The 904,601-nt window shown below is 60.1% G+C and carries 848 protein-coding genes, 6 tRNA genes, 28 pseudogenes and 2 riboswitches (2 of these 884 running past the window's edge); of the genes and pseudogenes, 492 read left to right on the forward strand and 390 right to left on the reverse strand.

The window, feature by feature from the left end:
* From CCGE525_RS01095 to CCGE525_RS01105, 3 genes are all read left to right on the forward strand, one after another.
* Window positions 1-500, forward strand: partial view of an EAL domain-containing protein gene (locus CCGE525_RS01095; protein ID WP_120706188.1) — the 3' portion only. The gene continues 289 nt to the left of window position 1, outside the view; the window shows 500 of its 789 coding nt (coding positions 290-789); the start codon falls outside the window, past its left edge; it ends in the stop codon at window positions 498-500.
* A 118-nt stretch (window positions 501-618) separates the two neighbouring features.
* Window positions 619-1,218: a helix-turn-helix domain-containing protein gene (locus tag CCGE525_RS01100; RefSeq protein WP_245472070.1), complete on the forward strand. Its 600-nt coding sequence runs from the start codon at window positions 619-621 to the stop codon at window positions 1,216-1,218.
* A gap of 146 nt (window positions 1,219-1,364) precedes the next feature.
* Complete coding sequence (locus tag CCGE525_RS01105; protein ID WP_205587454.1) at window positions 1,365-1,814, forward strand: Ros/MucR family transcriptional regulator; 450 nt, start codon at window positions 1,365-1,367, stop codon at window positions 1,812-1,814.
* Between the two features lie 123 nt (window positions 1,815-1,937).
* Here CCGE525_RS01105 and CCGE525_RS01110 read toward each other — a convergent pair whose 3' ends face one another.
* Window positions 1,938-3,545, reverse strand: a complete 1,608-nt coding sequence (locus tag CCGE525_RS01110) for an inorganic phosphate transporter (protein ID WP_120702668.1) — start codon at window positions 3,543-3,545, stop codon at window positions 1,938-1,940.
* Between the two features lie 269 nt (window positions 3,546-3,814).
* On the opposite strand from CCGE525_RS01110, the gene CCGE525_RS01115 reads away from it, so the two are divergent.
* Window positions 3,815-4,126 carry a GCG_CRPN prefix-to-repeats domain-containing protein gene (locus tag CCGE525_RS01115; RefSeq protein ID WP_120702669.1) on the forward strand — a complete coding sequence of 104 codons (312 nt, stop codon included), beginning with the start codon at window positions 3,815-3,817 and terminating at the stop codon, window positions 4,124-4,126.
* 243 nt (window positions 4,127-4,369) lie between these two features.
* On the opposite strand, the gene CCGE525_RS01120 is transcribed toward CCGE525_RS01115, so the two are convergent.
* Window positions 4,370-5,110, reverse strand: a complete 741-nt coding sequence (locus CCGE525_RS01120) for a CbtA family protein (RefSeq protein WP_120702670.1) — start codon at window positions 5,108-5,110, stop codon at window positions 4,370-4,372.
* A 12-nt stretch (window positions 5,111-5,122) separates the two neighbouring features.
* On the reverse strand, window positions 5,123-5,332 hold the full coding sequence (locus CCGE525_RS01125) for a CbtB domain-containing protein (RefSeq protein ID WP_120702671.1): 210 nt from the start codon (window positions 5,330-5,332) through the stop codon (window positions 5,123-5,125).
* Window positions 5,333-5,562: 230 nt separating this feature from the next.
* On the opposite strand from CCGE525_RS01125, the gene CCGE525_RS01130 reads away from it, so the two are divergent.
* On the forward strand, window positions 5,563-6,129 hold the full coding sequence (locus tag CCGE525_RS01130) for a histidine phosphatase family protein (RefSeq protein WP_120702672.1): 567 nt from the start codon (window positions 5,563-5,565) through the stop codon (window positions 6,127-6,129).
* Between the two features lie 107 nt (window positions 6,130-6,236).
* Here CCGE525_RS01130 and CCGE525_RS01135 read toward each other — a convergent pair whose 3' ends face one another.
* The 5 genes from CCGE525_RS01135 to cyoA all read right to left on the reverse strand — a co-directional run bounded on the left by CCGE525_RS01135 (window position 6,237) and on the right by cyoA (window position 11,411).
* On the reverse strand, window positions 6,237-7,001 hold the full coding sequence (locus CCGE525_RS01135; RefSeq protein ID WP_245472071.1) for an SURF1 family protein: 765 nt from the start codon (window positions 6,999-7,001) through the stop codon (window positions 6,237-6,239).
* Window positions 7,002-7,140: 139 nt separating this feature from the next.
* Window positions 7,141-7,545: a cytochrome o ubiquinol oxidase subunit IV gene (gene cyoD / locus CCGE525_RS01140; protein ID WP_120702673.1), complete on the reverse strand. Its 405-nt coding sequence runs from the start codon at window positions 7,543-7,545 to the stop codon at window positions 7,141-7,143.
* Window positions 7,542-8,171: a cytochrome o ubiquinol oxidase subunit III gene (gene cyoC / locus CCGE525_RS01145; RefSeq protein WP_120702674.1), complete on the reverse strand. Its 630-nt coding sequence runs from the start codon at window positions 8,169-8,171 to the stop codon at window positions 7,542-7,544. The genes cyoD and cyoC overlap by 4 nt, the downstream gene beginning before the upstream one ends.
* A 5-nt stretch (window positions 8,172-8,176) precedes the next feature.
* On the reverse strand, window positions 8,177-10,177 hold the full coding sequence (gene cyoB / locus CCGE525_RS01150) for a cytochrome o ubiquinol oxidase subunit I (RefSeq protein ID WP_120702675.1): 2,001 nt from the start codon (window positions 10,175-10,177) through the stop codon (window positions 8,177-8,179).
* Window positions 10,178-10,325: 148 nt separating this feature from the next.
* Entirely contained in the window at window positions 10,326-11,411 is a 1,086-nt protein-coding gene (gene cyoA / locus CCGE525_RS01155) for a ubiquinol oxidase subunit II (RefSeq protein WP_120702676.1), read from the reverse strand.
* Between the two features lie 391 nt (window positions 11,412-11,802).
* On the opposite strand from cyoA, the gene CCGE525_RS01160 reads away from it, so the two are divergent.
* The gene (locus tag CCGE525_RS01160; RefSeq protein ID WP_120702677.1) at window positions 11,803-13,140 is read left to right on the forward strand and encodes an MFS transporter; all 1,338 of its coding nucleotides are present in this window, start codon (window positions 11,803-11,805) and stop codon (window positions 13,138-13,140) included.
* 59 nt (window positions 13,141-13,199) lie between these two features.
* On the opposite strand, the gene CCGE525_RS01165 is transcribed toward CCGE525_RS01160, so the two are convergent.
* Window positions 13,200-13,904 (reverse strand): LrgB family protein, encoded by a 705-nt coding sequence (locus CCGE525_RS01165; RefSeq protein WP_120702678.1) that lies wholly within the window; start codon window positions 13,902-13,904, stop codon window positions 13,200-13,202.
* The gene (locus tag CCGE525_RS01170; RefSeq protein ID WP_120702679.1) at window positions 13,891-14,298 is read right to left on the reverse strand and encodes a CidA/LrgA family protein; all 408 of its coding nucleotides are present in this window, start codon (window positions 14,296-14,298) and stop codon (window positions 13,891-13,893) included. Before CCGE525_RS01170 ends, CCGE525_RS01165 begins: the two co-directional genes overlap by 14 nt.
* Window positions 14,299-14,398: 100 nt before the next feature.
* On the opposite strand from CCGE525_RS01170, the gene CCGE525_RS01175 reads away from it, so the two are divergent.
* The 5 genes from CCGE525_RS01175 to CCGE525_RS01195 all read left to right on the forward strand — a co-directional run bounded on the left by CCGE525_RS01175 (window position 14,399) and on the right by CCGE525_RS01195 (window position 20,473).
* The gene (locus CCGE525_RS01175) at window positions 14,399-15,286 is read left to right on the forward strand and encodes a LysR family transcriptional regulator (protein WP_120702680.1); all 888 of its coding nucleotides are present in this window, start codon (window positions 14,399-14,401) and stop codon (window positions 15,284-15,286) included.
* A 119-nt stretch (window positions 15,287-15,405) separates the two neighbouring features.
* A complete protein-coding gene (locus tag CCGE525_RS01180) occupies window positions 15,406-16,425 on the forward strand; it encodes an iron ABC transporter substrate-binding protein (protein ID WP_120702681.1) in 1,020 nt (339 codons plus the stop codon).
* Window positions 16,426-16,568: 143 nt separating this feature from the next.
* Entirely contained in the window at window positions 16,569-18,152 is a 1,584-nt protein-coding gene (locus tag CCGE525_RS01185; RefSeq protein WP_120702682.1) for an ABC transporter permease, read from the forward strand.
* On the forward strand, window positions 18,149-19,210 hold the full coding sequence (locus CCGE525_RS01190; protein WP_120702683.1) for an ABC transporter ATP-binding protein: 1,062 nt from the start codon (window positions 18,149-18,151) through the stop codon (window positions 19,208-19,210). Before CCGE525_RS01185 ends, CCGE525_RS01190 begins: the two co-directional genes overlap by 4 nt.
* Window positions 19,211-19,297: 87 nt before the next feature.
* On the forward strand, window positions 19,298-20,473 hold the full coding sequence (locus tag CCGE525_RS01195; protein WP_120706191.1) for a M20 aminoacylase family protein: 1,176 nt from the start codon (window positions 19,298-19,300) through the stop codon (window positions 20,471-20,473).
* A gap of 258 nt (window positions 20,474-20,731) precedes the next feature.
* Here the strand turns inward: CCGE525_RS01195 and CCGE525_RS01200 are convergent, their stop codons facing one another.
* The 9 genes from CCGE525_RS01200 to CCGE525_RS01240 form a co-directional block, all read right to left on the reverse strand.
* A complete protein-coding gene (locus tag CCGE525_RS01200) occupies window positions 20,732-22,519 on the reverse strand; it encodes an adenine deaminase (RefSeq protein ID WP_120702684.1) in 1,788 nt (595 codons plus the stop codon).
* The gene (locus CCGE525_RS01205; RefSeq protein WP_120702685.1) at window positions 22,516-23,439 is read right to left on the reverse strand and encodes a nucleoside hydrolase; all 924 of its coding nucleotides are present in this window, start codon (window positions 23,437-23,439) and stop codon (window positions 22,516-22,518) included. Before CCGE525_RS01205 ends, CCGE525_RS01200 begins: the two co-directional genes overlap by 4 nt.
* A 4-nt stretch (window positions 23,440-23,443) precedes the next feature.
* On the reverse strand, window positions 23,444-24,472 hold the full coding sequence (locus CCGE525_RS01210; RefSeq protein ID WP_120702686.1) for an ABC transporter ATP-binding protein: 1,029 nt from the start codon (window positions 24,470-24,472) through the stop codon (window positions 23,444-23,446).
* A complete protein-coding gene (locus CCGE525_RS01215; protein WP_120702687.1) occupies window positions 24,465-25,244 on the reverse strand; it encodes an ABC transporter permease in 780 nt (259 codons plus the stop codon). The genes CCGE525_RS01210 and CCGE525_RS01215 overlap by 8 nt, the downstream gene beginning before the upstream one ends.
* Window positions 25,241-26,071, reverse strand: coding sequence for an ABC transporter permease (locus CCGE525_RS01220; protein WP_120702688.1), 831 nt, complete (start codon window positions 26,069-26,071; stop codon window positions 25,241-25,243). Before CCGE525_RS01220 ends, CCGE525_RS01215 begins: the two co-directional genes overlap by 4 nt.
* An 88-nt stretch (window positions 26,072-26,159) precedes the next feature.
* Window positions 26,160-27,182 (reverse strand): ABC transporter substrate-binding protein, encoded by a 1,023-nt coding sequence (locus CCGE525_RS01225; RefSeq protein ID WP_120702689.1) that lies wholly within the window; start codon window positions 27,180-27,182, stop codon window positions 26,160-26,162.
* 1 nt (window position 27,183) lies between these two features.
* Window positions 27,184-28,272, reverse strand: coding sequence for a LacI family DNA-binding transcriptional regulator (locus tag CCGE525_RS01230; protein WP_120702690.1), 1,089 nt, complete (start codon window positions 28,270-28,272; stop codon window positions 27,184-27,186).
* 196 nt (window positions 28,273-28,468) lie between these two features.
* Window positions 28,469-29,857 carry a M20/M25/M40 family metallo-hydrolase gene (locus CCGE525_RS01235; RefSeq protein ID WP_120702691.1) on the reverse strand — a complete coding sequence of 463 codons (1,389 nt, stop codon included), beginning with the start codon at window positions 29,855-29,857 and terminating at the stop codon, window positions 28,469-28,471.
* Between the two features lie 110 nt (window positions 29,858-29,967).
* Window positions 29,968-30,384, reverse strand: a complete 417-nt coding sequence (locus CCGE525_RS01240; RefSeq protein WP_120702692.1) for a MarR family winged helix-turn-helix transcriptional regulator — start codon at window positions 30,382-30,384, stop codon at window positions 29,968-29,970.
* Between the two features lie 446 nt (window positions 30,385-30,830).
* On the opposite strand from CCGE525_RS01240, the gene polA reads away from it, so the two are divergent.
* On the forward strand, window positions 30,831-33,833 hold the full coding sequence (gene polA / locus CCGE525_RS01245) for a DNA polymerase I (RefSeq protein ID WP_120702693.1): 3,003 nt from the start codon (window positions 30,831-30,833) through the stop codon (window positions 33,831-33,833).
* Between the two features lie 323 nt (window positions 33,834-34,156).
* Here the strand turns inward: polA and phnN are convergent, their stop codons facing one another.
* The 14 genes and pseudogenes from phnN to phnG (CCGE525_RS01315) all read right to left on the reverse strand — a co-directional run bounded on the left by phnN (window position 34,157) and on the right by phnG (CCGE525_RS01315) (window position 46,542).
* A complete protein-coding gene (gene phnN / locus CCGE525_RS01250) occupies window positions 34,157-34,759 on the reverse strand; it encodes a phosphonate metabolism protein/1,5-bisphosphokinase (PRPP-forming) PhnN (RefSeq protein WP_120702694.1) in 603 nt (200 codons plus the stop codon).
* Window positions 34,756-35,895: an alpha-D-ribose 1-methylphosphonate 5-triphosphate diphosphatase gene (locus tag CCGE525_RS01255; protein WP_120702695.1), complete on the reverse strand. Its 1,140-nt coding sequence runs from the start codon at window positions 35,893-35,895 to the stop codon at window positions 34,756-34,758. The genes phnN and CCGE525_RS01255 overlap by 4 nt, the downstream gene beginning before the upstream one ends.
* Window positions 35,896-35,905: 10 nt before the next feature.
* Window positions 35,906-36,598: a DUF1045 domain-containing protein gene (locus CCGE525_RS01260; RefSeq protein WP_120702696.1), complete on the reverse strand. Its 693-nt coding sequence runs from the start codon at window positions 36,596-36,598 to the stop codon at window positions 35,906-35,908.
* 190 nt (window positions 36,599-36,788) lie between these two features.
* A complete protein-coding gene (gene phnE / locus CCGE525_RS01265) occupies window positions 36,789-38,135 on the reverse strand; it encodes a phosphonate ABC transporter, permease protein PhnE (protein ID WP_120702697.1) in 1,347 nt (448 codons plus the stop codon).
* An 8-nt stretch (window positions 38,136-38,143) separates the two neighbouring features.
* Entirely contained in the window at window positions 38,144-39,124 is a 981-nt protein-coding gene (gene phnE / locus CCGE525_RS01270; protein WP_120702698.1) for a phosphonate ABC transporter, permease protein PhnE, read from the reverse strand.
* 66 nt (window positions 39,125-39,190) lie between these two features.
* Window positions 39,191-40,096 (reverse strand): phosphonate ABC transporter substrate-binding protein, encoded by a 906-nt coding sequence (gene phnD / locus CCGE525_RS01275; RefSeq protein ID WP_120702699.1) that lies wholly within the window; start codon window positions 40,094-40,096, stop codon window positions 39,191-39,193.
* 93 nt (window positions 40,097-40,189) lie between these two features.
* Window positions 40,190-41,044, reverse strand: a complete 855-nt coding sequence (phnC, locus tag CCGE525_RS01280; RefSeq protein ID WP_120702700.1) for a phosphonate ABC transporter ATP-binding protein — start codon at window positions 41,042-41,044, stop codon at window positions 40,190-40,192.
* Between the two features lie 303 nt (window positions 41,045-41,347).
* Window positions 41,348-41,965: a DapH/DapD/GlmU-related protein gene (locus CCGE525_RS01285; RefSeq protein ID WP_120702701.1), complete on the reverse strand. Its 618-nt coding sequence runs from the start codon at window positions 41,963-41,965 to the stop codon at window positions 41,348-41,350.
* Window positions 41,962-42,669: a phosphonate C-P lyase system protein PhnL gene (phnL, locus tag CCGE525_RS01290; protein ID WP_120702702.1), complete on the reverse strand. Its 708-nt coding sequence runs from the start codon at window positions 42,667-42,669 to the stop codon at window positions 41,962-41,964. The genes CCGE525_RS01285 and phnL (CCGE525_RS01290) overlap by 4 nt, the downstream gene beginning before the upstream one ends.
* Before the next feature lie 4 nt (window positions 42,670-42,673).
* Window positions 42,674-43,450: a phosphonate C-P lyase system protein PhnK gene (phnK, locus tag CCGE525_RS01295; protein WP_120702703.1), complete on the reverse strand. Its 777-nt coding sequence runs from the start codon at window positions 43,448-43,450 to the stop codon at window positions 42,674-42,676.
* Entirely contained in the window at window positions 43,447-44,328 is an 882-nt protein-coding gene (locus CCGE525_RS01300; protein WP_120702704.1) for an alpha-D-ribose 1-methylphosphonate 5-phosphate C-P-lyase PhnJ, read from the reverse strand. Before CCGE525_RS01300 ends, phnK (CCGE525_RS01295) begins: the two co-directional genes overlap by 4 nt.
* Window positions 44,325-45,433, reverse strand: a pseudogene (locus CCGE525_RS01305) (carbon-phosphorus lyase complex subunit). The gene CCGE525_RS01300 and the pseudogene CCGE525_RS01305 overlap by 4 nt, the downstream one beginning before the upstream one ends.
* 3 nt (window positions 45,434-45,436) lie before the next feature.
* A complete protein-coding gene (phnH, locus tag CCGE525_RS01310; RefSeq protein WP_120702705.1) occupies window positions 45,437-46,066 on the reverse strand; it encodes a phosphonate C-P lyase system protein PhnH in 630 nt (209 codons plus the stop codon).
* Window positions 46,063-46,542: a phosphonate C-P lyase system protein PhnG gene (gene phnG, locus CCGE525_RS01315; protein WP_120702706.1), complete on the reverse strand. Its 480-nt coding sequence runs from the start codon at window positions 46,540-46,542 to the stop codon at window positions 46,063-46,065. The genes phnH (CCGE525_RS01310) and phnG (CCGE525_RS01315) overlap by 4 nt, the downstream gene beginning before the upstream one ends.
* 101 nt (window positions 46,543-46,643) lie before the next feature.
* Between phnG (CCGE525_RS01315) and phnF (CCGE525_RS01320) the strand changes: the two genes are divergently transcribed.
* Window positions 46,644-47,378 (forward strand): phosphonate metabolism transcriptional regulator PhnF, encoded by a 735-nt coding sequence (phnF, locus tag CCGE525_RS01320; RefSeq protein ID WP_120702707.1) that lies wholly within the window; start codon window positions 46,644-46,646, stop codon window positions 47,376-47,378.
* Window positions 47,379-47,584: 206 nt separating this feature from the next.
* On the opposite strand, the gene CCGE525_RS01325 is transcribed toward phnF (CCGE525_RS01320), so the two are convergent.
* From CCGE525_RS01325 to CCGE525_RS01360, 8 genes and pseudogenes are all read right to left on the reverse strand, one after another.
* Complete coding sequence (locus CCGE525_RS01325) at window positions 47,585-48,220, reverse strand: 2,3-bisphosphoglycerate-dependent phosphoglycerate mutase (protein ID WP_120702708.1); 636 nt, start codon at window positions 48,218-48,220, stop codon at window positions 47,585-47,587.
* A 123-nt stretch (window positions 48,221-48,343) separates the two neighbouring features.
* A pseudogene (dapB, locus tag CCGE525_RS01330) lies at window positions 48,344-49,166 on the reverse strand (4-hydroxy-tetrahydrodipicolinate reductase).
* 15 nt (window positions 49,167-49,181) lie between these two features.
* On the reverse strand, window positions 49,182-50,975 hold the full coding sequence (locus CCGE525_RS01335; protein WP_120702709.1) for an ABC transporter ATP-binding protein: 1,794 nt from the start codon (window positions 50,973-50,975) through the stop codon (window positions 49,182-49,184).
* 118 nt (window positions 50,976-51,093) lie between these two features.
* Window positions 51,094-51,897, reverse strand: coding sequence for a class D beta-lactamase (gene blaOXA, locus CCGE525_RS01340; protein ID WP_120702710.1), 804 nt, complete (start codon window positions 51,895-51,897; stop codon window positions 51,094-51,096).
* Window positions 51,898-51,944: 47 nt separating this feature from the next.
* Window positions 51,945-52,970 (reverse strand): glucokinase, encoded by a 1,026-nt coding sequence (locus CCGE525_RS01345; RefSeq protein WP_120702711.1) that lies wholly within the window; start codon window positions 52,968-52,970, stop codon window positions 51,945-51,947.
* 34 nt (window positions 52,971-53,004) lie between these two features.
* Window positions 53,005-53,385, reverse strand: a complete 381-nt coding sequence (locus tag CCGE525_RS01350) for a methylglyoxal synthase (RefSeq protein WP_120702712.1) — start codon at window positions 53,383-53,385, stop codon at window positions 53,005-53,007.
* Window positions 53,386-53,492: 107 nt separating this feature from the next.
* Complete coding sequence (gene mepA, locus CCGE525_RS01355; protein WP_120702713.1) at window positions 53,493-54,539, reverse strand: penicillin-insensitive murein endopeptidase; 1,047 nt, start codon at window positions 54,537-54,539, stop codon at window positions 53,493-53,495.
* Window positions 54,540-54,683: 144 nt separating this feature from the next.
* Complete coding sequence (locus tag CCGE525_RS01360; protein WP_120702714.1) at window positions 54,684-55,253, reverse strand: hydrolase; 570 nt, start codon at window positions 55,251-55,253, stop codon at window positions 54,684-54,686.
* Between the two features lie 37 nt (window positions 55,254-55,290).
* Here CCGE525_RS01360 and CCGE525_RS01365 point away from each other — a divergent pair, with 37 nt between their 5' ends.
* The 10 genes from CCGE525_RS01365 (at window position 55,291) to CCGE525_RS01410 (ending at window position 65,404) form a co-directional block, all read left to right on the forward strand.
* Window positions 55,291-55,926 carry a TetR/AcrR family transcriptional regulator gene (locus tag CCGE525_RS01365; protein ID WP_120702715.1) on the forward strand — a complete coding sequence of 212 codons (636 nt, stop codon included), beginning with the start codon at window positions 55,291-55,293 and terminating at the stop codon, window positions 55,924-55,926.
* 110 nt (window positions 55,927-56,036) lie between these two features.
* Window positions 56,037-57,878 carry an extracellular solute-binding protein gene (locus tag CCGE525_RS01370; protein ID WP_120702716.1) on the forward strand — a complete coding sequence of 614 codons (1,842 nt, stop codon included), beginning with the start codon at window positions 56,037-56,039 and terminating at the stop codon, window positions 57,876-57,878.
* A 172-nt stretch (window positions 57,879-58,050) separates the two neighbouring features.
* On the forward strand, window positions 58,051-59,145 hold the full coding sequence (locus CCGE525_RS01375) for a microcin C ABC transporter permease YejB (RefSeq protein WP_120702717.1): 1,095 nt from the start codon (window positions 58,051-58,053) through the stop codon (window positions 59,143-59,145).
* A complete protein-coding gene (locus CCGE525_RS01380) occupies window positions 59,145-60,299 on the forward strand; it encodes an ABC transporter permease (protein ID WP_120702718.1) in 1,155 nt (384 codons plus the stop codon). The genes CCGE525_RS01375 and CCGE525_RS01380 overlap by 1 nt, the downstream gene beginning before the upstream one ends.
* A complete protein-coding gene (locus tag CCGE525_RS01385) occupies window positions 60,296-61,933 on the forward strand; it encodes an ABC transporter ATP-binding protein (protein WP_120702719.1) in 1,638 nt (545 codons plus the stop codon). The genes CCGE525_RS01380 and CCGE525_RS01385 overlap by 4 nt, the downstream gene beginning before the upstream one ends.
* Before the next feature lie 11 nt (window positions 61,934-61,944).
* Window positions 61,945-62,904 carry a 2-hydroxyacid dehydrogenase gene (locus tag CCGE525_RS01390; protein WP_120702720.1) on the forward strand — a complete coding sequence of 320 codons (960 nt, stop codon included), beginning with the start codon at window positions 61,945-61,947 and terminating at the stop codon, window positions 62,902-62,904.
* Window positions 62,905-62,978: 74 nt separating this feature from the next.
* A complete protein-coding gene (locus tag CCGE525_RS01395; RefSeq protein ID WP_120702721.1) occupies window positions 62,979-63,254 on the forward strand; it encodes a hypothetical protein in 276 nt (91 codons plus the stop codon).
* Window positions 63,255-63,446: 192 nt separating this feature from the next.
* Window positions 63,447-64,751: a nicotinate phosphoribosyltransferase gene (gene pncB, locus CCGE525_RS01400; RefSeq protein ID WP_120702722.1), complete on the forward strand. Its 1,305-nt coding sequence runs from the start codon at window positions 63,447-63,449 to the stop codon at window positions 64,749-64,751.
* Window positions 64,752-64,838: 87 nt separating this feature from the next.
* Window positions 64,839-65,123 (forward strand): CopG family ribbon-helix-helix protein, encoded by a 285-nt coding sequence (locus tag CCGE525_RS01405; protein WP_120702723.1) that lies wholly within the window; start codon window positions 64,839-64,841, stop codon window positions 65,121-65,123.
* A complete protein-coding gene (locus tag CCGE525_RS01410; RefSeq protein ID WP_120702724.1) occupies window positions 65,111-65,404 on the forward strand; it encodes a type II toxin-antitoxin system RelE/ParE family toxin in 294 nt (97 codons plus the stop codon). Before CCGE525_RS01405 ends, CCGE525_RS01410 begins: the two co-directional genes overlap by 13 nt.
* 7 nt (window positions 65,405-65,411) lie before the next feature.
* On the opposite strand, the gene CCGE525_RS01415 is transcribed toward CCGE525_RS01410, so the two are convergent.
* On the reverse strand, window positions 65,412-66,368 hold the full coding sequence (locus CCGE525_RS01415) for a DUF1444 domain-containing protein (RefSeq protein WP_120702725.1): 957 nt from the start codon (window positions 66,366-66,368) through the stop codon (window positions 65,412-65,414).
* Window positions 66,369-66,568: 200 nt separating this feature from the next.
* Here CCGE525_RS01415 and CCGE525_RS01420 point away from each other — a divergent pair, with 200 nt between their 5' ends.
* On the forward strand, window positions 66,569-68,734 hold the full coding sequence (locus tag CCGE525_RS01420) for a mechanosensitive ion channel family protein (RefSeq protein WP_120702726.1): 2,166 nt from the start codon (window positions 66,569-66,571) through the stop codon (window positions 68,732-68,734).
* Between the two features lie 21 nt (window positions 68,735-68,755).
* Here CCGE525_RS01420 and CCGE525_RS01425 read toward each other — a convergent pair whose 3' ends face one another.
* Window positions 68,756-69,814 (reverse strand): LacI family DNA-binding transcriptional regulator, encoded by a 1,059-nt coding sequence (locus CCGE525_RS01425; protein ID WP_120702727.1) that lies wholly within the window; start codon window positions 69,812-69,814, stop codon window positions 68,756-68,758.
* 149 nt (window positions 69,815-69,963) lie between these two features.
* Between CCGE525_RS01425 and CCGE525_RS01430 the strand changes: the two genes are divergently transcribed.
* On the forward strand, window positions 69,964-70,257 hold the full coding sequence (locus CCGE525_RS01430) for a hypothetical protein (RefSeq protein ID WP_120702728.1): 294 nt from the start codon (window positions 69,964-69,966) through the stop codon (window positions 70,255-70,257).
* 40 nt (window positions 70,258-70,297) lie between these two features.
* Here CCGE525_RS01430 and CCGE525_RS01435 read toward each other — a convergent pair whose 3' ends face one another.
* The 3 genes from CCGE525_RS01435 to CCGE525_RS01445 all read right to left on the reverse strand — a co-directional run bounded on the left by CCGE525_RS01435 (window position 70,298) and on the right by CCGE525_RS01445 (window position 73,190).
* Window positions 70,298-71,026, reverse strand: a complete 729-nt coding sequence (locus tag CCGE525_RS01435; RefSeq protein WP_120702729.1) for an SDR family NAD(P)-dependent oxidoreductase — start codon at window positions 71,024-71,026, stop codon at window positions 70,298-70,300.
* Entirely contained in the window at window positions 71,023-72,144 is a 1,122-nt protein-coding gene (locus CCGE525_RS01440; protein ID WP_120702730.1) for an alkene reductase, read from the reverse strand. The genes CCGE525_RS01435 and CCGE525_RS01440 overlap by 4 nt, the downstream gene beginning before the upstream one ends.
* Window positions 72,145-72,383: 239 nt before the next feature.
* A complete protein-coding gene (locus CCGE525_RS01445) occupies window positions 72,384-73,190 on the reverse strand; it encodes an alpha/beta fold hydrolase (protein ID WP_120702731.1) in 807 nt (268 codons plus the stop codon).
* Between the two features lie 644 nt (window positions 73,191-73,834).
* On the opposite strand from CCGE525_RS01445, the gene CCGE525_RS38175 reads away from it, so the two are divergent.
* Together CCGE525_RS38175 and CCGE525_RS01460 are read left to right on the forward strand one after the other, a co-directional pair.
* A complete protein-coding gene (locus CCGE525_RS38175; RefSeq protein ID WP_162950104.1) occupies window positions 73,835-74,053 on the forward strand; it encodes an SRPBCC family protein in 219 nt (72 codons plus the stop codon).
* Window positions 74,054-74,062: 9 nt separating this feature from the next.
* Window positions 74,063-74,539 carry an ArsR/SmtB family transcription factor gene (locus CCGE525_RS01460; RefSeq protein WP_120702734.1) on the forward strand — a complete coding sequence of 159 codons (477 nt, stop codon included), beginning with the start codon at window positions 74,063-74,065 and terminating at the stop codon, window positions 74,537-74,539.
* On the opposite strand, the gene CCGE525_RS01465 is transcribed toward CCGE525_RS01460, so the two are convergent.
* On the reverse strand, window positions 74,507-75,394 hold the full coding sequence (locus CCGE525_RS01465) for a crotonase/enoyl-CoA hydratase family protein (protein ID WP_120702735.1): 888 nt from the start codon (window positions 75,392-75,394) through the stop codon (window positions 74,507-74,509). The two genes, CCGE525_RS01460 and CCGE525_RS01465, sit on opposite strands and share 33 nt — an antisense overlap.
* A 37-nt stretch (window positions 75,395-75,431) precedes the next feature.
* Here CCGE525_RS01465 and CCGE525_RS01470 point away from each other — a divergent pair, with 37 nt between their 5' ends.
* Entirely contained in the window at window positions 75,432-76,070 is a 639-nt protein-coding gene (locus tag CCGE525_RS01470; protein WP_120702736.1) for a TetR/AcrR family transcriptional regulator, read from the forward strand.
* Window positions 76,071-76,238: 168 nt separating this feature from the next.
* On the opposite strand, the gene CCGE525_RS01475 is transcribed toward CCGE525_RS01470, so the two are convergent.
* Window positions 76,239-76,328: transfer RNA gene (locus CCGE525_RS01475), tRNA-Ser, on the reverse strand.
* Window positions 76,329-76,561: 233 nt separating this feature from the next.
* Here CCGE525_RS01475 and CCGE525_RS01480 point away from each other — a divergent pair.
* The 11 genes from CCGE525_RS01480 to deoA all read left to right on the forward strand — a co-directional run bounded on the left by CCGE525_RS01480 (window position 76,562) and on the right by deoA (window position 87,109).
* Complete coding sequence (locus CCGE525_RS01480; RefSeq protein WP_120702737.1) at window positions 76,562-76,879, forward strand: hypothetical protein; 318 nt, start codon at window positions 76,562-76,564, stop codon at window positions 76,877-76,879.
* 51 nt (window positions 76,880-76,930) lie between these two features.
* Entirely contained in the window at window positions 76,931-77,830 is a 900-nt protein-coding gene (locus tag CCGE525_RS01485; protein WP_120702738.1) for an AraC family transcriptional regulator, read from the forward strand.
* A gap of 47 nt (window positions 77,831-77,877) precedes the next feature.
* On the forward strand, window positions 77,878-78,753 hold the full coding sequence (locus CCGE525_RS01490; RefSeq protein WP_162950105.1) for an NAD(P)H-binding protein: 876 nt from the start codon (window positions 77,878-77,880) through the stop codon (window positions 78,751-78,753).
* Between the two features lie 395 nt (window positions 78,754-79,148).
* Window positions 79,149-80,144 carry a BMP family lipoprotein gene (locus tag CCGE525_RS01495; protein ID WP_120702739.1) on the forward strand — a complete coding sequence of 332 codons (996 nt, stop codon included), beginning with the start codon at window positions 79,149-79,151 and terminating at the stop codon, window positions 80,142-80,144.
* An 80-nt stretch (window positions 80,145-80,224) separates the two neighbouring features.
* Window positions 80,225-81,736: an ABC transporter ATP-binding protein gene (locus CCGE525_RS01500; protein WP_120702740.1), complete on the forward strand. Its 1,512-nt coding sequence runs from the start codon at window positions 80,225-80,227 to the stop codon at window positions 81,734-81,736.
* Between the two features lie 7 nt (window positions 81,737-81,743).
* A complete protein-coding gene (locus CCGE525_RS01505) occupies window positions 81,744-82,847 on the forward strand; it encodes an ABC transporter permease (protein ID WP_120702741.1) in 1,104 nt (367 codons plus the stop codon).
* 10 nt (window positions 82,848-82,857) lie between these two features.
* A complete protein-coding gene (locus CCGE525_RS01510) occupies window positions 82,858-83,829 on the forward strand; it encodes an ABC transporter permease (protein WP_120702742.1) in 972 nt (323 codons plus the stop codon).
* Between the two features lie 3 nt (window positions 83,830-83,832).
* Entirely contained in the window at window positions 83,833-84,225 is a 393-nt protein-coding gene (locus CCGE525_RS01515; RefSeq protein WP_120702743.1) for a cytidine deaminase, read from the forward strand.
* The gene (locus tag CCGE525_RS01520) at window positions 84,222-85,028 is read left to right on the forward strand and encodes a purine-nucleoside phosphorylase (protein WP_120702744.1); all 807 of its coding nucleotides are present in this window, start codon (window positions 84,222-84,224) and stop codon (window positions 85,026-85,028) included. The genes CCGE525_RS01515 and CCGE525_RS01520 overlap by 4 nt, the downstream gene beginning before the upstream one ends.
* Complete coding sequence (deoC, locus tag CCGE525_RS01525; RefSeq protein WP_120702745.1) at window positions 85,025-85,798, forward strand: deoxyribose-phosphate aldolase; 774 nt, start codon at window positions 85,025-85,027, stop codon at window positions 85,796-85,798. Before CCGE525_RS01520 ends, deoC begins: the two co-directional genes overlap by 4 nt.
* A gap of 3 nt (window positions 85,799-85,801) precedes the next feature.
* On the forward strand, window positions 85,802-87,109 hold the full coding sequence (gene deoA / locus CCGE525_RS01530; protein ID WP_120702746.1) for a thymidine phosphorylase: 1,308 nt from the start codon (window positions 85,802-85,804) through the stop codon (window positions 87,107-87,109).
* Window positions 87,110-87,116: 7 nt separating this feature from the next.
* On the opposite strand, the gene CCGE525_RS01535 is transcribed toward deoA, so the two are convergent.
* The 7 genes from CCGE525_RS01535 to CCGE525_RS01565 form a co-directional block, all read right to left on the reverse strand.
* A complete protein-coding gene (locus CCGE525_RS01535; protein WP_120702747.1) occupies window positions 87,117-87,644 on the reverse strand; it encodes a TIGR02281 family clan AA aspartic protease in 528 nt (175 codons plus the stop codon).
* A gap of 150 nt (window positions 87,645-87,794) precedes the next feature.
* A complete protein-coding gene (gene upp, locus CCGE525_RS01540; protein ID WP_120702748.1) occupies window positions 87,795-88,424 on the reverse strand; it encodes a uracil phosphoribosyltransferase in 630 nt (209 codons plus the stop codon).
* 121 nt (window positions 88,425-88,545) lie between these two features.
* On the reverse strand, window positions 88,546-89,514 hold the full coding sequence (locus CCGE525_RS01545; protein WP_120702749.1) for an adenosine deaminase: 969 nt from the start codon (window positions 89,512-89,514) through the stop codon (window positions 88,546-88,548).
* The gene (locus tag CCGE525_RS01550) at window positions 89,511-90,731 is read right to left on the reverse strand and encodes a phosphopentomutase (protein ID WP_120702750.1); all 1,221 of its coding nucleotides are present in this window, start codon (window positions 90,729-90,731) and stop codon (window positions 89,511-89,513) included. The genes CCGE525_RS01545 and CCGE525_RS01550 overlap by 4 nt, the downstream gene beginning before the upstream one ends.
* Window positions 90,732-90,867: 136 nt before the next feature.
* Window positions 90,868-91,446: a TadE/TadG family type IV pilus assembly protein gene (locus CCGE525_RS01555; RefSeq protein ID WP_120702751.1), complete on the reverse strand. Its 579-nt coding sequence runs from the start codon at window positions 91,444-91,446 to the stop codon at window positions 90,868-90,870.
* 11 nt (window positions 91,447-91,457) lie between these two features.
* On the reverse strand, window positions 91,458-92,099 hold the full coding sequence (locus CCGE525_RS01560; RefSeq protein ID WP_120702752.1) for a TadE/TadG family type IV pilus assembly protein: 642 nt from the start codon (window positions 92,097-92,099) through the stop codon (window positions 91,458-91,460).
* A 160-nt stretch (window positions 92,100-92,259) separates the two neighbouring features.
* Window positions 92,260-92,679, reverse strand: coding sequence for a pilus assembly protein N-terminal domain-containing protein (locus CCGE525_RS01565; protein WP_120702753.1), 420 nt, complete (start codon window positions 92,677-92,679; stop codon window positions 92,260-92,262).
* A 405-nt stretch (window positions 92,680-93,084) separates the two neighbouring features.
* Here CCGE525_RS01565 and CCGE525_RS01570 point away from each other — a divergent pair, with 405 nt between their 5' ends.
* From CCGE525_RS01570 to CCGE525_RS01620, 11 genes are all read left to right on the forward strand, one after another.
* The gene (locus tag CCGE525_RS01570; protein ID WP_120702754.1) at window positions 93,085-93,267 is read left to right on the forward strand and encodes a Flp family type IVb pilin; all 183 of its coding nucleotides are present in this window, start codon (window positions 93,085-93,087) and stop codon (window positions 93,265-93,267) included.
* 85 nt (window positions 93,268-93,352) lie between these two features.
* Window positions 93,353-93,535, forward strand: coding sequence for a Flp family type IVb pilin (locus tag CCGE525_RS01575; protein ID WP_120702755.1), 183 nt, complete (start codon window positions 93,353-93,355; stop codon window positions 93,533-93,535).
* A 92-nt stretch (window positions 93,536-93,627) separates the two neighbouring features.
* Window positions 93,628-94,140, forward strand: a complete 513-nt coding sequence (locus tag CCGE525_RS01580) for an A24 family peptidase (RefSeq protein ID WP_120702756.1) — start codon at window positions 93,628-93,630, stop codon at window positions 94,138-94,140.
* 163 nt (window positions 94,141-94,303) lie between these two features.
* A complete protein-coding gene (gene cpaB / locus CCGE525_RS01585) occupies window positions 94,304-95,122 on the forward strand; it encodes a Flp pilus assembly protein CpaB (protein WP_120706193.1) in 819 nt (272 codons plus the stop codon).
* A 14-nt stretch (window positions 95,123-95,136) separates the two neighbouring features.
* Window positions 95,137-96,636, forward strand: a complete 1,500-nt coding sequence (locus tag CCGE525_RS01590) for a type II and III secretion system protein family protein (RefSeq protein WP_120702757.1) — start codon at window positions 95,137-95,139, stop codon at window positions 96,634-96,636.
* A 55-nt stretch (window positions 96,637-96,691) separates the two neighbouring features.
* On the forward strand, window positions 96,692-97,411 hold the full coding sequence (locus tag CCGE525_RS01595) for a CpaD family pilus assembly protein (RefSeq protein ID WP_120702758.1): 720 nt from the start codon (window positions 96,692-96,694) through the stop codon (window positions 97,409-97,411).
* 4 nt (window positions 97,412-97,415) lie between these two features.
* On the forward strand, window positions 97,416-98,687 hold the full coding sequence (locus tag CCGE525_RS01600) for a CpaE/TadZ family protein (protein WP_120702759.1): 1,272 nt from the start codon (window positions 97,416-97,418) through the stop codon (window positions 98,685-98,687).
* 80 nt (window positions 98,688-98,767) lie between these two features.
* Entirely contained in the window at window positions 98,768-100,237 is a 1,470-nt protein-coding gene (locus CCGE525_RS01605) for a TadA family conjugal transfer-associated ATPase (RefSeq protein ID WP_120702760.1), read from the forward strand.
* A 10-nt stretch (window positions 100,238-100,247) separates the two neighbouring features.
* Window positions 100,248-101,255, forward strand: a complete 1,008-nt coding sequence (locus tag CCGE525_RS01610) for a type II secretion system F family protein (protein WP_120702761.1) — start codon at window positions 100,248-100,250, stop codon at window positions 101,253-101,255.
* A 19-nt stretch (window positions 101,256-101,274) separates the two neighbouring features.
* The gene (locus CCGE525_RS01615; RefSeq protein ID WP_120702762.1) at window positions 101,275-102,255 is read left to right on the forward strand and encodes a type II secretion system F family protein; all 981 of its coding nucleotides are present in this window, start codon (window positions 101,275-101,277) and stop codon (window positions 102,253-102,255) included.
* 131 nt (window positions 102,256-102,386) lie between these two features.
* Window positions 102,387-103,031 (forward strand): LysE family translocator, encoded by a 645-nt coding sequence (locus CCGE525_RS01620; protein WP_120702763.1) that lies wholly within the window; start codon window positions 102,387-102,389, stop codon window positions 103,029-103,031.
* Between the two features lie 4 nt (window positions 103,032-103,035).
* Here CCGE525_RS01620 and CCGE525_RS01625 read toward each other — a convergent pair whose 3' ends face one another.
* Window positions 103,036-103,863 (reverse strand): tetratricopeptide repeat protein, encoded by an 828-nt coding sequence (locus CCGE525_RS01625; protein ID WP_120702764.1) that lies wholly within the window; start codon window positions 103,861-103,863, stop codon window positions 103,036-103,038.
* A gap of 148 nt (window positions 103,864-104,011) precedes the next feature.
* Here CCGE525_RS01625 and CCGE525_RS01630 point away from each other — a divergent pair, with 148 nt between their 5' ends.
* The 4 genes from CCGE525_RS01630 (at window position 104,012) to CCGE525_RS01645 (ending at window position 107,231) form a co-directional block, all read left to right on the forward strand.
* Complete coding sequence (locus CCGE525_RS01630) at window positions 104,012-105,403, forward strand: leucyl aminopeptidase family protein (protein WP_120702765.1); 1,392 nt, start codon at window positions 104,012-104,014, stop codon at window positions 105,401-105,403.
* Between the two features lie 297 nt (window positions 105,404-105,700).
* Window positions 105,701-106,051: a MarR family transcriptional regulator gene (locus CCGE525_RS01635; protein WP_120702766.1), complete on the forward strand. Its 351-nt coding sequence runs from the start codon at window positions 105,701-105,703 to the stop codon at window positions 106,049-106,051.
* A gap of 11 nt (window positions 106,052-106,062) precedes the next feature.
* A complete protein-coding gene (locus CCGE525_RS01640) occupies window positions 106,063-106,917 on the forward strand; it encodes a C40 family peptidase (RefSeq protein WP_120702767.1) in 855 nt (284 codons plus the stop codon).
* A 74-nt stretch (window positions 106,918-106,991) separates the two neighbouring features.
* A complete protein-coding gene (locus tag CCGE525_RS01645) occupies window positions 106,992-107,231 on the forward strand; it encodes a hypothetical protein (protein ID WP_120702768.1) in 240 nt (79 codons plus the stop codon).
* Between the two features lie 36 nt (window positions 107,232-107,267).
* Here the strand turns inward: CCGE525_RS01645 and CCGE525_RS01650 are convergent, their stop codons facing one another.
* Complete coding sequence (locus CCGE525_RS01650) at window positions 107,268-108,233, reverse strand: DMT family transporter (protein WP_120702769.1); 966 nt, start codon at window positions 108,231-108,233, stop codon at window positions 107,268-107,270.
* A gap of 124 nt (window positions 108,234-108,357) precedes the next feature.
* On the opposite strand from CCGE525_RS01650, the gene CCGE525_RS01655 reads away from it, so the two are divergent.
* Window positions 108,358-108,837, forward strand: a complete 480-nt coding sequence (locus CCGE525_RS01655; RefSeq protein ID WP_120702770.1) for an Lrp/AsnC family transcriptional regulator — start codon at window positions 108,358-108,360, stop codon at window positions 108,835-108,837.
* 21 nt (window positions 108,838-108,858) lie between these two features.
* On the opposite strand, the gene CCGE525_RS01660 is transcribed toward CCGE525_RS01655, so the two are convergent.
* From CCGE525_RS01660 to CCGE525_RS01720, 13 genes and pseudogenes are all read right to left on the reverse strand, one after another.
* Window positions 108,859-110,250, reverse strand: coding sequence for an amidase (locus CCGE525_RS01660; RefSeq protein ID WP_120702771.1), 1,392 nt, complete (start codon window positions 110,248-110,250; stop codon window positions 108,859-108,861).
* Between the two features lie 29 nt (window positions 110,251-110,279).
* On the reverse strand, window positions 110,280-111,146 hold the full coding sequence (locus CCGE525_RS01665; protein ID WP_120702772.1) for an ABC transporter permease: 867 nt from the start codon (window positions 111,144-111,146) through the stop codon (window positions 110,280-110,282).
* Window positions 111,143-112,096, reverse strand: a complete 954-nt coding sequence (locus CCGE525_RS01670; protein WP_120702773.1) for an ABC transporter permease — start codon at window positions 112,094-112,096, stop codon at window positions 111,143-111,145. The genes CCGE525_RS01665 and CCGE525_RS01670 overlap by 4 nt, the downstream gene beginning before the upstream one ends.
* An 89-nt stretch (window positions 112,097-112,185) precedes the next feature.
* Window positions 112,186-113,715, reverse strand: coding sequence for an ABC transporter substrate-binding protein (locus CCGE525_RS01675; RefSeq protein WP_120702774.1), 1,530 nt, complete (start codon window positions 113,713-113,715; stop codon window positions 112,186-112,188).
* Window positions 113,716-113,880: 165 nt separating this feature from the next.
* Window positions 113,881-114,798: a LysR family transcriptional regulator gene (locus CCGE525_RS01680; protein WP_120702775.1), complete on the reverse strand. Its 918-nt coding sequence runs from the start codon at window positions 114,796-114,798 to the stop codon at window positions 113,881-113,883.
* Between the two features lie 14 nt (window positions 114,799-114,812).
* Window positions 114,813-115,811: a P1 family peptidase gene (locus tag CCGE525_RS01685; RefSeq protein ID WP_120706194.1), complete on the reverse strand. Its 999-nt coding sequence runs from the start codon at window positions 115,809-115,811 to the stop codon at window positions 114,813-114,815.
* A 291-nt stretch (window positions 115,812-116,102) separates the two neighbouring features.
* On the reverse strand, window positions 116,103-116,297 hold the full coding sequence (locus tag CCGE525_RS01690) for a hypothetical protein (protein ID WP_120702776.1): 195 nt from the start codon (window positions 116,295-116,297) through the stop codon (window positions 116,103-116,105).
* 511 nt (window positions 116,298-116,808) lie between these two features.
* Window positions 116,809-119,735, reverse strand: a pseudogene (locus CCGE525_RS01695) (aminotransferase).
* Window positions 119,736-119,920: 185 nt separating this feature from the next.
* Complete coding sequence (locus CCGE525_RS01700; RefSeq protein ID WP_120702777.1) at window positions 119,921-120,478, reverse strand: hypothetical protein; 558 nt, start codon at window positions 120,476-120,478, stop codon at window positions 119,921-119,923.
* A 175-nt stretch (window positions 120,479-120,653) separates the two neighbouring features.
* A complete protein-coding gene (purU, locus tag CCGE525_RS01705) occupies window positions 120,654-121,538 on the reverse strand; it encodes a formyltetrahydrofolate deformylase (protein ID WP_120702778.1) in 885 nt (294 codons plus the stop codon).
* Between the two features lie 193 nt (window positions 121,539-121,731).
* Window positions 121,732-122,757, reverse strand: coding sequence for an acyltransferase family protein (locus tag CCGE525_RS01710; RefSeq protein ID WP_120706195.1), 1,026 nt, complete (start codon window positions 122,755-122,757; stop codon window positions 121,732-121,734).
* A gap of 38 nt (window positions 122,758-122,795) precedes the next feature.
* Window positions 122,796-124,040: a hypothetical protein gene (locus tag CCGE525_RS01715; protein WP_120702779.1), complete on the reverse strand. Its 1,245-nt coding sequence runs from the start codon at window positions 124,038-124,040 to the stop codon at window positions 122,796-122,798.
* Between the two features lie 93 nt (window positions 124,041-124,133).
* A complete protein-coding gene (locus CCGE525_RS01720) occupies window positions 124,134-125,210 on the reverse strand; it encodes a glycoside hydrolase family 5 protein (protein WP_120702780.1) in 1,077 nt (358 codons plus the stop codon).
* 209 nt (window positions 125,211-125,419) lie between these two features.
* On the opposite strand from CCGE525_RS01720, the pseudogene CCGE525_RS01725 reads away from it, so the two are divergent.
* Together CCGE525_RS01725 and CCGE525_RS01730 are read left to right on the forward strand one after the other, a co-directional pair.
* A pseudogene (locus CCGE525_RS01725) lies at window positions 125,420-127,095 on the forward strand (GumC family protein).
* Window positions 127,096-127,309: 214 nt separating this feature from the next.
* Window positions 127,310-129,291, forward strand: a pseudogene (locus CCGE525_RS01730) (polysaccharide biosynthesis protein).
* A 97-nt stretch (window positions 129,292-129,388) separates the two neighbouring features.
* Here CCGE525_RS01730 and CCGE525_RS01735 read toward each other — a convergent pair.
* Window positions 129,389-130,225, reverse strand: coding sequence for a glycosyltransferase family 25 protein (locus CCGE525_RS01735; protein WP_120702781.1), 837 nt, complete (start codon window positions 130,223-130,225; stop codon window positions 129,389-129,391).
* A 290-nt stretch (window positions 130,226-130,515) separates the two neighbouring features.
* Between CCGE525_RS01735 and CCGE525_RS01740 the strand changes: the two genes are divergently transcribed.
* From CCGE525_RS01740 to CCGE525_RS01765, 6 genes are all read left to right on the forward strand, one after another.
* Window positions 130,516-130,848 (forward strand): hypothetical protein, encoded by a 333-nt coding sequence (locus tag CCGE525_RS01740; protein WP_120702782.1) that lies wholly within the window; start codon window positions 130,516-130,518, stop codon window positions 130,846-130,848.
* Window positions 130,849-131,043: 195 nt separating this feature from the next.
* Window positions 131,044-132,204, forward strand: a complete 1,161-nt coding sequence (locus CCGE525_RS01745; RefSeq protein WP_120702783.1) for a Gfo/Idh/MocA family protein — start codon at window positions 131,044-131,046, stop codon at window positions 132,202-132,204.
* 13 nt (window positions 132,205-132,217) lie between these two features.
* Window positions 132,218-133,102 (forward strand): carbohydrate ABC transporter permease, encoded by an 885-nt coding sequence (locus tag CCGE525_RS01750; RefSeq protein ID WP_120702784.1) that lies wholly within the window; start codon window positions 132,218-132,220, stop codon window positions 133,100-133,102.
* Complete coding sequence (locus CCGE525_RS01755) at window positions 133,099-133,956, forward strand: carbohydrate ABC transporter permease (protein ID WP_120702785.1); 858 nt, start codon at window positions 133,099-133,101, stop codon at window positions 133,954-133,956. The genes CCGE525_RS01750 and CCGE525_RS01755 overlap by 4 nt, the downstream gene beginning before the upstream one ends.
* 34 nt (window positions 133,957-133,990) lie before the next feature.
* The gene (locus tag CCGE525_RS01760) at window positions 133,991-135,220 is read left to right on the forward strand and encodes an ABC transporter substrate-binding protein (protein ID WP_120702786.1); all 1,230 of its coding nucleotides are present in this window, start codon (window positions 133,991-133,993) and stop codon (window positions 135,218-135,220) included.
* Window positions 135,221-135,305: 85 nt separating this feature from the next.
* On the forward strand, window positions 135,306-136,463 hold the full coding sequence (locus CCGE525_RS01765) for an ABC transporter ATP-binding protein (protein ID WP_120702787.1): 1,158 nt from the start codon (window positions 135,306-135,308) through the stop codon (window positions 136,461-136,463).
* A gap of 130 nt (window positions 136,464-136,593) precedes the next feature.
* Here CCGE525_RS01765 and CCGE525_RS01770 read toward each other — a convergent pair.
* From CCGE525_RS01770 to CCGE525_RS01780, 3 genes and pseudogenes are all read right to left on the reverse strand, one after another.
* Window positions 136,594-137,696 (reverse strand): annotated as a pseudogene (locus tag CCGE525_RS01770) (D-TA family PLP-dependent enzyme).
* Window positions 137,697-137,709: 13 nt separating this feature from the next.
* Complete coding sequence (locus tag CCGE525_RS01775) at window positions 137,710-139,188, reverse strand: M81 family metallopeptidase (protein WP_120702788.1); 1,479 nt, start codon at window positions 139,186-139,188, stop codon at window positions 137,710-137,712.
* 11 nt (window positions 139,189-139,199) lie between these two features.
* Window positions 139,200-139,685: a hypothetical protein gene (locus CCGE525_RS01780; protein ID WP_120706196.1), complete on the reverse strand. Its 486-nt coding sequence runs from the start codon at window positions 139,683-139,685 to the stop codon at window positions 139,200-139,202.
* A 112-nt stretch (window positions 139,686-139,797) separates the two neighbouring features.
* On the opposite strand from CCGE525_RS01780, the gene CCGE525_RS01785 reads away from it, so the two are divergent.
* The 4 genes from CCGE525_RS01785 (at window position 139,798) to CCGE525_RS01800 (ending at window position 143,888) form a co-directional block, all read left to right on the forward strand.
* Window positions 139,798-140,187 carry a RidA family protein gene (locus CCGE525_RS01785; RefSeq protein WP_120702789.1) on the forward strand — a complete coding sequence of 130 codons (390 nt, stop codon included), beginning with the start codon at window positions 139,798-139,800 and terminating at the stop codon, window positions 140,185-140,187.
* Window positions 140,188-140,222: 35 nt separating this feature from the next.
* Window positions 140,223-141,086: a MurR/RpiR family transcriptional regulator gene (locus CCGE525_RS01790; protein ID WP_120702790.1), complete on the forward strand. Its 864-nt coding sequence runs from the start codon at window positions 140,223-140,225 to the stop codon at window positions 141,084-141,086.
* Between the two features lie 78 nt (window positions 141,087-141,164).
* Entirely contained in the window at window positions 141,165-141,941 is a 777-nt protein-coding gene (locus tag CCGE525_RS01795; protein WP_120702791.1) for an SDR family oxidoreductase, read from the forward strand.
* Window positions 141,942-141,968: 27 nt separating this feature from the next.
* Window positions 141,969-143,888 (forward strand): beta-N-acetylhexosaminidase, encoded by a 1,920-nt coding sequence (locus CCGE525_RS01800; RefSeq protein ID WP_120702792.1) that lies wholly within the window; start codon window positions 141,969-141,971, stop codon window positions 143,886-143,888.
* Between the two features lie 73 nt (window positions 143,889-143,961).
* Here the strand turns inward: CCGE525_RS01800 and CCGE525_RS01805 are convergent, their stop codons facing one another.
* From CCGE525_RS01805 to CCGE525_RS01820, 3 genes are all read right to left on the reverse strand, one after another.
* On the reverse strand, window positions 143,962-144,222 hold the full coding sequence (locus tag CCGE525_RS01805; protein WP_120702793.1) for a hypothetical protein: 261 nt from the start codon (window positions 144,220-144,222) through the stop codon (window positions 143,962-143,964).
* Window positions 144,223-144,754: 532 nt separating this feature from the next.
* Window positions 144,755-144,839: transfer RNA gene (locus CCGE525_RS01815), tRNA-Leu, on the reverse strand.
* A 92-nt stretch (window positions 144,840-144,931) separates the two neighbouring features.
* Window positions 144,932-146,353 (reverse strand): phosphomannomutase, encoded by a 1,422-nt coding sequence (locus tag CCGE525_RS01820; RefSeq protein WP_205587455.1) that lies wholly within the window; start codon window positions 146,351-146,353, stop codon window positions 144,932-144,934.
* Window positions 146,354-146,540: 187 nt separating this feature from the next.
* On the opposite strand from CCGE525_RS01820, the gene CCGE525_RS01825 reads away from it, so the two are divergent.
* Window positions 146,541-146,969 carry a BA14K family protein gene (locus CCGE525_RS01825; RefSeq protein ID WP_120706197.1) on the forward strand — a complete coding sequence of 143 codons (429 nt, stop codon included), beginning with the start codon at window positions 146,541-146,543 and terminating at the stop codon, window positions 146,967-146,969.
* Window positions 146,970-147,124: 155 nt separating this feature from the next.
* Complete coding sequence (locus CCGE525_RS38180; RefSeq protein ID WP_162950106.1) at window positions 147,125-147,262, forward strand: hypothetical protein; 138 nt, start codon at window positions 147,125-147,127, stop codon at window positions 147,260-147,262.
* 95 nt (window positions 147,263-147,357) lie between these two features.
* On the opposite strand, the gene CCGE525_RS01830 is transcribed toward CCGE525_RS38180, so the two are convergent.
* Window positions 147,358-147,651, reverse strand: a complete 294-nt coding sequence (locus CCGE525_RS01830; RefSeq protein WP_120702796.1) for an Rdx family protein — start codon at window positions 147,649-147,651, stop codon at window positions 147,358-147,360.
* A gap of 124 nt (window positions 147,652-147,775) precedes the next feature.
* Between CCGE525_RS01830 and CCGE525_RS01835 the strand changes: the two genes are divergently transcribed.
* Entirely contained in the window at window positions 147,776-148,504 is a 729-nt protein-coding gene (locus CCGE525_RS01835) for a type 1 glutamine amidotransferase (protein ID WP_120706198.1), read from the forward strand.
* Between the two features lie 133 nt (window positions 148,505-148,637).
* On the opposite strand, the gene CCGE525_RS01840 is transcribed toward CCGE525_RS01835, so the two are convergent.
* Window positions 148,638-149,462 carry a DUF2066 domain-containing protein gene (locus CCGE525_RS01840; protein ID WP_162950107.1) on the reverse strand — a complete coding sequence of 275 codons (825 nt, stop codon included), beginning with the start codon at window positions 149,460-149,462 and terminating at the stop codon, window positions 148,638-148,640.
* Window positions 149,463-149,605: 143 nt separating this feature from the next.
* On the opposite strand from CCGE525_RS01840, the gene CCGE525_RS01845 reads away from it, so the two are divergent.
* On the forward strand, window positions 149,606-150,061 hold the full coding sequence (locus tag CCGE525_RS01845) for a GFA family protein (RefSeq protein WP_120706199.1): 456 nt from the start codon (window positions 149,606-149,608) through the stop codon (window positions 150,059-150,061).
* On the opposite strand, the gene CCGE525_RS01850 is transcribed toward CCGE525_RS01845, so the two are convergent.
* The 4 genes from CCGE525_RS01850 to tenA all read right to left on the reverse strand — a co-directional run bounded on the left by CCGE525_RS01850 (window position 150,058) and on the right by tenA (window position 153,254).
* A complete protein-coding gene (locus tag CCGE525_RS01850) occupies window positions 150,058-150,357 on the reverse strand; it encodes a CcdB family protein (RefSeq protein WP_120702798.1) in 300 nt (99 codons plus the stop codon). The two genes, CCGE525_RS01845 and CCGE525_RS01850, sit on opposite strands and share 4 nt — an antisense overlap.
* Window positions 150,357-150,587, reverse strand: a complete 231-nt coding sequence (locus CCGE525_RS01855; protein ID WP_120702799.1) for a type II toxin-antitoxin system CcdA family antitoxin — start codon at window positions 150,585-150,587, stop codon at window positions 150,357-150,359. Before CCGE525_RS01855 ends, CCGE525_RS01850 begins: the two co-directional genes overlap by 1 nt.
* Before the next feature lie 59 nt (window positions 150,588-150,646).
* Window positions 150,647-152,470, reverse strand: a complete 1,824-nt coding sequence (gene lepA, locus CCGE525_RS01860; RefSeq protein ID WP_120702800.1) for a translation elongation factor 4 — start codon at window positions 152,468-152,470, stop codon at window positions 150,647-150,649.
* 85 nt (window positions 152,471-152,555) lie between these two features.
* Window positions 152,556-153,254 carry a thiaminase II gene (gene tenA / locus CCGE525_RS01865; RefSeq protein WP_120702801.1) on the reverse strand — a complete coding sequence of 233 codons (699 nt, stop codon included), beginning with the start codon at window positions 153,252-153,254 and terminating at the stop codon, window positions 152,556-152,558.
* A gap of 128 nt (window positions 153,255-153,382) precedes the next feature.
* Between tenA and CCGE525_RS01870 the strand changes: the two genes are divergently transcribed.
* Together CCGE525_RS01870 and CCGE525_RS01875 are read left to right on the forward strand one after the other, a co-directional pair.
* On the forward strand, window positions 153,383-153,952 hold the full coding sequence (locus CCGE525_RS01870) for a helix-turn-helix domain-containing protein (protein ID WP_120706200.1): 570 nt from the start codon (window positions 153,383-153,385) through the stop codon (window positions 153,950-153,952).
* An 18-nt stretch (window positions 153,953-153,970) separates the two neighbouring features.
* Window positions 153,971-154,494 (forward strand): annotated as a pseudogene (locus CCGE525_RS01875) (N-acetyltransferase family protein).
* A 16-nt stretch (window positions 154,495-154,510) separates the two neighbouring features.
* Here the strand turns inward: CCGE525_RS01875 and CCGE525_RS01880 are convergent.
* Entirely contained in the window at window positions 154,511-155,122 is a 612-nt protein-coding gene (locus CCGE525_RS01880; protein WP_120706201.1) for an HAD-IA family hydrolase, read from the reverse strand.
* A 161-nt stretch (window positions 155,123-155,283) separates the two neighbouring features.
* Between CCGE525_RS01880 and CCGE525_RS01885 the strand changes: the two genes are divergently transcribed.
* Together CCGE525_RS01885 and CCGE525_RS01890 are read left to right on the forward strand one after the other, a co-directional pair.
* Window positions 155,284-156,309 (forward strand): histone deacetylase family protein, encoded by a 1,026-nt coding sequence (locus CCGE525_RS01885; protein ID WP_120702802.1) that lies wholly within the window; start codon window positions 155,284-155,286, stop codon window positions 156,307-156,309.
* Between the two features lie 97 nt (window positions 156,310-156,406).
* Entirely contained in the window at window positions 156,407-157,321 is a 915-nt protein-coding gene (locus CCGE525_RS01890) for an EamA family transporter (RefSeq protein WP_120702803.1), read from the forward strand.
* 586 nt (window positions 157,322-157,907) lie between these two features.
* Here the strand turns inward: CCGE525_RS01890 and CCGE525_RS01900 are convergent.
* Together CCGE525_RS01900 and CCGE525_RS01905 are read right to left on the reverse strand one after the other, a co-directional pair.
* On the reverse strand, window positions 157,908-158,375 hold the full coding sequence (locus CCGE525_RS01900; protein ID WP_120702804.1) for a group III truncated hemoglobin: 468 nt from the start codon (window positions 158,373-158,375) through the stop codon (window positions 157,908-157,910).
* Between the two features lie 270 nt (window positions 158,376-158,645).
* Entirely contained in the window at window positions 158,646-159,548 is a 903-nt protein-coding gene (locus CCGE525_RS01905) for a lysophospholipid acyltransferase family protein (protein WP_245472072.1), read from the reverse strand.
* A 466-nt stretch (window positions 159,549-160,014) separates the two neighbouring features.
* Between CCGE525_RS01905 and mbfA the strand changes: the two genes are divergently transcribed.
* Both mbfA and CCGE525_RS38185 read left to right on the forward strand, forming a co-directional pair.
* Window positions 160,015-160,998: an iron exporter MbfA gene (gene mbfA / locus CCGE525_RS01910; RefSeq protein WP_120702805.1), complete on the forward strand. Its 984-nt coding sequence runs from the start codon at window positions 160,015-160,017 to the stop codon at window positions 160,996-160,998.
* Between the two features lie 246 nt (window positions 160,999-161,244).
* Window positions 161,245-161,412 carry a hypothetical protein gene (locus CCGE525_RS38185; RefSeq protein ID WP_162950108.1) on the forward strand — a complete coding sequence of 56 codons (168 nt, stop codon included), beginning with the start codon at window positions 161,245-161,247 and terminating at the stop codon, window positions 161,410-161,412.
* A 131-nt stretch (window positions 161,413-161,543) separates the two neighbouring features.
* Here the strand turns inward: CCGE525_RS38185 and CCGE525_RS01915 are convergent, their stop codons facing one another.
* Window positions 161,544-162,143, reverse strand: coding sequence for a transglutaminase-like cysteine peptidase (locus tag CCGE525_RS01915; protein ID WP_120702806.1), 600 nt, complete (start codon window positions 162,141-162,143; stop codon window positions 161,544-161,546).
* 235 nt (window positions 162,144-162,378) lie between these two features.
* Entirely contained in the window at window positions 162,379-163,191 is an 813-nt protein-coding gene (locus tag CCGE525_RS01920; protein WP_120702807.1) for an alpha/beta hydrolase, read from the reverse strand.
* A 280-nt stretch (window positions 163,192-163,471) separates the two neighbouring features.
* Here CCGE525_RS01920 and infC point away from each other — a divergent pair, with 280 nt between their 5' ends.
* From infC to pheT, 5 genes are all read left to right on the forward strand, one after another.
* On the forward strand, window positions 163,472-164,008 hold the full coding sequence (gene infC, locus CCGE525_RS01925; RefSeq protein ID WP_181315998.1) for a translation initiation factor IF-3: 537 nt from the start codon (window positions 163,472-163,474) through the stop codon (window positions 164,006-164,008).
* A 321-nt stretch (window positions 164,009-164,329) separates the two neighbouring features.
* Window positions 164,330-164,533, forward strand: a complete 204-nt coding sequence (gene rpmI, locus CCGE525_RS01930) for a 50S ribosomal protein L35 (protein WP_028750884.1) — start codon at window positions 164,330-164,332, stop codon at window positions 164,531-164,533.
* Between the two features lie 37 nt (window positions 164,534-164,570).
* Window positions 164,571-164,975, forward strand: coding sequence for a 50S ribosomal protein L20 (gene rplT / locus CCGE525_RS01935; protein WP_104821695.1), 405 nt, complete (start codon window positions 164,571-164,573; stop codon window positions 164,973-164,975).
* Between the two features lie 315 nt (window positions 164,976-165,290).
* Window positions 165,291-166,373, forward strand: coding sequence for a phenylalanine--tRNA ligase subunit alpha (gene pheS / locus CCGE525_RS01945; protein WP_120706204.1), 1,083 nt, complete (start codon window positions 165,291-165,293; stop codon window positions 166,371-166,373).
* 16 nt (window positions 166,374-166,389) lie between these two features.
* Entirely contained in the window at window positions 166,390-168,813 is a 2,424-nt protein-coding gene (gene pheT, locus CCGE525_RS01950) for a phenylalanine--tRNA ligase subunit beta (RefSeq protein WP_120702809.1), read from the forward strand.
* A gap of 228 nt (window positions 168,814-169,041) precedes the next feature.
* On the opposite strand, the gene CCGE525_RS01955 is transcribed toward pheT, so the two are convergent.
* The 3 genes from CCGE525_RS01955 to CCGE525_RS01965 form a co-directional block, all read right to left on the reverse strand.
* Window positions 169,042-169,401 carry a nuclear transport factor 2 family protein gene (locus CCGE525_RS01955; protein ID WP_120702810.1) on the reverse strand — a complete coding sequence of 120 codons (360 nt, stop codon included), beginning with the start codon at window positions 169,399-169,401 and terminating at the stop codon, window positions 169,042-169,044.
* A gap of 90 nt (window positions 169,402-169,491) precedes the next feature.
* The gene (gene pbpC / locus CCGE525_RS01960) at window positions 169,492-171,579 is read right to left on the reverse strand and encodes a penicillin-binding protein 1C (protein ID WP_120702811.1); all 2,088 of its coding nucleotides are present in this window, start codon (window positions 171,577-171,579) and stop codon (window positions 169,492-169,494) included.
* A 9-nt stretch (window positions 171,580-171,588) separates the two neighbouring features.
* Entirely contained in the window at window positions 171,589-177,099 is a 5,511-nt protein-coding gene (locus CCGE525_RS01965; protein ID WP_120702812.1) for an alpha-2-macroglobulin family protein, read from the reverse strand.
* A gap of 581 nt (window positions 177,100-177,680) precedes the next feature.
* Between CCGE525_RS01965 and phnC (CCGE525_RS01970) the strand changes: the two genes are divergently transcribed.
* The 4 genes from phnC (CCGE525_RS01970) to phnE (CCGE525_RS01985) all read left to right on the forward strand — a co-directional run bounded on the left by phnC (CCGE525_RS01970) (window position 177,681) and on the right by phnE (CCGE525_RS01985) (window position 181,531).
* Window positions 177,681-178,517: a phosphonate ABC transporter ATP-binding protein gene (gene phnC, locus CCGE525_RS01970; protein WP_120702813.1), complete on the forward strand. Its 837-nt coding sequence runs from the start codon at window positions 177,681-177,683 to the stop codon at window positions 178,515-178,517.
* Between the two features lie 63 nt (window positions 178,518-178,580).
* Window positions 178,581-179,501, forward strand: coding sequence for a phosphonate ABC transporter substrate-binding protein (phnD, locus tag CCGE525_RS01975; protein ID WP_120702814.1), 921 nt, complete (start codon window positions 178,581-178,583; stop codon window positions 179,499-179,501).
* A gap of 288 nt (window positions 179,502-179,789) precedes the next feature.
* The gene (phnE, locus tag CCGE525_RS01980) at window positions 179,790-180,683 is read left to right on the forward strand and encodes a phosphonate ABC transporter, permease protein PhnE (RefSeq protein WP_120702815.1); all 894 of its coding nucleotides are present in this window, start codon (window positions 179,790-179,792) and stop codon (window positions 180,681-180,683) included.
* The gene (phnE, locus tag CCGE525_RS01985) at window positions 180,680-181,531 is read left to right on the forward strand and encodes a phosphonate ABC transporter, permease protein PhnE (protein ID WP_120702816.1); all 852 of its coding nucleotides are present in this window, start codon (window positions 180,680-180,682) and stop codon (window positions 181,529-181,531) included. The genes phnE (CCGE525_RS01980) and phnE (CCGE525_RS01985) overlap by 4 nt, the downstream gene beginning before the upstream one ends.
* A gap of 37 nt (window positions 181,532-181,568) precedes the next feature.
* On the opposite strand, the gene CCGE525_RS01990 is transcribed toward phnE (CCGE525_RS01985), so the two are convergent.
* From CCGE525_RS01990 to phnG (CCGE525_RS02025), 8 genes are all read right to left on the reverse strand, one after another.
* Window positions 181,569-182,546, reverse strand: a complete 978-nt coding sequence (locus CCGE525_RS01990; protein ID WP_120702817.1) for a serine hydrolase domain-containing protein — start codon at window positions 182,544-182,546, stop codon at window positions 181,569-181,571.
* A gap of 152 nt (window positions 182,547-182,698) precedes the next feature.
* Window positions 182,699-183,844, reverse strand: coding sequence for an alpha-D-ribose 1-methylphosphonate 5-triphosphate diphosphatase (locus CCGE525_RS01995; protein WP_120702818.1), 1,146 nt, complete (start codon window positions 183,842-183,844; stop codon window positions 182,699-182,701).
* The gene (gene phnL / locus CCGE525_RS02000) at window positions 183,841-184,563 is read right to left on the reverse strand and encodes a phosphonate C-P lyase system protein PhnL (protein ID WP_120702819.1); all 723 of its coding nucleotides are present in this window, start codon (window positions 184,561-184,563) and stop codon (window positions 183,841-183,843) included. Before phnL (CCGE525_RS02000) ends, CCGE525_RS01995 begins: the two co-directional genes overlap by 4 nt.
* A 3-nt stretch (window positions 184,564-184,566) precedes the next feature.
* Entirely contained in the window at window positions 184,567-185,361 is a 795-nt protein-coding gene (gene phnK / locus CCGE525_RS02005; RefSeq protein WP_120702820.1) for a phosphonate C-P lyase system protein PhnK, read from the reverse strand.
* Window positions 185,361-186,311: an alpha-D-ribose 1-methylphosphonate 5-phosphate C-P-lyase PhnJ gene (locus CCGE525_RS02010; protein WP_120702821.1), complete on the reverse strand. Its 951-nt coding sequence runs from the start codon at window positions 186,309-186,311 to the stop codon at window positions 185,361-185,363. The genes phnK (CCGE525_RS02005) and CCGE525_RS02010 overlap by 1 nt, the downstream gene beginning before the upstream one ends.
* Window positions 186,308-187,405, reverse strand: coding sequence for a carbon-phosphorus lyase complex subunit (locus tag CCGE525_RS02015; protein WP_120702822.1), 1,098 nt, complete (start codon window positions 187,403-187,405; stop codon window positions 186,308-186,310). The genes CCGE525_RS02010 and CCGE525_RS02015 overlap by 4 nt, the downstream gene beginning before the upstream one ends.
* Window positions 187,406-187,409: 4 nt before the next feature.
* Entirely contained in the window at window positions 187,410-188,012 is a 603-nt protein-coding gene (phnH, locus tag CCGE525_RS02020) for a phosphonate C-P lyase system protein PhnH (protein WP_120702823.1), read from the reverse strand.
* Complete coding sequence (gene phnG, locus CCGE525_RS02025; RefSeq protein WP_120702824.1) at window positions 188,009-188,491, reverse strand: phosphonate C-P lyase system protein PhnG; 483 nt, start codon at window positions 188,489-188,491, stop codon at window positions 188,009-188,011. Before phnG (CCGE525_RS02025) ends, phnH (CCGE525_RS02020) begins: the two co-directional genes overlap by 4 nt.
* A gap of 239 nt (window positions 188,492-188,730) precedes the next feature.
* On the opposite strand from phnG (CCGE525_RS02025), the gene phnF (CCGE525_RS02030) reads away from it, so the two are divergent.
* Entirely contained in the window at window positions 188,731-189,480 is a 750-nt protein-coding gene (phnF, locus tag CCGE525_RS02030; RefSeq protein ID WP_162950109.1) for a phosphonate metabolism transcriptional regulator PhnF, read from the forward strand.
* Window positions 189,481-189,585: 105 nt separating this feature from the next.
* On the opposite strand, the gene CCGE525_RS02035 is transcribed toward phnF (CCGE525_RS02030), so the two are convergent.
* Complete coding sequence (locus tag CCGE525_RS02035; protein WP_120702826.1) at window positions 189,586-190,581, reverse strand: aldo/keto reductase; 996 nt, start codon at window positions 190,579-190,581, stop codon at window positions 189,586-189,588.
* A gap of 136 nt (window positions 190,582-190,717) precedes the next feature.
* On the opposite strand from CCGE525_RS02035, the pseudogene CCGE525_RS02040 reads away from it, so the two are divergent.
* Window positions 190,718-191,599: pseudogene (locus CCGE525_RS02040) on the forward strand (LysR family transcriptional regulator); the annotation flags it as partial.
* Window positions 191,600-191,651: 52 nt separating this feature from the next.
* Here the strand turns inward: CCGE525_RS02040 and CCGE525_RS02045 are convergent.
* Window positions 191,652-192,143, reverse strand: coding sequence for a YciE/YciF ferroxidase family protein (locus CCGE525_RS02045; protein ID WP_120702827.1), 492 nt, complete (start codon window positions 192,141-192,143; stop codon window positions 191,652-191,654).
* Between the two features lie 182 nt (window positions 192,144-192,325).
* Here CCGE525_RS02045 and CCGE525_RS02050 point away from each other — a divergent pair, with 182 nt between their 5' ends.
* Complete coding sequence (locus CCGE525_RS02050) at window positions 192,326-192,943, forward strand: hypothetical protein (RefSeq protein ID WP_120702828.1); 618 nt, start codon at window positions 192,326-192,328, stop codon at window positions 192,941-192,943.
* 49 nt (window positions 192,944-192,992) lie between these two features.
* Here the strand turns inward: CCGE525_RS02050 and CCGE525_RS02055 are convergent, their stop codons facing one another.
* From CCGE525_RS02055 to CCGE525_RS02070, 4 genes and pseudogenes are all read right to left on the reverse strand, one after another.
* A complete protein-coding gene (locus tag CCGE525_RS02055) occupies window positions 192,993-193,436 on the reverse strand; it encodes a GNAT family N-acetyltransferase (RefSeq protein WP_120702829.1) in 444 nt (147 codons plus the stop codon).
* Between the two features lie 19 nt (window positions 193,437-193,455).
* Window positions 193,456-194,405, reverse strand: a pseudogene (locus CCGE525_RS02060) (aldo/keto reductase).
* A 113-nt stretch (window positions 194,406-194,518) separates the two neighbouring features.
* Complete coding sequence (locus tag CCGE525_RS02065) at window positions 194,519-195,511, reverse strand: GlxA family transcriptional regulator (protein ID WP_120702830.1); 993 nt, start codon at window positions 195,509-195,511, stop codon at window positions 194,519-194,521.
* A complete protein-coding gene (locus tag CCGE525_RS02070; protein WP_120702831.1) occupies window positions 195,508-196,074 on the reverse strand; it encodes an isochorismatase family protein in 567 nt (188 codons plus the stop codon). Before CCGE525_RS02070 ends, CCGE525_RS02065 begins: the two co-directional genes overlap by 4 nt.
* A gap of 319 nt (window positions 196,075-196,393) precedes the next feature.
* Here CCGE525_RS02070 and CCGE525_RS02075 point away from each other — a divergent pair, with 319 nt between their 5' ends.
* A complete protein-coding gene (locus tag CCGE525_RS02075; RefSeq protein ID WP_120702832.1) occupies window positions 196,394-197,380 on the forward strand; it encodes a Gfo/Idh/MocA family protein in 987 nt (328 codons plus the stop codon).
* A gap of 9 nt (window positions 197,381-197,389) precedes the next feature.
* Here the strand turns inward: CCGE525_RS02075 and CCGE525_RS02080 are convergent, their stop codons facing one another.
* Together CCGE525_RS02080 and CCGE525_RS02085 are read right to left on the reverse strand one after the other, a co-directional pair.
* On the reverse strand, window positions 197,390-197,776 hold the full coding sequence (locus tag CCGE525_RS02080; protein WP_120706205.1) for a GtrA family protein: 387 nt from the start codon (window positions 197,774-197,776) through the stop codon (window positions 197,390-197,392).
* A gap of 85 nt (window positions 197,777-197,861) precedes the next feature.
* Window positions 197,862-198,785: pseudogene (locus CCGE525_RS02085) on the reverse strand (glycosyltransferase); the annotation flags it as partial.
* A 258-nt stretch (window positions 198,786-199,043) separates the two neighbouring features.
* Between CCGE525_RS02085 and CCGE525_RS02090 the strand changes: the two are divergent.
* Complete coding sequence (locus CCGE525_RS02090; protein WP_425375881.1) at window positions 199,044-200,864, forward strand: hypothetical protein; 1,821 nt, start codon at window positions 199,044-199,046, stop codon at window positions 200,862-200,864.
* A 7-nt stretch (window positions 200,865-200,871) separates the two neighbouring features.
* Here CCGE525_RS02090 and CCGE525_RS02095 read toward each other — a convergent pair whose 3' ends face one another.
* On the reverse strand, window positions 200,872-201,099 hold the full coding sequence (locus CCGE525_RS02095; protein ID WP_120702834.1) for a homogentisate export protein: 228 nt from the start codon (window positions 201,097-201,099) through the stop codon (window positions 200,872-200,874).
* Window positions 201,100-201,333: 234 nt separating this feature from the next.
* Between CCGE525_RS02095 and xseA the strand changes: the two genes are divergently transcribed.
* From xseA to CCGE525_RS02115, 4 genes and pseudogenes are all read left to right on the forward strand, one after another.
* Window positions 201,334-202,950 carry an exodeoxyribonuclease VII large subunit gene (gene xseA, locus CCGE525_RS02100; protein WP_120702835.1) on the forward strand — a complete coding sequence of 539 codons (1,617 nt, stop codon included), beginning with the start codon at window positions 201,334-201,336 and terminating at the stop codon, window positions 202,948-202,950.
* Entirely contained in the window at window positions 202,950-203,546 is a 597-nt protein-coding gene (locus tag CCGE525_RS02105; RefSeq protein ID WP_120702836.1) for an NAD(P)H-dependent oxidoreductase, read from the forward strand. Before xseA ends, CCGE525_RS02105 begins: the two co-directional genes overlap by 1 nt.
* Window positions 203,547-203,651: 105 nt before the next feature.
* Window positions 203,652-204,761, forward strand: coding sequence for an endonuclease/exonuclease/phosphatase family protein (locus CCGE525_RS02110; RefSeq protein ID WP_120702837.1), 1,110 nt, complete (start codon window positions 203,652-203,654; stop codon window positions 204,759-204,761).
* 285 nt (window positions 204,762-205,046) lie between these two features.
* A pseudogene (locus CCGE525_RS02115) lies at window positions 205,047-205,993 on the forward strand (IS110 family RNA-guided transposase).
* 36 nt (window positions 205,994-206,029) lie between these two features.
* On the opposite strand, the gene CCGE525_RS02120 reads toward CCGE525_RS02115, so the two are convergent.
* The 6 genes from CCGE525_RS02120 to CCGE525_RS02140 form a co-directional block, all read right to left on the reverse strand.
* Window positions 206,030-207,283, reverse strand: a complete 1,254-nt coding sequence (locus CCGE525_RS02120; RefSeq protein ID WP_120706206.1) for an aminopeptidase — start codon at window positions 207,281-207,283, stop codon at window positions 206,030-206,032.
* 91 nt (window positions 207,284-207,374) lie between these two features.
* Window positions 207,375-207,848, reverse strand: a complete 474-nt coding sequence (ybaK, locus tag CCGE525_RS02125) for a Cys-tRNA(Pro) deacylase (protein WP_120702838.1) — start codon at window positions 207,846-207,848, stop codon at window positions 207,375-207,377.
* Between the two features lie 10 nt (window positions 207,849-207,858).
* Window positions 207,859-208,215, reverse strand: coding sequence for an ArsC family reductase (locus CCGE525_RS02130; protein WP_120702839.1), 357 nt, complete (start codon window positions 208,213-208,215; stop codon window positions 207,859-207,861).
* 99 nt (window positions 208,216-208,314) lie between these two features.
* Window positions 208,315-209,376: a M14 family zinc carboxypeptidase gene (locus CCGE525_RS02135; protein WP_120702840.1), complete on the reverse strand. Its 1,062-nt coding sequence runs from the start codon at window positions 209,374-209,376 to the stop codon at window positions 208,315-208,317.
* 58 nt (window positions 209,377-209,434) lie between these two features.
* On the reverse strand, window positions 209,435-209,584 hold the full coding sequence (locus CCGE525_RS38745) for a hypothetical protein (protein ID WP_205587416.1): 150 nt from the start codon (window positions 209,582-209,584) through the stop codon (window positions 209,435-209,437).
* A 23-nt stretch (window positions 209,585-209,607) separates the two neighbouring features.
* The gene (locus tag CCGE525_RS02140) at window positions 209,608-210,345 is read right to left on the reverse strand and encodes a LysR family transcriptional regulator (protein ID WP_245472126.1); all 738 of its coding nucleotides are present in this window, start codon (window positions 210,343-210,345) and stop codon (window positions 209,608-209,610) included.
* Between the two features lie 86 nt (window positions 210,346-210,431).
* Between CCGE525_RS02140 and CCGE525_RS02145 the strand changes: the two genes are divergently transcribed.
* Complete coding sequence (locus tag CCGE525_RS02145; protein WP_120702841.1) at window positions 210,432-211,619, forward strand: MFS transporter; 1,188 nt, start codon at window positions 210,432-210,434, stop codon at window positions 211,617-211,619.
* A gap of 62 nt (window positions 211,620-211,681) precedes the next feature.
* On the opposite strand, the gene CCGE525_RS02150 is transcribed toward CCGE525_RS02145, so the two are convergent.
* Together CCGE525_RS02150 and CCGE525_RS02155 are read right to left on the reverse strand one after the other, a co-directional pair.
* Window positions 211,682-212,863 carry an MFS transporter gene (locus CCGE525_RS02150; protein ID WP_120706207.1) on the reverse strand — a complete coding sequence of 394 codons (1,182 nt, stop codon included), beginning with the start codon at window positions 212,861-212,863 and terminating at the stop codon, window positions 211,682-211,684.
* A 302-nt stretch (window positions 212,864-213,165) separates the two neighbouring features.
* The gene (locus CCGE525_RS02155) at window positions 213,166-214,140 is read right to left on the reverse strand and encodes a quinone oxidoreductase family protein (protein ID WP_120702842.1); all 975 of its coding nucleotides are present in this window, start codon (window positions 214,138-214,140) and stop codon (window positions 213,166-213,168) included.
* 92 nt (window positions 214,141-214,232) lie between these two features.
* Between CCGE525_RS02155 and CCGE525_RS02160 the strand changes: the two genes are divergently transcribed.
* On the forward strand, window positions 214,233-215,111 hold the full coding sequence (locus CCGE525_RS02160) for a LysR family transcriptional regulator (RefSeq protein ID WP_120702843.1): 879 nt from the start codon (window positions 214,233-214,235) through the stop codon (window positions 215,109-215,111).
* A 91-nt stretch (window positions 215,112-215,202) separates the two neighbouring features.
* The gene (locus tag CCGE525_RS02165; RefSeq protein WP_120702844.1) at window positions 215,203-216,840 is read left to right on the forward strand and encodes a SulP family inorganic anion transporter; all 1,638 of its coding nucleotides are present in this window, start codon (window positions 215,203-215,205) and stop codon (window positions 216,838-216,840) included.
* Here CCGE525_RS02165 and CCGE525_RS39800 read toward each other — a convergent pair.
* Entirely contained in the window at window positions 216,832-217,191 is a 360-nt protein-coding gene (locus tag CCGE525_RS39800) for a 2'-5' RNA ligase family protein (protein WP_425375889.1), read from the reverse strand. The genes CCGE525_RS02165 and CCGE525_RS39800 overlap by 9 nt on opposite strands.
* On the opposite strand from CCGE525_RS39800, the gene CCGE525_RS38890 reads away from it, so the two are divergent.
* From CCGE525_RS38890 to CCGE525_RS02180, 3 genes are all read left to right on the forward strand, one after another.
* The gene (locus CCGE525_RS38890) at window positions 217,123-217,269 is read left to right on the forward strand and encodes a hypothetical protein (RefSeq protein WP_245472073.1); all 147 of its coding nucleotides are present in this window, start codon (window positions 217,123-217,125) and stop codon (window positions 217,267-217,269) included. The two genes, CCGE525_RS39800 and CCGE525_RS38890, sit on opposite strands and share 69 nt — an antisense overlap.
* A gap of 411 nt (window positions 217,270-217,680) precedes the next feature.
* Window positions 217,681-217,848, forward strand: a complete 168-nt coding sequence (locus tag CCGE525_RS38190) for a hypothetical protein (protein WP_162950110.1) — start codon at window positions 217,681-217,683, stop codon at window positions 217,846-217,848.
* A 171-nt stretch (window positions 217,849-218,019) separates the two neighbouring features.
* Entirely contained in the window at window positions 218,020-218,583 is a 564-nt protein-coding gene (locus CCGE525_RS02180) for a methylated-DNA--[protein]-cysteine S-methyltransferase (protein ID WP_120702847.1), read from the forward strand.
* 56 nt (window positions 218,584-218,639) lie between these two features.
* Here the strand turns inward: CCGE525_RS02180 and CCGE525_RS02185 are convergent.
* Window positions 218,640-220,022: pseudogene (locus CCGE525_RS02185) on the reverse strand (MFS transporter).
* 321 nt (window positions 220,023-220,343) lie between these two features.
* Here CCGE525_RS02185 and CCGE525_RS02190 point away from each other — a divergent pair.
* Window positions 220,344-220,772 (forward strand): VOC family protein, encoded by a 429-nt coding sequence (locus tag CCGE525_RS02190; protein ID WP_120702848.1) that lies wholly within the window; start codon window positions 220,344-220,346, stop codon window positions 220,770-220,772.
* A 216-nt stretch (window positions 220,773-220,988) separates the two neighbouring features.
* Here CCGE525_RS02190 and CCGE525_RS02195 read toward each other — a convergent pair whose 3' ends face one another.
* Both CCGE525_RS02195 and CCGE525_RS02200 read right to left on the reverse strand, forming a co-directional pair.
* On the reverse strand, window positions 220,989-221,513 hold the full coding sequence (locus tag CCGE525_RS02195) for a hypothetical protein (protein WP_120702849.1): 525 nt from the start codon (window positions 221,511-221,513) through the stop codon (window positions 220,989-220,991).
* 24 nt (window positions 221,514-221,537) lie between these two features.
* On the reverse strand, window positions 221,538-222,356 hold the full coding sequence (locus CCGE525_RS02200; protein WP_120702850.1) for a class I SAM-dependent methyltransferase: 819 nt from the start codon (window positions 222,354-222,356) through the stop codon (window positions 221,538-221,540).
* 122 nt (window positions 222,357-222,478) lie between these two features.
* Between CCGE525_RS02200 and CCGE525_RS02205 the strand changes: the two genes are divergently transcribed.
* On the forward strand, window positions 222,479-223,453 hold the full coding sequence (locus CCGE525_RS02205; RefSeq protein ID WP_120702851.1) for a LysR family transcriptional regulator: 975 nt from the start codon (window positions 222,479-222,481) through the stop codon (window positions 223,451-223,453).
* A 71-nt stretch (window positions 223,454-223,524) separates the two neighbouring features.
* Here CCGE525_RS02205 and CCGE525_RS02210 read toward each other — a convergent pair whose 3' ends face one another.
* Window positions 223,525-223,893 carry a YciI family protein gene (locus tag CCGE525_RS02210; protein ID WP_120702852.1) on the reverse strand — a complete coding sequence of 123 codons (369 nt, stop codon included), beginning with the start codon at window positions 223,891-223,893 and terminating at the stop codon, window positions 223,525-223,527.
* 294 nt (window positions 223,894-224,187) lie between these two features.
* Between CCGE525_RS02210 and CCGE525_RS02215 the strand changes: the two genes are divergently transcribed.
* The 9 genes from CCGE525_RS02215 (at window position 224,188) to CCGE525_RS02260 (ending at window position 231,076) form a co-directional block, all read left to right on the forward strand.
* Window positions 224,188-224,535, forward strand: coding sequence for a YciI family protein (locus tag CCGE525_RS02215; RefSeq protein ID WP_120702853.1), 348 nt, complete (start codon window positions 224,188-224,190; stop codon window positions 224,533-224,535).
* 5 nt (window positions 224,536-224,540) lie between these two features.
* Window positions 224,541-225,806, forward strand: coding sequence for an RNA polymerase sigma factor (locus tag CCGE525_RS02220; protein WP_120702854.1), 1,266 nt, complete (start codon window positions 224,541-224,543; stop codon window positions 225,804-225,806).
* Between the two features lie 188 nt (window positions 225,807-225,994).
* Entirely contained in the window at window positions 225,995-226,465 is a 471-nt protein-coding gene (locus CCGE525_RS02225) for a GbsR/MarR family transcriptional regulator (RefSeq protein ID WP_245472074.1), read from the forward strand.
* Window positions 226,466-226,532: 67 nt separating this feature from the next.
* Window positions 226,533-227,216, forward strand: coding sequence for a methyltransferase family protein (locus CCGE525_RS02230; RefSeq protein WP_120702855.1), 684 nt, complete (start codon window positions 226,533-226,535; stop codon window positions 227,214-227,216).
* A gap of 539 nt (window positions 227,217-227,755) precedes the next feature.
* The gene (locus tag CCGE525_RS38750) at window positions 227,756-227,956 is read left to right on the forward strand and encodes a hypothetical protein (protein ID WP_342637431.1); all 201 of its coding nucleotides are present in this window, start codon (window positions 227,756-227,758) and stop codon (window positions 227,954-227,956) included.
* 162 nt (window positions 227,957-228,118) lie between these two features.
* On the forward strand, window positions 228,119-228,559 hold the full coding sequence (locus CCGE525_RS02240) for a lipid-binding SYLF domain-containing protein (RefSeq protein WP_120702856.1): 441 nt from the start codon (window positions 228,119-228,121) through the stop codon (window positions 228,557-228,559).
* 568 nt (window positions 228,560-229,127) lie between these two features.
* Window positions 229,128-230,009, forward strand: a complete 882-nt coding sequence (locus CCGE525_RS02250) for an AraC family transcriptional regulator (RefSeq protein ID WP_120702857.1) — start codon at window positions 229,128-229,130, stop codon at window positions 230,007-230,009.
* Between the two features lie 267 nt (window positions 230,010-230,276).
* Window positions 230,277-230,588, forward strand: a complete 312-nt coding sequence (locus CCGE525_RS02255; protein ID WP_120702858.1) for an ArsR/SmtB family transcription factor — start codon at window positions 230,277-230,279, stop codon at window positions 230,586-230,588.
* Window positions 230,589-230,590: 2 nt separating this feature from the next.
* Complete coding sequence (locus CCGE525_RS02260; protein ID WP_120702859.1) at window positions 230,591-231,076, forward strand: SRPBCC family protein; 486 nt, start codon at window positions 230,591-230,593, stop codon at window positions 231,074-231,076.
* 111 nt (window positions 231,077-231,187) lie between these two features.
* On the opposite strand, the gene CCGE525_RS02265 is transcribed toward CCGE525_RS02260, so the two are convergent.
* Entirely contained in the window at window positions 231,188-231,823 is a 636-nt protein-coding gene (locus CCGE525_RS02265; protein ID WP_205587418.1) for a class I SAM-dependent methyltransferase, read from the reverse strand.
* Window positions 231,824-232,051: 228 nt separating this feature from the next.
* On the opposite strand from CCGE525_RS02265, the gene CCGE525_RS02270 reads away from it, so the two are divergent.
* Window positions 232,052-232,672 carry a PadR family transcriptional regulator gene (locus CCGE525_RS02270; protein ID WP_120702860.1) on the forward strand — a complete coding sequence of 207 codons (621 nt, stop codon included), beginning with the start codon at window positions 232,052-232,054 and terminating at the stop codon, window positions 232,670-232,672.
* A 3-nt stretch (window positions 232,673-232,675) separates the two neighbouring features.
* On the forward strand, window positions 232,676-233,974 hold the full coding sequence (locus tag CCGE525_RS02275; RefSeq protein WP_120702861.1) for an FAD-dependent oxidoreductase: 1,299 nt from the start codon (window positions 232,676-232,678) through the stop codon (window positions 233,972-233,974).
* Window positions 233,975-234,139: 165 nt separating this feature from the next.
* Here CCGE525_RS02275 and CCGE525_RS02280 read toward each other — a convergent pair whose 3' ends face one another.
* On the reverse strand, window positions 234,140-234,898 hold the full coding sequence (locus CCGE525_RS02280) for an SDR family NAD(P)-dependent oxidoreductase (RefSeq protein ID WP_120702862.1): 759 nt from the start codon (window positions 234,896-234,898) through the stop codon (window positions 234,140-234,142).
* Window positions 234,891-235,292 carry a hypothetical protein gene (locus CCGE525_RS02285; protein WP_245472075.1) on the reverse strand — a complete coding sequence of 134 codons (402 nt, stop codon included), beginning with the start codon at window positions 235,290-235,292 and terminating at the stop codon, window positions 234,891-234,893. Before CCGE525_RS02285 ends, CCGE525_RS02280 begins: the two co-directional genes overlap by 8 nt.
* Before the next feature lie 200 nt (window positions 235,293-235,492).
* On the opposite strand from CCGE525_RS02285, the gene CCGE525_RS02290 reads away from it, so the two are divergent.
* On the forward strand, window positions 235,493-235,987 hold the full coding sequence (locus CCGE525_RS02290; RefSeq protein ID WP_245472076.1) for a TetR/AcrR family transcriptional regulator: 495 nt from the start codon (window positions 235,493-235,495) through the stop codon (window positions 235,985-235,987).
* 116 nt (window positions 235,988-236,103) lie between these two features.
* Here the strand turns inward: CCGE525_RS02290 and CCGE525_RS02295 are convergent, their stop codons facing one another.
* On the reverse strand, window positions 236,104-237,000 hold the full coding sequence (locus tag CCGE525_RS02295; protein ID WP_120702864.1) for a LysR family transcriptional regulator: 897 nt from the start codon (window positions 236,998-237,000) through the stop codon (window positions 236,104-236,106).
* A gap of 275 nt (window positions 237,001-237,275) precedes the next feature.
* Here CCGE525_RS02295 and CCGE525_RS02300 point away from each other — a divergent pair, with 275 nt between their 5' ends.
* From CCGE525_RS02300 to CCGE525_RS02310, 3 genes are all read left to right on the forward strand, one after another.
* A complete protein-coding gene (locus tag CCGE525_RS02300; protein WP_120702865.1) occupies window positions 237,276-238,010 on the forward strand; it encodes an SDR family NAD(P)-dependent oxidoreductase in 735 nt (244 codons plus the stop codon).
* Between the two features lie 216 nt (window positions 238,011-238,226).
* Complete coding sequence (locus CCGE525_RS02305) at window positions 238,227-238,826, forward strand: NADPH-dependent F420 reductase (RefSeq protein ID WP_120702866.1); 600 nt, start codon at window positions 238,227-238,229, stop codon at window positions 238,824-238,826.
* Window positions 238,827-239,446: 620 nt separating this feature from the next.
* On the forward strand, window positions 239,447-239,917 hold the full coding sequence (locus tag CCGE525_RS02310) for a DUF1801 domain-containing protein (protein WP_120702867.1): 471 nt from the start codon (window positions 239,447-239,449) through the stop codon (window positions 239,915-239,917).
* Between the two features lie 408 nt (window positions 239,918-240,325).
* Here CCGE525_RS02310 and CCGE525_RS02315 read toward each other — a convergent pair.
* Together CCGE525_RS02315 and CCGE525_RS02320 are read right to left on the reverse strand one after the other, a co-directional pair.
* Window positions 240,326-240,484, reverse strand: a pseudogene (locus tag CCGE525_RS02315) (GMP synthase (glutamine-hydrolyzing)); the annotation flags it as partial.
* Between the two features lie 98 nt (window positions 240,485-240,582).
* Window positions 240,583-241,485 (reverse strand): class I SAM-dependent methyltransferase, encoded by a 903-nt coding sequence (locus tag CCGE525_RS02320; protein ID WP_162950111.1) that lies wholly within the window; start codon window positions 241,483-241,485, stop codon window positions 240,583-240,585.
* A gap of 172 nt (window positions 241,486-241,657) precedes the next feature.
* Here CCGE525_RS02320 and CCGE525_RS02325 point away from each other — a divergent pair, with 172 nt between their 5' ends.
* The 5 genes from CCGE525_RS02325 to CCGE525_RS02345 all read left to right on the forward strand — a co-directional run bounded on the left by CCGE525_RS02325 (window position 241,658) and on the right by CCGE525_RS02345 (window position 245,065).
* A complete protein-coding gene (locus CCGE525_RS02325) occupies window positions 241,658-242,224 on the forward strand; it encodes a TetR/AcrR family transcriptional regulator (RefSeq protein ID WP_162950112.1) in 567 nt (188 codons plus the stop codon).
* 334 nt (window positions 242,225-242,558) lie between these two features.
* Complete coding sequence (locus tag CCGE525_RS39675; protein ID WP_342637436.1) at window positions 242,559-242,648, forward strand: hypothetical protein; 90 nt, start codon at window positions 242,559-242,561, stop codon at window positions 242,646-242,648.
* Window positions 242,649-242,821: 173 nt separating this feature from the next.
* Window positions 242,822-243,754, forward strand: a complete 933-nt coding sequence (locus CCGE525_RS02335; RefSeq protein ID WP_120702870.1) for an alpha/beta hydrolase — start codon at window positions 242,822-242,824, stop codon at window positions 243,752-243,754.
* Window positions 243,755-243,800: 46 nt separating this feature from the next.
* Window positions 243,801-244,733 carry an RNA polymerase sigma factor gene (locus CCGE525_RS02340; RefSeq protein WP_120706212.1) on the forward strand — a complete coding sequence of 311 codons (933 nt, stop codon included), beginning with the start codon at window positions 243,801-243,803 and terminating at the stop codon, window positions 244,731-244,733.
* Window positions 244,730-245,065: a CHAD domain-containing protein gene (locus CCGE525_RS02345; protein ID WP_245472077.1), complete on the forward strand. Its 336-nt coding sequence runs from the start codon at window positions 244,730-244,732 to the stop codon at window positions 245,063-245,065. The genes CCGE525_RS02340 and CCGE525_RS02345 overlap by 4 nt, the downstream gene beginning before the upstream one ends.
* Here CCGE525_RS02345 and guaA read toward each other — a convergent pair.
* The 4 genes from guaA to CCGE525_RS02365 all read right to left on the reverse strand — a co-directional run bounded on the left by guaA (window position 245,020) and on the right by CCGE525_RS02365 (window position 248,253).
* A complete protein-coding gene (guaA, locus tag CCGE525_RS02350) occupies window positions 245,020-246,582 on the reverse strand; it encodes a glutamine-hydrolyzing GMP synthase (RefSeq protein ID WP_120702871.1) in 1,563 nt (520 codons plus the stop codon). The two genes, CCGE525_RS02345 and guaA, sit on opposite strands and share 46 nt — an antisense overlap.
* Before the next feature lie 103 nt (window positions 246,583-246,685).
* The gene (locus CCGE525_RS02355) at window positions 246,686-247,327 is read right to left on the reverse strand and encodes a 5'-methylthioadenosine/S-adenosylhomocysteine nucleosidase (protein WP_120702872.1); all 642 of its coding nucleotides are present in this window, start codon (window positions 247,325-247,327) and stop codon (window positions 246,686-246,688) included.
* Window positions 247,324-247,773: a PaaI family thioesterase gene (locus CCGE525_RS02360; RefSeq protein WP_120702873.1), complete on the reverse strand. Its 450-nt coding sequence runs from the start codon at window positions 247,771-247,773 to the stop codon at window positions 247,324-247,326. The genes CCGE525_RS02355 and CCGE525_RS02360 overlap by 4 nt, the downstream gene beginning before the upstream one ends.
* Window positions 247,774-247,869: 96 nt before the next feature.
* Complete coding sequence (locus tag CCGE525_RS02365) at window positions 247,870-248,253, reverse strand: nuclear transport factor 2 family protein (protein ID WP_120702874.1); 384 nt, start codon at window positions 248,251-248,253, stop codon at window positions 247,870-247,872.
* A gap of 120 nt (window positions 248,254-248,373) precedes the next feature.
* On the opposite strand from CCGE525_RS02365, the gene CCGE525_RS02370 reads away from it, so the two are divergent.
* Entirely contained in the window at window positions 248,374-249,450 is a 1,077-nt protein-coding gene (locus CCGE525_RS02370; protein ID WP_120702875.1) for a DUF2252 family protein, read from the forward strand.
* A gap of 13 nt (window positions 249,451-249,463) precedes the next feature.
* Here the strand turns inward: CCGE525_RS02370 and CCGE525_RS02375 are convergent, their stop codons facing one another.
* Window positions 249,464-250,261 carry an alpha/beta hydrolase gene (locus tag CCGE525_RS02375; RefSeq protein WP_120702876.1) on the reverse strand — a complete coding sequence of 266 codons (798 nt, stop codon included), beginning with the start codon at window positions 250,259-250,261 and terminating at the stop codon, window positions 249,464-249,466.
* Between the two features lie 332 nt (window positions 250,262-250,593).
* Between CCGE525_RS02375 and CCGE525_RS02385 the strand changes: the two genes are divergently transcribed.
* Window positions 250,594-251,274 carry a GntR family transcriptional regulator gene (locus tag CCGE525_RS02385; RefSeq protein ID WP_120702878.1) on the forward strand — a complete coding sequence of 227 codons (681 nt, stop codon included), beginning with the start codon at window positions 250,594-250,596 and terminating at the stop codon, window positions 251,272-251,274.
* Between the two features lie 12 nt (window positions 251,275-251,286).
* Here CCGE525_RS02385 and CCGE525_RS02390 read toward each other — a convergent pair whose 3' ends face one another.
* The 4 genes from CCGE525_RS02390 to CCGE525_RS02405 are packed head-to-tail and all read right to left on the reverse strand — an operon-like array spanning window position 251,287 to window position 256,375.
* Window positions 251,287-252,372 (reverse strand): DUF1513 domain-containing protein, encoded by a 1,086-nt coding sequence (locus CCGE525_RS02390; RefSeq protein ID WP_120702879.1) that lies wholly within the window; start codon window positions 252,370-252,372, stop codon window positions 251,287-251,289.
* Window positions 252,373-252,376: 4 nt separating this feature from the next.
* Window positions 252,377-253,486: an imelysin family protein gene (locus tag CCGE525_RS02395; RefSeq protein ID WP_120702880.1), complete on the reverse strand. Its 1,110-nt coding sequence runs from the start codon at window positions 253,484-253,486 to the stop codon at window positions 252,377-252,379.
* Window positions 253,486-255,042, reverse strand: coding sequence for a di-heme oxidoreductase family protein (locus tag CCGE525_RS02400; protein ID WP_205587420.1), 1,557 nt, complete (start codon window positions 255,040-255,042; stop codon window positions 253,486-253,488). Before CCGE525_RS02400 ends, CCGE525_RS02395 begins: the two co-directional genes overlap by 1 nt.
* A 46-nt stretch (window positions 255,043-255,088) precedes the next feature.
* Window positions 255,089-256,375, reverse strand: coding sequence for an imelysin family protein (locus CCGE525_RS02405; RefSeq protein WP_120702881.1), 1,287 nt, complete (start codon window positions 256,373-256,375; stop codon window positions 255,089-255,091).
* Window positions 256,376-256,589: 214 nt separating this feature from the next.
* On the opposite strand from CCGE525_RS02405, the gene CCGE525_RS02410 reads away from it, so the two are divergent.
* Window positions 256,590-257,093 carry an HPP family protein gene (locus CCGE525_RS02410; RefSeq protein ID WP_120706214.1) on the forward strand — a complete coding sequence of 168 codons (504 nt, stop codon included), beginning with the start codon at window positions 256,590-256,592 and terminating at the stop codon, window positions 257,091-257,093.
* Between the two features lie 6 nt (window positions 257,094-257,099).
* On the opposite strand, the gene CCGE525_RS02415 is transcribed toward CCGE525_RS02410, so the two are convergent.
* The 5 genes from CCGE525_RS02415 to CCGE525_RS02435 all read right to left on the reverse strand — a co-directional run bounded on the left by CCGE525_RS02415 (window position 257,100) and on the right by CCGE525_RS02435 (window position 262,106).
* Window positions 257,100-258,389, reverse strand: a complete 1,290-nt coding sequence (locus CCGE525_RS02415) for an RsmB/NOP family class I SAM-dependent RNA methyltransferase (RefSeq protein WP_120702882.1) — start codon at window positions 258,387-258,389, stop codon at window positions 257,100-257,102.
* A gap of 217 nt (window positions 258,390-258,606) precedes the next feature.
* Complete coding sequence (locus tag CCGE525_RS02420; RefSeq protein WP_120702883.1) at window positions 258,607-258,975, reverse strand: septal ring lytic transglycosylase RlpA family protein; 369 nt, start codon at window positions 258,973-258,975, stop codon at window positions 258,607-258,609.
* A 396-nt stretch (window positions 258,976-259,371) separates the two neighbouring features.
* Window positions 259,372-260,244 carry an SDR family oxidoreductase gene (locus tag CCGE525_RS02425; protein ID WP_120702884.1) on the reverse strand — a complete coding sequence of 291 codons (873 nt, stop codon included), beginning with the start codon at window positions 260,242-260,244 and terminating at the stop codon, window positions 259,372-259,374.
* A complete protein-coding gene (queG, locus tag CCGE525_RS02430; protein WP_120702885.1) occupies window positions 260,244-261,401 on the reverse strand; it encodes a tRNA epoxyqueuosine(34) reductase QueG in 1,158 nt (385 codons plus the stop codon). Before queG ends, CCGE525_RS02425 begins: the two co-directional genes overlap by 1 nt.
* A gap of 12 nt (window positions 261,402-261,413) precedes the next feature.
* Window positions 261,414-262,106, reverse strand: coding sequence for a glutathione S-transferase family protein (locus CCGE525_RS02435; protein WP_120702886.1), 693 nt, complete (start codon window positions 262,104-262,106; stop codon window positions 261,414-261,416).
* 151 nt (window positions 262,107-262,257) lie between these two features.
* Here CCGE525_RS02435 and CCGE525_RS02440 point away from each other — a divergent pair, with 151 nt between their 5' ends.
* Window positions 262,258-263,058: an undecaprenyl-diphosphate phosphatase gene (locus tag CCGE525_RS02440; RefSeq protein WP_120702887.1), complete on the forward strand. Its 801-nt coding sequence runs from the start codon at window positions 262,258-262,260 to the stop codon at window positions 263,056-263,058.
* A gap of 518 nt (window positions 263,059-263,576) precedes the next feature.
* Here CCGE525_RS02440 and CCGE525_RS02445 read toward each other — a convergent pair.
* From CCGE525_RS02445 to dnaN, 6 genes are all read right to left on the reverse strand, one after another.
* The gene (locus CCGE525_RS02445; protein WP_120702888.1) at window positions 263,577-264,557 is read right to left on the reverse strand and encodes a complex I NDUFA9 subunit family protein; all 981 of its coding nucleotides are present in this window, start codon (window positions 264,555-264,557) and stop codon (window positions 263,577-263,579) included.
* A gap of 111 nt (window positions 264,558-264,668) precedes the next feature.
* On the reverse strand, window positions 264,669-264,956 hold the full coding sequence (locus CCGE525_RS02450; protein WP_120702889.1) for a DUF1330 domain-containing protein: 288 nt from the start codon (window positions 264,954-264,956) through the stop codon (window positions 264,669-264,671).
* A gap of 25 nt (window positions 264,957-264,981) precedes the next feature.
* Window positions 264,982-265,674, reverse strand: coding sequence for an orotidine-5'-phosphate decarboxylase (pyrF, locus tag CCGE525_RS02455; protein WP_120702890.1), 693 nt, complete (start codon window positions 265,672-265,674; stop codon window positions 264,982-264,984).
* A gap of 1 nt (window position 265,675) precedes the next feature.
* Window positions 265,676-266,263 carry a histidine phosphatase family protein gene (locus CCGE525_RS02460; RefSeq protein ID WP_120702891.1) on the reverse strand — a complete coding sequence of 196 codons (588 nt, stop codon included), beginning with the start codon at window positions 266,261-266,263 and terminating at the stop codon, window positions 265,676-265,678.
* Between the two features lie 14 nt (window positions 266,264-266,277).
* Window positions 266,278-266,871, reverse strand: a complete 594-nt coding sequence (pmtA, locus tag CCGE525_RS02465; protein WP_120702892.1) for a phospholipid N-methyltransferase PmtA — start codon at window positions 266,869-266,871, stop codon at window positions 266,278-266,280.
* A 162-nt stretch (window positions 266,872-267,033) separates the two neighbouring features.
* Window positions 267,034-268,152 (reverse strand): DNA polymerase III subunit beta, encoded by a 1,119-nt coding sequence (gene dnaN, locus CCGE525_RS02470; RefSeq protein WP_120702893.1) that lies wholly within the window; start codon window positions 268,150-268,152, stop codon window positions 267,034-267,036.
* 246 nt (window positions 268,153-268,398) lie between these two features.
* On the opposite strand from dnaN, the gene rsmI reads away from it, so the two are divergent.
* From rsmI to CCGE525_RS02500, 6 genes are all read left to right on the forward strand, one after another.
* Window positions 268,399-269,307: a 16S rRNA (cytidine(1402)-2'-O)-methyltransferase gene (rsmI, locus tag CCGE525_RS02475; RefSeq protein ID WP_120702894.1), complete on the forward strand. Its 909-nt coding sequence runs from the start codon at window positions 268,399-268,401 to the stop codon at window positions 269,305-269,307.
* Window positions 269,300-269,668 carry a YraN family protein gene (locus CCGE525_RS02480; protein ID WP_120702895.1) on the forward strand — a complete coding sequence of 123 codons (369 nt, stop codon included), beginning with the start codon at window positions 269,300-269,302 and terminating at the stop codon, window positions 269,666-269,668. Before rsmI ends, CCGE525_RS02480 begins: the two co-directional genes overlap by 8 nt.
* Window positions 269,669-269,770: 102 nt before the next feature.
* A complete protein-coding gene (locus tag CCGE525_RS02485; RefSeq protein WP_120706215.1) occupies window positions 269,771-270,766 on the forward strand; it encodes an exonuclease/endonuclease/phosphatase family protein in 996 nt (331 codons plus the stop codon).
* Between the two features lie 97 nt (window positions 270,767-270,863).
* Window positions 270,864-271,367 carry a cupin domain-containing protein gene (locus CCGE525_RS02490; protein WP_120702896.1) on the forward strand — a complete coding sequence of 168 codons (504 nt, stop codon included), beginning with the start codon at window positions 270,864-270,866 and terminating at the stop codon, window positions 271,365-271,367.
* 98 nt (window positions 271,368-271,465) lie between these two features.
* On the forward strand, window positions 271,466-272,413 hold the full coding sequence (gshB, locus tag CCGE525_RS02495) for a glutathione synthase (protein WP_120702897.1): 948 nt from the start codon (window positions 271,466-271,468) through the stop codon (window positions 272,411-272,413).
* Window positions 272,414-273,296: 883 nt separating this feature from the next.
* The gene (locus CCGE525_RS02500) at window positions 273,297-276,731 is read left to right on the forward strand and encodes an NACHT domain-containing protein (RefSeq protein WP_162950113.1); all 3,435 of its coding nucleotides are present in this window, start codon (window positions 273,297-273,299) and stop codon (window positions 276,729-276,731) included.
* Between the two features lie 677 nt (window positions 276,732-277,408).
* Here CCGE525_RS02500 and cas1 read toward each other — a convergent pair.
* On the reverse strand, window positions 277,409-278,506 hold the full coding sequence (gene cas1 / locus CCGE525_RS02505; RefSeq protein WP_162950114.1) for a CRISPR-associated endonuclease Cas1: 1,098 nt from the start codon (window positions 278,504-278,506) through the stop codon (window positions 277,409-277,411).
* A 594-nt stretch (window positions 278,507-279,100) separates the two neighbouring features.
* Between cas1 and CCGE525_RS02515 the strand changes: the two genes are divergently transcribed.
* Window positions 279,101-280,290 (forward strand): IS3 family transposase gene (locus CCGE525_RS02515; RefSeq protein WP_120702901.1). Its coding sequence is split into 2 segments (ribosomal slippage): window positions 279,101-279,353 and window positions 279,353-280,290, totalling 1,191 coding nucleotides; the frame shifts between segments, so codons are not numbered across the junction.
* A 4-nt stretch (window positions 280,291-280,294) separates the two neighbouring features.
* On the opposite strand, the gene CCGE525_RS02520 is transcribed toward CCGE525_RS02515, so the two are convergent.
* Entirely contained in the window at window positions 280,295-280,510 is a 216-nt protein-coding gene (locus tag CCGE525_RS02520) for a hypothetical protein (protein WP_120702902.1), read from the reverse strand.
* Between the two features lie 256 nt (window positions 280,511-280,766).
* Between CCGE525_RS02520 and CCGE525_RS02525 the strand changes: the two are divergent.
* A pseudogene (locus CCGE525_RS02525) lies at window positions 280,767-281,267 on the forward strand (IS21 family transposase); the annotation flags it as partial.
* On the opposite strand, the gene CCGE525_RS02530 reads toward CCGE525_RS02525, so the two are convergent.
* Window positions 281,216-282,405, reverse strand: a protein-coding gene (locus CCGE525_RS02530; RefSeq protein WP_120702903.1) for an IS3 family transposase whose coding sequence is annotated in 2 segments (ribosomal slippage) — window positions 281,216-282,156 and window positions 282,156-282,405 — 1,191 coding nt in all. Because the reading frame shifts where the segments join, the coding sequence is not laid out codon by codon here. The pseudogene CCGE525_RS02525 and the gene CCGE525_RS02530 sit on opposite strands and share 52 nt — an antisense overlap.
* A 66-nt stretch (window positions 282,406-282,471) precedes the next feature.
* Between CCGE525_RS02530 and istA (CCGE525_RS02535) the strand changes: the two are divergent.
* Both istA (CCGE525_RS02535) and istB (CCGE525_RS02540) read left to right on the forward strand, forming a co-directional pair.
* Window positions 282,472-283,572: pseudogene (gene istA, locus CCGE525_RS02535) on the forward strand (IS21 family transposase); the annotation flags it as partial.
* Window positions 283,573-283,584: 12 nt separating this feature from the next.
* Entirely contained in the window at window positions 283,585-284,322 is a 738-nt protein-coding gene (gene istB / locus CCGE525_RS02540) for an IS21-like element helper ATPase IstB (RefSeq protein ID WP_120702904.1), read from the forward strand.
* A 188-nt stretch (window positions 284,323-284,510) separates the two neighbouring features.
* On the opposite strand, the gene CCGE525_RS02545 is transcribed toward istB (CCGE525_RS02540), so the two are convergent.
* Window positions 284,511-284,969 carry a hypothetical protein gene (locus tag CCGE525_RS02545; RefSeq protein WP_120702905.1) on the reverse strand — a complete coding sequence of 153 codons (459 nt, stop codon included), beginning with the start codon at window positions 284,967-284,969 and terminating at the stop codon, window positions 284,511-284,513.
* Window positions 284,970-285,209: 240 nt separating this feature from the next.
* Here CCGE525_RS02545 and CCGE525_RS02550 point away from each other — a divergent pair, with 240 nt between their 5' ends.
* Window positions 285,210-285,446 (forward strand): helix-turn-helix domain-containing protein, encoded by a 237-nt coding sequence (locus tag CCGE525_RS02550; RefSeq protein WP_120702906.1) that lies wholly within the window; start codon window positions 285,210-285,212, stop codon window positions 285,444-285,446.
* A gap of 106 nt (window positions 285,447-285,552) precedes the next feature.
* Here the strand turns inward: CCGE525_RS02550 and CCGE525_RS02555 are convergent, their stop codons facing one another.
* The gene (locus CCGE525_RS02555) at window positions 285,553-286,371 is read right to left on the reverse strand and encodes a hypothetical protein (protein WP_120702907.1); all 819 of its coding nucleotides are present in this window, start codon (window positions 286,369-286,371) and stop codon (window positions 285,553-285,555) included.
* Window positions 286,372-286,602: 231 nt separating this feature from the next.
* On the opposite strand from CCGE525_RS02555, the gene CCGE525_RS38195 reads away from it, so the two are divergent.
* The gene (locus CCGE525_RS38195) at window positions 286,603-287,517 is read left to right on the forward strand and encodes a hypothetical protein (RefSeq protein ID WP_162950115.1); all 915 of its coding nucleotides are present in this window, start codon (window positions 286,603-286,605) and stop codon (window positions 287,515-287,517) included.
* A gap of 628 nt (window positions 287,518-288,145) precedes the next feature.
* Here the strand turns inward: CCGE525_RS38195 and CCGE525_RS02565 are convergent.
* From CCGE525_RS02565 to tnpA (CCGE525_RS02580), 4 genes are read right to left on the reverse strand one after another with little or no spacing between them, the layout of a single operon-like run.
* Window positions 288,146-288,709 (reverse strand): UPF0149 family protein, encoded by a 564-nt coding sequence (locus tag CCGE525_RS02565; protein ID WP_120702909.1) that lies wholly within the window; start codon window positions 288,707-288,709, stop codon window positions 288,146-288,148.
* Entirely contained in the window at window positions 288,706-290,280 is a 1,575-nt protein-coding gene (tnpC, locus tag CCGE525_RS02570) for an IS66 family transposase (RefSeq protein ID WP_120702910.1), read from the reverse strand. The genes CCGE525_RS02565 and tnpC (CCGE525_RS02570) overlap by 4 nt, the downstream gene beginning before the upstream one ends.
* 48 nt (window positions 290,281-290,328) lie before the next feature.
* Window positions 290,329-290,685, reverse strand: a complete 357-nt coding sequence (gene tnpB, locus CCGE525_RS02575) for an IS66 family insertion sequence element accessory protein TnpB (protein WP_120702911.1) — start codon at window positions 290,683-290,685, stop codon at window positions 290,329-290,331.
* Entirely contained in the window at window positions 290,682-291,152 is a 471-nt protein-coding gene (tnpA, locus tag CCGE525_RS02580; protein WP_120702912.1) for an IS66-like element accessory protein TnpA, read from the reverse strand. The genes tnpB (CCGE525_RS02575) and tnpA (CCGE525_RS02580) overlap by 4 nt, the downstream gene beginning before the upstream one ends.
* A 117-nt stretch (window positions 291,153-291,269) precedes the next feature.
* Between tnpA (CCGE525_RS02580) and CCGE525_RS02585 the strand changes: the two genes are divergently transcribed.
* Window positions 291,270-291,737: a hypothetical protein gene (locus tag CCGE525_RS02585; protein ID WP_120702913.1), complete on the forward strand. Its 468-nt coding sequence runs from the start codon at window positions 291,270-291,272 to the stop codon at window positions 291,735-291,737.
* Window positions 291,738-291,895: 158 nt separating this feature from the next.
* Here CCGE525_RS02585 and CCGE525_RS02590 read toward each other — a convergent pair whose 3' ends face one another.
* Together CCGE525_RS02590 and CCGE525_RS02595 are read right to left on the reverse strand one after the other, a co-directional pair.
* Entirely contained in the window at window positions 291,896-292,168 is a 273-nt protein-coding gene (locus CCGE525_RS02590; protein ID WP_120702914.1) for a hypothetical protein, read from the reverse strand.
* A gap of 396 nt (window positions 292,169-292,564) precedes the next feature.
* Window positions 292,565-292,945, reverse strand: coding sequence for a hypothetical protein (locus CCGE525_RS02595; protein WP_120702915.1), 381 nt, complete (start codon window positions 292,943-292,945; stop codon window positions 292,565-292,567).
* A gap of 525 nt (window positions 292,946-293,470) precedes the next feature.
* Between CCGE525_RS02595 and CCGE525_RS02600 the strand changes: the two genes are divergently transcribed.
* Window positions 293,471-295,003: a YifB family Mg chelatase-like AAA ATPase gene (locus tag CCGE525_RS02600; protein ID WP_120702916.1), complete on the forward strand. Its 1,533-nt coding sequence runs from the start codon at window positions 293,471-293,473 to the stop codon at window positions 295,001-295,003.
* A 491-nt stretch (window positions 295,004-295,494) separates the two neighbouring features.
* Here the strand turns inward: CCGE525_RS02600 and CCGE525_RS02605 are convergent, their stop codons facing one another.
* The 3 genes from CCGE525_RS02605 to CCGE525_RS02620 form a co-directional block, all read right to left on the reverse strand.
* Window positions 295,495-296,598, reverse strand: a complete 1,104-nt coding sequence (locus tag CCGE525_RS02605) for an IS110 family RNA-guided transposase (RefSeq protein WP_120702917.1) — start codon at window positions 296,596-296,598, stop codon at window positions 295,495-295,497.
* Window positions 296,599-297,162: 564 nt separating this feature from the next.
* A complete protein-coding gene (gene cysK / locus CCGE525_RS02615; RefSeq protein WP_120702919.1) occupies window positions 297,163-298,131 on the reverse strand; it encodes a cysteine synthase A in 969 nt (322 codons plus the stop codon).
* 135 nt (window positions 298,132-298,266) lie between these two features.
* Window positions 298,267-298,884: a LysE family translocator gene (locus CCGE525_RS02620; protein WP_120702920.1), complete on the reverse strand. Its 618-nt coding sequence runs from the start codon at window positions 298,882-298,884 to the stop codon at window positions 298,267-298,269.
* Window positions 298,885-299,014: 130 nt separating this feature from the next.
* Between CCGE525_RS02620 and CCGE525_RS02625 the strand changes: the two genes are divergently transcribed.
* Entirely contained in the window at window positions 299,015-299,572 is a 558-nt protein-coding gene (locus tag CCGE525_RS02625) for a cysteine hydrolase family protein (protein WP_120702921.1), read from the forward strand.
* 23 nt (window positions 299,573-299,595) lie between these two features.
* Window positions 299,596-300,228, forward strand: a complete 633-nt coding sequence (locus tag CCGE525_RS02630; RefSeq protein ID WP_120702922.1) for a LysE family translocator — start codon at window positions 299,596-299,598, stop codon at window positions 300,226-300,228.
* Window positions 300,229-300,328: 100 nt separating this feature from the next.
* On the opposite strand, the gene CCGE525_RS02635 is transcribed toward CCGE525_RS02630, so the two are convergent.
* Both CCGE525_RS02635 and CCGE525_RS02640 read right to left on the reverse strand, forming a co-directional pair.
* Window positions 300,329-300,631: an NIPSNAP family protein gene (locus CCGE525_RS02635; RefSeq protein WP_120702923.1), complete on the reverse strand. Its 303-nt coding sequence runs from the start codon at window positions 300,629-300,631 to the stop codon at window positions 300,329-300,331.
* Window positions 300,628-301,542: a DMT family transporter gene (locus CCGE525_RS02640; protein ID WP_120702924.1), complete on the reverse strand. Its 915-nt coding sequence runs from the start codon at window positions 301,540-301,542 to the stop codon at window positions 300,628-300,630. Before CCGE525_RS02640 ends, CCGE525_RS02635 begins: the two co-directional genes overlap by 4 nt.
* 109 nt (window positions 301,543-301,651) lie before the next feature.
* Here CCGE525_RS02640 and CCGE525_RS02645 point away from each other — a divergent pair, with 109 nt between their 5' ends.
* The gene (locus CCGE525_RS02645; RefSeq protein WP_120702925.1) at window positions 301,652-302,116 is read left to right on the forward strand and encodes an Lrp/AsnC family transcriptional regulator; all 465 of its coding nucleotides are present in this window, start codon (window positions 301,652-301,654) and stop codon (window positions 302,114-302,116) included.
* Here the strand turns inward: CCGE525_RS02645 and CCGE525_RS02650 are convergent.
* Window positions 302,113-303,006, reverse strand: coding sequence for a GNAT family N-acetyltransferase (locus CCGE525_RS02650; protein ID WP_120702926.1), 894 nt, complete (start codon window positions 303,004-303,006; stop codon window positions 302,113-302,115). The genes CCGE525_RS02645 and CCGE525_RS02650 overlap by 4 nt on opposite strands.
* Window positions 303,006-303,476: a dUTP diphosphatase gene (dut, locus tag CCGE525_RS02655; protein WP_120702927.1), complete on the reverse strand. Its 471-nt coding sequence runs from the start codon at window positions 303,474-303,476 to the stop codon at window positions 303,006-303,008. The genes CCGE525_RS02650 and dut overlap by 1 nt, the downstream gene beginning before the upstream one ends.
* A gap of 92 nt (window positions 303,477-303,568) precedes the next feature.
* On the opposite strand from dut, the gene CCGE525_RS02660 reads away from it, so the two are divergent.
* A complete protein-coding gene (locus tag CCGE525_RS02660; RefSeq protein WP_120702928.1) occupies window positions 303,569-305,152 on the forward strand; it encodes a peptide chain release factor 3 in 1,584 nt (527 codons plus the stop codon).
* 69 nt (window positions 305,153-305,221) lie between these two features.
* Here CCGE525_RS02660 and CCGE525_RS02665 read toward each other — a convergent pair whose 3' ends face one another.
* Window positions 305,222-306,115, reverse strand: a complete 894-nt coding sequence (locus CCGE525_RS02665; RefSeq protein WP_120702929.1) for an NAD(P)/FAD-dependent oxidoreductase — start codon at window positions 306,113-306,115, stop codon at window positions 305,222-305,224.
* A 172-nt stretch (window positions 306,116-306,287) separates the two neighbouring features.
* On the opposite strand from CCGE525_RS02665, the gene CCGE525_RS02670 reads away from it, so the two are divergent.
* The 3 genes from CCGE525_RS02670 to tsaA all read left to right on the forward strand — a co-directional run bounded on the left by CCGE525_RS02670 (window position 306,288) and on the right by tsaA (window position 308,433).
* Window positions 306,288-306,746 (forward strand): Rrf2 family transcriptional regulator, encoded by a 459-nt coding sequence (locus tag CCGE525_RS02670; protein ID WP_120702930.1) that lies wholly within the window; start codon window positions 306,288-306,290, stop codon window positions 306,744-306,746.
* A 104-nt stretch (window positions 306,747-306,850) separates the two neighbouring features.
* Window positions 306,851-307,876: an ABC transporter substrate-binding protein gene (locus tag CCGE525_RS02675; RefSeq protein ID WP_120702931.1), complete on the forward strand. Its 1,026-nt coding sequence runs from the start codon at window positions 306,851-306,853 to the stop codon at window positions 307,874-307,876.
* 32 nt (window positions 307,877-307,908) lie between these two features.
* Window positions 307,909-308,433 carry a tRNA (N6-threonylcarbamoyladenosine(37)-N6)-methyltransferase TrmO gene (gene tsaA / locus CCGE525_RS02680; RefSeq protein ID WP_120706216.1) on the forward strand — a complete coding sequence of 175 codons (525 nt, stop codon included), beginning with the start codon at window positions 307,909-307,911 and terminating at the stop codon, window positions 308,431-308,433.
* A gap of 78 nt (window positions 308,434-308,511) precedes the next feature.
* Here tsaA and CCGE525_RS02685 read toward each other — a convergent pair whose 3' ends face one another.
* The 3 genes from CCGE525_RS02685 to CCGE525_RS02695 form a co-directional block, all read right to left on the reverse strand.
* Window positions 308,512-308,721 carry a TOBE domain-containing protein gene (locus tag CCGE525_RS02685; protein WP_007702758.1) on the reverse strand — a complete coding sequence of 70 codons (210 nt, stop codon included), beginning with the start codon at window positions 308,719-308,721 and terminating at the stop codon, window positions 308,512-308,514.
* A 62-nt stretch (window positions 308,722-308,783) separates the two neighbouring features.
* Window positions 308,784-310,298, reverse strand: coding sequence for a choline-sulfatase (gene betC, locus CCGE525_RS02690; RefSeq protein ID WP_120702932.1), 1,515 nt, complete (start codon window positions 310,296-310,298; stop codon window positions 308,784-308,786).
* A gap of 19 nt (window positions 310,299-310,317) precedes the next feature.
* Window positions 310,318-311,265 carry a choline ABC transporter substrate-binding protein gene (locus CCGE525_RS02695; protein ID WP_120702933.1) on the reverse strand — a complete coding sequence of 316 codons (948 nt, stop codon included), beginning with the start codon at window positions 311,263-311,265 and terminating at the stop codon, window positions 310,318-310,320.
* Between the two features lie 99 nt (window positions 311,266-311,364).
* Between CCGE525_RS02695 and CCGE525_RS02700 the strand changes: the two genes are divergently transcribed.
* Window positions 311,365-312,267: a choline sulfate utilization transcriptional regulator gene (locus CCGE525_RS02700; protein ID WP_120702934.1), complete on the forward strand. Its 903-nt coding sequence runs from the start codon at window positions 311,365-311,367 to the stop codon at window positions 312,265-312,267.
* Window positions 312,268-312,277: 10 nt separating this feature from the next.
* On the opposite strand, the gene otsA is transcribed toward CCGE525_RS02700, so the two are convergent.
* Complete coding sequence (otsA, locus tag CCGE525_RS02705; RefSeq protein ID WP_120702935.1) at window positions 312,278-313,654, reverse strand: alpha,alpha-trehalose-phosphate synthase (UDP-forming); 1,377 nt, start codon at window positions 313,652-313,654, stop codon at window positions 312,278-312,280.
* A 53-nt stretch (window positions 313,655-313,707) separates the two neighbouring features.
* On the reverse strand, window positions 313,708-314,502 hold the full coding sequence (gene otsB / locus CCGE525_RS02710) for a trehalose-phosphatase (RefSeq protein ID WP_120702936.1): 795 nt from the start codon (window positions 314,500-314,502) through the stop codon (window positions 313,708-313,710).
* A gap of 632 nt (window positions 314,503-315,134) precedes the next feature.
* Between otsB and CCGE525_RS02715 the strand changes: the two genes are divergently transcribed.
* Complete coding sequence (locus tag CCGE525_RS02715; protein ID WP_120702937.1) at window positions 315,135-315,950, forward strand: class II glutamine amidotransferase; 816 nt, start codon at window positions 315,135-315,137, stop codon at window positions 315,948-315,950.
* Here CCGE525_RS02715 and coaBC read toward each other — a convergent pair.
* The 4 genes from coaBC to CCGE525_RS02735 form a co-directional block, all read right to left on the reverse strand.
* Window positions 315,937-317,148, reverse strand: a complete 1,212-nt coding sequence (gene coaBC / locus CCGE525_RS02720) for a bifunctional phosphopantothenoylcysteine decarboxylase/phosphopantothenate--cysteine ligase CoaBC (RefSeq protein ID WP_120702938.1) — start codon at window positions 317,146-317,148, stop codon at window positions 315,937-315,939. The two genes, CCGE525_RS02715 and coaBC, sit on opposite strands and share 14 nt — an antisense overlap.
* Window positions 317,149-317,223: 75 nt before the next feature.
* Window positions 317,224-318,120, reverse strand: coding sequence for a LysR family transcriptional regulator (locus CCGE525_RS02725; RefSeq protein ID WP_120706217.1), 897 nt, complete (start codon window positions 318,118-318,120; stop codon window positions 317,224-317,226).
* A gap of 130 nt (window positions 318,121-318,250) precedes the next feature.
* Complete coding sequence (locus CCGE525_RS02730; RefSeq protein WP_120702939.1) at window positions 318,251-319,003, reverse strand: SDR family oxidoreductase; 753 nt, start codon at window positions 319,001-319,003, stop codon at window positions 318,251-318,253.
* Window positions 319,004-319,137: 134 nt separating this feature from the next.
* Window positions 319,138-319,902, reverse strand: a complete 765-nt coding sequence (locus CCGE525_RS02735) for an SDR family oxidoreductase (protein WP_120702940.1) — start codon at window positions 319,900-319,902, stop codon at window positions 319,138-319,140.
* A 119-nt stretch (window positions 319,903-320,021) separates the two neighbouring features.
* Between CCGE525_RS02735 and CCGE525_RS02740 the strand changes: the two genes are divergently transcribed.
* Window positions 320,022-320,927, forward strand: coding sequence for a LysR family transcriptional regulator (locus CCGE525_RS02740; RefSeq protein WP_120702941.1), 906 nt, complete (start codon window positions 320,022-320,024; stop codon window positions 320,925-320,927).
* Between the two features lie 100 nt (window positions 320,928-321,027).
* Here CCGE525_RS02740 and CCGE525_RS02745 read toward each other — a convergent pair whose 3' ends face one another.
* Window positions 321,028-321,903, reverse strand: coding sequence for a LysR family transcriptional regulator (locus tag CCGE525_RS02745; RefSeq protein ID WP_120702942.1), 876 nt, complete (start codon window positions 321,901-321,903; stop codon window positions 321,028-321,030).
* 97 nt (window positions 321,904-322,000) lie between these two features.
* On the opposite strand from CCGE525_RS02745, the gene CCGE525_RS02750 reads away from it, so the two are divergent.
* From CCGE525_RS02750 to CCGE525_RS02770, 5 genes are all read left to right on the forward strand, one after another.
* Window positions 322,001-323,284: an MFS transporter gene (locus CCGE525_RS02750; protein WP_120702943.1), complete on the forward strand. Its 1,284-nt coding sequence runs from the start codon at window positions 322,001-322,003 to the stop codon at window positions 323,282-323,284.
* Window positions 323,285-323,306: 22 nt separating this feature from the next.
* A complete protein-coding gene (locus CCGE525_RS02755; RefSeq protein ID WP_120702944.1) occupies window positions 323,307-323,693 on the forward strand; it encodes a VOC family protein in 387 nt (128 codons plus the stop codon).
* A 122-nt stretch (window positions 323,694-323,815) separates the two neighbouring features.
* Complete coding sequence (locus tag CCGE525_RS02760) at window positions 323,816-324,157, forward strand: ArsR/SmtB family transcription factor (protein ID WP_120702945.1); 342 nt, start codon at window positions 323,816-323,818, stop codon at window positions 324,155-324,157.
* A complete protein-coding gene (locus CCGE525_RS02765; protein WP_120702946.1) occupies window positions 324,141-324,623 on the forward strand; it encodes an SRPBCC family protein in 483 nt (160 codons plus the stop codon). Before CCGE525_RS02760 ends, CCGE525_RS02765 begins: the two co-directional genes overlap by 17 nt.
* A gap of 5 nt (window positions 324,624-324,628) precedes the next feature.
* Complete coding sequence (locus CCGE525_RS02770) at window positions 324,629-325,030, forward strand: GFA family protein (protein ID WP_120702947.1); 402 nt, start codon at window positions 324,629-324,631, stop codon at window positions 325,028-325,030.
* On the opposite strand, the gene CCGE525_RS02775 is transcribed toward CCGE525_RS02770, so the two are convergent.
* The 11 genes from CCGE525_RS02775 to ubiE form a co-directional block, all read right to left on the reverse strand.
* A complete protein-coding gene (locus CCGE525_RS02775; protein WP_120702948.1) occupies window positions 325,027-325,431 on the reverse strand; it encodes a type II toxin-antitoxin system VapC family toxin in 405 nt (134 codons plus the stop codon). The two genes, CCGE525_RS02770 and CCGE525_RS02775, sit on opposite strands and share 4 nt — an antisense overlap.
* Complete coding sequence (locus CCGE525_RS02780; RefSeq protein ID WP_120702949.1) at window positions 325,428-325,670, reverse strand: antitoxin; 243 nt, start codon at window positions 325,668-325,670, stop codon at window positions 325,428-325,430. Before CCGE525_RS02780 ends, CCGE525_RS02775 begins: the two co-directional genes overlap by 4 nt.
* A 66-nt stretch (window positions 325,671-325,736) precedes the next feature.
* Window positions 325,737-326,411 carry a spermidine synthase gene (locus CCGE525_RS02785; RefSeq protein ID WP_120702950.1) on the reverse strand — a complete coding sequence of 225 codons (675 nt, stop codon included), beginning with the start codon at window positions 326,409-326,411 and terminating at the stop codon, window positions 325,737-325,739.
* Between the two features lie 125 nt (window positions 326,412-326,536).
* Window positions 326,537-328,198, reverse strand: coding sequence for a thiourocanate hydratase (locus tag CCGE525_RS02790; protein WP_120702951.1), 1,662 nt, complete (start codon window positions 328,196-328,198; stop codon window positions 326,537-326,539).
* Window positions 328,199-328,238: 40 nt separating this feature from the next.
* Complete coding sequence (locus CCGE525_RS02795; RefSeq protein ID WP_120702952.1) at window positions 328,239-328,568, reverse strand: TfoX/Sxy family protein; 330 nt, start codon at window positions 328,566-328,568, stop codon at window positions 328,239-328,241.
* 18 nt (window positions 328,569-328,586) lie between these two features.
* Window positions 328,587-329,687 (reverse strand): thiohydantoin desulfurase, encoded by a 1,101-nt coding sequence (locus CCGE525_RS02800; protein WP_120702953.1) that lies wholly within the window; start codon window positions 329,685-329,687, stop codon window positions 328,587-328,589.
* A 3-nt stretch (window positions 329,688-329,690) separates the two neighbouring features.
* Complete coding sequence (locus tag CCGE525_RS02805; protein WP_120702954.1) at window positions 329,691-330,965, reverse strand: Zn-dependent hydrolase; 1,275 nt, start codon at window positions 330,963-330,965, stop codon at window positions 329,691-329,693.
* Window positions 330,965-332,347: a dihydroorotase gene (locus CCGE525_RS02810; RefSeq protein ID WP_120702955.1), complete on the reverse strand. Its 1,383-nt coding sequence runs from the start codon at window positions 332,345-332,347 to the stop codon at window positions 330,965-330,967. The genes CCGE525_RS02805 and CCGE525_RS02810 overlap by 1 nt, the downstream gene beginning before the upstream one ends.
* Window positions 332,348-332,372: 25 nt before the next feature.
* On the reverse strand, window positions 332,373-333,956 hold the full coding sequence (locus tag CCGE525_RS02815) for an aromatic amino acid lyase (RefSeq protein ID WP_120702956.1): 1,584 nt from the start codon (window positions 333,954-333,956) through the stop codon (window positions 332,373-332,375).
* Window positions 333,957-334,132: 176 nt separating this feature from the next.
* Complete coding sequence (gene ubiB, locus CCGE525_RS02820) at window positions 334,133-335,707, reverse strand: 2-polyprenylphenol 6-hydroxylase (RefSeq protein WP_120702957.1); 1,575 nt, start codon at window positions 335,705-335,707, stop codon at window positions 334,133-334,135.
* Window positions 335,708-335,769: 62 nt separating this feature from the next.
* Window positions 335,770-336,546: a bifunctional demethylmenaquinone methyltransferase/2-methoxy-6-polyprenyl-1,4-benzoquinol methylase UbiE gene (gene ubiE, locus CCGE525_RS02825; protein WP_120702958.1), complete on the reverse strand. Its 777-nt coding sequence runs from the start codon at window positions 336,544-336,546 to the stop codon at window positions 335,770-335,772.
* A gap of 142 nt (window positions 336,547-336,688) precedes the next feature.
* Between ubiE and mutM the strand changes: the two genes are divergently transcribed.
* From mutM to CCGE525_RS02850, 5 genes are all read left to right on the forward strand, one after another.
* Window positions 336,689-337,579 (forward strand): bifunctional DNA-formamidopyrimidine glycosylase/DNA-(apurinic or apyrimidinic site) lyase, encoded by an 891-nt coding sequence (gene mutM, locus CCGE525_RS02830; protein ID WP_120702959.1) that lies wholly within the window; start codon window positions 336,689-336,691, stop codon window positions 337,577-337,579.
* 17 nt (window positions 337,580-337,596) lie between these two features.
* Window positions 337,597-338,370, forward strand: a complete 774-nt coding sequence (locus tag CCGE525_RS02835; protein ID WP_120702960.1) for an enoyl-CoA hydratase — start codon at window positions 337,597-337,599, stop codon at window positions 338,368-338,370.
* Window positions 338,371-338,561: 191 nt separating this feature from the next.
* Entirely contained in the window at window positions 338,562-338,837 is a 276-nt protein-coding gene (gene rpsT, locus CCGE525_RS02840) for a 30S ribosomal protein S20 (RefSeq protein WP_028750996.1), read from the forward strand.
* 880 nt (window positions 338,838-339,717) lie between these two features.
* Window positions 339,718-341,271 carry a chromosomal replication initiator protein DnaA gene (gene dnaA / locus CCGE525_RS02845; RefSeq protein ID WP_120702961.1) on the forward strand — a complete coding sequence of 518 codons (1,554 nt, stop codon included), beginning with the start codon at window positions 339,718-339,720 and terminating at the stop codon, window positions 341,269-341,271.
* Between the two features lie 133 nt (window positions 341,272-341,404).
* On the forward strand, window positions 341,405-342,487 hold the full coding sequence (locus CCGE525_RS02850) for a saccharopine dehydrogenase family protein (RefSeq protein WP_120702962.1): 1,083 nt from the start codon (window positions 341,405-341,407) through the stop codon (window positions 342,485-342,487).
* A gap of 9 nt (window positions 342,488-342,496) precedes the next feature.
* Here the strand turns inward: CCGE525_RS02850 and gcvA are convergent, their stop codons facing one another.
* The gene (gene gcvA, locus CCGE525_RS02855) at window positions 342,497-343,390 is read right to left on the reverse strand and encodes a transcriptional regulator GcvA (protein ID WP_120702963.1); all 894 of its coding nucleotides are present in this window, start codon (window positions 343,388-343,390) and stop codon (window positions 342,497-342,499) included.
* 146 nt (window positions 343,391-343,536) lie between these two features.
* On the opposite strand from gcvA, the gene CCGE525_RS02860 reads away from it, so the two are divergent.
* The gene (locus CCGE525_RS02860; protein ID WP_120702964.1) at window positions 343,537-344,499 is read left to right on the forward strand and encodes a DMT family transporter; all 963 of its coding nucleotides are present in this window, start codon (window positions 343,537-343,539) and stop codon (window positions 344,497-344,499) included.
* Between the two features lie 30 nt (window positions 344,500-344,529).
* Entirely contained in the window at window positions 344,530-345,645 is a 1,116-nt protein-coding gene (locus tag CCGE525_RS02865) for an ISAs1 family transposase (protein ID WP_120702965.1), read from the forward strand.
* 22 nt (window positions 345,646-345,667) lie between these two features.
* Here CCGE525_RS02865 and hemW read toward each other — a convergent pair whose 3' ends face one another.
* The 4 genes from hemW to rph form a co-directional block, all read right to left on the reverse strand.
* On the reverse strand, window positions 345,668-346,861 hold the full coding sequence (hemW, locus tag CCGE525_RS02870) for a radical SAM family heme chaperone HemW (protein WP_245472078.1): 1,194 nt from the start codon (window positions 346,859-346,861) through the stop codon (window positions 345,668-345,670).
* 19 nt (window positions 346,862-346,880) lie between these two features.
* Window positions 346,881-347,525, reverse strand: a complete 645-nt coding sequence (gene rdgB / locus CCGE525_RS02875) for an RdgB/HAM1 family non-canonical purine NTP pyrophosphatase (protein WP_120702966.1) — start codon at window positions 347,523-347,525, stop codon at window positions 346,881-346,883.
* A gap of 11 nt (window positions 347,526-347,536) precedes the next feature.
* A complete protein-coding gene (locus CCGE525_RS02880; protein WP_120702967.1) occupies window positions 347,537-347,953 on the reverse strand; it encodes a VOC family protein in 417 nt (138 codons plus the stop codon).
* Window positions 347,954-348,149: 196 nt separating this feature from the next.
* A complete protein-coding gene (gene rph, locus CCGE525_RS02885) occupies window positions 348,150-348,866 on the reverse strand; it encodes a ribonuclease PH (protein ID WP_120702968.1) in 717 nt (238 codons plus the stop codon).
* Between the two features lie 171 nt (window positions 348,867-349,037).
* Between rph and hrcA the strand changes: the two genes are divergently transcribed.
* Window positions 349,038-350,126 carry a heat-inducible transcriptional repressor HrcA gene (gene hrcA / locus CCGE525_RS02890; protein ID WP_120702969.1) on the forward strand — a complete coding sequence of 363 codons (1,089 nt, stop codon included), beginning with the start codon at window positions 349,038-349,040 and terminating at the stop codon, window positions 350,124-350,126.
* A gap of 49 nt (window positions 350,127-350,175) precedes the next feature.
* Here the strand turns inward: hrcA and CCGE525_RS02895 are convergent, their stop codons facing one another.
* Window positions 350,176-350,598 carry a GFA family protein gene (locus CCGE525_RS02895; RefSeq protein WP_120702970.1) on the reverse strand — a complete coding sequence of 141 codons (423 nt, stop codon included), beginning with the start codon at window positions 350,596-350,598 and terminating at the stop codon, window positions 350,176-350,178.
* 221 nt (window positions 350,599-350,819) lie between these two features.
* Between CCGE525_RS02895 and grpE the strand changes: the two genes are divergently transcribed.
* Entirely contained in the window at window positions 350,820-351,461 is a 642-nt protein-coding gene (gene grpE / locus CCGE525_RS02900; RefSeq protein ID WP_120702971.1) for a nucleotide exchange factor GrpE, read from the forward strand.
* A gap of 87 nt (window positions 351,462-351,548) precedes the next feature.
* Here grpE and ptsN read toward each other — a convergent pair whose 3' ends face one another.
* The 6 genes and pseudogenes from ptsN to lptC all read right to left on the reverse strand — a co-directional run bounded on the left by ptsN (window position 351,549) and on the right by lptC (window position 356,844).
* Window positions 351,549-352,013: a PTS IIA-like nitrogen regulatory protein PtsN gene (ptsN, locus tag CCGE525_RS02905; RefSeq protein ID WP_120702972.1), complete on the reverse strand. Its 465-nt coding sequence runs from the start codon at window positions 352,011-352,013 to the stop codon at window positions 351,549-351,551.
* 86 nt (window positions 352,014-352,099) lie between these two features.
* Window positions 352,100-352,675: a ribosome hibernation-promoting factor, HPF/YfiA family gene (gene hpf / locus CCGE525_RS02910; protein WP_120702973.1), complete on the reverse strand. Its 576-nt coding sequence runs from the start codon at window positions 352,673-352,675 to the stop codon at window positions 352,100-352,102.
* Between the two features lie 249 nt (window positions 352,676-352,924).
* Complete coding sequence (gene rpoN / locus CCGE525_RS02915; protein WP_120702974.1) at window positions 352,925-354,481, reverse strand: RNA polymerase factor sigma-54; 1,557 nt, start codon at window positions 354,479-354,481, stop codon at window positions 352,925-352,927.
* Window positions 354,482-354,674: 193 nt separating this feature from the next.
* The gene (lptB, locus tag CCGE525_RS02920; RefSeq protein WP_120702975.1) at window positions 354,675-355,463 is read right to left on the reverse strand and encodes an LPS export ABC transporter ATP-binding protein; all 789 of its coding nucleotides are present in this window, start codon (window positions 355,461-355,463) and stop codon (window positions 354,675-354,677) included.
* A 36-nt stretch (window positions 355,464-355,499) separates the two neighbouring features.
* Entirely contained in the window at window positions 355,500-356,162 is a 663-nt protein-coding gene (locus tag CCGE525_RS02925) for an LptA/OstA family protein (protein ID WP_120702976.1), read from the reverse strand.
* Window positions 356,159-356,844, reverse strand: a pseudogene (gene lptC, locus CCGE525_RS02930) (LPS export ABC transporter periplasmic protein LptC). The gene CCGE525_RS02925 and the pseudogene lptC overlap by 4 nt, the downstream one beginning before the upstream one ends.
* Before the next feature lie 328 nt (window positions 356,845-357,172).
* On the opposite strand from lptC, the gene sppA reads away from it, so the two are divergent.
* From sppA to CCGE525_RS02945, 3 genes are all read left to right on the forward strand, one after another.
* The gene (sppA, locus tag CCGE525_RS02935) at window positions 357,173-358,123 is read left to right on the forward strand and encodes a signal peptide peptidase SppA (protein ID WP_120702978.1); all 951 of its coding nucleotides are present in this window, start codon (window positions 357,173-357,175) and stop codon (window positions 358,121-358,123) included.
* 26 nt (window positions 358,124-358,149) lie between these two features.
* Window positions 358,150-358,455 carry an integration host factor subunit beta gene (locus tag CCGE525_RS02940; RefSeq protein ID WP_004120746.1) on the forward strand — a complete coding sequence of 102 codons (306 nt, stop codon included), beginning with the start codon at window positions 358,150-358,152 and terminating at the stop codon, window positions 358,453-358,455.
* A 156-nt stretch (window positions 358,456-358,611) separates the two neighbouring features.
* Window positions 358,612-358,944, forward strand: coding sequence for a LapA family protein (locus CCGE525_RS02945; RefSeq protein WP_120706219.1), 333 nt, complete (start codon window positions 358,612-358,614; stop codon window positions 358,942-358,944).
* A 28-nt stretch (window positions 358,945-358,972) separates the two neighbouring features.
* On the opposite strand, the gene CCGE525_RS02950 is transcribed toward CCGE525_RS02945, so the two are convergent.
* Together CCGE525_RS02950 and CCGE525_RS02955 are read right to left on the reverse strand one after the other, a co-directional pair.
* Window positions 358,973-359,422 (reverse strand): GNAT family N-acetyltransferase, encoded by a 450-nt coding sequence (locus CCGE525_RS02950; RefSeq protein WP_120702979.1) that lies wholly within the window; start codon window positions 359,420-359,422, stop codon window positions 358,973-358,975.
* A gap of 137 nt (window positions 359,423-359,559) precedes the next feature.
* On the reverse strand, window positions 359,560-360,012 hold the full coding sequence (locus CCGE525_RS02955) for an SRPBCC family protein (RefSeq protein WP_120702980.1): 453 nt from the start codon (window positions 360,010-360,012) through the stop codon (window positions 359,560-359,562).
* 114 nt (window positions 360,013-360,126) lie between these two features.
* Here CCGE525_RS02955 and CCGE525_RS02960 point away from each other — a divergent pair, with 114 nt between their 5' ends.
* From CCGE525_RS02960 to CCGE525_RS02975, 4 genes are read left to right on the forward strand one after another with little or no spacing between them, the layout of a single operon-like run.
* A complete protein-coding gene (locus CCGE525_RS02960; RefSeq protein WP_425375890.1) occupies window positions 360,127-361,281 on the forward strand; it encodes a class I SAM-dependent methyltransferase in 1,155 nt (384 codons plus the stop codon).
* Window positions 361,278-362,138 carry a TrmH family RNA methyltransferase gene (locus tag CCGE525_RS02965; protein WP_120702982.1) on the forward strand — a complete coding sequence of 287 codons (861 nt, stop codon included), beginning with the start codon at window positions 361,278-361,280 and terminating at the stop codon, window positions 362,136-362,138. Before CCGE525_RS02960 ends, CCGE525_RS02965 begins: the two co-directional genes overlap by 4 nt.
* Window positions 362,139-362,149: 11 nt before the next feature.
* Entirely contained in the window at window positions 362,150-362,653 is a 504-nt protein-coding gene (lspA, locus tag CCGE525_RS02970) for a signal peptidase II (protein ID WP_120706220.1), read from the forward strand.
* Window positions 362,654-362,708: 55 nt separating this feature from the next.
* Window positions 362,709-365,000, forward strand: coding sequence for a hybrid sensor histidine kinase/response regulator (locus tag CCGE525_RS02975; RefSeq protein WP_120702983.1), 2,292 nt, complete (start codon window positions 362,709-362,711; stop codon window positions 364,998-365,000).
* Here the strand turns inward: CCGE525_RS02975 and CCGE525_RS38200 are convergent.
* Window positions 364,997-365,167 carry a hypothetical protein gene (locus CCGE525_RS38200; protein ID WP_162950116.1) on the reverse strand — a complete coding sequence of 57 codons (171 nt, stop codon included), beginning with the start codon at window positions 365,165-365,167 and terminating at the stop codon, window positions 364,997-364,999. The two genes, CCGE525_RS02975 and CCGE525_RS38200, sit on opposite strands and share 4 nt — an antisense overlap.
* A 64-nt stretch (window positions 365,168-365,231) precedes the next feature.
* Here CCGE525_RS38200 and olsB point away from each other — a divergent pair.
* Window positions 365,232-366,109: pseudogene (gene olsB / locus CCGE525_RS02980) on the forward strand (l-ornithine N(alpha)-acyltransferase).
* 34 nt (window positions 366,110-366,143) lie between these two features.
* On the opposite strand, the gene CCGE525_RS02985 reads toward olsB, so the two are convergent.
* Together CCGE525_RS02985 and CCGE525_RS02990 are read right to left on the reverse strand one after the other, a co-directional pair.
* Window positions 366,144-367,553, reverse strand: a complete 1,410-nt coding sequence (locus tag CCGE525_RS02985) for an adenylate/guanylate cyclase domain-containing protein (RefSeq protein WP_120702984.1) — start codon at window positions 367,551-367,553, stop codon at window positions 366,144-366,146.
* Between the two features lie 78 nt (window positions 367,554-367,631).
* Window positions 367,632-369,917 carry an NADP-dependent malic enzyme gene (locus CCGE525_RS02990; RefSeq protein WP_120702985.1) on the reverse strand — a complete coding sequence of 762 codons (2,286 nt, stop codon included), beginning with the start codon at window positions 369,915-369,917 and terminating at the stop codon, window positions 367,632-367,634.
* A 197-nt stretch (window positions 369,918-370,114) separates the two neighbouring features.
* Between CCGE525_RS02990 and mutS the strand changes: the two genes are divergently transcribed.
* From mutS to trmB, 20 genes are all read left to right on the forward strand, one after another.
* Entirely contained in the window at window positions 370,115-372,772 is a 2,658-nt protein-coding gene (gene mutS / locus CCGE525_RS02995) for a DNA mismatch repair protein MutS (protein WP_245472128.1), read from the forward strand.
* Between the two features lie 27 nt (window positions 372,773-372,799).
* Window positions 372,800-373,093 carry a hypothetical protein gene (locus CCGE525_RS03000; RefSeq protein ID WP_120702987.1) on the forward strand — a complete coding sequence of 98 codons (294 nt, stop codon included), beginning with the start codon at window positions 372,800-372,802 and terminating at the stop codon, window positions 373,091-373,093.
* Window positions 373,094-373,250: 157 nt separating this feature from the next.
* On the forward strand, window positions 373,251-376,166 hold the full coding sequence (locus tag CCGE525_RS03005) for a [protein-PII] uridylyltransferase (RefSeq protein WP_120702988.1): 2,916 nt from the start codon (window positions 373,251-373,253) through the stop codon (window positions 376,164-376,166).
* On the forward strand, window positions 376,163-377,764 hold the full coding sequence (gene murJ, locus CCGE525_RS03010; RefSeq protein ID WP_120702989.1) for a murein biosynthesis integral membrane protein MurJ: 1,602 nt from the start codon (window positions 376,163-376,165) through the stop codon (window positions 377,762-377,764). The genes CCGE525_RS03005 and murJ overlap by 4 nt, the downstream gene beginning before the upstream one ends.
* A gap of 248 nt (window positions 377,765-378,012) precedes the next feature.
* Entirely contained in the window at window positions 378,013-378,405 is a 393-nt protein-coding gene (locus tag CCGE525_RS03015) for a VOC family protein (protein WP_120702990.1), read from the forward strand.
* 165 nt (window positions 378,406-378,570) lie between these two features.
* Window positions 378,571-379,635, forward strand: coding sequence for a tryptophan--tRNA ligase (gene trpS, locus CCGE525_RS03020; protein ID WP_120702991.1), 1,065 nt, complete (start codon window positions 378,571-378,573; stop codon window positions 379,633-379,635).
* 73 nt (window positions 379,636-379,708) lie between these two features.
* Window positions 379,709-380,200: a universal stress protein gene (locus tag CCGE525_RS03025; protein ID WP_028751029.1), complete on the forward strand. Its 492-nt coding sequence runs from the start codon at window positions 379,709-379,711 to the stop codon at window positions 380,198-380,200.
* Window positions 380,201-380,332: 132 nt separating this feature from the next.
* A complete protein-coding gene (locus CCGE525_RS03030) occupies window positions 380,333-380,899 on the forward strand; it encodes a NifU family protein (protein WP_120706221.1) in 567 nt (188 codons plus the stop codon).
* A 124-nt stretch (window positions 380,900-381,023) separates the two neighbouring features.
* Entirely contained in the window at window positions 381,024-381,680 is a 657-nt protein-coding gene (tsaB, locus tag CCGE525_RS03035) for a tRNA (adenosine(37)-N6)-threonylcarbamoyltransferase complex dimerization subunit type 1 TsaB (RefSeq protein WP_120702992.1), read from the forward strand.
* Window positions 381,681-381,682: 2 nt separating this feature from the next.
* The gene (locus tag CCGE525_RS03040) at window positions 381,683-382,177 is read left to right on the forward strand and encodes a GNAT family N-acetyltransferase (RefSeq protein ID WP_120706222.1); all 495 of its coding nucleotides are present in this window, start codon (window positions 381,683-381,685) and stop codon (window positions 382,175-382,177) included.
* A 143-nt stretch (window positions 382,178-382,320) separates the two neighbouring features.
* A complete protein-coding gene (locus CCGE525_RS03045; protein ID WP_120702993.1) occupies window positions 382,321-382,785 on the forward strand; it encodes a Fur family transcriptional regulator in 465 nt (154 codons plus the stop codon).
* A 30-nt stretch (window positions 382,786-382,815) separates the two neighbouring features.
* A complete protein-coding gene (gene olsA / locus CCGE525_RS03050) occupies window positions 382,816-383,613 on the forward strand; it encodes a lyso-ornithine lipid O-acyltransferase (RefSeq protein ID WP_120702994.1) in 798 nt (265 codons plus the stop codon).
* Between the two features lie 60 nt (window positions 383,614-383,673).
* Window positions 383,674-385,086, forward strand: coding sequence for a tRNA (N6-isopentenyl adenosine(37)-C2)-methylthiotransferase MiaB (miaB, locus tag CCGE525_RS03055; RefSeq protein ID WP_120702995.1), 1,413 nt, complete (start codon window positions 383,674-383,676; stop codon window positions 385,084-385,086).
* A gap of 30 nt (window positions 385,087-385,116) precedes the next feature.
* Complete coding sequence (locus CCGE525_RS03060; protein ID WP_120702996.1) at window positions 385,117-386,175, forward strand: PhoH family protein; 1,059 nt, start codon at window positions 385,117-385,119, stop codon at window positions 386,173-386,175.
* Window positions 386,175-386,681 carry an rRNA maturation RNase YbeY gene (ybeY, locus tag CCGE525_RS03065; RefSeq protein ID WP_120702997.1) on the forward strand — a complete coding sequence of 169 codons (507 nt, stop codon included), beginning with the start codon at window positions 386,175-386,177 and terminating at the stop codon, window positions 386,679-386,681. The genes CCGE525_RS03060 and ybeY overlap by 1 nt, the downstream gene beginning before the upstream one ends.
* 25 nt (window positions 386,682-386,706) lie before the next feature.
* Window positions 386,707-387,885: a hemolysin family protein gene (locus tag CCGE525_RS03070; RefSeq protein ID WP_120702998.1), complete on the forward strand. Its 1,179-nt coding sequence runs from the start codon at window positions 386,707-386,709 to the stop codon at window positions 387,883-387,885.
* Window positions 387,886-387,964: 79 nt separating this feature from the next.
* Window positions 387,965-389,563: an apolipoprotein N-acyltransferase gene (gene lnt / locus CCGE525_RS03075; RefSeq protein ID WP_120702999.1), complete on the forward strand. Its 1,599-nt coding sequence runs from the start codon at window positions 387,965-387,967 to the stop codon at window positions 389,561-389,563.
* A 151-nt stretch (window positions 389,564-389,714) separates the two neighbouring features.
* Complete coding sequence (locus CCGE525_RS03080; RefSeq protein WP_120706223.1) at window positions 389,715-390,134, forward strand: helix-turn-helix domain-containing protein; 420 nt, start codon at window positions 389,715-389,717, stop codon at window positions 390,132-390,134.
* 188 nt (window positions 390,135-390,322) lie between these two features.
* Window positions 390,323-391,576 carry a methionine adenosyltransferase gene (metK, locus tag CCGE525_RS03085; protein ID WP_120703000.1) on the forward strand — a complete coding sequence of 418 codons (1,254 nt, stop codon included), beginning with the start codon at window positions 390,323-390,325 and terminating at the stop codon, window positions 391,574-391,576.
* Complete coding sequence (trmB, locus tag CCGE525_RS03090; RefSeq protein ID WP_120703001.1) at window positions 391,573-392,274, forward strand: tRNA (guanine(46)-N(7))-methyltransferase TrmB; 702 nt, start codon at window positions 391,573-391,575, stop codon at window positions 392,272-392,274. The genes metK and trmB overlap by 4 nt, the downstream gene beginning before the upstream one ends.
* 211 nt (window positions 392,275-392,485) lie before the next feature.
* Here the strand turns inward: trmB and CCGE525_RS03095 are convergent, their stop codons facing one another.
* Together CCGE525_RS03095 and CCGE525_RS03100 are read right to left on the reverse strand one after the other, a co-directional pair.
* Complete coding sequence (locus tag CCGE525_RS03095) at window positions 392,486-392,743, reverse strand: BQ00720 family protein (protein ID WP_120703002.1); 258 nt, start codon at window positions 392,741-392,743, stop codon at window positions 392,486-392,488.
* A 45-nt stretch (window positions 392,744-392,788) separates the two neighbouring features.
* The gene (locus CCGE525_RS03100) at window positions 392,789-393,220 is read right to left on the reverse strand and encodes an Hsp20 family protein (protein ID WP_120703003.1); all 432 of its coding nucleotides are present in this window, start codon (window positions 393,218-393,220) and stop codon (window positions 392,789-392,791) included.
* A gap of 228 nt (window positions 393,221-393,448) precedes the next feature.
* Between CCGE525_RS03100 and CCGE525_RS03105 the strand changes: the two genes are divergently transcribed.
* Window positions 393,449-394,393 (forward strand): nucleoside hydrolase, encoded by a 945-nt coding sequence (locus CCGE525_RS03105; RefSeq protein ID WP_120703004.1) that lies wholly within the window; start codon window positions 393,449-393,451, stop codon window positions 394,391-394,393.
* 75 nt (window positions 394,394-394,468) lie between these two features.
* Here CCGE525_RS03105 and CCGE525_RS03110 read toward each other — a convergent pair whose 3' ends face one another.
* The 3 genes from CCGE525_RS03110 to CCGE525_RS03120 form a co-directional block, all read right to left on the reverse strand.
* Window positions 394,469-396,811, reverse strand: coding sequence for a methyl-accepting chemotaxis protein (locus CCGE525_RS03110; RefSeq protein ID WP_120703005.1), 2,343 nt, complete (start codon window positions 396,809-396,811; stop codon window positions 394,469-394,471).
* Window positions 396,812-396,999: 188 nt separating this feature from the next.
* Window positions 397,000-397,899 carry a ribokinase gene (locus CCGE525_RS03115; protein ID WP_120703006.1) on the reverse strand — a complete coding sequence of 300 codons (900 nt, stop codon included), beginning with the start codon at window positions 397,897-397,899 and terminating at the stop codon, window positions 397,000-397,002.
* Window positions 397,900-398,102: 203 nt separating this feature from the next.
* Window positions 398,103-399,299, reverse strand: coding sequence for a DNA recombination protein RmuC (locus CCGE525_RS03120; RefSeq protein WP_120703007.1), 1,197 nt, complete (start codon window positions 399,297-399,299; stop codon window positions 398,103-398,105).
* Window positions 399,300-399,483: 184 nt separating this feature from the next.
* Between CCGE525_RS03120 and def the strand changes: the two genes are divergently transcribed.
* The 6 genes from def (at window position 399,484) to arsC (ending at window position 402,981) form a co-directional block, all read left to right on the forward strand.
* On the forward strand, window positions 399,484-399,999 hold the full coding sequence (def, locus tag CCGE525_RS03125; RefSeq protein WP_120703008.1) for a peptide deformylase: 516 nt from the start codon (window positions 399,484-399,486) through the stop codon (window positions 399,997-399,999).
* Window positions 400,000-400,063: 64 nt separating this feature from the next.
* The gene (locus CCGE525_RS03130; protein WP_120703009.1) at window positions 400,064-400,354 is read left to right on the forward strand and encodes a FitA-like ribbon-helix-helix domain-containing protein; all 291 of its coding nucleotides are present in this window, start codon (window positions 400,064-400,066) and stop codon (window positions 400,352-400,354) included.
* On the forward strand, window positions 400,351-400,770 hold the full coding sequence (locus CCGE525_RS03135; protein WP_120703010.1) for a type II toxin-antitoxin system VapC family toxin: 420 nt from the start codon (window positions 400,351-400,353) through the stop codon (window positions 400,768-400,770). Before CCGE525_RS03130 ends, CCGE525_RS03135 begins: the two co-directional genes overlap by 4 nt.
* A 78-nt stretch (window positions 400,771-400,848) precedes the next feature.
* The gene (gene fmt, locus CCGE525_RS03140) at window positions 400,849-401,796 is read left to right on the forward strand and encodes a methionyl-tRNA formyltransferase (protein ID WP_120703011.1); all 948 of its coding nucleotides are present in this window, start codon (window positions 400,849-400,851) and stop codon (window positions 401,794-401,796) included.
* The gene (gene truA, locus CCGE525_RS03145) at window positions 401,796-402,602 is read left to right on the forward strand and encodes a tRNA pseudouridine(38-40) synthase TruA (protein WP_120703012.1); all 807 of its coding nucleotides are present in this window, start codon (window positions 401,796-401,798) and stop codon (window positions 402,600-402,602) included. The genes fmt and truA overlap by 1 nt, the downstream gene beginning before the upstream one ends.
* A complete protein-coding gene (gene arsC / locus CCGE525_RS03150; protein WP_120703013.1) occupies window positions 402,580-402,981 on the forward strand; it encodes an arsenate reductase (glutaredoxin) in 402 nt (133 codons plus the stop codon). The genes truA and arsC overlap by 23 nt, the downstream gene beginning before the upstream one ends.
* A 1-nt stretch (window position 402,982) precedes the next feature.
* On the opposite strand, the gene CCGE525_RS03155 is transcribed toward arsC, so the two are convergent.
* The 3 genes from CCGE525_RS03155 to dapD all read right to left on the reverse strand — a co-directional run bounded on the left by CCGE525_RS03155 (window position 402,983) and on the right by dapD (window position 405,777).
* Window positions 402,983-403,582 carry a hypothetical protein gene (locus tag CCGE525_RS03155; protein ID WP_120703014.1) on the reverse strand — a complete coding sequence of 200 codons (600 nt, stop codon included), beginning with the start codon at window positions 403,580-403,582 and terminating at the stop codon, window positions 402,983-402,985.
* Window positions 403,569-404,762, reverse strand: a complete 1,194-nt coding sequence (gene dapE / locus CCGE525_RS03160) for a succinyl-diaminopimelate desuccinylase (RefSeq protein WP_120703015.1) — start codon at window positions 404,760-404,762, stop codon at window positions 403,569-403,571. Before dapE ends, CCGE525_RS03155 begins: the two co-directional genes overlap by 14 nt.
* Before the next feature lie 157 nt (window positions 404,763-404,919).
* Window positions 404,920-405,777 (reverse strand): 2,3,4,5-tetrahydropyridine-2,6-dicarboxylate N-succinyltransferase, encoded by an 858-nt coding sequence (gene dapD, locus CCGE525_RS03165; protein ID WP_120703016.1) that lies wholly within the window; start codon window positions 405,775-405,777, stop codon window positions 404,920-404,922.
* A 214-nt stretch (window positions 405,778-405,991) separates the two neighbouring features.
* On the opposite strand from dapD, the gene CCGE525_RS03170 reads away from it, so the two are divergent.
* Complete coding sequence (locus CCGE525_RS03170; RefSeq protein WP_120703017.1) at window positions 405,992-406,864, forward strand: LOG family protein; 873 nt, start codon at window positions 405,992-405,994, stop codon at window positions 406,862-406,864.
* 119 nt (window positions 406,865-406,983) lie between these two features.
* Here the strand turns inward: CCGE525_RS03170 and CCGE525_RS03175 are convergent, their stop codons facing one another.
* Window positions 406,984-407,607: an EF-hand domain-containing protein gene (locus CCGE525_RS03175; RefSeq protein ID WP_120703018.1), complete on the reverse strand. Its 624-nt coding sequence runs from the start codon at window positions 407,605-407,607 to the stop codon at window positions 406,984-406,986.
* Window positions 407,608-407,743: 136 nt separating this feature from the next.
* A complete protein-coding gene (locus CCGE525_RS03180) occupies window positions 407,744-408,448 on the reverse strand; it encodes a pyrimidine 5'-nucleotidase (protein ID WP_120703019.1) in 705 nt (234 codons plus the stop codon).
* Window positions 408,449-408,658: 210 nt separating this feature from the next.
* Here CCGE525_RS03180 and CCGE525_RS03185 point away from each other — a divergent pair, with 210 nt between their 5' ends.
* On the forward strand, window positions 408,659-409,429 hold the full coding sequence (locus CCGE525_RS03185) for an isocitrate lyase/PEP mutase family protein (protein ID WP_120703020.1): 771 nt from the start codon (window positions 408,659-408,661) through the stop codon (window positions 409,427-409,429).
* On the opposite strand, the gene CCGE525_RS03190 is transcribed toward CCGE525_RS03185, so the two are convergent.
* Entirely contained in the window at window positions 409,430-410,326 is an 897-nt protein-coding gene (locus CCGE525_RS03190) for a LysR family transcriptional regulator (RefSeq protein WP_120706224.1), read from the reverse strand.
* Window positions 410,327-410,477: 151 nt separating this feature from the next.
* Here CCGE525_RS03190 and CCGE525_RS03195 point away from each other — a divergent pair, with 151 nt between their 5' ends.
* The gene (locus CCGE525_RS03195) at window positions 410,478-411,320 is read left to right on the forward strand and encodes an oxidoreductase (RefSeq protein ID WP_120703021.1); all 843 of its coding nucleotides are present in this window, start codon (window positions 410,478-410,480) and stop codon (window positions 411,318-411,320) included.
* 96 nt (window positions 411,321-411,416) lie between these two features.
* A pseudogene (locus CCGE525_RS40030) lies at window positions 411,417-411,518 on the forward strand (hypothetical protein); the annotation flags it as partial.
* Here CCGE525_RS40030 and argB read toward each other — a convergent pair.
* Window positions 411,515-412,270 (reverse strand): annotated as a pseudogene (argB, locus tag CCGE525_RS03200) (acetylglutamate kinase); the annotation flags it as partial. The pseudogenes CCGE525_RS40030 and argB sit on opposite strands and share 4 nt — an antisense overlap.
* Before the next feature lie 182 nt (window positions 412,271-412,452).
* Between argB and CCGE525_RS03205 the strand changes: the two are divergent.
* The 3 genes from CCGE525_RS03205 (at window position 412,453) to CCGE525_RS03215 (ending at window position 414,366) form a co-directional block, all read left to right on the forward strand.
* A complete protein-coding gene (locus CCGE525_RS03205; RefSeq protein ID WP_120703023.1) occupies window positions 412,453-412,992 on the forward strand; it encodes a sigma-70 family RNA polymerase sigma factor in 540 nt (179 codons plus the stop codon).
* Window positions 412,989-413,699 (forward strand): anti-sigma factor, encoded by a 711-nt coding sequence (locus CCGE525_RS03210; RefSeq protein ID WP_120703024.1) that lies wholly within the window; start codon window positions 412,989-412,991, stop codon window positions 413,697-413,699. The genes CCGE525_RS03205 and CCGE525_RS03210 overlap by 4 nt, the downstream gene beginning before the upstream one ends.
* A gap of 109 nt (window positions 413,700-413,808) precedes the next feature.
* Complete coding sequence (locus CCGE525_RS03215; RefSeq protein WP_120703025.1) at window positions 413,809-414,366, forward strand: fasciclin domain-containing protein; 558 nt, start codon at window positions 413,809-413,811, stop codon at window positions 414,364-414,366.
* A gap of 65 nt (window positions 414,367-414,431) precedes the next feature.
* Here the strand turns inward: CCGE525_RS03215 and yihA are convergent, their stop codons facing one another.
* Both yihA and CCGE525_RS03225 read right to left on the reverse strand, forming a co-directional pair.
* Window positions 414,432-415,025 (reverse strand): ribosome biogenesis GTP-binding protein YihA/YsxC, encoded by a 594-nt coding sequence (gene yihA / locus CCGE525_RS03220; protein WP_245472079.1) that lies wholly within the window; start codon window positions 415,023-415,025, stop codon window positions 414,432-414,434.
* A gap of 957 nt (window positions 415,026-415,982) precedes the next feature.
* Window positions 415,983-416,972 carry a zinc-dependent alcohol dehydrogenase family protein gene (locus tag CCGE525_RS03225; protein ID WP_120703027.1) on the reverse strand — a complete coding sequence of 330 codons (990 nt, stop codon included), beginning with the start codon at window positions 416,970-416,972 and terminating at the stop codon, window positions 415,983-415,985.
* Between the two features lie 117 nt (window positions 416,973-417,089).
* Here CCGE525_RS03225 and CCGE525_RS03230 point away from each other — a divergent pair, with 117 nt between their 5' ends.
* On the forward strand, window positions 417,090-417,974 hold the full coding sequence (locus tag CCGE525_RS03230) for a LysR family transcriptional regulator (RefSeq protein ID WP_342637432.1): 885 nt from the start codon (window positions 417,090-417,092) through the stop codon (window positions 417,972-417,974).
* Window positions 417,975-418,111: 137 nt separating this feature from the next.
* Here CCGE525_RS03230 and yidC read toward each other — a convergent pair whose 3' ends face one another.
* From yidC to rpmH, 3 genes are read right to left on the reverse strand one after another with little or no spacing between them, the layout of a single operon-like run.
* Window positions 418,112-419,908, reverse strand: a complete 1,797-nt coding sequence (gene yidC / locus CCGE525_RS03235; protein WP_120703029.1) for a membrane protein insertase YidC — start codon at window positions 419,906-419,908, stop codon at window positions 418,112-418,114.
* Window positions 419,908-420,309, reverse strand: coding sequence for a ribonuclease P protein component (rnpA, locus tag CCGE525_RS03240; protein WP_120703030.1), 402 nt, complete (start codon window positions 420,307-420,309; stop codon window positions 419,908-419,910). Before rnpA ends, yidC begins: the two co-directional genes overlap by 1 nt.
* 21 nt (window positions 420,310-420,330) lie before the next feature.
* A complete protein-coding gene (gene rpmH, locus CCGE525_RS03245) occupies window positions 420,331-420,465 on the reverse strand; it encodes a 50S ribosomal protein L34 (protein WP_120703031.1) in 135 nt (44 codons plus the stop codon).
* Window positions 420,466-420,900: 435 nt separating this feature from the next.
* On the opposite strand from rpmH, the gene CCGE525_RS03250 reads away from it, so the two are divergent.
* The 3 genes from CCGE525_RS03250 to CCGE525_RS03260 all read left to right on the forward strand — a co-directional run bounded on the left by CCGE525_RS03250 (window position 420,901) and on the right by CCGE525_RS03260 (window position 424,795).
* Window positions 420,901-422,904: a methyl-accepting chemotaxis protein gene (locus tag CCGE525_RS03250; protein WP_120703032.1), complete on the forward strand. Its 2,004-nt coding sequence runs from the start codon at window positions 420,901-420,903 to the stop codon at window positions 422,902-422,904.
* Window positions 422,905-423,072: 168 nt separating this feature from the next.
* Window positions 423,073-424,593, forward strand: a complete 1,521-nt coding sequence (locus CCGE525_RS03255; RefSeq protein ID WP_120703033.1) for a sensor histidine kinase — start codon at window positions 423,073-423,075, stop codon at window positions 424,591-424,593.
* Window positions 424,594-424,718: 125 nt separating this feature from the next.
* Window positions 424,719-424,795: transfer RNA gene (locus CCGE525_RS03260), tRNA-Arg, on the forward strand.
* A gap of 182 nt (window positions 424,796-424,977) precedes the next feature.
* Here the strand turns inward: CCGE525_RS03260 and CCGE525_RS03265 are convergent.
* From CCGE525_RS03265 to CCGE525_RS03300, 8 genes are all read right to left on the reverse strand, one after another.
* Complete coding sequence (locus tag CCGE525_RS03265; protein ID WP_120703034.1) at window positions 424,978-426,627, reverse strand: hypothetical protein; 1,650 nt, start codon at window positions 426,625-426,627, stop codon at window positions 424,978-424,980.
* Entirely contained in the window at window positions 426,624-427,052 is a 429-nt protein-coding gene (locus tag CCGE525_RS03270; RefSeq protein ID WP_162950117.1) for a hypothetical protein, read from the reverse strand. Before CCGE525_RS03270 ends, CCGE525_RS03265 begins: the two co-directional genes overlap by 4 nt.
* Window positions 427,053-427,285: 233 nt before the next feature.
* On the reverse strand, window positions 427,286-428,188 hold the full coding sequence (locus CCGE525_RS03275; protein WP_120703036.1) for a GNAT family N-acetyltransferase: 903 nt from the start codon (window positions 428,186-428,188) through the stop codon (window positions 427,286-427,288).
* A 199-nt stretch (window positions 428,189-428,387) separates the two neighbouring features.
* Window positions 428,388-429,200, reverse strand: coding sequence for a class I SAM-dependent methyltransferase (locus CCGE525_RS03280; RefSeq protein ID WP_120703037.1), 813 nt, complete (start codon window positions 429,198-429,200; stop codon window positions 428,388-428,390).
* 158 nt (window positions 429,201-429,358) lie between these two features.
* The gene (locus tag CCGE525_RS03285) at window positions 429,359-429,643 is read right to left on the reverse strand and encodes a PsiF family protein (RefSeq protein WP_120703038.1); all 285 of its coding nucleotides are present in this window, start codon (window positions 429,641-429,643) and stop codon (window positions 429,359-429,361) included.
* Window positions 429,644-429,897: 254 nt separating this feature from the next.
* Window positions 429,898-430,854: a transcription factor gene (locus CCGE525_RS03290; protein ID WP_120703039.1), complete on the reverse strand. Its 957-nt coding sequence runs from the start codon at window positions 430,852-430,854 to the stop codon at window positions 429,898-429,900.
* A 298-nt stretch (window positions 430,855-431,152) separates the two neighbouring features.
* Window positions 431,153-431,893, reverse strand: coding sequence for an SDR family NAD(P)-dependent oxidoreductase (locus CCGE525_RS03295; RefSeq protein WP_120703040.1), 741 nt, complete (start codon window positions 431,891-431,893; stop codon window positions 431,153-431,155).
* A 125-nt stretch (window positions 431,894-432,018) separates the two neighbouring features.
* On the reverse strand, window positions 432,019-433,050 hold the full coding sequence (locus CCGE525_RS03300; RefSeq protein ID WP_120703041.1) for an SDR family oxidoreductase: 1,032 nt from the start codon (window positions 433,048-433,050) through the stop codon (window positions 432,019-432,021).
* 118 nt (window positions 433,051-433,168) lie between these two features.
* On the opposite strand from CCGE525_RS03300, the gene CCGE525_RS03305 reads away from it, so the two are divergent.
* The 7 genes from CCGE525_RS03305 (at window position 433,169) to CCGE525_RS03335 (ending at window position 441,329) form a co-directional block, all read left to right on the forward strand.
* A complete protein-coding gene (locus tag CCGE525_RS03305) occupies window positions 433,169-434,041 on the forward strand; it encodes a LysR family transcriptional regulator (RefSeq protein ID WP_120706225.1) in 873 nt (290 codons plus the stop codon).
* Between the two features lie 161 nt (window positions 434,042-434,202).
* The gene (gene pehA, locus CCGE525_RS03310) at window positions 434,203-435,747 is read left to right on the forward strand and encodes a phosphoric/sulfuric ester hydrolase PehA (RefSeq protein WP_120703042.1); all 1,545 of its coding nucleotides are present in this window, start codon (window positions 434,203-434,205) and stop codon (window positions 435,745-435,747) included.
* 49 nt (window positions 435,748-435,796) lie between these two features.
* Window positions 435,797-437,431, forward strand: a complete 1,635-nt coding sequence (locus CCGE525_RS03315) for an ABC transporter substrate-binding protein (RefSeq protein WP_120703043.1) — start codon at window positions 435,797-435,799, stop codon at window positions 437,429-437,431.
* A 64-nt stretch (window positions 437,432-437,495) separates the two neighbouring features.
* On the forward strand, window positions 437,496-438,506 hold the full coding sequence (locus CCGE525_RS03320) for an ABC transporter ATP-binding protein (protein WP_162950118.1): 1,011 nt from the start codon (window positions 437,496-437,498) through the stop codon (window positions 438,504-438,506).
* Window positions 438,507-438,517: 11 nt separating this feature from the next.
* Window positions 438,518-439,528: an ABC transporter ATP-binding protein gene (locus tag CCGE525_RS03325; RefSeq protein ID WP_120706227.1), complete on the forward strand. Its 1,011-nt coding sequence runs from the start codon at window positions 438,518-438,520 to the stop codon at window positions 439,526-439,528.
* Between the two features lie 4 nt (window positions 439,529-439,532).
* On the forward strand, window positions 439,533-440,462 hold the full coding sequence (locus CCGE525_RS03330) for an ABC transporter permease (RefSeq protein ID WP_120703044.1): 930 nt from the start codon (window positions 439,533-439,535) through the stop codon (window positions 440,460-440,462).
* A 3-nt stretch (window positions 440,463-440,465) separates the two neighbouring features.
* Complete coding sequence (locus CCGE525_RS03335) at window positions 440,466-441,329, forward strand: ABC transporter permease (RefSeq protein ID WP_120703045.1); 864 nt, start codon at window positions 440,466-440,468, stop codon at window positions 441,327-441,329.
* Between the two features lie 103 nt (window positions 441,330-441,432).
* On the opposite strand, the gene CCGE525_RS03340 is transcribed toward CCGE525_RS03335, so the two are convergent.
* From CCGE525_RS03340 to CCGE525_RS03355, 4 genes are all read right to left on the reverse strand, one after another.
* Entirely contained in the window at window positions 441,433-442,107 is a 675-nt protein-coding gene (locus tag CCGE525_RS03340) for a hypothetical protein (RefSeq protein ID WP_205587421.1), read from the reverse strand.
* A gap of 152 nt (window positions 442,108-442,259) precedes the next feature.
* Entirely contained in the window at window positions 442,260-443,816 is a 1,557-nt protein-coding gene (locus CCGE525_RS03345) for an MDR family MFS transporter (protein ID WP_120703046.1), read from the reverse strand.
* Entirely contained in the window at window positions 443,813-444,223 is a 411-nt protein-coding gene (locus tag CCGE525_RS03350) for a MarR family winged helix-turn-helix transcriptional regulator (protein WP_245472080.1), read from the reverse strand. Before CCGE525_RS03350 ends, CCGE525_RS03345 begins: the two co-directional genes overlap by 4 nt.
* A gap of 304 nt (window positions 444,224-444,527) precedes the next feature.
* Window positions 444,528-445,475, reverse strand: coding sequence for an SDR family oxidoreductase (locus CCGE525_RS03355; RefSeq protein WP_120706228.1), 948 nt, complete (start codon window positions 445,473-445,475; stop codon window positions 444,528-444,530).
* 217 nt (window positions 445,476-445,692) lie between these two features.
* On the opposite strand from CCGE525_RS03355, the gene CCGE525_RS03360 reads away from it, so the two are divergent.
* Both CCGE525_RS03360 and CCGE525_RS03365 read left to right on the forward strand, forming a co-directional pair.
* Window positions 445,693-446,391: a class I SAM-dependent methyltransferase gene (locus CCGE525_RS03360; RefSeq protein ID WP_120706229.1), complete on the forward strand. Its 699-nt coding sequence runs from the start codon at window positions 445,693-445,695 to the stop codon at window positions 446,389-446,391.
* Window positions 446,392-446,403: 12 nt separating this feature from the next.
* Entirely contained in the window at window positions 446,404-447,057 is a 654-nt protein-coding gene (locus CCGE525_RS03365) for a TetR family transcriptional regulator (RefSeq protein ID WP_120703048.1), read from the forward strand.
* 2 nt (window positions 447,058-447,059) lie between these two features.
* Here the strand turns inward: CCGE525_RS03365 and CCGE525_RS03370 are convergent, their stop codons facing one another.
* Window positions 447,060-447,989, reverse strand: coding sequence for a LysR family transcriptional regulator (locus CCGE525_RS03370; RefSeq protein WP_120703049.1), 930 nt, complete (start codon window positions 447,987-447,989; stop codon window positions 447,060-447,062).
* A gap of 133 nt (window positions 447,990-448,122) precedes the next feature.
* On the opposite strand from CCGE525_RS03370, the gene CCGE525_RS03375 reads away from it, so the two are divergent.
* Together CCGE525_RS03375 and CCGE525_RS03380 are read left to right on the forward strand one after the other, a co-directional pair.
* Window positions 448,123-448,959 (forward strand): oxidoreductase, encoded by an 837-nt coding sequence (locus CCGE525_RS03375; protein ID WP_120703050.1) that lies wholly within the window; start codon window positions 448,123-448,125, stop codon window positions 448,957-448,959.
* Window positions 448,960-448,987: 28 nt separating this feature from the next.
* Window positions 448,988-449,869 (forward strand): aldo/keto reductase, encoded by an 882-nt coding sequence (locus CCGE525_RS03380; protein WP_120703051.1) that lies wholly within the window; start codon window positions 448,988-448,990, stop codon window positions 449,867-449,869.
* A gap of 57 nt (window positions 449,870-449,926) precedes the next feature.
* Here the strand turns inward: CCGE525_RS03380 and CCGE525_RS03385 are convergent, their stop codons facing one another.
* A complete protein-coding gene (locus tag CCGE525_RS03385) occupies window positions 449,927-450,835 on the reverse strand; it encodes a LysR family transcriptional regulator (RefSeq protein WP_120703052.1) in 909 nt (302 codons plus the stop codon).
* Window positions 450,836-450,961: 126 nt separating this feature from the next.
* On the opposite strand from CCGE525_RS03385, the gene CCGE525_RS03390 reads away from it, so the two are divergent.
* From CCGE525_RS03390 to CCGE525_RS03425, 8 genes and pseudogenes are all read left to right on the forward strand, one after another.
* A complete protein-coding gene (locus CCGE525_RS03390) occupies window positions 450,962-451,795 on the forward strand; it encodes an SDR family oxidoreductase (RefSeq protein WP_120703053.1) in 834 nt (277 codons plus the stop codon).
* Window positions 451,796-452,231: 436 nt separating this feature from the next.
* Window positions 452,232-453,536 (forward strand): alpha/beta hydrolase, encoded by a 1,305-nt coding sequence (locus CCGE525_RS03395; RefSeq protein WP_120706230.1) that lies wholly within the window; start codon window positions 452,232-452,234, stop codon window positions 453,534-453,536.
* 132 nt (window positions 453,537-453,668) lie between these two features.
* Complete coding sequence (locus CCGE525_RS03400; RefSeq protein WP_120703054.1) at window positions 453,669-454,916, forward strand: NAD(P)/FAD-dependent oxidoreductase; 1,248 nt, start codon at window positions 453,669-453,671, stop codon at window positions 454,914-454,916.
* Between the two features lie 10 nt (window positions 454,917-454,926).
* Window positions 454,927-455,622, forward strand: coding sequence for an SDR family NAD(P)-dependent oxidoreductase (locus CCGE525_RS03405; RefSeq protein WP_342637433.1), 696 nt, complete (start codon window positions 454,927-454,929; stop codon window positions 455,620-455,622).
* A complete protein-coding gene (locus tag CCGE525_RS03410; RefSeq protein WP_120703055.1) occupies window positions 455,597-456,625 on the forward strand; it encodes an IS110 family RNA-guided transposase in 1,029 nt (342 codons plus the stop codon). The genes CCGE525_RS03405 and CCGE525_RS03410 overlap by 26 nt, the downstream gene beginning before the upstream one ends.
* Before the next feature lie 270 nt (window positions 456,626-456,895).
* Window positions 456,896-457,027 (forward strand): annotated as a pseudogene (locus CCGE525_RS03415) (SDR family oxidoreductase); the annotation flags it as partial.
* Between the two features lie 14 nt (window positions 457,028-457,041).
* A complete protein-coding gene (locus CCGE525_RS03420) occupies window positions 457,042-458,079 on the forward strand; it encodes a 4-hydroxyproline epimerase (protein ID WP_120703056.1) in 1,038 nt (345 codons plus the stop codon).
* 149 nt (window positions 458,080-458,228) lie between these two features.
* Window positions 458,229-459,177 (forward strand): IS630 family transposase gene (locus tag CCGE525_RS03425; RefSeq protein ID WP_120703057.1). Its coding sequence is split into 2 segments (ribosomal slippage): window positions 458,229-458,564 and window positions 458,566-459,177, totalling 948 coding nucleotides; the frame shifts between segments, so codons are not numbered across the junction.
* A gap of 170 nt (window positions 459,178-459,347) precedes the next feature.
* On the opposite strand, the gene CCGE525_RS03430 is transcribed toward CCGE525_RS03425, so the two are convergent.
* Both CCGE525_RS03430 and CCGE525_RS03435 read right to left on the reverse strand, forming a co-directional pair.
* A complete protein-coding gene (locus tag CCGE525_RS03430; protein ID WP_120703058.1) occupies window positions 459,348-459,782 on the reverse strand; it encodes an RbsD/FucU family protein in 435 nt (144 codons plus the stop codon).
* Entirely contained in the window at window positions 459,766-461,013 is a 1,248-nt protein-coding gene (locus CCGE525_RS03435) for an ROK family transcriptional regulator (RefSeq protein WP_120703059.1), read from the reverse strand. The genes CCGE525_RS03430 and CCGE525_RS03435 overlap by 17 nt, the downstream gene beginning before the upstream one ends.
* A gap of 257 nt (window positions 461,014-461,270) precedes the next feature.
* Between CCGE525_RS03435 and CCGE525_RS03440 the strand changes: the two genes are divergently transcribed.
* The 6 genes from CCGE525_RS03440 to CCGE525_RS03465 all read left to right on the forward strand — a co-directional run bounded on the left by CCGE525_RS03440 (window position 461,271) and on the right by CCGE525_RS03465 (window position 467,450).
* A complete protein-coding gene (locus CCGE525_RS03440; protein ID WP_120703060.1) occupies window positions 461,271-462,296 on the forward strand; it encodes a sugar ABC transporter substrate-binding protein in 1,026 nt (341 codons plus the stop codon).
* Window positions 462,297-462,472: 176 nt separating this feature from the next.
* Window positions 462,473-463,537: an ABC transporter permease gene (locus CCGE525_RS03445; RefSeq protein WP_120703061.1), complete on the forward strand. Its 1,065-nt coding sequence runs from the start codon at window positions 462,473-462,475 to the stop codon at window positions 463,535-463,537.
* Window positions 463,513-464,322: an ATP-binding cassette domain-containing protein gene (locus tag CCGE525_RS03450; protein WP_205587422.1), complete on the forward strand. Its 810-nt coding sequence runs from the start codon at window positions 463,513-463,515 to the stop codon at window positions 464,320-464,322. Before CCGE525_RS03445 ends, CCGE525_RS03450 begins: the two co-directional genes overlap by 25 nt.
* Window positions 464,319-464,951, forward strand: a complete 633-nt coding sequence (locus CCGE525_RS03455) for a nucleoside triphosphate hydrolase (protein ID WP_120703062.1) — start codon at window positions 464,319-464,321, stop codon at window positions 464,949-464,951. Before CCGE525_RS03450 ends, CCGE525_RS03455 begins: the two co-directional genes overlap by 4 nt.
* Window positions 464,952-465,049: 98 nt before the next feature.
* Entirely contained in the window at window positions 465,050-466,090 is a 1,041-nt protein-coding gene (gene pyrC, locus CCGE525_RS03460) for a dihydroorotase (protein WP_120703063.1), read from the forward strand.
* Window positions 466,091-466,271: 181 nt separating this feature from the next.
* A complete protein-coding gene (locus CCGE525_RS03465) occupies window positions 466,272-467,450 on the forward strand; it encodes a GGDEF domain-containing protein (RefSeq protein WP_120703064.1) in 1,179 nt (392 codons plus the stop codon).
* A 7-nt stretch (window positions 467,451-467,457) separates the two neighbouring features.
* Here the strand turns inward: CCGE525_RS03465 and CCGE525_RS03470 are convergent, their stop codons facing one another.
* Both CCGE525_RS03470 and CCGE525_RS03475 read right to left on the reverse strand, forming a co-directional pair.
* Window positions 467,458-467,937: an anthrone oxygenase family protein gene (locus CCGE525_RS03470; RefSeq protein ID WP_120703065.1), complete on the reverse strand. Its 480-nt coding sequence runs from the start codon at window positions 467,935-467,937 to the stop codon at window positions 467,458-467,460.
* On the reverse strand, window positions 467,934-468,764 hold the full coding sequence (locus tag CCGE525_RS03475; RefSeq protein WP_120703066.1) for a Rossmann-fold NAD(P)-binding domain-containing protein: 831 nt from the start codon (window positions 468,762-468,764) through the stop codon (window positions 467,934-467,936). Before CCGE525_RS03475 ends, CCGE525_RS03470 begins: the two co-directional genes overlap by 4 nt.
* Before the next feature lie 99 nt (window positions 468,765-468,863).
* Here CCGE525_RS03475 and CCGE525_RS03480 point away from each other — a divergent pair, with 99 nt between their 5' ends.
* From CCGE525_RS03480 to CCGE525_RS03490, 3 genes are all read left to right on the forward strand, one after another.
* Window positions 468,864-469,544, forward strand: a complete 681-nt coding sequence (locus tag CCGE525_RS03480; RefSeq protein WP_120703067.1) for a TetR/AcrR family transcriptional regulator — start codon at window positions 468,864-468,866, stop codon at window positions 469,542-469,544.
* Window positions 469,545-469,647: 103 nt separating this feature from the next.
* Entirely contained in the window at window positions 469,648-470,349 is a 702-nt protein-coding gene (locus CCGE525_RS03485; protein WP_120703068.1) for an orotate phosphoribosyltransferase, read from the forward strand.
* Between the two features lie 74 nt (window positions 470,350-470,423).
* Window positions 470,424-471,350, forward strand: a complete 927-nt coding sequence (locus CCGE525_RS03490) for a carbohydrate kinase family protein (protein WP_120703069.1) — start codon at window positions 470,424-470,426, stop codon at window positions 471,348-471,350.
* 362 nt (window positions 471,351-471,712) lie between these two features.
* Here the strand turns inward: CCGE525_RS03490 and pgi are convergent, their stop codons facing one another.
* Together pgi and CCGE525_RS03500 are read right to left on the reverse strand one after the other, a co-directional pair.
* The gene (gene pgi, locus CCGE525_RS03495; protein WP_120703070.1) at window positions 471,713-473,338 is read right to left on the reverse strand and encodes a glucose-6-phosphate isomerase; all 1,626 of its coding nucleotides are present in this window, start codon (window positions 473,336-473,338) and stop codon (window positions 471,713-471,715) included.
* Window positions 473,339-473,511: 173 nt separating this feature from the next.
* Entirely contained in the window at window positions 473,512-475,209 is a 1,698-nt protein-coding gene (locus CCGE525_RS03500; protein ID WP_120703071.1) for a long-chain-fatty-acid--CoA ligase, read from the reverse strand.
* A 361-nt stretch (window positions 475,210-475,570) separates the two neighbouring features.
* On the opposite strand from CCGE525_RS03500, the gene CCGE525_RS03505 reads away from it, so the two are divergent.
* Window positions 475,571-475,966 carry a PRC-barrel domain-containing protein gene (locus tag CCGE525_RS03505; RefSeq protein WP_120703072.1) on the forward strand — a complete coding sequence of 132 codons (396 nt, stop codon included), beginning with the start codon at window positions 475,571-475,573 and terminating at the stop codon, window positions 475,964-475,966.
* A 58-nt stretch (window positions 475,967-476,024) separates the two neighbouring features.
* Here the strand turns inward: CCGE525_RS03505 and CCGE525_RS03510 are convergent, their stop codons facing one another.
* The 5 genes from CCGE525_RS03510 to osmF all read right to left on the reverse strand — a co-directional run bounded on the left by CCGE525_RS03510 (window position 476,025) and on the right by osmF (window position 480,538).
* Window positions 476,025-476,420 carry a VOC family protein gene (locus CCGE525_RS03510; RefSeq protein WP_120703073.1) on the reverse strand — a complete coding sequence of 132 codons (396 nt, stop codon included), beginning with the start codon at window positions 476,418-476,420 and terminating at the stop codon, window positions 476,025-476,027.
* Window positions 476,421-476,645: 225 nt separating this feature from the next.
* Complete coding sequence (locus tag CCGE525_RS03515) at window positions 476,646-477,395, reverse strand: ABC transporter permease (protein WP_120703074.1); 750 nt, start codon at window positions 477,393-477,395, stop codon at window positions 476,646-476,648.
* A complete protein-coding gene (locus CCGE525_RS03520) occupies window positions 477,392-478,339 on the reverse strand; it encodes an ABC transporter ATP-binding protein (RefSeq protein ID WP_120703075.1) in 948 nt (315 codons plus the stop codon). The genes CCGE525_RS03515 and CCGE525_RS03520 overlap by 4 nt, the downstream gene beginning before the upstream one ends.
* Window positions 478,336-479,502, reverse strand: a complete 1,167-nt coding sequence (locus CCGE525_RS03525; protein WP_120703076.1) for an ABC transporter permease — start codon at window positions 479,500-479,502, stop codon at window positions 478,336-478,338. The genes CCGE525_RS03520 and CCGE525_RS03525 overlap by 4 nt, the downstream gene beginning before the upstream one ends.
* Window positions 479,503-479,629: 127 nt before the next feature.
* Window positions 479,630-480,538 (reverse strand): glycine betaine ABC transporter substrate-binding protein OsmF, encoded by a 909-nt coding sequence (gene osmF, locus CCGE525_RS03530; RefSeq protein ID WP_120703077.1) that lies wholly within the window; start codon window positions 480,536-480,538, stop codon window positions 479,630-479,632.
* 452 nt (window positions 480,539-480,990) lie between these two features.
* Between osmF and CCGE525_RS03535 the strand changes: the two genes are divergently transcribed.
* Both CCGE525_RS03535 and CCGE525_RS38205 read left to right on the forward strand, forming a co-directional pair.
* Window positions 480,991-482,226, forward strand: a complete 1,236-nt coding sequence (locus CCGE525_RS03535) for a LysR family transcriptional regulator (RefSeq protein WP_120703078.1) — start codon at window positions 480,991-480,993, stop codon at window positions 482,224-482,226.
* 139 nt (window positions 482,227-482,365) lie between these two features.
* Window positions 482,366-482,629 (forward strand): hypothetical protein, encoded by a 264-nt coding sequence (locus CCGE525_RS38205; protein ID WP_162950119.1) that lies wholly within the window; start codon window positions 482,366-482,368, stop codon window positions 482,627-482,629.
* Window positions 482,630-482,723: 94 nt separating this feature from the next.
* Here CCGE525_RS38205 and CCGE525_RS03540 read toward each other — a convergent pair whose 3' ends face one another.
* Both CCGE525_RS03540 and CCGE525_RS03550 read right to left on the reverse strand, forming a co-directional pair.
* Window positions 482,724-483,023 (reverse strand): putative quinol monooxygenase, encoded by a 300-nt coding sequence (locus CCGE525_RS03540; protein WP_120703079.1) that lies wholly within the window; start codon window positions 483,021-483,023, stop codon window positions 482,724-482,726.
* A 502-nt stretch (window positions 483,024-483,525) separates the two neighbouring features.
* Window positions 483,526-483,741 (reverse strand): hypothetical protein, encoded by a 216-nt coding sequence (locus CCGE525_RS03550; protein WP_120703080.1) that lies wholly within the window; start codon window positions 483,739-483,741, stop codon window positions 483,526-483,528.
* A gap of 470 nt (window positions 483,742-484,211) precedes the next feature.
* On the opposite strand from CCGE525_RS03550, the gene CCGE525_RS03555 reads away from it, so the two are divergent.
* The 9 genes and pseudogenes from CCGE525_RS03555 to CCGE525_RS03595 all read left to right on the forward strand — a co-directional run bounded on the left by CCGE525_RS03555 (window position 484,212) and on the right by CCGE525_RS03595 (window position 493,285).
* A protein-coding gene (locus CCGE525_RS03555) for an IS3 family transposase (protein ID WP_120703081.1) occupies window positions 484,212-485,431 on the forward strand; the annotation gives its coding sequence in 2 pieces (ribosomal slippage) (window positions 484,212-484,548 and window positions 484,548-485,431; 1,221 coding nt in all).
* 80 nt (window positions 485,432-485,511) lie between these two features.
* Entirely contained in the window at window positions 485,512-487,179 is a 1,668-nt protein-coding gene (locus CCGE525_RS03560) for an ATP-dependent nuclease (RefSeq protein WP_162950120.1), read from the forward strand.
* A 999-nt stretch (window positions 487,180-488,178) separates the two neighbouring features.
* Entirely contained in the window at window positions 488,179-488,712 is a 534-nt protein-coding gene (locus CCGE525_RS03565) for an AAA family ATPase (RefSeq protein ID WP_120703083.1), read from the forward strand.
* A 229-nt stretch (window positions 488,713-488,941) separates the two neighbouring features.
* Complete coding sequence (gene tnpA / locus CCGE525_RS03570) at window positions 488,942-489,322, forward strand: IS66-like element accessory protein TnpA (protein ID WP_120703084.1); 381 nt, start codon at window positions 488,942-488,944, stop codon at window positions 489,320-489,322.
* A gap of 50 nt (window positions 489,323-489,372) precedes the next feature.
* Window positions 489,373-489,666, forward strand: a complete 294-nt coding sequence (gene tnpB, locus CCGE525_RS03575) for an IS66 family insertion sequence element accessory protein TnpB (protein WP_245472081.1) — start codon at window positions 489,373-489,375, stop codon at window positions 489,664-489,666.
* A gap of 62 nt (window positions 489,667-489,728) precedes the next feature.
* A complete protein-coding gene (tnpC, locus tag CCGE525_RS03580; protein ID WP_120703086.1) occupies window positions 489,729-491,354 on the forward strand; it encodes an IS66 family transposase in 1,626 nt (541 codons plus the stop codon).
* Window positions 491,354-491,647: pseudogene (locus tag CCGE525_RS03585) on the forward strand (hypothetical protein); the annotation flags it as partial. The gene tnpC (CCGE525_RS03580) and the pseudogene CCGE525_RS03585, both read left to right, overlap by 1 nt.
* A gap of 54 nt (window positions 491,648-491,701) precedes the next feature.
* Window positions 491,702-492,190 carry a DUF3226 domain-containing protein gene (locus CCGE525_RS39680; RefSeq protein WP_342637437.1) on the forward strand — a complete coding sequence of 163 codons (489 nt, stop codon included), beginning with the start codon at window positions 491,702-491,704 and terminating at the stop codon, window positions 492,188-492,190.
* A gap of 460 nt (window positions 492,191-492,650) precedes the next feature.
* Window positions 492,651-493,285: pseudogene (locus tag CCGE525_RS03595) on the forward strand (recombinase family protein).
* Window positions 493,286-494,386: 1,101 nt separating this feature from the next.
* On the opposite strand, the gene CCGE525_RS03600 reads toward CCGE525_RS03595, so the two are convergent.
* The 4 genes from CCGE525_RS03600 to CCGE525_RS03615 form a co-directional block, all read right to left on the reverse strand.
* Window positions 494,387-494,656, reverse strand: coding sequence for a thermonuclease family protein (locus tag CCGE525_RS03600; RefSeq protein WP_425375882.1), 270 nt, complete (start codon window positions 494,654-494,656; stop codon window positions 494,387-494,389).
* 188 nt (window positions 494,657-494,844) lie between these two features.
* Entirely contained in the window at window positions 494,845-495,228 is a 384-nt protein-coding gene (locus CCGE525_RS03605; RefSeq protein WP_120703089.1) for a hypothetical protein, read from the reverse strand.
* A gap of 18 nt (window positions 495,229-495,246) precedes the next feature.
* A protein-coding gene (locus CCGE525_RS03610) for an IS3 family transposase (protein ID WP_120702903.1) occupies window positions 495,247-496,436 on the reverse strand; the annotation gives its coding sequence in 2 pieces (ribosomal slippage) (window positions 495,247-496,187 and window positions 496,187-496,436; 1,191 coding nt in all).
* Window positions 496,437-496,483: 47 nt separating this feature from the next.
* Entirely contained in the window at window positions 496,484-496,915 is a 432-nt protein-coding gene (locus CCGE525_RS03615; protein ID WP_120703090.1) for a hypothetical protein, read from the reverse strand.
* A 91-nt stretch (window positions 496,916-497,006) separates the two neighbouring features.
* On the opposite strand from CCGE525_RS03615, the gene CCGE525_RS03620 reads away from it, so the two are divergent.
* Window positions 497,007-497,249: a helix-turn-helix domain-containing protein gene (locus CCGE525_RS03620; RefSeq protein WP_120703091.1), complete on the forward strand. Its 243-nt coding sequence runs from the start codon at window positions 497,007-497,009 to the stop codon at window positions 497,247-497,249.
* Here the strand turns inward: CCGE525_RS03620 and CCGE525_RS03625 are convergent.
* The 3 genes from CCGE525_RS03625 to CCGE525_RS03635 form a co-directional block, all read right to left on the reverse strand.
* Entirely contained in the window at window positions 497,194-498,885 is a 1,692-nt protein-coding gene (locus tag CCGE525_RS03625) for a site-specific integrase (RefSeq protein ID WP_120703092.1), read from the reverse strand. The two genes, CCGE525_RS03620 and CCGE525_RS03625, sit on opposite strands and share 56 nt — an antisense overlap.
* A gap of 66 nt (window positions 498,886-498,951) precedes the next feature.
* A tRNA-Thr gene (locus tag CCGE525_RS03630) sits at window positions 498,952-499,027 on the reverse strand.
* A gap of 138 nt (window positions 499,028-499,165) precedes the next feature.
* Window positions 499,166-500,125 (reverse strand): NAD(P)H-dependent flavin oxidoreductase, encoded by a 960-nt coding sequence (locus tag CCGE525_RS03635; protein WP_120703093.1) that lies wholly within the window; start codon window positions 500,123-500,125, stop codon window positions 499,166-499,168.
* Between the two features lie 326 nt (window positions 500,126-500,451).
* On the opposite strand from CCGE525_RS03635, the gene CCGE525_RS03640 reads away from it, so the two are divergent.
* Entirely contained in the window at window positions 500,452-501,684 is a 1,233-nt protein-coding gene (locus CCGE525_RS03640; RefSeq protein WP_120703094.1) for a hypothetical protein, read from the forward strand.
* A gap of 35 nt (window positions 501,685-501,719) precedes the next feature.
* Here the strand turns inward: CCGE525_RS03640 and ppk2 are convergent, their stop codons facing one another.
* The gene (gene ppk2, locus CCGE525_RS03645; protein WP_120703095.1) at window positions 501,720-502,601 is read right to left on the reverse strand and encodes a polyphosphate kinase 2; all 882 of its coding nucleotides are present in this window, start codon (window positions 502,599-502,601) and stop codon (window positions 501,720-501,722) included.
* A gap of 246 nt (window positions 502,602-502,847) precedes the next feature.
* Here ppk2 and phoR point away from each other — a divergent pair, with 246 nt between their 5' ends.
* The 7 genes from phoR (at window position 502,848) to phoB (ending at window position 510,506) form a co-directional block, all read left to right on the forward strand.
* On the forward strand, window positions 502,848-504,104 hold the full coding sequence (phoR, locus tag CCGE525_RS03650; RefSeq protein WP_245472082.1) for a phosphate regulon sensor histidine kinase PhoR: 1,257 nt from the start codon (window positions 502,848-502,850) through the stop codon (window positions 504,102-504,104).
* 185 nt (window positions 504,105-504,289) lie between these two features.
* On the forward strand, window positions 504,290-505,324 hold the full coding sequence (locus CCGE525_RS03655; protein ID WP_120703096.1) for a substrate-binding domain-containing protein: 1,035 nt from the start codon (window positions 504,290-504,292) through the stop codon (window positions 505,322-505,324).
* A gap of 58 nt (window positions 505,325-505,382) precedes the next feature.
* Window positions 505,383-506,864, forward strand: a complete 1,482-nt coding sequence (pstC, locus tag CCGE525_RS03660) for a phosphate ABC transporter permease subunit PstC (protein WP_120703097.1) — start codon at window positions 505,383-505,385, stop codon at window positions 506,862-506,864.
* On the forward strand, window positions 506,861-508,195 hold the full coding sequence (gene pstA, locus CCGE525_RS03665; protein WP_120703098.1) for a phosphate ABC transporter permease PstA: 1,335 nt from the start codon (window positions 506,861-506,863) through the stop codon (window positions 508,193-508,195). Before pstC ends, pstA begins: the two co-directional genes overlap by 4 nt.
* Before the next feature lie 14 nt (window positions 508,196-508,209).
* Complete coding sequence (gene pstB, locus CCGE525_RS03670; protein WP_120703099.1) at window positions 508,210-509,025, forward strand: phosphate ABC transporter ATP-binding protein PstB; 816 nt, start codon at window positions 508,210-508,212, stop codon at window positions 509,023-509,025.
* Between the two features lie 51 nt (window positions 509,026-509,076).
* Window positions 509,077-509,790, forward strand: a complete 714-nt coding sequence (gene phoU / locus CCGE525_RS03675) for a phosphate signaling complex protein PhoU (RefSeq protein ID WP_120703100.1) — start codon at window positions 509,077-509,079, stop codon at window positions 509,788-509,790.
* A 32-nt stretch (window positions 509,791-509,822) separates the two neighbouring features.
* Window positions 509,823-510,506: a phosphate regulon transcriptional regulator PhoB gene (gene phoB, locus CCGE525_RS03680; protein WP_004128368.1), complete on the forward strand. Its 684-nt coding sequence runs from the start codon at window positions 509,823-509,825 to the stop codon at window positions 510,504-510,506.
* An 85-nt stretch (window positions 510,507-510,591) separates the two neighbouring features.
* Here phoB and CCGE525_RS03685 read toward each other — a convergent pair whose 3' ends face one another.
* A complete protein-coding gene (locus CCGE525_RS03685; protein WP_120703101.1) occupies window positions 510,592-511,116 on the reverse strand; it encodes a GcrA family cell cycle regulator in 525 nt (174 codons plus the stop codon).
* A 426-nt stretch (window positions 511,117-511,542) separates the two neighbouring features.
* Here CCGE525_RS03685 and CCGE525_RS03690 point away from each other — a divergent pair, with 426 nt between their 5' ends.
* The 3 genes from CCGE525_RS03690 (at window position 511,543) to CCGE525_RS03700 (ending at window position 514,772) form a co-directional block, all read left to right on the forward strand.
* A complete protein-coding gene (locus CCGE525_RS03690; protein WP_120703102.1) occupies window positions 511,543-512,742 on the forward strand; it encodes an aspartate aminotransferase family protein in 1,200 nt (399 codons plus the stop codon).
* Window positions 512,743-512,815: 73 nt separating this feature from the next.
* The gene (gene argF, locus CCGE525_RS03695) at window positions 512,816-513,733 is read left to right on the forward strand and encodes an ornithine carbamoyltransferase (RefSeq protein ID WP_120703103.1); all 918 of its coding nucleotides are present in this window, start codon (window positions 512,816-512,818) and stop codon (window positions 513,731-513,733) included.
* 46 nt (window positions 513,734-513,779) lie between these two features.
* Window positions 513,780-514,772: an Hsp33 family molecular chaperone gene (locus tag CCGE525_RS03700; protein ID WP_120703104.1), complete on the forward strand. Its 993-nt coding sequence runs from the start codon at window positions 513,780-513,782 to the stop codon at window positions 514,770-514,772.
* Window positions 514,773-514,889: 117 nt separating this feature from the next.
* Here the strand turns inward: CCGE525_RS03700 and apaG are convergent, their stop codons facing one another.
* On the reverse strand, window positions 514,890-515,282 hold the full coding sequence (apaG, locus tag CCGE525_RS03705; protein WP_120703105.1) for a Co2+/Mg2+ efflux protein ApaG: 393 nt from the start codon (window positions 515,280-515,282) through the stop codon (window positions 514,890-514,892).
* A gap of 336 nt (window positions 515,283-515,618) precedes the next feature.
* Window positions 515,619-516,794: an O-succinylhomoserine sulfhydrylase gene (locus CCGE525_RS03710; RefSeq protein WP_120703106.1), complete on the reverse strand. Its 1,176-nt coding sequence runs from the start codon at window positions 516,792-516,794 to the stop codon at window positions 515,619-515,621.
* A gap of 44 nt (window positions 516,795-516,838) precedes the next feature.
* A riboswitch (SAM riboswitch) is annotated at window positions 516,839-516,917 on the reverse strand.
* A gap of 169 nt (window positions 516,918-517,086) precedes the next feature.
* Here CCGE525_RS03710 and CCGE525_RS03715 point away from each other — a divergent pair.
* Both CCGE525_RS03715 and CCGE525_RS03720 read left to right on the forward strand, forming a co-directional pair.
* Window positions 517,087-518,181: a 2'-deoxycytidine 5'-triphosphate deaminase gene (locus tag CCGE525_RS03715; protein ID WP_162950121.1), complete on the forward strand. Its 1,095-nt coding sequence runs from the start codon at window positions 517,087-517,089 to the stop codon at window positions 518,179-518,181.
* Window positions 518,182-518,239: 58 nt separating this feature from the next.
* Window positions 518,240-518,313 (forward strand) — tRNA-Gly (locus tag CCGE525_RS03720).
* 166 nt (window positions 518,314-518,479) lie between these two features.
* Here CCGE525_RS03720 and CCGE525_RS03725 read toward each other — a convergent pair.
* The 3 genes from CCGE525_RS03725 to CCGE525_RS03735 all read right to left on the reverse strand — a co-directional run bounded on the left by CCGE525_RS03725 (window position 518,480) and on the right by CCGE525_RS03735 (window position 522,122).
* Window positions 518,480-519,262, reverse strand: coding sequence for a hypothetical protein (locus CCGE525_RS03725; RefSeq protein ID WP_162950122.1), 783 nt, complete (start codon window positions 519,260-519,262; stop codon window positions 518,480-518,482).
* A gap of 368 nt (window positions 519,263-519,630) precedes the next feature.
* Window positions 519,631-520,734, reverse strand: a complete 1,104-nt coding sequence (locus tag CCGE525_RS03730) for an IS110 family RNA-guided transposase (RefSeq protein ID WP_120702917.1) — start codon at window positions 520,732-520,734, stop codon at window positions 519,631-519,633.
* Between the two features lie 476 nt (window positions 520,735-521,210).
* A complete protein-coding gene (locus tag CCGE525_RS03735; RefSeq protein WP_120703108.1) occupies window positions 521,211-522,122 on the reverse strand; it encodes a LysR family transcriptional regulator in 912 nt (303 codons plus the stop codon).
* Between the two features lie 101 nt (window positions 522,123-522,223).
* On the opposite strand from CCGE525_RS03735, the gene CCGE525_RS03740 reads away from it, so the two are divergent.
* The 3 genes from CCGE525_RS03740 to CCGE525_RS03750 all read left to right on the forward strand — a co-directional run bounded on the left by CCGE525_RS03740 (window position 522,224) and on the right by CCGE525_RS03750 (window position 526,129).
* Window positions 522,224-523,450: an MFS transporter gene (locus tag CCGE525_RS03740; RefSeq protein WP_120703109.1), complete on the forward strand. Its 1,227-nt coding sequence runs from the start codon at window positions 522,224-522,226 to the stop codon at window positions 523,448-523,450.
* A 210-nt stretch (window positions 523,451-523,660) separates the two neighbouring features.
* A complete protein-coding gene (locus tag CCGE525_RS03745) occupies window positions 523,661-525,442 on the forward strand; it encodes an adenylate/guanylate cyclase domain-containing protein (protein WP_120703110.1) in 1,782 nt (593 codons plus the stop codon).
* Window positions 525,443-525,541: 99 nt separating this feature from the next.
* On the forward strand, window positions 525,542-526,129 hold the full coding sequence (locus CCGE525_RS03750) for an acyltransferase (protein ID WP_120706234.1): 588 nt from the start codon (window positions 525,542-525,544) through the stop codon (window positions 526,127-526,129).
* A 138-nt stretch (window positions 526,130-526,267) separates the two neighbouring features.
* On the opposite strand, the gene CCGE525_RS03755 is transcribed toward CCGE525_RS03750, so the two are convergent.
* Window positions 526,268-528,274 (reverse strand): methyl-accepting chemotaxis protein, encoded by a 2,007-nt coding sequence (locus tag CCGE525_RS03755; RefSeq protein WP_120703111.1) that lies wholly within the window; start codon window positions 528,272-528,274, stop codon window positions 526,268-526,270.
* Window positions 528,275-528,711: 437 nt separating this feature from the next.
* Here CCGE525_RS03755 and CCGE525_RS03760 point away from each other — a divergent pair, with 437 nt between their 5' ends.
* Window positions 528,712-529,584: a transporter substrate-binding domain-containing protein gene (locus CCGE525_RS03760; RefSeq protein ID WP_120703112.1), complete on the forward strand. Its 873-nt coding sequence runs from the start codon at window positions 528,712-528,714 to the stop codon at window positions 529,582-529,584.
* A gap of 110 nt (window positions 529,585-529,694) precedes the next feature.
* Here the strand turns inward: CCGE525_RS03760 and CCGE525_RS03765 are convergent, their stop codons facing one another.
* From CCGE525_RS03765 to CCGE525_RS03780, 4 genes are all read right to left on the reverse strand, one after another.
* On the reverse strand, window positions 529,695-530,108 hold the full coding sequence (locus CCGE525_RS03765; RefSeq protein WP_104821932.1) for a tellurite resistance TerB family protein: 414 nt from the start codon (window positions 530,106-530,108) through the stop codon (window positions 529,695-529,697).
* 81 nt (window positions 530,109-530,189) lie between these two features.
* The gene (locus tag CCGE525_RS03770) at window positions 530,190-531,425 is read right to left on the reverse strand and encodes a thermonuclease family protein (RefSeq protein ID WP_120703113.1); all 1,236 of its coding nucleotides are present in this window, start codon (window positions 531,423-531,425) and stop codon (window positions 530,190-530,192) included.
* 15 nt (window positions 531,426-531,440) lie between these two features.
* The gene (locus CCGE525_RS03775; protein WP_120703114.1) at window positions 531,441-532,106 is read right to left on the reverse strand and encodes a S24 family peptidase; all 666 of its coding nucleotides are present in this window, start codon (window positions 532,104-532,106) and stop codon (window positions 531,441-531,443) included.
* Window positions 532,107-532,242: 136 nt separating this feature from the next.
* Window positions 532,243-532,671 (reverse strand): hypothetical protein, encoded by a 429-nt coding sequence (locus CCGE525_RS03780; RefSeq protein WP_120703115.1) that lies wholly within the window; start codon window positions 532,669-532,671, stop codon window positions 532,243-532,245.
* 108 nt (window positions 532,672-532,779) lie between these two features.
* Here CCGE525_RS03780 and CCGE525_RS03785 point away from each other — a divergent pair, with 108 nt between their 5' ends.
* Together CCGE525_RS03785 and CCGE525_RS03790 are read left to right on the forward strand one after the other, a co-directional pair.
* Complete coding sequence (locus tag CCGE525_RS03785; protein WP_120703116.1) at window positions 532,780-533,136, forward strand: DUF952 domain-containing protein; 357 nt, start codon at window positions 532,780-532,782, stop codon at window positions 533,134-533,136.
* A complete protein-coding gene (locus CCGE525_RS03790; protein ID WP_120703117.1) occupies window positions 533,133-534,221 on the forward strand; it encodes a quinone-dependent dihydroorotate dehydrogenase in 1,089 nt (362 codons plus the stop codon). Before CCGE525_RS03785 ends, CCGE525_RS03790 begins: the two co-directional genes overlap by 4 nt.
* On the opposite strand, the gene CCGE525_RS03795 is transcribed toward CCGE525_RS03790, so the two are convergent.
* From CCGE525_RS03795 to CCGE525_RS03805, 3 genes are read right to left on the reverse strand one after another with little or no spacing between them, the layout of a single operon-like run.
* Window positions 534,197-535,546, reverse strand: a complete 1,350-nt coding sequence (locus CCGE525_RS03795; RefSeq protein ID WP_120703118.1) for an MATE family efflux transporter — start codon at window positions 535,544-535,546, stop codon at window positions 534,197-534,199. The genes CCGE525_RS03790 and CCGE525_RS03795 overlap by 25 nt on opposite strands.
* A 17-nt stretch (window positions 535,547-535,563) precedes the next feature.
* Window positions 535,564-536,067 carry a CAP domain-containing protein gene (locus CCGE525_RS03800; RefSeq protein ID WP_120703119.1) on the reverse strand — a complete coding sequence of 168 codons (504 nt, stop codon included), beginning with the start codon at window positions 536,065-536,067 and terminating at the stop codon, window positions 535,564-535,566.
* A 2-nt stretch (window positions 536,068-536,069) separates the two neighbouring features.
* Window positions 536,070-536,336 carry a DUF6460 domain-containing protein gene (locus tag CCGE525_RS03805; protein ID WP_120703120.1) on the reverse strand — a complete coding sequence of 89 codons (267 nt, stop codon included), beginning with the start codon at window positions 536,334-536,336 and terminating at the stop codon, window positions 536,070-536,072.
* Window positions 536,337-536,518: 182 nt separating this feature from the next.
* Here CCGE525_RS03805 and CCGE525_RS03810 point away from each other — a divergent pair, with 182 nt between their 5' ends.
* Entirely contained in the window at window positions 536,519-537,463 is a 945-nt protein-coding gene (locus tag CCGE525_RS03810; protein ID WP_120703121.1) for a class I SAM-dependent methyltransferase, read from the forward strand.
* Window positions 537,464-537,568: 105 nt separating this feature from the next.
* On the forward strand, window positions 537,569-538,204 hold the full coding sequence (locus CCGE525_RS03815; RefSeq protein WP_120703122.1) for a YitT family protein: 636 nt from the start codon (window positions 537,569-537,571) through the stop codon (window positions 538,202-538,204).
* 14 nt (window positions 538,205-538,218) lie between these two features.
* Here the strand turns inward: CCGE525_RS03815 and CCGE525_RS03820 are convergent, their stop codons facing one another.
* Window positions 538,219-538,410, reverse strand: a complete 192-nt coding sequence (locus CCGE525_RS03820) for a DUF2735 domain-containing protein (protein WP_120703123.1) — start codon at window positions 538,408-538,410, stop codon at window positions 538,219-538,221.
* Between the two features lie 442 nt (window positions 538,411-538,852).
* Between CCGE525_RS03820 and CCGE525_RS03825 the strand changes: the two genes are divergently transcribed.
* Window positions 538,853-539,890 carry a glutamine synthetase beta-grasp domain-containing protein gene (locus CCGE525_RS03825; protein ID WP_120703124.1) on the forward strand — a complete coding sequence of 346 codons (1,038 nt, stop codon included), beginning with the start codon at window positions 538,853-538,855 and terminating at the stop codon, window positions 539,888-539,890.
* A gap of 88 nt (window positions 539,891-539,978) precedes the next feature.
* Here the strand turns inward: CCGE525_RS03825 and CCGE525_RS03830 are convergent, their stop codons facing one another.
* The gene (locus CCGE525_RS03830; protein WP_120703125.1) at window positions 539,979-540,440 is read right to left on the reverse strand and encodes a carboxymuconolactone decarboxylase family protein; all 462 of its coding nucleotides are present in this window, start codon (window positions 540,438-540,440) and stop codon (window positions 539,979-539,981) included.
* 24 nt (window positions 540,441-540,464) lie between these two features.
* Entirely contained in the window at window positions 540,465-540,965 is a 501-nt protein-coding gene (locus CCGE525_RS03835; protein WP_120703126.1) for an RrF2 family transcriptional regulator, read from the reverse strand.
* Between the two features lie 297 nt (window positions 540,966-541,262).
* On the opposite strand from CCGE525_RS03835, the gene CCGE525_RS39515 reads away from it, so the two are divergent.
* From CCGE525_RS39515 to pdeM, 5 genes are all read left to right on the forward strand, one after another.
* Complete coding sequence (locus CCGE525_RS39515) at window positions 541,263-541,538, forward strand: DUF5343 domain-containing protein (RefSeq protein ID WP_162950123.1); 276 nt, start codon at window positions 541,263-541,265, stop codon at window positions 541,536-541,538.
* The gene (locus CCGE525_RS39520) at window positions 541,519-541,974 is read left to right on the forward strand and encodes a DUF5343 domain-containing protein (RefSeq protein WP_120703127.1); all 456 of its coding nucleotides are present in this window, start codon (window positions 541,519-541,521) and stop codon (window positions 541,972-541,974) included. The genes CCGE525_RS39515 and CCGE525_RS39520 overlap by 20 nt, the downstream gene beginning before the upstream one ends.
* A complete protein-coding gene (locus CCGE525_RS03845; protein WP_120703128.1) occupies window positions 541,971-542,558 on the forward strand; it encodes a Swt1 family HEPN domain-containing protein in 588 nt (195 codons plus the stop codon). Before CCGE525_RS39520 ends, CCGE525_RS03845 begins: the two co-directional genes overlap by 4 nt.
* A 211-nt stretch (window positions 542,559-542,769) precedes the next feature.
* Window positions 542,770-545,280: a ligase-associated DNA damage response DEXH box helicase gene (locus tag CCGE525_RS03850; RefSeq protein WP_120703129.1), complete on the forward strand. Its 2,511-nt coding sequence runs from the start codon at window positions 542,770-542,772 to the stop codon at window positions 545,278-545,280.
* Between the two features lie 42 nt (window positions 545,281-545,322).
* Complete coding sequence (gene pdeM / locus CCGE525_RS03855; RefSeq protein ID WP_120703130.1) at window positions 545,323-546,063, forward strand: ligase-associated DNA damage response endonuclease PdeM; 741 nt, start codon at window positions 545,323-545,325, stop codon at window positions 546,061-546,063.
* On the opposite strand, the gene CCGE525_RS03860 is transcribed toward pdeM, so the two are convergent.
* Window positions 546,060-546,620: a dihydrofolate reductase family protein gene (locus CCGE525_RS03860; RefSeq protein ID WP_120703131.1), complete on the reverse strand. Its 561-nt coding sequence runs from the start codon at window positions 546,618-546,620 to the stop codon at window positions 546,060-546,062. The genes pdeM and CCGE525_RS03860 overlap by 4 nt on opposite strands.
* A gap of 111 nt (window positions 546,621-546,731) precedes the next feature.
* Here CCGE525_RS03860 and CCGE525_RS03865 point away from each other — a divergent pair, with 111 nt between their 5' ends.
* Entirely contained in the window at window positions 546,732-547,235 is a 504-nt protein-coding gene (locus CCGE525_RS03865) for a winged helix-turn-helix transcriptional regulator (protein WP_120703132.1), read from the forward strand.
* Here CCGE525_RS03865 and CCGE525_RS03870 read toward each other — a convergent pair whose 3' ends face one another.
* From CCGE525_RS03870 to CCGE525_RS03880, 3 genes are all read right to left on the reverse strand, one after another.
* The gene (locus CCGE525_RS03870) at window positions 547,236-548,045 is read right to left on the reverse strand and encodes a TIGR02186 family protein (protein WP_120703133.1); all 810 of its coding nucleotides are present in this window, start codon (window positions 548,043-548,045) and stop codon (window positions 547,236-547,238) included.
* Window positions 548,042-548,968 (reverse strand): sulfite exporter TauE/SafE family protein, encoded by a 927-nt coding sequence (locus CCGE525_RS03875; RefSeq protein WP_120706235.1) that lies wholly within the window; start codon window positions 548,966-548,968, stop codon window positions 548,042-548,044. Before CCGE525_RS03875 ends, CCGE525_RS03870 begins: the two co-directional genes overlap by 4 nt.
* Window positions 548,969-549,361: 393 nt before the next feature.
* Window positions 549,362-553,150 carry a peptidoglycan-binding protein gene (locus tag CCGE525_RS03880; RefSeq protein ID WP_120706236.1) on the reverse strand — a complete coding sequence of 1,263 codons (3,789 nt, stop codon included), beginning with the start codon at window positions 553,148-553,150 and terminating at the stop codon, window positions 549,362-549,364.
* A gap of 468 nt (window positions 553,151-553,618) precedes the next feature.
* Here CCGE525_RS03880 and CCGE525_RS03885 point away from each other — a divergent pair, with 468 nt between their 5' ends.
* The 5 genes from CCGE525_RS03885 (at window position 553,619) to CCGE525_RS03905 (ending at window position 560,744) form a co-directional block, all read left to right on the forward strand.
* The gene (locus CCGE525_RS03885) at window positions 553,619-554,650 is read left to right on the forward strand and encodes an acyltransferase family protein (protein ID WP_245472083.1); all 1,032 of its coding nucleotides are present in this window, start codon (window positions 553,619-553,621) and stop codon (window positions 554,648-554,650) included.
* 260 nt (window positions 554,651-554,910) lie between these two features.
* The gene (locus CCGE525_RS03890; RefSeq protein WP_120703134.1) at window positions 554,911-556,707 is read left to right on the forward strand and encodes an acyl-CoA dehydrogenase C-terminal domain-containing protein; all 1,797 of its coding nucleotides are present in this window, start codon (window positions 554,911-554,913) and stop codon (window positions 556,705-556,707) included.
* 33 nt (window positions 556,708-556,740) lie between these two features.
* Entirely contained in the window at window positions 556,741-557,949 is a 1,209-nt protein-coding gene (locus tag CCGE525_RS03895) for an acetyl-CoA C-acetyltransferase (protein ID WP_120703135.1), read from the forward strand.
* Window positions 557,950-557,964: 15 nt separating this feature from the next.
* Window positions 557,965-560,175: a 3-hydroxyacyl-CoA dehydrogenase NAD-binding domain-containing protein gene (locus tag CCGE525_RS03900; RefSeq protein ID WP_120703136.1), complete on the forward strand. Its 2,211-nt coding sequence runs from the start codon at window positions 557,965-557,967 to the stop codon at window positions 560,173-560,175.
* 119 nt (window positions 560,176-560,294) lie between these two features.
* A complete protein-coding gene (locus CCGE525_RS03905; protein WP_120703137.1) occupies window positions 560,295-560,744 on the forward strand; it encodes a YybH family protein in 450 nt (149 codons plus the stop codon).
* Here the strand turns inward: CCGE525_RS03905 and CCGE525_RS03910 are convergent.
* Complete coding sequence (locus tag CCGE525_RS03910; RefSeq protein WP_120703138.1) at window positions 560,675-561,958, reverse strand: MFS transporter; 1,284 nt, start codon at window positions 561,956-561,958, stop codon at window positions 560,675-560,677. The genes CCGE525_RS03905 and CCGE525_RS03910 overlap by 70 nt on opposite strands.
* Window positions 561,959-562,101: 143 nt before the next feature.
* Here CCGE525_RS03910 and CCGE525_RS03915 point away from each other — a divergent pair, with 143 nt between their 5' ends.
* The 5 genes and pseudogenes from CCGE525_RS03915 (at window position 562,102) to CCGE525_RS03935 (ending at window position 567,929) form a co-directional block, all read left to right on the forward strand.
* Complete coding sequence (locus CCGE525_RS03915) at window positions 562,102-562,662, forward strand: TetR/AcrR family transcriptional regulator (RefSeq protein ID WP_120703139.1); 561 nt, start codon at window positions 562,102-562,104, stop codon at window positions 562,660-562,662.
* Between the two features lie 155 nt (window positions 562,663-562,817).
* Window positions 562,818-563,252 (forward strand): large conductance mechanosensitive channel protein MscL, encoded by a 435-nt coding sequence (gene mscL, locus CCGE525_RS03920; protein ID WP_120703140.1) that lies wholly within the window; start codon window positions 562,818-562,820, stop codon window positions 563,250-563,252.
* Between the two features lie 146 nt (window positions 563,253-563,398).
* Window positions 563,399-564,565 carry a pyridoxal phosphate-dependent aminotransferase gene (locus CCGE525_RS03925; RefSeq protein WP_120703141.1) on the forward strand — a complete coding sequence of 389 codons (1,167 nt, stop codon included), beginning with the start codon at window positions 563,399-563,401 and terminating at the stop codon, window positions 564,563-564,565.
* A gap of 224 nt (window positions 564,566-564,789) precedes the next feature.
* The gene (gene galE / locus CCGE525_RS03930; protein ID WP_120703142.1) at window positions 564,790-565,824 is read left to right on the forward strand and encodes a UDP-glucose 4-epimerase GalE; all 1,035 of its coding nucleotides are present in this window, start codon (window positions 564,790-564,792) and stop codon (window positions 565,822-565,824) included.
* 144 nt (window positions 565,825-565,968) lie between these two features.
* A pseudogene (locus tag CCGE525_RS03935) lies at window positions 565,969-567,929 on the forward strand (putative bifunctional diguanylate cyclase/phosphodiesterase).
* Between the two features lie 5 nt (window positions 567,930-567,934).
* Here the strand turns inward: CCGE525_RS03935 and CCGE525_RS03940 are convergent.
* A pseudogene (locus CCGE525_RS03940) lies at window positions 567,935-568,872 on the reverse strand (LysR family transcriptional regulator).
* Window positions 568,873-569,021: 149 nt separating this feature from the next.
* On the opposite strand from CCGE525_RS03940, the pseudogene CCGE525_RS03945 reads away from it, so the two are divergent.
* From CCGE525_RS03945 to mmsB, 8 genes and pseudogenes are all read left to right on the forward strand, one after another.
* Window positions 569,022-570,228: pseudogene (locus tag CCGE525_RS03945) on the forward strand (ABC transporter substrate-binding protein).
* Window positions 570,229-570,243: 15 nt separating this feature from the next.
* Window positions 570,244-571,026, forward strand: coding sequence for an ABC transporter ATP-binding protein (locus CCGE525_RS03950; RefSeq protein ID WP_120703143.1), 783 nt, complete (start codon window positions 570,244-570,246; stop codon window positions 571,024-571,026).
* A 1-nt stretch (window position 571,027) separates the two neighbouring features.
* Window positions 571,028-571,729, forward strand: coding sequence for an ABC transporter ATP-binding protein (locus CCGE525_RS03955; RefSeq protein ID WP_120703144.1), 702 nt, complete (start codon window positions 571,028-571,030; stop codon window positions 571,727-571,729).
* A gap of 4 nt (window positions 571,730-571,733) precedes the next feature.
* The gene (locus CCGE525_RS03960) at window positions 571,734-572,621 is read left to right on the forward strand and encodes a branched-chain amino acid ABC transporter permease (RefSeq protein WP_120703145.1); all 888 of its coding nucleotides are present in this window, start codon (window positions 571,734-571,736) and stop codon (window positions 572,619-572,621) included.
* A 1-nt stretch (window position 572,622) separates the two neighbouring features.
* The gene (locus tag CCGE525_RS03965; protein WP_120703146.1) at window positions 572,623-573,609 is read left to right on the forward strand and encodes a branched-chain amino acid ABC transporter permease; all 987 of its coding nucleotides are present in this window, start codon (window positions 572,623-572,625) and stop codon (window positions 573,607-573,609) included.
* A gap of 162 nt (window positions 573,610-573,771) precedes the next feature.
* Complete coding sequence (locus tag CCGE525_RS03970) at window positions 573,772-575,367, forward strand: GMC family oxidoreductase (RefSeq protein WP_120703147.1); 1,596 nt, start codon at window positions 573,772-573,774, stop codon at window positions 575,365-575,367.
* A gap of 39 nt (window positions 575,368-575,406) precedes the next feature.
* Entirely contained in the window at window positions 575,407-576,465 is a 1,059-nt protein-coding gene (locus tag CCGE525_RS03975) for an enoyl-CoA hydratase/isomerase family protein (protein WP_120703148.1), read from the forward strand.
* 21 nt (window positions 576,466-576,486) lie between these two features.
* The gene (gene mmsB, locus CCGE525_RS03980) at window positions 576,487-577,368 is read left to right on the forward strand and encodes a 3-hydroxyisobutyrate dehydrogenase (RefSeq protein ID WP_120703149.1); all 882 of its coding nucleotides are present in this window, start codon (window positions 576,487-576,489) and stop codon (window positions 577,366-577,368) included.
* 355 nt (window positions 577,369-577,723) lie between these two features.
* Here mmsB and CCGE525_RS03985 read toward each other — a convergent pair whose 3' ends face one another.
* Window positions 577,724-579,793: an ATP-dependent helicase gene (locus tag CCGE525_RS03985; RefSeq protein ID WP_120703150.1), complete on the reverse strand. Its 2,070-nt coding sequence runs from the start codon at window positions 579,791-579,793 to the stop codon at window positions 577,724-577,726.
* A gap of 268 nt (window positions 579,794-580,061) precedes the next feature.
* Between CCGE525_RS03985 and CCGE525_RS03990 the strand changes: the two genes are divergently transcribed.
* Window positions 580,062-580,931, forward strand: a complete 870-nt coding sequence (locus CCGE525_RS03990) for an SMP-30/gluconolactonase/LRE family protein (RefSeq protein WP_120703151.1) — start codon at window positions 580,062-580,064, stop codon at window positions 580,929-580,931.
* 60 nt (window positions 580,932-580,991) lie between these two features.
* Here CCGE525_RS03990 and secD read toward each other — a convergent pair whose 3' ends face one another.
* From secD to ybaL, 3 genes are all read right to left on the reverse strand, one after another.
* Window positions 580,992-583,547 (reverse strand): protein translocase subunit SecD, encoded by a 2,556-nt coding sequence (gene secD / locus CCGE525_RS03995; protein WP_120703152.1) that lies wholly within the window; start codon window positions 583,545-583,547, stop codon window positions 580,992-580,994.
* A gap of 95 nt (window positions 583,548-583,642) precedes the next feature.
* The gene (locus tag CCGE525_RS04000; RefSeq protein ID WP_120703153.1) at window positions 583,643-584,065 is read right to left on the reverse strand and encodes a hypothetical protein; all 423 of its coding nucleotides are present in this window, start codon (window positions 584,063-584,065) and stop codon (window positions 583,643-583,645) included.
* Window positions 584,066-584,080: 15 nt separating this feature from the next.
* Entirely contained in the window at window positions 584,081-585,928 is a 1,848-nt protein-coding gene (gene ybaL / locus CCGE525_RS04005; protein WP_120703154.1) for a YbaL family putative K(+) efflux transporter, read from the reverse strand.
* 36 nt (window positions 585,929-585,964) lie between these two features.
* Here ybaL and CCGE525_RS04010 point away from each other — a divergent pair, with 36 nt between their 5' ends.
* A complete protein-coding gene (locus tag CCGE525_RS04010) occupies window positions 585,965-586,276 on the forward strand; it encodes a helix-turn-helix domain-containing protein (protein ID WP_120706238.1) in 312 nt (103 codons plus the stop codon).
* On the opposite strand, the gene CCGE525_RS04015 is transcribed toward CCGE525_RS04010, so the two are convergent.
* Window positions 586,267-587,769: an ArnT family glycosyltransferase gene (locus tag CCGE525_RS04015; RefSeq protein WP_120703155.1), complete on the reverse strand. Its 1,503-nt coding sequence runs from the start codon at window positions 587,767-587,769 to the stop codon at window positions 586,267-586,269. The genes CCGE525_RS04010 and CCGE525_RS04015 overlap by 10 nt on opposite strands.
* 726 nt (window positions 587,770-588,495) lie before the next feature.
* Between CCGE525_RS04015 and CCGE525_RS04020 the strand changes: the two genes are divergently transcribed.
* The 13 genes from CCGE525_RS04020 (at window position 588,496) to visR (ending at window position 600,805) form a co-directional block, all read left to right on the forward strand.
* Entirely contained in the window at window positions 588,496-590,118 is a 1,623-nt protein-coding gene (locus CCGE525_RS04020) for a globin-coupled sensor protein (RefSeq protein ID WP_120706239.1), read from the forward strand.
* Between the two features lie 62 nt (window positions 590,119-590,180).
* Entirely contained in the window at window positions 590,181-590,477 is a 297-nt protein-coding gene (locus CCGE525_RS04025) for an STAS domain-containing protein (RefSeq protein WP_120703156.1), read from the forward strand.
* Window positions 590,474-590,839 (forward strand): chemotaxis response regulator CheY1, encoded by a 366-nt coding sequence (cheY1, locus tag CCGE525_RS04030; RefSeq protein ID WP_028751177.1) that lies wholly within the window; start codon window positions 590,474-590,476, stop codon window positions 590,837-590,839. The genes CCGE525_RS04025 and cheY1 overlap by 4 nt, the downstream gene beginning before the upstream one ends.
* A 15-nt stretch (window positions 590,840-590,854) precedes the next feature.
* Window positions 590,855-593,167 (forward strand): chemotaxis protein CheA, encoded by a 2,313-nt coding sequence (locus CCGE525_RS04035; protein WP_120703157.1) that lies wholly within the window; start codon window positions 590,855-590,857, stop codon window positions 593,165-593,167.
* 4 nt (window positions 593,168-593,171) lie between these two features.
* Window positions 593,172-593,639 carry a chemotaxis protein CheW gene (locus CCGE525_RS04040; protein WP_120703158.1) on the forward strand — a complete coding sequence of 156 codons (468 nt, stop codon included), beginning with the start codon at window positions 593,172-593,174 and terminating at the stop codon, window positions 593,637-593,639.
* Window positions 593,636-594,544, forward strand: coding sequence for a protein-glutamate O-methyltransferase CheR (cheR, locus tag CCGE525_RS04045; protein ID WP_120703159.1), 909 nt, complete (start codon window positions 593,636-593,638; stop codon window positions 594,542-594,544). The genes CCGE525_RS04040 and cheR overlap by 4 nt, the downstream gene beginning before the upstream one ends.
* On the forward strand, window positions 594,541-595,584 hold the full coding sequence (gene cheB / locus CCGE525_RS04050; protein ID WP_120703160.1) for a protein-glutamate O-methylesterase CheB: 1,044 nt from the start codon (window positions 594,541-594,543) through the stop codon (window positions 595,582-595,584). Before cheR ends, cheB begins: the two co-directional genes overlap by 4 nt.
* Complete coding sequence (locus CCGE525_RS04055; protein ID WP_120703161.1) at window positions 595,584-595,973, forward strand: response regulator; 390 nt, start codon at window positions 595,584-595,586, stop codon at window positions 595,971-595,973. The genes cheB and CCGE525_RS04055 overlap by 1 nt, the downstream gene beginning before the upstream one ends.
* Window positions 595,970-596,524 carry a chemoreceptor glutamine deamidase CheD gene (gene cheD / locus CCGE525_RS04060; protein ID WP_120703162.1) on the forward strand — a complete coding sequence of 185 codons (555 nt, stop codon included), beginning with the start codon at window positions 595,970-595,972 and terminating at the stop codon, window positions 596,522-596,524. The genes CCGE525_RS04055 and cheD overlap by 4 nt, the downstream gene beginning before the upstream one ends.
* A 17-nt stretch (window positions 596,525-596,541) precedes the next feature.
* The gene (cheT, locus tag CCGE525_RS04065; RefSeq protein ID WP_120703163.1) at window positions 596,542-596,931 is read left to right on the forward strand and encodes a chemotaxis protein CheT; all 390 of its coding nucleotides are present in this window, start codon (window positions 596,542-596,544) and stop codon (window positions 596,929-596,931) included.
* Window positions 596,932-597,095: 164 nt separating this feature from the next.
* Window positions 597,096-598,775 (forward strand): flagellar basal-body MS-ring/collar protein FliF, encoded by a 1,680-nt coding sequence (fliF, locus tag CCGE525_RS04070; protein WP_120703164.1) that lies wholly within the window; start codon window positions 597,096-597,098, stop codon window positions 598,773-598,775.
* 534 nt (window positions 598,776-599,309) lie between these two features.
* Window positions 599,310-600,047, forward strand: coding sequence for a transcriptional regulator VisN (gene visN, locus CCGE525_RS04075; protein WP_120703165.1), 738 nt, complete (start codon window positions 599,310-599,312; stop codon window positions 600,045-600,047).
* An 11-nt stretch (window positions 600,048-600,058) separates the two neighbouring features.
* Entirely contained in the window at window positions 600,059-600,805 is a 747-nt protein-coding gene (gene visR / locus CCGE525_RS04080; RefSeq protein ID WP_120703166.1) for a transcriptional regulator VisR, read from the forward strand.
* A 160-nt stretch (window positions 600,806-600,965) separates the two neighbouring features.
* On the opposite strand, the gene CCGE525_RS04085 is transcribed toward visR, so the two are convergent.
* The 6 genes from CCGE525_RS04085 to motA form a co-directional block, all read right to left on the reverse strand.
* Window positions 600,966-601,403, reverse strand: coding sequence for a hypothetical protein (locus tag CCGE525_RS04085; protein WP_120703167.1), 438 nt, complete (start codon window positions 601,401-601,403; stop codon window positions 600,966-600,968).
* Window positions 601,404-601,408: 5 nt separating this feature from the next.
* Complete coding sequence (flhB, locus tag CCGE525_RS04090; protein ID WP_120703168.1) at window positions 601,409-602,488, reverse strand: flagellar biosynthesis protein FlhB; 1,080 nt, start codon at window positions 602,486-602,488, stop codon at window positions 601,409-601,411.
* Between the two features lie 92 nt (window positions 602,489-602,580).
* The gene (gene fliG, locus CCGE525_RS04095; protein ID WP_120703169.1) at window positions 602,581-603,627 is read right to left on the reverse strand and encodes a flagellar motor switch protein FliG; all 1,047 of its coding nucleotides are present in this window, start codon (window positions 603,625-603,627) and stop codon (window positions 602,581-602,583) included.
* 49 nt (window positions 603,628-603,676) lie between these two features.
* Window positions 603,677-604,213 (reverse strand): flagellar motor switch protein FliN, encoded by a 537-nt coding sequence (gene fliN / locus CCGE525_RS04100; protein WP_120703170.1) that lies wholly within the window; start codon window positions 604,211-604,213, stop codon window positions 603,677-603,679.
* Between the two features lie 67 nt (window positions 604,214-604,280).
* The gene (locus CCGE525_RS04105; protein ID WP_425375891.1) at window positions 604,281-605,228 is read right to left on the reverse strand and encodes a FliM/FliN family flagellar motor switch protein; all 948 of its coding nucleotides are present in this window, start codon (window positions 605,226-605,228) and stop codon (window positions 604,281-604,283) included.
* A gap of 2 nt (window positions 605,229-605,230) precedes the next feature.
* Window positions 605,231-606,103 (reverse strand): flagellar motor stator protein MotA, encoded by an 873-nt coding sequence (motA, locus tag CCGE525_RS04110; protein WP_107106981.1) that lies wholly within the window; start codon window positions 606,101-606,103, stop codon window positions 605,231-605,233.
* 229 nt (window positions 606,104-606,332) lie between these two features.
* On the opposite strand from motA, the gene flgF reads away from it, so the two are divergent.
* From flgF to fliP, 13 genes are all read left to right on the forward strand, one after another.
* Window positions 606,333-607,067, forward strand: a complete 735-nt coding sequence (flgF, locus tag CCGE525_RS04115) for a flagellar basal-body rod protein FlgF (RefSeq protein ID WP_120703172.1) — start codon at window positions 606,333-606,335, stop codon at window positions 607,065-607,067.
* A gap of 12 nt (window positions 607,068-607,079) precedes the next feature.
* Complete coding sequence (gene fliI / locus CCGE525_RS04120; RefSeq protein WP_120703173.1) at window positions 607,080-608,468, forward strand: flagellar protein export ATPase FliI; 1,389 nt, start codon at window positions 607,080-607,082, stop codon at window positions 608,466-608,468.
* A gap of 97 nt (window positions 608,469-608,565) precedes the next feature.
* Window positions 608,566-609,111 (forward strand): flagellar protein, encoded by a 546-nt coding sequence (locus CCGE525_RS04125; RefSeq protein WP_120703174.1) that lies wholly within the window; start codon window positions 608,566-608,568, stop codon window positions 609,109-609,111.
* A gap of 118 nt (window positions 609,112-609,229) precedes the next feature.
* The gene (gene flgB / locus CCGE525_RS04130; protein ID WP_120703175.1) at window positions 609,230-609,622 is read left to right on the forward strand and encodes a flagellar basal body rod protein FlgB; all 393 of its coding nucleotides are present in this window, start codon (window positions 609,230-609,232) and stop codon (window positions 609,620-609,622) included.
* Between the two features lie 16 nt (window positions 609,623-609,638).
* Window positions 609,639-610,058, forward strand: coding sequence for a flagellar basal body rod protein FlgC (gene flgC, locus CCGE525_RS04135; RefSeq protein ID WP_120703176.1), 420 nt, complete (start codon window positions 609,639-609,641; stop codon window positions 610,056-610,058).
* Window positions 610,055-610,405 (forward strand): flagellar hook-basal body complex protein FliE, encoded by a 351-nt coding sequence (gene fliE, locus CCGE525_RS04140; protein ID WP_120703177.1) that lies wholly within the window; start codon window positions 610,055-610,057, stop codon window positions 610,403-610,405. Before flgC ends, fliE begins: the two co-directional genes overlap by 4 nt.
* Window positions 610,406-610,572: 167 nt before the next feature.
* Entirely contained in the window at window positions 610,573-611,361 is a 789-nt protein-coding gene (gene flgG / locus CCGE525_RS04145; RefSeq protein ID WP_120703178.1) for a flagellar basal-body rod protein FlgG, read from the forward strand.
* Between the two features lie 33 nt (window positions 611,362-611,394).
* Complete coding sequence (gene flgA, locus CCGE525_RS04150) at window positions 611,395-611,880, forward strand: flagellar basal body P-ring formation chaperone FlgA (RefSeq protein WP_425375883.1); 486 nt, start codon at window positions 611,395-611,397, stop codon at window positions 611,878-611,880.
* On the forward strand, window positions 611,877-612,995 hold the full coding sequence (locus CCGE525_RS04155; RefSeq protein ID WP_120703180.1) for a flagellar basal body P-ring protein FlgI: 1,119 nt from the start codon (window positions 611,877-611,879) through the stop codon (window positions 612,993-612,995). The genes flgA and CCGE525_RS04155 overlap by 4 nt, the downstream gene beginning before the upstream one ends.
* On the forward strand, window positions 612,992-613,543 hold the full coding sequence (locus tag CCGE525_RS04160; protein WP_120703181.1) for a MotE family protein: 552 nt from the start codon (window positions 612,992-612,994) through the stop codon (window positions 613,541-613,543). The genes CCGE525_RS04155 and CCGE525_RS04160 overlap by 4 nt, the downstream gene beginning before the upstream one ends.
* Window positions 613,540-614,253 carry a flagellar basal body L-ring protein FlgH gene (gene flgH / locus CCGE525_RS04165; RefSeq protein WP_120703182.1) on the forward strand — a complete coding sequence of 238 codons (714 nt, stop codon included), beginning with the start codon at window positions 613,540-613,542 and terminating at the stop codon, window positions 614,251-614,253. Before CCGE525_RS04160 ends, flgH begins: the two co-directional genes overlap by 4 nt.
* Before the next feature lie 44 nt (window positions 614,254-614,297).
* The gene (locus CCGE525_RS04170; RefSeq protein ID WP_120703183.1) at window positions 614,298-614,792 is read left to right on the forward strand and encodes a flagellar basal body-associated FliL family protein; all 495 of its coding nucleotides are present in this window, start codon (window positions 614,298-614,300) and stop codon (window positions 614,790-614,792) included.
* On the forward strand, window positions 614,789-615,547 hold the full coding sequence (fliP, locus tag CCGE525_RS04175) for a flagellar type III secretion system pore protein FliP (protein WP_120703184.1): 759 nt from the start codon (window positions 614,789-614,791) through the stop codon (window positions 615,545-615,547). Before CCGE525_RS04170 ends, fliP begins: the two co-directional genes overlap by 4 nt.
* A 43-nt stretch (window positions 615,548-615,590) precedes the next feature.
* On the opposite strand, the gene CCGE525_RS04180 is transcribed toward fliP, so the two are convergent.
* Window positions 615,591-616,538: an IS110 family RNA-guided transposase gene (locus CCGE525_RS04180; protein ID WP_120703185.1), complete on the reverse strand. Its 948-nt coding sequence runs from the start codon at window positions 616,536-616,538 to the stop codon at window positions 615,591-615,593.
* A 325-nt stretch (window positions 616,539-616,863) separates the two neighbouring features.
* On the reverse strand, window positions 616,864-618,807 hold the full coding sequence (locus CCGE525_RS04185; protein WP_120706240.1) for an O-linked N-acetylglucosamine transferase, SPINDLY family protein: 1,944 nt from the start codon (window positions 618,805-618,807) through the stop codon (window positions 616,864-616,866).
* Window positions 618,808-619,138: 331 nt separating this feature from the next.
* On the opposite strand from CCGE525_RS04185, the gene CCGE525_RS04190 reads away from it, so the two are divergent.
* The gene (locus CCGE525_RS04190; protein ID WP_120703186.1) at window positions 619,139-620,059 is read left to right on the forward strand and encodes a flagellin N-terminal helical domain-containing protein; all 921 of its coding nucleotides are present in this window, start codon (window positions 619,139-619,141) and stop codon (window positions 620,057-620,059) included.
* Between the two features lie 256 nt (window positions 620,060-620,315).
* A complete protein-coding gene (locus CCGE525_RS04195; RefSeq protein WP_120703187.1) occupies window positions 620,316-621,224 on the forward strand; it encodes a flagellin N-terminal helical domain-containing protein in 909 nt (302 codons plus the stop codon).
* 126 nt (window positions 621,225-621,350) lie between these two features.
* On the opposite strand, the gene CCGE525_RS04200 is transcribed toward CCGE525_RS04195, so the two are convergent.
* Together CCGE525_RS04200 and CCGE525_RS04205 are read right to left on the reverse strand one after the other, a co-directional pair.
* The gene (locus CCGE525_RS04200) at window positions 621,351-622,613 is read right to left on the reverse strand and encodes an ATP-grasp domain-containing protein (RefSeq protein ID WP_120703188.1); all 1,263 of its coding nucleotides are present in this window, start codon (window positions 622,611-622,613) and stop codon (window positions 621,351-621,353) included.
* Window positions 622,607-624,094 (reverse strand): pyridoxal phosphate-dependent decarboxylase family protein, encoded by a 1,488-nt coding sequence (locus CCGE525_RS04205; protein WP_120703189.1) that lies wholly within the window; start codon window positions 624,092-624,094, stop codon window positions 622,607-622,609. The genes CCGE525_RS04200 and CCGE525_RS04205 overlap by 7 nt, the downstream gene beginning before the upstream one ends.
* Before the next feature lie 406 nt (window positions 624,095-624,500).
* On the opposite strand from CCGE525_RS04205, the gene CCGE525_RS04210 reads away from it, so the two are divergent.
* The 24 genes from CCGE525_RS04210 to CCGE525_RS04325 all read left to right on the forward strand — a co-directional run bounded on the left by CCGE525_RS04210 (window position 624,501) and on the right by CCGE525_RS04325 (window position 648,602).
* A complete protein-coding gene (locus CCGE525_RS04210; protein ID WP_120703190.1) occupies window positions 624,501-625,421 on the forward strand; it encodes a flagellin N-terminal helical domain-containing protein in 921 nt (306 codons plus the stop codon).
* 260 nt (window positions 625,422-625,681) lie between these two features.
* Window positions 625,682-626,659, forward strand: a complete 978-nt coding sequence (locus CCGE525_RS04215) for a flagellin N-terminal helical domain-containing protein (RefSeq protein ID WP_120703191.1) — start codon at window positions 625,682-625,684, stop codon at window positions 626,657-626,659.
* 250 nt (window positions 626,660-626,909) lie between these two features.
* Window positions 626,910-627,545: a hypothetical protein gene (locus CCGE525_RS04220; RefSeq protein WP_120703192.1), complete on the forward strand. Its 636-nt coding sequence runs from the start codon at window positions 626,910-626,912 to the stop codon at window positions 627,543-627,545.
* Window positions 627,542-629,047: a MotB family protein gene (locus tag CCGE525_RS04225; protein WP_120703193.1), complete on the forward strand. Its 1,506-nt coding sequence runs from the start codon at window positions 627,542-627,544 to the stop codon at window positions 629,045-629,047. The genes CCGE525_RS04220 and CCGE525_RS04225 overlap by 4 nt, the downstream gene beginning before the upstream one ends.
* A gap of 3 nt (window positions 629,048-629,050) precedes the next feature.
* A complete protein-coding gene (motC, locus tag CCGE525_RS04230) occupies window positions 629,051-630,355 on the forward strand; it encodes a chemotaxis protein MotC (RefSeq protein WP_120703194.1) in 1,305 nt (434 codons plus the stop codon).
* Between the two features lie 2 nt (window positions 630,356-630,357).
* Entirely contained in the window at window positions 630,358-631,995 is a 1,638-nt protein-coding gene (locus CCGE525_RS04235) for a flagellar hook-length control protein FliK (protein ID WP_120703195.1), read from the forward strand.
* Window positions 631,943-632,530, forward strand: a complete 588-nt coding sequence (locus tag CCGE525_RS04240) for a transglycosylase SLT domain-containing protein (RefSeq protein WP_120703196.1) — start codon at window positions 631,943-631,945, stop codon at window positions 632,528-632,530. The genes CCGE525_RS04235 and CCGE525_RS04240 overlap by 53 nt, the downstream gene beginning before the upstream one ends.
* Before the next feature lie 280 nt (window positions 632,531-632,810).
* Entirely contained in the window at window positions 632,811-633,482 is a 672-nt protein-coding gene (gene rem, locus CCGE525_RS04245; protein ID WP_120703197.1) for a transcriptional activator Rem, read from the forward strand.
* 290 nt (window positions 633,483-633,772) lie between these two features.
* Window positions 633,773-635,032 carry a flagellar hook protein FlgE gene (locus CCGE525_RS04250; protein ID WP_120703198.1) on the forward strand — a complete coding sequence of 420 codons (1,260 nt, stop codon included), beginning with the start codon at window positions 633,773-633,775 and terminating at the stop codon, window positions 635,030-635,032.
* A gap of 27 nt (window positions 635,033-635,059) precedes the next feature.
* Complete coding sequence (flgK, locus tag CCGE525_RS04255) at window positions 635,060-636,556, forward strand: flagellar hook-associated protein FlgK (RefSeq protein WP_120703199.1); 1,497 nt, start codon at window positions 635,060-635,062, stop codon at window positions 636,554-636,556.
* 3 nt (window positions 636,557-636,559) lie between these two features.
* On the forward strand, window positions 636,560-637,633 hold the full coding sequence (locus tag CCGE525_RS04260) for a flagellar hook-associated family protein (protein ID WP_120703200.1): 1,074 nt from the start codon (window positions 636,560-636,562) through the stop codon (window positions 637,631-637,633).
* Window positions 637,634-637,670: 37 nt separating this feature from the next.
* Window positions 637,671-638,018 carry a flagellar biosynthesis regulator FlaF gene (gene flaF, locus CCGE525_RS04265; RefSeq protein WP_028751223.1) on the forward strand — a complete coding sequence of 116 codons (348 nt, stop codon included), beginning with the start codon at window positions 637,671-637,673 and terminating at the stop codon, window positions 638,016-638,018.
* Window positions 638,015-638,464, forward strand: coding sequence for a flagellar biosynthesis repressor FlbT (flbT, locus tag CCGE525_RS04270; protein ID WP_120703201.1), 450 nt, complete (start codon window positions 638,015-638,017; stop codon window positions 638,462-638,464). The genes flaF and flbT overlap by 4 nt, the downstream gene beginning before the upstream one ends.
* Window positions 638,455-638,961, forward strand: coding sequence for a flagellar hook assembly protein FlgD (gene flgD, locus CCGE525_RS04275; RefSeq protein ID WP_120703202.1), 507 nt, complete (start codon window positions 638,455-638,457; stop codon window positions 638,959-638,961). The genes flbT and flgD overlap by 10 nt, the downstream gene beginning before the upstream one ends.
* A 31-nt stretch (window positions 638,962-638,992) precedes the next feature.
* Window positions 638,993-639,259, forward strand: a complete 267-nt coding sequence (fliQ, locus tag CCGE525_RS04280; protein WP_120703203.1) for a flagellar biosynthesis protein FliQ — start codon at window positions 638,993-638,995, stop codon at window positions 639,257-639,259.
* 172 nt (window positions 639,260-639,431) lie between these two features.
* Entirely contained in the window at window positions 639,432-641,519 is a 2,088-nt protein-coding gene (gene flhA / locus CCGE525_RS04285) for a flagellar biosynthesis protein FlhA (protein ID WP_120703204.1), read from the forward strand.
* Complete coding sequence (gene fliR / locus CCGE525_RS04290) at window positions 641,516-642,268, forward strand: flagellar biosynthetic protein FliR (protein ID WP_120703205.1); 753 nt, start codon at window positions 641,516-641,518, stop codon at window positions 642,266-642,268. The genes flhA and fliR overlap by 4 nt, the downstream gene beginning before the upstream one ends.
* A 119-nt stretch (window positions 642,269-642,387) precedes the next feature.
* Window positions 642,388-642,807: a hypothetical protein gene (locus tag CCGE525_RS04295; protein WP_120703206.1), complete on the forward strand. Its 420-nt coding sequence runs from the start codon at window positions 642,388-642,390 to the stop codon at window positions 642,805-642,807.
* Between the two features lie 132 nt (window positions 642,808-642,939).
* Window positions 642,940-643,536: a rod-binding protein gene (locus tag CCGE525_RS04300; protein ID WP_120703207.1), complete on the forward strand. Its 597-nt coding sequence runs from the start codon at window positions 642,940-642,942 to the stop codon at window positions 643,534-643,536.
* Between the two features lie 13 nt (window positions 643,537-643,549).
* Entirely contained in the window at window positions 643,550-643,918 is a 369-nt protein-coding gene (locus CCGE525_RS04305; RefSeq protein WP_120703208.1) for a hypothetical protein, read from the forward strand.
* A complete protein-coding gene (locus CCGE525_RS04310) occupies window positions 643,915-644,451 on the forward strand; it encodes a hypothetical protein (RefSeq protein ID WP_120703209.1) in 537 nt (178 codons plus the stop codon). Before CCGE525_RS04305 ends, CCGE525_RS04310 begins: the two co-directional genes overlap by 4 nt.
* Before the next feature lie 254 nt (window positions 644,452-644,705).
* Window positions 644,706-645,548, forward strand: coding sequence for a WecB/TagA/CpsF family glycosyltransferase (locus CCGE525_RS04315; RefSeq protein ID WP_120703210.1), 843 nt, complete (start codon window positions 644,706-644,708; stop codon window positions 645,546-645,548).
* Window positions 645,549-645,650: 102 nt separating this feature from the next.
* A complete protein-coding gene (locus CCGE525_RS04320) occupies window positions 645,651-647,585 on the forward strand; it encodes a GumC domain-containing protein (RefSeq protein ID WP_120703211.1) in 1,935 nt (644 codons plus the stop codon).
* Window positions 647,586-647,702: 117 nt separating this feature from the next.
* Window positions 647,703-648,602: a bifunctional methylenetetrahydrofolate dehydrogenase/methenyltetrahydrofolate cyclohydrolase gene (locus tag CCGE525_RS04325; RefSeq protein ID WP_120703212.1), complete on the forward strand. Its 900-nt coding sequence runs from the start codon at window positions 647,703-647,705 to the stop codon at window positions 648,600-648,602.
* Between the two features lie 83 nt (window positions 648,603-648,685).
* On the opposite strand, the gene CCGE525_RS04330 is transcribed toward CCGE525_RS04325, so the two are convergent.
* Complete coding sequence (locus tag CCGE525_RS04330; protein WP_120706241.1) at window positions 648,686-649,711, reverse strand: substrate-binding domain-containing protein; 1,026 nt, start codon at window positions 649,709-649,711, stop codon at window positions 648,686-648,688.
* A gap of 329 nt (window positions 649,712-650,040) precedes the next feature.
* On the opposite strand from CCGE525_RS04330, the gene CCGE525_RS04335 reads away from it, so the two are divergent.
* The 6 genes from CCGE525_RS04335 to CCGE525_RS04360 all read left to right on the forward strand — a co-directional run bounded on the left by CCGE525_RS04335 (window position 650,041) and on the right by CCGE525_RS04360 (window position 657,081).
* Window positions 650,041-651,402 (forward strand): ABC transporter substrate-binding protein, encoded by a 1,362-nt coding sequence (locus CCGE525_RS04335; protein WP_120706242.1) that lies wholly within the window; start codon window positions 650,041-650,043, stop codon window positions 651,400-651,402.
* Window positions 651,403-651,534: 132 nt separating this feature from the next.
* Window positions 651,535-652,548 (forward strand): carbohydrate ABC transporter permease, encoded by a 1,014-nt coding sequence (locus tag CCGE525_RS04340; RefSeq protein WP_120703213.1) that lies wholly within the window; start codon window positions 651,535-651,537, stop codon window positions 652,546-652,548.
* Window position 652,549: 1 nt separating this feature from the next.
* Window positions 652,550-653,716: a carbohydrate ABC transporter permease gene (locus CCGE525_RS04345; RefSeq protein ID WP_120703214.1), complete on the forward strand. Its 1,167-nt coding sequence runs from the start codon at window positions 652,550-652,552 to the stop codon at window positions 653,714-653,716.
* Between the two features lie 45 nt (window positions 653,717-653,761).
* Complete coding sequence (gene bglA / locus CCGE525_RS04350; RefSeq protein WP_120703215.1) at window positions 653,762-655,414, forward strand: beta-galactosidase BglA; 1,653 nt, start codon at window positions 653,762-653,764, stop codon at window positions 655,412-655,414.
* 22 nt (window positions 655,415-655,436) lie between these two features.
* Window positions 655,437-656,528, forward strand: a complete 1,092-nt coding sequence (locus tag CCGE525_RS04355) for an ABC transporter ATP-binding protein (protein WP_120703216.1) — start codon at window positions 655,437-655,439, stop codon at window positions 656,526-656,528.
* 139 nt (window positions 656,529-656,667) lie between these two features.
* A complete protein-coding gene (locus CCGE525_RS04360; protein ID WP_205587426.1) occupies window positions 656,668-657,081 on the forward strand; it encodes a hypothetical protein in 414 nt (137 codons plus the stop codon).
* 70 nt (window positions 657,082-657,151) lie between these two features.
* Here the strand turns inward: CCGE525_RS04360 and edd are convergent, their stop codons facing one another.
* From edd to CCGE525_RS04385, 5 genes are all read right to left on the reverse strand, one after another.
* Complete coding sequence (edd, locus tag CCGE525_RS04365; protein WP_120703217.1) at window positions 657,152-658,975, reverse strand: phosphogluconate dehydratase; 1,824 nt, start codon at window positions 658,973-658,975, stop codon at window positions 657,152-657,154.
* Window positions 658,976-659,154: 179 nt separating this feature from the next.
* Window positions 659,155-659,853: a 6-phosphogluconolactonase gene (gene pgl / locus CCGE525_RS04370; protein WP_120703218.1), complete on the reverse strand. Its 699-nt coding sequence runs from the start codon at window positions 659,851-659,853 to the stop codon at window positions 659,155-659,157.
* 15 nt (window positions 659,854-659,868) lie between these two features.
* Window positions 659,869-661,344 (reverse strand): glucose-6-phosphate dehydrogenase, encoded by a 1,476-nt coding sequence (zwf, locus tag CCGE525_RS04375; RefSeq protein ID WP_120703219.1) that lies wholly within the window; start codon window positions 661,342-661,344, stop codon window positions 659,869-659,871.
* 130 nt (window positions 661,345-661,474) lie between these two features.
* Entirely contained in the window at window positions 661,475-662,773 is a 1,299-nt protein-coding gene (locus CCGE525_RS04380) for an NAD(P)/FAD-dependent oxidoreductase (RefSeq protein ID WP_120703220.1), read from the reverse strand.
* Between the two features lie 13 nt (window positions 662,774-662,786).
* Entirely contained in the window at window positions 662,787-664,223 is a 1,437-nt protein-coding gene (locus CCGE525_RS04385; protein WP_120703221.1) for a glutamine synthetase family protein, read from the reverse strand.
* 185 nt (window positions 664,224-664,408) lie between these two features.
* On the opposite strand from CCGE525_RS04385, the gene CCGE525_RS04390 reads away from it, so the two are divergent.
* The 3 genes from CCGE525_RS04390 to CCGE525_RS04395 all read left to right on the forward strand — a co-directional run bounded on the left by CCGE525_RS04390 (window position 664,409) and on the right by CCGE525_RS04395 (window position 668,811).
* Window positions 664,409-665,545 carry a BaiN/RdsA family NAD(P)/FAD-dependent oxidoreductase gene (locus tag CCGE525_RS04390; RefSeq protein ID WP_245472129.1) on the forward strand — a complete coding sequence of 379 codons (1,137 nt, stop codon included), beginning with the start codon at window positions 664,409-664,411 and terminating at the stop codon, window positions 665,543-665,545.
* 230 nt (window positions 665,546-665,775) lie between these two features.
* Window positions 665,776-665,919 carry a hypothetical protein gene (locus tag CCGE525_RS38215; RefSeq protein WP_162950124.1) on the forward strand — a complete coding sequence of 48 codons (144 nt, stop codon included), beginning with the start codon at window positions 665,776-665,778 and terminating at the stop codon, window positions 665,917-665,919.
* A gap of 354 nt (window positions 665,920-666,273) precedes the next feature.
* Complete coding sequence (locus tag CCGE525_RS04395) at window positions 666,274-668,811, forward strand: methyl-accepting chemotaxis protein (RefSeq protein WP_120703223.1); 2,538 nt, start codon at window positions 666,274-666,276, stop codon at window positions 668,809-668,811.
* On the opposite strand, the gene CCGE525_RS04400 is transcribed toward CCGE525_RS04395, so the two are convergent.
* Window positions 668,787-669,041 carry a hypothetical protein gene (locus CCGE525_RS04400; RefSeq protein WP_120703224.1) on the reverse strand — a complete coding sequence of 85 codons (255 nt, stop codon included), beginning with the start codon at window positions 669,039-669,041 and terminating at the stop codon, window positions 668,787-668,789. The genes CCGE525_RS04395 and CCGE525_RS04400 overlap by 25 nt on opposite strands.
* 89 nt (window positions 669,042-669,130) lie before the next feature.
* On the opposite strand from CCGE525_RS04400, the gene CCGE525_RS04405 reads away from it, so the two are divergent.
* Window positions 669,131-670,003 (forward strand): LysR family transcriptional regulator, encoded by an 873-nt coding sequence (locus tag CCGE525_RS04405; protein WP_120703225.1) that lies wholly within the window; start codon window positions 669,131-669,133, stop codon window positions 670,001-670,003.
* 54 nt (window positions 670,004-670,057) lie between these two features.
* Here CCGE525_RS04405 and CCGE525_RS04410 read toward each other — a convergent pair whose 3' ends face one another.
* Window positions 670,058-671,056 carry an aldo/keto reductase gene (locus CCGE525_RS04410; protein WP_120706244.1) on the reverse strand — a complete coding sequence of 333 codons (999 nt, stop codon included), beginning with the start codon at window positions 671,054-671,056 and terminating at the stop codon, window positions 670,058-670,060.
* A 332-nt stretch (window positions 671,057-671,388) separates the two neighbouring features.
* Here CCGE525_RS04410 and CCGE525_RS04415 point away from each other — a divergent pair, with 332 nt between their 5' ends.
* The 4 genes from CCGE525_RS04415 to CCGE525_RS04430 all read left to right on the forward strand — a co-directional run bounded on the left by CCGE525_RS04415 (window position 671,389) and on the right by CCGE525_RS04430 (window position 675,507).
* Window positions 671,389-672,474, forward strand: coding sequence for a polyamine ABC transporter substrate-binding protein (locus CCGE525_RS04415; protein ID WP_245472130.1), 1,086 nt, complete (start codon window positions 671,389-671,391; stop codon window positions 672,472-672,474).
* Between the two features lie 157 nt (window positions 672,475-672,631).
* Entirely contained in the window at window positions 672,632-673,774 is a 1,143-nt protein-coding gene (locus CCGE525_RS04420) for an ABC transporter ATP-binding protein (RefSeq protein ID WP_120706245.1), read from the forward strand.
* Between the two features lie 2 nt (window positions 673,775-673,776).
* Window positions 673,777-674,688 (forward strand): ABC transporter permease subunit, encoded by a 912-nt coding sequence (locus CCGE525_RS04425; RefSeq protein WP_120703227.1) that lies wholly within the window; start codon window positions 673,777-673,779, stop codon window positions 674,686-674,688.
* Window positions 674,689-674,691: 3 nt separating this feature from the next.
* Entirely contained in the window at window positions 674,692-675,507 is an 816-nt protein-coding gene (locus tag CCGE525_RS04430) for an ABC transporter permease subunit (protein ID WP_120703228.1), read from the forward strand.
* Between the two features lie 26 nt (window positions 675,508-675,533).
* On the opposite strand, the gene CCGE525_RS04435 is transcribed toward CCGE525_RS04430, so the two are convergent.
* Window positions 675,534-677,435, reverse strand: coding sequence for an AsmA family protein (locus tag CCGE525_RS04435; protein ID WP_120706246.1), 1,902 nt, complete (start codon window positions 677,433-677,435; stop codon window positions 675,534-675,536).
* A gap of 163 nt (window positions 677,436-677,598) precedes the next feature.
* On the opposite strand from CCGE525_RS04435, the gene CCGE525_RS04440 reads away from it, so the two are divergent.
* Window positions 677,599-679,551, forward strand: coding sequence for an acetoacetate--CoA ligase (locus CCGE525_RS04440; protein WP_120703229.1), 1,953 nt, complete (start codon window positions 677,599-677,601; stop codon window positions 679,549-679,551).
* 353 nt (window positions 679,552-679,904) lie between these two features.
* A complete protein-coding gene (locus CCGE525_RS04445; RefSeq protein WP_120703230.1) occupies window positions 679,905-681,824 on the forward strand; it encodes a DEAD/DEAH box helicase in 1,920 nt (639 codons plus the stop codon).
* A gap of 6 nt (window positions 681,825-681,830) precedes the next feature.
* Here the strand turns inward: CCGE525_RS04445 and CCGE525_RS04450 are convergent, their stop codons facing one another.
* The 4 genes from CCGE525_RS04450 to CCGE525_RS04465 all read right to left on the reverse strand — a co-directional run bounded on the left by CCGE525_RS04450 (window position 681,831) and on the right by CCGE525_RS04465 (window position 684,751).
* Entirely contained in the window at window positions 681,831-682,124 is a 294-nt protein-coding gene (locus CCGE525_RS04450) for a putative quinol monooxygenase (RefSeq protein WP_120703231.1), read from the reverse strand.
* A gap of 77 nt (window positions 682,125-682,201) precedes the next feature.
* Complete coding sequence (locus tag CCGE525_RS04455) at window positions 682,202-683,545, reverse strand: epoxide hydrolase family protein (protein ID WP_120703232.1); 1,344 nt, start codon at window positions 683,543-683,545, stop codon at window positions 682,202-682,204.
* On the reverse strand, window positions 683,542-684,192 hold the full coding sequence (locus CCGE525_RS04460; RefSeq protein WP_120703233.1) for a cysteine hydrolase family protein: 651 nt from the start codon (window positions 684,190-684,192) through the stop codon (window positions 683,542-683,544). The genes CCGE525_RS04455 and CCGE525_RS04460 overlap by 4 nt, the downstream gene beginning before the upstream one ends.
* A gap of 34 nt (window positions 684,193-684,226) precedes the next feature.
* Window positions 684,227-684,751: a hypothetical protein gene (locus CCGE525_RS04465; protein ID WP_120706247.1), complete on the reverse strand. Its 525-nt coding sequence runs from the start codon at window positions 684,749-684,751 to the stop codon at window positions 684,227-684,229.
* Window positions 684,752-685,109: 358 nt separating this feature from the next.
* Here CCGE525_RS04465 and CCGE525_RS04470 point away from each other — a divergent pair, with 358 nt between their 5' ends.
* Window positions 685,110-685,709 (forward strand): winged helix-turn-helix transcriptional regulator, encoded by a 600-nt coding sequence (locus CCGE525_RS04470; protein WP_425375892.1) that lies wholly within the window; start codon window positions 685,110-685,112, stop codon window positions 685,707-685,709.
* On the opposite strand, the gene CCGE525_RS04475 is transcribed toward CCGE525_RS04470, so the two are convergent.
* Together CCGE525_RS04475 and CCGE525_RS38755 are read right to left on the reverse strand one after the other, a co-directional pair.
* A complete protein-coding gene (locus CCGE525_RS04475) occupies window positions 685,591-686,613 on the reverse strand; it encodes a class I SAM-dependent methyltransferase (protein WP_120703234.1) in 1,023 nt (340 codons plus the stop codon). The two genes, CCGE525_RS04470 and CCGE525_RS04475, sit on opposite strands and share 119 nt — an antisense overlap.
* 205 nt (window positions 686,614-686,818) lie before the next feature.
* Window positions 686,819-687,073: a RidA family protein gene (locus CCGE525_RS38755; RefSeq protein WP_425375884.1), complete on the reverse strand. Its 255-nt coding sequence runs from the start codon at window positions 687,071-687,073 to the stop codon at window positions 686,819-686,821.
* A 175-nt stretch (window positions 687,074-687,248) separates the two neighbouring features.
* Between CCGE525_RS38755 and istA (CCGE525_RS04485) the strand changes: the two genes are divergently transcribed.
* Together istA (CCGE525_RS04485) and istB (CCGE525_RS04490) are read left to right on the forward strand one after the other, a co-directional pair.
* Complete coding sequence (gene istA / locus CCGE525_RS04485) at window positions 687,249-688,778, forward strand: IS21 family transposase (RefSeq protein WP_120703235.1); 1,530 nt, start codon at window positions 687,249-687,251, stop codon at window positions 688,776-688,778.
* A 12-nt stretch (window positions 688,779-688,790) separates the two neighbouring features.
* Window positions 688,791-689,528, forward strand: a complete 738-nt coding sequence (gene istB, locus CCGE525_RS04490) for an IS21-like element helper ATPase IstB (RefSeq protein ID WP_120702904.1) — start codon at window positions 688,791-688,793, stop codon at window positions 689,526-689,528.
* A 46-nt stretch (window positions 689,529-689,574) separates the two neighbouring features.
* Here the strand turns inward: istB (CCGE525_RS04490) and CCGE525_RS04495 are convergent, their stop codons facing one another.
* Together CCGE525_RS04495 and CCGE525_RS04500 are read right to left on the reverse strand one after the other, a co-directional pair.
* Window positions 689,575-689,910, reverse strand: coding sequence for a RidA family protein (locus tag CCGE525_RS04495; RefSeq protein WP_120703236.1), 336 nt, complete (start codon window positions 689,908-689,910; stop codon window positions 689,575-689,577).
* Window positions 689,911-690,071: 161 nt separating this feature from the next.
* On the reverse strand, window positions 690,072-690,467 hold the full coding sequence (locus CCGE525_RS04500; RefSeq protein ID WP_281024643.1) for a winged helix-turn-helix transcriptional regulator: 396 nt from the start codon (window positions 690,465-690,467) through the stop codon (window positions 690,072-690,074).
* Window positions 690,468-690,606: 139 nt separating this feature from the next.
* Here CCGE525_RS04500 and CCGE525_RS04505 point away from each other — a divergent pair, with 139 nt between their 5' ends.
* Entirely contained in the window at window positions 690,607-691,596 is a 990-nt protein-coding gene (locus CCGE525_RS04505; protein WP_120703237.1) for a zinc-dependent alcohol dehydrogenase family protein, read from the forward strand.
* Window positions 691,597-691,749: 153 nt separating this feature from the next.
* Here CCGE525_RS04505 and CCGE525_RS04510 read toward each other — a convergent pair whose 3' ends face one another.
* Window positions 691,750-695,424: an ATP-binding protein gene (locus CCGE525_RS04510; RefSeq protein WP_120703238.1), complete on the reverse strand. Its 3,675-nt coding sequence runs from the start codon at window positions 695,422-695,424 to the stop codon at window positions 691,750-691,752.
* Between the two features lie 222 nt (window positions 695,425-695,646).
* On the opposite strand from CCGE525_RS04510, the gene CCGE525_RS04515 reads away from it, so the two are divergent.
* Entirely contained in the window at window positions 695,647-696,096 is a 450-nt protein-coding gene (locus tag CCGE525_RS04515) for a phasin (protein ID WP_120703239.1), read from the forward strand.
* 228 nt (window positions 696,097-696,324) lie between these two features.
* Window positions 696,325-696,401: transfer RNA gene (locus CCGE525_RS04520), tRNA-His, on the forward strand.
* Between the two features lie 100 nt (window positions 696,402-696,501).
* On the opposite strand, the gene CCGE525_RS38220 is transcribed toward CCGE525_RS04520, so the two are convergent.
* Entirely contained in the window at window positions 696,502-696,654 is a 153-nt protein-coding gene (locus tag CCGE525_RS38220) for a hypothetical protein (RefSeq protein ID WP_162950125.1), read from the reverse strand.
* Between the two features lie 233 nt (window positions 696,655-696,887).
* Between CCGE525_RS38220 and CCGE525_RS04525 the strand changes: the two genes are divergently transcribed.
* Complete coding sequence (locus tag CCGE525_RS04525; protein WP_162950126.1) at window positions 696,888-697,046, forward strand: hypothetical protein; 159 nt, start codon at window positions 696,888-696,890, stop codon at window positions 697,044-697,046.
* A 116-nt stretch (window positions 697,047-697,162) separates the two neighbouring features.
* Here CCGE525_RS04525 and CCGE525_RS04530 read toward each other — a convergent pair whose 3' ends face one another.
* A complete protein-coding gene (locus CCGE525_RS04530) occupies window positions 697,163-698,044 on the reverse strand; it encodes a LysR family transcriptional regulator (RefSeq protein WP_120703241.1) in 882 nt (293 codons plus the stop codon).
* 112 nt (window positions 698,045-698,156) lie between these two features.
* Here CCGE525_RS04530 and CCGE525_RS04535 point away from each other — a divergent pair, with 112 nt between their 5' ends.
* The 9 genes from CCGE525_RS04535 to CCGE525_RS04575 all read left to right on the forward strand — a co-directional run bounded on the left by CCGE525_RS04535 (window position 698,157) and on the right by CCGE525_RS04575 (window position 707,334).
* On the forward strand, window positions 698,157-699,653 hold the full coding sequence (locus CCGE525_RS04535; protein WP_120703242.1) for a CoA-acylating methylmalonate-semialdehyde dehydrogenase: 1,497 nt from the start codon (window positions 698,157-698,159) through the stop codon (window positions 699,651-699,653).
* A gap of 143 nt (window positions 699,654-699,796) precedes the next feature.
* Window positions 699,797-700,144 carry a VOC family protein gene (locus CCGE525_RS04540; RefSeq protein WP_120703243.1) on the forward strand — a complete coding sequence of 116 codons (348 nt, stop codon included), beginning with the start codon at window positions 699,797-699,799 and terminating at the stop codon, window positions 700,142-700,144.
* Between the two features lie 263 nt (window positions 700,145-700,407).
* On the forward strand, window positions 700,408-700,896 hold the full coding sequence (gene rirA / locus CCGE525_RS04545) for an iron-responsive transcriptional regulator RirA (protein ID WP_120703244.1): 489 nt from the start codon (window positions 700,408-700,410) through the stop codon (window positions 700,894-700,896).
* 336 nt (window positions 700,897-701,232) lie between these two features.
* Window positions 701,233-702,828 carry an ABC transporter substrate-binding protein gene (locus tag CCGE525_RS04550; protein WP_120703245.1) on the forward strand — a complete coding sequence of 532 codons (1,596 nt, stop codon included), beginning with the start codon at window positions 701,233-701,235 and terminating at the stop codon, window positions 702,826-702,828.
* Window positions 702,829-702,918: 90 nt separating this feature from the next.
* Window positions 702,919-703,923 carry an ABC transporter permease subunit gene (locus tag CCGE525_RS04555; protein WP_120703246.1) on the forward strand — a complete coding sequence of 335 codons (1,005 nt, stop codon included), beginning with the start codon at window positions 702,919-702,921 and terminating at the stop codon, window positions 703,921-703,923.
* 9 nt (window positions 703,924-703,932) lie between these two features.
* A complete protein-coding gene (locus CCGE525_RS04560; protein ID WP_120703247.1) occupies window positions 703,933-704,826 on the forward strand; it encodes an ABC transporter permease subunit in 894 nt (297 codons plus the stop codon).
* A complete protein-coding gene (locus tag CCGE525_RS04565) occupies window positions 704,826-705,839 on the forward strand; it encodes an ABC transporter ATP-binding protein (RefSeq protein WP_120703248.1) in 1,014 nt (337 codons plus the stop codon). The genes CCGE525_RS04560 and CCGE525_RS04565 overlap by 1 nt, the downstream gene beginning before the upstream one ends.
* On the forward strand, window positions 705,839-706,792 hold the full coding sequence (locus tag CCGE525_RS04570) for a peptide ABC transporter ATP-binding protein (protein WP_120703249.1): 954 nt from the start codon (window positions 705,839-705,841) through the stop codon (window positions 706,790-706,792). Before CCGE525_RS04565 ends, CCGE525_RS04570 begins: the two co-directional genes overlap by 1 nt.
* A 14-nt stretch (window positions 706,793-706,806) precedes the next feature.
* Entirely contained in the window at window positions 706,807-707,334 is a 528-nt protein-coding gene (locus tag CCGE525_RS04575; protein ID WP_120706249.1) for a gluconokinase, read from the forward strand.
* 10 nt (window positions 707,335-707,344) lie between these two features.
* Here CCGE525_RS04575 and CCGE525_RS04580 read toward each other — a convergent pair whose 3' ends face one another.
* The 3 genes from CCGE525_RS04580 to CCGE525_RS04590 form a co-directional block, all read right to left on the reverse strand.
* On the reverse strand, window positions 707,345-708,592 hold the full coding sequence (locus CCGE525_RS04580; protein ID WP_120703250.1) for an NAD(P)/FAD-dependent oxidoreductase: 1,248 nt from the start codon (window positions 708,590-708,592) through the stop codon (window positions 707,345-707,347).
* Between the two features lie 111 nt (window positions 708,593-708,703).
* Window positions 708,704-709,201, reverse strand: a complete 498-nt coding sequence (locus tag CCGE525_RS04585; protein ID WP_120703251.1) for an isoprenylcysteine carboxyl methyltransferase family protein — start codon at window positions 709,199-709,201, stop codon at window positions 708,704-708,706.
* A complete protein-coding gene (locus CCGE525_RS04590; RefSeq protein ID WP_120703252.1) occupies window positions 709,201-710,253 on the reverse strand; it encodes a type III polyketide synthase in 1,053 nt (350 codons plus the stop codon). Before CCGE525_RS04590 ends, CCGE525_RS04585 begins: the two co-directional genes overlap by 1 nt.
* Window positions 710,254-710,449: 196 nt before the next feature.
* Here CCGE525_RS04590 and CCGE525_RS04595 point away from each other — a divergent pair, with 196 nt between their 5' ends.
* The 6 genes from CCGE525_RS04595 (at window position 710,450) to CCGE525_RS04620 (ending at window position 715,426) form a co-directional block, all read left to right on the forward strand.
* Window positions 710,450-710,992, forward strand: a complete 543-nt coding sequence (locus tag CCGE525_RS04595) for a tetratricopeptide repeat protein (RefSeq protein WP_120703253.1) — start codon at window positions 710,450-710,452, stop codon at window positions 710,990-710,992.
* Window positions 710,993-711,052: 60 nt separating this feature from the next.
* Complete coding sequence (locus tag CCGE525_RS04600; RefSeq protein ID WP_120703254.1) at window positions 711,053-711,697, forward strand: RNA polymerase sigma factor; 645 nt, start codon at window positions 711,053-711,055, stop codon at window positions 711,695-711,697.
* 16 nt (window positions 711,698-711,713) lie between these two features.
* Complete coding sequence (locus CCGE525_RS04605) at window positions 711,714-712,511, forward strand: anti-sigma factor family protein (RefSeq protein ID WP_120706250.1); 798 nt, start codon at window positions 711,714-711,716, stop codon at window positions 712,509-712,511.
* A 162-nt stretch (window positions 712,512-712,673) separates the two neighbouring features.
* Window positions 712,674-714,263 (forward strand): Ppx/GppA phosphatase family protein, encoded by a 1,590-nt coding sequence (locus CCGE525_RS04610; RefSeq protein ID WP_120703255.1) that lies wholly within the window; start codon window positions 712,674-712,676, stop codon window positions 714,261-714,263.
* Window positions 714,260-714,979: an RlmE family RNA methyltransferase gene (locus CCGE525_RS04615; RefSeq protein WP_120706251.1), complete on the forward strand. Its 720-nt coding sequence runs from the start codon at window positions 714,260-714,262 to the stop codon at window positions 714,977-714,979. Before CCGE525_RS04610 ends, CCGE525_RS04615 begins: the two co-directional genes overlap by 4 nt.
* Window positions 714,980-715,042: 63 nt before the next feature.
* The gene (locus tag CCGE525_RS04620) at window positions 715,043-715,426 is read left to right on the forward strand and encodes a VOC family protein (protein WP_120706252.1); all 384 of its coding nucleotides are present in this window, start codon (window positions 715,043-715,045) and stop codon (window positions 715,424-715,426) included.
* Between the two features lie 36 nt (window positions 715,427-715,462).
* Here the strand turns inward: CCGE525_RS04620 and CCGE525_RS04625 are convergent, their stop codons facing one another.
* Window positions 715,463-716,902 carry an MFS transporter gene (locus CCGE525_RS04625; RefSeq protein WP_120703256.1) on the reverse strand — a complete coding sequence of 480 codons (1,440 nt, stop codon included), beginning with the start codon at window positions 716,900-716,902 and terminating at the stop codon, window positions 715,463-715,465.
* Between the two features lie 302 nt (window positions 716,903-717,204).
* Here CCGE525_RS04625 and CCGE525_RS04630 point away from each other — a divergent pair, with 302 nt between their 5' ends.
* Window positions 717,205-718,125: an MBL fold metallo-hydrolase gene (locus CCGE525_RS04630; RefSeq protein WP_162950127.1), complete on the forward strand. Its 921-nt coding sequence runs from the start codon at window positions 717,205-717,207 to the stop codon at window positions 718,123-718,125.
* A 37-nt stretch (window positions 718,126-718,162) separates the two neighbouring features.
* Here CCGE525_RS04630 and CCGE525_RS04635 read toward each other — a convergent pair whose 3' ends face one another.
* Together CCGE525_RS04635 and CCGE525_RS04640 are read right to left on the reverse strand one after the other, a co-directional pair.
* On the reverse strand, window positions 718,163-718,558 hold the full coding sequence (locus CCGE525_RS04635; protein ID WP_120703258.1) for a VOC family protein: 396 nt from the start codon (window positions 718,556-718,558) through the stop codon (window positions 718,163-718,165).
* A 62-nt stretch (window positions 718,559-718,620) separates the two neighbouring features.
* Window positions 718,621-719,046: a tautomerase family protein gene (locus tag CCGE525_RS04640; RefSeq protein WP_120703259.1), complete on the reverse strand. Its 426-nt coding sequence runs from the start codon at window positions 719,044-719,046 to the stop codon at window positions 718,621-718,623.
* Window positions 719,047-719,172: 126 nt separating this feature from the next.
* Here CCGE525_RS04640 and CCGE525_RS04645 point away from each other — a divergent pair, with 126 nt between their 5' ends.
* The 6 genes from CCGE525_RS04645 (at window position 719,173) to CCGE525_RS04670 (ending at window position 724,496) form a co-directional block, all read left to right on the forward strand.
* Window positions 719,173-719,763: a TetR/AcrR family transcriptional regulator gene (locus CCGE525_RS04645; RefSeq protein WP_120703260.1), complete on the forward strand. Its 591-nt coding sequence runs from the start codon at window positions 719,173-719,175 to the stop codon at window positions 719,761-719,763.
* A gap of 177 nt (window positions 719,764-719,940) precedes the next feature.
* A complete protein-coding gene (guaB, locus tag CCGE525_RS04650; RefSeq protein WP_120703261.1) occupies window positions 719,941-721,425 on the forward strand; it encodes an IMP dehydrogenase in 1,485 nt (494 codons plus the stop codon).
* A 54-nt stretch (window positions 721,426-721,479) separates the two neighbouring features.
* The gene (locus CCGE525_RS04655) at window positions 721,480-722,019 is read left to right on the forward strand and encodes a hypothetical protein (RefSeq protein WP_245472086.1); all 540 of its coding nucleotides are present in this window, start codon (window positions 721,480-721,482) and stop codon (window positions 722,017-722,019) included.
* Window positions 722,020-722,162: 143 nt separating this feature from the next.
* Entirely contained in the window at window positions 722,163-722,585 is a 423-nt protein-coding gene (locus CCGE525_RS04660; RefSeq protein WP_120706253.1) for an MAPEG family protein, read from the forward strand.
* A gap of 155 nt (window positions 722,586-722,740) precedes the next feature.
* Entirely contained in the window at window positions 722,741-723,616 is an 876-nt protein-coding gene (locus tag CCGE525_RS04665; protein WP_120706254.1) for a dienelactone hydrolase family protein, read from the forward strand.
* A gap of 223 nt (window positions 723,617-723,839) precedes the next feature.
* Window positions 723,840-724,496 (forward strand): TetR/AcrR family transcriptional regulator, encoded by a 657-nt coding sequence (locus CCGE525_RS04670; RefSeq protein WP_120703263.1) that lies wholly within the window; start codon window positions 723,840-723,842, stop codon window positions 724,494-724,496.
* Between the two features lie 139 nt (window positions 724,497-724,635).
* Here the strand turns inward: CCGE525_RS04670 and CCGE525_RS04675 are convergent.
* A pseudogene (locus CCGE525_RS04675) lies at window positions 724,636-725,866 on the reverse strand (MFS transporter).
* Between the two features lie 234 nt (window positions 725,867-726,100).
* Between CCGE525_RS04675 and CCGE525_RS04680 the strand changes: the two are divergent.
* Window positions 726,101-727,036 (forward strand): LysR family transcriptional regulator, encoded by a 936-nt coding sequence (locus tag CCGE525_RS04680; protein WP_120703264.1) that lies wholly within the window; start codon window positions 726,101-726,103, stop codon window positions 727,034-727,036.
* Window positions 727,037-727,065: 29 nt separating this feature from the next.
* Here CCGE525_RS04680 and CCGE525_RS04685 read toward each other — a convergent pair whose 3' ends face one another.
* Window positions 727,066-728,079: an aldo/keto reductase gene (locus CCGE525_RS04685; RefSeq protein WP_120703265.1), complete on the reverse strand. Its 1,014-nt coding sequence runs from the start codon at window positions 728,077-728,079 to the stop codon at window positions 727,066-727,068.
* Between the two features lie 444 nt (window positions 728,080-728,523).
* On the opposite strand from CCGE525_RS04685, the gene CCGE525_RS04690 reads away from it, so the two are divergent.
* Complete coding sequence (locus CCGE525_RS04690) at window positions 728,524-729,510, forward strand: AraC family transcriptional regulator (RefSeq protein ID WP_120706255.1); 987 nt, start codon at window positions 728,524-728,526, stop codon at window positions 729,508-729,510.
* A 65-nt stretch (window positions 729,511-729,575) separates the two neighbouring features.
* On the opposite strand, the gene CCGE525_RS04695 is transcribed toward CCGE525_RS04690, so the two are convergent.
* On the reverse strand, window positions 729,576-730,529 hold the full coding sequence (locus CCGE525_RS04695; RefSeq protein ID WP_120703266.1) for a LysR substrate-binding domain-containing protein: 954 nt from the start codon (window positions 730,527-730,529) through the stop codon (window positions 729,576-729,578).
* A 200-nt stretch (window positions 730,530-730,729) separates the two neighbouring features.
* Between CCGE525_RS04695 and CCGE525_RS04700 the strand changes: the two genes are divergently transcribed.
* The 4 genes from CCGE525_RS04700 (at window position 730,730) to CCGE525_RS04715 (ending at window position 734,558) form a co-directional block, all read left to right on the forward strand.
* Entirely contained in the window at window positions 730,730-731,029 is a 300-nt protein-coding gene (locus CCGE525_RS04700; RefSeq protein WP_120703267.1) for a YjiS-like domain-containing protein, read from the forward strand.
* Window positions 731,030-731,218: 189 nt separating this feature from the next.
* The gene (locus CCGE525_RS04705; RefSeq protein WP_120706256.1) at window positions 731,219-731,785 is read left to right on the forward strand and encodes a dienelactone hydrolase family protein; all 567 of its coding nucleotides are present in this window, start codon (window positions 731,219-731,221) and stop codon (window positions 731,783-731,785) included.
* A 131-nt stretch (window positions 731,786-731,916) separates the two neighbouring features.
* Entirely contained in the window at window positions 731,917-733,530 is a 1,614-nt protein-coding gene (locus tag CCGE525_RS04710) for an ABC-F family ATP-binding cassette domain-containing protein (protein ID WP_120703268.1), read from the forward strand.
* Between the two features lie 230 nt (window positions 733,531-733,760).
* A complete protein-coding gene (locus CCGE525_RS04715) occupies window positions 733,761-734,558 on the forward strand; it encodes a DUF899 domain-containing protein (RefSeq protein ID WP_162950128.1) in 798 nt (265 codons plus the stop codon).
* A gap of 88 nt (window positions 734,559-734,646) precedes the next feature.
* Here CCGE525_RS04715 and CCGE525_RS04720 read toward each other — a convergent pair whose 3' ends face one another.
* Window positions 734,647-735,903: a multidrug effflux MFS transporter gene (locus CCGE525_RS04720; RefSeq protein ID WP_120706257.1), complete on the reverse strand. Its 1,257-nt coding sequence runs from the start codon at window positions 735,901-735,903 to the stop codon at window positions 734,647-734,649.
* A gap of 503 nt (window positions 735,904-736,406) precedes the next feature.
* Between CCGE525_RS04720 and CCGE525_RS04725 the strand changes: the two genes are divergently transcribed.
* Window positions 736,407-737,840 carry a DUF1254 domain-containing protein gene (locus CCGE525_RS04725; protein WP_120703270.1) on the forward strand — a complete coding sequence of 478 codons (1,434 nt, stop codon included), beginning with the start codon at window positions 736,407-736,409 and terminating at the stop codon, window positions 737,838-737,840.
* A gap of 56 nt (window positions 737,841-737,896) precedes the next feature.
* Here the strand turns inward: CCGE525_RS04725 and CCGE525_RS04730 are convergent, their stop codons facing one another.
* Window positions 737,897-738,772 carry a DUF937 domain-containing protein gene (locus CCGE525_RS04730; RefSeq protein ID WP_120703271.1) on the reverse strand — a complete coding sequence of 292 codons (876 nt, stop codon included), beginning with the start codon at window positions 738,770-738,772 and terminating at the stop codon, window positions 737,897-737,899.
* A 134-nt stretch (window positions 738,773-738,906) separates the two neighbouring features.
* Window positions 738,907-740,280 carry a glutamate--cysteine ligase gene (locus CCGE525_RS04735; protein WP_120703272.1) on the reverse strand — a complete coding sequence of 458 codons (1,374 nt, stop codon included), beginning with the start codon at window positions 740,278-740,280 and terminating at the stop codon, window positions 738,907-738,909.
* Between the two features lie 242 nt (window positions 740,281-740,522).
* Here CCGE525_RS04735 and CCGE525_RS04740 point away from each other — a divergent pair, with 242 nt between their 5' ends.
* On the forward strand, window positions 740,523-741,134 hold the full coding sequence (locus CCGE525_RS04740) for a LysE family translocator (protein ID WP_120703273.1): 612 nt from the start codon (window positions 740,523-740,525) through the stop codon (window positions 741,132-741,134).
* Window positions 741,135-741,180: 46 nt separating this feature from the next.
* Here CCGE525_RS04740 and CCGE525_RS04745 read toward each other — a convergent pair whose 3' ends face one another.
* The 3 genes from CCGE525_RS04745 to CCGE525_RS04755 all read right to left on the reverse strand — a co-directional run bounded on the left by CCGE525_RS04745 (window position 741,181) and on the right by CCGE525_RS04755 (window position 744,064).
* Entirely contained in the window at window positions 741,181-741,918 is a 738-nt protein-coding gene (locus CCGE525_RS04745) for a 16S rRNA (uracil(1498)-N(3))-methyltransferase (RefSeq protein WP_120703274.1), read from the reverse strand.
* A gap of 10 nt (window positions 741,919-741,928) precedes the next feature.
* Complete coding sequence (locus tag CCGE525_RS04750; protein ID WP_120703275.1) at window positions 741,929-743,467, reverse strand: inorganic phosphate transporter; 1,539 nt, start codon at window positions 743,465-743,467, stop codon at window positions 741,929-741,931.
* 99 nt (window positions 743,468-743,566) lie between these two features.
* Window positions 743,567-744,064 carry an NUDIX hydrolase gene (locus tag CCGE525_RS04755; RefSeq protein WP_120703276.1) on the reverse strand — a complete coding sequence of 166 codons (498 nt, stop codon included), beginning with the start codon at window positions 744,062-744,064 and terminating at the stop codon, window positions 743,567-743,569.
* A gap of 264 nt (window positions 744,065-744,328) precedes the next feature.
* Here CCGE525_RS04755 and CCGE525_RS04760 point away from each other — a divergent pair, with 264 nt between their 5' ends.
* Window positions 744,329-745,252 carry a LysR substrate-binding domain-containing protein gene (locus CCGE525_RS04760; protein ID WP_120703277.1) on the forward strand — a complete coding sequence of 308 codons (924 nt, stop codon included), beginning with the start codon at window positions 744,329-744,331 and terminating at the stop codon, window positions 745,250-745,252.
* Between the two features lie 114 nt (window positions 745,253-745,366).
* Window positions 745,367-746,530, forward strand: a complete 1,164-nt coding sequence (locus CCGE525_RS04765; protein WP_120703278.1) for an adenosylhomocysteinase — start codon at window positions 745,367-745,369, stop codon at window positions 746,528-746,530.
* A 281-nt stretch (window positions 746,531-746,811) separates the two neighbouring features.
* Here the strand turns inward: CCGE525_RS04765 and CCGE525_RS04770 are convergent, their stop codons facing one another.
* Window positions 746,812-747,813, reverse strand: coding sequence for a zinc-dependent alcohol dehydrogenase family protein (locus CCGE525_RS04770; protein ID WP_120703279.1), 1,002 nt, complete (start codon window positions 747,811-747,813; stop codon window positions 746,812-746,814).
* 110 nt (window positions 747,814-747,923) lie between these two features.
* On the opposite strand from CCGE525_RS04770, the gene CCGE525_RS04775 reads away from it, so the two are divergent.
* A complete protein-coding gene (locus CCGE525_RS04775) occupies window positions 747,924-748,775 on the forward strand; it encodes a LysR family transcriptional regulator (protein WP_120706258.1) in 852 nt (283 codons plus the stop codon).
* 9 nt (window positions 748,776-748,784) lie between these two features.
* Here CCGE525_RS04775 and CCGE525_RS04780 read toward each other — a convergent pair whose 3' ends face one another.
* Entirely contained in the window at window positions 748,785-749,348 is a 564-nt protein-coding gene (locus CCGE525_RS04780) for an O-acetyl-ADP-ribose deacetylase (protein ID WP_120703280.1), read from the reverse strand.
* Between the two features lie 39 nt (window positions 749,349-749,387).
* The gene (locus CCGE525_RS04785; protein ID WP_120703281.1) at window positions 749,388-750,284 is read right to left on the reverse strand and encodes a LysR family transcriptional regulator; all 897 of its coding nucleotides are present in this window, start codon (window positions 750,282-750,284) and stop codon (window positions 749,388-749,390) included.
* A 125-nt stretch (window positions 750,285-750,409) separates the two neighbouring features.
* Between CCGE525_RS04785 and CCGE525_RS04790 the strand changes: the two genes are divergently transcribed.
* From CCGE525_RS04790 to glcF, 3 genes are all read left to right on the forward strand, one after another.
* Window positions 750,410-751,849 carry an FAD-binding oxidoreductase gene (locus tag CCGE525_RS04790; RefSeq protein WP_120703282.1) on the forward strand — a complete coding sequence of 480 codons (1,440 nt, stop codon included), beginning with the start codon at window positions 750,410-750,412 and terminating at the stop codon, window positions 751,847-751,849.
* Window positions 751,846-753,045 carry an FAD-binding protein gene (locus CCGE525_RS04795; RefSeq protein WP_120703283.1) on the forward strand — a complete coding sequence of 400 codons (1,200 nt, stop codon included), beginning with the start codon at window positions 751,846-751,848 and terminating at the stop codon, window positions 753,043-753,045. Before CCGE525_RS04790 ends, CCGE525_RS04795 begins: the two co-directional genes overlap by 4 nt.
* Before the next feature lie 274 nt (window positions 753,046-753,319).
* Window positions 753,320-754,639: a glycolate oxidase subunit GlcF gene (glcF, locus tag CCGE525_RS04800; protein ID WP_120703284.1), complete on the forward strand. Its 1,320-nt coding sequence runs from the start codon at window positions 753,320-753,322 to the stop codon at window positions 754,637-754,639.
* 75 nt (window positions 754,640-754,714) lie between these two features.
* Here the strand turns inward: glcF and CCGE525_RS04805 are convergent, their stop codons facing one another.
* From CCGE525_RS04805 to CCGE525_RS04825, 5 genes are all read right to left on the reverse strand, one after another.
* A complete protein-coding gene (locus CCGE525_RS04805; protein WP_120703285.1) occupies window positions 754,715-755,389 on the reverse strand; it encodes an OmpW/AlkL family protein in 675 nt (224 codons plus the stop codon).
* A gap of 231 nt (window positions 755,390-755,620) precedes the next feature.
* On the reverse strand, window positions 755,621-755,971 hold the full coding sequence (locus CCGE525_RS04810; protein ID WP_245472087.1) for a DUF6881 domain-containing protein: 351 nt from the start codon (window positions 755,969-755,971) through the stop codon (window positions 755,621-755,623).
* A 57-nt stretch (window positions 755,972-756,028) separates the two neighbouring features.
* Window positions 756,029-756,697, reverse strand: coding sequence for an outer membrane protein (locus CCGE525_RS04815; RefSeq protein WP_120703287.1), 669 nt, complete (start codon window positions 756,695-756,697; stop codon window positions 756,029-756,031).
* Between the two features lie 388 nt (window positions 756,698-757,085).
* Window positions 757,086-757,787, reverse strand: coding sequence for a L,D-transpeptidase (locus tag CCGE525_RS04820; protein WP_120703288.1), 702 nt, complete (start codon window positions 757,785-757,787; stop codon window positions 757,086-757,088).
* A 223-nt stretch (window positions 757,788-758,010) separates the two neighbouring features.
* Window positions 758,011-758,808: a L,D-transpeptidase gene (locus CCGE525_RS04825; RefSeq protein ID WP_120703289.1), complete on the reverse strand. Its 798-nt coding sequence runs from the start codon at window positions 758,806-758,808 to the stop codon at window positions 758,011-758,013.
* Between the two features lie 302 nt (window positions 758,809-759,110).
* Between CCGE525_RS04825 and CCGE525_RS04830 the strand changes: the two genes are divergently transcribed.
* Together CCGE525_RS04830 and CCGE525_RS04835 are read left to right on the forward strand one after the other, a co-directional pair.
* On the forward strand, window positions 759,111-759,740 hold the full coding sequence (locus CCGE525_RS04830) for a DNA-3-methyladenine glycosylase I (protein WP_120703290.1): 630 nt from the start codon (window positions 759,111-759,113) through the stop codon (window positions 759,738-759,740).
* Window positions 759,737-760,297: a hypothetical protein gene (locus CCGE525_RS04835; RefSeq protein WP_120703291.1), complete on the forward strand. Its 561-nt coding sequence runs from the start codon at window positions 759,737-759,739 to the stop codon at window positions 760,295-760,297. Before CCGE525_RS04830 ends, CCGE525_RS04835 begins: the two co-directional genes overlap by 4 nt.
* A gap of 7 nt (window positions 760,298-760,304) precedes the next feature.
* On the opposite strand, the gene CCGE525_RS04840 is transcribed toward CCGE525_RS04835, so the two are convergent.
* On the reverse strand, window positions 760,305-761,009 hold the full coding sequence (locus tag CCGE525_RS04840) for an HAD family hydrolase (RefSeq protein ID WP_120703292.1): 705 nt from the start codon (window positions 761,007-761,009) through the stop codon (window positions 760,305-760,307).
* Between the two features lie 300 nt (window positions 761,010-761,309).
* Here CCGE525_RS04840 and CCGE525_RS04845 point away from each other — a divergent pair, with 300 nt between their 5' ends.
* Window positions 761,310-762,359: an aldo/keto reductase gene (locus CCGE525_RS04845; protein WP_120703293.1), complete on the forward strand. Its 1,050-nt coding sequence runs from the start codon at window positions 761,310-761,312 to the stop codon at window positions 762,357-762,359.
* Window positions 762,360-762,407: 48 nt separating this feature from the next.
* Here CCGE525_RS04845 and CCGE525_RS04850 read toward each other — a convergent pair whose 3' ends face one another.
* On the reverse strand, window positions 762,408-763,433 hold the full coding sequence (locus CCGE525_RS04850; protein ID WP_120703294.1) for a zinc-dependent alcohol dehydrogenase family protein: 1,026 nt from the start codon (window positions 763,431-763,433) through the stop codon (window positions 762,408-762,410).
* 110 nt (window positions 763,434-763,543) lie between these two features.
* Between CCGE525_RS04850 and CCGE525_RS04855 the strand changes: the two genes are divergently transcribed.
* Window positions 763,544-764,446, forward strand: a complete 903-nt coding sequence (locus CCGE525_RS04855) for a LysR family transcriptional regulator (RefSeq protein ID WP_120703295.1) — start codon at window positions 763,544-763,546, stop codon at window positions 764,444-764,446.
* A gap of 21 nt (window positions 764,447-764,467) precedes the next feature.
* Here CCGE525_RS04855 and CCGE525_RS04860 read toward each other — a convergent pair whose 3' ends face one another.
* Window positions 764,468-764,764, reverse strand: a complete 297-nt coding sequence (locus tag CCGE525_RS04860; RefSeq protein WP_120703296.1) for a YciI family protein — start codon at window positions 764,762-764,764, stop codon at window positions 764,468-764,470.
* A gap of 262 nt (window positions 764,765-765,026) precedes the next feature.
* Window positions 765,027-766,094 carry an IS110 family RNA-guided transposase gene (locus CCGE525_RS04865; protein ID WP_120706259.1) on the reverse strand — a complete coding sequence of 356 codons (1,068 nt, stop codon included), beginning with the start codon at window positions 766,092-766,094 and terminating at the stop codon, window positions 765,027-765,029.
* A 159-nt stretch (window positions 766,095-766,253) separates the two neighbouring features.
* Here CCGE525_RS04865 and CCGE525_RS04870 point away from each other — a divergent pair, with 159 nt between their 5' ends.
* A complete protein-coding gene (locus CCGE525_RS04870; RefSeq protein WP_120703297.1) occupies window positions 766,254-767,192 on the forward strand; it encodes a LysR family transcriptional regulator in 939 nt (312 codons plus the stop codon).
* A 39-nt stretch (window positions 767,193-767,231) separates the two neighbouring features.
* Here CCGE525_RS04870 and copM read toward each other — a convergent pair whose 3' ends face one another.
* From copM to CCGE525_RS04885, 3 genes are all read right to left on the reverse strand, one after another.
* The gene (copM, locus tag CCGE525_RS04875) at window positions 767,232-767,594 is read right to left on the reverse strand and encodes a CopM family metallochaperone (RefSeq protein WP_425375893.1); all 363 of its coding nucleotides are present in this window, start codon (window positions 767,592-767,594) and stop codon (window positions 767,232-767,234) included.
* An 87-nt stretch (window positions 767,595-767,681) separates the two neighbouring features.
* Window positions 767,682-768,047, reverse strand: a complete 366-nt coding sequence (locus CCGE525_RS04880) for a hypothetical protein (protein ID WP_245472088.1) — start codon at window positions 768,045-768,047, stop codon at window positions 767,682-767,684.
* A gap of 70 nt (window positions 768,048-768,117) precedes the next feature.
* Complete coding sequence (locus tag CCGE525_RS04885; protein WP_120703300.1) at window positions 768,118-768,666, reverse strand: 2'-5' RNA ligase family protein; 549 nt, start codon at window positions 768,664-768,666, stop codon at window positions 768,118-768,120.
* A 134-nt stretch (window positions 768,667-768,800) separates the two neighbouring features.
* Here CCGE525_RS04885 and hisS point away from each other — a divergent pair, with 134 nt between their 5' ends.
* From hisS to hisG, 3 genes are all read left to right on the forward strand, one after another.
* On the forward strand, window positions 768,801-770,324 hold the full coding sequence (gene hisS, locus CCGE525_RS04890) for a histidine--tRNA ligase (RefSeq protein WP_120703301.1): 1,524 nt from the start codon (window positions 768,801-768,803) through the stop codon (window positions 770,322-770,324).
* A 290-nt stretch (window positions 770,325-770,614) separates the two neighbouring features.
* On the forward strand, window positions 770,615-771,733 hold the full coding sequence (locus tag CCGE525_RS04900; RefSeq protein WP_120703303.1) for an ATP phosphoribosyltransferase regulatory subunit: 1,119 nt from the start codon (window positions 770,615-770,617) through the stop codon (window positions 771,731-771,733).
* Window positions 771,733-772,428 carry an ATP phosphoribosyltransferase gene (hisG, locus tag CCGE525_RS04905; protein ID WP_120703304.1) on the forward strand — a complete coding sequence of 232 codons (696 nt, stop codon included), beginning with the start codon at window positions 771,733-771,735 and terminating at the stop codon, window positions 772,426-772,428. Before CCGE525_RS04900 ends, hisG begins: the two co-directional genes overlap by 1 nt.
* Window positions 772,429-772,509: 81 nt before the next feature.
* Here hisG and CCGE525_RS04910 read toward each other — a convergent pair whose 3' ends face one another.
* Window positions 772,510-772,953 (reverse strand): DoxX family protein, encoded by a 444-nt coding sequence (locus tag CCGE525_RS04910; protein ID WP_120703305.1) that lies wholly within the window; start codon window positions 772,951-772,953, stop codon window positions 772,510-772,512.
* A gap of 205 nt (window positions 772,954-773,158) precedes the next feature.
* Between CCGE525_RS04910 and CCGE525_RS04915 the strand changes: the two genes are divergently transcribed.
* Complete coding sequence (locus tag CCGE525_RS04915) at window positions 773,159-773,866, forward strand: glutathione binding-like protein (protein WP_120703306.1); 708 nt, start codon at window positions 773,159-773,161, stop codon at window positions 773,864-773,866.
* 61 nt (window positions 773,867-773,927) lie between these two features.
* On the opposite strand, the gene CCGE525_RS04920 is transcribed toward CCGE525_RS04915, so the two are convergent.
* The 3 genes from CCGE525_RS04920 to groES all read right to left on the reverse strand — a co-directional run bounded on the left by CCGE525_RS04920 (window position 773,928) and on the right by groES (window position 776,874).
* Entirely contained in the window at window positions 773,928-774,434 is a 507-nt protein-coding gene (locus tag CCGE525_RS04920) for a hypothetical protein (RefSeq protein ID WP_120703307.1), read from the reverse strand.
* A gap of 426 nt (window positions 774,435-774,860) precedes the next feature.
* Window positions 774,861-776,501: a chaperonin GroEL gene (groL, locus tag CCGE525_RS04925; protein ID WP_120703308.1), complete on the reverse strand. Its 1,641-nt coding sequence runs from the start codon at window positions 776,499-776,501 to the stop codon at window positions 774,861-774,863.
* Between the two features lie 76 nt (window positions 776,502-776,577).
* Window positions 776,578-776,874, reverse strand: a complete 297-nt coding sequence (groES, locus tag CCGE525_RS04930) for a co-chaperone GroES (RefSeq protein WP_004109735.1) — start codon at window positions 776,872-776,874, stop codon at window positions 776,578-776,580.
* Window positions 776,875-777,334: 460 nt separating this feature from the next.
* Between groES and CCGE525_RS04935 the strand changes: the two genes are divergently transcribed.
* The 6 genes from CCGE525_RS04935 to CCGE525_RS04960 all read left to right on the forward strand — a co-directional run bounded on the left by CCGE525_RS04935 (window position 777,335) and on the right by CCGE525_RS04960 (window position 784,925).
* On the forward strand, window positions 777,335-778,183 hold the full coding sequence (locus CCGE525_RS04935) for a TIGR01459 family HAD-type hydrolase (protein ID WP_120703309.1): 849 nt from the start codon (window positions 777,335-777,337) through the stop codon (window positions 778,181-778,183).
* A gap of 15 nt (window positions 778,184-778,198) precedes the next feature.
* Complete coding sequence (locus tag CCGE525_RS04940; RefSeq protein ID WP_120703310.1) at window positions 778,199-779,182, forward strand: bifunctional riboflavin kinase/FAD synthetase; 984 nt, start codon at window positions 778,199-778,201, stop codon at window positions 779,180-779,182.
* 137 nt (window positions 779,183-779,319) lie between these two features.
* Window positions 779,320-779,517, forward strand: coding sequence for a DUF3311 domain-containing protein (locus CCGE525_RS04945; RefSeq protein ID WP_120703311.1), 198 nt, complete (start codon window positions 779,320-779,322; stop codon window positions 779,515-779,517).
* Window positions 779,507-780,982 (forward strand): monocarboxylate uptake permease MctP, encoded by a 1,476-nt coding sequence (gene mctP, locus CCGE525_RS04950; protein ID WP_120703312.1) that lies wholly within the window; start codon window positions 779,507-779,509, stop codon window positions 780,980-780,982. Before CCGE525_RS04945 ends, mctP begins: the two co-directional genes overlap by 11 nt.
* Window positions 780,983-781,278: 296 nt before the next feature.
* Window positions 781,279-784,161 (forward strand): isoleucine--tRNA ligase, encoded by a 2,883-nt coding sequence (gene ileS, locus CCGE525_RS04955; protein WP_120703313.1) that lies wholly within the window; start codon window positions 781,279-781,281, stop codon window positions 784,159-784,161.
* A gap of 134 nt (window positions 784,162-784,295) precedes the next feature.
* A complete protein-coding gene (locus CCGE525_RS04960; RefSeq protein ID WP_120703314.1) occupies window positions 784,296-784,925 on the forward strand; it encodes a hypothetical protein in 630 nt (209 codons plus the stop codon).
* Window positions 784,926-784,963: 38 nt separating this feature from the next.
* Here the strand turns inward: CCGE525_RS04960 and CCGE525_RS04965 are convergent, their stop codons facing one another.
* Window positions 784,964-785,422: a nucleoside deaminase gene (locus CCGE525_RS04965; protein WP_120703315.1), complete on the reverse strand. Its 459-nt coding sequence runs from the start codon at window positions 785,420-785,422 to the stop codon at window positions 784,964-784,966.
* Between the two features lie 72 nt (window positions 785,423-785,494).
* Between CCGE525_RS04965 and CCGE525_RS04970 the strand changes: the two genes are divergently transcribed.
* The 3 genes from CCGE525_RS04970 to CCGE525_RS04980 all read left to right on the forward strand — a co-directional run bounded on the left by CCGE525_RS04970 (window position 785,495) and on the right by CCGE525_RS04980 (window position 789,020).
* Complete coding sequence (locus CCGE525_RS04970) at window positions 785,495-787,459, forward strand: pseudouridine synthase (protein WP_120703316.1); 1,965 nt, start codon at window positions 785,495-785,497, stop codon at window positions 787,457-787,459.
* Between the two features lie 6 nt (window positions 787,460-787,465).
* Complete coding sequence (gene rsmD, locus CCGE525_RS04975) at window positions 787,466-788,032, forward strand: 16S rRNA (guanine(966)-N(2))-methyltransferase RsmD (RefSeq protein ID WP_120703317.1); 567 nt, start codon at window positions 787,466-787,468, stop codon at window positions 788,030-788,032.
* Between the two features lie 121 nt (window positions 788,033-788,153).
* Window positions 788,154-789,020: a patatin-like phospholipase family protein gene (locus CCGE525_RS04980; protein ID WP_120703318.1), complete on the forward strand. Its 867-nt coding sequence runs from the start codon at window positions 788,154-788,156 to the stop codon at window positions 789,018-789,020.
* Here the strand turns inward: CCGE525_RS04980 and CCGE525_RS04985 are convergent.
* Window positions 789,017-790,837 (reverse strand): monovalent cation:proton antiporter-2 (CPA2) family protein, encoded by a 1,821-nt coding sequence (locus CCGE525_RS04985; RefSeq protein ID WP_120703319.1) that lies wholly within the window; start codon window positions 790,835-790,837, stop codon window positions 789,017-789,019. The genes CCGE525_RS04980 and CCGE525_RS04985 overlap by 4 nt on opposite strands.
* 149 nt (window positions 790,838-790,986) lie before the next feature.
* On the opposite strand from CCGE525_RS04985, the gene CCGE525_RS04990 reads away from it, so the two are divergent.
* The 6 genes from CCGE525_RS04990 (at window position 790,987) to lpxK (ending at window position 796,849) form a co-directional block, all read left to right on the forward strand.
* Window positions 790,987-792,336: a TldD/PmbA family protein gene (locus CCGE525_RS04990; RefSeq protein WP_120703320.1), complete on the forward strand. Its 1,350-nt coding sequence runs from the start codon at window positions 790,987-790,989 to the stop codon at window positions 792,334-792,336.
* 21 nt (window positions 792,337-792,357) lie between these two features.
* Entirely contained in the window at window positions 792,358-793,167 is an 810-nt protein-coding gene (locus tag CCGE525_RS04995; RefSeq protein ID WP_120703321.1) for a 3'(2'),5'-bisphosphate nucleotidase CysQ, read from the forward strand.
* A 61-nt stretch (window positions 793,168-793,228) separates the two neighbouring features.
* A complete protein-coding gene (locus CCGE525_RS05000) occupies window positions 793,229-793,474 on the forward strand; it encodes a DUF4170 domain-containing protein (RefSeq protein WP_120703322.1) in 246 nt (81 codons plus the stop codon).
* A gap of 180 nt (window positions 793,475-793,654) precedes the next feature.
* Window positions 793,655-794,971, forward strand: coding sequence for a lipid IV(A) 3-deoxy-D-manno-octulosonic acid transferase (waaA, locus tag CCGE525_RS05005; protein ID WP_120706260.1), 1,317 nt, complete (start codon window positions 793,655-793,657; stop codon window positions 794,969-794,971).
* Window positions 794,972-794,982: 11 nt separating this feature from the next.
* Complete coding sequence (locus tag CCGE525_RS05010; RefSeq protein WP_120703323.1) at window positions 794,983-795,711, forward strand: HAD family hydrolase; 729 nt, start codon at window positions 794,983-794,985, stop codon at window positions 795,709-795,711.
* 94 nt (window positions 795,712-795,805) lie between these two features.
* Window positions 795,806-796,849, forward strand: a complete 1,044-nt coding sequence (gene lpxK / locus CCGE525_RS05015; protein ID WP_120703324.1) for a tetraacyldisaccharide 4'-kinase — start codon at window positions 795,806-795,808, stop codon at window positions 796,847-796,849.
* Between the two features lie 12 nt (window positions 796,850-796,861).
* On the opposite strand, the gene CCGE525_RS05020 is transcribed toward lpxK, so the two are convergent.
* Window positions 796,862-797,092 carry a DUF2093 domain-containing protein gene (locus tag CCGE525_RS05020; protein WP_104822141.1) on the reverse strand — a complete coding sequence of 77 codons (231 nt, stop codon included), beginning with the start codon at window positions 797,090-797,092 and terminating at the stop codon, window positions 796,862-796,864.
* A gap of 83 nt (window positions 797,093-797,175) precedes the next feature.
* Complete coding sequence (gene mutL / locus CCGE525_RS05025; RefSeq protein WP_120703325.1) at window positions 797,176-799,002, reverse strand: DNA mismatch repair endonuclease MutL; 1,827 nt, start codon at window positions 799,000-799,002, stop codon at window positions 797,176-797,178.
* A gap of 342 nt (window positions 799,003-799,344) precedes the next feature.
* Between mutL and CCGE525_RS05030 the strand changes: the two genes are divergently transcribed.
* Window positions 799,345-801,078, forward strand: a complete 1,734-nt coding sequence (locus tag CCGE525_RS05030) for a response regulator (RefSeq protein ID WP_120703326.1) — start codon at window positions 799,345-799,347, stop codon at window positions 801,076-801,078.
* Window positions 801,079-801,209: 131 nt separating this feature from the next.
* Window positions 801,210-802,568, forward strand: a complete 1,359-nt coding sequence (locus CCGE525_RS05035; protein ID WP_120703327.1) for a putative bifunctional diguanylate cyclase/phosphodiesterase — start codon at window positions 801,210-801,212, stop codon at window positions 802,566-802,568.
* A 107-nt stretch (window positions 802,569-802,675) separates the two neighbouring features.
* Here the strand turns inward: CCGE525_RS05035 and CCGE525_RS05040 are convergent, their stop codons facing one another.
* From CCGE525_RS05040 to CCGE525_RS05060, 5 genes are all read right to left on the reverse strand, one after another.
* The gene (locus CCGE525_RS05040) at window positions 802,676-803,293 is read right to left on the reverse strand and encodes a PRC-barrel domain-containing protein (RefSeq protein ID WP_120703328.1); all 618 of its coding nucleotides are present in this window, start codon (window positions 803,291-803,293) and stop codon (window positions 802,676-802,678) included.
* Between the two features lie 351 nt (window positions 803,294-803,644).
* The gene (locus tag CCGE525_RS05045; RefSeq protein ID WP_120703329.1) at window positions 803,645-804,532 is read right to left on the reverse strand and encodes an SMP-30/gluconolactonase/LRE family protein; all 888 of its coding nucleotides are present in this window, start codon (window positions 804,530-804,532) and stop codon (window positions 803,645-803,647) included.
* Window positions 804,533-804,537: 5 nt separating this feature from the next.
* A complete protein-coding gene (locus CCGE525_RS05050; protein WP_120703330.1) occupies window positions 804,538-805,173 on the reverse strand; it encodes a 2-dehydro-3-deoxy-6-phosphogalactonate aldolase in 636 nt (211 codons plus the stop codon).
* The gene (locus tag CCGE525_RS05055; protein WP_120703331.1) at window positions 805,173-806,105 is read right to left on the reverse strand and encodes a 2-dehydro-3-deoxygalactonokinase; all 933 of its coding nucleotides are present in this window, start codon (window positions 806,103-806,105) and stop codon (window positions 805,173-805,175) included. The genes CCGE525_RS05050 and CCGE525_RS05055 overlap by 1 nt, the downstream gene beginning before the upstream one ends.
* Window positions 806,105-806,875: an SDR family NAD(P)-dependent oxidoreductase gene (locus CCGE525_RS05060; protein ID WP_120703332.1), complete on the reverse strand. Its 771-nt coding sequence runs from the start codon at window positions 806,873-806,875 to the stop codon at window positions 806,105-806,107. Before CCGE525_RS05060 ends, CCGE525_RS05055 begins: the two co-directional genes overlap by 1 nt.
* Window positions 806,876-807,005: 130 nt before the next feature.
* Between CCGE525_RS05060 and CCGE525_RS05065 the strand changes: the two genes are divergently transcribed.
* From CCGE525_RS05065 to CCGE525_RS38910, 13 genes and pseudogenes are all read left to right on the forward strand, one after another.
* Window positions 807,006-807,815, forward strand: a complete 810-nt coding sequence (locus CCGE525_RS05065; RefSeq protein WP_120703333.1) for an IclR family transcriptional regulator — start codon at window positions 807,006-807,008, stop codon at window positions 807,813-807,815.
* Between the two features lie 321 nt (window positions 807,816-808,136).
* A complete protein-coding gene (locus tag CCGE525_RS05070; RefSeq protein WP_414132009.1) occupies window positions 808,137-808,877 on the forward strand; it encodes a helix-turn-helix transcriptional regulator in 741 nt (246 codons plus the stop codon).
* A 701-nt stretch (window positions 808,878-809,578) separates the two neighbouring features.
* Window positions 809,579-810,727, forward strand: a complete 1,149-nt coding sequence (locus CCGE525_RS05075) for an Mrp/NBP35 family ATP-binding protein (protein WP_120703334.1) — start codon at window positions 809,579-809,581, stop codon at window positions 810,725-810,727.
* Window positions 810,728-811,241: 514 nt separating this feature from the next.
* Window positions 811,242-812,219: a magnesium/cobalt transporter CorA gene (corA, locus tag CCGE525_RS05080; RefSeq protein ID WP_120703335.1), complete on the forward strand. Its 978-nt coding sequence runs from the start codon at window positions 811,242-811,244 to the stop codon at window positions 812,217-812,219.
* A 53-nt stretch (window positions 812,220-812,272) separates the two neighbouring features.
* Entirely contained in the window at window positions 812,273-814,138 is a 1,866-nt protein-coding gene (locus CCGE525_RS05085; protein WP_120703336.1) for a potassium transporter Kup, read from the forward strand.
* Between the two features lie 173 nt (window positions 814,139-814,311).
* On the forward strand, window positions 814,312-815,490 hold the full coding sequence (locus CCGE525_RS05090) for a cell wall hydrolase (RefSeq protein WP_120703337.1): 1,179 nt from the start codon (window positions 814,312-814,314) through the stop codon (window positions 815,488-815,490).
* A gap of 315 nt (window positions 815,491-815,805) precedes the next feature.
* Window positions 815,806-816,150, forward strand: coding sequence for an AtpZ/AtpI family protein (locus tag CCGE525_RS05095; protein ID WP_120703338.1), 345 nt, complete (start codon window positions 815,806-815,808; stop codon window positions 816,148-816,150).
* A gap of 78 nt (window positions 816,151-816,228) precedes the next feature.
* Window positions 816,229-816,980, forward strand: a pseudogene (locus CCGE525_RS05100) (F0F1 ATP synthase subunit A).
* A 66-nt stretch (window positions 816,981-817,046) separates the two neighbouring features.
* The gene (locus tag CCGE525_RS05105) at window positions 817,047-817,274 is read left to right on the forward strand and encodes a F0F1 ATP synthase subunit C (RefSeq protein ID WP_120703339.1); all 228 of its coding nucleotides are present in this window, start codon (window positions 817,047-817,049) and stop codon (window positions 817,272-817,274) included.
* Window positions 817,275-817,353: 79 nt separating this feature from the next.
* On the forward strand, window positions 817,354-817,947 hold the full coding sequence (locus CCGE525_RS05110; RefSeq protein ID WP_120703340.1) for a F0F1 ATP synthase subunit B: 594 nt from the start codon (window positions 817,354-817,356) through the stop codon (window positions 817,945-817,947).
* Between the two features lie 3 nt (window positions 817,948-817,950).
* Window positions 817,951-818,442: a F0F1 ATP synthase subunit B gene (locus CCGE525_RS05115; protein ID WP_120703341.1), complete on the forward strand. Its 492-nt coding sequence runs from the start codon at window positions 817,951-817,953 to the stop codon at window positions 818,440-818,442.
* Between the two features lie 137 nt (window positions 818,443-818,579).
* Window positions 818,580-819,017 carry a phosphotransferase gene (locus CCGE525_RS38905; RefSeq protein WP_245472089.1) on the forward strand — a complete coding sequence of 146 codons (438 nt, stop codon included), beginning with the start codon at window positions 818,580-818,582 and terminating at the stop codon, window positions 819,015-819,017.
* A complete protein-coding gene (locus tag CCGE525_RS38910; protein ID WP_245472090.1) occupies window positions 819,014-819,385 on the forward strand; it encodes a hypothetical protein in 372 nt (123 codons plus the stop codon). Before CCGE525_RS38905 ends, CCGE525_RS38910 begins: the two co-directional genes overlap by 4 nt.
* A 19-nt stretch (window positions 819,386-819,404) precedes the next feature.
* Here the strand turns inward: CCGE525_RS38910 and CCGE525_RS05125 are convergent, their stop codons facing one another.
* Window positions 819,405-820,064 (reverse strand): ribonuclease HII, encoded by a 660-nt coding sequence (locus tag CCGE525_RS05125; RefSeq protein WP_120703342.1) that lies wholly within the window; start codon window positions 820,062-820,064, stop codon window positions 819,405-819,407.
* Between the two features lie 105 nt (window positions 820,065-820,169).
* Window positions 820,170-821,327: a PA0069 family radical SAM protein gene (locus tag CCGE525_RS05130; RefSeq protein ID WP_120703343.1), complete on the reverse strand. Its 1,158-nt coding sequence runs from the start codon at window positions 821,325-821,327 to the stop codon at window positions 820,170-820,172.
* Window positions 821,328-821,557: 230 nt separating this feature from the next.
* On the opposite strand from CCGE525_RS05130, the gene CCGE525_RS05135 reads away from it, so the two are divergent.
* Both CCGE525_RS05135 and CCGE525_RS05140 read left to right on the forward strand, forming a co-directional pair.
* Window positions 821,558-822,076, forward strand: a complete 519-nt coding sequence (locus CCGE525_RS05135) for a glycosyltransferase family protein (RefSeq protein ID WP_120703344.1) — start codon at window positions 821,558-821,560, stop codon at window positions 822,074-822,076.
* A 181-nt stretch (window positions 822,077-822,257) separates the two neighbouring features.
* Complete coding sequence (locus CCGE525_RS05140) at window positions 822,258-822,572, forward strand: hypothetical protein (RefSeq protein WP_120703345.1); 315 nt, start codon at window positions 822,258-822,260, stop codon at window positions 822,570-822,572.
* Window positions 822,573-822,617: 45 nt separating this feature from the next.
* Here the strand turns inward: CCGE525_RS05140 and moaB are convergent, their stop codons facing one another.
* The 4 genes from moaB to CCGE525_RS05160 all read right to left on the reverse strand — a co-directional run bounded on the left by moaB (window position 822,618) and on the right by CCGE525_RS05160 (window position 827,090).
* Window positions 822,618-823,172 carry a molybdenum cofactor biosynthesis protein B gene (gene moaB / locus CCGE525_RS05145; RefSeq protein ID WP_120703346.1) on the reverse strand — a complete coding sequence of 185 codons (555 nt, stop codon included), beginning with the start codon at window positions 823,170-823,172 and terminating at the stop codon, window positions 822,618-822,620.
* The gene (locus tag CCGE525_RS05150; protein WP_120703347.1) at window positions 823,172-824,083 is read right to left on the reverse strand and encodes a 4-(cytidine 5'-diphospho)-2-C-methyl-D-erythritol kinase; all 912 of its coding nucleotides are present in this window, start codon (window positions 824,081-824,083) and stop codon (window positions 823,172-823,174) included. The genes moaB and CCGE525_RS05150 overlap by 1 nt, the downstream gene beginning before the upstream one ends.
* Before the next feature lie 8 nt (window positions 824,084-824,091).
* Window positions 824,092-825,951: a tetratricopeptide repeat protein gene (locus CCGE525_RS05155; RefSeq protein WP_120703348.1), complete on the reverse strand. Its 1,860-nt coding sequence runs from the start codon at window positions 825,949-825,951 to the stop codon at window positions 824,092-824,094.
* Window positions 825,952-826,073: 122 nt separating this feature from the next.
* Window positions 826,074-827,090, reverse strand: coding sequence for a polyprenyl synthetase family protein (locus tag CCGE525_RS05160; RefSeq protein ID WP_120703349.1), 1,017 nt, complete (start codon window positions 827,088-827,090; stop codon window positions 826,074-826,076).
* Window positions 827,091-827,198: 108 nt separating this feature from the next.
* Between CCGE525_RS05160 and CCGE525_RS05165 the strand changes: the two genes are divergently transcribed.
* A complete protein-coding gene (locus tag CCGE525_RS05165; RefSeq protein ID WP_120703350.1) occupies window positions 827,199-827,429 on the forward strand; it encodes a putative signal transducing protein in 231 nt (76 codons plus the stop codon).
* 8 nt (window positions 827,430-827,437) lie between these two features.
* Entirely contained in the window at window positions 827,438-828,214 is a 777-nt protein-coding gene (locus CCGE525_RS05170; protein ID WP_120703351.1) for a tRNA1(Val) (adenine(37)-N6)-methyltransferase, read from the forward strand.
* A 23-nt stretch (window positions 828,215-828,237) separates the two neighbouring features.
* On the opposite strand, the gene CCGE525_RS05175 is transcribed toward CCGE525_RS05170, so the two are convergent.
* Window positions 828,238-829,572 carry an Nramp family divalent metal transporter gene (locus tag CCGE525_RS05175; protein WP_120703352.1) on the reverse strand — a complete coding sequence of 445 codons (1,335 nt, stop codon included), beginning with the start codon at window positions 829,570-829,572 and terminating at the stop codon, window positions 828,238-828,240.
* A gap of 154 nt (window positions 829,573-829,726) precedes the next feature.
* Here CCGE525_RS05175 and CCGE525_RS38225 point away from each other — a divergent pair, with 154 nt between their 5' ends.
* Window positions 829,727-829,957, forward strand: a complete 231-nt coding sequence (locus tag CCGE525_RS38225) for a hypothetical protein (RefSeq protein WP_162950129.1) — start codon at window positions 829,727-829,729, stop codon at window positions 829,955-829,957.
* A gap of 268 nt (window positions 829,958-830,225) precedes the next feature.
* On the opposite strand, the gene gltS is transcribed toward CCGE525_RS38225, so the two are convergent.
* Complete coding sequence (gltS, locus tag CCGE525_RS05180) at window positions 830,226-831,431, reverse strand: sodium/glutamate symporter (RefSeq protein ID WP_120703353.1); 1,206 nt, start codon at window positions 831,429-831,431, stop codon at window positions 830,226-830,228.
* A gap of 264 nt (window positions 831,432-831,695) precedes the next feature.
* On the opposite strand from gltS, the gene CCGE525_RS05185 reads away from it, so the two are divergent.
* The 11 genes and pseudogenes from CCGE525_RS05185 (at window position 831,696) to CCGE525_RS05235 (ending at window position 843,841) form a co-directional block, all read left to right on the forward strand.
* Window positions 831,696-832,781 (forward strand): helix-turn-helix domain-containing protein, encoded by a 1,086-nt coding sequence (locus CCGE525_RS05185; RefSeq protein ID WP_120703354.1) that lies wholly within the window; start codon window positions 831,696-831,698, stop codon window positions 832,779-832,781.
* A 199-nt stretch (window positions 832,782-832,980) separates the two neighbouring features.
* Window positions 832,981-834,030: an alpha/beta hydrolase family protein gene (locus CCGE525_RS05190; RefSeq protein ID WP_120703355.1), complete on the forward strand. Its 1,050-nt coding sequence runs from the start codon at window positions 832,981-832,983 to the stop codon at window positions 834,028-834,030.
* A gap of 230 nt (window positions 834,031-834,260) precedes the next feature.
* Entirely contained in the window at window positions 834,261-835,121 is an 861-nt protein-coding gene (locus CCGE525_RS05195; protein WP_120706262.1) for a S49 family peptidase, read from the forward strand.
* A gap of 16 nt (window positions 835,122-835,137) precedes the next feature.
* Window positions 835,138-835,329: an NfeD family protein gene (locus CCGE525_RS05200; protein ID WP_120703356.1), complete on the forward strand. Its 192-nt coding sequence runs from the start codon at window positions 835,138-835,140 to the stop codon at window positions 835,327-835,329.
* A 125-nt stretch (window positions 835,330-835,454) separates the two neighbouring features.
* On the forward strand, window positions 835,455-836,414 hold the full coding sequence (locus tag CCGE525_RS05205) for a glycine--tRNA ligase subunit alpha (protein ID WP_120703357.1): 960 nt from the start codon (window positions 835,455-835,457) through the stop codon (window positions 836,412-836,414).
* 120 nt (window positions 836,415-836,534) lie between these two features.
* Window positions 836,535-837,086, forward strand: coding sequence for a LemA family protein (locus CCGE525_RS05210; RefSeq protein WP_120706263.1), 552 nt, complete (start codon window positions 836,535-836,537; stop codon window positions 837,084-837,086).
* A gap of 87 nt (window positions 837,087-837,173) precedes the next feature.
* Window positions 837,174-838,429, forward strand: a pseudogene (locus CCGE525_RS05215) (3-phosphoshikimate 1-carboxyvinyltransferase).
* An 84-nt stretch (window positions 838,430-838,513) separates the two neighbouring features.
* On the forward strand, window positions 838,514-840,457 hold the full coding sequence (locus CCGE525_RS05220; protein ID WP_120703358.1) for a DUF2207 domain-containing protein: 1,944 nt from the start codon (window positions 838,514-838,516) through the stop codon (window positions 840,455-840,457).
* 137 nt (window positions 840,458-840,594) lie between these two features.
* A complete protein-coding gene (gene glyS / locus CCGE525_RS05225) occupies window positions 840,595-842,709 on the forward strand; it encodes a glycine--tRNA ligase subunit beta (RefSeq protein WP_120703359.1) in 2,115 nt (704 codons plus the stop codon).
* A gap of 14 nt (window positions 842,710-842,723) precedes the next feature.
* Window positions 842,724-843,218 (forward strand): 2-thiouracil desulfurase family protein, encoded by a 495-nt coding sequence (locus CCGE525_RS05230; RefSeq protein ID WP_120703360.1) that lies wholly within the window; start codon window positions 842,724-842,726, stop codon window positions 843,216-843,218.
* Window positions 843,219-843,244: 26 nt separating this feature from the next.
* On the forward strand, window positions 843,245-843,841 hold the full coding sequence (locus CCGE525_RS05235) for a hypothetical protein (protein ID WP_120703361.1): 597 nt from the start codon (window positions 843,245-843,247) through the stop codon (window positions 843,839-843,841).
* Between the two features lie 59 nt (window positions 843,842-843,900).
* Here CCGE525_RS05235 and CCGE525_RS05240 read toward each other — a convergent pair whose 3' ends face one another.
* From CCGE525_RS05240 to purD, 3 genes are all read right to left on the reverse strand, one after another.
* A complete protein-coding gene (locus CCGE525_RS05240; RefSeq protein ID WP_120703362.1) occupies window positions 843,901-845,715 on the reverse strand; it encodes a methyl-accepting chemotaxis protein in 1,815 nt (604 codons plus the stop codon).
* 390 nt (window positions 845,716-846,105) lie between these two features.
* Window positions 846,106-846,534: a plant virulence effector HPE1-like domain-containing protein gene (locus tag CCGE525_RS05245; RefSeq protein WP_120703363.1), complete on the reverse strand. Its 429-nt coding sequence runs from the start codon at window positions 846,532-846,534 to the stop codon at window positions 846,106-846,108.
* Window positions 846,535-846,653: 119 nt separating this feature from the next.
* Window positions 846,654-847,925, reverse strand: a complete 1,272-nt coding sequence (gene purD / locus CCGE525_RS05250) for a phosphoribosylamine--glycine ligase (protein WP_120703364.1) — start codon at window positions 847,923-847,925, stop codon at window positions 846,654-846,656.
* 150 nt (window positions 847,926-848,075) lie between these two features.
* Between purD and CCGE525_RS05255 the strand changes: the two genes are divergently transcribed.
* Window positions 848,076-850,385: a Tex family protein gene (locus tag CCGE525_RS05255; protein ID WP_120703365.1), complete on the forward strand. Its 2,310-nt coding sequence runs from the start codon at window positions 848,076-848,078 to the stop codon at window positions 850,383-850,385.
* Between the two features lie 145 nt (window positions 850,386-850,530).
* Window positions 850,531-851,790, forward strand: coding sequence for a cyclopropane fatty acid synthase (locus CCGE525_RS05260; RefSeq protein WP_120703366.1), 1,260 nt, complete (start codon window positions 850,531-850,533; stop codon window positions 851,788-851,790).
* Between the two features lie 93 nt (window positions 851,791-851,883).
* Here CCGE525_RS05260 and CCGE525_RS05265 read toward each other — a convergent pair whose 3' ends face one another.
* Window positions 851,884-852,315 carry a hypothetical protein gene (locus CCGE525_RS05265; RefSeq protein WP_120703367.1) on the reverse strand — a complete coding sequence of 144 codons (432 nt, stop codon included), beginning with the start codon at window positions 852,313-852,315 and terminating at the stop codon, window positions 851,884-851,886.
* A gap of 272 nt (window positions 852,316-852,587) precedes the next feature.
* On the opposite strand from CCGE525_RS05265, the gene CCGE525_RS05270 reads away from it, so the two are divergent.
* A complete protein-coding gene (locus tag CCGE525_RS05270; RefSeq protein ID WP_120703368.1) occupies window positions 852,588-853,397 on the forward strand; it encodes a MipA/OmpV family protein in 810 nt (269 codons plus the stop codon).
* A 64-nt stretch (window positions 853,398-853,461) separates the two neighbouring features.
* A complete protein-coding gene (ubiA, locus tag CCGE525_RS05275; RefSeq protein WP_120703369.1) occupies window positions 853,462-854,424 on the forward strand; it encodes a 4-hydroxybenzoate octaprenyltransferase in 963 nt (320 codons plus the stop codon).
* A gap of 63 nt (window positions 854,425-854,487) precedes the next feature.
* Here the strand turns inward: ubiA and CCGE525_RS05280 are convergent, their stop codons facing one another.
* Window positions 854,488-855,054: a DUF6101 family protein gene (locus CCGE525_RS05280; RefSeq protein WP_120703370.1), complete on the reverse strand. Its 567-nt coding sequence runs from the start codon at window positions 855,052-855,054 to the stop codon at window positions 854,488-854,490.
* Window positions 855,055-855,374: 320 nt separating this feature from the next.
* Here CCGE525_RS05280 and CCGE525_RS05285 point away from each other — a divergent pair, with 320 nt between their 5' ends.
* The 3 genes from CCGE525_RS05285 (at window position 855,375) to tnpA (CCGE525_RS05295) (ending at window position 861,711) form a co-directional block, all read left to right on the forward strand.
* Window positions 855,375-857,879, forward strand: coding sequence for a DUF1217 domain-containing protein (locus tag CCGE525_RS05285; RefSeq protein ID WP_120706264.1), 2,505 nt, complete (start codon window positions 855,375-855,377; stop codon window positions 857,877-857,879).
* 236 nt (window positions 857,880-858,115) lie between these two features.
* The gene (locus CCGE525_RS05290; protein ID WP_425375885.1) at window positions 858,116-861,097 is read left to right on the forward strand and encodes a DNA translocase FtsK; all 2,982 of its coding nucleotides are present in this window, start codon (window positions 858,116-858,118) and stop codon (window positions 861,095-861,097) included.
* Between the two features lie 179 nt (window positions 861,098-861,276).
* Window positions 861,277-861,711 carry an IS200/IS605 family transposase gene (tnpA, locus tag CCGE525_RS05295; protein WP_120663694.1) on the forward strand — a complete coding sequence of 145 codons (435 nt, stop codon included), beginning with the start codon at window positions 861,277-861,279 and terminating at the stop codon, window positions 861,709-861,711.
* A gap of 77 nt (window positions 861,712-861,788) precedes the next feature.
* On the opposite strand, the gene CCGE525_RS05300 is transcribed toward tnpA (CCGE525_RS05295), so the two are convergent.
* Window positions 861,789-862,340, reverse strand: a complete 552-nt coding sequence (locus CCGE525_RS05300) for an MOSC domain-containing protein (RefSeq protein WP_120703372.1) — start codon at window positions 862,338-862,340, stop codon at window positions 861,789-861,791.
* A 72-nt stretch (window positions 862,341-862,412) separates the two neighbouring features.
* On the opposite strand from CCGE525_RS05300, the gene phnF (CCGE525_RS05305) reads away from it, so the two are divergent.
* A complete protein-coding gene (gene phnF, locus CCGE525_RS05305) occupies window positions 862,413-863,147 on the forward strand; it encodes a phosphonate metabolism transcriptional regulator PhnF (RefSeq protein ID WP_120703373.1) in 735 nt (244 codons plus the stop codon).
* A gap of 16 nt (window positions 863,148-863,163) precedes the next feature.
* Here the strand turns inward: phnF (CCGE525_RS05305) and CCGE525_RS05310 are convergent, their stop codons facing one another.
* From CCGE525_RS05310 to CCGE525_RS05320, 3 genes are read right to left on the reverse strand one after another with little or no spacing between them, the layout of a single operon-like run.
* A complete protein-coding gene (locus tag CCGE525_RS05310; protein ID WP_120703374.1) occupies window positions 863,164-864,594 on the reverse strand; it encodes an FAD-binding oxidoreductase in 1,431 nt (476 codons plus the stop codon).
* Between the two features lie 34 nt (window positions 864,595-864,628).
* Window positions 864,629-865,603 carry an L-threonylcarbamoyladenylate synthase gene (locus CCGE525_RS05315; RefSeq protein ID WP_120703375.1) on the reverse strand — a complete coding sequence of 325 codons (975 nt, stop codon included), beginning with the start codon at window positions 865,601-865,603 and terminating at the stop codon, window positions 864,629-864,631.
* 58 nt (window positions 865,604-865,661) lie between these two features.
* Window positions 865,662-866,273 (reverse strand): DUF6656 family protein, encoded by a 612-nt coding sequence (locus CCGE525_RS05320; RefSeq protein WP_120703376.1) that lies wholly within the window; start codon window positions 866,271-866,273, stop codon window positions 865,662-865,664.
* A 100-nt stretch (window positions 866,274-866,373) separates the two neighbouring features.
* Between CCGE525_RS05320 and CCGE525_RS05325 the strand changes: the two genes are divergently transcribed.
* The 3 genes from CCGE525_RS05325 to CCGE525_RS05335 all read left to right on the forward strand — a co-directional run bounded on the left by CCGE525_RS05325 (window position 866,374) and on the right by CCGE525_RS05335 (window position 869,642).
* Complete coding sequence (locus CCGE525_RS05325; protein WP_120703377.1) at window positions 866,374-866,787, forward strand: ACT domain-containing protein; 414 nt, start codon at window positions 866,374-866,376, stop codon at window positions 866,785-866,787.
* A 217-nt stretch (window positions 866,788-867,004) separates the two neighbouring features.
* A riboswitch (cobalamin riboswitch) is annotated at window positions 867,005-867,207 on the forward strand.
* A gap of 98 nt (window positions 867,208-867,305) precedes the next feature.
* Window positions 867,306-868,550 carry an aromatic ring-hydroxylating oxygenase subunit alpha gene (locus CCGE525_RS05330; RefSeq protein ID WP_120703378.1) on the forward strand — a complete coding sequence of 415 codons (1,245 nt, stop codon included), beginning with the start codon at window positions 867,306-867,308 and terminating at the stop codon, window positions 868,548-868,550.
* A gap of 3 nt (window positions 868,551-868,553) precedes the next feature.
* Entirely contained in the window at window positions 868,554-869,642 is a 1,089-nt protein-coding gene (locus CCGE525_RS05335) for an FAD-binding oxidoreductase (protein WP_120703379.1), read from the forward strand.
* 76 nt (window positions 869,643-869,718) lie between these two features.
* Here CCGE525_RS05335 and CCGE525_RS05340 read toward each other — a convergent pair whose 3' ends face one another.
* Entirely contained in the window at window positions 869,719-870,672 is a 954-nt protein-coding gene (locus tag CCGE525_RS05340) for a glycoside hydrolase family 25 protein (RefSeq protein WP_245472091.1), read from the reverse strand.
* 294 nt (window positions 870,673-870,966) lie between these two features.
* Between CCGE525_RS05340 and CCGE525_RS05345 the strand changes: the two genes are divergently transcribed.
* Entirely contained in the window at window positions 870,967-871,443 is a 477-nt protein-coding gene (locus CCGE525_RS05345; protein WP_120703381.1) for a BA14K family protein, read from the forward strand.
* A gap of 69 nt (window positions 871,444-871,512) precedes the next feature.
* Here CCGE525_RS05345 and CCGE525_RS05350 read toward each other — a convergent pair whose 3' ends face one another.
* Window positions 871,513-872,514 carry a transporter gene (locus CCGE525_RS05350; protein WP_120706265.1) on the reverse strand — a complete coding sequence of 334 codons (1,002 nt, stop codon included), beginning with the start codon at window positions 872,512-872,514 and terminating at the stop codon, window positions 871,513-871,515.
* Between the two features lie 432 nt (window positions 872,515-872,946).
* On the opposite strand from CCGE525_RS05350, the gene CCGE525_RS05355 reads away from it, so the two are divergent.
* The 4 genes from CCGE525_RS05355 to CCGE525_RS05370 all read left to right on the forward strand — a co-directional run bounded on the left by CCGE525_RS05355 (window position 872,947) and on the right by CCGE525_RS05370 (window position 876,937).
* Window positions 872,947-873,621 (forward strand): L,D-transpeptidase, encoded by a 675-nt coding sequence (locus CCGE525_RS05355; protein WP_120703382.1) that lies wholly within the window; start codon window positions 872,947-872,949, stop codon window positions 873,619-873,621.
* 13 nt (window positions 873,622-873,634) lie between these two features.
* Entirely contained in the window at window positions 873,635-874,174 is a 540-nt protein-coding gene (locus CCGE525_RS05360; protein ID WP_120703383.1) for an OmpA family protein, read from the forward strand.
* Window positions 874,175-874,395: 221 nt separating this feature from the next.
* The gene (locus CCGE525_RS05365) at window positions 874,396-876,174 is read left to right on the forward strand and encodes an acyl-CoA dehydrogenase family protein (protein ID WP_120703384.1); all 1,779 of its coding nucleotides are present in this window, start codon (window positions 874,396-874,398) and stop codon (window positions 876,172-876,174) included.
* A gap of 10 nt (window positions 876,175-876,184) precedes the next feature.
* On the forward strand, window positions 876,185-876,937 hold the full coding sequence (locus CCGE525_RS05370) for a crotonase/enoyl-CoA hydratase family protein (RefSeq protein ID WP_120706266.1): 753 nt from the start codon (window positions 876,185-876,187) through the stop codon (window positions 876,935-876,937).
* A gap of 299 nt (window positions 876,938-877,236) precedes the next feature.
* Here the strand turns inward: CCGE525_RS05370 and CCGE525_RS05375 are convergent, their stop codons facing one another.
* Window positions 877,237-878,487 carry a class I SAM-dependent RNA methyltransferase gene (locus CCGE525_RS05375; protein ID WP_120703385.1) on the reverse strand — a complete coding sequence of 417 codons (1,251 nt, stop codon included), beginning with the start codon at window positions 878,485-878,487 and terminating at the stop codon, window positions 877,237-877,239.
* On the reverse strand, window positions 878,484-879,224 hold the full coding sequence (locus CCGE525_RS05380) for a TlyA family RNA methyltransferase (RefSeq protein WP_120703386.1): 741 nt from the start codon (window positions 879,222-879,224) through the stop codon (window positions 878,484-878,486). The genes CCGE525_RS05375 and CCGE525_RS05380 overlap by 4 nt, the downstream gene beginning before the upstream one ends.
* 125 nt (window positions 879,225-879,349) lie before the next feature.
* Here CCGE525_RS05380 and CCGE525_RS05385 point away from each other — a divergent pair, with 125 nt between their 5' ends.
* Window positions 879,350-880,357 carry a DUF4424 domain-containing protein gene (locus CCGE525_RS05385; protein WP_120703387.1) on the forward strand — a complete coding sequence of 336 codons (1,008 nt, stop codon included), beginning with the start codon at window positions 879,350-879,352 and terminating at the stop codon, window positions 880,355-880,357.
* Between the two features lie 230 nt (window positions 880,358-880,587).
* Window positions 880,588-882,531: a methyl-accepting chemotaxis protein gene (locus CCGE525_RS05390; protein WP_120703388.1), complete on the forward strand. Its 1,944-nt coding sequence runs from the start codon at window positions 880,588-880,590 to the stop codon at window positions 882,529-882,531.
* A gap of 45 nt (window positions 882,532-882,576) precedes the next feature.
* On the opposite strand, the gene CCGE525_RS05395 is transcribed toward CCGE525_RS05390, so the two are convergent.
* On the reverse strand, window positions 882,577-883,368 hold the full coding sequence (locus tag CCGE525_RS05395) for an NAD(P)H-dependent oxidoreductase (RefSeq protein ID WP_120703389.1): 792 nt from the start codon (window positions 883,366-883,368) through the stop codon (window positions 882,577-882,579).
* A 62-nt stretch (window positions 883,369-883,430) separates the two neighbouring features.
* Window positions 883,431-884,522, reverse strand: coding sequence for an IS630 family transposase (locus tag CCGE525_RS05400; protein ID WP_120703390.1), 1,092 nt, complete (start codon window positions 884,520-884,522; stop codon window positions 883,431-883,433).
* 117 nt (window positions 884,523-884,639) lie between these two features.
* On the opposite strand from CCGE525_RS05400, the gene CCGE525_RS05405 reads away from it, so the two are divergent.
* Window positions 884,640-885,572, forward strand: coding sequence for a LysR family transcriptional regulator (locus CCGE525_RS05405; protein WP_120703391.1), 933 nt, complete (start codon window positions 884,640-884,642; stop codon window positions 885,570-885,572).
* A gap of 37 nt (window positions 885,573-885,609) precedes the next feature.
* On the opposite strand, the gene CCGE525_RS05410 is transcribed toward CCGE525_RS05405, so the two are convergent.
* Window positions 885,610-887,499 carry a methyl-accepting chemotaxis protein gene (locus CCGE525_RS05410; RefSeq protein WP_120703392.1) on the reverse strand — a complete coding sequence of 630 codons (1,890 nt, stop codon included), beginning with the start codon at window positions 887,497-887,499 and terminating at the stop codon, window positions 885,610-885,612.
* 370 nt (window positions 887,500-887,869) lie between these two features.
* Between CCGE525_RS05410 and CCGE525_RS05415 the strand changes: the two genes are divergently transcribed.
* The gene (locus tag CCGE525_RS05415) at window positions 887,870-888,352 is read left to right on the forward strand and encodes a hypothetical protein (RefSeq protein WP_120703393.1); all 483 of its coding nucleotides are present in this window, start codon (window positions 887,870-887,872) and stop codon (window positions 888,350-888,352) included.
* 46 nt (window positions 888,353-888,398) lie between these two features.
* Entirely contained in the window at window positions 888,399-890,477 is a 2,079-nt protein-coding gene (locus tag CCGE525_RS05420; RefSeq protein ID WP_205587429.1) for a sigma-54-dependent Fis family transcriptional regulator, read from the forward strand.
* A 183-nt stretch (window positions 890,478-890,660) separates the two neighbouring features.
* Here the strand turns inward: CCGE525_RS05420 and groEL are convergent, their stop codons facing one another.
* From groEL to CCGE525_RS05455, 7 genes are all read right to left on the reverse strand, one after another.
* Window positions 890,661-892,292, reverse strand: coding sequence for a molecular chaperone GroEL (groEL, locus tag CCGE525_RS05425; RefSeq protein WP_120703394.1), 1,632 nt, complete (start codon window positions 892,290-892,292; stop codon window positions 890,661-890,663).
* Window positions 892,293-892,378: 86 nt separating this feature from the next.
* A complete protein-coding gene (locus CCGE525_RS05430; RefSeq protein WP_120703395.1) occupies window positions 892,379-893,191 on the reverse strand; it encodes an iron-sulfur cluster assembly protein in 813 nt (270 codons plus the stop codon).
* A gap of 5 nt (window positions 893,192-893,196) precedes the next feature.
* Entirely contained in the window at window positions 893,197-894,219 is a 1,023-nt protein-coding gene (locus CCGE525_RS05435) for an amidohydrolase family protein (protein ID WP_120703396.1), read from the reverse strand.
* A 71-nt stretch (window positions 894,220-894,290) separates the two neighbouring features.
* Entirely contained in the window at window positions 894,291-894,659 is a 369-nt protein-coding gene (locus tag CCGE525_RS05440) for an MmoB/DmpM family protein (RefSeq protein ID WP_120703397.1), read from the reverse strand.
* Window positions 894,660-894,677: 18 nt separating this feature from the next.
* Window positions 894,678-895,736 (reverse strand): aromatic/alkene monooxygenase hydroxylase subunit beta, encoded by a 1,059-nt coding sequence (locus CCGE525_RS05445; protein ID WP_120703398.1) that lies wholly within the window; start codon window positions 895,734-895,736, stop codon window positions 894,678-894,680.
* 53 nt (window positions 895,737-895,789) lie between these two features.
* A complete protein-coding gene (locus tag CCGE525_RS05450; protein WP_120703399.1) occupies window positions 895,790-896,875 on the reverse strand; it encodes an NADH:ubiquinone reductase (Na(+)-transporting) subunit F in 1,086 nt (361 codons plus the stop codon).
* Between the two features lie 99 nt (window positions 896,876-896,974).
* Entirely contained in the window at window positions 896,975-898,648 is a 1,674-nt protein-coding gene (locus CCGE525_RS05455; protein ID WP_205587430.1) for an aromatic/alkene/methane monooxygenase hydroxylase/oxygenase subunit alpha, read from the reverse strand.
* Between the two features lie 501 nt (window positions 898,649-899,149).
* Between CCGE525_RS05455 and CCGE525_RS05460 the strand changes: the two genes are divergently transcribed.
* From CCGE525_RS05460 to CCGE525_RS38230, 4 genes are all read left to right on the forward strand, one after another.
* The gene (locus CCGE525_RS05460; protein ID WP_120703400.1) at window positions 899,150-899,605 is read left to right on the forward strand and encodes a hypothetical protein; all 456 of its coding nucleotides are present in this window, start codon (window positions 899,150-899,152) and stop codon (window positions 899,603-899,605) included.
* A gap of 113 nt (window positions 899,606-899,718) precedes the next feature.
* Window positions 899,719-900,036, forward strand: coding sequence for a hypothetical protein (locus CCGE525_RS05465; protein WP_120703401.1), 318 nt, complete (start codon window positions 899,719-899,721; stop codon window positions 900,034-900,036).
* 11 nt (window positions 900,037-900,047) lie between these two features.
* Window positions 900,048-901,157, forward strand: coding sequence for a WD40 repeat domain-containing protein (locus tag CCGE525_RS05470; RefSeq protein ID WP_120703402.1), 1,110 nt, complete (start codon window positions 900,048-900,050; stop codon window positions 901,155-901,157).
* 18 nt (window positions 901,158-901,175) lie between these two features.
* Window positions 901,176-901,352, forward strand: a complete 177-nt coding sequence (locus CCGE525_RS38230) for a hypothetical protein (RefSeq protein WP_162950130.1) — start codon at window positions 901,176-901,178, stop codon at window positions 901,350-901,352.
* Window positions 901,353-901,440: 88 nt separating this feature from the next.
* On the opposite strand, the gene CCGE525_RS05475 is transcribed toward CCGE525_RS38230, so the two are convergent.
* A complete protein-coding gene (locus tag CCGE525_RS05475) occupies window positions 901,441-901,755 on the reverse strand; it encodes a ribbon-helix-helix domain-containing protein (RefSeq protein WP_342637434.1) in 315 nt (104 codons plus the stop codon).
* A gap of 163 nt (window positions 901,756-901,918) precedes the next feature.
* Window positions 901,919-902,971 (reverse strand): NAD(P)-dependent alcohol dehydrogenase, encoded by a 1,053-nt coding sequence (locus CCGE525_RS05480; RefSeq protein ID WP_120703403.1) that lies wholly within the window; start codon window positions 902,969-902,971, stop codon window positions 901,919-901,921.
* Window positions 902,972-903,203: 232 nt separating this feature from the next.
* On the opposite strand from CCGE525_RS05480, the gene CCGE525_RS05485 reads away from it, so the two are divergent.
* Window positions 903,204-904,601 carry the 5' portion of a sigma-54-dependent Fis family transcriptional regulator gene (locus tag CCGE525_RS05485; protein WP_120703404.1) on the forward strand. 498 nt of this gene lie beyond the right edge of the window, so only the first 1,398 of its 1,896 coding nucleotides appear in the window; it begins with the start codon at window positions 903,204-903,206; the stop codon falls past the right edge of the window.

Below are 904,601 nucleotides of genomic sequence, written 5' to 3' on the forward strand. Positions count from 1 at the left end.
GCTGCAATCTTTCCGTGGCTAATTTATCCGCGCCGAATCGATTCGCCGATATTTTTGGTCGGCTCACCCGCCAGCCCGAGCTTGCTACGCGGCTCATCGTTGAAATTACCGAGACCTATCCGCTTATCGGCTCTGCTATCGAGCGGTTGAAAATGATTCGTGCACTTGGTTGCCGCGTCGCGATCGACGATTTCGGCACGGACTTTGCGACTCCCGCGCAGTTGCTGCAGGTCTCGGCCGACATCGTCAAGATCGATGCGTCTTTCGTCCGCGATATCAGACCGGGCCGCGACGGCCGCGACAGCCTGTATCACATGGTCGGTTTTGCCTCCTGCATCGCGCCCCTGGTTGTCGTCGAGGGGATCGAAACCGAAACGCAGCTGGAGGCGGCGCGCTCGAGCGGTGCGACGCATGGGCAGGGCTTCCTGCTGTCCAAGCCGGTGGTGCTTCCGCAGGCTCCGCAGAAAGAGGGCAAAGTTGGCCTGCAGGAGGTTGGATGAATATTCCGCTTTCTGTCCCGCGACATTGCTCGGCAAAACGAACTTGCAGCTTGAAACTGATCGGCGCGGTGTGCGGCCCGTTTGCTCGTCTTCCCGTCTCGATCTCGGAGGTGGTGGCATGATCAAACACCCCTCGTTCGCCCGCGATTATGATTTCTCCGCCGTCTCAACCACGCCGGACCTGCAGGCGCAAGCACGGCTTAGAATGCTGTTCGAGGAGTTGCATGCCCTGTTCTCCAGCGCCCCGGGCATCAACGAAGGAATGCCGATCGCTCTCGTGAGCGCGGACGAGCCCCGTATCGTCATTTACAACGCGTCGGGAGATATTTCCGGACGGGTGACGATAGACGCCGAAAACGGCCTTTATGTCTTTTGTGAACTCGACCGTGCCACCGGCATTGTGCTGGCGACGGCGAGCGAAGAGCGGCTGATCGATGAAATTGTCGCGCACGTCTCCTCAGGCAACGACGAACTGACACCGCGCACGGTGGACACAGCCGTCGGTGTTCTCGTCGGACAGACCATGGAGGATGTCGAGCGCAAGCTCATTCTCCAAACCCTCCGTCATTGCGACGGCAATCCGACCTATGCCGCCTTCATGCTCGGCATTCCCCTCATCACCCTATGCACCAAGCTGGCCACCTACTTTGCAGAACCTGCAAAGGACTTTGCGGATGCGACGGATCACGCCGGGCCAATGAAAGAGGACCGGCAATGAGCAGCCGTCTTCATCAAAGGATGCCGAGAAAGCCGCACTCAAAACCTGTGGAGTTTGAACCAATGCAAGATTCACGAATGGGTTTGCACATGACGCAATCGCGCGAGGCGGCACATGCCGACCCAAATGAGATTCGGGAAACGATCATGGACGCTTTCAGCAAGAGAAGAGACCAGTCTACGCCTCAAGCGCATATTCTGTTCGATGGCTGTGTGAGGATTGTTTCAGCTTATGTCAGCCACAACCCCATTCTTATCGGTAGCCTTCCGAAGCTGATCTCGGATGTGCACGAGGCGCTGCAGGCTTTGGATAGCTCTGCGCTTTCGGTGGAGCGAGCCAAACCGATTCCGGCCGTAGATCAGAAAAAATCGGTGACGAATGATTACATCATTTGTCTTGAGGACGGTAAACGCTTCAAGACGCTCAAACGGCACCTGCGCGTTCACTATGGCATGACGCCCGAGGAATACCGGGAGAAATGGGGTCTTGCTCCCAACTATCCGATGGTTGCGCAGAATTATGCGAACCGCCGTTCGGAGCTTGCCAAGCTCTCCGGCCTAGGCGCCAACGGCAATAAGAAGGAAAGCCTTCGCTAGAGCAATTTCAGGAAAAGTGGGAAGCGCCAGGATTCTGGCGGGAATCGACAAGAACAGCGGCGCCCCGCGAGAGGCGCTGCCGTCCTTTATACGTTATTTTGCCGTCGCGAGGCGTGCCGCCGATCAGAAGACCTGACGGAGCAGGATGAACAGCACGAAGGCAAGCGCGATCGAGGCGGGTAGCGTCAGGACCCAGGCCATCAGCATGTTGCGGACAGTCGACCATTGCAATCCCGAGCCGTTGGCGGCCATGGTGCCTGCGACACCGGAGGACAGGACGTGGGTCGTGGAAACCGGCAGGCCGAGATTGTCGGCCGCACCGATTGTCAGCATGGCAACGACTTCGGCGGCAGCACCCTGGCCATAGGTCAGGTGCGTTTTGCCGATCTTTTCACCGACAGTGACGACGATGCGCTTCCAGCCGACCATGGTGCCGAGGCCGAGTGCCAGCGCCACCGCAACCTTCACCCAGAGCGGGATGAACTTGGTCGCGTGATCCACAGACGCATGATAGTTGGTTACGGCCTTCAGGTCGTCGCCGTTCATCGGCAGCAGCTTCTGCTTGTCGATCAGCTTCAGCGATTCACCAATCAGATAGATGTCGTTGCGGACGTTGCCGACCAGGTCGTTCGGCAGCTTTTCGACGCTTGGATAGGCGGCGATCTCAGCGCTGGTGCTGTGGATATAGGCTTGCAGTGCCGGCGTGGTCGCGTCCGTCCAGGTCTTGCTCTTCACGGCATTGCCGACGACGGCCTTCGGATCGGCCGGTGTGGTAACCCCGGGTTTTACATACTTGCCGAGCACCGTCTCAACCTGCGCCGAAGCCGTCTTGTAGGCCTCGAGATAGTTGACGTCCGGTGTGCGGTTCAGCGCAAAGGCAGTCGGTACGAGGCCGATGAGGATGAGCATGATCAGACCCATGCCCTTCTGGCCGTCGTTCGAACCGTGGGCGAAGCTGACGCCAGTGCAGGTGAAGATCAGCAGAATGCGGATCCACAACGGCGGCGGCGCATTGCCCTTCGGTGCTTCATAAAGCTCCTTGTTGCGGATCAGAACTTTGGCGACCAGCAGCAGCAGGGCCGACAGGGCGAAACCGATGATCGGCGACAGCAGCAGCGACATGCCGACGCTGCTTGCCTGCGACCAGTCGACGCCGCTTGTGGCGGAACCCGCTGGCGCGAGGAACTGATTGGCGAGACCGACGCCGATGATGGAGCCGACAAGCGTATGCGAGCTTGAGGCTGGCAGGCCGAGATACCAGGTGCCGAGGTTCCACACGATGGCGGCGGTCAGAAGGGCGAAGACCATGGCAAGGCCGGAGCCGGAGCCGACTTGCAGAATCAGCTCTACAGGCAACAGCGCCAGAATGCCGAAAGCGACGGCACCTGAGGAGGTCAGCACGCCGAGGAAATTGAAGCAGCCGGACCACATGACGGCAAACTCAGCCGGCAGCGAGCGGGTGTAGATAACGGTAGCGACCGCATTGGCCGTATCGTGAAAGCCGTTGACGAATTCGAAGCCGAGCGCGATCAGTAGTGCCAATCCGAGCAGGATCCACGGAACCGCAGCAGCGTTGGCAAGATCGTTGTTGAGGGCATAGCCGACATACACAAGGCCGCCAATTACAACGATGCCGAAAATCGGCAGGAACCATTTGGTAGAACCGGCTGCGCCGTGAATAGGATGATTGGCGTTGCCGCCTTCCGCACTGCTTGAAACGACGTCAACCATCTCAAACTCTCCTATAGCGAATAACATTTCCCATTTAAGCGCGCTTGATGAAGCCCTCATGACGCATAAAGAGACACTTATGCGGTCGCTGGTTGCATCGACCGCATCGAAGAAAGGTCTCGCGTTAAACGATAGCACACGGAATGATTACCGCAACTTGGCGTTCAACATCTTGATTTTGCCGCGAAAACGCCTTTTTCGGTTCACCCGACGTTCAGCCGGCAAGGGTTTAAATTTGCTTGTAGGGACATGAATAGAGGACCATCACCATGAGGTTGTCCGTGATTGCCATCGCTGCCGTGCTCGGTAGCCTGGCTGTATCTTCGGCAGAAGCAATGCCCATCGGCGCTGTTGGGACCGTGGCCAAAACGCCGGTCGTCAATGTCGATTACGCCTGCGGCCGTGGCTGGCATTTGACGCCTCGGGGCGCATGCCGACCGAACCGCTGGGGCCCGCCGCGCGGCTACGGCTGGGGCTACTACAGAGCACCGCCACCGCCCGCCTGGGGCTGGTATGGCCATCGGCGCTATTATCGTGACGGATGGGACGGTGGCTGGCGCGGCCGGCCGCGGGATTGGTGACGCCAGACACGCCGCCGTCTGGAGCGCAGTGCGTTCATTTGAACGCATAAAGGTTGCGAATCTAGAGCATCTTATCCGCCTGTTGGCGATTCCTCCTGCAAGCGGGGTTGCTCTAGTGGCGGCGGGCATCGTCAGTTCAGCACCATCCGGCTTTGTCGGCAGAAGCCGTGTCGTCTACTATAGGGCGACTACGGTTGTCAGCCATGTCAGCATCTTCACGGCGAGGCTTTTAGGCTCGTCATTTCAGGCCCGGCGCATGGTCGTGCGGCCATAGCGAACCTGCGGCAGGTCGCGCTCGGCCCATGCGCCGAAGGCGAGGCCGAGCGTTGCCCACAAAATCGCATGCATGCCGAGCGAGGTAAGCCGGAATCGCCAGAGCACGACAGCGGAAAACTGCTCCGGCACTTCGTTGATTGCCGGCAGCAGGTATTGAACCAGGCCGATGAACAGGATGTAGGCGATGCCGGCGAAGATCGCGCCGTTCCATGATCCGTAGCGCATCGCCAGCCGGCGGGCGAGGGATACTGCAGCAACCATGGCGACGATCGAGGCCACGATCATCACGAAGAACAGTTCGGTTCTGGCGCCGATTGTATCCGGATTGCCGACTGCCGGCGGATTGGCTGGATATTTGATATCGGGAACCGACGAGATGGCGATGAAGGCGGCGATAGCCAACAACGCGGCAGTCCCGCGCGCGCCAAAGGGACTGACCCGGCCGTAGACATAGGCGAAGACCAGGGCGAAGAGTCCGCCGATAGCCGTTGCATAGACCATGATGCCGGTGAAGAGACCGAGCCCTGCCTGCGTGGCGCGGCTGACGATCTCCGGTTCCGGCATTTCGCCCGCCGCCTGGGCCACCTGTTCCTCAAACGCAATCGCCCGATCGACGAGCGGCTCGCCGAAAATATGGGCGAAGGCAAAAATCAGAATGCCAGCGAGCGCTCCGACCAGCATGCCGCGGAGCAAAAGACGCCCAACCATGTTCCAGACCCCTTAGTGGCAGGGGAAGCCGAGCAAATGACGCCCGTCATGCACGAATTCGTGCACATAGGAGCCGGAGAGCAGCGTTGTCGCGCCTTCTTCGGCGCCGATAAAATAGATCGCCAGCATGAGGAGAAGGCCGGCGAAGATCGCCCAGGGCAAGATTTCGCCAAGCGGAATCGGAGTCGGGATGGCGGTCGGTGCAAATGCGGTGTCAGACATTTTATTCCCTCTTAAGAAAAGCGCGTTCCATTTACGGAAGGGTTTTTTACGGGAGGGGTCTGACTCTCTGGGGGCGGTATCCGCCCGTCGATTACAGTGGCGCGACCGTGCCGGGATTTCACCGGCTTCCACACCCGTATGTGCAAGTTTATATCTGTCTGCAAAGATAGTTGTCAATCAAACGCCATCGCGATGCGAAATCGCGACAAGGAATGGAGTTATCGAGCTGCATGAAAGGGCGTCTGAGCTGGATTTGCCACGGGCCGACGCGAGCCAACCGCGAAGGACGCTTTCCCGACGATGAGCCGCTGGAGGCAAAGGCGACCGAGCGAATACAATTGACGTCCTCTAGGCTCGGAACGGTCGACCGGGCGTGGACGAGCCCGGCGCTACGTGCTCGCCAGACAGCCGCGGCTATGGGACTTGACGCCACGACCCAACCGTCTCTACGGGAATGCGACTACGGGCGCTGGCAAGGCAGGTCGATCTCCGAACTCCATGAGACCGATCCGGAAGCGCTCTCGCTCTGGATGCTGAACTTGAATGCGGCGCCGCACGGTGGCGAATCTTTGTCCGCCGTCTTTGCTCGGGTCGGCGATTGGATGAACGGCCACATCGACGATGGCGGCCATACCGTCGTCGTCACGCACGCGACAGTCATTCGTGCCGCCATTCTCCATGTGCTGCAAGCGCCGTCTTCGGCTTTCTGGACGATCGACATCGAGCCGCTCGGCGTCGTGGAGATGACCAGCGATGGCCGCCGTTGGCAGCTTCGTTTTCCGAATGCTGCGAGATAGCGACTGGAGCATCCCGCTTTCAGGTGGCATCACCTGCAAGCGGACAAGATGCTCCAGATTCAAAAAACTAGAGCGACCTTAGCGCGTTTAAATGAACGCGCGGCGCTCTAGCCGCTCGCCTTCGCGCGCCGCCGTTCGAAATAGACGAGGTAAGTAGCGAGGCTGAAAGTCATCACCGCAAGCCCGTACCAAGTGATGGCATAGACAAGATGATTGTTTGGAAAGACGATCTGCGTCAGGCCGCCGACGGGCAGATCGCCCGGATTTTTCGTGTCGTCCGCATCGATGAAATAGGGTGCTGCGTTTTGGAGGCCGCGCGTCTCGGCGATCGCCGTAACATCGCGGGAATACCAGCGCTCCTGCGAAGGCACGTTGGAGCGCAGCAGCGTGCCTTTCGGTTCGTTGATCCGCAGCAGGCCGGTGACCGTCGTCTCGGTGGTCAATTCACCGGCTGGGCGAGTGCCCGGATCGCGCTTATCGGTCGGCACGAAACCGCGGTTGATGATGACGATCGTCCCGTCAGCTTCTCTCAGCGGCGTCAGCACCCAATAACCGGGGCCGAGCTCGGTTGACGCATAAACCTGCGCCTCCTTGTCGTTGAGGAAGGTACCGGTCGCCTGCACATGCTTGTACTCATAGCCGGCGGCGTCGATCGAAGGCCATTCCGCCGGTCCAGGAGCGGCTGCGGGAGGCGCGTGCACACGGGTATCGACGCGGGCGATCAGATCCAGCTTCCAGGACAGCCGCTTCACCTGCCAGGTGCCGAGCGCGATGAGCGCTGCGGTCAAAAGCAGAAGCAGGATCACCCAGATGGCAAGCGCGACTGTGGAGCGAGGTTTTTCGGAAGGAATGTCGGTGTGGGTATCGGTCAAGGCGCAAAGCTCCATCGGAGGCGCTGCCGCATGATTTCGAAAAGCGCGAAGCGGTCTTCAGGCGCGGCACAGTAGTCCGGCGGAAAACTCACGCCGGCAAGAGCGGCGGGCATCCATTGGGATACCCGCCGCTTCGTCGTTACGGCATGTTGCGCATCATCGCGGGCGACATGGGCATCATGTTGGAATTGAGGTGATGCATGACCCAGAGCGAGCCGGAGAGGGCGATGACCACCAGCACGATGGTAAGCATCAGCGCCATCATGTTCCAGCCGCCTTCCGAGCGGGTGTTGAGGTGCAGGAAGTAGATCATGTGCACGATGATCTGGATCGCGCCGAGGATCAAGACGATCGCTACGGTGACGGCCGGATCGGAGAAGACCTTGGCCATGACCAGCCAGAAGGGAATGGCGGTTAGGATGACCGAGAGGACGAACCCCGTCATGTAGCTCTTGAAGGTGCCGTGTGCGGCCTCGTGACCGCCATGGTGATCATGGCCGTGGGCGTCGGCGGAATGATGCGAAGGATTGACGTTCGAGCTCATCCGAGAACTCCCATGAGGTAGACGAAGGAAAACACGCCGATCCAGACGACGTCGAGGAAGTGCCAGAACATCGACAGGCACATCAGACGGCGCTTGTTTTCGGCGATCAGCCCGTACCGGCTTGTCTGCACCATCAGCGTGATCAGCCAGACGATACCGACGGTGACGTGCGTGCCGTGGGTGCCGACCAGCGTGAAGAAGGCCGACAGGAAGGCGCTGCGCTGCGGGCCGGCGCCTTCCAGGATCAGGTGATAGAACTCGTTGAGTTCGAAATAGATGAAGGCGGCGCCGAAGAGGCCGGTGACGGCCAGCCACAACATCGTCCCCGACTTGTTGTTCTTCTCCATCGTCAGCATGGCGAATCCGTAGGTGATGGAGGAGAGCAGCAGCATCGTCGTGTTGAGGGCGACGACTGGCAGTTCGAACAGATCTGCCGGCGACGGACCGGCCGCATAGTTGCGGCCGAGCACGGCATAGGTGGCGAAGAGGACCGCGAAGATCAGGCAGTCGCTCATGATATAGATCCAGAAGCCCAGCATCGTGCTGCCTTCGGGATGATGCTCCTCCTTCATATAGAAGGCGACGGGTTCGCCATGCTGGGGAGTTGGTACGGTATGGGTCGTCATGAGTCTTATACCTCTGCGAGCAGCTTCGTACGCTCGCCTTCGGTCTTCACGACCTCATCGGCGGGGATATAGAAATCGCGCTTATAGTTGAAGGTATGGCCGATCGTAATGGCGATCATCGCGACGAAGGTAATGGCGGCAAGCCACCACATGTACCAGATCATTCCGAATGCGAAGCCGATGGAGAGAATGCCGAGGATGATGCCCGTGCCGGTATTCTTCGGCATATGGATCGGGATGAAACCTTCGGTCGGGCGCTTGTAGCCACGGTTCTTCATGTCCCACCAGGCGTCGTGATCGTAGACGATCGGCGTAAAGGCGAAGTTGTAGGCCGGCGGCGGCGACGAGGTGGACCATTCCAGCGTACGGCCGTTCCACGGGTCGCCGGTGTGGTCGCGAAGCTCTTCGCGCTTCATGAAGCTGACGGCGAGCTGGATGAGGAAGCTGGCAATGCCGATAGCGATCAGCACGGCGCCGAAGGCTGCGATCACGAAGTAGATCTGCAACGACGGATCGTCGAACTGGCTCATGCGGCGGGTAACGCCCATCAGGCCGAGCACATAGAGCGGCATGAAGGCGAACCAGAAGCCGATCTGCCAGAACCAGAAGCTCATCTTGCCCCAGAAGGGGTCGAGCTTGAAGCCGAAGGCCTTCGGGAACCAGTAGTTGACGCCGGCAAACATGCCGAAGAGCACGCCGCCGATGATCACGTTATGGAAGTGGGCGATCAGGAACAGCGAATTGTGCAGCACGAAGTCGGCTGGCGGAACCGCGAGCATGACACCGGTCATGCCGCCGATGACGAAGGTCACCATGAAGCCCACCGTCCAGAGCATCGGCACCTCGTAGCGGATGCGGCCGCGATACATGGTGAAGAGCCAGTTGAACATCTTCGCGCCCGTCGGGATCGAGATGATCATCGTGGTGATGCCGAAGAAGGAGTTGACGCTGGCGCCCGAGCCCATAGTGAAGAAGTGGTGCAGCCAGACGAGGTAGGAGAGGATCATGATCACGCAGGTGGCGTAGACCATCGAGGCGTAACCGAAGAGGCGCTTGCCGCAGAAGGTGGCGACGACTTCCGAGAAGACGCCGAAGGCCGGCAGGACCAGGATGTAGACTTCCGGGTGTCCCCAGATCCAGATGAGGTTGACATACATCATCGGATTGCCGCCAAGGTCGTTGGTGAAGAAATTCGTGCCGACGTAGCGATCGAGGGTGAGCAGCACGAGCGTGGCGGTCAGGATCGGGAAGCTCGCGACGATCAGGATGTTGGTGCAGAGCGACGTCCAGGTGAAGACCGGCATTTTCATGAAGGTCATGCCGGGGGCGCGCATCTTGACGATGGTGGCGATCAGGTTGATGCCCGAGAGCGTCGTTCCGATACCAGCGACCTGCAGGCCCCAGATGTAATAATCGACGCCGACATCGGGACTATAGGCGATGCCCGAAAGCGGCGGATAGGCGAGCCAGCCGGTCTTGGCAAATTCTCCGATGAAGAGCGAGATCATGATGATGATCGCGCCGGCAGTTGTCATCCAGAACGAGAAGTTGTTGAGGAAGGGGAAGGAGACGTCGCGGGCGCCGATCTGCAGCGGCACGACGAGGTTCATCAGACCCGTGACGAAGGGCATCGCCACAAAGAAGATCATGATGACGCCGTGGGCGGTGAAGATCTGGTCGTAGTGATGCGGCGGCAGGAAGCCGTCCGAGCCGTTGAAGGCGAGCGCCTGCTGCGCACGCATCAGCAGAGCGTCGGAGAAGCCGCGCAGCAGCATGATCAAAGCCAGCACGATGTACATGATGCCGATCTTCTTGTGATCGATGCTGGTGAACCATTCCTTCCAGAGGAAGCCCCAGAGGCGGAAATAGGTCAGCAGGCCGAGAACGGCGATACCGCCGATGGCGACGCCGAGGAAGGTCACGACGAGGATCGGCTCTTGATAGGGAATCTGATCGAGCGTCAGCCGACCGAAGATGAATTTATAGAGGTCCGGGTTGGAAAACATGGATTGCCTCTGTCCTTATAGATGTCTTGTTACCGCGCATAACCCCTCAAATCGGGAGGGATTTAAGGAGGGGCCCATGCGCCATTTCAAACTTTCACTGCGACCCTCGCGCGCCCCGTGGGGCGCGCGGTGCAGCAGTGTGCGGGGTTCAGTTGCTCGGCTGGGTAGCCGGGGCGGCTGAACCGCCTGATGAGCCATTGCCCATGTCCATGCCGGGCATGGACTGCATGTCGTGCGTCGCCGGCGTGACGTCGCCGGCATCGGCATTACGGTTGTCATAGATCAGGCGTTCGCGATTTTCCTGGCTATCCTTGCCGGCACCGCCCTTGGCGTCGATGTCCATCATCTGGCTCACGCACATTTTGCTTGGATCGGCGCACATATTGAGAATGGCGTTGTAGAGGCTGCCATCGACCGCATTGAAGAAGCGCACGGGTTCCCGTTCGCTTGGCTTGGCGAGCGCCAGATATTCCTGGCGGCCGAGCGGTCCGCCGGTCGACTTCACCTTCTGAACCCATTGGTCGAAGTCGGCCTGGCTCAGGCCATGAAACATGAAGCGCATATTAGAGAAGCCTGCGCCGCTGTAATTGGCCGATAGGCCCTGATATTCGCCGGCCTTGTTGATGACGGCGTGTAGCTGCGTCTCCATGCCCGGCATGGCGTAGATCTGCCCCGCAAGTGCCGGAATGAAGAAGGAATTCATCACTGAGGAGGACGTGATCCTGAAGTTGATGGGTGCATCCACCGGAGCAGCAAGTTCGTTGACCGTGGCGATGCCGAGATCGGGATAGAAGAACAGCCATTTCCAATCGAGCGCCACGACTTGGACATTGAGCGCCCTCGTTGCGGTGGTCACGGGCTTCCCTTCGCGGACGCGATCGAGAGGCCGAAAGGGGTCGAGTTGGTGGGTACTGATCCAGGTCACCGCGCCGAGCGCGATGATGATTGCCAGCGGCGCCGACCAGATCACCAGTTCCAGGCGGGTGGAATGATGCCATTCCGGATCATAGGGTGCAGCGGTGTTCGATTGGCGATATTTCCACGCGAAGAACAGCGTCAGGAAGATCACCGGTATGATGATGATCAGCATCAGAACCGTCGAGACGACGATAAGGTCGCGCTGCTGCACGGCGATATCGCCGGAGGGAGCCATCACCACCATATTGCAGCCGGCAAGCGACAAAATCAGTGGGAGGACAGATAAGCGGCTGAAAATCTTCGATAGTCTTGGCACGTCTCAAAGCTCTTTTTGTTATTGACCGTACCGCGACTAAAGGACGGCGGTCGTGAACGGTATGAGGTGTTTCGTCGCACCGCAGCAAGTTTGGGTGCAATGCGGTATCGCGCACAACTTCACCTATCGGGAAAATCCTGAGAAATCCAGAAGGTTTTCCAACGGCCAGTTGCTTTTGTTGCGGCTAATATAGCGAGATCGGCGGATATGGCTACCGGCGACCGCACGTCAAATCGCCGTCGTCGCCGCAAAGGCCGAATTTGCCCCGCTCGACCGCCGATTTGCGAATTAATCCCCGCGCGATACTTGATAAGTTCGCAAGTTTGATAAACATCTTATTTGTACGCGAATTCGTGGAGGAGTTTGCGTCCGGAGAAGGAGGCTCCCGCATATGGTCAGCGCCACGCATGAATCATTAAACCCAACATCTGCAGGTTTAGAACGCGACGCCCGCGAAATGCATGCTGGCGCTGCTGTCGACCCAGGTAGTATTGCCATCGGCGTGATCATCGGTCGCACGTCCGAGTTTTTCGATTTCTTCGTTTACGCTATCGCATCGGTCCTGGTTTTCCCGAAGTTGATCTTCCCCTTCGTCGATCCACTGCCTGGCACGCTGCTTTCTTTCCTGGTTTTTTCGCTTGCCTTCATCGCCCGCCCAATCGGCTCGTTCGTCTTCATGGCGATCGACCGCACCTACGGCCGCGGTGTTAAGCTGACGATCGCGATGATTCTGCTCGGTGGGTCCACGGCGGCGATGAGCTTCCTGCCTGGATTCAACGACGTCGGCACCTATGCGATCATTCTGCTTGCCATCCTGCGCATCTGTCAGGGCCTTGCGCTCGGCGGCGCCTGGGACGGTCTTGCCTCGCTGCTGGCGCTCAACGCGCCGGCCAATCGTCGCGGCTGGTACGCGATGATCCCGCAGCTTGGCGCGCCGATCGGCTTCATGCTGGCGAGCGCTCTTTTCGCCTATTTCGTGGCAAATCTCTCGACGGTCGATTTCCTGGAGTTCGGCTGGCGTTATCCGTTCTTCTGCGCCTTTATGGTCAACGTCGTGGCCCTCTTCGCCCGGCTTCGCCTGGTTGCCACGCCGGAATTCGGCGCGCTGCTGGAGCGCCATGAGCTGGAGCCGGTCAGAATGTCCGAGCTGCTGCGCGTGCACGGCCGCGATGTGCTGATTGGCGCTTTCGTGCCCCTGGCAAGCTTCGCGACTTTCCATCTGGTCACGGTCTTCCCGCTCGGCTGGGTAACGCTTTATAGCGCGCAAACCCCCGGTTCGTTCCTGTTGGTGGAATTCCTCGGCGCGATCTGCGGTATTGCCGCGATTGTCTGTTCCGGCCTGCTCGCGGACCGTATCGGCCGCCGCAACCAGCTTGCCGTCGGCGCCGTATTGATCGCGATCTTCGCTTTCATCGCGCCCTGGCTGCTCGACGGCGGTGTTAGCGGCCGTCATATCTACGTGGTTCTTGGCTTCACGCTGCTTGGCCTCTCCTTCGGCCAGGCCGCCGGCGCCAGCGCCTCACGCTTCAGCCTGAACTATCGCTATAGCGGCTCGGCATTGACCTCGGATCTCTCCTGGCTGATAGGCGCCGGCTTTGCGCCCTTCGTCGCGCTGGCCCTCTCCAGCCAGTTCGGCCTGGTCTATACCAGCCTCTACCTGCTCTCCGGTGTCGTCTGCACGCTCGTTGCGATCTTCTTCAGCAAGACGCTGGAGACGCGCGACAACTGATCGAACCCTTGGAGCGTCAAGAAGCCGCGGTGCGAGAGCGTCGCGGCTTTTTCTTTAGATCAGGCTGCGTGCATCGCCCAGGCAATCAGAGGCGCGGCAAGCACATTGGTCAGGCCGACCAACACCATGACCAGCCCGGCAATCGAACCCTCCTCACGGCCGATCTCACGTGCCGTAGCGACGCCGACGCCGTGCGCGCCCATGCCGAACAGCGCACCGCGCGCCAGGCCGGACTGCAGCGGCAGGAGACGCAACAATATCTGCCCGGCGGCCGCGCCGAAAAGACCGGTTATGACCACGAATACTGCCGTCAGGTTAGGCACGCCGCCGATATCGCCGGAGACGACTATGGCGAAAGGTGTGCTGATCGAACGCGGCATCAGGCTGAGACGCAGGCTTTCATCCAGGCCGAAGAGGCTGGCGAGCCCCCAGGCCGACACCATCGCGGTCGTACTGCCGACTGAGACACCGGCAAGCAGGATCGGCCAGTAGCGCTTGATGAGCGCGCGCTGCTCGTAGATGGGCACGGCGAAGGCAACGGTTGCCGGGCCGAGCAGCGCCAGCAGCCAATGTGTCTCGCGCATATAGTCTTGATAGCTCGCCTGCAGGACGACGGCGATCGCGATCAGGATGGCTGGCGCGGCAAATAGCGGCGACAGCCAAACCACCCGCCAGCGGCGATAGAGCGCTTTCGACAAGTAATAGAGGACGATCGTCGCGACCGGCCAGAAAAGGTTCAGTGCAAAGGCTTCAGCAGTCAGCATGGCGAACTCCTTCCCTGCGCATCATCAGCCGGTATCCGATATCGATCGCCAGCGCCGTGACGCTCATGACGATGATCGTGCCGACCAAGATCACGGCGATGATCTTCAGTCCGACGAGGCCAATGAACTCGCGGTGATCGAGAACGGCAAGTACCGCCGGAACGAAGAACAGCAGCATTTCGGCGAGAAACCATTCTGCGCCGCGCCTCATGCTGCCGATGCCGACCCTACCGGTGGCAAACAGGCCGAGGACCAGCAGCATGCCGACGATCGGGCCTGGGACAGGCAGATGGGTGACGCGCACGATCCCCTCACCGGCCTGCCAGAAGGCGAGCAGCAGGATGATCTGAGCGAGGCGGCTCAGTTTGGGGCGGTCTTGCAGGTCGATACGCATGGATGGACACCTGGGGAGATTGCTGGCGCAGATATAGATCCCTGTCGCCTATGAACAAAATGAATTGATTTCATAAAATCCAGTCTGATATGGAATAGACATGGAACTTAGGACATTGCGCGCTTTTGTCGAAGTTGTGCGCCAGGGCGGTTTTTCGGAAGCGGCCAAGGTGGTGTTTACGACCCAATCCGCCGTCAGCAAGGCCGTCCGCCAGTTGGAGGACGAACTTGGCCTGCCCCTGCTCAACCGTATCGGCCATCGCACGACGCTGACCGATGCCGGCGAAGTGGTCTATCGCCGTGCTCTCACGATTCTGGCCGGTCGCGACGATCTCGTCGCCGAGCTTGCCGAGATGCGAGGGCTTTCGCGCGGCATGCTCAGGCTCGGCCTGCCGCCGATCGGCAATGATGTACTGTTTGCGCCGCTCTTCGCCGTCTTTCGCAGCCGCTATCCCGGTATCGAGATCAAGCTGGTAGAGCAGGGGGCGAAGCGGCTGGAGGAGATGGTACTGTCGGGAGAGGTTGATCTTGGAGCCTCGCTGCTGCCTGTACCGGAGGTGTTCGAATGGCAGAGCGTGCGCCGGGAGCCGATGCACGTGCTCCTGCCTGCAGGGCACTCGCTCGGGGGTCGAAAGACGGTGCCGCTCGCCGGGCTCAAGGACAATCCGTTCATCCTGTTCGAAAGCGGCTTTGCACTGAACGGCGTCATCCTGGGTGCCTGCCACGCCGCCGGTTTCGAGCCTGATATCGTTGCGCGCTCGAGTCAGATCAATTTCATCATCGAACTGGTCGCCGCCGGCCTCGGCGTGGGCTTCCTGCCTCGAATGATCGCAGAGCAGCGCAGCCGCGCCGGCGTCGGTCATGCCCTGGTCATCGAGCCCTCGATGGATTGGGACATGGCCTGGATCTGGCGGCGCGGCGGCTATCTCTCGCACGCCGCCCGCGCCTGGCTGGATCTGGCCCGTGACCGGCAATCATCTAAATCTTGACTCTATTTTCAAACTTTTGTGATAAAAAGAGGCATGCGGAAACTTGAAAATGGTAGTCAAGAAAAATATAGGCTATCGCACCACCGCCAAAGACGGGGGGTTCAAGCGAGAGGACGCCTATGACTTTTTCCTTTACCCATCTCACCAGCGCCGCCCTGGCGCTTGCCGCAGGCCTCGCGGCTACACCGTTCGCGGCCAATGCCGCCGGTTCTGAAGGTATCGTCGTCTACAATGCACAGCACGAGTCCCTGACGCAGGCCTGGGCCGATGGTTTCACCAAGGAAACCGGCATCAAGGTGACGATCCGCAACGGCAGCGATATGCAGTTTGCCAATCAGATCGTCGAAGAAGGTGCTGCATCCCCCGCCGATGTGTTCCTGACGGAAAATTCTCCCGGCATGGCGCTGGTCGACACCAACAAGCTTTTCGCCCCAGTCGATGCCGATACGCTGGCGCAGGTGCCTGAAACCTTCAAGGCTGCCGATGGCAACTGGGTCGGCGTTGCCGCCCGCTCCACGGTTTTCGCCTATGACAAGACCAAGCTTAAGGAGAGCGATCTGCCGAAGTCGCTGCTCGACCTCGCCGATCCCGCATGGAAGGGCCGCTGGGGTGCATCGCCGGCCGGCGCCGACTTCCAGGCGATCGTCAGCGCGCTTCTCGAGCTGAAGGGCGAGGATGTCACCAAGTCCTGGCTGAAGGCGCTGAAGGAAAACACCACGCCCTACAAGGGCAACAGCGTTGCCATGAAGGCCGTCAACTCCGGCGAAGTCCAGGGCGCGGTCATCTATCACTACTATTGGTTCGGCGACCAGGCGAAGACGGGCGAAAACAGCAAGAACGTCGCCCTGCACTATTTCAAGAACCAGGATCCGGGTGCTTTCGTCAGCATTTCCGGCGGTGGCGTTCTCGCTTCCAGCCAGCATCAGAAGGAAGCCCAGGCGTTCTTGAAGTGGGTCACCGGCAAGGGCGGCCAGGCCGTTCTGCGCGACGGCGATTCCTATGAATATGCCGTCGGCAATGGCGCTCAGTCGAATCCGAAGCTGGTGCCGCTCGCCGACCTGCAGGCACCGAAGGTCGAGCCTTCCAAGCTGAACAGCAAAAAGGTCACCGATCTGATGACGGAAGCTGGTTTGATCTAAGTCCTTGCATCCGATCCGCATGCCCTGCTAGGGGGCGTGCGGATGGCAATTCGGCCATTTCGATCCCGGCGACCGCCTTTAAGTGGCGATTGCCTTCCTAATCAGGGCGTGAAAGGCAGCTAAGATTTGCTGCAGAAGAACATATATGCCGCGCCGGCCGGTCAGGCCGCTGCCACGCGATTGCCCCGCTGACGGCTGCGCCACGCGGCCGTGTTCCGCACGCATCCGTCGTCGCTCTTGCATCCGCCGTCGCTCTTCTGAGCCTGGTGCCGCTCGGCTTCATTGTCTGGGTCACCGTCGAGACCGGCTGGCACGACGTCATCGCGCTCATCTTTCGTGGCCGCGTCGGCGAATTGCTGACCAATACCGTCCTGCTCGAAGTCTGCACCATCCCGCTCTGCATCCTGCTTGCCGTCACGCTCGCCTGGTTGACCGAGCGCACGAATATCCCCGGCGCCCGCCTGTGGTCCTGGTTGGCGGTCGCGCCGCTTGCCGTGCCGGCTTTCGTGCACAGCTATGCCTGGGTCAGCCTGGTGCCCGGAATGCGCGGGCTCTGGAGCGGCGTGCTTGTTTCGGTTCTTGCCTATTATCCTTTTCTCTATCTGCCGGTGGCTGCGGCGCTGCGCCGTCTCGACCCGGCGATCGAGGATGCCGCCGCCTCGCTGGGCCTCGGTCCCTGGCGCGTCTTCTTCCGGGCGATCCTGCCGCAGCTTCGCCTCGCCATCTGCGGCGGCTCACTGCTGATCGGCCTGCATCTTTTGGCGGAATACGGTCTGTACGTGATGATCCGCTTCGACACCTTCTCGACCGCGATCGTCGATCAATTCCAGTCCGCCTATAACAGCCCGGCCGCCAACATGCTCGGCGGCGTCCTCGTTTTCTGCTGCCTTCTGCTGCTTGGGATCGAGGTACTGGTGCGCGGCAATGAGCGTTATGCCCGCGTCGGCTCCGGTGCGGCCCGCCCGGCCGACCGCCGGCGTCTCGGTTGGTTCGTCATCCCGGCCATAGCGCTTCCGCTGGCAACGGCCGTTCTCACGCTCGGCGTGCCGCTCGTGACGCTGGCGCGCTGGCTCTATCTCGGTGGCATCGGCATTTGGCGGATGGATGCCGTCGGCTCCGCTTTGCTGCAGACCATCGGCCTGGCAATTGCCGGCGGTCTGCTGGCCACCATAGCCGCCGCTCCGATGGCCTGGCTCTCGGTCCGCGCGCCGGGTCGGCTGCAGCGCATCCTCGAAGCCTGCCATTATTATGTCGGCTCGCTGCCGGGCGTCGTGGTCGCCTTGGCCTTGGTTTCCATCACCGTGCGGCTGATCCTGCCGCTCTATCAGACCTTTGCGACCCTGTTGCTCGCCTATGTGCTGCTATTCCTGCCGCGCGCCATGATCGGCCTGCGAGCGAGCATCGCCCAGGCTCCGGTTGAGCTCGAGCGGGCCGCCATGGCGCTCGGCCGCACGCCCGGCCAGGCCGTGCGGCAGATCACCATGCGCCTTGCCGCTCCCGGTTTCGCGGCGAGCGTCGCTCTTGTCGCTCTCGGCATCACGAACGAGTTGACGGCGACGCTGATGTTGTCTCCGAATGGCACGGTGACGCTGGCGACGAAGTTCTGGTCGCTGACCAGCGAGATCGATTATGTCTCCGCCGCTCCCTACGCCTTCATGATGGTAGTGCTGTCGCTGCCGCTCACCCTTCTCCTCTACGTGCAATCCAAGCGGACGGCCGGACAATGACTTTTCTGGCGATCAAGAACATCAGCAAGCGCTATGGCCCGGTGCTCGCGCTCGATAACATCGACCTTACCGTCGCGGCCGGCAGCCGCACCGCCGTCGTCGGCCCCTCCGGCTCCGGCAAGACGACGTTGCTGCGCATCATTGCCGGCTTCGATATCCCGGATGCCGGCCAGGTGATGCTGGAAGGCGAGACGCTGGCGGACGGGCCGGCTGTCGTGCCTGCCCATCGCCGCGGCATTGGCATCGTTTCGCAGGACGGCGCGTTGTTTCCGCATTTGAGCGTGGCAGACAATATCGGCTTCGGCATGGAACGGGGGCAAGCGGATCGCGCCAAGGAGATCAATGCGCTCATCGACATGGTGGAACTCGACCGCGGCATGCTCGATCGCCGCCCGCACCAGCTCTCCGGCGGCCAGCAGCAGCGCGTGGCGCTCGCCCGCGCGCTCGGCCGCAAGCCCGGACTGATGCTGCTCGACGAGCCCTTTTCCGCGCTTGATACGGGCCTGCGCGAAAACATGCGCAAGGCCGTCGCCCGCGTGTTGCGCAATGCCGGCATCACCACGATCCTCGTGACGCATGACCAGGCGGAAGCGCTGTCCTTCGCCGATCAGGTGGCGGTATTGCGGGGCGGCAAATTGGTGCAGGCCGGAACGCCGCAAACGCTCTATCTCAATCCTTGCGACCGCGAGACGGCCACCTTCCTCGGTGATGCCATCCTGCTGCCGGCCGAACTGGGCGACGGTTTTGCCGATTGTGCGCTCGGCCGCATCCCGACAGATGCAAATGGCCGACGGGGGCGGGCGGAAATCATGCTGCGCCCCGAGCAACTGCGGTTCAGCATGATCAATGGTACAGCTTCCGACACGATCTGCGCCGGCAATGTCATCGACGTCGAATTCGGCGGCGCGATCTGCACGGTGACGCTTACCCTTGCCAAAGCCGCAGGCACAGCGCCGCTCTCTATTAAAAGTTCCAGCGTCGGCCTGCCGGATGTCGGCAGCACCGTCCACGTCAGCGTAGTCGGCAAGGCGCATGTTTTCGATACGGCAGGCAGATAAACTCTTTCCAGTTGAAACCGCCGTTCCTTTGCGAAAGAAAGGAATGATCGCCCGACAGCGATCATGTCCGATGCCGAAGGAATCCCCATGTCTCTCCCCGAGCAGTTTGCCCAGGATCTACCGTTCCTGACGTCCCTCCGCCGTAACCTGCACGCTTATCCCGAACTTGGGTTCGAGGAAGAGCGCACCAGCGGTATCGTCGCGACATTGCTCGAGGAGGCTGGCATCACCGTGCATCGCGGCCTCGGCAAAACCGGCGTCGTCGGTACGCTGCAGGTCGGCAACGGCACCCGCCGTATAGGCCTTCGCGCCGACATGGACGCGCTCGCCATGCCGGAGAAAGGCAACCGGCCCTACAAATCCACCATTCCAGGCAAGATGCATGCCTGCGGCCATGACGGCCACACGACGATGCTTCTCGGTGCCGCCCGACATCTGGCCGCGACGCGCGGCTTTTCAGGAACGGTGCATTTCATCTTCCAGCCGGCCGAGGAAGGCCGTGGCGGCGCACGGCGCATGGTGGAGGACGGTCTCTTCGATCTCTTTCCATGCGATGCCGTTTACGGCCTGCATAATATGCCGGGCATTGCCGTCGATGAGATGGCGGTCGTCGAGGGCCCGCAGCTTGCTTCCTCGGATAGCTGGCGCATCACCTTCCGCGGCACCGGCACGCATGGCGCCAAGCCACATCTCGGCAAGGATCCGATTACAGCGGCGGCGACATTCCTCTCTTCGCTGCAAACCATCGTCGGGCGCGTCGTCGATCCGCTGCAGCCGGCGGTCGTCAGCGCCTGTTCGCTGCAGGCCGGCGATCCCAAGGCCCTAAACGTCATTCCCGACTCGGTCGATATCGGCGGCACGGCGCGTGCCTACACGCCGGAGGTCCGCGATCAGCTTGAACGGGAAATCGGCCGCCTGGCGCAGGGCACAGCGGCGATGTACGGCATCGCCGTCGATTACCAGTTCGAACGCCGCATCCCGCCCGTAGTCAACGATGCCGACGCAACCGCGCGGGCGCTGAAGGCGGCGGCGAGCGTCTTCGGCGAAAAGGTCCTCACCCGCTTCCCGCCTTCCACCGCCGGCGACGACTTCGCCTTCTTCGGCCAGAACGCCCCCGGCTGCTACGTCTGGCTGGGCAACGGCCCGGCCGTCGACGGTGCGCTGCACCACAACACGGCCTATGACTTCAATGACGAGGCGATTGCCTCGGGCGTGGCCTTCTGGACGACGCTGGTCGAGCAGGAGTTGAAGAAAGAGAGCTGATCAGAAGCCTGGGGGTATGCCGGGCGCCCGGCACCCCTCTGTCGCTTTCGCGACATCTCTCCCACAAGGGGGAGATCGTTGGGAGTTTGCGGCTCGTCCTCTTTAAAGCAACAAAGTGCAGTTTCAGCAGGTCCGATGTTCGCTTGAGGCGAGAGCATGCAACGAGTTACCAATCTCCCCCTCGCAGGGGAGATGTCATGACAGTGACAGAGGGGGGTGCGCACCCTCACCGAACTCGCAGCCGATGCCCGCGCCCTTTTAAATCTCTCCAATAACCGGCGTCTCCAACACGCGTCCGGTCACTACGTCCGCAATCCCGCGATCCGTCTGATGCGGCCCGATATTGCACGCCAGCGTCGCGCCGAAGCAGGCCTTGAAGACGAGGTAAGGCGGCCGCCAGTCGACGATTTTTTCCATCGCCTTGCGGATGGAGCGGAAGGCTTGGGCGGTTTCTTCGAGCGGTGCCGTCGCCACCAGTCCGGAGAGGGGCAGGGGCAGCAGCATGTCTACTTGACCGTTCGAAGCAACGGCCATGCCGCCGCCGGCGGCGATGACGGCATTGGCTGCAACCGTCATGTCTTTAATGTTGCCGCCGAAAACCGTGAGATTGTGGCTGTCATGCGAGACCGTCGTGCAGAAGGCCCCGCGCCATTCTCCCCAGCCGGTCAGAAAGCCGACGCGCGGTCGTCCATCCGCCTTGCCGTGGCGATGAGCAACGGCGATCATGGTAGTCCCGGCCGGCGGCACGATAAATCCGTCCACCACATCGGCTTCAATCTCGCCCCATTGCGTGAAGCGCGGCTGGTCGATCGTTGCGAGGCGCACGCGGCTGCCGACGGCCGGCACACGGAAATCGTCTTCGCTGAGAGGCGCAAGTTTGACCGAATTCTTGAGCGGCGTGGTGTCGAGATGGTCAACCGTGCCGATGATCTTGCCGGCCTCCGCAACGATCTTGCCGCTGGCGATCACCTGCTTCGCCTTGAAAGCGTGGAGGTCCTCGAAAAGCACGATGTCGGCGCGGCGGCCGGCGGCGATGAGGCCGAGATCGCGGCGGCCAAGCCGCGCGGCGGCATTCATCGTCGCTGCCCTCAAGGCCCATTCGGCCTTCAGCCCGTCGCGCACCAGGCGGCGGACAACGTCGTCCAGGCCGCCGTCGAAATGCAGTTCGTCGGGAAAGACGTCGTCCGTGCAGAGCGTGACCGTCTGCGGCATGAAGCCGAGATTGTTGATGACCTCAACGAATTGCTTGAGCAGATGGTCATGCGAACCACGCAGCTCGATCGTCATGCCTGCCGATAGTTTGGAGAGGAGATCCGCGCCGGAGGTGAGTTCGTGGTCGGAGGAGACGCCGGCAGCCATGAAAGCGTTGAGATCGGCGCCTTCCAGCCCGCGGGCATGGCCGCAGACGAGCTTGCCCGATTGGAGCCCGGCATTGACGATCGCGCTCGCCCGCGGATCGCCGTCGATGACGCCGCGCATCGTCATGACCTCGGCAACGCCGCCGATCTCGGGCCAGGTCTGCATGTCGGTCATCGCGGAAGCACCGAAATCGGCGCCCGCCAGCTCCAGGCCCGGTGCCGAGGGCACGCAGGAGGGCGCGAGCGGGATCACGCGAAGCGGCAGCGATCGCGTCGCCTCGATCGCCCAGCGCAGGCCGTCAAGACCGTGCACATTGCCGAATTCATGCGGATCCCAGACGACGGTCGTGACCCCGTGCGGCAATACGGCTTCGGTATAGGCCGCCGGCGTCACCATCGAGCTTTCGATGTGCATATGCGTATCGATCAGGCCGGGAGAGAGAAAGGCGCCTCCGGCGTCGATCGTTTCAATCGCATCCGCGCGGCTGCCTGGCGCATGGACGCTCGCAATCAGCGCACCGACGATGCCGATGTCAGCGGCGCGGATCTGGCCGGTCACCATGTCGACCAGACGGCCACCGACAATCAGCAGGTCGAAAGGCGCATCGCCGCGGGCAGCAGCGACCGCGCGTGCGCGCAGGTCGGGCAAATTGAGATCGGCGGGCTCGCTTCGGGAATGTCGGGTCATCGGCGTGCCTCGTTGATCATCGCTCCGAGAATAACGACGCGCGCCATGTCGGCGTCGATCTCGGCGGCAAAATGCGCGTTGAATTCAGCATGGGAGGCGCGTGTCTCGACGACGGTGCGCCCGCGGGTGTGCTGTCCCTGCAGCTCGACATCGATCCGAGCGTGCTGCAGTCTCGCGATTTCTGGCGCGATGAAGATCGCGGCAGCGGTCGGATCGTAGAGCGCCATGGCGGGACGGCCACGGCTGACGGCGATGTTGACGTAGCCACCCAGGAGATCACCGAGCAATTCGGCGCTTTTACCGGCGGCCTGGCGCACACGGTCGACATCGTCAGGCCGCGCCAGCACCTTTCGGCAGATGTCGAGATCGATCATCCGCAGCGGCAGGCCGTGGGCGAGCACGATCGCAAGCGCTTCCGGATCGGCATAGGCGTTGAATTCAGCCGACGCGGTATGATTGCCTGACGTTATGCCGCCGCCCATCCAGGTGAGCTCGTCGATGCGCGCGGTAAGATCGGGCCGGGCCAGCGCCAGCGCGGCGATATTGGTGAGCGGCCCGAGCGCGAGGACGCGCTTCGGTCCCATGCCGTCCTGCAGCCAATCGCACAGGGCGGTGAAGGCGTCGCTTGCCGGCAGTTCACCCGCCGGCGGCAGGCTCTTGCCCGTGGTCGGTATCCCGCTTTGTCCGAGAATGCGCTGCGCCGTTTCCAGCTTGCAAAGCACCGGCAATTCTCGGCCGGTATGGATGGGAAATTCCCAGTCGAAAGCGGCGGCGGCGCTGGCCGCATTGGCGCGCACCTGTGTCAGCGGCGTATTGCCGCTTACCAGCGAAACGCCGTCGATCGTCAAGCTCGAATGCGCCACCACCAGAATAGCGGCGATATCGTCGAACCCCATATCGGTATCGATCCAGATCCCCATGGCCCTATCCGTATTTTGCAAGCGATGCCGCGGCTGCGACCGGCAGGTCGAAGGCAAGCGTGCTGCCCATAGCGTGAACGGCCGCAGCCGCGTCCACCTCGGCTTTGATTGGCCCGAGCGGCGTGTCGAGCAGATATTCGCGGCTGTTGCCGGCGAAAGACGTGCCGCGCACTGTGCCCTGGAAAGGACCTGAACCCAGGGTCACAGCGCGCGGCCGCCAGGCCAGGCCCGCCGCAGACGATGGCGCGGGGGTAGAAAGCGTGACGGCGCCGTTCGCCGTCTTCAGCCTGCCGTTCTCCAGCGCAAATACATTCTCGAAGCCGACAAAGTCGGCAACGAAGGCCGAAATTGGCCGGTTGTAGATATCTTCCGGCGTACCGATCTGCTCGATGCCGCCATTCAGCATGACGATGATGCGGTCGGCGAGCGCCAGAGCCTCCACCTGGTCATGGGTGACGAAGATCATCGTCACGCCGGTTTCCTTCTGGACCCTCTGCAGTTCTGTGCGCATTTCCAGGCGCAGGCGGGCGTCCAGGTTGGACAGCGGCTCGTCGAGCAGCAATACCTTCGGTTCCATCACCATGGATCGCGCCAGCGCCACGCGCTGCTGCTGGCCGCCGGACAATTCGCCGGGTTTGCGGCCGGAGAAGTTGGCAAGCCCCACGGATTTCAGGCCGGCACCGACGCGGGCGTCCAGATCGTTGCCGCGCATGCCCTTGAGACGCAGGCCGAAGGCGACATTTTCATAGACGGTTAGATGCGGAAACAGTGCGTAGGACTGGAAGACCAGGCCGATCGCGCGCTTGTTGGCGGAGACGCGGGTGATGTCGGCGCCGTCGAGGTTGATTTTGCCGGAGGCTGGCGTGAGCAGCCCGGCGATCGCCCGCATCGTCGTCGTCTTGCCGCAGCCGGAGGGGCCGAGCAGGGCCACGAGTTCGCCTTTTCCGATCGACAGGTTGAGGTCCTTGACCGCGACCGTGTCGCCATAGGCGAGCGTCAGCCTATCTAGCTTGAGGTAGGAGGGGTCAGACATAGCGGGAAAATCCTAGGAAGCGCTCGGCAAGGAAGACGATGCCGATGGAGAGGAAGGCGAGCAGCGCCGACAATGCGGCGACGGAAGGATCGTAGGTCGTTTCCATATAGCCGAGCATGTCGATCGGCAGCGTTTGTACGCCCGGCTTGGCGAGAAACAGCGATACCGGCACCTGATTGAAGCTCGTGACGAAGCCGAGGATGAAGGCGGCGAGCACACCGCTGCGAATATTCGGCAGCACCACGCGGAAAAAGGCGCCGAGCCGCGACGAACCGAGGAGCACCGCCGCCTCTTCCATATCGGAGCGTAGATTGTTGAGGCTGGCCGAGACCACGCGCACGGCATAGGGAAGCACCAGCGCTGTATGGGCGAAGAACAGCGCCAGCGTGATGTCGAAGGAGAAGGGGACGACGAGATAGCGCAGGATCGCCAGGCCGACGATGATGCCCGGCACGATGATCGGCAGGGAGACCATGGTGCGGACTGTCTCGCCACCGGGCAGCTTGTAGCGCGACAGCGCGTAGGCGGCCGGGATGCCAAGGATCAGCGCAAAGAGCGTGCCGCCGATCGCCAGCAACATCGACATGGCGAAGCTGGCGCGGAAGCTGTCGATGGTGAAAACCTTTGCCACCCAGCGCAGCGAAAGGCCCTGCGGCGGAAAGGCCAGCGTCTCGCCACCTGATAGAGAGGCCGCGACGATGATGATGAAGGGACCGATCAGGAAGACCAGCAGCAGGAAAAGCACGAGCGGAGAGAACAGGCGGCGCATCATGCCCGGCTCCTCGCGGTGGCGAGCCTTTTCAGCACCAGGTTGGCGCCGAAACTCATGACGATGAGAATGAAGGCGATGACGCTGGCGGAAACATAGTCGTTGGAAACCGAGATTCGCTGATAGAGTAGCGTTTCCAGCATCAGCACCTTGGATCCGCCGAGAATGGCCGGCGTGATATAGGCCGTGAGCGAGCCGGTGAAGACCAGCGTCCCGCCGACCACCAAGCCTTCGCGCGTCAGCGGCAGCACCACTTTCCAGAATACCTGGAACCAGTTGGCGCCAAGGACCCGTGCGGCCGGAATGGCATCCTTCGGCATGTTCTCGAGCGCGCTGATCAGCGACAGGATCATCAGCGGCAGGAAGAGCTGCAGGAGCCCGATGAAGACGGCAGTTTCGCTGAACAGCAGGCGCAGCGGCTCGCTGCTCAAACCGAGACCCTGGACGACACGGTTGACGATGCCGGTGCGGCCGAGGATGACGATCCAGGCATAGGTGCGCGCTACCGGCGAGATCATCAGCGGCAATACCACCAGGCCGACCATCCGGCCCTTGCTCTTCGGCGGCAGGTTGACGATGGCGAAGGCCGCCACATAACCGATGACGGCGGAAACGGCGGTGACTTCGACGCCGAGTCTCAGCGTACGCAGGAAGACCGTCTGGTTCAGCGCCTCCGAGAAGAAGCCAGCATAGGCCGAAAGCGTCCAGCCGCCGGGGGCAATATGAAAGCCCTCCGACAGCAGGATCAGCACCGGCGCAAGAAAGACCACCGCGACGAAGACCGCCGCAGGCAGGGCGAGCGCCAGAGCTTCGGCCCTATTTTGGAACATCGAGGTTAACCTTCATAAGGAGGATGCAGATAAAAACGGCGGTGCGATATCCCGATGCCATGACCGGGATATCATTTTGATACGACCCTTATTGGCCGACTTTGTCATTCCATTCCTTGACCCAGCCGTTGCGCTGGTCGAGGGCGACGGCGGATGGAATGAGCTTCAGGCTTTTTGCCGTGTCTTCGCCGTAAGTTAGGTTGTTGGCTACATCGTCGGGAAGCTTCACTTCCTTGTTGGCGGGGCTGTCGACAAGCTTCATGGCGAGCGCCGTCTGCGCCTCGGTCGAGAGCCAGAAGTCCATGAACTGCAGGGCGAGATCCTGATTCTTCGAGCCCTTGGTGACGACCATGACATTCATGCCGCCGGTCTGGCCTTCCTTCGGTGCCGCCCAGGCGACGGGCACATCGAGCTTGGTGAAGCCGGCCCAGGAGAAGCGGCCGATCGGGGCGGCCCAGATTTCTTCCTGCTGCATCAGTTGCACGAGCTGCGAGGATTTCTCGTAGAAGGTAACGATATCGCTCTTATGTTCGCCGACGGCGGCGATCGGGGCAGCGAGGTCGGGCGTATTCTTGCCGAGTGCGAGGCCCAGCATATAGAGCGCCGGCGGCCCCTGATTGGTGGTGACATTCGGCCACGCGACGTGGCCGACATATTCCGGCTTCAGGAGATCGGTCCAGGAATCGATCTTCATCTTGTCCGGACGATAGGCGATCGAGGTGGCGTAGAAGGTGTAGCCAACGCTCATGCCGTCGCCATTCGGGTCTTTGGCGAGGTCGTAGAGCTTGTTGAAGTTGCTAAGCTTCGAGGTGTCGATCTTGTCGATCAGGCCGGCGCGGGAAGCCTGTAGCGCGTCCGCCATGGAGATGACGGCCATATCGACGACCGGGTTGGCCTTGTTTTCCTGCATCTTCGCCAGACGCTCGACACTGTTGCCGGTTTCGACCACCAGCTTGCAGCCGCATTTGGCTTCGAAGGGATCGTAGACGAGCTTTTTGTAATCGTCCTGGGCGAAGGCATAGACGGAGATGGTCAGTGTCCGTTCTTCTGCTTGCGCGCCAAGCGACGAGAGCACAAGCAAGGTGGCCGAAGCCAGAAGCAGTCGTTTCATATCAGGAGTTCTCCGCTGAGAGGTTCGTTCTTGCCGGCCTGGGTGGGCCGGAGGATTGGCGGACGACAAGCTGCATCGGCACGCGCGATCTCTCCGCGGTGACGAGCCGGCTGCCGGGCGGCGGCTCGTCCCCAGCCGCTTCACCCAGCCCCCCTCTTTCAGTCGGCCCGCCATTCTCGATGGCACTGACCAGCGCCGCGATGGCGATCTCGGCAATCGTCGCCATGTCCATGCGCATTGTGGTGAGCGCGGGAGTGACGACCGCCGACCAGATGTGATCGTCGAAACCGGTGACGGTCGCACTGTCCGGCACGGCGATGCCGGCCCGCTGCAATTCGGTGAGCGCCCGCAATGCATGCAGGTCGGAGACGGCGGCGAAAGCGGTAAAGCCCTGCTGCACCTTATCCGCCAGTCCCAACAGACAGCCGGGACCGTTCCGCTCTTCCAGTTTTTCGATCCAGAGAACCTCGGTCTCTATGGTCCCGTCGAGTGCGGATTTGAAGCCGCCGATGCGGTCGTTTTGTACATTGGAGGTGCTGCTCGCGCCGATCAGCAGGATCTTGCGATGTCCGAGCCCGCGGAGATGCCTGGCCATCTCGCGGCCGCCCTGCCAGTGGTCGGCCGAGACCGTGTTGCCCGGCGTCGAGGGCGTATCGATGACGGCCACGGGACAGCCGGCATCGGCGACGCGCGTGCCGCGCCGCGGCACGATCACCATGCCGTCGACGCCACGTTCCACCAGCCGGTTGATCGCCTCGGTCTGCATGCCGACATCACCGCGCGAGTCGGCGATCAGTATGCCGTAGCCGGCGACGGAGGCGGAATATTCGACCGCCTGGGCAATCTGAGGAAAGAGAGGGTTGGAAATATCGGGCAGAACGAGGCCGAGAACGCCGCTCCGCCCGGTCCTCAGCGCGCGGCCGGCCTGGCTCGGTACATAGCCGAGCGCGGCAGCCGTGGCGCGGATGCGCTCCACCAGCTCCGCTGAAACGCGTCCCTTGCCGGAAAGGGCATTGGACACCGTGGCGACGGAGACGCCGAGCGAAGCGGCAATCCTGCTAAGATTTGGTCCGGCGCGCGTCGATGCCATCTTGGTCGTTACACCAATTGATAAAAAGATTGATTAATCGTTTAATCAACGCCTACTAGAATTGCGGGCGTTTGTCGAATCGAAATTGATATGGGTGCAATCTTATTGCCGGCCACAGCGAATGGTAGCACACGGCGGCGCAGACGAAAACAAGGAGAGGACGCGCGATCTCGGTCACGCGTCCTTATTCAACAGCTTAGGCGACAAGCGCGTCCAGGATGCGAATCCAGGAGCGGATACCCTTGTGATAGGATCTCAGCTCGTATTTCTCATTCGGCGAATGGATGCGGTCGTCGGCGAGGCCGAAACCGACGAGCAGGGATTCCATGCCGAGCATCTTCTGGAAGTCGCCGACGATCGGGATCGATCCGCCCATGCCGATAACGATAGCCGGCTTCGGCCACTCGTTGGAAAGGGCGTTTTTCGCCTTGGTCAGCACCGGCGAATCGTAGGACAATTGGATCGCGGGCGAGGCGCCATGCGCATGGAATTCCACCGAGCAGTCGGCAGGAACCTTCCAGCGGACATAGGCGCGGAAACTCTCGCGGATTGCCGCTGGGTTCTGCTGCCCGACGAGACGGAACGATACCTTCGCCGACGCCTTGGCAGCGATCACGGTCTTGAAGCCCGCGCCGGTATAACCGCCAGAGATACCGTTGACCTCAGCCGTCGGCCGTGCCCAGGTCAGTTCCATCACGGAGCGGCCTTTTTCGCCCGAAGGAATGGAGAGGCCAACTTCGCCGAGGAATTTCTCCGTCGTCATGCCGAGGGTTTCCCAGGAAGCCTTGATGTTGCTCGGCGTCTCCTCGACGCCGTCATAGAAGCCGTCGAGCGTAATGCGGCCCGTCTCGTCATGCAGGCCAGCGAGAATGTCGGTGAGGATATGGATCGGATTGGCGGCGGCACCGCCGAACATGCCGGAATGCAGGTCACGGTCGGCAGCATTGATCGTGACTTCTTCACCGACGAGGCCGCGCAAGCCGGCCGAGATCGCCGGCGTATCGCCGTCCCACATGCCGGTGTCGCAGACCAGCGCGAAGTCCGCCTTCAGCTCGGCGGCATTGGCTTCGAGGAAAGGCTTCAGCGACGGTGAGCCGGATTCCTCTTCGCCTTCGAACAGGGTGGTGATGCGGACCGGAAGCGCACCCTTGATTTCCTTATAGGCGCGGACGGCTTCGACGAAGGTCATCAACTGCCCTTTGTCATCGGAGGTGCCGCGGCCGGTCAGGATCTTGCGGCCGTTGCCCATGTCCTTGATGGCAGGCGCGAAGGGATCGCTCTCCCAAAGCTCGATCGGATCGACCGGCTGCACGTCGTAGTGGCCATAGAAAAGCACATGCGGCGCATCGGCACTTGCCGCGTCGTGATGGGCGACGACCATAGGATGGCCCGGCGTATCACGCACGGAGGCCGTGAAGCCGAGGGTGCTCAGATAGGCGACCAGCCATTCCGCTGCCTTACGGCACTCCGCCTTGAAGGCCGGATCGGTCGAGATGGACTTGATTCGAAGCAGTTCGAAGAGATTGTCGAGGCTGGATGGAAGGTTCTGATCGGCGCGGTCGAGAACGGGCGATACATCGGTCATATCCGACTCCTTACATGGAAATTGGCCGGACGATAGACCAAAGGCGAGCCGGTTTCGAGGCAGGAAAATCGAAAATTTCCGAATGCCTCGCTAACCTGCGACGTGCGGCGCTAAAGCTGCTTGGCGTTTTCCAGGATGCGCCGGACATATTCGAGCAGCAACTCGCGCTCGAAGGTGCGGAAGCCTCTGAACAGATCCCGGTCCGCAGCCATCGCCGCTTCGACGGCTTCCGTCTGCATGGCGGAGGCTCTGCCGGTGAGGAAGATCAGTTGCGCGCGTCTGTCGGACGGATGCGGTCTGCGTTCCACCAGCCCGTCGCGCTCCATGCGCGACAATGTATTCGCCATCGTCGCCTGCTCGATGTCGACGCGCTCCAGCAATTGCTTCTGTGTCAGCCCGTCCTCGGACCATAATTCGAGCAATATCGGGAACTGGCCGGGTGAAAAGCCGAGCCCTGCCGCCCGTTGTTGCAACGAGCGGGCAAATCCCTTCGCCATTTGATTGGCAAGGTAGGCAGCAGAGTCCATCCGATTAAATCCCATGATTGCAAGTATGCCCGTATTTTGGAGTAACACAATCAGCAAATCTTGGGTGGGCACGTCTGAGGACGGCTAAATTCTGGTCACATTTTGCGCGTTGGTTTGCTGGCTATGTGAATGAATTCTAATAGAAAAGCCGCCATGGCCTGGAGGGGGGACCATGACGGCTTTGAAGGGGGGACAAAGGCCCGGAGAGGGGGATAGGCCTTTGTCCAAGTCTGACATGGCGGGGGACAGGCCGGTTGCCAGACCCTCGGCGTAATCAATCGCCGGTGAGTAAAACATGATACTCTGAATATGGTTTTTCAAGGGAATCGGCAGATTAGATTGATTAAAAATTAGTAACGTTTCAGTGAGAGATTTTGGCCGTTTCGCACATCGCCTGATGGAACTTTATATGGACGTTGGAGATGTGCCACGCTATCCATGTTGCCATGAAAAAAGGTGATCATCTCTTCCTCGTCGACGGCTCCGGTTTCATTTTCCGGGCCTTTCATGCCCTGCCGCCGCTGACGCGCAAATCGGATGGATTGCCGGTCGGCGCCGTCTCCGGTTTCTGCAACATGCTGTGGAAGTTGTTGACCTCGGCGCGCGATACGTCGGTTGGTGTTACGCCGACGCATTTTGCCGTCATCTTCGACTATTCCTCGAAGACTTTCCGCAAGGATATCTACAGCGCCTATAAGGCCAACCGGAGCGCACCGCCGGAAGAGCTGATCCCGCAATTCGGGCTGATCCGCGAGGCGACACGCGCCTTTAACCTGCCTTGCATCGAGACCGACGGCTTCGAGGCGGACGACATCATCGCCACCTACGCTCGCCAGGCCGAGGCGAACGGCGCGGACGTCACCATCATCTCTTCCGACAAGGATCTGATGCAGCTCGTCACTTCCATGGTCCACATGTATGACAGCATGAAGGACAAGCAGATCGGCATACCCGATGTCATCGAGAAGTGGGGCGTGCCACCGGAAAAGATGATCGATCTGCAGGCCATGACCGGCGATTCGATCGACAACGTGCCCGGCATTCCCGGCATCGGCCCGAAGACGGCGGCGCAGTTGCTGGAAGAGTTTGGCGATCTCGACACGCTGCTTGCCCGCGCCGGCGAGATCAAGCAGCAGAAGCGCCGCGAGAACATCGTCGCCAATGCCGAGCTGGCCCGCATTTCACGACAGTTGGTGACGCTGAGGACCGATGTGCCACTGGAGCTGTCACTCGACGCCTTGGTACTCGAACCACAGAACGGCCCGAAACTAATCGGCTTCCTAAAGGCGATGGAGTTCACTTCGCTGACGCGTCGCGTCGCCGATGCCTGCGATTGCGATGCGGCGGCGATCGAACCATCTGACGTCAAGGTCGAGTGGAGTGATACCGCCCATGGTCCTGACCTCGATGTCGGTGAAAATGTCGATCTCGTTGCCGGCAGCGTGGTCACGGCCGAAGGCGCCTCTGTTCCGGCGCCCGTCGTCAAGTCGCGCATGGCGTCTGAAAGTGCCGCCGAGCCAGCCGAACTCGCCAAGGCACGGGCCGCAAGCTTTGCCACCGCACCGATCGATCACTCGACCTATGTCACCATTCGCGATTTGGCCGTTCTGGACCAGTGGATCGCGGACGCCCGCGAAACCGGCATTGTCGCCTTCGATACGGAGACGACCTCGCTCGACGCGATGCAGGCCGAAATCGTCGGCTTTTCGCTCGCGATTGCCGATAACAGGAACGATCCTTCGGGTGCGATCATCCGCGCCGCCTATGTACCGCTCGGCCACAAGAACGGCGTCGGCGATCTGCTCGGCGGCGGGCTGGCGGATAATCAGGTCCCGCTGCGCGATGCCTTGCCGCGGCTGAAGGACTTGCTGGAAGATACCTCCATCCTCAAGATCGCGCAGAACCTGAAGTACGACTATCTGCTGATGAAGCGCTATGGCATCGAGCTCAAAGCCTTCGACGACACGATGCTGCTTTCCTATGTGCTGGATGGCGGCGCCAACGGCACGCACGGCATGGACAGCCTGTCGGAGCGCTGGCTCGGCCACAAGCCCATCGCTTACAAGGATGTCGCCGGCAGCGGTAAATCAAATGTCACCTTCGATCTCGTCGATATCGACCGGGCCACGGCCTATGCCGCCGAAGATGCGGATGTGACGCTGCGGCTCTGGCTGGTGCTGAAGCCGCGCCTGGCGGCGGAAAAGCTCACCAGCGTCTATGAGCGCCTGGAACGGCCGCTGGTGCCGGTTCTCGCTCATATGGAAGAACGCGGCATCACCATCGACCGGCAGATCCTGTCGCGCCTCTCCGGCGAGCTGGCGCAAGGCGCTGCCGCCCTGGAAGATGAAATTTACACGCTGGCCGGCGAGCGGTTCAACATCGGTTCGCCGAAACAGCTCGGCGATATTCTCTTTGGTAAGATGGGCCTTGCCGGCGGTAACAAAACCAAGACCGGGCAATGGTCGACCTCGGCGCAAGTGTTGGAAGACCTGGCGGCCGCCGGCTTCGAGCTGCCGCGCAAGATCGTCGACTGGCGCCAGCTCACCAAGCTGAAATCCACCTATACCGACGCGTTGCCGGGCTACGTCCACCCTGAGACCAAACGCGTCCATACCTCCTATTCGCTGGCCTCGACCACGACTGGGCGCCTGTCTTCCTCCGAGCCGAACCTGCAGAACATTCCGGTTCGCACGGCCGAAGGCCGCAAGATCCGGACGGCTTTCATCTCGACGCCGGGCCATAAGCTGATCTCGGCCGACTACAGCCAGATCGAACTACGTGTGCTGGCGCATGTCGCCAATATCCCGCAGCTCGAGCAAGCCTTCGCCGACGGCGTCGACATTCACGCCATGACGGCCTCGGAAATGTTTAGCGTGCCGATCGAGGGCATGCCGAGCGAAGTTCGCCGCCGCGCCAAAGCAATCAATTTCGGCATCATCTACGGCATTTCGGCCTTCGGCCTCGCCAACCAGCTTTCGATCGAGCGCTCCGAGGCGGGCGACTATATCAAGCGGTATTTCGAGCGTTTTCCCGGCATCCGTGACTATATGGAAAGCACCAAGGCAGCAGCGCGCGACAAGGGCTATGTCGAAACCATATTCGGCCGCCGAGTCCATTTTCCGGAAATCCGCTCCTCCAATCCGTCCGTGCGCGCCTTCAATGAACGTGCCTCGATCAATGCGCCGATCCAGGGTTCGGCGGCCGACGTCATCCGCCGCGCCATGATCAAAATGGAGCCGGCGCTTGCGGCCGCCGGCCTCGCCGATCGCGTGCGCATGCTGTTGCAGGTGCATGACGAACTGATCTTCGAAGTCGAAGACGCCGATGTAGAGCGCTCTACGCCGATCATCGTCTCGGTGATGGAAAATGCCGCCATGCCGGCGGTCGATATGTCCGTGCCGCTGAAGGTGGATGCCCGCGCCGCCAACAATTGGGATGAGGCGCACTAGGCGGCGGGTCGGAAACGGTCTATCCCGCCCTCCTGAGCTTGTCGAAGGGGCGGGCGGGAAAGCAATTTCTTACATTTAGCCGCAGGGCTAAGTGTTAGAAATTGCAAGGGCGGGGGTAGGCAGGGGCGCATCGAACCCCTGAATTAATTTGAACGAGGCACGGACCCCCGCTCTTGCAATTTCAATGGCTTAGAAATTGCGCTAGGCTTTTGAATGTGCGGTTACTCTTGTTGCGCAATCCCTAAGCCAGTGAAATTGCTTTCTCGCCCGCCAAGGGCGAGATAGGTCTTCGCGCATGCCGCGTCTTCTTCAGCTTCGAACGCTCACTTCCCGATCAGCTTTTCCAGCACGGAAATGATAGCGCGTTCGGCCTCTTCGAGCGTGCCGCTATTGTCGATATCGGCGACGTCGTAGTTGCCCTGAACGGTCAGCGAGCTTCGTTCCAACCGCTTCAAAACGTCTTCGCGGCTCTCGCGCCCGCGCGCCATCAGCCGCTCGGCAAGTACCTCGCGCCGCGCCGTAATATTGATGACTTTCAGCCGCGGAAATGCGGTCTGGAAGTGATGTAACGCCGAGCGCGAGCCATTGGCAATGACCAGATTTCCCTGTGCAAGCTCACGAGCGACATCGGCCGGGATGCCATATTTCAGCCCATGTGCTTCCCAGGAGACGACAAAGGCGCCGGCATGCTGCATAGCGTCGAAATCGGCGTCCGAGACGGCTTTGTGATCCTCGTTGCCGGCATCCCCCTCGCGCGTGATGACGCGGCGAACGAAATGGACATCCGGCCGGCCAGCGAAGTGCCGGGCGGCAAGGTTCATCAACGTATCCTTGCCGGCACCGCTAGGGCCAACCACGACGGCCATGGTACCGACCGTATCGACCGCCAAATTCTTAGCCGGCTCGATTTTGGTGTCGAGTGTCATGCGACACGCCGTCCTTCCCGCCACACTGAACGCGTCACCGGCACGCCGTGATCGCGGCGAACGCGTACGAGATCGGCGCGCAAACCTTCGGCGATGCGGCCGCGGTCGTCCAAGCTGACCGTCTTCGCAGGCGTTGCCGTCACCATGGCGATGGCTTGGGGCAGCGAAATGCCCTCGACCTCGTCGGCAAGGATGAAGGGCGCATGCAGCAGGCTGAGCGGTACATAGTCCGAAGACAGCACATCGAGCACGCCGAGGTTGGCAAGATCGCGGGCAGCGATATTGCCGGAATGCGACTTGCCGCGCACGATGTTCGGCGCGCCCATCAACACGCTCATGCCGGCGCCGTGCGAAGCCTTGGCGGCGTCGATGCTGGTCGGGAATTCCGCCAGCCGAACGCCATAGGCAACAGCCTCGTCGACATGGGCGAGCGTGGCGTCGTCATGGCTGGCGATGGTAATGCCGCGTTCGGCGCAGACCTTCGAGATGGCGTCGCGGTGCGGTGTCGCGTATTTGGCCGATTCTTCCTGTCGCTTGGCGACGAAACGGGCGAAGGCCTCGTCGCTCAAGCCGCGCTTCTTCTGATAATAAAAGATATATTGATCCATGGTCTGGAACTGGCGCTGGCCCGGCGCATGGTCCATCAGCGAGACCAGGCGGACGTAAGGATCCTTTTCAAAATCCTGGAAGTGATCGAGAACGTTGTCGGAGGAGACTTCGCAGCGGAGATGGATCAAGTGATCGGCGCGCAGGCGATCTTCACGCTGAGCCGCCTGGATGGCGTCGGCCATGTCGCGCATCTCGCCCTTTTCGAAGCCGCCATCTTCGTCCGAACCCATGCGCAGGCAGTCGAATACGGTGGTGATGCCTGAGGTGACAATCTGGGCGTCGTGCGCCTGGATGGCAGCGGTCTTGTTCCAGCGGACGCCCGGACGCGGAGAATAATGCGCTTCCAGATGGTCGGTATGCAGCTCGACCAGACCGGGGATCAGATAGTCGCCCTCGAAATCCTCGCCGATGGCGGACTTGCCTTCGGAAATGCCGGCAATGCGACCGTCACGGATCAGCACGGAGCCTTCGACAATCTTATCTTCGAGGACGATGCGGGCGTTGGAGAGGACGGTTTCTTTGGTCATGTCATGTCTTTCAGCTTTGGGCGCCGGCGAGCGGCAGCCAGGAACGGACGGTAAAGGGCGCACCACGCTCTTCCTCGACGAAAATGGCAAGGCCCGAAATGGCGAGCGGTTTGCCGATATGCGCCGAGAAACGGTCACGCAGCAGGTCATGGATGCCGGCTTGTCGCTCTGTCGTGACCCTGCCTGTCAGTGTCATGTGGAAGCGGAATTCGTCCAGCACATAAGGATAGCCCCAGCGCAACAGGTTTGCACGTTGCGGCTCGGTCAATCCTTCCGGCTTGCGCCGTGCAATATCATGATCGGAAAGGGCAGCGCGGAATGGCTCGAAGGTCTTCACCACCTGTGCAGCGAAGTCCTGCAGCGGCTGATAGATCTTCGCCGGAACGAGAGCGAAGAAATGGCCGAGCTGACCAAGCACGAGTTCCGGAATCGCAAAGGCCGGCGTGCGCGCGGCAAAATCGGCGGCCACGTCCAGAAGGTCGCGCTCGGTGACCGAGGTAGCGAGCTCGAAGGGCGCCTTCAGCGTGGCGTGAAATCCGTAACGGCTCGGCTCGGCAATGATCTCGGCATGGTCCTCCGGCACAAAGCCGATGGCCTTGTCGGAAAAAATCTCACCTGAAAAAGCGTCGCGACCGAGCCAGCGGGCGGCAAGCGCCGTCAAAGGATCGGCTTTCGGCGGTGTAAAATAGAGAGCGTAGCGCAAGGCTGTATTCCTTGGAAAAATCGGCTGCGCCAAACATTGTTCGGTGATTTGGCGGCAAGCCGCAAGTGTCGCGAGACAGAGTCGAATCGAATCCGGCTAAGTCCGACGTAACCGATCCTGTCCTGCCCGGGCCTGCGCTAACGGATTCCCGTGACAAAATGATGATGCGATATGCTTTTCCGCCGTCTTTTTATCTGTGCTGCGTGCCCATCAAGCGCGAGCGCAGTGCGTTGGATGCGGTGTCGAACAGGAAGACGACGATCAGGATCAGCAGCACCATGTAGGCGACGTTTTCCCAATTGGCGTTGGTACGCATGGCTTCCCAAAGTTTCAGGCCGATGCCGCCGGCGCCGACCGCGCCGATGATAGTGGCGCCGCGCACGTTCGATTCCCATTGGTAAAGCGTCTGGCTGACGATGACGGGAACGATCTGCGGCATGATGCCGTAGCGATGCACGAGGACCGTCGAGGAGCCGGTGGACTTGACGCCTTCGCGCGGCTTGTTGTCGATGTTCTCCAGCCCTTCTGAGTAGAGCTTGCCGAGCGTGCCGGTCTCCGTGAGAAAGATCGCGCCGCTGCCGGCGAGCGGGCCGGGGCCGAAGGCGCGGGTCAGGAACAACGCCCAGATCAGCATGTCGACCGAACGCAGGAAGTCGAAAAAGCGCTTCAATATCTGATTGAGCAGCCGGTTCGGTGTGATGTTGCGCGCCGCCATGAAGGCCAGCGGAAAGGCTGCGAGCGAACCGAGCAGCGTGCCGAGGAAAGCCATCACGATGGTTTGGAACAGCTTGGTCAGCACATCGCCGTGCTGCCAGGCCGTGTTGTTCCAGAAATTGTCGAAGGCGAGCGACAGGTTGGATTCGTTCGGCTTAAGCCGCGGGCCGGCGACGATCAGGCTGACGACTTCGCTCGCTGGCTTGTCGAAGAAGGGCGATTGCGTGTCGAAGATGAAGTTGGCCCAGCCGAGGAAGCGCTTGCGGATCTTCACGCGGCCACTGGAAATGCTGACGTCGCCGGCAAAGCCCATATTGGCGAGGATGTTGTCGTCATAGACCGTAATCCAGGACGGTGTTGGCTCCGAGCCGAGAACCTTCGGCGAATCGCCCGTGATATCGATCGGAACGGTGACGCCATGTGCCGTCAGGATCGCCTGTGTCTTCGTAATCGTCACGGTGCGGCTGGTGCCGCTGACCGATACGGTCAGGCTGCCGTCAGGATTGTTCGTCACCCAATCCGGATGCGGATCGTCGCCGAGCGGCGAAAAACGCGGATATTTGATGCTGATCTTGTCGCCGGAAATGCGGAATTCCGGCTGCACGTCGTAGCTGATCCACTGGCTCAAATAGATGCCTACACGCTCCCAATGGGCTTCCGCGATGACCTTCGGCAGGTCAAAGAACCAGACGGCGTAGACGCCGTAGACGATCACGCCGATGAAGATCATCAGCGCGCCGAAACGTTGGCGGAATGATCGGTGCAGGATTTCCGGGTAGCGGGCTTCGATATCTTGCATGCGGCTGGCGTCGATGACGGACATGGCCCACCTCAATGTTGCAGAAGGAAGGCATGTTCGCCGACGAGACGGCGACGGAGCCATGCGGAAAATTGGTCGACGGCGATGATCGTCACGAAAAGCAGCAGCACGAGAGCCACTGTCTTGGCGCCGAAGCCGCGCGAGATCGAAAGCTTCAGCTCCTCACCGATACCGCCGCCGCCGACAGCGCCGATGATGGTCGAGGCGCGGACATTGATTTCCAGGCGCAGCAACGCATAGGACATGAAGTTCGGCAGCACTTGCGGCAGAGCGGCGAAGCGAACGCGCTCCGTCCAGCTTGCGCCGACTGCCTTCATGCCTTCGTCGGGTTTCATGTCGATATTCTCGACCACTTCGTAGAAGAGCTTGCCGAGCGCACCGATCGTGTGCAGGCCGACGGCGATAATGGCGGCGATCGGGCCGATCGACAGAATCGCCGAAAACAAGCCGGCAATGACGATCTCCGGGAAGGCGCGCAACAGTTCCATGAAGCGTTTCGTCACAAGACGCACCGGATGCGACGGCGACATGTTGCGCGCGGCAAAGAAGCTGAGGGGCAGGGCGACGACGAAGCCAATGATGGTGGAAACCAGCGCCACATTGATCGTGATGATCATCAGCTCGAAATATTCGGGAATATAGAAATCGCCCCAGACATAGACGCGGCCTTTCGGAAAATTGAATTCCTCGCCGCCGACGCCGTTTGCGCCGTTGGGGCTCGGCAGGTCGAAGAGCGCGCGATAGACGTCGGCCCAATCCTTAGGGATGAGCCAGCTCAGGAAATCGAAAAGATGCGGCAGGCGGTCGAAGAAATGGCCGGCATTGCTCTCGTCGGCAAAGCGGACGGAGCTGACGAAGGCGATGATCAATATCAGCAGGCCGATGCCGGTATAGAGGCGGCGGCGCGCCACCATCCTGCTCCAGGCGTCACCGATATCCTTCGCGCTCTGAGGGGCGCTTTGCATCTGCGGCTGAGTATCGGCAATCGTCATGAATGTCCTGCCCTTGTGATAGCAAAAGGGCGGCCGTCGCCGGCCGCCCTGCAGTCTGGATAGGGATCAGCCGCCGATGGCAGCCCTACGAACGTCGATAACGGCGTTGTAGAAGTCCGGGGTAACCTTGACGTAGCCCTTGAAGTCGCCGCCTTCGATTGCCGAGAAGCACTTGGCGTCGGTGGTCGGGAGCTTCAGGAAGAAGTCGGTCAGCTTGGCCTGCCATTCGGTGCCGAGAGCGTTGCGAACGACGAGCGGGCCGTTCGGGATCAGCGGCGAACGCCATACTTCGACGAGCTTGTTCGGGTCAACGGCGCCCTTATCGACTTCCTTGCGGAAGGTACCGGAGGTGAAGCCGTCCTTGAAATCGCCGAGGCCCGAAGAGTCGTCAACGGCAACGTCGACCTTACCGTCATAGGCGGCAAGCAGGTTGTTCTCGTGACCGCCGTTGAACTGGGTCGAAGCGAAGAACTTGTCGTTCGGCATGCCGGTGGTCTTCGGAATCTGCGTCAGCGGAACGAGGTAGCCAGACGTGGAGTCCGGATCGGCGTAGCCGAGTTTCTTGCCCTTGGCGTCGGTAATCGTCTTGATGCCGGAAGACTTGAGAGCGAGGCCGATCGAGTAGTAGCCGGTCGAACCATCGGTCTGCTGCGTCGTCAGGATCGGGGTAACGGCCTTCGGGTCCTTGATGACGGTGCCTGCGTAGCCGGAAGCGCCGAGTTCGGCGAAGTCGAGCGTGCCGCCGAGGAGGCCCTGGATAACGCCGTCATAGTCGGCAGCCGGGAACAGCGAAACCTTTTCGAAACCGAAGGTTTCCTTCAGGTGGTCGGCGAGGCAAGCGTAGTTGCGCAGGCGGTCAGCTTCGTTTTCGCCACCGAGAATACCAACGCGGAATTCCTTGATGTCCTGAGCGGCAGCGCCGCCAGCGAGCGCGAGAAGCGCCGTGGCTGCAAGAAGGGTCTTCTTCAACATGGGTTCGTCTCCTGATTAACCGGTGTCCCCGGATGTCTTCGGTCTAAAAGAAATACGCCCTTGACGCGGGCCTTCGATCGCGGCCGGACTCCCTCAGAGTCCGGCCAGTGCCAGCGGTTGCGGGCCGGCAGATGCGTTTGCCGCGGCTTGCGCGGACGGATCGGAAAGATTGATGGCGGTCGACGTCATCGTCTCGTCGACACCGGCACCGTCCTTGTCGGTGCCGTAGATTTCCTTGACGGCCTCGGCCGTCAGTTCCGCCGGCTTGCCGTCGAAGACGACGCGGCCGGCCGCCATGCCAATGATACGTTCGCAATAGTTGCGCGCCGTATCCAGCGTGTGCAGGTTGGTGATGACGGTGATGCCCTCGCGCTCATTGATGTCGCGCAGCGCATCCATCACGATCTTTGCGTTCAGCGGATCGAGCGAGGCGATCGGTTCGTCGGCGAGCATCATCTTCGGCTGCTGCATCAGGGCCCGGGCGATGGCAACGCGCTGCTGCTGGCCGCCCGACAGCGTGCCGGCCATCTGCAATGCGGTCTGCTCGATGCCGAGGCGTTCGAGCGCGGCGATGGCTTCGATGCGCTCCTCACGGCTGAAGATGGAAAGCAGGCTCAGCGTGGTCGAGCGTTGGTTCAAGCGGCCGAGCATGACGTTGGTGAGCACGTCGAGGCGCGGAACCAGATTGAACTGCTGAAAGATCATGGCGCAATCGCGCTGCCAATTGCGCAGTGCCCGGCCGCGCAGTTTGGAAACTTCGGTGCCGGCAAAATGGATCGAGCCTGAGCTCGGATCCGCGAGACGGTTGATCATGCGCAGCAGCGTGGACTTGCCGGCGCCCGAGCGGCCGATGACGCCGACCATCTGTCCCTGCGGAATGTCCAGCGTCACGGAATCGACAGCGAGCTTGTTTCCGAAACGGCGCGAGACATTCTTCAGCTCGAACATGAGGCCTTCCCTTTCACGGCTGGCTGGATCCGCTGCAAACGTTGACATCGGCGCTGCGGAACCACTTGGACAGGCGCATGATCCTTCGCTTCGAAGAGGCCTTCGAGGCGGTCATGCGCTGAGCATAGGCAACGCATTAGTCCCCGTTCATGAAGCTCCGATGTCAGATTTATGTAACTGCTGTTACAATCCACCGCGTTTAGCGCTTGTCGTAACGGCAACGCAAAAGCCCGAAAATCGTGGAGGATTTTCGGGCTTCAAGGCAGATTTGAGCGGTGATTGCGCTTGGTTCGCGCAGAGGCGTCAGGCACCGTAGCGGATGAGAAATTCCTCCGCGGAAAGAGCGCGGAAATCGGCGAGCGCAGTGCGCAGGGCGGCATGATCCCAATCCCACCAGGCAAGCTTGTCCATGCGCTCGCCGACAGCTTCGGTGAAGCGCTGGCGGATGAGCTTAGCCGGCACGCCGCCGACGATCGTATAGGGGGCGACATCCTTGGAGACGACCGCGCCGGCGCCAATGACTGCGCCGTTGCCGACGGTGACGCCCGGCAGGATGGTGGCGCCGTGGCCGATCCAGACGTCGTTGCCAATGGTGACACGGTGGTCACGCCGCCAAGTGAAGAAATCCGCCTCCATATCGGCATCCGGCCAATAGTCGGCGGCGCGATAGGTGAAGTGATGCAGCGTCGCGCGCCAGGTCGGATGGTTGGTGGCGTTGATGCGTACGGCCGCGGCAATGTTGACGAACTTGCCGATCGTCGCGCACCAGACGGCGCCGTCCTGCATGATATAGGAATAGTCGCCGATCTCGGCTTCATCGATGCGGCAGCGGTCGGAGACTTCCGTATAGCGGCCGAGCGTCGAGCTCTTGACGGTCGCGGTCGGGCTGATGAAGGGCGTTTCGCCCAATTGACGGCTCATGCGGCGGACTTTCTGGGTGAGAATTGCGAGACATCGAGAATGCGGCTGCCGACAGCCTCACGCACTTCCTCGTCATGGAAGATGCCGAGCAGGGCGACGCCAGCCTTTTTCTTCCCTTCGATCATGTCGACCACGACGGCGCGGTTCTTGGCATCGAGAGAAGCGGTCGGCTCGTCGAGCAGCAAAATGGCGTGATCGGTGATGAAGCCGCGGGCGATATTGACGCGCTGCTGCTCACCGCCAGAGAAGGTGGCGGGCGGCAATTGCCAAAGTTCTTCCGGCAGGTTGAGCTGCGTCAGCAAGCCGGCCGCCTTTGCGCGGGCGGTATCGGCGCTTTCGCCGCGCGCCAAGAGCGGTTCGGCAACGACATCGATGGCCGCAACGCGCGGCACGGTGCGCAGAAACTGGCTGACATAGCCCATGGTATGGCGGCGAACTTCCAGTACGGTGCGCGGATCGGCGGCGGCGAGATCGACGATCCTGTCCTTGTGCATCACCAGGATCTGGCCGCTATCTACGGCATAATTGCCGTAGATCATCTTCAGAAGCGAGCTTTTGCCGATGCCGGAAGGGCCCCCGAGAACGACGCATTCGCCCGATGCGACCGAGAAGGAGACATCGGCGACGACCGGCAGGCGGATGCCGTCGCGCAGGTGCATGGTGAAGCTTTTGAAGACTTCGGAAACGACGAGGGGAGTTGCCATGGCTTTAAACCTGCAGGATCGAGGAGACGAGCAGTTGCGTATAGGGCTCGCGAGGATCGTCGAGCACGCGGTCGGTGAGACCGTGCTCAATCACCACCCCGTCCTTCATCACCATCATGCGGTGGGACAGCAGACGGGCGACGGCGAGGTCGTGCGTAACGATGATCGCCGACAGGCCGAGATCGTTGACGAGACCGCGTACGAGATCAAGCAGGCGGGCCTGGACCGACACGTCGAGACCGCCGGTCGGCTCGTCCATGAACACCAGCCGCGGGCCGGTGACCAGATTGCGGGCAATCTGCAGGCGCTGGCGCATGCCGCCTGAGAAGGCGCGCGGCTGATCGTCGATACGGTCGGCGTCGATTTCCACGCGTTCCAGCCAGTCGATGGCTGTATTGCGGATATTGCCGTAATGCCGGTTGCCGATCGCCATCAGCCGCTCGCCGACGTTGGCGCCGGCCGAGACCGTCATGCGCAGGCCGTCGGCTGGGTTCTGATGGACGAAGCCCCAGTCGGTGCGCATCAGGAAGCGCCGCTCGGCCTCATTCATGCGGAAGAGCTCGCGATAGGTCTCGTCGCGCATGTGGTATTCGACGCTGCCGGTGGTCGGCAGCAGCCGGGTCGAGATGCAGTTGAGCAGCGTCGTCTTGCCGGAACCGGATTCGCCGACGATAGCCAGCACTTCGCCGGGCCAGAGGTCGAAGGTCACGTTGCGGCATCCAATGCGGCTGCCGTAAAATTTCGAGATATCCTTGACCTTGAGAAGTGGCGTGTCGCTCATTCGGCGGCCTCCTGGTTGGGTGCCAGCATTGTGCCCACATGGCCATGAGCGCGGCGATCCTCGCAGAAATCGGTGTCGGAGCAGACGAACATCCGCCCACCCTTGTCGTCGAGGATCACTTCGTCCAGATAGACCTGCTCGGCGCCGCAAAGCGCACAGGGCTTGTCGAAACGCTGCACTTCGAAGGGATGGTCCTCGAAATCGAGGCTGACCACTTCCGTATGCGGCGGCACGGCATAAATGCGCTTCTCGCGGCCGGCGCCGAAAAGCTGCAGCGCATCCGACATGTGCATTTTCGGATTGTCGAATTTCGGCGTAGGCGACGGGTCCATCACATAGCGGCCGGAGACCTTGACCGGATAGGCGTAGGTGGTGGCGATGCGGCCGTTGCGGGCGATATCCTCGTAGAGCTTCACATGCATGAGGCCGTATTCTTCGAGCGCATGCATTTTGCGGGTCTCGGTCTCGCGCGGTTCCAGGAAGCGCAGGGGTTCCGGGATCGGCACCTGGTAGACCAGCACCTGGTTGGGGCCGAGCTTGGCTTCGGGAATGCGGTGGCGCGTCTGGATGATGGTCGCTTCGTCCGTCCGGGTGGTAACGGCGACACTGGCCACTTTCTGGAAGAAGGCGCGGATGGACACGGCGTTGGTGGTGTCGTCGGCGCCTTGATCGATGACCTTCAGGACATCATCAGGTCCGATGATCGCGGCCGTCAGCTGCACGCCGCCGGTGCCCCAGCCATAGGGCATAGGCATTTCGCGCGAGGCGAAGGGGACCTGATAGCCGGGAATGGCGATCGCCTTCAGGATGGCGCGTCGGATCATCCGCTTGGTCTGTTCGTCGAGATAGGCGAAGTTGTAGGTAGCGAGTTCGGTCATTCGGCAGCCTCCGTCATCGGGTCCTTGCCTGCGTTCTGTGCATTTTCGAAATCGCGGCGCATGCGGCGCACCAGGTCGAGTTCCGCCTGGAAGTCGACATAGTGCGGTAGCTTCAGGTGTTCGACGAAGCCGGTCGCTTGCACATTGTCGGAATGGGAGATGACGAATTCCTCGTCCTGGGCGGGCGCGACGATATCCTCGCCGAGTTCCTCAGCCCGGAGCGCCCGGTCGACCAGTGACATCGCCATGGCCTTGCGTTCGCTCTGGCCGAAAACCAGGCCGTAGCCGCGGGTAAACTGCGGCGGCGCCTTGGCCGAGCCCTTGAACTGGTTGACCATCTGGCATTCGGTCACCTGAATCGAGCCGAGCGAGACGGCAAAGCCGAGTTCCGGCACATCGAGTTCCACCTCCACTTCGCCGATGCGGATTTCGCCGGTGAAGGGATGCGTGCGGCCATAGCCGCGCTGAGTCGAATAGCCGAGCGCCAACAGAAAACCTTCGTCGCCGCGAGCCAGCGCCTGCAGGCGCAGATCGCGGGTCATCGGGAATTCCATCGGCTCGCGCGTCAGGTCGCCGGTTTCGTGGTCGATCGGCATCTCGCCGTCGCCTTCGATCAGCCCTTCCTGGCTCAGAATTTCGGAGACGCGCATCATGCGGCCCTCTTCCGCCGGCCGCTGCATCGGCTCGTCCACCGGCGTATCGGTGAGCAAGTCTGGATCGAGCAGACGGTGGGTATAATCGAAAGTGGGGCCGAGAAGCTGGCCGCCGGCAGGTCCTTATAGGTGGCGGAGATGCGGCGTTCGATCTTCATCGCCGACGTATCCAGCGGCCGGGAATAGCCGAAGCGCGGCAGCGTCGTGCGGTAGGCGCGCAGCAGGAATATCGCTTCGATCATGTCGCCGCGCGCCTGGCGAACGGCAAGTGCGGCCAGCGTGCGGTCATAAAGTGAGGCTTCGGCCATGACGCGGTCGACGGCGAGCGCCAGCTGCGCGACGATCTGGTCGATGCCGAGCGCCGGCAGCGAACGATCGCCGCGGCGACGATCGGCGAGCAGCCTGTGGGCATTGGCGATGGCGGCTTCGCCGCCTTTAACGGCAACATACATGCGTCACATCTCCGTCACGATGATCTTGGTGGTGCGCGGCAGGCAAAGGAATTGCCGTCCCGCCGTCAGAATGAGATCGACGCCGCGCGGGAAAAGAGCGCGGTTGTCGTTCCAGATACGCAAGAATGTATCCGGCAGACCGATCGGAGCGATCATGCGGATATCGGCAATGCCGGGGCCTGAGAGCGCCAGTTCCTTGCCGCCTTCGAGGGCTGCGATTTCCAATACCAATGTCGTCGAGCGGTCGGGATATTCCTGCGTGCCGACGGCAAACTGGTTGAGCGAAGCGAGCGCTATGCCGGCTTCGATGAAGGCGAAGCGCGCTTCGATCTTTTCCGATGTCACGGCTGCGCCGGTATGAAAACTCAGCCATTCCGGCATGGTCGATCTGCCGAGACCGGCCGACAGCCAGACCGGCGTATCATGATCGCAAAGCGTGAGGCCGATCGCGCCGGCGGCGATGTCGAGTGGGGCAGGCGGGGCGATGTCCGAGTTGACCGTCTGGATGGTTCCGGGCCGCGCCATCGCGTCCATCATCATTTTGAAGACACTCTGCGCGTCGAATACCGGATCGGCGAACCCGCCGGTCAGCGCATCGTTGCCGGGGATCGTGGGGCTAATGGAAAGGCTCATTGATCTTCTCCGCGGACCATGGTGAAAAAATCGACGCGGGTGGCCGCCGTTTCCTCAGCTCGTTTGCGGTCGTATTCGGCAATCCGATCAGTGACCGGCAGCAGGATCGCTTTCTCGACGAATTCTTTGGTGGCGGGTTGGTGCCAGAGCGCATCGAAGATCGCCGCGAGGCGTACCTTTTCGCGATCGGTGCCGAGCGCATGCGCATGGCCAACCGCACCGGAGGCAAGCTTGACGGTGGCGCGCGTCACCGTAACCTCGCCGAGATTGAAGGGCGAACCGCCGCCACCGATGCGCCCGCGCACCATCACGAGCCCGGTTTCCGGCCCGCGTACCGGCTGAACTGCCGGCTTGTCGGGCAGTACTTCCCAGGCCGCGTCTAGCTCGTCGCGTTCGGCCCGCGCCAAAAGATCGGCGGCGCGCTTGCGTTCCCGACGCTCTTGCGCCGCCGCCTCTTGCCTCTGTGCTGAATTCATCGCGTCATCCTCAAAATGTCTATTGATATAGACAACCATACAAGGTAGATTTATATCTATTAGCGAGACATGACAAGCGTGTGACACAGCAAGCGGGCAATATGGCGGGGCAGAAAGTACAAAGGCAGACGGGCGTGGCGCTCTGGCGACAGATCGCCGACCGGATTCGCACTTCGATCAATCACGGCGATTTCGACGACACAGGCATGGTGCCGCCGGAAACGGTGCTGGCCCTGCAGTTCGGGGTCAACAGGCATACGATACGAAGCGCGCTTGCGGCACTGGCACAGGAAGGGATCGTCAGGGCCGTGCAGGGGCGCGGAACGTTGATCGAGCGCAAGGAGCGTCTGAGCTTCCCGATTTCGAAGCGGACGCGATTTTCGCAGGGCATTGGCGATCAGGTACGCGAGACCCGCAGTGTCCTGCTTGCCACCAGCGAGGAGCCTGCGAGTACGGAATTGGCCCGACAACTCAGGACCAAGACCGGCACGCGACTGGTCCGCCTGGAAACGCTCGGTCAGGCGGATCACCGTCCGGTTTCGCGCGCCACAAGCTGGTTTCCGGCGGATCGCTTTGGCGCTATTGCCGAAGTTTATCGAACGACCGGATCGATCACCAAGGCATTTCGCGAGCTTGGCGTGCCGGATTATGTGCGCGTCGTCACCGAGATCACCGCGACGCATGCGGACGAAGGCGATCTGGCCGACCTGCAGCTATCTCCAGGCGCCATCGTCCTGATCACGCAGGCGCTGAATACCGATCTTGATAATGTTCCGGTGCAATATTCAATCTCGCGCTTCGCCGCCGACAGGGTGCGCTTTACGATCGAGAATTGAGGGTGGGGCTCGGCCTCTCCGGCCTCCTGAGCTTGTCGAAGGGCGGCCACCTTCTCCCCGTTTTGACGGGGAGAAGGTGATGGGCGCCCCCACAGCCTTCCCTCTATTAATTTGCCGAGACGAAGGTACGAAGGTCGTCCCCTCTCCCCGTCAAAACGGGAAGAGGGCTGGGGTGAGGGGCTTTCTCGAAGATTCTCAGATACCGCTCAATGCGCGTTCGACATGTCGCCGAGTACTTCCTTGGAGCCGACGGTGGAATCGGCGTTGAGCTTGTAGACCATCGGCACGCCCGTCGCGAGGTTGAGCGCCAGGATCTGTTCCTTGCTAAGCCGGTCGAGGACCATGACGAGCGAGCGCAGCGAGTTGCCGTGGGCGGCGACCAGCACCTTCTGGCCGGCGAGCACGCGCGGCAGGATTTCGGTCAGGTAATAGGGCCAGACGCGGGCGCCGGTATCGCGCAGGCTTTCGCCGCCGGGCGGCGGAACGTCGTAGGAGCGGCGCCAGATATGCACCTGTTCCTCGCCCCATTTGGCGCGGGCGTCATCCTTGTTCAGGCCGGAAAGATCGCCGTAGTCACGCTCGTTCAGCGCCTGATCCTTGATGGTCTTCAGGCCGGTCTGACCGACGCTGTCGAGGATGATGTCGAGAGTATGCTGTGCCCGGACCAGCACAGAGGTGAAGGCGATATCGAACTTGATGCCGTAATCGGCGAGCGCCTTGCCGCCGGCCTTGGCTTCTTCGATGCCGAGCTCGGTGAGGTCAGGGTCCTTCCAGCCGGTAAAAAGATTCTTCAAATTCCAGTCGCTCTGCCCGTGGCGAACGAGAACGAGAGTACCGCTCATAAATATTCCTCCTTGATAGAGCAATTCCAGGAAAAGTGCATAGCGGTTTTCCGTCCGGAATTGCGTAAGAACAAAAGGCTGGAGCGGTCCAGCAGTTCCCTGCTGAACCGCTCCAGGATGGGATCAACGTGTGGAAAGCCCGAGAACGTCGAGCATGGAATAAAGGCCGGGTTTCTTGTCGCGCGCCCAGAGGGCGGCCTGAAGCGCGCCGCGGGCAAACAGCGAACGATCGCCGCGCTGTGGGAGAGAGTCAGACGCTCGCCTTCGCCTGCAAAGATGACCGAGTGGTCGCCGATGACGCCACCACCGCGCAATGTCGCAAAGCCGATCGTACCCGCCGGCGCGGACCGGTATGACCGTCGCGCGCACGGACGGAATTGTCGCTGAGATCGATGCCTCGGCCCTTCGCAGCCGCCTGGCCGAGCAGGAGCGCGGTGCCCGATGGGGCGTCCACCTTGTGCTTGTGGTGCATCTCGAGAACTTCGATGTCCCAATCGGCCGGCGGAAGCGCGCGTGCGGCCTGCTCGACAAGGACGCTCAGCAAGTTGATGCCGAGGCCCATATTGCCCGACTTGACGATGCGGGCGTGGCGGGCGGCGGCCTTGAACTTGGCTTCGTCTTCCGCCGAGCAGCCGGTCGTACCGATGATGTGGACGATGCGCGCCTGGGCGGCGAGGCCCGCGAAGGTGACGCTGGTTGCCGGCGTGGTGAAGTCGATCACGCCTTCCGCGTGCAGGAAGGCCGAAAGCGGATCGTCGGTGACCGGAACGCCGATCGGCCCCAGCCCGGCAATCTCGCCGGCATCCTTGCCGATGAAGGCGGAGCCGGGACGTGCGATGGCGGCATGCAGGGCGGCGCCCTCCGTGGTGTGGATGAGGCGGATCAGGGCCTGGCCCATGCGGCCCGCTGCGCCAACCACCACCAGCTTCATCGCATCATCGCTCATGTCTTCTCAATCGTCTTATTTTCGGGAATTGCTGGAAACGGCCGGCCGCTGGAGGTTGTTGAGGCGAGCGTAAAGGCCATTGTCGGCCGTCGCAAGCGTCTCGTGGTTGCCCTCTTCGACGACACGCCCGTTCTGCATCACAATGATCTTCTCCGCCCGCACGACGGTTGATAGGCGATGGGCGATGACGACGACGGTACGGCCGCTCATGGCTTCGTCCAGTGCCTTCTGCACGGCTGCTTCCGACTCGGTATCGAGGGCCGAGGTCGCTTCGTCCAAAAGCAGGATCGGCGCATTGCGCACCAGTGCTCGCGCGATCGACAGGCGCTGGCGCTGGCCGCCGGAAAGCGTCACGCCGTTTTCGCCGACCGGCGTGTCGTAGCCCTGCGGCTGCGCCAGGATGAAATCGTGGGCATAGGCGAGCCGGGCTGCCTCCTCCACTTCGGCATTCGTCGCCTCCGGGCGGCCGTAACGAATGTTGTCGCGGATCGTGCCTTCGAAGAGATAGGGCTGCTGCGAAACATAGGCGGTCTGCTCGCGCAACGACTGCTTCGTGACATGGGCGATGTCCTGCCCGTCGATGAAGATACTGCCGGCCTTGGGATCGTAGAAGCGCGGAATGAGATTGATGACGGTGGATTTGCCTGCGCCGGAGGGGCCGACCAAAGCCGTCGTCTCCCCGCCCTCGGCAATGAAACTCACGTCGCACAGAACCGCCTCGTCGCCATAGGCGAAGTGAACGTCGCGAAATTCGATGCGGGCCTCGGTGATGGTGAGCGGCTTAGCGTCCGCCAGGTCGCGCTGACGCGGCTCCATATCGAGCAGTTCGTAGATCATGCGCGCATTGACGACAGCGCGCTCTAGCTGCACCTGTAATTTGGCGAGACGGCGGGCCGGATCATAAGCGAGCAGCAGCGACACTATGAACGAAAACACCGCGCCCGGCGGAACGTTTTGATAGATCGAACGATAGGCGGCATAGGCAAACACACCGGCCACGGCAAAACCGGCGACCGTTTCGATCAGCGGGCCATTGCGTTCGGAAATGCGGGCAATGCGGTTTTGCCGGTTTTCAGCCGCCGTAATCAGCTTATCGACTTTGCGTTCGAGCTCGCGCTCCATCGTGAAGGCTTTGACGATGGAAACCCCTTGAATAGTCTCCTGCATCGCGCCGAGTACGCGGCTGTTGAGAATGACCGCCTCGCGCGTAACGGCGCGCAGGCGCCTTGAGATGTGGCGTAAGGCCAGAAACACAGGCGGCGCAATGATGAAGAATAGGAGGCTGAGTAGCGGGTCCTGATAGACCATATTGGCCAGCAGAAAGACAAATGACAAAAGGTCACGCGCGGTCGATGTGATGATAAGGTTCATCACATCGCGGATACCGGAAACGTTCTGGCTCACTCGCGCCGCAATCTGAGCCGAACGGGCTTCGCTGAAGAAGCCAACCGACAGTGTCATCAGATGTGCATAGAGTCGTCTTTGATAACGGGCAATGATGCCATTGCCAATCTTGGACAGAATGACCGATTGAAAATAACCAGCAAAACCACGAGCCACAAAGGCGGCTAGTATCGCAAAGCAAATCAGCCACATAACCTCGGCGCGGCGCTCGTAGAAAGCTCCGTTTACGATCGGCCTCATGACCGCGGCCATCGTCGCCGTGGACGCTGCGACGACAACGAGGCAAAATATTGCGATCGAGTAGCCCCAGATATGATCACGGCCGTTTTCAGCGATGATACGCTTCAGCAGAGCGGCGATGGTCTCACTGTCGATATCGGTTTTTTTGGTGTCGGGCGACTTCAAAAATCGGCTTCCTGTCTCAATCCAAGTGAGCCGCAAAATGGCACGTGCTCCCGCGGGTCTATAAAGAGTTAGGACGGCTTTGGCTAGTTATGGCTTGCCGCACTGGTTAAGGGGCAGGTCAATGAGCCAATTGTATTATAAGGGAAGGCAGCTCCTTCAAAAAGGCGTCGCGTGCCCTTTTGCCCGCTACCCCTTGCTCCTTCTTTTCGTCCTGGGTGAGCCGCGCGAATACAAGCCTGCGATCGCTCTTCGCAGCCCATCCGACGAACCATCCATAGGGATAGGCTTTATCGGCGGCTCCTCCGGGGCGCGCTGAGCCGGTCTTGCCGTGAATGTCCCAGCCGTTGCTCAGGGTCGCAACTTCAGTGATCCGCTCCGTCATGTCGAAAGCCTGCGGACTCACCGGCAGCTGCCGGGTGACGAGCTTTCCGAGAAAGGCTGTCTGTTCGAGTGGGGAAATCTTCAGGGAGGAGCCGATCCAGGCACGGTCGAGCCCATTATTCTTTCCAGCATCGCCTGAGAAGTCGGCATTGCCGTACCGGAACTTGACCGCGTAGTCGTGCACCCGGTCCGTGCCGAGCGTATGCGTCACCTGCTGCGAGAACCAGACCACCGAATATTTGATCCACAGTGCTGGGTCCGTCGGCTGGCGCCATTCGGCACCGCGCCAATCAACGTAACCCTTGCGATAAGGCAGCAGCGGCGTATGCTCGTCCTTCAGGAAGCCGGCATCGAAGCCCATCAGGCTGAGCGCGATCTTGAAGGTAGACGCCGGCGTGACGCGGGTTGCGCAATCGCCCTGCTGCAACAATACCTTACCGTCTGCAGCATTTGCCACCACCGTGCAGAGGATCTTGGCATCGGCGGTGGAGATTGAAAGCGTGGCCGCCAGCAATGCCAGCGGAACGAAGCGATAGTCCATCCGGTTCTCCCGCGGCCGTGCCTGACGACGTGTTTGCTGTATCTGGTTCAACGCCGCCAGCGGCGGCCGTCCGTCGCCAGGCCGAAATTAGCCGGCATGCGGGCGTAGGCCGAGAGGCCGGCCAGTGCTGCAAGCGGATGGGTGACCACATGCGTCGGGATCGATTTCAATAGTGCGCTATGCGGTGCCTTGTCTTCGAAGGCGGCGCGGAATTCCGGCTTCTGCAGCGCCGGCAGGATCTTTTGCGAGATGCCGCCGGAAAGATAGACGCCGCCGCGCGCCATGAAGATCAGCGCGATGTCGCCGGCGACACGACCGAGATAGGTGACGAACAGCGTCACGGTTTCTTCGGCCTGAGCATTGGTACCCGCGAGCGCATGGGTCGTGATGTCAGCCGGTTGCACCAGCACTGGCTCGATGCGGTCGACCTTGCAGATGGCGTGATAGAGGTTCTGCAGGCCGCGGCCGCAGAGGATCTGCTCGGCGGAGATACGGCCCTCGATGGGCTCCAGGTGCGGCCAAATCTGAAAATCGCGCTCGCTACGCGGTCCGAGATCGATATGTCCGCCTTCGCCCGGCACGGGGATCCAGGCGTGCTGAGCATGGATGAGGCCGGCGACGCCGAGGCCGGTGCCCGGCCCGAGTACGGCGCGTGAAGCGATCATGCCTTCCGACGTTTCGCCGATGGTCTCGCGATGCTCCTCGGACACGCCGGCAATCGCCAGCGCCTGGGCTTCGAAATCATTGATGATCAGCACATCCTCGAGACCGAGATTGGCGATCATCGTCTTCGGGCGGATCACCCAGTCGCAGTTGGTTAGTGGAATTTCATCACCTCGGACCGGCCCGGCAATGGCAAGGATCGCCGAACGCGGCTGTACCGCCGTCTTGTCGAGGACGCCCTGTTGGATCGCCGCGTCGATCGTCTCGAAATCGGCGGTATGCACATTCGGGAAATGCTTCGGCTCGGCATAGGCATCGACGAGGATGGAAAAGCGTGCGTTGGTTCCCCCGATATCGCCGATCAGGATAGGAAAGGGCAAGGGGGCTTCGCTGTGAGTGAGCTTGGGCATGGCCAGGTCCGTGGTCAGCCGCCGGTGAGGCGGATTAATGGTTCAGTGTTTTGATCAGTCGTTCGGCGGTGGCTTCATTGAGAGCCATCGGAATGTCATAGAGAACGGCCAGCCGCGTCAATGCTTTCACATCGACATCATGCGGCACAGGGGTTAGCGGGTCTATGAAGAAGACGAGCAGATCGATCTCGCCAGTAGCGATCATGGCGCCGATCTGCTGATCGCCGCCGAGCGGGCCGCTTTTCATGCGGGTGACCTTAAGGCCGGGGCAGACATCGAGCACACGGCCGCCTGTGGTGCCCGTGGCAACGATGTGCCAATCGGCAAGCACATCCTGATTGCGGCGTGCAAATTCCGCCATTGCATCCTTCTTCTGATCATGCGCGATCAGCGCGATGCATTTGCCGCCAGCCATGAAACTCCCACTCCGCTTAGGACTTTTAATCGATTTATCCGCCTTCTATACCAAGAGGCACCCCTTTGAAAGACGGGTCGGGCCGGTCGCAACCGGCCCTGTGGCCGTCACTGTTGCGGGATGCTGCCGGGCGGAGTGCTGCCCGCGCCGGCGCTGGAAACCGGCAGCGCGCCGGTCGCGGCCGTAGCTGCGGCAGCCTTGGCGCCGAAGGTGGCCGCAGCGGCCGAGGCGACAGGGGGTGCGTTGAGCACGGCCTGGCAGGTCTTCGGCAGATCGGAAACCATCACTTCGCGCGGCTTTGCCGGCGGCTTTGCACCGGGCTTCGGCTTGGCCCATGGCTCGGGCGTAAACCACCAGGCGAGTGGCTTGTCGCAACCGTCGCCGGCGGCAACCGGCGCCTGCGGCTTGCAGCCAACCGAACCCGCGGGGCAGCGGATGCGGATATGGAAATGCGAGTCATGGCCATATTCCGGGCGCAGCTTGCCGAGATTGGTGCGGTCGCCGGTCCATGTCTCGCACATTTTCTTCTTGATCGCCGGATTGACGAAGATGCGTTCGACTTCGGGATAGCTGGCGGCGCGCATCAGCAGGCGGGCGCGCGACGCCGTCCACACCCTGTCGTCGACCGTCAGGAACTTGTTCTTTTCAAGCATAGTGGTGAAGGGCAGGCTTTCGCGCTCGGCCGCGGTCAGCGTCCGCGCCGGCATCGGCGTCAGCCAGACATCCGCGTCGAGGCCGACCTGATGCGAGGCATGACCGTTGAACATCGGTCCGCCGCGCGGCTGCGAGATGTCACCCACCAGGATGCCAGGCCAGCCGTCATATTTGGCAGCATCGCGCGATAGGCGTTCGAGGAGCGCGATCATCTCCGGTCGGCCCCAACGACGGTTGCGCGACAGGCGCATAGCTTGCCAGGTCGGGCCATCGGTCGGCAGCGCCACGGCACCGGAAAGGCAACCCTTGGCGTAATACCCGACCGATTGCGGAGGACCCTGGGTGGGCAGCGTCACGGCGCCGAAAATCGCTTTGGCGCTGCCGGGCGTCGGACCTGCCTGCTGTGCTGCCGCGTCGCCGCTGATAAGACCCGCGCCGATCGTGGCGGCGAGGGCAAATTTGCCGAGGGTGTCGAGGGTCCGAACCAGGAGCGGAATCATGTGGTTCCTTGAATGGCTGCCGGCGATGGCCGAAGTGATTTGCGGGTGAATCTACCTTGAAAAGCGATTTTGGTGAATCCGTGTTCTATCGCTCGAGGCTAATGAACCGCCTCACATTGCCTGCCCGGACCGCTAAATGCATGATCAGTTAGCCAGAATTCCCGCCGTCTTGCGGATGCGCGACAGCCGCGGCAACACCTTCGTGCAGGCAAAATCCTGCATTTCCTGCGAAAAGGTCGTCACCGCATCCTCGGCGACGATCACCGCATAATTGGCCGAGTAGGCGTCGCGAACGGTCGATTCGACGCCGAAATTGGTGGCGACACCCGTGAGGATCAATGTTTTGATGCCGCGGCGGCGCAGTTGCAGGTCGAGTTCTGTGCCGTAAAAAGCGCTCCATTGGCGCTTGACGATGGCGACGTCAGGCGTCAGCGCCGCGATTTCGGCGGGTGCTGCGAGAGCTGACGGCGGCAAACCTCCTTCTGGAAAGCTGAAGGTTTCGTCCACAGGCTGGTTGACAGCGTCGGCATAGTCTGCGGAAAATCCAACTGTCACAAAGACTGTAGTTCCGCCGTCGGCTTTCAGTTTCCTGGCGATGGCGGCCGTATTCTCGACGATCTGCTGCGCAGAGTGGGGTGCGAGCGGGCGGCTGAGAACCAGGCCCTGCAGATCGATGGAGATGAGTGCGGTGGTTTGGGGATCGTAAAGAGGCATCAGGGGCTCCGGGGGAAAATATGAGGGTATCCTCACAATGACAAATATGAGGGAATCCTCGCAAAAATCAAGCGAGGAACCGCAAACGCGCATTCCAAAGCGCCGCCGCGGCCATGATCGCGTTGCCGTTCTTCTGGAAGCGGCCGCAAAAATCTTCGTTCAGAAGGGCTATGACGCTGCGACGATGACGGAGATCGCCGCCGAGGCGCGCTCGTCGATCGGCTCGCTCTATCAATTTTTTCCGACCAAGCCGCTGCTCGCCGAAGCGCTGCATATCGATCGGCTTGAGCGGCTGAAAGCGGTGCTTCAGGATATCGCCGAAAAGAGCGGCGGTCTTTCGGCTGCCGATAGTGGCGAGGCAATCTTCGACAGGCTCGGCGCTTTCATCGAGCAGTTTCCGGAATTTCCGGTGCTCGCCGCCCGCCGCGATGTGCCGAAGGATCGCAAACTGCGTTCGCGGGCGGAGCTGAAGGAGCTGATCTCCGCCATCCTGCGGCGAGCCGAGCCGCCGATCACGGACGATGTCGTCTTGATGTCGGCGATTGTTCTCGAACTGCTGCGCATCGCCGTCGTTGCCGCCAACGAGCCGGAAGCGGCCGGAGACCGTCGCCTTGTCCGCGAATTGCGCCTGATGCTGCGCAAGCGTCTTGAAGAAGCGGCGGCAAAGGCCTGATTTCAGGGAGCGGAAATCGACCGGTTTGCGAAGAGATGAGCAATTCCGTCCTGTTTTTCGCCCTCATTTAGCCTATGCTTGAATCCAACCAGATCATCAGAGGATCATGAATGGCATTGTCGCGTTTGAAAGCAGGCTTGGTTGTTTCTCTTTTCTGCCTGCTGGCTCTGCCGGCGCCGTCCCACGCCGACGAGCCGCAGTTTAGGATCGGCACGGCCATTCTCGGTGATTTGAAATACCAGCCTGGCTTCAAGCATTTCGACTATGTCAATCCGGACGCACCGAAGGGCGGGGAATTGAAGCTTTCGAGCAACGGTACGTTCGACACGCTCAATCCCATTCTGCTGAAAGGCAACCCCGTCACCGGTATAGGACTGGTTTTCGACACTTTGCTGAAATCGGCTGACGATGAGGTCGCCTCGTCCTATGGGTTGCTGGCGGAAGGCGTATCCTATCCGGACGACATATCGAAGGCGACGTTCCGGTTGCGGGCGGAGGCGAAATGGGCCGATGGAACGCCGGTGACCCCGGAAGATGTGATCTTCAGCTTCGAGAAGGGCAAAGAACTCAATCCGTTCATGACGAGCTACTACGCGCACGTGCTGCGGGCTGAAAAGACCGGCGACCGCGATGTAACCTTCACGTTCGACGCAAAGAATAACCGCGAACTGCCGTTCATCCTGGGGCAGCTTCTCCCCATTGTGCCGAAACATTGGTGGGAAGGCACCGGGCCGGACGGAAAGCCGCGTGATATTTCCCGCACGACACTGGAGCCGGTGATGGGCTCGGGCCCCTACAAGATCGCGGCCGTCTCCCCAGGCTCGACCATCCGCTATGAGCTGCGCGACGACTATTGGGCCAAGAACTTGCCCGTCAACGTTGGAGAGAATAATTTCGGTGTGATCTCCTACGCCTATTACAGCGACGACGATGTGGAGTTCGAAGGCTTTCGCGGCGGCAATGTCGATTTCTGGCAGGATAACATGGCCAGCCGTTGGGTAACGGGCTACGATTTCCCCGCTGCCAAGGATGGCCGCATCAAGCGCGAAGACTTGCCCAATCCGCTGCGCGCGACCGGCGTAATGCAGGCGCTGGTTCCGAATATGCGTCGCGATCAGTTCAAGGACCAGCGGGTACGCGAAGCGCTCAACTACGCCTTCGATTTCGAGGAGATCAACCGCACGGTCGCCTATGGTGTGTATCGGCGTGACGACAGCTATTTTTTCGGCACCAAGCTTGCGTCCTCCGGTCTGCCCCAAGGGGAAGAGCTGAATATTCTGAACGAGATCAAGGATAAGGTGCCGCCCGAGGTCTTTACGACCCCCTACAGCAATCCCGTCGGAGGCGATCCGCAGAAATCTCGCGACAATCTTCGCAAGGCGATCGCGCTTCTCAAGGATGCGGGTTATGTCATCAAGGGCAACCAGATGGTCAACGCGAAGACTGGACAGCCCTTTTCCATCGAGATCCTTCTCGGCAGCCCCTTCGTGGAAAAGTGGGTGCTGCCCTATGTGCAGAACCTGAAGAAGATTGGCATCGACGCTCGGGTGAGAACGGTCGATTCATCGCAATATATCAATCGTGTCCGTAGCTTCGACTATGACATGATTTGGAGCGTATGGGCACAGACACTCAATCCGGGCAACGAACAGATCGACATGTGGGGGTCGTCTTCCGCCAATCGCCAAGGCTCGCGCAACTATGCCGGCATAGCCGATCCCGGCATCGATGCGCTGATCACCAAGGTCATCCTTGCCAAGGACGTTGCCGAGAAGGATGCCTCGGCGAAGGCGCTCGACCGCGTTCTGCTCGCCCATCACTACGTCGTTCCGTTATTCTATGCCACCAGCTTCCACGTCGCCTATTGGGACAAGTTCGAACATCCCGCCAACCTGCCGGAATATTCGATGGGCTTTCCCGAGACATGGTGGTCGAAGAACGCCGGCAAATGACCGGCTCTTGCAATGACGGGCATGCTGGGCTCCAAATGCGTGACGCCGATTCGGCAATTTCAGCCTGAAATGACTGCGCCGACCCCATTCGGCGGAAGGGAACAAACGACTTGAACGACGGATGGATTGAGGCGAGAGCAGGCATATTCCTCGACGAGGGAGTGACGGGCTGATGGGCGCCTATATCCTCAGACGTCTGCTGCTGATGATCCCGACCATTATCGGCATCATGGCGATCTCCTTTACCATCGTGCAATTTGCCCCCGGCGGTCCCGTCGAGCAGGTCATCGCCCAGTTGACCGGCCAGGCCGACAACGCAACTGGCCGCCTTTCCGGCGGCACCGATCTGCTCGGCCAGCAACAGGCAGCCGACGATAGCAGCTCGAAATACCGCGGCGCCCAGGGGCTCGATCCGGAGCTGATCGCTAAGCTCGACAAGCAGTTCGGCTTCGACAAGCCGCCGCTCGAGCGTTTCGGCCAGATGATGTGGAACTATATCCGCTTCAATTTCGGCGAAAGCTTCTTCCGCAACACGACGGTGATCGATCTCATCGGGCAGAAGCTGCCGGTGTCGATCTCGCTCGGCATCTGGATTCTGATCTTCTCCTACGCCATCTCGATCCCGCTCGGCATTCGCAAGGCGATACAGGATGGATCGACCTTCGATGTCTGGACGTCGGGTGTCATCATCATCGGCTACGCCGTTCCGAGTTTCCTCTTCGGCATCATGCTGATCGTGCTTTTCGCCGGCGGCTCTTTCTTCGATTGGTTTCCGCTGCGCGGCCTTGTCTCCGACAATTTCGCCGATCTCAGTTGGTGGCAGAAGATCATCGATTATCTGTGGCACCTCGTGCTGCCGCTGATCTCTTTGTCGCTCGCCGCCTTCGCCACCACGACGCTGCTCACCAAGAATTCCTTCATCGAGGAAATCAAGAAGCAATATGTCATCACAGCCCGCGCCAAGGGGTTGAGCGAGCGGCGGGTGCTCTACGGCCATGTCTTCCGCAATGCCATGCTCATCGTCATTGCCGGTTTTCCCGGCGCCTTCATCTCCGCTTTCTTCACTGGTTCGCTGCTGATCGAGAACATCTTCTCGCTCGATGGTCTCGGCCGCCTCAGCTACCTCTCCGTCGTCCAGCGCGACTATCCGATCGTTTTCGCGACGCTCTATATCTTTTCACTGCTCGGCCTGTTCGTCGGCCTGATCTCAGACCTGATCTATACCTGGATCGACCCGCGCATCGATTTCGAGCGGAGGGACGTCTGATGGACGCCGCAGCCAAGTCCGCATCCTTGACAACGATAAAGCCGCCGCGCCGAGGCCTCTTTTCCCCGACCAACGTTCGCCGCTGGCAGAATTTCAAGGCGAACCGCCGCGGTTATTGGTCCCTCTGGCTGTTCCTGATCCTGTTCGTTCTCAGTCTCGGAGCGGAATTCATCGCGAACGACCGGCCGATTCTCATCTCCTACAAGGGCGAGATCCTGTTGCCGGTCTTCATCAATTATCCCGAGGAAAAATTCGGCGGCTTCCTGGCGCAGACGGATTATCGCGCTGGGGATATTAAGGACGAGATCAACGCAAATGGCTGGATGATCTGGCCACCGATCCGCTATTCCTACCAGACCGCCAATTCGAACCTTCCAAAGGGAACATCGGCCCCGACCGCGCCCTTCTGGCTGATGAGCAAGGAACAGCGCTGCTCCGGCTATGAAAAGGGCGTTGATGATCCGAATTGCACCCTGAGCAATCTCAACTGGCTCGGCACGGACGACCAGGCGCGGGATGTGCTGGCGCGCATGATCTACGGCTTCCGAATCTCGGTGCTGTTCGGCCTGGCGCTAACCATCTGCTCGGCGGTCGTCGGCGTTGCGGCCGGCGCCATCCAGGGTTATTTCGGCGGCTGGACGGACCTTCTCCTGCAGCGCTTCATCGAGATATGGTCCTCGATGCCGGTGCTCTATATCCTGTTGATCATCGCCTCGGTCCTGCCGCCCGGCTTCTTCATCCTTCTTGGCATCCTGCTTCTGTTTTCCTGGGTGGGCCTGGTCGGCGTCGTGCGCGCCGAATTCCTGCGAGCGCGCAATTTCGAATATGTGCGTGCCGCCCGAGCGCTCGGCGTCAACAACCTCACCATCATGTATCGCCACCTGCTGCCGAATGCCATGGTCGCGACCCTGACCTTCGTGCCCTTCATTCTCTCCGGCTCGATCACGACCCTGACCTCGCTGGATTTCTTAGGCTTCGGCATGCCTCCCGGCTCGCCCTCGCTCGGCGAGATGATCGCCCAGGGCAAATCCAACCTGCAGGCCCCCTGGCTCGGCCTTTCCGCCTTCTTCACCATGTCGATCATGCTGTCGCTTCTGATCTTCATCGGTGAGGCCGTGCGCGACGCATTCGATCCGAGGAAGACGTTCCGATGAGCGGAGACCACACCCCATTGCTTTCCGTCAGCAATCTGTCCGTCGCCTTTCACCAGGGTGGCCAAACCTCGATTGCGGTCGATGGCATCTCGTTCGATATCGCCAGGGGCGAGGTGCTAGCGCTGGTCGGCGAATCCGGATCGGGCAAATCGGTGTCGGCCAACTCGATCCTGAAGCTGCTGCCCTATCCGTCCGCCAGCCACCCCTCAGGTGAAATCCTGTTCAAGGGCAAGAACCTGCTGAAGGCGTCCGATAATGAATTGCGTGCCGTCCGCGGCAACGACATCACCATGATCTTTCAGGAGCCGATGACGTCGCTCAATCCGCTCCATACAATCGAAAAGCAGATCGGCGAAATCCTCGCGCTGCACCAGGGCGTGGCCGGCCAGGCGGCCCGTAGCCGTACGCTGGACCTGCTGAACCAGGTCGGCATCCGCGAACCGGAAAAGCGCCTGAAGGCCTATCCGCACGAGCTGTCCGGCGGCCAACGTCAGCGCGTAATGATCGCCATGGCGCTGGCCAACCGGCCGGAGCTTTTGATCGCCGACGAGCCGACAACGGCGCTCGATGTGACAGTACAGGCGCAGATCCTCCAACTGCTGCGCGACCTCAAGGGTACGCATGGCATGTCGATGCTGTTCATCACCCACGATCTCGGCATCGTCCGCAAATTCGCCGATCGCGTCTGTGTCATGACCAAAGGCCATATCGTCGAAACCGGCACCGTCGAACAGGTCTTCGCCAATCCTCGGCATGACTATACCCGGCATCTGCTTGCCGCCGAGCCGCGCGGCGAGCCGCCGGTGGGCGACATCAGCAAGCCCGTGGTCATGGAAGGCTCAGACATCAAGGTTTGGTTCCCGATCAAGGCCGGGCTGATGCGCAAGGTGGTCGACCACGTGAAGGCGGTCGACGGCATCGACCTCAGGCTGAGGGCCGGCCAGACGCTCGGCGTCGTCGGTGAATCCGGCTCCGGCAAGACGACGCTCGGCCTGGCACTTGCCCGTCTGATTTCTTCCAAAGGCCGCATAAGCTTCGTCGGCAAGGATATCGCCGACTATTCCTTCAAGGAGATGCGGCCGCTGCGCAATCAGCTGCAGGTCGTTTTCCAGGACCCCTATGGATCGCTGAGCCCGCGTATGTCGGTCGGCGAAATCATTGCCGAGGGGCTCAAGGTCCATGAGCAATCCCTGTCGGCGGAAGAGCGCGATCAGCGTGTCTGCTGGGCGCTGGAGGAGGTGGGTCTCGATCCATTGACGCGCTGGCGTTTCCCGCATGAATTCTCCGGCGGCCAGCGCCAGCGCATCGCCATTGCTCGCGCCATGGTGCTGAAGCCGCGTTTCGTCATGCTGGACGAGCCAACCTCGGCGCTCGACATGAGCGTGCAGGCCCAGGTGGTCGATCTCCTGCGCGACCTGCAGCAGCGCCATGATCTTGCCTACCTCTTCATCAGTCACGACCTGAAAGTGGTGAAGGCCCTTGCCAACGATCTGATCGTCATGCGCTTCGGCAAGGTCGTGGAGCAGGGCGCTTCGGCCGATATTTTCCGCGCGCCGAAAGAGGATTACACCAAGGCGCTTCTCGCCGCCGCCTTCAACATCGAGGCGGTGCCCACCGCCGCCGTCCAGCAATAAAGACAATCGCCATGCCGACCAAAAGCCCCGTTCTCGTAGATCTCAAATTCACACCCGAGACCATCGCCAAAGTCCTTAAAACCGCTTTTGCCGACCGCGGCAGCATCAATCTCGCCGATCCTGGGAGCAAAGGAGTGGATCTGAGCCAGGTTGACTATGCCCTTCTGTGGAAGCCGGATGCCGATCTCTTTCAGCGGGCGCCGAACCTCAAGGTTATCTTTTCTGGCGGTGCCGGCGTCGATTCCATGTTGAATATCGCTGGTCTGCCCGACATTCCCATTGTCCGCTTCGTTGACCGCAGCCTGACGGTGCGCATGACCGAATGGGTCGTGCTGCAATGCCTCGTACATCTGCGCGACGTCTTCGGTCACTTCAGGCACCAGCGCAAGCGCGTCTGGGGTCATCTTCCGGCACCGGAAGCGCGCGAAGTCACGGTCGGTGTCATGGGCCTCGGCATTCTCGGCCTCGATGCCGCCACCAAACTCAAAGTCATGGGTTTCGACGTCATAGGCTGGTCGCGACAGAAAAAGCAAATCGACGGCATGGAAACCTTCGATGCCAGCGAGCTTGATGCCTTTCTTGCGCGAACCGATATTCTCGTCGGCCTGCTGCCGTTGACCCCGGAGACGACAGGGCTTTACAATAGCTCGCTCTTTTCCAAGCTTCGTCGCGACGGCGCCTTGGGCAAGCCGGTGTTCATCAATGCCGGACGCGGCAAGAGCCAGCTGCAGGGCGATATCGTCTCGGCGATCGAAACCGGCGTGCTCGGCGGCGCGTCGCTCGATGTTTTCGATGTCGAGCCGCTGCCTATGGACGACCCGCTCTGGGGTCTGGAGAATGTCGTCATCACTCCGCACGATGCGGCGGTTTCGGAGGAAATCTCGCTGATGCGCCATGTCGAGGAGCAGATCGCCCGTTTCGAACGCGGCGAACCGCTGCAATATCTGGTGGATCGCAGCCGGGGCTATTGAGCGCTCTCGGAACCTTTCCACAGCCGCCTCCGTTTCCAGAGAACGCCGCCACAAGGCACTGGAAGGAGGCAATCATGCCACGGAAGCTGGAAACCCATACGCATTGGGAGGATTCCGATCAGCGCCTGCATGAGGAAAAGGAATTGCCGGCGACCGAAGCCAAACAGGGGCGCATGGGACGACGGGTATTGGCGGTGCTCATTATCGCACTTGCCCTGACGGCGATCGTCTGGGCGCTGGCCGAAATATGGAGCGGCTATATAGCCACGCACACAGCGCCCTTGACGGCGACCCTGGATCAGACCGCGGCACCGAACCCGCCGGTCCAAGGCTATTCCCAGTCATACTGAATTCGGCCACCAGCGAAACTTGGGCACTCGCTGCCGATATCCGGGACGGCGGATTTGAATTAGCATCAATTTTCTTTCAGTGACTGGACTTTCGCTCAACATTTTTTGATAAGAAGAGCATTATACCTGCCGGCAGTGAGCTGGAGGTGTGAAGCTTGACGTCCGGGGCGCAGGGAGACGGGCAGGAACGACATGACGAAGACGGATATCGCCACCCGTGTCTATAACCATACCTGGAAGCTCGATCCGATCATTCGCAGCCTGATCGATACCGATTTCTATAAGCTCCTGATGCTGCAGATGATCTGGAAGCTTTATCCGGATGTCGACGCCACCTTCTCCCTGATCAACCGCACGAAGAGCGTCCGGCTCGCCGAAGTCATCGACGAGAAGGAATTGCGCGAGCAGCTCGATCACGCCCGCACGATCAGGCTTGCCAAGAAGGAGATGATATGGCTGGCGGGTAATAGCTTTTACGGTCGCGCCCAAATCTTCGAGCCGGAATTCCTAGCCTGGCTGTCGAATTTCCAGCTTCCGGAGTATGAGCTTTCGAAGCGTGACGGGCAGTATATTCTTGACTTCCACGGGTCGTGGAAGGAAACGACCATGTGGGAGATTCCGGCACTCGCCATCATCAACGAGCTCCGGTCGCGCGCGGCGCTGAAAGCGCTCGGACCTTTCACCCTCGATGTCCTCTATGCACGTGCCAAAGCGAAGATGTGGGAAAAGGTCGAGCGGCTGAGGGAGCTGCCGAACCTGCGCATTTCCGATTTCGGCACCCGCCGGCGCCATAGTTTCCTCTGGCAGCGCTGGTGCGTGGAGGCGCTGAAGGAAGGTGTCAGCCATGCCTTCACCGGCACCAGCAACGTCCTTCTCGCCATGGATTCCGATCTCGAGGCTGTCGGTACCAACGCGCATGAGCTGCCGATGGTGGCGGCCGCCTTGGCCAAGACTGACGATGAGCTTGGAAAGGCGCCCTACAAGGTGTTGCGCGACTGGAACCGCCTTTATGGCGGCAACCTGCTGGTGGTTCTGCCGGATGCCTTCGGCACGGCCTCTTTCCTGCGCAATGCGCCGGAATGGGTGGCCGACTGGACCGGCTTCCGACCGGACAGCGCGCCGCCGATCGAAGGCGGCGAAAAGATCATCGAATGGTGGAAGAAGATGGGCCGCGACCCGCGCCAGAAGCTTTTGATCTTCTCCGACGGGCTTGATGTCGATGCGATCATCGACACCTACAAGCACTTCGACGGTCGCGTGCGTATGAGCTTCGGCTGGGGCACCAACCTCACCAACGACTTCGCCGGCTGCGCGCCCACCGAAATCCATGGCCTCAGCCCGATTTCGATCGTCTGCAAGGTGATCGAAGCCAATGGCCGCTCGGCCGTCAAGCTTTCGGACAATCCGCAGAAGGCAACCGGCGAGCCGGCCGAGATCGAGCGCTATTTGAAATTCTTCGGTGCCGAGGATCGCGTCGATCAAGAGGTATTGGTGTAGGCCTTCCTTTGAACGGCGCCAGCCAATGGTTCTTTACGCAAGGGACTGTTACTATATTGTTGGTATCGACGACCTCCGGAGAATTCGATGTCACGCGCTTTGAAGGCCAGTGTGGAAATTGATCCTGACGTGAACGAACGGCTTGAGAAGCTGGCCGCCAGCCGCCATCGCAGGCCGGATCTACTGCTGAAGGAGGCTGTCGAACAATATGTGGAGCGGGAAGAGAAGCGCGAATCCTTTCGGCAGGATACACTTCACGCATGGGAAGAATATCAGAAAACTGGGTTGCATTTGACTGCTGAGGAAGTCGAAGAGTGGCTTCAACAGCTCGAAGACGGTCATGACATAGAACCGCCTGCATGCCACGCCTGATCTGGTCGCCGCGTGCAACTCGAGATGTGCAACGGCTTTATCGATTTCTTACTCCCGCCAATCCAGACGCAGCCACGCGCGCTGTCAGAACAATTCGCTCCAGTGTTCGCATTTTGAGTCATCAACCGCAACTCGGGCGCTTCATTGAGGATATGAGCGCTGAATTTCGGGAATGGATTATTGATTTCGGGCGCGACGGGTATGTTGTTCGGTATCATTATGATGGAGATGCTGTTGTAATTTTGGCCATCCGCCACGGTCGCGAAGACGGCTACAAGTAACAGCGCATCACTGCACGCTTCGCGCCACACGCTTGAACAGCGACCACTTGCCGTTCTCCCAGCGATACTGATCCGGCGAAATCACATAGGGCACGTCGCTGAGATCGGCGCTGATTAGTTCGAGGAGGTGCAGGCCCTGGGCGTCGTTTTCGTGTGTGAAAAATACCTTGTCGCGTGACAGGAAGGCCGCGATCGGTGCTGCGCCGCCGGATTGATCCTGTATCTGCGCCCAGAAATTCGGCAGGAAGGCGACGCTGGATTCGAACTGGCCGTCAATCTCGATATATTGAAACTGACTGCGCTTGGCGATTTGCACGCCGGTCTTCGACAGGAATTTATGGAGATTGGCCTGTGCCGTCTCTGCCAGTTCGCCCACGTCGATGCCCCAGCCGTCCAATGCGCTGGTCATCACATAGCTGACCGTGGTCTCGCCATTGACGACAAAGAGCCTGACCAGATCCTCGGCTTCGTCGAGATAGACGAATTGCGGCGGGTCGGATTTGCCCCTAACCGCCTGTACCATCTGCTGCCGCGCCACGTCGACGAAGCTGCGCGATTTCAGCACTGGCAGCACCTTGTCGAGCTCGCCGCCGCCTTCCAGGGCCTCGGTTATGTTAAGATAGTTGAACAGAGCCTGCGCACGCGCCTGTCCTTTCTTTTCGCGCAGCGCCAGCAGTGCGTTGCCCAGGAATTTCGTCATCGTGTCGCCGTTGCGGCTATGCAGCGTCAGGCTGCCGGCGCCCGGGTCATAGTCGACTTTGATCACCTCGCCGAAAAAGGGCAGGCGCTCTTGCAGGTAGCTTGCAAAGCGCGCCTCGTTTTGCAGCGCTTCATCAGGGATATTGAGATCGAGGCTCTTGATCGCCGGCGTATCGGCGGGCTGCGGCGCGGGAGGTTCCAACTGCTCAATCTGCGCATCCGGCCGTTTGGCTCTGCCGAAGAGCTTTTTCAGGAAATTGAACACGCGTACGTCCCCAAGCGCCAAACGCTATGTCTGCGAAGCCTAACGTGCCGCCGGCCCGCGCGCAATGCCGATACCAGCTGGCGAGCCATTCGCGTAAGTCCCTGCTTGTTCGCACTAAACTGTCGTATAATCTGCAAAAACGGACTGATCGGGTAATCTGAAAAACGGACTGATCGATCGATTGGGGAAGGGCAGTGCGCATGAGTGTTGTTGGGGGTTGCAGGCTGTCGATCGGGGCGCTGCTTCTATGTCTTTTTGCATTTGCCGTACCGGGTGCGGCTCTCGCGCAAAGCGCGGCGCCGCCATCGGCCGCTGCCGCGCCACCGCCGGAAAAGGTCCGTGAACTCATTCAGTTGATGAACGAGCCCGACGTTAAGCAATGGCTTGCGTCGCAGGTGAGCGCTCCGCCCGTTTCCGCCGGCAATCCCGGCACGAACGGCGGCCAGATGTCGGAGTTGTCGGACACGCTTGGCCACACGCGACGACACTTGGAGATCGTGTCTGGCGCCGCAATGACATTACCTTCGGAGGTGATGACAGCGTCTCAGAGACTTGAAAACGAAGGAGAGGCGGTGGGCCGGCTGCGCATCGGTATCCAGATCCTGGTGCTGTTTTTCCTTGGCCTCGTGGCTGAGCTGGTGGTCGCGCGCCTGATCAATATCAAGCACATGCAGCATACCGAGAGGGCGGCCGGCGTCGAGACGGAACTTCAAGCTGCTCGGTTCCAGTTCATGGGCGGCGTTGTGCCCGCCATCGTTCACGGCGTGGCAACGCTGATTCCGCTTCTTGTCTTCGACTGGCCGCCGATCATCGAAAGTTTTGCGATTGCCTGCGTCATCGCGCTCGTCTCCATTAGATTGGCGATCTCGCTCGGCAAACTGCTGATGGAACTGATCGCAATGCGTCGGGCGAACGACATTCTCGATGAGGACGGTGGCGCTGCGCGCATCGCCGAGCGGCGTCGTGTGGCGAAATATTGGTATCGGCACGGCACACTGTTCGTCATCTACTTCGCCTGCGGCTGGGCGGTGACGCAAGCCATGGTACCGCTCGGCTTTTCCGGCGGTGCCCGCGATCTCGTCGGCTATACGCTTGGCATCGGCCTGTTCCTGATCGCCGTGGAGGCTGTCTGGGCACGTCCCATCCGTCCCGGCGCGCCTAGTAGAAAGGTCGTCTCCTGGCTGTTGACGATCTATTTCGCGGCACTTTGGGGTCTGTGGGTGACTGGCTTTGACGGTCTGCTATGGCTCGGCATTTATGTCATTCTGCTGCCGCGTGCGCTCTCGGTATCGTCCCGGGCGGTGGAGGCGCTGCGCGATGCGGCCGGCGGTGTTTTCGGCACCGGCCACCTCGCCACGGTGCTGCTGGACCGCGGAGTACGCGCGATCATCATCGCGCTTGCCGCCCTCTGGCTCGGCCGGATGCTCGGTGTCGAGGCGGAAATGATGATGAGGCCGCCTGAATCCATGATTGACCGCGTCGTCCGCGGCATTCTTGGCGGTGTCGTCATTCTGCTGGCCGCCGATCTGCTGTGGCATCTTTCGAAGACCTATATCAACGCCAAACTGTCGGCGTCCGTGCCGCTTGACAGCGACAGCGAGGAATTGAAGGCCCGGCGTGCCCGGCTGCACACCTTGCTGCCGATCTTCCGCAATATCCTTGCCGTCGTCATCGGCATCATCGCCATCATGATGGTGCTGTCGGGCCTCGGCATCGAGATCGGACCGCTGATCGCCGGCGCCGGCGTGGTCGGCGTCGCCGTCGGTTTCGGCGCGCAGACCATCGTCAAGGACGTCATCAGCGGCATCTTCTATCTCTGGGACGATGCTTTCCGCATCGGCGAATATATCGAAAGCGGCAATCACAAGGGCGTGGTGGAATCCTTCAGCCTGCGCTCGGTGAAGTTGCGCCATCAGCGCGGTCCGCTCGCAACCGTGCCCTTCGGCTCGCTCGGCGCGGTCAACAACATGAACCGCGACTGGGCAATCGACAAAATCATCTTGAAGGTCACCTACGACACCGACCTCGTGAAGACCAAGCGGATCATCAAGGAGATCGGTCAGCGCCTGCTCGACGATCCGGAATTGGCGCCCAACATTATTCAGACGCTGAAGATGAAGGGTGTCGAGCAGTTCGGCGATTTTGCGATCGAAATCAGGCTGGCGATCACCACCAAGCCTGGGGAACTCTCCGTCATCCGGCGCAGCGCCTTGGCAATGGTCAAGCAGGCTTTCGATGAAAACGGCATCCATTTTGCCTTCCCGACTGTGCAGGTCGCAAGCGACAAGGACGCTTCCGCCGCGGCCGCGCGCCAGGTGATCGAGATGCGGGTGGCGGGCCTCGAAGGCGAGCAACAGGCGAGTTAGCAAGCGGCTCCTTCTGCGAAGTTATTGCCTTGGTGCCGCGGTGCTGCCGCGCACCACCAGGGTGACGTCGATCACCTCACGCTCGGCGGGCATGGCATCGTCCAGGACCGCCCTCACTGCGCGTTGTGCAATTTCCGCAAAGGGCTGGGCCATCGTCGTCAGGCCGGGTTCCACCATGCCGCCTTCCGGTACGCCATCGAAGCCAATGACGGAGATATCTTCGGGAACGGATAGCCCCCGTGCCCGGAGCCAGTTTACCGTCAGCAGTGCGATATTGTCCGACATGGCGAGAATGGCCGTCGGCCGCTCAGGCGCCGAAAACAGGAAGTCCAGACCGGCTTCGACGCTTGGCTTGTCGTTAATCGTCTCATAGATCGGCACCTCCTGGCGTGAAATCCCGAACGCTTCGAGCGCCTGCCAATAGCCGAGCGCACGATCACGCGAGGTGGAATAGATCGCCCGCTCGATCCCGCCGATGCCGACCGGCCCGACATGGTCTTCTGAGAGTTCGGTCGCGAGCACGGCAAAGCGCCTGTGGCCCAATTCCGCCAAATGGCGGGCCGCGACAGCCGCGCCACCCAGGTTGTCGACGCTGATGGAGGAGATCGACGGGTCGTCGTCATTCAAGGCCAGGGCGATGAAGGGCAATTGCCGCTCACGCGTCAATTGCACGAGCTTTTCGCCGCCTTCCACGCACAGTAGAATGAAGCCGTCCACCAGCGCGCTCTTGATGTTCCAATCAAGCTTGTGTCGGTCTTTGGCCGAGACCAGTGCAAGGCCGGTGCCGCTGGCATCGCAGACCTGGGAAACGGCCGCCAAGAGAGCCCTGGCCCAGGGATCGTCGAAGAAATAGGCAAGCGGCTCTACGGCGGCAACGCCGATGGCATTGACCTTTCCGGCCCGCAGCAGCCGCCCCGTCAGGCTCGGCCCGGCATAGCCAAGCCGCTTGGCCGTCTCGAGGACATGCTCACGCACTTCCTCGCGCACCACTTCAGGCCGGCTGAAAACATTGGAGGCGGTCCCCTGTGACACTCCCGCTGCCTTGGCGACATCCGCGAGCCTGATGGTGCCCTTGCCCAATGAATCCTCCTTTTGCTTCCGACATATCCTAGCATGAAGTTGTATCGGTTCAATTCCGCTTGACAGTAGAATTTTGAAGCGTACGATTGAACCGATTCAATGAAGCAGTATGAACCGAAATTGAATCGATTCAAAAAGAGAGCGAACCGATGCTGACCAACTACCTATTCAAGGATCTCTACGAAGACCGCTGGGGTGATTCCGCTCATCCAGGTGAATCCAATCTACCTTCGCCTGCAGGCAAGGAAGACGAAGGTGCCCATGGCATTCTCGGCCGTCTTACCGCCTTCTTCCGTCGTCGCCGGAATCGCCCGTCCGCGTGGTCCTTCACGATCCCAAGCGAAACGCCCGACACGGAAAGCCACGTTGACTTTGACCGTCGTGCCGAGTGCCTAGAACCGAAGTTTCTCATTCTTGCAAAGGCGTTGTCACGCAACTATTAGGGCTATTCCACAAAGCGCTTAGCCGCTCTGGGCGCCAGCCTCAGAAGGTTTCCTTGTAGGGACGCAGGTCGATCTCCTGGGTCCAGGCGGAGGGATGCTGGCGGTGGATATGCCAGTAGGTCTCGGCGATGGCGTCGATGTTTAGCAGTGCATCAGCCTCCAGGTCCGGCCGCCTCGACCGCAATCTTTCGCCGTCGATGCCGCCATCGATGATGGTGTGGGCAACGTGCAGCCCGAGCGGCCCGAATTCCCGCGCCATGCTCTGGCTGATCATTCTCAAACCCGCCTTGGCGGCGGCGAACTGCGCAAATCCAGCCTTGCCGCGCAGGCTTGCCGAAGCGCCGGTAAAGATCACCGTACCACGCCCGAGGGGCACGAGATGCTTGGCCGCCTCTCGCCCGACAAGAAAGCCGCCGAAGCAGCAGATGCGCCAGAATTCCTCGAATTCGGCGGCGGTGATGCCACGAAAGCCGATGTGACGGTTGATGCCTGCATTGAAGACGATGAAATCGGGCGGGTCGATCTCATCCTGTGGCGCAAAGGCGTGGTCGAACAACCGCTTCACGGCGGCCTCGTCGGTCGCGTCTGTTTCAATTGCTTCGGCGCTCCCGCCGGAGGCGCTGATGGCGTCGGCGACCTTGGCGATCTTTTCCAATGTCCGACTGGCGATGAAGATGTGGTAGCCCTTGTCGGCCAGCAGCCGGCAGAGGGCTGCGCCGAGACCTTGTTCGGCTCCCACACCGACGATGATGGCGCTTGGTATTCTCATTCCGCAGCCTCCCGGACATCCAATGTCGGGTAATCCGTATAGCCCTCTGTGCCGCCGCCGTAAAAGGTCGGGCGATGATAGGGATTGAGGCTTGCACCGCGGCGAATGCGCTCCGGCAGGTCGGGGTTGGCGATGAACAGGCGGCCGAAGGCGATGGCATCGGCATGGCCGGCGGCAAGGGTGGCCTCGGCGGTTTCAGGCTTGAAATTGCCGGCGGCGATCAATGTTCCGGACCAGGCCGGGCGGAAGAGCTCGGCGGCCGACGGAACGTTCTTGTGATCGACTTCCGCCTGGCCCGCGCCGCTGGCACGCGGCTCGATCAGGTGCAGATAGGCAAGGTGCAGCCGGTCGAGCTCGCGGATGACATGGCCGTAGAGGCGCAGCGGATCGTCCTCGCCGCTGTCGTTGGCAATACCGAAGGGAGAGAGGCGGACGCCGACGCGGTTCGAACCCCAGACGGCAGACACCGCTTCGACCACTTCGAGCAACAGGCGCGTCCGGTTCTCGATCGATCCGCCATATTGGTCGGTACGCCGGTTCGAACGAGCCTGCAGGAATTGTTCGATCAGATAGCCGTTGGCGCCGTGGATTTCGACTCCGTCGAATCCGGCGTCCTTCGCGTTTGCCGCAGCCTGGCCGTAGACTTCGATCAGCAGGGGCATCAGGTCGGTATCAATCGCCTGCGGCGTCTCGAAGGGTACCCGCTCGAAGGATGCCGTGAAGGCATTTCCAGCAGCTGCGATCGCCGAGGGGGCGCAGGGCGGGGCGCCGCCAGGCTGATGCGAGGAATGAGAAATGCGGCCGACATGCCAGAGCTGGAGGAAGATCCGGCCGCGCTTGGCGTGAACCGCGTCGGTGACCGCTTTCCAACCGGCGATCTGCTCATGCGTGTGGATGCCCGGCGTTGCCGGCATGCCCTGTCCGCCCGGCGAGATCTGCGAGCCTTCGGAAATGATCAGCCCGCCCAGCGACGCGCGTTGTGCATAATAATCGGCATTCATCGCGGAAGGCACATTGCCTGGCTGGCTTGCCCGCATGCGCGTCAATGGCGCCATGACGACGCGATGGGCCAGCTCGTAAGGACCGACGGCCAGCGGCGAAAATAAAGTAGCTGTCATGAAAATCTCCTGCCTGGAGCGAATATAGCTCACCGGGGCGGAAGGGCCGGTCAGCGGCCGTTCGGTCTCGGGAGTTTTAAAATATGATGTCCATCATTTATTCCAACAATCGGAAGCGCGCAACTAAATCCCGCGCAACCGACATCTGGACAATGAGGATTTCTGCGCTGTGGGTGCGGGAGCAACAAAGCTCAGGTTTTTCGTAGTGCAGGTCGGGCATGCCGTGGCTCCCCTGTCCACTACGCCGCAATCTCGCGAAGGAAAATCAGCATAGCATCGTTGAATTGTGCCGGTCGCTGTAGCGGCGCGAAATGGCTGACGCCAGGCAGCAGGATAAGGTGCGCGCCGGGGATGCTGCGGGCGAGATGGTCTGCATGATCGCGCTTGATGAACTCGTCATGCTCGCTGTGCACGATCGCGACAGGCGCCTTGATCTCGGCGAGATCAGAGGCGGAATAGTTCGGCTCCGTCCGCTGCATGAGGCCAACAGCCTGAACGAAGGCATCGAACTGATCCGGCGTCGCCGATAATGCGGCGTAATCTTTCACATGCCGGGAAAAGCAGCGATCGATGATCGGCGTGGGCACGAATTCCTTCGTGCCGCTGGGGTCCATGTTACAGGCGAAGTAGAAAACGCCTGTCATGCGCTCCGGATTGGTTCTGGCCAGGATCAAACCTGTGCACGCGCCGTCACTCCACCCCACGACAACAGCTTTTTCGATACGCAGCCGGTCCATCACGGCCAACACGTCTGAGGCCATCAGCTCATATTTGTAAGGCCGCGAATCACGCGTGCTGCGCCCATGGCCACGGCCGTCGACGACGACAGCCTGGTAGCCGGCATCGACCAAGGCCGGTACCTGATACCCCCAATTGCCGCTGTTGCCGAGGCCGCCATGCAGCAGGATCACCGGCATGCCGGAGCCATAGGCGGCATACCAGATACGGGCGCCGTCATGTTCGACATGACCCTGGATATCTGTCTCCGGCAGCGGCTCTGCTCCGTCAGCTGCGAATTTTTCGAGATCGTTGTCTTGGAATTCCATGCTGATTGGCTCCCACTCCCCGTTGGTCTCGCGCTTATATCGTATGAAGCCTCGGACACGAAGGCGGTTAGGGGTGTTGCTGGTCGATACCGCGCTAGGAAATAGCCGCAACGCCAATTCGGCACAGAAAACGACGAAGGCTATCAGGAACCATCGACTCCCCGTCCGGATCGATGGTCCGGGGGGTAGGGCCTCTGATCACCCTATCCGCATTTAATGTGCCCTCTAAAGCACTCCATACCAATAAATTGGGCGATACACCCCTGAAGCTGGTAGTAAGAGCGGCTTTTCACTGAGGCGCGGTATTTTCATGCATTCCTTCAAAGCGACGGGTGACACAAGGCTCCAATGTTGCTCAAGGTGCGCCTTGGCAACCCCCTCCCAATACATACAGTCTAGGGTTTCTCTAATCTCTTCCGACTTGACCAGCATCTTGGACGTCAAATCCTGGCAATAGGCGGAACTATCATATTGCGGAAGGTCTTCCGCCGATGCTCCGTTATGATCGGCTAAGGCTAATATGGCTAACGCAGCAAACAGTGTTGGCGTTAAGATCGTCAGGAGGAATCTCAAATTGCGCACTCCTTTTGATTGAAAACATATAAACATCATTCAACTGTGTCTCCGCAGTGAACGCAAACGATTTGACTGGCAGCGATCGAAGCGCCGGCGTTGGGTGTCATCCAATTTGCGAGTGTCGTCGCTCGGAGGTCGATGGCGGCACCCTGCTCACCATTACAGAGTCGGGTTTTGAACAGATTCCGCTTGATCGGCGCACGAAGGCCAAGGAAGGCAACGACGCCGGCTGGGCACATCAGACCAAGCTGATTGAAAAGTATCTTGTTCTTGATGAACAATCCTGAGGCGCCACCATGCTGAAACATGGCGACAGTGCCGACAAATTGTCGGGTGCCGCACCGCTCTTCTCTGCTTTGGGTGATCCGGTCCGATTGGCGATAGTCGCACGACTATGCAAAGATGGGCCGCTTCCGACCATTGAGTTGAAGCAATGTGCCGACGGTGTTTCGCGTCAGGGCGTTACCAAGCATTTGCATGTGCTCGAAGACGTCGGCCTCGTAGATAGCGACCGAATAGGGCGGGACCGACAGTGGCGACTGCGAGCACAGCAATTCTCAGTCGTGCGTGACTATCTCGACTGGATTTCGACGCAATGGGATGAGCGGCTGGAGCGGTTGAGGGCGTTTGTGGAAGACGACGCTTCAGGCAAAGCTTGCCGAATGCAATTCCGTGAAACGCTGAACCGCCCAACGCAGTCGGAAACGACAAGAGGTCGAACGCAGTCAATCCGCCACCGGCTAGCTCGGCGTGTCGCCGCTGCTGCTGCTTGAAATGAAGGCGTCGCCTTGTGAAGGCGGAGGTGCTTTTGATATTGCATGGGAGTCAGGGCACGACCATGAACCCGGATAGTTTGGCTTGCGACGCGCAATCCAGGCATCAAGCCCTTCCCGCAGATCGGCGGTCGGTGCCATGCGGGCGAATTGTTCGCCCTCGATCAGCAGCCCTTCCGCGATGCTTTGGTTGATGCCTCGCGTTACCGCCGTCAGAATGCTCGCAACGGCCAGCGGGGAATGAGACAGGATGCGCCGAGCAAGTTCGTGCGCCGCAGGAATCAGATCGTCTTGCGCAACCACTTGGTTGACGAGGCCGAGTTCGAGGGCGCGCTGCGGCAAGAACGTGTCACCCGTCAAAAGCAGTTCGAGCGCGCGTTTGCGCCCGGCCAGCCTCGGCAAACGCTGCGTTCCGCCAAAGGTCGGTGGCATTCCTAGATTGATCTCAGGTTTGGCAAACAGGGCACGCTCGCTGGCGATGGCGAGCGGGACAGCCTCGGTGATCTCGCAGCCCCCGCCTAAGGCAAGGCCGTTGACGGCTGCGATGATAGGCTTGCGGAACGCTTCTAGTCTCGCTGTCAGCCGCTGCCCTCGCATGACGAAATCGTGCATTGCGACGTCGGCGCCGCGCGCCACACTTTCGGAGAATTCGTGGATATCGCCGCCGGCCGAGAACGCACGCTCGCCCGCGCCGGTAAGGATGACCGCCCGGACCGAGCTGTCTATTTCTATAGCGTCAAGGATCGCGAGGAGACGATCTATCAGGGCGTAATTGAGCGCGTTGAGTTTTTCGGGGCGGTTGAGAGTAAGGGTGGCAATTCCATCGCGACTCTCGATTAGAACAGTGTCGATCATTCGATTCCCTTTCCGGCATGCTGCACGCCCGAAGAGTATGTCGTCAGTTGCTGCTTGTGTATATTCACTAGTCGGTATACATAGCCCTATGGACTCACATACGATTTCAACGCGTGAACGCATTATCTCCGCGGCAGCCAAGCTGTTTTACAACGAGGGGATCAGGAGTGTCAGCGTCGATGCGGTGGCCGAAAAAGCCGGGGTCACGAAGCGCACCCTTTACTATCATTTCTCGAGCAAGGACGACCTCATAGGGGCTTATCTCGAAGCGCGCGACCAACCCAATCTCGCCCTGTTCAAACGATGGTTTGCGGAAGCTGAGGGCGAGCCGGCAGACAAGGTGCAAGGCATCTTTCACAACCTGGCCCGTTCGGCCCGTCATCCGAAATGGAAGGGTTGCGGCTTTCTGCGCACATCGGCGGAACTCGCCAACATGCCCGGCCATCCAGCAATGAAAGTCGGAATCGAACACAAGAAGAAAGTCGAGGACTGGCTGCGGGTCGTCCTCGAGGCGGCAGGAATCACGACAGAAGCACCGCAACTCGCCCGACAAATCGTACTCCTGCTGGATGGCTCATTCTCCCTCGTTCTGCTGCATCGCGACCCGGCATATATGGAAGCCGCCGGGGAAGCGGCCCGTTCGCTGATCCTTACAGCGAACGCGAACAAGAAATAGGTCGAGTCCAGTCGTAGTGCGAAAGCTTGGTTCGGAGAGAGCCGGAAAACGTCGGGGACAAAGCTGGACGTGCGTCAGTCGGTATCTGGTCACGGCGGAGGCAAGTGCGCAATCGGAGGGGACTTGGTATTACGCCATGGCGTGTAGTCGGCATGGACATATGCAAAATGGCGGACAGGGAGGGATTCGAACCCTCGGTACGCTTTCACGTACACACGCGTTCCAGGCGTGCGCCTTAAACCACTCGGCCACCTGTCCTTTGGCGTTTCGCAACCGGTCAGGAGGCAAATCGTCGGAACGGCCGCGATATATACCGATGAATTTCTCAGGATCAACCGGAATCTGACAGATTTTTGACTTCCGGACAGAAAACTCCAGGCCTTTCCTCCATTGCGCTTATCTGGCTCTCAACCTATCTAAAGGGATAGACGGGCAAAGTGCGATTGGCCAGCCGTGTGTGGCCGACGGGTAATGAGAATTCGGAGAGGTCGATGCGTTTCTTGTTGCGTTTTGCCAGCCTCGTTGCGCTCGTCGTTGCGGTGATCGCCGGCACCATCGATTCCATCCAGTCGGTTGCCGCCTCCGCCGTCGTGCTGACCCCGATGGGAGATGCATGGAACGATGTCAGCCCGTCATCGCTTGCCACCATCCAGTCGCTGATTTCCTATTACATCCATCCGCAGCTTTATAATCTGGCCGTGCAGTGGCTGCTGTTCCAGCCCGCTTTCGCGGTGTTCCTGGTGATCTCGTTGCTTCTATGGATGATTGCCTACAAGAAGCCGCCGGTGGCAGGCCGTTTCAGCGTCTAAGACCACCCGGCCGCTGTAAGAATTCAGTCAACCGGAGACGGGAGCGGGAACTTGCTAGACGACGGCCTTGGCACCTTCGGCATAAAAGCGGAGCGCCGCAATATCGCTGCGGGCCTTACCTACATACCCGCATCGCCGTTTCACCGTCTTGGAATTCATATCGGGGCGCCGGTCAATGCCTCATGCCGGTGCGATGGCAGGCAGCATCGTCGCGTCCAGTCGCACGGCGATATCAACATCGTTCCGGCGGGATTGGATGGCGAGTGGGAGGACGATGCCGATTGCTCCATTCTGCGGCTCTGGATAAGCCCCGCGATCGTGCGCAGCGCGGCGGAAGATATGGAGATCGATCCCGACAGCGTGGCAGTCGTTCCCAAATTTCAGCATCGCGATCCAGGCATCGAACATATCGCATTGGCGCTGGAGACGCAGATGAGCATGGACGAACCCTCCGATCGCCTGTTCGTCGAAAGTCTTGGAAAGGCGCTGGCGGTGCGGCTCATCAATGGGCCTTTCAACCTGACGACCATTGCCGCCAGGCAAAAGCTTTCATCGAGCCAAAGACGCAGGCTGATCGAGTTCATCGAATCCCATCTCGATCAGGATTTATCGCTGGCACAATTGGCTGGCGTGGCGTCCATCAGCGCATCGCACCTTAAGGTGCTGTTTCGCCGCTCGTTCGGCATGCCGGTTCATCAATATGTGATTCGCTGCAGGGTGGAGCGGGCCAGAAGCCTGCTTGTTTTGGGAGAGCTGCCGATCAGCCAGATTGCCCTGGCCTCCGGTTTTGCTCATCAGAGCCACATGGCGCAGGCGATGAAGCGCATTCTCGGTGTGACACCGGCCAGCATCGCCCGGATGAAGGCAATAGCCTCTCTACAGGCGGAAAACCGATCATTCATCGCCCGTTTTTGTTCTTCATCATCCGATCCTGTGCGACAGGACGTCTAAAAACGGCATGTTCTATGTCCGCGATGAAACCTTCGAGGATGCGAGTGATGTTCGTTGTTTTAGGTGCGACTGGAAAAATTGGACGGGCAACGATCGGCGAGCTCCGCCGCCAGGGCGCACCGGTAAGAGCCATCGTTCGAGGCCCAAATAGTGCTGATGATCTCAGCGCCATGGGTTGTGATGTCCGTGTCGCGGACATTCACGACGGTGAGGCTCTCGGTGAAAGCATGAGAGGCGCCACCGCCGTACAGATCATCTGCCCTACAAGCATTCGGGCGGACGATGCGGCCGCCGAGATGAGAAACAGCATAAGAACAATCGTCGATGCGCTCGACCGGAACCGACCGAGCTCCGTTCTGGCAATCTCCGACTATGGCGCGCATCTGGCGTCCGACACGGGCATCACGCTGACTTTCCATCATCTGGAGTCCGAACTGAAAAAGCTTCCCGCCGCTCTGACCTTCCTGCGCTCCGCCGAGCACATGGAGAATTGGAGCCGCCTGATCGGACGCGCGGTCGAGACCGGCGTGCTCCCAAGCCTGCATCATCCGGTAACCAAACTATTTCCCACAGTTTCGGCTCCCGATGTCGGCGTCATTGCGGGCGAATTGCTGTTGTCCGGTGCCCGCGCACCTGTCAGCATCATCCATGCGGAGGGGCCAGATCGCTACAGCGTCGAGGACGTCGCGCGGACTGCTGGAGAACTCGTCGGGCGAAAAATTACCGCGAGGGAGATGTCTCGCCCGGACTGGATCCCTGCGCTGGTTCGAGGAGGGCTTAGCGCAAGTTATGCTGAACTGGTTGCCGCGATGTATGATGCCCATAATGTCGGGCGGATCGATGTGGAACCGGGCGTTGGAGACATAAGACAAGGCCGAACCAGTCTGCGTGAGGTTCTGGCTTCGATAACGAAAACGTCTTGACGTGAAGGACGGTGTCTCGGCCCAACGAGCTAAAATCAGGCGATCACGCCTGTTTTGGACAATCGCTTTGATATAGGTCACGAGACTATCGAGGCAACTGATTGCAAGCATGGCACGAGCTCAGCCCGATCTCCGCGATACCGGCTATCGTCCCTTGGTTGACTAATAAAATCGCAGCCTAAGGGCTAAAATGTTCAAAAATCAGCTCCTTTGGGCGGGTTTTTGGCAATTCCCACAAATCTTTACCAACTGAAAAATTTCTCGTGAATTTTTCGTGCAGCCATGCAAGGATGCACGCAGCTTGGCCTCGGGGGAGGCCGGCGGTTCCGCAGACATGTCCGGTCAACGGGCTTGCGGGAGGACCCAACAAGATAGCAACAACAGGGCTGCACCTCATGAAAAAATCCCTTTTGACCCTTTTCGCCTTGGCTGCCATGTCGGCAACGGCGCTTGCGGCCGACATCAAGCCGGCGATCGTTTATGGCACCGGCGGCAAGTTCGACAAGTCCTTCAACGAAGCAGCCTTTAACGGCGCCGAGAAGTTCAAGAAGGAAACCGGCGTTGCCTATCGCGACTTCGAGCCGACGGGTGACACCCAGGGTGAACAGGCGCTGCGCAACTTCGCCAGCAAGGGCTTCAATCCGGTCATCGCCGTCTCCTTCGCCTGGACGTCTGCTCTTCAGAAGGTTGCAGCCGAATATCCGAAGACCCAGTTCGTCCTGATCGACGACAGCCTCGATCTGCCGAACGTCCGCTCAGTCAAGTTCAAGGAAAACGAAGGCTCCTACCTGGCCGGCGTCATGGCTGCACTGGCTTCCAAGAGCGGCAAGGTCGGTTTCGTCGGCGGCATGGACATTCCGCTGATCCGCAAGTTCGAATGTGGTTATGAGCAGGGCGCCCGCGCCACCAATCCGAAGATCGAAGTTTTCCAGAACATGACCGGCACGACCGGTGCTGCCTGGAACGACCCGGTTCGTGGCGGCGAGCTAACCAAGAACCAGATCGACCAGGGCGCTGACGTTGTTTACGCGGCTGCCGGCGCCACCGGCCTCGGTGTGCTGCAGACGGCTGCAGATAACAAGAAGCTGTCGATCGGCGTCGATAGCAACCAGAACTACCTGCATCCGGGTTCGGTTCTGACCTCCGTCGTCAAGCGCGTCGATCTCGCCGTTTACAACGCCTTCACTGACGCCAAGAACGGCAAGTTCACCGCCGGCACACAGGAACTCGGCCTCAAGGAAGAGGGCGTCGGCGTTGCCATGGACGAACACAACAAGCCGCTCGTCACGCCGGATATGAAGGCTGCCGTCGACAAGGCAACCGCCGACATCATTGGCGGCACGATCAAGGTCCACGATTACACGACCGACAACGCCTGCCCGAAGAGCTGATATGAAATAAGGGCGTATGACGTATCGAAAACGTCATACGCCCTTTTCTTATCCGGAAGTCTGATTTCTGGAGCTGCGTAGTGAGCCAAGCGCCTGCCATCGAACTCGTGGGCATCGACAAGAAGTTCGGTGCTGTCCACGCCAATAAAGACATCAACCTGACCGTTTCCAAGGGCTCGATCCACGGAATCATCGGTGAGAACGGTGCCGGAAAATCGACTCTGATGTCGATCATCTACGGTTTTTATCATGCCGACAGCGGCGAAATCCGCATCAATGGCAATCCTATCGCCATCCGGGACAGTCAGACGGCCATCGCCGCCGGCATCGGCATGGTGCACCAGCACTTCATGCTGGTTGACAATTTTTCCGTACTGGAAAACGTGATGCTGGGCGCAGAGGGCGGCGCGATATTGGCGAAGGGCGTAGCCGCTGTTCGCGCCGAACTCAGACGGCTGGAGAAGGATTACGGCCTGGACGTCGATCCGGACGCCCTGATCGAGGAGCTTCCCGTCGGTCAGCAGCAGCGTGTCGAGATCCTGAAGGCCATGTATCGTGGCGCCGATATTCTCATCCTCGATGAGCCGACCGGCGTTTTGACGCCAGCCGAAGCCGACAATCTGTTCCGGATTCTCCGCGTGTTGCGCGACCAGGGCAAGACCATCATCCTCATCACCCATAAGCTGCGTGAAATCATGGCGATCACCGATACGGTGTCGGTCATGCGCCGCGGTGAAATGGTGGCCACCCGCAAGACGGCGGAAACCACTGTCGAAGAGCTTGCCGAACTCATGGTCGGCCGCCGCGTGCTGCTGCGCGTCGAAAAAGGCTCTGCCCATCCCGGGGAGGTCGTTCTCTCCGTACGCAATCTGACCGTCAAGGACAGCCGCGGCGTCACCATGGTCGACAATGTTTCCTTCGACGTCCGCGCCGGCGAGATCGTTGGTATCGCAGGCGTCGCGGGTAATGGTCAGTCGGAACTATTGGAGGCGATCGCCGGCATCCGCAACCCGGCCTCCGGCGAAATCCGTCTGCATGGCGAGCCGATCGGCACCGCCGATCCGGCAGCCCTGCGTGACCTCGGCCTCGCCCATATTCCGGAAGACCGCCATCACATGGGCCTCGTCCTCAAGTTTGAGGAATATGAAAATTCTGTGCTCGGCTACCACCGTGATGTGAAATACGGCAGGGCCGGCATGCTCGATCTCGACGCCATGCGCAAGGATGCGATCGAAAAGATCGAGAAATACGACATCCGCCCGCCGAACGCCCGGCTGAAGACCGCCAATTTCTCCGGCGGCAACCAGCAGAAGATCGTCGTCGCCCGCGAGATTGAACGCGATCCGAGGGCTCTGCTGATCGGCCAGCCGACGCGCGGCGTCGACATCGGCGCCATCGAGTTCATCCATCGCCGCATCATCGAGATGCGCGACGCCGGCAAGGCGATCCTGCTGGTGTCCGTGGAGCTGGATGAAATCCGCGCGCTTTCGGACCGCATCCTCGTCATGTTCGCCGGCCACATTGTCGGCGAGAAAACGGCTGACGCCGGTGAACAGACACTCGGCCTGATGATGGCCGGCATTGCCGCATGAGGCCTTGATGAGCACTGCTTCCGTTTCGCTCCCCAATTGGATCACTTATGGTCTGATCCCCGTTCTCAATCTTGTCATCGCCTTTCTGATCTCCGGTCTCGTCGTTTGGTTCATCGGCGAGAGTCCGCTCGATGCGTTGAACCTGCTCCTGCAGGGCGCACTCGGCAGTGGCGAAGGCATCGGCTTTACGCTGTACTATGCCACAAGCTTCATTTTCACCGGCCTATCGGTCGCCGTCGCCATTCATGCCGGCCTGTTCAACATCGGCTCGGAAGGCCAGGCCTATGTCGGCGGTCTCGGCTGTGCTCTTGCGGCGCTGACGCTCGACAGATACGTGCCCTGGTATGTGACGATGCCCTTCGCCGTCGTCGGCTCGGCCATCTTCGGCGCACTTTGGGCCCTCATTCCCGCGTGGTTGCAGGCAAAGCGCGGCAGCCACGTCGTCATCACCACCATCATGTTCAATTTCATTGCCTCCGCGATGATGAATTTCATCCTGGTGCATGTGCTGATCGTGCCGGGTAAGATGGCGCCGGAAACCCGCACTTTCCTCGAGGGCGGCCAGTTGCCGAAGCTCGATTGGCTGATGGGCATCTTCGGTTCGACCATCGGCGCGGCGCCGCTTAACGTGTCCTTCCTGATCGCGCTGGTCATGTGTTTTCTCGTCTGGGTGCTCGTCTGGCGCACCAAGCTCGGCTATGAAATGCGCACGCTCGGTCTTAGTCCGACGGCCGCCGTTTATGCCGGCATTCCCTATGCCCGCACGGTCATCATCGCCATGCTCATTTCCGGCGGTCTCGCCGGCATGATGGCGCTCAATCCGGTCATGGGTTCATCGGCGCGCCTGCAGGTCGAATTCGTGCTCGGCGCCGGTTTCGTCGGCATCGCCGTGTCGCTGATGGGCCGTAACCATCCCGTCGGCATCATTCTGGCGGCGATCCTGTTCGGTATTCTCTATCAGGGTGGCGATGCGCTTTCCTTCGACATGCCGAATATCACGCGTGACATGATCGTGGTGATCCAGGGACTGGTCATCCTGTTCGCCGGCGCTCTCGAATATATGTTCCGGCCCGCAATGGTGCGCGTCTATCAAAAATTCGCCAGGACGTGAGGATCGGACGATGGAATATTATGATCTTCTCATCAGCATACTTGGCTCGACCATCCGCCTGTCGATTCCGCTGATCTTCACCGCACTCGCCGGCCTGTTTTCCGAGCGTGCTGGCATTTTCGACATCGGTCTCGAAGGCAAAATGCTGGCGTCCGCCTTCGCCGCCGCCTGTGTCGCCTCCGTCTCCGGTTCGGCCTGGGCCGGGCTTGGTGCCGGTATCGTCACATCGGTGGCGTTCGGCCTGCTGCATGGCTTCACCTCGATCACCAATCGCGGCAACCAGATCGTCTCCGGCGTTGCGATCAACTTCCTGACGGCCGGCCTGACCATCGTGCTCGGCCAGGCATGGTTCGGCCAGGGCGGCCGCACGCCGACGCTGCCGGCCGAGGCACGCTTCGCTTCGATCACCTTGCCGGGCGCCGACGCCATCCGTAACGTGCCCTTCATCGGGCCGCTCTATGCCAATGTCATCTCCGGCAACAATATTCTGACCTATCTCGCCTTTCTCACGGTGCCGATTTCCTGGTGGATCCTCTATCGCACCCGTTTTGGCCTGCGCCTGCGCGCCGTCGGCGAAAACCCGGGCGCCGTCGATACGGCCGGCATCTCCGTCGAGTGGCTGCGGTATCGGTCGCTGATCGTGGCGGGCATTCTCTGCGGCTTCTCCGGCACCTATCTTGCCATCGCCCAGTCGGCCTCCTTCATCAACAACATGTCGGCGGGCAAGGGCTATATCGCGCTTGCGGCGCTGATCTTCGCCAAGTGGAAGCCGGTGCCTGTCATGTTCACCTGCCTGCTCTTCGGCTTCCTCGATGCTTTCGCCAATTTCATGCAGGGCAAGGCAGTGCCTGGCATCGGCGAAGTGCCGGTACAGATTTTCCAGGCGCTGCCCTATATTCTGACCTGCATCCTGCTTGCAGGCTTTATCGGCGTCGCCAAACCGCCAAAGGCGGGCGGCGTGCCCTACACCAAGGAGCGCTGATCCATGTCGCATGATCTGTTCGAGGCCGCCCGCGGGGCGATGGCCTTTGCCCACGCCCCCTATTCGAAATTCCCCGTCGGCGCGGCCATCCGCGCGGAGGATGGCAGGATCTATACCGGCGCCAATATCGAGAACCTGTCTTTCCCGCAGGGCTGGTGCGCCGAGCCAACAGCGATCAGCCACATGATCATGGCCGGCGCCAAAAAGATCGTCGAAATGGCAGTCATCGCTGAAAAGCTGCCGCTCTGTCCGCCCTGCGGCGGCTGCCGGCAGAAGATTGCAGAGTTCGCCAGCAAGGAAACGCGCATCTATCTCTGCGACGAAACCGGGGTGAAGAAGACCATGACCATGGACGAGATGCTGCCCTTCAGCTTCGAAACCGAGATACTGGGATGACCGCCGCCGTCGACGTCCTGGCCGAAAAGCTCGGTGATCTCCAGCCGCGCTACGGCATCGTCCTGGGCTCAGGCCTTGGTTCGCTGGTCGATGAGGTCAGGGATGCCGTGCGTATTCCCTATGCCGATCTCCCCGACTTCCCCGTCAGCGCCGTCTCGGGCCACGCCGGCACGCTGGTTGCCGGTTATCTCGGCGACGTGCCGGTCATCATGCTGTCTGGTCGCGTACACTATTATGAAAAGGGCGACGCCAACGCCATGCGGGCGCCGATCGAGGCCCTGAAGGGCCTTGGGGTCGAGACGCTGATCCTCACCAATTCCGCGGGATCGCTGCGCGAGGAAATGCCGCCTGGATCGGTGATGCAGATCACCGATCACATCAATTATTCGGGCATGAACCCGTTGATCGGCGAGGAGAGCGACAAGCGTTTCGTCGGCATGACCAATGCCTATGATACCGACCTGATCATGCGCATGCGTAAGGCGGCGGAAACCGCAGAGATCAAGCTGTCGCATGGCGTCTATATGTGGTTCTCCGGCCCGAGTTTCGAAACCCCAGCGGAAATCCGCATGGCGCGCATCCTGGGCGCCGACGCCGTTGGCATGTCGACGGTGCCGGAAGTTATTCTCGCGCGTCTTTTCGGGCTGAGGGTTGCAGCAGCCTCCGTCATTACTAATTATGGGGCTGGCATGACCGACGGCGAGCTCTCGCATGAAGAGACGAAGGACATGGCCCCGGTCGGCGGCGCTCGCCTTGCTGCCATCCTGAAAGAAATGATTGCGGACGAAGGAAACAAACAATGACGAGCCATTCCCTTAGAGAAACGGCGGCCGTTGCGCTCTCCCTTCTCGATCTCACCAATCTTAAGGATGATTGCACGCCGGCGCAGATCGAAACGCTGTGCGCTCGCGCCCAGTCTCCCTATGGCAACACGGCCGCCATCTGCATCTGGCCGCGTTTCGTTGCCCAGGCGCGCGGTATTCTCGGAACCGACCATGCGGTGAGGATCGCGACCGTGGTGAATTTCCCGGCCGGCGATATGGAAGTGGCTGATGTCGCCGCCGAGGCGCGTGAGGCGATCGCCGATGGTGCAGACGAGATCGATCTCGTCATCCCCTATCATGCGCTGCTCGCCGGTAACGAGCGGGCCGTCACCGATATGGTCACTGCCGTCAGGGCCGAATGCACAGGCCCGGTGCTGCTGAAGACTATCCTTGAAACCGGTGAGCTCAAGGACGTGGCGCTGATCCAGCGCGCCTCCGAACTGGCGATCGAGGCTGGCTCCGATTTCATCAAGACCTCGACCGGAAAGGTCGCCGTCAACGCAACGCTTGAAGCGGCCGACATCATGCTGCGGGCGATCCGCCACAGCGGTGGCAAGGTTGGTTTCAAGCCGGCCGGCGGTATCGGATCCGTCGCCGACGCAGCTCTCTATCTGAGTCTCGCCGAAACCATCATGGCGCCGGATTGGGCCATGCCATCAACCTTCCGTTTCGGCGCGTCAGGCCTGCTCGATGACATTCTCAACGTGCTTGGCGGTGGAAAGTCCACCGCGGCAGCCTCCGGATATTGAGTGATGATCCCGCAGGAGATCATCCGGCGGAAGCGGGATGGCGGCGCGCTTCACGCCGCCGACATCGACGCCTTTATCGCGGCCCTTGCGCGGAATGAGCTGGCTGAGAGCCAGATCGGTGCCTTCGCCATGGCCGTCTGGTACAGCGGCATGACGCGTGAGGAGACCGTGGCCTTGACATTGGCCATGGCCCGTTCCGGCGATATGCTCTCATGGTCGGGAATCGGCAGGCCGATCGCCGACAAGCATTCGACCGGCGGCATCGGCGACAACGTCTCGCTGATGCTGGCCCCGATCGCCGCTGCCTGCGGCCTTGCCGTGCCGATGATTTCCGGCCGTGGCCTTGGCCACACCGGCGGTACGCTGGACAAGCTGGAATCGATCCCCGGCTACGATATCACCCCGGATACGGCACGCTTCCGCAAGGTGGTGGAAGAAGTGGGCTGCGCTATCATTGGCCAGACCGGGACCTTGGCGCCGGCTGATGGGAAGCTCTATGCCGTGCGCGATGTCACGTCCACGGTCGATTCCGTACCGCTGATTACGGCTTCGATCCTGTCGAAGAAGCTGGCCGCCGGCCTTGAGACGCTGGTCCTCGACGTCAAGATCGGCAACGGTGCCTTCATGACCTCGCTGGAAGAAGCCGAAACGCTGGCCCGGTCGCTGGTCGAGGTGGCGAATGGCGCGGGCGTCAGGACCGCGGCCTTGATTACGGACATGAACCAGCCGTTGGCCGACGCAGCCGGCAATGTCGTCGAACTCCACAATTGCCTGGATTTTCTGAAGGGCAGCAAAGCCGGCACCCGGCTCGAAACGGTCGTGTTGGCCTTCGCAGCCGAGATGTTGACGCAGGCGGGGATCGTCAGCGCATTGGCCGAGGCTGAGGCGAAAGCGCGCGAAGCGCTCTCCTCCGGCAAGGCGGCGGAGCTGTTCGGCCGCATGGTTCACGCCCTCGGCGGCCCCGCCGATCTGCTGGATCAGCCGGACAGATATCTGACCGGCGCGCCGGTGCAGAAGCCGGTGCTTGCATCTTCCGATGGCTGGCTGGCAGCCTGCGATACGCGCGCCATCGGGATGAGCGTCATCGATCTCGGCGGCGGTCGCCGTCATCCGCAGGACAAGATCGACCATCGCGTCGGCTTCAGTGATATCTTGCCGCTCGGAACAAAGGTTAGCAAAGGCGACCGTATCGCGACCGTTCATGCGGCCGACGAGGCAAGCGCTGAAAGGGCCGCAGCCGATCTGGCCGCAAATTATGGAATTAGTGACACCGAACCCGTTCTGCCGCCCGTGATCGTCTCTCGGATTTGACGGGCAATTATTGCGTCAGACGCAATGAGCCGTTTTCGGCAGCATAGGAATTGAGCTTTTTCAGAAAGCTCATGCCGATCAGTGTGGTGCTCAAGGCATCGTCTTTCGCAACCACGGCGTCGATATCGCGGACCTTGATCGTGCCGATCTCGAGACGGTCGAGTTTGACGAGAGCGACCTTCGACGGGCCATTGGCCGTCTGCGTCGTGTAGCGATAATCGAGATCGTTGCCGCTGATGCCGAGGCGGCGCGCCGTGCTTTCGTTGATTGCCACATAGGTCGCACCGGTATCGACCATTCCATGCACCGGCCGGCCGTTGATCTTGAAATCGCCCTCGTAGTGGCCGCCCGCGCCGGCCGGCAACAAGGCGCTTCCATAGGCAGCCGCTGGCGCTGCAATCGGCTGTTGCGGTGACGTGACCTTGACGACGGCTGTCGAGTTTTCGCTGGTTGCAGTTTGCGTACCGAGCAAGGCGGGAACCTGTGTGGCCGCCGCGGCGATGAGGCCGGCAAAAACAAGAACGCGAACGAGCATCGGCGAGATCCTTCCTATGGGCTTCGCAATGCCGAGCCCAATTGATCCCTGATGTTTAAAGCAGCTTCGCTGACAGGCCGCTAAACAGATCAATAAAAAGCCCGGCAGTTGGGCGCTGCCAGGCAAAAAAAGTAAGTATGGTGGCCGGATTTACTTCGTGCCGTACATGCGGTCGCCGGCATCGCCGAGGCCCGGGACGATATAGCCCTTTTCATTCAAATGGCTGTCAATCGCTGCCGTGAAGACCGGCACGTCGGGATGGGCGTGGCGGAAATTGGCAAGGCCTTCCGGGGCGGCGAGCAGGCAGAGGAAGCGGATATTGTGGGCGCCGCGTTCTTTCAGCTTGTCGATCGCGGCAATCGAGGAATTGCCGGTGGCGAGCATCGGGTCGACGACAATGATCAGGCGCTCGGAAATATCCTCCGGCGCTTTGAAGTAATATTCGACCGGCTGCAGCGTCTCGTGATCGCGATAGACGCCGATATGCGAAACGCGGGCCGAGGGCACGAGGTCGAGCATGCCTTCCAGCAGACCGTTGCCGGCGCGCAGGATCGAGGCGAAGACCAGTTTCTTGCCCTCGAGGATCGGCGCGTCCATCGGCTGCAGCGGCGTCTCGATGGTCTCGATCGTCAGTTCAAGGTCGCGCGTCACCTCGTAGCAGAGCAGCGTCGAAATCTCGCGCAGAAGCCGGCGAAAGCTTCCTGTCGACGTCTCTTTCTTGCGCATGATTGTGAGCTTGTGTTGCACAAGCGGGTGATCGATGACAGTGACGCCGTCCATGGTTTCAGCCTTCCAGTAATTCCGCGATATGAGATGTTTCTTTCACGGAAATCGTCTCTGGTGCAAGAAAATAGGCCGCTTTGCGCGATCTCATCCCCAATCTGCGGTCTCAGGCTTGCTTTTACAGCCTCGCCAACAGCGTCGCACGTGTTGCGTCGTCCACGAACGCCGCCTCAATCGCCGTGCGGGTCATGGCGTCGATCTCATCGTCGCTGAAGCCGAAGGCGGTGGAGGCAAGATCGTATTCGCGCTTCAGAGAGGTGTGGAAGAAGGGCGGATCGTCGGAATTGATGGTGACGCGCACGCCGGCATCGCGAAGCTGGCGCAGCGGATGCGCGGCGAAATCCGGGAAGACATTCAGCGCGACATTCGAGCCGGGGCAGACTTCCAGCACCGTGCCGAGATCGGCGAGGCGTTTGACAAGGTCGATGTCTTCGATGGCGCGGACACCATGGCCGATGCGCGACGGACGCACCAGCGCAACCGCATCTGCGACGCTGAACGCGCCGCAGACTTCGCCGGCATGGATCGTGAGGCCGAGATCGGCATCGCGGGCAATGTCGAAAGCACGCGCGTAATCGGCGACGCGGCCCATGCGCTCCTCGCCCGCCATATTGAAGCCCGTGATCAGTGGATTATCGCTTTTGGCCGCATATTCGGCGGCCTTGATGACGCGCTCCGGTCCAAAATGACGTTCGCCGGTGACGAGCAGCCGGGCGACGATGCCGCTCTTTTCCTGCGCTGCGCGAATGCCTGCCGAAATACCGGCCATATAGGCGTCGGCGCCGAGGCCGATGCGGTCGCCATGGTCGGGCGAGACGATCAGCTCGCTATAGATCGTGCCGACGCCGGCAAGCTCTTCGAGATAGGTTTCGGTCAGCAGCGCGTAGTCTTCTTCGGTGCGATAGACCTCGGAAACCTTGTCGTAACAGACAAGAAATTCGGCGAAATCCTTCCAGAGATAGATGCCGTCACGCATGAAGGCGCTGGTGTCGACGTTGTATTTCCGCGCCTGAGCGAGCGTCAGCGCCGGAGGAGCGGCACCCTCGAGATGACAGTGCAGCTCGACCTTCTTCAAATGCGATGTCAAAGAAAACTCCTTCCATGCGGCCCCGCCGCAATTCCCAAATGGCGAGCAACGGTTTCGCCGATATCGGCATAGGTCTGTCGGATACCGATCGAGCGCGAGCGGACGCCAGGCCCATAGGCGATGACAGGCACACGCTCGCGCGTATGGTCGGTACCGCGCCAGGTCGGGTCGCAGCCGTGATCGGCGGTCAGGATGACGAGGTCGCCGGGTTTCAGCTTCTGGTGCACGTCCGGCAGCCGCGCGTCAAAGGCTTCAAGCGCCGCCGCATAGCCGGCCACGTCGCGCCGATGGCCATAGACCATGTCGAAATCGACAAAATTCGTAAAGACGAGATCGCCGTCGGCTGCCTCATCCATCGTCCTCAGCGTCGCATCCATCAGCTTCATGTTGCCATTGGCCTTGATGACCCTGGAGATGCCCTGATGGGCAAAGATATCACCGATCTTGCCGACCGCATGTACGGTGCGTTCGGCCTTGACCAGGCGGTCGAGCAGGGTCGGCTCGGGCGGCAACACGGAGAAGTCGCGGCGGTTGCCGGTGCGCTCGAATGTCGCCTGTGTCTCCCCGATGAAGGGGCGGGCGATGACCCGGCCGATATTGTAGGGATCGAGCAGAGTGCGGACGATCTGGCAGAGAGCAATCAGCCGTTCGAGGCCGAAATAGTGCTCATGTGCAGCAATCTGGAACACGGAGTCGGACGAGGTGTAGCAGATCGGCTTGCCGCCGCTGATATGCTCCTCCCCATATTTGGCAATGATCTCGGTGCCGGATGCATGGCAATTGCCGAGAATGCCGGGGAGATCGGCTGCTCTGCAGATGGCCTCCACCAGGTCCGGCGGAAATGCGTCGCCCTCGGCGGAAAAGTAACCCCAGTCGAACATTACTGGCGTGCCGGCTATTTCCCAGTGGCCCGACGGTGTGTCCTTGCCGCGCGACACTTCATTGGCGCAGCCATAGAGGCCATAGAGCTTTTCCGGCTTTGGCATGCCGGCCGGATAGCTGCCTGTCGCCGCCTTGGCGATCTCCAGCAGCCCGAGACCCGACATGTTCGGCAGCGTCAAGGGACCGGAACGAAGGCCCGCGCGATCGGCAGCGCCCGCCGCGCAGAACTCGGCGATATGGCCGAACGTATCGGCGCCCCCATCGCCATAGGTCGCCGCATCAGGACCGCCGCCAACACCGAAGGAATCAAGAACGAAGAGAAAGGCGCGCGCCATGGTTCACCCGATAGGATTGCTCAACGCGCGACATCTGATGTCAGGCGCATTGGACGTCACCCATATAACGGAGACGTCAACTTGGCAATTTTCCTGTTCAAATGGGGAATATCGCACAGATTTGCAGTAATTGCGCTCAACAATCGGCGCAGGAGATCGAAGTATTGGTGCGCGGGCGATAAAAATACTCGCGGCTGATGGTGATCTGGCTGCTGCCGGCGGGCAGGAAGTCCGAGCCGAAACTGATGAGCTGATATGGAATGGCGAGCTCGGTCCGCACCAGAAATGTGCTTGGCTGAGCGATATTGCTGGGAACGGTGACGGTGCTGCCGGTCGAATAGGGTTTGCTGCCATCCTGTGCCCAGGACCATGCAACGGTGGCGTTGCTGCTGGCATCCAGCTGAATACCGCTGATCTTAAGCGTCAGGCCAGTCGTGTCGTAAGGCGCGAAAATAGCGCTCGCAACCGAAGGCATAGTGGCAAGCAGCGTTTTGCTGACGCTGGATTGCTGCGTCAGGATGTCGGCAATGGATCCGGCCGACCGGCTCGCCCGCTTTTCGACACTGAGCCCTATGGTGAGTTCGAAGGCGCCGAGATAGAGCATCAACAGCACCGGAAAGAGAATGGCGAATTCGATCGCGCCGATGCCCCGCTCGTCGCGGGCAACGCGCCGAAGAGGGACGCAAAGCCTGGCCGCCAGCTCCTTTCGACCCATCGCCATCCTCCTCACGGATAATTCTCGTTTTGGAAGGCGGCCGTCGCCACGATGAGATAGGTCGTCGGCATGGAACCGTCAGACGGGCGTATAGTGGTGAGGTAAGGCCGCAGCAGATCGGTTATCACCTGCCAGCGGTAATAGGCGCGCACCATGTTGTTCGACTGGGCGCCGCCGGGTGCGAATTTGAAGCCCGTTGTGTTGAGGTCGGAATAGGGATCGGACGACACGCGTGGGATGGTGGTCGGCATGGCCGCAAAGGTGGCGTAGCTTTCGACGTCGAGATAGAGATTGGTCGCCGTAGCTGTAACAAGTTCGGTTGCCGAGCAGGCTATGATCACCGAGATTTCGTTGCAGAAGGCCTGACGGAACTTATCCTGTGTCACGTCAGTCGTCGCATTGTGATTGTAAGTAATCTGCCCGGTTCTGATCTGACGGGACAGCGTGTCGACGGCATTGGAAACGACCTGTTCTGCGATGAAGGCGACGAAGGTTTCCAGGATTGCGAAGATGATCAGGAAATAGGGGATCGCCAGAAGGGCGAATTCGATGGCAGCCGTACCGTCGCGAGAGCGCACGAATTCACGCAGGCGTCCTCCCGCACGTCGCCGCGCAAGGGTCTTGTCCCCAAGAATATCGTCGTCTGGCGTCATACCGGAATCCGCGGCGATCTAAATGGGGATAAGACTAGAGCTGCTTTCTTGATAATCCGTTTCTCATCTCTCTTCATATTGAGGGATGCTTGGATTTATTTAAGAAAGACTGATCTTATGTAGTATTTCTGAATATAAAGAAGAAAGGAACACGCCGCCGTCACGGGGTTGCGGATGCGGCGGCGGTATTGTTCTGTTGGGCATGCTGTTCGCAATTGGGTGTGCAGGACAGCACCGAGCGGCTTGTCTGACGGTAGACCCGAACCGTATTGCCTTCGTCGATCGATACGAGGACACGCTCGTCGACGATCGCGTTGCCGTCGGAATCGAGCAGCACAATGTTCGTCGTGCCGAAGCTGCGGCCGGTAAGCACGATGGTTCTGGGATCGGCGACCGTCGCGTCGGCAACCTGTGAGTTGCCAACGATGACTTTACTGACTGGACGATCAAGCTTCAGCACGCGCGCATGATCCATATAGACGCGCAGCATGCCGTCGTCAGCCGCGTGGGAAAGCTGCGGCATCAGGCCCACTATCGCAGCGACGCAGGCAAAGAATGCGGTTCTGCCGCGGGTTGGCATGGTCTGGCCTCGTGAAGCTGGTGGCGGAAACGATTGCCAAATACAATGAGAAAGAATGGTGAATGAACAATTAAGAGAAGGCTACTCGTCCAATTGTGATGCATGTTAGCCGCCCTGATCGTCCATATTGGGATTTCCATTCGGGGTATGCAATATTCCGAGACATTTCATGCATCACCCTAATATATTAAGTCCTAATCATTGCCCGGAAACTGAAGATTTTCTTTAAAATTGCTCGGAAAGACATGAATTGACGTTAACTAGTCTATTTGCGTTTTAGAATTTCCGATCTGTTAACCCACTTCCTTAAAGCGATGGAAACGGCCAGCCGCTACCGTTCAACTCATCCGATCAACGGCAAACAGTTGGCGGACGTGCTGTCAACAAAGTGAGTGGAGTTAACCTATGACCAAGCTTTTTTCGCGTTTCCTGAAAGACGAATCCGGTGCGACCGCAATCGAATACGGTCTGATCGCCGCGCTGATCTCCGTAGCCATCATTGCTGGTGCAACGACCCTGGGCAACACGCTCAGCACCACGTTCAATGGCATTTCCACCAAGATGAACACCGCTTCGATCGCACACTAATCGTTGCGGCGCCTCAGCGGCATGTTTGGATTGAAAACGGCATTGTTGACGAACGTGCTGTTAAGAAAGTGAGCGGAGTTACCTTATGACTAAGCTTTTTTCGCGTTTTCTGAAAGACGAATCCGGTGCGACGGCAATTGAATACGGCCTGATCGCCGCGCTGATCTCGGTCGCCATCATTGCCGGCGCAACGACACTGGGCAACACGCTCAGCACCGTTTTCAATGGTATTTCGAGCGATATGACCAACGCTTCCACGGCGCATTAATCGTTTCGGAAGTATAGTGATGTAAGATGTTCGGAAACCGCTCAGTACTATGAGCGGTTTTTGACCTTTATAGTTCGAGTTGGGGATATCAAATGCTTGAAGCCGCGACATTGCTGATCTTTCCCCTCTGCTTGTCGGTCGCGGCTGTCTCCGATCTTTTGACCATGACGATCCCGAACCGGGTGTCGCTCATCCTGCTCGGTGCTTTCATTGTGCTTGCGCCACTCCTCGGCCTGACGCTACCGGAGATCGGCATGCACTTTGCCGGCGCGGCTATCGTTTTCTGTGTCTGCTTCGCGCTCTTCGCCGTGAACATCATGGGCGGTGGCGATGCCAAGCTGCTGGCGGCATCCGCGCTCTGGTTCGGCTTCGATCCGTCGCTTGCGGCATTCCTGGTCTACGTCGCCTTTCTCGGGGGCGTGGTGACGATCGTCATCCTGATGATACGCTCGCAGTCGAATACCATCATGGCCATGGGCCTGCCGGTGCCGAACTCGTTGCTGATTGCGAAGAAAATCCCGTATGGCATTGCCATCGCCATCGGCGGCTTCCTGGTTTTTCCCACGTCTCCGCTGGTCACTGCGGTGACTTCGCATCTTATCTAAATTAGATAATTCTAAGTAATAATGATGTATTGCTGACGTTATATATTATGCTTCTTTAATAGTCGCACTTAAATAATTGTAAATGTAATATACCATTAACCATAATTACACCAATTACCGAGCATTCTGCGGGGCGAAGAGTCGTATTCCCCAAGGAATGATCATGAAACCCGCTCGCATAATGATACTCGCGGTGGCAGTTGTCGCGGCAGGGCTTGCCGGACTGCTGGCAATGCGTCTGGCCGGTTCGCGCAATGTCGCGCCGCAAGTCGCAGCGGTGGTGGAAAAGGAGGCGACGGTCAATGTGCTGGTCGCCGACGCCAATCTTCCGGTCGGCTCTCGCCTGAATGACAAATCGGTCCATTGGATGGCCTGGCCGCAGAGCGGCCTTGTCAAGGGTTTCATCACCGAAGCCGATCGCCCCGATGCGCTGAAGGACCTGAACGGTGCGGTCGTCCGCCTGCCGATCTTTGAAGGCGAACCGATCCGCGAAGAGAAAGTCGCTGATTCCAACAGCCACATTCTCTCCTCGCTCTTGCCTTCCGGCAAACGTGCAGTCGCGACCGAAATCTCCGTCGCCACCGGTGCGGGCGGCTTCATCCTTCCCAATGACCGTGTCGACGTGATCATGGTGCGCAAGGGTGATACCCAGAAATTCGTGACCGAGACCGTGCTCAGCAATGTCCGCGTACTCGCCGTCGATCAGCAGATCGAGGAAAAGCAGGATGGCACCAAGGCTGTGGTCGGCACGACCGCGACGCTGGAGCTGACGCCGGACCAGACCAAGGTTCTGGCGGTCGCTCAGCAGATGGCCGATCGATTGACACTGGCGCTCCGCTCGGTCGCCGATGCGCAGCAGCCGGATACGATCGCCGCCGATTATTTGCTGTCTGGGGACAATGGCGTCGCCGTCGTCCAGGTCATCAAATCAGGCGCGATCGTCCCCAACGGCGCAGCCGCAGCCGCAGCCAAGACGCAATGAGAAGGGACGGGACCATGTTCAAGACCAACAAACCGATCGGCCTTCTCTCGCTTGCGGCTCTCTCCTTCTCTGTCGCTTTCGCCGGCCTGCCTTTTGCCGAAGCGCCGGCTTTCCTGCGTATCGCGACAGCCAGGGCCGACGGTTCCGACAGCATCGTCACCATTGCCGGCCTCGGCACCAAACGCACGCTGAAGCTTGGCCTCAACAAGGCGCTGGTGGTGGACCTGCCGGCGGACGCCCATGATATTCTCGTTTCCGATCCGAAGATGGCCGATGCCGTGACGCGGACCTCGCGCCGCATCTATCTCTTCGGCAAGACGGTCGGCCAAACCAATATCTTCGTCTTTGGCGCCGACGGGAAGGAGATTGTCAGCCTCGACCTCCAAATCGAACGCGACATTGCCGGCCTGCAAACCAATCTCAAACGTTTCATCCCGGACTCCGACATCAATGTCGAGATCGTCTCCGACAACATCGTCATGACGGGTACGGTCCGTACGCCACAGGATTCATCGCGCGCCGAACAATTGGCCGAAGCTTTCCTGAAAGGCGGCGAAGCCACCACCCGCACCGAAACCGCCAGTGCAAGCGGTGGCGACAATTCCGTCGCTTTGTTTGCCGAATCGCGCCAGACCTCGCAGATCGTCAATCTCCTGCAGATCGAAGGTGAGGATCAGGTGACGCTGAAGGTTACGGTCGCCGAGATCAAGCGCAGCGTGCTGAAACAGATCGGCTTCGACCATCTCGTCAGTAATTCTTCCGGCCTCACTGTTGCACAGCTCGGTAACGTCAGCGGCGATGCAACGGCGGCCACCGGCAATGGCGGCATCAGCGCCTTGTTCAAGTCTGCGCTCGGCAAATACGATATCAACAGCTATCTGAACGCCATGGAGCAAGCTGGCGCTGTCCGCACCCTTGCCGAACCGACGTTGACAGCCATTTCAGGCCAGGCCGCGACCTTCAATTCGGGCGGCCAGACGCTCTATTCCACCATCGATCAAGACGGTAAGGTAACAATTACCCCGTTCACTTACGGCATCAGCCTCGCCTTCACACCCGTCGTTCTTTCGGCCGGACGCATCAGCTTGCATGTGCAGACTCAGGTTTCCGAACCGGTAGGCACAGCCGGAACGGCAACCTACAATCAGCGGGCTGCAGACACCTCCGTCGAATTGCCTTCCGGCGGCTCGATCGCGCTCGCCGGGCTCCTGAGCGATAACGTTCAGCAGAATACCAACGGAACACCCGGCGCCTCGAAGATCCCGATCATTGGCGCGCTGTTCCGGGAAAAGAGCTTTCAGCGCGATGAAAAGGAATTGGTGATTATCGCGACGCCTTATCTTGTGCGGCCGGTGGCTCGCGATCAGCTTGCTCGTCCCGACGATAATTTCTCGCCGACGAACGATGCCGCTGCCTTCTTCATGAATCGCGTCAACAAGATCTACGGCCGCAGGGATGCGCCGCCGGTCGCCGATGCCAATTTCCACGGCACAGTCGGCTTTATCTACAAGTGAGGGCAAACGGATCATGACACGCCCCTTTTCAACCGGATCCACGAGAGACCAAAAAATGGCCAGCCTCGATCGCAATGCGCTCCGTTTCACCAGGCCGCGATTTGCTGCCCTGGCTCTGATCATGATGGCTGCCGCCGTCGGCGGCTGTGCCGGTTCGCCGGATGGCCTGACGACCAGTGCCATTTCCGATGATTATCGTCAGCGTCATCCGATCGTGTTGACGGAGAAGGAACACCATGTCGACATTCCGGTCTTCGCCGGCGATCGCCGCCTGACCCCCGGCACGCGCGATACTGTTCGCGGTTTCGTGCAGGATTATCGCGCGCACGCAACCGGCACGGTCGAAATTCTCATTCCTCGGGAATCGGCGAACTCGCCGGCCGCATCTGCCTTGCGCCGGCAAATCCGCCAGGAGCTGGTGGCAAACGGCATTCCGTCGGCGCGCATCGTCGACAATTATTATCCGGCCCGCGGCCCCTACGATGCCGCGCCGATCCGCCTGCGCTTCGCGGCAACGACAGCCACCACCAATGCCTGCGGCCAATGGCCGGACGATCTGGCCGACAACTTTTTCGACAATCAGAATTACTATAATTTCGGCTGCGCCACTCAGAACAACCTTGCCGCACAAGTCGCCAATCCGACCGATCTTATCGCGCCGCGCGCCGTGACGCCGATCGATGCCGACCAGCGCAGCAAGGTGATCGACAATTATCGCAACGGTTCGACCCCAACCAGCACTGCGACAGTCGGCGGCTTCGGTACCGGAGGATAAAGTCATGAACGCTATCGATTACGATATCAAACCGACGGCGGTGGAAGCCGAGGATGCGCCCCGCACAGGCGACCTCGAAAACATGCGGCCGCTGCCGCGCATCTCGGTGCATGCCTTCTGCGAAAGCGAGCAGTTGCAGCAGGTGATGGACCGATGCGCCAATGATCGGCGCATGTCCAAGGTCAGCCTCAGAATCACCAGCGGCAGCACTGCGGCCGCGGCAAACATGTTCGCCTCGACGCCGACGCCGAATCTGATCATCCTGGAAACCCGCGCCAATCCGCACAATCTGCTGGCCGAGCTTGCTCCGCTCGCCGCCGTCTGCGATCCCAGCACCAAAGTGGTGATCATCGGCCACTATAATGACATCGGCCTTTATCGGGAACTCATTCGCAACGGCATTTCCGAATATATGGTCCATCCGGTTGCCATGACCGACGTCATGGCGGCGATGGTGGCGATCTTCGTCGATCCCGATGCCGAGCCGCTGGGCCGCAGCGTGGCCTTCATCGGCGCCAAGGGTGGGGTAGGGGCGTCCACCATCGCGCATAATTGCGCCTTCGGCATCTCCAACCTGTTCTCGACAGAGACCATTCTCGCCGATCTCGACCTGCCTTATGGCACCGCCAACATCGATTTCGACCAGGACCCGGCCCAGGGCATCGCCGAGGCCGTCTATGCGCCGGAACGCCTCGACGAAGTCTTCCTCGACCGCCTTTTGACCAAGTGTTCGCAGCACCTGTCGTTGCTCGCTGCCCCCTCCATGCTCGATCGTGCCTATGATTTCGATGGCCAGGCGTTCCAGCCGGTGCTCGACGTTCTGCAGCGCAGCGCGCCTGTAAGTGTGCTCGACGTCCCGCATCTGTGGACCGAATGGACGCGCTCCGTGCTTTCGGCCGTCGATGAAGTCGTGATTTGCGCGGCACCCGACCTCGCCAATCTGCGTAACGCCAAGAACATGCTGGATGCGCTGCGCAAGCTGCGCCCCAATGACAAGGCGCCGCATCTCATCCTCAATCAGGTCGGCATGCCCAAACGCCCGGAAATCGGCCCCTCGGAGTTCTGCGAGCCGCTGGAAACCGACCCGATTGCCATCATTCCTTTCGATATCAACCTGTTCGGCAACGCCGCCAACAGCGGTCGCATGATTTCGGAGACCGATCCGAAATCGCCGATCGCCGAGACCTTCTCGCAGATATCGCACATCGTCACCGGGCGCGTTGCGCTGAAGAAGGCGAAGAAGGGCGGCCTGCTCGGCCTCCTGAAACGGAAGTAATGTTTGATTTCGCATGATCGTGTTCGAAAGCCGGTTTGCACTTTTGACATCATGCTCCAGCGTAGAATTGGATCGACGGCATGTTTGGCAGACGCGGAAATGAAGGTCCTGCAAAGAGCGGCGGCATAGCGCCTCCGCCATCGCCGCCGCGTGCGCCCTCCGCTGCTGCGCCTGCGGCATCGACCGTGCTGGTCGAGCCGGCGCAACAACGCCAGCAGGTGGCACCGCCGCCGATGCAAACGCCGACACGCCGCCGACCGGCGCGCACGGAGGAATATTACGACACCAAGTCGCAGGTCTTTTCCGCGCTGATCGATACGATCGATCTGTCGCAGCTCTCCAAGCTCGATGCGGAGGCGGCGCGCGAGGAAATCCGCGACATCGTCAACGACATCATCACCATCAAGAATTTCGCGATGTCGATTTCCGAGCAGGAGGAACTGCTCGAGGATATCTGCAACGACGTCCTTGGCTACGGTCCTCTGGAGCCGCTGCTTGCCCGTGACGACATCGCCGACATCATGGTCAACGGCGCGGGCCAGACCTTCATCGAAGTCGGCGGCAAGACGGTGGAATCGGAAATCCGCTTCCGCGACAATGCTCAGCTTCTTTCCATCTGCCAGCGTATCGTCAGCCAGGTTGGCCGTCGCGTCGACGAATCCAGCCCGATCTGCGACGCTCGCCTGCCGGACGGATCGCGCGTCAACGTCATTGCACCGCCACTGTCGATCGACGGCCCGGCGCTGACCATCCGCAAATTCAAGAAGGACAAGCTGACGCTCGACCAGCTCGTCCGCTTCGGCGCCATCACGCCGGAAGGTGCCACGCTGCTGCAGATCATCGGCCGCGTTCGTTGCAATGTCGTCATTTCCGGCGGTACCGGCTCGGGTAAGACGACGCTCCTGAATTGCCTCACCAACTATATCGACCGCGACGAGCGTGTCATCACGTGCGAGGACACGGCCGAACTGCAATTGCAGCAGCCGCACGTCGTCCGCCTCGAAACCCGTCCTCCGAACATCGAAGGCGAGGGTGAGATCACCATGCGTGATCTCGTCAAGAACTGCCTGCGTATGCGCCCCGAACGCATCATCGTCGGCGAAGTGCGCGGACCGGAAGTCTTCGACCTGTTGCAGGCGATGAACACCGGCCATGACGGTTCGATGGGCACGATCCATGCCAACACGCCGCGCGAGTGCCTGAGCCGTATGGAATCGATGATCGCCATGGGCGGTTTCAGCCTGCCGGCCAAGACGGTGCGCGAAATCATTTCCACGTCCGTCGACGTCGTCATCCAGGCCGCCCGCCTGCGTGACGGTTCGCGCCGCATCACCCAGATCACCGAGGTGATCGGCATGGAAGGTGATGTGATCATCACCCAGGACTTGATGCGCTACGAGATCGAAGGCGAAGATGCGAACGGCCGCATCATCGGACGGCATATGTCGACCGGCATCGGCAAGCCGAACTTCTGGGACCGCGCCCGCTATTACAACGAGGAAAAGCGCCTGGCTGCTGCCCTCGACGAAATGGAAAACAAGTCGAAATAGGACTTTCCCGATGTTCGGTGTCGATCCGGTGGTGCTTCTGATTGTGGTGCTCGCAGCCGTCTCCGCGGCGGCGGTTTGCTATGGCGTCCTCTATTCCCGGATCGAGACGCAGAAAAAAGCCGACATCCGCGTCAACCGCATCAAATCGGCCGAGACCGACCGTACGAAGGTCAAGGCCGCGCGCGATCGCGTGCAGGAAATGTCGAAACGGCGCAAATCGGTGCAGGATTCGCTGAAGGATCTGGAAAAGCGCCAGTTGGAGAGCACCAAGAAGAAACAATCGCTGAAGATGCGGCTCGGGCATGCCGGCTTGTCGCTGACACCCGCCCGTTTCTATCTCTTCGGCGTCCTGTTCGGCCTTTTCGTCATGGTTATTCTCTTCCTGATCCAAGCTCCGCTCGCCGTAATCGTCGGTCTGCCTTTCGCCGCAGCCTTCGGCTTACCACGCTGGGTCGTCGGCTTCCTCATCAAGCGGCGGCAGAACAAATTCCTGGACGAATTTCCCAACGCGCTCGACCTCATCACCCGCTCGATCCGTTCGGGCCTGCCGCTCAATGATGCCGTGCGCCTTGTGGCAAGCGAGGCGCGCGAACCCGTCAAATCGGAATTCCGCCGGGTCGTCGAAGCTCAGCAGGTTGGCCTCAGCATGACCGATGCCTGCATGCGCATGAACAATCATATGCCTCTGCAGGAGGTGAGCTTCTTTACGATTGTCATTGCTATCCAGGCGCAGGCGGGCGGCAATCTGTCCGAAGCGCTCGGCAACCTTGCGCGCGTACTGCGCGAGCGCAAAAAGATGAAAGCGAAGGTGACCGCACTGTCGATGGAAGCAAAGGCTTCCGCCGTCATCATCGGTGCGTTGCCCTTCATCGTCGCCACACTCGTCTACCTGACCTCGCCGCAATACATGAGGATTCTGTTCGTCGATCCGCGCGGTCATCTGATCCTGGGCGCCGCCGGCATCTGGATGTCCGTCGGCATCTACATCATGCGCAACATGGTCAATTTCGAGATTTGACCGAAGGAGACGCCGAGACATGTCCTCCGATTTCGCCAGTAAATTGACCGATCCCGGCATGATCCTTGCCGTTTTCGTGGCGATCGCCGTCTTCGCCACCTTCTACACGATCGCCGTGCCCTTCCTGGAGCGCGGCGATCTCAACAAGAGGATGAAAGCAGTTTCCACCGAGCGCGAACTAATTCGCGCCCGGGAACGCGCCAAGCTGAACACCGACGCCGGCAAGGCGTCATTGCGCAGCCAGAACAACCGCAATGTCCGCCAGATCGTCGAACGCTTCAATCTCCGCAATGCTCTCGTCGATGCCAATACGGTCAATCGGCTGCGGGCGGCCGGGCTGCGCTCGGAAAACGCATTGAACATGTTCCTGGTGGCGCGCTTTCTGCTGCCATTCTTGTTTCTGACCGTCGCCGCCATTTTCGTTTTCGTATTTGGTTATTTCGCCGCCAAGCCGTTTGCGATCCGCCTTCTCGGTGTCATCGGCACCGCCTATCTCGGCTTCTACGCGCCGAATATCTATATTTCCAATCTCGTGACCAAGCGGCAGAAGTCGATCAAGCGCGCCTGGCCGGATGCGCTCGACCTGATGCTGATCTGCGTGGAATCGGGCATTTCCATCGAGGCCGGTATGCGCCGCGTCTCTGAGGAGATGGCGGAGCAGTCGCCGCCGCTCGCCGAAGAAATGGTGTTGACCACGGCGGAACTCTCCTTCCTGCAGGATCGCCGCGCCGCCTTCGACAATCTCGCCAGCCGAACCCAGATCGAAATCGTCAAATCGGTGACGCAGGCCCTGATCCAGGCGGAGCGCTACGGCACGCCGATCTCGCAGGCGCTGCGCGTTTTGGCGCAGGAAGGTCGTGACGAACGCATGAACGAGGCGGAAAAGAAGGCCGCCGCCCTGCCACCGAAACTGACCGTACCGATGATCGTCTTCTTTCTGCCCGTTCTCATGGCCGTTATCCTTGGCCCCGCAGCGATCCAGGTGATGGATAAATTCTGAGATAGAAAACTTGCCGCCGGTGCGGGACGTGAGTAATTTCCGGTCCTGTGTCACTGGCGATATGACGTGTCTCTGTGCCGAAGGGCCGGCCGCTCGCCTGGACGCTTTTCAATCATATCGGGAGGATTTACATGTCGTCCATAGCCATCTTTTTCAGCGTCGTTGCCGCCGTTCTCATCGGGGCGATTAGTCCCGGCCCGAGTTTCGTTCTCGTTTCCCGCATCGCGGTTTCTCGTTCGCGCAGGGCCGGCCTCGCCGCCGCTTTCGGCATGGGTGCCGGCAGCGTGACCTTTGCGACTTTGACCCTATTCGGTTTGAATGCGCTGCTGATGCAGGTCGAATGGCTATATCTTGCTCTGAAGGTCGCCGGCGGCCTGTATCTGATTTATATCGGCATCCGCATTTGGCGGAGTGCTGCCCATGATCTCGCTCTTGACGCCCCGGTCACGCCGACCGGCGGGAGTGTTCGGCGCAATTTCTGGTTTGCGCTGGGAACGCAGCTCAGCAATCCGAAGACGGCCATTTTCTACGGCAGCATTTTTGCAGCGCTTCTGCCGGCGCAGCCCGCTCCCGGGCTGATGCTCGCTGTGCCGCTGGCGGTCTTCGCCGTCGAGGTGGGCTGGTACACGGTGGTGACGATCGCCTTTTCGTCGAACCGTCCGCGTGCGCTCTATCTCGGGGCCAAACTCTGGATCGACAGAATCGCGGGCACCGTCATGGGCGCCCTCGGTGTCCGTCTGGTGGCGGAGGGCCTGCCAAGGCATATCTGGCGCTGAAGGTTTAGTTGACCGCTTTCTTGCCGCTATCGCCGGCGGCGAGTTTCTGCCAGGAATTCTGCTGTGCCAGCATGGAGCGCAGATAGGCGACATTGGCGTTCGCCTGCTGAGGCGTCAGTTCCTGGCGGGCGATCTGCTCGGCCTCGGGGAAGCGGCCCTGCAGCCCTACCACGAGAGCCAGATTCTGGCGCACGCGGCTGTCGGCCGCCGGCTGGCTGACGGCGGAGCGAAGATAGGTTTCAGCGGTCTTGAGATCGCCCGTCAGGACATAGGACATGCCGAGATTGGAGAGGATCGACGGCTCGTTCGGCTGCAGCACGAGGGCATCGCGGTATTTGCCGCGCGCCTCGGCGGAGCGACCGAGCTGGTCGAGGATCGCGCCTTCCGCCGAAACCAGCCGCCAGTCCGGGCGGTCCGGCGTCTGTGCACGGTCGATGGTCGCCAGCGCCTCGTTGAGCTGTCCGGCAGCCGCCTGCGCCTTGCCATAGGCAGCCAGCACGCCATTATCGTTGGGATGGGCGATCGCCACTTGCTGCATGACAGCGAGCGCCTGGTCGTTGCGGCCGCTCATCCGCAGCACATTGGCGTAGTTGATGCCGCTATCGCGGTCCTTTGGATTTGCGTTGTAGGCTTTGCCGAGAGTAAGCGTCGCCTGCGAGAGATCCGCGCTGTTCATCTCATCGACGGGCTTCGACACGGTCGGGATCGAGCCGGTGGTCATCTTGTCTTTTGCGGTCGTCGAGCAGCCGGCGAGCGCAAGCGCCAAAAGCGCCGCCGAAGCGCCATGGAAAAGAAAAGTCTTGAGCGAAGACATGGTTGACGAAGTGGCCATAGCGCCTATTCCGGAATATTTAGGTCCTGCGCCTGGCCTCGAATCGGAACAGGGAAAGGTTTGACGCAATGTTCGCTCCAGCAATAATCTGTTAACCCTAACAGAGAGTTAACCCGCGATTCCCTGAAATCATTGCCAAAGGACAGTTATGGCCCCCTATCAATTCATCGAGCGCGCGAGCCCCTTCAACTCGAAGGGTGGCGCGACGTTGCCGATCTTTGCCGTCACCCCGGCGCATATCGAGACCGGCACCATCGATCCGATTGCGCTCGATTGGGCGCGCAAGGCTGGTTACAAGGCCGAAAGCGGCTCGCTGCTGTTGATTCCGACCGAGGAAGGCCATCTCGGCGGCGCGTTGTTCGGCCTTGGCTCCAACCCTTCGGAACAGCCTTTCCTGACCGGCAAGCTGGCGCGTGGCCTGCCGGCGGGCGATTGGCATATCGAGACCGCGCCGCTGACGGCAAACCGGCTTTCGCTCGGCTTCGGCCTCGGCAGCTACCGGTTCGAGCGCTACAAATCGGAAAAGGCAACGCCCCCGACGCTGCTGATCCCGCGCGACGCCGATGCCGCTGATATCAAGCGCCAGCTCGCCGGCGTCTTCCTCGCCCGCGACCTTATCAATACGCCAACCAACGACATGGGGCCGGAACAGCTCGAAGCAGCCTTCCGGGCGCTCGCCAAGCATTACAAGGCGGAAATGTCCGTCATTATCGGCGACGATCTCCTGAAGGAGAATTTCCCGTTGGTGCATACGGTCGGGCGCGCCAGCGCCGATGCGCCGCGCCTGCTGGAACTGCGCTGGGGCAAAAAGGGTCATCGCCGCATCACCTTGGTCGGCAAGGGCGTCTGCTTCGACACCGGCGGCCTCGACATCAAGCCGGCGTCCTCGATGCTGTTGATGAAGAAAGATATGGGCGGCGCCGCCAATGTCATGGGTCTGGCGCTGATGATCATGGACGCCAAGCTCAAGGTCGACCTCCGCGTCATCATTCCCGTCGTCGAAAACTCGATCTCGTCCAACGCCTTCCGACCCGGCGACATCTACAAGAGCCGCAAGGGCCTGACCGTGCAGATCGACAATACCGATGCCGAGGGACGGTTGATCCTCGCGGATGCGCTTTCCTATGCTGACGAAGAAGCACCTGATCTGATGATCGATATGGCGACGCTGACGGGCGCCGCCCGTGTCGCGCTCGGCCCCGACCTGCCGCCCTTCTTCACCGACGATAACGATCTTGCCCGCGATTTGACCGAGGCCAGCCTGGAGACGGACGACCCGCTGTGGCAGATGCCGCTCTACATGGGTTACGACAAGGATATCCGCGCCAAATTCGCCGATATCACCAACGCACCGTCCGGCGGCATGGCCGGCTCGATTACCGCCGCATTGTTCCTGAAGCGCTTCGTGACGAAGACGCCGAGCTGGGTGCATTTCGACATTTACGGCTGGGCGCAGAACGAGCGTCCCCACTCGCCGGGCGGCGGCGAGGCGCAGGCCATTCGGGCGCTCTACCACCATATCCGGCAGAGTGTGCGATAGGGGCTTAAAGTCCCCTCTCCCCGCATCGCGGGGAGAGGGTTAGGGTGAGGGGCCAGGCACAAGAGTGCGACAACGGCGGACTGGCCTGACCATTACTAATAACGGGTCCGAAAAGACGGAGATTCCAGTTTTGCTGTTGCTTTCTAGAAAGCCCCTCATCCGAGCCCTCGACCTTTCGTTTCGCTCTATGTCTCGGTCCCACCTTCTCCCCGCATTACGGGGAGAAGGATTGGGCTTGAATCCGCCATGATCTTGGCCGAAACTGAAACGGCAGCGTAACGATCTCCGAGGTTGCCTTTGCCGCTTGAACTCTCTGCCTCGCAGGCTCTTGGCCTCTGGCATGGCGTGGCGCTCGAGCAGGTGCGTCGCGAGGATCACGATCTGACGCTTCGGCAGATGGCGATCCTCCTGCAAATCTATCTCGTGCCACCGCCGCATACAGTGCGCGGGCTCGCCGCAACGCTTGGCGTTACCAAGCCGGTCATCACCCGCGCCCTGGATACGATGGGTGAGATGGGGCTGGTCGATCGCGTGCGTGATGAGCGCGATCGTCGCAATGTCATCATCAAGCGCACCGTCACCGGCGCGCTCTATCTGGAGAAGCTCGGTGATCTCATCATCGAGCAAGGCCGCAAACTGTCAGTCTAAGGAGCATATTCATGACGCTCGACCGCCGCCTCAATGCCTTCCGGCCCGATCTCGCCGATGCCTCTCTCCAGGGCAAGGTCGAGGCCGATCGTTTTATCGAGGGCACCAAGGCACAAGTCGTCGCTCCCGTCGTCGCCCTTCGTCCGCACCCGGATCTGGCGCGCGGCATCGATACCGAGCTTTTATTTGGTGAGGACGTCGAAGTCTTCGAGCGCAAGGATGGTTGGTGCTGGGTGAAGGCGCTGTCAGACGGTTATGTCGGCTATCTTCCCGAAAAAGCGATCCTGACAGAACAGGCAGCACCCACCCATATCGTCGTAACGCAGCGGACTTTTCTTTATCCCGAGCCGGAACTCCGCAAGCCCCACGCCCATGTGCTGTCCATGGGCAGCCGCGTGCGCGTTACCGGTACGGCCGAGGTGCGGGGAAACCACTATGTCGTCCTGGAGGGTGGCGCGGCCATCTTCGCCAAGCATGTGCAGCCGATCGGTCATAATGATGGCGGCGATTATGTCGATGTCGCCCTGCGGTTCCTGGAAACGCCCTATCTCTGGGGCGGCCGTTCCGGCCTCGGCATCGATTGCTCCGGCCTCGTGCAGCTCGCATTGCTGATGACGGGCCGCGCCGCGCCACGCGATACCGACATGCAAGCCGCCGGCCTCGGCCAGCCGATCGTCCGCGAAGAACTGAAGCGCGGCGATTTCATCTTCTGGAAGGGGCATGTCGCGATCATGGAAGATCCGGAAACGATCGTTCACGCCAACGGTCATACCATGACCGTCGCCCGCGAGAATTTCGCCGCTGCCGTCGAACGTATCGGCTATCTCTACGAGCAGCCGACAGGCTATCGCCGTTTCATCGACTGATTGTGCTCCGGAACCGTCTTTTCGCTCGCTCGTTATCTCCGTGATCGAGATGTCCTATCGAGAGGAGAAGAAGCATGCCCATCACGGCAATGGAAAAGACAGTCCGGGATATTCTGCTCGACAACCACATGCGCAAAAGCAGTAAGATCGACAGGCTCCGTGAGCTGCGTGACGAAGCTCGAGGTATCCAGCGTGCCGGCAGCGAAAGCTCGATGAGCGCTGATGACGGCCTTCAGGATGATCTGCGCGTGATCGAAAAAGCATTGCACGATCTCAATGCCGACATACACGAAAAGGGTGCCGCTACCCTGTAGGCGACGGCGCCCTCAGCTCGCTTCAAGCGGGCATTCTTACGACGTGCGCGGCCGCGCGATCCAGATCCCGGCGATGATGACGATACCGCCGAGGGCCTGTATTAGCGTGACGTTTTCGCCGAACAACACCCAGGCGAAAAGCGCGGCTGCAATCGATTCCAGAAAAATGACGAGCGAGGAAAAGACGGTCGGCAGCCTTCCAAGCGCCACCGAGAGCAGCCCCTGTCCGCCGGCATGGCTGATAAGGCCAAGCGCCAGAAGCAGGCACCATCCCGAGATCGACTGCGGCAATATCCGCGGCTCCAAGAAGAAGGCGATGAGGAACAGGATCGCCGAGGTTATGCTGCTGAGCTCGAAGGTGACGCGGGCGGCGTTCGTCTTGGGGCGCGCTGCGCCGACCGCAAGGAAATAAAGGCCGAAGAAAGCGCCGGTGATGATGGCAAGTGCATCGCCAATGGCGCGGCTCGGGTTGAATGCGAGGCTTTGGACGACCAACGCGGTGCCGCCGGCAAGGCAGACCAGAAGCCCGATGAGCGTGGCGCGGTCGACCCTCTGCCTCAGAATAAGCCAACCGAAGATGACGACCCAGAGTGGCGCCATGGTCGCAAAGAACGTGGCGTTGGCGATGGTCGTCCGCATGATCGCGAGATGCCAGAAGAACAGGTCACCCGTAAAGGCGATGCCGGCAAGAATGGTTGGTGTCGTAAAGCTGGCGCGAGGCGCCTCGACGTCCGCAGCTTCCGCATATCGCATCCAGATCCAAAGAATCGGCAGCGCCAGGAAGACGCGCCAGAATGCGCTGGCGAATGGCCCGACATCAGCCAGGCGCACGAGGCTAGGCGAAATGCTCATCGCCAGCGCGGCAAGAACCATGGCAACAACCCCGAAAAGAAACTGTTTCGAGTCGTCGGAGCCTGTCTTACCGGCAGCATGGCGGTTTGTACTCGTCCTCTCGCCAAGATCTGCGGCGACCATATCGTAATCGGTGTCCGGCTGTGACATTCTCGTGCCTTTGCAACTTAAGTGATTTGCGACGCAAAGTTAGTACAGGTGGGAGGAGTGTTTGGCTCCTTTTTGGAGGTTTTCATGCAATTTTGTTTCCTCTTTGCGGTAAGGATGTATTGAAATGCGCAAACCTGCCGATCTCGATGAATTCGACCTGGCGATTCTCGAGATTCTTCAGAAGGACAATACCGTTCCGCAGCGCAAGATCGGTGAACTGGTCAATCTTTCGGCGCCTGCTGTGCAGCGGCGCATCAAGCGCATGCAGGCCAGTGGCGTCATTCAGGCGAATATCGCCGTCGTCGATCCGGCAGCGATGGGCTTGCCGATCACCATCGTCGTCGAGATCCATATCGCAAACGAGCGCTATGAGCTTATCAACGCGATAAAGCGCAGTTTCCTGGAAGCGCCGGAAGTGCAGCAATGCTATGGGGTCACCGGTGAGGCGGATTTCGTGCTTATTATCGTCGTCGCCAGCATGTCCGCTTATGAAGCGGTTGCCCGACGTCTTTTCTACGACAATCCGAATGTGACGAAATTCAAATCGCTCGTCACCATGGATCGGGTGAAGATCGGTCTTTCCTTGCCATTGGCGCGGGATTAGCCGGCTATCTGTGCGTGCTGTTCATCCCGGCCGCTTCGGCCAGTTCGTCACACCGCCGGTCCAGTTCTCGAAGGCCTTCGAGAGGCGAAGCACCAGCATGTCGTCAAAACGCGGACCGACAATTTGCAGACCGATCGGCATGCCGGAGCGGGAGAAGCCGCAATTGATCGACGAAGCCGGCTGCTCCGACATGTTCCACGGAACGGTGAAGCCGATATGCTCGAAGGGCAGGGCCGGGTCGTTGGTTGGCGAGGCCCATTCGGCCGGGTAGGAGACGATCGGGTTGGTTGGCGATATCACAGCGTCGACCTCGGTAAACAGCTTGCCGCAGCTCCTGCGCATCTCGATGGTCTGGTTGAAGCCCCGTACCGCATCGACACCGCTGATATCGGCGCCACCTTTCGCCCATGTGTAGATATAGGGCAGGATCATCTCGCGCCGCTCCTCGCTGAGGCCCATGATGTCGCCCCAGAAGCGCGCCCGCCAGAAGACATCCAGCCCATCCAGCATCTGTCGCGTCAGCACCGGCGCGACATTGATGACGATAGCGCCGGCTTCTTCGAAGCGCTTGGCGGCAGATATCACTGCATCGCGCACCTCGGCATCGACGGGCAGGCCGCAGCCGGCGTCGAGCATCAGGCCGATCTTCATGCCACGGACATCGATATCGAGATCTATCCAATCGATCGCGTTCGGCGGCAGGCTGGTGCCGTCGCGCCAGTCAGGCCGCGACAGAGTGGCCATGGCAAAGGCGGTGTCTTCGACGGTGCGAGTCATCGGCCCGGCGCAACGGCCAACATAATAAGGATCGACGGGAATGCGGCCGTGGCTCGGTTTGAAGCCGAAAATGCCGGTCCAACCGGCAGGCAGGCGTACCGATCCGCCGATATCCGTGCCAATGTGCAGCGGCCCGTAGCCGGCCGCCGCCGCCGCCGAAGCGCCGGCGCTGGAGCCGCCGGGATTCTGCGTCGGGTCCCAGGGATTGCGGCTGAGCTTATGGAAGCTCGAAAGGCCGGAGGAAAGCATGCCGTAGTCCGGGCAGGTGGTCTTGGCGAAAATCACTGCGCCATCCTCGCGCAACCGGGCGGTAATCGGCGCATCCTCGGCGGCGGGAACGAGTTCGACCGCGGCCGTGCCGAGCGGCACCGGCTGGCCTTTGGTCGCGATCAGCTCCTTGAGCGTTACGGGAATGCCATCCAACGGCCCAAGCGGTGTGCCCTTTGCCCAGCGTTCGGTGGAGGCTGCGGCCTGCTTGCGCGCCTCTTCTGGGTCATAGGCATAGAGTGCCGCGATCGTCGGTTCCCAGGCTTCGATATGTTTTTCCAGCGCCAGCCAGTATTCGCTCGGCGAAAGGCTCTTGTCGGAAAACTTCTGAAGGAGTTCGCGGATGGAAAGATCGGTCGCTTCGGTCATGGTCAATTCTCTTCATATCTGCTTTGAAATCAGCGGTTCGCCTCGCGTGGATCGAGAAGATCGCGCAGGCCGTCGCCAAGCATGTTGAAGCCGAGGACGGAGAGCGCGATCGCCAGACCCGGCAGGATGGCAAGCCAGGGTGCGAGCCCGAGATAGGTCTGTGCATCTGCCAGCATCCGCCCCCAGGTCGGCGCCGGCGGCGGCACGCCGAGGCCGAGGAAGCTTAAGCCCGCCTCGGTCAGGATCGCCAGCCCAAGCTGGATCGTCGCCTGCACGATGATCCCGCTGATGATATTCGGTAGCACGTGCCGCATGGTGATCGAAAGACGCGTATTGCCGATGGCCCGCGCCGCCATCACGTAATCCCTACTCCATGCCTGCATCGCTGACCCCAGCGCCACGCGGGCAAAGACGGGAACCATGAAGACGGCAATGGCGATGATGGCTGTAAAACGTCCAGTGCCGAGAAAGGCTCCGAGAATCATCGCCGAGAGGATCGGCGGCAGAGCGAAGATCACGTCACAGGCGCGCATCACGAGCGATTCGAACAGCCCGCGGCGAGCGGCAGCGGCAACGCCAACTATGGTGCCGACCGTACCCCCGATTGCGACCGCCGATACCGAGATCGACAGCGAATTCCAGCAGCCGACCATCAGCATCGACAGCACGTCATGGCCGAGCTGGTCGGTGCCGAGAAGGCCGAAGGCGAAGGGGGGCTGCAGCTTGTGGATGATCTGCATCTTCGCCGGGGACACCGGCGTCCAGAAGAGCGATAGAACCGCCACGCCGACGAGTGCGAGGATGATGGTCGCGCCGACGATCAGGTTGGCGCGGCGCAATGCACGGAAACGGGAACGGCGGGACGGGGCGGGGGCGACAGTTTCGACCGTGATCATCGCGTGCCTCCGCTGCGGAGTCTGGGGTCGATGACCAGATAAGAGAGATCGACCAGGAAATTCATGGTGATGACGAGGCCGGCAAAAAACAGCACGACATCCTGCATGACGACGATGTCGCGCTGGCTGAGCGCCTGGTAGGCGAGCCGTCCGAGGCCGGGCAGGTTGAAGACATTCTCGATCAGCACGGCACCGGCAACAAGGAAGGTGAATTGCAGGCCGAGAATGGTCAACACCGGCACAAGCGCGTTGGGTACCACGTGACCCCAGAGCACGGCGCCGCCGGACAGGCCTTTGGCGAGCGCCGTGCGGGCAAAATCCTCATGCAGCGTTTCGAGCACGGCCGAGCGGGTGACCCTGGTCAGCACGCCGGCCTGCGGCAGGGCCAATGCTACCGCCGGCAGGATCAGCGCCCTCAGTGCCGGCCCCAGGCCGTTGCCCCAACCGGGAAATCCGCCGGCGGGCATCCAGCCGAGCGAGGTGGAAAACAGCAGGATCAACAGCAGTGCCACCCAGAAGCCGGGCACGGCGATGCTCATCTGCGAAAACAGCGTCGCGATGATGTCGAAGATGCCGCCGCGCCTGGCAGCGGCAGCCACGCCGAGCGGCACGGCGATGAGGATGGAAAGGATGATGGCGAGAACCGCGAGTGGCAGCGTTACGGCTAGCCGCTCGACGATGAGGCCGGCGACCGGTACGCCGTAGGTATAGGATTTGCCGAGATTGCCGGTCAGTGCGCCGGCAAGCCAATGGCCGTAGCGGATGAACAACGGTTGGTCGAGGCCCATATCGTGCCGCAGCGCCGCGAGCGTCTCCGGCGAGGCCGAGGTGCCGAGCGTGATGGCGGCGGGATCGCCCGGTAGCAGGGCCATCACCGCAAAGACCAGCAACGAAACGGCGATCAAGGTCACGATAAGACCCACGATCCGACGGGTGAGGAGTACGATCATTACGTGTCCATGACCGGATCATGTCCGGCATCGAAGCATTCCACAGCGGGCGAGACGAACCGCCCAGCTGTGTGTGGAAGTGAAAGAGATCAGTCTTCCCAGGAGACGTTGGTCAAGACATTCGAGGGGATCGGCTCGTTCTCCCAGAGACCTTTCAGCTTCTTGTCCCAGACCCCGAGTTTCGGCATGACGAAGAGGAAGAGCGAGGGCGCGTCTTCGGCCAGGATCCCCTGTGCCTCGCCATAGAGCTTGTTCTGTGCGGCCGGGTCGGCGGTTAGCTGGATCTTCTTCATCAGCTCGTTGAACGTCGGGTTCTTATAATTGAAATAGTAGGGGTCGCGTGAATAGATGTCGATGTCCAGCGGCTCGGCATGGGCTACGATGGTCATGTCGTAGTCGCGGCCGGTGAAGACGTCCTGCACCCATTTCGCCGGAAATTCCGTCGGCTCGATGTTCATGGTAACGCCGATATCGGCGAACATCGCCTGCATCACTTGGGCGCTTCTGGGAGCATAGGCCATCTGCGGTGTCTTGATGGTAAAGGTGAAGCCGTTGGGATAGCCGGCTTCGGCGAGCAGCGCCTTGGCCTTGGCCGGATCGTAGGGCAGCGTTCCCGTCAGATCCTGATATCCGGGATCGTTCGGCGTGTAGTGGCTGCCGATCGCCGTGCCGAAACCAGACCAGGCGCCATCGATGATCGTCTTGCGGTCGAGCGCCATCATCAAGGCCTGTCGCACCCGCTTGTCGTCGAAAGGCTTGCGCGTATTGTTCATGCCGGCGACGACCTTGAGCTCGGTATTGCCGACCTTGGTCATCAGCTGCGCGTCGCCATCGAAAGAGCTCATCAGCTCGGGTGCGGCGAATTCCGGAAATGCGTCGAGATCGCCGGCCTTCAGGGCCGCCGCTTCCGCCTGCGGATCGGAGATGAAGCGGAAGGTCACCTTGTCGAGTTTCACATCGACGGATTTGTTCCAGTAATCCGGGTTCTTGACGAGCTCCACGTGATCGCCCTTGGCCCAGGCCGAGAATTTGAATGGGCCAGTGCCGACAGGCGTCGTCTTGTCGTTGGCGGCAGACTTCGGACCGACCATGACGGAAGACGGCCAGCCGAGCCAATAGAGCAGGCTGCCGGTCGGCGAAGAGAGATGCAGCACCAGCGTCTCGGGATCCGGAGTGTCGATCGAGGTGATGGTCGCGAAGAAGCGCTTCTGCGGATTGACGGATTTGCTGTCGCGGGCGCGGTCGAGCGCGAATTTCGCCGCCGTTGAATCGAAGGGCTCGCCGTCATGGAATTTGACGCCGGTCTGCAGCTTGAATGTGTAGGTGAGACCATCGGGAGAAATATCCCAGCTTTTCGCGAGCTGCGGCACGATCTTGCCACTCTCGTCGATGGCTACCAGCCCTTCGTAGACGTTTTGCCAGGTCACCTGGCCTATGGCGACGGGAGCTGCGATCGTCGGATCGAGGCCGGTCGGCTCGACGGTCATGCCGATATTCAGCGTCGTCTTGGCGGCTTCGGCGGGCGTCAGGCCCAGCATCAGCAGCCCGGCCGACATCGCGGCGCCATAGGCAAGACGGCGAGCAAAATCGCCCACACTTGGACGCAAAAACTTGATCATCTCAGTTCCCTTGCTGCAGCGCGCGATACCGGTTTTCCTCCGGCGTACGGCCAATTTTTCAAAATAGTGTCATCTCGCAAGCGCACACACAATTCCGAAAATGTGTGCTCCGTGTAGCTGATATCGCTACACTGAATTGGCTCTGTTGAAATCCCTCGTCTCCGGTCAATCACGTCTTCCCTTGCCCGCGACCTGTTCGCGCATGAAGCGTTCGATGAAATCGAGAAGCTTGCCGGCGGCGAAGGAAAGTTGCCGGTCCAGCGCTACGCAGAGATCGATCGGCGTCCTGATCCCTTTGCCGTCAGCGACCGGCAGGGCCACGAGCTGGCCGGTCTGGATTTCGCGCTGCACGGTCAGCGCCGGCAGCATGGTGATGGCCGCGCCGCGCAGCACCAATTCCTTCTGCATTTCCAGCGAGCTGGTCTCGAACACCGGATCGAGCACCAACCCCTCGCGCTCGAACAGGGCATCGAAGGCTTGCCGCGCACCGAAGGAGTGGTCAGGCAGGGCGAGTGAATGCGCCGCGAGTTCTGTGAGAGAGACGTCCCTTTGCGCCGCCAGCGGATGGCTTGTTGCGGCGATCACGTCATAGACGATTTCGGAGCGCAGCCGCACCTTCGTGCCAGAAAGCGGCGGGGCAAACAGCGTAACGGCGATATCGGCTTCGGCGCTGTTGACCGCTTCGATGGCGTTGCGGGCGCTCGTAATGGTCACTTCGAAACGCAGCTTCGGATAGCGCAGGCTGAATTCGGCGAGCGCCGGCGCCAGCAGATTGGCGACGGTGGCGCCATTGGCATAGACGCTGACACGGCCGCGCTGCAGGCCTTTCAGGTCTTCGATGAGCTGGTGCACATGGTCGAGTTCGCGCAGCGTCCGTCCGGCGCGCACCGCCAACAGCTCACCGGCGGCCGTCAGCTTGACCCCGCGGGCGCTACGCTCGACCAAGGGCGTGCCGAAATGATATTCCAGATTTTCGATCTGCCGGCTGATCGCCGTCGGCGCGACGTTCAGATTTTCTGCCGCTTGGCGCATGGAGTTGGTGCGCACCAGTTCGTCGAAATAGATCAGTGCCCGGATCTGCATGGATAAATCCCCGGCTAGATCATCCGGTCCGGAAAGCGGTCTCGCCAGGCCGGCTGCGCGCCTTCCACGGGCAGCGCCCTCGCCTCGTAGACGCCGCGGGCAATTGCGCGCGCCATGACGATGGTGGCGAGATGGCAGAGTTCCATGAAGCTTTGCAGGTCGTCCCTTTCGCGCTTGCTGGTCGAAGCGGCAAAAACCGTGTCGCCGTCAAGCGGCAGATGCGTGGGCAGGAGCGCGCGGGCAAGGCCGTCATGGCCGCAGACCGACAGCCGATGCGCTTCCGCCTTGGTCAATGCAGCGTCGGTGACGATGGCGCCGATCGTTGTTGCCGTAACATTCGAGCCCTTCAGCCGCAGGCGCGTGTCGATGGTTTTGGGCATGCCGAGGCCGCCGAATTCGCCGCCGATTTCGAAGGGCGCGGCCCAGAAATGCGGCCCTTCGCCGATGGTGGCCGAACCCAGCGCATTGACGGCGACGATGGCTGCGACCCTATATCCCTGGCTGCTGACGGCGCTGGCTGAGCCGAGGCCGCCCTTGACCGTCGCCGTCGTCGCCCCCGTGCCCGCGCCGACCGTGCCGAGCGGGAAGGCGCCTTTGCCTGCGGCCTTGAAGGCTTCATAACCCATGTCACGATAGGGCGAATGCAGGCCCCAGTCCTTGTTCCCGCCATTGATGAGATCGAAGAGGATCGCCTGCGGCACCAGCGGCACGCGCACAGTGCCGACCTGCAGGCCGCGCCCGATGTCGCGCAAGCCCGCCTGCACACCGCCCGCCGCATCAAGGCCGAAGGCCGAGCCGCCCGACAACACCAGCCCGTCGACCACACCGACTGTCATCGCCGGATCGAGCAGTGCCGTGTCCCGTCCGCCCGGCGCACCGCCGAGCACAGAGCAGGAGGCGACTGCCGGTTCATCGAAGATGATGGCGGTGACGCCGGAGCCCAGTGCAAGATCGGTGCAATGACCGACGGCGATGCCTTCGATATCGGTCAGGAGATTGAGGAGATCAGCCAATGAAAAATCCTTCGCCTTTCGAAGCGCGAGGTCGTCATGGCGATAGGATCGCAAAGAGGGCGAAAAGACAAGATGGGTTTCGGCGATTGATATTGCCTAGGCCGCCCTCGTCTTCGAGGCATTTCTCCGCCACGTCCCGCAATACACCCAGGATGGGGACCTGAAAAACACGAGAACTCGAAGAAGGCCGAACTGATATGCGGCCTGATGATAACATCAACCCTCACTCCGAGGTGGTCGAAGCGAGGGCTGGGTGATGTTGTGATGCAAAAGAACCGCCAAGCCGACCCATTAAACGTGAATCGGCTTAGCCTGCGGGCGATTGAGGAGATCGCGAATGGCGAGCTTAACCTCGTCCGCGCTTCTGAAACGCTGCTCGTCCAGATCATGGACGTGGTACTTCACGGCGATGAACTTCAGCCGGTCTTCATCCGGAACAACGATGCCGACGGGCACGCCAGCATACTCGATGACTTGCTTCTTCATAAAAAATACTCCCTCTGCACCCTAGCGGCGCAGACATGGCGAATTGACTGTTTGAATCCGATAAGGGGACGAACGTCACATTCGACAGCACGGGCGGGAGAATGCGCCCGAGCGGTCATGGTCAAGCACGGACCGCCCAAGGATCGAAGCGATGACTTTAATATTCAGCATGTCACTTCCTTAGTTGGCGTTGTACTTGCATGGGCTCCAATGATAGGGCCCGCGATCCAGCGTGCTATTGTCTACAATCTTAGTAGATAATAGCCATTCCATCCTCAGAAACATATTCCGAAAGATGTCAAAATATCGACGATCGAGAAAATAAAATTCCGAATCCAGCTAATTGCGAGAAAGGTTGTATCAACGTTCGCGCAACCTCCCATGCTGAAACGGCATCGCCGATCACCGACAGAGAGATAGGAACTGGCATTGGATTCGACAATGCCTCAGGAGGATTAAAATCGGTTCGTCACGAAATCTCCTCAAAGATGAACGGCCGGGAAAAATAAGCTTAGAGGCCGTCTTCCAACGCTTTTTCAAGCGCTTTGACGAAGAAACCCGCGCTGTCAGCCGAAAGACAAAGCGGCGGCTTTATCTTCAACACATTGAGGTGATCGCCGGTCGGCTGCATGATGATGCCGAGTTCGAGTAGCCGTTCGCAGATGGCCGCGGTTTCTTCCGTGGCCGGCGTCAGAGTCTCGTGATCGCGGACGAATTCGACGCCGAGATAGAGGCCCATGCCGTGCACGGCGCCGATCAGCGGAAAATGCTCCATCAGCGCGATCAGTCCCACCTTCAGATGATCGCCGATGATTCGGGCATTCTCCTGCAGACTCTCGTCCTTCATGATGTCGAGCACGGTAAGGCCGACGACCGAGCTCACCGGACTGCCGCCGGCCGACGAGAAGAAATAGCCTTCTTTTCCAGTGATTCGGCGATCTCCCGTCTGGTGATGACCGCACCGAGCGGGTGGCCGTTGCCCATGCCTTTGGCGATGGTGATGATATCGGGCACGACGTCCTGTTGCTCGAAACCCCAGAAATGGTGGCCAAGCCGGCCGTAACCCACCTGCACCTCGTCGGCGATGCAGAGACCGCCCCGCTTCCGGACGGCGGCATAGACATCGGCAAGATAGCCGCGCGGCAGGGCGATGCCGCCGGCATTGCCGTAGACGGCTTCGGCAATGAAACCGGCGAGACCCTCGCCCTTCTCATCGATGGTCTCCAGCAAGGTCGTAACGCCGGCCATGTAATCCGCCGCCGAATCCGGACCACGGAAGGGGCCGCGATAGCTATTGGGAGAAACGAGCGGATGCACCCAGTCCGGCCGTGTCGTCAACGCCTGCGGATTGTCGGCTATTGAGGTGGAGACGGCGTCGCTCCCCAGCGTCCAGCCGTGATAGGCCTCCAGCAGGCACAGCACGTTTTTCTTGCCCGTATAGGCCCAAGCAAGCCGGATGGCGAGATCGTTGGCCTCGGAACCGCTGTTGACAAGGAAGACGCTGTCGAGACCCTCCGGCGCCAGCGCCGCCACTCGCTCGGAAAATTCGGCAACGGCCGCATAATGGAAGCGGGAGTTGGTGTTGAGCCGCGACCATTGCCGCTCGACGGCGGCCGCCAGCCGCGGATGCGCATGACCGACCATGGCCACGTTGTTGACCATATCAAGATAGGCGCGGCCTTGCATGTCGAACAGGAATTCATGCCAGCCACGCTCGATCTGCGGCGGCGCGTCGTAATAATGTTTTTGCGGCTTGGCGAAATGCGCCTCGCGCCGGGCCAGAAGTGCGGCGCTGTCCAACCGTGGCGCTTCGCAAGCCTGGCTCAGGAGGATCGCCGGCGAAGGGCAGACCGCCGACCAGCCATCGGCCTGATGTGGCGCGGCAAAGAGCGGCGGCACCAGTCCCTGGACCCGGCAGAGCTGTACACGCAGCCCGCCGATCGCCGAGCCTTCGCTGCCGATCGTGCCGATATCAGCACCTTGCTCGATTGCGGCGCCTTCTTCCAGCGCGCACTCGACGCCGTCAAGATGCAGGCTGACCGCTTCGCCTACCAGAACGAGGTGCTGGCCGTGCCATTGGATGCGTCCGGCGAAGGGGGCGGCGACCACGGTGCCGGCCGGCAGGCAGACATCGTTGTGCAGCGCGAAATTCTGCGGCGGCGTCATGCAGAGGAGATCGGCATGCGACAGACGGAACTCGCCGTAGCGCGTCGCAGCCGTGCCGGAGGCGATGGCCGCCTTGGCGAGCAGCCGCCAGTCCATGTCCGGCTTCTGCCAGTTGCCGTCGACAAAATGCGCGCTGGTCGCGGAAAGATCGACGGCGGCAATGCGGTCCGGCGCAATGTCCGGCAGCAGCGCCGACCAGTTATCGGTGGCGATCGGGGCAATGTCGATGCCGGCGGCCCGGAGGATCGCTGCTTCCATCACTTCGGGCTGCGCGCCGGTGGCGACGTCGAAAATCTTGCGCTCGAATTCAAGATTGCCGCGCACATAGTCGTTGTCGGGATCGATGGCGAGCTGTTGCTCGCCGCTGGCGGCGAGAATCACGGCGCGGGCGACGACCAGTGGCCAGAGCGCCCTCAACTCGGCTTCCTCAAGCGGGTAGATCGCGTGATAGGCCTTGATGGCAGGGATGATGTAGAAGGGATCGCCTTCGGCGTGGTGGAGCAACGAGGCGCAGGTGACGGCGAGGTCGCCCACCAGCCAACCCTGGATGATGTCCCCAAAATCGATCACCCCATCGGGAACCGGCTGCCCATGCGCATCCGGGTCACTGACGACATTGTCGTCGGTGACGTCGTGATGGACAGGCTGCACGCGAAGCCCGCTCGCAAGCGGCTGGATGCGCTTGACGGCCGCAACCATTGCCTTGGCGATGCGGTCGCGTGCCTCATGGTCTGTGATCGCCTGCAGGAGCTGCACGGCGACGGGCCCGGCGCGGCGCAGATCCCATTGCAGACTCCGGTGCAGGCCGGGATGGTCGAAATCAGCGAGACCGCGGGCGAGCCGGGCTGAGAGAGCGCCGAGTGCCGAGACCGAGGCGATCGGCAGATGCTTGCGCCGCGTCAGCGATCGACCGGGGAGATAGCTGAGCAGCCGGACGAGATAGTCTTGTTCGCGAATGGTGACGACGAGGATTTCCCGGCCATTCAGCGCAGGCACGATATTGGGCACGCGCGGTGCATCCGGTTTGGCATGCAGATGGCGGATGGCTGCGTTCTGCGCCTCCAGCTCGACCGTGTCGTATTCCGTCCGGCAGATCTTCAGAACGTAGCTGTTGTCACCGGTGTCGATGCGGTAGTTGCGGTCCTGCTGGCTGCCGAGTTCGGTGAGCGTTCCGACCAGACCGTAATGCGTCTGCAAGATCTCCGCCGCCGCTTCCGGCGTCGTATCCGGTCTTGACAGTTGCATGCGATTGACGAGCGCGGCGTCGGTCATGGCATCCCCGGATGGTTCATCTGCATCGACACTAAACCATTCCGTCCAAAAGAAAATCACCGAAAACGAATAGGGTGATCGAACGATAGGACGGAAGATAGGCTCCCGATCGCGCCTGCATAGAGCGCGGTGCGTTCATTTGAACACACAAAGGTCGCCCCAGCTTTTTCTTCCTGAAGGGGATCTCACTCAACCTCGATCGAATAGCTGCAACCGGCCAGCGTTTTACCGGGATGGTAGATATCGGTCGAGACGTCGAGGGCAATGCGCGTATGCAGCACCGTGTCGGAATTCTCCATTTGCTCCTTCTTGGAGAATATCTCTTTCTCGGCGAGGAATTTGTCGAACCTGTCGACCGCTGCGGTGACATCCAGCTCTTTGGCAATTGGATGCGGATCGGCCTCGTCGAGCAGGGCCAGCGGACCGGAGGAGGCGAGGGCGATCCTGTCGGTCTGCCGCCCGAAAACGGTGATCGGCTTCGCCAGCTTGAATTCCCGCAGCAGAAGACTGTTCGACGGCTGCTCGGTAATGCCGAACAGCTTCATCGCCTCGTCGCTTTCCGGTCCCGTCAGCCACATGGTAAAGCTGTTATAGCTCGGCACGTCGTATGTCGTGCATTCGATCAGCTTGGCAAGATCGATCTTGGAAGGATCTTCCTCCGATGTAGCGGCGGTCGAGCCCTGCGCGGCCAGAAGGATAGCCAAGGCCGAGAGCGGCAGGACTCTACACAGATATGCTGGCATCTCTCCTCCTCCGCAACCTCCAAGCGACTCGATGTCGGCCGCATTAAATCGCAATTCGGCTGAAAAAGGAAAGGGGGTCGTCCAGACCGAAGCCCAGGTTTGCGAATGCCGGGCTAGCCGGCGCTTCGCTGGGTCTCAGAGCGTTCGATGCTTCATCGGCTGCGCCGACCGTATCTCACCCCATCCGCTCCGAAGCATAGCTTCCGGGGCTCGCCGGGAAGACGATGGTGCGGTTGCCGTTGAGAAAGGTGCGGTAGTGGATATGGGCATGGATGGCGCGAGCTAGCACCTGGCTTTCGACATCGCGGCCGATCGAGACGTAGTCTTCCGCCGACTGCGCATGCGTGATGCGCGCGGTGTCCTGCTCGATGATCGGACCTTCATCCAGATCGCCGGTGACGTAATGCGCCGTCGCGCCGATCAGCTTGACGCCGCGCTCATAGGCCTGCTTGTAGGGGTTGGCGCCCTTGAAGCTCGGCAGGAAGGAATGGTGGATGTTGATGATCCGGCCCGACATCTTCTTGCAGAGCGCATCCGACAGCACCTGCATGTAGCGGGCCAGCACGATCAGCTCGGTGCCGGTCTGCTCGACGAGTTCCATGAGCTGGGCTTCGGCCTGCGGCTTGTTGTCCTTCGTCACCCTGATGTGGTGGAAGGGAATGTCGTGGTTGACGACTACCTTCTGATAATCGAAATGGTTGGAGACGACGCCGACGATGTCGATCGGCAGCGCGCCGATCTTCCAGCGGTAGAGCAGGTCGTTGAGGCAATGGCCGAAGCGCGACACCATCAGCAGCACCTTCATGCGCTTATGGGCATCGTAGATCTCGGCGTCCATCTCGAATTTGGCGGCGACCGGCTTGAAGCCTTCGACCAAGGCGTCCTGAGCCACACCTTCTTCGGAGATGAAGGAGACCCGCATGAAGAACTTGCCGGTATCGAGATCGTCGAACTGGCTGGAGTCGACGATGTTGCAGCCTTGATCGGCCAGATAATTCGCTATCGCCGCAACGATCCCGCGGGTCGATTTGCAGGATACCCGTAGAACATAGCTCTTCATGTCTCTTCCCTCGTAAGGCGGCTCGTCGTGCCGCCGCTCGCTTATAGCAATCGAAAGGCATGGGAAAGCTCCCCGCCCATTCCTCGCGACAGAGCTTAAGATAGGTGGCGGAAAATTCCGTTCCTATTGCGCCTTTCAGACGCGTATCCCCGTCGTCGTGAAGGAAAGCCGCCGCAGATCGATGGGAAACGGCTCAGGCGACGGCCGCCTGCTTCTTTTTCCATTTCGCCCAGCGGCTGGGTGTCGTCAGCTCATGGACGATCGCGCCGCCGATCGCTGAGCCGACGATGCAGAAACTGACGAAAACCGGGCCATGCGCCATGATATCGATCTTAAGCACGCCGCAGACGACGCGCAGAAATGCCAGCGTAAAGGCATGGGTGATGTAGATGCTGTAGGAGGCGTCGCCGAGATAGCTCAGCCAGCCGATGACCGGCAGCTTGGTGAAATCGATCGAGACTGCCGAATAGAGAATGACGACAGCCGGAATGCCCCACATATAGGAGCGCATGCTGGAATCGCAGAGCGTCTCATTGATCAGCAGGAAGGCGAATCCAACCACCAGGGCCGGCCAGGCGACCGCCTGCGGCAGCAGCACCTTTTCAAGGTAAAGCTTGGCGAGCACGACGCCCGCCAGGAATTCATAGATGATCGGGTCGCCATAAACCGTGGTGGCCGTCGTTTCGACCGGAAAGAGACGGCAAGTAAGGATGATCGCCGTCATCGTGCCGAAGAGGGCATAGAGACGCCATTTTTCGCGCACGAGCAGCAACAGGCCGAAGACGAAATAGAAGAACATCTCGTAATTCAGCGTCCAGCCGGGCACGACGACGGGAGCGATGAGGCCGGGATCGGCGGGATTGCGCCAGGGCAGGAACAGCAGAGAAGCCACAACGTGCGGAATGTCGAACACAGTCGATTTGAGGATCGATGGCGCAATGAGAGCGACGGCCGCGGAAAACAGTGTTGCCAGCCAATAAAGCGGCACAATGCGCTGGATGCGGCGGCGATAGAAATCAAGCGGGCGCACTTCACGTCCGGCCGTGGTCAGCCACATGACGAAGCCGCTAAGCACGAAGAAGATATCGACGCCGGTCTCTCCGAAGAGATGGAATTGCCAGTCGAAGCCGGAATTGACCTTCGGCACCTGCAGCACCGAATGAAAATAGACGACCATCAGCGCGGCGATGGCGCGCAGATACTGCAACTGAACAAGCATCTCGATCCTCATGCGGCCGCGGCCGACGCAAGGCAAGGTCAGCCTGGCACTCTGCTGCCATCCACATTTGCCGGCTGTGTCCGGGCGGTGCGCGGCCTTTCAGAAACGCGCATATAACCGATCAGCAGCCAGAGCAGCCCGGCGATCTTGATGGAAAAAATCGCCGTGCCGCCGATCATCATATTCAGAAAAATGAAAAGAGAGAGTGAATGAGCGCAGCGTCTTTGTGCAGGCGTTGTGCCGGCAGGATAAAGGCAGACGAACAGCCAGAACATGATCAGGCCAAAGATTGTCGACCCGTAGATAAGGTAGACGTAACCGCTGTCGGCGAATTCCCCGATCCGCGTAATGTCCAAGCCGAGGATCGCCTGAAAATCGAGATCCAACATCTTCTTGATCGTGACGCCGACACGGCCGGTGAAATTGTCGCCCACTTCATTGGGCTTCATGAAATGCACGAAGAAGCCGATCAGGATGATCAGCGGCATCAAGATGAGATCAAACGCCTTCGGGATCTTCGGGAAGGCGAAATAGCCGACGATACTGACGAAGGAGAAGATCAGCATCGTGCGCGTATCGTTGGTGAGCAGGATCAGCACCACCGTCGAGACGAACAGCGCCTTCTCGATCCTGCCGAGCTTCGGCCAGAACGAGAGCAGATAGATGACGATGACGCCGCAGAAATTGGCGAGCGATACCTGCTCCAGGAAGATCGACGAAGAACGGTGGTTGATGAGGCCGAAGGAAAAGCGCCCCTCGAAACCGAGCGCATTGGCAAACAGGCCGGTATTGTTGAAGCTCGCCTGCTTGATGCCGCGGGTATTCTCGAAATATTGGCCGGGATGGAACAGGCTGACATAGAAGGGCGTGCTGACGATCTCGCAGACCAGGAACAGCAGCACGAAGAAACAGCCGATGCGGAACGCCAGTTTCACCGTCCGCTCGCTCGCCCAACTGCCGATGCCAGCGAAGGCAACGATGATCAGCACGTTGCGGAACTGGTCGATGAAGGGCACATGGTTCAGCACGGTGATGTAGATCGTGATGATCAGCGTGAATATCAGATAGAGGAAGATCGGCAGATCTTCCTCATAGATGCCTCTTTTCAACAAATAGGCGACGCTGGAAAGCATCATCATGCCTTCGCAAAGCACGACATGCGAAACGGAAAGCGGGGTGATGTTGTGATTGATAAAGGCAAGGATGCAGTTGTAGAGCACCGAAAACAGCGTGATCGCCAGGATCGGGTAATCGATGCGCTGTTTGTCCGTGAGGCTTTTCATTAAATGTCCAGGGCTGCCGCATCCATCGGCCGGCGCAACCATAGCAGCGCCGTGATTCGCCACAAAGCGCTATCAGCCCTTCGTTTCGGCCCATCAGCTCGCTGGCTTGACGCTGGCGCAGGCCGGTACAAACGGCGTCTTCTTGCCGACAGCGGAAGTGATCACCTTCATCTGCGGCCGATCCTTGCCGCCATGCGGCTGCACGTTCAATGGCTCCTGTGGTGGCCACCAGTCGCCGGCGGCCCAATAGGTCCATCCGAGCCAGACGTCGCTATTATCAGCCATGACACCGAAAACCTGCTTCAGCCCGTCGAGGCAAGGCTCGTTTCCCGCCACGCCGAATTCACCGAGAAAACCACGCTTCCCGTTCTTGCGCAGCCAGGCCGTGACGTCGGTCAGTCCCTGTTTGGCCTGGTCGCTGCCGTCACAGACGGGATGCGTGCCGGAACTGTCGGCATCGAGATATTGGTGAAACTCGAATGCGTAGAAATCGAGCGGGTCCCTGACGCCGAGCATGACGGTATCGTTCGCGCCGCCACCGAGCTTGTCGGCAGCCCAGCTCGATGCGCCGGTCCAATTCGTGCCGGGCACGAGGATGAGGTTGCGGGCGCCGACCGTGCGAATGCTGCGGATGGCGGTATTGGCGGCCTCCAGCCAATCAGGCGCCTTGATATCATGCGGCTCGTTCATCAGGCCGAAGAACACGCCCTTCTGATTGGCGAATTCGACGGCGAGGCGCGCCCAGAAGTCGCCGAAGGCGAGATCGGTCGCAGGTGCCTGGGTGAGCTGGCCCTTGTCGTAATAGCCGAAATTATGCGGATCGAGGATAACCGCCATGCCGTGCTTTTGAATGAGGTCGACGGCATCCTTGAGCCGCTGCAGTTCCGCGCCATCGAGAGATTGACCCAGCACCGGCTGCAGCCGCTCCCAGCGGAAAGGCAGGCGGACGACATTCATGCCCTTGTCGGCGAAATAGCGCAGCGTGTCTTCCGACGGATAGGTATAGTTGGTGCCGAGCACGCCGCTGCGATCGCCATATTCGGCGCCGGAAAGATTGATACCGCGATAGCAAAGCTGCGCCGCAAAGCCGCGATCGGCCTGCGCGGTGGAGGCGAGCAGAACCATTGCGGTGAGTGATCGGCACAGCAAACTCTTAACGAGTCCGGTCATTGCAGGCTCCTGTTCTTCCCTCTCGTCAGTGAGCCCGTTTCGTAGGGGCTTCCACGTTGAATATTAATGAAGACATGATCTTGGCTGGCCTTCGCCGACGTTTGCCATGGGACTTCCTGGGAACGTCCTTAATGTTCCGTTAGCCAAACATTTCTAAACTCCGGGCATCTGCTGGCAGGACCTGCCGGCGGACCCCATGAAAGTCTGACATGAGCTCATTGGAACGAAGCAAGCGATCGAGCCAACTTCCGGGTTGGCGCAGCACCGAGCCGTCCGAAGGACGGCGTGAGGGCTTGCGCCTGCGCAGCCCGGTGGTGCGCCCGAGGGACTTTGTCCATGAGGTTGAGCCCGTTGCGGCCGAGGAACCCGCCAACTCGCTAGAGCAGGCAATCCACAGCCGTGGCGAAGTACACCGCGAGATCGAGCCAAAAGCGGAAGTCGCACCGCAGCCGATCGCGGAGCTGGCCGTTGTTGCGACACCCTCCGTCGTCGAGCCGGTTGTCGCTGTCGCGCCGCAAACGGTTTCGCCTGCGCCGATGCCGGCGACCGATATGCCGCTTCTTGACTTGAAGTCCGCAGTCCGGTCGATCTGGGCGAAAAAGCTGCTAGTCCTTGCGCTCGCTATAGTCGGCGCAGTCCTCGGCGCCGCTATCATTCCGTTGCTGCCGCAGAAATTCTCGGCCGAGACCAGCCTCTATTTCGATCCTCGCCAAGTGGGGGGCTCCGATGGCCCCAGGCCGCTCCCACTGCGCCGGAACTGATCCTGACGATGATCGACAGCCAGACGCAGATCCTTTCCTCGGGCAAGGTGCTGGGACGGGTCGTCGATGCGTTGAAGCTCGATCAGGATCCGCAATTCAACGGCGGCGCCACCGGCGACGCGGCAAAATACGTGGCGACCGGAACGCTGGCGAAGGCGGTGCAGATCGCCCGCGAGGCAAGCACCTATGTCGTGACGGTGAAAGTGACGACGCGCGATCCGCAAAAGTCGGCCAAGATCGCAAACCAGCTTGTCACCTCCTTCATGGAGGAAGAGAACAAGGCTGCCGCAAACAGCTATCAGACCAGCAATACCGCGCTCGATGGCAGGCTGGAAGATTTGCGCCAGCAGGTGCTCTCCGCTGAAAAGGCGGTCGAGGCCTATCGCGCCGACAACGATATGGTCGCCGTCGAAGGCAATCTGATTTCCGATAAGCGCCTGACCGCGCTGAACGACATGCTGGTGACCGCCCAGCAAAAGACGATCGAGGTAAGGGCGCGCGCCGACGCCGCCGACAAACTGAGCTTCGAGGACGTCGTTTCCAACGGCTCTTCGACGACGACGGTAACGTCCGCATCGCTCAGCAGTCTGCGTCAGCAGTATGCAACGCTCGCCGCCGCCGTCGGCAGCCTGCAAAGCCAACTCGGCGCCCGTCATCCGCGCTTGCTCGCTGCCAAATCCTCGCTCGACAGCCTCGCCGCTGAAATTCGCAGCGCGCTGCAGCGGCAGACGGCGTCGGCTCGTGCCGATTACCAGCAGGCCCAGAAGGCTGAGCAGGATATTGCCAAGGAACTGGCGGTGCAGAAGGCATCGCAGGTCAATACATCAGGCAAGCTGGTCGGTCTCAATGAACTGGAGCGCAAGGCCGCCGCCGCCCGAGAGGTTTACGAGACACTGCTGAAGCGTTCCGGCCAGACCAGCGACGCGCAGGATTTGTCGCAAAGCAATATCCGTGTCATCTCCGAGGCCGAACCGCCGTTAACGGCGGACGGGCCGAGCCGGAAGGTGATGATGGTGGCCGGATTGATCGCCGGCGCCGTGTTCGGTATAGCCCTCGGCGCGGTCTTTGCCATCCTCGCCGGCCTGTTCCGGCATCCCGTGGTCCGCGGCTATCTCGGGAAGTGATCTCCATCGTCCTTCGTGTGGTCGATGGCTCTTTCAAGATCGGGGATGCAATTGCGCGTCGGCTGTTTTAAAGGTGAGTGGTGCAGAGAATGATTGCATTTTTCTAATGAATGCATAAAGACAATCATGCTGTGTCGTGTAATACGTAGTGGGACAATTTATGCGAGAGAAGGGGTATGCTGTTCCGTTGACTGGCGCCAGGGGAAATTGACCCATGGTACCGGCGGATAAGCTCGTGCTGCCATTCCTGGCGTTGCCGCGTTCGACCAAACGCGCGTTGGCGCTGATCGTCGATTCCAGCCTGTGCGTGCTGACCGTCTGGTTCGCCTATTGTCTCCGCCTGGACGATTGGGTGATTCTGGAGGGTGTCGAGTGGCTCCCGGCGATCGTTTCGCTCCTCGTCGCCATCCCGATCTTCATCGTCCTTGGTCTTTACCGCGCGATTTTCCGCTACGCCGGCATGTCGGCCTTCATGACCGTCGTCAAGGCGGTCGCGATCTATGCGCTTGCCTTCATGACCATTTTTACCGCGATCAGCGTACCCGGCGTCCCGCGTACGGTCGGTATCCTGCAGCCGCTGCTGCTGCTGATCGCCATCGGCCTGTCGCGCATGTGGACGCGCTACTGGCTAGGTAATGCCTATCAGCGCCTGTTGAACCGCAACAAGCTCGCCAAGGTGCTCATCTATGGTGCCGGCGCCTCCGGTCGGCAGCTCGCCGGCGCGCTTGCCAACAGTGCCGAACTCAACGTTGTCGGTTACCTCGACGACGACAATCATCTGCATGGCGCCATCATGGGCGGCCTGCCGATCTACGATCCCACCGATCTGGCGGCGCTCGCGGTTTCGGGCGATATCAAGGGCGTCCTGCTTGCCTTGCCGAATGCGACGCGACAGCGCCGCAACGAGATCTTGGAAAACATGCGCAAGGCCCGCGTCACCGTGCGCACCATGCCGGACCTGACGGCGCTCGCTCAGGGACGCGTCGCTGTTTCCGATCTCCGCGAACTCGATATCGAAGACCTGCTCGGTCGCAATGTGATTGCGCCGGATCGCGGGCTCATCGACAAGAACATCCGCGGCAAGGTCGTGATGGTGACGGGTGCCGGCGGTTCGATCGGCAGCGAACTCTGCCGCCAGATCCTGAAGAACGGCCCGTCCTGCCTGCTGCTGGTGGAGCAGAATGAATTCGGCCTGTATGCCATTCACGGCGAGCTGGAAAAATCGGCGGTGACGGCCGGAGAGGGTGATGTCCGCATCATTCCATTCCTGGCGTCTATCCGCGACGGCCGGCGGCTCAGGCAGATCATGGAGGCATGGCGGCCGAAGACCGTCTACCATGCGGCCGCTTACAAGCATGTGCCGCTCGTCGAATACAATCCCGTCGAAGGTATTCGCAACAATGTGCTGGGAACGCTGACCACCGCTGAGGTGGCGCGCGACTGCGGCGTCGAGGATTTCGTGCTGATCAGCACGGACAAGGCCGTGCGTCCCACCAATGTCATGGGTGCCAGCAAGCGGCTGGCGGAGATGGTGCTGCAGGCCATGGACGCAGACCGCAAGCCCGGTGCCGGCGGCACGAATTTCGCCATGGTGCGATTCGGTAACGTGCTGGGTTCATCGGGCTCGGTCGTGCCGCTCTTCCGCCAGCAAATCCGCGACGGTGGGCCGATCACGCTCACGCATCCGGACATCACCCGTTATTTTATGACGATCCCCGAGGCGTCGCAGCTCGTCATCCAGGCCGGCGCCATGTCAGGCGGCGGCGATGTCTTCCTGCTTGACATGGGTGAACCGGTGCGGATTGCCGATCTCGCCCGTCGCATGGTGGAATTGTCCGGCCTGACCGTGAAGGACGAGGACGAGCCGGAGGGAGACATTGAGCTAGAGATCACCGGCCTGAGGCCGGGCGAAAAACTCTATGAAGAGTTGCTGATCGGCGACAATCCGCAGGCAACAAGCCATCCGCGCATCATGCGGGCCAAGGAGGATTTCCTGCCCTGGGTGGAACTCTCAAAAGGCTCGCAGCCCTCGAAGCGGCGCTCGATGAAAATGACATACCGCTGGCAAGAACCCTCTTGCAGAAGCTTGTGTCCGGCTACGCGCCCAGTGGCGAGGTGGTGGACCTCGTTTTCCGTGAGCGCGAGGTAGATCTGACCGTCGGTCAGCCGGACTTCGGCAGCGTCGCAGGGCTTTAGCTCCGGGAAAAGTGCGAACCGTTTTCCGTCGGAATTGCGAAAAAACAAAGAGACAGGGCGATTAGGCGACTGCGTGAAAAGCTGAGTCGCTCGGGCCCTAGCGTTCGGCGCTCACGACCAATTGGGGCTTCGCCTTCACGGTATAGGCCCAGCGACGGAGCTGATCGCAGGTGCGGAACCAGTGTGCGGTGAGCCGCAGCAGAAAATGGCGCTTCGCGGCGCGGTAATGTACACGCTTGCCGATCGTCGTATCGGCACGGAATGGACTGAAATCCGCCAGGTTTTCGAGCGTGGAGAAGGTTTCGACCCCTGTCGACCAGCCACGCTCGAGCGCGACATCGTAAGGAAGAAGCATCGGTTTCAGTGAGACCAGCAGCCTCTTCGCAGCCTTCCGGTTGACGATGTAGCACGCCGCCGACCCCTGCGGCCCATGCATGCAGCGGCCGACGACGTCGCTTTCAGCGGTTTCGGATATCGGTTTGAAACCGACCAGACGATGATTGACCAGCTTCACCAGACGTGCGCCGCAGACGCTATCCATGGCGGCGAGCGCGCGCGGAATCAGCCGATGGTTAAGCTCGACATCATCCTCCATGATGATCGCCATCTTGTCGCCGCTTGCGACGAATTGCTGCAGGGCAAGCAGATGGCTGCGATAGCAGCCATATTCGCCGGCCAGCAATTTGCGCCCATTATGATAGACGAATTGCCGCTGCTGGAAATCGACACGGTCGCATTCCAGAATCGTGCTGCCGTCGATGGCGGGAATTCGGGTGATGCTCATCCCATATTGGGCAGCCTGCCCGCACAATCTTTCCCAGCGTTCGGGCGAGCGGTCGAGATTGATGACGTAAATGCGGACATGCTGTGCCAGAATGTCGGCGCTAGGTATCTCCGCGCATTGGACGATCCGATTAGCCCGCTCGAGAATCACCTTTACTCCCAAAAATAGAAAACCCGACAATGATAAACTAGAGCGATAGTTAGTCTACTATATAACAAGCTTCTTACTTTTCGCAAACTCAGATTGCACGCTTGTAATGTAGGCTCAAGTAAAAGCCTTTTCGCGAGCGTAATTTGCTGTGAACGGATGCGCGTTTACGGACCCGCCCGTTTCCGAGCTTTTCCGGCGCCCGCCGTTGGCGCTCCGCACGAGCGTCACTATATCTGGGATATGCGACGCATCATTGCTGCGCCCGCATGCCGGAAGGATCCTAGGAATCCATGTGGACCAGACCGAAAATCGTCATTGCTGCTTTGCTTCTCGCAAGCGTCTTGCCTGCACAGAGTTTCGCAGGCAATCCGCTGCTCCCCAAGCCCTATGTGCGCCCGGTCTATCCTTATAAGGACCTTCCGGGGGTGTTCGAACCGAAGATGGCTGCCGACGAAAAATTTGAATGCCGCACGACCACGGTGCGGATACGCGGCTTCCACGAGGGCATCTTCTTCCGCAATTTGCCGCGCCTCGGCTATATCTGCGAAGAGAATGGCGTCATCTCCGAAGGCACCAGCAAGCCGAACTATCAGTATTGGCAATATAACGGCCCGAACAGATAAGCTCGGCGATCCCTGCGAAAATCGGACGGCAAGAGTGCGGGCCTGGTACGGTCTACCCGGGAGTGATTGCTTATTCTCATAGGTCGATCTGAAAATAATTTCATACTTTCGAGTATTTTCCCGAATCTCGTTGACGAATGCGAAAATTTGCCTCAAGCTGACGAAAATAAATTACGTAGTGGGAACGATACGGGTATGCGAGTGGGGATCATTGGCCTCGGATTCCGTCTGGGGTACCTGGGTTATGTTTTCAAAGCGATCGATGACAGCTTCGAGATTGCGGGCTATGTCGATCCGGAACCGGCGGGCCTGCCCGGCTTGATCGAACAGGGCATTTCGGCCGGTAAAGCCTATGCTTCCCCACAGGAGCTGATCGCCAGCGAAAAGCTCGATCTGCTGATGATCGGCTCGCCCAACCACATGCATCTCGATCATATTCGTCTCGGGCTTGAGGCCGGCCTCAAGATCTTCTGCGAGAAACCGATCGTCTCCACCATCGAGCAAAGCATCGAGCTTGCGCATCTGATGGCGAAATTCGGTCAGGAGCGGCTGATGGTCGGCCTCGTGCTGCGCTATTCGCCGATGTACCGCGACCTCCTGGCCGCGCAGGCTGCGGGAAAGCTGGGGCACATCGTTTCGATTGAAGCCGCCGAGCACATCGAGCCTTACCACGGTGCCTTCTTCATGCGTGATTGGCGCCGTTACGAGCATTATTCCGGCAGTTTTATGCTGGAGAAATGTTGCCATGACCTCGATCTCTACAATGGCGTGGTCGGAGCGCGTCCTGAGCGGGTCGCTAGCTTCGGCGGGCGAAAGAGCTTCATTCCGGCAAACGATCCCGCAAGGGAAGGGATCAACGACCTTGAACTGTTCCATCGCAAGCCCAGCGGTTGGATGGGCTCGGATAAGGTCTTCGACAGTGATGGCGACATCATCGATTATCAGGTCGCAATCATCGAATACGCCAATGGCGTCGGTATGAATTTTCACACCAATCTGAACGTTCCGGACCAGTTCCGTCGTTTCGCCATCATGGGTTCGCGGGGCATGGCTGAGGGCGATTTTATTCGCGGCTACCTCAATATCCATGAAATGCTGACGGGCAATAAGGTAATCGAGAAGAAATACGCGACGCGAACTGCGCTTTCCCAACATTACGGCGCCGACGAACAAATGGCCGCCGATGTCATAGCGCATGTCAAATCAGGTCAGGAATTGCCAGTCTCGACCTTGAACGCGCTGGAAGCCGGCATTTTGGCGCTTTCGATGGACGAGGCGCGAATGAAGAGGGCGGTCGTGGACCTGCGTCCGATCTGGGACAGGTTCGACGAAGCGCTGCAATCGCGAGCCGCATAGAGGGAGGCGCAAGATGGGTGTTCACCGCAGCACAGTCATCTTCGCCTGGATCCTGCTCCTTCCGGCCCTTCTCTACGTCCTCGTCATCGTCGCCTATCCGCTGGTCGACACGGTCATCCTGTCCTTCACCGACGCCTCGCTGAAGAAACTGACGAACTGGGTCGGCTTCGACAACTATCGGAAGATATTTAACGCCACTTTCGCGTCGGTGATCGTCCGGACCTTTATCTGGACGTTCTTTTCGGTGTCGATCAAGATGATCATCGGCACTTTCGGTGCGACGATGCTGAATTCGGCAGTTCCCGGCCGCTCGCTTTTTCGCGTCCTGACCATGCCGCCCTGGATCGTGCCCATGGCGATCGGCATCTTCATGTGGGGCTGGATGTATAACGGCCAGTTCGGCATGATTTCCGGCGTCCTGCAGAATCTCGGTCTCGTCAGCGGCCCGGTTGCTTTTTTAGCCTATGGCAGCACGGCCTTCTGGGCGACGATTATCACCGACGTCTGGATCGGCGTGCCGCTGGTGACGCTCTACATGCTGGCCGCCATGCAGGCGATCCCGCAGGACCTGTATGAGGCCGCCTGGACAGATGGTGCCGGACGGGCCTACCGCTTTCGCCGCATCACGCTGCCGCTCCTGGTGCCGTCGCTGATCACCATGTCGATGCTGTCGCTGATCGCCACCTTTAATTCCTTCGACATCATATGGATCCTAACGCGCGGCGGCCCGGACGGCGAGACGACGACAATGATCATCGATACCTATCGCACGGCGATCGGGTCGTACAAGTATGGCGAGGGCGCAGCTCGCGCGGTGCTGATCTGCATTTTCCTGTCGCTGTTCTGCCTTGCCTACTTCCGCACCACCAGTCGTTTCGCCACGGGGGATAACCGATGAGCCATCCGGCGATGATCAACCGCTATAAATGGTATGAGCTGATCGGCATCTATGCCGGCATCCTGCTGTTCCTGACCTTCGTATTGGCACCCTTCGTCGAGGGCTTCCTTGTGTCGCTGAAGCCGCTCTCACTGCTTTTCTCGTCGCCTTATCGTTTCTGGCCGGAAAACGGCTCCTTCGAAGCCTACCGCACCATGTGGATCAGCGTGCCGGGCTTCGGGCGCTATATCTTCAATTCCTTCTTCATTTCCACCATCGTGACGGCCGTTGTGCTGGTGCTCGTCGTGCCGGCGGCCTATGCCTTCGCCCGCTTCGATTTCAGGGGCAGCGGCGTGCTGCTCGGCGCCTTCCTGGCGGTCAACATGTTTTCCGGTGCCGTGCTGCTGATTCCGCTTTTCCGGCTGATGCGCACGATGGGCGTGCTCAACACTTATTTTGCGATGATCGTACCGGGTGTTGCCTTCCTCATTCCCTCCGCCATCTGGTTGCTGCGCACCTATATGATGCGCATTCCGAAGGAGCTCGACGAGGCGGCCTTTGTCGATGGCGCCAGCCATTTCTATACGTTGCGTCGCGTCATCCTGCCCATCGCCATGCCAGGCATCACCGTCGTCGCCATCACCACTTTCATCGGCGCCTACGCGCAGCAATTCATCTATGCGCTCACCTTCAATTCCAAGTCCGAATACATGCCGCTGCCGGTTGGGCTATTCGCTTATTTCGGACGGCAAGAGGTAGTCTGGAACGAACTCATGGCGGCAAGCTTCGTCGGCATCGCGCCGGCTCTGGTCGTGATCTTCTTCCTGCAACGGTATCTCGTCAGCGGTCTGACCGCTGGCGCGGTGAAGCAATAAAATCAATCAACCACCAGAGAACGGGAGCTTAAACGTGACATTTCATTTCAAAACGGGGCTGCTTGCCCTTGCTTTGCTCGGCTCCACCGCGCTTGGCGCCGTGAGTGCCCAAGCTGCCGACAAGGAAATCAACTGGATCTATTGCGGCGACAGTATCGATCCGATCCATGTGAAATATATCAAGCAATGGGAAGACAAGAATCCGGGCTGGGCAGTGAAGCCGGAAGTCGTCGGCTGGGAGCAGTGCCAGGACAAGGCGACGACATTGGCTGCAGCCGGTACCCCGGTCGCAATGGCCTATGTCGGCTCGCGTACGCTGAAGCAGTTCGCGGAAAACGATCTCATCGTTCCGATCCCGATGACGGATGAGGAAAAGAAGACCTACTATCCGGGCATCGTTAGTACCGTAACCTCCGATGGACAGCAGTGGGGTGTGCCGATCGCCTTCTCGACCAAGGCACTCTATTGGAACAAGGACCTCTTCAAGCAGGCGGGTCTCGATCCGGAAAAGCCGCCGACCACCTGGGCCGAGGAAATCGCCGACGCCAAGACGATCAAGGAAAAGACTGGTATCGCCGGCTATGGCTTGTCGGCCAAGACGTTCGACAACACAATGCACCAGTTCCTGCACTGGGTTTACACGAACAACGGCAAGGTGATCGACGGTGACAAGATCGTGCTCGATAGCCCGGAAGTGCTGGCTGCCCTTCAGGCCTATAAGGATATCACACCTTACTCCGTCGAAGGGCCTACGGCTTACGAGCAGAATGAAATGCGCGCCATCTTCCTCGATGGCAAGATTGGCATGCTCCAAGCTGGTTCGGGTGCTGCTTATCGCCTGAAGAATACGAAGATCAACTGGGGCGTCGCACCGCTCCCGCTCGGTCCTTCGGCCAAGGGCCAGGGCACGCTGCTCATCACCGATAGTCTTGCTGTTTTCAAAGGCACTGGCGTTGAGGACAAGGCGATCGAATTCGCGAAGTTCATCACCTCTCCCGGTCCGCAGGCCGAATACGAACTTCAGGGCGGCGCCGGCCTGACGCCTCTGCGTCCGTCTCCGTTGGTCGATGAGTTCGAGAAGAAGGATCCCTTCTGGAAGCCGTTCATCGACGGCATCAGCTACGGTGGCCCCGAGCCGCTGTTCAAGGATTATAAGGGCTTTCAGAATGTCATGATCGAGATGGTCCAGTCCGTTGTGACCGGCAAGGCCCAGCCCGCGGATGCCTTGAAGAAGGCAGCCGCAGATCTCGAGCAATATAAATAGGCCTGCAAATCACCGGGCCGCGCGCAACGCGCGCGGCCTTTTGAGCCCCGCCCGCCTTATGGCGGCGCCGCGCGGAGACAGACTTTTGGGACAGCTTCACCTTAAGCAGGTCAAGAAATTTTACGGCCACTTCGAGGTCATCAAAGGCGTCGAGCTTGACGTGACGGACGGCGAGTTCGTCGTTTTCGTCGGTCCCTCCGGTTGCGGCAAGTCGACCTTGCTGCGGATGATCGCCGGCCTCGACGACGTCACCAGCGGCGACATCATTATCGATGGCGCGCGCGTCAACGACCTGCCGCCGGTCAAGCGCGGCATCGCCATGGTGTTCCAGTCATACGCCCTTTATCCGCACATGACGGTGTTCGAGAATATCGCCTTTCCCTTGCGGGTCGAGAGGATGGCGGAAGACAAGCTCAAGGCCAGGGTGGAGCGTGCGGCCAGCATCCTGCATCTTGACCAACGCCTACAGCAAAAGCCCGGCATGCTGTCGGGCGGCCAGCGCCAGCGCGTCGCCATTGGCCGGGCGATCGTCCGCGAGCCGAAGATCTTCCTGTTCGACGAGCCGCTGTCGAACCTCGACGCGGCCCTGCGCGCCGATATGCGCATCGAGCTTGCCAAGCTGCACCAACAATTGCAGGCGACGATGATTTATGTGACCCACGATCAGGTGGAAGCCATGACCATGGCCGACCGCATCGTCGTCCTCAACGCCGGCGAGATCGCCCAGACCGGCGAGCCGCTGGATCTTTATCATAAGCCGGCAAATAAATTCGTCGCCAGCTTTATCGGCAATCCCAAGATGAATTTCCTGCCCGTGACTTGCAAGGGCGTCACCGAAGCGGGCGTCGAGGTGGATTACAAGGGCCAGACCGTGCTGCTACCGGTGAGGCCGCGAGAGGGTGTCGTCGGCAAGCCGTTGACGCTCGGCATACGGCCGGAACATGTACAGCTCGGTGGCGGCGATATATCCCTGACAGTCTTGCCGACCGTAATCGAGCGGCTGGGCGCGCAGACGGTCGCTTATGCGGCGCAGGAGCGTTATAGCGGCGAGAATTTTTGCGCCACGCTGCCGGGAAGTATCGCCATCCGCACCGACAGGCCTCTGCTCACGGGCATTCGCATCGCCGACTGCCATCTTTTCGATGAGAACGGCATAGCTTTCGAGCGCAGGGTGGAATTGACGGATATCGATATGGAGTGGTTGAGCTCGCCTTCATCCAAGTGGGAGGAAGACCACGCGTAGCCTGGGTCGAGGGGGGGTATGCCGCGGGGATGCGGTTCCACGAACCGCTCTAAGATCACGTCGCTAAAGCGTCGCCCGCTCATCCGCCCTTGGGGCACCTCCTCCCCGAGGGGAGAAGGGGTATCATCACCTACCAGACCAGCCCGCGTGCCGCGACATCCTCGACGCGGGTCACGATGCCGTCGCGGTGAAAGACCATGCGATCGAAAGATTCGAAACCACGCAGGTGTGATTGGGGATGATGCGGATCTTGTCGCCGATCGCCGGGCGAGGCCCGCTGCATTTCGAAAGATCGATTACCCCATGCTCTTCCGAGAGATTTGTGATGACCGCTTCTGGATAGCCGACCACCGCGCCGTAGTCCGAAAAGCCGAGGAGATCGGAGGTCAGCGCCTTCGAACCGGCGTCGATGACGGCGCGGTCGGGCGTCGGGCGCGAAACGACGGTGGCGAGAATATGCATGGCGCAATCGCCTTCGCCGCAATGGCCGGCGCGCATCATGGAGCGATCGTTGTAGATGTAGGTGCCGGCACGGTGTTCCGTGGCCGCAGTCACCAGATGCGCGTCATAAAGGCTTGGCGTACCGCCGCTGCTGACGATGGGGCATTCGATGCCGTCGCGCTGCAAAAGCGAGATGGTCTCGGCCAGAAAGGCCTGTATGGCCGCAGCGCTGTTCGGCTTCGGATAGGTCATCAGGCCACCGAAAGTCAGGCCCGGCTTGTGGGCAATATGTCTGGCCAGCGCCGCGGCTTCTTCCGGGGACTGCACGCCGCAGCGTCCGCCGCCGGTATCACATTCGACCAGCACGGTGAGCGGCTTCCGGTTCGCGAAATGGGCTGACAAGCCGTCGGCTGTAGCCATGCTGTCGGCGACCACTTTCAGCCCGGCGATACGATCGTTCAGGGCAGCGAGGCGGACGAGCTTCTCGGGGCCGATGATGTTGAAGGTGATGAGGATATCTTCGAAGCCGGCATCGGCAAATACTTCGGCTTCGGTGATCTTCTGGCAATTGATCCCCTTGGCGCCTGCCGCCACCTGGGCGCTCGCGAGTGCGGGAATCTTGTGGGTCTTGATATGCGGCCGAAAGTTCAGCCCATGCGCGTCCATATAGGATTGCACGCGGGCGATATTCGCCGCCATGCGGTCTTCGTCGATGATCGGGCGCGGCGTCGAGAGATCGTCGATGCGGTCGCCCGCGCTGGGGCTGATGTCCGAGACGATATCATGTGCCATATCAGGCAACTCCCTATTTTGCCGCGTGCGGGTCGGCAATCATCGGCCAGATGTCCTTCGGCGCACGGCGATAGGGCGTGCGCGCCGGATTGTTCGGATAGGGCGTTCCAGCCGAACAGTAAAGGATTTCCGAGGCGATCTTGGAGAAGGAGGCGTAGAAGTGATTGGTCGACTTGATCACCAGGATTTTCTTGCGCGTGGGGTCGATACCCATCACTGAGAAAAGACTCGGATCGAAGCTTTGGGCGCGCGTCGAATTGAGGATGATGTCGATACCGTTGAGTTCGATATGAGCTGCATCGCCGAAGGGAGCGAAACTTTCGCCAAAGCGCATTTCGGCATTGGCCACGAGGCGCACGACCTTGACGATCCCATCGACGGGATTGCCGGTACCCGGCGCCGACTTCGCCCCGAACCGCAACGGAATTTCCGCGCCTTCGCCGGCCGCCATGCAGATCTGCACCGCCATCGGGTCCCAGATCGTGCCGATCGCGGTGTCGCGCGCGCCTTGGGCCAACAGCTCTTCGAGAATAACGGTCGCATCGCCCGCCGTGCCGCCGCCTGGATTGTCCCAGACATCGGCGATGACGACCGGAGCCGAGCGTGCTGCCCCCGACCAGGCGGCTAGGGCCTCGGCCACCGCCTGCTTTTCGTCGATCTGTGGCATGATAAAGGTGCCACGTTTGGAAAACAGCTCCAAACCGAGGTCGCGGGCGAGGGCAGAACCCTTATCCGGCTTATTATCTGTGACGACCAGCAGCTTCGTTCCCATTTCGGGCACGTCGCCCGCCATGAAACCATGGATGACGGAGATGGATAGGATATCCGCGTCGTTTCTCTCGATCTCGATGATCTTGTCGACAAACGAACGCATCGGCTCGCGCGAGGTCGGGAAGACATCGATCATCCGGCAATCGAAGACCGACATGATGGGTTTGGCGCGGCCCTCCAGCGTATCGACCGCGATGCGCCAGAGGTCTTCGGCGCGGTCGACGAAGTCCGTATGCGGGAACTCTTTGAAATAGACGAAGAAATTCGCCGCCGAGAGGCGCTTTTTCGTCAAATGGCTGTGCGGATCGAGCTCGGCACAAACAAGGATATCCGGTCCGACGATCTGGCGGACCTGGGTGAGAAAATCGCCCTCGGTATCCTCGTAACCGTCAGCAACCATCGCGCCATGCAAGCCGAGCACGACGGCGTCGACCGGCAAGGTGGCGCGAAGCTGGCCGAGGATTTCGTCACGCAGATCTTCATAGGTCCTGCGGTTCACCAGGCCGGCCGGGTCGGCCCAGGCAGCAGTGCCCTCGATCAGTTCCCAACCCTTTTCCGCGGCCACCTGCCGGCCGACCGTGATCGGCGCCGAACAGAGCGTCGGCGTCTCCGGGTGCGTACCGGGCGGCGCATAGAGCGAAGCCTCGAAGGCGCGTCGGTCAACGCAGATCGGAGAAAATGTGTTCGTCTCGGTCGCGAGCACCGCGGTGAAAATGCGCAACGCCGTCGCCTCTATTCCATTGGGTTCGGCAGATAACCGGTAAAGCCGGAAATCTTCCAGCGGCCGTCATGCAGGCGGCAATAATAAAGCGTCTGCCATTTCAGCACATCGACGCTGCCGTCCGTCTTCTTCAAGCTGCCGTCGAATTTCTTGCGCACCAGCGCCATCTCACCTTCGATCTCGATGTCTTCCAGCGTCGTCGTGGTGAAGATTGCGGTGCGCGGGTCTTCTGCAAAGGATTGGCCGGAGAAGTCGCGCGCTTGCCGCAACCATTCATCGCGATAGGCGCTGAGGGTGGGGAAGGCGAGGCGCCATTTGTCGGGGCTGACCTCGCGGCGGCCATCGATGCCGATGAAGCCGTCTTCGACGAAATCGTCCGATACCAGCGACCAGTCGGCGGCGAGAAAGGCGTCGATGTCGCGCGGCACGAGCATCTCCCAGATCGCGCGCCGGGCAGCATCGTCGGCAGGGAAGGGATTTTTAAAGGGATTGCGCATCGTGCCAGCCATTATTGAAATTCTTTTCATAAACTGCGATTTTCACTGGCCAAATTCTGCTTTCTATGGTCATTTGTCAACGCATCAAGAAAATAATTTGCAGGATTCGAAAATGTCCATCAAGCGTTATGGCACTAGCCAGACGGGTGCGGGTGGCAAGACGCTGCCCTTTGCGCGCGCTGTAGAAGCCAATGGCTGGCTCCATGTTTCCGGTCAAGTCGCCATGGAAGACGGCGAGATCATCGATGGCGGCATCGTTGCCCAGACCCATAAGGCAATCGGTAATCTCATCGCCATTCTCCACGAGGCCGGCTACGACGTCGAGCATGTCGTTCGCGTCGGCGTCTGGCTCGACGATCCCCGCGATTTCTGGAGCTTCAACAAGATCTACCAGGATTATTTCGGCGCGCATCCGCCGGCGCGCGCCTGCGTGCAGTCGTCGATGATGGTGGATTGCAAGGTGGAGATCGATTGCATCGCGTATAAGACGCCGGAAGCGTAGGGGCAGTAAGACCTACGGGGCAAGAGGAAAAGTCCGTGGATATTTTCACGACCATGCAGGAGGAGAGGGGGCGGTTGTCGCAGTCGGAAAACCGTATCGCCGACATCGTCCTCAACGACTTCGAATTCGCGGTCAACGCCTCCATTGTCGAGCTCGCCGGCAAAGCGGATGTTTCACCGCCGACAGTGACCCGCTTCTGCCGCCGCCTTGGCTGCGAGAGCTTTTCCGATTTCAAGGTGCAGCTCGCCCGCACCGCCTATGTCGGCATGCGCTACTTCAAGCCCGAGCCAAAGAGCATCGCGCCGGCTGACGTCGCGCAGGACATCATCACCAAGGCGCAGAATGCCCTGTTCCTGTTGCATCGCGGGCTGGACATCCCGGCGATCGAGCAGGCGTCGAACAGGCTTGCCGACGCCGAGATGATCTACGCCTTCGGCTCTGGCGGCAATTCCTCCATGATCGCCAGTGAGCTGCAGAACCGTCTTTTCCGCCTCGGCCTGCGCGTCACCGCCAGTTCCGATCATAGCATGCAGTTGATGATGGCCGCCGCCGCCAAGCCGGCTGATGTGCTGATCGGCTCGTCGTTGTCGGGCCGCAATACCGAGCTGGTGCGGGCCTTCACGCTTGCCCGCGAGGCCAAGGTGCCGACCATCGCGCTGACACAGAGCCACAGTCCTGTGGCGCTTGCTGCCGACATCGCCGTGCCGATCGATTTGCCGGAGGGCAACAATATCTATCGCCCGACATCGACGCGCATCGCCTATCTCGCAGTCGTGGACATTCTCGCGAGCCTCGTTGCCTACCGCATCCAGCCGCAAGCAACGGTGACGCTGCGCCGCATCAAGCAGCAGCTCGTGACCCATCGCGACGGCGACGACCGCCAGCTTCTCGGAGACTAAAGCAATTCCAGGAAAAGTGCGTGAGCCGCTTTCCGTCCGGAATTGCGAAAGACCAGAAACACATCAGGGGGCAGTAGCATGACTCGATCCGTCGCCATCGTCACCGGAGCTGCCGGCGATATCGGCCGTGCCATTGCCCGGCGTCTCGCGGATGATCACGATGTCATCCTGCTGATCGATATCGATGCGTCAGCCGTTCAAAAGGCTACGGAAGAGCTGGGGCCGGCGGAACGCTTCGTTCCCCTGAAAACCGATGTAACCAGCGAGATCGACACCGCGCAGATGGCAAAGGCTGCTGCGGGGCTGGGTGTAGTCAAGACCCTGGTCAACAACGCGGGCGCTGCCCGTGCCGTCAGCCTGCACGACACCACGCCGGATATCTGGCGCGCCGACAATGCCCTCAATCTCGAAGCCGCCTTCCTCTGTTTCCGCGCTGTCGAGGACATGCTGAAGGCATCGAAAGGGTCGCTGATCAACATCGCCTCGGTCAACGGCATGGCCGTCTTCGGCCATCCCGCCTACAGCGCCGCCAAGGCCGGGCTTTTGCATTTTACCCGGTTGGTCGCGGTCGAATACGGCAAGTTCGGCATCCGCGCCAATGCGGTCGCGCCGGGCACAGTGCGCACGCAGGCCTGGGAGGCGCGTGCTAACGCCAATCCCAATGTTTTTGAAGAGGCCCGCCGCTGGTATCCGCTGCAGCGTGTCGTCGATCCCGCCGATGTCGCCAATGCCGTCGCCTTCCTCGCTGGCCCGTTGGCCGCTGCCATCACCGGCATCTGCCTGCCGGTCGATTGCGGCTTGACGGCGGGGCAGGCCGAGCTCGCCCATACATTTTCACAGTCCGATCATTATTGAACGCGTGTCGTTAAGGAGAGAATAGATATGCAGCCGGCTTCCTATCATCTCGAAAACACATGGTCTCCCGATGGCGGACCGAACGGCCGCCTGACGTTTACGCTGGTCAATCTGTCGGATGCGCCGCTCACCGATTTCCGCCTCGTCTATACCTCTTTGACACGCGTCATCGATCCCAAGGCTTGCGATAATGCCGTCTTCCTTCGCCGCAACGCCAATTTCCATGAATTCACCCCGCCCGCTGGCTTGTCGCTTGTATCGGGCGAAAGCTGGACTTTCAGCGTCAGCGGCCTGAACCGCACGGCAAAACATTGCACTGATGGCGCCAAGTCCGCCTATTTGACGCTGTCGGACGGCAGCCATGTGTCCGTCTCGGTCTCGGATCTCCTGCTCGAAGGCCGCGTCAGCGCGCCGCCGCCGGTGCTGCTGCCGGAAGGCAAGCTCGATCTTCCCTTCGCCATTCAGCCCTGGCCGGCGACGATCGATGCCTGGCCTGGCGAAGGCTTTCCGGTCGTACTCTATCCCGTCAAGGGAACCGATGGTTCCAGCCTGAAGGCCGTCGCGACGGCGCAGGCCCTCTTCCATCGCCTGTTCCCGGCCAACCACGCACCGTTCAGCCTCATCGCCGCGCCGCAGGGTAGGCGCCTGCGCTTCGTCGAGCGTCCGGCTCTCGCAAGGGAAGCCTACGAGCTCACTTTCTCGGCCGACGAGATCGCGCTCGCCTATTCCGCCGACGCCGGCCGCCTCTATGGCTTGACGACGTTGGCCCAGCTTCTGGATGGCACACGGCGCGAACCCGGCAAATTCCGGTTTCCGGTCGCCGGCACGATCTCCGATCAGCCGCGCTACGGCTGGCGCGGCTGCCATCTCGACGTCTCCCGGCAATTCCATCCCAAGGAGAATGTGAAGCGGCTGATCGATATTCTCGCCTGGCTGAAGCTCAACATCTTCCATTGGCATTTGACCGATGACGAGGCTTGGCGGCTGGAGATCAAGGCCTATCCGCAGCTCACCTCGACCGGCGTGCTGCGCGGCCCGGACGAGCCGCTGCTGCCACAACTCGGAAACGGCGCCGAGCCAGTGGACGGCTTCTATTCGCACGCAGATGTCAGGGAGATTGTCGCCCATGCCTTGGCGCTCGGCGTCGAGGTCGTGCCGGAGATCGATATTCCCGGCCACAGCACTGCCGCGTTGGTCGCCCTGCCGGATCTGGCCGACGGGCAGGAGGCGCCGGAGAGCTATCATTCCGTCCAGGGCTATCCCAACAATGCCCTCAACCCGGCCGTGGAGCCGACCTATGAATTCCTCGGGAAAGTATTCGACGAAATGGTCGAGCTGTTCCCCTCCGATTATATCCATATCGGCGGCGACGAGGTCGCAAACGGTTCCTGGCTCGCCTCGCCGCAGGCCCGCAAGCTGATGGAGCGAGAGGGCATATCCGGCACCTTCGCGCTGCAATCCTATTTCCTGAAGCGGGTGAAGACGATGCTGACGGCCCGCGGCCGCAAGCTCGCCGGCTGGAACGAGGTAGCCCACGGCGGCGGCGTCTCCACGGAAGGCACGCTGCTGATGGCCTGGGAGAAGCCGGAAGTCGGCATCGAGCTGGCGCGCGAGGGCTATGATGTCGTGATGACCCCGGGACAGGCCTACTATCTCGACATGGTGCAGGCCGAAGCCTGGCAGGAACCGGGCGCAAGCTGGGCCGGCACCGTGCCGCCGGCGCATACCTATGCCTATGAGGCGGAAGGTGAGTTTCCCGAGGAACTGAAGGATCGGATGAAGGGCGTCCAAGCCTGCATCTGGCAGGAAAATTTCCTCTCCCGCGACTATTTCAATCGCCTGGTCTTCCCCAGACTGCCGGCCATCGCCGAAGCCGCCTGGACGCCGAAGGCAGGGAAGGATTGGGAGCGGTTCGCGGCGATTGTGCGATTGAGTCCGGCTCTATAGGACAGGAAGTCCAGAACCCTGATTGCCTGCGCTGAGAAGGACATCTCCGGAGTTCTTCTTACGCAGGAAGAGCCTATGTGTTCAAATCGAGCTGCATGGCTGCAGCAGCTTCTGGCTTGGCCTTTGGCTTCCTGGGCGAACGGGCCTTGGTGCTCTGATCGGAGCTGGTGGTCTTAGACCGAACGGGAACCTCTGGAAGCTCGGCAAGCAGCATTCCATTTGCAGTGAGCTCATTGCGTTCATCGGTCACCTTTGCGGGTTCGACCGCTGGACTTTCCTTGATGGCTTTCAACGGGGTGGCGATTTGGGCTGCCTGCGGTGCAAATCGAATCATTAGCTTGTTACTCCTTAGTGTTCCCTTTATGTTCTTGTTGCGGTGAGAGTCAATCAGCCACGGCACGACGCACGAAATGAGACACCGAAAAGGCATAACACTGCTGCCTATTGGGCATGATGACTACCAGCATACGCTTGGAGGTCTGCCGCAATGGTACGAGCTAAATGCCGTTTGCCCGATTTGCCACAGGACCGCACATGTGGACCGCTACGAGATGGCCAGGCGTTTTGGCGGTGGCAAGAAGGTAGGCTCATTGGCAAGCAAGTTGGTCTGCCAAGTGTGCGGCAATAGGCAGGGCAACATGCTGATGATTGGAATGATGCCGAGGGATTGAAAGGCCGGTTACGGCCACGCAAGTCGGCTGGCATATGCATCGCAAAATGGGAGGAGAGCGAACCCTTCGAAGCCATCAGCCATCGGGCGGACAAGCCTCATGAGCATTGCTGCCGTAAGCCTTTGCAACAAGGCACTAAACGCACAACTTGTCGGAATATTTAACTCTTTGATCTTGGCAGTGATCAAAAGGAAATGGTGCCCAGAAGAGGACTCGAACCTCCACGCCTCGCGGCACAGGTACCTGAAACCTGCGCGTCTACCAATTCCGCCATCTGGGCGACGGACACGCATGTAAGGGGGTGGCTCTTCGGTGTCAACAGGGTTTTTGAACTTTTCGGGGCAATCTGAAAAAAAGCGGTTGAAGCCCGGGTTAACCCCGGGCGGCCGCCCAGGCGCGGATGAGGCCAAGTCCCTGTTCCAGCAAGGCCTTTGCTTCGTTTTCATCGGCCGCTTCGACGTAACAGCGCATCTCCGGCGCATTGCCGGAGGGGCGGAAATGGATGATTCGGCCATCGCTCAGCGTCACCCGCAGCCCATCGATGTCGCTCTTTGATGCCACGCCGGCGACCGGCGCCAGGAAGTCGGCGAGGTTGGCTTCAGAGGCGCGCAGATAAGCCATCAGCGCCGCGCTGGTCTCGACCGGAAAATTCTCCAGCCGGTCGGCGGCGGCAAAGGGCAGGCGGTAGTTGGCGGCGACGGCGGACAGCGGCTGTTTTGCGCGCGCGGCGGCGTAAAGCGTCGCGAGGATCGGCAGGAAGCTATCGCGCGTCGGCAGGGGGCGTACCTGCTCGCCTTCGATGATGAAGCGGCTCGCCGTCAGCGTGCCGCCATTGGCTTCGAATCCCATGACATTGGCCTTGCCGGTCGCCAGCGCCTCATCCATGCCGGCGATGACATAGGGCGAGCCGACACGGGTGCGGGTGACGGAATAGGAGCCAGCGGCCTCTATGCCGGAATTGGAGGTGACCGGCGTCACCACGACCTCCGCGCCGAGGAAATTCGCGGCGATGAGGCCGAGCAGGTCGCCGCGCAACGGCTCGCCGGTTTCGTCGGAGACAAGCGGCCGGTCGCCGTCGCCGTCGGCGGAGACGATCGCATCCAGCCCGTGCTCTAGCGCCCAGCTTTTCAGCAGGCGGATGGTTTCGGCGGAGACCGCTTCGGTATCAACGGGAACGAAGCTTTCGGAGCGGCCGAGCGGCACGACGCGCGCGCCGTAATGCGCCAGCACCAGGCCGAGCAGATCACGCGCCACTGTGCTGTGCTGATAAACACCAATGGTGAGGCCCGCGAGGCTGTCGGCGGGCAGAAGCGCGGTATTGCGCTCGAAGAACAACGCCTCGGTCTCCGCCGTTCGATCCTCGCCAGCGCCAGGCGTCTCGTCCAGGCTGGCGTCGCCGATCGCGGAGGCTTCCGCGCTGATCGCCAATTCGTCCTGCTTGTCGATCTCGCCGTCCGGTCGGTAGAATTTGATGCCGTTGCGATCTGCCGGAATATGCGAGCCGGTGATCATCAGCGAGGCAGCCTTGAGCTCCAGCCCGTAAAGCGCCAGTGCCGGGGTCGGCAGCGCGCCGCAATCGACCGGCGAGAGGCCGGCACGCTTCAGCGCGCCGATGCAGGTGGCCGAGATCGACGGGCTGGACTCGCGAAAATCGCGGCCGACCAGGATGAGATCGCCGGGCTGTGCATGGCCGCTTTTTAACAGATGGCGCGCAAAGGCCGTGGCATAGAGGGCAGACGCCCGTCCCACGAGATCGACGGATAGGCCGCGGAGGCCGCTGGTTCCAAATTTCAAGCTGCTCACGTGCAATCTCCTCGGAAAGGCTGCGCCTCTTATGGAACAAGCGGGGAAAAGGATCAACCGACCGATGGCGGCCGATATCTGCCGTCGCAGATCTGGTTTTGTGTTCGGTGAAGGCCCAAATATAAAGCAAGCCGCGGGAAGAGATGTTGGTCGCGACGACCAGCAACAGGAGTCTGTCATGACTGTTTTCGGCAAGATCGCGTTCGGCTGCACCATCAGCCTCGTTTTGCTGTCCTCACCGGATTTCGCCAATGCGGCCTCGAATGGCCCGAAGATCGGCCTCCCTCCCCCCAGGATTGGGCCTACTGTTTGCGACAGTCGCGGCTGCTTCGGCTTCGGGTCGCAGCAATGGTATCGGCCGCCCGGCTATCCCCTTCCGAACACGGTGACGCCGCTCAATAGCAGGAACCGCTTTGACGACCCCCGAGTCGTTATCCCGCCGCGCACCAATGATGTCCCGCCGAGAACCGACTTTCAGGCGCCGGTCAACAATCGCACCCGCCACCAGATGTGGTGCGCCGAACGCTATCGTAGCTATAATCCCGGCACCAATCTCTACAATACACTTCACCACGGATTCCAGACTTGCCGCTCACCTTACAATTGAGCAGGAGGCTTCTGCCGCCGGTTTCAGCGCGGAGCGCATCCATTCTTCGTGTCTATATGAGGAAGCTAAAATAAATCGCTTGCTTTTTTGCCGACTTGGGCAGTCCGTAAAGTGTCGCCGCTTCCATATGGTCGCGGCGAAGGAAGGAGCCCAAAATGGCAAAGGGTCAAATCAGAAGTCACCGCGAGGCGCGAAAACCCAAGAAGGATAAAATCGTCGCTGTAAAGCAGCAGCCGGGCTCTCAGGTCAGGCAGGCTGCCAGCACGGTAAGCCTCGGCAGGAAAGACAAGTGACAGAGCGAAGGCGCGCCGGCAGGCCGCCTTCTCGATATATCAGCCGGTGTAATATCGGCCGGCGCGCCAACGAGGTGCGCGGCAGAGCATTGTTGTTAGCTTTCTAGCGATCCGCGGTCCGTATGGCCGAGATCGCGGTCGGGATCGATGACATCGCGCACCCGCTGTTTCAGCTCCTTCGGGCCGGGGAAGCCGCCGTCGCGCTTGCGCTCCCACAGCAGCTCGCCGTCGACGCGGATTTCGAAGTTACCGCCGGTGCCAGGGATCAGCGCCACTTCGCCCAGGCTGTCGCTGAAGGTCTGCAGCAGTTCCTGCGCCATCCAGCCGGCGCGCAGCAACCAGTTGCATTGCGTGCAATAGAGAATGGTGATCCGCGGCTTATCGGTCATCGTCAGGTTCCTTGTTGTTTGCTGACCTTTAGGCTCAACATTAATGGGCTGCAAGCCGGGCTCTTGCGCCGTCGATCCGCTCATGCTCATCTTTGCCCGGATAAATTTTCGGGAATCAACAGGAATGCGGGTCGCGGTCGTCGAAAATATGAGAAACACGCCGCTTGGCGCCCTTGGCATCGCGCTGGAGGAAGCAGGCGCGGAGATCGAGTGGTTCCGGGCGTGGGACGGCGAGGAGCTTCCGAAGGATGTGGCGGCGCATGACGCGTTGGTGGTGCTCGGCGGCGAGCAGAATGCCCTTGACGACGAGACCCATCCCTATCTGCCGGAACTGGCGCAGCTGATGCGCCGCTTCGAAGAGGCCGAGAAGGCCGTGCTCGGCATCTGCCTCGGCAGCCAGATCTTGGCGCGCGCCTATGAGGCCGAAAACCTCATCGGTGCAACCCATGAATTCGGCTGGAAAACGGTTGGCGTCACCGAGGAAGGCCGGGCCGATCCCCTGCTGTCTGATCTCGCCGGCGATTTCACCATCTTCCAATGGCACTCCGACACGTTCTCGCTGCCAGCCGGCGCCGTACACCTCGCGACCAACGCGGTGACCAGGAACCAGGCCTTCCGCATCGGCCGCGCCGCCTACGGCACGCAGTTCCATTTCGAGGCCAATGCCGCCGTCGTCGAAGGCTGGCGGACGGAATTCAAGGCATCGATCGAACGCAACGAGCCCGGCTGGCTGCAGCGCTATGCCGAGATTGCCGCGCAGCATGCGCCCGCGGCAGAGATTGCAGGGCTGGCGATTGCGCGGGGCTGGGTGAGGACGATTGGCGCTGACGCCAAGCTGCAGGCGGCGTCCTGAGCAATTCCAGGAAAAGTGCGTAGCGGTTTTCTGTCTGGAATTGCGAAAAAACAAAAAGATAGAGCGGTTCTAAGATTCCGTTACAAGCTGAACCGCTCCAGAGCAATTCAATCGGCTACGAAGCTTTGCCTGTCTATCGCGGCTCTCCATTGCCGGAAGCGATCTGTGCTGCCCCGCCTATGGCATTGCGAAATGCGTCGTCGAAGCTCACGCCGCGGATTTGCCAGCGATGCATTTTTCCATTTTCCGTTATCGACCAGTCGGCGACCCAGCCGAGATCCCTGTCGCTCCAGACGAGCGAACCCGCCAACGCGACATCGCCGCCGATGGTCTTGGCCATGGCATCGAGTTCTTGCGGTGCCGTCCCCGCCAAACCGGTTGTGGTGAGGCCCCGGCTGGTCAACGCTGCCTTGTCCGGCACAATGATTGCCATGGCAAGCGGCCCGGCGGCCGCCTTGAACGCGTCGATCATATAAGGGCTTTCGTCACCGTCGCGGGTCAGCACGAAACTGCGTCTGGTATCGCGTACCACCAGAAAAATCGCGAGTTTCGGGCGCGGTGACAGCCACGGCTTGTGCCCGAGCTTGCGCAGCAAGTCGTCGATGGTATCGGGCATGTAGATGCAAGTGAGGTCCTGCGGCCGGTCGTGCGTGCCTTGCTCGTCATGGATCGGGATACCTTCCAGGCGATCGCGATAGCTATAGGTCGCGACGAAGGAGCCGGCATTCGGCAGCATCGCTTGAAAAGCATTCTCCGTCGTCACGCGCTGATCGCCGCTGACCTTGACAAGCACACGACCGAGGCAATCCTTGAAGCCGAGTTCGCGATTGACCGCGCCGGTGCCGGTAACGATTGCCTGCACCTGGTAAAGCCGGCTGTGATCATCGGCGCGAGCGACGGCTGCCTGGTTGATAGCTGCGAGAGCGAAAGCGATGGCGATCGATCGTGATTTCAACATGGAGACATCTCCGAACGCTGCCATGGTGTCGTGAAAACAAGCTGCAGGCAATGTCAGATTATGACGGCCAAGCGACGTTGACGATGGCTTTGACAACCGCGTCGAGACCGCTAGATTTCACAGAAACCGGAGGAGACCAGATCATGACCCAGCCAGAATTACCCTGGGAAGGCGGATGCCGTTGCGGGCAGATACGAATCAAGGTCAGCGCCAAGCCGCTATTGACGATGGCCTGCCACTGCACCGGCTGCCAGCACATGTCATCCAGCGCCTATTCGTTGAGCGTCGCCATTCCGAGTGAAGGTTTCGAAGTCACCGAGGGAGAGCCCGTCATCGGCGGGATGCACGACGAAAACCTGAAGCACTATTTCTGCCCATACTGCATGACTTGGATGTTCACGCGCCTGGAAGGATTCGACTGGTTCGTCAACCTGCGCCCGACAATGCTGGACGACCCCCGCTGGTTCACGCCTTTCGTCGAGACCTGGACTAACGAGAAATTGCCTTGGGTGACGACGCCGGCCAAACACAGCTATGCCGCGCTGCCGGCGATGAATGAGTATGAGGGGCTGATCAAGGAATATGGGGAGCAGAACTAAAAACCTTGGAAAAGAAAGTCCGTCGCTGCAGTTATCTGGTCGCTGTGCGGGCTGAGATCGATGATTAGGTCTCCGATCTCGGTTAGGGATACTGCCCCTATCAACTGGGTCATCATGATGTAGGGTCGGTCATTGATAGCGAATCGCGGGTTTAGTCGCGTTATTGATGCGGAAACATCATCCATCGGAAGAAGTGGTACCATCATCCGAGTGTTCAATCTTTCCAGTAGGTTTGACTGAAGATCAAGAGCAAGAGTCTGGCTTTGTTTGAGGCCGTAAACATGGAACCGTGCCATCAGAACTGCCGATATTTTCCAAACGGCAGGCCGTGTTTTTCAACATAGGCATTCGCCTGTTCAATCGCCTCGGCGTTTTCCAAAAGCCATAGACGCTCGCGCTCAGCTTTTATCGCACGGGCGATGCCATCTTCGGCGGCACGCGAGATATTGATTTTTAGGCCGCGGGCTTCCGAAACTAGGCTTTCGTCAAGCGACAAATTGGCGGCTTTGCGCGCAGTCTGAGCCATGGTGTTCTCTCCACATTATGCGCAAACAATATGCGCATGCTTCGCCATTGTGAAGAGCCTCACTCATCCCCCATCTTCAAGGCGGCAATAAACGCTTCCTGCGGGATTTCGACCTTGCCGAATTGCCGCATGCGCTTCTTGCCTTCCTTCTGCTTGTCGAGCAGCTTGCGCTTGCGGGTGGCGTCGCCGCCGTAGCACTTGGCGGTCACGTCCTTGCGCAGAGCCTTCACCGTCTCGCGGGCGATGATGCGCCCGCCGATCGCAGCCTGGATCGGGATCTGGAACATGTGCTGCGGGATCAGGTCCTTCAGCTTTTCGCACATGACGCGGCCGCGCTTTTCGGCGGCAGAGCGGTGCACCAGCATGGAGAGCGCGTCCACCGGCTCGGCATTGACGAGGATCGACATCTTGACGAGATCGCTTTCGCGATAGTCGGTCAGGCTGTAGTCGAAGGAGGCGTAGCCCTTTGAGATCGACTTCAGGCGGTCGTAGAAGTCGAAGACGACTTCGTTGAGCGGCAGGTCGTAGGTGATCATGGCGCGGTTGCCGACATAGGTCAGCTCGGTCTGGATGCCGCGGCGATCCTGGCAGAGCTTCAGGATCGAGCCGAGATAATCGTCCGGCGTCAGGATCGTCGCCTTGATCCATGGCTCACGGAATTCGGAAATCTTGACGACGTCGGGCATGTCAGCCGGGTTGTGCAGCTCGATCTCGGTGCCGTCGGTCATGGTGAGCTGATAGACGACGGAGGGAGCCGTCGCGATCAGGTCGAGATTGAATTCACGCTCCAGGCGTTCCTGGATGATTTCCAGATGCAGGAGGCCGAGGAAGCCGCAGCGGAAACCGAAGCCGAGAGCGGCCGAGGATTCCATTTCGAAGGAGAAGCTGGCGTCGTTGAGGCGCAGCTTGCCCATGGCCGAGCGCAGATCCTCGAAGTTGGCGGCGTCGACCGGGAAGAGGCCGCAGAACACCACCGGCTGCGCCGGCTTGAAGCCCGGCAGCGGCTCGGCGGTCGGGCGCTTGTCCTCGGTGATGGTATCGCCGACGCGGGTGTCGGCCACTTCCTTGATCGAGGCGGTGATGAAGCCGATCTCGCCGGGGCCGAGGCTGTCGACGGCGACCATCTTCGGCGTCAGAACGCCGACGCGCTCGATCTGGTACTTCGCGTCCGTGCCCATCATGCGGATGGTCTGGCCCTTGGTCAGCACGCCGTCGATGATGCGCACGAGAACCATGACGCCGAGATAGGTGTCGTACCAGCTATCGACCAGCAGCGCCTTCAGCGGTGCCTTCTCGCCGCCCGGGCTCTTCGGTGCCGGCAGCTTGTGGACGATGGCTTCGAGGACGTCAGGAATACCGAGGCCGGTCTTGGCCGAAATCAGCACAGCGTCGGAGGCGTCAATGCCGATCACTTCCTCGATCTGTTCCTTGATGCGGTCCGGTTCGGCCGCTGGCAGATCGATCTTGTTGAGCACGGTGACGAGCTCGTGATTGTTGTCGATCGCCTGATAGACGTTGGCGAGCGTCTGCGCCTCGACACCTTGCGATGCGTCGACCACCAGCAGCGAGCCTTCACAGGCCGACAGCGAGCGCGAGACTTCATAGGCGAAATCGACGTGGCCGGGCGTGTCAATCAGATTCAGGATATAGGTCTCGCCGTTGTTCGCCTTGTAGTGCAGGCGCACGGTCTGGGCCTTGATGGTGATGCCGCGCTCGCGCTCGATCTCCATATTGTCGAGCACCTGCTCGGACATCTCGCGTTCAGCAAGGCCGCCCGTCGTCTGAATCAGACGATCGGCCAGCGTCGATTTGCCGTGGTCGATATGCGCCACGATCGAGAAATTGCGGATATGCGAAAGCGGAGTAGTGGAATTGGTGCTCATGCGCGAGCATATAGCAGCGCCGCCCCGCGCCGCAAAGCGGTAATTATCCCCCCGTTTACGCTATTTTGCAGTCAGGAAGCGGGCGTCAGACCGGCCACTTCTCCAGCCGCCAGGCTGAATCCCAGAACATCCATTCATATTGGGCGGCACGCGCAAAGGCGTCCCCCATCAGCTGGCGCTCTGGCGCCGAGGCTGCCCGGGCTGCGATGTCAGTCAAAGCGATGACTTCCCGGGCGCCGGCCGCGAATTGCGGATCGCCATAGGTATTGATCCAGGCCTGGAAGACATTGCCCTCGATCGCCGGCTTGCTTTTGATACCTTCGCCGACATGCCAGTAGATCCAGAAGCACGGCAGGATCGCCGAAAGCGCAACGGCGTAGGAGCTGTGATAGGCGGTCGCCAGAAGGAAATTTGTATAGGCGAAGCAGGCCGGCGAAGGCTCGGCAGCCGTCACATCCGCGCTCGAAATGCCGAACTGCGTCAGGAAGCCAGCGTGCAGGCCCTGCTCGACTGTGATCGCCTTCTGCGCCGAACCGAGGAAACGCAGCACCTGCGCATTGTCGGGCGCCTTTGCAGCGACGATGGCGAGGCAGCGGGCATAGTGCTTCAGATAGATCGCATCCTGCAGGATATAATGGCGGAAAACCTCAGGCGGCAGCGTGCCGTCCGAAAGTCGTTCCAGCAGCGGCAATCGCTCGATCTCGGCCATAATCGGTTTAATCTGGCCCCAGGCGGCAGCCGTGAAGCTTTCCGTCGTCTCGGTGCCCTGCGTGATGCCGTCCATGCCGCTCTCCGCTCTTGAATGCACCGCCATATATCGACCGCGTTATGGTGAAAGCAAGACTGTTCGCGAGGACTTGATTCCATCATTGGATCTTGTATTTCTCTTATAGTAGAATCATGGGCCGAAAGATGGAACTGGAACTCGAACAGGCGATCGGCATTCGCATCCGCACGCTGCGGCTGGAAAAGGGTCTCACGCTGGATGATCTCGCTTCAGCGTCCGGGGTGAGCCGCGCCATGATCTCCCGCATCGAACGCGCCGAAGCGAGCCCGACGGCTTCGCTTCTGGCGCGGGTCTGCGCAGCACTCGGTCTGTCGCTGTCGGAATTCTTCGCCGAGGAAGGGCAGGAGGCTTCACCGCTTTCGCGCCGGCAGGAGCAGCTGGTCTGGCGCGATCCCGAAACCGGCTACATGCGCCGCGCGGTCTCTCCACCGGCTACGGCGTCGGATGTCGATATCGTCGATGTCGAGTTTCCTGCCGGCGCACGGGTCAGCTTTCCGCCACATGCTGCGAGCCGTGGTATGACTCAGCACGTCTGGCTCTTCGACGGCGAGTTGGAAATGACAGTCGGCGAAACCTTATACCGCCTGAAGCCCGGTGACTGTCTCTTCATGCCTGTTGGCGACGGCCATGTCTTTCACAATCCGGGCCAAGCGCCGGCACGCTATTGCGTTGTGCTGGATCGTGGCGGCCGTTGAACAATCCAGAGGATCATGATGTCGACTATCCGCCTTCTCTCCGCCCCCGAAGCTCGCGCCGCTATTCCGGATCTTTGCGAAGTGCTTGCCGATTGCGTCAATGGCGGCGCCTCGGTCGGCTTCATGCAGCCCTACACGCCTGCTGATGCCGGAATCTATTGGCATGGCGTCGCCGAAGCCGTGGCGGACGGCGCCACGCTGCTCTTTGTCGCCGAAATGGAGGGCAAAATCACCGGCACCGTACAGGTGGGCGCAGCGCAGATGCCCAACCAGCCGCATCGCGGCGATCTGAAGAAATTGCTGGTGCACCGGTCCGCCCGGGAAAGGGACTCGCCCGCCTGCTGATGGCGGCGGCGGAACTTGAGGCCGCTAGGCGCGGCAAGACCTTGCTGGTGCTCGACACGGCGACCGGCAGCGAAGCCGAAGCCATTTATCCCCGTCTCGGCTGGCAGCGCGTCGGCGTCATCCCCGATTATGCCATGTGGCCGGAAGGCGGTCTTTGCGATACGACCTTGTTCTACAAGAGAATTGTAGCCGACTAATGAAATCGCGCATAGCCTATTTACGCGCGAGGAACGGAACGAGCGCGTCGTGCAACGCAATCTCGCCGGTCCAATGGATCGCCTGCCAGCCGAAACGCCGCGCGCTCTCGATATTCTCCTCTACGTCGTCGATGAAGACGATATCGCCTGCGGACGCTTCGGCCTTGTCGGTAGCGAGCGCGTAAAACGCCTCGGCGGGTTTGCGGTGGCCGAGAGCGGCCGAATAGAAAATGCCGTTGACATGGGTGGCGAGGCCAAGTTCTTCCATCAGATATTTCGCCCGCATATGCTCCTGGTTCGTGGCCAGGAAGATACGGATCCCATCGGCGCGATAATGCGCCAGCGCGTCGAGAAAGGCATGATCGAGGCGGGAATCGTTTTCGAACCAATAAGCGGCGAGCGCTTCGGCGCTGATATCAGGCGCAATTCTGGACAGGACCGATTCCAGTCGTGGCATCAGCGGCTCGCGCCCGACGATGATCTCGCTCCAATGAGGTTTGAAGAATTCCTTCTGAAGAAGCTCAGGCGACAGGCCGAGATCGCGCTCCAGAAACGTGAAGAGAGGCAGGCCATCCTGCGGGCGTCCATGAACGAGCACGCCATCGACATCCACCATCAGCACTTTCATGATTCGACCGGCTCCGCTGTCTAAAATTTTCGCGAGCATCATGGAGATGCGTCTCACATTCAAGCGTCTCTAAACGGTAATCCTGCTTTCGCAGGTGACAGTTCCATGCAAATCTCGGCCGTCGTTGAATGCAATGAAGAAATCGATCGGGGAGCAGCCATATGCGCGTCATCTATTCGGAAGACCACAAGCTGAGGGACGCGAAGACAGAGCTGCACGACGGTCAGCTTGTGACGCCCTTCGAAGCACCGTTTCGCGCCGAATGGATATTGGCTGCCGTAAAGGAGGCAGGTTTTGCCGATGTGGTTGCACCGGAGGTGCATGGGCTGGAAACCGCGCGTAAGGTGCATGATCAAGCCTATCTCGATTTCCTCGCAACGGTCTGGGAGCGCTGGGTTGCGGCCGGCTACAAGGGCGAGGCGATCGCCAATTCATTTGCAGTGCGGCGCACCAGCCAGCGCGTGCCGGAAAACATCGTCGGCATGATCGGCCACTATGCCAATGCCGCCGATACATCGATCACCAAGGGCTCCTACGAAGCGGCCGTCGCATCGATGCGATGCGCTCTGACCGGGGCCGATTGGCTCCATGCGGGCAATCGCTTTGCCTTTGCGCTCTGCCGCCCGCCCGGCCATCACGCCGGTTTCGATCTCTTCGGCGGCTATTGCTTCATTAACAATGCAGCCGTCGCGGCGCAGCGGCTGCGCGGCCACGGCGCGAAGAAAGTGGCCGTTCTCGATGTCGATTTCCATCATGGCAACGGCACGCAGGACATCTTCTATCGGCGCGGCGATGTCTTTACCGCTTCGCTACATGGCGACCCCATCCACGCTTTCCCCTATTTCCTCGGTCATGCCGACGAGGAGGGCGAAGGCGAAGGGCTAGGTGCGAACCGCAATTATCCGATGCTGCGCGGCACGCCCTGGGAACAATGGTCGGCAGCACTTGCCGACGCTCTCGCCCGCATCAGGAGCTTCGGCGCGGAGGCGATCGTGCTTTCGCTCGGCGTCGACACGTTCGAGCGCGATCCGATCTCCTTTTTCAAGCTGACCTCGGAGGATTTCATCCGCATGGGCAAGCTTATCGCCGGCGTCGGCCTGCCGGTTCTGACCTGCATGGAGGGCGGTTATGGCGTGCCGGAGATCGGCCTCAACGTCGCCAATGTGCTGAAGGGCCTCGAAGCCTGAGAAGCACTTGCATCAAAGCGCCTGATCGCAGGATGAAAAGTTTGAATTTGCCAGTACAGGTCCAGACCTCTAAAAACCCCGCGTGATAGGAGAGGTCATGGATCAGACGCTTATCGAGAGTGGCACGGATGGCGGCGCGGCGCTGATGCCGCATCCGGATGTTGCGCCTTCCTCTGGCGGCATTGCCGCCGGAGTGCTCATGTGCGTGATGTCCATGTCCAGCATCCAATTCGGCTCGGCCTTGTCGTCCCCGATCATCAACGCCTATGGACCCGCCGGCGCGACGTGGCTGCGGCTCGTCTTCGCGTCCGCCGCATTGGCGATCATCGTCCGGCCGAAAATCATGAGCTACAGCCGCTCGCAATGGATCGGCGTGCTGGCACTCGGCACCGTATCGGCGCTGATGACGACGTCCTTCTTTTCGGCGATTGCGCGCATTCCGTTGGGTCTTACTGTCGCCATTGAATTTCTCGGGCCTCTGTTGGTCGCGACCCTCGGCTTCGGGCTCAGCCGCCAGCTTATGTGGCCCGTCTTTGCCGCTATCGGCGTTCTGCTGTTGGCCTATGACGGCGAGGAGTGGGTGGGCAACTGGCCGGGCATCCTCTTTGCCATCGGCGCGGGAGCGGGCTGGGCCTGCTATATTCTGTTGACGAAGAAGGTCGGCAATGCCTTCAAGGGGCTCGAAGGGCTTTCCATGTCGCTGCTGGTTGCGGCGGTCGTTTCGACACCCTTCGGCTTTGCCTCCGCCGCGCCGCATCTGACGGCCTTTGGCCTCCTGGAAATAGCCGGCTTGGCACTGCTCGTTCCGCTCCTTCCCTATGTGCTGGAAATGGTGGCGCTGCGGCGCATGCCCACCTCATCCTTCGGCATCCTCATGAGCCTCGAGCCCGCGATCGGTGCCTTTGCCGGTTTCGTCATCCTGTCGCAACCGATGACGCCGTCGCAGATGTTCGGCACTGCGCTTGTCGTCGCCGCCAGCATCGGGGCAACCGTTTTTGCTACCAAAAGGTGAGCGTAAGGCACATCGCCATCTCCTGGATTCGCTCTTTGCGGCTTATACTTACGCGCCCACTATCGCTCATACTCCCACGGTTGTATAATTCCCTCGGAAAACGAGCGTTGTGTGTTCCGAGCCCACTATCCAAGGGAGGATGCCTTGCCTAGATCATCGTTGTTCCTGTCACTAGCGCTGGCTGTCGGCCTGTCCGTCACATCAATATCCGTACCGACCGTAGCAAGCGCGCAGACCCACGTTTCCATCAGCGTTGGTACCAATCTCAATAGAGGCAGAGGGATCAGCTGTAGTCAGGGTGAAAGGCTGCTCCGTAACCGCGGTTTTAGGGACGTCAGACGGGTCGACTGCCGGGGTCGTTACTTGGTTTATCGTGGCTGGAGGGGCGGTAGCCGGTTCGAGGTTGCCGTACGGCAGCGCGATGGCCGCGTTGTAGATATGCGCCGCATCAGTGGAAGGCGATAGTGTCAACAAGGTGACACCCACGATCTATACGCGCTTGTCCGGTTTTGGCGCAAAGTTGCCGTGAACGCGGTACCAGGTCGGGGCGTCTGCTACCGAATTCCACGTTCTTGCGCGGCATGCTTTAGACCTTTTTCTTCGCGGGATCTTCGAGCGCCGGATTATAAAAGAGCGACAGCGTCAGGCTTTTGGCGATGCGCTCGGCTGTTGCCTTAAACCAGGCCTTGGCTTCGTCCGAGGGTGCTATGTCGGCAAGTGTTTCGGAAAACAGCGCCAGCCACTCCGGAAAGAGGTCGGGCGCCATGCCTTCGACGCCGAGATGAGCCTGCACCGGCTTGCCGCCATAAGCACCGTTCTTGAACGCGACCGATGACCAGAAGCGTTTCATCTTTTCCATATGATCCGGCCAGCGTCCGGCAAGGCGCCCGTCAAAAACCGGGCCGAGCCGAGGATGTGCCTGAATGCGGCCGTAGAAAGTATCGACAAGCCGGTCGATGAAAGCCGCATCGATGCCGATGCGCTCCATCTCGGCCCCGGCCTTCTCACGAATGCCGGCCAGGTGCACGGCGCGGCCCTGTATGTCAGTGTTCATGTGATGCTCCTGCCGCCGCACAGCATTTTGCGCGAATACGGCGTTTGTCGAGCCCGTATCTAAGTATTTTCATGGCGTAACCAAGGTGCCGTGCCGCGGTTGCGGCAATCTGTCAAAGTCTGCGGGCGATTGGCTTGGTGTGCAAGCGCCCCCATCCCTTCGACATGATGCTGGAACGATTGGGCGACAATGACCGGTTCAGAGCGTGGTTGTTTCTGTCGACGCCATTGCCGCCAATTGAACGGCTGCCGTGAAACATCGTGCCGCTTCTCAATAGGACCAGACCGGGGGCTTTCGGGTGACGCGCTCGCGCCAGAGCCAATGCTGCTTCCTAACCCTAATCGCTGCTGGTGACAGGCGCCGCCGGTCATAGGGCTGCATGGCAATGACCCTTTGCTGGATATGGTCCATCAGCGCCTTGCAGTCGCGGATGGCCGCAAGTTCGCTGTAGGGCATCAGGCGACCCACGCGCGCGGAAATTGATCGCTTCGATAGGCGGTGGAATTCATTGAACAGAAGCGCAATACGCACCGTTGGTGACACGCGGCTCACCATCTGGAAAAGTAGGCTGTTCTGCCCCTCGATGAAAATCGGCAGAACACTAGCCCTGCCCATCTGGATGAGTTTGGGAAAGAACATCTTCCACGGCAGCTCCTCGGCAGGACCGAAGCCGCGCGGCGCGGTCGCCACGCCGCCGGACGGAAAGATGCCGATGGTGACGCCATCGCGCAGCAGCTTGATCGCCTCGCTGCGGGTGGAAAGATTGATCTCCATCGCCTCGGGCGTCTCATCGAAGGAGATTGGCAAGATATAGGGCCGGAATTCCGGCACCTTCATCATGCGTTCGTTGACGATCACCCGGTAAGGCCGGCCGAAATGTTCGGCAATGGCGCCGAGCGCCATGCCGTCGGCCACGCCGAACGGGTGGTTTGCCACCATGACGATCGGGCCTTCCGGGATTTCATGCGGCGGCCACTCGCCGTTAATGCGGAAATCGATTCCACACATTTCCAGCAAGCGACCGAATGGATGTTGAGAAAAACCGTGGACATCGACGCGCCAACGTTCATAGACTTCCTCCACCGCGTTGCGGCCAAGTGCACCCTCCATATTTCGGATGGCCATGCGCTTGACGATATGATCCTCGTCGCTGGCATAGGAAAGGACGCTCACGACCGCATCCTCTTGAAAAGGTGCGCGTGGGGCTTGTTGTAATCTACCTCATGGTTGCCCGGATGGTTCGGTTCGGCGATGCAAGGGGCCGGAAGCGTGGCCTTCTCGGCTGATATCAGTTTGTAATTCATGTTTTCCCTCTAATGGCTCGTGCCATTCAATCATGCTTTTATGATGAGAGATCAATTACTTACGTCGAGAAAATTACGTGGGCGCGAATGAAGAGCAATCACTGGAGCGCATATATGTGTGGCCGGGAACAAAATTGATATGTTTAGAAAGCTTTACTGAGACGATTGGCAAATACTTCATGTAATTATTGCTCAACCGAAGGCTGGAGACACTCGCATGTTGCCAGAGCGATCGCTGCCGTTCGAATGTGGCCCAGAACATAATCCGGCCTCTAGAGCTTGACCAGCGCGATTACCCACTTTAGTTTTAGAATAATTCTAAAATGGAGACTCTTATGTTGCTGAGGTTTTTCCGCTCGCCGAAACGTTCTTTTGCCTCTTTGTCCGAACAGGAAATTCTTGCCGTCGCGATTGCCTCGGAAGAGGACGACGCACGCATCTATCTCGCCTATGCCGATATTCTAAGAGCCAATTACCCCGACTCCGCCAAGGTGTTCGAGGATATGGCCGAAGTCGAGGATACCCATCGCAAAACACTGATCGACATGCATCGCAAGCGTTTCGGTGAGCGCATTCCGCTGATCCGGCGCGAGCATGTCAGCGGCTTCTATGAACGCAAGCCGGATTGGCTGCGCAAGAACCTGTCGCTTGAGGCCATCCGCAATGAGGCGGAGGACATGGAGCAGCAGGCTTATAATTTCTATGTCGAGGCGGCCAAGCAGGTTTCCGACGCCTCGACGCGCCAGCTTCTCGGCGATCTCGCGCTGGCCGAGCAAGGCCATGAAGACATCGCCCGCATGCTCGGCGATAAGCACACGCCGCAATCGGTCAAGGAAGAGGAAGACGCGAGCGCCCGCCGCAAATTCGTGCTGACCTATGTGCAGCCGGGCCTTGCCGGTCTGATGGACGGCTCCGTCTCGACGCTGGCGCCGATCTTTGCGGCGGCCTTCGCGACGCAGCAGACGTGGCAGACCTTCCTGGTCGGTCTATCGGCGTCCGTCGGTGCCGGCATTTCCATGGGCTTTACGGAAGCCGCCCATGACGATGGCAAGATTTCCGGCCGCGGTTCGCCGATCAAGCGCGGCCTTGCCTGTGGCATCATGACGGCGCTCGGCGGCCTTGGTCATGCGCTTCCCTATCTCATTCCCGATTTCTGGACGGCGACCATCACCGCCGCCATCGTCGTCTTCTTCGAACTCTGGGCGATTGCCTTCATTCAGAACAAATATATGGAGACGCCTTTTCTCCGTGCCGCTTTCCAGGTCGTCCTTGGCGGTTCCCTGGTGCTTGCCGCAGGCATATTGATCGGGAATGGGTGAGACGCGTTCGGCGACGCCGACAAAACGATCCAGTGTTTCGTTTCGAGCATCGAACGCCCCCTTCGACAGGCTCAAGATGCCCAAGCGCAGGGCCGGCGGTGCGGCATAGGTGATGTCTTGTCGGCCGACCGGACGAAGATAAGCCCGCCATCACGAAATGTTAAAGTTCGGAACGCTCCCTAGAGCCACCGGTTACCACCACGAGGCCGCTCTTGGCCTCGTCTGAAAACCCAAGGAGATAATCCAATGGCAAATCAAGGTGGAAGCCACGATCAGCACGTCAAGGCTGGCCAGCAGAGCCACAGGAGCATGGACGCAAAGAGCCACAACGCTTCGTCCCCCGGCTCGCATGAACAGCAATCGAGCGGCACACGCGGCGGCACCCATGAGCAGCATGTCAAGGCTGGTCAGTAAAGCCATAAGAAAAACTAATGGCGATATCGTTTCGTCCATGCCCAAAGGGCAGGGACTGTTCTAATCATTTTCGGAAAACAGAAGGCCGGCAAATTTGCCGGCCTTCTGTTTAGGTTCGGTGCTTATTGCGCTTATTTGACCGCGCCGACCAGAACGTCGTTGCCGTTTTCGATGGTGACCCAGCGGCCGGCGTTGTAGCTGGCCTGACGCTTCAGGTAGGAATAGGGGGTCTGGTACCAGGCCTTCACCTCGTCATCGAGATTGTCGAGAATAAAGTCGCCCTGCTTGGTGCGCAGTGTCAGCACGGCATGGCCCTCGCCATCGGGCTTGCGCACGACGGTCATCAGCAGGTTGGCAGCGGAAATGCCCTGCTGCATGAGAAGCCTGCGCTTCAGAAGCGCGAAATCCTCGCAATCGCCGGCCGTCTTCGGGTATTCCCAATATTCTTCCTGGCCGTAGACTTCCATGTCGGTGGCCGGCGTGATGGTCTTGTTGACGCGCAGGTTGATCTCGTTCACCAGCACCCAGCTAGCCGCGTTCATATCGACAGGACCGGCATTGCGCGTCGGGCCGCATTCGTCGGCGTGACGCTCGCAAAATTCATAATGCCCGATGGGCTGCGACGTGACGCCGCCGATGGTCATCGATGCGGTGTTCTGGGGGGCCGGCATCGCCGACGACGACATCGCAACTATAGCTGCGAAGGCAACGAATACGCCCTTAATACGCACGCCCACTATCCTTGTATCGTCCCTGCATTTGTTAACAAATTGTTAATGTAGGGGGGTGCGCCAAGTCAATCATTACTTAAGTGTTAACAGCGGAACCAGCCTTTATGGTTAATTTCAGCACAATCAAAGAGATAGTTGCCACAATTGTCTGCCTCTTATGATTACGGAGGCGCACGCAAATTCTACCCGGCGGAGGGGCGGTCCGCTGGTTTTGCTATAAGCTATCTATCTGTTTTTACGGATGATTATGGAGCGCCAATGTCTCTGCCGCGCTCAACATGCGCTCGATATCCTGCGGCCTCGACAGCCGGTGGTCGCCATCACGCACAAGTGTTAACACGACATCATCGGCCGGCAAATGTTCGACCAATTTTAACGAATGCGAAAACGGCACATCCTGGTCCTGCATGCCCTGCAGGATATGGACCGGGCAACCGGTTTCGATGATGCCGGTCAAAACGCGGTTGGCGCGGCCGTCCTCGATAAGGGCGCGGGTGAAGATATTCGGTTCCAGGCTATAGTCCGAGGGTTCCTCGAAATAACCCCGTTCGGCAAGCGATGTCAGCTCAACATCGGAAAGGTTCGGCTCGATGAGGTCGATGGTGAAGTCCGGGGCGGGCGCAATCAATACCAGGCCCTGGATGGCGGGCGTCTTCTTGCGTTTGCGCAGCTCCTGGATAAGCCTCAGTGCGATCCAGCCGCCCATGGACGACCCGACGAGGACGATACGCTTCGGCTTGGCGTGGTCGATGACGGCAAGCGCCTCCTCCAGCCAGCGCGAGATCGTGCCGTCGGTGAACCTGCCGCCGGATTGGCCATGGCCCGAATAGTCGAAGCGGATGCAGCTAAGACCCAGCCGCTCTGCCAGCGCGTCGAGCTCCAGTGCCTTGGTGCCGCTCATGTCGGAACGATAGCCGGAGAGCCATACGAAAGTCGGCCCTTTTACGCCCTTCCTGGCTGCGCGCAATTGCATGGCAATTTGCCGTTGATCGTCGCCGTTGCCAATGGAAAGGAAGGAAGGTTCAAGGCTGTCAGCCACATCGGACATGAAGAAACTCCTGAAATTTTCCGATCTATAAAACAGATTCGCGCGCGCATGACCCCAAAAAATCCTCGCGATTTTGGGAAAGGCTCATGCGCATTTTTAGGATGTTATTGTGTCCTTTGCGCATCTTACGGCTGCGCTGCACAGTAATGGTACACGGGAGGTGATTTTTTCCTGGCATCATGCTATTGACTTCACCACAGCTTTTACGACATTTCCGTCAGTTGCGCCGACGGGAGCGAGAGGCTGCAGCAATCCGAAACAATTCGTGGAGAGTACGACCATTCGCAGACCCTTTAAAGCCGACGCGCCCGTAAAGGACGGGCCGCGTTCCAACAGGGAAATTCGCATTCCCAAAGTTCAGCTCATCACGGCTGACGGCCAGAATATGGGCATTGTTCCGACCGACCAGGCATTGAGAATGGCAGAGGAGGCCGGTCTCGATCTGGTGGAGATTTCCCCCAACGCTGAACCGCCTGTGTGCAAGATCCTCGATCTGGGCAAGCTGAAATATGCCAACCAGAAGAAGGCCGCCGAGGCGCGCAAGAAGCAGAAGATCGTCGAAGTCAAAGAAATCAAGATGCGCCCCAACATCGACACCCATGACTATGAGGTGAAGATGAAGGCGATCGGCCGTTTCTTCGAAGAAGGCGACAAGGTGAAGGTGACCTTGAAGTTCCGCGGCCGCGAAATGGCCCACCAGGAACTCGGTATGAAGCTTCTCCAGCAGGTCAAGGAAGATACCCTTGAGATCGCCAAGGTGGAAGCCGAGCCCAAGCTCGAAGGCCGTCAGATGATGATGGTGCTCGCGCCGAAGTGAGGCGTGAGCGAAAGTAAGAGGCCGGAGCCGTCCCATGGGGCGGCTTTTTCCTTTTATGTCGCGGGTTGATGCCTGTCATCGATCTGCAAAAGAATCCCGCCTTATGCCCGTTGCACTTATGGGCAACTGCGGTTATAAGCGCGCGTCCGAACTGACCGGCAGGGCATGCCGTGGCAGTTCAGAATGCTGGCGGGGCGGTTCGTCACCGTATCCGCCGTTCAACAACAAACGCTCCGGCACCTTGTTGCAGCCCGGCCTAGCCGGATCTGTGGGAAGGGCTTTTTAGCAAAGCGCGCCAGGAAGCATCGAAGGAGTAGCAAAATGCCCAAGATGAAGACGAAGTCCTCTGCCAAGAAGCGGTTCAAGATCACCGCGTCCGGCAAGGTCAAGGCCGCCGCTGCTGGCAAGCGCCACGGCATGATCAAGCGTACCAACAAGTTCATTCGCGACGCCCGCGGCACCATGGTTCTCGCCGAACCGGATGGCCGTAAGGTTGTCAAGAACTACTTGCCGAACGGTCTCTAAGACTATTCGTAACGCTATAGACTAAGGAGATCATGATATGGCACGCGTAAAAAGAGGCGTTACCGCCCATGCCAAGCACAAGAAGGTTCTGAAGGCAGCCAAGGGTTTCTACGGCCGTCGCAAGAACACCATCCGTACCGCCAAGGCCGCCGTCGACCGCTCCAAGCAGTACGCTTACCGCGACCGCAAGATCAACAAGCGCAATTTCCGCGCCCTCTGGATCCAGCGCATCAACGCTGCCGTCCGCGAATTCGGCCTGACCTACGGCCGCTTCATCGACGGTCTGAACAAGGCTGGCATCGAAGTCGACCGCAAGGTTCTCTCCGACATGGCAATCCATGAGCCGGAAGCTTTCGGCGCGCTCGTCGCCGCCTCCAAGAAGGCGCTAGAATATCTCAAGGACGCCGGCACGAAGAATGAGTTCGAAGCGGCCGTTAACTAAGCCGTCTCGCGCGTATTTCGTGTATTCATTGCAAACCCGCGCAGGCAAAACCGGCGCGGGTTTTGTGTTTTGCAGCACGCGCAATCGAGCCAATGTGGCTTGGTCAAAGCGTGTGCAACCTGGGCGGTGGCCGAACTTCGGCATATGACCCGCTTTCTGGCGGGTTTTTGTCGTTTGCCCGGTTGATTGGCCGCGTGCACATCGGTAGTGATCTGCAGCGCTTCATCGTTGCCTCCAGCTATCTGATGTATGTGTTCACCAATTATTCTGCGGAATAGCGGCGCGGTGAGCCCGCCCTCCGCAAGGCAGGACAAGATGACGGAACTCGATACTCTTGAAACCCAACTCATGGCCGACGTGGCCGCTGCCACGGACGAGCAGACGATCGAAGCCGTCAGGGTGGCTGCTCTGGGCAAGAAGGGCTCGGTTTCGGAACTGTTGAAGACGCTGGGCAGCATGTCGCCGGAAGAGCGGCAGACGCGGGGCGCTGCGATCAATGCGCTGAAGAATTCGGTGGCCGACGCGATCAACGCGCGCAAAGGCGCGCTGAAGGACGCTGCGATCGAGGCGAAGCTGAAGGCGGAGACGGTGGACGTCAGCCTGCCAGTGCGCTCCTCGCCTGCCGAACGCGGCCGCATCCACCCGATCAGCCAGATCGTCGACGAGATCACCGCGATCTTCGGCGACATGGGCTTCTCGATCGCCGAGGGTCCTGACGTCGAGACCGACTATTACAATTTCACGGCGCTGAACTTCCCGGAAGGGCATCCGGCCCGCGAGATGCACGACACCTTCTTCTTCCAGCCGGATGAAAAGGGTGAGCGCAAGGTGCTGCGCACGCACACCTCGCCGGTGCAGATCCGGACGATGGAAGCGCGGAAGCCGCCGATCCGCATCATCATTCCCGGCAAGACCTACCGTCAGGACAGTGACGCCACGCACTCGCCGATGTTCCATCAGGTGGAGGGCCTGGTGGTCGACAAGACGGCGAATGTCGCCAATATCCGTTGGGTACTCGAAGAGTTCTGCAAGACCTTCTTCGAGGTGGACAATGTGACGATGCGTTTCCGCCCGTCCTTCTTCCCCTTCACCGAACCCTCGTTCGAGGTCGATATCCAGTGCGACCGCTCCGGCCCGATCGTCAAGTTTGGCGAAGGCACCGACTGGATGGAGATTCTCGGCTGCGGCATGGTGCATCCGAACGTGCTGCGCTATGGCGGCCTCGATCCGGACGAATATCAGGGCTTTGCCTGGGGCATGGGCCTCGACCGCATCGCCATGCTGAAATACGGCATGCCGGACCTGCGCGATTTCTTCAACGCCGACGTCCGCTGGATGAACCACTACGGCTTCCGCCCGCTCGACATGCCGACGCTGTTCGGCGGTTTGAGCGCGTAAGGAAGGGATAAAGCACATGAAATTCACACTCTCCTGGCTGAAAGAGCACCTGGAAACGGACGCCACGCTCGACGAGATCTGCGCCCGCCTGACGATGATCGGGCTGGAGGTCGAAGATGTCGACGACAAGGCGGCGTTCAAGCCCTTCGTCATTGCCAAGGTCCTGTCGGCCGAAAAGCATCCGCAGGCCGACCGGCTGAAGGTGCTGATGGTCGACAATGGCTCCGGCAAACCGATCCAGGTCGTCTGCGGTGCGCCGAATGCCCGCGCCGGCCTCGTCGGCGCCTTCGCCGCCCCCGGCACCTATGTGCCGGGTATCGACGTGACGCTCACCGTCGGCAATATTCGGGGCGTCGAAAGTCACGGCATGATGTGCTCGGAAAAAGAGCTGGAAATCTCCGACAGCCATGACGGCATCATCGATCTGCCGGAAGATGCGCCCGTCGGCACCAGCTTTGCCGCCTATGCCGGCCTCGACGATCCGATGATCGAGATCAATTTGACGCCGAACCGCCCGGACTGCACCGGTGTCTATGGCATCGCGCGTGACCTCGCCGCTTCCGGCCTCGGCACGCTGAAGCCTCGCCTGACGCCGACCTTTGCCGTCGACGGTGAAACGCCGGTTGATTTGAAAATCGAACTCGACGATGCCAGCCTCTGCCCCGGCTTTGCGCTTCGCCTCGTGCGCGGCGTCAAGAACGGCCCGAGCCCGAAATGGATGCAGCAGCGGCTGCTGGCAATCGGCCTTCGCCCGATCAACGCGCTGGTCGACATCACCAACTACATGACCTTCGACCAGGGCCGGCCGATGCACGTCTTCGACGCCGCCAAGGTCAAGGGCAATCTCGTCGTCCGCCGTGCCGCGGATGGGGAGACGGTGCTGGCGCTCGACCAGCGCGAATACAAGCTTGGCCCGAACAACGTCGTCATCGCCGATGACAACGGCGTCGAGTCGATCGGCGGCGTCATGGGCGGAGAACACTCGGGCTGCGATGAGAACACCGTCGACGTGCTGATCGAATCGGCGCTTTGGGATCCGATGAACATCGCAAAGACCGGCCGCAGCCTCGGCATCATCACCGATGCCCGTTACCGCTTCGAGCGCGGCGTCGATCCGGAATATATGGTTCCTGGCCTTGAGCGCACGACCGAGCTGGTGCTCGCCTGCTGCGGCGGCACGGCCGCCAAGGCCAAGGTCGAAGGCTATAAGGGCTATGACGCGAAGATCGTCGATTTCCCCTTCTCCGAGGTCAAGCGTCTGACTGGTCTTGATGTCTCCGTGGAAGAGGGCAGGTCGATCCTGACGAAGCTCGGCTTTTCGGTTTCCGGTTCGGGCGAGCGCGTCTCCGTCGCCGTGCCCCCGTGGCGGCCGGATGTCGACGGCAAGGCCGATCTGGTCGAAGAGATCATGCGCATCCACGGCGTCGACAATATCAAGCCGGCGCCGCTCGCAAGCCACAACGCCGTCAACGGCAAGATCCTGACGACGCTGCAGATCCGCACCCGCACTGCCAAGCGCGCACTTGCCTCCCGCGGCATGCTGGAGGCTGTCACCTGGTCGTTCATCTCGGAAGATCAGGCCAAGCTCTTCGGCGGCGGGTCCAATGCGCTGAAGCTGGCCAATCCGATCGCCGCCGACATGTCCGACATGCGCCCCTCTCTATTGCCGGGCCTGCTGTCGGCCGCGCAGCGCAATGCCGACAAGGGCTATGGCGATGTCGCGATCTTCGAAGTTTCCGGCACCTATGAAAACGATCGGCCCGAAGGCCAGCGCCGCGTCGCCGGCGGCATCCGCCGCGGCACGGCGGCGCTTTCGGGCGCCGGCCGCATGTGGTCGAATGCCGCGACCGGTGCAGGCAAGTCCGTCGATGTCTTTGACGCCAAGGCTGATGCGCTGGCGGTGATCGAAGCCTGCGGTCTGCCGATGGGCAATATCCAGATCGAACAGGGCGGTCCTGCCTGGTATCATCCGGGCCGCTCGGGAACGATCAAGATGGGCCCGAAAGTCGTGCTCGGCTATTTCGGTGAATTCCATCCGAAGACGCTGGAAGACCTCGATGTCACCGGCGCGCTCGCCGGCTTCGAGGTCTATGTCGACGCGATGCCGGAGCCGAAAAAGAAGACGACGCGCACCAAGCCGGCACTGGAGCTTTCGCCGTTCCAGGCGGTCAAGCGCGATTTCGCCTTCGTGGTCGACAAGTCGGTGGAAGCCGGCGCCGTCATCCGCGCCGCCACCGGAGCCGACCGCAAGCTGATCACCGGCGTCAATGTCTTCGATATTTTCGAAGGCGCATCGCTCGGCGACGGCAAGAAATCGATCGCCATCGAAGTGCAGATCCAGCCGGCCGAGCGCACGCTGACCGACGAGGATTTCGAGGCGCTGACGCAGAAGATCGTTGCCAATGTGACGAAAACGACGGGTGGGGTTTTGCGGGGGTAATGAGATTGTCCTTCTCCCCTCGGGGAGAAGGTGCCGACAGGCGGATGAGGGGGGCGAGGAGTGGAACGACGAGCACCTTGAGCGCAAGCGAAAGGTCACTCTTTACGTGAAGAAAGCCCCCCTCATCCGACCCTTCGGGCCACCTTCTCCCCGAGGGGAGAAGGAGTTTACGGCGCCGGCATGCCTCATATGCAATTGCCCTGCCCCAACGGGGAGAAGGTAAAAGAGCTACCGATGCAAATGATACACCTTGTTGACGATGGTCCATCGTCCGTCGATCTTCAGCAATGACAGATAGTCGGAAAAGCGCATACCGGCGAACTCGTCGACGACTTTGACGCTTGCGGCATCTCCCTCGATATCGATCAGCTCGATCTCCATCAGCGGCACTGTGTCGGGCGGTGCACTGCCCTCCTCGACGATCGCGCCGATGAATTCGTCGCGCGTCATCCACTCCACGGCGCCCTGATAATTGCCTATGATCGCTACCCTTGGATGCAGCGCCTTGCGCAGCGCCGGCTCATTCGCGAATGCCATGCCATCGACATAGAGGTGAACAACCGCACGGATTGCTTGCTCTTCTGACATCTCGCCGTTCCTCGTTTGAGTATTTGTTAATATAGTATAAACACTCCAACCCGCAAAAACAGTGGCGTGATCGCGAGGATTTGATGGGCCTTATTCCACGAAAATCCGCACGCTGGCGGCGCGGCCGGCGGCATCGATGACCGTTAGCGTCGAATAGCCGGCGCCATCCGGAATCCATTGATTGGTCCGGCGGCGGGAGAGGTCGGGCAGCGGCTTGCCGTTGGCGAGCCAGCGGAACGGTGCGCGGCCACCCTGCAGCTTCAACGCCAGCGGCATCGGCGGATTGGCGCTGTTGCTCGCGCCAAGGTCGACGCGCGCGCCTTCTGGCGGATAGACGATCTGTGGCGCCGGCTCGCGGGTCGAGGCCGACAGCAGGCCGGCTGCCGTGACTGAAAAACGCCGCTGGCTGATCGGCAGTTCGGTGGCGGAAATGCGCACCGCGCCCATGGGCGCCGGCGGAAACGGCGCTATGGCGACGCCCGACTTGGCGAAGCCCTCGAACAGGATGGGGGCGGCTGAGACATAACCTGCCAGGCCCGGCACAGCACCATTGTCCGGCCGGCCGACCCAGACGCCGAGCACATGCGCGCCGTCATAGCCGACGGACCACGCGTCGCGGTTACCGTAACTGGTGCCGGTCTTGTAGGCGATGCCGAGCTGCTTGCTGCCGGCCGGCGCAATGATGTCGGAGAGAATGTCGGTGATGTTCCAGGCTGCCACCGGCTCCATCAGCGGCTCGCTTTCGATCGGCCCGGGCTGATCCTGGATGCCGTCGCCGATCTGCATCGGTTTGCCGCGATTGGCAAGCCCCGCATAGAGCTGCACCAGATCCTTGAGCGTGATGCCGACGCCGCCGAGGCCGATGGCAAGGCCCGGCGCTTCGTTGGGCGGTAACACCGGTTTCACCTCTGCACGGCGGAAACGCACCAGGAGTCGCGTCGGTCCGACGGCATCGAGCAGGCGCACTGCCGGCACATTGAGCGACAGTTGCAGCGCCTCGCGCACGCTGACATCGCCCTGGTAGGTCATATCGAAATTCCGCGGGCGGTAGCCGTAGAAATCGGCAGGGCGGTCTTCGATGATGGTTTCCTGGGCGACATATCCCTCTTCGAAGGCAAGGCCGTAGATGAAGGGTTTCAGCGTCGAGCCCGGCGAGCGCAGGACGCGGGTCATGTCGATCCAGCCGGAGCGACTGGAATCGAAATAATTGGCCGAGCCGACCTCGCCGACGATTTCGCCGGTATGCGCATCCGCCATCACCATCGCGACCGAGACCTTCGGCCCGAGTCGCTTCGCCGCCTCATCGGCGACGGCTTCCAGGCCTTGCTGAATATCCCGGCGCAGCGTTGTGTGATGCTGAATGACGCCGGGTTGCTTGCGCAGCGCGGCTTCTGCGAGATGCGCGGCATAGGCCGGCAATTGCCGCCGCTTGGCCGGCACGGGAACGAGGGCTGCCCGCTCTGCTTCGCCCTCCCCAATCGCAGCCGCAACAGCAGCGCGGTCAAGCACGCGACGGCGGGCTGCCTCGGCGCTTGCGAGATTACGGTCGGGGCGGCGCTTTTCCGGCAATTGCGGCAGGGCGACAAGCAGGGCCGCCTGCGCGGCTGTCAGATGCCGCGGCTCTTTGCCGAAATAGGCGAGGCTTGCGGCCCGCACACCCTCCAGATTGCCGCCATAGGGCGCATGCGTCAGATAGAGGTCCAGGATTTGTTCCTTGCTGAGCCGCCGCTCGATCTGGATGGCGCGGACGATCTGCAGCAGCTTCGCCGGCACGGACCGCTCGCTGCGCGGCTCTATCAGCCGCGCCACTTGCATCGACAGCGTCGAGCCGCCCGAGACGATGCGGCCATGGCTGACGAGCTGCAGAAAGGCGCGGCCGAGCGCCATCGGGTCGACGCCATGATGGTGGTAGAAGCGCCGGTCTTCATAGGCGACCAGCATGCGCAGGAATTGCGGATCGACATCGGCGACATCGGTCTTCAGCCGCCAGCGCCCCTCCGGCGTGGCGAAGGCGCGGAGCAGCTCGCCATTGGCGTCGAGCACTTCAGCCGAAACGATGCCGGCCTTGTCGAGCGGCGGCGGAAAGGCGCGATCGGCGGCCTCGAGGCCAAAGACCAGCGCCGCCACCGAGAGGGCGCTCACCCCGACACCGATCGCAATTTTCCATCGCGTCTTCATGACCTGCTCTTACTGCTGTGCTGCCAGCACCTCCATGCGGCCCATCGCCGTGCGGGCCGAGAATTGCGGACGGTACATGTCCTCGACGCTCGCGGCCGGATGATCGTAGGTGCCGGGAGTAACAGCGCGTACGACATAGGCGAAGCTGAGATCGCGGTCCGACGATTGGTCGAAGGCGGCGACAAAGCGGTCGTTGCGGAACTCGACATGGGCCGGCTGTACATCGCTCAGCCAGTCGAAGTTCGAAAGCTGCGCGCTGTTGACGATGCTCGGATTGTCGATCTCGAAGCCGGCCGGCAAGAGGTCGGTGACGAGAACGCGCGACGGCCAATCGTTGGTTTCCGTGATATGCAGCACGACGACATAGCGTTCGTTCTGCTGCGCCTGGGTGATGTTCGCCTCATCGCCGTCGAGCGTGTAGTACTTGCGCTCGATGGTGAAGCCGTTGCCGCCGGCCGGCAGCGGTGTGACCGGAGCCGCGACCGTGGTCACGGCAGCCGACAGCGGCTGGCGGGTGGTGTTGGTGACGGTCAGCGGATGACCCATCAAGGCATCGCCGCTCATTTGGGCCATGTAAGCGCCGCTATGGGCAGCGCCGTTGACATCGAGCGTTAAGCCGTCATCGCCGTTTTGCAAGGCGCGGGCGGCGAGCAGCATCCAGGTCTGTTCCTGGGTACTGGTATAGGTCTTGGTCTGCCATTCCTTCGCGACGACCGACGCCAGATCCTGAATGATCGGCGGCACGGGACGGCTCTCAGCGGCAAGCGCCAGTACGGCGGCACCGTCGCGCAGCGACGAACCGTAGTCGGAGCGGACGAAGCTGACCTTCGTTACCGCCGCCTGTTGCGACATCTGCAGCGCATCGACGAAGATGTTGCGCGAGCGCTGCGCATCGCCATAAAGCGCCAGAGCCGCCGCCAGATGCGCCTTGGAGAGCGGGGTCGGGAAGTCGTTCAGCATGGTATCGGCGTAATAGCGCAGGTCGCTGATCGAAGCCTTCTTGTTGCGGGCGAGCACGTAGAGCGCATAGGCGATCTCGTTGCCCTGGTCCTTGACGTTGGTGTTGATGCTCAGCGAATTCTGGAGGTTCTCCAGCGCCTGCACCATGGCCTGATCCGGCACCGTGTATTTCTGCTCGCGGGCACGGGTCAGGAAGTCGGTAACATAGGCATCGAGCCAGAGATCGCCGGAGCCCGGACCCCAGAGGCCGAAGCTGCCGGTCGACGACTGGTAGGACATTTCGCGATAGATCGCGTCCTGAACGCGCTGATGGATTTCAGTGTCGTCGGCCAAGCCGTTCTTGATCGCCATCTCGCTGAAATAGAGCAGCGGCAGCGCGCTGCTCGCCGTCTGCTCGGCGCAGCCATAGGGGTAGCGGCTGAGGCTCATCAGCAAAGCGGGCACGTCGAAGGCGCCGGAGCGGCTGATATTGACGCTGACCGAAGCGCCCGGCAGCACGCTGTCGGCCAGCAGGTCGGCATTGACCGTCAGGCTCTTGCCCGGTGCGAGCGTGATCAGCCGCCGTTCGGTCACCGGCAACTGTGCGGGTCGGACTGGTATATCGACCGATTGGTCGAGCGACATTCCCGAAGCATCGGACAGCTTGATCGCGACCGTGCCGGCGCCCGGTTGCCCACCGGTCAGAGGCAGGGTGATGTCGTATTTGCCGCCCTGTTTCAGATTGATCGTCTGCTGTGCGGCGCTGGCATCGACGGTAACGGCCGAGTTGCCCGTGACTGCCAGCTTATAGTCGCCGGCGGGCGCGTCGGTATTGGCGATATCGAGCCGGAGATTGGCTTTATCCCCCGGAGCGAGAAATTTCGGCAGGCTGGCGGTGACGACGACCGGGTCGCGGATGATAACATCCTGCGTGGCATGGCCGATCCCTGCCTTTGACCAGGCGACCGCCATCAGGCGCGCCGTGCCGTTGAATTGCGGAATGTCGAAGCTGACATTGGCCTTGCCCTTGGCATCGAGCTTGATCGGGCCGGAGAAGAAGGCGATCAGCTTTTCGGTCGGCGGGCTCGCCTGCAGCGCCACTTGTCCACCGTCGCCGCCGGTGCGCAATCGCCCGGTGGCGCCGAGTGAACCGTCGATAAGGCGGCCGTAGAGGTCGCGGATTTCGAGGCCGAGCTGGCGCTGGCCGTAATACCAGTTGTCCGGGGCTGGCGGTTGGTAACGCGTCAGGTTGAGAATGCCGACATCGACGGCGGCAACCGTGACATATGCATCCTCGTTGGCGCCTGCGCCCACCACCTGCACGCCGATATTCAGCGGCTGGCGCGGCAAGGTTTTCTGTGGCGCATCGAGCTTGACCTGCAGCTTGCGTTCGCCGGGATCGACGGTCGCCCATTTGATACCGATCGCGCGCATCGGCATGCGGCTTTCCTGTGCGTCGCCCGGGCGGAAGAGGGTGGCGGTCACATAGGTGCCTGCGCCCCAGTCGGCGGTGACGGGAATGTCGACTTCACCGCCGGTGGCGCCGATATCGGCATTGGTGACCGAGATCAGCGTTTCGGAGCCGGCCGTCACCATCAACTGGCCGGCATAACGCGAGGTTACTTTCAGCTTAGCCGTATCGCCGACATGGTAGCTGTCCTTGTCGAGCGCAATCTCCAGCGCATCCGGCGTTTGCGTCGAGGTGGAGGCGACATACCAGCCGGCGTCGAATTCGACACTGGATTGCGGACCATTCGTATCGGCGGTCTCCACCTCCAGCCGGTAGCGGCCCCAGGTGACCGGTACGGAGATTTCCGCACCGTCCGTCGTGGCGTTGACCGTGCCGGTGGCGACCTGCTTGGTCGACATGACGGGCTCGTATTTCCAACTATTGCCGTCGCGGTACCATTGATAGTCGCGCTCGACAGCGAGCAGCTTCCAGGCCAGGCCCTGGATGGCCTGCTTCTGGCCGTTCTGGTCGACGGCGATGACATGGAAGTTGCCGATCGAATTTTCGCCGAGATCGCCGTCGAATTCCGGCTTGATGCCGATCCGCGGTCCATCGGTTTTGACCGGCAGCGTCAGCGAGCGCTCGACGGCGCGGCCGCCGGCCTCCTGCATGCGTACAGTGATGTTGGCGTTGAGGAGCTGCGTGGTCGAGGGTGTGTCGTTGATGGTGACGTCGAAAGTCGTCTTGCCGCCCTCGTCCAGCGCCTGCAGGTCTTCCAGCGGCACTTGCGAGCTCTCGGCCTTGTTGTCGCTGCTGCTGCTGTCGCTGTCGTTATCGCTATTGTCCTGCCCGGCGCCCTCGTCGGCGAGGCCGAATTCATAGCCTTTATAATCGGCGCTTTCGCGCGTCGGCTTCAGAGTAACTTCGCCTTCGAGGCTCAAGCCCGCGGCCGGCGCACCGTAGAGATACCGCCCTTCGATGTTGACCGGCGTCGGCTGGCCGACTTCGATCGCTTTGGCGTCGCTCTTCATGTCGAATTCGATGCGATCCGGCACAAAATCGTCGACGAGGAAAGTCTGCGAGCCGATGGAGGCGCCCTTCGGGTCGGTATAGATGTTCATCGTCCAGGTGCCGCGCATTGCGGTCTGCTGGAGCGGCAGGTCGACATTGTAGCCACCGAGCTTGCCGCCGTCGGTGACGATGCGGCGGTCCTCGACGCCGTCGGGGCGCAGGAAGACGAAGGTGAGCGGCAGGTTCTCGACCGCCATGGAGCTGACGTCACGGGCAAGAGCGGAGGCATGCACCGTCTCGCCGGCACGGTAGATGCCGCGTTCGGTCCAGGTGAGCAGATCGATCGCGCCCGGCGCCGTACGGCCGGTGACGCCGCGGTCGGAGAGATCGAAACCGGCGCGGGTCATGTCGAGGAAGACGTAGTCCTGGTCGCCGTTCTGCGCCGTGATGACAGCCGGGGTCATGCCCGCGGTGCCGCGCATCAGGCCGGCGCTGAAGGTGGCGCGGCCATTCGCGTCGGTCTTCGCGGTGCCGAGAATTTCATTGTTTTTTGCGAGTAGTTGCAATTGGACGCCTGCGATCGGCTTGGCACTGCCGAGCGAGCGGGTGAAGACGTTCAGCCCATCCGTGCCGGCATAGGTGGTGACACCGATATCTGAGACGACGAACCATTGCGTTGCCTGCGGATCCCATTCCTGGCCGGCGTTCGGTGCGACTGCGGTCAGGACGTAGACGCCGGGCTTGCGCTTCGGCAACGCCTCGTCGACCGGGAAGCTGGTGACGACATCCTTGTTGAGGTCCTGCTGGATATCGATCGAGCCCTGCCAGACCAGCTCGCCGCTGCTATTCTGTATGGTCTCGGCGCTGTAGTTGTCCATCTGCGTCAGGAACTGCGAATTGCTGAGCAGTTGGGCTATGTTGCGGTCGCCGATGCGGTAGAGCTTCAGGTTTGCAGTGGTGGCGTTGACCGAAACCAAAGGGATGCCGCGACGCGCCGTCGACGGCAGCACGAAATTGTCGCCGGTGAAGCGGATCGAGGCGGTGCGGTCCTTGACGTAGACCTCGATGTCCACCTGGGTGGCTAGATCCTCATCGACGGAGGAGGGCAGGCCGCGCCGCAGCGAAATCTTGTAGTGCTGGCCGAAGTCGAGGCCTTCGACGCAGATCTGGTTGTCCTTGGCATCGACGCCCTTCGGGGCGGCGCCATTGACGGTGACGAAGGGCGTGTAGTCGACGCCGCTCTTCACCAGTTTTTCGGAGAATTGCAGACAGGCGCGGGGCGAGGCGTTGTCGTTGTCGAGCGTGTTGCCGGTGACGCGGAAGCCCTGGCGGGCTCTCAGATCGTCATAGGCGGCCTGGATCGTCGGGGAGCCGACCAGAGCAAGGCTCGCCTTATAGGCGCTGAGCGACTGGCGATAGTTCTGCGCGTTTTGCAGCGCGGTAGCGAGCACGGCGAGCGCGTCGGCGCGGCTCCGCGTCGTGCGGGAAAGCTGATAGCCGTTGAGAGCGGCGTAAGCCGCCTGCGTGGCGACGGTCGTGTCGTTCGTTATCGTGTTGGCGGCACGCGCCATCTCGACCCAGAGATCGCCGTTGTCGGGCGCAAGCGACAGCGCGCCCTGAAAGGCGTTCAGCGCGTTGTTGACATTGCCTGAGGTCAGCTCGATGCGGCCGAGCGCCGTCAGGCTTTCGACGCCCTGTCCCTTCAACTCATTGGCGAGCGTGAGCCTGCTCTTCGCATCGCGTGCGCTCTGTACGAAATTGTCGGAAAGGAAGGGGAGGGCCGGTGCGGCGCCGATATCCGGCTCGCTGACGGCAGCGGTTTCGACGATCTTGCCGGCGACGGCTCCGGGGAAGCTGTTGAGCTGGTTGAAATCCGACTTCAGGAAGCACCATTTCACCTTGGGATTATAGGTGAAGGCCTTGCAGGACTTGTCGCCTATGCAGGAGGTCGAGCATTGATCCAGCGTAACGTTCTGCTCGGTACGCAGATCGAAGCCGAAGTAATCGCCATCCTGCGTGGTGACCACCTGCCGCCTGGCATCGGCGGCGCCCGCAGGCGTCAAGGCGGCGAAAGTGGCGAGAAAAAAGGCTGAAAATCCGATGAACGCGCGCTTAGACATAAGTCCCCCCAACGCTGCCCGTTTCGATGGCCGCACTCTTCAAACTTCGGGCTAATTTGTCAACCGAACGTCGAGACGTGGTCGCACGGATTACGACTATGCCGATCTGTTAGCGGGACGTCCCGGATCAGAACTCGCTGATTTCGCCCACACTTTCGCGGCTTTCAGCCGTATGCTCGATGGCGATGTCGGAGGCATCCAGGCTGCGTTATCTGGTCGCATGCCTTTTATCACCCCGACTGCCGCTTTTTCTCCCTTTGATCCGCCCGCGACGTGACGTCTTTTTGTAGGTTTCAAAGCATTTTAGCGGAGGCTGCCTCAGCTCGCGCCCGTCACCGTCCTGACATCAAACAGACATCTTCGAAGGTCCGTGCCATTATATCGCTTCTGGGGCGGGATTCGTAATACAAATGTCACGTTGAAAAGTATAATTGCTCTCAGCGACGTGTAATTTTCTCATTTCGAGAACTACGGCGCCACTATCGGTAGAATTACAAAAATATATATCCATACCATCAAGAAAATAGGTTCGCTTTTAAGCGTACCTTCTTGATGAATGGTGCGGGAAAATTGGAGACAGCATGCTGAAACTCAGCGCTGTAACGAAGATGTTTGGCTTGTCGACTGCGGTCAATTCTATTGATCTTGAGATCGGTAAAGGACAAATCGTCGGCGTTATTGGGCGATCCGGAGCCGGCAAGTCGACTTTGCTCAGGATCATCAACCGCCTGATCGATCCGAGCGAAGGCGCGATCGAGTTCGACGGCAAGACTGTCAGCGATCTCAAGGGACGCGAGCTCCGCCTCTGGCGCGCCCGTTGCGCGATGATCTTCCAGCAGTTCAATCTGGTGAACCGGCTCGATGTGTTGACCAACGTTCTGGTTGGCCGGGTCGCCACCAACGGCACATTGCCGATCCTTTTCAAACAGTTCTCCGCGGCGGAGCGGACCATGGCGGCGAAGGCGCTTGATCGCCTCAATCTGTTGCCACAGGCGTTGCAGCGCGCCGACACGCTTTCCGGCGGCCAGCAGCAGCGCGTGGCGATTGCGCGGGCGCTGGTGCAAATGCCTGACATCGTTCTTGCCGACGAGCCGATCGCGTCGCTCGATCCGCATAATGCCCGCCTCGTCATGGAGGCGCTGAAGGCGATCAACCGAGAAGACGGCATCACCGTCATCTGCAATCTGCATACGCTCGATGCGGCGCGCAGCTATTGCGACCGCATCATCGGCCTTGCCAAGGGCAGCATCGTTTTCGACGGCGGACCCGAAGGTCTGACGAGCGACGTGCTGCAACGGATCTACGGCGAGGATGGCGCTGCTCCCATCGATGAAAGCCTGACCGCCGGCCAGTTCGGACGCCCTGCTATCGGCGCTGGTGCCGGAATCGCTTCCGAGACCAATCCGGTCTGGGCCTGACCTTCCCCTTTTCCCACTCGGCGGGCGCTGCTGGCCGTCTTTCATCCCATGGAGTATTGACTGATGACCAACAATGTCACCCGCCGCACCGCTCTTTCCGGCCTTATCGTCGGCGGCCTGCTTCTTGCCGCTGTCCCTGCCAAGGCCGACTGGCGCGATCAGTACAAGGAATTGAATTTCGGCATTTCGAGCTCGGAGAATGAGCGCGACGCTGTCGCTCGTTACGACAAATTCTCCGCCTACATGACCAAGAAGCTCGGCGTTCCCGTCCACATTCTCTGGGGCACCGACTACGCCGCCGTCATCGAGGCGCTGCACTCCAACAAGATCCAGTTCGCAACCATCGGTGCCGCCAACTACGCCCTCGGCCGCAAGGTGATGGACGATAAGATCACGGCTGTCGCCACTAACGAAGACAACTACGGCTCGACCGGCTATCACTCGGTCATCGTCGTCAAGACCGACAGCCCATACCAGAAGATCGACGATCTCAAAGGCAAGGTGCTGGCTTGGGCCGATCCGAACTCGACCTCCGGCTATGCGGTGCCGCTCTATTTCATGAAGAAGGACGGCATCGATCCTTCGAAATTCTTCTCCAAGACGCCTTTCTCGGGTAGCCACGAGCTCGGAGTTGTCGGCGTCGTCAACGGCACCTTCGATGCTGCGGCCGACGACTGGACCAATCCGCAGAAGAGCAATGCATTGCGCATGGAGGGCAAGGGCATGGTGCCGAAGGGCTCGACCCGCGTCATCTGGACCTCGAACCTGATCCCGAACGGTCCCTATGTCATGCGCACCGACCTGCCGCAGGATCTGCAGGACGCCTATCGAAATGCCATTCTGTCCTATCCCAAGGAGGATCCAGCCGATTTCCAAAAGCAGACGGACGGAACGTCGAAGGACCTCGTGCCGGTCAAGGACTCCGATTACGACGACATCATCGGCATCACCCAGGCGAACGACGCCGACCGCCGCAAGCATTGAGGAGGAGGGGGGCTCGTCGGCCACCAGCCCTCGTGCTTCGAGGCTCCGGCCCTTCAGGCCTGCGCACCTCAGCATGAGGGCTGGTCTTCTGAGCCCGTTCCGAAGACTCGTTTCACCTGATGGTGAGGGTTGGCCTCGGGCGTCCGGATGCGAGTTTGATCCACCTCATGGTGAGGTGCCCTGTCATCGAAGCGACAGCGTAGATGGCAGGGCCTCGAACCAAGAGGTGGCCGCCGATCGGCCGCATCCGCAGATAGCAGAGAAAGTTTTTCGCATGAGCAAACGTCCATGTCTCCAATGATCGACGTCGGCCATACCGCCAGGATCGAAGCGTTCCACCGCTCCTTTGCGGTCGAGCGCCGCAAGCTGTGGCTCCAGACTGCGATCTATGGCGTATTGCTCGTCGCGGCGGTGATCTTCTCCGCCATGTTCAGCGGCTTCAGCTTCCGTGAACTCGCAAGCGGCCTGCCTGATGCCTGGCGTTACATATCCTCCACCTTTCCAGAGCTGCATTATGCCACGCTCGGCCATGATCTCGGCGAATGGTATTGGAACCTGCCGCGTTGGCTGGAACTGCTTGCCGAAACAGCGCTGATGAGCTTCGTCGGCACCATGGCCGGCAGTATTGCCGCGCTGCTTCTCTGCTTTTCCGCCTCGCGCAATCTTATGCGCAACAATACGCTCTATTTCCTGTCGCGCCGTTTTCTCGAGCTTGCCCGCACCGTGCCGGACACGGTCTATGCAATGATCTTCGTCTTCGCTTTCGGCATCGGACCGTTAGCCGGCGTTCTGGCGCTCGCGGTGCACACGACCGGTTCGCTCGGCAAGCTGTTTTCCGAAATCAATGAAAGCGTCGACACCAAGCCGATCGAAGGTGTCATGGCGGCGGGCGGCAACTGGCCGGTCATCATGCGGCTTGCCGTGCTGCCGCAGGTCATGCCGAATTTCATGAGCTATGCGCTGCTGCGCTTCGAATACAATATCCGCAGCGCCTCGGTGCTCGGCATCGTCGGCGCCGGCGGCATCGGTGAGGAGCTTTATCTTTCCATCCGCCAGTTCGACTATCCCGATATCAGCGCCATCGTCCTGCTGATCATCATTGTCGTCATGGCCGCAGACCTGAGCTGCGAAGCCATCCGTCATCGCATGATCAGCAAGGAATCCCTGCGGTATACCTCATGACCAGCTCTACCCTTCTTCCTGAAACGGGCGAAATTGCAGCTTGGCGCTACGCACATCCGGAGCTTTTCGCCAGACCCTTCGCAGAGCGTTGGCGCAGCCGCGGCATCGCGCTGCTGCTGGCGGCAATCTTCGTGTTCGGCCTCTGGTGGATCGACGCCACACCGATGCGATTCTGGAACGGTGCCGGAAGGCTCGGCTTTCTCATCAAGCTGATGCTGCCGCCCTCGAGCGGAGGTGTGTTCGGCACCTATCTGCAGGCGCTCGGCGAAACGCTGGCCATGGCCTTCTTCGGCACGTTTCTGTCGACCATCGTCGCCTTTCCGCTCGGCTTCCTCGGCGCGCGCAACGTCGTGCCGAACATCTTCCTGCATTTCGGCTTCCGCCGCGTGCTCGACGTGCTGCGCGGCATTGATATCCTGATCTGGGCGCTGATCTTTGTTAGCGCCGTCGGCATGGGCCCCTTTGCCGGCGTGCTCGCCATCGCCTTTTCCGACGTCGCATTCCTCACCAAGATCTATGCCGAGGCGATCGAGAATGTCGACCGCAAGCCGATAGAGGGCACGCAGGCCGCCGGTGCCAACCAGCTGCAGGCGATCCGCCTGGCCGTCGTGCCGCAGGTGCTGCCCGTCATCCTGTCCAGCGCGCTCTATTTCTTCGAATCCAACGTCCGCGCCGCCACCATCCTCGGCATCGTCGGCGCCGGCGGCATCGGCCTGGAGTTGTCACAGCAGATACTGGTCAACAATTGGGATCAGGCGCTGTTCATCATCATCATGATGCTGGTTGCCGTCGCCATCATCGATTCCATCTCACGGCGAATTCGACTGAAGATCATTGGCGGCAAGTAATGCGGGGAGACGTGGCGGCCATGGCATAACGGCCCCGTCAGGAAATCGCCTTTGATGCCGACAACATGAAGTCGCTAAGCCTTGCCCAGTCGGCCTGAGTCTTGGTTTTGCTCGTCGCAAGGGTTGCCAAGACAAGCTGTTTCTCCGGCATGACGGCAATCATTTGTCCGTGGTGGCCATGGGCAAAATATCGGAACGCCGGAAGTTGGGCGGCAATGGTACTGCCTTCTCTCTGCGCCTTGCCATCCGGCCCCGTCGTCCACCACATGTAACCGTAGCTGCCTATGGCAGGCATTACAGAATGGGCGGTGACGCTTTCCAGAACCCATTCGCGCGGAACAATCTGGTGTCCCTTCCAATTGCCCTCATTGAGATAGAGATGTCCGAAGCGCGCCATGTCTCTGAGCGTCAGGTGGATGTGGTAGGCGGAATGGATGGAGTCCTCGCCTCGAAGAAACGCGCAATCATCAAGCCGGAAATCCCGCATGCCGATCGGTCCGGCTATATATCGTTGAAATCCCTCTAATACGGAATGGCCGCTGGCTCTCTCGTAGATCGTGCCCAACGCATTGAAATCCCAATTGTTGTAGTACCAGAAGGTGCCGACAGGGTGTGATCCCCGCGCCGGCCTCGCCGCCTTCATCTCCGCGCTTTCGGCCAGCGCGGGATGATAGATCCCAGAACGCGCCATGATCAGATCGCGGACGGTGGCTTGCTTTTCAGCATCCGTGAGTGCCGGTTCCACGTCGTCGATGTCGAGGTCCTTCAGCGTCGCGCCGAGATCGATGCGGCCTTCTTTCACTTCAATGCCGATCAGGGCGCTCAGCAGACTTTTCCGGACCGATCTGATCAGCACTTTCTGCTTTGGATCGCCGCCCCAGGCGAGCACCTTTCCGCGGTGAACTATCGCAGCGCTGATTGCGCCAAAATCGGAGGCTGCCTGCAAAGCGTCTTCCAGCAATTCGGCATCATAGCCGCTGCCATCGACTTGCCATTCGTCATCAGGAAAATGCATTTCGTTGCTACCGAAAGGTGAAGAAACTGTCCCTTTGATATCGATGCAACTCAAGCGTTTTTATGACAGCTTGAAATTTCGCTCGGGAGAGTCCGTCACCAATCGGCATGCAATGATCCAGGCTGCGCTCAACGGCAAAGCGATGCTTTGGCTCAATAGGTCTGCCGCCCCTCCGTCCAAACAGACCGTACCACCGGCAACCCTTCCACCAGACTGACTCGGACGAGATCGGCGCGTTTGCCCGATGCAATGCTGCCGCGGTCGGTAAGACCGACGGCCGTCGCCGGGTTGAGCGTGATAGTGCGGATCGCATGCGTCAGGTCGTAGCCGATATCCTCCGCCGTCAACGCGAAGGCGCTCTGCAGCAGGCTGATCGGCACATAGTCCGACGAGACGATGTCGAGCAGCCCACGCCGGGCGAGATCGGCGGCACCGACATTGCCGGTGTGCGAGCCGCCGCGAATGATGTTCGGCGAGCCCATGAGGATTGCGAGGCCGTGCTCGCGGGCGGCTTCCGCAGCTTCGAAGGTCGTCGGGAATTCGCAGATGACCACGCCTTCGCTAGAAGCCTGAGTGATATGATCCGTGGTTTCGTCGTCGTGACTGGCAAGCGGGATGCCCTTGGCACGGCCGATTTCGACCAGTGCTGCGCGATTGACGGGACCGATGGCGCGTGAAGCTTCCATCAGCTCCGCGATTGCGCGATCGAGCTCTTCGGCTTCCAAAGCGCGGTAGGAAAGTTGCTTCTTCTTATATTTTTCCAGATCCGGCGACTGGCGTTGACCCGGCGAATGATCCATCACCGACATCATGCGCGTCAGCGGATCGGCGGCGAAAGGTTCGAACATCTCGACCACGCGCTCGTCGGTGATCTCGCAGCGCATGTGCAGCTGGTGGTCGGCGCGCAGCAGGCCGCGTGCGCGGGCGGTGCGGATGCCCTCGACCATGGGCATCAGGATTTCGTTACGCTCGGGATTACGCAGGCTGGAGCCGATGCAGATGGCGTCGAGCACCGTCGTAATCCCGGACGAAATGATCTGCGCGTCATGCGCCATCGCTGCCAGCACGGGGTTGAAACGCACGCCGGGACGCGGCATGACGTGCTTCTCCAGGCTGTCGGTGTGGAGATCGACAATGCCTGGCATCAGATAATCGCCGTTGAAGTCGATCGCGCTGGGGGCCGCACTCGACCCCGTGGAGACATCATCGATACGGCCACGGGCGATGTGGACGGTGCCCTCGATGACCTCCCCGGGGAGGATAACCTTGGCGTTGGTCAGGACGAGTGAATCGATCACGCTGCGCTCCCTTGATAAGCCAGAACTTCGAAGAGACGGTCTGAAACGGCGTCGCGCACTTCCTGATCGTGGAAGATACCGACGATCGCCGAGCCGCGTGCCTTCGCCTCGAGAATGATGTCGATGACAGTGTGGCGGTTCTGAGCGTCCAGCGAGGCCGTCGGCTCGTCCAGCAGCAGGATGGGGTAATCGACCGCGAAGCCGCGGGCAATGTTGACGCGCTGCTGCTCGCCGCCGGAAAAGGTCGCCGGCGCCAGGCTCCACAACCGTTCGGGGATGCGGAGCCGCGTGAGCAACGCCTTGGCTTTCGCTTCGGCATCTTCACGGGAGATGCCGCGCATCAGAGCCGGTTCGGCGACGATGTCCAGCGTCGGCACGCGCGGGATGACGCGCAGGAACTGGCTGACATAGCCTATAGTGCGGCGGCGGACTTCCACCACTTCCCAAGGCTCTGCCGTCGCGAGATCGACTACGGTATCGTCATGCTCGACCAGGATCGAACCCTTGTGCGGCTTGTAATTGGCATAAAGCGAACGCAGCAGCGTCGACTTGCCGGCGCCCGAAGGTCCGTGCAGGCAAACGCATTCGCCGCGCCGCACATCGAGATCGAGATCGGCGAAGACCGGGATGCGCGTGCCGCCCTGCGTGTGAAGCGTGAAGGTTTTTGACAGCGAGCGAACGCTGATAGGCGTGCTTGCGGAGTTGTTATCGTCGTTCATCGCTCAGACCTGCAACACGGAGGAAACCAGAAGCTGGGTGTAGGGATGGTGCGGGTCGTCCAGCACCTGATCGGTCAGGCCCTGCTCCACGACATCGCCACGCCACATCACCGTCAGCCGGTCGGCGAGCAAGCGGACGACCGCAAGATCGTGCGTGACGACAATGGCGGCGATGCCGAGTTCGCGCACCAGCCCGCGCAGCAAATCGAGCAGGCGAGCCTGTACCGAAACGTCGAGGCCGCCGGTCGGCTCGTCCATGAAGACGAGGCGTGGCTTGGTCACCAGATTGCGGGCGATCTGCAGGCGCTGCTGCATGCCGCCCGAAAAGGTAGTCGGCTTATTATCGGTGCGGGCAATGTCAAGCTCGACTTTGGAGAGCCAATCCTCGGCATTGGCGCGGATCTCGCCATAGTGACGCTCGCCGACCGCCATCGGCCGCTCGCCGACATTGCCGCCGGCGCTGACATTCATTCTGAGGCCGTCGCGCGGGTTCTGATGGACGATGCCCCAATCGGTGCGCATCAACATCCGCCGCTCCGGTTCGGAGAGCGACAGGATGTCGATCAGACCATGCCGGCGTGTATCGTACTCGATGCTGCCGGCATCAGGCTTCATGCGGGCCGAGAGGCAGTTCAGCAGCGTCGACTTGCCGGAGCCGGACTCGCCGACGATGCCGATGACTTCGCCGGGATAAAGCGTGAAGGAGATATCCTTACAGGCGGCGACATCGCCGAATGTTTTGGAGATGCCGTTGACGCGCATCAGCGGCGCGCGGCGTGGAGTTGAAACAGCAGCCATTACGACGGCTCCTTCTCGGTTTCGTTGAGCGAGGTCAGCGCCAATGCCGTCGGATTGCCGCCTTCCGGGCCGACATGGCCGGCCGCGCGGCGGGTGGCGCAATGGTCGGTATCGGAGCAGACGAACATGCGGCCGCCCTTGTCGTCGGTGACGACTTCGTCGAGATAGCTGTCGGTCGCGCCGCAAAGCGCGCAGCAGCTTTTCCAGCTCTGCACCTTGAAAGGATGATCGTCGAAATCGAGGCTGCGAACCGTCGTGTAGGGCGGCACGGCATAGATGCGCTTTTCGCGGCCGGCGCCGAAAAGCTGGATAGCCGGATTGTGCGTCATCTTCGGATTGTCGAATTTCGGGATCGGCGTCGGCGACATCAGGTGCCGGCCATTGACCATGACCGGATAGCTGTGCGCAGTGACGATCTGGCCGAAGCGGGCGATATCCTCGTAGAGACGTACCTGCATCAGCCCATATTCGGCATAGGCATGCATCTTCCGCGTCTCGGTTTCGCGCGGTTCGAGGCCGCGCAGGGGTTCCGGCTGCGGCACCTGGTAGACGAGGATTTGCCCCTCTGCGAGCGGCGTTTCCGGCACGCGATGGCGGGTCTGGATGACGGTAGCCTCGGAGGTCGCCTCGGTCGTCTCCACGCCGGCGACGCGGGTGAAGAAGCGGCGGATGGAAACGGCGTTCGTCGTATCGTCGGCGCCCTGGTCAATGACTTTCAAGACATCTTTCGGGCCGATGACGCTTGCCGTCACCTGGATGCCTCCGGTGCCCCAGCCATAGGCGAGCGGCATCTCGCGGCCGCCGAACGGCACCTGATAACCGGGTACGGCGACTGCCTTGAGGATCGCGCGGCGGATCATTCGCTTCTTCTGCTCGTCGAGATAGGCGAAGTTATAGGCTTCACCGGCCTTCGGTTTTTCCTGGTTCTTGTCTTCGTGGGCCGCGCTCATTCGGCTGCCTCCTTGGTTTGGCGTGCCTCGAATTCCGCGCGCAGACCGCGCAGCAGCTGGAGGTCGCCTTGGAAATCGACATAGTGGGGAAGCTTCAGATGCGACACGAAGCCGGCCGCCTCGACATTGTCGGTGTGATAGAGGACGAATTCCTCGTCCTGTGCGGGGAACTGCGCCATCTCGCCGAGTTCGTGGCAGCGCAGCGCCCGGTCGACCAGCGACATCGCCATGGCCTTGCGTTCGCTCTTGCCCAGCGCCAGGCCGTAACCGCGCGTGAAGCGGGCAGCTTCCGTCTTCGAGCCGCCGAACTGATTGATCATCTGGCATTCGGTGACGACGATGTCGCCGATCTCGATGGCGAAGCCCAGTTCCTCCGGCACGAATTCGACTGGCACTTCGCCCATGCGGATTTCGCCGACATAGGGATGGCTGCCGCCGTAACCGCGCATCGTCGAATAGGCGAGCGCGGTGAGAAACCCTTCGTCGCCGCGCGCCAGGTTCTGCAGCCGCTGATCGCGGTTTGCCGGAAAGGCCATGGGCTGGCGTGTGAGGTCGTAGACCGGCTCGCCTTCACGGACGGGGATCTCATGCTCCATGAAATCCTCCTGCCCCACGATATCGGTGACGCGCGGCATGGAGCCATCGAGCGGTTGATTGGCGATTTCCGCCTGAGGCGCCGAACCTTCCCTCTCCATCAGACCGAAGTCCAGCAGGCGGTGGGTATAGTCGTAGGTCGGGCCGAGCACCTGGCCGCCCGGCAGGTCCTTGAAGGCGGCCGAAACACGGCGCTCGATGTCCATGTCTGCCGTGTCGATCGGCTCGGTGACGCCGATGCGGGGCAAGGTCGTGCGATAGGCGCGCAGCAGGAACACGGCCTCCACTACGTCGCCCTGCGCCTGCTTCAGCGCCAGTGCTGCCAATTCGCGATCGTAGAGCGAGCCTTCGGTCATGACCCGATCGACGGCGAGGCCGAACTGGCTTTCGATCTGGCCGACCGAAAGCTCCGGTTCCGACGTATCGCCGCGCCGCTCCTCGGCAATCAGCTTGTGGGAATTCAAAATGGCGCGTTCGCCGCCTTTGACTGCAACATACATGGGATTATGCCTCCACTCTGATGCCGCGCGGCAGGCCGATGATATCGCTGCCGCTCACGAAAATCACATCGACGCCCATCGGATAGAGCCCGTGATTGTCGTCCCAATCCTGCCAGAATCCGTCCGGCAACCCGTCAATACTGCAGGTCGTAGCATGCTGTATGCCCGGGCCGGTCCAGCGCATCGGTTTTCCCGAGGTCAGCGACGGAGCCTGCACGATGAGCGTGCAGGATGTGTCGGGATATTTGTCGTCGCCGAAGGAAAAGGCCGACAGCGGCGGCATCTCCGACGCCGTCGTCAGGATGGCGAAGCGGCAGATGGCGGTATCGGAGACCAGCGGCGAACCGGCATGGAAGCGGATATAGTTTGCGGCGGCCGAGGTGTTTTCGAGGTCGAGCCAGACTGGCGTCTCGAAATCGAGGAGGGTCAGCACGATCGCGGCCGTCGCCGGCATCAGGAGGTCGGGCACGTCGGCAAGCCGATCCAGCGCTTGGACACGACCGGGATAGGCCGTGGCGTCGAGAATGCCGCGAAAGGTCGCCTGGGTATCGAAAATCGGCTCGGCAAAGCCCGGCTTAAGGTTTCTCGTATCGATAGCGACGCTCATTTCTTCGTCTCCGCGCGCACCATGGTGAAGAATTCGACTTTGGTGGAGGCGGCTTTCAGGCTCTTCTGTTGCCGCCGTTCGGCCTGTTTGCCTTCGAGGCGTTCGATGACCGTGCTGGCGATCGCGAAACGATGCTCCGGCTTCTGCATCAGCGCATCGAACACAGCGGCAAGCTCCGCCTGCCTGGTGTCGCGGCCTTGGACATAGGCATAACCGGTCGTGCCGTCGGCAAGCCGCAGTGCGCAGCGCGTCATGCTCATCTCGGTCATGTTGAAGGCGTCGCCCGTGCCGCCGGCTCGCGCCCGCACCATCACGAGGCCAACCTCCGGCTGGCGCAGCCATTCATAGGCCGGCTGCTCACGCAAAGCGCTCCAGGCCTCTTCCAGTTCACTGCGGCCGGCGCGGGCCAGGATGCCCATCCAGCGCTTCCGGTCGGCATTGTCGCCAGCCGCTACGTCTTGTGTATCGTCTTGCACCATCTCGCCCCCGAGGAAAGCCGGTTTGCGGTCATGACCGCGCGTCCACCGCGATGTCTTTGGCGGCGGAGAAACACGGGAAATCGCAAACCCAATATAACAAAGGTCCGTACCTTATTTTCGCAGTACGGACCTTTACAGACCGTCTATTTCACCCTTATGACGATGGCAGAAATGATTTCGGTGAGGCGAAGTCTCCCGATGAAACCTGGCCGGGCGGCCATGCGCAAAGGATCGGAAACATGGCTTCAATGGCAGAAACCGGTGACATCCGTAGTGGCGAGGGTCACGAGCGCGGCCGGCTGTGGCGTAGTGTCGCGTTGTCGCTTCGTGAGGATATCCGCAACGGCAAGCTTGTTGCCGGCATGCAGTTGATGACCGAACTCGACATGGCCCGCCATTTCGACGTCAGCCGCTTCACCGTCCGCCGGGCGCTGGCCGAGCTGGAAAAGGAAGGCCTGATTCGCATTGAACATGGACGCGGCCTGTTTGTTGCAGAAGACGCAATTCCCTATGCGCTCGGCGAGCGCACGCGTTGGACCGAAAATATGAGTCGCGCCAGCCTCGAAAGCCAGCGGCGGATCCTGGCAAGCACGGTCGAGGAGGCCGATGCCGTCACATTGCGCAATCTCGAATTGCCGCGTGGCGCCGAAGTGGTGGTGATCGACTCTATGGGTGAGGTCAGCGGCCGGCCGCTCAGCATGGCACGCAGCTATTTTCCCGCTGAACGCTTCCGCGGCATTGACGAATTGCTGCGGCTGAATCCGTCGCGCACCGTCGCCTACCGCTCCTTCGGGATCAACGATTACAAGCGCAAAAGCACCCGCATCATTGCCCGCCTGCCAAGCGTGCGCGAAGCCAAGACCTTGAAATTGCCGAAGACGCGGCCGGTGATCGAAATCCACAAGGTCGACGTCGATACCGAGGGACGCCCGATTTCCTTCGGCATCTCCTGCTTCTCCGGCGACCGCGTCCAGCTCGTTATCGAATAAGTGCATCGCGCTTTCCATCTCGATCTGCGCTATTGAAAAACAAAAAATCGGCACCAGCGATGAGGCCGATGCCGATTTTGGGTAATGCTGAAACGAAGAATAGACTTACCGGTTGGTCATCGCCAGCCCCGAGTCGGAGTAGCGTTTGCCCGCCACTTGTTCGAGCGGAATGATGTCGCTCAGTTCCTGAACTTCGCCGGCCGAGAGCGTGATGTCGGCGGCGGCGGCATTCTGCTCCAGATGGTGCAACTTGCGGGCGCCGGGGATCGGTACGATGTCATCGCCTTGGTGCAGCACCCAGGCGAGCGCCAACTGCGCCGCAGTGACGCCATTGTTCTTGGCGAAGGCTTCGAGCTTGGCGACGAGGGCGGCGTTGGCGTCGAAGTTCTCGCCCTGGAAACGCGGCACGTTGCGGCGGAAATCGTCGGCTGCGAGATCGCTCATATTGCGGATCGCACCGGTCAGGAAGCCGCGGCCGAGCGGGCTATAAGGTACGAAGCCGATGCCGAGTTCACGGCAGGCGGCCAGCACCTCTTCCTCCGGATCGCGGCTCCACAGTGAGTATTCGCTTTGTACGGCGGCAATCGGATGCACGGCATGGGCGCGGCGGATGGTGGAGGCACTTGCTTCGGAAAGCCCGAGCGCACGCACCTTGCCCTCCTTCACCAGCTCCGCCATTGCGCCGACGGTATCTTCGATCGGAACGTTCGGATCGACGCGGTGTTGGTAGAAGAGGTCGATGACATCGGTATCGAGGCGCTTCAGCGAGGCTTCGGCCACCTCTTTCACATGCTCGGGCCGGCTGTCGACGCCGACCATCGCCGCCGGACCAGATTTTTCCAGATCGAGCTTGAAGCCGAATTTCGTTGCGATCACGACGCGATCCCGGACGGGCTTCAGCGCACGGCCGACCAGCACCTCATTGGTGAAGGGACCGTATGTTTCGGCGGTATCGAAAAAGGTGACGCCGAGATCGACGGCCCGATGCAGCGTCTTGATGGACTCGTCGTCATTGGTCGCGCCATAGGCGAAGCTCATGCCCATGCAGCCGAGGCCGACGGCGGATACGGTGAGTTCCTTGCCGAGTTTGCGGGTTTTCATAATCGTGTCCTCTTGAGCTTAATTCCGGTCCGCGGCGGCCATCTTTGCCGGCTGCGTGACAGACAAGAAACTATGCCTGCCGATAACGAATGAAAATGCATGCAAATCCAAATGGGCTGTTCTATTATTTAGATCAATGAACAGAACTCAGCTCTCCCAGTTGGCGGTCCTCGCCGCCGTTGCCGCCCATCGCAGCTTCCGTGCCGCCGGCAAGGAATTGTCGATCGCGCCTTCTGCAGTCAGCCATGCGATCTCCAGTCTCGAGGAAAGCCTGGGCGTGCGCCTGCTTGCCCGCACCACCCGAAGCGTCTCGCCGACCGAGGAGGGCAAGCTGCTGCTGGAGCGCCTGGCACCGGCACTGGAGGAAATCGACATCGCATTGGAGGATACGCTCGCCGCCCGCGGGCGTCCGGCCGGCAACCTTCGCATTTCCGCGCCGCGTTTTGCTACTGATCTGCTGCTTGCCCCGCGCCTCGGCGATTTCCTGAATACCTATCCCGATATCACGCTGGAGATCGCCAATGAGGACGGTTTCACCGATATTGTCAGGGAGGGTTTCGATGCCGGTATCCGGCTGGAAGAGAGCCTTGAGGCGGACATGATCGCGGTGAAGATATCGCCGGATATCCGCACCGTCATCGCCGGCTCCCCAGCCTATTTCGAGAAGAACCCGAAGCCCTTGCATCCACGCGATCTCGTCCATCACCGCTGCATCAAGCGACGATTTACCGATGGCTCTCTCTATCGCTGGGAGTTTGAGAAGGACGGTCGTGAGCTGATTATAGCTGTCGACGGGCCCTTGATTGTGATCGAGGACCGGCTCGCGGTTCTGGCGGCGGTCAATGGCGCCGGCCTCGCCTATCTGTTCGACATTCGCGTGCAACAGGAACTGGCTGAGGGCAAGCTCATCCGCGTGCTGGAGGACTGGTGTGCACCCTATCCCGGCTTCTGCATCTATTATTCCAGCCGTCGCCAGATGCGCCCGGCACTCAGGGCTTTCATCGATTTCTTCAAATATACGGGTAGCGGAAGAGCAGCAGGGGCGTCCCGTTGCTCTTTCCGTCAGAGAATCATGCCGCGGCTTTCCTGTTGGCGGCGGTCATCGCCAGCTTCGAGAGTGTCCTGTCGGTTTTTCCCGCTTCCTGCAGCGTCTGGTCGAGCAGCTGGACGACCTGTTTTTGGCCGAGAGTCTCTGCCCAGGTGCGCAGCGAGCCGTAGCGGGCGATCTCATAGTGCTCGACGGCCTGCACGGCGGAAATCAGCCCTGCATCGAGAACAGGCGTTCCCTTGAAGTCGTCGATGATCTCCTGGCCTTCGGCAATCATCCCTTGGATGGCTTCGCAGGTCTTGCCATGCGCGCGCTTACCGATCAGTTCGAAAACCTGTTGCAGCCGTTCGACATGTCCCTCGGTTTCCTGCAGGTGTTTTTCGAAGCCGGCCTTGAGGTCCGGCGATTGTGCCTCGCGCGCCATCTTTGGCAGCATCCGAATGATTTGCTTTTCGGCGTAGTAGATGTCCTTCAGCGTATCGTAGAAAAGATCTTCCAGCGTCTTCTTGCCCATTGTCTCTCTCCTTGTTTTCCAGCCAGATTTTTATGGCCAGATTTTTTTGAGATGCCGCCGGTGGCGACGTCTACACAAGCCGGCGCAAACCGATTTGTTCCACTGCTGACGGAATTCGGAGCGGTGCTGTGAAATAACACGTCCGCACCAGCCGCATGAACAAAGGGAAGGGGTATAAGACAATGAAAAAGCCGGGATCGATGAAGGGCCTGGAGGAGCTCGGCCGAGTCAGGCTGTCGAAGAACTTCTTCTTCCGCGATTTCCTGCATTCGGAGATCGCCGATTTCTATCGTATTCCCAATATCCCTGAGGACCCTGATCTGGCGATCGAGTCCGGCAGCCGGCTTTGCGAGGAACTGCTGGAACCGCTGGAGGCGACCTTCGGCCGGCTGCATATCCGCTCCGGCTATCGTGCGCCTGATGTCAATGCCTTCGGCAACAGGAACGGCTTGAACTGCTCGACCAATGCCCATACCGCTGCGCATCATATCTGGGACATGCGTGATCTCGATGGCTGTATGGGCGCGGCAGTCTGTATCGTCGTGCCGTGGCTGATCGACAATTGCCGCGAAGAGGGCGATTGGCAGAAGCTTGCATGGTGGATCCATGATCATCTGCCCTATGCATCGCTCTGCTTCTTCCCGAAATTATGGGCCTTCAACATTCAGTGGCACGAGCGGCCGCAAAGGACGATCCAGAGCTTTGCCCAGCCTCGCGGCATGCTGACCAAGCGCGGCATGGCAAATTGGCAGGGCGATCATTCGGCCCTCTACGAAGGGCTTCCGAAGCCGGTTATTTGACTGGGCATGGTCTTATCCAAAACCGCTTCGCACTTTTTGGGATCATGCCTTAAAAATTGATGCGGTAACGGATGTGTCCGTCGCTCTCGACGTAACTGTCATAGAGTTTGCGGGCCGTGCTGTTGCTCTCTTCCGTATGCCAATAGAGCCGCGCCCAGCCGTTCTTTTTGCAGAGCGCAACGAGATCGTCCAGCAGCGCTCGGCCCAACCCCCGGCCTCTCGCGCTTTCGGCGACGAACAGGTCTTCCAGATAGCAATCCGGCGCACGGACCCAAGTGCCCTCATGTGTCAGACAGAGCGTAAAACCCTTGACCTCGCCATCGACTTCGGCAATGCGCATGAAGATGGCGGACGCCGGATCGAAGACCCGGCGCCATGTCTTGTCGGTGATATCGGGCGCGATGCCGACGCCGTAGAAAGCGAGGTAGTCGGCCCAGAGCTCGCGCCACCGGGTTTCGTCCTCAGGTCTGGCATCACGGATCACCACGGTCATCGGTTTGTTCCTGCTTACTTTATTCGCCGGCTTTGTCGAGCAGGCTCATGGCTTCGTCGGAAAGCGAGAGCTTCGCCGAATTGATCAGCGCGTCGAGCTGGCTGAGGCTGGTGGCGCTGGCGATCGGCGCGGTGACACCCTTTTGCGCAGCAGCCAGGCGAGCGCGACATCGGCCGGTGTCGACCTGGTTTCCGCCGCGACGGTGTCGAGTGCGGCGAGAATGCGGAAACCCTTGTCGTTGAGGTAGGCTGTGACGCGGTTTTCGCGCGCCCGGCCTTCGGTATCGGCCTTGCTGCGGTATTTGCCGGTGAGGAAGCCGGCCGCGAGGCTGAAATAGGTGATGACGCCGATCTCCTCTTTTACGCAGAGATCTGCGAGCGGGCCTTCGAAGCTGTCGCGTGCATAGAGATTGTATTCAGGCTGCAGCACGTCGTAGCGCGGCAGGCCGGCCTTGCTGGCCGCATCGAAGGAGGCCTGCAACTGCTTGGCATTGAGGTTAGAGCAGCCGGCATGGCGGATCTTGCCCTGCTCCTTCAGCTTGGCATAGGCGCTGAGCGACTCTTCATGCGGCGTTTCCGGGTCCGGCCAGTGCGAAAGATAGAGGTCGATATAGTCGGTCTGCAGCCGCTTCAGCGAATCCTCGACCGCCTGCAGGATGTAATCCGCCTTTAGGCCCTTCTTTCCGGGACCCATGTCCGAGCCGACCTTGGTAATGATGATGGCCTTGTCGCGCGCAACGCGTCCCTGCTTCAGCCACTTGCCAATGATTTCCTCGGAATCGCCGCCCTTGTTGCCAGGGACCCAGCTGGAATAGACGTCGGCAGTGTCGATCGTGTTGAAGCCGGCGTCGAAGAAGGCATCGAGCAGAGCGTAGGAGGTCTTCTCATCGGCCGTCCAGCCGAAGACATTGCCGCCGAAGACGATCGGTGTGGTGAAAAGGTCAGTTCGTCCAAGCCTACGCATTTCCATAATGACTCTCCAAATCGCTTGAGCAAATGGCCGGCGCGGGAAAGGGCCGGCGGGGAAGGGAACATCGGCGCAAGTTATCGTCCTACCATTGGAAATGCCACTAAAGATTATTTTTATTCGGCCGCCGATCGCCGGTAATGGCTGGGCGGCAGCTCATTAAATTTCGACCAGACACGCCGCATATGCCGCGGCGAGGCGAAACCGGATTTTTCCGCCACGCGCTCCATGTCCAGCCGCGAATTGGCGAGCACATCGCGAGCGAGCGTGACCCGCATCAGATTGACATAGGCAGTGACCGAAAGGCCGGCATGCTCCTGAAACAGTCGGGAAATATGCCGCGCGCTCATCGCGCCGATGCCGGCAAGCTCGGCGAGCGACCAGCCATGGGCGGGGTCGGCCATGATCGCATCCTGGACGCGGTGAATGGCGGGATGCACATGGTTGCGGCCGCTGAGCCACGGCGAGAGCTGCGGATCGGCGCCGGTGCGGCGCATATAGATGACCATGTGGCGGGCGATTGTCAGCGCCGTCATCGGCGAAGTGAGCTTGGAGACGATGTGCAGCATCAGGTCCGTGCCGGTGGAGATGCCGGCGCTGGAATAGCGCTCGCGGTCTTCGACGTAGAGCCGGTTGTCAAGAACCCGTGCCGTCGGGGCATGGTGCTGGACTTCGTCGAGACAGGCGGCATGCGTGGTGCAGGCATAGCCGTCCATCAGGCCGGCACGGGCTGCGAGCACCGCGCCAGAGCAGATAGTAACGAGAGTAGTGGCCGGATGGATGGCACTTTTCAGCCAGGAGGCAAGCGTTGCGAGCTCGGGCTCGATATCTTCGGCATCATCAGGCGGTGTGACGCTGCCGGACAGCATGACATAGGAGCCGTCGGGAATGTGATCCGGCAGCGGCCCTAGATCGCCAAGCGTGAGGCCGATCGAGGTCGTTTGCCTCGACCGGGCGGCAATGAAACGGTAATCGAACAGGATATCCTCCTGTTCGATATTGGCGCGACGCAGAACCTCCACCGGCCCGGCGACATCCATCAGCAGCGTATAGGGCGGCAGGAGGACATAGACGGGAATGACCCGGAGGTGTCTGCAGGTTTGGTTCATGCAGCGCTCCCGATCGTCGCAGCCGCAAGCGCATCGTCCACGGTGGCGATGCGGGCGAAACGGCCGGTCAGTACTAATTCGGTGCGCTTCTTGATGTCATCGGCGCTGAAAACCGTGCCGGACGCATGCGTCATCGGGAAGGTCAGCGTCGCTTCGGTGACGTAATCGACGTCGTAGCCGAGGTCCGAGGCATGGCGCGTTGTCGTCTCGCAGCATTGCTCGGTGCGGATGCCGGAAACGATCAGTTTGCGGATGCCATTTTCCACCAGCCAGACATCGAGGCCGGTGCCCACCAGCGCGGAATGGCGCGACTTATGGAATATGGCGTCAGCCTCCAGCGTGATCTCCTCCAGCTTACGGACATATCCGCTCGCCAGGCTGAAATCTTCGTCGCCGTCGACATGGAATACTTGGATCACCGGAATGCCTCGGGCCTTGGCGCCGTCGATCAGCGACTGCAGCCGGTCGACGAAATCGGGCAGGTCGTCGTTTTGCCAGTAAGAGCGATGACGAAAGGACTCCTGAACATCGATGACGAGCAAGGCGGTATCGGCATGGGACATTTTCGTATCTCCTGTGTTTGAAGGATAGCCGAAGCTAGCTCCGCATACACAGCCGCAAAAGCCACCTGCTGGACAAAATAAGGACAAATCCGGCCATCACGGCATCCGGCATCGAGATGGGGTTTTCGGTCTGGCGTTGCTCCATGCCATTGCGCCTCGGGTAAGGGCCGAATAGAGTTGCCTCCGGTTTCATCGCGGGCGAAATGACCTATCGTTTCGCTCTGCCCATCAATTTCACAAGGATCCCATCCGAAAGCCGCTTCGCGCTTGCCGCCCTGCGGTTATCTGCTTCGGGGATCACGCTCCAGGAGGAAAAATCATGTTGCGTTTCGGAATTTTATCGACCGCCAAGATCGGCCGCGAACTGGTCGTACCAGCTATTCAGGATGCGGAAAATTGTGTCGTGACGGCGGTCGCCAGCCGTGACCTGGCGCGCGCTCGCGAAATGGCGGATCGTTTCTCCGTGCTGCATGCTTTCGGCACCTATGAGGAAATGCTCGCTTCGGACACGATCGATGCCGTCTATATTCCGCTGCCGACCTCGCAGCATGTCGAATGGACAATCAAGGCGGCTGATGCCGGCAAGCATGTGCTCTGCGAAAAGCCGATTGCGCTGAAGGCCGATGAGATCGACAGCCTGATCGCTGCCCGCGACCGCAACAAGGTGCTGGTGACGGAAGCCTATATGGTTACCTATACGCCGGTCTGGCAGAAAGTCCGCTCGCTGCTGGCAGCCGGAGCCATCGGTCGTCTGCGCCATGTCCAGGGCGCCTTCACCTATTTCAACCGCGATGCCGGCAATATGCGCAATATCCCGGCACTCGGCGGCGGCGGCCTGCCGGATATCGGCGTTTATCCGACGATCAGCACCCGTTTCGTCACCGGTCGCGAACCCCTGCGCATCCAGGCCGTCACCGAGCGCGACCCGGAATTCGGCACCGACATCTATTCCAGTGTCAAAGCCGATTTCGGCGATTTCGAAATGAGCTTCTATATCTCGACGCAGATGGCCGCCCGCCAGGTCATGGTCTTCCACGGCACCGACGGTTTCATCGAGGTGAAATCTCCCTTCAATGCCGACCGCTATGGCGCCGAGGAACTGGAACTGACCAATCGCAACCATTCGGAATCGCAGATCTTCCGTTTCCCCGACAGTCGCCAGTACAAGCGTGAGGCCGAAGCTTTTGCCTCGGCGGCCTTGGGCAGGGGTGCGGAAGTCGTGACGCTCGAAAGCTCGAAGCTCAATCAGAAGGTCATCGATGCCATCTATCGCGCCAGCGAAAAGGATGGCTGGGAGCCGGTCTGAGTTAAGGTCTCAGGGATTTTGCCGGTGGCGGAAGACGAAGCGTGAATAGCCGAAGAAGCTGAACGCAGTCGCCGCCGCCGATGCCAGGATCAGTGCAATGATCGGCTGAAGCGTTGGCTCGGAGACGAGCAGCGAACTGAACAGGGCATAGTTCAGCAAGGCCGAGGTCAGGCCGACCGAACCGTAACGGAAGCCTTCGGCCGCCAGCGAGCGGTTGGAACGGCCGAAGGTGAAGTTGCGGTTGAGAAACCAGGTGGCGAGCAGCGCGCTCGGTATTGAGAGGGCGCGGCCGACGAAGGGGCCGAAGGGCGTGAACCAGAGCAGCAAATGCAGCACGCCGGCGTCGACGACGAAGCCGATGCCGCCGGCAATCAGGAAGCGGAAGAGCTTTTTCATGCAGCTTGGTTCTCTTCTTCCGGCTTGCCGGTTTTTCAAGCTGTTCCATGGATACCGTCTGATCGGCTCGTTTTCGGCGGGTTATGGGTTTTGTCAAACTCATATAGTGAATTCGAAGCTGTTCGGCACGCGCTCGGGCAACGGAATCAAGGATCAGGCCGGCCGTGAACAGCATGAAGGAAATCATCATCAGCGCCATGGAAAGCACCCATGAGGGCATGCGCGTGACGAAGCCGGTTTCAAAAAATTCGACAAGGACCGGGATCATGAAGCCGATGCTCAATTCCATGGAGATGGCACCCAAAATGCCGAAGAAGGCGAAGGGGCGCGTTTCCTTCATCAGCATCGCGAACATCCAAAGGATCTTCCAACCATCGCGGAAGGTCGAAAGCTTAGAATGCGAACCCTGCGGCCGCCGGCCGTAGTCGAGCTCCAACTCGCTGACGGGCAGCTTCAACCGCGAGGCATGCACGGACATTTCCGTCTCGATCTCGAAGCCGCCTGAGACAGCCGGGAAGCTTTTGACGAAGCGACGGGAGAAGGCACGATAACCGGAGAAAATATCGGTGAAGTCGGTGCCGAAGATCGCTCGGTAAAGCCAGTTGAAGATCCGGTTGCCGAAGGCGTGACCCTGCCGGCCGGCGTCGTCATGCACGCCGCGGCGTGTGCCCACCACCATGTCGGAGCCTTCGGTCAAAAGCGTACGGATCAGTTCCTCCGCATCGTCAGGCGCATAGGTGCCGTCACCGTCGGCCATGACGTAGATGTCTGCGTCGATATCGGCAAACATGCGGCGCACCACATGCCCCTTGCCCTGCCGGCGCTCGCGCACGACGGTCGCACCCGCGAGCATGGCGTGCAGTGCCGTGCCGTCGGTGGAATTATTGTCGTAGACGTAGATATCGGCCTTCGGCAACGCCTTGCGAAAACCGCGGACGACGTCGCCGATCGTTGCGGCCTCGTTGTAGCAGGGCAGGAGAACGGCGATGTTCAGGCTCTCACTCCACATGGTCTCTGACCAATTCTTACGCATGACTTCCACTTGGTGCCGAACGGACAATCCGGAGGAGAACTTATCCTGTCGCGCGTTAATAAGACCCTATGGCTGAGGGCGAAAAATGGCGGGTTGTGATCTCTGCGGGAACATTCTCGTGATATCGCCTGCGGCATAGTTTCGCTTTACCCTTTCTTGATCGGCAGCCGTTAGCGTGGCGCCTCACATGTCCTTCAAACACGGGGTTTCTTCGAGATGGCGCAGGCGATGGAAATGTCGCGCGGATCGGCGCTGACAGTGACGGAAAGAGCGCCTTCGCGTTGGTCGCGGCTGGGGCTCGTCTCGCTGATTTACAGCGTCCTTGTCATCGTCGTCCTGTTGATCTTCAATCGTCACGCCACGGACTATGTCGGTCCCGACAATGACGACGTCATGCGTCTGGTCGAGGTGCGTGATTTCCTCGGCGGCCAGGGCTGGTTTGACATGATGCAATACCGCCTCGGCCTCGATGGCGGCACATTGATGCATTGGTCGCGCTTCATCGATTTACCGATCGCCAGCCTCATTGCCTTCTTCCGGCTGTTTCTTGCGCCGGAAAACGCGGAAGCCGCGGCGCTTACGGTCTGGCCGCTTATGCTCGTGCTGCCGCTGATGTTCTTCATGGGCCTTGCCGGACGCCGGATCGCCGGCGTCGAAGGCATGCATTTCTCGCTTGGTCTGACGGCGCTCTTCATGCTGACATCGCGCCGCTTCACGCCCGGCTCCATCGATCACGACAATGTGCAGCTCTGTCTTGTTGCGCTTACCGTCGCCATGCTGACCGATGAAACCTACAGGCCGCGTAATTTCGCCATCGCCGCCCTCGCTCTCGCGATCGCCCTCGGCATCGGTGCCGAGACGACGCCGTTCGTCGCCGTCGCCTGCATGGCCGTTGCGGGTCTCTGGGCCTGGGACGGCGAGATTTTCGCGCCCGCCGCCCGCGCCTTCGCCCTGACGTTGACGATTGCCGTCAGCGCCGCGTTCTTCGCGCTGGTGCCGCCGCACCTTTATTCCGCAGTCACTTGTGACAATCTCTCGCTGGGCTTCTACAGCATCACCAGCGTCGGCTCCGCCGGCCTGTTATTGTCAGCGCTGTTCGCCAGCCGTTTGTCGCGCCAGTGGCGTCTGGGGGTGTTGGCAGCCAACGGCATCGCCGTCTTGGCAACGACGCTGGTGATTGCGCCGCAATGCCTGCGCGACCCGCTCGCCGATCTCGATCCGATGTTGGTGAAGCTGTGGCTGAACAGCGTCACCGAGGCACAGTCGATCTTCGCTTTGTCCCGCCATCAGCCGGAAACGCTCGGCGCTTTCTATGCCACCGGCTTCCTGGCGATCGTCGTCTGTGTCTTTCGCATGTTGCGCGGCGAGCGCGCCCGGTTGCATGCCGTTCTTCTGGCCCTGGTGGCTATCAATTGGGTTATTGCGCTGGTACAGGTGCGTGGAGCTGAGTTTTCCAATCTGCTCGCCATTCCGCCGCTCGCGCTGCTGCTTGCCGAACTTCGCCGCATCTCTGCCGCCGACACCGAAGACATGGGCGCGGCCTTCTTCTATGTCGCTGCCACGCTGCTCTCGGCGCCGGCCGTATGGGCCGTCGGCGGTGCGCTCGCCTATAATGGGATCGACAACAGTTTCTCCACCGCCTCGGCTGCCGACGCGGACGGGACGGGTGAATGCGCCTCGAAAGAAGTGCTGGCGCCGATCGCCGGTCTCGATCCCGGTGTCGTTTCAGCGGCGTCCAACATGGGGTCGCCTCTCCTGCGCTTCACGCCACATCGGGTGCTGTCCGGTCCCTATCATCGTGACCAGGGCGGCATGCTGACCGAACTGCATATCGGCCTTGCGGAGCCAAAGGAGGCGGAAGCCTTCCTGCGCGGCGCCCATGTCACGCTGCTAGCCTTTTGTCCGAGTGATCCGCAGGTGAGGGAGGTTTCAAAGCTGAAGCCCGAGGGCCTTTATGCTCAACTCGGCCAGGGTCATGTGCCTGCCTATCTTGAGCCGATCCGGGCGTCGGCGAAGTCTGACGTGCAGTTCTTCCGGTTCAAGCCGCTGGATTGAGGGCGGATCAAGCTTGGCGCTGCTCCAGCGCGTCGAGCGTGACGAGATAACCGATGAAGCCAAGGTTATAACCACCAAGCGCAATGAACAATGTCATCAGAGGTGGCGGAACTGCGGAGACCGCAACGGCCGCCATGAAAGCAATGCTCACAAGAGCTGCGCCCAGGATCGAGCCGATGGTCGAACGCTGCAGGCCGGCCGCAATACCGATGATCATGGCGGTTACGAATATCATCGCTCCACCTCCTCTTTACCAAAAACAAGTTTGCACAGAATTGCATGGGGATGGCTAAGAAAGGCTTTGTGCATAAGGTTAACGCATGGTGAAGCCTGTTGTGCCGTGTGTCCTGCCGGCCGCCCAAAGGACGCCGCAGCACTTTAGATCTGCACACAATCCTTTCCTTAAATCGATTCCGATTTAAGAGGTATGCGGCTCCGCATTTGCGGCGACTTCGGATAAAAAGACCGTATGAGCAGCTTCTTTGAGAATGATTCGCCCACGAATCTCGCGGAATATTCCGTCTCGGAATTATCCGGGTCGATCAAGCACACCGTCGAGAGCGCCTTCGATCAGGTGCGCGTGCGCGGCGAAATTTCCGGTTATCGCGGGCCGCATTCTTCCGGCCACGCCTATTTTTCGCTGAAGGACGACAGGGCCCGCATCGATGCGGTGATCTGGAAAGGCACATTTTCCAGACTGAAATTCCGCCCCGAGGAGGGGATGGAGGTGATCGCCACCGGCAAGGTGACGACCTTCCCGGGCTCCTCGAAATACCAGATCGTCATCGAAACGCTGGAGCCCGCGGGCGCAGGTGCGCTGATGGCCCTTTTGGAGGAGCGTAAGCGCAAGCTCGGCGCCGAGGGTCTATTCGATGCCGACCGCAAACGCCGGCTTCCCTTCATGCCCAAGGTCATCGGTGTCGTCACCTCACCGACAGGCGCGGTCATCCGCGACATCCTGCACCGCATCTCCGATCGTTTCCCCGTCCATGTTGTGGTCTGGCCGGTAAAGGTGCAAGGGGACGGTTCGGGCGACGATGTGGCGAACGCTATCCGCGGCTTCAACGAGTTTGTGCCCGGAGGTCCTCTTCCCCGTCCCGACGTGCTGATCGTCGCCCGTGGCGGCGGCAGCCTGGAGGATCTCTGGAGCTTCAATGACGAAGTGGTCGTCCGTGCCGCCGCGGCAAGCGAAATCCCACTGATCTCTGCCGTTGGCCATGAGACCGACTGGACTCTGATAGACTATGCCGCCGATGTGCGGGCGCCGACGCCGACTGGAGCAGCGGAAATGGCCGTACCGGTCAAGGCCGAACTCGAGGCGCAGCTCGCAAGCCTTGCCGCCCGCCTGCAGGGCGGTGTCGGCAGGCAAATGGATCAGCGCCGGCAGGCGGTGCGTGCGCTGCTTCGGGCGTTACCATCGCTCGACCAGCTTCTGGCCCTGCCGCGCCGCCGCTTCGATGAGGCTGCTGCCGGTTTGGGCCGCGGGTTGGAGCTGAACACGCTGAACAAACGCCGTGCCTTTGAGCGTATCGGCTCGCATCTGCGGCCCGACGTGCTTTCGAACCGTATCGTCGAGCGGCGGCAGATGCTGAGTGAGCGGATGAGCCGCGCCGAGCGTACAGTAGAGCGGATGATCGATCGTGCCCGCGCCCGTATCGGCCGCGCCGACGCCGTTTTCGCCACGCTGCCGTTGCGATTGGCGGCGCAGACCGGTCGCGCCCGCGATCATCTCGGCAATCTTTCCCGCCACGCCGATACGGCGATACGCCATCAACTGGTGCGGGCGCGCGGCGAGTTGGTGGCCCAGGAGCGGGTTCTGCAGTCTCTGTCCTACAAGAATGTGCTGAAGCGCGGTTACGCCGTCGTGCGTGACGAGGCCGACCGGCCGGTTTCCCTGGCCGCAGCCCTTGCCACAGGTGCCGCGATCTCGATCGAATTCGCCGACGGCCGCATTGGTGCCGTCACGGGCGACGGTTCCGCCGCTCCATCGCCCGCCGCGCCGCCGGCGGTTGAGCCGCAGCAGAAGAAGCGGGCGGCGAAACCGACTGATGCTGCCGATCCGCCGAAACAGGGCAGCCTGTTCTGATGCGAATCCTGCTCGTGCTCGCCCATCCGTTGGAGGACAGCTTTGCCGCTGCGGTGGCGAAAACGGCTGAGGAGACCCTTGTCGCCGGTGGACATCAGGTGGATCTGCTGGATCTCTATCGCGAGGATTTCGACCCTCGCCTGTCCGAAGCGGAGCGGCGCGGCTATTTCGACCAGCCCTATGACACCTCCGCTGTCGAAGATATCGTCGCCCGGCTTCAGGCGGCTGATGGGCTGATGCTGGTCTTTCCGCAATGGTGGTTCAATTTTCCGGCCATTCTCAAAGGGTTTTTCGATCGCGCCTTTGCTCCCGGTATCGCTTTCCGCCACGATTCTGCCGGTGGCCGTATCGTGCCGCAGTTGAGCAACATTCGGCTGTTCTGGGCGCTGACGACGACCGGTTCGCCCTGGTGGGTGGTGCATCTCTATATGGGCAATCCGGTGCGCCGCCTCTTGAAACGCGGCATTGCCGCCTTCTGCTCCAAGCGGCTCGATTTCCGTATGTTGACCCTGCACGACATGGATCGGATCAGCGAGCCCAAGCGTCTCGCCCATCTTGCTCGGGTCAGGTACGCTCTCGCGGCCCTCCCGCTCTGACCCAACTAATCCCCACGGTACACAATCCGCAATCAATTCGGCTGATATGCGGTATTAGCGACGGTATGTTATTCTAACGCCAAGTTTTTTTAGGAGGACCATACGATGAGATTGGCCTCTTACAATGTCGAAAACCTGTTCGATCGCGCCAAGGCGATGAATCTCGATAGCTGGGAGGAAGGGCGTCCGATCCTGGAAAAATTCGCGGCGCTCGAAGGCCTGCTTGGCCAGGTGAACTACAGTGACGCCGACAAGCGAAAGATGGCGGAGCTGATTATCGCGCTTGGATTGGAGAGGAGCGATACCGGTCCTTTCGTCCTTCTCCGGCGCAATCGCGGCGCACTGTTGACGCGGCCGAAGACCGGCGGCCTCGTCATCGTCGCCAATGGCCGCGCCGATTGGGTCGGCTCGCTGGAGTTGCGTGAAGAGCCGGTGGATGAAGAGGCGATGCGCAACACGGCCCGTGTCATGAACGATATCAATGCCGATGTGCTGGGTATTGTCGAAGTCGAAAGTCGACCGGCACTATCCGCTTTCAATTCATTGATCGTGCCGTCGGCCGGTGGCGATCCTTTCGCACATGTCATGGTGATCGACGGCAATGACGAGCGCGGCATCGATGTCGGTCTTATGACGCGCAAGGATTTCCCGATCGGCTTCATGCGCAGCCATGTTGATGACCGCATGCCAGATGGCTCGTTGATCTTCTCGCGGGATTGCGCCGAATATCGCATAGGGACGCCCGCTGGTGCCACGCTTGTCCTTCTGGTTAATCATTTCAAAAGCAAAGGTTATGGCGGCGTGCAGGCCTCCGATGCCCGTCGCAAGGCTCAGGCGAAGCGGGCACGGGAAATCTACGAGGCCCTGCTGACGGAGGGTATCGACTACGTTGCTTTGATCGGCGACCTCAACGACTTTCCCGACAGCCAGCCGCTGAAGCCGCTGACCACCAGCACTTTGAAAGACGCCTTTACCCATCCGGACTTCGACGATGGGGGCTATCCCGGCACTTACGGTCTCTGCAACACCACCAACAAGATCGATTGTCTCTTCCTGTCGCCGACGCTCTTCGAGAAGGTTCAGCGTGGTGGTGTTTTCCGCCGGGGCCTTTGGCCGGGGTCGCGGCCGAAACGCTGGGACGTCTATCCGGAGCTCACGACGGAGAGACAGGGCGCATCGGACCACGCAGCCATATGGGTGGATTTGGATATTTGACGGTTAGAGCGGTTCAGCATTTCACGGAATCGCTTTCCCGCTCTAACCCTTTATTTTTACGCAATTCCAGGAAAACCGCTTGTCTTATGACTTTGTCTTGTTTTGAGGCGACAATGGATTGCCGCCTGTGGGCCTGAACACCCACAGACGGCGGGAGGGTGGGATCGAGAAACCGCTGGTTTGACAGAACCGTTGCGCAGTAGGATCGCCCCTTTCTTTTCCATGAGGCCTGAACGGATAGCCGGGCTTTGACGGCCCGCATGACAAGCATGGGACACGGAAAAGATGGCTCATACGATAGCACGAACCCTCGGTATCGACATCTCGAAAGATCGCCTCGATGTCCATCTCCTGCCGGACGGCATCGACAAGCAGTTCCCCAACGACGCCAAAGGGCTGCGGGCATTGATCCGCTGGCTGTTGCCTTACGCGCCCGAGCGCATTGTCTTCGAGGCGACCGGCGCCTACCATCGGCGCCTCGAACGCATGCTGGCAACGGCGGACCTGCCCGGCGTCAAGGTGAACCCGCAGCGCCTACGCGCCTTCGCCAAAGCCTGTGGCCGGCTGGCCAAGACGGACCGCATCGACGCGCGCGTCATGGCCCGGTTCGGCACATTGATGGCCCCGGACATCCGGCCAATGCGCAGCCAAGTGCTTGATCTTCTCGCCGAACTGCTCGCCGCTCGCCGCGCGCTCGTTAAGGACCGGAACGCTCTCCTGCATCGGCAGAAGAATGTGACCATCCCCCTGCTGCAGCGCCAGGCCGAGCAACGGCTGCGGCAGGTCGACGCCCAAATCGAGGCTGTCGATGCCGAAAGCCGTCGATTGATTGCCGCCGAGCCGCAATTGCAGCGCCGTCTCGACATCCTCACCAGCATTCCGGTATCGGGGCAACCTGCGCCCTGGCGCTGATTGCCGACATGCCGGAACTTGGAACACTGGCCAACAAACAGGCCGCCAGCCTGGCCGGTCTCGCGCCGGTCGTGCGACAGTCCGGCCAATGGAAAGGCAAAAGCTTCATTCAAGGCGGCAGGACCCAGCTTCGCCGCGCCCTCTATATGCCGGCCCTCGTCGCCATTCGCTTCAATCCACCCCTCAAGAGCAAATACCAGCAACTCACCGCCGGCGGAAAAGCCGCCAAGGCCGCCATTACCGCCATCATGCGAAAGCTCGTCATTCTCGCAAACGCACTCATCCGAGAGGATCGATTTTGGACACCTGAACACGCTTGACTAAGACGGATACTACGCACTTTTCCTGGAATTGCTCTAGGCCCACTCGCCCTTACGCATCACCGGAATCCGCTCGCCATCCGGCTTGATGCCGTCGATATCGACCTTGTCGGAGCCAATCATCCAGTCGATGTGAATCAAGCTGGAATTGCCGCCCTGGGCCTTGATCTGTTCCTGGCTCAACGTCGCGCCGTCGATGAAGCATTTGGAGTAGCACTGGCCAAGCGCGATGTGGCAGGAGGCATTTTCGTCGAACAGCGTGTTGTAGAACAGAATACCACTGGCCGAAATCGGTGAGGAGTGCGGCACCAATGCCACCTCTCCGAGCCGGCGGGCGCCCTCATCGGTATCCAGCACCTTGTTCAGCACTTCCTCGCCGCGCGATGCCTTGGCCTCGACGATGCGGCCGCCTTCGAAGCGAACCTGGATATTGTCGATCAACGTGCCCTGATGCGACAGCGGCTTGGTCGAGGAGACGTATCCTTCGACGCGCAGCGCATGCGGCGTGGTGAACACCTCTTCGGTCGGGATGTTCGGATTGCAGGTGATGCCGTTCTTGGCAACCGAGGCGCCGCCATGCCATTCATGACCATCGGCAAGGCCGATCTTCACATCGGTGCCCGGACCCCGGAAATGCAGGGCAGCGAACCGCTGGCCGTTCATCCAGGCAGACCGTTTGTGCAGGTTGGCATTGTGCTCGGTCCAGGCGCCGATCGGGTCCGGCACGTCGACGCGCGAGGCGGCGAAGATCGCCTTGGCGAGCTTGGCGACGGCGATCGCTTCCGGATCGTCCGGGAAGACCAGCTTCGCCCAGGAAGGGTTCGGATAGGAGACGATGTTCCAGTTGATGTCGAAATTAGAGATCTTTTCCAGCGCAGGCTTGTAGGCGGCGGAATTGGCACGGTTGGCGCGTGCCACCTTGGCCGGGTCCTGGCCCGAGAGCAGCATCGGGTTGTCGCCGGAGATGGCGAGCCGCGCGGCATTGTTGGCATAGGCCTTGGCCATGCCCTCATAGAGCCAGCTCGAAGCGCGATCGAAGCTTTCGTCATGGCCGTATTCGTAGCGGGCAAGCGTGGTTTCTTCGTCGGAATAGAAAGCCGTGACGAGACCGGCGCCCGACTTATAGGCCTCGCGGGTGATCAGCCGCACCAGCGGCATGGCCACGACCGGCGCGGTGATGACCAGATCCTGGCCTTTCTGCAGTTGCAGCCCGACCTTCACGGCCACTTCGGCGAGCTTTTCCAGCTTGGCGGGATCGACGGGATGGTGGTTGGGGGAGGCGAACGTCATGGCAAAACCTGCATTGAGGATCGGAAGAACGGTCACCAGACTTAGACCGGTTTGCAGCGAAAATGAAGGCAGTTTTGTTTTTCAGGCGTGATCAAGCAATCAGCGGCGCGGCTTTGGCTTTCAAAACCATGAGCGCATCCTGCGGGTTAAGGCGTACCTGCAGGCCGCGCTGACCGCCGTTGATGTAGACATGGGTCTCGATCATCGCCTGTGCCTCGATCGCCGTCGGCACCGTCTTCTTTTGGCCGAAAGGGCTGATGCCACCGACATGATAGCCCGTCAACCGCTCCGCATCGGCAGGCTTCATCATATTCGCCGACTTGCCGCCGAAAGCGCCGGCGAGCTTCTTCATGCTGACTTCATGGTCGGATGGCACGACCACGCAGACCGGCTTGCCGTCCACCTCCGCCATCAGTGTCTTCAACACCCGGTGCGGCTCCTCGCCCAACGCCTCCGCCGCCTGCATCCCAACACGCTCGGCATTCGGGTCGTAATCATAGGCGTGGACGGTGAAGGCAACCTTGGCCTGGGTCAGCACTTGCGTGGCACGGGTGGTTTTGGACATGGCTCAGCCCCTATGCATCCACCTCGAACGCGCCCGCATAGATCTCCGGTTTGAAGCCGACCAGCAATTTGCCATCCGCTTCCAGCACCGGGCGCTTGATCATTGAAGGTTGGGCCAGCATCAGGCTGATGGCTTTGTCCGTGGTGAGGCCGGCGCGGTCTTCTTCGGGCAAGGCCTTGAAGGTGGTGCCGGCGCGGTTGAGTACTGTTTCCCAGCCGGCGTGCGCGATCCAGCGTTCCAGATGCTCGCGGTCGAGGCCAGCGGCCTTGTAATCGTGGAAGTCATAGGCGATGCCGTGGCTATCCAGCCAGGTCCGCGCCTTCTTCATCGTGTCGCAATTCTTGATGCCGTAAATGGTAATCGTCATGCCGAATCCGTCTCTTGCTGTGCGCTACCGCATAACACGCAAGCGAAGATGAGCGAAAGTCCGGAGCGGAGCGATGGCCGAGACCGCCGCTGAGCCGCCTCAGTCTTCCAGCGTTCCCGGCTTGCGGGCTGCCACACTCGGTTTGTCGCTGCCGATTTTCATCAGGTCGCCGCGGCGGCGCACGAGGCGGTCGGAAACGCGGGTGACGATAAGACCGGCTTGCGGTGCGTGGACATCGATTGTTCCATTCGGCATGCCTGGCGCGGTAATGATCGTTGCCAGCAGATCTCCCTCTTCGACACGTTCGCCGATATTGCGATGGAAGAGTACGGTGCCGGCCTGCGGAGCGCGAATCATCTCGACATTGTCGAGCGGCACCGCCGGCCCGGTAAAGGCGGGCAGGGTGACGCTGTCGTCGCGCACCGCGCCACGGGCAGCGAGGAAACGCCACAGTCCTTCAGCATCCTTCTTCGCCAGCTCCGGATAGACGTCACGCGTGCCGCGCAATTCCACGGTGACAGACAGTTTTCCCGGCAGGCTTGCCTTCTTCTCGCCGGGTACCTCGTATTTCCAGGCAAAGCTGACGGCTTCCTCGAAGGCCGAGCTTTCGCCGTCCGACAGCAACACCGCGTCCATGTTCAGCGCCGCCGCCAAATCGGCGGCTTCGGGCCAGAAAGCATCGTCGATATAGGCATACTGCAGGGATTCGTCATCGCAATGCAGGTCGATGACCAGATCGGCGCCAAGCGCCATGTGAATGAGCTGCCGCTTCAACCGGTCGGCGGCCGAGTAGCGCTCCAGGTTCTCAATCAGCAGATGGCGGTCGCGAGCCGATATCAGCGGAAAATCGCGGTTGAAATTGGTGCGCGTGCCCAAATCGAAACGTCCTTGCAGCTCGCCGAAATGCGATTGCGCCGCACCGATCGGATTGGCGTGCGGCACAACGACGATATCGCTCAGAATCGCGCCTTCGCTCTCCGCCTGTCGTAGCCGCTCGCAGAGGAAATGAGCAAGCGCCGTGCCCGGCAGCTCACCGGCATGCAGCGCCGCCTGGATATAGATCTTCGGAGCATCCGGCTTGCTGCCCGCAAAATGCAGCACCGGCAGCCGCCATGCGATTCCGGGTGTGTCGCCGTCGATAACGATTTCTGTGATGTCCATGCGCCTGCCTCCTGCTTGCAACGGTCAGATACCAAGCCGCAGCTGCCTCACGCAATGATTATTGAGCGGCGCGTGGATGGATCAGAACTTGTTTCACCGTCTGCCGCAGAAAGCGGTGGCCGGCATCGTTGTCGAAGCGCGGATGCCAGGCTTGCATGACATCGCAGGTCGGCAGCGTCAGCGGCAAGGCGAAATGTTGCACCTTCATGCCAAGCGTTTCCGCGCCGATCGCTACCCGGATGGCATCGTCGCGACGATATCGGATGAGGCCGCGGTGAAGAGGGCCGCATAGAAGCCGGGCACGACGAAATTGACGCTGCGGCTGAGCCCAAGTTGCTCCAGCGCATCGTCGATCGGCCCACGTGTGCGGCCGCGGCGCGAGGCGCTGACATGGCGCTCGGCGGCGAAGCGCTCAGGGCTTATCTCGCCTTCGAGCAGCGGATGGCCCTTACGGACGACGCCCACGAAACTGTCGCGCAATACCGACTGGACACGGATCTCCGGGCCGCTTTCGCGCACGGCGCCGATATCGAGATCGATATGGCCTTCGCGAAGCGCGTTCACGTCCTCCTTGCCTTCATGGGCGAAACGCAAGGTGATGTTCGGCGCCGTTTTCGCCATTACGGCAATCAGCCGAGCGCCGAAAACGCCGGCGACATAATCGCTCGTGCGCAGCGTAAAGCTGCGGTCGAGCGTGGAAATGTCGGCGGACGCTTCCGGCCGCATCAGCGATTGCGCTTCTTCGAGGAGCGAGCGCACGCGGCCCTGAAGTTCCAGCGCCCGCGGCGTCGGCACGAGACTGCGCCCCGCCCGTACCAGGACGGGATCACCAAGCGATTGCCGGATGCGCGACAGCGTGCGGCTCATCGCAGGGGCACTGAGGTTCATCCGCCGTGCGGCCGCGACGACGCTGCCCTCTTGCAGGAGGGCGTCGAGGGCGGTCAGAAGGTTGAGATCCATGGATTGCATGAGACGCACTTATACATTCCAATCATTGCACTGGAAAGCATGAGTGTTTGTGGGGATTATCCGCGCCATCAGAAAAGGAGATCCTCATGTCGTCTACCGAAGCAATCACGGCCGACAGTCCGCCAAGTCGCGCGCCTCTTCATCTTTCGCCTTTCGTCCTCATCATTTTTCTCGGTTACGGCGCAATCGGACTGCCGCTTGCGGCCCTGCCGATCCATGTGCATGAACATCTTGGCTACGGCACGGTCATGGTCGGCCTCGTCGTCGCGCTGCAATCCCTGGCGACGCTTCTGACCCGCGCTTTCGCCGGACATCTCTGCGATAGTCATGGCGGCAGGACCTCTGTTCTATTGGGCGCTTTCTTCTGCGCAGCTTCCGGACTGTTCTATTTGGCCGGCCTCTGGATCGGATGGGCTGCCGGAAGCCTGACGCTTATCCTCATCGGGCGCCTCGTTGCCGGACTGGGGGAAAGCTTGGTCATCACCGGCATTCTCGCGTGGAGCATCGCCAGGGTCGGCGCCTCCAACACCGGCAAGGCCATGGTCTGGACCGGCATTGGCATGTATGGCGCTATCGCTGCCGGCGGTGCCACCGGCCTCGCTCTCTATAACGCCGGTGGTCTTGCCGCCGTTTCGCTTGCGGTTATCGCCGCGCCGCTCGTCGCCATTCTGGTGGCGGCCGCTTTGCCGGCGGCGCGGGGTGTCGGCGGTGCCCGCCTGCCATATTATCGCGTTGTCGGGTTGATTTGGCGTCAGGGTGCCGGTCTGGCGCTCGCCTCGATCGGTTTCGGCGCCATTTCCGCTTTCATTGCGCTCGATTTTCAGGCGCAAGGCTGGAGCGGCACGGGCCTCGGGCTAGCCGCTTTCGGCATCGGCTACATCGTTACACGCCTGTTCTGCGGCCATTTTCCCGACAAGTTCGGCAGCGCCAATGTCGTCGTCTGGTCGCTGCTGGTCGAGCTCCTGGGCCTTGGCGCGCTCTGGCTGGCACCCGGGCCGGCCGTCGCGCAGGCCGGTGCGTTGCTGACCGGCGCTGGATATTCGCTCGTATTCCCGTCTTTCGGCATCGAGGCGGTCAAGCGGGTGCCGGCTGCCAATCGCGGCGCAGCACTCGGCGCCTATGTGATGTTCTTCGATATCGGTCTTGCCGCCGCCGGGCCGGTGACGGGCACCATTGCCGGGCATTTCGGCTATCCGGCAGCCTTCGGCGCCGGAGCGATTGCGGTCGCCCTCGCGCTGGCCACACGATTGGCCGGTCCCGGCCGCAAGGTCTGAGATCGCCTTTTGCGGCAAGATCAAAGGCTCCGGATTAGGGAGCCTTTGTCGCTGCGTCCGCTCTATACGCTGGTACTCTTGCGCAGGCTCATGATCATCCCGAGGCTGAGCAAAACGGCGCCGACACCGAGAAGGAAAGGCGCCGCATAGCCGAAGTGATCGGCGAGCAGACCGGCGATCGGGCCGGTGCTTCCGAGCGCGACATCCAGGAAAACCGAGTAGAGGCCGAGCGCCACGCCGCGGTTCTGCGATGGAACACGCGCTATTGCCTCATTTCCGAGCGCCGGAAAGATCGGAGCAAAGCCGGCTCCGGCGAGTGCTGCCCCGATGATCGCGACGGTGGATGAGGGAGCAAGGGCCAGCGCCATCAGCCCGATGATCTCCAATACCAGCGACACGCGCGCCAGCGGCAGGCCGCCAAAGCGGGCAACGGCTTGCGCCAGTCCGAGGCGTACGCCCATGAAGGCCAGGCCAAAGGCGCTCAGCGCCAGCGAAGCCCCGTCCCAACCACGGTTATGGAAAAACAAGGCGACGAAGGCCATGACGACACCGAAACCGCTGGAGGCAAGCGCCAGCGCCACGCCGAAAGGCGCGATACGGCTAAGGACCTGGCCCGTGCCGATGCCCTTCTCCTTGACGCCGGCCACAGGCGGTCGCGTCTGTGCCAGCATCAGGCCGGCAATTGCCAGGCCAATCGTCACCGCGCCCATGGCGAAGAAACCATATTGCCCCTCCAGCCAGGCACCGAGGGGTGCGGCAAGCGCGATGCCGCCATAGGTGGCGATGCCGTTCCATGAGATGATGCGCACGGTTTCGCGTGATCCCATCAGCCCGATTGCCCAGGTGATCGCCGCCGTGCTGACCAAGCTTTCACCAACGCCGAGCGCCAACCGCCCAACAAGCAGCAGCGTCAGGCTGAATGCCGGAACACCACTCACCAAGGCTGACGCCAGCGTCAGAGCACCGGAAAGTCCGTAGGCGAAGAAGCCGAGGAAAACCGAACGACGCGGCCCGTATCGGTCGCACAGCCGGCCGACCTGCGCGCGGCTGATGATAGTCGCCACATATTGCGCGCTGATGGTGATGCCGGCCCAGACGACGCCGAAGCCGAGCCCGCTATCGACATAGGTCGGCAGCACGGCGAGCGGCAGCCCGATGGCGACATAGCCGAAGAAGGTCAGCGAAACGATGGAAAGAAGGGATAGGGTCGAAGTGGACTGAATGGTCTGGGAGGCAGTGTTCACGAGGTATCGCCTGCGGGCACCGCGCGCGGTGTCCTTGCTGTTTGCCATGCGGATCGGGGTTCGTACCGGACAGGAGTGGCGACAACGGTCCATTGACCGCGCGACGTCACGGATCAGTTTCGTATCAGGCAAGGAGAGACCAGGTCAACGAAATTGCTGCTCTGCAGCAAAAAATCATGTCGTGCTCAAGCGATTGTGTTTGGTGCCCTGGGGGGATCGCACGATGTCCGGCCAGCCCGACGCCGAACATCTTTGCGGCGAGAGAGGAGGCGAGATGACGATAGCACCACCTCGCTCTTGGTTCACATCGTCAACACGACGCTCGCCGTCGTTCGTCCTGCCTCGAGGTCGGCATGCGCCCTGGCCGCGTCTTTCAGCGCGTATTCCGCGCCGATCGGATTGATCAGGCCGGCCTGCAATTCTGCCATCAGGGCCTTGGTACCTAGCTGATAGAGATCGGGATCGTTGGCGTAGGTGAGCACGCTGGGGCGAGCGAGACCGATGGCGCGGGGGGGGCTCAATTCTTCGATCTGGATAGGGGGAATGGGGCCGGCGGCTTCGCCGAGGCTGGCGACCATGCCGAAAGGACGGACGGTGGCGAGCGTCTGCGATAGCATCGTACCGCCGATGCCGTCGATGGCAAGATGTACGCCTCGGCGGTCGGCGATGCGACGTGTCTCTTCCACCCAATCCTCGGATGTATGCAGGAGAACGGCATCGGCCCCGGCCTCATAGGCAAATTCCGCCTTGGCTCCCGAACCGACAGTGGCGATGACGTTGGCGCCGAGCCGCTTGGCCCAGCGTGTCACGATTTGCCCGACACCGCCGGCCGCCGCGTGCACCAGAACCCATTCGCCTGGTTGCAGCGGATGGACCTTGTGGAGCAGCATATGGGCGGTGAGGCCGCGCAACATGGTGCTGCCGGCAAGCCGCTCGCTGACATCGTCGGGCAGCCGTACCAGGCGAGAAGCCGGCAGGGTACGCATTTCGGCATAACTTCCGAGCGGATGGCTGACATAGGCGACGCGATCGCCGACCTTGAGGTTCTCGACGCCGGAGCCGATCGCTTCCACGACGCCTGCACCCTCGAAGCCGAGAACCGTCTGGCCGGGTGGCAGGGGATAGAGCCCGGTGCGGACATAGATATCGACGAAATTGACACCGGAAATGCTTTGGCGGATGCGGGCCTGGCCGGGTCCCGGCTCGGCGATGGGGAGCTCGACGAGCGTCATTGTTTCAGGGCTGCCGGAACCGGTTATGGCGATGGCGAGGGGCATTGAGTGGTCTCCTTTCAGACGCATCTTTGACCACAAAGGCGCGTCTGAATAAATTCGGTATGAACTCACCGTATCTGTGCAATAATGCACAGATGATTGATTGGCAGGACCTTCTCCACTTCACGTATCTTGCACGCACCGGCTCGCTCTCGGCCGCTGCGCGCGAGCTTGGTGTTGATCATGCTACCGTCGGCCGGCGGATCGCCGCGCTGGAACGCGCGCTTGATCTCCGCCTGATCGACCGCAGGCCGCGCACCTCGCCGCTGACGGCCGACGGTCGGGCGATCGCAGAACTGGTGGCAGGTATGGAGGATAATGTCGAAGCGATCAGACGTTATTCGAAAAGCGCCGTTGCCGGACTTTCCGCCGCCGTCAGGATCAGTGCGCCGCCTTCCATCGCCGCCCACCTCATCGCCCCGAAGGCGGTCGGTTTCCGCGCCGAACATCCCGATATCACGCTGACGATCGCCGGCGTGACCCGCCGCGCCGCCCTTGATCATGGCGAAGCCGATATCGCCGTGCGCATGTCGCGCCCGGAGGAGAGCGATCTCCTGGTGCGGCGCATCGGCGTCATGCGTTTCGGGCTTTATGCCATCCCCGAGATTGCAAAAACGCCCGAGCAGACTTGGGTCTTCATCGGCTATGATGCGGCGCTCGATCATCTGACACAGCAGACCTGGCTGCGCAGCCTGCTTGCCGGCCGCCCTATCGTCTTTCGGGCCGGCGACGTGTTCGGCCAGCTGCGGGCCGCACGCGCCGGTCTCGGCGTCGTTGCGCTGCCTGCCTTCCTCGGCGACGGCGAAGCCGGCCTCACACGTCTTTCGACGGAGATCCCGTCACCGACGCGCGACCTCTGGCTCGTTACCTATCCCGATCTTCGCCGCTCCCCGGCGATCCGGGCGGTTATGGATTTTGTCAGTGAGACGATCGGCAGAAGCTGTCCGCTTCGAGACGCGGACGGGGTTGTGTAGGCGGCAGTTCGCCCCCGCTTACTTTTCTGTTGCAGTGTATTGGCGAATCTCTAGACCTAGACAGATTGACGATTCCTGTGGTCGGTGATCGATGATGAAGTTGAGTGACTGGCCTGTGGTAAACAAAGCCGATGTGATCGCGGGCATATCGGTTGCCGGCCTGATGCTGCCGGAAGCAGTCGCTTATGCCGGTATCGCCGGGCTGCCGCCGCATCGAGCCATTCTCGCCGGTATCGCCGGCTGTCTCGTCTACGCGATTTTCGGACGCAGCCGCTTCGCCATCGTCTCGCCGACCTCCTCATCCGCCGCGATTCTTGCCGCGACACTGGCGGTTGTTCCGGGAGATGCCACCGTCAAGGCTGGCCTTGCGACGGTCGCTGTTGCGCTTGCCGGCATCCTTTTCGTCGTCGCCGCTGCGCTGCGCCTCGGCGGTATCACAGGCTTCATCTCACGCCCGGTGCTGCGCGGCTTCGCACTGGGACTGGCGATTACCATCATCCTGCATCAATTGCCGATTCTCGTCGGCGTCTCCGTGCAAGGCTCGAATATCTTCAGCTATGCAGGCGCCCTGTTCGCGGCGATCCCGCGATGGAACCTCGCAAGCGTCGCTGTCGGCATTGTGGCTCTGGTGGCACTGCAGTTGCTGAAGCGGCTGCCGGGCGTTCCCGGCGCTTTCATCGTGCTCGCCGCCGGCATTCTTGCGTCCTCTGCTTTCGATCTCGCCGGCCATGGTGTCAAACTGGTCGGAACAATCGATATCCTGCCGCAATGGCCTTCGCTTCCCGATGCCGGCTGGTTCGCCTACTCGCGGCTGGCGCAGTTTACGGTGCCCCTAGTGCTCATTCTCTTCGCCGAATCCTGGGGCACGATGCGGGCCTTGGCGTTGCGCTATGGCGATGCCCTCGAGGTCAATCGCGAACTCGGAGCACTGGGCTTTGCCAATATCGCCAGCGCGATCGTCCAGGGCATGCCGGTCGGCGCCGGCTTTTCGGCGGGTTTCGCCAGTGAAGCGGCGGGGGCGAAGACGCGCGCAACCGCTGCCATTGCCGCAATCGGCCTTGCTATCCTCATCGCCAGCGCCGGGCCGCTGGTCGCACGGCTGCCGGAACCGGTGCTGGCCGCGGTGGTGATCGCGGCCCTCATGCATGCACTCGACCCCGGCCCGATCCTTCGCCTGCGGCGGCTCCATCGCGATTTCTATGTCGCGCTCGGCGCCGCAGCCGGCGTCCTGATCTTCGGCGTCCTCAACGGCATGCTGCTGGCGATCGCGTTCTCGCTGGTTGCGATGATGCATCGATTGGCCTCTCCCTATGTGGCACGCCTCGGACGGCTGGGAGACAGCCATAATTTCGTCGACGTCAGCCGCCACCCGGAGGCGACAGAAGCGCGCGGCATAGCCATCTGGCGCCCCGGCGAGCCGCTATTTTTCGGTAATGCCGATACGATTCTTGGCGAGATTCTAAGGCGTAGCCGCGCAGAAGCGGGACTGAAGGCCGTGGTGCTCAGTCTGGAGGAAAGTTTCGATCTCGACAGCTCCGCACTGGATGCTTTGATGGAATTCGATACCGCCATGCGCACCGCCGGCATCCGCGTGCAATTCGCTCGTGCCCATGATAGAGCCCGTGACCTCATGGCTGCGGCCGGAATGACCAACCTTGACAGCCGCTGCAGCTTCAGTGTCGACGACGCGGCTGCGGCGGTGGCTATACCGCCCACCGTCTCAGTGTAGAGGCCAAGGGCCCTCGTATTCGTGCTTACCCTGACCTTGTAAGCTCCGGACCAACACGAATTCCCGCACCGTCCACGTGATTGGTTTTTCCAAATCAATCCTTGGAATGGGTGTGCGGCCGTACTGAAGCGTTATATGGGGCTGGTAGCTCGGATCGAGACCAACGGGCAAGCCAGCCTCGTAAATTGCGATCCCGAGTTCAAGCTGAAGCCTCCTAAATGCCTTCACGCCGTCAGTTGGACAAAGTACCAGCGGATGTGATGGTTGGCGGAAACTGAGAACATGGTCGAAAACCAACGTGAACTCGAAGTGCCGGATGGTTTTCGCCGCGGCTATCGCGATGGCGGTGATGTCATTTCGTCGCTTCGGATATCTGCCGAAGCCATGGAGAGAGACGTGCCGAAGCGCGGATGGTCTAGGTCTGCCTAGAAAGCGATAGCTTTGGCTCAACGCCACCATAAGCTTATCGATTTCGTCACAGACCGCTGCATCGGGCAATAGGGCGAAATACAGATTCGCCGATCCCTGCCTTGCTTGTCCCCGTTGGGGCGGAGTCTCCGGTTCTGTCAGCCCAAATGGAAGCTGTGTTTGTCTAACGTCGGACATTTGATACCTCCCAGCCCAGGGAATGTGCCTCGCTCCCTTCTGCCAAGCTAATCTCAACTCCCGCCACAGATCAAGAACGAAAAGAGAACATTGTGCTCGATATTTCCTGGCCGAACATCGCGCGGCCGACTTTTCTGGTTTGGGATATGCACCGCGCCGAATAAAGCCGCCCACTCGATTGTTCACTGTAGGTCAGGGCATTTACGCCCGCTCTCAACAAGGGAATGATCTCACATGTTGATAAAAGCCATCTTCTCCGCGGTGTTTTTTGCCCTCATCGGCCTCAGTGTTTCCGCTTGCTCCACCACCGGAGGCGGCGGCGGTATGTCGCATTCCTCCCCGGGCGGTGGTACGTCGGGTGGCGGCAGTATGGGTGGCGGCGGTATGGGCGGCGGATATTGATAACCTCCCAAGCTAGGTGGGAAGCGGTGCGGCGACGTTGCCACGGCAGCCTCGGCATCGCTTCCTTCAACCGGTAAAATGTTGGGAACAATCGCCCTGCGCAAGAATCGGGTTGAATTCGAGCGTCGGGCGCACGATTTTCATGGCAAGTGGAAACACGGAGACTTTGCCATGAACGAGACAACGCAACATTATCTGATCTTCGAAACCGCTGGCGGTTTCTGCGGAATTGCGTGGAACGATATCGGCATAACGCGCTTCCAACTGCCGACGAAAAGCGCCGACGCGACCGAGCGCCTCATGCTTCGCCGCCTGCCGTATGCCAGGCCCGGCGTACCGACGCCCGATGTGGTGGAAGCGGTTGCTGCCGTGAAGCGCTATTTCGCTGGCGAGGAGATCGACTTCTCCAGCATCAAGCTGGACCTTAGCGAGCAGGACGATTTCTTCAAGCAGATCTATGCCGCCGCGCGGCAGGTGGGATGGGGACACACAACCACCTATGGCGCGCTCGCCAAACAGCTCGGCGCCGGGCCGGAAGCCGCGCGCGACGTCGGCCAGGCCATGGCCAGGAACCCCGTGGCGCTGATCATCCCCTGCCACCGCGTCCTGGCCGCCGGCGGCAAGATAGGCGGCTTCTCGGCGCCCGGCGGTTCGAGCGCCAAGGCTCGCATGCTGGAACTGGAAGGCGTGCAGCTCGCGCCGCTGAAGCCTGTGCAGCAAACGCTGGGTTTCTGAGCTGAAGCCGAGGATAATCCACAGGCGAAGGACAGATGCGGATTTGTCCTCGTGACTTATTTCGTCGTGCCCCAGCCGTTGATCGTCGTCGCTACCGCCGCGCCAACCAGCAGCGTTGTGGAGACGACCAGCGCTTCCCGCGCACCGGTGACAAAGGCGTTCATCTGGCCGACGAGCGATCCAAACAAGGCCACTCCAAGGACGCTGCCGGTCTGTCGCGCGGAGTTAAGAACGCCGGCGGCCACGCCCGAGCGCGCCTTCTCGACGCTGCCTAGCAGCGTCGATGTGAGCGGCGGGACCAACAGTCCCAATCCGGCGCCCATTGCGAGGAACTGAACGAGCATCGCCCAATAATTTGTACCATGTCCGATGCCGAGGAGGGCGAAGCAGCCTGCGGCTGCGATCAATGCCCCGGCGGCGATAACCGGAAGCGCTCCAAATCGATGGGCGGCCGGGGCCGCCAAGAGGTTGGCGGGAAGGACCGCCCCCATCATCGGAAGAAAGGCCATGCCCGTCTCGAAAGGTGAAAGGTCGTTGACCTGCTGAAAGTAAAGGCTGAGCACGAAGATCAGACCATAAAACGGCACGTTCACCAATAGGCCCACAAACGACATCTGCGAGAACATTCGACGTTTGAACAGCGCAAGCGGCAGCATGGGCTGCCTGACGTGTTGCTCCTGCAACAGGAACAGCGCAACCAAGATCGCGGAAACAACAAATCCCGCGATAACCCAGGAATTGCCCCAGCCTGAGATCCCACCTTCGATGATTGTTGCGGCGAGGCAGCCCAACGCGCCGATTGCCATAGCCTGGCCGGCGAGGTCGAGCTCACGACGCGGCGATGGCTTGGTCTCGCCTGCCCACCGCCATGTCAGCCAAAGGCCTGCGAGCCCGATCGGCAGATTGACCAGAAATATACTCCTCCAGCCGACGATTGCGATCAGGCCGCCGCCTGCGAACGGACCCGCCGTAAGCGCGAGGCTCGCGCCGGCGGCCCAGATCCCAACCTAACGCCCACGTTCCTTTTCATCGGGATAGGCATGATTGAGAAGGGCGAGTGAGCTAGGAACAAGAATGGCCGCGCCCATGCCCTGCAAGACCCTGGCCGCAATCAGAATCACAGCCGAGGGCGCCAGCGCGCAAGCGAGTGACGCCGCCGTGAAAATGGCGAAGCCGGCCATGAAGGTCTTCTTCGCGCCGATGCGATCACCCAGCGCGCCGGCCGTCAGGATCAACGCGGCGAACGTAATCGTATAGGCGGTGACCACCCACTGGAGCTCGGGCACGCCACCGCCCAGCGCACTGCCAATGCTGCTTAAGGCGGTGTTGACGATGGTCACGTCGAGCTGAACGACAGCATAGCCGAGGCTCATCCCGGCGAGTGTCAATGACTTCGCTAGTCTTGAACGATCATCTTTGTTTATCGCATTCTTCGGCATGACTCCTCCTGCCAAGTGCAAAGCACTCGATGTTTCGCGATGTCTGGTGCGCCCAAACGGAGTCAATGCGGCAGCACGGTTACCGTTCCTCGAAGGCAATGTACAAATTGTTGATCGGTCGATTTGTCTAAGCCCTAGGTAGGCACGACACGTCCAACCCGCCCGCAAAAGACAATCGCCACTTCATGAACCGGGCGCGGCCGCATCGCCTTGACCAAATTGCCAAGGAGTCTGACTTCCGGCGTTTTTGCGGTCATCGTCTCGATTTATGAAACGAACTCCCGATCGCTTGCGTTCATCCTGGGCAAAGGAGGAGACGCCATGGAAGAAATCACAAACACCAGAGTCTTGTTCATCGCGGGCTTCGGCCCGATTGTCCGTGAGGCGGCGGCAAGCCGCCAGCTATACGCCCAGACATTCGGTATTCCCTTCAAGGAGGAGAAAGGTGGTTACCTCCACACCGAGGCGCTCAAGGGAGCGCAGACTTTCGCCCTGTGGCCGCTCTCTGAGGCCGCTCAGTCCTGTTACGGGAAGGACTCCTGGCCCAGCGATGTTCCTGTCCCGCAAGCCTGGATTGAGTTTGACGTCGACAATGTCGAAAAGGCTACGGCGGAGCTTGAATCACGAGGTTATCGAATGCTGGTCAAGAACAAGAAGGAACCGTGGGGTCAGACTGTAAGTCGCTTCATTGGGCCAGAAGGATTATTGGTCGGGGTCACCTTTACCCCATGGATGCGAGAAGAGACGTAGGAAGCCAAGCCGCGTGCGGATTCTGATGATGCAGTATCGAGATGGTGAGGCCAGCAATGACGATGGTCTTGACCAGGCGCGCCCCGTAATCCTGTTCCTCTGCGATAATTTGGCATCCCTACGGGTGACGGCTTCCAATCAGGCAGGATGGGAACGAGGGTGCCGGTTGCCATGGCATCCTCGATCAGGAATTCGGGCAGATAGTGATGCCAAGATCTATGATGCGGCCGCATCACTGGTGAGGGAACGCACGGCCACAGGCTGAGGACGCACCAGCAAATAGAACGCGGCGATGTGGGTGATCATCAACAGCGGCACGTAGATAATCGGGATCGCGTAGGTGGCGCCGAGCTGCCCGGCCAACGCCGGAAGATCAAGCTGGTTGCCGTGATAATAGTCGACGATGAGGTCGACTGTTCCCGCAACATTGAAGCCGATGATGAACAGCCAAAAAAGCGGGCGTGTCCTGACGCTGAGAAGTGCCAGGATGGCGAGCAAGCCGGTTGCAAAATCGCCGTAAGCGGCAAATGTCGCGAAGGCGGCGGGCAGATTGGGGCCGACGACGCCGGGAACAATGAAGACGAGCCCGAAGAAGCGGAAACTGTGCAACGTGGCGATGGCACGTTGCGCTTCGACTTGGTCCATCGATTTGAGCCTGGGCCAGATATATGCTCCGAAGCACAGCAGCCACGGAACGTAGCCTAGAACAAGATGCAGCTGAAAGATGAGTGCAGTCGACATGGCGGTCTCCTATGACGCGCTAATTCACACGGCCTCGAACACTGCGGTCAGGATGCCGAGCCGGCCTTCCATGAGATTTCGTCCCAAGTTGGCGACAAGCTGCGCGAAGTCCGCTCCTATCACCACACCGAGATTTGGCGAGGGTGGCGGCCCCGACTCGCGCAGCTCGGCGATCCAGGCCTTGGCGGCCCCGGTGTCGTCTTGCCACGCGACGTTGCGAAAACCGACCGCCTCAATGGCCTCGCGCGTCGCGGCGGCCGTGAGTAGGAAGCTCGTTGCCGGCGTTCGCGCCCAAGGGACGGGATAGTGCGGCTCGCCGCCGTTCAACACGACGTCATAGGTGGCAAACCTGCCGCCTGACTTCAGCACGCGCCGGATCTCGCCGTAGAGGCGCGCTCGGTCGGAAATGTTCATTGCCACATGCTGCAGCAACACGACGTCGAAACAGTCATCGTCAAATGGAAGCTCCAACGCATTTCCGGTCTGGAACGACGCCTGCGCGCTCTGTCCCGTCCGCTCGGTCAGATAGCGCGCCGCATCGACGAACGGCTCGCTGAGGTCGACGCCCGCAACTTGACAGCCATAGGCTTCAGCCAGGAAGCGCGCCGGCCCGCCGACGCCCGAGCCGACATCCAGGACCGACATGTCGGCGGTGATTCCAGCCAACTTGGCAAGCTCGGCGGTTGCTGTGAGGCCGCGCGTGTGAAACTGGTCGAGAGCACCCAGTTGCCGGGGCGTGAGCCGCTGGTTCTCCGGCCCGAGGGCCGCGAGTGCTGTCCTCAACCGCTCGGTCAAGCCGGTCGCATGATAGTGGTCGCGAACGCTATCAAGGGTATCGGTCATTTCAAGGTTCCTCCAAAGCTTCTGACTGTTGTGGCGAGGCGGCATCGGGGTGGCGCCCGCCTTGCAAGTCAGATGTACGACTGCTTTCGCCGCGCGACTATTCGCTATAATGTTGACGGGCCATGAAGCAGAATTTCACAGTCAGACGAGGCGCGCTCGACGGTGTGGAGGCGTTCCTGAGCGTCGCCGAGCACCGCAGTTTTCGCAGGGCGGCTGCGGAACTGGGGGTGACTCCATCGGCGATCAGCCAAGTAGTGCGCGCACTTGAGGCGCGCGTCGGCGCGGCGCTTTTTCTGCGCACAACGCGCAGTGTCGGCCTGACCGAAGCGGGCGAACGATTCCTGTCGCGTGCAAAGCCGGCCTTCGAAGAGCTCGTTGCCGCAAGCGAGGTCGCCGGTCAACTCGGCGAGCGGCCGGCCGGACTGTTGCGCCTCGCCGTGCCGCGTTCGGTCGTGCCGATCCTGCTGGAGCCGCTGATCGCCTCCTTCTGCGAGGCCTATCCCGCAATCGAGGTAGAGATCGCGGTAAGCGAGAAGCTGGTCGACCTGGCGGCCGAGGGGTTCGATGCCGGTGTCCGGATGGGCGAATTCATCGCCGCCGACATGGTCGCGGTGCGGCTGACGCCACCGTTCCCCTTCGTCGTCGTCGGCAGCCCCGATTACCTGTCTCGGCGCAAGCGGCCGGAGCGCATCGACGATCTGCGCGACCACGCCTGCCTGCGCATGCGCCGCTCGAACGGGTCGGTCGCGCCTTGGTCCTTCGTCGACGGCGGCAAGGCGGTCGAAGCGATCGTCTCAGGGCCGCTCATCGCGCATGACTACCCCACGGTCCTGGGGGCTGCCATCCAAGGCGCGGGACTTGCACAGGTGCCCGGCCCACTCGCCGAAGCGGCTGTTGCCGATGGCCGGTTGCAAGCGCTGCTAACTTCCTTCGCCGTCACAACGCCTGGGGTTTTTCTGTACCACCCGGGCAAACGGCAGGTCTTGCCCAAACTCCGCGCGTTCATCGAGCATGTCCGATACCGGAGCAATGGCGTCCCGGGCATCAAAGCAACGCAACGGAGATTGCGCGAACGCCCTGATGCAAACCACTCCTGATGGGATGTCTGTAGTTTCCGCCATCCATCGCTGTCCGGTCACGGATTTCCGCACCTTCAGGCGTCAGATTTTCACTGCAGATCACCAGCCTCGTATAGCGGCCGGATTTCGATCTCGCTCGGTCCCGGCATGGGATTGGGGCAGCGCTTCACCCAGGCGACTGCCTCGTCCACGTCCTTGACGTCCCAGAGCCAGAAGCCCGCTACGAGCTCGCGGGTCGCGGCGAAAGGTCCGTCGATGACCGTACGGCCGGCACCATCGAACGCAATACGTTTGCCCTCAGAAGAGGGCTTGAGGCCGTCGCCCGTGAGCAGGATACCGGCATCCCGCAGTTCGTCATTGAACCTGCCCATCGCCTCCATCATCTCGATTGTCGCGGGGTCCCGGAAAAAGCCCTTTTCGCTGTCTTCGGTAGCCTTCACGAGCACCATTACACGCATCGCCTGTCTCCTTGTTTCAGCCGGCCTCATTGGCCCGGTATCGGAACGACGAACGGGGTTTTCGGAAACCGACACCATCCTGCGATTTTTTCGACGGCTAAGGCGCATCCTTGCGCTTAGAGTCGGCTCCAATGATTGGAATTCCACGAGCACTCCCGTCATAGTAGTCTCCACGATATTGCTGGTGAGGATGCCCCGATATTTCTTCCTGCACCCTGTCAAAATCTCGCCGGATCAAACGTCTTTGTCGCAGCGGGCCATGAGGCTGCGCGTATCGAGAGAAAGGAACGCGTCATGCAATATATGCTGTTAGTGTATCGGAGCGAAGCCAAGTACAAGGATGCCACCAAGGAGCAGAAAGCCGAGACGTTCGCTGCCTACGCGGCCTACACGGAAATCTTGAAAAAGGCCGGCGCGTTCGTGGCGGGCAGCGGATTGCAGGATTCCTCCCTGGCAACCGTGGTGCGCGCGCCGGATGGCAAGCCCACCGTTCTCAACGGCCCCTATATCGAAAGCAGGGAGCAGTTAGGTGGCTATTATATTATCGAGGCGGCTGATCTCGATGGCGCCATCGCCTGGGCGGCGCGTTGTCCCGGCGCTCGACAGGACACTGTGGAGGTTCGCCCTCTCATGGTCTATTGAATTGCATGTCGCAAGGAGATGACCAGTCTGCCATAAAAACTGCCGAGGCGGTGGCGCGCCGAAGCTATGGCAAGCTGGTCGCTATTCTCGCGGCGCGCACGCACGATGTGGCCGGAGCTGAAGACGCCTTGTCGGAGGCCTTTGCTTCTGCCTTGGCCGATTGGCCGGTCAATGGCGCGCCGTTGAGCCCCGAGGCTTGGCTGCTTGCCGTTGCCCGACGCAAGATGATCGACGCCGTAAGGCGCAGACGGGTAAGCGCTGTCGCCTCCGGGCATCTTCAGCTCATGGCGGAGGAGTTGGAGGCAACCGCGAGCCTGGTGCCGGAAATTCCGGACGAACGTCTGGCTTTGATGTTCGCTTGCGCGCATCCGATAATAGAGCCCGGAATCAGAGCTCCCCTGATCCTGCAGACGATCCTTGGGTTTGACGCACAGACGATCGGTTCCGCCTTCCTGGTCTCGCCGGCGGCAATGGGCCAACGGCTGGCGCGGGCCAAGCGCAAAATTAGGCATGCCAAGGTTCCCTTGCGCGTACCCGATAGGGCAGACATGCGCGCACGCCTGACGGCGGTATTGGAGGCGGTCTACGCGGCCTATACCGAAGGCTGGAGCGATCCAGCCGGCACCGATGCGAGCCTGCGCAATCTCGCAGAGGAGGCGATTTGGCTCGGCCGGCTGATCGTCACGCTCTTGCCTAAGGAGCCTGAAGCGCTCGGCCTGCTTGCGCTGATGCTCTATTCGCATGCGCGGCGTTGCGCCCGGCGCAGTCCGGCCGGCGAATTCGTGCCGCTGGCTGATCAAGATCCTGCTCTATGGGACGAAGGGCTGATCGACGAAGCTGAAGATCTGCTTGTTCGCGCCAGTGCGTTTGATGCTTTCGACCGCTATCAATTGGAAGCGGCCATCCAATCGGCTCATGTCGTGCGACGCCGTACGGGCGCGACGGATTGGGTGGCGATCGAGCGTCTCTACGATGGCCTTTGCGCAATTACCGGCTCGCCGGTGGCGGCAATTAATCGGGCAATCGCCGTAGCGCAGACGCGCGGGCCTGCCGCGGGGTTAGCGGCGCTGCCTGTGCTGGCCCTCGGCAGCCGGCTTGTCGAATATCAACCCTATTGGGCGGCGCGAGCTGAACTGCATACGAGAATGGGGGAAACGGCCGCCGCCCGCGAAGCCTATGACCAGGCGATTGCGCTGGAAATAGACCCCGCCGTCCGCCGCTTTTTGCAAAGGCGGCGGACGGAAAGCTTCGGCCAATATCGAACGACTTAGTGCTTCGATATTGCACCTATGCGCTCTGCCATCGCGGCTTTTTCCAAAACGGCTGTCGCCGCGTCCTTTGCCAATAAGAAGGGCGATGCATCGCCCGAGGTGTGCGAAAGTACCAAGGCACCATCGCATCAAGGTCGGGTCAGGCCATCGTCCTTGCCGTCAGCCACATTTTTCTCTATATTCGGAATATGCCGAATATACACAATAAATCGAACAAGGACGAGCAGCGGTTCATCGAGGATGTGGCTAGGCTGCTTACGCCTTGGGGTGTGCCGCCCGTCGCCGCCCGGCTCTACGGGTATCTGCTTCTCTGTCCTCGCCCCGTCACGCTCGATCAAATCACCGAAGACCTTGAGATCAGCAAGAGCAGCGCAAGCGTTGCCGCTCGGCTGTTGGAAAGCTACACCCTCGCGCATCGCCATAGCGAGGCTGGAACGAAGCGTGCGCTATATGCCGTAGCCGACGACTACGAAGCCATGATCCGGCAGCAGAACCGTCTGCTCGACGCGTTGGCCGGGCAGTTGAATGCCGGAGCCAGAATCGCCGCCTCAGAGACGGCAAGCGCGCGGCTCGAGGAAATGGCCGATTTCTATGGGGTGATGCGTGGTGCCATGGAGGCTGCCATGCGCCGCTGGAAGCGTGGTCGGCAACCGCGATGACGAGCGAATTCCCGCAGCGCGCTCGCCGTGCGGAAGACGCCAAGCTTCGACAGGAAAGGCAAGAAAAATGGGTCTCGTTCTAAACCTCTTCGTCCAGACGATCGTCTGGTTCGGCTTCATGGGTGCGATCATCTTTGTTGCTGCAGGCACGACGGACTACACCGGCGGGTGGCTGTATCTCGGTATGATGGTTGTGCTCTCAGCCGTTTTTGGGCTGCACATGATGCGCGTCGATCCCGGCCTGCTTAAAGAGCGACTGAAGCCGCCTGTACAAAAGGACCAGCCGTTCGCTGACAAGCTGATTCTCATCCCAATCCTGCTCCTCATATTTGGAGGAATGGTTTTCATGGCGGCAGATGCGGCGCGCTGGCACTGGTCGGCGATGCCATCTTCCGTGCAGTGGGCAGGATGCGGTCTCCTCCTGGCAGCGTTTTTGTTCATTTACTGGGTCATGCGCACGAACAGCTTCGCGGCGCCGGTCGTGAAAATACAAAAGGATCGTGGGCAGGCGGTCATCACAACAGGCCCTTATGCCATCGTCCGCCATCCGATGTATTTCGGCGCGCTCTTCTACATCGCTGGGACATCGCTCGTGCTCGGATCATGGTGGGGACTTGCGGCGGTCCCTATCCTCGCCATCCTATTCGGCATCCGGATCGGCATCGAAGAAAAAACGCTGCGCATGGGTCTCGAGGGATATGACGATTATGCGCGCCGCGTGCGCTGGCGTCTGATTCCGCTCATCTGGTGATGCGGCTCACCCGCATAGGAATGTCGGCAATCCAGAACTCAGCGGAGAAAGTCGGAGTTCAAATCAAATGAAGGATCCCAAGGTAAAGGCGTGGCTCTCGCTTATCGTGAGCTTTGCCCTCATGGGGCTCGCGCTGTTCCTCTCGGCGGGAACAATTCAGTACTGGCAGGCATGGGTTTATCTCGGAGTCGGCGCCGTATCGAGCGTCCCACTTACGCTGTACATCGTGAATGATCCGATACTCCTCGAGAACAGAACCAAGGCAGGACCGGGCGCAGAACAGCGACTCACGCAGAAGATCATCGTATTAGTCGCCGGTCTCCCGGGCATTGCAACATTCGTTGTGCCGGGGTTCGACCATCGTTTCGGCTGGTCGAGCGTGCCGCCTTGGCTCTCCATAGCGGGCAATCTTCTGATACTGCTGAGCATGTGGATAGTAACCGGGTCTTCAAAGAAACTCTTTCGGCTCCGCCACAATCGAAATCGGCAAGGACCAAAAGGTAGTCTCCACCGGCCCCTACGCGATCGTACGCAACCCGATGTATTCGAGCGCGGCGGCATATTTCATCGGCGCGTCTTTGGCCCTCGGCTCTTACTGGGGGCTCATCCCTGCCTTTCTCACAATTCTTGGTCTCGTCTGGCGACTGTTCGACGAAGAAAAATTCCTCGCCGAGAATCTATGCGGCTATAGCGAATATTGCGAGAAAGTCCGCTGGCATCTCATACCCGGCTTCTTCTAGTCGCGCAGCAGTCCGGCTTTTCGCGGACGTGCCGCCGGTCAGCGCGATTCAGCGTGCCCTTGGAACTAATGACGCGCGAGACTGTTGAGCTATAAGTTTGATACGACGCTGACGTCGTGCCCGGCCGACTGGGTAAGCGGCGCTCTTGAGGAGTATCTCATCATGAAGATTTCATCCAGATTTCGGTCAGTCGCGGTTGGCGTCATCGCCGCCGCGGGAGTTAGTTTTGCCAGCGTCGTGCATGCCGACAGCGGTAGGATCAGCTTCGCCGTCTACAAGGCGGCCTTTTTCGTCGGGGGTTCCGGCGGCGAGGGCACGCTGACCTTCCATGGTCACCGATATCCCGTCTCGATCGGCGGCATCTCGGGTGGCCTCGCGTTCGGTGCCTCCAAGACCTATTTCAATGGTACCGTGCGCCACATACGCCGCGCCCAAGATGTGACAGGCGTGTACGGTGCAGCAGGCGGCGGCGGCGCGGTCGGCAAAGGGGCCCAGATGATCGTCATGACCAATGACAAGGGCGCCCAGCTCGAACTCACGGGCAGGCAGGTTGGCCTTCAGGTCAATGCCGATATCAGCGGCATGAGCGTCAACGTGAGGTAAGGGCACCGCTCCGTTCGGCATTTCTTGGATGGGCCCGATTCGCTGAATCTAGCGATTGGGCACTTCCGGGAGAACCACTGAGGCTCGGGTAACTGTGCCGGGCCGTCCTCGCTCTGCCACTCCAGCCTGAGGCGAGAATGACGCCGCACATATCGATCCGTCGAAACTGTGGCTCCTTGAACGTCAAGACATTGTCATTAGAGGTTCCGAATGTGCTGGCGGGGCGATGCTTCATGCCCTGGTAGAAGGCGTCAATGATTCCATGCTTGAAATCAGCCCCCGGGGAAGGCGGCGACCACGGCCTCGAGCTGCGTGTCGGTAAACGCGTCGTAGCCCCAGCCGACCCCATCCATGCCGGCTCCCGCCTGCACTAGCGCGATTTCCGGATGCATGAATTCCGGTATGCCGGGCGTCGTGTGAAGCGCGCCAATTGAATTTCACTAAAATATTCTTCCGTTCGAATACTATCGGCCTCGGACCCGTCAGAAAACCACGCCAAACGGCAAGATCGGTCGAGCGCTGCGTGGCCTGGGGGATCTAATTTGAGCTGCCACGGAGACCAAGATGAATGACGTCAGCGCTTTGGAACTATCATGAGCGGATGCAGCGGGTGCTGCACTATATCGATCAGCACCTCGATGACGATCTCGATCTTGACGTTCTGAGCGGTATTGCGGCCTTCTCGAAGTTTCATTTCCACCGGCAGTTTACGGCGACCTTCGGGTTATCCGTGCATCGCTATGTCCAGCTTGCCCGCATGAAGCGCGCTTCATACCGGCTGGCCTACAGGGACGACGAACGCGTCACGGACATAGCGATTGATGCTGGCTACGATGCACCGGATGCCTTCGCCCGTGCCTTTCGGCAACGGTTCGGGCAATCGCCATCGTCGTTCCGGAAGTCTCCCGACTGGGAGCCGTGGCTTGCGGCCTTCGGGCCTCTCGACAACGCGAGGAGCAAGCTCATGCAGAAGACTTTTACGACTGGCGATGTGACGATTCGCGAAGTGCCTCCCACGCCGGTGGCGATCATGGAACATCGGGGCGACCCGGCGACGCTCGGCGCCACCATCCAGCGGTTCATCGCGTGGCGTAAGGCCGCTGGCCTGCACCCCAGGACAAGTCCGACCTTCAATGTCTGGCGTTCCGAGCGGCGTCCTGCGTCGCCCGCCGATTATAGCGTGGACCTTTGTGTCGGGACCGACCAACCGATCGAGGCGAACGGCGAGCGGATCAAAGCCGGCGAGATCCCTGGCGGACGCTGCGCGGTGCTGCGCGTCGTTGGCAACACCGACAATCTGGAGCCCGCCGCGCTCTACCTATATCGCGACTGGCTTCCCGCCAGCGGCGAGGAAGCACGTGACTTCCCGATCTATTGCCAGCGGCTGAGCTTCTTCCCGGAGGTGCCGGAGCATGAGGCGGTGGCGGAGTTGTTTCTGCCGCTGAAATAGTGCCCCCTGACGGCGGCTTGTCCATTCTGATAGCTGGAAGCGACAGGCCGTTGTCCACCTCAGGCCGATCGGAGGCTTGTACCCTCGCTGCACGGCGAAGGCCTGCCAGATGGCCTCATAGAGGCCGTCCTTGCGGATTTCGTCGAGATAGATGGCACTGGCCTTGCGTAGGATTTCGGGCGTCTCCCGAATGAGGACAGCCGTGACGATCTGGAGCGGCGTGGCCCGCCGTCTGACAATTTCATCAGTTTACACTAATCATAAGTCATGACTGTTGAACACGCCCAGCTAGCAGCCCTTGGCGACCAGACCCGCCGCGTGATTTTTGAACTGATCGCGGCCCGTCCTCGCTCGGTCGCTGAAATTACGCGGGAGGTGACGGTGTCCCAGTCGGCCGTTTCCCAGCATCTCAAGGTGCTGCGCGAATCGCGCCTAGTTCGAGCCGAGCCGAAGGGTGCCAGCAACGTCTATCACATCGATCCGGCGGGGCTTGGCCAGATGCGCGCCTGGCTCGACCGGTTCTGGAGCACCACACTGGCGGCCTACAAGATGACCGTCGAGCAACCACCAGAGGAGTGACGATGAATACCACCATACCAGTCGCGTCCGTAAGGCAGTCCGTCGTGGTCGAGGCGCCGATCGAGCGCGCATTCAAGGTCTTCACCGAGGATTTCGGCAGCTTCAAGCCGCCCGAGCACAATCTGCTTGCCGTCCCGATCGTAGAGACGGTGTTCGAGACGCGCGTCGGCGGCCACATCTACGACCGCGGCACCGACGGCAGCGAATGCCGCTGGGCTCGCGTGCTGGCTTACGAGCCGCCCAACTGGGTGCTTTTGAGCTGGAACATCAACCCGCAATGGCAAATAGAGACCGATCCGGCTAAGACGAGTGAATGGGAAGTGCGGTTCATTGCCGAGACGGCGAGCCGGACCCGTGTCGAGCTGGAACACCGGCATCTGGAACGCCATGGCCAAGGTTGGGAAAGCGAGCGTGATGGTGTTGCCGGTGATCAGGGCTGGCCACTGTACCTCAAGCGGTTCGCCGACCTGTTCGCCGTTAAGGCCTGATGGTCGCTCGTTCGGCTCCCCTGGGACGGGGACATCCTGCTCGCAGGGATTGCTCCGTCCTGTTTTGATCTTGACCCTAAGGAACCAAGTTTGCGGCTGGCTGATGGGGCCTCACGGTCTTATCGCGAGCATGCCGAAGTTCTGGTCGCGATCGATGAGCCGTGCATCCTCGAAACCGGCTGCGGTGAGGCTCTCAACGAGGCCCTCCCTCTGCTGCAACGAATGCGGAGTAAACCCGAGCGCGATCCGACCGCCTGTGCGCAGGACACGTCGGATCTCGCGGAGGCCGGCCGGAGCATCCTGCCACAGTTGAAACGAATTGATCGCGAAGGCCGCTTCGAAGCTTGTGTCGTCAAAAGGCAGGCGCTCCGCCGACCCCTCGACGAGCGAGACACGGCCCGCGGCGACGGCGGCATGGTTGCGACGCCGAGCCATTGCCAGCATCACTGGCGAGGGATCGACCCCTGCAATCTCAGCGGTGGGTGCGGCCGCAAGCACCGCAGCGATGCCCTCACCCGGCCCGAAGCCGATCTCGAGGACGCGCTTCTGTGGCGCGAGCGCGAGACACTCGGCGACCCAGGCTGCGCAGCCGCGATTGGTCCGCGCCATGAGCCGCCCGCCGAACAAGCCGAGCAGGCCACTCGGGTGACCGAACATGCGCCGCAGAACAGCTCCGCCCAGGCCCATCAGCTCTTCCTCGCAAACCTCCCTTGCACCGAAAGCGCCCGCCTTTTCGCCGACGATCACGCCGAGCGCCTCGCGGACAGAAGGGCTGCATAGTCTCTCGATGCGCGGACCGCGCGCCTAGCGATCTCAAATGGTCCGCGGGGGCTGGCCCGATTTCCATGAATGTTTACCCGGTTTCGCCCACGCGGCCAAGCGGGACGCCAGGTCGCAAGCGAGGATCCGACGAGCAGGAGTGGGCGGTTAGAAACTGTATTGACTAGTTATTTAATGACTAGTAATATTCATACTATGTTGTCTCCCAAACGCTCGCCCATCGCCCTTGCTATCCTGGCCATGCTGTATGAAGCGCCGATGCATCCCTACCGCATGCAGCGTCTCATCAAGGAGCGCGGTAAGGACGAGGTGATCAATGTCACGCAACGGGCGAGCCTCTATCAGACGATCCAGCGTCTCGACCGGGAAGGCTTGATCTCCGCGCGGCAAACCATCCGCGACGACAAGCGGCCGGAACGCACGGTCTATGAGATCACCGAGAGAGGTCGCGCGATCGTGGTCGAGTGGATGCGCGAGATCCTCTCTAAGCCGGGGATGGAATATCCCGAGTTTCCGGCCGCTGTATCTTTTCTTCCACTGCTCTCGCCCGAAGACGCGCTGCGCCAGCTCGAGCTGAGAGCAAAGGCCATCGAAGCCGAGCTTCATCGTACTGGCGAGCTCCTGAAGCAGGCTGGAGGCCTTCCGCGGCTCTTCCTCTTGGAGGCGGAGTACGCCCGCGCAATGCAGGCCACCGAATTGTCCTGGGTAAAGGCCGTCGTCGGGGACCTCCGCGCCGGACACCTCACCTGGAGCGAGGCCTGGTTGCGGCAGATCGCAGCGCAATTCTCCCCTGATCTCGCAAACGGCTCGGAGTGACCTATGCACGTCCTGATCATCGGCGCCGGCACTGGCGGACTGGCCCTGGCTCACGCGCTCAAGCAAGCGGGCATCGACGTCTCCGTGTTCGAGCGCGACCTCGTGCCGAACGCCGATACTGGTGGTTACCGCGTTGGCATCAGTCCGGCGGGAAGCCGGGCGCTCAAAACCTGCGTTCCGCCCGACATTTACGACCTGTTCGTGGCAACCTGCGCCCGCGCGCCACGCAACTTCAGCATGCTGACCGAACGCTTTGCCGAAGTCCTGTGCCTCGAATTGGACGGCGTGGCGGCTGAAGCCATGGACGGCGAGAAGAATGTCATCCGCAAGACGCTGCGGCGCGTGCTGTTGATGGGGCTCGAAGACCAAGTTTCCTTCGGCAAGCGCTTTGAGGGATTTACGCAGAACCCCGACGGATCGGTCACGGCCCGCTTCGAGGATGGGAGCTCAGCAAGTGGCGATGTCCTGATCGGCGCTGACGGCTCGGGCTCCGCCGTGCGCAAGCAGCGCCTGCCTGAGGCTCGGTTGGAAGACACGGGAATTGTCTCTATCGGCGGCAAGCTTCCGATGACCGCCGAAAGCAAGGCGCTGCTGTCGGAAAAGATGTTCTACGGCATGTCGATGATTATGGCGCCGAAGGGCTTCGGCGGGATCATCCATTCGCTGGAATTCCCGCAAAGTCGGACCAATCCGGACTTCGCCGCGCGCTGGCCGAACTTCGTCGAATTGCTTGATGCCGACAGCATTGGCTGGGCCTTGTGGGGCGCCCGCCAGAATTTTCGGAAAGACCCGACCACTTTGGACGGCGATGAGTTGCAGCATCTGGGGCTCGAGCTGACGCGCGACTGGCATCCGCATATGCGTGCGCTCATTCGGTTGACTGAGCCCGCGGCAATTCACCACCTTGGCATGAGAACCTCGGTCCCGCTGTCGCCATGGGAAAGCTCCAACGTCACTCTGCTCGGCGACGCGATCCATACCATGACCCCAGGGCGCGGCGCCGGGGCCAATACAGCGCTCCGCGACGCCGCGCTGCTCGGCCAATTGCTGGTCGAGGTCCACCAAGCGCAAAGGCCGCTTGTTCAGGCCATCCACGATTACGAAGTCGAGATGCTTCGCTACAGTACCGAGGCGGTCAACGAATCGAAGAAGCAGATGAGCTCGACCGACCTGATTCACAGGCCGATCGTCGGCGCCTTGCAGCTCGCCCTCATGCGAGGCGCCATGCGCGTCGTCAACGCTGTCCCCATGCTGAAGCGGCGGATCCTGCCAAATATCATGCGGGTTCGTGGCGCGAATTGAACGGCTCGGTGGCCTCTGAAATGCCGGGCGTCCATCGAGACGCCAACCGAAATTCGGAATCGATGACAGACTCCGATCCCGGTTTGCCAGCAGAAAGGCCGTCAGCCTACGCCCACAGCGCGTGGGGACGTGGGTGCCGGCACCAATCGATGAGCGCCTCGCTTGTCAGACCATCACAGCGCCACCAGCAACATCCAAAACAACGCCAGTTATCCATGACGAGCGATAGGAGGACAGGTAAAGGGCGGCTTCTGCGACGTCTTCCGGGCTACCTAAGCGGAGCAACGGGTGTTGCTCGGCCATGGTGATTTGCTGGTCGCCAGGTATGCGCTCGCGATTGCGGTCCGTGAGAATCGTTTCAGGCGCAATGCAGTTCGCGCGTATGCCGAATGGCCCGACCTGTGAAGCAAGCGCCTGAGTCATAAGCTCAACGCCTGCTTTTGCCGCGGCGTAAGGCATGGGCGATCGTGGGTGCGGGCGGCGGCCAGCGGCCGAGGAGATGGTAATGATCGCGCCGCGACGGCGCGTTTTCATGCCGGGCACGAAACTCTTCAGCGTGAGAAATGTGGTCGTGAGATTGCCTTCGATTGACGCATGCCAGCCTTCTTCAGGAATGTCTTCCAGTGCGGCGGGCGGGGTGTAACTTCCGCCGGCATTGGCCACGAGTATATCGACCGGACCAAGTTCTCGCTCCACCGCAGCGCGGATGCCTTCGACAGCCGCAAAGTCGGTCAGCTCACCGGTTATCGCAACCGCGCGGCCTCCTTGGTCCCGGATGGCGTTCACGACATGAGAGAGCGCAGGCATGTCGCGACCATGAACGGCCACTGCGGCGCCTGCGGCGGCGAACCGTTTGGCGATGGCAGCACCGATGCCGCGCGAGCTTCCGGTGACCAAGGCGACCTGACCGCTCAATTCAGACATAACGCGCAACCGCCATGCAGATTACGGTGATCGCGAGGAACCCGGCTGCCACGCGTTGCACCATCGCGATGCGCTTGCGCGCCGGCTCCTCACCCAACTGTCCTCGGCGCAAGCCAACCAGCGCGGCGAATCCTCCAAAGGCCTGGACAGCAAAAGCGATGAGAGCAGCAGCGATTCCAACAAGCAAGACCCGTTCGGCAGGCCCGATTCCGGCGTCATGCAACGCAGCCCAGAGATAGCCACCGGTCAACATTGCAACGGCCGCGGCTCCCGCCTGCGGATAGACCAAGCGCTCGCCTCCAAGCCCGGAGAGCCGCGCCAGTACGAACGCCGAGCCTGCCCAGAACACCGAACTGAGGACATGGACGGCGAGCACGATCACGATAAAAATCATAATAATGGCTTCCATTCTCCATAATTGGATTTACACATTGTAAGCCCACAATTGGATTTACACACTGTAAAATGAATAAGTCAAGCGATAAGCGGCGCTATCGGAGCGCCATCCGCGAGGCGGCAGCCGGGGAGAACCGCGTTCAGGTTCTGGCCGCAGCAATCAAGCTGCTCCGCACTGCCAACCCAAGCGCAATGAGCATGGAGGCCGTGGCCAAGGCGGCAGGCGTCACCCGGTTGACCGTTTACAATCAGTTCGGCTCACGCGGTGGTTTGCTGGAGGCAGTGTTCGACGAACTCGCGCGCGAAGGAGGGCTCGCGCGCATTCCCGAGGCGATGGCGCTGCCCGATCCGAGATCGGCACTTGATCGGCTGATCGAGATATTCTGTGATTTCTGGGCGTTCGATCCTGCGGTGGATCGCTTGAATCAAACAGCGTTTACGGAAACGGAGTTTGCCGCCGCGCTCGCGGCGCGCCATGAAAGGCGGCGCAAGGCGCTTTCGGTTGTATTGCAGCGACTGGCGCAGGACGGATACATCGCACAGGACAATTCCGAAGTCGCGACGGATGTGCTCTTCGCACTGACCTCGCCGGACTTCTTTCGCATGCTATCAACACGCCAGCGCAAAGAACCGGCCATCCGCACGCTGGTGCTTAGGCTTTGTCGTACCGCCCTGAAGGAATTTCAGAGTTAGATACAGCTCTCGCCTGTAGCTCAACCCTTTGTCAGAGGAGCCGCTTTCGTCCATCTTGATTGAATTCGGGCTGAAAATTCTTTCTTTCGACGGCCTCGCCAGCGACCTGCCGGGCGTCAGTCGCGCGATATGGACAGCCCCGCGAGAAGCGGAGCGTACGCGGCGAGCCTGCGGGATACGAACTCAGTGAAGAGCCGCACGCGCTTCGTCTTGCGTGTCTCCCCCTGGGTGAGAAGCCAGAGCGTTCCGTACATGTGCAGGTCGGTGCCTGGCACCCTCACCAGAAGGGGGTCGGCATCTCCAACGAAGCACGGCAGTGTCGTCATCCCGAGCCCGTGCCGTACCGCGGCGATCTGCGCCTCGGCGTCCGTGGTCCTGAACGGAACTCCGGTGGCGCGAACCTCACCCTCGCGAACCCAGTCCGGGATTCCATGAATGCTTATGACGGTCCACCGGATGGGATCAGGCGCGCCCGCACGCCACGCGGCGAGTCGATCGCGGGATATGTAGATGCCACCGAACAGCTCCGGCCCCTTCAGGCCGTGAAGATTGAGCGGCAGGGTTTTGCGGTCGTAGACGACGCGGATCGCCACGTCGGCCTCGCGGTTGGTCAGATTTGCCAGCTCGCCGGACGACAAGATTTCCATCTCGATGTCCGGATGCAGACGCGCGAAATCGGCAAAGTCGCGCATGAGCAGGTGTGTCGCGAGGGTCGGTGCCAGCGTTACCCGCAGAAGCCCGCGCACGCTCTGGTCGCGCCCGAAGACGCGCGTCTCCAGCTGGTGCGACGACGCTTCCATCTGGTTCGCGAGCTCGAGGACCTCCTCGCCCGCAGCCGTCAGGCGGTAGCCCGAAGGCAGCTTTTCGAACATCTGTGCCCCGAGGCGTTCCTCGAGCTGTGCGATGCGTCGCAGCACGGTCGAGTGATACACCCCGAGGCCCTCGGCGGCAGCCCGCACTGAGCCTCTGCGCGCCACGGCAAGAAAGTAGCGAATGTCATCCCAGTCGATCATGGTGCAATCCGGCACCACGCGGTGCGCCTTCCAAAGCCCGTATCTAAAGCATCGTACAGCAGTGTGGGCGGTCATCATAGCTTATGTCGATCTGCGCGGCCCAATTCCGAACGGTGGACACCGATCGTCGCGGCTGGCGTCAATCGTCCAGCCGGATCGATTTTGCACCACCGATGTGCGCGCTTCCGCACTCAACGCCTGACTCCGGCGGACCTATCTTGAGGTTCTCGGGGGCGTCCCCGAACGACCAAAGGCGGAGCCTGGAAGGAGAAGTCATGGGAAAGCTTGAAGGTAAGGTTGCGGTCATCACGGGTGGATCGAGCGGAATGGCGCTGGCGAGCGCCAAGCGGTTCGTTGAAGAAGGCGCCTATGTTTTCATCACGGGCCGGAGACAGGAGGCGCTGGACGAGGCCGTCAAGCTGATTGGCCGGAACGTGACCGGCGTGCGCGGCGACGCGGCCAATCTCGACGACCTCGACCGCCTGTTCGACGCAGTCAAGCAGGAAAAGGGCAAGATCGACGTCCTGTACGCGAGCGCCGGCATGGGCGAAGCCGTCCCACTAGGCGAGATTACCGAGCAGCACTTCGATGCGGCCTTCAACCTGAATACGCGCGGCACGCTGTTTACGGTTCAGAAGGCGTTGCCGCTGTTCAACGATGGCGGATCGATCTTCATGACTGGGTCCGTTGCTTCGGTGAAAGGTTTTCCCGGTTACGGCGTCTATTCGGCGAGCAAGGCGGCGTTGCGGTCATTCGCACGCACTTGGCTCAACGAACTGAAGGGCAGGAATATCCGGGTGAACGTGCTGAGCCCGGGGCCGATCGCCACACCGATGCAGGACCAAGTTCTCACCGAGGAGGCGAAGCGGATGTTTGAATCCCTGATCCCGCGGGGAAAGATGGGTCGTCCTGAGGAAATTGCGGCGGCCGCGGTATTTCTTGCTTCTGACGATTCCAGCTTCGTGAATGGGGTTGAGTTGTCAGTCGATGGCGGCTTCTCGGCCATCTGAAATCGCGCCTAATTGCGGGAAGTGGCTGACCGTCCGGCCGCGCGGAAGTCGTTCGCGGCAGGACGTCTACCCGTCAATTCAGGAATTCGAAGCGATGACGCGTATCGCTTGGGGTGGCGGCCCAAAGATCTCGCGAAGGTCACCATGCATCGAAACGGGTAACCCAGCGCCGTTGAAGGCCGGGGAATTAATACCCACACGGATTGGAGAAGTATCATGAGCTATGCGATTGTAGGATTCGGTGCGGTAGGCCAGGCCCTCGCCTGGGCCTTCGCCCGCAGGAACATCAAGGTGGCCGTCGCGGGCCGCCGGCCTCCCGAGGCGTTGGCGCCGCAGGCTCGGGCGATTGGACCCACGGTCGTCGCCAAGTCGCTGCGGGATGCACTCGAGGCCGATACAATCATCTTGGCGGTCCCGTTCGGGGAGCATCGCGGGGTTGCGAAGGCCCTGCCGAGCTGGAAAGGCAAGACGGTCATCGACGCGATGAACGCGTTGGTTCCCGTTGAGGAGCTGGACGGTCTCCTGTCCTCCGCCTTCGTCGCGAAGGCGTTCACCGGCGCCAAGTTCGTGAAAGGTTTCAATCACCTGATTGCGGCCACCTTGGCCGCCGATCCGATCGTCGAAGGCGGCCACCGGGTCGTCTTTCTGGCGAGCGACGACGAGGACGCGATCGCTCCTGTGGCGACCTTGGCCAAACAACTCGGATTCGCACCCGTCAATCTGGGAAGGCTCAACGAGGGTGGCGCGCTGGTGCACGCACGCGGCCGCACTTGGGGCCAGCTCATCTTCCAGGATTTGGTCAAGAAAGAGCAGTAACGCAGGCGTATGGACAGTGTTCGAAGAGCGGGAAAACGCACGACGGAGCGGCGGGGCGCCAGTATCTATCGACTGCTATCGATGGCTAGGATCCCCGGACGTCCTATGCCGCCCGCGACTACTCCATGCTACGCCCCTTCACTCCCACTCGATTGTGCGGACGACGTCTAAGCACCTAATTTTGCTCATACATTTTCCAGACGTATCACGTAACACCGCTTGGCGTCCCGTTAGAACTTTGAAGTGCTGATTTCATTGGAGAAATTCGGCAGAAAATTTTTTCGAGGTTTCGGAGACTATCGGCACACGAAAAAAAATCTCATCGTTCGTGTGCGCTTCGGCAAACAGATTGCTCGTGCAATCTACCGTCATTGCCTGCCTGACACCATACCGCTGCGGGGCAAGCCTGCTGGCGAAAAGCACCGAGGACCAAGGGCAAATCTGTTTGGCTTTCAGCCCTCTCTATCCAACGAGCTCCATCATATCTGTCCGAGCGCTACGGCGAATTGCCTGTGGCGACAGGCCAACTAGACAACAATGTAAACTCTCGCTTAGGCTGCCACCTATGTCGAGGCAAGCCGAACTGCGGATGCCGCATCACGAATTAGATCGTTGGGGCCATGACAGTCAAAAAGGACACGAGAACGCCGCGGGCAAAAAGTGCCGAGCTTCTGGTAGCGATGACCGGCAAGGCGAGTCCCGCGAAAGCGGCCGAAGGCGACAAGCCGGTATTTGCCTATATCGAGAGCCTTCCCGAACCGCAGAAGAGCATCGCCAAATATGTCGATGCCTTGGCCGCCAAGGCACTGCCGGACCTCAAACGCGCGGTGAAATGGGGAATGGCTTACTATGGCGTTCCCGATGGGTGGTGCTTCACTTCCGGCGCCTTCGTCGGTCACCTGAAGCTGATGTTCATCCGAGGTAACGAACTGCAACCAGAACCCCCGGTGACACCGATCGGAATGGGCAAGGCCACCCGCGGCGTCGAGCTGACCGCCATGGACGAGCTCGACGAAGACCAGGTGCTTTCGTGGATGGCTCAGGCCGCCGAGAAACCGTTCGTCGGGGCGGCGGAGAAGAGGAAGAAATAGGCCTCCTGGCGGCTTAGTGGGCCACCCGAATGCAGCCCGCGGCCGTAACGACAGCGGCGCCGCTGATACAAACCGTTGTCGTCTTTCTGCGTTACCTAAAGCGATTTCCGATAAGCCTGCATGGCATCCTGTTGATGATGGCTTTTGAGCGCAATGTCCGTCGACGGGTGACCGAATTGAGGGCGCAAAGCAGACACGCCTTTTTGCACGCTATTCGACGCCAGAGCACTCCCACCCATCGAAGCGGCTTTACATCATCCTGAGAGTGCGCGCAGATCGGTTCTGCGAGACAGAAACGGAGTAGGCAAGCCCAATGGGCGTGAAAGACAGACGAGAGAGGCAACTAAGCAACGGCGAAAACCACCGCCGAACCTCCGCTATTGCCGCCGTTTGTATCCCCCGTCACTCTCACTCGATCGTGCCGGGCGGCTTCGACGTGACGTCGTAGACCACGCGGTTGATGCCGCGGACTTCGTTGATGATCCTGGTCGCGGCGCGGCCGAGGAATTCCATGTCGTCGTGATAGAAATCGGCCATCATGCCGTCGACTGAGGTGACGGCGCGGAGGCGACGCGGCGAAAAGTGGCCGCGTCGGAAGCATTCTCTACGTCTCAGGTGCGCCGGTCACCCGATCGGTCCCGATCTGCGCCGCCGGGAAAATACCGTCACGCGCAACCATCTTTTTCATCCGACAAGACCAGCGGCTGCGCCCTTTCCGGTTTGGCACGGATGAAGTTCAGGTTCTTTGTTCCGACCGCGCCGGTGTCGCTGATCTCGAAACCGCTCTCCGTCAACACCTTGCCAACTGCTTGCATATCGACATGTCCGTGCCGATGGGCCTGCGGCCAGCGGGATTGCAGCGGCTTTCCGAAGTCGATCAGCAAGAGCCGGCCGCCGGGTTTCAGCACCCGTCGCGCCTCGCAGGCGAAGGCGGCTCGTACGGGCTTGGGCAGGTGGTGCAACATGAGTGTGCCCATCACGATGTCGAATTGCCCGTCGCCGAACGGAAGCTGCTGAGCGGTTCCGTTGACGAAAGTGACCTCGAGGCCCGCCCTGTCGGCCTTGCGCTGTGCCCGCTCGATCATCTCGGCCGATGCGTCGATGCCCGTGACACTTCCCTTCGCGCCAACCCGGCGCTTCGCGGCAATGGCAAGCGTCCCGGTCCCGCAAGCAACATCGAGCACAGTCTCTCCCGGATCGAGCGCTGCGAGACGAAGCATGAGCCCGCGGAACCGGCTCTCGCGGCCGAAGGTCAGAACGCGGGCGAGCAAATCGTAGCCCGCCGCCCCATGCAGAACGATGCCGCCGGCCTGATCGCCCACGCGCTGCATGCCGCCGCGAACAAGGCTTCTGTGACGAGCCTGGTCTTTGAAAAGGAACGCCACGATCGCCACCAGAACGATCCCGTGGAACACGGCCACCCCGATTCCAACCCCTTGATAGCCAGCGCCGAGTTGCACCAGGATTAGGACACCGACAATCAGGAACAACTTGGCGAGCAGCACGAATGCAACGGTGCTTTTGCGGGATGGCGGCTCCATGACGCCGTGACGACTAAATCCGAGCATGATTGGCGACCTCTTCGTTGATCCGGGCGTACCCGAGCATCGAGCTTCTGGACTTGGCGTATCATACTGGACATGATGTCTGGAAACGATGTTGCTAGACATCGGATGGGTGAGTGTCCGGAACTGCGCACTTTGGGCTGCTATGGCCATGAAAATCGAACGAGCGGACAAGATGAGCACGATAGACCGTCGCGTGATGCGGACGCGGGCGCTCTTGCAGAATGCGCTGATCGCGCTGATCCCGGAGCGCGGATATGCGGCGATCACGGTCGAGGATATCTGCGAGAAGGCAAATATCGGCAGATCGACCTTCTACACCCACTATGCCGGCAAGGATGAATTGCGGAGCGCCACCATTGACGCGCACCTGCGCTTTCCTCGCGATCGAAGCCCGTCAGTACATGCGGACAAGAGCCACTTCTTCGCGTTCAGTCTGCCGATGTTCGAGCATGCGATCGCTTTCCGGTCTCTTCATCATGTCCTGCTTGCGAGTGGTGACGACACGATTCACGACGAGCTGCGCGAGCGAATCCGGCGAGCCGTTCGGAGCGAACTCATCGCCAAACGGATCGGCGAAACCGAGGTGCCTGTCGAATTCGCCGTCCAATTCATTTCCGGCGCATTTCTCGCCGTGCTGGCCTGGTGGGTGGCAGCGGAGACAGACCTCTCACCGGTAGAGGTGAATGCCCTGTTCCAGAAGACGGCGGCCAATGGCCTCCGCGACATGACCGCGAAATAGTATCAGACCTGGATGCTTCGGAGCATCACTTCCGGAGCGTGTCCCCTCACTCCCACTCGATTGTTCAGAGTCATATCAAGCATTTGAATTCGTTGAAAATAATATTTTTCTATCCAAATACTACCGACTCAGAACCCGTCAAAAATCTACAGTCGTGATTTCGCTGAAGAATTTCGGCCAGCCTCCGCAAGCCATCTATCGACTACTATCGGCTCTCGGCACGTCATTCCAAGCCTGACATTCAAAGTGCGAACGCGCCTAAAAGTACCGTCAGCTCAGCGCTGTGATCGGTGTCCTGGCGCTCATCTGGGCCGATGTCATTGCACGCCTAATCATGGCCTCCGAGGACATGCCGATCGGCATCGTCACCGGTCTTGTCGGAGGCCTCGCATTCATCTTGATCACGAGAGACAATGACGGGTGAGGTCAACATGGAATCGCATCAAACCCTCCAACTTACTTGAGCTGTTGTTTGGCACTTAAAGGTAAGAATGCGGCAGTTCCGGCGGAAGTATAGGCGACGTATCTTTTCGGCACGATCGTTCGTCTTAGCTGTTGACGGGCAACATCGCCCTCCTGACGAATTGGAGCGTGACAATGAATAGTAAGCAGAGCTTGGCAAACAAGATACACTACGAAACGCTCGCGGAGGCTTGGCGCAGCGGTCGGGAATCACCGCAGGACGCCTCCGAGTGGTCTGTTTTGACGACAGAACCGGGCGGCGTCGATTACGTCGAGACGAACCTCGGCGACAAGACCGCGCTGTGGGTTCAGCCAAAACTGGCGGCCAAAGATCGGGTCATGCTTTACCTGCACGGCGGTGGCTATGTTGGCGGATCGATCTGGACCCATCGCAAGATGGTCGGACACCTTGCCAAGGCGATTGGCTGTTACGCTCTGCTCGCCACTTACGACTACGCGGTTCAGAGCAAGTTCCCTCGCCAGATCGAGCAGGTCGTGAACGCGTTCGAGTGGCTGGTTGAGCAGGGCATCGCGACGGATCATACAATTGGCGCAGGCGATTCTGCTGGCGCGGGCCTGATTGTTGCGGCGGCGATCAAACTCCGCGATGCGGGACGTCCGCTGCCAGCTGCGCTCCTCAGTATTTCCGGCTGGCATGATCTGTCGGCGAGTGGGGCCTCCTACGAAACTAACCGCGCGAAGGATGCCTTCTTCCAGAAGGCGTCGGTAGATATGCTGGCATCGCTGGTTCTCGGAGAGGCCGATGCCCGAAATCCATTCGCGAGCCCGATCTTCGCCGATCTCACGGGCCTGCCGCCGATCAATCTGCAAGTGGGCGGAGACGAAACGCTGCTCGACGACAGCCGGGTGCTCGCCGACCGCGCGAAGGCCGCCGGCGTCGAGGTGCGCCTAGACGTGTTTCCGGGGATGCTGCATTCGTTCCAGATGATGGCTGGTCGTGCGCCTGAAGCCGATGAGGCGATCGAGCGGTTTGCACAGTGGGTCCGGCCGAAGCTCGGCCTGACCGGAACCGCGTCAACCCGCGGTGAAAGTCAGGTAGTCGCATGACGGGCACCCATGTCCTTAATGATGCAAGATGTGGCAGGTGAAGAACATGACTGAGCGACCGACCGGCCTATTCGACGCGCGGTATCGAGCCTTCCTCCAGACGGTGTCAGACGTCCGAGCCCAACTGCATCGCTACTGCGCCCGCATGACCGGCTCACGGCTCGACGGTGAGGATCTCATGCAGGAGGTGCTATTCGAGGCCTACACGAAGATCGAGACCCTCGATGACGCCCGCAGGCTGAAACCCTGGCTATTTCGCATCGCTCACAATCGCTGCATAGATTTTCTGAGGCGCCGCGAAGCGCGCGAGCACGCGGAGAGCGCCTATTCGGACGACATCGGCGTCGTCACTGCGGAGCCGGCGACGACCGATGCACGTCGCGCCATCGAACGGCTGGTTGGCAGCCTGCCGCCCAAGGAGCGCGCCTGCGTCCTCCTAAAGGATGTATTCGACTATTCTCTGGAAGAGACCGCAGAACTCGTGGACTCGACGGTTGGCGGCGTTAAATCCGCGCTCTCCCGTGGACGGGCGAAGCTCGCCGACTTGCCCGCTGGACCTATCGGCGAACCGAGCCGTCCTCCGCTTGATCCCGACACCGCGCGACTCTTGCAGCGCTATGTTGACCTCTTCAACCGCCATGACTGGGATGGCGTGCGGGGCCTTACCAGCGCCGATGCTCGGTTGCGGGTCGCCGACTGCTTTGACGGCCTGCTCAGAAGCTCTCCCTATTTCTTCGAATACGAGCGAAATCCAGAAACGTGGACCATGGAGTTCGGGACGATCGACGGGGAGCCTGTCCTGCTCGTGCTCTTCCAGCGAGGCGTCAAGTGGCAGGTCGCGTGGCCGGTTCGTGTCCATGTTGCCGACGGTGTTATCGACCGCATCGAAGACTATTATGCCTGCCCGTGGGTCATTGGAGACAGCTCGGAGTCCGACTTAAAACTCATGACCGAGTCGGTCGTCTTGGGAGGAGGATGACGGAGTCGGCACGGAGGAAAGTCGTGGTGGTAGCGATAGTGGCCTCGAAGTCCTTGACGAAGCATGGTCACGCCCTGGCGGAGGTCGACGATGAGCACCGCCATCAAGTTCGCAAGGACGCCAAGAAACTTCGTTACGCCGTCGAGTTCTTCGCGTCGCTGTTTGACGACAAGCGTGGTGTGCGGAGACATACGCGTTTCATCTCCTCAATGGAGGAGCTTCAGGATAGCCCCCTATTTTTTCTAGGCTATTCTCCTCCAGAGCCCTCTACGGTATCCCACACCCCTCACTCCCACTCGATCGTACCAGGCGGCTTCGACGTGACGTCGTAGACCACGCGGTTGATGCCGCGGACTTCGTTGATGATCCTGGTCGCGGCGCGGCCGAGGAATTCCATGTCGTAGTGGTAGAAATCGGCGGTCATGCCGTCGACGGAGGTGACGGCGCGCAGTGCGCAGACGAATTCGTAGGTGCGGCCGTCGCCCATGACGCCGACGGTCTGGACCGGCAGCAGCACGGCGAAAGCCTGCCAGATGGCGTCGTAGAGGCCGGCCTTGCGGATTTCGTCGAGATAGATGGCATCAGCCTCGCGCAGGATCTCCAGCTTCTCGCGGGTGATGCCGCCGGGGCAGCGGATTGCAAGGCCAGGGCCGGGGAAGGGGTGGCGGCCGATGAAGCTGTCGGGCAGGCCGAGCTCCTTGCCGAGCGCGCGCACTTCGTCCTTGAAGAGCTCGCGCAGCGGCTCCACGAGCTGCATCTTCATGCGCTCCGGCAGGCCGCCGACATTGTGGTGCGACTTGATGGTGACCGAAGGGCCGCCGGTGAAGGAAACGCTCTCGATGACATCGGGATACAGCGTGCCCTGGCCGAGGAAATCGGCGCCGCCAAGCTTCTTGGCTTCCTCTTCGAAGGTCTCGATGAAGAGGCGGCCGATGATCTTACGCTTGGTCTCCGGGTCGCTCACGCCCTCCAGCTCGCCGATGAAACGGTCGGAGGCATCGACGTGCAAGAGGTGCAAATTGTAGTGCTCGCGGAACATCGCGACGACGTTTGCGGCCTCGTCCTTGCGCATCAGGCCGTGGTCGACAAGGATGCAGGTGAGCTGGTCGCCGACCGCCTCGCGGATCAGGAGTGCCGCGACGGAGGAATCGACGCCGCCCGACAGTGCGCAGATAACACGCTTGTCGCCGACCTGTTCGCGGATCGCCTGCACCGCCTTGGCGCGATAGGCCGACATCGACCAGTCGCCCTTGAGGCCCGCAATATTGTGGATGAAGTTGCTGATCAGCTTGGCGCCGTCGGGCGTATGCACGACTTCCGGATGGAACTGCACGCCGTAATATTTGCGCTTCTCGTCGGCAATGAAGGCAAAGGGCGCATTCGAAGAGGTGGCGACGACCTCGAAGCCTTCCGGCAGCGCCGTGACCCGATCGCCATGGCTCATCCAAACCTGATGGCGGGAGCCGGAAGACCAGAGACCTTCGAACAAGGCGCAATCGGTGTTGACGTCGAGAAAGGCGCGGCCGAATTCGCGGTGATGGCCGCTCTCCACCTTGCCGCCGAGCTGCATGCACATGGTCTGCTGGCCGTAGCAGATGCCGAAGACCGGCAGGCCGCTGTCGAAGATGATCTGCGGCGCTCTGGGCGAGCCTTCATCCACGGTCGAGGCCGGGCTGCCGGACAGGATCACCGCCCTCGGCTGCAGCCGCTTGAAAGCGGCTTCGGCGGATTGGAAGGGGGCGATCTCGCAGTAGACGCCCGCTTCGCGCACGCGCCGTGCGATGAGCTGCGTCACTTGGCTGCCAAAATCGACGATGAGAACGGTATCGGGATGTGCTGTCTGGGTCATGGCGAGCCTTTAAAGAAAAGCGCTTTCCCTGGCAATCGGGCAAATCGGGCCAGAGCCGATTTTATTGTCCCGATTGTCCTCAATTCTCGCGGTTTCCTGTCCGTTAGAACCAGAATACGCCGTCTTCCAGCGCCGTAAACAGCCCGTCGACGGCATAGGAGAGCTTGCGGTCGATGACGTGCAGATACTCCGTCCATCCGGAAATATGCTGCAGCTCGACTGCGCCGTCCGAAATGCCGCGTAAGCCAATCAGCGGTCTGTCGTAGATCTGGCAGACGCGCAGCACGGAAAATGTTTCCATGTCCACCATCTCGGCGGCGATCCGGCCATAGGCATCCGGGCCGGAGATGACATTGCCGCCGGTCGAAAGGCTGGCTTCCTCGATGCCGGGGATGCGCAGCGGCAGTTCGATCGTGGCGGGCAGGTCGAGGAAGGGCGTGCGGCCCTTTTCGAAGCCGAGCGGCGAGGCGTCCATGTCGCGATAGGAAACCGAGGTGACCTGATAGACCTCCGTCTGTTCCAGCTTGGAGGATCCGGCCGACCCCAGCGAAACCACCATATCGGGCAGATCGTTCTGCGCTTCGAGCTGACCGAGCGCTCGCGTCATGGCGATGGCCGCCTCGACCGGGCCGACGCCGGTCATCAGCGGATCGATGCGGGAGCGCAAGAAGGGCCCGTATTCCGCCTCCGCCGCCATGGCGAACAGGATCGATTTTCCCGACACACGTTTCAGTTCGAATTTCATCCGGTAATTCCCTCTCGGCCTCTGATGACCATCATCGTCCCAGTCATGGAGGCAATCAGCTTGGCAGGTCCGTCGCTGATGGCATAGGCCCGTCCATCGGCGACGATGATGGTGGTGCCGGGTTTGGTGATTTCACCGCGAAAGAGAAAGCGCTCCCCCCGTCCTGGCGACATCAGATTGACCTTGAATTCGATGGTGAGGATCGAAGCCGAAGGATCGATGACGCTATAGGCGGCAAAACCGCAGGCCGAATCCAGCGCCGCCGCGATGATACCGGCATGCAGGATACCATGCTGCTGCGTCAGCTTCACGTCGAACGGCATCTCGATCTCGACCATGCCATGCTCAACGCGCGTGAGCTCCGCGCCGATCGTCGCCATCGCCGCCTGACGCCCGAAACTCGTTCGAATACGCGCCCGAAAGTCGCCGCTGTTTTCCACTGTCATCCTGTTCCCTTTCGCGGGTGCGAAATTGGCATGGAGAGGCTATTTGGACAAGGGCGATCCAGTGGAAATCGGCATCGCCGCAGCCGCGTTCGATGGCTATTTTTCCGCAGGCGAATTCAGCCGCGGTAACCCCATCTTGAACCAGGCTTTGGCAATCTTGCCATTCTCGATCTCATAGATGCAGATCACATCCACTTCACCGCGCCCCTCGGGAAAGTTGCGAGTCACCACTTCCTGATCGACGACCATGTTTCCAACCGCCATTCTCGAGATCAGCTCACCGAAGAGATCCGGTTCGCGGAAGCGTGTGATATGGCGCTCCCGGATTTCCGAAACACCCTTTGCGAGCAAGGTGGAGGGGAATTGATAATACTCGCAATCATCCGACCACCATTGCATGAAGGTATCGATATCCCGCGCGTTATAGGCGTCCAGTTGCATGCGCACGGGATGGGTTGGGTCGGAGTGCTGTGACGTCATGGTGTTTACAAAGCCCGGATTAGCGGCGAAATGAGGTGCTGTTCTTACAACTGATATCGAATTTCCCCAATGACGGGCTCATGCTATTCGAAACCAGTGCATGTACGCGGAGTAGCATCGATGACGGCGATTGTGCAATCGACCAAGGCCTATGAAATCTGGATGCGGGCGCAACTCGGCGCCGATATTGTGGAGAGCGATCTCGACAAGAAGTACAAGAAGATGAAGAGCGGCGGCTTCGTCTTCCTGCGGGCCACCTATTGGCGCTGGGCCGAGACGATTTTCGACATCTGCCCCGATCTTGCGAGTGCTCCGCAAGTGCTGGCGATCGGCGACACGCATCTGGAGAATTTCGGAACCTGGCGCGACGAGGAGGGGCGGTTGATCTGGGGCGCCAACGATTTCGACGATGCGGCCGTCATGCCTTATGCGCTTGACCTTGTGCGCTTGGCGACGAGTGCGATACTGGCGCGAGGCGCCGCCGCCCTGCCGCCGCGCGCCATCGCCGAGGCGATCCTCACCGGCTATCGCCGCGGGTTGAAAGCGCCCGCGCCGGTCATTCTGGAGCGTGATTACAAATGGCTGCGCAACGACGTGCTCCTCTCGAATGGCGAACGCAAAGCCTTCTGGGACAAGTACCGCGATCTGCCGCTCCCCGCCAAATCTGTGCCCACACACTATCTTGACGCATTGCGGCGGTCGCTGCCGGATCAGGGGCTTGACTTCGTCGCCAAGCCGCGAACGGCCGGCACCGGCAGTTTGGGCCGGCCGCGCTTCGTCACCGACGTCGAGTGGCGTGGCGGGCCGGTCATCCGCGAGGTCAAGGCGCTCCTCCGGTCCGCATGGTCACTGAGGCACAATCCGTCCGATACGACGATCCACACGGTCGTCATTGCCTCAGGCCGTGCCCGCTCTCCCGATCCGCATTACCAGTTGACCGGCAACCTGTTGGTTCGCCGTCTGTCGCCGAACAGCCGCAAGATCGAAGTCGAGGGCGATGCGCAAATCCTGCTGTCGCCGGCGATGCTCGATCTGATGGGCTTCGAGATCGCCAATTGCCACGCCGACGACGCGTTGCGCATTCCTGAAATTCTGGCGGACCTCGGCAAGCGGGAGGTCGACTGGCTGAGGAACTCCGCCAAGGCGGCAGCGGCTGCGATCACCACGGAACAAGCAGAATTTGCCAGGAAGGGCTAGGCCGGAAAACCGGTCAATGCCCTGCGGCTTCCAGGATCAGACGGGCGATCGTATCGGGATGCGAGATCAATGAGAGATGGCTGGCCTTCACCTCGATGGTCTTGGCGCCCATGCGCTTGGCCATGAAGCGTTCCAGGTCCGGATTGATCGTCCTGTCTTCGGTGGAGACCGCATACCAGCTCGGCTTGCTGCGCCAGGCGGCCTGGGTGGTCTTGCCGCTCAGCAATGCCTTTTGAAAGGGTTCCTGCACGGCATAAAGCACCTCTGCCTTGGCCTTTGGCAGGTCGCCGGCGAAATCCCGTAGGAAAGCTTCTTCAGTCAAGCGCCCTTCATCGCCGTCGAAGACGATGCCTGCCGATGCTGGAGGCGTCGGATATGTCTGAGCGAGCGCCGTATAATCTTCGCCGGCATCCGGTGCGCGGGCTGCGACATAGACCAGCGAAGAAACCTTCGGATGCACACCGGCTTCCGTCACGATCATGCCGGAGAAGGAATGGCCGACGAGGACTGTCGGGCCGTCCTGGCGATCGAGAACGCGCTGCGCCGACGCGACCGCTTCGGGAAGCGTTGTCAACGGATTCTGCACGGCCGTGCACTTCAGCCCCTTGGCCTGCAGCCGTGCGATCACCTCCGTCCAGCAGGAGCCGTCTGCGAAGAGCCCATGTGCAAGGACGACGTTGCGAGCTTTTAATGGCGCCGAGGCAGCCGCGCCGGAGGCCGGCTCGCTGGCGGCCATGCTGCGCGTGGAAATCAGGGAGGCGGCGGCGCCGGCAATAAGCGCGGTCGAGAAATTCCGTCTGGTCATCATCATCATCGTGATCCTTATGGAGTTGAGAGATAAATGGGCAGCAGGAGGCTGTCCGCGCCGGATGTCGGAGCGGTGAGCTTCTTCAAGGTTCGGTATTTCTGGGAGCGGCATTTGCCCAATACACCGATCGAATGCGCTCCGTCTTGCATTCCGGCTGGGTATCGAAACTGCTTTTTGTATGCAAAAGTAGGCTTGTTGAATATTCTTGTATTCTTAATGGCGCTTTTAGTCAATAACTGGATGCGTAACAGTTCCGTGATGGGAAATATGTATGCAAAGATGATGCGAAGAGGTATCTTTGCATACAAGCCGGAATGGATATCGGAGGCCTAGGAATGACAGGTGAATTGGATGACGCGGCTGAAGATCGCGAATTGTTGTTCGATCGTATCCGCAACGCGCTGGAGAACGAGATCGCGACCGGTAAGCTGGAGGCGGGCGCCGCACTGGACGAGCAGCAGCTCGCCGATCGCTTCGGCGCCTCGCGAACCCCGGTTCGCGAGGCATTAAGGCAACTGGCGGCGAACGGTCTGGTCGAAGTGCGGGCGCGGCGCGGGGTCGTCGTCGCCCGTATGACGCCCGAGCGCATCATGGACATGTTCGAGACGGCAGCCGAAATCGAAGCGATGTGTGTGAGGCTCGCCACCTATCGCATGACGCCCGTGGAGCGTAGCCGCCTGATCGAGTTGCACGATGCATCCGAAGCTATCGTGAAAAGGGGCGATTTCGACGGCTATGACGCGTTCAATCGCGCGTTCCACGAGGCGATCTATCACGCGACCCACAACAGCTTTCTCGCCGAACAGGCGATCGCGATACGCAATCGTCTGATGGCCTTCCGCCGCACGCAATTACAGCAGGAGCAGCGGCTGGATCGATCCCGGGCGGAGCATGAAGCCATCATGCAGGCAATCGCAGAGGGTGACGGGGAAATGGCGTCGCGCCGCATGCGGGCGCATATGCTGAATGCCGCGACGGCGTTGCGGCGCTTCATTGAAGCCAACAAGCTCGCTTAGCCCGCGTCCGGATCAGCCGCGGGCGACGCGAACGATGTGCTGATCCCAGGCGACATCGCTGTGCTCGCTGAGGAAATCGCCGTCATAGGAGGAAACGGCAAAGCCATGCCGCGCCGGCGCGATGCCCGCCGCATCCGGCACGCTTTCGACCTTCAGCACGGCCCCGGTCTTTGCATCCAGCGTCACCGACGTGCCTTCGACCGGTGATGTCACGCCGACAAGGTTGTCGGTGCGGTTGACGGCGATGGCGCCGACGTAATTTCCGAGGGCACGCGTGGTATCGTCGGGCAGGGGGACGAAGGTCAAGTCCTCGCCCCTGGAGAAATGGCCGACGAGCGGCGGCAGGTCGTTGCGATGACCTTCATATTGGCAGGCGAACCAGATACGGCCTTGGGAATCGATATCGACATGGCGCGTGGAGACTTGGGCGTATTGCGGCGGCAAGGCGTGCTTTTCGACTAGCCTGCCACTTGCCGCGTCAATCAGGGTCAGGGATGGTTCCATATGGTCGAGATTGAGCTTGGTGCGGCCGAAATCCGGATGGGTTTCGATGCCACCATTGGCGACGATCAGCAGCTTCCCGTCGTCGGAAACGGTCATGTCATGCGGGCCGGTGCCATAGGTTTCGTATTCGCCGATGCGCACAAAGTGATTGCGGGCGTCGTAGATGCCGATCATGCCCCTGTTGTTGTCGAAGTCGTTCTCGCTGGCGTAAAGCAGCTTTCCGTCCGGTGAAAACGTGCCATGGCCGTAGAAATGCCGGCCCTCGCGCGAGGTGACGACGATCGGCTCTGCCTTGTTCCAGGGATCGAAGATCATCGCATAGGTGCCGGGGCGGCGGGCGAAGGCGACGGTCTTGTCGGTCGCTTTCGAAAAGGCCATGCCGTGGGCGCGGGCGGGCAGTGCCATCTGATCGAGGATCTCTCCGCGCTCTGTGACGGTCGCCACCGCAAAGGAGCCGTCAGGTGTGCGGATGCCGGAGGCGTAGACCGCATCGGCCCGCTCCAGCGCCATCAGCGCACCCGGCTTCAAGGCGGCCAGAAAGGTCAGTCCCGCCGCCTTGACGAAGGCCCTGCGATCGATCAGCCCGCTCCGCATGCCATCAATCTCCGTCAGCGAAGGAGAAGCCGGCGGAAAGGCCGATCGCGCCGCCGTAATTATCACTGAATGCGGTGGTGAGGTCGCGGCTGACATTCAGCAGTCTGTCGATCTTGGCGCGCTCGGCATCATTGCCGAGCGCCGCTTCGATATCGGGATTGATCGTCGGCGCAGTCAGCGTCAGTTCCTTCAGCAGGCCGTCGATCTTGTCGGCAAAGTTGCGCTTGTCGGCCGGCAGAAGGTCGGCCATGCCGGCTTTTTCCCAGAGCGTTTTCAGTCCCTCGATATTGCCGGACAGCGAGGCCCAGGTGTCGCCGGAACGCCAATAGATCGCCATTTTCGGCCGCGCCGCCGCAGCGTCGCCCTTGTAGAAGGTCTCGAGTCGCTGATCCCTGACATTCCCCGCGCCATGCACGAGAACGCCGAGCAGCGCTGTCACCGCTTCCTTGTTGTCCATGAAGTCGTCGCTGGTTTTGCCGGGGTTCTTCCAGGACTTCTGCACACCGTTCGGATCGTCCCATTCGTCGGCGATGTCCTTGGCCGTGTTTTCGATATTGCCGGCGACAGCCGCGCCATAGCGGCAGCGGAATCCCTCCTTTTCGGTGCTGAGAACACTGGAGCCGTTGCCGTAAAGCACATATTCCAGCGCCGTCAGGCTCATCGAGGCCACGCTCTTGCCGGCGACCGCCTCGACCGTGGTGTCCTGCTCGTCGCCCTTGGCGATCAGCGCCTGCACCTGTCGAAGGCCGACGCCCTTGCGGTCGGGATAGAACAGGATGTGTTCGAAGCGGTTCTTTTCGATGATCGGTCCAGTCTGCACGATCTCGATGCGCGACCAGCTCTTGACCGTGTCACCGAAGGCGGACTGCGCGTTGGCGAGGCTTGCGGCGGAGGGATCGGCGCAGAGCGCTTTCATCGCCGTGGTCAGCTTTGAGGCACTCTCATGCATGGCGCGATAACCGGGGCGGATGACCTCGTCGACAGCCTTCTGCAACACCGCCGGCACGGCTGCCTCGTTGAGCCCGGCGCCATTGGCCGTTGCATCCTGGGCGCTGGCGGGCAATGCCGCGAGGCTGAGGAAAAGGCTGGCCGCGAAAGGTTTCCAATGGCGCATCAGAGGGACTCCAGAAAATTGATGAGGGCTTGCCTGTCGCCCTGCGGCAGGTTTGCGAATGTATTGCGGGCCTTTTCCGCCTCTCCTCCGTGCCAGAGGATGGCTTCGGTGAGAGTGCGGGCGCGGCCGTCATGCAGGTAGGCTTGCTGGCCGCTCACCGTTTGCGTCAGGCCTATACCCCAGAGCGGCGGCGTGCGCCAATCGCGGCCGGATGCCACACCGACCTGTTGGCCATCCGACAGCCCGTCGCCCATGTCATGCAGCAGGAAATCGGAATAGGGCCAAATAAGTTGGAAAGCCTGCGCCGTCGCCTTGCCGTCGCTGCCCTTGAGATCGTCGCGAGTGACGAATTTCGGCGTATGACAGGCAGCGCAGCCGGATTGATAGAAGATTTCCTTGCCGTGCACCACATCGGGAAAGCTCGCCTTGCGGCGCGCGGGCACGGCGAGGTTCTCGGAATAGAAGGTGACGAGATCGAGGATCGGCCCCGGTGCCTCCGTGTCGCCGAGACGCTTCTGCACGCCGGTCGGCATGGCGAGGCAACGTGCCTCTTTGACCGTGCAGTCGCCATAGGCGTTCGGCTGGTCGGGCGTGGAGATGCCGATATCGTTGAGGAAGGCGTCGGCGACCTGATCGCGCACGCTGGCATTCTGCGCCTTCCAGCCGAAGCGACCGAGCGCAAGCTGGCCGGTGCGATGATCACGGACCATCGCGGCGCGGCCGCGAATACCGTCGGCGTCCGTATCATCGGGATCGGCATGAGCGAGGATATCGGCATCGGGAATGGCCTCGATCAGGCCGAGGCCGATCATTGGCGGCGCGATGCGCGGCGAAAGCGTGGTCGTTTGCTCAAACGGCCCGTAGGCGAGATCGGTCACACCATAGTGCGGCTTGCGCAGCGTCACGGTCTCGCCGGCAAGCGGCACCGCTTCCTCGCTATAGCGGACCGTCACCTTGCCTTCGGCAGCAAGGCCTGGCACGGCGAGATCTTGCAACTGTACGCCATAGGTGGAGTCCGGAAAATTCAACGCGTGAAAATCCCTGACCGCCCGCTCCTCTTCCGGCGTGACGGGGGGCCGCGCCAAGCGCAACACCATCGAGGTCGCTGCCGCTCCGGCAGTCTCGGGCGGATGGCCGCGGCCGTCGCGGATATGGCAGCTCTGGCAGGAGCGGGCGTTGAACAGCGGGCCGAGCCCATCGGACGCCTGTGTGGATGAAGGCGCCGAGACCCAAAGCTTGCGAAAAAGGGCGTTGCCGAGATGAAAATCCTGTCCTTGCTCTTGATTCAGATTGGCGGAGGGCTGGGAGAAGATGTCGCGAGTGATGGGATCGATCGAAGTAGCAGCACCGCCCTGCATTGCCTCGTAAGGCTCGGCTTTGGAAAAATCCGCAGTGGGACGAGTGACGTCCCGAACTCTCTTCAGGGTGTCGGCGGAAAGATCGGTGCGGACGGTCGGGAAATTCAGCGCATCGGCTGCCGCCAGCGTTACGGCAAAAACCACAAAGCCCCCTGCGAGGGCTGGCAAGATTGCGCGGCTAACCGGAATGCTGATCATCTGGATCAGGGCGGCGGTATCGTCGGATGCCGCCGCCCTCCTTTTGTTATTTCTTGAAGACGGCGTTAGGATTATCGAGGCTGTCCGAGCCCTCAAGCTTGATTGTGCCGAGATCAAGGGCCGCGATGACGCGCTGGATGCTCTTCGTCTGGTCGAGCAGGCCGTCGATTGCCTTCTGGACGGTGGCGTTGCCTTCCTTGTTGCCCTCGCCGATCATCTGATCGTATTTCTCGACGGTCTCGCCGCGATGCACCAGCGCCTTCATGGCTGCAAGCGTGGTATCGAGCTTGCCCTCCATTTCCTTGTCGAGCGCCGGATCCTTGGCCTTGACCAGATCGTGCAGCGACGGGCCCTTCATCTTCGTGCCGTCGGCGCGCGTATAGCTGCCGGTATAGGCCGCAGCGATGCCGACGGCGTCGCCATTGTGCTCGTTATAAGTATTGTCAGAGAAGCAATCCTGCTCTTCTTCCGGATCGTGCAGCAGCAGGCCGAGCTTCATGCGCTCGCCGGCGAGTTCGCCGTAGGAGAGCGAGCCCATGCCGGTCAGGATGGCGGCGAGGCCGGCTTTGGGATCGGCTTCGATATGCTTGGTGGCTTCGCCTTCCGGCGCCCACTTGTCAGCCATGTCCTTGAGGTCGGCAACGAGCAGGGTCGAGGCCGATTTCAGATATTCGGCGCGGCGGTCGCAATTGCCGTGCGTGCAGTTCTTCAGGTCGTAATCTGTGGCGGGACGTGCGCCGGCGCCCGGGCCGGTGCCGTGCAGGTCCTGGCCCCAGAGCAAGAATTCGATGGCATGGTAGCCGGTCGCGACATTGGCGTCGACGCCGCCGGCCTGGTGCAGCGTGCCGGAGAGGAATTCCGGGGTCAGATGCGAAGCGTCGACATCCTTGCCGTTGATCTTGATCGTCTTGTTGGCGATGACATTCGCGACATAAAGCGAATTCTCGTCGCTCTCAGTGCCGTAGGAGGCGTCCACGTAATCGATCAGGCCTTCGTCCAGCGGCCAGGAATTCACCCTGCCTTCCCAGTCGTCGACAATCGGATTGCCGAAGCGATAGACTTCCGTCTGCGCATAGGGAACACGCGCCTTGATCCATGCGGCCTGGGCAGCCTTCAGCGTCTTGTCGCTGGGATCGGCAAGCAATGCGTCGATCGCCTTGTCCAGTGCCTGCGCCGTGGTCAGCGCATCCTGATACTTGGCATGGCCCACTTCGGCGTAGTGCTTGATGATGGCGGCCGGCTCGGGCACGGCTGCAAGCGCCGGAAGGGTGGACATGGCGGTCGAGGCGACGGCCAGCGCCAGGGCGGCGCCAAAATTGACTTTCAGTTTCATGATCCTCTCCTGTGACAGCGGGCGCCGTCCGAAACTTGGTAATTTGTGTCATGTATTAAAAACAAACTGGTGTCAAACACTCTAGTTTGGAATGATTTTAAGGCAGGAAATTATCTGGTCCGGCGTCAGCAATGGAATGGATTTGCTTGAAAAAGCGGCAGATGCAGGCCAAAAAGCGGGCACATTGATTTCAATTGAGTCTTCAAGAACTTCCATGCGTCGCCATTTCAAGCATTTCATTCATCGCCATGAACCGAAAAGCCATTGGCACGGACATCTGAAGTCCGGAGCTGGTGCCGTTACGGGCCTGGTTGCCGTCGGCGCTTTGACGATCGCAACCGGCATTCCGCTGCTGATAGCACCCTTCGGCGCAACGGCTGTGCTGATTTTCGGCCAGCCCAAGAGCCCTCTGGCACAGCCCGCCAATGTGCTCGGCGGCTATCTGCTGGCAGCACTGGTCGGCAGTCTCGCCATGGCGCTGCTTCCGGGGCTGTGGTGGGCGGCAGCCATCGCCGTCGGCCTCGCCATCGCCGGCATGCTGATGCTGAGGGTGACGCATCCGCCCGCGGGCGCCGTGCCCTTGGTGGCCCTCGGCTCGCATCTGTCGGCTTTAACACTCTTTATGGTGGTCGGTTTCGGCGGCCTGCTGCTGATCGCCATCGCCGTGTTGCATCATCTCATTCCGCCGAAGCAGCAATATCCGCTGCGGGCGGAGTGAGCCTTCCTACCCCTTCCGCTGCAGTCGGCAGAAGAAGAAGCCGTCGGTATCGGTCGAAGCCGGCGTCAGCGTGATGGTCTTGCCGTCAGAAGAGTGCGGCTTCGGCGCGTCGCTGCCGAATAAATTCTCCCAGGAACTCAGCGCCTCGACCACTTCGAAGTCGGGATTGTTGGCCGCGAAGCGGTTGACCTGCATTTCATTTTCTTTCGGCAGGACCGAGCAGGTGACATAGAGCAGCATGCCACCGGGGCGGACGAATTCGCCAGCCTGCGCCAGCGCCTCTTGCTGCTGGCTGGTGCGCTCGTCGAGGTTCTTCTGTGTCAGTCGCCATTTTGTATCGGGGCGGCGGCGCCAGGTGCCCGTGCCGGTGCAGGGGGCGTCCACCAGTACCTTGTCGAATTTGGCGCGCAGCGGGAGCAGACCGCTCCTTTCGTCGTGAACCTGAACATTGCGGGTGCCAGCGCGCTTCAACCGCTCAATGATCGGCGCCAACCGCCGGCGATCGGAATCATAGGCATGGACTTGGCCCTTGTTGTGCATCGCCGCCGACATGGCGAGCGTCTTGCCGCCGCCGCCGGCGCAATAGTCGAGTACCTGGTCGCCCTCTTCGGGCAGAACGAGATCGGCAACGATCTGCGACCCCTCGTCCTGTATTTCGAACCAACCCTTCTGGAAGGAAAGTTCGGCGGTGACATTCGGCAGGCGCGATGCCCCTTCGCCGGCGGGGATGCGGATACCGTAACGGGCAATCTTCGAGGCATGGGCTCCCGCGCGTTCCAGCGCCTTCACCGCCTTGTCGCGGCTGGCTTTCAGCACGTTGGCGCGCAGATCGAGCGTCGGCCGTTCGGCCAATGCCCGCGCCTCGGCCAGCCAGCCGTCGCCGAATGCCTGCTGGAAGGAATGCTCGACCCATTCCGGAATATCGCCCTGGATATGGAGAGGCGCGTCCTCGATCCTGCGGGAGGCAAAGGCTGCCAGCGCTTCGGCGCTTGGCGGCTCGGGCGCGAATTTGTCGCCGTCGAGTTCGGCGGCCAGCGCCTCCGGGCTCAGGCCCCATTGGCGAAAGAGCACGGCATGGGCAAGCGCGGAGGGGCTGTCGTCGCCCATCAGCCAGGCATGCGACAGTCGCATGCGCAGAGCGTCATAGACGATGTTACCTATTGCGGCGCGATCGCCGGAGCCGGCGAAGCGATGGGCCAGTCCCCAATCCTTGAGGGCGTCGGCCACCGGTCGCTTGCGCGCTTCGATATCGGCAAGAACTTCGATCGCACCCTGCAGCCGGCCGCCCAGACGCATTCACTATTCTCCTGCTTGCGCACGGCTCCGAAATCACATGGGATTGCCGGAAAAAGCACATGCGCCCACCAAAGTGTCACTGACACCTCATCAATCCGCACGAAATAAGCACGTGGCGGCAGATTATTGAGACGTCTCAACCGCGTGGTAGCCGCGATTGACGGAGAGAGCAAGCGTCACGCCAAAACGCCGGGATCGTTCCCGACGAATCTGTTGGTCACTTTGAGGCGACGACCTCGTAACAAACGTTCGCCGTGCCGGAGGCAACCATGCCGATATCCTGTGCTGCAGCTCGAGAGAGATCCAGCACGCGCCCTCGAATGAAGGGCCCGCGATCGTTGACGCGAACGACGACGCTGCGGCCGTTATGTTTGTTGGTTACCCTCAGACGCGTGCCGAAGGCAAGTGAGCGGTGGGCGGCAGTAAAGGTACCCGAGCTCATACGTTCCCCGGAAGCAGTCTTGGAATGTCCCCCGTACCATGATGCACCCCCGCATCCCGTTGCTGCAAATGCATCCGTGGAAAGGGTAGCAAAAGCGGCGGATATAGTTGCGATGATTGCAATAGAACGATTGATTTTCTTCAAACCGATTTTCCCTCAAACAATTGAACTTGCGCCTTGTGAGCGGCGGGGGGCTTAAATCGGGCGAAAAATGGCAAAAAGGTGCCTGGTATTATCACGGAGTGTTACATCCTGTAACATTCGTGATTTGAAGCGAATTATATTACCAATAGCTAAAATTAAGGCTTGGTGGAAAAAACCCAATGAAATCAGCTAAAAACCGAACGAATTTTCCCAAACTCTGATTGCAACGCAATAGATCACGAAATTTGAAAAAATAATTTTCCGACTTCGCCTTATTTGCTGCCGCATTTGTGCAATTTCAGAGACCATTAACCATAAATATGGAGAAAATTGAACTAGCCAAAATGGGTTAGTAGGAATTTTCGTGCGATTCCTTAGGGCCGTTCTTGCTTTCGCTTAGCCCCGCCAGCGCCCCGAGGACCACAGTTCGGCGAGGGACATGCGGTATTCCGGATAGCGGAATGGAAAGCCGAGCGCGCGCAGTTTTGCGTTCGAAACACGCTTGTTCTCACCATAGAACGAACGCGCCATGGGCGTCAGCTCCGCCGTTTCGAAGGGCTGTTCCGGCGGCGGCTCGACTCCCATCAAGCGGGCTGCTTCGACGATGACGTCCTGTGGCGGAGCGGGCTCGTTGTCGGTGATATTATATATGCCACCCAGGCGGCGATCGGAGAGGAACTTGGCGCAGGCACCGATATCTTCAACGCGGATGCGGTTGAACACCTGGTTCGCCTTGATCAGCCGCCGCGCAGTGCCCTTTTCCAGATTGCAGAAGGCATTGCGGCCGGGACCGTAGATGCCGGCAAGTCTGAGTACGGAAACCGGGATGCCAAGCCTGATACCGACGCGATGCCAGCCGTCCTCCGCTTCGACCCGTTCGACGGAACGGTCGGCGACCGGATGTAAGGGTGTTTCCTCGTTGATCCATGCGCCTCTGTGGTCGCCGTAAACGCCGACGGTGGAAAGATAGCAAATCCATTCGAGCTTCGGCATGAATGCGCGGATATTCAGATGTGCCAGCCGCAGCAGTGGATCACCTACCTTGCCGGGCGCGATAGACTGGATGAGATGCGTTGCGGATGTCATCGCCTCGCTGAGCGCCGGATAGAGCGTCTCGCCGTCGAAGACGAAAGCCTCGATGCCCTCCTTGGCGAGGAGATCGGTCTTGTCTGCCGAACGGGTCGTGCCGGTGATCCGAATACCGGGGCCGGCGAAAGCCTTGGCGATGGCCGTTCCGGAATAGCCGCAGCCGAAAATCATCACATGCATCACGCAACTCCTGCCATCGTCCATTCCGCGCGGACATCCGCGTCCGGCTCGTCACCTCTTTCTGCAGCAAAACTGCGGAACTCGCCAGCCGTCATCAACCGCGACAATGCCCAGACGGCCATGCCACGCACCGCAGGCGAGGGATCGCCCGCCAGAGTACGGCATGTCGCGATCAACCCGCGCTCCCCAGAATTGCCGGCGGCGATCAGCACATTGCGAACGAAACGATCGCGGCCGATGCGCTTGACCGGCGAGCCGCTGAAGAAAGTACGAAAGGCGGCATCGTCAAGTGTCAGCAGAAAGCTGATCGATGGCTCCTTGAGGTCGTTGCGGGCGGCCAACTTCATCTCGGATGCAGCGCTGGCGAATTTGTTCCAGGGGCAGGCGGCGAGACAGTCATCGCAGCCATAGATTCGATTGCCGATCAGCGGGCGGAGCCACGGATCGATGGGTCCCTTATGCTCGATGGTGAGATAGGAGATGCAGCGGCGAGCATCGAGTTGGTACGGCGCCGGGAAAGCGGCCGTCGGGCAGGCGTCGAGGCAGGCGCGGCAAGACCCGCAGCGGTCGATCTCGGCTTCATCCGGATCAAGATCGGCTGTCGTAAACATCGAGCCGAGAAACAGCCAGGAGCCATGCGTGCGACTGACGAGATTTGTGTGTTTGCCTTGCCAGCCCAGCCCCGCTGCGGCGGCCAGCGGCTTTTCCATGACAGGTGCCGTGTCGACAAAGACCTTGACGTCTTCCTGCGACCGCGCGGCAAAGCGAGTGGCGATCTCCTTCAGCCGGCCCTTGATGACGTCGTGGTAGTCGCGATTTCGGGCATAAACGGAAATGGCACCTTTATCGGGCTTCTCCAGAATGCCGCGCGGGTCTTCCTCGGGGCCGTAGTTGAGACCGAAGACGGCGATGGAACGCACATCGTTCCAGAGCACATGTGGATTGCCCCGGCGTTCGCGCGTCTCTTCCATCCACGCCATGGTGCCGTGGAAGCCTCGCTCAAGGAATTGATCGAGCCTGATCCCTGCTTCGGGAATAGCGTCCGGCCGTGTGATCCGGCAGAGATCGAAACCCTGCGCCCTCGCTTCGTCGCGAAGAAAAGCGGTCAGCGTGTGCCGTCGTTTGCCTTCTTTTTCTGCTGCACGGTTTTCGGGCATATCGAGCCCTCGTCAGAAATCCAGATCGGCATAGTGCGATACAGGCGTGATGCCGCGCACGCGTTCCGCCAGGATTGGCCGGAAAGACGGGCGTGACTTCAGCCGTTGATACCACTCCTTCGCAACAGGCGATTCCATCCAGTCGATCTCGCCGAGATAATCGAGAACGGAAATCGAGGCGGCGGCAGCAAGATCCGCATAGCTCAGCCGGTCGCCGGCGAGCCATTGGCGGGAGCCTGCGAGCCATGAGAGATACTTCATGTGCTGGCGGATATTGCCCCGGGCCATGCGCATCACCTTGGAGTCAGGGGCACCGCCGCCCTGATCCGCCGTCATTTGCAATTTATACACCCGTTCGCGCACCAAAGGCCGCGTCACGTCCTGCTCCATCTTCTGCATGAACCATTCCGTCAGCCGGCGGATCTCGGCGCGCTGGAAGGGGTCTTCGGCCAGAAGCCGGCGGTCTCGCTTGAGGACGCCATGTGTCTCGTCCAGATATTCGGAAATGACGGTCGCGCCGCAGAGCGCCCGCATGCTGTCGTCGACGTAGACTGGCAGGGTGCCGGCCGGATTGAGCGCCAAAAAGTCACGTCGCTTTTCCCATGTCTGTTCCTCGATCAGCTCCGTCTGATAACCGTATTCGGTCAGGATCAGACGGACGAACCGTGAGGGAGATGACATGGAATGATGATACAGCGTCGGCATTGATACTCAGGCTTTTGCGATTGATGCTTATGGAAGTCTCGGGTCCAGCTTTTTGCGGCCCTGTCATACGTCATCGGTTGAAGCTATAGGAGTTTGGCCTAGCTAATACAAGCGAATCGGACCACCCCCGCCGTCTGACAAAGGACACAATATGGCTGAACAAATTATTATCGCTCTCTTTTTAGGCCTCGTGGAAGGCCTCACGGAGTTCATTCCCGTATCCTCCACGGGTCACTTGATATTGATCGGACATTTCCTCGGTTTTGATGAAGCTGCCACTTTCGACGTTCTGATCCAGCTCGGCGCAATCCTCGCCATCTTGCTTGTCTATTTCAACCGCCTCGTTCAAATCGCAAAGGCGCTGCCGGTCAGCGTCAAGGCCCGCCACTTCGTATTGGCAGTCCTTTTCGGCTTCTTGCCGGCTGCCGTCATCGGAGCGATCGCACATGATTTCATCAAGACGGTGCTGTTCGATTCGCCGAAGGTTGTCTGCATCTCGCTGATTCTCGGCGGCATCGTCCTGCTCGTCATCGACAAAATCCCGTTCAAGCCCAAATATACCAGTGCCTACGAATTTTCCTGGCCAATGGCGATCAAGATCGGCTTCTTCCAGTGTCTGGCAATGATCCCCGGCACGTCGCGTTCCGGCTCGACCATCGTCGGCGCCCTGCTTCTCGGTGCCGACAAGCGTTCAGCGGCCGAATTTTCCTTCTTCCTTGCCATGCCGACCATGGCTGGCGCCTTTGCGCTTGATTTGTGGAAAAGCCGTCATGACCTCAACATGGACCAGGGCCTGCTGATCGTTATCGGCTTCGTCACCGCTTTCATATCGGCGCTGTTCGTGGTCCGGGCGCTGCTCGACTTCGTCTCGCGTCGTGGCTACGCCCCCTTCGCCTGGTGGCGCATCGTCATCGGCGTTCTCGGCCTGATCGGGCTTTACACGATCGGCTGAAGCGGATGCTCTAAAGTCGCAATCTTGGGGAAAACGAAGGCCGGTGAAAACCGGCCTTTTTCATGCTTTATCAGTTTGAAGATGAAGGCTCGATGGAGCCTGTGGTGCAGGGGTCGACGCCATACGTCGGCGTGCATTCGCCCTTGACCGAGGCGATGCTGCCGCGGGCAACGAAAGAGCCAGCGAGTATCACCAGTGCCGCGCACGCAAACAAAAGCGCGATAGACTTGCCCATCGAAAAATGCCTTTCCGCAGAAGTGAAGCGCGCCACAAATTGGCCCTGTGCCGGACCCGGCGACGCGCGGTTGTGTTAGTCAGTGAAGTGACTAATAGCAATAAATGTTCATGTTAAATTTGACGTTAATGCTACTATTTTCAGAGTGCGTCTTTTCGGCAACGCTAAGCTGTGGACCAAGGTGGGAAGGAGCCGCTTGGAGAGCCGGAAGCGCGGCTTGAGGAAATGAAAACGCCGCCTGGACGGAACCTGACGGCGCTTCAATTTTCGAATCGGCGATGTGTCAGGCGGCCTTGCCGGAACCCGTGAACTGGCCTTGCGGGCGATAGCGCACCAGATAGGACGGCAGTACCGAGATGAGCAGGGTCGGCAACACGCCGATGCCCTTCAGCGTGCGGCCTTCCGCCTCCGCTTCCTTGGAAACGACATTGTCGCTCTTCAGCAGGCGAACCTGGTCAGGCGTGATCGGCGGGGTGACGAGCGGTATGGCCGAAGCGATGCCGCCGATGAAGGAAGCAAGGCCGAACGGCAGCGAAACCAGCGACTTCTTCCGGTTGATGACGGAAAGCGTCGTTTCGAGACATTGGCGGAAAGAAAGCACCTCCGGACCGCCGAGCTCGTAGGTCGTGCCGGCCTTCAGCTTACCGTCGACGCTTCGGGCGACTGCCTCGGCGACATCCTCGACATAAACCGGCTGGAACTTTGTCTGGCCGCCGCCGATCAGCGGCAGGAAAGGCGCAGTGCGCGCCATATCGGCGAACTTGTTGAAGAAACCGTCTTCCGGACCGAAGACGATCGACGGGCGCAGGATCACGGCATCCGGCTTGATCGACAGGATCGCGGCTTCGGCGCGGGCCTTGGTGCGGGCGTAGGTTGAAGGCGAATTGGCGTTGGCACCGATGGCGGAAATATGCGTCAGCGAAGCGCCAACGCCGCGTGCGGCTTCCGCGATGGCCTTGGCGCCGAATTCCTGCACGGCATCGAATGTATTACGGCCGCTTTCGGTGAGAATGCCGACGCAATTGACGACATGCTGCGCACCTTCGACGGCGCGATCGATGGAGTTGCGGTAGCGCAGGTTCGCCTGGACGGTCGAGATCTGGCCGAGATTCCCCTGCGGCTGCAGAAAACCGGCGAGATCGGGACGGCGTACGGCGACACGGATGCGGTAGCCGCGCTTGGCGAGAACGCGGACGACATGCCGCCCGATGAAGCCCGATCCCCCGAACACGGTGACGAGCGGCGGAAGGTTGGACAGGGTCATGGCAGTTTCCTCGAAAGGCTTAGATAGGGCTGATCTGGTTTCGTCTTAACCGATCCGGAGGCCGAGGTGAAGTGCCATCGCGCCGCATGTTCTGGCTGCTTTTTAAAAGCCTTAGGCGCCTTCTACGACGACCATTTCGGCATCCGCCACTTCCTGACGGATTTTAGCAGCAATCTGGTATTCTGGCGAATTATAGCAATCGACGGCATGCTGCAGCGACGGGAATTCGATGACGACGTTGCGGCCGCGCGCCTGGCCTTCCAGCGGCGTGAAAGCGCCGCCGCGGGCGAGGAAAATCGCGCCGTATCTCTCGAATGCCGGCTTGGCGGCGGCAACATAATCCTTGTAACGCTCGGGATCACGAACATCCACGCGTGCGATCCAGTATCCCTTTGCCATGTCCGGTCTCCGTTCTTTTAGGAATTTAGAGCGCGGCGTCCATCTCCGCCAGGATAGCGCGGGCCGCTTCCTTCGGATCGGGCGCTTTGACGATGGGCCGGGCGACGACGAGATGGCTCGACCCGGCCTTGACGGCCTCAGTCGGCGTCATCACGCGCTTCTGGTCACCTTTGTCGCCGCCGGCCGGGCGAATGCCGGGGGTCACCAGTGCCATGTCGGGGCCGATGATTTTGCGCACGGCAGCGGATTCCTCGGCTGAGCATACGATACCGCCCATGCCCGCGAGGAGCGCCTGTTCGGCGCGGCGCAGCACCAGCGTATGCGGGTCATATTCGTATCCGGCGGCGATCAGGTCCTGCTCGTCCATCGACGTCAGCACGGTGACGCCGAGCAGGCAGAGACCGGAACCTTTGGCTGCTGCGACGGCGGCCTGCATCGCCTTCGGATAGGCATGCAGCGTCAGCATCGACATGCCCATCTTGACGATGTTCTCGACGCCGGAAGCGACTGTATTGTCGATATCGAGCAGCTTCATGTCGAGGAAGATCTTCTTGCCGTCGGTGGCCAGATCGCGAGCAAATTCCAGGCCGCCTGCAAAGGCGAGCTGATAGCCGATCTTGTAGTAGAGAATATCGTCGCCGAGCGCCGTGACGACCTTTTCGGCCTCCTGAAGGTTTGGAACATCCAGTCCAACGATCAAGCGGTCGCGTGCGGTCATCTCAAGTCCATCCCTGCCAATCTTCCATAGGCGTCCAGTCGCATGAGACGGCGCGCTTCGCAAGATCGAAACAGAAAAGATTGCCGCCACCCGGTGGCTGATCGCCCTGCCGCGCGATCGGCTTTCCCTCGACGTGGCATTTCAGCAGTGTCCCGACACCGCCATGGCCGACAAAGGCGACCGGCGCTTGCTCCCCAAGACGTGAAAGAACGGCCTCGACGTGAGAGACTATTCGCGCCTGCGCGTCGATAGCGCGCTCCCAGCCTTTGAAGCTTTCATGCGGGTGGGCAAAGAACCAGTCTGCCGCCTTCTCGAATTCGGGCGGAGCCAAAAATCCCGTGGCGCTGCGGTCGTTCTCATGCATGGCTTCGATGATCTCGACCTTCGCGCCGCTCGCCGTCGCCAGGATCTCGGCGGTCTCGATCGCCTTGCGCTCGCCGCTGGAAACGATCAGGCCAAGCGTGTTCGCCCAAGGACGGGCTGCCGCAAGCGTCGCCCGTGCGGCGCCGATATCAGACAACCCCCAATCCGGAACCGGGATGGCGGGATCGATGCGCACCTGCGGATGCGTGATATAGAGAGCGAACATGATCCGTCTCTATCTCAGCCGCGGCGATAAATCCAGAGTTGCGCCGGTGGGATGTTGCGGACGATAAAGTCGAAATGCTGAATATGATAGCGGTCCGGCCGGGCGATGATCGGCGACACGGGGCCGTAGGATATCTGCACGACGGGCCGGCCGCGCGGCATGCGGTCCAGCAGGCTTTCAAGCAAAGCGACGCGCGCCTTCATCGGGAAATTCAGTAGCGGAATGCCGGAGACGACGGAATCGAACGTCTGGCCGCGCAATACTCCAAGCGTCTTATCGAGATCGAAGGCGTCGCCATTGATGAAATGCACGCCGGGATAGAGACGGAGGAGGTGATTGTAGAAATCGGTGGAATATTCGATGGCAACGAGGTTTTCCGGTTCGACGCCACGCGCCAGAATCGCCTTGGTGATCGCGCCGGTTCCGGGGCCAAGCTCCAGCACCGGCAGGCCGGAATGGGTATTGACGACGCTTGCCATCTTGCGGGCGGTGATCGAGGATGTCGGAACGATCGAACCAACCGTTTTCGGGCCTTGCATCATGCCTTTGAAGAAACGGATTTCTTCGTCGAATTTCTTGCCTAACCGTTCCTTGAGACGCAGCGCCATGCTCTCCCCCACCGATTCGTATAGTAGCGACTTACATATCTCTTATATCTTATCTTGCAATGCCATGACGCAATAACAAGAGAAAATGTCGCAATCCACACAGGCCAAAATAAAAGCGCCCTCTTTCGCTCATAAGAACGCATGAAGGGCGCTTCGGTTTCGTTAGACGCGCATCGGCATCAGGACGTAGAGGGCATCATCGCCGGCGGTGTCGCGGATCAGCGTTGGCGACCCGGCGTCGGCAAGTAGGAAGATCGCCGCATCGCCGGACAGTTGCGCGGTGATGTCGAGCAGATATTTGGCGTTGAAGCCGATTTCCATCGCGTCCATGTCGTAGCCGACGGCAACTTCTTCCGTAGCACTTCCGGAGTCCGGATTGTTGACCGTCAGCAGGAGTTGGCCGTCTGAGAGCGCCAGCTTCACGGCGCGACCGCGTTCGGATGAAATGGTCGAGACGCGATCGACAGCCTGGGCGAAGGTCTGGCAATCGACCCGCATTTCCTTGTCGTTGCTGGTCGGGATGACACGCTGATAATCAGGGAAGGTGCCGTCGATCAGCTTCGAGGTCATGACAATGGAGCCGATCGTCAGACGGATCTTCGCATCAGACACTTCGACAGTGACGATGACATCGGGGCTGTCGACCAGCTTCTGCAATTCGCCGACCGTTTTGCGGGGGATGATGATGCCCGGCATGCCTTCGGAGCCCGAAGGGGCATCGACGTCGGCGCGGGCGAGACGGTGACCGTCTGTGGCCACGGCCCTCAACTTCAGCTCGCCCTTGCTTTCAATCGTGTGGAAGAAGATGCCGTTCAAATAATAACGAGTCTCTTCGGTGGAAATCGCAAACTGCGTCCGGTCAATCAGCATCTTCAGGTCCGCTGCCTTCAGTTTGAAGGAATGGCTGAAGCTGCCGGCGGTGAGGTCCGGAAAATCGGATTCCGGCAGGCATTGAAGCGAGAATTTCGAGCGGCCCGAGGCAACCGTCATCGAGCTGCCGTCAGGATTGGTGGCGAGAAGCACTTCGGAACCGTCCGGAAGCTTGCGCACGATGTCGTAGAGCAGATGCGCAGGCACGGTGGTGGCGCCGGTCTGCTCGACCTTGGCGGGCGTCGCCTCGGTGATTTCGAGATCGAGGTCGGTCGCTTTCATGTCGAGGCTGGCACCCTCGGCTTTCAGCAATACGTTGGACAGGATCGGGATCGTGTTGCGACGCTCGACCACGCGATGCACGTGGTTCAACGATTTCAGGAGGTTCGACCGCTCAATTGTAATACGCATGATGCTACCGCTTTCGACCGTTACTGCCCGGGCGGCCACAGGCGCCCGAAGGATGCTTTTCGGACTAGGCCCGAGATTGGACGGGCAAAATGACAGAACTCAGCATGCGAATGCAAGAGGCATCGGGGTTTGCTGCACGTCATTTCGGTATTTGCCCGACAATGCTCACAGGATTTGCACCGCTCTTGCCGTCAGGTCATACCTCGCCCATAAAGGCGATGATTCCGAGGCGAGTTCAAGGTCGGCATGAGCGACGAAAACACAAGCGGCGGAGCGCGCAGCTTCCGCCTTCATAATACCACAGTTCCCGCGCGGCCGCTTGAGCCGGCGCTTTATCTCGTCGCGACACCGATCGGCAATCTTGGTGATATCACGCTGCGGGCGCTGGAGACGCTGGCCGGCGCCGATGTTCTCGCCTGCGAGGATACGCGCGTCACCCGCGTGCTGCTCGACCGTTACGGCATCCAGAACAGGCCCTTTGCCTATCATGAGCACAATGCCGACGAGGCAGGGCCGCGGCTGCTCCAGGCGCTGGAAGCCGGCCGCTCGGTTGCCTTGGTGTCCGATGCCGGCACGCCGCTGGTCTCCGATCCTGGCTATCGCCTGGCGCAGCAGGCGATCGAGGCGGGTTACCGTGTCGTGCCGATCCCGGGGGCGTCCGCACCGCTTGCCGCGCTGGTCGGCTCTGGCCTGCCCAACGACGCCTTTTTCTTCGCCGGCTTCCTGCCTGCCAAGGACAAGGGCCGCCGTGACCGGCTCGCTGAACTTGCCGCCGTTCCCGCGACCTTGATTTTCTTTGAATCACCCCATCGCATCGCCGCGACGCTGGCCGCCGCCGCCGATGTGCTTGGCGGCGAGCGCAAGGCGGCCGTCTGCCGCGAACTCACCAAGACCTTCGAGGAATTCCGTCGCGGCACGCTCACCGAACTCGCCGTATTCTATGAGGCCGTCGAGCATGTGAAGGGCGAGATCGTGCTGCTCGTCGGTCCGCCGGCGGAAACTATCGCAGCGGAAGCTGACGTCGAGGCCATTCTTAGCGAGCTCGTGCGGACCATGCCAGCCGCCAAAGCCGCAGGGGAGGCGGCACGCTTGACCGGCCTGCCGCGCAAGGATCTCTATCAGCGCCTGCTCGACCTGAAGGAGCGGCATGACTGAGACCAACGAAAGGTCGAAGCGGCAGAAGGCCTGGCGGCGCGGCCACATCTCTGAATATGCTGCAGCGGTTTTCTTGTTCTTCAAGGGCTACCGCATCCTCGCCATCCGTCACCGCACAAAGCTCGGCGAAATCGACATCATAGCCCGCAAAGGCGATCTCGCCGTCTTCGTCGAGGTCAAAGCCAGGCGCGGCGAGCAGGAGGCGATCGATGCCGTCTCCTTTTCCGCGCAAAAGCGCATTCGTGCTGCCAGCGATCTCTGGCTTGCAAGGCAACCGAATTTCGCCCGTCTGTCGCAACGCTACGATATCGTCGCCATCCTGCCCGGCCGCTGGCCCCGGCATTTTCCGGACGCTTTTTGAGTCTGATCATCATGGCAACGTCATAAAACGCGCCTATTGCCGGATAACCGCGCTTACGCCGCTTCCAGGCACGCGCTTTATCCCACCTCGACAGGCTTCACGATGATCCGCAGCACCGTCTCCGCCTTCGCCGTTCCCTCGCATGAGGAACGCAAGGGCTTCATTTCGTTGGAAAAAAACCCTGACATTCACGCCGCAACGCTGGCTTCTCTTGCCTGCATGAACACGGTGCGCATCGGTGGCGCGACCGGCGAGGTTCAGTTGCTCGCCTTCCCCTTCACCGTGGCTGCATGGAACCTGGAGCGCTGCCTTTTCCCCGTCGAATCCGCCGCCAAACTGAAGTCGACTGGCGCCCCGCTGATCCTGCTTTCCGAGATGGACGAGGGCATGGCGCGCACCGGGCAAAACGACCCGACCGCCATCGTCGCGGGCGAACTCGGTATGAACTATGCCTACGGCGTCGAATTCCTCGAGCTCAGTCTGGGCTCCGAGATCGAGCGTTCCTTCTGCAAGCAGGATTTCAACGAGAAGGGTTTTCATGGCAACGCCCTGATGGCTTCGGTCGCGCTGAAGGATGTCTTCCTGTTCCGCCTGCCGGGCGAGGCCGTCTGGTTCAAAGACAGCAATGAGCAGCCGCGCGTCGGCGAGCGCTGCGCCATCGGCGTCATCGTCGAAACCGAAGAGGGGCCTTTCGTCGCCGTTTCCGTGCATCTCGAAAGTATCGCCAACGGCATCTACCGCGAACGTCAGACAGCAGCCTTGATCGACGCTGTCGAAGCTTATGCGCCCGGTCTGCCGATCCTGATCGGCGGCGATCTCAACACCGGCAATCACAGCGGCGGCGATTTCGAGACGGATACGCTTTTCGCCATGGCGGCGGCCCGCGGCTTCGAGCGCCACGGCGGCCCGCTCGGTCAGATGAGCACGCGCCCCAGCCTGATCACACGTTTTCCCGAGCGGGCCATGAAGCTCGACTGGTTCTTGAGCCGTGGCCTGAAGATCGGCGAAAGCCATCTGATCTCCTCGCTCAACGAAGAAGGCAAACCGCTCTCCGATCATGACATGATCGTCTGCACCATCGAGGGTTTTGCGTCCTGATTCTTGCAACCGTTAAAATGCGCGGCATTTTCTGAACCTTGCCGTTACCCCTTTCGTGCCATCAAGATGCAAACACAGGTGGCATCGGGGGATTGCTATGGTCTGGAAGTTGATGTTTGCGAGTGTGGCGGGCTTCGCAGCGCGCGTTGCACCGGTTGCTGTGGCGTCGCCGCCGGCAAGGAATTTCGTGGCGGGCGCTGCCGGCGATATGGAATTGAAGCCATCGCCGATCGAACCGTCCTGGATCATTGCCGGGGCGCCTTCCGCCCGCCTGGCAGAGCATTCGCGCGGGCAGGACGATGCGGCGCTGACGGCGGTGTGGGATTGCACGGCCGGCGAGTTCCGCTGGCATTTCGGCTGGGATGAAACCGTCATGATCCTCGAAGGCGAAGTGCATATTACCACGGAAGACGGCATCGAACGCGTGCTCGGCGCCGGTGACGTCGCCTATTTTGCCGGTGGCACATGGGCCACATGGCGCATCGATTGCTATGTGAGGAAGGTTGCCTTCTGCCGCAAACCGTTCCCGAAGCCGCTGACCATGGCCTATCGCCTGCGTGACTTCGTAAGACAGGGCGGCGCACAGGGCATCGCTGCCTGATTTGCGCCAACCCGCACTTTCCTGAAGCGCTTGAATAGCCGTTGCGTTTGAAGGCCGGGCGACCTAAATCTGTCGGCGAATTCGAGCGAGGGCAGACTATGGCTGGTATCAAGAACGTTGCGGTCCAGATGGACCACGTGAAGAGCATCAACATTGCAGGCGATTCGACCTTCGCCATGAGCCTGGAGGCCCAGAACCGCGGCTATAAGCTCTTCCACTACACGCCCGAGCGTCTGAGCATGCGCGACGGCAAGATCTATGCTTCGGTCGAGCCGATGATCCTGCGCGACGTCAAGGGTGATCACTTCGAGCTCGGCGAGTCGGAACGTGTCGATCTTTCGACCATGGACGTGGTGCTGCTCCGCCAGGACCCGCCTTTCGACATGGCCTATATCACCTCGACGCACCTGCTCGAGCGCATTCATCCGAAGACGCTGGTCGTCAACGACCCGGCCTGGGTGCGCAATTCACCGGAAAAGATCTTCGTCACCGAATTCGCCGACCTCATGCCGAAGACGCTGATCACGCGCGATGGCGGCGAAATCCGCCGTTTCCGCGAAGAGATGGGCGACATCATCCTGAAGCCGCTTTACGGCAATGGCGGTGCCGGCGTGTTTCATTCGACCCGCGACGACCGCAATCTCTCTTCGCTGCTCGAAATGTTCGGCCAGATGTTCCGCGAGCCCTTCATTGCCCAGCAATATCTCCCCGATGTGCGCAAGGGCGATAAGCGCATCATTCTGGTGGACGGCGAAGCCGTCGGCGCGATCAACCGTGTGCCGGCCGAACACGATGCGCGTTCGAACATGCATGTCGGCGGCCGTGCGGAAGCGACCGAACTGACGCCGCGCGAAAGAGAAATCTGCGACCGCATCGGCCCGGCGCTGAAGGCGCGGGGCTTCCTGCTCGTCGGCATCGACGTCATCGGCGACTACATGACCGAGATCAACGTCACCTCGCCGACTGGCCTGCGCGAAGTCAGGCGGTTCGGCGGTGCCGATATCGCCAGCTTGCTGTGGGATGCGATCGAAGCGAAGCGCGCTTGAAGTTGGGTGCCTTGTAAGCTGCACAACGCCGGTTCGCCTATCGCCGCAGGGCGAGCCATATCGCAATGTCCATCCGGCGGCAGGTCAGGATCACTGACGACTGTCCGGTAGAGCTGTCGTTCGAAATAACGATCGGCACGAGACCGAAATGCGGTGTTGCGCCCGCCTGTAAAAATCGTTCCTTCGTTCTTTTATTGTTCTTGTTTCATTCCGTAATTTCTGCCAACGGGGTAAGGAGATACAAATAAAAAAAGCCACTCGTGAGCGGGATCACATACGCTGGATCTCACGCAACTAAAAAGAGCATCGCTGAGAAGAGCGAAGAATGGCTCAATTCTCCATCGGCAAACATCCAAGTGATTCAACGCCTCCGTGTCCGCAAAGTGCGGTGTACGAAGAGGTGACTGCCATTTCGTACACACGATGGCTTGCGGTCACCAGTAGCACGAAGCGACGGCTCGGCTCCGTTGACCGTGCCGCTGTCCGAAAGGAACACGCGGCAGAATGTGGTGTACGAAGATGACGATAGAGGCTTACAGATAGCGAAACGCGTACCCATGCCGGCCGCCGCTGCGGTATACCCTTGCGGACACTGGCCCGTACCCCGTCTCTGCATCATCCGCCAGATCGTACAGCCGCGCCATACGAGCTTAGACGCTGCGGGGCATAATGTGTTGCAAGAACGGAGGCCGACATCCATGGGGGAAACGCCTGCGCGAGGCGACTTAGATACGCCCTCGTTAAAGTATTCAGTTTTCGCGATCCGAGTATCGTGGAAATCCCCCAAGCGAGTAGAGAGTCTACATCGCAACCGCTTGCCGAATCAAACCAATGCGTGTGTATTCGCCTTGCCCAACAATGAATGCCGCAAGTAAGAGAAATCATGCCGACGTCCGGTCCCCGCCTCCCTGCCCTTCCGACCCTTAGTGAAATCCTTCCCGATGGAACGGAAGGAGGAAAGGAATTCGGCCGAATTATTGATCTTCTTCTGTTCAACGAATGGCGAGGTGAAGGAAACAAGTTTCAACCACTGGACGATTCCGCTGGAGACTTTCGCGGACTAGATAGTTATCGCTATGGCCGTCGCGGCAACAAAATAACGGGCTACCAGTACAAATTTTATAGGTCTCCACTGAGCAGTCAGCACAGAAGCCTTATAGCAGCCGCGATCGAGCAGGCAGCTGAGAATTCCGAGAGTAAAATTTCGACGTATGTTCTTGTAACACCTGATGACCTGACGAACTCTGGAAAGCGAAAAGAAGGCGGCGATATCGCTTGGTTCGAAGCTCTGCGGGAAAAGTATCGATCCCGATTTGAGATCGAGCATATTGGCCATACAAAAATTATCGCAATGTTTTTAAGGGCTAGGCATCTTTGCCTTTTCTATTACCCATCTCTGGTTCCTCTCGGAGATGCGAGAAGAAAGACAATCCAGGAAGTCAGAGTACAATATGACGAGAACATGCGACGTAGATTCGGTCGCATCGAATTTGTAGGGATGTCCGTCTACAAAGAAGAAGCCTCTCGTCGGGTACCGTTGGAAAATATCTACATACCCTTATCCCTCGTGACTGAAGCTTCACCTGAGGAAAATGACGACACGCCCCGCATTGAGCCGGTTTCATTGATTGCTCCTGGCAAGAAATCGATTGTGCTTGGCGATCCCGGCTCCGGAAAATCCACACTTGTTTCATTTCTCGCATTAGTCGGCATCACTCCCGCACTTCAAAAACGGTGCGCAGGAGCAGCGGACGATCGCCTTCCAATTGTCGTAACCCTGAGACGGTATGCTGACGAAATAAAGACGCGGAAGAACTTGTCCCTCATAGATTATATCGTCGAAAGCGTTCAAGCGGACTTCAATATAGGTGCAGCGGACAAGAATTTTTTCGAAGCTTACATTGAAAGTGGGCGGGCAATAATTTTCTTCGACGGGCTCGATGAGCTTCCCGGCCCGCAGTTCAAGGGGTTAATGCGGCGAAGAATCGATTCCTTTTGCACCAGCTACCCTATAAATACCGCAATAGTGACTTCGCGTATTGTCGGCTACGAGGCAGACGTTCGTTTCGACGCACCATATCGCCACTTTCGGGTTGCAAAACTTCGCTTGACCGAAATTGAAGAATTTGTATCAGATTGGTACGGGGAGCGGATAAAAGAGGAAGTAGAACGCAGCAGAAATATCGCGGATCTTGTCAAGGTAATTAACAATCCGGACAACGACGCGATAAGAGATCTTTCTAAAAACCCTCTACTACTAACAATTGTTACTCTTGTTCACAGGATAGACGCGGTTCTACCTGATCAAAGAGTTGTTCTATATCAAAAATGCACAGAAACTCTCCTCAACACTTGGAATAAAGCGAAAAAGCAGGATGACGAGCCGATAAAAGGCCGTATCGAACAACGTAATCGGTTAAGGGTTGAGGCGATTGCCTACTGGATGCATAGGAATAGCCTCCAGGCGAAAGGTCGAGCGGTTGCGCCGCACAGCGAGATAGTCAAGTTCCTTACGGAGCATATCGAAAGCAAAGAAAAGAAGCGCGACAAAGACGAACCGTCTGAAGATCAGGCGGAAGAGTTTTTTACTTTTGTGAGATCATCAGCAGGGCTGATGATCGAAGCAGGTGATGGCCTCTACAGCTTTATCCATCTAACATTTCAAGAATACCTTTCAGCTACATATCTCACAACCTACGGCGAGGTCGGCGGAGCACTTTCTATTTGGAATGAGCTGAACGGTGATCTGGAGAACCCTCGATGGCGAGAGGTTGTTCGCTTGCTGGTCGCTAGTCTTAAATCGGCCGCAGCCCAAGCGTTCTTTGTCGAGAAACTATGTGAAGCCAATCTCCAGAATCCTTCCCGTGATTGCACGCTGCTGCTGGTTGGGCTTTTACGGGATGGCATCGAACCAGCAGAGGAAAAGGCTGAACAGATTTGTCTTCAAGTATTTGACATACTTATGAAGACGGAGTCGCCTGATGATATTCGAACGATAAATACTGCGGTTAGATCTTGGACTCTCAAGGAGCATTCGAACCTTGAAACTGCCAAGTCCGTCTTCAAGCGAATATTCCACGACGCCTCACCGATAGACAAGCTAACGCTAGCCTTGATTAACCAGAGCGCAGAGCTTGGGCCTCTCGATACAGAACTTCGCGCCGCCCTAGATTATGGCAGCCACAGATTCGTCGAACCCCTTCTATTTGGGCCAGAAGGTACTAAGCCTGCTTCCCCGATTTGGGGCGAGATGTATCTCAAACAGACGCTTGATGCATTTCAAGATCCTGACTCGAACGCGGCGTCGGCCATAGGCCTGGGAATATCAATCTTGCTCGACCCCACTGAGGTAGCGGAAAGGCTACTAAGCCGTAGTCTAAGCCTTCTAAGCAGCATTGGACGAGGCCCACATCGCGACTACACAATGAATCTGGTCGCACTGGCTGGGGAGACAAACCTTCACCCATCACTTCGAGAGGCCCTAGCGTATTGCATCAACCCCACAAATGGATACGAAGAGCGCGTCGAACGAGGGCAACTGATTGAAGAGTTCTTCCACCGTTGGCTAAGTCACGTTCCGCAATTGAAACGTCGCGGCGACGAAAATACCCTGAGTGAAGCCGTACGACAGCGATTGCGCTTTTTCTACAGGAAGCCAGGAAGCAGAGCTGCGCTCCCCGGAACGCCCCAAACTGGCAAGCCCAGGCGAACACGCGAAATGGCGTTGATACGACGCTCGTTGAAGACGGTAAACCTTGATGCTGGGATTTATACACGCATGATCTTGGCATCCGACGTGATGCGGGAAAATATTGTCCCATCATTTGTCAAAGAAATGAACCTAACACCACCAGGCCATTGGGAAGAAACTCTGAGGGCGACACTAAGTGCGCTGGTTCCGCAGGCTATTGGTCGGTATTTCGACTACGAGGAGTGGCGATCCCTTACAGCGCGCTTGTCTACAAATCTTGCAACAGAAGATGATTTTAACTGGGCTTGTTGGTTAATATTGGTGGATGTATGGGTCCGAGCAAATCGCGCTGCGTCAACTGACGCCCCTACCGGACTGGAAGATCTTATCAGCGTCTCCAGAGAATGCCGCCACGATCCTCTCCAGTTTGCTCTAGCATTTAGGGATATGTACATGGGTAACGAGGCAGCGCTCGGTAGAGCCGTGGAGCTTTGTGAAGCACAGGATTCCTACGCGTATAAAATGCTAGTATCTGCCGGCTGGCCAGACTGGTTTACTGATGAAACCTCCCTCTTCGAAAGAGGATCGGTCAAATCTCGAAAGAAGACTGGGCGTCGAAATCCATAATCGTGAGACAACGATCCTGAGTTGAGTTGGTTGTCTTGTCTCAACTTTGATGGCAAGTTCATGCATTTCGCGTAATGTGGGAGTAAAAACCAGCTCGTTCTACTCAAAGCATGCAGGATGTCGTCGGACTTGAACGACACGATGCTGCCCGCCAGTGATCGGGTCCATGGAAAGCGGTCGTAGAGTAGCTTCGCCTATTCCGTGCAACGCAGAGCCCACAACAGACATGATGTTACCTCAGTTGCTGGAACGAGTGGTTTCTGAAGCTCTGGCGTTGTGGGATCTCCTGCGCATGCCACCTCAGGAAAAGTTTAGTGTTCGCTATTCTGTAAGCCTTGATGAACCTGCCCACATATTGCAGCATCTGCCGTCAGTGAGACAGCAGTGTTTCACTGCCAGGTCGAACAGCCCTCGATAACATACGCCTTCGATCTCAGGGAACGCTTCCGATAGGCCGCACGGTAACAAACATGCCGTCTATTCGCATCAAGGTTATTGCGGGCTGGCCTCTTTCAACCGTCCCGTGCGACCGCTTGCCGTTCTTGAATGCGCTGCCATCTTGTGCAAGAAAAGGCACAAAAGGGAGACATCGTGTCCCCTAGCTATCCTTGAAGACCAGGTTTCTAAGGCTTTTAAGCGATGGTGGGCGCTCCCTCCGGACCGACCATCACCATCAATCAAAAATGGATCTTTTCTTCGATCGGCTCGCGCGGCATCCCGCACACAACAAGCGCCACATATCGAGCCAATTGCGGGTTTAGCAGAACAGTCCCATCATTTCCGATGGTAAAATCGTCACCTGAAAACACGTTGCTGCGAACAAAATGGAAGATTTGGTAATCGATCTGTGCCCGTTCCAGTTCGATCAAATCGAGCAAAAATGAATTTCGATTGGGCTGGCTCTCATGCAAAATGCCGATCGTCGGATCAAATCCTTCTGAAATCGCCTGAATTAACAACTCGCTCTCTGCAACCTGATATGCATAGTTCAATAGCGCGTTTATGGGGTGATGAGCACGCCGATTCCCGTTGATCACAAGAGGCGAATTTCGCTGTTCGAACGCCTTCCAATGATCCGGAATGAATTGCCGGCTTTTTCCCTTCCAAGCCGTTGTCACGCCGCGCCACGCTCTAAAATAGGCGGCGGCGCAATTTGCTTCTAACATGCGCAAACCGGGAACCGACGCCGGGGGCGCATGGGAAAGGGAATTTAGACAAATCGCCAGAAAATCATTTGCAGCCTGCCAAGCTTCATTTTGGAAATTCATATTTTGCAGGGTTAACAACGAATATTCCAATTTCCGGGCTATTAGCGCGATGCAGAATTGAAGCCGTCTTTCCCGGCTATCATGGGTTTCCCGCTGCCAAAGAACATTTTCTAATTTTGCTGAATAGCCAGCAGTTGTCGTCGAGCTAATAATCTCGCCTTGCCAATTTAGATGAACAAGGTCGATATTTTGCTCCTTCAACCACGACAGCACGTGAAAGGAAATTGAGCCCGAACAATCGAGAAAAATGAACCGCGACGGCAGCGATAAGTCACCCGGAAAAAACCGTATGATCTCCTGCTTCTGCGGATAATGGGTGAAGCCGTTTTTCACTAAAAGGGTGTTGCGCTCGATGCGCAAAGACACGCCGTGGCCGGAAAGAATAAGTGGCTGCTCAGTCCGACGCCTTGACGGTCTAAATTTTTTCAATTTCTGAGCCTGCTTCAACCATACATCAGAACGCGGTTGCCATTCATCTGGGGGCTGTTTCTCTACCTGCTCTGGCAAGTTTTTCTTCGGGTTCCTCATTTCAATAAGCTACCACAACGCCTGGGTATTTTGAATCCCGGGCCTGAAATAAACATTTGAAAATAATATATTTTTCTCCCCATCCCAACGTATTTTTTAACCATTTTCAAGCCGAACTCATTGGCACTGAACCCATCGATATGGGACATTGCTTGGGGGCGTTTTCGCGGTTTATATGAGTTGCCCGTTTCCGGAAGAATTTGAATCGCCTTCCGTATTTTCATGGCTGTGGTCGACAAGAAAATGAGCGCCAAAGATGATTGGCTTAATGGCGAGCCGATAGAGTCCGCTTGGTGGACTGTACTGTCCCCGCGACAGAAGCAATCCTATCGGCGTACCCACTCGGACTCCAGCCACCTTGCCCAACAACGTCTGGCTTTCTTGACCATTTGCGATTTGATAGTCGAGGGCGTTGTAATTGCTACCGGCAAATTGGTGAAATCAGACGGAAAACCCAGCAATGAGATAGCCTACGTGGGGTCAAAATATTTCAAAAATATCGAATTATTCTGACGTGCCACTGCGAATTTCCTCCAGAATGGATTAGAGTCCGGCCCATTAAAGGACGGACGCATGAAGAAGCAGCGATTTACGGAAGAGCAGATTATTGCGGTGTTGAAGGAGCAGGAAGCTGGCGCGAAGGCGGCCGACCTTTGCCGCAAGCACGGAATTTCAGAAGCAACGTTTTACAACTGGAAAGCCAAATATGGCGGCATGGAGGTCTCCGAGGCGAAGCGGCTGAAGGCGCTTGAGGATGAGAACGCCAGGCTGAAGAAGCTGCTCGCCGAACAGATGCTTGATGCGGCCGCACTCCGCGAGCTTCTCCAAAAAAAATGGTAGGGCCTGCCGCCAAGCGTGAAGCCGTCACGCACCTGAAGACCGTCATGGGGCTTTCGGAACGGCGGGCCTGCCAGATCATATCTGCCGATCGCAAGACGATCCGTTACCAGTCGAACCGACCGCCGGAGACCGAGTTGCGAGCGAAGCTGCGCGAGTTGGCTAATGAGCGGCGGCGTTTCGGCTACCGTCGACTGTTCGTCCTGCTTCGGCGGGAGGGAGAGCCGTCCGGCGTCAATCGCATCTATCGGCTGTATCGCGAGGAAGGGCTTTCAGTACGAAAGCGGAAGGCCCGACGCCGTGCCGTCGGCACGCGTGCTCCGATCCTGGTCGAAGCGAAGGCCAATGCCCGCTGGTCGCTGGATTTCGTCCACGACCAGTTTGCCTGCGGACGGAGGTTTCGCGTGCTCAACATCGTCGATGATGTGACGCGTGAATGCCTGGCAGCAATTCCGGACACCTCAATCTCCGGCCGCCGTGTCGCACGCGAGCTGACGACGCTGATCGAACGACGTGGCAAGCCCGGAATGATTGTCTCCGATAACGGCACCGAACTCACCTCGAATGCCATTCTTGCCTGGTCGAAGGATCACAAGGTCGAGTGGCATTACATCGCGCCGGGAAAGCCCATGCAAAACGGCTATGTCGAGAGCTTCAACGGGCGAATGCGTGACGAACTGCTCAACGAAAGCCTGTTCTTCGGCCTCGATCATGCCCGAAGCGCCATCGCTGAATGGGCCGCCGATTATAATCATTTCCGGCCGCACTCATCGCTCGGATATCAGACCCCGGCAAGCTATGCCGGGTCCATCGCCGCAACCGGCTCCAACGCTGCGCAAGATGAAAGCTTCGCGCTTCCGCCGGTTGCTCACACCGCGCCACTTGGCGTATTCAAAACCGCCGGGGCTCTAATCGCCGCTGGATGAAAGTTCAGTGGCACGTCAGCCTCACACCGCCTTTGGGCTTGTCGAGATCCGGAATTGCGACATTATCGGCCTTTCGTGCAGCGTCTCTCTCCCGCTGTCTCCGTTGCATTTCCGCATTTGTGTAGGGCGTAGCACCGTGTTCGCGTTTTTCTCGTTTTCGTATTTCCCCCGCCGAAGCTGGAATGATTTTCAGCGATTTACGAATTGCTTCTAGGTCCATGTATATCTCCCCTGTGCGTGCAGTGCTGCGCAGAACGTTTACTTTTGGCGAAGGTGTATTTGAGTGCAAATTCCGAGGCAATCCGCCCCCTGATTCCGAAATGATGTCGCCCCCCAATTCCGAGAATTAGTCGCCCCCTTGTTCCGAGATGATGCCGCCCCCTACGGAGGGATGTGGCAAGGGTGTTCTGCCGGTGTGAAGTTCCTTCCGTCAATGATGACAAGGAAGGAACGGGATGCCTGCGGAGAGACTGGAGATGCGGCGTGTCCGCGAGATACTGAGATATCGGTCCGAGCAAGGGCTGGGCCACAAATCGATTGCGGTTCGGGTCGGAGCAGCAGCCTCGACGGTGCGCGAGACGCTGCGACGGGCGGCGGCTGCGGGGCTTTCGTGGCCGTTGGATGATGACGTGAGTGATGCCGTCCTGGAGGCGGCGCTCTACCGTGCGGCTGGGACGAAGACGGGTCATCGTCGCGCACCGGAGCCTGACTGGGTGCAAGTCCATCGCGAGCTCAAGCGCAAGCACGTGACGCTGCAAATTCTCTGGGACGAATACATAAGCCGTTATCCCGATGGTTACCGCTACAGCCGATATTGTGACCTCTATCGCGGCTGGGCGTTGAAGCTGCCGGTGACGATGCGGCAGGATCATATGGCGGGCGACAAATTGTTCGTCGACTACGCCGGTGACCTTGCCCCCAAGTTTTATCCAGTTTTGAGTTCGCTCCAGTGGTTTTGGGTTGCTGTATTCGGGGCGGTAGCGGCGGGTTGCGGTGCGGAGCCATTTCGGCTGCGCAGCACCGCATCACGTCGCGGGTTGATGGTCTGAGCGAACTCGGCAGGTGTCCTCCAGCCGAGTCCAGAGTGCGGGCGGTTATCGTTATAATCGCTGCGCCAGTTTGAAAGCGCTGAACGAGCATGGGTCAGTGACGAGAACAGTGTTTCGTTCAGGAACTCGTCTCGCAGCCGTCCATTGAAGCTTTCGATGAAGGCGTTCTGGATCGGCTTGCCTGGCGCGATATAGTGCCAATCTATCTTCGTCTTGTCCGTCCATTGCAGGATCGCATTGCTTGTGAACTCGCTGCCGTTATCACTGACGATCATCTTCGGCTTGCCACGCCCCTCGATGATCCGGTCCAGCTCACGAGCAACACGCAGGCCGGAAAGCGATGTATCGGCGATGAGACCCAGGCATTCTCTGGTGCAATCATCGACGACCGTCAGAACCCGGAACCTGCGACCATCGGTGAGTTGATCCGACACGAAGTCCAGCGACCAACGTTCATTGGCGGTTACTGGTATCAGCATCGGTGCTCGTGTGCCGATCGCTCGCTTGCGGCCACCACGCTTGCGCACGGTCAACTTCTCCTCCCGATAGAGCCGGAAGAGCTTCTTGTGGTTCACAAGGTGCCCCTCGCGTCTGAGCAGCACATGAATGCGTCGATAGCCGAAGCGGCGGCGTTCATGCGCCAACGCCTTCATCCGCTCGCGAAGGCCCTGGTCGTCGATGCGGCTGCTTTCGTAACGAACTGTCATCCGGCAAACGCCGATGGCTTTACACGCCCGCCGTTCACTCATCCGATGGTGATCCATCAGATGCGCGACAGCGTTCCGCTTTGCTGCGGGCGTCACCACTTCTTTCCCAAAAGGTCTTTCAACGCGGCATTGTCGAGCATCGCGTCCGCCAGAAGCCGCTTCAGCTTCGTGTTCTCGTCCTCCAGCGTCTTCAGCCGCTTGGCCTCAGACACCTCCATCCCGCCGAATCTGGCCTTCCATTTATAGATGCTGGCATCGCTGACGCCGTGCTTGCGGCAAAGCTCCGATACTGGCGTGCCCGCCTCGTGCTCCTTCAGAATGCCGATAATCTGTTCGTCAGTAAAACGGTTGCGTTTCATTCCCTGGTCCTCTCAATGGGCCAGAGCTTACTTCAAAATGGATTATTTCAACGGGGCAAGGTCACCGGCGACACGGTCACTGTTGTCGTTGATCGGCTGTCGGGCAAAACACGGCAGGCCCATTTATTTGTCGCTGTCCTGGGGGCATCCAGTCTTTCGTTCGCGCAGGCGCGCTGGACCGAGACGCTTCCGGACTGGGTCGAATGCCATGTTCAGGCGCTGGAGTTCTTCGGCGGTGCGCCGGCGTTGCTGGTTCCCGACAATGCCAAGGTGGCGATCATCAAGGCGTGCCACTTCGATCCCCAGGTCAACCGGACGTATTGCGCGATGGCAGCGCATTATGGCAGCGCCGTCCTGCCGACGAGGCCGAGACGCCCCCGCGACAAGGCGAAAGTCGAGGCTGCGGTTCGTATCGTCGAGCGTTGGCTGCTGGGCCGCCTCCGCCATCGCACCTTCTACAGTCTGGCCGAAGTCAATGCGGCGATTGCCGACTTGCTATATGATTTGAACGACAGGCGTGTCCTTCGCCGGGTTGGCGTCACGCGCCGCCAATTGTTCGAAGAGCTCGACCGGCCCGCTTTAAGGCCATTGCCCGTTGAACGCTATGTCTTTGCGGAATGGCGTATCCGGCGTGCTGGATTGGATTACCACGTCGAGATCGAGCGGCATTATTACTCCGTTCCCTATCGCTTTGCTCGCGAGCAAGTCGAGGCGCGCATCACCGCCAATACGATCGAGATATTCCACAAAGGCGAGCGAATAGCCGCTCATCGCCGCTCCAGCGGTAACGGCAAGCACACCACAATCCCCGATCACATGCCCTCGGCCCACCGCCGCTTTGCCGACTGGACGATCGAACGCATTCAACGCGAGGCCTCTTCCATCGGGCCGGAGGTTGCATTGCTGTGTGAGAAGATCCTCGCCGACAGGCCGCACCCGGAGCAGGGCTTTCGAGCCTGCATGGGAATTATCCGCCTGAACAAAAGCTTTGGCCGCGACAGAGTGAACGCTGCTTGCAGCCGTGCGCTTGAGATCGGGGCCCGGACCTACGGTTCGGTGCGCTCCATCCTCGACAATCATCTCGATCGAGCCGCCTCCACCAATGGACCACCTTCGCATGAGCCTATCCAACACGAAAACATCCGTGGACCTCGCTATTACCACTAAGGAGAACAAAGAATGCTTGCCCATCCAACACTCGACAAACTCAATTCCATGGGCCTGGCCGGCATGGCAAAGGCCTTCGGGGAGCTCGTCACCAACGGCGAAGCCGAACATCTCTCGCATGCCGAGTGGCTAGGACTGCTGCTCGAACGGGAGTGGAGTTCCCGCTACGATCGTAAGCTTGCCGCACGCCTCAGGTTTGCCAAGCTTCGCCACCAGGCCACCCCGGAAGATGTCGACTACCGCAGCGAGCGCGGCCTTGATCGCGCGCTCTTCATGAAGCTGCTCGGCGGCGACTGGATCAACGCTCATGACAATCTGGCCATTTGCGGACCCTCGGGTGTCGGAAAAAGCTGGTTAGCCTGCGCTCTCGGCCACAAGGCTTGCCGTGACGATCGTTCCGTTCTCTATCAGCGTGTCCCACGACTGTTTGCTCAGCTCGCACTTGCTCGCGGCGACGGCAGGTATGCTCGGCTGCAACGTACCCTGGGCCATGTTCAAGTCCTGATCCTCGACGACTGGGGTCTCGAACCGCTCAACGAACAGGCCCGGCACGACCTCCTCGAAATCCTGGAAGATCGCTACGGCCGCAGATCAACCATCATTACCAGCCAACTTCCGGTGTCGGCATGGCACGACGTCATAGGAAACCCGACTTATGCTGATGCCATCCTGGATCGCCTCGTTCACAACGCCCATCGCATCGAATTGAGCGGCGATAGCCTACGCCGAAACCTGCCCCGAAAAGCTTGACACCCCGCCTAAATGGACTGACAACAATCATCGCCTGCAGACCCCACTAAACAGGGGGCGAGATCATCCCGGAATCAAGGGGCGCAATCATCTCGGAACAAAGGGGCGGCTTCATCGGAATCGGCATTTGAGGAAGTTATTAAGCGCCGGCCGCTTGGTATTTCGGGCGGAAACGCAACCGCAATACCTCAGTAATTTTCAATTGTTCCATCGGAAAACGCGACACGCTCTATTTGTACGTTCGCTATTGCTCTGCCGGTCGATACAGGGCCGATTAGTGCATCGAAATCATTCGAATTTACAGGGTTCTTTTCCCAAAAATAGTATTTTGGACTTTGAATGATTTTTCCGGCCGGAATTATTATATCCAAGTCTTTCTTCGCTACTATGATGTCCTGACCGAAAGCGTTGGTTATTCGGAGATTGAAGGTTAGCGCCACAACCTCCTTGTTCGAAAAGTTTGCAAATGTCGGGGTAAATCGAACGCGAGCGAAGGTTGTGAAGCCTTCGTTGTCGACCGCAAACCTACCCAAGGAGAAAGTAACCGGTTGGGATGGCTTGAGTGGCTGCTCAGCCGCGCTAGCAGCAGCCTCGTGGGCGCTGCTTGGCGGCACTTCAATAGAATCAAAGCAGGTAAGGCGCCGCATTGGATCACGCTCCGACCTACATGCTTCGAAATTACTCAGATAGTCGGCTTGAGCGACCGAAGTCCACAAACTGGAAAATGTCAGCGCTAGGCCAAGGCAAATAGCTCTTTTCATCATGCGGAAATTGTAACCTTCAAAAGTCGAGCGGCCCTATTCAGTATAGGCATATTTATAACCGTATACGGGTAAAAATAAACCTATTAATGGCGAAAAATGCATCATGTGACGTAGACGGTCAGTATGATTACGTCACGTCAAATACGGGCCGCGAGAGCGCTCCTTGGTTGGTCCCAGCAGGAGCTGGCAGACAAAGCTATCGTGTCACTGAATGCGGTGGTGCGCATCGAGACAGGAAAAGTGGACCCGCGAATAAGCACGCTCAATGCGATTGAAACTGCGCTTCGCAAGGCGGGTGTCGAATTTCTGGCTGCTGGCACGAAAGGCGAAGGCGTTCGATTAAACACGGCTGATGGTTGATGTGAGTGATTTCGAGCCGCAGGGCGGTCAGCGAAGATGAACCTGGTTACAATCCAGGTATTAATCCGCGCTCCCACGCTTAGCCGGCACTTATTCTGCTGGAATTCTAACTGGTCGGTCGGAGTGCCCTAAGCAATTGGGAGGCGATCGCGAAATAAGACGTGTAAAAGAGGTCCGCGGAATCATACGGATTTGGGTGGGCTTGTATTGCTTCAACCATTCCTTCTTGGCTCTGGATGATCGCCGGAATAATATTTTGTCGATCTGCGGCGAGAACGATACCTGCTTTTTGAAGGAACTTGTCGGCTTCAGTTTTAAATTTGGTGCGCTGCTCGGGCGTGACTTTCGGGAAAAACTGTAGATAGAACATGAGGTGCACCGACTTTTTCAATGAATCGCGAAGCGGACTGTCGGCTGGCGTCCAATAGAACGTCGCCAAGTTCCTAACGAAGTCATCATTATATTCGGGGGGCAGATTTGCGATTGCCTGCTTGCGCGTCTTGTCATTCAAGACCTTGGCTAGCAGCTCTCCTAGAGAGTCGCCGCCTTTGATTGTGGTAGAAAGGGTGGCGTTTTGCGGAGACCAAAATTTAGCTTCGTCAAATGATATGTGAATATCGAGCAACCCGGCTAACCACGGCGTCCAGATCTTCTCCAGTTCTTCGTCAAAATCTTTTCTGATTTTGCGACCTAATTTAAGAAGATTTTCAAGATCTTCTATCAGGGAAGCGACACGGGGGATATTGAACTTCTCGAACTCATTGTAGCGGACAAGATATGCTTTGTGACGCTCCAATGACCGTGAAAAGATATAGCCGGCCAGGGCGACAATGAGCGCAAGCAGACCTTTATCCAATAGCGTATTGATGATCGGGACTTGTTGGCTCGCCGTTAAGGCATCCCACCACTGCCAAAATCCGCCCATGTGCTACCCCGAAAAATCGTATCAAACGACAACCACCAGGATAACACAGAGCCAGTCCAGGAAAACAGTAAGCGGCATCCTAATTGGAGTTGATCGCAATAATTCTAGGATAGATCTCCCTGAAACCGACCAGAAACTTGACAATCGCCGCAATTCGCGCAAAATTTACTTCCAATGCGGTCATCAATATTCCGGCGTTATCTCCTAACATCTTCACCTCGGGGGCAAGCAATGACCAATTGTGACGCAGTGCTTCGCCAAAATGTCGAATCGTACAATGCAAATTTCTCAATATGGATGTCTTACATCAGCAGTCTTGAGAGGGACGTTACTCAAAACAAGTCATCCGCGCTGGGCATTTCGTATGCGGGTGTAGGGCTTAACTACTCCGATGCGAAGTCGATGTCTGAGTTTGTTAGTCAACATCAAAATTACCAACTTAGTCAACAACAGAGCGAATCCCTGCTGCGTTCGACACTATCACCAGATAGCGTACGAGCGTACATCGCCTGTATAAACAAGGACGATCCTGTAAGTATCCTGTTGCCAGATTCAGCTGTAACCGACGCTGTATTTCAGTTTAAGATTACTTGGAATCCCAATTATCGTGGGGTAAAACCTAGCGAAATGAAGGTTACGGTTACAGGCGGAACAATCGACGGTCAAAATGAAAAGAAAATTAAATTAATTCCGCCTCAGGACAGCCCAATATTCGTCCTTGAGCGAGATAAAGGTGGATATGTGCCACTATATATCAGCGCTTACATCGATGGTCAGGCCAGTGATATTGTGTCGTTGCCTTCATTCCCAGATTTTATTGTGAAGATTCTGGCGCGGAATTCACAGGCGATTGACAGCATACGAGACGGGCAGCACGGGACTTCCTTAGTTCAGGGCAAACTTTGCATACAGCCTACCGATGGAAACTCGAGGTTACTGCCTAATACGTTAGCTTGGGTCGGTAGCTCAGTTGGCGACCCAAATAGAGCGAGAGCCGATGTCACGACTCACGCAGCAGAGAATAGCTCCACTTTAGTCTGCGGACACTGGTGGAATAGCTCCGGGGCAAACGAGGAGTCTAATCGACTTACAGGTTACTTCGTTGTGCAAGAAGTGTATACAGACCCAGTGCAAAAACCAGCATAGTCTTGTGCAGGTAAGGCTTTGGCAGCGAATTTGCCAAAAATTTTTGCCTTGTCTACAAATCGCGCATCGGCGTCGTTGGTTCAGTTTAGGAAGAGTTTAAGCACTCGGTACTGCCGTCGCCATTTGTGCTTCCAATAAAGTCTTCCATACTAGGCCTTTTGCCAGACGCTTGAAATTTTCAGCTGAATGAAGGACGCGAGAAGGTTCTAAACGGCGAAGAGCGTCAGAGCGACTCGATGTCGCGCCCCGGAAGGTTCGTCTTTCCGTAACCCACCGCTCGAGGTGTGCCTTCAGGGAGGCGGGCGACATCATCTCAACACAAGGCAGTGCCATGACAACTACTCATGTTCTTGAAATCCTTCTTATCATAGCAGGGATAGTAGGTATCTTTGGCTGGATGAATGCGCATGCACTGCGTATACAAAAGCAAGCGCTGCGAGCGTCGCTGGACGAAGTACAGTCAGAGTCAACCACCATACGAGCGGAACTGGCGGAGTCCCAGGCTTTGACGGCGGTCCTCGAGGCTAAGCCTAAGGGAATTGGCGTGGACTCAACGATAGCTCTGAAGTGAGCGCAATGAATGGCCCACGGCTTTTGTGATTGACTAAAATAGGTTTCTGGCTCTCGGTCAGAACTTCTGCTTTGCCCGCTTCGGCATAAAATAGGTTCGGATATTGACGAGTGCTTCGGCGACGGCAGCAGCATCCTGGTGGGTCGCTTTCCGTTTTATCTCGCCGAGCTTGCGGAGTGGCGCGATGATATCCCCAGTGACGGCATGACCTCGAAGGACAGGCCGCCACAGCTTCGGCGCATACCCTGTTCCCAGCAAAAAGCAGAGGTCCCAATCAAATGGATCAAGGGTCTGATCATCGATCTGGGTGAACCTTGGCCGGTGGTCTTTCGGTCTCTCGGAAAGGCTTGCAGATATCCGATTATACTCTGCAACGATCGTCTGCACGGCCCGATGTTCGGTTGTTTCCATCGGCAGGTTTAGGGCATCCGGGCCGGTCAGTTCCGGGATCCATTGCCGTGGGTCGATGAACTTCGGGCCGATGATGAGGGCCGTAAGATAACCATCGAGACTGCTCATTGACCAGATAGGCGATGGCGGACGACGTCTCCTGATAAAGGCTTCGAACGCTTCGTCATCGAGCTTCGGTCGCGGCGTCATCTCCTGGCTGTTCTGTGTCATGCCGCTTGTCGCTCCTGCTGTGTCATCGCTTCGCGCTCCGCCTTCCAGGCCCAAGGCAAAAGGCTCTCCATCTCGTTGGCTTTCACTTTGCCGGAGATGATGCGCTCCAGCACATCGGCAAGCCAGACGTCGGGGTCCACGCCGTTAAGCTTTGCCGTGTTCACGAGCGATGCCAGGACCGCGAAGGTCTTGCCACCCCGCTCGTTGCCCACGAATAATGAGTTCTTTCTCGTCAAGGCCACGGATTTCATTGAACGCTCGACGACATTGGAGTCCACCTCGATCCGGCCATCCTCCAGGAAGGCTGTCAGTCCGCTCCAGTGGTTGAGCATGTAAGTGACTGCCTTGCCAAGTGCCGATTTCGACGACACCTCGTCGCTCAGTTCGGTGAGATGGACCTTCAGTTCTCTCATGATGGGAGCTGCCTCACGACGCCTGCCGCTAAGCCGGGTATCTTCATCTTCCCCTCGTAGTTTTGCTTCGATGCGATAGATTTCGGCAATCCTGGCAAGGATCGACAAGGCCTCCGAAGAGCCGGTCAGTTTGACGACATCAACGAACTTTCGCCGTGCATGGGCGAGGCAGAAGGCCAGCCGCATGGGGGCAACGTTGCTCTTGCCGCGTCGTTTGACCATGGTTTTATAGGCTTGGTATCCATCAACCTGAAGCACGCCGGCAAACGACGACAGTTGCCCCTCAACCTCGCGAGCGCTGCGGCTTTCGGCAAAAGTATAGGCCACCGCCGGTGGCGCCGGACCATTCCAGGGGCGGTCGTCAACTGCTTGCGCCCATAACTGGCAAAGCTTGGTTCGTTTGCGCCCCGGATCGAGGCGCGGAAGTGGCGTCTCGTCACAGAACACCCTTGGCTGCGAGCGGATGAAGGCGGTGAGTGCATCATAGAGAAGTTCGAGCCACCAGGCGACCCGCGTCACCCAGGCACCGAGTGTGCCGCGATCGATGATGACGCCGCAGGAGGCCAGCATCTGGGCCTGGCGATTGAGCGGGAGATGCCAGGCAAACTTCGAAACAGCGACATGCGCGGCAAACGCCGTGGTCACCATGCCACCGTCCATCACGCGCGCTGGTGCCGGCGCCTGCACAACAACGTTTTCGCAAGCCCGGCATGCATAGCGCGGCCGGATCGTCCGTTTCACCCTGACAACCGCAGGCACGATGTCGAGCGCCTCGCTGACATCAGCGCCGATGCAATGAAGTTCGAACGAACAGCAGGGACAAGTCTTGCTCTCCGGCTCGATGACCTCGTCATAACGCGGAAGGTGTTTGGGCAAGCGGCCGATATTGCGGGCTGGCGATCTCCGTGCCTGCGTTTTGTCGTCATCGACTGGCGCGACATCGTCATTGGCAGCAACGGGAATGTCGCTTAGATCGCCAAGATCGAGCATTGCCTGCGTCGGATCGAGCACCGTCATCTTCTCCGATTTCGTCCCGAAGAGTTGGCGCTCAAGGAAGGCCACGCGCGCCTTGAGGTCGGCATTCTCTTCGTTGAGCGAGAGAATGATCCGGGTCAATTGCGCAGCATCCTGGGGCAAGGGATCGGGTCGAAGCGGCATGACAGACCCTACCATATGAGCCTGAATCTTCAAGCAAAACCAATAGGATCAGCCTGCTTTTGAGGGCCTTCTCACCGCGTTTCGTTTGACCCGCGTCCAGTCAATGCCGGCCAGCAAAAGCGAGAACTCCTGGGCACTCATCTGCATCGCGCCATCGCAGATCGGCGGCCAAACGAACTTTCCGCTTTCCAACCACTTTGTTGCCAGGATCATGCCTGATCCGTCCCAGTAAATGCAGCGAAGGCGATCGAGGCGCTTGGCGCGGAATACAAACACGTCGCCACAATAGGGATCGGCCGCAAGCGCTGACGCCACCAAGGCCACAAGCCCATTCATCCCGCGCCGGAAGTCGACAGGTTGCGTCGCAACCATGATCTTCGCGCCATTTGGCGAAACTCCGATCACCGGCGCCCTCGCAACGCCGCTACCATCGCCTGCGCCAGTTCAGGCGCCACCGAGCCGATGACCGTCATGCGTGCGCCCGCAATCTCGATCTCAATTCGGCCAGCGAGAACCTCCGGGGCATTCGATGGCGAGCCTTCGTGTCGTGCGCCATCCCCAACCACTGTCACCGGCACGAACACGGCAGGTGGCAAACTGGTCTTTGCCGACCGTTGAGAGGTTAGTCCGGCTTCCCGTCGCCACACATTCAGCAAGCCGCGATTGACGCCCCAGCGCCTCGCAACAGCCGAAATGTTCACTTCAGGTTCTGCGCTCTCCGCGAGAATCCGCGCCTTCTCCTCGTCAGTCCAATTCCGCCGCTGCCGCCGACCGGTGATCATCTCGATCCGCCGATACTTTCCCTCATGCCTGGCTTCATGCATGCCTTCATCCATGACTTCAAGCATGGCATCAGCGCGATCTCCAACCATCCCGGTCCACTCCTATCAATGATAGAGCTTATCTCGCGGCCTCATTCACAAAAGAAAAGGTGGGCTGTTCGTCGCGCTCACGCTCTGAAAATCTACCTTCCAGAACTGCGGCGAGCGATGGAGGATCAAATCAACGCACTAAATACAGCCAAAGATATCTCCAAGGAATTTGATAATATCGCATTAGCAGAAATTTCTAAATCAAGATATATCCCTAGACTCGAGCGCTTTGGGCGGTACCATAGTACCCTTATCAATTTAGATGCAAAAATATCAGAGATAATATCAATATTAAACGACGATCGATTATACCTAGAAAAGTTGATTGACCTATTAGATACAGGACGCCTTAACGCTAGTATGGGATACTTAGAGATTGAGGCCATGGAATCTGTGGAGAAGTCATTTAGCCGTGAAGATCAGGACCGGATCTATGAGAATGTCCTTTTGCGGTCTCAAAAGGCTGAAGTCGAATTTGGTCGAAAGTTCAAAGATGCAATGGAGACGGCTGCTGAACGTCTTCGCGCAGCAGAACCTAGGAATCCGAGAGTTTTGAAAGCAGCTCAGAAGCCTGAGAAAGGCTAGAGAGCCGCGGGCTCTGATGTGCGAGACTGCCACGAGTCGTCACTGCGGCTGCCTTTGAAGGTCGCGGCACCCCCCTAGATCGAAACCCTCGCTCGCCCAAGGAAGCATCCTGGGCGGTTTCGCGTTTGCAGGTTGTGTCCAGCTTTCACTTTCGCCAATCACACGGAAACACATTTCTTCGGCAAATCCACACTAACGAAATCCTTGGTAATCCGGCCAGATACGCAAGCGTAATTAGGCGGCTCAAGTGTTCCGATACAACGCAAAGCAAACCCACTTCCAAGATCGATATCCTGTTCTACATCTTTCTTTGTCTTGAAATGCTGGCTCTTGCTCAAACTCAATCCCAATTCGTTCACGTCCACCTGGATGTCGCCTTCGATCCAATCTCCATCAACTGTAACGTTTTGAAGCGTTATTTCAGTTCCCATAGCGAGCTCCTCTCCACGATGTGGTTTGATCAGTCTGCGAATTGGCCTCGATTTCGAACCAAGACAATCATTTCAGTCCTCATCTTTGAGGCCCTTCTCTCTCCGGAACACTTCATTGAGCACGGATAGATAATCTACCAGTAATTCGCCGTTGGAATGCGCCCTCTCCACTTCCGACCCCTCTTGCCGCGGGGAATCTGCCAGAGTTCCGTCCGAAGGCCTCGGATAAGGAGAAGCGAGGCGCCATCGGCTGGAGAACAACAGAAGACCAAAATCCTACGCTCAACCAGCGCAAGCGATTGCACCAAGGCGCGGAGAACACAGAAGCTCACAGCGACGCATCAGAATCTTCCCCCCGCGCCTGTCGTTCGACGCGGCAGTCGCGGGGGCAATTGATCAATCTAAAAATTGTACTGCCACCTGTAGCTGAGCCTTCACCACATCCCTAAACCGCTGGTAGGCGCCATAGCTCGCAGGATCCGTCCCATGCGCGCCAATAGGACAACTTCCTGCCAAACTGCTGATTAATGTGTCCCATTGACTCAGACCAGAATCGATCTGTTGTTTGGCATCCGGTATCCGACCTTGTGCCAAGGCCACTCTTGCGTTGTCGAACGCTTTTATCGCCGCGTTACCGGGCTGCTGCCTCGATTGCCAGTCCAATGGGGGGCCTCCGTTCTTACCGAATCCGCAACCCTGGCTCATTGACCCCATTTGATCTTGGAAATGAGGGATTGCGTCATCCAGGATCGCATTTACTTTGTCGACGGCATTCATTGGTAGTCTCCTCTCCTTTGGCTACACTAATGATATGTATAGGCGTCGCGGCCATTCGCGTCGCCGAATGCAACGTTGACGGAAAAAGAACTCCACGAAGGATCAAGATCGACGAGTGTGACGAGTTAGTGCTTTGGGAGCGTGCGATATACAAGCCATCGAGGCCCCCATGCCTTGACTTCCTCATAGACAACCCCAAGCGATGACTCAAAATTGAGGGTCTTTCTGAGGATAATCGCCGACTATAGCGGAAGTACGGTCCACAGTCTAGAGTTGATTTAGCGATCACGAGGCGCGTGTTCACCCAACTCTGAAGCAACCAAACATGAATAGAGTTGATGGCGGGCTGCCATGAGATGACCATCCGCTTGCAGCCGCGCGCATCAGGGAACATCTCGAGATCGACGGAGCTTTCCAGCTTGGCTTTTTTATTCGTATCTCCTTACCCCTAATTTCTGCCAACATGCAACCCATAGTCTGTTGTGGAAAATTGATAGCGGTAAACGGGTTAAAAGAGGGCTGGGGATGGTGGCGCGCGTCAGCACGGTGGCGTTTCAGGGCATTGAGGGCGTTCCCGTCGAGGTTCAGGTGATGATCTCCCCCGGCAAGGTACTGATGCATATTGTCGGCCTGCCGGACAAGGCGGTGGCCGAAAGCCGCGAACGGGTGCAGGCAGCCCTTCATGCCTCCGGCCTGTCGCTGCCGCCGAAGAAGGTAACGGTCAATCTCGCACCTGCGGACCTGCCCAAGGAGGGCAGCCATTTCGATCTTGCGATCGCGCTCGGGCTGATGGCGGCGCTGGGCGCGATTCCGGCCGATGCGCTTGCGGCCTATAGCGTCATCGGCGAGCTCAACCTCGATGGCACGATTGCGCCGGTCGCCGGTGCGCTGCCGGCCGCGATCGCCGCCAATGCGATCGGCAAGGGCCTGATATGCCCGGCCGAAAGCGGTCCCGAGGCCGCCTGGGCCGGCGCAGAGATCGATATTCTCGCCCCGCGCAGCCTGATCGCACTCGCCAATCATTTCCGCGGCACCCAGGTGCTGTCGCGGCCCGAACCGGCGATCCGCGCCAATGCCGCCAATTTCCCCGACCTCGCTGACATCAAGGGGCAGGAGAGCGCCAAACGGGCACTGGAAGTGGCGGCGGCTGGGGGGCATAATTTGCTTTTCGTCGGTCCGCCAGGGTCCGGCAAGTCGATGCTGGCTTCGCGCCTGCCGTCCATTCTACCGCCGTTGTCGACGGCGGAGCTGCTGGAAGTGTCGATGATCCATTCCGTTGCCGGTCAGCTTTCGGGCGGAAAGCTCTCAGATCGCCGGCCCTATCGCACGCCGCATCATTCCGCCACCATGGCGGCGCTGGTCGGCGGCGGCTTGCGCGCCAGACCGGGTGAGGTTTCGCTGGCGCATCATGGCGTTCTGTTTCTGGACGAGCTTCCGGAGTTTTCGCCGCAGGCACTGGACGCGCTACGCCAGCCCTTGGAGTCGGGCGAATGCGTCATCGCCAGGGCCAATCATCGCGTTTCCTATCCGGCCAGCATCCAGCTCGTCGCTGCGATGAATCCCTGCCGTTGCGGCATGGCCGGCGAGCCGCGCCACACCTGCGCCCGCGGCCCGCGTTGCATGACGGATTATCAGGGCCGCATTTCCGGACCGCTGCTGGACCGTATCGATATCCGCCTCGACGTGCCTGCCGTCTCCGCGGCCGATCTGATCCGTCCGACGACGGCCGAGAAGAGCGCCGATGTCGCCCTTCGTGTCGCCCGCGCTCGAGAGCGGCAGCGCGAACGCTTCGAGGCTGCCGGGATGAAGGGGATTTCCACTAACGCCCGCTGCTCGACATCGATGATCGAAACGATCGCCGAGCCGGACGCGGCCGGCCTGCAATTGCTGCGCGATGCAGCGGAGAAGATGAAGTTTTCCGCCCGCGGCTATCATCGCGTCCTGAAAGTGGCGCGCACGCTCGCCGATCTCGACGACAAGCAAACGGTCGGGCGCATCCATCTGGCGGAGGCCATTTCCTACCGCATTGCCGGCGAACGGCTGACTGCGGCGGCGTGAACCCAAGCTGGGGCTGATGGTGTCGAGTAGCGAGACGCAGTTTGCGTGCGGGCGACCGAATGCGCTAGGAAAGCTTCAATTGTCGTTCGAACCGAATAGCGCCGCCGCATGAATACAGACCTGTCCTTTGATCCTGGCACCGGCGCGATTTGCATCGGCGATACCACTCTCATGTTCGCCCTTACAAGATGCAGGAATAGAAAAATCGTCGCCCTGTCGTCAGGGCGTTTCGTTTGGTGTGGATGCATCCTGGGGAAAGCAGGAAGCACGGTCATATAACGACGGTTGATCATGCTCTGATGCGCGGGTTGGTTACCGCCGGACCTGATGCGTCGCGGAGCTTCCTCTGTCTAGTTCGCAGCGTCGGAATGTAACCGGCTGATAGTGGAATCGAGGGTTCTCCTGCCGTGACCGTGCCCCCAGCCTTGCCCAGGCGCATATGGCTTTTTGACTCTTCTGTCCTCCTTGTTGAGTTCAGGATTGAGCTATACTCAACGCGGTGAGACCTGGCATGCAATCGCCCAGACGAATCCGGATAATTCGCGAGCGATCGCCGTGGTTACGGTCGTTGCCGGCTTTCCGGCCTTCGTGAGCTTGCGATAGCGGCCGCACAGCCGCTCCTGCGCCTTCCATGCCGTGTCGCGGATCGCTTTTGGGAGCTGCTCCTGGCGGATCAACTGATCACGGCTGATCTTTGCGGGAAACCGATAACTCCAAGCGGCTTCAATCAGCATTCGACGCGCCGTTGTATTGCCTGCTTTTGTAATGCCGCCCTGCCGCCGAGTTCCACCGCTTGAATGCTCCGATGGTACCAGCCCGAGATAGGCCATTAATTGGCGCGGGTTTGTGAAGCGGCTGAGATCGCCCAATTCGGCAATCATCGTAGCGGCCGTCACCAGAGCCATGCCGCGCAGTGATTGCAGCGCGACGACCACCGGAGCCAATGACCAGTCACTCAACATGGTCTCGATCTGCTTCGTCAGCCGATCCCGCCGCTCAGTTGCCGCCTCGATTGTGGCGATGTGATCCTGGAGAACGATTTGGTGGATTGGCTGTTCAAAGCAAAGACCGGCCAACCAACGGCGGTGCATCTGCGTCCAGGCCGGCCGGCTGTAGTGAAAGCCATGACGAAGCAGAAATCCGCTGAGCTGCTGGCGCGCTTGCCGCAAGCTGCGCACAGCGGCAAGCCGTGCCCGAACCAGATCACGCATCGCCTCATGGGCTGTATCTGGTATCCAAACAGCGCTCAGTTCTCCAGCGCGATGAAGTCTTGCCAGATTGTTGGCATCCCGACGGTCTGTCTTGATGCGATCGCCTGGTTTGTGCGGGATCAAAGAAGGGGCGACGACCACGCAATCATGACCTGCGGCAGACAGTTGCCGCTGAATGCCGTAGCCGCAAGGTCCCGCTTCGTAGCAAAACTTCAATGTCCGACCCGGCTGCGAAAGCTTGGCCAGCATGCGGGTCAAGGCCGTTGGCGTATTGACGATCTGGCCAAACGCGCGCGCGTCACCGCGCCCACCGCCGTCAGCGAGCGCCACCGCGATCGTCTCTTTGTGAACATCCAATCCGACATATGTGATAGTCTCGTCCATGGCCCGTCTCCTATGCATGAGGCTCTACGAGGGCATCGCTCTCGCAACCCTCGATACCTGCATATTGTGAGACGGGTCACCCGGTCCCAGGCGAACATTTAGTCTAGCCTGAAAGCATTTCAGGAGAAATCGACCGTCCAGGCGCTGGTGTCGCCATGGGTTGGTGGGTCGCGCGATCTAAAGAATGGCTACGAGTGGCTACAGCTTCGCGGCCTTGCCTTCGGAAAGCATCCGGCTGGCCTTTCTCTCTGTTTTCATCATGGGAAGCTGATTAGTTCAGATTGGGGCGTTTCGTTGCCGGGTGCACCAATGGAGGGTGGCTGGCCAACGCAGCAAGCCATCGATCAGGAGATTGCATTCGTACGGCGGATTTTGACGGCGTTGTTTCAGACGGAGCTAACAACAGGTGCACTCGAGTTCAGTTGGGGTACTGTATGGAGCAAGTTCGATCCCAAGGGGTTCTTGGCAAGCCATGGCATAAGATACCGCCAGCTGTGAGGCTCGGTTGGCAAAAGAAAAGGGGCGCCCGTGCCCCTTTTCCGTAGTCGTTGCCTGATCTTAAGCTCAGCCGCCCAGCCCTTCGAACAGCGCCGTCGAGAGATAGCGCTCGGCGAAGGAGGGGATGATCACAACGATATTCTTGCCTTCATTCTCTGGACGCTGACCGACCTTGATCGCAGCCGCCAGGGCCGCACCGGAAGAGATGCCAACCGGCACACCTTCGAGCCTGGCGACGAGACGCGCGTGCTGGAAAGCCTCGTCATTGGTGACGGTGACGACTTCGTCATAGATATGCGTGTCGAGAATCTTCGGGGCGAAGCCGGCGCCGATGCCCTGGATCTTGTGCGGGCCAGGATTGCCGCCCGAGAGAATTGCCGAATCCGCCGGCTCGACGGCAATGACCTTGATATTCGAGTTGCGGGCCTTTAGTACCTGGCCAACGCCGGTGATCGTGCCGCCGGTGCCGATGCCGGATACGAGGATATCGACCTGGCCGTCCGTATCGTTCCAGATTTCCTCTGCCGTCGTCTTTCTATGGATTTCCGGGTTGGCCGGGTTTTCGAACTGCTGCGGGATGATGGCGTCGGGCAGTGTCGAGGCCAGCTCCTCGGCCTTGGCGATTGCGCCCTTCATGCCCTTCGGACCCTCGGTCAGCACCAGTTCCGCGCCAAGCAGGAGCAGCATCTTGCGGCGCTCGATCGACATGGTTTCCGGCATGGTCAGGATCAGCCTGTAACCCTTGGCGGCGGCGGCGAAGGCGAGTGCGATGCCGGTATTGCCGGAGGTCGGCTCGATCAGCACGCTCTTGCCGGGAGTGATCTTGCCCTGGGCTTCCAGGCTCTCGATCATGGCGACGCCGATGCGGTCCTTGACGGAGGCGATCGGGTTGAAGAACTCGAGCTTCGCCAAAAGGTTGGCCTTGACGCCCTTCTCCTTGGCCAGCTTGTCGAGACGTACGATCGGAGTATCACCGATGGTGTCGGTGATCGAGGCATAGACGCGGCCGCGACCTGGTTTGCGGGTGTCGGACATGGGTAGCTCTCCCTTTATTGGAATTGTAGAGGCACAATAGGGTCAAACGTCAGCGGAAACCAGGATGCGATCACTCTGCCGATCCTATCCCTTGGGAAAAGAATCTCCCGCGAGACTTTCCCGGGAAAGCTTTTTTCAGGCCGCGCGGGTGGCGATGAAGGCGGCCGTGCCGGCGAGAATGCTGGCGGCGGTCCGGTTCAAAATCTGCAGCGCTTTCGGTCGCTTAAGGAAGGTCCGGGCGCGGGAAGCGAGCAGCATATAGGGAACCAGGACCACCAGAAGCACCAGGAAGGTCACCGCGAGCAGCATGGCATATTCGCGAAGCCCGATGCTGCGGATATCGATCAGCGTCGGAACCAGAGCCACGTAGAACAGCATGGTCTTCGGGTTGCCAAGCGTTACCAGCAGACCGGACAGGAAGGACATGCCGACGCTGGTCGATTTCTTCGCCGCGACATTGGTGGTGAGCAGCCCGGCGGTCCAGAGCTTCCAGGCGATATAGGCAAGATAGAGCGCACCGGCGATCTTGATGACGATGAAGACCTCGGTGAAGGTCTGTGCTACGAAGGCGAGGCCGAGAATGACCGCCGTCAGGTAGATCGTGTCGCCGAGTACAAGGCCGAGGCCCATGAAAAAGGTCTCGCGGAAGCCTGAACCAAGCGCGCGGGCAACGATCGCGGTGATGCCCGGACCCGGAATTGCCGCTGCGATGAAGAGAGCGCCGCTATAGGCGAGCAGGACTGCAAGCGTCATGGTGCGTTCCTCCAGCAACAGATGCTTGCTCTATCGTACCACTCCTGTGTTTTCAAGCGATTGCGCAAACGACAGGAACATACTACCAAAGGGTTAACAGGCCGTCGAAACTGTGTTGCATAAGGCTCCCATGTCGTCCGCATTGCTCCTGATCGACCTTCAGAATGCCATTTTGACCGGCCTCGGTTCGCCGGAGCGCCAGCCGGCGATCGACGCTGCCCTTGAAGGCGTCGTGGCCAGGCTTGCGGCGCTGAAACGCGAAGCCCGCGCCGCCGGCATTCCTTCCTTCATCGTGCAGCATGACGGCCAGGCGACGCATCGCCTGGCAAAGCGCGGCGAAGGCTGGCAGTTGCGCCGCGAAATCGCGCCGGAGGCCGGCGATGTCGTGGTTCACAAGACCAGTTGCGATTCCTTCTTCGAGACCGATCTCGAGGCGCGCCTGCGTGCACGGGAGATCACGCATCTCATTATCGGCGGCTGCATGACGCAATTCTGCGTCGACACCACCGCACGCCGTGCGGTCTCGCTTGGCTTCGATGTGACCCTGCTTTCGGATGGTCATACCACTGCCGATATGGGCAAGCTGACATTCGACGCGATCATCGCTCATCACAACATGGTGCTCGACGGCTTCGACGCCGGCCCGCATGACATCAAGCTTGCCTCGACAATCCAAATTTCCTTCTGACTTCATTCCCCGCCGGAGACTCCATGCCGCATCTCACCAGTATGATCACCTTTGCCTTGATCTGTCTCGGCATGGTGCTGACACCCGGGCCGAACATGATTTATCTGGTGTCGCGTTCGATTTCGCAGGGGCCGGCGGCCGGGCTGATTTCGCTCGGCGGCGTGGTGCTCGGCTTTGTCTTCTACATGCTTTCAGCCGCACTCGGCATCACGGCCTTCCTGTTCGCCGTGCCCTTTGCCTATGACGCGCTGCGTCTTGCCGGTGCGGCCTATCTCGCCTGGCTGGCCTGGAATGCTTTGAGGCCAGGCGGCCGTTCGGCCTTCCAGGTCCGCGATCTCCCAAAGGACGGGCCTCGCAAACTCTTCGTCATGGGCCTGGTCACCAGTCTGCTGAATCCTAAGGTCGCGGTCCTCTACCTCTCGCTGCTGCCGCAGTTCATCGATCCCGCGGCCGGCAGCGTTTTCAGCCAATCCGTCATTTTCGGCTTTACCCACATCGCCGTCAGCCTGACTTTCAACGCGATCTTCGCGCTGACGGCCGGCTCCGTCGCGCTGTTCTTTTCAAGCCGCCCGTCCTTCATGCTGGTGCAGCGCTGGCTGATGGGCACCGTATTGGCCGGGCTCGCAATGCGCATGGCCTTCGAGGCACAGCGGTAGCAATTCCAGGAACAGTGCTCAGCGGCTTTTCGTCCGGAACTGCGAAAGACAAAAGGATAGAGCGGTTCTGAGCTTCCGTGAAAAGCTGAACCGCTTGAGATCAGAACACCGGTCGCATGAAGCTGCGCTCATAGCTGACAATGCAACGGGTCTCCTCGGCATAGGCAAACGCAGCGCGGCATTCAGCGTCCTTGGCCATCGCCTGCCGGTAAGCCTCATAGGCGGCGAGGCTTGGGAAGCTGAAAAGCGCTAGCGCGATGTTGTTGGCGCCCTCATGCGGCAGGAAATAGCCGTGATGCGTGCCGCCGAGCCGATTGACAAGCGGAATCCAGAGCTTTGCGTAATGTTCGAATTCCGCGAGTTTATAGGGATCGATCGTATAGCGGAGATAGCAGGTGATCATTCGGCGGCTTCCTTTGAAAGACGATCGCTTCTAGGACGCGGCAAGGCGATCGTCCAGCCGAGGTTCATGCCTGCCGCCGCAACCAAGATGATCGCCGCACCGATGATCTGCGCAATGCCGAGCACATGGCCGAACGCGAAGCGATCGACCACGATGGCGGCGATCGGATAGATGAAGGACAGCGCCCCGGTCAGATGCGTCGGCAGCTTCTGGATGGCGCCATAGAGCAGCACATACATCAAGCCGGTGTGGACAATGCCCATCGTCGCCAAAATCGACCATCCGCCTGCGTCCTGCGGCAAGGCGGAAAAATCGGCGAAAGGCAGGAGCATCAGAATGCCGGTCGAGACCTGGATCAATGCAATCAAATGCGGCGGCGTTCCCTTCAGCCATTTAGCCGCGAGAGCGGCGAGGGCATAGAAGAAGGCGGCGCCGAGCGAGAGCAGGATGCCGATGGCATAGCTGCCGACACCCGCTGTCTCCGCGGGCTTGCCCTCAACGATGACGGCCATGCCGGCAAAGGCGAGGCCCAACCAGAAAAGTTTGGTGAGCGTGATCTTTTCGCCGAGAAACAGCGCGCCGAGCCCGAGCAGCATGAAGGGCTGGGTGTTGTAGACCGTCGTCGCAATCGAGATGGAGGCATGCGAATAGGCGGCGAAAAGCAGTAGCCAGTTGAGGACGATGGCGACACCGCCAGCGACGGCGATCGCAAAGGTCCGGAGGGTGAGAATGCCGGGGCGCAACAGCCCCATGGCCGCGCAGATGGCAAGAAGCGTAAGCGCCCCAAACACGCAACGCCAGAAGACGACGCTCGTGACAGCCTGGCCCGACATCAGCACGAACCAGCCGATCGTCCCCGAAATCAGCATCGCCGCTGTCATTTCCGCTGAACCGCGTCTTATCTCATTCATTTCAGGGCTCTCCGTTTTCCAGAGCCTGATAATATTGCGGCGAGCGAGCAGATGATATAATCTGGATAAGGGGTTATGACTATGTTGCCTAATTATGTGAGGCGAGAATATGAGTGTACCTAACGCCGCTGCGGAACTCGACCTAATCGACCAGCGCATGCTCGAGGCCTTGGCGCGCAATGCGCGGATTTCGCTGAAGGAATTGGCCGAAGTGGCCGGCCTGTCGTCGCCGAGCGCCGCCGAGCGGCTGCGCCGGCTAGAGGAGCGTGGCGTCATTGCGGCGTTCACCGTGGATATCGCGCCGGAAGCGGTCGGTTATTCCCTGCAGGCGATTGTCCGCGTCCGGCCGCTGCCCGGTCAATTGCACGTAGTGGAGCGCATCATCCAGGAAACACCGGAATTCATCGAGTGCGACAAGGTCACCGGCGACGATTGTTTTATCGGCCGGCTGGTGGTGCGCTCGATGGGTGAACTTGATGGCATCCTGGACAAGATCGCTGAGCGCGCTGAGACGAACACGTCGATGATCAAGGCGACGCCGGTCAAACGGCGACTGCCGCCCCTTTCCCGTTAAAATTCCGCCATCGGCGATAACATGACCGGACCATCGATGTTGTCGGCAGCGTCGCCGCGCATCATCAGCCAGGTGTAGCCTTGATAGAGCGCGGGCGTGCCGTCCCAGTCCAGCCGATCCGGCGGGAAGCAAACCTCCATCCGTTCGGCGCGAAGGTCGAGCGCAGATGAGATCGCCGCCAAAGATGGAATGGCGGGACCGGCCACATCGAGAAGCCGAAGGGTGCCACCGTCGAACTTCCAGGCAACAACGGTCGTATCCGCGACCAAACTCAGGCGGATGTCGGGATCGAAGCAAGCATTCAGATGAAACATTTCCATTTGCCCGGCGACGGCGAAGCGTCCGGAAACGGGAGCACGATCTTGCAGCAGCGTCTTCAACAGGCGCATATCGCCGGGATCCTGCAAGGATAGGCGCCTTGCGGGTGGAAGCGGTCCAGCCGTTTCCGGCGGCGGCCCAACGAAGACGTGTTGCTGGAAAGCCCGGAAGCCATAGCGCTCGTAAAGAGCAGGCTTGTCCGTCAGCAGGATGTCGAGCTCGAAACCCTCGGCCTTCGTCCTTGCAAAGGCACGCTGCATGAGGTCGCGATAAAGCCCTCGCCCACGCCATTCAGGCCGCACGGCGCCGGACTGATAGCCCGCTGCTCTAACCACCCGGCCGTTGATGATCAGCGGCATGGAAAAGGCGCTGAAATTTGCGACGCACCGGCCCGTCTCATCGAAATAGCCAAAAGGCATGCTGGTCGGGTCGGGGCCGCAGAATTGGTCCTGCAGGCTGATGTCGATGGAAAAGGTGTCCTGAAGCAGGTCTACAAGGGCTGACCAGGGCGAAGGATCGTTAAAATAATCCTGGCGCAGGATCAGGCCTTCGCTATCAGTCGTGTTCGACATTACACGCCGGTCGAACCGAAGCCGCCGGCGCCGCGCGCCGTTTCGCTAACCTGAGCAATTTCCACAACACGTGCCTGCGTAACCGGCGCGATCACCATCTGAGCGATGCGCATGCCGCGCGTGATGTCGAACGGCTCGTCGCCGAGATTGATCAGCAGCACCTTCACTTCGCCGCGATAGTCGCTATCAATCGTGCCGGGCGTGTTGAGGCAGGTTATGCCGTGCTTGAAGGCGAGGCCGGACCGGGGGCGGATCTGGGCCTCGAAACCCTCGGGAATCTCGAGGATGAAGCCGGTCGGCACCAGCGCCCGTTTGCCGGGCGCGATCGCGAGCGTCGCCCCTTCCTCGACGGCCGCGCGCAGGTCCATGCCGGCGGCGCCCTTGGTCTCGTAGGCGGGCAGATCGAGGCCTTGGCCGTGGGCGAGGCGAATGAGGTTCAGCGTCGGGCGCGTATCGGTGTGAATGGTCATGCGGCATTAGTTTGTGCTGGAATCGCTGAGGTCAATTGCAATCCGGGCTTTGAGTCGCTAGATACAGCCGCAATTCACAGGATTTCACAAGCATGGCCGAAAGTCTCGCCGAGGCGGTCTCCCGCCGCCGCACATTTGCTATTATCGCCCACCCGGACGCGGGCAAGACGACGCTCACCGAAAAGCTGCTGCTGTTCGGCGGCGCTATTCAGCTTGCCGGTGAGGTCAAGGCGAAGAAAGATCGCATGCAGACGCGCTCCGACTGGATGAAGATCGAGCGCGAGCGCGGCATCTCGGTCGTGACCTCGGTCATGACCTTCGAATATGACGGCAACGTCTTCAACATTCTCGATACGCCTGGTCACGAGGACTTCGCCGACGACACCTATCGCACGCTGACGGCGGTCGACGCTGCCGTTATGGTCATCGACGCCGCCAAGGGCATCGAGCCACGGACGTTGAAGCTGTTCGAGGTCTGCCGCATGCGCGACATTCCGATCATCACCTTCATCAACAAGATGGACCGCGAAAGCCGCGACCCCTTCGAGATTCTCGATGAGGTCGAGGAGAAGCTGGCGCTGGACACGGCTCCGGTCACCTGGCCGGTCGGCCGCTCCAAGACTTTCTGCGGCTCCTATCATCTGGCCGCCAATACGGTCCGCGGCTCCGATACCGAGGTGGAGGCGACCCTGGTCAATGGCCCGCAGGCCGTCGCCCACCGGCTGCCAGAAAACGAGCGGCAAGCCTTTGTCGACGAAACGGAACTGGCGATCGAAGCTTGCCGTCCGTTCGACAGGGAATCCTTCCTCGAAGGCCACATGACGCCGGTTTTCTTCGGCTCGGCTCTTCGCAATTTCGGTGTTCGCGATCTCATCAATGCGCTCGGTGACTTCGCGCCGCCGCCGCGCGATCAGGTCGCCGATATCCGGACCGTGCAGGCGACCGACGACAAGATGACGGCCTTCGTCTTCAAGATCCAGGCCAACATGGACCCGAACCATCGCGACCGCATCGCCTTCGCGCGCATCTGCTCCGGCAAGCTCGAGCGCGGCATGAAGGCGCGGCTATCGCGCACCGGCAAGCAGCTTGGCCTGACCGCGCCGCAATTCTTCTTCGCCTCGCAGCGCCAGCTCGCGGACACGGCCTATGCCGGCGATGTCGTTGGCATTCCCAATCACGGCACGCTCAGGATCGGCGATACGCTGACGGAAGGCGAGTCTCTCGTCTTCCAAGGTGTGCCGAACTTCTCGCCGGAAATCCTGCGCCGCGTCCGCCTCGAAGACGCGATGAAGGCAAAGAAGCTGAAGGAAGCGCTGCAGCAGATGGCGGAGGAGGGCGTCGTGCAGCTCTTCTCGCCGGAAGACGGCTCGCCGGCCATCGTCGGCGTTGTCGGTGCGTTGCAGCTCGACGTGTTGAAGGAGCGGTTGATGGCCGAATATGGCCTGCCGGTCTCCTTCGAAATGTCGCGCTTCTCCGTCTGCCGCTGGATCTCCGCCGACCAGACGATCGACCTAGACAAGTTCGTCACCGCACGCCGCGGCGACATCGCCCGTGACCTCGACGGCGATCCGGTCTTCCTCGCCCAGGACGGGTTTTCGCTGCGCTACGAGGCAGAACGTTATCCGGCTATCAAGATGGTCGCCATCAAGGAATATCACGCCGTCAAGGCGGCGTGATATTTAGTATGGTGCCCAGCCTTCCGTTGTCTCTGGTTTTCCGGATGACAGCTCAGACGTCGGACACGGTCAATCATTGTCGAACATAAGGGACCGGTGCGCTGCCGTGCCGGCAAGGGCTCCATCGCCCACTGAGAGTGCCACGGAACCGACAGCTCTTGCCGCATCGCCGCAAGCGAACACACCCTTGGCGGCCGTTTGTTTGACGGCGTCGGTGCTGATGAAACGACCGAGCGGCCCTTCCTCGAATGTGCAGCCGAGCTGCTCCGCCCATGGTGCCGGCACCGAGGTCTGGGTCAAGGTGAAGAGGCCGTCCATCGCGATGACCCTGCCGTCGTCCAATACCACATCGGCGCACTCGCCGCGGATCTCCCGAACCGGCACGGTCTCGACCGTCACGCCGCGTGCGCGCAATTGGGATGACTGATCGGCATCGGGGACGAAGGCGCCGTTCGTGAAGAGCGTTGTTGTGCCCCAGTCGGGAAGCATCAGGGCGTGATGCATGGAGAGCTCCGAGGACGCGATCACACCGATGCGCCCTTGATCGAGTTCGTAGCCGTGACAATAGGGGCAGTGGAAGACCGATTTTCCCCAACGCTCCTGCAGTCCGGGAATGGCCGGCAGTCGGTCGATGACACCCATGGCCAGGATCAGGCGCTTGCTCTTCAACAACTCTCCGGCGCCGACCGCGACGGAAAATCCGCCTTCGATCCGCTTGGCGGTTTGCGCCTTGGCGTTCAACCAATGGACGGTCGGATAGCGCTCCAGCTGCGCACGCGCCTCGGTGGCGATCAGACCGGGATCGCGACCATCCTGGCCGAGGAAGCCGTGCGAGCTTGCGGCAAACCGATTGCGCCGCTGGCCCGCATCGACCAACAAAATATTCCGTCTGGCGCGAGCGAGTTGCAGGCCCGCGGACATGCCGGCATAGCTGCCGCCGATGATGATGACATCGAAGTACATGGAAATCACCTTTCATGCTCAGTTCGCCGTATCGCCGGCAAGGGCAGGATCCGATATCACGATACTTTTAATGTTACATGAGTGCTGCCGTCAACAGTTACGCAACTTCTATTGTTGCGTGAGCAGGTTTTTGGTAAATCTGGATGCGACACGGAGACGATCGGAACCGCGCATGAGACACGACACCCGCCTATCCCGCATGCTGCATGTGCTGATCCACATGGATCGTCACGAAGGTGCTGCGACCTCCGAAACCATTGCGGCGATGCTGGGCACGAATGCCGTCGTGGTGCGCCGAACCATGGCCGGGCTCCGGGATCAAGGTTATGTCCGCTCCGAAAAGGGGCACGGCGGCGGTTGGGTATTGGCGCGCCCGCTACGGAAGATAACGCTGCTGGACATCCACAAAGCATTGGGCGCGCCGCAGCTCTTCTCGATTGGTCTTGCGGGCGATAATCCGAACTGCGTCATCGAACAGGCAGTAAACGCTTCCCTTGCCGAGGCGATGAGCGAGGGAGAAGCGATCCTGCTGGCAAAGTTCGCAAAGGTCACGTTGGCGGCACTTGCCGAGCAGTCGTCGGAGCGCTGGGCACAGGCCTCGAATTGCGCTGCGGCGATGGAAGATTTCTAGCGCTCTCGATATCATCAAATCGTGTATCCGTGATATTCCATAGAATATAGCGCTATGCCATAGTGCCGCCACCCGGTTCCCTTCATCACGGCTGGCGATATGTCATGGCGAAATTTCTAGCGGCCTTAGCGTTCATTTTCATCAGCCTTCTGCCCACGACCGTCGAAGCACGGCTGATCACTGATGCGGCCGGGCGCAAGGTCGATATCCCCGATACGATCAACCGCGTTCTGGTTGCCGGCCCACCCGCCGCCGTTCTCGTTTATACGCTGGCGCCCGATAAGCTTGCCGGCTGGGTAAGCGCGCCCAGTGACGCGGCAAAAGCCTATCTTGCGCCCTCGGTCCGCAACCTGCCGACCATAGGCCGGCTCACCGGCAAGGGCGGGACGATCAGCATGCAGGCGATAGCGGCTGCGAAACCAGATATCATTATCGATGTCGGCACGGTCGATCCCACCTATAGTGCGTTGGCCGACAAGGTGCAGGGCGAGACCAAGATACCCTATGTGCTGATCGACGGCAGTTTTGCGCGCACCGGCGATACCCTGCGCGAAGTTGGGGATATCCTCAGCGTAACTGGTCGGGCCAAGATGCTGGCCGATTATGCCGACGCCACGATCAAGGACCTCGACGGCAAACTGGCGACCTTGCCCGATGCTCAGCGGCTACGGGTCTATTATGGCCGCGGCGCAAACGGTTTGGAGACAGGGCTGGCGGGTTCGATCAATCTTGAAATCCTCGATGCAGCCGGTGCCGTCAATGTCGCGGCCGCCGCCGGCAAGGGCGGGCTGACACAAATGACGCCACAGCAGATCGTGGCATGGAATCCGGATATGATTCTCGCCGAGGACGGCAAATTCGCCGCCGCCGTCAAAAGCGATCCGCAATGGGCCGGCGTCAAGGCAGTCAAGGACGGCAAGCTGTTCGTGCCGCCGTCGCTGCCCTTCGGCTGGTTCGATTCACCGCCCGGCGTCAATAGGCTGATCGGCATACGTTGGCTGGAGACGTTGCTCTATCCGCAGCTTTTCAAGAACGATCTCTCCGCCGATGCCAGAGGATTTTATAAGCTGTTCTATCAGGTGGATTTGACGGATGATCAGGTGGCGGCGCTTCTGAAAAGCGCCGAATGATCGCGTTGCGCATTTGCTCGAAAGGAAAAATCATGGTCCGCGAAAACGAGATTCGAGAAAATGAAGTGGCGATCGAACCGCCGGTGCCGGCCGATGCCGGTCTTGTCTTCATCGGCCGCATCTCCACGCCGTGGACCTCCCGGATGGAGACGCCGCGCCAGGGACGCCATGACGGGCCGCTTTGCCGCATCGAGATTTTCGAACCCTGGGTGCCGGCGCTCAAGGGCGTAGAGAGTTTTGAGCGGCTGGAGATCCTTTATTGGCTGGACCGCTCGCGCCGAGATCTCGTTTTGCAAAGCCCGGGAAGCAACGGCAAGGTGCACGGCACATTTTCGCTGCGCTCGCCGGTGCGGCCAAACCCGATCGGCACGTCTGTCGTGACGCTGGAGGCAGTCGAAGGCGCGGTCCTGCTCGTACGGGGTCTCGATTGCCTCGACGGCACTCCGCTCCTCGACCTCAAGCCCGATCGCAGTCTTTTCAAACCGATCGCGCCGCCGCAGCCCGGCGATTTCCAGACCGGCGACGACAGAACGGCACATTACTGCCAGAAGGCGTGAAGCATGATCCCGAACCGAAGGACCGCGCAGCGAAAAATGTGAAGCGGTTTTCGGACAAGATCATGCTCACTTTGGGTGTCAGTCGACAGCGACCATGACATCGGACGCCTTGATGACGGCATAGGCGTCAGCGCCGACCGTCAACCCGAGTTCATCGACCGCCTCGTTAGTGATCGACGAAGTGACGATCGAGCCATTGCCGATATCGATGCGGACATGCGCCGTCGTGGCACCCTTGGTGACCTCGACGACTTTGCCCTTGAGACGGTTGCGTGCGCTGATTTTCATGGATGTTTCTCCGATATGTCGGCGCGACTATATCGCGGTCGGAAAATCTCGCCACAAAAACCTTATTCGCCGCGTGGAAAACGCTGGTTCTCCTCCAATACGTTCAGATCCATGTGGTTGCGCATATAGCGCTCGGATGCCTTCTGCAGCGGCTGGTAATCCCAGGGATAATAGGCGCCGTTGCGCAGCGCCGCATAGACCACCCATCGCCGCGCCTGGCTTTCGCGCACGGCGGCGTCGAAGGCCACGAGATTCCAGCGCTGCCTCGCCTGCGCAGTCAGCCGCGCCAGGATTTCCGCGTATGCGGGGTCGTCGGCAAGATTGGTAAGCTCCTTGGGATCGGCATCGAGATCGAAGAGGAGAGGCGGGTCCTTGTCGCAGAGCATCAGCTTGTAGCGGCTGTCGCACAGGCCGACGAGCGGCGCTTCCGACCCTTCAGCGGCGTATTCCATGGGTACCGGGCCGCGGCTCCCCGTGCCCTGGACGAGGGGAGCCAGGTCCTCTCCATCGGTCCATTGTTTCAGTGAGGCGATATCGAGCCCGGCAAGGCCGGCAAGCGTCGGCGTCACGTCCAGCGTCGATACCGGCTGATCGATGCGTCGGGCATTCCAGCCGGGCGCAGCAATCATCAGCGGCACGCGGGCCGAGCCTTCGAAGAAATTCATCTTGAACCACAGGCCACGTTCGCCAAGCATATCGCCATGGTCGGAGACGAAAAGCACAATGGTGTTGTCGGCCATGCGGCCACGCTCCAGGGCATCGAGAATTTCGCCGATCTTTTCATCGACATAGGAAATATTGGCGAAATAGCCACGCCGCGCCCGGCGCACCTGTTCGGGCGTGATGTCGAAGGCGGCATGATCGCTCGCCTTCATTAGGCGCTGCGAATGCGGGTCCTGTCTTTCGAAGGGGACTTCCGCGACGTCCGGGTCGAGCGCCGGGCAATCCTCGTAGAGATCCCAGAAGCGGCGGCGGGCGACGTAGGGGTCGTGCGGATGGGTGAAGCTGACGGTCAGGCACCACGGCCGTTCATCATGGCCCCGCGATAGGTCGAGCAGCTTGCGGGTCGCGTGATAGGCGACCTCGTCGTCATACTCCATCTGGTTGGTGATCTCGGCGATACCGGCGCCGGTCACCGAGCCGAGATTATGATACCACCAGTCGATGCGCTCGCCCGGCTTTGTATAGTCCGGCGTCCAGCCGAAATCGGCGGGGTAGATATCGGTGGTCAGCCGCTCCTCGAACCCATGCATCTGGTCCGGCCCGACGAAATGCATCTTGCCGGAGAGCGCCGTCTGGTACCCTGCCGCCCGCAGATGATGCGCAAAGGTTGGGATATCGGAGGCAAATTCCGCGGCATTGTCATAGACGCGGGTGCGGCTCGGCAACTGCCCGGACATGAAGGAGGCCCGCGCCGGTGCGCAGAGCGGGCTCGCCGTATAGCTGTTGGCGAAGCGTACGGAGCGTTTCGCCAGTGCCTTCAGCACGGGTGCGTGCAGAAAATCGGCTGGGCCGTCGGGAAACAATGTCCCGTTCAACTGATCGACCATGAGAATAAGGATATTCGGGCGCGCCATGTTGGATGTCCTCGATGGATTAAAGACCGACCGCGGCCTTGACGGCATCGATGCCCGGCTTGCCGTCGATCGTCGTCACGCCGGCGAGCCAGGGTGTCAAGGCTTCCGGATGTGCCTTCAGCCAAGCAGTGGCCGCCGTCTTCGCATCCTCGCCGCCGAGAATCGAGCCCATCAGCGAGTTCTCCATGCCGATGTTGAAGGTCAGGTTGTGAAACAGTTTCGCGGCGTTCGGGCAGGCGGCCGACCAGCCGGTGCGCGCCAGCGTGTAGACTTCCGCGCCGCCGTAATCCGGGCCAAAATAGGCGTCGCCGCCGGCGAGATAGGCAATCTGAAAGCGCTCGTTCATCGGATGCGGCGCCCAGGCGAGGAAGACGATCGCCTGCTTGCCTTTGCCGGCGCGCTCGACCTGTGACAGCATCGCCTGCTCGCTCGATTCCACCAGCTCCCATCCCTTCAGGCCGAAATCGTTCGCATCGATCATCTTCTGGATATTGCCATTGGCCGGCGCGCCGGGTTCGATGCCGTAGATCTTGTGATCGAAATCATCGGCATGCTTCTGCAGGTCGGCGAAGTCCTTGACGCCCTTGTCGGCAACATAGGCCGGCACGGCGAGGGTGAATTTCGCGCCCTGAAGGTTGCGGTTCAGCACTTCGATGGCTTTGGCCTTGTTGAGGTCGTCGACGAAGGCTTTCTGCGCCGGCATCCAGTTGCCGAGGAAGACGTCGATTTCGCCTGTTTTCATCGATTGATAGCCGATCGGCACCGAGAGCGTCTTGATGTCAGGGTCGTAGCCGAGCGCGGTGAGCAGCACGCCCGTCACGCCATTGGTCGAGGTGATGTCGGTCCAGCCCGGATCGGACAGATGAATGGTGCGGCAGGAATCACCATCCGCTTTTGCAGCGCCGGCGAAGGATAATGCGGAAAGGAGCGCGCCGACGGCAAGTCGGCCCATGACAGAAATTCGCATAATGACAGTTCCCTCTTAATATTTGCTGTTTTTATTGAACATCAGTAGCATTCAGCCTGTGAAGCAGGCTTTTTTCAATGGAGGCCAAAAGGAAATTCTATGGCTGAGCGGTCTGTCGACCTCGGATGGCTGCGAATATTTGTCGAGGTGGGCCGCTCGGGCAGCCTGTCGTCCGCGGCGGCGAGCCTCGGGCTGACCCAGCCGGCGGTCAGCTATCAGATCCGCCGGATCGAGGAGCAGGTGGGCGTCGCCCTTTTTTACCGCCAGCATCGCGGTGTCGAGCTATCCCCGGAAGGCCGCCGGCTGTTCGAGATCATGGAGAAGACGGTCGGCGGCGTCGATTCCTTGGTGCGCAGCTTCCGTGCCGAGGCGGAACGTCCGGCGGTGCGGCTCAGGACCGACTATGCCTTTTCGGCGCTCTGGCTGATCCCGCGCATGCACCGCTTTCGCCTGCTTCATCCGGAATTGGATATCCAGATCGTCGCCACGCAGCGACAGGACCGCGGCCATTCGGAACGCGGTGATGTCGCCGTCGTCTTCGGCGCCAGAGAGGAGTTCGGGCCGGAAGCGGCGCTGCTATTGCCTGAGAAAGTGGCACCGATCTGCGCGCAAGGCTTCGTCGACAAATATGGTCCTTTCAGCGATCCAAGCCGCTTTGCGCGGGCGACGCTCGTGCATCTGGATTCGGAAACGCCGTCCCCCTGGTTCGATTGGAAGAGCTATTTCGCTGAGTTTGGCATCAGCCGGGACACCTATGCCGGCCATGGCGATCTGCGGTTCAACACCTATTCGCTGGTCGTTCAGGCGGCGATCGGGGAGCAGGGGCTGGCGCTCGGCTGGATGGGGCTGGTGGATTCGCTGCTTGCCGGGCGCATGCTGGTGACCGCCGGCCCGGTGCTGAGTGCGCCGAACCGCGGTTACTGGCTTCTGCCGCCGAAGTCGCAGAGCGTGCATGCCGAATGGCTGACGGAATGGCTGGTGAAAGAAGCGGCGGCGATGTAGCCGGTATTCGTCACTCCGCCCTCAAGTCGGTCAGGAAGTTCTCGCACCAGCGCGAAACATCGTTTTCCAGCAGATGGTCCATCATGCCGCGCCAGCGCTCGCGCCGTTCTTCCAGCGGCATATTGATCCCGCGCGCCAGCGCGTTTGCCGTGCCGTCGACGTCGTAGGGATTGACCAGCAACGCACCTTTCAGTTCCCGTGCCGCACCGGCGAAACGCGAGAGCACCAGCACGCCGGGATCGTCCGGGTCCTGCGCCGCTACGTATTCCTTGGCGACGAGGTTCATGCCGTCGCGTAGCGGCGTTACCAGACCGACTTTCGCCAGCCGGTAGAGTCCAGCCAGCACCGGGCGGCTTATCGAGCGGTTGATATAGCGGATCGGCACCCAATCGACCGTGCCGATCGCGCCGTTGACCCGGCCCGCCTGCTCGGCGACGGCATGTTGCATCGCCTCGTATTCCGGCACCTCCGAGCGCGATTTTGGCGTGATCTGCAGATAGGTGACGCGGCGCTGATGGGCCGGATTGTTGGTGATGAAGCGTTCGAACGCATCGATGCGTTGCGTGATCCCCTTGGAATAATCGAGCCGGTCGACGCCGATGATCAGGTCGCGGCCCTCGACGCTCTGCCGCGCCTTGCGCACCATGCTGTGGGCCGCGGCCTTGCGGGCAAACTCGGCAAAGGCCGCGGTCTCGATGCCGATCGAGTAGGCGCCGCCGCGGAAGTTGTGGCCGTGCGCGCTGAAATGGCCGGGACTGTTCTCGACGCCCATGCCCTCGCGCTTCAGGCAACCCGCGAAATTTTCGAGATCGTATTTGGTCTGGAAACCGAGCAGATCATAGGAAGAGAGGCCGCGCATGATCTCTTCATGCACCGGCATGGTGAAGAGGACGTCGGCCGGCGGCCAGGGAATATGCAGGAAGAAACCGATGCGGTTCTTCAGACCCATTTGCCTGAGCTCCGCCGCCAGCGGAATGAGATGATAGTCGTGCACCCAGATGATGTCGTCGGGCTCGACCAGCGGCGCCAGCCGGTGGGCGAAGAAGCGATTGACGCGGAAATAGCTGGCCATCTCCTTGCGGCCATACTCGGCTAGGTCCAGCCGGTAATGGCAGATCGGCCAAAGCACGCGGTTGGCGAAGCCCTGGTAATATTCTTCGACGTCGGTCTGGGTGAGATCGGTCAGTGCGTAGGTGATGTTGCCGTCTTCGGTCAACACCAGCGGTTCGGGCTCGATGTCACCGCTCGATTTGCCGGACCAGCCCATCCAGACGCCGCCACGCTCTGCAAGGGCAGCCTGCAACGCCACGGCAAGCCCGCCCGCCGCCGCCGCCCCTTGGTTATCGGGGACGGAAACACGGTTGGAAACAATGATGAGACGACTCACGGAATGCTCCTTTCGAGAGGGCCGCGGCGGTGGGCCGAAATGACCAAAAATGATTATTTGGCGAGCGCTGCGAGTATCTCTCTTAAACGCGCGGGCGAGGGAATGGATGCACGCGCCAGCGTCTTGCCGCTGGGCGTGCCGATGCGCACGGATTGACCGCCGAGGCGGTTCGCGACGGCGAACATGGTCTCGTCGGTGACGTCGTCGCCGATCGCTAGCGGCCGACGTCCGGCGAACGGCGCCTCGCTGAGAAAGGCTTCGACGGCATGACCCTTGCTGGCATGCGCCGGGCAGATTTCCACCACGAGCTTGCCATGCTGCAGGATCCAATCCGGACCGGCCTCTTGCAGATACCGCTGCATCGCTTCGGCAACGTCGGCTTCGCGCTCCGGTGCCAGCCGGTAGTGAACCGCGACCGCGGCTCCCTTGTCTTCGACGAGAACGCCGGGCCAGGCTTTGGCCTCCTCAGCGATCACTCGCTTCATCTCCTGGAAGGCGGGCGGGATCAGCGCGCGCCGCAATCGCCCCGCCGCATCGCGTCGTTCGGCACCGTGCAGGCCGGCGACCGGGAAGTGGAACGGAGCAAACAGAGGGTCGACAAAGGCAACCGCCCGGCCGGTCACCAGCGCCAGCGCGCCACCGAGCTGGCGAGAGAGCGCCTGAAGCGCGAAGGGCAGGGACGGAGGCACCGCAATTGCCTCCGGTGTCTCGGCGAGATCGAGCAGCGTCCCGTCGATATCGAGGAACAGTGCCCATTCCTGAGGATACAATGAGAGTGCGGTGAGCGCCGGCTCATTCGGCGGCGCTGGTTCGGCTTCACCCTGTTCGGGCTGTTCCTTGTAAGTCATGGGGGGTAGCTATGGCACGCTTTTCGTTCGGCAAGAGAAAAACGATCACAACAAAGTTTATTCCGGGCACAACAACCCGAACTATCGCAAAATCAGCAACCGATAGATGCAAAAAAGGGCCGCCCGAAGCGACCCTTCCATGAGTTTTGGCCCGTAACTGGCCTGAAGCGCAAGACGCCTCCGGAAGGCTTGATCAGAGCGAGGGCTGCCTCGCAACGCTCACAACCATTTCCATGCCTGTTACGCGGACCGAAATCTCACTAGACATTGGATCACCTTCCTTTCGTTACGTTGACGATATGCCTAACGTAACTCAAATTTCGTCGAATTCAAGAGCCTATACATGAGGGATGCTTCACTCTTCGTGTCGTATTGAAACGCAAAAGTTCGTTCAACTTTTGCGTGAGTTATGCAGCGAGAGGCCCAATAGCCGCTTCAAAGCAGGCATGTTCACAGAAGAATAATGCTGCAACGCCAAAATGTGATCGGACGGCGTGTCAAATATCTGTCACCTTCTCGGCTCAATCCCTGGCAAATTAAGAGTTTATTACCTATTCCGCACGAACAATCGTCCTTGATTTTGACATTCTCCCGCGGGACAGGAAGCGAGCGGGAATTGGAGCGAAAGACGCATGTGTCGCTGGGCAGCCTATCGTGGAGACCCCCTCTATCTGGAGGAGCTGGTGTCTTCACCCGCCCACTCCCTGATCGAACAATCGCACTGTGCCACGCGCGCTAAGACCGCGACCAACGGCGACGGATTCGGCATCGCCTGGTATGGCGACCGGCCGGAGCCGGGCCGCTATCGCGATATCCTCCCGGCCTGGTCCGATTGCAATCTCAAGAGCCTCGCGCGGCAGATCCGCTCGCCGCTCTTTCTGGCCCACGTCCGCGCCGCGACCGGCGGCGGCACGCGTCGCGACAATTGCCATCCCTTTGTGCATGAGAACTGGTCCTTCCAGCATAATGGCCAGATCTCCAATTTCGACCGCTTGCGCCGCCCGATGGAATCCATGCTCGATGATCGGTTGTTTCACGCCCGCGGCGGCACGACCGATTCCGAGCTTCTATTCCTGCTGGCACTGCAGTTCGGTCTTGCGGCCAATCCGGTTGCGGCGATCTCGGAGACCATCAGCTTCGTCGAGGGCCTATCCGCCCATCTGATCGGTTCGGCGCTGGTGCGCTTCACGGCCGCTTTTTCCGATGGAAAGGCGCTGTATGCGGTGCGCTACGCCACAGACCGTAAGGCGCCTACGCTTTATGCCTCGCCTGTCGGCATCGGCTATTGCCTTGTATCCGAGCCGCTGAACGACGATGTCGATGCCTGGACGGAAATTCCGGACGGCAGCAGCGTGTTGATCGACGATATGGGCGTCCACATCACGCCCTTCCAGCCGGAAAAGCGCGCATCTGCCGAGCCGCAGACATCTGCCGCTATTCCTGCTTGAATTGTTCGGCGATCAAAGCCGCCAGACGCGCCGCCACTTCATCCTTCTCAAGATCCGGCCATTGTTCCACGCCGTCATGGCGGATGAGTTTCACGCTGTTGCGCATGCCGCCCATGATGCCGGTTGCCGGCGAGACATCATTGGCGACGATCATGTCCGCGCCCTTGCGATCCAGTTTCGCCCGGGCATTCGCCTCCACATCCTGCGTTTCGGCGGCAAAACCGATGACGAGCTTCGGCCGCTGCGTGTGGTGGCCGACGGTTTTCAGGATGTCGGGATTTTCGGTAAGCGCCAGCGTCGGAATGGATTCGCCCGGATGTTTCTTGATTTTCTGATCGGCGGCGGAGGCCACGCGCCAATCAGCAACAGCCGCGACCATCACGGCGATATCGGCAGGAAGCGCGCAAAGCACGGCATCGCGCATCTCTTCCGCCCGCTCGACATGAACGACATGCACGCCCATAGGATCGGGAATGGAGACAGGCCCGGATACGAGCGTGACGTCGGCGCCGAGGGCCGCGAGTGCTGCAGCGATGGCATGGCCTTGGCGGCCGGAGGAACGGTTGGCGATATAGCGCACCGGGTCGATCGGCTCATGCGTCGGACCCGAGGTGACGACGGCCTTTCTGCCGGCGAGCGGCCTTGCACCGTCGTCCAGCCGCATCTCGACGGCAGCGACGATCTCCAGAGGTTCGGCCATGCGGCCGGTGCCAGCTTCCTTGCTCTCGGCCATTTCGCCTGACATCGGGCCAACGAAGCGGATGCCGTCGCCCCTCAACGTCTCGATATTGCGCTTTGTCGCCGGATGCGCCCACATCTTCGGATTCATGGTGGGCGCTGCGAGCACGGGCCGGTCGGTCGCGAGCAGCACGGTCGATGCAAGGTCGTCCGCCAGACCGTTCGCCATCTTGGCCAGGAGATCGGCGGTCGCTGGCGCGATCAGCACAAGGTCGCAATCGCGCGCCAGTCTGATATGGCCGACGTCCTGTTCGTCCTGTCGGGAAAACAGGTCGGTGAAGACATGCTCCGCGGCCAGGGCGCCGACAGCAAGCGGTGTGATGAATTGCTGTGCCCCCGACGTCATGATCGGACGGACGCTTGCGCCGCGCTCGCGCAGCCGCCGAATGAGGTCGAGGCTCTTATAGGCCGCGATGCCGCCGGAAATGATGAGAAGGATGCGTTTTCCCGCGAGAACCATGGCCCGAACCCGTCGCTTGTTTTTATGGTCAAGAACCTAAGCTTTTGGCACACAATAGGCAATCGGCAGCGGTGGTCAGCCGAGAATGTCAACGCAGAAGTCGATGAAGGCGCGCACCTTTGCCGGCACATGGTGGCGGGACGGGTAAAAGGCGTAAAGCGGGTAGAGTTCGTCCTTCCAGTCCGGAAAAAGGTCGACAAGCTCTCCACGGTCCAGAAAGTCCGTAATGCCGAGCGTGAAGACCTGAGCGATACCGAGACCCGCAAGGCAGGTTCCCAACGTCGTTCCGGCATCATTGACCAATATGCGGCCGCGCGTTTCGACCGGGATGACTTTGTGCCCGTGCCGGAATTCCCACTCGAATGCGCGCCCGGTGCTCGGATCCTGATAGTGGATGCAGAGATGGTTCGCGACATCGGCCGGCGTTTTCGGCCGGCCATAACGCTCGATATAGGCTGGAGCCGCGACGGTGACCACACGGGTTTCGAGAAGCAACCGGGCAATCAGCGATGTCTGCGGCGGTTCGCCGAAGCGCAGGGCGACATCTATGCCGTCGGCCACAAGGTCCCCGATCTCGTTGCGGGTCAGGATCTCGATCTGCAGGTCGGGATAGCGGTCGAGGAAAGCGCCGAGGCGCGGCGCCAATAAAAGGCGGGAAAAATAGGGATCGACATTGATGCGCAAGCGGCCGCGCACGGACTGGGCGACGCCGGCTACCGTCGTCGCGGCCTCCTCGATGCCGCTGAGAAGCGGCACCACCTGCTCGTAAAACCGCGCGCCGTCATCGGTCAGCCGCAACGCCCGCGTCGTGCGGTCCAGCAGGCGCACGCCGATCCGGGCCTCCAACCGCGAGACCGCTCGGCTGACTCCCGATGGCGTGAGACCGAGCACCTCTGCGCCCCGTACGAAGCTGCCGCCTTCCACAACGGCCATCAACACGCTGACACCGTTCAGCAATCGTCCGTCGAACATCGTCCCATCCATGATTTTCCGTCAGCAATCATGAGGCGGCCGCACATTTCAGTCAAAGTCTTTTGAATACGGAAAGGCCGCGGAGGGGGAGGGCTCTGCGGCCTTTCTTCAGTCACTCTGGGTTTGGACCTCAGAGATTGCTCATGCCGCCGTCGATGACCAGTTCGCTGCCGACGATATAGGCGGCTTCATCAGAGGCGAGGAAGACGATCGTCTTGGCGACTTCGCTCGGGTCGCCGAACCGTCCGACGGGGATCTGCGCCTGGATGCCGGCGGCCATCGCTTTAGCATCGGCTTCAGAATCGGCGAGCTTGCCGTAGAGCGGTGTGGCGATTGGGCCGGGGCTGACGGCGTTGACGCGAATGCCGCGGCCGATGAGTTCGCCGGACAATGTCTTGGCGAGTGTCAGCAAGGCGCCCTTGGTGAGCGAATAAACGCTGGAGTTCGGCATGCCGATATGGGCGTTGATCGAAGTGTTCAGCACGATCGAAGCAGGTTTCGAGAGAATCGGCAGCAGCGCCTGGATCAGGAAGAACGGACCCTTGACATTGATCGCGACCGACTTGTCGAAAGCGGCTTCGCTCCATTGCTCGAGCGGGCCGAATTCGGCAACGCCCGCATTGACGAAAAGAATATCGAGATGGCCGAAAGCATTCTTCTCGGCATCCGCGACCACCTTCTGGCCGTCGATGTTGCCGGCATCGGCCTGGATGACCAGCGCCTTGTCTCCAAGTGCGGCGCGCGCCGCTTCGATACCGGCGGCGCTGCTGCCCGTGACGGCGACGCGGGCGCCTTCGGCGATGAATTGGCGGGCGGTTTCCAGACCGATACCGCTGGTGCCGCCGGTGATGAGAGCCGTCTTGTTCTGCAAGCGTGATGTGATGAATTTCCTCTGAATCCGGTTGGTTGGTTGTAGCCGTTCTATAGTCTGAGTGTGCAGTGAAAAGGGTGGCGCGATAATCCGGTCCCTTTAGAAAGGATCGTCAAGCGAAGGCGGATAATCGCGCCGCAGGTTGCTTACGTGCGAGTGATCGAAGCGCCGCCATCGACCAGCGATGCAGTGCCGGAGACAAAGCTCGCATCGTCGGAGGCGAGGTAGAGAACCGAGCGGGCAACCTCGTCAGGACCGGCGACACGCTTCAGCGCATGCAGATTGGTGACAAAGCCCTGCTTGTCGGGGGTATCGTTCATCTCGCGATACATGTCGGTATCGACAGCACCCGGCAGCACGGCATTGACGCGCACATTCTGCGGGCCGAATTCGGCTGCCAGTGCCTGGGTCAGGCCGATCAGGCCGGACTTGCTGGCGGCATAGGCGGCAACACCGGGGAAGGCAAAGCTGTAGCCTACAAAGGTCGAAGTGAAGATCACCGAACCGCCGCCATGCTTGACCATTTCGCCGATCTGGTGCTTTGCGGCAAGGAACGAAGCGGTGAGATTGATCGTCAGCGCTTCGGCAAAACCTGCTTCCGAGACCTCAGTGCTGGGGCCGGCTTCGCCCAGTATGCCGGCATTGTTGAAGGCGATGTCGAGTTTGCCGTAGCGCTCGACAGCCAGGGCGACCAACGCCTTGTGATAATCTTCCGAACGCACGTCGCCGGCAAGCGCTGCGGCCTCGCCGCCTGCGTCCTTGATTTCAGCGACCAGGCTTTGCAATTCAGGCGCGCGGCGTGCGCCGACGATGACCTTGGCGCCTTCGGCAGCGAAGAGTTTGGCTGTAGCGCGGCCGATGCCGGAACTGGCGCCGGTGACGATTGCGACTTTTCCATTCAAGCGATTCATTGTTCCATCTCCTGTGCGAGGACGTGTCTGTTGTTCCGTCCGATGCGCAGAGAATGGTGTTTTTCGATCGTTCGGATTAGTCTTTAAATCATGGAACTCGAATTCGGGATTGCCGAACGATGCTCAAGATTGAAGGAATCGCTGCTTTTGTGGCCGTTGCCGAAGCGGGGTCGGTTAGCGAAGCCGCCCGCCGCCTGCGTCTGTCGAAATCCGTCGTCAGCGAGCGGTTGGCGGAGATGGAGAAAACGCTCGGCGCCACGTTGCTGCATCGTACGACGCGTAAGCTGACCTTGACGGAAGATGGCCTCGCTTTCCTGGAGCGTGCATCACGGATCGTACAAGAGGTGCGGGAGGCGGCGGCAGATTTGGCGGAAAGGCGGGGCACGCTGACGGGCTCCTTGCGCATCGCCGCCCCGGTCACCTTCGGCCGCATGCATCTCGGCCCGGCGCTCTATCCATTTTTGGCCGATCATCCCGAAATCGAGCTGACGCTCGATCTCGACGACCGCCGTGTCGACGCCTCCTCGGACGGCTATGACGCCATCGTCCGCCATGGGCCGATTGCCGATTCGCGCCTCGTTGCTTGGAAGCTCGCTCCCAGCCGCCGGCTTCTTGTCGCATCGCCGGACTATCTCAGGGGCAACGGCATGCCGGCATCGCTGGCGGACCTCGGGGATCAGCGAGGCATATTCTACACCAACCGCGGTGTTGCCGATTGGCGGTTCCAGGGGCCGGACGGAGCCATCATCGTCAGAGGCAAGTTGGCGCTCGGCATCAACAATGGCGATATGTGTCGCGATGCTGCGATTGCAGGATTGGGCATTGCGCTGCTGCCGGCCTTCATTGTCGGTCCGGCGATCAATCAAGGACTGCTCGTCGAAATCGATGTCGGTTACAGGCCGGAAGTCGAATTCATCTTCATGGCGCATCCCGAGGGGCGCAATCCCTCCGCAAAGCTGCGCGCCATCGCCGATCATCTGAAGAAGACATTCGGCGATCCGCCCTATTGGGACCCTGCTGGATAGTTAGAGCACTCCAGGAAAAGTGCGAAGCGGTTTTCCGTCCGGAATGCGTAAAAACAAAGGGATAGAGCGGGAATGCGTCTCCGTGAAACGCTGAGCCGCTCTAGGCGATCAGGCTCATCAGATTGGCGGCAACCGGCGAGCGCTGCGCCTTGAGGATGGCGAGCCCAAGCCGTGCCACGAGTGGCGGCCCGTCGATCGGGCGATAGGCGACGCCGTCAAGCTTGATCTGGGCAATCGAGGCGGGAACGATGGAGACCCCGAGATTGGCGGCGACGAGATTGACGACGGAAGGAATCTGCGGCGCTTCCTGTGTCACCACCAATTCGAAACCGGCATCGCGGCAAGCGGCGACGATATCGTCATAGAGACTTAAACCCACCATGCGCGGGAAGAGAATGAAGGGCTCGTTCGCCAGGGCGGCAACCGGCACGCGATCCTTCGTTGCAAGCGGATGATTGGCGGGCAGCGCGATCAGCATCGGCTCGTCGGCGAAGCGCTTGAGCCGGACGTCGCGCGGGTCTTCGAGGCCGGGGCGAATGAAGACGGCGTCGATCTCGCCACGCATCAGCCGTTCCATCAGCGCATTGGTGTTCATCTCGGTCAGCGATAGCCGCACCTCCGGCCAGCGATTGCGGAATTCGCGAATGGTAGCGGTGACGATCGTGTTGAAGGCCGAGGATGCAGTGAAGCCGAGTGCCAGGCGGCCGATCTCGCCGCGATTGGCACGCTGGGCGGCAAGCTTCGCTTTTTCCGCCGCATCCACGGCGGCCTTGGCTTCCGCAAGAAAAGCCTGACCTGCCGCCGTCAGCTCCGCCCCATGCGGAACACGGTGAAACAGCATAGCGCCTACTTCGTTTTCGAGGTCGCGGATCTGCTGGCTGAGCGGCGGCTGGCCGATGCCGAGCTTGGCAGCGGCACGCGTGAAGTTTCCCGCTTCCGCCAATGCCAGAAAATAGCGGATATGACGGAGCTCCATCGTTATCTCCAAAACCTATTGAGATCACCTGTTCCATATATTGGACTAATGAGGTGGGCCTGGCTAGATTTGACGGCAAGAAAGGTTGTGTGTCCCCATGTCCCGCGCCGTGCAAAAGCAAGAGCTCACCGTCTCGGAAGCCTCCTCCCGCCCCGAATTGAAGCTTGTCGAAAGCGAGCCAAAGCTTGAGCTTCGCCAATTTCTGACGCGGGGTACGCCCGCGTTCAGGCGAGCAACCATTGCGCTGTTCCTCTCCGGCTTTGCGACTTTTTCCCTGCTTTATTGCGTGCAGCCGCTGATGCCGATCTTTTCGGATGATTTTGGCGTGACGCCGGCTGCGAGCTCGCTGTCTCTGTCGCTTTCGACCGGCTTCCTCGCCTTTGCGATCTTCTGCGCCGCTGCCGTTTCCGAAAATCTCGGTCGACGCAGCCTGATGTTCTTTTCGCTGCTGGGTGCCGCTCTCTGTACGCTCGCCTGCGCCATTGCACCGAACTGGCAGATGCTGCTGGTCTTCCGTTCGCTCGAGGGCTTCCTGCTCGGCGGCGTGCCGGCGGTAGCCATGACCTATCTTGCGGAAGAGATTGATCCGCGTGGCCTTGGCGGCGCCATGGGCCTCTACATTGCCGGCAACGCCTTCGGCGGCATGGCCGGTCGTGTCGTGACGGGCACGATCGCGGAATTCTTTAGCTGGCGTCCGGCGCTTGCTGCCGTCGGCGTCCTAGGGCTGATTGCCGCCACCGGCTTCCTGCTTCTACTACCGCCGTCGCGCAATTTCACGCCACGCAAGGGGTTCGACGTCGCTTTTCACGTCAGGGCCTGGGCGGGTCACTTCCGCAACCCGGCGCTGCCGTTGCTTTTCGCCATCGGTTTCCTGGTCATGGGCTCCTTCGTCACGGTCTATAACTATGCCGGCTTCCGGCTGGTTGCCGATCCCTATGATCTCAGCCAGACCGAACTCGGCCTGATCTTTACCGCCTATCTCTTTGGCATCGTCGCCTCCTGGCTCGCTGGCCTGCTCGGCGACCGTATCGGCCATTTCGTCGTGCTGCCCGCCGGCGTGCTGGTCGCCGCGCTCGGTGCGGCGATTACGCTCGCTGCACCTCTGCCATTGGTCATTCTCGGCATCGTCTTGGTGACCATCGGCTTCTTCGTTACTCATTCCGTCGCCAGTGCCTTGGTCGGGCGCCTCGCCCGGGGGGCCAAAGGCCATGCCTCGTCGCTCTATCTTCTGGCCTACTACCTCGGCTCCAGCATTGCCGGCTCCGTCGGTGGTTATTTCTGGCTTGCCGACGGCTGGTCAGCCGTGGTTACCTTCATTCTCGCCATGCTGGCCTTCTGCCTCGTGGCCGCGTTCGGTGTGGCCAGGCTGGCGCGACGCTGAGCAATGAGATTCGAGGTTCACGATGATCCGCATCGACCATCTCGATCATCTGGTGCTGACGGTCGCCAGCATCGAGGAAAGCTGTGCATTCTACGCCCGTGTTCTCGGCATGGGAGTGGAGACCTTTGCCGAAGGCCGCAAGGCGCTGACCTTCGGCAATCAGAAGATCAACCTGCATCAGGCGGGACATGAATTCGAGCCGAAGGCCAAGCGCCCAACGCCAGGCTCTACCGATCTCTGCTTCATCAGCGAGACACCGATCGACGATGTGATTGTTCACCTGAAGGCAGAGGGCGTTGCGGTGGAAGTGGGGCCTGTTCGCCGCACGGGCGCGGCTGGCGCAATTCTCTCAGTCTATTTCCGCGATCCGGACGATAACCTGATCGAAGTTTCCAATACCATTTCCTGAGATTTCAGGCGCCGCATCGTCGGCGTTCTGCTCCCAAAGTAGGCCAGCCTAGGCCACTTGACATGCATCGGTGTCAGCATTATTAAACCGATAAGTTAATTAACAATACGGTTTAGAACAGCATGGACACGTTGAGCATGACCCTGTCCGCTCTTGCCGATCCGACCCGTCGGGCGATCCTGGCGCGACTCGCAACCGGCGAAGCTTCCGTTTCCGAGCTGGCGGAACCCTTCGACATCTCGCTGGTTGCCGTTTCCAAGCATCTGAAGGTGCTGGAGAAAGCCGGCCTGATCTCAAAGGGCAGGGAAGCGCAGTGGCGTCCCTGCCGCTTGGAAACCAAACCGCTCATGCAGGTGGATGACTGGCTGGAAAGCTATCGCCAGTTCTGGAACGAAAATCTCGATCGCCTGGAAGCATACGCCGCAGCATTGCAACAAGGAGGAGCTGATGACCGCAGCAAGTGAGATCGAGAGGCCGCGCCCATTGCGCGAAATTGTGCTGACACGCGACATTGCTGCGCCGCGCACATTGCTGTTTCGCCTCTGGACTGAGCCGCAGCATCTGATGCGTTGGTGGGGTCCGCAGAACATGACCGCACCATCCGTCTCCGTCGATCTGCGCGAAGGCGGTGCCTGGCGGCACTGCATTCTCAACCCGGATGGCAGGGAATATTGGAGCCACGGGCGCTATCTGGAAATCGTCCCGCCCGAACGTCTCGTCTTTACCTTCTCCTGGGAAGGTCAGGACAATAAGCCCGGCCACCCGATGCAAGTTACTGTGGAATTTCATGAGCTTGGCGAGAAGACGCGTCTCGTCTTCCGCAAGGCCGAGCTCCCCGACGACACCGAGTTGAAGTTGCAGACCGGCGGTTGGGAGCAAGCACTCGACAAATATGCCGCCTATGCGGAAGCAGCCTCAAGGGAAGGATGAGAGTGATGAAGAAGACCTATCATGGAAGCTGCCATTGCGGCGCAGTCAGCTACGAAGCCGATCTCGACCTGCAGGGCGGCACCTTCAAATGCAACTGCTCGATTTGCAAGAAGAAACGCAATTGGCTGGCGGTCGCCACGCCGGCGGATTTCCGCCTGATCTCGGGCGAGGACAGCATCCGCGAATACCAGTTTGGTCGGCGCGTCCTGCATCATCTGTTCTGCCAGAATTGCGGCATCAGCTCCTTCAATTGGGGTGAAAATCCCGCGCGCGGCAAGTTCTATGCGATCAGCATCAGCTGTCTGGACGATGCCACCGACGAGGAACTCGCCGCCCTTCCGGTCGGCTATTTCGACGGCCGTGATGATCGTTTCGATCGTGCGCCGGAGGAAACGCGTTATCTCTAACTGCTCGGCAAGGACTCCCAGTCCTCGAAACGCAACTGGTGAATAAGCTGAAATTCCCTAACGTTGTGCGTAATGAGCATCAGATCGCGGGCAACGGCCTGACCCGCGATCAAAACGTCATAGGCACCGATCGGTGTGCCGAGTGAAGCGAGGTTGGCGCGAATTTCGCCAGCCATACGGGCATCCGCCTTGTCGAAATCCAGCGTCTCGAATTGCAATGCCTCAACACGTGCAAGGTTCTCGGCAACACGCTGGCCTTTATAGACGCGGTAAAACAATTCGTGCGCGACAACGGCTGGAATAGCGAAATCCTGCGGCTTGTGTTTACGGATCTCGGCCACAAAACCGGGATGACCTTTCATCAGGGCGATGACGGCATTACTATCCAGCAGGTATTTCACTTGAAGATATCCAGCTCAGGGCTTTGCTGCTCTGCAGGCTGTTCGGTCGCGGCCTCTGCGAAGTCCTGATCGACGGGGCCTGTGACGGTCTCCAGCCAATCCCAATCTTCGACGATCGGCTCCAGAATGATTGCTTTTCCCTGCCGTCGGATGCGCACTTCTTCGCCGTCGAGACGGAATTCCTTTGGCAAACGCACGGCCTGCGAGCGGCCGGACCAGAAGATTTTTGCGGTGTCCATGCCATAATTCCTTTGAGATATGACATTGATATATAGCATCCGCAGGATGATTTCAATTCGAGGACGTCACGGCCCTGTCTTTGTTGCCAGCCAGATGACGTGGCGCGCGCCGCTCTTGCCATTGGCGCGCGTATTGACCACCTCGGCGGCAAAGCCGCTGTCGCGCAGGCGTCTTGTGAAGCGATCGTCAGGTCCCGAAGACCAGACGGCGAGGACGCCTCCCGGGCGCAATGCATCGCGCGCCGCCTTGAGGCCCTGATAGTCATAGAGGCCGTCATTGGCCTCGGACGTGATGCCATCGGGGCCATTGTCGACATCTAACAGAATGGCGTCATAGGTCGTCTTGGTGGAGCGGATGAGCGGACGCACATCGCCTTCATGAACGGCGACGCGCGGGTCGTCGAGGCAGCCGTCGAAGACCGTTGCCATCGGCCCGCGTGCCCAGGCGACGACAGCCGGAACCAGTTCGGCAACCGTAACCTTGGCATCCGCACCGAGTTCTCCGAGCGCCGCGCGCAACGTAAAGCCCATGCCGAGGCCGCCGATTAGTATATGCGGTGCCTTCTGACCTTTGATCTTCTCGCAGGAGAGCGTCGCAAGCGCGCGTTCCGAGCCGCTGAGGCGGCTGTTCATCAGCTCGTTGGTGCCGAGCATGATGGAAAACTCCTGACCGCGCTGCTTCAGTCGCAACTCGCCGCCGCCGGGGATTTTCGCAGTGTCGAGCAAGGTCCAGGGGATCACGGGCAACTCTCCAGAGCAATTCCAGGAAAAGTGCGTAGTGGTTTTCCGCCCGGAATTGCGTGTAAAACAGGTCGTTTCGAATTGCCCGGACCATAGTCTTTCAGAGCTGGCAAGAACAGACGTGCTTATCCGAGACGGATATAGGGCACATCCTTCTTCGCAACTTCGTCCAGCGCTTCCTCATAGCCGGCATCGGCATAGCGCATGACGCCAAGCGCCGTGTCGTTGGTCAGGGCATGATCGAGCCGTTCGTCGGCGGCGGGCGTGCCGTCGGCGACCACGGTAACGCCGCAGCTCGTCATATAGCCCGCATAGCCGCCGCCGCCGGAATGGACGACGACGAGATCAGCCATCGACGAGCAGAGCATCATGGCATCGATCAGCGGCCAGTCGGCAATCGCGTCGGAGCCGTCCTTCATGCGTTCCGTCATGATGTTTGGATGTGCCATGGCGCCGGCATCGAGGTGATCACGCGAGAAGGCGATCGGGCCATTGAGTTCGCCGCTCGCGACCAGCTCGTTGACCCTGCGTGCCAGTTCCGTGCGCTCGCCATGGCCAAGCCAGGCGATGCGTGCCGGCAGGCCTTCGAAGGGCACATGCTCGCGGGCGAGGCGTATCCAGTTGGTGATGATCTTGTTGTCGGGGAACATCTCGAGCAGCAGATCGTCAATGCGGGCGATATCGCTTTCCTCGCCGGAAAGAGCCATCCAGCGGAACGGACCGATGGCGCGGGCAAACAGCGGCCGCAGATAGGCCTCGGTGAAGATCGGGATGTCGAAGGCGTTGGCGACGCCTCCCTCCTTCGCCTGGGTGCGGATCAGGTTGCCGTTGTCGAAAACTTCGGACCCCTTTTTCTGGAAGTCGAGCATGGCCTTCACATGCTCGACGATCGAAGCGCGGCTTGCTGCCATTAGCTGACCCTGGCCATCATCGCGCAAATCCTTGACCTGTTGTAGGTTCATGCCCTTCGGCACATAGCCATAGACGAGATCGTGGGCCGAGGTCTGGTCGGTGACGATATCGGGCACGATGCCGCGCCGGGCGATCTCGGGATAGATCTCCGCCGCATTGCCGACGAGGCCGACGGAAAGCGCGCTCTTTTCCTTCACCGCGGCATCGATCATCGCAAGGGCTGAATCGATGTCCGGCGCGATCTCTTGGAGATAGCCGATCTGCTGGCGCTTTTTCGCCCGCTCCGCATCGATATCGACGCAGAGGATGGCGGCACCCGCCATGCGGCCAGCCAGAGGCTGCGCGCCGCCCATGCCGCCGAGGCCGGCGGTCAGCACGAAACGACCGAGGAGATCGCCGCCGAATCGGCGCTCGGCGATGCGCATGAAGATTTCATAGGTGCCCTGAATGACGCCCTGGCTGCCAATATATTGCCATGCGCCGGCGGTAAGCCCACCCCAACAGATCAAGCCCTTGCGCTGCAGCTCATAAAAGACTTCTGCTTTCGCCCATTGCCCGACGATGTTGCAGTTCGCCATGATCACCAGCGGCGCTTTCGCATGCGTGCGCACCAGTCCGATCGGCTTGCCGGATTGGATCAGCAGCGTCTGATCCTCTTCCATTTCGGTTAGCGCCTTGACGATGCCTTTATGCGCAGCCCAGTTGCGCGCCGCCTTGCCGAGGGCTGCGTAGACGACGAGATTGTCCGGGTCCTCGCCGACCGACAGTACGTTTTCCAGCAGGCGCAGCAGCGCCTCCTGCCGCCAACCCTTGGCACGCAGCTCCGGGCCGCCCGGAATGGGGAATTTCGGGTGACGTGGATTGGCTTTCGGCATGGAATTCCCTTCCCTGGTGGATCGTTGTTTCGGCGGCCGGCTATTTTGGCGGGAGGCCTTCGACGAAATTCAGCGCGGCCAAAAGCAGCCGCTTGCGCAGCATGTCATTGCCATAAGCCTCCGGCCCGGCGCGCACCCATCCCTGCATCTCGCGGCTGCCATGCAGCATCGGTTTGATATCAGGCTGCTCCAGCGCCCAGGCGTCATTGCCTTTGCCGAGCCGGATCAGCATCCCATCTTCGCGGGCGCCGCAAAGCAGGTTGCCGTTGAGCAGAACGGCCCAGCCCCCGAACATCGTTTTTTCGCTGAGGCCCGGCCGTTGCCCGATTTCTTCTTTCAGCAATTCCTCAAGACCTGCGTCGCGTGCCATTGTCTTCTCCTGGTGCTGTCAGCCCTTCTTGCCGGCCAGCGCGTATTTGGCGATCTCGATACCCATCGCCTTTTCGACAGACGGATAGACGGTCGGATCCAGCACGCTGGCCGAAAGCGGAATGATATCCATCGGCACATGCAGGATGAAGACGTGCATGCCCTCATGTAGTTGACCGACGCTCAAGGGCTCGCCCTCCGGCGACAGCGTGGTGATGACCGAGGGGAATGTTGCCAGGCGCTTACCGTTGGCATTCTCGATCGCCATATATTCGTTCATCACATGCATGGTGACGGCCTTCTCGCCAGAACCCACCGCGATCGTGCCGATGTCGAAGGCTTCCTTGGTATAGACCACATCCTTTTTGCCGATGGTGCCTTCGGCGAGGATATGGCCGCCGGTGGTCTTACAGATGGCGTCTATGACGGCGCTGCCACCCTTCTTTTCCGCCTCGATGATCGCTTCGCCGAGCGACAGCGCCATGGAGATGCCGCCAAGGGCGGCATGCGTGCGAACATAGGAAGCGCGCAGCGGATTCCGGCAGGAGGCGATGAAGCCGCCGGATTGGTCGGAGGCGGCGCGCAGGATCGGCGATATCTTCGCCGTTGCGCCCTTCACGACCAGCTCGATATAGCGATTCTCGGCGCGGTTGCCGCCGACAGCGGTCTGGATCATCTGCTCAGGCGAACCGGCCATACCGATCGAGCCCATATCGCCCGTCGGGTGCGCGCGGATGTCGCCGACGGCATCCACGACCTTTGTTCCGAGAATGGCCGACGGCAGCCAGCCGTTCAGCGTCGAGGACCGGCCGTTCTGGCCGATGATCAGGCCGGAGAGCTTTTCGCCGAGCTCGTCTTGCAGCAGCTGCACGGCCTTGACGTAATCGATGCCCTGCATCTCCCAGGGCGTGGTGGACGCCGGCGCGCCGATGGCGGCTGCCGTCGCGATCCAGTCGTTGTCATTGAGTTCGTCGATCGACACCAGCTCCGGCTTGCCGACATTGACGGCAGCATAGCCGAGCATGCGCCCATGATCGGCCCAGCCGCCGCCGCCCGCCGCATAAACCGAGCCGCCCTTGACGGCCGCTTCCACATCCTTGGCAACGAGTACGCGTCCCATTGGCTACCCCCGGTTCTGTTTCAGGTTCTTGTCCATGTCGCGCACTGCTTCGAAGAGCACTGCGGCGCCCATGGCGATGTCGTCATTCTCGGCCCATTCCTCGGCGCAATGGCTGCGGCCTTCTTTGCAGGGTACAAAGATCATGGCGGCAGGCGCGACTTTGGCGATCCAGGCCGTGTCGTGGCCGGCGCCGGAGGCCATGCGGCGATGCTTTGCGCCGACTGTATCGCAGGCGCGTTCAAGCGTCTCGAGCAGGATCGGAGCGCCCGGCGTCGGAAAATTGTCGGAGACGCGCACGGGCGACTTGATGGTCACTCCGTAAGCTTCGGCTATCTGTTGCACTGCACCGTCGATCCAGGCCAGGAACTCTTCCATGTCGTTGCGGATTTCGGCGCGGCCGTCGATCAGCAGCACGACTTTGGACGGTACGACATTGGCGGCATTCGGCTCGATGCGGAATTCGCCCACGGTGGCGGCGAAATGGCCCGGCGTCTTTGCCTGCTCGGCCGCTCGGCTCCGGATGTCGAGCACGAGCTGCGAGGCGGCCACCAGCGCATCCGCACGCCGATCCATCGGCGTCGTGCCAGCATGGTCGGCGCGGCCTTCGACGGTGATTTCGATGCGGGTGATGCCGGCGATCGCGGTGACGATGCCAATATCCTTATGCTCCGCTTCGAGCACTGGACCCTGCTCGATGTGCAGCTCCAGGAATCCTGCGAGATCCGGGCGCTTCTGGGCAAGCAGCACCGAAGGGTCGCCGCCGACCTCGGTAATGCCTTGGAAAAGCGTGCGGTCACCACTGGTGCGGCTGAGCCACGCCTCGGGTATCTGCCCCGTCATGCCGCGGCTGCCGATGCAGGATACGCCGAAGATACTGACTTCCTCGGCCAGGAAATCGACGATCTCCAGATCATGATCGAGTTCGATGCCGCGATCCTTCAAGGAACGCGCGACTTCGAGCGCCGCAATTGTGCCGGCGATGCCGTCGAACCGGCCGCCATCGGGAACGGTGTCGGAATGCGAGCCGACAAGGATCGTGCCGAGGTCGGGCTTGGCGCCTGCGCGCCGGCCGATCAGGTTGCCACCGGCATCGATGCGGGTTTCCAACCCGGCCGCCTTCATGCGCGCCTCGATGTAAGCGCGGCCTTCCAGAAACAGGGGCGAGAAAGCGCGTCGCGTCCAGGGGTGATCAGGCTCGGTGATCCCGGCAAGCGCGTCGATATCTTCGGCGATACGATCGGCGTTGACGGGCAGATTATGGCGTTTTGATTGGTTCATTATAGGGCCTCTCCGGCAATGATCTGGCGAGGAAGCGGGCGGACGAATCTACCGTTGCCCGCCTCGGCCAGCACTTTGTTTCCGTCGGCAATCTGCTTGCCTCTCAGATAGGCGGCGGATACCGTCCAGGGCAGGCGGATGCCGTTATAAGGGCTCCAGCCGACGACGTTGTTGCCGCTCGAAGCGGCGTCATAGACGGTTTCGCGTGGCTCCAGCACGACGATGTCGGCGTCCTTGCCCGGCGTCAGCGCACCCTTGATATGGTCGAGGCGGAAATGCTTGGCAGGATTCTCCGCCATGAGCTTCGCCGCCCAGGTGAGCGGCACGCCTCGTTCCAATGCGCCCTTGACGAAGAGCGGCACCATGACTTCCAGCCCCGGCACGCCCGACGCATTCGCCAGCATGTCCGGATTGGTCTTGCGGTTTTCAGACCAACTGACATGATCGGTCGAAACCAGCCAGACATTGCCTTCCGCCACCTTGCGCCACAGCGTCTCCACTTCGGCGCGCGGGCGGATCGGCGGATTGATCTTCGCCTTGCCGCCAAGGCGCTTCACGTCGTTTTCCTCGTCCAGCGTCAGATAGTGGATGCAGCACTCCACCGTCGCCTCGAAGCCGTCGCGACGGTAGGCGCGGGCAATATCGTAGCCGCGGCCGAGCGAGCAATGCACCACATGCGCCGGACAGCCGGTATCCGCGCCGGTCTCGAAGATCGTGTGCATGGCAAGCAGCTCGGTGATCGGCGGCCGCGACAGGCCGTGCGCGCGGTAATCGGTGATGCCGCTGGCCTTGACCTCATCCATATAGGTCCGAACCGCTTCGTCATCCTCATTGTGGACGCCGGCCGTCAGTCCCGTCGGTGCGATCGCGGCGAAGCAGGCGTCCAGCAGGGCGGGCGGGATGCGCGGGAAGCGCTTCGGGTCCGTGCCGAAAGTCGAGAATTTGAAGGCGGCGACGCCGGCCTCCACCATTTCGCGGATACGCGCGGGACCTTCCTCCGGGTCGACCGTGCCATAAAGCGCGAAGTCGACGCGCGCCTGTGGCGAGGCATGGTCGATCTTCTTCTTCACGGCTGCCGCCGAACAGACGAGATTGCCCTCGTCATAGGGCATGTCGACGATGGTGGTGACGCCGCCCGCCGCTGCCGAGCGCGTCGACCAGATGAAGTCCTCCTGATCCCTCTGGGAGAGGGAATGCACCTGTGCGTCGATCGCGCCGGGCAGGATCAGTGCTTTTCCGAGGAGATGCCGTTCGCGCGCTGCGGGTGGGGTGCCGACACCGATCTGGACGATCTTGCCGTCACGCACGGCGACATAACCCTCCTCCACGATACGTTCGGGCAGAACCACAGTGCCCTGCAGAACGAGATCGAAGTCAGCCATATCCAGTCTCCGTTCACCCGTTTGTTCAGATCGCGACAGCGTCGCGATAAAGCCGCTCTTCGACCCGCTCCAGCGAGCCGAGGGCGAAGAAATCATCGTAGGCGAGGATCGGCGCATGGGCGATCATCTCGGACACGAAAGCCTCGGAGCCCAGTTCCTCTTCGATGGCCTCGACCTCAGCCGAAAGCGGCCGGTCGACCACATAGAAGTCTGCATGTTTGCGCACGACGTCGTAGAGCATGCGAGCCACGCCTTCCGGCTTGTCGCCGAGAATGTCGATCGCCTGCGCCGAGAGTAGAGCTTCCAGCGCTGCAAGGCGTTTCAGAGCACGCATCTGCCGCTCGAAACGTTCGATGACCAGCGGCAGGAAAGCAGCTTCGTCCTCCAGGCCGGCGGCCACCACCAGCGACTGCGCCGATACCGGATTGGACATGGACAGCACCCGCGAGAAGATTTCGCCGGCAAGCTTGATGATCGGGCCGAAGCCGGTGGCGATTTTGCCTTCGGGCACCAGATTGACCGGCAGGCCGCGCCGCTGGCCATTGCCGAGCAGGACGCAGCGATTGAAGGCATTGCGCGCTGCATGGGCCATGCAGATGACCGCAGCCTCGAGCAGGATCGTCACATCGAGCGGCAGAGAGCCACCTGACGTCATGACGCGACCGTCGACGATGACGGGATTGTCGTCTGAGCGACCGGTCGCCGCCAGGATCTTGTGGCCGGCGGCCAGGAGATTCTCGATCACCGCGCCGAAGACCTGGCCGATCATGCGTAGGCTCAGGGGGTCCTGCACATGCGTCGCGACGGGCCATTGCCATTCTTCCGAGGCCTTGCAGAGCCAAGCGCCAATCAGGGCTTCACGCGCCGTGCCAACGTGGCGCACAGCATGCCAGGGATCACGCGAGGAACCGAGGGCGCCAGCCGCCATCATGCCGGTCGCGAGCAGCACCCGGATAGAAGAGGCGGCATTGCGGGTCGTCTCGGCTGCCGCCGCGAAACTGACGGCATTGACGCTGAGCGAGGCCAGGCTGTCGCGCGGCAGCATCCTCACCGGACTGATGCCGGCCGCTGCAAACGCATCGGCCGCCTGCATGCGCCGGCCGTGATAGACGGCCTCGCCGACCCCAGTCAGCACTGCACCGATCTGGCCCATGAGGCCGATATCGGCGCAGCCGATCGAACCGGTGCGGCGGACGACGGGAATGACATCCGTATGCAGCAGCTGAAGATAGGCGTCGATCAGCTCCGGCGAGCAGCCGACCTGGCCGGTCAGCGCCGTATTGACGCGGATCGCCATGGCGTTGCGTACGATGGACATGGAAAAAGGCGCGCCGGTGCCGAAATGGTGTGCACGCACCAGACCGAGATTGAAGGTGTCGAGGTCTTCTGGCGACCATTCCACATCCTTCATAGCTCCGACGCCGGTGGTCGAGCCATAGACGGGCATGCCGGACTGGATCGTGCTTTCAAGAACCTCGCGCGCCGTGCGCACACGCGCCAGGCCAGTTTCCGATGCCGTGGGCATCACGACACCAGCGCCGATCCGCACCAGATCGCTGAAGCCCAAGGGCTGTCCGGTGAGTTCGATGCTGGCTTTCTGACGCTCCATATTGCTGTTCTCCTTTCCTGCAAGGCTATGCGAGCATCATTGATTTTGGGATATCCCAAATGACGAACACCTGCCGCGCCGCATATGCAAAACCTGCCGCAGCGCCTTCAATGACGCACTACAACCGATAGGGGGAGATATACATTTCCATTAAACGGCATAGCCGTAGAAATAGGTCAGCTCAAATGCCATGCAATATAAAGCAGCGTGAGCGCGATGATCCAGAGCGCCAGGCGTCCCGAACGGCTGTGCTTGGCTTCCGCCTTGCCGATCGCTTCTGCCGTCTGCGGGTCGAAGCGCAGGCCGGTTTCGCTCATGGCGAGGAGTTCGTGATGGAACTTCTCGGTCTTGGCAGCGATTTCGGGGGCAGCTTCGGCGAGTTTCACGGCCGCTTTCAAACCGTCCCGCAGGTCGGTTACAATGCGCTTAGGCCCGAGATTGGTGCGTATCCAGTCACCGACGACGGGTTCCGAAGCTTTCCACATATTGAAGCGCGGATTGAGCATGCGCGACACGCCCTCGACCACCACCATGGTCTTCTGCAGCATGACCAGTTCCGGCCGCGTCTCCATATCGAAAAGTTCGGTCACTTCGAAGAGCAGCGTCAGCAGCTTGCCCATGGAGATCGTTTCGGCCGGCTGGCCGTGAATTGGCTCGCCGATGGCGCGGATCGCCTGCGCGAAACTCTCGGTATTGTGATGCGCCGGTACGTAGCCCGCTTCGAAATGCACCTCGGCAACCCTGACATAGTCGCGGGTGATGAAGCCGAAGAGAATTTCGGCAAGGAAGCGCCGTTCCTTTTTGCCGAGCCGTCCGACGATGCCCATGTCGACGGCGACGATCTGCCCTTCGGCGTCGACGAAGAGATTGCCGGGATGCATGTCGGCATGGAAGAATCCGTCGCGCAGCGTATGCCGCAGGAAGGATTGGATCAGCGTGTCAGCGAGCACGTTGATGTCGTGGCCCGCCGCTTTCAGCCCCTCGACATCGGACATCTTGACGCCGTCGATCCATTCCATGGTGATGACGTCGCGGCCGGTGCGCTCCCAATCGACTTTGGGGACGCGGAAGCCGGGATCCTTCTCGGTGTTTTCGGCGATCTCGGAAAGTGCTGCCGCCTCCAGTCGCAGATCCATCTCGACCTTGGTCGTCTGCTCCAGGGTCCGCGTCACTTCGACGGGCCTCAAGCGGCGGCTTGACGGCATGAAGCGTTCCTGCAGACCGGCGACAAGATACATCGCCGTGATATCGTTGACGAAACGCTGGCGAACGCCGGGCCGGATTACCTTGACGGCAACGCGCTTGCGGCCTTCCGGGGTTGTTATTTCGGCAGGATGCACCTGCGCAATCGAAGCGGCGGCGATAGGTTCGTCAAAACTTACATAGAGGTCGTCGAGCGGGCGACCGAGCGAACCCTCGATCGCAGCCTTTGCCGCCGCGTGCGGAAAGAAAGCCATGCGGTCCTGCAGCTGCGACAGATCGTTGGCCATGTCGACGCCGACGACATCCGGTCGCGTCGCCAGGAACTGGCCGATCTTCACATAGGAAGGTCCGAGGCGCTCGACGGCCTTGGCCAGACGATCGCTGCGCGCCTGGGTCTTGGCGCGTTTGCGGGCAAAAATGCTGACAAAGGACTTGGCAAGGCTGACGGAGGGCGGCAATCCTTCGGACGGAAGCGCGATCACCACGCCTTCGCGCACCAGCACCCAGCCGACCCTGATAAGGCCGAAATATGCGTTGAAAGCACTCATCGGGTCTCAAGGTCTCGCTTGATGCCAGCCGAAAACCGCCTCACATTTTTCGGTATCATGCGTCAGAGCTTCCAGCCGGAGTGCAGAGCGGCGATACCGCCGGTATAATTGGTAAAGCTCACACGCGAAAAGCCGGCTTCGCGGATCATAGTCGCGAAATCCTGCTGGTTCGGAAATTTGCGGATCGATTCCACCAGGTACTGATAGGGTTCGGCATCGCCGGTGATCGCCTTGCCGAACTGTGGAATGGCGTTGAAGGACCAGGCATCATAGACACGGTCGAGCAGCGGCAGGTCGACTTCGGAAAATTCCAGCACCAGCAGCCGGCCACCGCGCTTCAGCACACGATAGGCTTCCTTCAGTGCCACATCGATATGCGGCACGTTGCGGATGCCAAAGGCAATCGTATAGGCGTCGAAGGAATTGGGCTCGAAGGGCAGTTCCTCGGCATTGGCCTCGACGAAGGTGAGATTGTCGGTGAGCTTCTTCTTCGCCGCGCGCTCGGCGCCGACGGTAAGCATCGAGCCGTTGATGTCAAGCACGGTCGCATGCGCCAGCCGGTTCGAGGCTTCGACGATGCGGAAGGCGATGTCGCCCGTACCGCCGGCGACGTCGAGAACTTTGTAGGCAGGGTCCTTGCGCGGATTGAGCGCAGCGATCATCGCATCCTTCCAGGCCCGGTGCAGGCCCATGGACATGACGTCGTTCATGATGTCGTAGCGCTTGGCGACCTTGTGGAACACCTCGTTGACAAGGCCCTGCTTCTCGCCATCGGCCACTTCGCGGAAGCCATAGGATGTTTCCATGCCGCCTTGGGCGGAGGTGCGGCTTTCTACCATCAGCTCAACTCCATTACATAAATCAGCGGCGGACCATAGCGAAACAGCGCTTGCCACGCTATCTCATGAGCCAGGTCACCAGCCGCAACGCCTTGGGCTATAGCTCAGATCATAAGCGGTTGAAACATAAAGATGGATAGCAATGCCGGAATTACCAGAGGTCGAAACCGTCAGGCGCGGGCTTGCGCCCTCGATGGAAGGCGCGCTGCTTGCCGAACTCGAGTTGCGCCGCAACGACTTGCGCTTTCCCTTTCCGCTTGGGTTTTCGCGTCTGGTTTCCGGCCGCGGCATCACGTCGCTGTCGCGACGCGCGAAATATCTTCTGATCGATCTCGATGATGGCATGACGATCATATCGCATCTCGGCATGTCCGGCTCGTTCCGCATCGAGAATGAAACGGCTGCCGATACGCCGGGTGAATTCCATTATCCACGCTCCAAAGACGAGAAGCATGATCATGTCGTCTTCCATTTGAAGGGCGCCAACGGCGATGCGCGCGTCATCTACAATGATCCGCGCCGCTTCGGTTTCATGGACATCGCCCGGCGTGCCGATCTCGCCAGCCATCCGTCCTTCCGCGATCTTGGTCCCGAGCCGACCGGCAATGAACTGAGCGCCGACTATCTCGCCGAACGCTTCTCGGGCAAGGCACAGCCGCTGAAGAGCGCGCTGCTCGACCAGAAGAATATTGCCGGCCTCGGCAATATTTATGTGTGCGAGGCACTGTGGCGTTCGCATCTGTCGCCGCTGCGCGCCGCCGGCACATTGGTGACCGAAGCCGGCAAGCCGAAAGAGGAATTGCTGCTGCTGGTCGTCGCGATCCGTGAGGTCATCGCCGATGCAATCGCCGCCGGTGGTTCGTCATTGCGTGACCATATCCAGACGGATGGTTCGCTCGGCTATTTCCAGCATTCATTTTCCGTCTACGATCGCGAGGCTGAGCCTTGCAGGACGCCCGGCTGCGGCGGTACGGTCGCCCGCATCGTCCAGGCGGGGCGCTCTTCTTTCTATTGCGCCTCCTGCCAGAGCTAATGTGAAGGGAGAGACACATGGCCTATGAAACCTTGATCGTCGAAACGCATGAAGCCGTCGGTCTCATCAGGCTCAACCGGCCTCAGGCGCTGAATGCGCTGAATTCGACGGTACTCGCCGAATTGAAACAGGCCTACGGCTCTTTTCATGTCGACGAGACGATCGGCGCGATCGTGCTGACGGGCTCGGAAAAGGCCTTTGCCGCCGGCGCCGACATCAAGGAGATGCAGCCACTCGATTTTGCGGATGTGTACAAAAGCGATTTCATCAGCGGCTGGGACGAGATCGCCAAGGCGCGCAAGCCCGTTATTGCTGCCGTCAGCGGCTTTGCGCTCGGTGGCGGCTGCGAGCTTGCCATGATGTGCGATTTCATCATTGCCGCCGATACCGCAAAGTTCGGCCAGCCCGAGATCACGCTCGGCATCATCCCTGGCATGGGCGGCTCGCAACGCCTGACGCGCGCGGTCGGTAAAGCGAAGGCGATGGATTTGGTCTTGACGGGCCGGATGATGGATGCCGCCGAAGCGGAGCGTTGCGGCCTGGTATCGCGCATCGTGCCGGCCGACAAGCTGGTCGAAGAGGCATTGGCCGCTGCCGCCAAGATCGCCTCGCTGTCGCGCCCCTCGGTATTGATGGCCAAGGAGGCGGTCAACCGGGCGCTGGAGACGACCCTGGAAGAGGGCCTGCGCTTCGAGCGCCGGCTTTTCCATAGCCTGTTTGCCACCGAGGATCAGAAGGAAGGCATGGCCGCCTTCATCGAAAAGCGCAAACCCGTCTTCAAGAACAGGTGAAACGAGATTCCGGAATTGCGCGGGTTCCGTGAGAATCCGCGTTGACGCCGCCGCTCATTCCGGCTATATGCCCGCCACAGTTTGGAAAGCCGATCTGGTTTTCCGCAATTGCTCCCGCATTGCTGGATGAAGAGGCCGCAGGGCCCGCGCTGCACTGACGGAGTTATGTTCGAATTCTAAGAGAGGCATACATGGCCAATACCAGCTCGGCGAAAAAAGCGACCCGCAAGATCGCCCGCCGCACCGAAGTCAACAAGGCTCGTCGCTCGCGCGTTCGCACTTTCGTCCGCCAGGTCGAAGAAGCCATCGCATCGGGTGATGCGGATCGTGCGAAGGAAGCCTTCCTCGTAGCGCAGCCGGAACTGGCTCGCGCAGCCACCAAGGGCGTCCTGCATGCCAACACCGCTTCCCGCAAGGTCTCGCGTCTTGCCAAGCGTGTGAAGGCGCTTTCGGCTCCGACCGCGTAATTTTTCCTTAACGATTTAATCGTTAAACTTGAGCCCGGCCCTTGTGCCGGGCTTTTTGGATTCGGTCAGAATCGACCCGTATCGTTAAAATGTAGCCGGCTGATCATGTCACTGAAGTGACAGAAAAATTTGTTTAAAAACAAATACTTATGGCAGGATGCCATAATGTTGGGTGATCTGCGTGACGTGCTGCAGGCTCGTAGGTGAGTCAAGGGATTTTTTATTTTTTTTGTTTTGAAAGCTGTGTGAATCGCGCTGAACGCGAATCTCCTTGATTCAAAAGCGATTCTTTTTTGACGGGGTTGTGACACTCAAAAACGGCCTCCAGAGTCAAGGACCGCCTCTTAATTTTGTGTAAAATTCATCGTTGATCTCCGCCTGCGATCCTGCCTAAATGGCTTCCAACAAGGGGCGCGGACATCATCTGAAACGGCTTTGGCAAGCACTGCCACTAAAGGCAGTGAGGGTGGTTTTTTGTTCCTTGTGACGGAGCGGTTCAGTTCCGTTTTTTCAAACAGTTGACGAGTTAAGGCCGCAAGCGGTAACGCCTGCGGAACGAGGAAACTTGTCTGCTCTTTGCAGCCTAAGTCCCAAGCGTGGCTGCGGGGAGGGGAGAAAAATTGACAGCCGTTTGGCGCAGTCGCTCGGAGTACGAGGACCGAGTGGCTGCTCCAGATGCAGGCACCAAGGCGAAAACCGCTCGAGGAGCAGTTTTCGCCAAGGTGTTTCGCATAAGGTCCGTTTGGCTGGACCAGGCTGATGAACCGGCATGCGGCGAGCTCACAGCAACGAGCGCGACCGTTATGCCATGGCGTAGACCTAAGGGCGGCGGTATTATCTAATTTCCGTCCTATAAAAAGAGACTGTGGAAGGCGGCATTATGCAGATGATTACGAGAACGACGGGTGCATTTGAAAATGGGGACAATGCACAGCAGGCGTTCAGTACGGTTTGCCTTGAAGCGGCGGGGGAAAAGGGAGACATGAAGCATAACGTGTTGTTCGAGCGTGTCAGTGCACGCTTGAAGGCCCAGGTCGGTCCGGATGTTTATGCCAGCTGGTTTGCACGGCTTAAGCTGCACTCGGTATCGAAGAGCGTCGTACGGCTGACTGTTCCGACGACCTTTCTGAAATCCTGGATCAACAATCGTTATCTCGATCTGATCACCAGCCTGTTCCAGGCAGAAGATGCTGAAATCCTGAAGGTTGAAATTCTGGTGCGCACGGCGACCCGGCCCGGTGCGAAGTCCTGCGCGGATGAACACGTGGCTGTTCCCGACGCGGCTTCGGTGGCGCCGATCCGCCGCCCTGTGGCTCAGCCGGCCGGTCAGGTCGTTGCCCAGGCGGTCAGTGCGGCAGTCGCCGCGCGGCCGGCGACCGCGGGTACGCCGCTGTTCGGCTCGCCGCTCGATTCCCGCTTCACCTTCGATACCTTTGTCGAAGGCAGCTCGAACCGCGTCGGCCTCGCCGCGGCAAAGACCATTGCCGAAGCCGGCTCCGGCGCCGTGCGGTTCAATCCGCTCTTCGTTCATGCAACGGTCGGACTCGGCAAGACGCACCTCTTGCAGGCGATCGCCAATGCCGCCGTGCAGAACCCGCGCGCTCTGCGCGTCGTCTATCTGACGGCGGAATATTTCATGTGGCGCTTTGCCACCGCAATTCGCGATAATGATGCGTTGACGCTGAAGGACTCGCTGCGCAACATCGATCTTCTGATCATCGACGACATGCAATTCCTGCAGGGCAAGATGATCCAGCACGAGTTCTGCCATCTGCTCAACATGCTGCTCGACAGTGCCAAGCAGGTCGTCGTTGCGGCCGACCGCGCGCCTTGGGAGCTGGAATCGCTGGATCCGCGCGTGCGTTCGCGTCTTCAAGGCGGTGTTGCCATCGAAGTCGAAGCACCGGATTACGAGATGCGTCTCGAAATCCTCAAGCGCCGGCTGGATGCTGCCCGTCAGGATGATCCGTCGCTGGATATTCCGACCGAACTTCTCTCGCATGTCGCGCGCAATGTAACGGCAAGCGGCCGCGAGCTCGAGGGCGCTTTCAATCAACTGATCTTCCGCCGTTCTTTCGAGCCCAACCTGACGGTTGAGCGCGTCGACGAACTGCTTGCCCATCTCGTCGGCTCAGGCGAACCGCGCCGCGTCCGTATCGAGGACATCCAGCGTATCGTGGCGCGCCATTACAATGTCTCGCGTCAGGAGCTGGTCTCCAACCGCCGCACCCGCGTCATCGTCAAGCCGCGCCAGATCGCCATGTATCTGTCGAAGACGCTGACGCCGCGCTCCTTCCCGGAGATCGGTCGTCGCTTCGGTGGCCGCGATCACACGACGGTATTGCATGCGGTGCGCAAGATCGAGGAGCTGATTGCCGGTGACAGCAAGCTGTCGCATGAAATCGAGCTGTTGAAGCGTCTGATCAACGAATAATCTGCGACGCTATCAGCATTTTATCCACGGCCGGCTTCATTGCCGGCCGTTTTCATTTATGCGGTTTTTATTCTATAGGTGTCTGAAATACTGAATCGGATACCGGCCGGAGTACCGAAGGGAGAGGATACCTATGGGTTTTGACAGGATTGCCGTTCTCGGCCTCGGCAAGGTCGGGCGGCTTGCCGCCACATTGCTGCATGAAAGTGGTTTTGTCGTCACCGGCGTCGATGCGCGTTTGCCTGCGGAGACCGTGCCTTTCGCCTGCGAAGCAGGCGATGTCTCCAATCCGGCATTGATCGGCAATCTCTTTTCCCGCGTCGATGCCGTGCTCTCCTGCCTGCCGTTTCACCTGAACGCTGAACTGGCACGCCTGGCCCATGGCGTCGGCATTCATTACTTCGACCTGACCGAGGATGTGCCGACCACGAACGGTATTATCGAACTTGCAAGGAGCGCCCGCGGTCTGATGGCGCCACAATGCGGCCTGGCGCCCGGTTTCGTCGGCATTGTCGGCGCAAGCCTTGCAGACGTCTTCGATCGCTGCCGCTCGATCCGGATGCGCGTCGGTGCTTTGCCGCAGAATCCGACCGGACTGTTGGGTTATGCCTTCAACTGGTCGCCGGAGGGCGTGGTCAACGAATATCTGAACGACTGCGAAGTCATCGAGGGCGGTGTGCGCAAGCTGGTCTCGCCAATGGAATGGCACGAGACGCTCTATGTGAACGGCGTCAAGCTCGAAGCCTTCACCACCTCCGGCGGTCTCGGAACCATGTGCAGCACCATGCTCGGCCGGGTGGAAAACCTCGACTATAAAACCATGCGGTATCCCGGCCACATGGAACTGATGAATTTCTTCTTCCATGAGTTGCTGATGCGCGACCGCCGCCAGCTTGCAGGCGAGATCCTGACCGAGGCGAAGCCGCCGGTCGATGACGATGTCGTCTATGTCCATGTCTCGGCTGAAGGTATGATCAACGGCAATCTACGCCGGCGGGAATTCGTGCGGGCCTACTATCCGATCGAGATTGCCGGCGAGAGCCGCACCGCCATCTCCTGGACCACGTCGGCTTCCGTCGTGGCCGTCATCGAGCTGGTGCGCGCCGGGCGGCTGCCGTCGACCGGCTTCCTGCACCAGGAGCATATCCCGCTCCACACATTCCTGGAGACGCGGACCGGCAGCCTGTTCAAGGGCGGTATCACGCATCACGGATGATGTGCGCCTCTATGCCTGTGTCGTCTGCGGGACCTCGGAGAGCAGCCAGGCGCGAAAGGCGGCGACGGCTGGCCGCTCCAGAGCGGTCGGCGGATAGACCAGATGGTAGGCCAGCGTGCTGGCAAGCCCAATCGGAAAGGGCGCGACGATCGTGCCGTCAGCCAATTCCTTTTCAATGAAAGAGCGACGCATCAGCGCAATGCCGAGCCCCGCCTTCATGGCATGGTAGGCGCCGGTGCCGTCGGTAAAGATCGGCCCCCGCATGGCGTCCACCTTGGTTGTGCCTGCTGCCTGCAGCCAGAGCTGCCAGTCCCGCCGGTAGACATCATGGATCAGGGTCAGGCCGGCTAACGCGTCGGCTGCGGGTGAGGGGCCGAGGGTGGCGGCAACCTCGGGCGTGCAGACCGGCACATATTCGTCATCGAGCAGCCGCTCGCTTGCCAGCCCTTCGTAGCCGCCGAGGCCATGGCGAATGGCGATGTCGATGCCGTCGCGCTGGAAATCCATCATCCGGTGCGAGGCGCTGATCCGCAGATCGATCTCTGGATGCGCCTGTTCGAAACGCATCAGCCGCGGCACCAGCCAGTGCGTGGCAAAGCCGGCGGTGCAGGTGACGGTCAGCACCGTGTCCCGCGTTCGCATCGTCAGCGCCGCGGTCGCCTCCCGTACCAGGCGGAAGGCTGTGCGCAGCGTCGCGAAATAATCCGCACCATCAGCCGTCAATGCCAGGCCGCGCGCGCGGCGGTCGAAAAGCCGCACACCGAGCGCGGTTTCGAGATCGCGCACCTGCAGGCTGACCGCACCGGGGGTCACATGCAGCTCCCTGGCGGCGATCGTCATGCTCAGATGACGCGCCGAGGCTTCGAAGGCGCGCAGCGCCGAAAGGGAAGGCAATTGATCCATGACGATTGAGTTAAACTAAACAATTGAGCGAAAAAGACTCGTTTGCAAGAGCCTTATAATCGCGAGATTATCTCATCGATCTCGATGGTTGGCAAGAAAACCTATTCTCGCGGTCATCGAGCCAAACTAAAACATGAGATATCGCCATGGCGCAGAAATCAATGGGCGCGGCGGAATGGGTCATGCTGTTCGGATTGTCGATCCTGTGGGGCGGCTCGTTTCTGTTCAACGGCATCCTGGTACACGAACTGCCGCTCTTCACCATCGTCGCCGCACGTGTCGCGTTGGCGGCGATAGCCTTGCATGTCATCGTCCGGATGACCGGGCAGGCCATGCCGCGCGACCGGCAGGCTTGGGCTGCCTTCTTTGGCATGGGTGTCCTCAACAATGCCATTCCCTTCCTGCTGATCGTCTGGGGCCAGACGCACATCGCCAGCGGCCTGGCCTCCATTCTCAACGCTACGACGCCGCTTTTCGCCGTCGTGGTGGCGCATTTTCTGACGACGAATGAGAAAATGACCGGCAATCGCCTGATAGGCGTTGTCGTCGGTTTTGCCGGCGTCGCGCTGATGATCGGCCCGTCGGTCCTGAGCAGCCTCGGCTCGAATGTGCTCGGGCAGCTTGCCGTGCTCGGTGCTGCCTTCTCCTATTCGCTCGCCGGCATTTTCGGTCGCCGCTTCCGCCGCATGGGTCTCGCTCCGATCATCCCCGCGGCCGGACAGGTCACGGCCTCGACTGTCCTGCTGCTGCCGGTCGCGCTTTTTGTCGACCATCCTTGGATGCTCGACATGCCTTCGATCGAAACCTGGATGGCACTGGCTGGTCTGGCGATCCTCTCGACAGCAATCGCCTATGTCCTGTATTTCCGTATCCTGGCAACGGCGGGCGCCACCAACCTGATGCTGGTCACCTTCCTTATCCCCGTCAGCGCCATCCTGCTCGGCGCGCCGATTCTCGGCGAACAATTGCAGCCGAAGCACTTTATCGGCATGGCGATGATCGCGGTCGGCCTTGTGGCGATCGATGGACGATTGCTTACCCTCGCCCCTTCGGCAGGGGAATCGCATATGAGGAAGTTGTGGCGTTTGGTGAGGAATTGGATTCTGTAGGTTCTCCAGAAGTTGGTCTGGAGAGATTGCATGCGAGGCTTGCAGGATCTGTTTTGCGAATTGCCGGATGGTCGGGCAGCGAATGCCCGGCATTCTTTGGCTGATGTGTTGCTGATAGCCTTTGCTGCCATGTTGTGCGGGGCGGAAAGTTGCGTGGACTTTGCCGCCTTTGGCCGCGACAAGCAGGATGTGCTGAGCGAATTTCTGCAGTTGGATCATGGCGTTCCCAGTCACGACACATTTAGCCGGACGTTTCGTCTGCTGGAGCCTGCGGCATTCGAGGTGGTGTTTCGTCGCTTCATGACGGCCTTTGCCGCCGCGCTTGCCCATGCGCAAGGGGATCAGGACGAAAGACTGCCGGTGCTGGCGATTGACGGCAAATCGCTGCGCGGAGCGGTCGAGGCTGCTGGCAGCACGACGCCGCTGCATTTGGTGACGGTCTGGAGTGCCGAGCAACGGCTGGTTCTGGGCCAACGCCTGGCCGCCGGCCGCAGTGAAGTGACGGCGGCGCGTGAGATCATCGCCCTGTTAGATCTGGCCGGCAGCATCGTTACCGCCGACGCCTTGCATGGCAGTCGCCGGACGGCGCAAGCCATCCGGGCACGCAGTGGCGATTATGCCCTGATGATCAAAGGCAATCGCGGTCCGCTTCATCGGGCCGCGGCAGCCTTGTTCGCCAATGTCGAGCCGGCTGCCGCCGCAAGCCCGCACACATCCGCCGCGCACGGCCGGGTGGAAGAGCGTCGCGCCTGGGTCCGGGCGGTCCCGGATTGGGCCGAGACCTATCGCTTCGACGGCTTGGTCGCCATGGCCAGGATTGATGCGCGCCGCCTCGTCAACGGGCAGGAAGAACGCCAGACGCGATATGTCGCCCTATCGTGCCTGCTTCATCCCGACGAGGTCCTCAGGGTGGTGCGGGCTCATTGGTCCATCGAAAACAGCCAGCATTGGATTCTCGACGTCGCCTTCGGCGAAGATCGTATCCACACACGAAACGATCACACTGCGCAGAACCTCGCCATCCTCCGCCGTCTCGCCCTCAACCTGCTGCGATCCGATCCAACGAAGGACTCCATCCGCCTCAAAGTCAAAAAGGCGGGATGGAACAACTCCTTCCTCAAATCTCTCCTCGCTCAAATGCGATAGCCCTGCCTCGAGGGGGAGGTGATTAGCACGCTAGGTCCGCAACCACCGAATCGAGGATCAGCATGCCCGCCGGCGTGCAGCGCAGGCGGGAATTGCCGAGGCGCTCGATAAAACCGTGCTCCAGCAGAAGCTGCTCGCGCTTCGGATCCGGCTCCCTGCCGGAGAGCTGTTGCCAACGCACGAGATCGATCCCTTCCTTCAGGCGCAGGCCCATCAGCAGCAGCTCGTCGGCCTGCTCGTCGAAGCCGAGCATCTCTTGCTCGACCATGCCATGGCCGTCGCGCTCGACCAGCTCCAGCCAGCTTTCCGGCTTCCGCTCGGTGGATGTCGCCAGTTTCTTCGGGCCTTGGGTCAGCCGGCCGTGGGCACCGGGGCCAATGCCGGCATAGTCGCCATAGCGCCAATAGGTGAGATTGTGGCGGCTCTCCGCGCCGGGGCGTGCGTGGTTGGAAACCTCGTAGGCCGGCATGCCCTCGCGCTCGGTGATCTCTTGCGTCGCCTCATAGAGCAGCGCCGACTGGTCGCCATCCGGCACGATCAGCTTGCCCGCCTTGTGCAGCCCATAAAAGGGCGTGCCTTCCTCGATCGTGAGTTGATAGAGCGAGAGGTGATCGACGGCATAGGAGATCGCCTCCTTCAACTCACGCTCCCATTCCTCGACGGTCTGGTTCGGGCGAGCATAGATCAGGTCGAAGGACATGCGCGGGAAGATCTCGCGCGCCAGCTTGATCGCCTTCAACGCATCGGCGACGTCGTGGAGCCGGCCCAGGAATTTCAGGTCGCGATCGTTCAGCGCCTGCACGCCCATCGACACGCGGTTGACGCCGGCCGCACGATAACCGCGGAAACGCTCGGCTTCGACGCTGGAGGGGTTGGCCTCCATGGTGATCTCGATACCATCCGGCACATGCCAATACCTGGAAATGCCGTCGAGAAGGGCAGCGACCGTCTCCGGCTTCATCAGCGAGGGCGTGCCGCCGCCGAGGAAGATGCTGGTCACCGTCTTCGGGCCGCTGATCGCCCGCATCGACGCCATTTCCTTGAGGAAGGCGGCGGCGAAACGCTCCTGGTCGACCGGCTGATGGCGGACATGGCTGTTGAAATCGCAATAGGGACATTTGGCCGCACAGAAGGGCCAATGCGCATAGACGCCGAAACCGGGTTCACCGGTATCGGGTAACAACTGCGCCTCACGCGTCATTTCTTGCGAATCCATGATATCCACGGGCTTGAGCTTACGCCTCCAGGCAGGTTTCGACAAAGATCTTGAAGGCACGGGCCCGGTGCGACAGCGCCTGCGGTTCACCGGGCTTCCAGCCGTGCTTCTGCTCGGCGCTCATCTCGCCAAAGGTCACGTCGTAACCCTCAGGTTGGAACACCGGATCGTAGCCGAAGCCCTGTGTGCCGCGCGGCGGCCAGACGACGGTGCCCTCGACTTCGCCACGGAAAAGCTCGGTGTGTCCATCCGGCCAGGCAAGGCAAAGCACGCTGACAAAGCGCGCTGTGCGGCTCTCCGGCGACGTGGCGCCGGCCTTTTCCAAGGCGGTCTCGACCTTCTGCATCGCCATGGCGAAATCGCGCGTGCCATCAGGCGTTTCTGCCCAGTTGGCAGTGTAAACGCCGGGATCGCCGCCAAGTGCGTCGACCGCCAGGCCGGAGTCGTCGGACAATGCCGGCAGGCCGGAAGCAAGAGCGGAGGCCAGGGCCTTGATCGTCGCGTTTTCCTCGAAGGTGGTGCCGGTCTCGTCCGGTTCGATGAAATTGAGATCGGCGGCCGACTTGGCGGTAAAGCCGAATGGACCGATCAGGTCCTGGATTTCACGGATCTTGCCGGCATTGTGGCTGGCGACGACGATGGTCTTGGTATCGAGCTTGCGCATATGCTTTCCTGTCATAGGCCCCAGATCCGGGGTTCGGCGCATTCCAGGCTGTTGCCGGCCGGATCGCGGAAATAGATCGAGCGGCCGCCGTTCGGCCAATGAAAATCGGCCTCGATCGCGACGCCGGCGGCCTTCAGCTTTTGGGCCATCGCTTCGATATCGTTGCCACTGACCCGGAAGCAGACGTGACCGTGGCCTTTCGTGCCATGCGGCGGCACCGGCAAGGAACTCGATTCCGGCGGCTTCACCGTCTCATTACTGTTGAAGATCAATAGCACGCCCGGTCCGCAGCGATAGAAGACGTGACGGTTACCGGCGCGCGTGATCTTCTCCAGCTCGAGAACGCCGCCATAAAAGGCCTCGGCCGCATCCAAATCATTGGCATAGAGTGCGGTTTCAAGGATACTTTCGATTGTCGCATTGCTCATCGAGTTGGCCCCTCGCCCTAGCCCTCTCCCCGCTCGCGGGGCGAGGGGGCGACCTCATATATGGACGCCTCCCGATTCCCACGAAGCTGAGGGACGACGGCAGGCGCGTCTTGCCCTTCTCCCCGTGAAAACGGGGAGAAGGTGGCCGATAGGCCGGATGAGGGGCAAGCTGCACACTCCGCATTTGCTGATATCCTCAGGCAATCGCCTGCTTCTGCAGCTCCACCAGTTCGGCAATGCCGTTCTTGGCGAGATGCATCAGGGTGGTAAATTCCTCTTCGCTGAAGGGTGTTCCTTCCGCAGTGCCCTGGATTTCGACGATGCCGCCGGCGCCGGTCATGACGAAGTTGGCGTCGGTCTCGGCCGACGAGTCTTCGAGATAGTCGAGGTCGATCACCGGTTGGCCTGCGAAGATGCCGCAGGAAATCGCGGCGATATGATCCTTCAGGACACGGTCCGTCTTGATCATGTTGCGGTTTTCCATCCACTTCAGGCAGTCGTAAAGCGCGATCCAGCCGCCGGTGATCGAGGCCGTGCGGGTGCCGCCGTCGGCCTGGATGACGTCGCAGTCGAGCGTGATCTGGCGTTCGCCGAGCGCCTGCAGGTCGACGACGGCGCGCAGTGACCGGCCGATGAGGCGCTGGATCTCCTGCGTGCGGCCGCCCTGCTTGCCTGAGGCGGCTTCGCGCTTCATGCGTTCGCCGGTGGCGCGCGGCAGCATGCCGTATTCGGCCGTGATCCAGCCCTTGCCGCTATTGCGGAGCCATGGTGGCGTTTTTTCTTCCAGGCTTGCCGTGCAGAGCACATGCGTGTCGCCGAACTTGACCAGGCACGAGCCTTCCGCATGCTTGGAAAAATTGCGCTCGAATGACACCTTGCGCATCTGGTCGGTTTTTCTGCCTGAAGGCCGCATTCCACTCTCCTGAACGTTTATCGACCGCTTCTACGATCCATAGGCGGCTTTTGCAAAGGAAAAGCAGGATGAAGCGCCTCGTTTTGGCACCATTGACATTTTTCCCTTTTGCCATTGCTAACCGAATGATTATATTTGACTAAGGCTCAACAGAACGGGTTTGACAGCGAAATGGGGTTCACGACATCGTCGGTTTCGGATGCCATTGCCGCGCTGGACGAACGCTCGAAGGAAATCTTCCGCCGTATCGTCGAAAGTTATCTTGAGAATGGCGAACCGCTCGGCTCGCGCAATCTCTCGCGCCTGCTTCCCATGTCCTTGTCGCCAGCCTCCGTGCGCAATGTCATGAGCGACCTGGAAGAGCTTGGTCTGATTTATTCGCCGCATATCAGTGCTGGCCGCCTGCCAACGCAGGTCGGCCTGCGCTTTTTCGTGGATGCCTTCATGCAGGTCGGCGATCTCTCGGCGGAAGACCGCGCCACCATCGACCGTCAGGTGCGCGGCAGCAATCGCGCTCAGCCCATTGAATCGGTCATGACCGAGGCGAGCCGCATGCTTTCGGGCATTTCCCGCGGCGCCGGACTGGTGATCACCTCCAAGAGCGATCCGATACTGAAGCACGTCGAATTCATCCGGCTGGAGCCGACCAAGGCGCTCGCCGTGCTCGTCGGCGACCACGACCAGGTGGAAAACCGCATTATCGAATTGCCGGCCGGCGTTACCTCATCGCAGCTCACGGAAGCGGCGAATTTCCTCAACGCCCATATGACAGGCCAGACCCTGCCCGAGCTGCGCCGCCAGCTGCAGACGCTGAAGGAGAACGTGCGCCAGGAACTGGATACGCTGTCACGTGTGCTCGTCGAACGCGGCATCGCCGTCTGGTCGGGCGATGGCGATGACGGCAAGCCGACGCAGCTTATCGTGCGCGGCCGCGCCAATCTGCTGGCCGAAGTGGGGGGAGCTGAGGATCTGGACCGGCTTCGCCTGTTGTTCGACGATCTGGAGAAGAAGGACAGTCTGATCGAGATCCTGAACCTCGCCGAAAGCGGACCGGGCGTGCGCATCTTCATCGGCTCGGAAAACAAGCTCTTTTCGCTCTCCGGTTCCTCGCTGATCGTTGCACCTTATCGCGATGACGATGACCGGATCATCGGCGCCGTCGGCGTCATCGGCCCGACGCGGCTGAATTACGCACGCATCGTGCCGATGGTGGACTATACCGCCCAACTGATTTCCAGGCTGTCGCGGCCGGGGATGTGACGAGAAGCGGCTGCAGAGCGGACGCCAATTTGAACGCACAAAGATCGTTTTAGTCGGGAAGCAGGGTTCCCGATCCGCCCATCTCCGCCGGCATGTCTTTTTGCTTCGGCAGGCCGTCCCTCAGGTGCAGCACGGTGTTCCCGTAGTTGACATGAAGCATCGGCTGGAAGTCGAGCGTGGAAATGATGGCGGCGTAAACGTCGGTCACGCCCCATAAAGGATGCTCGGTCAGCAGATGGCCGCCGCAAATCTCGCACCATTTGCGCACGCTCTTTTCGCTTCTTTGATAGCCGCGGATGTGATCGGCACCCTTGGTCACGTGAACGGCGGCCGGCGGCCAGAGCGAGAAGGCGTTGACCGGCCCCGCGGACCATTCCCGACAGGAGTCGCAATGGCAGTAGCCCATCGCGGCCGGCTCGCCGTCGACCGCGATTTCCACCGCGCCACAGAAACATTTGCCTGAATAGGACATGGATCATACCTCACGCTGTGTTGAAACGGCGCCGACTATACCGGGAAAGGCTCTTCGATGGTAGAAGCCCCAACGGGGGAGGCCCATTCACCCGGTTGGTATTCGTGCAAATGCGATGGGATTGCCGGGAATCACCTGTTCTTCGCGACAAAGCCTTGATTTTTTCCGGCTAAACCTCGATATCGGGCACATTCAAAAGACAAAGCAATTCGGAGACCGTCATGACCGACGAAACAACGAAAACCGGACCTGACGCCACGGCGACTGACAATCCCGCGGGCTTTGCGCAAGAGGATGCTGAAACCGTGGAAACGGGCCAGCCCTCACAGCCGGATCCGGTCGAGCTGCTGAAGGCCGAAAATAGCGATCTTCGCGACCGCTATCTGCGCCTTGCCGCCGAGATGGATAACTTGCGCCGTCGTACCGAGCGCGACGTCAAGGATGCCAAGTCCTATTCCGTCGCCAGCTTCGCCCGCGACATGCTCGCCGTGTCGGACAATCTGCGCCGCACGCTGGAGGCCATCCCGGCGGAAGCCCGGGCCGAGGCCGATGCTGGCCTGAAGACGCTAATCGAAGGCGTGGAGATGACCGAGCGTTCCATGCTGTCGGCCTTAGAGCGCCATGGTGTCCGTCAGATCGAGCCTGTCGGCCAGAAGTTCGATCCCAACTTCCATCAGGCAATGTTCGAGGTCCCGAACACCGAAGTGCCGAACAATACGGTCGTGCAGGTGGTGCAGGCCGGCTTCGTCATCGGTGAGCGCGTTCTGCGTCCGGCGATGGTCGGCGTTGCCAAGGGCGGCCCGAAGGTTGCCGAGATTTCCGAACCGGGCGCCAACAGCCCGTTCGACGAAAAAGACGCCTGAGCCTCAAGCCGTGTATAAAAAGCCAGAGCCGGATGACCCTGGTCGTCCGGCTCTTGCTTTGTCCGCGTTTGAGTTCGGGTCGATCCGTTAGGCTGCGTTGGACGCCTGCTCTTCGTTGAGGAAAGCATAGATTGCCGAGGCCGATTCCGTGGCGCGCAGCTTGGCGACGAGATCTTGGTCACGCAGCACGCGGGCAATACGCGACAGCGCCTTTAGATGGTCTGCGCCGGCGCCTTCGGGAGCGAGTAGCAGGAAGACGAGGTCGACGGGTTGGTCGTCCAGTGCCTCGAAATCAACCGGTACTTCCAGACGCGCGAAAATACCGATGATGGATTTGATGCTGGTGAGCTTGCCGTGGGGAATGGCGATGCCGTTGCCGACGCCCGTGGAGCCCAGGCGCTCGCGCTGCAACACGACGTCGAAAATCTCGCGCTCGGGCAGTCCGGTCAATTTGGAGGCCTTGGCTGCCAGCTCCTGAAGCAATTGTTTTTTGGAATTTGCCCTCAAGGCGGGGATGATCGCATCTTGGTGCAGCAAATCTGCCAATGCCATTCTCTTTATCCTTCGTGTCGCCGAGATCCGATAACGGAGGAGCGGCGGCCGGCTGATTGTGTGGAGCCGCCGCTCATCTTCTTTTCTCAGCCTTTGATATTGGCTGCGTCGATCCAGCCAATGTTGCCGTCCTGACGACGGTAAACGATGTTCAAATGTTCTTTGCCGGGGCTGCGGAAGAGCAGCAGCGGCTCGTCGGTCATGTCGAGCGCCATCACGGCGGTCGCGACCGACATGGTCTTCAGCTGTTTCGTGCTTTCAGCGACGATCGCCGGCGCGAAATCGGCAGGGACTTCATCCTCGTCATCCGGTACGCCGTCCATGACGGTATAGGCGACCTCAGCGAGGCCGTTTGTGTGGTTGCCGGCCTGATGATCCTTCAGCTTACGCTTATAGCGGCGCAGGCGCTTTTCGATCCGTTCGGACGCTGCATCAAAAGCCAATTGCGGATCCATCGCCTCTCCGGCGGCATGCAGAACGACGCCACTGTCGAGATGAAGTTTGCAATCGGCCGCGAAGCGGGAACTGGATTTCTGTACCGTCACCTGGCCTGAATACCCCCCGTCGAAGTATTTCGTAACGGCCGTTCCGATCTGGTCTTCAATCCGTTGGCGGAAGGAGTCACCAATTTCCATATGTTTCCCGGAGACACGCACACTCATGGAGTTTCCCTTCTTGTCGTGGTTATTGCGCGTATCAGTTTACGCCAAGCCTCAAGCTCATCCAAGCACTTCACGCGGTCAAAGACAAATTGCCTTTGTCAGGCACCTTGGGGATGATGGGGATAAGTTCATGGCAGTGATGTCCTGCAACGATTGCGGCGGGCTTCTAGCCCCGCCACATCGGAAAGTCAACTGAATCTTAAGGATCCGTTAGCGGATTCGCAGTCTGCGGTTGCGCCTGAGCAATTGCTAAAAGCTGGCGACTTTTGCCAATGCGCGCTTCTCCCGGCGACGCTGTACGGAGGAGGGGATGTTCATCGCCTCGCGATATTTCGCAACCGTGCGGCGAGCAAGCTCGATGCCGCCCTTCTTTAGCGTATCAACGATATCGTCGTCGGAGAGGACAGCGTCCGGGCTCTCGTGCGAGATCAGCAGGCGGATCTTATGACGCACCGCTTCGGCGGAATGGCTGTCGCCACCCTCGACGGCGCCGATCGAGACGGTGAAGAAATATTTGAGTTCGAACAGGCCGCGCGGCGTCAGCATGTATTTGTTCGAGGTCACGCGGCTGACGGTCGACTCATGCATCTTGATGGCGTCCGCCACGGTCTTCAGATTGAGCGGGCGCAGATGATCTACGCCGTACATCAGGAAAGCGTCCTGCTGCCGGACGATCTCGCTCGCCACCTTCATGATCGTCTTGGCGCGCTGATCGAGGCTGCGCGTCAACCAATTGGCATTCTGCAGGCATTCCGAGAGGAAGGCATGATCCTGGCTGGTCTTGGAGACGGAGGCGAAATAGGACTGGCTCACCAGGACGCGTGGCAGCGTATCGGGATTGAGTTCCACCAGCCAGCCTCCGTCGGAGGAGGGGCGCACGACGATGTCCGGCATGATGGCCTCGGACATGCCGGTCTCGAAGCCGCTGCCGGGTTTCGGGTTCAACTGGCGGATCTCCGCCATCATGTCGAGCAGATCTTCCTCATCGACACCGCAGAGCCGCTTCAAGGTCGCGAAATCGCGCCGGGCGAGAAGTTCGAGGTTCTGGATCAGCCGTTCCATGGCCGGATCGAAACGATCCTTCTGCCGAAGCTGGATCGACAGGCACTCGCTGAGGGAACGGGCAAAGACGCCGGGAGGGTCGAGCAACTGAAGTGTGCCGAGCACGCGCTCGACATCCGCAGGGGTGGCGCCGAGGCGCTCTGCGGTTTCGCCCAAATCGGCCTGCAGATAGCCGGCATCGTCGAGCTGGTCGACGAGATACTGGGCAATCAGCCGATCGGCCATATTGGGCAGGGAAAAGGGAATCTGTTCGTTCAAGTGGTCGCGCAGCGAAATCTGGCCGGCGACGAAATCATCGAGATCGTAGCTTTCACCGGCTTCGCCGCCCGGCATGGATTTCCACTGGCTGAGCAGTTCCGGTGCATCCGCGCGCTGCGGGTTGCCGTCGTCGGGAAAGACATTGCTGAAGTTGGTATCGAGCTCGTCGTTCAGCCGGTCGGCATGACCAGTATTCTCGCTCTCGTACCAATCGCTCGTCAGTTCGCCGCTGTTGCGGTCGAAACCATCATCGCCGCTCTCCTCCGAAGCATCGAATCTTTCGTCCTTCGCCTCGCGATCGCCGCTGCTGCCTATATCCTCGTCATTTGACGTAAATTCGAGCAGCGGATTTTTTTCGACTTCCTGAGCGATGAATTGGGTCAGTTCAAAATGCGTCATTTGCAGCAACTGGATGGATTGCATCAGTTGCGGTGTCATCACCAGGCTTTGGCTTTGGCGCAGGAAAAGATTGGCCGATAATGCCATGGCGGACGCGAGACTCCCCTTGATCTCTTCGGGAATCCGCGTTTTCCATTAAGAAATACCCGCAAATTCCAACTGGCCCAAAAATTGCTTTTTTATTGGGTTTGGTCAAGCGGAACTGTGACGGGACGATGAATTTCCGAGGCGTCGCGCCTTCTGGTAAGGCACGGAGACGCCGCGGCTCAACCTAAGCTCATCAAAGACTGAAATTGTCGCCGAGATAGAGCTTGCGCACCTCCGGATTGCTGACGATGTCGTTGGCCCTGCCATGGGTCAGCACTTCGCCGGCGTGGATGATATAGGCGCGGTCGATCAGACCGAGCGTCTCACGGACGTTATGGTCCGTGATCAGCACGCCGATGCCGCGCGCCGTCAGGTGATGCACGAGGTTCTGGATGTCGGCGACCGAGATCGGGTCGACGCCGGCAAAGGGTTCGTCGAGCAGCATGAAGGTCGGATCAGTGGCCAATGCGCGGGCGATTTCCAGACGTCGCCGCTCGCCGCCCGAAAGAGCGATCGCCGGCACCGTACGCAGATTGCGGATGTGGAATTCCTCCAGCAGCTCGTCGATCTTCCGCTCTCGCTTGTTCTTGTCCTTTTCATGGACTTCGAGCACGGCGCGGATGTTCTCCTCCACCGTAAGGCCACGGAAGATCGAAGCTTCCTGCGGCAGATAGCCGACCCCAAGGCGAGCGCGACGGTACATCGGCATCGACGTGACATTGTTGCCGTCGATCTCAATCGTGCCTTCATCGACCGGTACCAGCCCGGTGATCATGTAGAAGCAGGTCGTCTTGCCCGCGCCGTTCGGCCCGAGCAGGCCAACAGCCTCGCCGCGCCGCACGACAAGCGACACGCCGTTGACGACGCGCCGTGTGCGGTAGGTCTTGGTCAGGCCGCGCGCGATCAGGGTGCCCTGATAGCGCGCTTTGTCCGCGGTCGGCGCGCCGGAAGTCGCAGAGGTCGATCCGGGCGTGCCGGGCAGGGGGGTGTGGTCGATATCGTCACGAGGAGACCGGGATCAGTTCTTTTTTTGCTGTTGCTGCTGCACTTGCTGCGACTTCGGATCGAGCTGGATCTGGACGCGGCCCCCGCAGGCATCCAATTGCGCTTCGCCCGTGGCCATATGCACGGTGAGCTGACAACCCGTGAAAACGTTCGGCCCGTCGGTCAGTACAACCTTCTGGCCCTTGAGTATGGCAAGCTGGTTGGCCATGTCGAAGGAGCCGTCGTCAGCCGTTGCCGTCTGCGTGCCCGAGACCAGGTAGACTTTGTCGGTGACCAGAATGTGATCGATGTCGGCATCGCCGGAGACCAGCGACTGGTTCTGCTGCTTGGCAGCGGTTGTGACCGGATTTTCGGTTGCCGGCTTGGCATTGGCATCGGCAGGCTGCTTCTTCTTGTAGAAGACTGTCATCTTGCCTGCCTGCATCGTCGTGGTGCCTTGGACGACCTTGACGTTGCCGGTGAATACCGCCTGGCTTTCCGCATCGTGGATCTCCAGCTTGTCGCTTTCGATCTGGATCGGCTGATCCTTGGAAAGCTTCAGGCCGGGCATATTGCTCGTCGTCGCCTGGGCGCCGGCTTCAGTTGCCACAAAAATTGCAAGTGCGCTAAGCGCGCAGAAAAGGCCCGCCTTGCGCAGACCGGAATTGAAAAGGGAATGTCGCCAATCGTTTGTCATGAACCGCCCGGCTGTTGCTCGCTAGCTGAATTATGGAGTGGGCTGGCTCGATATGCATCCGAACCTGCCCGTCGAATTCGATTACGCTTCCCTTATCCGTCATCTTGAGCGACTGTGCAACAACCGACATGCCTCCTCGGTATATTGCAACCTGATCCTGGCTGGATAGGTCGCCCTTCTTCACATCGAGGAATGCTGTCTCGAATTCGGCGCGCAAACCGTTGTCCATCAGGATGGTGAAGGGCGCGGTGAGCTTCAGCGTGTCGGCCTGGCGGTCGAAATCTGCGCTCTGGGCTGTCACATGCGCGATCACCTGGTTGTTGACCGGCATCGAGGCCTTGATGGTTTTGAGCGTGATCATATTGGGATTCTTGATGTCCTGCAGCGCCTTTTCCGCGAGCAGGGAATAGTTGATGCCGTCCTTGTTACGGCCGGCGATGGCCGGACGCTCCATCACGACCTTGCCGTCCTCGATCTTCGCGCCTTCGATCTGAATGTTCTCCGGCAGATATGCGCGCACGACCGACACCGCGATGAAGATCAGCGAGATGATCACTGCGGCCACCGGAAGCAAAATCCTCAGTCTTCTCACGCGCGCAGAATGAAAGATCGCGTCCTTATACGCGTTTCTTCCCTGCTCGGCGCTGATCGGTTGCCCGGAAGTCTCGATGGTATTGAGCATGCAACAGGTCCGTCTTCTCTGTCCCGGAAAAAACACGTTCGAGTCATGCACAGACTGTGCCAACAAGCCTGCCAGATCGTTTCGCATTATTGCATTGGCTTGCCAATATGGATTTTTGTCTCCGACAAGCAATTTTAGCAAAAATATAATGGGTGGCGGTTTCGCCCGATCCGCAATCGCCCTATCTGACGAAGCGCCGGGCGGAAGGCCTGCAACATAATCCTCAAAAAATTGAAGTGGATTTTTGCCAAGGATTATGCCCGTTTCAAGGTGTTGTATATCCGGTTCGTCGTATATCCAATTTATGACAGGGGAGAGATAGGGCGTCATGGACAGTTCTGCAATCGCAGATCGACGGCAATTGCGCCGCAAGCTTGGCTTCTGGCGCGTCATCGCCGTTCTTCTCTTGGTGGCGCTTGGCTTCGCGCTTTACCGTTTCATCGCTGGTGACCTGGTACGTGGACCGCAGATCGCCCGCGTCGAGGTTACCGGGCTTATCCTGGACGACAAGGAGCTTTTGGAGCGGCTGAAGAGGATCCAGGATAACGATCAGGTCAAGGCGCTGATCGTGTCGATTTCATCGACCGGCGGCACCACCTATGGCGGCGAACGCATCTTCAAGGCCATTCGCGCCGTTGCCGCGAAGAAGCCGGTCGTCTCCGATATCCGCACCGTGGCGGCGTCTGCTGGCTATATGATCGCCACGGCGGGCGACGACATCGTTGCCGGCGATACGTCGATCACTGGATCGATCGGCGTCATTTTTCAGTATCCGCAGGCGAAGGACCTGTTCGACAAGCTCGGCGTGTCGTTGGAAGATATCAAGTCGGCACCGCTCAAGGCCGAGCCGTCGCCTTTCCATCCGGCAAGCGAAGAGGCCAAGAACATGATCCGCAACATGGTCATGGACAGCTATGGCTGGTTCGTCGATCTTGTCGCCGACCGCCGCAAATTGCCGCGCGAGGACGTGCTGAAGCTCGCAGACGGCAGTATCTTCACCGGTCGGCAGGCACTGCAGAACAAGCTGATCGACACGCTCGGTGGCGAGGACGAAATTCGCACCTATCTCGCCACGCGCAAGGTCAAAAAGGATCTGCCGATCGTCGATTGGAAGGCCGAGGACAAAACCTCATTCTTCTCTTGGTCTGGCGCCGCTTCCCGGTTGCTAAATCTCTTCGGTTATGATGATTTTATGAAGGGAGAGGATCTCCAGAAATTTATGACCGAGAAGTTGTTTCTTGACGGCCTGCTTTCTGTTTGGCAGGGTGCAGCCAATTGATAAATCAATGATTTAAGGGGGCAACCGTGATTAAGTCGGAATTGGTGCAGATTGTTGCGGCACGTAACCCACATCTCTACCACCGGGACGTCGAAAATATCGTCAACGCTGTCCTCGACGAGATCACCGATGCGCTTGCCGCCGGAAATCGAGTGGAATTACGCGGTTTCGGCGCTTTTTCCGTCAAAAACAGGCCCTCGCGCTCTGGTCGCAACCCGCGCACCGGCGATACGGTGTTCGTCGAAGAAAAATGGGTTCCCTTCTTCAAGACGGGCAAGGAGCTGCGCGAGCGCCTCAATCCCGGCGCCGGTGACGAAGAAGACGACAATTAATCGTCGTTTTGACCGATAGTCTTCGCCAATGTCCCCGGTGGACATGATTGTGCCGCGACCAGGTGGCACTTGAACTCGGCCCGGTCTTTCTTATTCTGCGGCTATAGGCGATAGAAGTGCATGGCACGGATGCGCCTGGACAAAGGAGCGTTCGCCATGGCCAAGAAGATCATCAATCTGCTGATATTGCTGCCGCTCGGCATCATCCTCATCATCTTCTGCGTCGCCAACCGGCAGTCCGTGACGCTGGCGCTCAATCCGTTTAGACCCGACGATCAGGTGCTGTCGCTGAACGCGCCGCTTTTCGTGCTGCTGTTTGTCGCATTGATCATCGGTATGATGGTCGGCGCAGCGGTCACCTGGTTCAATCAGGGCAAACACCGCAAACTCGCCCGCAGCCAATCGCGCGAAGCCGTACGCTGGCAGGCGGAAGCCGACAAGCACCGCACTCGCGCCGAACAGATTGCCGGCCAGCTTCCGGCAAAGTGACCAAAGCGCCGAGCGTTCATTGAACGCTCTATTCGCCGCTGAGCCGCATGTCCTTGTAATCGCCCTCAGGCGATGAGCCGTCGCCCACGATTTCGAAACCAAGGGTGCGGTAAAAGGCCATGGCGCGCGTATTCTTCACCAGGCATTTCAGCCGGTAGCGCCGCTTCGGCCATTCTGGCAGCGCGGCGAGGAGCGCCTTGCCGGCGCCTAGGCCCTGAAATGCGGGCTCGATATAGAGCATATGGATGAAATCATCCGGTTCCCACAGCGCCATGAAGCCGGCGATGGTCCCATTCCGGTCCTCGCAGACGAAGATGCGTTCGCCCTGCGTGTGAATGACGAAATCCGTATTGTGAAATTCGCGTGGATCGACCCAGAGAAACGTGATGCGGCGTACGCGGAGATAAATATCGGCGAGAACGTCCGTATCCCGCTCGCATGCCGGCCGGATGGTCCAGAGATCTGATTTTGACGTCATGAGCAGCCTAGAGCCATTCCAGGAAAAGTGCGAAGCGGTTTTCCGTCCGGAAATCGCGTAAAAACAAAAGGATAGAGCGGGAAAGCGGTTCCTTGAAACGCTGAACCCGCTCTATGGGCGTCTGGTGACGATCGCTATCAAGCGGTGGCCTGGCCATTCAGGGCCGCGGTGAAATCCGCGAAGAACTGCTGAGCCAGTTTCTTGGCGCTGGAATCGACCAGCCGCGAGCCGAGCTGGGCGATCTTGCCGCCGACCTGGGCCTTGGCCTCATAGCGCAGGATCGTCTCGCCGCCTTCTTCTTCCAGAGTAACATCGGCCCCGCCCTTGGCAAAGCCGGCAATGCCGCCCTTTCCTTCACCGGAGATCGTATAGCTCTCCGGCGCATTGATATTGGACAGCGTCACTTCACCGTTGAAGGAAGCGGAGACCGGGCCGATCTTCAATTTCACCGTTGCCGTCAGCTCGGTCGGTGAAATCTTTTCCAGGCTCTGACAGCCGGGAATGCACTGCTTGAGGATATCGGGGTCGTTCAGCGCGGCCCATACGACGTCCCGCGGCGCGGCAATCCGTTCTTCACCGGTCATATCCATGGCAATCCTCCCGATCTGGCATTTTGTCCGGGGATAATCGCAGATCGGAAAGCGCTTTGCCAAGTGGCGGCCAGATGCTATTTGCACGCACATATCAATTTTGAGACAAGCATGGTGAAACAGAAGGAACGCCGGCCCGGCCAGAAAGCTGCAGGCAACCCCGGCACAAAGCCCCAAAGGGATGCCAGGCGTGACGGGCCGATAAAGACCGGCAAGCCATCGGCAAAGCCCGCACGTGATGCCGGCGCGAGATCTGCGCCGGCTGTGCGTGACCGTGGCGAGCGGACGGCGGAGCCGCGGATTGCGGCATCTGTTTCGGTAGCGCCCGAACGCCCGTTGATCGTGCGAAACGGCGAGCGTCCGGCTGAGCGCGTACCTGTCATCCTCGAATCGCTGGGTGCTGGGGATTTCCACCTGATCGACAGCGGCAACGGGTTGAAGCTCGAACAATATGGCCCCTATCGCATCGTCCGACCGGAGGCGCAGGCATTATGGCAACCATCGCTTGCGAACCGCATCTGGGACAATGCGGATGCGATCTTCACCGGCGATACCGATGAAGACGGCATGGGCCGCTGGCGGTTTCCACGCGAAGCGCTCGGCGAGACCTGGCCGCTGCAATTGCTCGGCATCGATTTTCTGGGCCGCTTCACCGCCTTCCGCCATGTCGGCGTGTTCCCGGAGCAGATCGTCCACTGGGCCTGGATGAAAGAACAGGTCGAAATCGCAAACCGGCCGCTGAAAGTGCTGAACCTCTTCGGCTATACCGGCGTCGCCTCGCTGGTCGCTGCGGCTGCCGGCGCAGAAGTCACCCATGTCGACGCCTCGAAGAAAGCGATCGGCTGGGCGCGGGAAAACCAGGCGCTCGGCCACATGGAAAAGCTGCCGATCCGCTGGATCTGCGAAGACGCCATGAAATTCATCCTGCGCGAGGAACGTCGCGGCAGCAAATACGATATCATCCTGACTGACCCACCGAAATTCGGCCGCGGCCCGAATGGCGAGGTCTGGCATCTCTTCGAACACCTGCCGTCGATGCTCGACATCTGCCGCGAGATCCTGTCGCCCAAGGCGCTTGGTCTGGTGCTGACGGCCTATTCCATCCGCGCCAGCTTCTATTCGATCCATGAGCTGATGCGCGAAACCATGCGCGGCGCCGATGGTGCTGTCGAATCCGGCGAACTGGTCATCCGCGAGGCGGGCCTTGACGGCAAGACGCCGGGCCGGGCGCTCTCCACATCCCTCTTCAGCCGCTGGGTGCCGAAATGATTCACGATTTCCGCAATGACGGCCCTCGCAAGGTCGGACATGTCAAGGAGGTCACCTCCCTTGCCAATCCGATCATCAAGGACATCAAGGCGCTGACCAATAAGAAGTCGCGCGAGGAAAGCGGCGACTTCCTCGCGGAAGGCTTGAAGCTGGTTATCGATGCCTTGGAGCTCGGCTGGACCATTCGCACGCTGGTCTACGCCAAGGCAGCGAAAGGCAAGCCTCTGGTCGAGCAAGTCGCTGCCAAAACCGTCGCTGCCGGCGGGCTTGTGCTCGAAGTCAGCGAAAAGGTTATCGCCTCCATCACCCGCCGCGACAATCCCCAGATGGTGGTTGGCATTTTCGATCAGCGCTGGCGGCAGCTCCGGGACGTCAGGCCGAAGACCGGCGAGACCTGGGTGGCGCTCGATCGCGTACGTGACCCCGGCAATCTCGGCACGATCATCCGCACCTCGGATGCAGCCGGTGCCTCAGGCGTCATCCTCGTTGGTGAGACGACGGACCCGTTTTCGCTGGAAACCGTCAGGGCAACCATGGGCTCGGTCTTCGCGGTTCCCGTCGTCAAGGCGACGCCGGAGGAATTTCTGGCCTGGAAGAGGACGGCCGGAGTCTCTGTCGTCGCCACCCATCTGGCCGGCGCCGTCGATTACCGGACGATCGACTACAAGAAAAGGCCCATCGTACTGCTGATGGGCAACGAACAATCCGGTTTGCCGGATGCCTTGGCGAAGGAGGCCGATGCGCTTGCTCGCATCCCGCAGGCCGGCCGCGCCGACAGCCTCAATCTGGCGGTGGCGACGGCCGTGATGCTGTTCGAAGCCCGCCGCCATCTTCTGACCCTCAGCGAGACGCGATGACCGACAGCGAGATGAACGAACAAACGCCCGCAAAACCCGCGCTGTTTTCCCGGCCGTTGCCGATCCTGATTTTCATTGTGGTCGCCGTCATCCTTGACCAGGCCGTCAAGATCATGGTCGACAATTGGCTGCCTTTGCAGGAGATGGTGCCGGTCGTTCCGATGCTGGCGCTCTATCGCACCTATAATCTCGGCGTCGCTTTTTCGATGCTGTCGGGCATGGACGGCTGGTTCATCGTCGGCATGCGGCTCGTCATCGTAGTTTTCGTGCTCTGGCTCTGGCGGCGTACGCCCAATCATCGCTGGCTCGCCCATCTGGGCTTTGCCTTGATCATCGCGGGCGCGCTCGGCAACCTGGTCGACCGGTTCCTCTACGGCCATGTGATTGATTACATTCTTTTCCATACGGAGACGTGGTCGTTCGCCGTCTTCAATCTCGCCGACAGTTTCATCACGGTCGGGGCGGGTTGCGTCATTCTGGACGAGCTGCTCCTGCCGAAAAAGGCGAAAGCGTAAAATTCTAGCGAATCCCTGAAGGCATCGGGAAGAGTGCGCATGTTAGCAAGACTACATGAGCACTCTGGCAAACCTGCAGGAAAAGCTTGTCGCCGCCATCGCCGACGACCACACTAAGCCGCGCGAACGGCCGGTCGAAGACGCGCCTCTCGCCGCCGCCGATCCCATCGAGATTTCGCCGGCTAATATTCCGGATGCGCCACAGTCTGCGTTTCCCCAATGGCTGCAACGCCATTGGCTGAGCGGCGGCGGCTTGATCGGCGGCGTGGCGCTCATGTCGGTCGGCTATGCGGGTGGCCCGCTGGCACTTGCCGCGCTGCTTGGCCTGATCGCACTGACGATCGTCGTTGCCGGCATCTTCCGCAGGCGGCATGCCGCCCGCAAGATTCTGACGGATGCGCCCACACTTAGCGAACACGAGCATGATCGTCTCTGGGAGAGCAACGAAAGCACGAGCTTGCTTGCCACCATCCACGATGCGCTTGGCGATATCACCGTGACGCGCGACATCGAACGCCGCATCGTCCATGCCAATGCCACCTTCCGCAAACTGACCGGCAAATCGAACCCAGAAGGTTTGACGCTGGAGGAGGCAGGTCTTGCCTTCCGCACCGCGACAGCTTCGCAGCGTCAAGACGCCGAGATTTCCACGCCGGAAGGCCCGCGCATCTTTGCCTGGCACGATGTCATGTTCCGCGATCCCGCGACTGGACAGTTGAGAATCCAGAGCGTCGCCCGCGATGTCACTGAGGAGCGGCAGGCCGCGCGTCTCCGCGAAGAAGCACGGCTGAAGGCAGAATATAACAGCGCCGCCAAATCGCGGCTGCTCGCCACCGTCAGCCACGAGGTTCGAACGCCGCTGTCGGGAATTCTCGGTATGAACCACCTGCTTGCCCAGACGCCGCTGACGCGGGAGCAAGCCAACTATCTGACCGGCATCCGCCAGTCCGGCAATGCCCTCGTACAACTCGTAGAAGACCTGCTGGATTTTTCGACGATCGAAGTCGGCCGCTTCCAGCTACGGCCGCGCGCAGAGCACCTGCGGCCGCTGCTGGAAGGCGTCGTCGAAATGCTCGCCCACCGCGCCCATGAAAAAGGTATAGAAATTGCCGCGACCGTCGCGGCGGACGTTCCCGAAACCATGGAATTCGATCCCGCCCGGCTCCGCCAGGTGTTGTTCAACGTCATCGGCAATGCGGTGAAATTTACCCAGAGCGGCGGCGTCCTGATCCGCGCTGGCCTCGATGGCGATAATCTGGTGATATCGGTCCGCGACAGCGGCCCGGGAATGACTGAGGAAGAGCAGGCGCATATCTTCGGCGAATTCGAACAAGCCGGCAATGTGTTGGACAGAAGCGCCGGCACCGGCCTGGGGCTTGCGATCTCCGCCCGCATCCTGCGCGAGTTCGGCGGCGCATTGAGCGTCGCCAGCGAGCGCGGCAAGGGCAGCGAATTCACCATCCGCTTTCCCATTTCCATCATCGCTGGAGAAAGCGAACACAGCAGGCGCGGCGACCTGCTCGAAGCGTCCGGCGTCCTGCTGCTGGCACCCGAGGGGGCGGCAAGCACCGCAATTGCCGAGACCATCCGCACGCTCGGCGGCCGCTGCCGCCTGATCGGTCCCGACGATGTGGAAAATCTGACACACTCTGCCGTCCGTTGTGAAGACGGGCCTCTGACGGATGTCATCGTCGATCATCGCATGGCGCCATGGTATTTCCGGGAGGGAACCGAACTGGCCGCCTCCGGCTTCAGAAAGATTTTTCTGGTCAATCCCGAGGAGCGCAACACGCATCCGCTCGATCTTTTCGATGCCTGGTTGATCCGTCCGTTGCGCGAACAATCGCTGATCGATGTGCTGAGCGGTCGCATGCGCGGCATGGAAAAGCGCGATGTGCTAAACGACAGCCCATCCGGATTCGGTCTTGTGACGCCGGAAGCGACGGATATCGCCCTTAACGTTCTGCTCGGGGAAGATGATCCCGTCAATGCCATGCTGGTGCGCGCCATGCTCGCCAAAGCTGGCCACAGGGTTCGCCTCGTCGAGGATTTCGGCGGCCTGCTCGCCCGTGCCGAAAATAGCGAGAATCGCCCTGACGTCGTCGTCACCGATCTCACCATGCCCGGCGGTGAGGGTGCCGCGATGCTCGCACAACTGAGGGCGCTGGAGCGCCGGTACGGGCTTTCACCGCTGCCAGTGATCGTGCTGACGGCCGACAGCCGCGACGCTATCCGCCGTCAGGCTCTGCTGGCCGGGGCCGACGCCGTCATCGTCAAGCCGGTCGACCCCGGGCGCCTGATTGCCGAAGTACAAGGCCTGTCGCGGCAGGCTCTCCGGCGTACCTAGATCGAAAACATATCTTCGAATCGTGATTCGGCGCCATCCGCTTGCTCGATGACGAACTGAGCCAAAAGCCGCTTCGCATCTTGTAAGAGCATCGCCTGGGATATAAAGGCTTCATCCAAATTCGGTGTTTGAAACAGGCACGGTTCTTGCTTTTCGCAAAGCACCATGTCACTTTCCTGTCGCACGAATTTGCTTTATGGCGCCTATATCAACCCGTAGAGGGGAGTCGCCATGTCCATCGAAATTTTGAATCGCGAAGCTCAGGGCGAAATGGTTCAGTCCTCTAAGGCAACGGTTGCGCCGGTTGCCAGCGATGTGTTCGGACGCATCGGAAATCTAGAAACACGCCTTGCTCGCACGGCGCGGGAGATCGACGCGGCTCAAGCCGTGCGCTATCGCGTCTTTGTCGAGGAGATGAATGCTCAACTGCCGGCCGAAGCCATGCGTCGCCAGCGCGATATCGATAGCTGGGATTCGATCTGCGATCATCTCTTGGTGCTCGATCGCTCGCTGGAAGGTGATTCGGAAGATCAGATCGTCGGCACCTACCGCCTGCTGCGTCAGGATGTGGCGATGGCAAATGGCGGTTCTATTCCTCCTCGGAATTCGACATCGATGCTCTGCTTACCCGTCACCCCGACAAGCGCTTCATGGAACTTGGCCGCTCCTGCGTGCTGCCGGAATACCGCACGAAGCGTACGGTCGAGCTGCTGTGGCAGGGCAATTGGGCCTATTCGCTGAAACACGGTATGAACGCCATGTTCGGCTGCGCCTCATTCCCCGGCATCCGTCCGGAGCAGCATGCGCTGGCTCTCTCCTTCCTCTACCATAACGTTATTGCCAAGGACGAATGGGCTGTTGGCGCGCTGCCATCGCTTGCCCGCACCATGGACCTGATGCCGGTCGAAGCTGTCAATTCCAAGAAGGCGCTGATGGCGCTGCCGCCGCTGATCAAGGGCTATCTTCGCCTCGGCGCGATGGTCGGCTCCACTGCCGTCGTCGATCATGCCTTCAACACGACGGACGTCTTGATCGTCCTGCCGATCGCCAGCATTTCGGACCGCTACGTCAACTATTACGGCGCCGACGCCGGTCGGTTCGCGAGCTGATCACGCAAGCCGGACTAGGCCGGCAACGGCCTCCTCAGGGAATCGCAAAAATATCGATCTCATCCTTAATTCCGCGAAGCGAAACGTGATGAGATTGCGGCTTCAGGCCGCGCGTCGTCAGAAATTCGGCGGCACCGGGGTTGTCGAGTACGGAACCGGTGGCGAATATCTCGCGCGAATTGGCGAGATGCTGCACGCGAGAGGCGATGTTGACCGTCTGTCCGAAGTAGTCCTGCCGCTCATTCAAGCTGACCGCGATGCACGGTCCCTCATGAATGCCGATTTTTAGAAGTAGATCGTCGCTGCCACGTTGCTCGTTGAGGTTGATCATTGCTTCGCGCATGCGCATTGCCGCGACCAATGCCCGGTCCGGGGTCGGGAAAGTGGCCATGACTGCATCGCCGATGGTTTTGACGACAGCTCCAGCCTCTGCGCCGACGATCTCATGCAGGATGCTGAAATGGGTCCTGACCAGATCGAATGCGGCAAGGTCGCCGACCCTTTCGTACAGCGCCGTCGAACCGCGCAAATCGGTGAAAAGAAAGGTAAGGCTGGTGATCTTCAGCCGCTGGTCCACGTCGATCGTGTCCGTGCGGTGGATGTCGCGGAAGGTTTGGTTGGAGAGCAACCGCTTGGCGGTCAGGAATGGGCGTCGCCTGCCCAGCAGGCCGTGAAGTACGTCGTTGGCCACGCAGATCGACGGCAGTGTGCGGACCTCCGTATGATTTTCCATCAGAATGCGTAGGGGGCCGGGTCGCAAGGTGATGGCTTCGCCATGTCGGTGCACGCGATCGAACACGAGCGAAATGGTCTGCCGTTCCTTCGAGGGTTCGCCTTTCACGTCCAGGAATTGTGCCGCGTGCGTGACCGGCTCGAAGATGATGACGTATTCCGCCGGCAACTGAAGCGACACAACAGCTTTTTCGCCGGCAGGCAGTTCCAGCGCTTCCAGCATGAATTGGTCGACCGTCTCCTCGTAACCATCATCGGGAAGATCGACGCCCGAGCCCCAATAGATCTGGCGAAAATATTCGAAGGCCGACAATTCGTGTGGAGTGTGAGCCTCGATGTGACGCACACGCGGGGTGACGGTGAATGTAACCTCGACCATCTCGTCGAGGGTCGGCTCATAACCGGCGGCGCAAAGCGCGCAGCTATATGTCTCGCTCTGAACAGTCTTCAGCGAGGTATTGGCATCCAGCACCCCGCCGCAACCGGGGCAAAGAACATTCCAGGATATCTCGAAGAGGCCCAGGCGAGATGCATGCAGGAAAGCGTTGATGGTCTGCTCTTCATCGAAGCCGTGCTCGGCTGCGAAGGCAAGCGCGTTCACACGATTGAGCTTGCGGTCCGGTGCGTTAAGAACCAGCCGTTCGATGGCGTCGACAATTTCTGGCCGCGCTGAATGGCGCAGCACTTCGAACAGGGGCTGGGCTTCACTCATCCACCTATCTTACACCGAATTGGCCCGGCGGCCATCGCCTTTCTCCGGCCACCGGTCCAGCCACCCAGATTGTCGTTACTATCCCGCCCCATAGGCAGCGATGGCTGCCATGTTGACGATGTCGGAATCCTTGGCGCCCATCGAGGTGATCTGCACTGGCTTGTCGAGGCCGACGAGCAGGGGGCCGATGACGGTGGAGCCGCCGAGTTCCTGCAGCATCTTCGTTGAGATCGAGGCCGAGTGGAAGGCCGGCATAACCAGCACGTTGGCAGGACCGGAGAGACGCGAGAAGGGATACTGGGTCTCGATGATCTTGCGATTCAGCGCCACGTCGGCGGCCATTTCGCCGTCGAATTCGAAATTGACATAGCGCTTGTCGAGAATGTTCACCGCTTCGCGCACTCGCTCGGAGCGTTCGCCCGGGGGATGGCCGAAGGTGGAATAGGCGAGCATGGCTACACGTGGTTCATAGCCCATGCGCCGCGCAAAGCCGGCGGCTTCCTCCGCGATATCTGCCAGTTCCTCCGATGTCGGCATGTCATGCACGGCGGTATCGGCGACGATGACGGTGCGGCCGCGGGCAAGCACCAGCGACGCGCCGATAACCCGGTGTCCCGGCTTGGCGTCGATGCAGCGGCGCACGTCGCCGAGCGCGGTCGAATAGTTGCGCGTTACCCCCGTCACCATGCCATCGGCGTCGCCGAGTGCCACCATGCAGGCGGCGAAATGGTTGCGGTCGTTGTGGATCAGGCGTGTCACATCGCGGTGCAGGTAGCCTTTGCGCTGCAGCCGCGCATAGAGATAGTCGATATACGCCTCTACACGCTTGGAAATGCGGGCGTTGACGATCTCGAGGCCTGGCCGGGTAAGGTCAATCCCGGCGCGTTCGGCGGTCGCATAGAGCAGATCCTCGCGGCCGAGCAGGATGGCGGTGCCGAGCCCTTGGTTGGCATAGGACAAGGCAGCGCGCATGACCTGCTCTTCTTCGGCTTCGGCAAAGACAATGCGCTTTGGATGCCGGCGTACGCGTTCGTAGAGTTGCGCCAGTGTCGAGGCGATCGGGTCGCGCCGGGCCGACAGTTCGCGGGCATAGGCAGCCATATCGGGCATGGCGCGGCGGGCGACGCCGCTTTCGATGGCGGCTTGCGCGACGGCAACCGGGATCGCCGAGATCAGGCGCGGATCGAAGGGCACGGGAATGATGTATTGCGCCCCGAAGCGCGGCCGCGCGCCCTGGTAAGCGGCAACCACATCGTCCGGCACGTCTTCGCGTGCCAGGCTCGCCAGGGCCTTGACGGCGGCAATCTTCATTTCATCGTTGATCGTCGAAGCCCGTACATCGAGCGCGCCGCGGAAGATATAGGGGAAGCCGAGGACGTTGTTCACCTGGTTCGGATAGTCCGAGCGTCCGGTCGCCATGATGGCGTCGTCGCGGATGCGGGCGACTTCTTCCGGTGTGATTTCCGGATCGGGATTGGCCATGGCGAAGATGATCGGCCTTTCGGCCATGGAGCGGATCATCTCGGCGGAAAAGGCACCCTTCTGCGACAGGCCGAAAACGACGTCGGCGCCCTTCATCGCTTCAGCCAGCGTACGGCTGTCGGTCTTCACCGCATGCGCCGACTTCCACTGGTTCATGCCTTCGCTGCGGCCCTGGTAGATCACGCCCTTCGTGTCGCAGAGCACGATGTTGTCAGAATTGAAACCCATCGCCTTGATCAGTTCGACGCAGGCAATCGCGGCGGCACCCGCGCCGTTGCAGACGAGCTTGGTGGTCTTGAGGTCGCGGCCGGTCAATTCCAGTGCGTTGATCAGGCCGGCGGCGGCGATGATCGCGGTGCCGTGCTGGTCGTCGTGGAAGACGGGGATGTCCATCAGCTCCCGCAGGCGCTGTTCGATGATGAAACAGTCGGGTGCCTTAATGTCCTCGAGGTTGATGCCGCCGAAGGAGGGGCCGAGGTAGCGGACGCAGTTGATGAACTCGTCGACATTTTCGGTGTCGATCTCGAGATCGATCGAATCGACATCGGCAAAGCGCTTGAAGAGAACGGCCTTGCCTTCCATGACCGGCTTGGAGGCCAGCGCTCCGAGATTGCCGAGGCCGAGAATGGCTGTGCCGTTGGAGATGACGGCCACCATATTGCCGCGAGACGTATAGTCGTAAGCCGTCTGCGGATCGGCGGCGATCGCCTTCACGGGAACAGCCACACCAGGCGAATAGGCAAGCGAGAGATCGCGCTGCGTCGCCATCGGTTTGGTCGGATTGATTTCAACCTTGCCGGGGCGGCCAAGCTTGTGGAAGTCGAGCGCTTCCTGATCGGTGATCCCCGTTCCCGGACGCGGCGTGCTGCTGGTGTCAGACATGTATCCTCCAAACCTCCTGTGGGCGACCGGTCCCTCTTGCCCGATAGCTGTTGTCTTCTATAGCTGCGCGCGGGTAGGGTGGCACCTCATTTTTTGGGAAAAACTGCACCTCCGTGAACGAACGAATAATTGCCAGCATCGATGCTTTCTCGGCTACCGAGCTTGCCTCGGAAGAAAGCCGCGCCTCGGCCACGCCGATGATGGAGCAATATATCGAGATCAAGGCGAACAATCCCGGTTCGCTGCTGTTCTATCGCATGGGCGATTTCTACGAGCTGTTCTTCGAGGATGCCGTCGACGCGTCGCGCGCACTCGGCATTACGCTCACCAAGCGCGGCCAGCATATGGGCCAGGATATCCCGATGTGCGGCGTGCCGGTGCATGCCGCCGACGACTATCTGCAGAAGCTGATTTCGCTGGGTTTCCGTGTTGCTGTCTGCGAGCAGGTGGAGGATCCGGCGGAGGCGAAGAAGCGCGGCGGCAAGTCAGTGGTCCGGCGCGATGTCGTGCGCCTGGTGACGCCGGGCACGATCACCGAGGAAAAGCTGCTGTCGCCCTCGGAATCGAACTATCTGATGGCGCTCGCCCGCATTCGCGGCGGCACGGAGCCACAACTGGCGCTCGCCTGGATCGATATTTCGACCGGCGTTTTCCGACTGGCGGAGACGGAAGCGTCCCGGCTGCTCGCCGATATCCTGCGCATCGATCCGCGCGAGCTGATCCTGCCGGATACGATGTTCCACGATCCCGAGCTGAAGCCGGTCTTCGACGTGCTCGGCCGCACGGCAGTGCCGCAGCCGGCCGTACTTTTCGATAGCGCCAGCGCCGAGGGCCGCATTACCAGATATTTCGGCGTCTCGACGCTGGACGGTTTCGGCTCCTTTACCCGCGCCGAACTTGCCGCTGCTGCCGCCGCCATCGCCTATGTCGAAAAGACCCAGATCTCCGAGCGGCCGCCGCTCGGGTTGCCGGAGCGCGAAAGCGGCGCATCGACACTGTTCATCGATCCCGCCACCCGTGCCAATCTGGAACTGGTACGAACGCTTTCCGGCGACCGCAATGGTTCCTTGCTGAGGGCGATCGACCGCACGGTGACCGGCGGCGGTGCACGTTTGCTTGCCGAGCGCCTGATGTCGCCGCTGACCGATCCGGCGCGCATCAACGAACGGCTGGATTCGATCGGCTTCCTCGCCGAAGAGCCTTCGCTTTGCAACGATCTCAGGACAGCGCTGAAACATGTGCCGGACATGCCGCGCGCGCTCTCGCGCCTTGCGCTGGACCGCGGTGGCCCGCGCGATCTCTGGGCGATCCGCCAGGGGCTCGGTGCGGCCGCCGGCGTTGCCGATCTGCTGGGCAGCGCATTGCTGCCCGAGGAGTTGGGAGCAGCGCTTGCCGGGCTCCGCGCCTTGCCCCACGGCCTCGAAGCGCTGCTTGCCGGCATGCTCGCCGACGAATTGCCGCTGCTCAAGCGCGACGGCGGGTTCCTGCGCGAGGGAGCGAATGCGGAGCTAGACGAAGTCCGCGCGTTGCGCGACCAGTCGCGACGCGTCATTGCCGGATTGCAGCTGCAATATGCCGAGGAAACCGGCATCAAATCGCTGAAGATCAAGCACAACAACGTGCTCGGCTATTTCATTGAGATCACAGCCAGCAATGCCGGTCCGATGACGGATACTGCCGAGGCCAAGGCACGTTTCATCCATCGCCAGACCATGGCCAACGCCATGCGCTTTACGACGACCGAACTAGCCGATCTTGAAAGCCGCATCGCCAACGCCGCGGACAAGGCGCTCGCGATCGAGCTGGAAGCTTTTGATCGCATGGTCGCAGCCGTTGTCGCAGAGGCCGAGGCGGTCAAGGCCGGCGCTCGGGCACTGTCGGTGATCGATGTCGGGGCTGGGCTGGCACTGCTTGCCGAGGAACAGGGCTATTGCAGGCCGGTGGTCGACGACAGCCGGATGTTTGCGATCGGCGGCGGCCGCCATCCTGTGGTCGAGCAGGCATTGCGCCGGCAAGCGGGCGGCCCCTTCGTCGCCAACAATTGCGACCTGTCGCCGATGCCGGATGGCAAGGACGGCGCGATCTGGCTGCTGACCGGCCCGAACATGGGCGGCAAATCGACCTTCCTGCGCCAGAACGCGCTGATCGCCATTCTTGCCCAAACAGGTTCCTTCGTGCCCGCTGCCTCCGCCCACATCGGCATTGTCGATCGGCTGTTCTCGCGCGTCGGCGCTTCGGACGATCTGGCGCGTGGCCGGTCCACCTTCATGGTCGAGATGGTCGAGACAGCGGCGATCCTCAACCAGGCGACCGACCGGTCGCTGGTCATCCTCGATGAAATCGGCCGTGGTACCGCGACTTTCGACGGTCTCTCCATAGCTTGGGCGGCGGTCGAGCATTTGCACGAGGCCAATAGATGCCGAGGTCTCTTCGCCACCCATTTTCACGAGCTGACAGTATTGTCGGAGAAGCTCGGTCGGCTCTCGAATGCCACAATGCGCGTCAAGGAGTGGGATGGCGACGTGATATTCCTGCACGAGGTTGGGCCAGGTGCCGCCGACCGCTCCTATGGTATCCAGGTGGCGCGGCTCGCGGGCCTGCCGGCTTCGGTGGTGGCGCGCGCCCGCGACGTTCTGACGCGTCTGGAGGATGCCGACCGCAAGAACCCCGCGAGTCAATTGATCGACGACCTGCCACTCTTCCAGGTCGCGGTCCGCCGCGAGGAGGTGGCCGGCCGGCGCGGGCCGTCCAAGGTCGAGGAGGCGCTGAAGGCGCTCGATCTTGACGATCTGACGCCGCGTGCCGCGCTCGAAGCGCTTTACGAACTGAAAAAGACCCTGAACAAGACCGGCTGACAATAGGCGATTTCCAAGGATAACCCGATGCATATCGAACATCTTCTCGCCGAGGTCCGTATCCTGGCCGAGCGTTTTTCTCCGATAGCGGCCCGTGGCAAGATCTGCGGCGAGGGCGATCCGCCGGATTGCGAATCCGATCGCGGGCTCCTCAATATCGCTCTTTCCTGCAGCCGGATTTCCGACATCAGCTCGAACATCGCCAAGGCAGGCTATTGGGAATGTGAACGGGAAATGTTGATGCAGATCGGCGCCCAATCGCGAAACATATTATATAGCATAAACGAACTCAGACGGTCGCTTGAGCTGCCGCAGCCCTAAAACTGCCGATTTCTGCATCAACAGCCGTCACGCTTCGTCAACTTTGGCCCGATAGAACTTCCGAAGCTGTTGATTCGGGAAATTTGGCTCGGGCTAAATTGTGAGGATTCGAGCGTAGAATGCCTGTGTCAATCGCCGGGCAAAGAGGCTATAGCGCATGCAGACGAAAAGACAGGCGCGCCGCAAATGGGCCGCGGTCAATGAACAGGATCCCGGTCGGCAGAGCATGGTGACGCATGACATCGATTTTTCCGTCATTCTCGATGTCCCCGCGCTGAGGGCGGAATGCGAGACCCTCGCCAAGCGCCATCGGGACGACAAAGACCAGCGCTCCGCTCTCCTTGCCTTGTTGAAGAAGGCAAGCCAGGAAGGCCGCGAAAAGGCGCGCCGCCTGCTTTCGGAGGACGGAAGCGGGCTCGATTGCGCCTACCGCATTTCCTGGCTGCAGGATCAGATAATCACCGTTCTCTACGACTTCACCGTCGGCCACGTCTATCCGAAGCAGAAAGACAGCTTCGCCATAACTGCCGTTGGCGGTTATGGCCGTGACACGCTTGCGCCGGGCTCGGATATCGACCTTCTCTTCCTCTTCAAGCCGAAGCCCGCGGAAGAGACGCACAAGGCGGTGGAGTTCATTCTCTACATGCTCTGGGACATGGGCTTCAAGGTCGGCCATGCCACGCGCACCGTCGAAGAGTGCATGCGCCAGGCAAAGTCCGACATGACGGTGCGCACCGCCATTCTCGAAACGCGCTATATCTGCGGCAACCAGCCCTTGGCGCGCGAGCTGGAAACGCGTTTCGACAAGGAAATCGTCACCAATACCGGCCCGGAATTCATCGCCGCCAAGCTCGCCGAGCGCGACGAGCGCCATCGCAAGGCCGGCGACACGCGCTATCTGGTCGAGCCTAACGTCAAGGAAGGCAAGGGCGGTCTGCGCGACCTGCATACGCTGTTCTGGATCTCGAAATATTATTACCACGTCCGCGATGCGGCCGAGCTGGTGAAGCTCGGCGTGCTCTCGAAGCAGGAATACCGTCTCTTCCAGAAGGCCGAGGATTTCCTCTGGGCCGTGCGCTGCCATATGCACTTCCTGACCGGCAAGGCGGAGGAGCGGCTCTCCTTCGACATCCAGCGTGAGATTGCCGAGGCGCTTGGCTATCATGCTCGCCCCGGCCTTTCCGCCGTCGAACGCTTCATGAAGCACTACTTCCTCGTTGCCAAGGATGTGGGGGATCTCACGCGCATCCTCTGTGCGGCGCTTGAGGACCAGCAGGCCAAGGCGACGCCGGGTCTGACCGGCGTCATCAGCCGCTTCGCCCATCGCTCGCGCAAGATCCCCGGCACGCTCGAGTTCGTCGAGGATCGCGGCCGTATCGCACTCGCCAATCCGGATGTTTTCAAACGCGATCCGGTAAACCTAATCAGGCTGTTTTTCGTCGCCGACATCAACGGGCTGGAATTTCATCCTGACGCCCTGAAGCGTGTCACCCGCTCGCTGGGGCTGATCGATAACGACCTGCGCGAGAACGAAGAGGCGAACCGCCTGTTCCTCTCCATTCTCACCTCTAAGCGCGATCCGGAACTGATCCTGCGCCGTATGAACGAGGCCGGCGTGCTCGGCCGCTTCATTCCGGAATTCGGCAAGATCGTCTCGATGATGCAGTTCAACATGTATCATCACTATACGGTCGACGAGCACCTGATCCGCACCGTCGACGTGCTCTCGGAGATCGATAAGGGCAAGGCCGAGGAGATCCATCCGCTGGTCAACAAGCTGATGCCCGGCATCGAAGACCGCGATGCGCTCTATGTCGCCGTGCTGTTGCATGACATCGCCAAGGGCCGGGAGGAAGATCACTCGGAGGCCGGCGCCAAGGTGGCCCGCAAGCTTGGCCCTCGTTTCGGCTTGTCGCCGAAGCAGACCGAACTGGTCGTCTGGCTGATCGAAGAGCACCTGACGATGTCGATGGTCGCTCAGACCCGCGACTTGACCGACCGCAAGACCATCATCGATTTTGCGGACCGGGTGCAGTCGCTCGACCGGTTGAAGATGCTGCTGATCCTGACCGTCTGCGACATCCGCGCCGTTGGTCCCGGTGTGTGGAACGGCTGGAAGGGCCAGCTTCTGCGCACGCTCTACTACGAGACCGAATTGCTGCTTGCCGGCGGTTTTTCCGAAGTGTCGCGCAAGGAGCGGGCGGAAGAAGCAGCCAAGGCGCTCGAAAAGGCACTGGGGGACTGGAGCCAGAAGGAGCGCAAGGCCTATGTCAGGCTGCACTACCAGCCCTACCTTCTCTCTGTGCCGCTAGAAGATCAGATCCGCCATACGCAATTCATTCGCCAGACCGACAAATCGGGTCAGGTCCTGGCGACAATGGTGCGGACCGACAGTTTCCACGCCATCACGGAAATCACCGTGCTGTCGCCTGACCATCCGCGCCTTTTGACGGTCATTGCCGGCGCTTGCGCCGCCGCGGGTGCCAATATCGCCGATGCGCAGATTTTCACGACGTCGGACGGCCGTGCGCTCGACACCATTCATGTCAGCCGCGAGTTCGCCGACGACGCCGACGAGCTGCGGCGCGCCGCCACCATCGGCAAGATGATCGAGGACGTGCTTGCCGGCCGCAAGCGCCTGCCGGAAGTCATCGCCACCCGCACCAAGAACCGCCGCAAGAACAAGGCCTTCGTCATTCCGCCATCGGTGACGATCTCCAACAGCCTGTCGAACAAGTTCACCGTCATCGAGGTTGAATGCCTCGACCGTCCCGGCCTTCTGTCTGAGATCACCGCGGTCCTCTCGGATCTGTCGCTCGACATCCAGTCGGCACGCATCACCACGTTCGGCGAAAAGGTCATCGACACCTTCTATGTGACCGATCTCGTCGGGCAGAAAATCTCGAACGAAAACAAGCGAGCCAACATCACCGCGCGCCTGAAGGCGGTGATGGCCGGCGAAGAGGACGAGGTGCGCGAGCGCATGCCGTCCGGCATCATCGCGCCCGCTGCCACGCGGTCGCTCGCCGTTGAAAAGCCCAATACTGAAAAGAAAGCCGGTTCAGCCGCATGAGTCTGGTCAAGAAATTCATCACCGTCGGCGGGGCGACGCTCGGCAGCCGTGTTTTCGGGTTCGCCCGCGAAACGCTGATGGCCGCCGCCCTCGGCACCGGCCCGATGGCCGACGTTTTCTATGCCGCCTTCCGCTTTCCGAACCTGTTCCGTCGCCTTTTTGCCGAGGGAGCCTTCAACGCCGCCTTCGTACCGCTCTTTGCCAAGGAGATCGAGGCGAACGGCATCGATGGCGCCAAGCGTTTTTCCGAGGAGGTCTTCGGCGTTCTCTTCTCGGTCCTGCTGCTGATCACCATCGTCATGGAACTGGCCATGCCGCTCCTGGTGCGTTGGGTCATCGCGCCTGGTTTCACCGACGATGCCGAGAAATTCGACCTGACGGTCCGGTTGGCCGCCGTGATGTTCCCCTATCTCATGTCGATGTCGCTGACGGCGATGATGAGCGGCATGCTGAATTCGCTGCATCATTTCTTCGCCGCCGCCGTGGCTCCGATCTTCCTCAACCTGGTGATGATCAGCGCGCTGTTCTACGCGATCTATTTCGGCGCCGATCCGCTAACCACCGCCTGGTACCTGTCCTGGTCGGTGCTGGTGGCAGGCGTGCTGCAGCTGGCCGTCGTCTATATCGGCGTGCGCCATGCCGGCATCAGTATCGGCCTGCGCTTTCCGCGCTTCACGCCCAATGTCAAGCGGCTCCTGCTTCTTGCCATCCCGGCGGCCATCACCGGCGGCGTCACCCAGATCAATCTGGTGATCGGCCAGGCGATCGCCTCGGGCAAGGAAGGCGCGATCGCCGCCCTGCAATATGCAGACCGCATCTACCAACTGCCGCTCGGCGTCGTCGGCGTCGCGGTCGGAATCGTGCTTCTGCCGGAACTGGCCCGTTCGCTGAAGTCAGGCCATATCAAGGAAGCCGCCAATATCCAGAACCGCTCGATCGAATTCGTGCTGTTCCTGACCCTGCCGGCCGCTGTCGCCCTCTGGCTTCTCTCCGACGATATCATCCGCGTGCTTTACGAGCGCGGCGCCTTTAACCCGAACAATACAACGCTGGTCGGCTCCATCCTCGCCATCTTCGGCCTGGGCCTGCCGGCTTTCGTGCTGATCAAGGCGCTGCAGCCCGGCTTTTATGCCCGCGAAGATACGAAATCGCCGATGCGCTACACGGCGGTCGCCGTCTTCGTCAATTCGGCGCTGTCCATCCTGCTTTTCCCGGTGCTGGCCGAACGCGGCATAGCGCTCGCCGAGGCGGTTGCCGGATGGCTGAACGCTGTGCAGCTCTTCGTCACGCTCTATCGCCGCGGACATCTCGCCTGGGAATGGTCGCTGGCGCGCCGCACCGTCATGCTGCTCGTCTCCTCCGCCGTCATGGGCGGCGTCATCGTATATTTGTCTCATCGCTGGGAGCCGCTTCTGGGATCCAGCTCGACGCTGCTCACCAAGACCGGCGTCCTGGGCTTAGTCATCTTGATGGCGATGGTGGTGTATTTCGTCGTCGCCTTGCTGATCGGCGGCGTGGATTTGGGCATGGTACGCCGCAATTTGAAGCGCAAGCCGGCGCCTTCCTCGCCGGATGCGAAGGTGGTGAATGGGGAGTGATCAACTCCTTCGCCCCGTGAAGCGGGGAGAAGGTGGCTTGGAGCGATCGAACGGAGTGAGATTGGGCCAAGTCGGATGAGGGGCTCTCACCCATGTCCCCGCAGAAGTGCGGTATGCAGGCGCCGCCATTTTTGCGGGTGGCCAGGATAGTCTGCCTACGCCGTACTTTTGTGCCTGGCCCCTCACCCTAACCCTCTCCCCGCAAGCGGGGCGAGGGGACGATTTTTTGCCCAAGGCGGAGAGTTCCCATGTCCCAATCCCTGTTCGTCGTAACCCTCGTCGTCGACGATTACGACCGCGCCAAGGCATTCTATTGCGATTGCCTCGGCTTCGAATGCTTGGCCGACGAAGTGCAGCCGGAGGGCAAGCGGTGGGTGATGGTGAAGCCGAAGGGTGCTGAGGGGGCGGCATTGCTTCTGGCACAGGCCGCCGACAATGAACAGCGTGCCGCCATCGGCAACCAGACCGGCGGCCGCGTCGGCTTTTTCCTCAAGACTGACGATTTCGCCCGCGATCACGCGGCAATGACGGCTAGGGGCGTGCAGTTCCGGGAAGAACCGCGCCATGAGGTCTACGGAACGGTGGCGGTCTTCACCGACCCTTACGGCAACACCTGGGATCTGATCCAGCATTCCGCGTGAGGTACGATCCCGAAAACTATATGGCGGTTTTCAAATAAGATCATGCGAGGCCAAATCCGCGATATAGCCTCTTGATCCCCGCTTGTCAGCCGTGCATAAGCCCGCCGAACACCAGGGGTCGAGCGCGAGCTCGCCCGGGCCCTCCACAAGCCTTTTGAGGAAGACATGACCGAATTCAAGCCGCTCGTATTCTCCGGCGTCCAGCCGACCGGCAATCTCCATCTCGGCAATTATCTCGGCGCGATCCGCAAGTTCGTGGCACTGCAGGCAAACAACGACTGCATCTACTGCGTCGTCGACATGCATGCACTGACCGCCCAGCTCGTGCATGAGGACATGCCGGGCCAGATCCGTTCGATCACCGCCGCCTTCCTCGCCGCCGGCATCGATCCGGAAAAGCATATCGTCTTCAACCAATCCGCCGTGCCGCAGCATGCCGAACTGGCCTGGATCTTCAACTGCGTCGCCCGCATCGGCTGGATGAACCGCATGACGCAGTTCAAGGACAAGGCCGGCAAGGACCGCGAACAGGCCTCCCTCGGCCTCTACGCCTATCCGAGCCTGATGGCGGCCGACATTCTCGTCTACCGTGCCACCCACGTGCCCGTCGGCGACGACCAGAAGCAGCATCTGGAACTGACCCGCGACATCGCCATGAAATTCAACATGGACTACATGGAACACATTCGTCGTGCGGGCTACGGCATCGACATCACCGTCGGCGACGAGCCGGTGCATGCCTATTTCCCGATGGTCGAGCCGCTGATCGATGGTCCGGCGCCGCGCGTCATGTCGCTCCGCGATGGCACCAAGAAGATGTCGAAGTCGGATGCTTCGGATCTGTCGCGCATCAATCTGCTCGACGACGAAGAGAATATCTCCAAAAAAATCCGCAAGGCCAAGACCGATCCGGACGGCTTGCCGAGCGAGATCGCCGGCCTCGCGGGGCGCCCGGAAGCCGACAACCTCGTCGGTATCTACGCCGCCCTTGCCGACAAGTCGAAGGCGGATGTTCTCGCGGCATTCGGCGGACAGCAGTTCTCGGTCTTCAAGCCGGCGCTGGTCGATCTCGCCGTGCATGTGCTCTCGCCGATCACCGGCGAAATGCGCCGCCTGATGGCTGATCCCGGCCACATCGACACGGTTCTACGCGACGGCAGCGCCCGTGCCCGTGCCCGTGCCGAAGTGACGATGAAGCAGGTCCGCGACATTATCGGCTTTATCTATTGACTATCTTGTGAAAGCAGCCCCCGTATGAAACGGGGGCTTGCAAAAGGCCTCGGTCAGGTGTCAGACTTGGGTCATGGTATCAAAACGTCTCTCACGGCTCGAAGGTCATCGCCGCAAGTTCATGGCGGTCATCGACGGCACTCCTGAATGCCAGCGTGCCGTCCATTATGCCGGTCGGCGTGCCAAGAACTCCAATGGCGGCCTTGTGCTCCTTTTTGTGATCCCCGAAGGCGATTTCCAGCAATGGCTGGGGGTCGAGGAGATCATGCGGGCCGAGGCACGCGAGGAGGCCGAGGCGGCAACGGCCAAGGCAGCGCAGATCGTGCGCGAGAATATCGGCATCGACCCGGAGATCGTCATTCGCGAAGGATCGGCCGCCGAGCAGATCAACGCGGTGATCGAGGAAGACCGGGATATTGCGCTCCTCGTTCTTGCCGCCGGTTCGGCCAAGGAAGGACCTGGACCGCTGGTATCTTCGATTGCTGGACGTGCCGCAGCCTTTCCGATCCCCGTGACGGTGCTGCCGGATACGCTGACGAATGAGGAAATCGACGCCCTCAGCTGAGTTCTTTTGGGCTATTTCTTGAGACTCAGTCTCTTGATTAGCGTAGCCAAAAAGCCTATTTTCTTTTGAAATATTCTAAAGTCGGATAGTACAGACGCGGCATAGGCCTCCGCCCGCCGCATGGAGATCAAGATGTTCATTCAAACCGAAGCGACGCCGAACCCCGCAACCCTGAAGTTCCTGCCGGGCAAGGTTGTCATGGAAAGCGGCACGGCCGAATTCCGCAGCGCCGATGAAGCGGAAGTCTCGCCGCTCGCGACCCGCATCTTCGATATCCCCGGCGTCAGCGGCGTCTATTTCGGCTACGACTTCATCTCTGTCTCCAAGGAAGGTCAGGAATGGCAGCACCTGAAGCCCGCCATCCTCGGTTCGATCATGGAGCATTTCATGTCCGGCAAACCGGTCATGGGCGAAAGTTCGGTCCTCTCCGAAGTGCAGGATGCCGGCGGTGAGTTCTTCGATGCGGCAGATGAATCGATCGTGCTGACCATCAAGGAATTGCTCGAAACCCGCGTTCGTCCCGCTGTTGCCCAGGATGGCGGCGACATCACCTTCCGCGGATTTCGCGACGGCAAGGTCTACCTCAATATGAAGGGATCCTGCTCCGGTTGCCCGTCGTCGACGGCGACGTTGAAGCATGGCATACAGAATCTGCTGCGCCATTTCGTCCCGGAAGTGCAGGAAGTCGAAGCCGTCTAAGCATGATTCCAAAAAGTGCATGGCGGTTTTTGGATAAGATCTTGCAGGACCAAACGCGAACGCGTAGTGACGACTCCAAGACACGTCGCTGCGCTATAAGCGCTGTCTTTTCGGAAAAGTTGTGATGATCGTACTGGCGCTCGACACGGCAGGTGTGGATTGCGCTGCCGCTGTGTATGATAGTGGCAGTGATTCTGTGATTGGGGAGGTCACGGAAACGATTGGGCGAGGACATGCCGAACATTTGATGGATGTTGTCGACCGGGCGCTGGCTGAAGCCGATATAGCGCTCGCAGCCGTGGAGCGCGTGGTCGTCACCGTCGGTCCCGGCTCTTTCACCGGCATCCGCATCGGCGTTGCCGCTGCCCGCGGTTTCGCGCTTTCCCTGAACATCCCTGCTGTCGGCGTCACGACCCTCGAGGTCATGGCCGCCGCCGCACGGGAGACGAATCCGGGTAAATCGGTTCTGGCGGCCATCGACGCCAAGCGCGAGGAGATCTATCTCCAGTCGTTCGATGCCGATGGCCAGCGGCTGGACGAGGCGCGCGCCGTGACGATCGATGAAGCACGTGCGATCTCCGATGCTTTCGACGGCGTCGTCACCGGCTCGGCTGTTGCCCGGCTCAGCGACTTGCCGCCGGCAGCGCGGCCTGATGCCTTTCCGATTGCCACCGTCGCCCGGCTAGGCGCTGTCAAGCCTGTCAGCGAAAAGCCGAAGCCGCTCTATCTCCGTGGACCCGACGCCAGACCGCAGGCGGGGTACGCAGTCGCCAGGGTATGACCATGCTTGAATCCTATCTCACCCTGAAAGCCGAATACGAAATTGTCCCGATGCAGTTGCGGGATTGCGCCGAAGTGGCGACTCTGCATGGCGAGCGGTTTTCGCGAGTTTGGGACGAGACGGAGTTTCAAAATCTCCTGTCACAGGATACCACCTTCGGCTTTGTTGCCCGCCAGACCAACGCTATCCTGAAAAAGCCGCTTCCCGGCTTCGTACTGGCACGGCATGCCGCGGGCGAGGCGGAAATCCTGACGGTTGCGGTCAACGCCAAGCTTGGCCGTGCCGGTCTCGGCTGGCGGCTGATGCAGGCGGCGTTGCGCGAGGCGCGCAACCGCGGCGGTGAAGCCATGTTTCTGGAGGTCGACGGCACCAATCAGCCGGCCCTCGGTCTCTACCGCAAGCTTGGTTTTGAAAAGGTCGGCGAGCGTAAGGCTTATTATGTCGATGAAAGCGGCGCGAAATCGACGGCGCTTGTCATGCGCCGCGTTCTTCGCTAGTCCGTTGTTCTAAAGCGCATCGCGATCTCCGGGGATTCGCTCTCTGCGCTTTAGACCTTTGATTTCGCGCATGTCGTTATCCCAAAACCGCTGCGCACCTTTGCGCGACATGCTCTAGATGAATAGACCGAAGACCGTATTCAATGAACGATCCCGTAAAATCCCTTGAGGAGCTTTGTGCCGAGCGCGGTATGCGCATGACGGAGCAGCGGAGAGTCATTGCGCGCATCATCGAGAGTTCCGAGGATCATCCGGATGTCGAGGAACTGCACCGCCGCTCCGTCAAGATCGATGCGAAGATCTCGATTTCGACTGTCTACCGCACTGTGAAGCTTTTCGAGGATGCCGGCATCATCGAGCGCCATGACTTCCGTGACGGCCGTTCGCGTTACGAGACCGTACCGGAAGAGCATCATGATCACCTGATCGATCTGAAGAGCGGCGAAGTGATCGAATTTCATTCGCCGGAGATCGAGGCGCTTCAGGAGCGCATCGCCCGCGAACACGGTTTCAAGCTCGTCGACCATCGGCTGGAGCTTTACGGCATTCCGCTGAAGAAGGATGGGCCGCTGAAGAAGGACGAGCCGCTGAAGAAGGACGAACGCTGAGGTGGCGGCGGTCGTGCGGGAGCGAATGATTTGGTGACCTGGCTGCGCGTCGGCTGTGCTCTCGTCGTGATCTGCGCTGTCAGCCTCGTCCTGCTGCCGCTGCAGATCGTCTGCCTGCGCTTCGATTGGAAGCTCAGGCGCTATCTGCCGCGTTATTGGCATCGCATCGTCTGCTATTGTCTCGGCATTCGTATCAATGTCGTCGGAAAGGTCGAAGACCGCCGACCACTCATGCTGGCCGTGAACCACGCCTCCTGGCTTGATATTCTCGTGCTATCCTCCATCGCCGACGTTGCTTTCATTGCCAAAGCCGAAGTGCGCGATTGGCCGATCTTCGGCCTTCTCGCTGAGTGGCAAAAGAGCGTGTTCGTCGTGCGCGAGCAGAAGCGCAAGACAGGCGATCAGGTGAACGAGATCGCCGAGCGCATGGCGGACGGCGAGATCATGGTCTTGTTTCCGGAGGGCACGACATCGGACGGCAACCGGCTGCTGGAGGTCAAATCCTCGTTATTCGGCGCGGCGGCGGCCGCTTTGCCGAAAGCACCGGATGCCGTTGTTCACGTGCAGCCGGTTGCCGTCGCCTATACGCGCGTCCACGGTATCGCCATGGGCCGCTACTATCGCCCCTTGGCGGCCTGGCCAGGCGACATAGAGCTGATGCCGCATCTCAAGGGTATTTTCGGCTGTGGGGCCATCGATGTCGACGTCTGTTTCGGCGAGGCGGTGGATTATCGTGCCGATACCAACCGCAAGGAGGTCAGCGCCACCGTCGCGCGGCGCATCCGCACCATGCTGGCGAGCCGGTTGCTTGGCCGCGAGATCGCCTGATATTCCGGCAATATTAACTTTTCCATTTTCTCCGGAAGCAAAAGTCACTACATAGCGGCCATGAACAAGGACAGTGCACTTCTCGATGCCCCGCAGCCCGATACTTTAGAGCTTGGTCTGCGCGATGGCTCCAACAGCCGTAAGGTCTTCATCAAGACCTATGGCTGCCAGATGAATGTCTACGACTCGACACGGATGAGCGATGCACTCGCTCGCGATGGCTATGAGCCGACCGAGGACATGGAAGAAGCCGATCTCGTCCTGCTGAACACCTGCCATATTCGCGAGAAGGCTGCCGAAAAGGTCTATTCCGCGCTTGGGCGCCTGCGTGAGATGAAGAAGCGCAAGGCTGCCGATGGCCGCGACATGATGATCGGCGTCACCGGCTGCGTCGCCCAGGCGGAGGGCGAGGAAATCCTCCGTCGTGCGCCCGCTGTCGACGTGGTCATCGGCCCACAGACCTATCATCGGCTGCCGGACGCGTTGCGTCGGGCCAAGGAAGGCCAGCGCGTCGTCGATACGGAATATGCGATCGAGGATAAGTTCGAACATCTGCCGATCGCCGAGACGACGAAGATCCGCGCCCGTGGCGTCACGGCTTTCCTGACAGTGCAGGAAGGCTGCGACAAGTTTTGCACCTTCTGCGTCGTACCCTATACGCGCGGTTCCGAAGTTTCCCGTCCGGTCGCCCAGATCGTCGAAGAGGCTGAAAAACTTGTGGATGGCGGCGTGCGCGAAATCACGCTGCTCGGCCAGAACGTCAACGCCTGGCACGGAACCGGACCTACCGGCGAAGCCTGGAGCCTCGGCGATCTTCTCTACCGGCTGGCTGAAATTCCGGGTCTTGCCCGGCTGCGTTATACCACCAGCCATCCGCGCGACATGGACGACCGGCTGATATCGGCCCATCGCGACCTGCGCACGCTGATGCCCTATCTGCATCTGCCGGTCCAGTCGGGTTCCGATCGCATCCTCAAAGCGATGAATCGGCGGCATACGGCTGCAGAATATCTTGCTCTGATCGAAAAAATCCGCATGGCACGGCCAGATATCGCCCTTTCGGGTGATTTCATTGTGGGTTTCCCGGGGGAGACAGAGGAGGATTTTGCGGATACACTTCGCCTAGTTGGGGAGGTGAACTACGCGCAAGCCTTCTCGTTCAAATATTCGACGCGTCCGGGAACGCCGGGTGCGGAATTGAAGGGCCAAGTGCCGGAAGAAATAAAGGCGGAACGGCTGGAACGGTTGCAGGCGCTGCTTTTGAAGCAGCAGCATGCTTTCGCTGATGCCTGTGTCGGCAAGGTGGTCGACATACTGCTGGAAAAGCCGGGCCGCATGCCGGGCCAGTTGATCGGCCGGTCCCCTTGGCTGCAATCTGTGAATGTTGATGCAAAAGCATCGCAAATCGGTGACATTATCAACGTACGAATCATCGGAACCAGCACGAACAGCCTTTTTGCTGAGTTGCTTTAGGTTCCGGACGAGGCAAAGGAGCCGGACCGCTTGAACGGACAGGAATTGGTTTCTTCTTCATCGCGCCAGCCACGCACCGCGAGCGACGCCAATCACTTCATCCTGACGTTCGAGAACAATCGGTTCGCCAGCGAACTTTTCGGACAGTTCGATCAGAATTTGAAGCTCCTTGAGGAGCGTCTTGGTATCGACGCCCGCGCGCGCGGCAATTCCGTCATCATCACCGGCGATGTGCTGGCCACCAATCAGGCGCGCCGCACTCTCGACTACCTCTATGATAAGCTGCAGAAAGGCGGGCATGTGGAGCGCTCGGACGTGGAAGGTGCGATCCGCATGGCGGTTGCCGCCGATGACCAACTGACCCTGCCGACCATGGAGAAAAAAGCCAAGCTGACGATGGCACAGATTTCAACGCGCAAGAAGACGATCATTGCGCGCACGCCGACGCAGGACGCCTATATCAGGGCGATGGACCGTTCCGAGATGGTTTTCGGCGTCGGCCCGGCCGGTACCGGCAAGACCTATCTCGCCGTCGCCCATGCCGCCCAGCTTCTGGAGCGCGGCGCGGTCGAGAAGATCATCCTGTCGCGCCCGGCTGTCGAAGCCGGCGAGCGTCTCGGCTTCCTTCCCGGCGATATGAAGGAGAAGGTCGATCCCTATCTCCGTCCGCTCTATGACGCGCTCTACGACATGATGCCGGGCGACAAGGTCGAACGCGCCATCACCGCCGGCGTCATCGAGATCGCTCCGCTTGCCTTCATGCGCGGCCGCACGCTTGCCAATGCCGCCGTCATCCTCGATGAGGCGCAGAACACCACCTCGATGCAGATGAAGATGTTCCTGACGCGTCTCGGCGAGAATTCGCGCATGATCATCACCGGCGACCCCAGCCAGATCGACCTGCCGCGCGGCGTCAAATCCGGGCTGGTGGAAGCCCTTCAGCTCCTCAACGGTGTTGAAGGGATTACCATAGTGCGCTTCAAGGACACGGACGTCGTCCGCCATCCGCTGGTGGCGCGCATCGTCAGGGCTTACGATTCGAACTACGCCGCCCCCGTTGAGGGCGGCGAGGCCGATCCGCAGATCTGATGGCCGAACTCGATATGCAGATCAGCGTCGAGGAGGGCGACTGGCCCTCCGAGGAAGAGTTACAGGCTCTGGCCGAGCGCGTGCTGGGCGCGGCTGCGGCCTATCTCGAGAAACACGAGAAGCAGCCCTTTCCGAAAATGGCGTCGGAATTGTCGCTGGTTTTCACCGACGATGCCTCGATCCGTGAGATCAATGCGGAATGGCGTGAACAGGACAAGGCGACCAACGTCCTGTCTTTCCCCGCTTTTCCGCTGGTGCCCGGCGGCAAGCCCGGCCCGATGCTCGGTGATATCATCATCGCCAAAGAGACGGTGGAGCGGGAAGCCGTCGAGCTGGAAAAGAGTTTTGATGACCATCTGACCCATTTGATGGTGCATGGTTTCTTGCATCTCTTCGGCTACGACCATATGAATAATAGCGAAGCCGAAAGAATGGAGGGGCTGGAGACTCGCATTTTGGCGGAGCTTGGCCTATCTGATCCCTATGCGGGGCAGGACCCCATTTGACTTGAACCCTGTCTGATCAGGAACAATGAGCGACTTTACGACAAGACCGGCCGCCGAGGCCAAAGACGGCGCTGAAACCGCCTCCTCCGATGAGGCAGGCAGTAGTAGCGGCAAACGATCACATTCTTCCTTCTGGGCCCGTGCTGCGCGTATTCTGCGCCCAGCTCAAGGATCGGCGCGCCTGCGCGAGGATCTCGCCGACGCGTTGATGACCAGCGCTACCGATGACGATGCCTTCTCACCGGACGAGCGGGCGATGCTGCACAATATCCTCCGCTTCCGCGAGGTACGCGTCGAGGACGTGATGGTGCCGCGCGCCGACATCGAGGCGGTCGACCAGAATATCACCATCGGCGAGCTGATGATCCTGTTCGAGGAGAGCGGACGCTCGCGCATGCCCGTCTATGCCGAAACGCTCGATGATCCGCGCGGCATGGTACATATCCGCGATCTCCTTTCCTATGTCGCCAAGCAGGCGCGCAACAAGCGCCGTGGCAGCAATGGCAAGGCGGCAGCAACCGCTGCGGCGTCCGCCTCGGCTGCCGGCCCGGCTGAAAAGCCGTCGCGCTCTGCCAAGCCGAATTTCGATCTTTCGCGGGTCGACCTGCAGAAGACATTGGCCGAAGCCGGCATCATCCGGAAAATCCTGTTCGTACCGCCCTCCATGCTGGCGTCCGATCTGCTCCGCCGCATGCAGGTCAACCGTACGCAGATGGCCCTGGTCATCGACGAGTACGGTGGTACCGACGGCTTGGCTTCCCATGAGGACATTGTCGAAATGGTCGTCGGCGACATTGACGACGAACATGATGACGAAGAAGTGATGTTCAAGCGCGTCTCCGAAGACGTTTTCGTCGCCGATGCCCGCGTCGAGCTGGAAGAGATTGCGGCCGCCATCGGCCCAGATTTCGACATCAGCGAGCAGGTGGACGAAGTGGATACGCTCGGCGGCCTGATCTTCTCCGCGCTCGGCCGCATCCCGGTGCGAGGCGAGCTCGTCCAGGCGCTGCCCGGCTTCGAATTTCACATTCTCGATGCCGATCCGCGCCGCATAAAAAAGGTTCGTATCACCCGCAAGCGTCACGCCTTGCGCCGTCGCCCGGCCAAGGCGGAAGGCGAGGGTGGCGCGCTCGAACGCGACCTGCCGTCGCTGGATACGCTTCCGGACGAACCTTCGGCTGAACGGAACAGCGCCAGCCAATGAATGGCGCTTCAACAGGACAAATCGCTGCTTTTTTGAAAGACTGCGGCCAATTGATTCGCAGTTTGGACGGAGCGCGCGCATGGAACGGCTTTCGGGCAGGGTAATCCTCGTCTGGGGTTTCAAGCGCGCATTTCTAGCCATCCTCGCCGGAGCCATTGGTGTGCTCGCGCTGCCGCCCTTCGGCTTCTTCGCGGCGATGTTCGTCTCCTTCACGCTGCTTGTCTGGTTGCTGGATGGCGCTGCTGCTGGTCCCGATAGCGGCTTCCTGGGCCGCCTCTGGCCGGCTTTTGCCATCGGCTGGCTGTTCGGATTCGGTTATTTTGTCGCCGGTCTGTGGTGGCTTGGCCATGCGCTTCTGATCGACGCCGATCAATTTGCCTGGGCGCTGCCGTTGGCGATTCTCGGTCTGCCGGCCTTTCTGGCAATCTTTTACGGTGTGGCGGCAGCGCTAGCCCGCTTGCTCTGGTCTGATGGCATGGGGCGTATTGCCGCACTCGCCTTCAGTTTCGGGCTGCTGGAATGGCTGCGCAGCTTCCTTTTTACCGGCTTTCCCTGGAATGCCATCGGCTATGGCGCCATGCCCATACCGTTGATGATGCAATCCGCGCATGTGATCGGCGTGCTCGGCGTCACCCCACTTGCCGTTTTTGTCTTTGCCGCTCCAGCGCTGCTCGGAACGCGTCAAGGCCGGGTACCGGGGATCGGGCTCGCCGTGCTCATCGCCGCCGCCCATTTCGGTTATGGCTATTATGCGCTCAACCTGCCGGAACCAGCAGCCGGCGGCAAGCCGGCGCCGGTGGTGCGCATCGTCCAGCCGGCGATCGATCAGGAAACCAAGATGGATACGGATGCCGATCGCGCCGCCATCTTCGACAAGCATCTCTCGCTTTCGGTCCAGCCGCCGGCACATGGCGGCAAACGGCCCGACATCATCGTCTGGCCGGAAACCGCTATCCCCTTCATTTTGACGGATAATCAGGACGCGCTGACCCGCATTGCCGACCAGCTCGACGACGATCAGATCCTGATCACTGGTGCGGTACGCGTCGAGGATATGGGTCCCGGTCTTGAGCCGCGCTATTACAATTCGATCTATGTCATCGACGGACGAGGCCAAATTATCGGTGCCTCCGACAAGACCCATCTCGTGCCTTTCGGCGAGTATGTGCCCTTCGAAAACATCCTCGGCTATCTCGGAATTCAGAATGTCATCGAGCTGCCAGGCGGCTTTTCAGCGGCCGCCAGCCGGCAGTTGCTGACGCTGCCAAGCGGCATCAAACTCTACCCGCTGATCTGTTACGAGATCATCTTTCCGAACGAAATGACACCGGAGATCCGGCAGGCCGACGCCATTCTGAACGTTACGAACGATGCCTGGTTCGGCGACACACCTGGTCCGTATCAGCATTTCCTGCAGGCACGGGTGAGGGCTGTCGAACAGGGGCTGCCGCTGATTCGCAGCGCCAATACAGGAGTGTCCGCCTATGTCGACGCTCACGGACGTTTGATTTCCGGAATTGATTTTAGTCAGCAAGGATTCGTAGACGCCACTTTGAGTAGCGCAACCGTGTCGCGAATCGACGATAGCGTACGAAAAGCGTACTTCTGGTTGATTGTAGGGGCGGTCGGTATAATCGCTGTGATTTCACGCATGGGTTTTATTTCAAGGGCGAATTGACCAAAAAACCCTAAAATTGCATAGTGGTTGCTGTCCGCCTTTTGAACGTAAAATACGGGCCGAGTGGGCGTCGGCTGCAACGTGGCGTTATAGGGGTGGTTAAGGGCACCGGATGGCAGGACCTGAATTCAACCTATGTTAGGGCTATATGATGATTGAGAACAAAAAAAAGCCAAACCCTATCGACATCCATGTCGGTAGCCGCATCCGCCTCCGCCGCACCATGCTGGGCATGAGCCAGGAAAAACTTGGCGAGAGTCTTGGAATCACTTTCCAGCAGATTCAAAAATATGAGAAGGGTACCAACCGCGTTGGCGCCAGCCGTCTTCAGAATATTTCCAGCATTCTTAACGTTCCCGTTTCCTTCTTCTTCGAGGATGCTCCGGGTGAACATGCAACCACTGCCGGCGGTATGGCCGAGGCCTCCAGCTCCAACTACGTGGTCGACTTTCTCTCTTCCTCCGAAGGCCTCCAGCTCAACCGCGCTTTCGTAAAGATTTCCGACGGCAAGGTCCGCCGCAAGGTGGTGGAACTCGTCAAGGCGCTCGCAGCCGAAGCCGACGCGGAATAAGCGTTTCGAAGCTGCGCTGCAGCGGCAAAGTTGAAAGGCGGTCATTTTGGCCGCCTTTTGTATGTTTATGGCAAAATTTTATCACTTTTGATGAGATATAAAGATATATTTATGTCCTTCTACGACTTGTTTTTCCGGCTCGACGCGAATATCAAAAGCGAAGATTTGTTCTTTGAGGGGAATCCCACATGCGCGCGAATTATCTGTTCACCAGTGAGTCTGTTGCCGAAGGTCACCCGGATAAAGTCTGTGACCGCATCTCCGACGAAATCGTCGATCTGGTCTATCGTGAAGCGGCAAAGACCGGCGTGAACCCCTGGGGCGTGCGCATTGCCTGCGAGACCCTTGCCACCACCAACCGCGTCGTCATCGCCGGCGAAGTTCGTTTGCCGCCGAGCCTGATGAAGAAGGACAAGGACGGCAAAGACGTCATCAATCCCTCGAAATTCAAGGCCGCGGCCCGCCGCGCTATCAAGGATATCGGCTACGAGCAGGACGGTTTCCACTGGAAGAAGGCGCGCATCGACGTTCTCCTGCATTCGCAATCCGCCGACATCGCCCAGGGCGTTGACAACGCTGCCGACCAGCAGGGCGACGAAGGTGCCGGCGACCAGGGCATCATGTTCGGCTACGCCTGCCGTGAAACGCCGGACCTCATGCCGGCGCCGATCTACTATTCGCACAAGATCCTGCAGCTGCTCGCGACCGCCCGTAAGAAGGGTGACGGCGAAGTCGCCAAGCTCGGCCCGGACGCCAAGAGCCAGGTGACCGTTCGCTACGTCGACGGCAAGCCGGCCGAGGTGACCTCGATCGTGCTTTCCACCCAGCATCTTGATGAAAGCTGGGATTCGAAGAAGGTCCGCGCCGTCGTCGAACCCTATATCCGCGAAGCTCTCGGCGAGCTGAAGATCGCGGCTGATTGCAATTGGTACATCAACCCCACCGGCAAGTTCGTCATCGGCGGCCCGGATGGTGATGCGGGCCTGACCGGCCGCAAGATCATCGTCGACACCTACGGCGGTGCTGCTCCGCACGGCGGCGGTGCCTTCTCCGGCAAGGACACGACCAAGGTGGACCGTTCCGCGGCCTACGCTGCGCGCTACCTCGCCAAGAACGTCGTTGCCGCCGCTCTTGCCGACCGTTGCACGATCCAGCTTTCCTACGCCATCGGCGTTGCCCAGCCACTGTCGATCTATGTCGACCTGCACGGCACCGGCAAAGGCGTCAGCGAGGACCAGGTCGAAGCGGCGATCCGCAAGAACATGGACCTGTCGCCGACCGGCATCCGCCGCCATCTCGACCTCAACAAGCCGATCTACGCGAAGACTTCGGCTTACGGCCATTTCGGCCGCAAGGCGGGCCGCGACGGCTCGTTCTCCTGGGAGCGCACCGACCTCGTCAAGGCGCTCAAGGAAGCGGTGAAGACCCGGGAAGCTGCATGATCGATACGGAGCGCCGGTCGCGGGCGACGGAAGCATTCTTCGGCCGGCGCAAGGGAAAGGCCTTGCGCGGCCAGCAGGCCGAAAGGCTGGAAGCGCTGCTGCCGCGATACCTTGTCGACCTCTCCGCGCCGGCGCCGCGGCCGCTGAATGAGCTGTTTCCGGTGCCGACCGAACGTCTGCGTCTGGAAATAGGCTTCGGCGGCGGCGAGCACCTGATCCACCGGGCGCTGGAATATCCGGCGACCGGCTTCATCGGCGTCGAGCCCTTTGTCAACTCCATGCAGAAACTGCTTGCCCGCGTCGACGAGACTGGCGCGCGCAATATCCGCGTCTACAATGACGATGCCACGCAATTGCTGGATTGGCTGCCGGACGCGTGCCTAGACCAGATCGATCTGCTCTATCCCGATCCATGGCCGAAGAAAAAGCACTGGAAGCGCCGTTTCGTTTCACAGGTGAACCTCGACCGCTTCCATCGCGTCCTGAAACCGGACGCCCTGTTCTGCTTCGCGTCCGATATCGATACCTATGTCAACTGGACGCTGCAGCATTGCCATGCCCATGGCAGCTTCGAATGGATGGCGGAAAACGCGGCTGACTGGCTGACGCCTTACGAGGGGTGGCCGAGCACACGTTACGAGGCGAAGGCCCGGCGTGAAGGGCGATCCTCGGCCTATCTGACGTTCAAGAGGATTTGAGCGGTCGTCCGCTGCCCGCGATCGGGTTGCAACGCCGGTTGATGCGGTGGGATCGCGGTACGAGCAATTGCCGATTTCGCACCTTTTCCGCATCCGGTAATCGGATTTGATCCAGCTGCGACAGCCGAGGATCGCCTGTCGTTATCGACTCAGGACAAGAGCAACAATTCAGCGGGCGTAAAAGCGCGACGCTGAATGCCAATTCGATGGCTCAATGTAAGCTGACCGTCTTCAGCTCGTCCTCGGCTGCCTTATAGAAGGTGCTGGACCGGTTGTCGGTCAGAAGGATCGGGGTGCCGTCTGCGCCGAAGAGCGCCCAGAGGTCGACGTTAGGATCGATTTCCGGGGCCTCGGGAAAGCAACGGGAAACTTCGTCCGAATGCATCTTTCTCACATAGGCAACCTCGCCAGAACCAATATTGGCGAGTTCGGATTGGGTCAGGCGGGCAGTGGCTTCTCTCAAAAGCATATTCGTACCTCCAGCAGGAGAGACCAGCGGCAATCAGCCGTTGTCTTACTGTGATACCGAAATGTTAATTTTCTTCACCATGCGGTCCGGCTCCGGCCGAATGAGATCGACCGACAGCAGGCCGTTCTTCAGCACGGCGCCAAGCACCTGCATGCCGTCGGCCAAAACGAAGACGCGCTGAAATTGGCGGGCCGCAATGCCGCGGTAGAGATAATCGCGTTCCTCATGCTCCACCTGTCGCCCGCGGATCAAAAGCTGGTTTTCTTCCGTGGTGATATCGAGCTCGTCTTCCGAGAAGCCGGCAACCGCAAGCGTAATACGCAAGCGCTCAGGCTCGCCAGACACCCGGTCGGCGCGCATGCGTTCGATGTTGTAAGGGGGATAGCCGTCACTGGCCTTGGAAATCCGCTCCAGCGTCTTTTCCATGGTATCGAAGCCCAGAAGCAGTGGGCTGGCAAAGGGAGTCGTCCGGCTCATTGTCTCAAGTCCTTGGTAGCAAGCGACCTTTCCGGACCTGATCTTTCAGCACCCGGCTCGTTATAATATGGGAGCAGGGGCAGGGTAGTGCAAGGAGGCAGGGCTTTCGCATTTGCGAGATTGATGTAGTGCGAAAGTGTGAATTGTGGCGTGGCATGCGGCTGCTTGACAAAGCTCAACCGGGCTCGCATCAAGACCTGCCGATGTGCACCGGAGGAAACGACTGACATGACAGAGCCCAGAAAAATTATCATCGATACCGATCCCGGCCAGGACGACGCCGCCGCGATTTTGCTCGCCTTCGGGAGCCGCGACGAGATCGACGTGCTCGGCATCACTGCGGTTGCCGGCAATGTGCCGCTGCGGCTGACAAGCCGCAATGCCCGTATTGTCTGTGAGCTCTGCAATCGTCGGGATGTGAAGGTCTTCGCCGGTGCTGACGCGCCGCTCAAGCGCAAGCTGGTTACCGCCGAACACGTCCACGGCAAGACCGGCCTCGATGGCCCCGATCTGCCGGAACCGACCATGGACCTTCAGCCCACCCATGCCGTCGATTTCATTATAGAGACGCTGCGTAACGAGCCCGCGGGCACGGTCACGCTCTGCACGCTCGGTCCGCTCACCAATATCGCGCTCGCCTTCCGGAAGGCGCCCGACATCGCAGCTCGCGTCCGCGAGCTGGTGATGATGGGCGGCGGCTTTTTCGAGGGCGGCAACATCACACCGGCCGCCGAATTCAACATTTATGTCGACCCCGAGGCTGCCGATATCGTCTTCCGCTCCGGTGTGCCCATCGTCATGATGCCGCTCGACGTGACCCATCAGCTTCTGACCCGCAAGGATCGCGTGGCGCAAATCGCGGCAATCGGTTCCGCCCCGGCCAGGGCCATGGTCGAGATGCTGGAATTCTTCGAGCGCTTCGACATCGAAAAATACGGCTCCGATGGCGGCCCGCTGCACGACCCGACCGTCATTGCCTATCTGCTGAGGCCGGACCTGTTCAAAGGCCGTGATTGCAATGTCGAGATTGAGGTCACGTCGGAGCTGACCGTCGGCATGACCGTCGTCGACTGGTGGCACGTCACCGACCGCAAGCACAACGCCAAGGTCATGCGCTTCGTGGACGCCGACGGCTTCTTCGCGCTGCTGACAGAGCGCTTTGCGCGCATCTGACGTTTGCGCCGCAGGCTAAAAATGAAAAGGCCGCCGGATCGCCCCGGCGGCCTTTCTTGTTTGTAATTTGCCGGCTCAGAATTCTTGCCATTCATCCTGCGCAAGCGCATTCGCGCCCTGCGTCTGCGGCCGTGGTTTGCGAACCGGTGCGGCTGCTGGCGCGGCGCGGCGGGCAGGCGCCGGCGCGCGCATCTGCTGGGCGGTGGCGCGCAGTGCCGAGGCATTGTCCTGGCTGCTATGTGATGTGCGGAAGCGAGCGACAAGAGCCTTCAGCGTCTGAGCCTCGTCGTTCAGCGTTACGCTGGCGGCGGTGGTTTCTTCCACCATCGCGGCGTTCTGCTGCGTCACCTGATCCATCTGGTTCATGGCCGAGTTGATTTCCTTCAGCCCGATCGCCTGTTCGCTGGCCGAGGCCGAGATCTGGCGGATGAGGCCATTGATCTCCATCACCTGCTCGGCGATCTTGTGCAGCGCATTGCCGGTGCGGCCGACAAGATCGACGCCTTCCTTGACCTGGCCGGCCGAGGTGTTGATCAGGGTCTTGATCTCTTTGGCGGCGTTGGCTGAACGCTGCGCCAATTCACGCACCTCCTGTGCCACGACGGCAAAGCCCTTGCCGGCTTCGCCGGCGCGGGCAGCTTCGACGCCGGCGTTCAGAGCGAGAAGGTTGGTCTGGAAGGCGATCTCGTCGATGACGCCGATGATGCGCGAGACCTCCTGCGAGGACTGCTCGATGCCATGCATGGAGGCAATCGCCTTCTGCACGATCTCGCCGGAACGTCCGGCATCCTCGGAGGCCGCGCTGACGCTGCTGGCAGCCGTGCGGGCATTTTCGGCGCTGGAATTGACCTGGGCCGTCAACTGGTTGAGCGCAGCGGCGGTTTCCTCCAGGCTTGCCGCCTGCTGCTCTGTGCGGCGGGCAAGGTCGGAAGCACTGTTGCTGATCTCGCCGGTGCCGCTGCCGATATTGCCGACGCTGAGGTTCATTGTGTGAACCGTCTCTTCCAGGCTGGCGAGCGCGGCATTGAAGTCCTGCTTCAGCTGGGCGTATTCGCCGGGGAACTCCTCTGCGATGCGGTATCCGAGATTGCCCTTTGAAAGCTCGGCCAAGCTCTGACCGAGAATGGTGACGATGCGCCGCTGCAGCGCCACGGTTTCACCGCGTTCCGCTTCCGAGCGGGAGCGCTCGCCTTCGGCGGCACGGCGCTGGTCGTAGGCTTCGGCTTCCAATCTCTTGGTGTCGGCAAGGGCAAAGCGGAAGCCTTCGAGTGCTTTTGCGACCGAGCCGATTTCGTCGGCCCGTGCCTGGCCTTTCACCGGCTCGGCATAGTTGCCGGCGCTGAGACCGTTGACGCTAGCGACCAATCCATCGAGCGGCTTCTGCACGAAAGTGCGTACCGCGGCATAGAGCGCCAGCATGACCGCAGCGAGCACGAGGACGCCGCCGATGATCATCATGTAGGTCTGGTCGCGCACCGGTGCTGCAATGGCACTATGCGGTACGTCGACAAGCACGACCCAGGTGGCGTTCAGCCCCGGCACGGCGAAGGGATAGACCACGCGGTCGAATTGTTCCTCGCTGCCATCGATAACGTTCTTCACAAGACCCGCCGTCGATGAGGTCAATGCTGCCTTGATGACGTCGGCGCCGTCGCCGCTATAGTCCTTCATCAGCAGGTCCTTGTTCGGTGCCACCAGCCACTTGTTATCCTGAGAAACCAGGAGAACACGGCCGGTGCCGAAGGGATGCAGATTCTGCAGCTTGACGGAAAGCGAGGCCAGCGAGATGTCGACGCCGGACACACCGATCAATTTGCCGCCGGACATGACCGGATAGGCGATCGAGCTCATGGTTGTCGGAACATCGGTGCCTTCAGCCATGTATGGCGGTGTGATGGCGCCCTTGCCACTGGTGGCAGCAAGCTTCCACCATGCGGCGGTGTAGTCATTGTCGAAGGTGGTGAATTGGATGCCGCCGTCCTTCGTCTTCGACCAATAGGGTGTGAACGCGCCTTTATCGTTGACGCCTTGGTCTTTGTTGTTGGCAAGTTCGGTTGTCTTGCCGTCGAAGGTACCGAGTTGTTCGCAGAACCAGCTGCCAAAAGCGAAAGCGTTCTGCTCGACATTGGCCTTGAGGATATTGATGATGCCCTTGCGATCGAAGGTATGACCCTCGTGGCCGCGGCCGATGATGGCGGCCATGGAGCGGGCAGCGCTGGCGAGCTCGCCGATATTGGCGGCGATTTCGTTGGAGATGGATTTGGCCTCGCTATTGGCCTGATCCATCGTCAACGTCTGCACGCGATCGCGGGTCTGGGAAATCAGCAGGAAGTTGGAGACGAACAGGACGAGCGCGATCGCTAGCCCAGTGACCACGATGAGCTTGGCCGCAAGCGACTTCATACGAAAGATGGACATCATTTCCTCGAGAGAACGATGCGTCGGATGCACATTATCCGGATGCAAGGTCGGCACAGGATGGCCCCGTCATGGGGCCGCCGCGAAAGCGCCTGCCGCCGCGAGACAGCGACGTACGGTAGGCCTGAGGAGAATGATCGTGAAGCGCAAAAATTTAATTAAATTTCCGCGGCTAGGAATGGCAGGTCTCAAAGATGCGCAGCGACATCGCTGGCAATTGGGATAGACGGCTGTGCGCCTGGCTTCAGGCAAGCCAGCGAACCGGCGACGGCTGCGCGGCGCAGGGCTGCGTGAAAATCGAGACCCTGGTCGAGGCTGGCGGCCAGATAGCCGCAGAAGGTGTCGCCGGCCCCGACAGTATCGACCGGTTCGATGACAAGGCCCTTGGCGCGCGACAATTCGCCATTGCGGATGGCGACGACACCGTCGCCGCCGAGCGTGACGATCAACGTCTGTCCCGTTTCGGCATGCAGGCGGACGAGTGCCGCCTCGCGATCGCTGGACGACATATTCTCCTGGCCTGCCAGCCTTTCGAATTCCGTCTCGTTGGCGATGACGATATCCGCAAGACGTCCGAGCCGCGCAGCTTCGGGAATGAGCGGCGCGAGATTGAGGATAGTGCGGACACCTTTGGCCTTTGCCGCCGCAAGTGCTGTTTCGACGGCAGCAACCGGAATTTCGAACTGCAGCACGAGCGTATCGTTTGGGCTCAGTGCGTCGACGGCGGCCGTCGCGTCCTTGGCCGTCATCGTGCCGTTGGCGCCGGGCACGACGGCGATCATGTTCTCGCCGTCGCCGCCGACCAGGATCAGCGCCGTACCGGTCGGTTCGGAAACATGGCTGACGGTCGAGAGATCGGTACCGGCGGCATCGAGCAGGGCAAGCGCAGGCTCGGCGAAACCGTCACTGCCGACGGCGCCAGTCAGACGCACCGTCGAGCCGGCACGCCGCGCCGCCAATGCCTGGTTGGCACCCTTGCCGCCGGCGGCCGTGGAAAAGCCGTCGCCGGCCACCGTCTCACCTGGCTTCGGTAGACGGTCGGTGGTGGCGATGAGGTCCATATTGATGGAGCCGAAAATGGTAATCATGAGATGTCCCGCCCTGCTAGAGCAATTCCAGGAAAAGTGCGCAGCGGTTTTCCGTCCAGAATTGCAAAAAAACAAAAAGATAGAGCGGTGCTCAGATTCCGTGAAAAGCTGAACCACTCTTGTTGATCTCGCGTGATCCCACCCGAACCACTTTACGGGTTTGGAGATCATGCATTGATTTGGCGCGACACTGCCCGAAGCGGTCAGTCCTCGTCAACCACCCTGAGCTTGAGTTGGCCGGTGCGATTGTCGATCGGTTTCGGCCTGTCCTCGATGGTCGCCTTCGCCGGCTCGCCGGCTGCCTCGAACTCCAGTGCTTCTATCCTTTCGCCGCGGCGTGCCAGCTTGTCGGCGGAGGTGACGATCATATCGACGTCCTTCTGCGCCAGTGCGAAATGCCCCTGCAGCTTGCGAACCCGCTCGTCGAGGCGGGAAAGATCATCCATCAGATGCGCCACTTCGCCTTGGATTACATGCGCCTGCTCGCGCATGCGCTGGTCCTTCAACACCGCCTGGATGACCTGGATCGACAGCATCAGCAGCGATGGCGAGACAATGACAATGCGCGAGCGCTGCGCCTTCTGCACGATCGCTTCGAAATTTTCGTGGATTTCGGCAAAGATCGATTCGGAGGGAACGAAGAGGAAGGCTGTGTCCTGCGTCTCTCCCTGGATGAGATATTTCTCGGCGACATCACGAATATGCACTTCGAGGTCGCGACGGAATTGCTGCGCGGCGAGCTTGCCCTGCTCTGGGCTTGCTGCCGCAGCCTTGCGGATGGCGTTCCAAGCTTCCAGCGGAAATTTGGCATCGATAACCAGCGGCGGCGAGCCGTTCGGCATACGCACGGTGCAGTCCGGCCGCGAACCGTTGGACAGCGTCGTCTGGAAGGCATAGGCGCCCATCGGCAATCCATCAGCGATGATCGTCTCCATGCGCGCTTGGCCGAAGGCACCGCGTGTCTGCTTGTTGGAGAGGATCGCCTGCAGACCGACGACGTCCTTCGCCAGCGACTGAATATTGGTCTGCGCGGCGTCGATGACGGCAAGCCGCTCCTGCAGGCGGCGCAGGTTCTCGTGGGTTGAACGCGTCTGCTCGCCGATCGTCGCCGTCACCCGCTGCGACATGCCGTCGAGCCGCTGGTTGATGGCATGGTTGAACTCCGCCTGCCGCGAGCCGAACACTTCCGCCATGGTGGCGAGCCGGCCTTGCATCTCCGCCTGCGCCCTGAGGAGCGCCGCCATGCTTTGCTCGGCGTCCTCGGCCCGCAGCATATCCTCCTCCGACCGTCGCCCTCTGTTATTGATGACAAGGACGATGACGGCCATCAACAACAGCATGACAAGACCGGTCAAAACCGGGACTGCGGGGATCTCTTGGCCGAAGAGTGCAAAGGACATGATATCGGATACTCGTGGAACTCGTTCCGGCACCATAACAAAAACGTCGAGAATATCTAGATCAAAACGTGAACAAAATTCCACAAGCGCATCGCCGACCTAAAGTCGCAAGCGTTGAAAAAACACGCTTCAACCGCCATCTAGATAATTCCATCGCACAACAAGATGCGTTATGGGAAACTTCATGACGATCAAGCCACTCATCATTTTGCCCGATCCGCTGCTCCGCCAGGCCTCCGCGCCTATCGAGCGCGTCGATACCGAAGTTCAGCGCCTTGCCGACGATATGTTGGCAACCATGTATGACGCGCCAGGGATCGGTCTTGCCGCCATCCAGGTCGGCGTCGCCCGCCGCATGCTGGTGATCGACGTGTCGCGCGAAGGCGAGGACAAGCAGCCGCTGGTCTTCATCAATCCGGAAATCGTCACTTCCTCGGACGAGCGTTCGGTTTATGAAGAAGGCTGCCTCTCCATTCCGGACTATTATGCGGAAGTCGAGCGTCCGGCACGCGTCACCGTCAAGCATCTCGATCGCGACGGCAAGGAACAGATCGTCGAGGCCGACGGCCTGCTCGCCACCTGCCTGCAACACGAGATCGACCACCTGAACGGCGTGCTGTTCATCGACCATATCTCGCGCCTGAAACGCGACATGGTGATCAAGAAGTTCACCAAGGCGGCGAAGGCAAAGGCGCTCTGACGGGAAGGTTGAAAAACCATCCCGGCCAGCCTATGATATCAGTGATATCAAGTGGAGGTGCTGAATGAGCGACCTTTTGATTCGCGATATTCCAGATGCCCTAAAACAGGATATCGCTGAGCGAGCGAAACAGACTGGCCGCAGTCTGTCCGACGAAGCAAAGGAGCTTTTGAGGGTGGCGTTGGTGGCGGAGGATGCTAACGCCGGCCGCAGCGGATTGTCCGCCTGGGATGTTTTGCGTCCTATTTTCTATAACGAGGATGGTGCTGCTGCCGAAGAATATGGGCGCATCATGGACGAGATCGAAGCGGAGCGGAAAAAAGACTTTGGCCGACCGGTTGAGGATTTCGAGTGATCCTGCTCGATACGAATGTTCTCTCGGAATTGACGAAGCCTGTTGCCGACCACAAGGTCGAAGCATGGTTTTTGACACAGCCCGTCATGAACCTCTATCTCTGTGATATCGTGGTGATGGAGCAATCCTACGGGGTGGAACGTTTCTCTCTCCGGACGGGATCGTACCGCTACCTTGAAATGTTTAACGAACAACTCGTCTCTTTCCGCGGCAGGATACTGCGTTTCGATCATCAATCGGCCATCGAAACCGGCCGCATCCGGGCGCGGCGCGAAAGAACTGGCCACCAGATTTCCGTCCAGGACGCGATGATCGCTGCCATCTGCCTCGCACATGGCGCGACGTTGGCGACGCGGAATACAAAAGACTTCGAGGGGATTGATCTTAAGCTCGTAAACCCGTTTGAAGGCGGCTAACGCATGATCCCAAAAAGTGCGAAGCGGTTTTTGGACGAGATCATGCCAAACTAGATATCTCTTAGCCGGACGGATCGTATGTCGCTCAGCATCATCTTTATGGGAACGCCCGAATTTTCCGTGCCGACTTTGCGGTCGCTGGTTGATGCCGGGCACCGGATTCGCGCCGTTTACTCACAGCCGCCACGGCCCGGCGGGCGCCGTGGGCTGGATCTCCAGAAGTCGCCGGTGCACCAGGCGGCGGAGCTGCTCGGACTGCCGGTGTTCACGCCGGTCAATTTCAAAGATCCGGAAGAGCGCCAGCGTTTTCGCGAGCTCGATGCCCAGGTCGCCGTAGTTGTTGCCTATGGATTGCTGCTGCCGGAGGCGATCCTCAGGGGCACGCGGCTCGGCTGCTATAACGGCCATGCCTCGCTGCTGCCGCGCTGGCGAGGTGCTGCGCCCATCCAGCGGGCTATCATGGCCGGCGACAAGAAGACCGGTATGATGGTGATGAAGATGGACAAGGGTCTTGATACCGGCCCGGTCGCTCTGACGCGGGAAGTCGAGATCGGCGACACGATGACCGCAGGCGAGCTTCACGACAAGCTGATGCTCGTGGGCGCCAAGGCCATGGTCGAGGCGATGAACAAGCTGGAGCATGATGAACTGCCGTTGACCGAGCAGTCCGCCGAGGGCGTGGTTTACGCCGCCAAGATCGACAAGGGCGAGACCCGCATCGATTTCAGCAAGCCGGCGGCCGATGTTCACAATCATATTCGCGGCCTCTCGCCTTTTCCCGGCGCCTGGTTCGAGGCAGAGATTGCTGGCCGGCCGGAACGCATCAAGGTCCTCGGCTCTGAACGTCACGAAGGCGAGGGCACGGCCGGTGAAGTGCTGACCGATGATCTGGTTATTGCCTGCAGCACCGGTGCCGTGCGGCTGACAAAGCTTCAGAAGGCCGGCGGCAAGCCGCTGGCCGCTGCCGATTTCCTGCGCGGCACGCCGATTGCGCCGGGCACGATGTTGGCGGCGGGACCAGCCTGATGCCGCGTTACCGCATGACCGTCGAATATGACGGCATCCCCTATGTCGGCTGGCAGCGCCAGGACAACGGTCCTTCCGTACAGGGCGCAATAGAAGGCGCCATCCTGTCTCTGACTGGCGAGAAGGTCTCTATTCGCGGCGCGGGACGCACCGATTCCGGCGTGCATGCCATGGGCCAGGTCGCACATGCCGATCTTTCCAAGGAATGGAAGCTGCATACGCTGCGCAATGCCCTGAATGCCCATCTGAGGATGGCCGGCGAACGGGTCGCCATTCTCGATGTCGAGCAGGTCGATGAGAGCTTCGACGCCCGTTTCTCGGCGATCCGGCGGCACTATCTCTACCGGATTATAGCGCGCCGAGCGCCGCTGGCGCTGGAGGCCGGGCGGGCCTGGTGGGTGCCGAAGGATATGGACCATGAGGTCATGCATGCGGCGGCACAGACGCTGGTCGGCCGGCATGATTTCACCACCTTCCGTTCGGCGCATTGCCAGGCGAACAGTCCAGTCCGCACGCTCGACCGGCTCGATGTGACCTGCAATGGCGAACTCATCGAAATCCGCGCGTCGGCGCAAAGCTTTCTGCACAACCAGATCCGCTCCTTTGCCGGGACGCTGAAGCTTGCGGGCGAGGGCAAGTGGACCGTGGACGACGTGCGTGCCGCATTGGAAGCGCGGGACCGTAAGGCTTGCGGTCCGGTCGCGCCGCCGGATGGACTTTATTTCATGCAGGTGGATTATCGCGACGGCCCCGGTTTGCCGGCCGGCGAGGGGGGGAATACCGATGACGGTGACGATTTATCATAACCCTTCTTGCGGCACGTCACGCAACACGCTGGCGATGATCCGACAGTCGGGGGAAGAACCTGTCGTCATCGAATATCTGAAGACGCCACCCAGTCGTGAACAGTTGGTGGAGCTTATCTCTGCTATGGGATTGGCAGTTCGCGACGTTCTTCGGCAAAAGGGAACGCCTTATGACGAACTCGGTCTTGGCGATCCCGATCTTACCGATGATCACCTGCTTGATCGAATGATCGAACATCCGGTCCTAATTAATCGCCCGATCGTGATCACCGAGAAGGGGGTGCGCCTCTGCCGCCCGTCCGAACTCGTGCTCGATATTCTGCAAAACTCGGATATCGGTCCCTTTTCCAAGGAAGATGGCGAGGTCGTCAGCCGTTAGCTCAACCCGGTGGATAGACGCCAAGGAATCGCTGCAGGAAATCCGTCAGCAGCATGGTCGGGATCAACAATATCAGTGTCAGCGCGCCAACGAAGAGCGGATGCGTGCCGCAGATCATCCTGAGGATGCGCGCCAGCGAAAAGACGATCGCCATCATCAGCGCCAGCCACAGGATGGCCGCCAGCCCGCCGGAGCCAGGGATAAAGGCGAGCAACGCGATCAGCAGGGAGTTGAGATAGGAGGTCGGCAGGCCCAGCCAGTTGACGACCACGACGATGGGCGCGAATTTGTCGCCGAAGCGAAAGATCATCAGCAATACGCCGGCGAGGATCAGCGGCATCAGCCAGCTTGCTGCCTCGACCAGTGCAAGGCGAAAGAAGAAGGCCATGCCCGTCGAGGTTTCGGGCGGCATGGCGGTGAGATAGGCCTGTTGCCACCAGAGCCATGAAATACCGATGGAGGGCAGGCTCCAGAGGATCGCCCAGAAGGATCGCAGCATGCCGCGATCTGATATGTCGAGATATTGGAAGCCGCGCGCATCCATGCGGATCAACAGCCACAAGCCCGCCAGATAGTATTGGACTTCCCTAAAGGTCGGCATTCGCAAACCAGCGCTGGATGAAGGTCTCGTAGATCTCGGTCAAGGTTTCGAGATCCGATAGCGCCACCCGCTCGTCGACCATGTGCATGGTCTGGCCGACAAGGCCGAACTCCACGACAGGGCAATAATCCTTGATGTAGCGTGCATCCGAGGTGCCGCCGGTGGTCGAAAGTTTCGGCATGCGGCCGGTGACGTTTTCGATCGCCGAGGATAGGGAGGCGATCAGCGCATTGTTGCGTGTCAGGAAGACCTGGCTAGGACGTTCGGACCAGACAATGTCATATTTAGCCGGATCACGACCGGGTCGAAGCGTTTGGTCAGCCGCGGCGGCATCGAGGCGGGCAAGGATTTCTGCCTTAAGCGTCTCGACGGTCCATGTGTCGTTGAAACGAATGTTGAAGGCAGCCGCCGCCTTGGCCGGAATGACATTTGTGGCGGTGTTGCCGACGTCGATCGTCGTGACTTCGAGATTCGACGGCTGGAAATTGTCAGTGCCGGCGTCGAAGGGCGGGTGGAGCAGCGCTTCGGTCAGTTTGACGATGCTGCGCACCGGATTGTCAGCCAGATGCGGATAGGCGGCATGGCCCTGCACGCCATGAACCGTGACGAAGCCGGACAGCGAGCCGCGGCGGCCGATCTTGATCATGTCGCCTAGTTGGTCCGGATTGGTCGGTTCGCCGACGACGGAGGCATCCCATTGCTCGCCCCGCTCAGCCGCCCATTGCAGCAGCTTGACCGTGCCGTTGATGGCCGGACCTTCCTCGTCACCGGTGATCAGGAAGGAGATGGAGCCGGCAGGGGCGCCATGCTTCTCGACATGGCGGGCGACCGCAGCGGCAAAACAAGCGATGCCACCCTTCATGTCGACCGCGCCGCGGCCGAAGAGCTCCCCATCGGCGATCTCGGCGGCAAAGGGCGGATGGCTCCACGAGGCCGCGTCGCCGACGGGAACGACATCCGTGTGCCCGGCAAACATTAGATGCGGCCCCTCAGTGCCGAGGCGAGCATAAAGGTTCTCGATATCGGGCGTGCCTGGCGCGGTGGCTGTCATGCGCTCCACCTTGAAGCCGAGCGGCAGCAACATATCGGTGAGCGCAGCAAGCGCGCCGCCTTCGGCTGGCGTAACCGAGGCACAGCGGATGAGGGTTTGCAGATTGGCGACAGGATCGGTGACGGTCATCGGAGGCTACTTATCCGGCGGGAAATGGCAAAGCGATGGCAAAGGATCGGCGATGAGTCGAAAATCTTTGCGGCGATTCCAGCAATCGCACAGGCATGCTCACCCGGCAAGCATGAGGGAAGCGCGATATCGCGACCGCGCTTCCAAAAATTTGCGATCAGTCGCGCAGCAGTTCGTTGATGCCAGTCTTCGAGCGAGTCTTTTCGTCGACGCGCTTCACGATCACGGCGCAATAGAGGCTGGGGGCCGGCTGCCCATTCGCCATCGTGTTGCCGCTCGGCAGAGCGCCGGCGACGACGACGGAGTAGGGCGGCACTTCGCCATAGGTGATCTCGCCGGTGGCGCGATCGACGATCTTCGTGGACTTGCCTATGAAGACGCCCATGCCGAGGACGGAGCCTTCGCGAATGATGCAGCCTTCGACCACTTCCGAGCGCGCACCGATGAAGCAATTATCCTCGATGATGGTTGGACCAGCCTGCATCGGCTCCAGCACGCCGCCGATGCCGACGCCGCCCGAGAGATGCACATGCTTGCCGATCTGTGCGCAGGAACCGACGGTCGCCCAGGTGTCGACCATGGTGCCCTCGCCGACATAGGCGCCGAGATTGACGAAAGAGGGCATCAGGATGGCATTCGGAGCAATGTAGGCCGAGTGGCGGACGACGGCGTTCGGGACGGCGCGGAAACCGGCTTCGCGGAAGCGGTTCTCGCCCCAGCCTTCAAATTTCGACGGCACCTTGTCCCACCAGGTCGAGCCGCCGGGGCCGCCATCGACGACCTGCATGTCGTTCAGACGAAAGGAGAGCAGCACCGCTTTCTTGAGCCACTGATTGACCGTCCAATTGCCGTCGGAGCCACGTTCGGCAACACGGACCTTGCCGCCATCGAGCAGATTCAGGGCCGTCTCGACGGCGTCGCGAATTTCGCCGCGCGTCGACGCGTTCACGTTATCGCGATTTTCGAAGGCGGCCTCGACGGTCTTTTCGAGAGAGACGAGATCGTTAGCGCTCATGAGAATTCCTTAAAACGTCAGTGCCTATCGTGATTTCCGGAAAGCGGTCCGGAAGCGGTCGATTGGTCCTATAGCATGGAGTTTGAAAATGGAATGTCTTTTCCGCGCCGATTGAGCTTGGATTCAGGGCGTTGTAGGGCATATGCAAAAGCTTGGTCATTCCTGTCAGCGGACGGGAACGGCCAGTCATAATCGATTTGAAAGGCATCAGTAGATGAGCAAGGCGAAGAACGGCAGGCTGAGGCGCAAGGATGGGGTATGGGATCCCCTGAAGACGAGCTCGGCCGACAAGAAGCGGGCCGAATCCGTGCCGAAGACGCCGCAATCGATGTCGCCTTCCTATCGGCTCGCCTATACCGATGTGGATTTCCTCTGCCGCGAGGAATTGCGCCCGATCCGGCTGCAGCTCGAACTGCTGAAGACCGAGATGTCTCTCGCGGAACGCGGCATCAAATCCACGGTGGTGATGTTCGGCGGTGCGCGTATTCCAGCGCCCGGGGCCAGCGCATGGGCGGCGCGCAATGATGTGCAGCGGGCCAATCTCGAGGCGGCGTCCGTCTATTACGAGGAAGCTCGCAAATTCGCCCGGCTTTGTGCGCGCTATTCCGCCGGCTTCGATTTCCATGAATATGTCGTGGTCACCGGCGGTGGCCCCGGCGTCATGGAGGCGGGCAATCGCGGTGCTTCGGAAGAAGGCGCTCCCTCCATCGGCCTCAACATCGTATTGCCGCACGAGCAGGCACCGAATGTCTACGTGACACCGGAGCTCAGCTTCAATTTCCATTACTTCGCGGTTCGCAAGATGCATTTCATGGTGCGCGCCAAGGCAATCGCGGTATTTCCGGGTGGTTTCGGCACGCTCGACGAGCTGTTCGAATGCCTGACTCTGATCCAGACCGGCCGCATGGAACGCCTGCCGCTGATCCTGTTTGGCGAAAAATTCTGGCGCGACATCATCAATTTCGAAGCGCTCGCCGAATTCGGCACCATTGCGCCCGATGACGTAAAGCTGATCAGCTTCGTCGACACCGCTGACGAAGCCTGGAAGATCGTCGCGGATTTCTACGAACACGACAACGGACACTGAAAAGTGAAAAGGCCCGCATCTGTGAGGCGGGCCTTTTCGTCTTGGGAGGATCGTCTAGGGCGGCGTGATCCCCCAAGATATGAAGCGGTTTTCGGACAAGGTCCTCCGCGATCGAATATTTAGAGCAGCGGACGGTTCGGCATGTCGTCGAGCGAGATCACGCCGTCGTGGTTGCGGTCCATGCGATCGAAGAACTTGTTGGCGGCGTCCTCGGCTTCCTGCTTGCTGATCTGGCCATTGCCGTCGGTGTCGATGCGATGGAACATGAGCATGCCACGGACCAGTGCAGCCTCGCGGACAAAGCGGTCGCGGGGGTTGTGGCCGTGATGCTCGCCCTTGTCAGTCTGGTCACCCTTGTTGTCGTCGGCCTGGGCCTGATCGGTTTGGCCGTTGTCGCCCTTGGCCTTGGCGCGTTCGGCGCGCCATTCCTTGATGCGCTCCTGGCGATAGGCCTTGACTTCGGCCGGGGTGATCTGGCCGTCCTTGTTGGTGTCGATCTGGTCAAAGATTTTGTCGACGCCGGCCTTGAGCTCGTCCTTGGAAATCTTCATGTCGCCATTGGTGTCGAATTGCTTGAGCATGCGCACATAGGCGACTTCCGGCGAAAAGCCGGGGCGATGCCAACGACCGCCGGGGCCACCCATGCCGTCATTGCCCTGCGGGGCGGCAAAGCTTGCCTGAACCGCAGCGCCGACCAGAAGGGTCGCGGAAAGTCCCGCCAGAAGAAGTTTTTTCCCGTTCATCGTTTTTTCCTTTCGTGCTGAAGAATGATCAAACTCGTGTTGAAGAATGATCAAACGATACGGCTGAAGGAAAAAAACGACCAATTAAACATCGGTAAGGCGGATGAAACTTTGGTAACCCGACCTTAAGAAGCCGTTAAATCAGCGCTTCGAGAAAAGCAGTGAGATCGTCAGTCACATAGTCGATATGATCTTCTTCACCGCTCGCCTTTTCCCACCATTCGACGACGGTGCTTTCGAGATTCTGCGGCACGAGCAGAACGGTCTTCATGCCGAGTGTTTTCGGCACGGCGAGATTGCGCGGCAGATCCTCGAACATCGCCGCCCGCTTCGTATCCACGCGGTTGAGGCTCATGAACTTGTCATAGGTGCTGCCGGCCGGCTTCGGCACGTAATCGGCCGCGACTATGTCGAAGATATCGTCGAAGTTATCGAGGATGCCGAGCGCCTCGGCGGCTGCCTGCGCATGTTTGACGCTGCCGTTCGTGAAGATGAACTTGCGTCCCGGCAGAGCCTTGATGGCAGCGGCGAGTTTCGGCTGTGGTATCAGCGCCGAATAATCGATTGCATGCGCCTTCTCCAGGAAGTCGTTGGGGTCGATGCGATGATGAATCATCAGCCCCTGCAATGTTGTGCCGTGGTCTAGATAATATTGTTTCTGCAGCTTTCGCGCCTCGTCCCGTTCCATTTGCAGGAGCGCCGAAACATAGGCCGTCATGTTCCTGTCGATCTGCGAGAAGAGATCGACGTGATGCGGATAGAGCGTATTGTCGAGATCGAACACCCAGTCGCGGATATCGGAAAAATCGGCAGGGTGGGGCAGCGTTTTTGTCTGGGTCATTGCGACCTTATGACATGCGGCCTCGCTCGAAGAAAAGGGAAATATGCTAGCGGAGCACGTGTATGAGAAATGCCGCAGATATTGCCGCGAATTGCAACGCAGGCTATGGTTTTACTGATTGATTTCTGAGGTTGCGCGCTATTTGCCCGATTGAGGAGACGCCCGAGCCTCTTCGGAACGGTCCAGGTCGGGTTTGCGGAGGGGGATAAGATGAGTCAGGTAGAAAAGGCAGAGGAGTTCGCCAAGCTGCATCGGAAGGGCGACCCGCTGATCCTCTTCAACATCTGGGACGCCGGCTCGGCCAAGGTGGTCACGGAAGCCGGGGCCAAAGCGTTGGCTACCGGGAGTTGGTCGGTGGCCGCGGCCAATGGTTTCAGCGATGGCGAGGCCATACCGCTGTCGTTGCTGGCGGTTATCACCCGTCTAATTTCGGTGACGAGCCATCTGCCGGTCTCCGTCGACTTCGAAGGCGGCTATGCGGTAGAGCCGGATGCTGTCGCCGCCAACGTGGAAAAGATCATGGATCACGGCGCCATCGGCATCAATTTCGAGGATCAGGTGGTCGGCGGCCGCGGCGTTCACCCGATAGAGATGCAAGCGGCGCGTATCCGTGCCATCAGGGAGATGGCTACGCGGCGGGAAATGCCACTGTTCATCAATGCCCGCACCGATCTTTTCCTGCAGGAAAGCGATACGGCCCACCATCAGATCCTGCTGGACGAGGCCTATCGCCGCGCCGATGCCTTTGCCGAAGCCGGCGCCAGCAGCTTTTTCGCACCGGGCCTTGTCGATGCGGAACTGATCGAAGCTGTCTGCGATCGCTCTCCCTTGCCGGTCAACATCATGGTGCGCCCGGCAACGCCCGATAACGTCACGATGGCCAGACTCGGCGTCAGCCGCATCAGCTATGGCCCCGCGCCTTACAGGACGGTGATGGGCATGCTGAAGAGCGAGGCCGAGGCGCTCTATCAACAGGCCTGATCATCCGGGATTGTTTCTGTCCGCTAGTACGCGGGCGACGAAGTTCTGCACGACGGCGGAACGCTCGGTGCGGCGGGTTGCGAGTGCCAGCCGCGCCACCGGGCCGTCGCCGCTGATCGGTACGTAGGTGACGCCCGGCACCCGAATTTGCGCGACCGCCGATGGCACGACCGAAACGCCGAGTTCGACCGCGACGAGATTGGCGAGCGAGGTGATCTGTGGAGCGATCTGTCCAAGGATCGGCTCGAAACCTGCATGCCGGCAGGCAGCGATGATTCCATCGAACAGGCTGGGACCGGCCTCGCGCGGAAACAGCACGAAAGGTTCTGCCGAAAGTGCAGACAAGGGTAAAGCGGCAGCATCGGCAAGAGGATGGCCGGATGGGAGCGCGATGACCATGGCTTCTTCGCCCAGCGAATGCGTTCGGAAACCGGGCGGGTCAGCCCGGCCCGGCCGGATGAAGACCGCATCCAGTTCCTCGGCATCAAGCCGCTCCAGCAGCAGGGTCGTATAGGCTTCCTGCAACGTCAGATCGATTTCCGGGTAGGCGCGGCGGAAGCTGCGCACCGCGGACGGCACGATCGGGCTGAAAGCGGCCGAGCCGGTAAAGCCCAACCGTAACCGCCCGAGTTCTCCGCGCGCCGCCCGCAATGCCAGGGCTTTCGCATGCTCGGCCTTGGCTATGATCGCGCGCGCTTCCGGCAGGAAAACCTGCCCCGCCTCCGTCAATTCGGCGCCATGCGGCAGACGGCGAAACAACGGAGCGCCGATCTCCTCCTCTAGGTCGCGGATCTGATTGCTGAGCGGCGGCTGACCGATGCCGACGCGCCGGGCCGCTCGGGTGAAATTCAGTTCTTCCGCGACAGCGAGGAAATATTTGATATGGCGCAGCTCCAATTCTTCCCCCGAGATTGATTGGCGCGAGATATCTTTAAGATATGAACAAAGCCATCGCAATATATTGGAATGTCGGTCTTGCCGCATCCACATTGGCGGCACGCGGCCGCTTGACCGAGCGTCGAGCCCGCTGACAGCAAGGAGCTTCCCCATGAATTCGAAAGACAGCAAACTTTTCCTGATCACCGGCGTCAGTTCCGGCTTCGGTCGCGCCTTCGCCGAGGCGGCCCTCGCGGCCGGCCACCGCGTCGCTGGCACGGTCCGCAATGCTTCCGGCCAAGAGCAGTTCGAGGCCATGGCGCCGGGCCGCGCCAAGGCAATCCTTCTGGATGTGACCGATTTTGCCGCCATCGAGCCTGCCGTCGCGGGTGTCGAGGCGGACCTCGGTCCAATCGACGTGTTGATCAACAATGCTGGCTACGGTCACGAAGGCACGCTGGAGGAGTCGCCGCTCGACGAGATGCGCCGACAATTCGATGTCAACGTCTTCGGTGCCGTGGCGATGACCAAGGCAGTGCTGCCCTTCATGCGCCGTCGCCGCGCCGGCCACGTCATCAACATCACGTCGATGGGCGGTTTCATCACCATGCCCGGCATTGCCTATTACTGCGGCAGCAAATTTGCCCTCGAAGGCATCAGCGAGGTATTGGCAAAGGAAGTAAAGGATTTCGGCATCAAGGTGACAGCCGTTGCGCCGGGTTCGTTCCGCACCGATTGGGCTGGCCGCTCCATGGTTCGTACCGGCCGCAGAATTGCCGATTATGACGCGCTGTTCGACCCCATCCGCAAGGCGCGGGAAGAAAAGAGCGGCAACCAGGCCGGCGACCCTAGCAAGGCTGCGGCGGCTATATTGGCACTGGTGGCGTCAGACGAACCGCCGGTCCATCTCTTGCTTGGAACGGACGCCCTGAACCTGGTGCGTGGAAAAATCGCTGCCCTCAGCGAGGAGATCACCGCATGGGAAAACCTCACGCGCTCGACCGATTTTGGTTGAACGCAATTGCCGACGAATGAGAAAACCGCGCCCTTTCCCGACTTTGGGAGGGTGCGTTTTTCTCAGGGAACGATCAGCGTGCCGGCGCCGTGTTCGGTGAAGATTTCGAGCAGCACGGAATGGGCTGTCTTGCCGTTGAGGATGACCACACCCTGGACACCGGCCCTGATGGCATCGATGCAGGTCTCCACTTTCGGGATCATGCCGCCGGAAATCGTACCGTCCGCGATCAGCGCATGCGCCTGCGCAACGGAGAGTTCCTTGATCAACTGTCCCTGCTTGTCGAGCACGCCCGGAACGTCGGTGAGGAAGAGCAGGCGGGTGGCACTGAGCGCGCCGGCGATAGCGCCGGCGAAAGTGTCGGCATTGATATTGTAGGTGGCGCCGTCGCGGCCGGGAGCGACCGGAGCGATGACCGGGATCATTTCCGACTTTGCAAGAAGATCGAGCAGTGTACGGTCGACCTCCACCACTTCACCGACGAAACCGAGATCGAGCACGCGCTCGATGTTGGAATCCGGGTCCTTGACGGTCTTATGCGCCTTTTCCGCAAAGACCATGTTGCCGTCCTTGCCACAAAGGCCGATCGCCCATTCGCCGGTCTGGTTGATCAGTGCGACGATTTCCTTGTTGATCGAGCCGGCTAGCACCATTTCAACGATCTCGACCGTCTTGGCGTCGGTCACGCGCAGGCCGCCTTCGAATTTCGATTCGATGCCCATCTTCGTCAGCATGGAGCCGATCTGCGGGCCGCCTCCATGAACGACGATCGGGTTGACGCCCGACTGCTTCAAAAGCGCGATATCGGCCGCAAACGCCTTGCCGAGTTCGGCATTGCCCATCGCATGGCCACCGTATTTCACTACGATGGTCTTGTTTTCATAACGCTGCATGTAGGGCAGGGCCTGAGCCAGCAGGCTGGCTTGGAGTTCGCTTTGGGATTCGGACATGGGGTACCCCGTAGAATTGTTCGCGGCCTTTTATCGCAAGTTTTTGACGGAGGGAATAATGATGACAGGATTAGTTTTTCCTGCGTCACATCGCCCTCACCATGTTTCATCCTTTGAGTGAACTTGCCGTCCGACGCTTTTCCCTTAAATTAACCATAGGAAAGCCGCGATCGGGGGATCGGATGGCGAGCGAGGAGATAGAGGCGCTCATCGGCCGGGTCGCGATGCGCGACCAGAAAGCCTTTGGAGCACTCTACAAAAAGACCAGTCCGAAACTCTATGCCGTCTGCCTGCGTATCCTCGGCAACAAGACGGATGCCGAGGAAGTTTTGCAGGAAGTCTACGTGAAGATCTGGCAGAGGGCCGAGCGTTTTATCGCTTCGGAGGGGCCGGCGATGCCGTGGTTGACGACAATTGCGCGCAATCAATCGATCGATGCTATTCGCGCTCGAAAACCTATCGCCGATGAAATTGATACGGCCTATGATCTTGCTGATACCGAACCCGGCCCCGAAGAGCAGGCAATGGTGAAGGGTGAGGGAAGGCGGATTGACAGGTGCATGGAAGAGTTGGAAGCTGATCGAGCTCAGGCTGTTCGTAGCGCCTATGTCGAGGGCCTAAGCTACCAGGAACTCGCCGAGCAATATGCGGTGCCTTTGAATACCATGCGTACCTGGCTGCGCCGAAGCCTGATTAGACTGAGAGAGTGCATGGACCGATGAGTACGCCCGATCAAAGCAAGGGAGGCCGCTCCCGCGATGAAGTCTTAGCTGGTGAATATGTGCTCGGCGTGTTGTCATTGGAGGATCGGCAGAAGGTAGAGCGGCGCATGCGCAGCGATCGACAATTCGCCGCCATTGTCAGCCGTTGGGAGCAAAATCTTTCGGGATTCAACGATGATTACGATGTGGTCGCGCCGGCGGCCTCGGTTTTCCCCAAGATCGAGAGGCGCATTTTCGGAGACGCCGCTTTCGGCGCCAATCTCTGGAATTCGCTACTGCTCTGGCGTTCGGTTGCCTTCGGTTCATTGTTTCTTGTAGCCGGCGTCCTGGTCTTCACCATCACCAACAATGCCTCGCGGCCGTCGCCGGGCAAGCAGCTCACCGCTTCTCTTGCCGGGCAAAACAGCGCCATCAATTTGCTGGCTGACTATGACGTCGCCAGCGGGCGACTGAAGGTGACGCCGGTCGCCGCCGGTCAGCCCCAGGAAAAGTCATTGGAACTCTGGCTGATCCGTGGCAGCGAACCGGCCGAGGCGCTTGGCGTCTTGCCGCAGACCGGCGAGGGCGAGATCGTCCTGCCGCCGGAGGTTCACAGCAAGCTGACGGAAGGTGCGATCATCGCCGTCAGCGCCGAACCCTTCGGTGGTTCGCCGACCGGCAAGCCCACCGGCGATGTCATCGCGTCCGGCACGATCCATCAGCCCTGAAAACATCTTTCCGACGAAAAAAGAACCGAGGCTGAAACTCTTCTTCTCAGGGCTCCGTACCTTGTTCTGACCCCGCCTGATCGGGGCAAGAGAGGAAGAGGATAAGCCCATGCTCAACACTGTGATCCGCATTGCTGCGGTGGCCGTAACGCTTTCGGCCGCGACCGGCGTCGCCTATGCGAAGAACCCGACCGTTGGCGGCGCGCCGATGTTTGCCAATAAGAATATCATCGAAAATGCGGTAAATTCGAAGGACCACACGACGCTGGTCGCCGCCGTCAAGGCAGCCGGCCTCGTCGATACGCTGGAGGGCAAGGGCCCCTTCACCGTCTTCGCGCCCACCAACGAAGCCTTCAATAAGCTGCCGCCTGGCACGGTCGAGACGCTGCTGAAACCGGAGAACAAGGCGACACTGACGAAGATCCTGACCTGCCACGTCGTCGCGGGCGATGACATGGCCGCCTCCATCAAGAAAATGTCGATGGGAAATGGTGGCGAATATGACCTGAAGACGGTCGGCGGCTGCACGATCAAGGCCACCGAAATGGGCGGAAAACTGACGCTGACCGACGAGGCCGGCGGCACCGCCCACATCACCATTGCCGACGTAAAACAGTCGAACGGCGTGATCCACGTGGTCGACAAGGTGCTATTGCCGAAAATGTAACGAGCATCGGCAGCATGGCCGCCATCCTCGGAGTGCCGAGGGCGGCGGCCATTTGCTTGTTTGCGCTAGACGGTGATGCCGACGGTCAGGCCAATCGCCTGACGCAGTTCGTCGAGGCCCTCGCTCTTTTCCGAGGAGGTGGCAAGAATGCCGGGATAGGCGGCGGGACGCTTGCGGATTTTTTCGACCGTATCGGCTATCAGCTTCGGCAGACCTGCCGCCTTGATCTTGTCGGTCTTGGTCAGCACGATCTGATAGGAAACGGCAGCCTTGTCGAGCAGCGACAGAACCTCGTCGTCGTTTTTCTTGATGCCGTGACGGCTGTCGATCAGCACATAGACGCGCTTCAGCGTCGACCGTCCGCGCAGATAGTCGAAAACCAGTTTCGTCCAGGCATCCACCTGTTCCTTTGGCGCTTCGGCATAGCCGTAGCCGGGCATGTCCACCAGAGCCATCGGCGGCAGGTCCGCGCCCTCGCCCGAGAAGCCGTCGGGAACGAAGTAGTTGAGTTCCTGCGTACGCCCCGGCGTGTTCGAGGTGCGCGCCAAACCCTTCTGGCCAACCAGCGCATTGATCAGCGACGATTTGCCGACATTCGAACGTCCGGCGAAGGCCACTTCCAGCGGCCCTTCCGGCGGCAGGAATTTCATCGACGGCACGCCGCGGATGAAGATCCACGGGCGCCCAAAAGCGGCTTGTCATCTTTTGTCGTCTGGTCTGCCATGCTGCTCGCGGTCTTATGGTTCAATTGGCTGACTGGCTTCGAGGTTTTACCCGCGAAAGTCAAGTTTTGATCCGCGTGCGGCGTCATGCTGTCGAGCTTCCGGCTTCCCCGATGGCGGTTACGCCCACTCCATTGGAGAACAAAATTTCTTTAGCGTTGTCGACATTGCCGGAAAGGCGGCCAACCAGAAGCCGTACTCTACTCGTCGCGGAGACGACCGAAGTTTCAACTGTATCACCATCTGGTCCGATGCCTCTACAAATGAGGGGCCCAGTGTGCGAAGTCTCTCCTTCTATGCGCGGAAAAGAGCCTGACACACCGGGCTGAGGCGGATTAGTAATTCGAACCCTTTTTTGTCTGGGTGCAAGAGACCGATGTATGCATTGCACGATTGGCAGCGCTCATCGTGCTATGAGGCTTGCCCACGAGAAGCAAGGTTCTTCCATTGGGTGCTGTGTTTACAACGTGGCATCGCTTCGAGTGCGGAGCTCGCACGACATAATAACCGGCGGCGGAAAGAGCTGGCGCCGCTGACAAGATCAGAGCAAGTGTGATTGCAGTCAGGAATCTAGTCATGCTACTTCTCCCAGTGAGTAAATTGAGACCCTACGGCGGATGCACTTACGTCAATATTATACTCTTCTAATATAAACAATTACAGTAACTACAATTCATAAGCTCAGTTATTTGTCGGAACAGCGCATGACCTGTTTCGAAGCAAAGTCGCCATGAAGGCCGACGTGCCGTGCTTGCAGTTGCTCCAGCGGAAAATGCGGTCATAAGCTGTGTCACCTGCATTGTGGCGTATTGTTTGCCTCTCGCGGCGCAAAGCGGACTTTCCGAATGCGCACTCGCCGGTGCAGAGGCGAGGAAGAGGTTCGCTGGAGGATGCTCACACGGTAACGACCACTTTGCCCAAATGTTCGTTTCGTTCGAGGAAGGCATGCGCTTGGGCGATCTGGTCGAAAGAGAACACCTTCGCGATCACCGGTTTCAAGCTCCCCGTGGACAAGCCGTCGAGAATGAAGGTCTTGGCCCTCTCGAGGCGAGCAGGATCGCGGATGATCTCGTGAACGAGATAGCCGCGCAAGGTGAGCGTCTTTGCCAATACCGACCCGACTGGAAAGGGTGTTGGCTGCGCGCTGAGGCCGCCATACTCGATGAGCATGCCGCCATCGGCCATGGCAGCCGCGATTGCCATGAACGCCGGTCCCGCCACGGGATCGAAGACGATCCTGAAGCCATCCCTGCCGCTGGCGGCGAGCAGGTTTGACGCGAAATCATCATCATCGGCGACGATGACATCATGGGCACCGGCATCGAGGAGCGCCTGCTTCTTGCTATATCCCCTCGTGACGGCGATCGGGATTGCCCCAACTCCATTGGCGATCTGGATGGCGGCAAGGCCGGCGCTGCTGGAGGCGGCAGTGATCAATACTCTTTCGCCGGCCGCAATACCCGCGATGTCGATGAGGGCACCATAAGCGGTGAGATACTGCATCCAGCTTGCCGCCGCCGTCACAAAATCGATAGCTGGCGGATGCCGGACGATATGATGTGCGGGAAATACCGCCACCTCACCATAGGCCGGCCAGCGTGTCATGGAGATGGGCGGAATGACGCTGACGACGTCGCCGGGTGACAAGCCATCCACTTCGGCACCGACGGCATCCACCACCCCAGCAGCTTCCAGCCCCAGTCCGGAGGGCAGGGTTGGCGTTTGGATATAGGTGCCCGACCGCATCAGAATATCGGCGCGGTTGATGCCGATGGCCTTGACAGTGATCCGCACCTCTCCAGTGGCGGGAGGCATTGGCTCAATATCTTCGATCCGCAGGACATCAGGGCCACCTACCTGGTGAAATCGCACGACGCGTGACATAGCAAATTCCTAACTGTTGATTTTGAAAGCTATATTGCAGGCGCAGAAATTCTGATAAAGTGTCGTTGGCTTTATTGAGAAATAACCATAGGTTTTCAATTGGACCGTTTAGCCAGCATGGCCGCTTTCGTGCAGGTGGTCGAAACCGGCTCTTTTGCCGCGGCAGCGAATGTTTTGGGCATTTCCGCGCCAATGGTCGGTAAGCACATTCGCTTTCTTGAAGAGCGGATGGGGGTGAGTCTCATCAACCGGACAACGCGCCGCCAGAATCTTACCGAAGCGGGAAAGGCCTATTACGAGCAATGCCGGTCGATCCTCGCCGATGTCGTCGCCGCCGAGACCACTGCCGCCGAGCATCTGTCCGCGCCGCGAGGCCGGCTTCGGGTCACCATGCCCACACTGCTTGGTCGATACTGCATTGCGCCCCTCCTGCTGGAAATGGCGGCAGGGTTGCCTGATCTGAAACTGGAACTGGCCTTCACTGACGATTTGGTCGACCTGGGCGACTATGATCTCGCTATACGCAGCCTCTCCGAACACCGGAGCGAGGTTCCAGGTGGTGCCGGTCTGGCCACCCGCCGCCTGTCCATCCACGCCATGCTGGTCTGTTGTGCACCGAGCTATCTGGCGCGGTGCGGCAGCCCATCAGCCTCAGCCGAACTTGCAAACCACACCGCATTGGCCTTCGGCCGGCATGGGCGCCGCCAACCCTGGACTTTTACGACTACCGCTGGGACACTTGCGACCATCGAGCCACCAGGCCGGATCATCATGGATGATCTGGAAGCCATCGCTGACGCCGCAGCCGCCGGCCTTGGACTGGCCTGGCTGCCGAGTTGGCTTATCCATAGTCGGATCAGCAGCGGGCAACTTGTGGAACTCCATCTCGACGGCCCCGGTTTGGGCTACAACAACTACGCCCTGTGGCACGAGGGCATTCTGACGCCGAAGATTCGCGTTGCTCTCGACGTGCTCGCGGGAAAGCTGCCTCCGCTCATGTAGATCCAACGGTTTCGTCGCGGCTGAGACTAAGCGCTTTTCGCGCATAGTTGCCCTACGCGCATCTTCGATGCCAGAATTTCAGCTGATGCATTTACCACCGAATAAAGAAAAGCCCCGCCGAAGCGGGGCTTTTAACGTCATTTCGAGGGCGCCGGTTTTCGTTTGAAGAGGCCCTTCAGATTGTCGAAGAGTTCCACCTTCACGCCATGGCGCTTCATGATGATCGACTGTTGGATGACCGACAGCGTGTTGTTCCAGGCCCAGTAGATGACGAGACCCGCCGGGAAGCTTGAGAGCATGAACATGAATACCAGCGGCATCCAGTTGAAGATCATCGCCTGGGTCGGGTCCGGGGGCGTCGGGTTCATGCGCATTTGCAGGAACATGGTCACGCCCATGATCAGCGGCCAGACGCCGAGATGCAGCATTGCCGGAGCGGCAAAAGGCAACAGGCCGAAGAGATTGACGATCGAGGTCGGATCGGGAGCGGAAAGGTCCTGGATCCAGCCAAAGAACGGCGCATGGCGCATCTCGATGGTGATGTAGATCACCTTGTAGAGCGAGAAGAAGATCGGGATCTGCAGGAGTACTGGCCAGCAACCCGCAATCGGATTGATCTTCTCTTCCTTGTAGAGCTGCATCGTCGCCTGTTGCAGGCCCATGCGATCGTCGCCGAACTTGGCCTTCAGCTCTTCCATCTTCGGCTGCATGCGCTTCATGTTCGCCATCGAGGCATATTGCCGGCTGGCGAGCGGGAAGAACAACGCCTTGACGACGATGGTCGTGCACAGGATGGCGACGCCGAAATTGCCGAAGTAGCGGAAGAAGAAGTCCATCAGCTGGAACATCGGCTGCGTCAGGAACCAGAACCAGCCCCAATCGATCAGGCGGTTGAAGAGCGGGATCGAATAGCTCTTCTCGTAGGCATTGATGACCGGTACTTCCTTGGCGCCGGCGAAGACGAGGGTCTTGATCTCGGTGGACTGACCCGGCGCGATGGTGACGGGTGTGTTCTTGAAGTCAGCCTGGAAACGCGGCTGGCCATCGGTGAAATGCGAGAAGTTGGAATCGAACGGCACCGTCTGTGGCGGCACCATGGCCGCTGCCCAGTATTTGTCCGTGATGCCGAGCCAGCCGCCGGTCACTTGCTCGTTCCGAACGTTTTCCTTTTCGACGGCGGCGTACTTGCTTTCCGAAATGCCGCTGTGCGCACCGAATACGCCGAGGAAGCCCTCGTGCAATACGTAGGTGCTCGGCGTCAGCGGCTTGTTGAAGCGGGTGACGCGACCGTAGTTCGACACGGATACCGGCGCCTGACCCGCATTGGCGATCTTGTCGGTGATCGTGAACATGTAGCGATCGTCGACGGAAATGATACGGGTAAAGGTGACGCCCTTCTCGTTGGTGTAGGTGAGCGTCACCGGCGTCTTCTCGGTCAGCTTGTCGCCGCTTGCGTGCGTCCAGGCCGTAGAGGGGCCGGGAACGGAGCCGGTCGCGTCGCTACCGATAAAGCCGAGTTCGGTGAAATAGCCGTCCTTGGTGTCGGCCGGGCTGAACAGCGTGATGATCGGGCTGCTTCTGTCGACCGTCTCATGAAAACCCTTGAGCCTAAGGTCGTCGAGGCGAGCGCCTTCCAGGTTGATGGAGCCTGCAAGCGCGGGCGTATCGATCAGGACGCGCGAAGCCGACGACTTGGCAACCGATTGGTCGCTGGTGAGGGCTGTCGGTGCGGTCTGGCCGTTCGCCGGCGCCGAGCCGTTCACGGCTGCGCCTGCGGCCGGGGTCTGCGTCGTCTGAGCCCGCTGCGTCTGCTGCTGCAGCTTTGCGGCCTGGCGCTGCGCATCGAGGCGCGGGTTCATGTAGAAAAACTGCCAGGCGAGGACAATCAGCACAGACAGGGCAATTGCTATGAAGTAATTGCGGTTGTTTTCCATCATACTTTCCTGGAGCGGTCCGTTTCCGGCCGCCGGTGTTTCGGCCTGGTTTCGATGCGGCTGACAAGTTCGCTCGCCAGCTTTTCGAAAGGTGCGGTCAGCACATCGCGCCGCGCGACAACCACATAGTCGTGTCCGGGCTGCATTGCAAATCCCGCATGAAGTCGCACGGCTTCTTTCAGCCTGCGCCGCATGCGGTTTCGTTCCACCGCGTTGCCGTGTTTTTTGGTGACGGTAAAGCCAACGCGGGGTTCGGCGTCGGAGAGCTTGCGGTCCAGCACTTCGATGAGGAAGAGACTTCCCCTGCGCTTTTCGCCTTCGCGGACTGCAAGAAACTGCGGCCGGCTTTTCAGCCGCCCGACAGTCTTTTTGGGTCGTTCATTCGTCAATTCGCCCGCCATCTTACCGGGCATTTCCGGCCCTTAGGCCGAAAGACGCTTGCGACCGCGGTTACGGCGAGCGGCAAGAACCGCGCGACCGCCCTTGGTGGACATGCGCGCACGGAAACCGTGACGACGCTTGCGGACAAGCTTGGATGGTTGATAGGTACGCTTCATTTATTTAAACACCGCGGAGTGCGGCCCTTCTTGAGCTTTGCTTTAAAAGCAAGGAGCGCTGTTGATTATGGCGAACGGACTTGGCCCGCAAAGGCAGGCTCCATGACCGGACGTGCGCGGGCTTATAAGGATCAAGCCCCCGGAAGTCAATTATGCCGGTAAAGATTCCTGGAACCCGGCTTCCCTTGCCAAAATGAGCTTTGTTCTGCCGATGCGTCACCACGATGTATGTCCCAGGCAGCTCGGCTAATTATAAATATTCGGAATAGATAATATTAGGCGAAACTATTGTTCGCGATCGCCAGATGAGCGAAAGTGTTTCCGAATTTATATTCGAAATATCGCAAGCTAACATTAATGATTTTAGTCGATATCTAACGATATGCCGGGAAGCCCTGGCTTTTTAGGGGTCTTCCGCTACTAGGGGGCACATCGTTGAAGATTCGTGGTAAAATTAATCTGCTCGTCGCGGTGATGGCCGGTGCAGCGCTTTTGATCGGCGCAACCGCTCTTTATGCCGTCAATCAGTATGACCGGCAGCTCCAGGCCTATGAGCTGGCGGCGAGCCGTGCCTATATGGGCGAGCATCTGAACCGTTATGTGACCGCGGTCGTGATGGAATCGCGCGGTATCTATGCGTCCGGTTCCGCCAAGGATGCCAAGAGCTTCGCCGATGGATTGATGAGTGACCTCGACGAAATCGACAAGGTGCTTGCCGCCTGGTCGCCATCGGTTCCCGAAACGCAGAAAGCCGAGTTCGGCAAATTGCAGGACCGCGCGCGAGAATTCCGCACATTCCGGACCGAGACCGCCCGCCTCGGTGTGACCGACGGTCCGGATGCCGCCAACAAGCAAGGCAACAACGATGCCAACCGCGCGAACCGCAAGGCCTTCCAGGCCGAAATCGATGCCGTCGTTCAGGCCGACAAGGCGGCGCTTGCGGCTGTCGATGCCGATATCACGGCTTTCCGCCAAACGGTCATGTGGGCCGTGCTCGGCATGATGATGGTCGGTATCGGCGCCGGCGCCGGCCTCGGCATGTATATCGGTACCGTCCATCTAAGCCGGCCGATCCGCGAGGTGACCGCGACGATCAAACAGGTGGCTGACGGAAACTTCGATATCGATGTTCCCTTTGCCGGGCGCGCCGACGAAATTGGCGAGATGGCGGCCGCCGTCGATGTCTTCAAGCAGAACGGCAATGCCGTGCGCCGCATGAATGCCGAGGAAACGGCGATGCGCGCCAAGAGCGACGACCTGCAATCCAGCATGTCTCTGGTGGTTGCCGCAGCCGCTTCCGGCGATTTCAGCCGCCGTATCGACAAGGATTACGGCGACGTCAACCTCAATCGCTTCGCCGGCAACATCAACGAACTCCTGGTGAGCGTCGATACCGGCGTCGGCGAGGTCCGTCGCGTCATTGCAAGCCTCGCAGACGGCGATCTGACCCAAACCATGCGCGGCGAGTTCCAGGGCGCCTTCGCCGAACTGCAGCAGAACGTCAACGCGACCCTTGCGACGCTCAAGAGCACCATGCGCGAAGTGCGCGAGACGACCGGTTCGATCAACTCCAACACCTACGAGCTGCGCCACGCCAGCGACGATCTGTCGAAGCGCACTGAGCAGCAGGCCGCCGCCCTGGAAGAGACCTCGGCGGCGCTCGATCAGATCACCGCCGTCGTGCAAAGCTCGACCGAACGGGCGCAGGAGGCGAGCGTCATGGTGACGGAAGCCAAGGAAAACGCTGCTCGCTCCGGCACGGTGGTTCGCAATGCCGTCGATGCCATGGGCCGCATCGAGCAGGCTTCGGGCGAGATCAGCCAGATCATCGGCGTTATCGACGAGATCGCTTTCCAGACCAACCTGCTGGCGTTGAATGCCGGCGTCGAGGCGGCCCGTGCGGGCGAGGCGGGCAAGGGCTTTGCCGTCGTCGCCCAGGAAGTGCGTGAACTGGCGCAGCGTTCCGCGACCGCCGCCAAGGACATCAAGGCGCTGATCGGCAAATCCGGCGATCAGGTTCAGGTCGGCGTCAAGCTGGTGCAGGCAACCGGCGAGGCGCTGGCGGCGATCGAGGCGCGCGTGCTGAAGATCAACGATCATATCCATTCGATCGCGACGGCTGCCCGTGAACAGTCGACCGGCCTGACCGAGGTCAACAAAGCCGTCAACCAGATGGACGAGGTGACGCAGCGCAACGCCGCCATGGTCGAGGAGACCTCGGCCGCCACCCATCGCCTCTCGGCCGAAGCCGATGGTCTCGTCCGTCTCGTCGCCCGCTTCAGGGTCGACACGGGTGCGGCATCCGCCCCGGCGCCGGCTCGCGCTGAAACCCATCGTCCCGTGGCTTCGCCGGCACGCCGCATGATCGGCAAGGTCGCCGGCGCCTTTGCAGGCGGCGGTGCGGCGGCAACGGCTGCGCAGAGTTGGGAGGAATTCTGATCCGGCCAGTCGGCGACGGGAGGGGGCGTTGACGCAGTTCTCCCGCCTTCGGCATGAGCTGTCGGCCGCTTTGTGACAGAAGCGATTGGAAAAACCGTCACAATCTCTTATTATCTACGTTCGATATGTCGTCATCAGATCGCTTTGCAACAAAGCGGGACAGCCGAAATGGATAGTGAGCAAGACAGGAACGTCGGCGAAGGCAGCAAGGCCGAGGCTCGGACTCACTTGCGTTTCTACCGGCCCACCGGCATTTTCGGCGGCCTTTCCGGCAAGCTTCTGATGCTCACCGTCATTTTCATCCTGCTCGCCGAAGTGCTGATCTTCGTCCCTTCCGTCGCCAATATGCGGCTGCGCTGGTTGGAAGACCGCCTGAACACGGCGGCCGCCGCGGCCATCGTCATCGACGGCCTGCAGCCGGTCGAGCTGCCGCGCGCTCTTCAGAAGGAGACGTTGATGGCGACGGGTACACGCGCCATCGTGCTGCGCAAGGAAGGCACATCGCGGCTGCTGGCGACCGCCGAGATGCCGGCCTCCGTCGATGAACAATATGATTTAAGCGATGTTTCCCAGCCGACAGCGATCCGCGATGCGCTGGACACGCTGCTGTTCGGCGGCAACCGCATCATCCGCGTCTTCGGCCCGGTCGGCGGCGATGACAGCACAGGCATCGAGGTGGTGCTAAAGGATACCCGGTTGCGCAACGCGATGCTTGCTTATTCCGGCAGCGTCTTTTTCGTCTCGATCCTGATTTCGCTCTTCACCGCGACGTTGATCTTCTTCGCCATCAATCGCATGATGATTCGCCCGATCCGTCGGCTGACCGACAGCATGCAGGCCTATTCCGATGATCCGGAAGACCCGAGCCGCGTTCTGGTGCCGGACGAGGGGCGCGACGAGCTTGCGGTGGCCGGTCACCATCTCGCTTCCATGCAGTCACAATTGCAGAAGACGCTGAAGCAGCAGAAGAACCTCGCCGCTCTCGGTCTCGCCGTGTCGAAGATCAACCACGACATGCGCAACATCCTGTCAGCTGCGCAGCTCATGTCCGATCGCCTGGTCGACGTCGATGACCCGATGGTCAAGCGTTTCGCGCCAAAGCTCCTGCGCACCATCGACCGGGCCGTCGGCTATACCACTGAGGTACTGTCCTTCGGCCAAACCTCCGAATCCGCGCCGCGCCGCCGCCGAATGCATCTGCTCGAGCTCATGGACGAGGTGCGCGATATCCTGGCGATCGATCCCGAGAGCGGCATCGAATTCGTCGTACAGATGAGCCCCGACCTTGAAGTCGATGCCGACGGCGAACAACTGTTCCGCATCATCCACAATCTCTGCCGTAACGCTCATCAGGCGCTGGTCGCCTTCGCCGAGACCGCGCCCGACAGCATCCGCCGCATCACGGTTTCGGCACGCCGCATCGGCAGCGTCGTCAGTATCACCGTCGACGACACCGGCCCGGGCATGCCGCAGAAGGCCCGGGAAAACCTCTTCACGGCCTTTCGCGGCTCTGCCCGCTCCGGCGGCACCGGCTTGGGCCTGGCGATCGCCCGCGAACTGGTGCTCGCCCATGGCGGCACCATCGCGCTGGTGGAAAAACCCGCCGCCGGCACTCAGTTCCGTATCGAAATTCCCGACCGTCCGGTCTCGCTCGACGATTACCGCAGTCGCAGCTTCCACGAAAACTGAGTGTTTTCAGCCTCTTCCCGATATCGTTTGCAAAAATCGTGATCTTTTTCACAAATCCACTTGCATTCCCCCAAAGGACGCTTTAGAGAACCGCCCACGCCAACGGTTCCTTCCGTTTCGGCCACGCACCCGTAGCTCAGCTGGATAGAGCACCAGACTACGAATCTGGGGGTCAGGAGTTCGAATCTCTTCGGGTGCGCCATTTCTTCATCACTCAAAAATAAAGATTGGCATGGCCAGCTGGCGCGAGATCGCAATCCGAGCGGGCCGCACGCGAATCGTCCATTTCTCAGCGCTAGACAACAAACCAAGCGAACTACGGTCTCTACGAGTGAGGTCGGCTGCCGAATAGGTTTGCGCTAGGACAAAGCGCCTTCCGTGGGGTTAGGGATCGATGTCGATCGATTTCATGTCTTCGAAAGGTACTTCAATCGACTGTCCGGTCCCTGGACAAACGAGGCGCGCCCTTTCGGAGAATCGTGACACCCACTGGCCATGGAGTAGTGAGGAGCAGGCGTCACAATGCCACATAACGAATCGTGCTCCGAAATGATTATCAAGCCTTTTCACGAACTCGTTTCCAAGCGCCGGCACCTCGTAGCTGAAGAGCAGGGTAGGCCTTAGGGCCAGCCATTCCGCCGCACCACCCTGGGGTACATGGTCGTCGTATAGAGCTTCCCATTCATGCTGCCGACGCACGCCAGGAACAATATTGCCGTCATCAGGCATACCCAGCAGCGAGTCGTATCTAGGGTCGCGCTGGTCAAAATAGGGTCGCATGACGCCGATCAGATGTTGGAACCACGACCGCACGTCGGGATTCCATATTTCTTTAACCTTGGGACCGAGAACATCGAGAGCTCGGATAGACTCGGTGAGTGCATCCCCAATAGTTGCTTGCTGCGCGCCTCGGAACAATTTCGTCAACTCAAATTGACTGCACAGAGCGGAAACGGCCCCGAGCTGAGGTTGCTGCCGAAGTTGCGAAGCAAGTTCCTGCAAAGCCACGAACAATCGGATCGTGACGCTTGCCGCTGCACTCGACAATTTACTGTCCCCAAGCACCGGAGGCGCATGCAGGGCGAACCAGCACACACCGGACACGATGCGCAGCAGCGTTGCAATTTGATCGCTTTTTGCGGTTGCCAACGCATGTTGGAACGACAAGGGTCCTAAGATCCGCGCCACTACGTCGAATATATAAAGGTAGTCTGGTTCGAGCTCCTCTAGCCTGTCGCCATAACAGGCGTTGAAGAACAGTCTCACCTCGTCCACCTGCCCGCCGCTAAGCTTGAGCACGTGCAGCAGCGTGTTCGCAAGCGCCTTGGCTTCGAATATGGTCATCGGGCGAACGTACCAGCCTTTGGTTCCTTTAGGTCGGAAGGTACAGACAGACCCGCAGACCGTTATCAGTTCGATGGGATCTTGTTGGCTAAGTTTTAACCTCTCAAGATGCTCGGATTCTTCGAACCAGCCACGCGTTATCTCGCTTTCTGGCGGCCTTCGATTGCCCAAGTCTCCCCAAGCAAGCGTCCGGCGAACTACCTCATGAAGTCTTGGCCACAACCCCGCCAATCTCGGCTCTTTGGCCGCATCCGACGGCAATCCGTCCGTGACGTTCTTTAGAAGGGTGAGCGCGCCCAGGGTTTGCTCGCGATCAAGTGCCAGAGGCACAAATTCCTGGAGCAATAGGTACTCTTCCACTGCTCCTATCAGATACTGCACGCCAAACGGAGTGATTAGGAGATCGACCCTGTGGCTGACCTCGTGCAGCACGCCGCATATGATAGCGTTTATCTCGGCCCGTCCGTGCGGTCCGGCCAGTTCATAAGCATGTCTTGAGGTCGGATCATCGTACCAGCGCTCGTCAAGGAACGAGAGCGAGCTCAGGCGGGGAGCATCCTCGAGCACTTCGAAGAAGTATCGGGCTGGCAACTCACACGCAGCGAGCGCCTGCTCCGGGAATTTGATTTCCAAGGTGCGAGGATTGAAAGTGCATTCCTCAACCAGAATCTCTACAGCCCTTGAACTCACATCTTTGCCGTCGGCAAGGCGCAGAAGGCTTCGAGACCAGAATGGCAGATGAGCACCGCCATCGGGACAAGGAGAGTCAGTACTGCGCCAGGTAGGTGAAGGGCTAGAACGAGTGCCGTCAATGTCGCCCCGACTGATGACTGTATGCCTTGGCGAATCAGCTTCGTGAACTCGCCATTCTTGGCGCAAAGGTTCGCGCGAACTCGTTCGATGAATAGATCGTAGAATTTACTGACATCCCGGCGCTTTGCGGCCATGCCTAACTCTCCGCCTCCACCGGGCAGCAGCGCGTCAAGATCGAATTCCTGGTTGAGACGCCCAATCTCAGAGGCGAGCTGTGTTCGAGCGGGTTCTAGATTGCCGTCCTTGATCTCGTCATTGAGCATCAAGGCCGACTTGAGCAGGTCATCGAACTGGACCATCATTTTCCCCCTGAGTAATCCATGGCCGTCAACATATCAAAATTGAGGGCACCTCAGCAACGTGGTGGCGCCTGCGATCGAGCTGATCTCCCCTCCAGTCACTAGCAAATTACAGGCGGCGGCGGGTCGAATGCAACGGCACAACAATCAACAGGTGTAACAATTACATAGCGGTTCCCTGTTTGGTCCCCTCGGATGCGCCATTTTCCCAGCAAAAGAGAGAACTGCAGGCGTGATCACATAAACCCCGGATTTCGCGGCAGATACTGCGTCCAATCGCCGTAGCCGGGCGATGCCATCAAGAGCATTGGAAATGTGATCCGCATGCCTTGCTGGATCGCAAGGCTTAAGGCGCTGTCGCATGTGCCTGGCAGGAAGGCCGATACCGTCTCGGCGGAGCGATCTGCCGCCAGCTTCAGCGCAGTCGCAAAGGCATCGCGAAGAAGGTCAGGCCGCTTGACGGCGAGCGGGCCGATGTGCCCACTCGAGGCGACATAGCTGTAGCCGACGCAGTCGCTGCCGGCGCAGAGCAGCACTCCTGTGGTCGTCGGGTCCTCGAGCAAATACCGGTGGTGCTTCTCTCGCGAGGCGCCTATGGCGCGGGAATCGATCTCGACAAGTTTTTCCATGGTCGCGGCGCTGTCGTCGATCGCGATCGCGTGGAGTGGCGGCGCCGGCAACTCCTGCATCACCCGTTCGCGCGTGGCGTTGAAGAGGTAAATCGGCATTTTGGGAAAGAGGCCATGCCGCATGTAAAGGCCCTGCGAGACACGATTGAAGGTGAAAGTAATAAGTGCTTTGTGCGCCGCTCGGGACTTCCGGGCATGCTCCATGGTTCGTCCTAATAGTTCATTTCCGATGCCCTGACCTTGTCGGGCGGGATCGACGAACAACTGGGCCAGAAACCAGACATCACCGCAAACCCAGCTCCAGGCAAAGCCAAGAATCTCTCCGCCGTCCTCCGCGACCCATAGGCCATCCGGGTCGTCCTTGAGCGAAAACAGCTGAAAGTTGGGAGGGCTTGCCGTTGCCATCGGGCCGAAGCCATGCCGAACGGAAAGATCATTGATGCTGGCAACCACCAGAGCATCGGTCGAGGCCAAATCGTCCGCCTGAGCAGGTCTGTAAACAAGCGACATTGGATAACTCCGGCAAAGGTTTACGGGAGAGAATACGAGCCGCGACGTCAATCATACCAGTTCTCATGATCGCGGTCTCGGACAACGCCGCTACCACTTTCGGTGAAGCTGACCGGTATTTCGTGGATTGATCAGGTCAGAGAAGCAAACCGCCCGACGGCCGTGTATGGTTGGCGTCCCTGCCTGTGAACGGACCAAATCACAATTTCCTCGCCGAAAAAACGATTGCCTGAAGAGGCATGCGTGCCGGCTTGTCGCCGAATGCGCGGTGAATCTCCTGTAAGATCGCCTCAAAGACCTGTTCGGGTTCGGCGCCCTGTCGCGAGCGGATCTGTTCGGCAGCAGGATTGCCGTAGACGAGGCCGCGGGCGAAGGCTGCGGTATCGGGAATTTCCTTTTCCACCCTTAGCACTGAAATCGTGATGTCGGAGAAGCCGGCATCTATGAGCGATTCCTTGATCGGGTCGATTGGCGCGCAGGAAAACGGCACGGTGTAGAACTGTGGCGGATCGGCGGGGAAAAGACGCCCGACGACCTCGTGGGCGATGAGGGAATATGGATTGTAGTCCATCCGATCCCAGACGCTGAGCAAATAGGTACCGCCGGAGGCAAGGACGCGATGCGCTTCGCGATGGGCTTTGTCCTTGTCCGGAAAAAACATCAGGCCGAATTGGCATACGACCGCATCGAAGCTGTCGGCCGCAAAGGGCAGTTGCGTCGCGTCGGCCGTTTGGAAGTCGATCTGATCGGCAGGGCCGAATTTCTTGCGTGCAATGTCCAGCATCGGTGCGTTGAAATCGGTGGCTGTCAGGGACACGCCGGAGGGTAAGGCATCGCGCAGACGGCGCGTGACGATTCCCGTGCCGGCGGCAATCTCAAGAACCCACCCGGGCCTGAGCGCAGCCGCGCGCCGTGCGGTTTCGGCCGCATAGTCGGCAAAGATGATCGGCCCCATGCCGGTGTCATAGTGCTGCGGAATGTCGCCGACAAAACGAGCCGAATCCGTGTTCATAGGGCACCTCGCAATGCCGCTGGAGAATGAAGATACGAATATTGATGCGGCTATCGCGTCCGCTTGGCCATGGGCTCACGAAGTCGATGGCGGCAACTCCACCCCATATATTTTACGCGTTTGCCGCCAACACAACCGCAGGGCCAGGCTCGGCCTGCTTACATCTTGCCGCCGCTTTTCTTGCATTGGCTGCGGAACTTGGAGCGTTCCTTGCCATGAAGTCCCTTTGCGTCGGCCTGCGCTGAGCACGCCTTCGAAATGTCCGTTTGCGCAGTCTTTTGCGTAGTCGTCGCCGCCTTTGGCTTGGCCATGGTTCCGGCGGGTTTCGTCGTGGTGGTCATCGGCGTAGTTGTGGTTGTCGATGGGGTTGTCGTTTGGGCCATGGCACTCGTGCCGATGAGAGCGACAACCGCTGTAGCAGCGAGTATAGCAACTAACCTCATAGTCATTCCTCCGCTGGGTGTGACACGCTTGGTGCGTCGTCAGCTACGAAGGTTGAACCAATATATTAGCAAAATCAATCCACCACCTTCATCGATACCACCAATCGGTGAAATTACACGCTGCGATTAGATTGTGCTGCTTCTACACCCGGACATTTTCCACCCGTCATTGCGGATGAACTCAGCCTTCGCCAGAAAAGGCGTCATTTCCCGACGTTGCAACTGTCCGACGCCACTGCCGATCTTTTTCGCCGTCACTTTAAAACCAGGCGCAACGGCGCGGTCAGCTTTTTGAAGCCGGAGCGCAACATGTCGTGCTTGGTTTTTGGTTTCTTGTCGGCAAACATTGCGATGATCGAGGCCTTCAATTTGTCGCGCCATTGGGATTTGCCGGGTGATGTCGGCTTCAGGCCGCAGCGCCGCAGGAGATAGTTCATCTGGTAGACGGACGCCTGCCGATCGCAATCGCGCACGCAGAAATGAATGCCGAGAGCGATCGAATAGATGTCGCCGTTCTTGAACGCATGCGGTGCTTTCGACGGATGGTGGACGCCGGTCCCCTGGTTCAAGGCATAGACCGTCGCCTTGCTTTGTTTTTCGATGGTATATTTGGCGGCGTTAAGATCGCCGATGTAATATTTTTCGATTTCCTTGTCGGGCAGGACGGAGCGATCGTTTGCATCCCAGATATTGGCGGTTCGGTTGCCGTGAATCTGGAACAGAAATGTTGCTTCATGGTCAATGTGATAGGGCGTCACGGCGTCGGGCGAGGCCAGGAATATGTAGGCGTCTTCCCAGGTGACTTCGTCCCGCGAGCAACCGGTGTCGGCGAGGATTTCGGTCATGAGCTGATCCAGCAATGCCCGATATTCGGGATCGCGCTGCACGCTGTAGAGCAGCACCCACGACCCTGATTCCGCCAGATTCGAGATCGCTTCGTTGACGCTCTCCACTTTATCGTGCAGCGGCACGGCCCAGCCGGCGTCCACCGGTGCGCCACCCGCCTGCCAGCGCACGCTTCTCGTGCTCGTGTCCGCAAGCAACGATTTCGCAAGTTCGGCAAGGCGCGGAAGCGAGAACAGTCGATGTCCGACCAAGTTGTGGCTGAATTGAAATGACCTCTTATTGAAGTCATTTCTGAAAGCATTCGGTCCGACCTCGATACCACGAGTATTCTGGCGAGCTGTTTTCGTCACGACTGCTGTGGGCATGTTCGGAATCCTTTTGGAATGACAGAAGCGTCGGGAATTTCACAAAAATGTGATCTTCGTTCACGTTTTTGTCATCTCGTCCAAAAGGGGAGGAACATCCTACGATTGGGTCATCTCATTCTCAATCGGATGTAGGTTGTGCTGGCAGGGCGACGCGGGCTTTGGAACGATCGCTGGGACGGTTTCGCTGGCGCGGCGAGGAGGTCTGCCGTTCCGTTCCGATGTCATTGCCGTCCGGTGGTGCGCCGTCGCCGACGCGTTTGACAGCCCGGTAGTCAGTCTGGAACTCGACCGATCTCTACTGCCTGTTTCCCGTCGTCACGCCGCCGTCGCAGATGAACTCTGCGCCGGTAGAGTAGGCGGACGCGTCGGAGGCGAGAAAGAGGACCATTTCTGCGACCTCGCGCGCAGTGCCGAGCCGATTGATCAGTTGGCGTGCCGCAAAGGCGTCGATGGCCTCCTGGTCCAGAAACGGGTCGATCATCGGCGTTTCGATCAGGCCGGGATGAACGGAATTGACACGGATGCCGTATTTGGCGAATTCGTTGGCGGCGACCTTGGTCATGCCGCGTACGGCGAATTTCGAGGCGACATAGGCGACATTGTTGGCGGGGCCGCGGATGCCGGCCGTGGACGATATGTTGACGATGCTGCCGCCGGTGTTCTTCATCAGTCTGACGGCGGCTTTCATGCCGAGGAACACGCCGGTCTGATTGACCGCGATCACCTCTTCGAACATGCCGAGCGAGCATTCCTCGATCGGTGCACGCCGCAGGATGGCGGCGTTGTTCACCAGGATCTGCATGGCCCCGAAATTCTTTTCGATGGCGGCGATGGCGTCGTTCCAATCCGCCTCGCTCGCCACGTTGAGCGGCACATAAAGACCGCCGATCTCTTCGGCGAGCTTGCGGCCCTGATCATGGATCATGTCGGCCAAGACGACCTTGGCGCCCTCCGCCGCGAAGAGGCGGGCCTCTTCCGCACCCATCCCCCGCGCCGCACCGGAAATCAACGCAACCTTGCCGTCCAACCTACCCATGTCATGTCTCCGCGTCTGCAGGCCGTTTGTTAGCCGGCAGTTAGGCACGGCTTGAGGAGGGAGGGCAAGGAGGTCAGCTAGAAATGAATCGAGAGAGGTCGTCGAAGCAAGGATTTTCCGCCGATCTACACGGCTCCCGCCGCAATCAGGCTCTCGGCGCAATCGATCACGGTCTCCGCTGCCGACCGGCCATGCCAGCCCAACACGCGCTCAGCCTTCGCCGTCGTGAAGCGGTGTTTTCGCCCGAGGCTCGGGGTCACCAGTCGCACCGCCGGGTCGAAGATCGAGGCGATGCGGAGAACGAAATCGGGAAGGGAGCGCGTCGGCACCTTCTTGGCGCGATCACCGAGCTTTGCTCGCAACAATGCTGAGATTTCCGCGGCCCACAGGAAATCGCCACTGGCGAGAAAACGCTCGCCGGCCGCTTCCGGGGCTGTCATGGCGCGGATATGCATATCCGCGACATCACGCACATCGACGATGCTGAAGCCAATGCGCGGATTGCCGGGAAATTTGCCGGATAGCATCCGCTGGATCACCTGCACAGACCCAAGGCCTTCCGCCGTCAGGATGGGGCCGAAGACCGCGCTCGGCAGGATCGTCGTCAAAGTCGTCGGGCCGGCGTGCTGGGCCATGAAATGCCAGGCGGCACGTTCGGCCAGCGTTTTCGATTGCCGATAGGCATTCAGGCCCTTGGCAGTCGGGTCGGTCCAAACGGCCTCGTTGTTGAGGCTCTCGGTGCTCCAAGGCGGCGAAGCGGCGGCTGCGGCGGAGGAGGTCACGACCACGCGCTTCACGCCGGCTTTCGTCGCGGCTTTGAGGACACGCAACGTGCCGTCGCGGGCGGGGACGATCAGCGTGTTCGGATCTTTCGGCGCGTCTGCGCCAAGCGGCGAAGCGACATGGAGCACATAGTCGCATCCGGTAACGGCGGTATCCCAGGCGTCGTCCTTGGTCAGATCGGCGACGAAGAAGGTCAGGCGCTCGCCACCAAGCTCGGAGATGCCAACAGCGGAAGCGATAGCCGCCTCTACGGCCGGCGCCTTCGTCAGGCTGCGAACCGTGGTTCGGACATCATAGCCGCGCCGTAAAAGCTCGACGATGCACCAGCCGCCGATGAACCCACTGCCGCCCGTCACCAAAACAGCTTCCGCCATTCCTGTTCTTTCCATTTCTCGCGCGTTTCCGCTGCATCATATCACGCCAGCATATTGCATGGCGGAAATCGGAACAGTAGGCTGCAAATTGAAACTTTGGCGTTCGAAGAATGGAACAATGCGCGAAGATGTTGATCTGGTAGGCATGGCGCTTTTCGTCCGCATCGTCGAGGAGGGCTCATTGAGTGCGGCGGGGCGAGCACTTGGGCTGCCGAAGGCAACTGTCAGCCGCCGTTTGGCACTGTTGGAGGCATCGATCGGCGCGCCGCTGCTGGCGCGCTCGACCCGGGCTCTCAGCTTGACCGATACCGGCCGCCGCTTCTTCGAGCGCGTACAGCCGATCGTGCGCGACGCTGAAGTGGCCCGGTCCGAGATCAGGGTTGCCAACCGTGAACCTTCGGGTCTGCTGCGGATCAGCGCGCCCGTCGCTCTTGGCCAGGGGGTTATCGCGCCGAAATTGATCGAATTCCTCGAGCGTTATCCGCGGGTCCAGGCCGATCTCCATTTCAGCGATGAGCGCGTCAATCTGATTGCCGAGGGTTTCGATCTTGCCATCCGCATCGGCGAGTTGGCCGATAGCGATCTGATAGGGCGGCGGCTGGCGGATATCTCCATCGTGCCCGTTGCCGCTCCATCTTATCTGGCTGCGCGTGGTGAACCGCAGACAGTGCGTGACCTGAAACAGCATGTGGCCGTCCTGACCCAGAAAACTGGCGATCACTGGACTATCGGCGGCGTAACGATACGCATGTCCTGGCGTATCAGCACCGGCAGCATGATGGTGACGCGCGATGCGGCCCGGGGCGGGCTCGGCATCGCGCAGCTACCGCTTTTCCTTGTTGTCGAGGATACTGAGGCGGGGCGGCTCGTGCGCGTGCTGCCGGATCACGATCTGCCGAAATCCGCCCTCACGGCGCTTTATCCGCGCTCCATCGTGCCGTCGCCGGCGCTCAGGACATTACTCGATACCCTGCCGGAATGGTGTGGATGATGATCCGCCGATCCGTGGTGCAACATACGTGAAGTTGCGTCGGCAACCTATGGTATAGACCATACCTCTTCGATACAGGTCCGTCACGGAAGTTTGAAAATAGGTTCATGCGCCTGAAATGATCGCACCGCACACAGCCTCCCTGAAACGCGAGGCTGCTCATGAACCGCAAGAATGTACTTCTCATCGTCGTCGACCAGTGGCGGGCCGATTTCATACCGCATCTTCTGCGCGCCGAGGGGCATGAGGCGTTTCTGAAGACGCCGAACCTGGATCGGCTTTGCCGCGAAGGTGTTACCTTCCGCAATCACGTGACGACCTGCGTTCCCTGTGGGCCCGCCCGCGCCAGCCTGTTGACCGGCCTCTATCTGATGAACCATCGTGCCGTGCAAAACACGGTGCCGCTCGACAGCAGGCATTTCAATCTTGCCAAGGCCCTGCGCAGCATCGGCTATGATCCGGCGCTGGTGGGCTATACCACGACGGTGCCGGACCCGCGTACGACCTCCATCAACGATCCGCGCTTTCTCGCACTCGGCGACATGATGGATGGCTTCCATTCGGTGGGCGCCTTCGAGCCGAACATGGAGGGCTATTTCGGCTGGGTCGCGCAGCAGGGCTTCGATCTGCCGGAAAATAGGCCCGACATTTGGCTGCCGGAAGGTGAGGGCGCGGTGAAGGGCGCGACCGACCGTCCCTCGCGTATTCCGCATGAATATTCCGATTCTACTTATTTCACCGAGCGGGCGCTGACTTATCTGAAGGGCCGCGCCGGCAAGCCGTTCTTCCTGCATCTCGGCTATTATCGTCCGCATCCGCCTTTTGTCGCCTCCGCGCCCTATCATGAGATGTATCGTCCGGAAGATATGCCGGCGCCGGTGCGCGCAGCCAATCCGGAAGCGGAAAGTGCCCAGCATCCCCTGATGAAATTCTATATCGACAGCATCCGCCGCGGCTCCTTCTTCCAGGGAGCGGAAGGCTCGGGCGCGACGCTGGACGAGGCGGACATCCGCCAGATGCGTGCCACCTATTGCGGCCTGATCAGCGAGATCGACGATTGTCTTGGTCAAGTCTTCGCCTATCTCGATCAAACCGGCCAGTGGGACGACACGCTGATCATCTTCACCAGCGACCACGGCGAGCAGCTCGGCGATCACCATCTGCTCGGCAAGATCGGCTATAACGACGAAAGCTTCCGCATTCCGCTGGTCATCAAGGATGCCGGCCCAAACGCGCGTCCCGGCGCGATCGAGACCGCCTTTACCGAAAGCATCGACGTCATGCCGACCATTCTCGACTGGCTCGGCGGCGACATTCCGCGTGCTTGCGACGGCGAAACGCTTCTGCCCTTCCTCGCCGGCAAGCGGCCGGGCAATTGGCGCACTGAACTGCATTACGAATATGACTTCCGTGACGTGTTCTATTCCGAGCCGCAGCCGGTTCTGGGGCTGGATCAGAACGAGAGTAGCCTCTGCGTCGTTCAGGACGAGCGCTACAAATACGTCCATTTCGCCACCCTGCCGCCGCTGTTCTTCGACCTCGAGCGCGATCCCAACGAATTCGTCAATCTCGCCGACGATCCCGCTTATGCGAGGCTCGTCCGCGACTATGCGCAGAAAGCCCTATCCTGGCGGCTGAAACATGCCGACCGGACGCTGACCCATTATCGCTCCGGTCCCAACGGCCTGACCGAACGCGACCGATAACGATAGCCGAACCCCCAATAGTCGAACTAGAACTCAAGGAGGTATTTTCATGGTCAATATTACCCGTCGCAGCGCGCTCGGCATGGCGACCGCCGCCGCTGGCTCGCTGATCCTGCCGCGCTTCTCGATCGCCCAGGCCGATAACCGCCCGTCGATCACCATCGCCGTGCAGAAAATTTCCAACACCAATACGCTGGATCCGCTGCGCGAACAGTCTAACGTCGGCCAGCGCATCTTCAACTCGTCGCTCTGGGAAGGCCTGATCGGCCTCAACTGGCTGAACGGCCTGGTCCCCCGTCCGGAACTCGCCACAGAATGGCGCCGCATCGATGACAAGACCGTCGAACTCAAGCTGCGCCAGGGCGTCAAGTTCCACAACGGTGCCGAGCTGACCGCCGAAGATGTCGCCTTCTCCTTCAGCAAGGAACGCATGTTCGCCGAGACGCAGCCGAGCGCCGGCAAGACGATCTACATCAACGAAACCAACCCGATCCGCAACCAGGGCAAGGACCTGCCGCCGGAAGTGCCCGCGACTGCGCGCCGCTACTGGCCGGCACTGCAGGGCATCGAGATCGTCGACAAATACACGGTTCGTTTCGTCAACGGCACGCCCGATGTCACCATGGAAGGCCGCATCTCGACCGTTGCCAGCGCCATTGCCAGCCGCCGTGGCTGGGAAGACGCCAAGAGCTACCTCGATTGGGCCCGCGCGCCGATCACCACCGGCCCCTATCGCGTCGCCGACTTCAAGCCGGACACCTATCTGGTCTACGAAGCCCATGATGATTACTGGGGCGGCCGGCCGCCGTTGAAGCAGATCCGCTTCGTCGAAGTTCCGGAAGTTGCCTCGCGCGTCAATGGCCTGCTGTCGGGTGAATACCAGTTTGCCTGCGACATCCCCCCGGATCAGATCTCCGGCATCGAGAAAAACGCCGCTTTCGAAGTTCAGGGTGGCACGATCCCCAACCATCGCGAGACCGTATTCGACAAGAACCATCCGCAGCTTGCCAATCCGCTGGTGCGCCGCGCCTTCACCCACGCTATCGACCGCCAGGCGATCGTCGATTCACTCTGGGCCGGCCGCACGGTCGTTCCGGCCGGCCTGCAGTGGGATTTCTATGGCGACATGTTCGTCAAGGGCTGGGCGGTTCCTGAATATAACCCGGACATGGCACGCCAGCTTCTGAAGGAAGCCAACTACAAGGGCGACGCCATTCCCTATCGCCTGCTCGACAACTACTACACCAATCAGACGCCGACGGCGCAGATCCTGGTGGAGATGTGGAACCAGGTGGGCCTGAACGTTGAGATCGCCATGAAGGAAAACTGGCAGGCGATCCTCGAAAAGACCCCGACGCGCGCCGTGCGCGACTGGTCGAGCACGGCTAGCTTCAACGATCCGGTCTCCTCCATCATTGCCAACCATGGCCCGAACGGCCAGCAGCAGCAGGTCGGCGAGTGGACCAACGCCGAGATGAACACGCTCTCGACCTTCCTAGAAACCAGCACCGATCGCGCCAAGCGCCACGATGCGTTTGCCCGCATGCTGCAGATCTGCGAACGCGAAGACCCCGCTTACACGGTCCTGCACCAGAACGCCGTGTTTACGGCAAAGCCGAAGTCGCTGAAGTGGAAGGCAGCATCTGCCTTTGCGATGGACTTCCGTCAGGGCAACTGGGCCTAAAAAACCGACGAGCCGGAGGTCATGCCTCCGGCTCTTTTTTCGTTCACGCGGACGAAGGAGGGCGATGATGCCCCTGGTGGAAGTTTCCAATCTGACGGTCGCATTCAGCGGCACACAGGTCTTGCACGGCATCGATCTGACGATCGAAAAAGGCGAGGCTGTCGGGCTCGTCGGCGAATCCGGTTGCGGCAAATCGGTGACCTGGCTGGCGGCGCTCGGCCTTCTGCCGGGCAAGGCGACGGTCGGCGGCAGCGTCCGCCTCGGCGATCAGCAACTGGTCGGCGCGTCGCGCACCGCGCTCGAAAACGTACGCGGCAGCCGCATTGCGATGATCTTTCAGGACCCGTCCAGTTCGCTCAACCCCGTCATTCGCGCTGGCCGGCAGATCGCTGAAGCGGTGGAGCTGCATCGCGGGCTTACCGGCAAGGCGGCGAGCTTCGAAGCGATCCGGCTGATGGAGTTGGTAGGCATTCCGGATGCTGTCAGACGTTTCGACAATTTTCCGCATGAGTTTTCCGGCGGCCAGAACCAGCGCCTGATGATCGCCATGGCACTATCGGGCAATCCCGATCTGCTGGTCGCCGACGAGCCGACGACCGCGCTCGACGCCACCATTCAGGCTCAGATCCTCGACCTGCTGATCTCCATCCGCGCCGAGACCGGCATGGCCATCGTCTTCATCAGCCATGATCTCGGTGCCGTCTCGCAGGTCTGCGAACGCGTCTGCGTCATGTATGCCGGCCGCGTGGTCGAAAAGTGTTCGACGGAAACTCTGTTCCGCCAGCCGCGCCACCCCTATACGCGCGGCCTGTTCGATGCCATTCCGCGCCTCGATGGCGGCCGTGAGCGTATGGTGCCGATTCCCGGTACGGTGCCGCAGCCCGGCCGCTTGCCCGGCGGCTGCGCCTTTGCGCCCCGCTGCGGCCACACCTCCGAGCTCTGTCACAACAGCCTCCCGCAGCTGGTGAGCCTCGGCGACGACCGCGCGGCCGCCTGCTTCCATCCGATTGGCGACAGCACAATCGTGCCGGCCCCTCACACGGTACAGACCAAGCAGGGAGTGACAGTGTCGTGAACACGGATCCCATGATCGAGGCGAGCGACCTCACCAAAACCTATTTTTCCCGCCGCGGACTGCTGGGCCGGCCCACAGCCGTGCATGCTGTCGACGGCATCTCGCTCACCGTTACGCAGGGGACGACGCTCGGCATCGTCGGCGAATCCGGCTCAGGAAAATCCACCACGGGCCGGCTGCTGCTTGGGCTGGAAACACCGTCGGCGGGTCATGTTCGCTTCGACGGGGAACCCATGCCGGCCTTGGAAACGGCAGCATGGCGCAAATACCGCGCGCGCATGCAGCTTGTCTTCCAGGACCCGCTCGCAGCCCTCGACCGCCGCTTGGCGATTGGTGCGCAGATCGGCGAGCCGCTGACGATCCACGATGTCGGTACGCAAGCCGAGCGTCGCGAACGCGTTACTACGCTGCTGCAGGCTGTCGGTCTGCGCCGCGACCAGGAGAACAGCTACCCGCACGAGCTTTCCGGCGGCCAACGACAGCGTGTCGTCATCGCCCGCGCCATCGCCAGCGATCCGCAATTGCTGGTCTGCGATGAGCCGGTTTCGGCGCTCGACGTCTCCATTCAGGCTCAGGTGGTCAATCTGCTGCGCGACCTGCAGGAGACGCGCGGCATCACCATGGTCTTCATCAGCCATGATCTGAAAGTGGTGCGCAACGTCTCCGACCGGGTCGCGGTGATGTATCTCGGCCGCATTGTCGAAGAGGCCTCTTCGAAAGAGATTTTCCGCGCCCCGCTGCATCCCTATACCAAGGCGCTGGTGTCGAGCGTGCCAGTCCCGGGAACGGCGCTGAAGGATCGCATCGTGCTGCAGGGCGAGCCGCCGAATCCGGCCGCGCGTCCCGTCGGCTGCGCCTTCCATCCGCGTTGCGCCGTCGCCATCACCCGTTGCCGCACGGAAACCCCGGCGCTGCTGCCGGCAGCGGCAGGGCACTCGGCTGCATGCCATCTCGTTCACGGCGGCCAGCCCGTTACGGCTGTAGCGGAAACGATGCCCGAGCAAACGCCAGCGAGCCCGTGATCCCATGTTTCGCTTCTTTCTCTTCAAGCTTCTCCGGGCGCTGATGACCATCATTCTGGTGGTGACCTTCGCCTTCATCGTGCTGCGCATGTCGGGCGATCCGGCGGTCATCATCCTGGGGCCGGACGCGCCGCCGCAGGCGATCGATGCTTTCCGCCACGCCTGGGGCCTCGATCAGCCGCTTTGGGATCAGTATCTGCGCTATTTCGGCGCCATCGCCCGCGGCGATCTCGGTGTGTCGATGCGTGACGGCCAGTCGGCGATCACGCTGGTCACCGAACGCATTCCGGCGACGTTGGAGCTCACGATCCCGGCGCTGATCCTTGAGCTCATCATCGGCATTTCCGCCGGGGTCTATGCGGCGCTGCATCGCGAAAGCCTGCTCGATCGTATGGTCATGGCCGGCGCCGTCGTCGGCTTCACCATGCCAAGCTTCGTTCTCGGCCTTGTGCTGGTGCTGATCTTCGCCGTCACGCTCGATTGGCTGCCGTCCGGTGGCCAGGATACGTGGATGCATGCCATCCTGCCGGTCATTACCATGAGCGTCGGCGGCATCGGCATCCTCGCCCGCTTCTCGCGCAGCGCCATGATCGAGATTCTCGGCCAGCCCTATATCCGTACCGCAAGCGCCAAAGGCATGCCCTGGCGGAAAGTCGTCTGGCGGCACGCGCTGCCGAATGCGGCGATCCCGATCGTCACCATTGCCGGCTTCATGGTCGGTTCGCTGATCGCCGGCGCCGTCGTGGTGGAATCATTGTTCTCCTGGCCGGGCGTCGGACGCCTGCTGGTGGTCTCCGTTTCCAACCGCGACCTCGCTGTCGTGCAATGCATACTGCTGATGGTGGCGGCCTGCATGGTGCTGTCCAACTTCGCCGTCGACGTTCTCTACGGCTATCTCGATCCGCGCCTGCGGAACATGAATGCGAAAGGCTGAGCGATGGCAAACATCTCCATTTCGGGTATCGCCGGCGAACGCAAGAAGCGGAAGAAGCCGGGCATCCCCATTCTGGTCGGCATAGGCCTCGCCTGGATCGCCGCGATGATCTTCATCGCCCTGACCGCCGATTGGATCCGGCCCTTCAACATCACGGCATTCGACCTTAAGAATCGCCTGGCGCTGCCCGGCAATCCCACGCATTTCCTCGGCACGGACGAGCTTGGCCGCGACGTGCTCTCGCGCCTGATCGACAGTATTCGCATCTCTCTGCTCATCGCGTTCGGCGCGACGCTGATCTCCGCCTTCGTCGGCACGCTGCTCGGCTTTCTCGCCGCCTATTTCCGGGGGATCGTCGAACACATCGTCCTGATGCTGGCGGACTTTCAGGCGGCCATGCCATTCCTGATCATGTCGCTCGCCGTGCTTGCCTTCTTCGGCAGCTCGCTACCGCTTCTGATCTGCCTCATGGGCTTCTACGGCTGGGAGCGGTATACCCGCATCGCTCGTGGTCTTGCGATTTCCGCCAGCAAACAGGGCTATGCTGCGGCCGTGACCCAGCTCGGCGCCAGCCCGACACGGGTCTATCTCAACCACATCCTGCCGAATATCGCCTCGACGCTGATCGTCTCGATGACGCTAACCTTCCCGGAGATCATCCTGATGGAAAGCAGCTTGTCCTTCCTAGGCCTTGGCGTGCAGCCGCCAATGACCAGTCTAGGCAACATGGTCGGCTATGGCCGCGAATACATCACGCGCGCGCCCTGGATCATGCTGACGCCGTCGGTGGTCATCATGCTGACCACCGACGGCGTCAGCATTGTCGGGGACTGGCTGCGCGACAAGCTCGACCCGACCTTGTCTTAGAGCAATTTCAGGAAAAGTGTGCAGCGGTTTTCCGTCCGAAAATTGCAGAAAACAGAAGGATAGAGCGGCAGATTCTGTGAAAGCGGAGCCGCTCTAGAGAGGCTTAGGCGCTCGCCTTATCGGCTGACGCGGATGCATCGGAACTCGATGCATTCGTGTCTGAGGTGGCCGACGCAGACGGCCAGGTGATGTAGTAGTACTGCGATCCGACCTGGCCGAAATAGGCTTCATTGCCGGTGGTCTTGTCGACGAAGCTGCCGTCCTGGTTCTTGACGAAGGTTCCATCCGAACCGCGTTCGAGATGGGCTTTCAGGAAGTCGTTCCAATCACGGGTGGGGATGGTGTCGGCGGTCTTGCTGGTCGTGCCCTGCTCGCTGGTGGCATTGACGTCCCATGCCTTGATCGAAGTGCCTTTCGTCGGATCGGAAACCGTCAGCGTGCCTTTGTCGAGGGCATCGAGCATCGCCTGTGCCTGGCCTCCCGTGCCTTCGCTTTTGACCGCGTCCTGCAGATTCTGCTTCAGCAGATCCATGAAAGAGCTGCTGGTCATATCCGGGTCGGTCTGCGCCGCCGTACCGTCGATTTGATTGGACGACAGGCCGTTGAGCATGCTCGTGAGCGACGCCTGTGATTGCGATGGCAGATTGGAGAGATCGCTGCTGCTGCTGTCGCCCAACAGCGGGTCGCTGCTCGAATTCTGCGAGGGATCCGGCGTCTGCAGCAACTGCAGCGCCATTTGCGATGCGAGCAATCGGGTCGTGGTCAGTGCGGAGACCATAGGTCGTTCCTTCCCAATGTGGCTGGTGCCGGCGGCCATCGAGCCGGAAGCCATCCTTGACGGTCGGTGAACGCACGCCTGTTCGGACGACGCTCATCATCTGATGTCGTCATTGTAGGACGAAGGACTTACCCGGGGCTTGTGTGGGCGCTTTAGCGTGGCGGCTGAGCACCGTCGCCATGATGCGTCCTCAGAGGCAATTCCGGCAGAAACAGCAGCGCGATCAACCCCAGCCCCACGATGGCGGTTCCGGTGGCAAAGGTCATGGCGATGGCGTGGCGATAAAGCGCTATTGCCGCGGCATGGGCTTCCGGCGACGCGGCGGCGAGCTGCCTGAGACCGCTTTCGGTCAGCGACGATATGTCGAGGCTGCCGGACGGGCCCGTCGCTTGCCGCACGCGATACGCCAGGATCGCACCGGAGCCGGTAACGCCGATAAGGCCACCGAGCGAACGGAAGAAGGCAAGCGTTGCCGTGCCGACGCCGCGATGAGCATAGGGCAGGGCGTTCTGTACGGCGATCGTCATATTCGGCATCACCAGGCCAAGTCCGAGACCAAGCGCGAAGACCGAAGGTTCGATAATGCCAAAGCCTTGGCTGGTGGCGGCCGCCCAGGCGAGCACTGCGAAGGCCAGCGTGGCGAGGCTGAGGCCGAAAAGCTGGGCCGGCTTGTAGCGACCGAAGCGTTGCAGCAGCACGCGGCCGTTGACCATGGAGGAGATGACCACGCCGATCATCAGCGGCCCGGTGAGGAGCCCGGAATGCGAGGGACTGACGCCCATCACCATCTGGAAGAACAGCGGGAAGAACAAGGTCGCCCCAAGCATGCCCATGGTGGTCAAGGCCAGCACGATGCAGGCGATGACGAACAGTTTGTTGCGGAAAAGGTCTGATGGCAATACCGGCTCCGGCTCGTGGCGGACATGAAAGACAAAGAGAATGCCGAGGATCAGAGCAGCGGTCACAAGACCGATGATCTGCGGTGAGTTCCACGCCCATTCATTGCCGCCGAGAGCGAGTGCCAGCAGGAAGCCCGTCGTGCATGCGGTCAGCAACACTGCGCCGAGATAATCGATGCGGCGGCTGCGTGCCTGATGCGGTCGCTTCAGGGCGCGGCCGATCATAACGAGCGCCACCGCGCCGATCGGCAAATTGACGTAGAAGATCCAATGCCAGGAGAGGAGATCGGTGATGATGCCGCCAACGATCGGGCCGAGGACGCTGCAGACGGCGAAGACGGCGACGATCGAACCTTGATTGCGGCCGCGCTTGGCCGGCGGCACGAGGTCGCCGATGATGATCTGCGCCAGTGGCAGCAGCCCGCCGGCGCCAAGTCCCTGAATGGCGCGGAAGATGATGAGTTGGAGCAGCGTCTGCGCCAGGCCGCTCAACACCGAGCCGAGGAGGAAGATGAGGATCGCCGCGTAGATCATGGGCTTGCGGCCATATTGGTCACTGAGCTTGCCATAAAGCGGCATCGTGCTGGTCGAGGCCAGCACATAGGCGCTGACTACCCAGGACAGATGCGTGACGCCGCCGAGATCGCTGACGATGCGCGGCAGGGCGGTTGCGACGATGCTCTGGTCGATGGCGCCGAGGCCAAGAACGATCATCAGGCCGAGAATGACGGCGCGAATTTCACGGCGATCGGGTGCCTCGCCTTCGGTCGGCGCCGGTTGCGGAGCGGCTTTTTGGATTTGTACGGTCATTGTCCGATGTCCCCAAGCGGGCCGATGGCCGCGCGAATGGCGGCGCGCGCCTCAGGCGATAATTTGGCGAGTTCGAAGGCGAGCCAGTCGGTCCGCCTCTGTTTTATGCCTTTGATCAGAGCCCGTCCCTTGTCCGTGGCGATCAGGCCGTTGCGTCGCCGGTCTTCGGGATCGGGCGCGGAGCGTGTGACGAGGCCTTCGCACTCCATCGCCTTGATGTGTCCCGATATCGTCGGTCCGCGCAGTTTCTCCAGCCGCGCCAGCTCCGCGACGCCAATGCCCGGCTGCCGCAGGATGGCGACGAGGAGAAGAGCCTGCAGCGGCGAGATACCGGGGTCTTCCACCTCGCGTCGCAGTTGCCGATAGAGGCGATGCAGGGCGGGGCGCAACGCTTCGGCGAGCGCCATTGCCTCTTCAAGTTCTTGGAGATGTCCGGTTTCGCGCATGTTCAAAAAAGATAGATAGGCTTCCTATCTATCTACATATCTTATGGTTGCGAGTTGCGCAAGCGATCGAATCCTTGAAAGGATCGCGTGAGACCTGAGAGGAGCCTGACGTGAAGCGATTTTTGATGGCGGCAACAGCCGCCGCCCGGAATGCCCCGCTTACCGTCTCGTCCATCGATCCGACCGGCGGTCCACGCGAGCAACACGCAGGGCGGTGATTTTTGCATGGGAGAAATCTCCTCCCTCGGGCGGGGAGGGATGCCCGTTACGCTATAACAGGTGCTGGCATCCTCAGCCCGGTCAGTTGCTCCGATACCTCCCAAAGACGCCGCCAGATCGCCTTGTCCTGCGCATACGGCACGATCTTGGCGCGGACGGGCGGCCCCTTCAATTCATAAAAGCCATTGGGACCGTACATGACGCCGCCCTCTGCACCGGGCGATGTAGCGGCGAAAAGCGTCGGCAACGCACCTGCTGCGGCGGATTGCGACAGGACCGGTTCCATCAACTTGCCGAACCGTTCAAGAAGGCCCGGCCTGTCGCGGCCCATGCGCGGGCCAGTGCTTTGCAGACCGGTAACTGCGAAACCTGGATGGGCGGCCGTGCTCATCAGGTTCCATTCCTGAGCGCGGGCGATCCGGTCGAGTTCGAGGCTGAACATCAGCGTCGCCAGCTTCGACTGGCAATAGGCGCGCCAGGAACTGTAGCTTTTCTTCCATTGCAGATCGTCGAAATTGATCTTGCCGCTGCGATGCGCCAGGCTGCTGACGGTAACCACACGTGGGTTCGTGGCGGCAAGGACTTTCGGCAGCAGCCGCATGTTCAAGGCAAAATGGCCGATATAATTGGCTCCCATCTGCATCTCGAAACCATCTTCCGTTTCATGCCTGTCCGGAATGGCCATAACGCCGGCATTGTTGATGAGAAGGTCGATCCGCGGCACGGAAGCCGTGATGCGCTTGGCGGCGCGGGCAACGGAATCGAGGCTGGCGAGATCGAGCGGCTCGAAGACGACGTCGGCGCCGGGTGTCGCGGCGCGAATCTCGGCCAGCACTTTGGCGCCTTTGCGTTCGTTGCGCGAGGCTATGATCACTTTGGCGCCGGCACCTGCCAGTGCTTTGGCGGTTTCATAGCCGATGCCGCTGGTGGCACCGGTAACGACGGCGACGCGGTCAGCCTGCGGGGGGATGTCTTTTACGGTCCAGTTTGGCATGAGGATCTCCGGGAGGAACTTGGATATTTCATACATGTAAATTATTGCACTTAACGCAAAAATACAACATATAAATAATTGCATTGCATACGGTCACCTAATGCGGTTTACAATCAGCAATATCGGCGCCGCAATTGCCCGCCCTGCCTTCGAATTGCCACGCTGCTCGGACCTGATCGCGTCATATTCGATATCTTTGCTTAGATTGGATTCTGAGATGACGGCTAAGACGACATGTGCCGATTTCGTTCAGTTCTTCCGCTCCTGGGTGCGCGATCCGAAGCGTGTCTCGGCGATTGCTCCGTCCGGCGAGCGATTGGCTCGATTGATGACGCAGGAGATCGAGCCGCTCGATGGTCCGATCCTTGAGCTCGGCCCCGGCACCGGCGTCTTCACACGCGCGCTGCTCGCCCGCGGCATTCCCGAGAGCGACTTGACGCTGATCGAATTCGGTGAGGAATTTGCCGTTCAGCTGCGCGGCCGCTTTCCCGAGGCGCGCGTGGTGCAAATGGATGCGGCGCAACTCGCCGAATGCGGCCTGTTTGCCGAAGCACCCTTCGGCGCCGTCGTCAGCGGCCTGCCGTTGCTTTCCATGTCTCCGGGCACGATTACCGCGATCGTCGGCGGCGCCTTTGCAACGATGAGGTCCGGCGGCGCCTTCTATCAGTTCACCTACGGCCCGCGCTGCCCGGTGCCGCGGTCAATCCTCGATCGTCTCGGCCTGAAAGCGGTGCGTGTCGGTGGCACAATACGCAACCTTCCGCCGGCCGGCGTCTACCGGATTTCGCGTGGAAAACCGTTGGAGATCTCGATCGACCGCTCCAAATATCCTAGCACGGAAGAGGATGCCGGAATCGCAGCCCATACTGCAGAAACCGGCGCGGCCGACGTGGGGCGGCCGGAGGCGGGTGCATAGCGGGGGCAGTTCATGGCGGATGTGAAAGAGATCGACGGCGAAGTGAAGGAAGGCCGGCGCGAGCGTAAGCGCCGCCAGACGCGCGAGCGCATCGAGGCGGTCGCCCTGACGCTGTTCCTCGAACGCGGCTTCGACGGCACGACGATCGAGGACATCACAGAAGCCGCCGATGTCTCCAAACGCAGCTTCTTCGATTATTTTCCGAGCAAGGAAGAGGTGGTCTTCGCCTGGCAGGACAGCTTTTCCGACGAACTGGCCGATGCCATCGCCGTGCAGCCCAAGGACGCGTCTATCGTCGAGGTGATTGAGGGCGCTCTGACCTCGGCACTGCTCGCCGCCTCTGCGGATCCTCAGCGTCTTGCCATAGCCGCCTTGATCCGCGATACGCCGGCGCTTTGCGCCCGCGATCAGTTGAAATATGCCAAGCTGGAAGGGAAGCTGACGGATGCGCTCTTGGCCCGCTCCGGCGGCGGCGAAGAGGAGCGGTTCCGCCTGCGCCTGCTGTCGGCGATTGTTGTCAGCACGCTGCGCATCGGTGGCGAGCGCTGGAGTGAAGGGCAGCAGGAGCTATCGTTACAGGATTTCGCCCGTCGCGTGTTCGAACAGCTCTGGACTGCGCTTGCCGATCTCGGCACGCAGCTGCGGCAACGCAACCCCAATTGCTGATTTCAGGTCAAGGCACCTGCCGTTTGTGGCGGTTCGACCTGCCGCCGATGGCGCAGGAAGTCGATCAACGCCCTGAGCTTCGCCGGCACGCGGCGGCGATCGGCATAATACAGCGTCAGGCCGGCGAGTGCCGGACTCCAGTCGGAGAGGATGCGCACCAGCCGGCCGTCGTCAAGAAAGCGGTCGATATAGCCGTTGATCATATAGGCGATGCCGATGCCGTCCAATGCAGCTTGCGTCAGCGCCGCGGAATCGTTGAGGATCAGCCGGCCGTTCACGGCAAGTTCGATCTTCTCGCCATCCTTCTCGAATTCCCAGCGCTCGACCTGCCCGCTGGAGGAATGGCGGAAGCCGATGCAATTGTGGTTGAGCAGATTGTGCGGATGTTTCGGCATGCCATAGCGCCCGAGATAGCTGGGCGCGGCGATGATATGGGCCGATATCGCCGGCCCGATCTTCACCGCCACCATGTCGCGCTGCACCAGATCCCCGAAGCGGATGCCGGCATCAAACCCCTGGCCGACGATATCGACCAACGAGCCCTCGATGCGCACCTCCAGTTCGATTTCCGGATAGGCGTCGAGGAAATCGCGCAGAATCGGCTGAAGCGCGATCATATAGCCGGCGCGCGCCACATTGATGCGCAGCAGCCCGGCCGGTCTGTCTACCGACTCGCCAAGCTCCTGGGCGGCGGCCGTCAGATCGTGCACCGCAGGTACGACGCGTTCGAGATAACGCAGGCCCGCCTCGGTCAGGCTGACGCTACGCGTGGTGCGGTTGAAGAGCGCAAGCCGCATCCGGCCTTCGAGCTTGCTGATCGACTGGCTGACCGCCGAGGGCGACACGCCGAGCCGCACCGCGGCCGCTGAAAAACTCTTTTCCTCCGCGACGATGACGAAGGTCACCAGTCCGTCCAACACGTCCTGCCGCATGAGCGCTCTCCGAACGATTCACTACTTCGCCCGAAATTAATCAGTTTTTCTAAAAAGGTCATCTCTGATTGATGAGATTATCGAAAATGTCGGCCTGGCCTATCTTGATCTCATTCAACAAGGAGACATTGCCATGTCCGATACCAAGACCCTTTTTATCACCGGCGTTTCCTCCGGCTTCGGACGGGCGCTCGCCGAGGCCGCCCTTGCCGGCGGCCATAAGGTTGTCGGCACGCTGCGCAAGGAAGCCGACCGAGCCGAGTTCGAAGCGTTGAAGCCGGGCTTCGCCTTCGGCAAGCTGCTCGATGTCACGAACACCGCTGCCATCGCGCCCGTCATCGCTGCGGTGGAGAAGGAGATTGGCGCGATCGACGTGCTCGTCAACAATGCCGGCTATGGTCACGAGGGCCTGGTCGAGGAATCGACGATCGACGAGCTGCGCCGCCAGTTCGAGGCCAACGTCTTCGGCCCCGTTGCCCTCATCCAGGCGGTACTGCCCTATATGCGCAAGCGCCGCGCCGGGCATATTCTCAACATCACCTCGATGGGAGGCATCATCACGCTTCCCGGCATTTCCTTCTATCACGGCAGCAAGTTCGCGCTGGAGGGCATTTCCGAAAGCCTCGGCAAGGAGGTCAAGAGCTTCGGCATCCATGTGACCGCCGTCGAGCCTGGCGGCTTCCGCACCGATTGGGCCGGCCGCTCGATGGTGCGCGCCGAGCGCTCGATATCAGATTATGACGAAGTCTTCGAGCCGCTGCGCCAGCGCCGCCTCGAACGCAGCGGCAAACAGCCCGGCGACCCGAAGAAAGCGGCACAAGTTATGCTGCAGCTCATTGCATCCGAAAACCCGCCGACCCATCTCCTGTTAGGCCGCGACGCCATCAGTCTCGTTCGCGAAAAGCTCGGCCTGCTGAAGAGCGAGTTCGACGCCTGGGAACAAGTCTCGGCTTCTACGGATTTCGATTAACGTCAACCAGACTATAGGGACGAAAACCATGTCAGATTTAAACGCAGCCAAGTCCGGTCAATTCAAGATCGGCGGGGATCTCACCGTCAACCGCCTCGGTTTCGGCGCCATGCGCATCACTGGCTCGGGCATCTGGGGCGAACCTGCGGATCACGCCGAATCCGTCCGTACTCTCAAGCGCCTGCCGGGGCTTGGTATCAACTTCATCGATACGGCCGATTCCTACGGTCCCGATGTTTCCGAACGTCTGATCAAGGAGGCTCTGCACCCCTATGGTGACAAACTTGTCATTGCCACCAAGGGAGGTCTGACCCGCACCGGTCCCGACGTGTGGATCCCTCTGGGCCGTCCGGAATATCTGATCCAGCAGGCGCATAAGAGTCTGCGCAATCTCGGTGTCGAGCAGATCGATCTCTGGCAGCTTCACCGCATCGACCCCAAGGTTCCGGCAGCCGAACAGTTCGATGCCGTCAAGTCGTTGCTCGACGCCAAGATCATCCGCCACGCGGGCCTCAGCGAAGTGTCGGTGTCCGACATCGAAGCCGCTTCGAAGCATTTCAAGGTGGCGACGGTGCAGAACCGCTACAATCTCGTCGACCGCACCAGCGAAGACGTGCTCGATTATTGCGCAAAGCACAATATCGGCTTCATCCCCTGGTTCCCGCTGGCTGCCGGCGATCTCGCCAAGGAGGGCTCGCTGCTGGATATCATCGCGAAGAAGCATGGCGCTGCTCCGAGCCAGATCGCGCTCGCCTGGGTCTTGAAGCGCAGCCCCGTCATGCTGCCGATCCCCGGCACCGGCAAGGTCAAACATCTCGAAGAGAATACGGCCGCGGTGAACATCACCCTGTCCGATGAGGAGTTTTCGGCGCTGGATGCCGAAGGCAAGAAGGCGTTTGCGTCTGCTTGATCTCTGCCTTGAATAGGCAAATGACAGAAGGGGCGGTCGATGACAAAGCGGCCGCCCTTATGCTTTGGTCATCTCCCTGATGACGCCGACAAATGCCTTCAGCCCTGCCGGTACATGGCGATGTCTCGGGTAGTACAGGCATATTCCCGGAAAGGGCGGAGTCCAGTCTTCCAGCAGGTGGATGAGCCTGCCGTCGGCGAGACCGGGTGCAGCGGTGCGTTCGGTCATGTAGCCGATACCGGCGCCGCCGAGCACGGCTTCCAGCATCAGCTCGGCGCTCTGCAGCGTCATCGGCCCTTGAACGTCGAGACGAATTTCCTGGCCGTGGCGTTCGAATTCCCAGCGATAGACCGTGCCGCTCGGCAGGCGCAGGCGGACACAATCATGCGCTAGCAGATCCTGCGGCGACTCCGGTCGCCCGCGTCTCTCGATATAGGAAGGGGCGGCGGTGACGATCAGGCGCTCCTCGGCCTTCAGCATTACGGCGACCATGTCCTGCGGCACGGTTTCGGCAATGCGGATGCCCGCATCGAAACCATCGGCAACGATATCGATCATCTTGCCCTCTGTGACGATGTCGACATGCACGTCGGGATAGCGCCGGTGAAATTCCAATAGGAAGGGCATCAGCAGTCCGCGCGCCGCGCCCTCGGCGGTGTTGATGCGCAGCGTTCCGATCGGCGTGGCGCGGAATTGATTGACTGCCTCCATCGCATCCGAAATCTCCCTGAGCGCCGGCCCCACCCGGCTCAGAAACTCCTCGCCCGCCTCCGTGAGCGAAACACTGCGAGTGGTGCGATTGAAGAGCTTCACGCCCATCCGCATCTCGAGCGTCGCGATCGCATGGCTGAGTGCGGAGGCCGACATGCCGAGTTCGCGGGCAGCGACGCGAAAATTCCGCGCTGCGGCAACGGCAGCCACGGCGTTGAGTTCCACAAGGCCGGCCTTCTGCCCAATTTTTCTCATTGTACGATTTCTCTCATCACGGCATGCCACAATATGCCGATTATTCGCATAGTCACAACGCATTATCTCTTGTCCGAAAGCGAATGCCGAAGCTCTGAGCATCTCATCAACTAAGGAATCAGGATCATGACAAAGACTGTTCTCATCACCGGCGCATCCTCCGGCATCGGTAAGGCGTCAGCCAAACTCTTCCATGGCAAGGGCTGGAACGTCGTCGCGACCATGCGCTCGCCTGACAAGGAGACCGAGCTGACAGCCCTCGACAATGTGCTGGTCACCCGGCTCGACGTCTCCGATCCGCAAAGCATAGCAGCCGCGGTCGCCGCCGGCATCGACCGCTTCGGCAGGATTGACGCCCTGGTCAATAATGCCGGCTACGGCCAATACGGCGTCTTCGAAGCCGTGCCGCCGGAAAAGATCAGGCAGCAGTTCGACGTCAATGTCTTCGGCGTCATGGACGTTACCCGCGCTCTTCTTCCGCATTTTCGCGCCAACAGATCGGGCGTTATCGTCAATGTCAGCTCAGGCGCTGGCCTCTTCACCCTGCCGATGATCTCGCTTTATTGCGCCAGCAAATTTGCGCTGGAAGGATTTACCGAAGCGCTGGCCTATGAGCTGCTGGACCTCAATATCGGCGTCAAGCTGGTCATTCCCCATGGTGGTGTCAGCGAAACCAGGTTCAGCGAGCGTTCCGCGGAGGACAATGCCCTTGCCGATGTGCCTGGCGATTATGCGCCGTTCATCGCCAATGTGGTGAAAGCCTTCGCCAATATGACCGCGGCCCGCACGATCACGTCCGCGGATGTCGCCGACGTCATCTACGAATCAGTGACGGACGGGAGCGATCGCCTGCGCTATCTCATCGGCGATGATGCCCGCGGATTCATCAGGGCACGCAACGAAATGACGGATCACGACTATGTGAATTTCATGCGCTCGTATTTTGCGGCTGTAAAATAGGCGCCGAAATGCTCGAACTGCAAGTGATATGCGGCATTTGCGGTCTATGAGGACGGAAGCTTTGCGTCCCATGCATTGCTGCATTGCGAAAGCCGGTCTATTAATGCCTGCCCGGCGGTTATATCTACTCCCTCGAAGGCAGCGCATCTCCTCCTCCCAGCGCTCCTTCATAGATTGGCAACACTCCTCCTCCTCCCAGTTGCCAATCAGGATCAAGAGCCCGATGCATCCTCCTCCCGCATCGGGCTCTTTTTATTTCCCCTGTTTCTCCAAATTCTCCCAGGCTATTTTCTTCCAACCCACCGTTGCGCCTTTGCCTCGCTGTGACGAATTAGCACTACATCACGTTGCGAAAATGGTGAACGTAGCTTGTGCCATGACCTTCCATGCTTAGAGTGACCGCCATATTGAAGCTGCGATGAAGAGGGTTGGCGCGATGCGGCGCATGGAAGATGCTGGCCAATGGCGGAAGACTTTCTTCCGGGCTATCGCAATCGTCGCGGCGCTCTCCTTGACAGCTTGCGGCGGCCGTCCAGTCGGTGTCATGCAGCCGGTTGTCGACAATGTTCCGGGTACCTCCAAGGTCGATCTACTGGTCGCCACCACCCGTCTGCCGGACAAGGACCCGGCGATCTTGTTTTCCGGAGAGCGCGGTCCTGGTCTGAAGGTGGATGCCGTCAGCGTCTCGATCCCGCCGGAGGCCAATCGCAAGGTCGGTCAGGTGCAGTGGCCGAGCCGGCTGCCCGGCGATCCCTTGAAGAATTTCGTCACCACTTCTGTGCAGCCGATGATGAGTGTGGCCGATAATCATGCCTGGCTGCGCGCGCATCTGCCAAAGAGCAAACGCGTGCTAATTTTCGTGCATGGTTTCAACAATCGCTACGAGGATTCGGTCTATCGCTTCGCGCAGATCGTCCATGATTCCCATGCCGATGTCGCGCCGGTCGTTTTCACCTGGCCGTCGCGCGCCAGCATTTTCGACTACGCCTACGACAAGGAGAGCGCCAACTATTCCCGCGATGCGCTGGAAGAACTGCTGCATCGCGCCGCTTCCAATCCCTCTGTCGGCGATGTCACCGTCATGGCTCACTCCATGGGCACCTGGCTCGCTGTCGAAGCTCTGAGGCAGATGGCGATCCGTGACGGCCGCGTCGCGCCGAAGATCAAGAACGTTATCCTCGCGTCTCCTGACCTCGACGTCGATGTCTTTGGTCAGCAATTTTCAGCGCTTGGCAAGGACCCGCCTCATTTCACCCTGTTCGTCTCGCGAGACGACCGGGCGCTGTCGCTGTCTCGCCGCATCTCCGGCAATGTCGACCGCCTCGGCCAGATCGACCCGACCGCCGAGCCCTATCGCAGCGAGCTTGAAAAGCACGGCATTACCGTGCTCGATCTCACCAAGCTCAAGACAGGCGACCGGCTGAACCACGGCAAATTCGCCGAGAGCCCGGAGGTGGTCAAGCTGATCGGCGACCGCCTGATCGAGGGCCAGACGATCACCGATTCCGATGTCGGCATCGGCGAAGCGGTCGGCGCAGTCGCCATCGGCGCGGCGCAGACGGTCGGCAGCGCGGCCAGTGTCGCCGTCAGTGCGCCGATCGCCATCTTCGATCCGCGCACGCGCGAGAATTACGGCGAGCAGATCCGCCGTCTCGGCGCATCTGCCGGCAATACCGTCGGTTCCGTTGGCGACAGCGTCCAGACGACCGGCAGCAACGTCGGCGCAGCGATCAGCCAATAGGTCGTTACGGGAAAGCCGCAAAAAAGATCGTAGCCACTCAAATCGATCTGATATATCACAGAGTCGGGATGTCGGACCGGGCCGCTTGGGAGCGGTCCGCGGCCGTGCGATATTCCGCAGGTGGATTTGAGGATGAACGAAAGTAAGCGGACGGTCATCGTTGTCGGTGCCGGCATTATTGGCGCGGCGATCGCCTTCGAATTGCAGCGGCGCGGACGGCAGGTGACGCTGGTGGACAAAGGCGAGCCGGGGGAGGGTGCTTCCTTCGGCAACATGGCGAGCATCGCACTCGATTTCGTCGCCAATTCCCGTCCGTCCACGTGGCGCAAGGTTCCTGGCTGGCTGCTGGACCCCGAAGGCCCTGTTTGGCTCAGGCCCTCCTATGCGCCGAAGATGCTGCCTTGGTTCCTGCGCTTCGCCGCCGCCGGTCGGCCCTCTCGCGTGAGGGAGATCGAAGATGCCGGTATGAGCCTGTCCCGTCATGCACTCGGCGATTTCAGGAGGATGCTCGAAGCCATCGGCGCGCCGGATCTGATGACGGAAGAAGGCTGCCTGGCCATCTACGAGACCGAGTCGGAGTTTACCGGCGATCGCGGCCATATCGAGCTGATGCGGCGCTACGGTTTCGAGCACAAGGTTCTCTCCGGCACGGAAATTCGCGACTACGAGCCGGCGCTGTCGCCGAAAATTACCAAGGCGGTGCTGCTGCCCGACAATAAGTCGATTCGCAATCCCTATCAGCTCGTCCTCAAGCTGGTGGAGGCTGCAAAGGTTCGCGGAACCACATTCGCCTCCGGCGCTGTCCGGACCGTGGAACGTCAGGCAAATGGGGCCATGACCGCCCTTTTCGAAGATGGAAGGCGGCTGGAGGCGAACGATGTCGTGCTCGCCGCAGGCGTCCGCACACGCTTCATCGCCTCTGCACTTGGCGAACCGATCCCGCTCGAGACCGAGCGCGGCTATCATACGCAAATCATGAAGCCCGGCATTGCCATGCGTTATTCAATCATCTGGCCGCATCGTGCCTTCATGGTGACCCCAACGGCCGGTGGCATTCGCGTCGGCGGCAATGTCGAATTGGCCGGCCTCGATGCGCCTCCGGATTTTCGTCGTCCCCGCATCCTCGTCCGTCATGCCCAGCGGGCGCTGCCGGGTCTGCAGGTGGAAGACGCCAAGGACTGGATGGGCCATCGCCCGGCGCTGCCCGACACGATCCCGATCATCTCGCCTTCCTCGCGCGTACCTGGTGTCTGGTACGCCACCGGCCACGGCCATCTGGGACTGACTTTTTCGGCGACGACAGCAAGGTTGATGGCCGATATGATGACCGGCGTCACGCCCGAGGTCGACATGACCCCGTTCCGCATCAATCGCTATTAGGAGGAAACAGATGTCCGAAACCGAAAAGCCCGTTGCGCTGATCACCGGCGGCGGCCGCGGCATGGGTGAAGCAATTGCGCGCGAACTCTCCGCCAGCGGCTATCGTCTGGCGCTGATGTCGCCTTCGGAAAGCTGCGAGAAACTGGCCTCCGAACTCGGTGGCGTCGCTTCGCGCGGTGTCGCGGAAAAGGCGGAGGATATCCAGGCGATCTTCGACCTTACGATGAAGAGCTACGGTCGCATCGACGCCGTGGTCAACCATACCGGCCATCCGCCAAAGGGCGATCTGCTCGACATCTCCGACGAGAGCTGGACGCTCGGATCCGACATGATGATCCTGTCGCTGGTGCGCACGGCAAGGCTGGTGACGCCTGTCATGCTGAAACAGGGCAAGGGCGCCTTCGTCAACATCACGACTTTTGCCGCCTACGAGCCGTCGCTGGTCTTCCCGGTCTCCTGCACCTACCGCGCCGCCGCCGGCGCCTTCACCAAGCTCTATTCGGATCGTTATGCTGCCGACAATATCCGCATGAACTGCATCCTGCCCGGCTATATCGACAGCTTGAACCATAAGCCGGAAACCGCCGATAAAGATGGGATGGTTGCCGCCCTCCCCCAACGGCATCGCAATGTGCCAGGATGGTGGTTCGTTAGGGCCACCGAGCGGAGAGGACGGCGGAATGTACGATACTATGATTGGCATTGATCTGGCAAAAAATGTATTTCAGCTTCACGGGGCATCGATGATGGGGGAAGTGAAGTTCCGCAAGAAAATTGGCCGCGTGCAATTTCTCAGGTTTATGGAAGCGCAGCCGCCATGCGTCGCGGTTATGGAGTCGTGCGGTAGCGCGCATTTCTGGGCGCGCGAGCTGGTGAAGCTTGGACATGCAGTCAAGCTAATCGCCCCGCAATATGTGCGGCCCTTTGTCAAAAGGCAGAAGAATGATGCTGCAGATGCCGAGGCGATTGTCACTGCCGCGCAGCGTCCCGAAATGCGCTTTGTCGAACCAAAGACGGAAGCTCAGCAAGCACGAGCGATCTTATTCCGCGCACGCGAGCGCATCGTCCATCAGCGCACCGAACTGGTCAATGCTTTGCGCGCCGTGCTCTACGAATACGGTCATGTCGTTCCGTTGGGGATCAGTCATATCAAGCGTATCGAGGCCATTCTCGATGAAATAGGCAATGATCTGCCTCAGCTCGTCCAGGAAGAGTGCCGCGATCTTTTGGCTCAGATTGCGGAGAAGACCGCCAGGATCGATGATAAGACAAAGAAAATTGGAGAGGTCGCCAAGCAGACGGATATCGCGCAGCGGCTTCAGACCATGCCCGGCGTCGGCCCGATGACGGCAATGGCCGTTGAAGCCTTCGCGCCGGCAATGAGAAGCTTCCGTCGCGGCCGTGATTTTGCGGCATGGCTTGGTCTTGTCCCAAAACAGTTTTCCTCCGGCGGGAAAGAGCGCCTTGGCCGCGTTTCCAAAGCTGGGCAGGCCGACATTCGCAGGTTGCTGATCATTGGCGCGATGTCGCGCATCACATGGATGGGTCGTAAACGGATTGCTGACGGTTCGTGGCTGGCCCGGATGCTGGCAAGAAAGCCGCGCATGCTGGTGGCGATCGCTCTCGCAAACAAGATGGCGCGGGCGATCTGGGCCATGCTGGCGAAGGGTGAAAATTATCGAGTTCCGGCGTCGGGCATGGCTGTATGAACTTCATGCAGAGCATGCCTGAGTAACGCAGGGAGACGGGTGTGAGAAGGCAATGACCAGAATGGGCGCATGATCGAACCGATCGGGACGGGAAAACCAGTTTGGCACTTTGAGCATGCAAGCTCGGAATTAAGATTTGGACCCGCTCCGCAGATCACCATACCGGCCGGCGGCCTTTGGAAGCGTCGCAACGAAAGGCCTGACAGAAGACCGCACTCGATCACACGCACAAAAGGTCAGAAACTTCTTGCAAAACGGGCGGCAACCACAGAAGTGCCAATGAAGCGCATCGGCCTGATGAGCGAGATCGCCAAGACCGCGGCGTTCCTGCTCTCCGACGGCGCAGGCTATATCACAGGCCAGAATATCCGCGTCGACGGCGGCATCACCCGTCACGTTTGATTGGAGTTATCGACATGAGATGGAAGCGTACGATCCAGTTGCTGGACGTTCATTGCGAAGGCGAAATCGGCAAAGTCGCGATCGGCGGCGTGCCTAAGATCCCGGGCAATAGCATCGCCGAGCAGCTGCATTGGCTGAACACCGATCCGAAGGGCCAGGAGCTGCGTCGCTTCCTGGTGCTCGAGCCGCGGGGCGCGCCGATCGGCTCCGTCAACCTGCTGCTGCCAGCAAAACATCCGGAAGCCGATGCCGGCTTCATCATCCTGCAGCCGGATCAGGCGCACGCGAGCTCCGGCTCCAATTCCATCTGCGTGACGACGGCGCTGCTCGAATCCGGCATCGTCGAGATGAAGGAGCCGGAAACGGTCGTCACGCTCGACACTGCCGCCGGTCTGGTACGGGCAACTGCGACCTGCCGCGACGGCCGCTGCGAGAAGGTCCGACTCACCATGGTTCCGTCCTTCGTGCATGAGCTCGATGTCGAGCTCGACACGCCGCAATGGGGCAAAATCAAGCTCGATCTCTGCTATGGCGGCATCTTCTATGCGCTCGTCGATGTCGGCCAGATCGGTTTGACGATCGAAAAGGCCAATGCGGCAGCTCTCGTTCAGGCAGGCATGGTTCTCAAGGATGCGATCAATCGGACGATGTCCGTGGTTCACCCGGAGATCCCGGCAATCTCGGGTGTCGCTTATGTGATGTTCCGCGACATCGATGCCGATGGCGCCATCCGCACCTGCACGACCATGTGGCCCGGCCGCGCCGACCGCTCGCCCTGCGGCACCGGTAACTCCGCCAATCTGGCGACGCTGCACGCCCGCGGCAAGGCCAAGGTCGGCGATGTCTTCAAATCCCGCTCGATCATCGGCTCGGAATTCGAGGTCGGCTTGCAGGCGGTGACGGAAGTTGCCGGCAAGCCGGCCATCATCCCCACCATCACCGGCCGCGGCTTCACCTTCGGTCTGTCGCAGGTGGCACTTGATCCCTTCGACCCGATGGCCAATGGCTTTGCCATGACGGATGTCTGGGGGCCGTCGGCGGGGGAGATTTGAGGGTAGTCGGCAACGTTGCCATAGCGCCGTTTCGAGAGCTCGGCGGCCCCTCACCCTAGAGCGTTTCCGTTTTTAGCTGAATCGGAAGGGATTCCGTTTTTGCTTGTTTTGTGATTCAAGATGTTGGCTGGAGTGGAGGCCAGCATCAGATGACTCGACCTCTTTCAAATGATCTTCGTAAGCGTGTTGTTGATGCGATCGAGGCCGGCGAGAGCTGCCGGTCGGTGGCGGCACGGTTCGGTATTGCGGTGTCTTCAGCGGTGAAGTGGTCTCAGCGTTATCGTTCGAGCGGATCCGTCGCGCCCGGGAAGATGGGTGGTCACCGCAAGCGTGTTCTGGAGCCGTACCGGGCGTTTATCGCAGAGCGGATCAACCAGACGCCGCATCTGTCACTGCACGGGTTGAAGGAAGAGTTGGCCGCACGAGGGGTGAAGGTGTCCCACGATACCGTATGGCAGTTCCTGCGGCGCGAAGGGCTGCGGTTCAAAAAAAACACTGTTCGCCCTTGAGCAGGCGCGTGCCGACATAGCGCGGCGACGACAGCGCTGGCGGTCCTGGCAGGCCGGTCTCGATCCAAGACGGCTGGTCTTCATCGACGAAACCTGGATCAAGACCAACATGGCGCCGCTTCGAGGCTGGGGGGCGAGGGGCAAACGCCTGCGCAGCTTCGCCCCGCACGGCCATTGGCGCACCCTGACTTTCCTCGGCGCGCTGCGCTGCGATCGGCTCGCCGCACCTTGTGTCTTCGATGGACCGATCAACGGTCAGTGCTTCCGTGCCTATGTCGAGCAACAACTCCTACCGGTGCTCGAACCCGGCGACATCGTCGTGATGGATAACCTCGGTTCCCACAAGTCGGTCGCCATCCGTCAGATGATCCGCAACGCCGGTGCACGGCTCTGGTACCTGCCGCCCTATTCACCCGACCTCAATCCGATTGAGCAGGCCTTCGCCAAAATCAAGCACTGGATGCGCTTGGCTCAGAAGCGAACCATCGATGACACGTGGCGTCACATCGGACAACTCGTTACAACAATCCAGCCCAACGAATGTAGCAACTACTTCGCCAATGCCGGCTACGCTTCCGTCAAAACCTGAAAGGCTCTAGCCCTCTCCCCGTCTTGACGGGGAGAGGGGACGACCTGCCAGTTGGCGTCTAAGCAATTGGCTGGAAGGTAGGCTGCGAGCACGCCCATCCCCTTCTCCCCGCGAGCGGGGAGAAGGTGGCCGACAGGCCGGATGAGGGGCTTTTTTGGCATGCGCCCTCACTATGCCTTCGGATAGATCACGCCCTTGCGTAGAATGATATTCCCATAAAGCCGCAGCTCGCTGGTCTGCACCAGTGCATGTGCCTGCTTTACCCGCTCGTAGAATTCCGCCGGTAGCAGCGGCACGACCTTGATGTCCGGAACATGCCGGGCACAAACGTCGATCATTTCGGCGTGCACCGGATCAACAGCGTCGCGGTCCTGCTTGACAGTCGCGCGGAAAATCGCCTGCGGTACGAAATCGTCGATCGGCAAAACGCTGAGCACGGCATCGAGCACCCGGATGACGCCGTGGCCATCGAGGCGGATCAGACGGCGGGCATGTTCGAGACCCGGATAATTGCCGTCGACGAGGGCGATTTCATCGCCGTGGCCCATAGCGCGCAACGTCGCCAGCAGGTCGGGGCTCAATAACGGGTCAATGCCCTTCAGCATGCTCTATCTCCTTGAAGAGGATGTTCTGGTCGATGAGGTAGCGCGCGAAGATCGGCAGGCTGGCACCGCCGATGGCACGCGCCTGCGGCCCGACCGCTCCTTCGATAATTTCGGGCATGACGACGCCCTGAAGGTCGAGATCCGAGGCCGCTTTGATGGTGGCGCGTACGACCCGTTCGCGCACCCAGCCCGGAAAACCGCCGTCGATGATGGCGGCGCTGAAATCGATGATGGAGGCAGCGGCAACGATTGCCTGCGCCAGCGCCTTGGCCGTATCTTGGATCCAGGTTTCGAGGGGCGCACCGAAATCGATCCAATTGTCAGCGGAATACCAGAGCGGCCGAGGATCGAAGCCGGCCTGCCGCAAGTAATTTTCAAGAACGTAGATCGAAGCGATATCGAGCAGCTGCCGGGTTTCGCCGTTGCGTCCGCGCACAGGCAGGGGGCCGAGCGCGCCTGCCGTTCCGGTCCGCCCGACGAAGATCGAGGAATTCAGAACGATACCGCCGCCGAGGAAGGAACCGATGAAAAGATAGACGAAATCCGGATAGCGCGGGCCAACGCCGAAGACAAGTTCGGCCCCGCAGGCGCTGGTGGCGTCGTTCTGCAGATAGACGAGATAGGGCACGCGCGCAGCGACTTCCGCCTGCAAGTCGAAGCCGCGCCAGGCCTCCATCGCTCCCTCAGGCGCGCCGACTTCCTCCGCCCAGTTCCAGAGCTCGAACGGGGCAGCGATGCCGACGCCGGCAAGCTTGCGGCGTTCTTCACTGCTGAGGCGTGCTTCAAGCTCCTGAATGCCTGATGTGACGAAGGACATGATGTCCTGCGGCAGCGGGTAGGGGTAGATTTGGTGGAGCTGCATCCGTATGCGCCCGACGAAATCCATCAGCACGAGATCAGCACTTCGCCGGCCGATCTTGACACCGAAGGAGAGCACCGCATCCGGATTGAGTCGCATCGGAATGGAAGGCTGCCCCACGCGCCCGCGCACGGGCTCGCCGCGCGACAGCAGCCCATCCTTCTCCAGCGCCCGCATGATGACGGAGACCGTCTGCGCCGACAAGCCGCTGCGCCGGGCGATTTCCGCCTTCGACAGGGCGCCGTGGCGGCGGACGAGCGACAGCACCAGCCGTTCGTTGTGCGCGCGGACGCGAACCTGATTCGCGCCGCCGCTGGGGTCAAGAATCAAGGGTGATGTTGGCGTATCTGCCGGGTCTTGCAGGGGAGACATTGGCCTGCTCCTTCCATCATGGCCATGCCCTATTTTCCAGCAAAATGCCACATCCAATTAATAATTCAATCCGATTTATTTATTGACAGGACGAAATCTTTAGGTTCAGATGTGCGCGTTGGAGGACGTGAGCATGGCCTTGGAGGCGGCCTATTCGGCAAAAAATCTAAGCAGACATGACGCGTCCTAGATACGGGCTCAGCGCGAGTCCGGGGCAGCCGGGAAGTTCCGGCCTATTCAAATTTTGGGAGGATTGAATGAAGAAATCTGTTGTTTCCGCAGCACTCGCCGCTCTGGCGATCGGCGTCGCCTTTGCCGCACCGGCCAAGGCTGCCGACGTTTCCGCCTGCCTGATTACCAAGACGGACACGAACCCCTTCTTCGTCAAGATGAAGGAAGGTGCTACCGCCAAGGCCAAGGAACTCGGCGTGACGCTGAAGGCCTATGCGGGCAAGATCGATGGTGACAGCGAAAGCCAGGTCGCTGCCGTTGAAAGCTGCATCGCCGAGGGCGCCAAGGGCATTCTGATCGCCGCCTCCGATACGAAGGGCATCGTTCCGACGATCAAGAAGGCGCGTGACGCGGGCCTCCTGGTCATCGCGCTCGACACGCCGCTGGATCCGGCTAACGCCGCCGACGCGACCTTCGCAACGGATAATCTGCTCGCCGGCAAGCTGATCGGGGAGTGGGCCAGAAAGACGCTTGGCGACAAGGTGAAGGACGCCAAGGTCGGCTTCCTCGACCTGACGCCGTCGCAGCCGACCGTCGACGTATTGCGCGACCAGGGCTTCATGATTGGCTTCGGCATCGATCCGAAGGATCCGAACAAGATCGGCGACGAAACCGATCCGCGCATCGTCGGTCATGACGTTACCAACGGCAACGAGGAAGGCGGCCGCAAGGCCATGGAAAACCTTCTGCAGAAGGACTCCAGCATCAACGTTATCCACACGATCAACGAGCCGGCCGCTATCGGTGCCTATCAGGCCCTGAAGGCTGTCGGGCTGGAAAAGCAGGTCCTGATCGTTTCGGTTGACGGCGGTTGCCCCGGCGTTAAATCGGTGAAGGATGGTGTCATTGGCGCAACCTCGCAGCAATATCCGCTGATGATGGCCGCTCTCGGCGTAGAAGCGATCAAGAAGTTCGCCGACACCGGCGAAAAGCCGAAGCCGACCGAAGGCAAGTCCTTCTTCGACACCGGTGTCTCGCTGGTGACGGACAAGCCGGTTTCCGGCCTGAAGTCGATCGACACCAAGGAAGGCACGGCGAAGTGCTGGGGCTAAGCCCCATCCAGGGTTTGGCATGATCTTATCCGAAGAACCGCGTCATACTTCTTGCTGATGCGGTCCTTCGGTCTGGGATCATGCCGTCACCATACAACGGCCGGCCGGGTTTGAGCCCCGGCCGGTTTCAACCCCGGCGGTTTCCGCGTAGTTCGGCGCGGTTGCGGAGGAAAACAATGACCGGAGCACAGGAATTCGAGCGTGTTCTCGACGGCAGCGACAAGAACGTCGCCTCGTTTGAACACCAGGATGTCACTCTTCTCAAACGCACACAGCATTTCTTGCATTCGACACCGGCCGCTGTGCCGTTGATCGTATTGGTGGTGGCAATCATCATCTTCGGCATTGCCATCGGCGGGCGCTTCTTCTCCGCCTACACGCTGACACTCGTCCTGCAGCAGATCGCCATCGTCGGCATTCTCGGCGCGGCGCAGACGCTGGTCATTCTGACCGCCGGCATCGATCTTTCGATCGGCGTGATCATGGTCATTTCCGCCGTCATCATGGGCAACTGCGCCATAACCTACGGCATGCCGACGCCGATTGCTATTCTTGCCGGCATGGCCGCGGGCGGCGTCTGCGGGCTGCTCAATGGTTTCCTTGTCGCCAATATGAAGCTGCCGCCCTTCATTGTGACGCTCGGTACTTGGAACATCGTCATGGCGACGAATTTCATCTATTCCGCCAATGAGACCATCCGCGACACGGATGTCGACGAACAGGCGCCGCTCCTGCATTTCTTCGCGATCAGCTTCCGGCTTGGCGGCGCGGTGCTGACCCTCGGCGTCATTGCCATGGTGCTGCTGGTGGTAGGCCTATGGTATGTTCTCAATCACACGGCCTGGGGTCGGCATGTCTATGCTGTCGGCGATGATCCGGAAGCGGCAAAATTGTCCGGTATCCAGACCAAGAAGGTGCTGCTTGCCGTCTACGGCGTTTCGGGATTGATCGCGGCGTTTGCCGCCTGGGTCTCGATCGGCCGCAACGGCTCGATCTCGCCATCCTCGGCTGTAACTGATTTCAATCTTCAGGCGATTACCGCGACTGTGATCGGCGGCATCTCGCTCTTCGGCGGCCGCGGTTCGATCCTTGGTACGCTGTTCGGTGCGATGATCGTCGGCGTGGTGTCCATGGGCCTCAACATGCTCGGAGCCGATCCGCAGTGGAAGGTTCTTTTGACGGGCGTCCTGATCATCGGCGCCGTCGCGATCGATCAATGGATCAGAAAGGTGTCGGCATGACCACGACTGGCGAACCTCTTCTCACGGCGCGCGGCCTCGTCAAGCGTTATGGACGCGTGACCGCCCTGGACAATGCCGATTTCGACCTCTACCCCGGTGAAATCCTTGCCGTCATCGGTGATAACGGCGCCGGCAAATCCTCGCTGATCAAGGCGATTTCCGGCGCGACGACGCCCGACGAGGGCGAGATCAGGCTGGACGGGAAACCTGTCCACTTCAGGTCGCCGATGGAAGCGCGCGAGGCTGGTATCGAGACGGTGTATCAGAACCTGGCGCTGTCGCCGGCGCTCTCGATCGCGGACAATATGTTCCTCGGCCGCGAGATCCGCAAACCCGGCATCCTTGGTTCCTGGTTCCGCATGCTCGATCGGCCGGCGATGGAAAAGCGCGCTCGTGACAAGCTCACCGAACTTGGCCTGATGACGATCCAGAACATCAACCAGGCGGTGGAAACGCTCTCTGGCGGCCAGCGCCAGGGTGTGGCGGTGGCGCGTGCTGCTGCCTTTGGCTCGAAGGTGGTCATCATGGACGAGCCGACGGCAGCCCTTGGCGTCAAGGAAAGCCGCAAGGTGCTGGAGCTTATCCTTGACGTGCGTGCCCGCGGCTTGCCGATCGTGTTGATTTCGCACAATATGCCGCATGTCTTCGAGGTGGCGGACCGCATTCATATCCATCGCCTCGGGCGTCGTCTGACCGTGATCAACCCCAAGGAATATTCCATGTCCGATGCCGTTGCCTTCATGACCGGCGCCAAAGCACCGCCGGCGGAGACTGTCGCTGCATGACATCTGCGACTGAGGCACTTGCCGACGAGATCATTGCGCGCGCCGGCAGTGCCAAACGATTCCTGGTCGCGATCGCCGGCCCGCCCGGCGCCGGAAAATCGACCTTGGCCGACAATCTGGCCAAGGTATTGCATGCCAAGGGCGAGAGCGTCGAAGTTCTGCCGATGGACGGCTTCCATATGGACAATGCCGTGCTGATTGAAAAGGGACTGCTGGCACGCAAGGGCGTGCCGGAAAGTTTCGACGTTCGGGCATTTATCGATATCGTCAAGGCAGTGCATGCAGCCGATCAAGAGGTGCTGGTGCCGGTCTTCGATCGTTCGCGCGAGATCGCCATCGCGTCGGCCCGCATTGTGTCGCCCGATCATCGCTTCATTATCGTCGAGGGGCTCTACCTGCTGTTCAGCGAAGGCAAGTGGGCGGAACTCGAGGGCATTTTCGATTATACGGTCATGCTGGCGCCGCCGATTGAGGTGCTGGAGGAGCGGCTGTGGCAGCGTTGGCGGGGCTATAATCTCACCGAGGAAGCGGCGAGCGCCAAGGTTTACGGCAATGATTTGCCCAACGGTCGCCGCGTCCTTGAAAACCGCCGCAGGGCCGATACCACCATCGATATCGTCCAGGACTGATATCGAGCTGGCATTTCCGCCCCATCTTCGATTGTTTTGCGGCATAGGATGGTGCTATCGAGGCTCGACGATACCAGACGAGTCCAGAGGTCGCTGCCATGCAAAAGCTCACCATCCGCCGCCCCGATGATTGGCATCTGCATCTGCGCGACGGCGCCATGCTGGAAGGTGTGATCGGTGATACCGCCAGGCATTTCGCCCGCGCCATCATCATGCCGAATCTGGTGCCGCCCGTCGTCACCACTGCGGATGCGACCGCCTATCGCGAACGCATCCTGAAGGCATTGCCGGCGGGCCACCGTTTCCAACCGCTGATGACGCTTTATCTCACCGAGCACACCGATCCCGACGATGTCGAGGAGGGCAAGAGAAGCGGTCTTATCACCGCCGTTAAACTCTATCCCGCCGGTGCGACGACCAATTCCCACGGCGGCGTGCGGCACATGGAGAAGGCGATGCCGGTGCTGGAGCGCATGGCCAAGATCGGGCTGCCGCTCTGCGTGCATGGCGAGGTGACGACGCCGGATGTGGACATTTTCGACCGCGAGGCCGTTTTCATTGAAACCGTGCTCGATCCGCTGCGTCGGCGCCTGCCCGAACTGAAAGTCACGATGGAGCATGTGACGACATCCGACGGCATCGACTACATCAAGTCGGCAAAGGCCAATCTCGCTGGCTCAATCACCACGCACCATCTGATCATCAATCGCAATGCCATCCTTGTCGGCGGTATTCGGCCTCATTATTATTGCCTGCCGGTCGCCAAGCGCGAAAGCCACCGCCTGGCGCTGCGCGCAGCTGCCGCGAGCGGCGACGCCCGGTTTTTCCTCGGTACCGATTCCGCGCCGCATGTCGATCCGCTGAAGGAATGCGCCTGCGGCTGCGCCGGCATCTACACATCGATCAACACGATGAGCTGTCTGGCGCACGTCTTCGAACAGGAAGGCGCGCTCGACAAACTCGAGGCCTTCGCCTCGCTCAACGGCCCGGCCTGGTATGCGCTGCCGGTGAATGAGGACCGGATTACACTGGTTCGCCGCGCAGAATCGGTGGCCTTTCCCGACAAGATCGAAACCCGGGCAGGCCCCGTTACTGTATTCGACCCGATGTTCCCCTTGCATTGGGATGTCGAGAGCTGAGTAGAGCGATTTAGTACACCAATAAATAGTATTTTTATCTGAAAATTCTGGGAGTACTGTCGGGGCATATTTCGTTGAAATACATGATCTTTACCGGACCCCGTAACCAATTTGATACCCCTTGAAGGATAGCGTAATGCTAATCCCCAACGGTGCGGAATGAAGCCGTCGAAGGAAGAGCATGGAGCTTGACTATAATTCTCTTCTGCTGGCCCTGGGCGTTTCTGCATCCTGTCTCGCGGTGACGCTGGGTGGAAGCTGGTTTTCCCGCCGGCCGGAGACGTTCCTGCTGACCTGTTCCGCTGGCCTTGTACCGATCGTTGCAGGCATTTTCAGCTATGGCGCCTATGTCGACAAGCCGCGGCTGACACTCGCCATCCTGACCTTCGTTCTGTTTTTTATCGGCTTTTCGACTATTTGGGCGGCGGGATACCAATTCCGCATGCGCCGGTTTTCCAAGACGCGCGTTGTGCTGGGAAGCCTGACCGGCATTGCGGCCTCTGTGCCGGCCATGCTTGCCGGTTATGATGGCCTCGCTTTCATCGGCGACAACTCGGTCGTCGCGGTGCTGCTACTGCTGACGGCGCGCGAATATTGGCTGAGCCGCCAGGAGGCACCCACGCCGCTCTACGGGATTACCGCGCTTTATACGTTGACCGCCATCTCATTTGTGCTGTGTGCGGGAGTCCTGATCTGGAACGGCAGCCTCGTGCTCGGCCATGCGCCGGATAATTGGGCCGAGGATTTCAGTCTTGCCATCTGCATTGCCGGCATGACCGGCATCGGTGCCTTGTCGCTTGCGCTGCATCACTGGCGTCAGGCGGCGCATCACCGCCTTGAGGCGATCACCGATCAGCTGACCGGATTGCTCAACCGCCGCGCGCTCTTCGATCTCTATGGCCAACGCCCTTTCGGCCCGTCGATGGCAGTGGTCGTCTTCGACGTCGACCGCTTCAAGTCCGTCAACGACCAACATGGCCATGCCGCCGGCGACGTCGTGCTGAAGCTTTTTGCCCAGGAATTGTCGAGCGGTCTGCGGGCCTCCGACACCGTGGCCCGTCTTGGCGGCGAGGAATTCGCGCTTGTACTCGATAACGCTCTGCCGGGCCGGGCAGAGCAGATCGCCGAGCGGGTGCGCACCGCTTTTGCTGCCCGCGAGGTCGCCGTGGAAGGTAAGTCTTTCACCTGCACGGTCAGCGCCGGCATCGCGCTCGGCACCGCCGAGGGCATCGGTTTCGATGCCGTCCTCAGCACTGCCGACAAGGCGCTTTATGTGGCCAAGCGCAACGGCCGAAACCGTGTCGAAATTGCCGTCCATCTGCATGCCGTCCCGCCGGACGTCTCCCGCACGGCATCTTGATGATTAGCTAAAAGAGAGCTCGGACGAAAGCGCAGGCGGCCAGCAGGGACGCCGCCGTGCGCACATGGTTCCATCTTGTCCACTCGCTGAGATAGGTGGTCCATAACTGGGCTGCCTCCGCAGTGCGGCCATCGATCTTATCCAGGGCATCGTTCAAAGGAACATTGAAGACGATCGTCGACAGGAAGGTGGTGACGATATAGAGCACCGCCCCGGCAATCATCAGGATACTGACGCCGCCCCGCCAATACACGATCGCCATCACCGCAATGAACACCGACAGCGCGACAGTCAGAAGAAACACCACCATGAACGGCGAGCGCAGGATCGTCGTGTTGATCGACTGCATGGCAGCGATGCCCTGATCGGCGGGAAGCCTGGCGAAGGCCTGCATGATGAACGTTGAGAAGGCGAAAAAGATGCCGGCGATGAGACCGCTGCCGAGTGCGGCGGCGATGAGGGCGATATTTGTGATCGGGTAGGTCATGGCTGCACACTCCAGATGCCGGTTGCGGCGGTTTCACGTACATAGTCGGAAAAATCCCGAGGCGGCCTCCCGAGGACCTGTCGAACGCCATCCATGACGTCTGAATTGCGGCCATCCAGAACCTGCGTAAAAAGCTCATGCAAAAGATCGGTCGTCTCTGGCGGCAGACCCGCTGCCGTCATCTCGGCGATGAAGGCATCTACCGGGACCGTCTCATACTCAATGGCCCGGCCGGAAGCCGCCGCGATCTCGGAAACGGCATCGCGAAACGTCAGGGAACGGGGTCCCGTCAGCTCATAGGTTTGATTGCGATGGTGAGGGTTGGTCAGAATCTCGACCGCCACGTCGGCAAGATCGTCGGCATCGACGAAGGGCTCAGGCACGTCGCCGACCAGCAACGCCAGCTTTCCTTGGCGAAGCCCGTCCAGAAAGGCGCCTTCGCTGAAATTCTGGTTGAACCAACTGGCGCGGAGCACGGTGTAATCCACACCCACCGCCTTCAGCCCGTTCTCGCTGAGGACGGCCCCATCCTCGCCACGGCCGGAGAGCAGCACGATGTGCCCGACACCCGCGTTAGCTGCCGTCTCCGCGAAGGCCGATATGGCTTCGGCTGCCCAGGCGACGGAAAGATCCGGCTGGAAGGTGACATAAGCGGCGGAAACGCCGGTCAACGCTGCGTGCCACGTACTGCTGTCCTGCCAATCGAAGCTGGGTGTGGTTGAGCGCGAAGCTGCGCGGCCATCGATGCCGCGATCTTTCAGACGCTTGGCGACACGGTTGCCGGTTTTTCCCAATCCGCCGATGATGGCGACTGTTGAAATACGCATGTCAGGCTCCTCTCATCTGAAATGTGATAAATTCTCTCATTTGCGAAATGTGATAAACTCTCTTATATCGTCTGTCAAGAATGATGGACGAGTGGTGGCATGGTGCAGGAACCGTTTGTGAAACGCAGGCGCAGCAAGGACGAGGCGGGGACACCGCGCCGAATCCCGAGCCAGCAGCGCGGCCGCGAGCGCGTCGAGCGGATATTATCCGTTGCGATGGAGCTGATCGAAAAGAATGGCAGCGACGCATTGCGAATGGGCGAGATCGTCGAAAAGGCCGGCGTATCCTTCGGTTCGCTCTACCAATACTTCCCCGACAAGACGGCGATCATCCGCGTCCTGGCCGAACGCTTCAACGAACAAGGGCGGCAATGTGTCGGAGACGAGCTGGCGGCGATAGCGAGTGCCGATGAGCTCCAGGCTGCCGTTGGTCGCATTGTCGATGGCTATTATGCGATGTTTCTCGACGAGCCCGTCATGCGCGATATCTGGCATGCGACGCAGGCGGACAAGCTTCTCCAGGAGATCGACGACGAAGATATGGAATGGCACTCCCAGGCTTTTCTCGCAGTGCTGCGCCGTCTGTGGCCGGAGCGCGATTGCGAAGAACTGGCGCGGATCGCACGATTGACCATGCAATTGGTCGCCGCTGCCGTCCGCTATGCGATTTCGATCGAGAAAGAGGAAGGCGACAAGGCGATCGCCCTTTTCAAGGCAATGCTGCCCGCCGATATCGGCGCTGTTGCAGAGAGGCTGTCGACGCCGCAACGAATGAAATAGAAGCGCCGAAAAACGGGCGATACAAATCCCTTCGTCCGGCTGGAAACCCCGGCCACTTGCTGCTATTGCCGCAGGAATGTCCTAAGAGCGAAGGAGGCTCCGCATGACCACCCAAATGACATTTTCCGATCGCGCCGTCATGGCCGAACTGGTGGCGAAGATGCTTTGGGAGATCAAGGCGGTGCATTTCAGCGCCGATAAGCCCTATAAATTCGCCTCCGGCATGGCGAGCCCGGTCTATATCGATTGCCGCAAGCTGATTTCCTACCCGCGCATCCGCTCGACGGTGATGGATTTCGCCGCCAGCATCGTTATGCGTGACGCCGGTTTCGAGCAGTTCGATTGCATCGCCGGCGGCGAGACGGCGGGCATTCCCTTCGCCGCTTTCCTCGCTGAGCGTCTCGATTTGCCGATGATCTACGTCCGCAAGCAGCCGAAGGGCCATGGCCGTAATGCGCAGATCGAGGGCCATATGCCAGATGGCGCCCGCGTGCTGGTCATCGAGGATCTGACGACGGCGGGCGGCAGCATGTTCACCTTCATCGACGCCGTTCGCGCCGCCGGCGGCATCGTCGAGCACGGCATCGCGCTGTTTTACTACGACATCTTCCCGGAAGCGGAAGAACGGTTTGCCAACGGCAAGGTTCGGCTGCACCATATCGCCACCTGGCGCGACGTGCTTGCTGTCGCCAAGGCACAGAAGCTGTTCGACGATAAGACGCTCGGGGAAGTCGAGGCATTCCTCAATGCTCCGCTCGCCTGGTCCGGCCGGAACGGCGGCGTATCGGAACTGGCAACAAAGTAACGCTTTGCTTTTGCCGCAAAAATATCTAATCGATTTATGGAACTAGACCGACAGACGCTCTGCAGGAGGCCGGAATGATATTGTGCTGTGGCGAAGCTTTGATCGACATGCTGCCGCGGGATACGACGCTGGGCGAAAGGGCCTTTGCGCCCTATGCCGGCGGCGCGATCTTCAACACCGCGATCGCACTTGGCCGTCTCGGCGTGCCGACGGGCTTCTTCACCGGCCTTGCCGACGACATGATGGGCGATATCCTGCGTGAGACACTTTCGGCCGCCAAGGTCGATTTCAGCTATTGCGCCATTACGCCTCGCCCGTCGACGCTTGCCTTCGTCAAGCTCGTCAATGGCCAGGCGACCTATGCCTTCTACGATGAAGGCACGGCTGGCCGAATGATCACTGAAGCCGATCTGCCCACACTTGGCGATGATTGCGAGGCGCTGCATTTCGGCGCGATCAGCCTGATTCCAGATCCCTGCGGCGCGACCTACGAAGCGCTGATGAAGCGCGAACACCAGAGCCGCGTTATTTCGCTCGATCCGAACATCCGTCCCGGGTTCATAAAGGACAAGGCAGCTCATATGGCTCGCCTCAATCGGATGGTCTCTATGTCCGACATCCTGAAATTCTCCGATGAGGATCTGGAATGGTTCGGCATTGCCGGAAACCATGACGAACTCGCCGCTCACTGGCTGAACCAGGGCGCCAAGCTGGTCGTCATTACCAAGGGTGCGCAAGGCGCGATCGGTTACACGAAGTCGTTGAAGGTCACGGTCCCGAGCGAACGGGTCACCGTCGTCGACACCGTGGGGGCAGGTGACACGTTTGACGCCGGCATCCTGGCATCGCTGAAAATGAATGATCTGCTGACCAAGGCGCAGGTTGCCGGCCTCGACGAAAAGGCGCTGCGGGATGCACTGGCGCTCGGCGCGAAGGCTGCAGCCGTGACCGTTTCCCGCGCAGGCGCCAACCCGCCTTGGGCGCATGAGATCGGGCTTTAAGAGGTCCTATCCCGCCCCTGGCGGGCGGGAAAGCAATTTCTTAGGGTTAGGCGAGGGCTTGTCCCTCGTCTAATTCTTAGAAATTGCTAGGGCGGGGGTAGGCAGGGGCGTGACCAATTTCCAGCGGATCAGCGCAAGAAACGGCCCCCCCGCTCTCGCAATTTCAATGACTTAGAAATTGCGAGAAGCTTTTGAATATGCAGAGCTTCCCGTATCGCAATTCCTAAACCAGTGAAATTGCTTTCTCGCCCGCCAAGGGCGAGATAACCCTCGGGTTTGCCGCACTTTCGCGCCAAGTCCCATCACCAAAAAGCCCCGCCTGATGCAACAGACGGGGCCATCTTATTTTTGGTCGAAGAGACTTACTTCGCGCGACTTGCCAGCGCAGCCACCAGGCCCTGCGTCGAGGAATCGTGGCCGGCAGCACTTTCCTTGCCTTCGATCACCGGCAGCAGGCCGGTTGCCAGTTCCTTGCCGAGCTCGACGCCCCACTGGTCGAAGGAATTGATGCGGAACAGTACGCCCTCGACGAAGACGCGGTGCTCGTAAAGCGCGATCAGGCGGCCGAGCGCAAAGGGCGTCAGCTTATCGTAGACGAAAGTGATCGACGGACGGTTGCCGGTGAAGACGCGATGCGGTGCGATGAAATCGGCCTTCTTGTCGTCCATGCCCTTGGCAGTGAGCTGAGCCTTGGCTTCTGCGAAGGTGCGGCCCTTCATCAGGGCTTCCGACTGCGCCACGCAGTTGGCCATCAGCAACTGGTGCTGATGACGTAGGTCGGGCTCGAAGGCATTGGCGGCGATCATGAATTCGGCCGGGATGATGCTCGTGCCCTGGTGGATCAATTGGTAGAAGGCATGCTGACCGTTGGTGCCGGGCTCGCCCCAGGCGACCGGGCCGGAATTACCCTCGACCGGCGTGCCGTCGATGGTAACGCCCTTGCCGTTCGATTCCATGTCGAGCTGCTGCAGATAGGCCGGGAAGCGTGACAGGCGCTGGTCGTAGGGCAGAATGGCGCGGGTTGCGTAACCCAGCACGTTGCGATGATAGAAGCCGATGAGGCCGAGCAGCATCGGCAGGTTTTCCTTGAACGGCGCCTTGCGGAAATGATTGTCCATCGCATGCGCGCCGTCGAGGAACTTGCCGAAATTCTCAGGACCGACGGCGATCATCAGCGGCAGGCCGATGGCCGACCAGATCGAGTAGCGGCCGCCGACCCAGTCCCAAAAGCCGAAGACGCGCTCGCTGTCGATGCCGAAGGCGGCGACTTTGTCGAGTGCCGTCGAGACAGCGGCGAAATGATGCCGAACGGCAGCTTCGCCGAGCGCCTTGGCGATGAAGTTGCGCGCCGTCTGGGCGTTGGTCATCGTCTCGATGGTGGTGAAGGTCTTGGACGCGACGATGAACAGCGTCGTTTCCGGCGAGACGAGCTTGAGGATATCGGCGATATGGGCGCCGTCGATGTTGGAGACGAAATGCGCACGCGGGCCGTCATGGAAGGGGGCAAGCGCCAGTGTCGCCATGACCGGGCCGAGGTCGGAGCCGCCGATGCCGATATTGATGACGTCGGTGATCGCCTTGCCGGTCGCGCCTTTCAGCACGCCTGAGCGAATGCCGTCGGCAAACTTGCCCATGGCCGCAAGCACGCCGTTGACATCGGGCATCACATCCTTGCCGTCGACGAGGACGGGCGTGTTGGAACGGTTGCGCAGCGCTGTGTGCAGAACGGCGCGGTTTTCGGTGAAGTTGATGGCTACGCCCGAGAACATCTCGTCGCGCTTGGCGGCGATGCCACCTTCGGTGGCGAGCTTCTCGAGAAGCGCGAAGATCTCGTCGTTCACGGCGGTCTTGGAATAGTCCATCAGCAGATCGTCGAGCGAAGCGCTGAAGCGGGAAAAACGTTTGGAGTCGGCGGCGAAGGCGGCGCGGATATCGGTGGCCTTGGTGGCCGCTGCGGTGCTCTTCAGTTGTTCGACGAGGGCGTTCATGGGGGGCTCCTTGCGGTTCGCGCCACTGGCCGTCTGGCGAGGGCAGGGCACTCTGAGTTGGTCGCGGAAACTATTCGCTTTGTAAGGGGTAAATCAAGTTCGCGCACCGGTAAAAGCGAAAAAAGCCGCTCGCGGTTAAAGGCGAGCGGCTTACCGAATGACATAAAATTATGTCAGCCACGCAATTCCTTTCGCAGGATCTTGCCGACATTCGATTTCGGCAGTTCCGTGCGGAATTCAATGAAGCGCGGCCGCTTGTAATTGGTGAGGTTTGCGGTGCAATGCGCCTTGACCTCCGCCTCGGTCAGCGCCTGGTCTTTCTTGACGATGAAAAGCTTGACGGCCTCGCCGGAATGCACGTCCGGTACGCCGATTGCCGCAGCTTCGAGAATACCCGGATGCGTGGCGGCAACTTCCTCGATCTCATTCGGATAGACGTTGAAGCCGGAGACCAGGATCATGTCCTTCTTGCGGTCGACGATCTTGGTGTAGCCGCGCTCGTTCATGAATCCCATATCGCCGCTTCGGAAGAAGCCGTCCGCAGTCATCACCTTGGCGGTCTCTGCCGGTTGCTTCCAATAGCCGGCCATGACTTGCGGCCCGCGAATGCAGATTTCGCCGACCTCGCCGAGCGGCAGCGAATTGCCATCCTCGTCGCGAATGTCGAAATCGGTCCCCGTGATCGGCAGACCGATCGTGCCGGTGAAGTCCGGACTGTCGAAGCGGTTGGCGCTGGCGACCGGCGAGGTTTCCGAAAGGCCATAGCCCTCAGTGATCCAAGAACCTGTCATCTTCTGCCAGCGTTCGGCGACCGGCCGCTGCACGGCCATGCCACCAGCCAGCGTCCAGGTCCCCGACAGGTCGAGCTTGGCGAATTCCACGTTGTTCATCAGCGCGTTGAACAGCGTGTTGAGGCCGGGAAACAGGTCGAATTTGTATTTGCCAAGCTCTTTGACGAAGGCCGGAATGTCGCGCGGATTGGCGATCAACACGTTATGTCCGCCGAGCGACATGCCCATCAGCGAATTCACCGTCAGCGCGAAAATGTGGTAGAGCGGCAGTGCGCAGACAAAGGTCAGTGTTTCGGGCCGCGTCTTGTTGCTGTAAGCGGCTGATAACCACAGCAACAACTGCAATTGATTGGCAAGCAGGTTGGCATGGGTCAGGATTGCGCCCTTGGCAATGCCGGTCGTGCCGCCGGTATATTGCAGGAAAGCGATGTCGCTGCTGGTAAGATCGGCAGGCTTCAGCGGCAGCCTTGCTCCTTCGTCGAGTACGGCCATGAACCTGCGATGACCGGGAATGGACCAGGCCGGTACCAGCTTCTTCACTTTGCGGACGATGAAATTGACGATATGGCCCTTCAGCCCCAGCATCTCGCCGAGCGAGGTGACGATGACGTGGCGCACATCGGTATGCGCCAGCACCTGCTCGACCGTGTGCGCGAAGTTTTCGAGCACGAAGATCGCCTTGGCACCGCAATCGCGCAACTGGTGTTCAAGTTCGCGGGGGGTGTAAAGCGGGTTGACGTTGACGACGACGAATCCGGCGCGAAGGATGCCGTAAACGGCGATCGGGTTCTGCAGCACATTCGGCATCATGACGGCGACGCGGTCGCCCTTTTTCAGACCGAGACTCTGCAACCAGGCACCGATCTTGCGCGTTTGCGTGTCGAGGTCGCGATAGGTGATCGATTTGCCCATGCTGGTGAAAGCGAGCCGATCCGCATAGCGCGCGCAACTTTCCTCCAGCAGTTCGGCAAGCGATGCGTGCTCCAACGGCGGCAACTCGGCCGGCACGGTGTCCGGGTAGGACGCGAGCCAGATCTTATTGATCGCCGGTCCATCCGAAGGAGCGGAAACTGAATTCATGCGTACTTCCTCCTTGACGCATCATCCCGCTCAGCCTTCGCCGAGCGGCGGCTTTGTAGCGTGGCACTGCTTGTCGGAAAAGTCTCCAGCTTTTCGATAGCACTGCCGCTTTACCCTCACCTAAAGACTTAGAGCAGCAACAAAAAGCTATACTAACTTTGACGTAAACGTCAATAAACCCCGGGCGTTAACCAATTTTTAATAAGTGTGAAAAAAGTGCTGGAACTTTTGCCGAGACAGCGCGTTAATAGGGCCGTGAGGCGAGAACCCACCGGAGCATCGTGCTGCCCCCCGTAAACGCTTAAGGCGGATCGGACGCTCCAAAAGTTTATGTGAAGCGTATCCAAGAGGAGGTGCGCACATGCATAAAGAGAGTGCCGATACGATGAGCCGCGATCTTTATATCAAGGACATGTCGATGCTGGTTGCTTGCGATCGGGTCGAGGGGTCGAAGGTCTTTGGATCCGACGGCAAACAGATCGGTCATATCGAGCGCCTGATGATGGAAAAAAGCGATGGACGTATCGCTTTCATCATCTTGAGCTTCGGCGGCTTTTTCGGCATCGGCCAGGATCACTACCGGCTGCCGTGGGAAAAGCTGCGCTATGACGCCCGCATTGACGGCTACCGTATCAATATGACCAAAAACGACGTCGAAAAGGCTTGTCGTTTCGCCAGCAAGGACGATACCCTCGTCCATAAGGATCATGGCCATAAGAGCCACGACTATTTCGGCGTGCCGCCCTACTGGATGTAGGCACACAAATAGTCATGCCGGACTGCCCCGCCTTCGCGGGGCTTTGGTTCTGCGGCTTTTATTGAAACCGCCCGTTCCTTTGTACCACTTCGATCTTGTAGCCATCGGGATCGGTGACGAAGAAAAATAGGGCGAAAAGTCTTCCATCGCGATTGAGCTCGATGATCTTGCCGGGGTTCAGACCGAGCTCGGTGAAACGCGCGTGCTCGTCCCGAAGTTCGTCGACTGAAACAGCGAGATGGCCATAGCCGTCGCCGAGCGCATAGGGTTCGATTCGACCCTGATTGACGGTCAATTCCAGTTCGAAACCGGTCTCGGCATTGCTGAGATAGATCAGCGTAAAGGTCGGGAAGCCGACGCGGTCGGCGACCGAGAGCCCGAAAGCCTTGCTGTAGAAATCGATCGAGCGCGCCTCATCGAGGACTCGGATCATCGAATGGATCATTTTCGCCATACGCACCTCCCTGGCGCCAAATGTGGGCTACGATGTAAAGCATGAAGCCGAAAAAACTGCGAAGCGATTTTTGGACAAGATCGCGCACGCAAACGGTCAGAGCCATATCGCCCTAGAACGCCGTAGGTTCATTTGAACGCACAAAGATTGTTCTAGTCTTTTGAATCTAGAGTATCTTATCCGCTTGCAGGTGGTACCTGAAGGCGGGATGCTCTGGCCGCGAAATCACTGGGGCTGCAAGCCGATCTTGCGAGTGACGGCGGTTTCGATCAGTTCCATGCCGTCATAGATCAGCACCGCCATGAGGCCGACGATCAAACCGCCTTGCAGGATAAAAGCGGTATTGTCGTTGATCAGGCCGGCGATGATGACTTCGCCGAGCCCCTTCGCCGCGACAGTCGAGCCGATCGTCGCCGTGCCGATGTTGATGACGGTGGCGATCTTCAACCCTTCGATGATCAGCGGCAGAGCGAGCGGCAGTTCGACCTGAAACAGCCGCTGCCAGCCATTCATGCCCATGCCGTCAGCCGCGTCGAGCACGGAGGCCGGAACCTGCTGCAGACCGGCAACGGTATTTTCGAAGATCGGCAGAAGCGCGTAGAGGAAAAGTGCTATCAGCGTCGGCACCGCGCCGAAACCGGTGGTGGAGATGGCGAGCGCGAGCACCGCCACCGGAGGAAAGGTCTGGCCGGCATTGGCGATCGCCCGCGACAGGGGCAGGAAATCGGCGCCGCTCTTGCGGGTGACGAAGATGCCGCCGAGCACGGCGAGAATGCCGCTGGCGGCAATCGAGATGAGGATCAGCTCCATATGGCTGATCGCGAGACCCACCAAACTGTTCTGTGTATAGATCGGCGATGCGCCGAATTTGGTGAGCGGCGCCAGGATCGGCATCAGCCATTCCGGCCGGAACAGCAGCACCAGAAGCAGTGCCAGCGCCAGGAACCGGAAGATGTTGGCGGTCAGAAACTTCATGCTTTGCGGCCCAGCTCGATCAAATGCCGCATGGATATCGAGCCGACCGGCACTTTGCGGTCGTCTTCCACAGCGGCCTCGTCAGCACCCTGCCAGATCATCTCAGCTAGCGCGTCGCGTAGATTGAGGGTTTGCGGCAGGCTGTAGCCGAGGCCCGGTCGCAGCGGCTGCATGCTCTCCTTGAGCGGCAGCAGCGACATCAGCTTTAGCGCCCGGTCGGAAGTGCCCGTCAGTTGCTGCACGAAGGGATCGGCCGGCTCGGTCAGGATCTTCCCAGGTTCGGAGCATTGCAACAGCTTGCCTTCGCTCATGACGGCGATCTTGTCGCCGAGATGGAAGGCTTCATCCATATCGTGGGTGACGAGGACGATGGTCGTGCCGAATTGTTTCTGGATCGCCAGAAGATCGTCCTGCGCCTTGCCGCGGATGACGGGATCAAGCGCGCCGAAAGGCTCATCCATCAACAGCACTTCCGGCTCGGCCGCGAGCGCACGGGCGACGCCGACACGCTGTTGCTGGCCGCCGGAGAGCTGGCTCGGATATTTCGCTGCGAAAGTGCCGGGATCGAGATGGAAGAGATTGAGCAATTCCTCAACGCGCCGGTCAATGCGCGCCTTGTCCCAGCCGAGCAGTTGCGGCACGGTCGCGATGTTCTGCGCCACGGTCCGGTGCGGAAACAGGCCATGGCCTTGAATGGCATAGCCGATGCGGCGGCGAAGCTCGGTGGCCGGCACGCTCATGACATCCTTGCCGCCGACTGAAATCTGGCCGGCCGAGTTCGGCACCAGCCGGTTGATCATGCGCACCAGCGTCGACTTGCCGGAGCCGGAGGTGCCGACGATGACGGTGATCGTGCCCTTTTCCATGCTCATGCTGACATTGTCGACCACGGCGGCATTGCCGTAGCGCTTGGTCACGCCTTTCAGCTCGATCATGGTGGTCATGCGCTTTGTCCTCGGATGCTGTCGATGACCGCATCGAGGATGACGGCCGATGAGAAGGCAAGAAAGACCGTCGGCACGGCGCCGAGCAGCACCAGGTCATTAGCCGTCTGGCCGATGCCCTGAAAGATGAAGAGGCCGAAACCGCCGCCGCCGATCAGCGCCGCCACGGTCACGAGGCCGATCGCCTGCACCAGCACGATGCGGATGCCGGTCAGGATGACCGGGAAGGCGAGTGGCAGGTCGATGCCGGTGAGGATCTGCCGGCGCGTCAGCCCCATGCCGGCGGCGGCATCGCGTACGGAGGGATCGACGCCGGCAAGCCCGACGACGGTATTGGCGACGATCGGCAGCAGCGAATAGATCACCAGCGCCACCAGGGCCGGCGCGGTGCCGATGCCCTGGATGCCGATCGCGGCGGCGAAGGGGACATGAGTGGCAATATAGCCGAGCGGCAGCATCAAAATGCCGAACAGAGCCAGGCTCGGAATGGTCTGCACCAGGCTCAGGCCGCGCAGCACGACGGCGCGAAGTCTCGGCTGCCAATAGCAGAAGATGCCGAGTGGCAAGGCGAGCACGATGGCGATGGCGACCGAGCCGAGCGACAGGAACACATGGCCAAGCGCCTCGTTCCAGAATTTGTCGGCATTGTTGGCGTATTCCTTCATGATCGACAGATTGTCGAGCAGACCGGATTTGAGGATGACGCCGAGTATCGCGGCATAGAGCGCGAGCGAGGCGACCCGAAGCCATGGCGTCAGTTGCAGCTTCACCAGCGCATCCGAGATCACCAGGCCGATGACGGCGAGCAGTACCCAAAAGGAGCCGCCCGGCGTGATGCGCGCTACGGTGCTGCCGGCCGGAGTGGCCGCGGTCGAGACGAGGCCGAGCGTGATGATCAGAAGGGCGATGGCGAGCGTGGCGATGCCGAGGCGGACGAGCTGGTTGCGCAGGAAAAGAGCGGCAAGCGCGGTAGCAACGAGAAGAATAAGCAGCGCCAGTGCGACCGGCTGGGCAAGGAGCTGTGTCAGCAATTGCGGCTTGCCGGCGGCAATGCGGTTTGCCTTGACGATGATGAACGGCATCGACGCCGCCGCCAGGAGGCCACCGGCCACCAGCACCATTCCAAGACGGTCCACCCTGCGGACCGCAAGTGCATCTTCCATCAAGCAAGCTCCGTCAGCGCATGATCCCAAAAAATACGAAGCGGTTTTTGGATAGGATCAAGCCTCATCAAATATGGCTGCGGCTCCACCTTATCAAAGTGGAGCCGCGAGGGGAGTTGGTAAAGTCTTACTTTAGGAAGCCGTTTTCCTTGAGGTAGGATTCGGCAACGGACTTAGCCGGCTCGCCATCGACCTGGATGCGGCCGTTTAGCTTGCGCAGCACGTCGGCGGTCAGGCCCTTGAAGATCGGGGTCAGAACCACTTCGATCTTCGGGTTGGCCTTCAGCACGGCTTCGCGGATGATCGGCGTTGGCGCATAGACTGGCTGCACGCTCTTGTCGTCTTCGAGAACCGTCAGTTCAGCCGCCTCGATGGCGCCGTCCGTGCCGTAGACCATGGCGGTGTTGACGCCGTTGGTCTGGTCGGCCGCAGCCTTGATCGTTGCCGCGGTGTCGCCGCCGGAGAGCACGACTTCCTGGTCGGGCTTGATCTGGAAGCTATAGGTCGTCTGGAAAGCCGGCAGAGCCGCCGGCGAGTTGACGAACTCGGAAGACGCCGCAAGCTTCACGGGGCCGCCGCCGGCAACCCATTTGCCGAAATCGGACATGGTCTTCAGTTTCGCCGGACCGGCAACGTCGTTGCGAACGGCAATCGCCCAGGTGTTGTTGGCAGGCGAGGGCGTCAGCCAGACGATCTTGTTGGCGTCGTAGTCGAGCTTCTTCGCCTGGTCATAGCCTTGCTGCAGGTTCTTCCAAGCCGGATCGTCGGCCTTGTTGAAGAAGAAGCCGGCATTGCCGGTATATTCGGCATAGATGTCGATTTCACCTGCCGTGATCGCCTTGCGCAGAACGGGCGTCGTGCCCAGCGCGATGCGGTCCTGCGCCTTGATGCCGTTGGCATTGAGCGCGGCGAGGATGATATTGCCGAGCAGCGTGCCTTCCGTATCGATCTTCGACGAGACCACGACGTCGGCGGCGCTGGCGCCACTGGCGACGAAAGCCGTGAGCGCGGCGGCGAGTGCGAGCTTCTTGAACATGATGTTTCCCTTTGTACCCCGTTGAACCGTTTGTCTGGCGTATCCGTTCGGTTCAAATCCGGTCCCCGGACACGCCACATATGACTGCGGGCCGAAGAACCCGCATGCGAAGTCCTGTCTGCGTCTGGGAGATAGTGCTCGCCGCCGAAAAATCGATGACACGCCAGTCTCGCCTGCAGTCGCCGCGCAATTATGACGAGAGTGCCCGGCATAAGCGCGAAATTAGATTTCTTTTTTCGGGGGCAAGTGCGTTTGTTTTTGTTCCCCTGACCCGTTTCGCCGCCGTTCCGATCTCTTGCTGACGGCAGGATCATTTAGGTGGCGATCAAACGATAGTCATAGCTTTTCGGGTTTGGGATATCTTTTTTTGAGAACACGTCATATCGTCGCGGTGTCTGAATTGGCGGCATGCAAGAGAGAGGCGTGCGGCAGGCTTGAAAGGACGACTCGGTTTGTATCTCGGGGCATTGTTCATCGCCGATACGGTTTTTTCGATTGGCTCCGTCAGGGAGACCGCGCGCAGGCTGTCTTTCTCGGCCTCGACCGTGTCGAGCGCGCTGCGGCGGCTGGAGACCGAACTGGCAATGAAGCTCGTCGAACGAGCATCCGGAGAACTTGCCACCCTGCTCGCCAGTTCTAAGGTACAGAAGAGCCTGCAGCCGATCCTGTCGGCCATGCGGCAGCTCTCGGCATTGACGAAGGAGCCGCCCGCGCCGGAGAACTATGCGCAATGGGCGGCTCGCCTTCCGTTGAAGATCGCCACCATCGAGCGTTTCCTTGAGGTCGCCGATCAGGGCAGCATCAATCGCGCGGCCCGCCGTCTGCGTCTTGGTCAGCCGCAACTTTCGCTGCAAATTGCCAATCTGGAAGAATTGTTCGGCTGCCGCCTGTTTGAACGTCAGGCGCAGGGCTCTGTGCTGACTGATGCAGGCCGCGACGTCTATGCGATCCTCGCCAGTATCGCCCAGGCATGGGATGAGATGAAGGCGGCGGCGGACGAGCGATTTCAGCGGACGGCGCGCGCCGTGCGCATCGGGTCGATCATCCCGACGGGATCGGAGAGCTGGGTAGCCCGCTCGCTTGCCAGCCTCGTGGCGCGCTGGAACATCAGCGGCAACCGCAACACGCTGTCCCTGATGCTGATGACCGCCGACGATCTGCGTGAGGCGCTGAGGTCCGGCCGCATCGATGTCGCCATTGTCGATTCCGTCTTCGGCCTCGACGCTTTCGAGCATATGGAACTGGTGGCGACCGACATGGTGGCGATCGCACCGCCTGACAGCACGGAGCAGACCCTGACGGCATTGGTCGAAAACCATCCGCTCTGCGTGCCGAGCCCGCGCACCGGCATCGGCAATGCCGCCATGGCTTTCGGTTTTGACAGCGGCGACCGCCGCCGGTTTCGCGGCCGCGACATCACCTCGGCCGACTCGCTGCCCGTCATCGTCGATCTTGTCGCCAATCACGGCTATGTTTCATTTCTCGGCCGCGTCAGTGCCGCACCGATCGCCGACAAGGTCCGGATCGTCAACCCGGACCACGTGCTGCCGCTGTCCTATCACCTCGCCCACAACGGCCGTCGAGCTTCGATCGACGCCTGCCGGCTGATCCAGGAGGCGGTGCGGGAGCTGGTGGGCAGGCCGAAAGTCGATAGCGTCCAGCCATCCGGAACCATGCCTTCCCCTTGAGCGTTATCTTAATGTCCCTGTTTGTGCGGGGACAGTGCCACCCGGGCCGGCGCAGGTGTCGCCGGTCTTGCGGGTGCGTTCAAGGAGAAGAGAAATGAGGATCATCTCAACAGCGTTAGTGGCGCTGGGTATCCTCGCTTTGCCAGTGACCAATGCTGAGGCTTACCATTACTATCACTATCACCATTGGCACCACCACTACGGCGGCCCCAGCGTGGTGATCTCGCCTGGCTTCGGCGTCTATGTCGGGCCAAGCTACGGCTATCGTCACTACTACTATCGCGATTATTATCGTGACCGCTATTGGGGCAGCCCGTATTATGGGTCGTATTATGGGTATGGGCACTACCGTTATTGGCATCGCCCTTATTGGAGCGACCGCTATTACAGCCCGTGGTACTGAGCGGGTGGTCAGCCCGCGCCGGCAGGCAGGATAAGATGAAGAACGGCGCCAGAAGGCGCCGTGGGCATAGTTGTTCGGCTTCCGCGAGGTGAGATCAGGCCGGGTTCAGCACATGCACGGCATGCGCCGCCATCAGGTCCTTCACCTTCTCCCCACAGGCCGCCATATGCGCCGAGGCGGCATGTGCCTTGAGCGCGGCCATGCTTTCCCATTTTTCGACCACCACGAATGTATCGGGACCGAACGCGGGATTGGCGCCCTCGACATCCACCACGGCGGTATATTCGATGCAGCCGTCTTCGGCGTGCACAGCCGGGACATTCGCCTGAAAGGCTTCGAGCACGGCGGCACGCTTGCCCGGCAGCGCGGTAAGGATAGCGAGAACGTGGATCATGATGTTTCCTTTGAATGGATGGGATGATGCTGAGGCAAGGGGTCGGATTGCGCAGATTGCGCGCGGTTGCGACGAATATCACAAATAGACGGCGATCGAACGCTTGACTTCACCTCGGTGCAGCCGGGGCGCAATCAAAGTGATTACATGACAATCGCCAAATACTAGTGCTTCCTTATATTCATAAAAAAGACGGGAGGATGCCGATGTCAGCTGAATGGCCAATGTTCATATTGCAGTCGATCGTGGTTTTTGGCTTGGTGGGAGCCCTGTTCATCAGGGCATAGCAATCATCGCCAAGTCCCTTGCCGCTTGAACCGCATTTCCCGGTTTCGAAAACAGCAGCCCGACCGGTCAGACGGTCGAGCTGCTGTACGATCCGATCAGGGGTCAAATCCAACCAGATCATAAATCACTAAGTTGAACTTATTATAAGTCAACTACTATTTTTGGCTTTCCTATCATCCAAACCGTGCACACCTCATACCAAGACCACGCCCGGTCAATCGTGCCCACGCCCACGATATGTCGTTGGAACGCCAGCCGCTTCATGGCATTGCGCGAGAGTTTCCAGCCATGCTGCCAGTCCATCCGGCACTTCGGCATTCCCCGCTTCCATCGCCTCCACCCACGACAAATCGCATTGCAGGGCGCTTGCCAAATTGATCGGCGTCCAACGGATATGCAAAAGGCATTCAGAAAAGCGTTCTGGGGTCATGATATTCTCCGCGATAGCATTCAAGGTGTCAGCGAGTGGTGCGAAGTCAGAGAAGCTTGCCTATGCTCGATCGCATCGGTCGCGACGCGAGGCATTAGCATAAAAAAGCTCAAGAACTTCTAACGGTATAACTATCTTATTTTTATGGGAGAAAAATGGTGCCGCTTACGTGAGGCATTTCCTGAAATCTAAGGCGTTGAATACAAACGACCCCTACAGGAGGGTAGTGAGCCACGATGTCTCACTTTCGCGTTCCAGTTTCCTATACGAGTAATAGGCGTGGAGCAACATACCAGCAAACGCACCTCTAAATGCTAGCTGCAAGGCGGCGTTGTTGCGGCGCTCAGATAGAAATAAAGTGCGAATTTGACCCTAGATACTGAAAATTTGAATTGCAACGTGAATTAGCCCCCGAAAGGCCCGGACATGCTCCACCACTTAGCTAAGTGGGTAGGAGTAATGTTGGTAATATGACTAGCAGCAATTTTAAGATGGAAGTCCTCGCCGGGCCGGAACGTCGGCGGCGCTGGAGCACGGCAGAGAAGCTGGCAATCATCCACGAGACCTATGAGGCGGACGCGACGGTGAGCATCGTCGCGCGTCGGCATGGCATCCAGCCGAACCAGTTGTTCGCCTGGCGCAAGCTGGCGTCCCAAGGGGCACTGACGGCGACGGCCGCCGAAGAGGAAGTCGTTCCGGCTTCCGAATACCGAGCGCTTCAGGCCCAGGTGAAGGAGTTGCAACGCCTGTTGGGCAAGAAGACGATGGAGAGCGAAATCCTGAAGGAAGCCCTCGAAATCGCCGGTGGCCCAAAAAAACATCTGTTGCGCTCGCTCTCTCTTCCGAGGGGGATTTTGGAATGAAGACCGTCTGCGAAACTCTAGGTGTCGCCCGCTCGAATATCGCCGCGCGTGCCGCAGGCTCCCCTTCCAAAGCCAGAGGACGCCCGCCACTACCTGATCGCGAGCTGGTGGAGGACATCAAGGCCGTCATCGCCGATACGCCTACCTACGGCTATCGGCGTGTCCATGCCATCCTGCGTCGGAATGCCCGGAAACTGGGGCGTTCATGGCCGAATGCCAAGCGCGTCTACCGGGTGATGAAGCTGCACAATCTGCTACTGGTGCGTCATACCGGAGCGGTCGATGATCGCCTTCATGACGGCCGGGTCGCCGTCGAGCGTTCAAACATCAGATGGTGCTCCGACGGCTTCGAGATCGGCTGCGACAACAAAGAGAAGGTCCGCGTCGCCTTCGCCCTCGACTGCTGCGACCGCGAGGCAATTGCCCATGTCGCCACCACCGAAGGCATCAAGAGCGAAGACGTGCAGGACCTCGTGATCACCGCTGTCGAGAACCGCTTCGGCCGCATCAACATGCTATCCGAGCCCATCGAATGGCTCACCGACAACGGCTCCTGCTTCATCGCTAGGGACACGGCATCCTTGCTCCGCGAGATCGGCATGGAACCTTGCACGACACCGGTGCGAAGCCCGCAATCGAACGGCATGGCCGAGGCGTTCGTCAAAACCTTCAAGCGCGACTACGTCTCGGTCAATCCAACCCCGGATGCTGAAACCGTCATCGCTCAACTGCCGTTCTGGTTCGAGCATTACAACAATCTTCACCCGCACAGTGCTTTAGGATATCAATCGCCGCGCGAGTTCATCAACTCGCAATCTCAAACCTGAGCATGTCCGGTCTTTTGGGGGCAACTCCACAACGCAATGAGCATTGTACAAATTTAAGATGCAAAAAAGGTCGACCTCTAATGCTCTCTTCAATAAAATTTAAATTTGGTTCTGCCGCAAATCAGCCCGCCCTCGAGATTGCTACGCCCCCTTCCGTGACTATTTTCGTGGGGCCGAATAACTCCGGAAAAAGCCAATCACTGCGCGAAATAAGGAATTTTTTCGCCAGCGGACAAAACGTAGGCGGACTTGTGGTTGAAGATGTTGAGTTCTTGCCATTTACGGAAGAGCAGGCATTGTACGAACTTCAACAAATGAGAGTTGAGCCGACATTTGGTGAAACCGTTTTTCCTGACCACCAGTGGATCAAGGTCCCTCAAGGTCGCATGCAGATCCACAAGCCACAGTTCATTAACGCGCTACGGGCACCAAACAACCCACAGATGGGACTGCGGCAGATGTTCGCAACCTATGCTAATGCGTTTCTACTAGCGTTAGATGGTCCGTCCAGAATTCAATTGGTTAACCCCCAAGCTCGCGGCGATCTAAAAAATCCGGAAACCGCATTTGCAAGATTGCTCGTCGACGATGAAAGACGCTCTGCATTGCGCAAACTGGTCTACGATGCGACGGGTCTGCAATTTGTGTTGGACGCGTCGGTGGGCGATCAACTCAATGTTCGGTTCGGGTCGTCTCCCCCGCCAAATGAGCGTTCTCTTGAGGAGGTCACTCTTGCTTACATGCAGGCCGCGAAGGGCATTGAAAATGTTAGTGACGGCGTAAAGGCGTTTGCGGGCATCTTATTGCAGCTTCACGTAGGCCAGCCGAAGGTCATCACTGTCGATGAGCCTGAGGCCTTCCTTCATCCAAGCTTAGCGTTCACCCTTGGAAAGGAACTTGCAAAAGGTGCCGTTGATGAGCGGAAACACATATACGCCTCCACTCACAGTGCACAGTTTCTGATGGGGGCAATTTCTTCTGGCGCGGAAGTGAATATCATCCGTCTCACATATCAAAACGGTGCTGGGACCGCACGGTTGTTGCCGAGCGCGGATTTAAAAACTTTAATGCAAGACCCGTTGCTAAGGTCGGTAGGCGTGTTGGAAGGTCTGTTCTTCGATTGCGTTCTGGTGGGTGAGGCAAATGCTGACCGGGCCTTCTATCAAGAGATAAATGAACGATTACTCGCGCAAGGTGATGCACGCGGAGCGCCACGTACCTTGTTCCTAAACGCAGACAACAAACAGACCATACCTAGAATTGTCGCTCCATTAAGGAAGCTTGGTATTCCGACTGCCGGTGTCGTGGATATAGACGTGTTGAAGGACGGAGGCTCTGAATGGACGAAGCACCTCAATGCTATCGGCATGCCGGTCGGTGAACTTAACGCATATGCAAATAGACGTACCGCAACTCTGAAGGCTCTTCAGGACACGCAGAAAGACTACAAAAAGGAGGGCGGTATTATCTTGCTTACAAACGGCGACCTAGAAATGGCGCAAAACCTATTGGCTGATCTGGCGCGCTATGGCCTTTTCGTTGTCGCGCGTGGCGAGGTTGAGAACTGGTTGACCGATCTGGACGTTGAGCGTTCAAAGCAGAAATGGCTTCGCAATATATTTGAGAAAATGGGCAGCGATCCAAACTCTGAAGGATACGTAAAGCCCACAGCCGGCGACGTTTGGGATTTTATCGGGGACATATCTTCGTGGATGAAAAACAAAGACCGTAGAGGAATTCCGGTTTAGTGGGGCGGATGTCTAAGCACCTTATGGCTTTTTGGCAGTGCCAATGGGCGTGAAACAGTTTCACCCGATCGAAAGGCCGAAGAGCCAATCGAGATGGCGCTACAAAAGACCGTGTGGTTGCTCGCGCGACGGATTTCAATTCTTTCGCAAGGGCGCAAGGCGCAAGCCGACGGATATCCGAGCATTAAGCACAGAGTAACACGCGAGCGATGTTGTCAGACCGTACTCAACGAGCGAGGTTGTACAACCACTACGACTGACGCAGCCGTGATCGTCAGATCGTAGCAGAGTTTGCTCGACTGAGCGTATGAACGCCCAGCCATATGCACCAGTCATCCGAGGCCCTGTCGGTAGTAAGCACTACGACATGCTGCGGTTGGCAAAGCCGGAAAAGCCTCTATACGGCAAATTTACGCGTTGGCTATTGAAGCGCGGCTGTGCATAATTCTGCTGAGCGGCGGAAAGAGGATTACATGCCATTTTTTCAAGGCGTACACGTTACAAACTATCGTGGGCTAGCAAGTCTAGAAATCCCCGAATTTCGCGATGTAAATGTGATTGGCGGTTTCAATGGCGTTGGTAAATCAACGTTATTAGAAGCACTATTCATGTTGGTGGATCAAAATAATCCGACCGTTCTGCTTCGGCCCTTTATGTGGCGGAACTTGCCCGTTTCGATTGACGAGGGGACGCGCATGATATGGACGCACGGTAACGTCGGTGAGGTCGCGTCAGTAAGCGCTATTACTTCGATAGGAAAATGCGTGCTGTCGTTTAAGGTCGAGCCACAGCCGCTTTTTCCAGTGTTAGGCAATATGTTCCCTCAAAGCCCAACTACGCTCGCTGGCGTGGGTGTTACGATGACGTGCACGCTTGATGGCCAAACCCGATCCATAGTGCATTTGAAGGGACTAAGCGCTCAAGAGATGCAGGCGTGGCCTGAGCCTCAATCTCAGCCGATATCCATGGGGAGAGCCGTGATGCTGTCGCGCCGAACGATTGATCATCCCACTGAGCTTGCGCAGCGTTATTCAACGGCAGTCGCCAATCGTAAAAAAACGTGTCCTTCAACTCGTACAAGTTGTAGCGCCGGATGTTACTGAAATTACTTTGCTTCAAATCAGTGGGCAGCCGTCGTTATTCGCTTCTTTTAATAATAATGATGATATGCTTCTTCCCATTTCCATGCTTGGCGACGGCCTTAGTGCAATACTTAGTGCTGGGTTAGCAATTATTGATTGCCAAGATGGTGTTGTGTTTTTGGATGAATTTGATGGAGCAATACATTACTCGAAATTGAAGCAAATATGGGCTGAATTAATTAAGCTGGCGAAAGAAATGAATGTGCAGGTATTTGCTGCAACCCATTCACGTGAAGCTATAAAAGCTATATCCGACGCTTCGGTGATTTCTGCACTTCAAGAACGACTAATATATTTACGAATTGACAAAGTAGACGATAAAACGAAAGCAACAACTTACTTGCAGTCTGAACTCGAAGACGCTCTTTCCGACAATTGGGAAGTGCGTTGATGGCAGAACAAGGTGTGTATTTTGACACAGCCAAGCGCCCCCAAGACAAGCCGTGCTTGCTAATCGTTGAGGGGATCGATGATGCTCGCTTTTTTGACGCGTTGCTACGTGATCTTAATGCCGATCCAACGTAACCGCCCGATTGTGGCCGCCTGTTGGAAATAGCCGCGCTTATTTATGACCCGTCTATAACGACGTCGTTAGCGACGTGTTTTAGGCGAGGCCTGCGATGCGCGTGGAAATTCTCGGCGATGAACGTCGCCGACGTTGGAGTGATGAGAGCAAACTGGAGATCGTGCTGTCGGTGGGGTTCGATGGCGCGTCGGTGACTGAGGTAGCGCGCCGGTATTCGGTCACGCGGCAGCAGATTTATACCTGGCGGCGTGAGTTGCGGAAGAAGGGCCTGCTGTTGCCACCTCCGACCCCAGTGTTTCTGCCGCTGGACATGCCGCCCCCTGGAGACAACGAAGAGGCTCGGACTGTCGATGGCATGCAGGTTTTGCCTGCGATGATGGAGTTGCAATTGCGCTGCGGACGAAACCTTCGCTTCAGCGGCGATGTTGACGTGGTTGCTCTGAAGCGCCTGATCCGGGCAATCGAGGCGGTATGATCGGGCCTGGGACAGGTGTTCGGGTTTACCTTGCCTGCGGTGTCACGGACATGCGCAAGGGGATCGAGGGGCTGGCTGCTCTTGCCCAGGATGTGCTGCGCCAGAAGCCGACGGGAGGTGCGGTCTTCGCGTTTCGCGGGAGGCGGGGCGACCGTTTGAAGCTTTTGTATTTTGACGGTCAGGGGTTCTGCCTTTATTATAAAATCCTGCAGAAAGGGCGGTTTCCATGGCCGTCGGCAGTAGATGGGGCAGCCCGGTTGACGTCTGCTCAACTGGCGATGCTCTGGGAAGGGATTGATTGGCGGCGGCCGGACTGGGGCTCTCCTCCGGCCCGCGTTAGTTGAATTATCCCACTGAATCTGCGTGTTTTTATGGATGTTGGCTCTGACCTGTGGTAGTCAGGTTCATGTCGAGCGCGAGCCAAAATCTTCCCGATGATCCGGCCTTCCTGAAGGCAATGATCGCTGCGCTTGAGGCGAAAAACGCGAAGATGTCGGCGACCCTGCAGGCGCATGACCAGTTGATCCAATCGCTGCGGCTGCGCATCGCCAGGCTGAAGAAACATGGCTTCGGCAAATCGTCGGAAAAAATCGAGCGGGAAATCCAGCAGTTGGAACTGGCGCTGGAGGACCTGATGATTGCCGCCTCGGAAAGCAGCAGCGAGCCGCTCGCCGACGTCGAGGAAACCGTGCGTGCGGAGTCTGAGGCAAGCATGCCGGAAAAGACCATGCGCCGCCGTCCGCGCGTGTCGGACAAGGCCGCTCGCGAGCGCAGGGAACTCGATCCTGGCACGCACTGCCCCGATTGCGGTGGCGAACTGCGGCTTGTCGGTGAAGACGTCAGCGAAATCCTCGACATGATCGCCGCACAGATGAAGGTCATCGAGATTGCTCGGCTGAAGAAGTCCTGCCGCTGCTGCGAGAAGATGGTGCAGTTGCCCGCGCCCAGCCGTCCGATACCGGGCAGCATGGCGGGCGCTGGACTGCTCGCCTACATCCTGGTCTCGAAGTTTGACGACCACCTGCCGCTCTATCGCCTGAACGAAATCTTCGCCCGCATGGGCGTTGATATCCCCGACAGCACGCTGGTCGATTGGTGCGGCCGCGCCATGCGGGTGCTCCTGCCGCTGATCGAGTTGATCGAGGCGGCGATCATGAGCAGCGACCTTCTCCACGCCGACGACACGCCGATCCGGGTTCTGGATCGTTCTCTGCGCGACAAGGGGCTGGGGAAAGGGGTGAAGAAGGGCCGGCTCTGGACCTATGTCCGGGACCAACGCCCATGGGCGGGCATAGCTCCGCCCGGTGCGGTCTATTATTTTGCTCCCGACTGGAAGGAAGAGCACGTTCACCGTCACCTCAAGCAGGCGAGCGGCATCCTTCAGGCCGACGGCTACAAAGGCTACGCGAAGTTGTATGAGGCCGGACCGGACGGGACACGCCGCTTCCAGGAAGCTTCATGTTGGGCGCATTGGCGGCGCGACTTCCATGATATCTGGACCTCGAACAAATCCGAGATCGCCCGCGAGGCGCTCGACCGTATCGGCGCGCTTTACGACATCGAGCGCGAGGTTGCAGGCAAGTCTGCCGATATCCGTCTCGCCGCGCGCCAGAAGCACAGCAAGGCAAAGGTCGAAGCCTTGCGCGTCTGGGCCGAAGCGCAACTGACCCGTATCCCCGGCAAGAGCGATCTGGCTGGCGCTTTCAGGTATGGCCTGAGCAGGTGGTCCTCATTCTGCCTGTTCCTGGAAGACGGCCGTGTCGCAATCGATAACAATGCCGCAGAACGGGCGTTGCGTCCGATCGGCGTTGGAAGACGAAACTGGCTCTTCGCGGGCGCTGACACTGGAGCAGAAACCCTGGCGCGGGCCATGACAATTATCGAGACCGCCAAGATGAATGGCCTTGATCCTCAGGCCTATCTGGCTGACGTGCTCGACCGCATTCAGGATCACAAGATCAATCGCCTCGCCGAACTGCTCCCATGGAACTGGGTGCCGACGGTGGCAGTCATCTGCGCCGAGGCCGCCTGATGGCAACGGTCCGCTTCGTCTTCACCATCGACTATGTCGCCGAAATCCTCAATGAGGATGTCGACCTTCTCCGGGAGATCATCAGCAATGATGACAACCTGACCTATGGCAATATCATCAGCGTCGTGACTGGAGACGACGAGAGTACGTCAGCTTTGACAGACGATGGCGTTGACGAACTCAGGCAGATGCTTAGCGACGCGCGTAGGTCTGCGGAAACATGGCAAGAGTTCCTCGATTGCTTCGTCCTCGACGAAAAGGTCGTCGAGCGTGTCAAGACATATTCCCCACGGTCACAATCGGGCGGTTACGATCCAACGCAAGTTGCGATAGAACACATCGGGGGAGTGGATGCGATAGAAAAGAGCCTCCAATCGCTTGTCAAGTCGCGGCCCTATCAGGAGGGACGGATTGTAAAGATTGCAGCGATACGAGACGCGGACGTTAATCCAACGGACGCCACCGGCATGATGCATCGTGCGTTTCAATCAGTCGGTTGGCCGCAACCAGCTCCGGGCACTTTCGAAGGTGGCCAGAACATTGAAGTGGGATTGTTTGTCGTTCCGTCCTCCGACCAAAGCGGCGACTTGGAACGTCTTTGCTTGGCTACCGTTGCCGATGTTGCCAAAGCGCAATCAGTCACTCAATTCTATGCTCAAATGGATGCTACCTACGGCCCTTTGGACCGCCCTTATAAACGGCAATGTGCAATTTATCTTGCTTGCACGAATGTGGAAACGAGAGGGCCGGGGCAGGCCTTCAGTATTGGCGTATTTGACCGACAACATGGCGTGCTCGAACCTCTGAAGCAGTTTCTTACGCTGTTCCTCGGTTAGAATATCGAAGCAGGAAAGTGCCTGCGTCCAGCTCGTGAAAATGTATAAAATTACGAGAGGGGTATTTAAGTCAACTCTGTACGGCCTTCCCCCCATGAGGTGCTACTGGTTCGGGCATAAGGCAGGCAACTACTTCGAGGGTCTCCTGATCGCCGCAGCGAACTGGAAGATTTTTGCGAGGGGGTATCTTAGCTCCTTCGTGCAGCGATGCCCCCCATCGGGTGCTGAGGGTTGGAAGCGCCTAGTTCTCTGCTCTCTCTCGGCAATGCGTACGACTTTTTCACTACGAGCCGTCATCATGGCAGAAAGGGCATAAGGGCGGGGTACGGGAGCCGTGTCCGCAGGGGTATACCGTAACGTACATCTGGAGTGGCGCATAGAAATATGTACGTAAGGGTTGACTTCGATCAACGTACATGCATTTTAACGGACATAACCCTAACGGATAGAGGGATAGGCCATGTCCAAGATCGTACTGTACGCCCGCGTGTCAACCATAGACCAGACGCTAGACCACCAACGGACACAAGCGGAGCAAGCAGGCTTCATCATTGACGAGGTGATTGCAGACCACGGTGTATCAGGCGTCAGCACCAGACTTGAAGACCGGCCGGAGGGCAAGCGTCTGTACGACAGGTTGCGCCGGGGTGACGTGCTGGTTGTTCGCTGGGTCGATAGGCTGGGGCGAAACTACGAGGACGTAACCGACGCCATTCGGCACTTCATGCGACAAGGTGTGATCGTCAAAACCGTCATCAACGGGATGACCTTCGACGGGCGACAGCGGACCCGATACAGCAGGCCGTCAGGGACGCGCTGATAGCGTTCATGGCCGCGACAGCGCAGGCGCAGGCCGAAGCGACGAAAGCGGCTCAGCGGGCCGGAATAGAGGCAAGGAAGGGCGATATCGAACGCTACCGGGGCAAGAAGCCGAGCTACAGCCGGGAGAAGTTCCAGCAGGTGCTTGATATGCTAGCAATCGGCAATGGTGCTTCCGAGATTGCCAAGGCAACCGGATTGACCAGACAGACCGTACTAAGGATCAAAGGCGATCAGGCCGGGGCTGAGACCGCCTTGGCCAAGTGGGGACTTTGAATTGCTGAATGGATAAAAGCCAATCTAGTTTAGTGCGATACCGGAGGTAGGTCAGCCTATTGCTGTTTCCGCACGAACTGGTTGCATTTATCCGTACCGCAAGGCAATAGCCTGTATGTGCATTTGTTCTGTACTTCTCTGTGTTATCTGATAACTACCTGATATCATTGTGTATTATCTGCCGGACCCTATTAGGATATATCAAGCGTTATGCCTTCCGGTCTATCAGTAAATGAATAGATACATATCCAGATACTACAAATAGATAATAGATAACTATACAGATCAGATACCGGTAAGATACTAGATAGATATACTATAGAAATAACCATACAGAACATAGACAGCTAACAGATAATACATATATAACTAGATATTTATATAGGATAGCTACCAGATTGCTATGCAGACGCCCGCGCTATGCTTGAGGCTCCGCTACGGCTAGATAGCTAACAGATACAGATATAAGGCCATGACAAGTGGCTGCAGGATCAGCACTGGATAGCAAACAGATCAGATATCTAAAGTACGAGCAGTCGGATAGGTTGGACAGGCATGCAGGACTAGGTGGGCAACCACCTACAGGTTGGCATACACTTTTGTACGAGTTTGCAATCCGGTCAGTACGGACACGGGAACGCTTTCTCCCTAAAGAGCACATACAGATATAGACCATAACAGCAAGCAATTGTCGTGATGATCTGTAGCGTTTTTCATGTGCAAAGTTAGATTATTGTTTATCGATACGGTTGTTATACAATAATCAATTACAGAAAAGCCATCGTTGTCCACAGGATTGCTTGGTTATGTCATTTCCGATTTAAGATATTCTGCAAAGTACGGCTCCGTTGCGTGGGTAATCTCTCAACATGCTCTCTTTCGGCCAGGGATAACCCTAGGAGCGTGTTTCGCGCTCAAGACGATACTTGGCCTACCTTGGACCCAAACGCCCCTCAGCGAGGCTCTGCGTGAGTTTCGGAAATCATCCGAACCAGATCCAATCGTTTGATATCGTTTGCCTATCTGCATCCCGATTATGCACGCGCTCCGTAATTGCGATCCGTAGTGCATTGCGCGCCACGTCGCGGTAGGCCGGTCCGATTAGCACCACGGTTGCCTTCGCCCTGTCCATATCCGCGCCAAGCCTTCCGACACCAGAATGTCGCCAAGCGATCGGCCATCCCGTACAAGCACCCGGAGCTTGCGACCGTACTTGTCTTCGTCACGTCCGGACCATGCCCGCATCTGAAACGGACCGGCATTGACAAGTTCCATAAGCCGTACCGTGGCCTGCTCGCCGAGCGCCTTTTCGGCGGCGCAGTGAGGTTGGCTGATTTCCGGCGTATCGATATCGGCAACACGGACCTTCACACTGTCGCTCCATAGCGTGTCACCGTCCACGATGCAGTTCTGTCGTTTTCCGCTTCCGCACCGGTCATATAGAGGCGGCGCTGTGTCGGTGGGCTGTAGAAGTCTGGTTGGCAATGCGGCGCTGACGATTATGCAAAAGCAAGTCGTAACACCGGCCACGCCGAAAATGACGCCCGTTCCCATGCCTCTTATCGCTGGCTGACAAAACGGTAGTAGCCGTCTGCGGCAAGGCGGGGATGAACGCCGCATTCGAAGCTGCTGTTGATCCGGGCTGGATCGGCTTTTGCGAGCCAGCCGCTCAATTGTGCCGTATCGGCGGCAAAGCGCTTAAGCTCGTTCGCAAAGGCGGTGAAATAGCTTTCGTACGTTGGGAAGCGTTCGGTATGGCCGTGCTCGTGGCAAAAGTGAGCTGCTAGTGCCAGCGGATCAACGCCATCTCGGTAGGCGCGACGTAGCGGCTCTTGTTCCATTAGGTCCGTAATGCGGGGATCATCGGCAGATTTGCCGGAAATCCGATGGACCTCATTTGCATAAGTCTCGTAGAAGGCGTCGTACCGGTCGTCCTTGCGCATTGACCTTGCCCCCAAGTTTTATCCAGTTTTGAGTTCGCTCCAGTGGTTTTGGGTTGCTGTATTCGGGGCGGTAGCGGCGGGTTGCGGTGCGGAGCCATTTCGGCTGCGCAGCACCGCATCACGTCGCGGGTTGATGGTCTGAGCGAACTCGGCAGGTGTCCTCCAGCCGAGTCCAGAGTGCGGGCGGTTATCGTTATAATCGCTGCGCCAGTTTGAAAGCGCTGAACGAGCATGGGTCAGTGACGAGAACAGTGTTTCGTTCAGGAACTCGTCTCGCAGCCGTCCATTGAAGCTTTCGATGAAGGCGTTCTGGATCGGCTTGCCTGGCGCGATATAGTGCCAATCTATCTTCGTCTTGTCCGTCCATTGCAGGATCGCATTGCTTGTGAACTCGCTGCCGTTATCACTGACGATCATCTTCGGCTTGCCACGCCCCTCGATGATCCGGTCCAGCTCACGAGCAACACGCAGGCCGGAAAGCGATGTATCGGCGATGAGACCCAGGCATTCTCTGGTGCAATCATCGACGACCGTCAGAACCCGGAACCTGCGACCATCGGTGAGTTGATCCGACACGAAGTCCAGCGACCAACGTTCATTGGCGGTTACTGGTATCAGCATCGGTGCTCGTGTGCCGATCGCTCGCTTGCGGCCACCACGCTTGCGCACGGTCAACTTCTCCTCCCGATAGAGCCGGAAGAGCTTCTTGTGGTTCACAAGGTGCCCCTCGCGTCTGAGCAGCACATGAATGCGTCGATAGCCGAAGCGGCGGCGTTCATGCGCCAACGCCTTCATCCGCTCGCGAAGGCCCTGGTCGTCGATGCGGCTGCTTTCGTAACGAACTGTCATCCGGCAAACGCCGATGGCTTTACACGCCCGCCGTTCACTCATCCGATGGTGATCCATCAGATGCGCGACAGCGTTCCGCTTTGCTGCGGGCGTCACCACTTCTTTCCCAAAAGGTCTTTCAACGCGGCATTGTCGAGCATCGCGTCCGCCAGAAGCCGCTTCAGCTTCGTGTTCTCGTCCTCCAGCGTCTTCAGCCGCTTGGCCTCAGACACCTCCATCCCGCCGAATCTGGCCTTCCATTTATAGATGCTGGCATCGCTGACGCCGTGCTTGCGGCAAAGCTCCGATACTGGCGTGCCCGCCTCGTGCTCCTTCAGAATGCCGATAATCTGTTCGTCAGTAAAACGGTTGCGTTTCATTCCCTGGTCCTCTCAATGGGCCAGAGCTTACTTCAAAATGGATTATTTCAACGGGGCAAGGTCAGCATCTCTGCATCGGCCTTCGGGTCTTTGTCGACCGTCTGCGCAGCATTTCGTATTTGCCCATAGCAGGCTTCGACTTGGGCAGTGGGCGGCGCTGTGCGGGCCAAGGCCGTATACCAGAATGGCATGTCGGAGCGCATACCGTTCCTGTAAGCAAAGCCGATGACGGCCAGCTGTTTGCCATCGTGCACCTGTCGATACTCGCGGCGCGCGATGTCGATTGTACCGCTCGATATATCAGAGCCGCTGTCGCTCAGCATGGCAGTCGTTACAGCATTGGCCTCGTACGCGGACAGCCCCTTGTTCAGCGCTTCCAAGTAGACGTAGGCCCGAACGCCCTCGTTGCCCGCACGTACTGTGAAGCGGAAAAAGGTGTATCCGGCAAACGCCAGCAATCCCAATACAATCAGCCCCATGATGCCCCCCCCCACGATCAATGTGGAATATCCGATTTTTGGATAATCCGAAATTCGGATTACCGCACGGTTGAAGGGCAGTCAACCGAGCATGGCGAAAACGCTGCACTCAAAGAGGCATGAAGTACTGGTAGCGGCGATTGCAGAACAACGCCGTGCTAAAGGCTTGTCTCAAGCACAGGTCGCCAAGTTGCTGGGACGCCATCAACCGTTCATCGCTAATATCGAAAGCGGTGAACGCCGGGTCGATTTGCTAGAACTGATAACGATAGCGAATATCATTGAACTTGATGTTCATGCCCTGCTTGACCGGTTGCAGCAGGTTTCAGAGTGAAGTCGAGCGTCTGTATTGCGTCGTCAAGCACCTGTAGGGTGTAGCCCCCGAAGTAGTTTTGGTAGGTAACGCCTTGGGGGATGTGGCCTACGATGGCGCTGACAAGTGGATCGTTGGGCTTTGCGTTGCCAAGCTGCGTAATAACGGTATGGCGCAGACTGTGGAACACGAGGAACTCGGATTTCAGATTGAGCTTCGGTAGCAAACTTTCGTTAAACCAGCGTCCAAGGTTACGGCCTCGGCCGTGCTCGACAGAGTTCGGTAGCTCCTGAAATAATTTCTGTTTTCCCTGCCTGCGCAACGCCTCGACATGATCCAATAGACCAAGCCTGATGAGTTCGCGATGTATTGGAACCCTGCGCTTTGAAGCCTCTGTCTTTACCTTTTTGTCGTCCTCGTTGTTGATGTCAAAAAACCAGATACCGTCCTGTTGCCGAATGTCTGCAAGATCAAGCTGTGCAATCTCATTGAGCCGTGCACCCGTATAGATGCCGATAAGCGGTCCCCATTTTTGGTATGGTTTGCGTGCATATATCAGGCCGCTGTCCACGACGGCGTTCAGAATGGTGCGTATTTGATCTGATGTGAAGGGTAAACGTTTTTTCTCCGCGCGCTGCCGGTTCCGTTTGATCTGAACGCCTGCAAACAGGTTCCGCTCTACGTACCCGTGATGCTGGGCGTATCCGAAGAAATCGTTATAGGTCTGTAAATACTTGTTGATTGAGGGAACAGACAGGCGGGGTAAGTTAGCCATCTTCAGCACTTCGGCTAGAGACTTGCCCCTGGTCTCCTGTTTTTTATGTCGGTGCTTGGGCAGCGCAACCAAGGTGTCTTTAACGGTTGTCACGTCCTGCGGGGTCAGCGAAGCAATATCCCGGTTTCTGCCGAACAATTCCGTAAGCAGTCCTAGATATTCCTCTTTGCCCATAACCGTAGTCTTAACCCAGTTTTCCCCTAGTTTCCGTTCCATGATGAAACGTTTGGCTAATTCCTCAATGGTGATACTCAGTACCTTGGGCTGTACTAAAGGCGCAGGCGACGGTGTGGGGATTGCACTCGCGGCAGGTGTCGTAGGAGAAGCCAGAGTGCTTAGGTCGAACTGTTCGTAGGAAGCGTCATGGTCTAGGACCGCTTTCAGAAAGCTACGGACGGCCAGTTTGAAATCCTTTTTCAGCCAGCCGTATTGTTTGTCCGCATCAGAGAATGGCACGCGGTACTGCGTCATGAATTTTGCAAGCAGGTCTTGGTAGCTTGTGCCGAATGAGAGCGGGCTATCTGTTTCAATTTCTTGCTGGGTTGCCTCAAGCCGAAGCTCGTAATCCCGTCGGGTCTTTTCGGTGAGACGGCCTTGGCTATCTATCTCGTCCTTAACCGTGTCGAGAAGTTCGCGGAAATGCTGTTTCAGCAAGCCGTGCAATTCATCGTATCGCATTCCGTATGCAATTCCCTGCTCATTCAACTGTTCGCCTATCTGGATCAAGGATCGCGACAAGCGCAATGCTTTTCGTGGGTCGCGTGTCTGTAGCGAAATCTTGATCGTCTCGGCTTTTTGGCGTGGGTGTAACTGCTTCGGCATTGGCCAGCGGAAGTAGAAGACGCCATGCCGAGACTTGAGAAGATAAGAGGGGATGTACAAAGAAATGTCTCACCGGGATGTCCCACCTGTGGACGTCGGTAGTCAAGTCTTTGATCTTAAAGGAAATGGTGCCGCTTACGTGACTCGAACACGTGACCCCATCATTACGAATGATGTGCTCTACCGACTGAGCTAAAGCGGCATTCCGGGCCGTTTGGTATGGCCCCGCGATTTGCATGGCGCTGATACAGTCAAAGCGGTGAGATTTCAAGCGTCCAAATCGCCGAATGGCAAAAAAGCGAGAGGCTTGTGAAAAAAGTAGTCGTGCGCGTGGGCTTTCTCAGAGCTCCAGCCGGGCACGTGCCTGGCGGTATTCCACCTCCAGCCGGTCGACGAGCGCGGCCACCGGTTCGATGGCTTTGACGGCGCCGATCCCCTGGCCGGAGCCCCAAATATCCTTCCAGGCCTTGGCGCCGGTCGTCGCCGCTTCGAAATCCATTTTCGAAGGATCGGCTTCGGGCAAGTTGTCCGGGTCCATGCCGGCGGCGCGGATCGAAGGTTTCAGATAGTTGCCGTGCACGCCGGTGAAGAAGTTGGAATAGACGATATCGGCCGCCGCTCCGTCGACGATCGCTTGCTTGTAGGCTTCCGCCGCGCGCGCCTCTTCGGTGGCGATGAATGGCGAGCCGATATAGGCCATATCCGCGCCCATCGCTTGCGTGGCCAGGATCGCGCCGCCATTGGCAATGGCGCCGGCAAGCAGCAAAGGCCCGTCGAACCATTCGCGGATTTCCTGGACCAGCGCAAAGGGCGAGAGTTGGCCGGCATGACCGCCGGCGCCCGCCGCCACCGCAATCAGCCCGTCCGCACCCTTGCGGATCGCCGAATTGGCATGACGATTGTTGATGATGTCATGCAGCACGAGGCCGCCGTAGGAATGCACGGCCGCATTGACCTCCGGCACGGCACCGAGCGAGGAGATGACGATCGGCACCTTGTATTTCACGCAGAGCATCAGATCATGTTCCAGCCGCTTGTTCGACGCATGGACAATCTGATTGACCGCGAACGGAGCGGAAGGCCGTTCGGGATGCGCGGCGTCGTGCGCAGCGAGATCCTCGGTGATCATTGCCAGCCATTCATCCAATTGGCTTTCCGGCCGGGCGTTCAGCGCCGGAAACGAGCCGACGACGCCGGCCTTGCACTGCGCCAGCGTCAAGGCCGGATGCGTGATGATGAAAAGGGGCGAGGCCACGACTGGCAGCCGCAGGCGCTCGGTCAGGACGGGGGGGAGGGCCATGAACATCATCCGTATTTGACGTTTACGAAAACGTCAAAGGCATAACAGATGCTCGTCGGGAGCGGAAGATGGCAGCCGAGGCAATAGGCAGCAGGCAATAGGGATTGTTAACGATATCCGCGACAAACGCTTTTGCCTGCTGCCTACTGCCACCCCATTTGTGTCGTCTTTGCCATTTATCCCCGCCGGAGTGTCCATGGGTCATGGGAGAGACTTGCACATTGTCGGGCGGGGCGTTACCGAATTCGGTTAGCGAATGGTAAAGAAGTGGTCGTTTTGCCGATAGAGTATGCGGGCGTATTGCGAGTAAGAGTAAAGGACCTGACGTGAGCGGACTAGAAACGGCTATCAGAAACGCCCTGGAGCGATCCGATCGCGCCAATCCGGAAATTCGGGCCCGCATCTACCAGTCGGCGCGACAGGCGCTCGAATCGGGGCTTCGCAAGCAGGACATTACCGACACCGGCATCATTTCGGCTCAGCGCCAGCGCCTGGAGGCGACCATCCGGGCGATCGAGGGCGAGGAGCGCGCCCGCCCGCCGGAAACGCCGGTGACGCCCGAGGTGGAGGCGCCCCAAGTTCCTTCGGCGCCGCCGCAGCAAGCATCGCAGCCGGTGCAGCAGCGACAGGAGCAGGAGCCTGTCATGAGCGTGCGCGGCGAGACGCGCGACCGCCCCACTGCCGCTCAAGCCTCCGCTCCCGTCGAATCCCCTGCGCCGGAAAGCGAGTTTGGCGACATGCGCGCCGGCCCGGCCGATCATCTCGGTGCCGACAGCGATCAGCGGCAGGCACCCGCGCCCACCGCAACGCGGTCGATGAATTTCAAACCGGAACGCGCCGCGGTTCGCCGCAAGCCGCGCAAGTTCTTCTCGCGCCTGCTGGTCTTCTGCATCCTCCTCGCCTTCCTCGGCGTCGGCGCCTGGTGGATCAAGACCTCGGGCGTGTTCATGACGGCGGCGCAGCGCGACACCAGCGTCCCCAATCCGCCGGCGCATGTTGATTCCCAGGATTTCAAGGGCAACAACAGTGACGGCGACGCGTCCAATGACGATGACAACAGCGGCCCCGCCAATCCGGGGCTGGCGACGATCGATCCGCAGAACAGTTTCTCGGCGGAGTGGATCGAGATTTTCAAGCCGACCGACTTGGCCAAAGTCGTAAGCGGCGCGCAGGCCAAGGCCGAGAACGTCTCGGAAAACGAAGGTCCGGCGGTGCGGCTGACCTCTCAGACCAACGCCCCGGACGGCAACGCGTCGGTCGAAGTGCCGGTCAGCGTGCTGCAGCAATTGGCTGGCAAATCGTCAGCCGTCGCGCTCACGCTGCAGTCTACCTCCGACACGCCGACGCAGATCACCGTGGAATGCGATTTCGGCTCGCTGGGCAGTTGCGGCCGTCATCGTTTCAACGTTACTCGCCAGAAGAGCGACGCCCTGTTCGAGGTCCATTTCGACCGTTCGCTGGCGCCAAACGCGCCCGGCCATTTGATCATCAACAGCGATGTCGACGGCAAGGCGCGAGGCATCAACATCTATGCCATCCGCGTCCTGCCCGGGCAATGAGGCCGGGCCGCCCACCTCTCATTTGAAGCCACCTCTCATTTGAGGACATGTGGTCCCCTGCCAAGGATCTTGTCGTCGATCTCGCCGATCGCCTTCTGGTCCTTGCGGTCATAGTCGAGCGTCAGCAGAATGTGACGGATGAGGTTGAGGCGCGCGCGGCGTTTGTCGTTGGCATGGAGCACAGTCCATGGCGCGTAGTCCGTATGCGTCTCCTTCAGCATGCGGTCGCGCTTCTCGCTGTAGTCTTTCCACTTGCTCAGCGCCGCGATGTCCATCGAGGAAAGCTTCCAGACGGCGCGCGGATCGTGGCGCCTGTCGTGAAAGCGCTTGAGCTGCATTTCCCGGCCAATATCGAGATAGAATTTGAAGAAGAAAATGCCGTCCTGGACGATGAGCTTTTCCAGATGCGGAGTCTGTTTCAGGAATTGCTCGTATTGCTCCGGCGTGCAGAAGCCCATGACCGGCTCGACACCGGCGCGGTTGTACCAGGAGCGGTCGAACAGCACGAATTCGCCCGCCGTCGGGAACTGGGCGACATAGCGCTGGAAATACCATTGCCCCGCTTCGCGATCGGTCGGCTTGGTCAATGCCACGGCGCGCGCAAGGCGTGGGTTCATATGTGCCGAGGTTGCAGCGATCGAACCGCCCTTGCCGGCGGCGTCCCGCCCCTCGAAGAGCGCAATCACCCGCTTGCCGGTCGCCTGCAGCCAGAACTGAACTTTGATGAGTTCGATCTGTAGCTTTTCCAGTTCCTCCAGATACTCTTCTTCTTTCAGCTTCTTCTTATAGGGATAGCCACCGGAGGCGAGCGCCTGGTCGTCGACCCAGTCCGGCAAGACGGGGTTATCGACATCGAACATGCGGGTCTTGCCATCGATATGCAACTCCACCGCGCGGCTTTCCACGTCCTCTCCCATGTATTTTGTCCCTCTGCAATTTACGTCGTGCTAATGATATCCGCCGGGTGTGGCAAAAAAACTTTGAAGCAAGTTGAGATATTTATCCAGTACTTTCAAGCTCTTTGCCGGCCGTGTCTTTTGCCGGCTACATTTATTGTTGTAAGCCGCCGGCTTCTGTGGATAGAGCCGAAAACTTCTGTCATGAATCCCCGCTAAGACGCGGAGTCTTGGATTCCGCAATGGCAGGCGAAGGGACGGGTGCACGTGGAAGACGAATGGTCATTCCTCAGGAAGCTGGCTGCACGGCTGTGGCAGGAGACCGCCATCCTGATTCTGGCGACGCTGATCGCCATTCTGGCGCTCGTCGAGGGCATCAACACCGGCGTCGTCTTCTGGATCTGGGTCGTCGTGATGATCGTGGCGCTGATCCGCCGGCCGCTGGTCGAAAAGGCAGCCCTGCCGCCGCCCGCCGATCCTGTGCCGGCCGATCCGGAGATCGTTCTTCGCACGGCCTTCTCGGGCCTGGCAGCGCTTGACGTGCCGGTACTGATCATCGATCGCGAGGCGTCCGTCCTGATGCAGAATGCCGCCGCCGACAAGGCGTTCGGCGCTTTTCCGCCCGGTGCCCATATCTCCGCCAAGCTGCGCTCCCCCGGCGTGCTCGACATGGTGCGCGAGACGGTCACCACCAACACGCCGAACCAGATCGAACATTCCGAGCGCCTGCCGTCCGAGCGCGTCTATATCGTCCGCATCGCCCCGATTGATCTGCCTGAATCAGACGTCGAGCCCGGGACCTTCTTCGTGCTCTCCTTCCGCGATATCTCCGAACTCCGCCATATCGATCGTATGCGGTCCGACTTCGTTGCCAATGCCAGTCACGAGCTGCGCACGCCGCTCGCCTCGCTGCGCGGTTTCATCGAAACCATCCAGGGGCCGGCCAAGGCAGATCCGAAGGCTCAGCAGCGCTTTCTCGGCATCATGTTCGACCAGACGACGCGCATGAGCCGACTGGTCGACGATCTGCTGTCGCTGTCGCGGCTGGAGTTGAAGTCGCACATCGCGCCGGATCAGAAGGTCGATCTCGTGCCGTTGCTCGGGCACGTCCGCGATGCACTTCTTCCGCTCGCCGGCGATCTCGACGTGACCATCAATCTGCATTTGCCTCCCGGAAAGGTGGAGGTGCTGGGTGATCGCGACGAACTGGTGCAGGTCTTCGAAAACCTCATCGAAAATGCTTGCAAATACGGTCAGGAAGGCAAGGTCGTCGAGGTTTCGCTCCTGAACGAGCCGGGTCAGGCAGTCGAGGTCATCGTCTCCGACAGGGGACCGGGTATTCCGGCGGAACATGTGCCGCGCCTTACCGAGCGCTTTTATCGCGTCAATGTCGAGGACAGCCGCTCGAAAAAAGGCACCGGATTGGGGCTCGCTATCGTCAAGCACATTCTCACCCGCCACCGCGCAAGGCTGATCGTCAAGTCGGAAGTCGGAAAAGGAACGGACTTTACCGTGCGGTTCTGAACGGCTCTGTGAATCGTCGATTTTGTGCGTGATTTAATTCATAGATTTCAATCAGTTGAACTGTCATAATTGTTTCACTCGCCTGACATAAAAGGGCGGTGCTTTGACCGCTAAAAAAGAGTTGTTGAAAGGCGGACGCTCCGTTCGCCGCCACGCTCTTCAAAGCCCGTCAGGGAGGGTTCACCATGAACACGTTGAAACTGTCTATCATTGCGTTGGTCGCGTCCGCCGCTTTTTCTGGCGTCGCCGTGGCCCGCGATCAGATTCAGATTTCCGGTTCTTCCACCGTATTCCCCTATGCCAAGATCGTTGCCGAGACTTTCGGTGAAACCTTCACAAGCTTCAAAACGCCGGTCGTCGAATCCGGCGGTTCCGGTGCCGGCCTGAAGGAATTCTGCAAGGGCGTCGGCCCCGATTCCATCGATATCGCGAATTCTTCGCGCCCGATCAAGGATAGTGAAGTCGCAGCCTGCAAGGCAGCCGGCGTCGCCGATATCCAGCAGATCAAGATCGGTTACGACGGCATCGTCTTTGCCTTCGACAAGAGCAATCTCGACATCAAATTCGTGCCCGCCGATCTCTATAAGGCGCTCGCAGCCGAAGTCGTGGTGAATGGCAAGCTGGTTGCCAACCCTTATAAGAAATGGTCCGAGATCAATCCGGCCCTGCCGAACTTCGAGATCGCAGCCTACATTCCGGGCGAGAAGCATGGCACGCGCGAGGTCTTCGAAGAGAAGGTGCTCGCCGCGGGCTGCAAGGATTCCGGCGCGCTCGACGTCATCAAGGCGACCGTTTCCGATCCCGATCAGCAGACCGCGAAGTGCATTGCAGTGCGCAAGGACGGTGCGGCGGTCGATATCGACGGCGACTATCCCGAGACACTGGCCCGCATAGATGCCAACAAGCATGGTATCGGCGTTTTCGGCCTCTACTTCTATCAGAACAATGCCGACAAGCTGAAGGTGGCGACCGTAAGCGGCATCGTGCCGTCGGGCCAGACCATCGCCGATGGCACCTATCCGGTGTCGCGGCCGCTGTTCTTCTACGTCAAGAAGGCGCATCTCGGCGTCATTCCGGGACTGAAGGAATATATCGACTTCTTCACGAGCGATCAGATGATCGGACCGGACAGCCCTCTGGCAGAATATGGCCTGGTGCCGGCGCCGGATGCCGAACGCGACCAGATCCGCAAGGAATTCGCGGACGGGAAGATCATGTGAGTGCATAAGGACTACCGCCGGCGGGGTTGCCCGCGCCGGCGTTTGCCGGGGAATGGGAATGAGTTTGTCGTTGCTGCTGTTGTGCCTGTCGATCATCGGCGCCTCCGCCTTCGTGCTGGGGCGGACGAGAGCGGCTGCGCTTTCCGGCGGCAGGTCCTCGGCCATGCACTCGCGGCTTGGCTACCACGGCGCCTATGCCGCCATCTGGGCTGTGTTGCCGGCGCTGGCGCTGATCTGCGTCTGGCTGGCGATCAGCCCGGAGGTGATCGACGGTTTCGTGATCAAATCCTTTCCGGAGGAGGTGAAATCCCTGCCGCAAGCCGAGCTCAACCTCAGCTACGGCATGGTGCGCAGCATCGCCCACGGCATGCGCCTGCTTGATGACCAGGAACTTGCCACCGTGGCCAGCGGCTCGGCCGATCTTCAATTGCTCCTGGCGCAGAAGGGTGTCCCGCTCGCGGTCCGGCCAACCGGCTATATGATCGAGGCCGCCAACAAATACAACAACATGCGATATGTGAGCCGCGTCGTCATGTCGGTGGCGGCCATCATTCTTTCGGTGCTCTCAGCCATTCATGGACTGCGGGCCATCGCGCTGCGCTTTCGTGCCCGCAACCGAGTGGAGCAGGTCATTCTCGGCGGCCTGATCGTCGCTTCCTCCATCGCCGTGCTGACGACGGTCGGCATTGTCGCTTCGATGCTGTCGGAGGCGGCTCGCTTCTTCAACATGGTTCCAGCCGCCGAATTCTTCTTCGGCACCGTTTGGGATCCGCGTTTTGCCGGCGCCGGTTCGCAAACGTCGGGCACGTTCGGGCTCATCCCGTTACTGGCCGGCACGCTCTATATCGGCCTCGTCGCCATGTTGGTAGCAGTCCCGGTGGGGCTGTTTGCCGCCATCTACATGGCCGAATATGCCTCGGCGCGCGTGCGTTCCGTCGCTAAACCGATGCTCGAAGTGCTGGCCGGCATTCCGACCATCGTCTACGGCTTTTTTGCCCTGGTGACGGTCGGCCCGTTCCTGCGCGATATTTCCGCCGATATCAACGGCCTGCTCACGGGCAATTATGCGAGCTTCATCGAGGCGCAGAGCGTCCTGACCGCCGGCTTCGTCATGGGCGTCATGCTCATTCCCTATGTCTCGTCGCTCTCGGACGACATTATCATGGCCGTGCCGCGTTCGCTGCGCGACGGTTCGCTTGGCCTCGGTGCCACGCGGTCGGAAACGGTCAAGCGCGTCCTTCTGCCGGCTGCATTGCCGGGCATCGTCGGTGCGCTGCTGATGACGGCGTCGCGGGCGGTCGGCGAGACGATGATCGTCGTACTAGCGGCCGGCGTTGCTGCCCGCATGCAGCTCGATCCTTTCGAGCCGATGACGACGGTCACCGTAAAGATCGTCAACCAGTTGACCGGCGACCTCGAATTTACCTCGCCGCAGACACTGGTGGCCTTCGCGCTCGGCATCACGCTCTTCGGCCTGACCCTTTGCCTGAACGTTTATGCGCTCTACATCGTCCGCCGATATAGGGAGCAATACGAATGAGCGATGTCGTAACTTCCGCCCCATCGCCGATTCCGCGTGGGATGACGCCCGGCGCGCCGCTGCGGCGTGATATCGGCATCAAGCGTCGCTACGCCGCTGAACGCCGATTCCGCGCCTATGGTCTTGCCGCCGTTACCTTCGGCCTTGTCTTCCTCATCATCCTGGTCTCCACAGTGGTACGCCACGGCTACACGGCCTTCGTGCAGACCTCGATCATCTTGCCGATAGAGTTCACCGAGAAGGTGATCGATCCCGCCGGCAAGCGCGGCGGCGATCCGAAGGTGCTGATATCAGCCAATTATCCGGTTCTCATCCGTGACGCTCTGGTGAAGGCTCTGGGCATCGATCCTTCCAACCGGGTGCTCGTCCGCGAAGCGACGGAAATGGTATCGGACGGCGCACGGATTGCATTGCGCGACAAGGTCCTGGCCGATCCCTCGATCATCGGGAAGACGGTAGAGGTCACTTTCCTCGCCAGCGCCAATATCGACTCCGCCAACAAGGGACAGATCGACCTGACGGCGGCCGAAAAGGACCGCAAGGTCTCCGACCAGCAGCTCGCATGGATGAGGCAACTCGCCGCCGGCGGTGCGTTGTACAAGGCATTCAACACCGGCCTGTTCTTGTCCGGCAATTCGAGCCGCCCGGAGGCTGCGGGCCTCGGTGTCGCGCTGATCGGTTCCCTCTATCTGATGCTCACCGTGCTGGTCTTGGCATTGCCGGTTGGCGTTGCCGCCTCGATCTACCTGGAGGAATTCGCGCCGAAGAACCGGCTGACCGATCTGATCGAGGTCAATATCAACAATCTCGCGGCGGTGCCGTCGATCGTCTACGGCCTGCTCGGCCTTTCGGTCTTCATTAATTTCATGGGCCTGCCCCGTTCTGCCTCGCTGGTCGGCGGGCTGGTGCTCAGCCTGATGACGCTGCCGATGATCATTATCGCCACGCGCTCGGCGCTGAGGGCCGTGCCGCCGTCGATCCGCAGCGCGGCCCTCGGCCTTGGTGCTTCGCGCATGCAGGTGGTGTTCCACCATGTCCTGCCGCTCGCCATGCCCGGCATTCTGACGGGCACGATCCTCGGGCTGGCGCATGCGCTTGGCGAAACCGCGCCGTTGCTCTTGATCGGCATGGTCGCCTTCGTCGCCAATTATCCGGCAGGGCCGCTCGATCCCTCGACGGCGCTGCCGGTGCAGATCTACATGTGGGCGAGCGAAGCCGAGCGCGCCTTTGTCGAAAGAACCTCCGGGGCCATTATCGTCCTGCTCTTCTTCCTCGTTGCGATGAATATCGGGGCTATCCTGCTGCGCCGTCGTTTTGAGCGGCGCTGGTGACAGGAGGCGATGGAATGAACATGATGACGGAAGCCGTGAGCGAAAAAGTACTGGCTAAGAAGATGATGACGATCCCCTATAAGATGATCGGCCAGGACGTCTCGGTCTATTATGGCGACAAGCGCGCCCTGTTCGACGTGAACCTGAACATCCGCGTCAATACGGTCACGGCGCTGATCGGTCCTTCCGGCTGCGGCAAATCCACCTTCCTGCGTTGCCTCAATCGCATGAACGATACGATCGACACCTGCCGCATCACCGGCAAGATCACGCTCGATGATCAGGATGTCTATGACAGCGCCATCGATGTTGTAGAGCTGCGCGCCCGTGTCGGCATGGTGTTCCAAAAGCCAAATCCGTTCCCGAAGTCGATCTACGAGAATGTAGCCTATGGGCCCCGTATCCACGGGCTTCACCGTTCCAAAGCCGATCTGGATCACATCGTCGAAACCAGCCTGCAGAAGGCTGGCCTTTGGGGAGAAGTGAAGGATCGGCTGTATGATGCCGGCACCAGCCTGTCCGGCGGCCAGCAGCAGCGTCTCTGCATTGCCCGCGCCGTCGCCGTCAGTCCGGAGGTCATCCTCATGGATGAGCCGTGCTCGGCACTCGATCCGATCGCCACCGCCAAAGTCGAGGAACTCATACATGAGCTGCGGGAAAACTTCACGATCGTCATCGTGACGCATTCCATGCAGCAAGCAGCCCGCGTTTCACAACGCACCGCGATGTTTCACCTCGGCCATCTGGTCGAGGAGAACGACACCGATAAGATGTTCACCAATCCCGATGATTTCCGCACGCAGGATTACATCATGGGCCGCTTTGGCTGATGATGCTCCCCGCGCGGTTCCCTTCACATCGTTCACCTTGAGGATAGCAAAATGGTCTCTACACACATTCTCTCTGCCTATGACGAAGACCTAAAATTCCTGACACGCCGCATTTCCGAAATGGGCGGCCTGGCGGAGCAGATGGTCAGCGACAGCGTCCGCGCACTGGTAAACGGCGATGCCAGCCTTGCGCAGAAGGTCATCTCCGATGACGTCATTCTGGACCACGCCGAGCGTGAGGTCGGCGACAAGGCGATCGTCACCATCGCTCGCCGCCAGCCGATGGCTGCCGACCTGCGTGAAATCATGGGTTCCATCCGCATCGCCTCCGACCTGGAGCGCGTCGGCGATCTCGGCAAGAACACCGCCAAGCGCGTCATCGCCGTGCAGGGCACCGGCGTTCCGCGTCGTCTCGCCCGCGGCATCGAACATCTCTCCGAACTGGCGCTCGTCCAGCTCAAGGAAGTACTCGATGTCTATACGACCCGTTCGCCTGACAAGGCCGTATCGATCCGCGAACGCGACGAGGAAATCGACGCCATGTACACCTCGCTCTTCCGCGAGATGCTGACCTACATGATGGAAGATCCGCGCAACATCACCACCTGCACGCATCTTCTCTTCTGCGCCAAGAACATCGAGCGCATCGGCGACCATGCCACCAACATCGCCGAGACGATCTATTACATGGCGACCGGTGCTCAGCCCGAAGGCGAGCGCCCGAAAGACGATACTGCCAATACCGTCGGTGCAGTGACGGAATAACGTAGAAGCCAAGAGAGGGAGACCAGAGGCGCATGGTTCCGAGAGTAGCTGTTGTAGAAGACGAGGAAGCGCTAAGCGTTCTGCTGCGCTATAACCTCGAGGCCGAAGGCTTCGAGGTCGACACTATCCTGAGAGGCGATGAAGCCGAGCTGCGCCTCCAGGAGCGCATCCCCGATCTTCTGATCCTCGACTGGATGCTCCCCGGCGTGTCCGGCATCGAACTCTGCCGCCGGCTGCGCATGCGGCCGGAGACGGAGCGCCTGCCGATCATCATGCTCACGGCCCGCGGCGAGGAAAGCGAGCGCGTGCGCGGCCTTTCCACCGGCGCGGACGACTATGTCGTCAAGCCGTTCTCGACGCCGGAGCTGATGGCTCGCGTCAAGGCGATGCTGCGCAGAGCCCGCCCGGAGGTTCTCTCCACGGTGTTGCGCTGTGGCGATATCGAGCTGGACCGCGAGACCCATCGCGTTCACCGCAAGAGCCGCGAAGTGCGGTTGGGGCCGACGGAATTCCGCCTGCTGGAATTCCTGATGTCCTCGCCGGGCCGCGTATTCTCGCGTTCGCAGTTGCTCGACGGTGTATGGGGACACGATATCTATGTCGACGAACGCACTGTCGATGTGCATGTCGGTCGCCTGCGCAAGGCCCTGAATTTCTCCAATATGCAGGACGTCATTCGCACCGTTCGCGGCGCGGGTTATTCCATGGAGGCCTGATCGGATCATCCGACTGGTTTTTTGCAGAGCGGCGGAAACAGAAAACGGGCCTTTCGGCCCGTTTCTTTCATTTGGCTGATGTGGTTCAGTGTGCCGCTCGGCGCCGATCATGGACCGGCTGATAAGCCAGGCGCTGATGGTAGGTGCAGTAGGGCGAAGAGTCCGGGCTGTCGTTGCCGCAGAAGTGAAAATCGTCCTTCAGCGGGTCGCCGACTGGCCACTTGCAGGTGCGTTCGGTGAGTTCCGTCAGGCCGAGACGGCGCGAGATCGGAACCACCACATTGGCGGCCGGACGATATTCGATCTCGTGGACGGTATCGATCTCGACCTCTTCCTTGAGCATTGTCGCACCCTGCTGGCGGGTAACCGTGCGGGTTGCAACGCGCGAGGCGTAATTCGGCGCGCGTGGTGCCGAGGTATTGCGTTTTGGCGCTCGAGCCGTCGTTGCCGCTCCGCCGGCCTTGGCCCGGCCCGGCAGGCTCAAGCGATGCACTTTGCCGATGACGGCATTACGACTGACACCACCGAGCTGTGCCGCGATCTGGCTGGCGCTCAAACCTTCGGACCACAGCTTCTTCAGCTTCTCGACGCGTTCGTCTGTCCAATTCATGCCCTGTCTCCGCTGTCGCGTTTCTGATGGCAGAATCCCTCACCATTGCCTCGCATTGGGTCGAGGCGTGAAACGCTTTAAAATTGTGGTGACTAGTTCCGCCGCATGCAGTCTAGTAATTGGTTTTTAACCTAGTGTGAGGCTGACTCCGTGACAAGAGTCGCGGGAATCTTGGAGAATCGATTTCGAGGTTTTCCCCAACTTGCTATAGGTGAGTGGCATTTATGCAATATAAGTTGTCAAAGACGAGCCGTCCCTCCAGAGGCGCTCTGCCGCACCTGCTAAATCGCCAGTTTTGTTGACATCGCGGTGCAAAACATCAATAGTGCCTCAGGCCGCCGCAAGGCGGCATTTTGATTTTTCTGGGCCCGTTTCACTCGAAGGAAACGATTGGCCCTAAAGGTTGTGATCGAGGAGATATGGGCCATGGCTGAAACCGCGCCGCTTTATGACACCTATGTGCGTGCTCCGCTGCGGTTCGAGCGAGGCGAAGGCGTATGGCTGATCACAGAAACCGGCGAACGCTATCTCGATTTCGCCGCCGGCGTCGCGGTGAATGCGCTCGGCCATGCGCATCCCCATCTGGTTGCAGAGCTGAAGTCGCAGGCCGACAAGGTCTGGCACCTGTCCAACCTCTATGAGGTGCCGGGCCAGGAGAAGCTGTCGAAGCGCCTGACGGAAGCCACCTTCGCCGACAAGGTGTTCTTCACCAATTCGGGCGCCGAGGCGCTGGAATGCGCCATCAAGACGGCACGGCGCTACCAGTTCGCCAAGGGTCATCCCGAGAGATACCATATCATCACCTTCGAAGGCGCTTTCCACGGCCGCACGATCGCGACGATCGCCGCCGGCGGTCAGGAGAAATATCTCGAAGGTTTCGGCCCGAAGGCGCCTGGATTCGACCAGGTACCCTTCGGCGATCTCGACGCGGTGCGTGCCGCCGTTACCAATGAGACGGCCGCCATTCTGATCGAACCTGTTCAGGGCGAGGGTGGTATCCGCCCGGCGACGAATGAGTTCTTGCGCGGGCTGCGTCAGATCTGCGACGAGCATGGTCTGCTTCTGGTCCTCGACGAAGTTCAGACCGGCGTCGGCCGCACCGGCAAGCTTTTCGCCCACGAATGGGCGGGCATTACCCCTGATATCATGGCCGTTGCCAAGGGTATCGGCGGCGGCTTTCCGCTCGGCGCCTGCCTTGCGACTGCTGAGGCCGCATCAGGCATGAAAGCCGGCACGCATGGCTCGACCTATGGCGGCAACCCGCTCGCCATGGCCGTCGGCAATGCCGTGCTGGATGTCGTGCTGGCCGATGGCTTCCTGCAGCATGTGCGCGACGTCGCATTGGTCTTCCGCCAGGGCCTCGCCTCGCTCAAGGATCGTTTTCCGGATATCATCGAGGATATCCGCGGCGAGGGGCTGTTGCTCGGCATTAAGGCTGCCATTCCGCAGGCAGAGCTGTTGCAGGCGATCCGCGCCGAGCATCTGCTGGGCGTGCCGGCCGGCGACAACGTCATCCGCCTGCTGCCGCCGCTGGTGGTGACGGCCGAGGAAGCGCGCGAAGGCATTGCTCGTATCGAACGTGCTGCAGAATCGCTGCGCGCCGCCCGCGTCAAGAAGTCGGCTTGAGTTCAACGCCTGCTGATCGGGGCGTTTTTGCCCCAACAGCGGGCGTTATCTTTTTTGGGAGTACAGGTAGGACATGGCTTCACCGAAACACTTTCTCGATCTCTCCGCCGTCGCGGCGACCGATCTGCGCAGCATCATCGACGATGCCATCGTGCGAAAGCAGGCGCTGAAGGCGGGCGCCGTCGACAAGCCTCTGGCCGGCAAGATGCTGGCGATGATCTTCGAGAAGCCGTCCACCCGCACACGCGTCTCCTTTGACGTCGGTATGCGCCAGCTCGGTGGCGAGACGCTGTTCCTGTCGGGCACGGAAATGCAGCTCGGCCGTGCTGAGACGATCGGCGATACGGCCAAGGTGCTGTCGCGCTACGTCGATGCGATCATGATCCGCACGACCGACCATTCGCGTATGCTGGAACTCGCTGAACACGCGACCGTGCCGGTTATCAACGCGCTGACCGACGATACGCATCCCTGCCAGATCATGGCCGATATCATGACCTTCGAGGAGCATCGCGGCCCGATCAAGGGCAAGACCATCGCCTGGAGCGGCGACGGCAACAACGTGCTTCATTCGCTGGTCGAAGGGGCTGCTCGTTTCGGCTATCGCATGAACATGGCCGTACCCCTTGGTTCCGAGCCGAAGGATCACTATCTGAACTGGGCCCGCAACGAGGGCGCCGAAATCATGCTCTCGCATGATGCCGACCGTGCGGTCGCCGGCGCCGATTGCGTGGTAACCGATACCTGGGTTTCCATGAATCAGGAGCACCGGGCCCGCGGTCACAACGTCTTCCAGCCCTATCAGGTCAACGCGGCTTTGATGGCACAGGCCGGCAAGGACGCGTTGTTCATGCATTGCCTGCCCGCTCATCGCGGGGAGGAAGTGACGGACGAGGTGATCGACGGTCCGCAATCCGTTGTTTTCGATGAGGCGGAAAACCGCCTTCATGCGCAAAAATCGATTCTTGCTTGGTGCCTGGGCGCGATCTGAGGACATAGAACCGCGTAGACGTCGCGGGCGCAGTAGGAGTAGAGCAATGGCGGAAAGTGCAGCCTCGCTGGGTCAATTCGATTTTGCCGGCGACGATCATGTCGTTCCCTTCCAGGTAGAGGGTCTTGATGTCCGCGGCCGTGCCGTACAGCTCGGGCCGCTACTGGACGCAATTCTCGCCCGGCATAATTATCCTGCCCCCGTTGCCCGGCTGCTGGCCGAGGCCGTGGCGCTGACTGTATTGCTCGGCACCTCGTTGAAGTTCGAGGGCAAGTTCACGGTGCAGACGAAGAGCGACGGGCCGGTCGATCTCCTGGTCGCCGATTTCTCGACGCCGGAGAACGTCCGCGCCTATGCCCGCTTCGATGACGAGGCGCTGGCCGAGGCCGTGGCCGCCGGCAAGACCGAGCCGGAACAGCTTCTCGGCAAGGGCGTCCTCGCCTTCACCATCGATCAGGGTCGCTTCAGCCAGCCCTATCAGGGGATAGTGGCGCTGGACGGCGCTTCGCTTGAGGAGATCGCCGGCACCTATTTCCGCCAGTCGGAGCAGATCCCGACGCGTGTTCGTCTGGGTGCCGCCGAATTGTTCGACCGCGACGAGGCCGGCAAGCCGCGCCATCGTTGGCGGGCGGGCGGCCTCGTCGCGCAGTTCCTGCCGGAAGCCCCGGAGCGCATGCGCCAGCCGGACCTCCACGGTGGCGACGGCGACACCAGCCTGCGGGAGCACGTCGAGGACGACGCCTGGGCGGAAGCGCGCACCTTGGTCGAGACGATCGACGCTGACGAACTGACCGACCCGCAGGTCGGCACCGAGCGTTTGCTGTACCGCCTCTTCCATGAGCGCGGTGTGCGCGTTTACGAGCCGAAGGCGGTCTTCGACCGCTGCACCTGTTCGCGCGACAAACTGAAGAGCGTATTGCAGGGGTTTTCTGCCGAGGAGATCGAGGCGAGCCACGAGAACGGCGAAATTGCCGTCACCTGCGAATTCTGCTCGACGACCTATCGCTTCGAGGTATCTGAGGTAACTGACGCTGCCTGAACCGCTCTAATGCATGTCGCGCAAAAGTGTGCAGCGGTTTTGCGAAAACGACATGCAAAAACAAGGAGCTAAAGCGTGGGAGCGAATCTGAAAGATCGCGACGAGCTTTAGGCTCGGTCAGTTCAGCGTCCGCAGCAGATTGGGCGTGTCCAGCGAAAAGGCGGGAATCTTGACGTGAAAGAGCTCCCCGTCATCCGTCTCCATCTGGTAATGGCCGAACATCATGCCCGATGGCGTGTCGAGCGGGCAGCCTGAGGAATATTCATAGGTATCGCCCGGCCGCAGCCTCGGCTGCTCGCCGACGACGCCAGGGCCGGTCACCTCGTCCACCAGGCCGTTCTGATCGGTGATGTGCCAATAGCGCGTCACCAGCCGGACCGAAATGGTGGAGTGGTTGGAAATGACGATGCGGTAACCCCAGACGTAACGATCGTCCTCCGGATCGGATTGCTCCTCCAGATAAAAGGGTTCGACGACAACTTCGATGTCGCGTGTTAGAGCGCGATACATGCCTGATACCTTGGTCACTTCTCCGAAACGTCGCGCGTTCAAACGAATACGCAAAGGACGCTCCAGCATTTTAAGTCTAGGGCATCTTATCCGCTTTCTATGATCCCACGGAAAGCGGGATACTTAGCGGTATCCTATAAAGCGACCTGTTCCGTCAAGGAACGGATTGGTGAAAACTTCTTTAACCGATTAAACCATTCGGATTTTAAGACCTTAGTCCTAGTTCTAAAGCTTAATCGGCCGCGGCCGAAAGTATAGGCGCGCGGCCTGCTTTCAAGATGCGTAAGCCCGTCCGAACGATATTTGGACGGGCTTGAGTAGAGGTCAGGCAGAAACCTACGCCAGCGCGCGGGCGAAGTCCTCGACCAGATCTTCACTGTCCTCGATGCCGGCGGAAAAGCGCACCGTTCCGGGCGAAATGCCAAGTTCGGCGCGAGCCTCGTCGGTGAGGTTCTTGTGCGTGGTCGTGGCCGGATGGGTAATCAGGCTCTTGGAGTCGCCGAGATTGTTGGAGATCTTCACGATCTTCAGCGCGTTCTGCAGTTTGAACGCCGCTTCCTTGCCGCCCTTCAGCTCGAAGGCGACGAGGGTGGAGCCACCGCTCATCTGCTTGGCGATGATATCGGCCTGCGGATGGTCCTTGCGGCCGGGATAGATCACGCGGGCAACCTTGTTGGTCTGCTCTGCCAGGAAGTCAGCCACTTTCGCAGCATTCGCCGTCTGCTGTGCGACGCGCAGCGGCAGCGTCTCGATGCCCTTCAGCAGCGTCCAGGCGGTAAACGGCGACATGGCCGGACCGGTGTGACGGAAGTAGTCCTGCAGGTTTTCGTCGATCCATTGCTTGTCGGAAAGGATGACGCCGCCGAGCGAGCGGCCCTGACCGTCGATGTGCTTGGTGGCGGAATAGACGACGATATGCGCGCCGAGTTCCAGCGGCTTCTGGAAGAGCGGGGTGGCGAAGACGTTGTCGACCACGACCTTGGCGCCGATCTGATTGGCGAGCTTGGCGACGGCGGCAATGTCGACCACTTCCAGCGTCGGATTGGTCGGGCTTTCCAGGAAGAAGACCTTGGTGTTCGGGCGGATCGCCTTTTCCCAGTTCTCCACGAAACGCCCGTCGACGAGAGTGCATTCGATACCGTATTTCGGCGCGAGGGTCTCGACGACCCAGCGGCAGGAGCCGAAGAGCGCGCGCGCAGCAACGATATGATCGCCGGCCTTCAACTGGCAGAGGATGGCGGCGGAAACGGCGGCCATGCCGGACGCGGTGGCGCGCGCATCTTCCGCGCCTTCCAGCGCACACATGCGCTTTTCGAACATATCGTTCGTCGGGCTGCCGTAGCGGGCGTAGATGAAGCCCTCCGTCTCACCCTTGAAGCGGGCTTCGGCCGCTTCCGAGGTTTCGTAGACGAAACCCTGGGTGAGATAGATCGCTTCGGAGGTCTCGCCGAATTGCGAGCGGAGCGTTCCGCCGTGTACGAGCTGGGTTGCGGGGCGCCAAGTCTTGCTCATGCCATCACCACTTTCAAAACAAAAAAAACCGGCCGCGAAAGCAGACCGGTTTAACCCCGGTCCTTTTAGCCACTTGTTTAACGTGGCTGCAAGCCGACCGGCCAAATCACCACGGGATAAGTTGGAATACTGCCGTTGACCGCTTGCGTCAATTCCCCGAGTTTGGTTTTGTCTGCGACAATTACTGCCCGCCCATTCGTCAGGATGCTCTGAGGTCGCAGTACCGTTTTGAACGGCGCATAACCCGGCAAGTCCATTCTCGATTGTCCGGGTGAAGCGCTGGAAAAGAGGCATGATGGCTCGCAATACTGGAATTTTGGCCGATCGCGCCATTGCAGCGCTTTTCGAAGCGGGACGGCTGACGAGCGAAAAAGAACTGGATGTCGATCAGATCCAGCCGGCGAGCCTTGACCTGAGGCTTAGTGCGCATGCCTTCCGTGTCCGTGCCAGTTTCATGCCTGGTCCTTCGCATCTCGTGGCCGACAAGCTCGACCGACTGAAGCTGCACGTCGTCGACCTCTCGGAAGGCGCGGTGCTGGAAACCGGCTGTGTCTATATCGTGCCGCTGATGGAGCGCCTGGACCTTCCTGAAGGCATGTCGGCCTCCGCCAACCCGAAAAGCTCGACCGGCCGCCTGGATATCTTCACCCGCGTGATCACCGATCGGGCGCAGGAGTTCGACAAGATCCCTGCCGGCTATTCCGGCCCTCTTTACCTTGAGATCAGCCCGCGCACCTTCCCGATCGTCGTGCGCCGCGGCTCACGCCTGTCGCAGATCCGCTTCCGCGTCGGCCAGGCGCTGCTGAGCGAACCGGAGCTGATGGCGCTGCACGCCAGCGAGACGCTGGTCGCCAGCAAACAGCCGAACGTCACCGGCGGCGGCATAGCGCTCTCGATCGATCTTGCCGGCGACAAGGAAGGCCTGATCGGTTATCGCGGCAAGCATCACACAGCGGTCGTCGATGTCGACAAGAAGGCGCAACACGATATCTTCGATTTCTGGGAGCCGCTTTATAGTCGCGGCCGCACCGAACTGATCCTCGATCCGGATGAGTTCTACATCCTCGTCTCGCGCGAAGCGGTCCACGTGCCGCCGCATTATGCTGCCGAGATGACGCCCTTCGATCCTCTAGTGGGCGAATTCCGCGTCCATTACGCCGGCTTCTTCGACCCCGGCTTCGGCCACGCGCCCGCCGGCGGTCGCGGCAGCCGCGCCGTGCTGGAAGTGCGCAGCCACGAAGTTCCCTTCATCCTCGAAGACGGCCAGATCGTCGGCCGCCTGGTCTACGAGCACATGCTGGAACAGCCCTCCAGCCTCTACGGCTCCGGCCTCGGCTCGAACTACCAGGCACAGGGCCTGAAGCTGTCGAAGCATTTCCGGCTGTGATCGTTCATTTAGCGGCCTTGACAGAGGCCGCCAACTGTTGGACATCTCTGAATGTCAGGCGGGTGTAGCTCAATGGTAGAGCAGCAGCTTCCCAAGCTGAATACGAGGGTTCGATTCCCTTCACCCGCTCCAAACTAAATCAAAGCGTTAGCTTGTGTTTTCTGCCTAGTTGTCAGACGGTTTTGCAAACTCTGTTCGCTCTTTGGCCTCATTGCTCGCTGCGCCAGCAGTGTTTCACTTCCGCTTATTGTGAGTGTGCTTGATAAGCAGCCAGCCGTTGAGCAACCTGAAAGAGCGACTACCGGCCCTTTTTCCAATACCTGTCGCGTGTTAGTTTCCTGCCCTCTTTAAGTGTTGGCGTAGAAACTGAACCCCTTATCGGGTCGATTTTCGCAAGAGCCTCTAGCATCTCTATAGTTGCAAGAAATGTCTCTTCAAGCATGCTTACCCGGGCATCATATTTATCTGCGCCAGATATGTCTAAACCATCCAAAACTCTTCGCAGCCTGTCGATCCACCGCTTGTCGCCTTCGTCACCGGACAATAGCAATGCTTCAAAATCTCGGAAACCGATAACCTCATATCGCCGCGTCCCGTCTTTGACCTCCTTGATCATCATATCGCCAATGGCAGACTGGAAATCGCGATATAGCCAAGTCTCTCGAATGGAAAGAGAGCGAATTGCCCGTGCAACCGTCTCATCGATGATAGTGTCCGAAAGCGGATCAATCTGCATCCGTTCGGTAATAACATTAGCAACGCTCCTGCAAAGCGTCTTCTGACTTTCGGCCGCTAGAGAGGTAGCCAAATCGACGCTCTCTAATTGCAGTCTGGATTTTAATGTTTGTTCCACGGCGACAGCAATGTGAGAAAGTGCATCCGAAGGGACAGAAATGCGCCAGAGTTCGGCGATACTTCTGACACGCTGCATCTCCACATGCGTCCCATCGGCGAGCGCCTTCTCAAATTCTGCCATGGCCTTGTTTAACAAGGCCAATTTCTTTGGATTACCCAATGAAAAAAAGGTCAATTCACGCCTGTAAGCTCTTAGCCAACCAATCAAAACGGCAAATCGATACAAGGTGCTGTCATATTTGTAGCGTTCGAACTGGGTATTTGCTCCACTCTCATGTTCGCCCTTACAAGATGCAGGAATAGAAAAATCGTCGCCCTGTCGTCAGGGCGTTTCGTTTGGTGTGGATGCATCCTGGGGAAAGCAGGAAGCACGGTCATATAACGACGGTTGATCATGCTCTGATGCGCGGGTTGGTTACCGCCGGACCTGATGCGTCGCGGAGCTTCCTCTGTCTAGTTCGCAGCGTCGGAATGTAACCGGCTGATAGTGGAATCGAGGGTTCTCCTGCCGTGACCGTGCCCCCAGCCTTGCCCAGGCGCATATGGCTTTTTGACTCTTCTGTCCTCCTTGTTGAGTTCAGGATTGAGCTATACTCAACGCGGTGAGACCTGGCATGCAATCGCCCAGACGAATCCGGATAATTCGCGAGCGATCGCCGTGGTTACGGTCGTTGCCGGCTTTCCGGCCTTCGTGAGCTTGCGATAGCGGCCGCACAGCCGCTCCTGCGCCTTCCATGCCGTGTCGCGGATCGCTTTTGGGAGCTGCTCCTGGCGGATCAACTGATCACGGCTGATCTTTGCGGGAAACCGATAACTCCAAGCGGCTTCAATCAGCATTCGACGCGCCGTTGTATTGCCTGCTTTTGTAATGCCGCCCTGCCGCCGAGTTCCACCGCTTGAATGCTCCGATGGTACCAGCCCGAGATAGGCCATTAATTGGCGCGGGTTTGTGAAGCGGCTGAGATCGCCCAATTCGGCAATCATCGTAGCGGCCGTCACCAGAGCCATGCCGCGCAGTGATTGCAGCGCGACGACCACCGGAGCCAATGACCAGTCACTCAACATGGTCTCGATCTGCTTCGTCAGCCGATCCCGCCGCTCAGTTGCCGCCTCGATTGTGGCGATGTGATCCTGGAGAACGATTTGGTGGATTGGCTGTTCAAAGCAAAGACCGGCCAACCAACGGCGGTGCATCTGCGTCCAGGCCGGCCGGCTGTAGTGAAAGCCATGACGAAGCAGAAATCCGCTGAGCTGCTGGCGCGCTTGCCGCAAGCTGCGCACAGCGGCAAGCCGTGCCCGAACCAGATCACGCATCGCCTCATGGGCTGTATCTGGTATCCAAACAGCGCTCAGTTCTCCAGCGCGATGAAGTCTTGCCAGATTGTTGGCATCCCGACGGTCTGTCTTGATGCGATCGCCTGGTTTGTGCGGGATCAAAGAAGGGGCGACGACCACGCAATCATGACCTGCGGCAGACAGTTGCCGCTGAATGCCGTAGCCGCAAGGTCCCGCTTCGTAGCAAAACTTCAATGTCCGACCCGGCTGCGAAAGCTTGGCCAGCATGCGGGTCAAGGCCGTTGGCGTATTGACGATCTGGCCAAACGCGCGCGCGTCACCGCGCCCACCGCCGTCAGCGAGCGCCACCGCGATCGTCTCTTTGTGAACATCCAATCCGACATATGTGATAGTCTCGTCCATGGCCCGTCTCCTATGCATGAGGCTCTACGAGGGCATCGCTCTCGCAACCCTCGATACCTGCATATTGTGAGACGGGTCACCCGGTCCCAGGCGAACATTTAGTCTAGATTTAAGGAAAGTGCCTCTGCCGTCCTTTGTCAGTATCTCATGCACTCTCCAAAATAAGTTGGTAGCGGCATAGGCTAGAGGATCAGCGTAATTTCTATAAATATCCAAAGCTTGACGACGATCGGCTCGCCGGTCTTCTAACCTTTTTATAAGAAAATCTTTTAATATCGTGCCGAATATCGTTGCAAATGCCGCAATCAGCGCAGCTTTGACTGGTACATCCAACGAATTGAACCAATTGACCATCCGATCTGCTGCCCCACCAACTCCGCACTAAGCAAAATAATTAGCAAACGAGTACTCTTAAATTCTGAAGCGAGAACTGTCATCTGTGGGTTCGCCGTATAGGCTTCGAGATAGCACATCCGCTACGTCGTCAAAAACGGCATCTCCGCCTTCAGCGTTTCAGCCAGCCCTTCGCTGAAGGCTGCAATGGGGCGGGCCAGGCGGCCGGCGGGCGGGCGGTGCAGGACCCAGGAGATGACTTTCGGGCGGAAATCCGGCGTGTCGATGATTTCGACTGCATCGCGCCAGCGGCTGCCGGCAAGTGCGGCCGGTGTGACGATGCCGATGCCGAGGCCGCGGGCGACGAGCGACATTCTGAGATCGGCGCTCATGGCTTCGACGCCGACATTGAACGGCAGGCGTTCGATTTCGAAACGGTGATGGATGAAGGCGCGGAAGCCGCAGCCGGTCTGGTTCATGATCCAGGGAAACGTTGAAAGCTCATTGAGCTTCGGTGTCTTGGGAACGTCAAGCGGCGGAGAGGCCACCAGCAGCACGCCATGTGTTCCCAGATTGTCTGCGACGACATCCTCGGGCGGGCGGATGCCCTCCGGCAGGCAGACTGCCGCCGCATCAAGCTGGCTATGCGCGACCTGATCGACCAGTTGCGGTGACCAGCCTGAGACGATGCGCAGCGTCAATTGCGGGAATTGGCTGCGCAGCCGGTCGAGCGGCAGCGAAAGGGCCGCCTCGGAAAGATAGGGCATGATGCCAAGACGGAACTCGCCGCCGATCGTCCCGCCCGGTGAGACGCCGGCCTTCAGATCGTCCAGCGAGCGGAGCACGCGGCGACCGTGCTCATAGGCCTCTCGTCCGGCTGCCGTCGGCTTGAGCGGTTTGGATTGCCGGTCGAGAAGGGCAATGCCGAGACTGTCCTCAAGATTCTGTACACGACGGGTAATGCCGGGCTGGGTCAGGTTGATCCGCGCCGAGGCTGCGACGATCGATCCCGTTTCCACCACGGCGACGAATGCTTCGAGATCATGGATGTTCATGAGAGGTCCGCATAATCATTATTAGTCCATTTCATTTGCCGCATTATGCAAGAAAACGATAAACATGGCCATCGATATTATCAAAAATTATTGGAGAGCTCATGTCATCCATCCCCGAACGCATCGCGAATGAACTTGAGGAGGAAGCATCGGAAACCGCTGCCGGTCCCTCCACATTGCTTTTCGCCATCGCCACCGGCGTTATCATTCTCAATCTCTTCGCACCGCAGACCCTTGTCGGTGTCATTGGCCCGTCGCTTGGTTTTTCGGAGAACGGCGCCGGTCTTGTCGCCATGGCGTCATTGCTGGGCTATGCCGCCGGCCTGTTCTTCCTCGTGCCGCTCGCCGATCTCGTCGAGAACCGACGCCTGGTCTTGCGCATGCTGATCTCCGCGCTGGTCATGGCGGTTGCCGCCGCCTTCGCGCCGACCGGCTGGAGCCTGCTCGTCTTTCTCTTCTTGCTTGGCGCGGCCTGTTCGGCCATTCAGATCCTGGTGCCGATTGCTGCGGCTATGACGCCGCCGGAGCATCGGGGCCGAGTGATCGGCAATGTCATGAGTGGTCTGATGGTCGGCATTTTACTGTCACGGCCTCTGGCCAGTCTGGTCGCCGACATCTGGGGCTGGCGGAGCTTCTATGCGGTCAGCGCCGCGGCGCTCGCCCTGTTGACTGCCGTTCTTGCGCTGCGATTGCCGGAACGCCGGCCATTGGTAAGCTCCAGCTACGTCAGCTTGATCGCCTCGCTTTGGCAGCTCCTGCGCGATGAGCCGGTGTTGCGGATACGGGCCTTCTCGGCCGCGCTGGTGATGGCGAGTTTCAGCCTTTTCTGGACTGCGGTCGCGCTGCGGCTGGCGCAGCCGCCTTTCTCCCTCGGCCAAGCCAACATCGCAATGTTCGCCCTTGTCGGAGCAGGCGGCGCGGCGGCGACCTCTCCCTTCGGGCGGATGGGCGATCGGGGCTGGACGCGGGTGGCGACAACCGTCTCGCATGTGATCCTGCTCGGTGCCATGGCGCTGTCCGCATGGGCTGGCGAAGCGGAGACCGGCCATTCCGTGATTTCCCTGGTTCTGCTGGGCGCGGGCGCCGTGATGCTCGATGTCGGCGTTACCGGCGATCAGACATTGGGCCGCAGGGCAATCAATCTGCTGCGGCCGGAAGCGCGCGGCCGCATCAACGGGCTGTTCGTCGGCATCTTCTTTCTCGGTGGCGCTGTCGGCTCGGCCCTGGCGGGGACGGCCTGGAGCTGGGGCGGCTGGACCGCCGTCTGCGCCGCCAGCGCAGTTTTCGGAGCTGCAGCACTTCTGACTGGGCTTGCCGCAAGGAAATAAATGTCCTGTGGCCCGAATGTTCGTAACGGATGACGCGATGAGCCTGTCCGCTAGAGCCATTCCAGGAAAAGTGCGAAGCGGTTTTCCGTCTGGAATTGCGTAAAAACAAGGGGATAGAGCGGCAAAGCGATTCCGTGAAACGCTGCGCCGCTCTAGTCGGAGTGGCTCCCTCCGGGTTGTGGTGGTACACTAGAGTGGGGGGATGCGCCCATGAGCGAGGTCCGAAAGATCGCAGCGATCCTAGTCTCGGATGTGGTCGGTTACAGCCGGCTCGCCGGCGCGGACGAGGAGCGCATTCTGGCGCGGCTGCGCGCGCTGCGCAGCGATCTCATCGACCCCACGATCGCCGTGTATCACGGCCGCGTGGTCAAGCGGACCGGGGACGGCAGTCTTGTAGAGTTTCGCAGCGTTGTCGATGCGGTGCGTTGCGCCATCGAGGTGCAGAACAGCATGATCGAGCGCAATGCCGGCCTGCCTGCCGAGCGGCGGATTGAGTTCCGCGTCGGCATTCATCTGGGCGACGTCGTCGAAGAAAGCGACGGCGATCTTATGGGTGATGGCGTCAATATTGCTGCCCGCCTGCAAACAATTTGTGATCCCGGCGGCATCTGCCTCTCCGAACAGGCGTACTGGCAGGTCAAGGCAAGGCTTGATCTCGCAATCAACGATCGTGGCGACGTACAGCTCAAGAACATCATCGAGCCAGTCCACGTCTATTCGCTGCTGGTCGGTATTTCCGCCCAGGCAAAGCCCGCAACTCCCGCGGGCAGCACAGGACCGGAAAAGACTTCACCGTGGCTCGCGTTGCCCGACAAACCCTCGATCGCGGTCCTGCCGTTCCAGAACATGAGTGGTGACCCGGAGCAGGAGTATTTTGCCGACGGTATGGTGGAAGACATCATCACCGGGTTGTCGCGGATCAAATGGCTGTTCGTGATCGCGCGAAACTCGAGCTTCGTCTACAAGGGAAAGGCCGTGGATGTCCGGCAGGTCGGACGTGAGCTCGGCGTGCGCTATGTCTTGGAGGGAGGCGTGCGCAAGGCGGGCAACCGATTGCGCATTACCGCCCAGCTTGTCGAAGCCGAGACTGGAACGCATCTGTGGGCCGACCGATATGACGGCGCGCTGGAGGATATCTTCGACCTGCAGGACCAGATCACTGAAAAGGTGGTGGGCGTCGTCGAGCCGAGCCTGCAGCGATCGGAGATCGAACGTGCGCGGCAAAAGCGCCCCGAAAACCTCGACGCCTATGACCTCTATCTGCGCGCAGTCCCCCACATGGCGACCGTGATGCCTGCCGACGCCAAGATCGCTGCCAGGTTTTTGCAGGATGCACTGAGCCTGGACCCAAACTACGCTGCCGCCCATGCACGCCTTGCCTGGTGCCACGAGATTTTCTTCGTACGGGGCGGCTTCAACGAGGCCGACAGGGTCGCGGGGATTGGGCACGCGCGCTCCGTGATTGCGAGCGGCACCGACGACGCGTCGGCATTGGCCATCGCCGCCTTTACGATCTTTATGCTGGGCAAGGAGCAGGAAGCGGCGTTAATTGCCGTCGAGCGCGCCCTGTCGCTGAATTCCTCCTGCGCTACTGCACTCTACTTCGGTTCCCTCATCTACGCCTTCGCCGGCCAAGACGCCAAGGCGACCTCCAATGCCGAGCGCGCGCTAAGGCTCAGCCCATTCGACCCCATGGCTTTTGCAGCACATTTGGCGCTGGGAGCAGCGGCCGTCCAGCAGAAGCGATACGACGAGGCGGTATCGCATTGCGCAAGGGCCGCTCAGGCAAATCCGCTGTTCAGTACGCTTTATTTCTTTCAGGCCGCTTCGTTGGCGCTCGCTGGCCGCCAGGAGGAAGCGCGGCCGGTCGTGCAGCGATTGCTCGAACTGGAACCGGGATTTCGGCTTCGCGTGTTCTTCGATGTGGGGATGGTGCCGGCAATCGCCGACAGGTTTGCGGACGGCGCGCGCATGTTGGGTTTGCCCGAGTAGCCGGCTTGCTACAGAATTCCGCAATAATACCTTTCTTCCTTCAGGTTGCTGCCAGACATTCGTGCCAGTGGATCATCCTTTAACTTGGAATAAATGCTGATGCTGAACGTTGCGTGGCTTTACAGATTGAGGGCGATCTTCACGCGCGGCGTGTTGAAGATTTCCCGCCGCACGAAGGTGCCGCCCAGCGCAACGATCATCTGGAAGGATGGCAGCGTCAGGATCGGAGAGAAGGCCTTTCTCCGAAGGGGGATCGTCATCGATGCCCAACGCGGCAGCATTGATATGGGCCGGAGTGTCTCACTTAATGACTATGCCATTCTGCTCGGACGCGGCGGCATCACCATCGGCAACGACGTGCGGATCGCCGCCCATGCCATGGTGATATCGTTCGATCACAATTTCGACGATCCCACCCAGACCATCCGCATGCAGGGCGTCACCAAAAAGCCGATTGTCATAGAGGACGATGTCTGGATCGGCGCCGGGGCGAAAATCCTGGGCGGCTCTCATATTTCGAAAGGATGCGTGATCGGCGCGAACGCTGTCCTCAAGGGCAAGACTGAACCCTACGGCGTCTATGCTGGTGCTCCTGCACGGCTGATCAAGCGACGGGGCGAAGCGAGCAGCGTCAGGCACGCAAATGTCAAACCGCTGCCTGTCTCCAAGAGGAACGCGGATCGATAAATCATGTCGCGCAAAAGTGCGCGGCGGTTTTGCGATAACGAGATGCGCAAAATCAAAACCCTCAAACGAACAGGCGGGATGCGCTGAAGGCATCCCGCCTGTTTTTTGTAGAGCTATTGCATCAAGCAGTGGCGCGGCTCAGAACTCCGTCCAGTCCGCATCCTTTGCCGGAGCAGCGGCTGCCTGGCTGCCGCCGCCGAAAGCGCTCATCAGCTTTTGGCCGAGCGCGCGGGCCGGTGAGGGAGCAGGGCGTGCCTTCGCCCCTTCGACAGCGCGCACCGGTGCTGCGGTGGGCCGCGGCGCGGGGCGAGCGGAGGCGCGCGGCGCGTAGTTCGATGAAGCTGCCGAAACATTGCCGCCCTCGGTTCCGGTCATGCGGAACTGGCCGAGCAGGGCGGTCAGCGAGGCGGCCTCCGTTGCCAGGCTATGGCTGGCGGCGGTGCTTTCCTCGACCATGGCGGCATTCTGCTGCGTGCCATGATCCATTGCGTTCACCGCGGTGTTGATCTCCTGCAGGCCGGCCGATTGTTCGCGCGACGCTTCGGCGATCGCGTGCACATGCCGGTTGATCTCCTGAACTTCGGAGACGATGGCGTCGAGCGCCTTGCCGGTCTCCCCGACCAGGTTGACGCCGGTCTGCACATGCGTGCCGGATGCCGTGATCAGCGATTTGATCTCCTTGGCGGCGTTGGCCGAGCGCTGTGCCAGTTCGCGCACTTCTTGTGCGACGACCGCAAAGCCCTTGCCGGCTTCGCCGGCGCGCGCTGCTTCGACACCTGCATTCAAGGCGAGAAGGTTGGTCTGGAACGCGATGTCGTCGATCACGCCGATGATATTGCCGATCTCGGACGAGGATTTCTCGATCTGCTGCATGGCGCTGACGGCATTGCGGACGATCTCGCCCGACCGTTCGGCGCCGGCACGCGTGTGGGCGACGAGCTGGCTGGCTTCTTCCGCCCGCTTGGCGGCGTCCTTGACCGTCGTGGTGATCTGCTCAAGGGCGGCGGCGGTCTCTTCAACGGATGCGGCCTGCTGTTCGGTGCGCTTGGAAAGTTCGTCGGCGGAGCCGCGGATTTCATTGGCGCCGGCATTGATGGCGCGCGCATTGGCGCCGACTGCCTGCATGGCTTCGTTCAGCTTGCTGAGCGAATTGTTGAAATCCTGCCGCAACTGGTCGAGATGGGCAACGAACTGCGTATTGATGCGGGTGACGAGATCACCCTCCGCGAGGCGCTTCAGGCCATCGCCAAGCGCCTGCACTGCCTGTTGCAGATGCGCAGCTTCGGCCGCCCGCTGCGCCTCGTGTTCGGCGCGCTCGTTGTCGCTGAGATTGCGATCGGCTTCGGCTTGCGCTTCCAGGCGGGTACGTTCGATGGCGTTGTCGCGGAAAACCGAAACTGCCGAAGCCATCTGGCCGATCTCGTCACGACGGTCAAGACCGTCGATCTCGCTCGTCGTATCACCGCCGGCGAGCGTCACCATGCGGCGATGCAGCCGCGTCAAGGGCGTGGCGATGCCCGTCTGCGCGACATAGACGCCAAGGGCCATGGCGAGAAGCGTCAGAGTGCCGAGAATGACAAGCGAGTAGTCGATCGCGGTATTGATGTGGGCAGACAGGGCATCGGCGCCCTTATTCAACCGGTCGGTCAACCCATTGTTGTTCTCTTGCATCTTGCCAACGAGCGCGCTCAACTTGTCGCTCACGTCGGCCATGCCTGCTTCTGCGCCTCCCACGTCGCCGCTCTTACGCAGGTCGATCACCTTGTTCGTCAGCGCTTCCAGCTCGTCCATGCCGGCGAGGATCTCATCCATTTGCGCCTTTTGCGAAGGAACCAGACTTTCGGCCTGCTTCAATCGGTTCTTGGCCTCGCTAAAGCGGCTTTTGTCGCCGGCAATCGCCTTGAAGGCCGCGCTGTCGGGATCGAAATTCAGCATCAGGCTCGCCTGCAGCACCGAATTCAGAATGGATGTGCTTGAGCGGGTGCCCATGTACGCGGCGACAGCCTCATTGTCGAGGAAGGCGCTGTAGGCCTGGTCCGCCTTGCGGAATTCGTTGACGATGTAAAGCAGCCCGGCGAAGGAGATGATCCCGAGAAACAGGATCACGGCGAACATTTTGGTTTTGATTTTCAGGTTCCTGAACATGACGATCCGCCCGAGGGATATCGCGCCGCATCGGACGGTAGCGCACAATGGCCCGCTCGCCTGGGAGAGGCGGCGGACTTAACGCTTGCTGCCCGATGCACGCAGGTGAAGCCGAATTCTTGTGGGATACCTTGCGAAGAAGGTTCGGACGACTTGCGTCATGCGATCAGCTTCCGGAGCCGACGTCGTCGATGCCACAAATAGAATCGATAGAGCTTAATCGACCGCTAACGCCGACAGCTTTCGGGCCGAATTATACTGCGCATTCATGCTTTTTTGGTGCGCTGCAACCGCCTGGTACGATCATGGTTGCAGCTCAGCTTGAGGAAGCCGCGCGGCTGTCAGTCAGGGCGTGATATTCTCCCCTCGACCCGACTCTGCTACACCGGTTTCGACATCAGAGATCTGCACATTCGACTGGAGGCTGGATCGTCATCATGCCTGTTTGCCTTTCGTTTTTGGGATCGGTGGCAAGGCTTACGGCAGGCGCGGTGCTGATCGCCCTGTCTTTAGCCATGCCTCTTCCCGCGCAAGAGCCGCCGCCCGGCCTGCCGATCCTGTTCGATTCACGCGAGCGATTGCCGAAGCCGGATCTTTCCTCGCTGGTCAGGCTGCGCTTCCTGACGTCCGTCGATTTCCCGCCCTTCAATTTCGCCGATCAGAACGGAAAGCTCGCCGGCTTCCATGTCGATCTTGCCCGCGAGATCTGCGGCGAGCTTGGTATATTGGACAAATGTCAGATCCAGGCGCTGCCATTCGATGAACTGCAGGGCGCGCTTGCCAATTCGCAGGGTGATGCGGTGATAGCCGGCGTTGCAGTGACGCCCGAGCTGCGCAAGAACTTTGCCTTCTCACGCCCCTTCCTGATGTTGCCCGCTCGATTTGTCCGCAATCTCAAGGCGTCGATCGGAGGCACGACGGCGGCCGCACTCGCCGGCCACTCGGTGGGTGTGGTCAAGGGAACGGCACATGAGGCGATGCTTACCGCCTTTTTCCCTGTGATTAAGCAGGTTCCCTTCGACGATAAGGACGCGCTTTTGGCGGCAGTCAAGGATGGGAAGGTCGACGCCGCTTTTGCCGATGGGCTGCAACTGTCCTTCTGGGTGTCCTCGCCCTCAGCCGAAAAATGCTGTGCGCTGCTTGATGGACCTTATCTTTCGCAGCAATTCCTCGGCGAGGGGATGACCATCATGTTGCGCCAGCAGGACGCCGATCTGACGGCCGCCATCAATCACGCGCTGGCGACACTGTCACGTGACGGCCGGCTCCAGGAAATCTATCTGCGGTATTTCCCTTACGGACTTTACTGAAGCAATTCCAGGAAAAGTGCGACGCAGTTTTCCGTCCGGAATCGCGTAAAAACAAAGGAATAGAACGGGAAAGCGATTCCGTGAAACGCTGAACCGCTCTAATGAAGTTCTCAGCCCTTGCGGTAGCGGGCAATGGCGCTGCGCTCGATCGCGGCGCAGGTGAGCTTGTCGAGACCAAGACGATCGCGCAGCAGGCTGAGCAAGCGCAGTTCCTCGGCCTTGACCGAGAAATCGGCTGAGGCAACCTCGACGGCAAGCGCATAGGCGGTGTCATAGAGCCGCGCGGGCAAGGTGTCGCGCACTGTTTCCAGCACGATATCGAGCCCTTCGCTGCCGGCGAGAAGCTTGGCGCAATCGCGCGAAACGGAGATCAGCCTCTCGTCATCGAAACCATCGAAAACCGGCAGTGCGTGGATCAGCTCGCCAATCCGTCCCAATTCCTTGTCGTTCATTGTCCGATCGACGGCAGATGCGATCACCATGACGTAGATCAGGGCTTCATGAGCGGAAAGCGGCTTGTTCATGGCAGTGCAAAATCCTTCAGTTTGGCAGCAGACTAGAAAGTCGCGCCTCTCATGACAAGAGCGCGTGTCGGAAGCGTGGCGTCAGATCGGATTGAGCGGATTTTCCTTGGCTGGGGGAGGCCCGAGCGTTGATTTTCCGCCCGCTCGCGGATCGTCGCCATAGATGCCGCGTTTCTGCTGCTTTGCCTGCTCCGCAAGGGCGACCAACGGCGATCCTGCTTCGGGTTCGGCCCAGCCGAAACGCACCAGCCATTCGCTGAGATCGACGCGAACATAGCGGCAGGCGCCGGTCACCGTACCTTGCCAGGTCGGGCTCGGCAGGTCGCAGTCGATGGTGCGGCCGCGGAGATACATGCGGAAAGCGGTACGCGCCGCGGCTCCGCAGGGCCAGCTCTTGCCATTCGGCCCGGTGCACATCCGGTCGACATCGGTCGGAATGATGCCGGGGAGCTGCACGTTCTTGCCGGCGATGGTCAGTATGCCGGCGCGGTCAGAAAATGGCCGCACCAGCTCCACCGGCTTTACCTGCTCGCTTGGCTTTTCATCGCTGCCGGCCGAAGCTTTCTGCGATGGCGGTTCGTTGGGTACGGTTCGGTGGGCCGCGGCCGCCTGCTCTCTGTCCACCTGATCGGCCGGCCCTCGGCCCGCATTGGTTTGGTTCGAAGAATCCGGCTCTGCTTTTTCCGACTCCGGCGTCGTATTCGTCTTTCGCGGAGTCGCCTGCGCCGATTGCGCTTCGCTCTGATCCGCTGGGGTTGTCTTCCGCTGCTCCAATTCCGTCGATGCCTTGCTGTCAGTTTGCTTTGGCGGCTGCGCGGCAACGTCAGCGTTGCCCTTGTCGATTTGATCCGCGCTGGTGGCGAGAAGAGCTTTCGCCGTGTCTTCCGGTGTCGATGTCGGGGCTACGGTGGGGGGCGAGGCGGATACTGTTGCAGCTGACGTCGTCGGCGGCGATTGGTTGCCGTCGTCGATCGTCCCCGGAGCTGTGATGCTTGGTGCGGCCGGTGGCGTTTGCTCGGCAATGGCGGCAGGCGGCACCGAGATTTTGTCGTCCGGCTTTGTCTCGCCCGCGGGCGTTGCCTCCTGCTTGGCTGTATCGGCAGGCGTCTGGCTCGGAGCGGTCGTTGTCGGAATGGTGTCGGCCTTGGCTGTTTCCGTCGGCGTCGGTGCGGTCACCGCTGTATGGCTCTCCGTTTCGATTCTGGTCTCGGCTTTGTTCGGCCCGAAACCATGCTCCTCGACTTGCACGGCAATCAGTGTCAGCCATGAACCGATGATCACACCCACCAAACTTGCCAGCCAAATATCACGACGCATAACGAGAAAACTTTCCTATTGGCTGGCCCAAATGATGCGCGCAATCCACTCTACATCCGCAAGGTCGAAGCTACGATTCGGATGTTCCGGGTTGAGCGACAGCAGTTCGATCGACCGAGCGCTCTGTCGCAATAGCACCTTGGCCATGACTTCACCCTCGCGGGTCTTGACCACAACCCGATCATTGCGTCTGATCTGTGCGCCCGGCTCGACGATCAGCACGTCGCCGTCACGATAGAGTGGCAACATGCTTTCGCCCTGCACCTCGAGCGCGTAGACACCGCCCCTTTGCCCAGGTGTCGCCGGAAATTCCACCATGTCCCAGCCCTGGCCGACCGGAAAGCCGCCGTCGTCGAAAAAGCCTCCGGCACCGGCCTGCGCGAAGCCGAGCAGCGGGATAGGGCTTGCCGGCGGGGGCAAAGCGCGATCGGACGTGCCGCCGGGTCCATCCACCGAGCGCATGAAGCTTAGAAACTGCTCCATGCTGGCCCCGGTCGCGTCAAGCACCTTGGCGATCGATTCCGTCGACGGCCAGCGCAGGCGCCCGTCCTGGCTCAGCCGCTTCGACTTATTGAATGAGGTGGGATCGAGGCCGGCGCGACGGGCAAGACCGGACGCTGTCAGGGCATGCCGTTCGGCAAGCCTGTCGATTGCGCTCCATATCTGCTCATGTGACAGCATCGCCGTTCAGCACTCGGGAGCTGGAATATCCAGCATTTGACCTTAAAGAAACGTTAACCGAGGCTCTATCGCGAGTAAAGGGCGGTGTAGGAATAAGGTCCTTTATCCCCTTGCTTTCATTCCTGATTCCAGCCGTTCAGGTTTTCTGCGGCTGTGCCTTGTTGTCGGGCGCCTCGTTCTGGAATTCCTTCGCCATGCCCATGAAGCCTCGCATGAATTTCTGCATGATGCTGAGGGTGCGGTCGATATCGGCATCGCTCGGCAAGCTCGATCCGCCGTTCGAGGCCGCAGCCTTCTCCAGCTTCGAGACGCGCTCGGAGAGACGATCAAGTTCGTCTTCATAGGCCGCGCGCTCGTCGGCGGCCATGCGGCAGACCAGATTGCCGTTCTGATCCTGGCAGATCGACATGGCGCCTGTCTGCTTGTCCAGGCGGATGAAATGATCGCCGCTACGCTCGAGCTGGAAGCGCGCTGAGTCCGGCTCCGCTGCGTGGCCCGGCGTGGCGAGAAGAAGAGCGGCGGGCAGGATGAAGGCCGCAAGGCCTGATACCATTTCCTTCGTCATGTCATCCTCCGGATTTTCTGCGTTTTGATCCCAAATAATATGCGTTGGCCGTGGACATCTGCAGCGGTTTTCGTGCAAAGCCCTATGAGGGATAAACGTTACACAGGAATGATGACCGCGATGCCAGTGGTTTACAAGATCGTGCCGGATACGCTGTGGCAGCAAGCCAGACAAACCGGGGTTTTTGATGGCGCAGCGATCGATCTGACCGATGGTTTCATCCATTTCTCGACGGCAAGGCAAGCCAGGGAAACGGCGGCGCGGCATTTCGCCGACCAGACCGGCCTCCTGCTGGTGGCGATCGACGGCGACGCGCTCGGTGACAAGCTGGTCTTCGAGCGCTCTCGCGGCGGCGATCTCTTCCCCCATCTCTATGCGCCGCTGCCGCTTTCGGCGGTGCTTTGGGAAAAGCCGCTGCCGCTCGGTCCCGACGGTGCGCATGTGTTTCCGGAGATGCCGGAGTGATCGGCGCCCTTCGCGATCTTGGCCGGCGCGGCCTTTTCATGTTCGATCCCGAGACAGCGCATGGCATGTCGATAGCGGCGCTGAAATCCGGTCTCGTTCCGGCATGCCGGACCGACGCCGATCCGCGTCTCCGTCAGACCGTGGCCGGGCTGGATTTCGCCAATCCGCTCGGCATGGCTGCAGGCTATGACAAGAACGCCGAGGTGCCGGAAGCGCTGTTGAAGCTCGGCTTCGGCTTTACCGAGATCGGCACGGTGACCCCAAAGCCGCAACCCGGCAATCCGCGCCCGCGCATCTTCCGTCTGGTCGAGGACGAGGGCGTCATCAATCGCCTCGGCTTCAACAACGAAGGCCATGAGGCGGCTTTCCGGCGTCTTCAGCCGATCCGCGGCAAGGGCATCATCGGCGTGAACATTGGCGCCAATAAGGATAGTGCCGACCGCATCGCCGATTACGTCGCCGGCATCCGCCGTTTCTATTCCGTCGCGCGCTATTTTACCGCCAATATCTCTTCACCTAACACGCCGGGCCTGCGCGACCTGCAGGCGCGCGAAAGCCTTTCAGCGCTGTTGTTGGCAGTCCTTGCCGCCCGCGACGAAGAGGCGGCGAAGACGGGCAGAAGAATTCCGGTCTTCCTGAAGATCGCGCCGGATCTGACCGAGGAGGGCATGGACGACATTGCCGCCGAAGTTTTGGCGCACGCGCTGGACGGATTGATCGTCTCGAACACCACGCTTTCGCGCGACGGCTTGAGGGATCAGGTTCAGGCACAGGAAGCCGGCGGCCTCTCGGGAAAACCGCTCTTCGAAAAATCGACGGTGGTACTCGCAAAGATGCGCCGACGCGTCGGCGCCGCTTTGCCGATCATCGGCGTCGGCGGCGTTTCATCGGCCGAAACGACGCTGGAAAAGATCAAGGCCGGCGCCGATCTGGTGCAGCTCTATTCATGCATGGTCTACGAAGGCCCCGGTCTGCCGGGCCGCATCGTTACCGGCCTGTCGAAGCTGCTCGACCGCGAGCGTGTCGGCTCGATCCGCGAGCTGCGGGACAGCAGGCTCGATCATTGGGCCAGCCGAAACGTCTGATCGGCCCGCTTTTTCAGCCCCATGACGAGGAAAATGCCGCGGAACAGCAGGAAGGCGTTCATGGCCAACCATAGGCCGTGATTGCCGAGGGTAGGCACAAAGACCGCAAGTGCTAAAAGGTAGCCGGCAAACGACATCAGCATGCGATTGCGCATGTCGCGCGACCACGTGGCGCCGATGAAGACGCCGTCCATCAGGAAGGCGAGCGCGCCGGTCAGCCCGGTGATGGCGGCCCAGGGCAGGTAGCTTTGGGCGGCGGCGCGCACCTCTTCCGAGGTCGTCAGCAGGCGGATCAGCGCCGGGCCGATGGTGAAGAAGAACGCGGCAGCGGCAAGCGCCAGCCCGAAGGACCAAAGCCCGGTCAGCTTCACCCCGCGCTCGAAGGCCGGGCGGTAATTGGCTCCGATCGAGCGGCCGGTGATCTGCTCGGCGGCATTCGCCAGCCCGTCGAGGTAATAGCCGGAAAGCAGAAAGAAGTTCATCAACACGGCGTTGGCAGCGAGCGTTACCGCGCCTAACGTGTTGCCGATGCGTGTCATCAGCGTGAAAGCGCCGATCAGCACGAAGGTGCGGATTAGGATATCGCGGTTGAGCGCGAAGAGTTGCGTGAGCTTGGCGCGCGAGAGCAGCTCGGCGCGGGCGGGCCGCGGTTCGCCCGAAAAGCTGCGCAGCACGATCGCAAGACCCGTGAGTGCGCCCACCGCCTCACCGATCAATGTGCCCCAGGCGACACCGGCGACGCCCCAGCCGAGCCCCAGGCCGAGCAGGATTGCGAGGACGATGTTGACGCCGTTGATCAATGTCTGCAGCAGAAGCCCGATGCGGCCCTGACCGCGCCCGAGCACGAAACCGAGAATGGCGTAGTTGGCAAGCGCAGCAGGGCCGGAGAGCATGCGGATCGAGAAATAGGTGCGCGTTGCATCGGCAATGCCGCCCTCAGGCCCCATGAGCTTGATGCCGAGCCAGAGCAATAGGGGCGACAACAGGAGAAGCAGCAGGCCACATCCGAGCGCGGAAAGGAGCGCCCGCCAAAAAACCGCTTGCTGCTCATGCCGGTCGCGGCGGCCGTAGGCTTGCGCCGTCAAGCCGGTCGTCGATGAGCGCAGGAAGTTGAAGCTCGCGAAAATGAGATCGAAGAGCACTGCACCGATCGCCAGCCCCGCCAGCGCATCGGGTTGGCCGAGGCGCCCGACGACGGCAGTATCGGCAAGGCCGAGCAATGGCGTCGTCATGAAGCCGAGCGTCATCGGAATGGCGATAGACAGCACAAGCCGGTGCGTCACCTCGAACGGCAGAACCCTTCCGCTATGCTCTTGATGATCCATGTCCGGTCAGCCTCTCCTCAATTCGAAGAGAGCACCATGGACCAATAGGGCTTGTCGCTGGAAGAGGGGTTATAGGCGAGAGCGACGCCGAGGCCGTTATAATTGCCGAGCATGTTGTGCAAATGCTTCGGCGAATTGATCCAGGCCGTCACAGCGGCATTCACGTCGCGCTGACCTTCCGCAATGTTTTCGGCGGCCGGCAGCTTGACACCGCTTGCCTTGACGCGCTTGCCGAAGTTGTCGCCGATACCGATCAGGTGTTCCATCTTGCCGGCATCGGCCATGCGCTTGGCCTGGTAGATTGCTGCGTTGCTGGCAGCCGAATCGACCTTGAGCGGCGGCAGCCCGTTCTTGGCACGCAACGAGTTGACGAGCGGCAGGGCGGAAGCGGTCTCGTCGTTGGCGGGCGTGTTGGAGACATGGGTGGGTGGCGTGGCGCAACTCGCGACGATGGCAGCAAGCGCAAGGCCGGTGAGACGCAGTGCGTGGCGCCGCGTGGAAAGCGAAACTTTAGGGATCATATTTAGCGGCTGTGGTTGAAGAGGCGGAGGATAATGAAGAGCGGAATGACGATCGTGGCGCCGAGCATCAGATAATCGCCGAACTCGCCGAGCGCGGCAAAACCGCTGTGCCAGAGATCAAGAACGAAGCGGCGAAAGCCATATAAAAAATCCATCGGACGCCAGCCGAAGAATTTCATCACGAAACCGACGATCAGCGACACGATGATGAGCTTCACGAGTGTGCGACCGGGCGAGTCGCCCAGGAACCTGTTCACCTGATCGGACATGCGGCTGTCTCCATGATGCCTATCGAGCGGTTTTGAGATAAGGCTGCGCCCCGCGACTCGCAAGCGCTTTTGCCCCGTACTACCTGAAACACATGCTTACCTGAAACAAATGTCTGCCTGAAATAGGACTTGAGTTTTTTTGTGGCCGCGTCCAAAGGCGGGTGCCAAACAGGACCGAAATCATGCTGCCGAGCCAGCTTTCCTCCGGCGACGTCATTGCCGACCGCCGCGCCGACTATGCGAAGATGCTTGCCGAAAGCGGCGAGCCGGCTAGCGCTGCCGAATTGATGGAGCAGGCGCTGGAGCTGACGCCGGGCTGGGCGGCCGGCTGGTATACTCTCGCAACCTATCGCGAAAAGGCGGGGAATACGCAAGGTGCCGTCGAGGCGCTGAACCAGGTCCTGGCCCTCGACGCCGGCGATGTCTTCGGCGCCCGGTTGAAGCTTACGGTTCTGGGGGCGATCGATATGCCGGATCAGCCACCGAGCCGCTATGTCGAGCGGCTGTTCGATGACTATGCCGACCGGTTCGAGACATCGCTGATCGAAAAGCTCGGCTACACCGTGCCGCAAAAGCTCGCAGCTCTGATCGCCGCTACGACCGGCATGCCCGTGCATTTCCGTCTTGCCGTCGATCTCGGCTGCGGTACCGGTCTGTTCGGTCCGGAAGTCCGCACGCGGGTCGATCGGCTGGAAGGATTTGATCTGTCGAAAGGCATGCTCGCGAAGGCGGCCGAAAAGGATGTCTACGACCACCTCGGCCAGGCCGATTTGTCGCTGGAACCGGATCTATCAGGCGTTTTCGATGCCGGGCTCACCCCGGGCCGCGCGGATCTGATCACTGCCGCCGACGTGCTTATGTATCTGGGTAATCTGCATGGCGTGATGGCGATCGTCCGCAAGCTGGCGGTCGATGACGCCGTCTTTGCTTTTTCGGTGGAGGATGCGCAGCAGCCGGCGGGTTATGTGCTGCGCGATTCCCTGCGCTTTGCTCATTCGGAGGCCTATGTGAGGGAGATATTGGCTGGTCACGACTTTGTCGTGCAGGACCTGGCCCGTAGCGTCATTCGCATGGATGCCGGAAAACCGGTCCATGGCATTCTGTTCATTACCCGCAAATCGGCCTGATTATTCGAATCTTGCGAATTCAAAATAGGTCAGCATTGCTTACGTATTTCGCTTGATTGTCGCCTGAGCTTTTAGCAGAAAGCCCTTGCAACACAGGGAAAGCACATGGCGAACGTGAAGAGCGCTTTTGGCGTCTGGAATACATCCGCGACCCGGCATTCATGGGCCGAGGACATTCAGGGCATATTGTCCGGCAGCCTGATTTCGTCGCTCGGGCTGTTCTGCCTTTCAATCGCGGGTCTTCTGACAGGCAGCACCGCCGGCATCGCTTTCCTGCTGCATTATGCGATCGGCGTGAATTTCGGTCTGGCCTTCTTCGTGGTCAATCTGCCGTTCTTCTATCTGTCGCTGAAACAATTGGGCCCGGTCTTCACCATCAAGACCTTCATCGCCATCGCGCTGACCTCGCTGTTCACCAATTTGCAACCGCTCTTGTTCGATGTAGCTCACATCAATGCTCTGTGGTCGGCGCTGCTCGGCGGCATCCTGCTCGGCTTCGGGCTGCTCGCGCTCTATCGTCACCGCGCCAGCCTCGGCGGCGTCGGTATCTTGGGCATCTATCTGCAGGAACGTTTCGGGATACGTGCCGGGCTTGTCCAGCTGGGGGTCGACATGTGCGTGCTCGCTGTCGCCTTTACGGTGACCACGCCCTCCGTGGTCATCTGCTCCGTGTTGGGCGCAATCGCGCTCAATCTCTTCGTCGCGATCAACCATCGGTCGGATCGCTACATCGCGCTCTGAGCTGAACGGAAGCCTTACTGCTTGCGGGTCTGGTCGGACTCCGCGATCGCTGCTTCGTGATACCAGCTATCGAAGGCGGCCGTGCAGATGCTTGGGCCTATGTCGGGAGTTAGGTTTACTTTCTCGCGTCGGCCGGCAGGGATTGGGCGAGCTGTGATGGGAAACTGATAGATCTTTGCCGTTTCGCGATGGGAACTGATCGCCATTGTGATGTCTCTCCCTTTTTGGTGTTCAAGCGGGCGCGCTTCAAGAGACTGCTTATATATAGCAGAGTCCCTCTCCATTTTTGAGATAGCTGCTCAAAAAAAATGCAAAAGGTTGAAATTATAGGCAATTTTAAAGTTTTACTGCTGGGAATGTGGTTTTCGAGAGTGCGATTGCTGCGTTGCTTCGAATCTGCCGCACTGCGACAAGTTGGCAGCACCTTTCGGCCAAGTTGCTCACGATTTTGAGAGAATCGGACATCGAGCGAGTCAAAATCAGCCAAAATTGACTCCGATTTGTGCATTTTTCTTCGAGCGGCAACGCATCTCACGCAATTTGGCATGTCAAATGCATGTCACATGGCGGCCGTGGGTGGTGAAGATTTCCGGGCGGGCGCCTTCGAATTCTCTCCGCTTCGGGTAGTTAACCCTTATGAGGTGCGTAATGACAAAATATAAGCTCGAGTATATTTGGCTCGACGGGTACACCCCTGTACCGAACCTGCGCGGCAAGACGCAGATCAAGGAATTTGCTGATTTTCCGAAGCTTGAAGAGCTCCCGCTCTGGGGCTTCGATGGCTCGTCGACGATGCAGGCCGAAGGCCGTAGCTCGGATTGCGTGCTGAAGCCTGTTGCCGTTTACCCGGACCCGGCTCGCACCAACGGCGCTCTCGTCATGTGCGAAGTCATGATGCCCGATGGCGTCACCCCGCACGCTTCCAACAGCCGCGCGACCATCCTCGATGACGAGGACGCATGGTTCGGCTTCGAGCAGGAATACTTCTTCTACAAGGACGGCCGCCCGCTCGGCTTCCCGGAATCCGGCTACCCGGCTCCGCAGGGACCGTACTACACCGGCGTCGGCTACAAGAACGTCGGCGACGTCGCCCGCGAGATCGTCGAAGAGCATCTCGATCTTTGCCTCGAAGCCGGCATCAACCACGAAGGCATCAACGCCGAAGTGGCCAAGGGCCAGTGGGAATTCCAGATTTTCGGCAAAGGCTCGAAGAAGGCTGCCGACCAGATCTGGATCGCTCGCTATCTGCTGCTGCGTCTTTGCGAAAAGTACGGCATCGACATCGAGTTCCATTGCAAGCCGCTCGGCGACACCGACTGGAACGGCTCGGGCATGCACTGCAACTTCTCGACCAAGTTCATGCGCGAAGTCGGCGGCAAGGCCTATTTCGAAGCGCTCATGGCTCAGTTCGACAAGAACCTGCAGGACCACATCGCCGTCTACGGCCCGGACAACCACATGCGCCTGACCGGTAAGCATGAAACGGCTCCGTGGAACAAGTTCAGCTATGGCGTTGCCGACCGTGGCGCATCGATCCGCGTTCCGCATTCCTTCGTCAAGAACGACTACCGCGGCTACCTCGAAGATCGTCGTCCGAACTCGCAAGGCGACCCCTACCAGATCGCTTCCCAGGTTCTGAAGACCATCTCGGAAGTTCCGACCTCGGCTGCTTCGGCTGCTGCGTGATTGTTATTTCTCCCGGCACGCCGGGATAAAGACAAAATAAAAAGCGCGGGATTCCAGTCCCGCGCTTTCTCGTTTTACGAGGTCGTCCTCAAGCAGCCTTGCTGGCCGCGTCGACCGGATGCTGCGACCGGAAGCCAACAGCCAGGCGATTCCAGATGTTGATCACGCCGATTGCGACGGTGATCTTGACGATCTCCTCTTCGCTGAAGTGCGGCTTCAACGTATCGAAGGCAGTATCCGGAATACCTGTTTCGGCAATCTTCGTCACCGAATCGACCCAGCCGAGCAGGGCGCGTTCGCGCTCATCGTAAACCGGCGATTCCCACCATACGCACATCAGGTTGATCCACTGCTCGCTGAGCCCATCGTGCCGGGCTTCCTTGACGTGCATGTCGACGCAATAGGCGCAGCCGTTGATCTGCGAAGCGCGCAGCTTGATGAGGTGAATGAAGCGGCGTTCCAGGCCCGAGCTCTGTACGAACTGCTCGAGTGCTGCAACGGCCTTGTAGGATTCGGGCGAAGCCTTGGCGAAATTCAAACGGGGATGCATGGGTCTCTCCTTGTGGTTTTGGGTTTATCGGTTCGTTCTGCGCTCGTTCACGGCAAGGAAGGCGCAGCCTCTTGCCGCGACGGCGCCGTCGTCACTCGCCGCGAGATCGGCGAGGACATCGGCAATGGTGGTCTTGGCGAGCTCGGCACGGTACACCCGCTCGGCCGCCAGCATCGCCGCGCTGATACCGCACGGCTTTACGAAATATTTTCCGGGCAGTGGGTTCGGCCCGCGCTGGCGGATTTCGGCGCAGCGAAAGGCGGGCGCCGGCCCCTCGACGCCAAGCACGATATCGAGCAGCGTGATGTCTTTCGGCAGTCGCGCCAGCCGATAGCCGCCCTTCGGGCCGGGCACCGTGTCGAGAATTCCGGCGCCGGAAAGCGCCTGCAGATGTTTCAGCAGATAGCTCACCGACACCCCGTGAAACTCGGCAATCGCAGCCGCCGAAAGCACACCGCCTTCCGATAGGCCCGCCAGCATCGCGACGCTGTGAATGGCCTGCTCAACGCCTTCGCCGAGTTTCATCGTTCGTCCTCTTTCTATCGTGGATATTTTTTATCCGTGATTATGGGAGGTGTCAAGGAGGGGTATCGTGTGTCTGCGGCGGATCAACTCGTGACCTACGGTTTAATCACTTTATCGCGCACCAAAAGATTGCTTTGGAGGTACACGCAGACTTGAGCGTGAAGCAAGCCGACAGCAACGGACAAGATCAGACGCGGACGATCCCAGTGCTGTGCGGGCAGTAACTATTGTAGGCGATCAACCATACCTTGCAAAAAATCGGCAGCGAGAGCATGTTCCTGTTAGGAGAAACAGAACATGGCACCAAAACCCAAAGCAGTTGAAGTCAATGCAGAAGTAGAAACTAACAACAATTCGCAAAGCTCGACGAGTGCTGCGCAGCGTAAGATTCCAGGTAACTTACCCTATTTAACGGCAAGCGGAACTCTAAAGAAGGCGCTAGATGGTATTATACCCGCGTCACGACCGGACAAATTCAATGCTGATTTTCTAGAGAACGTGCTCAAACTCAGCGGTGGAGGTGCTAGGGCCTGTATCCCTATACTCAAAAAAAATGGGTTTTTTGACAAGTGATGGGGTGCCAACCGAACTGTATGCAAAATTTCGAACAGATGGGGGCAGAAGTTCGGCGGCCACACAAGGCCTTCGTGCAGCATTTCAGGAAATATTCAAACGCAGCGAATGGGCTCATACGGTTGATGACGCCAAGTTGCGCGATATCGTGGTGGAAGTAACCGGCCTCGGCCCATCGGATCACATCCTGAAGGCGATAATAGCAACGTTCAAGGCCATAAGGTCTTTCGTGGTTCCCGGCTTGGAAAGAGATGATGCAGTGCCCATCACTGGAGTTGAAGAAGTGGAGAATGCGAGCACGGGAGTAGGTGTCGCGCCGAGTTCCAACGGAGATATCCGCCTCGCATACAACATCAATATCGTACTTCCTGAAACCTCTGACTTAAAAGTGCTCAACGCCATTTTTCGGAGCATAAGGGAGAACTTGATGCGATGAACGCTGAGGAACAGGTCGAGTTATTTGTGTTAAAATGCGCATCCTTGAAGATTGCCGTGGATGACGTTAGCCCCGGAGCAGCGGTCGACGACATAGGCGTGGTGCTTGATCAGCCAGGGATTAACTCGTCTCTTGAACAGTTTTCTCAAGAGGTTCGGACGAATGCCAATCGAATGGCTGAATATTATAAACTCTTCTACATGCTCGAGAATGATATACGAAAACTGATCGACGATACGCTGATAGAAGCCCACGGCGCGGACTGGTGGGACAAACACTCGCCGAACAGCGCAAAAGAGGAATGCAAGGCTAACCAGCAGCGAGAGAAGGATGCTGGTTTCACAAGCCGCTCAGATAACGAGTTGGACTATATCTCCTTTGGCCAACTGGGAGACATCATTCGCAACAACTGGGATCTCTTCGGGGGAATCCTCAGCAATCAAAAGGCCCTAGGTCGCGTTATGTACTCGCTCAACAATCTGCGCGGTCCGATCGCTCATTGCGGTCTTCTGGCTGAGGATGAAGTTGATCGGCTCAAATTAACCGTGAAAGATTGGTTTCGCCTACTTGAAGGGCCGAAGTAAATTCCGGCTGAAAGAGCGCCCACGGATAAATATAAGCATACGAATTTCGGAGTGCTTCTATCCCGTAGTAAACACACTTCCTTAAACGGCCACGAACACCGCTTGGGCCTAGACGGTAGACTGCACGATCGTTGCGAGTTGTGGGATTGAGCTCGGTCCGAGCCAACCAAGTCCCGCTTCCTATCCTCCGCATTTCGACTACATTTGCCCCGTGGACAAGATCGATTCAGAGCGCCGCATCGCCTTGCCTGCCCCTTTCGTCCGCTGGTTCGCGGAAAAGGGGTGGCAGCCGCGTGCCCATCAGCTCGAATTATTGGCCCGCGCCGAGGCTGGCGAGAACACGTTGCTGATCGCGCCGACCGGGGCAGGCAAGACCTTGGCTGGCTTCCTGCCCTCGCTCACCGATCTGACCCGCCGCGGTAAAATCCCGCCGGGCTCGGCCTTCACCGGCATCCACACGCTTTACATCTCGCCGCTAAAGGCGCTGGCTGTCGATATCGAGCGCAATCTGACGAAGCCGGTTACGGAAATGGGACTACCGGTCTCTGTCGAAAACCGCACAGGCGACACACCAAGCGGTAAGCGGCAGCGCCAAAAACTCAACCCGCCGGACATCCTGCTGACGACGCCGGAACAGGTGGCGCTGCTGCTCGCCAATCGCGAGGCGGAGCGTTTCTTCAAGGACTTGAAATACATCGTCCTCGACGAGCTGCATTCCCTTGTGACGTCGAAGCGCGGCCATATGCTTTCGCTCGGCCTTGCGCGTCTTCGCAAGCTTGCGCCCAATCTGCAAACCATCGGCCTGTCGGCGACGGTTGCCGAGCCGATGGACCTGCAGAAATGGCTGGTGGGACAGGAGGAGGGGGCGGAGCGGCATGCCGGTCTGGTGATGGTCGACGGCGGCGCCAAGCCCGATATTTCGATCCTCAGGACCGAGGAACACATCCCCTGGTCCGGCCACTCCGCCAAATATGCCATCCCGGACATCTATCGCGAGCTGAAGGAGCATCGGACGACGCTTCTCTTCGTCAACACCCGCTCGCAGGCAGAAATGCTGTTTCAGGAGCTGTGGTCGGCCAACGAAGACAATCTGCCGATCGCGCTCCATCACGGCTCGCTCGATGTCGGCCAGCGCCGCAGGGTCGAAGCCGCCATGGCGGCCAACAGGCTCCGCGCGGTCGTCGCCACCTCGACGCTCGATCTCGGCATAGACTGGGGCGATGTCGATCTGGTCATCCATGTCGGCGCACCGAAAGGCGCATCGCGCCTTGCCCAGCGCATCGGCCGTGCCAATCACCGCATGGACGAGCCGTCAAAGGCGATCCTCGTGCCGGCCAACCGTTTCGAAGTGATGGAATGCCAGGCGGCACTCGACGCCAACTATGTTGGCGCGCAGGATACGCCGCCGGTCGGCGCCGGCGCGCTCGATGTCCTTGCCCAACATATCCTCGGCATGGCCTGTGCCGAACCTTTCGACATGCTGGAGCTTTACGACGAGGTCCGGAGTGCTTCGCCCTATGCGGATCTGCCCTGGGAGACGTTCGAGCGCATCGTCGATTTCGTCGCCACCGGCGGCTATGCCCTGCGCACCTATGAGCGTTATGCCCGCATTCGCAAGACACCGGAGGGTCGCTGGCGTGTTTCCAATCCGCAGGTGGCGCAGCAATATCGCCTGAATCTCGGCACCATCGTAGAAGAGGCAATGCTGAACATCCGGCTGGTGAAGCGCAATGCGCTGGGGTCGCTCGGCCGCGGCGGCGCGCCCCTCGGCAAGGTCGAGGAGTATTTTCTCGAACAGCTTTCCCCCGGGGATACGTTTCTCTTCTCCGGCAAGGTTCTGCGTTTCGAAGGCGTCCGCGAGAATGAATGCCTGGCTTCGCAGGCCTTTTCCATGGATCCGAAAATTCCCTCTTATGCCGGCGGCAAATTTCCGCTATCCACCTATCTCGCCGACCAGGTGCGCACGATGATCGCCGATCCCGATCGCCGGCATCGTTTGCCGGATCAGGTGCGCGACTGGCTCGAGCTGCAGAAGGACAGGTCGCTGCTTCCGAAGCGCGACGAGTTTCTGATCGAAACCTTTCCGCGCGGCAACCGCGCCTACATGGTGGCCTATCCCTTCGAAGGGCGGCTGGCGCACCAGACGCTCGGCATGTTGCTGACGCGGCGGCTGGAGCGCGCGGGAGCCAAGCCCATGGGCTTCGTCGCGACCGATTATTCGCTTGGCATATGGGGATTGGAAGATATGGGGCTGATGATCGCCAACGGCCGTCTCAGCCTTGCAGATCTCTTCGACGAGGACATGCTCGGCGACGATCTCGAAGCGTGGCTCGATGAATCCTTCCTCTTGAAACGCACATTCCGCAATTGCGCCGTCATCGCCGGGTTGATCGAGCGCCGCCATCCCGGCAAGGAAAAGACCGGCCGGCAGGTGACGGTGTCGGCCGATCTGATCTATGACGTCCTGCGCAGCCACGAGCCTGACCATATCCTGATGCAGGCGACCCGGCAGGATGCGGCAACGGGGCTTTTGGACATTGGCCGTCTTGGAGATATGCTGAAGCGAATCAAGGGTCATATTACCCACCGGGCGCTGGATCACATCTCGCCGCTCGCCGTGCCGGTGATGCTGGAAATCGGCAAGGTGCCGGTGCCGGGCGAGGCTCATGACGTGGTGCTGGCGGAAGCAGCTGACGATCTGATCCGCGAGGCCATGGAATAAGGCATGTAAGATCATGCCAAACAATGAAGGCAGACGAGCTTGATGAACCGCCTGGCGCTTGCGCGAGAGATGAACGGCCAATTCAGGAACGGTTTGACGCCCGCATCGGGCGTCGAGACCGCCGTTCACGGCATTGCCGCCGTCTGCGATCCGCTGGGCGCGCTTTATCTGCCGGACGCCAGGATTCTCGTCGTTTCGGATCTGCATCTGGAAAAGGGCGCAGCCTTCGCACGCCGCGGCATGCTACTGCCGCCTTACGATACGCTGGCGACGCTGACTGTGCTTGCCGCGGTCATTTCCCGCTACGATCCGAAACTTGTGGTCTCGCTTGGCGACAATTTCCACGACCGTGTTGGCTCGGAATACCTGCCGGAGGAATTCCGCGGCCTGATCGTCAACATGGCGCGCGGCCGCGAATGGATATGGATCAACGGCAATCACGATCCGGATGGCACGGTCGATCTGCCCGGTCGCTCCGTCGATGAGATGCATTATGGTGGATTGACCTTCCGCCACGAACCGAAGGGCGGCAGGCAGGCCGGCGAGGTCGCCGGCCACCTGCATCCCTCCGCCACTGTCCGCCGTCGCGATAAGTCCGTTCGCCGCCCGTGCTTCGCCACCGACGGCGCTCGACTGCTGATGCCCGCTTTCGGTATCATGACCGGCGGGCTCGACCTGCGACACAAGGCCATGGCCGGATTGTTCGACCACGAAAGTCTCATCGCCCATGTGCTCGGGCGTGACCGCATCTATTCGGTGCGCTTCGGCAATCTCTCGGCCTAAGCGGCCTTTGCGGGCTCGTAGCGCAGAATTACCGCGCCGGTCTTCAGAGGCGTGGATTCGAGCAGCTTCATCGGAATCTGTTCCGCCGCCGGCTTGAAATGCGGGTTGCCGCAGCCGAGGACAACCGGGACGAGGCAGATGCGGATTTCATCCACCAATCCCGCTTTCAGCAGCGTATCCGCCACCTCGGCGCTACCGAAGACGAAAATGGTCTTGCCCGGCTCTTCCTTCAGTTTCTCAGCCTCGGCGACGATGTCGCGAACGATGCGTGTATTGTTCCACTCCGCCTTGTCCATCGTCCGTGAGGCGGCGACCTTGGCGATGCCGTTCATATAGGCGGCGATCTCGGGCGCTTCCGTCGCGGTCGGCCAGTAGGCGGCCATGCCTTCATAGGTCTTGCGGCCGAAGATCAGCAGATCGCCCTCCTGGCCGAGTTCGGTCGCATAACGCTCCAGCTCGTCGCCCCAGGCGAGCATGTGGAAGTCCAGGTCCCAGGGTTTCGTTCCCTCGAAATAGCCATCGAGCGTCATGAGATTCCAGACAACAAGCTTTCTCATCGGTCTCCTCCTTAGCGACAACCGTATCATAATCAAAACTAGTTGCTAAAAGCAAGCAGTTGAAAACTAGCGAGACTGGTGGCAAAATGCAAGCGGTTTTTGGAGATCCTTATGGACGCGCTTAATCGCTCCGGCTGCCCGATCAATCTCACCCTGGAAATCCTGGGTGACCGCTGGAGCCTGATCATCATCAGGGACATCATGTTCGGTAATCGCCGGCATTTTCGCGAGCTCTTGCAGAACTCGGAGGAGGGTATTGCCTCCAATATTCTTGCCGACCGGCTGAAGCGGTTGGTCGAGCGTGGGCTTTTGACCCGCGACGACGATCCGACCCACAAGCAGAAAGCCGTCTACAGCCTCACCGAAATGGCGATCGACCTCGTGCCGCTCTTTGCCCACATGGGCGCTTGGGGCCGCAAGCATCTGCCGGTCTCGGAAGAACTTTCGATCCGCGCAGAATTACTGGAAGACGGCGGGCCGAAGCTCTGGGAGGATTTCATGGACGAGCTGAGGGCGAAGCATCTGGGCAAGCAGTTGCCGCCGGATACGCCCTCGGTGCTCGGTCGGCTGACCCAAGCCTATCTGGATGTGGTGGAGCGGAAGAGGAGCGCCTAATCAGCTCTTCCGGAACACGAAGCTTGCCGTCCATCCCGTAATCAGCGCCAGAAGCACCGAAAACGCGCCGTAAGTAATCGGCCGCTCATGCGCGGCATCAGTGATGGTTTGTTCGATGCCAGTTTTGATGACGCGCAGCGGCAGGGATCTTTCGGTGACGAATTTGCCGCTCTTGAAAAGGTAGGCGCGCACTGTATGCACGCCGTTCGGCACGTCGGCCGGAAGCCTGAGTGTCGCCCGGAACAGGCTGGAACTGACGAAGCGCACGCCGGCCGGATCGCTTTCGTAGAGGCCGCGGACCCTCTGCAGCCGCCGGAAGGCCTCTCGGAATTCCGGCACATCGGCGCCGCTGCCGACGAAACCGACCGGCGTCAACTGAATATGGTCCATGCCGATGCCGCGGTCGTTCAGCTCGAGCGGTGCGGTAATGTAGTCGACGGCACGTGTGCTCGACAGCGAATAGGCCTGCGGCACATGCTCGAAGGTCATCGAGCGGGTGTTGACCCAGATGCCGAAGACACGTTCCTTTTTGCGCACGGTGGCATTTTGGCGCGGTCCCTCCAGCACGACAACGACGTCGTACTGGCCGATCGCCAGAAGCAGTTGGTCGGTATTGGAAAGTGCGCCGAAGATCGTCAGGTCGGCGCCGGCGAAATCGGAGGTGATGGCGATCTCGCTGGTCGAGGTGCCGATCTCCATCGTCTCGCGCGCCGTTGTGGACGTGGTCGGCTGATCCAACAGCACCTGCGCCTCGGCGCTCAATGGAGCAAGCAGAAGACTGGCCGTGAGAAGCAGGCTCACATGTCTCATCGGCCCGCTCCTTCGAGCACGATGGAATAGATGTCAGCCGGCGTGACCACCAGTGCGACCGCGAGGCGCAGGCCGACGGCAAGCACCAGGAGGCCAAGCAGGGCGCGAAGTTGTTCGCCGCGCAGCTTCTGGCCGACCCGAACGCCATATTGCGCGCCGATGACGCCCGCCACCATCAGCAAAAACGCCAGCACGATATCGACGGAATAGTTGGTTGCCGCCTGGATGACCGTTGTGTAGGCGGTGACGAAGATGATCTGGAACAGCGAAGTGCCGACAACGACATTGGTCGGGATGCGAAGGAGATAGATCATAGCCGGCACCATGATAAAGCCGCCGCCGACACCCATGACCGATGTCAGGATGCCGATGCCGAAGCCGAGGCCGAACACAGGAATGACGCTCAGATAGATCTTCGATTTCTTGAAGCGCATCTTCAGCGGCAGCCGGTGCACCCAACTGTGATGGCCTGGCTTGCGCGGCGCGGCTGGCTCATTGCGGGCGGCGCGGCGCATCGCACTCAGGCTCTCCCATAGCATCAACCCGCCGATCGTGCCGAGAAAGATGACGTAGAGCAGTGAGATGAAGAGATCGAGCTGACCGATGCGCCTGAGCAGCGAGAAGATCCAGATACCGATGGTGGCACCGATAAGGCCGCCGATCGTCAGCACCGCTCCGAGCTTCATATCCAGCGTGCCGCGACGGAAATGCGTAATGGCGCCCGAGATCGACGAGGCAACAACCTGATTGGCGCCGGTGGCAACAGCGACGACAGGCGGGATATTGTAGAAGATCAGGAGGGGCGTGATCAGAAAGCCGCCGCCGACGCCGAACATGCCGGAGAGAAACCCGACGGCTGCGCCCATGCCGAGAATAATGAAGATATTCACCGACAGTTCTGCGATCGGCAGATAGATCGTCACGGTATGATCCCAGTTGCGGGTATCCGAACGCAAACGACCGGATACCCGTGAACAATTTCCCCTTTAAACAGACGATTCTAATCTGAAATGATTGCCAGAGCCTTAGGAAAAAGCATGGCGCCTTTCAGCTATCGGCGTCTTCATTCCAATCTAACGCGGTATTTTCCGCGATTGTGTGACGATTTTTGTCGCATAGCAAAGCTGGAGCGAGGCCGGAGCTTGCCGTTAGTGGAGGCGATCAAACATGCCAACGGCTTGATCATGCCATCGGCGGCAGCCGAGGGAAGGCATAAAAAGAAAACGGGCCTTCGGCCGCGAGACGCGGTTCGAGATCGCGCATCGCATCGGCAGCCGGTTCGAGGGCCTCATCCCGATCGGAAATGAAACCTCGGCTTATTTGTTGCGGGCAAGAAGTTCCTTGACGACCCGATCGGTCACCCGGCCGTCCTGCGGCAGGCCAACCGATTTCTGGAAGCTCTTCAGCGCAGCGACGGTCTTCTCGCCCATATTGCCATCCGGCGTACCGGCGTCGAAGCCGTTGTTGTTGAGGATCGCCTGGATGTTGCGGATCGCTTTCTTCATGTCGATCGAAGCGGTATTGACGCCTTTGCCAGTCGTCCATTCCTCGGGGATGGTGGTGCCGTTCGCCTTGGCGTCCAGCGGCTGTACCTTCCAGAGATCGACCTTGGCGCGGGCACTCTCGAGCTCATCTTGCTTCATGGCGTTCGCTACTTCGTCGCGCTTCTGCGCGGCGTCCTTGTCGCCGCCCTTGGCGGCGATCGCGAACCATTTGTAGGACTCCTGCAGGTCCTGCTTCACGCCGTTGCCGCGCGCATAAAGGATGGCGAGGTTGAACTGGCTGTCGGACACGCCGAGATTGGCCGCCTTGATGAACCAGTTCGCCGCCGTCGGATAGTCCTGCGAACCGGCCGCACCGGAAGCGTAGAGAACAGCGAGGTTGTGCATGGCGCTGGCGTTGCCCTGATTGGCGGACTGCTCGTAATATTCTTTGGCCTTGGCGAGATCGCGGTCGAGGCCATTGCCCTTCTCGTACATGCTGGCGAGCCGGTACTGAGCCGGTGCGAACCCCTTGTCGGCGGAAAGCTGATACCAGCTTGCTGCCTGCTTGAGGTCGGCGGTGACGCCGCGGCCGTCCGTGTAGCGCGCACCGATTTCGAACAGAGCGACGGGGTCGCCGGACTTGGCGGCGGCAACGAGCGTCGGCGGCTGAATGCCGTCCGGCACGGTGAACGCGACGGCCGGCGCCGATGCCGGCGTGGCAGCGGGTGCCGCAGTTGTCGTGGTATTGGCGGGTACGAAGGCGGCCGTTTGCTGAACGGGCGCGGCGCTGCCGGTTGGCGTCAGCGTTTCGCTGGCCTGATTGCCGTCAAGGGGTGCCGCGGTCGTCAGATGATCGTTCGTCGGCGCGACAGCCGGATTGGCGGGCGCGGGAGAGGGTTGCGCAGCTTCCCCCGTATCGGCGATCGAGGCTTCTGTCGTCGCTGCCTGGCTGGCTGGCGCATTCGTTGCCGCCTGAACCTTCGGTGCCGGCGTCTGGGCTGCATTGGCGGCGGTGCCGCTTGTCGCGGCACTGTCGGCGGCCGAGCTCAGCACTGAGATTTCGGCCGGCGGTGGCGCCTTCTGGCCCCGTGTCAGCGTATTGACCAGGGGAAAGGCCATGATTGCGAGCAGAGCTGCGCCGACAGCGAGCAGAATCGGCCGGCGGAAGCGCAAGAATGCGCCGCGTTTTTTCTCACCGTTCTTGGCCGCAGGAGTCGAGCGCTGCGTCTGGTCCACTTCCATCGCGGCCGCCTGTGCGGCTCGCCGCGCGGCCGCGATATAGTCGGCGCGCTCGTTTTCGTTCGGCTGTTTGACCGTGCCGTTGCGCGCGGCATTCTGGCTAGCGCGCACACGCTCCAGGATCTTCTTGATATCCGGTGCCCCGGAACCCGGCTCGAGCAGCTCATTCGCCTCCTCGGCAGGCATCAAGTCGACTGGATCGATCGACGGCGCCTGCTCGATGACAGGCCGATCGGGCAGGAAAATCGGTTCGGCCTTCTCGGGCATGAAGAAACGTCTGCCGAGGCTGGCGAGCAGGCTGGTCTTCGCCCCATCCTTCTTCGCTGCGGCCTTGATCTCCGCCTTGGTGACGGCATCGACCGCCTGCGCGACGGCGGCTTCCGGCGATGCCGCGGATTCGGCGGGCGCGACGGTGCGAATGATCGGCCCGGCCTTGTGCGGCGCGGCCAAAGGCGGTTTCACCGGCGACGTGTCGGCAGGAGCGAAAACATCGCTCTCGAACTTGGCGGCAGGCATGGTGGGCGCCGTTTGGCGATGTTCCATATGGTCCAGCCGGTCGGCGATCTGCAGCAGCGTGTCGTGCAAGGCCTCGAACGTGCGGTGGGTTCGCTCGTCGCTGCTGCGGCTGAGGTCTTCGAGGTGGCGAAGATCTTCGGCAAGGGCGGTCATTGCCGACATATCGGCGGCAGGCACACCATGACCAAGCACGCCTTCGCGCGAGTAGGCTTCGACGACGGCTTCCGCCGCGTGCCGGGCCGCTTCGATGATATACTCGTCATTGGTCGCCATGTAATCTTCGATCGCGCTCATGCGACGGTCGAGATCGGCGGGAATGTGGTCGGCGGCCGCCCGCGGCTCGCTCATCAGCAGTGTCGAGAGATGAGCGATCTGTTCTTCGAGATGGCGCAGCGCCTGCGTGTCGGACGGCGGTGCGGCAGTGCTCGCCTCCAGCCGCGCGGCGATATCGGAAAGTCGGCCCTCCAGCCGGCGGACCGCACCATCATCGATGTTTGCGACCGGATGCGGCGGATGGAAATCCATCTCGTCGATGCGCCGCGCCAGATAGTCCAGCCGTTCGGTGAGCACCTGGTCGACCGAGCCGTGTTCGAGCGCATCGATCTTGCGGGAAATATCGGCGAGGTGACTGACAAGTTCCGGCTGCGGTGCGGCCTTCTGCGAGCGTTCCATCAGATAGGAAAGCTGATCAAGGCGCTCTTCCAGACGGGCGGCGGCCTTGGCATTGCCTAGTTCGTCGATGCGCATAGTCAGCGCTTCAAGGCGTCCGGAAAGATCGTCTGCCGGCTGGCGCCGGGCCGCGTCGCGGCTCATCATGTCGATCTGGTCGGCAAGGCCGCTGATGCGGCCTTCGAGCCGCTGCATGGCCTGATCCTGCGGCTGAATCATGCCGCCGAGGCTTTCCATGGCGCTGGCGATCGACAGCAGCTTGTTTTCCAGCGCATGCACGGTGGGGCTGTCGCTCATGCTGCCCAGATGCTGCTTGATATCGTCGAGGCGATAGGCAAGCGACACCAGCTCATCCTGGAGACCAGCCGTGTCGATCGCCTGGACCTGACGTTCGACATGGTGCAGCGAATCCTCGCGGGCGAGCCCATCCATCAACGAGCGCAGTTCTTCGAACTCGGCCTTCAAGCCGGCCGTTTCCGGCTGGCCGGGATGACCGGCGAGCTGGCTGATGCTGTCGGCGAGCCGCGCCATGTCTTCGCGCACATCGGCGGCGAAATGCTTGTCCTCGGCGTTGCTGCGGATGTCGCGAATCTCGGCCCGCAATGCATTGACTTCGCGGGTAACGCTCTCGGCGATGTCGCGCTTCAGGTCGTGCCGCAGGTTGACCAGAGCCTGAGCGATATCGACGGAACTTTCAGCGGCTGGACGCAGTGCGGAAGGCAGTGGTTGCCGTGAAGCCGGATTTTCGCCAATGCGCCTGCCAAGTGGCGGCTGCTCGGCACGTGGGGTTTCCTCCCGGCGAGCGTGCAGGCGCTCGCGGCTCGCCTCGAGTACGCGTTGGCGCTGGCGGATTTCGGCGAGCGGGTCAGGACGCAGATCGGTTTCCGCACGTTCGGTCCGCAGCGGACGTTCATAAGGGCGTACGGCATAGGCTTCGCGCTCGGTGCGCCCTGTGCGTTCCGAAAGTGGAGTGCGTTCCGGAAGTGGAGTGCGTTCCGGAAGTGGAGCGCGTTCTGGGACCGGTGCACGTTCTGGCACCGCGGCATAGCCGTTTGCCACACGCTGGTGCGTTTCCCGGGCAGCAGCCGTGCCCATCAGGCCTTCGATGCGTGCCTCCAACCCTTCGATAGTGCGGCTCAACGCATCCAGCGACGTCCAGTCGCCCGTGCCGGTAGGATTTGATCGCGATCCGCTCATCTTTTTGCTCGCTTCGACATATGGGCCACTCAAAGCCACCTTGCTGTGGGAAGGCGGCTTCGCGGCATTCGCGCGCAGACCGCATCCCACCGTTCGGAAAGGGATAGATTATTAGGCTTTCCTCAGGCTGAACCGCGAAACTGCGCTCCATCAAAGCTAAGAAATGAAAGAAACGCGAAGCATCGCTGCTCATCCCGCACAATTCACGAAACGTGGTAAACAACCCGTTAAGTTTTGCGGAAATCTTAACCTTTTATTTTGGTCTTGCTATTGAATATGTTCATATTCTTATTGATCTGACCGACGCAGCGCCGTCGACGGGAGCGCATTGAACACTGGCCATTCCTCCCTGTTTTGCCAGGATTTGGTGGATAGAATTGCAAACCGCTTAAATTGAGGGGCGTTATGTTTTTCTCAACTGAGTTGTGAAATCCTGAAGTGACCTGAATATGGTCGGGAGTTGAGTTCGTGCCGCCATCCATCGCCCGTGAATCGGATCGGACGCATCACGTTCTGGCGCTTGATGGATGGCGTGGGCTAGCGGTCATCGTGGTGCTGATGGGCCATTTTGGCGCCGACCGATATCTGCCGGGCTTCAGCTCTTTCGGCGTCGATCTGTTCTTCGTTCTGTCAGGGCGCTTGATGGCGGAGATTTTGTTCGTCAAGCAGATGCCGCTCCCGATGTTCTTTGCCAGACGGTTTGCGCGCGTTTATCCGACGTTGTTTGTCTTCGTATTGATCACTGGTCTGGCGTTTCATGGCACGGTTGGTGAATATGGCTTAAAGGTCGCTGCTTTTGCGCTGACGTTCACTTTGAACTATGCCTTCGTCTATGGTCTCCCTTTTTCCCTGCTTGATCATATCTGGTCTCTCTGTGTCGAGGAGCACAGTTATATTCTCCTGGCTCTCATCGCCTTCGCCACCCGTTCGCGAAGCAAATTCATCACCTCGGGCCTCATTCTTGCGGCGGGATTGTTGGCCTTGATCAACGGTGTGGTTCGGCTCGATATGTCGGAGGGAGTCCCCAGTCAGGTGATGTGGCGCACCGATGTCGCCATGGCCGGGATATTCATCTCCGCAGCTCTCTTCATTGTTCTCAGGCCGTGGCGGCATCGGGATAGTTGGACATGGATCGCGCCATGCGCCTTGGCGAGCGCGGTCTTGGCGCGGATGTTCGGCCTCGACGCTGCAGCCTTTTTCGGCGCCAAGACGATCCTTCTCGCGGTAGCGGTCATCGGAATCGAATATTCCGCACCATGGTTCCGCAGGAATTTCGAAGGCAATGCACTCCGCTTTTTCGGGCTGTGCTCCTTCTCGATCTATTTGTGGCAGGAACCTTTTTATAAGCTGATGGGCTTGGGTGTCGTGCCGCCCGTTTTCCTGCTCATACTGGGGATCACCTGTGGCATAGCAAGTTATTACCTCATCGAGCGGCCCCTGCGCGCAACGCTCAATGCCATGTTCAGCCGTCAGGCTGTCGGGCAAACTCTGCCTGGGTAATCGGCGAGCGCGGAAGCGGCGCGGCCGGTTAACGGCGGGTGTCCGTAAGACCGACAGTCATCTTTCGGCAGGCCAGCAGCCATAGGGCTGCGGATCTCCGCCGCCAGCCATTATCATTTCCATTGCTCGCAAGGTCGGTCGCTCTACCTAAAAATCCGTTTCGTCACGCAAATTTGACGTTTACGCAAACGTCAATATTTTGTAAGACTGGATCAAAGGCCGGAATGCGAGTCCGGCAGCGAATTGGAGGAATTCGAGAGATGCCAGTCTACAAGGCCCCGGTGAACGATACGCTTTTCGTCCTGAACGATGTGCTCGGGCTGGAACGCTACAGCAATCTGCCGGGTTTCGCCGAGGCGAGCCCTGATATGATCGAAGCGATCCTTGGCGAGGCGGCCAAGTTGGCGGAAGAGGTGCTTTTTCCGCTCAATCATTCAGGCGATCAGGAAGGCTGCCTGCGTCACGACGACGGCACCGTCACGACGCCGAAGGGTTTCAAGGACGGCTATCGGGCCTATCGCGAAGGCGGTTGGCTGGGCCTGGCGGTGCCGGAGGAATTCGGCGGGCAGGGGCTGCCTTATACGCTGCATTGCGCCGTCGGCGAATATACCTCCGCCGCCAATATGTCGTTAATGATGTATCCCGGCCTGACGCAAGGCGCCATCGCCGCGATCTTCGTCCATGGCTCTGAAGCGCAGAAGCGGACCTATCTGCCGAAGATGGTCGATGGCACATGGTCCGGCACCATGAACCTCACCGAACCGCATTGCGGCACCGATCTCGGCCTGTTGCGCACCAAGGCCGTTCCACAGGCCGATGGCAGCTACAGGATTTCCGGCCAAAAAATATTTATCTCCGCCGGCGAACACGACATGGCGGACAATATCGTCCATCTCGTCCTTGCCCGCGTCGAAGGTGCACCTGATGGTACCAAGGGCCTCTCGCTGTTCATCGTGCCCAAGTTCCTCGTCAAGGACGATGGTTCCCTCGGTTCGCGCAACGCCGTTTCCTGCGGCGCGATCGAACACAAGATGGGCATCCACGGCAGTGCCACCTGCGTCATGAACTACGACGAGGCCACGGGCTTCCTCATCGCTGCCGAGAACAAGGGCCTCGCCGCCATGTTCGTGATGATGAACGAGGCGCGTCTGGCGGTCGGTCTGCAGGGTCTGGCCATCGCCGAGATCGCCTATCAGAATGCCGTCGCCTATGCCCGCGAACGCATCCAGGGTCGCTCGCTTTCCGGCCCGAAGGCGCCGGACAGGCAAGCCGATCCCATTATCGTTCATCCCGATATCCGCCGCTCGCTGATGACCATCCGCGCCTTCAACGAGGCCGGCCGTGCCTTCCTGCTCTGGACGGCGCTGCAGTCCGATGTCGCCCATCGCTCGGCCGACGAGAAGGAACGGCAGACGGCGGACGACATCCTCGGTCTGGTGACGCCGATCCTCAAGGGCGTTATGAGCGACAAGGGCTTCGAGCATGCGGTCATGGCGCAGCAGGTCTTCGGCGGTCACGGCTATATCGAAGAACACGGCATGAGCCAGTATGTCCGCGATGCGCGCATCACCATGATCTACGAAGGCGCCAACGGTATCCAGGCGCTCGATCTCGTTGGCCGCAAGCTGGCGCAGAACGGCGGTCGCGCCGTCATGGCCTTGTTCAAGGAAATCGGCGACTTTTGTGAGAAACATCGCAACGATGAGCAAATGGCCTTCTTCACCAAGCATTTGAAGAAGGGCTTGAACGATGTGCAGGCCGCGACCATGTGGTTTATGCAGAACGCCATGGCCAAGCCCGACAATGCCGGCGCCGGCTCGACGGACTACATGCACCTCTTCGGCCTCGTCGTTCTCGGGTATATGTGGGCGAAGATGGCGAAGGCGGCGCAGGCAGCTCTCGCCAGCGGCGACAGCGCGCGCGAGGATTATCTGAAGAACAAGCTCGTCACGGCACGGTTCTATATGGAGCGCATCATGCCGGAAACGGCGCTGCGCAAGGCCCGCATCGAAACTGGCGCGGATACGATGATGGAATTGGCGGCGGAAGCCTTTTGATCAGGGCGGCTTGCCGCCGCAGGGAGATGAGACATGACCGAGGTTTTCATTTACGACCATGTGCGCACGCCGCGCGGGCGTGGCAAGAAGGACGGCGCGCTGCATGAGGTGCCGTCCGTCCGCCTCGCTGCCAAGACGCTGGAGGCAATCCGCGACCGCAACGGCCTCGATACGAAGACGGTCGACGACATCATCATGGGCTGTGTCGATCCGGTGATGGATGCCGGCGCGGTCATCCCGAAGGCCGCAGCCTTCGAAGCGGGTTATTCGACCACAGCGCCCGGCATGCAGATCTCCCGCTTCTGCGCCTCCGGCCTCGATGCGGTGAATTTCGGCGCGGCCAAGATCGCACAGGGCGCCGACGATATCGTCATCGCTGGCGGCGTCGAAAGCATGTCGCGCGTCGGCCTCGGCATGTCCGGCGGCGCCTGGTTCATGGACCCTTCGGTGAACTTCCCGGCCTATTTCATGCCACAGGGCGTCTCGGCCGATCTGATTGCCACCAAATACGGCTTCTCCCGTGTCGATGTCGACGTCTATGCTGTCGAGAGCCAGAAGCGGGCAGCCAACGCCTGGGACAAGGGCTATTTCAGTAAGTCCGTCATTCCGGTGAAGGATGTGAACGGCCTGACGATCCTTGCCAAGGATGAGCATATGCGCCCCAGCACCGATATGCAGACGCTGGCCTCGCTCAATCCGTCCTTCCAGATGCCGGGAGAGATGGGCGGCTTCGAGGCCGTCGGCATTCAGGCGCATCCGGAAGTCGAGCGCATCAACTATGTGCACCATGCCGGCAATTCCTCGGGGATCGTCGATGGCGCCGCCGCCGTGCTGCTCGGCTCGAAAGCCGGCGGTGAGAGCATGGGGCTGAAGCCGCGCGGCCGCATCAAGGCTTTCGCCAATATCGGTTCCGATCCGGCCCTCATGCTGACCGGCCCGGTCGACGTTACCGAAAAGCTGTTGAAGCGCACCGGCATGACGCTGGCCGACATCGATCTATTTGAGCTCAACGAGGCCTTTGCCGCCGTCGTGCTGCGCTACATGCAGGCTTTCGATATTGCGCACGACAAGATCAACGTTAACGGCGGTGCCATTGCCATGGGCCATCCGCTCGGCGCCACCGGCGCGATGATCCTCGGCACGGTGCTGGACGAACTGGAGCGTCGCGATCTCAACACGGCGCTGGTAACACTCTGCATCGGCGCCGGCATGGGCACGGCCACGATCGTCGAACGCGTCTGAGGGGAGGGGAAACCAATGGCTTACACCAATTTCACCATCGAGACCGACGCGGACGGCATCGCACTCGTCACCTGGGACATGCCCGGCAAATCGATGAACGTCTTCACCGTCGAGGTGATGGACGAGCTGAACGCCATCATCGACGCAACCGTTGCCGACAAGGCAATTAAAGGCGTGGTCATCACCTCGGGCAAATCCTCCTTCTCCGGCGGCGCCGATCTGTCGATGATCAAATCGATGTTCTCCTTCTATCAGGATGAGAAGGCGAAGGACCCGGCGACGGCCGCGCAAAAGCTCTTCGATCTCGTCGGCCGCATGACCGGCCTGTTCCGCAAGCTCGAGACCTGCGGCAAGCCCTGGGTCTCCGCCATCAACGGCACCTGCATGGGCGGCGCGTTTGAGATGTCGCTCGCTTGCCACGGCCGTGTCGCCTCGGGCGCGAAAAGCGTCAAGATCGCCTTGCCCGAGGTCAAGGTCGGCATCTTCCCCGGCGCCGGCGGTACGCAGCGCGTATCGCGGCTGACCGATGCGCAATCGGCCCTGCAGATGATGACGACAGGCCAGTCGCTGACGGCTGCGCGCGCCAAGGCAATGAACCTGGTGCATCAGGTCGTCGAGCCGGATCAGTTGATCCCGGCCGCCAAGCAAATGATCGAGGATGGATTGAAGCCCGTCGCACCTTGGGACGAAAGGGGCTTCAAGGTGCCCGGCGGCGGCATCTGGATGCCGGCTGCCGCGCAGCTCTGGCCGGCAGCACCGGCTATCCTTCGCCGCGAGACCTCGGGCAATTATCCGGCAGCACTCGCCATCCTCAAATGTGTTTATGAAGGCCTGCAGGTACCTTTCGACACCGGCCTCAAAATCGAGCAGCGCTATTTCACGCAGGTGTTGCAAACGACCGAAGCCTATTCGATGATCCGCTCACTGTTCGTCTCCATGCAGGAGCTCGGCAAGGGTGCTCGTCGCCCGGCCGGACAGCCGAAGACCGAGCTGAAGAAAGTCGGTGTCGTCGGCGCCGGCTTCATGGGCGCCTCTATCGCCTATGTCACCGCAGCTGCAGGCATCCCCGTCACGCTCATCGATCGCGACATCGAAGCCGCGACCAAGGGCAAGACGGTTTCGGAAGGTCTGGTTAAGGATTCCATCGGTAAGGGGCGGTTTACACAGGAGGAAGGTGCGGCACTGCTTTCCCGCATCACGCCTTCGGCCGATTACGCCGATCTGAAGGATGCCGATCTCGTCATCGAGGCCGTGTTCGAAGATCGCGATGTCAAGAAGGCCGTCATCGAGGCCGTTGAAGCCGTGCTGCCCGCGGGCGCCGTCTTTGCCTCCAACACGTCGACCCTGCCGATATCTGGCCTTGCGAAGCATTCCAAGCGCCGGGCCGATTTCATCGGCATCCATTTCTTCTCGCCGGTCGAGAAGATGATGCTGACTGAAGTCATTCTCGGCAAGGAAACGGGCGACCGCGCCCTTGCTGTCGCGCTCGATTACATCGCTGCCATCAAGAAGACGCCGATCGTCGTCAACGACACCCGCGGTTTCTTCGTCAATCGCTGCGTGCTCCGCTATATGTCGGAGGCCTATGACATGCTGATCGAGGGTGTGCCAGCCGCGATGATCGAGAACGCCGCGAAGATGGCCGGCATGCCGGTCGGGCCGTTGGCGCTGAACGACGAAGTCGCCATCGACCTGTCGTTGAAGATCCTTAAGGCTGCCGTCGCCGATCTCGGCGACAAGGCTGTTGATGGCAGACATATGGAACTGATCACACGTCTCGTCGAAGGCGAAGGCCGCTTCGGCCGCAAGAACTCCAAGGGCTTTTACGACTATCCGCCGAAACCGGCCAAGAAGTCGCTTTGGCCGGGCTTGAAGGATCTGTATCCGCAGAAGAAGGCCGGTGAGATCGACGTCAACATCCTGAAGCAGCGCTTCCTCGTCACCATCGCGCTGGAAGCCGCCCGCACCATGGAAGAGGGCATCGTCACCGATCCGCGCGAAGCCGATGTCGGCTCCATCCTCGGTTTCGGCTTCGCCCCCTACACGGGCGGCGCGCTCTCCTACATCGACGGCATGGGCGTCAAATCCTTCGTGAATCTCTGCGAAACGTTGGCCAGAGCTTACGGTCCGCATTTCAATCCGACAGCTTTGCTGAAGGACATGGCAGCGAAGGGCGAGACGTTTTATGGGCGGTTTGACCCGTATGGCGTGAAGACGGCGGCATAACCAGCCTTCTCTACGCGAGAGCACACCGGACAACTCTGCGAAATAATGGGCCGCTCCTGTCGGGGGCGGCCCTTTTCATTCGTCCTCTGCTCAGTTCCATCAAATAGAGGAGACGAACGATGGCCGAAATTATCGGAAACCGAGAAGAAGCTGACGCCATCTTTGCCATGCTTGTGGCTTGGGCGACGGCGATCGGAGAAAAGAACGCCGCCGGCGTGTTGTCGCACATGACCGACGATATCGTGGAATTCACCCTGGCGCCGCCGCTGCAATATAAAGGCAAGGATCAGCCCGGCCTGCAGGGCTGGTTCGATACCTGGCAGGGGCCGATCGAAGGCGATGTCGAAGACCAGAAGCTGACGATCGGCGGGGAAGTCGCCTTCTGGAGTGGCCTGACGCATATGGTGGGCACCAAAACTGACGGCAACAAGGTCGACCTCTGGTTCCGCCAGACGGTTGGCCTCAGAAAGGAAGCCGGTGTCTGGAAGATTGCCCACGATCACACATCGGTCCCCTTCGCCATGGACGGCAGCGGTTTAGCGGAATTGGGGCTGAGGCCACAATTGTAGGCTCCCGCCGACACTGCGACTTTTTCCCGTCCTGCCCTCAACGCCATCACGCCGCTGCCGACTAAGACTAGAATCGCGGCCGCATAGATGTCAGTCGTTGCCGTGAACCCGATCGCTTTCGACAGGAAGCCAGCCAAAATGGCGGGCAAGCTGAAGGCGAGATAGCTTTGGATGTAAAAGGCCGAGAGCAGACCGGCGCGTTCGTCGGGCTTGGCCAATGGCATGATGCTGTGCACGGCGCCCAGGAAATTGGCGCCGAAGCCGGCACCCGCGATCAGCGTGCCGGCGATAAGGATCGGCACCTCGGCTAAATGCACGCCGGCGACCACGGCGAGAATGCCCAGCGTCATGGTCGATATGCCGAAGGTCAGCGTGATTACCGCAGGTTTTTTGCGCAGCAAAAACACCGATGCAGCGCCGCTGATCGTCAGCGCGGCAACGACCGAGCCGCCAACGAGGGGCGCAGTGCTGCCCGTCGTGGCGCTGATCAAGGACGGAACCAGCGAAAGATAGAAGCCGCCGAGCGCCCAGACCGCGACATTGATCGGCGTCAGCGCCAGCAGCGTCCGGCGGACCTGCGGCGGAATAGCCACCTCTGGCTTCAGCGAGGCGATGAGGCCAGCCCTGCGACGGGTCGTTTCGGGCGTCGCCCAAATCACGGTGGCCTGTACGACGAGAAGGATAAGCACGACCGCGTAGACGAGAAATGTCGGCGCCGGCGCAAATTGCACCAGAGCGCTGGTGCCAAGCGCGCCAACCGCCATGCCGATAAGCGGCGCGATACTGTTGGTCACCGACCCCTTGGCAGGATCGAGATCGACGAGCGCGGCACCGATCGAGGCTGCAGCGGCGCCCGTGGCGAAGCCTTGCACGATACGTGCGGCAATTAGCCAATTCGGGCCGTCGGCCGTTAAAAACAGCGCCATCGCCACCATATTGAGGAGGAGCGAAGTAAAGATCACCGGCCGGCGTCCGAGGTGATCGGAGATCGAACCGACGATCAGGAGCGAGATGAGGAGAGCGAAGGCATAGACGGCGAAGATCAGCGTGATCAGCACCGGCGAGAAGGCGAAGACCTGCTGGTAGATTCGGTAGAGCGGCGTCGGCGCGGAAGAGGCAGCAAAGAAAGTGGCGCTGGTGACGGCGTGAAAGAGCGGCGCCAGCCGGCGGCCAGGCGGCTGCGGCGAATTGGCGGTGGATTCGATCGTGGTCATCGACTACATCCTGGCTTAAAGCTAAAATATTGCGTTAAGCACATGTAATGCGCTGTGCGGCTAAAAGCAAATAATTTGCGTTAATGAGACGCCGCCGTGTTTGATACGATAACGACAACAAAGGGAAAGATTGGCATAGGATTATGGTTTCAAAGGAAAATCCTCGCCCTGGTGGGCGTAGCGCCAGGGTTCAGGCTGCCGTGCATCAGGCGGTTCGTGACATGTTGGCCAGGATGAACCGCGCTGATGTGACCATCCCGCTCATCGCGCAGCGCGCCAATGTGACGCCATCGACGATCTATCGCCGCTGGGGTGACCTGCAGGAGCTTTTGGCCGACGTGGCGGCGTCGCGCCTACAGCCGGAAACGGAGCCGCCCAAAACCGGTAGCGCCAGGACCGACCTGCAGGCCTGGGCCGAGCAATATGCCGACGAAATGTCCTCCGGCGCCGGCCGGCAAATGATCCGCGATGTTCTGGCAGTATCCGACTCCGCAAATGCGGAGAAATGCTGCATCTATACGCAGCAACAATTGCGCGTCATCGTCGCCCGGGCGGAAGAGCGGGGCGAGGCATTCCCAACGCTCACCGAACTGATGGACTACGTTGTTTCGCCGATCATGTACCGCATCCTCTTCGACCAGGTGCCTAGCAGCGACTATGTTCGCGGCCTGATCTCTCGCGTGATGCCGGAGAGTGCCGATTAGTTTCAGTATGCGCACTTAAAAGATGCCAGAAAGGCAATTCCCCGGATATGAGCGCCTGAGCGGGGCTTTAGGCCAATTTGCTGTTGAAAAATAAGGAAAAAGATGGTGCTAATCATCCCTAGTGAATTCAACGGCAACGCGAAGGGGACTGGTCAATGCTTAATGAATTCAAGGCTTTCATTGCTCGTGGCAATGTCATGGATCTCGCGGTCGGCGTGATCATCGGCGGCGCGTTCGGCGGTATCGTCAAGTCGCTGGTTGAAGATATCATCATGCCGATCGTCGGTGCGATTTTCGGTGGTTTTGACTTTTCGAATCATTTCCTGCCCCTGTCGTCTGCTGTCAACGCGCCGACGCTGGCCGGCGCCCGTGCGCAGGGCGCGGTTTTCGCCTATGGCAATTTCATCACCGTCCTCATCAATTTCCTCATCCTTGCCTGGATCATATTCCTGATGGTCAAGGGCGTGAACGCGTTGCAAAAGCAGGTCGCGCGTAAGGAAGAAAAGGCCGCCGAAGCCGCACCGCCGCCGGCCGATGTCCAGTTGCTCACCGAAATCCGCGATCTCCTAGCCAGGCGCCCCGCGGCCTGAAGCACCTTTTCGCAATTCCTGATTTCAAGCCTCGGCTGATCAACGGCCGAGGCCCCATTCATCACGAAAATCGATTGGTCGCTAAGGCAAAGTCATAGGATTTGGCCAGTGTTCTGCTTTATGAAGCAGAAAACCGGAGACCTTTCATGTCGATATTGAACAGCCTTAGCCCGCGTGCGCTTGCCGCGCCCGAAAGCGGGATCGTGGAAGTCGTGAATTATGCCCGTGGCCGCGAGGGCCTGCTGCCGCTGTGGGTCGGCGAGGGCGATCTGCCGACGCCGGATTTTATCAATCGCGCCGCCATGGCCTCGCTCAACGCCGGCGAAACTTTCTATACCTGGCAGCGCGGCATTCCGGAGTTGCGCCAAGCACTTGCCGATTATTATGGCCGGCACTTCGGCACCTCCTTGCCGATGGAGCATTTTTATGTCGTCGGCTCCGGCATGCAGGCGATCCAGCTTTCCGTGCAGGCGATCACCTCACCCGGTGATGAGATGGTCTATCTCTCTCCGGCTTGGCCGAATATCGCTGCGGCTCTTGAGATTGCAGGCGCCCGCTCCGTCCCTGTGCCGTTGCAATTCGAGCATGGCAAATGGTCGCTCGATCTCGGGCGCCTGGAGGCGGCGATCACGCCGAAGACGAAGGGTCTCTTCATCAATACCCCATCCAACCCGACGGGCTGGACGGCGACCCACCAGGACCTCCGGGATATTCTCGCGTTGGCGCGCAAGCATGATCTTTGGATCATGGCCGACGAAATCTATGCGCTGTACTATTATGCTGGCGGTCGCGCGCCGAGCTTTCTGGACGTCAAGGAGGCCGACGACAAGATCCTGTTCGTCAATTCCTTCTCGAAGAACTGGTCGATGACTGGCTGGCGCGTCGGCTGGATCGTGGCGCCCGCCGAGCTTGGCCAGGTCATCGAGAACCTGGTGCAATACTCCACCTCCGGTGTAGCGCAGTTCATGCAGAAGGGCGCAGTCGCCGCATTGAACGAAGGTGATGAATTCGTCCGCTCCAACATCGCCAAGGCTGCCCGTTCACGTGACATCCTCTGCGACGCGCTGATCGCTACCAACCGCGTCCACACGCTGAAGCCGGATGGCGCGCTCTATTCGTTCCTGAAGATTGACGGCGTCACCGACAGCCGCAAGGCCGCCCTCGATATTGTCGACAAGACCAGCGTCGGCCTGGCGCCTGGAACGGCCTTCGGCAAGGGCGGTGAACTCTTCATGCGCGCCTGTTTCCTGCGCGATCCTGCGCAGGTGGCGGATGCTGCGGAACGGCTAAGCCGGTACATCTTGAGTTTGTAACGGTCAGGGCTTCCTTGCCGACATATTGACGGAACCCGGCGGTTGCGCCGGGTTTTTCGTCTGTCTGGCCGGGATCGATAAAATCCAACCGATCCTCGAAAACCCCGCCTAACCATAGGAACAATCTTCCTTTCCCGGCAGCCCGCCCGACCCCCGGTTGTAATCAAATGGGTAAGAAAGCGAGCCTCATATGTTCCCTGTACGACTTTGCAGGGGTGTGAAGAATGACAGTGTTGGTAACGGGCGGTGCCGGGTATATCGGCAGTCATATGGTCTGGAAATTGCTGGACGCCGGCGAGGATGTGGTCGTCATCGACCGTCTCTCCACCGGCTTTCGCTGGGCGGTCGCGCCGGCGGCACGCTTCTATCTCGGTGATGTCGCCGATGAAGTATTGCTGCAGAAGATCTTCGCGGAAAACGATATCGACGCCATCATTCATTTCGCCGGTTCCGCCGTCGTGCCGATGTCGATCGAGGATCCGCTCGCTTATTATGACAACAACACCGGTAAAACCCGCGTCCTGACGAGCGCTGCGATCAAGGCCGGCATTCGCCACTTCGTCTTTTCCTCCACCGCCGCCGTCTACGGCCCGCAGCCCTCCAGTGAACCGGTGCGGGAAAGCGCGCCGCTGCGGCCGGAAACACCCTATGGGCAATCCAAGCTGATGTCGGAATTGATGCTGCGCGATGCCGCCGCCGCTTATGATTTCAGCTATGTGGCCCTGCGCTATTTCAACGTCGCCGGCGCCGATCCGAAGGGGCGGGCCGGCCAATCGACCGACGGTGCCACCCATCTTATCAAGGTTGCCTGCGAAGCGGCCCTCGGCCGGCGTCGCCAGGTGGATATCTACGGCACCGACTATCCGACACATGACGGTACCGGCGTGCGCGACTACATCCATGTCTCCGATCTCGTCGAGGCGCATCTGATGGCGCTACAGCATCTGAGAAGCGGCGGCAGGCCGCTTGTCGCCAATTGCGGTTATGGCACGGGCTATTCGGTGCTCGATGTCCTAAACATGGTCACGCGGGTCTATGGTCGCGCTTTCCGGATTCACATGGCTCCGCGACGACCCGGCGACGCCGCCAGCGTCGTCGCCGACGCCAGCCTTGCTCATCGCGAGTTGGGATGGGCGCCGAAATACAACTGCATGGAGACGATCGTGCGCTCGTCGCTGGAGTGGGAAATCCAGCTCGCGCAGAGGTCCGGTTTCGATGCAAGTGGCTTGCATAAGGTGTTCGCAGCACCAAGCATCTGAGATGTCAGCGTCGGAATTACATCGGAATATCTCTATATTTTAATGAAAATTCAAAACTATACGGAACTCATTAGTAATATTTCCCAACAAAAATAACTGAAAATCAAGTTTTTTATGGTTTTATATGCTCGGGGGAAGAAAGCCATGAGGAATTTGCTTTCAGGCTTGCGCCTGCAGAAAGAGAATCCCACATTTTTGGTGGCGCAATACAAAGCGCTGTCGTCGCAGATACCCGTTCTTTATATTCTTTTGATCATCAACGCCCTGGCTGTGGCGATCACGCATATCCGCACGGCGCCGATGTGCTGGCGCTTTATGTGCCGGTCGGCCTGAGCATCCTTTGTATTTTCCGCATCGTCTGGTGGCAGATACACGGCCAGGACTCCATAAGTGCTGATCGGGCCTATAGGGTGATGCATCGAACGATCATCCTCGCCGGCGTGCTGACCTTTGCTTTCGGCGCCTGGGCTGTCGCACTTTATCAATATGGCAATGCTTATCAGCAGGGTCAGATCGCCTATTTCCTTGTCGTGACCGGCATCTCCTGCGTCTTCTGCCTGATGCATCTGCCGGCCGCGGCATTGCTGACGACAGCGATCACCTTTTCCTTCATGGTCGTCACCTTCATGGTCTCCGGCAATTCCGTGTTCGTGGCGACGGCGACCAGCGTCATTTTCCTGACCTTTCCCTTCATTCGCGTCATCAACAGCTATTTCCGGAACTTTGCCGGGCTGGTGCGGCTGACCGAGGAACTTGTCGACAAGCAGACGGAAGCCGAACGGCTGAACCTCATTAACAGCCGCAACGCGCTGCAGGATCAGCTCACAGGCCTTGCTAACCGTCGCAGTTTCTTTCGCGAATTGCAGGATCTGTTGCAGCAACGGCCGGAGGAACCGCCGATCATCGGTCTGGTCGATCTCGATGGCTTCAAGCCGGTTAACGACGTCTTTGGTCACGCTGCGGGTGATCTTGTGTTGAAGCAGACTGCCGAACGTTTTGTGGCCCTGATGGGCGGCAAAGGCACCATTGCGCGCCTTGGCGGCGACGAATTCGGCGTGATTTTTCCACGCGATCTCAGCCGCAATTGTGTCTCCGACATGGCGCAGGCTTTCTGCGCGGCGCTGCGCGAACCCTATGATGTGCCCGGTGGCTCCATCCGTATTTCCGGCTCCTGTGGCATCGTCGTTCCGGAGGGCGGCGGCCATACGGCCGAACAGCTGTATGAAAAGGCGGATTTCGCCCTTTATCAGGTCAAGAGCCGGCGCAGCGGCAGCGTCGAGTTCTTCTCCCATGATCTCGAAGAGATCCTCCAGCAACGGCACCTGATCGAGCTGGAATTGCAGAGTGACAATTTCGCCCGGGAATTGTCGCTGGAATATCAGCCGATTGTCGATCTCGATGATGGCCATGTCGTCGCCTTCGAAGCCTTGGCGCGCTGGAACAGCGCCCGTCTCGGCCGCGTCAGCCCCGATGCCTTCGTGCCCGCCGCCGAGCGCACGGCGGTGATCGGCAAGATGACCCGCATCCTTTTCGCCGAGGCGTTGCAGGCGTTATCGATCATGCCGTTGCCGTTGCGCATGTCTTTCAACCTGTCGGCACGCGATATCTGCGACCATGAGACTTCGATGGCCCTGCTGGCCATGATCCATGCCGCAAAGATCGATCCACGCCGCATCGAATTCGAGATCACGGAAACGGCATTGTTGTCGGATTTCGACACCGCCTATGAGGTCATCGGCCTGTTGCGCGCCGCCGGCATTACCATTGCGCTCGACGATTTCGGCACCGGCTTCTCCAGCCTCAGCCATGTCCACCGGCTGGAATTCGACAAGATCAAGATCGACAAGAGTTTTGTCATGCAGTTCGATCGCGATGTTCGCTGCATGAATATCACCCGCTCGGTTGCCAACCTCTGCCGCAATCTCGGAATTGCTTCGGTCGCCGAAGGCGTCGAGAGCGCCGCCATTGCCGAGGCGCTGCATGCTTTCGGGGTGCGATTGGCGCAGGGCTATCATTTCTCCAGGCCGCTGCGCCTGCACGACGCGCTCGCCTTTGCCGAGGCGAGCGAGTCTGGCGTCGAAGCACGGCGCATGGCCAACGCCTAGATGCTTTAGGCTGGCGCGCGCCCAAGAAAGGCCGGCGCGTTGCGGCGTACCGCATCAACCAGAAAATCGATGACGGTGCGCACGCGCGGCGATTGCCGGAGGTCGCGATGGCAGGTGATCCAGTAGTGGCGCTTCAGGTCGACTTCGTCGGGTAGCACCATCTGCAGATCCGGATGCCGGCTGGCGATGAAGAAGGGCAGCACGCAGAGCCCAAGCCCGTTCTTCGTCGCCGTCAACTGTGCAAAGATGCTGGAACTCTGAAATTGCGGCTTGATGCGCGGATGGATGTCGCCGAGATAATCGAGACCGGGCGCAAAGATCATGTCCTCGATGTAGCCGATGAAGGCATGCTCCGGCAGATCGTCGCGGCTCTCGACCGGCGGGTGAGTAGCGAGGTAATCCCGCGACCCATAGACCTGCAGATGGTAATCAGTCAGTTTCTCGGTGAAATAAGGGCCGGCCTTCGGCGGATCGAGCACGACGACAATATCGGCTTCCTTGCGCGACAGCGACATGATCTGCTGGATCGTCACCAACTCCAGCGAAATGTTCGGATACCGCGCGGTGAACTCCGAAAGCATGGTGGTGAAGAAGAAATTGGAGAAACCTTCCGGCGCGCTGATGCGCACCACGCCGCGCTGCGCGGCTGAGCCAACCGTCAGGTCCGACCTAAGCCGCTCGGTTTCCTGCTCCATGCGCTCGGCCGTATCGACGAAGCGCTGGCCCATGCCCGTCAGCATGTAGCCGCGCGGATTGCGCTCGAAGAGCTTGACCTGAAGCGAAAATTCCAGCCGGTCGATACGGCGCGAGACGGTGGCGTGGCTGGTCCGCAATTGCCGGGCGGCGGTCGAAAGTTGTCCGGTCCGGCCACGGCCAGAAAAAACTGCAGATCGTCCCAGGTGAAATGCGGTGCGCTCTCATGCCTCCCTTTCTGTTCAAAAATGAACAGACACTGTTTGGAATTAGTTGTAAACTTCACTTGCGTCAACGGACGATTTCAATGATCTTGAAGGACAGGAAAGTCGTTTTGAGGAGAACGGCTGGCCAATTTTGAACAGATTCATTTTTGCCAAATCTCTGGGAGGAGAGGATATGCGAAAGAGTCTTATTGCGTCCCTGGCACTTCTGCTTGCAACCAGCACCGCAGCATTCGCCGCTGGCGCGTCCGACAATGTGGTGAAGATCGGCATTTTGAACGACCAGTCGGGCGTCTATGCCGACTTCGGCGGCAAGTCTTCGGTGGAGGCAGCCAAGATGGCCGTCGAGGATTTTGGCGGCAAAGTGTTGGGCGTCCCGATCGAGATCGTCGATGCCGACCACCAGAACAAACCCGATATCGCCTCGAACATCGCCCGCCAATGGTATGATCAGGACAAGGTCGACGCCATCATGGAGCTGACGACCTCGTCGGTGGCGCTGGCGGTACAGGCGATCGCCAAGGAAAAGAAGAAGATCGATATCGTCACCGGCGCAGCCACGACCGATCTTACCGGCAAACAATGCTCGCCCTATGGTTTCCATTGGGCCTATGACACACATGCCCTGGCCGTCGGCACGGGCGGCGCGCTGGTCAAGCAAGGCGGCGATACCTGGTTCTTCCTGACCGCTGACTACGCCTTCGGTTATTCGCTGGAGCAGCAGACCAGCGATTTCGTCAAGTCGAGTGGCGGCAAGGTTCTCGGTTCCGTCCGTCATCCGCTGTCGACGAATGACTTCTCGTCCTTCCTGCTGCAGGCTCAATCCTCGGGTGCCAAGGTCATGGCCTTGCCAATGCCGGTCTCGATACCTCGAATGCCATCAAGCAGGCGTCGGAATTCGGCATCACCCAGGGGGCCAGCATCTGGCGGCGCTGCTCTTTACGCTCGCCGAAGTTCATGGCCTCGGCCTGCAGGCGGCTCAAGGCTTGACGTTGACCGAAGGCTATTACTGGAATCTCGATGACAAGAGCCGCGAATTCGGCAAGCGCTTCTTCGCTCGCACTGGCAGGATGCCGAACATGATCCACGCCGGCACCTATTCCGCCGTCCTGCAATATCTGAAGGCCGTGCAGAAGGCCGGCACCGACGATACCGAAGCGGTCGCGAAGGAACTGCACGAAATGCCGGTCGACGACGTTTTCGCCCGTGGCGGCACGGTCGGCCCCAACGGCCGCATGTTCCACGACATGTACCTGCTCCAGGTCAAGAAGCCTGAGGAAAGCAAGGAACCGTGGGATTACTTCAACGTGCTGGCAACGATTCCCGGCAAGGAAGCCTATATCGATCCGGCCAAGAGTGGCTGCGATCTCGTCAAACAGTAAGGTTGCGATCAGCCGATGGCGATCTCTGCGACAGAGCAACAGGAAGAGCCACGGGTGGTTTTATCCGCCCGCGGCCTCCGCCGCGATTTTGGCGGCTTCACGGCCGTCAAGAATGTCGATCTCGACGTGCGTCATGCCCGCGTGCACGCGCTGATTGGCCCGAACGGCGCCGGCAAGACGACTGTGTTCAACCTGCTGACAAAATTCCTGCAGCCGACGCATGGGACGATCACCTTGCTCGGCACCGACATTACCAAGACGAAGCCGGACAGGGTCGCGCGCATGGGGCTGGTGCGCTCCTTCCAGATTTCGGCCGTCTTTCCGCATCTCTCCGTGCTCGACAATGTCCGCGTCGCGCTGCAGCGGCCGAACAATCTGGCGCATCAATTCTGGCGACCGTTATCGGCATTGGACGGGCTCAACCATCGCGCCGAGCAACTGCTTGCGGCCGTCGGTCTGACGAAGGAACGCGATGCCATCGCCGCCGATCTGTCCTATGGCCGCAAGCGCGTATTGGAGATCGCGACAACCTTGGCGCTTGATCCGAAGGTGCTGCTGCTCGACGAACCGATGGCCGGCATGGGGCTGGAGGATGTCAACACCGTCTCTGCCATCATCCGCGATGTAGCACGTGATCGGGCTGTGCTGATGGTGGAGCACAATCTCTCCGTCGTCGCGGATATCTGCCACCATGTCACTGTGCTCCAGCGCGGCGAAATCCTCGCCGAAGGCGACTACGCCACGGTCAGCCAGGACCCGCGCGTCCGCGAGGCCTATATGGGCACGGAGGAGGCGTAGGATGGCGGCGCTGCTTGAGGTTCAGGGTCTCAATGCCTGGTATGGCGAAAGCCACATATTGCACGGCGTCGACATGAAAGTTGGCGAGGGTGAGACCATCACCATTCTCGGCCGCAACGGCGTCGGTAAGACGACGACGCTGCGCACCATCGTCGGCATCGTTCGGGCGCGCAGGGGCAAGATCGCCTTTGCCGGTGCCGACATGATGCACGTGCCGCTGCACAAGACGGCGCATAGAGGCATCGGCTTCGTGCCGGAGGAGCGCGGCATCTTCTCGACGCTCAGCGTTCATGAAAATCTGATGCTGCCGCCGGTGGTTGCGCCGGGTGGGATGACGGTCGATGAGATTTTCGAGCTGTTTCCCAATCTGCACGAGCGCCGAAACAGCGCCGGCACGAAACTCTCGGGCGGTGAACAGCAGATGCTCGCCATGGCCCGCATCCTGCGCACCGGTGTGCGCATGCTGCTGCTCGACGAACCCACGGAGGGGCTGGCGCCAGTGATCGTTCAGCGCATCGGCGAGGTGCTGAAGAAGCTGAAGGAGCGCGGCATGACCATTCTGCTGGTCGAGCAGAATTTCCGGTTTGCGAGCCGCATTGCCGATCGTTTCTATCTGATGGATCATGGCCAGATGATCGCCGAGTTTCCGGTCGGCGAATTGCCGGAGCGGATGGACATGCTGCACAAGGTTCTGGGGGTCTGACGCCATGACCATGATATTCGGCATCCCGCTGCAAGCGCTCCTCGGACAATTGCTGATCGGACTGATCAACGGCTCCTTCTATGCGCTCTTGAGCCTCGGGCTCGCGATCATATTCGGCATGCTGCGGGTGATTAATTTCGCCCACGGCGCTCTCTACATGCTCGGCGCTTTCACCGCCTATCTTCTGCTCGCCTATGCCGGCATCGGCTATTGGCCGTCATTGGTGCTGGCGCCATTGATTGTCGGCCTGTTCGGCGCTGTCGTCGAGCGCTTGTGCTTGCGCCGGCTTTACAAGGTCGATCCGCTCTACGGGCTGCTTTTTACCTTCGGCATGGCTCTGACCATCGAAGGCACGTTCCGCTATTTCTACGGTTCTTCGGGCCAGCCCTACGCCGTGCCGACCGCGTTGGTGGGCGCCGTCAATCTCGGTTTCATGTTCCTGCCGATCTATCGCGGCTGGGTGATCGCGGTGTCGCTCGTTGTCTGCCTTGGCACCTGGCTGCTAATCGAGAAGACCAAGCTTGGCGCCTATCTGCGTGCAGCGACGGAAAATTCAGTGCTCGTACAGGTCTTCGGCGTCAACGTGCCGGTACTTCTGACGCTGACCTATGCCTTCGGCGTCGCGCTCGCCGCCCTTGCCGGCGTGCTGGCCGCACCGATCTATCAGGTCTCGCCGCTCATGGGATCGAACATGATCATCATCGTCTTTGCCGTCGTTGTCGTCGGCGGCATGGGCTCGATCATGGGCGCCATCGTCACCGGCTATGTGCTCGGCGTGGCGGAAGGACTGACGAAGGTCTTTTATCCGGAAGCATCCAATATCGTCATCTTCGTGATCATGGCGATCGTGCTGCTCCTCAGGCCCGCGGGCCTTTTTGGCCGGGATGCGTGACATGGTTGATATGACCGATACGTTGAAATCCGAAAGCCGCCGCCCGTCATCAGTCCAGAAGGGCTTTCTGATCGTCGGCCTGGTTCTGCTGATCTGGGCGCCGTTTTTCATTTATCCGATCTTCGTCATGAAGGTGCTCTGCTTCGCGCTCTTTGCCTGCGCCTTCAACCTGCTGCTCGGCTATACCGGCCTTCTGTCCTTCGGCCACGCCACCTTCTTCGGCGGTGCGGCCTATTTCACAGCCTATACGGTGAAGGAGTGGGGCGTTCCGCCTGAGCTCGGCATCGTGATCGGCGTCGCCGGCGCTGTGCTGCTGGGTCTGATCATGGGCTTCGTCGCCATCCGCCGGCAGGGCATATATTTCGCCATGATCACGCTGGCGCTGTCCTACATGTTCTACTTCTTCTGCCTGCAGGCGAAGTTCACCCAGGGCGAAGATGGCATCCAGTCGGTGCCGCGTGGCCATCTCTTCGGCGTAATCGATCTCAACAACCCCTTCAACATGTATTATTTTGTGCTGGCGGTGTTCATCATCGGCGTGCTGATCATCTGGCGCTTCATCAATTCGCCCTTCGGCATGATCCTCAAATCGATCCGGGAAAACGAGCAACGGGCGATTTCGCTCGGCTATTCCGTAGCCCATTACAAGCTCGGCGCCTTCGTCATGTCGGCGGCTCTTGCCGGGCTTGCCGGCGCGGTGAAGGCGCTGGTCTTCCAGTTCGCCACCTTGACAGACGTCGCCTGGCAGATGTCCGGCGAGGTGATCCTGATGACCTTGCTCGGCGGCATCGGCACCTTGATCGGCCCGCTTTTCGGCGCCGGCTTCGTGGCAACGCTGGAAAACTATCTCGCGACCTCGGAATTCCCGGTCACCGTCATCACCGGCATCGTCTTCATGGTCTGCGTCCTGCTCTTCCGCCGCGGCATCATCGGCGAGTTCTACGCGTCGCGGCTGGGGCGGAAACTGGGATTTGAGTATCGCCGCTGACTATCCACCTTTCCTTCTCCCCGCTCGCGGGGAGAAGGTGCCCGAAGGGCGGACGAGGGGCCTGCACAGACTGCTGGCGAATACGGAATTTGCCGGACCCTCCCGCCCCTCACCCTAGCCCTCTCCTCGCATGCGGGGAGAGGGGACGACAGAGTCTCTGGAATGGATCGATTCGACTACATTATCATCGGCGCCGGCAGTGCCGGCTGCGTGCTTGCCAACCGGCTGTCGGCGGATCGCAACAACAGGGTATTGTTGCTGGAGGCGGGGGGCAGCGACAATTACCACTGGATCCATATCCCGGTCGGCTATCTCTATTGCATCAACAATCCCCGCACCGACTGGTGCTTCACCACCGCGCCGGAAGCAGGGCTGAACGGCCGCTCGCTAAACTATCCGCGCGGCAAGGTGCTCGGCGGCAGCTCCTCGATCAACGGTATGATCTATATGCGCGGCCAGGCACGCGACTATGATCTCTGGCGGCAGCTCGGCTGCGCCGGCTGGGGTTGGGACGATGTACTGCCCTATTTCGTGAAGTCCGAGGACCATTACAGGGGCAAGGACGAGATGCATGGCGCCGGTGGCGAGTGGCGGGTCGAGAAGGCCCGCGTGCGCTGGGCTGTGCTCGATGCCTTCCAGGCGGCTGCACGCGAAGCCGGAATCCCCGAAACGGCGGATTTCAATCGCGGCAATAACGAGGGTTCCGGCTATTTTGATGTCAACCAGCGCTCCGGTGTCCGCTGGAATACCGCGAAGGCCTTTCTGCAGCCGGCTCTGAAACAGGGCAATCTCACCGTCCTCACCAAGGCGCAGGTCCGCCGCCTGCTCGTCGAGGAGGATGCCGTCACCGGTGTCGAGTTTCAGCATAACGGCATGACGAAGCGCGCTTATGCCGACAAGGAAACGGTCCTGTCTGCCGGCTCCATCGGTTCGCCGCAGATACTGGAACTCTCCGGCATCGGCCGCGGCGAGATATTGAGCCAGGCCGGCATAGGGGTGGTGCGCGAAATCAAGGCGGTCGGCGAGAACCTGCAGGATCACCTGCAACTGCGCATGGCCTACAAGGTTACCGGCGTGCCGACCTTGAACGAGAAGGCGACCAAACTGCTCGGCAAGGCGGCGATCGGGCTGGAATATCTTGTGCGCCGCTCCGGGCCTATGGCGATGGCGCCGAGCCAGCTCGGCATCTTCACCCGCTCCGGCCCGGACAAGGAAACGCCGGACCTGCAATATCACGTGCAGCCGGTGTCGCTCGATAAGTTCGGCGATCCCGTCCATCCTTTTCCGGCGATTACCGCCAGCGTCTGCAATCTGAGACCGGAGAGTCGCGGCGCCGTACACATCGAGAGTCCCGAATTCACAGCCCAGCCAAAGATCAGCCCAAACTATCTCTCGGCATTGCGCGACCGCGAAATCGCAGTACGCTCCATCCGCCTGACGCGGCGGATCGTGGCGCAGCCGTCTTTCGCCAAATTTCTGCCGGAGGAGTTCAAGCCCGGTCCGTCCTATCAGACGGACGCCGAGCTCGAGCGCGCGGCGGGCGATATTGGCACGACGATCTTCCACCCGGTCGGCACCTGCCGCATGGGTGGCGATCCACAAAGCGTGGTCGATCCGCGTTTGCGGTTTCGCGCGCTGGCGCGGCTCCGGATCGCCGACGCCTCGGTCATGCCGTCGATTACATCAGGGAACACCAACTCGCCGACCATCATGATCGCCGAGAAAGCCGCTGAGATGATCCTTGCCGACAACCGCTGAGCGCCTATTGATGAGTGGAGGCAGAACAGGGAGTTTCGAATGCATGGCATAGACGAGGTCATCATCGAGCGTCAGGGATCGGCGGGTCTCATCCGTCTCAACCGGCCGCAGGCGCTGAACAGCCTGACATCACCGATGATCCGGGCGATTGCATCGGCTCTTGGTGAATTCGCCGCCGATCCTTCCGTCGCCAGCGTCATCGTCGCAGGAGAGGGCGAGCGCGCCTTCTGCGCCGGCGGCGATATTCGCCTGTTGCATGAGAGCGGCAAACGAGGTTCAGCGGAAGCCGAGACCTTCTGGCGCGAGGAATTTCGCCTCAACCATGCCATCGCGAATTATCCCAAACCTTACGTGGCGCTGATGGACGGCATCACCATGGGCGGTGGCGTCGGACTATCCTCCCATGGCAGTCATCGTGTCGTTACGGAGCGCACCCGCCTCGCCATGCCGGAAACCGGCATCGGTTATTTTCCCGATGTCGGCGCCACCTGGCTTTTACCGCGTGCGCCCGGCGAAGCCGGCACATGGATGGGCCTGACAGGCCACACCATCAACGCCGCCGACGCGATCCACGCGCGGCTCGCCGATCATTGTGTCGCGTCTTCCGATCTAACGACGTTGATCGAGGCGATCAGCGTGTTGCCCGTCGCTGCGTCGTCGGCCAATGTGCACAGGGTGATTTCAGGCATGGCAGCCCCCGCGGGCGAAAGCCGGCTCGCCGCTATCAGCGATATGATCGATCGGGCGCTGGCATATGATACCGTTGAGGACATTCAGGAGGCGCTGACACGAGAGACAGGCGATTTCGCCGCCGAAACGTCGCGGACGATCGCCACGCGCTCTCCCACCAGCCTGAAATTGACCCTGAAGCTGCTGCGGGCCGGCCGCAAGAGCGCAAGCCTTGGCGAATGCCTGAACCGCGAACTCGGCGCCTGCCTTGGGATATTGTATAATCCCGACTTTTACGAAGGCGTGCGCGCCGCGGTCATCGACAAGGATCGCAATCCGAAATGGTCCCCGGCAAGCCTTGCCGAGGTCGGCGATGCCGCCATCGACCGCTTCTTCGTGCCGGCGCGACCGCCGCTTTTCGCGATGTGAAGATACTGGAAGGAGAGCATCATGACACGGATCGCATTCATCGGGCTCGGCAATATGGGCGGTCCCATGGCCGCCAATCTGGTCAAGGCCGGCCATGCCGTTGTCGGCTTCGATCTCGCGCATGATGTGCTGAAGGCTGCGGAGGCGACGGGCGTCAAGGCCGCAAACGTGCTGACCGAGGCCTTGGCCGATGCCGAAGCCGTCATCACCATGTTGCCGATGGGGCGGCATGTGCTGACGGTCTGGACCGATATCCTGCGCTCGGTGCCGAAGGGTACCTTGCTGATCGACAGCTCGACCATCGATGTCGACAGCGCCCGCAAAGCCCACGCCATGGCAGGTGATGCCGGTTGCCTGTCCCTCGACGCACCGGTCTCCGGCGGCACTGGGGGTGCCGCGGCCGGAACGCTCACCTTCATGGCCGGCGGTTCGCAGGAAAGTTTTGCAGGCGCCAGACCGCTGCTCGAAGTCATGGGCAAGAAGATCGTCCATTGCGGCGATGCGGGCGCCGGCCAGGCGGCGAAGATCTGCAACAACATGATCCTCGGTGTTTCCATGATCGGCGTCTGCGAGGCCTTCGTGCTCGGCGAAAAGCTCGGCCTGTCACACCAGGCCCTGTTCGACGTCGCTTCGACGTCGTCCGGCCAGTGCTGGTCAATCAATACCTATTGCCCCGTGCCCGGCCCTGTGCCGACCTCGCCCGCCAACAACGACTACAAGCCGGGCTTCATGGCGGCACTGATGCTGAAGGATCTGCGGCTTGCGCAGGAGGCGGCGCTGTCGAGCGGCGCGTCGACGCCGCTGGGTGCCGAAGCGGCGCAACTGTTTGCGCTGTTCGACAAACAGGGCAATGGCGCCCGTGATTTCTCGGCGATTATTGAGATGTTCCGGGAGGCGGACTGAGGATTGCTGGATCGTTGGTCGGGTGCAAGGCTGCCCCTCTCCCCGCGAGCGCAGGGGGAATCGCGCATGAGATGAAGTCGTTACCACGCAACCCCTTCTCCCCTCGGGGAGAAGGTGCCGACAGGCGGATGAGGGGGGCGAGGAGTGGAACGACGAGCACCTTGAGCGCAAGCGAAAGGTCACTCTTTATGGAAAAAGACCCCCTCATCCGACCCTTCGGGCCACCTTCTCCCCAAGGGGAGAAGGAGCTTACGGCGCTGGCATGCCCCATATGCAATTGCCCTTCACTCAAGGGGGGAGAGGGTTAGGGTGAAGGGCTTGCCACAAGCGACATCCTCTGCGAATAAGCCTCAACTCATCGCCACATGCCGCGCATGCGCGCCCCAACATCGACGCGCACCTGCCGTGCCTGAACCGCCGCAGCGCTTTCCGCCCGTGCCTGCGGCCAGCCGCAGACCTCGAAGAATTGCAGCAAGGTCACCGGAATGAAGCGCGTGCGCGAAGCGAAGACATGCCGATCGCCTTGGGCATGCTGGCCATGCGTGAAGAAGCGCTGCGGGATGACGAGGTCGAGGCCGTCCTTGGCACGAGTCATGGCGACATAGAGCAGCCGCCGTTCCTCTTCGATCTCGGAGGATGATCCGACGGCGAGATCGGCCGGAATGCAGCCATCCACGGCATTGAGGACGAAGACTTTCGTCCATTCCTGGCCTTTGGCGGAATGGATGGTCGAAAGGATGAGATAATCCTCGTCGAGCAGCGGCACGCCGGCCTGGTCACTGGTGGCATCGGGCGGATCGAGCGTCAATTCGGTGAGGAAGCGCTCGCGCGAGCCGTAGCCGCCAGCGATTTGTTCGAGCTGGAGCAAGTCCGCCTGACGCGTTGCCGCATCCTCATGTGCCCGCTCCAGATGCGGTTCATACCACTGCCGCACCAGGCCGATTTCCGCTGGCCACCCGGCCTTGCCGCTCTTCAGTTCCTGCATGGTCGCTACGAAACTGGTCCAGTCTTCCCCAGAGCGGGGAGGCGCCGGAAAGTCGGCAAGCGCCGTCATCGGACTGGCCTGTTCGCCGATATGGTCGAGCACGCGCTGCGCGGTCGAGGGGCCGACGCCCGGCAGGAGCTGCATCAACCGGAAGCCGGCAACGCGGTCGAGCGGGTTCTGGGCAAAGCGAAGGGCAGCCAGCATGTCCTTGACATGGGCACTGTCGAGAAACTTCAGCCCGCCGAATTTGACGAAGGGGATGTTGCGGCGGGTAAGCTCCACCTCCAGCGGCCCGCTATGGTGCGAGGTCCGGAAAAGCACGGCCTGCTGCTTGAGCTTCGCGCCGCTCTCGCGATTTTCCAGCACCTGGTCGGCAACATAGCGCGCTTGATCGCTTTCGTCGCGCACCGTCACCAGCCGTGGCCGTTGAGCGCTTTGCCGCTCCGTGCGCAAGTTCTTCGTGAATCGTTCGGAGGCAAGATCGATCACCGCATTGGCGGCCGCCAGAATCGGCTGCGTCGAACGGTAATTGCGGTCGAGCGTGACGATGTTGGCGGCGGGAGTAAAGGAGGTCGGGAAGTCGAGGATGTTGCGCACCGTAGCCGCGCGGAATGAGTAGATCGACTGCGCATCGTCGCCGACGACAGTCAGTCCGTGGCCGTTGGGTTTCAGCGCCAGCAGGATCGACGACTGCAGCCGGTTGGTATCCTGATATTCGTCGACCAGCACATGATCGAAGCGGCCGCCAATATCTTCGGCGATCAGCGGCTCGTGCAGCATATGCGCCCAATAGAGCAGCAGATCGTCGTAATCGAGCACATTCTGCACCTGCTTGGCCTCGACATAGGCCGCGAAGAGGTCGCGCAACTGCTTGTCCCAGGCAGCGCACCAAGGGAAGAAATCGCGCAATATCTCTTCGAGCGGCGTTTCCGAATTGACGGTGCGGGAATAGATGGCAAGGCAAGTCGCCTTGGTCGGAAAGCGGCTTTCCAGCTTGGAGAAACCAAGCTCGTGACGAATGAGGTTCATCAGGTCGGCGCTGTCTTCGCGGTCATGGATCGTGAAGGCCGGGTCGAGGCCGATCTGTTCGGCGTAATCGCGCAAGAGCCGCGCACCGATGCCGTGGAATGTGCCGCTCCAGGCAAGCGCGTCGGCCATAATGCCGGCATTGGCGCCAAGTACCTCGCGGCAGATGCGCTCGACGCGCCGGCCCATCTCGGCTGCGGCGCGGCGGGAAAAAGTCATCAAAAGGATGCGGCGGGGATCGGCGCCTTTGACGATCAGGTGCGCAACGCGATGGGCCAGCGTGTTGGTCTTGCCGGAGCCGGCGCCGGCGATCACCAGCAGCGGCCCGGCGATATGGCTGCCTTCGACCGTCGTGCCGTGCTCCACCGCCAGCCGCTGCTCCGGGTTCAGCTTTTCCAGATAGGCAGCGGTCATGGTCTCTCCTGAAGGCTTCGGACGGCAGGCGGCGAACTTGGAATCGGTGACGAATCATGTTCGCAATAATATCCGAATGTTCGATGAATGTTCCGAATTGGCCGAAACTGTCAAGATCAACAGGATCTGCACAGAGATGTGACCCTCCCGTCATGAATTTGGTTCAGATTTAATGAGAGCCGGCTCGAAAAAAGCCTTTGGGGTACTTATTTACCGAATTGTGACAGATGATTTTGGGGTTTCGGTGCGCTGGGTAGGGTTCCCGAACATGAATGAGACGATCGCCACCGGATTGCGCCAACCTGAGGCGCCGGTAGCCCTGACGGATGGGCGTATCGCGCTTGTGGAGACAGACGACAGTCGTCGTTGCCTGACGATGATCGCCGGAGGTATCCGACGTGAAATCTGCCGGATCGGCGGCCGACCGACCGGACTTGCGGTCGACGGCGACAATTGTTTCTGGGTGGCGGGTGGCCCGGAAAACTCCCTTGTCCGGCTCTCTGCCGAAGGCCGCACCTTGCAAGTGATCGAAGGCGGTAAAGACGGCCCGTTTCTCTACCCGAACGACCTGGCCTTCGGTCCCGCCGGCCTGCTCTATATGACCGATTCCGGCGTCCGTGTCTCCGACCTGCTCGAAGGCTCCGACATCAATCCCGATTTCTTCCAGGCGCCCTATAACGGCCGCGTCTATCAGATCGACCCTGCAGAGGGTCGGGTGCAGCGCGTGCTGGCGACCGGCTTGCTCTATGCCAACGGCATAGCGTTCGGGCCGGACGGACTGCTTTACTACAGCGAGACATTGACCGGGAAAATCTATCGCCAGGTCGTCGGCGGCCGGCAGGAACTGTTTGCGCAGGTCATGCCGACGCCGGCTGTGAAGGCGCTGTGCGGGCCGGCCGGTATGGCCTTTGATCGCAGCGGTATGCTTTATTGCACGATTTACGGGCAAGGCGAGATCTGCATGATCGATCCCACCGGAAAGATTGCCGGCCGTATCCGCACCAATGGCGCGCGACCGGGCAATATCGCTTTCACCCTTGATGGCAAATATGCGCTTATCACCGAGCAGGAAAATGGTGCTTTGGAGAGAATAACGGCGCCGCGCCCAGGGCTGCCGTTGCACATGCCGTCCATCTGATCCGGAGGCAGATGGACATGCCCGGAAGCCGGGCATGTCCTCGTTCATATCCGTTCGCGCTTATTCGGCTGCAGGGATCTGCTTGTTGTCCTTGCCGGACTTGTCGTCCGGCTTGGCGTCGTTGGCGACCGCCTTGGCATGGCGGCGGCGCCAATCGCCGAGGAACAGCAAGATCGGAGCGGCGATGAAGACCGACGAGGCGCCAGCGACAAGTATGCCGAACACCATCGGGATCGCGAAGCTGGAGACAGCGCTGCCGCCCCAGATCGCCATCGGCACCAGCGCCAGGAAGGCGGTGGCGTTGGTATAGAGGCTTCGCGCCAGGGTCTCGTTGATCGACTTGTCGATGATGTCGCGCAGCGGCATCGACTTGTAGAGCCGCATGTTTTCACGCATACGGTCATAGACCACGACCTTGTCGTTCACCGAGTAACCGACCAGCGTCAGGATAGCGGCGATGGCCGTCAGGTTGAAATCGAGGCCGGTGATCGCGAAGAAGCCGATCGCCTTGGTGACGTCGAGTACCAGAGTGACGATGGCGCCGACCGCGAATGGCCATTCGAAACGAAACCAGATGTAGAACAGCATCGCCAGGCTGGCGATCACGACCGACAGGATGCCGGCCCAGGCAAGCTCGCCCGAAACCTTCGGACCGATGACATCCGTGCCTTCGATGGTCGCGGTTGGGTCGATCTTGATGATTTCTGCCTTGAGCTTGGTGACCGCGGCTGTCTGCGCCTCTTCGCCGCCGTCCTGGCGCTGTGCGCGGACAAGGAGGCTGCTGTTGTCGCCGAAGGACTGCAGTGCGATTTCGCCGAGGCCGAGCGTGTTCAGGCCCGCGCGGAACGTAGATAAATCGGCCGCGTCCTTGGTTCTGACCGACATCTGGATGCCGCCTCGGAAATCGACGCCGTAGTTGAGGCCCGGATGGATGAACAGGACCACCGAGGCGATCGATAGGATCGCCGAGACGGTGACGCCAAAGAAGCGGGCCTTCATGAACTGGATGTGCTTGTCATAAGGGCTGAAGGGGATCAGCGGCCTGATGTTGAGCACCTTCAGCTTGCGGCGACGGGTGATGGCGATCATCACGACGCGTACGAAGGCGACGGAGGTGAACATCGAGATAATGAGGCCGAGACCCATAGTCACGGCAAAGCCGCGAACCGGGCCGGAGCCGAAGTAGAACAGGATGGCGGCGGCGATCAGGGCCGTCATGTTGCCGTCGATAATCGTCGAATAAGCCTTCTTGAAGCCGTTATCGATGGCCGCGAAGGCGCCGCGGCCCTTGCGGGTTTCTTCGCGGATGCGCTCGTTGATGAGAACGTTGGCATCAACCGCAAGGCCGATACCAAGGACGACGCCGGCGATGCCCGGCAGCGTCAGCGTGGCGCCGACAAGCGTCAGGGCCGAGAAGGTCAGGATCGTGTGGATGAGCAGTGCAACATTCGCGAGAATCCCCCAGGTGCCGTAGAGCACGAAGATGAAGGCGGCAACCAAGACGAAGCCGATCAGGCCGCTATAGATACCCTTCTGGATCGCGTCGCTGCCGAGGTCGGCGCCGACCGTGCGCTCTTCGATGACGGTGAGCTTGGCTGGCAGAGCGCCGGCGCGCAGCAGGGCTGCGAGCGTCGTTGCGCTATCGGCGGTGAAATTGCCTGAGATCTGGCCCGAACCGCCGGTGATCGGCTCGCGAATGTTCGGTGCGCTCAGTACCTTGTTGTCGAGAACGATGGCGAAGGGCTTGCCGACATTTTCACGGGTGATTTCAGCGAAGCGGTTGGCGCCGGCACTGTCGAAGCGGAAGGTGACGAGCGGCTCATGCGTGTTCGGATCGAAGCTGACGCGGGCGTCGGTAAGGCGGTCGCCGGCGAGCTCGATGCGGTCGAGAACCGGATAGCTGCGGCCTTCGTCGTCCTTCAGAATGGTGACGCCGGGGCCGGGATTGTTCGGGTCGACATTGTCGGCGAGCAGATGGAAGGACATCTTCGCGGTCGAGCCGAGCAGTTCGCGCAGGCGAGACGGGTCCTGTGCGCCCGGAAGCTGCACGAGGACGCGGTTGGGGCCGACGCGCTGGATGGTCGGTTCGGCGACGCCTACCTGGTCGACGCGCTTGCGAATGACTTCCAAGCTCTGCTGGACGGCGGAATCGACGTTGCTGGCAATGCCGGCCGGCGAGAAGGACATGGCAATCGCGCTGCCATTCGGCGTAATCGTCAGGTCGGACTGGCCGGCGGAGAGGCCGGACGAGATCGTGTTTGCGAGGGTCCGCAACTGCGTCACCGCATCGTTGCTCTGCGACGGATCGGTCAACGTGACGATGATCTGGTCGCCATTGCGGACGATCGAACGGGTCTGGATGTTCTTGTCGCGCAAGACACGGCGCGAATCTTGCAGCAGCGATTGCAGCCGGCCGTTGGTCAGGTCCTTCTCGTCGACTTCGAGGACGAGGTAGGAGCCGCCGCGAAGGTCGAGGCCGAGGGAAACCTGGCTATGCGGCAGCCAGGACGGGACCTTACTGAGAACCGACGGCGGAAGCGCGTTCGGCAGGGCAATGAAAAGGCCAAGCACGATGATCACGGTATAGAGGATCACCAGCCATGGTGAGGTGCGCATGGGTATTATCCTTGGAAATACGCTAATGCCAGCGGAGCCTGCCGCTGGCGGACGTGGAGTCATGTCGGAGATGCGCCGTTAAGCGCGCGAACCGGTCAGATGAAAGCAGCCGGCGGGGCACGCGCGCGATAGGCGCGAAAAGCAAGGGATTCGTGCTGTATGGCTTCGCCGCGATGGCGCGGCTGCCACGGATTGCTCAGAAATCCGAGCGACGGAAGGGTCGCAAGCGTTGCCGGGCCGATGTCGTGCCAGGTGGCTTTCGGTGTCACCGTGCGGTCGGCCACGACAATGCCGCGTACCGGATCGCGCAAGGCGAGATAGAGCGGTTGGCTGTCCTTGCCGGAGGAAAAGGCCTCGGCGTCCGCCCGCGCAGTGAGATTGATGCCCCCGCCAAGGGCCAGTCCGAGATAGGCGAAGAAAGCGACGAACAGCGAGGCGATCACGCGCGCTCCGGCGCGGTGCGTCGTCCTGCTATCGTTCTCTTCGCTGTCGGCGGCGCCGAATTCGAACGGGTCCAACTGTATAAAAGGCCTTCATTCCTTTGCCGGAGCGGTTTCCGACGGTTCTGTCATGATATCAGGACGCTTCGCGTCTTCATAGTGCGGCCTGTCATGATGCACTTGCGCCAGCTGGTCAACCATGCCAAGCGCAATTTCCCGCTCTCCCATGATGACCGTATCGGCGCCATATTGTTTGAGCACGTCGATTTCGGCGTCGGAATGGGCGCGGGCGACGATCAGGATCGACGGATTGGTGGCGCGCGCCTGTTCGGCCGCACTGCACGCCTCGAAGGTGTTCGGAATGGCGATGATCAGGCTGCGCGCCCCAGCGATATTGGCATATGCCAGAACCGCCGCGGAGGCCGCATTGCCGTAGATCGCCTCGATTCCCTGCTGCTTGAGCTCGCCGATGCGCTTCTCGGAATCCTCGATGACCACGAAAGGCGTACCGGAGGATTTGAGATTTTCGCCGACAATGCTGCCGACACGACCGTAGCCGATCAGCACGACATGGCCGGCAAGTGTGGTCGGCCGCATCTCCTCATCGCCAACGGTCTCTGCCAGTGGATCGGCAAGCGCAGGCGAGGCTTCGCCCGTCGCCGTCCGCTCCGCTTGCACAGCAGGTTCTTTACTTTCCGGTGCCTCGCTCTGCCGCTTGGTTTCCAGCATCTTTTGCAGCCAGTCACAAGCAATGAAGACAACCGGGTTGAGGATAATCGAGATGATCGCGCCGCCGAGGATCAGGTCGCGGCCTTCGGCCGGCAACAGGCCGAGCTCGACGCCGAGTGCGGCGAGGATGAAGGAGAATTCGCCGATCTGTGCCAGGCTGGCGGAAATAGTCAGTGCCGTGCTCACCGGCTTGCCGAAGGCGAGCACGATGAAAAACGCGGCGACCGATTTGCCGACGACGATGATGAACACAGTCGCCAGCAACGGCAGCGGATTATCGATCAGTATGTTCGGATCGAACAGCATGCCGACCGAGACGAAGAACAGCACGGCGAAGGCATCGCGCAATGGCAGGCTTTCCTGCGCGGCCCGGTGGCTGAGCTCGCTTTCCGACAGGATCATGCCGGCGAAGAAGGCGCCGAGCGCCAGCGACACGCCGAAGAGTTTTGCAGCCCCGAAAGCAACGCCGAGCGCAATGGCGAGGACGCCGAGGCGGAAAAGTTCACGCGAGCCGGTATGGGCGATGAGGTGCAGGATCCAGGGAATAATCCGCCGGCCGAAGACCAGCATCAGTCCGACGAAAGCCGCGACCTTGAGAAGCGTCATGGCGACGATGCCGGTGATGCCGAGATCGAGGCCCAACATCCGGTTGAGGCCGGCCGATAATGGCTCGGGCGTGCCATGACCGGAAATGCTGGCGGCGGCGGGAATGAGAACGAGAACCAGTACCATGGCCAAGTCTTCGACGATGAGCCAGCCGACCGCGATCTTGCCGCGATCGCTCTCGATGAGCCGACGCTCCTGCAAGGCTTTCAAGAGGACGACCGTCGAGGCGACGGAGAGCGCGAGGCCAAAGACCAGGTTGCCGCCGAGCGGCCAGCCCATCGCTGCGCCGAGCCCCCAACCGAGCAGGGTTGCGAAGCCGATCTGAACGATCGCACCGGGGACCGCTATGCCGCGTACCGACAAAAGATCCTTCAGTGAGAAATGCAGACCTACGCCGAACATCAACAGGATGACGCCGATTTCGGCGAGTTCCGGCGCCAGGCTCTGGTCGGCGACGAAGCCGGGTGTGTGCGGGCCGGCGAGCACACCTGCAAGAAGATAACCGACGAGCGGCGGCATCTTGAACCGATTGGCGATGGCGCCGAAGATGAATGCCAGTACGAGGCCCATGACGATCGTTGAAATCAAAGGCGTGTCGTGTGGCATTGCAGTCTCCTCGATACTGGAAATCCCGTGCAGTTTATGACATATTTGGCGTATGTTGACCAATATGGGTGGTTTTTAATCGTGAATCAAGGCGTCAACCCAATGATTCTCACGCCTGCGCTCTGCCGGGCGGCGCGCGGGTTGCTCGACTGGACGCAGTCGGACATAGCCGAAAGAGCCGGCGTGTCACGAAGCACGATCCGCGACTATGAGGGCGGGCATCATGACATTCATCGGGCGACCGAGGCGCAATTGCGCCTGGCTTTCGAAGAGGGTGGCGTCATCTTCGCGGAAATGCCTGAGCTTGGTTGGGGTGTCTACCTGCGCCCAGCTTCATATCACGATTGAGGTTTGGGGGCTATGCAGCTTGCCGAAAGACGGTAGGCGTAGAGCGTCCTGCCTTTCATGTTGCCGAAATCCGGCGACCAGCTCTTGATGAGCTCCGACCGGCCCGCCGTGCAATCGAACGGTTCGTCGTCGACATAAAGTACCTGGCCGGTGGCGTTCGACGGCAGCGAAAAATTCTGCTCGTAGTAGCTCTTGGGAAAGCCGCCGAAGTTGCGTGCATAGATACGGTAGGGCTTGCCCTTCAGCGTGTAGAACAGATCGGCGAGAATATCGCGGTTATCGGCGACGATATCCGCCGTGTTCGCCTGGGTAGCGATACTGGCGATCTCCAGGCTGATTGCGCTGCGGCCGACATAGCGCTGCATGACCAGATTGCCATTCGGCAGCTTGATGTCATAGGCAAACACGGTCAAAACCGGCAAGAGGAAGGCAACGACCGAGCCGATGATCAGCGAGATGACCAAGCCCTTTTTCGTCAGGCGGTAGAGCAGCCAGACAGCGAGGATCGTGCCGGCGGCATAAGCGGTGACCGCCCAGTTGGCATAGGCCTTGGCAAACAGCGCCTGCAGCGTGATCAGCGCCACGACCGGGATCGACAGCCAGACGAGCAGCTTTTCTCTGTCGTCGCTTTGCCCGCGAACCATCCGCCAGGCCGCCCAGAGCATGGCATAGAAAATGATAGGCCCGACGACGCCGAATTGCGCCCCGACAAAACCTAGCGCACCGAGCAGATGCTTCACCAGCCCGGCGCCGTTTCCCTCGCCGTTCCAATGGGCAATGCTTTCGGTATGGCGCACCGTTGCCGCATCATGGGCCAAATTCCACCAGAGATTCGGGGCGACGACGACGGCGCCGGCGATGGCGGCGATGATCACGTCGCGCCAGGCAATGCGCGCTGAACGCAATGTCAGCATGGCGACGCCGACACCTGGCAGCAGGAACAATACGGAATATTTCGTCAGGAAGGCGATGCCGAGGCTGACGCCGAGGATCAGCGCTTCAATAACAGAGGAACGTTTGGTCAGGCCGAGAAAAGCCCAGATCGCAATGGTGACGAACAGGATCTGGATCGTGTCGGTCGACACCAGTACGGCCGAAAGCGAGGCGGCCGGCAGGGTGACGAAGATGACGCCGACCCAGGGCTCGATCTCACGCCCGACGTCACCCGTAATCAGTCGTCGCGTCGTACGCATCAGCATCAGCGCGGTGGCAAGATGGAAGAGCGGCGCGGAAACGCGGATCCAGAAGGTCGCGTCCGAACCGGAAATCGTGTTGAAGAAGCGGACCACCCAGGCGATGACCGGCGGTTTGGAATAATAGCCGAAGTCGAGGTTCTGACCCCAGAACCAATATTGCGCCTCGTCGACGAATAGATCCGTCCTATTGAAGTACAGCATCACAACGCGCCAAAGCGTGATGCCGAAGATGATTGCAAGAGCAAGCCGCAGCGAAAGTGCCCGCTGGCTTGTTTCTGAATGGGTCGTATCGGACATCAATAAGGTCGATCTCGGTGCCGGGTGGTGAGGCTTCATACGGAACTATTGAGCCCGACGCTAGCTCTCGCGGAAAGAGAAAGACGGTAAGCGCAGCCCGATGCCGCGCGCTTGAGCTATCTTTATGAGGGATTTGTGCGCCTGTAGGCGTCTGAGAAGATACTCAGAGCACGCGCGGGGCGGCTTTGCCGCGGGCCTCCTCGATGAGGCCCAAAAACACGAAGGCAGCAAGCGTCATGCCGGCCATCAGCGAAGCAGTCAAATCAAGAACAATCATTGCTCTCTCCGTGTCGACATCGAAGGTGTCTCTACTTGCCGGATTAGAATATGAAGCTTGCCTGTGACTTGCGGCTACTTTGTTTTTTATTCAAAATCACCGCCGACCGAAATCGAACCAAAAGTAGTTCAAACTAAAACAGAATAGCTGGCATGGCGTATTAACCTTCAAGCAAGGAATTAACCATAAACATTGAAGCTGCACGTCGGAATGGGAAAACTGTCACTCGTTCTCACCAGGCATGAAGCCGCCCCGTCGTACCGGGTCAGATCCGGTATCCATGTCATCAAACGGTCCGAAACAGACTTTGATGAGCGAGCGAGCTTCAGCGTCCCGGTCGATGGACCGGCGACGGCATGCGCCTTTCCTCGTCTCTTCGTCGCGTCTCAACCGGATCATCAGTGGTTTCGCCGGCGTCGTCTACGTCCGGCAGTTCGGTGGGGACGATTTTGGCGCAGGATTCGCCGTCAGATCAGGCAGGACGGGCGCAGGCGGGCAGCCTTCGCGATCGCTTGCGTTTTGCTGGTCTCGATGCCGAGCAATGCGAAATCGTGCGCCGCAACCGGCCGATGCTCGAAGCGCATCTGAAAGCTGGCCTGCGCGATCTCTTCCACCGTCTCCAGACCTTTCCCGACGCCGCCCGCAATTTTACCAGCGAAAGCCAGCTCGAACGCCTGCAGGACTTGCAATCCTCGCATTGGGACGTGCTGACAGACGCTCGTTTCGACAGTCTGTACGCCGAGCGTGTCAAGGTTCTCTCCGATACCGAAAGCAAGATGGGGCTCGACCCGCGCTGGCACGTTGCCGGCCATGGCGTGGTTCTGGAGCATCTTCTCGCCGGTATCGTCGAGGAGATGGGTGGCCGCGCCATCCTACCCGGCGCCAAACGTCGTGCCCGTGAACTGAGCGAGCTGATCGCCGCTGCGGTTCGCCTCGTCATGGTTGACGTCGAAATCGCCGTATCGTTGCGTTTCAACGAACTGCGCCTCAACCACCAGCGAGTACTCGCCGAACAGCGCAGTGCGGATCACGCCGAGGCGGCCGGTGTTTTTGCCGATGTCATCCGCAGCCTCGCAGAACGCGATCTGACCGTCCGTTTGCCGGACGAGGGCCCGGAGGCCTATGCCGAACTGGCGCAGACGATGAATGCCGCTCTGGACGACATGCAGCATCAATTTGCCGCACTGTCGGCCAGCGTGCGGGCGGCCGAAGCCGCAACCGACTCCATCGCCCGCGATTCCCGCTTCCTCTCCCAGAATTCCACGGAGCAATCTCAGGGGCTTGCCGCGTCGGCAAAGCAGCTTGCCGAACTCGCCGATCAGGTTCGCAGCAATGCGGCGAGCACCCGGACGGCCGAGCGTGCTGCCGCCTCCACCCGCGTTGCAGCCGAAGACAGCGGCCGCGTCGTCGGCCAGGCCATTTCCGCCATGGCCGATATCGAAAACTCGGCGGAAAAGATCGGCCAAATCATCGGTGTCATCGACGAGATTGCCTTTCAGACCAATCTGCTGGCGCTCAACGCCGGTATCGAAGCCGCCCGCGCCGGCGACAGCGGCCGTGGCTTTGCCGTGGTCGCCCAGGAAGTTCGCGCGCTGGCCCAGCGCTCCGCCGATGCCGCCCGCGAGATCAAGGTGCTGGTGACGGGCACCAAGGCGCAGGTCGATGCCGGCGTGCAAATGGTCGGCCGTACGCAGGAAGCGATCGGCAGCATCGTCCGCCAGGTGACCGACATCAACGATGCCATTTCCGGCATTGCCGCCGCCACCGACGAACAGGCCGCCGGCTTACGCACAGTGACGACGGACATCGGCAGCTTCGGTGAACGCGCCGCTGCCACCGAAAACCTCGCCCGTCGCTCGGACGAAGGCGCCGATCATCTTCACACCGTCATCCTCGAACTCGGGCGGACGATCCGTGAATTCCGCCTTGAGCGCGAGCGCCGGCATGCTGTGCCACGCCCGGTGACTGCAGCGCAACGCTTGCCGATCGCCCGGCGTGACGAGGGCGATGTGGCCGAATTCGATTTTCCGCTTCGCAGGGCCGGGCTTGGAGGAGAGCGGAATGTTTACTGACATCTCTGTTTTATGCGCATGCGGGCCGTGGAGCCCGATTTCAGGCAACAAGGAATAAAGCGATGCCGAGCAGGAAAGGCGAAAAGACAATCAGTCTGGCCGCGGTGTTGGACCTCAACGAGGCCTCAACGCTTCGCGGCAAGTTGATGGGGCTGCGCGGCAGCAATGTCGTGATCGATGCATCAGGCGTCGAGAGGATCGGGGCCTTGTGCGTTCAGGTCATCATGGCCGCCGCCAAGACTTGGAATGAAGACAAGCTGTCGTTCACCTTTTCCAAGGTGTCGGACGCATTTCAAAAAACGATGCAGTTGATCGGAGTCGACATCAATCATCTGCTTGCCAAGGAGATCCGGCAATGAAGAAAAAAGTGCTGACCGTGGATGATTCACGGACCATTCGAAACATGCTTCTCGTCACCCTCAACAATGCCGGCTTCGAGACCATTCAGGCCGAAGACGGCGTCGAGGGCCTCGAGGTTTTGGAAGAAGCTAATCCCGACGTCATCGTCACCGACATCAATATGCCGCGCCTTGACGGCTTCGGCTTTATCGAAGGCGTGCGCCGCAACGACAAGTACCGGGCCATCCCGATCTTGGTGCTGACGACCGAAAGCGACGCCGAAAAGAAGAACCGTGCCCGCCAGGCCGGCGCGACGGGCTGGATCGTGAAGCCCTTCGATCCCGCCAAGCTGATCGATGCCATCGAGCGTGTAACCGCTTAAACAGGATCTGTTCCTATGGATATGAACGAAATCAAAGAGATTTTCTTCCAGGAGTGCGAGGAGCAGCTCGCCGAACTGGAATCCGGTCTCCTGAAAATGAATGATGGCGACCGCGATCCGGAAACCGTCAATGCCGTCTTCCGTGCCGTTCATTCCATCAAGGGCGGGGCAGGGGCCTTCGGTCTGGACGACCTTGTCTCCTTTGCCCATGTCTTCGAAACCACGCTCGATTGTGTTCGATCCAACAAGCTGGAGCCGACCCAGGAGGTCCTGAAGGTCATGCTCAAGGCCGCCGACGTTCTGGCGGACCTGACCAATGCCGCCCGTGACGGCGGCAGCGTCGATCAGGCCCGCAGCAGGGGCCTGGTCAAGGAACTGGAAGCGCTGGCCCACGGCGAATTGCCGTCGGCATCCGCAGCCAGCGAAGCCGCACCGAAGCCGGTGAAGGCCGCGGCACCGGCGCCGGCCCCTGTCAAAGCCGCGTCCGCTCCCGCTCCCACGGATGATAGCGGCTTTCAACCGATCCCCTTCAGCTTCGACGATGATTTCGGTGGCGACGAAGCGCCTGTGGCCATGCCGGAATATGAAGTCAGCTTCAAACCGCGCTCCGATCTCTACGCCAAGGGTAATGATGCCACGCTGCTGTTACGCGATCTCTCGCGCGTCGGTGAGATGAGCATTCATTGCAACATGGACGCTCTTCCAGACCTGGAACAGCTCGACCCCGAAGGCGCCTATTTCAAGTGGACGATCTCGATCAAGACGGACAAGGGCGAAGACGCCATCCGTACCGTCTTCGAATTCGCCGAATGGGACTGCGAGCTCGATATCCGCCCGGTCGAAGACGCCGCTTCATCCGCAGGCACCGATGAAGAGTTGCCGATGATCCCCGTGCCCTTCGACCTCTCCGTTCTCGACGGCGATGGTATCGAGCAGGCTGTGGAAGCCGCCGAGGAGGCGCCGAAGTCGAAGAACGATGCCGCCGCCGCTGTTACAGCAGCTGAAACCGCAAGCAACGTCACGCAGCTTGCCGCCGCTGCCGCCCGCGTCGAAAAGAAGGAAGCCGCAGCAGCCGCAGCCAATGCCAATGCCGCCGCGCAGAACAATGCCGCTGCTGGCGCCGGCCAGACCATCCGTGTCGATCTCGACCGTGTCGACCGGCTGATCAACCTCGTCGGCGAGCTGGTCATCAACCAAGCGATGCTCTCGCAGAGCGTCATCGAAAATGACAATAATGGCGCATCCTCGATCAATATGGGTCTCGAGGAGCTGCAGCAGCTCACCCGCGAGATCCAGGACAGCGTCATGGCGATCCGCGCGCAGCCGGTGAAGCCGGTCTTCCAGCGCATGTCGCGCATCGTCCGTGAAATTGCCGACATGACCGGCAAATCGATCCGCCTGGTCACCGAGGGTGAAAACACCGAAGTCGACAAGACAGTCATCGACAAGCTGGCGGAACCGCTGACCCACATGATCCGCAACGCCGTCGATCACGGCGTCGAGACACCGGAAAAGCGCACGGCGCTTGGTAAGAACCCGGAAGGCACGGTTCGCCTGACAGCAAAACACCGGTCCGGCCGCATCCTGATCGAACTCGCAGACGACGGCGCCGGCATCAATCGCGAAAAGGTGCGGCAGAAGGCGATCGACAACGATCTCATTCCTGCCGATGCCAACCTCTCGGACGAGGAGATCGACAACCTGATCTTCCTGCCGGGCTTTTCGACCGCCGACAAGATCTCCGACATTTCCGGCCGTGGCGTCGGCATGGACGTGGTCAAGCGCTCGATCCAGGCGCTCGGCGGCCGTATCAACATCAGCTCCAAGCCGGGACAGGGCTCGGTCTTCACCATGAGCCTGCCGCTGACGCTCGCCGTTCTCGACGGCATGGTGGTGACGGTTGCCGGCCAGACGCTGGTGGTGCCGTTGACCGCGATCGTCGAGACCCTGCAGCCGGAAGCCGCCGCGATCCATTCCTTCGGCGCCAACCATCGCCTGATCTCGATCCGCAACAGCTTCTGCCCGCTGGTCGATGTCGGCCGCATCCTGAACTTCCGCGCCACGCAGGCCAATCCGGTCGATGGTGTCGCGCTGCTGGTGGAATCGGAAGGCGGCGGACAGCGCGCTCTGATGGTCGATGCCATCCAGGGCCAGCGCCAAGTCGTGATCAAGAGCCTTGAAGCGAACTACACGCATGTCCCCGGCATTGCCGCTGCGACCATTCTTGGTGATGGGCGCGTCGCTCTCATCCTCGACGTTGATGCCGTGGTCGGCGCCTCCCGCGGGCAGTCGTTGAAGGCTGAGATGTCGTACGCTGCAGCGGGTTAAGCCTATGTCCTACGCCGTCAAGAACATGACCCAGGGTGCCCATGAGCTGATCGCCTTCCGCATCGGCGATCAGGAGTTCTGCGTCGACATCATGTCGGTCCGCGAAATCCGCGGTTGGACGCCGGCGACAGCCATGCCACATGCGCCGGCCCATGTCCTTGGCGTCATTAACCTGCGCGGCGCCGTCTTACCGATCGTCGATCTGTCGGCCCGCCTCGGCATGAAACGCGCCGAGCCGAGCCCGCGCCATGTGATCATCGTGGCCCAGGTCAAGCGCAAGGTCGTCGGCCTGCTGGTCGACGCCGTGTCCGATATCCTGACGGTCACCGACGACAACATCCAGCCGACACCGGAAGTCTCTTCCGACTACGAGCGGCAGTTTGCTCGTGGCATCCTGGCGATCGACCGCCGCATGATCTGCCTTATCGAACTCGAAACCCTGTTCCCGGACAGCGAAAGCGAAGCTGCATGAGTATGATGGGAGCAACAGATCTCAAGGCATCCCCGGACGAGGTTCTGGCCAGCGGCGAATATCCGCTGACGCGGCGCGATCTCTCCGAAATTGCTGCTATGATCTATTCGGACGCCGGCATTTCTCTCAACGAGACCAAGGCTTCGCTGGTTTATTCGCGGCTGTCGAAGCATATTCGCGCGCTGGGCTTGCCCGGCTTTCGCGACTATTGCGCGCTGGTCTCCTCGCCGGCGGGCGCGGCGGCGCGGCGCGAGATGCTGTCGCATCTGACGACGAATTTCACCCGCTTCTTCCGCGAGAATCACCATTTCGATCATCTGCGCGACGAGGTTTTGCCCGGCCTCCTGGCGCGCGCCAAAGGCGGTGGCCGCGTCCGCATCTGGTCGGCGGCCTGTTCCGATGGGCAGGAGCCCTATTCCATAGCGCTCACAGTTTTGTCGCTGCTGCCGAATGCTGCGGATTTCGATTTCAAGATCCTGGCGACCGATATCGACCCGAAGATCCTGGGCCTTGCGCGTACGGGCGCCTATGACGAGACTTCGCTCGAAACGGTTTCGCCTGCCATGCGCAAGCAATGGTTTCAGGAGGTCGAAATCCAGGGGCGCCGCAAATTCCAGATTGATGATCGCGTCAAGCGGTTGATCACCTTCAATGAGCTGAACCTGATGGCGCAATGGCCGTTCAAGGGCACCTTCGACGTCATCTTCTGTCGCAATGTCGTCATCTATTTCGACGAGCCGACGCAGACGAAGATCTGGTCGCGCTTTGCCGGTCTGCTGCCGGAAAACGGCCATCTTTATATCGGCCATTCCGAGCGCGTCTCCGGCGAGGCCAAGCACCTCTTCGACAATATCGGCATCACCACCTATCGTCGCATTGCGAATTCAATCGGGAGGAAAGCATGACCGCCCCCGCCCGCGTTCTTGTTGTCGACGACTCTGCGACCATGCGCGGCTTGATCACCGCCGTCCTGCGCTCCGATCCGGAGGTCGACGTCATCGGCCAGGCCGGCGATGCAATGGAAGCGCGCGCTGCGATCAAGGCGCTCAATCCCGATGTCGTGACGCTCGATATCGAGATGCCGAACATGAACGGTCTCGATTTTCTCGAGAAGATCATGACCCTTAGGCCCATGCCGGTCATCATGGTCTCGACCATGACACATCGCGGCGCCGAGGCGACACTGGCGGCCCTCGAAATCGGGGCGTTCGATTGCGTCGGCAAACCGGCTCCCGGCGAGCCGCGCCCCTTCGGCGATCTGGCGGAAAAGGTGAAGGCAGCGGCTCGTTCGCAGCGGCAATATATCAAGCCAGCCGCCAATCATGCTCCGCCGCCTGCCGTCGCGGATTTCCGTGTCGGCCGCAAGATCGTCGCGATCGGTTCGTCCACCGGCGGCGTCGAAGCATTGATCGCGGTTCTGCAGAAATTTCCGGCCAATTGCCCGCCGACGGTCATCACCCAGCATATGCCGCCGAGCTTCACCCGCAGTTTTGCAGAACGGCTCAATCGTCTCTGCGCGCCGGTCGTGCAGGAAGCGACAGATGGTGCGCGGCTGGAGATCGGCAAGATCTATCTGGCACCTGGCGGTGAACGGCATTTGCAGATCGCCAACGTGTCGGCGCCGCACTGCCGTCTGATCGAGCGTGGGCCGGTCAACGGTCATCGCCCTTCGGTTGACGTGCTCTTCGATTCGGTCGCCGAGCTCGCCGGCCGCAACGCTGTCGGCGTGATCCTGACCGGCATGGGGCGCGACGGCGCCGCCGGCCTTCTGAAGATGCGCCATGCCGGCGCCCGGACCATCGGCCAGAACGAAAAGACCTGCGTGGTCTACGGAATGCCGAGGGTCGCATTCGAACTCGGTGCAGTCGAACAGCAGTTTCCGCTGAACGCCATTGGCGAGGAAATATTGAAAGTAACAGCCGCCCGCAAGGAAGGGAGCGAATAATGTCTCTAGCGGAGAAAATCAAAGTTCTGATCGTCGACGACCAGGTCACCAGCCGTCTCTTGTTGAGCGACGCGCTGACGCAACTGGGCTTCAAGCAGATTACTTCTGCCGGTGATGGTGAGCAGGGCATGAAGATCATGGAGCAGCAGCCGCATCATCTGGTGATCTCCGACTTCAACATGCCGAAGATGGATGGTCTCGGCCTGCTGCAGGCCGTGCGTACCAATCCGACGACGAAGAAAGCTGCCTTTATCATTCTGACGGCGCAGGGCGACCGCGCGCTGGTGACGAAGGCTGCCCAGCTCGGCGCCAACAACGTTCTCGCCAAGCCCTTCACCATTGAGAAGATGAAAGCGGCGATCGAGGCCGTGTTCGGAGCATTGAAATGATCGTCGAGGGTGCTGCCCGTCGCGTGCACATCATTCAGGGTGAGTACAAGGTCATCAGCGACCCGGAGGTGGTGCTGTCGACTATTCTCGGCTCGTGCGTGGCAGCATGCCTGCGCGATCCGATCGCTGGCGTCGGCGGCATGAATCACTTTCTCCTGCCGGGAACGGCTGCTTCGCCGATGAGCGGCGGTGACGCGACACGCTATGGCGTGCATCTGATGGAACTTCTCATCAACGGTCTCTTGAAGCAGGGCGCGCGTCGTGATCGGCTGGAGGCCAAGGTTTTTGGCGGTGCAAAGACGATCGCCACCTTCTCCAATGTCGGCGAGCAGAACGCTGCCTTCGCCATGCAATTCCTGAGGGATGAAGGTATTCCGGTTGTCGGCTCCAGCACCGGCGGCGAGCATGGACGTAAGATCGAATATTGGCCGATCTCCGGCCGTGCCCGGCAATATCCGCTGACCGGCGCCGAAACGCAGAAGACCGTGGCTCTGGAACAGCGCCCCGTTGCCGCCCCGAAGCCGGTCGACAATACGATCGAATTTTTCTGATCAACGAGGACTACCTGATGACCACCATCCCGCGCGCCGAACCGTCCGACATGCAGGAGGCGCTACCCGCCATCCTCATGCGTATCGTCTCGGAATTGCACGATGTCGCTTACCTGATCGAGCGCATCGAGCCGCAACTGCTCGATCTCGGCGGAGTCAACGTGCTGGAATCGCCCGACTCGATGAAGGTCATGCAGGGCATCGATCTGGCCGTGCAGAAGACCCGCGGCATCGCCGAATTCATCGATACCATCACCGGCGGTATGCCGGATGGCTGGATGGTCGATGTTGCAACAGCGCTGAGCCTGGTCAAGCTGTCGGAAATGCAGAAGGCGCTTGGCGGCAGTGGTCGCCACGGACACTCTCAGCCTCTGGCAAAGGCCGCCGGCGATTTTGATTTCTTCTGATAGGAAGCGCCGGCGCTTAATATTGTTTTTCCTATATTATCTCGGCTAAATTTTCCGACTTTTTAATTTTCCTGCCCAGACGAAACGCTCGCACAAGTTTCGATTTCTATCTTCGCTGCAGGGCACAAAGCCATCAGGTCTTTGACGAATCGTGCGAGAACAGAATGAATCTGTTAAATCAATTAGTTCCCTTGTTCAGGAATCTGCAGAACCTGGGGAGGACGCGCCTGCTGATTATGGCCGGCGTCGGCGTCGTCTCCATGGCGCTCATCCTGTTTGCAGCCCTTTACGTCAACAAGCCTGCCCAGGAGACGCTTTATGTCGGCCTGGATGCAACCGATCTGAACCAGATCAGCATTGCGCTTGCCGAAGCCAACATCAATTTCCAGGTGGGCTCGGACGGCACCAGTCTGACCGTGCCGGCCGGCATGACCGGCAAGGCGCGCCTGCTTCTCGCCGAGCGTGGCTTGCCGAACAGCACCAATGCCGGCTATGAACTCTTCGACAATGTCGGGTCGCTCGGCCTGACGTCTTTCATGCAGGAAGTGACCCGCGTCCGCGCGCTGGAAGGTGAAATCGCCCGGACGATCACGTCGATCACCGGCATCAGCGCGGCACGCGTCCACATCGTCATGCAGGATGTCGGCAATTTCCGAAAAGCGGATCAAAAGCCGACAGCCTCGGTCATGATCCGAGCGAATGCGGAGGCGGCGCGCAAATCAGCTCAGGCCATCCGCCACCTCGTGGCCTCCGCCGTTCCCGGCCTGGAGGTCGAGGACGTTACGATTCTTGATTCCACCGGACAATTGCTCGCCTCGGGTGACGATCCGAGCAACGGCGCGCTGAACCGCAATCTCGGTATCGTGCAGAACGTTCAGGATGAGGTCGAATCGAATATCGACAAGGCGCTTGCACCGTTCCTCGGCATGGACAATTTCCGCTCCAGCGTGACGGCACAGCTCAACACCGACAGCCAGCAGGTGCAGGAAACCACCTACGACCCGGATTCGAAGGTCGAACGTTCGGTGCGCACCACCAAGGAAGCGCAGAAATCGCAGCAGCGCCAGTCGGATACGGCGGCGACCGTCGAACAGAACATTCCGCAGGCGGCCCCGCAGGCCGGCGGCAACGGGCCGACATCGAACGACCAGTCCGACAAGCGCGAAGAGCAGACCAACTACGAAATCAACAGCAAGACGACGGCCACGACCCGCAACAGCTACAGGGTCGAGAAGCTTTCGGTGGCCGTGGTGGTCAACAAGGGCCGCATTGCTCAGATGGTCGGCCAGCCGGCCGATCAGGCAAAGATCGACGCCTATATCGCCGAGATGCAGAAGATTGTCACGACCGCTGCCGGTGTCGACTCCGGCCGTGGCGATGTGGTGACTGTCACCGCGATGGATTTCCTCGACAATCAGCTGCTCGACGACAGCTCCTCGGGCTTCAGCATCATGGACATGCTGAGCCGCAACATGGCCGGCATCATCAATTCGGCAGCCTTCGTCGCGGTTGCCTTCCTCATCGTCTGGATGGGCTTCCGTCCGCTGATCCGCTCGCTCGGTGGTGGCGCAGCCGGTGGCGCGGCGCTGTCCGAGGCGGCAGGCCTGGAATTGCCGGATTTCGCGCCTGCTGTCGGCGGACCGGGGGCGGCACTTATGGACGGCTTCGGCTCGGACTTCGGCTTCGACAGCACCGACGACCTGCTGACCATGGGCGAAGACGGCGGCACCTTCAATCGCCGTGTCAAGGAAGGGCCGGAACGTCGTCTCTCGCGCATGGTGGAAATCAGCGAAGAACGGGCCGCAAAGATTCTCAGAAAATGGGCCGTCGACAGCGCCGCCTGATAACAAGACCGGGAGATGTTCCCGGTCTTTTCGTGTCATCGGAAGGCGCGCAGCCGACCTGCGCCAACCTTGGGTTTCGGAAGATATTTACTGCAAGTCAGCGTAACGAAACGAAACGGTCAGAAGCGTTGACGACATCTGGTCTGGTCGGAAATTTCGTTGCTGGGTAGAAAGAATCGACTTACAATCATCACACCTATTCGGAGTAGCGTCGAAGCGGCGCGAATCAGATCATGAAATCCGTGTTTGGTAAATTCAAAGAATTTGGAGATGCCGGTACACGGAAATATCGGTCTATGGTTAGTTGATTGCGGTTGCGGTGATTCGCGCCAATGCGATTGCCGAAACGGAACTTATATATTAGCACCACGCCACTGCATCCGTTTGGATGCGTATAAGGCGTAGTAACAAGTTGAGTTGGCGCAGACACCTGTCTGAAGACCGATATCGGTTTTCGGGGTTATGCGCTGGGTCCAGACCGAGCAATGCTCTCGTTGGCGTATGATCGTCTAACAGCGGCGGGAAATGCAGAAAATGGACATGCAGATATTGCAAGGGAGCAAGAGCGACAAGGACGCGCGTTTGGCCGCATCCGTCAATGCCATGTCACGCGATCAGCTCATTCAGCAGTTGAGCGCCATTGCCGGCCCCGCCTATCTTCAGTCCGGCCTGCGCGTGTTGACAGGCTATGTCGGCGCTTCCCATTACCTTCTGGCCCGCTGCGACCTGATCCAGGAAAGCGGGCTCGATTTCGTTGTGTCCTCCGACTGGCCTTTCGATCTTGTCCGGCGTCTTGCTTCCGAACTCACAAGCGGCTACGGCCGCACCGGCGAGCTGGAAAAATGCATGTCGCTGTTTCAGCCGAATTTTGCGCTCCTGCCCGATGATGTCGAACTACCGGAAGGTGTCAGCCGCCAATATTGTTCATTGACCTTCAATGTCGGGCGCACGCGATTCTCGCTGATGCTGCTTGCCCGCGATGGTCTGTTGTTGTCGCCAGAGCGCTTGCGCGACGTGGGACTGCTGTCGGGTTACTTCGCAAGCTTCACGCGCTGCGTGGAAGGCAAGTCCGAGCGTGATTTCGATCTCACCGAACGCGAGCTGGAATGCCTGTTCTGGATCGCAGAAGGCAAGACAAGCGATGAAATTGCCATGATTCTCGGCATCTCGCGCAATACCATCAACAACTATATCACCAGCGTCATGCGGAAGACCGCGACGAAGACGCGATCGGAAGCGATCGCCTTTGCTGTCAGAAACAATCTCGTTTGAAGGCCCAATGAATGCGATATCAGCCGGTTAGAACGACGGACGTGCCGAGTGAAACAAGGCTCGGCCGTTCGCATCGGGTGTCCAGTCGCTCCGATCTCTTCCCGAAGCTGGTGTCGATGCAGAAGCTGATCGACGCGCAGAATTTCGCGGTTTATCGCGTCTCCGGCTCTGGCCTGCCGAGCAAGCAGCGCCTTGTCTGCGAGCTGGAAAACTGGGGCTCAACCAATCCGGGCCTCAACAAGGCCTTCGTCGAAGCCTATGGCGAGGCGATGATCGAGCATATCGAAAAATCGCTGCTGCCGTTGATGTGGAACGGCCGTGACAGCGACAGCACGGCCGAGACACCGGATTTTGCCTCTTTCACCCAGCGCCTGAAACCGCATCTCCTGCCCTTTGCCGGCGTCGCCTTTCCGGTGCGCCTCGGATCGGTCGGCAACGGCTATGTCGTCTTCGCGGCGAAATTCATGGATCTGGCGAGTGACATGATCGTCGAGCTGCATGGCCGTAGTTGCCAGATCATGATGGACCTGCTGTCGCTCGACGAACGCCGATCGCCGGCAGCCGAGGCTCTGAGCGAACGTGAGATCGCCTGCCTGCAGCTTGCCGGCGATGGCCGGATCAGCGAGGAAATCGCCGAAAAGCTCGGGCTGTCGGTACATACCGTCAACGCCTATCTTGGCTCGGCCACGATCAAACTCGACAGCGTCAATCGCATCCAGGCGATCGCAAAAGCGATCCGCTTCGGTTACATCAGCTAAAGCGCACCGCGATCTCTGAGATTCGCTCCTTGCGCTTTAGGTCCTTGATTTTGGGCATATCGTCATCGCAAAGTTACCGGGCACTTTTGCGCGATATGGTTTAGCGCCGAGCATCCTCGGCGGATTTTCATCATGAAAATTGGGATGGATTGAGCCTTCTTCAGGCTGCGCGCGTCGTTCCGCTGATCGCATAGCGGGCATCCCGCAGGCTGCGGGCGAGAAGCGCGGTGTTTTCGTCCGGATCGCCCGAGGCCTTGTCGAAGGCGATATGGTTGATTTCGATACCGGCATGATGTTCGGCAAGCGCAAGCTTGGCGTAGACAGTCACGCCGCGCGGCTTGATTTCGAGGTCGATGCTGACTTCAGCCGGTCCGCCCCATTCGAGCTTGTAGTCGCCACCAAGCCCGAAATTGACGGTGCCCGGAAGGAAGTAAAGCTCGGCTGCCGAAGCCACCAGGTCGGCAAGATTGCCATAACGTTCGAAGCGCAGCAGCGAAATCAGATCGGCCGCATCGAGGAGCCGCAATTCACTGGCGACCGGGCTGATGGCTTCGGCGAGAATTTGTTCACGTTGGGCAGAGTAGGGGCATTTTTTCATTCGATTTATCGTACCCGTTTTCTATTCGACTGCGCGGCGTAGATTCGATGGATCAGTTCTGCGACGGCCTTGTAAAATACTGACGGGATGACACTATCAACCGAGACTTGCGCAAACATGGAGCGTGCGAGGGGCGGATCTTCGAAGACAGGGATGCCGTTTGCCTCGGCGATCTCCCTGATTTTGAGCGCAATGAGGTCTTGCCCCTTGGCAACGACGACGGGCGCGTCGTTTTCCTCCCTGACATAACGCAATGCCACGGCGAAATGGGTCGGATTGGCGATGACCAGTGTGGCGCGCGGCACCTGCTTCATCATGCGCCGGCGCGCGCGGTCGCGGGCGATCGAGCGCTGGCGTGATTTGACAATCGGGTCGCCCTGAGCCTGCTTGAACTCGTCCTTGACCTCCTGCTTGGTCATTTTCAATTGGTCGACCCAGTGATACCGAGTCCACAGCACGTCGGCGATGCCGACGATGGCGGTTGCCAGCAGCACGATGGTCAGGATTCTCTGGACGATGGTCGATAGCCGCACGAAGATCGTCTGCGGATCGGAAACCAGCGAATCGATCGCATGGAAGAATTGGCCGCGCAGCACAAAGAACATGATGATGCCGACCACCACGATCTTGGCAAGCGACTTGCCGAATTCGACGAGCCCTGAGGTGCTGAAGAGGCGTTTCCAACCCGACACCGGCGATATGCGGGAAAACTGCGGCTGGATGCGGTCGAGAACGGGTGTTGGCAGGTTCTGGAACAGCGAGGAGCCAATGCCGAAGACGAAGAACAGTGCGACGGCGGGCAAAAGCAGATTGCCAACCTCCCAGCCGATGCGAACGAACAGGGAAATGACGTCCGACCCCGTTTCAAGCTGCCACTGATCAGGCTTTTCGAAGAGGTCGCGCAGCACCTCGCCCATGCGCCCTACGCGTGCCGGCAGGAAAAACGTGACGTAAATGACCGTCGCGAGCATCGACGCGAAGAGCGTCGCTTCCCTGGAGTGAGGCACATTGCCCTTCTCCAACGTGTCGCGGAGTTTTTTCTCCGTCGGTTTTTCTGTTTTACTGTCCTTGTCTTCGTCAGCCAAAGCAGCCGTCCTTCATGAAACGGAAAGAGGCCGCGCATCATGCACGGCCTGTTTGGAGCAGTCTAAGACGGTTTAGCTGAGTCGCGCTGATGTCACGCGGCTTCCTCCACAGGTGTCTTGTCTTTTGCCTTGAGTTCGATTTGACCGGAATTGGAAAGCCGGATGGCTTCCTGTGCGATGGCGCGCCGCGCGATGGCGATTTCGCGCGGGTTGATGCCGGTATTGCCCATCTGCAGGTCGGATTCGATCATGCGGCGCTGGCGCGGGCTGATGGAACTGAGCACGATCTCGCGGATCTCGGCCGACGAGCCGCGCAGCGCCATGGTGAGGATGTCGGCGGCGATGTCGTTGAGCAGCAGGACACGGCTCGGCTGCGGCATGAGCGTGAGGTCGTCGAAGAGGAAGATCTTCGGGCGCACCTTGTCGACCGATTCCTTGTTGAGCGTTTCCAGCGATGTGAGCAAGGTGTCGACCTGCGGCTTGTCCAGCTCGTTCATCAGCTCCGCCACCTTGGTCGAGCCGGAAGCGTTACGTTCCGCTTCGATTTCAGCCATCAGCGCCAGTACGCGGTTTTCGATGATCTGTGCCGCTTTCGGGCTGACGTCCTTGAGATTGACCGTGCGGTTCATGATGTCGGCCCGCTGCGCTTCCGGCAACTGCAGCAGAACCTTGGCGCCGAAGGAGGATGGCATCATCGACAGCACATAGGCGATGGTTTGCGGATGTTCGCGCAGGAAGAATTTGGCCACGAAAGCCGGGTCCGCCTCGCCGAGGCGATCCCAGATCGAGGTTTCGTAGGCCTGGAAGGCCGTGCGCCGGCCGAGAAGGCTGTCGACCTCATCGGGTGTCAGGCCCTCCTCGAGGATGCTCTCGATTGCCTTGGCGTTGTCCATCAGACCGGCGCCTTCGGTAAAGAGATCCTCGAATTCCGCCACGAGCTGCGCCAGTTCGTCCGGCGGAATGAGTCTCAGCGATTGCGCGGAGGCGATGATGAGCTGCAGTTCATGCTGCGTGAAATACTTCAGCAGCCGTCCCGCCACCTGTTTTCCCATGGCAAGAAGAACGGCTGCGGCCTTTTCAGCCTGAGACAACGGTTGCTCGGCAAGGGCGCTGCTGCCGAAATCCTCAAAGTCCATCATGGTCTTCTTCTCCGTCCCAAACAGGGATTGGGCTTATTCTGAACGGGGTTCAGGCTTTCTTCGCGCTCGATACTTCGATGAGCTTGATACCGAACCGGGTGTCGTCATGCTCCAGCACGGTAATTTCGCCCCGGCCGATCCTGCGGCCGTTGACGGTGATTTCCACGGGCTCGCCGATCTTTTTGTCGAGGGCGATGATTGCACCTTCGGTCAGGTTCATCAGGCCGGAGACCTGCATGCGGCTGCTGCCAAGCACGATCTGAACATCGATCGGGATGTCCATGATCAGGTCGAGATTGGCGGTCAATGCGCTGCCCGGAGCAGACGGTTCGGCAAAGGAGGAACCGCCGAAATCGCCGCCGCCGAAGGCAGAGCCTGCGTTGTCGTCCCCGAAACCGCCACCGAAGGCCGAAAGATCCGTGCCTGGCTCGGCACCGAAGGCATCGGCACCGAAGTCCGGCATGCCCCCGTCACTGTCTTTCTTCAGCACGCCGCGCAGGCCGTCGATGGCCTCGTCCAATGCGGCGTCGCTGTTTTCAACTTCCAGCGAATCCTCGCTGCTTTTCTGTGTCGTCTTCCTAGCCATGAAATCACTATTCCAGTTGAAACTTGCCTCAAGCTGCCGTGGGTGCGCTGACGCACCCGCCAGCCGGTCAATTCATCAGGTGTCGAAGAAGCTCGTCGTCGGAGTTCACATTGTCCTTAACGCGCACCGTGTAATTTTCGCCCGAACGGCCGAATTCGCAGATGTAGAGGTCCTTGCTGTTGGCACTGACCTCGACGCGGACATCGCCGGTGTCCATGAAGGGAATGACGTCGCCGATCGCGAGCCTCGAGATCGTGTTCAGCGTTAGGGATTGCAGCCGGATGCGGGCCTCGAGCGTCACCTGCGAGCGGCGCACCTGCTCGCTGAGCTGTTCAGTCCATGCTTCAGATGCCGCTGACGGATTCTTCGCTCGCGGTGCGCTGATCACGGTCCGCAACAGCACCTGTTGCGGTATGATGACGATGATTTCCGAGACGGTCTTGCCAAGCGATATCGTCATCGTGACGGCGGCGGCAAATTCGTCGGCCTGGCTGGCAACCGGCTTCGGACGGTTTTCGATATTGTGTGGAGGCTCCAGGTAGGGCTCGAAGCCGCCGGACGCGTTGACGGCCGAGCGCAGTACGTTGGCGATCTTGTCGAACACCATGACGGCGAGATCGAGCTCGATGACCGAAAGCGGTCGCGGAACGGGCGCCTCGATGGTTTCTGGCAGCGCACCCAGCATGTGCTCCATCAGCGCCATGACGAAGCCCGAGCCGCAGCCGAGAACGAACTTCGGCGACCAGTTGCGCAGCGAACCGTTCACAAGGGCGCAGTTGCTGCCGAGGCCGGTGATGAGATCATCCATCAGCCCCGACTGGCAGCCGGTATAGGCGACGGACACGTCGAGGCCGGTTTCGCTCTTGATGATGTCGGGGAGGAATTCGCTATAAACCTGGCCGAAGGCGGCTGAGAGCTTTCCGACGGTTGCCTGGTCGCCGAGGCAGCCGGTCAGCTTGGCGAAGAGGGCGCGGTCCATCGTTTGTACCTCGGCTTGTGATTGCTGGCTCATGATCGTCAGGCCGCCTTGCTCTCACCGCCGGGGTTCATCATTTCCTGCTCGACCGCGTCGATCGACGGCCGTTCGTAGGAGGAGATGGTCTTGCGGCCGTATTCGAGCGCCACTTGCGGTACGGAGCCGTTCATGTAGGCGAGCAGCGTCTGCTTCACGATCACGTAGAGGCGATGCTGCTTGCTGCGCACCACCTTGATCTGCGACACCAGCGGCGCGCAGACGGAGTAGGAAAGGAGAATGCCGAGGAAGGTGCCGACAAGTGCCGAGCCGATGAGGTGGCCGAGCACTTCGGGCGAATCGTTGATGTGGCTCATGGCCTTGATGACGCCGAGAACCGCAGCGACGATACCGATGGCCGGGAAGGAATCGCCCATAATCGTGATGGCGTGATAGGGCTTCATCTTGTCATGCAGGATGGTGTTGATTTCCTCGTCCATCAGCGCCTCGATCTCATGCGAACGGGCGTTGCCGATGATGATGAGGCGGACATAGTCGCAGATGAAGGCCGTCAGTTCCTTGTTCTTCAGCACCGTCGGGGCGGCCTGGAAGATCACGGACTCGTCCGGGTTGTCGATGTGGGCTTCGATCTCGTTGCGTGACTTGGTGCGCAGGTCCCGCATCAGCGCATAAAGCACGCCGAGTGTGTCGAGGTAGTTGCGTTCCTTCGGAACCGAATGCTTGAAGGCTTCGCCCAGCGCCTTGCCGGAATCCTTCACGACCTTCATCGGATTGGCCATGATGAAGCCGCCGATGCCGGCGCCCGCGATGATGACAAACTCGAAGGGCTGGAACAGCGCGTCCACATGCCCGCCCATCGCCATGAAGCTGCCTATGATGCAGCCGCAGGTCACTACAAATCCGATAATAATATTCATCGCCAGTCCACACCTGAACGTTGCTTCCTCAGATGAAGTAGGGGACTTGCCTTGCGTGAGGCTGTTCGGCGTGCACCGCAACAAGCTTTTCGCCGTGTCAGCTTCGCACAAGCCAATGCAGGCAGAGTATCGGGTAAGGGCATCCACGCCCGGCTAACGAAATGTTGGAGCGCCGCAATATCTGGCGTCTCCTTTCCCGTTATTCTCCAATGTCCGGAGGGCGTTGAAAATGCAGTCTGGTATTTATGTGGCGCTGTCATCGCAGATGGCGCTTGAGCGGCGTCTGACGACGATCGCCGACAACATGGCCAACGTGAACACCACGGGTTTTCGCGGCACCGAGGTCAAGTTCAACCAAGTCCTCAGCAATACCGAAAACAAGCTCAACGCCAAGGTCGCCTTCGTCTCGCAAGGCAATGACTATCTCTCCACCGACAACGGCGAACTGCAAAACACCGGCAATCTCTTCGATTTCGCCGTCAAGGGCGATGCCTGGTTCGGTCTCAATACGCCGGCCGGCCTAGTCCTGACGCGCGACGGCCGTTTTACCATGACCGATAGCGGTGCCCTGGTCTCCACCCGAGGCTATCCGGTGCTCGATCCCGGCGGTGCACCGATCCAGCTCGACCCCGGCGGCGGCGCGCCGAGCGTGTCCTTGGACGGCACGGTCGCGCAAAACGGCAAGCAAGTCGGCAAGATCGGCCTTTACAGCGCCGATATCAGCAAGGGCTTCCTACGCTATGACAACAGTGGCGTATTGCCCACAGACCCGCCGCAGTCCGTCGTCGACCGTTCCAATATTGGTGTCGCCCAGGGCTATCTCGAAAACTCCAATGTCAACGGCATGCGGGAAATGACCCAGCTGATCGAAGTCAGCCGTGCCTTCGACAATATCTCGACACTCACGAACAACAGTGAAGGCACGCTTACGGATGCGATCAAGACCCTCGGCGGCAGCCAGTAAGAGGGGCGGATCATGTTCGAGGATGGAATGCCGGAAGGCGCGATGTCGCCGAAGCTTTCACATTTGGGCGCGTTGGCCGGGCAATATATGATGGCTGAAAACACGGTCGCCGACGGTGGCCATGTGCGCACCATCGCCGCCGGGCACTACACGGTCGCCGGTCTTTCCAGGCGTGTGCGCCTCGGCGAGTTCGTCGCCCATCGTTCAGCGACCGGTATCCATCTCGGTGAAGTCGTCCGCGTCGAGCCGGAGCTGACCTATGTCTGCCCGATCGAGCCGGGTGAGCCGATCGGCATCCACGACGTCGTCATCCGCAAGGGTGCCTTCCGCATCGCGCCGTCGGATAGCTGGTGCGGGCGCACCATCAACTCGCTGGGTGAGCCGATCGATGGTCTCGGACCGCTGACGGCGGGCACGGATTCGCGTTCGATCTCCAATACTGCGCCGCCCTCCATGACGCGCAAACGTGTCGACACGGGTTTCAAGACCGGTGTACGCGCCATCGACATCTTCTCGCCGCTCTGCCTTGGCCAGCGTCTCGGCATCTTCGCCGGTTCCGGCGTCGGCAAGTCCACATTGCTGTCGATGCTGGCCAGGGCCAATGCTTTCGACAAGGTGGTGATCGCGCTGGTCGGCGAGCGTGGCCGCGAAGTCCGCGAATTCATCGAGGACACGCTCGGTTCTCACATGCAGAAGTCGGTCGCCGTCGTCGCGACCAGCGACGAGAGCCCGATGCTGCGCAAGATGGCGCCATTGTCGGCCATCACCATCGCCGAGCATTTCCGCGATCAGGGCGATAATGTGCTGTTGATCGTCGACAGCGTCACGCGCTTCGCCCATGCCATCCGCGAGGTCGCGACCGCGTCCGGCGAACCGCCGATCGCACGCGGTTATCCGGCCTCCGTCTTCACCGAACTGCCGCGCCTTCTGGAGCGCGCCGGCCCGGGGCCGGAAGGCACAGGCACGATCACCGCGATCATCTCCATCCTCGTCGACGGCGACAATCACAACGACCCGATTGCCGATTCCACCCGCGGTATTCTCGACGGCCACATCGTCCTGCAACGCAGCCTGGCGGAGGAGGGGCGTTATCCGCCAATCGATCCGTTGGCATCCGTGTCGCGTCTGGCGCGTAAAGCCTGGACGCCGGATCAGGAAAAGCTGGTTTCGCGCCTGAAGGCACTTGTGCACCGTTTTGAGGAAACCCGAGATCTGCGCCTGATCGGCGGATACCGCCAGGGAAGCGACGCGGATCTCGACATGGCCGTCCGCCAGGTGCCGATCATCTACGAGATACTGAAACAGACCCCCGGCGAACGGCCTTCGGCCGATGCCTTCACCGATCTCGCGACCGCTTTGAAAAACGGTCAGGTCGCGACCGCCCAACCGAGAGCGAGATGAGGTTTCGGCGAAACGCCATTCGCTCCAGTTATTTGATTTCACATGATCCTGTCCGAAACCGCTTGATGATTTCGGAACCGTACTCAGAGAGGCTAACGTGAGAGAATCCGATGCAGACGAACCGGTCGCTCCGCTGAAGCCGGCGAGAAGGCGGACCTTAACCGACAAGGTCCTGGCGGGCACCGGCCTGGTGCTCGCCGGTATCTCGGCCTTCTTCCCCTGGTATGTGTTTTTGAACCCCGACAAATTCGGCGTTCATGTTGCCGAGGGCGATCGTACCCGTGATCTGCCGAACTGGCCTGGACGCGAGATCGTCAACGTCTCACCGCTTGCGATGTCCAACAAGAATCCGAATACGCCGAAGGACATCATCCCCGATCCGCTGACGACGGCAACGACCAGCAGTCTCGGGGCTGAGGACGACAAGGGCCCGCCGGCAGAGGATCAGCCGTTCCCCGGCAAATCTCCGTTCCACCTGCTGCACGTCGCAAACGGCCGGGCGCTGATCGAGGATGACACCGGCATGTACGTCGTGCGCGTCGGCTCGATCCTGCCCGATAACAGCCGTTTGGCGACGATCGAGCAGCGCGACGGAAAGTGGGTCATCGTCACGTCGACCGGCGATGTCTACGGCCATGACTGAGAGCTCGCAATCGCCTGCGTGCCAAGCTTTTTAAAGACTTTAGCAAGAACGCATTCCCCGCAAGTCCCACGCAAGATTATCCCTCTAGGGTCCCTGCTGTAAGAACGGAGAGAAGCCTATGCAACCCATTCAGCTCTTTGACCTGGCCTCGCGGCAAGCCGAGTGGCTCCAGGTTCGCCAGGAGGTCGTTGCCGGCAACATCGCCAATGCGAATACCCCAAAGTACCACGCCAAGGACGTTACGCCGTTCCAAGCCGTTCTCGATAACCAGAATGTCGGCATGGCGAAGACCAACCCGGCGCATTTTTCGGGCAATGAATTCAGTGAGAGCGGCGACGTCAATGTCGAAGAGGCCTCGCTCAACCAGGAAATCGGCGTTCAGGAGTCGGGTAACACCGTCGGCCTGGAAGACGAGCTCGCCAAATCCGGCGACATCCAACGCCAGTACGGTTTGAACACCGCGCTGGTCAGCTCCTTTCATCGCATGATGTTGATGACCGTAAAACAATAGATGAAGTGAAGATGTTATGGATCCTTTATCAGCCGCATTGAAGATTGCGGGCTCCGGCCTGGAGGCTCAATCGACCCGCCTGCGTGTTGTTTCCGAAAATATCGCCAATGCCCGTTCGACCGGCGATACCGCTGGCTCCGATCCCTATCGCCGCAAGACGGTGACCTTCGGTGCCGAGGTCGATCGCGCCAATGGTTTGACTACCGTCGGGGTGAAGAAGATGGGCGAAGACACCGGCAAGTTCATCGAGGAATACGACCCAGACAATCCGGCGGCGGACACGAAGGGCTACGTCAAGATGCCCAACGTCAACATTCTCGTCGAAATGGCCGATATGCGCGAAGCCAATCGTTCCTATGAGGCCAATCTGCAAACGATCAAGCAGTCGCGCGATCTCATCAACTCCACCATTGATCTCTTGAAGAATGCACAATGATTGACGCTATCAAGAATGTCGCCTCTCTCTCGGCGGTCCGCGGTCTCGGCAGCATCGCCACGGACCAGAGCTCTTCTTCGACCAACGCACTGGCGCCGACGCCGGGAACGACGCTCGGGAACGCGACGGGAGCCAGCTTCGCCTCGGTCATGTCAAACGTGGCGAAAGACACCATCAACACGTTGAAGGAAGCCGAAAACGCCTCCTTCGCCGGCATCAAGGGCACGATGAACACCCGCGAAGTGGTCGACAAGGTCATGCAGGCGGATCAGACGCTGCAGACCGCGATCGCGCTGCGCGACAAGGTGGTCAGCGCCTTCCTCGATATTACGAAAATGCAGATTTAGAGCAATTCCAGGAAAAGTGCGAAGCGGTTTTCCGTCCGGAATTGCGTAAAAACAAAGGGATAGAGCGGACGGCCTGGCTCCCGCTCCCATTATTTGATTTGGCATGATCTTATTGAAAAGCTGCTTGGCGGCTTTCGGGATCATGCCCTAGCTCGAAGGACGAAGGCATGAGAGCGCTCGCTATTGCCGCGACAGGCATGGACGCCCAGCAGACCAATCTCGAAGTGATCGCGAACAACATCGCGAACATCAATACCACGGGCTACAAGCGTTCCCGCGCCGAATTCTCGGACCTTCTGTACCAGACCGAACGCGCCAAGGGCATCGCCAACCGTCCGAACCAGGCCGTGGTGCCGGAAGGTGCCAATATCGGTCTCGGCGTGCAGACGACGGCGGTGCGCAACATCCAGATCCAGGGCGAGCTGTCGCAGACGCAGAACGATCTCGACGTCGCGCTGGTCGGCCGGGGCTGGTTCCAGATCCAGATGCCGGACGGCACGACGGCCTATACCCGCGCCGGCTCGTTCAACAGAAGCGATACCGGCCAGGTGGTCACGGCTGACGGCAATGTGTTGCAGCCGGGGATCACGATCCCGAGCAACGCCAGCAACATCGTCATCAACGAATCCGGTCAGGTTTCGGCAACGATCGGCACAGCGACCACCCCGACCGTTCTCGGTCAGTTGCAGATCGCCAACTTCGTCAACGAAGCCGGTTTGCAACCGATGGGAAGCAACCTCTTCACCCAGACGCCGGCCTCCGGCGATCCCGTCGTCTCCGATCCCAATACGAACGGCTACGCCTACATGAAGCAAGGCTATCTGGAATCGTCGAACGTCGATCCGGTCAAGGAAATCACCGACCTGATCAGCGCGCAGCGTGCCTATGAGATGAATTCCAAGGTCATCACCACCGCCGACGACATGGCGCAGATCGTCAGTAAAGATCTGAAGTAACGAGAGGACGGGCCGAACATGAGGTTTCGCCGGATGAAAAGCTTAGCAATGGCCTGGCTCGCCGCAGCGAGCCTCTCCGTCATGTTCGTGTCGGCCGTTCCCGCCGGTGCAACGGGTGCCGACGCGACCAGCCTGGGCACGGCCGTCGTGCCGACCGAGACGATCTATCCGGGCGATATCATCAGCAGCGGACAACTCGAGGAGGTTGAAGTCACCAACCCCAATCTGACCGGCGATTATGCCAAGCGGCTTCACGAGGTCACAGGGTTGGTCTCCAAACGAACGCTTCTGCCTGGCCGAACGATCTCGGTTTCTGCCCTGCGCGAACCCTATGCGGTGACGCGCGGCTCCAATGTCCGCCTGGTCATGAACATGGGCAGCATGACGATTACCGCGGCCGGGACGCCGCTGGATGATGGCGCAGTCGGCGACAGCGTGCGCGCCCGCAATCTGGACTCCGGCATCATCGTCAACGGCACTGTTCTCGAAAACGGCACCATCCGCGTGGTTGCAAAATGAGAAGACTTCGTCATTTTCTCGCGGTCTTGCTGGCATTGCCCAGCCTGGCCGTCGGCAATCCAGCGCTGGCGATGCAATCGCGCATCAAGGACATCGCCTCATTGCAGGCCGGCCGCGACAACCAGTTGATCGGTTACGGCTTGATCGTCGGCCTTCAGGGGACCGGCGATGGTCTGCGTTCCTCGCCATTTACCGAACAGTCCATGCGCGCGATGCTGCAGAATCTCGGCATTTCGACGCAGGGCGGCCAGTCCGCCGCCAAGAACACCGCCGCCGTCATGGTGACAACCAACCTGCCGCCCTTCGCAAGCCCGGGCAGCCGCATCGACGTCACGGTTAGTTCGCTTGGCGACGCGACATCGTTGCGTGGCGGCACGCTGATCATGACCTCGCTCAGTGGCGCCGACGGGCAGATCTATGCCGTGGCGCAGGGATCGGTCATCGTTTCCGGTTTCCAGGCGCAAGGGGCGGCCGCCAGCGTTACCGAAGGTACCACCACCGCCGGCCGCGTGCCGGGCGGCGCCATCATCGAGCGTGAGCTGCCCTCGCGTTTCAAGGATTCCGTCAATCTTGTCCTGCAGTTGCGCAATCCGGACTTTTCCACCTCGATCCGCATCGCCGATACCGTCAATGCCTGGGCGACCTCGCATTTCGGCGCTCCGATCGCCGAAGCCAAGGATTCGCAGGAGGTTGCGATCGAAAAGCCGAAGATGGCGGACCTGACACGGCTGATGGCGGATATCGAAAATCTCGACGTTCAGACCGATACGCCGGCGAAGGTCGTCATCAACGAACGCACCGGAACGATCGTCATTGGCGCCGACGTCCGTGTCTCGCCGGTCGCCGTCAGCTACGGAACTCTCACGGTGCAGGTCAGCGAGAACCCACAGGTGATCCAGCCGGAACCTTTCTCGAACGGGCAGACCGCCATTCAGGACCAGACGGATATTACGGCAACCAAGAGCGGTGGCCGAGTCGCCGTGCTCGAAGGTCCTGACCTGAAAACGCTGGTCTCCGGGCTGAACAATATCGGCGTCAAACCCGACGGCATCATCGCAATCCTGCAAGGCATCAAATCGGCCGGCGCGCTGCAAGCGGAGCTCGTTCTGCAATGACATCGATCGTTATCGCCAAAAAAATGCTGACGTCCTGCCGTGTTGCGGCAGTTCCCGCCATGATCGCATTGCTGCTGTCGGCCTATGCCGCGGCGGCGCAGGAAGCGCCGAAGCCGGTCGCCGATCCGGCGTCCAGCCAGGACGAGATCAAACAGTTCTGCACCAACATCGCCGATCCGGCCCGCGACCAGCGCTATCTGCTGCAGAAGCAGGAGCTTGAGAAACTGCAGGCCGACGTTGACCAGCGCATCGCCACGATGGACAAGCGCAAGGCGGAATACGAAGACTGGCTGAAGCGGCGCGACGACTTCTTGAAGACCGCCGATTCCGGCCTGGTCGACATCTACAAAAACATGAAGCCCGATGCGGCGGCGGCGAGCCTTGACCAGGTGAAAGTCACAGTGGCCGCCGCGATCATCATGAAACTCTCGCCGCGCCAGTCGAGTCTTATTCTGGCGGAGATGGATGCGCAGAAGGCGGCTGTTGTCACCAACATCATCTCCAGCGCGTCCGATCCGAATACATCGAAGTCGAAGGACCCCTCATGAACATGCGTCTTACGGCCACGTGCGCAGTCGTCGTTTTCCTGGCCGGCTGTCAGTCGCAGGCTCTTAACGAAATCGGCAGAGCGCCTGCCATGAGCCCGATCGGCAGCGGCCTGCAATATGCGCAGACGCCACAGATGCTGCAATATCCGAAACGTCCGCACCAGGTTGCGCAGGGTTACTCGCTCTGGAACGATTCGCAGGCGGCCCTTTTCAAGGATGCGCGCGCCCTCAATGTCGGCGATATCCTGACCGTCAATATCTCGATCAACGACAAGGCGAATTGGGATAACGAGACCAATCGCAGTCGCACGAACAAGAGCGACATGAACTGGAACATTACCGCCAAGATCTTTGGTTGGCAGCCGAGCACCAATGCCAACGCGACCTCGGGCTCCGACACCAGCACCGACGGCAAGGGCAAGATGCAGCGTTCCGAGCAGATCACGCTGCTCGTTGCCGCGGTCGTCACCGGTGTTCTAGAAAACGGCAACCTGATGATCAGCGGTTCGCAGGAAGTGCGGATGAACCAGGAGATTCGTATCCTGAACGTCGCCGGCATCGTCCGGCCGCAGGACGTCACCTCGGACAATACGATCTCCTACGACAAGATCGCCGAAGCGCGCATCTCCTATGGCGGCCGCGGCCGTCTGACGGAAGTACAGCAGCCGCCGCGCGGTCAGCAGGCGGTCGACCTGCTGTCGCCGCTCTGACAGCCGGACAGTACGTGGCATTTCGTTAACGGACGGATAGAGACATGGCAGCAGCCGCAGACGCACCGGCAAAAGGCAAGGGATCGCCATTGGTCATGATGATCCTCGGGCTAGTCATCTTGACGATCCTTGGCGGCGGTGGCGGCTGGTTCCTAGGCACCATGGTCGCGCCGAAGATCAAGACGGCTGCCGCCGCGGTACAGACGGCTCCGCAGGCCCCAACCGGTCAAAAACAGGCCACGGCAGCCGCGGAGGCGAACGGCATCGTTCAGCTCGATCCAATCACCACTAATCTTGCCTATCCTTCGCAAAACTGGATCAGGCTGGAAATCGCGCTGATGTTCAAAGGCCCGCCGGACCAGCAGCTCGCGGAGGCCATCCATCAGGATATTCTCGCCTATGTCCGCACCGTCTCGCTGCAGCAGATCGAAGGTCCGCGCGGCTTTCAATATCTTCGGGATGACATTCAGGAACGTGTTGACCTCCGCTCAGAAGGACGGGTATCGAAAGTTATGTTCAGAACTTTCGTGATCGAATGATTCGATTATTACTTGCTTTACTTATATTAGTGTTTGCTGCGTTTTCGCCTGAGCTGGCGATGGCGCAGCAATTGCCGCAACAGCTCCCGACAGATCTCCTGAATGTCCCGGTGAACGGGTCTGTCGCGGCTTGGATCATTCGCACCTTCGGGCTGCTGACGATCTTGTCGATCGCGCCTGGCATCCTGATCATGGTGACGAGCTTTCCGCGATTCATCATCGCGTTCTCGATCCTGCGTTCGGGCATGGGCCTGGCGACCACGCCGTCGAACATGATCCTGTTGAGCCTCGCCTTGTTCATGACCTTCTACGTCATGTCGCCTACCTTCGATCAGGCTTGGAAGGATGGCGCGCAGCCGCTGCTTGCCAACCAGATTTCGGAAGCCGATGCGGTTCAGCGCATTGCGGAGCCTTTCCGCACCTTCATGTCCAACAACACACGCGACAAGGACATCAAGCTCTTTGTCGATCTGGCGCAGGAGCGCGGGCAGACGGTGGTGGTCGACAACAAGATCGATTATCGCGTGCTGATCCCGGCCTTCATGATCTCGGAAATCCGCCGTGGTTTTGAAATCGGCTTTCTGGTCGTTCTGCCGTTTTTGGTCATCGACCTGATCGTTTCCACCATCGTCATGGCGATGGGCATGATGATGCTGCCGCCGACGTCGATCTCGCTGCCCTTCAAGATCCTGTTCTTTGTGCTGATCGACGGCTGGAACCTGCTGGTCGGCAGCCTCGTGCGCTCGTTCCACTGATCGCCAGGGCAATTTCAGGAAAAGTGCGAAGTATCCGTCTTAGTCAAGCGTGTTCAGGTGTCCAAAATCGATCCTCTCGGATGAGTGCGTTTGCGAGAATGACGAGCTTTCGCATGATGGCGGTAATGGCGGCCTTGGCGGCTTTTCCGCCGGCGGTGAGTTGCTGGTATTTGCTCTTGAGGGGTGGATTGAAGCGAATGGCGACGAGGGCCGGCATATAGAGGGCGCGGCGAAGCTGGGTCCTGCCGCCTTGAATGAAGCTTTTGCCTTTCCATTGGCCGGACTGTCGCACGACCGGCGCGAGACCGGCCAGGCTGGCGGCCTGTTTGTTGGCCAGTGTTCCAAGTTCCGGCATGTCGGCAATCAGCGCCAGGGCGCAGGTTGCCCCGATACCGGGAATGCTGGTGAGGATGTCGAGACGGCGCTGCAATTGCGGCTCGGCGGCAATCAATCGACGGCTTTCGGCATCGACAGCCTCGATTTGGGCGTCGACCTGCCGCAGCCGTTGCTCGGCCTGGCGCTGCAGCAGGGGGATGGTCACATTCTTCTGCCGATGCAGGAGAGCGTTCCGGTCCTTAACGAGCGCGCGGCGAGCGGCGAGCAGTTCGGCGAGAAGATCAAGCACTTGGCTGCGCATTGGCCGGATGTCCGGGGCCATCAATGTGCCGAACCGGGCCATGACGCGCGCGTCGATGCGGTCCGTCTTGGCCAGCCGGCCACAGGCTTTGGCGAAGGCGCGTAGGCGCTGCGGGTTCACCTTGACGCCGGGCAGGTCCGCCGTTGCCAGCATGCGTTCGAGGCGCCGATGGTAGGCGCCGGTCGCCTCGAAGACAATGCGCTCGGGCGCGTAAGGCAACAGCCAGCGGATCAATGCCCGCAGCCCTTTGGCGTCGTTGGGGAACTGCTTGTCGATGCCGTCCGGCAGGAGATGGACATCGAGGCGATCTTTCGAGATGTCGATACCGAGGGTTCGTGCTATCGTATGAGCCATCTTTTCCGTGTCCCATGCTTGTCATGCGGGCCGTCAAAGCCCGGCTATCCGTTCAGGCCTCATGGAAAAGAAAGGGGCGATCCTACTGCGCAACGGTTCTGTCAAACCAGCGGTTTCTCGATCCCACCCCTCCCGCCGTCTGTGGGTGTTCAGGCCCACAGGCGGCAATCCATTGTCGCCTCAAAACAAGACAAAGTCATAAGACAAGCGGTTTTCCGTCCGAGATGCGTAAAAACAAAGGAATAGAACGGGAAAGCGATTCCGTGAAACGCTAGGCGCCGGCCTAACAGTCATCGGGAACGAAATTCCCGATGACTGGAGACCGTTATTCCGCGGCGATCGCCGCCGCATTCTGACTTTCGACCAGGAACGGCTCGGTGCGCACCGGCAGCGCCGGCACATCCATATGATCCGGACCGAGGCCTTGTCTGGCGCGTCCGGCCATCATTTCGTAGGCCGTCTCCAGGTGATTGGTGAAGCGCTCGGCGTCGAAGAGCGGCATTATGTAGCGATTGGCGGTCAATGTTTCCTTGAGCGCGGCAATACGCCCCGGCTGGCTTGCAAGTTCGACGGCCATATCTTCATAGGCCTGGACGTCGGCGGCGACCAAGTCCGGCACGCCGATGGCGGTGAGCAGGCTTTCGCTGACGCGCGAGGCGAAGTTCGTGCCCTTCATCGTCAACACCGGCAAACCGCCCCAGAGCTGTTCCGAGGTCGTCGTATGGCCGTTTACCGGGAAGGTATCGAGACCGAGGTCGGCAAGCTGCTGGCGGTCGATGTGATCCTCATAGTGGATACGGGTGGTGAAGATGACGCGCTTGCGGTTGACGCCTCGCGCCTCCAGACGTGCCCAGAGATTGGCCTCGGCACGAGGGCCGTTGCAGAGCAGCCAGAGCACGCTGTTCTTGGTGCGCTTTAGGATGTTGCACCAGACATCGATCATGTGTGAGGTGATCTTGCGGTTGCCGTTGAACGAGGCGAACACGAAGGCATCTTCCGGCAGCTCGTGCTGTGCGCGGGTCGTCGGCCGCGGCTTCGGGCGATACAGCGGATCGTTCGGCTGATAGCACTCGGGCAGGCGGCAGAATTTCTCATGGAAATGCGGTTTGGAATGGTCCGGCAAGACGTAGGGATCGCCGATGATGTAGTCGAGGTCGATGTTGACCGCCGAGCCGGGAAAGCCGAGCCATGCCGTCTGGATCGGTGCGGCCATATGGTTGAGGATGCGGACGCGGCTATCCTTGGTATGCCCTTTGATATCGACCAGAATGTCGATCCCACGGGCGCGAATTGCCTCCGCCGCGGCCTGATTGGAGAGGCTGCGGATATCGACCATGGTGCCCCATTTCGAATAGTCGAAGTCTTCCGCATGCTGCGACGACAAGGGCGAATGGTCGAAGAGGGTAATCTCGAACCGGTCCCTGTCGTGCAGTTCCAGTGTCCGCTGTAAGAGCTTCATTGTCGCGTGGCCTGGCCAGAAGTCCGATGAGAGATAGCCGATGCGAATCTTGTCGCCCCATCTATGCGGCGCCTTGCGGCGCGCCTCTGCGTGTCCAACAGGCAGAGGCGCCGTGTCGTGTACCGCAAACTTGTTGATCGCTTCGTCGCCGCACCAGTGCAGATGGAAGAAGGGATTGTCCGGTCTGACATAATCAAGGCTTCCCTTGGCGAGCGAGGCGAGAACCGGCGCCATATGTTTGTCGACCGTTGCGAGATCGGACAATTCGCGGGCAAAGATTAAATAAAGCGTGCGAAAGATGATGTTGTCGGGATGCTTCTTGAACAGCGTGGCGACAATGTGCCGGTTGCCCTCGTCATAGAGGTCATCGGTCAACAGCTTTGCAGCCATCATCCGATGCTTGAGTTCCGGTCCCTCGACCAGGACGGTCTTGAAGCCGGCCAGCAAATCCTTTTGCTGACGGCTCAGAAAGATGCTGGAAAGGGCATAGGCGAGCTCGGGGTCCTTGAACGCTTGAGGCAGGATCAGGCTTCCGATCGAAAGCGTTGCGTCTTCATCGCCGCCGGCGAAATGCAGCAGCAAGGCTTCCCGCAAATAGTCTTCGCGGTAGGGCTTTTGCCTGCCTGCCAGTTCGTACGATCTGGCCGCGTCCGATTTGAAGCCGAGCTTAAGCAGCGTCTTTGCCAGCAGGGCATAGGTCCTCGGTGATGTATCGACATTGAGCAACTCGTTCAGTGTTTCGAGCGCGCGCGTATATTGCCCCTTTTGATAGAGGCTGGACGCTGTCGCAAAGGCGTTTTTCGTATTCACGAGCGAGGACTCCGAGCGAATGTTGAACAGCCCCGGCGAAGGCCGAGGACCGTCATCATGGATTCGTGGGATCATCGCCCACGTAGCTTGCCTGAAACCGAAGCATCTGTGACACCATACCTTTACGCCTCGTTAGCTACGTTGCAGCTGGCCGTTTTTACGGGGTCCGTGTTTAAGAAATTCGCAAGTAATGCGTGCGAGTTTACCTGCGACATGACGGGTTTGGTCCGCTAGGAAATGGGGCCGAGGAGCATGAAGCCGCTCCGTCATCGCCGGTATTCGAAGTCCGGTATGTCCTCCTTTTCGTATTCAGTTTCCAGGGGACACACTCATGACCAGCATTGTAACCAACAATTCCGCTATGGCCGCTCTGCAGACGCTGCAGGGCATCCAAAGCAACCTGCAGAGCACGCAGAGCGCCGTCTCGTCCGGCCTGCGCATCTCCAAGGCTTCCGATAACGCCGCCTATTGGTCGATCGCCACCACGATGAAGTCCGACACCAGCGCCATCGGCGCCGTTTCCGACGCCCTCGGCCTCGGTGCTGCCAAGGTCGACACGGCGACCACCGCAGTCACCAGCGCGCTCGACGTCGTCAGCTCGATCAAGTCCAAGCTTGTCACCGCCATGGAAGGCTCGGTTGACAAGGGTCAGGTCCAGGAAGAAATCGGCCAGTTGCAGCAGCAGCTGCAGAGCGTCGCTCAGTCTGCTTCGTTCAACGGCGAAAACTGGGTCATGGCGGCCAACGGCGGCTCCGCATCGGTTGTTTCGTCCTTCATCCGCGGCACCAACGGCACCGTTTCGGTCAGCACCACGTCTTACGAATTCAACACCGGCGCAACGGGCAACGTTCTGTTTGGCGCCGATGCAAGCGGCAACATCCAAACGAGCTCAGGTATTCTCGGTTCTCAGTCGACCATCGGCGGCAAGCAGTTCTCTGTCTTCAGCCTCGACATCACCGGCATGACCGGCGGCGAAATCTCCAGCGCCCTGAATATGGTTCAGACCGCTCTGAACTCCATGACCAGCATGGGTTCGAAGCTCGGCTCGATCTCCAGCCGTATCGACCTGCAGACGACCTTCGCCTCGTCGCTGTCGGGCTCGATCGAATCGGGCGTCGGCAAGCTCGTCGATGCCAACATGGAGCAGGAATCGAGCAAGCTCTCTGCTCTGCAGACGCAGCAGCAGCTGGCAATCCAGTCGCTCTCGATTGCCAACTCCTCCACGCAGTCGATCCTGTCGCTGTTCCGTTAAGAAGAAGGACTGGCGCGCGACGCCAGCCGAAATTTCTAAACAGCAAGTTAACCGCGCCTCTCTAAGGCGCGGTTTTTTTATGCTTTTCTGCCGGGGCTGGTTCAGGTTTTCTTAACTATATTGCTGTTTTCTAAGACCATTGAAACGGCGAGTTAACCTTAACAGATTGGGTTAACAGGCATGATGCTGAGTGCCGTTACCGGTTTTTAGGTCCGGAATGTCCCTTAACCAACCGCTGCCAAAGGGGCAAAATATTATGACGAGCATTCTTACCAACAACGCCGCAATGGCCGCCCTGCAGACGCTGCGCGGCATCAGCACCAACCTGCAGAGCACGCAGAACGCCGTTTCGTCCGGTCTGCGCATCTCCAAGGCTTCCGATAACGCCGCCTATTGGTCGATCGCCACCACGATGAAGTCCGACACCAGCGCCATCGGCGCCGTTTCCGACGCCCTCGGCCTCGGTGCTGCCAAGGTCGACACGGCGACCACCGCAGTCACCAGCGCGCTCGACATCGTCAGCTCGATCAAGTCCAAGCTTGTCACCGCCATGGAAGGCTCGGTTGACAAGGGTCAGGTCCAGGAAGAAATCGGCCAGTTGCAGCAGCAGCTCCAGAGCGTCGCTCAGTCTGCTTCGTTCAACGGCGAAAACTGGGTCATGGCTGCAAGCGGCGGCTCGGCATCTGTCGTTTCGTCCTTCATCCGCGGCACCAACGGCACCGTTTCGGTCAGCACCACGTCCTACGAATTCAACGCCGGCGCGACGGGCAACGTTCTGTTCGGCACGAAGGCAGACGGCTCGATCGATACCGCTTCGGGTATTCTCGGCACCGTATCCGGCACCTTCTCTGTGTTCAGCCTGGACATCACCGGCATGACCGGCGGCCAGATCTCCAGCGCCCTCAACATGGTTCAGACCGCTCTGAACTCGATGACCAGCATGGGTTCGCGCCTCGGCTCGATTTCGACCCGTATCGACCTGCAGACGACCTTCGCCTCGTCGCTGTCGGGCTCGATCGAATCGGGCGTTGGCAAGCTCGTCGATGCCAACATGGAGCAGGAATCGAGCAAGCTCTCTGCTCTGCAGACGCAGCAGCAGCTGGCCGTCCAGTCGCTCTCGATCGCCAACTCCTCGACGCAGAACATCCTGTCGCTGTTCCGTTAATAGGAAGAACCGGCGCGTCGCGCCGGTCGAAGTTCCGAACCAGCAGATTCACCGCGCCTTCCCAGAAGGCGCGGTTTTGTTTCTTCAGGGCCTCTGCCGTATGCATTTCGCGAGCATCCGGTTCGCTCAGGAGGCGTCGTTCCCCGCGCCGGCCTTCTTGTTCCGCACGGCATTGACGAAGGCGTCAAACAGCTTGCGCATGGCAACTTGCTTGTAGGGATAGATGACGGCGCTATCCATGTTGTGGACGACCATTGCCACATCGAGTTCAAAAACCAGCAGGCGTCCGTCGGGAAGTTCCGCGCAATCGATGCCGAAATAATCAAGCCCGATGTGACGATACAGAGCCGCGAAACTCTCCTTGTGGCGGATCGCGAAATCCGTATCGAAATTCTCCATCCAAGCTTGTTCGACGGCGCGCTTCGCCGGGCTTTCCGCCATGCCGGCGCTGAGATAATGCACGATCCAATGCTCGGAGAGCGCCATATGGCTGGCGAACGCCTTCCCCTCGATAAATACGACGCGTTGCTTGTTGTATAAGCCATCCGGCCCGCGGAAATCGATGAAGGGTGCCACATAGAGCTCGGGAGCAGGCTGTGTGGCAAGCCACGCTGCCAATCCCAGGATGTCGGTGATGCGCTCCATCCCGTTGCCGGCATGGGTGCTGATCGGGCGAACGACAAGCGGAAATGAAAGGCCCGGTGCGCATTCATCCAGGGTCTTTATGCCCGCGCCGACAGCGACGAGGTCTTCGCGTGGTACGCGATAGGTGCTCGGCGACAGAATGGAGGGCTCATTGGCCAGCATGCCGCTGACGCCGTCGCGCGTCAGCCGACCGATCAGTTCCGGATCGTTGTTCATGATCGGGCTGTCGAAATCGGCCAGCAGCGTCTGCATTCGTCCGAGCACCGGCACATTCTCGGTTGATTCGCCGATTGCCATGAACGCGACGTCGTGGTCCGGCAAATCCGCGAGCCCGGTCGTTTCGGGATCCACATAATGCAGCCAAAGAACGCAATTGCTGCCCTCCAGCAGGAAATCCAGCGGCGTGTTCGCCATGAAATTGCCTTGCGTCACAAAGGCCAGCAACCGAGGCCCCTGTCCGTTCCCATGGACGACGCAAAAGTCGCGTTTCAATTCCACCGCGCCCCGGAGGACTTGATGCGCCTCATCGGCGCGACCAAGGGTCTGCAGGATCGTCGCCAGATCGAAAAGCGCCGCCGCATCCGCATTGTCAGCTCCGATGCGCTGCATCAGCTCATTCCAAAGCGGCGTCACATCGGCGCCGGCATAGATGAGCGACACGATCCTTTGCATGCCCAGGATTCGGCTGGCGCCTCCGATTTCATCAAAGGCGCGATCGGCCACGAGGCCGGATGTCATCAGCATTGGAGCAAATCCTGTCGAGAACCGAGTTTCAGGACACCGTCAATTAGCGCGTCGATATCCGCCTGCCGCGTACGGTGGTTTACAATGGCGGCGCGTATTGCCGGCTGTCCGTTCAGATGAGTCAGGGACGGAGCAACGCAGCCTTCCGCATGGAGACGTTCGACGATCCGTGTGTTGACCTCCGGCGGCGCATCATCGGCAGCGCCCACATAGGCAAAACAAACGATGTTGAGCGCAACCGGCGCGAGGAGCCGCAAGGCGGGTTCCTGCTCGACCCTGTGTGCCAGGCCTCGGGCGAGCGCGCAGTTGGCGGCCATGGAATCCCCCAACGCTTTGACGCCATAGGTTTTAAGGGTGAACCAGGTCTTGAGTGCGCGAAAGCCGCGTGACAGGTCCGGGCCGTAGTCGCAAGGCCACCAGTCGCCACCGGCCAAGCCGGAGGCGGCGCGGCTGAGATATGCAGCCTCCGAGGCAAACGTCTGGCGTTGCCACGCGCTGTCGCGAACGAGGAGGAAGCCTGCGTCATAGGGCACCTGGCCCCATTTGTGGAAATCGAATGCGAGCGAATCGGAGGACTCGATGCCGGTGAACAGATGCGCCAGATCATCGGACAGAATCCCCAGGGCTCCCAACGCACCGTCGACGTGAAAATGAAGGTCGTGGGCGTCGGCGACGCCGCGCAAAGCGATGAGATCGTCAACCGCGCCGGTATTCACCGTCCCCGCACTTCCGATGATCAGAAAAGGCATATGCCCTTCCTTCTTGTCGCGTATGATGGCGCGTTCGAGAGCCGCAATGTCGATCTGCCCGGCGGCATTGGCCGGGATACGCCTGAGTTGATCGCTGCCGATACCGGACATCTCGAATGCGCGCGGCACGCAACCATGCACTTCGCTCGATGCGTAAGCCACCAGCCGCGGCTCGCTGGATAGACCCTGTGCACGAACACCCGCGCCGAGCTTCCTGCTCCTTGCGAGCAGGACAGCAACGAAATTGGCCTGTGAGGTGCCGGTCAAGAACACGCCGCCGGCAGTGTCCGGAAACGAGAATATTTGCTGTGTCCACCGGATGATCTGGCGTTCGACCTCGATCGGCATGTGGTCGCGTCCACCGAGATTGGCATTGAGGCCGCCGGCCAGCATCTCCGCCAGCATCCCCGTGGCCGTTCCGCCGCCCTGTACCCAGCCCATAAATCCGGAGTGAATATTGCCGCTACCATACGGAAGGACGTTGTCACGGAATATGGCATGGACTTCCGCCAGATCGGTCGCCTCAACAGGCAGCGGCGCGTCGAACAATGCGCGCGCAGACGACGGCGCCGGTTGCCAGACGGGCTTTTCCGAAAGCGTTTTCAGATGGTCAAGCATGTCGTCCAGCATCTGGTGACCCTGCTTGCGCAACGTTTGCCAGTCGTCGGGATCAAGGCTTGTCCGTTGACGGGGCGCATCTGACGGCAATCCGCTGTCCTGTAAACCTAACATGTCGACCCCGTATTGGCTAAATCTACCACTCGCAACCACGCCGCGTTCTGGCCCGACAGTTGTCGGATCGTGACAATCTTATGCTGCCCAAGATGGCGCGAAGCTGACCTGATGTGCCGATCGCCCCCGGAAATTGGGGGGTGCAGACGGAGGCCTGCCTCCTCCGGTTGAGTACAAATGGAGTTCTGAGCCCTGCGTAGGTCGCGAACGCGCTCCAAAAGTATGGTTTTGTTAACTTTCCGGCTTCGTCGTTAACTTTTTATTAAGGCTAGTGTTGTCATCTGCGACTAACGCAACGGTTGGTTAACTTCTCCTAAGAGCCGGTTAACAGGCATGACGCTGATTGCCGTTCCCGGCCGAAGACCGGAATGTCCCTTCCAATTTCAGCCACAAGGGGCACTTTTCCATGACCAGTATTCTGACCAATGACGCGGCAATGTCCGCCCTCCAGACTCTGCGCTCGATCAATAATAATTTGGAAAATACCCAAAACCGGGTCTCCTCGGGCTATCGTGTCGCCAAGGCCTCCGACAATGCCGCCTATTGGTCGATCGCAACGACCATGCGTTCCGACAACAGCGCGCTTTCCGCCGTTTCCGATGCGCTGGGTCTCGGCGCCGCCAAGGTCGACACCGCCTATACGGCAATGGACAACTCAATCAGTGTCGTCCAGCAGATCAAGGACAAGCTTGTTGCCGCGACGGAAAACAGCGTCAACAAGTCGGATGTACAGGAAGAGATCACACAGCTTCAGCAGCAACTTGAGAGTATCGCACAGTCCGCTTCGTTCTCCGGGCAGAACTGGATGATCGGAGCCAATGGCGTCTCCGCATCGGTCGTCTCCTCCTTCGTCCGCAACAACGACGGCACGGTCGCGGTCAACAGTACCAGCTACACGTTCGATTCGGGATCGCAAGGCAACGTCTTGTTCGGCGCCAATGCGGACGGCACGATCGACACCAGCTCCGGTATCCTCGGCACCACGCAGGACATCAACGGCAGCGCCTATTCCGTTTTCAGCCTTAACATCACCAATATGACGAGCGGCGACATCGGGCAGTCGATGAACCTAGTGCAGTCGGCTCTCAACGCCATGACGAGCACCGCCTCGCAACTGGGTTCGCTGTCGACCCGCATCGACCTGCAGACCAGCTTCGTTTCGACGCTGAGCGATACGATCGACTCCGGTGTCGGCAAGCTTGTCGATGCGAATATGGAAGAGGAATCGAGCAAGCTCTCGGCGCTACAGACACAGCAGCAATTGGCGATCCAGTCGCTGCAGATTGCCAACAATAGCGCGCAGAACGTTCTGGCGCTCTTCAAGTGAGCCTTGACCGGAGCTTACGCTAGGAAAGCGCGGCGGCATTTCCTTCTTGCCGCCGCGCATAAGCTTTTGTTAACCTTACCGGGTAACTGATTTGCAGTATCTGCACAAAGCCCCGGTGTCCGACCCGTTTCGTTGGAACCGTCAGGGCTTTATCCAGCGACGGGCCGCGTTGGGATCACTCCCGCTGGCGGGCATGAAGCCGTTCGTTGCTGCCGGATCGGTCCGGCCTGCCGTTTCCCCATAGAATTACGGATTTTCCGATGACCAATGTGACGACGAACCCCGCCTCTTTGGCCGCGCTGACCGTATTGCGCGGCGTCAACAAAGATCTTGGTGTCGTGCAGGAACAGGTTTCGTCCGGCTATCGCGTCGAGAACGCGAGTGACAATCCGACCTATTGGTCGATGTCGAAGACGATGCAGTCGGACCAGAGCAACCTTTCCACCATCACCGACGCGCTTGGCCTTGGCTCCTCGAAGGTCGATACCGCCTCCACCGCCATGGATTCGGTCGTCAATCTCGTGACCCAGATTCAGGCCAAACTGGTTTCGGCCAAGGAGCCGGGCACCGACAAGACCGCGGTCAATGCGGACATTCAGCAGCTCAAGAACCAACTGCAGTCAGTCACGCAATCCGCGTCCTTCTCGGGCGAGAACTGGCTTTACAACACCAATGCGCAGCCCGATACCAAGCAATCCGTAATCAGCAATTTTACGCGTGGCTCGGGCGGCCAAGTTAATCTTGTGACGATCAATTACGACAGCTCGCAAACCCTGATGATCGACACCGCCGATGCGAGCCGCGGGCTGCTGACGAAGAACGTCGACGCCAGCACATTCGATACGTCGGGTGGAACGTCGGCCCCTCGCAATTACTATCTCCTGGCCGCCGATTCCGGGACGGCGCCGGCCGACGGTACCGAAATTTCCGTCTCCAACAGTACGACCGACGATCAGCTCACCGATATGATCAACGTCACGAACTCGATCCTGAAGCAGGTGACGTCAGCGGATTCGACGCTGGGCGTGATGAAATCCCGTATCGATGACCAGTCGAATTACATCTCAAAGCTCAGCGATGCCATCAAGACCAGTGTTGGCAATCTGGTCGATACCAATATGGAAGAGGCATCAGCACGCCAAACCGCGCTTCAGACGGCACAACAGATGGGCATTCAATCGCTGTCGATCGCCAACACCATGGCGAGCAAGGTGCTGATCCTCCTTCAAGGGAAATGAATTCCGTGATGGCGCGGTCAGGATGGCCGCTCCTGCCGCATTCATCCTCGCACAAGTTTGACCCCCTACGGTCCATCGTAATGGCATGGCTGCGCAATTTTCCGGTGACGTTCGGCGTCACGTCCAGAGAGCGTGGCCGCAGGACGGAAACCGGAAGCGTGATGATCGACGTTTTGAGCATTGGAATTCAAGGGACCTGTCGAGAAATCAGCTCGCGGCCTTCTGCGGAAGAAAACGGGAGGATGTCAGCATGAGCCCGACGCTATCCCGCTATCTCAAGGATTTCAGCGCCGAGCCTCCGCCTCAGTCTCCCGGCATACCGGATATGCCGTTCGAAGAGACTTTGGATTTTCCGGAAAGTCCGGTGGCGCCTTCGATCGATATCGAGGCGGAGCGCCGCGAGGCCTATGCGCAAGGGCACGAAGCAGCAACGCAGGAATTGACGCAAAGGCATCAGGCGGAACTGGATACGATCGCCACAACTCATCGAGGCGAGATGGAGGCATTGCGCGCCCGCTATGAGGAGCGTGCCGCCGAGAAGATTGCCGCCGGATTGCGAGAACTTGCCACGGTACTCGGACAGGCGATCAGCGCGGAGGCGGCCGCAGCACTTGCGCCCGTCATGACGGAAGCGCTGACGGCCAAGGCCGTCGCCGATCTCGCGGAACGCGTGACGGCGGCGATTCTCGACGGTGCGGCCGGCCCGATCACGGTCAGCAGTCCCCGTCATCTCTTCGAGATGCTTCATACGCATATCGGTCAGAACGGCGTTTTGCTGCGCCATGTCGAAGCTCGCGACGTCGATCTCACCGTGACCATCGGAGAGAGTGTTCTCGTGACCCGTATGTCCGCCTGGGCCGCTAGTCTGAAAGAGATTCTGAAATGAGCGACGGCGATCAAAATCAAGGCAAACACGAGATCATCATCGTCAAGCGGCATGGCGGCGGTGACCATGAAGGCGGTCATGGCGGCGCATGGAAGATCGCCTATGCCGATTTCATGACGGCAATGATGGCCTTCTTTCTGGTGATGTGGCTGGTGAACGCCGCAAACGAAGAGACGAAGGCGTCGGTCGCCTCCTATTTCAATCCGATCAAGCTCGCCGATGAAAAGCCGACGGAGAAGGGGCTGAAGAAGCCAGTCGATCAGGCCGACGGGCAAAAGAACCAGGCGAAGTCGAAGAACAAGGAAGACAATCCGAACGACGGCAAGTCCGCCAAGACCGGTGAGGACCAGACCTCGACTTCGGGCGACCAGACCAACTATTCCGAAGCCGATTTCTTCGAAAATCCCTATTCGGTTCTGGCTGAGATCGCCCAGCAGGTCGGTCAGCAAGCCAATGTCAGCGCCAAGGGTGAGGGGGGCGCAGCCCAGTCGGGTCCCGCGACAGGCGCGGATGGCGGTCAAGCCTATCGCGATCCCTTCGATCCCGATTTCTGGACGAAGCAGGTTCAAGTTTCCAGTGCCTCGAAGAAGGCGGACGAAGAACAGTCCGCGAAATCAGACAAGTCGCCGAAGGGCGAGGTGATTGCGCTCTCCAAAGCGACTGCCGCCGATTCCGGTCAGCCGGCCACCCAACAGCAGACGCCGGAAGAGCAGCCGACTCTGAGCGATCAGCAGTCGTCGGCGGACCAGCAGACCCCAGGCAAGGAACAGCAGGGCAAACAGGCTGCAAAGCAGGCGCCAAACCAGCAGGTTGCCAGCGCTGCTGCCGAGCAAGGTGATGCTTCGACAGTCGAAGAGAGCGCCGTCGCGGCGCAGAACAAAGACGTTGCGCCGACGAAAGATCAGCAGCAGGACGCCAAGGATCTGCAGCAGGCGATCCAGCAGCAGATCAGCGGTGTTGCCGGTCAGCTCGCCGAAGGCCTTCAGGTCACGCCGGCCGAGGGCGGTCTTCTCGTAACGATTTCGGATCAGTCCAATGACCCGATGTTCAACATCGGATCGGCAGTTCCGCGCCAGGAGATGGTGCTGGCGATGGCGAAGATCGGCAAGGTCCTTGCGGACCGCAAGGGGTCTATCCTGATCCGCGGTCACACCGATGGGCGTCCCTATATGGTGGATGGCCACAACGACAATTGGCGCCTGTCGCTCGACCGCGCCCAGAGCGCCTATTACATGCTCACCAATGGCGGGTTGGACGAGAAACGGATTGCACAGGTTTCCGGCTTCGCGGACCGTAGGCTGAAACTGCCAAATGATCCTTTCAATGATGCCAACCGCCGCATCGAGATCCTGATTCAAGGCGCTTCGAGCCAGGCCGTCAAGAATCAGACCGACGGCAGCGACCAGGACCCGATCAAGCCCGTCCAGGGTAAGCCAAGCCAGGGCAAGCAAAATCAGGGTAAACAGGGCCAAGGCAAGTCGAGCCAAGGCAAACAAGGATAGTCCATGGCGCGCATTCAGCATCGTCATAGCCTCGCGCTCGCTTTGACCCTCGGCATTTTCATGCCGGGGATCGTTCGTGCCGAGGGTCCGGACAATCTGCCGCCCTATAAGATGCTGCGCTCGCTCGAATTCATTCAGGATTCCGTGGTGGCGGGCGATAGCTCGGCAGGCGAGATGCAGCGTTTCATGCTGTCGACCATCGACGAACGCCTGCGCACCGCCGACAAATCCGTCTTCGATGATAGCCGCAATGTCGATGCCGCGCTGATCTATGCGATGAGCGGCGGCAATCCGGCAACGCTGGAATATCTGATGTCGCGCGACATCAACGGCAATTTCGACAATCGCGTCGCCGATGTTCTGAGGAAATATTTGAACGGCAAGGGGCTGTTGGTGGTCAACACGCTCGCCGATATCGCCAAGGAATATCGCGACAAGAAGATCGGCCCCTATCTCTCGTTGGTTGCCGCCAACGTCATGTCCGCCAAGAACCCGAAGGCGGCCCTGCAGCTTTACGACTGGGCGCGCTTGGCGTCGCCGGGCACCATCGTTGAGGAATCGGCCCTGCGTCGCTCCCTTGCTTTGTGCGCCGACGCCGGGATGGTGCCGCTAGGTCTCAGCTATGCGGAGCGCTATACGAGGCGCTTCCTGCATTCCCCCTATGCCAGCCAATTCGCCGACCTCTTCGTGCAGCTCGTTGTCGATCATGACGCTGATGTCAAGCAACAGGATATTATCGACATCTTGTCCTTCATGGACCCGCCACGGCAAAGGGAGATCTATCTGCGTATGGCGCGCCGTGCCGCCATCGCCGGCAAGGCTGATCTCGCTGCACTCGCTTCTGGCCGCGCCCAGGCGATCTCCAACGACGGCGGCGATGCATTTGGCGCGCTGGCGAGTTTCTATGGCGGTGTTGCCGGCGTGTCGACGCCCGATTTGGGGGCGGCGGTCCGCAACATAGACCAGATGCCAGCCGGTGAATTGAACCAGCAGGATCGTGCCTTGCGCGAGGCCGCCAAGGCGGTGGCGGATGAGATCGTGCGCGCGCCGGATCCGGCAAGCCTGACGCAAGTCTCACCCCTTAATCTGCCTAATCAAGAAAGTACTGAACACGATGCTGCTGTGACGAACCAACCTGGGGGCCAGTCCCCTGGCACGGCGGGTGTTGAGGAGGGAGCCACCGCAAAGGCGGCCCACACCCCGGAGGAAGGGAGGCAGGAGGCCGACTCTTCATTCAATGCATTCGTCACGACGAGCCGCTCGAAGCTTGATGCCATCGACGGCCTGTTGAAGCAGGAAAGTCATTGATCATGATGGACATCGGTATCTCCAGTGCCCCGCCCGGGGCCGATCTGGTTGCTATTGGCAAAGGCGGGCGTTCGGCCAGGCAGGATGACAGTGACGGCAAAGGGTTTCTCGACGCGCTGACCAGCTCGCACGGCAATGGGCGCAAGTCCGACTCTACCGCCAAAGGCAATGCGGACACAACCAACACGGCGACCGGAACTGATAACAATACCGGTGCGGATGCGGTGAAAAGTTCGGCGGGCGATCCGTCGGCGGTTGCTTCGGCAGGGGGGGGCAGCACCAACGGCGGAGCCGACGTGATCGATCCGTCCGCAACGAATCTCGGTGAACTGGCCACGGGCGCCAAACAGACCGGAGGCGCCAAGTTCCCGCAGGGAACGGGCGCGACAAATCTTTCAAAATCGCTGATGGGCCTTCAGAATCCGGCCTCCGTAGATACGGCATCTGGCGACAAGGCCCAGCCGACCGATGCCGCCGGCAATACGGATGAGACCCAAGTCCAGGGCAAGGCTCAAACTTCGGGTCAGCTCGATAATATCGCCCAGCAACTGGCGGACGCGATCGCTGGCGATCAGCCCGTGCAGAATGATGGCGACGGCAAGACGCAGGCGCCGGCAGTCAAGAACGGAAAGTCTGCATCCGCCACCGATGATGGTAAGTCATCGGTGACGCAGAGCGCCCAAGCCGGCGGTGCGGCGTCGGATGCGCTGTCGCTTCTGAATGTCCCGCAGGTAGCCGCCGCGGTCGCGGGTGCGCCGCAGAGCGTTACGACTGTGTTTGCTGGTGCTGACGGCAAGACGCAGGCGGAGCCGGATCAGTCTTTGCCGAAGCTGGCCGATGCAGCGCTGAAGGACACGTCGGCGAACGCCACGGACGCCAGCACGGCAGCTTCCGGCTCTGGCGACAATAGTACCGCAGCGCAGACCTTTCGGTTGGTTCGCGCCGACGGGCGCGGCGGTTCGCTCGATATGTCGATCAGCAAAGGTAAAGACGATACGGCACAGGTCGACGTCAAGGCATCTGGCAGCGGCAGCGCGGAGACTGTCACCGTGCTTGATTCCCGCCGCTACCTCGGTCTTGCGGCCAATTCCAACACGGCGCTGGTTACCGGCGCCCTTGCGGGAGACCAAGAATGGTCCGGCGCGATGCAGCCGGGTTCCACACTCGCCAATGCAGCGAGCTGGACAAGCACCGGCAAGGTCGTCAACACGCTTAAGATCCAGTTGCACCCCAACGATCTCGGCGAGGTCACCGCCACCATGCGGCTTTCGGGCGATCAGTTGAGTGTCGATCTCAAAGTGCAGACCGGAGAGGCCTATCGGCAGCTCCACGCCGATCAGAGCCATATGATCGATGCGTTGCGTGCCCAAGGGTATCAGGTCGATTCCATCACCGTAACCCTGGCCTCGAGCGCGGATCAGCAATCGGATAGCGGCAGGCAATCCGGCTTTCAGGGGCAGTCCCAACAGCAATCCCTATTGAATCAGGGGCAGGGTGGGGACGCGCGACCAAAGGGGCAGAGCTATTCAGGGCAGCAGGCAAATGGCAATGACGGTAATCGCAGCTCGGGCGAACGCGGCACGGAAGATGGCGCTGCTGGCAGTGCTCAGCGCCTGCGCTCTGGCGACGTTTACCTCTGACACCCTTGCTTTTGTAAATGGAGCTCCGCCGAATACCGGTGCCGCCGGCCTTTGCGAGCGCGAGATCCAGTCTGCAGCAGCAAAATACGGGATACCGGAGGGCATCCTGTATTCGGTCGGTTTGACGGAGACCGGGCGCAAGGGCTCGCTCTATCCCTATGCTCTCAATATCGAAGGCAGGCCGGTTTTTCCGCCTTCGGAAAACGCTGCCTTGCAGACCTTCGTCATGGCGAAGCAGAGCGGGGCGAAGCTGATCGACATCGGTTGTATGCAGATCAACCAGTATTTTCACGGTGAAAATTTCGCCTCCGTTGCCGATATGTTCGACCCGCACCGCAATGTCGAATACGCCGCCAAGTTCCTCCGCGACCTCCATGACAGGCATGAGACCTGGACAATGGCGGTAGCAAGATACCACGCAGGCCCGAACAATAACCCCGAACAGAAGGTCTATGTCTGCCGGGTTATCGCCAATCTGGTCGCCACCGGATACGGAAAATGGACGCCCAACGCGGCGACTTTCTGCCAGAATTGAACCAACCAAAAGTTGTATATTGCTTTGTGTGCGTCGTTGCTAACCTTTTTGGCACGGTTGACAACATTCAAATTGCCTGAATTACATATATTAATAATATACTAACTAACTACTTTTTTATCGGTGTGAAACGAAGGGTACCCACTATATCTAGTGCAAATCGCCCCCCATTTCTTAATCAATTGTTAATTCCCGTCACTCATTTCCTTCAGTTGTTCGTGATTCGCCCGATTCGTACCCATAGTCCATCGAAACACCACACTGATTCGGAGGCGGACGAATGATCGTAGTGGTTGATGAGCGTGAGCTCGTTAAGGACGGCTATACTTCTCTCTTTGGACGCGAGGGCATCCCGTCGACGGGATTCGACCCCCGGGAATTCGGCGAATGGGTCACAACTGCTGCGGACGGCGATATCGCCGCGGTCGAAGCATTTCTGATCGGACAGGGACAGCATGTGCACGAATTGCCTCGGGCGATTCGCGACCGCTCGGTGGCCCCGGTCATTGCCGTCAGTGATCAGCCCTCGTTGGAATCGACGCTGGCGCTCTTCGACTGCGGCGTCGACGATGTCGTGCGTAAGCCGGTACATCCGCGTGAGATCCTGGCACGGGCGGCTGCGATCCGCCGCAGGCTGAAGGCGATCACCAGCTACACCGACATCGGTCCGATTCGCGTCTTCGCCGATGGCCGTGACCCGGAGATCAACGGCGATGTCTTCGCCCTGCCACGGCGTGAACGGCGCATCCTGGAATATTTGATTGCCAACCGTGGTCGCCGGGTCACCAAGACGCAGATCTTCAATGCGATCTATGGCATCTTCGACGAAGAAGTCGAAGAGAACGTCGTCGAAAGCCATATTTCCAAGCTGCGCAAGAAGTTGCGCAAGAAGCTCGGCTTCGACCCGGTCGATTCCAAGCGCTTCCTTGGCTACTGCATCGATTGGAATTGATGCTTCAATCGGGATTTGGCGTAACGACGCTTGAACCCCGCGTGTAATTCCCTCCCCAGAATTCCTCCCAATTCCCCAGGATTATACGCGGGACCGAACATCGATCGCGGTGTTCGGATGCGAAGGTGCGCCGATTCTTGCCGTTACTGCGACCCTTGTGCGCTCCTATGGGCGCGTCGCAGCAATCTCCGAAAAGCTGCTTCATGACGATCGGCTTTTCCTCTTTTCAGACAGCTTCACGCAAGGCCCACTCCCTACTCTCAGCCTTACGAGGAAAACGAGGATTCCAGATGAGCATTTTCGGCAGCATGAAAACCGCGGTTTCAGGGATGAACGCCCAAGCGAACCGTTTGGGCACCGTTTCTGACAACATCGCCAATGCCAACACCACCGGCTACAAGGAAGCGTCGACGAGCTTTTCCTCTCTCGTTCTGCCCTCCTCGGCCGGCAGCTACAGTTCCGGCGGCGTCGAAACGTCGGTCCACTATGCGATCTCGCAGCAGGGCAACATCTCCTACACGACCTCGAGCAACGACCTCGCAATCCAGGGCAACGGCTTCTTCGTCGTCCAGAGCTCGTCCGGACAAACGTTTCTGAGCCGCTCCGGCGACTTTTCGCCAGACCCTTCGGGCAACCTTGTGAATTCTGCCGGTTTCACGCTGATGGGCTATCCTTATGGCTCAGGGGCGCCGTCTGTGGTCGTCAACGGCTTCAGCGGCCTGGTGCCGATCAATGTCAGCCAGAACGGGGTGACCGCGATTGCGTCGACGACCGGTCACATGGAAGGCAACCTCAATTCCAACGCCGCTATCGCGACCGGTAACTTGCCAGCCTCCAATACGGCACCGGTAACCGGCGACACGAGCAAGAGCTCGATCACCGGTTATGACCCCCAGGGCAATGCCGTTACCTTCGACGTTTACTACACCAAGACGGCGGACAACACGTGGGACGTGTCGGTCTACAATCACGCCGATGCGGCTACGGGCGACACTCCGTTCCCTTATGGCGGCGATGGCCTGGTCGGCAGCACCACGCTGACCTTTGATGCGAACGGTAAGCAAGACTCGTCTTCAGCCCCTTCCTTCGATATTGCCCTCGGGTCCGGACAAACCATCTCGATGGATTTCTCGGGCTTCACCCAGGTCGCCACCTCCTTTAACGCAACGGGCAGCATGAACGGCCAGGCTCCCAATCCGGTGACGAGCGTCACGATCGGCAAGGACGGGACGGTCAATGCTGTCTACAAGGACAGCTCTACCAAGCCCCTCTACCGTATCCCGCTCGCCACGGTGGCAAGCCCCGACAATCTGACAGTCGAAAGCGGCAATGTCTATTCGGCCAATGGTAACTCGGGCGTTACGGTTACCGGCTTTCCGCAAACTGGTGGCTTCGGCTACATCCAGTCGGGCGCGCTGGAAGAATCCAACGTCGACCTTGCGACCGAACTGACGAACATGATCGAGGCGCAGAAGAGCTACACCGCGAACTCCAAGGTGTTCCAGGCCGGCTCCGAGCTTCTGGACGTTCTCGTCAACCTGCAACGTTAATCAGTACGATAGGGTACCGGGCCAGCCATGTCGCTCACCACAGCACTCAATAACGCGCAAGCGATATTCAACAATACCGGCACGCAGAGCAGTGTCGTATCGAACAATATCGCCAATGCCGGCAACGCGGATTATACCCGTCGCCAGGCGATGTTGACGACCGACATGACTGGCGCGCAGGTCGTAAAGATCGCCCGCGCCGACGAGCCTTCCTTGCAGAAAGCGTTCCTGGGCAGCACGTCCGACGATGCTGCTCAGCAACGCCTGCTGAAGGGTTATGAGGATATTCAATCCGGAACGATCGGTGGCAACAACAACGAGATCGCGCCGGCCACCTACCTTGCCGCCCTGCAAACGGCAATGCAGACCTATGCCGGTTCGCCGTCCAGCACCACTGCGGCGCAATCGGCCATCAACGCCGCTCAGGATCTCTCAAACTCGCTGAACAATGCCACCACGGCCGTAAACGGAATACGCACCGACGCCGACAAGGAAATCAGCTCGGACGTCGACTCGCTGAACAGCTTGCTGCAGCAGTTCCAGCAGGTGAACGATGCGGTCAAGACCGCGACTGCGACCGCCGGTCCCACGTCCTCTGCGCTGTCGGATGCGATGGACCAACGCGACGCGGTCCTGAAGCAGATTTCGCAGATCGTCGGCGTCACCACCGTAACACGGCCGAACGGCGACATGGCGCTCTATACCAGCGGTGGCGCGACACTGTTCGAAACGATACCGCGCCAGGTGACCTTCACGCCGACGAATTCCTACACGGACGGCACCGTCGGCAACAATGTTTATATCGACGGTGTTGCGCTCGACCCTGGCCAGGGCGCGAACACAACGGCGCAGGGCAGTCTTCAGGCGGCACTTCAGGTCCGCGACGATGTTGCTCCGACCTATCAGAAGCAGCTCGATGAGATCGCGCGCGGCCTCGTGACGATGTTTTCGGAGAAGAGCAGCGATCCCAGCAAGCCGACCCTGCCCGGTCTCTTCAACTGGAGCGGCGGTACCGTGCCGACCGATTCCACTGCCGTCGCCGGAATGGCCGGTACGATTGCGGTCAATCCGAAGCTGATCACATCACAGGGCGGTGATCCCACGCTCCTGCGCGACGGCGGCATTAACAACGACCCTTCAGGCACTCCTCCCGACACGAGCTACACCGTCAATACCAGCGGTGACAGCGGCTACTCCGACCTGCTTGATTCCTACGTGACCGGCATGGACGCGAAGATGGACTTCGACCCCAATGCGGGCTCGGACACCAACGCCAGCATCATGAACTATGCGTCCGATTCCATCGGCTGGCTGGAAGGTCAGCGCAGCTCGGCGAATACCGCAGCGGAAAATACCTCCGCAGCACTGTCGCGTTCATCGGAAGTCTATTCAAACCAGACCGGCGTCAATCTCGACGAAGAGCTGACCCTGATGATGGACATCGAGCAGTCCTACAAGGCGGGAACGAAGATCTTGAACGCCGTCAACCAGATGCTTCAATCGGTACTGGATATTGCGAGCTAAGCCATGAAACTTTCCTTCATTTCGAGTACGGCCATTCAGAACGCTATGCGCCAGACGATTCGTCAGGCGCAGAATGAGATGACGGATTCTTCGACCGAGGCGACGACTGGCGTCTATGCCGATATCGGCGTCGCGTTGGGCGGCAACACCGCGCTCAGCGTCAATCTCACGCGGGAAGTGACGCGCATCGATTCCCTGATCAGCAGCAACTCGATCGCCGACCAGCGCATGTCGTCATCCCAGACGGCTCTGGGCGACATGACGTCCCAAGCGCAAAAGCTGATGGATCAACTGGTGGCGCTGCGCGGCAATACCGATGGCAGCAGCCTGTCGCTGACGCAGCAGACGGCAAGCGCGACACTGTCGAGCTTCGTCTCCGATGCCAATACCATGGTCAACGGCGAATACCTGTTCGCCGGCACCAATACAGACGTGCAGCCGATGAGCGATAATTCGGCGGCGGCGAAGACAACGATTCAAAATGACCTGAACACATACGCAGCTTCGCTTTACCCAACTGCGAGCTCACCGTCGGCAGCCGTAAGTCAGCTGACGGGCGCCCAGATGACGGATTTCATTACCACCCAGGTCGAGCCGATGTTCACGTCAGGCACCGGTTCGGACGACTGGTCGAACTGGTCGGCTGCTTCGGGTCAGAACATGTCGAGCCGCATCAGCAATTCGGAAGTGATCGATTCCTCCACCAATGCCAATGAACCGGGCATGCGCTCTCTGGCGCTCGCAACGACTGTCATCAATTCGTTGATGGATTCGAGTTTGAACCTGAGCCAGGATGCGTTGAACGCGGTCAACGACCAAGCCACCAGCTATACGCGTCAGGCGATCGACGGGATCAACAATCAGTCGAGCCAGCTCGGCCTGTCGCAATCGCGTCTCACCGATGCGAACACATCGCTGAACGCACAGAAAGACATCATTAACACTAATATCAGTGATCTTACCGGGGTCGATCCTTATGCGGCTTCGACCAAGGTCAACAGCCTCCAAACTCAGCTCGAGACAGCCTATACTATCGTCTCTAAGATACAACAACTGAGCCTTGTAAATTACCTTTGATGATCAAAGGGATGTAATGACCAGGAAGGATGCATGAATGTATCAGTTCTCATATGCGGAAGTCATGCAGGATGCAGTGGCCGACGCCAAGGAGCGAGAACGTCAAGTTCTGGACCGGTCGATAGCTCTTCTCTCCGCGGCTCGTGACAAGGGGAAGTACGGCCGCGAAGCGATCGAGGCGCTGTTCTACACACGACGTGTCTGGATCAGCTTCATCGAGGATCTGAAAAGTCCAGAGAACCAACTTAATGTCGAACTGCGTGCCAATCTAATCTCGATCGCAATCTGGATCCTGAAGGAATGCGACCGGATCCGGAGGCGGCAGTCGGAAAATTATCAAGGCATCATCGATGTCACCACCATCATCAGGGATGGACTTAAATGAAAAGTACGCTTCGCATATCGCTTAAAGCCGGGGAAAGAATTTTTATCAACGGGGCCGTGCTGCGCGTTGACCGCAAGGTTGCCCTGGAATTCCTGAATGATGTGACCTTCCTGCTCGAGAACCACGTTCTCCAGCCGGAAGATGCGACGACGCCTCTGCGCCAGCTCTATTTCATTGCGCAGATGATCCTTATCAATCCGGAAGGCAAGGAACAATCGACGGCGATGTTCCGCAAGTCGATCGTCATGCTGCTCTCATGCTTCCATAATGAGGAAGTGCTGGCTGAGCTGAAGCGCATCGACGGCCTCGTCGCGACCGGCCGCGCCTTCGACGCGCTGAAGGCGATCCGCGGGCTATATCCGGTCGAGGATAACATCCTGAACAACCAGGAAATGCCGGCTGCGACGATCGAGCATATTCGCCGGGAGATCGCACCGTGGCGGTAGATCCGGTCAGTCAGATCAACAGCAATAATAGCAGCTCGAGCAGCAGCTCCAGTAGCGCTGCTGCTGCGCAGCAGAGCGCCAGCCTGAACTACAACGATTTTCTGCAGCTCCTCATCGCCCAGATGAAGACGCAGGACCCGACCAGCCCGATGGATGCCACCCAGCAGATTTCGCAGCTGGCCAGCTTCTCCCAGGTCGAACAGCAGATCCAGACGAACTCACACCTGGAAACGGTGCTGCAGAACCAATGGATTTCGAATGCGTCCAATTATATCGGCAAGCAGATCATGAGCGCCGACGGCACGGTGACCGGCACCGTCAAGGAAGTTACCGTCTATTCTGACGGTATCATCGCGCAAACCGACGCAGGCGACAAAGTCCTCCTGCAGGCCGGCGTTACGGTTGCTCCCGCTGGCACGACGATTGATAAGCCGTCGTCGACGGATAATAGTAGCAGCAGCGATTCGTCTGGCACGAACTCAACCAGCGGCTCATGAGGAGCCGGCTGAACTAAAGGATGAGGATATCATGAACGAAGCCGACGCATTGGATATCTTCCAGGCGGCGATCTGGACGGTCCTCGTCTCTTCCGGCCCGGCCGTTCTTGCCGCGATGGTGGTCGGCCTGGTCATCGCCTTGATTCAGGCGTTGACCCAGGTGCAGGAGGCCACATTGACCTTCGTGCCGAAGATCGTCGCGGTCATGGTAACCATCGGCATCACGGCGCCCTTCGTCGGCTCGCAGATTTCGATCTTCACCAACCTCGTCTTCTCCCGAATCCAATCGGGGTTCTAGAGCATGTCGCGCAAAAGTGCGCCGCGGTTTTGCGATGACGACATGCGCAAGTTAAGAGCCTGGCGATCAGCGCGAGGCCATTCTCGCGCAAGCTTCGCCTCTTAATGATCTGACCGAATAGGGCAAACGGGTCAGCCGCTTGCCCCCTCTCATGAAGAGACGGAACCGGTCGATGGCGCAACCACCCGCATTAGCACTTCCCAAAGCCAATCCCAGCATTCGTGATATCGGGTTTGCCCTCGGTATCATGGTCATCCTTTGCGTGCTGTTCCTGCCGATCCCGCCATTCCTCATCGACATGGGTCTGGCCTTTTCGATCGCGCTCTCGGTGCTGATCCTGATGGTGGCGCTGTGGATCAAGAAGCCGCTGGAATTCTCATCCTTTCCGACCATCCTCCTGATCGCCACCATGACGCGCCTGTCGCTGAACATTGCGACGACGCGCGTCATCCTCTCGCACGGCTATGAGGGACACGATGCGGCGGGCGGCGTGATTGCGGGTTTCTCCAGCCTGGTGATGTCCGGCGATTTCGTCATCGGTCTGATCGTCTTCATGATCCTGATCACCATCAATTTCATCGTCATCACCAAGGGTGCGACGCGCATCGCCGAAGTCGGCGCACGTTTCACTCTCGATGCCATCCCCGGCAAGCAGATGGCGATCGACGCTGATCTCTCGGCGGGACTGATCGACGAAAAGGAAGCCCAGCGGCGGCGCAAGGAACTGGAGGAGGAAAGCTCCTTCTTCGGCGCGATGGACGGTGCCTCGAAATTCGTGCGCGGCGATGCCGTCGCCGGCCTGCTCATCACCTGTATCAACATCTTCGGCGGCATCATCATCGGTTATTTCCGCCACGGCATGCAGATCGGCCAGGCGGCTGACGTCTTCGTCAAGCTTTCGGTCGGTGACGGTCTGGTGTCGCAGATGCCGGCGCTCATCGTCTCGCTCGCTGCCGGCCTTCTCGTTTCGCGCGGCGGCACCGCCGGCTCCACTGACCAGGCCGTTATCAACCAGTTGAGCGGCTATCCGCGCGCGCTCGCCGTCGCCGCCATCCTCATGGGCATCCTGGCCATCATGCCGGGCATGCCGTTCATTCCCTTCCTCATTCTCGGCGGTCTGATGGCCGGCGGCGCCTGGTTCATTCCGCGGCAGGTCGAAGCTGAAAACAAGCTTCGTCGCGACGCTGAGGAAAAGAAGGTGATGCAGACGAAGGAAATGGAGAAGGATTCGGTCAAGTCGGTTCTGACGACCTCGGAAATCGAACTGGCGCTCGGCAAGATCGTCTCGACCCGGCTGCTCGGAGCGCATCAGGAACTGGCCTTCCGTGTCGGTAAGATGCGCAAGAAGTTCGCGACGCAATACGGTTTCGTCGTGCCGGAAATCAAGGTGACCGACGACATCGCCATTGCCGACAAATCCTATCAGATCCGCATTCACGGCACGACGGTCGCCTCCAATATTCTACGCGTCGGCGAAGTGCTCGTCGTCACCGGCTCGGGTCGTAAGCCGACCGTTCCGGGCGACGAGATCCGCGAGCCCGCCTTCGGCATGCCCGCCGTGTCTGTCCTCGAAGCCTTCACCGAGGATCTGAAGCGCGAAGGCTTCCAGCCGATCGACAATGTCTCCGTCGTGCTGACCCATATGAGCGAAGTGATCCGCAATAACCTGCCGGCGCTTCTCTCCTATAAGGACGTGAAGATCCTGATCGAGCGCCTCGATCCGGAATACAAGAAGCTCGCCGATGAGATCTGCTCGTCGCATATGTCCTACTCCGGCCTGCAGGCGGTGCTGAAGCTCCTGCTTGCCGAGCGCGTGTCGATCCGAAACCTGCATCTCATTCTGGAAGCAGTGGCCGAACTTGCGCCGCATGTGCGCAAGACGGAGCAAATTGTCGAACATGTTCGCGTGCGTATGGCGCAGCAGCTCTGCGGCGATCTCGCTGATAATGGCGTGCTGCGTGTTCTCCGCCTCGGCAGCAAGTGGGATCTCATTTTCCACCAGGCGCTGAAGCGTGACCAGAAGGGCGAGATCGTCGAGTTCGACATCGATCCGCGCAACCTGGAAGAATTCAGCGAGCAGGCGGGCAAAGTTATCCGTGAATACATGGATCGCGGCTTGCCCTTCGTGCTTGTCACATCGCCGGAAACGCGCTCCTATGTGCGCATGATCATCGAACGCCTGTTCGCGACTCTGCCGGTCTTGTCGCATGTGGAATTGGCCAAGGGGATCGAGATCAAGATTCTAGGTTCCATTTCATGATAACAGACCCCCAGGGCACCATTCTGGCGTTGTTTCTCGCCTTCTGCCGCATCGGCGGCTGCATCATGGTGCTACCGGGGTTTTCGTCAGGCCGGGTGCCGCAGCAGGTTCGGGTGCTGCTTGCGGCGGCGCTGTCGATGGCAATCCTGCCGCTGCTTTGGAACACCATCTATCCGCAAGTTTCCAAGAGCGGCGTTACCTATATCGGGCTGATCTTTACCGAAACGGTGATCGGCCTGATGTACGGCATGATGGCGCGGCTTTTTACGCTCGGGCTGCAATTCACCGGCTCGGTCATATCGATGCTGATTGGCTTCAATGCGCCGGGTGGCATGGACATCGTCGAAGAGTCGAACGAGACAGCGCTCACCAGTATGATCAGCTTCTGCGGGCTGATGATGCTGTTCATTTTGGATTTCCACCATTACGTCCTGCAGGCGCTGGTCGATTCCTATTCCGTCATTCCCTTCGGTGGCCATATCGAAGCGCGCGCCTCACTGGTGTCGGTGACGGACACGCTGCAGTCCACCTTTTTCATCATGCTGCGGTTGGCGAGCCCCTTTCTGCTCTACGGCTTGATGTTCCAGATTTCGATCGGCTTCATCAACAAGCTGGCGCCGCAGATCCCGATCTATTTCATCTCCACGCCTTACCAGCTGATGGGCGGCCTGTTCATGCTCTATCTCAGTATCGCGGCCATGATCAGCCAGTTCTCCGATGCCTTCCTCGGCGTCTTCAATGGGCATTAATGCATGTCGCGCAAAAGCGTGTCGCGGTTTTGCGAGAACGACATGCAAAAACAAGGAGCTAAAGCGTGGAAGCGAATCTGAAAGATCGCGACGAGCTTTAGCGGGGCAGGACAAGAGCCGTGGCAGAAAAAAGCCGGTCCGAAAAACTGAAGCGCCTCGTCGCCGTACAGCGCCATCTTGAGCGGATAGCGGAAAACGAACTCGCCGATACGACTCGCCAGCGCAACGAGGTCAGCCAGTCGATGGAAAAGCTGATCGATGCGATCAGCTCGGCCGATCCTGTGCATATGGCATTTTCGGTCCATTACGCCGAACGTTATGGCCGCCTGACGCTTAAGGATCAGCAGCTTGACGGCATCCAGAAGCTGATCGAGACGAAGGTGCTGCAAGAGCGCACCAAGGCGGATCGGTTGGAAGAGCATATGAGGGACGCTCGCGAGTTGGAAACGCGCGAGGCAGACGACAATGCCGTCTACGACATCATCGATCAGCGCTTCGCAGACGTTACGCCAGCCTCCAGCAAGGTTCAAAAACCATAATCATCACGATCTTAGAGCAGGATGGCGTCTCGTCGAATGGCCGCCTTGCTCTATCAGTTCGATTCGGCATGACCTCGCCCGATGGTTGCTTCACGCATCCCGGGATCATGCTTTAGTGAAAGGAAACGTGACGTGGCTATTTCGCCTCCGAGTGATTTGGTCCTGGATGTCGTCCAGGCCGCCAATCCAGCCGACGTGCAGGCGGCCCAGGAAAAGCTCGCGGCCAACAGGGCTGCCTTCGCCGCTACCAGCCTGGCGGAAAACGGCAATGGTTTCGCCTCGACCGTAGATGCGCTCAACAGCGCCGCAACGCGGGCCGGCCTGAGCAATGCCAACACGCATACCGCGCCGACCAAAGTTCCGCAGGTCTATCACAAGTTCGAAGCCATGGTGCTGCAGAATTTCGTGAAGAACATGCTGCCGAATAGCGAAACACTCTATGGCAAGGGCTCTGCCGGCGAAATCTGGAAGGGCATGATGGCCGAGCAGCTCGGCAACTCCCTCGCCAAGAATGGCGGCGTAGGCATTGCCGAGAAAATGTATCAGGAACAAGTTTCCAAGATGCGCAACACCGGCGCCATCAACTCGGCGACCAATGAGAACGATAAGAAGATGGCCTTGAGCGCAATCGCCGATTTCCAGCGAAAGACACTTGCCGCGTCCGATACCAATGGTGACAGCGATACGACGGTCACCAATCAAGACACACTGACGTCCAAGAAAGTATAAGCGGGGGGAAGACATGGAAGTAATTTCGAACGACTACCGGATCAAGACGGTCCTTGGCCGCCTGGAGATGATCATCGACAACGAGAACAACCGGATCGGCACCGACCCGGAATTCGATCTCAAGGTGTCGAATGCTAATAAGAGCCGCTGCCTCTACGAGTTGTCGATGCTGTTTCGCGATACCAATCCGGCTGAACTCGCCGTCACCCATATTGAGCAATTGCACGGACTGAAGAAGAAGCTGGTCTTGAACGCGCGCCGCGTCGAAGCCCATCTCGAAGCCGTCCGTGCCGTCGCCGATATCCTAAAGAATGCGGTGCAGAATGCCGATGCAGACGGCACCTATTCGCAGGAGCAATTCCGCGTCCGTGAGGCCGGATGATCAAGCTCGTCATCACCGGCCTGTGGGTCTGCGCGGTAACACTGGCTTCGGTCTATTTTTCCGTGCAGATGGCGACGGCGCCCGCGACCAATCCCGACGACGCCAAGAAGGCGCAGCAGGAATACGTCAAGGGCGAATCGATCAACGTGCCCGTCATCGCCAACGGCCAGGTGAACGGCTACTTCATCACCCGCATCTCCTTCATGATGGAGAAGGGCAAGGCCGCTGAGCTGCAGACGCCGCTGACGGAATTGACGACGGATCAACTCTATTCGCTGCTGGTGGGCAACAAGACGATCGATATTGCCCACACGGCGAGCTTCGATGTTGCCGGTTTCCGCAACGACATCAAGAAGAAGATGAATGAACGCCTGGGCGGCGATTACGTCGCCGACGTGCTGGTCGAACAGCTCGACTACCTCTCCAAGGATGAGATCAACAACGGTGCCGGCTCCGGCAAGAAAACCGTCAAGCCCGTAAAGATCGTCCAGGGCGATCCGGCACCGGACGCGGAGCCGAAGCCGGCAAATTAGGCCTGTTGATGCCCGGTCATGGCCGCTCCGGTTATGGAGCGGCCTATCGCGTCTATCGCCCGCAACAGCCTTAGCAAATCCTTGCTTCCCTTTCGCAATTCCGATCGATTCTCCTAACGGAAGCTTGGGACGGCCTTGTTATAAGTACCTTCAGCGACGTTTCCGATGCCACCGAATGGACAGGCGGTGGAGGATCTGCGTCGAGAAATTTGCCGGTGTTGGGCGTGCGAAGCGTCCGGGGCAGGAGGTCTTGGGTGAAACAGGTCGCAAATTTTGCCGTGCTCGCTTCGCGTCGCATGATTTTCGATTTACCGGTCTGTGACCTCAATTGGGAAGATGCGCTGAACTTCATCAACCAGCTGGCATCGCTTCCTGTCGGCCAGACCGTCATTTCTTTCGTCAACGCCCACAACATGCTGCTGATGCTGCGTGACGGCGACTATCGCGATGTATTAGCGCAAAACCTTGTCCTGCCCGACGGTGTTGGCCTGGATATCGCCTCGCGTGCTGCTCACGGAATCTCCTTTCCGGCCAATTTGAACGGCACCGATTTCGTGCCGGCCCTGCTGACCTTCATGGAGCGGCCGAAGCGTATCGGTCTGATCGGCGGCCGCCGCGATGTTATTGAAAAGGCCGCGGAAAACTTCCGTGAGCATGCACCATGGCATGAGTTTATCGTCATTGCGGACGGTTATTTCGACAAGGCGAAAAGCGATCTGATCACCGCGGAAGTCAACCGCCAGAAGATCGATGTTCTGATCGTCGCAATGGGGACGCCGCTGCAGGAAAAATGGGTTGCCGAGCATATCGATGCGCAGCATGCACGGTTGGTGCTGACAGTTGGCGCGCTTTTCGATTTCGTCTCAGGCACGGTGCCGCGTGCTCCGGCTCTGGTGCGCGCATTGCGTTTCGAATGGATGTTCCGTCTGCTCCAGGAGCCGCGCAGGCTATGGCGGCGCTACATTCTCGGCGTGCCGCTCTTCTTCTACCAGGTCATCCGGCATCAGTTCGGCCGCAAGGAGCGCATGCTGCGCGCCGCCGAGCCACAGCCTACGCCTCTGCTGCAGCTTCCTTCGCGCGACAAGCTCGCCGGTTGATCGCTTATCACGGCGGCCCCGTTAACCTTTTCTTTGCCATGAAAATTTAGAGTGGGTTAACCATCTGCATCGGTCGTTGACCATGCGCGCGAGACAACCCGCATGTTCGAAAGCAAGGCGACGATCAGACCCCATTCCGACGATGCGGAAGCGTTCGACTCTCTCCGCGGAGCCGGACGCCATGCCTATTTCGATCGCGGCAAGGATGGCTATCTCGTTGCCGCCAATGTCCAGCTGAACGATCGCGAAGCCGCGAGCGATGCGGAATTGCTGGCCGTCATCCAAAAGATGCTGGACGGCGACCCCTATCCCGTCTCAGGGCGGAAAAAATCTGCGGCCGCCGGTGCCAACGAAGCTCAGCCGCTGCCCGATCGTATCCGCAGTATCCTGCAAAACCGCCCGATAGCGCCCGAAACGATCGTTGAGCGGCAGCCGGAGCCGACCGTCGATCAATCCTCCGCCTCGTCTCGCGTCGATGACACCGGGATTGAGCTTTCGCTTCCGGCCGATCTGTCGGCTGTTTCAGCGATTGCACATCTGCCCCGTCGTCGCTGGAGGTTCGGCTTCGGCTCCATTGCCTTCGTCGTCGCCGCCTCGCTGGCAGGCGCTTTCATGCCGGCAATGCTGGCGGCTCCGCCGCGTTATGTCTCTCACACCGCGCTGCGGATGGAAGGGCAGGGGAGCACGCGACAGACGCTTCTAGATGTCACCGCCAAACGCATCGTCGCGCCATCCTTGCTTTCCGATCTTGTTGCCAGGCTGAAACTCGACCGTGATCCGGAATTTACCGGCAATAAGGCCGGCGCGATCGGTGTTGCCATGGAATTGCTGTCCGGCAATGGCAACGCTTCCGACGCTCCCTCGCGTGCGCAGGCTGCCCTTCGTCGAGACATCACCGTCAACGTCGATGTGCCGAGCGGCACCTTGCATGTCACTGTTACGACAGCCGATCCCGCAAGATCGGCCGAGATCGCCAACCGTCTGGCCGATGCGGCTATCTACGACGCCATCGTCGCGCAAGGCGCGGGCCCAGCCGGCAAAAGCAGTCCTCATGTCGACCGGAGCCTCAAGGAGCTCGATCAAGCCAGGGCCGCACTGGCCAATTTCAAGGCGCAATACGGTGACGACAAGATCGAGGCGGCGCTGGATCTTCAGCAAAAACGTCAGCAATTGGATGGCGAGATCAAAGCCGCTGAAATTGCGGTACAAAGCGCAAAGGTCCGCGTCTCGGCCGCCAAATCCGCGACGCCTGCCAGTGTCGTGAGTGGCGCGCTGCCGGGGAATCTGTCGTCCGCCGGTCTGGATGATCTGCGCAGTCGCTATAGTGCCGCCAAGATCGTGCTGACCCAGCTCTCCACGCAGCTCGGACCGCGCCATCCCCGCCTGCTGGCACAGCAGGCGACGGTCGATGGCCTGGCCGCCGATATCCGCAACCAGCTTCAGCGTCTGGTCGCCAATAGCGATGCGAGCCTGAAAGTCTCACTTGAGAACCAGGCGGCGCTTACCGCGCGGCTGACCGCTCTCAGCCAGAGAAGCACCGATGTCGACATGGCCAGCCTTGGTCAGCTTCAGGACGATGTTGCAGCCGCACAGAGCCGTTATGAAGCCGATTCGCAAAGCGCCGAAACGCAGCCACCCGAAGTCAAAGTGCCGATCGCCGTTATCGCCCCTGCCGTCGCTGCCAAGGCGCCCCTCGACGACAATCTTGCGGGCCGCCAGACAGCCGGTTTCCTGATGGGCCTCGGCGCCGCGCTCTGCTTGGTTTTCCTTCGGAAATGGATGGGTGGCGCATTGCTTCCTGAGGATCAGACGGCCGAACGCATCGTAGCGCCCGAGCCGGTTTTCAGTCACGACCCCGAGCCGGCCCCGCAGCCGCGACCAATGCCGGTGCCGCAACCGCACTTCGACGCCGCTATTCCGGTTGCCAATGATCGTCCCATCGCCACCGAGGGGCTGACGCAGATCCAGCGCGAGCTGGCGCTGTTGCGTGCGAAAGTCGAGACCTATGCTTCGCGCCGGCAGACGGTGCGCGGCTGATCTCTCGGCCGATTTCTCCTTGCAATTACCGCTTTCAGACACCATAGGGCGTTGGCAGGCAAATCCGTCGGGCCGATGGCTTGTAGATTGCCGCCGAAACTATATCGGGAGATAGGCGTGACGACTGTGATCGATGGCAAGCGGGTGGCTGCTTCGGTAATTGATGCGGTGAAGACCGCGACCGCTGCGCTCGAAAGGGACACGGGCACGAAGACCGGACTGGCCGTCGTCATCGTCGGCGATGATCCGGCCAGCCACACCTATGTCAGCTCCAAGAGCCGCATGGCCAAGGAATGCGGCTTCAATTCCATCCAGCACACGTTGCCCGCCGAGACGACGCAGGATGAGCTGGCAAGGCTGGTGGCGTCGCTGAACGAGGACGCTGCCATTCATGGCATCCTGGTGCAATTGCCATTGCCGAAGCACCTGAATGCCGAAGCGATCATCCAGTCGATCCGGCCGGACAAGGACGTCGACGGCTTGAATGTCGTTAATGCCGGCAAGCTGGCGACCGGCGATCTCGACACCGGCCTGATCTCCTGCACGCCGGCCGGCGCCATGCTGCTGGTGCGCCGCATGCATGGCGAAGACCTGTCGGGTCTCACCGCCGTCGTCATCGGCCGCTCCAACCTCTTCGGCAAGCCGATGGCGCAGCTGCTGATTCATGCCAATGCGACCGTGACGACGGCGCATTCGCGCACGAAGGACTTGGCCGCCGTCGCCCGCGGCGCCGATATTCTGGTGGCCGCCGTCGGCCGGCCGGAAATGGTGAAAGCGGATTGGATCAAGCCCGGTGCGACCGTCATCGATGTCGGCATCAACCGCATCGCCGCGCCGGACAAGGGGGAGGGCAAAACTCGCCTTGTCGGCGATGTCGCCTTTACGGAAGCCGCGGAAGTTGCCGCCGTCATCACCCCGGTGCCGGGCGGCGTCGGCCCGATGACCATCGCCATGCTGATGGCCAATACCTCCATTGCCGCCCATCGTGCCGCCGGCAAGCCGGCGCCGAAGTTCTGACGTCGGAGCATGATCCCGAACCGAAGGACCGCACCGCGAAAAGCGTGAAGCGATTTTCGGATAGATCATGCCAATTAAATGCGTTAGTCGGCCGGCGCTACGCCGGTCGAGGCGCGCACGATCAGCTCGGCCTTCCAAAGCTCCTGCTTGGGAAAAGTTTCAAGTTGCTTGATTTCGCCGATCAACCGCTCTGCGACACGTACGCCGGCAGCGCGCAGCGATGAGCGCGTGGTCGTCAGCGGCACGGTGAAATTCTCAGGCTTCAACAGTGTCAGCACATCGTCATGCGCGATCAGCGAAATATCTTCGCCCAACTTCAGTTTCGCCTGGTTGATGGCGCGCACAGCGCCGAGCGCCAGCACGGTGCTGGAGCAGAGGATGGCGGTTGGCGGCTCATCGAGCTGCAGGATACGCTCCATCGCAAAGAGGCCCTGTTCATCGGTCATCGGTGTATGGCTGACATAGGTCTCGTCCAGCGTCAGACCGCGTTCGGCAAGTGCTGCGACCACACCGTTTTTTCGCCGGATGGCGAAATCGAGATAGATCGGTCCGTTCAGCAGCGCAAAACGTTTGTGGCCAAGCTGCAGCAGCAGTTTCGTGGCGTCGTAGAAGGCCGCCTCATTGTCGATATCGAGATAGGGGTAATCCGGCTCGGTCCCAAAGGACCGTCCATGCACCAGGAAAGGCATGGACAATGATTTCAGCATTTCGACGCGTGGATCATGGCCGCGCATGTAGGTAACGAACAAAGCGTCGACGTTGCCGCTGGCGGCAAGCCGCTTCAGCGCCCCGACTTCGTCATTCGGATCGGCCGGCGTCAGAACGAAATGGAAATCATGCCGCAACGCTTCTTCGCCAAGGCCGGTCAGGAACTCGCTGAAATGCACATCGGAGGGATGACCGGGCGCCGTCGGCATGACCAGGCCGATCGAGCCGGCCTTGCCGGTCGCCAGCCGTTGCGCCGCCTTGTTGGGACGATAACCCGTTTCCCGAACCGCTTTGAGCACTCGCTCGCGGGTTTCGCGATTGACCTCCGGATATCCGTTCAAAGCACGGCTGACAGTGGTCTGCGACAGGCCTAACATTTGCGATAGCTGCTTCAGATTCACGTGGCTCCGCTCCTCCATCTGCTCATTATCTGCGGCGCAATGGCGTCCTCCCGCCATGCGACTGGCTTCCAAAGCGCTTTTGACTATGTAGCAGGCAGTGCATTTGAAACAAGGCGGATTGCGAATGAAATACGTCTGATTGTGGAAATATTGATGCGCATTTCATGCTGCATTGCCAGATTTGGGTGTATATTAGCCGAATTCACAAATTCGCTTGACTTTGCTCTGCCCGCAATGGAATGAGTGAGTAGCCAAAGCGCTTTGAGAAATGGGCGCGCAGCATGTAAATCATGTTCGGGCTCGTGGGATTGATTTGGGAGGACAACCACATGAAGAAATTGTTTTTGATGACCGTTGCCGTTGCAGCCCTGACGGCCGGCACGGCACTGGCTGCTGATTTGAAGTTCCAGCCCGGCCAGGACTCCAAGTTCAACTGGAAGAGCTTTGACGATTTCAAGGCCGCCCATGGGGATTTGAAGGGCGAGACGCTGACCATCTTCGGTCCATGGCGCGGCGAAGACGAAGCGCTCTTTACCAGCGTTCTGAATTATTTTGTCGAAGCGACCGGGGTTAACGCCAAGTATTCGTCCTCGGAAAACTATGAGCAGCAGATCGTCATCGACACCCAGGCCGGTTCGCCGCCGAACGTCGCGATCCTGCCGCAACCGGGCCTGCTCGCCAACCTCGCCAGCAAGGGCTATCTGACGCCGCTCGGCGACGATCTCGCCAACTGGGTCAAGACGAACTACGGCGCTGGCGATAGCTGGGTAAGCTACGGCACCTATAAGGGCAAGGACGGCAAGGAGGCCTTCTACGCCTTCCCGTACAAGGCCGATCTGAAGTCGCTCGTCTGGTATGTGCCGGAAAATTTCGAAGAGGCCGGCTATAAGGTCCCGACGACCATGGAAGATCTGATCAAGCTTTCCGATCAGATCGTCAAGGATGGCGGCACTCCCTGGTGTATCGGTCTTGGCTCCGGTGGCGCGACCGGCTGGCCGGCGACCGACTGGGTCGAAGAGATGATGCTGCTCATGAACTCGCCGCAGGATTATGATCACTGGGTCGACAATACGCTGAAGTTCAACGATCCGAAGGTCGTCGCGGCCATCGAGGAATTCGGCAAGTTCGCGAAGAACCCGAAATATGTCGCCGGTGGCGTTGCATCAGTTGCGTCGACGGACTTCCGCGATAGCCCGAAGGGTCTCTTCACGGTTCCGCCGAAGTGCTACATGCACAAGCAGGCATCCTTCATTCCGTCCTTCTTCCCGGAAGGTACCAAGCTCGGCCAGGATGTGGATTTCTTCTACTTCCCGCCCTTTGCCTCGCATCCTGAACTCGGCAAGCCGGTCGAAGGTGCTGGCACGCTGGCAACGATTACCAAGGATTCGAAGGCTGCCCGCGCCTTCATCCAGTTCCTGCAGACGCCGATTGCCCAGGAAATCTGGATGGCGCAGTCCGGCTTCCTGACACCATACAAGGCCGTCAATACCGCCGCCTATGCCAACGATACCCTCCGTAAGGAAGGCGAGATCCTAACCACGGCCACCACCTTCCGCTTTGACGGTTCGGACCTGATGCCGGGCAAGATCGGCGCAGGCTCGTTCTGGACCGGCATGGTGGACTTCGTCGGCGGCAAGTCGGCTCAGGACTCCGCCGACGAAATCCAGAAGACGTGGGACTCCATCAAGTAATCATAACATCGCGGAAGCGCGTCGCCGGCATCTCCCGGCGACGCCACCCCACCCTGTCGCGGCCGATGCCTAGAGGGGCGCTGACGCCGCCGGACGGGCGGCTTCAAGCAAGCAATAATCCGGGAGGGAAGGATGATTTCGCAGATACTGACGGCGGTTGGAGCCATGATATTTGGCGTTGCCGTTTGCGCCGCTTATTTTCTCTTTTCCAACAAGCTGCTGGAGATAATTTTCCCGGCAAAAGAAGGTGGCGATGTTCACCGGGTCGCGGTCAATCTGCGTCGCCGCGGCATAATCCGCCCCTGGCTTTTCCTCGGGCCGGCAGTTAGCCTCCTCGCCATCTATTTGATGTATCCGGTGGTTGCGACGCTCATCCTGTCCTTCTATGGTCCTGACGGCAATCAATTCGTCGGTGGCGCCAACTATGTCTGGGCCGTCAACGACAACGAATTCCGCCGGTCGATCTTCAATAATATCCTCTGGCTCGCCGTCGTTCCGGCCGCCTGCACCTTCTTCGGTCTCGTTATCGCCGTTATGACCGATCGCATCTGGTGGGGCAACATCGCCAAGGCGGTCATCTTCATGCCGATGGCGATCTCCTTCGTCGGCGCATCGGTCATCTGGAAATTCATCTACGAATATCGCGGCGGCACCGACGCGCAGATCGGCTTGCTGAACGCGATCGTGCAGCTCTTTGGCGGTACGCCCCAGGTTTGGATCACCATCCCCTTCTGGAATAACTTCTTCCTAATGATCATGCTGATCTGGATTCAGACCGGCTTCGCCATGGTCATCCTGTCGGCCGCCCTTCGCGGCATTCCGGAGGAAACGATTGAAGCGGCCGTCATCGACGGCGCCAATGGCTGGCAGATTTTCTGGAAGATCATGGTGCCGCAGGTCTGGGGCACGATCGCCACGGTTTGGACCACCATCACAATCCTAGTCCTGAAGGTTTTCGACATCGTTCTGACCATGACCAACGGTCAGTGGGATACGATGGTTCTTGCGAACCTGATGTTCAACTGGGCGTTCCGAGGTTTTGATTCCGGCCGTAGTGCCGTCATTGCGCTGGTTATCATGATCGCGGTCACGCCGATCATGATCTGGAACATCCGTCGTGCAAACGCAGAAACGAAGGGGCACTGACATGCTCGGAAACCTTGGCCGCATCGGCCCAGCTCGCCTCTTCGTCCATTTCGCCGTGCTGCTGATCGTCATCATCTGGCTGATCCCGACGCTCGGGATCTTCGTTACGGCCTTGCGTGACAAAGACCAGATCGTGGTCTCCGGCTGGTGGACCTCCTTCTCGGGCTCGTCCAGGACGATTGCCGTCCGTCTTGCCGGTTCCGACAAGGCAACTCAGGACGGGGCCAACTACATCATCAAAGGCAATGTCTTCGACGGCAGCAACAATAACGGCAGCGGCAGGGTCAGATCCTTTGGTCTGCGCGTCCAGGAACCGGCCGCCTATCAGGCCGGGTCGCAGGCCGACCTCGGCGATGGCGAAAGTCTAACCATCAATTCCGATGGTACCTATCTCTTGCAGAGGAACGGCGCTTTCGCCGCCGATGAGCGCGCCAGACGCGTGTATTTGACGGTCGCGACGCCGCCGGAATTCACCAGGGATAACTACCGGACGGTTCTGACGGGCGAAGGCATCGGTCAGTCCTTTATCAATTCGCTGACGGTCGCCATTCCAGCGACGATCATTCCGATCCTGATTGCTGCTTTCGCGGCCTATGCGCTTGCTTGGATGGATTTTCGTGGTCGAGCGCTGCTGATTGCGCTTGTCGTTGGCCTTATCGTCGTGCCGTTGCAGATGTCGCTGATCCCGCTGCTGCGCATCTACAACGATATCGGCCAGGTATTCGGCGTACCGTCGAAGACCTATCCCGGCATCTGGATGGCGCATACCGCCTTCGGCCTGCCGCTCGCCATCTACCTGCTGCGCAACTACATCGCGGGCCTGCCGAAGGAAATCATCGAATCCGCACGCGTCGACGGCGCCAGCGACTTCGACATTTTCGTCAAGATCATCCTGCCTCTGTCCTTTCCGGCGCTCGCCTCCTTCGCGATCTTCCAGTTCCTCTGGGTCTGGAATGATCTTCTGATCGCCATGGTGTTCCTCGGCACCGACAAGGATCATCTGGTTCTGACGGCAGCCCTGAATGCTTTGCTTGGCTCGCGTGGCGGCAATTGGGAAATCCTGACGGCCTCCGCTTTCGTCACCATTCTTATTCCGCTCCTCGTCTTCTTCGGTCTGCAGCGCTATCTCGTGCGCGGTCTGCTCGCCGGGTCGGTGAAGGGGGGCTGATCCAAGACCTTTCCACCTATACAGCCCATACAGGACCTATTAAGAATGAGCATTGCCTCTCAATCGATTTCGACGGTGGACAAAGACTGGTGGCGCGGAGCGGTGATCTATCAGATCTATCCGCGCTCCTATCAGGACTCCAACGGCGACGGCATCGGCGACCTCAAGGGTATCGCCGTCCGCCTGCCGCACATTGCCGCCCTTGGTGCCGATGCGATCTGGATTTCGCCGTTCTTCACGTCGCCCATGCGCGATTTCGGCTACGACGTCTCCAACTATGAAGATGTCGATCCGATCTTCGGTACGCTTGCCGATTTCGACGCAATGATGACGGAAGCGCACCGCCTCGGCATCAAGGTGATGATCGATCTGGTGTTGTCGCACAGCTCCGACCACCATCCCTGGTTTGTCGAAAGTCGTTCGAGCAAGGACAATCCCAAGGCCGACTGGTATGTCTGGGCCGACGCCAAGCCGGATGGCACACCGCCGAATAACTGGCTGTCGATCTTCGGCGGCTCTGCCTGGGCTTGGGATCCGACCCGCATGCAATATTACATGCACAATTTCCTGATCTCGCAGCCGGACCTGAACCTGCACAATCCCGAGGTTCAGGAACGACTGCTGGATGTCGTGCGTTTCTGGTTGGACCGGGGCGTCGACGGCTTCCGCCTCGACACCATCAACTTCTATTTCCACGATAGGGAGCTGCGCGACAATCCGGCACTGGAACCAGCGCGCCGCAACGCGTCGACCGCACCGGCGGTCAATCCCTATAACTTCCAGGAACATCTCTACGACAAGAACCGCCCGGAAAATCTGAAGTTCCTGCAGCGGTTCCGGGCCGTGCTCGACGAATATCCAGCGATTGCCGCCGTCGGCGAAGTCGGCGACAGCCAGCGCGGTCTTGAGATCGTCGGCGAATATACCTCCGGCAACGACAAGATGCATATGTGCTATGCCTTCGAGTTCCTGGCGCCGGACCCGCTGTCGCCGGAGCGCGTCGAAGATGTGATGAAGGATTTTGCTGAAGCCGCGCCGGAAGGTTGGGCATGCTGGGCATTTTCAAACCATGACGTGATGCGCCATGTCAGCCGCTGGGGCAGCCTGGTCGCCGACCGCGATGCGCTTGCCAAGCAATATGCGGCCCTGCTCCTGACACTGCGCGGCTCCGTTTGCCTCTATCAGGGCGAAGAGCTCGGCCTAACGGAAGCCGATCTCGCCTATCAGGATCTGCAGGATCCCTACGGCATCCAGTTCTGGCCGGAATTCAAGGGCCGAGACGGCTGCCGCACACCGATGGTCTGGGACAGTCAGGTCACCCAAGGCGGCTTCTCGACGGTAAAGCCCTGGCTGCCGGTGCCGGTAGAGCATATTCTGCGTGCCGTCAGCGTGCAGCACGGCGACGAGAATTCCGTGCTGGAGCAGTATCGCCGCTTCCTCGCCTTCCGCAAGCAGCACCCGGCTTTTGCCAAGGGTGAGATCGCCTTCACGGAACCGCAGGGGGACGTGCTGCTTTACACGCGTCACTATGGCAACGAAACCATCCTCTGCATGTTCAACATGAGCGCGACGGAGATAGCGGCAAACCTGCCTGAGGGGAGCTGGCAGGTCCTGGCCGGTCACGGTTTCGCAAGCAACAACTACGGCAATCAGATCGATATTCCGGCCTGGGGCGCTTATTTCGCGCGCTTGGCCTGAGCTTTTGGGGAGGAGAGCATAGATGACAGGACTTGTTCTAAAGGACATCCGGAAATCATACGGAAATGTGCATGTTCTGCACGGCATCGATCTGGACATCCAGGAGGGCGAATTCATCGTCTTCGTTGGGCCGTCCGGATGCGGCAAATCCACGTTGCTGCGCATGATCGCCGGGCTCGAAAGCATCACTTCCGGTGACATGCTCATCGCGGGGCAGAAAGTCAACGAGGTGCCGCCGTCCAGGCGCGGCATTGCGATGGTCTTCCAATCCTACGCTCTCTATCCGCATATGACCGTTTACGACAACATGGCTTTCGGCATGCGGATCGCCGGGGAGAACAAGAAAGAAATCGACCGTCGCGTTCGCGCTGCAGCGGCGAGCTTGCAGCTCACGCAATATCTCGAGCGCCTCCCCAAGGCTCTCTCGGGTGGTCAGCGCCAGCGTGTTGCAATCGGTCGCGCCATCTGCCGCAACCCGAAGGTCTTTCTGTTCGACGAACCGCTCTCGAACCTCGACGCCGCGTTGCGCGTGGCAACGCGGATCGAGATCGCCAAGCTCAGCGACTCCATGCCCGAGACGACGATGATCTACGTCACCCACGACCAGGTGGAAGCCATGACCTTGGCCGACCGCATCGTCGTATTGTCGGCCGGGCGGGTGGAGCAGGTCGGCGCGCCGCTCGAGCTCTACGAGCGTCCGGCCAATCTCTTCGTGGCGAAGTTCATCGGCTCGCCGGCCATGAACATCTTCCCGGCGACGGTCAGCCAAACTGGCGCGACGACGACTGTAACGCTGACGGGCGGCAAGGCGGTGATGCTCGACATCCCGACGGCGGCGTCGGAGCACGGCAAGACCGCGAGCTTCGGCGTTCGCCCGGAAGATCTGAGGGTTGCCACCGACGAGAACTACCTCTTCGAAGGCGAGGTCTCTATCGTCGAAGCACTCGGCGAGGTCACGCAACTTTACATCGAGGGCCTGGTGAACGGTGAGCCGATCATCGTCAAGATCCCAGGCATCGCAGACGTTAAGCGCGGGCAGAAGATGCGCTTTGCGGCCGATAGGCAGAAGCTGCATCTCTTCGATGCTGAAGGCCACACCTATCGCAAGCAATAAGGCATCCTCCCAAGGGCGCGGGAGCGCTAGTCCAAGTATAGAAATCTAATAAAATACACTTGGTCTAGCGCTTCCAAACCTTCTGTTAAATCCCCACTGTTAGCCTGCGTTTCGTAATATACTTTAGGGATTTACGACGATGGCAGCTTCCGGCACGGCTACTCCAGGCCACCATTTCCTCAACAAGGAAGAATCCTTCATGTACGACCGCGAGGTGCGGTACAAAATGGAGGATACGATGAACGCAGCGCGGATCGAATATACCGAAAAAGGCGTCATGAACTTGGCGTCACGCCGCTGCGATATCATCCGGATCTCGCAGAGCAGCGCGATCCTGGCAATCCTCACCCAATATAATCTGCCAAAGCAATTCTATCTCGACATCCCCGATGCGCGCATCACCAAGGTTGGCTGCATCCTGATGAAGATCTTCCCCAACAACACCATCGAGGTCCGTTTCCTGCGCCTGCTGTCGGAGAAGGAAATGAACAAGATCTTCGTCTATAGTACCCATCCGTCGCATCGCGACCGCGTACTCGATATCCGCGCTTGATTTGAACCGAAGCAAAAAAGAGCCCCGCGCAGCGTCAGCCGCGCTGGGTTCTTTTTGGGCCGTTATCGTTTCAATGATGGAACAGGACGCTGGCGCCCTGATCGGCCGGGCCGGCGCCATGGCGGAACGGCGCGAAGAGCTCGCGGCCCATGCCGAATTCGTTTGCGGAGAGGTCGGCAACGACAGGATCGCGTTCGGCCATGTCGGCGGCGTCGACCAGCACCTCCAGCGTGCCGGCAATCGCGTCGATGCGGATGATGTCGCCTTCCTTGATGCGGGCGATCGGTCCGCCCTCGACAGCTTCGGGGGTGACGTGGATGGCGGCCGGGACCTTGCCGGATGCGCCGGACATGCGTCCGTCGGTCAGAAGTGCCACGCGGAAGCCACGGTCCTGCAGCACGCCGAGGGCAGGTGTCAGCTTGTGCAGCTCTGGCATGCCGTTCGCCTTTGGCCCCTGGAAACGGACGACAGCGACGAAATCGCGGTTCAGTTTGCCGTCCTTGAACGCCTGCTGCATTTCAAGCTGATCGTGGAAGATGACGGCCGGCGCCTCGATGATGTGCCGCTCCGGCTTGACGGCGGAAATCTTGATCACCGCCTTGCCGATATTGCCGCGCAGCATCTTCAGGCCGCCCGTGGTCTGGAACGGCGTTTCGATGCCTGCCAGTACCTTGGGATCGCCGCTCTTTTCCGGCGCCGGCTCACGGACGACACCGCCATCGGCGCCGATCTTCACCTCGATCGAATAGGCGGAAAGTCCCTGGCCGGCGACGGTGCGGACATCGTCGTGCAGCAGCCCCTTCTTCAGGAGCTCCTTGATCAGAAAGCCCATGCCGCCAGCGGCATGGAAATGGTTCACATCGGCAAGCCCGTTCGGATAGACGCGGGCAAGCAGCGGAATGATGTCCGAAAGCTCGGAAATGTCCTGCCAGGTAAGGACGATGCCGGCTGCCCGCGCCATGGCGACGAGGTGCATCGTATGGTTGGTCGAGCCGCCGGTCGCATGCAGGCCGACGACACCGTTGACGATCGAACGCTCATCGATCATTTCGCCGGCGGGCGTGAATTCATTGCCCATGGCGGTAATGGCGAGCGCCCGCTTAGCGGCCTCGCGTGTCAGTGCTTCGCGCAGCGGTGTGCCTGGATTGACGAAGGAGGCGCCGGGCATGTGGAAGCCCATGATCTCCATCAGCATCTGGTTCGAATTGGCCGTGCCGTAGAAGGTGCATGTGCCAGGGCCGTGGTAGGATTTCGATTCGGCCTCCAGCAGTTCGGCGCGGCCGACCTTCCCTTCGGCAAAGAGTTGGCGCACGCGCGACTTCTCGTCATTCGGCAGGCCGGAGGTCATCGGGCCGGCGGGAATGAAGACGGCCGGCAGATGGCCGAAGGAGAGCGCGGCGATGACCAGACCAGGCACAATCTTGTCGCAGACGCCGAGGAAGACGGCCGCGTCGAACATGTTGTGCGACAGGCCGACACCGGCTGCCATGGCGATCAGGTCGCGCGAGAACAGCGACAGTTCCATGCCCGGCTGTCCCTGCGTGACGCCGTCGCACATCGCAGGCACGCCGCCGGCGACCTGGGCGATGCCGCCGGCCTCTGCTGCCGCCTCGCGGATGATCGCGGGGTAGGTCTCGAAGGGCTGATGCGCCGAGAGCATGTCGTTATAGGAGGTGATGATACCGAGATTGGGCACGCGGTCGCCCGCCAGCGCATCCTTCTCGGAGGGGGAACAGATGGCAAAGCCGTGCGCGAGGTTGGCGCAGCCGAGCACGGAGCGCTGTACGCCCGCGGTTGCGGCATTGCGCAGGCGGTCCAGATAGCGCTCGCGCGTCGGCTTCGAGCGCTCGACGATGCGTGTGGTAATCGCGGAAATGCGGGCGTCAGCGGCCATGGTCGATCTGCCTCCGTCTGTTTTTGCGCCTAACCCCGAAAGATCAACGCTGATCTTATCTTGGGAAAGGGCTAGGCGCAGACTTCAAATGTCACTGCAATCCCGGCACGCCCTCTCGGGCGCACGGCGCAGCAGCGGTTGCTGTGTCTTTCAGGATCCGATGATGGCCGTTCGGCCTGTCAGGGAGCCCAATAAATCTCGACCGGCGAGGCGGCCCGGCGCAGCACTGCGCGGATCGGCATCTCGGTCTCATCGCCCGGCGCTTCGGCTTTGGCGAGGACGTCCTTTTTGCCCTGTCCCTCGATATGCAGCACCAGCAATCGGGCATCCTGAAGGCTGGAGAAAGTGAAGGTCAGCCGGGGTTCGCCGGCCCCTTCGGCTTCCATCGTGATGATGCCGCGCGGGCTTTTCGGATCGAGCGCCGCAGCGAGATTGCTCCCGCCTGGAAAGAACGAGGCCGTGTGGCCGTCATTGCCCATGCCGAGGATGGCGACGTCGAAGGGATAGCCGATGCTCTTGGTCTTTTCCGTGGCGATGACGGCGGCTTCCTCGACGGAGGCCGCGGCCTGATAGAGCGGAAAGAACTGTGCCGACGCGGCCTTGTCCTTCAGCAGGTTTTCCTGGACGAGCAGGTGGTTCGAGCGCGGATTGTCAGCCGGCACGAACCGTTCGTCGACAAGAGTGATCGTCACCTTGCTCCAGTCGAGCGGACGCGATGACAGCGTCTGGAAGAAGGCCTTCGGCGTCGAACCGCCGGAGACCGCAATGCTTGCAGAGCCGCGGGCGGCGATGGCGGCCGAGAGAGCCTCGACCACCTTGTCCGCGAGCTTGCCGGCGAGTTCGGCACCATTGGCGAAAGCATGCATGTTCGCTGTCATCGTCGTCGTCCCAGTTTAGATATCGTCATGCCATGTGCGGCCGTCACGCTCGATGAGCGCGATAGCCTGGCTCGGACCCCAGGTGCCGGCGGTATAGCCCTGCACTTGCTGGCCGGCCTCTTCCCAGCCCTTGAGGATCGGATCGACCCATCGCCATGCGGCTTCCACTTCGTCGCGGCGCATGAACAGCGTCTGGTTGGAACGGATGACGTCCATCAGCAGACGTTCGTAGGCGTCCGGATTGCGGACGTTGAAAGCCGAGGCGAAGCTCATGTCGAGCGAGACGTTGCGCAGGCGCATGCCACCCGGACCGGGGTCTTTGATCATCAGCGACTGCTTGACGCCTTCGTCCGGCTGCAAGCGGATGACCAATTGGTTGGCGACGATGCGGCCGGCAGCCTGATCGAAAATGTTATGCGGGATGGGCTTGAAGGTGATGACGATTTCCGACATGCGGCCGGCAAGACGCTTGCCGGTGCGGATGTAGAAAGGCACGCCGGCCCAACGCCAGTTGCCGATCTCGGCCTTGATGGCGACGAAGGTCTCGGTGTTGGAGACGCCGCCTTCCAGCTCGTCGAGGTAGCCCTTGACGGGACCGCCCGCGGAAGCGCCGGCGCGATATTGGCCGCGCACGGTCGCCTGCTCGACATTGGAAGCGTCGATCGGCTTCAGTGCGCGCAGAACTTTCAGCTTCTCGTCGCGGACGGCTTCGGAATCCATCGAGGAGGGGATTTCCATCGCCGTCAAGCAGAGGAGCTGCAGGATGTGGTTCTGCACCATGTCGCGCAGCGCGCCGGCCGTGTCATAGTAACCGGCGCGGCCTTCGAGGCCGACCGATTCGGCAACCGTGATCTGCACGTGATCGATATGGTCGGCATTCCACAGCGGCTCATAGAGCGCGTTGGCAAAGCGCAGCGCCATCAGGTTCTGCACCGTTTCCTTGCCGAGATAGTGGTCGATGCGGAAGATCTGCTCTTCCTTGAAGACCTTACCGATCGTGTCGTTGAGCTTCAGCGCCGAATCGAGGTCACGGCCGATCGGCTTTTCGACGACGATGCGGGTCTGGTTGGTGATCAGTTTGTGATCGGAGATTTTCTGCGAGATATCGCCGAAAATGCCAGGCGCGACGGCCAGATAAAAGGCGCGAACGCGGTTCTTGCCCTCGTCCAGAATCTTCTTGAGCTGATCCCAGCCGGCATCGGTCTTGGCGTCGACCGGCACGTAGAACAGGCGCGCGCAGAATTTCTTCACTTCCGCGTCGTCGTATTCACCCTTCTTCAGGTGCTCTTTCAGGGCGGCTTCGGCGAACTTGCGGTATTCTTCATGCGAGAGCGCGCTGCGTGATGCGCCGATGATGCGGGTCGGTTCGGAAAATTGACCTTCGATCTGACGATGATAAAGGGCGGGCAGGAGCTTGCGTTCAGCGAGGTCGCCGCTGCCGCCGAAAACGACATAGTCAAATGGTTCAACGGGAATGATTTGGCTGCTCATGAGCTATCTCTCAATCGGTCTTGGTTAAGGCCCCTTTTAATCTAATCGATTTAAAAAGGCCAGTGTGCATCGCAAAATTCAGACTCGGCTTTTTAGAGCGGATTGCCGGAAGAGGAAATCCATTCTGTGTCTAAAACCTGTCGCGCAACGCAAACCACGTGAGCGCCAGGAACAGAAGAGGCGCCCGCATGCGCGCGCCGCCGGGAAAGGGCGGGATGTTCAACGACTTGAAAAGCGCAAGGTCGTCGGCGTTCCCGAGAACCGTTTTCGCATAAAGTTTACCGCAATAATTTGACAGCATGACTCCGTGCCCGGAATAGCCTCCGATGGAGGTGACGCCGGGCATGACCTCCCGCACGAAAGGCTGGCGCGGCATGGTGATGCCGACCGATCCACCCCAGGCGTGGGTGATGGCGATATTGCCGAGGCCGGGATAGATTTCGGCGATCTGGCGGCGGATGTGCTGCGTTATGTCGCGCGGGTTATCGGACGTGTAGGCCTCGCGCCCGCCGAACAGCAGACGCCCGTCCTTCGACTTTCGGAAATAGCGCACCACGAATCGCGAATCCGCCACTGCTTCGCCGCCGGGCAGGACATCCGGAAACTTGTCGAGCGGTTCCGTCGCGCCGATGAAGGAGCGGATCGGCATGACATGACTTGCGGTCACCGGCTCCAGATTGCCGATATAACCGTTGCAGGCGATCAGGACTCGGTCGGCAGTGATCGTGCCGCTGTCGGTCTCGATCAACGTTTTGCCGCCAGATTGGCGGATCGCCTTTGCCGGTGTCATTTCGAAGATTGATGCACCGGCGGCCTTCGCTGCCCGCGCCAGGCCGATGAGCAGTTTCAGCGGATGGATATGGCCCGTACCCATGTCCCTGACGCCATAGAGATAGAACTTGGAGCCAAGCCGCTCCTGCGTTTCGGCCTGATCCATGAAACTCACATGCGCATAGCCGTAGCGCGTCGCGGCGATTTCGGCGTTCTCCATATAGTCGCGCTTGTAGCTCCGCTTATGGGTGACATTCATCTGGCCGGGCATGAAGTCGATGTCGATGTTGTGCTCAGCGGCAAAATCGAAAAGGTGACGCTTGGCATCTTCGGCAAGATCGAACAGTGCCTTGGAGCGCTCGTAGCCGATCTTCTCTTCCAGCTCTTCCGGCCATGAGCGTTGGCCGGTGCCTAGCTGGCCGCCATTGCGGCCGGACGCGCCATCACCGAGGCGGTTGGCGTCGATCAATGCGACATCGACGCCGGCCTTGGCAAGATTGTAAGCCGCCTGCAGGCCGGTATAGCCGCCGCCGATGATGGCGACGTCGGCGCTGCACGAGCCGTCGAGCTTGGGATAGGCGGAGCGAGGGCCGACGGTTGCCTGATACCAGGAAAGGCCCGGCGCGATCGGGCTCTGCCATGCTTCCTGCAATGTCACGGGCGGGCCTCTCTCACACGTTGAGCAGAAGGAATTCCCGCTCCCAGGGGCTGATCACCTGCATGAAGGTTTCGAATTCGCCGCGCTTGACGCCGACATAGATGTCGATGAAGTCCTTGCCCAGAACCTCTTCGAAAGCCGGCTCGTCTTCCAAGAGCGCAATAGCCTCGAGAAGGCCGCGCGGCAGGTCGATCGAACCTTCATTGGCCGAATCCTCGGTCGGCGCCGTCGGTGCCACCTTCTTCATGATGCCGAGCAAGCCGGAGGCGAGCGAGGCTGCGAGCGCCAGATACGGGTTGGCGTCCGAGCTCGGCAAGCGGTTCTCGACGCGGCGCGCCTGCGGATCGGAGACCGGCACGCGGAAAGCCGTCGTGCGGTTGTCGTAGCCCCAGGCGTTGTTGACAGGGCAGGACATGTTCGGCGCCAGGCGCCGATAGGAGTTCACGTAGGGCGCGAGCATCGCTAGCGCGTTCGGCACGTAGCGCTGCATGCCGCCGATGAAGTGGAAGAATTCCGGCGAGGGGCTGCCGTCCGGATTGGTGAAAACGTTCTTGCCGGTCTCGATGTTGACCACAGACTGGTGGATGTGCATTGCCGAACCCGGCTGGCTCTGGATCGGCTTGGCCATGAAGGTGGCATAGATGCCGTGCTTCATCGCCGCTTCACGGATGGTGCGCTTGAACATGAACACCTGGTCGGCAAGCTCGATCGGATCGCCATGGCGCAGGTTGATTTCAAGCTGCGCCGGACCCTCCTCATGGATCAGAGTGTCGATCTCCAGGCCCTGCTTTTCGGAGAAGTGATAGATATCGTCGATCAGTTCGTCGAATTCGTTGATGCCCGCGATCGAATAGCCCTGGCCCCCGAGGATTGAGCGACCCGACCGGCCCTTCGGCGGATGCAACGGATAGTCCGGATCGTCATTCTTGGCGACCAGATAGAATTCGATCTCCGGCGCCACCACCGGCTTCCAGCCGCGATCACGGTAAAGCCCCATGATCCGCTTCAGCAGATTGCGCGGCGTGTAGGACACCGCCTCGCCATCGGAATTGACGATGTCGCAGATCACCTGCGCCGTCGGATCGCTTTCCCAGGGCACGACGGAGAGCGTCGAAAGATCCGGCACGAGCTTTAGGTCGCTGTCACGCGGCTCATAGCGGAAGCTCTCGGTTTCCTCAGGATATTCACCCGAAATCGTGTGGCGATAGATGGCCGAGGGCAGGGCCAGCGAGGTGTTGGAGGTGAATTTCGAGGTTGGCATCATCTTGCCGCGCGGCACGCCCGCAAGGTCCGGTGTGATGCATTCTATGTCTTCGATCCCACGCGCCCGCAGCCATTGAGCCGCTTCCTTCCAATTTGCCACGCCGCGCGCCGATCTTAAACTCGGGGGTACAGTTGCGACTTTCGAGACCGGCATGGAAGCTTTCAGCGGGGTCTTTCTCGCGGCCATAAAACACCGTATTTGCGTTGATCGGTGACTGCATCATAACCACAGTTTGCCAATTGGCGAGGGGGAAAACCGCTCGGACTTTCGCCATATGATGGAAAAATGACGCTGCAGCGCAGCAATCGATAAGGGAATGAAACGTGGCCGGCAGATATGATGTGATCGTTCTTGGCGCGGGTGCCACAGGCATGATGTGCGCCATCCGCGCCGGCCAGCGCGGGCGCTCTGTCGTCGTCCTCGACCACGCCGTCGCGCCGGGCGAGAAGATCCGCATTTCTGGCGGCGGACGCTGCAATTTCACCAACATCCATGCCGGCCCGAAGAATTTCCTTTCCGCCAATCAGCATTTTGCCAAGTCGGCCCTGGCGCGCTTCACGCCGAAGGATTTCCTGGCCATGGTCGAGAGCCATGGCATCGCCTGGCATGAAAAGACCCTCGGGCAGCTCTTCTGCGACGACAGCGCCAAGGATATCATCCGCATGCTGACCGACGAGATGCGGTGCGCCGGCGTGGATTTGCGGCTGCGCACCGAAATCGGCGCGATCGAACCCGTCGCCGGCGGCGGCTATCGCGTCGCCACATCGGAGGGCGCATTGGAGGCGGCGTCCCTGGTCATTGCCACAGGCGGCAAGTCGATCCCGAAAATGGGCGCTACCGGCTTTGCCTACCGCGTCGCGGAGCAGTTCGGCCTGCCCCTCGTCGAGACGCGTCCCGGCCTCGTGCCGCTGACCCTCGACCCGCAGCTTCTCCAGCGTTTGGCGCCGCTCGCCGGCATTGCCGCGCCCGCCGAGATTCGCCATGGCAAGACGGCGTTCCGCGAAGCCCTGCTTTTCACCCATCGCGGCTTGAGCGGTCCGGCAATCCTGCAGATCTCCTCCTACTGGCGGGAAGGCGACGAGATCACGGTCGCGATCGAGCCCGATATCGACATTTTCATCACCCTGAAAACAGCCCGGCAGGCCAATGGCCGGCAATCGGCGCAGACGGCCCTGGCGGAGATATTGCCGAAGCGGCTGGCACAGCATTTCGCTGAGGGAGAGGGCATGTCGGGTAATATGGCCGATCACCCCGATAAACGCCTGCAGCAGCTTGCCGCCGCTGTCCAAGCCTGGCCGGTCAAGCCGTCGGGTTCCGAAGGCTACCGCACGGCGGAAGTCACGCTCGGCGGCGTCGATACCGCCTGTCTCGATTCAAAGACGATGCAAGTGAAAAACATCCCCGGCCTCTTCTTCATCGGCGAATGCGTCGACGTTACCGGCTGGCTCGGCGGCTATAATTTCCAGTGGGCTTGGGCTTCCGGCCACGTTGCCGGCGAAGCGGCTTGAAGCGTTCGGCAAGATCGCCACGGAATTGGCGATCGCGATCATCGTGTTGCCGAAGTAGAACGGCTACAAACGCCCTACGCCTTTTGAGCAGGTTTTCGCGACATGCGACAATTACGACTATGCTCTGGTTCCGGCGTTTTCCATTCCTACATCTTTATTCTACACATTGACGGTTGCCGGAACGGCCTTTTGCCGGTTATCCTGCAAATGCTAAAATGGGATTTAAGCTCATGAACAGAACACAGCGTCGCGCACGCGCCATTGCAATTGCTCAAACCCGTGACAATGCCAAGTTGGTGGCGATCCGGCTGCTGATGCTGGCGACCGGTGCCACGGCTGCTTGCATCGCTTACCTCGCTGTGCGCAGCTTCTAATATTATCGGCCTGATCGGCTTTGGTCGCCGTTTCCTCGGCGGTCGGCATTCGCACATACGCCGGACATCTTCTCGGCCGAGCCCTCATATCCCCCGCATTTCCGCGCTTTTTCCTGGTATAAAAGGCCTTGCGGCCTCCTGCGGCAGCCCCTTATCCGAAAATTAATCAATCGGACTCACAATCCGCGAAGATTTTCTGGGGCGTGCTTCTACAACGTAGAGCCGAAGCAATGATTGCCTCCTGGCGCTGGTCAGGACCCCGCCTGCGAACATCTCAAGATTGATGGTTATGCATCCGGTCAGCGCCGCGGCGGCGTCGGCAGGGGGAGCGGTGTATGAGAGGCCAAAGCCACCATGTTCATTGACAAGATCCTGTCCCGTTTCAAGATCAAGACGAAGGTTCTGATCTTCGTCCTGCCTTTCGTCATCAGCATTTCCGCCGTCGGCCTCACCGGTCTCTACGCTTCGGGCCTGCTGCAGGGGCGCATGGAAATCTCGAACAGCGTGTTGCAATCGCTGACGGGCTTCAAGAACCTCTACGGTTCGATGGATGACTTCCTGCGCATTACCAATGAGCAGCAGCGCGACAAGCTTTATCAGGATATCAAATCGCAGCAGGGCGTTCTGAACGCAACGCTCAACCAGCTCGGCAAGGATGCGGAAGGCCGTGACAATCTCACGGATGCGACGACGAAGACCGCCGACATGGCAAATCTCGTCGCCAAGCTCTGGACGCTGCATGAACAGGAAGTCGCCTTCCGTAAACTGATCGACGATGCGCAGCGAGCGCTGATCAGCGCTCGTTTCAACGTCGATTTCAATGGCCAGCAGTTGGAAGACCAAATGCGCCAGGACCAGGCCGACGCGACCTCGACGCTGCGCGCTGCCGATCGCCTGCTGAAGGGCGGCGACATGCTGGTTGCCGTGGCTGAAGATTTCAACAAAGCGGCGTCGCCGGCGGACAAGGTCAAGCTTCTGAAGGACCGGCTGCCGGATCTGAACAAGGCACAGCGCTCCATCGACCTTGCATTGCCGCAGAACCAGAAGGCCGTCGTTCAGTCGCTGGTGGGAACGATCAAGGATCTGACCGCCTTCACCGAAAGCGCCGATGCACCGACGGACGATACCGTCACCAATATCGGCCGGCTGCTCTCGCGCTTCCGTCAGACTTCGACCTATACGCAGCTGACGGCAACTCAGATGATGCGCCAGGCGACCACAACCTTCGTTGAACTGGACGCCCGTGTCGTCCAGACCAATTCGGTTCTGCAGGACACCCGCCGTCTCGAAGGCTCGATCTATTCACTGCAGCTCGTGCTCGCCGATTTCACGTCCAATACCAACAAGGACAATCTCGTCCGTCTGCGTCAGGAAATCTCCAAGCTTGCCGGCGACATGGATACGCTGAACCAGAGCGCCAAAGGCATGGATTTCGCGGGCGATATCGACACAGCCATCCGCCCTGCCATCAAGTCGATGGATGCGGCCGGTGGCAAGCTGGTCGACACCATCGCTCAGCGCATCACCGAATATGCCAGCGCCCGTCAGCAGCTTGACCAGGTCTGGGGCCAGCTCACCGCTTTTGCCGAAACGCAGAAGCAGAGTGCCGGCACCGAACGCGATCAGGCAAACTACATCTCGATCCTCGCCACCACGCTCGGCATCATCCTGTCGGTCGCCGGCGGTATCGCCCTGGTCTTGACCCTGCAGCGCCCCATCGGCCAGATCACCGCAGCCATGCGCCGCATTGCCGACGGCATGCTGGAAACCGCGATTTCCGGCGAGCAGCGCCACGACGAAATCGGCGACATGGCGCGCGCTCTCGGTATCTTCAAGGAAAATGCGCTCTCGAAAATCCGCATCGAGGAGCAGAGCGACGAAGAGCGCACTGCCGCCGAGCACGAGCGCCAGCGCAACGACGCCGAAAAGCGCGAGCTCGACCGCCAGATCGATTTCGCCGTTAGCGAACTTGCTGCCGGTCTCGAGCGCCTCGCTCAAGGCGATATCTCTTCGACGATCGAGACGCCTTTCATCGGTCGCCTCGAGCAGCTTCGCCAGGATTTCAACAGCTCGTTGTCGCGCCTGCAACAGACCCTCAGCCAGGTCCGCGACAATGTCGAGATGATCCAGAGCAACGGCAGCCAGATGGCAGCCTCCGCCGAGGACCTGTCGAAGCGCACCGAGCAGCAGGCCGCGTCATTGGAGGAGACCGCTGCCGCCGTCGACGAGATCACCGTCACCGTCCGCTCGTCCGCCGAGCGTGCCAAGGATGCTGATGCGATCGTGCGCGAAGCCAAGCGCAGCGCCGACGACAGTTCCGTCGTTGTCGGTAATGCTATCGATGCGATGGCACGCATTGAGGATGCATCACGACAGATCGAGCAGATCATCGGCGTCATCGACGAGATCGCCTTCCAGACCAACCTGCTGGCGCTGAATGCCGGTATCGAAGCCGCCCGCGCCGGTGAGGCCGGCAAGGGTTTTGCAGTCGTCGCCATGGAAGTGCGCGAGCTCGCCCAGCGCTCCGCCGCTGCTGCACAGGAGATCAAGGGGCTGATCAACAAATCGACCCACGAGGTCAATTCCGGCTCGCAATTCGTCCAGGAGGCCGGCTCGGTGCTGGCGCAGATCAGCGGACAGATCGTCACCATCAGCCAGCATGTGGAAATGATCGCGCGCGCCAGCCACGATCAGGCAAGCGCGCTGCAGGAGGTCAACGCCTCCGTCAACCAGATGGACCAGATGACGCAGAAGAATGCGGCCATGGTCGAAGAGACCACGGCGGCCAGCCGCGAACTGGCCTCCGAAGCGGACGCGCTGCTCTATCTGATCCAGCAGTTCAAGATCGAAGGCGGGCAGGGCGCGGGCTATCTGCGGGCTGAAGCCGCCTGAGCGCAGCAATCGTTACCATCACAGGCGGACCGGCCGATATCAGGCCGGTCCGCTTTTTTCGTTTTGAACCACGCATAGCCCGTATCGAGCGCGTTCCCGAACCAGGCAAACAGTGGCAAGGGGTCACGGCCGTATTCTCGATAGAATGCGTCCTCGTTACGGCGCCATAGCGCGTGGCGAGCTTCATTCTCCAGCTGGATAATTCTGGCTAAAGCGATGCAGTCGACCATGGGAAAATCTCCATATTGAAAGGCATCCCTTCAATTACACAGAGAAATTTTCTTTATAAACAGTCGTTTTCACCCTATGTTTTTCAGTCATGAAAAATGCGACCTGGGATTCCTATCAGCTTTTCCTCGACGTCGCCCGTGGCGGCGGGCTGACGGGTGCTGCATCTTCGAGCGGTTTGAGCCCGGCAACGATCGGTCGGCGCATGCTGGAACTGGAGAGCCAAGTCGGGCGTTCGCTCTTTCAGCGCAGCCAGACAGGTTACGCGCTGACCGGCGACGGCCAGGAACTGTTCGATCAACTGCTGGAGATGGAAGCGGCCGCGCGCAAGGTCGATAGCTGGCAGCGCGATACTCAGGGCGCGGCCATCGTCCGGATCGCGGCCGGCACCTGGGTCGGCTGGCTGCTCAGCCAGAACATGCCGTCGATCTGCTCCGAGCGAGATGGCTTCCGCATCGATCTCCATCTCGCCGAACGCCGTGCCAGCCTCGCCCATCGCGAAAGCGACATCGGCATCCGCGCCTTTGAACCAGAAGAGATCAATCTGGCAGCCATCAGAACCGGCGATGTTGCCTATGCCGCCTATCAGGCGCGCAACATGCGCTTTGCCGGACCGAGACGCTGGATCGCCGTGGCGGAAGAGGAGGCGATTTCCGCCTATCTGCGCTGGCCGCATCAGAAGGAGCGCGAGGCGATCGCGGTGACGGTCAACCGGCCGCGCTCCCTCCACGATCTCGTGCTGGCGGGAGCGGGCGTCGCCGTTCTTCCTTGCTTCGTCGGCGATCTGGAACCTCGGCTGGAGCGGGTCGGCGAGGAGGTCGCGTCTCTGCGGCACGGGCAATGGATCGTCATGAACGACGCCGACCGCCACCGCCGCGAAATCCGTACCGTGGTCGATCGCATGACGCGCCTGCTGAAGAGTCATGCCGACCTCTTCGCCGGCAACCGCCCCACCTACATATGAAAACCGGCAGCCAAGGTAGCTGCCGGTCTCTTGGTCTTGGATGACAGCTAACGTTCAGCGAACTGCGTCGCCCCACCGGTATTCCACCGTCGCGTCGTCCAGCTTTGCCTTCAACGCCGGATCGAGCTTGAGGTCGATGGCGGCGAGGGTGTCGGTCAACTGATCCGGGCGACTTGCGCCGATGATGGCCGAGGTGATCACCGGATTGGCGGCCACCCAGGCGACGGCGAGCTGGGTCAGCGAATGGCCGGCCTCATCGGCGATGCCGCGCAGCTTTTCGATCGTCGTGAATTCGCGTTCGTGCCAGTAGCGCTGCAGATAATTGGTGCCGGCACTGCGCACCTGCGAACTGAAGCGGCCTTCCGTCGGCGCGACGTCATGCTTGTGTTTGCCGGTCAGGAGGCCGCCGGCGATCGGATTGTAGGGAATGACCGCAATGCGCTGTTCTTCTGCGAGCGGCAACAGTTCGCGCTCGATCTGGCGGAACAGCAGATTGTAGCGCGGCTGTACCGAGACGAACCGGGCGGTCCGAAGGAAATCGGCGCGGCCGAGCGCGAGCGCCAGCCGGTAGGCGAGGAAATTCGACACGCCGACATAACGCGCCTTGCCCGAGCGCACGATGACGTCGAGCGCCTCCAGCGTCTCGTCGATCGGTGTTTCACGATCGTCGGAATGGAGCTGATAGAGGTCGACATAGTCGGTGCCGAGACGCCGCAGCGATGCATCGATAGCATCGAGAAGGTGCTTGCGCGATGCACCTTGATCCCAGGGGGAGGGACCGACCTTGCCGACGGCCTTGGTCGCGACGATGAAGCGGTCGCGCCTGCCCTTCAGCCAGCGGCCGACGATCTCTTCGGTGCGCCCGGCAAGCTCTTCGCCGCCGCCGAGCGGATAGACGTCGGCCGTGTCGATGAAGTTGACGCCGGCATCGGTCGCCTTGTCGAGAATGGCATGCGCGATGTCTTCCTGCTCGATCTGCAGGCCGAAGGTCATGGTGCCTAGGCACAGGCGGGAGACGCTGAGACCGGTATTGCCGAATTTTTGATACTGCATGGTGAAACCCTTGGAAAACACGGGTGAGTTTGCCCTTTGGACAGGGCGGCGAAAACAGGCGGGAAGCTATTCGAGATGAGACGTCGTCATGTTAGCAAAGCTCATCCCCGCATTCAGCGCGCGAAGCGAGTCTTCCGTTCACAATCGCGTGCGCTCGCGCACCGCCGCTCCTGCGGCGTCTTCCACCGAATTTCAGTGAATCCGCGAAAGCTCATACGGGCCGACTTTTCCCCCTTGTAGCCTTCGGAATTCCTTTCTAGTCTAACGGGAAAAACAGAGGGTTGGGTATCGCCAAGATGCCCTTGAACAAAACAGGAGAGACTATGAAGTCCATGTTCGCACGGCTCGCAGCAACGGCTTTCGCGGCCGTTTCGCTGGTGACGGCAGCCCAGGCAGAAGACAAGGTCGTCAACATCTACAACTGGTCGGATTATATCGATGATTCGATCCTGGCCGATTTCACAAAGGAAACCGGCATCAAGGTCGTCTACGATACCTTCGATTCCAACGAGACGCTGGAAACCAAGCTCTTGGCGGGCAAGACCGGCTACGACATCGTCGTGCCGACGGCGGACTTCATGCAGCGTCAGATCAAGGCTGGTGTGTTCCAGAAGCTCGACAAATCGAAGCTGCCGAACATCTCCAACATGTGGGACATGGTGATGCAGCGCATTTCCACCTACGATCCCGGCAACCAATATGCCGTCGACTATATGTGGGGCACCAACGGCATCGGCTACAATGTCGACAAGGTGAAACAGATCCTCGGCACCGACGACAAGCCAACGCTCGAAGTGATTTTCGACCCGAAGGTCGCCGCCAAGTTCAAGGATTGCGGCATCTATATGCTCGATGCGCCGAAGGACGTCATCCCAACGGCGCTGGCCTATCTCGGCCTCGACCCGAACTCGACTAAGCCTGAGGATTTCAAGAAGGCCGAGGCTCTCCTGACGTCGATCCGGCCCTTCATCCGCAAGTTCCACTCGTCCGAATATATCAATGCGCTCGCCAACGGTGATATCTGCATCGCCTTCGGCTATTCCGGCGACATCCTGCAGGCGCGCAACCGCGCCGAAGAAGCTAAGAACGGCGTGCATGTCGACTATTCGATGCCGAAGCAGGCACAGATGTGGTTCGACGTCATGGCGATACCCGCCGACGCGCCGCACGTGGCCGAGGCGCACGAGTTCCTGAACTACATTATGAAGCCGGAAGTCATCGCCAAGGCCAGCAACTTCGTCGCCTATGCCAACGGCAACAAGGCTTCGCAGCAATTCGTGAACAAGGAAATATTGGAGGATCCGGCTGTCTATCCGACTGACGAGATCATGAAAAACCTATTCACGGTGAAGCCGTGGGATCCGAAAACGCAGCGTCTGGCGACGCGCTTGTGGACCAAGGTCGTTACCGGTCAATAAGTCAGACAAAGGCCCGGACGGAAACGTCCGGGCCTTTCCTTAGTGCAACAGTGGTCCAGGACGGCGCTGAGCAGTTTTGGATGGGCTGATATGAAATCTGAAACGCTACCGGATGGGGAAAAGCCGGAGCGGCATCCATTGATTTCGGGGATAGATGATGAAGTCTCTCGGTAACATCCGGCGCTCCTTTGCTCCTTGGACCGATCCTTCGGCAAAGCCGTACATTTCCTTCAAGAATGTCACGAAGAAGTTCGGCGATTTCACCGCCGTCGACAATCTCTCGCTGGATATCTACAACCGCGAATTCTTCGCCCTGCTCGGTGCTTCCGGCTGCGGCAAATCCACACTGCTGCGCATGCTCGCGGGCTTCGAGCAGCCGACGACAGGCGAGATCGTCCTCGACGGCCAGAACCTTGCCGGCACGCCGCCCTACCGTCGTCCAGTCAACATGATGTTTCAGTCCTATGCGCTGTTCCCGCATATGACGGTGGAAAAGAACATCGCCTTCGGGCTGCGCCAGGATGGCATGCCGAAAGCCGAGATCGCAGAGCGCGTCGCGCAGATGCTGAAGCTCGTCAAGCTGGAGCAATTTGCAAAGCGCAAGCCGAACCAGCTCTCGGGCGGGCAGCGTCAGCGTGTGGCGCTCGCCCGTTCGCTCGCCAAGCGGCCGAAGGTGCTGCTGCTCGACGAACCGCTTGGCGCGCTCGACAAGAAGCTGCGCGAGGAGACCCAGTTCGAGCTGATGGACCTGCAGCAGAATCTCGGCCTCACCTTCGTCGTCGTTACCCACGACCAGGAAGAGGCGATGACCATGGCCGACCGCATTGCCGTGATGAGCCATGGCAGAGTCGTGCAGGTGGCAACGCCGGCGGAAATCTATGAAGCCCCCAATTCCCGCTTCGTGGCCGATTTCATCGGCGATGTGAACATTCTCGACGGCAATGTCACGCGCGCGAATGGCGGCACGGTCGAGATCGCGGTCGACAACGGCTTTACCTTGCGCACCGCAACTGGCGAGATGCCCACTGAAGGCAGCCGCGCCGGCTTCGCCATTCGGCCGGAAAAGCTGCGTGTCACGCCGCGCCCGCCGGCTAATGCCTCGGTCAATGCCGCCGAGGGCGAGATCTGGGATATCGCCTATCTCGGTGACATGACGGTTTTCCACGTCAAGCTCAAGAGCGGACAGGTGGTGAAGGCCTCGTCGCTGAATGCGGTGCGCGCCGTGGAGGAGCCTTTTGCCTATGACCAGGACGTCTGGGTCTCCTTTGACGAAAATGCCGGTGTGCTGCTGAGGGACTGATCATGAAGACGCTCGGCTCTTCCATCTATCAGCGCCTCGTCATCATCATTCCCTATGCCTGGCTGCTGATTTTCTTTCTCGCGCCTTTCCTGATCGTCTTCCGTATTTCGCTGTCGACGAAGGCGCTCTCCGTTCCGCCCTATGATCCAGCTTTCAGCTGGTCGGACAGTTTCGGTGATTGGTGGGACAAGCTGCAGAGCATGTCCTTCGACAATTACACCTGGCTGGCCGGCGATCCGCTCTATTTCAACGCCTATCTCCAGAGCCTGAAGATAGCGGGCATATCGACGATCCTGACACTGATCATCGCCTATCCCATTGCCTACGGCATGGCGCAGGCGCCGCGCAGCATCCGCCCGACGCTGTTGATGCTGGTCATCCTGCCGTTCTGGACGAGCTTCCTGATCCGCGTCTATTCCTGGATGGCGATCCTGAGCACCACGGGTTTGCTTAATCAGCTGCTGATGGCACTCGGCGTCATCCATGAGCCGCTGGTGATCCTGAATACCAACACCGCCGTTTATATCGGCATGGTCTATTCCTATCTGCCTTTCATGGTGCTGCCGCTCTATTCCTCGCTGGAAAAGATGGACGGCACGCTGATCGAGGCGGCTCAGGATCTCGGCTGCACGCCTATCGGCGCCTTCTGGCGCGTCACCTTCCCGCTGTCGATCCCTGGCGTCATTGCCGGTTGCATGCTGGTTTTCATTCCGGCGGTCGGCGAGTTCGTTATTCCCGATCTGCTCGGCGGCTCCGAAACGCTGATGATCGGCAAGGTGTTGTGGAGCGAATTCTACGGCAATACCGACTGGCCGCTGGCATCCGCGGTGGCGACCATCCTTCTGCTTGTGCTGGTGGTGCCCATCGTCTTCTTCCAACATGTACAGGCCAAAGCCGACGAGAAGGGGAGGTAAGCCATGATCCGCTGGTCCCGCTTCAATATCATCTCCGTCACGCTCGGCCTTGCCTTCCTCTATTTGCCGATCCTGCTGCTGGTCATCTATTCCTTCAACGCCTCGCGGCTGGTCACGGTCTGGGGCGGCTTCTCGACGCAATGGTACGGTCATCTGCTGCGAAACAACGACATGCTCAACGCTGCCTGGCTGACCGTACGCATCGCTGTGTTCTCGGCGACGATCGCGACCGTGCTCGGTACGCTGGCGGCATTGACGCTGGTTCGCTACACCCGCTTCCGCGGCCGTATCCTGTTTTCCGGCATGATCTATGCGCCTCTGGTCATGCCCGACGTCATCACCGGCCTATCGCTGCTGCTGCTCTTCGTCGCCGCCGGTATCGATCGCGGATTCTGGACCATTGTCATGGCGCATACGACGCTGACCATGTGCTTCGTTGCGGTCGTCGTACAGTCCAGACTTCTGAGCTTCGACCGCTCGATCGAAGAGGCGGCTCTCGATCTCGGCGCGCCGCCCGTGCGCACCTTCTTCGAGATCACGCTGCCGATCATCGCGCCGGCGGTGTTTTCCGGCTGGGTGCTGGCGCTGACGCTGTCGCTGGATGATCTGGTGATCGCCACATTTGCTTCGGGGGCCGGCGCTAAGACATTGCCGATGCTGATCTACAGCCAGGTGAAGCTCGGCGTGACGCCGGAGATCAACGCGATCTGCACCATCCTGATCGGCGTCGTTACCGTGGGCGTCATCTGCGCCTCCGTCGTCACTAAACGCCGCGAAGTGCAGCGCCAGAGAGATGAGCACGCGGCAGCCGCGGCGTAAGGCAAAACCAGCGGCGGGGTGGGGAGCTATTGTTGCTGCGGCTGCTGGTCTGACTTGTGCAGTAGCGTTTTGACAGGCGAGATCACTGGGTCCGGCCAGGTGCCGCCGATGTAGAAGGGCAGCATCGGCAACTCCGCGGCATTGGCCGGATCGCTCGCCTGCATCGTGCCCGACAGCGCCAGTCCGTTGCTACGGAAGGGAACGACGCCGTTCAGCATCACGATTTCGTTGCGCCCGACGATCTTGGCGCCGTGAATATCGACCGACCCCTTGGCGACGCTTGCATCGACATCCAGGCTGTCGAAATCGAAGGCCGTGTCGGCGATGTCGCTCATCCGGAAAAAAGCTCTGCTGGACGCAAGCTCGCGGAAGGTTGAGATGTTGAACTGCCGGAAGGAGCCGGCGGCCGAGGTGAAATGCATATTGCCGGCGACATCGCCGAGATTGGCGGCCCAGATCGGCTTCGATGTGCTGAGTGAAAGGTCCAGCGATCCCTTCGTCAGCGGCAGTGGCCCCGCGAGATTGAGCCGGGTGAATAGCCCGCCGAAATCGGCGTTATGGATGGAGATCTGCAATTTGCCGCCGCCATCGAAGTCGCCTTGCGCGACCTCCAGATGCGAGGTGAGCTCTCCGCCCTCGAAGCCGCTGTCGCCGATGTCGAATTTTGCCTTGCCGCCGGCAACCAGCAGGCTGGCGCCGATATCATCGAATTGAAATGGGCCGAGCACCGCTTTGTTCGACGAAAGCCGCATATCCACATCGAGGCGCTGCAGCGGATTGCCGTTGAGCAAAGCGTCGATGGCGGTATCGGCGGCCAGCCGCATGGAAAATGCCGCCAGGAACGGATTGAGGTTCATCTGGTCGAAGGCAAGCGTGCCGGAAATCTTCGGCTTGCCGGCCTTCGAATAGCTCAGATCCATGACGCCGGACGCAGCGGAGTCGTTGACCTTGAAGTTCAGATTATTGAAGCGCAGACCGTTTGGGATCGTGGCGACGTCGGCATTGAGAGAGACGTTCTGCAGCGTACTGGCGGCTGGCAGATGTTCCCCGCTCCAGGCCAGGAAGGAGGGCACATTCGGCACGCTCAGGTTCAGATTTCCGGTCAGTGCGGCAAAATTGGAAAGGCCGGTGGCACCGGTATAGGTCCAGTTGATCAGTGGCGAGGAGAAGCTTGTTTTTGCATCGACACGCTTGCCGGCAAAGAGCAACAGAGGCTGGGCGGAACTAAAATCGATCTTGACGTCCTGACCGTTGAGACGCGCCAGGATGACAGCGCTCATCGGGCGGGATAGCCGCGGCCAGGAGATGTCGGCGTTCACGCCGCTCATCTTGTAGAGTTTGCCGCTGCGGTCATCCGTCATCTCGACGCTGCCGTCCTCGATGGTCAGCGTGCCGATGACGGCATCCTGATCCTTGCTCATCGTCAGGCTCTGGTTGGAGGATTGCTCCACCCGTTCGATTGCCTTGGACAGCAGCCCTTCATTCGTCCAGTCGATCAGACCGGTTTCGTCGCGGCGGATATAGATCACCGGCCGCAGGAAATGGAATTCATGAAAATGCGCACGTCCGCGCAGCGCGGCAAACAGCGAGAAATCCGCCGAGAGGCTGTCGACATGGCCGAGCACCTTGCCGTTTTTCGTCGGTTCGCGGATGGTGACCTGGTTGAGCGTCACACGTGGCGTCGGCCAGAATTCCAGTGTCGGTGCACCCTCGATCTGGGCGCGATATCCCGTCCAGTCCGACAGCGCTTTCTCGATGCCGGAGCGCACCAGGCCGCTGGAGATCAGAAAGGGAGCGGTTGCCCTGAAAACGGCGAAGATAACGATAATGGCAAAAAGGGCGATGCCCGTGGTGCGTGCAACAGCGGGCAGCCAACGCGAGGCCGATCGCATCGTCAACCACCATTTGTTATTCCTCGACGCTCTCATGATCCCGCGGAGACTTTCATACTGATAGCGCTGATATGCCTGCGTTTGCCGGATATAGGAAATGATCGGCGGATGCAAACATTGTACAGGGCGAATACACACAACTCAGTGACTTTATAATGCGCTGCAGCATGGTATATAAGCCGAAAACGGAGGAGAAAATATGGGAGATAATCAGCCGCTCTGGACACCGTCGGATGAATTTCGCCGGCAAAGCCCGATGTTTGTCTTCATGGAAGACTGCAACCGACGCTTCGGCCTATCGCTTTCCGATTTCGGCAGCCTGCATGCCTGGTCGATTACCGACCGCGAAACCTTCTGGACAGCAGTGTGGGATTTCTGTGGCATCAAGGGAAAACGCGGCGAAAGGGCGCTGATCAACGGCGACCTCATGTTGGAAGCGCGCTTCTTTCCCGACGCCGAGCTGAACTTCGCCGAGAACCTGCTGTCGAAAAACGGTGAGGGGGATGCGCTGGTCTTCTGGGGGGAGGACAAGGTGCGCGATCGCTGGTCTTGGGATCGGCTTTCGGCCATGGTGTCACGCCTGCAGCAGGCCTTTCGCGCGCTCGGCATCGGCAAGGCGGACCGTGTCGCCGCGATGATGCCGAACATGCCGGAAACCATCGCCTGCATGCTGGCGGCTGCCTCGATCGGCGCCATCTGGTCCTCCTGTTCCCCGGATTTCGGCGAGCAGGGCGTCCTGGATCGCTTCGGCCAGATCGAGCCGAAGCTTTTTATCGCCTGTAGCGGCTATTGGTATGGCGGCAAATTGCAGGATGTGACGGCAAAGGTCGGCGCCATCGCGCAACGTCTCGGCGCACCTGCCGTCATCATTCCTTATGCCGGAGACGCCGATGTGGTCGCGGCAGCGACCCCGAATGCAAAGACGCTCACGGCCTTCATCGCGCCCTTCGAGGCGAAGGCGGTCGAATTCGTGCCCCTGCCGTTCTCGCATCCGCTGTTCATTCTGTTTTCTTCAGGTACGACGGGCGTGCCGAAATGCATCGTCCATTCCACCGGCGGCGCGCTGCTGCAGCTCATCAAGGAGCATCGCCTGCATTGCGGCGTGATCCCGGGCGAAAAGGTCTTCTATTTCACCACCTGCGGCTGGATGATGTGGAACTGGCTGGTGACCGGGCTTGCCGCCGGCGCCACGCTTTGCCTCTACGACGGTTCTCCCTTCGCGCCCGACGGCAATATTCTCTTCGACTATGCGCAGGAGGAGAAATTCGCCCTGTTCGGCACGTCCGCCAAATACATCGACGCGGTGCGCAAGGGCGGCCTGACGCCGAAGACGTCGCATAATCTTTCCAGCCTGCGGCTAATGACCTCCACCGGCTCGCCGCTGTCGCCCGAAGGCTTCTCCTTCGTCTATGAGGGCATCAAGGACGACATCCAGCTCGCTTCCATCTCGGGAGGCACCGACATCGTCTCCTGCTTTGTGCTCGGCAATCCCTTGCAGCCGGTCTGGCGCGGCGAGATTCAGGGGCCGGGCCTCGGCCTTGCCGTCGATGTCTGGAACGAGGACGACCAGCCCGTCCGTGGCGAAAAGGGCGAGCTTGTCTGCACCAAAGCTTTTCCCTCGATGCCGGTGATGTTCTGGAACGATCCCGACCGCGTCAAATATCATGCTGCTTATTTCGAGCGCTTCGACAATGTCTGGTGCCATGGCGATTTTGCCGAGTGGACGGAGCATGATGGCTTGATCATTCATGGCCGCTCGGACGCGACGCTCAATCCCGGCGGCGTGCGTATCGGCACGGCGGAGATCTACAATCAGGTCGAGCAGATGCCTGAAGTCCTCGAGGCTCTCTGCATCGGACAGGACTGGGATGATGATGTCCGTGTCGTGCTTTTCGTCCGCCTGGCCGTCGGCGCAGTGCTTACGGAGGACCTAGTCAAGGCGATGAAGACCCGCATTCGCACCGGCGCCTCGCCACGGCATGTGCCGGCGAAGATCATCGCTGTTACCGATATTCCGCGCACCAAGTCGGGCAAGATTGTCGAACTCGCGGTCCGTGACGTCGTACATGGCCGGCCGGTGAAGAACAAGGAAGCGCTCGCCAATCCCGAAGCGTTGGATCTTTTTGCCGGGCTGGATGAGCTGAAAAACTAAGCCTCTCTTAAAATTGAGGGGCAAACCATGACCTATGGGCGGTAACCCAGCGTTAAGAAACATTGGTCAAAGGTAAAATCCAACTTGGGGCCGTTCGTTTGAGTTAGGAGCGGCTTGGAGCCGCAAGGCTCCCGAAACATGACGTTGATCGACTCGAGCTTTCGTTAGACAGCATCAATTTCAAAGGCAGCGCACATTCGCTGCCTTTTTTTCGTTGTGCATCGCACAAATACGCGCCTGCTCTGTACATTGGCTTGCCGACGAAGTATGTGCACGCCAGAAGAAGAGGCCTGCAACGTGCGGGTCACGATGATCCGCGCCGCTGGCGTGCGAAGAATTCCGAAAGACAAGATATGACCGAATTCGAAGGCATCGTTCCTGCGATCGCCCAGGCTTTGGCAAAGCGCGGTTACGAAGTGCTGACGCCAGTACAGAAGGCCATGCTCGATCCTGGCCTTGCCGGCAAGGACGCATTGGTGTCGGCCCAGACCGGCTCCGGCAAGACGGTCGCCTTCGGCCTGGCCTTGGCTCCGGGCCTGTTGCGGGGCGCCGAGCGCTTCGGCCCCGCCGGCACGCCGTTGGCATTGGCGATCGCGCCGACCCGCGAACTGGCGCTGCAGGTGCAGCGGGAGCTGGAATGGCTGTATGAACTGACGGGTGCGACCATTGCCTCCTGCGTCGGCGGCATGGATATGCGCACCGAAAAGCGGGCTTTGGAGCGCGGTGCGCACATCGTCGTCGGTACGCCAGGGCGCCTCTGCGACCATATCCGCCGGAATTCGCTGGACATCTCAGAGCTCAAGGCCGTTGTCCTGGACGAGGCCGACGAGATGCTCGACCTCGGCTTCCGCGAAGACCTGGAATTCATCCTGGAAACTGCGCCGGCCGAGCGGCGGACATTGATGTTTTCGGCAACCGTGCCGCGCTCGATCGCCAAGCTCGCCGAAAACTACCAGCGCGATGCCGTGCGCATCGCCACCGCCTCGGAAGCCAAGCAGCATGTCGATATCGACTATCGCGCCCTGACGGTCGTGCCGAGCGATAGGGAAAACGCCATCATCAACGTTCTGCGCTACTACGAAGCCCAGAACGCCATCGTCTTCTGTTCGACACGTGCGGCTGTCAATCATCTGACCGCGCGCTTCAACAACCGAGGCTTCTCCGTCGTTGCTCTCTCGGGCGAGCTCAGCCAGAGCGAACGTACGCATGCGCTGCAGGCCATGCGCGACGGCCGCGCCCGCGTCTGCATCGCCACCGACGTTGCCGCCCGCGGCATCGATCTGCCGGGCCTGGAACTGGTGGTTCACGCCGATCTGCCGACCAATCCGGAAACGCTGCTGCATCGCAGCGGCCGCACCGGCCGCGCCGGTCGCAAGGGCGTCAGCGCCCTGATCGTGCCGCTTAGTGCCCGCCGCCGCACCGAACGCTTGCTCGAGAACGCCCGCATCCGCGCCACATGGGCAAAGCCGCCATCCGCCGAGGAGGTCAATCGCCGCGACGACGAGCGTCTTCTCGCCGATCCGATTTTCTCCGCGCCGTTGCGTGATGACGAACAGTCCTTGGTTCAGCAACTGCTGCAAAGCCATGGTGCCGAACAGGTTGCCGCTGCATTCCTGCGCCAGTACCGCACCGGCCACTCCGCGCCGGAGGATCTGCAGGATGTTCCCGCCGAGGGCGAGCGCAGGAAACCCCGCCGCGACGATTTTTCCGCCCCGCGCGATGATGCGCCTTCCGCCGGACGCAACGACTTCACCGACGGCGTCTGGGTGTCGCTCTCGGTCGGCCGCAAGCAGAATGCCGAGCCGCGCTGGCTGATCCCGATGCTCTGCCGCAACGGCAACCTCACCAAGCGCGACATCGGCGCGATCAAGATGATGCCGGAAGAAACCTTCGTGGAATTTTCGGCCGAAGGCGCCGAGCGCCTCCTGTCGGCCATCGGGCCCGACAAGACGCTGGAAAGGGGCATCCGCGTCAAGCCGCTTGCCGGCGTACCGGATTTTTCGCAGGCCAAGCGGGAAGGAACCTACGGAAAGAAGAAACCCTTCTCGGACAAGAGCGCCCGTCCGAACGACGCAGCCAAGCCGAAATGGAAGTCCGAGCGCAAGCCGGAACGGACGCAGGCGGGCGAGGGCAGTGTTTCCGAACGTCCGGACAAGAAGCCCTGGTCAAAGAAGCCGGGCAAGCCGAATTTCGCCAAGAAAGATGCCGGCCCGGCAGCAGGCAAGCCGAATTCGAGGGCCAAGCGTAAGGCTGACAAGGCGCGCGGAGAGTGATCTGCCCTATTCGACGGGTGTCGCTTTCTGAACCAGCACTTTCGCCACCAGCCCCGCGGTCTCTTCGCGCCATTGCTTGATGGAAGGGCTGTTGAGATGCAGCTCAAACGCGGCGGCGTCCTGGTAGACTTCGTGGATGTAGATCTTCGCGTCGTCGTCGTTCGACGTCATGATGTCGAAGCTTAGGGTTCCGCGCTCATCACGCAGGCAGCGAGCGCGATGCGCTTTCAGCAACGGGATTAGTTGTCCGCTATGGCCGGCGACGGCCTCGATTGTTCCAAGCACCACAAGCTTTGACATGATCGTTCCTTCGGATATCGAGTGTCTCTCAAAGTGGAAGGCGCGACAAAGCTGCGCGCCATCCGTGGCCCTTCCGCTTACCGCAGTGGACGGAAGGCCGCCCGTAGTTCAGCTGCGAAGAGCTCAGGCTGCTCCCAGGCGGCGAAATGTCCACCTTTATCCACCTCGTGGAAGTAACTCAGGTTGGGATAGGCTCGCCGCGCCCAGCTCTCCGGAGCTTGATAGCTCTCCCCCGGAAAGACTGTGATGGCCACGGGTAGCTTGATTTCATTCGTCTTTTGCTGGGCCGAAAATGCTGGGCTGCTTCCGCTCGTTTCCCAGTAGAGCCGGCTCGAAGATGTGGCGGTATTGGTGAGCCAGTAGAGCGTAATGTCGTCCAATACCTCGTCGACGGGCTTTTCAGGGTCGTTGTTGCTGTAGGACCAGTGCGAGAAGCCGGGATGTCCAAGCATCCAAGCCGCAAGGCCGGCCGGTGAGTCGGTAATCCCGTAACCGAGCGTCTGCGGCCGGGTCCCCATCATGATAGCGTAGGATCGATTGCCCATTTTCGCGGTGGCACTCAGCGCATCGAATATCGCGCGTTCCTTGTCGCTGAGACCGGCCGGTGCAGGTCCGCCGGTGGCAAGCACTGCAGCGATCTCAGGCGGCACGACGGCCGGCAGGTTGATGTGAATGCCTCGCAGACCGTCCGGTGCAAGCCGCGCCAGGGCACTTGAAACAGGCGAACCCCAGTCGCCGCCCTGGGCTACGTAGCTCGTGTAGCCGAGGCGAGCCATCAATTTCGCCCAGACCTGGGCGATGCGATCAGGCCCCCAGCCGGTCGTTGTGGGCTTGCCGGAAAAGCCGTAGCCGGGCATCGACGGAATGACGACGTCGAAAGCGTCCTCGGCACGTCCGCCGTGCGCGGTGGGATCCGTGAGCGGACCGATGGCCTTCAGCACTTCAAAGATCGAGCCTGGCCAGCCATGGGTAATGATGACGGCGAGAGCATTTGGATGCTTTGAGCGCACGTGGATGAAATGAATATCAAGACCATCGATGGTGGTGATGAACTGTGGAAAGGCATTCAGTTTGGCTTCGCCTTTTCGCCAGTCATATTCGCTGCCCCAATGTTCTACGAGCGGCTTCAACTTTGCAAGCTGGATCCCCTGCGATTGGTCGTCGACGGTTTCCTTATCCGGCCAGCGTGTCATTCGAATGCGCTGGCGAAGATCAGAAAGGTCCTTTGCCGATGCCTTGGCCCGGAAGGGCCGGATGGCATCTTCGGCCGCAGCCGGTGCGGGAGCCGCCAACGCTGGAAAGATGTTGGCTGCGCCGGCAGCGACCAGGCCGATTGCTGCCGAGGCAATGAGCTTCCGCCGTCCCTGATCGATAACCTCCTGCTGATGGCCGGAGGCGGGTTGCTTTGTTTCCGGTATCATTTGTTTGCCTCCTCTTTAACGGAGGTAGCCGGCAAGGCGTCAAGCAGCTCGGCTGTCGTCAGGATGGAATGGGCGAACGTCGGGCCGTTCAGCTCGTGGGCGGCATGCATCATCTCATGCGTGAAGGCGGCCGTCGCATCGCGAACGAGGGTCACGTGATAGCCGAGTTCCATGCCGTAGCGGGCGGTGGACTCGATGCAGGTATTGGCGAGCAGGCCGACGATGATGAGATGCGTGATCCCTCGCTGCCGCAGTTGCTGGTCAAGGTCCGTATTGGCAAAACCGCTCTGGCCCCAATGCTCCTTGGCGACGACATCACCATGCTTCGGAGCGAAATCAGGGTGCCATTCCCCGCCCCATTCGCCGCGCGCGAACGAATGGCGATCCACGATGGCGAGTTGCGTCGGGCTGGGATGCGCCCAGTCTTCATAGTCACCGGGTTCCCAGCGGCGATGCGGCGCGATGAAGACCCTGATCCCGGCGTCGCGGACGGCCCCATCGATCGCCTTGAGGTTATCGATCAATCCGACTTCCTCGGCGATCGGCTTGATGCGATTCCAGACCTTGCCGCCTTCCGAAAGGAAGTCGTTATAGGGATCGACAAAGAGCAGTGCCGTTGTCTGCTTGCTGTAATTCGGCTTTGACATGTTCGTCTCCAATTTCTTTCGGATTCATCGGGACTTAATTTCGAAGTGCCGCACGCTCGATGCTGGCTGCAAAGAGAGGCGTCTCGCCCCTGTTGTGAGCAATCGACATTGGCTGTCGCTGCGCACGGAAGACGTCGAAAGGAATGCCTTGCCTGTCGAGAGAGGCTTTGAACTCTTCCGTTGCTCTGGAGCGAACGTGGTTGGTGAATTCGCACGTCCGGTCGTCGATACGCCTGACGCTCAGTTCCCAGAGTACGTGGATCGTTGTTCGGCCCGTCGGCGTGAATATATCCGAAACCGACTCCAGAATCAGGTGATGCTTCTCAGCCAGCGTCTCCACATAATGCTGTACCATCAGGCTTCCGCCGATCGTTTCGACATTGATCGACATGCGCTTGCCGTCGGGTGCGGTGGTAAAGCCGGCGGCGATGTGGGCCGGAGAGCAGCGGCGATATTCGTCTTCCGGAAGGGTGAAGCACCAGGTCGGGATATCGACCTTCTCGATCGGTGCGTTGATGATGGCGCTGAAGCTTGAATCGACGATTTCGAGATCGCTGATTGCTTGGCCGGAGCCGGGGGGCGAAAGTCCAACGTCGAGGTCTTCATCTGAGCTGCGGGCTAAGCCCCATTCACGACCACCGACGATATGTGTCCTGGCGGTGTCTGGAAGTCTCTCGCCTGGATGGGAAGTGAGTGCATCCGTCATTGCAGTTCCTTTCTGCACGAGCCCTCATGGCCCGTTGCATTCGGTGTCATGGCTACCTATATTTGCTATGAAAATCATAGCTTCAAGTGCCTATGAAAAAGAAAGTTAGAAAATGGAAAAGAATTCTGTCGAAAAGACGCTCTGCCCCGTGGCTCGCTCGGAGGCAGTCGTGGGCGATCGCTGGACCGTGCTAATCCTGCGCGAGCTGTTCATGCACAGCCATCGGTTCGAGGAAATCCAGGCGCAGACGGGAGGCACGCCTCAAATGATCGCTACCCGCCTGAAGTCGCTGGAGGCGGAAGAAATAGTGGAACGTCGCAAATACAGCGAGCGCCCGCCTCGCTACGAATACCACCTGACGGAAAAGGGAAACGCCTTCTATCCAGTCATCCTTGCGCTACGCGCCTGGGGCGAAACCTGGATCAAGGCGCCGGACGAGGGGCGGGCGATCAACTACACCCATCTAACCTGCGGCGAACCGGCGGGTCTCGGTCCCGTGTGCGAGAGCTGCGGCGAGCCCCTGAAGCGGGGGATCTGCATGCGGATGTCAATCCTGCCTATGCCCAGGAAAGGCGGGACCGTTGGGAAATGTTTCGGGAAACAAGATAGGCCGTTGCTGACGTCGAGGGTGCAACAGCCCCCTGTCGGTCTCCACATCCCCCGACAACAGGAGATCGGCATCCAGAGCACCGCTACTCGAAGAAGATCAAGCTCGCCGGCGAGGGTGGCAATGGTTTTACCGTCGCGTTCTGAAAACCGGCGCGCCTGGCCATTTCGGCCAGATCCTTCTGCGTGTAGGCTTCGCCCTTAGGTGTGCCGGCAAGCATCTCCCAGGAGAAGGCGGCAGCGAAGGGCGGCGAGACGAGATCGTCATTGGGCACGAACTCCACCCCGACCACCTTGCCGTCCCGGCTGAGGCTGGCCCGGGCCTTTCGGAGCAGTCCGGCACAGGTTTCCATGTCGAAATGGTGGAGGAAGTTCGGAAGCAGGATAAGATCGTAGTCCGTGCCCCAGTCAACCTCGAATGCACTGCCGGCAATGACCTTGTAGCGCTCTGCGACTCCAAATTGCCGTGCATTATTTTGGGCTAATTCCAGAACAGAACTCCAGTCGACCGCGACAATCTCGGCTGCGGGAAAAGTCTTCGCCATCTCGATCCCGAAACGCCCGTGTCCTGCGGCGATGTCCAGAATCTTCTTCGGCGGCGCGGGCAAATTGGCCATCTCAGCAGCGAGGCTGATCGCGCTCCCGCTGATGAACGAACCCATCCCGCGAGCAAACTTCACCCATACGGGATTGTCCGGCGACATGTTTGCCAATCCAACGGACCCGCCGTTGCGGACATAGGACGTCGGATCGTCCAGAACCTGCTTCAGCATTTCCGGTGCGGCGAGGAACTCGATGGCCGAGCCCATATAGGCCGGCGAATGCCGATCGAGGAAAGCTCGGCTGGATGGGGTCAGAGCATATTGATGGCCCGTCTTGGTCAGAAACCCGTTTACAACGAGATAGTCGCACAGGATGCGGACACCGCGTTTCGCAGCATTCGTCGCAACCGCCAGCGATTCAGCCGTGCTGCCGTCGCCGATCAGCGTAAAAAGATCGAGCTCTATGGCGGCCTTCATCGCGGCCGTCTTCCGGCATGCAAACATCGCGTCTACTATCAGATTGGGCGAGATTTCGCTCATACCTGCTTCTGTTGCCGTCGATGACATTGGAGCCTCCCCCGTTGCATCCAACGACCGACCAGGATCGCCGGTCTCAAGGGTGAACTATCCCACGGAAGGCATTGGCGTATAAGTGCCCAATTGTTAGTACGCGCCAAACGAGTGCCTTGCGGGAAAATCAAAATCAGCGGCTTGCATCGACGGGCGAAGCCATCAACGTGAGCGCTGGCCGTTTGCCGGAGAGATGATCGCCTTAAGCGCGGATCGCGACTTCCGCTTCGATTTCTACCGGGAGATTGAAAGGCAATCCGGCTACGCCGATGGCGGAACGAGCGTGAGCGCCGCGTTCCGCGCCATAGAGTTCCATTATGAGGTCGGTGAAACCATTGATGACCAGCGGATAGCGGTTGAAACTCTCATCCGCATTGACCATACCGAACACGCGCAACCAGCTTTCGACACGATCGAGATCGCCAATGCTTGCCTTCAGGTGCAAATTCCGAGGCAATCCGCCCCCTGATTCCGAAATGATGTCGCCCCCCAATTCCGAGAATTAGTCGCCCCCTTGTTCCGAGATGATGCCGCCCCCTACGGAGGGATGTGGCAAGGGTGTTCTGCCGGTGTGAAGTTCCTTCCGTCAATGATGACAAGGAAGGAACGGGATGCCTGCGGAGAGACTGGAGATGCGGCGTGTCCGCGAGATACTGAGATATCGGTCCGAGCAAGGGCTGGGCCACAAATCGATTGCGGTTCGGGTCGGAGCAGCAGCCTCGACGGTGCGCGAGACGCTGCGACGGGCGGCGGCTGCGGGGCTTTCGTGGCCGTTGGATGATGACGTGAGTGATGCCGTCCTGGAGGCGGCGCTCTACCGTGCGGCTGGGACGAAGACGGGTCATCGTCGCGCACCGGAGCCTGACTGGGTGCAAGTCCATCGCGAGCTCAAGCGCAAGCACGTGACGCTGCAAATTCTCTGGGACGAATACATAAGCCGTTATCCCGATGGTTACCGCTACAGCCGATATTGTGACCTCTATCGCGGCTGGGCGTTGAAGCTGCCGGTGACGATGCGGCAGGATCATATGGCGGGCGACAAATTGTTCGTCGACTACGCCGGCGACACGGTCACTGTTGTCGTTGATCGGCTGTCGGGCAAAACACGGCAGGCCCATTTATTTGTCGCTGTCCTGGGGGCATCCAGTCTTTCGTTCGCGCAGGCGCGCTGGACCGAGACGCTTCCGGACTGGGTCGAATGCCATGTTCAGGCGCTGGAGTTCTTCGGCGGTGCGCCGGCGTTGCTGGTTCCCGACAATGCCAAGGTGGCGATCATCAAGGCGTGCCACTTCGATCCCCAGGTCAACCGGACGTATTGCGCGATGGCAGCGCATTATGGCAGCGCCGTCCTGCCGACGAGGCCGAGACGCCCCCGCGACAAGGCGAAAGTCGAGGCTGCGGTTCGTATCGTCGAGCGTTGGCTGCTGGGCCGCCTCCGCCATCGCACCTTCTACAGTCTGGCCGAAGTCAATGCGGCGATTGCCGACTTGCTATATGATTTGAACGACAGGCGTGTCCTTCGCCGGGTTGGCGTCACGCGCCGCCAATTGTTCGAAGAGCTCGACCGGCCCGCTTTAAGGCCATTGCCCGTTGAACGCTATGTCTTTGCGGAATGGCGTATCCGGCGTGCTGGATTGGATTACCACGTCGAGATCGAGCGGCATTATTACTCCGTTCCCTATCGCTTTGCTCGCGAGCAAGTCGAGGCGCGCATCACCGCCAATACGATCGAGATATTCCACAAAGGCGAGCGAATAGCCGCTCATCGCCGCTCCAGCGGTAACGGCAAGCACACCACAATCCCCGATCACATGCCCTCGGCCCACCGCCGCTTTGCCGACTGGACGATCGAACGCATTCAACGCGAGGCCTCTTCCATCGGGCCGGAGGTTGCATTGCTGTGTGAGAAGATCCTCGCCGACAGGCCGCACCCGGAGCAGGGCTTTCGAGCCTGCATGGGAATTATCCGCCTGAACAAAAGCTTTGGCCGCGACAGAGTGAACGCTGCTTGCAGCCGTGCGCTTGAGATCGGGGCCCGGACCTACGGTTCGGTGCGCTCCATCCTCGACAATCATCTCGATCGAGCCGCCTCCACCAATGGACCACCTTCGCATGAGCCTATCCAACACGAAAACATCCGTGGACCTCGCTATTACCACTAAGGAGAACAAAGAATGCTTGCCCATCCAACACTCGACAAACTCAATTCCATGGGCCTGGCCGGCATGGCAAAGGCCTTCGGGGAGCTCGTCACCAACGGCGAAGCCGAACATCTCTCGCATGCCGAGTGGCTAGGACTGCTGCTCGAACGGGAGTGGAGTTCCCGCTACGATCGTAAGCTTGCCGCACGCCTCAGGTTTGCCAAGCTTCGCCACCAGGCCACCCCGGAAGATGTCGACTACCGCAGCGAGCGCGGCCTTGATCGCGCGCTCTTCATGAAGCTGCTCGGCGGCGACTGGATCAACGCTCATGACAATCTGGCCATTTGCGGACCCTCGGGTGTCGGAAAAAGCTGGTTAGCCTGCGCTCTCGGCCACAAGGCTTGCCGTGACGATCGTTCCGTTCTCTATCAGCGTGTCCCACGACTGTTTGCTCAGCTCGCACTTGCTCGCGGCGACGGCAGGTATGCTCGGCTGCAACGTACCCTGGGCCATGTTCAAGTCCTGATCCTCGACGACTGGGGTCTCGAACCGCTCAACGAACAGGCCCGGCACGACCTCCTCGAAATCCTGGAAGATCGCTACGGCCGCAGATCAACCATCATTACCAGCCAACTTCCGGTGTCGGCATGGCACGACGTCATAGGAAACCCGACTTATGCTGATGCCATCCTGGATCGCCTCGTTCACAACGCCCATCGCATCGAATTGAGCGGCGATAGCCTACGCCGAAACCTGCCCCGAAAAGCTTGACACCCCGCCTAAATGGACTGACAACAATCATCGCCTGCAGACCCCACTAAACAGGGGGCGAGATCATCCCGGAATCAAGGGGCGCAATCATCTCGGAACAAAGGGGCGGCTTCATCGGAATCGGCACCTTCAGGCTCGCAAGCATCGCCAATCCGGTCAATTTCGCCGCATGATAGGCTTCCTCCAACGACAGGTCGCGGCCGACCTTACCGAGAGGCGTGGCGATCGACCCGTCAGGCGCCAAAGCTCCATGTCCCGAAATAAACGCCCGGTTGCCATGGATGCGAACCCAAGGAAAGCGGAGGACCACATCCGGCGGAAGTTTTATCGGTTGTGGAAGCTGCAAGCCTAGCGCTGTCAAACGGCTTTCAATGTGCGCCATGTTCCGATCCTTCTCTGTTTCGAGCTTCCTGCCGTCGCCCCCTCTCGTCCGCTAAGGTCACGGACGATCTGACAAGGCTGACAGCCGCAACGTTGTCTCCCTATCGTAGAACAAATGACGCTCGCTAGCTGCCTGGGAACTGAGGGATTGTGCGCGGGCGCCTATCGTGCAGCAGACGCGCCATCTGTATCCGCATTCAGCAGGTGGTCGTCACGTGCAACCAGATTGCGCCGTGTCAGCCAACCATGCCCCCAATCTCGCAACCCCATCAGGATTGGAGCAAGGGTGCGACCTTCCTCCGTGATCGAATATTCGACCTTCGGCGGGATGACGGCAAATACTTTGCGTTCAACGAGGCCATCCTCCTCCAACTCCCGAAGCTGTTTGATCAGAAGGCGCTGCGAACAATCCCCGAGCTGCCTTTTCAAGGCGTTGAACCGCAGCGTCCCCCTGAGCAGGTGATAAAGGATCATGCCTTTCCATTTGCCGCTAATGAGATTGAGGGCCGCATACATCGTGCAGCCGGGCACCTCGTCGTAGTTCTGCATTTTGTTCATTGCGAGCTCCCTGACGGTATACTTTTGGCCACTATATGCTTTCGATTACCGTATTTTCAAATTCGCGACTAGCTGCGAAATGCTTCCGATAACTCGTGCGGCCCATTCCGCGCGGGCAAGTGTTTGAAGGAGCATGAGCATGACCCGCATCGTACGTTTTCACGAATATGGCGATCCCGAAGTCCTTCGGATCGAGGACATCGACGTCCCCGCTCCGGCGGCAGACGAGGTGCAGATCGCCGTGCGCGCCATCGGCCTCAACCGTGCCGAGGTGATGTTTCGCAGAGGTGCATATCTTTACGACGCCGCGTTTCCGTCCATGCTCGGTTATGAGGCCGCCGGAACCGTCAAGGCGCTCGGCAGCAACGTGACCGGATTTGCGGAAGGGGACGCGGTGAGCGTTATCCCGACTTTGGACATGGCGCGTTGGGGGACATATGGTGAAGTCATCAATATCCCAGCCCGTCACGTCGTAAGGCATCCGGCTAACCTGTCGTTCGAGCAGGCCGCCGCCTCCTGGATGCAGTATGTTACCGCGTGGGGCGCTCTGATCGAGCAGGCGAAACTCACCGCCGACGACTTCGTGATCGTTTCTGCCGCGTCGAGCAGTGTTGGCATCGCCGCCTTTCAAGTCGCGCGGAGTGTCGGGGCAACGGTGATTGCCACCACCCGGACGAGCGCCAAGGCCGCGGCGCTGGGCAATGCTGGTGCTCATCACGTTATCGCAACAGCGGAGGAGGACCTTACTGCACGGGTAATGGACATCACCGACGGCAAGGGCGCGCGCGTCGTGTTCGACCCAATCGGCGGCCCGGCGATCGCGCAGCTCACCGAATGCATGGCCGTGGGCGGCATCCTTTTCGAATACGGGGCGCTTAGCCCGGACGAGGGACCTTTCCCGCAGTTCGCCGTTCTCGGCAAAAGCCTGACGTTGAAAGGCTACCTCTATACCGAGATCGTGACCGACGATGCCATCCTCGACCGCGCCAAGACCTTTATCAATGCGGGGCTGCAATCAGGCGCGCTCGATCCGCTGATCTCCCGCACCTTCCCGTTTCATCAGATTCAGGAAGCGACGACCTTCTTGGAAAGCAATGAGCAGATCGGGAAAATCGTCGTCACGCTGTAGGAGATTGAACCTCTGGAAAAGGCAAGACCCCGCCGAGCGATGATCGGCGGGGTCTGGTGTATGAAGCAAAGCGACCGCTTCGGGCCGGGATCAGGATCGGGCTCTGTTGTTCGATACAGCCATTTCTCATCTCTACTGAATTGACAGTTTCCCTCAATTCGCCAGCACGCGCGGCGACGGGAATGTAATCTCCACCAATGTCCCCTCATTCGGGGCCGAGTTGATCGAGAATGTCGCGCGGTTCGCGTCGACCATGGCCTTGGTCAGCGGCAGGCCGAGGCCGGTGCCGTCGCCGCGCTTGCGGGCATTGGTCGAGACCTGGCGGAAGGGTTTCATCGCCTGTTCCAGCTCGCTGCGGGTCATGCCGACGCCGGTGTCGCGGATGCGCATGACGACGCTGCCGTTGCCTTCGTAAGACGTGGAGACGACGATCTGGCCGCCTGACGGCGTGAAGCGGATGGCGTTCGACAGGATGTTCAATGCGATCTGCTTGATCGAGCGCAAGTCGGCGACGACGTTGGGGACGGCTTGCGACAACGCCGTGCGGATGATGACACGCTGGCTGTTGGCTTGCGGCTGAACCAGCGACACGGCTTCGGCGATCGCCTCGTTGAGGCCGACGGAGGAAAATTCCAGGTCCATTTCGCCGGCTTCGATCTTGGAAATATCCAGCAGATCATTGACGATATCGAGCACATGCCGGCCCGAGCGGCCGATATCGGTCGCATATTCGATATAGCGGGAATGGCCGATAGGACCGAAGCGCTCGCCGGCCATCATGTCGGAAAAGCCGATGATGGCGTTGAGCGGCGTGCGGATCTCGTGGCTGACACGGGCGAGGAAATCGGTCTTGTGGGCATTGGCGGTCTCCGCCGCACGCTTGGCATTGCGCAACTCTTCCTCGGTGCGCTTCCACTGCGTGATGTCGCGGATGACGGCGCAATAGCCGTTCGAGGAGTTCAGCCGCCCCATGGTCATGAAAAGGGGCACGAAGCCGCCCGCCGCCTCGCGGCCGATGACCTCGCGGCCGTCGTTCAGCACGCTCGCCACGCCATGGCCGGAGAGCCCTGCGAGATAGTCGAGCACAGCCTTCTGGCTCTCATGCGCAAACAGCATGACGAAAGGTTTGCCACGGGTTTCCTGGTCGTCATAGTTGAAGAGCGCGCTTGCCGAGCGGTTCATCGAGCGGATCTCGCCCTCTTGTCCGATGATGACGACACCATCCGTTGCCGTCTCCAGCGTCGAACGCAGCTCTTCGATTTCGACCTGCAGCTTGGCGAGTTTTTCGACCATGCGCTCGGGCCGCGCTTCTTCGGGCACGGGCTCGGACGGTGTGGAAGTCTCGATCTTGTCGAGCGGCATCAGCGCCAGCATCAAAGCCGTGCCGTCTTCCCAACGGATCGATTGCAGCCGCGCGGTGACCGGCACCAGCGCATCGTCGGCGCGTACCACCATCATCGTGCCCGGCCGCTCGGTCTTGCCTTCGAGATCATGACGCTGCAACAGCGCATCCAGCCCGCCGACATGCTCGAGGTCTGCAAGGCTTTCATAGCCCGTCAGCCGGAGGAATTCCGGATTGCCATGGATCAGCCGGTCCCCGGCATGGACGAGAATGGCGAGGGGCAGTTGGTCGACGATCTCGGCCGACAGGCCATCGCGCATTTTCACGCGCGGCGGGATGGCGGTGTTCAAGACGTTCAGCGGATTGAAATCCCCTTCCGGCTCCCCGGAGGTTTTCGGCTCCTCCAGGTCGGGCGTGGCGACCTCTTCCGGCTTTTCCGTCTCAGCCAAAGGCGCCGGCATGTCTGGTTCGGAATGTGCAGTTCCGTCGCTCTCCGGCGGAGCTTCGGCATGCGGCCGCTCTTCGGCGGCATTGTTATCGGCCGGCGTTTCGACGGCATCGGACAGCACCTCATCCGCCGCATTCGGCTGCGGAGAGATGTCCACCACCTCTTCGGGCTGTTCCATCCCTTCAGGCTGACCGGCGGGCGGCTCGGCGCGTTTGCCGAAGGGTTCGAGCTGCCGGGCGATCTCGCGGAACGCTGCCTGTTCGCTCAGCGACAGACCGCCTTGCATCAACGGGCGGCGCTGATGCAACTGGATGACCTTGTCGGATTCGCGACGGTTCGGCGTCTCGGCAATCTTCAGGGCAGGCGGCTCTTCATTCTCCGCTGCCTCAGGGCCTGCTTCGTGAGCGGCCTCTTTTCCTTCGGCAACAGTTTCCCCCGGCGGGACCTGCAGCGTTTCTTCAGCAATTGTTGGCGCTGCCGTCTCCGCGACAGGCTCCTCAGCAATGCTCGGCGTGGCCTGCTCTTCCTCTCCGCCCAACGTCAACCCGAGTTTCATCGGATCTTCGATTGCATCGGAGAGGCGCACGACGCCGAAGCCTCTGAATCCGTCGAAGTCGCGGCTGCGGGTGTAGGTCGGCAATGCGGCCAGATCGACTGGCACTACCAAGCTGGTCTTTTCCACCGGCCAATAGATCGTCCGGCCAGACCATGTGTCGCGCCGCGACAGAAGCTCGGCGATCTTGCCGTCCGGATCGAGATTGAAATGCTCGGCAATGTCGGCGAAGGCGACGCCGGTTACCTTCGTGGCATGCGGGCCTACGGCTTCGGCGAACTCGCGCGAGACTTCGCTGAAGCGGCCTTCGGCGTCGATCCTCCAGACGAAGCGCGTAGCGCGACCGCTGCGCTTGAAAGTGAAGCCCTCCGGTTGGTCGACTTCGGGCATGACGGCCTTGGCCTCGGCCGGTTCAGCGGTTGTGTCCGCATGTTCCACCGGCCCTTCTTCGCCGCTCGAAAGAAGATCGTCATCGGCGTCCTGAATAAGCTCATCGGCATGTGCGGCCGCTTCGATCTGTTCCGGCGTCGCGCTGTCCATCATCACCAGCGCATCAATATCTTTGCCCGCGGCATCGGACTGCGGATGTGCCTCTTCATGGTCGGCGGCGGCGCTCTCCGAAATGTCCTCGACCTCTTGGATATGCGCCACCGCGTCGATGACGTCAGGAGAGGGGGCCTCCGCAACAGGTGCCGCGTTGGGAGCGGGCATCTCCTCAGCCGCTGCAGTTTCCAGTTCCGTTCGCGCCTCTTCGGCCTCCGGCTCGATGGCTGCGGCAGCCGCGCCGGCGCCAAGGCTTTCCGTCGGATCGAGATTGCCGGCTACGGTCTCGACGACGAAGAGCAGATGTAAGGCTGGGATTTCCGACAGCTTGCCGACGGCGGCGGGCAGATAGCCATGGCCGGTTGGGATCGGCCGCTTGATCAGCCGCTCCGCTTGCGCGCCCGCCATGGTCGTCAACATCCTCGCGGTCTGCGGCGTGACGCCAAGCGCATCGAAGCGCGCGGAAGCGGCGATGACCTCGCCGTCGCGCCCGATCACGGCCATATGCGTATCGGGATCGTCAAATCCGCCGATCATCCGCCTCGCGCTTTCGGCGGGGCTCAGCGGCTTAGAGGAGACTGGTGAGGAAAACAGGATCGCCTCTTCGCCTGCCTGAACTCGGATGATTTCGACCGCGGCACTGACGACGGCGCGCTGGAAGCCGGCGGCCATGCGGATCAGAAAGGTGCGCTGGTCGCCGAGGGCAGCAAGTCCACGTGCGGTCGCCTCGATCTGCCGGAAGGAGACGTCGCCGGCTTTCGGCCCTTGGTCGAGGAAATCATAGATGACATCGTAGCCGAAGAGATTGGCGCCGGCGCCATTGGCCCAGAGCACGCGATCCATGCCAGTCGCAAACAGCACCATGGCTTCGCCGCGCGCAAACCGCTCCCGAACGCGGGGATGCACGGCAATGTCAATGAATGGGTACTGAATTGCGGGCATGTTCCAACCTGCTTTGCGGGCGTGATCGCCTCTCTTGCTTTAACGCTTTATTAATAACGGCGCCCCGGTTTCAGGTCCAGCGAAGGGCCAGGTTTTTGACTGGCAAGGTTAATGCATTGTGCGTCGCACAAACATGTTGCAATGCACAATAATTTATATTATATAACGCTCAATCAATTCACCAAGGGTACCTCCGAGGAGGGCCCGCATAGGAGCGCTATCATGGCTACTGTAAAGAAAGACGACGTTTTTTCAACGGCTGCATTCGACCCGTCCAAGCTCTCTGAATCCTTCCGCGACTTTGCGGAAAAGGGTGCTGCGCAGTCCAAGGAAGCCTTCGCCAAGATGAAGACGGCCGCCGAAGAAGCCGGCAAGACCGTTGAAGCCACTGTGCAGACCGCCCAGGCAGGCACCGTGGAAATCGGCCTAAAGGCCATCGACGTTCTGCGCACCAATGCCGAAAGCTCGCTGGCGCACATGGAAGCCCTGCTTCGCGTCAAGTCCGTCGCCGAACTCTTCGAACTGCAGACCTCCTTCATCCGCAAGCAGGCTGAAGTGACCGTCGAGCAGGCCAAGTCCATCCAGGAAACCACCAAGAAGGTCGCCGAAAAGCTGGCAAAGCCGGCCAAGGACGCGGCTGAAAAGGCCATGGCTTCCTTCAAGGCTGCCTAATTTCCAAAAGCCTCCCAAGGCCGAAACGTCCCGCTTTCAGGTGAAAACACTGAAAGCGGGACGTTTTAGATTCAGGCCAGCAGAGCACCTTTTGTACGTTCGTCTGAATGCGGGTGTGCGCCATGGGCTTGGAGTCATGCCCAGCTTTTTCATATTGCGGGGAGATAGGACTTGAAATAATTTCAAAGTCCTCGTATGTCACCCCCGTTCGCGGCGACGCGAGCATGTGCGGTTGTAGCTCAGTTGGTTAGAGCGCAGGTTTGTGGCACCTGAGGTCGGAGGTTCGAGACCCCCCAACCGTACCATTTCCACAAAAATCAGCAAGTTTCTGACTCCCGAAACTATTCGGACAATTCGCATTGATCGCCAATGCTTGAAGCTTGCCATCGCGCTATCGGCCGTAGTCTATTTCTTATCCGCAGGCTTCTTTGTGACATGTCCCGGCGAAATCGGATCGCTGGCGGGAAAGGTTTCCTCAAGCGCTTCCTCAAGATAGTCGTCTTGTTCCTTGATTTCTTTTTCGGTCAGTTTCGGTTGTTTTTTCTTTTCCTCGCTCATCGTCCAACTCCCCTTGGTGTTCACCAGATAATTAGAAGGTCGCAGGTGCTTGTCCAGCGCGAGTTACCTGGAAGACCTACGGCGCGCCTCTTGGGTCCACTGGAGACGTTCCTAGAACGCAATCGGTGACATGATCGTGGCGCGACCGCTGGGTGGCTGGCGGAATTCCTGTGGAACCGCGCATGCTCCCGACCGTTCCCCAATATCAACAGCAAAAACGGAAGGAACTGGCCATGTCCGTGCCACGCGACCCGATTCCCGAGAAGCCGCCGATGCCCGGTCCCGGCTGGACACCCGAGCCGCCGATCCAGGAGCCGGATCCCGACCGGCTGCCGGACGAAATGCCTGTCCCCAATCCCGATGAGAACGAAGAGCCGCCGAAGCATGCCTAATGCATGTCGCGCAAAAGTGTGCGGCGGTTTTGCGAAAACGACATGCAAAAACAAAGAGCTAAAGCTTGGGAGCGAATCTGAAAGATCGTGACGAGCTTTAGAGGCCTGACATCGCTTCACAAAAACATCCGCCTTTCCTCGCTCACCAGCTCCTGCAAAAAGTCCGCGACAGTGCGTACGCGCACCAGGTCGCGGGCGCTTTCGTGATAGATGGTCCAGTAGGCGCGTTTGATAGAGATGTCGGGAAGGATGCGGGTCAGCTCCGGATATTGCCTGGCGATGTAGTCGTGCAGGATGCCGATGCCGGCGCCGGAGCGCACCGCCTCCGTCTGGCCGATGGCGGTGGAGATTTCGAACGATGCGTCCCAGCTACGCATGATCTCCCCGGAGAAATTGAGTGAGGCAGTGAAGATCAGATCTTCGACATAGCCGATGCGCGGGTGCAATTTCAGCGCCTCGACGCTATCGGGCAGGCCTGCCTGGTCGAGATAGGCCTTCGAAGCGTAAAGGCCGAGCGTGTAGTCCGTCAGTTTGGACGAGACCAGGCGACCCTGTTCCGGACGTTCGAGCGTAATGGCAATATCAGCTTCGCGCTGAGACAGCGAGAAGGAGCGCGGCACCGGCACGAGCTGGATGCGCAGTTCCGGATAGCGCGCAATCAGCCGTCCCAGACGGGGCGCAAGGAAGGAGACGCCGAACCCATCAGGTGCGCCAATGCGCACCGTGCCGGTAATGGCGCTGTCGAGATGGCCGACGCTTGCCTGGGCACGCAGCATCTCGGTTTCCATGCGCTCGGCCGCATGCAGAAAGATTTCGCCCTCGGCGGTCAGGTCGCAGCCATTGGTGCGGCGCACCAGCAGCCGCGTTTTCAGCCGTTCCTCCAGCGTCGTTACTCGCCGGGAGAGCGTTGCGTGGTTGACCCCAAGCCGTTTCGAGGCCGCCAGGATCTGTCCCGTGCGGGCGACAGCGAGGAACATGCGGACATCATCCCAATCCATATGCACATCCAGGACTTTAATTTTTGCACAACGGTTGCTTATAACAGCTCATTGATTTGTGCAAATTGAAGTGCGATCCTGTCACCATTCCAGAAAACGAGGAGGCACATCCATGCAAGAGATCGGTCATTTCATTGGCGGCAAGCACGTCGCCGGCACCAGCGGCCGCACGAGCAACGTCTACAATCCGGCAACCGGCGAAGTGCAGGCAACGGTCGCGCTCGCAAGCGTCGAGGAAATTCGCGCAGCCGTCGAAAACGCCAAGGCCGCGCAGCCGAAATGGGCCGCCACCAATCCGCAGCGCCGTGCCCGCGTTTTCTTCAAGTTCGTCGAGCTTCTGAACAAGAATATGGACGAACTGGCTGTGATGCTCTCCAAGGAACACGGTAAGACGGTCGAGGACTCCAAGGGTGATGTCATCCGCGGCCTGGAAGTCTGCGAATTCGTCTGCGGCATTCCGCACCTGCAGAAGAGTGAGTTCACCGAAGGCGCCGGCCCGGCGATCGACATGTATTCCATCCGCCAGCCAGTCGGTGTTGGCGCCGGCATTACGCCGTTCAATTTCCCGGCCATGATCCCGATGTGGATGTTCGCGCCGGCGATCGCCTGCGGCAACGCCTTCATCCTGAAGCCGTCCGAGCGCGATCCCTCCGTGCCGATCCGTCTCGCCGAACTGATGATCGAAGCCGGTCTGCCGGCAGGCATCCTCAACGTCGTCAATGGCGACAAGGCTGCGGTCGACGCCATCCTGACCGATCCTGATATTGCTGCAGTTACCTTCGTCGGTTCCACGCCGATTGCCCGTTATGTCTACGGCACGGCGGCGATGAACGGCAAGCGCGCCCAATGCTTCGGCGGCGCCAAGAACCATATGATCATCATGCCGGATGCCGACATGGATCAGGCCGTCAACGCCCTGATGGGTGCGGGCTACGGTTCGGCCGGCGAACGTTGCATGGCGATCTCCGTCGCCGTTCCGGTCGGTGAAGACACGGCCAATCGCCTGGTGGAAAGGCTGGTGCCGAAGATCGAATCCCTGCGCATCGGCCCCTACACCGATGACAAGGCCGATATGGGCCCGCTCGTCACCAAGGATGCTTATAACCGCGTCAACGGCCTGATCGACCGCGGTGTTGAGGAAGGCGCCAAGCTCGTTGTCGATGGCCGTGGCTTCAAGCTGCAGGGTTACGAGGACGGATATTTCGTCGGCGGCAGCCTGTTCGACCATGTCAAACCCAACATGGATATCTACAAGACCGAAATCTTCGGGCCTGTTCTCTCGGTCGTCCGCGCCAAGAACTATGAAGAAGCGCTCGACCTGCCGATGAAGCATGAATATGGCAATGGCGTCGCGATCTATACCCGCGATGGCGACGCCGCCCGCGATTTCGCCTCGCGCATCAATATCGGCATGATCGGCGTCAACGTACCGATCCCGGTTCCGCTCGCTTATCACTCCTTTGGCGGCTGGAAGTCGTCGAGCTTCGGTGATCTCAACCAGCACGGCACGGATTCGATCAAGTTCTGGACCCGCACCAAGACGATCACCGCCCGCTGGCCGTCCGGCATCAAGGATGGTGCCGAGTTCGTCATGCCGACGATGAAGTGATGTCCGTCGATATCGTCTGATACGCACCGCCGCTCAATCCGATTGGGCGGCGGTTTTTTGTTGCGGTTATTTTCTGCGGAGTCATCTTGCCGGAGGGTGCGTTTTGTTTTAGAACAAAACGAGAACAACTGGAGGACGGTGCGATGTCCGCGACCTATCAGATCGACTATCTCGAATTTCCATCGACCGACGGGTTGAAGACCCGGCGCTTTTTCGAGGAAGCTTTCGAATGGAGCTTCGTCAGCTACGGGCCGACCTATCACGCCATCGAAGCCGCCGGCATCGACGCTGGCATCCAGGGCAACGCGGCAGAAGCCACCGACGCGCCACTTCCCGTCGTGCGGACGACGGATCTGGAAGCGGCGCAGCGCGCCGTCGAACTCGCCGGCGGTGTGGTAACGCGCCCCGCCTTCGACTTTCCCGGCGGCCGGCGCTTTCATTTCCGCGAGCCCGGCGGCTGCGAGATGGCGGTCTGGGTTTCAGCGCCGTGACTCCCGATGCTATTTTGCCCCAGGCATGTTGTCGACCCATCCGGACCTGCCGGAACGCAAGCAGGCTATCCTCGACTACGCCAGGGAGCTGCGGGCAGGGCAGGGAGCGACAGAGACACGTCCGCCGAAACGCGACTGACGGCCGATATCGTCCATCAGAATAACGTGAATGTGATTTTCATCTTTTGGAATTGTTCAAAACTACGAAAGGCACTATATACCAGTCGAACCGTCCTATGCGGCCTTGATTCCAGGAGATCGGCATGCGCTTGACCAAGCAGACCAACTACGCAGTGCGCATGCTCATGTATTGCGCCGCCAATGAAGGCCACTTGAGTCGCATTCCGGAAATCGCCAGAGCCTATGGTGTTTCCGAACTGTTTTTGTTCAAGATTTTGCAGCCGCTCACTAAGGCCGGCCTCGTCGAAACCGTGCGTGGCCGCAATGGCGGCGTGCGTCTCGGCAAGCCGGCGACCGATATCAGCCTGTTCGACGTCGTCCGGGTAACCGAAGATAGTTTCGCGATGGCGGAATGTTTCGAGGAAGGTGTCGTCGAATGCCCGTTGGTCGATAGTTGCGGACTGAATTCAGCGCTGCGCAAGGCGCTCAACGCCTTCTTCGACGTGCTGACGGAATATTCCATCGACGACCTCGTCAAAGCCCGTCCGCAGATCAATTTCCTGCTCGGTCTGACCGACGAGGATCGCAGGGCGATCGCCAAGAAGCCGGCGATCGCGGCACCGGCTGCCTGACCCCTCAATTTGCGCAGTTTTTCGTCCGCGGTCGCTTTGAAGTGTCCGCGGATTTTTCGTTTGTGCCGTCAGGTAATCCTGCGGCAAATTATTAGTATTTTCGAAGAGGCAAGCGTAAAATTATCCCAATTGCGTCTAAAAGGGACGCGATTTCGTCAGATTATTACCAATCCAAGACCATTTTTATCTGAAAATTTCCAAACTCCATAATTTGGAAAAATTTTAGGCGGCGCGTGTTGCTTTCACACATTAAATAGCGTTCCATCGGCGCGATCCGGATGGGAACCTATGGGGATCCACGGTTTCAAAAGAAGAACAAACCTGGGAAACGATATCATGAGAAAGATCTCTGTCCTGCTGGCAGTGACTGCCTTGACTTCGGTCATGGCAACGTCCGCCTGGTCCAAAACGCTTGTCTATTGCTCGGAGGGTTCGCCGGAAGGTTTCGATCCGGGAATTTATACCGCCGGCACCACCTTCGATGCCTCTTCGCGTACGGTCTACAGCCGCCTCGTCGAGTTCAAGCACGGCAGCACCGAGGTTGAACCGGGCCTCGCCGAAAGCTGGACCGTTTCCCCCGACGGCAAGGAATATACCTTCAAGCTCCGCAAGGGGGTGAAGTTCCAGACCACCGATTATTTCACCCCGACGCGCGATCTCAATGCCGACGACGTCGTCTTCTCGTTCAACCGCCAGCTCAAGGAAGACAGCCCGTGGGCCAAGTACGTCGCCGGCGGTTCCTATGAATATGCTGCGGGTATGGGCTTCCCAACCCTCATCAAGTCGGTTGATAAGGTCGATGACCTCACCGTCAAGTTCGTGCTGAACCATCCGGAAGCGCCGTTCATCGCCGATCTCGCCATGGACTTCGCCTCGGTTCTGTCGAAGGAATATGCCGACAAGCTGCAGGCCGACGGCAAGATGGAACAGCTGAACCAGCAGCCGCTCGGCACTGGTCCGTTCACCTTCGTCGCCTATCAGCCCGACGCCGTCATCCGCTACAAGGCGAATGATACCTACTTCAAGGGCAAGGAAAAGATCGACGATCTCGTATTCGCGATCACCCCTGACGCATCGGTTCGCGCGCAGAAGCTGAAGTCTGGCGAATGCCAGATCATGCCTTATCCGAATGCCGCCGACATCAAGGATCTCCAGACCGACAAGAGCCTGAAGGTTCTCGAACAGCCGGGCCTGAACGTCTCCTATCTCGCCTACAACACGCTGGTTGCTCCCTTCGACAAGGCCGAAGTGCGCAGGGCGTTGAACATGGCCGTGGATAAGCGGGCGATCGTCGACGCTGTCTTCCAGGGTTCTGGCTCTGTTGCGACCAACCCGATCCCGCCGACCATGTGGTCCTACAACAAGGACATCAAGGACGACGCATACAATCCAGAAGAAGCCAAGAAGATGCTCGAAAAGGCTGGGGTCAAGAACCTCAGCATGAAGATCTGGGCGATGCCGGTTTCGCGTCCGTACATGCTGAACGCACGTCGTGCCGCCGAGCTGATGCAGGCTGACCTCGCCAAGATCGGCGTCAAGGCCGAGATCGTCACCTATGACTGGGCCCAGTATCTGAAGCTCTCCTCCGCCAAGGACCGCGATGGTGCTGCCATCCTAGGCTGGACCGGCGACAATGGCGATCCGGACAACTTCCTTGACACGCTGCTCGGCTGCGACGCCGTCGGCGGCAATAACCGCGCTCAGTGGTGCAACAAGGAATTCGACGATCTCGTGAAGAAGGCCAAGCAGACTGCCGACCTCAATGAGCGCACTAAGCTCTATGAACAGGCACAGGTCGTCTTCAAGCGCGAAGCTCCGTGGATGACCATCGACCATTCCGAGGAGTTCATTCCGATGAGCACCAAGGTTTCCGGCTATGTGCAGGATCCGGTCGGCGTTCACCGCTTCGACGGCGTTGATATCGCCGAATAACGGACACATTCTGAAATACCCGATTGAAAACCGGGTGCAACCGGCGGTCAGGCAACTTGTCTGACCGCCGGAAAACTTTGGACATCTGCCATGTTGCGATTTCTTTTCGGCCGCCTTGCGGTGCTGATCCCGACGTTCCTCGGCGTTTCGATCGTCGCTTTCTCTTTCATCCGCCTGCTTCCCGGCGATCCCGTCATGCTGTTGTCGGGCGAGCGCGTCATGTCGCCGGAACGCCATGCTCAGATCTCCCATGATCTCGGCTACGACCAGCCGCTGATCGTGCAATATGGTCGCTACGTCTGGAACGCGCTGCACGGCGACCTCGGCACCTCGATCACCACCAAGCGCGACGTCCTAACCGACTTCCTGACCTTCTTCCCCGCAACGCTGGAACTGTCGATCTGCGCCATGATCCTGGCGGTCTGTCTTGGGATCCCGGCCGGCGTTTTCGCCGCCGTCAAGCGCGGCACTTGGTTCGATCAGAGCGTGATGGGTGTTGCGCTTGTCGGCTACTCCATGCCGATCTTCTGGTGGGGCTTGCTGCTGATCATCGTCTTCAACGGCTATCTGCATTGGACGCCGGTTTCGGGCCGCATCGGGCTGATTTATTTCTTCAAGCCAATTACGGGCTTCATGCTGATCGACAGTCTGCTGTCCGGCCAGAAGGGCGCCTTCGCTTCCGCCCTCAACTCGCTGATCCTGCCGACTGTCGTGCTTGGCACCATTCCGCTTGCCGTCATCGCGCGGCAGACGCGCTCGGCCATGCTGGAAGTTCTCGGCGAGGATTATGTCCGCACCGCGCGCTCCAAAGGCCTCGCGCCGCTGCGCGTCGTCTCCGTGCATGCGCTGCGCAATGCCATGATCCCGGTCGTTACCACCATCGGCCTGCAGGTCGGCGTGCTGCTCGGCGGCGCCATTTTGACGGAAAGCATCTTTTCCTGGCCGGGCATCGGCAAATGGATGATCGACGCTGTCTTCAAGCGCGATTATCCTGTGGTGCAAGGCGGTCTGCTGCTGATCGCGGGCATCGTCATGCTCGTCAATCTCGTCGTCGACCTGCTCTACGGCTTCATCAATCCACGCATTCGTCACTAGGAGCGGCCCGTGAGCACAGTAAGTCTCAAATCCGACCGCCCCTCCGCTCTTGCGGAGTTCTGGTATTATTTCTCGCGCAACAAGGGCGCCGTCATTGGATTGGCGATCTTCCTCTTCGTTCTGTTTCTGGCGATCTTCGCAGGCCTGGTCGCCCCGCATGATCCCGATACGGCCTACGGCAGCGCCATGCAGCGCCTGCCGCCTGCCTGGGCCGAAGGCAGCAATAGCAGTTTTCTCCTCGGCACCGACGCCAATGGCCGCGATCTTCTTTCGCGCCTGATCTACGGAACGCGGTTTTCGCTGTTCATCGGCCTGGTGGTTGCCTCGCTTTCGGCGCTCGCCGGCATCCTGATCGGCCTCGTCGCCGGTTATGTCCGCGGCCGCACCGATACGATTATCATGCGCATCATGGACATCATCCTTGCCATCCCCTCGCTGCTGTTGGCTCTCGTGCTGGTGGCGATCCTGGGGCCTGGCCTGACCAACGCCATGATCGCCATCTCCATCGTCAACCAGCCGCATTTCGTCCGCTTGACACGTGCTTCGGTGCTGGCTGAGCGTGACAAGGAATATGTCATCGCCTCGCGCGTCTCCGGTGCTGGTCCGCTGCGCCTGATGTTCAAGACCATCCTGCCGAATTGCCTGGGGCCGCTGATCGTGCAGGCGACGCTCGCCTTCTCTGCCGCGATCCTGGACGCCGCTGCCCTTGGCTTTCTCGGCCAGGGCGCGCAGCCGCCGACGCCGGAATGGGGCACGATGCTGGCGGATTCGCGTGAATTCTTCCAGAGCAACCCCTGGCTCGTCACTTTTCCCGGTCTCTGCATCCTGATCACGGTTCTCGCCATCAATCTGATGGGTGATGGCCTGCGCGATGCCTTCGACCCAAAGCTGAAGAGGTCGTGATGCCGCTTCTCGATATTGAAAATCTCACCGTTGAGTTCCAGACCTCGTCCGGCCTGTTCAGGGCGGTGGACGGTGTATCTCTTACCTGTGACAAGGGGGAAATTCTCTCGATCGTCGGCGAATCCGGCTCCGGCAAGTCCGTGTCTATGCTGGCAATGATGGGACTTCTGCCCTGGACGGCGAAGATTACCGCCGACCGCATGATGTTCGATGGCAAGGACCTGCGTGGCATCTCTTCGCGCCAGCGCCGCAAGATCATCGGCAAGGACATGGCGATGATCTTCCAGGAGCCGATGTCGAGCCTCAATCCGTGTTTCACCGTCGGCTTCCAGCTTGGCGAGACGCTGCGCATCCATATGGGTCTCGACCGCAAGGCGCGCCGCGAGCGTTCGATCGAGCTTTTGAACCTTGTCGGCATTCCGGCGCCTGAAGATCGCCTGTCGAACTTCCCACACCAGATGTCGGGCGGCATGAGTCAGCGTGTCATGATCGCCATGGCGCTTGCCTGCAATCCGAAGCTTTTGATCGCCGACGAACCCACCACCGCGCTCGACGTGACCATTCAGGCACAGATCCTCGATTTGCTTGTGCGCTTGCAGAAAGAGCAGGGCATGGCACTGGTGCTGATAACGCACGACATGGGCGTGGTGGCGGAAACCGCCGAGCGTGTGCAGGTGCAATATGCCGGCCAGAAGGTCGAGGAACAACCGGTAAAGGCCCTGTTCAGCGATCCGCATCATCCCTACACGGCAGCACTTCTCTCGGCTCTGCCGGAGCGTGCCGTGGTCGGCGAGCGCCTGCCGTCGATTGCCGGCGTTGTGCCCGGTCAGCATGATCGCCCCTCCGGCTGCCTCTTTGCGCCACGCTGCTCGTTTGCGACGCCGGCATGCGACCGTGGCGTCAAGCGTCAGGGCGAGGACCTCGGCGTGGCACTCTGCAATTATCCATTGGAACACGGCAAGCCGCTCGGCCATCCCGGCCTTGTCGCCACGCAAGCAGCAGGAGGCCGTTAATGACGGGCGCTGTTCTCGAAGGGCGCGATCTCGCCCGTTACTACACGGTCAAGCGCGGCACCTTCAAACCGGAGGCCACCGTCAAGGCATTGAACGGCGTCAGCTTCAGCTTGGAGTCCGGCCGGACGCTTGCGGTCGTCGGAGAATCCGGTTGCGGCAAGTCGACGCTCGCCCGCCTTGTGACGATGATCGAAGACCCGACAGCCGGCGAACTGCTGATCGACGGCAAGCCGGCGAAGCTTGGCGACCGCAGCTTGCGCAGCGCCGTCCAGATCGTCTTCCAGAATCCTTACGGCTCGCTCAATCCGCGCCAAAAGGTCGGTTCTATCCTCGAAGAGCCGCTGAAGATCAATACTGACGACGATGCCGCCACCCGCCGACGCAAGGCCGAGGAGATGATGGCCCGCGTCGGCCTGCGCCCGGAACATTACGACCGCTATCCGCACATGTTCTCCGGCGGCCAGCGCCAGCGCATCGCCATCGCCCGCGCGCTGATGCTGCGGCCGAAGGTGCTGGTGCTCGACGAGCCGGTCTCCGCGCTTGACCTGTCGATCCAGGCCCAGGTGCTGAACCTTTTGATGGACCTGCAGAAGGAGATGGGGCTGGCCTATCTCTTCATCTCGCACGGTCTCTCGGTCGTTCGCCACATCGCCGACGACGTGATGGTGATGTATCTCGGTCGCCCGGTCGAGGTCGGCACTGCGGAAGAAGTCTTCACCCGCCCGCGCCATCCCTATACGGCCGCGCTATTGTCGGCGACGCCGATCGCCGATCCCGAACGCGAGAAGAACCGCATCCGCCTGCAGGGTGAATTGCCGTCCCCTCTCAATCCGCCGACCGGCTGTCACTTCAATCCTCGTTGCTGGCGCGCGCAGGACCGTTGCCGCCAGGTAGCGCCGGAATTGCTGGGCGAGGGAACGCATAAATTCTCCTGTTTCTTTCCGTTGGATTGATGGCAGGACGCACCATGAGCGACATATCGAAAGCGCCTCTCGCCATCATCATCATGGGCGTCAGCGGCAGCGGCAAATCATCCATCGGCGAAAAGATGGCAGCGCGGCTGGGCATGCATTTTGTCGAGGGTGACGCACTGCATCCCGCGGCCAATGTCGAGAAGATGAGCAAGGGCATCCCGTTGACGGACGAGGATCGGTGGCCTTGGCTCGACATTATCGGTCAGCAGATCGCCGCGAGCCTGGCGAAAGGCGAAGCGATCGCCGTGTCATGTTCGGCTTTGAAGCGTATTTATCGCGAGCGTCTGCGTGCCGCCGCCGGGGGCCACCTCTATTTCGTCTATCTCGACGGTTCGAAGGAGCTGCTGACCAGGCGCATTGGCGAGCGCAAGGGCCATTTCATGCCGGCATCGCTTCTGGAAAGCCAGCTACAAACGCTGGAAGTCCCGACCGGCGAGCCCGGCGTGGTGACGATCGGCATCGATGACACGGTCGACGGCATCGTCGAGGCCGCACTCAAGACCCTCGACGCGATCCGCTAAATCCAAGATATCAGGGCGCGAACCGGTCCGGCGCGTAAGCCGAGATGTCGATGAACGGCTTTTCACCGGTAATCAGCTCAGCGAGTACGCGCCCGGTCACAGGCCCCAGCGTTAGGCCGTGATGGGCATGACCGAAGGCGAACCATAGGCCGTTGTGGCGGGGCGCCTTGCCGATGATCGGCATCATATCCGGCGTGCAGGGGCGGGCGCCCATCCAGGGCTCCGGGTCGAGTCTCTCGCCGAGCGGAAAGACGGTGCGGGCGACGGCTTCGGCACGGTCAAGCTGGATCGGTGTTTTCGGCGCGTCGCGCAGGGCAAATTCCGCACCCGTCGTCAGCCTGATGCCGCGGCTCATCGGCGCCAGGAAATAGCCGCGCTCGGCATCCAGCGTCCAATTGTTGAGAGTGGCATTGCCCTCGGCGGCATAATGCATGTGATAGCCGCGCTTGACGCCCAGCGGAAAAGCGTAGCCGAAACGCTTCGTCACCAGATCGGCCCAGGGACCGAGAGCAACGACGACGTCCTCCGCCTCGATCGAGCCATCCGATGTCACCATCTTCCAGCGGGAGCCAGACAGGCCGAGCGAGACGGCGTCGCCGGTCGCAAACCGCCCGCCAATGCTTTCGAAATAATTGCGGTAGGCAGCGGTCAGCCCATGCGGATCGAGCACGGACCAGGGATCGCGCCAGCGCAGGCCGCCGGAGAACCTACCCTTGATATGCGGCTCCATCGTCGCGATATCGGTGCCGCTCAGCGCGTCATAGCCGACCCCGAATTCGCGGTTGAGACGTTCGGCCTCGGCAAATTCCGCATCGCGCTTCTCGTCCGTGCGGAAAATCTCCATCCAGCCGTTTTTGCGGATCAATTCCTCGGCGTGCGAAGCTTCTATCAGGTCATTGTGCTCGCTGATCGAATGCTCGATCAGCGGCGCGTAGGCGCGCGAGATCATCTCATGCCGCTTGGTATTGGAATTCCACCAGTAGCGGGCAAGAAAGGCGATCTGCCCAGGCAGTGCGCGCAGGTGATAATGCGCGTCGATGCGGTTGTTGAAGGCGTAGCGGAGAAGAAGGCCGAACTGCTGCGGAAAACCATAGGGCACCACGCCCTCGCGTTGGATCAGCCCAGCATTGCCGAACGAGGTCTCCTCACCGGGCGCTTTGCGGTCGACAAGGGTGACCTGGCGCCCGCGCCGCTGGAGGTGAATGGCCGTCGATACGCCGACAATGCCTGCGCCGAGCACGATTGCGTCTTTTGTCATGTTCCCTGCTATCCGCATGCTTCTTTTATTTGCGCATGATCTTATTCAAGAACCATGCTTCAAGCAGCGAAAATGCCTGCCAAAATGCTGCGGCGCAAATGAAAAATGCAATCAGGCCATGACCTGTCTCAAAGCCGCATTTTCCGCGCGAATACGCAGGGTGAGAATGGCGGCGTTGAGCAGCGAAAAGATCAAGGCGTAGAGTGGCAGGCCGAAGGCGAGCGGTAAAACGGCGATCTCGCCGACGACCACCGCATAGTTTGGATGGCTGAAGAAGCGATAGGGTCCGCTCGTCACCAAAGCTGCGCCCGGCAGCACGATGATCCGTGTCGTCCAGCGCTCTTTCAGGGTCGCCAGCACCCAGACGCGTAAGCCTTGCAGCACCATGAAGATGACGAACCAAACAGGACTGATCGGCCGGCCTGCGGCCAGAAGCCACAGGCCGATCAGCCAGGCCGCGTGCATCGCCACCATATAGGGATAGTGTCCTGGCGCAATCTCCCGGGCGCCACGCGCAAGAAGGGCCGCGGTATTGCGCCGCGCATGCATGAGCTCGGCCAGCCGTTGCAGGGTGACAAATGCCAGAAGCGCGACCGACGGCCAGAGCATCAGGCAATCCTCTTCAGCGTGACGCAGCTGGCGGTAAAGCCGGGTCCCATGGCAATCATGGCCGAACGCCGCGGCAGGCCGTCGATAATCAGACCCTCCAGCACGAAGAGCACGGTCGGCGACGACATGTTGCCGTAGTTCCTGACGATCTCGCGTTCGATATCCAGCGAGCCGGGATCGAGGCCGAAGGCGGTCTCCAGCGCTACCAGCACCTTGGTGCCGCCAGGATGGCAGATGAAGCGGTCGATATCCGATATCGTCAGACCCGCGCGTTCGAGAATGCCGGCGACGGCGGGCTTGATATTCGCTTCGGCAAAGGGCGGCAGCGATTGGTCCAGGATGATGCCGAAGCCTGTATCGTCGATCTTCCAGCCCATGATGCGAAGTGAATCGGGAAAGAGATGCTCGCCGGTCGATTCGATCTCCGCGAGACCATCCTTGCCGGCCCGCAGGATGCAGGCGGCCGCACCATCGCCAAACAGTGCTGTTGCGATGATGTTCGGCCGCGTCAGTTCGTCCAGCCGGAAGGCGAGCGAACAGAGTTCGATGGCGACGAAGAGCACGACGGCGCCCGGACGGCCCTTCGCCATGCGCGAGGCGATGCCAAGGCCGGAAACGCCGGCCGCGCAACCAAGGCCGAAGACCGGCACACGCTCGATATCGGAGCGGAAGCCCATCTCGCGCGCAAGCCGAGCCTCTAGGCTCGGCGTCGTAATGCCGGTCGAGGACACCGTGACGACACAATCGACCTCTTCGGCTCGCAGTCCTGCACGTATCAGGGCGTTGGTAGCGGTTTTCTTGAAGAGTTGGCTTGCGACGTCGGCATAGGCTTCCATGCGATCCTGCCAGCCATGCGGCTGTTCGAACCAGGAGAGAGGACGGGCGACATAACGCTTGTGGATGCCAGCGTTTTCGAACACGCTGGCGAGGTGCTTGAAATCGCGGAAACGATCGGAAAACAGGCGCCCGGCGGTCGCGGCGGCCTCCGATTGATAGAGGATGTTGTCGGGCGTTGCGACAGCCAGACTGACAAGCTTGACGGTATCGGTCACTTGTTTCTCCTTGCGACCCTCGGCGGGTACGCAGATGAAACACGCCAGCGCCAGGAATTATTCAGTCGCGTCGGTCACGAAAGAGTGACGGCAGGTCGTTGGCACAGGCGCGAGAAAAATATCCGATGACTGCGAATAAAATGAACGGATGGCGTGTTCTCCCATCGCAACGTTCATTTTGCCAAGGAGCAATCCCATGACGACTACCGCTTTCCGCCTTGCCTCCGTCGCTCTCGGCGCCGGCCTCGTCCTCGGCGCTTTTGCCGTTCCTGTCTTTGCGGCCGGCGACAATTCGAGCACGACACCGACCTGTAAGAAGGGCGAGATCTACGACACCAAGACGAAGAAGTGCGTGAAGCAGCAGGGCGCCAATGTCACCGACGAGAACCGCGCCGACTATGCTTATTCGCTCGCCAAGAAGGACCACCGCTATGAAGAAGCGCTGGAAGTTCTCGACACCATGCAAAATCCGAACACCGCAGAAGCACTGAACTATCGCGGCTACGCCACACGCAAGCTCGGCCGCACGGATGAAGGTATTTCCTATTACCTGAAGTCCGTGGCAATGGACCCGAAGTATTCGTTGGTTCGCGAATATCTCGGCGAAGCCTATGTCATCAAGGGTCAGATCGACCTTGCCAAGGATCAGTTGAGCACGATCAAGACGCTCTGCGGCAACACCTCCTGCGAGGAATACCAGGACCTGAACGAAGCCATCCAGAATCCGTCGAGCCTGTGATCTTGGCCGCCGGACCGAAGATGGCCGCTATAAGCAGTCAGCATTTAGAGGGATATCCGAGTGTCAGTCGCTCATTCCACAATTTCTGCTTATAGTCGGGTAAAATCGGAACCGCCGGCAAGACCGGCGATTCCCAAGAACGCGAACCTCGCGGAGGGTGCCATAGCCAGCGAAGAGGATATCAGGACGGGCCTATCGCAGCATCTGACGCGGCTCTGGCGCTATGCGGTGGTGCTGTCGCGCCAACGCGACGTCGCGGATGACCTTGTGCAGGCGACTTGCGTCAGAGCGTTGGAACGGGCGGGTCAGTTCGCAGCCGGAACACGGCTCGACCGATGGTTGTTTTCGATCCTGCACTCGATCTGGCTGAACGAGATACGTTCGCGCCGGGTGCGCATGGGTCAAGGATTTGTCGATGCCGACGAGACGCTGGTCTTCGACGGCGCGCGCCAAACGGAAACGCATATTCTCGCGGGCCAGGTCCTGCAGCAGGTGCAGGCGCTGCCGGAAGCGCAGCGCACCGCTGTATTCCTCGCCTATGTCGAAGGACTGTCCTATCGCGAGGTGGCCGAGGTTTTGGAAGTGCCGATCGGAACGGTGATGAGCCGGTTGGCGGCGGCGCGGGCAAAGCTTGCTGACGGCACGGGATCGGCAGGAGGCGCGCGGCTTTCTGGGGGTGGGCGACTGGGGAACGGGAATGAGTGAATTGGATAAAGACAATATGCCCTCGGACGAACTGCTCACCGCTTACATCGACGGCGAGTTGGAAACGGCTGAGCGCAACAGCATAGAAAAACTGATCGCTAGCGATGCCCGAGTGGCGGGCCGCTTCGATTTCCTGTCGCGCAGCGATCTGCCCTTCCGCGAAGCATTCGAGCCCGTGCTTGCCGCCGCCCCGAGCGCCAAGCTGGACGCCATGCTTGCCGCCATCCCTTCCACGAAGGAGCAGAATTCCACAACGGAGCAGAAGAAGGTCGCTTTCGGCGTCAGCCGCCGCGGCTTCCTCTCGGCGGTCGCTGCCTGCCTGGTTGTCGGCATCGCCATCGACCGCGCCGCGATCGGCATCAGCCATCGTCTTGCCAAGCCGGACGAGGGGAGCGAGTGGCGCGCCGTCGTCGCCGAATATCTTTCGCTCTATACGCCGGACACTCTGAGCGCGCCGGCCGGCGATCGCGCTGAGCAGCTGGCGCAATTGAGAGAAGTCGGCTCTAAACTGGGCCTCGCACTGACGCCCGAAACCGTCGCCATGCCGGGCGTCGATTTCAGGCGCGCCCAGGTCTTGAATTATGACAGCAAACCTTTGGCACAGATCGCCTATCTCGACCCCGAAAGCGGTCCGATGGCGCTTTGCATCATTCCCTCGACCCAGGGCGCTTCGGCACCGGACATGGAAAACCGCCGGGGCATGAATGTCGTCTACTGGTCGAATGCTACCCATGCCTTCATGCTGATCGGCCATTCGCCGATCGATCGGATGAAAACGCTGGCAGATGGTGTTCGGGCGAGCCTGGCGGTTTGAGATTGCCCCTTCTTCCCAACGAGAACGGTTAACTCCCGCAAATCGCGCGATTCAAAAAGAATTTGGCGAAAACTCATCCTGCTGATATTCTCCGCCCAACGAAAATCGAATGAGCGCCTGCAGCATGCCTCTCGGCCTTGCGCGGCGCGGTGGAAAAGATACGTGAGTGACCCCGACAGCGGCAAAGTGCCGCAGGCAGACGGGGCGTCGGTAGCAGAGCGCAGGAAGGGCAAATCCTCCCGGCGCGCTAAGCGTAAGCGCGGCGGTAGCGCCCGCCCGAACGCTTATTCTGCGGAGGCCAACCAGACCGGCACGTCCAGTCTGGTGGCGATACGCCCAATAGATAACGACGCCGGTTCTCCGGCCAAGAAGCGCAAGCGGCGCCGCCGTTCTCACGGCGGAGCGCATGATGGTGCGCAGCATGCCCCCCCGGTACAACAGCAACAGGCCTCCGCCGCGCAGGAGCATCGTGCACCAGCCGAGCACGGCCATGCGTCATCGCACAAGAACGGCAAGAACAGGCGCAAGCATCGCAGCAAGCGCGGTCTGCAGGGCCGCCCGCTGGTGCACGAAAAGACGGCGCAGATCGTCGCTCCCGCCGCTAGTGTCGCGCCTGAACGTGCTCCTGCTCGCACTGATCATCACCCTGATCGGCATTCGCCGTCGCAACGCCGCGACGGCCAAGCGCCGTATCATCACGCCGATGGCGATTCTCGACCCGTCGATCTCTACGCGGCGCTCGATCTCGGCACCAACAACTGCCGCCTGCTGATCGCGCAGCCGACACGTCCCGGCCAGTTCCGCGTCGTTGACGCTTTTTCCCGCATCGTCCGTCTGGGCGAGGGCCTTGGCGCCAGTGGAAGGCTCTCAAGCGATGCCATGGACCGTGCCGTCGAGGCTCTGCGCATCTGCGCCGGTAAGCTGAAGACGCGCGAGATCCGCCGCATGCGGCTGATCGCAACCGAAGCCTGTCGCGCGGCGGAGAATGGTGAAGCCTTCCTCGCCCGTGTTACGGAAGAGACTGGCCTGCGGCTCGAAATCATCGATCGCGAGACGGAGGCGCGGCTTGCCGTTTCCGGGTGCTCGTCGCTGGTTGGTCCCGAGGCGCGCTCGGTCGTGCTCTTCGATATCGGCGGCGGCTCCTCGGAAATCGCCGTCATCCGCATTGGCGAAAACCGCTCCAGCCGGCTTGCCAATCACATCACACATTGGACTTCGCTGCCTGTCGGCGTGGTGACGCTCTCGGAACGCCATGGCGGCCGCGACGTCACGCCGGAACTGTTCGAGACCATGGTGCGCGAGGTCGAGGGCATGCTCGAACGCTTCGATTGCCCGCCGGTTAAGGGGGCTGCCCGCGACAGTGGTGATTTCCATCTGATCGGCACGTCCGGCACAGTGACGACGCTCGCCGGCGTCCATCTCGATTTGCCGCGTTACGACCGGCGCCGCGTCGATGGTGTCTGGCTGTCCGACGACGAAGTGACGGCAATGCAGGCGAAGTTGCTTTCCTGGGACTTCGCCGGTCGCGCGTCCAACCCCTGCATCGGGCCGGACCGCGCCGATCTCGTACTGGCAGGCTGCGCCATTCTCGAGGCAATCCGCCGACGCTGGCCAAGCCCGCGCATGCGCGTCGCCGATCGCGGCCTGCGCGAAGGACTGCTCACCGACATGATGGCGGATGACGGTGTGTGGCGGCGCGGCCGCTCGCGCCGCGGCCATCGACCGAGGGATATGAAGGGGCCGCAGACGTGACCAAGCCAACCATCGCCGGCAACCGCACCGGCCGCAAGCTCGGCCAGCGGGTGAAGAAAAAGAAACTGAAGGCCTCCTCGCGGCAATGGCTGGAGCGGCATATCAACGATCCCTATGTGCAGCGCGCCCAGCTTGAGGGCTACCGTGCCCGTGCCGCCTTCAAGCTGCTGGAGATCGACGAGAAGCACCATATCCTCAAGGGCGCGCGCCGCATCATCGATCTAGGCGCCGCGCCGGGAAGCTGGTCGCAGATCGCCGCCAAGGTCACCGGGTCGACGGAAGAAGACATCCGCGTCGCGGCCATCGATTTCCTGGAAATGGCGCCACTTCCGGGCGTCACCATCTTGCAGCTCGACTTTCTCGATCCGGACGCACCGCAGCGGCTGATCGACGCCGTCGGCGGCACGCCCGATCTCGTGATTTCGGATATGGCCGCACCGACGACCGGACATCAGCGCACTGATCACCTGCGAACCATGCATCTCTGCGAGGTCGCCGCGCATTTCGCCGTCGAGGTCCTGGGCGAAGGCGGACATTTCCTCGCCAAGACCTTTCAGGGCGGCACAGAACGCGACCTGCTGACGCTGCTGAAGCAGAATTTTCGACAGGTCATTCATGTGAAACCGGGCGCATCCAGGGCTGAATCCGTGGAGATGTTCCTGCTGGCGAAGGGCTTCAAGGGACGCAAGACGGAAGACGAAGCAACGAGCGCTTGATTTAGCCGTCGCTTTTGTCCGATGATACAGTTTCATCGGCATTGCAGGCAGCGCATTCTCACCATGCTTCTCTACGTCACTCTCGGCTCAAACGATATTCCGCGTGCACGCAGCTTCTATGATGCGGTTCTGCCGGTCCTCGGCTACCGTCGTCAACGCGAATCGGATGAGGAAATCGGCTACGCTGCTGATGGCGATACGCGATGCCGTTTCTGGGTCGTGGTTCCTTACAATCACCGCAAGGCCACGATCGGCAACGGCTCTATGGTGGCTCTCCACGCGGAAAGCCGCGCCGATGTCGACGCCTTTTATGCCGCAGCCCTTGCCCATGGCGGCACCGATGAGGGCAAGCCGGGCCTGCGCTCTTTCCATGCGAATTTCTATGCTGCTTATGTGCGCGATCCCGACGGCAACAAGCTCAGCGCCGTCTGCGAGCGGCCGGAATAGGATTTACCTTCGCCCCAACGGGGAGAGGGTGAAAACCTACTTCACCATCGGCTGCTGATGCTGCGGCACCGGTGGCTGTGTCGCGGCCACACGCTTCAGGCCGGCCTTGTGGCCGGAGACCGTAGCGCCGGCGCTGCGGTCCATGCGGATGAAGGGAATTGTGGCGACCACCGTCAGGATGGAGATACAGAAGAAGGCGATATGGAAATCGCGAACCTGCAGTTCGGTGCCGCTGAAGAAGGTCGAGGTTTCCAAGATCATGGCGGCGACGGCAACGCCGAGTGCCAGGCTGATCTGCTGCATGACCGAGCTCATCGATGTGGCCTGGCTTGCCTCCTTGTCGCTGATGTCGGCGAAGGCGAGTGCATTGATGCCGGTGAAGAAGAACGAACGCGAGAAGCCGCCGATCAGCAGCACGCCAACGATGATGAGATGCGACGTCCAGGGCTGGAACAGGCCGGTGCAGATCGTGGTCACGGTCGTGATCCCTGCCGCCGACAGCAGCGCCGTCTTGAAGCCGACCGCGGTGAAGACGCGGCGGGCGATGAACTTAGTGCTGATGGCACCGATGGCGCCGGCGAAGGTGATGAGGCCCGATTGGAATGGATTGAGGCCGAAGCCGAGCTGCAGCATCAGCGGCGTCAGGAATGGCATGGCGCCGATGCAGATACGAAACAGCGTGCCGCCCGTGACGGAAGCACGGAAGGTGGCATTCTTCAGAAGCGACAGGTTGAGGATTGGCGCCGGATGGTGACGGGCATGGCCGACGTATAGGAAGCCGCAGACGAAGCCGATGACGACGGCCGAAATACCAATGAATGGCGGCAATGCCGGCAGGCTTATGACCGACATGCCGAAGACGACACCGGCCGCAGCGACGGATGTCAGCACGAAGCCCATGAAATCAAGCTTCGGCGGCATGGTCGCCTCGACCTCCGGCAGGAAGATCGACGACAGGATGACACCGAGAACACCGACGGGCACGTTGATGAGGAAGATCCAGTGCCAGGAGGCGTAAGTGGTGATGAAGCCGCCGAGCGGCGGTCCGGCGAGCGGGCCAACAAGTGCGGGAATGGAAAGCAGCGCCATTGCCGAGACCAGGTCGCTTTTCTGTGTCGTGCGCACCAGTACGAGGCGCCCCACCGGCGTCATCATCGAGCCGCCGAGACCTTGCAGGAAGCGGGCGGCGACGAATTCAAGAAGGCCGCCAGAAAAGGCGCACATGATCGAGCCGATGACGAAGACGCAGATGGCAAGCCGGAAGATGTTTTTCGCCCCGAAGCGATCCGCCATCCAGCCGCTGATCGGAATGAAAACCGCCAGAGACACCATGTAGGAAGTCAGCGCCAGCTTCAGCGTGATCGGACCAACATGGAGATCGGTCGCGATGGCCGGCAGCGCGGTCGCAATCACGGTGGAATCCATCTGCTCCATGAAAAGAGCGACGGCAAGGATCAGGGGAACGATGCGATTCATAGGCAGATGCCTTGGTGGGTAGTGTCTTCGGGGAAGGGGTCCGCCTGAGACGGGCACCCGCTCTGTAGTCCTATGCGCGGCCTCTGCCAATCCCCGATTCTGCCCTGTGGCTTCCTGGGGATCACGTCTTCGTGATGCCGCTTGCCGCCCAGTATAGGATACCAAGTTTGACATATGCTAAACGCATGGAAATGCTAAACGCATAAAACGTCGTTCGGTGTATTAGCGGATTTGGATGGATATGTCATGGCGAAATTTTCGGCCATGAAAGGTCGTATTCCGGCGTGCCGCTGCCGACGACGATGATAGGCGCAGCTTACGCTGCCACCATTGGAGAAAATGAGATAATGACCGCCGTTGTTCTGCCGCCCGACACCCATCAGTTCAAGCTAGGGTCCTGCACCATCACCGTCGTCAAGGATGGTGCGAACATTCTGGAGAATCCCTGGGAAATCTTCGGATCGAACCAGGCGCCGGAAACGGTACGAAAGCTTTTGGCCCAGAACTTCCTGCCGACCGAAAAGCTCGTCAATAGCTATGCGCCCGCCATCATTGACACCGGCGCCGACGTGATCGTGGTCGACACCGGCTTCGGTGCCGCCGGCCGCGCGCGCGGTCTGGGTCGTTTTCGTGAGGGTATGAAAGCTGTCGGCTACACGCCGGAGCAGGTGACCGTCGTCGCTCTGACGCATCTGCATGGCGACCATATCAGCGGATTGATGGAGGACGGCGCTCCGGCCTTCCCGAATGCGCGCTACGCCGCGGGCGAGATTGAATATGAGTTCTGGACGGACAAGTCACGCGAAGGGACGCCTGCCGAAGGCGGTCACAAGGCCGTGCTCGCCAATGTCGTGCCCTTTGCTGAGAAGATGACTTTCCTCAAAGAAGGCGATCAAATCGTCAGCGGCATGACCGCCATGCTCGCTCCCGGCCATACGCCCGGTCATCTCGTCTACCACCTCGCATCGGATGGCAAGCAACTGGTCATGACGGGCGACACGGCCAATCACTATATCCTGTCGGTCGGGCGTCCGGATTGGGAGGTGCGCTTCGACGCCGACAAGGCCCAGGCCATCAAGACCCGGCGCCGCATCTTCGACATGATCGCCACCGACCGCATCCCCTTCCTCGGCTTCCATATGCCGTTCCCGGCAGTCGGTTTCGTTGAAAAGCAGCCGGAGGGGTTCCGGTATGTGCCGAAAACCTATCAATTCGATTTGTGAGGCGCAGCCTCGATTGCTTAGTTGAGCGCAATCGAACTCAAACGACGCAATTAAGCATCCATTGCACGCCGAACTGATCGGTAAGCTTCCCATAGAGGTTGCTCCAGGGTTGTTTGCCGAGCGGTGTCGATATCATGCCGCCCGCCGTCAGGCGGGCGAACATCTCCTTCGTCTGCTCTGGGTCTTCGAACTCAAGCAAATGTGCTGATCCGCGCATCGGCTCCGCGTCGTCATTGTCTGAAGCATAGAAAAGGACGCCAGGGCCCTGGAATTTCGCATGCATGACTTGGCCCTGGACAAATCCGGGCGGCGTGGGGATTCCATCCACGCCGTAACGCTTGATTTCGACAATTTTTCCGAGGCCGCAGGTCTCGTAAAAGACAAGCGCTTGCTCGCAGTTCGTCGTGAAGAACAGATAATTGGAAAGTCGCATGGCGAGCCTCACTCTGGTCACAGGCTACGAGTGGAAACTTGCCGCATCGCTTGGCAAGCTTTCTAGAGCGCAGCCGCTTGTTGGATCGCACTGACGAGCTTGGTGCTGCCGTAAACCTGGCCGCCGATACCCCAGGAGCCGTCAGCGGCATAGACGATATTGGTCCAGATATGATCGCGGGATACACGTCCATTCGAAGCGCGTTCGACGATGGTTGTGGCTGCCTCGGTGAAAGCCTTTTTGGCCTCGTCGGTGGCAAGTGCGATCTCTGGCAGTTTCAGCTCTATGAACGCGGCCGCGGCCGGTTTTCCGCCTGAGAATACGCGTCCCTGCGGCAGAACGTTGATGGTACCGACGACATTCGGGGTCATGAATGCGTTCCCGGAGAGTTGTGAAACCTTCAAGAGAGCATCGGTCAATTCTGCGAAGGTTTGGGCCTCGGCTTCGCTCGACAGCAAACCTTCCGGTACGGTGAGTGTGATAGGCATGGCGGGATTCCTTTCGTTTGAAAACTCGGTTGGCGGTGCTACATAAATACTGATCGCTCTCTATTGATACACGCTGATCATTCTCTATGCAAACATAAAGAGTGATCACTCTTAAAGAAAGTTGCCATGCGCTACAGCACAGAACACAAGCTCGAAACGCGCACGCGCGTCCTCAACGCCGCGGGCGAGCTTTTCCGCCAGGAAGGCTATGGCGGTTCCGGCATCGATGCCTTGACCAAGGCTGCAGGTGTCACGAACGGCGCGTTCTATGGGCATTTCAAATCAAAGGGCGAAGCGTTCAAGGCGGCGGTTCAGGCGGGACTTGATGAACTGCGGCTCGGCATATCGAACCTGAAAGCCCAAAACGGCAGGGGCTGGCTCACGGCGTTCGTGAGCTATTATCTCGGGCCGAAGCGCACCTGCGCGCTCGGACAGAGCTGCGCCTTGCCTAGCCTTTCTCCCGACGTGATGCGTGCCGATGCCGATACGCGGGCTGCCTACGAAGTCGAACTGCGCAGGGTCATAGAGGAAGCGGCTTCCGGCCTGGCCGGCAATTCGGGCGAGGAGCGCGAAGAAAATGCGATCGCGCTTCTGGCGCTTTTGTCCGGCGGCGTAACCATGGCGCGCGCTGTTTCCGACCCGGCGCTATCGATGCGCATCGTGGAGGCGATCGAGCGAAAGGCCGGGTCCATCGCTTCATCTATGGAAGAGCGCTGAGATTGGCTGGATATTCTTGAGTCGATGGCAAGAACTCATGTCATCGTTTTCCCTATTCACTTCCTGTCATAGACGTGTTACCAGCCCTCGCCAACTTCCAAGCAACACTTGCAAGATCGCCCGGTAGACGATTCGTTCCGGAGCCTTCCTGCTTTTCAGAGATGAAGGAAATTGGCCATGGCACGCATTATTGAAACGTCAACCGGGTTGGATGCTCTGACATTCGACGACGTGCTCCTGCAGCCGGGACACTCCGAGGTCATGCCCGGCCAGACGAATATCGCCACCCGCATCGCCCAGGACATCGAACTCAATCTGCCGATCCTGTCGGCAGCCATGGACACGGTGACGGAAAGCCGCCTTGCAATCGCCATGGCTCAGGCCGGCGGAATGGGCGTCATTCACCGCAACTTGACACCGGTGCAGCAGGCCGAAGAGGTCCGTCAGGTCAAGAAGTTCGAAAGCGGCATGGTGGTCAATCCGGTCACGATCGGTCCTGATGCGACCCTTGCCGAAGCGCTCGCTCTGATGAGGGCGCATGGCATTTCCGGCATCCCGGTCGTCGAGAAGTCGCATCGCCTCGCGGGCATCCTTACCAATCGCGACGTCCGCTTCGCCTCCGATCCGGAGCAGAAGATCCACGAACTGATGACTCACGAAAATCTGGTCACGGTCACGGACAGCGTGCAGCAGCAGGAAGCCAAGCGCCTGCTGCACAAGCATCGCATTGAGAAGCTGCTGGTCGTCGACGGCGAAGCCCGCCTCGTCGGCCTGATCACCGTCAAGGATATCGAAAAGTCGCAGCTCAACCCGAATGCCTCCAAGGATGCGCAGGGCCGCCTTCGCGCCGCCGCCGCCATCAGTGTCGGTGACGATGGCTACGAGCGTGCCGAACGCCTGATCGACGCCGGCGTCGACCTTCTCGTCGTCGATACCGCCCATGGCCATTCACAGCGCGTTCTCGACGCGGTCACCCGGGTCAAGAAGCTCTCCAACTCTGTTCGCATCATGGCCGGCAATGTCGCCACCTATGATGGTACACGGGCGTTGATCGATGCCGGCGCCGATGCCGTCAAGGTCGGTATCGGCCCTGGTTCGATCTGCACGACCCGCATCGTCGCAGGCGTCGGCGTGCCCCAGCTCGCCGCCATCATGTCGGCGGTCGAGGCCGCGCAGGCACAGAATATCCCCGTCATCGCCGACGGCGGTATCAAGTTCTCCGGCGACCTTGCCAAGGCGATTGCCGCCGGCGCATCTGCCGCCATGGTCGGCTCGCTCCTCGCCGGGACGGACGAAAGCCCGGGCGAGGTCTATCTGTACCAGGGCCGTTCCTTCAAGGCGTATCGCGGCATGGGCTCCGTCGGCGCCATGGCGCGGGGCTCCGCAGATCGCTACTTCCAGGCAGAAGTACGCGACACGCTGAAGCTGGTGCCGGAAGGCATCGAAGGCCAGGTGCCCTACAAGGGTTCGGTCTCGGGCGTGCTGCACCAGCTCGCTGGCGGCCTCAAGGCGGCCATGGGCTATGTCGGTGGCGCCGACCTCAAGGAATTCCAGGAGCGTGCCACTTTCGTGCGCATCTCCGGCGCGGGCTTACGTGAAAGCCATGCCCATGACGTCACCATCACCCGCGAAAGCCCGAACTATCCGGGTGCCGGCGGCTGATCGATGCCGGGTAACGCTCAAGGCAACGTCAGGTCTCTTCAAGGCCTGACGGCGGTGCTCGCCGCCTTGTCGCTGGCACTTTTTGCCTGGATCTATGCGGGCTTCGTCACGGCCTTCCGCGACGCCGCCGCAGGACAGGAGATGCTGGATGCGCGCATCGGCGGCTACGAGCAGGAAGACGTCGCCGCCATGCTGCGCTACCTCAAAGATCATCCTGACCCGGCCGCAATCCTGCATTCCATGTATCTTGGGCCCGAGCTGGTCTTTCCGCTCGCGTTGGGCGGCCTGCTATTCTGCATGCTGCGGCTGGTCAGGCCGGGCGGCACTTTTTTCGGCCGACCGATCCCGCCTGTGGTGGTTTCGCTGATTTTCCTCCTGCCGATCTTCTACGGCGTGATGAACTATGCCGAAACTATTGCCGGCCTGCTGCTCTATCCGCCGGCTGCGCCGTCTGATGGCACCGTGAGGCTGCTCGCGGGCCTGCTGCCGGTCATCGTGCGGCTAAAGTTCCTGTTGCTGGTTGTCACCATCATTCTGCTGGCCCGGTTCGCGATTCTTCGCTACCTGTCTCCGGACGGTTCCAAGCCGTCCTGAACGGTCATTTCCGCCGTTCAGCAACCCGTAGGGCGGTCCAGCGTTTCACGGAACGTTTTCCCGCTCTATCCTTTGTTTTTACGCAATTCCGGACGGAAAGCCGCTTCGCACTTTTCCTGGAATTGCTCTACGGAGTTGGCGGCGTGACCGGCTATGAGATGTTCTGGCCCATGGTGGCCCATGCAGTGCTTGTCTATGTTCTCTACGCGCTGTTGGGCTTGCGCCGCCGGAGCGCGGTGAAGGCAGGCCGGATCAAGCAATCGCAGTTTCGCGAGAATTATGCTGCCGATGAGCCGGCGGAAAGCTTGGTGGTGCGCAACAGCATCGCCAATCAGTTCGAACTTCCCCTTCTTTTTCACGCTTGCTCCATCGCGCTCTTCGTCGCTCAGGCGGATAATCTGCCCGCTTTGATCCTGGCCTGGATCTTCGTTGTGTCGCGCTACGCCCACGCCTTCGTGCATGTCACCAGCAACAACCTGCGATACCGCAGCCCGCTTTTCGCCATCGGCTATATCGCCCTTGCCGGCATGTGGGTCTGGCTTGCTGTCTGGATGGCATTCTCCTGATCTGACTTGCGTTCCTGCAGGAAACAACCTGCGGTAACGTATTTGTGTTCTTCCTTTACCGCCCCACCGCACTCCGTTGACCTATCTTGTCATCGGGTGGCTTTGCTTTGGGATGCTGGCTGCTGGGGAAAGGTGAAGAGGAAACCAAAATGAACATGGATAAGCCCATCGTGACGCAGGCGATGATCAATGCCTATGACGAATATACGCATCTGACGCTCGACCGGCGTAGCTTCATGGAAAAGCTGACGAAACTCGCAGGCTCGGCCGGGGCCGCCGCCGCAATTGCGCCTTTGCTTGCGGCCAACAAGGCGAGCGCCGAGATCGTTGCCGCCAATGATAGCCGTCTCGATACGAAGGACGTCACCTATCCTCGCAGCACCGGTGAAATGAAAGGCTACCTCGCTCAGCCCAAGGGAGCCGGCGGTAAGCTTGGCGGTGTGATCGTCATTCATGAAAATCGTGGGCTCAACCCGCATATCCGCGATATCGCTCGCCGTATTGCGCTGGAAGGTTTCATTGCCCTAGCGCCGGATTTCCTGTCGCCGCTCGGCGGTACGCCGGAGGATGAGGACAAGGCACGCGATATGTTCAACAAGCTCGATGCGGGGCTGACGGTTGCCAATGCCGAAGCGAGCCTGGCTTACCTCTCCAAGCTCGACGGCTCCAACGGCAAGGTCGGCGCTGTCGGCTTCTGCTGGGGCGGTGGCGTTATCAATCGTTTCGCCACCAAATCACCGGAGCTGAAGGCCGGCGTCGCCTATTACGGCATGCAGCCCGCCGCCGCAGATGTGCCCGACATCAAAGCCGCCCTGATGCTGCATTATGCCGGCCTCGACGACCGTACCAATGCCGGCATCGATGCTTATCGGAAAGAGCTGCAGGCCGGCGGCAAGACCTTCGAGATATTCGTCTATGACGGCGCCAATCACGCCTTCAACAATGACACCTCGGCTGCCCGCTACGACAAGAAAGCCGCCGATCTTGCCTGGGGTCGGACGATGGCGTTTCTGAAGAAGTATCTGGCTTAGGCTAAGCGGTCAGCGACATGGGAGCGGACGCGACAGCGGCATTCGCGACCGCGTCCATCTGCTGGTCGACACGATACTTCGATCCTTGTCTCTGGCAGCACATTGTTTCTCTATATTAACACTTAAAATTGAACTTTTCCCATTTACGCGCATTGAACATGCGTGTGGCATAAACCGGCGCACGCCCCGGCGTCGTTCCGAGTGATAATGAAATGGGAAATGGATGAGCCCGGAAACACCCGACCGCATCAAATTCCGCAAGCAGCCCAAGCAGGAGCGCAGCATCCACCGCGTCGATGTCATTCTGTCGGCTGCCGCACAGTTGATTGCCGAAAAAGGCGTCAGCGCCATGACAATGACGGAGCTTGCCACTGCTGCCGGCGTACCGATAGGTTCCGTTTACCAATATTTCCCCGAGAAAGCCGCGATCGTCACAGCATTGTTCGATCGCCACGCCGTTCTCGTCCAGCAAAAGACGACGGAAGTCTTCGCCGTCGTAAAGTCCCTCGACCACGCCGTTGATCTCGTCTGCGGCATGATCGACTGGTACTATCGCGAGTTCCGCGGTGATCCGACCTATATGGGCGTGTGGCTGGGGACGGAAATGGACCAGGATATTCTGAGGCTGAACATTCAGCACAGCAACCGCGTCGCCGAAATTTTCCTGACGGGCATCGAAGCTTATATCCCGGCTGGCAGTGAAATCGACCTGCACGCCCGCACCCAACTCTTCAGCCACCTTATTGGCGCTTCCGTCCGCCTCGCGGTCATGAGCGAAAAAAGCCTCGCCGTCCGCATGCTCAACGAATGGAAACAGGTGATCCGGGCGACGCTGTTTGCCGAGCCAAGTGCGGGTGAGGCAATAGGCACCGCGCAGTAGGCAGTAGGCATATTCTCCGGAATTCGGTGGCCGATGCCACCCGCGCCAGTTCTAGGCCCAAAGTAGATATCGGTCGCCCCATCAAAATGGCCGACCGACAACGGTGATGTCGCACTGAGCAAAACCTAGCCCGGAGTACTCAGTGTCCAACGGATTCAGCCACGGCCATTTGCTTCTGCATCAGCGTCAGGCCGAAGATTGCGAGCCCGACGAGGGTGAGTGCGAAGCCGGCCCAGACAGCCGAGAGAAGGCCGTAACCTGCCGCAACCGTGACACCACCGGCCCAAGCACCCACGGCATTGGCGACGTTGAGCGAAGCTAGATTCATGGCGCCCATCAGGCTAGGTGCTTCAGGGGCGAAGCGGGTCAGGCGAACCTGGATGGTCGGAATGGCAGCCATCATCGCGGCACCCACGCCGAACATGGCGGGGAAGAAGACCCAGGGATTGGCGCCGCCGGTTGCCAGAATTGCCATGATGGACCAACGCGCTGCCGAAACCGACGACGATGCCGCGGGCCGGATAGCGGTCGGCCAGCTTGCCGCCATAGACATTGCCTGCCGTCATGCCGATGCCGAAGAGGGTCAGCGCAACAGGGATCATTTCAGGATCGAGCCGGACGACGTCGGTGACGAAGGGGGCGATGAAGGTATAGACCGCGAAGATGCTGGCGACGCCGAGTGCAGCTACGAGCATCACGCCCCAGACCGAGCCCTTGCGCAAGGCCGAAAGCTCCTGGATGACCGGGACACCGTCAAGCGCTTTCGTGCGCGGCACCCACTGTCTGATGGCGGCGAAGGCCAGCAGCGAGAAGGCCGCGACAGCGAGATAAGTCTGGCGCCAGCCGACAGTCTGGCCGAGGAAAGTGGCGAGCGGCGAGCCGACGATGGTCGCGACCGTGAGCCCGGTCATGACGATGGCAAAGGCCTTGCCCGCCTGACCCGGACCGACGATGTAGGAGGCGACCACCGCGCCGGCGCCGAAATAGGCGCCCTGCGGAAGGCCGCTAATGAAACGCGCCAGCATCAGGAAGCCGAGGTTCGAAGCCACGGCCGACAGCACGTTGCCGGCGATGAACAGGCCCATGAGCAGCAGCAGAAGCGTGCGGCGGTTGAGCCGGGCTGCAGCGAGCGTTACGAGCGGCGCACCGATGACGACGCCGAAGGCATAGGCCGTAATCGCGTTGGTGGCGTCAGGAACACTGATGCCGAGGCTGTCGGAGAACAGCTGGATGATGCCCATGCTGGCAAATTCCGACGTTCCGATCGAGAAGCTGCCGAGGGCGAGCGCCAGCAAGGTCAGCTTCTGGGAACGGGCGACGCCATCGGTTGCGGCGGGGAAGTAGACCTGGGTTTCTGAGGTGATGGACATTTCGATGATCCTTTCGGGAACGGAATGGGGTGCAGTCGTTTGGCGGAACTCAAAACCAGTGTGTTGCTTGACGAAATGGATCTCATGTTCGGCCCGGCGGCAGTAGCCAGGTCGCTTTCTCACGATTTGAGAAGAAAATTCACAGATGGGTGCGAACGGCGCTGCTTATCCCGAGACAGCACCTGCGTTCGCGGCTATTGTCGGCCCCACTTGTAGACCGGTGCGGGGGGCGGCATGGACAACAGGGCTGGCGAGATGATGGTTTTCGTTCAAGTCGTCGAGGCCGGCAGCTTTTCGGAAGCCGCCCGGCTGCTGCTGATGACGCCGTCCACGGTTTCAAAGCTTGTAGCGAGGCTGGAGACCCGGCTGGGCGTCCGGCTTGTCGAACGCTCGACGCGGCGGCTGGTTCTCACCAAGGAAGGTGAGTTTTACTACGAGCGAAGTCAGCAACTGCTCGCCGATCTCAACGAAACGGAACAGCAGATCGCGCAGGGCGGCGCCGAGCCGGAGGGCATGATCCGGGTAAGTTCCTCGGTGACCTTCGGCGTCGCGGCGCTGGAACCGATCCTGCCTGATTTCTGGCAGGCCTATCCGGGCATCGTCGTCGATCTGTCGCTGTCCGACGAGACGGTCGATCTCTATCTCGACCGGACCGACGTGGCGATCCGAGTAGGCAAGCTCGCCGACTCCAATCTGATCGCTCGCAAGATCGGCACGACCCGCCGCCGCATCGTCGCCTCGCCGGCCTATCTCGAGAAATGGGGCGTCCCCGAAACGCCGGAGGACCTGCTCCGTCACAATTGCCTCGGCTTCAACTTTCGCCGGGCGAACCCGGTGTGGCCGATGCGTGAAGGAGGTCGGATCGTCGAACGGATGCTGAGCGGTTCGCTTCTGGTCAACAATGGCGAAACAATCCGCCGGATGGCGATCGCCGGCGTCGGCATCGGCCGCATCGCGGACTACCACGTCCGCGGCCCGATCGCCCGGGGCGAGCTGATCGAGCTGCTCGCCGACAGCACCGTTTCCGATTTCGACGATATTAACGCGCTCTACCGGGGCGCGCAGCTGATGCCGGCCCGCGTACGGGCCTTCATCGATTTCACGGTGCCGCGCATGCAGAAGTTCCTGGCGGGCGAGCCGCTTGGGGATACCATAGCCGCCAACACCTAAACTGTGCTTGAATTTGCAGGCCATGACCTTCACTCCAATCCAGGAAGCGGTGCTTCCGGGTTGACGACACCGGCATGGCGGATTTCACGCCAGAATTCGGTGGGGATCTTTTCGGCCAGTGCCGCGCTGTCTTCGGCGATGCGGCCAGGCTTGCTGGCCCCGGGGATGACGGCGGCGACGGCGGGGTGGGCGAGCGCGAATTGCAGGCCTGCGGCCTTCATGCTCACGCCATGGCGGTCCGCTATGGCCTTGATGCGGGCGACCTTGTCGAGAATTGCCGGCGTGGCGGGCGCATATTCGAAGTTCGGGCCGCCAACCAGCGCGCCGGAGCTATAGGGACCACCGACGACGATGCCGAGGCCGCGCTCGGCGACCATGGGCATGACGCGCTGAAGCGCGCGGTCATGGTCGAGCAGCGTGTAGCGGCCGGCGAGCAGGAAGCCGTCAGGGCGCGGACCGTTCAACGCCAGCAGCAGTTCGATCGGCTCGACGCGGTTGACGCCGAGGCCCCAGGCCTTGATCACGCCTTCGTCGCGCATCCGGTCGAGTGCCTTGAAGGCACCCTTGCGGGCGCTCTCGAAAACGTTGAGCCATTCGTCGCCATAGAAATCCTGGGCAACGTCATGGACGAAGGCAATATCGATCTGCTCGGTCTTCAACCGCTTGAGGCTGTCCTCGATCGAACGGTAGGTGGCGTCTTCCGAGTAGTCGTTGACGATCTTGTTGGGGCGGCCATATTTGAAGACCTCACCCTTCTCACCGAGGTCGCGAGCGCTGACGTCCCCGATCTCGTCGAGAATGACACGGCCGACCTTGGTGCTGATCACATAGTCTTCGCGCGGCTTGCCGGCCAGCGCCTGGCCCATGCGGATCTCCGCAAGGCCGGCGCCATAGAAGGGCGCATTGTCATAGTAACGGATGCCGTCATTCCAGGCGGCTTCCACCGTCGCCAGGGCTTCGGTTTCCGGAATGTCGCGGAACATGTTGCCGAGAGGGGCCGCGCCGAAGCCGAGCTTGCTTGGCAGAATATCCTTGAGAGTCATGATCTTATCCTTTCGTTCTTGGCTGTATGAACCAGGGCCTGTCCCTGTTGGCGGAAGAGATAGAAGAGGTCGGGTTTAGGCGGTAGCCGGTGGGGGTTCGCAGGATATGCGAAGGGAATTCACAGATCCCACGAACCCATGAGGGCTGCCTCCTCGATCACCGTGGCGACATCCTCGGCCTTCGAGATCAGGCCGCTTGAACCAGGACGATGTTCTTGGCCGGTTGCGCGGCGGCGGGGACGACACCGATGACGACGGTGCCGAGCATGAGAGAAGACAGGATGGATTTCATTTTCAACTCCATAGGTTGTGATAGGCTCTGGACGATCGGCAATGTCTCTAACCGGTGCCCGGATGCGGCATCGCCGACTGGGTTTCTCCATATCCTTCGGTTTTGACTGCGTTTTCGCTTCAAGCGATGGCTGCAACATAAAGGCCTTCTGCATGACCAGCCATGATCGCGCCTCCCAACCTCATGCCCCGGCGTCCGAAACCAGTTTCCCGATGATGGCGTCCCGCGCAGACTTCCTGTCACAAATTCTGACGCTGATCCGGCTGCGTGGCGAACTGATCTTCTCGGCGGAACTCCATGCGCCCTGGGCTTTCGGCTTCGCGCCCGGCTCCGGCTATTTCCACGTCGTTTCGGATGGCGAAATGCGGCTCACGGCCAGCGACGGAAAGATTGTCGATGCCGTTGCCGGCGATCTGCTCGTCCTCCCCCAAGGCAGCGGCCATGCGATCGGCACGCCGGGGGCAAAGCCAATCGATGCGCGCGTGGTGCTCGAGGCGCAATTGCGTGACGACAGCCTTGTGGTCCGAATGGAGGGCGCTGGTCCCCTCACTCGGGTGATGACCGGCGTCTATCGCTTCGAGGGCGACAACATGCCCTCGATGCTCGCGGTACTGCCCTCCGTGATCCACATTGCTGGATCGACGGATGCGGAGGACCAGGGCTGGCCAACCCTGCTCGCGCATTCCCTGCTGGCAGAGGCGCGTGCAGCACATCCGGGTGCCGCAATCATGATCTCGCGTCTGATTGATGTGATGGTAATCCGGGCGATGCGCATCTGGGTCCGCACCGCACCACCCGAGGAGAAGGGCTGGCTCGCGGCGCTCGCGGATGCGAGGATCAGCCGCGCGCTAAAGACCATCCACGACGAGCCGTTTCGGCGCCGCAGCGTCGCAGACCTCGCGGCCACGGCCGGCATGTCGCGATCCAATTTCGCCGAGCGCTTCTCGACCCTAGTCGGTGCCGGTCCTCTGCACTACCAGACCCGCTGGCGCTTGCTGCTAGCAAGCGACATGCTCCGGCGCTCCGACATTCTGGTCAGCGAAGTGGCGCGCCGAGTGGGCTACGAGTCCGAAGCCGCCTTCAGCCGGGCCTTCAAGGCGCAATTCGGCATTCCACCGATGATCGCCCGCGGAAATTAGGCCGCTTTCAGGGCCTCGTGCCTCGCAAGGCTGCCATTCAATCTCCGCTGCTTACAGCCTAAGCATCACCAGCCCGGCAGGATATGTCCGGCGCGCAGGCGCGGATGGTAGCGGGTAAAGGTCTTGACCTCGCCTTCGAGATCGTCGTCGACCGCCGCCGGCGTGATGTTGTCCAGGCAGGCGGAGATGTGTGCGGTGATGGCGTTCATCAGCGATACAGAAAGGCCCGGCCGCTTCATGATGCCGATCTGCACCGGCGGCAGCGGCGGGAAGCCGTCCGCCTGGCTCAGCACCTTCATGCCGGTGCGAAGCGCCGATTCGGGCATGACCGATACCGCCATGCCGGCAAGCACCGCAGCGGCAACCACGGTGCAGGACCAGCTGGTGAATAGGATCTGGTAGTCGCGACCGCCGGCATCGAGCGCCGAGCAGGCAAGCTGCCGCCACTGACAGTCGCGCCGCCCGACGGCGAGCGGAACGGGTGCGTCGTCGCGCAGCGGATGATTGGCCGAGCCAACCCAGCAAAGCGGCTCGGTGCGCACGACATCGGACATCCTCTCGCGCGGATTATGGGTAACCAGCGCGATATCGAGCTCACCACGATGCATGCGTTCGGCCAGATCGACGGAGGGTTCGCAAACGATATAGAGCTCGACATTCGGATGCGTCTTTGCGAAGCGGCCAATGATCTCGGGCATGTAGCGATCGGCATAATCGTCTGGCGTGCCGATGCGCAACGTGCCCTCCAGCCGGTTGTCGTCGAAGGCGGCGATCGCTTCGTTGTTCAGGCGGATGATGCGGCGCGCATAGTTGAGCAGCTTTTCGCCCTCCGCCGTCAGCCGGTTGCCACGGCCATCCTTGATGAAAAGCTGCTTGCCGACGCGTTCCTCCAGCCGGCGCATCTGCATGGAGACAGCCGATTGCGTCTTGAATACCCGATCGGCCGCCTTGGTGAAGCTGCCCGAATCCACGATGGCGATGAAGGTCTGCAACTGATCGATATCGAGCGGCGCGGCCATGATCTCACCTATAAAAGAGTTTGATAATTATCATTAGAAACATTCGTTGGACTGATCAATAGGGCTTTGGCATCTTCCTAATGCAAATCAGCATATCAATCGGACAGATCCTCCTGCCGAACTCCTCCCAACCACGCTCCTTCTCCGGACCTCCGGGAAGGAGCTTGGCCAGCGTGTGCCTGAAAGAAAGGACCATTGAAATGCGCACGACAGATCGGACACTACATCTCGGCCACGCAAGGCCGTCGCTGCCCTTGACGGCACGCCTGACGCTTGCTTTCGATAAGATGGCATCCGTCTGGCGCACACTCCGCAACCGCCGCGAGATCAATTCTCTGAATGAGCTGAACGACAGCCAATTGATGGATATCGGCCTGACGCGTCATGACATCGAATCGGCGCTCAACACCTCGACCTTCTTCGAGGATCCGTCCAGCTATCTGACCAACTCCGCGCGCCGCCGTACGCGCTTCCTCGGCCTCAATAACTTTCGTCGCTGAGGGCGATTAAACGTTTCCCCGCAGGGTGATAGCCAATAAGCCCTGCCTCTTACCCGGTGTTCGGTTCCCAACCGACACCGGGTTTTTTCTTTTGTGAGAGCGGCTTTGCCCAAGGAAAGGCGATCGGGAAATTGCCTTGTCTTTCGAATGCCTTATGTTACGACCGAACCAAATGCGGAGGCTGTGATAATGGCAACAGTGATCCTCTTCCATTCCGTTTACGGGCTGCGCCCCCTCGAACTGGACGCCGTCGAGCGCCTGCAGGCGGCAGGGCATAAGGCGTTCGCGCCCGATCTCTATGACGGTTGGGTCGCGAACTCGATCGACGAAGGCTTCGAATTGAAGGATGAGATCGGTTGGCCGACCATTTGCGAAAGGGCGGAATGGGCGATGGCGGGCCTGCCGCCGTCAACGGTTCTGGCCGGATTTTCCATGGGCGCGGCCGTTGCGGCAAGTCTTTGGCCGAAGCGGCCCCAAACCGCCGGCGTGCTTTACCTTCATAGTGTCGCCCAAATCCCCGAAGACGCTCGCAAGGGCTTGCCCGTGCAGGTCCATCTTGCCGATCCCGATCCGTTCGAGCCCGCGGAAATTGTTGCTCAATGGCGATCTGCAGCCGAACGATCGCAGATCGCGGCTGATGTCTTCACCTATCCGGGCGCCGGCCACCTCTATACCGACGCCAGCCTGCCCGATTACGATGCCAAAGCGGCCGATCTGACCTGGAGCCGGGTCATCCGCTTCCTCGACACGCTCTAGGCCGGGCTTGAACTAAAGGCGGTTGCCGCTTACATTCCCTGCGGTCAGTCATTCCAACAGGATGTGTGCAACAATGGATTCCAACCCGATCACAAAGCCAATTTGCCTTGTCACCGGGGAACGTCATATCCATGCCTGCATCCATCATCCTATCCAATCTCTCGTGGTCCACGCCTGACGGCCGGCCGCTTTTCTCGAACCTTGATCTGAGTTTCGGCGCCGAGCGCACCGGCTTCGTCGGCCGCAACGGTGTCGGCAAGACCACCCTTCTCAAACTCATTGCCGGCGAGCTGCAGCCTCAGTCCGGGGCGGTGTCTTTCGGGGGCAGTCTCGGCATTCTGCGCCAAAGCGTTCGTGTGCAGCCCGACGAAACCGTCGCCGATCTCTTCCAGGCGAGGGACGCGCTGGCTGTTCTCCGCCGTGCCGAAGCGGGTGAGGCAACGGCCGAGGAGCTTGCTTCAGCGGACTGGACGCTGGAAGCGCGCATCGCTTCCGCTCTCGACCGTGCCGGGCTCGATGCCGCACCCGGCACGCTCCTCGCGGCGCTATCGGGCGGGCAGCGCACGCGCGCCGGCCTTGCCGCGCTGATTTTCACAGAACCAGATTTTCTCATTCTGGACGAACCGACGAACAATCTAGACCGCGAGGGTCGCGAGGCCGTGATCGAGCTGCTTGCAAACTGGCGGGCGGGCGCGATCGTTGTCAGCCACGACCGGGAATTGCTCGACACGGTGGATGCCATCGTCGAGCTGACCTCGCTCGGTGCCACGCGCTATGGCGGCAACTGGAGCCAGTATCGCGAGCGAAGGGCTATCGAGCTTGCCGCCGCCGAACACGATCTTGCCGATGCCGAAAAGCGCGTTGCCGAGGTTGCCCGCAACGCGCAGGCAACGGTGGAACGGCAAGCGCGAAGGGATGGTGCCGGCAAGAGGAAGGCTGCCAAGGGCGGGATACCGCGCATCATGCTCGGCGGGCTGAGAGAGCGGAGCGAGATGACGGGCGGCGAGAACGCCCGCCTTGCCGAACGCCGGCGCGCCCAGGCGCTTGAAGACGCCACCGCTGCCCGCGAGCGCATTGAAATCCTTCAGCCCCTGTCGATCAGGCTTCCGTCGACTGGACTGCCGGCGAACAAGGTCGTCCTGAAGATCGACGGCGCGACAGTTGGCTATCAGCCTGGCCAGCCGGTTATCAGCGATCTCACTTTCGACATCACTGGGCCGAAGCGCATAGCTGTCACCGGTCCGAATGGTTCGGGCAAGACGACGTTGCTGGCGCTGATCTCCGGAGAGCTGCAGCCCTGGGCCGGGACGATCAGCCTCATGACCGCGGTCTCGATGCTCGACCAGCAGGTGAGCCTTCTCGATCCGTCGCTCTCGATCCGCGACAATTTCCGGCGGATGAACGCGCAAGCGGGTGAAAATGCCTGCCGGGCGGCGCTTGCCCGGTTCATGTTCAGGGCTGACGCCGCGCTTCAGATCGCATCCACGCTCAGCGGCGGGCAATTGCTGCGCGCCGGTCTCGCATGCGTCCTGGGCGGACCGACGCCACCCCCGCTGCTGATCCTCGATGAACCGACAAATCATCTCGACATCGATTCGATTGCCGCAGTCGAGGCCGGCCTGCGCGCTTATGACGGCGCGCTCCTGGTTGTCAGCCACGATGAGGTGTTTCTGGAGGGCATCCAGATATCCGGCCGGCTGGAACTGTCTTCGCGGCGGGCAATCGAGGCCTCGATTACGGAATAAGCAAAATATGCTCTTAGGTGGCAACTGGCCAATTGGTCCGACTTTTGGCTCGACCCTGAGCTGGCTGCAACCACCGCCTCCCATCGGAATGCCGCCACACTTGTTACTCCCACTGTCCGATTCCCGATGCCAGACTATCTCATGACCAATAGCGAGCAATGAGCAGCGATTGGAACCGCGCCTCGGCGACGAGGCACGGAAATTCGTCCCAAATAGGAGATTTCAAAGCCATGACTATATCAGCTGAGAACGGACGGAAAAACGGACACCCTGCCATGCACACACCACCTATCGTGTCGCCAGAGGCCTGGGAGGCGGCCCGCAAGGGGTTACTCGTGAAGGAAAAGGAGCAGACCCGCGCCCGTGACGCCTTGGCCGCCGAGCGCCGGCGCATGCCGTGGATGGCCGTGGAGACGGCATATACGTTCGAGGGGCCAGCCTGCAAGGCCAGCCTGCTCGACCTGTTCGAAGGTCGCCGTCAGCTGATAGTCTACCGCGCCTTCTTCGAGCCGGGCGTGTTCGGCTGGCCAGACCACGCCTGCCGGGGCTGCTCCATGGTGGCCGACCAGGTCGCCCACGTCGCTCATCTGAATGCCCGTGACACCACCCTCGTTTTCGTATCGCGTGCGCCGCAGGCTGATATCGCGCGGCTGAAGGCGCGGATGGGCTGGGAGGGGATACCATGGTTCACCGTCACCGACAGCTTCGACGGCGACTTCGGCGTGGATGAGTGGCACGGCACGAACGTATTCTACCGCGACGGCAAGCGCGTGTTCCGCACCTACTTCATCAACAACCGTGGCGACGAGCAGATGGGGGGCACCTGGAACTACCTCGACATCACACCGCTCGGCCGGCAGGAGGTCTGGGAGGAATCACCCGAAGGCTATCCTCAGACCCCAACCTACAAATGGTGGAACTGGCACGACAGCTACATTGCAGACGCAGCGCCCGATAAGAAGTGGGTCGAGGTTTCGGATGCCGGAGAGAAGGCGTTCCGGAACCAGGACGCGGGTGGGAGGCCATGAGCCAGACCAGCTTCAATGGCCGGAAACGGCCGACGTAGGGATCAGCGACCCGGCCGCAGCGCGACATAGGCTGCGGCCATCGGCCAAATTAGAAAACCGGCTTGGAAGCACGCCAATCGAGAAAAGCCGCGTAAAATGCCGCAAACAATGCGAGCGAAGCCGATACGAGCATCATACCGAATAGCGCATAAGCTGTACCCGACTGAGCAAGAAACAGGCCGGCGATAGCGCCTATGAGCGCTCCTCCTGCAAGTCTCATTGCAGCAGACAACCCCGCAGCGGTACCAGCGAGATCAGGACGCACGGACAGCACGCCGGTATTGGCGGCGGGCATCGTCAAGCCATTGCCTATACCGATGAACATGCAGGGTCCAAAGAATGCGAGAACGTGAGCGGTGCCCAACATTGAGAGGGCCAGGCCAGCCAACAGACCCGCGCACGTGAAAAGGCGTGCGACGATGAGGGTGGTGCTCAGGGCATGTCGCGAGGCATAGCGACCAGCCAGATAGCTACCCAGAATGAAGCCGGCGGGAACCATTCCCATGTAGAAGCCCAGTGTCGCACTTGATCCGCCGAGCGATTGGCCAAATACCAACGGTGCGCCTCCCAGGAAGATATAGAGAGTCCCCATGGAGCAGGCCATGCACAGTGTGTAGGCCCAGAACCGTGCCGAGCGCAGCAGCTGCGCGTATGAGGCGAGGTAGTTTGCATTGGATCTCGACGCGCGCGCGGAGGTTTCCCTTAGCTCCCGCATGGACAAAGCGAGGACAGCCACACCAAGGATCGCCAAGACAACGAACATCGCCCGCCATCCGAACAGCTCGTCCAACAGCCCGCCAAACATGGGGCCGACCATGGGTGCAATCGCCCATCCCATGGAGACGTAGCCAATTCTGCTTGCCGCTCCGCGCTCACCCGATGTTTCCTTGACAACGACGAGCGCCACAGAAAAGCAGGCGCCGATCGATGCCTGCATCGCTCGAAACAGAAGGAAGATGCCAATATTGGTCGCGAGGGCGCAGCCAACCGACGCGACGATGAAAATGGAGACAGCCATCAATGCGACCGGCCGGCGCCCATACCGATCCGATATTGTACCAGCGACGATTTCTATCAGAGCTGTAACGATCGTATAGCCGGCGACTGAAAGGTTGACGAGAGCGTAATCAGCATGGAACGCAGCGGCGATCTTCGGCAGCGATGGTACGATCATGTTCACCGGCAGCACGGACAGCGCCGACAATAAAATGAGGGTTGTTAATCGAGGCGGAGCACTCGTCGGAGCTGCGGCCGCTTTTTCGCTCATTTGCGCACTGGAAGTTTGAATGGGAGTATCGCCCGTCATGGTTCTCTCGTCCGTTTTGTCCGTGGGATTGTGAAAGTCCGACGAGGCGTGGCCCGAACTCAGGGCATAAAAAAAGGCCCCGTCAGGAGCCTGCTTACCGCGCATGGGTGCTTCCGCCGGATAGTTATACCATCCTGCCCATGCGCCCAATCACCACTACGAGAACCGTCGCGATATTCATGCAGCCAAAGCTAGACAGGATTTTGCACGTCGTCAATGCAGTGCCATCATAGTTTGCAAAGAGCAAACGACTGCAATTCCGGGCATCTAGTCAGATCCAGCCTGCCCAAAAGGACAATTGACAGGTTCTTCTTTTAGCAATTACTATTTCAACCAGTGGTTCATATAGGGGGTTGTGGTCCGGGGCGCCGACCTGAGCTTGCGGTCGTGGGGCACGTTGACCGCAGAAGCAACCAACGCCTGCCCGAAAATATACGCTCTCGGCACTTGCGAATTCCGCACAGACTGCCTGGCCTACAGAGTAGAAACACGGGAGGACCATCATGAGAACAACAGTTTTCGGGCTCGTCAGCAGCCTGCTTTTTTCCGTCGCGTGTCTTGCCCCACCCGCGCTTGCCGCGGAATCGGTCAGTTCGGAGGAGGCGCATGCTATCGCGGTCGACGCCTATATTTACCTCTATCCCTTGGTGACTATGGACATTACCCGCAAGCAGGCGACAAATGTCGAAGCCGGCAAGGTTTTCGGCAGGGGGCCGGCCAATGAATTTACCAATGTACCGGAGTTTCCGCCGGCCAATTTCCGGGATGTCGTGCGCCCCAACTTCGATACGCTCTACTCCATCGCCTGGCTCGACATGACCAAGGAACCGATGGTTGTCTCCGCGCCGGACACGGACGGCCGCTATTATCTTTTGCCGATGCTGGACATGTGGACGGACGTATTCGCGTCCCCCGGATGGCGGACCACGGGAACCGCCAAGGCTGACTTCGTCGTCGTGCCTCCGGGATGGCAGGGTAAGGAATTGCCGGCCGGAACGCAGCGCGTCGATGCGCCGACGCCTTTCGTCTGGATCGTAGGACGCACTAAAACCGATGGTCCTGACGACTACGCCGCGGTCCATAAAATTCAGGCGGGCTACAAGGTAACGCCGCTCTCTCAGTGGGGTAAGGAAACGGATCCCGTGAAAGTGGCGATCGATCCGACGATCGACATGAAGACACCCCCGAAAACGACAGTGGACGCGATGAGCGCGGATGCCTTCTTTGTCTACGCGGCCGACCTCCTGAAGGTCAATCCTCCCCACAGCACCGATCAACCGATCATAGCCCGAATGAAGCGGATCGGAATCGAACCGGGCAAGAGCTTCGACATCGGCAAGGTCGATCCGGTTGTCGCCAAGGCCCTTGAAGGCGCGCCGGCAGACGCACAGAAACTTATGGAATGGAAGACGCCGACATTGGCGCGGGTTGCCAACGGTTGGTCCATGAACACGGATACGATGGGTGTCTACGGCAATTATTATTTGAAGCGCGCAATCGTCGCACAATTGGGGCTCGGAGCGAACCTGCCTGAGGACGCGGTCTATCCGCTTAATCTTGGCGATGAAAAAGGCAATCCGCTGACAGGCGCGAACCACTACACGATCCACTTTGACAAGCAGACCCTGCCGCCTGTCAATGCGTTCTGGTCCGTCACTCTTTACGACTCCGAGGGATTTCAAGTCGGCAACGACTTGAACCGTTTTGCCGTGAGCAGTTGGATGCCGTTCCAATACAACCCGGACGGCTCGCTTGATCTCTACTTGCAGAATGCCAACCCAGGAAAGCAACGAGAAGCCAACTGGCTACCCGCACCGACGGGACCGTTCAACCTGACGATGCGCCTTTATGGTCCGAAGGCGGAAGCTCTCACCGGCAAATGGAACCCGCCGCCGGTGACGATCGTTCCCGCACTCCAGCACGTGACGGCGCAGTAAGAACAGGCATTGAGAACGTGGAGGCGATTGCCTCGCTTCCGCGTCCGCTCCGAGCTTCACTTCTGTTTCGGCGCGAGCTTGCCTTCCGACTGCATGTAGCTGTCGAAAATCGCTTCCATGTTCTTCTGATAGCTCTTCTGCACTTCCAGACCGCTGTCGAACATGGCGTTGAACATCTCGGTATAGGCCGCCATGTCGACGCCAGGGATGGCAGGCTTGGCCTTCGGTTCTTCCTTCGGCGGCTCCGCAGGCATCGGAAAATTGCGCATCATGTCTTGAAACGCTTTGGCGAAGGGGTTGTCGAGGAAGGGGTTCGCGGCCGGGGCCGGCTTTTTGTGCTCGACGGGTTGGGTGCCGAACATCAGTTCCATCGCTTGGGTGAAAGGATTGTCGAAGACGCTCGCCTGCGGTGTCGGTCGCTCTTTTGGCGCAAAACCGATGGTCTGTAGCCAGCTCTGCATCATCTCGCCCATCGCCGTGTTGAGGAACGGATTGGCCATCTGGGGCATCTGGCCGCTGGTTTCCTTGAACAGGCCGCCCATCAGCGTGTCGGCCATGACGGGCAGCATGCGCTTATAAATCTCCTGACCGATGCCGGTCATTTGCGCGGCTTGCGCTGCAATCGCGCGGGATACTTCCTTGGAGCCGAACAATCGTGCCAACACGGTATTGCCGTCTGCAATGCCTTCCGGCGTGAAGGCCTTGCTCATATCCTCGAAATATTTGGCATAGCTGCCGGAGGCGATGTCCTGCATCACCCCCATAAAATTATAAGGGTTCGTCGCGCTGCGCTTGAACCCCGAGGAAAAGGCGGGCATCAGCGCCGCCATGGCTTTGGTTGCCTGTTCCTGCGCGAGGTTGAACTGCTTGGCCATCGCTTCGGTGGCGGCGCCGTTCTGTGCCTGCATCATCATGTCGAAGAGTGGCAGCATCGAAGTCCCTTTCCCCGCAATCATGCCGCTTCGGAATCAGAAGGCATGCAATCCCAGTAGTATAGCGGGAAAAAAGACGGCGCATACCGGTTTCTGCCGGTGTGCGCCGCAACAATCCAGGCCGAAACCGGCTGTCAGTATTGATATTCCTCGAAGACCGGTTCGACCGATTGGTTCCAGCGGCCGTGATAGAGCATCAGCAGATCGTCGGCGAGCGTGCCCTTCTTGGCGAGCACTTCGTCGAGCGGCGCCAGGAAGACGGTTTCGTCCAGGCCGTCGCCGTTCAGACGGGCGCGGTTTTTCAGACCGGTGCGGGAAATGCCAACCACTTCGCGCCCCACATCCAGCAGGCTATGGCCCTTGAGCGTGGCTTTCAGGCCCTGCGTCGGCACGACATCGCGCAATGCATTCACCTCTTCGAAAGTCCAGTCCTTGGTCAACTCGTCGGCAGCTGTCAGCGCCTCGTCGTCATAGAGCAGGCCGACCCAGAAGGCCGGCAGCGCACAGATGCGACGCCAGGGGCCGCCATCGGCGCCGCGCATTTCCAGGAAGCGCTTGAGGCGCACGTCGGGGAAGAGGGTGGAGAGGTGGTTCGTCCAGTCGCCCATCGTCGGCTCCCAGGCGGCGATCTCGCCCTTCAGTGCGCCGTTCATGAACTGGCGGAAGGTGACATGGGTGCAGTCGTGATAGCGGCCGTCGCGCACGACGAAATACATGGGTACGTCCAGTGCCCATTCGACATAGTCATGGAACCCGAAATCTTCGCGGAAGGTGAAGTCGAGCAACCCGCTGCGGCGGTTGTCCGTATCGCGCCAGATGTCGCCGCGCCAGGAGGAGAGGCCGTTCGGCTTGCCTTCGGTAAAGGGTGAGGAAGCAAACAGCGCGGTCGCCAGCGATTGCAGCTTCATCGACACACGCATCTTGCGGCGCATGTCCTCTTCCGAAGAGAAGTCGAGGTTCACCTGGATCGTGCAGGTGCGATACATCATATCGAGACCCTTCGTACCGACTTTCGGCATGTAGCGGGTCATGATCTCGTAGCGGGACTTCGGCATGCGCGGTGTTTCGGCCAGTGTCCATTTCGGACTGCCGCCAATGCCGAGGAAGCGTATGCCCATTGGCTCCGCGATTTCGCGCAATGTCGCCAGATGGTGGTTCGATTCCTTGCAGGTCTGGTGAAGGGTTTCGAGCGGTGCGCCTGACAGTTCGAACTGGCCGCCGGGCTCGATCGAGATTGCGCCCATGCCGGTCGGCTCGCCGAGCCCGATGATGTTGTCGCCATCCATGATGGGATCCCAGCCGCTCGTTTTCTGCAGGCCCCTCAAAAGCGCGGAAATGCTGGCGTCGCCGAAATAAGGCACAGGGCTGTTGTCGGCACGGAAAAACACGAATTTTTCGTGTTCCGTGCCGATGCGGAATTGCTCCTTCGATTTGCTGCCGGCGGCCAGATAAGCCGTCATGTCCGAGACCGAAGAGAGCGGAGTCTGGTCGGTGGTGTCGCGCGCCATGGTATTACCTTGATCTCGGAAGGGAGCCCGCGCAAGCCGCAAGCCAATAGGAAGGGTGATTGACGCGGATTGAGGTACGGTGCAAGTGAATTTCTTTCAAGGGCCGATCAAAAAAATAGAATTTTGCCTCTGGAAGCTGCGCGTGATCGAAGCTGATCCCGGCGCGCTTGCACAAGCGTTCAAGACACCCAACCGACATTCGAAATAGCGTTGCCTTCCATTGACGACGGGAGGGCATATCGATGTTCGAGCAAACCGCACTTTATCCGACCCTGACGCTGCTGCTGGCCTCTCTTGCCATCATGGGCAGCCCGGGTCCGTCCACCATCAGCGCCACGGCGGTTGGTGCTGTCTACGGTTTCCGCCGGTCGATCGGTTACGTCTGCGGTCTTATCGCCGGCACGATGATCGTGCTGCTGGCAGTCGCGGCCGGCGTCGTCGCGATTCTGCTGTCGGTGCCGCACGGCGCCTCGGCGCTTACCGCCGTCTCCACGGTCTACATCCTCTATCTGGCCTTTAGAATCGCCACCGCTCCGCCGCTCGCATGCCGCAGCGACCAAGCCGCTACGCCTGCCTTCGCCGGCGGCTTTCTTCTGGCGGTCGTCAATCCCAAGGCTTATCTGGCGATTGCCGCCATCTTTGCCGGAGTCAGCCTTTTCAAGGGCCGGGGCACGCTCGACGCGGTGAGCAAGATCGCGCTGCTCAGCATGATGATCGTCATCATTCACCTGTGCTGGCTTCTGGTCGGGACCTCGCTGTCCCGCTTCCTTCAGAACCCGACCATCTCGCGTATCGTGAACATGTCGCTGGCGGGTACGCTGATCATCACGACCGCGCTCGCATTGGCGGGTTGAAAAACCATTGCCGGACGGGTCCAGGGCCCGCTCGCGGTCGAGGAAGCTAGTTCCAGTCCCCGATAGCCGCCTGGATGACCGCCATGGCCGCCACCGCTGCCGTATCGGCGCGCAGAATGCGCGGGCCTAGCGGAATGGCGGTGACGAAATCGAGGCTGCGCAGCAGCGCGCGCTCATCTTCCGAAAACCCGCCCTCCGGGCCGACCAGCAGTGCCAGACGTTTTTCCTTGATCTCAGCCAGAAGCGGCAGCGGGTTCTGTCCGGCATCGCCTTCGTCGCAATAGATGATGCGGCGCTCCTTCGGCCAGCGTGCCAGGAGATCGGCAAGCTTTACAGGCTCGGCCACATCGGGAATGCCAAGAATGCCACATTGCTCGGCCGCTTCGATGACATTGGCCTTGAGCTTGTCGAGATTGGTGATCTTGCCCTGCACATGCTGCGTCATCACCGGCTGCAGCAGGCCGGCGCCCATCTCCACTGCCTTCTGCACCAGATAGTCGAGCCGCCCGACCTTCAGCGGCGCGAAGAGATAGTGCAGGTCTGATGGGGTGGGTTGCCGCCGCGTTTCCTCGATCGGCGTCAGCAGAATATGCTTGCGCGAAGGAAAGGAGACGCTGACCTTCCATTCGCCGTCGCGGCCGTTGAAGATCAACAGCTCGGCGCCGTCCTCCATGCGCAGCACATTGGCGAGATAGTTGAATTGATCCCGATCGGCTTCGATGCCGGTATTTGCTCTGATATCCGAAACCACGAAAAGCCGCTGCATGCGGAAATTGGCGCGCATGGGTAATCCCTTAAATGAAGAGCGCGACCATAGCCCAATATACCGTGGCCGCAAGCATCGCCGAAACCGGGACGGTGATGGCCCAGGCGGCGATGATGGTCATGAAATGCGAGCGCCGCACGAGGCGTCGGCGATGGATTTCGTCGGGATTGTACTCATCGGCTTCCTGCAGGTCGCCCAATGGGATTCCCGAGGCTTCGGCTTTCCTCCGCATATAAGCGAGGCGGCGCTTCGAGTGTCTGGTGTACCATTCGCGAAAGAAGCCGACGCCGAAGACCGCGCCGATGGCGATATGGGTAGAGCTGACGGGCAGGCCGAACCAGGAGGCGACAATGACGGTGAGTGCCGCCGACAGCGCCACGCAATAGGCCCGCATCGGGTTGAGCTTGGTGATCTGCTCGCCGACGAGGCGGATCAGACGTGGACCGTATAGCAGCAGCCCAACGGAAATGCCGCAGCCGCCGATCAACACGGTCCAATAAGGCGCGGGTTGCTCGGCCGCTCCCCCGACGATACTCAAATTGCCGCCGAGATTGACGCTGCGTACGATCGCAGCCAGCGGGCCGATGGCGTTGGAGACATCGTTGGCGCCATGCGCAAAGGACATCAGCGCCGCCGAAAAGATCAGAGGCAGGCGGAAAAGTTTGCGCAGCGCGCTATTCTTGTTTTCGAAGCCGACCGATTGTGCCGCCACCAGCGGTCTTGCACCGAACCAGGTCACCAAGCCGACGCCAATGCCGATCGCGAGGGTCGAGAAGCCTGCAACCGTGCCCTTGGGCGCAAGCTGCACGAACAGATAGGCAGTGAAGGCGCCAGCCATCAGGCCGATCAGGATGGGAATCCAGTACCTGGCGGCCGCTATTTTATCGTCGCGATAGACGATGAAGGTCTTGATGAAAAAAAGAATGCCGGCGGCGATCGTACCGCCGAGAAAGGGCGTAACGACCCAGCCGGCTGAAATGACCGCCATCACGCTCCAATTGACCATCGCCGGCCCGACGGCGGCAGCGCCAGCACCCATCACCGCGCCGACAATCGTATGCGTTGTCGAAACCGGCGCTTTCAGCCAGGTGGCGAAATTGATCCAGAGCGCCGCGGCCAAAAGCGCGGCCATCATCAGCCAAGCGATCTTGCCGCTGGTAACGATGCGATCAGTATCGATGATATGCGAGGAGATGGTCTTGATGACCGGTCCGCCTGCGATCGTCGCGCCCAGAATTTCGAAGATCGCCGCCATGACCAGAGCCTGCGTCATGGTAATGGCGCGCGCGCCCACCGCGGCGCCGACATTGTTGGCGACGTCCTTGGCGCCGATATTCATGGCCATGTAGCCGGCGAGCGCGACGGCGGCGATGACAAGCGTCGCGCCCGGCTGGTTCAGCACGTAAATGCCGGCAAGGCTCATGGCGAGGCCGAGGAAGATCAGGCCGATACTGGGAGCGACCAGCCGTCTTGTGACATGATAAGCGGCATCCTCGACATAGGTGACCTTGTCGAGGTCTTTGTCCAGTGTGCGCTTTATCGGTGTCGCCGGTCGGTCGTCGGGCATGCTATTCTCTGACTCAAAATGTATGGTGTTACGCTGCCTGATAGGCCACGCAACGCTTGGCGATTATTTCGGCGCAATATGTTGGGAGTATGTTGCGGCCTATTTGGCCACTGCCACGGCAGGTTTTGCCGTCATCCGCTGATCGAAGGCGAGGATGATGCCACGCAGCTCTGGCTCGCGGACGCGCTTGGCGGCTTCGTCACAGGAGACCCACTCGATCGAGCGCTCGCCCTTTTCCTTGAAATTCTTGGCGAGATCGGTGACATCGAGCGCATAGACCTGAACCCGGCAGGGCACCTGGATGCCGTCCTTCAGAACTTTGTCATAATTGAATGCGCCCAACGGCTCGGTCTCGATCGTACCGCGCACGCCGGCCTCTTCGAAGGCTTCACGGGCCGCCACTTCATGCGACAGCTTACCCGGCATCGGCCAGCCCTTGGGAATGACCCAGCGACCGGTGTCGCGGCTGGTCAGCAGCAGCACTTCCAGCTCGCCTGTCTTCTTCCTCACCCGATAACAGAGCGCAGCATATTGCTGTCGCGGCGGGCGCCGAAACATGAGCTGCACATCATTTGCGATACGGGCGAGAATGGCCAAGGGTCGGGTCACCTTTAGAAGTTCGAGTTTAGAATCAGTGTCATATTAGCATTGCATGGAAAAATTGTGCATTCCATTCGACTTTATATGGTATTTCCCCACACTTTTGTTGAGTGCTCCATAGATAAAAATAGGAGGATTCGGCCTCCGATATTCGCCAGCGACTGTGCTGAAAGCGACATTGAATGCTATCTCCATGCCGCAGATGGTGTAATCGCTGTATAGCTCTTCCTATCATACCGGCAAATAAGCTAAATCTCCGTTATGTCCGAACGCTCTCCGCCGCAACGTCTTCCGCCGATGAACGCGCTGCGCGCCTTCGATGCCGTTGCTCGTTGCGGTAGCATTTTAAAAGCAGCCGACGAACTCGGTGTGGTGCGTGGCGCTATACGCCAGCAACTTGCCGTGTTGGAAACTTTTTTCGGTACTGCTTTGTTCCGGCGCGATGGCCGTCGTCTAGTGCTGACGGAGAAGGGCAGGTCCTTTTCGGACTCCGTCGGCATCGCCTTCGGCATCTTGGCGCGGGCTTCGGCCGAACTCGCGGCAGGTAAGCGCCGGACGTTCCGCCTCGGCGTCCCCTCGGCTTTTGCCGTCTGGTGGCTGATGCCGCGCGTCGCCGAACTGCAAGCCGCACTTCCGGATGTCGATGTCGACATTATCCCGATGGCGACGGTCGAACCGCTGGCGCGCCATCCCGATCTCGACGCGGTGATCATGGGCGGCGAATATCGGCCGGCGCCTGACATCACTGCCATTCGCTTCATGGAAGACGAGTTCGGCCCAGTGGCAACGCCGGATCTTGCCGCCCGCCTTGACCTTACCGCCGGCGTCGAAGCTCTTGCCGGCGCCGTCGCCCTGACCAGCCGCTCTGCACCTCGTCTTTGGGATGATTGGTTTGCTGAGAGCGGCCATGCGCCCATCCGCTTCGCCCGCAATCGTGAATTCGAAGATTTGCTTTTGGCGATCGGCGCCGCTCGCTCCGGCATCGGCATTGCCATCGCGCCCCGCACGGCCATCGGCGAGGAAATCGATCGCGGCGTGCTGGTGGCACCCTACGGTTTTATCCGAAGACCCGCCGGATACAGTCTGAGCATCCGCAGCGGCGATGCGAAGGACACGGCATTTGCCAGGCTGGTTGATTGGCTGATCGCAGCAGGCGCTAGGCCCATCCCGCCAAGGGCCAGATAGGCCTCGTGCATATGGCACTTTTTCTGCCCTATCGCTCAATCCAATGTCCATAGACAGCCTGTCATTTCCCATGAGAGATCGAGGCACGACAGACCGCTACCAGGAGCGCATTTTATGGACCAGCCTTCCTCTCTTTCCCGCATCGATTGGGTTGCCCGGAGCTGCCGGCTGCTGGCGGCCACGGCAGCAGAATTCAGCCGGACTCGACCCTTCGCCGGCCTGACGATCGGAACCGGCATCCATCTTGAACCCAAAACGGTGGCCTTGCTGATGACGCTGCGGGCCGGCGGTGCACGCCTCGTCTGTACCGGCAATCTCAACAGCACCCAGCAGGAAACCGTCGACTATCTGCGTGCGCAGGGCATCACCGTTTTTGCCACCCAGACCACCGATGCCGCCGAACACGGCGCCAGCCTTGACGCCATCCTGGCGGAAAAGCCGGACCTGCTGCTCGACAATGGCGGCGATCTCTTCGCTCGCGCCGCCGAGCGACCCTACGCAGATATGTTGGGAGGCACAGAGGAGACGACCTCGGGTCGCACCCGGTTGCTTCCGATGCGCGACAAGCTGGCCATGCCGATCCTCGTCATCAATGACAGCCCTATCAAACAGTTCGCCGAAAACAAGCATGCGGTCGGCCAGAGCCTGTTCGAGAGCTATCTGCGCTTTACCAACCGGTCGACCAACGGCAAGCGCGTCACCGTCTTCGGTTACGGCGCCTGCGGCAAGGGCACGGCCGCGTGTTTCCGCAACGCCTTTTCCACCGTCAGCGTCGTCGATATCGATCCTGTGACGACACTGGAGGCGCATCTGGATGGTTTCGTCACGCCGTTGCGCGCCGAGGCGATCCGCTCCGCCGATATCCTCATCACCGTCACTGGCTATATTGGTATCGTCACCGCAGCCGACCTGCCGCTCATCAAGGATGGCGCGATCCTGATGAACGGCGGTCATTTCCCGCACGAGATCGATGTCGAGGCCTTCCGAAACAGCCCGGATGTTGCCGGTGTCGATCGCTATGAGGCCGAGCATATCGAGACTATCCGCATGCGGGACGGCCGCGCTTTCCACATTCTCGGCGCCGGCCACATGGCCAACCTCGCCGGCCCGCGTCCGCTCGGCAATACCGTCGAATCCATGGATCTTGGTTTTGCGCTGCAAACCCGCTGCCTGGAACGCGTGGCGAAGGGCGGTCTCGGCAAAGAAGCCTGCATCATTCCCGTGCCGGCGGATATCGACGCCATGGTGGCATCGGCCTATCTCGATCTGGCGCGATGAGGTTGGCGCCTATCCCGCCCTTGGCGGGCGGGAAAGCGAAATCAGCATTTAGCCGGTAGGCTAAGTGCTAGATTTCGCAAGGGCGGGGGTAGGCAGGGACGCATGTGGTCTCGCCACGATCTCAGCAAGTCATGGACCGCCGCTCTTGCAATTTCAATGGCTTAGAAATTGCGCTGAGCTCTTGAGCATGTGGAGCTCTCAGCGTCGCAATTCCTAAACCAGTGAAATTGCTTTCTCGCCCGCCAAGGGCGAGATAGAACGAATTCGCCGCGCTTCCAGCATCAACCACTCACATCTACAACGATTTTCCCTTGCGCCTGGCGGTTCTCGATCAGCGCATGGGCCTCGTCGACATCGGCGAGCGTGAAACGATGGGGATCAAGCCGTGGCACCAGTTTGTCGGCCTCGACCAGTTTCGTTGCTGCACGCATGATCTCGCCGTGATGCTCCCGACCTTCGCCGGTCAGCAGCGGCAGCAGCGTGAAGACGCCGGAGTAGCTGGCGGCCTTGAAGGATAGCGGCGCCAACGCATGCGTTCCCCAGCCAAGAGCGCTGACCACATGGCCGAAGCGGCGCACGGCTTGAAAGGCGGCATCAAGGTTGGCGCCGCCGATCGTGTCATAGACAAGATCGAAGCCTCGGCCGCCGGTATGAGCTGCCACATAGTCTTCGACGGTCTCAGCGCGATAATCGATCGGCGTCGCCCCGATGCTGCGGATGTAGTCGGCCTTGGCGCCACCATCGACGGCATAAACATCGGCGCCGAACGCTTTGGCGATCTGCACGGCGACATGACCGACGCCGCCCGCGCCGCCAAGCACCAGCACTTTCTGACCCGCCTGCAGATGAGCGCGATCGACTAAGCCTTCCCAGGCGGTGATGGTTGCCAGCGGCAGTGCCGCCGCTTCGCGCATGGAGAGGTTGTGCGGCTTCAACGCCAGTAGACGGGCATCGACCGCGGCGTATTCCGCCAGGGATCCCTGATTACCGCCGACACCACCGGTCATGCCGTAGACTTCGTCGCCCGGATGAAAATCGGAGACAGCGTCGCCGATTTCCTCGACAGTGCCGGCAAGATCGATGCCGAGTACCGCGGGGAACGGTTGGCGGGCATGGGCAGCAGCACCCGCACGGATTTTCGTATCGAGCGGATTGACGCTGCTGGCAGCGATGCGGACGAGCACCTGACCAGGGCCAGGCTTCGGTTTGGGGATTTCCGCCAGCCGGAATGGCGCATTCGGGCTGTCTATGTAGAGGGCCTTCATGGTGGAAGGAGTAAGCATGTTTGTCTCCTTGAGTTTCGATGCTGGAAAGATGGGTCCTTCAGGAAAGAATGGAAACCTACAAGGCTGTACGATATCCATGCATTTTTGTTTGGTATCCGGAGAACGGCATGAACTGGAGCGATGTCGAAATCTTTCTCGCCATTGTCCGCGAAGGAACGCTGGGAGGTGGCGCGCGTAAACTTGGGCTGACGCAACCGACCATGGGCCGCCGCCTGAAAGCCTTCGAAACCACACTTGGACAGGTGCTGTTTCAGCGCACGCCAGATGGCTTTGTGCTGACGGACGAGGGGACGGCCATCTTAGCGCATGCCGAGCGCATGGAGGAGGAGGCTTTGGCGCTGCGGCGTGCACTCGTGGGGCAGGAGCGGCAGTTGGAGGGAGCACTTCGGCTTTCGTCTTCGGACTGGTTTGGCGCACGTATGCTTTCGCCGGTGCTTGCCGAGTTCTCGTTGCAGCATCCGAAGGTGCTGGTCGAGCTGATCACCGATGCGCGTCTGCTCAATCTCTCCCGCCGCGATGCCGATCTTGTCTTTCGCATCACGCCCTTTACCGAGCCCGATATCATTTCGCGTAAGCTGCTTCACATCGAATACGGCCTTTATGTCGCGAGCGGATCCGAGCATCCGAGCCGGGGTAACGGCGCTGGCGCGAAGCTGGTGACCATGGACGAGGCCTTTGGCGGCATGCCCGATGTCGCCTGGCTGAAGCGCATGCTTCCAAAGGCCGAGGTGGCGATGCGCAGCAACAACAGGGATGTCCAGGCAAGATGTTGTGCCCGGGGCGCCGGCCTCGCTGTTTTGCCCCGCCCTCTTGGCGATGCGATCGCCGGTATCGAGCGGATCGATATTGGCGAAGCCCCGCCGGGCCGCGATACCTGGGTCGGCTATCACCGCGATCTCAAACGGCTGGCACGGCTGCGGGCACTGCTGGATCTTGTCATCGAACGCCTGGCAAACTGACAAGATCTCTTAGATTCTTGCCAGCGCCATTGGCAGCAGCCGGTCATAAAGTGCGGCCATTTCATCGCCAAAACAGCAGAAGATAATTTCATCGAAATCGCCGCTCACGCTCTCGGCGACGGCAGTGCGCGTCGCGATCGTGGCGGCGGGCTCGGCGGGGAAACGGTAGACGCCGGTGGAGATGGCCGGAAAGGCGATAGTCTTGAGATCGTGATCCATGGCAAGGCCAAGGCTGTTGCGATAGCAGCTTGCGAGCAAGTCGTCTTCGCCACGCCCGCCGCCATTCCAGACGGGGCCGACGGTATGGATCACATGCTTGGCCGGCAGGCGATATCCCCTAGTGATCTTGGCCTGTCCGGTCTTGCAGCCGTTCAGCGTCCGGCATTCCGCCACCAATTCTGGCCCGGCTGCACGATGGATAGCTCCATCCACGCCGCCGCCGCCCAGGAGGCTGCTGTTTGCCGCATTGACGATGGCATTGACCGCGAGCTCGGTGATATCACCGAGGATGATGGTGAAGCGTGTATTCGAGACTGCAGAAAGATCGGAGCGGATGGTTTCAAAAGCAGGCATGATGACACTCTCCAATCCATAGGATGAGGTAGTGGTCGTCTATCGCTCCCAATAGGGGACCGGCCCATAAAGTTCCGCCAGGAAATCGATAAAGACGCGCACCTTCGCCGGCAGGAACTGGCGGCTGGGATAAACGGCCGAGAGCGTGACGCTGTGCGAGCCTTCATAGGCCGGCAGCACCTGCACCAGGCGGCCGTCCCTGAGTTCCGGGCCGATATCCCAGGTCGAGCGCAACGCAATGCCGAGGCCGGCAATGACGGCTTCGCGCACCACTTCGCTGGAATTGGTGATCAGCCTGCCTTCCGGCCGAAAGATCAGCGCGCCCTTCGGTCCATCGAGCCGCCAGGGATCGTTATTGTGTGGTGGCAGACAGGTGTGACGGCGCAAATCATCGATATCCTCCGGCATGCCGTTGGCGGCGATATAGGCGGGCGAAGCGCAGAGCACGCGGCGCACCAGCGCCAGGCGCCGGGCAACGAGGCTGGAATCGGTAAGCTCAGCAATGCGGATCGCAAGATCATAGCCGCCGCCGACGATATCGATAAACTCGTCGGTTAGCACCAGGTTGATCGCCAGGTCCGGATGCGCCTGCATGAAAGCCTTCAGATGTGGGGCGATGTGCAACCGGCCGAACGAGGTGGGGGCGGAAATCTTCAGCGTGCCCTGCATCTGTGCCGAGCGCCCGGCGATGTAAGCCTCTGCTTCCTCCAGTCCGGCGAGGATGGCGAGCACCCGGTCGTAGAAGCCCTGACCCGCCTCTGTCAGCGATATCTGCCGTGTCGTGCGCTGCAAAAGCCGAGTGCCGAGCCGATCCTCCAACCGTTTGATTCGTTTGGAAATGACCGCCGGCGAAAAGCCGAGAGCGCGTCCGGCAAGCGACATGCTGCCGGTCGTGACGACGCTGGCGAAAATCTCGAGATCCCCTAGATTGGTCATGGCGCTTTATTTATTCCTCTTTTGGCATAAATGCTTATCATTTACGCCAATTTCGGGAAAGTGGTAAGCATGATATGGCGTTAAAAAGAGGGAGCGCCCATATTCGGGTGCATGAGGAGAACACCATGGCCGAGGCCATTTCATTTCTGGCGCCGCGCGCCGATGTCCTTGCCCGCCGCCGCGAGATCGTCGCAGACCTTGCTGATCTCCTGCCCCCGGAATGTCTGATCCATGAGCCGCGCGAGCTCATGCCCTTCGAAACGGACGCTTTCATTTCCTATCGCCGCATGCCGTTCGCCGTCGCCTTGCCGCGTTCCACGGCCGAGGTCGCGGCTGTGATGAAATATTGTCATCGCTATGGCATTCCCGTCGTGCCGCGTGGCGCCGGCACATCGCTCTCCGGCGGCGCTATTCCGCAGGAAGATGCCGTCGTGCTTGGCCTTTCCAAGATGAACCGCATTCTTGACATCGATCTCGCCAACCGCACGGCGACGGTGCAGGCCGGCGTCACCAATCTGCATATTTCCGAAAGCGTCTCAGCGGACGGTTTCTTCTACGCGCCTGACCCGAGTTCTCAGCTCGCTTGCACGATCGGCGGCAATGTCGGGATGAATTCCGGCGGTGCGCACTGCCTGAGATACGGCGTCACCACCAACAATTTGCTTGGCGTCAAGCTGGTGCTGACCGACGGCACGGTGATCGACCTTGGCGGCAAGGCGCTCGATGCGGCGGGCTACGACTTGCTCGGACTTGTCTGCGGTTCGGAGGGCCAGCTCGGCATCGTCACCGAAGCGACGGTGCGGTTGATCGCCAAGCCGGAAGGTGCGCGACCGGTTCTCTTCGGCTTCGACACGTCGGAGGAGGCGGGCGCCTGTGTTGCCGATGTCATTGCCGCCGGTATCATTCCGGTCGCCATCGAGTTCATGGACAAGCCGGCGATCGAAATCTGCGAGGCTTTCGCCCATGCCGGCTATCCTCTGGATGTCGGGGCGCTGCTGATCATCGAGGTCGAGGGTTCGGAAGCGGAAATGGACGATATGCTGAAAAGCATTGTCGAGATCGCCCGCGCCCACAAAGTAAAGACGGTACGCGAGTGCCAGTCGGCAACCGAGGCGGCGCTGATTTGGAAGGGGCGCAAATCCGCCTTCGGCGCCACCGGCCGTATTGCAGACTATATCTGCATGGACGGGACGGTGCCGCTCAGCCAGCTCTCCTATGTCCTGAAGAAGACCTCTGAAATCGTCGACCATTACGGCCTGCGCGTCGCCAATGTCTTTCATGCCGGCGACGGCAATATGCATCCGCTGATCCTGTTCAACGCCAATGATCCTGAAGATGCCGCCAAGGCGGAAGCCGCAGGCAATGACATTCTCCGACTCTGCGTCGATGCTGGCGGCTGCCTGACGGGTGAGCATGGCGTCGGCATCGAGAAGCGTGACCTGATGCGGCACCAATATGCGGAGGTCGATCTTGCCCAGATGATGTCGGTGCGCGCTGCCTTCGATCCGGCGTGGATCTTGAACCCCTCCAAAGTCTTCCCGCTGGACGGTCGTAACGCAGGATGAGAGAATTTCTACCGAAGACGGAAAATGAGGCGGCAGCCATCATCCGCGACCATGCGGCGCGTAGTGCCGCGCTGGCCGTTGTTGGCGGCAATACCCGTGTTGGTTTCGGCAATGCGGTAGCCGCGGAGGCGACATTATGTTCGCGTGAGCTTACCGGCATCGTCGCCTATAATCCGGGTGAGATGGTGATCACAGCGCGGGCCGGAACACCGGTTGCCGACATCGAGGCTGCGCTGGTCCAGAGCGGCCAGATGATGGCCTTCGAACCGATGGATCATCGACCGTTGCTGGACACCGATGGCGAGCCGACGATTGGTGGCGTCTTTGCTGCAAATGTCTCCGGGCCGCGGCGTTTCGTAAGCGGAGCCGCACGCGACAGCCTGCTCGGCGTCCGCTTCGTCAACGGCAAGGGCGAGATCGTCAAGGCCGGCGGACGGGTGATGAAGAACGTCACGGGCCTCGATCTGGTCAAGCTGATGGCTGGTTCGCACGGCACGCTCGGTCTTCTGACGGAGGTGACCTTCCGCGTGCCACCGCGACCGAAGACGGAGGAGACGATCATCGTTTCCGGCCTCAACGATGCCGAGGCGGCAAATGCCATGGCGGCCGTCATGGCGTTGCCGCTCGACGTGTCCGGTGCGGCGCATCTGCCGCTGACCGTCGCCTGGACGTTTCTGGATGGCCAATTACCGCAAGGAGAGGCGACAGTCCTGCGCATCGAAGGTCTGGCTGGGTCTGTCTCGGTAAGGGCGGAGAAGCTGGCCTCCGCCATGCGCCGCCTTGGCCCGGTAACGCGGCTTGCCGAGGCTGAAAGCCACCGGCTGTGGCGCGAAATCCGCGATGTGAAGCCCTATGCTGACGGGACGATGCGCCCTATTTGGCGCGTTTCGGTCGCCCCCAGTGTCGGTCATCAGCTTGTCGCGGCGCTGCGCCTCGAAGCCGGCGTCGATGCCTATTACGATTGGCAGGGCGGCCTCGTCTGGATGCGGATGGAAGCAGAACCGGAGGGGGAATTACTGCGTCGCTATATCCATGTGCTCGGCGGCGGCCACGCCACCTTGCTGCGCGCCACACCTGCCGCTCGCGCAACAACGCTGTCTTTTCAGCCGCAGCCGGAAGCCGTGGCTTTGCTGTCGGCGCGCGTCAAGGAAAAGTTCGATCCGATGAGGATTTTCAACCCGGGGAAGATGGGGTGATGCGGATGGAGTCTTTTGCTCGGCACCCCCTCACCCTAGCCCTCTCCCCGCGGGGGAGAGGGGACGACCTCATTTGCAGCGGCTCCTCGAGTCTCTCGTTTCACCTTCTCCCCTTGGGAGAAGGTGCCCGATAGGGCGGATGAGGGGGGTGAGGAGCGTCAGCGACGAACAGCTCGAACCCCAACGAGAGTATATTGTTTGCATCGGTAGCGCCCCCTCAACCCGCGCTGCGCGCGACCTTCTCCCCGCTGGGGCGAAGGTAGGGAGAGCCTGAATGCAAACCAACTTCACCCCAGCTCAGCTTGCCGATCCGCATGTCGCCGAATCCGAGGCGATCCTGCGCAAATGCGTGCATTGCGGCTTCTGCACCGCCACCTGTCCGACCTATGTGACGCTCGGTAACGAGCTCGATAGCCCGCGCGGCCGCATCTATCTGATCAAGGACATGCTGGAAAACGGCAGGCCCGCCGATGCCGAGGTGGTGACGCATATCGACCGCTGTCTCTCCTGCCTTGCCTGCGTGACCACCTGTCCCTCGGGCGTCGATTATATGCACCTGGTCGATCACGCCCGTATCCATATCGAAGAAACCTACAAGCGGCCGCTGATGGACCGGTTGACGCGCAACGTGCTGGCCGCGGTCCTTCCTTATCCCGGTCGCTTCCGATTGGCGCTCAACCTTGCTCGTTTCGGGCGACCATTCGAGCGGCTGATGAAGCGCATTCCGGCGCTGAGCCCCTTCGTTGCCATGCTCAATCTCGCACCGCGCTCCATCCCGGCGCCATCGCCATTCGCCAAGCCCGGACAGCATCGGCCGCAGACGGAGCGGCGGGGCCGGGTGGCGCTCCTGACCGGTTGCGCCCAGCCGGTCCTCGATCCCGCCATCAACGAGGCAACCATCCGGCTTTTGACCCGGCTCGGCGTCGAAGTGGTGGTGCCGGAAGGCGAAGTTTGCTGCGGTTCGCTGGTGCATCATATGGGGCGCGAGGAACAGGCGCTGGCCAGCGCCCGCGCCAATGTCGATGTCTGGATGCGCGAGATCGAAGCTGGGGGGCTCGATGCGATCATCATTACAGCGTCCGGCTGCGGCACGACGATCAAGGACTACGGCCACATGCTGCGGCTCGACCCTGCCTATGCAGACATGGCCGCAAAGATTTCGGCACTCGCCAAGGACATTACCGAATATCTCGCGGGCCTCGATCTGCCTTCGCACATGCCGCGCGGCATCACCGTGGCCTATCATTCCGCCTGCTCGATGCAGCACGGCCAGAGGATCACCATGGCGCCGAAACTGCTGCTGAAGGCCGCGGGGTTCACCGTGCGCGATCCGGCGGAAGGGCACCTCTGCTGCGGCTCGGCCGGCACCTACAACATCATGCAGCCGGAAATTTCCGGCCAGTTGAAGGCGCGCAAGGTGAGGAATCTCGAGGCGACGAAGGCCGATATCATCGCGACCGGCAATATCGGCTGCATTACGCAGATCGCAACGGGAACGGAGATGCCGATCCTGCATACGGTCGAATTGCTGGATTGGGCCTATGGCGGCGACACGCCAGCCAAGCTTAGCGGGCTTAAGCAGCCGGCGGGTTAGGGCTGCCATTGGGAAACGGCAGCGCCTATAAGCAGGATGAGGGCACCGGCAGAAAACCGACGCCCGGTCGAACTTCTAGAAGCGGTAACTGACGCCGGCGCCGATGAGCCAGGGATCGAGGTTGGCTTTGCCGCTGACATGGGCGCCGCCGACATTGGCATCGAAATCCGGCCTTAGGAAAATCTTCTTCGCATCGACGTTGAGACCCCAATGCTCGTCGAGCATGTAGTCGAAACCAGCCTGCAACGCGACGCCGAACGAATTCTTGACATCGAGGCTTTGGGCGCTTTTGCCCGATTGGTTGTAGAACATCGTATAGTTTACGCCTGCGCCCACATAGGGGCGAAAGGCACCGAAATCGGTAAAGTGGTATTGCAGCGTCAGTGTCGGCGGCAGCAACCATGTCTTGCCGATTTCGCCGAGACCCGCGATCGAGCCACTGCCGTGTACCTTGGCGTAAGTGGTGCCGAGAATCAGTTCCGCTGCGATATTGTCGTTGAAGAAATAGGAAATATCGAATTCCGGAATGACCGTGTTCGAGTAGGACAGGTCGGAACCCGCCACTCCGTCGACATGGCCCGAGTCCCTGGTGATCACGCCGAGCGCGCGCAGGCGTATCTGCCACGGGCTTTGGCTCGTCGCAGCTGGCGCCGCGGGCTGCGCGCCGGTCAGATCCGCCGCTTCCGCTGTGCAGGTGGTGGCCAATGTGGCTGCTATTATGATGGCGCGGACGATGTTGCTGGATATCATCTCTTTCTCCTTCAATGCGAGACTCGTGTCGTCTCGGTTGAGGAGAGATATCCGCTCCGGGGAGGGCGATGATTTGAGCTAGATCAAATTGGAAAAGCTGCCTGACCGATGCAGACAAAGCCTGCCGCACTGTATCAATCATGCAACAGAGGGTTTAAAGCTGTCGCGCAAAAGCGCGCAAAATCAAGAGCCTAAAGTCCAAGGAGTGATTCAGAGAGATCGCGATGCGCCTTAGTGGCTTCTGGCGGGCCGCAGCCATTCAATCTCGAACTTTTCGGCGCTGGTGAGCGTCAAGCTTATGCGCTCTTGGCCCTCGCAGATGAAAAGGCCGTCCACGACGTTGCGGACGCCATCGTAGAACGAACCTTCGACAAGACTGTGGGTGCCCGCCATGTCGCGGTTCCGGCTGCAAAAATCGGCAACGGATGCACATTCCCGCCGGCCATCGGCAAACACGTCGACAAGCCGCGGGACGTCTCCCTCGGCATCAACCTCATAATAGATAATGACCGGGTCGCCGCTTTCCGGATGGATCCAGTCGCATCGGTAATAGGAAAAGCTCATGCCACTATTGTCTAACACAAAAACCCCCAAATCGGAATCGATTCAGGGGTTCCGCAACAATAATGGCCGTGTCTCTTAGAAGTTGAACGACACGCCGAAATTGATGGCATTGGTGAAGACGTTGGTCTTCAGATTAGCGCCGCTGTCGATCGGGACGTCCACAAAGTTGTAGTTGCCCTTATATTCGACGAACGTCGCCCAGTGCTTGCTGAACTGATAGCTGATGCCAGCCTGCGCCTGCAGCGATGCGCCGCCGAACTCATAGTCGAAGGTGCGGCCGGAGGCACGGGTCACTTCCACGTGCGGCACGTTGATGCCGGCGCCGAGGCCGACATAGGGCGTCCACTTGCGGCTCGGATCCTGGAAGCGATAGAGCGCATTGAGCGTCAGCATGTTAAGGCCGTCGGTGAACTCGAAATGCGACCAGCCGGGCGTATTGCCGAGATCGCCATAGACCTTGGCGTGGGTGTAATCGAGCGAGACACCCCAGTTTGACTCGTTGAACTGGTCCAGCCACCAGATGCCGCGAAAGCCGAAATAGGGCGGCATCTTGAAGGATTTGCCTGACCAATTTGGATCGAAATCGGCGCCATCCGACGTCTTGACGTTGTTTCCGGTCGCGCCTTGGAAACCGCCGTAAGCCGAAAACTGCATTTCCGCCGAAGCTGAGCCAGCGACAAAGACAAAAGCTGAAATTGCAAGCGCGGCGATAGCCGGCTGCTTGATGCGAAATGCACGATGCATGTAAGATCCCCAAATGGCAAAGTGTCGCTATCTAAGCGTGCTTCTATGACAGTTCTATTGCGTTATACCCCATTCCGCCATGGCTTAGGTAGGGAAGCTGACACGAAACTGAACAAAAGGGCAGTTTCCCCAGCAGAAAACACGATAAATCTGGGAATGTTACAACTGTGCCACAGTTGATGTTGCCGGGCGGGTACGCTGCGGCCGCACATTTGTGCGCGGCGACTCGACTCACGCGGGGCTGACGACCTCTTGCACCCGAAAGGCGCCCCAGAACATCCGGCTATATTCGCGGCTGGATTGCGAGAGGTTGTCGTAGCCGACATCGAAATCGCAGGGTCTTCATCGTTCGAAACGGCCCCAACGGGCCGTTTCGTCGACTCGCTCCTTAGCTGCCGAACATGGTCCGCAATAGATCGATGCCGCGATCGTCAAAGCTGACCTCGCCCTGCTTGTTGCCAGGGCCGACGACGATGACCTTGGTACCGACCGGCGTGCGGTCGTAGAGGTCTATGACGTCCTTATTCATCAGGCGGATGCAGCCGGACGACATGTTCAGGCCGATGCTCCAGGGCTGGTTGGTGCCGTGGATGCGGAACGCCGTGTCGTTGCCGTTGCGATAGAGGTACATGGCGCGGGCGCCGAGCGGGTTGTCTTCGCCGCCTTCCTGATAGGCGGGCAGCTTGTGGCCCTTCTTGGCCTCACGGACGCGCATTTCCGCGGGCGGCGTCCAGCCGGGCCATTCTGCCTTGCGGGCGACCTTGACGACGCCGGACCAGCCGAAGCCCTCGCGGCCGACACCGATGCCGTAGCGCCGCGCCCGGTTGTCGCCTTCGACGAGGTAGAGATATTTGTTGTTGGTGTCGATGATGATCGTGCCCGGCGCCTCGTTGGTCACCAGCCGCACGACCCTCCGCTGAAACTGTGGCTTGACCTGACCCTGCGGCTCGGTTGCCACGCGGATCACATCGGTCCGCGTCACTTGCGCGGCCTGAGGTGCAGAGGTGTTGAAGGCTGCGGCGCCCGATGCCGCCATGAGGCACGACATAGCAATGCCCGCCGCCGCCACGACCGGTAGTATTGATTTCATCTGTCATTCCCCTCTCGATTTACCCAGCGAGAAACTAACGAAACTTACGAGAGGATCAAGATGAAATCGCTGATGACAAAGATCGAGCCGATGGAGCAGCGACCTGTTCCGGCGTCAAAAGAGCGTTATTGTCGGGTTATATCAATGCTTACAACAGGATTGCTGCGCCCGGTGGTAAAATTGCTGCGCGCGAGCGAGCCGTGCGCAGCAATCTTGGTAGCAATCACATCACTATAACGCGTGTCCCGACTTTTACACGATCGTAGAGATCGATCACGTCTTCATTGCGCAGACGGATGCAGCCGGAAGACACGGCATTGCCGATGGTCCAGGGAGCATTCGTGCCGTGGATACGATAGAGGGTCGAGCCGAGATACATTGCGCGGGCGCCGAGAGGATTGGCTTCACCGCCTTCCATATGGGCCGGCAGGTAATGCCCCTTCTCGGCTTCGCGCGTCAACATTTCTGCCGGCGGCGTCCAATCGGGCCATTCCTGCTTGCGGGTGACGGTATGGGCGCCGGCCCATTCGAAGCCGGGTTTGCCGACGCCGACGCCATAGCGCCGCGCCTTACCGCCGTCCATCACCAGATAGAGGAAGCGATTGTTGGTATCGATGACGATGGTGCCTGGCTTTTCCTTGGACTGGTAGTCAACGATCTGTGGCAGAAATTGCGGGTCGAGTTGGCCGCGGATTGCCGGATATTGCGGCCGGACGACCGCGACCGGCTGCACGATCGGACGTGCAAACAGGCCGCGCGGCTGGATCACCCGCCGAACCTCCGGATTGACGGCCTGGCTATCCGTCGGATCGCTCATCGGGTTGACTGCCTGGCGTGCCACAGGGCGAGTGGCATAGACGGCCGGCTGTACATTGGTACCGCCGAGCTGCATCACCCAGGGAGCGGTCAGGTCGGGGCTGACGATAACAGGCGGGCGCGACTGGTAACGGTCATCGGCGACTGCGTTGGTAGCGAGCAGACTCAAAACGCCCGCGGCAAATAAAAAGCATTGTTTCATCATCGGACAAACTCTCTACAAATGGGCCGAGGATGGGCGTAATTGCGCCCGCTCCCGAATATGGTGCCACTTGCACGCCAGCGAATGGTAAACATCTATTCATCAAAATGCCGCGAAGCCGATAAACCTTTGTCAGGGTTACTACTTGGTTTGGAAAGACGGTTTGCAAGTGGTAAACCTTGAATCGGGATGACTTGCCTTCGAATCGTCCTCTCGATCTTAACTATTTGATTGACCTGATCTTATTCGATAGCTGCCCGCCAGTGTTCGGGATCATGCTCTGAAATTGAGGACGAACTGCGAAAATGGCCGGAACGGGCATAATCACCGGTGAGGATGGCAAGGACCGCTGCTTCTGGCACGGCAATTTGCCGGAATATCAGCGTTATCATGACGAGGAATGGGGTCGGCCCGTTATCGACGACATCAGGCTTTTCGAAAAAATCTGCCTGGAAGGTTTTCAATCCGGCCTGTCCTGGTTGACGATCCTGCGCAAGCGCGAGAATTTCCGCGCCGCTTTTGCCGGTTTCGATTTCGAGAAGGTGGCCAAGTTCGATGAGGCCGATATCGCGCGCTGCCTGGGCGACGCCGGCATCATCCGCCACCGCGGCAAGATCGTTTCCACTATCAACAATGCCCGCCGCGCCATCGAGCTGCGCCAGGAGTTCGGGTCGCTGGCGCGCTATTTCTGGAGCCATGAGCCGGCAGCCGCCGAGCGCCCGGCCTTTGTCGATTATCCGACCATCGCGGCCAATCCGACGACGCCGGCCTCGGTGCGAATCTCGAAGGATATGAAGAAGCGCGGCTGGACCTTCGTCGGTCCAACCACGGTCTACGCCTTCATGCAGGCCATGGGCCTTGTCAACGATCACATCGAAGGCTGCTATTGCCGGAAAGAGGTGGAGGCGATGCGGAGTGCATTGGTACGGCCATGAGACGCCTGTTGCTTGCCTTTTCCCTGCTCGTTTTTGCCCTGCCTGGCGGGCAAGCCGCCCATGCACAGGATACGCAGAATGATGACAGCACACAGGGCGCCCAGCAGACGGCGCTTCCGGAACTCGACCGTGGCGAGACCGTGGAAAAGCTTGGTTTCCCTGCTGTCCTGGAGAAATTGACGGGCTGGACGAAGTTCGGCAAGGGCAAGGTCTATACACTGCCGCTCAAGAAAGGCCAGCACGTCCGGATCACCTTCAGCTCGAAGAGCAAATATGCCTATATGGCGATCTTCGATCTCTCCTCGAACGATGACGAATCCTTCTTCGGTACCGACGAGGACGGCATGACCGCCGATGTCACCGTCAATGAGGACACGACCTGGCTGATCAAACCCTACTACTCTCGCGTTACCCGCCGCCGCGGCCGCGGAGCGCCCTACGAAATCCTCATCGATCCCAACCCGCCGGCCACACAGCAACCGGCAGGTCAGGATCAGAACCAGCCGGCGGATCAAGCACCCTTGCTGTTTCCACCGAAGGCAAAACAGGGGCTGTGAGGGATAGTTAGGACAGCCCCTCGATCACCCCTCGCAGCTCGCCAAGGTGTCCGATCTTGCGAAAGCGCGGCGCCTCCGTCGGCTCCTCGACATGTTCCAAGGCCCAGGTGAGTTCGTGCGGCACGAAGACGCCGAAACTTCCGGCGGCGAGCGCGGGCACGATGTCTGACTTGAGCGAGTTGCCGACCATCATTGCCCGTTCCGGCCCATCGCCGACTTTCGAGAAGATTCGGCGATAGGTGGAGGCATTCTTGTCGGAGACGATTTCGACAGCATCGAAGAAATCGCCGAGGCCGGATTGCGCGAGCTTGCGCTCCTGATCGAAAAGATCGCCTTTGGTGATCAGCACCAGCAGATAATTGCCCGCCAAAGCTTCCAGCGTCTCCTTGACATGGGGCAGCGTTTCGACGGGATGGGCGAGCAGATCCCGGCCGATGTCGAGGATCTGCGTGATCACGGTCGTCGGCACTTCGCCCTGGGTGATCTCGATCGCCGTCTCGATCATTGAAAGTGTGAAGCCTTTGATGCCGAAGCCGTAGCGGCGCAGATTGCGCTTCTCTGCTTCCAGCAGTCCTCGCGAAATGGTCTCGCTCTCGGCATAGTCGGCTAGCAGTTCGGTGAACTGCTGTTCCGTCAGGCGGTAGAATTGTTCGTTCTGCCAGAGCGTGTCGTCGGCGTCGAAGCCGATGGTGGTCAAAGGGCGTTGCGTCATTGAAATGCTTGATCCTGCGAATTGCATGGATGCGAGAGTCTATCGCGCGTTGAAACGGAGGCAAGAGCGAAGCGCCGGTAACTGCATCGTGATCGGCGCCGGGTATCGCGTTGAAATCGGATTCCGGTGCATTATGTCGATGTTGTCTCGATGATTGCGGCGCCGAGACTGCTCCTCGACGACCTTCTTCGGACCTCCCAAGGCAGCGCGGATGAGCGGCTGTCATGCCGAGGCCAATAGCCAAGAGATAAGAATTCACCGGAAGCCGCCTTCCGGCGGATCACAAGGGAATTTCCTCAGATGCGTTACAACCAACTCGGCAATACCGGCATGTTCGTCTCTGAACTTTGCCTGGGCACGATGACCTTCGGCGAAGCCAATCCCGACAGCAATTGGGGCGCCATCGCCGATGTCGACCAGGCGACGGCCGACAAGATCGTCGAAAACTCACTCGCCGCCGGCGTCAACTTCATCGACACCGCTGACGTCTATTCCTTCGGGAACTCGGAAAAGCTGCTCGGCCAGGCGCTGAAGAATGTCGGCGTGCCGCGCAAGGACGTCGTCATCGCCACCAAGGTCTACGGCGTCATGGGCGACAAACCCAACGACCGCGGCGCGTCGCGTGGCCATATCATGGACTCGGTTCAGGAGAGCCTCGAGCGGCTGCAGACCGATCACATCGACCTCTATCAGATCCACGCCACGGATTCGGTGACGCCGATCGATGAGACGCTGCGTGCTCTCGACGATCTCGTTTCTCGTGGGCTGGTCCGCTATGTCGGCGTTTCCAACTGGCAGGCCTGGCGCATCGCCAAGGCGCTCGGTATTTCAGAACGCCGCGGCTTTGCCCGCTTCGAAACGGTGCAGGCCTATTACTCGATCGCCGGCCGCGATCTGGAACGCGAAATCGTGCCGCTGATGGCTGAAGAGAAGCTCGGCCTGATGGTCTGGTCGCCGCTTGCCGGCGGTCTCCTTTCCGGCAAGTTCGGCCCCGGCGCGGCCGGCAACGGCGAAGGGCGCCGCGCCAGCTTCGACTTCCCGCCCGTCGACAAGGACCGCGCCTGGGCCTGCGTCGCCGCCATGCGTGAAGTGGCCGAGAAACACGGCGCGAGCGTTGCCACCGTGGCGCTCGCCTGGATCCTGGCGAAGCCTTTCGTTACCAGCATCATCATCGGCGCCAAACGTCTCGATCAGCTCGACCAGAATCTGGCTGCCGTTAAGCTGAAGCTGGATGCAGACGATCTCGCCAAACTCGACGAGGTCAGCGCGCTCGCAGCCGAATATCCCGGTTGGATGATCCCGCGCCAGGGTGCTGCCCGTCGGCCGCAGCCTTTCGAACCGAAGGCCTGATATCTCGCTAAGACCGGGCCGCCACTTTTCGCGGCGGCTCGGCTGCAATCACAGCTCGATGACGATCTTGCCGAAGGCACCGCGATCGAGATGATCGAAGGCCGCCGGAGCTTCGCCGAAAACATAGCGGTGGTCGATGACGGGCTTCAGGGCGATGCTGTCCACCGCGCGCACGAAATCTTCGAGCGAGCGTCGATGGCCGACACTGATGCCTTGGACGACAGGAGACTTCAACAGCAGCGGCGCCGCCGGACCGGAGATGTCGAAGCCTTCCAGCACGCCGATGACGGAAATCCTGCCGTGAGGCGCCACCGCTTTCAGCGATTGGGCGAAGTTCGGCCCCCCAGCAATTTCAATGACATGATCGATGCCGCGATCGTCGGTAAGTCGATAGACTTCCTCCACCCAGTCGTTGGTATTGCGGTCGATGCCGTGATGGGCTCCGAGAGCCTTTGCCCGTGCCAGCTTCTCCGGCCCCGATGAGGTCACGAATACTTCGGCTCCCTGTGCGGCAGCGATCTGCAGGCCGAACAGTGCCACGCCACCCGTTCCCTGCACCAGCACGCGATCGCCTGGCTTGATCTTGCCTCGTTCCACCAAGGCGAACCAGGCTGTCAGGCCGGCGCAAGGCAGAGTGCTCGCCTCCGCATCGTCGAGGCTAGTGGGTGCCGATACGAGCCAATCCTGCGGCATGGCCACATATTCGGAAAGTACCCCGGGATAGAAGCCGCCAAGCGTCTTGTAGGGTGGATTGCGGGCATCGCCGAGCGGCTTGTCATCGATCCAGCCGGGATGGAAGGTTGAAATGACCCTATCGCCGACGAAGAATCTGGCGACATCGTCTCCCACCGCTTCGACCACGCCCGCCATGTCGGACGCTGGCACGAAGGGAAACTGAATCGGCAGGCCCATGCCGGTCTCGCGAACGAGCTTGTCGCGATAGTTCAGCGAAACCGCTTTGACCCGCACAAGCACTTCGCCGCGTGCGGGCGTGGGAACCGCCGTCTCCGTGAGGCTCAAGGGGGCGCCGACGGCAATATTCTCAAGGGTCCAGCGCTTCATTGTCTTCGTCATCACGATCTCCTGTGAGGAATTGGAAGCAATGGAGTCACTATATCGTTGCTTCTGTGTCGCCAGTGGCGATATAATTTCCGTTAACTGGTTCCCACGAGGAAGCAATCATCATGAATGACATGCTCAACGGCATTCCGGAATTCGTAGAGGCGGTCGAAGCGGGCGGCTTTTCGGCGGCGGCGGCGCGCATGAATCTCTCGCGCTCCGCGATCGGCAAGACCATCGCGAGGCTGGAGAGGCGGCTGAACGTCCGCCTGTTTCATCGCACCACCCGCATGCAAAGTCTGACGGATGAGGGCCAGGCCTTCTACGAGCGCTGCCGTCGGGCGTTGGACGAGATACAATCGGGCGAGGCCATGCTGGAATCGGGCAAGCGCGAAGTCACTGGACGCCTGCGCATCTCCATGCCGGTGCTCTTCGGTCGCCGCTGTGCCGCGCCGTTGCTGCTGGAACTTGCCCGCATGCATCCCAAGCTCGAAATGGATCTCTCCTTCAGCGATCGTGTCGTCGATCTCTTTGACGAGGGTTTCGATCTTGCCATTCGCAACGGCGTGCTACGCGATGAAGCCGGCCTTGCCGCTCGCAAGATCGCCTTGCATCGTATGACACTCTGCGCTTCGCCGGCTTATCTCGCCGAGAGAGGCAAGCCGCAGACCATTGCCGATCTCGATGGCCACGACCTGATTGTCTATGCAAGATCAGGCGAAACGAAGAAATGGATCTTTCTGCAAGATGACGGCAAGGCCGTCGACTATTTTGCGGAAACAAGGCTCCGACTTGATGATCTCGAAGTCATGGCGGATGCGGCAGTGTCGGGAATGGGGATAGCGTGGCTGCCCTGCTGGCTGGTACGCGACTACGTGTCTGCCGGCACGCTTACGCCGGCGCTGAAGAATGTGTCCAGCCGCGCTGTGAACGTCTATGCGGTCTGGCCGCAGACGCCGCAGCTCTCGCTGAAGATGCGCGCGGTCATCGACCTGCTGGCCGCACGCCTGCCTGACATCATGAACTGATCACCAAAGAATGGCCTTTGGCTAGACGCGAGCACCCTCTGCAAATACTTGGTTCCACTGCAGGATCTGCACGGATTTGCGCAGGCCAGCCGACCAGAATGGGTCTTCCTTCACTAACCGGTTGACGTCATCGAAAGCCTGAGCTTCGACAATCCATAGACCGCCGGCGAAAGCATCGCCCTCCCGGCTGAGCGGCCCTGCCGTCTTGATCGAAGCGGCGTTCGCCTCCAGGAAGGCAAAGTGGCGTTGCAGATAGTCCTTGCGGATGGCGGCGGCGTTTTGCTGGTCGTCCTCGAATAGAACTGCGAATAGCGACATCGTCATCTCCAATGAAAGAACTCAAGGGGCAAAACACCTCCATTTGGCGGCTTTCCTTGGGTTCGGTTATGTTTTGACCGGCGTTTGCGCCGATCGGCTCAATCTCTTCCGTCCGCAGGACGGAGTTGTCCTTCGGTTCTTGAACCAATCTCCAATGCGTGACCTGATGTGTTGGCTTCGGCCACAGAGTGACGTTCGGCTCCCGGTTTCCCATTCTCCTTGAGGAGCGCAGCCCGGACCTGCCGGGCTCGCTAACAGACGATCAGGACAACCGGGATATCGTCGACGTCGCTTCCATGGTGCTGGTGCTGCGCGGCTCGTAAGCGCGCTGGTCACGCAGGATCTGGAAGGCGATCGTCAAAAGCTTGCGCGCGATCGCAACACGCGCTTTGTTTACTCCTCTGAGCTTCAGATGTTCGTATTGGGCGCGAAGCTGCGCATCGGCAGCGATGGCCGGAGCGACCGCCTCGACAAAGGCCCAGCGCAGCCACTTGTTGCCCTGCTTGATGATCTTGCCGTGGAAGGTCTTGCCGCCGGAGGAATAGGTCGACGGCACCAGACCAGCATAGGCGGCGAGCTTCTTGGCGTTGCGGAACCGCGATATGTCGTCGATCTCAGCATCGATCAGTCGGGCGAAGAACTCACCGATGCCGGGGATCGTCTTCAACAGCTTCACATTGGTGTTCGCTTTCGTCATCGCCCGGATCGTTGCTTCCGATTGCTTGACCCGCACGTCGATGTCGGCGATGAAGGCGAGGCCGCGGTCGATCTGGATGCGGTCGATCTCTGAGACCTTCACCTGAGCCAGCTGGATGCGGCCGGCCTTGCCGAACAGGTCGCCAAGCGTCTTCAACTGCGCCGTCTGCTCCGGGTAACGATCAAAGACCGTCACAATCCGGTTCTTGGTCATCGTGCGCAGCCGCACGTAAAACATCCGTTCGCGAAGGGCGACGCGAAGGTCTCGCGATTTCTCGCTTGGTGCCCAGGCCTCCGGCACCAGGTCGGCTCTGAGCAGATGCGCCAGCACCGTCGCATCGATCTTGTCGGTCTTGATCTTGGCGTCGGCGATCGCCTTGACCTTCAACGGATGGGCGAGAACGACATCATCACAAATGTCGTCGAGCCAGTCGTACATCACCATCCAGTTGCGGGTCGCCTCGACAACCGCATGCGAGTTCTCGCGGTAGCGTTCCAAAAACCCGCCCAGCGACTGGCGATCGTTCTTCACCCGGCCGGAGCGTAGCGTCTTGCCGGCCGAATCCTGCACCACCAGGTGACTGTAGGATTTGTGGTAGTCGACGCCGATATGGTATTCATAAGAGGCAGTCATGCTTCCAACTCCCTTGTTGAGATCTGCAAAACCCCAATAAGGTAAGCCGAAAGGCTGGAAGTGTGACTGTCCCTCGATCATCACCTGCATCTCAGTGATCCGTTCTGTCGGTGGAGGTGGCCTCTTTCATGTCACCTCCTTACTGGATATTTTCAGTTTATGACTGCAATAATGCCGTTGCACGCGGTAAGTTTGCTGCTGGGGGCTGCAAAATTGCACGATATCGATTGGAACGATCTGCGCCATGTTCTGGCTCTTGCGCGGGGTGGATCCTTTGCTGCAGCCGGCAGAGCACTTGCGACAGATGCGACGACAGTGGGTCGCCGACTGCGCATCCTGGAGCAACACCTCGGCACCACACTGTTCTCGCGCGATGCAGGCGGTAACATGTCGCCGACGCCGCCGGGCGAGATCGCAGTTGCGAAGGCCGAGGCGATCGAGGCCGAAGTCATGGCGCTATCGGGCGCATTGGATGCGGTCGATCCCATGGCGCTCGGCAAGGTGCGCCTCACCGCCGCGCCATCCTTCATCAGCCGGCTGCTGATTCCCTCTATGCCCGGCTTGCTGGCTCAGCACTCGGGCCTTCAATTGGAGCTCATCGGCGATGCCCGCAATTTCAACCTGACCCGGCGCGAGGCGGATATGGCGCTACGCCTCTCGAGGCCAGCCGATGTCGCAAACGCCAAGGTCGTCGCTAGGCGGATCGCGACGTTGGATTATGCTGTCTACGTTGCCGCCGGGCAGGAGAGCCGGGCAGAAGGCTTGCCCTGGATCGTCTACGAAGAGGCCATGCTGCATCTGCCGCACGCCCGTTGGATTGCTGCGCAGGCGGAGAAATCCGCTCGCTTCAGCCCGCTTGCGGTGAACGACGCCGAAGCTCTGCTCCAAGCGGCCGCTGCAGGCCTAGGGCGCGCGCTTCTGCCGAAAATCCTTGCCGAGAGTGCCGAGGGTCTTTGCCGCGTCGACGGCGGCGACAGAAATCCGCCTGCGCGCGAGATGTGGCTGCTCATGCATGCAGAGCTTCGTCAGCTCGTCCGCATCCGCGCCGTTTCCGATTGGTTGGATGAGGTATTCCGTCGCCCGCTTTCTGAGCGGTGAGAGAGGCGGCCTGGATGCCGCCTCCCGTTATCGGACGAATTACTTGCCGTGCTTCTTCAGCCAGGCGTTCATCTCCTTGATTTCGGCTTCCTGCGCGGTGACGACGGCTTTCGCCAATTTGCGCAGTTCCGGGTCCTTGCCGTATTTGAGTTCCACCTTGGCCATGTCGATCGCACCTTGATGATGCGGGATCATGCCGCGGACGAAATCCGCATCGGCATCGCCGCTATAGGTGATCATCATATCCTTGTTCATCTTGCCCATGACATCGTTGAATGCCTTGCTGGAGGCGCCCTGGTCGCCCATCGGCTTGCCCATATCCACACCGGACATGTCCTGGGCGAGGGCGGGGATGGCGAGGGTGAGCGCAAGAGCGCCGGCGAGGATGATGGATTTTGAAATAGGCATGTAAGTTCCTTCCGTTTTCGAGACGGTATCTGAATTTCTAGCGAAGAATCGCTTCGTAAATTGGATGAAGTCAGACGCGTATCAGGCGAAACGGGGAGGCGGCGCCGTTGGTGCGGGACGGGAATCCGCAAGCCGTTGACCATGTGTCGGCGCCGGATAGGAGAATGCCAGCGCCTTGCCGTCATCGGCGACAAGGGGCGGCACTGCCGCCAGGCAGGCGGCGCAGGAGGGCACATGCGCCATGCCGCCGGCGCAGGGGTTGTCCGGTTTCTTGTCGGGGATCGCGCTGTTGGCGTGCATGGCCATCGAACCATGATCCATAGCCACGCCTGGCATCGCCTCATGCATGCTCATGGTGGAGGCTACCGGCATTGCCGTCTCTGAAACGCAGATGGGGCAGTTCGCCAGCGCCGGCATGGCACCGTAGAACAGCCAGGCAATCAGCATTGTCAGGATCGCGAAGAAGCGCATAAGCAAAAAACTAAATTTGTGGTCGCAAAAGGCAAGCGGAAATCGCTCAGCGATGGTTGGCAGAATATCGTGGCGCCAGTTTGACCTCGCTCAGGATTTCGACCGGAGGAGATCTGACACAGTCTGCCGCATCGAAAGTCACCGTAAATCTTGCCGGCGTTTCCGCCGCCCAACTCAGCGCCGTTTCGGCCGATGCCATGGGGATTTTCATCGCGATCGTGCAATGGGGTTGCCAATGGTCGGGACGGTAGTGCTCATGACATAGGATGGGATCGATTTCCCGATGAATGGCCTGGTGGAGCGGTCGCAAAGGGCTGTCATCGACGGGACGCGCCCATAGCACCAGCACATCGTTGCGGAAGTGGTGGATGCCCGAGAACTCCACGGAAATCGCCGGAATGTCGTGAAAAGTCTTGTGAACTGTCTCGCAGAGGCGGTCGGGTGAGATGTTTTCGTAGATGGCAAGGGTCAGATGCGGAGGGTAGTTCAGCCCTTGCATCGACGGCACGGTTTCGAAGGCGCCGGCTTGCCGCCACAGATCGCGGACAGGCATCGCCGTATTGTTGGTGCATTTCAGGCTGATCGCATAGGGCATGGCTTCCACGTCCCGTCCTGCTGCTTCTGTTGCTTTTGTCAGTTTTGACGGACAGCAACATACAACAATCCTTGCCGCATCCCGCGCTATCCGCTAGTTAACCGCCACTGTTCCCGTACCGGATTATCCTGCAAATGAGCGATAAACAAAAGAAACCGCAAAAGCTCAAGGCCCGCCTGCCGCGTGGCTTTGTCGATCGTTCGGCGAGCGACATTCGCGCCGTCAACGAAATGACCGCCAAGATCCGGGCCGTGTACGAGCATTATGGTTTCGATCCCGTCGAGACACCACTGTTCGAATATACCGATGCGCTCGGCAAATTCCTGCCTGACAGCGATCGGCCAAACGAGGGTGTGTTTTCGCTGCAGGATGATGACGAGCAGTGGATGTCGCTACGCTACGATTTGACGGCGCCGCTCGCCCGCCATGTGGCGGAGAATTTCAACGAGATCCAACTACCTTATCGCACTTACCGCGCCGGCTATGTTTTCCGCAACGAGAAGCCTGGCCCGGGCCGTTTCCGCCAGTTCATGCAGTTCGACGCCGATACGGTCGGCGCGCCGGGCGTGCAGGCGGATGCCGAAATGTGCATGATGATGGCCGATACGCTGGAAGCGCTCGGTATCAAGCGCGGCGACTATGTGATCCGCGTCAACAACCGCAAGGTCCTCGACGGCGTGCTCGAAGCGATCGGTCTTGGCGGCGACGACAAGGCCGCTCAGCGCCTCAACGTGCTGCGTGCCATCGACAAGCTCGACAAGTTCGGGCCGGAAGGCGTAGCGCTGCTGCTCGGGCCGGGTCGCAAGGACGAGTCTGGCGATTTCACCAAGGGCGCTGGGCTGGATGCGGACCAGATCGAAAAAGTGCTCTTCTTCGTCGGCATCAAGGATTATGCCGAAAGTGCTGTCCGGCTCGCTGAGCTTGTCGCCGGCACATCCAAGGGCAGCGAAGGCGTCGAGGAGCTGAATTTGATCGGTTCGCTGGTCACCAGCGCCGGCTATCATTCCGATCGTATCAAGATCGATCCGTCCGTCGTGCGTGGCCTCGAATATTATACCGGCCCGGTTTACGAAGCCGAGCTTTTGTTCGACGTCACCAACGAAAAGGGCGAGAAGGTCGTGTTCGGCTCGGTCGGCGGTGGTGGCCGCTATGACGGGCTTGTCTCGCGCTTCATGGGCCAGCCGGTGCCGGCCACCGGCTTCTCAATCGGCGTGTCGCGCCTGATGACTGCCTTGAAGAACCTAGGCAAGCTCGGCACGGAAGAGGTGATCGAGCCTGTGCTCGTCACTGTCATGGATGGCGATGTCGAGGCCATGGGCCGCTATCAGCGATTCACCCAGCAACTGCGCGCCGCCGGCATTCGCGCCGAGATGTTCCAGGGCAACTGGAAAAAGTTCGGCAACCAACTGAAATATGCCGACCGCCGCGGCTGCCCGATCGCCATCATCCAGGGTGGCGACGAGCGTGCCGAGGGTGTCGTACAGCTCAAGGATCTGATCGAGGGCAAGCGCCTCTCGGGCGAAATCGAGGATAATGAGAGCTGGCGCGAAGCCCGCGTTGCGCAGGAGACCGTGCCCGAAGCCGATCTGGTGGCCAAGGTACGGGAGATTTTGGCGGCGCAGGCGGAAGATCGGAAGAGGGCGCCCGGCAATGTCTGAGCGTGCGGCTTCGCCCCTCACCCTAGCCCTCTCCCCGCAGGCGGGGAGAGGGGACAATCTCTTTTGCTGCGGCCTCTCGTCCCTTGGTTGCGTCGTGGATGGCGCTAATTTCCCTCATCCCCTTCTCCCCGTCGGGGAGAAGGTGCCCGACAGGGCGGATGAGGGGGCCGAGGGGCGGAGCGACGCGGATCATGAGCGTGAAGCGAAGGATAGTTTTCCCGTGCTGAGAGCCCCCCTCATCCGACCCTTCGGGCCACCTTCTCCCCGAGGGGAGAAGGGGGGGCAATCCCATGCCCCTGATCAACCTTCCCGATTTCGCCGACGATCTTCTTGCCGAATTTGCCGCCCGTGGAACGGAACGGGTCGATACGCCCATCATCCAGCCGGCCGAACCGTTTCTCGACATGGCGGGCGAAGACCTGCGCCGCCGTATCTTCATGACGGAGAATGAGACTGGCGCCAGCCTCTGCCTGCGTCCGGAATTCACCATTCCCGTCTGCTTGCGTCATATCGAGACTGCGACCGGCACGCCGAAGCGCTATTCCTATCTCGGGGAGATCTTCCGCCAGCGTCGTGAAGGCGGCAATGAATTCTATCAGGCGGGGATGGAGGATCTCGGCGATCGCGATATCGCCAGCGCCGATGCCCGCGCCATCGGCGACGCCATCGGCATTCTCGACAGGCTGGTTCCCGGCAAGGCGCTGTCGGTGACGCTCGGCGATCAGGCAGTGTTCGAGGCCGTCGTCCAGGCGCTCGGTCTGCCGTCTGGCTGGCAGAAGCGCCTGATCCACGCCTTCGGCAATCTGACGCAGCTCGAAACCCTGCTGGCACGTCTGGCAAGTCCCCAGCCCGTCGTCGGCCTCAATCGTCATGTGGTCGATTTTCTGGCCCGTGGCGATGAGCAGGGGTTGGTGGATCATATTGACAAGACCATGCAGGCAACCGGCTATTCCACCAATGCCAGCCGCTCGCCGCTCGAGATCGCCCGTCGTTTGCGGGAAAAACTGGTGTTGTCGACGACCTATCTCGACGATGCCGCCTTCGGCGTGTTGGAAGAGTTCCTGTCGCTCAGCCTGCCGCTTGCGGACGCCTCTTCTGCGCTTGCCGATTTTGCCGACGCGGCCGGGCTGAAGCTTGGCGCGGCGCTTGAGCGTTTTGACGCCCGCGTCGCAGCACTCGCCAATGCCGGCGTCGATGCGGCACAGATCGACTATGGTGCCGCTTTCGGCCGTCCGCTCGATTATTATACCGGCCTCACTTTCGAAGTGACGGCACAAGGTTCGACCGAAGTGCTGGCCGGCGGCGGACGGTTCGACCAGCTGCTGACGCTGCTCGGCGCAAAAGATCATATCCCGGCTGTCGGCTTCGCGCTCTGGCTCGACCGCATCGAAACCGCGAGGGCAGCCTGATGACCATTACCATTGCTCTCCCGTCCAAAGGCCGGATGAAGGACGACTGCTCCGGGATCTTCGCGCGCGCCGGCATGCCGATCGTTGCAGTTGGTAACGACCGCTCCTATCGCGGCCGTGTCGAAGGCTGGGATAATGTCGAAATAGCCTTCCTGTCGGCGTCGGAAATCTCGCGCGAGATCGGCAATGGCAGCGTCGATTTCGGTGTCACCGGTGAGGATCTGGTGCGCGAGGGCATGGCGGAGGCCGATAGCCGCGTCGAATTCTGCGCCCGTCTCGGCTTTGGCCACGCCGATGTTGTGGTTGCCGTGCCGGATATCTGGCTTGATGTCGATACCATGGCCGATCTTGGCGACGTCGCCGCCGACTTCCGGGCGCGGCGCGGCCGCAGGCTGGCGATCGCCACCAAATATTGGCGGCTGACGCAGCAGTTCTTCTCCAGCCAGCACGGCATCCAGCTCTACCGCATCGTCGAAAGCCTCGGTGCGACAGAGGGGGCGCCTGCTGCCGGCTCGGCGGATATCATCGTCGATATCACCTCGACCGGTTCGACGCTGAAGGCAAACCATCTGAAGGTTCTGTCTGATGGGATTATCTTGCGCTCCGAGGCTTGCCTTGTCCGCGCGCGCAAGGAAAGCCACGAGAGCGATCCGATGGTTCAGCGCATCATTGCGGCCGTGCGCGCTGCACTTTGACCTTTTCAGACCTGTTTGACGATGCAAAAAGCCCGCCGTGGGAAACGGCGGGCTTTTTTCTGCTTGGGAGGTTTGGGGCAATTACGCGGCTGCGTAGGCACCGCGGCGTGCATCGAGCGAGTAGACGCCCGGGCCGTTGGTGGCGAGCATGACGTAGGCGCCGGCGAGAGTGACGTTCTTCAGGAAGTTGACGAAGTTCAGGCCGTTGATCCAGCCATTGGCGGCAGCCGGGAAATCCGGAACGTTGACGGTCGGCAGATGGAAGACGACACCGGTGAAGACACAGAACAGTGCGAGCAGCCAGCCGACGATGCGGATCTGGAAGCCGAGCAGGACGCAGACGCCGGTGACGAATTCGAAGGTGCCGGCGAGGTAGGTGAGAAGCGTGGCAGCTGGCATGCCGGCGCCTGCGATCATGCCTGCGGTGCCAGCCGGATCGGTGAGCTTGCCGAAGCCGGCGAAGATGAACATGAAAGCGAGCAGGATGCGTGCGACGAGGATGATGATGTTATTGGTGTTGGACATGGCGGTCTCCAGTGAATGTGGTGGGTAACAATTCCTGAAACCGTTTATTCGCGATTTTGCTGAGATTGGAAAGATAAACAACTGCACACAATTAGTTCACAATTGCTGAACAATCTCTCGCAGGCGGCGCTCTTCCCATACGCTCCATATCGGCTATCTTGGCGCGAATTTATTCGCCAAATCATGATCTTCAGAAGGAAGCCCGATGGCCGATCTGTCCTCTTTCCCAATTACCAAGCGCTGGCCCGCCAGCAATCCGGATGTCATCCAGCTCTATTCGCTGCCGACGCCGAATGGCGTCAAGATTTCGATCGCCCTCGAAGAACTCGGCCTTCCCTATGAGGCACATCTGGTTTCCTTCGGCACGAACGACCAGAAGTCGTCGGAATTCGTCTCGCTGAACCCGAACGGCCGCATCCCGGCGATCATCGATCCCAACAGCCCCGACAGCAAGCCGATCGGCCTGTTCGAATCCGGCGCTATTCTCGTCTATCTCGCCGAAAAGACCGGTAAGCTGATGCCCAAGGACGCTGCCGGGCGCTACGAGACATTGCAGTGGGTATTCTTCCAGATGGCCGGCATCGGCCCGATGTTCGGGCAGTTCGGCCACTTCTTCAAATTTGCCGCCGACAAGGTTGCCAACAACTCCTACCCGGTGGAGCGCTATCGCGATGAGAGCAAGCGCCTGTTGAGCATCCTGGAAAGCCGCCTGAAGGGCCGGCAGTGGATTATGGGCGACGAATACACCATCGCCGACATCGCCACCTTCCCGTGGGTCCGGGGCGTCGACGTCTTTTATGGCGGTCGGGAGGTTCTCGATTTCGCAAGCTTCCCCTCGGTCATGGATTGGCTCGACCGTGCCATTGCCCGCCCGGCGAGCCAGCGCGGGCTGAATATTCCGAAGCGGGATTGATATCGAGCCTGCGCGCGATGCAAGGCCGGTCCGAAAGGATCGGCCTTTTGCGTTCAGGGCGCTATTGCCGGCTCGCTAACTGGCTGCCCGGCTCGAGCTTGAAACGCGGAAACACGAACATGCCCACCATGCTGCCGGCGTGTTTTCCCTCCGCGCCGATCGATTCGCCGACGCAGAAGATCGGTTGGCGATGCCCGCCGACGCCAAGCGCGGTCGTGGAGTAGCAGAAAGACGAAGACGCGGTTGCGGCCTGCTCGAACAGGTCGAGGATGCGGGCGCGGTCATGGGCGTCGTAGCAATGCATCAGGCTCAACAGGCCGCATTCCGACGAGGTCAACCCGTGCAGCATGGTGCTCCACTGACCAAGCTTGATGACGCCGCTTGATAAATCGCCGGTCCATCCTTCGGAGACGCAGAACTGCGCCAGCAGATCAGGATCATGCCCACCCAACTCCAGTGACCCTGGAGCGAAAGGTGCGGCAAGATTGGCTTTGGCGATCTTGAACAAGATATCCCCCAGCTTGAGGCGCGGGTTCCCCTGCGCGCGCTTCAATCGAATTCCATGCATTATTGGACGGAGCATCGCTCCGCATATTGCACAGCGGCGGACCGGCGAAGCCACATCTTCGCCACCCCCTCCACACCGGGCGTGCTTCCGGATCGTCAATTCAATGTATCAAGTCACGTCAAGTAATGAATCTACGCAAGCTATCTATCAAAAAGGTTATGAAAATATTTGGCCGCAGGTAATGCGTGTCGAAAACAAGTAAAATTTATGAACTCTGCAACAATCCCTCGAAAATCATTGCGCTGCGATTTATAGGAGCTTTTCTGAAAACGGCAATGGGGCAATTTGCTTAAAATTGCACCGTTGTAAAATCTTTTAAACCTTGCCCTGCAGCAGGTTCAGCGCAAACGAAAAGGGCGGCCCGAGAGCCGCCCTTCGTCAATTCCGGATGTCGGAATGAACAATCGCAATAAGGCTGATGCCTTATCACATCATGTCCATACCACCCATGCCGCCCATGCCGCCCGGCATACCAGCCGGGGCATCCTTCTTCGGCAGCTCGGCGATCATGGCTTCGGTGGTGATCAGCAGCGAAGCAACCGAAGCTGCGTCCTGCAGAGCCGTGCGAACGACCTTGACCGGGTCGACGATGCCCATGGTGATCATGTCGCCATAGACGCCCGTCTGAGCGTTGTAGCCCCAGTTGTCTTCGTTCTTGTCGAGGATCTTGCCGACAACGATGGAGGCTTCATCACCAGCGTTTTCAGCGATCTGGCGGCAAGGAGCCTGCAGAGCGCGACGGATGATGTTGATGCCGGCTTCCTGATCGTCGTTTTCACCCTTTGCGGTGATCTTGACGGAAGAACGCAGCAGAGCCGTGCCGCCGCCCGGTACGATGCCTTCCTGAACAGCAGCGCGCGTCGCGTTGAGAGCGTCGTCGATGCGGTCCTTCTTTTCCTTGACTTCGACTTCGGTCGAGCCGCCAACGCGGATGACGGCAACGCCGCCGGCGAGCTTGGCAAGACGTTCCTGCAGCTTTTCGCGGTCGTAGTCGGAAGAGGTTTCTTCGATCTGAGCCTTGATCTGAGCTACGCGGCCTTCGATGTCAGACTTGGCGCCAGCGCCGTCGACGATCGTGGTGTTTTCCTTGGAGATCGAAACCTTCTTGGAACGGCCGAGCATGTCGAGGGTAACGGACTCGAGCTTGATGCCGAGGTCTTCGGAGATGACAGTGCCGCCCGTCAGGATGGCGATGTCTTCCAGCATGGCCTTGCGGCGATCGCCGAAGCCCGGAGCCTTGACGGCAGCGATCTTGAGACCGCCGCGCAGCTTGTTGACGACGAGCGTTGCAAGAGCTTCGCCTTCGACGTCTTCAGCGATGATGAGGAGCGGCTTGCCAGTCTGAACGACGGCTTCGAGAACCGGCAGCATCGCCTGCAGGTTGGAGAGCTTCTTCTCGTGCAAGAGGATGAAGGCGTCTTCGAGGTCGGCAATCATCTTTTCCGGGTTGGTCACGAAGTAGGGGCTGAGATAGCCACGGTCGAACTGCATGCCTTCGACGACTTCGAGTTCGGTTTCGGCGGTCTTGGCTTCTTCAACCGTGATGACGCCTTCGTTGCCAACCTTCTGCATGGCTTCAGCAATATCGAGACCGATCTGCTTTTCGCCGTTTGCGGAGATCGTGCCGACCTGTGCAACTTCTTCCGAGGTGTTGATCTTCTTGGCCTTGGCCTGGAGATCCTTGACGACTTCGGCAACGGCGAGGTCGATGCCGCGCTTCAGATCCATCGGGTTCATGCCGGCAGCAACTGCCTTGGCGCCTTCGCGAACGATGGCCTGGGCGAGAACGGTTGCAGTCGTCGTGCCGTCGCCGGCGATGTCGTTGGTCTTCGAAGCAACTTCGCGGACCATCTGTGCGCCCATGTTTTCGAACTTGTCTTCGAGTTCGATTTCCTTGGCGACGGTTACGCCGTCCTTGGTGATGCGCGGAGCGCCGAAGGACTTGTCGATGACGACGTTACGACCCTTCGGGCCGAGCGTGACCTTCACTGCGTCAGCGAGGATGTCGACGCCACGAAGCATCTTTTCGCGGGCGCTGCGGCCGAATTTTACTTCTTTAGCTGCCATTGTTTGAACTCCTGAATTCGCGTTGTCCGGGTTTATGGCCCGTCAGCTTTATCGGAAAAAAGAGGAACCGGCCGGATTAGCCGATGATGCCCATGATGTCGGCTTCCTTCATGATCAGAAGGTCTTCGCCGTTGAGCTTGACTTCGGTGCCGGACCACTTGCCGAACAGAACGCGATCGCCAACCTTGACGTCGAGTGCTACGACCTTGCCGGATTCATCGCGGGCGCCAGAGCCGACGGCGACGATTTCGCCTTCCTGCGGCTTTTCCTTGGCGGTGTCGGGAATGATGATGCCACCCTTGGTCTTTTCTTCCGACTCGACGCGACGAACGACGACACGGTCATGAAGGGGGCGGAAATTGGTGCTTGCCATTGTCTAATCCCTCGATCAAATGACATTCACGGATCAGCGGGGGATCCGTATGGGGCTTTGTTAGCACTCCGCCTCGGCGAGTGCTAGCGACGGTGATTTAGGGGTGGCTTCCGGATGAGTCAAGAACAGCACGGTGAATTTTTTACGGCGCGCATCGGCTCGTTCCGCAGATGATTAACGGCGCCGGTCACGCCTGTTACGGTGTGTATCTTGCTATAGTGCTGCTGAAGCTCATCCAATTTGCCCGGTGAACTGCCGGACAAGACATCTTGGCTCGATCGCCAGTTAAAATGTTGGCCCCGATCCTGCCTCTCTCGGCTGCCCGGCTTTACCGGCCGCCCGGTTCGGCGCCGACCTGTCGCCGGGGCCTTGTGCGGCGCAAAAACCTTTTGCCGCGCTCTTGTAATTTGCCGGCCGGTTTGCGATGTCACCCGCTGATTTCTTTGAATGCGAGGACGGCATGGGCAAGCGTATCGAAAGCTTTCGCGAGATCGGCGGACATTATGATGTCGCGCTCTGCGATGTCTGGGGCGTCCTGCACAACGGCGTCTCCGCCTATAAGGAAGCGTCGGTCGCGCTGGAAGCTGCACGCGGCGAAGGACTGACCGTCGTCCTCATCACCAATTCTCCCCGCATCGCACCGAAAGTGGTCGAGCAATTGCGCCAGATCGGCGTTCCCGACAGCGCCTATGACCGCATCGTCACCTCCGGCGACGTCACCCGCCGCCTGATAGCCGAAGGCCCGAAGAAGGTGTTTCTGCTTGGTCCCGAACGCGACATCGCCATCATCGAGGGGTTGGATGTCGTGCGTGTCGAGGCCGAAGAGGCCGAAAGCATCGTCTGCACCGGCTTCTTCGATGACGAGACCGAAACGCCCGATGACTATACCGACATGCTGACTGCCTGGTCGGCCCGTAAGGTGCCGCTGATCTGCGCCAATCCCGATCTCGTTGTCGAGCGTGGCCACCGCATGATCCCTTGCGCCGGCGCTATGGCCGCTTATTACGACCGGCTCGGCGGCGAGACACGGATAGCGGGCAAACCGCATCAGCCGATCTACGAAGCCTCGATCGCCGCTGCCCGCGACGTGCGCGGCGAATTCCCGCTGTCGCGGGTGCTGGCGATCGGGGACGGCATGCCGACCGATGTGCGTGGCGCCCTCGATTACGGCCTCGATCTTCTTTATATCAGCCATGGTATCCATGCCCGCGAATATGTCGTCGAGGGTCACACCGACGAGGCAGCGCTCGGCGCCTTTCTGGCGCGCGAGCAGGCGTCGCCGAAGTGGTGGATGCCGCGACTTGCCTGAGGGGAGTGGTAGCCGATGACCGTTTTCCATCGCAATGAGACCCGCGAACCGCTGCCGGACAATCTGAAAGGCGGGGTTATCGCCATCGGCAATTTCGACGGCATGCATCGCGGTCATCAATCCGTGCTCGATCGTGCGCTGGAGATCGCAAAGGAGCGCGGCATACCGGCGCTGGTCTTGACTTTCGAGCCGCATCCGCGGACCGTCTTCAAGCCCGATCACCCGGTTTTCCGCCTGACACCGGCGCCGCTGAAGGCGCGCATCCTGGAAGCGATCGGGTTCAACGCCGTCATAGAATATCCCTTCGACCGGACCTTCTCGCAGCGCTCCGCCGATGAATTCGTCCATTCGATTCTGATCGACTGGCTCCATGCTTCCGAAGTCGTCACCGGCTTCAATTTCCATTTCGGGCATGACCGCCAGGGTGGTCCGGCCTTTCTCATGAACGCCGGCAGCAAAAACGGTTTCGGCGTAACCTTGATCGATGCCTACCGTGACGAGAATGCCGATGTGGTCTCGTCGAGCCGCATCCGGGAACTGCTCGTCGAAGGCGAGGTGGCGGAGGCGGCGGGTCTGCTCGGCTATCGCTACACCGTCGAGGCGGAAGTGATCGGTGGTGAAAAACTCGGCCGCTCGCTCGGCTTCCCGACCGCCAACATGCAGCTGCCGCCGGAAACAGAGTTGAAGGCCGGTATCTACGCCGTGCGGTTCCGCGGCGCCGATGGCGTCATTCGCGATGCCGTCGCCAGCTATGGCCGGCGTCCGACAGTGACGGACAACGGCGCGCCGCTGCTCGAAACCTTCGTTTTCGACTTCAGCGGCGATCTCTACGGTCAGATCTGCTCTGTCTCCTTTTTCGGCTACCTCCGGCCCGAGTTGAAGTTCGACGGCCTCGAACCGTTGGTGGCGCAGATCAGGCAGGATGGGGAGGAGGCGAGGGCACTGCTCGCCGGTGTGCGGCCGCTCGGGGACATCGACCTGTTTATCGCCTTTTCCTGATATCGCTCAAGGAGTTGTGCGGAGAGGACGTGCCGCACTGCAGCATCTTTTTGGCTTGAGCCGACTACCAGATGAGCTACTTCTTATAGGTGATGAGGTGCGGAGTCGCCGCGCCCGATCTCCGAAAGGCGCACGAAATGGATAAAGGCTTTGGAACGGCGGCTTGCTGGCTGCTCGTCATTCCCTATATCGGCTTGCTCTGGGTTCCCTTCTATAACCACCACGACCCGGTCCTTCTGGGCTTCCCTTTCTTCTATTGGTATCAGCTCGCCTGGGTGCCGATCACCGCTTTCCTTACCTGGATCGCCTATCGGAGCATGCGCAATGACGACTGAGATCGACCCGACCGCGCTTGCCGTCTTCATCTTCTTTTTCGTGCTTGTCACCGTCATGGGTTTTATCGCCGCGCGCTGGCGCAGGCCGAAGACCCTTGCCCGCATCGACGAATGGGGCCTAGGGGGACGTAGCTTCGGCACCTGGATTACCTGGTTCCTCGTCGGTGGCGACTTCTACACCGCCTACACAGTGATTGCCGTTCCCGCCCTGGTCTACTCGGTCGGCGCCTACGGCTTCTTTGCTCTGCCCTATACGATCATCGTCTATCCCTTCGTCTTCATGGTAATGCCGGTTCTCTGGAAGCGCGCAAAGGACAACGGCTACGTCACGGCGGGCGATGTCGTACACGGCCAATACGGCTCTCGTGCCCTCGAATTGGCCGTGGCGATCACCGGCGTTATCGCGACCATGCCCTACATCGCGCTGCAGCTTGTCGGCATGACGGCAGTGTTCAAAGCCCTGGGACTTCATGGCGAGATCCCGCTCGCCGCCTCCTTTATCATCCTGGCGCTCTACACCTATTCGGCGGGCCTTCGCGCGCCGGCATTGATCGCTTTCGTCAAGGACATCATGATCTATATCGTGGTGATTGCCGCGATCGCACTCATCCCCGCGAAGCTGGGCGGCTACGCCAATGTGTTCGCCGCAGCCGATGCTGCATTCAAGGCCAAGGGATCAGGCAGTCTGCTGCTGGCTGGCAACCAGTACGTCGCCTATGCGACCCTGGCGCTCGGCTCGGCTTTGGCAGCCTTCATGTATCCGCATACATTGACGGGCATTTTTGCCTCCAACAGCGGCAGAACCATTCGCAAGAATGCCGCCTTGCTGCCGGCCTATACGCTGCTGCTCGGCCTGCTGGCACTGCTCGGCTATATGGGCCATGCCGCCGGCCTGAAACTCGAAAGCGCCAATGATGTCGTGCCGGCGCTTTTCCAGACGCTGTTCTCGGGCTGGTTTGCCGGCTTCGCCTTCGCGGCGATTGCGATCGGCGCGCTGGTTCCTGCGGCGGTGATGAGCATCGGCGCGGCCAATCTCTTTACCCGCAACTTTTGGAAAGCCTATATCAACCCGCAGGTCACCGAGGCAGGCGAGGCCAAAGTGGCCAAGGTGACGTCGCTCATCGTCAAGATCGGCGCGCTGCTCGTCATTCTGTTTCTGCCGACGCAGTTCGCGCTCGATCTGCAGTTGCTAGGCGGCATCTGGATCATGCAGACGCTGCCGGCGCTGGTTTTCGGCCTCTATTCCAACTGGTTCCGTGGGCCTGGCCTGCTAGCCGGCTGGGTCGTTGGCTTCTTTGGCGGCACCTACCTTGTCTGGATCAATGGCCTGAAGCCGTTGCAGGCCATCAGCCTCGGAGGAACGCCGTTTACGGTCTACATCGGCCTGCTGGCGCTTATCGCCAATATCGTTGCCGCCGTGATCGTCAACGTCGTCACGCCGGCACGAGCCACGGCACGGGCCTGATTAGACCGCCTCCGATCGGCTGCGGGCGGAAACGTCCGCGGCTTTTCTGTGCCTTGCGGCGGCTGATCCCTCTTCCTTTCCATGCAAAAAGCGCCTATGAACCGCCAACCATGACCCAATTTCGGCTGAGCCCATCGATACGAATTATTGGCCCGGCCTTCCGCGCGCTTTAAGCTGCCGGAAGGTCCGGGTTTTTGGCGCCTGTTCCCGAGGCGCTTTCCGCCGCCGAAAAATCCCTATATGGCTGCGCCTTTCCGGCGCGAAACGCCCGAAACGCCGAGGCAATTGTCAGAACAATGACCGATACCGCTGAAAAGATCGACTATTCGAAAACTCTTTACCTGCCCGAGACCGACTTTCCGATGCGCGCTGGCCTGCCGCAGAAGGAGCCGGAGCTGGTCAAGCGCTGGCAGGAGATGAACCTCTACAAGAAGCTGCGTGCTTCCGCCGCCGGCCGTGAAAAATTCGTGCTGCATGACGGCCCGCCCTATGCCAACGGCAACATCCACATCGGACACGCGCTGAACAAGATCCTGAAGGACGTCATCACCCGCTCGTTCCAGATGCGCGGCTATGACAGCAATTACGTTCCGGGCTGGGACTGCCACGGTCTGCCGATCGAATGGAAGATCGAGGAAAAGTACCGCGAGAAGGGCAAGAACAAGGACGAGGTTCCGGTCAACGAATTCCGTCAGGAATGCCGTGACTTCGCCGCCGGCTGGATCAAGATCCAGTCCGAGGAGTTCAAGCGCCTCGGCATCACGGGCGATTTCGACAATCCCTATCTGACGATGAATTTCCATGCGGAATCCCGCATCGCCGGCGAACTCTTGAAGATCGCCCGCAGCGGCCAGCTCTATCGCGGCTCCAAGCCGATCATGTGGTCGGTTGTCGAGCGCACGGCGCTGGCGGAAGCTGAAGTCGAATATGCCGATGTCGAGAGCGACATGATCTGGGTAAAGTTCCCCGTCGTCGAAGGTCCAGCCGCGCTCGCCGATGCCTTCGTCGTCATCTGGACCACGACGCCCTGGACGATCCCCGGCAACCGGGCGGTCTCCTATTCATCGCGGGTTTCCTACGGTCTTTACGAAGTGACGGAAGCCGCCAATGATTTCGGCCCGCGTCCGGGCGAAAAGCTGATCTTCGCCGACAAGCTTGCCGAGGAATCCTTTGCCAAGGCGAAGCTGCAGTACAAGCGCCTGCGCGACGTGACGGCCGACGATTTGGCTGCTATCACCTGCGCCCATCCGCTGGCTTCGCTCGGCTACGACTTCAAGGTCCCGTTGCTGGACGGCGATCATGTGACCGATGATGCCGGCACCGGTTTCGTGCACACCGCACCGAGCCACGGCCGCGAGGACTTTGACGCCTGGACGACCCATTCCCGCCTGATCGAAGCGCGTGGGATCTCGACCCGTATCCCGTTCCCTGTTGATGACGCCGGCTTCTATACCGCCGATGCCCCCGGCTTCGAGGGCGGCCGCGTCATGGATGACAACGGCAAGAAGGGCAATGCGAACGAGATCGTCACCAAGGCCCTGATCGAGACGAACACCCTCTTCGCCCGCGGCCGGCTCAAGCATTCCTATCCGCATTCCTGGCGCTCGAAGAAGCCGGTCATCTTCCGCAATACGCCGCAGTGGTTCGTGTACATGGACAAGGACTTCGCTGATGGCTCGACGCTGCGTTCGCGCGCCCTGAAGGCGATCGACGATACGCGCTTCGTGCCCGGCGCCGGTCAGAACCGCTTGCGCGCCATGATCGAACAGCGCCCGGACTGGGTTCTGTCGCGCCAGCGCGCCTGGGGCGTGCCGATCTGCATCTTCGTCGATGAAGAGGGCCAGATCCTGCAGGACGACGGTGTCGACGCCCGCATTCTCGAAGCCTTCGAGAAGGAAGGCGCCGATGCCTGGTTCGCCGAAGGCGCGCGTGAACGTTTCCTTGGCGAAAAGGCCAATGAGCCTTGGAAGCAGATCATGGATATCCTCGATGTCTGGTTCGATTCGGGCTCGACGCACACCTTCACGCTGGAAGACCGTCCGGACCTGAAATGGCCGGCAGACGTCTATCTCGAAGGCTCGGATCAGCACCGCGGCTGGTTCCACTCGTCGCTGCTCGAAAGCGCCGCCACACGCGGCCGCGCGCCCTATAATGCCGTTATCACCCATGGCTTCACCATGGATGAGAAGGGCGAGAAGATGTCGAAGTCCAAGGGCAACGTCGTTGCCCCTCAGGACGTGATGAAGGATGCCGGCGCCGATATCCTGCGCCTCTGGGTCATGACCACGGATTATTGGGAAGACCAGCGCCTCGGCAAGGCCATCATCCAGACCAATGTCGATGCCTATCGTAAGCTGCGCAACACAATCCGCTGGATGCTCGGCACCCTGGCGCATGACAAGGGCGAGGTGATTGCCTATGCCGACATGCCTGAGCTGGAACAGCTGATGCTGCATCGTCTCGCCGAACTCGACGAGCTGGCGCGCGAAAGCTACGATGCCTTCGATTTCAAGCGCATTGCCCGCGCCCTTATCGATTTCGCCAATGTCGAGCTGTCGGCCTTCTACTTCGACGTCCGTAAGGATGCGCTCTACTGCGATGCTCCGTCGAGCCTGCGCCGCCGCTCGTCGCTCGCCGTCATCCGCATGATCTTCGATTGCATGGTGACCTGGCTGGCGCCGATGCTGCCTTTCACGACCGAAGAAGCCTGGTTGTCGCGCAACCCGACCGCGGTTTCCGTGCATCTTGAACAGTTTCCCGCCGTTCCCGCCGAATGGAAGAACGAGATCCTGGCCGAGAAATGGAAGAAGATCCGTGCGGTGCGCAGCGTCGTCACCGGCGCCTTGGAAATCGAGCGCAAGGACAAGCGTATTGGCTCCTCGCTGGAAGCCGCGCCGGTTGTCTACATCGCCGATCCGGAGCTTCTGAAGGTGCTGGAAGGCCAGGATTTTGCAGAAATCTGCATCACCTCCGACATCACCATCCGTGGTGGCGAAGGCCCGGCCAATGCCTTCCGTCAGGATGACGCCGCCAAGGTGAGTGTCGTGCCGAAACTGGCAGAAGGCCGTAAGTGCGCCCGCTCATGGCGCATCACCACCGACGTCGGCTCCGATCCGGAATATCCCGACGTGTCGGCGCGTGATGCGGCGGCGCTGCGCGAATTGATGGCCATCAACTGAAGAAAATTACCGGATGAATTGCGTTTGCTGCGTTCATCCGGTAAAAGCTGCCTGAAAATGGCCCGATTTTTGCGGCAGTTGGCATGAATTGGGGTTCTGCGATAGTTGTACCGGCATGGCTGGGAAGGGTATTCATGAGAGCGATGCATAGGGTTCGTGTCGGCGTCAGCTTGACGGCACTCGTGGTTGGCTGCGGTCTGATGGCCGGCTGCATGAGCAGCCCGCGCTACGGCACGGACAAGACCGCCGGCGAGCAGCTCTTTGACGATCTCAGCGACATCGCGTCCGTTTCGGCCGCCACGCCGAAAGACAAGGGTGTAAAATATCCGAACCGGCCCGGCCTGGTTCTCCCCGCTCAACAGAATAGGGAAGACCTGACTTCGCCGCAGCAGTCGCTGGCAAGCAAGGATAATCCGGCCTGGGTGGAATCACCGGAAGAAGCGCGTAAACGCCTGGCCGACGAAGCCGATCAGAATAAGAACGACGTCAACTATCGCTCGCCGCTCGCCCAGGCCGATAGCGGCCGTAATCGTGTGACCGAGCAGCAGCAGACGGCCGCCTATCGCGCCGCACGCCAGGATCAGGCCGGCACCTATATTGACCAGCGCCGCTACCTGATTGATCCGCCGCAGCAATACCGCCAGGTCTCCGATCCGACTGCGCTGAACGATCTTGGCACGCCGGAGAGCAAGAAGGAAAAGAAGCGCAAGAAGGACGCCGAGGCCGCGCAGCAGACCAGTAGCTGGTGGAAGCCGTTCCAATAAGCCTTTTCTGATAAAGCGGCGGTCAAATCCGCCGCTTTTTAGTCTTCCATACGCTTTTGCTGGAAGAAGTCCCTGAGAATGTCAGCTGCATCCTGTTCGGCCATGCCCGAATAGACCTCTGGGGCGTGGTGGCAGGTCGGCTGGCGATAGAAGCGCACGCCATTATCCACCCCGCCACCTTTCGGATCTTCCGCGCCGTAGTAAAGGCGGCGGATGCGGGCAAATGAGATGGCGGCCGCGCACATGGTGCATGGCTCCAGCGTCACATAGAGATCGGCGCCCGTCAGCCGCTCTTGGCCGAGCGCCTCGCACGCCATGCGGATTACCGTGATTTCGGCATGCGCGGTGACGTCGTTGAGTTCACGGGTGCCATTGCCGGCCTTGGCGATGACGGTGTTGCCGAGCACGAGGACGGCTCCGATAGGCACTTCACCACGCGCTTTTGCGCCCCGCGCTTCGGCGAGCGCCAGCTCCATGAAGTGATTTGTATGCACCATTTAAGATTTTCCACTTAACCGCGGGGGCGTGACCTGATAGGAACACGCCTTAAAAATTCAGGCAAACAACAAATGACAATGAATGACAAGCCCAAGCGGCCTGGGTCCAAACCCTTTACCCGCGACGTCAAGACGAAGCCGGCGAAGATACGCGACGACGCAAAGCCGATGAAGGCTGCGTCCGCCAAGGCGACGGCAGAGACAGAAGGCGGAGATGGAAAAGCCGAGCGCATTTCCAAGGTGATGGCGCGCGCTGGCGTAGCATCGCGCCGCGACATCGAACGCATGATCATGGATGGCCGCGTAAAGCTCAACGGCGTGCTGCTGGATACTCCGGTCGTCAACGTGACTTTGACCGACAAGATCGACGTGGACGGCGTGCCGATCCGCGGCATCGAGCGCACGCGCCTCTGGCTTTACCACAAGCCGGCGGGCCTGGTGACCACTAATGCCGATCCCGAAGGACGTCCGACAGTCTTCGACAATCTGCCGGAAGAGCTGCCGCGCGTCATGTCGATCGGCCGTCTCGACATCAACACCGAAGGCCTGCTGCTGCTGACCAATGACGGCGGTCTTGCCCGTGTTCTGGAACTGCCGACCACCGGCTGGCTGCGGCGCTACCGCGTGCGCGCCCATGGCGAGATCGATCAGGAAGCCTTGGACAAGCTGAAGGAAGGCATTGCTGTCGATGGCGTGCTTTATGGCTCCATCGAGGCGACGCTCGACCGCACGCAAGGGTCGAACGTCTGGATCACCATGGGCCTGCGCGAAGGCAAGAACCGCGAAATCAAGAATGTGCTGGGCGCCCTCGGCCTCGAGGTCAATCGCCTGATCCGCATTTCCTATGGCCCCTTCCAGCTTGGCGAGCTGCCGGAAGGTCGGGTGCTGGAAGTGCGCGGCCGCACGCTGCGAGATCAGCTCGGCCCCCGCCTGGTCGAAGACGCCAAAGCGAATTTCGATGCGCCGCTCTATAACACTTCGGCCACTGCCCCCGACGATGAGGCAGACGCCAAGCCGGCACGCGCTGCGAAAGAGGAACGCCCGCGCCGCGAACGGCCCGAAGATAAGCGCGAGCGCGCCCTAAGCCGCCTCGACACCAAGCGCGACGATCGTCATGAAGGCGGCCGCCGTGCGGACGACCGCCGGGAGAGCTCTCGCCATGGGGAAGAAGACCGTCCGAAGCGGCAGCCGCTCGCCCCGCGTCGCAGTGCCAACGTCTGGATGGCGCCCGGTGCCAGACCGCTCGGCGAAAAGGCTGCTCTGAAGGCTGCCAAGAATGCGAAGACCGCTGCCAAGCGCGGCGAGACCGCACGTCCGCCGCGCAGCGGATTTGACCGCCCCGATGAAGGCCCACGTGTTCGCGTCAATCGTGTCGATGAGGCGGACGGCGAATGGATCCGCTCAAGCGAGGTGACCCCGCGCAAGTCTCGTGGCGATGACGAAGGTTTCGAGCGCAAGCGCTCCCGTGGAGATCGGCCGCAGGGCGACCGTCCCGCTCGGGGGGATCGTCCGTTTGGCGACCGCCCTCGCGGCGATCGGGCCTTTAGCGATCGTCCGCGTGGCGAACGTGGCTCGCGCTCGGAAGGCGGCGACCGCCCCCGTGCGAAATCCTTCCAGGGCGAGGCCCGCTCCGAGCGTCCGCGTGGAGACCGCCCATTCGGTGATCGTCCGCCGCGCGGCGACAAGCCTTTCGGCGGAAAGCCCCGTGGAGATCGTCCGTATGGTGACCGGCGGCCGCGCGTCGAGGGAGATGAGCGTCCGCGCGCGAGGTCCTTCGAAGGCGAGCAACGTTCCGAACGTCCCCGCGACGACCGCCCACAAGGCGAACGTTCCTACGGCGAGCGCCCGGCGGGCAAGCCCTTCGGCAAGAAGCCGGGTGGAAAGTCCTTTGGCGGCAAGCCGGGTGGAAAGCCCGGCGGGGCACGCGGTTTCTCGGGCAAGTCAGGCGGCGCTGGTCGCCCGTCCGGCGGTCCCGGCCGCGGTGGCCCAAATCGCGGTGGTTCCGGTAGGAGCGGCCCAAAGGGCGGAAGGGGTTGATGCGCGGTGCGGATCGTCGGCGGTGAGTTTCGCGGTCGGTCGCTTGCGGTGCCGAAGTCGAACGACATTCGTCCGACGGCGGACCGCACGCGCGAGAGCCTGTTCAATATAGTGAGCCATGCCTATCCCGAGGCCATCGATGCCACGCGGATGATGGACGTCTTTGCCGGCACCGGAGCAGTTGGCCTGGAAGCCGCCTCTCGCGGCTGCCGCCATGTCCTTTTTGTTGAAAGCAGCGTCGAGGGCCGCGGCCTACTTTGGGAAAATATCGATGCGCTCGGCCTGCATGGTCGCACGCGCATCCTGAGGCGCGACGCCACCGACCTCGGCAGCGTCGGCAATCTGGAGCCCTTCGATTTTCTCTTTGCCGATCCGCCCTATGGTAAAGGCTTAGGCGAAAAGGCTTTCGCCGCGGCCGCAGCCGGCGGCTGGCTTGTGCCGGGAGCCTTGGCTATCCTCGAGGAACGCGCCGACGTCACGGTTGCTGTCGCGCCGGATTTTCTTTTCCTTGAAGAGCGGACTTTCGGCGACAGCAAAATGCATTTCTTCCGTTATCAACCTCGGCAGGCCTAAAGCATGTCGCGCAAAAGTGTGAAGCGGTTTTGCGATCACGACATGCGCAAAATCAAAAGCCTAAAGCGCAACGAGCGAATCTGAAAGATCGCGACACGCTTTTGGGCGGAGGAAGAGAAATATGGGCGATTATGCCGATTTTGTTGGGAGCGATTATCCGCTCGCGACATCCAGCACGCCGAGTGTCGCGGTCGCCTTCGGTTGCGGCGGCGCGCGTGGACTTGCCCATATCCATATCATCGAAGCGTTGGACGAGCTCGGCATTCGCCCGGTCGCGATCGCTGGCGCCTCCATCGGCGCTGTCATGGGCGCGGCGATGGCAGCCGGCATGAGCGGCGCGGAAATCCGTGATCATACGCTCGCCACGGTCGGCAACCGTCCGGCTGTGTTGAACACGATCTGGAGCCTCAGGCCCGCGAACATGCGCGGCTTCCGGATCGGACAGTTCAATCTCGAACGCATCCTGCGTGCTTTCATGCCTTCAACCTTTCCGCAGGATTTCTCCGAGCTGCAAATCCCGCTGAAGGTCGTGACGACGGATTATTACGATCAGGCCGAAGTCGTCACCGAAAAAGGCGAGCTTTTCCCGGTGCTTGCTGCCTCGGCCGCCATCCCCGCCGTCTTCATGCCGGTCAAGGTCGGCGACCGCGTGATGATCGACGGCGGCATCATGAATCCGGTCCCCTACGAGCATCTGGCCGGGCTTGCCGACATCATCATCGGCATCGACGTCGTTGGCGGACCGGAAGGCGACGGCGCCCATATTCCAAATCGCATCGAGAGCCTGTTCGGCGCCGGGCAACTGACGATGCAGTCCAATATCGCGTTAAAGCTGCGGTTGCTTGCACCGCAAATCTTCCTGAGGCCGTCCGTCGGCCGCACCGGCGTGCTCGATTTTCTCAAGGCCCGCGATATCCTCGCTATGTCCGTAGGCGTCAAGGACGAGCTGAAATTCGCCCTCGATCGGGTGATTACGGCTAAGAATTAAGCCCGTTCGGGCTCCTCCTCCGGCATGACGGAGAGATCGTCGTCGTCGCTGAAAATGTCGGCGGCGCGCTTCGGCTTGACCAGCGGTTCCGGCTTGACCGGCCGTGAATAGAGCATATCGCGCCCGGCCTGCAGCCCTTCGCTTGTCTGCAGCACCAGCCGCTGTTCGTCGCGCTTGCGGATATCTTCGCCGATCTCGAAGGCTTCGATCTCGCTGATGCCGAGCGCTTCCAAAGTGCGGCGCCCGAACAGCAGGCCGGATTCCAGCGTTTCGCGCAGCTCATAATCGACACCCTTGTTGCGCAGTTCAATCGAGTGAATGCGGTCGTAGGAGCGGACAAAGATGCGCGCGTGCGGATAGTCCGTCTGCACCAGCTCGACGATCCTGTCGGTGATTTCGCGCAGATGCGTACAGACAACGACGATCTTGGCGCGGTCGATGCCGGCCGAGCGCAGCACATCCTTGCGGGTACCGTCGCCGAAATAAATGCGAAAGCCGAAGTTGGAGGCCTGGCGGATACGATCGGCGGAAAAGTCGATAACGGTGACGTCGCGGCCGCCGGCAAGCAGGATTTGCGCGGCGATCTGGCCGAAACGCGAGAACCCGATCATCAGCACGTCGGAACCCGCACCCTCGAAATCCTCCTCAAGCTCCTCATGCGCATCGCCGGTCAGCAGACGCTTCGAAAGCGCCGCACCAAGCGGAGTCAGCGCCATGGAGAGCGTTACGACCGCGATCAGCAGCGATGCCGTGCTGGCGGAGAGGAGCCCGCCGCTGGCGCTGGCCGCGCCGAACAGCACGAAACCGAATTCACCGCCCTGGGGAAGTAGGAAAGCAATGCGGATGGCGTCGTTATGCGACGAGCCGGTCACGCGGCAGAGCGCATAGATGATCACGCCCTTGATGACCATGACGACCGGCACGGCGAGCACGATCAGTATCCAGTTGTCGGTAATGACATCGAGTTTCAGCGACAGGCCGACGGCGATGAAGAAGATGGCGAGCAGCACGCCGCGGAACGGCTCGATATCCGCCTCCAGCTCATGGCGATAGGACGATTCGGCCAGCATCACGCCGGAGAGAAAGGCCCCCATTGCCATGGAGAGGCCGGCAAGCTGCATCAACGTCGCCGATCCTATGACGACGAGCAGCGCGGCGGCGATCATAGCCTCACGTGCGCCGGTCCGGGCGATGACCTGGAACAGCGGCGTCAGCAGATAACGCCCGGCAATGATCATCGCCGCGACGGCGCCGACGGCGATGGCGAGGTCCAGAATCGGATTGGAAGCCTGCGTCGGTCCACCAAGAACCGTGACAAGGGCAAGCAGCGGCACGATCGCGAGATCCTGCAACAGCAGCATCGAGAAGGAACGCTGCCCGTATTTCGTATTGACGTCGCCCTCCTGCTCCAGGATCTGCATGGCAAACGCCGTCGAAGACAGCGCCAGGCCGAAGCCGACGATAATGCTGCCGCGCCAGCCGGCAATGCCTGCGAGATCGGCAGCGAGCGTCAGCGCCAATCCGCTCAAGATCACCTGCGCCGTGCCGAGGCCGAAAATGTCACGCCGCATCTGCCACAGGCGCGACGGCTTCAATTCCAGTCCGATGATGAACAGCAGGAAAACGACACCGAGTTCGGCGACGGAAAGCACGGATTCGCCATCGCCGATGCTGTGCAGTATCGGGCCGATGACGACGCCGGCGGCGAGATAGCCGAGAACGGTGCCGAGCCCCAATTTCTTGAAGATCGGCGCCGTGACGACGGCGCCTCCGAGCAGCATCAGGGTTTCGGTAAAGAGGGCATTGGGCGCGGACATCGTCTGTTTCTTTCTGTGGGCAGGCGGTGTTGCAGCGCATAGTCATCAGAAACAACCATGCGTGAAGACATTCGGACAAGAATCGGCGTAGCCGCCCTTGATGCTTTATGTAGTGCACAATAAATGGAACGCGAAGGAAAGGCTAAATCATGTCCTCAGAAATCGATTCCGCCACTCTGCTTTCCCGCGCCAGCCAATTGATCGACCTCGCCCGGAAAGCCGGGGCGGATGCGGCTGATGCCGTCGTCGTGCGCTCGCGGGCGCAATCCGTCAGCGTTCGCCTCGGCAAGGTCGAGGGTACCGAATCCTCCGAAAGCGATGATTTTTCGCTGAGGGTGTTTATCGGCAACCGTGTCGCCAACGTCTCGGCCAATCCCGGCTTCGATCTGCAGGCGCTGGCCGAGCGGGCCGTTGCCATGGCCAAGGTCTCTCCGGAAGACCCGTTCGCCTGCCTTGCCGATGAAGCCGATCTCGCCAAGACCTATCCCGACCTCGAACTCTTCGACCCGACCGAGGTTTCGTCGGTTCAACTGCGTGAGGCAGCCCTTGCGATGGAAGAGGCGGCGCTCGCCGTCCCGGGCGTCAGCAATTCTTCGGGCGCGGGCGCATCCGCCGGCATGGGTGGTATGGTACTCGTCACCTCACATGGTTTTGCCGGTCACTATATGGGCTCCCGCTTCAGCCGGTCCGTCAGCGTCATCGCCGGCGAAGGCACCGGCATGGAGCGGGATTACGATTTCGACAGCCGCCTCTATTTCGCCGAGCTGGACGCAGCCGAGGATATTGGCCGCCGTGCCGGCGAACGGGTGATCAAGCGCCTCAATCCGCGTCAGGTTCCGACCGGCAAGGATGTGACTGTCGTTTTCGATCCGCGCGTGGCACGCGGTTTCGTCGGGCATATCGCCGGGGCCATCAACGGTGCAGCCGTTGCACGCAAAACCAGTTTCCTGCGAGACAAAATGGGCGAGCAGGTGCTGAAAGCCGGCCTGTCGATCACCGATGATCCCTTGATCGTGCGCGGCCCCGCCTCGCGCCCCTTCGACGGCGAAGGTGTCTCGGGCAAGCGGCTGGTGATGATCGAGGACGGTGTGTTGAAGCATTGGTTCCTGTCCACGTCGACAGCGCGCGAGATCGGCGGTCTCAGGACCAACGGCCGCGGATCGCGTGGCGGCACGGCCGTTTCTCCGTCCGCCACCAATCTGGCGCTGGAGCCAGGCGATATTTCCCCGGAGGAGCTGATCCGCAATGTCGGCAACGGCTTTTACGTCACCGAGCTGATCGGCCAGGGCGTCAACATGATCACCGGCGAATACAGCCGCGGCGCTACCGGTTTCTGGATCGAAAATGGCGAACTGACTTTCCCGGTTTCGGAGGTGACGATCGCCTCCAATCTCAAGGAGATGTTCATGCGCGTGACGCCGGCAAACGATATCGACCGCGATTTCGGCGTCGCGGCTCCGACGCTCGCCATCGAAGGCATGACGCTGGCTGGGCGCTGAGCCGGAGATTGGAATTTGGGAATGAGCGATAGGGACGTAGCTGGCCAAGGGAGCGATCTCGAATTGATCGTTGAAGCAGCGCGCCAGGCCGGCGAAATTGCTCTCGGCTTCTTCCGGCAATCGCCCGAGGTCTGGTGGAAGAACGAAGGCCGCTCCCCGGTCAGCGCCGCCGATTTCGCAGCCAACGAAAAGCTCGCCTCCATCCTGCGTCCCGCACGACCGGACTATGGCTGGCTTTCCGAAGAGACCGACGATGATGCCGAGCGGCTGTCGCATGGGACCCTCTTCGTTGTCGATCCGATCGACGGCACGCGCGGGTTTCTGTCGGGGCTCGAGCTGTGGTGTGTCAGTGTCGCCGTGGTGACCGATGGGCGCCCGACGGCGGGCGTACTTTATGCGCCGGCGCTGCAGGAATTGTTCGTTGCGACGGCCGACGGCCCGGCGCTGAAGAACGGTGAGCCGATCGTGGTTTCGGCCCGGCGGGAACGTGATATCCACAGGCTTGCCACCGCTGAGGACATGCTGAACAGCTTCGATGCGGATTTCCGCAAGACGATCGAACGGGTGAAGCATGTACCTTCGCTCGCCCTTCGCCTTGCCATGGTCGCTGACGGCCGGCTGGAAGGGACGATTGTCAAGCGCAATTCCCACGACTGGGATCTCGCCGCCGCCGATCTCATTTTGGAACGGGCGGGCGGCGCGCTTGTCGATCTCTCAGGCCATCCGCTCACCTATAACCGCCCCGATGTCTCGCATGGCGAACTCTGCGGCGCGCCGGCTGCACGATTGCCGGAATTCCTGCGTCAACTCTCCCACAGACGAAACGGTTGACCTTTTGGTCAAAATCCCTCAGAGGAAGAGCGGAGGGGGACGACAGCAGAAAGAGACGAAAATGACGAACTCCAGCGGCAAAAAGCAGCTTTTGCACCTCGTATTCGGCGGGGAATTGGAAAATCTCGAGGAAGTACAGTTCCGCAATCTGAACGAACTCGACATTGTCGGCATGTACCCCGACTATGCGAGCGCGCTGACCGCCTGGAAATCGAAGGCTCAGCAGACCGTCGACAACGCTCACATGCGGTATTTCATCGTCCACCTGCATCGTTTGCTTGATCCGCAGGACAAGGCTTCCTCCTGAAGCCGCGTTCCGCTTCATTTAACATTTGATATTCCCGTCCGGATGGGCGTTGTCGTTTTCAATCCGGCTATGGCGCAGTATTTTTGACGCAATCAGAACGAAGAATCGGCCGAACGTTCGGCCGAGAGACAATTGGGATTTGGCATCGATGACGATCAGCTTGGATCGGAGGCAATCGAGATGAGCAGCCTCAGGGCGCGCCTCACTTTGGGTGCTTACCGCCTCGGTGGGATTGCGATCTATCCCCTCATCGGGCCTTATCTCGCCTTCCGTGCCGCCAAGGGCAAGGAGGATCGTTCGCGTCGGCTGGAGCGTTCCGGCTACGCCAGCGCCAATCGCCCGCAGGGACCGCTTGTCTGGTTTCATGCCGCAAGCGTCGGAGAGACTTCGGCGGTCGTTCCGCTGATCCGTGAAATCCGCCGCCGCGACATCCACGTTATTCTGACCACGGGAACTATCACGTCCGCCAAGGTGACGCAGGAGCGTCTCGGCGACGAGGTCATCCACCAATATGTGCCGCTTGACCTGAAGCCGGCCATCAGCCGTTTCCTCGACTATTGGCAGCCCGATTGCACCATCATCGCCGAATCCGAGATCTGGCCGATGACCATCATGGAGCTTGGCCGCCGGCGCATCCCGCAGATCCTCGTCAACGCCCGTTTGTCGGATCGCTCTTTTGCTCGCTGGGGCAGGCATACTTCGCTCTCTGAGGCGCTGTTCGAAAGTCTTGCGCTGGTCGTCGCCCAGTCCGATCTCGATGCCGAGCGCTACCGTGATCTCGGTGCGCGGCAAGTGATCAAATCCGGCAATCTGAAGGTGGATACCGACGCGCCGCCCTATGATGCACCGACCCTTGCCCGCTACATGAAGCAGATCGGCGACCGCAAAACCTGGGCCGCCGTCTCGACTTTCGAGGGTGAGGAGGGTGCCGCTGCCGTCGTCCACAAGACGCTGAAAGAGCATAACGATCAGTTGACCATCATCGTGCCACGCCATCCCGAACGCTGCGACGCGATCGAGGCGATGCTCGTCGAGCAGGGACTGAAAGTGGCGCGCCGGACCCGCAACGATATCCTTTCGCCGGATGTCGATGTCTTCCTCGGCGATACGATCGGCGAGATGGGTCTCTATTTACGCATGACCGAAGTTGCTTTCATGGGCAAGTCGATGTTCAACGAAGGCGGCCAGAACCCGCTCGAGCCAGCCATGCTCGGTTGCGCCATTCTGTCCGGCGGCCATGTTCAGAATTTCCGCGATGCCTACCAGCTGCTCGCTCGCCGCGGTAGCGCCCGCATGGTGCGCGATACCGAGATGCTGGCGAGGGGCGTGCACTACCTGCTGACCAACGATGCGGCGCGGCTAGGCATGATCGACGCCGGCTACATCGCCGTACACGAGATGCGCGGAGCGTTGGCGGCGACCATCAAGGGATTGGAACCCTACATCAATCCGCTGACGGTGAAGGCGCGGCTGCTACCGAAGATGGCGCAGGGATAGAGGAGTACTCCATGACGGCAATCAGGCCGGGCACGATCGCGGGCATTCTCTTCGACAAGGACGGCACGCTGCTCGACTATGATGAGAGCTGGCTACCGGTCAATCGCGAGCTTGCCAGCATTGCCGCCCAGGGTGACGCAGCACTTGCCGATCAACTGCTTCTGGCGTGCGGCATGGACCCGGTTACCGGCCATATTGTGCCCGACAGCCTGCTTGCCGCCGGCAATACCCGGCAGATTTCCGAGGGTCTGGTTGCAGCCGGCTCCCGGATGGATGTGATCGAGCTCACGGAAAAGCTCGATGCGTTATTTTCCCATGCCGCGGACTTCTCGGCGCCGGTCACCGATCTCGCCGCGTTCTTCCGCCGACTTCACGAGCGCGGTTATAGGCTCGGCGTTGCCTCCAGCGACAATGAGCGCTCCATCCGCCAGACGGCGCGCCGCTTTGGTTTCCTCGATTATCTCGATTATATCGCCGGCTACGACAGTGGTTTTGGAACCAAGCCGGAGCCTGGAATGGTGCTCGGTTTCTGCGAAGCGACGGGCCTTGCCCCCGCGCAAATTGCCGTCGTCGGCGACAACAATCACGACCTGCACATGGGACACAATGCCGGAGTTGGCCTGAGGGTCGGCGTGCTGACCGGCACCGGATCGCGTGAATCGCTCGCGGCCGCTTCCGACTATTGCCTGAACGACATCACGGAATTGGAAAGCCTGCTGTCCGTTGCTCAGCCGGTGTGACCAAGGCCAAGGCTTGCTTTTTCATCCGATCTGCCCTTTCTTGCCGCCTTGCCGAGATGTACGGGCAAGAGCGGGCGCAAGGTGGGATTAGATTATGGTATCGGAAGCACCGCCTTTCTGGTGGCGGAAGCCTGATTGGCGCGCTTGGGGCCTTTCGCCCTTTTCCTTTTTATACGGCCGGATCGCCGGCCATCGCATGGCGCATGGCCGGCGCGCCTCCGTCCCGGTGCCGGTCATCTGCGTCGGCAATTTTACGGTGGGCGGCGCCGGCAAGACACCGACGGCGCTGACGCTTGCCCGTGTCGCCAAGGCAAAGGGATTGAAGCCGGGCTTCCTCAGCCGCGGCTATGGCGGTTCGCTTGACGTGACGACCGTCGTCGATCCGCATCACCATCATGCCACCGCGGTCGGCGACGAGCCGCTGCTGCTTGCTCGCGAGGCATTGACGGTCATCTCGCGCCGCCGCCTCGAGGGCGCGGAGCGGCTGGTCCGCGAGGGTGCTGACCTCATCATCATGGACGATGGTTTTCAGAGCGCGCAACTTGCCATTGACTACGCCCTGGTCGTCATCGACGCCACGAGAGGTATCGGCAACGGCTATCTCGTTCCCAGCGGACCTGTGCGTGCGCCGCTGCGGACACAGTTGCGCTATGCGTCGGCGCTGCTGAAAGTCGGCGAAGGCAATGCCGCCGATCGGATCGTGCGCATGGCGGCGAGGGCTGGGAAACCTTTCTTTGCAGCGTCCGTCAAGGTGCGTGGGCAGGAGAATCTGCTCGGCCGAAACGTGCTCGCCTTCGCAGGCATTGCCGATCCCACCAAATTCTTCCGCACAGTTGAGTCGCTGGGGGCCAGCATCGCTGTTAGCCGCACCTTCGGCGATCACGAACATCTGGGCGAAGACGACATAGCCGACATTCTCGATATTGCCGCCCGGGAAAGCCTGGAGATCGTCACCACCTCCAAGGATTATGTCCGCTTGATCGGCCATCACGGCCGTGCCGAGGAGCTGCTGCAGGCCTGCCGCGTCATCGAGATCGACATGGTCTTCGATGATCACCGCGCGCCGGCTCTGATCATCGACCGGGCGATCGCAGCCGCCCGCGAACGGCGGTTACGGGAAGGACAGAAGGCAAAATAGGAATTGCTATAGTCAGCGCTTCTGGTTCGGAAGCGCGCCGGCGCGTTTTTCGGCTTCCAGCGAAGAGATCACGTCGGCATAGGGTTCCTGCCGGGCGACGCTCCAGTAGCGCAGCTCATCGAGCGCGATATGCTTGCCGGTCATGGCGCAGACGACGTAGGAACCGGGCATGAGGATTTGGAAGTCGCCGTCGAGATAGCGAATCTTCGCCTCGCGGTTTCCATGTCCCTCAAAAAGATTCATCTGATGCCGTCCCCAATCTCTGTCATCTGTTTGCCATACCCCGGCAAGCTGGACTTTTCCAGTTATTTCGATCGTATCTGCTCTCAGCTCCGTCCGAACAGCCGTTCGATATCCGAGAGCTTCAACTCTATATAGGTCGGCCTGCCGTGATTGCACTGGCCCGACCCGGGAGTTGCCTCCATTTGGCGCAGAAGTGCGTTCATTTCCTCGGGCCTCAGCCGCCGGCCGGAGCGCACCGAACCGTGGCAGGCCATCGTAGCGGCAACATATTCCAGCTTGGCGGCAAGGCCGGAAGCCGTGTCCCATTCGGCGATCTCGTCGGCCAACTGTCGGATCAGCCCTTGCGCATCCACTTCGCCTAGCATCGCCGGCGTCTCGCGCACCGCGATCGCGCCAGGACCGAAACGCTCGACGGCAAGGCCGAGTTCGGCAAGCTCGTCGGCAAATACCATCAGCCGGTCGCAATCCTCTTCCGGCAGATCAACAATCTCCGGGATTAAGAGGACCTGCGAAGACAGCCGCTTTGAATGCAGGGCTTTGCGCATTTCTTCGAATACGAGCCGCTCATGCGCCGCGTGCTGGTCGACAATGACGAGGCCATCGTCGGTCTGTGCAACGATGTAGTTCTCATGCAATTGGGCACGCGCTGCACCCAGGGGGAACCGAGCCGGTTCCTCCATGCGTACGGGCTCGATAGGTGCTGCGGTTTCGGCGCGGGCAGTCGGTACGGCGAGGCCGTCGAAGGCGGCTTGGGGTCGCTCATCGAAACCATGTCCGTTCGTCGAGGGCTGATAGGGTCTGGATGGCGAAGCCTCGGGCGTCCAGGGTGCTGATGGTGTCGACGGCCGCCATGCCGGCTGGAAACCGGAACGGCCAGGGCTGAAGGCACGAAGCATGCCGTCGGCGCCTGTCGTCGCCGCACGATCACCCTCGCGCGCCAGGGCCTCGCGGATGGCGCCGACGATCAGGCCGCGCACGAGGCCGGGATCGCGGAAACGAACATCGGATTTCGCCGGATGCACGTTGACATCGACGAACGCCGGGTCGAGCATGATGGAGAGGACGGCAACGGGATAGCGCCCGGAAGGTATGGTCTCGGCATAGGCGCCGCGGATCGCCGACAGGATCAGCTTGTCCTGCACCGGCCTGCCGTTGACGAAGGCATATTGATGCGCCGAGTTGCCGCGATTGAACGTCGGCACGCCGGCAAAGCCGGTCAAACTCACATCCTCCCGCGCGGCGTCGAGCTCGATGGCGTTGTCCTTGAACTCGTTCCCGAGCACCTGCGCCATGCGGGCGAGATGATCATCGCCGGTGGCCGGAAATTCCAGTGTCGAGCGGTCGCTGCCGGAAAGCACGAAACGCACGCGTGGGAAGGCGATCGCCATACGTTTGACGACCTCGGTGATCGCGGCAGCTTCGGCCTTCTCGGTCTTCAGGAATTTCAGTCGTGCCGGCGTCGCGAAGAACAGGTCGCGCACCTCGACGATCGTGCCGGGATTGGCGGCCGTCGGGCGCAGGTGCAGCACCTTGCCGCCGGCGACCGAAATTTCCGCGCCGCCATCGCTGCCGGGTCTCCGGCTGGCGATAGACAGCTTCGCAACCGAGCCGATCGAGGGCAGGGCCTCGCCACGGAAGCCCAGGGTGCGGATATCCTCCAGCGTATCGGAAATCTTTGAAGTGCAATGCCGTCTGACGGCCAGCTCCAGGTCCGCCCGCTCCATGCCGGAACCGTTGTCACTGACTCGTAGCAGCGCCTTGCCGCCGCCGGCTGTCGCGATCTCGATGCGCGTCGCGCCGGCATCCAGCGCGTTTTCGATCAACTCCTTGGCAGCACTTGCCGGCCGCTCGATGACTTCGCCGGCGGCGATCTGGTTGATCAGGGTTTCGGAGAGTTGCTTGATGGCCATATCGTCATTTTCGTGGATTCGCGGCGAGGTGGAAAGAGAAAACCTATTCTGACTTTCGTCATCCACCCGATTCAGGTGCGGCCGTGATTAAAAATTTAATCAATGTTTAAGGGAATAATGACAGGTTGCATTCACAGAACTTGAAATGATTGCAGGTGGCGCGCTTTTGCACGTTCACGGCTTTTGGCGGCAGGCTGGTGACCGTCATATCTATGAGCCGACTTCCACCTGTTTCAAGTGCTCAGGCCAGCATGATATCTTCATAAATTTACCTTGAGAGCTATCACCACTGCTCTCAACCTTTGCGTGCTGTGATATCGGATAAATGTAGGAATCGGACGAATGACTGCCGAGATTGATAAGGCAGCTTTTGCAGCAATCACTGAAGACGTTCCGTCTGACGGCAATCTGCAGGCGGCGCTGTTCGATGCGGTCTGTGATGGGCTTTCCAGCGCCTTCCTTATCTACGACAGGAACGATCTGCTGCTGTTCGCCAGCCGTCAGGTCTTGAATTTTTTCCCGATCCCGCCGCAATTTCTGCAACCGTCAACACGGCTGCGTGATTTTCTCGGCGCTGTCTTTGACACCGGCGTCCGGCATCGCGATGTTCATACGAAGTCGGCGGCAACGCGTGACGATTGGGTCTCGCAGCGGATCGCCTCGCATTGGCGAGAGCGTTTTGAGGCAACGGAGCGTTTCGGCGAGGATCGTTGGGTTCGCTTCGTCAAGCGCCGGCTGCCGTCGGGGTTCGGCGTTTGCATCCTCTCGGATATTTCGGAGGTGAAGAAGCGGGAGGAGCAGTGGCGCCTCGATATGGAGCGGGTGCAGCTTACGGAAGATATTCTCGACAACCTGCCGTTTCCCCTCTTCGTCAAGGACCGCAACATGGTCTATGTCGCGGTCAACAAGGCGTTCTGCGACAAATATCAAACCTCCGCGGATGAGGTGTTGGGCCGCAAGGGCATCGATCTCTTCTCCACCGACGTTGCCAACCGCTTCGAGGAAAGCGACCGGCATGTCATGGAGACCGGCGAGATGTCGATCTCGCGCCAGCGGCAGATTGCCCGCGATGGCGTGGAGCGCGATGTGGTGACCAGGAAACAGCGTATAGGCAAGCCCGGCCGCTATTTCCTGGTTGCCACCATGCAGGATCTGCCGAAAGAGGGCGCGGATTTCGACGAGTTCGCTCTTGCTTCGCAGATCAAGGAGAACAACGACCGGTCCTATCGGCGCGCTTATGTGCCGATGGCAGCACTTCAGACTGCCTCGCGCCGCCCGCCCGCCATGGAGACTTTCGTTCCTGAGAATTTCTCCGGTCGCAAGATCCTTGTGGTTACCGGCGATCTTGCTGCTGAATCAGCGGCATTGAAGATGCTTGCCAAATATGGCTTTGAGGCTTGTTCGGTCCACAATGAAAGCGAGGAGGCGGCATTTCTGGATGTTGCTAGCTCTCTTGGCATCAAGATCGATCTCGTTATCGTCGACAACCAGCTCGGCAAACGCGGCCTGGAGCTGGCCGAGCGGCAGAACGTGCCGGCGTTGTTGCTGGACGGCTCGCAGCTCGCCACCGAACTCACTTTCCTGATCGCTCGGCATTTCAACCGCAATATCCGCGGCGAGGCGGGCCAGTTAGCTGAAGGCGACGCGGAGGACTGGCAGATCGCAACCCGTGGCGAGGATCGTGGTTTCCAGATCCTGGTTGCTGAAGACAATGACATCAATCAGATCGTCTTTTCTCAGATCCTGGAGGGGCTCGGTTATCGCTACGTGATCGCCGCGAGCGGCGACGAGGCAGTGCGCCTGTGGAGTGAGCATCACCCGGAGCTGATCCTGATGGATATCTCCCTGCCGGGTCTCAACGGTTTCGAAGCCGCAAGGCTGATCCGCCGTACAGAAAAAGGCAGCGGAACGCATACCCCGATAATCGGTGTGCTCACCCAGGCTTTCGAGCGTGACCGCAACGAATGCGTGGACGCCGGCATGGACGATGTCATCATGAAACCCGTCAGCCCGGATATTCTGGAGACCGTGTTTCAGAAATACATGCGCAGTGGCCGTAAAGCACAAATTAAGTAAGCAAGTCTCATAGCTGTATAGTTTCTAATGAATAGATATTGCTCGCATCGAATGACTGCCGTCCCGCCATCCTTTGTTAAGACTTCGCCGTCATGCTCCTTCGCGGGTGGAGGAAAATGTCGGGACTGAATATGAAATCGGCTGAAATATCGCTCGCGCCAGTCAGTCAGAATGAATTGCAGGCGATGGCCTATACCGATCCACTGACGGGATTGGGGAATCGCTATCGCATGCGCGACCGCGCGCGCCTGCTTTCCGTCGAACGCGCCAGCGATCCCGCGCCCTTCACCATCGGCATTGCCAATCTCGACTCCTTCAAGCCGATCAACGACCTCTTCGGTGTGGAAGCTGGCGACGAGATCCTTTGTCAGGTCGCGCACCGCCTAAAAGCCTGCATTCCCGATGGCGCCACCGTCACCCGTCATGACGGCGACGAATTTGCCTTCGTATTGCCACTCGTCTTTGAACGTGTCGGCGCCGAGAAGTTCGGGCAGATGATCCGCGAAGTGTTGTCGGCGCCCTATGATCTCGGTGATCGCAACGTTCGCCTTTCCGCCTCCTTCGGCTTCGCCATCTATCCCTTCGCCGGCGAGGAATTCGAAGATCTGCTGAAAAGCGCCGAGACGGCCCTTTATCGCTCCAAGCGCCGCGGCCGCGGTCAGATTACCGTCTATTCCAAAGAGATCGCCCAGGAAATGAAGCGCGCGACGCAGCTTGAACAGGCGCTGCGCAACGCCATCATATCCAATGCCATCGACGTGCATTTCCAGCCGATCGTATCACTCGCCAATAATCTGATCGTTGGCTTCGAGGCCTTGGCTCGCTGGAACGACGCCGATCTCGGCTTTGTCTCGCCCGCCGTCTTCGTACCGCTTGCGGAAGAGCGCGGTTTTATCGACGCTCTCTCCGAGACCCTTCTGCGCAAGGCCGCGGAGGCAGCGCTTTCCTGGCCGCGCGAGCTTTTCCTGTCTTTCAATCTGTCCTCGGCGCAATTGATGGATCCCGGCACGAGCAGCAGCATTCTTGCCATTCTCGGCCGCGTCGGTTTCGATCCGCATCGCTTGGAATTGGAAATCACCGAGACGGCCGTCATGAGCTCCGCCGACACGGCACACCGCATCATCGCCGATCTCAGGGCGGCAGGCGTGCGCATCTCACTGGATGATTTCGGCACCGGCCAATCCAGTCTCGGCCGGCTGCGCGATTTCATTTTCGACAAGGTGAAGATCGATCGCGCCTTTGTTTCGCGCATCAATTCCGACCGAGCCTCCGAACATATCGTCAAGGCGATCCTTGCGATGTGCGAGGGACTTGACCTGGAGGTGGTCGCCGAGGGAATCGAGGACTACGCCGAGGCGGTAAAGCTCAGGTCGCTCGGCTGCGCCATGGGGCAGGGCTATTATTACGGCAAGCCTGCCGACAGCGTCGCGACGCTCAGATATCTCCACGAAAACTACTACGAACTGGCTGGTGAGCGCGAAAGCGCCTAAGTGGCCCGGCTTTTCAAGAAAAAGCAGGACCGTTCTACTGCTGCTGCAGATATGAAAAACGACGGCCTACCAAGATCGCCGTTTTTCAATGTTACACGACACCTTCGTCATTTGCTGGTCGACGAGGTCGTCGTGGTGTCGGTTCCAGGCACCGCGGCCGTTGCCGGGGTCTTCGCAGCCTTTTCGGAAGCCTGCATAGCAAGCGTCTTGAACTCCGGTGCGGCCTTCAGCGAGTCAGCCGTTTCGGTAGTCGTCAGCTTGATGCTGCCGTCCTGGGCATTCTGGGTCGCGGTGACCTTGTCGAAGGGAACGGCGACATTCTTCTGGCCGATGCCAAGGAAACCGCCGACGCCAACGACTGCGGCGGTAACACCGCCCTGCTTCTGCAGGATGAGGTCGTTGATGCTGCCGATGCTTTCATTCTGACCGTTATAGACCGACTGGCCCATATAGGTCTTGGCGCTGATCTGATCTGCCGATTGCTGGGTCAGATATCCAGCGGCCTGCGCCGTGTTTGTCGTCGGTGCCGGGGCCGGAGCCTGGGCATTGTTTTGCGGCTTAGCGGTCTTGGTGTCAGGCGTTGCCGGAGCGGTCTGCGTCATCGGCGCGGTGGTGTTGTTGCCGGTTGACGGCTGCTGTGCCTGAGCGAAAGCCATCGGTGAAAGAACCGATGCTGTGGCAAAGATCGCGCCAGCAGCGGCGGAAGTGAACAATTTGCCGGTCATCGTGAACCTACCTTTCATTCTGATGGGCATGTTAACCAGCTCGGGCGGGGCCACTCTTTTGGCTGACCATCACCGTGCCGGTTCGTTAGAAAAATGGTCGAAAAGAGCTTTAGTTCCGGCAAGAGTTGCGGGCGGCGGCGGTACGCGGCCTCTGTGAGGTCAAAATAACGCGAAGAATCAAAGGACAACGTGCAGGTTAATACAACCTAAACAATTGATTTCATAACCGGGTTGCAGCGATGAACAGGCTGACTTCGGTGCATAGCACCTGTTTGTCCGCTGAACGCCGCACAAGCAAAATTTTTGCTGCAGGGGTCACCTTCTCCCGGTGGGGAGAAGGCAAAAATACAATCAAATCTTGTAGATCGGATCAAAAATGCCCTTGACCGTGGGGCCAAGTTCCAGGAGCGCACCGGCTTGTGGCTGCATTGAGCGGGCGTCTTCGTCAAGGCCTTCCCAGGCTGTCGTCACCGCGAGACGATCGGCATTTTGGCCGATGAAGGCCGGGCAGGAGGGCTGCATGGCGGGTACGCGATAGCGCTCGATGCGCAAGCCGTCAGGGCTGTAGCGATCGACGAAACCGGAGCCCCAGCGGGCGTTCCAGATGTAACCGTCAGCATCGCAGACCGAGCCGTCGAGGCCGCCCGGGTCTTCCATGCTGTCGACCATGACAATCGGCTCGCCGACCGGCATCCCGGTGAGTGGGTCGACCAGCACCCGCATCAACTGGCTGACGCGCGTATCGGTGAAATATCCGATCGTGCCGTCGGGTGAAAAGCAGATGGAATTCGGAATGCTAAGCTGATCGAAGATCTTCGTCACCTTGCCGCCGGCAACATGATAGATCGCGCCAGCCTGCATTTCCGCCCGTTTGCCCATGGTGCTGATCCACAAGGAACCGGAAATATGAGTACGCCCGTCATTGGAGCGGTTCTCGGGCTTGTCCGCCTCGATCGCGGTATAAAAGGTCAGTTCGCCGGATCCGACATCGCGAAGAAACAATCCTTCTTCGGTGGCGAGCAATTGCCGTCGGTCGTCAACACGCGCGAGTACGCTTGCCATCATCGGCAGCGCGTAAACTTCCTTCTTGCCCGTCGCTAGATGCAGTTCATGTAGTTCCTTGCCGATAATGTTGAACCACCAGACCGTATCCGTATCGGGATCATAGGTCGGTCCTTCGCCCAAAACCGATGCGGTGTTGCAGAGAATATTACCCTGGAAATCATGAATGTCGGTCATATGGGTCAGGCTCCTACGGCAGCATCATAGGCGTAAATGGTCACCTTGGCGCGTTCGGCAACCTCTGCTGTCGTCATTCCCGGCTTGTAAAGGCTGGTGCCGAGACCGAAGGCCAGGATGCCGGCTTTGGTGTAATCGCCGAAATTTTTGTCCGAAACGCCGCCGACGGCAGCGATGACAAGCTCGGGCGGCAGCACGGCTCGGATGGCGGTGATACCGGAGGCGCCCAGCACGCCGGCCGGGAAAAATTTAAGACCCGTTGCACCGGCACGTGCAGCCGAAAGCGCTTCCGTCGCGGTGAATACGCCAGGCATCGTCACCATGCCTTTGTCGCGTGCGCGACTGATGACGGCAGGTTCGACATTCGGCGTCACCAGCAGCTTGCCGCCGGCGGCGTCCAGCCGATCGACGTCTTCAACAGTCAGCACCGTGCCGGCGCCGATCAGGCAGTCGGCGGGCGCCATCTTGGCGGCGATCTCGATCGAGCGGAAGGGCTCAGGCGAGTTCAGCGGGATTTCGATCGCCGTCAGGCCGGCATCGATCAGAGCGCCGACGATATCGGCTGTCTCTTCGGGCTTGATGCCGCGGAGAATGGCGATAAGCGGGCGCTTCATGGGGGGGAAGGGGGTGCGGGTCGTCATCAGCTTTTTCTTTCGTTATTTGGCCAAATCGCCTTCGCCGCGGCGGAAAGCCCGCGGCGGACGGCGGCATCGGCATCAACAGTCGTATAGGTGAGGCCTAAGGTGCGGAATGCATCTTCGTAGAGCGTCTGCAATCGTCCTGACGCGACGAGGGTAATCGCAGCCCCTTGTCCGGCAGATGACAGCGCACCGGCGATTTCGGCGCCGATCAGCGTGCCCGAGATCAATGCCCGCGCTCCGGCCGCTGTCAGGCCATGCAGAAGTTGGCCAGCACGGGCGGTAAAGAGCAGGTTCGTGGCAAGTGCCGGCTTGTTGAAGGCGGCCTTGATCGCGGACTCGAAGGCGGTGCTGTCGGCAGGCACGTCGGCCGCACCGGCAACGGCGTGCGACAGGATGCTGTGCTTTGTGATGACGTCGAAGAGCTCGCCGGTCATGAAGGTCGAAAAGCCGGTCACTTGGCCATTGACGACGCGGACCCATTTCGAATGTGTGCCAGGCATGCAGACGACCTGCTCGCCCTTGGCATCAGCCGCTATCGCGCCGAGCAATTGTGTTTCCTCGCCGCGCATGACGTCAGGCGCTTGCCTGTCGCGCTGCGCCAGACCCGGCAGAATACGGACGTCGCGCGATTGGCCGGGCACGGAAACGGCACCGGTGAGGATGGCGGAGAGCGATGTGGGTGTGTCGATATAGCCGGCTTCCACCCAGCCTTGACGGGCGCCGGCCATGCCGCAGACGATGACGGGAAGGTTTTCTGGCGCGGCGAGGGCATCAAGATGCGATTGCAGCACCTGGGCAAAGCCTGTCTGAGCCGCCGATGTCATACCTTCGCCGCTGCGGCGCTCGCCGAGAATGCTGTCATCTTCGCCGATCAGCCACAGCCGGAAACTGCTGGTGCCCCAATCGACCGCGATATATGCGGGACTTGCCACTAGAAAATACCTCCGTCGACAATGATGGACTGTGCGGTGATGCTGCCCGCGCTGTCGGATGCGAGAAAAAGTGTCGGGCCGACCAGATCGGCAGCCTTTAGAACGTGCTTAAGGCATTGGCGCTCGACCGTCTTGGCTATGCTTTCTTCCGTCAGCCAAAGCTCCATCTGCCGCTCGGTCACGACCATGCCTGGCAGAACGGCGTTGACGCGGATATTTTCCGATCCAAAGCGGCCGGCAAGGCTCTTGGTCAGGCCGATGACGCCCGCCTTTGCAGTTGCGTAGGCGGAGAGATGCGGCGGGTTCATCTTGAAGACGATCGACGAGAAGTTGATGATCGCTCCGCCGCCAGCCGCCCGCATACCCGGCGCTGCGGCCTGTGAGACGAAGAAAACCTGTTTGAGATTGATCGCCTGGCTATTGTCCCAATACTCCTCGGTCGTCGTGTCGATCTCATGCCGGTCATCCCAGGCGGCGTTGTTGACGAGGACGCGGATCGCGCCGAGATCGGATTCGACGGCGGCGACCGTGCTTTTGATGGTGCCGACGTCGCGCAGATCGGCATGATAGAAGGCGACCGGATGGGCCGATTGCGCCGAGAGCCGGACAGCAAGCGCCTTGCTCGGCTCTTCCGCTATGTCGATGAAAGCGACCTTGGCGCCCTGCTGAGCGAAACCTTCGACAAGTGCCGCGCCTATGCCGGAGCCGCCGCCCGTAATCAGGACGGTGCGATCTTTGAGATCGGGAAATTTTGCCTGTGCCTCGGTCAAGTTCGTCTCCCTCCCGGAAAAACATCAGATAGTTCCACTATTTGGAACGGTATTTGACTATATGGAATTATCGGATTACCTTCAACCATGTCAAGGATGCATGGAACGCCGCAGAAGTGGCGAGGCAGTTATGGATTCGAAACGGGACGAACATAAAGGGGAAATCCGTCGCGCTACGGAGACCGGTACGCTCGGCAAGCTCATGGCGCTCGTCGATCTCGTTGCGCTGGCGGATAACCCAATGCGCTTCACCGACATCCTGTCGCTGTCCGACCAGCCGCGGGGCACACTGCATAGGCAATTGTCACACCTCGTCGAGGAGGGGCTGCTGGAGACCGATCGCGATGGACGTTATCTGCCCGGCATCAGGCTCTTGAGCTTAGCGTCACGCAGTTGGGCGCGCAATGAATTCAGAACCGTCGCCGAGCCGCATCTGCGCCTTCTGCAGGCACAGACCGGCGAGACCGTGCACCTCGGCGTCTTACGCGGCACCGAGGTCATCTATCTCGACAAGGTCGAGGGTCGGCAGTCCGTGCGCATGTATTCGCAGATCGGCAACGCCTCGCCGGCCTATTGCACCGGCGTCGGCAAGGCTGCATTGTCTGCTCTGGACGATATCGGCCTCGAAGCACGAGTCTCCGGCCTCCAGTTTCATGCCTATACCGAGCATACCCATCGCAGCGTGGCAGATCTTCAGGCCGACATCGCTGCTATCAGGGCGCGCGGTTGCGCTTTTGACCGCGAGGAGCATGAAAACGGCATATGCTGCGTCGCCGCGCCTATCCGCTCAGACGATGGCGATATACTGGCCGGCGTTTCGGTAACCGGCCCAGCCTACCGCGTTACGTCGGAAAAATTGCAGGAATGGGCGCCTTTGGTAAAGGTTGCGGCGGCCGCGATCATGCAGGATGTGCGCAGTCGGCTAGGTCCGAGGCGCTAATCTTGCCGATTTTCTCGACTGTCATGCGAAATTCACCAATTTAGCCTTTCGTGTGCTGGACCTTGGCCAACTTAAACGTTTATTCTAAGTCGCTTGTTGAGAATCGCGGATGAGCTGCCATTCTCGTTGAGTACCTGCTGCTACGCTCCGAGGAGAAGGGCGGACCGATTGCTAGGCGCCGTAGTATGAGTGTCGCAGCGGGTGATATTTTTAAAAATTTATATTTGATCAATCGCCGGCTTGTCGGCGTTCATGCGGTGACCCGGAGGCCTGGAGGCGGCGATTTCGCGTTTGTGCCCCTCCATTACACGAAGAAGACTAATGATGGCGGCATTGGTGCAGGCGGGAAGGGCCCCTCGGGGCGAGGATTATATTGATGAAATTACCGGTCTGAAGACACAGTTCGATGTTTTTCGCTTTATGAAGCGGCTGACGGAAGCCTATCGCTGCCGTGCATTCATGGTACTGAACCTGCCCCCGGTTACATCTTTCGAACTGCAGAGCAATTCGGTTATCAACAACTGGCCCGCCGAACTCCTGGCAACCTACGACCAGGAAGGGCTGATGACGAACAGTCCGGTGCTGCGACGTCTGCGTAATTCCACATTGCCTTTTATCCACGAGACAACGGCAAGCACCAATCGCGATGATGGCAGAGCCCAACTCATCACCGCCTTGTTCGAACGCTTTCGCATGACACGCTGCATCTATTTGCCGACCCATGACGCATCCGGTCTTCGCGGCGCTGTGTCGCTTGCCGGAGATCGCGAGCTCTTCACACCCGAGGAGATTAAGGATCTCTGCTATGTCGCGCTCTATGTTTTCGATCGGCTCGCGGAAATCCGCAATATGGATATCCGGGTCACTGACGCGCTGACGGATCGGGAGATCGATTGTCTGAACTGGACGGCTGCGGGTAAGACCAGCGCCGAAATCGCGGAAATCCTGACGCTCTCCGAACATACGGTCAATCACTACCTGAACCGGGCCACCAAGAAGCTGGACACAGTCAACCGCACCCAGGCAGTCGCCAAAGCGCTGCGCGTCGGGTTGATCAAGTAGGGCATGATCCCAAAAAGTGTGCGGCGGTTTTTGGAGAAGATCGCGCCCGGAAGATACCATGATCCCAGGAAGCGCGGCGATTTCAGCGGAGATTTTGCTCAATAAAGAGTGAGAGCGAGTGAAATCCGGGCAATTTTCTGCGCTAATTTTGTGCGCTGCACATAAAACTTGCTGATGGCTTCTGCGGCGACTGCGGGCCGAACTTGGAGTGGCCCCTACAATATCCTGAAAAATATATAGTTTTTTGATTTCGCGGAACTGGCACGCTTTCTGCTTATCAATGGACAGAGGTCCAGAGGGGACTTTGATACCAGCGCCGATCAACGCGCGCGGATCAGGCAGCCGTTGCTGATGCTATTGTCGTTGCTTCTCCGACGGCAAGGTATCGGCGGCGGCTGTTGCTTATTTGGCACTTCCTTAAAATCAAGGCGGTTTAATGCGCGATTTTTCGCGCGCTCGCCCTAGTCCTTTCAAAGCTTTGCTTTATGTCCCCCGCAAATATCGCTTCTCCTAGCGAGCGTTGCGGCCGGTGGGGCTCTAAGCCCGGCGGACCTGCCGGCTGCAACGCGTCCAGCCGTTTTGTCGCTATTCCCCTTAATTTCGATTGGCGAAGTTCCACCGCTCCACTATCTAAGCCTGAGAGATCGGAAGCGTGCGGTCGCGCGCCGCGATCCGGACGCATATCGCGCAGTGAGGATGGAATGGCAGACATCACCAAGGAACAGGTTCTGGAAACGCTGAGAACCGTTCGCGGCCCGGACCTGGAGCACAATATCGTTGAGCTCGGCATGGTGTCGGATGTCTTCATTTCCGATGCTAAGGTGTATTTCTCGATTACGGTTCCCGCCGAGCGTGCCAAGGAATTGGAGCCGATGCGCCTCGCCGCCGAGAGAGTCATCAAGGAATTGCCCGGCGTGAAGGGCGCTTTGGTCGCGCTGACTGCGGACAAGAAGGCTGGCGCGGGTGCACCTGCCGCGCGCCCGGCGCCCGCCCAGCCGAGTGCGCATTCCCACGCACATGCACCGCAACAGCCGCCCCGTGCCGGCAAGATCGGCGTTCCCGGCATCGGCGCCATTATTGCCGTTGCCTCCGGCAAGGGCGGCGTTGGCAAGTCGACCACGGCCGTCAATCTCGCGCTCGGCCTGCTCGCCAACGGCCTGCGCGTCGGCATTCTGGATGCCGACATCTACGGCCCGTCCATGCCGCGTCTCCTGAAGATTTCCGGCCGGCCGACTCAGATCGATGGCCGCATCATCAACCCCATGCAGAATTACGGCCTCAAGGTCATGTCCATGGGCTTCCTTGTCGATGAGGAGACGGCGATGATCTGGCGCGGGCCAATGGTGCAGTCGGCACTGTTGCAGATGTTGCGCGAAGTCGCCTGGGGTGAGCTCGACGTACTCGTCGTCGACATGCCGCCAGGGACCGGCGATGCGCAACTGACCATGGCGCAGCAGGTGCCGCTCGCCGGCGCCATCATCGTTTCGACGCCGCAGGATCTGGCACTGATCGACGCCCGCAAGGGCCTGAACATGTTCCGCAAGGTGGAAGTACCGGTGCTCGGCATCGTCGAAAACATGAGCTACTTCATCGCCCCCGACACCGGTGCACGTTACGATATCTTCGGTCATGGCGGCGCGCGGAAGGAGGCCGAGCGTATCGGCGTGCCTTTCCTTGGCGAAGTGCCGCTGACCATGGGCATCCGCGAGACTTCCGATGCCGGCACGCCCGTGGTTGCTTCCGACCCAAATGGCGCCGTTGCCGGCGTCTATCGCGATATCGCCGCCAAAGTCTGGGCACAGATAAGCAATACGCCTCAGCGCGCAGCACCATCCATCGTCTTCGAATAATTTCACAACATGCGTGCCGGTCAGCGGTCGGCACGATTGCCTTGCTCGCGCCGTGTGCTATGACTTCGCCGGGTCGTGAATCTGCGGTGAAAGCGCGCATTGAAAGGGTTGTGACTTGATTCTTGGCGAGCTTTGCTGCATATGCGCCGCCGGCGTGAATTTGGTCGGGCATATCCGATGACGGCCATCTGCCAAATGGTGACTTCGTCTCGCTTGAGCAATCGGCGTTCTCATGACGGACGAAGGATTGGTACAGCAGCGCAATGGAGCATGGACACGGATTCCCTGCCGGAACGGCGGGATACGCCCGGAGTTTTATGAACTTTTTTCAGTGGCCATCTGCAGAATCGCGGCAAGAGCGCACAAAGCGCCATGGCTACAGCTTTGCCTCTAGAGTAATTTCAGGAAAAGTGGGCAGCGGTTTTCCGTCCGAAACCGCGGAAAAACAAGCAGATAGCGCATCTCTGCGATTTTGCGGAAAGCTGAACCGCTCTGACGCGCCGAGGACGATCCGTTGATCACGGCCTATAGCTCCGACTGCAAGTCGCTCGAATTGGCAGATCTTTCGAGCATTGCCCGATTGTCGGAGAACGCTGTCTGGATCGACATGGTCGAACCGTCCCGCGAAGAAGAAGCGAATATCGAGCGCCTGCTTGGGCTCGAGGTGCCGACCCGCGAGGACATGAAGGACATCGAGCCATCGAGCCGGCTCTATGTCGAAGACAGCTCGGTCTTTCTGACGGCGTCGCTGCTGTGGAAGGTCGATACCAATCTGCCGACGCTGACCGATGTTGCCTTCATCCTGACGGATCATCGCCTGGTCACGATCCGCTACGCCCAGCCGAAGTCCTTCGCGCTGTTCATCGCAGCGCTGCAACGCATTCCGAAGGAGCGGCGCACGGGTGTCGCGCTTCTGGCGAAACTTCTGGAAACAATCGTCGACCGCACGGCCGAAGTCCTTGAACAGACGGTCTCAGGCATCGATATATTGTCGGTGCATGTGTTCGGCGACCGCGTGAAGAAAGTCCGCCGTCCGTCGAACTATCTGGAAGAGAAACTGAAGGACATTGCAGGTTACCATCGCACGGTCAGCAAGGTGCGCGATAGCCTGAGTTCATTGTCGCGGCTTCTGACCTTCCTTCATACCATCCCCGCCATGCAGCAGGACCATGAGGCCAAGGAATTGTGCCGCAACGTCTCGCGGGATGTGCAATCCTTGTCCGAACATGCATCTTTCGTCGCCGGTAACATTACCTTCCTGCTGGATGCATCGCTCGGTCTGATTAATATCGAGCAGAACGCCATCATCAAGATTTTCTCGATCGCTTCCGTAGTCTTCTTGCCGCCGACGCTTGTTGCCTCGGTCTACGGTATGAATTTCGAGTTCATACCCGAGTTGCATTTCGCCTATGGATACCCAGCATCGTTGTTTCTGATGGTGGTGTCTGCCGTCGTTCCATTTCTCTTTTTTCGCTGGAAAGGCTGGCTCTGAGAGTCTAGTGATCCTGAATGTCTGACGTAACCCATCATTCTCCCGACGGGAAAATGGACGCTCGTAAGCTCGCATTCCTCGCCCTCGGTTCAATTGGCGTGGTGTATGGCGATATCGGCACGAGCCCGCTCTATGCCTTTCGCGAGGCGCTGAAGCCGGTCGCTGCCGACGGTCTGACGCGTGGCGAAGTCATCAGCGTCGTCTCGCTGATGTTCTGGACTCTGACGATCATCGTCACGATCAAATATGTCCTTTTTCTGCTTCGTGCAGACAATGACGGCGAAGGCGGCACACTGTCGCTGCTGGCGCTGTTGATGAAGACCGCGAATGGCCACACGGCCATTTTGATGCTGTTGGGATTAATGGGTGCCGCACTCTTCCTCGGCGACGCGATGATTACCCCGGCGCTTTCGGTTCTCTCCGCCGTCGAAGGCCTGAAGCTCGTCACACCGTCACTGTCGGAATACATCGTGCCCATATCGGTTGCGATCATGGCTCTGCTTTTCGCGATCCAGTCGCATGGCACGGGCGCAGTTGCACGCTTCTTCGGCCCGGTCATGGCACTCTGGTTCATCGTCATGGGCCTTGCTGGCGTCATGCACATTTCCGATGATTTCAGCATTCTGGCCGCACTCAATCCCTATTACGCGGTCAGTTTCCTCTTGCGGGAAGGCTTTCTCGGCGTCGTCGTCCTGGGCGCGGTGTTCCTGACTGTCACGGGTGCGGAAGCCCTTTATGCCGACCTTGGTCATTTTGGCCGTCGCCCGATCCAGTGGGCTTGGTTTGTGCTTGTGTTTCCGTCGCTGGCTTTGAACTACCTCGGCCAGGGCGCCCTGGTGCTGCGCAACCCCATGGCCATGTCCGACCCGTTCTTCCTGATGTATCCGCACTGGGCGATCCTGCCGGTGGTCATTCTCGCCACTCTGGCAACAATCATCGCCAGCCAGTCGGTCATCACCGGTGCCTTCTCGCTCACGCGCCAAGCTATCCATCTCGGCTTCCTGCCGCGAATGGAGATTCTCTTCACGTCAGAGACCAATACCGGCCAGATCTTTCTGCCGTCGGCCAATGCCGTGCTGTTTTTCGGCGTCGTCTTCCTCGTCTTGAGCTTCAAGACCTCGGATGCACTGGCGATAGCCTATGGTATCTCCGTGACCGGTGCGATGGTTGTCACCTCGATCATGGCCTTCGAGTTCGTACGTGTTCGCTGGAACTGGACGCTGCCGATGGCGGTCGCGGTGCTGACGCCGCTGGTGTTGCTGGAATTCGTCTTCCTTGGCGCGAACCTCCTCAAAATCCGCGACGGCGGTTATGTTCCGGTGCTGATCGCGACCGCCTTCACCGTCATCATGTGGACCTGGCGCCGCGGCACGGCGATCCTGATGGAGAAGACGCGGCACACCGATATTCCGTTGTCGTCCTTCGTGAGCTCGATCGAGCGCAAGAGCGACCACTCGCCGGCCCACGTTCCTGGTACGGCGATCTTCCTCACCAGCGATCCGGAATCCGCACCTGCTGCGCTGCTGCATAATCTGAAGCACAACCACGTCCTGCACGACAAGAACGTCATCCTGACGATTCGCACCGTCAACAAGCCGCGTGTCGCCCAGGAGGACCGCTACTTGGTGGAGAAAGTCTCCGACCGCTTCTCGGTTGTCGAACTGCGTTTCGGCTTCATGGAATCGCAGAACGTCTCTCAGGCATTGGCGACTTTGCGCAAGACCGGGTTGAAGTTCGACATCATGTCGACCTCCTTCTATCTCGGCCGCCGCAAGCTGGTGCCAGACGCAAAATCCGGCATGCCGCACTGGCAGGACCGGCTTTACATCGCGCTCGCCAACGCTGCGACCGATCCTTCCGACTACTTCCGCCTGCCGGCCAACCGCGTGGTGGAACTGGGATCGCACGTCATCATCTGACGCGGACTAAATCAGCTTTTTTGCATCAATGGCCCGGTGGATATCCGCCGGGGCCTTTACACGCCGACATTTCCGAATGTATTCGTGAACGCGCAACAGCCGAGTTAACCATCCATCAAGGTTAATCGGAGATTATTCCGGCTCTTAGTCCAGAGTGCCGTTGGAGTCCGGTATTGCCTCGTCCGAGTCGTGTCCCCCGCAAGTTTGGTTTCTTGCCGAAAAACTGGACTTCGCCAGCTGTCTTCGGGTTTTGCGCATGGCTGATCTTTCCGTCCACAGTGGCCTATGCCGATCTTGCCGGTCTGCTGGCGGGTATCGACAGGGGTAGCAGCAACTGGCGCATGGTGATCACCAAATCGCCGGCCGGCTCCACGCACCAGGAAGAACTTGCCTTCGGTGACGCGTCGACCGCGGCTGCGGTCGGCGAAGGCGGTCTCGTCATGCCCGACGGCCGTCGCGTTGCCTTCGTATCGCAGAAAAAGGGCAGCGATCCCAGGCCCGACGAAGATCGCATCAACCGCCAGGACAAAAAGAGCCGTGTGGTTGCAGTCGCGCCGATGCAGCCGCCCAAGGATTTTTCCGCCGGTTCCGTGCTGCAGCGCGACAGCATGCTGTTCCGACCCGAGTTGGATACCAAGGACAAGACTGCTTTCTTGAAGCCGAGGATCGGTGGAAAAGAGATCCAGATTGCCACGGCCTTCTATAAGAAAGAACCGCCGAAGCCTGATAACAGCGTGCCGTCCTACCTCGCAAGCCTGGTCACGAGCCACGATGCCGATGTTCTCGCCGCCGCCTATGCGTCGCCGCCGCAGGACTACGCCCGCGTCTCGCCCTTCGATTCGATCCTCGCTAAGGATCAGGACTATGAAGGCCGTTTCGTGCCGCAGATTGGTCCTGAGGACCATGCCTGGGCCGCGAATGTCCTGCCTCCCTCGGTCTTTTCTTCGGACGAACAGCAGTGCCTTGCCACCGGCATCTATTTCGAAGCGCGCGGGGAATCGGTGAAGGGGCAGGCGGCTGTCGCCCAGGTCATCCTCAATCGCGTCCGCAACCCGGCCTATCCGAAGACCATTTGCGGTGTCGTTTATCAGAACGACGATTGGCACAACGCCTGCCAGTTTTCCTTTGCCTGCGACAACGTCAAAGACCGCGTCAATTCGCCCGAGCATTGGAAGATCGCCCGCCAGGTGGCCATGGCTGTGACCGCCGGCAAGATCTGGCTGCCGGAAGTCGGCTCCGCCACACACTACCATGCCGTCTACGTCCGGCCGAAATGGGCGGCTGAAATGGTGAAGGTCGGCCGTATCGGCATGCACATCTTCTACCGCACCTATGGCGGCGGCTGGAGCTGACAGCGATCGCACGGCGGGACCGATGCGGTCCAGCAGGCGGTAGGCGGTCGGCAAAAAAAGGCCGCAGAAAAGCTTGGCCTGAAGACGATTCTTAGGCCCAGTTTCCCACCAGCATCGCATATGCGCTCTAAGATCATGATTTAATTCGGCTAATTTATGGCTGGACAGATGACGTCTACGCCTTGACTATGCTTTTTCCTAAAACTATGTTGCGCGCGACTTCAAAACGGGCCGAAAGGTGGCGAAACCTACCGTTCGTTTACGCGTTGACCGGGGTAATGGGGCTGCGCGCTACGAAACTGGGAGGACATCACCATGGTTGATGACCGCGACGAAAGTCTGGAAAAGCGACGGGAGCAACTTGAAGCCGAACTGGCGACCAAGCGCTCTGTGTTGGGAGAGGATGAACGAGGGGAGGTTCGCGCCGAGGAGAGCCGGAAAGGCTACGCTGAGGCGATGAAGCTTTCTAGTGAATTCATTGCTGCCATCATCGTTGGCGCAGTTCTGGGCTATCTCTTCGACCGTTTTGTCGGCACTGCGCCGTGGGGCATGATTATTCTTCTGCTTCTCGGATTTTGTGCCGGCGTGCTGAATGTTCTGCGCTCTGCAGGCAAGGTGGCGACACCAATGCCCGAAAAGCACGGGCTTGATAAGAAATGAGGTGGAAGCGGCGCTGCGGCGTGGTTTCCTGGTGAGAGGCATCCGCTTTGACAAGCGGGAAAATGAAAGAGAACAGCGGTGGCAAACGGTCCTACCCATCAGTTCCTGATCTTCAAGATTATACCGATCGATATCGGCGGGATTGATTTTTCGTTCACCAATGCTTCGCTGTTCATGGTTGCTTCGGCGGTGATCTCTGCCGGCTTCCTCTATTTTGCCACCTCGCACCGCAGCGTCATTCCTGGCCGCGCCCAATCGGTGGCGGAGATGGCCTACGAGTTCATCGCCTCGATGCTGAAAGAAGGGGCGGGAACCAAGGGGATGCAGTTCTTCCCGCTGGTCTTCTCGCTCTTCATGTTCGTGCTGACGGCAAACCTGCTCGGCATGGTTCCTTATTTCTTCACCATTACCGCCCAGATCATCGTTACTGTCGCCTTGGCGCTTCTGGTCATCCTGACGGTCATCATCTACGGCGCCATCAAGCATGGCTTCGGCTTTCTGAAGCTCTTCGTGCCGCAAGGTGTACCCGGCATTCTGTTGCTGCTGGTGGTGCCGATCGAGATTATCTCCTTCCTGTCGCGGCCGGTTTCACTCTCCATTCGTCTTTTCGCCAACATGCTGGCAGGCCATATCACGCTTAAGGTGTTCGCAGGCTTCGTTGCCTCGCTCGGAGCGCTTGGCGCGCTTGGCATTGGTGGCGCCATTCTTCCCTGATCATGACCGTCGCCCTCACCGGTCTCGAGTTCCTTGTCGCCTTCCTCCAGGCTTACGTCTTTGCGGTACTGACTTGCATGTACATCAATGACGCAATCCATCCGGGTGGCCACTAAGGATAAAGACATTGACGTCTAAGGGCGTCAGTCATTCACCGCACAACCATTTCAAAGGAGTTCAACATGGACGCGGAAGCAGCAAAGTTCATCGGCGCAGGTTTGGCTTGCTTTGGTATGGCCGGCACGGCTCTCGGCCTCGGCAATATCTTCGGCAGCTACCTGTCCGGCGCACTGCGCAACCCGTCGGCTGCTGACGGCCAGTTCGGCCGCCTGGTATTCGGCTTCGCCGTTACGGAAGCTCTGGGCATCTTCTCGCTGCTCATCGCTCTCCTTCTGCTGTTCGCCGTCTGATATCAGCGGCGTGATAGATCACGGTTCGCGGGACAGCGAGCCGTGATTCTTTGTATTTGCAGACCACCTGGAGGTGAGCATGTTTGTGACCCCGGCTTATGCTGAAGAAGCACCGCCGGCAGCCGGCGCGGTGAAAACGGAGACGGGTGCGCCCGATCAGGGCCATCACGCAGGCGTATTCCCGCCGTTTGACCATACGACGTATCCGTCACAGCTGCTTTGGCTGGTGATCACCTTCGCGATCTTCTACGTGGCCATGCAGAAGATCGTCGTTCCGCGCGTTGGCGGCATCCTGGAAAGCCGCCACGACCGTATCGCCCAGGATATCGACGAAGCTTCGCGTCTGAAGGCCGAAGCCGATGCTGCCGTTGCGACCTACGAAAGCGAGCTGGCTGCAGCGCGCACCAAGGCGAATTCGATTGGCGCCACTGCCCGTGACGCCGCCAAGGCAAAGGCTGAGGAGGATCGCAAGGCGATCGAAGCAAGCCTTTCCGAGAAATTGAAGGCCGCTGAGGCCCGAATCAGCGAGATCAAGGCGAAAGCCCTCGGCGACGTCGGTGCCATTGCTGAAGAAACGGCCGCTGCCGTTGTCGAGCAGCTTGTCGGCAGCGTCGCCGGCCAGGCTGATGTCGCTTCGGCTGTTGCCGAAGCATCCGCTAAGCGGGAGGGTTGATCCATGGAATTCGGTCTGGACGAAACTTTCTTTGCCTTCGTCGCTCTCATCATCTTCCTCGGCCTCGTCGTCTACCTGAAAGTTCCGGGGATGATGGCAAAGTCGCTGGATGACCGCGCCGATCAGATCCGCAACGAACTCGCCGAAGCCAAGCGCCTGCGCGAAGAGGCCCAGCATCTGCTGGCCGAATACCAGCGCAAGCGCAAGGAAGCTGAAGCTGAAGCTGCGCATATCGTTGCCGCGGCCGAGCGCGAAGCTGAAATGCTGACGGCGGAAGCTCGCAAGAAGACGGAGGAATTCGTCGCCAACCGCACGGCGGTGTCCGAGCAGAAGATCAAGCAGGCGGAAGCCGACGCGATGAAGGCTGTTCGCTCCGCTGCAGTCGACCTGGCCATTGCCGCTGCCGAATCCGTGCTCGCCAAGAAGGCCGACGGCCGCGTTCAATCCGAACTCTTCAGCAACGCCATTGGCGAAGTGAAGACTCGGCTGAACTGAGCGCGCAAGCAATCGATCTTAGGAAAGCCCGGCTTCGGCCGGGCTTTTTGCGTTTGAAGACACTAATGATCCGCGGCAACATTTGACGATAGCCCTGGATCCAAACTAGATTTCGGCTCACTTTAAGGAGTGAGCTGGTGATACCAAGCGTGGACAGCGGTGAAGGACCATTTCGCCATGACGATATCATCTATCGGCGCACTCTTCCTTGGACAGCGAGTGTTCACGCCCTTCTCTCGGCACTTCAAGCACATGGCTTTGTGAACGCGCCACTGTCCGGCGGATATGACGCGGCGTGGGAGAGGGTGAGCTTTGTCCCAGGCGGGACCGGTGATTTGGATGAGAATGAGAATATCAGGTCCCTGGAAGCCTTACGATCGGCGGCCTGCTTGCTGCGGCGCTATCATGACTGCACCGCGCTGTTTATGCGCGCGATGCTGGAGGACCAGACATGGCAATTGCCGCCGCGGCCACCGTTTGAGGTGATCTGCCACGGCGATTTCGCGCCCTATAATGTCATTCTCAACGGCGGCGAGGTGACTGATATCATCGACTTCGAGACGGCGGCGAGGTGACTGATATCATCGACTTCGAGACGGCCCATCCTGGCCCGCGCGGCTGGGATCTCGCCTATGCCATCTATCGCTGGGCGCCTCTGTCTGCCGGCGTTACTGTCAAAGACCTCGGTGAGCTCGAAACACAAATTCTCCGCACCCGTATCTTTCTTGATGCCTACGGCTTGGCCGCAAAGGAACGACCGGCATTGCCGGGCATGATCATTGACCGTCTTAACGCCTTGGTCGGCTTCATGGAACGCGAGGCGGCCAATGGTGTGGAACGGTATCGCCGCAATTTCGAACAAGGCCACGATCACATTTACCGGCGCGATGTCGCTTATATCGGCGAGCATCGGGAGCAGATTATAGCCGGCCTTGTGGAATGAAGGATCGGAAAGGCGGCTTTCAGGCCTCATCCCTCCGAAGCGGCCGGAAGCTCATGCGATGCAGCGAGCAGGGACCGTGCTTTTCGATGCCGGCGCGATGCTGGGCGGTGGCGTAGCCGGCATGGGCGGCGAAACCGTAGACAGGAAAGACGTCGCCGGCGCGAGCCATCATCCGGTCGCGGGTCACCTTGGCGACGATCGAAGCGGCGGCGATGGAAAAGGAGCGCGCATCGCCCTTGACCACGGCTTTTCCCGGGCAGGCGAGCCCGCCGGGCACATCCAGCCCATCGGTCAGGACGTAACTTGCCGGCACGGCAAGGCTGCAGATGGCCCGGCGCATAGCGTCCAGGCTCGCCTTGCGGATATCGGTGATGTCGATGCGGGCAGCACTTGAGGAGGCAATGGAGACGGTGGCGGTCGCGAGGATTTCGACAAACAATGCCTCGCGCCTCACGGCCGAAAGCTGCTTGGAATCGTTCAATCCCTCGGGAATGCGCTCCGGGTCGAGAATGACCGCGGCCGCTACAACGGGGCCTGCCAGCGGCCCGCGTCCCGCCTCATCGGCACCCGCTACCGGCCAGTGCCCAGCGCGACGGGCAATCAGTTCCAACTCGAAGGTCGGAACGATCGGCTCCTCGTCGAAAAGCATGGGAGAATCGGATGGTGTGCTGCGTGGCATGCGGCAAAGCTCGCACACCACCCGATCTCCTGCAAGCCCCCGGTGGATCAAGGCGGCGAAACCGGGGACTTTTCCGGCGGGCAGGGAAACCCGCGGGAAAAGGGTTCACAGCAGTGAAAGCTGCGCGCCGCTGCCATCCGGCGGCACAAACAGGTCGTCGCGTATCGCAATGCTGCGGCGGGTGAGCTCCAGCCGCTTCGTTGCCATTTCGAAACGGCGGCTGATCTGCCAAGCATAGGGGCCTGCACCCTTCATGCGTTTGCCGAACTCGGCATCATAATCCTTGCCGCCACGCATCGAACGGATCAGCGACATGACATGGCGGTACCGATCCGGATAGTTCTGCAGCAGCCAATCGCGGAAGAGCGGGCTGACCTCCAGCGGCAGGCGCAGGATGACATAGCTCGCTTCCATGGCGCCGGCTGCCTTGCCCGCATCGAGAATGCGCTCGATCTCGTGGTCGTTGAGGGCAGGGATGATCGGCGCCACCATCACGGCGGTCTGGATACCGGCCTCGCTGAGCGCGCGGATCGCCTCCAGGCGTCGCTGGGGTGTAGCGGCGCGTGGTTCCATGGTGCGCGCCAGCTTGCGGTCGAGCGTGGTCACGGAGATACCGACACGCACCAGGCTTTTGGCTGCCATCTCCTTCAGAATGTCGACATCGCGCATGATCAGTGCCGACTTGGTGACAATCGCGACCGGATGGTTTGCCTTGTTCAGCACTTCGAGAATCTGGCGCATGATCCGCCATTCCTTCTCGATCGGCTGATAAGGATCGGTATTGGTGCCGATCGCGATGACGCGCGGCTTGTAGCCGGGCTTGGCGAGTTCTCGTTCCAGCAGTCGCGCAGCATCAGGTTTGGCGAAGAGTTTCGATTCGAAATCGAGCCCCGCCGACAGGCCCATATAGGCATGTGTCGGCCGTGCGAAACAATAGATGCAGCCATGCTCGCAGCCACGATAGGGGTTGATGGAACGATCGAAGGGGATATCGGGAGACTCGTTGCGCGTGATTGCCGTGCGCGGCTTTTCCACCTGCACTTCGGTTTTGAACGGCGGCAATTCTTCCAGCGTCTGCCAGCCGTCGTCGAATGTCTCACGCCGCAGCGGCTCGAACCGGCCGCTCGGGTTCAGCCCAGCGCCGCGACCGCGCCTGCGATCGATCTCGACTCTGAGACCGGTGTCGGCGATCAAAGCATTGGCAACATCTGCCGTGTTGGCAGGCGCAAATGCGGCCTGCCCTGCAAGGGACTGCTCGTTCATCGGTAACTCCGGGGCGGTTTGCGGTATGGCACGCCGCGTCTAAGATGATTAAATTCCTATCCGACAAATGAGAACAATGCAAGAACAAAATGCGCAATTGCATTCACCCGCGCCACATGTCCGCATGGGTCGCGGCGGCATTTTTGTCTGCGCATAAGCTCTACCTAAACCTTCCGGTTTAAGGGGGTTATGCGCTGGCAATAAATTGTGCGGCGCTTTATAAATGGGCAATGTTGACAGTTATCATTGAATGCCAGGACCAGGAACCTGAGCTGGCGCAGACATTGGCGGCATTGGTCGCGGGCGCGATCGAAGGGCTCGTATGCGACGTCGTCGTGCTCGATCATGGCTCGCGTGACGGCACCTCGCACGTCGCCGACGCTGCCGGCTGCCGTTTCTATTCACAATGGGATATCAAAGACATATTGAGTTCGGCGCGGGGCGAATGGTTACTTTTCGTCGAGCCCGGCGCGCGTCCGCAGGCCGGCTGGATCGATGAGATCGCCGAATATGTCTCGCTCAACAAAGTGCCTGCGCGGTTCACTGCCTCGCGCGGCTATCGCCGCCCTTTGCTGCAGCGCATCGGCCGCCGTCTGCCGCCGCTGGAATTGGGCTTGCTCCTCTCCAAAGGCCAAGCCATCGCCGTCGCAAAAACCGGCATGAGGCTTGCCGAGTTCGCCAAGGGCCAGAAGAGCCGCCAACTGTCCAGCGAACTGATTCCCTCCTGGGTCGCGCGGGCGGCCCGGTAGCCCGGCTCCGTGATCGACCCAGATTCCATTTGAAAATAAGATAATAGATGTCATAATTTTGATGTGGCGGCACCTCTCGCGTGTCGCGTCGGGCGGCCGACCATGAAGATGCCGGTATGCGGCAGAGCAGGTCAGCAGAACTCTCCTCTTCTGCCGGATTTCCGGCGAAAGGAGGTGCGTCATGGGACGCACGATGTTCTACCGCCTCATCGGAACGGCCCTTGTGGCAACGGCAATCCTTCATCCGGGCTCAGCAGCTTCGCAGGCGATGCTCGCTTGTGCCCAGCGTGTCGAAATTGTCGCTTTCCTTGATGCGCGCTATTCCGAAAAGCTCTCGGCCGTTGGTCAGCTTGACCCGAAGAGGATCATCGAAATCTTTGCCGCCGAAAGTGGCAGTTGGACAATGATGATCACCGATGTCTCTGGCCGGAGTTGCGTAATCCTCAGCGGTCAGAATTGGGAATCAATTCCTGTTTTGCCGGGATCGAAGGCATAGGGATTGGGAAAGGCCGAGGAATATTCCTCAAATAATGCGCCAATCTTATTTTGAGCCGGCGCCACGCTTCAAATGCTCGTCGAGCCGCGGCATGATCTCCACGAAATTGCAGGGCATGTGTCGGTAATCGAGCTGCGCCTTCAGGATACCGTCCCAGGCATCCTTGCAGGCGCCCGGAGAGCCCGGCAGCACGAAAATGAAGGTGGCGTTGGCGACACCGCCGGTTACCCGCGACTGGATCGTCGCCGTGCCGATCTTGTCGTAGGAGATGCGATGGAACACCTCGGAAAACCCGTCCATCCGCTTTTCGAACAGGGGTTCCAGCGCTTCGGGTGTGATGTCGCGGCCAGTAAAGCCGGTCCCGCCGGTGGTGATGACGACGTCGATGGTTTCGTCGCGTGTCCAGGCTTCCACCTGGCTTCGGATACGCTCCTTGTCGTCGGGAACGATGGCGCGGGCAGCCAGCCTATGGCCGGCTTCGGCGATGCGGCCAACCAATGTGTCGCCGGATTTGTCATCGGCGAGCGTGCGCGTATCGGAAACTGTCAGCACCGCGATACCGACCGGGATGAAGGGCCTTGCTTCGCTTGAACCGGCCATCATGTTTCTCCCTTTATCGTTTCTGTCGCCTGGAAATACCAGTCTGGCCTTATGCTGTGAAGCGATGCCGCTGCCGCCGTCGCCTGCTCGAGATGATCGAACAGGCCAAAGCAGGTTGCGCCTGAACCGGACATACGCGTGGTGAGCGCGCCTTGGCTCTCGATCAATTGCGAGAGCGTGGCGATCTCGTTACAGAGCATCCGCGCCGGCGGCTCCAGATCATTGCGTAGCCTCTTGATCGCCCCAATCCATTGTGCGTGGTCGTTTGGCGCCTGCGAGGGAAGCGCGAGCGGCGGATTGTCCTTCCGAGCGAGTAGGCGAAACACCTCCGGTGTCGAAACGCCGACGAGGGGATTGCCGAGCACCATGGCGAAAGACGGAAAGTCCGGCAGCAGTTCGATCGTTTCGCCGATGCCGCGTGCGATCAGCGGCCGGCTAACGAGGCACATTGGCACATCGGCACCGAGCTTCAGGGCAATCGTCATCACCGTGTCTGAGGGCACGGTGAGCGCCCACAGCTGCGTCAGCCCGCGCAGGGTCGCTGCCGCATCTGCCGAACCGCCGCCGATACCGGAGGCGATGGGTAGGTTTTTTTCGAGATGGATATGCACCGGCGGTGCCTCGAAACCGGCGGCATGAGCCGCCTGTCGTAAGAGATCGCGCGCCTTCAGTACCAGATTGCCGCCGGCATCTGCCTCGGCAAGAAGAGGGGAGAAGCTCCCGGAAAGGCTGAGTTCGTCGTACTCACTCACCCGAAAACCAAGGCGATCGCCGTGCCGCGCAAAGGTTACCAGCATGTCGAGCAGGTGGTACCCGTCGGCGCGTCGTCCCGTCACATGGAGGGCCAGATTGATCTTGGCGGGTGCTTCCTCCGTGAAGTCGAAATCACCCGCAGCTAAGATCACGGTCATCGAAAGTCTTAGGACTTCTTGTCGGCCGGCGGCGGCGTTGTTGTGTCTGGCGACGGCGTTACCGCCGGAGCCGGATCAGGCTGCTTGGTCTTGTCGACCGTCCTTGGGTCGGTGTCGAGCGCCGGCAGACCGTTGGCGATCTTGTCCTTGATCTTCGGAATATCCGCATCCTCTGGCTTCGATGCCAGCGCACGGTTCCACTGGTAGACAGCTTCCAGCTTGCGGTTGACACGCCAATAGGCGTCGCCCAGATGGTCGTTGATCGTGGGATCGCCCGCCTTAAGCTGAGCGGCGCGCTCCAGCTCGTTCACCGCGTCGTCGAAGCGGTTGAGACGGAAATAGGCCCAGCCGAGCGAGTCGACGATATAGCCGTCATCCGGCTTCAGATCGACGGCCTTCTTGATCATACCGAGGCCCTGGTCGAGATTCATGTTCATGTCGACCCAGGAATAGCCGAGATAGTTCAGCACCTGCGGCTGGTCGGGGTTCAGTTCCAGCGCCTTCTTGAAGTTCGGCTCAGCCTTGTCCCACTTCTTCAGCCGTTCATAAGCGATGCCGCGCTGGAAGAACACCGCCCAATCGCCACGATTCGGCACGGCGCCGATGACCTCCACGGCCTTGTCGTAGTTGTCGGCCATGCCCCGGAAGTCCTTGGCGTCCGAGAGAACGCTGCCATAGGCGAGATAGCTGCGGATATCGTTCGGATCGGAATCGATCAGCGCCTTCAGATGCTTGCGTGCATCGTCGACCTTGCCGGCCTGGGCAAGCGCGAGGCCGAGCTGCAGCTCGGAAATGCGGGCCATCGGCGAATCATTGGGCACCCTCTTATAGAGGGAGATGGCACGGTCAATCTGCTCCTGCTTTTCCGCAAGTCCCCCGAGCAGAACCAGGGTGTCGGCGCTTCTAGGATCGAGTGTGTTGGCAATCTGCAGATAGAGCGAGACGACATCTTCAGCGCCGTCACGGTTGAGCGCCGCGCCGATGGTAAAGAGCACCGAGGCTGCACCCTGGGCGGTGTCGGTCACCTGCTGGTCCGGCACTTGACCCTTGCCGATGCTGTCGCGCAGCGCGTTCAGCGGTGCGTAATTGTTGACGAGGTTGTCGCCGACCGAAACGGCATCCAACGCCTTCTGCTTGTCGCCGGCTTTGGCTTCAAGCGCTGCAAGTGCCATCACAGCGCGCATGAATGTGTCGGGGGCCGTTGCGCCGCCCGCCTTGTCGAGAATAGCGTCGTTCAGGTGCGAGCGGGCGGACTTCGTATCACCAATGGTGATGGCAATGGCGCCGGCATGGTAGTTCTTGAAGATGTTGAACCAGTCCGGCCCTCTCATCTTGTCGATCATGCCGATCGCTTCTTTGCCATGGCCGGAGCCGGCACGCGCCCAGGCGAGCAGAAGGCTGTTCATCATCCGGTCGAGATCGTTCGGACCATCATATTTGAGAATGTCCTGGGCGGCTTTGTATTCATGCCGGCGGATGGCGTCCATGCCACGTACGATTGTGGTGACGCGTTCGACCGAGGGATCGTTCTTCAGCTCGTTTGCGTATTTCACGCCCTCTTCGAGATTGCCGTTGAGCAGCAGCGAAATCATCAGTCGCTGGCGGATCTCCGGATTGCCCGGTTCGATCATCAGCGCCTTCTTATAGAGCGAGATCGCAGTGTCGTAGTCATGGTCAACATCGGCGGTGCGAGCAGCAAGAAAAGCGCCTGCGAAGGTGTCGACGCCTTCCGCGTCGAAGGTCACTGGAGCACTGGCCTCCGGCGTTGCCGGAGCATCCTCGGCGCGCGCGCTGTTCAGCGCGGACATCGAGAGGATCGCCGCCAGGGCTGCGCCCGAGAGGAAACGAATGGCAAGTCTCTGCCGCATTAGAAAGCCTTTCATCAAGGGATTGCCGGTAAGCGTGCCGGCGGCACAAATCGTTCGTGTCAATGATTCACAACAGGATGGCTTTTTTGAAGCGGTCCTGCAAGAAATTCGGCCGGTTGCGATCAGTTCACGCGTTCGATGCAGAAATCGATCACTTCCATGAGAGCGGATTTCCACGGCGTTTCCGGTAGCGGCGCCAGTGCGTCGCGGGCGATGGTGCCGTAATGAACGGCGCGGGCGATGGTGTCGCTGAGCGCACCATATTTGGTGATCAGACCCAGCGCCTTTTCCAGGTTCTCGTCACTGTTGTTTCCGGCCTCGATGGCGTTGCGCCAGAATGCGCGCTCTTTTTCGGTGCCACGGCGATAGGCGAGAATGACGGGAAGGGTGATCTTGCCTTCGCGAAAATCATCGCCGACATTCTTGCCAAGATCGGCGGCCTTGCCACCGTAATCCAGCGCGTCGTCCACCAACTGGAAGGCGAGGCCGAGATTGGTGCCATAGGACTTCAAGGCGTTGCGCTCGGCCTTGCCGGCATTGGCGACGATCGGGCCGACTTCGGCGGCGGCGGCGAAAAGCGCTGCCGTCTTGGCGCGGATGACGGAGAGATAATCGTCTTCGGTCGTCTCCATGTTCTTGGAGACTGAGAGTTGCAGCACCTCGCCCTCGGCGATGACGCAAGCTGCCGATGACAGCACATCGAGCGCCTCCAGCGAACCGACCTCGACCATCATGCGGAAGGCCTGGCCGAGCAGGAAGTCGCCGACGAGAACGCTTGCCTGATTGCCCCAGATCATGCGGGCCGTGGACTTGCCGCGGCGCAGATCGCTTTCATCCACCACGTCATCGTGCAACAATGTCGCCGTGTGCAGAAATTCGACCGATGTGGCGAGCTTGATGTGGTTGTCACCCTGATAGCCGTAGAGGGCGGCAGAGGAGATGGTCAGCATCGGCCGCAGGCGCTTGCCGCCGGAAGAGATTAGATGCTCGGCAACTTCCGGGATCATCTGCACATCGGAGCCGGCTTTCGACAGGATCAGCTGGTTGACGCGTTCCATATCCGCCTTGGTCAGGTCCACCAATGGCTTGATGGATGCCAGTTTATTCTTGCTTTCTTCAAGCGGTATCACGACGCCCAACGATCCGGACTCCTGTTCATTTTCTGCAAAGCACCATAAGAAGGGGCGAAAGAGGCGGCAAGAGGCGATTTGTCTCGTCTCGCAAATTTGACAGGAAACACAAGGCTTATGCACGAGTTGATCCGCACCAATGATCCAGTTCTCCTCTCCTTCGCCGAGAGCCTGATGAAGGACGCCGGGATTCATTGTTTCATCGCGGATCAAGCCATGAGCATTCTCGAAGGCTCGCTCGGCATGCTGCCGCGCCGTTTTCTGGTCGAGGACGAACGTGCCGATCAGGCCCGGCGCATTCTCATCGACGCCGGCCTCGGCGACGAGTTGCGCCCGGTGCGCGGCTGAGGTCCGCTATGGCCGACGACCTTTCCGAAACCATCGATGCCTTCCATCGCGGCGCTTTCCATATCGTCCAGCCGAAGGGCAGGGGCCATCGCTCCGGCATGGACGCCATGTTGCTCGCAGCGCTGGTGGCCGATGATCGCAACATCAGAGTGGCCGACCTCGGCGCCGGCGCGGGGGCGGCCGGCATGGCTGTGGCCTCCCGGCTGGAGCAGGCAACGGTGGTGCTCTTCGAGCGCTCGACGGTAATGGCGGAGTTTGCCCGCAAGAGCCTGGCACTCTCGGAAAATGCCCGCTTCGCCGGCCGTGTCGCTGTTGTCGAAGCCGATGTGACCCTGACCGCGAAGGCCCGCAACAATGCCGGTCTCATCGATGACAGCTTTCATCATGTCATCATGAACCCGCCTTTCAACGATGCCAGCGACCGGTTGACGCCGGATGCGTTAAAAGCGCAAGCGCACGCCATGACCGACGGCCTGTTCGAAAGCTGGGTGCGGACAGCAGGCGCGATCATGATCCCCGGCGGGCAACTGTCGCTAATCGCCCGGCCGCAATCGATCGGCGAGCTCATCGCCGCCTGCGGCCGCCGTTTCGGCGGCATCGAGATCACGCCCATCCATCCACGCGAGGATGAAAATGCCGTTCGCATCCTGGTGACGGCGATCAAAGGCTCACGGGCAAGGCTGGCGCTTCGGGCGCCGCTGATCATGCATGGTGAGGGGACGCACAAATTCTCCGACTTTGTCGATGACCTCAACAATGGCCGCGCCGCTTATTCCCGGAAGTAACGCAAGCAAAATCGGGAAATGCCTCAAAATGCGTCGAAGATCAGCTTGATGTTCAAAACGGCGATGGTGAGAGCGATGATATAGGCAATGGTGCTCAGCCAGCGCGGCGCGACCAGCTCGCCCATCTTGGTCTTGTCCGCGGTGAACATGACCAGCGGGAAGACGGCGAAGGAGAGCTGCAGGCTGAGCACGACCTGGGTCAGGATCAGCAATTCCGCCGTACCCGAATCGCCGAACCAGATGGTGACAATCCCCGCGGGCATGATCGCCAGACCGCGCGTCACAAGGCGGCGCAGCCAGGGTTTTACCTTCAGCCGCAGAAAACCTTCCATGACGATCTGCCCGGCAAGCGTCGCCGTCACCGTCGAGTTGAGGCCGCAACAGAGAAGCGCGATCCCGAACAGCGTCGGCGCGATCGCCAGGCCGAGAAGAGGCGCCAGCAACGATTCCGCCTGGGCGAGCTCCACCACATCGGTATGGCCGTGCGCGTGAAACGCCGCCCCGGCGAGAATGAGGATGGAGGCGTTTATGAGCAGCGCAAAGGTCAGTGCCACGGTCGAATCGATCGTGGCAAAGGTCAGCGCCTCCTTCTTTTCGGTCAGCGTATGACCGAAGGCACGTGTCTGCACGATGCCGGAATGCAGATAGAGATTGTGTGGCATGACTGTCGCGCCAAGGATGCCGAGCGCGAGATAGAGCATGTTCGGATCCCTGACGATCTCGGTCGTCGGGAAAAAGCCCTTGATGACCTCGCCCCAATTGGGATCGGCGAGGAAGACCTGAATGCCGAAACAGAAGGCGATGACGCCGAGCAGGGTGATGATCAGCGCTTCCACCCAGCGAAAGCCCAGGCGCTGCAGGAAAAGGATCAGAAACACGTCGAATGCGGTGACCAGCACCCCGAATTCGAGCGGCAGTCCGAAGACGAGATTGAGGCCGATGGCAGTACCGACGACTTCTGCGATATCCGTCGCGATGATGGCGATTTCCGCCATCGCCCAGAGCGGCACCGAGACGAAGCGCGGAAAGGCATCTCGGCATGCTTGCGCCAGATCGCGGCCGGTGGCGATCGCCAGGCGCGCGCAGAGCGCCTGCAGCACCACGGCCATGATGTTGGACAACAGCGCGACAGTCAGCAGCGCATAGCCGAACCTCGATCCGCCCGCCAGCGAGGTCGCCCAGTTGCCGGGGTCCATATAGCCGACAGCGACGAGATAGCCAGGACCGGCGAAGGCGGCGATGCGGCGCAGTGTTGAGCCGCCTTTGGCGGTTTCGACTGAGCGGTAGACATCGGAAAGAGTGCCCTCTTGCCGGTCGTGACGCCAGCCCGCATCGGGCTTGGGTTTCATAACATCCATGGGGATTCCGCAGGCTTCGATCCTGCGAGAGGTAAGCTGTTTAGAATGACAATGCAATTCATTCGCAACAAGAAAAACCATTCCCGACCACGTTCGCATCGGCTGTGGCTTTCCTGCAATGCGCAATAGGGGAGAGAAATAGGCGATAACGAATTTGCCCGATATCAGACGAACAGGCTTCCATTCCGTTGAAGGAAAGATTGTCGGAACGTTTTTTCATATTGAACGTTATTTCTGGTCATTCTGTCCGAATTCTCACCCGAGAGCCGAAATGCGGGTGAGCACCGGAGATGATCAAGATGAATCTCGCCACGAATATAATGCCGATGATGAAATCGATGATGGGTGGCATGATGAATCCGACGATGAGCGGAAAACGGCCTGATCCGTAGGGCAGCCGCAACCCGGAATAACAAGCAGACCTCCATCTGCCTCTGGCCGCCCGCAAGGGCGGCCCTTTTTTTGTTCGCTGACGCCTTAGCCGCGGACTTCCCCCGACATAAATGCGGAATTTGATAACAGAAGCCAGGCATGGCAACGGCGTTCATCGCAGCGTTGCAACCCGTAGCGGCCGCTGCGGGATATCTACGACCTCTACAACGCGCCACCGTGAGCGCGGCACGTAGATTGCTCCGGCCGTTGCGCAGGACCAGTCACCGAACAAGGAACCCAAGCATGGCTGCGTTTGCCAGATCGATGAAGAACGCAGAGACGAGCGGCAGAATGATGAATGCGATGGTTGCTGCCCCATGAGTTTTGGTTACCGCCGTCATATTGGCGATTGCCGTCGGGGTCGCTCCAAGCGAGATACCAAAGAAGCCTGCAGAAATCACCGCCGCATCATACGTACGGCCCATCGCGGGGAACACAACGAACAGGACGTAAACCACGACCGCAACCGTCTGCACGACGAGGACGATCACAAGCGCAGCGCCGAGTCCGCTGAGAGCCCACAACTGCATGCTCATCAGCGACATTGCGAGAAAGACATTCAACGAGAGATCGGAGATGAGCGAGAGCGCTCGCGTGCGCGTCGGCCAAGGGAGGCGCGGTGCGAGCAGCGGAATGGTGTTCGTCATCACAATCGCGACCAGCAAGCAGACGACGAACAGCGGAAGATTGACGCCAGCCTCCACGATGATCTCATGCAAGGCGTACCCGATGAGAATGGCGATATTGGTCACCAGCAAGGCTCGCAGCAGACTGACATAGCTGACATCATCTTCGTGACTGCTTTCTGCAGCGCGCGACACACCGATCACCAACTCTTCGGTGGTGGGTCCGCTCAGTCCATAGCGTTTGATCAGGAATTGCGCAGTTGGTCCGCCGATGAGGCTGGCGATAACAAGACCAAGTGTTGCACTCGCGATGCCGATTTCAAGCGCATTCGTCAGTCCGAAACGACTGGTGATAATCGGTGCCCAGGCAATCGTTGTGCCGTGACCGCCGATTAGCGACGTCGAGCCAAGCAAGATTGCCATACCATCGGGGAGACCGAGCGTGTCGCTGACTCCGATTGCGATTGCGTTCTGGATGACGAGAAATACAAGCGTGACGCCCAATAGGATAAGAAATGGCTTGCCTCCCGCCACAAGGTCGGAGAGCCTGGCGTTGAGACCGACCCCGGTGAAGAAGTAGAGAAGAAGCATGTCGCGTGCGGCGAGTGTAAAATTGATCTCCAAACCGAAGAATTCGTAGGCGACCAGCGTTATCAAGGCGGCAAGCAGGCCACCTGTCACCGCTTCAGGTATGCTCCACCGCGCAAGGACGGGAATGAAACGGTTGAGGTTCGCACCAGCGAAGAACACGAGGATCGCAATGGTGAACGATTGCAATCCTGGGACCTGCACTACCGACATGGACCACCTTCACCTTGGTTGCAGCCGAACCCGCCTCAGTTCGTCACTTTGACATGCGCCAGACGAATAGACGAGCGGAAAGAGCTTCGCCACTCTCGTTCAAAAGGATTAAATCGACACGCAACTGAATGTGGCATCCTAGATCACCTGTTTACCGACCCACATCTCATGAACCTGGAGAGCAGAACGCTCTGAATAGGGGGAGGATGAATTCCAGATGATGCACGGATGCGACTAACAGACCTTATGTGGTAATGGTCATCCATGCCTTCGATGCCGCTGCCATTCGTCGTTTCCCTTGTTCTCTGCCTTATCCTGGTGCGGATGATCCGGCAGGAAGAGCGAAAGCTCGGACTATTTCCGCTGCTCGTCGCTACCCTCGCCATTCAAGCGGTTTTGCTGGGATTGAATTGGAACATCGGTTGGTATCCGGCGCGCCTTATCCAGCCGATCGTCGCGGCGCTCCTGCCGGCGCTCTCCTTTGCGGCCTTCGATCAGCTTCGTCGCAATAATGTCGCGAAGTTTTCAGACCTGTGGCTGCACCTGATACCGGCGAGCCTTGTCGCAGCTCTTGTCGCCTTCTGGCGCGGGCCAATCGATCTCGTTCTTTTTGCGATTTGCCTCGGATACGGCCTTGCCCTCCTGCGGGTGGCGCGGCAGGGGCCAAGTGCACTTGCCGCTGTGCGCGTCAACGATGAGTGGACCGCGCATAAAGCGCTCGTCGCGGTGGCGGTTTTGCTTGTTGTGACGGCCTTCATCGACGCAACAATATCGCTCGATCTTTCTCTGGGCGAAGGTCAGCAGGCCCGAACGCTGCTGATCGTTGCAAATGTCCTGTGGCTGGCGGTTGCCGGTTATGCCGCTACGATTGCGTACGATGCCCGTCCCGATACGGAATCCAACGCCATTGAGGCGAATTTTGCTTTCCCTTCCACTGAGCCCCTCTCTCGCGTTTCCTCTTCAGGCACCGAAGAGGACACAGCCATAGTAAGCCGGATTGATGGCCTAATGAGAGAACAGCATCTCTATCGTGATCCGGACCTGACACTGGAACGCCTTGCGCGACGCGCCGGGATACCGGCGCGTCAGATTTCTGGCGCTCTAAATCGAATCTATGGCCGCAACGTTTCCCAGATTGTGAATGAGTATCGAGTCAGCGATGCCAAGCGGCGACTGGTCACAACACGCGATCCGGTAACAATCATCATGCTGGAATCGGGTTTTGGCACGAAGTCGAACTTCAATCGCGAATTCCTGCGCGTGACGAGCATGACCCCGAGTAACTATCGCCGCCTCGGAGGCGACGCAGATACTGCCACTGAGGTGCAGACTGGCGCGTCCGCCTCGTAACCCTTCGCCTTGGTGGAGAGCTCATCGCACGAAACGATCTGGATCACGATCTCGGACGTCCAAGATCGCGTTCGAGGGCGATTCGGCCTGTTTTTCCGTCAATCTTGAGCCTGGGCATACGCTATCCCGGTCGGCCATCAATCCGAATGCGGCAGGGGATCGACGGTATGTTGAGGATAAGGGCCACAAGAGGAAAACAATGAAATTATTGATGAAAATTGCGCTCATGCTTTGCGCCATCGTGATAATGCAGCAATCAGCCTTTGCTGGCGAAAATGTCGGTGTGCGCCAGATTGCGGCTCCCTCCAGAGAGCGGGGCTACGATCTCGCCGTGACTGTTTGGTACCCGGCGGAGTCGGGTGGTAAGCCTGTCTCGCTTGGCGAGAACGTCTTTTTTGTGGGGACGCTCGCCATGCTCGACGCCCCAATCTCAGATCGAAAATTCCCCCTGATATTGCTTTCCCATGGGGCTGGTCTGGCAGGAAACGCACAAGCCTTAAGCTGGATTGCTGTGCCTCTGGCAAAACAGGGCTTCATCGTTGCTGCTCCAACCCACCCCGGAAATACAGGTGCAAACCGATCTGCAGCAGAAACGATGAAGCTTTGGTTGCGGCCGTCGGATATCACCGAGACCCTGAGTGCAATAGGCGAAAACGATCTATTCAAGGAACATCTTGATTTGAACAAGGTGGGGATGCTCGGGCTTTCGATGGGCGGCAGCACGGCACTAGCAATAGCGGGCGCTCGCATCGACCCTAAGCGCTTGGCGAGCTATTGCGATACGGACGCACTCAACCCTTCGCTTTGTGGTTGGGTGAGGCAAAGCGGCGTCGATTTACACGCCATGGATTTGACGTTGGCCGGTCGCGATAATGAAGATACGCGTATCCGATTTGCCGTGGCGATTGATCCTGGACCCGTTGATGTCTTCGAATTCAATACCTTTTCCAGAATTTCGATCCCGGTTGATCTCGTAAATCTAGGTCAACCCCGAAAAATCCCTCTGACCGTGCAGGCTGCCAAAATTGCGGAAGCCATTCCAAACGCGACATATTCCACGATCGAAGATGCGAGCCACTTTAGCATGTTTGCCGAATGCAAGCCCGGTGCAGCCGAGATTGCCGAATCTGAAAAGATAGGTGATCCGATCTGCTCGGATGGTGGAGGACGCTCACGTAACGAAATCCACGCGCAGCTGATCGATATGGTCGTTACCGCTTTCGGTCGGGCGCTGAAACCAAGCCCCTAAGTTGGCGTGCGAAGTCGCCTTTCGCGAAAATCCAATCTTCGGGAGGAAATCGGCGAAACCGTATGTAATGACAAGGCGGCTTCAGGCGGTATGTCCTCATCCTCTCGGCATGTTGATGAAAAACTACGCCGGCTGAAGGAATCCGGGCGCGAAATACGATGATTGATGTTGCGTTTGCCGTTTCCATGCATACATCACCTGCAGCAAACATCATGAATCAGGATCGACGAATGGCTGGATTTTTCAGGCGCATGCTTCCGAAGCGGTTTCGCAAGGATCGAGTGGTTGTACCTGTCGTCCGGCTGAGCGGGGTCATCGCGTCCGGCGGCGGTCCTCTCCGGCAGTCGCTGAACCTAGCGGGTGTCGCCCTGGCGCTGGAAAGGGCCTTCAGCGTGAAGGCTGCCCCGGCCGTTGCCATCGTTGTCAATTCGCCTGGCGGTTCACCGGTGCAGTCCCGGATGATCTATAATCGCATCCGCGATCTTGCCCGCGAAAAAGAGAAGAAGGTGCTGGTCTTCGTCGAGGATGTCGCCGCGTCAGGCGGCTATATGATCGCTCTCGCCGGCGATGAGATCATTGCCGATGCCTCCTCCATTGTCGGTTCCATCGGCGTCGTCTCCGGCGGGTTCGGTTTTCCGGAGCTATTGAAGAAGCTCGGGGTCGAGCGCCGCGTCTATACTGCCGGCGAAAACAAGGTGATCCTCGATCCGTTCCAGCCGGAGAAGGAAAAGGACATCGAATATCTGAAGAGCCTGCAACTGGAGATCCACAAGGTTTTCATCGACATGGTGCGCGAGCGCCGGGCAGGTAAACTGGCCGCGGACGAGGACGTGTTTTCCGGCCTCTTCTGGACCGGCGGGCGCGGCCTGGAACTCGGCTTGATCGACGGGCTCGGCGATATGCGCCAGGAACTGAGGAAGCGTTTCGGCGACAAGGTCAAGCTCGAGCTGGTTACCACACCACGCAGCCTCTTCGGCCGCCGTGCGCCCGGCATTTCCCTTTCAAGCATGGACAGCATCGGCGCCGGCCTTGCCTCCGGACTTGCGGAAGTGGCAGAGGAAAAGGCATTGTGGGGGCGGTACGGATTGTAACCGGGAGTGCTGCGAGATGCCGCAGATCATCTTCTTCCTCGTCGCCGTCGGCGGTATTTGGTTTCTCTATCGACGCTTCGTGCGCGATGCCCAAAAACTCACGGAGAAATCCCGCCGTGCCGAAAGTGAACGGCGCACCGGCGCCATTGGTACGCTGGTAAAGGATCCGAAGACAGGGGAGTATCGGGTGAAGCGGGATGACGAATAGCGTCTGATAGAGGGTGGAAACGGGAAATGGTGACAGCGACGGCTTGCACGTGAAAGCCTTGACCCTTCCGTCCTGCCGTGGCACCTGTCCGCCAAACAATCCATCACCTGAAGAAATCGATCTCCATGACCGCGACCCCGCCCGATAACATGAATCCGAAGCGCTCGTTCCAGGCGTTGATCCTGACGCTGCACAATTACTGGGCCGACAAGGGTTGCGCGGTTCTTCAACCCTACGACATGGAAGTCGGCGCCGGCACGTTCCATCCGGCGACCACCCTGCGCTCGCTCGGGCCGAAGCCGTGGAAGGCTGCATACGTGCAGCCGTCGCGCCGGCCGTCGGACGGTCGTTACGGCGAAAACCCCAATCGCATGCAGCACTATTACCAATATCAGGTCATCCTGAAGCCGAACCCGCCGAACCTGCAGGAGCTTTACCTCGGCTCGCTCGCGGCGATCGGCCTCGATCCATTGGTGCATGATATCCGCTTCGTCGAGGATGACTGGGAAAGCCCGACGCTTGGCGCCTGGGGGCTTGGCTGGGAATGCTGGTGCGACGGCATGGAAGTGTCGCAGTTCACCTATTTCCAGCAGGTCTGCGGCATCGAATGCTCGCCGGTCGCCGGCGAATTGACCTATGGTCTCGAACGTCTGGCAACCTATGTCCAGGGCGTCGACAGCGTCTACGATCTGAATTTCAACGGTCTCGAAGGCGACGAGAAGATCACCTACGGCGATGTCTTCCTGCAGGCAGAGCAGGAATATTCCCGGCATAATTTCGAATACGCCAACACCGAGATGCTGCACCGCCACTTCATCGACGCGGAGAAAGAATGCCAGGCGCTTCTCGCCGCCGGCGCGCCGGGCGACAACGCCAACCAACTGCTGCACAAGTGCGTTTTCCCCGCTTACGACCAGTGCATCAAGGCAAGCCACGTCTTCAATCTACTCGACGCCCGCGGCGTGATTTCGGTCACCGAGCGGCAGAGCTATATCCTGCGCGTCCGCACGCTGGCGAAAGCCTGCGGCGAGGCTTTCCTGTTGACGGATGCAGGCGGGGCGAATTGGGACAAGCAGGCGGCCTGAGTCACATTTCGTATCTCTAAGGTATTGGCCTGATGGCGAAAAGCGGATGACAATATCCGTTAGGCCACATAGTCTCCCTCGTGGTTGCATTCGCCACGGGGGTTCGCGATGTATTTCGCGATGTATATTGTTCTGGCGATCATCGTTCTGATCGCGCTTTATGCCGTTTTCATCTACAACGGTCTCGTTCGCGCCAGACAGGTGGCGGAGGAGGCGTGGTCCGGCATTGATGTGCAGTTGAAGCGCCGCGCCGATCTGATCCCCAATCTGATCGAAACCGTAAAGGGCTATGCCGCCCATGAACGCCAGACTTTGGAAGAGGTCGTGGCACTGCGCAACAAGGCGCAGGCCATGCCATCGGGCGATGTCGCCGCACGCGGGCAGGTGGAAGGCCTGCTTTCTCAGGCCCTCGGTCGTGTGATCGCGCTCGCCGAAGCCTATCCCGACCTGAAGGCCAATACGAATTTCATCGAACTGCAACGCTCGCTCGAAGGTATCGAGGAGGAAATCCAGATGTCTCGGCGCTACTACAACGGCGCGGCGCGCGAGCTGAACGTCAAGGTCGAGAGCTTTCCCAACAATCTTCTCGCCGGTCAGTTCGGCTTTTCCAAACGCGAATTTTTCGAAATCACCAACGAGGCCGACCGCGCCGTTCCCACGGTCAAGTTCTAAGATTCCGCCTATCGGTTTTGTGTCCGAGGCGGTAAAGGAAGCCGACCACAGGCCGTTGGCCGCTTTCTGGACTGACCAAAGAGATTGATGATGGGTAGAGCCAAACTCACGATTATCCCCCCGGCAAGCCGCTGACCGGACGCGCCATGCCGCCGGGATCGAAGTCTATCACCAACCGCGCGCTGCTACTCGCCGGCCTCGCCAGAGGAACCAGTCGGCTGACCGGCGCGCTGAAGAGCGACGACACGCGTTATATGGCCGAAGCGCTCCGCGCCATGGGGGTCTCGATTGATGAACCCGACGACACCACGTTCATCGTCACCGGCAGCGGCAAGCTTAAGTCGCCCGCCGCACCGCTCTTTCTCGGCAATGCCGGCACGGCGACCCGCTTCCTGACGGCCGCCGCTGCCCTGGTCGACGGCAAGGTGGTGGTCGATGGTGACGCTCATATGCGCAAGCGACCGATCGGCCCGCTGGTCGATGCCCTGCGCTCTCTCGGTATCGACGCGACCGCCGAGACCGGCTGCCCGCCCGTGACCGTCAATGGTACCGGCCGTTTCGAGGCGAGCCGCGTGCAGATCGACGGCGGCCTCTCCAGCCAATATGTTTCCGCCCTGCTGATGATGGCCGCCGGCGGCGACCGCGCGGTCGATGTCGAACTGCTCGGTGAGCATATCGGCGCGCTCGGCTATATCGATCTCACGGTCGCCGCGATGCGCGCTTTCGGAGCCAAGGTCGAGCGCACAAGCCCGGTGACCTGGCGCGTCGAGCCGACTGGCTACCATGCGGCGGATTTCCTCATCGAACCCGACGCTTCGGCTGCGACCTATCTCTGGGCGGCCGAAGTGCTGACCGGCGGCAAGATCGATCTCGGCACGCCGGCGACCGAATTCTCGCAGCCGGACGCCCGTGCCTACGATATGATCTCGCAGTTTCCGCATTTGCCCTCCGTCATCGACGGATCGCAGATGCAAGACGCCATTCCGACGCTCGCCGTCCTCGCCGCCTTCAACGAAACGCCGGTGCGCTTTGTCGGCATCGCCAATCTCCGCGTCAAGGAATGCGATCGCGTCCGGGCGCTGTCGAGCGGCCTGTCGCGCATCGTTCCCGGCCTCGGCACGGAGGAAGGCGACGACCTGATCGTTGCTTCCGACCCGAGCCTTGCCGGCAGGACCTTGCCGGCCGAGATCGACAGCTTTGCCGACCACCGCATCGCTATGAGCTTCGCGCTTGCCGGGCTCAAGATTGCCGGCATCACCATTCTCGACCCCGATTGCGTCGCCAAGACCTTCCCGGCCTATTGGGACACTTTGGCCTCGCTCGGCGTCGCCAACGACGAATAGTACCGCTCCCCAGAGGGAGGGTGGATAACCGTTCCTGACATATCGCGCCCGAGATAGGGCGCCATTGGATCACATGGGGGTGTGATGACGCGTTGGCTTTCCGGATTTGTCCTGGCCTTGCTCCTGCTGTTTTTCGCAACGGCAGCGCCGGCGGCCGAAGTCATCAACGCCTTCGATCAGACGATCACGTTGAACCGCGACGGTTCGATACAGGTCACCGAAACGATCGCCGTGAATGCAGAAGGCCGGGCCATCCGTCGCGGTATCTTCCGGGATTTTCCGCTGACTTTCATCGATTCTGCCGGCCGTGAAGCGCACGTGGATTTTGACGTTGTCTCCGTCGAACGCGACGGGCAGCCGGAAGATTGGAGCAAGGAACGCATCGAGGGCGGGGAACGCATCTATATCGGAAATGCCGATCGGATCATAAGCCGCGGCTCGCACACGTTCCGCATCACATACAACACCAACAGGCAGATCCGCTATTTCGACGATCACGACGAACTCTATTGGAACGTCACCGGCAATGGCTGGCTATTCCCGATCTTGCGCGCCTCAGTCACGGTCGCCCTGCCGGATGGCGTGAAGCCGCTGCAGCTTGCCTATTATACCGGGCCGATCGGCGCGACGGGCCAGGACGCCAGCGCCAGCGCGCAGGCGAACAAGGTCACGTTCGTCACGACACGGCCTCTGGCCCAGGCCGAGGGCCTGACGATCGCCATCAAGCTGCCGAAAGGCGCGATCGTAGCGCCGAGCAGCAGCCAGCAATGGCGCTGGTTCATCACTGATCATCTCGACGCGATCATCGCCATCGGCGGCTTGGTTTTGGTGTTCGCCTACTATCTCCGCAGCTGGATTGCCGTCGGGCGCGATCCGCGGCCGGGCGTGATGGTTCCGCGCTGGGATCCGCCTGACGGTATTTCCCCGGCGCTGGTCAACTATATCGACAATAGGGGGTTTTCCGGTGCGGGATGGAGCGCGCTGTCGGCATCGGCGATCGATCTTGCAGTGCGCGGTTACGTTGTCCTCGACGATTTGAAGAGCAGGGTGGTCATCCGGGCGGCTGGCAAGGCAGCCAGCGATCTCAGCGGCGGCGACAAGGTGCTCATGCAGGCCGTTGGGCCTTTCTCACCGCTTGTCATCGACAAGGAAAACGGTGAGGCGGTGCAGCGGCTCGGCTCGAAATTCCGCAGCGCGATCGAGCGTGACCATCGCGGCGAATACTACAAGGCCAATCGCCTTTACATCGGCATCGGTGCCGCACTGTCGGTGCTCATCCTGGCCGCTATCGTCATCTTCGGCCGCCTGCATGAGAATGCCCTGCCGCTCATCGTGGTGCCGGGCTTCCTTTCGATTGTCGTCACCGTCTTTGCCGGTGCGATAGGCCGGACATTCCTTCGCCATGATGCCGGTCTCGGACGGCGCATCTTTTCCGTGCTGATCTTCGCGTTCATCGGCTTCGTCATGGTGTCGGCCATCGCCAGCGTTTTCGCGGCGGTCGTGGTGCCGCTGATGAAAGCGGGCGAACTGCCGCTGGTGGCCGGCATAGTCGGCATCTTCGCCCTTAACGTTGTCTTCTTCTTCCTGATGGGCGCTCCGACGCCTCTCGGCCGAAAGATGATGGATGGCATCGCTGGCCTGAGGCAATATCTGACGCTTGCCGAACGCGACCGGATGAATATGCAGGGCGCGCCGCAGATGTCGCCGCAGCACTTCGAAAAACTGCTGCCCTATGCGGTCGCACTCGGCGTCGAAAAGCCCTGGTCGCGCGCTTTCGAAGCCTGGCTGGCCACAGCCGCAGGCGCAGCTGTGGCCGCGAGCTATGCGCCGGTCTGGTATTCCGGCGATTTCCACCCGGGCAATATCGGCGGCACGATCGGCGATTTCTCCTCGTCCATGGCATCCACCATCGCCTCCACCATTCCGGCACCGGTATCGAGTTCTTCCTCTGCATTTTCGGGCGGCGGTGGCGGCGGTGGAGGCTTCTCCGGCGGTGGAGGAGGAGGGGGTGGCGGAGGCGGATGGTGATCGAACACCTCCCCTTTGAGGGGGAGGTCGGGGCAAAGCGGCGGATCGTAATTTAACCGTTTGCCGGGATGACTTTTGCCGCCGGGCTTGCTAAGTCCGCCCGGACCCTTTTTGCCTCAACATAAAAGACAGTTCTCATGCCCGATCTCCTTCTCGAACTCCGCTCCGAGGAAATTCCCGCCCGTATGCAGCGCAAGGCTGCCGGCGACCTGAAGAAGCTCGTCACCGACGCGCTGGTCGAAGCGGGTCTTTCCTATGAGGGTGCACGCGAATATTGGACACCGCGGCGTCTGACGCTGGATATTCGCGGCCTGACGGCGCGTTCCGCCGACGTGCGCGAGGAGCGCAAGGGACCGCGCACCGACGCCAATGAAAAGGCGATCGAAGGTTTCCTGCGCGGCGCCGGCCTGTCTTCCATTGCGGAAGCGCAGGTGCAGAGTGATCCGAAGAAGGGCGATTTCTACATTGCGGTCATTTCCAAGCCCGGCCGCGCCGCCGAGGACATCATCGCCGAAGTCATGCCTGGGATCATCAAGGATTTCCCTTGGTCCAAGTCGATGCGCTGGGGCAAGGCGTCGGCCAAGCCCGGCTCGCTGCGCTGGGTGCGCCCGCTGCAGTCGATCGTCTGTCTCTTCGGCACCGAGCATGAAGAGACTGCCGTCATCCCCTTCGAGATCGACGGCATCGTCGCTTCGAACGTGACTTATGGCCACCGTTTTCATGCGCCGCAGGCGATCATCGTCAGGCGCTTCGATGACTATGCGGCGAGCCTCGAGAAGGCCAAGGTCATTCTCGATGCCGAGCGCCGCAAGGACATCATCCTGCACGATGCGCGCGACATCGCCTTTGCCACTGGCCTGGAACTGGTCGAGGATGAGGGTCTGCTGGAAGAGGTTTCAGGCCTGGTAGAGTGGCCGCAGGTGTTGATGGGCTCCTTCGAAGAGGATTACCTGTCGATTCCGTCGGAGATCATCCGACTGACGATCAAGACCAATCAGAAGTGCTTTGTCACCCGTCCGCAGGTCGGCGAGACGCTCTCCAACCGCTTCATCCTTGTCGCCAATATCCAGGCGACGGATGGCGGTAAGGAGATAATCCACGGCAACGGCAAGGTCGTGCGCGCCCGTCTTTCCGACGCGCTGCATTTTTGGAAGCGCGACCAGGGCGACCTGCCGGACCTCGAAACGCTGGAAGCGTCTGCCGCAAAATTCGGCCTCGACCTGACGAAGCCGCTCGATCAGCGTATGGCAAAGCTCGACACGCTGAATGTCACCTTCCACGCCAAGCTCGGCAGCCAGGGCCAACGCGTCTCCCGCATCCGTTTGCTGGCGGCTCAACTTGCGAAGATTACCGGCGCCGATCCGGCCAAGGTCGATCGCGCCGCCGTGCTCGCCAAGGCCGATCTGCGCACCGAAGCCGTGGGCGAATTCCCGGAACTGCAGGGCGTCATGGGTCGCAAATATGCCGTGCTGCAAGGTGAAGACGCTTCGGTGGCCGCCGCGATCGAAGATCACTACAAGCCGCAGGGACCCTCCGACCGCGTGCCGGACGACGAGGTGGCGATCACCGTCGCGCTCGCCGACAAGCTGGACACGCTGATAGGCTTCTGGGCGATCGACGAAAAGCCCACAGGCTCGAAGGACCCCTATGCGCTGCGCCGTGCGGCTCTGGGCGTAGTGAGAATCCTGCTCGAACGGAAGGTTCGGCTGCCGCTGTTGGCGACGACGAAAGACGTCGATCTTCTCGCGTTCTTCCATGATCGCTTGAAAGTCTACTTGCGTGACCAGGGCGCCCGTTACGATCTTATCGACTCCGTGCTGACACCGGAGGCCGACGACCTTTTGATGGTTGCCCGTCGCGTCGAGGCGCTGACGGCTTTCATCACCTCGGAAGACGGCAAGAACCTGCTCGCCGGCACCAAGCGCGCCACGCAGCTTCTCGCCGCCGAGGAAAAGAAGGGCACTGTCATAGCCGATGGCGTCTCGGAAGCGCTGTTGAAGCTCGATGCCGAGAAGGACCTCTTCGCCGCCATCAAGGCAGCCTCCGCCGAGGCGTCCGATGCGATCGCCAAGGAAGATTTCCGCTCGGCCATGTCAGCGCTCTCCAAACTGCGCGCGCCCGTCGACCGCTTCTTCGAGGATGTTCTCGTCAACGACGAGGATGCTGCCATCCGCGCCAACCGCCTTGCTCTGCTGCGGCTGATCCGTGAGGCCACGGGCACGGTCGCGGATTTCTCGAAGATCGCGGGATAAGACATGGAGGCGCGATGACCGGAAAGATCCTCGTCAGCGCCTGTCTCATGGGCCATGCCGTTCGTTACGACGGCCGTTCCAAACCGCTCGTCCATCCAGCCATCGACCGCTGGCGGGAGGAGGGGCGGCTAGTGACGATCTGTCCGGAAATGTCCGCGGGAATGGTCGTGCCGCGACCGCCGGCCGAAATTGCAGGTGGCGCCACTGGCGAGGATGTGATTGCCGGCACGGCGGGCGTGACGGAGATCACGGGCGGCGATGTCACTGCAGAATTTCGTCAGGCGGCTGAAAATGCCTTGGCGCTCGCACAGGAAACCGGCTGCCGCTATGCTCTCCTGATCGACGGAAGCCCGTCCTGCGGTTCCGGCTTCATCTATGACGGCACCTTCTCCGGCGGCCGGCATCCCGGTAATGGCGTTACAGCTGCGTTGCTGAAGCAAGCCGGTATCGAAGTCTATTCCGATCGCGAAATCGATCTGTTGGCCGAGCGGATAGCCGCCGACTGTTGAGATGAGGTCAAAAGGCGGAGCAAGAAATGCAGGATATTTTGAAACAGCAGGCTGCGCTCCAGGCGGAAGCAGATGCAATCGTAGATGCGCTCGATCTCGACAGCATATTGTGCATCACCGGAAATCCTGTTCGCGTCGGAAGTTCCGCACTGGGCGTGATGGTTCGCCGGGACATCGACGTCACGGTCATTTGCAAGAAATTGGATCGGGCTACGCATGTCGCGATAGCGCAAATCGCCGGACAACTGATGCTTCATCCGCGCACGGGCGCAGTGCGGTTCAGAAATGACACTGGTTTCTGGAACAAGGTCCCCGAAGAATATCCCGATGGTCTTTATCTCGGAATAACCTATCGTTCTGAAGACGATAAAGACTGGAATCTCGATATATGGTTCGTTGATGAGCCGGAAAGACAGCCAGATCTCAAACATCTCGAGACTATTCTTCCGCGTCTGTCGGTAACGATGCTGGAAACAATTCTGACGATCAAGTCGGCGCTGGCCGCTGGCTCCCTTGCTTATGACAAGCCGGTTCCGAGCTTTCTTGTGTATGAGGCTGTGCTGGACGGCGGCGTAAGCGGTGCTGCTGAATTCCAAACCTGGCTGAAACAAAGGCTGGCGTAAAGCAAAACCGCCGGATTTCTCCGGCGGTCTGATGATTTGCGTCGATGTGGGCTCTGGGATCAGGCGGCGCGGCGGTTTTGTGCGAGCGGACGGCCGTCGTTGACGCGGAAGCCGCGGATGAGCCCGAGCAGGTCCTCAGTGTCGGCGGCGAGCGTTTCGGCCGAAGCGGTGGTTTCTTCCGCCATGGCAGCGTTCTGCTGCGTGGCGGCATCAAGCTGGTTCATCGACGAGGAGATCGAGCGCAGCGTCGTGTCCTGTTCGGAGGCGCTGTGGGCGATCTTCGAGACGATCTCGTTGGCCGCCTTGATCTGGTCGGAGATGCGCTTCAAGGCTTCGCCGGCCTCGCCGACCAACCGCACACCCTGGTCGACCTGGCCGGAGGAGCGGGCGATCTGGTCCTTGATCTCCTTGGCGGCAGCGGCCGAGCGCTGCGCCAGTTCACGCACCTCCTGGGCGACGACGGCAAAGCCCTTGCCGGATTCGCCGGCCCGGGCCGCCTCGACGCCGGCATTGAGCGCCAGGAGGTTGGTCTGAAAGGCGATCTCGTCGATGACACCGATGATCTTGCCGATCTCTTCCGACGACTTCTCGATGCCGCTCATTGCTTCGATCGCCTGGGCGACGACGGCATCGCTGCGCGAGGCCTCGGTCGAGACGGCATGCACGCGCTTGCTGGCCTCATGTGCGCCTTCGGCGGTCTGGCGCACGGCGACGGTAAGCTCGTCGAGGGCGGCCGAGGTTTCCTCCAGGCTTGCGGCCTGGCGCTCGGTGCGCTGCGACAGTTCGTTGGAGGCGCGGCGGATCTCTTCCTTGGAGACGCCGATATCGTTGCCCTTGGCATTGACCCGGCCCATGGCGGCTTCCAGATGCGACAGCGCCTCGTTGAAGTTGTTGCGCAGGCCGGCATAGCCGGCACCGATATCGCCGCAGCGCACGGTCAGATCGCCCTGGGCAAGCTCTTCGAGTGCCCGGCCGATGGTGGCGACGACGCGGGCCTGTTCCTGGGCCTCGTCCTGCTGCTGGCGCAGGTTCTGCTGGCGTTCGGTGTTGATTTCCTGCTCCTGTGCCGCCTGGCGCGCGGTCAGCGCATGACGTTCGCGGATCTTTTCCTGCAGCGCCAAGGTGGCCTTGGCCATCAGGCCGATCTCATTGCGCATACCGACATGCGGGATCGCCGTCTTCACGTCCTCGTCGGCAACAGCCTTCAATGCGGCGTGAACCTCCGTCAGCGGCTTGGTGATGCCGCGGATGAAGTACAGCGCGGCGGCGATGCCGATCAGGAAGACAACGCCGCAGATCAGCAGCGCATTCCACATTGTCGTGTTGATCTGGGTCTGGAGGTCGTCCATGTAGACGCCGCAGCCGAGAACGATCTGCCATGGCGCGAAGGCGGCGGAATAGCTGCCTTTCAGGAAGAAGTCACTGTCGGGATGGCCGGGCTTGTTCCAATAATAGATGGTGCGTCCGCCGCCCTTGATACCCTTCTCGACCATTTCCTTGCTGAAATGCGTGCCGTTCTTGTCAACCTGGCCGGACATGTCCTTGCCGATATTGACCGGGCTTGGATGGATGCGCTGGATGACGTTGTAGTCGAAACCGAAGAAATAGCCCGACGGTTCGAAGCTCACATGCGAGAGAACCTTGAAGGCCTCGGCCTGTGCGGCCTCATGCGTCATCTCACCGGATTTTTCGCGCTGATAATATTGATTCAATACCGAAATGCCGGACTCGACCTGCGTGCGAAGCATGTCGAAACGGTCGTCGTAGATGGAATCCGCCTGCGACCGGATCTGGAAATAGGTCGCCACGGCGAAAGCCGCCATAAGCACGCCCAGAAGGGCGAAGAGTTGGTGTGCGATCTTGAGATTCTTCATAATGCCTCGCGCCAGGGTAGGGTGAATACCGGCGCGGTTTCCTACCGCCTGTGCGATCGCCTGGGAGAACCCAATACGCTTGCCGCCGCTCGAATGACATGCTGCTGTCCGGTGCAAGCAAAATCGCGCCTTATATCTAATAAACTTTTAATCAAATCAGAGTGATCGGAAATTAAGCAATTTTAAGCAGCCGATTTGTTGCATCACAATAAACAATACTGAAACACGCTCAATATTATCTTGAGTCATGTGCGAAGCTTCTATGCTTTGTCTGTATAAAACGAATGCGCCCCTGCTTCTCTTCAGGGGCGCATTGGTCTGCCTTGCGGCAGACCCCGTCGACCGAAACCTTGGCCGGGCGGGGCAGGGAACGGGATCAGGCAACCATTACTACTGGCGAAGCTCAAAGCCGGAGAGATCGAGCGGCGCGGGTGCCTTTGCCTTGGCGGATTCAGGCAGGGCGGCCGTCATTGCGGTCATATCGATGCCGTCGGCTGGAGCGCCGGCGGCTGCCAGGGCCTCCGGCGTCGGCTTGGAGATAAAAACAACCGGTGAGCCGCCCATCCAGGCCTCGGTGCGCACCACCTTCCTCTGGCCATCGATGTCGCGCACGACGATGGACTGTGTGCCTGGCTCCAGGTCCGGCACCACATAGTCCTTTTTGACCATCGGCGGTTTGAGGGCGGGGCAATCGGTGCAGACCTTGTCGATGATGCTGCCGGCGCCGGTTTCCGTCTTGCTGTCGATGGGTTGGATCGACGACGCCATGGCCGAGCCGCCGGCCAGCGCAAATGCCAAAGTCAGGAAGAAGGGACGCATTACAAACCACTCCGTCTCATGTTGAGAGGGAGAATAACGCCCCTTTGTTTCTATCCCGTCAGGAGATTGGGTAAAAGTTTAATGGACGCAGAGAACGGGACAGATTTGCGGTTTTCGCGTCAAATCTTTTCGCGTTCGATTGCGCGCCAGCCAATGTCGCTGCGATTGAAACCGTTCTCCCATTGCACCTCGCCGGCAAGGGCATAGGCGCGTTTTTGTGCCTCGCTTACGGTCTTGCCGGTCGCAGTGATATTCAGCACCCGGCCACCGGTTGCCACCAATGCGCCGTCCTTCAGCGCTGTGCCGGCATGGAACACCTTGGCGCCATCGCTATCGGCGGGCAGAGCTGCTATCGGCGTATTCTTGGCATAGGAGCCGGGATAGCCCTTCGAGGCCATGACCACGGTCAGCGCCACATCATCGCTCCATTCGGCGCTGACCTGATCCAGCGTGCCGTTGGCGCAAGCGAGAAGCAGCGGCAGCAGGTCGCTCTTCAACCGCATCATCAGCACCTGGCATTCCGGATCACCGAAGCGGACGTTGTATTCGATCAGCTCCGGCCCCTTGGCAGTGATCATCAGCCCGGCAAAGAAGACACCGGAGAAAGGATAGCCGCTTTCCGCCATGCCGCGGATCGTCGGCTCGATGACTTCCTTCATTGTGCGCTCGACCATGTCAGCCGTCATGACCGGAGCGGGCGAGTAGGCGCCCATGCCGCCGGTATTCGGGCCGGTATCGCCGTCGCCGACGCGCTTGTGGTCCTGCGCGGTGGCGAGTGCCAAAGCGTGCTTGCCGTCGCAAAGGCAGAAGAAACTTGCCTCCTCGCCGTCGAGATAGGCTTCGATCACGACTTCGGCGCCGGCCGCTCCGAATGCGCCTTCGAAACAGTCATCGATCGCAGCCAGCGCTTCGTCGACCGTCATCGCCACGGTGACGCCCTTGCCGGCGGCGAGCCCATCGGCCTTGACCACGATGGGCGCACCCTGCGCGCGGATATAGGCTTTCGCTTTCGGCGCATTGTTAAAACGCTGATAGGCACCGGTTGGGATATCGTAACGGGCGCAGATATCCTTGGTGAATCCCTTGGACCCCTCCAACTGCGCGGCGGCGGCAGACGGCCCGAAGACGGCGATGTTGTCGGCTCGCAACCGGTCGGCAAGGCCGGCGACCAGCGGCGCTTCCGGACCGACAACGACGAAATCGATGGACTTCTCCTTGCAGAAGGCGGCGATCGCGTTATGGTCTTCGATGTCGATGGCGGCAAGCTTCGCATGTTCGGCAATGCCGGGATTGCCGGGCGCAGCGTAGAATTCCGTCATCAGCGGCGATTGCGCCAGCTTCCAGGCCAGCGCATGCTCGCGTCCGCCCGATCCGATCAACAGAACTTTCATGGCTTGCCCTCTTCTAACGTCCATTTGCGCGGTTAAGGGCCGTTGGACCAAAGGTCAAGCGGCAAATCCTGTGGAGGCATAGGCTACAACATTGCAACGCCTTTTTGTGCCACTATGGTCGCCGCACTTCTATCAAGTTCAGAGAATCATATGGCCGCTGACATCCGCTCTCTTGCCGCAACCATCGCCACTGAGATCAATTCCCGTCCTGATCAGGCCAAGGCCGCGATCGAGCTTCTCGACGAAGGCGCGACGGTGCCGTTCATCGCCCGCTATCGCAAGGAGGTGACCGGTGGTCTCGACGACGGCCAGTTGCGCACATTGGCGGAACGCCTCGTCTATCTGCGCGAGCTGGAAGCCCGCCGCGCGGCGATCGTCGAGTCGATCACCGGCCAGGGCAAGATGACCGACGAGTTGATGCGCAAGATTGCCGTGGTCGCCACCAAGGCGGAGCTGGAAGACCTCTATCTGCCGTACAAGCCGAAGCGCCGTACCCGCGCCGAAATCGCCAGGGAGCGCGGCCTTGGCCCGCTTGCCGATACCGTTCTTGCCGATCGCTCCAAGGAACCGGCTGTCCTCGCTGAAGGTTTCATCACCGCTGACGTGCCGGACGTGAAGACGGCGCTCGAAGGCGCCCGCGATATCATCGCCGAAGGCATTGCCGAAAATGCCGACCTGCTCGGCAAGCTGCGCATCTATATGAAAACGAATGCTGTGCTCAAAGCCAAGATCGTGGACGGCAAGCAGGAGGCGGGCGCGAAATTCGCCGACTATTTCGACCATCATGAACGTTGGGCAACCGCCCCAGGCCACCGCGCGCTCGCCATGCTGCGCGGCTGGAATGAAGAGATGCTGACGCTGACCATCGATGTCGATGTCGATGCCGTCTCGCCGAACAAGCCGGTCGAGCGGATGATTGCGACAGCCTACGAAATCGGTATGAGCAAACCCGGCGACCGCTGGCTGACGGAGGTGGCGAACTGGACCTGGCGTGTCAAGCTCTCCATGTCGCTGTCGCTCGATCTGATGCGCGAGCTGCGCGAACGCGCCGAAGAGGAGGCCATCCACGTCTTCGCCCGCAATCTGAAGGATCTGCTGCTCGCCGCTCCAGCTGGCTCGCGCGCGACCATGGGCCTCGATCCGGGCATTCGCACCGGCGTCAAGGTCGCCGTGGTCGACGGTACCGGCAAGCTGCTGGAGACGACGACCGTCTATCCTTTCCCGCCGAAAAACGACGTGCGCGGCACGCAGGCGACACTGGCCGCACTGGTGCGCAAGCACAAGGTCGAACTCATCTCCATCGGCAATGGCACCGGCAGCCGCGAGACGGAGAAGCTGGTAGCCGATATGCTCGCCGACCTGCCGGCGCCGAAACCGACCAAGGTGATTGTTTCGGAGGCAGGCGCATCCGTCTATTCGGCCTCGGAAACGGCGGCGCTGGAGTTTCCCGGTCTCGATGTATCGCTGCGCGGCGCCGTCTCCATCGCCCGTCGCCTGCAGGATCCGCTGGCGGAGCTCGTCAAGATCGAACCGAAGTCGATCGGCGTCGGACAGTACCAGCACGACGTCGACCAGCAGAAGCTGTCACGCTCGCTGGACGCGGTCGTGGAAGATGCGGTCAATGCGGTTGGCGTCGATCTGAACACGGCGTCCGCGCCGCTGCTTGCCCGCGTCTCCGGTCTCGGCCCGTCGATCGCCGACGCGATCGTCAAGCATCGCGACGGCGAGGGGCGCTTCGAGACGCGCCGCGATCTCCTGAAGGTTGCCCGCCTCGGTCAGCGCACCTTCGAGCAATGCGCCGGCTTCCTGCGCATCCCCGATGGCAAGGAGCCATTGGACGCCTCATCGGTGCATCCGGAAGCCTATGGTGTGGCCAAGAAGATCGTTGCGGCCTGCGGCCGTGATCTGCGCAGCCTGATGGGTGACGCAGCCGTGCTGAAGGCTATCGATCCGCGCCAGTTCATCGACGAAAAATTCGGCCTGCCGACGGTACGCGATATCCTCGCCGAACTGGAAAAGCCCGGCCGCGATCCGCGCCCGAGTTTCAAGACCGCGACCTTTGCCGAAGGGATCAACGAGATTGGCGATCTCATGCCTGGCATGCTGCTGGAAGGCACGGTGACCAACGTCGCCGCTTTCGGCGCCTTCGTCGATATCGGCGTCCACCAGGACGGCCTCGTCCACGTCTCGCAGCTTGCGGACCGCTTCGTAAAAGACCCGCATAAGGTGGTCAAGGCTGGCGATGTTGTGAAAGTCAAGGTTGTAGAGGTCGACGTCAAACGTAAGCGAATCGGTCTCACAATGCGCAAAGATGGCAGCACTGTGGCAACCGCGCCCGGACGCGAGTCGCGCGAACAAAGCGGCGCCCGCAACGCTGGCGGTAGGCATGACGGCCGACCGAAACCGCAACAGCAGGGCAGCTTCGGCGCCGCTCTGGCAGATGCACTCAAGCGAAAATAAGTACTTAGCGAGAGTCAGTGCAAGAATGTCACACTCTGGCAGAGTTGTTGCCAGAGTGCCAACGCATGCGAAAAGGTGAGCTTGCCACAATGCGCTGAGGCGCTAAAGTCAGCCACAATGTCATGTCATCATATGCGAGGCGTCCATGGCGTCGGCACTCTTCTCGATTGTCAAGAAAATCATCCGTAAAGGCTCCCTGAAACTTACGCTCGCTTCCGGCGAGACGCACATGATCGGCGATGGGTCCGGCGAAACAGTCGCCGTTCGCGTGGCCGACCAGCAGGCGGAAGACGCGATTGCGCGCGATCCGACCCTGAAGCTTGGCGAAATGTATATGGAAGGGCGCTTCATTCTCGAGCAGGGGGATATCTATGAATTCCTCTCTTTGGTGAAGCAGAACACCACCAACGAAATCTTTGACCTGCGCATGGCGGCGCTGCTGATTGGCCGCATCGCCTGGCAGCAGATCAAGAGCCGCTCGCCGATCAACCGCAATAAATACAATGTTGCGCATCACTACGATCTGTCGGCCAAGTTGTTTGATCTCTTCCTCGACGAGGACTGGCAGTATTCCTGTGCCTATTTCGTGCCGCCGGGCATCAGCCTGGACGAGGCGCAGGTGGCCAAGAAGCGCCATATCGCCGCCAAGCTCCTGGTCGAGCCCGGCCAGCGCGTTCTGGAGATCGGTTCCGGCTGGGGCGGCATGGGCATGTATCTTGCCGAAGCCAACCCCGGCCTCGATTTCACCGGCATTACGCTCAGCGAAGAGCAGCTCAAAGTTTCGCGCGATCGCGCCGCCAAGCGCGGACTGTCAGACCGCATGCGCTTCGAGCTTCAGGACTACCGCTATTTGACGGGCAAGAAGTTCGACCGTATCGTCTCGGTGGGCATGTTCGAGCATGTCGGCATCGGCGACTATGGCAAGTTCTTCCGCAAGGTTGCCGAATTGCTCGACGATAACGGGGTCATGGTGCTGCATTCCATCGCCCGTCCGAAGCCGAGCTTTGCGACAAACGCCTTCATCGAAAAGTATATTTTCCCGGGCGGCTATATCCCGTCGGTTGGCGAGACCACGCCGCCGCTGGAGAAGGCGGGGCTTCTGGTCAAGGATGTCGAAATCCTGCCGATGCATTACGCCCATACGCTACGGCACTGGCGCAATCGTTTCGTGGCGCGTAAGGCCGACGCTGTCGCGCTCTACGATGAAAAGTTTTTCCGCATGTGGGAGTTCTATCTGGCCGGCTCGGAGATGGGCTTCCGCTGGGATGAACTCTTCATCATGCAGATCCAGATTTCCAAAAACCAGTTCGCCGTTCCCGACAACCGCAACTACATTGCCGAGCGGGAAGCAAAGCTCAGGGAATTCGAGGCGACCCGTGCGCCGCTGGAAAAGGTGACGTTCTAAACGCCCGCTGTTATTTTTGAGTCGCGCCGGGCCATGGAAACCCATGAGCCCGGTGTTTTGTTTTCCTCCCGCCAGGCGGCGACAGCACGCGTGTCATTTGACCACTTGAACGGTCAGATTCTCGTCGTTGACTTTATTTGCGTACAACACCGTCAAGCGCATGGTGAACTGATCCGTGCCGGTGAAGCCGGGATCGGAGGTGTAGTATACCGTGGTGCCTTCAACCTGCTTGCCGCTGCAGATGTAAACGTCGCTGTCCTTGTCGTATTTAACGCGAACCGGGCCATGTTCGAACGTGACTTTGCCATGGGCGGGTTGCTTGATGATTCCCGTGTAGGGATAGGAATTGAAAGTGCAATCCCGCTTCACCGAAGCGACCATTCCAAGCGCCGTCTTTTTGCCGGAGATGGCTCTGTGGGAATATTGGTTTTGCTTGGCGCCATCGAGTGGCGTGCTGACGCAGCCTGAAAGCGCCATGCAGATGCCGACAAATGCACTGAGAGAAATCAAGGATATAGGTTTCATTCCGCTCTCTTAATTGGTTTGAATATTAGTAAAGAATTACTTACGCTCCGGACGGGCCTGCCGGTTACTTTTGATTGAGTAATGTGCCGGAGTTAAATCACCGCGACACATCAGCGCAGTCGTGAGTTGATGTAAACCGCGCCTAATATTTCACTGTCATCCCTGAAATTCAGTCGTGTTTGGTTAAGAGAGCGGTAACGCGATCCGAATAATTTGCGGCAACTCTGAGGGCCTATATGGCTCTTTTGTATTGCGTATTATGGAGTTGCACAGTGTTTGCGAAATCGCGTTTGTTTTTCACCCTTGGTCTGTTTGCCGCCTCTGCGGGCGCCGCTTCGGCCGGGGACGGTCAGCATTTTTGGTCGGGTGATTGGTATCTAAGCGTCGGTGCAGCCGGTTTCACCGCGCCAAAATTCGAAGGCAGCAAACACAACAGGCTGCAATGGTCGCCGCTGGTCTCGGTTGGAAAGCAAGGCCCCGGCCCGCGATTCTCTTCGCGCAACGACAATCCCTCTTTTGCGTTCATCGATAATGACGGCATCCGAGCCGGCATTGTCGGCAAATTCGTGCCGAGTCGGGATTCCAGCGACGGTCACGAGTTGAAGGGCCTGAAGAAGGTCAAGTGGGGTGTCGAAGCCGGTGGTTTCGTCGAAGCCTACCCGACGGACTGGCTGCGCGCCCGCGTCGAAGTCCGGCAGGGTATTCGCGCGCATAGCGGCATCGTCGCCGATGCCGCCGTCGACGCCTTCACCGATATCACGCCGGAATTGCGCCTTTCTGGCGGTCCGCGCATGACGCTCGCCTCCGCCGATTATTTCGACACCTATTATGGTGTTAACGCCAAGGAGTCGGCTGCATCAGGCCTCGGCCGCTACAATCCGGGTGGCGGTGTGAAGTCGGTCGGCGCCGGCGGCGCGCTGACCTGGAAGGCGACGCAGAACTGGACCACCAGCGCTTTCGTCGAATATAGCCGCCTGACGGGCCCGGCGGCCGATAGCAGCCTCGTGCGTGAGCGCGGCGATCGCAACCAGTTGCTGGTTGGTGTCTCAGCCAGCTACAAGTTCAATTTCACGCTGAATTGAGAAAAGAACGGGGCTGCAGCCCCGCCGCTTGACCGCGGGCTCCAGATGTCACTACTAGTCGCTTATGCAAAATACAGGCGACATCAACGGGCGCGTCGCTGACGCGCCGTCCGGCAACTGGGTCTACCGCATCCTGCCCCCGGCGCTCTGGCCCTATGCGCAGCTCGCGCGCTGGGACAGGCCAATCGGCTGGCAGCTTTTGATGTGGCCATGCTTCTGGTCGGCCGCGTTGGCGGCCAACGCCGCTGTAGCGTCGGGCCAGATCTCGCCCGGTTTTCTGCTGATCTACCACCTCATACTCTATTTCATCGGCGCCGTTGCCATGCGCGGCGCCGGCTGTACCTATAATGATCTGGTCGATCATGAGATTGATATGGAAGTCGCCCGCACGCGCTCGCGCCCGTTGCCGTCCGGCCGCGTGACGCGCTGGCAAGCGAAGGCCTTTACGGCGCTGCAGGCGCTGGTCGGCCTGCTGGTCCTGCTCCAGTTCAACTGGTTTGCCGTCGTTCTCGGCGTATTGTCGCTTGCCGTCGTCGCGCTCTATCCCTTTGCCAAGCGTTTTACCGACTGGCCGCAGTTCTGCCTTGGGCTGGCGTTTTCCTGGGGTGCATTGATGGGCTGGGCCGGGCTGTTCGGCAGCCTGTCGCTCGCCCCCATCGTGCTTTATGCCGCCGCCATTCTATGGACGATTGGCTATGATACGATCTATGCCCATCAGGACAAGGAGGATGACGAACTGATCGGCGTGCGCTCCACAGCCCGGCTCTTCGGCGACAGGACGCGCCTCTGGCTGATCGGCTTTTATGGTGTATCGCTGGTGCTGATGCTGTTGTCCTTTGCGCTGGCGGGGGCAGGGTGGCTCTCTTATGTCGGCCTTCTCGTTGCCGGCGGCATGTTCGCCTTTCAGATCGCTGTGCTCGACATCAACGATGCGCAACAGTGTCTGGCCCTGTTCAAGTCCAACAGCAAGGTCGGCCTTATCATCTTCGCCGGCCTCTTTCTGTCGTTTCTATTCCTCGTTCCCTGATGAAAGTACAAAGCCCGGCGCTGGGATGCCGGGCTTTGATTCGGGAGGTGATCGACGAAAGGTTTAACTCCGCGCGATGATCTCGCGGCCTTCGATCTTCATCTTGATGCCGAGTTTGCCGGTCGTGCGGCGCACGAGGAAGCGTGGGCGGCGATTGGCGAAATACGAGTGGCGGCGACGGGGCTGGATATCGCGGGTGGAAACCCCGCCCAGATGCTCTTCCAGCGGACGCGCGATGCCATCGGCTTCGATCATCAGCATCGGAATGCGGAAGGCTTCCGACCATGAACGCCAGTCGGCGGCGATGTCGCTCAGATCATGGGCGACGAGGAGGGGGATGCAGAGGTCGGGATCCTCATGATGCAGCTCCAGCGTCACCGTGACTTCGCCGTCGCCATGGTCTATGGCGCGGGCGGCAACGCCTTTGAAGGCACGCTTCGGCAGTGCGACCGACAGCGGCAGGCCGCTGGACGGTAAAATCTTGCGCAGCACCGCGCCGCGCTCGTCGATCGTGATGGTGACATCACCCGCGGCACCGCGCATGGCATAGCTGACCTGTTGCGGAAAGCGCGTCGGATCAAGCCGCAGTGTGGTTCCAGCCCAATCGGGCTTCAGGACGGTATTTGTCATCTAATCTCTACCCTTGCTTTACCTGAGAGCCGGTTTTCCGGTCTTCTTACGGAGAACTTTTTGTCCTCTCGTTGGGATGCAGATTAGGCGGCGGCTCTTCCAGACAGCTTAAAAATCGCGGTTAAGAAAACTTTGCGTCCTCAAATGGTTAGCAAAATCGAATGCATCAGGGTTTCCATAAAGTGAATGCACGGCAAAATCGGTTGTGCCGGTCTGATGCACGTAACGGCTGAAGTATTGTAAGTCTCGGGTAAGGTTTAACTGCGATACTACCGACAGATTCGCTTGCGTATATTAGAGATTTATTGGGGTTCACGCTGATGATATCCACCTATCTTGGCTATTCGATCGCGACCAGGAATATGGCGACGACGCTCAATCAGGTGGCATCGCAAGCGCAGAACAAGCGCGAGATCGACTATTACAATGCCAATATTGGCAAGGTCAAAAATGTCGACGATTTCATGAACGACTATCAGCTCTATAGCTATGCGATGGAAGCCTACGGTCTTTCGGACATGACCTATGCCAAGGCCTTTATGAAACAGGTGCTGACCAGCGACCTCAGCGACTCCAGCAGTTTCGCAAACAAGCTGACGGATCCGCGCTACAAGGAATTCGCCGCGGCGTTCAATTTCGGCACGAGCAGCGATAAGACGGCGCAAACCAGTGAACAGGAAGACGATCTGGTCGGCCTTTATCAGCAGTCCTTTACGACTGAGGAAACCAACGCCCAGACCGAAACAAATTATTACAGCCAGCACATCAGCGACGTTAAAACCGTGGATGATCTCCTCGGAAACACGCGCCTCAGAAACTATGTCCTGCAGGCCTATGGGATCGATCCGACATATGTGTCGAATTCAATCCTGAAACAGATGCTGACGAGTGATGTCAGCGATCCGAACAGCTTCGTAAATCAGAACGGCAGCGCCGCCGACAAGGCGATGGTCGCGGAATTCAATTTCAACGCCGACGGAACGGTGAAGACATCGACGGCGGCCGCCGATACGACCTACTATCAGAACCAAATCAGCACGATCACATCCGTCGATCAGCTCACTTCCAATCCCAAGCTGTTCGACTATGTCAAAACCGCCTTCGGCATCCCGGTCTATATCACCGCCGACCAATTCAATGCTTCGGCCAAGGATGCGGGTGTCGCGAAGACGAATGGGCTCACGGATGTGATCGCGCAGTTCAATTTCCAGGCCGACGGCACGGTCGCCAGCGGCGAGCAAGCGCAGACCGCCACTCAGCTAAGCGCGACGACGTCAGCCTATGCAACCAATTATCCGGGCGGCCCACAGACGCTCGGCCAGACGGCCGATGTCATGAGCGCCTACAATTCCACCGTTCCGTCGTTCACGACCGATGTCGGCGCCACCGATAACGATCTTTATTACAAGGATCACATCGGCTCCATCACCTCGGTCGACCAACTGACCTCGGACACCCGGCTGTTCGATTACATCAAGACGGCCTATGGGGTCGATCCGACCACCCCTGCTATTGTGTTCAAAAACGCCTTCGCCGACCCCACCACCGCCTCTATTTTTGGCCTCACCAATGTTGTTGCGGCGTTCAACTTCCAGACGGACGGCACCTTGGCGACCGGGGATACCGCGCAGTCCCAGGACGCCATCAATGCGCAGTCGACCGCCTATATGACGAAGTACAAGACGTCGCAGTCGTCTTTGACAACCAACGCAGTCAACAATTACAAGAACCGCATTACCAGCGTGAAGAATATCGATGAGTTCTTCGCCACCAATGCGGCCGCAGACAGCAACCAGTCCAATGACTCTCTTCCCGAGCTCTACCAAATGGCGCTGCGCGCTTACGGCATTAGCCCAGACGAGATGTCGCAAACGCAGATGAAGAAGGTTCTCGAAAGCGATCCCTACGATTCGAAGAGCTATGTCAGCTCGCTGAAGGACTCGCGTTTCACCAAACTTGCCGAGGCCTTCAATTTCGGCAGCGATGGCAAGCTGAAGGCGCCGGTCCAGGCTTTGTCACAGACGCAGATCAATAACTACATCTCCGAATATTCCAGCCGCAGCACGGAAGGACTGACGGGTGCTCAGGCGACAAAGGCCACCAGCGACGCAAAGACTGCCGGTACCTATTTTGCGACAAATATCGTCAAGATCACCAGTGTTACCGACCTTCTCGCCGACAGCAAGCTTACTAATTTCATCCTGACCGCCAACGGCATCGATCCGAAGAAGGTCACCACCGCGACGCTGAAGAAGGCCTTCGCTTCCGATCCGTCGGATTCCAAGAGCTTCGTCAACACGGCTGATGGGGCTCAGTTCAAGAATATCGTCGAGGCATTCAATTTCGACACGAAGGGAAACCTGACCGACACGAAACTGGGCACGGCACAGAATCAGGGCGCAATCGCGCAGACCAATGACCTGTTCCTGCACCAGACCCTTGAGGATCAGCAGGGGCAGACCAACGCGGGCGTGCGCTTGGCCCTCTACTTCCAGCGCAAGGCACCGGATATCCATTCCATCTACGATATCATGGGCGATAGCGCACTCTACCAAGTCATCCAGACGACCTTCAGCCTGTCGAGTTCGATCTCGTCGATGGATGTCACTCAGCAGGCCAAGCTGCTGGGTAAATATATCAATGTCACCGACCTGCAGGACCCGGACAAGGTCAGTAAGCTCATGCAGCGGTTCTCCGCGATGTACGATTTGGCGAATAACACCACATCGTCGACCTCGCCGGCTCTATCGATTCTCACCGGTTCCTCAAACGTCGGCATCAGCGCCGATACGCTGCTCTCGATCGCGCAGCTTTCCAATAAATAGCGAATGAATCCTAAAAATGGTGCCCGGTTCGGGCTGCCTTGATATGCGGCGCGAGAGCAACTTCGCGCGTCTGTTGCAGCCGTGCCGATATGGAGCGCTCTACTAGTCAGGAGACTCGGAATAAGTGCCTTCGGCGCCGATAAGAAGGAACTTATTAACCGTCTTTGCCCTATTCGATTTGTGAAGCCATCGGCAATATCAATGACTGGGTTGCAGGTCTCATGCGTCTTTCCCGAATGAACATTTCGAATGCGGCAACGGGCTTCCAGCCGGAGGGCGAGTCGGCCCCTGAACAGGTCGCGGAGGAAGCACGCCGAGCCGAGCAGATTGCCGCGCGTCGCGCTTTTCTGGAAGAGAAGATCCGCAACGCGCGCGAAGCGAAGCGTCAAGCAGAGGAACGGCGTCGCGCCGAAGAATTGCGGCTTGCCGAAGAGGCACGGCTGCGGATCGCCGCAGCACCCAAACCGATCGTAGAGGCTTTGCAAGCCAGCACTGCGGCGAGCGGCCCGATCATGCCTGTCACGCCGCATGGGATCTCGGCCGAGGAACTTGCTTCGCCCGGCTGGCAAAATGCATTTCTGATGGGGCCGAACGTCCGGTTCACCCGTACGCGTGAGGCCGAGATCATCAGCCGGCGCCCACCCGCGGAGCATGCGCCCGTCTTGATGCCCTCGACGGTGAACTATGCCGCGATGCGGGTCATAGAACCGCCTGTAATCGAATCAGCCGTGTCGATTGAAATTCCGCAAGAGGAACAGTCGGCCGAATTCCATCTGCCGCCATGGGAAGGCATGCCCCTCGCAGCGGAGACCTACAAGCCTACCGTAATTCAGAAATCTCCGGCGATGCAGCCGGACGCATTGGAGATGACCGTCATCGCTACCGCATTTCATAAGGCTCCCGCGATCGCGCTGGATGCCTCGCCGTCACTGCCGAAAGTAGAACAACCCGTCGCCGCGCCTGTGGTCGAGTCGCGGCTCGCCCATCTCTCCGATTTCGCCTTCTGGGACGCCATGCCCTTCGAAAGCGAATTCCTTTCCGCCATCAAGGGAACGCCGGTTCAGCCGGTGCTCATTCCCGAGGTGCAAGCCGACGCCGAATCGATCGTCGCGAAGTTCCGTGTCGTCGAGTGCCGCCGTCCGGCACCTGCCGCCGCGATGCAGCAAGAGACTGTTGTTTCGCAAGATGTTGCCGTCGTCGTGGCGGCTGAACCTCAGCCTGTTGCGGAAGCTGCCTCGACCAGCGCATTGGTGATCGACGAGCTTGCTGCGCTGGAGGCCATTGCATTGGCGCCCGTCGTGCCAGCAGTGGCCGAAGCGGCTGAGCCGGCCGTTACCGAACTGGAAAAGATCGAGCCTGTAGCCTTCGTTCCGCCATCCTTCGTTTCGGCCGTCTATAGCAATGAAGCCGAGACCGCTGCCGAGCCGCAGCCTGCTCCAGCATCGAGCACACCGTCGCCCGCGCCGGTTATGGTCGTTGCTCCTATGCCGGTTCGGACATCGGCGCCGGCTACTGCTGCTGCTCCCGTTGTCGAAGCAAAACCGGTCGTTCCCGCTGTGGAAGCCGCCAAGCAGCGCCTGATCGATCCGCCACCATCGCAGATCGCGCCGCGCAGGCCCGCCGCCCTCACTCCGGCGGAGTGGCGCCCGATCGCCCGCACCGCTGACGGAGAATACGAGTTTCCGCCGCGCGAGCTATTGCAAGAGCCGGTCGCCCGGTCCGGCGTGATCATGACGCAGGAAACGCTGGAACAGAATGCCGGCCTTCTTGAAAGCGTGCTCGAGGATTTCGGCGTCAAGGGCGAGATCATCCATGTTCGTCCCGGCCCGGTCGTGACGCTCTACGAATTCGAGCCGGCTCCCGGCGTCAAATCCTCGCGCGTCATCAACCTTGCCGACGACATTGCCCGCTCGATGTCAGCGCTTTCGGCTCGCGTTGCGGTCGTCCCCGGCCGCAATGTCATCGGTATCGAACTGCCGAACGTTACCCGCGAGACCGTCTACTTCCGCGAAATGATCGAGTCGGCCGATTTCGAGAAGAGCGGCTACAAGCTGGCACTCGGTCTCGGCAAGACCATCGGCGGAGAGCCCGTCATCGCCGAACTCGCCAAGATGCCGCATCTGCTTGTTGCAGGCACCACCGGCTCGGGCAAGTCGGTCGCCATCAACACCATGATCCTGTCGCTACTCTATCGCATGACGCCGGAGCAGTGCCGCCTGATCATGGTCGATCCGAAGATGCTGGAACTCTCCGTCTACGACGGCATCCCGCATCTTTTGACCCCCGTCGTCACCGATCCCAAGAAGGCCGTGATGGCGCTGAAATGGGCGGTGCGCGAGATGGAGGACCGCTATCGCAAGATGTCGCGCCTCGGAGTCCGCAACATCGACGGCTATAATAGCCGTGTCGCCTCGGCCCGCGAAAAGGGTGAGACGATCCACGTCATGGTCCAGACCGGCTTCGACAAGGGCACCGGTGCTCCGATCGAAGAGCAACAGGAAATGGACTTGACGCCGATGCCCTACATCGTCGTCATCGTCGACGAAATGGCCGACCTGATGATGGTCGCCGGCAAGGAAATCGAAGGTGCGATCCAGCGTCTGGCCCAGATGGCGCGGGCGGCCGGCATCCACCTGATCATGGCGACGCAGCGCCCCTCCGTCGATGTCATCACCGGCACGATCAAGGCAAACTTCCCGACCCGCATCTCCTTCCAGGTGACGTCGAAGATCGACAGCCGCACAATCCTCGGCGAACAGGGTGCCGAACAGCTGCTCGGTCAGGGTGACATGCTGCACATGGCCGGTGGCGGACGCATTTCCCGCGTCCACGGTCCCTTTGTCTCGGACGAGGAAGTCGAGAAGGTCGTCGCGCACCTGAAGCTGCAGGGCCGGCCGGAATATCTCGACACGGTCACCGCCGACGAGGATGAAGCAGACGAGGAAGAAGACACGGCTGTCTTCGACAAGGGCGCGATCGCGTCGGAAGACGGCGACGATCTTTATGAGCAGGCGATCAAGGTCGTCATGCGCGACAAGAAGTGCTCGACTTCCTACATCCAGCGCCGCCTCGGCATCGGCTACAACCGCGCTGCCTCGCTCGTCGAGCGCATGGAGAAGGACGGTCTCGTCGGCCCCGCCAACCATGTCGGCAAGCGCGAGATCATCTCGGGCAATCGCAATGGCGGCGGCAATTCGGGCCAGGACGATTTTGATTGATCCGCCCGGTGGCCACGCAGGCGCGATATTCGAAGCGGCTTTCCCATGGAAGGCCGCTTTTCTTATACCCATAAATAAACCTCCACCTATGGTGGAGGACTGGACGAGTTCTACACGGTAGTTGAGAGACCTCCTGCTTGAACCGCTGGCGCGGCCCAGACTTCGAACAAGGAGGTTCTATGGATGAGCAAACGCTCTCGCATGCGACGTGGGACTGCAAGTATCACGTTGTTTTTGGCAGCAAATACCGAACGAAAAGACTCTACGGGGACGTACGGCGTGAGTTGGGAGAACTCTTACGTCGGCTGGCACAGCAGAAAGGCTGCCAGATCGAAGAGGGTCATTTGATGCCCGACCATGTGCATATGTTGATATCGATCCCGCCGAAATACTCGGTTGCGCATATTGTCGGCTTTTTGAAGGGCAAGACAGCCCTTTACGTTGCCAACAAATATGCGCGCAAGCGCCGCTACAAGGGTTATCACTTTTGGGCGCGCGGGTATTTCGTATCGACGACGGGCTACAACGAGCAGGTCGTCAGACAATATATCCGTAATCAGGAAAAGGCCGACAAAGCTTCCGACTTTGCCGACCTCTTCAATCGTAGCTACTAAGCGCTAACAAAACCGCTTCTAGCGGTTCAAGCGCAGCGTTTCAAACCTCCACCTTTGGTGGAGGTTATGACTTTTTATCAGACGCGCTCGAGCTTGATGTGCGGCAGCGCCGGCAGCTCGACCCGGATGGCATCGTCGCGCTGCACCCGGCCGCCCCGTAAGACGATGCTCATGATACCGGCCTTGCGGATCAGGCCGCCGTCAGCATCGCGATCGAGCACAGCGTGAAGCAGGCCCTTCTGGAAATCGTCGATCTGTTTGCAGGGATTGCGCAGCCCGGTCACCTCCACGATCGCTTCGTCGCCGATATGCAGGCGCGTGCGCTGAGGCAGGGACAGCAGATCGATTCCTCTGGTCGCGATGTTCTCGCCCATGTCGCCCGCGGCGACGGAAAATCCCTTTTCGGTGAGTTCGTCGAACAACTCTGCATGGATGAGATGTACCTGGCGCAGATTGGGTTGAGTCGGATCGACTGCGACGCGCGAGCGGTGCTTCACCGTGACCCCCATATGCGCGTCGCCTTCCACGCCGAGCCCCGTCAGCAGTTGGATATGATCCCGGTTCTGCTTGCTGAAACCATGTACGTCGCTGCTGCTGACTGATGTCACATATATCCGCTTGTCGGTCATGCCCAACCCTTCCATAAACAATCCAGATCTTTATAAATTGGTATATACCAATTTCAAGGCGGCAGAATTGTGATGGATGAGAAAAATCGGGAGGGCAAAGGCTTGAAAGCGGGCGGAGGTTGGGCGGTCGTGGCCGCGGAGCTGCGAAGCGCCATCGACAAGGGCGAGCATGCGCCGGGTAGCCGCTTGCCGAGCGAGCGCGCCTTGTCCGAACGGTTCGGCGTTTCGCGGGTGACGATGCGCCGCGCGATCGCCGAGTTGGAGGGGGAGGGGCTGCTGCGCGTGGCGCGCGGAAGTGGCGCCTATGTCCGTGCCGACATGCCTGTTCACTTTCAATTGGGCAACAAGGTGAGATTCAGCAAGGATCTGACCGCGACAGATGCAAATCTCACGCGCAAGGTTCTCTCGGCCAGGGAAGTTCCGCCAAATGCCGATATTGCCTTGAGATTGAATCTGCAGCCGGGTGAGGCGGTGCTGGAGATGTGCGTGGTCGCCTATGCCGACGAGCTTCCCGTCTCGGTCGTCATACGCAGTTGCTCAGCCAAACGTTTCCCCCGCCTGGCGGAGAAGTTCAGCGCAATGGGCTCTTTCACGGCGGCGCTGAAGGATTATGGCGTCACTGACTATTGGCGCCGCTCCACCGATATCACGGCGCGCATGCCGACCGAAGCCGAGGCGCGCCTCCTGCAGCAATCGCGCCTGACACCGGTGCTTGCCTATGCCGGCGAAGACGTCGATGCCGCCGGCACGATCATTTCCTGCCAGATCGGCTGCTTCGCCTCTGAGCGGGTTGTCGTGACGGTCTAAGGTCGCTGACTGGATATCAGACCTTGAGAACCTTCCCCGGGTTCATGATCCCGGCTGGGTCGAATGCCATCTTGATCCGCCGCATCAGGTCCATCTCGATTTCGGGGCGGATCGAGGCCAGCTCGTCGCGCTTCAATTGACCGATGCCGTGCTCGGCGGAGATCGAGCCGCCATGTTGCAGCACCAGCCCGTGCACGATCTTATTCATTTCGCGCCAACGGCCGATGAACTCCGCCTTGTCGGCTCCAACAGGCTGAGAGATGTTGTAGTGGATGTTGCCGTCGCCCATGTGGCCGAAGGCGCAGATGCGGGCGCCGCGCATGGCCGCCATCACGGCCGTCTCCGCCTCGTGCATGAATTTCGGGATCTGCGCGACCGGAACGGAGACATCGTGCTTGATCGAGCCGCCTTCCGGCTTCTGCGCGTCCGACATGCTCTCGCGCATATGCCATAGTGCCTTCTGCTGCGCCTCGGAGCTGGCGATGGTCGCATCCTGGACCAGACCGGCCTCGTATCCCTGTTCCAGCAGCGTCGCCATCATCCGCTCTGCCGTTTCGGCCGAATCCGAAGTGGAGATATCGATCAGCACATACCAGGGATGGCTCGTTTCCAACGGATCGCGCACACCTGGAATGTTGCGGACGGTGAACTCCACGCCGATGCGCGGCATCAGTTCGAAGCCGGTCAGCGCCGGGCCGCAGAGGCTGGACGCATTCTTGAACAGCGTCAGCGCGTCCTCGACAGATTGAATGCCGGCAAAGGCCACCTGATGGCCGAGCGGCTGCGGGAAAAGCTTCAGCACGGCGCCGGTGATGACGCCGAGGGTTCCCTCGGCACCGATGAAGAGGTCGCGCAGATCGTAGCCGGTATTATCCTTCTTCAGCCGCCGGAGGCCGTTCCAGATCTCGCCGGTCGGCAACACCACTTCGAGGCCGAGGCAGAGCTGGCGCATGTTGCCGTAGGCTAGAACGGCCGTGCCGCCGGCATTGGTGGAAAGATTGCCGGCGATGCGGCAGGAGCCCTCGGAGCCGAGCGACAGCGGAAACATGCGGCCATGCTCTTCCGCTGCTTTCTGCACGTCCGCCAGGATGCAACCGCCATCGACGACCATGGTATTGCCCACCGGATCGATATCGCGGATGCGGTTCATGCGCTCCAGCGAGAGAATGATGTCGGAGCCACCTTCGCGCGGCGTCTGGCCGCCGACAAGGCCCGTATTGCCGGTCTGCGGCACGATCGCCGTGCCGGTCTCGCCGGCAAGCTTCAGGATGGCGGAAACCTCTTCCACCGAGCCCGGCTTCAGGAGCAGCGGCGATGTGCCGTGATAGAGGCCACGGTTTTCGATGAGATGCGGCGCGATGTCAGCCGCCTCCCGCAACACATGCTTTTCGCCGACGATGGCGGCAAAGCGGTCGAGAAGAGCGGAGGAGGGGGCGGAGCTGCTCATGGCGTGTCCTTTGCCGATTTGTTTTTGACCGGATTTACTCTCTGGGCGCGGCTGCACGGCGCAGCCGGTCGTTGATGGCCTCGCCGAGGCCTTCGTCGGGAATGCTGGAAAAGGCGATGATCGCAGCGCCGCTGCCGTCAGCGCGTTTCATAAAGTCGAAGAGGTTGGCCGCGGCTTCCGCGAGATCGCCGGACGGGCTGAGATCGAGCACGATGGCGGCATTCTCCGCACCGGCGATGTCTGGCCGGCCGAAACGGATCAGTGCCTCGCCCGGCGAAACAGCAGTCGCATCGAGCCGCACGGCGGCACCTGGCGCATAATGCGAGGCAAGCATGCCCGGCGCTTCGATGGCCGGCGATGCGCCGTTCTTGCGTTTGAGTGGCTGGCCCGCGACCCGCTCGATCTCCTCTGCCGCCAGTCCACCCGGCCTCAGCAGGCGCATCTCGCCTTCCTCGACCTTGACGATTGTCGATTCGACACCGACGACGGAAGCACCGGCATCGAGGATCAGCGAAATCCTCTCGCCGAGATCATCATGAACATGGTCGGCGCTGGTAGCGCTGATCTTGCCGGATGTATTGGCGCTGGGGGCGGCGAGTGGCCGTCCGAAGGCGCGGATCAGCTCGCCGGCAAAACCCTGGGGAACGCGGATGCCGACCGTATCGAGCCCCGCCGTCGCCAGAGGGTGAATATCGCTTCCCGGTCGCAGAGGCAGCACAAGGGTCAGTGGGCCGGGCCAGAAGGCTTCTGCCAGTTTTCGCGAGATCGGGTCGAAGATCGCATATCGTTCCGCCATGGCGAGATCGCTCATGTGGCAGATCAGCGGATTGAAGCGCGGCCGGCCTTTGGTCTCGTAGATTCGGGTGATCGCTGCCGGATTGGTGGCATCGGCGGCGAGACCATAGACCGTCTCGGTCGGCAGCCCGATTGGCAGCCCGTCGGCAAGTGTCGCTGACGCCTCGGCTATCGCCGTTTCAGGGTGTTGGAGAATGTCTACGTGTCGTGCCATGGCTTGACCGGTTGCAGTTCAGGCCGTTCTTATGCTTTTCAAGTTTGGGGATCAATGATCAAAGCTGGCGAATGATGTCGCGGAGCTGTTCATTGCGCGCACCAAGCAGCAGCACGTTGCGGATGGCGATTTGCGGATCATGGGTGTGGAAGAGCACGCCGCTCCCCCGGATTTCGCGGTTGATCGTTAGCTTCTTTTCCGGCGATTCCTGATCCGGCTGGACGGCGACGGCAAAATACATCCGCGAATATTTCAGGCTGATGTCTTCAAAGAAATTGTCGTTCTGTCCGATGCGGGCAAAAAAGTTGGCGATGTAGAAGGCCCAGCTCACCTCCTCATACTGCGCGAATTGCGTTCGCGCCGCGGTGACATGGCAATAGCCGAGATGCGGCGTATCTTTCAGCGTGTGATGAAAGATCAGCTTCGGAAAACGGATCGACTGGTGAAAGCTGTTCAGCCGGTCATGGGTTTTTTCCCCGGCGTTCCGCAGCTTGTTGGCCGTGCGTTCGGCCACCTCTTCATAAGTGAGATAGCGTCGTTCTTCGGCCAGCCAATGCGTCCTGGCGCGACTGATGCGGCCGGTACGCAGGAATTCGCTATGGGAGGCCACCGGCAATTCCGGTTCCGGTTCTGCGGGCTTTTTGGCGTCGAAATATCTGAGCTTGGCCATGGCGGCACTCACGGTATGGGTATGGATACCAGTTGATAGATCGCCTAGCTTGAGCCGGGCTTAAGCGCAGAGTGCTGACAGTTTGAAGAGGATCAGAACCATGCCGGGCATCACCGATCTCAAACAGTTGATTTCGAGCATGGAACCGAGTCTCGTCCAAGGTGAATTCGTCTTTTGCAGCGTGCCCGCTTCCGCGCTGACAAAGTACTTCCATCTAAAGCCGATCGGGATGTTTCAGGAAAAGGAAGGGATGACACTGATCCTTCCGATCGAGGCAGCCCGGCAGGAGAGGCTTCCGGTTGAACCCGTGATGCGAATGATCACACTCGACGTCCACTCCTCGCTGGAAGCGGTCGGGCTGACCGCCGCCTTTGCCACGGCGCTCGGAAACGAGGGCATCAGCGCCAATGTCATTGCGGCCTATTATCATGACCATATCTTCGTGCCGACCGCCGATGCCGAGCGTGCCATGGCGGCACTGAAGGCGCTCTCCGCCGGCCAAGATCCTCTTTAGAAAAAGGTCGCCGATCGCTTTGTCGCAATCAAGATAAAGCGTCGTGGAACGCCGACCGGTTCACACAGGCAGTCGTCTTGCAGGCGACACGATAACAAATTGAATTTGTTTGCATTATCGCGACTATATTTGCCCCGTTTCCAAACTTCATCTCACCTGTCGCCAATTTCGAAGCCCATGTCGCATTGCAGCAGAGCGGCGCGCAAGGCGATAGCTATGATGATGTCAATCTCAAGGTGCCGCCAGCTAGGGAGGCGGAGAATTGGGAAGCCGGTCGAAATCCGGCGCTGCCCCCGCAACGGTGGTGGAGTAAGGCATGGCAGATAAAGCCACTGGGTTGAGACAGCCTGGGAAGGCGCCATGGGGTCTTTTTGCGGACCGCTCCAGAGCCCGGAAACCAGCCTTTGGGACGATAGATTCACTGACCGCGGCGGGCGGTCGGGCAACGCGTTGAGCCGTTCGCGGCCGACCGGTGTACGTCCTTTGCCTGCTGCCTGGCACTGCACAAGGATAGGCAAATGGATATCAGCACCAATGTTTTGCGGCAATTGAAGAACCGCCGTCAAGGTTTCAGCCTGGAGCAGCCTTTCTACATCGATCAGGATTATTTCAAGCTCGACATGGAGATGATCTACTATCGCGACTGGCTGTTTATCGGCCATGATTGCGAAGTGCCGCGTGCGGGCAATTATTTCACCGTCCAGATCGGCGACTATCCCGTCGTTATCGTCCGCGGCCGCGATCAGGTCATCCGCGCTTTCCACAATAGCTGTCGCCACCGCGGCTCTCGTGTCTGCGCGTCCGAGCGCGGCTCTTCGGCCAAGCTTGTCTGCCCCTATCACCAGTGGACCTACGAACTCGACGGCTCGCTGCTCTTCGCCCGGCAGATGGCGGAGGATTTCGACAAGAGCCAGTTCTCCCTGAAGCCGGTTCATTGCGAAAGCGTCGGCGGCTATATCTTCATCTGCCTCGCGAAGAACGCCCCAGATTTCTCCTCGGTCCGCGCTTCGATCGAGCCCTATATGGCGCCGCATCGTATCGGCGAGGCCAAGGTCGCCTTCCAGAGCACCATTATCGAGAAGGGTAACTGGAAGCTCGTATGGGAGAACAATCGCGAGTGTTACCACTGCACCGCCAATCATCCCGAACTTTGCCGCACTTTTCCGGAAGCGCCGACCATCAGCGGCGTGCAAGGCGCGATAAGCGATCCCGTCATCACCGAGCACTGGCGGCGCTGCGAAGCTGCCGGCCTGCCTAGCGAATTCAAGCTGTCGCCCGATGGTCAGTTCCGCACTACCCGCATGCCGCTGATCGAAGGGGCTGAAAGCTACACCATGTCCGGTCAGCGCGCCGTCAAGCGGCCGCTGTCGCCTGATGTAACGATCAACAACATCGGCACGATGCTGCTGTTCCACTACCCGACGACATGGAACCATCTTCTCGGCGATCACGCCATTTCCTTCCGCGTGCTGCCGATTAGCGCCGAGGAAACCGCCGTCACCACCAAATGGCTGGTGCACAAGGATGCGGTCGAAGGCGTCGACTACGACCTCGATGAATTGACCCATGTCTGGACGGAAACCAACGACCAGGACCGCCGCATCGTCGAGGAAAATGCCTTCGGCATCCGCTCGCCGGCTTATGAGCCCGGCCCCTATTCGGAAATCCAGGAAGGCGGCGTGATGCAGTTCGTCGAATGGTACACGAATTTCATGATCAATCGGCTGCAGGGCGATCAGGCCAAGCTGTCGGCGGTCGCCTGAGTTATGGACATGACCGTCTCCCTCCGTCATCAGCACCTGGACCAGATGCAGCCTTGGAGCGATAGGCAGCATCTGCTCGAATGTCTCTCGGCAACGCCGGAAGCGCCCGACGTGATGACCTTCACGTTCCGCTCCGACAAGGATAATTGGTTCCGTTACCTGCCCGGCCAGTTCGTGACCTTGGAGCTGCCGACGGCCCCGGAGCCGGTCATGCGCACCTATACGTTGTCATCCACGCCGTCGCGGCCCTTTTCCATCGCCGTGACGGTGAAGGCGCAGAAGGACAGCATCGGCACGCGGTGGATGTTCGAGAATCTGAAGCCCGGCATGCGCATCAAGGCTTTCGGTCCCCTCGGCGATTTCAGCCATATCCGTCATCCCGGCGAGAAATACCTGTTCGTCTCCGCCGGCTCCGGCATCACGCCGATGATGGCGATGACGCGATACATGGCCGACACGGCACCGCTATCGGACATCACGTTCATCAACTGCGCGCGCAGTCCCGCCGACATCATCTTCCGCTCGGAGCTGGAATATCTCGCGCGCTTCATGCCGAACCTCGATCTTGGCTTCATCGTCGAAGGCTGCAGCCGCACCGATCTCTGGTCGGGGCTGAAAGGCCGGATCGACAAGGCGAAGATCGGACTGCTGGCTTCCGATTTCATGGAACGCACCATTTTCTGCTGCGGCCCGGAAATCTTCATGGATGCCGTCCGCTCCATGCTCGAAGCTCACGGCTTCGACATGGCGCGCTATCACCAGGAAAGCTTCCAGCCGGCACAGGCGGCAACGCCGCTCGCCGAAGTCAGCGACGACGCATCGACGGAAGCGGCGACCTCGATCCGCTTCACCATGGCCGGCAAGGACGTGGCCTGTGCCCCTGGCCAGACGATCCTGCAGGCCGCGCGCGGTGCCGGTGTGCGCATTGGTGCTGCCTGCGAATCCGGCCTGTGTGGCACCTGCCGGGTGATGAAACTGTCCGGCGAGGTCGAGATGAGCCACAATGGCGGCATCCTCGACGACGAAATCGATGAAGGTTACATTCTCGCCTGCTGCTCGCGGCCCAAATCGGATGTGCAGATAGAAGCCTGAACATGATCCCGAACCGAAAAGCCACGCAGCGAAAAGCGTGACGCGGCTTTCGGAAGATCGCTATCGAAATCGAAGATCAGAAATCCTCATAGTTCAGCTCGTTGATCTCGACTGGCTTAGGAGGGGTGGAGGCGGTGACGATGGGATCGATCATCAACGATACGAGCGTCTGCAGCGAGCCGGTACAACTCGGTCCTTGAGCGATGATCATCGGGGCCGGCTCCGGTTTGGCGGGGAGCAAATCGCCCTGCGGCCAGATTTTTGCGAGCTGCACCTTCGTCATCGGCGCGACATTGACATCGATATCGGCGAGCGTTCCCGGCACGCGGTAAGGACAGGTTTTCTCCGAGCAATTGTCGGACGAGGAGAATTGCCAGAGCGCATAGTTGTCCCAATTGCCGAGCGGGAAGGTGCCTTTCACATCCGGCTTGTAACGCGCGTACCACAACGGCAGCCGCGACAGGATCGGATAGTCCTCGCGATGATCGGCGATGTAACGGGCGGTGTTGTGATTGGTGTAGAGAATGGGATAGCGGCCGGTTCTCGTCTTGACGTGACCGACGAAGATCTGCGCATCGTCCAGCGACATGAATTGTGTCGTGTCCATGCCGTCGATATCGAGCACCATCAGCTCGTCCGGTTTCGGATCGGCATAATCGAGAAAATGGTTGGCTTGGTCGATCGGATTACCGGGCCGTCCGAGATGATAAGCGCCCCAAAGCAGGCCGTTCATTTTTGCAAGCATCCGGCGTGTCTGAAAGAGTTCACGGCTGACCGCATATTTGCGCCACATCGTCTTGCAGTGTGCAAATGTGTCGCCGGCGTGATCGCCTGTGCAGGCGAAGCTCTCGGGAAGGCCATCCGAAGCTTTGGAGATGAAGGCGGCGATGCGCTTGTCTTGCAGCAGTTGATCCCAATCGATCGTGTTCAGCTCGTAGGCATCGACAACGAGTGCGTATTGGGGATCGTTCCAGGGCTGGTTCTCGCCGGCCGCAGGCCGGGAAGCCGATCCCAGTAGCGCCAGGATCATCAGGAAACTGCAAATCAGAGGGTGAGTCTGCCGGTATTCCTTCATGAAATAATGGTAAGGATCAGTGGTTAATCCTGGGTTAAGAATGAGATCACTATAGATTGACCGTGGGGTCCGCGCATACCCCCTTAAATTGGTGCCGATTTAGGGGACAGAATTTGCGCCGCCGCTGCGTATCAGCGCGTCAATACACGCGCGACGCGGCAGGTAATTCGAACCCTGTTTTGGGGAGCCTTCCCCGATACGGAACATTATTTGCCTGAGCACAAGATAAGCCAGGGAATGGAGATATAAATGTTTGGTTTCCGTGCGAGAATTGCGACTTTCGCTATTTCGGCGGCCGTGGCTCTGACGAGCTTCACCCCGTCCTTCGCAATACAGATGCCTGCCGCGCCTCTTGCGGCAGCAGACAAGGCCGCTCCTGTCGGCGTCCAGCAGGTTCAATGGCGTCACTATGGCGGCTACGGCGGTTATTATCATGGTGGTCCTTACTATCGTCGTGGCTGGTACGGCGGCTATCGCGGTTATCCGGGCTATCGTCATGGCTACCGCTATTACGATGGCTACTGGTACCCGCTTGCGGCTTTCGGCGCTGGAGCCCTCATCGGCGGCGCGATTGCCAGCCAGCCGCACTATGTTGCCCCGGCTGGGGGCATCAATCCGCGCCACATCGAATGGTGCGAGGCGCGTTACCGGTCCTATCGAGCTTATGACAACACGTTCCAGCCCAATTACGGTCCTCGGCAACAGTGCTACTCGCCCTACTTTTGAGAGATTTTAGCCCATCAAAAACCGCCCGGTCGTTCGCCGGGCGGTTTTTTGTTGATGCCTATCCTGCCGTCAGAGAATGTTGACCCGCTTCAGCAGCCACCAGGCGAGCAACATCGAGACGATGATGAGGCTGACGGCATATCCAGTGCCGCCGCTGCCGCCTGAAAAAGGCAGATTCGACGTGTTCATGCCAAAAAAGCCGGTGACCAGCGTCGGCGGCAGCAGGAAAGCCGTCATGATCGACAGGATGTAGAGATGGCGGTTGATCTCGGAGGAAAGCTTCGAGTCGATTTCTTCATGCAGCAGCCTAGCGCGCTCCTGCAGCGCGTAGACGTCGTGATCGACCGCCTCGAGCCGGGCCGTCAAGCGGCCGGCAACATCCTCGAAACCGAGCGGCATCTCCTCGTCGTCGGAGGCCGCGGCGCGGCGCATCAGCGTCAAAACCGTGCGTAGATGCCGGTGCAGGCGCACGATCGTCCGGCGCACGGGCGCCAGCCGCCGGCGTTCGTCGCGCGGCGCATTCTCGTAAACGAAATCCTCGATAAGGTTCAGCTCCTCGGTCATCTCGATGACCAATGAGATCAAGGTGCGCTGGAATTCGACGACCAGCAGTTCGAAAATATCGAGTGGATGGGAGAATTTGGCGGCGTTTTTTTCGATCTGCATGCGCGCCCGCTCGACACTGCGCAGCGGCTGCAGCCTAGTGGTGATGAGCATGCGGTCGGTGAGCACGAAATGCAGCCAGCCGATGTCCCGCGTATCCTGGTCGAATTCGCGCTGGAAATCGACCAGCGTGCCTAACAGCATCTGCTCATCAACTGTGATGGTCGCATGCGTCTCATGCGTCGTCAGCGCCATGCGAGCCGCCTCGTTCAGCCCTGGTGCATCCTCCAGAAAGGCAGGCACACGGGCGTCGACGAGGTTCAGATGCAGCCACAGAAAGCCTTCATCGGCAAACAGCCTGGCGCGGTCGGTGTCATCGGACAGCCGCTCAGGCTTATCCGCGCCGGGACGCAGACGATAAGCCCAGACGAGACCGGGTATCATGGAAGTTGAGGTGATCGTGTTCATGGCCGGGTCGTTCGCATCGTCGAGGGAGTTGCCATAGTCATTATTCATGACGATTGTTTATGCAAGTCCGGGATGCGGCGCGACAATCGTGCAGAGTGGCGGATATGCCGCAGTTGAGGATTGGGTGGCTGGAGGATTGCCGGTTTGGTTCCGATACAACTTAGGTCTCGGGAAACAAAATGATTTTGAAATCCTGGGCGCCATTCAGGATCTATAGAATTTTAGCATTATGGGCAATGCGACAGAGCTGCATCAACGAATTGGCACCGTCACGTGACGCGTTGGCAGGTTGGGCAATCGCGCACCAACATACATGGGAGCGCAATCACCACTCCACCCGAGGATGCTGAGCAGCTTAATTTTAAGGTTGTGGGAATTAAAGAATCTGTTTTACATGAGCGCTTGCTAATTGGCTTTAGGGGGATTTTGCCAATGGGGTGGACGCGCAGGGATATTTTGCTTGGTGGTTTGGTTTCACTTGGCACTGTGGCGGTCCTGAAACCGACATTCGCTGCGGCGTCTTCCTATTTTTCCGGCACCAGCGTCGACAATGGCGTGACGTTCCGAAGCACGAACTTTGCCAAGATCGACAGGAAGTGGCAGCGCCAGGTTGTCAAATATTTCAGCAGCGAGCCGATTGGCACCGTCGTTGTCGATACTACGCATCATTTTCTCTACCTGATCATGGAGAACAAGACTGCTATCCGCTATGGCGTCGGTGTCGGCCGCGAGGGCTTCAAATGGTATGGTCGCGCGACAATCGACCAGAAATCGCTCTGGCCGCGCTGGACGCCGCCACCGGAGATGCGGCAACGCCACCCCGAACTGCCTGAATACGTCGACGGGGGCGCTCCGACGAACCCACTTGGGCCGCGCGCCATGTATTTGCATCGCGATGGCGTCGATACCGGCTATCGTTTCCACGGTACTCTGGAGCCGGGCAGCATCGGCAAGGATGCCTCCAGCGGCTGCATTCGCATGTTCAACGAAGATGCCATCGATCTTTATCAGCGTTGCCCCATTGGCACTGCGGTGCAAGTACTGCCGCACATTGCCGACCAGGCTGAAAGTGCCGCCCGGCTAAGCCAAGCAACTCCGGTTCAATGAGGAATATACACTGATGTCTGCTTTGACCGGATATTCGAGGCTGCTTGTCGCCGCGGCCATGCTCCTGACGCTTGCCGCCTGCAGCACCACCACCGATATCGCCGAGGTGGAGGAACCGGCCGCGCCGCCGATGACCGGACAGACCAACGATCCAGCGCCCGGTTTCGAGAAGGTCGTTGTTGGCAGCGAACAGGACTTTATTCTGAATGTCGGCCGACGGACCTACTTCACGCAGGACTCGTCCACGCTCGATTCCGTCGCCAAGGCAACGTTGGATAAGCAGGCCATCTGGCTCAACAGCAACCCGCAGTGGCAAGTCAAGCTGCAAGGATTTGCCGACGATTCCGGGTCCGCGTCACAGATGGCGAGGCTGTCACAGACACGTGCGGATACGGTGATGGCCTATCTCGTCTCGAAGGGCGTGGATGCCAACCGTATGTGGGCCAAGGGATACGGCAACGACCGCGAGGTCCGCGACTGCACCAGCCGTTCCTGCAAGGTGCAGAACCGGCGCGTCGTCTCCAATCTGCGCACCCAGCGCGACTCGCTCTGATCGCGGGACTTCTGACGGGTGATTTCTGTCGACCACCCGTGATTTGGGTGTATTCCAGACCCGACGAAATGACGTTTTCTGGACGACCAACCCCGCACGGCATCCCCGGATTGCTTCTTCAAAATTGACGTTTACGTAAAAATCAACTAGCTATAAACATCATGCGGCCGATAGCCTGGGTGAGGTAGACTGTCGGCATCATCACCGCGGAGGAGAACACCATGTATAAGGCGCCGGTCGAGGAAATCGCGTTTACGCTGAAGCATGTCGCTGGCATGGGGCAGGCGATGGAAGAGGGGCGCCTCGGCGATCTCAGCGGTGATGTCGTCGACGCCGTCTTGACGGAGGCCGGCCGTTTCGCCGGCGACGTGATGGAACCGCTTGCAGCGATCGGCGATCGGCAGGGCGCGAAGCTTGTCGATGGCAAGGTGGTGTTGCCCGATGGCTGGGAGAAGCTCTATCGCGATTGGATTGCAGGCGGTTGGAACGGGCTGACTGCGCCGGAGGAGTTCGGCGGTCAGGGTCTGCCGCACATGTTGAATATCGCCACGTTGGAAATGTGGAACTCCGCTTCTATGGCCTTTGGTCTCGCGCCGACGCTGACCATGGGTGCCGTCGAGGCGCTGATCGCCCACGGCAGCGAAGACCTTAAGCGCAAATATCTGACAAAACTAGTCTCCGGCGAATGGACAGGCACGATGAACCTGACCGAGCCGCATGCCGGCTCCGACGTCGGGGCGTTGCGCACCCGCGCTGAACGCCGCGACGACGGCACCTATCGCCTGTTCGGCCAGAAGATTTTCATTACCTGGGGCGATCACGAGGCGGCGGAGAATATCGTCCATTTCGTGCTCGCCCGCCTTCCGGATGCGCCTGCCGGCACCCGCGGCATCTCCCTGTTCCTGGTGCCGAAATTCCTGGTCAATGACGACGGTTCGCTTGGCCCCCGCAACGATTATTTCGCGCATTCGCTGGAGCACAAACTCGGCATCCACGGCTCGCCGACCTGCACGATCATCTACGGCGACGGCAAATACGGGACAGAGAAGGGTGCTGTTGCCTGGCTCGTCGGGGAAGAGAACAAGGGTCTCGCCTGCATGTTCACGATGATGAACAATGCGCGCCTCGCAGTCGGCATCCAGGGGGTGGCAATTGCCGAAGCCGCCACGCAGAAAGCCATAGCCTATGCAAAGGAGCGCACGCAGGGCCGGGCGCCGGGTACGACAAGCGCAGGCATGAGCCCTATCATCGAACATCCCGACATTGCCCGCATGCTGCTGACGATGAAGGCGCTGACGCAGGGCTCGCGCGCCATCTGCTATGCCTGCGCAGAGGCTATCGACATGTCGCATCGCGATCCCGGCAGGGCGCGGCATTGGCAGGAGCGCGCCGCCCTGCTGACGCCGATCGCCAAGTCCTTCTCCACCGACGCCGGCGTCGATGTCGCCTCGCTTGGTATCCAAGTGCATGGCGGCATGGGTTTTATCGAGGAGACGGGCGCGGCCCGCCTGCTGCGCGACGCCCGCATCGCGCCGATCTATGAAGGCACGAACGGCATTCAGGCGATCGACCTCGTGACCCGTAAGCTAACAATTGCCGACGGGGAGCATCTGCGTGGCTTCACTCACGAGCTGCGCGAGATCGCCGATGCCGTTGCGAGATCCAATCTTGACGGTTTCGGTGAGACGGCTGAACGGCTCTACGCGGCTATCACCGATCTTGAAGCGGCAAGCGAATGGCTGCTCGTGCGCCAGGCGGAGGGCCGTATCGCGGAGGCTCTGGCGGGTGCCACGCCTTATCAGCGGCTTTTCGGTCTTGTGTTGACGGGCTGCTATCTCGCCAAGGGCGGTCTGGCCGACGTTGCGGACGGCGAGGGGGAAAAGCGCATCGCGCTCTGCCGTTTTGCCGCGGAAAACATGCTGGATGAAACCACCGCACTCACCGATCGCATCGTCGCCGGCGCTGCCAGCCTGGAAGCGGCGCGCATCGCTCTTGCCTAAGGACATGCACTTGACCGACCACATCCTGATCGAACGACCTGAGACAGCGCCTTATGTGCAGGTGATCCGCTTCAACCGGCCGGAAAAGAAAAATGCCTTCACCCGCGCGATGTATCAAACAATGACCGACGCTCTGCGGGCAGCGAATGAGGCCTCGGATATTCGCGTTACCGTTTTCCTCGGCAGCGAAGGCTGCTTTTCCGCCGGCAACGATATGGCCGATTTCCTGGCCTTCGCCATGAGCGGCACCATGGGCCGCGAGGTGCTGGATTTTCTAGGTGCGCTGGCGACGGCGAAAAAGCCCGTCGTCTCCGGCGTCGACGGCCTGGCGATCGGCATCGGCGCTACGATCCATCTCCATTGCGACCTGACGATCGCTTCCGACCGCAGCCTATTCAAAACGCCCTTCGTCGATCTCGCCCTAGTCCCCGAAGCTGCCTCCAGCCTGATCGCGCCGCGTCTCATGGGCCACCAGCGGGCCTTCGCTCTGCTCGCTCTCGGCGAGGGCTTTTCCGCCGCGGAGGCGAAAGATGCCGGCCTGATCTGGAAAGTCACCACTCCGGAAGCGCTTGAGGCCGAGACCCTGTCGCTCGCCGCCACACTTGCGACCAAACCGCCCGAGGCTTTGCGGATTGCGCGGGATCTGATGCGGGGCTCCACCGAGGATGTTCTCGCCCGCATCGATGAAGAGGCGAGGCACTTTGCGGCGCAGTTGAAGAGCGCGGAGGCTCGGGCCGCCTTTGAAGCGTTCATGAAACGGTGAGGGATATTCCTTTCCCTCATCCGCCCTCGTGGTTCGAGGGTCGCTGCGCGCCCACCTCACCATGAGGGCTAATCTCCCGGCCCTCCAAATTCGGCAAATCCCACACTCGTCCTGGCTTTGTCGAAGGAAAAGGGATCGAGATAACGACTATGCGATTCTCACTCCGCGCTCATTGCGAGGTGCGATGCCCGTAGCTTGTCGGAGGATGGTCTAGGAGGTTGCCCCCTCCGCCCTCATGGTGAGGAGGCCTGCAGGGCCGTCTCGAACCACGAGGGTCGGCCCCCTAGCTCGCGGCGGTCTCACTTTTCCAGCGCCGCCACCACCTCGACATGCGAGGTCCACAGGAACTGATCGATCGGCGTCACTCTTGTGATGCGGTAGCCGCTTTCGACCAGCAAGGCCAGATCGCGGGCAAGCGTCGACGGGTTGCAGGAGACGGCGACGATCTTCTTGACGGCGGAGCGAGCCAGTTCCTTGCTCTGGAACTCCGCTCCGGCGCGTGGCGGGTCGAAGACGACGGCGTCGTAGGCTTTCAACTCCTGCGCCATCAGTGGCCGGCGGAAAAGGTCGCGGCGTTCAGTGGTCACCGGTTTCAACCCCTGCGTATTGCGTGCCGCATGGTCGAGCGCTGCCAGCGGCTTGTCTTCGCCCTCGACCGCATGCACGCGACCGATACGCGCCAGGCGCAGCGTGAACGTGCCGCTGCCGGAGAAAAGATCGGCGATGCGCTTTGCCTTGCCGACATGGGCGGCGACCAGGTCGGCCATGGCATCTTCCGCCGGTTTTGTCGCCTGGGTGAAGGCGCCCGGTGGCGGCGAAACCTGCACGCCGCCGAAATCGATCATCGGCTTCATCGGTTCGACCAGGATCTCGCCATTCAATGAGACGCGGGCGATGCCGCGAAGGGCAAGAACGGTCTCGATGGCGCTGCGACGCTGCTTGTCGGACAGTTTTTTGATCTCATCGACGGCGATGTCGAGGCCGGAGAGCGTCTCCAGAACGGAAATGCGAAATGCCTCGGCATTGACGGCAAGCGCTGCCCCGACTGCCCTGATCGCCGGCAGCCGCGAGATGATCCCGGCCGACGCGATCGGACATTCGTGAATGGCAACGATATGGTGGCTTTCCGCCTGATTGAAGCCGATCAACATGTCCTTCTCGGTCTTGCGCGCGGCGAAGACGACACGCCGGCGCTCGCCTGGATGGGCGGCGATAAGCTCATCCACCTCCGGCGTCAGCCCCTTGGAACGCAATGCATCGACCACAAGCTGGCGCTTGAAGGCGCGATACGGCGCATCGGCATAGTGCTGGAGCGTGCAGCCACCGCAGGTGCCATTGACGCCATCAGGGCCGAAATGCCGACAGTGCGGCTCCTGCCGGTCGGGCGAGGCGGCCGCGATCGACATCAACGTGCCATGGCTCTTCACGCGAGCAATGGCAACGGTCTCGCCGGGCAGCGCGAAAGGCACATAAACCGGCCCGTCCGCGCTTTGCGCAATACCGTCGCCCTGGGCGCCGAGCTTCTGGATGGTGATGGTTTCGGTGCTCATGGCTTGGTTCCTGCGAGAAGAAATTCCTGGTTGCCGTCGCCACCCGCGATCGGCGAGGGGATGAGGCCGAGGCTGCGCCAGCCCATGTCCTCGATGAGCCAGCGTTGCAGTTCAGCGGCAACCGCCGGCGCGGAGGAGGGGTCTTTCAATAGGCCGGCCTTGCCGATCGCCTCGCGCCCGGCCTCGAATTGCGGCTTCACGAGCAGCGCACAGTGCGAACCCGGCTCTGCGAGTGCAAGGGCCGGTGCCAGCGCCAGCTTCAGCGAGATGAAGGAGACGTCGGAGACGATAAAGGTTATGGGCTTGCCAATATCCTCCGGCGTGAGATTGCGGGCGTTCAGCCCCTCGATATTGGTCACGCGTGGATCGGCTGATATGCGCGGATGCATCTGCCCATGGCCGACATCGATGGCGGTGACATGGGCAGCACCCCGCTGCAGCAGCACTTCGGTGAAACCGCCGGTCGAAGCGCCGACATCGAGACAGTGCTGGCCTCTGGGGTCGAGTTTGAAATGATCCAGCGCGGCCACCAGCTTCAGCGCGGCCCGCGATACATAGTCCTGAGCGGGATCATCGATCGCGATCTGAGCATCTTCTGAAAACAACGCTCCGGGTTTGCTCACCACTTTGCCGTCAACCGTCACCGTGCCGCGCTGAATGGCGTCGCGCGCCCGCGAGCGGCTGGCGAAAAGCGAGAGGGAGACGAGAAGTTGATCAAGGCGCTGTGGTTCGGACATAGGCTGTCCATGCCGGGCAATGATCTGTGTTGCAAGCGTTTTGTGTTGATGGGGCGAATGTCGGCGTTGACGCTATGCAGTATCCGACCATAATCGCCGCAAAACCGGCGGTAGATGGGGCTCGAATGCGCGGGGTTTGCGGCTATGCAACGGTTCTGGCGATGTTTGCCGCGCCGGCCTTGGCGAATGATACCATGGCTGAACTCAAGACTGGTGGTCTCGCCTATGTCCGCACCGGCGATATCAGCATGGATGACGAAAAGCTCTTCGTTTCGCCGACCGAGGTGAAGGTCGACTATATCTTTGAGAACACCTCGGACAAGGATGTCGAAAGCGTCGTCGCCTTTCCGATGCCGGATGTTCAGGGCGACATCGACAGCATGGTCGCCATCGCCGACGTCGACGCCGATAATTTCCTCGATTTCACTGTCGCGCAGGACGGCAAGCCGATCACGCCGACTTTGCAGCAGAGCGTCACCGTCGCCGGTATCGACATGACGGCGCAGCTAAGGGCGCACAACATTCCGCTGCTGCCGCTCAGCAAAGCGACGCTGGACGCGGTTGCGAAGTTGCCGCCCGATGTGCTCGAGGACTGGACGGCTCGCGGCCTCACCGCTGACGACGAATACGACAATGACGGCCAGGGCATGAAGCATCATCCGACGCCGATGTGGACCCTGCATACAACCTATTGGTGGCGTACCAAATTTCCGGCCAAGACCAAGATCAGCGTGCAGCATCGCTACAAACCGAGCGTCGGTGGCACGGTCGCCATCACCTTTGCCGGCGACGACGATTACAAGAGAGAGCAGCTCAAGACGTATCAAAGCAAATATTGCATCGACGACGCCTTTCTCAAAACTGCCACCAAGCTGTCTGCCGCTGCCGACAAAGGCGGGCGAACCTATACCGAAAGCTGGATTTCCTATGTGCTCAGCACTGGTGCCAACTGGTCCGGCCCGATCAAGCATTTCCAACTGACGGTCGATAAGGGCAACCCGGATAACTATGTCAGTTTCTGCGGCACTGGCGTCAAGAAAACCGGTCCAACGACCTTTCAGATGACCGCAGAGGATTTTTATCCCGAACACGATCTGGACATTCTGATCCTCAACGCGGCATCTCAGAATTAGGGTATCGCGGCACTTTTTGCACTGCACAAAATTAAGTGATTTTAAAGTTGTGGCGTCTAGTTATGCATACGATTGCGATTATCTGTGTCGGGAATAATCGCCTGCCATGACGGCTTCGCCCCCTTTGCGCCCAATCATGCCGTTTCTCTGAATTTTCGAACATCCGGCCGCGCTCCTCCCAGCAGGCTCGTCGATGTTTACCAGGACCAGCGCTCAGGAGGCGCTCGCCCATGTTTGCGAAAAACCTTTCTTTGAATGGCAAACTCGCCATCACCTTTGCCGCACTCATCGCTATTTTCGCCTGCGTTTCCGCCTTCGTCTACGCCAAGGAAGACGTATCCTCACAGGCCGCCGCCGAGCAGGTCAAGTCGCAGCAGCTCGTCAATCTGATCGACGATTCCCTGCAAGCCATGCTGGAGCAGGCCGTCAACCTGCGCGGTTTCCTGCTGCTGCGCAGCGACAGCACCTATGGCGATGTCGGCAACAATCGCGAGCGCATGCTGAAAAGCATCGCTGCCGCCAAGGCGGTTGCCGCCGATGAGCCGGACTTGCTCTCGGCAATCGACGGTATGCAGAGAGCAGCCGACCTCTATTTCCATCAGCTTGCCGAGCCGCAGATGAAGGCGCGCAAGGAAACCGAGATGCCGCTCGATCAGATCGTCAAGATCGGCCAGAACGAGACCAAGGGCCAGCTCGACGGTTTCCGTGAGGCGGCATCCAAGATCAAACATGCTGCCCGCGACAAGGCCGATGCCTTGGCCGCCACCCAGGACGATGCCAATAGCGACCTGCGTCTGACACTGATTGCCGGCGGTATCATCGCCTCATTGGCCGCAGCCGTGCTTGCCTGGCTGCTCGCACGCACGATTGTCCGCCCGATCGTCGGCATGACTGCCGCCATGGCCCGCCTCGCCAGCGGCGAACACGACATCGACGTGCCGGCCATCGGCCGCGGCGACGAAGTCGGCCGGATGGCCGATGCCGTCCTCGTCTTCAAGGATGCGGCGATCGAGAAGTTGCGTCTTTCCGGCGAGACCGAGCGCATGCGCGGCGACGCCGAGCGTCAGCGCCAAATGAGCGACGAGCAGAGGGCTCGCGAAGAGGGCGAAATCCGCTTCGCAATGGACGCATTGGCCAGCGGGCTTTCCGCCCTTGCCTCCGGCAATATCGCCGCGCGTCTCGACCGCGCCTTTGCACCGCAGTTCGACAATGTTCGCGCCGACTTCAACAATGCCGTCGAAAAGCTGGAGGCCGCCCTGCAGTCGGTCGGCCGCAACGCATCGGCGATCAATGCAGGCGCCGGCGAAATTCGCTCGGCCGCCGACGATCTTGCCCGCCGCACCGAGCAGCAGGCGGCCGCCGTCGAAGAGACCGCAGCAGCCCTCGAACAGGTGACGACGACGGTTCGCGATTCGGCCAAACGCGCCGAAGATGTCGGCCATCTCGTCGAACGCGCCCGCCTCGGCGCCGAAAAGTCCGGCGAAGTGGTGCGTAACGCAGTCTCCGCCATGCAGCAAATCGAAAAGTCCTCGGGCGAGATCAGCAACATCATCAGCGTCATCGACGACATCGCCTTCCAGACCAACCTTCTGGCGCTGAACGCCGGCGTCGAAGCTGCCCGCGCCGGTGACGCGGGCAAAGGTTTCGCCGTCGTTGCCCAGGAGGTCCGAGAGCTGGCACAGCGTTCAGCCAACGCCGCCAAGGAGATCAAGGCGCTGATCACCACCTCGAGCGATCAGGTCAATACCGGCGTGTCGTTGGTCGGCGAGACCGGCAAGGCGCTGGAACTGATTGTTTCCGAAGTGCAGGAGATCAATCGCCACGTCGGCGCCATTGTCACCGCCACCCGTGAACAGTCGACGGGCCTGCAGGAAATCAACACCGCCGTCAACAATATGGACCAGGGCACACAGCAGAATGCCGCCATGGTCGAGGAACAGACGGCGGCCAGCCATGCGCTCGCCCGCGAGGCCGCTTCCCTCAACGACCTGCTGCGTCAATTCAAGCTGAGCGATGCACCGCAGGCGGCTCTCGCACGGCCGGCAATGGCAACGGCGCGTTCAAAGCCCGCCGCTTCTCCGGCACGGGCTCTGGGCCGCACGGTCGCCAAGGCCTTCGGCGGCGGCAAGGCAGCGGCTGCTGTGATCGCTCAGGACGAATGGGAAGAATTCTGATGCGTCCTTGGCCCTCTCCCATGGGGAGGGCCATTGCACCGAGGTTTAGCCGTCAGTGCCGTTCAGGTGTAGCGCAAAGCCGGTCGCACCCGGATCGCCAAGCTCGGTGCGGAGCTGCATGCTGGGGATCAGGTAGTCACCGCCATTCTGCTGCCGATAGGGGATGGGCGGGGTGGTCTCGATCGTCCGCATCCGCTCGCGCAGGCGCTCCGTTGCCGATTGAAAGCCGGCCTCGTCGAAACGATCGACTCTGTAGACCACGAAGGGCGGAAGCACCTCGTAACCCGGATAATAAAGGATGCCGTGATTGATCGGGAATAGCAGATCGTCGATCGGTCCGTTGATTCCACGCGGGGTATAATGCTCTTCCCAGCCTCCGGCTGTTACGATCAGCATTGCGCGCTTTCCAGCGAGAGTTCCCTCGCCGTAGCGATCACCCCATCGATTGTCGCTGTGTTCACCCACTCCATAGGCAAAGCCATAGGCGAATACCCGGTCGACCCAACCCTTGAGGATAGCCGGCATGGTGAACCACCAGAGGGGGAACTGCAGAATCAGCATATCGGCCCACAGCAGCTTTTCGATCTCGGCCTTGACATCCTCCGTCAGCGCATTGGCTTCGAATGCCTTTTTGGAAGCTGCGCCCGGTATAAGCTGAGCATCCGGCGTCAGCCACGGAAAGTCGGCGCGATCGATCTCGGATTTCCAGCCGTTGGCATAAAGGTCCGACACGCGCACCTCATGGCCCTGGGACTCGAGCTCCTTGACTGCGACGTCGCGGAGCGCCCCGTTGAGCGAGCGCGGTTCGGGATGGGCATAGACAAGTAGAACTTTCATGGGTCGTTAATCCTGGTTGGTAGGTCGACCCTCAAGCTAGTCAGCTGAATCGGAAATTCGTGTCATAAGCTGTTGTCGACCTTCTGACAGAAGCGTTTGACGGCGGCGAGAATGTCGTCTGCCGATTTGGTCCACCGATACGGCTTGGGATTTTCGTTGTGGCGCTCGATGAAGCTTTTGATGTCGGCTTCGAGTTGAGCTGTCGAAGTATGGACGCCACGATGTAATTGCTTGCGGGTTAATTCCGCAAACCAGCGTTCGACTTGGTTGATCCATGAAGCCGAGGTTGGGGTGAAGTGCACGTGGTAGCGTGGCCGCCGCAGCAGCCAGTTCTTGATCGATGCAGTTTTGTGCGTTGCATAGTTGTCCATCACGATATGCACGTCCAAATCGGGCGGCACATTCGCATCGATCTGCTTCAGGAAGTCGAGGAACTCGGTGGCCCGATGCCGCTTGTAGCATTTGCCGATGACAAAGCCGGAGGCGACATCCAGAGCTGCAAACAACGTCGTTGTGCCGTGGCGAACATAAGAATGGGTACGCCGTTCAGGCACGCCAGGCATCATCGGCAGGACTGGCTGCTCGCGATCGAGTGCCTGGATTTGGCTCTTCTCGTCCACACTGAGAACCAGCGCCCGATTGGGAGGCGACAGATAAAGACCGACGATGTCGCGGACCTTATCGACGAACAGGGGATCGCTGGACAGCTTGAACGTCTCAGTGCGATGCGGCTGCAGGCCGAAGGCGTTCCATATCCGGCGGATCGTCGTGTGCGAAAAGCCGGCGGCTCCTGCCATCGAGCGGATCGACCAGTGGGTCGCATCGCTTGGCGTAGAACGCAGCGTGCGCTCGATCACAGCAGCAATCTGATCATCGTCGATCGTTCGGGGCCGGCCAGGGCGAACTTCGTCGAGCAGGCCATCGAGCCGATCTTTAAGAAAGCGCCGTCGCCATTTGCCAACCGTATGTTCATGTACACCAAGTTCGCTCGCAACGGTCTTGCTCGCAATCCCGTCGGCGCAGCGAAGAATGATCCGGCACCGCTCAGACATGGAACGAGCAACGCGATGTTTACGAACCTGCCGCTCTAGATATTCCCGCTCCGCCTCGCTCAAAATCAGGGGTGCCGTCGGTCGGCCAGTCGCATTTGCCATTGCTCAACCTCCCATGAAGAGGCCAAGCGTACAATGTAATGAACTTCTGTTCCAGGTGACTAGATAGTGCAGGCATATTCCGCTACATGTAGGGAATGCATAAGATTATGCCGAATAATGGATAAGTCGGACGTCACCCTCGAGCGCATGCGCACCTTCGTTCGTGTTGCCGAACGCGGGAGCCTGTCGGCGGTTGCGCGCGAGCTCGGTGTCGGCCAGTCGACGGTCACGCGGCATTTGCGGGAGCTGGAGGAAGCCATCGGCGTGCCTCTGCTCAGCAGAACCACTCGGCGTGTGACAATGACCGACGAGGGCAGCCGTTATTATGCCAACAGCATTCAGATCCTGCGCCTTGTCGAGCAGGCCGGCGATGAGGCGCGGGGCACACGCGGCGCGGTGGCCGGCACGATCCGGATATCCTGCACGGCGGCTTTCGGGGTCTTGCATGTCAGCCGGCTGATCTTTGCGTTTCAGGACCTCTATCCCGACATCGGGGTCGACCTTAGCCTCACCGACGAGCGGGTCGACCTCGTGCGCGAGGGCGTCGATGTCGCACTGCGCCTAGGCCCGCTCACCGACAGTTCGATGAAACTGCGAGCACTTGGCTACTCCCGGCGTTTGCTTGTCGCCGCACCGGATTATCTGGCGCAACGGGGGAGACCGGCTGGCCGGCAGGACCTTTCCGGCCATGAGGGCATCCGCATGTCGAACGTTGCCGGCAGCGATGTCCTGAGCTTGCGAGGGCCGGACGGCGAGCACCACGCTGTCCCATTCGCAGGACGGTTTCGGGTCGATCATGGCCTTGCCGCGCGCGAAGCCCTTGTTGCTGGGCGCGGCATCGCGCCCGCCCATCAATGGCTTGTCGATGATCTCCTGGCGGCCGGTCGGCTGGAGGCGATCCTGCCGGACTATTCGCCGCCGCCCGTTCCGCTGAGCATGTTGATTGTCCCGGAGCGCGCGGGCATTGCACGGGTCCGGCTGCTGGTCGACTTTCTCGTCGGGCAGATTGGCCTCATCCCGGGGATCGAAAAGCCGCGGCCGGAGCGCTAGCCGTGGCCAAACAGCATGTCCTTCAGCCGATTCGGCCTCATTGGAACCTCCGCCCGGCGACCTTTCGTTGCGGGGAAGGCGATACCATTGTCGCTGCGACCTGGCGCAATATGCTGGCTTGATCATCCGCGCCGCCGGTTTCGCCGCTCAGCTGGAACTGGGCAATCAGCTCCTTCATGCGGCTTGCCTCCGCTGCCAAGGTGGCGCTTGCGGCATTGGTTTCTTCAACCATCGCTGCGTTCTGCTGGGTGACCTGATCCATTTGATTGACCGCCGTATTCACCTCGGAAAGACCGGTCGATTGTTCCTTCGAAGAGGTGGCGATCGCGTCCATGTGCTGGTTGATCGTCACCACCAGCTCCTCGATCGTCTTGAGGACCTCACCGGTCTCGCGGACGAGCTTCACCCCGCTTTCGACCTCGATCGAGGAATTGCGGATCAAATCCTTGATCTGTTTTGCCGCCTGCGCCGAGCGTTGCGCCAGTTCGCGAACCTCCTGGGCGACGACTGCAAAACCCTTGCCCGCTTCGCCGGCGCGGGCTGCTTCGACGCCTGCGTTCAGGGCGAGAAGGTTGGTCTGGAAAGCAATCTCATCGATGACGCCGATGATGCTGGAAATCTGGTTGGATGATTGTTCGATCTTCTGCATTGCATCGACGGCGTCCGCGACCACGCTGCCTGATTGTGCAGCACTTTCGTTGGCTTGAATGGCGACATGGCGGGCTTCATCGGCGCGCTTGGACGAGTTCGAGACGTTTACGGTGATCTGATCGAGCGCCGCTGCGGTTTCCTCAAGAGAGGCGGCCTGCTGTTCCGTACGCTTGGAAAGATCCTGTGCGCCCTGACTGATTTCCTGCGTCCCGCCGTCAATGGCATTGGCTGATTGAGCGACAGCGCCAAGGGTCTTCCCGAGCTGAGCGACGGCGGCGTTGAGATCATGCCGCAGCGATTCAAAATCCGGTGCGAAAGGCTCGGAAAGCTGGAACGTCAGGTCGCCAGCGGCAAGGCGACGAAGGCCGGCGGCGAGGCCTGCAGTTGCTTCATTGAGGCGTTCTTGAGCGGCCGCTTCGGCCTCGGTGGTCAGGCGAACGCGGTCGGCTTCCGCCTTGGTGCGGTTGGCCTCCGCATCCGCTTCCAGCTGCTGGTTTGCGATGGCGGCCTGCCGGAATATTTCCACGGCGTTGGCCATTTCGCCGATTTCGTCTCTACGCTCCCTATCGGATATCTCCGATGCGGTGTCGCCGCCTGCCAGACCGCGCATCGCCTTGGTGATCCGGACGATCGGATTGGCGATTCCGGCAATCCCGAAATAGGACGCGCCGCAGACCAGCAGGGCGCTGATGCCGAGAATGGTGTAAATGAGCGTCAGAGTCCGCGAATATTCATCCTGGCCTTCGGCGATGCCGGCATCGGCGGCATCCTGGTTGAATTTCACCAGGATATCCACGTCGTCGGCCAGGGCGTCGGCGACCGGTCCCAGATCGTTGTCGAATGCATCGATCGCTTCCTTCGTCTTCCCGGCCTTTGTCAGCGCTATCACCTTCTGGCCCTCATTGATGTATTTCGCCGAGGAGGCATCCATCTCATTGAACGCTTTGCGCTCGGTATCCGAATTGACCAGCTCCTGATAGGCAAGAACAGTCTTTCTGAGCTTGGCCTCGCGTTCCTTAATCTTCGCCTCCAGCGCGCCGATGTCGCCAGACGTCCTCCCCATGGCGAAATCGCTGTAGGAGCCACGAAGAGAGTAGCGGGCAAGCTGGATGTCCTTGGCCCTCGATATGCCCGGCTGGATGCTGGTCGCAAGACTTTCGGTATTCTCGTTGAACGTCTCAAGACCGTTCAGTGCGACGTAGCCGGTGACAGCAAAGAGGATCGCAAAAACGGCAAAAATGCCGGTCATAGCGGTCTTTATGTTGGGACGTTTCATCGAGAACCTCATGGGAAGGAGACGTCGCGCAGGGACGTTCATTTCAAATCTTGCAGGGGAAATTATTGGCGGCTTCATGCGGCCAAAAAGGACAGTCTGTGCCGCAGATCGGCAGCAGTTAACCCAAATCATGATGTCCATTATTTAAATTAGGCTTAAAGCCTTCATATATGAAAGATGCATCATAAGCGCTGTACAATCGCCTTGGCTGCATCTCGTGCGTGCGTGGGGCGCAGTCCGATGCCGCATTCGGGTACCACCTTGCGGCTCCGATCCTCATGTAGGATACTCTAAATCTAGCCATGCAATAGCCGCCAAGGGCACTGCTAAGAAATTGCATGACTAGGCCAGACGGAATCTGGGAGGATTCATGGTCGAGATATTTTCGAAGCGCGACGGTCCGCGCCGGGAGGATGTGCAGGTCAAGCGGCTCATAGAGCAGAACCGGGGTGTCATCACCAAGCTTGCGGATCAACTGAGCAACGGACGCTACTCGGAACTGAGAAAACCGAGGCCGAAACCGCAAGCGGAAGGCCTGATCATTCATATCGGCGACAGCCATAAGCCCGAACCTCATCCCGAACCGAGAGTGAGAGTGACCGCCAACGGCCGTGTGGTCGCCGTGGACATTGAATCGGGGCGGCAGCTAGCGCACTTCGGCGACATACGGGATCGAAAAGGCACAAAGGTCTTCATACTCGCAACCAGTGCGAACGGCTTCATCGCTCCCCTGGAGGATGACTTGGTCCGGCTGTTGGCGGATGTCGACGGCGTCGCGATCGGATCGTCCTACTCGAATACGGAGCTGGCCTCCGATATCGGCCAAAGGATCGACATTCTTCCCGAGATGTGACGGCGGCAGGCCGCGTTTTTCTCCAACTTGAGTGCGGGGTGCACGCATGAAGCAAGGTTCGCATACGGCGGGAAGCCCGAACCCTTCTCGATCACCACATGTCGGCGAGCTGATGGCTGCCGATGCGGCGTTTCACTCGACTTACGATGAACTGATAACGATGCGGGCCTGGGAAAGCCTGCTGGAAGGACGGCTCGAACCGGCCCGTTCCTATCTGCCTGTCAGGTCGACGATCGGCGATTCCTGGTATCGCTGCGCGAATGGCGGCATCGATGCGCAGCGTAACGAAGCACCGCTGGAAACCGACAAGGATGTCGTGGAAGCGCTGGCCAGAGGCAGCTCCGAGTTGCTTGTAGCCGCCAAGCGTCCGTTTTCCGCCATCGGCAGGATGCTCAACGGCACCGGCGCGATGCTGGTTCTCGCCGACGGCGACGGTGTGCTGATCGATGTCATGGGCGACAAGAAGACCATCTACGACGGAATGGACATTCATCTCGGTATAGGTGGCAAGTGGACTGAGGACGTTGTCGGCACCAACGGCATCGGCACGGCTCTCTGGACTGGCGAACCGGTCTTCGTTCACGCCGCCGAGCATTTCTGCGCCGGCATCAAGACCTGGACCTGTGCCGGTGCTCCGATCCGCGATCCCTTTGATGGCAAGGTGATCGGCGTCGTCGACCTTTCCGGCCATCCCGACATTTTCCGGCCGCACAATATCGCGCTGGTGGCGGCCGCGGCCCGCGAAATCGAACGGGCGTTGTCGGACTCGCAGAATGAGGAACGCATCCGCCTGCTCGAAGCCTTCATCGCATCGGCAAGCCATCACCATTCCAGCGACGGCGTCATGATCATCGACCGACAGGGCCGCGCGGTCTATAGCAACAATGTACCGATCACCGAGAAGAAGCGCTTTGGCGACACCCTGCAGGGTGGCGGTAGCTGTCGGCTGCCGGAGCTGACGAACTCCGGCTTTCTCGACAACATCGCGAACGCCCTCCCGCGGGACATGCGATCCTGCCACGTCCGGCCGCTGGAGTTCGACGGACATGTCCGCGGCGCGGCGCTGGTCTTTCCGAAAACCCCAAGCAGCAAGACATCCCGGATCGGCGGCAGCGAGACGTCTCAGCGGTTGAAGGAAGCGCGCGCGCAGATCGTCGGCGAAAGCGACGTGCTTCTCGCCGCCATCGATGTCGCCTGCAGGGTCGCCGAGACGAAAGACGTGACCTCGCTGCTGATCGAAGGCGAGACCGGCGTGGGCAAGGAGCTTTTCGCCAGGCTCATCCATGCTGGCGGCGGGAATTCAGCGGCCAACCCCTTCATCGCGTTCAACTGCGGCGCGATCACCAAGGAACTGTTCGGCAGCGAGCTGTTTGGCCATGTCAACGGTGCCTTCACAGGAGCATCCCGCGAGGGCAAGGCCGGTGTATTCGAGCGCGCCAACGGCGGTGTCCTCAGCCTGGATGAGATCGGCGAGATGCCTTTGGACATCCAGCCCTTCCTTTTGCGGGTGCTGGAGGAGCGCGTCGTCCACCGTCTGGGCGACAGCCAGGCGCGGCCGGTCGATGTCAGGCTCGTCGCCTCCACCAACCGGGACCTGAAGGCGGAGGTCGGCGCCGGCCGTTTCCGCAGAGACCTGTTCTATCGGATCAGCACCGTATCCATCCGCATTCCGGCACTGCGGGAACGCGGCGGCGACAGCCTGCTGCTGCTTGACCATTTCAACCGGCGGCTGGCGGCACGCAAGGAGATAGAGCCGTTGCATTTCTCGAACGAAGCCCTTGATGCGCTCCTCGCCTACCACTGGCCCGGCAACGTCCGCGAATTGCGCAATCTCGTGGAGCGCCTGCATCTGCTCACCCGAAACGGCTTCATCGATATTGACGATCTGCCCGCCGATGTCACCGAACTGTCTGCCGATCCTCCTGCACTGCTGGAAACGCCGATCGCCAAAGCAGCAATGGACACCCCCGTTGTCAGTTTCGAAGAGGCAGAACGGCAGGCGATCAGGAACGCGCTCGCGGCCGAAGGTGGCAATCTTAGCAAGGTGGCGCAGCGGCTCGGCATATCGCGGCCGACGCTCTATAGGAAGCTCGAGCAGTTCGGCATTCGCCGCAGCTTCGTGTGACTGCCCACGAAAAAGTCCCATCCAACATCGGACGTGCAAAACCCCCCATGGCATTCGTGTCATGGGGTTTTTCCTGGCTCGATGAACTTCACATGCGTTTCGGTTCCATCCGTCACCAGCCATTCTTCCCTCGATCGCCGCAAATGTTCTTCTTTCGGCGATCGAGGGCATAGCTTGCGGCCGCTACGGACGACCGAGTTTCTCGGCTCCGCCACCGAGCGCAGGTCCTGCCGTGGGATCTTCGTCCTCGGCGAGATCGCCAATCAGCGTCTCGGTCGTCAGGATGAGCTTGGCGACTGAGGCCGCGTTCTGAAGCGCGGTATAGGTGACCCGCACCGGGTCGATGATCCCGGCTTCGATCATGTTCTGGTATTTGCCGGTTGAGGCATCGTAGCCATAGCCGCCATTGACGCGGGTGACTTCAGATACGACGGCATCGGGATCGCCGGCGGCATTGGTGGCAATTCTCCAGAGCGGGCGGGCAAGCACGGACTGTACAAGCCGGACGCCTTCGCCCACCTCTGGCGTCGCAGACTTGATCACCGCATCGAGCACAGGAGCGATCTGTGCGAGTGCAGAACCGCCGCCGGCGACCACCCCTTCTTCGGCCGCCGCGCGAACTGCATGCAGTGCGTCTTCGATCAACTGGATCGTCCGTTTCTGTTCGACGGGCGTGACGCCGCCCGCATAGAGCACCGCGGTGCCGCCGGAGAGCTTGGCCAGCCGTTCGCGCAACTTGTCCTGCTCGATATTCGGCGGCGCCAGCTCATACTGGCGTTGTACCTGGGCACGGCGCGCTTCGATGACTGCGTGATCGCCGCCGCCGCCAACGATCGTCGTTTGGGTCGAGCTGGTTTTGACGCGCTCGGCCGATCCGAGATCTTCCGCCGTTATGGCTTCCAATCGGCCTCCGAGATCGCGGGCGATCACCCGCCCGCCGGTCAGGATCGCCAGATCCTCCATCATCGCCTTTCGCCAGTGGCCGTATTCCGGCGGATGAACGATCAGATATTTTCCCGGGCCATGCCTGCCAAGCAGGGTTACGACCACTTCGGGCGACACTTCCTCGGCGACGATCAGCAGCGGCCGGCCGGCCTTTTCGGCAATGGCGCGCGCAGCATCCAACGCCGCCGGCTCCTTGATCTTCAGGTCCGTCAGCAGGATGAGGGGCCGGTCGAGCACAGCCTCCATCTTCTCCTGATCCGTGACCATGTGGTGTGAAAGATAGCCCCGGTCGAAGGACATGCCTTCGACAACATGCAGCGTGGTTTCGGTCGTGACGCTGAAGTCGGTGGTGATGACCCCGTCGGCGCCGACCTTTTCGTAGGCTTCCGCAACCAGCGCGCCGAGTTTCGTGTCCGTGGCGGCGATATTGGCGACAGCGGCCAGCGTGCCGTTGCCTCTGGCAGGTTTGGCGGTGGCTTTCAGCGCTTCGATCACTTTGCCGACCGCGAGGTCGATGCCCTTGCACAGGTCAACCGATTTCGCCCCGCGTTCACTCGCTTCGATACCCTTTTGCACCAGGGCATTGGCAAGGACGATTGCGGTCGTCGTGCCGTCGCCGGCGATTTCGTTGGTCTGCATGGAGACCTCGCGGACCACCTGCGCGCCCATGTTTTCGAAACGGTCATGCAATTCGATTTCGGAGGCGATACTGACGCCGTCACGCGTCACCATGGGCGTTCCGAGGGGGCGATCGATCATCGCGTTCATCCCCTTCGGGCCAAGGGTCGGCTCCACGGCCGCGGCCAACTGGCTGACCCCGCGGGCAAGGGCGCGACGGGCTTCGGAATTGTGTAACATCACTTTAGGCATGACTCCTCCTTCCGCCTGACGGGCGGCTTGTTGGTTTGGGGCCTTATGCTGAGAAGGCCGTTGCTTTGGTCGCTTAAGGCCGGCCTTCAGCTACGCGTCGAACAGCCGACCATCTGCCGCGCGGGAACCCGATCCAGGATGAAATCGACCAGAGTCGGCTCACCTTCGATCATCTCGACTTCCTTGTAGCGCGTCTGTTTCAGCCCGCGGCAAAGCGCGCCGTTGAACTCCATATTGATCCGCACGCTGCGCAGGTCGGCGAGATAAAGAGTGAGAGCCTCCGCCTCGATCCGCTTTCCATCCCAGCAAACAACAGCCGCATCTTGCGACTGCAGGCGACCTTGCCGCCGCTCCTGCAGAGCCTCCCGATAACGGGCTCTTCCTTTCGCCGCTTCATCGCTGTCGGCGGCGAGGGTGTCGAAGCCATCCACCGTCATGGCGACGATTTCGGCATCCGACAGGCCTATGCGTCTGAATCCGAGGATCACCGTTTCCTGGCGGCGTTTGAAAGCCTTCTGCTTGAATTTCCCCCGCAGCGCTTCGAGGTCCGTGTCCTCGGCGAGTGATCCGAAAATCTCGGCGAACGTCTTTCCCTCGGAAACGCCTAGGTTCACCTCCTCCGCGAACATGTGATCGTGAAGAGTAATCCGATAGGCCGGTGACCATGACAGGCTCTCCAATGCCGTCCTGACGTCGTCCAGCATGAGGAACGCAAAATTCGGGGAACACCAATAGGTCGGCAGCCGGAAGTCGATGTCGACATGACCATCGGCCGCGATCTCGGCCTTCTCGACGAAGCCCATCTCTGTGACCGGCTCATCCAATTCGGGGTCGTTGACCCCTTCCAGGCGCCGCCAGAGTTCCCCCTGGCGGCTTTCGAGTTGGTCTAGGGAGGTCATTCCGGCTACTCCGCGGCGATGCTGATGGGTGATCCAGCAAGCGCCGACTTCTTTGCGGCGACGTCGATGTTGTAGAGCCGTGCGGCGTTCAGGCCGAGGATCTTTTCCTTGATCTCGGGCGTGAGGTCTACGCCGCGCTCCTTCTTGATGTCATCAGGCAGTTCGAAGGCCCAGAGTTTCTCGACCAGCCAGCGCGGCGTCCAGATCGCGTAGTCGGAGCCGAAGAGGATCTTTTCCGGACCGATCCAGAACAGAAGTTCGGAGATCACCTCGGCGAAATAGCGCGGCCGCGAATGGATGAAGGGAAGCGCCACGGCCAGGCCGCCATAGACATTCGTCTCCTGCACGCCGATCCAACAGAAATCGTCGAGGCGCGGCAGGCCGCAATGTTCGACGATCCAGTTGAGGTTTTGGAAATCGGTCGCAGCATAATCGACGTCATGCACGTCGAAGGCGTCCTTGTTCAGCGGTATGATCGTAGGGCCTTTGTGGACATGGATGTTCTTGATCCCGAGCTTTTCGCAGAGTTCGAAGCAGCGATAGGCCTCGGGGTCGTTCAACTTCCATCCTTTGGAGGCGCCGTTCCATTCGGCCGTGTACATCTTCACGCCCTGGATATTGTAGGTCTCCTTCATGTAGTGGATGTATTCGAGCGCCTTTTCCCCATCGCGCGGATCGAACGAGCCGTTGACGATGAAGCGCTCCGGATACCGCTTCGCCATCTCCGCATTGCGCTCGATCGTGTTGAAGCCGTTCTTGTAGAAATCCTTGAGATAGGTCGACTGAACGATCGCAACATCATCCGGACCGTCGATGAAAAGGTCGCGGTAAAGATCATCGGCGCTGTATTTTTCGAACTTGCTCTTGTCCCAAAGCTCCTCCTTCGGGCTCAGCGCGGTGTGATAGGCATAAAAGCATTCGACGAATTGCTTGCCGTGGACGTTGCGCTGGTTCTCCGGGCTTCCGTCCCAGAAGTGCGTATGGCCGTCGACGACAAAAATTTCCTTGCCTTCGGGTGTCAGGTACATGGTGGTCTCCTCTCAAATTTTTACCGTTTCGTCATGGCGCGCACCTCCGCGCGCGCCACTCTCGCCCGACGTCAGATGTATTCGAAGACCTCGTCCATGTTGCCGAACAGGATAACGGTGTTGTCATCGATGCGGACCATGCGGCCATAGTGAGTGGACGTGTTGACCTCGAATATCTCGGCGGTCATTTCGCGGCCGAGATATTCGCTGATCTCGTCCATCTTGAAGATCAGCTTGCCGTTACCGTCGATGCGGATCAGGGCTGGCTGGTAGGTGACGATCACACCGGGCTTCTGGCTCATGAACTCGGCGATGGCGCGCGCCTCGACGGAGTCGTTCATGGTGACGCCGCACTGGTGGGAAATCGTCTGCTCGAAGGTGATATCCTTCATCGACTTGAAGATGTTGTCGTGCGAAGTATCGCGTGCAACGGTTGACATGGAAAAAGCTCCCTTCGATTAACGCTTGAGTTCGAGTTCGCCGAGGATCTTGCCGAGGCGTTCTTGTGACTGGGCCTGGACGTCGGCGAACGAAACCGGCTTGGAGTGCGGCATCGACCAGATCGGCTGCAGACCGAGCGCGGCCTTGTCTGCAAGCTCGCCATGCTTTTTGATCCAGCTCTGGAAAAGCTTGCGGTTGGCCGTCCCGTGAGACGGATCGTTGGCAAGCAGGTAGACCAGGTCGATCGTGTTAGCGAGATTGCGCTCGTAATCGGCCTCGGCGGCGGAAATCACCGGTGGAGTGACGAAGTCATGATTTGCCGCAGCCGCCTGCATGAGGAAGCCTGAGCGGAAGAGTTCGCCGACCAACGGCTCGAACACGATGTTGATGGCAAAATACTGCTCGAGATAGTCGGCCGTACCCATGATCGTTTCGACGGCCTTGCGCGTATCCTGCCAGACGCCGTCCTCGAGCCAATGCTTCTTGCCAAGCTCGTCATCCCAACCCGGGATGTCCATGCCGATCTCGGCGAGGTAAAGCGTGATGTCCTGGGCAAGGCGAAGCTTGTAGGACGAGTTGGTCAGCGTGGCGTTGTTGATCATCTGCGTGTAGCCGTAGCGCTGCGCCTGCATCAACGACGTCCCCAGTCCGAATTCGACGTGTTTCCACGCGCCGAGATGCGCTTGCAAGATTTTGATCCAGGCCTTGTCGAAAGCCTTTGGCGCGCCGGCGCGGCGTGCGTTGGCAATCACGCTCTGCACCATGGTCTCGATCTTCGACTGGCGCTGATAGTGCGTGCGTTCCCATTCCTGGTCCGGCGCGCGGAAAGCATGCCAGTTGGAGCTTTTGGCGGCTGTGTTGTCCTTGACGTATGCGCCCTTGCCGTCGGCAAAGGAAATGATCCAATTCTGGATGAGATAGCGTTCGGGATCCGGCTGGACGTCGACAGTGACATCCTCGTAGTGGGTGGCCCGCTGGCCCTTCGGATCGAAGTAGCGGTATTTGCGGCTGTTGGAATCGGCAAAGATCGCCGCTCCGGCGGCACCTGACCCGACTGAACTCGATAATGCTGGCATAGTTCTCGCTCCCATGTTGCGTTGCGATGTTGCTGTTCGGTCTCCGTCCAGCCTTAATGCCCGGGCGTTCCTCCTCCGGACGAAGTGGTGAATTTGTCAAAGAAGATGCGTTCGGATTCGAAGCCGTTCATGAAAAGGACCGGCTGCAGAGCATCGATCATCGGCGGAGGGCCGCAGGCATAGACGTCGCCATTGCCGTCCAGCGCCAGCTCCTTGAGCTTGGCGTCGACGCTTTCGTGAACGAAGCCGCGCTCGCCCGTCCAGCCGCTATCCTCGGCGGCGTGCGAAAGCACCGGAATGAAAGTGACCTCCGGGTGCCGAGCGACGAGCTCGTCGATCCTGTCGAGATGGAACAGATCCTCGCTAGTTCTCGCGCCGTAGAAAAAATAGACCGGCCGTGTTTCGCCGCTGAGGAGATGATCGTTGAGGATCGACCAGACCGGCGACATGCCGGATCCCGCGCCGACCAGAACTAGAGGTCCTTCTCGATTTTCGCGCCGGAAACAGGTTCCGTAAGGTCCGACGACGGTAACGGCGACACCGAGCTCGATTCCTCCGGAATCGAGCTCTCCGGAGAATTTTCCCTGGGGGTATTTTTTGATGATGAACGAGAGTTCTTGGGTTTCGCGCGGCGTATTTGCCATGGAGAACGAGCGCGTAATCGTCTCCCCATCTTTCGTGGTGACTGTGATGTCGACATACTGCCCCGCCCAGAACTTGATTGGCGAACCGAGCTCGATTTCGATGCCGCGAATGTCATGGGTCAGCTTTTCGATCTTCGTAATCCGGCCCGTATAGCTTTTGACCGCGATCGATTTTGCGAGAACTTCCTCATCGTAATTCAGAAGTTCAACCTCCATGTCCGAATAGGCAATCGTCCGGCAGAGCAGGATGTGTCCGGAATCCCTCTCCATATCGTTGAGCGCGAAGGTCGAATATTTCAGCAGGTCGACTTCGCCGTCGAGCAGCACGCATTTGCAGGCGGAACATTGTCCTTCCTTGCAGCCATGGGGCAGGGCAATGCCCTGGCGGAAGGCAGCGTTCAGAACCGTTTCGCCGTTTTCCACCTCGAATTCGACGCCAACTGGCTCCAGCCGCACCGTATGAACCGGTTGATCTAATTTTTGCGCATTGGCCATTTGCAACTCCCAATTCCTCACCGCTCCGCCTCGTGAAAGGAGAACGGCCTCTTCCCGGAATGTGGCGGAGGCCTTCGCAGCCTCCGCCGTATCGGCGCCTTAGTTGAACGGCGTGATGGTGAAGCCAGCACGGTATTCGGCGAGGTGCTGCTCGCGCTCGGTCGGCGACATCTGGCGCAGCAGCGTCAATGGAGACTGCAGCGTGTGGCCGCGGACATCGTCGAGCGTCCACATGTCTTTGCCGTCGAAACGCAGATGCGGCTGCGGGATGAGCGTCTTGCCATCGGAACGGACGAAGTTGAGGTCCTTGATCGCGTCGGCGAGATCCCAGCCGTGATAGAGCGACTCCCACTCGCGCTTGCCGCTGAAGCGGCCCATCGCGGGTGTCGGCCGGCCCTGGTATTCATCGGCAAACGCCTCGACGGCGGTCCAGCGGTCCAGTTCATGCGCGAAGGTATGAAGCTGACCGTCGATCTCGTCGGTGACGATGTCTTCACGAATGACCGCCGGAACGAGGCAGCTCCAGCAGCGATGCGGATAGACGTAGCCGACCTCTTCGTTGAAGGTGATGATCTTCTCGCCGCGATGGCTGAGCTTGTCATACCATTTCCAGAAGTCGCCGAACTCTGCATACCAGCCCGGATATTTCTGTTCGAACCACTCGAAATCGGCCTCGCGCTGGGCTTCGATACGCCAGAAGTTCACTGGCCAGCCGACAGCGAAGAACTGGGCTACTTTGTGGACATAGTTCTTCTTGGTGATGCGGTTCCAGGCTTCGTGAACGTCGTCGTGGTGAACCTTGATGCCGTATTTTTCGAGGGGCAGCATGTAGGTGCGGTAGTAGTCCTCGAAAATCCAGCGGTGCCACATTTCCGCATAGGATTCCTTGTTCTTGTCGCGATTGGTGGTGCCGTATTCGATGAATGTGCCGATAGCGGCGTCGACGATCGCGTGGTTCTGCCAGAAGGCGTAGCGCAGGTCACGCTCCAGCAGCAGATGGTTTTCCGGCTCCTTCAGCGCGGCCATCAGCAGAGAGTGGCCGTTGCCGATGTGGCGGCTTTCGTCGGACTGAACCGACAGGAAGACGGTCGGCAGGGCATAGTCGCCATTGCGGGCGGCCTCCGACGGCATTGCGACGAACAGCGTGTTGGTGAATGCGGTCTCCGCAACGACGGTCAGGTACAGGCACGCGGAGGTCATCACGTCGCCGGTGATGAAGCCCTCGCCGAACTGACGTCCGATCGTCGTGGCATAGCACTTGCCGAAGGCTTCTTCGGTGATGTCGAAGCCGGCGGGATCGATGTAGTTTTCCATGTACCATTTTTTCAGGTTCATCTGGATCGTCGAGTGACGGAACTCGTCGACCATCTGCATGGTGAAGCCGGTACGCAGGTCTTCACCGGGAGCGATACGCGCGACCATCGCCATCGAGCGGGCCGCCGAGATTTCCGGGAAGGGGATGATCGCGAGGAAGAGCTTCATCCACTCGACCCAGCGCGGCTCCACGTTGCGGAACATGTCGCCGCGCAGGGCGGCATCGAGAGCGCCGTAAACGCGATTGTCCTTTTCTTCCTGCATGGGGAAGTAGGAACGCAGAACCTGCTTCATCGGATCGCGCGGCGCCTTGGTGATCTTGTAATCCGTCGGAAACGTCATCGCTTCCTGGACGTAGGTGGGATTCCAACCGAGGTCGGAAATCTTCTTGGTTGCCTCACCGACGGAAATACCGCGCTGTGAGGTAATCTTGTTCAGCGTCAAAGACGACATCGTCATTAGCCTCCACTATCTAACTATCTGCCGCAGGCCCCTCCGGCCTCGGCTGGAACGGCGCGCAAAGCACCGCGAGCGAAAATTGAAACGGCAAGACAAAGCTGCGCCTGGGCGCGTCCCGAAGTCCGGCCATTCAAGTGGATTATGGCAAAGGTATTCCGGAGGAACACTGGACGACTTCCGTCCAGGCATCTTCGCTAGTTCCTCCTCCGCTCCTTCGTTCTTCTAGCGTCGCTGTGAGCGCGATGGCTTCTTATGACGGAATTAATGCAAAGGCCGTGCCAAGCCAGAAATAGGCTTGTTTATCGCATCTGGAACAAGGGAAATGGAGATCAGTGTAACGTTATTTTACAATCGTAATTCACATTTGTAATTTTTATATTGGGTGGTACATCTGAAGTTTAATTTACAACTTCAAAAATATACGCGGAATGAATTTTTATTATTGATTTATATTTGAGGTCTCGTTTTATTAAATGGTACTGTCGAGTTTTGGAAACCGCCATGGCAGACAGACCACAAAACCCACCCCTTTCCCTTGACGGCGACGTGACCACCGAACTCGCCCGGAACATGGAGCGCGACCTCGTGTTCGTGATGCGTTTCATGGGGGAAAGCCAGTATCTGATGCAGAGCCATTTCCACGATTTTATCCTTCGGGAACTGGCTGCTACGGGCGTGACGGCGGAGACCCACCCGATGATCCACGCCTTTGCGGAGAGGCATGCGATCTTGCTGCGCGACTTCGTCTTCTCGGGGGTCTCATTGTCACGGCAGTTCCGTGTCGAGGAGATGGAGAAGTTGACGCGAGATCCAATGATCCGGGTCGATGTCTGGGACCAGCTTCGCAGTCACATCACGATGGCGGAGGCTCAATTCAGAGGGCAGTTGCCGGAATTGCCGGTCATTCTCGAGTCTTGGAAAGCGCCACAGGATCCGAGCGGCAACGATCGAAAATGACTGTGTTTCAATGATTTCCGCCGCTCGGGTTGCCACGCACAGGCATGGCATTGCCATTGGCGTGAAGGTCCGCCCGGGACGCCGGTCTTATTGGAGAAACAGGGGAATTCACAATGGCCGATGAAGACAAGGATCTACTCGACGCTCTGGTTCGCAAACGCGTTTCGCTTGTTTCGACGGTTTCGGCACTGACTGCCAAGGCGTTGAAGCTCGCCCAGGCGATTTCCGGTGTCGATATGGACATCCTTCGGCTCGAGCTTGAGATCAGTCGAAATGCCCCGAGCACCCAACTGGTGCAGGAATTGCATGAGAGTCAGGAGAATGCGGCGCGGATGCGAGCGGCACACGATGATTGCCTGGAGGAAATAGCGGCCGCGGAAGAGGAAGTTGCCGACGTGGACCGGCAGATCGCGGTGGCGCGTCAGGATTAGGGAGGATTTTCATGAACCAGCAGACTGTTCCCAATCCCGGGCTGTTCGACTTACTGGCCCGTGAATGGCAATGCCCAGCCGCCCGCCTCTGTTTCAATGATGACGACACGATGCTCGCGATCATGGGCGCTGACGGCGCTGCCGCAATTGCGCGGCTGGCTGACAACGAGCCGCCGGAAGCCCGCATCAAGATCGAGAGCGGACAGATGACCATCAGTCCGCGGCAGGGCAGGCCGGCGCCGCTGATTCGGACGAGGCTGCAGGACGGGGCGGCCCTATCCGCCTGTCAGGGAGGAGACTTCCTCGTCTTGACCGGAAATGGCGAACTCCTTCGCTTGAGCCGTGCCGGCATGCCCGGCGATCGGCTCGTCACGGACAAGCTTCCCATTGCCGCCTTTGATCACAATGGTCCGGCCGGCGTTACGGCGGCCATGGCAGCGGACCGGCTTTACCTGCAGTCCGAGAGCAGGGGGGTGATCGCCGAAATCGGGTTCGAGGGTCAGACGGCCGATATCCTGTCCATTTCCGATGATGGTGCCATGATCGCGCTTGCGGGTACTGGCGGACTCATCATTTGCCGGTCCGATACATTATCCCGACCCGAGCGCCTGGCCACGTTGCCCGCGCGGCCGCTGTCGTTGCAGTGGAGCGCCGACGGCCGGTGGCTGGCATGTGGTCTGGAGACTGGTGGATTGCGTCTGCTCGACACGGCGAGCGGGCGGGTGGCCAATCTCATCGATTTTCCGGGTCCGGTCGGCGTGCTCGGCTGGAACCGCGCGGCCAATGCCCTCGTTGCATCCGGTGCCTTCCGCATCGCCGGATGGTCGATGGACACGCCGCCCTTTGATACGAGCGCGGCGGGTGCACTCGGCACGGGCCGGCCTGGCCTTGCCGTTGTGGAAGCGGTGGCGGCGCATCCCGCCAATCGGCTGGTCGCGGCCGGCTATGCAAATGGTCGGGTTGTCGTCGCACAGATCGGCTCCCCAGAAGAACTGATCGTGCGCCAGGCGGGCGGCGCGGTCCATGAATTGCGATGGAGCAACGACGGCAATCATCTGGCGCTGGCCGACAGTCTCGGCAGTGTCGCCGTCGTCACCTTTCCCAAACAACTCTTCAAGTAGCAGCGAGTGGAGGACATCATGCAAAAGGAACTGACGGCAGAGGAAAAAAGCAAGGACGCCTTTTTCGAGAGGATTGCCAGACTATCCCAGGAGATGGTTGCCGAGCACGGCAGGGATTTCAGCATGGGCGCCCTGGTGCTTGGCGCGCGATGGATCGCCGAAGGGCGTGCCGACGGCGACAGAAAGACCAACTAACGACTTTTGCCGCCGCCGGACGGTCATCAACCGTAAGCCGGCGGCGGGAAAATATGCTTTGCAGATCAAGACGCGGCAGGGGGCCGATTCAGGCCAGGCGCGGCATGTCCCGATGCATGTTGCGCTCTTCGCGATAGAGCAGACAGACCGTGCGGAGCACGGAGGCCAGATTGGGTGCGCTGCCGTGCTGCTCCAGCGCTTCGTAATAAAGTTCGGCGATAAGTTTCGCGGTCGACATTCCCTCTAGGGCGGCCATATCCTCCAGCGTTCTCCAGAATGCATCTTCCAGACGCACGCTGGTTGAATGTCCGGAGATACGTACGGACCGGTTGATTTTGATAAACCGCTCGCGACTCTGCGTCGTTAGCATCCTGCACATCATGCTTTTCTCCTCCCTGCTCATTCAGCGTAGTCCGCCAAGGCGACAATGCGAGAGGCTCGATATGCCGAGGGTCAATGTCCTCCGCCATCGGCGAACATCAATCCAGCGGCGTTTGACGGGATCGTAAAGCCTGTCGGCCACAATCGGATCCCGTCATTTCGGCCCCCGCGCTATGTCGGCCAGCTCAGGGGATGAGCACGGCACGCCCGTGAATCTTGCCGTTGTGGAGATCCCTGAGCGCCTGATTGGCATCGGAAAGCCGATATTCGACCGTCGTCAGATCGACCAGACCCCGGTCGGCAAGTGCCATCAGTTCGACCAGCTCGGCCCAGGTGCCGACCAGATTGCCGATGATGTTCTTCTCGGTGATGACCATATCCACCGTCGGCACGCGGATATCCTCGCCGTAGCCGACGACGTAATAGCTGCCCATGGGGCGAGTCATGGCGAGCCCCTTGGTCGTGGTGCCCTTTTCGCCCACGAAATCGATCACGGCCTCGGCGCCTTGTCCGCCCGTCAGCTGCAGCACGGCTTCCACCTCGTTGCCATCGGCCTTGACCGTCTTGTCGGCACCGACCTTGCTGGCAAGCGTCAGCGACGCGTCGGACTTGTCGACGACGACGACGTCGGCCGCACACATCGCCTTGAGGCACTGGATGCCAATGTGACCGAGACCGCCGGCGCCGATGACGACGCAGGTCTCGCCGGGCAGAAGATGCCGGGTGGCCTTCTTGATGGCCCGATAGGCCGTGAGGCCGGCATCCGCGTATGGTGCAACATCCTTGGGCGCCAGCGTCTTCGGTAGGGCGACGATGTTGCGTTCCGACGTGCAGAGGTATTCAGAATAACCGCCGTTGCAATCGAGCCCCGGGAATTTTCCCGGACCGTGCATGTCGAAACCCCGGCGGCAGGCGAGGCACGTGCCGCCCGAAATCTTCGGGTGGACGATGACCGGATCGCCGACCTTGATGCCTTCGACCTCCTTGCCGACCGCTTCCACCCAGCCAGCATTTTCATGGCCCATGATGAGCGGCAGCAGATCGTTGCCGTTCGGGTCCATGTGCGGACGCCACACACCCTCGATGATGTGGAGGTCGGTACGGCAGACGCCCGCTCCACCGATCCGGACGATGACATCCGTCGATTTGCTGATGGCGGGATCCGGGACGTTCTGAAGCGAGACCCATTGGTCCGCCGTCAGCGCATCGTCGTATTTCGTGAGCACCTGTGCCTTCATGTCGTTTCTCCTCCTCCTTCAGCGGAACATCTATCCGCTTCTCCGAGAAAGAGTGGCAAGCGCCATGCCAAGCCTCGCGAATCAGTAAAATCAATGGGTTGGTTTATGTTTCGGTTTGCCGCGATGTTCAGCGGCTGGACGCTTGTCCGCTTCGACTGTTCAGTTTGTGTCTATTGCAAGGGGCATGGCGCCGCCTTATCCTTCGCAAATGGGTGACGCATGAGGAGGAGCCATGCAACATCTGTCGGGTATCGATCGCGCGCGTTATGCGCTTGAGAAGGGCCAGAGGATTCCTGTGGGCGCCCTGCAGCCGGTCGTTGCCGCGAGCTGGCAACGCTGCCGCGACAACGGCCTCGATCCCCACAAGCCGCCGCCGCAACAAGTCATTTCGTTTTCCGATATCAAGCGTAGGCGGGAGGCGAAGTCGGCTATGCGCCATCTGGCCCTGGCGGAAATGCAGCTTCTCTATTCACAAATCGCCGGCTCCAACTTCATGATTGCGCTCGCTGACGCTGACGGTGTCGTGATGGATACGATCAGCGACCAGCATTTCGCCGACAGCGAGGCTGGGCGCGCCATCCTGCCGGGCAGCGTCTGGAGCGAAGGCGAACGCGGCACCAATGCGCTCGGTCTTGCCGCGGCAATTGGAACATCCGTGGCGATCTATGGCCGGGAACATTATTTTGCCGGTCATGGTCATCTGAGTTGCATGGCTGCTCCGATCCTCAATCCGCATGGCGAGATATGTGGTTTGCTCGATGCCTCGTGCACGCATGAGGCACGGCAGGAACATACGCATGCGCTCGTGCGCATGGCGGCAGCGCAGATAGAAAAGGGGCTGGTTTATCGGGAATGCTCCGACAGCTTCGTCTTTGCCTTCCATCCGCGCGTGGAATATCTCGATACTTTGTCCGCTGGCCTCCTATCCGTCTCGCCGGACGGTTGCGTCACGTCGATCAACAGTCGTGGCAAGGTGCTGCTGGCGGGTCTACCCGCTATGCTCGGCAGTCACTTCGACACGCTGTTCGAAGCGGGGTTCGGGGCGGCAATGGACGGCCTTCTCAATGGCGGCTGCATTCGCATCCGCGATCGTGCCGGGAGTGGCGTCTTCATGATCTGCCGGCAGATCGGGCAGGGTCGGCTCGCCGCGCGCAAGCCTGTGGCGTCGGCTGTTCCCCCGTTGCTGCAAAAGCAGGACATGCCGGATTTCGTCTGCGACGACCATAGCGTAAAGCGGTCGCTCGGCGATGTCTCCAGCGCGGCGAAGCTGCGCATGCCCATGCATATTACCGGCGAAACGGGCACCGGAAAGGAATTGATGGCGCGGCACATCCATCGCGTCAGCGGCCGCAAGGGCGAGTTCGTTGCCGTGAATTGTGGCGCTGTGCCTGAGGATCTCTTTATCGCCGAGATATTCGGACATGAACGCGGCGCCTTCACCAATGCGCGGACGGAGGGTGCACCGGGTCTTGTCCGCAGTGCCGATCGGGGAACATTGTTCCTCGATGAGGTGGCGGAAATCCCTCTTGCCGCCCAGACCTCGCTGCTGCGTTTCCTCGACAGCATGGAAGTGCGCGCGGTCGGTGGCCAAAAAGTCGATAAGGTAGACGTGCAGATCGTCTCCGCCACC

Origin of the sequence: Rhizobium jaguaris (assembly GCF_003627755.1) — a bacterium.
Classification (GTDB): Bacteria; Pseudomonadota; Alphaproteobacteria; order Rhizobiales; family Rhizobiaceae; genus Rhizobium; species Rhizobium jaguaris.

Coding starts and splice junctions, on each gene's coding strand:
- CCGE525_RS03975 (WP_120703148.1), top strand. CDS start 575,407: ATGCATGGCATAGACGAGGTCATCATCGAGCGTCAGGGATCGGCGGGT.
- CCGE525_RS02440 (WP_120702887.1), top strand. CDS start 262,258: ATGGCTGAACAAATTATTATCGCTCTCTTTTTAGGCCTCGTGGAAGGC.
- tsaB (WP_120702992.1), top strand. CDS start 381,024: ATGATCGTACTGGCGCTCGACACGGCAGGTGTGGATTGCGCTGCCGCT.
- CCGE525_RS01850 (WP_120702798.1), bottom strand. CDS start 150,357: ATGGCACGGTTCCATGTTTACGGCCTCAAACAAAGCCAGACTCTTGCT.
- CCGE525_RS02065 (WP_120702830.1), bottom strand. CDS start 195,511: ATGAACCAAACCTGCAGACACCTCCGGGTCATTCCCGTCTATGTCCTC.
- CCGE525_RS02410 (WP_120706214.1), top strand. CDS start 256,590: ATGCGTCGCCATTTCAAGCATTTCATTCATCGCCATGAACCGAAAAGC.
- CCGE525_RS01115 (WP_120702669.1), top strand. CDS start 3,815: ATGAGGTTGTCCGTGATTGCCATCGCTGCCGTGCTCGGTAGCCTGGCT.
- CCGE525_RS05240 (WP_120703362.1), bottom strand. CDS start 845,715: ATGAAGAATCTCAAGATCGCACACCAACTCTTCGCCCTTCTGGGCGTG.
- mutL (WP_120703325.1), bottom strand. CDS start 799,002: ATGGCCATCAAGCAACTCTCCGAAACCCTGATCAACCAGATCGCCGCC.
- CCGE525_RS03800 (WP_120703119.1), bottom strand. CDS start 536,067: ATGATCCCTAAAGTTTCGCTTTCCACGCGGCGCCACGCACTGCGTCTC.
- CCGE525_RS02660 (WP_120702928.1), top strand. CDS start 303,569: ATGGCCGAAAGTCTCGCCGAGGCGGTCTCCCGCCGCCGCACATTTGCT.
- CCGE525_RS01720 (WP_120702780.1), bottom strand. CDS start 125,210: ATGACCGGACTCGTTAAGAGTTTGCTGTGCCGATCACTCACCGCAATG.
- ubiE (WP_120702958.1), bottom strand. CDS start 336,546: ATGGTAGAAAGCCGCACCTCCGCCCAAGGCGGCATGGAAACATCCTAT.
- CCGE525_RS03205 (WP_120703023.1), top strand. CDS start 412,453: ATGGCGAGCGAGGAGATAGAGGCGCTCATCGGCCGGGTCGCGATGCGC.
- CCGE525_RS03430 (WP_120703058.1), bottom strand. CDS start 459,782: ATGCTGAAGGGCATTGACCCGTTATTGAGCCCCGACCTGCTGGCGACG.
- CCGE525_RS04535 (WP_120703242.1), top strand. CDS start 698,157: ATGCAAGAGATCGGTCATTTCATTGGCGGCAAGCACGTCGCCGGCACC.
- CCGE525_RS01225 (WP_120702689.1), bottom strand. CDS start 27,182: ATGAAACGACTGCTTCTGGCTTCGGCCACCTTGCTTGTGCTCTCGTCG.
- CCGE525_RS03295 (WP_120703040.1), bottom strand. CDS start 431,893: ATGGGTAGGTTGGACGGCAAGGTTGCGTTGATTTCCGGTGCGGCGCGG.
- CCGE525_RS01240 (WP_120702692.1), bottom strand. CDS start 30,384: ATGGACTCTGCTGCCTACCTTGCCAATCAAATGGCGAAGGGATTTGCC.
- rpmI (WP_028750884.1), top strand. CDS start 164,330: ATGCCCAAGATGAAGACGAAGTCCTCTGCCAAGAAGCGGTTCAAGATC.
- CCGE525_RS04845 (WP_120703293.1), top strand. CDS start 761,310: ATGCGTTACAACCAACTCGGCAATACCGGCATGTTCGTCTCTGAACTT.
- CCGE525_RS01465 (WP_120702735.1), bottom strand. CDS start 75,394: ATGATCGACACTGTTCTAATCGAGAGTCGCGATGGAATTGCCACCCTT.
- CCGE525_RS01220 (WP_120702688.1), bottom strand. CDS start 26,071: ATGTTCCAAAATAGGGCCGAAGCTCTGGCGCTCGCCCTGCCTGCGGCG.
- CCGE525_RS04210 (WP_120703190.1), top strand. CDS start 624,501: ATGACCAGTATTCTGACCAATGACGCGGCAATGTCCGCCCTCCAGACT.
- CCGE525_RS05310 (WP_120703374.1), bottom strand. CDS start 864,594: ATGAGCAGCTCCGCCCCCTCCTCCGCTCTTCTCGACCGCTTTGCCGCC.
- CCGE525_RS02625 (WP_120702921.1), top strand. CDS start 299,015: ATGTCGTCCGCATTGCTCCTGATCGACCTTCAGAATGCCATTTTGACC.
- motC (WP_120703194.1), top strand. CDS start 629,051: ATGGCGCGCATTCAGCATCGTCATAGCCTCGCGCTCGCTTTGACCCTC.
- CCGE525_RS02850 (WP_120702962.1), top strand. CDS start 341,405: ATGGGTTTTGACAGGATTGCCGTTCTCGGCCTCGGCAAGGTCGGGCGG.
- CCGE525_RS02520 (WP_120702902.1), bottom strand. CDS start 280,510: ATGGACCTAGAAGCAATTCGTAAATCGCTGAAAATCATTCCAGCTTCG.
- CCGE525_RS01840 (WP_162950107.1), bottom strand. CDS start 149,462: ATGTTGAAATCACGATCGATCGCCATCGCTTTCGCTCTCGCAGCTATC.
- CCGE525_RS01410 (WP_120702724.1), top strand. CDS start 65,111: ATGCCACGCCTGATCTGGTCGCCGCGTGCAACTCGAGATGTGCAACGG.
- CCGE525_RS02925 (WP_120702976.1), bottom strand. CDS start 356,162: ATGACAAACGATTGGCGACATTCCCTTTTCAATTCCGGTCTGCGCAAG.
- CCGE525_RS03475 (WP_120703066.1), bottom strand. CDS start 468,764: ATGCGTATTTCAACAGTCGCCATCATCGGCGGATTGGGAAAAACCGGC.
- fliG (WP_120703169.1), bottom strand. CDS start 603,627: ATGATGGACTTTGAGGATTTCGGCAGCAGCGCCCTTGCCGAGCAACCG.
- CCGE525_RS04885 (WP_120703300.1), bottom strand. CDS start 768,666: ATGCCCTATGCGATCAGCCTGAAATGCACCAACAATACGGCGATGCCT.
- istB (WP_120702904.1), top strand. CDS start 283,585: ATGCTTGCCCATCCAACACTCGACAAACTCAATTCCATGGGCCTGGCC.
- CCGE525_RS03370 (WP_120703049.1), bottom strand. CDS start 447,989: ATGCGGCAGGACGTGTTGGACGGACTGGTGACCTTCGTCATCGTCGCG.
- phnC (WP_120702700.1), bottom strand. CDS start 41,044: ATGTTCGAGCTGAAGAATGTCTCGCGCCGTTTCGGAAACAAGCTCGCT.
- CCGE525_RS02280 (WP_120702862.1), bottom strand. CDS start 234,898: ATGTCTGAATTGAGCGGTCAGGTCGCCTTGGTCACCGGAAGCTCGCGC.
- CCGE525_RS04635 (WP_120703258.1), bottom strand. CDS start 718,558: ATGCGACTTTCCAATTATCTGTTCTTCACGACGAACTGCGAGCAAGCG.
- CCGE525_RS04860 (WP_120703296.1), bottom strand. CDS start 764,764: ATGTCGCTATTCGCAGTTCTATTCGAGGACGACCAGCAAAACGCCGCC.
- CCGE525_RS04515 (WP_120703239.1), top strand. CDS start 695,647: ATGGCTACTGTAAAGAAAGACGACGTTTTTTCAACGGCTGCATTCGAC.
- gcvA (WP_120702963.1), bottom strand. CDS start 343,390: ATGGATCAATTGCCTTCCCTTTCGGCGCTGCGCGCCTTCGAAGCCTCG.
- CCGE525_RS01440 (WP_120702730.1), bottom strand. CDS start 72,144: ATGACAGCTACTTTATTTTCGCCGCTGGCCGTCGGTCCTTACGAGCTG.
- CCGE525_RS04770 (WP_120703279.1), bottom strand. CDS start 747,813: ATGCTTACTCCTTCCACCATGAAGGCCCTCTACATAGACAGCCCGAAT.
- cheT (WP_120703163.1), top strand. CDS start 596,542: ATGACCACCATCCCGCGCGCCGAACCGTCCGACATGCAGGAGGCGCTA.
- CCGE525_RS03225 (WP_120703027.1), bottom strand. CDS start 416,972: ATGTCACGCGTCGTGCGATTTCACCAGGTAGGTGGCCCTGATGTCCTG.
- CCGE525_RS39520 (WP_120703127.1), top strand. CDS start 541,519: ATGGGTTTTTTGACAAGTGATGGGGTGCCAACCGAACTGTATGCAAAA.
- CCGE525_RS04035 (WP_120703157.1), top strand. CDS start 590,855: ATGGATATGAACGAAATCAAAGAGATTTTCTTCCAGGAGTGCGAGGAG.
- ubiA (WP_120703369.1), top strand. CDS start 853,462: ATGCAAAATACAGGCGACATCAACGGGCGCGTCGCTGACGCGCCGTCC.
- CCGE525_RS03955 (WP_120703144.1), top strand. CDS start 571,028: ATGGCGGCGCTGCTTGAGGTTCAGGGTCTCAATGCCTGGTATGGCGAA.
- dapE (WP_120703015.1), bottom strand. CDS start 404,762: ATGACCGTCACCGATCCTGTCGCCAATCTGCAAACCCTCATCCGCTGT.
- CCGE525_RS03830 (WP_120703125.1), bottom strand. CDS start 540,440: ATGCATCCCCGTTTGAATTTCGCCAAGGCTTCGCCCGAATCCTACAAG.
- CCGE525_RS02285 (WP_245472075.1), bottom strand. CDS start 235,292: ATGATTTTTATCGTGATCGTGCTCGCCGTCCATGTCCTCAGTTCGGTG.
- flaF (WP_028751223.1), top strand. CDS start 637,671: ATGTATCAGTTCTCATATGCGGAAGTCATGCAGGATGCAGTGGCCGAC.
- CCGE525_RS03300 (WP_120703041.1), bottom strand. CDS start 433,050: ATGGCGGAAGCTGTTTTGGTGACGGGCGGCAGTGGGTTCATCGGCGGC.
- cysK (WP_120702919.1), bottom strand. CDS start 298,131: ATGTCCGACACCCGCAAACCAGGTCGCGGCCGCGTCTATGCCTCGATC.
- CCGE525_RS04430 (WP_120703228.1), top strand. CDS start 674,692: ATGATCCGCTGGTCCCGCTTCAATATCATCTCCGTCACGCTCGGCCTT.
- CCGE525_RS04965 (WP_120703315.1), bottom strand. CDS start 785,422: ATGGTGCATACAAATCACTTCATGGAGCTGGCGCTCGCCGAAGCGCGG.
- CCGE525_RS38890 (WP_245472073.1), top strand. CDS start 217,123: ATGGTCGAAAACCAACGTGAACTCGAAGTGCCGGATGGTTTTCGCCGC.
- CCGE525_RS01210 (WP_120702686.1), bottom strand. CDS start 24,472: ATGTCTGACCCCTCCTACCTCAAGCTAGATAGGCTGACGCTCGCCTAT.
- waaA (WP_120706260.1), top strand. CDS start 793,655: ATGAGCAGCCTCAGGGCGCGCCTCACTTTGGGTGCTTACCGCCTCGGT.
- pstB (WP_120703099.1), top strand. CDS start 508,210: ATGAACATGATGACGGAAGCCGTGAGCGAAAAAGTACTGGCTAAGAAG.
- CCGE525_RS02055 (WP_120702829.1), bottom strand. CDS start 193,436: ATGACCGTGGTGATCCGTGATGCCAGACCTGAGGACGAAACCCGGTGG.
- pheT (WP_120702809.1), top strand. CDS start 166,390: ATGAAATTCACACTCTCCTGGCTGAAAGAGCACCTGGAAACGGACGCC.
- CCGE525_RS02630 (WP_120702922.1), top strand. CDS start 299,596: ATGCCGCATCTCACCAGTATGATCACCTTTGCCTTGATCTGTCTCGGC.
- CCGE525_RS02800 (WP_120702953.1), bottom strand. CDS start 329,687: ATGGGACGCGTACTCGTTGCCAAGGATGTGGAAGCGGCCGTCAAGGGC.
- CCGE525_RS02975 (WP_120702983.1), top strand. CDS start 362,709: ATGAGCACTCTGGCAAACCTGCAGGAAAAGCTTGTCGCCGCCATCGCC.
- flgG (WP_120703178.1), top strand. CDS start 610,573: ATGAGAGCGCTCGCTATTGCCGCGACAGGCATGGACGCCCAGCAGACC.
- CCGE525_RS04055 (WP_120703161.1), top strand. CDS start 595,584: ATGTCTCTAGCGGAGAAAATCAAAGTTCTGATCGTCGACGACCAGGTC.
- cyoB (WP_120702675.1), bottom strand. CDS start 10,177: ATGTTTTCCAACCCGGACCTCTATAAATTCATCTTCGGTCGGCTGACG.
- CCGE525_RS03605 (WP_120703089.1), bottom strand. CDS start 495,228: ATGCGCAAGGACGACCGGTACGACGCCTTCTACGAGACTTATGCAAAT.
- CCGE525_RS04460 (WP_120703233.1), bottom strand. CDS start 684,192: ATGTCAAAGCCGAATTACAGCAAGCAGACAACGGCACTGCTCTTTGTC.
- CCGE525_RS02795 (WP_120702952.1), bottom strand. CDS start 328,568: ATGGCACGCGACGCAGGTCTTGAGGAATTGCTGAAAGAAGAAATCGGG.
- CCGE525_RS05340 (WP_245472091.1), bottom strand. CDS start 870,672: ATGATCCTGGCGCTACTGGGATCGGCTTCCCGGCCTGCGGCCGGCGAG.
- CCGE525_RS02700 (WP_120702934.1), top strand. CDS start 311,365: ATGGCTGAGCGGTCTGTCGACCTCGGATGGCTGCGAATATTTGTCGAG.
- CCGE525_RS38200 (WP_162950116.1), bottom strand. CDS start 365,167: ATGGTGCTTTGCGAAAAGCAAGAACCGTGCCTGTTTCAAACACCGAAT.
- CCGE525_RS02880 (WP_120702967.1), bottom strand. CDS start 347,953: ATGAGCAATGCGACAATCGAAAGTATCCTTGAAACCGCACTCTATGCC.
- CCGE525_RS03715 (WP_162950121.1), top strand. CDS start 517,087: ATGATGGCTCGCAATACTGGAATTTTGGCCGATCGCGCCATTGCAGCG.
- phnC (WP_120702813.1), top strand. CDS start 177,681: ATGCTGAAACTCAGCGCTGTAACGAAGATGTTTGGCTTGTCGACTGCG.
- CCGE525_RS01955 (WP_120702810.1), bottom strand. CDS start 169,401: ATGTCAGAAGAGCAAGCAATCCGTGCGGTTGTTCACCTCTATGTCGAT.
- CCGE525_RS04400 (WP_120703224.1), bottom strand. CDS start 669,041: ATGGTCGACTGCATCGCTTTAGCCAGAATTATCCAGCTGGAGAATGAA.
- CCGE525_RS03395 (WP_120706230.1), top strand. CDS start 452,232: ATGCGGCGCATGGAAGATGCTGGCCAATGGCGGAAGACTTTCTTCCGG.
- CCGE525_RS39515 (WP_162950123.1), top strand. CDS start 541,263: ATGGCACCAAAACCCAAAGCAGTTGAAGTCAATGCAGAAGTAGAAACT.
- CCGE525_RS02270 (WP_120702860.1), top strand. CDS start 232,052: ATGTTGTCTCCCAAACGCTCGCCCATCGCCCTTGCTATCCTGGCCATG.
- CCGE525_RS01825 (WP_120706197.1), top strand. CDS start 146,541: ATGACTGTTTTCGGCAAGATCGCGTTCGGCTGCACCATCAGCCTCGTT.
- CCGE525_RS01515 (WP_120702743.1), top strand. CDS start 83,833: ATGTCGCATGATCTGTTCGAGGCCGCCCGCGGGGCGATGGCCTTTGCC.
- CCGE525_RS04240 (WP_120703196.1), top strand. CDS start 631,943: ATGGCGCTGCTGGCAGTGCTCAGCGCCTGCGCTCTGGCGACGTTTACC.
- CCGE525_RS03515 (WP_120703074.1), bottom strand. CDS start 477,395: ATGAAGTTTCTGACCGCCAACATCTTCCGGTTCCTGGCGCTGGCACTG.
- CCGE525_RS03890 (WP_120703134.1), top strand. CDS start 554,911: ATGCCAGTCTACAAGGCCCCGGTGAACGATACGCTTTTCGTCCTGAAC.
- CCGE525_RS02695 (WP_120702933.1), bottom strand. CDS start 311,265: ATGCGAATTTCTGTCATGGGCCGACTTGCCGTCGGCGCGCTCCTTTCC.
- CCGE525_RS03275 (WP_120703036.1), bottom strand. CDS start 428,188: ATGTCGCTTGTTTACAGACCTGCTCAGGCGGACGATTTGGCCTCGACC.
- coaBC (WP_120702938.1), bottom strand. CDS start 317,148: ATGGTTCTCGCGGGAAAACGCATCCTTCTCATCATTTCCGGCGGCATC.
- CCGE525_RS05045 (WP_120703329.1), bottom strand. CDS start 804,532: ATGACCGACATTCATGATTTCCAGGGTAATATTCTCTGCAACACCGCA.
- CCGE525_RS02260 (WP_120702859.1), top strand. CDS start 230,591: ATGAATACCACCATACCAGTCGCGTCCGTAAGGCAGTCCGTCGTGGTC.
- CCGE525_RS05325 (WP_120703377.1), top strand. CDS start 866,374: ATGCCGGGCATCACCGATCTCAAACAGTTGATTTCGAGCATGGAACCG.
- CCGE525_RS04980 (WP_120703318.1), top strand. CDS start 788,154: ATGGGCGATTATGCCGATTTTGTTGGGAGCGATTATCCGCTCGCGACA.
- CCGE525_RS03895 (WP_120703135.1), top strand. CDS start 556,741: ATGACCGAGGTTTTCATTTACGACCATGTGCGCACGCCGCGCGGGCGT.
- CCGE525_RS03005 (WP_120702988.1), top strand. CDS start 373,251: ATGCAGACGAAAAGACAGGCGCGCCGCAAATGGGCCGCGGTCAATGAA.
- CCGE525_RS02600 (WP_120702916.1), top strand. CDS start 293,471: ATGGTGGCGCGCGTCAGCACGGTGGCGTTTCAGGGCATTGAGGGCGTT.
- CCGE525_RS05285 (WP_120706264.1), top strand. CDS start 855,375: ATGATATCCACCTATCTTGGCTATTCGATCGCGACCAGGAATATGGCG.
- CCGE525_RS02985 (WP_120702984.1), bottom strand. CDS start 367,553: ATGAGTGAAGCCCAGCCCCTGTTCGAAGTGCTGCGCCATTCAGCGCGG.
- CCGE525_RS04405 (WP_120703225.1), top strand. CDS start 669,131: ATGAAAAATGCGACCTGGGATTCCTATCAGCTTTTCCTCGACGTCGCC.
- CCGE525_RS04415 (WP_245472130.1), top strand. CDS start 671,389: ATGTTCGCACGGCTCGCAGCAACGGCTTTCGCGGCCGTTTCGCTGGTG.
- CCGE525_RS05355 (WP_120703382.1), top strand. CDS start 872,947: ATGGGGTGGACGCGCAGGGATATTTTGCTTGGTGGTTTGGTTTCACTT.
- CCGE525_RS01510 (WP_120702742.1), top strand. CDS start 82,858: ATGGAATATTATGATCTTCTCATCAGCATACTTGGCTCGACCATCCGC.
- CCGE525_RS05175 (WP_120703352.1), bottom strand. CDS start 829,572: ATGGATGTTATGAAACCCAAGCCCGATGCGGGCTGGCGTCACGACCGG.
- CCGE525_RS03780 (WP_120703115.1), bottom strand. CDS start 532,671: ATGACGAAGGAAATGGTATCAGGCCTTGCGGCCTTCATCCTGCCCGCC.
- CCGE525_RS04450 (WP_120703231.1), bottom strand. CDS start 682,124: ATGTCAAAGCTTGTGGTGCTTGGAACAATCGAGGCCGTCGCCGGCCAT.
- CCGE525_RS01120 (WP_120702670.1), bottom strand. CDS start 5,110: ATGGTTGGGCGTCTTTTGCTCCGCGGCATGCTGGTCGGAGCGCTCGCT.
- CCGE525_RS01710 (WP_120706195.1), bottom strand. CDS start 122,757: ATGCTTGTTCAGTTGCAGTATCTGCGCGCCATCGCCGCGCTGATGGTC.
- CCGE525_RS04440 (WP_120703229.1), top strand. CDS start 677,599: ATGGGAGATAATCAGCCGCTCTGGACACCGTCGGATGAATTTCGCCGG.
- CCGE525_RS05315 (WP_120703375.1), bottom strand. CDS start 865,603: ATGGCACGACACGTAGACATTCTCCAACACCCTGAAACGGCGATAGCC.
- CCGE525_RS03400 (WP_120703054.1), top strand. CDS start 453,669: ATGAACGAAAGTAAGCGGACGGTCATCGTTGTCGGTGCCGGCATTATT.
- glyS (WP_120703359.1), top strand. CDS start 840,595: ATGCCCGATCTCCTTCTCGAACTCCGCTCCGAGGAAATTCCCGCCCGT.
- fliE (WP_120703177.1), top strand. CDS start 610,055: ATGATTGACGCTATCAAGAATGTCGCCTCTCTCTCGGCGGTCCGCGGT.
- visN (WP_120703165.1), top strand. CDS start 599,310: ATGGACATGCAGATATTGCAAGGGAGCAAGAGCGACAAGGACGCGCGT.
- CCGE525_RS01555 (WP_120702751.1), bottom strand. CDS start 91,446: ATGGGTCGAAAGGAGCTGGCGGCCAGGCTTTGCGTCCCTCTTCGGCGC.
- CCGE525_RS02735 (WP_120702940.1), bottom strand. CDS start 319,902: ATGAATCGCTTGAATGGAAAAGTCGCAATCGTCACCGGCGCCAGTTCC.
- CCGE525_RS02770 (WP_120702947.1), top strand. CDS start 324,629: ATGAAGAAGACCTATCATGGAAGCTGCCATTGCGGCGCAGTCAGCTAC.
- rpmH (WP_120703031.1), bottom strand. CDS start 420,465: ATGAAGCGTACCTATCAACCATCCAAGCTTGTCCGCAAGCGTCGTCAC.
- CCGE525_RS04915 (WP_120703306.1), top strand. CDS start 773,159: ATGGCCGATCTGTCCTCTTTCCCAATTACCAAGCGCTGGCCCGCCAGC.
- CCGE525_RS02370 (WP_120702875.1), top strand. CDS start 248,374: ATGACGGCGATTGTGCAATCGACCAAGGCCTATGAAATCTGGATGCGG.
- phnL (WP_120702702.1), bottom strand. CDS start 42,669: ATGGCAACTCCCCTCGTCGTTTCCGAAGTCTTCAAAAGCTTCACCATG.
- pgi (WP_120703070.1), bottom strand. CDS start 473,338: ATGAACGCCCTCGTCGAACAACTGAAGAGCACCGCAGCGGCCACCAAG.
- CCGE525_RS04745 (WP_120703274.1), bottom strand. CDS start 741,918: ATGCGCGCCAATTTCCGCATGCAGCGGCTTTTCGTGGTTTCGGATATC.
- CCGE525_RS03420 (WP_120703056.1), top strand. CDS start 457,042: ATGAGATGGAAGCGTACGATCCAGTTGCTGGACGTTCATTGCGAAGGC.
- CCGE525_RS03925 (WP_120703141.1), top strand. CDS start 563,399: ATGTCGATATTGAACAGCCTTAGCCCGCGTGCGCTTGCCGCGCCCGAA.
- CCGE525_RS05065 (WP_120703333.1), top strand. CDS start 807,006: ATGGATTCGAAACGGGACGAACATAAAGGGGAAATCCGTCGCGCTACG.
- CCGE525_RS02295 (WP_120702864.1), bottom strand. CDS start 237,000: ATGATCGACTGGGATGACATTCGCTACTTTCTTGCCGTGGCGCGCAGA.
- CCGE525_RS03320 (WP_162950118.1), top strand. CDS start 437,496: ATGATGCCCCTGGTGGAAGTTTCCAATCTGACGGTCGCATTCAGCGGC.
- CCGE525_RS02895 (WP_120702970.1), bottom strand. CDS start 350,598: ATGTCCTATTCAGGCAAATGTTTCTGTGGCGCGGTGGAAATCGCGGTC.
- CCGE525_RS03910 (WP_120703138.1), bottom strand. CDS start 561,958: ATGACCACGATCGAATCCACCGCCAATTCGCCGCAGCCGCCTGGCCGC.
- tnpC (WP_120703086.1), top strand. CDS start 489,729: ATGTCGAGCGCGAGCCAAAATCTTCCCGATGATCCGGCCTTCCTGAAG.
- CCGE525_RS04640 (WP_120703259.1), bottom strand. CDS start 719,046: ATGCCTATCACACTCACCGTACCGGAAGGTTTGCTGTCGAGCGAAGCC.
- CCGE525_RS03355 (WP_120706228.1), bottom strand. CDS start 445,475: ATGCCAAACTGGACCGTAAAAGACATCCCCCCGCAGGCTGACCGCGTC.
- CCGE525_RS04680 (WP_120703264.1), top strand. CDS start 726,101: ATGGACAACAGGGCTGGCGAGATGATGGTTTTCGTTCAAGTCGTCGAG.
- mepA (WP_120702713.1), bottom strand. CDS start 54,539: ATGATTCCGCTCCTGGTTCGGACCCTCGACACCCTCGGCAAATTTGCC.
- CCGE525_RS05465 (WP_120703401.1), top strand. CDS start 899,719: ATGGCCGATGAAGACAAGGATCTACTCGACGCTCTGGTTCGCAAACGC.
- rph (WP_120702968.1), bottom strand. CDS start 348,866: ATGCGGCCTTCAGGCAGAAAAACCGACCAGATGCGCAAGGTGTCATTC.
- CCGE525_RS04155 (WP_120703180.1), top strand. CDS start 611,877: ATGAGAAGACTTCGTCATTTTCTCGCGGTCTTGCTGGCATTGCCCAGC.
- CCGE525_RS03230 (WP_342637432.1), top strand. CDS start 417,090: ATGGCCGCTTTCGTGCAGGTGGTCGAAACCGGCTCTTTTGCCGCGGCA.
- phnG (WP_120702824.1), bottom strand. CDS start 188,491: ATGGTGCAAGACGATACACAAGACGTAGCGGCTGGCGACAATGCCGAC.
- CCGE525_RS05105 (WP_120703339.1), top strand. CDS start 817,047: ATGGACGCGGAAGCAGCAAAGTTCATCGGCGCAGGTTTGGCTTGCTTT.
- CCGE525_RS01990 (WP_120702817.1), bottom strand. CDS start 182,546: ATGCATTTTCCTGATGACGAATGGCAAGTCGATGGCAGCGGCTATGAT.
- CCGE525_RS04720 (WP_120706257.1), bottom strand. CDS start 735,903: ATGACGGGCGATACTCCCATTCAAACTTCCAGTGCGCAAATGAGCGAA.
- CCGE525_RS03350 (WP_245472080.1), bottom strand. CDS start 444,223: ATGGCGCTCGCCGAAGCGTTGCGCCCCGCCCTGCATCGCCTCTATCGG.
- CCGE525_RS05095 (WP_120703338.1), top strand. CDS start 815,806: ATGGTTGATGACCGCGACGAAAGTCTGGAAAAGCGACGGGAGCAACTT.
- CCGE525_RS02565 (WP_120702909.1), bottom strand. CDS start 288,709: ATGACACAGAACAGCCAGGAGATGACGCCGCGACCGAAGCTCGATGAC.
- CCGE525_RS03285 (WP_120703038.1), bottom strand. CDS start 429,643: ATGAGGTTAGTTGCTATACTCGCTGCTACAGCGGTTGTCGCTCTCATC.
- CCGE525_RS02155 (WP_120702842.1), bottom strand. CDS start 214,140: ATGCCCCTCGCCATCGCCATAACCGGTTCCGGCAGCCCTGAAACAATG.
- polA (WP_120702693.1), top strand. CDS start 30,831: ATGAAAAAAGGTGATCATCTCTTCCTCGTCGACGGCTCCGGTTTCATT.
- CCGE525_RS01105 (WP_205587454.1), top strand. CDS start 1,365: ATGGACGCTTTCAGCAAGAGAAGAGACCAGTCTACGCCTCAAGCGCAT.
- CCGE525_RS02780 (WP_120702949.1), bottom strand. CDS start 325,670: ATGGACACCGCAAAAATCTTCTGGTCCGGCCGCTCGCAGGCCGTGCGT.
- CCGE525_RS01620 (WP_120702763.1), top strand. CDS start 102,387: ATGTCGTCCATAGCCATCTTTTTCAGCGTCGTTGCCGCCGTTCTCATC.
- CCGE525_RS02480 (WP_120702895.1), top strand. CDS start 269,300: ATGACTGAGACCAACGAAAGGTCGAAGCGGCAGAAGGCCTGGCGGCGC.
- CCGE525_RS03950 (WP_120703143.1), top strand. CDS start 570,244: ATGGCGATCTCTGCGACAGAGCAACAGGAAGAGCCACGGGTGGTTTTA.
- CCGE525_RS01800 (WP_120702792.1), top strand. CDS start 141,969: ATGCAGCCGGCTTCCTATCATCTCGAAAACACATGGTCTCCCGATGGC.
- CCGE525_RS04470 (WP_425375892.1), top strand. CDS start 685,110: ATGCACAGCCATCGGTTCGAGGAAATCCAGGCGCAGACGGGAGGCACG.
- CCGE525_RS05410 (WP_120703392.1), bottom strand. CDS start 887,499: ATGAAACGTCCCAACATAAAGACCGCTATGACCGGCATTTTTGCCGTT.
- CCGE525_RS02595 (WP_120702915.1), bottom strand. CDS start 292,945: ATGAATGCCGTCGACAAAGTAAATGCGATCCTGGATGACGCAATCCCT.
- phnE (WP_120702698.1), bottom strand. CDS start 39,124: ATGACGATTGCCGATACTCAGCCGCAGATGCAAAGCGCCCCTCAGAGC.
- CCGE525_RS01610 (WP_120702761.1), top strand. CDS start 100,248: ATGTTCGGTGTCGATCCGGTGGTGCTTCTGATTGTGGTGCTCGCAGCC.
- phnF (WP_120702707.1), top strand. CDS start 46,644: ATGGCGGGGCAGAAAGTACAAAGGCAGACGGGCGTGGCGCTCTGGCGA.
- CCGE525_RS05440 (WP_120703397.1), bottom strand. CDS start 894,659: ATGTCAACCGTTGCACGCGATACTTCGCACGACAACATCTTCAAGTCG.
- yidC (WP_120703029.1), bottom strand. CDS start 419,908: ATGGAAAACAACCGCAATTACTTCATAGCAATTGCCCTGTCTGTGCTG.
- mctP (WP_120703312.1), top strand. CDS start 779,507: ATGACGACTGAGATCGACCCGACCGCGCTTGCCGTCTTCATCTTCTTT.
- CCGE525_RS04990 (WP_120703320.1), top strand. CDS start 790,987: ATGTCCTCAGAAATCGATTCCGCCACTCTGCTTTCCCGCGCCAGCCAA.
- CCGE525_RS03560 (WP_162950120.1), top strand. CDS start 485,512: ATGCTCTCTTCAATAAAATTTAAATTTGGTTCTGCCGCAAATCAGCCC.
- CCGE525_RS05445 (WP_120703398.1), bottom strand. CDS start 895,736: ATGCCAGCATTATCGAGTTCAGTCGGGTCAGGTGCCGCCGGAGCGGCG.
- CCGE525_RS01420 (WP_120702726.1), top strand. CDS start 66,569: ATGAGTGTTGTTGGGGGTTGCAGGCTGTCGATCGGGGCGCTGCTTCTA.
- CCGE525_RS04180 (WP_120703185.1), bottom strand. CDS start 616,538: ATGGCTCATACGATAGCACGAACCCTCGGTATCGACATCTCGAAAGAT.
- CCGE525_RS05435 (WP_120703396.1), bottom strand. CDS start 894,219: ATGTACCTGACACCCGAAGGCAAGGAAATTTTTGTCGTCGACGGCCAT.
- CCGE525_RS05245 (WP_120703363.1), bottom strand. CDS start 846,534: ATGCGTCCCTTCTTCCTGACTTTGGCATTTGCGCTGGCCGGCGGCTCG.
- CCGE525_RS01690 (WP_120702776.1), bottom strand. CDS start 116,297: ATGAAGAAGCAAGTCATCGAGTATGCTGGCGTGCCCGTCGGCATCGTT.
- flgK (WP_120703199.1), top strand. CDS start 635,060: ATGTCGCTCACCACAGCACTCAATAACGCGCAAGCGATATTCAACAAT.
- CCGE525_RS04685 (WP_120703265.1), bottom strand. CDS start 728,079: ATGACTCTCAAGGATATTCTGCCAAGCAAGCTCGGCTTCGGCGCGGCC.
- CCGE525_RS05170 (WP_120703351.1), top strand. CDS start 827,438: ATGGCCGACGACCTTTCCGAAACCATCGATGCCTTCCATCGCGGCGCT.
- CCGE525_RS03435 (WP_120703059.1), bottom strand. CDS start 461,013: ATGTCTCCCCTGCAAGACCCGGCAGATACGCCAACATCACCCTTGATT.
- CCGE525_RS01255 (WP_120702695.1), bottom strand. CDS start 35,895: ATGACCAAAGAAACCGTCCTCTCCAACGCCCGCATCGTCCTCGAAGAT.
- CCGE525_RS02760 (WP_120702945.1), top strand. CDS start 323,816: ATGGACACGTTGAGCATGACCCTGTCCGCTCTTGCCGATCCGACCCGT.
- CCGE525_RS05350 (WP_120706265.1), bottom strand. CDS start 872,514: ATGAACACGATCACCTCAACTTCCATGATACCCGGTCTCGTCTGGGCT.
- gshB (WP_120702897.1), top strand. CDS start 271,466: ATGGCTGGTATCAAGAACGTTGCGGTCCAGATGGACCACGTGAAGAGC.
- CCGE525_RS04200 (WP_120703188.1), bottom strand. CDS start 622,613: ATGCTGATGACATCCGGCCTCGTGGCCGATCGCGCCTTTGATGAAATC.
- CCGE525_RS05320 (WP_120703376.1), bottom strand. CDS start 866,273: ATGGCCAAGCTCAGATATTTCGACGCCAAAAAGCCCGCAGAACCGGAA.
- tnpA (WP_120663694.1), top strand. CDS start 861,277: ATGGATGAGCAAACGCTCTCGCATGCGACGTGGGACTGCAAGTATCAC.
- glcF (WP_120703284.1), top strand. CDS start 753,320: ATGCAAACCAACTTCACCCCAGCTCAGCTTGCCGATCCGCATGTCGCC.
- rplT (WP_104821695.1), top strand. CDS start 164,571: ATGGCACGCGTAAAAAGAGGCGTTACCGCCCATGCCAAGCACAAGAAG.
- CCGE525_RS02585 (WP_120702913.1), top strand. CDS start 291,270: ATGGAGGATCAAATCAACGCACTAAATACAGCCAAAGATATCTCCAAG.
- CCGE525_RS05210 (WP_120706263.1), top strand. CDS start 836,535: ATGTATATTGTTCTGGCGATCATCGTTCTGATCGCGCTTTATGCCGTT.
- flgA (WP_425375883.1), top strand. CDS start 611,395: ATGAAAAGCTTAGCAATGGCCTGGCTCGCCGCAGCGAGCCTCTCCGTC.
- CCGE525_RS01390 (WP_120702720.1), top strand. CDS start 61,945: ATGCCGACCAAAAGCCCCGTTCTCGTAGATCTCAAATTCACACCCGAG.
- upp (WP_120702748.1), bottom strand. CDS start 88,424: ATGGACGGCGTCACTGTCATCGATCACCCGCTTGTGCAACACAAGCTC.
- CCGE525_RS02725 (WP_120706217.1), bottom strand. CDS start 318,120: ATGTTCGACGGACGATTGCTGAACGGTGTCAGCGTGTTGATGGCCGTT.
- CCGE525_RS03755 (WP_120703111.1), bottom strand. CDS start 528,274: ATGTTCAGGAACCTGAAAATCAAAACCAAAATGTTCGCCGTGATCCTG.
- CCGE525_RS03330 (WP_120703044.1), top strand. CDS start 439,533: ATGTTTCGCTTCTTTCTCTTCAAGCTTCTCCGGGCGCTGATGACCATC.
- CCGE525_RS03210 (WP_120703024.1), top strand. CDS start 412,989: ATGAGTACGCCCGATCAAAGCAAGGGAGGCCGCTCCCGCGATGAAGTC.
- fliN (WP_120703170.1), bottom strand. CDS start 604,213: ATGGCTAGGAAGACGACACAGAAAAGCAGCGAGGATTCGCTGGAAGTT.
- lspA (WP_120706220.1), top strand. CDS start 362,150: ATGAACGAACAAACGCCCGCAAAACCCGCGCTGTTTTCCCGGCCGTTG.
- CCGE525_RS04525 (WP_162950126.1), top strand. CDS start 696,888: ATGTCCGTGCCACGCGACCCGATTCCCGAGAAGCCGCCGATGCCCGGT.
- CCGE525_RS04260 (WP_120703200.1), top strand. CDS start 636,560: ATGAAACTTTCCTTCATTTCGAGTACGGCCATTCAGAACGCTATGCGC.
- CCGE525_RS04390 (WP_245472129.1), top strand. CDS start 664,409: ATGATGTGCGCCATCCGCGCCGGCCAGCGCGGGCGCTCTGTCGTCGTC.
- CCGE525_RS03690 (WP_120703102.1), top strand. CDS start 511,543: ATGGCTGAAACCGCGCCGCTTTATGACACCTATGTGCGTGCTCCGCTG.
- CCGE525_RS01855 (WP_120702799.1), bottom strand. CDS start 150,587: ATGGCTCAGACTGCGCGCAAAGCCGCCAATTTGTCGCTTGACGAAAGC.
- otsB (WP_120702936.1), bottom strand. CDS start 314,502: ATGACTTACAAGGAACAGCCCGAACAGGGTGAAGCCGAACCAGCGCCG.
- CCGE525_RS04735 (WP_120703272.1), bottom strand. CDS start 740,280: ATGGCGCGCGACACCACCGACCAGACTCCGCTCTCTTCGGTCTCGGAC.
- CCGE525_RS02460 (WP_120702891.1), bottom strand. CDS start 266,263: ATGTTCGCTCTCTATATCACGCATCCGCAGGTGCGCATCGATCCCGCC.
- CCGE525_RS02675 (WP_120702931.1), top strand. CDS start 306,851: ATGGCGAAATTTCTAGCGGCCTTAGCGTTCATTTTCATCAGCCTTCTG.
- CCGE525_RS02200 (WP_120702850.1), bottom strand. CDS start 222,356: ATGACCGATACCCTTGATAGCGTTCGCGACCACTATCATGCGACCGGC.
- phnE (WP_120702815.1), top strand. CDS start 179,790: ATGTCTCCAATGATCGACGTCGGCCATACCGCCAGGATCGAAGCGTTC.
- CCGE525_RS03015 (WP_120702990.1), top strand. CDS start 378,013: ATGTCCCAATCCCTGTTCGTCGTAACCCTCGTCGTCGACGATTACGAC.
- CCGE525_RS01590 (WP_120702757.1), top strand. CDS start 95,137: ATGTTCAAGACCAACAAACCGATCGGCCTTCTCTCGCTTGCGGCTCTC.
- CCGE525_RS04620 (WP_120706252.1), top strand. CDS start 715,043: ATGCTTCTCTACGTCACTCTCGGCTCAAACGATATTCCGCGTGCACGC.
- CCGE525_RS02215 (WP_120702853.1), top strand. CDS start 224,188: ATGCAATATATGCTGTTAGTGTATCGGAGCGAAGCCAAGTACAAGGAT.
- CCGE525_RS05260 (WP_120703366.1), top strand. CDS start 850,531: ATGGCGTCGGCACTCTTCTCGATTGTCAAGAAAATCATCCGTAAAGGC.
- CCGE525_RS01285 (WP_120702701.1), bottom strand. CDS start 41,965: ATGAGCCGTCAATTGGGCGAAACGCCCTTCATCAGCCCGACCGCGACC.
- CCGE525_RS03445 (WP_120703061.1), top strand. CDS start 462,473: ATGACCGGAGCACAGGAATTCGAGCGTGTTCTCGACGGCAGCGACAAG.
- rpoN (WP_120702974.1), bottom strand. CDS start 354,481: ATGGCATTATCGGCCAATCTTTTCCTGCGCCAAAGCCAAAGCCTGGTG.
- fliP (WP_120703184.1), top strand. CDS start 614,789: ATGATTCGATTATTACTTGCTTTACTTATATTAGTGTTTGCTGCGTTT.
- CCGE525_RS03485 (WP_120703068.1), top strand. CDS start 469,648: ATGACCACCCAAATGACATTTTCCGATCGCGCCGTCATGGCCGAACTG.
- phnF (WP_162950109.1), top strand. CDS start 188,731: ATGGCTTCAATGGCAGAAACCGGTGACATCCGTAGTGGCGAGGGTCAC.
- CCGE525_RS01365 (WP_120702715.1), top strand. CDS start 55,291: ATGACAAATATGAGGGAATCCTCGCAAAAATCAAGCGAGGAACCGCAA.
- CCGE525_RS05235 (WP_120703361.1), top strand. CDS start 843,245: ATGCAGGATATTTTGAAACAGCAGGCTGCGCTCCAGGCGGAAGCAGAT.
- CCGE525_RS04170 (WP_120703183.1), top strand. CDS start 614,298: ATGGCAGCAGCCGCAGACGCACCGGCAAAAGGCAAGGGATCGCCATTG.
- CCGE525_RS04225 (WP_120703193.1), top strand. CDS start 627,542: ATGAGCGACGGCGATCAAAATCAAGGCAAACACGAGATCATCATCGTC.
- CCGE525_RS04880 (WP_245472088.1), bottom strand. CDS start 768,047: ATGCTGATTGCCTGGCTGTTCTACGGTGCCATGCCGGCGCTGGCGAAC.
- CCGE525_RS03685 (WP_120703101.1), bottom strand. CDS start 511,116: ATGAATTGGACAGACGAACGCGTCGAGAAGCTGAAGAAGCTGTGGTCC.
- arsC (WP_120703013.1), top strand. CDS start 402,580: ATGACGGTGACGATTTATCATAACCCTTCTTGCGGCACGTCACGCAAC.
- CCGE525_RS02275 (WP_120702861.1), top strand. CDS start 232,676: ATGCACGTCCTGATCATCGGCGCCGGCACTGGCGGACTGGCCCTGGCT.
- CCGE525_RS02835 (WP_120702960.1), top strand. CDS start 337,597: ATGGCCTATGAAACCTTGATCGTCGAAACGCATGAAGCCGTCGGTCTC.
- mutM (WP_120702959.1), top strand. CDS start 336,689: ATGCCGGAATTACCAGAGGTCGAAACCGTCAGGCGCGGGCTTGCGCCC.
- CCGE525_RS04960 (WP_120703314.1), top strand. CDS start 784,296: ATGAGAGCGATGCATAGGGTTCGTGTCGGCGTCAGCTTGACGGCACTC.
- flhA (WP_120703204.1), top strand. CDS start 639,432: ATGGCGCAACCACCCGCATTAGCACTTCCCAAAGCCAATCCCAGCATT.
- tnpA (WP_120703084.1), top strand. CDS start 488,942: ATGCGCGTGGAAATTCTCGGCGATGAACGTCGCCGACGTTGGAGTGAT.
- CCGE525_RS05190 (WP_120703355.1), top strand. CDS start 832,981: ATGAAATTATTGATGAAAATTGCGCTCATGCTTTGCGCCATCGTGATA.
- CCGE525_RS05415 (WP_120703393.1), top strand. CDS start 887,870: ATGGTCGAGATATTTTCGAAGCGCGACGGTCCGCGCCGGGAGGATGTG.
- CCGE525_RS03490 (WP_120703069.1), top strand. CDS start 470,424: ATGATATTGTGCTGTGGCGAAGCTTTGATCGACATGCTGCCGCGGGAT.
- CCGE525_RS39675 (WP_342637436.1), top strand. CDS start 242,559: ATGGCCTCCGAGGACATGCCGATCGGCATCGTCACCGGTCTTGTCGGA.
- CCGE525_RS02070 (WP_120702831.1), bottom strand. CDS start 196,074: ATGTCCCATGCCGATACCGCCTTGCTCGTCATCGATGTTCAGGAGTCC.
- CCGE525_RS03405 (WP_342637433.1), top strand. CDS start 454,927: ATGTCCGAAACCGAAAAGCCCGTTGCGCTGATCACCGGCGGCGGCCGC.
- CCGE525_RS02190 (WP_120702848.1), top strand. CDS start 220,344: ATGGAAGAAATCACAAACACCAGAGTCTTGTTCATCGCGGGCTTCGGC.
- fmt (WP_120703011.1), top strand. CDS start 400,849: ATGTCGCTCAGCATCATCTTTATGGGAACGCCCGAATTTTCCGTGCCG.
- CCGE525_RS02340 (WP_120706212.1), top strand. CDS start 243,801: ATGACTGAGCGACCGACCGGCCTATTCGACGCGCGGTATCGAGCCTTC.
- CCGE525_RS04015 (WP_120703155.1), bottom strand. CDS start 587,769: ATGTCCGATACGACCCATTCAGAAACAAGCCAGCGGGCACTTTCGCTG.
- CCGE525_RS03745 (WP_120703110.1), top strand. CDS start 523,661: ATGAGCGAGGTCCGAAAGATCGCAGCGATCCTAGTCTCGGATGTGGTC.
- rirA (WP_120703244.1), top strand. CDS start 700,408: ATGCGCTTGACCAAGCAGACCAACTACGCAGTGCGCATGCTCATGTAT.
- CCGE525_RS04900 (WP_120703303.1), top strand. CDS start 770,615: ATGCCCCTGATCAACCTTCCCGATTTCGCCGACGATCTTCTTGCCGAA.
- CCGE525_RS01920 (WP_120702807.1), bottom strand. CDS start 163,191: ATGTCCGATGTGGCTGACAGCCTTGAACCTTCCTTCCTTTCCATTGGC.
- CCGE525_RS02490 (WP_120702896.1), top strand. CDS start 270,864: ATGGTCTGGAAGTTGATGTTTGCGAGTGTGGCGGGCTTCGCAGCGCGC.
- CCGE525_RS01160 (WP_120702677.1), top strand. CDS start 11,803: ATGGTCAGCGCCACGCATGAATCATTAAACCCAACATCTGCAGGTTTA.
- CCGE525_RS01675 (WP_120702774.1), bottom strand. CDS start 113,715: ATGATCAAGTTTTTGCGTCCAAGTGTGGGCGATTTTGCTCGCCGTCTT.
- CCGE525_RS01665 (WP_120702772.1), bottom strand. CDS start 111,146: ATGATCACGGTCGAAACTGTCGCCCCCGCCCCGTCCCGCCGTTCCCGT.
- CCGE525_RS02210 (WP_120702852.1), bottom strand. CDS start 223,893: ATGCGTGTAATGGTGCTCGTGAAGGCTACCGAAGACAGCGAAAAGGGC.
- CCGE525_RS04505 (WP_120703237.1), top strand. CDS start 690,607: ATGACCCGCATCGTACGTTTTCACGAATATGGCGATCCCGAAGTCCTT.
- CCGE525_RS05290 (WP_425375885.1), top strand. CDS start 858,116: ATGAACATTTCGAATGCGGCAACGGGCTTCCAGCCGGAGGGCGAGTCG.
- CCGE525_RS04215 (WP_120703191.1), top strand. CDS start 625,682: ATGACCAATGTGACGACGAACCCCGCCTCTTTGGCCGCGCTGACCGTA.
- CCGE525_RS03765 (WP_104821932.1), bottom strand. CDS start 530,108: ATGAACAAGCCGCTTTCCGCTCATGAAGCCCTGATCTACGTCATGGTG.
- CCGE525_RS01235 (WP_120702691.1), bottom strand. CDS start 29,857: ATGACCGATGTATCGCCCGTTCTCGACCGCGCCGATCAGAACCTTCCA.
- tnpA (WP_120702912.1), bottom strand. CDS start 291,152: ATGGTTGGAGATCGCGCTGATGCCATGCTTGAAGTCATGGATGAAGGC.
- CCGE525_RS04795 (WP_120703283.1), top strand. CDS start 751,846: ATGAGAGAATTTCTACCGAAGACGGAAAATGAGGCGGCAGCCATCATC.
- CCGE525_RS04830 (WP_120703290.1), top strand. CDS start 759,111: ATGGCCGGAACGGGCATAATCACCGGTGAGGATGGCAAGGACCGCTGC.
- CCGE525_RS04345 (WP_120703214.1), top strand. CDS start 652,550: ATGCTCGGAAACCTTGGCCGCATCGGCCCAGCTCGCCTCTTCGTCCAT.
- guaA (WP_120702871.1), bottom strand. CDS start 246,582: ATGACCCAGACAGCACATCCCGATACCGTTCTCATCGTCGATTTTGGC.
- CCGE525_RS01215 (WP_120702687.1), bottom strand. CDS start 25,244: ATGATGCGCCGCCTGTTCTCTCCGCTCGTGCTTTTCCTGCTGCTGGTC.
- CCGE525_RS05185 (WP_120703354.1), top strand. CDS start 831,696: ATGCCTTCGATGCCGCTGCCATTCGTCGTTTCCCTTGTTCTCTGCCTT.
- hisS (WP_120703301.1), top strand. CDS start 768,801: ATGAGCGATAAACAAAAGAAACCGCAAAAGCTCAAGGCCCGCCTGCCG.
- CCGE525_RS03315 (WP_120703043.1), top strand. CDS start 435,797: ATGGTCAATATTACCCGTCGCAGCGCGCTCGGCATGGCGACCGCCGCC.
- CCGE525_RS05280 (WP_120703370.1), bottom strand. CDS start 855,054: ATGACAAATACCGTCCTGAAGCCCGATTGGGCTGGAACCACACTGCGG.
- CCGE525_RS04670 (WP_120703263.1), top strand. CDS start 723,840: ATGAGCCCGGAAACACCCGACCGCATCAAATTCCGCAAGCAGCCCAAG.
- CCGE525_RS05330 (WP_120703378.1), top strand. CDS start 867,306: ATGGATATCAGCACCAATGTTTTGCGGCAATTGAAGAACCGCCGTCAA.
- CCGE525_RS02650 (WP_120702926.1), bottom strand. CDS start 303,006: ATGTCGAACACGACTGATAGCGAAGGCCTGATCCTGCGCCAGGATTAT.
- CCGE525_RS01805 (WP_120702793.1), bottom strand. CDS start 144,222: ATGATTCGATTTGCACCGCAGGCAGCCCAAATCGCCACCCCGTTGAAA.
- zwf (WP_120703219.1), bottom strand. CDS start 661,344: ATGAGCAGCCAAATCATTCCCGTTGAACCATTTGACTATGTCGTTTTC.
- CCGE525_RS01835 (WP_120706198.1), top strand. CDS start 147,776: ATGCGGGTCGCGGTCGTCGAAAATATGAGAAACACGCCGCTTGGCGCC.
- CCGE525_RS02105 (WP_120702836.1), top strand. CDS start 202,950: ATGCGAATCCTGCTCGTGCTCGCCCATCCGTTGGAGGACAGCTTTGCC.
- mbfA (WP_120702805.1), top strand. CDS start 160,015: ATGTTGCTGAGGTTTTTCCGCTCGCCGAAACGTTCTTTTGCCTCTTTG.
- dnaN (WP_120702893.1), bottom strand. CDS start 268,152: ATGCGTATTACAATTGAGCGGTCGAACCTCCTGAAATCGTTGAACCAC.
- CCGE525_RS04360 (WP_205587426.1), top strand. CDS start 656,668: ATGGCAGCTTCCGGCACGGCTACTCCAGGCCACCATTTCCTCAACAAG.
- CCGE525_RS01205 (WP_120702685.1), bottom strand. CDS start 23,439: ATGGGGATCTGGATCGATACCGATATGGGGTTCGACGATATCGCCGCT.
- CCGE525_RS04695 (WP_120703266.1), bottom strand. CDS start 730,529: ATGGCCGCGCCGCTCGATATCGATCAGTTGCAGACCTTCATCGCCATC.
- purD (WP_120703364.1), bottom strand. CDS start 847,925: ATGAAAGTTCTGTTGATCGGATCGGGCGGACGCGAGCATGCGCTGGCC.
- CCGE525_RS05470 (WP_120703402.1), top strand. CDS start 900,048: ATGAACCAGCAGACTGTTCCCAATCCCGGGCTGTTCGACTTACTGGCC.
- CCGE525_RS02120 (WP_120706206.1), bottom strand. CDS start 207,283: ATGACGTTCGCCTCCCCCAACCACCATCCCGTCGATCCCGCCAAGCTG.
- CCGE525_RS02015 (WP_120702822.1), bottom strand. CDS start 187,405: ATGTATGTTGCAGTCAAAGGCGGCGAACGCGCCATTTTGAATTCCCAC.
- CCGE525_RS02375 (WP_120702876.1), bottom strand. CDS start 250,261: ATGATGATGACCAGACGGAATTTCTCGACCGCGCTTATTGCCGGCGCC.
- CCGE525_RS01570 (WP_120702754.1), top strand. CDS start 93,085: ATGACCAAGCTTTTTTCGCGTTTCCTGAAAGACGAATCCGGTGCGACC.
- CCGE525_RS04455 (WP_120703232.1), bottom strand. CDS start 683,545: ATGATACCGGAAACAAAGCAACCCGCCTCCGGCCATCAGCAGGAGGTT.
- CCGE525_RS02290 (WP_245472076.1), top strand. CDS start 235,493: ATGGAGGCCGTGGCCAAGGCGGCAGGCGTCACCCGGTTGACCGTTTAC.
- CCGE525_RS04500 (WP_281024643.1), bottom strand. CDS start 690,467: ATGAACAAAATGCAGAACTACGACGAGGTGCCCGGCTGCACGATGTAT.
- CCGE525_RS04605 (WP_120706250.1), top strand. CDS start 711,714: ATGCCCTCGGACGAACTGCTCACCGCTTACATCGACGGCGAGTTGGAA.
- edd (WP_120703217.1), bottom strand. CDS start 658,975: ATGGCCGCTGACGCCCGCATTTCCGCGATTACCACACGCATCGTCGAG.
- CCGE525_RS03365 (WP_120703048.1), top strand. CDS start 446,404: ATGGCGGATGTGAAAGAGATCGACGGCGAAGTGAAGGAAGGCCGGCGC.
- metK (WP_120703000.1), top strand. CDS start 390,323: ATGCGCGCGAATTATCTGTTCACCAGTGAGTCTGTTGCCGAAGGTCAC.
- CCGE525_RS02355 (WP_120702872.1), bottom strand. CDS start 247,327: ATGAAATTCGAACTGAAACGTGTGTCGGGAAAATCGATCCTGTTCGCC.
- CCGE525_RS05375 (WP_120703385.1), bottom strand. CDS start 878,487: ATGAGCACCGAAACCATCACCATCCAGAAGCTCGGCGCCCAGGGCGAC.
- fliF (WP_120703164.1), top strand. CDS start 597,096: ATGAATCTGTTAAATCAATTAGTTCCCTTGTTCAGGAATCTGCAGAAC.
- CCGE525_RS38230 (WP_162950130.1), top strand. CDS start 901,176: ATGCAAAAGGAACTGACGGCAGAGGAAAAAAGCAAGGACGCCTTTTTC.
- pstA (WP_120703098.1), top strand. CDS start 506,861: ATGAGCGATGTCGTAACTTCCGCCCCATCGCCGATTCCGCGTGGGATG.
- CCGE525_RS02035 (WP_120702826.1), bottom strand. CDS start 190,581: ATGAAAACCCGCAAACTCGGCAAGGAACTCACCGTATCCGCCGTCGGC.
- CCGE525_RS03825 (WP_120703124.1), top strand. CDS start 538,853: ATGACAAAATATAAGCTCGAGTATATTTGGCTCGACGGGTACACCCCT.
- CCGE525_RS02815 (WP_120702956.1), bottom strand. CDS start 333,956: ATGGAGCGTCAGAAAGCCAGCATCGAACTCACCGGACAGCCCTTGGGC.
- CCGE525_RS01795 (WP_120702791.1), top strand. CDS start 141,165: ATGACTCGATCCGTCGCCATCGTCACCGGAGCTGCCGGCGATATCGGC.
- CCGE525_RS01845 (WP_120706199.1), top strand. CDS start 149,606: ATGACCCAGCCAGAATTACCCTGGGAAGGCGGATGCCGTTGCGGGCAG.
- hpf (WP_120702973.1), bottom strand. CDS start 352,675: ATGAGTGTGCGTGTCTCCGGGAAACATATGGAAATTGGTGACTCCTTC.
- CCGE525_RS01565 (WP_120702753.1), bottom strand. CDS start 92,679: ATGCCAACCCGCGGCAGAACCGCATTCTTTGCCTGCGTCGCTGCGATA.
- CCGE525_RS03865 (WP_120703132.1), top strand. CDS start 546,732: ATGGACGCGCTTAATCGCTCCGGCTGCCCGATCAATCTCACCCTGGAA.
- CCGE525_RS04705 (WP_120706256.1), top strand. CDS start 731,219: ATGGCAACAGTGATCCTCTTCCATTCCGTTTACGGGCTGCGCCCCCTC.
- phoU (WP_120703100.1), top strand. CDS start 509,077: ATGGTCTCTACACACATTCTCTCTGCCTATGACGAAGACCTAAAATTC.
- CCGE525_RS03520 (WP_120703075.1), bottom strand. CDS start 478,339: ATGACCACCATGATCGAGCTGAAAGGCGTGACCAAGCGCTACGGCAAT.
- CCGE525_RS38190 (WP_162950110.1), top strand. CDS start 217,681: ATGTTGATAAAAGCCATCTTCTCCGCGGTGTTTTTTGCCCTCATCGGC.
- CCGE525_RS01745 (WP_120702783.1), top strand. CDS start 131,044: ATGCGAGTGGGGATCATTGGCCTCGGATTCCGTCTGGGGTACCTGGGT.
- CCGE525_RS03305 (WP_120706225.1), top strand. CDS start 433,169: ATGCGCGAAGATGTTGATCTGGTAGGCATGGCGCTTTTCGTCCGCATC.
- lepA (WP_120702800.1), bottom strand. CDS start 152,470: ATGAGCACCAATTCCACTACTCCGCTTTCGCATATCCGCAATTTCTCG.
- CCGE525_RS04495 (WP_120703236.1), bottom strand. CDS start 689,910: ATGGCGCACATTGAAAGCCGTTTGACAGCGCTAGGCTTGCAGCTTCCA.
- CCGE525_RS01180 (WP_120702681.1), top strand. CDS start 15,406: ATGACTTTTTCCTTTACCCATCTCACCAGCGCCGCCCTGGCGCTTGCC.
- CCGE525_RS03740 (WP_120703109.1), top strand. CDS start 522,224: ATGTCATCCATCCCCGAACGCATCGCGAATGAACTTGAGGAGGAAGCA.
- tenA (WP_120702801.1), bottom strand. CDS start 153,254: ATGGACGGCATCACGCAGGGCACCGAGACGACGGAAAGCTTCACGGCT.
- visR (WP_120703166.1), top strand. CDS start 600,059: ATGCGATATCAGCCGGTTAGAACGACGGACGTGCCGAGTGAAACAAGG.
- fliR (WP_120703205.1), top strand. CDS start 641,516: ATGATAACAGACCCCCAGGGCACCATTCTGGCGTTGTTTCTCGCCTTC.
- ptsN (WP_120702972.1), bottom strand. CDS start 352,013: ATGGCATTGGCAGATTTGCTGCACCAAGATGCGATCATCCCCGCCTTG.
- CCGE525_RS03345 (WP_120703046.1), bottom strand. CDS start 443,816: ATGACCGTACAAATCCAAAAAGCCGCTCCGCAACCGGCGCCGACCGAA.
- CCGE525_RS03390 (WP_120703053.1), top strand. CDS start 450,962: ATGACAAAGACTGTTCTCATCACCGGCGCATCCTCCGGCATCGGTAAG.
- CCGE525_RS03255 (WP_120703033.1), top strand. CDS start 423,073: ATGGATAGTGAGCAAGACAGGAACGTCGGCGAAGGCAGCAAGGCCGAG.
- ybeY (WP_120702997.1), top strand. CDS start 386,175: ATGGCCGAACTCGATATGCAGATCAGCGTCGAGGAGGGCGACTGGCCC.
- CCGE525_RS01100 (WP_245472070.1), top strand. CDS start 619: ATGATCAAACACCCCTCGTTCGCCCGCGATTATGATTTCTCCGCCGTC.
- CCGE525_RS04040 (WP_120703158.1), top strand. CDS start 593,172: ATGTCCTACGCCGTCAAGAACATGACCCAGGGTGCCCATGAGCTGATC.
- miaB (WP_120702995.1), top strand. CDS start 383,674: ATGAACAAGGACAGTGCACTTCTCGATGCCCCGCAGCCCGATACTTTA.
- CCGE525_RS01965 (WP_120702812.1), bottom strand. CDS start 177,099: ATGTCTAAGCGCGCGTTCATCGGATTTTCAGCCTTTTTTCTCGCCACT.
- CCGE525_RS03905 (WP_120703137.1), top strand. CDS start 560,295: ATGGCCGAAATTATCGGAAACCGAGAAGAAGCTGACGCCATCTTTGCC.
- CCGE525_RS03635 (WP_120703093.1), bottom strand. CDS start 500,125: ATGGCCCTCCCCCCCGTCCTGACCGAGCGCCTGCGGCTGCCAGTCGTG.
- CCGE525_RS02715 (WP_120702937.1), top strand. CDS start 315,135: ATGTGTCGCTGGGCAGCCTATCGTGGAGACCCCCTCTATCTGGAGGAG.
- CCGE525_RS04595 (WP_120703253.1), top strand. CDS start 710,450: ATGACGACTACCGCTTTCCGCCTTGCCTCCGTCGCTCTCGGCGCCGGC.
- CCGE525_RS04785 (WP_120703281.1), bottom strand. CDS start 750,284: ATGACCAATCTAGGGGATCTCGAGATTTTCGCCAGCGTCGTCACGACC.
- lnt (WP_120702999.1), top strand. CDS start 387,965: ATGGAACGGCTTTCGGGCAGGGTAATCCTCGTCTGGGGTTTCAAGCGC.
- CCGE525_RS02590 (WP_120702914.1), bottom strand. CDS start 292,168: ATGGGAACTGAAATAACGCTTCAAAACGTTACAGTTGATGGAGATTGG.
- CCGE525_RS02080 (WP_120706205.1), bottom strand. CDS start 197,776: ATGAAAAAGCTCTTCCGCTTCCTGATTGCCGGCGGCATCGGCTTCGTC.
- phnD (WP_120702814.1), top strand. CDS start 178,581: ATGACCAACAATGTCACCCGCCGCACCGCTCTTTCCGGCCTTATCGTC.
- CCGE525_RS04550 (WP_120703245.1), top strand. CDS start 701,233: ATGAGAAAGATCTCTGTCCTGCTGGCAGTGACTGCCTTGACTTCGGTC.
- CCGE525_RS04530 (WP_120703241.1), bottom strand. CDS start 698,044: ATGGATTGGGATGATGTCCGCATGTTCCTCGCTGTCGCCCGCACGGGA.
- CCGE525_RS05085 (WP_120703336.1), top strand. CDS start 812,273: ATGGACGCTCGTAAGCTCGCATTCCTCGCCCTCGGTTCAATTGGCGTG.
- CCGE525_RS04310 (WP_120703209.1), top strand. CDS start 643,915: ATGATCAAGCTCGTCATCACCGGCCTGTGGGTCTGCGCGGTAACACTG.
- CCGE525_RS02405 (WP_120702881.1), bottom strand. CDS start 256,375: ATGAAACTGAAAGTCAATTTTGGCGCCGCCCTGGCGCTGGCCGTCGCC.
- rpsT (WP_028750996.1), top strand. CDS start 338,562: ATGGCCAATACCAGCTCGGCGAAAAAAGCGACCCGCAAGATCGCCCGC.
- CCGE525_RS05020 (WP_104822141.1), bottom strand. CDS start 797,092: ATGAATCTTTTTGAGGGACATGGAAACCGCGAGGCGAAGATTCGCTAT.
- queG (WP_120702885.1), bottom strand. CDS start 261,401: ATGCCCGAAAACCGTGCAGCAGAAAAAGAAGGCAAACGACGGCACACG.
- hisG (WP_120703304.1), top strand. CDS start 771,733: ATGACCATTACCATTGCTCTCCCGTCCAAAGGCCGGATGAAGGACGAC.
- CCGE525_RS03805 (WP_120703120.1), bottom strand. CDS start 536,336: ATGTCCGATCAGGTGAACAGGTTCCTGGGCGACTCGCCCGGTCGCACA.
- CCGE525_RS04420 (WP_120706245.1), top strand. CDS start 672,632: ATGAAGTCTCTCGGTAACATCCGGCGCTCCTTTGCTCCTTGGACCGAT.
- CCGE525_RS01830 (WP_120702796.1), bottom strand. CDS start 147,651: ATGACCGATAAGCCGCGGATCACCATTCTCTATTGCACGCAATGCAAC.
- CCGE525_RS03505 (WP_120703072.1), top strand. CDS start 475,571: ATGCATAAAGAGAGTGCCGATACGATGAGCCGCGATCTTTATATCAAG.
- CCGE525_RS05150 (WP_120703347.1), bottom strand. CDS start 824,083: ATGACCGTGATCTTAGCTGCGGGTGATTTCGACTTCACGGAGGAAGCA.
- CCGE525_RS02740 (WP_120702941.1), top strand. CDS start 320,022: ATGCTCAAGATTGAAGGAATCGCTGCTTTTGTGGCCGTTGCCGAAGCG.
- CCGE525_RS03770 (WP_120703113.1), bottom strand. CDS start 531,425: ATGCGTCGTGATATTTGGCTGGCAAGTTTGGTGGGTGTGATCATCGGT.
- CCGE525_RS04645 (WP_120703260.1), top strand. CDS start 719,173: ATGCGCTACAGCACAGAACACAAGCTCGAAACGCGCACGCGCGTCCTC.
- CCGE525_RS01755 (WP_120702785.1), top strand. CDS start 133,099: ATGAGCCATCCGGCGATGATCAACCGCTATAAATGGTATGAGCTGATC.
- CCGE525_RS05195 (WP_120706262.1), top strand. CDS start 834,261: ATGGCTGGATTTTTCAGGCGCATGCTTCCGAAGCGGTTTCGCAAGGAT.
- cyoC (WP_120702674.1), bottom strand. CDS start 8,171: ATGACGACCCATACCGTACCAACTCCCCAGCATGGCGAACCCGTCGCC.
- CCGE525_RS03450 (WP_205587422.1), top strand. CDS start 463,513: ATGGATCAGAAAGGTGTCGGCATGACCACGACTGGCGAACCTCTTCTC.
- CCGE525_RS01580 (WP_120702756.1), top strand. CDS start 93,628: ATGCTTGAAGCCGCGACATTGCTGATCTTTCCCCTCTGCTTGTCGGTC.
- deoC (WP_120702745.1), top strand. CDS start 85,025: ATGACGAGCCATTCCCTTAGAGAAACGGCGGCCGTTGCGCTCTCCCTT.
- CCGE525_RS03795 (WP_120703118.1), bottom strand. CDS start 535,546: ATGGATCATCAAGAGCATAGCGGAAGGGTTCTGCCGTTCGAGGTGACG.
- dnaA (WP_120702961.1), top strand. CDS start 339,718: ATGCAGATGATTACGAGAACGACGGGTGCATTTGAAAATGGGGACAAT.
- CCGE525_RS04355 (WP_120703216.1), top strand. CDS start 655,437: ATGACAGGACTTGTTCTAAAGGACATCCGGAAATCATACGGAAATGTG.
- CCGE525_RS01560 (WP_120702752.1), bottom strand. CDS start 92,099: ATGACGCCAGACGACGATATTCTTGGGGACAAGACCCTTGCGCGGCGA.
- CCGE525_RS03510 (WP_120703073.1), bottom strand. CDS start 476,420: ATGGCGAAAATGATCCATTCGATGATCCGAGTCCTCGATGAGGCGCGC.
- CCGE525_RS38750 (WP_342637431.1), top strand. CDS start 227,756: ATGTATTCGAGCGCGGCGGCATATTTCATCGGCGCGTCTTTGGCCCTC.
- CCGE525_RS03385 (WP_120703052.1), bottom strand. CDS start 450,835: ATGAGAAAAATTGGGCAGAAGGCCGGCCTTGTGGAACTCAACGCCGTG.
- CCGE525_RS04575 (WP_120706249.1), top strand. CDS start 706,807: ATGAGCGACATATCGAAAGCGCCTCTCGCCATCATCATCATGGGCGTC.
- istA (WP_120703235.1), top strand. CDS start 687,249: ATGCGGCGTGTCCGCGAGATACTGAGATATCGGTCCGAGCAAGGGCTG.
- CCGE525_RS02550 (WP_120702906.1), top strand. CDS start 285,210: ATGATTACGTCACGTCAAATACGGGCCGCGAGAGCGCTCCTTGGTTGG.
- CCGE525_RS04935 (WP_120703309.1), top strand. CDS start 777,335: ATGGGCAAGCGTATCGAAAGCTTTCGCGAGATCGGCGGACATTATGAT.
- CCGE525_RS02400 (WP_205587420.1), bottom strand. CDS start 255,042: ATGATCAGCATTCCGGTTAGCCGCGCAATCTTGCCAGCCCTCGCAGGG.
- CCGE525_RS02765 (WP_120702946.1), top strand. CDS start 324,141: ATGACCGCAGCAAGTGAGATCGAGAGGCCGCGCCCATTGCGCGAAATT.
- CCGE525_RS05300 (WP_120703372.1), bottom strand. CDS start 862,340: ATGACCGACAAGCGGATATATGTGACATCAGTCAGCAGCAGCGACGTA.
- CCGE525_RS03095 (WP_120703002.1), bottom strand. CDS start 392,743: ATGCTTTTGAGAGAAGCCACTGCCCGCCTGACCCAATCCGAACTCGCC.
- CCGE525_RS01190 (WP_120702683.1), top strand. CDS start 18,149: ATGACTTTTCTGGCGATCAAGAACATCAGCAAGCGCTATGGCCCGGTG.
- CCGE525_RS03100 (WP_120703003.1), bottom strand. CDS start 393,220: ATGAGCCGGACGACTCCCTTTGCCAGCCCACTGCTTCTGGGCTTCGAT.
- CCGE525_RS03880 (WP_120706236.1), bottom strand. CDS start 553,150: ATGAGCGGATCGCGATCAAATCCTACCGGCACGGGCGACTGGACGTCG.
- CCGE525_RS04540 (WP_120703243.1), top strand. CDS start 699,797: ATGTCCGCGACCTATCAGATCGACTATCTCGAATTTCCATCGACCGAC.
- CCGE525_RS02045 (WP_120702827.1), bottom strand. CDS start 192,143: ATGGGCAAGAAGACGCTGGAAGATCTTTTCTACGATACGCTGAAGGAC.
- CCGE525_RS04025 (WP_120703156.1), top strand. CDS start 590,181: ATGCCGAGCAGGAAAGGCGAAAAGACAATCAGTCTGGCCGCGGTGTTG.
- CCGE525_RS02320 (WP_162950111.1), bottom strand. CDS start 241,485: ATGCTCGGATTTAGTCGTCACGGCGTCATGGAGCCGCCATCCCGCAAA.
- CCGE525_RS04585 (WP_120703251.1), bottom strand. CDS start 709,201: ATGCTCTGGCCGTCGGTCGCGCTTCTGGCATTTGTCACCCTGCAACGG.
- CCGE525_RS04820 (WP_120703288.1), bottom strand. CDS start 757,787: ATGAAATCAATACTACCGGTCGTGGCGGCGGCGGGCATTGCTATGTCG.
- CCGE525_RS04805 (WP_120703285.1), bottom strand. CDS start 755,389: ATGATATCCAGCAACATCGTCCGCGCCATCATAATAGCAGCCACATTG.
- CCGE525_RS04730 (WP_120703271.1), bottom strand. CDS start 738,772: ATGCTGCCACTCTTCGACATGATGATGCAGGCACAGAACGGCGCCGCC.
- CCGE525_RS01360 (WP_120702714.1), bottom strand. CDS start 55,253: ATGCCTCTTTACGATCCCCAAACCACCGCACTCATCTCCATCGATCTG.
- CCGE525_RS03835 (WP_120703126.1), bottom strand. CDS start 540,965: ATGAAACTCGGCGAAGGCGTTGAGCAGGCCATTCACAGCGTCGCGATG.
- CCGE525_RS38220 (WP_162950125.1), bottom strand. CDS start 696,654: ATGAGCGAGGAAAAGAAAAAACAACCGAAACTGACCGAAAAAGAAATC.
- deoA (WP_120702746.1), top strand. CDS start 85,802: ATGATCCCGCAGGAGATCATCCGGCGGAAGCGGGATGGCGGCGCGCTT.
- CCGE525_RS04320 (WP_120703211.1), top strand. CDS start 645,651: ATGTTCGAAAGCAAGGCGACGATCAGACCCCATTCCGACGATGCGGAA.
- CCGE525_RS01550 (WP_120702750.1), bottom strand. CDS start 90,731: ATGGCGCGCGCCTTTCTCTTCGTTCTTGATTCCTTCGGTGTTGGCGGC.
- CCGE525_RS02335 (WP_120702870.1), top strand. CDS start 242,822: ATGAATAGTAAGCAGAGCTTGGCAAACAAGATACACTACGAAACGCTC.
- CCGE525_RS01600 (WP_120702759.1), top strand. CDS start 97,416: ATGAACGCTATCGATTACGATATCAAACCGACGGCGGTGGAAGCCGAG.
- CCGE525_RS03115 (WP_120703006.1), bottom strand. CDS start 397,899: ATGATTACCATTTTCGGCTCCATCAATATGGACCTCATCGCCACCACC.
- CCGE525_RS02500 (WP_162950113.1), top strand. CDS start 273,297: ATGCCGACGTCCGGTCCCCGCCTCCCTGCCCTTCCGACCCTTAGTGAA.
- CCGE525_RS04630 (WP_162950127.1), top strand. CDS start 717,205: ATGATAGGCGCAGCTTACGCTGCCACCATTGGAGAAAATGAGATAATG.
- CCGE525_RS02865 (WP_120702965.1), top strand. CDS start 344,530: ATGCGAGGCTTGCAGGATCTGTTTTGCGAATTGCCGGATGGTCGGGCA.
- CCGE525_RS04940 (WP_120703310.1), top strand. CDS start 778,199: ATGACCGTTTTCCATCGCAATGAGACCCGCGAACCGCTGCCGGACAAT.
- CCGE525_RS01110 (WP_120702668.1), bottom strand. CDS start 3,545: ATGGTTGACGTCGTTTCAAGCAGTGCGGAAGGCGGCAACGCCAATCAT.
- CCGE525_RS05480 (WP_120703403.1), bottom strand. CDS start 902,971: ATGAAGGCACAGGTGCTCACGAAATACGACGATGCGCTGACGGCGGAC.
- cheR (WP_120703159.1), top strand. CDS start 593,636: ATGAGTATGATGGGAGCAACAGATCTCAAGGCATCCCCGGACGAGGTT.
- CCGE525_RS01345 (WP_120702711.1), bottom strand. CDS start 52,970: ATGCCCAAGCTCACTCACAGCGAAGCCCCCTTGCCCTTTCCTATCCTG.
- CCGE525_RS01535 (WP_120702747.1), bottom strand. CDS start 87,644: ATGCTCGTTCGCGTTCTTGTTTTTGCCGGCCTCATCGCCGCGGCGGCC.
- CCGE525_RS03870 (WP_120703133.1), bottom strand. CDS start 548,045: ATGAGACATGTGAGCCTGCTTCTCACGGCCAGTCTTCTGCTTGCTCCA.
- CCGE525_RS04815 (WP_120703287.1), bottom strand. CDS start 756,697: ATGCATCGTGCATTTCGCATCAAGCAGCCGGCTATCGCCGCGCTTGCA.
- CCGE525_RS03130 (WP_120703009.1), top strand. CDS start 400,064: ATGAGCGACCTTTTGATTCGCGATATTCCAGATGCCCTAAAACAGGAT.
- CCGE525_RS01715 (WP_120702779.1), bottom strand. CDS start 124,040: ATGAAAAGCCTCACGGACAAACAGCGCATCGATTACCCGATCCTGGCG.
- CCGE525_RS04920 (WP_120703307.1), bottom strand. CDS start 774,434: ATGCATGGAATTCGATTGAAGCGCGCGCAGGGGAACCCGCGCCTCAAG.
- CCGE525_RS01130 (WP_120702672.1), top strand. CDS start 5,563: ATGAAAGGGCGTCTGAGCTGGATTTGCCACGGGCCGACGCGAGCCAAC.
- CCGE525_RS04335 (WP_120706242.1), top strand. CDS start 650,041: ATGAAGAAATTGTTTTTGATGACCGTTGCCGTTGCAGCCCTGACGGCC.
- CCGE525_RS03120 (WP_120703007.1), bottom strand. CDS start 399,299: ATGTCCTTTGCACTCTTCGGCCAAGAGATCCCCGCAGTCCCGGTTTTG.
- CCGE525_RS02050 (WP_120702828.1), top strand. CDS start 192,326: ATGAAAAAGCCGGGATCGATGAAGGGCCTGGAGGAGCTCGGCCGAGTC.
- galE (WP_120703142.1), top strand. CDS start 564,790: ATGACAGTGTTGGTAACGGGCGGTGCCGGGTATATCGGCAGTCATATG.
- CCGE525_RS04790 (WP_120703282.1), top strand. CDS start 750,410: ATGGCCGAGGCCATTTCATTTCTGGCGCCGCGCGCCGATGTCCTTGCC.
- motA (WP_107106981.1), bottom strand. CDS start 606,103: ATGAATATTATTATCGGATTTGTAGTGACCTGCGGCTGCATCATAGGC.
- phnK (WP_120702703.1), bottom strand. CDS start 43,450: ATGAGCGACACGCCACTTCTCAAGGTCAAGGATATCTCGAAATTTTAC.
- CCGE525_RS03970 (WP_120703147.1), top strand. CDS start 573,772: ATGGATCGATTCGACTACATTATCATCGGCGCCGGCAGTGCCGGCTGC.
- CCGE525_RS05460 (WP_120703400.1), top strand. CDS start 899,150: ATGGCAGACAGACCACAAAACCCACCCCTTTCCCTTGACGGCGACGTG.
- CCGE525_RS02240 (WP_120702856.1), top strand. CDS start 228,119: ATGAAGATTTCATCCAGATTTCGGTCAGTCGCGGTTGGCGTCATCGCC.
- CCGE525_RS01350 (WP_120702712.1), bottom strand. CDS start 53,385: ATGGCTGGCGGCAAATGCATCGCGCTGATCGCGCATGATCAGAAGAAG.
- CCGE525_RS02300 (WP_120702865.1), top strand. CDS start 237,276: ATGGGAAAGCTTGAAGGTAAGGTTGCGGTCATCACGGGTGGATCGAGC.
- CCGE525_RS01700 (WP_120702777.1), bottom strand. CDS start 120,478: ATGCCAGCATATCTGTGTAGAGTCCTGCCGCTCTCGGCCTTGGCTATC.
- CCGE525_RS04205 (WP_120703189.1), bottom strand. CDS start 624,094: ATGTTAGGTTTACAGGACAGCGGATTGCCGTCAGATGCGCCCCGTCAA.
- CCGE525_RS01890 (WP_120702803.1), top strand. CDS start 156,407: ATGGATCAGACGCTTATCGAGAGTGGCACGGATGGCGGCGCGGCGCTG.
- osmF (WP_120703077.1), bottom strand. CDS start 480,538: ATGTTCAAGAAGCTCGCACTCGCCGCCGCGCTCACGGCTTTCGTCGCC.
- CCGE525_RS02640 (WP_120702924.1), bottom strand. CDS start 301,542: ATGAATGAGATAAGACGCGGTTCAGCGGAAATGACAGCGGCGATGCTG.
- CCGE525_RS01880 (WP_120706201.1), bottom strand. CDS start 155,122: ATGAAAGTGCTGATGGTGGATGTCGATGGCGTGCTCGTTCATGGACGC.
- grpE (WP_120702971.1), top strand. CDS start 350,820: ATGACCGACGAAACAACGAAAACCGGACCTGACGCCACGGCGACTGAC.
- xseA (WP_120702835.1), top strand. CDS start 201,334: ATGAGCAGCTTCTTTGAGAATGATTCGCCCACGAATCTCGCGGAATAT.
- CCGE525_RS03185 (WP_120703020.1), top strand. CDS start 408,659: ATGAGTCAGGTAGAAAAGGCAGAGGAGTTCGCCAAGCTGCATCGGAAG.
- CCGE525_RS02225 (WP_245472074.1), top strand. CDS start 225,995: ATGCCGAATATACACAATAAATCGAACAAGGACGAGCAGCGGTTCATC.
- CCGE525_RS02450 (WP_120702889.1), bottom strand. CDS start 264,956: ATGGCAAAGGGATACTGGATCGCACGCGTGGATGTTCGTGATCCCGAG.
- CCGE525_RS03280 (WP_120703037.1), bottom strand. CDS start 429,200: ATGAACACGGATTCGGCTCGTTTTGTCGGCGACATTCCGCAGCACTAT.
- CCGE525_RS02750 (WP_120702943.1), top strand. CDS start 322,001: ATGTCCCGCGCCGTGCAAAAGCAAGAGCTCACCGTCTCGGAAGCCTCC.
- CCGE525_RS02435 (WP_120702886.1), bottom strand. CDS start 262,106: ATGCCGACGCTGTATCATCATTCCATGTCATCTCCCTCACGGTTCGTC.
- CCGE525_RS01680 (WP_120702775.1), bottom strand. CDS start 114,798: ATGCAGATCCGGGCACTGATCTATTTCGACGAACTGGTGCGCACCAAC.
- CCGE525_RS04715 (WP_162950128.1), top strand. CDS start 733,761: ATGACTATATCAGCTGAGAACGGACGGAAAAACGGACACCCTGCCATG.
- CCGE525_RS05000 (WP_120703322.1), top strand. CDS start 793,229: ATGACGAACTCCAGCGGCAAAAAGCAGCTTTTGCACCTCGTATTCGGC.
- CCGE525_RS05400 (WP_120703390.1), bottom strand. CDS start 884,522: ATGGCAAATGCGACTGGCCGACCGACGGCACCCCTGATTTTGAGCGAG.
- CCGE525_RS03175 (WP_120703018.1), bottom strand. CDS start 407,607: ATGAACGGGAAAAAACTTCTTCTGGCGGGACTTTCCGCGACCCTTCTG.
- mmsB (WP_120703149.1), top strand. CDS start 576,487: ATGACACGGATCGCATTCATCGGGCTCGGCAATATGGGCGGTCCCATG.
- CCGE525_RS03615 (WP_120703090.1), bottom strand. CDS start 496,915: ATGGGGCTGATTGTATTGGGATTGCTGGCGTTTGCCGGATACACCTTT.
- CCGE525_RS03380 (WP_120703051.1), top strand. CDS start 448,988: ATGTCAGATTTAAACGCAGCCAAGTCCGGTCAATTCAAGATCGGCGGG.
- CCGE525_RS04850 (WP_120703294.1), bottom strand. CDS start 763,433: ATGACGAAGACAATGAAGCGCTGGACCCTTGAGAATATTGCCGTCGGC.
- CCGE525_RS02955 (WP_120702980.1), bottom strand. CDS start 360,012: ATGGATATGACCGGTGAAGAACGGATTGCCGCGCCGCGGGACGTCGTA.
- CCGE525_RS04765 (WP_120703278.1), top strand. CDS start 745,367: ATGGACCAGCCTTCCTCTCTTTCCCGCATCGATTGGGTTGCCCGGAGC.
- CCGE525_RS03155 (WP_120703014.1), bottom strand. CDS start 403,582: ATGCCGACCTTTAGGGAAGTCCAATACTATCTGGCGGGCTTGTGGCTG.
- cpaB (WP_120706193.1), top strand. CDS start 94,304: ATGAAACCCGCTCGCATAATGATACTCGCGGTGGCAGTTGTCGCGGCA.
- CCGE525_RS01505 (WP_120702741.1), top strand. CDS start 81,744: ATGAGCACTGCTTCCGTTTCGCTCCCCAATTGGATCACTTATGGTCTG.
- CCGE525_RS05390 (WP_120703388.1), top strand. CDS start 880,588: ATGTTTGCGAAAAACCTTTCTTTGAATGGCAAACTCGCCATCACCTTT.
- CCGE525_RS01375 (WP_120702717.1), top strand. CDS start 58,051: ATGGGCGCCTATATCCTCAGACGTCTGCTGCTGATGATCCCGACCATT.
- moaB (WP_120703346.1), bottom strand. CDS start 823,172: ATGGCCGGTTCAAGCGAAGCAAGGCCCTTCATCCCGGTCGGTATCGCG.
- cyoD (WP_120702673.1), bottom strand. CDS start 7,545: ATGAGCTCGAACGTCAATCCTTCGCATCATTCCGCCGACGCCCACGGC.
- CCGE525_RS02385 (WP_120702878.1), top strand. CDS start 250,594: ATGACAGGTGAATTGGATGACGCGGCTGAAGATCGCGAATTGTTGTTC.
- CCGE525_RS02670 (WP_120702930.1), top strand. CDS start 306,288: ATGAGACACGACACCCGCCTATCCCGCATGCTGCATGTGCTGATCCAC.
- CCGE525_RS03375 (WP_120703050.1), top strand. CDS start 448,123: ATGTCCGATACCAAGACCCTTTTTATCACCGGCGTTTCCTCCGGCTTC.
- phnE (WP_120702816.1), top strand. CDS start 180,680: ATGACCAGCTCTACCCTTCTTCCTGAAACGGGCGAAATTGCAGCTTGG.
- argF (WP_120703103.1), top strand. CDS start 512,816: ATGGCTTCACCGAAACACTTTCTCGATCTCTCCGCCGTCGCGGCGACC.
- CCGE525_RS02545 (WP_120702905.1), bottom strand. CDS start 284,969: ATGCGGCGCCTTACCTGCTTTGATTCTATTGAAGTGCCGCCAAGCAGC.
- purU (WP_120702778.1), bottom strand. CDS start 121,538: ATGAAGAGCTATGTTCTACGGGTATCCTGCAAATCGACCCGCGGGATC.
- CCGE525_RS02390 (WP_120702879.1), bottom strand. CDS start 252,372: ATGCGGAGCGGGCTGATCGATCGCAGGGCCTTCGTCAAGGCGGCGGGA.
- CCGE525_RS03760 (WP_120703112.1), top strand. CDS start 528,712: ATGCCTGTTTGCCTTTCGTTTTTGGGATCGGTGGCAAGGCTTACGGCA.
- CCGE525_RS01615 (WP_120702762.1), top strand. CDS start 101,275: ATGTCCTCCGATTTCGCCAGTAAATTGACCGATCCCGGCATGATCCTT.
- mutS (WP_245472128.1), top strand. CDS start 370,115: ATGATGGAGCAATATATCGAGATCAAGGCGAACAATCCCGGTTCGCTG.
- CCGE525_RS03455 (WP_120703062.1), top strand. CDS start 464,319: ATGACATCTGCGACTGAGGCACTTGCCGACGAGATCATTGCGCGCGCC.
- flbT (WP_120703201.1), top strand. CDS start 638,015: ATGAAAAGTACGCTTCGCATATCGCTTAAAGCCGGGGAAAGAATTTTT.
- CCGE525_RS01750 (WP_120702784.1), top strand. CDS start 132,218: ATGGGTGTTCACCGCAGCACAGTCATCTTCGCCTGGATCCTGCTCCTT.
- CCGE525_RS04740 (WP_120703273.1), top strand. CDS start 740,523: ATGTTCGAGCAAACCGCACTTTATCCGACCCTGACGCTGCTGCTGGCC.
- CCGE525_RS04865 (WP_120706259.1), bottom strand. CDS start 766,094: ATGACTGCCTCTTATGAATACCATATCGGCGTCGACTACCACAAATCC.
- CCGE525_RS02745 (WP_120702942.1), bottom strand. CDS start 321,903: ATGGAGCTCCGTCATATCCGCTATTTTCTGGCATTGGCGGAAGCGGGA.
- CCGE525_RS01660 (WP_120702771.1), bottom strand. CDS start 110,250: ATGACCGAAGCGACCGATCTTTCCATCCGCGAACTCCTTCAGAAGTTT.
- CCGE525_RS01645 (WP_120702768.1), top strand. CDS start 106,992: ATGCCCATCACGGCAATGGAAAAGACAGTCCGGGATATTCTGCTCGAC.
- CCGE525_RS01435 (WP_120702729.1), bottom strand. CDS start 71,026: ATGAGAATACCAAGCGCCATCATCGTCGGTGTGGGAGCCGAACAAGGT.
- CCGE525_RS02325 (WP_162950112.1), top strand. CDS start 241,658: ATGAGCACGATAGACCGTCGCGTGATGCGGACGCGGGCGCTCTTGCAG.
- CCGE525_RS02090 (WP_425375881.1), top strand. CDS start 199,044: ATGTCGCGCGGATCGGCGCTGACAGTGACGGAAAGAGCGCCTTCGCGT.
- rem (WP_120703197.1), top strand. CDS start 632,811: ATGATCGTAGTGGTTGATGAGCGTGAGCTCGTTAAGGACGGCTATACT.
- CCGE525_RS04665 (WP_120706254.1), top strand. CDS start 722,741: ATGGATAAGCCCATCGTGACGCAGGCGATGATCAATGCCTATGACGAA.
- CCGE525_RS01395 (WP_120702721.1), top strand. CDS start 62,979: ATGCCACGGAAGCTGGAAACCCATACGCATTGGGAGGATTCCGATCAG.
- CCGE525_RS03810 (WP_120703121.1), top strand. CDS start 536,519: ATGCTGCCGAGCCAGCTTTCCTCCGGCGACGTCATTGCCGACCGCCGC.
- CCGE525_RS04385 (WP_120703221.1), bottom strand. CDS start 664,223: ATGGCCGCGAGAAAGACCCCGCTGAAAGCTTCCATGCCGGTCTCGAAA.
- pyrC (WP_120703063.1), top strand. CDS start 465,050: ATGCAAAAGCTCACCATCCGCCGCCCCGATGATTGGCATCTGCATCTG.
- CCGE525_RS05220 (WP_120703358.1), top strand. CDS start 838,514: ATGACGCGTTGGCTTTCCGGATTTGTCCTGGCCTTGCTCCTGCTGTTT.
- CCGE525_RS03960 (WP_120703145.1), top strand. CDS start 571,734: ATGACCATGATATTCGGCATCCCGCTGCAAGCGCTCCTCGGACAATTG.
- CCGE525_RS01625 (WP_120702764.1), bottom strand. CDS start 103,863: ATGGCCACTTCGTCAACCATGTCTTCGCTCAAGACTTTTCTTTTCCAT.
- CCGE525_RS03775 (WP_120703114.1), bottom strand. CDS start 532,106: ATGCTGTCACATGAGCAGATATGGAGCGCAATCGACAGGCTTGCCGAA.
- CCGE525_RS05030 (WP_120703326.1), top strand. CDS start 799,345: ATGACTGCCGAGATTGATAAGGCAGCTTTTGCAGCAATCACTGAAGAC.
- CCGE525_RS02485 (WP_120706215.1), top strand. CDS start 269,771: ATGATCCGCAGCACCGTCTCCGCCTTCGCCGTTCCCTCGCATGAGGAA.
- CCGE525_RS02605 (WP_120702917.1), bottom strand. CDS start 296,598: ATGGACGAGACTATCACATATGTCGGATTGGATGTTCACAAAGAGACG.
- CCGE525_RS05070 (WP_414132009.1), top strand. CDS start 808,137: ATGATGGCGGCATTGGTGCAGGCGGGAAGGGCCCCTCGGGGCGAGGAT.
- CCGE525_RS03110 (WP_120703005.1), bottom strand. CDS start 396,811: ATGTCCATCTTTCGTATGAAGTCGCTTGCGGCCAAGCTCATCGTGGTC.
- CCGE525_RS38185 (WP_162950108.1), top strand. CDS start 161,245: ATGGCAAATCAAGGTGGAAGCCACGATCAGCACGTCAAGGCTGGCCAG.
- CCGE525_RS03915 (WP_120703139.1), top strand. CDS start 562,102: ATGGTTTCAAAGGAAAATCCTCGCCCTGGTGGGCGTAGCGCCAGGGTT.
- CCGE525_RS02075 (WP_120702832.1), top strand. CDS start 196,394: ATGTTGCGTTTCGGAATTTTATCGACCGCCAAGATCGGCCGCGAACTG.
- CCGE525_RS04395 (WP_120703223.1), top strand. CDS start 666,274: ATGTTCATTGACAAGATCCTGTCCCGTTTCAAGATCAAGACGAAGGTT.
- CCGE525_RS03470 (WP_120703065.1), bottom strand. CDS start 467,937: ATGACCTACCCGATCACAAATATCGCCCTCATCGCCGCCGCACTCGGC.
- CCGE525_RS03000 (WP_120702987.1), top strand. CDS start 372,800: ATGCATATCGAACATCTTCTCGCCGAGGTCCGTATCCTGGCCGAGCGT.
- CCGE525_RS02685 (WP_007702758.1), bottom strand. CDS start 308,721: ATGAAAATCAGCGCACGCAACCGTCTCAAGGGCAAAGTCGTCGAGGTC.
- CCGE525_RS03730 (WP_120702917.1), bottom strand. CDS start 520,734: ATGGACGAGACTATCACATATGTCGGATTGGATGTTCACAAAGAGACG.
- trmB (WP_120703001.1), top strand. CDS start 391,573: ATGATCGATACGGAGCGCCGGTCGCGGGCGACGGAAGCATTCTTCGGC.
- CCGE525_RS01370 (WP_120702716.1), top strand. CDS start 56,037: ATGGCATTGTCGCGTTTGAAAGCAGGCTTGGTTGTTTCTCTTTTCTGC.
- CCGE525_RS02635 (WP_120702923.1), bottom strand. CDS start 300,631: ATGATCACCTGCTATCTCCGCTATACGATCGATCCCTATAAACTCGCG.
- CCGE525_RS03290 (WP_120703039.1), bottom strand. CDS start 430,854: ATGCCCACAGCAGTCGTGACGAAAACAGCTCGCCAGAATACTCGTGGT.
- CCGE525_RS05140 (WP_120703345.1), top strand. CDS start 822,258: ATGGGACGCACGATGTTCTACCGCCTCATCGGAACGGCCCTTGTGGCA.
- CCGE525_RS03900 (WP_120703136.1), top strand. CDS start 557,965: ATGGCTTACACCAATTTCACCATCGAGACCGACGCGGACGGCATCGCA.
- CCGE525_RS04870 (WP_120703297.1), top strand. CDS start 766,254: ATGACTGCAATAATGCCGTTGCACGCGGTAAGTTTGCTGCTGGGGGCT.
- pheS (WP_120706204.1), top strand. CDS start 165,291: ATGACGGAACTCGATACTCTTGAAACCCAACTCATGGCCGACGTGGCC.
- CCGE525_RS03785 (WP_120703116.1), top strand. CDS start 532,780: ATGATGACCGCGATGCCAGTGGTTTACAAGATCGTGCCGGATACGCTG.
- CCGE525_RS01405 (WP_120702723.1), top strand. CDS start 64,839: ATGTCACGCGCTTTGAAGGCCAGTGTGGAAATTGATCCTGACGTGAAC.
- CCGE525_RS03985 (WP_120703150.1), bottom strand. CDS start 579,793: ATGACCGCTGCCTATCTGGAAAAGCTGAACCCGGAGCAGCGGCTGGCG.
- phnD (WP_120702699.1), bottom strand. CDS start 40,096: ATGTTGAAGAAGACCCTTCTTGCAGCCACGGCGCTTCTCGCGCTCGCT.
- CCGE525_RS02950 (WP_120702979.1), bottom strand. CDS start 359,422: ATGACGTCAAAATCAGATCTCTGGACCATCCGGCCGGCATGCGAGCGG.
- groES (WP_004109735.1), bottom strand. CDS start 776,874: ATGGCAAGCACCAATTTCCGCCCCCTTCATGACCGTGTCGTCGTTCGT.
- pehA (WP_120703042.1), top strand. CDS start 434,203: ATGAACCGCAAGAATGTACTTCTCATCGTCGTCGACCAGTGGCGGGCC.
- CCGE525_RS01490 (WP_162950105.1), top strand. CDS start 77,878: ATGTTCGTTGTTTTAGGTGCGACTGGAAAAATTGGACGGGCAACGATC.
- CCGE525_RS04700 (WP_120703267.1), top strand. CDS start 730,730: ATGCGCACGACAGATCGGACACTACATCTCGGCCACGCAAGGCCGTCG.
- CCGE525_RS04625 (WP_120703256.1), bottom strand. CDS start 716,902: ATGAATCGCATCGTTCCCCTGATCCTTGCCGTCGCTCTTTTCATGGAG.
- CCGE525_RS02255 (WP_120702858.1), top strand. CDS start 230,277: ATGACTGTTGAACACGCCCAGCTAGCAGCCCTTGGCGACCAGACCCGC.
- CCGE525_RS02205 (WP_120702851.1), top strand. CDS start 222,479: ATGAAGCAGAATTTCACAGTCAGACGAGGCGCGCTCGACGGTGTGGAG.
- CCGE525_RS38180 (WP_162950106.1), top strand. CDS start 147,125: ATGGCAAAGGGTCAAATCAGAAGTCACCGCGAGGCGCGAAAACCCAAG.
- CCGE525_RS01785 (WP_120702789.1), top strand. CDS start 139,798: ATGTCCATCAAGCGTTATGGCACTAGCCAGACGGGTGCGGGTGGCAAG.
- CCGE525_RS04565 (WP_120703248.1), top strand. CDS start 704,826: ATGCCGCTTCTCGATATTGAAAATCTCACCGTTGAGTTCCAGACCTCG.
- phnG (WP_120702706.1), bottom strand. CDS start 46,542: ATGAATTCAGCACAGAGGCAAGAGGCGGCGGCGCAAGAGCGTCGGGAA.
- phnK (WP_120702820.1), bottom strand. CDS start 185,361: ATGGCTGCTGTTTCAACTCCACGCCGCGCGCCGCTGATGCGCGTCAAC.
- CCGE525_RS01480 (WP_120702737.1), top strand. CDS start 76,562: ATGCGTTTCTTGTTGCGTTTTGCCAGCCTCGTTGCGCTCGTCGTTGCG.
- CCGE525_RS01445 (WP_120702731.1), bottom strand. CDS start 73,190: ATGGAATTCCAAGACAACGATCTCGAAAAATTCGCAGCTGACGGAGCA.
- CCGE525_RS03700 (WP_120703104.1), top strand. CDS start 513,780: ATGGCGGAAAGTGCAGCCTCGCTGGGTCAATTCGATTTTGCCGGCGAC.
- CCGE525_RS04945 (WP_120703311.1), top strand. CDS start 779,320: ATGGATAAAGGCTTTGGAACGGCGGCTTGCTGGCTGCTCGTCATTCCC.
- CCGE525_RS03525 (WP_120703076.1), bottom strand. CDS start 479,502: ATGGAAGATGCACTTGCGGTCCGCAGGGTGGACCGTCTTGGAATGGTG.
- CCGE525_RS03180 (WP_120703019.1), bottom strand. CDS start 408,448: ATGACCCAGACAAAAACGCTGCCCCACCCTGCCGATTTTTCCGATATC.
- CCGE525_RS04190 (WP_120703186.1), top strand. CDS start 619,139: ATGACCAGCATTGTAACCAACAATTCCGCTATGGCCGCTCTGCAGACG.
- CCGE525_RS03465 (WP_120703064.1), top strand. CDS start 466,272: ATGGAGCTTGACTATAATTCTCTTCTGCTGGCCCTGGGCGTTTCTGCA.
- CCGE525_RS38195 (WP_162950115.1), top strand. CDS start 286,603: ATGACCAATTGTGACGCAGTGCTTCGCCAAAATGTCGAATCGTACAAT.
- CCGE525_RS05335 (WP_120703379.1), top strand. CDS start 868,554: ATGGACATGACCGTCTCCCTCCGTCATCAGCACCTGGACCAGATGCAG.
- CCGE525_RS05265 (WP_120703367.1), bottom strand. CDS start 852,315: ATGAAACCTATATCCTTGATTTCTCTCAGTGCATTTGTCGGCATCTGC.
- CCGE525_RS03750 (WP_120706234.1), top strand. CDS start 525,542: ATGCTGAACGTTGCGTGGCTTTACAGATTGAGGGCGATCTTCACGCGC.
- CCGE525_RS03070 (WP_120702998.1), top strand. CDS start 386,707: ATGAGCGACTTTACGACAAGACCGGCCGCCGAGGCCAAAGACGGCGCT.
- CCGE525_RS03655 (WP_120703096.1), top strand. CDS start 504,290: ATGAACACGTTGAAACTGTCTATCATTGCGTTGGTCGCGTCCGCCGCT.
- cheY1 (WP_028751177.1), top strand. CDS start 590,474: ATGAAGAAAAAAGTGCTGACCGTGGATGATTCACGGACCATTCGAAAC.
- cheD (WP_120703162.1), top strand. CDS start 595,970: ATGATCGTCGAGGGTGCTGCCCGTCGCGTGCACATCATTCAGGGTGAG.
- CCGE525_RS03025 (WP_028751029.1), top strand. CDS start 379,709: ATGGTATCAAAACGTCTCTCACGGCTCGAAGGTCATCGCCGCAAGTTC.
- CCGE525_RS02010 (WP_120702821.1), bottom strand. CDS start 186,311: ATGAGCGCGGCCCACGAAGACAAGAACCAGGAAAAACCGAAGGCCGGT.
- CCGE525_RS02860 (WP_120702964.1), top strand. CDS start 343,537: ATGGCGCAGAAATCAATGGGCGCGGCGGAATGGGTCATGCTGTTCGGA.
- CCGE525_RS02310 (WP_120702867.1), top strand. CDS start 239,447: ATGACAGTCAAAAAGGACACGAGAACGCCGCGGGCAAAAAGTGCCGAG.
- CCGE525_RS03170 (WP_120703017.1), top strand. CDS start 405,992: ATGAGCAAGGCGAAGAACGGCAGGCTGAGGCGCAAGGATGGGGTATGG.
- CCGE525_RS03480 (WP_120703067.1), top strand. CDS start 468,864: ATGGTGCAGGAACCGTTTGTGAAACGCAGGCGCAGCAAGGACGAGGCG.
- CCGE525_RS04825 (WP_120703289.1), bottom strand. CDS start 758,808: ATGATGAAACAATGCTTTTTATTTGCCGCGGGCGTTTTGAGTCTGCTC.
- CCGE525_RS03105 (WP_120703004.1), top strand. CDS start 393,449: ATGACAGAGCCCAGAAAAATTATCATCGATACCGATCCCGGCCAGGAC.
- pdeM (WP_120703130.1), top strand. CDS start 545,323: ATGAACCGCCTGGCGCTTGCGCGAGAGATGAACGGCCAATTCAGGAAC.
- CCGE525_RS04985 (WP_120703319.1), bottom strand. CDS start 790,837: ATGTCCGCGCCCAATGCCCTCTTTACCGAAACCCTGATGCTGCTCGGA.
- CCGE525_RS03045 (WP_120702993.1), top strand. CDS start 382,321: ATGAACGATCCCGTAAAATCCCTTGAGGAGCTTTGTGCCGAGCGCGGT.
- CCGE525_RS05455 (WP_205587430.1), bottom strand. CDS start 898,648: ATGACGATGTCGTCTTTGACGCTGAACAAGATTACCTCACAGCGCGGT.
- CCGE525_RS03270 (WP_162950117.1), bottom strand. CDS start 427,052: ATGATGGTCCAGTTCGATGACCTGCTCAAGTCGGCCTTGATGCTCAAT.
- secD (WP_120703152.1), bottom strand. CDS start 583,547: ATGCGCACCTCACCATGGCTGGTGATCCTCTATACCGTGATCATCGTG.
- CCGE525_RS04410 (WP_120706244.1), bottom strand. CDS start 671,056: ATGCAGTATCAAAAATTCGGCAATACCGGTCTCAGCGTCTCCCGCCTG.
- betC (WP_120702932.1), bottom strand. CDS start 310,298: ATGGCGCGCCCGAATATCCTTATTCTCATGGTCGATCAGTTGAACGGG.
- CCGE525_RS03550 (WP_120703080.1), bottom strand. CDS start 483,741: ATGACCCCAGAACGCTTTTCTGAATGCCTTTTGCATATCCGTTGGACG.
- flgB (WP_120703175.1), top strand. CDS start 609,230: ATGCAACCCATTCAGCTCTTTGACCTGGCCTCGCGGCAAGCCGAGTGG.
- CCGE525_RS02555 (WP_120702907.1), bottom strand. CDS start 286,371: ATGGGCGGATTTTGGCAGTGGTGGGATGCCTTAACGGCGAGCCAACAA.
- bglA (WP_120703215.1), top strand. CDS start 653,762: ATGAGCATTGCCTCTCAATCGATTTCGACGGTGGACAAAGACTGGTGG.
- cheB (WP_120703160.1), top strand. CDS start 594,541: ATGACCGCCCCCGCCCGCGTTCTTGTTGTCGACGACTCTGCGACCATG.
- CCGE525_RS01300 (WP_120702704.1), bottom strand. CDS start 44,328: ATGACCGAACTCGCTACCTACAACTTCGCCTATCTCGACGAACAGACC.
- CCGE525_RS02360 (WP_120702873.1), bottom strand. CDS start 247,773: ATGACAGTGGAAAACAGCGGCGACTTTCGGGCGCGTATTCGAACGAGT.
- istB (WP_120702904.1), top strand. CDS start 688,791: ATGCTTGCCCATCCAACACTCGACAAACTCAATTCCATGGGCCTGGCC.
- CCGE525_RS01655 (WP_120702770.1), top strand. CDS start 108,358: ATGCGCAAACCTGCCGATCTCGATGAATTCGACCTGGCGATTCTCGAG.
- CCGE525_RS01460 (WP_120702734.1), top strand. CDS start 74,063: ATGCTGAAACATGGCGACAGTGCCGACAAATTGTCGGGTGCCGCACCG.
- phoB (WP_004128368.1), top strand. CDS start 509,823: ATGGTTCCGAGAGTAGCTGTTGTAGAAGACGAGGAAGCGCTAAGCGTT.
- CCGE525_RS02180 (WP_120702847.1), top strand. CDS start 218,020: ATGAACGAGACAACGCAACATTATCTGATCTTCGAAACCGCTGGCGGT.
- CCGE525_RS05165 (WP_120703350.1), top strand. CDS start 827,199: ATGCACGAGTTGATCCGCACCAATGATCCAGTTCTCCTCTCCTTCGCC.
- CCGE525_RS02165 (WP_120702844.1), top strand. CDS start 215,203: ATGATGAAGTTGAGTGACTGGCCTGTGGTAAACAAAGCCGATGTGATC.
- CCGE525_RS05075 (WP_120703334.1), top strand. CDS start 809,579: ATGGCAGACATCACCAAGGAACAGGTTCTGGAAACGCTGAGAACCGTT.
- murJ (WP_120702989.1), top strand. CDS start 376,163: ATGAGTCTGGTCAAGAAATTCATCACCGTCGGCGGGGCGACGCTCGGC.
- tsaA (WP_120706216.1), top strand. CDS start 307,909: ATGGTCCGCGAAAACGAGATTCGAGAAAATGAAGTGGCGATCGAACCG.
- dapD (WP_120703016.1), bottom strand. CDS start 405,777: ATGAGCGCTAACGATCTCGTCTCTCTCGAAAAGACCGTCGAGGCCGCC.
- CCGE525_RS03410 (WP_120703055.1), top strand. CDS start 455,597: ATGTACGATACTATGATTGGCATTGATCTGGCAAAAAATGTATTTCAG.
- hemW (WP_245472078.1), bottom strand. CDS start 346,861: ATGGATTCGCAAGAAATGACGCGTGAGGCGCAGTTGTTACCCGATACC.
- CCGE525_RS04775 (WP_120706258.1), top strand. CDS start 747,924: ATGAACTGGAGCGATGTCGAAATCTTTCTCGCCATTGTCCGCGAAGGA.
- CCGE525_RS02365 (WP_120702874.1), bottom strand. CDS start 248,253: ATGACGTCACAGCACTCCGACCCAACCCATCCCGTGCGCATGCAACTG.
- CCGE525_RS01195 (WP_120706191.1), top strand. CDS start 19,298: ATGTCTCTCCCCGAGCAGTTTGCCCAGGATCTACCGTTCCTGACGTCC.
- rdgB (WP_120702966.1), bottom strand. CDS start 347,525: ATGCGCAAGCTCGATACCAAGACCATCGTCGTCGCCAGCCACAATGCC.
- CCGE525_RS04235 (WP_120703195.1), top strand. CDS start 630,358: ATGATGGACATCGGTATCTCCAGTGCCCCGCCCGGGGCCGATCTGGTT.
- CCGE525_RS05010 (WP_120703323.1), top strand. CDS start 794,983: ATGACGGCAATCAGGCCGGGCACGATCGCGGGCATTCTCTTCGACAAG.
- CCGE525_RS01200 (WP_120702684.1), bottom strand. CDS start 22,519: ATGACCCGACATTCCCGAAGCGAGCCCGCCGATCTCAATTTGCCCGAC.
- ppk2 (WP_120703095.1), bottom strand. CDS start 502,601: ATGGGAGAGGACGTGGAAAGCCGCGCGGTGGAGTTGCATATCGATGGC.
- flgC (WP_120703176.1), top strand. CDS start 609,639: ATGGATCCTTTATCAGCCGCATTGAAGATTGCGGGCTCCGGCCTGGAG.
- CCGE525_RS02945 (WP_120706219.1), top strand. CDS start 358,612: ATGGCCAAGAAGATCATCAATCTGCTGATATTGCTGCCGCTCGGCATC.
- CCGE525_RS04445 (WP_120703230.1), top strand. CDS start 679,905: ATGACCGAATTCGAAGGCATCGTTCCTGCGATCGCCCAGGCTTTGGCA.
- CCGE525_RS03965 (WP_120703146.1), top strand. CDS start 572,623: ATGGTTGATATGACCGATACGTTGAAATCCGAAAGCCGCCGCCCGTCA.
- CCGE525_RS01900 (WP_120702804.1), bottom strand. CDS start 158,375: ATGAACACTGACATACAGGGCCGCGCCGTGCACCTGGCCGGCATTCGT.
- CCGE525_RS02230 (WP_120702855.1), top strand. CDS start 226,533: ATGGGTCTCGTTCTAAACCTCTTCGTCCAGACGATCGTCTGGTTCGGC.
- CCGE525_RS02135 (WP_120702840.1), bottom strand. CDS start 209,376: ATGGACATCACAGAAATCGTTATCGACGGCGACACACCCGGAATCGCA.
- CCGE525_RS05130 (WP_120703343.1), bottom strand. CDS start 821,327: ATGAACGAGCAGTCCCTTGCAGGGCAGGCCGCATTTGCGCCTGCCAAC.
- CCGE525_RS02415 (WP_120702882.1), bottom strand. CDS start 258,389: ATGCGTCTGGGCGGCCGGCTGCAGGGTGCGATCGAAGTTCTTGCCGAT.
- CCGE525_RS01870 (WP_120706200.1), top strand. CDS start 153,383: ATGGAACTGGAACTCGAACAGGCGATCGGCATTCGCATCCGCACGCTG.
- pbpC (WP_120702811.1), bottom strand. CDS start 171,579: ATGAAGACGCGATGGAAAATTGCGATCGGTGTCGGGGTGAGCGCCCTC.
- fliI (WP_120703173.1), top strand. CDS start 607,080: ATGTTCGAGGATGGAATGCCGGAAGGCGCGATGTCGCCGAAGCTTTCA.
- CCGE525_RS05035 (WP_120703327.1), top strand. CDS start 801,210: ATGAAATCGGCTGAAATATCGCTCGCGCCAGTCAGTCAGAATGAATTG.
- apaG (WP_120703105.1), bottom strand. CDS start 515,282: ATGTATCGCGCTCTAACACGCGACATCGAAGTTGTCGTCGAACCCTTT.
- CCGE525_RS02345 (WP_245472077.1), top strand. CDS start 244,730: ATGACGGAGTCGGCACGGAGGAAAGTCGTGGTGGTAGCGATAGTGGCC.
- CCGE525_RS05395 (WP_120703389.1), bottom strand. CDS start 883,368: ATGAAAGTTCTACTTGTCTATGCCCATCCCGAACCGCGCTCGCTCAAC.
- CCGE525_RS03080 (WP_120706223.1), top strand. CDS start 389,715: ATGATTGAGAACAAAAAAAAGCCAAACCCTATCGACATCCATGTCGGT.
- CCGE525_RS03820 (WP_120703123.1), bottom strand. CDS start 538,410: ATGGCGATCAGTTCCCATCGCGAAACGGCAAAGATCTATCAGTTTCCC.
- CCGE525_RS03845 (WP_120703128.1), top strand. CDS start 541,971: ATGAACGCTGAGGAACAGGTCGAGTTATTTGTGTTAAAATGCGCATCC.
- CCGE525_RS02195 (WP_120702849.1), bottom strand. CDS start 221,513: ATGTCGACTGCACTCATCTTTCAGCTGCATCTTGTTCTAGGCTACGTT.
- def (WP_120703008.1), top strand. CDS start 399,484: ATGACGATCAAGCCACTCATCATTTTGCCCGATCCGCTGCTCCGCCAG.
- flgH (WP_120703182.1), top strand. CDS start 613,540: ATGAACATGCGTCTTACGGCCACGTGCGCAGTCGTCGTTTTCCTGGCC.
- CCGE525_RS01495 (WP_120702739.1), top strand. CDS start 79,149: ATGAAAAAATCCCTTTTGACCCTTTTCGCCTTGGCTGCCATGTCGGCA.
- phnH (WP_120702705.1), bottom strand. CDS start 46,066: ATGAGCCTTTCCATTAGCCCCACGATCCCCGGCAACGATGCGCTGACC.
- CCGE525_RS04760 (WP_120703277.1), top strand. CDS start 744,329: ATGTCCGAACGCTCTCCGCCGCAACGTCTTCCGCCGATGAACGCGCTG.
- CCGE525_RS02305 (WP_120702866.1), top strand. CDS start 238,227: ATGAGCTATGCGATTGTAGGATTCGGTGCGGTAGGCCAGGCCCTCGCC.
- CCGE525_RS01740 (WP_120702782.1), top strand. CDS start 130,516: ATGTGGACCAGACCGAAAATCGTCATTGCTGCTTTGCTTCTCGCAAGC.
- rsmI (WP_120702894.1), top strand. CDS start 268,399: ATGAGCGACGAAAACACAAGCGGCGGAGCGCGCAGCTTCCGCCTTCAT.
- CCGE525_RS04250 (WP_120703198.1), top strand. CDS start 633,773: ATGAGCATTTTCGGCAGCATGAAAACCGCGGTTTCAGGGATGAACGCC.
- CCGE525_RS05050 (WP_120703330.1), bottom strand. CDS start 805,173: ATGACGACCCGCACCCCCTTCCCCCCCATGAAGCGCCCGCTTATCGCC.
- CCGE525_RS01230 (WP_120702690.1), bottom strand. CDS start 28,272: ATGGCATCGACGCGCGCCGGACCAAATCTTAGCAGGATTGCCGCTTCG.
- CCGE525_RS02665 (WP_120702929.1), bottom strand. CDS start 306,115: ATGTACTTCGATGTCATCATCATCGGCGGCAGCTATGCCGGCATGTCC.
- CCGE525_RS01325 (WP_120702708.1), bottom strand. CDS start 48,220: ATGAGCGGTACTCTCGTTCTCGTTCGCCACGGGCAGAGCGACTGGAAT.
- CCGE525_RS01165 (WP_120702678.1), bottom strand. CDS start 13,904: ATGCTGACTGCTGAAGCCTTTGCACTGAACCTTTTCTGGCCGGTCGCG.
- pstC (WP_120703097.1), top strand. CDS start 505,383: ATGAGTTTGTCGTTGCTGCTGTTGTGCCTGTCGATCATCGGCGCCTCC.
- guaB (WP_120703261.1), top strand. CDS start 719,941: ATGGCACGCATTATTGAAACGTCAACCGGGTTGGATGCTCTGACATTC.
- CCGE525_RS01650 (WP_120702769.1), bottom strand. CDS start 108,233: ATGTCACAGCCGGACACCGATTACGATATGGTCGCCGCAGATCTTGGC.
- CCGE525_RS03360 (WP_120706229.1), top strand. CDS start 445,693: ATGACGGCTAAGACGACATGTGCCGATTTCGTTCAGTTCTTCCGCTCC.
- blaOXA (WP_120702710.1), bottom strand. CDS start 51,897: ATGGACTATCGCTTCGTTCCGCTGGCATTGCTGGCGGCCACGCTTTCA.
- CCGE525_RS05475 (WP_342637434.1), bottom strand. CDS start 901,755: ATGAGCAGGGAGGAGAAAAGCATGATGTGCAGGATGCTAACGACGCAG.
- truA (WP_120703012.1), top strand. CDS start 401,796: ATGCCGCGTTACCGCATGACCGTCGAATATGACGGCATCCCCTATGTC.
- CCGE525_RS04710 (WP_120703268.1), top strand. CDS start 731,917: ATGCCTGCATCCATCATCCTATCCAATCTCTCGTGGTCCACGCCTGAC.
- CCGE525_RS04510 (WP_120703238.1), bottom strand. CDS start 695,424: ATGCCCGCAATTCAGTACCCATTCATTGACATTGCCGTGCATCCCCGC.
- mscL (WP_120703140.1), top strand. CDS start 562,818: ATGCTTAATGAATTCAAGGCTTTCATTGCTCGTGGCAATGTCATGGAT.
- CCGE525_RS03860 (WP_120703131.1), bottom strand. CDS start 546,620: ATGAGAAAGCTTGTTGTCTGGAATCTCATGACGCTCGATGGCTATTTC.
- CCGE525_RS01885 (WP_120702802.1), top strand. CDS start 155,284: ATGCGCGTCATCTATTCGGAAGACCACAAGCTGAGGGACGCGAAGACA.
- CCGE525_RS05205 (WP_120703357.1), top strand. CDS start 835,455: ATGACCGCGACCCCGCCCGATAACATGAATCCGAAGCGCTCGTTCCAG.
- CCGE525_RS03710 (WP_120703106.1), bottom strand. CDS start 516,794: ATGAGCAAGACTTGGCGCCCCGCAACCCAGCTCGTACACGGCGGAACG.
- CCGE525_RS04910 (WP_120703305.1), bottom strand. CDS start 772,953: ATGTCCAACACCAATAACATCATCATCCTCGTCGCACGCATCCTGCTC.
- phnH (WP_120702823.1), bottom strand. CDS start 188,012: ATGAGCGTCGCTATCGATACGAGAAACCTTAAGCCGGGCTTTGCCGAG.
- groL (WP_120703308.1), bottom strand. CDS start 776,501: ATGGCAGCTAAAGAAGTAAAATTCGGCCGCAGCGCCCGCGAAAAGATG.
- CCGE525_RS02805 (WP_120702954.1), bottom strand. CDS start 330,965: ATGAACCAATCAAAACGCCATAATCTGCCCGTCAACGCCGATCGTATC.
- ybaL (WP_120703154.1), bottom strand. CDS start 585,928: ATGCCACACGACACGCCTTTGATTTCAACGATCGTCATGGGCCTCGTA.
- CCGE525_RS01670 (WP_120702773.1), bottom strand. CDS start 112,096: ATGATCGTACTCCTCACCCGTCGGATCGTGGGTCTTATCGTGACCTTG.
- CCGE525_RS03540 (WP_120703079.1), bottom strand. CDS start 483,023: ATGATCCACGTTCTCGCTATCCTTACCGCGCTGCCGGGCAAGCGTGCC.
- fliQ (WP_120703203.1), top strand. CDS start 638,993: ATGAACGAAGCCGACGCATTGGATATCTTCCAGGCGGCGATCTGGACG.
- CCGE525_RS03815 (WP_120703122.1), top strand. CDS start 537,569: ATGGCGAACGTGAAGAGCGCTTTTGGCGTCTGGAATACATCCGCGACC.
- CCGE525_RS03215 (WP_120703025.1), top strand. CDS start 413,809: ATGCTCAACACTGTGATCCGCATTGCTGCGGTGGCCGTAACGCTTTCG.
- CCGE525_RS02790 (WP_120702951.1), bottom strand. CDS start 328,198: ATGCCGAAAGCCAATCCACGTCACCCGAAATTCCCCATTCCGGGCGGC.
- ybaK (WP_120702838.1), bottom strand. CDS start 207,848: ATGTCCAAAACCACCCGTGCCACGCAAGTGCTGACCCAGGCCAAGGTT.
- CCGE525_RS05450 (WP_120703399.1), bottom strand. CDS start 896,875: ATGGCCAATGCGCAAAAATTAGATCAACCGGTTCATACGGTGCGGCTG.
- CCGE525_RS02990 (WP_120702985.1), bottom strand. CDS start 369,917: ATGTCTGACACCAGCAGCACGCCGCGTCCGGGAACGGGGATCACCGAT.
- CCGE525_RS04220 (WP_120703192.1), top strand. CDS start 626,910: ATGAGCCCGACGCTATCCCGCTATCTCAAGGATTTCAGCGCCGAGCCT.
- CCGE525_RS04840 (WP_120703292.1), bottom strand. CDS start 761,009: ATGACGCAACGCCCTTTGACCACCATCGGCTTCGACGCCGACGACACG.
- CCGE525_RS02445 (WP_120702888.1), bottom strand. CDS start 264,557: ATGACCCTGTCCAACCTTCCGCCGCTCGTCACCGTGTTCGGGGGATCG.
- CCGE525_RS02810 (WP_120702955.1), bottom strand. CDS start 332,347: ATGGCTGACTTCGATCTCGTTCTGCAGGGCACTGTGGTTCTGCCCGAA.
- CCGE525_RS04435 (WP_120706246.1), bottom strand. CDS start 677,435: ATGAGAGCGTCGAGGAATAACAAATGGTGGTTGACGATGCGATCGGCC.
- lpxK (WP_120703324.1), top strand. CDS start 795,806: ATGGTATCGGAAGCACCGCCTTTCTGGTGGCGGAAGCCTGATTGGCGC.
- CCGE525_RS04690 (WP_120706255.1), top strand. CDS start 728,524: ATGACCAGCCATGATCGCGCCTCCCAACCTCATGCCCCGGCGTCCGAA.
- CCGE525_RS04010 (WP_120706238.1), top strand. CDS start 585,965: ATGACATATTTGGCGTATGTTGACCAATATGGGTGGTTTTTAATCGTG.
- pncB (WP_120702722.1), top strand. CDS start 63,447: ATGACGAAGACGGATATCGCCACCCGTGTCTATAACCATACCTGGAAG.
- CCGE525_RS03620 (WP_120703091.1), top strand. CDS start 497,007: ATGGCGAAAACGCTGCACTCAAAGAGGCATGAAGTACTGGTAGCGGCG.
- CCGE525_RS05430 (WP_120703395.1), bottom strand. CDS start 893,191: ATGACCTCCCTAGACCAACTCGAAAGCCGCCAGGGGGAACTCTGGCGG.
- CCGE525_RS01630 (WP_120702765.1), top strand. CDS start 104,012: ATGGCCCCCTATCAATTCATCGAGCGCGCGAGCCCCTTCAACTCGAAG.
- CCGE525_RS04555 (WP_120703246.1), top strand. CDS start 702,919: ATGTTGCGATTTCTTTTCGGCCGCCTTGCGGTGCTGATCCCGACGTTC.
- CCGE525_RS03340 (WP_205587421.1), bottom strand. CDS start 442,107: ATGGTCTCCGCACTGACCACGACCCGATTGCTCGCATCGCAAATGGCG.
- CCGE525_RS04580 (WP_120703250.1), bottom strand. CDS start 708,592: ATGACAAAAGACGCAATCGTGCTCGGCGCAGGCATTGTCGGCGTATCG.
- CCGE525_RS02095 (WP_120702834.1), bottom strand. CDS start 201,099: ATGATATTCGTAACCGCCATGATCATCGGTATTGCGGCCGGCCTGCAG.
- CCGE525_RS05405 (WP_120703391.1), top strand. CDS start 884,640: ATGGATAAGTCGGACGTCACCCTCGAGCGCATGCGCACCTTCGTTCGT.
- CCGE525_RS05380 (WP_120703386.1), bottom strand. CDS start 879,224: ATGTCCGAACCACAGCGCCTTGATCAACTTCTCGTCTCCCTCTCGCTT.
- CCGE525_RS03040 (WP_120706222.1), top strand. CDS start 381,683: ATGCTTGAATCCTATCTCACCCTGAAAGCCGAATACGAAATTGTCCCG.
- CCGE525_RS04305 (WP_120703208.1), top strand. CDS start 643,550: ATGGAAGTAATTTCGAACGACTACCGGATCAAGACGGTCCTTGGCCGC.
- CCGE525_RS04835 (WP_120703291.1), top strand. CDS start 759,737: ATGAGACGCCTGTTGCTTGCCTTTTCCCTGCTCGTTTTTGCCCTGCCT.
- CCGE525_RS05385 (WP_120703387.1), top strand. CDS start 879,350: ATGCGCGGGGTTTGCGGCTATGCAACGGTTCTGGCGATGTTTGCCGCG.
- hrcA (WP_120702969.1), top strand. CDS start 349,038: ATGGGGTTCACGACATCGTCGGTTTCGGATGCCATTGCCGCGCTGGAC.
- phnF (WP_120703373.1), top strand. CDS start 862,413: ATGGATGAGAAAAATCGGGAGGGCAAAGGCTTGAAAGCGGGCGGAGGT.
- CCGE525_RS05110 (WP_120703340.1), top strand. CDS start 817,354: ATGTTTGTGACCCCGGCTTATGCTGAAGAAGCACCGCCGGCAGCCGGC.
- groEL (WP_120703394.1), bottom strand. CDS start 892,292: ATGCCTAAAGTGATGTTACACAATTCCGAAGCCCGTCGCGCCCTTGCC.
- CCGE525_RS04195 (WP_120703187.1), top strand. CDS start 620,316: ATGACGAGCATTCTTACCAACAACGCCGCAATGGCCGCCCTGCAGACG.
- CCGE525_RS04570 (WP_120703249.1), top strand. CDS start 705,839: ATGACGGGCGCTGTTCTCGAAGGGCGCGATCTCGCCCGTTACTACACG.
- CCGE525_RS01380 (WP_120702718.1), top strand. CDS start 59,145: ATGGACGCCGCAGCCAAGTCCGCATCCTTGACAACGATAAAGCCGCCG.
- trpS (WP_120702991.1), top strand. CDS start 378,571: ATGACCGAATTCAAGCCGCTCGTATTCTCCGGCGTCCAGCCGACCGGC.
- CCGE525_RS04160 (WP_120703181.1), top strand. CDS start 612,992: ATGACATCGATCGTTATCGCCAAAAAAATGCTGACGTCCTGCCGTGTT.
- CCGE525_RS03440 (WP_120703060.1), top strand. CDS start 461,271: ATGAAGAAATCTGTTGTTTCCGCAGCACTCGCCGCTCTGGCGATCGGC.
- CCGE525_RS02110 (WP_120702837.1), top strand. CDS start 203,652: ATGAGATTGGCCTCTTACAATGTCGAAAACCTGTTCGATCGCGCCAAG.
- CCGE525_RS04780 (WP_120703280.1), bottom strand. CDS start 749,348: ATGCCTGCTTTTGAAACCATCCGCTCCGATCTTTCTGCAGTCTCGAAT.
- CCGE525_RS05040 (WP_120703328.1), bottom strand. CDS start 803,293: ATGACCGGCAAATTGTTCACTTCCGCCGCTGCTGGCGCGATCTTTGCC.
- CCGE525_RS05360 (WP_120703383.1), top strand. CDS start 873,635: ATGTCTGCTTTGACCGGATATTCGAGGCTGCTTGTCGCCGCGGCCATG.
- CCGE525_RS02965 (WP_120702982.1), top strand. CDS start 361,278: ATGATTCACGATTTCCGCAATGACGGCCCTCGCAAGGTCGGACATGTC.
- CCGE525_RS05420 (WP_205587429.1), top strand. CDS start 888,399: ATGAAGCAAGGTTCGCATACGGCGGGAAGCCCGAACCCTTCTCGATCA.
- CCGE525_RS01605 (WP_120702760.1), top strand. CDS start 98,768: ATGTTTGGCAGACGCGGAAATGAAGGTCCTGCAAAGAGCGGCGGCATA.
- CCGE525_RS02395 (WP_120702880.1), bottom strand. CDS start 253,486: ATGCGCCATTGGAAACCTTTCGCGGCCAGCCTTTTCCTCAGCCTCGCG.
- CCGE525_RS04855 (WP_120703295.1), top strand. CDS start 763,544: ATGAATGACATGCTCAACGGCATTCCGGAATTCGTAGAGGCGGTCGAA.
- CCGE525_RS02620 (WP_120702920.1), bottom strand. CDS start 298,884: ATGACGCTTGCAGTCCTGCTCGCCTATAGCGGCGCTCTCTTCATCGCA.
- gltS (WP_120703353.1), bottom strand. CDS start 831,431: ATGTCGGTAGTGCAGGTCCCAGGATTGCAATCGTTCACCATTGCGATC.
- CCGE525_RS04425 (WP_120703227.1), top strand. CDS start 673,777: ATGAAGACGCTCGGCTCTTCCATCTATCAGCGCCTCGTCATCATCATT.
- pgl (WP_120703218.1), bottom strand. CDS start 659,853: ATGACAGCGAACATGCATGCTTTCGCCAATGGTGCCGAACTCGCCGGC.
- CCGE525_RS02140 (WP_245472126.1), bottom strand. CDS start 210,345: ATGCAATCCATGGATCTCAACCTTCTGACCGCCCTCGACGCCCTCCTG.
- CCGE525_RS05365 (WP_120703384.1), top strand. CDS start 874,396: ATGTATAAGGCGCCGGTCGAGGAAATCGCGTTTACGCTGAAGCATGTC.
- CCGE525_RS04340 (WP_120703213.1), top strand. CDS start 651,535: ATGATTTCGCAGATACTGACGGCGGTTGGAGCCATGATATTTGGCGTT.
- CCGE525_RS01430 (WP_120702728.1), top strand. CDS start 69,964: ATGCTGACCAACTACCTATTCAAGGATCTCTACGAAGACCGCTGGGGT.
- CCGE525_RS02145 (WP_120702841.1), top strand. CDS start 210,432: ATGTCGTCTACCGAAGCAATCACGGCCGACAGTCCGCCAAGTCGCGCG.
- CCGE525_RS02425 (WP_120702884.1), bottom strand. CDS start 260,244: ATGCATGTGATGATTTTCGGCTGCGGCTATTCCGGAACGGCCATCGCC.
- CCGE525_RS03195 (WP_120703021.1), top strand. CDS start 410,478: ATGAATTCGAAAGACAGCAAACTTTTCCTGATCACCGGCGTCAGTTCC.
- CCGE525_RS38215 (WP_162950124.1), top strand. CDS start 665,776: ATGAACAGAACACAGCGTCGCGCACGCGCCATTGCAATTGCTCAAACC.
- CCGE525_RS03990 (WP_120703151.1), top strand. CDS start 580,062: ATGAATGAGACGATCGCCACCGGATTGCGCCAACCTGAGGCGCCGGTA.
- CCGE525_RS01175 (WP_120702680.1), top strand. CDS start 14,399: ATGGAACTTAGGACATTGCGCGCTTTTGTCGAAGTTGTGCGCCAGGGC.
- phnN (WP_120702694.1), bottom strand. CDS start 34,759: ATGACACTCGACACCAAAATCGAGCCGGCTAAGAATTTGGCGGTCGAT.
- CCGE525_RS38745 (WP_205587416.1), bottom strand. CDS start 209,584: ATGAAGGTGCAACATTTCGCCTTGCCGCTGACGCTGCCGACCTGCGAT.
- CCGE525_RS04995 (WP_120703321.1), top strand. CDS start 792,358: ATGAGCGATAGGGACGTAGCTGGCCAAGGGAGCGATCTCGAATTGATC.
- flgF (WP_120703172.1), top strand. CDS start 606,333: ATGCAGTCTGGTATTTATGTGGCGCTGTCATCGCAGATGGCGCTTGAG.
- CCGE525_RS02220 (WP_120702854.1), top strand. CDS start 224,541: ATGTCGCAAGGAGATGACCAGTCTGCCATAAAAACTGCCGAGGCGGTG.
- CCGE525_RS03335 (WP_120703045.1), top strand. CDS start 440,466: ATGGCAAACATCTCCATTTCGGGTATCGCCGGCGAACGCAAGAAGCGG.
- CCGE525_RS05230 (WP_120703360.1), top strand. CDS start 842,724: ATGACCGGAAAGATCCTCGTCAGCGCCTGTCTCATGGGCCATGCCGTT.
- ubiB (WP_120702957.1), bottom strand. CDS start 335,707: ATGAGTGCTTTCAACGCATATTTCGGCCTTATCAGGGTCGGCTGGGTG.
- phnE (WP_120702697.1), bottom strand. CDS start 38,135: ATGTCCGTCATCGACGCCAGCCGCATGCAAGATATCGAAGCCCGCTAC.
- CCGE525_RS02755 (WP_120702944.1), top strand. CDS start 323,307: ATGATCCGCATCGACCATCTCGATCATCTGGTGCTGACGGTCGCCAGC.
- CCGE525_RS02645 (WP_120702925.1), top strand. CDS start 301,652: ATGAGTGTACCTAACGCCGCTGCGGAACTCGACCTAATCGACCAGCGC.
- CCGE525_RS05125 (WP_120703342.1), bottom strand. CDS start 820,064: ATGCCACGCAGCACACCATCCGATTCTCCCATGCTTTTCGACGAGGAG.
- CCGE525_RS05155 (WP_120703348.1), bottom strand. CDS start 825,951: ATGCGGCAGAGACTTGCCATTCGTTTCCTCTCGGGCGCAGCCCTGGCG.
- CCGE525_RS04750 (WP_120703275.1), bottom strand. CDS start 743,467: ATGCCCGACGACCGACCGGCGACACCGATAAAGCGCACACTGGACAAA.
- CCGE525_RS02130 (WP_120702839.1), bottom strand. CDS start 208,215: ATGACGATTACCATTTACGGCATCAAGAATTGCGACACGATGAAGAAG.
- tnpC (WP_120702910.1), bottom strand. CDS start 290,280: ATGCCGCTTCGACCCGATCCCTTGCCCCAGGATGCTGCGCAATTGACC.
- CCGE525_RS01385 (WP_120702719.1), top strand. CDS start 60,296: ATGAGCGGAGACCACACCCCATTGCTTTCCGTCAGCAATCTGTCCGTC.
- CCGE525_RS01575 (WP_120702755.1), top strand. CDS start 93,353: ATGACTAAGCTTTTTTCGCGTTTTCTGAAAGACGAATCCGGTGCGACG.
- CCGE525_RS01520 (WP_120702744.1), top strand. CDS start 84,222: ATGACCGCCGCCGTCGACGTCCTGGCCGAAAAGCTCGGTGATCTCCAG.
- CCGE525_RS03325 (WP_120706227.1), top strand. CDS start 438,518: ATGATCGAGGCGAGCGACCTCACCAAAACCTATTTTTCCCGCCGCGGA.
- phnL (WP_120702819.1), bottom strand. CDS start 184,563: ATGAACGACGATAACAACTCCGCAAGCACGCCTATCAGCGTTCGCTCG.
- rnpA (WP_120703030.1), bottom strand. CDS start 420,309: ATGGCGGGCGAATTGACGAATGAACGACCCAAAAAGACTGTCGGGCGG.
- CCGE525_RS02250 (WP_120702857.1), top strand. CDS start 229,128: ATGACGTCAGCGCTTTGGAACTATCATGAGCGGATGCAGCGGGTGCTG.
- sppA (WP_120702978.1), top strand. CDS start 357,173: ATGGACAGTTCTGCAATCGCAGATCGACGGCAATTGCGCCGCAAGCTT.
- CCGE525_RS05345 (WP_120703381.1), top strand. CDS start 870,967: ATGTTTGGTTTCCGTGCGAGAATTGCGACTTTCGCTATTTCGGCGGCC.
- CCGE525_RS05135 (WP_120703344.1), top strand. CDS start 821,558: ATGTTGACAGTTATCATTGAATGCCAGGACCAGGAACCTGAGCTGGCG.
- CCGE525_RS01170 (WP_120702679.1), bottom strand. CDS start 14,298: ATGCGTATCGACCTGCAAGACCGCCCCAAACTGAGCCGCCTCGCTCAG.
- CCGE525_RS05200 (WP_120703356.1), top strand. CDS start 835,138: ATGCCGCAGATCATCTTCTTCCTCGTCGCCGTCGGCGGTATTTGGTTT.
- CCGE525_RS03030 (WP_120706221.1), top strand. CDS start 380,333: ATGTTCATTCAAACCGAAGCGACGCCGAACCCCGCAACCCTGAAGTTC.
- CCGE525_RS04475 (WP_120703234.1), bottom strand. CDS start 686,613: ATGTCATCGACGGCAACAGAAGCAGGTATGAGCGAAATCTCGCCCAAT.
- CCGE525_RS01640 (WP_120702767.1), top strand. CDS start 106,063: ATGACGCTCGACCGCCGCCTCAATGCCTTCCGGCCCGATCTCGCCGAT.
- pmtA (WP_120702892.1), bottom strand. CDS start 266,871: ATGGCGCTGCGTCTCAAGGAACGGTTAGGCAAGAAATTCGACGAAGAA.
- CCGE525_RS05115 (WP_120703341.1), top strand. CDS start 817,951: ATGGAATTCGGTCTGGACGAAACTTTCTTTGCCTTCGTCGCTCTCATC.
- CCGE525_RS02160 (WP_120702843.1), top strand. CDS start 214,233: ATGATTGATTGGCAGGACCTTCTCCACTTCACGTATCTTGCACGCACC.
- CCGE525_RS01780 (WP_120706196.1), bottom strand. CDS start 139,685: ATGCGCAATCCCTTTAAAAATCCCTTCCCTGCCGACGATGCTGCCCGG.
- CCGE525_RS05255 (WP_120703365.1), top strand. CDS start 848,076: ATGGCCGCTGACATCCGCTCTCTTGCCGCAACCATCGCCACTGAGATC.
- tnpB (WP_245472081.1), top strand. CDS start 489,373: ATGCGCAAGGGGATCGAGGGGCTGGCTGCTCTTGCCCAGGATGTGCTG.
- ileS (WP_120703313.1), top strand. CDS start 781,279: ATGACCGATACCGCTGAAAAGATCGACTATTCGAAAACTCTTTACCTG.
- CCGE525_RS01470 (WP_120702736.1), top strand. CDS start 75,432: ATGTCGTCAGTTGCTGCTTGTGTATATTCACTAGTCGGTATACATAGC.
- CCGE525_RS03500 (WP_120703071.1), bottom strand. CDS start 475,209: ATGAATTCAGTTTCCGCTCCTTCGGATGGACCGGCGATCAATAAGATC.
- pyrF (WP_120702890.1), bottom strand. CDS start 265,674: ATGACCGCACGCGACCGCTTGATCGTTGGACTGGATGTTCCAAACCTT.
- CCGE525_RS04970 (WP_120703316.1), top strand. CDS start 785,495: ATGACAATGAATGACAAGCCCAAGCGGCCTGGGTCCAAACCCTTTACC.
- dut (WP_120702927.1), bottom strand. CDS start 303,476: ATGACCATTCACACCGATACGCGCCCGACGCTGAACCTCATTCGCCTC.
- CCGE525_RS04725 (WP_120703270.1), top strand. CDS start 736,407: ATGAGAACAACAGTTTTCGGGCTCGTCAGCAGCCTGCTTTTTTCCGTC.
- CCGE525_RS01125 (WP_120702671.1), bottom strand. CDS start 5,332: ATGTCTGACACCGCATTTGCACCGACCGCCATCCCGACTCCGATTCCG.
- CCGE525_RS04085 (WP_120703167.1), bottom strand. CDS start 601,403: ATGAAAAAATGCCCCTACTCTGCCCAACGTGAACAAATTCTCGCCGAA.
- CCGE525_RS01595 (WP_120702758.1), top strand. CDS start 96,692: ATGGCCAGCCTCGATCGCAATGCGCTCCGTTTCACCAGGCCGCGATTT.
- CCGE525_RS03735 (WP_120703108.1), bottom strand. CDS start 522,122: ATGAACATCCATGATCTCGAAGCATTCGTCGCCGTGGTGGAAACGGGA.